This is a genomic window from Yersinia sp. 2545 StPb PI, assembly GCF_052217125.1.
GTDB classification, from domain to species: Bacteria; Pseudomonadota; Gammaproteobacteria; order Enterobacterales; family Enterobacteriaceae; genus Yersinia; species Yersinia enterocolitica_E.
In genome coordinates this window covers 230,687-1,153,432 of record NZ_JAZGPY010000001.1, presented here as the reverse complement: position 1 = coordinate 1,153,432, position 922,746 = coordinate 230,687, and the positions used below count along the sequence as shown (strand labels likewise).

The following is a 922,746-nucleotide window of genomic DNA, read 5'->3' as shown; positions in this document are numbered from 1 at the left end:
TGCATCATGCTGTGGGTATTTATCCTGTTTTTCAATGGATGTCAGCATACCGCGCAAGATATTTAGCTCTTGAGCCTCTGGGCGTGCACGGGTAAACAGACGGCGCAATTTACTCATAATCTGGCCTGGATGTGCCTGTCGGATAAAACCAGTATGGGATAACACCTGCTCCAAATGCAGATAAAAGCGCTCCAGATCATCTACCAAAGGATAAGGAGCTTCCTCTTCTTCTATTACCGGTGCCGCAGCCTGCTGGCGATCAAGGAATGCTACCCGCACTTCATAGGCTAAAATTTGTACCGCCATCGCCAAATTTAATGAACTGTATTCGGGGTTTGCCGGGATCGCCACATGATAATGGCATTTCTGTAGTTCATCATTCGTCAGCCCTACCCGCTCGCGGCCAAATACCAATGCAACCGGAGCATGTTCTGCTTCGTGGGCGCTGCGCACACCACATTCACGCGGCTCTAACATTGGCCAAGGCAAGGTGCGTGAACGGGCACTGGTACCGACAACCAGACTACACCCAGCCAATGCTTCATCTAAAGTATCGACAATAGTAGCATTACCAATGACATCACTGGCGCCGGCAGATAGCGCAATCGCCTGCGAATCGGGTTTGACTAAAGGGTTAACCAGATACAAGTTGGTTAATCCCATGGTTTTCATGGCTCTGGCTGTTGAACCCATATTGCCGGTGTGCGAGGTTTCGACCAAAACGATACGAATATTGTGTAGCATACAAACTCTGAAGATAACGGGGAATCGCCATATCTTAACACAGACATATACCCAAGCTACTTCGAGTTGCAGGCAGGCGGCAACCGAGTGAGTCCCTGGGAGCTTAGATAACTAAGTGACCAGGGCAAATAAGGGCAGCCAACACCTCTGCATCTTGAAGGGTGACGGGTATAGGCATTTATCAGAACCCCTGCTATACTGCGCCCCGTTTCTCGTTCTTTAACATCCTAGTGGAAGATACCCATGCATCCGATGCTGACTATCGCCATACGCGCTGCGCGTAAGGCCGGTAACCTGATTGCCAAAAATTATGAAACCCCGGACGCTGTCGAAGCGAGCCAGAAAGGGACTAACGACTTTGTTACTAATGTAGACCGTGATGCAGAGCGCCTGATTGTCGAGGTCATCCGTAAATCTTACCCAAAACACACCATTATTGGTGAAGAGTGCGGTGAGTTGGTTGGTGAAGACGATGATGTACAATGGGTTATTGATCCACTGGATGGCACTACCAACTTCATCAAACGCCTCCCTCATTTCGCTGTTTCTATCGCTGTACGCATCAAAGGCCGTACCGAAGTGGCAGTCGTTTATGACCCAATGCGTAACGAATTGTTTACAGCCACCCGTGGTCAGGGCGCGCAATTAAACGGTTATCGTCTGCGCGGCACCAATGCTAAAGATTTAGACGGCACTATTCTGGCGACCGGCTTCCCATTCAAAGTAAAACAACATGCGCCAGCTTATCTGCGCGTGGTGGGTAAACTGTTTGAACAGTGTGCAGATTTTCGTCGCACCGGTTCAGCGGCGCTGGATCTGGCTTATGTGGCCGCTGGCCGTGTTGACGGTTTCTTTGAGATTGGTCTGAAGCCATGGGATTTTGCTGGTGGCGAACTGTTGGTACGTGAGTCTGGCGGTATCGTGACTGACTTTGCTGGCGGTCATAACCATTTCAGTTCTGGCAATATCGTAGCCGGTAATCCACGTATTGTTAAATCTATCGTTCAAGCGATGAGCGATGAGATTAGTGATGCATTGAAACGTTAATATCATATACCCGTCATCTTTCAAATTGCAGGTGTGTTGGCTGCTCTCGTTCACCCGAATCACTTACTCGAGTAAGCTCATCGGGGTTCTCTTGTTTGCCGCCTTCCTACACCTTGAAATCTATAGGGTATATACGCATCCAGCCATATAAAAAAAGCCAGTCGGCTAATCCTGACTGGCTTTTTTCATTGTTAACTTTAGCGGCCAAAGGGCCGTATGCCGCCGATAAACTCCGGCTGACTAGAAAGATAGAGCAGCACACCGGCAAACAGCAGAATAATCCCGCCGGTTAATGCCAGAGTAGACCACGCAATAGCCCCCCAGGCTACCGGTGCACGATTACGGCTTAAGTACACCGCCAGACGCCGCGCATAATGGACAAACAGCGCCAGTAGCGAAATGGTCAGGGATGTTCCGATTGCCATCGCTATCGCTGACAAAATCCCCCACCCGTAGACGCCGATCACTTTGGCAAATAACAGCACCATAATCGCGCCGGAACAGGGCCGCATCCCCATCGCCAGAACAATCGCCAGACGAGTGCGCCAGTCATCACCAGCTTGTAGCTCTTGAGCACTAGGGAGATGGCGATGCCCACAACCACAATGGTCACTATGAACATGGTTGGCAGGCAACGGTTGTATACGTTGGATGCTGACTTTTTGCGGTTTGAGCAGTTTAATCTGCTGATAAAGACGCTTTAAGGCCCGTAAACACAGCAAAACCCCCAGTGCGATAACCAGCAGAAAACTGCCCTTCTCCAACCAGAAACTGCTTTGATGCAGATACCGTGATGAGAGTTGTAAAACACCCAGCAGTAACGTTACCAACAAGATAGCCACACCACCTTGCAATAGTGAGGCGGCAAAAGTTAGCTTCAGACTCTCTTTTAATTGTGCCGGATGGGTCGCCAAATAAGTGACAATCACCACTTTGCCATGCCCCGGCCCCATTGCATGCAATACGCCATAAATCAGGCTAAACATCATCAATGTAAAACCGGTCTGATGGGGATTAGCTTTAACTTGTTGCAGTAATTGGGCCATCTGCTGATGCATGCTTTTCTGCCAAACGACTGTTTTGAAAAGCATCTCAGGCCAATAAAGCCATGCCAGCTGGGCTGCACCGGCTAAGATCAGTAAAAACAGTATTAGCGGCCATAAATTTATCAGCCAGTGCCGGGGGCGTGAAACTGCCGTGATACCTACTGACATTGTACGGTAACCCGCTGTGCAAACTGTTTTCCTAGTTCCATGTCTTCTCCTGGCGAATCACTTTTATCCAACGATAATGCATACGCTTGTAACGAAGCATTGGGATCTGGGGTAAATAAGGTTAACTGGCAACTTTTCTCCATGTCAGTTGATAACCTTACCGCCTTGTTGCCCGCATAGGTCATGTCAACAAAATAGGTCGGGTCGTAAGTGGAGATGATGAAAGGCTTCCCCGCCAACGGTTGGGGTTCTGCCAGTGGCAAAATAAACTCTAAAACTGCCTGATGCCCCTTGCGGGATAAGTGATACTCTGTTGGTAAGTTTTTATATTTCACCGGTTTACCGTCACGATAAATATCGGTGAAATAATGCTGCCCCAGCACATTAGCCATCACTTCAGCCGCCAGTTTTTTCCAGATTTCAGAGTCACTTTTGGCATTTTCTGCATCATATAACAGATCGGCAGATGTGATTTCATCCATAGTCCATACCATTTTCATCCCCACCAGCATCTGTTTATCGCTAACGAAAGTGGCATCCATATCAATAAAACTGTGCGGATGGGCCTGCGCCAACTGGCTATAAACAAAAATCCCCCCCGCCAGCAGCAAAGCTATCAGTCGTTTAACCATCATATTGTTATAGTATAACATATCACACATTAATCAATCCTTAGATATTTTATGATGTGCCAAAAGTCATTGGTGTTACCGGCAGGCAGTCAGCTAACGACCCTATAGCTCAAGCACTGCGGGGAAAACTGTGATGTAAGTTATAAGTCGATGTAAAAGCCCAGAGCCCCACTAAACCGAATAGAATCTCTTTTGCTATGCTTAAGCCTGATAAACAACAACACATTCATCACGGAAGGTTATATGAGCTTGGACACTCCCTCTGTGCCCCAGTTATCCGATCAACCGCTATCCGGTCAACAACGACGCTGCCATATGGTGCTGATGCTATTCATGCCTGCACACAAAGTACAACTGGACACCATCAGCCAATTCAATGGCGTCGGGCTAGCGACTACCCGGCAAGATATAACCGAGGTTGCTAATGAAATCCAGCGTTTCTACCATTTGCAGCTTAGCGCCGATAGTGACGATAGTTGTCTGATTCACGGTAGCCATCTTGATAAAAGGCTGTGCCTAATTCATTGGCTACGGCGTGGGTTACGCTATTGCCCGCATTTCGTTGAGAACCAGTTTGCTCCCCACCTGTATCAGGCTTTGTCATGGGATAACACGGTGCTATCGCAGCATCTGCCACAGATAATCAGCCAATGTGAACCCCATCTCAGTCGACAGTTAAATGAAAAAGACCGTCAGTTTTTACAACTGTATTTGGCTTATTGTGCTTGGGAAAATCGACAGCAGGTGTTGCCGGAATTATCACCCACTCAGCAACAGTGGTTAGAATGCAAACCCGCACTGGCGGCGGCTGACAGCTTGTTTGATTCATTTAATCCGTTATTAGGTCATGCGCTGAATAGAGTTGAACGGGATATGCTGATTCTGATGCTAACGATGATTAAAGCACACAGCTATCACAGCACTCAATCAGCGGAAGATGCCCGTCTAATCAACGCCATTCACCAATTGATCACGCATTTTCAGCAACTTTCGGGGATGACACTCAGTAGCAATGAAGCACTTATCAGCCAACTTTTTGCCCATCTCGCTCCCGCAATTGAGCGCTGTTATTTCAATATCGGGATTGATAATTCTTTGTTGGAAGAAGTTATCCAAAAATACCCGCGGCTGTTACGAACCACGCGACAGGCGCTGGCTACTTTTGAACAGGAATATCAGATTCAATTTTCTGTCGACGAAGTCGGTCTGATTGCCATTAGCTTTGGTGCCTGGCTGATGCAGGAAAATGCATTACAGGAAAAGCAGATTTTACTGCTGACGCGGAATAACCCAGAATTGGAAGAGCAAGTGGAACAGCAGGTACGTGAGTTAACCTTACTGCCATTACATATTAAATATTTGCCCCACGACGTTTATCTGCAATCGGGTGCCCCGCCCGGTACTACTGTGGTGCTCACACCGTATGCCGTACGGCAACCTGAATCAACGCCCCCGCTGATTCAGGTACTACTACCGCTCACTGAGCAACAAAACAAGCAGTTACGCAGTGTGTTGGAGCTGCCTTAACTGGCAGACTCTGGCTGACTCGGCACTACCCGAGGGCGAATAAACAGTGCCGGGATCACAATCAATGCCATAACCCAGAACACCCCTCCCTGATAATGCTCAAACAGGAAACCGGAGATCACCGTCATGACCGCAATTCCACCGCCCATCGCCAGTGCAGAATAAACTGACTGTAAACGGATCACATCCGGCCCACGTCGCGCGGCAATAAAACGCATGGCTGCCAAGTGGCAGACAGTAAACGAGCCACAATGTAAAATCTGAATCAAGATCAACCACGGCAATTCGGTGGTTGATGCCATTAAGCTCCAGCGCACTATCCCGGTGATCGCCGAAAGCAGTAATAAGCTGCGGGCAGTCCAGCGGCGAAATAGTACATTGCTAAATGCGAACACCAGAATCTCAGCGACCACGCCCAACGACCATAAATAACCAATGGTGGCGGCGGAATAACCAGCATCTTGCCAGTAAATAGAGCTAAAACTGTAATAACCGGCATGCGCACCTTGTAATAGGGTCACGCAGAGTAAAAAACGCCAGACCTGTGGCTCAGACAGTAATACTTTCCAGTGGGTGGCGACAACATTACGATGTTTAATCTCACCCTGCGGCATAATACTGGGTTTGAGGAGCGCCCCGAGTAACATGGCGGCGATACCGAAAGTCAGGCTATAGAGAATAGCCGTGTGGCCCCAAACAGAGACCAGCTTACCGGTCAATGCCGAACCGATAACAAAAGCCAGTGACCCCCACAGCCGGACCTTGCCGTAATCCATGGTTATCTGTTTCTGCCAGGTGGCTGCCAACGCATCGGTCAGTGGCACTAGTGGGCCAAAAAACAGGTTAAAACCCGCAATAACCACCATCAACCAGGCCCAACCATTACCAAACCAAAAACCCACCGCAAAGGCCAATGTCAGTAGTGCCAAAATTCGGATTGCTGTCACCAGATGAGAAGGATCTTTGACGCTGGGGGCAATGATCAGACTGCCAAGGAAACGGGAGATTAAACCGGCACCCAGCAAGATACCAATGGTTTCCGGTGGAATGCCTTCCCCTTGTAACCATATGCCCCAAAAAGGCAGGAAAATGCCATAAGAAAAAAAATAGGTGAAATAGCTGAGCGACAGCCAACGTGTTGATTGCAATACCATGAATCCCTCCAGGCTCAGCCCGATACTGTGACAGAGGCCTCTTCCGCTGGCAACGTTGTAATTATGCAAACATACAGTTTGAGATGAGCTTCACATTTAAATAGGGTAATTTACAAAGTAACAACAGATTGCGCGGCCGCTATCGCATCGTTACATTCACGCTACAGATATCAATATCAGATATAAAAAAACCCGCATTCGCGGGTTTTCATTACAGCTTAACGATATCCAGCAATATTATGCGTAAACCGGTAAGCGGGCGCAGATAGCCAGTACTTTCTGTTTCACGCGCTCAATGGTTGCTTCATCGTTGATGTTATCCAACACATCACACATCCAGCCAGCCAGTTCGCGAGATTCCGCTTCTTTGAAGCCACGGCGGGTAATCGCTGGGCTACCGATACGCACGCCTGAAGTCACAAACGGACTTCTTGGATCATTAGGTACGCTGTTTTTGTTCACGGTAATATTCGCACGGCCCAAAGCGGCATCGGCGTCTTTACCGGTGATCTCTTTATCCACCAGATCCAACAGGAACAGGTGGTTCTCAGTACCACCAGAAACCACTTTATAGCCGCGCTCCTGGAACACTGACACCATCGCTTTGGCATTGTTAACTACTTGTTGCTGGTAAATTTTGAACTCAGGCTCCATGGCTTCTTTCAATGCTACCGCTTTACCGGCAATAACATGCATCAATGGGCCACCCTGGTTACCAGGGAAAACAGAAGAGTTCAGTTTCTTGTACAGATCTTCATCACCGCCTTTCGCCAAGATCAAACCGCCACGTGGGCCAGCCAATGTTTTGTGCGTGGTCGTGGTAACGACATGTGCATGTGGAACTGGGTTAGGATAAACGCCAGCAGCAACCAGACCTGCTACGTGAGCCATATCGACAAAGAACCATGCGTCGATGCTATCAGCGATTTCACGCATTTTTGCCCAATCAACGATACCGGAATAAGCGGAGAAGCCACCGATAATCATTTTTGGTTTATGAATTTCGGCCTGACGCGCCAGATCTTCATAATCAATCTGACCAGATTCATCGATACCGTAAGGTACGATATTGTACAGTTTACCGGAGAAGTTAACCGGTGAGCCGTGGGTCAGGTGGCCGCCATGGGCCAGGTTCATCCCCAATACAGTATCACCGGGTTGCAGCAATGCAGAGTAAACAGAGACGTTTGCCTGAGAACCGGAATGTGGCTGAACGTTAGCGTAATCGGCACCGAACAACGCCTTAGCACGGTCAATGGCCAGTTGCTCAACAACGTCAACATACTCACAGCCACCGTAGTAACGTTTGCCTGGATAACCTTCAGCATATTTATTCGTCAACTGAGAACCTTGCGCCTGCATAACACGCGGGCTGGTGTAGTTCTCAGAGGCAATCAGCTCAATGTGCTCTTCCTGGCGCACCACTTCTTGCTCCATTGCACGCCATAAATCTGCATCATAATCGGCAATGTTCATTTCACGCTTTAACATCCGGCTCTCCTGACTTAGCTAACAAGTTATACCTAGTGGGCTACCCGTTTGGGTTCTAGCCCACAGTGTAAACTGTTTCCCCCCCGGTAAGATAGGTCTTGACAGAGGTTTTTACGCAAACGATTGGCTTCAGACTGCGTAAGGCTTTGACCTGTTCAGACTTCATCCAGTGCAACGGAATTATCCTCATATTCATCATGTGATTTTTTCACATTCTGTGAGCTGACACGTCAAGGTAATCCCTTATAAGTGGAATCTGCATTTACAAATTAGGGTGCAATCTATAAGATGCATTTAAAATACATGTATTGATTTACACACTATAATACCCAAAGTAATTAGCGTGACAGCGAGGCTCGTAGATGGGCCGAGTAACAAAACCGCTGTGACGCCGAGTACCACGGGAATAAGGAGCACACCATGCTAGATAACCAAACCATCGCTACCGTTCAGTCCACCATTCCGTTACTTGCAGCCACCGGCCCCAAACTCACTGCACATTTTTATGATCGCATGTTTGAGCACAACCCTGAGCTGAAGCACATTTTCAATATGAGTAATCAGTTTAATGGCGATCAGCGTGAAGCTCTGTTTAATGCGATTTGCGCCTATGCAGCCAATATCGATAATTTGGCTGCACTACTGCCCGCTGTTGAGCGTATTGCTCAGAAACATACCAGCCTGAATATTCAACCTGAGCACTATGCCATTGTCGGCCATCATCTGATCAGCACTCTGGATGAGATGTTCTCCCCCGGCCAAGAAGTGTTAGATGCCTGGGGTAAGGCCTATGGTGTGTTGGCAGATGTTTTTATTCAGCGAGAAAGTCAGATTTATCAGCAGGGAGAGGCCAGCACCGGTGGCTGGCGGACCTTACGCCGTTTTCGTATCATTAAAAAAGAGATGCAGAGCGAGGTGATTTGCAGCTTTGTGTTAGCGCCGGAAGACGGTGGCCGGGTATTGGATTTCAAACCGGGGCAATATCTGGGGATTTATATTGAAGATGAACAACTTGAATATCAGGAAATCCGCCAATACTCCCTCACTGCGGCACCCAATGGCAAGACTTACCGTATTGCGGTGAAACGCGAAGAGCAAGGCACAGTTTCTAACTATTTACACCAGCAACTGCACGAAGGAGATAGTGTACGTATCGCTCCCCCTCGTGGCGATTTCTTTCTCGATATCTCACCAGAAACGCCTGTTGCATTGATTTCTGCCGGTGTCGGCCAGACGCCAATGTTAAGTATGCTCAATACCCTTCATGATAACCAACATGCAGCGCCGATACATTGGCTACATGCCGCTGAAAATGGCCGGGTACACGCGTTTGCCGATGAAGTCGCGACCCTTGCACAGAATATGCCGAATCTTAGCCGCCACGTGTGGTACCGCGAACCCACCGCTCAGGACCGTGCCGGTGATGATTATCACAGCCAAGGGCTGATGGATCTCAGTTCACATCAGTGGCTGGCGGCCGATCCCAATAGACATTATTATTTCTGTGGCCCGCTGGCATTTATGCAATATGCTGGCAGCCAGTTATTGGCGCAAGGGGTAGCATCCGCGCATATACATTATGAATGTTTCGGCCCACATAAAGTCATCTAACTATTGAATTTATCATCGAGAGGCTGCTCAGCCTCTCCTCTATTTCTGTTCTAAAAAAACCATCTGGTTATTACGTTTAAATTTGGTAGAACGTGATACAGATCTCATATATCCTACCTTAATATTGCCACGATGAGACATTCGGATGAATGTCTAGCTATCCATACAACTAAAATTAATAGTGTGGCTACAATTATCCCCTTACTATTTATTACTCGGTAATAGATTTTATTGCTGAGTGAAATAAGGCTGAATTGACCTACCATGAGTAAGAAATTCATAAAAAAAGAAGGGTTGGCATTGGTATCCATGGCGCGCTATTTAATTGGTGAGCGCCCCGGTAATCGACTTAAAACCATCGATGAATTATCAGAAGATTTCGGTATCTCAGTCGGTGTAGTTCAGCACGCATTAAAAGTACTGGAAGCTGATGGGGCGATCATCGTTGAGCGTCGAGGCCGTAATGGTACCTTGCTTATTGACCTGAATATGCCGCAGTTACTGCAACAGGCTGATTTAGGCAATATGGTATGCGCCATGCCACTGCCCTATACCAAGCTTTATGAAGGCTTGGCCAGCGGCTTAAGAGAACAATTCACCCTACTTCCGCTCTATTTTGCCCATATGCGCGGGGCCGAAGTACGTATCGAATGCCTGATAGATGGTGTCTACGATATGGCCGTCGTGTCGCATCTGGCAGCGAAAAGTTATCTGAACGAAGGGAAAGTGTCACTGGCATTAAATCTGGGTAATGGCTCTTACGTGGACGGCCACCAGCTTATTTGCCGCCCTGGTGAGCAGCACAAAATTCGGCGGGTAGGATTGGACCCGCGCTCACCCGACCAATGTTTGCTGACTGACATTAAATTTGCTGGCCAACCCATTGAGCGGGTTGAATTACCTTATAGTGACTGTATCGCACATATTAACCGTGGTGATATTGATGCTGCTATCTGGAATCTGGCCGAAGATATTCCTCATGAACACTTGCAGGCGATCAAATTACAAGGTGATGAGCGATATATTCAGGCTTCGCAGGCGGTGATCCTCATCCGGCCAGATAACCATCCGATCAAATTATTACTGGAAAAAGGCATCAATGAGGCATTGTTGCTTAACCATCAGCGGGCAGTACAAAATGGCGAGATAGAGCCTCGCTATTAATATTATTTGCCTGGCTGCAAACTAAGCCATTTTCAGGAGGTCAACTCTTTGGAAATTTGTATTGATGCGCGTCTTAATATTCTGTGTCAATCAGGGGTTATCGATACCGACATTGGTCAAGGTTTAGACCAAGTTATCAACCGCTTAGAGAATTTTTGGCAACTACCGGTTAGGGGTGAGCAGGGCATGATGGCCATTACCCATATGGCGAATGCATTAATGCGCACCCGCCGGGGCGAAGAGATCCATGCCCTGGATCCGGCGATATTAGCGGAAATTACCCAAAGTGAAGAAATTTACTATATCCGTGAGATCAATCAGGATTTATTGGCCTATTTTTCACTAAAACCGACAGAAAACGAAATAGGATATTTACTCGCGAACCTTTACGGTCTATACCTTTCTAGTGACATACCTCCGCTGCGCTGAAATGAGCTTCGCGGATGTGTCGTTAAACAAACAACATCAGGGTCTTTTTTCACTAAATATTCAAAATAATAATAATTTAGCAAAATAATTCTGCCTCGGGCGCCCTTAGGACATCAAATGTTTTTAAAAACCCTTTTAAAACAAAATACTAAATTAATCGATGCCGCTATCTCATATTGGCAACAGGGGGAAATTTATCCAGACAGCTATGTTATTGACGTCGAACAAACTGAGGCCAATGCCCGTCTACTGGTTGAAACCGCCAGTCGGTACCAGATAAAACTGTATCTGATGAGTAAACAGTTTGGGCGTAACCCTGAACTATGCCGCCGTCTGCTGGCATGTGGTTTTCAGGGAATGGTCGCGGTTGATTTTAAGGAGGCGCGGCAACTATACCGCCATGCTATTCCTGTCGCTCATGTAGGTCATTTAGTACAGCCGCCCTCAGCAATGGTCGAGGAGATAGTGCGCCAGCGGCCAGAGGTCATTACTGTTTTCTCGTTGGAGAAGGCACTGGAGATCTCTCAAGCCGCGTACCGCCAACATACTATCCAACCGCTGATGCTGAAAGTATCTCAGCCAGGAGACGTACTGTATGCCGGGCAGGAAGCCGGTTTCGCCTTAGAAAATTTACCCGTAACTATTGCTGCCATCAATGAAATGCCAGCCGTGCGCCTGGTCGGGATAACACACTTCCCTTGCATGTTGTATGACCCCCACTCGCGCCAGACCTTGCCGACCGCTAATATGCATACCTTGCTGGCGGCCCGCGATATCCTGTTGGCACAAGGCGTTAACATTCAACAGATCAATGCTCCGTCAGCCACCAGTTGCACTACCCTGCCCCAATTGGCTCAATTAGGCGTGACACACAGTGAACCCGGGCATGCCCTCACCGGCACTATCCCCGCCAATCAGCATGCTGACCAACCAGAACAGATTTCTATGCTTTATCTGTCTGAAATCTCACACCATGTAGCTGATAGCAGCTATTTTTTTGGCGGCGGTTATTATCGCCGTGGCCATTTGCAAAACGCATTAATTTGGCATGACAATCAGTTCAGCCAACGCGCGGTATCTCCGATTGAAGATAGCAGTATCGATTACTGCCTGCGTTTGGCCGGTAAATTCCCAATTGGTAGCCCAATTATCATGAGTTTCCGCACTCAGATATTTGTTACCCGCAGTGACGTGGTATTGATGGATGGAATTCAGAGCGGAAAACCCCGGCTACTGGGCTGTTACGACAGTCAGGGTAATCAACTCAGGTAAAACAAGAAGCCAATGCTTTAGCCCTGGTAATAGGTTCTAATGATGGTCTTATTGAATGATATGGCCGATAAACAATATTGTTACTGTACTGATTGATAAAACTGCCGATATATTAGTTGTCGATATCGTAAGCACTACTAATGAAATTACGCATTCAGTAATAAAAAACTGCCGATATCTGGATGAAATTTCGCCCCTATACAAACCCTCTTCGGAGCCTACCCGATGATCAATCCTAACGGATACACCTACGCACACGAGCATCTCCACATTGATTTGTCTGGATTTAAAAATAATCTGGACTGTCGCCTCGATCAATATCAGCCGATTTGTGACGAAATGCGTGAACTGGTGAGTAAAGGGGTACTGAACATCATCGAAGTGACCAACCGATACATGGGCCGTAACCCTCAGTTTTTATTGAATCTGATGCGTGACAGTGGCATAAATATCATCGCATCAACCGGTTACTACACTGACAGTTTTTACCCGCCGAGGGTGCGTGAAAGTAGCGCACAGCAATTGGCACAAACCATGATTGATGAGATCGAGACAGGTATTGATGGCACGGCACTAAAAGCGGGCGTCATTGCCGAGATAGGGACCAGCGAAGGGGTTATTACCCCTGATGAGGAGAAAGTGTTTCATGCTGCAGCACTGACTCATCATGCAACTGGCCTGCCCATCTCAACCCATACCAGTTTCAGTACCATGGGATTGCAGCAAATTGCACTACTCAAACAACATGGTGTAGCGCTCGATCGCGTCGTTATCGGCCATTGTGACCTGAAAGAGCAAACTGATCTTATTGTGCAAATGATCGAGATGGGCGTGTATGTCCAATTCGACACCATAGGTAAAAATAGTTATTTCCCGGACCAACGCAGGGTCGCGATGTTAGTGGCGTTGGCTGAACACGGGTTGCTGGACAGAGTCATGTTGTCGATGGATATCACCCGTCGCTCACATTTAAAAGCGAATGGCGGTAGCGGGTTTAGTTACTTAGTTGATTCGTTTGTTCCCATGTTACTGGCCGCAGGGATTTCCCACGCTCAGGTGGAAATGATGTTGCGCCACAATCCTAATAAATTTTTCGCCACGCAAGGAAAGTGATTATGAAGAAGATTGGCATTGCCGGGCTGCAACGAGAGTTAATACGCGAAATGATTGAGCAGACGGCACCTAATACCTTTGAAACATTTATTCTCTCGGACATGGATGCGGCTATCAAAGTGAAAGAAGGCCAATTGGACTATTATATCGGTGCCTGTAACACTGGTGCTGGAGCGGCATTATCAATGGCTATCGCGATTATTGGTTATAACAAAAGTGCCACTATCGCCAAGCCTGGAATCAAGGCGAAACCTGAGCAAATAGAGAAATTGGTGACTGAGGGCAAAGTGGCATTTGGCTTATCCGTCGAACATATTGAACATGCAATCCCACTACTGATTACACAGTTGCGCTAAAGGGGACACCACCGTGGATTATATTCATATTGTTGTGGTTGCTCTGCTGACAGGGATGACCGCGCTGCTTTCTCACCGTTCCGTTGCCGTGTTTCATGACGGTATCCGCCCTATTTTGCCACAGTTGGTTGAAGGGAATATGAGCCGCCGTGAAGCGGGGAGTATTGCTTTTGGTCTGAGTGTGGGTTTTATCGCCTCAGTCGGTATCTCATTTACCCTCTCGACCGGCTTACTTAACTCCTGGTTACTGTTTTTGCCAACTGACATCATTGGTGTGCTGGCAATCAATAGCTATCTGGCATTTGCTCTGGGTGCTGCGTGGGGTATTTTGGCCCTTACCAGCTTACCGGCAGTTAATACTGCGCTCACCTCATTACCAGTGAATTTTATCGGTTCTCTGGGGGAGTTGAGTAGCCCAGTAATATCCGCCTTTGCCCTATTCCCGTTGGTGGCTATTTTCTACCAATTTGGCTGGAAGACTGCGGTTATTTCCGCCTTTATCGTGCTGCTGACCCGTCTGCTGATTACCCGTTTCACCGGGCTATTCCCTGAATCAATTGAAATTTTTGTCGGTATGATTCTGCTTATCGGCATTGCCATTGCCCAAGACTTACGGGCAAAAACCCACCTGGGAGGTGGTGGCGGACACTCGGTATTTGAAGAGCGAACCCAGCGAATTATTAAGAACTTGCCGATGCTGGCGGTAGTGGGTGGATTAATTTCAGCCGTCGCCAGTATGAAGATTTTTGGTGGTAGCGAAGTATCAATTTATACACTGGCAAAAGCTTACGCGCCGGGTATCACGCCGGAAGAGTCATTGGCATTAATCCATCAGGCATCACTGGCTGAGTTTATGCGTGGCCTCGGATTTGTGCCGCTGATTGCTACTACGGCACTGGCGACCGGTGTTTATGCCGTTGCAGGTTTCACTTTCGTGTTTGTGGTCGGTTATCTGGTTCCAAACCCCTTACTGGCAGGGATAATCGGCGCGGTGGTGATATCACTGGAAGTGCTAATGCTGCGTTCCATCGGAAAATGGTTAGGCCGCTTCCCATCAGTACGTAATGCGTCTGATAATATCCGTAACGCCATGAACTTGCTGATGGAATACGCGCTGTTAATCGGGGCAATTTTTGCGTCGATCAAGATGGCCGGTTATACCGGTTTCACTATCACTACCGCCTTATATTTCCTGAATGAAGCTATTGGTCGCCCGGTGATGAAGATTGCCGCACCAGTGGTGGCGGTGATTCTTGCCGGTATCGTGTTGAACCTGTTCTACTGGCTGGGGTTATTTGTTCCAGCATAAATCCTTGGTACTTGAAGTTGCAGGAGTGTTCGCTTGCGGCCTACCTGCAACGCCAATTACTTCGAATTTAGGTGTAAAAAAGCCCGCTTGTGGAAACGGGCTTATTATCATGTCAATAGGTGGGGAAATGTGCCGAATGGGTCGTAGCAGCGTGCCCATCGGTGCCGTCTCTCCACCAGTCGCCAAATTTAAATCGCTTCTTCGTCTTGCTCACCGGTGCGGATACGCACCACACGAGAGACATCAAATACAAAGATTTTGCCGTCGCCAATTTTACCTGTCTGGGCCGTTTGCATAATCGCTTCAACGCAGGTATCGACAATATCGTCAGCAACCACAATTTCTATTTTTACTTTTGGCAGGAAATCCACCATATACTCAGCGCCACGGTATAGTTCGGTATGCCCTTTCTGGCGACCAAAACCTTTTACTTCTGTCACTGTCATCCCGGTGATACCGACTTCAGCCAGTGCCTCACGGACATCATCCAGTTTGAATGGCTTAATAATCGCGTCAATTTTTTTCATGGTGAATCCCTGTTTTACCAATTCTTGCGGCCAAAGCCTGATGTAATCGGATAGCGTCTATCTTTACCAAAATTGCGGGCAGTAATACGTGGCCCGACAGCCGACTGACGCCGCTTATATTCATTGATATCTACCAGGCGAATGACCTTACGCACGATAGTTTCATCAAAACCGTCTGCGACCAAATCAGCCACCGACTTATCCTGCTCGACGTACCCTTCGAGAATAGCGTCCAAAATATCATAAGGTGGCAGACTGTCCTCATCTTTCTGATCAGGAGCCAGCTCAGCAGACGGTGGACGAGTAATCACCCGCTGTGGAATCACATAAGAGACGGTATTACGGTATTCCGACAGTTTAAACACCAAGGTCTTTGGCACATCTTTCAATACATCAAAACCACCGGCCATATCACCGTACAGCGTGGCATAGCCCACCGCCATTTCACTTTTGTTACCGGTAGTTAATACAATACTGCGACGCTTGTTAGACAAGGCCATCAATACAACACCGCGGCAGCGTGCCTGTAGATTCTCTTCCGTGGTATCGCGCCCTGTTCCGGCAAACATCGGTGCCAGTTGGCCCATAAAAGCATCAAACATCGGCTCGATGGACAGCACATCAAATTCAATACCGAGAATTTCAGCTTCTTCTTTAGCATCCGCAATACTGATATCGGCGGTGTAGCGGAACGGCATCATCAATGCCTGGACTTTATCTTTGCCCAGCGCATCAACTGCAATCGCCAGTGTCAGCGCCGAGTCAATCCCACCGGACAAGCCCAGTACCGCGCCATTAAACCCATTTTTGGTCACGTAATCACGCACCGCCAACACCAGCGCTTCATACACTTGCGCTAATGGCGGTAACTCTGCGACAGGGGCCGTCATAGGGACCACATTGCACTCATTCAATTGCAATAAGGTAGTCTGTTCCGCAAAAGCCGCCAAACGATGCGTCATATTACCCGCCGCATCGAATACCTTGGAGCAACCATCAAAAATCAGCTCATCCTGCCCACCAATCTGGTTGAGATAGACCAATGGCAACCCGGTACGCTGGCAATGTGCTGCCATCAGAGTTTTACGAATATACGGTTTTTCACGGTTATATGGCGAGGCATTGATCGACAATATCACCTCTGCACCGGCAGCTTTAGCGGCATCTACCGGGCCATCGAACCATAAATCTTCACAGATAAGCAGCCCCAACCGGTAGCCATTCAGTTCCACGACACAGCTTTCATGACCGGCAGAGAAATAACGTTTTTCGTCGAACACACCGTAGTTAGGCAATTGTTGTTTAAAATAGCGCCCTAGCAATTTACCATCAGCAAACAGGGACAATGCGTTATACAAGTTGCCCTCTTCGCGCCACGGATGCCCCACCAGTATCGCCGTATGCTGCGTTGCCGCCTGCAAACGATCCAGTTGCGCTTCACAACGTTGATAAAAATCATCACGATACAGCAGATCTTCTGGCGGGTAACCGGACAAAGCCAGCTCGGAGAACATAACCAGTGAGGCACCCGCCTTCTGCTGCTCATTTAAGGTTTGCAACATACGTTCAGTGTTGCCTTCAATATCGCCAACCAGCCAATTCAACTGGGCTAACGCAATGGAAAGTGATCTGCTCATTTGTATTTAAACTCTATTTCAGCTTTATCAGGGAATAACTATTGCCACGCATTCACAATAATTATTCTTTAAAATCATTGGCATCCAGCTCATGGCGCGACAATAACTTGTAAAACTCGGTACGGTTACGCCCCGCCATCCGGGCAGCCTGGGTCACATTACCGGTGGTGATTTGTAGCAGCTTACGCAAATAATTCAATTCGAACTGATTACGAGCTTCAACAAAGGTTGGTAATGCCGTGTTTTCCCCTTCCAGTGCCTGCTCAACCAATGCTTCACTAATGACCGGAGCTGAGGTGAGTGCCACACATTGTTCAATCACGTTGACCAATTGACGCACGTTACCCGGCCAACTGGCGGTCATTAACCGCTTCATAGCATCAGTTGAGAAACTGCGGACAAAGGGCTTATGCCGCTTAGCTGATTCACGTAATAGATGATTAGCCAGCAGCGGGATATCTTCTGAGCGCTCATGCAGTGCCGGGATCTTCAGATTCACCACATTCAAACGATAGTAGAGATCTTCGCGGAATTCATTTTTTGCCATGGCTTTAGGCAAATCACGGTGGGTGGCTGAAATGACCCGCACATCGATACTTAAATCACGGTTACTGCCCAGCGGACGCACTTTGCGTTCTTGCAGCACTCGCAGTAATTTAACCTGTAAAGACAGTGGCATATCGCCAATTTCGTCTAAAAACAGCGTGCCGCCTTCTGCGGCTTGAAATAGCCCTTCACGGCTACTGACCGCACCGGTAAACGCGCCTTTAGCATGACCAAACAGTTCTGACTCCAACAACTGTTCCGGCAATGCACCACAGTTAATGGCGATAAAGGCTTTTTTCGCCCGAGGGCTGGCAGCATGGATAGCTTGCGCCAGAACCTCTTTACCGGTTCCACTTTGCCCGATAATCAGCACACTGACGTCAGATTGCGCCACCATTTTAGCCTGCTCCAGCAGGCGCAACATAACCGGGCTGCGGGTCACTATCTCTTCACGCCAGGTATCATCACCGGCAGGAATAGAAAGCTCTAAAGCTGCATCAATGGCTTTATACAAAGCATCGCGATCAACCGGTTTGGTCAGAAAACTGAACACCCCTTGCTGGGTGGCAGCCACCGCATCAGGGATAGAGCCGTGGGCGGTCAGGATAATCACTGGCATACCTGGCTGATGTTTCTGAATTTCGACGAACAGCGCCATGCCATCCATTTCATCCATACGCAAATCACTGATAACCAAGTCTATCTTTTCACGCATTAACAAACGCAATGCTTCCTGGCCGCTTTCAGCCGTGGTGACATTAAACCCTTCGCTGGTTAAACGCATCCCCAGTAACTTAAGTAAGCTGGGGTCGTCATCAACCAGCAGTAGATTGGCCGGTTTGCGTGGCGTCATGAGATTCCTTATTGGTGGCAGGTGGTACATCCGTTGGTGGTACCACTGGCGGAGTATAAGTATCAGCCGGTTTTTCTACCGATTGTGGGGCCGCTTTAGTATCAGCTTGAGGCGCTGTCGGCTTGGTTTCTGCCGGTTTGGTTTCAACCGGTTTAGCTTCGGTCGGTTTGGCTTCAACCGGTTTAGCTTCAGTCGGTTTGGCTTCAACCGGTTTAGCTTCAGTCGGTTTGGCTTCAACCGGTTTAGCTTCAGTCGGTTTGGCTTCAACCGGTTTAGCTGGCTCAACTTTGGGCTGTGGTTTAGCTTCTAGCGGTTTCGGCACGATGGCTGGTTTGCTATCCACATCCGTTTCTGGAATTTCATTCTGCAACTGCTTGCGTGATGAAAGCTGCCGTTCGATATCAGTCAGGTTTTCCAGCTTACGGGTAGTATCCAGTAAGTTATATTGCAACCGGACCTGGCTTTCTCGCAGGCGATCAATCTGGGTGTCCGATTCGTCCTGTAAGCGCTGGTAGCGAATGCGCTCTTCTGCCAGAGAGATGCGCAGCACCTGTTGCTCACGCCATAGCTGAATCAGTGGGCGCACAGCGCCAGGGACGCTTTGGCTATAACTGTTCAAACGCTCAACCACTTGACGACGTTCCGCCATTGAAGGCTCGGCACTGCTGACTAAAATGCCCTGCTTGAAGGCCGAAGGCCATGCCACTACCGGCAATGACTTCGCTAATGCTCGCGCTTGAGTAGACCCCATACGCTCTGCACAGTCCATTGCCCGTAGCCAGTACAGGGAGTTTTCCAGTGTCTCTTTATCATCAAGATCCCACAGCACATCGCAGGATAAGGTCCGATAATCAACGATTTTCGTTTCCGGTATGACCAACTGCACTGCTTGTGAAAAACGGCTACTGGCGGGATTATCAGTACATCCGGTAAGTAAGAGTGGGGCCAGCAACAATGCTCGCCAAAAAATACCCGTACCAGATTTGCCCGCGGGCATAGCTGCCGCAATTGATGTCGGACATGATAAAAAGACGGTCTTTTTAATAATGCGGCTCATAGACCATTTGTACATTATTCATTCATTCTCGGCGGTTAATGGCAATTCAACACGAAAGCAAACCGCAGCGTAATCAACAGCTACCAGTTGCAAGTCGCCCTGCATACGTCTGATGCAGTCCTGAGCAATACTCAGCCCCAACCCACTACCTTTGACGGCCCCTTTTCGCTGATGGCTTCCCTGATAAAAAGGCTCAAATATCATGGTTTCTTCAGAACGCGGGATCGGCGCCCCGGTATTGGCAATATCAATTTGTACGCGGTTATCTACCCGACGGCTGCGAATCCAAATGGTACCGGATTCCTCGCCATAGTGCACCGCATTGGAGTAGAGATTATCCAATACCCGCATTAATAATGTCGGATCTGCCCAACAAATGTCCGCTTGCAGATCCGTCTCAGTATGTAGAGTCTTGGCCCGTGCGGGTAAACTATGGGCTGAGATAACATCCTCAACCATTTCCGCCAGTTCAACATTCTCATGTTCACCGGGGCCGTCTGCCAGTTTACGGTTATAGTCTAATAATTGCTCAATCAATAATTGCAAATGACGACTGCTGTTATCAAGGATTGCCACAACTTCTTTTTGATCTTGCGTCAATGGTCCGGCAACCTCATCCGCTAACAATTCGGTCCCTTCGCGCATACTGGCGAGTGGTGTTTTCAATTCATGAGAGATATGGCGCAAAAACTCGTGGCGCTGTGACTCTAACCACGCTAAGCGCTCGCTGAGCCAAATAATACGCTGTGCCAGTGAGCGTAACTCGCGTGGCCCTTTAAATAGCGCCGTATTACCTAATGGTCGCCCTTCACCTAAGCGATTAATCATCCGCTCAATGCCTTTAACCGGCCCGATTATCATCCGGGTGAATAACACCACTAACAGCACACTGACCAAAAACAGCAACAGGGATTGCCAACCAAAGAATTGCCCACGTTCGGCAATATCTTTTTGTAATTGCTGACCGCGGGAGAAAATCACATCGCGCGTTGCCTGTACCATTTCGGCATTGGAGCGGGAGAACTGCTCTAATAGCGTTGACGCATTTTGTTCCGGGCCACTATTTTTACATTTAATATCAGAAAGTTGTGTCAGTAAACTGCTCAGAGTCTGATAGTAACGGGCATCTGGCAGGATAGAGGCGTGCGCATCAAGCATTTGAGCGTACTGTTTACGTTGGTGCTGATATAACTTTGCCAGTGTTGCATCATCTAATACACAGTACTGGCGATAACTACGCTCCATTTCGAGCGCCACACTGGTCATCGCCTCACTGCGCCGCGCATCTGCCAGCGTAGTACGATTAATGTCGGCCGCCTGCGTGCTTAGATGGTCAAGGCTTTGATAAGCCTGATATGCCAGCACCAATAAAGGTAACAGCACCAACAGAAATGCCATGAGCACCAATTGACGTAAAGAACGGGGGAATAAACGCCATCTTTTCAACGAAATCATCTCATTACCTATCATTCTGTGGTGATGCTAACTGACTGCGTGAGGATTACAATGCTTGTGCCCCAATTACCCGTCATATTTTAAGTTGCAGGTGTGTTGATTGCACTCAATAACCCGAATCACTGACTGATGTCAGCTCATTGGGATTAATGAGCCTCATCCTTGAGGCTCACCCTGCGGGCTAGCAGAAATGTTGTTCAAATCGGTTCCCGACCGATTTGTATCTCGTTTGCCGCCTGCCCACAACTTGAAGTCTATTGGGTATGTACCAGGAACAATGTCTCTTGATTGAGATAAAAAAAAAGCACCTGGCTTTGAGCTAAGTGCTTTTAATTAATACGGCTTGTCCATTATCGTCAGAATCATCATCAGACCTGCTTTTATTGTTATTTGCAGTAAAAACGGCGAGCGTAGCTTATCTTTGACCATAATATACCCTAAATAATTCGAGTTGCGGGAAGGCGGCCAGCGCACATGCAGCTTGAAGTATGGCGGGTATAGATGTGACAACGGGGCAATAAATTGCCCCGTCGCAGAATATGTGGATGCCCTTAAGCATCGTCTCCAGTTTGATGAAGCCGAAGCAATCATCGGGAGGATGAGACGAATAGCATCCAAACATGTCCAAAATTGATGAACCATTCATCACAGCAGGACATAGGCGGTACCTCACTCAACGTGTCGTCCGATGTTTGATAAAGTGAATTCACACGATATCGGTTTGGTGGACGATAGGTACCAGTCTTAGGCATCATTCGATGGTTTATGAAGCGCATATTCCGCTTAACTGCGGGACTATCATAATAAGTTGAATGAGCAACTGTAAGTAATAATGCAGCTTGCGTGCCAAGTTTATTAAAAATAAATTAAGATTGTGATTTAAAAGAAAAATAAACTTATTGAGCCGATTATTATCCACGTAATGCCCGCCAACTTGCATCAATTACTGCTGTTTTGTCGCCAATCCCCGACAGCAATCCCCTTATTAAATAAAAATGATATAAATCAAATATTTATATGTCTCCTATTTGAGACAGGTTGCAGGGCTATTGTCGCAATTTACCGACAAAACAATAAAGACATTTAAAATCAGTAAGTTAAAAAATATAGTGGCATTTAATTATCCGTGCATCTTTTGACCGCCCGTTACTCTTCCCTTTGGAGGCATGCTGTTTAAATCATTATTACTTTATAAATTATGAGGTTTGATAACTCACAAATATGAGTAACGTTGATTACTTGACTCAGGTACCGACAAGAAATTGCCAAAATGCAGCAAAAGAAAACACAGACAGCGACACTTATTGATAATCGCTCTAAAAATATGACCTTGTTTTTAGTGAACTTGCCACCTGGGAACTATCGATTAGTCGTTACAGGATTGGCAACCGACCACCAGATTTCTAGCAAAACCTTTCATATGACATTAGCGAATCAGACCACGGGGTATGACTCAATTTATTAAAGATAAATGAATATATCTTAAGCCCTTATCAGCATGCGTAAAAAAGGGGCATCAACTGATGCCCCTGTTATCACAATCAAAGCCGATTCACTTAACCTAATTGCTTACGCGCATTACGGAACATACGCATCCACGGGCTATCTTCGCCCCACTCTTCTGGATGCCAGGAGTTACTGACGGTGCGGAAGACCCGCTCTGGGTGCGGCATCATTACTGTTGCCCGCCCATTGGCGCTAGTCACCGCAGTAATCCCGTGAGCTGAGCCATTCGGGTTAGCCGGATAAACCTCGGTCACCTCACCCTGATTATTCACAAAGCGCAATGCCACCAGATTGTTCTGCTCAAGCTGCGCCAGATGGGCCGCATCACGCACTTCAACCCGCCCTTCACCGTGAGAAACAGCAATTGGCAGGCGAGATCCGGCCATCTCTTGCATAAACAGTGATGGACTATTGGCCACTTCAACCAAACTGAAGCGTGCTTCAAAGCGATCAGACAGGTTGCGGACAAAGCGTGGCCAATGTTCAGCCCCTGGAATAAGTTCACGCAGATTAGACATCATCTGACAACCGTTGCAGACCCCCAAGGCCAATGTTTCTGGGCGATGGAAGAAGGCTTCAAACTCATCACGAACCCGGTTGTTAAACAGAATAGATTTCGCCCAACCTTCACCCGCCCCCAGCACATCACCGTAAGAGAAACCACCACAGGCCACTAAGGTCTGGAATGATTGCAAATCAGTTCGGCCGGCCAGCAGGTCACTCATATGTACATCGATTGCATCAAACCCGGCACGATGGAAGGCGGCAGCCATTTCTACGTGGGAGTTAACACCCTGCTCACGCAATACGGCCACTTTTGGCCGAACCTGCTTGATGATATAAGGTGCGGCAATATCTTCTGCGGGATCAAAGGTCAGTTGGACATTCAGGCCCGGATCAGTTTCAACCTGTTTAGCTTGATGCTCTTGATCAGCACAATCAGGGTTATCGCGCAGCCGCTGCATTTGCCAGGTAGTTTCTGCCCACCACAAGCGCAGAGTACTGCGTTTCTCGCGGTATACCACCTCAGTGCCACTGCGAATATCGAAGCTATCCCCCTCAACAGCACGGCCCAGATAGTGAACACAGTTTGCCAGACCGTGGTCTGCCAGAATTTTTTCCACCTCAGCACGCTGTTCAGCACGTACCTGAATCACTGCTCCCAGCTCTTCATTAAACAGCGCCGCCAGCGCGTCATCACCCAAGGTGTGAATATCAACCTGCACCCCACAGTGACCGGCAAAGGCCATTTCAGCCAGTGTCACCAGTAAGCCGCCGTCAGAGCGATCGTGATAGGCCAGTAATGCCTGAGAGGCCACTAAGCACTGCATCGCATTAAAGAAACCTGCCAGTTGCTGTACATCGCGCACATCAGCAGGTTTATCACCTAACTGACGGTAGACTTGCGTCAGGGCGGTTGCACCCAGGGCATTGTGGCCAGCACCTAAATCAATCAGTAACAGCGCGTTATCGCCTTTATCAGTGCGTAACTGTGGTGTCACCGTATGGCGAACATCTTCGATACGGGCGAAAGCAGTAATGACCAGAGAGAGCGGTGAGGTCATTTCGCGCTGCTCATCACCTTCCTGCCAGCGGGTTTTCATCGACATGGAGTCTTTGCCCACCGGGATGGTAATCTCCAGCGCAGGACATAGCTCTTCGCCCACCGCACGCACCGCCTCGTACAAACCGGCATCTTCACCCGGATGACCGGCTGCTGACATCCAGTTAGCTGACAGTTTAATGCGCTTTAGCTCACCAATCTGAGTGGCAGCGATATTGGTCAGTGCTTCGCCTACCGCCAGACGGGCTGAGGCGGCAAAGTCTAGCAATGCCACTGGCGCACGTTCACCCAATGACATCGCTTCACCATAGTAGCTGTCCAGACTGGCACTGGTAACCGCACAGTCGGCCACCGGAATCTGCCACGGGCCAACCATTTGATCACGTGTCACCATGCCGGTCACACTACGGTCACCGATGGTAATCAAGAAGGTTTTCTCTGCCACTGCCGGTAAATGCATCACCCGTTTGACCGCATCAGCGATGCTTATCTCAGCACGTTGCAATGCATCACCCTGTGCCTGAAGGCGGGTGACATCACGCAGCATCTTCGGCGTTTTACCCAGCAAGACATCCAAAGGCATGTCAATTGGCTGATTATCGAAGTGGCGGTCATTCAGTGTCAGATGTTTTTCTTCAGTGGCTTCACCTATAACGGCATAGGGCGCACGTTCACGGCGACAAATTTCATCAAACTGAGCCATCTGCGCGGGGGCAACAGCCAGAACATAACGCTCCTGAGACTCGTTACACCACACTTCCAGCGGGCTCATGCCCGGCTCATCATTGAGGATGTCACGCAGCTCAAAACGGCCGCCACGACCACCATCACTGACCAGTTCTGGCATGGCATTAGATAAACCGCCCGCACCGACGTCATGAATAAATAGAATCGGGTTGTGGTCACCTAACTGCCAGCAACGGTCAATCACTTCCTGACAGCGGCGTTCCATTTCCGGGTTATCACGTTGTACCGAAGCAAAATCCAGATCCGCATCTGACTGACCCGATGCCATGGAAGAGGCCGCGCCGCCACCCAGACCGATATTCATCGACGGGCCGCCGAGCACCACCAGCTTGGCACCGACTGTTATCTCGCCTTTTTGTACATGGTCGGCCCGAATATTACCGATGCCACCGGCCAGCATGATCGGCTTGTGGTAGCCACGTAACTCAGTGCCGTTATGACTGTTGACGCGCTCTTCATAAGTACGGAAGTAGCCCAGCAGCGCCGGACGGCCAAATTCGTTGTTAAAGGCCGCGCCGCCCAGTGGACCTTCGGTCATGATATCCAGCGCAGTCACAATCCGATCCGGCTTACCGAAATTCTCTTCCCACGGTTGTTCAAAACCGGGAATACGCAGGTTAGAAACAGAGAAACCCACCAAACCGGCTTTAGGTTTAGCGCCACGCCCGGTAGCACCTTCATCACGGATTTCGCCACCAGACCCGGTAGCAGCACCCGGCCAGGGTGAAATTGCCGTCGGATGGTTATGAGTTTCTACTTTCATCAGGATATGCGCCGCTTCCTGATGGTAATCATAAACGCCATTATCAGGTGCAGCAAAGAAGCGCCCGACCTGAGAACCTTCCATCACCGCCGCATTGTCTTTATAGGCTGACAACACGTAATCCGGCGTGTGTTCAAAGGTATTTTTGATCATTTTAAACAGTGTCTTAGGCTGAGAAACACCGTCAATTATCCAATCTGCATTAAAGATTTTATGCCGACAATGCTCAGAGTTTGCCTGAGCAAACATATACAGCTCAATATCCGTCGGGTTACGCCCCAGACCGGTAAAGGCGGCCAGCAAATAGTCAATTTCATCTGGAGCAAGAGCCAGGCCCAGCTTAATATTAGCCAGCTCCAGTGCACTGCGGCCCTGCGCTAAGATATCCACCCGTTGTACTGGGGCAGGTTGATGATGAGAGAATAACTGCTCTGCTTGCTGCAAATCGGTGAATACCGTTTCCATCATGCGGTCATGCAGCAGCGCCGACAATTGCTGCCATTGGCTTTCATTCAGGTCTGGGCCTTGAATATAGAAAGCCAGGCCACGTTCCAGACGCAGAACCTGTGGCAACGCACAGTTGTGCGCAATATCCGTCGCTTTGGAAGACCACGGAGAAATGGTCCCCGGCCTTGGCGTAACCAGTAACAAACGCCCTTCTGGCGCATGTTCAGGGAGAGAGGGTCCATACTTAAGCAGCCGTTGGAGCCTGGCGTGTTCATCAGCACTTAACGGAGCGCTAACATCGGCAAAGTGAACATATTCGGCGTAGATATCACTCACCAAAAGGTGAGCATCCAGGCAACGGGACAGCAGTTTGGTAATACGAAAAGCCGACAAAGCGGGCGAACCACGCAGTATTTCCATAATCTAAGTTTCTCTCTCTTCGAAGCGACTGGAACAGCACTTCATTGGGCGCAGCATTTATTGGCGCAAAACAGGGGAAAACGCGGGCATTATAGTGAATCTACGCCTCCGACGAAACCGTTTGCGTAGCTATTATTAATAATTGAGTCAGAAATTGTCGTTATCTAGAGAACACCAATACTGAATAAATAAGCTCGCAATAAAGTTGCACACTGACGATTTGTTGCGCAAAATGCCACTCCACTGGGGTTTTAACCATGTCGATTCTTACTTCACAACACACACATAAAGAGCGCTGCCGAGAGATAACTATTTGACGCGCATAAAATTAAATTACTTTGTTATCGGTGTAGTTGCCTTACTTCTGGCCCTCGCGCTGTGGCCCAATATTCCCTGGCGCAGTAGTCAAGAAGGACAACTAGACCGTATAAAAGCCCGTGGCGAGCTACGTGTTAGCACGATTAGCTCACCACTTATCTACTTTACCGGAAAGGATGGCCCTTCCGGTCTTGACTATGAACTGGCCAACCGTTTTGCGGACTATCTGGGGGTTAAGCTCGTCATTACCCCTCATCATAATATTGATGACTTGTTTGATGCACTTGATAACGATGATGCAGACATGCTGGCTGCCGGGCTAATTTATAACCGTGAGCGTCTTAATCGGGCGCGTACTGGCCCTGCCTATTATTCAGTCTCGCAACAGTTAGTATACCGATTGGGTAAACCACGACCAAAATCATTCAGTGATCTAAAGGGTCAATTGATTGTCGCCTCTGGATCGGCCCATATGACCACCCTCAAACAACTTAAGCAGAGCAAATATCCCGATCTTAACTGGGGATCATCCGTTGATCGTTCTGGCAAAGAGTTACTGGAACAGGTCGCGGACGGCAAACTTGACTATACCCTGGGTGATTCGGTGACAATTGCCCTACTGCAACGCATCCATCCGCAATTAGCGGTTGCCTTTGATGTTACGGATGAAGAGCCAGTAACTTGGTATTTCCAGAAAGGGGACGATGATAGCCTGTATGCCGCCATGCTCGATTTCTACAGCCAGATGGTTGAAGACGGTAGTCTGGCGCGGCTGGAGGAAAAATATCTCGGCCATGTCGGTAGCTTTGATTATGTCGATACCAAAACCTTCCTGTCAGCCATCGACAGTGTGTTGCCCTCTTTCCAATCCTTGTTTGAAAAACATGCCGGGGAAATTGACTGGAAACTGCTGGCGGCGATTGCTTATCAGGAATCCCATTGGAACCCACAAGCCACCTCACCGACTGGCGTGCGGGGGTTAATGATGCTAACCCGCGCCACAGCAAATGGTTTAGGGGTTAAAGACCGGGTTGATCCTGAGGAAAGCATTAAAGGCGGTTCCATTTACTTGCAGCGGTTAATGCAAAAAGTGCCGGAGACCATTCCAGAAGATGAGCGTATCTGGTTTGCGCTGGCCGCCTATAATCTGGGTTATGGCCACATGCTGGATGCTCGCCGCCTGACTAAAAATCAGAATGGTAATCCAGACAGTTGGGTTGATGTAAAAATGCGCCTACCGATGTTGAGTCAAAAGCGCTACTACCCAAGTACCACTTATGGCTACGCCCGTGGCCATGAGGCTTATAACTATGTGGAAAACATCCGTCGTTATCAGGTCAGTCTGGTGGGATATTTGCAGGAAAGAGAGAAAAAAGCAGCCCAACATGCCGCTATCGAAGCTGAGCTGGGTAAAGCTTATCCGGTTGTCGGCCCAGGCTGGTCAATCAATAACTAACATGATGCGAAAACACGTAACTAACCAATAGATTTCAATATGCTGCCAGCAGTGGCCTCCTAGACGCAAGGCCCACGGATGGGCCGAATCATGGCTGCCGCGCGAGTTTCAACGCCTTTTGCTGCTCACGTCGTAGGCGGAAAAAAGCACTTAATTGGTGGGAACACGTCTCTGCCAGTACCCCGGCACTGACCTCTATTTGATGATTCATCCCCGGATGGCGCAAGATATCCACCAGCGAACCGGCAGCACCGGTTTTTAAATCATTGGCCCCATAGACCAAGCGACGGATCCGGCTGTGTATCATGGCTCCGGCACACATTACGCATGGCTCCAGCGTCACATATAGCGTGGCTTCCAGCAGACGATAGTTCTGCACCACCTGCCCGCCTTGCCGTAGCGCCATGATTTCTGCATGAGCGGTAGGGTCGTTATCGCGAATAGACTTATTCCACCCTTCGCCAATCACCTGGTTGCCCAGCACTAACACCGCGCCAACCGGGACTTCTCCCTCTTCTTGTGCCCGCAGAGCCAGCGTCAACGCCCGTAGCATCCAGTACTCATCACTGTATTCAACAGGTAAATCAAATTCAGAAAACAAACTTTTATCAGCAGACACATTAACCTCTCTGGTACTTTGGCGGCGTGCATTATACACAGCCAGCGACAACCGCTATACCCACTATCTCCAATATAAAGTAGCTCAGTCCATAATGATCGGTTAATGTTCCGGCAGGATATAAATCATTCCTGATATAAATTATCAGCATATGGAAGCCAGCTACATGAAGCTCAGCAAGAAAAATGCCGCGGTAGTACGTAAAACCCTGAATGGATGGGCCAGTGAAGGCGTTATCCCTGAGGAAGAGCATCAACGTTTGTTACAGAATATCGATGTTCAACCGTTTGACTGGCGCAGATTAGCCGGTTACGCCTTTCTTGCCGCACTGGCTTCGCTGGTTATCGCCATTGGCAGCCTGATGGCTGATACTTTCTTACTCAACTGGATAAGCCAGTTTTTCCGCTTTGATCCCCCGGTACGGGTGGTGGTCACGGCGATATTGGCCGCCGTATTTTACGGCTGGGGCTTTAACCGCCGCCGGCGAGATCCCAGTAAGATCTACAGTAATGAAGCCGTACTCTTTCTCGGCGTAATATTTACTGCAGCCGCCATCGGCCAACTCGGTGAGTGGTTGGATAATGGTAGTGGCCGCATCTCAGTATTACTGCTGTTGGGTACCGTCATCTATGGTGTGGTGGGCTGGTTTGGTCGTGCGCCATTAGTATGGCTATTTGCCTTGCTGTCACTGGGTAATGCGTTTGGGGCAGAAACTGGCTATTTGTCCGGTTGGGGTGCCTACTGGCTGGGAATGAGCTACCCGATACGCTTTATTGCTTTTGGCCTGCTACTTTGTGCAGCGGCACTGGTGTTGCAACCGCAGTTGGCACAACGTCGGCTAGATCGGGTGTCACAGGCGATGGGGCTGCTTTATCTGTTTATTGCCCTGTGGTTATTGTCTATTTTTGGCAATTACGGTGACCTGGACTATTGGTATCAAGTGCGCCAGATAGAGTTGCTGCATTGGAGTCTATTGTTTGCCATTGCCGCCAGCGTCGCTATTTGGCTGGGACTAAAACGAGATGATGCCATGTTGCGCGGCTTCGGCCTGACATTTTTGGCCATCAACTTGTATACCCGTTTCTTTGAGTTCTTCTGGGATGCGATGCCGAAAACTATCTTCTTCCTGCTGCTCGGCATTAGCTTGTGGTTACTGGGTCGGCATGCCGAACGAATATGGCGGCTCGGCCACCATGATAATGACGTCACACACTAGAGCCAAAACCACTTAAAATGGCGAATGACTGCAATGGGCGTTTATTCTAATTGCTGTAATTCGCCGCTTTTACTGACCCGCCAGCGATGCTCGCAAAAATACAATAGTGGGTTATCCTGCTTGCTGTCCGAGTATCCGCTATAAAGTTTCAGCGGCGATCCCAAACGCTGTTCCAGTTGCACCACTTTCTCTGGCCCCAAACAGCGCAGAGGTAGTACCCAGCCGCCATTACGCCGCGCCATGCGGCTACCGACCAACCGCAAACGGTGAATAAACGCCGAATCATGATAAACCTGCTCCACCAGCCGTTGCGGCGAGCCAGTTATCAACCATACCTGTGCGTCATGGCTCTCCAAATATTGGCGCAAACGCATCACGACCACGGGAAATTCGGTAACTTTTTGGCGAAAATCATTCACAAAACGTAATTCCAAATCTTTCAAATGCGCTTCGCGCCGACCGAAGGTTATCGCCCACAGTAACAGGCTCATTGGCCAACGAGCGCAACGACCGCCCTGCAGCAATCCCAACCCAATCACCGGCAGTAATGGGACCACCAGCAACAGATTTAGCGGCAAATGTCGCAACAAAAAACGCAAAAAACTGCCAAACATGTCCTGTTGATGTAACGTGCCATCCAGATCAAAGAATACAATGCGTTTGGCGTTTTCTGATAATGCCTCGGCCGTCCCCTCGCGGTTACTGTCAGTTTGCTCAAAGGTCGATGTGGCCTGCTCTGCGCTCAAACGTTACTCCTCAGGATCATTGAATCCCATAAACCAGTTAAATATGAAACCTGCAAGTATGGTGACAATCATCGCGACTAAATACAACATCACTTTGCCTGCGGCATCGAGGCCAATTATCAACGAGTGCTAATCCCCTGAGTGTGAGTCTTACAATGCTGCACGCAAATAGCCATTATGTTGCTGTAGATCCTGGCGAGCCTGCTCGGCACTCACGCCTTTCAGAATCATCAAAATGGCTGGTTTTACGTCAAACTCGGTTTGTGATAAGGCATTTTCAGCCTCTGCACGGCTGGCCCCGGTGGCTTCAACCACAATACGACAAGCGCGATCAACCAACTTCACGTTGGTCGCTTTCACATCTACCATCAGATTTTGATAAACCTTACCCAGTTTCACCATCGCCCCAGTGGATAACATATTCAGCACCAACTTTTGTGCAGTACCCGACTTCATACGCGTAGAGCCAGTGAGGGCTTCCGGCCCTACTACCGGTGAAATCGCAACCTGAGCTTCTTGCGCGATAGGAGAGTCTGGGTTACAAGAAATAGCCGCCGTTGGGCACCCAAGTTGGCGGGCATAGCGTAGCGCACCGATGACATAAGGCGTGCGACCAGAAGCTGCCAGCCCGACCACCATATCAGTTGCCATCAGCTTTAAATCTTGCAGATCCCGCACACCGAGCGCGATATCATCCTCAGCACCTTCCACCGCTTTGAATAAAGCACCCGGGCCACCGGCAATTAGACCAATCACCCTGCCATGAGGCACACCAAAGGTCGGTGGGCATTCGGAAGCATCCAGCACGCCGAGCCGACCACTGGTACCGGCCCCCAGATAAATGAGCCGACCACCTTGCTTTAAGGACTCCGCGGCTAAATCTACCGCTTGAGCGATAGCCGGTAACACCAAACGAATGGCCTCCGGCACTTTGCGATCTTCATCATTAAAGCAGGTCAACATTTCGAGCGTAGAGAACTTATCCAGCTCCATCGTGGCCGGATTACGACTTTCTGAAATCAATGATCCTAGATTCATGACATATTCCTCTTTGAATATTTAATTCGTAAAATTAAATATATAATTGAATATTATATTCTATAAAGCGACTGTTTTCTTGCGCCATTCATCGAATGATCAGCAAAAAAGGGTGCTATGCTCCATCACTTGCCCTTTATCTTGAGTCTTTCCGGGTATTATTAAGTTCTCCCGCATTCAGGAACTGATTTATGAGTAGTCTTCTTCGCATTCGTCAGCTTTATCCAACGCTGGCACAAAATGACCGTAAGTTAGCCGATTTTCTGCTAACCAATCCTGAGCAGGCACGTCATCTTAGTTCGCAAAAGTTGGCGCTGCAAACCGGGGTTAGCCAATCTGCAGTGGTTAAATTTGCCCAAAAATTAGGCTATAAAGGCTTCCCGGCGCTAAAACTAGCCCTGAGTGAAATTGTCGCGGCCCCTGCACAGGCAGTAACACTGCATAATCAGATCTTGAGCACTGACAGTTTAAAAATCGTTGGGGAAAAACTCCTGAGCGAGAAAGCCGCAGCACTACGGGCCACCTTGGATATCAATAGTGAAGAACGACTTACGCAAGCATTAGAGATGTTATTGTCGGCACGACGGATTATTCTAACCGGTATTGGTGCTTCGGGGCTGGTGGCAAAAGATCTGGCTTATAAGTTACTGAAAATAGGCATTATGGCGGTCTCCGAAACCGATATGCATGCACAACTGGCCGCCGTACAAGCATTGGATGCACGGGATTTACTGCTGGCTATCTCATTTAGCGGCGAACGCCGTGAGATAAATCTGGCGGCTGAAGAGGCACAGCGTTGTGGTGCCAAAGTGCTGGCATTGACCAGTTTTTCCCCCAACAGTTTGCAGCAACGTGCCGATCATTGCTTATATACCATTTCGGAAGAACCCGCGATTCGCAGTGCCGCGATCTCCTCTAGCACCGCGCAATATGCTCTGACTGATCTATTATTTATGGCGATGATCCAACAAGACTTGGAAAGAGCGCAGGCGAGTATTAAGCACAGTGCGGCACTGGTAAAAAAACTGGTCTAAGGATACCAGAGGGGTATAATCCCCCGCAGTTGAGAATACCCGACCTAAGGTAAGAGAAAGCATGGCCCTGTTGATCACTCGTAAATGTATTAATTGCGACATGTGCGAGCCGGAATGCCCTAATGAGGCAATTTCCATGGGTGCAGAGATCTATCAGATTGATCCGATGCGCTGTACGGAATGTGTCGGTCATTACGAAACACCAACCTGCCAGTTGGTCTGTCCTATCGATAATACGATTGCTATCGATCCTGCCTGGGTTGAGAGTAACGAACAATTGTGGGATAAGTTTGTCCAACTGCATCACGCCGAACGTTTGTAATCCCCGCAGCAAGACTCGTTTTTAATACCAACAATATATTCGCGCATAACAAAAAGGGCGGCATTCGCATGCACGCCCCTGCTCTCTTTCACCACTATTCGCGGCTAAAACGGGCCTAGCTTTCAATAATTACGGTTGCGCAGGCATAACGTCGTTCATCGGCCAGCGTTACATGTAAGGATTTGACACCCAGCTCAGCGGCCAATTCTGCCGCGCGCTGATGTAAACGCAGCGTCGGCTTACCCAGTGCATCGTTAACAACTTCAAACTGATTAAATGCCAAGCCATTACGAATACCAGTACCAAATGCCTTGGCCGCGGCCTCTTTAACGGCAAAGCGTTTTGCCAGAAAACGAATTGGCTGCTGATGCTGCTGATAGTGCTGCCATTCCGATGGGCTAAGGATACGCCGCGCCAGTTTTTCGCCACTGCGCTCCACCACCGCTTCAATCCTTGAAATTTCAACAATATCAGTGCCTAACCCCAAAATCGCCATTAACGACGCGCTTCCCGCATTAATACTTTCATCTCAGTAACGGCAGCCGCAAGGCCCGTCATTACTGCCTGACCAATAATTGCATGGCCGATATTCAGCTCATGAATCTCTGGTAAGGCTGCGATCGGTTGCACATTGTGATAGGTCAGGCCATGACCGGCATTCACTTTCAACCCTTTGCCTGCGGCATAGGTCGCAGCTTTGGTGATACGCACTAATTCAGCTTGACGCACCAAATCGGTGGTGGCATCTGCGTACGCGCCGGTGTGGATTTCAATATAAGGGGCACCCACAGTAACGGCTGCATCAATCTGGCGCATATCGGGATCGATAAACAGTGACACCAGAATGCCGGCCTCAGATAATCGGCTCACCGCAATGGTCATTTTATCGAGTTGACCGGCAACATCTAGCCCGCCTTCGGTGGTAACTTCTTGGCGTTTTTCCGGCACCAGACAGCAAAAGTGCGGTTGTAACTCACAGGCAATATCAACCATTTCATCGGTAACCGCCATCTCCAGATTCATGCGGGTCTGGATAGTTTGGCGCAAGATGCGTACATCTCGATCAGTGATATGGCGGCGATCTTCACGTAAATGCACGGTAATACCGTCGGCACCCGCTTGCTCGGCAATAAACGCGGCCTGAACAGGGTCGGGGTAAATGGTCCCACGTGCATTTCGTAATGTCGCAATGTGATCGATATTGACGCCCAACAACAAATCAGCCATGAAAGCCCTCCAGATATGGATGCATCTTTAATAGGTCAATGAGCACGCAAAAACCGGCCCTTAAACGCATAAGTGCCTTGCAGTTTACACCGACTAGACTGTCAGCGGATAGGTTACTGTACGGGAAAGTTGATGATGGGCAGTTTAAAAATGAAGGTATTGCTACTACGGCACTGGATCCGCTGGTGGCTTAATCACAAACTGACGAAACAGTTCGCGACTTTTTAACGGTTTACCCCCCAAATAGGGTTTGAGGGCGATGCGGGTGAAGCGCTTGGCTGCACGTAAAGTATCGGCATCAGGAAATTCACGGTTAGCCAAAGCCGATAATTGGCTGCCAGTAAAGCTATAGTGATCAACCACCAAGCTGGCGATAAATCCTTTTTCTTCCCGATAGCGGTAGGTCATGGTCTCAGACACCGGCTGACCACTCCCCGCACAGTGGAGAAAATCCACACCATAGCCAAGATGAGCCAATATCGCCAATTCAAACTGGCGCAGGGCATATTCGGGCGATCCATCACTGCCTGCCAAAGCCTGTAAGCAATGCAGATAATCGAAGAATAAAGCAGAGTAATTGGTTTGATGTTCTAACACGCGGGAAAGCAGCTCATTGACATATAAACCGCTATACAACATAGAGCCAGTCAATGGAAGAGCCAGTGATACTGGCTCAGCACTGCGTAAGGTTTTAACTTCACCACGCCCGGTCCAGCGAACCAATAATGGCGTAAAAGGCTGCAAGCAGCCTTTTAGATTGGAGCGGCGACCCCGCGCACCTTTGGCCAGCACCCGCATGCGGCCCTCTCCTTCAGTAAATAAATCCAGCATCAAACTGGTTTCACTGTAGGGTCGCCCATGCAGGACAAATGCGCGTTGCCAACCGTCCATTGGCAAGTCTTACTTCAGATCGTCGGTATAGCCTAAGCTGCGCAATGCACGTTCGTCATCTGCCCAGCCTGATTTCACTTTCACCCACAGCTCAAGATGCACTTTTGCTTCGAACATTTGTTCCATGTCCTGACGGGCTTCAATACCAATGGTCTTGATTTTCGAACCTTTATTACCGATGACCATTTTCTTCTGGCCTTCGCGTTCAACCAAAATCAGCCCATGGATGTTATAACCACCGCGCTCATTTGGGACAAACTGTTCAATTTCAACTGTGACTGAGTAAGGTAATTCCTCACCCAAGAAGCGCATCAACTTTTCGCGAATGATTTCTGACGCCATAAAACGCTGAGAGCGGTCAGTGATATAATCTTCCGGGAAATGATGACCCGCTTCCGGCATAAGCTTGCGCACGATGCCAGCGATGGTATCCACGTTCATCCCTTTCTCGGCAGAGATTGGTACGACGTCCAGGAAATTCATCTGCTTACTTAAGAACTGAATATGGGGCAACAGCTTGGTTTTGTCTGTTACGTTATCAACTTTGTTGATCGCCAATAATACCGGGCATTGTAAACTGCGCAGCTTATTAACAACCATTTCATCGTCGGCAGTCCAATTGGTGCCTTCGACTACAAAAATCACTAATTCCACATCACCGAGAGAGCTGCTTGCCGCGCGATTCATTAAGCGGTTAATCGCGCGTTTTTCTTCAATATGCAGTCCCGGGGTATCAACATAAATGGCCTGATAAGGCCCTTCAGTATGGATCCCCATAATACGGTGGCGTGTGGTTTGTGGTTTACGTGAAGTGATGGAGACTTTTTGCCCCAACAGTTCATTTAGCAAAGTAGATTTACCCACATTCGGGCGACCTACAATTGCAATAAAACCACAATACGTTTTTTCTACTTCGCTCATTCAAGCTCCAACTGTTTCAGCGCTTGTTCCGCTGCCGCCTGCTCAGCTTTACGGCGACTTGAGCCGGTACCTATTACCGGTTCATTCAAGCCACTCACCTGGCAGTGGATAGTAAATTCCTGGTCATGTGCTTCTCCGCGAACCTGCACAACCAGATAAGAGGGCAATGGCAGATGACGGCCTTGCAAATATTCTTGCAAGCGCGTTTTCGGGTCTTTCTGCTTATCACCTGGGCTGATTTCTTCCAACCGACTGCGATACCAGTCGAGAATCAGCCGTTCAATCATATGAATATCGCTATCGAGGAATATACCGCCAATTAAGGCTTCGACGGTATCTGCCAAAATTGATTCACGGCGGAAACCACCACTTTTCAATTCACCCGGCCCAAGGCGTAAACATTCACCGAGGTCAAATTCACGGGCAATTTCAGCGAGTGTATTTCCTCTAACCAATGTGGCACGCATCCGACTCATGTCCCCTTCATCGACACGGGGAAAGCGACGATACAGCTCATTGGCAACAACGAAACTTAATATAGAGTCACCCAGGAACTCCAAACGCTCATTGTGTTTGCTACTGGCGCTACGATGAGTCAGTGCTTGCAGCAAGAGCTCCTGCTGTTGAAAAGTGTAGCCCAGCTTCCGCTGTAGCCTGTTTATTACGATGGGGTTCATGAGTTACCAATAGATCAAGAATGCGTCAAAAACTACAGCATACGGAACAGGTCTGATCCGCCAATATTGCAGGACAAAACTGTTTCGTTTGCAGTGGCTCCCATAAAGAAGCCAACTTTTATCGCTCGAAGGGTTATTCTACAACGAGTGGAAATATAATGCTGCGTTTAAATACCCTGCTTACTTGAAGTTGCAGCAGTGCTAGCGGCGTTCAAATCTACTCCCAGCAGATTTGTCACCCGAATTACTGACTTTTGTCGGTTCATCGGGATGTGCTCGTTTGCTACCTGGCTGCAACTCCACCATCTGGGTATAGCCGATACTAATGAATTCCACCAATTCGACTTAAACGAACACCCGTTGGCCATTCACCTTCTTGCTTTTCAAAACTCATCCAAATAGCAGTGGCCTTGCCAACTAGATTACGTTCCGGCACAAACCCCCAGAAGCGGCTATCTGCACTGTTATCCCGGTTGTCGCCCATCATAAAATAATGACCTTCCGGCACCACCCAAACCCCTAAAGGCTGGTTAGGTTGTTGATAATAAGCGCCTATCTGCTCCTGACGCCCAGGGACGGTCAGAATATGGTGTGCCACCGGTCCAAGAGTTTCGGTGCGCTCACGCAAACGTACCCCACCATCAGGCACTGCCTGATTTGTCGGGATTTGGAAGAAGCCAGCAGAAGCCTCGCCATTGCCGCTATAGCGGAATGTCTGCACAAAATCGCTTGGCTCAGATGCACTGTAAGTAATTGGCAACGCACTATCACAAGAAGTGCCGGTATTACATGCAGGCTGCACCGTCACTTCCTTGCTGATTGGATTATAGCTAACGCGGTCACCCGGCAAGCCCACTACACGCTTGATATAGTCCAAACGCGGATCGAGCGGATATTTAAATACCGCGATATCACCACGTTTTGGATGTCCCGTAGGGATCAGCGTAGTTTGCGTGATGGGATCTTTAATACCATAAGCAAACTTCTCAACCAGAATGAAGTCACCGATCAATAGCGTTGGCATCATCGAACCAGAAGGGATCTGGAACGGTTCGTAAATAAACGAACGAACGATAAATACCAGAGCTAACACCGGGAAGACTGAAGCACAAGTCTCTATCCAGCCAGGCTGCCTTGCCGCCTGTGCTAAAGTCTTATTATCTACAGCACAACCCGTTTGTGCCTTGATCGCCGCAGTTTGCGCATTAACTGCCGCAATTTTTGCCTGGCGAGCCGGTCCCCATTTAAACCGCTCGAAGCACCAGATAATCCCTGTCAGCAGTGTTGCTATCGCTAAAATCAAGGCAAACATGTTAGCCATCAAAACTCCTTATTTACTGTCTTTTCCAACGTGCAGAATAGCCAGGAAAGCCTCTTGCGGTAATTCAACGTTACCGACCTGTTTCATACGTTTTTTACCGTCTTTCTGTTTCTGCAAAAGTTTCTTCTTACGGCTAACGTCACCGCCATAACACTTCGCCAGTACGTTTTTACGTAACTGTTTCACAGTAGAACGGGCAATGATGTGGTTACCGATAGCAGCCTGAATTGCAATATCAAATTGCTGGCGCGGGATCAATTCTTTCATTTTCTCAACCAGATCACGGCCACGGTATTGCGCATTATCACGATGGGTAATAAGCGCCAGCGCATCTACACGCTCGTTGTTGATTAACACATCAACACGCACCATGTCAGAGGTCTGGAAACGTTTGAAATTGTAATCCAGCGAGGCGTAGCCACGGGATGTCGACTTCAGGCGATCGAAGAAATCGAGCACCACTTCAGCCATCGGAATTTCATACGTCAGCGCCACTTGGTTACCGTGGTAAACCATGTTGGTCTGCATACCACGTTTTTCAATACACAACGTGATGACGTTACCCAGGTATTCCTGCGGCAACAGCATATGACACTCAGCAATTGGCTCGCGTAGCTCTTCGATGTTGTTCAACGCAGGCAGCTTGGATGGGCTATCAACGTAAACAGTTTCCTGACTGGTGGTGATCACTTCATATACGACCGTCGGTGCGGTGGTGATCAACTCCAGATCGTACTCACGCTCCAGACGCTCCTGAATGATCTCCATGTGCAGTAAGCCAAGGAAGCCACAGCGGAAACCAAAGCCCAATGCGGTGGAGCTTTCTGGTTCGTAGAACAAAGAGGCGTCATTAAGACTCAACTTGCCCAGTGCATCACGGAAAGCTTCATAATCGTCTGAACTAATAGGGAACAGACCTGCATAAACCTGTGGTTTTACTTTCTTAAAGCCAGGTAATGACTTCTCCGCCGGGTTACGGGTCAGAGTCAATGTGTCGCCGACCGGTGCGCCTAAAATGTCTTTTATCGCACACACCAACCAGCCAACCTCACCGCAGTTCAACATATCGCGATCTATACGTTTTGGTGTAAAAATACCAAGGCGCTCAGCATTATAACTCTGCCCGGTACTCATTACTTTAACCTTATCGCCTTTACGCAATGAGCCATTTTTAATACGAATTAACGATACAACACCCAGATAATTATCAAACCAGGAATCGATAATTAGCGCTTGCAATGGACCATCAGGATCACCCTCTGGCGGCGGAATATCACGCACCAAACGCTCAAGGATATCGGGTACACCTACACCAGTTTTCGCTGAGCAACGTACCGCATCAGTCGCATCAATGCCCACGATGTCTTCAATTTCTTCCGCAACACGCTCAGGGTCAGCAGCCGGCAGGTCGATTTTATTTAAAACAGGAACCACTTCCAGATTCATTTCCATCGCGGTGTAGCAGTTCGCCAGCGTTTGTGCTTCAACGCCTTGCCCTGCGTCAACAACCAGCAATGCCCCTTCACAAGCCGCTAAGGAGCGGGAAACTTCATAAGAGAAGTCAACGTGACCAGGGGTATCGATAAAATTGAGCTGATAGGTTTGACCATCTTTAGCATGGTAATCAAGCGTCACACTCTGTGCCTTGATGGTAATACCACGCTCACGCTCTAGATCCATAGAATCCAGTACTTGAGCGGCCATTTCACGCTCAGATAATCCGCCACAAATCTGAATAATACGGTCCGACAGCGTCGACTTACCGTGGTCAATATGGGCAATAATAGAAAAGTTTCTTATGTGCTTCATTTATATGAATTTTTCTCTAGTCGTTGTCTTTAATTAATTATTGGTGGACACAGCGATGGACTCAAACCCAAAACTACCCACATAAATATGCACGCATCTTACACTGTAAGTCTGCCTCGTGAAAGGCATCACACTTAGCTTGTTAGCTGATTTATCCTGTAAAAATGTATCAACGCCTTACCTTACATCGCTATTGATAGTACATACTCTTAGCGCTGTTCCGTGCTGATATCCCGGTAAAAATAGTTTAATACCAATAACTTTATTGTACCTATCGCTTATAAAGCGCACTAGTGTCTATTATTTAACTGATTATAATCAGCACGATAGATACCCTACCTGCCTAATTTAGGGGTGCATATATTTCTATTTTGTCGAACTGATGATTAATTCATTTTCGGAAAATGCTCATTTACCCTGTCGGATAATAATTTAAAGTATTCATGTGACTTTATAACAACCAAGTGAAATATCCTCTTGGCGGCCATATGGAGAATATTATGATTGATGAAGGAAAAATACTGAGCCGCCATGAGTTTAGAAAAAATAACTCCAGAGCCACTATCGTCGCAATAATACTTATATTAGTATTTAGTTTTATAATAATTACCTTATCAATAGCGACATCTATTTTTTCAACCCCATCAATTCTTTCGATCTTATGTGTCGCTATTGCAGCTATCTCGCTGAGTACCTTCCTGTATTTGCGCTTACACTGTAATCCAATGTTTACCTACTTTCTTTATGAGAAAGGAGTACGGGTCTTCAATCATCACAGTGGAAATGTCTATTTTATTACATTTAATAAAATACAATACATTCATAAATACCATACAGGAGTAAACCCTAATGGCAAAATTAACACAATGGCATTTCGCACCTCTAAATTGCAGCCATGGAATATTATAATTAATAATATAACTAATGCTTACCCGCTGATAAACACAATAATCCATCAACAAGTCATGCATGTCGGGATAGTAAGTTTAAACTCTTTATCCCGAGGAAAAAAAATAGTATTTGATGTAATTAAAAAGAATGACAACTGGCTAAAATCACTCATATACCATGGTCTTTTAAATGTAATCATGGTGAAAAATGTTCAGATAGATACAACTCCACTTTCACTTAGTGCACACTCATTAATTACAACAGACGGTATTATCAGCATTGAAGACATCCTGCGTGTCGAGACGTTACGCGAGAAAGATCATGATAAAATACGCTTATTTGATGCTAAAGGTAATATACTTTTCTCAGTAGATTACTCAGCGCTTATCAGTGCCGATCTTTTTATTGCTTTAGTTGAACATATGATACAGAACCGTATTCCGGCCTATCATGGGTAAGAGGAAAGGAATTATTCTGTTACTGAATTCGTATAGTCGTTGGGGGTAAACCAATCTGTAGAATCATTGGTTGATAGTCACTCTGTCCTTCAATTCTGCTGGCTAATGTTCTGGCGAGCAAAAAACCTAGCCCCGCACCTAAAATAGCGCCTAGAGCAGTAAAAGCATCGGTGACAAATAAAGCCTGAAATAAACCGCCACCCGCAATCAATCCGGCTAAAGGCGTTAGATAAACCAAAGAAGCAGAACGTAATAAACTCCCCTCACTAATACCGACTTCAACCTTTTGGCCAGGTTCAAGCGGTTGCGAGATAGCTATTTGTAATTGGTGCTCCGACTCCGGCCCCAATTCATTTAATAAATGACTACCGCATCCAGTGCGCGCATTGCAACTCCCACAACCAGACTGTGGTTCACAACGCAATAGAGCAACACCATTTTGCCACGAAATAACTGTAGCCCATTCTTTCATCATTTTGTTGATTCCAAAACAATACTGTCAGCGATACGTTTTGCAGTTGTAGGCGGAAGCTCGCCAACTATGGTAATTTCAACATTATTACGAGCTTCAGTATGCACAGTTCTACGACCTTGACGTAAGGATTGCTCTGAAGGCGCATCTTTACCCGCCGGATTTATATTTACTGAAAAACTGAATAACCCATCAGAATATAATCGTGATTCTGTTGGTGCCTCCATATTCGGTAATGTACGGCGACTGCGTGAAATCTCGGAAACACCTTCCGGCAACCAACGTGGGGCCCAGGTAAAATCAACCTTGGTTTTAGCAGGTAATGCAAGTAATGGCGGTAAAGAGAGCTTTACCAGACCTTGCAAAATATCCTGAATAGGTTCACCGATAGCAAAAGAAATCACACGAAATTGCTCAAGTGTTTCACCATCACGATCTAACAAATCTACCCGCATTGGGAGTTTGCTCGTTTCATCCATCCAAATAATATAGCTGTATCGGGTACTGTCACGGGCGACTACCCGAATAACCTGACATGGTCGGTCTGCAATACGGGCACGGCCAAGTGCAATATAGTTATAGTATTTTGACAGCTTTTCAAAATCGGGGAATACGATAGACGGCAATGCATCGACTATATGTTCACCCGCCAGAGTGAAAGCATCGAAACCAGGTTCGAAATAACTTATTTCATTACCACGCTGTAAGATCTCAGTACGTGGGCCATCCATACGCAGCAATTGCGCAAAGGTTTTTTTATCTAAAATAGCATGTCGATAGCGAAGAGAATCAATCCCTTGCTTATTAACATTAATGTAGGATAGCTCATAGTTGAGCGACTGGCTGGCACTGCTCATTTCCTGCAACATTGCTATCGGCGTCGTTTCCGCCGAAGCAATTGTTGGCATGAACAGGCTGCCCGTCATTAAACAGACGGAGAACCAAAGTTGCTTCATTACTGCTGCTGCATTCCTAAGGACTGAGTTCCGGGAACCTGAATAGCGGCTTGTGTCGATGTTGAAGGCTGCTGCAACACGTCAGTTTGTGGCAAGCGGCGTTGCAATTCAAAATCTTGCAATTGAGTCATCATATTGACTCGCCGACGTTGCTCCTGAACCTGATGCTGTTGAGACGTTCCGAAAGAACCATCAGCAGGCACACCAAAACTTACTGGCGAGGCTTTACCCATCATCGGTAAGGTATTAAATGCAGGTGATTCTGGTTGCAAATTACCTGATTCGGGCTGGTTGTATTGTTGAACCCCAACAATTACCGCTAGAGAAACACACGCGGCAACCCCAACCTGAGTAATCTGGCTGGCCCATGGGCGAACTTTTTGCCAGAAAGGCATTTTCTGCCAGACATGAGGTTGTGGCTGAGATTCAGGCACAGCAATAGGTACAAAACGAGCAGGCTCGTTTTTGAGTGCCTCTGCGACTCGGCTGGCGATATCCAGATGCAAGACTTCACCAACATCCCCCCGCAGGGTATCACGGATTAAATGGTAGCTCTGCCAGCTTTGCTGCAATGCTTTATCTTTCGATAAAGAACCAAGCAGCTCACTATCGAGAGTTTCTCCGTCCATCAGAGCGGAAAGCTTTTCTTTCTGCATGCCAAATACCCTTTATGTGTCCGCTTATCGCTGAATTAGCGGCTGAACTTTATTATCGATAGCCTCTCTGGCACGGAAGATACGGGAACGAACAGTACCGACCGGACAGTCCATAATCACAGCTATCTCTTCATAGCTTAGACCATCTAACTCCCTGAGTGTAATTGCCATCCGCAGATCCTCAGGAAGTGACTCTATGGTTTTAAAAACTATCTGCCTCAATTCTTCAGACAACATTAAGTTCTCAGGGTTCGATATTTCTTTCAATGCACCCGCATTTTCGTAATTTTCAGCATCATTTGCATCCACATCACTGGATGGTGGGCGCCGCCCCTGAGCAACTAAGTAATTTTTTGCTGTATTCACAGCAATACGGTAAAGCCACGTATAGAAAGCGCTATCGCCACGAAATGACTCCAATGCACGATAAGCTTTGATAAAAGATTCCTGAACTACATCAGGGACATCACCCTGAGGCACATAGCGGGATACAAGGCTCGCAACCTTATGCTGGTATCGAATTACCAGTAAATTGAACGATTGCTGATCACCTTTCTGGACCCGTTCAACCAGCATCTGATCCGTTAACTGCTCGCTCATCCGAGGTGAACTCTCCCGAAATCTATCCTCACGCTAAAAGTAGTACTGCCAGCCATATCTTTATTTTCCTGAGCAAGCACACGCTTGGAGTTTATAAAAATTGCAAAGTTCCATGTTGCCAGATTATTTGTCTGAATATTCTTTAGACATCTTATAGCCATAGCTTTTGCTCTGGCAGATAGGCTAACATGAATTTCACTCTTCTTCTGCACACATCATACGATATGCAATCATCATCTGAACACGTTAGCGATGTATTGATCATCGGGAGTGGCGCTGCCGGTTTGTCATTGGCTTTACGCCTGGCGCCACATTGTAAAGTAACTGTTCTGAGCAAAGGGCCACTTAATGAAGGTGCCACTTTTTATGCTCAGGGAGGTATTGCTGCCGTTTTTGATGAAACTGACAGCATTAGTTCACATGTCGATGACACCCTGATTGCTGGGGCCGGGCTTTGTGACAAAGACGCCGTAGAGTTTATTGCCAGTAACGCCCGCTCTTGCGTGCAATGGCTTATTGATCAAGGCGTCCTGTTTGATACCGAAACCAATGCCAGCGGCGAAGAACGTTATCACCTTACCCGTGAAGGCGGCCATAGCCATCGCCGTATACTGCATACTGCTGATGCTACAGGTAAAGAAGTAGAAACCACCCTGGTAGGTAAAGCAAGGACCCACCCTAACATTTTAGTGAAAGAACGCTGTAATGCTGTCGATCTTATCACGTCCAATAAAATTGGTCTGACGGGCACTAAACGTGTGGTCGGCGCTTATATCTGGAACCGGGAGCTTGAGAAAGTTGAAACTTTTCGGGCTAAAGCGGTCGTTTTAGCTACCGGTGGTGCCGCCAAAGTTTACCAATATACCACTAACCCCGATATCTCTTCTGGCGATGGTATCGCCATGGCATGGCGTGCTGGGTGTCGTGTCGCTAATTTAGAATTTAACCAATTTCATCCTACCTGCTTGTTCCATCCGCAAGCGCGTAACTTCTTACTGACCGAAGCATTACGTGGCGAAGGTGCTTACCTTAAGCGCCCTGACGGCAGCCGCTTTATGCTTGATTTTGATCCCCGAGGGGAGTTGGCCCCGCGTGATATCGTCGCCCGCGCCATAGACCATGAGATGAAGCGCCTCGGTGCTGATTGTATGTATCTGGATATCAGTCATAAACCGACTGATTTCGTGATGCAACACTTCCCGATGATCTACGAAAAACTACTGTCACTCGGTATCGATCTGACCAAAGAAGCCATTCCTATCGTACCTGCTGCTCACTATACCTGTGGCGGTGTAATGGTAGACCAACATGGGCGTACTGACCTGGATGGTTTATATGCGATTGGCGAAGTCAGCTATACCGGCTTGCATGGCGCTAACCGCATGGCTTCTAACTCTCTACTCGAGTGCCTGGTGTATGGCTGGTCTGCCGCTGAAGATATTCTTATGCGCTTGCCACATGCCAAATTGGCGAAACATTTGCCAGACTGGGACGAAAGCCGTGTTGATAACTCTGATGAACGTGTCGTCATTCAGCATAACTGGCATGAACTGCGTTTATTCATGTGGGATTACGTCGGTATTGTGCGCACCACCAAACGCTTAGAGCGCGCTTTACGCCGTATCAACACATTACAGCAGGAGATTGATGAATATTATGCCAACTTCCGTATCTCCAATAATCTGCTGGAATTACGTAACCTCGTGCAGGTCGCTGAGTTAATCGTGCGCTGTGCCATGGAGCGTAAAGAGAGCCGTGGTTTGCATTATACGCTTGATTATCCTGATCAAATAGAGAATCCACAGCCTACCATTCTCCATCCATAATAGCTTTTCAGGGCGCGTTTCACTATCGCGCCCTGCTTATCCTGATTTTTGGCTTATCACTACAACCACTTATCACGATAACTAATAGTTGAGATAAAACTCGCTGATCAACTGACAAAATTCAGGGGAATAGACCCCTTCAGATTGACGCAAAGCTAAATGCTGATACTCCGTCTCTCCCGTCTGGCGCGATAACGTCAATAACATTCTATTTAGCGGCTTACCAGGACGATCCCTGATGTCTACTTGGCAGTGAACGAACCAGTTTTGTTGAATAGCAAGGCGGGAGAGTTCAATTCCCAAGTCATGAGGTAAAACCACACAAAACGCACCGCTCGGTGTGATAAGCTTCTCAGCACAGTTTAGTAAAGCATCATGCGTTAAGGAGCCGGTGTAACGCGCAGTATCGCGGGCCTCATCCCGGCAGGCGACCGCCGGAGCAAAATAAGGTGGATTGCTGACAATCAGATCATACTGATGAGGGTGGTTTTCAGCAAACTGGTGCACGTCCTGCTGATAAATACGAACCCGCTCAGCCCAGGGAGATGACGCCGCATTGCTGCTTGCCTGCCGTGCGGCTTCTGGCTCCAGTTCAACGCCATCAATCAATACCTCAGATGTTGAACGTTGAGCAATCATTAGAGCAATAAGTCCACTGCCACAACCGATATCCAGCACTTTACGGGCTTTTTCCACCGGCACCCAAGCCCCAAGTAGAACACCATCAGTGCCTACCTTCATCGCACAGCAATCATGTGCCACAAAGAATTGTTTAAAAGTGAAACCACCACCACGTAACACCGGTTTTTTTTTCAATTGTTCGCCCACATTAGTCACCAGAATCCATAACCGGCGTAGCATAGGACAATATGATTGAAGGGAAAAGACATCATTACCGCTTAAACAGGTGAAGAATTCGGCTAACCCGTCTATAATCGGCGCCCCAAGTAGAGGAAGACCATGACTGTAACCAATTTTTCCGAACTCGATCTCGATGAACGCCTGATTGACGCACTGCGCGACAAAGGCTATGAGCGCCCTACCGCCATTCAAGCTGCGGCTATTCCGCCAGCTATGGATGGGCGCGATGTATTGGGTTCGGCTCCAACAGGTACTGGCAAAACTGCCGCCTTTTTGCTGCCTGCCTTGCAGCATTTGCTCGATTTCCCACGCAAAAAATCTGGCCCGCCACGGATACTGATCCTGACGCCAACCCGTGAATTAGCCATGCAAGTTGCGGATCAAGCCCGTGAATTGGCCAAGCATACACAACTGGATATCGCCACGATCACCGGCGGTGTGGCTTATATGAACCACGCGGAAGTGTTTAGTGAAAATCAGGATATCGTTGTTGCGACCACTGGCCGCTTGTTGCAATACATCAAAGAAGAGAACTTTGACTGTCGGGCAGTAGAAACCCTGATTCTGGATGAAGCCGACCGTATGCTGGATATGGGCTTTGCGCAGGACATTGAAACCATCGCCGCAGAGACTCGCTGGCGTAAACAAACCTTACTGTTCTCCGCCACGCTTGAAGGTGAAGCTATCCGTGAGTTTGCGGAACGCATCCTGAATGAGCCGGTAGAGTTGGAAGCCGATCCATCTCGTCGCGAACGTAAAAAAATTCAGCAATGGTACTATCGTGCTGACAATATCGAACACAAAACCGCGCTGCTAGTGCATCTGCTCAAGCAACCGGAAGTGCAGAAATCCATCATTTTCGTCAGAACCCGTGAAAAGGTACACCAACTGGTCAGTTGGCTACGTGAGGCCGGAATTAACGCCTGGTTCCTCGAAGGTGAAATGGTTCAGGCGAAGCGCACCGAAGCCGTTATTCGTTTAGGCGATGGCCGGGTTAACGTTCTGGTTGCCACTGATGTGGCTTCACGCGGCCTCGACATCGACGATATCAGTCATGTATTCAACTTTGATCTGCCGCTGACATCTGACGTCTATCTGCACCGTATTGGCCGTACTGGCCGCGCCGGGCGCAAAGGTGTTGCTATCTCATTAGTTGAAGCGCATGACCATCTATTGCTGGGTAAAATTGGCCGTTATCTGAACGAACCATTGAAGCCACGGGTTATTGATGAATTACGCCCGACCAGTAAGGCACCAAGCGAAAAAACCACCGGTAAGCCTTCTAAAAAGGTTTTAGCAAAGCGTAAAGAGCTAAAAGAAGCCAGCAAAGAGAAGGTAAAGGTTAAGGTACGTCACCGCGATGCCAAAAATGTTGGTAAGCGGCGTAAGCCAAAGGAAAAACCTGATACCAAGAGTGCTGATTGATTTAGCATTCTTGCGAAGAAGCCGCTTACAATAGCGGCTTTTTTATTATCAGCACGATGGCGACAACCTTACTGTATTTCGCACTCAAGTTGCGTTTTAGCCTATCCGGCTAATATTCTGCTACTGCTGATAAATCTCAGCGAGTTTCTTCCCGCGCAGCCAGGTATTCAATTGCTGGTGTTTTTGTTGCATTTCAGCACTTTGAATATTCAAAGGCGTCATGGCAAAATATTGTTGAAAGGTCGCCCCCTGCTTGTTGCGTAATTCAGGATCAGCACCGGCTTTTAATAGCCGCAATGCCAGATCTGGCGCATTGGTTTTGCCCGCTAAATGCAGTGGTGTATCCCCCATCCGATCAGCCATATTCGGATCGACCCCAGCAACTAACAGCAGGATAACCTGAACTCCGCGCCCCGCCATAACAGCCGCAGCCAATGGCGTCGCCAGTGTCACACTATTGCGCGCATTAGGTTTCATACGGCCTTCAAGTAAAATTTGCAGGTAATGCGCATCTTGCACACTAGCCGCCGTATGCCAGGCGGTATCACCCTGCATGCCCGACTGAAATGGATCAGCATGCTCTTGCAGCAACGCCGCTAAACTTTCTGGCTGTTGGTTGAGAATAGCCCACTGCATCAGGGTTAGCGACCGATCACCTTGCTGCTGCAACAACTTTTCATTTGCTAACTGATGGATCTGTTTTACATCTCCGTGGACAATCGCATCAGCGATCGGTATTACAGTCGGATCAGTAAAAGCTGTATTAATATCTGTCATCGCCTGCCCCTCAAAACTTATTAATGGCATCAAAACACCGTAGATGGCATAACGCAAATGGCGCCTCACCCTCATTGCCAGTGTCGATTCAGGCATACTGCCGCTCCCAAGGTTGTTGTTCACTCATTGAGCTGATCACTTTATCAATACTGTGTGCCGATAAGCGGCGTTCAAGGTGCTTATGTGGCAGCCAATCATCTATCCCTGTGAGTTTGTCACTATTTGTCAGAGTGATTTTATGGCCTACCGCATCAGGAATTAACCACGTAGATTCCTGTGCATCTGTCAGCAAATCATATTGTTCGCTATAGCAGCGCACACCACCGTTTCCTGCTGAAATCCGTGCTTGAGTGGGGTCCATACCAAGGCGATTTATGGTATGGTCTGAAACACCCGCGGCATTAAATGTCACCGCAAATGTTCCACTCGCTAATGCTGCGGTCGCCGCCAAACCGCCCCCCAATGAGTGCCCGGTAATCACCAGCGCATCACCAAATGCCATTTTTGCTGTTTTCCCTACAGCAACGGCTTGATTATACTGTACATCATCGTAGCCAGTGGCTTGCCGGATGTTACTTAGCCAATCATTTACATCATTGGTACCGGCAAAGGATAAAACATACTGCTGATTATCATGATAAATCCCAGCCTGAAATCCTGAAGCACTATTAAATAAACTCGCCGGATCTATTCCCGCAGCCAGTAACTCACCATCACTCAAACGTGTAAACCCGCCGATGCTCCCAGCAGCAGGAGCGTAAACATCTTTAGCGAGTAATGCTAATGAATAGTCCCCTTGCTGTGATCCTTGTCCATTTGATATCGCAACATGCTCACTCCCCGTCGCAGATCCGTTACTTCGTGTCAGGCTAACGTTAGCTTGCATACTGTAACAAAGCTCATTACCTGCCAGCGTTGCTGCTGTAAGATGAGTCGGTTGTCCCACTGAAGGCTTGTCCGCGGTGGTGACATCCTTCTTTGGCAGTTCCGATGGGTTCACTTGACTCATTAAACCTACTAATGCAGTAGGCCCAATCAAACTGACAGGTCCACTCATGCCAACTCCTTGTCGAAAGATAATCCAGATAATTAGTTCGGCGTTATGGGTTTATCTATCGACACATCGGATGAGTTCTTAAATAGAAATGATAAGATTTACTTATAAATATAGAGAAGTGTGATCGTTATCAAATTTATCGACCACTAAATAGCAGAGATGAAAAAGGGAGCCGAAGCTCCCTTAGAATTTTTGAATGACTTAAACGTTATGACAAAAATTACAGACTTTCAGTGAAAGTACGAGTAATCACATCACGTTGTTGTTCTGGTGTCAGAGAGTTAAAACGCACTGCATAGCCAGAAACACGAATCGTCAACTGAGGATATTTTTCTGGATTTTTCACTGCATCTTCCAGTGTTTCGCGGCGCAGAACGTTAACGTTCAAATGCTGACCACCTTCAACACGCACTGTTGGCTGCACTTCCAGTGGAACTTCGCGATATTCAATCTGGCCTAACTCACTGGCAGGAACTATCTGATCTTCGGCATAACCCGCTTTAGCGCAAACGCAGCGCAATTCAGATTTTTCATCATCCAACAGCCAAAAAGAGTTCAGTAAGGCTTCATTGTTAGCTTTAGTAATTTGAATACCAGTAATCATTTGGTGCCTCCATAATGCGGATATAAATTCCAAGGGGGAGAAACTATCTTGGTTATTTGGTAAAACCATTGTTGTCTTATTGTTCTGTATACCAGTCAGACCGTCGCAATTCTTTGACTTAAATCAATCTTTCGGCCATGTCAGTAATAACTCCATCGGCAAATTTATGTTTTATATCAATTTTATCAAAACAACTGACAGCAAATATTTTTGTAAATTTTCAACATTTTTTGCATAAAAAGGTCAAAAAATCATCATTACGTCACAGAGTCAGGTTTAACGGTTTCACTCACCGGTTTGAACCGGTAAGCTAACGCACATCAATACTTTGCAGAAACCAAGGAGAGTGTTTATGTCTGCCTCCCTTACCTGGCACGATGTGATCGGCCAGGAAAAAGAACAGCCTTACTTTAGAGATACACTGGCCTATGTGGCAGCAGAACGCAGTGCTGGCAAGACTATCTATCCTGCGCAAAAAGATGTATTTAACGCATTCCGCCTGACTGAATTGGATCAGGTTAAAGTGGTTATTTTAGGGCAAGACCCCTACCACGGCCCCAATCAAGCACATGGATTATCATTTTCTGTGTTACCTGGTGTGCCGGCGCCTCCCTCTTTGGTGAACATGTACAAAGAGTTGGCTACCGATATTCCAGGCTTTGAGCGCCCTAATCATGGCTTCTTGCAAAGCTGGGCCGAACAAGGGGTATTGCTGCTCAATACCGTGCTAACCGTTGAAGCAGGTAATGCGCACTCTCATGCTAACCTTGGTTGGGAAACCTTCACTGATAAAGTCATTGCAGCCCTGAATGAACATCGTGATGGGGTGATTTTTATGCTGTGGGGAGCACATGCCCAGAAGAAGGGCCGGATCATTGATACCCAACGCCACTTTATTTTAAAAGCGCCGCACCCATCGCCGCTGTCTGCCCATCGTGGTTTTCTTGGTTGTAAGCACTTTTCACAAGCAAATCAGCTACTGCAACAGCACAATCAACAAGCTATTGATTGGCAACCAAAACTACCAACAGCAGATTAAAATACCAAGATAGTTAAATAAAAAAAGGCACCCGAAGGTGCCTTTTTCACGTCAGGACACCTTAAGCTTTCGCTTTAGATACCGCAACCATTGCCGGGCGTAGCAAACGGCCATTTAGCGTATAGCCTTTTTGCATCACCATCATCACATGATTTGGTTCATGATCAGCAGATTCAAGCATCGTCATTGCCTGATGAACATCAGGATTAAACGGCACATGGGTATCAGCGACAACCTCAATGCCGAATTTACCTACTGCATCGAGCAGTGATTTCAGCGTCAACTCGACACCTTCAATCATCGAAGTCAGTTCGGCATTGCTTTTATCAGCAGTATCCAGTGCACGTTCCAGATTATCGATCACTGGCAATAATTCAGATGAAAATCTTTCCAGTGAAAACTTATGCGCTTTTTCAACATCCAATTCAGTACGACGACGGATATTCTCAACTTCAGCCTTAGCGCGTAGCAAGCTTTCGCGCTCACGCTGTACGGCTGCAGCCAACTGCGCTTCAAGCTCGGCAACACGCGGATCTACACCTTCACCCGTCTCTTGTGTCGCTTCCACTTGCTGCTCTGCTGCATTTTCCATTTCTTCCGAGACTTGCTCGTTTGGTGTTTTCTGTTCTTTACTACTCATGGATATCTCCGCGTTTTAGCATTAATCTCGCTACTTGGCTTATTATGGGGATCAAAACCGGGGATTCAAGGGAACCGGTCATAATGTGGGGTAAAAGACGCCCCAGTAAGGAAAATCACGGCAATGAATAATAAAAGATTCAATTGTATTGGTATTGTCGGTCACCCACGGCATCCGGCGGCACTTGCCACCCATGAGATGCTCTACCACTGGTTAAACGCCAAAGGTTATGACGTGATGGTTGAACAGCAGATCGCCAAAGATCTAAATTTAACCGATGCCATTACCGGCAGCTTGGCTGATATTGGCCAAAAAGCCGATTTAGCCGTGGTGGTCGGGGGCGACGGCAATATGCTCGGTGCCGCGCGAGTACTCGCTCGCTATGATATCAAAGTCATCGGTGTCAACCGAGGCAATCTGGGCTTTCTGACTGATTTGGACCCGGATAATGCCCAACAACAACTTTCAGATGTACTGGAAGGCGAATACCTAAGCGAACAACGCTTCTTACTAGAAGTACAAGTGACTCGTACCAATCAGCAAAGCCGCATCAGCACAGCAATCAATGAAGTGGTTTTGCATCCGGGTAAAGTGGCACATATGATTGAATTCGAAGTGTATATCGATAACCGCTTCGCTTTTTCTCAACGTTCAGACGGCCTGATCATTGCCACCCCTACCGGCTCGACGGCTTATTCGCTCTCGGCTGGTGGTCCAATCCTCACCCCCACCCTAGACGCCATCGTATTGGTCCCGATGTTCCCACACACTCTAACCGCCAGACCTCTGGTCATTAATAGTAGCAGCACCATCCGATTGAAGTTTTCGCAAATCACCAGCGACCTGGAAATAAGCTGTGATAGCCAGATAGCACTACCGATTCAGGAGGGTGAAGAAGTATTAATTCGCCGTAGTGATTTTCACCTTAATCTTATTCATCCAAAGGACTACAGTTATTTCAATACGTTAAGTACAAAACTAGGCTGGTCGAAAAAATTATTCTAAAAAGTGCCGCAAGGACTTTACTGTATATAAAACCAGTCTATACTGTATTCAAATACAGCCATGTGTTTATGTACAGGAGATTTGCCATGCTGGCCCAATTAACCATCAGTAATTTTGCAATTGTGCGTGAGTTAGAAATCGATTTTCAACCCGGGATGACAGCAATTACTGGCGAAACAGGGGCAGGTAAATCTATCGCCATAGATGCATTGGGGTTATGCCTTGGTAGCCGCTCAGATGGCAGCATGGTGCGTTTAGGTGCAACGCGTGCTGATATTTGTGCTCGCTTTTCACTGACAGACACCCCATCGGCCCGACAGTGGTTGGAAAATAACCATCTTGATGACAGTAATGAATGCCTATTGCGGCGGGCTATTGGAACCGATGGCCGCTCAAGAGGCTTTATTAATGGTACGGCAGTCCCCCTGTCACAACTGCGAGAGTTAGGCCAACATCTCATCCAGATTCACGGCCAACATGCCCATCAGTTGCTATTAAGACCAGATCATCAAAAACAGCTATTAGATGCCTACGCAGACCAGTCTGCTTTGCTGAGCGAAATGAAAACAGCCTATCAAATCTGGCACCAAAGCTGCCGGGCACTGGCACTCCATCAACAGCAATCTCTGGAACGTAACGCCCGAAAGGAATTATTGCAATATCAGTTGAAAGAACTAAATTCATTTGTCCCACAAGCGGGGGAATATGAACAAATTGATATCGAATATAAGCGTTTGGCAAACAGTGGGCAGTTGTTGTCACTCAGCCAACAAGCCTTACAATTGCTGTCGGATGATGAACAGAATAACATTCTCAGCCAGCTCTTCTCAGCCAAACACCAGTTAACCGAACTGGCTGGCATGGATGAACAATTTAATAATTTATTAAATATGCTAGAAGAGGCTTCTATCCAAATCAGTGAAGCCAGTGATGAGCTACGCCATTATGCGGAGCAATTTGATATGGACCCTAACCGTTTGTATGAATTGGAACAACGGTTATCTCGTCAATTAAATCTGGCCCGTAAACACCATGTAGCACCAGAAGAGTTACCCTTGTTTCACCAGCAATTGCTGGATGAGCAAGAACAGCTGTCACGGCAAGAAAACGACCATGAGCAACTCAGCCACGCGGTAAATACTCACTATCAACACGCGTTAGAGATAGCTAACCGGTTGCACCAAGAACGCCAGCATTATGCTGATGAATTGGCCGCGCTAATTACCGAAAGCATGCATCAATTATCAATGCCACATGGCCAATTCACGATTGACACCCATTTTGAGCCAGAGCACCTCAGTGCTGAAGGGGCGACCCGCATTGAGTTCTGCGTCACTACCAACCCAGGTCAACCGCTACAAGCACTGGCCAAAGTCGCCTCCGGTGGTGAACTGTCTCGCATCGCATTGGCGATTCAGGTGATTACAGCGCGTAAAATGGATACTCCTGCGCTTATCTTCGATGAAGTTGATGTTGGTATCAGTGGACCAACGGCAGCCATAGTGGGCCGCCTGTTGCGTCAGCTTGGTGAATCGACTCAGGTTATGTGTGTGACCCACCTTCCACAAGTTGCGGGTTGTGGCCATCAACATTTCTTTGTGAGTAAACAAACCGATGGCACTGAAACCGAAACCCATATGCATCGGCTAGATAAAAAAGCCCGCTTGCAAGAGTTGGCGCGCCTTCTGGGCGGCAGTGAAGTGACGAAAAACACCTTGGCAAATGCAAAAGAATTGCTCGCAGCATAGAAAAGATTAACTTTTTTCCTTTCCAGAGGTCATATAGGTGCCCTGTAAAGGTTTCCAACTGCTGCAAGGTCTATTATCATCGTCATCCTACGCCCTAAAGGAATGTGATTACTATGCGCTGTAAAATGCTGACTGCCGCCGCTGTGATGCTTGCAATGCTTACTGCGGGTTGTTCAACGCTGGAGAAGGTGGTCTACCGGCCTGATATTAATCAGGGTAACTATTTATCACCTAATGACGCGTCCAAAATTCATAAAGGTATGACCCAGCAACAAGTGGCATATACCTTAGGCACACCAATGCTACAGGACCCGTTTGGCACCAAAACCTGGTTCTATGTGTTCCGCCAACAACCTGGCCACCAGAAAGTAACACAACAGACGTTGACGTTGACCTTTGATAGCAGCGGCGTGCTGACTGATATCAAAAACGAACCAACATTAGCAGGAAATTAATTTATCCGAAGATTGCAGAACAGATGAAGGGAACGAATACTGATTATGGTTTTAGGCAACAAGCCGCCTAATGCTTATGCAACCATAGGATGGCGTACGCTTTTTCTTCGATAGCAGTTCAGGGCTACAATAAAAATAAGGCACAGACGGTGCCTTATTTTTTTGCCTGTTCGGCGCGTTGTCGGCGTAACTCTTTAGGGTCTGCGCTCAGAGGGCGATAAATCTCAACACGATCACCCGTGGAAAGCTTATCTCCCAGCTTTACCGGGCGGCTGTAAACACCCACTTTATTTTTTGTCAGATCAATATCTGATCGTAACTCAAGTAAACCTGATGCTTTGATAGCATCCTCAACAGTACTACCAGCCTCAAGTGAAACAGTCCGCAAATATTGGCGTTCAGGCAAGGCATAAACCACCTCAACGCGAATCTCAGACACTGTATACCTCTTTAGCACGTTGAGTGAACGCCTGCACCATATTGCCAGCTAATTCCTTGAATATTTTACCAAAAGCCAACTCAATCAGCTTATTGGTAAATTCAAAATCCAGGTGCAGTTCAACTTTACAAGCATCTGCACTTAATGGGGTAAAATGCCATCCGCCCATTAATTTCCGAAATGGCCCATCTACCAATTGCATATTAATGCTCTGGTTATCAGTCAATGTATTGCGTGTAGTAAACGTTTTACTGATACCAGCCTTGGCGACATCAACTGCGGCCGTCATTTCATTTTCAGTAACATCAAGCACCCGGCTGCCGGTGCAACCAGGCAAAAATTCTGGATAAGAGCGAACATCATTAACCAGTTGATACATCTGTTCTACGCTAAACGGAACCAACGCAGAGCGGCTAATCTGTGGCATAACATTTCCTGTGAGACATAAAACGCGCTGATAATACCATTTATCTACCGCCAGACAAAAAATCTGCTAGGCATTCTACGCAACAAATGAGACAAAATGCACAGGCATCCTGCGGGAAAGGATTTCATTCGCCTCCGCATACAGTATAATGATCAATACTATGACAAAGAAAAAAGCATACAAACCCGGTTCCGCAACCATTGCGCAAAATAAACGAGCCCGCCATGAATACTTCATTGAAGAAGAGTTCGAAGCGGGTCTTGCGCTGCAAGGTTGGGAAGTAAAATCTCTGCGTGCTGGCAAAGCCAACATTAGTGATAGCTACGTAACCTTTAGAAATGGCGAAGCCTTCTTGTTTGGCGCCACCATTACGCCGTTGAACGTTGCGTCGACTCATGTTGTCTGCGAGCCAATGCGTACCCGTAAACTGCTGCTAAACAAACGCGAGCTGGATTCGCTGCTCGGTAAAGTTAATCGCGACGGTTTTACCGTAGTTGCCCTTTCCGTATATTGGAAAAATGCTTGGGTTAAAGTTAAAATCGGTGTCGCAAAAGGTAAGAAAGATCACGATAAACGTGATGACATCAAAGATCGTGAATGGCAGGTCGATAAAGCCAGAATAATGAAACACGCTAACCGTTAAGTCTCTGGCTTATCAGCGTATAGTTCTGGTATACTATAGAAGTTCTTTGGGGCTGATTCTGGATTCGACGGGATTCGCGAAACCCAAGGTGCATGCCGAGGTGCGGAGGCCTCGTAAAAAACCGCAAAAAAAATAATTGCAAACGACTCGCAATACGAATCTGCTGCTTTAGCAGCTTAATCAGCCTAAGAAACTGAAGGTTCCCTCTCTCCCTAGCCTCCGCTCTTAGGACGGGGATCAAGAGAGGTCAAACCCAAAAGAGCTCGTGTGGAAACCTTGCCTGGGGTTGAAGCATTAAAACTAATCAGGATAGTTTGTTAGTGGCGTGTCCGTCCGCAGCTAACCTGCGAATGTAATGACTGGACTAAGCATGTAGTGCCGACGGCGTAGTAATTTCGGACGGGGGTTCAAATCCCCCCAGCTCCACCACTTTTGATAGGACAGTGACCGGACAGTATCATATAAACCAGTGGCTTATGATAAATGACCGGATGAAGCACTGACCTAGTTTGGACCAAAAGGATACGTAAAAGATACGCGGCTCCTTTGAAGATTAAAAAGCCTCTGCTAACCCAGAGGTTTTTTTTCGCCTATAGATCGCCGTCATGGGGTGTCGGGGGTCGGAGGTTCAAATCCTCTCATGCCGACCAAAATACCTTAAGAAAACCAATCCGTTAGGGTTGGTTTTTTTGTTTGTGGGATTTGGCAATGGTAAATTAATGGTAAGAGAATGGTAAAACTCCGTCTATATTTGGTCGCTATGGCTCAATATGTCTATTCAGTGTTGAGCCCCATTCACTACTTACCACCTTCATCTCACAACCGGTAATTCAGCCCATCTGGTGGTGTAAACTGGTGATAGCATCTCACGTTTCATCTGCCATGCTTTCTGTATGCCTTGTCCGGCAAACCACACCTTTCCTTTGTCTGACCTATTAATATCGTCTAGCGCAGCCATCAGCACTGCACTGTTAATTTCTGGCTGATTATCATCAAATAATCCTAATTGAGCGATGCCCTGGCTGTAGAAATTACCTAGCATTACCCCGCTATTTTGATAACGATAGCATTTCCTATATTGCTGATAATATGGAATCAGGCTGGTTCTGCTGTAAACCGATAACCGGTAGTATCACTACTGAAAAAACTAAATTTTATGCCATTAAAAATGGTTGAGCTTGGTTCATTATCTTTTGTGCTGCTCTTATTCATTGCCATCAGTTTCATCATTATTATTCCTGGCTCACCCGTTTTCATCGTATTTTCTCCCAGCGTGGCGGAGAAAGCCGAAACAACCACAGCGCCAATATCTATACCAGACTTAGCAGTCCCATCGCCGCTTGTTATCAGGGTTATCTCTGATAATTTTTGACTGGGTTTGTCGATCGTTCCCACAATAACCAAATGATCATTAAAGGCATAATTGAACGTATTCTTAACTCCATTTTTTTTTAAATTAATTTTTAGTCTAAGCGAACTATTAGATGTTTCTAAGTTGGCATTCATTCTTTTTTCAAAAATGTCCGGGCTAATACCCAACGTCTTTATGCTTTCATTATTATCAGGATTGCGAGGTTCCTCTATAAGCACTTGAGGCGCGATTGATTTCGTCTTTTCTTCATGCTTATCAATTGTTTTTTCTGGTATAGTCGTTGTGACGGATGAGCGAGAGTTGGCTGATGTCAATATTGTCTCTTCCGGTATCGGGATTACCACAATAATCAAAAAAGTAAAAGCAACAACTGCACCAACAATAACCCCACTTGTTTTACTCATCAAGTCTCGATGCCCTTTATGAATGAAATATTTAGCTAAAAATTTAGCAACAATCACCCAGATTACTAGTGTTGCTATTAGTATTAATAGTTCTTTCATTTAGACTCCATTCGCTATTATTTGGCTTTAATCTGTTTACCACTCTGAATATTTAAGGTGGGTTTAATATTGAATTAACTCAGAATTAAAGTCTGTTTTGCTGTGATATACCATTCCATAACAGCAGAGATCTACCATAGATCTCCGTCCCAGTCATTGAATTATCGTTATTTGAGCTTGTGCTGATATTGCCTGTCCGGTTCCTGCAGACAAACGACTTGCTGTCATTGAAAGCTTTGCCGGTGTGTCGTGGAACATCCCGCAGCCATAAGTTGTATGATCCGGTATAGTCTAAGTCCCGCCAGAATGTTAGCTTTCTACAGAAAGTACCGATACTTCGATCCACTAGATAAATATTTCAAATGAAAAGCCACCGGCTTATAAGGCCAGTGGCTTAAACTCGTAGGTGGTTAAAATCTCTGATGAGTATCCTTCTTTGGATACTTAATCGAATACGCCATTTATTACTGATGCAACAATCGCTGTACTTAATGTAATAAGTACTAAGTCATTGCCAACTATACGCCACTCATATCCTGGGTAAGCAGGTAGCTGCCCCAGTAAAGATGCAGGAACTGCTTTCTTAGCGATGCCTGGTGGAAGCGGCTTACCCCGTGCCAGATTTTTAGCGATACCGGGAGGTAATGACTGATAACCAGTCAATCCGTAATTAACAGCTAATGGGCGCACACGGTCATAGGTTAGATTTACTGAAACTAAATTATCACTACCATTTTTGGCTTTACTCCCCTTATTAGCGGGTCCATTGCCCCCACTATTACCGTGGTTTCCGCCACTGTTTCCGTGTCCACCGCCATTCCCATTACCGGGATTAGCTATGGAAGGGGCTGAAGATAACGATAGAGAAGCAATCAGCGCTAATGCGATCACAGACAAACGGTGCTTAAACATTTTCTATTACCTTTGCTAGTCGCTATATATAAATTAAATCTAGTTAATCCTATCTATATAAGCCATATAGAATGGTCTTATTTCATACAATGAAGCGGTAGCTGTTAAATACTAAACCTAAGAACACCACCATTAGCAATGGTAACTAATCAACATCGCGCCATATTTTGATCCCCCACCTTTTGGTGAGACAATTATTCAGGCATGAGGAATATCCTCATAATTTCCATATTGAACTTTATTTGCTATAGGAGTTAACTGAACGTACATATTGAGATAGAGGACCCTGTTATGCTCATTTATGGTGTTTTTGGTCGCCGCTTGGGTGTTAAAAGTGTTGCCAATGAATGGCAGCTATTCCGAGTAGATTGCAATGAGGGGAAATCATCTCGAATATATGACGTCATTATTCCTTCATTTTTGACTGAGGAGGAAATAGCTGCGTGGTTAGCTGATATCTACCATGAAGCCGCGAGTGAAAAACACCCCGATGTAAAAAGGATAAAATGAGTCGCTACAAGGGATGTTGGACAGAAATAATTGCCGCAGCGGAACAAATACCACCAGCCAAGCTAGCCTTAACTTTTGCGGTCATTTATACCTCGGCCTCGATTTTTTTTAATGCTTTACCAATTACCTCAACAGTCGCTGGGCGTTTATCCCCGCATCACTTTCCTACATGAGGATACGTTTAGGAATGCGACACGGATCTTAACTCAATTTTCATCAAAAAATACAATATATTCAAACGCCCAAAAACATAATAACGAACTCTCTTTATTAGTTAAAAAGCCTCAAAAGCGAGGCCTGAAAAGTGATTGCTAATACTGTTAGTTTATTAAAATTTAATGAATCAAATATAGATATCTATATTGCCATCTTGTGCTTTTATCTGGTCTACGTTCTCAATAGCACTACTTTTCCCATCATGCTTTTGCTGCGCTTGTTGTGCCTGACGACGTAACAACTCAGCCAGTTGCTGCTGTAACATCGTTAATTGAGCTTGAATACTTTTTCGCTGATCTTCTGACATATCAATGCCATCTTTGAGTTTTTGCGTAACCTCAGCGATTTTTGCTATTACATTCTTTATCTGAGATGCCAAATCATTTCCTGCACTTGCAGTATTCTTGCTGCCATTTCCCGTCGTTGCTGCTATTGGTAAACTCGCATTTATACCCATCGGACATATCCTTATCACTCGCTAAGTCAGTATAATGATTATCGGCAAAGGGCGACTTTATGTTAATAATTTCAGCAATCCAAATATGACCCCAATCTATAGCCACGCTGCTCAATGGCTTGCTTTAATGCCGGCGACGTCAGCACGTCCAACTCGGTCAAGCGTGGATAACAATAGCCGCTGGTCATGAGGATGTTATCAACAAACGCCGGATGGCACATAATCTCAAGTGAGTTAATTGCTTTTTGACTGGCATTTTCCAACAACTGCAAAAATGTCTGCTCAGATAAAGCCTCACCATAAAAACCGGCATCGAACCACTCACTGCTTCGCGGGTTATTAAGCACAATCTCATGCCGCTGTACTTCATTGCGATCAATACGCAGTGGAAGAGATTTCTCGTGGGCAAAAGCAACAACCAGCGGATAAATTTGCGGCAACATATGTATATGATGATGGCTGTCGATGTGAGTGGGTGCACGGCCGAAGACAGCAACAAACTTATCAAACTGAGCCGCCAACTCCCGAGCTATCTCGCCAGGATTCAGCTCACCCGCTTCGGCGCGTTGCCACAACCATTTGCCCAGAGCACCGCTGGCATCAACTAATGATGGCATTGACGTTAACGGCCGCCCGTAAGTGAGAACAAAATGCATCCCCACAGCCAACGTTGGATTTTGCTTACTCAGTTCCGCTGCATGATAGATATCCGCACAATTCATCATCGCTGTAGTCGATGAGACAACACCATGCCGGAATGCTTCAATGATTCCGTAATTTTGACCTTTGCATAGACCAAAATCATCAGCATTAACAATAAGTAACTTTTCCATTGAGGGTACCTTGTCAGGCCATTCCAGTAGCAGCTATCTGGCCGGAAGCTAATCGGATAACCCCTCTCTGACGCAGTTGAATTTTTTGCGATAGTTCCCCGGCGTAAAAGAGGTGAGTTTTTTGAAGTTTTTAATAAATAACGTGGTATCGCTGTAACCTGCTTCAAAAGCAATGTCAGAGACCAGATAATTTGTCATTTCAAGTTGAGTTTTAGCAAAGTTAACTCTGATTTCATTGATAATCTGCATCGGCGTTTTTTGGTAATAACGCCGGGTAGCGCGGGTCAAATACTCTTGGGTTTTGCCAGACAGTTCGATCATATTCACCAGCGCTTTTTCACCAAACATCGACTTATCATGCATTTTGTCGATACTGGTCTTCAGCCACAGTGGAATATCGTCGTTAGTGTCACTTTCTTTATGATGGCTGATGCGGTTAGTAACATAAAAAGTCAGCAGTTCTACCAGTTCAGTAAGCTCATCGTCCCTAAAGTGTGGCGCAGAAATTGCCGATTCAATATAAGAGAGAAAATCACCCTTTAGGCGATAAGCCTGAGAGGCCACAATAGGCCGCGATAATAGATGAGAATAGTGCTCTTCAAAGAAGGTTTTACTTATTCCCACATTCAGAATACGGGTAGCACCAAACTCATAGAAACTTTTATGATGGGACCCCATCGGAATAAAAACAAAATCGCCGCGCTCTAAAAAGACTCGCTTACCGTTTATTTCCTGATAACACATACCGGTTAATATCAACGTATATTCATAATAATCATGCTGATGTAAGCCGGTGGCACTTTCCGTTTTGTTATAAATAAACAGATGGAATTCTTTTCCGTTAAAAAAGTCTTTTTGACGTACTAACCTGACTTCCATCTTATTTACCTTCACCCTCGTTCAAAATAGCCAATGTGTTAGACAAAGTTCACTGTAACTTTCGATGCAATTCGATCAACTCATCAATTAACTCTCTGGCTAACATTGCCGTCATCAAATGATCCTGAGCATGTACCAGCACCAATGTTACTTTGGTTTTCCCCTCACCTTGATCAGCTTCAATCAACCTGGTCTGAACTAAATGTGCTTCATTCAGCGCCAGACGAGATTGCACCATCAGCTCATCCGCTTGGGAAAAGTCACCCGCCTTGGCTTGTTTCAGAGCCTTGTAGGCCAAACTTCTGGCTTGCCCGGCGTTGATAATCAGCCCCATAACCACATCTTCCATCTCATCGGTAGGCTGCACCTCACCCACGATTTTATCTAAATCAAACATGCTATTGTTACTCCGTAAATTAAAGCCATTAATTAAAACCATTCTGCCTGGCGACATCAGCAAACCAGTAGCCACTTTGTTTCAATACTCGCGTCTGGTCGGCAATATTCAACCGAACTAAACCATAGCGGTTTTTGTATGCATTGAGCCAAGACCAGCAATCAATAAAGGTCCACAGATGATACCCTTTACAATTACTGCCCTCTTGTAATGCTTGATGTAGCCACTTCAAATGTGCACGGATAAATTCGATGCGATACTGGTCATCAACCCTACCTGATGGCGTGATAAACTGCTCTTCGCCCTCAACACCCATGCCATTCTCAGAGATATAACACGCAATATTGTTATAATTCTCTCTTAGATTTTTCAGGATGTCATACAGCCCTTTTTCGTAGATTTCCCAACCACGATGCGGGTTGATTTTGCGCCCTTGCATCGCATAAAAACTGAACAAATCCTCCGGCGTTTTCACCAGCCCTCGAGGGGTTGGGATATCTTTCGCCTGAACCCGTCTTGGCTGATAATAGTTAACCCCTAACAGATCAACGACGCCCGCCGCAATGCACTGGCAATCACCGTTTTCAATTTGTGGCAATAAGTCGTGCTCTCGCAGCAGCGTAATCAGTTCATCAGGGTAAACCCCCTTGGTGACGGGATCGAGGAAGCTACGGTTAAGCAATAAATCGGCATGATTAGCTGCAATCAGGTCTGGCGCACTGTCGGAGCGAGGATAGGTCGGGGTGAGGTTCAAAATGATACCAATTTCCCCCCCCTGCTTTAGCTCTCGGTAGTTTTGCACCGCGTTGGCATGGGCCAATACGCTGTGATAAGCAACAGTCACCGCACGTTTAAAGTCAACCACACCAGGGTAATGCAGGTCGTTCAGGTAGCCGGCTTCAACAGGCACAATCGGCTCATTAAAAGTAAACCAATGCTTTACCCGATCACCAAACAACATAAAGCAGCTTTTAGCATAGCGGCCATAGGCTTCCACAACCGCACGATTTTCCCAACCGCCTTTCTCTTGCATGCATAACGGCATATCAAAATGATAGAGATTGATGAAAGGGGTAATGCCATTCGCCAGTAGGCTATCGATCACCGCGTTATAAAACGTGACAGCTTTGGGGTTAAGCTCACCGTCACCCTTTGGTATCAGCCGCGACCATGAAATCGATGTCCTGAACGTGTTATGGCCCAGTTGCTTTAATAGCAAAATATCTTGCTGATAGTTATCGTAAAAGGTGGAGGTGTTTTCAGGACCAATCTGACCATGAAAACGTTCCGGTGCAATTTCGTACCAATAATCGAAGATGTTCTTGCTCTTGCCATCCCGCAGTGACGCCCCTTCGGATTGGGCTGCGGAGGTGGCACTGCCCCACCAAAAATCATCGGGAAATTGATATTTCATGCCGGCCTCCAGCCTTATACGATAAACAGATTTAACGCTTAGAATTTCAAGCTATCAGCAATCTCTTCTTCACTTTCAACCTGACGATCTATCTCGCTCTGCGCCTTATTGGCAATTATTACGAATGGCAAATACATCAATGTCGCGATACCTAAGTTGAATAAACTTAATAACATCGCGGCAATGCTGCCGTTGGTATTGAAGAAGGCACCTAAGCCGACCGGCATGGTCCACGGCGCAATATTGGTGATTGGCGGAATAAGGCCGGTGTAATACGCCACTGAAGTGATAATTGCTAATACCGGTTGAACCAAGATGAACGGAATAAAGAACAGCGGGTTCATTATGACCGGCAAACCAAATAGGATAGGTTCATTAATCTGGAAAATACTAGCCGGTGCACCCAATTTTGCTACCTGACGATAGTCTTCACGGCGAGAAGCAATAAAGATGGCAATAACCAGTCCAAGTGTTGCGCCAGTGCCTCCCAAGAAGATATAGGAGTCAACAAACGGCTTAGCCCACATATGGAATTCTTTACCGGCAGCCAGCGCCGCAACAACAGAACCATACTGGGTATAGGTTGCGACGTTCTCCAATGCAAATGGCATCATAATGCCACTTTCCAGTGCAGATAAGGCCATCGCACCGTGTATCCCGAAGAACCACAACAGTGAGGAGCACATGACATACACCCATCCCACAACACTGCCCATTTTCGACAACGGTGCTGAAATGGTGTCCATAATGATCTGGTGGAAGTTGGTGCCATGCAATCCAAGGGCATAAGCAATCACGCCCATGATGGAAAGAATGATAAACCCGGGAATTAATGCAGAGAAAGAACGGGAAACTGATGTCGGCACACTGTCTGGCAGGCGGATAACCCAGTTACGTCGCACGATAAAGGTAAAGAGCTCTGCAACCACCAAACCGATGATGATACCGGAGATAATATTCGCCCCTCCCAACCAATTAGCCCCGACGGCATAGGCCTCGCCAACACTGTATGGCGTCACGGTCATAAAGGCAGCAATTGCCAGCAGGGCCGCAGCCAGAGGATCGACCCTTTTCTCTTCAGCCAACGCCATACTGATAAAAAATGGTGTCATTAACGACATGATACCGAGAGTACCGTTATAAACGTTGCCGCCTATCGCTTTAAAACCATTGAGCATGGTAATGGTATCGGCATCTAACCGTACGCCCATTGAGAAAAAGAACGCCCCTTCGCCAAAACTTAAGAAAACGTTGTTGATCAGTACAAACATGGCACCCGTCAGGGTTAACGGCATCAGCCGAATAAACCCATTCTTGATAGCATTAATATGTTGCTGTCTGCCTATTTTAATAGCAAAAGGCAAGATGACCCTTTCCAGAGAATTAATAAATGCGCTCACAGTGCACCCCTTATTGTTTTGCTTTTTTTATTGCGGCTACGGCAGCTTTTAATACCCCCAGACCGTCGACTTTGCCGTATAGGAGCGCGTCGATCACTTCAACGGGTTTATTGGGGAACATTTTTGCAACTTCAGGCAACATGTAAGCGATTTGTGGTCCTAACAAGATGACATCCGCTTGGGCACCATGTTCTGCGGCCAGGGCCTCGGGGTAAGCATTGATAATCACTGGCACCTCATACTTCTCTGCTTGTACTTTCATTTTGGAAACCAGTAGCGAGGTAGACATACCGGCTGAGCAAAATAGATAAATTTTTTTCTTTTCCATACCCAACACCTTTTGATGTTCAAAAGACACACGTTAACTGTATGCCAGTGCAATGGTGAATTCCCTTTATCTGTACTTTATCGTGCCCCTTGCCCAGCCCCATTGTTTCTGGTTGTCGGCAGTATATGGCGTTGATAGTTAAGACAGTAATTCAACTAGTCATATAATCGTCTCTAATTGACTTTTCACATTGATGCTCTTCACATTTCTAAGCAAATGCAATGTGATGTTTATCGCAAAATTATGATTCTTTTTCTAGGCGAATTAAGTTTAATGTAGTTATATATCATTAAGTTAATTATTATTCACTCATCAATTATGGATTTCTCGTACTCGCAATAGCCATGAGTGGCTGGCAGCATCATTAATTAGGACACCTTATCGGTTTGCAGAATTGTCTGAACTTAGCCTTTGCCACTTTTTCGTCTGCTCAGCTTGTGAGCTTTTTTTGTGAAACGAAATCAGAATGCACTCCTCAGCATGGCACTGGCTACAGTAATGTAGTCGCTGATTTTACTGGTGTTATTCGCTGACTTGCCCTTAATACTCTAAAGTTAACAGTTGTTGGCATTTTAAAGGAGCAACTGATGACAATATTGGGAAATAGAACACTGGGCTATAGCTTGAGTGGCCTGTTATTTAGCGTATTTGTTTCGATGACCGCCCTTGCCGCTCCGGCGGTGACCGTAACGGAATTACAGGATGGATTGGATCATCCATGGTCACTGGCATTTCTGCCTGATAATGGGGGAATATTAATCACTGAGCGTTCTGGGCAATTACGTTTATGGCAAGCAGGGAAGCCACTATCAGAACCTTTAAAGGGGGTACCAGAAGTCTATGCCAAGGGGCAAGGTGGTCTGCTAGAAGTGGCATTATCACCGACATTCTCTCAAGATCGCCGTATATACCTAAGTTTTGCTGAAGTGGGAAAAGAGGGTAAAGCGGGCACCGCCGTGGGTTATGGCCATCTTAATCCTCAGGGGACAGCCATTGAAAACTTCAAGGTATTCTTCCGCCAGCAACCCAAATTATCTACCGGCAACCATTTTGGTGGCAAATTAGCCTTTGATAAACAAGGCCATATCTTTATTACTCTGGGCGAAAACAATCAGCGCCCTACGGCTCAAGACTTAAGCCTACATCAAGGTAAAATCGTACGTCTGACACTTGATGGTAAGGTAGTAAAAGATAATCCATTTGCCAATAAGTCTCCGGCAAAGCCAGAGATCTGGTCCTATGGCCATCGCAATCCACAGGGTCTGGCGCTTAACCCATGGACTGAAGTAATGTGGGCTAATGAGCATGGTCCTAAAGGCGGCGATGAAATCAATATCCCTCAGGCCGGGAAAAACTACGGCTGGCCATTAGCCACTCATGGTGTTAACTACTCAGGTTTAGCCATTCCAGAGGCGAAAGGTACCCATGTCGAGGGTACTGAGCAACCGGCATATTACTGGGAGAAATCACCCGGTATCAGCGGCATGGCTTTCTATGACGCAGCCCGCTTCCCCACCTGGCAACATTCACTATTTATCGGGGCATTGGCACAGAAAGAGTTGATTCGCTTGCAGTTGGATGGTGACAAAGTGATCGCAGAGGAGCGTTTACTGGGTGATCGCGGTGAGCGTATCCGCGATGTCCGGGTCGGGCCAGATGGTTATGTCTATCTGCTAACTGATGAGAGTGACGGCAAACTACTGAAGCTAGGGCTGGCGGCGGACTCATCACCCAAAGCAAAATAAGGGTTTTGCCCCTAAAAAAGCCGGAGAACATCTCCGGCTTCTCACGTTATCACCGGTTAGCGGTCCGAAGAGGCCTGCCATAAATTAAGCTGACCCTCGGCCACATGCTGATCAATCTCACGTAACTCTTCAGCGCTGAAACTCAGGTTAGTCAGGGCTGCACAGTTTTCCTCCAACTGCTCTGGGCGGCTGGCACCGATCAATACCGAGGTCACACGATTATCTTTCAATAACCAGCTCAATGCCATTTGTGCCAATGATTGCCCACGTTGTTGAGCTAATGCATTCAGTGCCTTGATACTGCGCAGATTGGCGGCTGATAACATATTTTCCTTCAACGAGCCGCCCGCTTCTTTTTTCATTCGAGAATCATCGGGAATGCCATTGAGGTATTTCCCCGTCAACAGCCCTTGAGCCAATGGGGTAAAAGCAATACAACCCACCCCCTGTTGCTCCAGCGTATCTAACAAATGAGTCTGCTCAACCCAACGATTCAAAATATTGTAGGAAGGTTGATGAATAAGCAGCGGAACCTTCCATTGCTGCAATAGCTCGACCATTGTGGCGGTACGCTCAGAAGAATATGAAGAAATCCCCACATAGAGTGCCTTGCCACTTTGTACCGCCTGAGCCAGTGCCGAGGCGGTTTCTTCCATTGGCGTATTTTCATCTACACGGTGCGAATAGAAGATATCAACATAGTCCAGCCCCATACGCTGTAAGCTTTGATCCAGGCTGGCAAGCAGATATTTGCGCGAGCTGCCCGCACCATACGGGCCAGGCCACATGTTATAACCGGCTTTGGTCGAGATTATCAGCTCATCACGGTAAGGCTTAAAATCGTCGTGCAGCAATTTACCAAAATTTTGCTCGGCAGAGCCAGGAGGTGGGCCATAGTTGTTGGCCAAATCAAAATGAGTAATCCCTAGGTCAAAGGCTTTGCGCAATAATGTACGTTGCGATTCTAATGTATTGTTAAAACTGAAGTTATGCCACAGCCCAAGCGATAACGCCGGAAGCTGTAAGCCACTTTTTCCACAAAAACGATATTGCATTTGGTTATATCGGGAAGGGTCTGCTTGGTAGGGCATGATGGCTCCTGTCTCTGCTTATCGGATTTCTGAAACGGCATTTCTATTTTAACGCTATCCTTTGTCCCTGCAAGTGATACCCCCCACGCAATCGGTATAAAGTGCTATCGTTGGCAGCAATAGCAATATAGTTTCACTAGGGAACAATACAGAAGATGAACTATATTAACTTCCGGTTATCTTCTTCACCGATCTTCATTTTATTTATATTAGTTCCGCGGATTAAACTCGAATAAAACATAATACTTAAGGCCGATAACTCGCCATATTCGAACGATCACGTAATTTATTTATACTACAATTATTCTTATTCTGACGAATTACCATTGAGGGGTTTGTTATGACTGCAATAGATGTAATGTGGGTTGGATTTGGTGGCGGTATCGGATCACTTTTACGTTGGTGGATAGGGCTGAGGGTTGGCAAAATATATCAAGGTAATTTTCCCCTAGGTACTTTTTTGATTAATATTTCTGGTGCCTTTGTTATTGGATATTTGAGTATTCTCTTTAGTGTTGACTGGCGTGATCGCTATGGCGACTTAATCAATGCAGCGGTACTAACCGGTATTCTTGGCGGTTATACCACCTTTAGTAGCATGCAATTGGATGCAGCAAAACTGGCCACTGCTCGTGGTAGAGCAATGGCTGCTGGATATTTAATTATTTCTGTCATCGTCGGTCTGGCAGCAGCGGCATTGGGTGCCTGGTTGGCTTATTAATCAGAGGGAAATGTTATGCTAAATCTTATTATTTTAGTCTTTGTTGGTGGTGCTTTTGGTGCCATGTGTCGCGAGTTTATTATGTTATCCGTGCCGCGACTAGCCGACGGCTTCCCAATGGATATTTTTGTCGCCAACATTATTGCAGCATTTTTATTAGGGCTGACTACCTCTTTATTTAAAAAAGATAAAATTAACCAATATGTGCATTTGATGGTCGCAACCGGGATCATGGGTGGTCTTTCAACCTTTTCCAGTTTTGTCTTTGGTGCGGTCGAAATGATGAAGAACCCTACAGGAATTTTAGTCTCAATCTGTTATTTGGTCGCCAGCCTGATCATAGGCTTCATCGCTGTTGAATTAGGTTTGATGATTGGCCCTAAAGAAAAACCAAAAGACCCACATGCAGCTACCCAATAAAATACTCTCCAACAATAAAACACCCTCAATGCTGAGGGTGTTTTTGTGTACTACTGCAGATTAAGCTCGCCAGATCAATCTAACTTCTGACAGTTACCAAAGAACATCTCCGTAATAAGATCGTTATTAATGGTATCTCCATTCAGAGTCCTAACCAGTAGTTCACTGCCAAGCAACGGCAATGAGAACACCATATCAGGATTTACCCGTTTAACTTTTTTCATATTCTGGCTTTCATTCACTAATGCCAGCGTCTTGGTGGACTCACCCGCAATTTCTTTGGCAGCTAAAATGGTAAAGGTATTATCAGCATCACTGTTACATAAGGCGATAATATATTTTGCTTTAGCCGCACCTGCCAGTTGCAATGTCGCAACCGATGATGGGTCGCCCTCGATAATATCTGCATCGGAAGGAAATTCATGCTGGCTACCGACGGCGCAAACCACAGTAACCTCATCACCCCGGTCACGTAGACCATTATAGACATTCAGTGCCAGGGAGTTGGTACCGACAATAATAAAATGATTTTTACGTTCCACGTGAGAAATCCTACCTTTAACTATACGTTTGATATTATTACTGATCATCGGTCCGGCAATAGAAGAAATTGAAGCAGCAAAGACCGTTATACCGGAAATAATCACCGTAAGAGTAAACATCCGTGCCAGCGTAGAGTGAGGAATAATATCCCCGAATCCCACTGTCGACATACAAACGATCGCAAAATAGAAAGCCGTAGGTAAATCGGTAACGGCCGGAGCAAACTCATCCCCCATATAGAGCGTACCGAGCATGCTATAGACGATCAATGATGCAATACTGACGACCGCAAAGAAGGTACCGCTGCCGAGGCTGTGATAATCAAAATCGCGCCAATAAAAAAGCAAGGCAACAATAATCACAAGAGAATAAGTCGTCAGCGTATTATGATCTTTAAGAATAAAGAGATTGATAGCAACGATAGTAAACAGCAATAACACGGTGAAAAACCATGCAATGCGGGTTCTCATCGAAAGTGCGATTGCCATCAATATCAATACCAGACCGATCATAAATCGAGGAATTTCAAATAATTCAAGAAAACTTAATGCCTCCTTCCATGTACTGAAATTGTTTACAGCATCGGTTGAATGAGATATCGCCCGCAACAGCACTGGGCTTAAGACCAGATATCCATTTATTGCCACCAGAATAGCGAGGCAAAGTGGTATCGAAACTTTAGACTTAATTTCCTGTAATATTTTCATCAATAGAGTGACTAAAATTGTTATAGGTGAATTAAGTATAGATAAAAAATGAGAAAAATCATGGTTAAGTAGAATTATTTTTGATGAAAATCAAATAATAGTTGTATTTAATCGTGGGTTATTTGCCCTCATTTGTAGCTGCCTAATATTCACGGAGTGTAATTAAAATAAAGTAGTAAAATAACATTCATTACCATTCCTAGATAGATTACATCTATAATATATAAAGCCCACTTTACACATTGTAAAGTTATCCATACTGGATGACCAATTATATAATACGTTTAATTAATGGCGTTAATGCCATTAATATATAATAATACAGCAGCACTCAGGAATAGAACATTATCCTGAGTCGCCATAGCTGAGTGATATACATCACCCTTAGTTTAACTTTGTAAATATTCAATGATATTTGACAAATAAATAAGGAAATAAGCATGTCCTTCAAATCACTTCGTAATATTGCATTGACTGGTTTACTGCTTTCCGCTGCCGCAACAACCTTTGCAGCAACATCTACAACCACTAAAGCAACGGGCACGACCCCGAGTGATATGACCTGCAAAGAATTCCTCGATCTGAATCCTAAGTCATTTACTCCGGTTGTGTATTGGGTATTGAATGATGATACTCAATATAAGAAAGGCGATTATGTTGATCTGCAAGAAACTGATACTGTCGTGACACCGAAGGTAGTTGAAGTATGTAAGAAAGCACCTGAAAGTAAACTTTCTGAAATTAAACAGGATATTGTAGGTTTCGCTAAGAAACATATGTAACTTGTAGGTGCGCAACGTTAAACACAGAGTCGCGAAGTAAATAAGGCGCTAATTAACTTTAAATGTTTAATTAGCGCCTTATTTTTGTGATAAATGTAAAGTTAACGACTAACACTCAACTTATCATAACCTCGCACATAATAATTAACAGCCGAAATTATCCAGCATAATATAAACATGCCTATTATCCAGTAACCAATCTCGCCTAAATTCTCACTAATATTATTAATCGGCGTCCAGACTCCTCCGGTTAAATTCATTTTGTCTGCAATCAATCCTAACGCTTCAATCCCACCGATAAAGAAAGCAATAATAACCGACGCTGCCGTAATGGTAATATTATAATACAATTTTCGCACCGGTTTAGAGAAGGCCCAACCATAGGCACCAATCATGACAAAATTATCGAGTGAGTCGATCAATGCCATACCCGCTGCAAATAAAATTGGGAATACCATAATGGACCACAAGTTCATGCCATGAGTAGCACTGGCGGCAGAAATCCCTAACACCCCCACCTCGGTCGCCGTATCAAAACCCAAGCCAAATAAAAACCCCACCGGATACATGTGCCAACTTTTATTGACCATATTAAATACGCGTCTGAAAACTCTGGCCAGCAGCCCCCCATTGTTGACGACTAAAAGATCCAGTTCTTCTTCTTGATAAACATGGCCCGCTTTGACTTGTTTAAATTTTTTATACACTGAAAGCAAGATAGTTAAATTGAGAAAAGCGAATAGTAATAAAAATACCGATGACACCAGCGTACCAATCAACCCACCGGTTTCATGAAACCACGCCATATCATCTTTAAATGCCATAGCCGTCGCGGCAATAGCCAGCGAGGCTAATATCACAATAGTAGAGTGGCCGAGCGAGAAAAAAGTCCCGACAGCAATCGGCGTTTTACCTTGTTGCATAAGCTTGCGAGTAACATTATCGATAGCCGCAATATGATCCGCGTCAACAGCATGGCGCAGGCCAAAACTGTATGCCAGAAAAGCCATCCCCATCAGTACCGCATTATCATTAAATTCGGTAAAAGCCCAAACCCAAGCTAACCCATTAACTACCAGCAAACCGATAAGCAGATAGATGGCGTGGCGTTTGGTTTGCTGATTACCAAACGCCACTCTTTTTTCTGTCACTGTCGTCATGTTCGCACTCCAGATTATTTTCAGCCGTATAGCGATCAAATGTTCAGAGCAAAACGTCCAGAGCGGAATAGTTATTGTCGATGTGCTGGCATCACATCTTTATTCGGAACCAAGAACAGCCATGAAGCTAAAACAAACGGCATGGTCAGTGTTGGAATACCAATCGGTAACAATAAGGTATTCAGCGCCCCCTGAACCAACACGGTAAATATAACCCCCACAATGGTGTAAGCCAGCACACGCCAACTGGGTTTATTAAAGGTCGAGCCCAGAGCTATCGCGGTCAATACCGCACTGAAAGCATAAAGCCCGGCGTTAATATCATGGGGATTAGCATCTAGAAAAGCGGCGGTGAGGATGGCTAATATCGCACCACAAATGGCAAAAATAGCCGCCCACAAAGATTCCACCGCCAATCCGATAACAAATAGAATCCCTCCGACCAGGCTACTGAATAAGAATACCTGAGAAATACCGTTAAACATGCTGACAAAAGTATTGCCGCCACCAAAGATGCTCCCGGATTCCAATATAAATTGATGTGGCAAAGCCGGTGTGGGTAATGCGCTACTGTGCAAACCGCTAAAGGCGTAACTTGCCAGCAGAATCATCCAAGTGGTGAACACGAAGGGTGCAGTTAATGCCGCGACTTTCCAGGTTTTTAAAATATCGGCAATACACACGGTGGCGATTACCGACACGATACTGCCTAGCACAATGCAAGCCCATACCACCGGAGTTGCCATTAAAAATGTCGGGAGAGCCGCGCCAACCAAGCACCCATTATAGCCATACAACCCTGCACGCCATGATTTACGGTCACGCATGGTTAAACCGGTAAGCGTGGCAACCACCGTACCTAACACACAGCCATAGGCAACAGCCGGGTTACCTTCACCATAAGCACCGACAAATATGGCGATAAAAAAGAATAGCCCGGTGAGTGGATTATTCTGGAACATTACCTGAGCACAGCCACGCAGAGTTGTATCAATAAATTCAATAAAAACATTCGAAGCGGCCAGTTGTGTCCAGCCAGATTGGTTATCTGTTTTTGCATTCATTATCTTTACCCTTCTTACTTGAAGCTGCAGCGGTGTTAGCTGCTCTCGTTACTCGCCCATCCTTGGGCCTCGCCTCCATAATGTTGATTACCCAGCCTGAGTATTAGCGCCACAAAAACTGCTCCGGCAGCGTGATACCAAGAATCTCCTCACGAGCTATCTTCCAGAACTGGCGAATCTCCGCCTTCACTCCGCCGCTGTCGATACCCAGTGCTTTAAACACTAAACCACAGTCATTAGGTAAGCGTGTTGCCCCACTGGCGATACCGGCTTTAATGTCAAAATGGGCCGCCACCCGAGCCAGAATGCGGTCATGATGCTCTTTCGGGGTTAATAAAATCACGTTGCCGAAAGCATCAAATGTTTGCATTACACCAACAGCATCAAGACTCTCTGACTTCGGCTCCAGAACATATTTCTCAACAAATAGCTCTTTTCCTGCCAAATCATGGGCCGCCACTTTCGACGAATACACATCAAAGCCGAACCGTTCTTCGGCATGATGGTATTTACGCCCTGACATCAGTATTTCTGAATAAATTGCGCTTGCCGTCGGATGAATATTAATAGTGGTATCAGTAATAAAACGTGAATTACGATGTGGGATCAGCGGGTCCGGCATAAACTCCAGATAGCCTCCCTCTTCCACGGTGAAATTCTGTATCTGCGAGGCATAGTTCGCATTCATCATATGAACTTTGGTGGCCGACTGTGTGGTAACATGCGCGCAAGCTCCAGCCTCCACATGTATATCAGTTGCCAGCCGGTCCCCTTGTAAAATACACCCCGAGGTCGAAATCATGGTGACGCAAGGTAATTCAGGCATTTCTTCATCCCAGTACAGTGCTTTTTGTACCATCGACGGCACCCGTCTTTCCATTTCGGCCAAAATACTGCGATGCTCACGTTTGGCAAATCTCAGTTTGAGATAACCACTTTTCCCTACGGCCCCGCTACGCATCTGCACCGGTTCATCCTGATATCTCGCTAATTCCGGCGCGTTAACACCTAATGCGTGAGCGCGAACCCGTGAAGGTGTCTCCACGATATTCTGGCTCTGCGATGTCATGCATTTGCTCCTTCAGGCTGTACGTGAGTAAACAGAAAATCACGCATAATCATATCCACCAGCTCTTCAATCCCCTGACCGGTTTTACAGTTAGTCAAAATATAAGGGCGCGTACCACGCACCACTTTGGTATCACTTTCCATCACATCCAAACTAGCGCCGACATAGGGGGCAAGATCAATCTTATTGATGACCAGAATGTCTGCCTGAACCAGTCCAGGGCCATTTTTGCGCGGAATTTTTTCCCCTTCAGCCACATCGATAACATAGATATAGAAGTCAGCCAGTGCCGGGCTGAAAGTCAGTGTCAGGTTGTCACCACCACTTTCAATCATAATCAGGTCACTGTCCGGGAAACGCTCTTCCATCTCTTCTACTGCGGCAATATTCATGCTTGGGTCTTCACGTACCGCGGTATGCGGGCAGGCACCAGTTTCAACCCCAAGGATTTTCTCTTCATCCAAAATGCCTTTCAGGGTACGTTTCACCTGCTTGGCATCTTCTGTTGTCACAATGTCATTAGTAATAATCAGTGGCTTAATCCCGCGTTTAATCAGAATCGGGGTGATCACTTCGATGATGGCGGTTTTACCTGAACCTACCGGGCCACCAATACCAATGCGGGTAATCTTTTTGCGTTTATCGGTTGAATGGCTATTCACGGGGTAATCCTCTTAATTTTGATCTGGCTTTAGCTCTGCACTCGGTTAATACAAAACCAAGCACTCAGAATACAATTTATTAATCAGTTAGTTACTAAATAATCTGACGTGTGCTTTCACATGCACCGCCGCCAATACATCCACAATCGGCACATAAGAAGACATCTGGTCAATATCACCTATCTCGGCAATATCACAGAACGTCTCAATGTCATGGTTCAACTCAAACAAGATGCGCTGGGTGTCGAAATGGGTCACGCGCATCAAACGCATAGCCGCACTTAATATCGTCATCGCTACACCGTATTGATGCATAACCACCACTTCCCGCTGCCTTATCCCTTGTGCAGCCATAACTACCGCCTGAGTCACCGGATAGGTGCCTGCGGTATTGCCACTTTTTATCTGCCCCAGCCACCAACTGATCAGCGGGTGCTCCACCACATGGATAGACATCTCCGCCAATTTTTTCCCCATTCGGGTTGCCATCAAGCGGCTTTCTTCATTTAACTTACGATTATTTACTGCCCAGTCAGCACGGATGATGCCATCACTATCATCCGCCATTACGGCCCGATGGGCCGCGACAACCCCCATACCATCACAGCTCGCTGCCTGCTTTAACGCCGTCAGGACAAAGCCTTTTAATGTGGGCACGTCATGAACCACGCCGGTTTGAATGGCTGATTCCACACCATTGGAAAACGTAAAGGCCCCGACCGGCAGTACGGAATCACCAAATTGCATGATACGAATCAGATCTGATGCATTCATTGCGGTGCCTCCCTGCCTCAATCAGTGTTTATGGTCGCTATCATGATCACCATGACTGTGGTCGTGGTCGTGGCTATGGCTATGACCTTCACCATGAGAGTGAATACTGTGAATATGTAAGCCAGAGCCATGGGGTTCATCCAGAGGGCTGGCAACATGAACATGGGTATCAGTGTCTTCAGCGCCACCAAACAACAGCCGTGCTTCAGAGTTGGTCAGCAATGGCAGAATCTCTGCCCCTTTAACAAAACGGAAAGGTAAGTGCTGGAAGCCATGTGTTCGCATGACCGAGTCCATCATGGTGGTAGCAACCGTTAGAGGTACGTACACCTCATTATTTTTAGTCACCGCTTTCCAATGCTGATTACCCAATGCGTGGCCCAGTTCGAAGCAGGTTTTAATCAACTCATCCGCTGAACGGTTTTTCAGTTCACTCAAATCAATCACCATCACATCGCGCAAATGGATCTGCACCACTACTGCTACGTTGCTTTCTTCATCCCATGTCAGCACATCACCATCAGCAAGTACCACGTTCCTGTCGAGAGAAATACCGAGATCCAACCCCTGCATGGTGGATTTACGGCAGCGGCTTTTTTGCGCTTCCCGTTGATCCAAAACCAACAGATCAACAGTGGCATTTTTAAGTTTCGCCTGCCAAACCGGATCCTTTTTCACATTGCCAAGAATGTGCTCTATCAAAATCATGTTGTTGACTCCTTGCCTGTGTCAGATTGCCCACAGTAATGAAATCCTTTTCTGTATCATTCATCCAAACGCGCCCCCTCCTTGGCACTAAATAATACTTACTGTGGGCAAGCTGAATTCTGAAGTAACGGATTAGCGTCCAAACTTCCTATTAACCAAAGAAATAGCGCTGGTTCATTGATGCTGTTTCGATAGGTTCACAGGTGGCATGTACGCCATCCACTTTCACCGCAAAGGTTTCAGGGTCCACTTCAATATTGGGGGTTTGATCATTACGCACCAGATCATGTTTAGAGATGGTACGGCAGTTTTTAACCGCCATAACCTGACGTTCCAGCCCAGCTTTCTCTTTCACGCCATCGTCGAGAGCGGCTTGGGAAACAAAGGTGACGCAAGTGTCTTGCAGGGTTTTGCCCATCGCACCAAACATTGGGCGATAGAATACCGGTTGTGGCGTTGGTAATGATGCGTTCGGGTCACCCATCGCCGCCCAGTTGATCATGCCACCTTTGATAACCATTTTAGGTTTAGCTCCGAAGAAGCGCGGATCCCACAGTACCAGGTCGGCCATTTTACCTACTTCGACTGAGCCGATAACATGGCTAACACCCTGTGCAATTGCGGGGTTAATAGTGATTTTTGCCACATAACGTAGTACACGGAAGTTATCGTTATTCGGTGCATCTTCTGGTAATTTCCCGCGTGATGCTTTCATCGCGTTAGCGGTTTGCATTACACGTAGCCAGTTTTCCCCGACGCGCCCCATGGCTTGCGAGTCACTAGAAAACATGGAGATAACACCCATATCGTGCAGAACGTTTTCTGCTGCGATGGTTTCCGGACGCACACGGCTTTCAGCAAATGAGACGTCAGCTGGCACATTTGGATTGAGGTTATGACATACCATGATCATGTCGAACAACTCAGCCTGACTGTTGACACCGTATGGTAGAGTTGGGTTGGTTGAGCTTGGCAACACGTTAGGTTGGCTGGCCACGCGGATAATATCGGGTGCATGCCCCCCACCCGCACCTTCAGTATGGAAGGTGTGAATAGTGCGGCCTTCGAATGCATCAATGGTATCTTCCACATAGCCACATTCGTTCAAACTGTCGGTATGTACCGAAACCTGAATATCCATCTCATCTGCCATGCGCAATGAGTGGCGCAGGGCATTGGCGGTCGCACCCCAGTCTTCATGGACTTTATAGCCAACCACACCAGCAATGGCTTGTTCCAGCAGTGGACCACGTCCGTAGGAGTTACCTTTACCCAGAATACCCACGTTGACAGGCAGACCTTCGATAGAACGTAACATCTGGCGAATATTCCATGGCCCCGGCGTCACAGTTGTCCCGTTGGTACCATCGGTTGGGCCAATCCCGCCACCAAAGAAGGTTGCCACACCGTTGGACAGCGCATGATAGGCCTGCTGTGGGGAGATTAAATGAATATGACTATCAATACCGGCAGCGGTCAGAATCAAGTGCTCACCTGAAATGGCATCAGTACTGACACCGACCACCATTCCTGGTGTCACCCCATCCATCACACCTGGGTTACCACTTTTACCGATACCGGCAATTTTGCCATCGCGAATACCGACGTCAGCCTTAATTACCCCTAAACGAGCATCAACAATTGTGACGTTGGTTATCACTAAATCCAGCACACCATTATCGCGGGTCAGATGGTTATTCGCCCCCATCCCGTCACGCAATGACTTGCCACCACCGTAAACGGACTCCTCACCATATCCACGCAGGTCTTTTTCGATTTCGATAAACAGATTGGTGTCACCCAAACGGATTTTATCGCCAGTCGTTGGGCCAAATAGACCCGCGTATTCTTGCCGAGAAATTTGAGGCATCTGTCGCTCCTTTCTTTTTCCGGTACGTGTAACTATAGAGTTAATTACACATATATAGCTGATTACACGTATGTGAATTTCTATATTATAAAGGTGTCATTTAGACGATTTGAAACCACGCTCAGCCGCACGACGGATAGCCTCTAGCTTATCTGGGCGTTCGCTATTAGGCACCACGCCTTCGCCGGTCCAACCATCCACCAGATTGTTAAAGCCATACAGTGTTTGCTTGCCACCGAAAGGGATCAGCGGAACTTCGGTTTCATCACCGGGTTCAAAACGAATTGCGGTGGTTGAGGAGATATTGAGTCTCTTGCCATAAGCCGCAGCACGGTCGAACTCCAGTGCACGGTTAACTTCGAAGAAGTGGAAATGCGACCCCACTTGAATGGGTCGGTCACCGGTATTGAGAACTTTAACTTTGGTTACTGGCTTATTTTCATTAAAGGTGATCGGTGTATCAGCTAAAATACAGCCCCCGAGAGGGGTATTCTGTTCTGCATTATCTTTAGTGCTTTTCTTTGCGCTCATGCTTTAATCCTCTGCAATAATCAGTTCAGGTTTTACTCGCATGCTGCCATCGGTGTTATTTAATAGGATCGTGCACCGTGACCAACCGGCTACCGTCAGTAAAAATTGCCTCAACCTGAACATTCGGAATCAGATCAGCTACCCCGTCCATTACATCATCTTTAGTGAGAACTTTGCTGGCTTCTTTCATGACATCTTCTACCGATTTGCCATCTCTGGCCCCTTCCATTGCAGTCACGGTGATGATAGAAACGGCTTCGGGATAATTGAGTTTCAAGCCACGCGCTTTGCGTTTGAACGCCACATCAGACAGCGTGTAGATCATGAGTTTTTCAACTTCTCTTGGGGTGAGCTGCATAAGCCCTCCTGTATGGTGTTAAGAAAGTGAAAGTGAGAAAAACAACCTACTAGCTCTATAACTGCTAGCCCTCTAATTTGCCTTGTCAGTAAAGGGTTATCTCTTGTTATTACTGATAAAATAGGCTTTTGATGCCAGTTAATTAGTATATTTCAGAATTTAAGCGCATCCTCCTGCATATCTTGTTAGATTCTTCATTTGAGTTCTGATTTTGCGTTTTAACCACCCTCAATATGCTGCCCGACATTTGCGCTGCAACTTAAAATATCGAAAGAACGACTGCCGCCCGTTATACAGCAAGATATTACAATCGTGTATAAAGGTGTTATCCCGCTGGATTGATTTGTATGATGAATTTTTGATGGGTATTTTTTACCGCTTTTAGTTATGCCAATCAATAGGTGAATGGCATCCGCTAATATTTTTTTACTAAAACAGAAAAGGATTACTGCATTTATCCACAGTAAACAACAAACGGATGAATCGATTAAACGTTTGCTTCCCATAGCTAACCAATCCCTTATTCAGCGCTCAGTTTCGGTATGTTCTTTTTGTAGCATAGATAATTATAAATCAATATGTTGCTATAAAAAAAACACCTCTAACCAATATAGACCAAAAACTGGAAAATTCATCATTAATTACCAACTTGATAAAAAACACTGTAGCGATGAGGGTAGGGTAATTAAATGTAATTGAAAATCAATTAGTTAGGTGTAAAATGATGCGGGTTTATATTCATCACAAATAAAGAACACCAGAACTCCCACCAAGAATAGATGTTAAGTCGGCATGCTGAGACAGAAACAAAATCACACAAACCCTAAGGGGTGTTAGCCTGATAAGAATACGTTAAAATACTAATCACTGTGTATAGAATATCCACCTACTTCAAGTTAATATTGAACGCTATCTCAATTTATTTATGTAAAGTTATCTTACCGTGATGTTAATTATCATCTCCACTGTATAACCCCGCGTTTTTATCATTATTTAAACAGAACATGATCCTAATCAATAATTCTATTTTCACTTGGAAATAAAACATCTCATACATTGAGTGACTATCACTCTAGATAATTATTTAATCGATTACATTTTAATTTACCGTTATTAACTCATCCTGTTTTTATCAATGCCAAACCAATTTGAGGCTTAACCACTGGTTTTTGATAAAGAGGGATTTTACTTTCACGCTCTGGTATCCATATACGTGAACACACCTTTTCCAATAAGGATTTATTGTGGCTGAAAACAATGAGCCCCAATGGGCGGTGTGCCGCTTCGTCTAATAAAACGCGCCAAATTTGTGCCTGAACATGTGCATCCAGTTGTGCCGTTACTTCATCGGCAATCAAGTATCGGGTGCGCGGATCCAGTGCCCGCAATAGTGCGATACGCGCCAACTCGCCCCCCGACAATTCATCAGGCCGGCGCTTCAACCAATCAGGATTAACGGCCATCCGCTCAAGCCAATGTGCTGCGGGTCGCCAGGCATCATGCAAGCTCTCCCCCGTAGTCCGGTAAGGATTGAAACTTTGTTCTGGATGCTGTGGCACTAACTGAATAGGACAATAACCTTTTTTTGCCAGTGGCGCGCCACCGAGCAAAATCTGGCCGGAAGTGGCTGACTGCCATTGTGCTAATACCCGGCCAAGGGTCGTTTTACCAAAACCACTGGGAGCCGAAATACCTAAGCGCTCTCCGGCTGTTAGAGAAAATGAGATGCTATCCCACAACAGTTTGCCACCTTGAACCACCGTCAGATTATCGACACTAAACATATTCGCCCACCTCCGACAAGGCTATGTGCTGACTGACAAATTGTTGCTCCGGTAGCGCCGCCCATAGTGACTGTAGCCAGGGGCTACCACCGTTATTCTTCAATTCTTCAGCACTCAGCGTCTCATGTAGCTTACCCTGATGTAACACCGCAATCTTATCGGCAAAACGTGCCGCCAATGCCAGATCATGAGTTACCCATAAAATGCCCCGCCCTTGTTGGCAAAAAGCCCGCAGGTGAGTCAGTAACTGGCAGGCATGCTCATCATCGAGCCACGAGGTCACTTCATCAGCCAAAATATAGCGGGCATTGGTCAGGGTGGCACAACTGGTCAGCACCCGTTTTGCCATGCCGCCAGAGAGTTGGCGAGGGAAGTCATGCACCAACCCTGGCGCAAGATTGTAGGTTTGCAGTTGCATTGCCACATCTTCTAGCCGCAGTTTTACACCACTAAGCTGCGCGGCGCGGGTCATTTGTGAGCCGACTTTAATTAATGGATTTAGCGCACTGACCCCTTGAGGGACGTAACATAACGTTTTTCCGCGCCGTTCAATTTTGTCTTGGGCGCACAACACCTCACCATCAAGGATAATCTCGCCATGACAACGCATATTGTCTGGCAATAAACCCAATGCACTTTGTAACAACAGACTTTTGCCTTCACCGCTACCGCCAACTAACGCCACCAGTTCCCCCGGATTCACCTCCAAAGAAATATTACTCAGCAGAGGATGCCAGGTTTTTCGCCCCAGCCAGCGGTAATGAGCAACATCAATAGCAAATTTTGCAAATTTCAACATCAGGTTATCCTCACCCAGAGTTGTTGCAGCGACCGGGCAAACTGGTCAAATACTAATACCAATCCCACCAAAATCAGGCCAGGGAAAAAAGCCAGCCACCATGCCCCACTGCTCAGGTAACGCAGTGCATCCGCTAATAAGATCCCCAACGACGGCTCATGAGGTGACAGCCCAAACCCAAGAAAACTGAGCGCTGCGCTGTGTAACACCGCATGGGGAAACATCAACAGTGTGCCAACAATCCATTGTGGCAGTAATAACGGTAGCAGATGATGACGCCAACGGTAAAAATTACTGTTACCCAACCGATGAGACAACATCACATAATCAGTCTCGCGAATACGTAAGATTTCTGCGCGTAAAATCAGGGCAAGCTTTGGCCAATGGGTGAGGGCTACCGCCAGAATAACGCCTTGTTTCCCGCCCCCCAAAGTGAAGCAGATCAGCACCAATAACAGCAAGTGGGGCAATGCCAACATACTGTCAATTAATCCGCGAATGATATAATCCAGCGTTTTATTGATAGCACACAAACTGGCAGTGAGCATCGCCAGCAGCCCACTGGCAAAAGCAGCAATCAGGCCAATTTGTAAACTGGTTGTCATGCCCTGAAAACAGCGCAACCACAAGTCGCGCCCCAGACTATCAGTACCAAACCAATAAGCCGGTGATGGCGGCTGGCGGCGCGCCATCAGATCCATCGGAACTTCAATGGGATAAATAACCCAGCCATAAACAATTAAAATGAGTAATAGCGCCAATGAAACGAACAGCCGAAACAACGCCCGGTTTGGGTTATAAGTCATAATTGCCGCGCAGCTCCCCTATTTAAGCGGTGTAACAGTGCGTTGGCAACGCTGTTACCGCAAAAGACCAATATGGCGCAAAACATGACGATCCCCATCAGTAACGGAATATCGCCGTGAAGCCCGGCATCAATAGTGGCTTGCCCTAAGCCGGGATAGGCAAAAACTTTCTCCGCTAATAGCGAGCCACCCAGTAATTCCCCCACAGAGGCAAATTGCAGACAAAGCGCTGGCGTAATGGCATGGCGTAAAATATGGAAGTGAACCAATGACCAGCCCTTATCTCCCTGAGCACGTGCATAGCGGATAAACTCGCTATTCATCACCTCAGCAACCCTGGCGCGGGTATGCAACGCAATATTGCCAACCCCCAATAATCCCAAGGCCAGCATCGGCAGAATGAGATGACGCAGTTTGTCGCTCCAACTGGCTGTTTCAGCATTGCTTCCAGGTGCCCATGCACAGCAAATCGGCGCCCAATTCAGCTTCACCGCAAATAATGACAGCAACAATAAACCAATCCAGAAAGTGGGTAGCGAAGCTAATAAATATGACAGGGTTGAGATCAAACGATCAGGCCAGCGATTAAGATAACGCCCCGCAGTCAGCCCCAGCAGTAGCCCAACAATGCCGGAGAATAGCCATGCCGAAAGCAGTAACGCAAACGAGGTGGCAAAACGTTCACCAATGACCTGTGAGACCGGCGCGTTATACAGCATGGAGTAACCCAAATCACCTTGCAAAACCTGAGTAAACCAATGCAGAAAACGCTGCCACAAAGGCAGATCCAACCCCCACCGCGCCGCAATCAGCGGATATTGTTCCGGTGGAACATGCAGCAGCTCACTGCCAATATAGGCGCGTATTGGGTCTACCGGGGAAAAACTCAGCAGCGTAAAAGTGCCTACTGCGGTGATTAGCAGCAGGCAAATTAAACGCAGAGTAAATAGCGAGACCCCCTTCATTACTGACAGGTCCATTTCCAGCTATCCAGGCTATTAAGCAGTGACCAGGAACCATGGATTTCCGGTGCCCCCTTACCTAAATCAACGCAATCATTAGCCAGGTAAGTATGCTGAATATTCAATAACCACGCCCACGCCGCATCACCGCGAATACCGGCACCGGTCGTTCCATCCCAATCAACCTGTTGCCAAAATGGCACTGCTTGTTCCCAGGTTGGCGCATCCAGTGCCTGTTGCAGATGTTTATCAACTACCGGATTCTGGTAGTAGCCTGGATTATAATATTCAACACCGGCAGCTTTACTGCTGTAGTGATGGTACAGCTCCATGGGATCAAGGCTACCCCAGCCAAACAACGTGGGGTTAGCATGCATATTACGTTCAACGGTTTCCCAGCTACCGGATTTCAAATCAACATCAATACCAATAGGTTTCAGCATCGAACGCAACGCCTGGGCTAAATCGCGGCGCGTAGTATCACCGCTGGTATACCAAAGCGTGATTTTGGCCGGCACCCCACTTTTTTCTCGAATACCCTCACTGTTCAGCGCCCAACCGGCCTGTTCTAATATCTGTTTGGCTTTTTCGCTATCACCATCTTTAATGGCCGAATCTGGGTTATTCCATGGCAGCCCCTGTACACCTGTATAGGCAGGAATAGCATGACCCTCCATAATTTGGTCGGCCAGGAGTTGGCGGTTAATGGCATAGTTAATGGCACGGCGGATAGCAACATCAGCCGTTACATCATTACCAATCGGATAACCCTGAGCATCTTTCTTACCCGCCGGAGTGGTCGGGAACACGATGCCACGGTTTTCTACACTTGGCCGCACCCATAACTTCATGTTATTGACCGGACCTGCCGCCATCGATGGTGGAATGCGGACGACCCCTAACTGCCCACTTTGCGCCGCGGCAAAGGCACTGTCTTCATCAAGAAAAACAAAAATCAGTTTATCGAAATCATTCTTATTACCGGCATAATGAGGATTGGCTTCCACGATCATTTGCTGACCAGGTTGGAAGCTCACCAAACGGTACGGGCCAGCACCAATAGGGTTTTGTGCATAGGTTTTGGCATTATATTTATCAGCAGAAACGATCCCCAGCGATCCCAACACATTTACAAAAGTACTTTGTGGCGCTTTCAATTGGATTCGAATATTGAGGGGATCGATTTCTTCGGCGCGGAGGAAATTACCCATATCGACTTTACCGCCACTGGCAGCAGCATTGTTATAGGTAAACACCACATCTTTGGCCGTCAGAGGAGATCCATCAGAGAATTTGAGGCCCGGCTTGAGCGTCAGAGTCCAGGTTTTACCGTCGTTGCTGGTTTTATACTGGCTCAGCAGAAAATTATTCCAGCTAAGATCTTCATTTTGTTTTAGCAACGGGCTATGCAATAGCAGATAACTGCCATGACTCCAGCCTAGCATTGGGTCAAAGCCTTCGGTGGGTTCATCACCGATAGCCAGTTGCAGTGTATGTGTTGCGGCACTAACGGGAACAGAAAAAACACTGAGTAGGGCGGCTGTGAGTAAGGTAGTTCGGAGCCATAGACGTTTAGACATGAATCATCCTTTGATAAATTAGCCAGTGAATATAGGGCATTGCCTGTCAGGCAAAGATTCAACAAATAATTAAGCGTAGCACTAAACATTAATATGGGTAATAGATGTCTTTTTTAGTATTAAAGACCAATTTCACAACTTTAGTTAGAACTTAACAGCATTCAACTAACAAAAATCAGGTTTAGATGAGGTAAATCAAAAAAAACAAGACAGATCTAAAATTGATTATAAATAAAATTGATCTACATCTATAAAAACGACAAAGATAGTAAATGAAATAGTCGATATATTCCTTATAATATCGCCTTGCAACAAGATTCGCCGATTAGTACCCACAAACCAAGAGATATAGCCTATTAATTCATGGCCGCGTTATTTTCAATCAAGAAGATTAATTATCGAGCCATTGGTGCAATTTTTATTTTTCCGTCAAGCATCGGAACACTGCGAGGATATTAAGATAAGTTCCAATCGGGAATTATTACCCATTGAGGGAAATCTATCATAATAATGAGAGAAAGAGAGTGATTGAGTAGACATTCTTTCGCACCAGAATAATTTTTCTGACACAGATTATCCCTCACAGCCCTTTACACGCCCACCCACCTTGAAGGTAAAATACTTGAATATCTGGGTATACATATCGATGGACATATCACAGACCTTGTCACGATCAACATCGGGTGTAGCTGGATTTTCGGACACCTGTAAATCATTTCATGCACGAAGCCGCTCTGTCGCCAGTTCGGATTAATATACTGGTAATAAATAATGCTCCCAATCCCAATTAGAATAATACCCGCAGAATAGCACCCATATTATTACATTTATTTCTGTTACGTAATGCCGTTGCGATATCTGACAAAACCACACCGATACCTGGATATCATAACCTCCATCTAATTCACCGCTAAATCCTTTATGCGATAAATATTAAAGTAATGAAACTATACTACTTACACGTATATTAAAATTCACAATATGTAGTAGCTATTCTAGCGAACACACAAATTTACAGTGAATACTTAACCATTAGGCTGGTAGGTCATCTCGTAAAAATAAGCGCTAAACGGCAACTCATACAAAACTTGAGTACTCTCCAAAAGCGAAGGGAGGATTTTTGGCTCGCAGCGTGAATAGTCTTCTGTAGGATATTGGCGCTGACAGTATCCCCGAGGGCTATCGATAAAATCCATCTTAGGAATGCGTTTAAGCACTAAAACTTTCCCTTCACTGTTCCCCATTTGAGGTTCAATAAAAAAGAAGCTGAGCTGAGATATGAGCGCCGTAATGCTAATAGCCACTACGACTATCCACAGATAAATAGAACGCATACAGAATTCCTGCAATGAGTAAACACGATTACTCTATCAGCTAACCTATAATGAACGCCAAGAATAATAGCAGTGGTTGTCCATCGCAGGAGAAAAAGCACTTTTATATTCAAATATTGCAGCCACAGCTCACTGGATCCCTGGGTTTATCTATGTCCGTGATTTTCGTGTGCAGCGGTAACCCCTCATCACGCCAGCCGGTGACACCTCCTATCATCTCTTTAACCGCATAGCCAAGTTTGCTCAAATTAACGGCGGCGCGGTGAACACCGTTGCAGTGGGGACCAGCACAGTAAATCACAAATAATGTCTCTGGCGGATAGAGTGAAAGCAAAGTGGTATCCATTAATCGATGAGGAATATTGATAGCTCCCGGTAGGTGTAGCGTGGCAAACGCCGCCTCACTACGCACATCTACCAACACAAAATCTACATTACCTTGCTGCTGGCTGGTATAGACATCTGAGCAATCAGTTTCAAATGCTAAACGCTGGGAAAAGTACTGTAATGCGCGTTCTGCACAAGCCGCTGGGATCTGACTGACTAAACTGCTCATATGATTTCTCCATTCAATATTATGAAGCATCACTTTATGAAATGGCATTAGCCGATTACAGTGGCAGAAATGACAATAAACCACTGAGATACGCCAATGAATATTTCAACTGCATCAATATCTGCCAACAGACCAACGGAGGAGCCGGGATTAGTGGTGACGCTGGCTTACGACGGATTGTGCCTATTTGAGTTTGGTATTGCGCAGGAAATATTTGGTTTAGCTCGCCCTGAATTTGATTTTCCCTGGTACCGGCACCAAGTGGTCGGTGTAGAACAACACATCACTACGGCCAATGGCAGCCTACATATTCAAGTTGATACCGATTTGTCCCTACTGGAACAGGCTAAAACCATTGTGATACCCGGTTGGCGCAGCCCTGACGCTCTCCCTCCAACAGCACTTACCGAGGCTTTGCAGCAAGCAGTTGCACGTGGTGCACGCATTATATCCATCTGTTCTGGCGTTTTTGTACTGGCGGCTGCGGGGTTATTACAGGGGAAAAGCGCCACAACTCACTGGCGCTATACCGATTATCTGGCACAACACTATCCTGACATTCATGTCGATGCCAATGTGTTGTATGTAGATGAGGGGCAAATTATCACCTCTGCGGGTAGCAGTGCCGGTATTGATGCCTGCTTACATCTGATTACCCGTGATTTTGGGGCTAAAATCGCCAATCAGGTAGCACAGCGGTTAGTCATGGCTCCCCAGCGACGAGGCGGGCAACAGCAATTTATTCCGCTGCCGCTTGCCAAAGAAACGCATCGGGATATGGCAAAAATGATGCAGCAAGTGCGCGGGCAACTGGCCCAAAATTGGAGTGTCAGCCAAATGGCCGCCGAATTGGCGCTCAGTGACAGGACATTTTTACGGCATTTTTCTGCCGCCACGGGCCAATCACCCAAAATATGGTTACAGCACGAGAGAATGCACAAAGCGAAAGAATTACTAGAAAGGGATCAGATGAGTATTGCGAGGATTGCCGAATATTGCGGATTTCAGACCATTGAAGGTTTTAGAAATGCATTTCGCCAAAAAGTAGGGATCACACCTGCGGTGTATCGGCGGCAGTTTAAATATAACTAAGGGGAATATTCCAGAGTAATGAATCAATATCGACGATTTTAGAAAACTAAAAACCCCGCCGTGGCGAGGTTTTTAGGTTGTTGGTTAATCTTATTTAAGAGATAAGAATAATATTATTGAGGATATTATTGTCTGCTCCGGCTTAGGCCATCATCGCTATCGCAACTTTCCAACAATATTTTTTACCAACAATACGTTTACCAAAAAAAATCTGACCTGAGCCAGATTTAATTACAGCTAAACGTGATAGATAGCAGTGTAAATTACAGTGCTACTACGTTTACAGCTGAAGGGCCTTTCTGGCCTTGCTCGATGCTGAACTCTACGTTCTGGCCTTCATCAAGAGTTTTGTAATCAGTGCCCTGGATTGCAGAGAAATGTACGAATACATCTTTGCTACCGTCAGCAGGAGAAATAAAACCAAAACCTTTACCAGCGTCAAACCATTTTACTAAACCAGTCATTTTATTAGACATAGAGATATTTCCTTCATTATTTGTGCCAAAACGTGGCAATTGTGGTCTGCTGATCAAGAGTTACTTATGGGGGCACTAAAGAAGGAAATTCGTCGGAGAAGTGATGTCTAAAAAATATCGCTTTAACTAGGAACTGCTTTACTTAAATGGCTTACATAAATAGGTCTGTGCTACAAACCGATGAAGCTATTAACGCATGCTGAGATATTAATAGCAAGGCTTATTTATTTTGAGTATTAAATGAATGATAAAAACAAATCGTGCATAAATTATGATATACCCTAAATAATTCAAGTTGCAGGAAGGCAGCAACGAAATGAACCCACGGAGTTGAAATAACTCAATGACCTGGGTGAGTGATGGCAGCCAACGCACATGCAGTTTGAAGTATGACGGGTATAAAACCAACTGTCATACATCGTCCGGTGGCATCCTGTGCCGGGATAGAAAGACAGATTCTAGCGGGTGAGGTTATGCTCAGACTTCGTTATAATGCCAATGAAAATCGGAAGCCGTCATAAAGGAAAAGCAATGACAATGCGTGAGCTTGAAGTACAGTTTCTTAATGCAATGAGTGAGTTGCAGTCAACTTTTGAGAAGCAGCATCAGACATGGCAGGCAAGCTACAATGCATTGCAACATGAACTGGAGCAGTCAAAAGCACGGGAAACAGCATTGCGTGCTAAAAATGATATGTTGCTTAGAAAGCTTAATACTGCCAACACCTTGCCAGAACAACATTCATTAGTTAGGCAGATTAAAGTGTTAGGTGCACATCTTGATGCTCTGGCGAAAGATGCTGCCGCTTTCAATCATCATCTGAATAATCAGCAACAAAATAGCGATAATTTCAGTGGCGATAACCCTTAAACACTTCGTTGACTTTATCTACTCAGGCGATTTAACAGCCAGATAATTTTACGTTGTCAATTACACCTTTTATGGCGCAAAGAAACATTCAATGACGTGGATAATTATTGCTGTTTTGATCGTAGTTTTTATTGTCGGCTACCGTGTGTTGACATCAGATACCCGCAAAGCGGTGGATACACTGGCCAATTTACTGAAGATAAAACCGATTTACATTGAATCTATGTTGCAAGAGATGGGGCAACGTCAGACACAAATGTTTATCCGCTCCACCAGCAATGGCTATGCCGAGGATGTGAGAAAGGCAGCTTATCTGGTCTTTATTTACCAAACCTTTATCAAAGACTCTTCCGATGAAAATGTGATGCAATGGCGCAATACGCTGATTCGCTCACATATATCCCCAATGCTAACGGCCGAACATACCGAAGCGGCTTTGTTCTATTTCGCAGAACTGGATTTAGATGCCTTTGAATTGGCGCAATTCCGCCGACAATATAATATGCAGTTTAATCAGGAAGCTGACGCCGTATTGCATTGATTCTGGCGCTACGGCGCGGTGACATTTATTGCGCCAAGGCGAGCTAGTTTTACGGGTACATACTGTTTAGATAGCGCAATAACATTTCTCTTGAGCTAAAACCGTGGGCAATACCGTAGCGGTCATCAGCTTCACCGGCCAGATAGAGCGGAAACTCCACATACTTATCACTGATACGAATAGTTGCCGTGGGTGTGGCAAACAACAAGCTTTTATCTTTATGCGCTGGGTGAATAACCAATGCTGTCCTGCCCATTCGGGCTTCACGGTTAACATAAACGTAATGCTCCGCTTTACGATAACCGTAAGCCTGATCAACCGTATAATCCCGATCAAAACCGGCATTCTCCAGGACCTTAGCCACTTCATCTGGCCGTAAATACATTTATTTCCCCTCTTTTTGACTACTATTGAGCGACCTTACCGTAATAAATAAGGGAAACCACGTATTTATTGGCTCAAAACGACTATTTCGGAATAGTCTACACGCCATGTTCATCTCATCAGCGTTGTTTCTACTCGACTGGCGCGTTAATAATCCGTTGCTGGCGTGGTAGCGTCGCACGCCAAAACCACCACAAAAAGAGGCTGACTGAGTTACGGATAATAAAATCTTATTCCGCCCCCAGTGAGGGCTTGTTTTCACGCCATTGCGATGGGGTAATGCCCTTAACTCGCATAAACTCGCGATTAAAATTTGATTTAGTCTGGAACCCCGCCTCTAGCATAATATCGATCACTGGCAGCTCCGTACGCATCAATAGCATCGCGGCATGATCGACCCGCAACTGATTAACGTATTGCGAAACATTTTGCCCCGTTTGCTGATTAATGGCCTGCGACACTTTGCGCGGGGCAACACCAACTTTGCGCGCCAACGTTGATAAGTTGAGTTGACTCTCCAGATACAGATTATTTTTCTTTAAGGTCAATAAGATGACAGAGAAAAGCGCCTCCAGCGATTCAGCTAATGGCTTATCATCCATTACCGCCAACTCAGCCGACACCGCAGCAATCGGCTCTTCACGATGTGCGCTGGTCGCTAAGGTGTAGCACATTGCCAACGTAATCAAAAGGTTGCTCAAGCTGGCTATTAACCCAGCCTGATTTCCGGCAAAAAATGCATAGTCAGCACTGATAATGATATCGCCCACCCCCGACCCAATCAGCAAGATAGCCATCAGAAGCCATAACCGGTAGCTAAGCCAAATTTTTTCCACAGAGATCTGTTGCAAACGATCCTCACCAGGGCGCAAGTAAACCAGCACCGCAAGGCCATAAGACAAATAACTGATAATGACCATTGCATCGAGCCACTGCGGCGCGATCCAGACACAAATTGCCGTACCGATAGGGCCTAAAGCATGTATCCCAAGCTGGCGAATACCCGCCCTCCTCTCCCCGGTTGTACTGAGGAGTGCTAAATAAGTCAGCGGGGGGATAGTCATAGCGACGATAGGTTGTAAGCCATTAAACAGGGCAAGATGATAGCCATAGCGCAAGCCAATCAACCCGCTTTGTAATGCACAAACCAGCAATAGCAGCAGTAATAATCCTCTCTGCTTACCGGATTTAATCAAATGATAAAACAAACCAATACATAAAATTGATAACAGAAAAGAGACGGGAATCAGTGGCATAACCCTTGCCTTAACAAGTGGATATCGTGAATAACGGTTTTGTAGTGTAGACAGCCAGATAAGCGAAAACAAGCAGGTTCAGGGACTGGATCATGATCGAGGTCGCGGCTAAATGCTCTTCCCTCTAAGGTGACAAATAACTCAATCAGTCAGGATATTAAATCATGAAAAATGCTGTGCTGTGCTTCTGTTTTTTGCTGTTTTTCCCGATGGTCAGTTATGGCTGGCAAACAGCGGTTACTCACATTTCATTCAATGACACTCAACGCCAGCGCCAACTTGATAGCTTAATTTATTATCCAACGGCGAAACAGGGAACAACGTCCCTACTGGGTGATAGTGCCGTCTTCAACGGTATCTCGGTTTTACCTGATGCCCCCCTTGCCACAGGCCAATTTCCATTGATTGTCCTCAGCCACGGCAGTGGTGGCAACAATATCAGTATGGCGTGGTTGGCAGATAAGTTGGTGCAGCAAGGTATGGTGGTAGTCGCAGCCAATCACCCAGGCAGTACCACTGGTAACTCTATACCGGCCAAATCGGCACAGCTATGGTTACAAACTGAAGATATCTCTTTTATTATTAGCGCATTACTGTCTGATTCGCGCTGGAAGTCGGTACTGGATAATCAGCCTATTGGGGTAATTGGCCATTCGAAAGGGGGTTATAGTGCTATTGCGGCATTGGGTGCAACGCTTTCATTTCCACGTTTCATTGCCAGCTGCCAACAGCAGCCCGAACAAGCCAACTGCCAGTTTTATACCCGTGCGGAGGTAAAATTAAAGGCACTTCCAGTGCGGAAAATTGAAGGGAATTATGCTGATAAACGTTTACGTTTTGCGGTCGCTTTGGATCCCGGCATGGTGCCTTTTTATCAAAACAGTAGCCTGTTTCATTTAACAGCCCCACTGCTTCTGATTAATGCTCACTATTTTATCTCACCAAATATGGCACTAAATCTGGGCGGGAGTGAGTGGATAAAGCGGCTTAATCCGCCAGGTATAACCACAATAACCTTAGCCCACAGCGGACATTTCGATTTTCTGCCAACCTGTAAACCGACAGCCCGCGCAGTTTTGGCAGAGGAAGGCGAAGACTTTATCTGTGCGACGTCAGTGACGGAAAGAGAGAAGTTACATCAGCAAACGGTTCAACAGATTGTTGAGTTCCTGCATCAACAACATATTTTGCACTGATATTTCAATATGATAATGGTGACGCACAAACCATCCAAACTGTGCGAGACTAAATAAAGGTGTCGGTAAGAAACAGCACACAGGCAAGTGATACACCACATAGGGTCATCACACTGAAAATCAGCTCGAACAGATAACGATTGATCATGATGGTTAGCCTATAAAAAAAGACACCCGGCGTTAACCGGGTGTCTGGAATTGGCTAGACTGTGCGGTACTTAGTAGCCCGCATTCCGGCATAATTATGCTGCTGGCGCTGTTGCTGATTTTTTAACAGCTTTATGGTGTTTTTTAGCGGCTTGGGCTTTCTGAGCTGGCTGAGCTGGCGCTTTTTTCACGTGTTTTTTAGCGGCCTGTGCTTTTTGAGCAGGTGCTTTTTTCACATGTTTTTTAGCAGACTGTGCTTTTTGTTCTGTGGTTTGTTTGGTTGCTTTATGTTTTTTATGGTGAGTTGCTTTAGCTGGTGCTGCATTTTCTGCGGCAGGCGCAGCAGTAGTGCTGGTTGCAGCTGGTGCTGCTGTAGCGGCCGCAGTAGTTTCAGCAGCGAAAGCAACAGAAGACAGACCCATGGTTGCAGCAACGATCAGCGCTAATACTTTTTTCATTTTAAAATCCTCAGAGTTTGTTTCGCTAAGCCCCCGGTGGGGCCGTTGAAAGAATCATAGAGGAATCAATTTTTCCTTTCCGTGAGTCATTGGTTTCGCTAAGTAACCAAATGTACAAAGTAATAGTGATTATTATTTACGCCATACATTATGAATCACGCTATTTAAAAGCAGCCCTGTTCGGGAGGCATGGTGGTTAATTCTCCCCTCACCTTCGGATTAGTCCTGAAGCGCATGTCACAGCGACGTGATGGACTATGCTTAATGTTCATCAGGCAAAACGGAGAGTCAAATGTTCAAGAAATCAGAAAAAATTGAAAGAGATCTCAATCAGGACGTGACCCTTCTGGCAGATACTCTTGACGATGTATTGCGTTCATCAGGTGAGAAAACCAAAGAGGAACTGACCAAAGTGCGCCACAATGCCGAAGGTGTATTACGTGATGCGCGAGCGCGTTTCAACGGTTCGACCAGCCTAAAACAGCATGCCCGAGATGTTGCAGGTAACGCAGATGACTACATCCGCGACAAACCATGGCAAGGTGTCGGTATTGGTGCTGCGGTCGGTATCGTTCTGGGTGTGCTGTTAGCACGCCGTTAAAAATAATCTGATAGCTGATAAATCGCCGGTATTTTATCCCCCTCATTGCTGTGTCTACTTATAGGGATGACGATATCTGGCAGTTTGGTTAATCGGTGGCCCCAGTGATAATAGATGCACTGCGGGCCAATTCATTTACTCGGTAAATGGTGGTTATTAAGCAGACATAGAAGTAATAACTTTGGCCAATAGGGTCACCAGCCGATCAGTTTCTGCCACAGAAGTGAGATTAGTAAATCCCATCAACAATCCATTTCTACCGGTTACCTGGCTCGTTTCCGCCAACGCCCAATCTGATAGCGCCTGAACCGCTAACCCTTGCTGCCGCGCCCGTATTGCTACGGCATAATCAGCAAAACCCTTATCCAATCGCGCCAGTAATTGTATCCCTCCAGCTTGCTGTTCAACCTCAACAACGCCTGCCAACTGACGCCTCAGACTTGTCGATAGCATCTCACGCCGTTCGGCATATAAATGACGCATACGTTTCAGATGGCGATAAAAATGCCCCTGATTGATAAACTCCGCCACACTGGCCTGTATCAGTGGTGGGCTGGTACAAATGCGTAACTGGCATCGCTGATTAAATAGTGCCACCCGTTCTGCTGGAACGACCAGATAAGCCAGCCTCAGTGCCGGAAACATCACTTTGCTGAAGGTACCGGCATAGAGCACCCGCCCCTGCCGGTCCAACGTTTTCAACGGTGGCAGTGGCCGCCCTTGATACCTGAACTCACTGTCATAGTCATCTTCAATAATCCATGCATGCTGCTGATCGGCCCAATCCAACAGGGCAATACGTCGTGCCAGACTGAGCGCCACCCCTAACGGGCTTTGATGGGCTGGGGTGACGATGGCAAAACGTGCCTGGGGGCAGTCGTTAATTGCCGCACCGACATCCATTCCGTCCTGATCAACTGCGACCGGATGCGGAATAAGCCCAGCTTCGCGAATCAGTTGCCGTGTCACAGGATAGCCGGGGTCCTCCAACCAGCCACGATCGCCCGGTTGCAGTAAGGTACTGATCACCAGATCCAGCAATGACTGATAGCCTGAGCAAATAAAAACTTGTTCAGGCTGGCAACTCACCCCGCGTGATAACTGTAAATAATGTGCTATTGCTTCGCGCAATAACGCAAGCCCGGTAGCGGGGGGATGTCCAAGGGATGATGCGGTGAGATTATGTAACTGTTTGGCCATGATTCGCCCCCATTGCGCTCGGGGGAAAGCGTCCAGCGCCGGTAATCCTAGCTCGAAGGGCCGCGCCACCGGACTAACCGTTGAGACTTTATTCACCACAACAGGCTGCGCACTCTGAGTTAATGGCAGCAAAGGGGTATCACGTAACTGAGCGGAAACGTAAGTCCCACTCTGCCCACGACTTTGCAAATACCCCTCGGCAATTAATTGACCATAGGCATTTTCCACCGTACCTCGTGCTACCCCCACTTCACTGGCTAGCACCCGAATCGAGGGTAACCGCGAGTCAGGCAGCAATGCTCCTTGCACGATGGCATCTTTAATACGCTGATAAAGCTGACGGTAGACCGGCTCGTTTTGTTGGCTATCCAGGCTCAGAAGATGTGAAAAAGACCTCATCATGACCCACTAAAATAAGTAATTTATGGCTCTATAGTATAGGTCATCACAGCGCTAGAGTAGCGCCATACTCTACGGTACCTCACAGGAACATATCATGGTTGAACAACGTCTTTATTTTTCCGAACTTTCACCTACAACCTATAAAGCACTGGTTAATGCGTCTCTCTCGTTAGATAAGAGTTCATTACCTAAGGCATTGATAGAAATGATTTTTATGCGGGTATCACAAATCAACGGCTGCGCATTCTGCTTGAATATGCACGGTAAATTCTTGCGTGAGAACGGTTTTGATAATGCCAAAATGGATGTGATAGCTGGCTGGCGACTCAGTAATGCATTTACTGAAGCAGAAAGAGCAGCATTAGACTGGGCAGAAGCGGTGACTTACATCACCACCAGTGGCACACCTGATAATATCTTCGACGCCTTAAAAGTACATTTTACCGATGCTGAAATTTCCGATTTAACTTTTGCTATCAGTATCATGAATGCCTTTAACCGCTTAGCCGTCAGCCTGCGCCAGTAAATCATCTTGCCCGCAACAACTCCGCAATAGAAATATTTTTATCCTCCTTATTATTACTAAATCTACCGCCAGCCCCGTGCTGGCGGCCCTGTCGCTGAACAATGCATGAATTCTCAATAAATAACTACATGTAGTGTAGTTGAATTAAATAAACACTAGATATAGTATTTGTTTTATCACCTACGGAAATGAAACCGCAGTTGATTATCAGAGGCAGGTCGTCGCGGCACCTTAACAACCTGACTAATCCGCCTTTCCTCATTACAAAAGGTAAATGCGAATCATGAGTATTATTATTTACAGTAAACCTGATTGTGTCCAGTGCAATGCCACTTACCGAGCATTCGACAAACAAGGAATATCCTATCAAAAAATTGATTTAACAGCAGATTTGCAAGCATTAAATCATGTGAAATCTCTTGGTTATCAGCAGGTGCCAGTGATTATTGCCGGCAATGAACATTGGTCCGGCTTCCGCCCTGACAAAATTAACGCACTGGTTCAGGCCGTCAGTGCCTGATGGGGGGAAAAGATGAATCCGCTGGTCTATTTTTCCAGCTCTTCGGAGAACACTCACCGTTTTGTCGAAAAGTTAGCACTCCCGGCAATACGTATCCCTATTGCCGGTGCCCGGAAAACACCGCAGATCGAGCAGCCCTATATTTTGTTAGTGCCCAGTTATGGCGGTGGCAGCCCGATAGGAGCAGTACCGATTCAGGTGATCCGTTTTCTAAATGATCCACACAACCGTTCATTGATTCGCGGCGTTATTGCGGCGGGTAACACTAATTTTGGCGACGCCTATTGTCTGGCAGGGAAAATCATCTCCCAAAAATGTCAGGTTCCTTATCTGTATCGTTTTGAACTACTGGGTACAGCAGAAGATGTGGCTAACGTGCGCAAGGGAGTAACTGAATTTTGGCAACGACAGAACTGAATATCACTGATCCATCCAGTAGCGAGCTTGACTATCACTCACTGAATGCGATGCTAAACCTCTATGATGCTGATGGACGTATCCAGTTTGATAAAGACCGGTTGGCGGCACGTCAATATTTCTTGCAACACGTCAATCAAAACACCGTGTTCTTCCACAATTTGCAAGAAAAACTCGATTATCTGGTCGAAGAACGATATTACGAGAAAGAGGTGCTGGCTCAGTACGATTTCAGCTTTATCAAAAGCTTATTCCAGCAGGCCTATAGCAAAAAATTTCGTTTTCCCACTTTCCTTGGCGCCTTTAAATATTACACCAGCTATACCCTGAAAACCTTTGATGGCAAACGTTATCTGGAACGCTACGAAGACCGTGTTTGCATGGTGGCGCTGACACTGGCAGCAGGTGACCCGACACTGGCGCAAGAACTGGTAGAAGAGATAATCTCTGGTCGATTCCAACCGGCCACCCCGACATTCCTCAATTGTGGTAAAAAACAGCGTGGTGAGCTTGTCTCCTGCTTCTTGTTACGCATTGAAGATAATATGGAATCAATTGGCCGCTCCATTAACTCAGCACTGCAATTGTCCAAGCGTGGCGGCGGGGTCGCTTTCCTGCTAAGTAATATTCGTGAAGTCGGTGCGCCAATCAAACGGATTGAAAACCAATCCTCCGGCGTCATCCCTATCATGAAAATGCTGGAAGATGCCTTTTCTTATGCTAACCAGTTGGGCGCACGGCAAGGTGCGGGGGCAGTATATCTCCATGCCCATCATCCCGATATTTTACGTTTTCTGGATACCAAACGCGAAAATGCCGATGAAAAAGTTCGAATCAAAACTCTCTCCTTAGGCGTGGTTATCCCGGATATTACCTTTGAGTTGGCGAAGAATAACGAAGAAATGTACCTGTTCTCTCCTTACGATGTAGAACAGGTTTACGGTTTACCGATGTCAGAAATCAGCATCAGCGAAAAATACCGCGAGATGGTCAATGACAAGCGCATCCATAAAAGCAAAATCAAGGCACGCGAGTTCTTCCAGATTCTAGCCGAGATCCAGTTTGAATCCGGCTATCCCTACATGATGTTTGAGGACACAGTTAATCGCGCCAATCCGATTAAAGGTCGAATCAATATGAGTAACCTGTGCTCAGAAATTTTGCAGGTTAATTCACCAACCGAATACAATGACGATCTTAGCTATCGCCATATCGGTAAAGATATCTCTTGTAACCTTGGTTCGATGAATATCGCGCATACCATGGATTCACCAGACTTTGGCAAATCGATTGAAACCGCTATTCGTGGGCTGACTGCCGTCTCCGATATGAGCAATATCCGCTCAGTACCTTCTATCGAGAAAGGTAATCAAGAATCCCATGCCATTGGCTTGGGGCAGATGAATCTGCACGGTTATCTGGCCCGCGAGCGTATTTTCTACGGCTCTGAAGAGGCGCTCGATTTTACTAATATCTACTTTTATAGCGTGGTATATCACGCCATCCGCGCCTCGAACCAACTGGCAATAGAACGAGGCCACCACTTTAAAGGCTTTGATGAGTCAGATTATGCCTCGGGTACTTATTTCACAAAATATATCGAGCAGAGCTGGCTGCCTAAAACCGCCAAAGTACAGGCACTATTTGCTCAGGCAGCTATTGTACTGCCCGACCAGCAAGATTGGGCCGCGTTACGCCAATCAGTGATGGAACACGGTATTTATAACCAGAACTTGCAGGCGGTGCCGCCTACCGGTTCTATTTCCTATATCAATCACTCGACATCGAGCATTCACCCGATTGTCTCACCGATTGAGATTCGCAAAGAAGGCAAGATTGGCCGAGTCTATTATCCCGCACCTTATATGACTAACGATAACCTTGAATATTATCAGGATGCTTATCAGATAGGGCCGGAGAAAATCATCGATACCTACGCTGAGGCAACACAGCATGTCGATCAAGGGCTATCACTGACCCTGTTCTTCCGTGATACCGCCAGTACCCGCGATATTAATAAAGCGCAAATTTATGCCTGGAAGAAAGGGATTAAGACCATTTATTACATCCGGCTGCGTCAGATGGCGCTTGAAGGCACTGAAGTCGAAGGTTGTGTTTCTTGCTCGCTGTAATTCGCGGCACTGAATGAATAAAAATGGTTGATAAGGAAAATGATATGAACGCAGTAAAACCGATAACACACGTCAGTGCCATTAACTGGAATAAGATTGAAGACGATAAAGACCTAGAAGTATGGAACCGCCTGACAGCTAATTTCTGGTTGCCGGAAAAAGTCCCACTATCAAATGACATTCCCTCTTGGGCAACGCTGACACCTAATGAACAACAGCTTACGATTCGGGTTTTTACCGGCCTGACACTGCTGGATACTATTCAGAATACATTGGGTGCGCCGGCACTGATTAAAGATGCCATTACCCCCCATGAGGAAGCGGTATTCTCGAATATCAGCTTTATGGAGGCGGTCCATGCTCGCTCTTATAGCTCTATTTTTTCTACTCTTTGCATGACATCTGATGTGGACGATGCCTATCGCTGGAGTGAAGAGAATGACCCACTACAAAATAAAGCCAATATTATCTTACAGCACTATCATAATGATGACCCACTGAAGAAAAAGATAGCCAGTGTATTTCTGGAATCATTTTTATTCTATTCCGGTTTCTATTTACCGATGTATTGGTCCAGCCGGGCAAAATTAACCAACACTGCCGATCTTATTCGATTAATCATCCGTGACGAGGCAGTGCATGGTTATTATATCGGCTACAAATTTCAGAAAGGGTTGGAGAAAGTCGACAATAGTCGCCGCCAGGAAATAAAGAACTTTGCCTTCGATCTGCTGCAAGACTTATATGACAATGAGGTGCGTTACACCGAGGATCTGTATGATAAGGTTGGCTGGACCGAAGATGTCAAAAAGTTCCTTCATTATAATGCTAATAAAGCATTAATGAATTTAGGTTATGAAGCCTTATTCCCTACCAGTCAGGCAGCAGTCAGTCCGGCCATTCTGGCGGCATTATCACCAAATGCAGACGAGAATCACGATTTCTTCTCCGGTTCTGGCTCCTCTTATGTGATTGGTAAGGCAGTCAACACCGAAGACGAAGATTGGGATTTTTAAGCGTTCCCTATCGGTGCCCCACCCTCACTTTTATGGCATAAAAATGAGGCGATCCACATCCACTGGCAGCCGCAGCAAGGCTGCCCTCTATTTGGTGATGATTTAATGCCTCAATCACCTTGTAAACTCACCACCACTCATCCGCTATATTTACCTACGCAATGAACAGAACCACAACTAAAAACTGAAATTATTACCTGACTACTAATTTAGGCGCAGGCCAGTATATAAGGGGGATTCAGCATGTCTCTTGTGACGATAAAAATGTCATATCAGCACGATGACGGATGCTCAAGCCCAAGGCTGACCACAAGAAAAATCGAGGGAATATAATCAATAACAGTATATTCAATAGAATGAATATATATGGACAATATTCAGGCTATTAACTGGCTAATTATAGCCCACTCAGCATATCAATATTAAGCAAGATGTGAACATCAAAAAACCACAATATTAACGTATATAAATTAACAGATTAAAAAGATATATCCTGGGATAAGGTCTATTACAATTCAGATTATAAGAACATTGAGGGTTGTCTCAGATTCTCATTGTGTTAGGGTATATGGCGCTCTATTTTTTCATCAGGATAACATTGATCGAATAAACATAATTCAAAATTGACAGAGGAATACACCAGCTGCATGGCAATTAAACTCGAAGTAAAGAATCTATATAAAATATTTGGTGAGCATCCAGAACGGGCTTTTAAGCTGCTTGAATCAGGTAAGAATAAAGAGCAGATATTTGCCAAAACTGGTTTGTCCGTTGGCGTTAAAGATGCCAATCTGGCCATTGAAGAAGGCGAGATATTCGTCATCATGGGGTTATCCGGTTCTGGTAAATCCACCCTGGTACGCCTTCTCAATCGTCTGATAGAACCCACCCGTGGAGAAGTACTGATCGATGGCGAAGATATTGCCAAAATATCTGATAGTGCCCTGCGCACCGTACGCCGTAATAAGATCAGTATGGTCTTTCAGTCCTTTGCATTAATGCCCCATTTGAATGTTCTCGATAACACCGCATTCGGTATGGAGCTGGCTGGCGTCCCTTTGCAGGAACGTCACGACAAAGCGCTGGAAGCACTGCGTCAGGTGAGTCTGGAAAGCTACGCCCACTCCTACCCCGATGAACTTTCCGGCGGGATGCGTCAGCGCGTCGGTTTAGCCCGGGCGATGGCCAATAACCCTGACATCTTATTAATGGATGAGGCCTTTTCAGCGCTAGACCCCTTAATACGTACAGAAATGCAAGATGAGCTGGTCAAATTACAGGCCAAACATCAAAGGACCATTGTCTTTATCTCTCATGATTTGGATGAAGCCATGCGCATTGGTGATCGTATCGCCATTATGCAGGGCGGCGAAGTAGTACAGGTCGGCACCCCGGATGAAATACTGAATAATCCGGCTAATGACTATGTGCGCACCTTCTTCCGTGGCGTCGATATCAGCCACGTCTTTAGTGCCAAGGATATCGCGCGCCGTCGCCCGGTATCATTAATTCGTAAAACTCCGGGTTTCGGCCCTCGTTCAGCGTTAAAACTGCTTCAAGATGAAGACCGCGATTATGGCTATGTGCTGGAACGCGGGCAGAAGTTTATTGGCGTGGTATCGATAGATTCACTGAAAAAAGCCTTGGCGGAGAGCCAGTCGCTGGATAGTGCCTTACTGGCCGATCCAGCGCCGGTTCCCGCAGATATGCCCCTCAGTGAGTTGATTTCACTGGTTGCCCAGGCCCCGTGTGCGGTCCCTGTGGTCGGTGAAGACAACAGTTATATCGGTATTATTTCCAAAGCCATGCTGTTGCAGGCTTTAGATAAGGAGACGCCAAATGAGTGATCCAATTCAAAGCAGTACCCCCGTAGACAGTAATCCTTGGGCGACGGATGCGGCAGCTTCAGCAGCACCGGCGGCAACAGATACCGCCCCTCAGACACTGTCAGCCGCTGTTGACCCGTGGGGAGCGAGCATGGCTGAGGGTAGCCATGCCGCCAGCAGTACCAGCCATGAGGTTGCTTCTCAGGCCGTTCAGAGCACTGCGACACAAAGTACCGATTGGTTGAATAGTACTCCGGCCGCTGCTCCCGAGCATTTCAGTCTGATGGATCCGTTTCATAACACCTGGGTGCCACTGGATTCCTGGGTCACCCACGGTATCGACTGGGTTGTGCTGCATTTTCGCCCCCTGTTCCAGGGCATTCGCGTGCCGGTTGATTTTATTCTCAGTGGCTTTCAGCACCTACTACTGGGTATGCCAGCACCGATCGCCATTCTGGTTTTCGCGCTGATCGCCTGGCAGTTCTCCACCTTAGGAATGGGCGTAGCAACCCTGATATCACTGGTTGCTATTGGCGCTATCGGTGCGTGGTCACAAGCAATGGTGACACTGGCGCTGGTTCTGACTTCGCTGTTCTTCTGTATTCTTATCGGGCTACCGATGGGGATATGGCTGGCACGCAGTAATAATGCCGCACGTATAATTCGGCCGTTACTGGATGCCATGCAGACTACACCGGCATTCGTTTATCTGGTGCCCATCGTCATGCTGTTCGGTATCGGTAACGTCCCCGGCGTGGTCGTGACCATCATCTTTGCTCTGCCACCCATTGTTCGTCTGACCATTTTGGGCATCAAACAGGTACCAGAAGATCTTATCGAAGCCGCTGAATCCTTTGGTGCCAATCCACGCCAATTACTGTTCAAGGTGCAGTTACCGCTGGCGATGCCAACCATCATGGCGGGTGTGAACCAAACCCTGATGCTGGCACTGTCGATGGTAGTCATCGCCTCGATGATTGCTGTAGGGGGCTTAGGTCAAATGGTACTGCGCGGTATTGGCCGCCTTGATATGGGGCTGGCCGCAGTCGGCGGTGTCGGTATTGTGATTCTGGCGATCATCCTTGACCGCCTGACCCAATCATTAGGCCGCGATCGCCGTACCAAAGGCATTGGCCTCTGGTATACAGCCGGCCCGATTGGTCTTATCACCAAACCTTTTAGAAATACTAAGTAATTTCAAATTATTACGCTCAAATTTAAGCGTAATTGTCGCAGGCAGTTTGGACATGGACAGCGCGCAATCACCGCAATGTACACATAGTACGTAAGGATGATGAGCACTGTCCTCGTTCAAAATGGCAAGTAAAATAGCTTAAAAAGGAACAACTATGCGTTCGACAGGAATCTGGGCCTTGGCCCTCACCACACTGATCAGCACTCAGTTATCCGCCGCAGAATTACCGGGCAAAGGCATCACTGTCCAGCCGCTGCAAAGTACCATTTCGGAAGAGACCTTCCAGACCTCTCTGGTCAATAAAGCCTTGGAAAAACTCGGTTACGATGTCCAACCGACCAAAGAAGTAGATTACAACGTCGCGTATTCAACTATCGGCGCAGGTGATGCCACCTATCTGGCGGTAAACTGGGAACCACTGCATAACGACCAATATAATGCTGCCGGTGGCGATGCCAAATTTTATCGTCAGGGTAACTATATTGAAGGATTGGCACAGGGTTATCTGATCGATAAAAAAACCGCTGATAAATACCACATTACCAATATTGAGCAGCTAAAAGATCCGAAAATCGCCAAATTGTTTGATGCTAATAACGATGGTAAAGCCGATCTAACCGGCTGTAACCCAGGTTGGGGCTGTGAAGCGCCGATAAATCATCAGATCAAAGCTTATGGTCTGAGCGATACCGTTATCCATAATCAGGGTAACTATGCCGCGATGATTGCCGATACGATTACACGTTACAAAGAAGGCAAACCAATCCTGTATTACACCTGGACACCTTATTGGGTCAGTGATGTATTGGTGCCGGGCCGTGACGTAGTATGGTTGCAGGTTCCATTCTCTTCCCTGCCAGATAAAACTATCGACACCAAGCTGTCTAACGGTGCGAACTACGGCTTCCCACCGAGTGTGATGCATATCGTGGCTAACAAAAAATGGGCTGAAGCTAACCCGGCCGCCGCTAAGCTGTTCTCTATCATGAAATTATCGATTAATGATGTGAATGCTCAGAACATGCGGATGCACGCGGGTGAATCGTCAGATGCCGATATTGAACGTCATGTGAATGGTTGGATTCAGGCCCATCAGGCCACCTTTGATGGTTGGGTAAAAACAGCCGCGCAAGCAGGTAATGCGAAAGCTACGCAGTAAATTCTACAATGGGTTTATTGATGTGTTACCCAAGGGGGGGAGTTCTATTATTTTGCCCCCCAGCGGCTTCAAGTACCAAGGGTATACCCAAAGTAATTGGAGTTGCAGGTAGGCAGCAAGCGAATGCATCCCAATGAGCTTACACAGTCAAGTGATTTGGGTAAGTGAGCGTAGCTAACCCCCCAGCGGCTTCAAGTACCAAGGGTATAGATACAACGAAGCCCTGAGTTAGCAATAACTCAGGGCTTCTGAATGTTGGCGGTGCGGACGGGACTCGAACCCGCGACCCCCGGCGTGACAGGCCGGTATTCTAACCGACTGAACTACCGCACCACGCTGCTGTTCCGGTTAAGAACGAGACGGATATTACGTATGGAATGCAATCTCGTCAATACTTTTTCCAGCAAAATAAGCCGGTTGCGCAGTTTTTCATCTGGAAATCATTTTATTCTGCATTTGCACTATCTTCCGATTCAAGCGGCATCCGCCACAAACAACTGCCACCCTTCTTCATCACCAAATCCAGACGCGATTCATGGGCTGACAACTCCTCTTCAGCCGCATAAATTACTTTCAACGCAGATGCTGGCCGGGTAATACGCTGGATATTTTCAGAAGAATCATTCTGCGACTGATCACCTTCCATAGAGAAAGACAGAGACGTCTGGCCGCCGGTCATCGCCAGATAAACTTCTGCCAGAATTTCGGCATCGAGTAATGCGCCGTGCAACGTTCGCTTGGTATTATCTATCAGATAGCGATCGCATAACGCATCAAGGTTATTACGCTTGCCGGGGAACAGGCGGCGCGCCAATAACAGGCTATCGGTGATGGTACAGAAGGTTTCCGTTTTCGGAATATCCTGCTGCAACATACGGAACTCGTAATCCATAAAGCCGATATCAAACGCCGCATTATGAATGACTAGCTCAGCACCACGGATAAACTCGAGAAACTCCGGTGTAATATCAGCAAATGTGGGTTTATCGGCCAGAAACTCATCACTGATACCATGGACACCGTAGGCCTCTGGGTCGACCAGACGGTCCGGTTTCACATACACATGGAAGTTTCTGCCGGTCAGACGGCGGTTGATCACTTCAACAGCACCGATCTCAATAATCCGATGGCCTTCATAATGAACGCCCAGCTTATTCATACCAGTGGTTTCAGTATCCAGAACAATCTGTCTGGTCGGGGTAACTTGCATATTGCCAGTGCTCATAGCGCTCGTTTATGTCAGACTTAACGTTTAAACAGATAGGAAGAGTCTACCAGAGATGACTAAACAGGTAGAAATTTTCACCGACGGATCTTGCCTTGGCAATCCTGGCCCCGGTGGTTATGGCGCAATTATGCGTTACAAACAACATGAAAAGACCTTTAGTGCTGGCTACCGTTTGACAACCAACAACCGTATGGAGTTGATGGCTGCTATCGTCGCCTTGGAGGCATTGACATCACCTTGCCACGTGACGCTCAGCACTGACAGCCAATACGTGCGTCAGGGCATCACACAATGGATCCACAACTGGAAAAAGCGCGGGTGGAAAACCACAGACCGCAAACCGGTACGTAACGTCGATTTATGGCAACGGCTGGATCTGGCAATCCAAGGCCATACCGTACAATGGGAATGGGTTAAAGGCCATGCTGGCCATCCTGAAAATGAGCGCTGCGATGAACTGGCACGTCTTGCGGCCAATTCACCGACACAAGACGATATTGGTTATATCCCCAACTAACTCTTCTTACCTGACGTTGCCACGGTATTAGTGGCTTTCACACACCGAATCAAGGTTGGTCGCGATAACTTTTGGTTGCGCCAACCGCACGGCTAAACCAAGGCTTACGTGCACCAAACTTCATCGGATTAAATGTCAAAGGTATGGTGCGCTTACGGGCCACAATCAGGCTGACACACCCCAGCGCATGTAGATGGGTGCTGATAAAGCGCCCACCTTCTTTATGCCAGGGTAAAACGTGAAAGCACGACATATGCATAACTTCATAATTCAGCAAACTCAGCCAATCCAGCAAACGCATCTGAGTAAACATTCGGCTAATATAAGGCTGCCGCTGGCGTAATATTGGCACCAGCTTGCCGGCACCCAGCACACTCATCGGATTGAAGTTACTGATAATCAACCAGCCGTCATCAATAAGCACCCTATCTGCTTCACGCAAAATACGATGTGGGTCAGTGGCATAGGCTAAAGAATGAGATAACAGACAGGCGTCCACTGACTTTTCAGCAAAAGGTAACTGGTATGGGCTGGCCAGCACCTGCATATTAGTACCTTGTTCCCCCACATTAACCTGATGGGAGATAGCACATTTATCGCTGGCGATTTCCGCACTCAACTGGCCTATTTTCAACAGATGAAAACCAAATAGCTTCGGCCACCAAGGTTGTAATTGCTGTTCGAGCGCTGCGCGATAATACTCTCCCCAAGGTAACTCCGCCCAAGATGCAGGCGCATCGATCTGTTGGTGTGTTTGCGCTGGTTTCATGTTTCTACCCAATAGATTTCAAGGTGCAGGAAGGTGGCAAGTAAGTGAACCCCGATAAGCTAACCCCCGTAAGTGATGCGGATGAACGGGAGCCGCCAATACACCTGCGATTTGAAAGATGACGGGTATATTATCTTCTTTCACACTCAAGCGGTTGCCAACAAAAAAGAGGTATCCAATGAATCTTATCAGTATTCCGGCATTTCAAGACAATTACATTTGGTTATTGGCAAACCCACAAAAACACTGCGTTATTGTTGATCCGGGTGAATCAGCGCCGGTGCTGTCTGCACTGGCACAAGGCCAATACACTCCTCAGGCCATCCTGCTCACCCATCACCACAACGATCACGTCGGTGGTGTGGCACAATTACACCGCCATTTCCCCAATATTCCCGTCTATGGCCCGCAGGAAACAGCAAATAAAGGTGCGACAGTTATCGTAAATGGGGGTGATCACCTGACAATTGATGGTCAAAACTACACCATTATCGCCGTCCCTGGCCATACCCTTGGGCACATTGCATACTACAGCGAACCTTATCTTTTCTGCGGCGACACGCTTTTTTCTGCCGGCTGCGGCAGACTATTTGAAGGCACACCAGAGCAAATGTATGCGTCAATTCAACGGCTGGCGCAGCTTCCCGCTGAAACCTTAATTTGCAGCGCGCATGAATATACTCTCGCAAATCTTAAGTTTGCCCGTTTCATTTTGCCCGCAGATCAAGATATTGCTACATATCAACAACAAATCATGCAATTACGGGCAAAAAACCTACCTAGTTTGCCGGTAAAATTGCAATTAGAGCGTAAAATTAATGTTTTTTTACGTTGCGATGACATTGATTTACAAAGGAAAATAGGCGTTATCTCGCCACCAGCCTCACTTGCTTCAGTTTTTTCCGAATTACGCGCCCAGAAAGACCGCTTCTGAGCTTTTAGTTGTGTTTTTTGTCGAAGCAAAGTATGATTGGTCGTCTTTTAAGCAACTGACATTGACACACACATGAAGACCAAAGCGATATTTCTCGCCTCAGTCTTGCTTGTTGGGTGCCAGGCGTCCAAGCAGGACGTACAGGTTCCCGTACAGCATGCGCAGAGTTTGTCTTCAGCAGGTCAAGAGAGTGAAGCAGGAGAGTACACAAATAGCGTCCGAGAGGGCAGCGCGCGATGGCTTGATAGTGAAAGTGGCCTCGCGCAGCAAGATTTGTGGAACTTCATTAGCGACGAGCTGAAGATGAAGGTTCCGGAAAATTCCCGGATCCGTGAACAAAAGCAAAAATACTTAAGAAATAAGAGCTATCTCCACGATGTAACATTACGGGCAGAGCCGTACATGTACCTGATAGTCGAGCAGATTAAGAAACGTAAGATGCCGATGGAACTGGTACTGCTACCCATAGTGGAGAGCGCTTTTGACCCACACGCGACATCATCCGCCAACGCCGCAGGGCTATGGCAGATAGTGCCGAGTACAGGTCGAAACTATGGCTTGAAACAAAACCAATGGTATGACGGCCGCAGAGATGTGGTTGCGTCTACCAAAGCAGCGCTTGATATGATGGAGCGCCTGAACAAAATGTTTGACGGTGACTGGTTGTTAACAGTCGCTGCTTATAACAGTGGTGAAGGCAGAGTCATGCAAGCGGTTAAGGCTAATAAGGCAAAGGGTAAACCGACCAACTTTTGGGCATTGTCGCTTCCACGTGAAACGTCAATTTATGTTCCAAAAATGCTGGCCTTGGGTGATTTAATCAAGAACAGCAAAAAGTACGGTATAAACTTGCCAGAACCCGACAAAGACCGTGCATTAGCACGTGTTGATGTAGGTCAGCAGATACAGCTAACTCAGGCGGCTGAGATGGCGGGGATGTCACTTACTAAGTTGAAATCCTTTAATTCTGGGTATAAGCGCAATGTAACGGCACCTGATGGACATGGTCCTCGTTATATTATGTTGCCAAAGGCCCATGCTGAGCAGCTTAAAGATTCATTGGCAGATACTGATATTGCCGCCGTTCAACCAACCAAGTTGGCACAGAACAGCTCAAAATCAGCATCAGGTTCGCAGTATAAAGTTCGCTCCGGTGATACCTTATCTACGATTGCCAAGCGGTTGAATATCAAGACCAGCGATTTGCAGAGTTGGAACAACTTACGTGCCAAGAGCACCTTAAAAGTTGGGCAAACCCTGCAACTGGCAAGCAATACAACGACCAGCAACAGCATCACCTATCAGGTTCGTAAAGGTGATTCTTTTGCCAGTATTGCCAAGCGTCACGGTGTAAACACCGACGATGTGATGCGATGGAATTCGGTAGTCAGCAAGGCTAATAGTTTACAACCAGGCTTGAAATTGACGTTGTTCGTTAACGGCAAATCGACCCCGGATACGTAGAGTCAGAATCGCGATTAAAGCTGTTAAAAAGCACCCTTCGGGGTGCTTTTTTTATGGCTGGAATTCAACCAGCAGTGGATTGTGATCAGAGGCTCGGGTCACTAATACTGATGCATCTGCCAGAGTAAGACCCCGATAAAAGACAAAATCAAGCGGTCGGCCAAACGCACGGCTACGGTTATCAGCCCGGAATTCAACTTCAGCTAACCCCACCACTTGGGCAAAACACTGTAAAGCATTAACCCGCTGTCGGCTCCAGGCATTAAAATCCCCCGCCAGAATCACCGGGCCACGATGCATCGCGATTTGTTCCCCAATGGGCTCGAGTTGTTTACTGTAAACATCAACACCAAGACTGAAATTCACCGCGTGAATATTCACCACCATCAATAAACGGCCGTCATGGATTGGGTAAACAGTAATTAAGGCCGATTTAGACAATCGCAGTAACGGCTCTCTCTCACGCAGGGGGCAACAGTAGACCGGATGGGTGGCTGCAAGCGTCATCACACCTGAAGGGTGCTGAGGCAGTGCAAAGGCAGGAACCTGATCGGCGGCCTGATAGTGAGACGTAGCAAACCGCACCAGCTCAGGTGTTGTTTGTGCTTCTTGCAGTAACATCAGTTGAGTATCACGCCCGAACTCTTTGAGCACCGAGAGCCATTGCGCCCGCTGCTGCTTAAAGATATTCCACACCATCACCCGCAAAAATTCAGATGTTGGCAATGGCGCGCCTGGCGGTAACCCCAGCCCCAGTTGCTTAGCAGAACCTGGGAAGATTTGTTCAACCGGTTGACCTGCAACATATCGCATTGCATATGTTCGTTTCGGCACTTTGATGGCCTATTCCTTATTCGAAATCACTCTGGCTCGAGAGGTAACAACAGCCGGTAGTTCACTGATTATACGCCCAGATGCTCCTGTCAGTAATTTCTTTTAGCCACGATATTATTCTGATGTTGGGATACACAAGCAGAGATTCAATCTATGTGATTCATAATGCACTAATAAGCCTTCTATTAACAAAGAAGCCCACAATCGCGGGCTTCAATAGATACTTGCAGGGATTTAACTGACAGCAACTTGCCGTGGGTACTTCTTATCCAGCTTGCCACTCAGTGTCACCAGTAATAGCGCACCAATAACAATCACGCCACCGATCCAAGGGGTCTGAGCCAACCCAACCCGGATAACTGTCTGCCCACCAATAATCGATCCTAACGCGATTCCGACATTAAACGCCGCGATATTCAGGCCCGAAGCCACGTCAACGGCATGTGGCGTATATTCTTCCGCTTTCTGCACCACATAAACTTGTAAACCGGGGACGTTACCAAAGGCAAAAATCCCCATGACCAGCAACGTAATTAATGCCGCAATACTGTGGTTGGCACTGAATTGGAAAACAAACAGTAAGACAGCAAGTGCGGTAAAAATAAAACTTAAAGCAGGTACTGCACCATGGCGGTCTGCGAGTTTACCGCCCCAGATATTGCCGATAGCGACCGATACCCCATACGCCAGTAAGATCCAACTCACTGCGGCAGGTGAGAATCCTGCCAGCTCTTGCATCACTGGCGCGAGGAAAGTAAACATGGTGAAGAAACCACCATATCCCAAGGCGGTAATGGCATAAATCAGCAGTAAACGTGGGTGGGTGAGCACCTGTAGTTGCTGCTTTATACTGGCTGAAGCCTTATTGGGGATATTACTGGGAACCAAAATGGCGCTGGCAATAATGGCAATGACCCCAATCAGTGACACCGCAAGGAAAGTCTCCCGCCAGCCAAAATGCTGGCCGATAAATGTCCCGAGCGGAACCCCAGTCACCAGTGCCACCGTTAAACCACCAAACATAATAGCAATCGCCGACGCCGCTTTCTCCTTTGGCACCAAACTGGTAGCAATAGTCGAACCAATCGAGAAGAACACACCGTGAGCCAGACCGGTGAGTAAACGAGCAACCACCAGAGTCTCATAACCAGGTGATTGCCAGGCTAATAAGTTCCCTAGGGTGAACAAGACCATCAAGCCAATCAATAGCATTTTACGCGGTATGCGCCCGGTTAATGCGGTTAACACTGGAGCACCAATAGCAACGCCCAATGCATAGATTGAAACTAATAAACCGGCGGATGGCACAGAAACTGCCAGTTGTTCTGCGATGGTCGGAACCAGCCCGACAATCACAAATTCAGTGGTACCAATAGCGAATGCACTGATGGTCAGTGCCCATAATGCAAGTGGCATAATTACTCCAGAAATATGGGTCAATTTGATAGCGGCTATTATGTACCTATGGTTAAATGACAAAAATGCTCAAAATATCAAAATATTTTTGCTGGAGTGGCAACAATGAAAGCGCATTCAGATGAACTGATTACTTTTGTTACCGTAGTGGAATGTGGCAGTTTTAGCCGTGCGGCAGAGCAACTCGATCAAGCTAATTCAGTCGTCAGCCGGACAGTAAAAAAACTCGAAAGCAAGCTAGGGGTGACGCTGTTAAATCGCACAACCCGGCAAATCAGCTTGACACAAGAAGGCGAGCACTACTTTCGGCGAGTGCAAAATATTCTGCGGGAAATGGCCACGGCGGAAAACGAGATACTCGATAATCAGTTAAATCCCAAAGGATTGCTGCGTATCGATGCTTCTACTCCAGTGGTGTTGCACATTCTGGCTCCGCTGATGGCGGAGTTTCGTCAGCGTTATCCGTTGGTGACATTATCACTGGTTTCGTCAGAAACCTTTATTAACCTAATTGAAAGAAAGGTTGATATTGCTATCCGGGTCGGCACGTTACAGGACTCAACCTTACGAGCCAGAAAGCTGATGACCAGTTATCGCCATATTTTGGCCTCACCTGCCTACCTAAAGCAACATGGTACCCCGCAAACGGTGGCTGATTTACAGCATCATTTATGTCTGGGGTTCAATGATTTACCGGTGCTAAATCGTTGGCCGCTCGCAGGTGCTGATGGGCAACTTTATGAAATAAATTCAGATTTAACGTCAAATAATGGGGAGACGCAACGCCGCCTTTGCCTTGAGGGAAATGGCATTGCTTGCTTATCGGATTTCATGATCAGAGGCGATCTACAACGCGGGGACTTAGTGCCGCTACTGGTAGAACAGACTCTACCCGTCGTTATGCCGATTAATGCGGTGTATTACAGTGATCAGGTCGTCAGTAACCGGCTGCGTTGTTTTATTGATTTTATCAATGAACGTCTGGCACAAATGTTCCCTGCAAAATAAAAAACCACCCAACATAGGGTGGTTCAGATAATGGTTTAAAGCGTGATCAATCCCATGCAGGTGCCAGGCCTTCAGGGCTGACTAACCTCTCACCACGATCCAACGACGCTATCAGTGCCATATCTTCGGCACTCAAGCGCAATTCCTGCGCTAACATATTACTGGCCAGATTAGCGGCTTTGGTCGATGATGGGATCACACTATAGCCCAGTTGCATCGCCCAGCTTAAAATCACCTGAGCGGGAGTGGCACCATGTTGCTCTGCAATCGTTTTAATCACGGGTTCTTCTAGCGCTTTACCATAAGCCAGCGTCATATAAGAAGTGATCCTATGCCATTTTCTCTCGCAAATTCAACGACCTTACTGTTCTGCAATAAGGGTGACAGTTCGATTTGGTTAGTAGCAATTACCTCGGCCCCCACCGCCGCAATGGCCTGTTTCATTAAATCGATGGTGAAGTTAGAAATACCAATCTGCCGGGTTAAGCCCAGCTCTTTGGCTTTCACTAATTCAGCCATAAATTCAGCGACGGGTACTTCATCGTTTGGTGAAGGCCAGTGAATCAATGTTAAATCCACATAGTCTGTTCTCAGCTTCTGCAAGCTCTCTTGCAGGCTAGGGATGAGCTTGCCCTGCGCTAAGTTAGCAATCCAAATCTTAGTGGTGATAAATAACTCATCACGCTGGATGCCGCTTTGCGCAATAGCTTGGCCAACAGCTGCTTCATTTTCATATATTTGTGCGGTATCGATAACACGATAGCCCGCGGTTAATGCCTGACTCACTGAATCAATAACAACTTGATCTTGAAGACGAAAAGTTCCCAGGCCGAATGCAGGTACGCTCATAGTAATTCCTCATTTTGAATTTTTATCGTGCTTAGACATGTTTAAAATTGGCTGATTACCGGGGGCCATTTACCCGAGCCACCCGGTAAAAATCTGAACTGATTATGCCCAGAGTTTTATTGCCAAAAAATGCCATATTCAACACAATACTTTTGATAAAAAATCAACAATGAGGAAAGCAATGGCGGTTACGGCCAGCGACGGATCACCAATGAGGTGTTAATGCCGCCAAACGCGAAGTTATTTGTCTGGAAGAATTCGGTATCAATATAACGCCCCTCGCCCATCAGGTAATCCAGGTCACCACAGGCAGGATCAGGGTCGGTCAGATTAATGGTTGGTGCGAAACGCCCGGCCCGCATCATCTCCAGACTCATCCAGGCTTCAAGAGCACCGCAAGCCCCTAAGGTATGACCAAAATAACTTTTCAAAGAGGAAATGGGGGTCCGGTTACCAAAAACAGCCGCCGTAGCCTGGCTTTCTGCAATATCGCCACGCTCAGTCGCGGTACCATGAGCACTGATATAGCCAATATCAGTGGCAGCCAGGCCCGAGCTTAGTAACGCCTTTTCAATGCAGATTTGCATGGTCTCTTTTTGTGGTTGAGTAATATGGCTGGCATCGCAATTAGTATAAAAACCAATGATTTCACCGTAAATAGTGGCACCACGTGCTTTGGCGTGATCCAGTTCTTCCAGAATCAACGTGCCAGCCCCTTCACCAATAACCAAACCATCACGTTGGCGATCAAATGGCCTTGGTGATAATTTTGGTGAATCATTTAGCTGGCTAGTAGCAAACAAGGTATCAAATACCGCCGCCTCGGAAGGACACAGTTCCTCTGCACCACCAGCAACCATCACTTTCTGGTAGCCATGACGGATTGCTTCATAGGCATAACCAATTGCCTGACTACCTGACGTACAAGCACTTGAGGTAGGAATAACCCGCCCGCGCAACCCAAAAAACAGCCCAGTATTCACCGCCGCCGTATGCGGCATCATTTGCACATAGGTCGTGCCGGTAATATTGTTGGTGTGTTTTTCGGTTAACATCGTGGCAAATTCACTCACCGGCTTAGTGCTACCGGTAGAAGAGCCATAGGCAATCCCAGTATCCCCATTGGTAAGTACATCCTCCCCCATCAGACCCGCTTGCTCTAGCGCCAGCTCAGTGGCTCTGGTGGCCAATAAGGATACCCGCCCCATCGAGCGGATGCGTTTACGGGTGTAATGTGCGGGCACCACAAAATCATCAATCGGCGCACCTAAATGGGTATTCAACCCCTGATATTCTTCCCACTGCGGCATATATTGCACCGCATTTTGACCGGCATAAATACGTGCTGAAATATCCGCCCAGTTATTGCCAAAGGCAGTGACCCCACTCATGCCGGTAATCACAACTCTATTGATGGCAACCATCCTGCTGCTCATACCATTCCTCCATTAATTGAAATCACCTGACGCGTGACATAACCGGCGATATCTGACATCAGGTAACTGGCTAAACCAGCCACCTCTTCAGCTTCTCCCATCCGTTTAAGTGGGATCATCCGCATGGCTTCTTGCAGCGCGATAGGCTCCATATTGATCATGCCAGTATCAATCAACCCAGGTGCAATACAATTCACGGTAATCTTGCGTTTAGCCAACTCCAGCGCCAAAGCCTTACAAGCCCCGATAACCCCCGCTTTAGCCGCACTGTAATTCACCTGACCACGATTCCCCACCACACCGGAGACCGAAGAAAGCGCAATAATGCGCCCGCCGTTACGTAAACCGATCATCGGCATTACGCAGGGGTGCAACACATTATAGAAACTGTCCAGATTGGTATGAATGACGCCATCCCAATCTTCTTGCGTCAATGCTGGGAATGCACCATCACGCGTAATACCGGCATTGTTCACCACACCGTAGTAAGCGCCATGAGTGGCGATATCCTGCTCGAGTACCTCTTTACACTGCGGCCTGTCGCTGATATCAAAACAGATCAAGCGCCCTTCACCACCCGCCTCAATAATCTGAGCCAGTGTCGCTTCACCGCCAGTAAGATCTTGGTGATAATGAACAACCACTAAAAAACCATCCGCAGCCAGACGGTGTGCGATGGCCCGCCCGATCCCTTTGCTGGCCCCGGTGACTAAAACAGAACGCTTCATGCGCCTTTCCTCAATGTGAGTTTTTTTATTTCTTCGGCATCTGGCTGATAAGTATTTAGCCGACCACGAGCAACCTGCTTTCCAGCCATGTTGATACTGCACTCGAAACTGCCAATTTTTTCATCTTGCAGGATTAACTGGACACAAACCTGAAGTTCGCTACCCGCAGGAAATGCCGGTAATTCACAGCTGATAGCTCGCCCACCAAGTAGCATCCCTATCGTGGGAGGTATCGCTTGCGCCAAGCCATGCCAGCCACGCCACACGCCGATAGTTTGTGCCATTAATTCGATAGCAAACCAGTTGGGGAGGCAGCCCTGAGCATCGAGGAACGGCGCAAGCACCCCATGCTTACTCAAGGTGACCCTGCATTCAGCCCCGTCCTCCCCTACCCAATGGACGTTATCCAGCATCACCATTGGTGATTGATGTGGGAGGTAATGTTCAGCGGAATACGCCATCAGCCGGCTCCTAATATCACACACGCATTGTTGCCACCAAAAGCGAATGAGTTCGACAAAATAACCGGGGTTTTAAGTACTTCCGGCTTGGTGACCAAATTAATCTCGGCCAAAGTAGTATCCCAAGAAGCATGAGAAAAATCTTGTACTGGTAAGGGTAGAGTCCGGCTTAACATCAGCCAACTGAGTGCCGCCTCTGTGGCCCCAGCGGCCCCCAGCGTATGCCCGGTAAGATGTTTAGTTGAACTACAAGGGGTCTGATGACCAAAAACCCTATTCACGACCTGCGCTTCTATCTGATCATTTAACCGCGTCGCCGTGCCATGTAGATTGATGTAGCCCACATCAGCGGGCTGCAACCCTGCCTGACGTAATGCCATCCTGATAGCCTGTTCCGCCCCATGCCCTTCAGGATGGGGGGCGGACATATGCCAGGCATCGGAGGACTCCCCAACCCCGAGTAACGCTACAGGTGAAGGTTCACGTGATAATAAAATCAACGCCGCTGCCTCACCCACGTTGATCCCTTTGCGCTCGGCGGCAAAAGGGGTACAACGCTCAGCCGAAAGTGACTCCAGGCTATGAAAACCGTTGATGGGCATACGACATAAACTGTCAGCGCCACCGACTATCGCCGCATCGACTATTCCAGACTCAATCAAACGCTTACCGCTGATAATCGCCCGTACACTGGAAGAACAAGCCGTAGACACGGTATAACTCGGGCCATTCAGCCCCAAATAACGCGAGAGGAAGATGCTAGGATCGCCTAACTCCTGCTGTTGATAGTGATACCCTGGCGGAAACTGCCCGGCGACGTCACCAGAACCAGGCTGATATTCTCTAACCGCCCGTTCCCCCTCAAAAATACCTGAGGTGCTGGTTCCCATAATCACAGCAACCCGTGATACGCCATAGCGAAGAATGCATGCGGAAACCTCAGGTTGAATCTGCGACAATGCCGCCAACAACAGGCGATTATTCCGGCTATTGTGCTGTGAAAGTGGCTCGGGCAAGGTAGGCAATTCAGTATTCACCGCACCCAGCCAAATCGGCGAATCACCCAAGAGCCACCCTTGCTGGGGAGCCATGCCTGGGGCTAACCCGGCACGAAGGCTCGCACTCACTTCAGACAATGAGCTACCTAACGCATTAACCATGCCAACAGCAGAGAAATAGACCATCGCTGTTACTCCTCCACATTTTGGATAGTAATACGGTAGTGAAAGACAAATTGCTCAATAGTGATTGGCTTACGGGTGTTACCTGATAGCTGGTAGCGAATCTCTGTCACTATTTGGTTTTTGTCATCATAGAGTCTGCGTGTATCCCCTTCATCCACCAACCGCCAATTTCCGGGTAATAACGGACGCCATGATATGATGGGCCAATAACTCAGCATAATATCGGCAAGAACCTGATTTGCTGGAGGTAATCCAACAATTTTCATGGTTTGCTCTAAATGAATACCTTGCAGGTCATAGGAAACCTTGAACAAGCGGATCCCAAGCGGCGACAGCCCAACCAAGGTTAAGCGCTGCCCATCAGCCTGAAGTAACACTAATAATGACTGCTGCTTCCCCTGCGCTGTTGCAGTCAGTAATTGCTGCTGATTGATAGGTTGTGCCAAAGTCGGTTGCGGCAAAGCGACCCGCACCCCGGGCTTAAGCCAGGCTTTAGGCTGTGTTTGGTCCGGCGAACTGGCACACCCTACAATCAATAAGGCTAAAACGAGTAACACCCCACAGCGTTTATAATTCACTCAGGCTCTCCTTTTGGCTTGGGCAGCGCCAGAGGCGCTAATAAGAAGGCTGTAAACACACCACTACTCAGCACAATGCCAAAGCTACTGATGGCTTGGGTGTGGCTAAATACCAGCATGCCGAAAGTCAGTTGCGTGGTGAACACCGCCATAAAAATAGCAAACATTGAGGTGCTAGGCGTCCCTCGGGGATTGGTAAAGAACAGGGTATAATTGATACCAATCCCCAGAACCAATATTAATGCCAGCAACGAGAAGAGATTTAACGAGTGGCCGGTAAGAGAAAGTACCGCCAGCCCCATCCCCAATGAAAGTAACGTCGGTGCCACACAATAGAGGCCGCGACGCAGACCCAGGCGCCAGCAATAGACTACAGCTATAGCAACCACTGCAATGAGTAACAACCATGATAGATAGGCGCGGTAGAGAGAAAATAGCGCATTGAACTCTGTTTTCCTGTCAACCCAAGTCACTCCTGGCACGGACTCCGCTAACTGTTGCAGTGCCGCCGGATTACTGACACCACTTACCGGCACCAACATCGCTGTGCGCCCATCAGGTAATGAGAGCCAAAGCAATCGCCAGCCCTCACTGACCACCGAGCCAAGCCATTGTTCCGGGGTCACCCATGTATGCTGGTTGCCTTGTGCTGGCAAATCTGGCAGAGAAACGCTAATACCCGCCTGTTGCAATTGGTGGATAATAGTTGGCGCGGTTTGTTCAAGTAATGCCAGATTTTGTTGCTGCCGCAATAATGATGGCAGCGGCAACACACGATAACTTTCAATCCATCCAGCCTTTTTCGCCTGTGATAGCTGTGGAGAGAATTGCTCCAGACGTTGCAATGCCTGTTCAGCATTATCACCATACACAACGAACCATTTTTGATCGCTGTGCTGACCGGTAAGTGCCGCAATGCGCTGTTCCTGTTGCTGGAACTCACGCGGCATCGCCTGCAATTCACTGATATCGTCATTAATTTTTAATGTGGCTAACCCACTGATAGTCAAAATAGCAATCAGGGCCGGCAAGCCTAAACGTAACATTCGGTTGTTTTGCCAACTCTCTAGCCACAGATAAATAAGCTTTAGGCGCGGAACCGGGCGCACCGGCAACCGTTTAGCCAATATCGGATACCAACACATCACCGTGATACAGGCGGCGGTTAGACCTGCGGCGGCAAAAACAGCCAATTGCTGCAACCCAGGGAAAGGCGCAATAAGCAGAATCAGATAGGCAATTACGGTGGTGAGTAGCGCCATTGACAGGGCTGGGAAAAGTTTTGCCAGGCTCTCCAATGGCGTCGTTTGGCCACCGTGCGCCATGCGGTCTGTCAGGTAATAAAGCGTGTAATCCGCTGAAATACCAATGATACTGGCACTCAATACCAGCGTCATAACATGGACTTCGCCAAAGACCAGTAACGTGGCAACCGCCCCAGCCAATGCCCCAATAGTTATTGATAAAAGGCATAAGGCGAGTGGCAATAGCGATTTAAACATTATCAATATCAGCAGGAATACACCGGCGACGGAGATCAAACCAATGGTCGAGATATCACTTTCAGCCTGCTGACTCGCGTAATTACTGTAAAAAAGCGTGCCGCGTTCCAAGACTTCAGTACCGGGCCAACGCTGCTGAAGTTGCTGCTTTAATTCAGCCAATGACTCAACGGTGCTACGGGCACTGGCCATATCATAAGATGAAGCGCGTAATTCACCGTGAATCAAATACCATGGGCGGCCCTGGCTATCTTTCGCCACCAGCCAGCCCTTACTGATACTTAATGCCCCACTGTTTTGTTGTTGTGCTAATTGAGAGCCACGGACCAACAGTAAAGGATCATACTGCAACTCTTTACCACTCACGCCAGCAAATGCCGAATACGCCTGCCCCAATATCCACTGAGCCTGTGCCGCTCCACCATGGCTTAATCGCAGACGGGTAGCCTCATCCAACAATACATTACGATGCTGAAAGAAAAAGGCGCCCCACGCCTGTAAACGTTGAGCAGTCATCTCACCACTGACCTGATGCAGCGCAGGCATTTTTTGTAACTGCTGCAACCACCAGTTCACCGGAGCCAATTGGTCTTCTGCTGGGCTAACCAGCCACACTAATTGGCGATCAAGACGCTGATTAAACCCTGCGGTTAATTCGACAGGTACGCCTGCCAACTCCTGCTTGGGCAATAGTGCCAAGACACTGCTGTTAATCTGACTACGAGGGATCAGCCAGAGTAATGTTGCCAGTAACAGCAAACAGATAAGTAACCAGCCGATAGCCAGTTTTCGATGGCAATCAGTGCGCAAAAAGCTGCTGTTCGGCATGGCTCAGTATCTTAGGTTCAGTTAATTGGTTGAAAAACCGGATGTGGGTCCCATCTCCCTGCATATCTTCAATATCGATAGTTTCCAGAAAATATTGACCGTGCAACGTGATGCTTTTAAAGAGCTTATCCAATGGCGTGGTTTTCGGGGTGAGTACTAACACCCAACGATCTTGACCACTATCAGTGAAAGCTAAGGTAAAATTCTGCTCCAAAATCGACGTATCAGCATGAAATAGTGCCGTTAATAAGTGATTAAATTGGAACATTTGCGGATTGCTGTCAGCAGTAATAACCTGCGCAGGCTGGCCGGCCATGGTTTGCACCATGCGCTTATCGTCGAGTAGCAGTGTCAGAACGAAAGGTTGCTGCTGTGACCACCACAGCCCTTTATCCTGTGAAATCAGTAAATTACCACTTGATTTTAAAGGTTTATTCATTCCACTAATACTGCGCTGCTGTTCAAATTCGGCGCGCAACACCGGTTGTTCGCTGAATCGTTGTTGTAACGATGCCAACGTTACCGCATGAGCGCTGATACTGAGACACAGTAAGAGAACGGTGAATATCGATTTCATGAGACGATACCCATTCTTTCCAGCAGTACCGGCGGTGAAACAAAGCTCATTTCTTTCGTGGATGCTTTAACGGCAACCTGAATGGTGTAGCCGGTTGTCATGCGCTTCCCGCTGGTCGCATCATAAATCTGGTAACCGATACGTAAGCGGTTCTCATATTCTTCAATAGAGGCACAAATATGAATACGCTGTTCAAATTCGAGCGGGGCAATGTATTTCACTCGCGTATCAACTATTGGCCACACATAGCCTGACGCCTGCATCGCGCGGTAACCATAATCAATTTGATTCAGTAAAGCCTCACGAGCAATTTCAAAATAACGGAAATAATTGCCATGCCACACCACCCCCATAGGGTCAATATCATGAAACGGGATATTGTGAACTATCCGGGTAGTAAAACGCGGGTCATCGGGTAAATTCATGTCACTGATTTCCTTGGTTTGGCTTTTCATCGTTTAAATGCCAAAAATCATAAAAATTAAACCAATCGAGCGGCGCTAATAAACTGTAGTGCTCCAGGCGGGCGGCGTAACTCTCCACTGCCTGTTGCAATGCCGACTGACGATTTGCTCGCGGTAATATCAATGGATCGGCGAAAGGTTCAAAATAAACATGTAATCGGGCAGCAGATGCGGGATCAATAACACCTGATGGTGCAGCCTCCTTCCCCTGCCTACCGAGTTTTAAACCAAACATCAAAAACACCGGGCAGCGCAATGCCGCAGCTAACGCAAACGGCCCAACCGGGAAAGGTGCTGGGTGGCCTAAGAAGGTGCTCCAAATGACTCTTGGTTGGTTATCTCGTTGATAAGGGCTGACGGAGGTTCTATCACCAACAATCGCGACCCACTCCCCTTCATCCAGCTTCTGGCGCAATAAAATGGCAGTATCAGGTCCAATAGAGGTTACCTGGATAAGGTTAATCAGTGCGTGTGGGTTAATCTCCTGCATGACCTGATTAAAACGGGCAGCATGCTGGGTAAAGACCAATGCATTAACTTTTACACCAACAGATAGCTCAGCCAAAGCGCGACAAGATTCAATATCACCTAAATGCGATGCCAGAATTAGCGCCCCCTGACGGCTGGCGATTTGTGCCTCACAGCGCTCACGCCCAACCAAAACCACATCTTTACCCATCACTAAATCCCCTTGCCAGCTCGCCAGTTTATCGAGCATAGACTCACCAAACCGCATGAAATGGCGGAAGCTGTTTAAGGATGCCGGTAAGGGGTGATTTTGCTGTTTGGCGAAAGCCGTAAGGTGTTGTAAATAATGGTTTGATGCCTGGCGCTGACGATGTCCGGTAAGCCAAAAATAGCCAATAACAGGATATAACAACAGGTTAAAAGTTGTGCGCCCCAGAATTTTATAACTGCGTAACATCAAGCGCATCCCCCACAAACCATTGCGTTCTTTCGTCTGGGACCAATGGTGCTCGGGCTTTTGCATATTACGCTTTAGCAACGCAGGAATACGCGGCAACATGCCAAAAAATAGCCGGGTATGCATCCACGAAATACGTAAGTTGTCATGCAGCGCATCAAAATGTGAAATACCTTCTGCGGGATAGGTGACCTGTGTTGGCAAGAACCGGCTCTCAGTTCCCTGCCAATATAATCTCACCATCACCTCAGTATCAAAATCCATTCGCACACCCAATGGGTGCCGGGCAGCCAAAGCCTGTGTTTCGGCAATCGGATAAACGCGAAAACCACACATACTGTCTTTCAGCGACAAAGATAAAGTTTCGATCCATACCCAGAAGTGGGTGATATAGCGGCCATAAAGCCGCGCCTTCGGTACAGACTCATCGTAAACCGGTCGCCCTGAAATTAGATGATGGGGGTATTTTTCCGCCTCGCCCAGCATTATTGGAATATCAGATAATTGGTGCTGGCCATCAGCATCGACTTGTAGCGCATGGCTGTAACCCTGCTTTTGTGCCACGGTCAGTCCATTCAGAACGGCATGCCCTTTCCCCCGATTTTCGGGTTGTGTTATTAGCACCACCCACGGGTATTTCGCCGCCAGGCGTGTTAGCTCATTGGCAGTATCAACATCACTGCCATCATCAATTATCAGACACGGCAATTGATACATAGCCAACTGAGATAAAACACCCGCCATAGTCTCACCATGATTGAAACAAGGGATAACCACGCACGGCGCGAAAGTGGTTACTGACATAGAGATATTTTTCCACTACTGGCAGTTATTTCGCCATGGACAAGGTACTTAAACATCAGTTTATGATTTGTTCGTTGCCAATTAAGTACGAGAGTGACTTCATCATCAGGCATCAGTGGCCGCTGGAATTTTACGACATCGATACTTCTCACGACCGGCAACTGACCCAGTAACTGATTGGCGTAGTGCATAACCCAATTGATTTGTGCGACGCCGGGCAATATTGAACAGGTGGGGAAATGACCACTAAACCACAGTAAATCAGCAGGTAATAAGAGATCGATGCTGGCAAAGTGATCACCTGTTATTTGCTGACTGACGACGACGGGCAACATCATAAGAATAGCTCCTGTAAGCGGGCATAATCACGCTTCCCTTGTGGATTCAGCGGGATAACATCAATCACACGTAAACGACGAGGAACAGAGACCGGCTCAAGCCAGTGACGCAAAGTATTGCGTAAGCTTTGAGTAAAAGACCTCAATGATTCTGCTGCAAGTTGCTCTTTACCTGTGTCGGTCAATACCACAACAGCAGCAATGTTCACTCTTTCGTTTTGGCTTAAGACCAATACCGTCGCATCTGCAATTTCAGGAAGTGACATTAAGCGCTGTTCTATCTCTGTGAGTGAAACACGCTTCTCTTCTATTTTAACTATTCGATCTTTACGCCCCAGCAGATAAAAACGCTGCCGGTTATCGGATAGCTCTATAATATCGCTCATTGGTATACCTGTTGATTCAGGTATCAAGGCAGAGTAAACAGTGAAAGTATTGTCGCTGTTGATGTCCAAACTGACACCGGAGAAAAACTGCCATGCTTGTTCAGGTGCTGATTGGTGGCGATAAGCAATAACACCGGTTTCAGTGGCACCATAAATCTCTGTTGGCAATGTACCCAGTGTATTTAAAGTAGATTGCGCATCCTGATAACTGAGCGGCCCGCCCGCGGAAAATATCTGTCGACACAAAATCGGCGACAATTTTGTATCCATGCGCTTTAGAAATGCCGGACTGCTAATAAATATTGGTGAGCAAGATTCAGGTAGTGACTGAAGTTGTTCATGATAACCAATCAACTCAGCCTGAAAGGGAATACCCAGCGAGAGGGGTAAAAAGATACGAAAAGTCAGCCCGTATAAATGTTGATGAGACACCGACGCAACAATTAATGGGTTATTCTTTCTATCAAAGTGCCCTCCCCATTGAACAGCCAGCCAATGGCTTTCGGTATCCAAACTCGCAACAGATTTAACGACTGCTTTTGGAGCCCCCGTAGAACCCGAGGTGAAGAGGATTAATGACGCAGCAGAAGGCCAATCAGGTAATGGATGATAGGCAGTCTCACTAGAGGCATGGCTTGCGACTATAACGCTTGGACAGGCAAGATTCAGTAATTGATCCGTCAGCAGGCCATCAAACTCATGCAATTGCTCTTTGAGAACGGCCTCACGTGCATGGCCGAAAATTACCGGCGTTTTTTGGCAATACAGCGTAGCCAGCAGCGCAACAGTAAACCAATAGCTATTTTCAAAACATAATGCCCAGCGCTGATTGGGTAAAAAATTAATTTTATTAAATAGATAGGTAACATCGCACCTGAATTGACTCAAGGTTATGGTCTTTGCGCCACACATGGCGATAACCTGGTCATCATCCCGAGAATGATCCAACCAATTCGCCATGGGTAGATTTACTGCTGTTGAACCCTTTTCCTGATTATCCATTCCAGACCCATCAAAGAACCAATAAGTAAATAGCTCAAGCCACCGTTATATAAAGCCCATATATGCATATTGCCGTATAAACAGGTCGCCAGAGCAATAGTGCCATTTACTGCAAAAAATCCGCACCATACCTGTGTCACCTTTCGGGTATAAGCCACCGCTCGGGAAGATAATTCAGGCTCGGACAGCCTTGCCAATCTTTCAATGATGGGTGGGGGGCGAAATAAAGAATAGGAAAACAGCACCAGTAAAATGATGTTTACCGCGACAGGATAAAACAACAACCACTGCGCCTTGCCTAAACCCCAGCTTGCCAAAGACAGAATAATGCCAGCAAGCGCCAGCGCTTTACCTAACCAAAGTTGTTGCTTAATTTTGCTGCGCACGGCAAAGAGGCGCAATGTAAACATTAATAACAATATTGGCGCTAATACCTGCATTCCCCAGCGCGATAAACCAAACCATACCGCCAGTGGGTAGGCTGTAAGTGCAATAACGGTGAGGATTTTGAGCAAAACAGTCAGGCGACCAATGAATAAATTACGCTGATTAGCTGTCACCTGATTTCACCATTTACGACTTGGTGTTTAATAAATTATCGACGGCATCGACAATATCTTGAACCGTTCGAACGGATTTGAACATTTCCGGCATTATTTTTTTACCCGTCACTTTCTGCAAATGTACAACCAGATCGACAGCATCAATACTGTCTAGCTCTAACTCTTCATAAAGCCGTGATTCTGGTTTGATGTCAGCTTCATCAATTTCAAATAGCTTAACCAGAAGAGCTGTAATTTGCTGATAAATTTCTTGTTTTTCCATTATGACAATATCCTGTTAGTTACGCTGTTGAGAAATAAATTTCGCGAGCGTTTCTACCGAATAAAAGTGCTGACGCATATCTTCACTCTCAGCAGAGAGTACAACGCTATATCGGTTTTTGAGTGCTAATCCCAGTTCTAGCGCATCGATTGAATCTAAGCCTAAACCGTCACCAAATAATGCAGCCTGTGAGTCAATATCATCCACCGACATACCTTCCAGATTTAGGGCATCAATAATTAGCTGTTTAATCTCACAACTTAGTAATTCCATTAACTCTTTCTCTTAGATTCAGGCATTAATGCACAGGTTAAATGTTTAGTAAGTCGTCGTGCAGCAAGTGCTAACGATAAATCGCTATCTTGAATAAAGTCATTACTATTGATTTTATTTTGAACAATAATATTAAATTGAGGTTTTACCGGCGGTATATTATACCATTTTAGTTCTTTCGTCAGCATTGGTGGGTTGCAATCAATATATACTACGCGAATATCACACCCACTATGTAGCGCGATATTCGCCGCTCCTCGTTGCAAATTCAGTGCACAACCTGCGGTTGTTCTGGTCCCTTCAGGAAATATAAGGATACTTCCTCCTCGGCCTAAACGCGCTTTACAGTGTGCTAATAATTTATCTGATTCAGCATTAACTAAGTATCCTGCGGATTTAATCACACCGGAAACAAATATGTTATTTAACAACGCTTCTTTGACAATACAATCACATCTTGGCATGTGTGCTGCCAACAGCACATAATCTAATAAGCTAGGATGGTTAGCAACAATCAGACACCCCGAGTCCTCACAAAACAGCTCATTATTTTCTATTTGATAATCAAAAACACCCAGAAATTTAGCAATACGCAAGAACAGTTGAAAACTATAACGAATACTTTGCTGAGTGATCTGGTTACGCACTACTTCAGAGCGAACAATTAGGCGCAGAGAGGTAAACCATAGAATAGATAATAACAGCCCACCTAGGCCAAAAAGTGCAAAACAAAAACCGGTTGCAGCCACTCGCCATAACCGATTTAGCAAAGAAGAATGTTGGGGTGCAGTTTGTACTGCAAGAGAACTGTCCATCACTGACTCCAGTGCCAATTATTATGCTGGCCTTGTATAACGAAAGAACCCTTTTTGCTCAACCAATTACGTAAAAAACTAAGACCCTGAGGCAATTCAGAATTATTAACATCAATCTTAGAAATACGTTCACACTGTAAATCATCGCCGGTGGTTAACACTAATGCCAAGGCATAGGGCAACCCTATTGGAGAAGTCTGAGAATGATAAAAATCAGGCATTACTCCATCGAAATCGACCAATAACACACGCTCAGCGCCGCAAGCCAGCATCCCCATAGCTTCGACTATACCTTGTTGAAAACTATCTATGCCTGCGGCAAGAGACGTCACTGGCATGGTATTGCTCGCCATGATAGTTAACCAGCCGGAGGCAGTATTATGCACTGACATAGCAAAATCTGTTGGCGAAATATTCTGCTGCTGATGGAGGGATTGCAATATTTTATAAGTGCGCTCTAATTCCCCATGGCGACTGGTAAATATCGCCATATCAGCCGTGTCTTCCTCTAGTAACGAAAGCCCCGCTTCAACGGCTAGTCGGCTGCCTGTACTCATTCTTCTAGCGGACATCATAGGGATATGCGATGACTTGGGTAAATCCCCTTGCCATGTCGCCGAGAGTGCCTCCTCCTGTGCCCAGGCAAGCCAGTGCTCTTGCGACTCCATACCAGGAGCCAAAGCACGCCAGTTCAATACATTCAATGAATGAGCCACGATATCAGAACTTCCAGACAGCAAAGCGAGATAATTTATTCTATTTTTAGGTAAAAAGCATTTAAAAACTTTATCTATTATCTTTTGGTTTAATTATCGGCCATTCACATCGCATTTTTTAAAAAATTAAAAAGTAAAATATTTTATTTATCGGCATAGCTTCAACATTCTTTAGATAAAAACTCAATAAAAGTAATTATAATTTTAAAATAAAAAATGACGCAAAATAACAATATAAATTTTACATTTATTTAAAACAAAACAAACATAAGAATATTTGTGTATTAGAATAAGTCAGAGTATTTTATCTCTGCTATTTAGCATTCTTCCGTTACTCCTATCATGGGTTAACATGAAAATCATTAATTAATTGGATCATCATGAAACTATTAAAAGCACTCTTGGTCGGGTTGGTATCTATCACATTTATTGTTGGATGTGCAGGTACGACGCCTATCCAAAACGTTAACCAAACGATAATTGGTAGTCACACGACTTCAGAAGTACAAAAAGCGATTCTGGCTGGTGGGATAAACCGTGGTTGGGTAATGATACCTGGCGCTGAAGGCGTGATTAACGGGAAGTTAATAAATCGCGATCACACTGTTGAAATCCAAATTAATTACAATGCTAATAATTACCAAATCAAATATATTGGCAGTACTAACATGGATGCCAAAAATGGGAAAATACACTCAAAATATAATCGCTGGATCGCTAACTTGAATAAAGATATCCAGATTCAACTAAATCGCCTGTCAATATAAAAACATTATATAACAAATAGTTACCTTAATTTTATGCTCACCATTAAAGCTGAATAATGCTAAATGGTGAGCTATTACCTGAATTACGAGGACGTAAGCTTGCGCTACGGATATGATAAAGACCAAATTAGTGCTTTGGCGGCAATCACTGAAGCTCAGAAAATAGCTTTTGCCCCTATGCTATTTCAAGCTGCGCTTAACCTGAGAGAGTCAGGAATCTTAGCTGCATTAGATGAATCAGGTAAAGGTGGTATTACACTCGATGAGCTTCAGACTCATTGCACACTAAGCCGATATGCAATCAGCATCCTGCTAGACATGGGGCTTAGCGGTAATATCCTCTACCAACAGGAAAACCGATTTTATCTGGGCAAGGTCGGTCACTACTTATTGCATGATCAAATGACCCGCGTAAATATGGACTTCACTCAGGACGTTTGTTATCAGGGTTTATTCAATCTAAAAGAAGCACTAGAGACAGGAAAGCCAGCCGGATTATCCGTATTTGGTGAATGGCCTACTATTTACCCTGCACTAAGCGAGTTGCCGACTGCCGCACGTGAAAGTTGGTTCGCCTTTGATCATTTTTATTCCGATAATGCCTTTCAGCTTGCGCTAAAAGCTATTTTTGATCTTGAACCAAAACATATATATGACATTGGTGCAAATACTGGGAAGTGGGCTTTACAGTGTGCGGCCTATGACCCTGATGTGAAAATAACATTGCTGGATTTGCCACAACAGTTAGTCTTAGCTAACGAGAACGTCAAAAGCAAAGGCTATAGCGACCGTATCAGTACATATCCTGTGGATCTGTTATTAGCTGATCGATTGCCAGCAGAAGCAGACGTTTGGTGGATGAGTCAGTTTCTAGACTGCTTTAGTGAAGAACGAATCGTCCATATTCTTAAGCTTATTCATCATGCAATGAAGCCCGATAGTTACGTATGCATCATGGAGATATTTTGGGATAGGCAACAATTTGAAGCTGGTGCATTCAGTTTGAATGCCTCATCTCTTTATTTTACATGTATGGCTAACGGTAATAGCCGTTTTTATCATTCAGATACTTTTTACCAGTGCTTATCTACCGCTGGATTCTACGTTGAGAAAGATATTGATGGTCTTGGTATTGGGCATACATTATTAATTTGCCGTAAAGAACCCGCATAACATTAAGCCCTCTGTCTGAGGGCTTACCCCATCAAGAATCGATATTTCCTTATTCCTATAGGGTATCCAGGCTGCACTTAACCACACCATTCTATTCTATTCTATTCTGTTAAAAGTGTGGTAAATAACCCATTGAATTAAAATTATAAATAGCACAGAGAGCCAGATGGTGGAGTCGCAAACTGACAATAAGAGAGTTGTGGTTGGGTTTTGTCGCAGAAATATATCCAGCAGATCAACAATATATAAAAATTACAATGCAAAAAACCCTGAATCAGAGATCCAGGGTTTTGCAATAAGTGGCGGAACGGACGGGGCTCGAACCCGCGACCCCCTGCGTGACAGGCAGGTATTCTAACCAACTGAACTACCGCTCCACCGATTCTTTTACGCGTATCTTCCCGATACTTACCCTTGACAGGGCCAGCGCTCCGCGCTGTGCAAAACCGCTCTAAGCGATTTTGTCAGTTACCAGATGTCACTCTGGTAACTCGTGTTTGATGCCTGGCAGTGTCCTACTCTCGCATGGGGAGACCCCACACTACCATCGGCGCTACGGCGTTTCACTTCTGAGTTCGGCATGGGATCAGGTGGGACCACCGCGCTATGGCCGCCAGGCAAATTCTGTCTAAACTAACCCGCTATATGTCTCCACACAGCCAGCCAGCCCAATCTCGGAACTTCGCTGAAAATTTCTATCTCTCAAATCTAAAACACCTTTGGTGTTGTAAGGTTAAGCCTCACGGATCATTAGTACTGGTTAGCTCAATGCATCGCTGCACTTACACACCCAGCCTATCAACGTCATAGTCTTTAACGTTCCTTCAGGGGGCTTAAAGCCCCAGGGAAGACTCATCTCGAGGCAAGTTTCCCGCTTAGATGCTTTCAGCGGTTATCTCTTCCGAATTTAGCTACCGGGCAATGCCATTGGCATGACAACCCGAACACCAGTGATTCGTCCACTCCGGTCCTCTCGTACTAGGAGCAGCCCCTCTCAATCTTCCAACGCCCACGGCAGATAGGGACCGAACTGTCTCACGACGTTCTAAACCCAGCTCGCGTACCACTTTAAATGGCGAACAGCCATACCCTTGGGACCTACTTCAGCCCCAGGATGTGATGAGCCGACATCGAGGTGCCAAACACCGCCGTCGATATGAACTCTTGGGCGGTATCAGCCTGTTATCCCCGGAGTACCTTTTATCCGTTGAGCGATGGCCCTTCCATTCAGAACCACCGGATCACTAAGACCTACTTTCGTACCTGCTCGAGCCGTCACTCTCGCAGTCAAGCTAGCTTATGCCTTTGCACTAACCTCACGATGTCCGACCGTGATTAGCTAACCTTCGTGCTCCTCCGTTACTCTTTGGGAGGAGACCGCCCCAGTCAAACTACCCACCAGACACTGTCCTCACCCCGGATCACGGGGCCGAGTTAGAACATCAAACATTAAAGGGTGGTATTTCAAGGTTGGCTCCATGCAGACTGGCGTCCACACTTCGATGCCTCCCACCTATCCTACACATCAAGGCTCAATGTTCAGTGTCAAGCTATAGTAAAGGTTCACGGGGTCTTTCCGTCTTGCCGCGGGTACACTGCATCTTCACAGCGAGTTCAATTTCACTGAGTCTCGGGTGGAGACAGCCTGGCCATCATTACGCCATTCGTGCAGGTCGGAACTTACCCGACAAGGAATTTCGCTACCTTAGGACCGTTATAGTTACGGCCGCCGTTTACTGGGGCTTCGATCAAGAGCTTCGCCTTGCGGCTGACCCCATCAATTAACCTTCCAGCACCGGGCAGGCGTCACACCGTATACGTCCACTTTCGTGTTTGCACAGTGCTGTGTTTTTATTAAACAGTTGCAGCCAGCTGGTATCTGCGACTGGCTTCGGCGCCGGGAGCAAGTCCCATTACCTAATGCCAGCGTGCCTTCTCCCGAAGTTACGGCACCATTTTGCCTAGTTCCTTCACCCGAGTTCTCTCAAGCGCCTGAGTATTCTCTACCTGACCACCTGTGTCGGTTTGGGGTACGATTTAATGTTACCTGATGCTTAGAGGCTTTTCCTGGAAGCTTGGCATCAACTACTTCACCACCGTAGTGGCTCGTCATCACACCTCAGCGTTGATAAGCAACCGGATTTACCAAGTCGCTCCGCCTACATGCTTAAACCGGGACAACCGTCGCCCGGCTAGCCTAGCCTTCTCCGTCCCCCCTTCGCAGTAACACCAAGTACAGGAATATTAACCTGTTTCCCATCGACTACGCTTTTCAGCCTCGCCTTAGGGGTCGACTCACCCTGCCCCGATTAACGTTGGACAGGAACCCTTGGTCTTCCGGCGTGCGGGTTTTTCACCCGCATTATCGTTACTTATGTCAGCATTCGCACTTCTGATACCTCCAGCAACCCTCACAGGTCACCTTCAACGGCTTACAGAACGCTCCCCTACCCAACAACACCTAAGTGTCGCTGCCGCAGCTTCGGTGCATGGTTTAGCCCCGTTACATCTTCCGCGCAGGCCGACTCGACCAGTGAGCTATTACGCTTTCTTTAAATGATGGCTGCTTCTAAGCCAACATCCTGGCTGTCTATGCCTTCCCACATCGTTTCCCACTTAACCATGACTTTGGGACCTTAGCTGGCGGTCTGGGTTGTTTCCCTCTTCACGACGGACGTTAGCACCCGCCGTGTGTCTCCCGTGATAACATTCTTCGGTATTCGGAGTTTGCATCGGTTTGGTAAGTCGGGATGACCCCCTAGCCGAAACAGTGCTCTACCCCCGAAGATGAGTTCACGAGGCGCTACCTAAATAGCTTTCGGGGAGAACCAGCTATCTCCCGGTTTGATTGGCCTTTCACCCCCAGCCACAAGTCATCCGCTAATTTTTCAACATTAGTCGGTTCGGTCCTCCAGTTAGTGTTACCCAACCTTCAACCTGCCCATGGCTAGATCACCGGGTTTCGGGTCTATACCTTGCAACTAGACGCCCAGTTAAGACTCGGTTTCCCTACGGCTCCCCTATTCGGTTAACCTTGCTACAAAATATAAGTCGCTGACCCATTATACAAAAGGTACGCAGTCACCCAACAAAGTAGGCTCCCACTGCTTGTACGTACACGGTTTCAGGTTCTATTTCACTCCCCTCGCCGGGGTTCTTTTCGCCTTTCCCTCACGGTACTGGTTCACTATCGGTCAGTCAGGAGTATTTAGCCTTGGAGGATGGTCCCCCCATATTCAGACAGGATGTCACGTGTCCCGCCCTACTCATCGAGTTCACAGCAAGTGTGTTTTGGTGTACGGGACTATCACCCTGTACCGTGCGACTTTCCAGACGCTTCCACTAACACACAAACTGATTCAGACTCTGGGCTCTTCCCCGTTCGCTCGCCGCTACTGGGGGAATCTCGGTTGATTTCTTTTCCTCGGGGTACTTAGATGTTTCAGTTCCCCCGGTTCGCCTTGCATGGCTATGTATTCACCATGCAATAGTGCAACGAATTGCACTGGGTTTCCCCATTCGGGTATCGTCGGTTATAACGCTTCATATCAGCTTACCGACGCTTTTCGCAGATTAGCACGCCCTTCATCGCCTCTGACTGCCTAGGCATCCACCGTGTACGCTTAGTCGCTTAACCTCACAACCCAAAGGTGTTTTTCGTTATTGGTGTGGCTGTGAACACACTCTGCTATGTTGTGCAGTGCGCGCAATCCTCATGAACGTTAAGTTCACTCCGGTTGCTGTGCGCTGTACGCCTTGCTGAGTGTCTTCTCGCTCACACTGCAACAATGATTACCCATTGGCATTGCGATTATTTGAGAGACTCTAATACAGGTTAATCCTTACCTCAGTCATTCTACGGAGAGATAAGTTTCAGCTGTATTGTTTCAATTTTCAGCTTGTTCCAGATTGTTAAAGAGCAATATTTCACAACACACTGTGCCTTACGGCCGCAGTACGTTTTGAAATAGTTTTTTTATATGGTGGAGCTAAGCGGGATCGAACCGCTGACCTCCTGCGTGCAAGGCAGGCGCTCTCCCAGCTGAGCTATAGCCCCATATAAAAAGCAAAATACCTTATCGGCATAACTCATTCTCAGACAAGGCGCAGTCACGCGACGTTTATGGGTATAAACGAGTGTGTCTGTAACGCACTATGAGGATGAGTTGGTGGGTCTGAGTGGACTTGAACCACCGACCTCACCCTTATCAGGGGTGCGCTCTAACCACCTGAGCTACAGACCCAACAAGGTACTAAAGCCCGACTAATCTCTCAGTCCGGCCTTATTTGCTCGTTACTTTCTATCAGACAATCTGTGTGGACACTGCGCAATGCGTATCGTTAGGTAAGGAGGTGATCCAACCGCAGGTTCCCCTACGGTTACCTTGTTACGACTTCACCCCAGTCATGAATCACAAAGTGGTAAGCGCCCTCCCGAAGGTTAAGCTACCTACTTCTTTTGCAACCCACTCCCATGGTGTGACGGGCGGTGTGTACAAGGCCCGGGAACGTATTCACCGTAGCATTCTGATCTACGATTACTAGCGATTCCGACTTCATGGAGTCGAGTTGCAGACTCCAATCCGGACTACGACAGACTTTATGTGGTCCGCTTGCTCTCGCGAGTTCGCTTCACTTTGTATCTGCCATTGTAGCACGTGTGTAGCCCTACTCGTAAGGGCCATGATGACTTGACGTCATCCCCACCTTCCTCCGGTTTATCACCGGCAGTCTCCCTTGAGTTCCCACCATTACGTGCTGGCAACAAAGGATAAGGGTTGCGCTCGTTGCGGGACTTAACCCAACATTTCACAACACGAGCTGACGACAGCCATGCAGCACCTGTCTCACAGTTCCCGAAGGCACCGAAGCATCTCTGCTAAGTTCTGTGGATGTCAAGAGTAGGTAAGGTTCTTCGCGTTGCATCGAATTAAACCACATGCTCCACCGCTTGTGCGGGCCCCCGTCAATTCATTTGAGTTTTAACCTTGCGGCCGTACTCCCCAGGCGGTCGACTTAACGCGTTAGCTCCGGAAGCCACGCCTCAAGGGCACAACCTCCAAGTCGACATCGTTTACAGCGTGGACTACCAGGGTATCTAATCCTGTTTGCTCCCCACGCTTTCGCACCTGAGCGTCAGTCTTTGTCCAGGGGGCCGCCTTCGCCACCGGTATTCCTCCAGATCTCTACGCATTTCACCGCTACACCTGGAATTCTACCCCCCTCTACAAGACTCTAGCTTGCCAGTTTCAAATGCAGTTCCCACGTTAAGCGCGGGGATTTCACATCTGACTTAACAAACCGCCTGCGTGCGCTTTACGCCCAGTAATTCCGATTAACGCTTGCACCCTCCGTATTACCGCGGCTGCTGGCACGGAGTTAGCCGGTGCTTCTTCTGCGAGTAACGTCAATCAACCGTGCTATTAACACGATTGCCTTCCTCCTCGCTGAAAGTGCTTTACAACCCGAAGGCCTTCTTCACACACGCGGCATGGCTGCATCAGGCTTGCGCCCATTGTGCAATATTCCCCACTGCTGCCTCCCGTAGGAGTCTGGACCGTGTCTCAGTTCCAGTGTGGCTGGTCATCCTCTCAGACCAGCTAGGGATCGTCGCCTAGGTGAGCCATTACCCCACCTACTAGCTAATCCCATCTGGGCACATCCGATGGCGTGAGGCCCTAAGGTCCCCCACTTTGCTCTTGCGAGGTCATGCGGTATTAGCTACCGTTTCCAGTAGTTATCCCCCTCCATCAGGCAGTTTCCCAGACATTACTCACCCGTCCGCCGCTCGCCGGCAAAGTAGTAAACTACTTCCCGCTGCCGCTCGACTTGCATGTGTTAGGCCTGCCGCCAGCGTTCAATCTGAGCCATGATCAAACTCTTCAATTTAAGATTTGTTTGATTTGCTGCTAATAAAAGCAGCGATGCTCAAAGATTACTTTCTGCAAATAAGCATTCGAACCGAAGTTCAAATGTGTACTGCTTTGGTCACTCTTCAAGACTTTGATATTTCTTCTGCCTGCCGAAACAGGCTTCGATATCGTCTTGCGAGTGCCCACACAGATTGTCTGATAAATTGTTAAAGAGCGTTCGTTACCCGTTTGCCTTTCGGCGAATCTTACGGTAACGCGGGAGGCAGATAATACGCTTTCCCGCTACAGAGTCAACCACTTAATCAGTTAATTTCCTCTGTTCTTCCCAGCCACTCTGTGAAGTTGCTCACAGCGCCGTGTCGATGGATGCGCATTATAGGGAGCCGCCTCAGAATGGCAAGGGTTTATCTTAAAGTTTTTTCCAACTGCTGATTATTTGAACGCAAAGACTACTTATGACGCGTTTTTATCGCTTTTGGCAGGTCAGCCAGACTATTTAGCACCCAATCAGCTAGCGCCTCTCCTTCTGCGCTAACAGGCTTACCAGTGCGAACTAACACTTTAGTGCCGACATTAGCCGCTAATGCTGCCTGCATATCTTCAATTTTGTCACCAACCATATAAGAAGAAGCCATATCAATGTTCAATTCGCTTTGTGCTTGCAGTAACATGCCAGGCAGCGGTTTACGGCATTCACATGTTTCACTGAACTCCGCTACACTGCCATCGGGGTGATGCGGACAGAAGTAGATGCCGTCCAGGTCAACACCACGGTCAGCCAGAGACCAATCCATCCACTCGGTGAGACTTACAAATTGCTCTTCGGTAAACATACCGCGTGCAATACCTGATTGATTGGTTACCAATACCAAAGCGAAACCCATTTCTTTCAATTCACGACAAGCATCAATAACACCGTCTATAAACTGGAAGTTATCAATTTCGTGGACATAACCGTGATCAACATTAATTGTACCATCACGATCTAAAAATATTGCGGGGACGGGCTGAGTCACTTATCTGCTCCTGAGGGCTGTAAACCCCACTAGTATCGCATGTTTCATTACCGATTGAGAATGGAAGAGAATCGGTGTTGCCAGTTGACTTGGCCGTCTAGACGCCTTAACATCCAATCTATACTTTGGTTCCGCTGAAGTTTACTTTTTATCTAGCCACGGAAACGACGATAAAATAAGAATAATATGATTAAACTTTCTCACATCAGCAAAGTGTTCCAACAGGGTTCGCACACTATTACCGCACTTACAGACGTGAGTCTACACGTCCCTGCTGGACAAATTTATGGCGTTATCGGTGCATCAGGTGCGGGTAAAAGTACACTGATTCGCTGTGCCAATATGTTAGAGCGCCCTACCAGCGGCCAGGTTCTGGTTGATGGGCAAGATCTGACAACCTTATCTGAAGGTGAACTGACGCGCGCGCGTCGTCAAATCGGCATGATTTTTCAGCATTTCAATTTACTGTCATCTCGCACGGTGTATGGCAATATTGCGTTGCCTCTTGAGCTGGATAACACGTCACGCGCAGATATAAAGAAGAGAGTTACCGAACTGTTGGATCTGGTCGGTTTAGCGGATAAGCAAGATGCTTACCCGGCTAACTTGTCGGGCGGTCAGAAGCAGCGTGTTGCTATCGCGCGTGCTTTAGCCAGTAATCCAAAAGTCTTGTTGTGCGATGAAGCCACCAGCGCATTAGACCCGGCAACCACTCGTTCGATTCTGGAGCTACTTAAGGACATTAATCGTCGTCTGGGGCTGACTATTTTGCTTATTACTCATGAAATGGATGTGGTGAAACGCATCTGTGATCAGGTTGCTGTAATAAGTGAAGGCAAATTGATTGAGAAAGACAGTGTCAGTGAAGTGTTCTCGCATCCGAAAACTCCGCTGGCGCAACAATTTATCCAATCAACACTCCATTTGGATATTCCAGAAGATTACGCCCAGCGTATGACGCAGGAACCAACTGCAGATCGCGTTCCACTGCTGAAATTGGAGTTCACCGGTCAGTCCGTTGACGCACCACTCATTTCACAAGCGGTGCGCCGTTTCAATATTGATATCGGGATTCTCAGTTCGCAGATGGATTATGCCGGTGGCGTTAAGTTTGGTGTCATGTTAGCAGAGCTGCATGGCGACGATCAGGATGGCCTCGCTGCCATCAAGTTTTTGCAAGATCATCATGTAAAAGTAGAGGTTCTGGGTTATGTCTGAGGCAATGATGTGGTTAATGGGCCGAGGCGTCTGGGAAACTCTAATGATGACTTTTGTGTCTGGTTTCTTTGGCTTTGTGCTAGGGCTACCGGTTGGGGTGCTGCTGTATGTCACCCGCCCGGGGCAAATTATCGCTAACAATAAGATTTACCGCACCCTGTCTGGAGTTGTGAATATTTTCCGTTCCATACCTTTTATTATCTTATTGGTGTGGATGATTCCATTCACTCGAATTATTGTCGGTACATCGATTGGGTTACAGGCGGCGATTGTGCCACTAACGGTCGGTGCAGCCCCCTTTATTGCTCGTATGGTGGAGAATGCCCTACTAGAGATTCCATCTGGTTTGGTTGAGGCTGCCCGTGCGATGGGAGCGACCCCAATGCAAATTATTAAAAAGGTGTTGTTGCCCGAAGCCCTACCCGGCTTGGTGAATGCCGCCACTATTACATTAATTACCCTGGTCGGTTATTCCGCGATGGGTGGTGCAGTCGGTGCCGGTGGCTTAGGCCAGATCGGTTATCAGTATGGTTACATTGGCTATAACGCCACGGTAATGAATACTGTATTAGTATTATTAGTAATTTTGGTTTACCTGATTCAGTTCAGTGGCGATCGGATCGTAAAAGCCGTTACCCACAAATAGTTCTTAACACATCAATTACCCAAAGGAATTGATGTTGCAGGTAGGCGGCAAGCGAACATATCCCGATAAGCTTATTCAAGTAAGTGATTCGGGTAAGTGAAAGTTGCTAACAACCCTGCAGCGCCAAGTACCAAGGGTATAGCGACTGCCTCACACAGCGGCGCATCTTAACGAATGTCTATAGAGGAAGGGATATGTCTTTAAAATTCAAATCTATCGCGGCAGTCAGTGCACTGATTGGTACCTTGGCTCTGGTGGGTTGCGGCCCGGCAGAGAAAGATCCAAACCACATTAAAGTTGGTGTCATTGTGGGTGCCGAGCAACAAGTTGCTGAAGTTGCTCAAAAAGTGGCAAAAGACAAATATGGTCTGGATGTTGAACTGGTTACCTTTAACGACTATGTATTGCCAAACGAAGCATTGAGCAAAGGTGATATTGACCTGAATGCCTTCCAGCACAAGCCTTATCTGGATCAGCAAATTAAAGATCGTGGCTACAAGTTAGTGTCTGTGGGTAACTCATTCGTTTATCCAATTGCTGGTTACTCTAAGAAAATCAAGTCATTGGAAGAGTTACAACCGGGTTCTCAGGTCGCACTGCCAAATGACCCGACCAATCTGGGCCGTTCTCTGTTGCTGCTGCAAAAAGTGGGGCTGATTAAACTGAAAGACGGCGTTGGTCTGCTGCCAACCGTGTTGGATGTGGTTGAGAATCCTAAAAACCTGAAACTGGTTGAACTGGAAGCCCCTCAGTTACCACGTTCTTTGGATGACCAACAAATCGCCTTGGCGATTATCAATACCACCTACGCCAGCCAGATTGGCTTAACACCTGCTAAAGATGGCTTATTCGTGGAAGATAAAGAGTCACCTTACGTCAATCTGATCGTAGCCCGCGAAGACAATAAAGATGCGGAAAACGTGAAGAAATTCGTTCAGGCATATCAGTCTGATGAAGTTTACGATGCAGCAAACAAAGCATTCAACGGTGGTGCAGTAAAAGGCTGGTAAGTGTTAATTGGCTATTTTGCTGAATATGGCGTTAGCTAAAATCAGTGTTTGCTAAATATATTGCAAGACGGGCCATGGCCCGTCTTGTTATTTGCATCATAGATTGCTTCAATAGCGCCTCTTAAATAAAAAAGGCTGAGGAATCTCTATGCGTGCGTTACCTCTGTGTCTGTTAGCACTTTCGCTAACTGGATGCTCCATGCTTCAATCAAAGCCATCCACCACAGAAAGTCCGGTTAAGCAACCACCTCCGGTGACTAAACCCAGCCCAACGGCAGCCCCTCGTCCGGCACCGGTAAAACTTTATAAAAGTGCTGAAGAACTTGTTGGCAAGCCTTTCCGCGACTTAGGCGAAGTATCCGGTGAGTCTTGCCAATCTACCGTTCAAGACTCTCCAGCCAGTATCGCCACCGCCCGTAAGAGAATGCAGACCCGTGCTTCTTATATGAAAGCCAATGCGGTGCTGCTACACGGATGTGAAATACAAAGTGGCGTTCCTGGCTGCTATCAACAAGCGGTGTGCCAAGGTTCTGCACTGAACGTTTCATCAAAATGAGTGTATTTTCCTTCAATCAGATCGGGGTGATTCGCTCACCCTATAAAGAAAAGTTTGCGGTGCCAAGGCAGCCCGGTCTAATTGAAGATGGCGGTGGTGAGTTACAGTTAGTGGCTCCCTATAATCAGCCGGAAGCCGTGCGTGGGTTATCTGACTTCAGTCATGTATGGGTGATGTTCGTTTTCCATCAAACCATGGCGGGGGGTTGGCGTCCGACGGTTCGCCCGCCACGTTTAGGCGGTAATACACGGATGGGCGTATTTGCCACTCGCTCCACTTTCCGGCCAAATCCTATCGGCATGTCGTTGATTGAGCTGAAAGGGATACGTTGCCAGGGCGCAGAGGTGATTCTGGAGTTGGGTAGTCTGGATCTGGTTGATGGTACCCCGGTGATTGACATTAAACCCTATCTGCCTTTTGCAGAGAGCCAACCACTGGCGCGCGCTGGTTTTGCGCAGACAGCCCCAGATGCAGGTATGCCGGTGTGTTTCTCCGCCACCGCTGAGCAACAGTTAGTACAGCAGCAGACGCGTTATCCACATTTGCGGCGTTTTATCAGCCAGGTTTTGGCACAAGACCCCCGCCCAGCCTACCGTAAAGACGATAATGAAAGTCGTGAATACGCGGTTCTGTTGCTGGAATTTAATGTGCGTTGGCGGGTTATGGGCCAGCAAACAGAAGTGTTGTCGCTCGACCCACGCTAAATTTCAGCCAGTTCTCTTTTGACAACCCGTACTCGCTGGTAAACTAAATCACTTTTTACTTTTTGGACTGCCTCTACTTGTTGCAGTGCTAATGGAACCAAAACATCATGCGTACTAGCCAATATCTGCTCTCCACTCTAAAGGAGACACCTGCCGATGCTGAAGTGATCAGTCACCAACTGATGCTTCGTGCCGGGATGATCCGTAAACTGGCATCAGGTCTTTATACCTGGTTACCGACCGGAGTTAGGGTGTTGAAGAAAGTCGAAAACATCGTGCGCGAAGAAATGAATAACGCCGGTGCTATTGAGGTTTCAATGCCCGTCGTACAACCGGCTGATTTGTGGCAGGAGAGTGGTCGCTGGGAACAGTATGGTCCTGAGCTATTGCGTTTTGTCGATCGCGGCGAACGCCCTTTTGTGCTCGGTCCAACTCATGAAGAAGTAATTACTGACCTGATTCGCGGTGAGATCAACTCTTACAAACAGTTGCCGCTGAATTTTTTCCAAATCCAGACTAAGTTTCGTGATGAAGTTCGCCCACGTTTCGGCGTGATGCGTGCTCGCGAGTTCCTGATGAAAGATGCTTACTCTTTCCATACCACTCAGGAATCGTTGCAGGAAACTTACGACGCGATGTATGCGGCCTACAGTAAGATTTTCTCTCGTATGGATCTGAATTTCCGTGCAGTTCTGGCAGATACCGGTTCAATTGGTGGCAGTGCATCGCATGAATTCCAAGTGCTGGCCGAGAGTGGCGAAGACGACATTGTGTTCTCAACCAGTTCTGATTATGCCGCTAATATTGAGTTTGCTGAAGCAGTGGCTCCTGGTGAACCACGGGCTAGCGCCACGGAAGAGCTGCGTATCATTGATACCCCGAATGCAAAAACCATCGCTGAATTGGTCGAGCAGTTCAACCTTCCAATAGTGAAAACAGTGAAAACCTTATTAGTGCATGCTCACGAAGAGAGTGGTCACAAGCTGGTTGCGTTGCTGGTTCGCGGTGATCATGAACTCAATGAGATTAAAGCAGAGAAACTGCTACAAGTCGCCAAACCACTGACCTTTGCCAGCGAAGAAGAGATTCGTGCAGTGATTGGCGCAGGTCCAGGGTCATTAGGCCCGGTTAATTTGCAGTTGCCAATCGTGATTGACCGCAGTGTGGCAGCGATGAGTGATTTTGGTGCTGGCGCGAATATCGACGGCAAACACTACTTTGGTATTAATTGGGATCGTGACTTACCGCTGCCACAAATTGCCGATTTACGTAATGTGGTTGAAGGCGATATCAGCCCTGATGGCAAAGGCACATTACTTATCAAGCGTGGTATTGAAGTCGGTCATATCTTCCAGCTAGGCACTAAATACTCGGAAGCGATGAAAGCCACGGTTCAGGGCGAAGATGGCCGTAACCAAGTGATGACCATGGGTTGTTACGGTATTGGCGTATCCCGTGTAGTAGCAGCGGCCATTGAGCAGAATCATGACGACCGTGGCATTATTTGGCCGGATGCGATTGCACCGTTCCAGGTAGCCATTTTGCCAATGAATATGCACAAATCTTTCCGCGTGAAAGAGTTGGCGGAAGAGCTGTATGCCACTCTGCGTTCCCATGGTATTGACGTGATTCTCGATGACCGCAAAGAACGCCCAGGCGTGATGTTTGCCGATATGGAGCTGATTGGCGTGCCACACAATATCGTGATTGGTGACCGCAATCTCGACAGCGAAGAGGTGGAATATAAAAACCGCCGTATTGGTGAGAAGCAGATGATTAAAACCAGCGAAATCATTGAGTTCCTGCTGGGCCAAATCAAGCGCTAATTGACCCTAAGTAAACCGCTGAGCCGCTGGATAGTTAACTCACTACCAGCGGCTTTTTATTGCAGCAACGGATAGATTCTATTTACTGCCGCAACTCTTACTGGCATTAAACTTAATGTTATCAGCCGGAATCAGCGTTTTGTCTGATTGCCCTTCTTCCATCGATGGCCGCACATCAAAATGGCCATTAAGGGTTAAAAATACCGGTTCACCGACCTTTTTACGGGCTTTTAAATATCCGGTTTCCAGTGCAATATTATTCTCGACTGGGAAGGTTCGGCCGGTAGCACAATCGGTAAATACGGCAGCATCAGCAAAATACTTATACATACCGCTCAACGGCATCGGCGTTTTGGGTAACGGCTGATCACTCGGGGTAAGCTGATAATTCAATGCTGACTGAATCGCCAATCCTTGTTGGTCGAGCATCACCAGATTTTTACCTACCGGCCGAAAGTAGCGTTTCTCCCCTTGCCCATTAGTAAGTACCAACTTATCAGCAGTACGCGCCCACTGACCGTATTCAGCAAAGGTTTGATCGCTCTCGTTGTTATCGCCAGCATGAGCAGTGCCACGATAAATTTCCTTCAGGATAAAAGTCCCATCGCTATCAAGGAACAGTGAGGTATCCAAACCACTGCAATCCGCGCAGGGTAATACGCCCTGATAGCTTTGCTGCATAGGTTGTAAAGCCTGTTCAACCGGTTGATGTCGATTGTTGCAACCTAATAATGACAGTGCACCTACTGCCAAAAATAGCGTTATTGTTAATTTTTTCACAGTCATTCTCCCATACTGTGTCCGATATATAAGGAATGAAGCCACATTAGTCACAATGTATAAATCACAGGCTAAATAATGGCATCACTCCTGATGTATTTTGCCGCGCAGTGCTTTGGTCGCACCTTTGCGGACTTTGCCCTCGACTCGCCTTATTTTTGAGCCTTTGGTCGGTTTTGTCGCCCGACGAGCCTTTTCTACCACCATTGCCTGATGGATTAATGCCACCAGCCGCGCCAATGCCGCCTCGCGATTCATATCTTGACTGCGGTATTCTTGCGCTTTGATGATAACGACACCCTCTGCCGTCATCAAATGGCTATTTAGCAATAATAACCTTTCTTTATAGTACTCTGGCAGGCTTGAAGCCTTAATGTCAAAGCGCAAATGAATGGCAGTTGAGGTTTTATTGACGTGCTGTCCCCCCGCGCCCTGCGCCCGGATCGCCGTCAGCTCAATCTCACTGTCAGGTAGACTGACATAATTAGATATAATCAGCACGCTTATTGCCCGTCGCCTTGCCATTCATCAAAACTAATTTCCAGATTATTCTGAGCATCCGACAACCAAATAGTTCCCTCTTGCAACGTAGCCTGTAACGACATATTACGATTCGCAAGTGCCGCCAACTTGGCCATCTGTTCATCACCCAAGAAGCGCACCCGCAAATTACGGTGCCCGGATAACTTATCTCGGGCTTGTGGCCACCACACCTTGGCGGCGCGTTCACTGTAGGCATACAGCACCACTTGCTGTGACTGATTACAGGCTTTACGCAGACGTTTCTCCTCTGGTAACCCCAGCTCAACCCACAATTCAATACCGTTATGGTCATTATGACGCCAAATCTCCGGCTCATCGTCAGCGCTCAGACCTTTAGTAAACTGCAAACGCTCATCAGCATGGCAGATCCATGCGAGTAACCTCAGCATCATACGTTGGTCAGTTTCGGAGGGGTGCTGCGCGATAGTCAGGTTAACATCCTGAAAAAAATTACGATCCATATCCGCAATGTTAACAGCAGCTTTATGGATGGTTGCTTTTAGTGCCATGGGTGACCTCTTAATTATCTGGCAGACAGTGTACTTGATCCAGCCTGCCAGCAGCCAGCCAACCCTGCATAAAGAGAACGATTAGTGGCATCAATGCGAAAAAGAAACCTTGTGCCACACTCTAATATCTCTATCACTCCTGTGCTATAGTCCTTATAAGTTCAGAGTTTATCTTCGTAGGTTGACAGTGTGTCGCTTCCGCTGAGAATCTACTGGGTTAAACTTTTCCAGGAGGATTACTGTGCAGCAATACTGTGAATTAGTACGCCGTTTTTATGCCCAAATTGGAAGTGGCGATCTGGGTTACGTACCAGACGCATTGCGCTGTGTATTGAAAGCATTGGACGAAGTTGCGGCTAACGACGCACTACCGTCCTCCGTTAGAGAACAGGCGGCCTTTGCCGCCGCTAACTTATTGGTGAGCGATTATGTCGATGAGTGAAGAGTATCAACCCATCAATTGTGATGACTACGATAATCTAGAGCTCGCCTGCCAACATCACCTGATACTGACGTTGAAGTTGAGAGGCGGTGAGATCGTAGAAGGTAAAGCCAGCGATCTGCTGCTGAGAAAAAAGGTCGAATACCTGATTATCGAGCAAGAAGGAACAATGCGCGAGTTGCGTCTGGACTATATTGCCAGCTTCAGTCACCCCGAGATAGGGACTGTTGTGGTGAGTGCATCATAGCTTCATCCCATTATATTGATGACGGGCCGCTGAAGAGTGGCCCGTTTTGCATTCAGGGCAGACCAAACCGAATCAAGGTTTTAAACTGGCATAGTAAGCCGCCAAATCAGAGAAATCCTCGTCGGTTAAAGGCACAACATAAGCCTGCATCACTCCAGCTTGCCCACCAGTACGCTCTCCTTTTTTATACGCTTTTAATGATTGTTCTAAATACATGGCATTTTGCCCAGCCAGATTAGGATACATCGGTACCGAAACCTTACCTTGTGCACCATGACAAGCCACACAACTGGCAGACTTAACTCGCCCCGCTTCGATATCATTTTTTGCCAACGCCGAGAAACTACTCAATCCCCATAACATCATTATACTGACGACTAATTTCATCATTGCTCCTCAAAATAGACTGTTCTGCGTGTTGTTATTTTATTATTCCGCGTTGGTCCAATTTAGGTACCAACAAGGTTCGCCTTCTTTTGCCTGGCCTGCCTGAGCCACAAACACTCCAGCCGCAGCAATTAATTGTTCGCCAAAGTAGAGTAGCGGAATACGCTCCCGTTGCCACGGCGGTACCCCCAACTCTTGCCAAATCTTTTTGCTATGGCGCGAATGATGCCGCCCGACAATCTTGATATCACCTTGTAAACCGAAACGGATGCTGATTACCTCGCCGGTTGCCGCAGCCCTGACCGCTTGCCCCCCTTCAGTAATAAAACTCAATACCCCCAGATTGGCAGGTAGAATCAAAGGGCCAGGGGGGATTGCGACATGATTAGGCCCAGCCTCAATGTTGGCCCAAGGTAGATGCCGTATATTTATTTCAGCCAGCGGTGGCAATAGATATAAATATTGCCGGAAGCGGCGAACCTGATGTGCCCCCAAAGTAAGCTGAGGCTCTGCATCTTGCCTTGCCATAGCAACTTCTAACCACAAACGTTGCAGTTGGTTTTGCGATGGCATCACTGCCCCCCATCTAGCCAGCCAACGGCGTAATATCGCCCCCCGTTTGGCTTCTGAGGCCAGTAATAACCCCTCAATAGAAAGCGCGCCATCCAGACTTTGCAGTTGTTGCAGATTATCTGCCAACAACTCATCCAATAATTGTTCCTGCTCAGCGCACAGACTTGCACTGCGCGCCGTCGCTTGAGCAAAATGCGGCCAGCGCTGATGAAGCAGAGGCAACACATTTAATCGCAAGAAGTTACGATCGAAACGATGGTCCTGATTGCTGTCATCTTCAATCCACCGTAGTTGCTGTGCTTGAGCATAGTTCTCAAGCGTTGCGCGGGAAAAGGCCAACAATGGTCGCAACAACTGGCTATGGGCAAACGGCATTCTGCCTGCCATTGAGGACAGCCCCGCCGGACCACTGCCCCGCTTAAGTGCCAGTAAGAAGGTTTCACACTGGTCATCCAGATGTTGAGCCGTAAGTAGCACTTCATTGGCAGCTAAATGTGAGGAAAATGCCTGATAGCGAGCCGTTCTGGCGGCAGCCTCTATTCCATTGTGTCGCGGATCAATCTTCACTCGCACTACTTCAAGTGGAACTTCCCATTGATCACACTGCTGCTGGCAATGTTTTACCCAACTGTCTGCCAATGGGTTTAATCCGTGATGAATATGAATCGCACGAACTTTCAGCTCAGGGAGCAATTGTTGGCGCAGGCTAACCAATAAATGCAGTAATACACTGGAATCCAACCCACCACTGAACCCCACCAGCACATGGCGATGATCACCCAATTGTGCGAACAAAGGATTGAGTAACACATTAGGCATAAAGGTGGCTGAGTTCATGTCATTCCAGCGTTATTTCGTATAGCTCCAGAGGTAAACCATCTGGATCAGTAAAGAAAGTAAAACGTGATTGGGTATAGGGATCAATGCGAACCGCTTCGCAAATCACACCGGTAGCCCCCAGTTCACTGACTGCCTGCTCAATATTATCAACCTGAAAAGCCAGGTGACGTAAACCACAAGCCTCTGGGCGGCTAGGCCGTGTTGACGGGGAAGGGAAAGAAAACAACTCGATAGTATATTGCCCATTTAAGGCTAAATCAGCTTTCCATGAGTCGCGTTCTTCACGATAGACCTCGCTTATCAAGCTGAACCCCAGCACCTCACAGTAGAATTTTTTACTGACCTGATAATCTGAGCCAATGATTGCAATATGATGTATCTGACGTATTGCTAACATGTATTACTCCAGTTTAATCATTTGTCTTCAGCACATTGACCCAATAGCGACCATCATCATCACGTTTAGCTCCGTGAATGTCGGTTTCAAACCCAGGGTAATGCGCGCCAATGGCACACAGCATCAGCAGGAAGTCCAAGACTGCGCGGCTCTCTTCACTGATCATTTCACCTGGCATAACCAACGGTACCCCCGGTGGGTAAGGCAGGATCATGTTGGCCACGACTTTGCCTATCAAATCACGCATTTCGCAGGCCGCTATATTACCGCGAATCTGCTGTTGGAACATGTCATACGGCGTGAGTTTCATCTCTGGCAGTACATCAAAAGACTGACGCATCAAACGGGGCAAGTCGTGTTTACGGATCAATTGGTGGATACCGGCGGCCAACTCCTGAATGCGCATATGGCGGTAAAAATCGGGATCTTCAGCAAACAGATCCGGCAGCATATTTTTAACCCGCAAGTTAAGATCATAAGCGCGTTTAAATTCAGTGAGGCCGCGTAATAAGCTCATCGCCTTGGTTTTATCAATGCCAATACTGAACAGGAACAGTAAATTATATGGCCCGGTTTTCTCTACCACAATGCCGCGTTCATCGAGAAATTTAGCGACTAATGCCGCAGGGATCCCTTCGTCTTCAAGTTCCCCCTCACTGCTCATACCCGGCGTCAGGATGGTCACTTTGATCGGATCCAGATACATATGGTCTGCATCCGCATTACTAAAGCCATGCCACTTTTGCCCCGGTTGCAACGGCCAACAGGCTATTTCGTCAATATCTTCTGGCTGCCAGACATCAAAGAACCAGTTGTCACTTTGTGAACGTAAACGGCGAACTTCTTTGCGAAAATGCATCGCACGCTCAATGGAGCGCATAATCATGCGCCTGCCCGGTTTACCACGCATCATTGCTGCGGCAGTTTCCATTGATGCCACAATGCCGTAATTCGGAGAGGTGGTGGTATGCATCATATAAGCTTCGTTAAAAGTGCCTTCATTGTAATCACCTTTAATATGAATCATCGAAGCTTGAGAGAATGCGGCCAACAATTTATGTGTCGATTGCGTTTCATAGAAAACTTTACCCGCAATCCGTTCCCCGCTCATGCCACTTTTCCCTTCATAAATCTCATGGAAATTGGTATAAGGCACCCAGGCGGAATCAAAGTGAATTGAAGGGACGTCCAGTGTCTGCTTAATATAATCAGTATTATAGAGCAGCCCATCATAGGTTGAGTTCGTTATCACCGCATGCACTGGCCAGCTGGCATTCTTGGTTTGTGCAATTTTCTCAGTAATAGATTCGCGCGTAAATTCGTGCTGCGGGATGCCGCCCAAAATACCGTAAGCATTACGGGCCGGGCGCAAATATAGCGGAATGATATTGGTCATCATCAAAAGATGTGTCAGAGACTTATGACAATTACGGTCAATCAATACCGTACTGCCCGAAGGGGACGAATACATGCCAATGATTTTATTTGCCGTTGATGTCCCGTTCGTCACCATATAACTCTGCTCAGCATTGAAAGTACGGGCAATATACTCTTCGGCTTCCAGATGCGGGCCACTGTGGTCTAATAGTGATCCGAGTTCAGTCACTGAAATCGACACATCAGCCTTGAGGGTGTTAGCACCAAAGAAATCATAGAATAAGCTGCCTACCGGGCTTTTTTGAAATGCCGTCCCCGCCATATGCCCCGGCGTACAGAAGGTATATTTCCCTTCTTTGACGTAATTAAATAACGCCTTGGTTAGCGGCGGAGTGATGCTATCCATATACTCAGCGGTATATTGTTCAATATGCTGGGCAATATCATCTGCCGCATTTAACGTATATTCAAAGAAATAAAGAGCCATGCGCATTTCATTCAAACTGACATCCAATGAGGAGGTCGTATTGATAAATGCGTAAAGTGGGAGATATTCGTTCAGATCATTAATTTCAGTGCAAAGCTCATTACTGTGCTGGTCCCAATCGAAAATCACACCAATAATCCGCGCATTATGCTCGATCAGTTTAAGCAGATCACCACGATCCTGAGGGTAGATCAACTGAAAACCTTTAGCCAGCAGGGCATCGTTTAACTCACGAATAGGTTCATCTTTGTAGTAAACCCCCATCGGCCCCATGATTGCGATGATATTCATCGGTGAATCCTCATATTGTTCGCCAATTACCTATAACAACATGAAATTAAATTTTTGCCAAAATTATTATGGGGTTAGATATTATGACTCAGAATCTATAAGTAAAAAATCCGGCTCATAATATATGAGCCGGATTTCAATATTTCTCTGCGATGCCCAATAAATCGGGCATGCTTAATCAGCAATAACCGTAATTCATCAGACGCTGATAACGACGATTCAATAATTCTTCGTCATTCAAAACATCCAGATCACTAAGATCAGCCAACAGTTGCGCCTTCAAAGCAGCAGCAATAGTGATGTAATCACGGTGTGCGCCGCCTAAAGGTTCAGGGATAACCGAGTCAATCATCTTTAATTCTTTCAGACGATGAGCCGTAATACCCATGGCCTCTGCGGCTAACGGTGCTTTATCAGCACTTTTCCACAGAATAGATGCACAGCCCTCTGGGGAGATAACGGAATAGGTGCTGTATTGCAGCATATTCACTTTATCGCCAACACCAATGGCTAATGCGCCGCCTGAGCCACCTTCACCAATAACGGTACAGACGATAGGAACACTCAGGCGTGACATCTCACGCAGGTTACGTGCGATGGCTTCAGATTGACCACGCTCTTCTGCACCAACACCAGGATATGCCCCCGGTGTATCAATGAAAGTAATGATTGGCAGCTTAAAGCGCTCAGCCATCTCCATCAGACGCAGTGCCTTACGATAACCTTCAGGCGCTGGCATACCAAAGTTACGGCGAATTTTTTCTTTGGTTTCACGGCCTTTTTGATGACCAATGATCATCACCGGGCGACCATCCAGACGAGCAATACCACCGACAATAGCTTTGTCGTCGGCATAAGCGCGATCACCCGCCAGTTCTTCGAAATCAGTAAAGATATTAGCGATATAATCCAGGGTATAAGGACGACGAGGGTGGCGTGCCAGTTGGGCAATCTGCCATGCGCCGAGGTCCGAGAAAATTTTCCGCGTCAGCTCAACACTTTTCTCACGCAGACGCTGGACCTCTTCATCCAGATTAATATCTAATTTTTCGTCTTGACGGCTGACTGCAGTCAGCGAGTCAATTTTCGCTTCCAGCTCTGCAATCGGCTGTTCAAAATCAAGAAAATTCAGACTCATAGCATTCCTATTTTAGTCAAATTCCAGTTCCACCTGCTCATTACCTACCAGCGTTCGCAAATCTATCAATAAGCGATCGGTGGGCGTCACGCGCCATGTGGCTCCAAACCGCAGCCGGGCGCGAGCATCTTCCCGTTGGTAATAAAGATGCACTGGGATCGTCCCCGCTCGATGGGGTTCCAACGACTGACGGAGACGGTTCAAAAGCTGGTCATCAATTTGCCTGTCGGTCAGCGATATAGCAAGCCCACGGGCATATTTTTCACGAGCTTCACTGATGTCCATTAACTCACGGGCGGTCATTTTAAGTCCACCACTAAAGTCATCAAAGCTGACCTGTCCAGTGGCTATCAGGATACGGTCTTTTTCCAATAAATGCTGATATTTTTCCAATGCATCGGTGAATAGCATCACCTCCAGACGCCCGGAGCGGTCATCCAAAGTACAAATACCAATGCGATTCCCGCGTTTTGTTACCATAACCCTTGCAGCGATTACCAGCCCTACCGCAGTGGTCATTTTGCCCCGATCCGTCGGATGCATATCTTTCAAACGCAGCCCGCCAGCATAACGTTCGATTTCCTTTAGATATTGAGTAATCGGGTGGCCGGTTAGGTATAACCCCAGCGTTTCCCGCTCACCGTCTAAAACAATTTGTTCCTGCCACCGCGGCACATTAGCATAAGATTGCTCAACCTGCTCAGGTGCATCAGCCAATACGCCAAACATATCGGCCTGACCAATGGCCTCTGCTTTCGCATGTTGGTCTGCGGCTTTTAACGCTTCGCCTAAGGAGCTCATTAATGCGGCACGGTGCGGCCCCAAACGGTCAAAAGCACCGGACATGATTAACTTTTCTAATATCCGCCGATTCAGCTTTTTCGTATCGACGCGGGCACATAAATCAAACAAATCTTTGAAGTGACCGCCCTCTTTACGCGCCTCCAGTATCGCGTCGATCGGCGCCTCACCAACCCCCTTGATAGCACCAATCCCGTAAACAATTTCACCCTCATCATTTACATGGAAGTGATACAGGCCACTGTTAATTTCTGGTGGCAGAATCTTCAGCCCCATACGCCAACATTCATCAACCAGGCCAACGACTTTATCGGTGTTATCCATATCGGCGGTCATTACCGCAGCCATAAATTCAGCCGGATAATGTGCTTTTAACCACAACGTCTGGTAGGACACCAAAGCATAAGCAGCGGAGTGAGATTTGTTAAAACCATAACCGGCAAACTTCTCTACCAAGTCAAAGATTTTTATCGCCAATTCACCGTCAACGCCCTGACTTTTGGCCCCATCTTCGAATACCGAACGCTGTTTTGCCATCTCTGCTGGGTTTTTCTTACCCATAGCTCGACGCAACATATCCGCGCCGCCAAGGGAGTAACCAGACAGAACCTGCGCAATCTGCATAACCTGTTCCTGATACAGGATGATGCCATAGGTCGGCTCCAGTACAGGCTTCAGGGATTCATGTTGCCATTCGATATCAGGATAGGACAGTGCTTCACGACCATGTTTACGGTCAATAAAGTTATCTACCATCCCTGATTGCAGCGGACCGGGGCGGAATAATGCCACCAGAGCTATCATATCCTCGAAGCAGTCTGGCTTCAGCCGCTTGATAAGATCCTTCATACCTCGGGATTCAAGCTGGAATACTGCTGTCGTTTCCGAACGTTGCAGCATATCGAAGCTTTGCTTATCTTCCAGCGGAATAGAGGCGATATCTATCGGTTCTAGCCCAGTTTTGGCGCGCTTGGCATTGATCATCTCCAGCGCCCAATTAATGATAGTTAGCGTACGCAAACCGAGGAAGTCGAACTTCACCAGACCGGCATATTCCACATCATTTTTATCGAACTGAGTAACCGGGTTTTTGCCTTCCGCATCACAATATAGCGGTGCAAAATCAGTAATTTTGGTCGGAGCAATAACCACCCCACCGGCGTGTTTCCCAGCGTTACGTGTTACCCCCTCCAGCTTACGCGCCATATCAATCAGCGCCCTAACCTCTTCATCGGCTTCATAAATTTCAGGAAGTTGCGGTTCAGCGGCAAAGGCTTTTTCCAGCGTCATTCCAGGATCTGGTGGCACCAATTTTGAGATACGATCGACAAAACCATAAGGGTGGCCCAGCACGCGACCCACATCGCGGATAACCGCTTTGGCAGCCATCGTACCGAAGGTAATAATCTGAGAAACCGCATCGCGGCCATACATTTCGGCCACATGTTCAATCACCAGATCACGTTTCTCCATACAGAAGTCAACGTCGAAGTCGGGCATTGATACACGTTCAGGGTTGAGAAAACGTTCGAACAGCAGGTCAAATTCCAGCGGATCCAGATCGGTAATCTTGAGCGCATATGCCACCAGAGAACCTGCACCTGAGCCTCGCCCTGGCCCTACCGGAACACCATTATCTTTAGACCACTGGATAAATTCCATTACTATCAAGAAGTAACCAGGGAATCCCATCTGGTTGATAACTTTTAGCTCAATATCGAGCCGCTCGTCATACTCTGGCCGTTTTTGCGCCCGCACTTGCGAGTCGGGGAAGAGGAATTCCAACCGTTCTTCCAAACCTTGCTTTGATTTTTCTACCAAAAAATCTTCCGTGCTCATCTCACCGGTAGGGAACTGCGGTAGAAAGTATTCCCCAAGGCGGATGGTGACGTTACAACGTTTGGCTATTTCAACACTGTTGAGCAGCGCTTCAGGAATATCCGCGAACAGCTCACACATCTGTTCTTCATCGCGCATAAACTGCTGAGGACTATAATTTTTAGGCCGCTTAGGATCAACCAATGTAAAACCGTCATGAATAGCAACGCGGATCTCATGGGCGTCAAAGTCAGACTCAACGATAAAACGCACATCATTGGTCGCAACAACGGGCAGGCCGCGCTCAGTCGCTAGCGCGACTGCCGCATGAAGATAGTTCTCTTCGTCTGGCCGACCGGTACGGATTAGCTCCAAATAGTAACTGTCAGGGAAATGCTCTTGATAAAACTCAAGACACTGATCAACCTGAGTCTGATTACCGCGCAGCATAAACTTGCCGACATCCCCCATCCGGCCACCGGATAGCAGAATCAGCCCCTCTTTATGCTTGATCAGCCAATCGCGATCAATTATCGGACCAGCTGCGCCATAACCACGTTTATAAGCTTCGGAGATCAATAAGGTAAGGTTTTGATAACCTTCATTATTGCGTGCCAACACAGTAAGGTGAGCCAACTCATCACCCAAGATTTCACTTTGCACGTAGAAATCTGCGCCAATGATGGGTTTAATCCCAGCACCGTGGGCGCTACCGTAGAATTTCACCAAACCACAAAGGTTAGTGAAGTCAGTAATGGCCAGAGCGGGCATACCTAATGCAGCAGCTCTCTTCACCAAGGGTCCAATCTTGGCTAATCCATCGATCATGGAGTAATCGCTGTGAACACGCAGGTGGACAAAACGAGGTTCGGCCATATCCAGATACCAGAAATTAGTGGATTGAATCACACCCGCAGAACAGAGTGTCTGAGGGCATCATAACTATGAGTGTCTTTCAGCGACAATACCGGCTTATATCAGCCCTAGCACGCGCTTAACCGGGCCAAAGCTGCGCCGATGGTGCTCAGTTGCGCCTAGTGCTGCCAGCCGCTCCAGGTGGAATGCTGTCGGGTAGCCTTTGTGCTGCGCAAAACCATACTCGGGGAAAATGAGATCCAGTTCAGTCATTTCACGATCACGGGTCACTTTAGCCAGAATAGAGGCGGCACTGATCTCTGCAACTCGGCTGTCCCCTTTTACAACGGCTAATGACGGCATCGCCAGTTTTGGACAGCGATTACCATCAATCAACACATAATCGGGTGTGATATGTAATCCTGCTACCGCTCTTTGCATTGCCAGCATTGTTGCATGCAATATATTTAGGTGATCAATCTCTTCTGGCTCAGCGCGACCAAGGCTCCAGGACAGGGCCTTATCCGTAATTTCGTCATAAAGTGACAGACGCCGCTTCTCACTCAGTTTTTTCGAGTCTGCCAAACCGACAATTGGCCGTGTCGGATCGAGAATAACCGCCGCAGTGACAACAGCCCCCACTAATGGGCCACGGCCAACTTCATCCACACCGGCAATCAAATTCGCCTGCGGGTATATAAAAATATCTGTCATCGACCTGCTAACTCCAATACCGCCTGTGCTGCCTGTTCATCCGCGCCACAACGGATGCTCTGATGCAAAATCAGGAAACGTTCTTTTAACGCCTCAACTGCATCACCACCTTGTAATAGCGGTAACAATGCATCGGCTAATGTTTGTGGTTGGCACTCTTGCTGCAACAATTCTGTCACCAGCTCTTCGCCTGCCAACAAATTCGGTAATGAGACATAAGGTGTTTTAACTAATCGTTCTGCTAACCAGAAAGTGAAGGGTTTCATACGATAACCTACCACCATGGGGCATTTAGCCAACATGCATTCCAACGCCGCAGTACCCGAGGCAAGCAAGGTAGCATCACTGGCAATCATCGCCACCCGGGCATTGCCATCTAATAAATGGACGGATAAGTCAGGGGCAATTTCAGCTTTAATTCGTTCGAACTGCTCACGACGCTTGCTGTTAACCAATGGAACCAGCACTTCCAGCTCAGGCAGTTGTTGCCTCAAGATGGCAGCAGTACGCAGAAAATCGGCACTGAGCATTTCCACTTCTGAATGGCGACTACCCGGCAACAGGGCCAGACATGGCGCATGTAGCGCAATCCCCAATTCTGTTCTTGCCGCTTGCTTATCAGGGATTAAAGGCATGGCATCAGCCATGGTATGACCAATAAAGCGACATGGAACATTGAAACGATCGTAAAACGCTTTTTCAAAAGGAAGAAAAGCCAACACCATATCGGTCGCTTTACCAATTTTGAAAACGCGTTTTTGTCGCCAGGCCCAAACAGAGGGGCTGACATAATGAATGGTTCGGATGCCACGCTGTTTCAAACGCCCTTCGAGGGTGATATTGAAATCAGGCGCATCGATACCCACGAAAACATCTGGGGAGAGTTCACTAAAGCGTTGGGTCAGATCTTTGCGGATCTTGAGTAACCGTGGCAAACGTTCTAATACTTCAACAACGCCCATCACTGCCAACTCTTCCATCTCATACCAGGCTTCACATCCCTCAGCTTGCATCAACGGCCCAGCAACACCAACAAAGCGGGCATCGGGAACCTGAGCTTTCAGCGCACGAATCAACCCAGCGCCTAAGATGTCGCCAGAAGTTTCTCCGGCGACTAAACCGATAGTTAAAGGACGCCCGGTATTCGACGGACAATCAACAGCTAATGGGCTATTTTGCATAAGTTAGCGAATAATGCCGCGAGTAGAGCGCGCAAAGAAATCACTGAATGCCTTAACCGCCGGAACCTGCTCCGCCAATTCGGCAATTTCTGGTTTCACTTCATCCAGCGTCCGACCACTGCGGTACAACAACTTGTAAGCATTACGGATCGCATGAAGTGATTCTTTGTCAAAACCGCGACGTTTTAACCCTTCAATATTGATACCAAATGGTGTTGCATGGTTGCCCTGAGCAATGACATAAGGAGGCACATCCTGAGCAACGCCTGAACAACCGCCCACCATCACATGCGCACCAATCACGCAGAATTGATGGATAGCCGTCATTCCGCCAATGATGGCAAAATCGTCAATTTCCACATGACCACCCAAAGTTGCATTGTTCGCAAGAATGCAACGATCACCAATGATACAGTCATGGGCGATATGGGCATTAATCATCAGCAAATTGTCGCTGCCTACTTTAGTTAATCCACCACCTTGGACCGTACCACGGTGGATAGATACGCTTTCACGGATACGGTTACGCGAACCGATCTCAACGCGAGTAGGCTCGCCTGCATATTTCAGATCCTGATTCGCCTCACCAATGGAGGCAAATTGGTAAATCTGATTGTCACAGCCAATCTTGGTTACACCATTAACGACGACATGGGATTTCAGTTCCGTGCCAGCGCCAATTTCCACCTGAGATCCGACAAAGCAGAAGGGGCCAATACGAACGCCGGCACCAATAATGGCACCTTCTTCGACGATAGAACTTGGATGGATAATGGCGGTTTTGTCAATCACGTATCAGGACTCCTTAACTGCGGGTTCGACAACAACAGACTTTGCAACAACAGCTTCTGCTGGTGGGGTTACTGGCCTGCTACGAGCACACATCATCGTGGCAGTACAGACGATTTCACCATCGACTTTCGCAACACCAGTAAAACGGGTCAGACCACGGCGTTCTTTAACGAACTGAACTTCCATGATCATTTGATCACCAGGCACTACCGGACGTTTGAAGCGAGCTTCATCAATGCCAGCAAAATAATAAAGTTCACCCGGCTCAAGTTTACCGCGGCTTTTAAATGCCAAGATACCGGTCGCCTGCGCCATCGCCTCTAAAATCAGCACGCCTGGGAAGATAGGTTTACCCGGGAAATGGCCTTGGAAAAATGGCTCGTTGAAAGAGACGTTCTTCACTGCACGCAGAAATTTTCCTTCTTCGAAATCAAGGACACGATCTACCAGCAAGAACGGAAAACGGTGCGGGAGTAGATCCAAAATCTCTTCAATATGCAGAGTATGAGTGTCAGTAGTCAAAATACTCTTCCTGTCTAAAAAACTAATGCTATCAACAACACGGCCTGCACTGCCCCAAAAGGGAGGCATTAGGCAGGCCGCAAATTAGGAACTCTGTATACCCTTCGAACTTGACGCAACAACGGCGTAACTGCACGTATTTACCTGAATCACTTGACACATAAGTTCATCAAGATTGATTTATTTTGTCAGGCTGCGACACCAATTTCTTTAAGTATCTACTTTTGGCATCACTTGCCAATAAGCTTAATTATTGACTCAGAGTATCAGTCTTGAGTGACTACTCTTTATCGATTTTACGCTCAATAGCTTTTAAGCGTTTATTAATTCCATCGATATTCATCACTAAAGCAGCGGTCTTGCGCCAAACTTTATTTGGTTGTAACGGAATGCCGGAGGAGTATAACCCAGGTTCAGTGATTGGGCGCATCACCATTCCCATTCCGGTGATGGTGACTTTGTCACAAATCTCCATATGACCATTGATCACACTCGCGCCGCCTATCATACAATAGCGGCCAACTTTCAGACTGCCTGCCATGATAACACCACCCGCAACCGCGGTATTGTCGCCAATCACAACGTTATGTGCAATCTGACATTGGTTATCAATGATGACGCCATTACCAATAATGGTATTATCTAGTGCACCACGGTCAATCGTGGTACAAGCGCCAATCTCAACACGGTCACCAATATGCACTGAACCGAGCTGTGGAATTTTTATCCAATTACCACGATCATTTGCATAACCAAAACCATCTGCACCAATGACCGTACCGGATTGAATCAAGCAGTTCTGCCCAATAACAACTTCATGATAAACGGAAACATTGGCCCACAAACGGCTACCAGCACCAATGTGAGTATTCTTGCCAATAAAGCAGCCAGCACCGATAACCACATTATCGCCTAGCACAACACCGGACTCTATCACTGCATTTGCACCGATAGAAACCGTCTCTCCCAACGTTACCAGTGGAGCGATAACTGCACTCGGTGCAATATCCTGGGCCGGTTGAGGTGTGGTATCCATTATCTGAGCCATACGTGCATAGGTTAAATACGGATTTTTAACCACTAGAGCTGCAGATTTACAGAAAGGTAAGTCAGCCTCAGTCAATACCACCGCACCTGCATTACAAGTAGCGAGTTGTTCTTGATAGCGACTATTTGACAAAAACGTGATTTGCGAAGGCTCGGCGGAATGCATAGAAGCGATGCCGGTGATGACGAGATCGCCATCACCGTACACCTGTGCATCCAACTGCTGAGCTAAATCAGCCAGTCGAATTGAAGGCATGTTTTATTTAACCTGTTTCAGCACGTCAGCAGTGATATCTTTAGAAGGGTCTGCATATGCAACAGCATTTGCATCAATCACCACATCATAACCACCTTTGCTAGCAACAGATTTAACAGCATCCTGAATACGGCTCAGAATTTTGTTACGCTCTTCCATCTGACGACGGCGATTATCTTGCTCAAAAGCCTGGGCTTTAGTAGAGAAAGTTTCACGCTGTTTCATTACGTCGCTTTCCAGCTTGGTACGATCACTGGCTTTCATGGTAGAACCGTCACGTTGCAGCTTCTGCATTTTAGTTTGCAGGTCGCGCTCCATTCCTTGCAGTTCGGTTGCACGGCCTTTGAATTCATTCTCCAGCTGCTTAGCTACGGTTTCACGCGCAGGTAATTGTTGGAAAATGCTGGAAACGTTAACAATAGCAATCTTGTCAGCGGCTTGAACGCTGGCAGAAGCTGCCAATGCTAAACCAAGACCTGCGGCACACAACCACTTTTTCACTATAAACTCCTTACCATTACCCGTTTGTGTCAGAGACACCTTGAAGTGCACTTAATACTGAATAGTGCCTAAAATAGCGCCAAACTCACTAGCGCTACCTTAGGTTATTTCAACTACCAGTGCTGTCTTTAAAATTCAGAACTACTTTGCCAATCAATTACCAAGTCTTACCAATGTTAAACTGGAATTGCTCTGACTTATCACCTTCGTAATCTTTAACCGGTTTAGCATATGAGAACACTAATGGACCCAATGGCGACATCCATTGTAATGACACACCGGCAGACACACGAATATTACTCGCCTTACTGTAATCAGGTACACCAGCAGCACGCGTCAGTGCGGTATTTTCCCAGTTAGTATCCCATACAGTACCTGAGTCAATGAAGAAGGAGGTCCGTACAGAGTTTGAGTATTTTTCACTGATAAACGGCGTCGGTGTAATCAGTTCTAAACTGGCCACCGCCATCGCGTTACCACCAACCGCATCGGTTGAATCTCTGATGGTCCCATTAGCATTATAGTATGCCGCTTTAGGACCGATATTATTTGATCGGAAACCACGGACAGTACTGGAACCACCGGCATAGAAGTTCTCATAGAATGGCATCTCTTTCGAACCGATACCGTCGCCATAACCCAAGCGACCACGACCTAAGAGCACCCATGAATGATCTTCATCTAACGGTTGGTAAGCAGATGTATCGAAAGTGATTTTATAGAACTCGTTATCAGAGCCAGGTACCGTCACTTTGGTATTAACTGATGATTTAACCCCTGACGTTGGGAAGAAACCACGGTCAAGGTTGTTATAAGTCCAACCCAGATTCAGTGTGAAGTCATCCGCTGTGAAGCTGGCACGATCAGTCAGATTAGGATCTTGACCAACAGAGTCAAGATATCGCCACATCGCGACTTGTGGTTCCATGTCAGACAGGGAGTTATGGACGTAACCTAAACCAACCCGTAATGAGTTATTCTCATTAATTGGGAAGCCTAAAGTACCGTCAATACCATAACTGCTGTTGGTATAGCCAGACAGGTCTGCGTTATCTGCTTTAAAATCATTATAGAAGATACGCCCGCCCAGACTTACACCATCAACGGTGAAGTAAGGGTCAGTTAAGGTAAATTCAGCATAAGTCTGATAGTCGTTCTTCGTACCATTAATACCGACGGTATTACCAGTACCCAACCAGTTATCTTGCTGAACCCCAACCTGGAAGCTGACACCACTTTCTGTGCCGTAACCAATACCAAAGTTTAAACTACCGGTATTGCGTTCCTTGACTTTATAAGTGACATCGACCTGATCAGCAGTTCCTGGAACACGTTGAGTTTCAACATCAACGGTTTCGAAATAGCCCAGACGGTTTAAACGTTCTTTGCCCGCTTCGACCTGATCATTACCCAACCATGCACCTTCCATCTGGCGCATTTCACGGCGCAATACGGAGTCTTTACTGGTGTCATTACCTTCGAAACGAACATTGCGGACATAGAAACGGTTACCCGCATCTACGTTGATATGCAGTTTGACTGTTTTATCAGCATCGTTAATTTCTGGTTGAGAGACCACACGCGGATAAGCATAGCCATAGCGGCCCAACATCTTCTTGATGTCTTCTTCAATGCGTGTGACTTTACTGCCGTTAAACAATTCACCCGGTTCAATCGCTGCCAGCTTATCCGCTTCAGATTGATGCCCTGCAAGATTACCGCTCACAACAACGCTATTAAGCTTGTATTGATCGCCTTCGGTAATGTTGATGGTGATATAGATGCCTTTTTTATCTGGCGTCAAACTCACCTGAGTAGAATCGATATTAAATCGGGCGTAACCGCGATCTAAGTAGAAGCTGCGCAAGATTTCGAGATCACCGGCTAGCTTCTGCTTCTGATATTTACGATCACCAACCACGTTCCACCATGGCACTTCATCACGCAATTGGAAGCGTGAGATAAGCTCATCAGTTGTGAAACTGTGGTTACCTACGATGTTAATCTGCTGAATTTTTGCAGAGACACCTTCGGTAAAGACCAGTTTGATATCAACACGATTACGCGGTAGCGGTGTAACAACAGCCTTCACTGAAGCGCTGTATTTACCCACACTGTAGTAGAAGTCTTCGAGTCCTTTTTCAATGCTGGATATAGTGGTACGGTCCAGGGCTTCGCCAACCCGGACGCCAGAGGCTTCCAGATTCTGCTTAAGCATGTCATCTTTCACCGCTTTGTTACCGGAGAAAGTGATGCTGGCAATCGTTGGGCGTTCTTTGACTTGAACAATCAGCGTATCACCATCGCGCAGGACACGAACGTCCTCGAAGTTGCCTGTAGCAAACAACGCACGGATAGTTTTACCGATGTCATCATCACTGACGGTATCGCCTACGCGAACCGGCATATTAAGTAACGCCGCACCGACGGCGACCCGTTGCAGGCCTTCGAAATGAATATCTTTCACTACGAACCCGTCTGCACCGTATACGGTGGCGCTGCCAAACAGCAGCGACGCTATGAGCAACTTTTTCATCGCCATCGTTGTTATGCGTTCTTCCTAACCTATCCCCAGCCGTTAAAGACGGGAGAAATCATTGAAAAGTGCAAGCCCCATTAATAACACCAGCAAAATCGAGCCGATGCGATAACTGAAGTCCTGTACTCGCTCAGAAACCGGCCCACCCTTCAGCTTTTCTATCGCCAGGAAGAGCAGATGTCCACCATCTAATACCGGTAACGGGAACAAATTGATAATGCCCAAGTTGACACTGATTAGTGCCAAAAACATCAGGTAATACACCAATCCGTACTCAGCTGAAACCCCAGCGCCTTGTGCAATAGATATCGGGCCACTCAAGTTATTCAGTTTAACATCACCAGTAATCAGTTTACCCAACATGCCTACCGTCAACCGCATCAACTGCCAGGTTTTATCCCCAGCTTGGTAGAGTGCCGTGAACGGGCCATATTGGCGAATCGTTCTATATTCATCCGGAAGCGGTATAACTTTCGGCACTACACCCGCAAAACCTTCATTGCGGTTTTCTCCAACCGATTTTGTATCTGGTATTAAGGTTAAAGACAAGGGGGTACCACCCCTTTCAATATCTAACACCAGTGGCTTACCGGGGTTATCACGAACCTGTAAAACAAATGTTTGCCAACGATCCAGTGGCTGACCACCAACTTTAACTATCCTATCCCCTGCTTGTAAACCTGCCTTTTGTGCCGCAGACCCGGTTTGAACTTCAGCCAAGACAGATTCAATCTGCGGGCCTCGTGGAATAATACCCAACGCCACGACAGGATCTTGCTTATCAGGCTCGAACTGCCACTGTTGCAGATCCAGTGTCTTTTGCACCACATTAGCAGAACCAAATGGTGCCACACCCACCTGTGTTTGTTTATCACCGATTTTGCCGACGAGGGCCAAACGAACAGAGTCCCAGTCAGGCGTTTCGATACCATCTACAGACTTAAGTTCCATTCCTGGAGAAATATTGGCTTGTGCAGCAATGGATTGTGGCGAAATGTCACCCACTACCGGGCGCACACTTGGCACACCAATGATAAACACCAGCCAGTAAGCAATGACAGCAAAAAGGAAGTTGGCAATAGGGCCCGCGCTGACGATTGCCGCGCGTTGCAAAACAGTTTTATTATTAAAAGATTGATGACGAAGCTCAGGAGCAACAGCTTCAACACGCTCATCTAGCATCTTAACATAGCCGCCCAGCGGGATAAGGGCGATAACATACTCGGTACCTTGACGATCCGTCCGACGCCACAGCGCTTTACCGAAACCAATCGAAAAGCGTTCGACACGGACACCACAGCGCCGCGCCACCCAAAAGTGACCGAACTCATGCACTGTAATTAAGATCCCCAGTGCGATAATAAACGCGGCCAGGCTCCAGAGTATGCTCATCATATTCCCTAAACTCCCCGTCAGTGACGGATTAAAACACTAACAGCATTAAGCAGGCAAATACCGGCACAGCTGCGGTCAGGCTATCGATACGATCCAGTATCCCACCATGACCAGGAATCAGATGACCACTGTCTTTGATTCCCGCTTCACGTTTAAACATACTTTCGGTCAAATCGCCAAGTACTGAGGCCAATGCAGCCACCACGGAACAGATTAACAGTTTTTCCGGGATGATATCCAACGGAGCATAACGACCGAACAACCATGATATCAGAGCTGATGTCAGTAAACCGCCAATTAATCCTTCCCAGGTTTTACCTGGTGATACTTTAGGCGCTAATTTATGTTTACCGAATAATTTACCAAACATGTAAGCGCCAGAATCCGCACCCCATACCAAAAGCATCACATACAGCAGCCACCAGGCGCCGATATGGTGGTTCTGCTCATAACCATACTGACGTAATGCCACCATGCCCCAGAAAAAGGGAACAATAGTCAGAACGCCGAAAATTATACGTAACAGACGTGAATCGCGCCACAACGCCGCAGAGCGTGGGTAAGTAAGCACCAACAGCAATGCTGCGACCCACCAGCCCATAGAGAGCCAGAGAGGGACACTCACTTGTGGTAGATGAGCAGAATGCTGATAGGCAGGAAGGCTAAGCAGCATTGAGATCAGTAGAAAACCACAAAGTATGGCTAACCAAATACGCTGAGAACGACTGGCGAACCCAGCTAATTGCCCCCACTCCCAGGCTGCAAGCATACAGACAAAGAGAGTAACAATAGCAAAACCAACCGGCGGAAGCAGGAACAGGGCACCAATGACAACCGGAATCAAAATCAAAGCAGTTATGAGACGATACTTCAGCAAAAGTTCCCCCTAGGATGCAGTGGCATCGATAGGTGTAGTTCCCCCGAAGCGACGCTCTCGTTGTGCAAATGCATTCAGCGCACCTTCAAAGACATGTTCATCAAAATCAGGCCAGAGTACATCAGTAAAGTAAAGTTCAGCATAGGCAATTTGCCATAACAAAAAATTACTGATGCGATGTTCACCACCGGTTCTGATCACTAAATCCACCTCAGATTGCTCATGCAGGCAGATATGCGAGTTTAGCGATTCTTCACTGATATCTGTGGGCTGCAACTCACCTTGCTGTACTTGCTCAGCTAAATGGCGCACACCCTGAATAATATCCCAACGGCCACCATAATTGGCAGCGATGTTGAGTTTCAGACCGTCATTGTCGGCAGTTAGCGCTTCTGAGCGACGGATCCGTTGTTGTAAACGTTCACTAAATCGACTGATATCACCAATAACAGATAAACGAACATTATGTTTATGCAGACTTTTTACTTCACTGTCCAGCGCACGAACAAAAAGCTCCATCAGAGCGGTGACTTCCTGAGCAGGGCGATTCCAGTTTTCACTACTGAAAGCATAAAGCGTGAGCGCATCCAAATGATGATTGGCAGCAAAACTTACTGCACGACGAACTGACTTCACTCCCGCTTTATGACCGAAGACCCTTAATTTACCCCGATTTTTAGCCCAACGCCCATTACCATCCATAATGATAGCGACATGACGCGGAATCAGGGGGCACAAGTTAGCCCTATCTTCATTTACAGACGACATAATGCGAACTCATTTCCTCAATAAATCAATTGTTCGTCCCGAACATTAGGCAGTAAGCCCACAAAAAAAGCCGTGTACCAAGTCACGGCTTCTTAAGTGACAGCCAAAATAGACGGTTTAAATACCTATTGGGCCACTAATCAACAGTCTATCTATCTATTGACGGTGCAGACTATACCATCTCAGCCTTGCCCTAACAAATTCCCAAAACAGCCAATACAACTTAATGATTCAATTTTTCTATTGCTTGAGCTGCCGTATCACGGGCTTGACGATCAATGATCAGCACCTCATCCACACTAGTGGGTTCAGCCAATGATAACTGTTCCACAACCCTAAGGTTGATGGCTGCAATATCAGTGAAACGAATGCGTGAAGCTAAAAATGCCATAACGGATATTTCGTTCGCGGCATTCAGTGCCGTCGTTGCTGCCTGGCCTGCATTAGAAGCATCAATAGCCAGCTTCAGGCATGGATAACGTTGATAATCCGGTTCAGCAAAAGTCAATTCATGTATCTTGCAGAAATCCAGTGGTTCGACACCTGAACTTACTCGCATAGGGTACGCCATCGCATGTGCAATCGGGGTACGCATGTCTGGGGTCCCCATCTGGGCCAGTACACTACCATCGTGATAACGCACCATCGAGTGAATGACAGATTGAGGATGTAAAATAACCTCTACCTGCTCTGCGCTGGCATTAAATAACCAACGGGCCTCGATATATTCAAGCCCTTTATTCATCATAGTCGCAGAGTCGACTGAAATTTTGCGCCCCATAGACCAGTTTGGATGAGCACAAGCCTGATCTGGTGTGACATCGGCAAATTGCGATAAAGGTATTTCACGTAGTGGGCCACCCGAGCCAGTTAAAATAATGCGCGAGACGCCATTCTCACTTAGTGAAGAGTAGCCTAGTTTACGCTGAATTTTCTCAGGTAAACTCTGAAAAATCGCATTATGTTCGCTGTCGATTGGCAGCAGTTGTGCATGGCTGTGTTTCACTTCATCCATGAAAAGCTTGCCGCAGGTAATCAGTGACTCTTTGTTAGCCAGTAATACCTGTTTACCTGCACGAATAGCCGCCAGCGTTGAAGACAGCCCTGCCACACCGACAATTGCCGCCATCACTTGATCAATATCGTCTAACGCAGCCAGTTCACCGGCCGCTTTTTCACCATGAAAAACTTCGGTTTTCGAACCGTGCTCAGCCAATAACTGGCGCAACGCTTTGGCCGATATTTCATCTGACATCGCGGCATAGCGAGGAGAAAACTCGAGGCATTGCATTGCCATCTGCTCGACATTGCGACCAGCCACAAGTGCAGTAACGTTGAATAATTCGGGATTAGCGCGGACAACACCCAAAGTGCTGTTACCGATGGAGCCAGTAGAACCAAGAATAGTCAGTTGCTTCATGAGAGTGCTCTGAATAACTGTTTTTATGATAGGCGAGAGCGCAACCGACCCGAATAACAGGTGGTCTAATAAAGATCCTCGGCCCAATTTTATAGCGTATTACTGCCGATATCGCATGACTCTACTAACCTAGTGAATCGGCAAAATAGTGATCCTGCTAAAAACAAAGCGCCACCTAAGCGACGCTCTGTTTTTTGTCAGTCAGAATTAGAAATCCATCAACTCAGCTTCTTTAGCCGCTAATGCAGTATCAACTTTCTTGATAAAAGCATCGGTCAGTTTTTGGATATCATCCTGAGAACGGCGGTCTTCATCTTCACTGATCTCTTTATCTTTCAGCAAAGCTTTCACTTTTTCGTTAGCATCACGGCGCACGTTACGAATCGATACACGGCCCTGCTCTGCTTCTGCACGAACAACTTTGATCAAGTCTTTACGGCGCTCTTCTGTCAATGCTGGCAGTGGAACACGAATAACGGTACCCGCGGAAGAAGGATTCAGCCCTAAATCGGAGGTCATGATCGCTTTCTCAACCGCGGCGCTAAGGCTGCGGTCAAACACGGTCAATGCCAGAGTACGGGAGTCTTCAACCACAATGTTAGCCAACTGGCGCAATGGCGTAGCAGTGCCATAATACTCAACCTGAATGCCATCAAGAATACTTGGAGAAGCACGACCGGTACGGATCTTACTGATATGGTTTTGGAAAGCTTCAAAGCATTTTTCCATACGCACTTCAGTATCTTTTCTAATTTCGTTAATCACGTTGTGAACCCTTGGAAACTGGTTACTTGGCAGGCCATAGCATGAGTATAGCCGGTGAATATACAAACCAACAGTTGCAGGCATTGGGGGCATATCTGAAAGCCGCATGCCCCTGACAATACAGGCTGCCGCTTATTTAGCGATCGCTGTCACTTCTTTAGTGATCAACGTCCCTTCATTCTCACCCATCACCACGCGACGCAGAGCGCCAGGTTTGTTCATATTGAAAACACGAATTGGCAAGTTATGATCACGGGCCAAAGTGAAGGCCGCCAGATCCATAACTTTTAGCTCGCGCTCCAGAACATCCTGATAGGTTAGCTGCTCAAACAGTGTTGCGTCAGGGTTTTTAACCGGATCTGCGGAGTAAACTCCATCAACTTTCGTCGCTTTCAGCACCACATCAGCTTCGATCTCGATACCACGCAGACAGGCCGCGGAATCGGTGGTGAAGAAAGGGTTACCTGTACCTGCGGCAAAAATCACCACACGGTTATGACGCAGCAAGCTGATAGCTTCAGCCCAACTGTAATTATCACACACACCATTAAGTGGAATAGCAGACATCAGGCGGGCGTTCACATAGGCACGGTGCAGTGCATCTCGCATTGCCAGGCCGTTCATTACGGTAGCCAGCATTCCCATGTGGTCGCCCACTACGCGGTTCATCCCAGCCTGTGCCAAACCGGCACCGCGGAATAGGTTACCACCGCCAATGACCACACCGACCTGAATGCCCAATTCGACCAGCTCTTTAACTTCTTGAGCCATGCGATCCAAAACGCTTGCGTCGATACCAAAACCTTCCGCGCCTTGCAGGGCTTCGCCGCTAAGCTTAAGCAGGATACGCTGATATACGGGTTTTGCATTGGTTGCCATGGTGTTCTGTCCTAAGCAGCAGTAATAAATATTGGGAACTTGACCGTCAAATGTTCAAAGCAATACCGTGCGCTGAAAGCTGACAGGACTAAGCTTATACCCTAAATAATTCGAGTTGCAGGAAGACGACAACTGAGCGAATCCTCAGAAGCTTACATAAGTAAGTGACTGAAGTGAACGAAAGCAGTCAACGCACCTGTAATTTGAAGTATGACGGGTATCGAGTGGATAAAATGGAACCGCCGATTGGCGGCCCCATTTTTAGCATTAAGACTGTTTGCTCATTGCTGCAACTTCAGCAGCAAAGTCAGTCTCAACTTTCTCAATGCCTTCGCCCACTTCGAAGCGGATGAAGTTTGTTACGTCAGCTTTGTTCTCTTTCAACAAATCACCAACGGTTTTGCTTGGGTCCATAACGAAGTTCTGACCAGTCAGAGAAACTTCGCCGGTGAACTTACGCATACGGCCTTCAACCATCTTCTCAGCAATTTCACGTGGTTTGCCGGATTCGATAGCAATGTCCAACTGGATTTGGTGCTCGCGAGCAACAACTTCAGCAGGAACATCGTCTGGCTTAACATATTCTGGTTTGCTTGCAGCAATGTGCATAGCAATGTGCTTAACCAGCTCTTCATCAGCGCCAGTTGCTGCAACCATAACGCCGATACGAGCGCCGTGCAGATAAGTACCCAGAACATCGCCTTCCAGAGCAGCAATACGACGAATATTGATGTTCTCGCCGATTTTAGCTACCAGATTGGCGCGTTGCTCTTCAAACTTAGCTTTCAGAACGTCGATATTAGTGATTTTGTCAGCCAGAGCTGCGTTGATAACTTCTTCGCCAAATGCTTTGAAGCCAGCATCTTTAGCAACAAAGTCAGTTTCGCAGTTCAGTTCCAGAATCACACCGAACTTACCGTCGGCTGAAAGTTGAGCCAGGATGATGCCTTCAGCAGCGATACGGCCTGCTTTCTTAGCAGCTTTAGCCTGACCAGATTTACGCATATTGTCGATGGCAAGCTCGATGTCGCCGTTAGCTTCAACCAACGCCTTTTTACATTCCATCATGCCTGCGGCAGTACGCTCACGCAGTTCTTTTACCAAAGCAGCGGTAATAGCAACCATTTAAATTTCCTCGGTTCTCTTGTGAAAACAAGATCTCACATTAGATACGCAAAGGGGGCCTATAAAGGCCCCCTAACCAACATATTTCAATACCTGGTTAATAAGGGCTCCAACGAGCCTGACTTATTATTCAGCTTCTACGAAGCTTTCTTCCGCTTGAACGGCCAGATCTTGAGAACGACCTTCAGTGACGGCAGTAGCAACGGCGTTCAGGTACAGTTTAACTGCACGGATCGCGTCATCGTTACCTGGGATGATGAAGTCAACGCCATCTGGATCGGAGTTAGTATCAACGATAGAGAATACCGGGATACCCAGGTTGTTAGCTTCTTTGATAGCGATGTGTTCGTGATCAGCATCAACAACAAACAGAGCGTCTGGTAAACCGCCCATGTCTTTGATACCGCCCAGGCTGTTTTCCAGCTTGTTCAGTTCACGAGTACGCATCAGCGCTTCTTTTTTGGTCAGCTTGTCAAAGGTGCCGTCTTGAGACTGGATTTCCAAATCTTTCAAACGTTTGATGGACTGACGAACAGTTTTCCAGTTAGTCAGCATCCCGCCCAACCAGCGATGGTTCACGAAGAACTGGTCGCAGTTGTTGGCAGCGTCTTTTACCGCTTCGCTTGCTGCGCGTTTAGTACCAACGAACAAGATCTTACCTTTACGGGAAGAGATCTTTTTCAATTCAGCCAGAGCTTCGTTGAACATTGGTACGGTCTTTTCCAGGTTGATGATGTGAACTTTGTTACGTGCGCCGAAGATGAAAGGCTTCATTTTCGGGTTCCAGTAACGGGTCTGGTGACCGAAGTGAACACCGGCCTGGAGCATGTCGCGCATGGAAACAGTTGCCATGATTAAAACCTCTATAGTATCAGTTGGGGTTATGCCTCCACGTGCCCCATAACGCCGACCCCATAAGAAATTGATAATCATCAAAAACTTTAGGGCACCCCGGCGTATGTGTCGACACGTGTGTGTTATTTACACATATGAGTGCGATTGGTATTACTCAGCTAAACAGCTACCTGCCATCAGGACATGCCCTGAAATCGGACCTGAAACGACAACATAATAGTGCGGTTTGCCGGCGCGCTTTATACCATAAACAGCCGCAACACACCAACTTTTGTTGCATTTAGTGTCGTCACTGCAAACGAAAGTTTGGCAGCTAATTGCAGGGCTGGTACCATTAGCGACAGGTTATTTAGGGTATATGATATTTATTACCTGCTTATTCATATTACGGCGGCTGGTTGGTATTCACAGCCCCTACGGACACTTTTGCATGGCAATCTCAATAAAAACACCTGAAGATATTCAAAAAATGCGCGTTGCTGGCCGCCTGGCTGCTGAAGTGCTGGAGATCATTGAACCTCACGTAAAACCGGGGGTAACCACTGGTGAACTCGATCGTATCTGCCACGATCATATCACCAACCATCAGCAGGCTATCTCTGCTTGTCTGGGTTACCACGGCTTTCCTAAATCGGTTTGTATTTCCATTAATGAAGTTATTTGTCACGGCATTCCAAGTGATGAGAAAGTGTTGAAAGACGGTGACATCGTCAATATCGACGTGACTGTTATTAAAGACGGTTTCCATGGCGATACATCAAAAATGTTTATCGTCGGCAAACCGACCATTCTAGGTGAGCGCCTGTGCCGCGTCACTCAAGAGAGCCTGTACCTGGCAATCAAAATGGTCAAACCGGGTATCCGCCTGCGCACTCTGGGTAAAGAGATCCAAAAATTTGTGGAAGCAGAGAACTTTTCTGTGGTGCGTGAATATTGTGGCCACGGTATTGGCGAAGGTTTCCATGAAGAGCCACAAGTGCTGCACTACGATGCAGACGACGGTGGCGTAATCCTGCAAACGGGTATGGCTTTCACCATTGAGCCTATGGTCAACGCAGGGGATTACCGAATTCGTACCATGAAAGATGGCTGGACGGTAAAAACTAAAGATCGCAGCTTGTCGGCACAGTATGAGCATACTATTGTGGTAACCGATAACGGCTGCGAAATAATGACGTTGCGAAAGGATGACACCATCCCCAACATCATAACGCACGAGTAATAATGACAAGCCGGCAGCCGCCGGCTTTTTTATGGGCTGCGTCTTTTTATCAGGTCGCATTTATCGGGTAAACATATGTCTGACAATCACACCGAGCACTCTGTATCCCCTGCGGTACCGAAGGTCATTCCTGAGCAGCCCGCACCACCGAGCACTTATCTCGATAGTGACCTTAATTGCCCGATTCTCAAGCAGCGGCTTGAGACTTTCCAACTTTGGCAGGCGGAAGCATTCAATGGCGGAATCAGTGCCGAGATATTAATTGCTGCGCGCAGTGATTACATTGACCGCCTGTTACGGCGGCTGTGGACCTTCTATGGCTTTGATGATGTGGCTGAAACCGCGCTGGTTGCTGTGGGCGGCTATGGCCGTGGTGAACTACACCCCTTATCAGATATTGATGTATTGGTTCTCAGCAGGCAGCGTCTAAGCGATGAAGATGCGCAACGCGTCGGCCAGTTGATCACTTTGCTATGGGACCTGAAACTGGAAGTCGGCCACAGCGTGCGCACACTGGAAGAGTGTTTGCTCGAGGGGTTAGCCGACCTCACTGTCGCCACCAATATGATTGAGTCACGCTTGATTTGCGGTGATGTAGCTCTGTTTTTACAGATGCAGAAGCACATTTTCAGCGACAATTTCTGGCCCTCTCCGCAATTTTTCCATGCCAAAATCACCGAACAACAAGAACGGCATAAACGCTACCATGGCACCAGTTATAACCTAGAGCCTGATATTAAAAGTAGCCCTGGTGGGTTACGGGATATCCACACCCTACAATGGGTAGCCCGCCGCCATTTTGGTGCCACATCCTTAAGTGAGATGGTTGATTTCGGTTTTCTGACCAAAGCTGAGCGCAATGAGCTGATTGAAAGCCAGAGTTTTCTGTGGCGCATCCGTTTCGCGCTGCATTTGGTATTAACTCGCTACGATAACCGCCTGCTGTTTGACCGCCAACTGAGTGTGGCTCAGCTTTTGCAATATCAGGGCGAAGGCAATGAACCGGTCGAACGGATGATGAAAGATTTTTATCGTATGACGCGCCGGGTCAGCGAACTGAACAACATGCTGCTACAACTGTTTGACGAAGCCATATTGGCGCTGGGTACCAATGAAAAACCACGTCCACTGGATGATGAATTTCAGTTACGCGGGGATTTGATAGATCTGCGTGATGAGAACTTATTTATCCAGCAGCCTGAAGCTATTATGCGCATGTTCTATCTGATGGTGCGCAATCAGGATATCAAAGGCATATATTCCACCACAGTACGCCGCTTACGCCATGCCCGGCGGCATCTGAAACAGCCTTTATGTAACATTCCTGAAGCCCGCAAGCTATTCATGGCCATTTTGCGCCACCCAGGTGCGGTTTCCCAAGCATTATTACCGATGCATCGCCACAGCGTGCTGTGGGCCTATATGCCACAATGGGGCAGTATCGTTGGCCAGATGCAGTTTGACCTGTTTCACGCCTACACCGTAGATGAGCACACTATCCGCGTGTTACTTAAACTCGAAAGCTTTGCCGATGAAAAAACCCGGCCACGCCATCCTCTCTGCGTCGAGCTTTACCCACGCCTGCCTCAACCTGAATTATTGTTGCTAGCAGCGCTGTTCCACGATATTGCCAAAGGGCGTGGGGGCGACCATTCAATACTGGGCGCTCACGACGTATTGGAATTTGCCGAGCAGCACGGCCTTAACTCGCGCGAAGCTCAACTTGTGGCTTGGTTAGTTCGTTGCCATCTCTTGATGTCAGTGACAGCTCAGCGTCGGGATATTCAGGACCCTGCGGTTATTCAGCAATTCTCCGCCGAAGTACAAAGCGAAACTCGCTTGCGCTATTTAGTCAGTCTGACGGTGGCTGATATTTGCGCCACCAATGAAAATTTGTGGAATAGCTGGAAACAGAGCCTGTTACGCGAACTTTATTTCGCTACAGAAAAACAGTTACGCCGTGGTATGCAAAACAGCCCGGATTTGCGCGAACGTGTCCGTCACCACCGGCTACAAGCTCTGGCGCTGCTGCGGATGGATAATATCGATGAAGAAGCATTGCACCGCATCTGGAGCCGCTGCCGGGCTGATTATTTCCTGCGTCATTCACCCAATCAATTAGCCTGGCATGCCCGCCACTTATTAGAGCATGACTCAACCAAGCCACTGGTGTTAGTTAGCCGTCAGGCAACACGGGGGGGAACCGAAATATTCATCTGGAGCCCTGACCGCCCATCACTGTTTGCTGCGGTGGTCGGTGAGCTGGATCGCCGCAATCTGAGTGTTCATGATGCACAGATTTTCACCAACCGCGATGGTATGGCGATGGATACCTTTATCGTATTGGAGCCAGATGGCAGCCCACTGGCTCAAGATAGACATCCCATCATTAGTCATGCCTTAGAACAAGCGATGACCCAGCCGAATTATCAACATCCGCGCGTCAGGCGGTTATCACCTAAATTACGGCATTTCAGTGTACCGACTGAAACCAATTTCTTGCCAACCCATAACGAGCGCCGTACTTATCTGGAGCTAATTGCACTGGACCAGCCGGGCTTACTGGCTCGGGTAGGTGGGATATTTGCAGATTTAGGGTTATCGCTGCATAGCGCACGTATCACAACTATTGGCGAGCGGGTGGAGGATTTATTTGTATTAGCAGACAAAGATCGCCGCGCTTTAAGTATTGAAACCCGCCGCGAATTAGCACAACGGTTGACAGATACCCTCAATCCGAACGATAAACTGTGATACAAATAACTTTTTAGTCATTAATTTTTCTTACAACCCATTTTGAAGGGAACAGGATGCAGCAACTACAGAACGTTATTGAAACCGCCTTCGAACGCCGTGCAGATATCACGCCGGCCAACGTTGATACCGTAACCCGCGAAGCGATTAACCACGTGATTGATCTGCTTGATACCGGTGCACTACGGGTGGCAGAAAAGATTGACGGCCAGTGGGTTACCCATCAATGGCTGAAGAAAGCGGTACTGCTGTCTTTCCGTATCAATGATAATCAGGTCATGGAAGGCGCAGAAACGCGTTACTACGACAAAGTACCAATGAAATTCGCCGGTTACGATGAAGCGCGGTTCCAACGTGAAGGCTTCCGTGTCGTACCACCAGCAACCGTACGTAAAGGCGCATTTATCGCTCGTAATACCGTACTGATGCCTTCTTATGTGAATATTGGCGCTTTCGTTGATGAAGGCACCATGGTCGATACCTGGGCAACTGTCGGTTCTTGCGCGCAAATTGGTAAGAATGTGCACTTGTCCGGTGGTGTCGGCATTGGTGGCGTGCTTGAGCCACTGCAAGCCAACCCAACCATCATTGAAGATAACTGCTTTGTCGGTGCGCGTTCAGAAGTGGTTGAAGGGGTTATCGTCGAAGAAGGTTCCGTTATCTCTATGGGCGTATTTATTGGGCAAAGCACCCGTATTTACGATCGTGAAACTGGTGAAATTCACTATGGCCGCGTTCCGGCCGGGTCTGTTGTCGTTTCCGGTAACCTGCCCTCGAAAGACGGTAGCTACAGCCTGTACTGTGCAGTTATCGTGAAGAAAGTTGACGCGAAAACCCGTGGAAAAGTCGGTATTAATGAGTTATTACGCACCATCGACTAAGATGAATATAGCGGGCTAATCACCCGCTATTTTTTTGCTTTGTGAAGTTATCGCCTGCAATCACATACTTTGGCGAAATTTACCGTCATAATCATAAACTGTGGAATATAAAATCAAAAAGGTGGCGCTATGTATGACAATCTGAAAAGCTTAGGAATCACACAACCAGAAGATGTCGATCGCTATAGCCTGCGTCAGGAGGCCAATAACGACATTCTGAAAATTTATTTCCGCAAAGATAAAGGCGAGTTTTTTGCTAAGAGTGTGAAATTCAAATATCCACGCCAACGCAAAACTGTAGTGGCGGATAACGCTGGACATGGTTACAAAGAAATCAATGAAATCAATCCTAATCTCCGTTACGTCATTGATGAGTTGGATCAACTGTGTAAGCGCGATCAGATTGAAGTGGATTTGAAACGCAAAATCCTGGATGACTTACGCCATTTAGAAAGCGTTGTCGCCAATAAGATTTCAGAAATTGAATCAGATTTAGAAAAGCTGACCAACGGCCGCTAAATCTAGCTGAACACGTATTGTGGCAGCACACTGCACGCCACAATACGTCATTGAGCAGAAGCTATGTTACTTAAGCAAGCGGCCCCATTTTTCTACCCACAACGCTGAAACCACTTCTGGCTCAGGGTGTTCCATCGCGTCAATATCCAGTCGTTCACCAATCCGGGTCGCCCCTTGCTCTTGCAGCAGTTCATCAAATGCTCGCCCTGCGCCGCAGAAATTATCATAACTGCTGTCACCTAGTGCAATGACGCCATAACGTAGCTCTGGCTGAAACCCTACCTGATCACGAACAGCGACGAACAGTGCTGCTATGCTGTCAGGGAAGTCGCCTTGTCCGGTAGTAGATGTGATAACCAGTGCATAATGTTGACGATAATACTGCCAGGCTTCTAAAGTCCCCTCTTCAAACAGTGTTACCTCATGCCCCTGCTCTTTCAGTATGTTTTCAGCTTCTTCCGCCACTAACAACGCATTACCGTAGACAGTGCCGACAAAAATCCCGACCTGAGCCATAAAAGATATTCCCTTTTAACCAGAAAAAATTATTCACTATCCTGACCTTCGGTCGCCGGAAACTCAACCCTTTCAAGATGAGGGGTAATACCCAACCAGCCAAAGTGTGACATCAAGCCTTGCCAGGATTCATCCCAACGCGCCGTAAGCGAAAGCACCTCACCAGTAACTGGATGATTCAATTGTAAATGGCTAGCGTGCAACATGAGCCGTGAGCAATCAAAGTGTTGGGCAATGCCTCTATTCTGACGCAAATCACCGTGGGCACTATCACCAATAATTGGGTGGCGTATATGTGCCATATGTCGCCGTAACTGATGCTTACGCCCTGTTTCCGGTTTCAGCTCCAATAAACTGAAGCGTGATGTGTCATAGCGCCCAATAGCAACAGGAACTTCCACTTGAGCCAAAGGCTGATAGTGGGTAACTGACGGTTGTGGTGCTTTATCTTGTTTGGAATGTTTATCCGCGATTTTATCCAGTTCTTCGCTCATCGCGTAATCAACCGTACCACCTTCCAGCACATAGCCACGAACCACCGCATGGTATATTTTCTGAATCTGGTGCTGTTCAAACTGCGCCGAAAGAGCACGGGCAACATCACTGGATAACGCCATCAGCAGCACACCTGATGTTGGGCGATCCAGACGGTGGACGGTATAAACATGCTGGCCAATCTGGTCGCGCACCGTTTGCATCACAAATACGGTTTCATTACTGTCCAACCAACTACGGTGAACCAGCCAACCGGCGGGTTTATTCACCGCAACTATATATTCATCTTGGTAAATTATTTCCAGCATTAGTTACTTTCTTTATTCAACAGATCATCGAGACACTGTAATTGTGCCAGCAGTATGGTGCAATCTGGCCGACTATCACCACTTAATGCCTCTTCAAAGTATGGCGTAATGGCGAAACGTGTCGGAAGTGGGTTATTCGATTCCAGCAATGCATACATTCGGGGAATCAGTACCCATTGCAACCACTGCTCGGCATCCATGGTATCGATACTGAAAGGCTCATTACTTTCGAAGGCTGCCGCTGGCGGTGGAACAACTTGCCAAAGATCAATTGCTCGCATGGCAAGCTCAATATCCCGTAAGTTCTGACGCACCTGATTTTCTATACTCATGATTATGCTCTCAACCAAAAAACAGCCATTCGCCGGGCTGGTCCAACGGCGGCCAAGCATACCATTGAAGAAGGCGATGCCCAAACTCACGCCATAGACAACAGAAGGATATTGGGCAAAATAAGCATAAAAAAAGGGGTACTGTTTTACCAGTACCCCTCAATTCGTTTCATAGCTATCCCGCTAAAAGTGATGCTCCCTGCTCAATCCATGAAAACTTTTCCGTGTGGTTATCCTAACCAGCAATCCGTCGCAGTGTCCTACACCATCCCGATGCTAATCCTGAGGTTATCCTAACCCACCATTCATCCTGAACCGGCTCTCAATCTCCATCCTGGAGGTGTCCTTTGTTCCATCCTGAAACATCCCTTCACTCGTCCTAAGCAGTCCCAGTGTTCTTCATCCTGAAGTGGTAGCATCCAGATACCGTCCTTCTCCGCCAGATTCTATCCGGCGATTAGAAGGATCGCTTAATCGACAAAGGGTGGCAAGGCACTGTAAGAATAATGATGCTGATACTTTTACATATAAAAAAATAAACGTTTATAACAAAATGATTTTATTGAAGATAAATTTGACACAAAAACTTTACAGTTAAAGAATAGAAGTGATGTCTCACAGCCGGTGTGAGAGATCTCGCACACCGACTTGACCAGAATAAACAATAACCACTCGCTTATTCAGGTAATACTGGACGCAATGCATCAAGAAAATGTATGAGAGTCGATGCCAGCAGGGTGCGCTTACTACTACCAAATTGCTCTAACACCACATTACCTGTGACATTGCACAATGAAGCCATTGTCATCTCTGACTCGGTGGTTGCTAAAAACAGCGTTGGCGAGAGTTTCAGCCTTTTTTGCGTGACCAGATGACCAATTAGATTCTCCTGTAAACGGATAAAATCATCTTCGCTCCACACTTGTAGCAGCGTAAAACGGTGATCACCTAAATCAGCCATCATGTCGCCAGCATATTGGCAGGTGTAAAACGCATGAATATCCGGGTGAAGCTGAATCTCCAACGCCCGTTCAATATTAGCCAATGTGGCATCGGCAACCGCTGGCTGTGGCAACCAAAATACCTGGCTGTCCTGAGTTTCCACGATGCAAGGTGAAGGAACACCATAAAGTTCTTCACTGGCGGGCAGATGCCCGGTCTGCTGCTGCCATAGATTGATATAACGTTGGGTAAAGCTATTCAGTGCCGTTGAAACATTCTGGTCCATTCTCGATTCTCAGTATCGCGGCGGCTTGCGCTGCATTTCTGAGTGTTACCCCCACTCAGAAATGCAGTTAAACGCGGCATAAATTGATAAACTAAAGCTATTGTACCTTTCTCTCATCATGGGAACAGCATGTCTTCATATCAAGACCATAAGGCTCTGGCGGAACTGACGCTGGGCAAACCAACCGCTTATCGCGATCACTATGACGTCACCTTGTTGCAAGCTGTGCCACGCAGCATGAACCGTGAACCTCTCGGTTTATATCCAGATAACCTGCCCTTTCATGGTGCAGATATCTGGACGCTCTATGAATTGTCTTGGCTAAACAGTAATGGCCTGCCACAAGTTGCCGTGGGTGAAATCAGCCTGAATGCGGATAGTACTAATCTGATTGAATCCAAAAGCTTTAAACTCTATCTCAACAGTTTTAACCAAACCGTGTTTGCTGATTGGGAAAGTGTTCGCGCCACATTGCAACGCGATTTGGCGGCCTGCGCTCAAGGTGATGTCAGTGTCACGCTATATCAACTCAATGAAATAACACATCAACCCATTGCCGATTTCTCGGGCGAATGTCTCGACCAACAGGATATTCGTATCAATAGCTATGAATTTAGCGCCGATTATCTGCAAGGGGCTACCACGGCCAACAGAGTAGAAGAGAGCCTGGTTAGCCATCTGCTCAAATCCAACTGCCTGATTACCCACCAGCCAGATTGGGGATCAGTACAAATCAGCTACAGTGGCCCACAGATTAACCGAGAGGCACTGCTACGCTATCTGGTCTCTTTCCGGCACCATAATGAATTTCACGAACAGTGTGTAGAGCGTATTTTCAACGACATAATGCGTTTTTGTCAGCCTGAAACACTGTCGGTCTATGCTCGTTATACCCGCCGTGGCGGACTGGATATCAACCCTTGGCGCTCCAATACTGATTTTGTTCCATCAACTGGCCGTATGGCCCGGCAATAAATATATGCGTACATGTACGCAACATTTAAGCACAACGCACGTTAGTATTGGCAAAAACCGAGGGACAACGTTAAGGTTAATTACCGTATCTTCACGCTATTTTTCAGTAGAGAAATCAGGGATAGATACTTAAAGATCTCTATGATATTCCACGGCAAAATAGAAAGCAGCATTCTGATATACCCAAAGTAATTGGTGTTGCTGGTAGGCAGCCAACACCCAGCAACATTAAGTACGAAGGGTATACACGGACACTACCACCCTCCGGGGTGTAAAGGAGTAACTTTGATTACACATGTCAGCCCACTCGGCTCAATGGATCTGTTATCACAGCTCGAAGTGGATATGCTCAAACGTACAGCCAGCAGTGATCTGTACCGTTTATTCCGTAACTGCTCCTTGGCAGTTCTCAATTCAGGCAGCCTAACCGATAACAGCAAAGAGCTTTTATCGCGTTATGAAACTTTTGATATCAATGTATTGCGCCGTGAACGAGGTGTAAAACTCGAACTGGTAAATCCACCAGAACATGCTTTTGTTGATGGCAAAATTATTCGTTCATTACAGGCAAATCTGTTTGCGGTGTTACGCGATATTTTGTTTGTGAATGGTCAAATTGTTAGCGCTGGGCGTTTTCAACATCTCGATATGGAAAGCTCCAGCCATTTGACCAATCTGGTCTTTTCTATTTTACGTAATGCCCGAGCCCTCCATCTTGATGAAGACCCCAATATGATTGTGTGCTGGGGCGGCCATTCAATCAATGAAACTGAATACTTGTATGCCCGTAAAGTGGGGAGCCAACTGGGTTTACGAGAGTTAAATATTTGCACTGGCTGTGGGCCAGGAGCGATGGAAGCACCGATGAAGGGTGCCGCCGTTGGCCATGCCCAACAACGTTACAGAAATGGCCGTTTTATTGGTATGACTGAGCCTTCCATCATTGCAGCAGAGCCACCTAATCCGCTGGTCAATGAATTGATTATCATGCCGGATATTGAGAAACGGCTTGAAACGTTCGTCCGCATCGCGCATGGCATCATTATTTTCCCAGGTGGCGTAGGGACAGCGGAAGAGTTGCTCTATCTGCTAGGCATATTAATGGATCCAGAGAACAGTGAGCAGGTACTGCCACTTATCTTAACCGGGCCAAAAGAGAGCGCGGATTATTTCCGAGTGGTGGATGAGTTCATCATGAACACTCTGGGTGATGGCGCGCGCAAATACTACAAGATAATTATCGATGACCCGGCTGAAGTCGCCCGTCAAATGAAGAAAGCGATGCCACTGGTGAAAGAAAACCGCCGTAATACGGGGGATGCTTATAGCTTCAACTGGTCTATCCGTATCAAGCCAGATTTACAGCATCCGTTTGAACCGAGTCATGAAAATATGGCGAATCTCAATCTGTCTCATAACCAGCCCCCTGAAGAACTGGCTGCGGCACTACGCCGTGCATTCTCAGGCATCGTTGCGGGTAACGTAAAAGAAGTGGGAATTCATGCCATCGAAGCCTATGGGCCTTATAAATTGCATGGCGATCCACAATTGATGAAACAAATGGATAGCTTACTGCAAGGATTTATTGCACAGCATCGAATGAAACTGCCTGGCACTGCTTATACCCCTTGCTACGAAATTTGCAGCTAAGCCTTAAATAGTAATACCTCACCGGGCAGCGCCAGCACTTAGTCGTGTGGCTGCCCGACATTAATCTGGCTTAATGACTATATAAGACAGGCTATGCAAATCCATCTTCTTATCGTTGATGCACTTAATCTGATTCGTCGCATCCATGCAGTACAAGGTTCACCTTGCATTAATGCCTGCCAGCATGCGTTGCAACAGCTTATTTCACATAGTTTACCCACCCACGCTGTCGCCGTGTTTGATGAGGATGATCGTTCCGATAGTTGGCGTCATCAATGCTTGCCTGATTACAAAGCTGGCCGCTCACCGATGCCGGACAACCTGCAACAAGAAATGCCGCAGATCCGTGAGGCGTTTAGTTCACTCGGGGTCGCTTGCTGGCATTCTCCTGGCAATGAAGCCGATGATCTGGCGGCAACTTTGGCGACCAAAATTGGTGGAGCCGGCCATCAAGTGACGATCGTTTCCACCGACAAAGGTTACTGCCAACTGTTAGCGCCAAATGTACAGATTCGCGATTACTTCCAAAAACGCTGGCTGGATATGCCATTTGTAAAACAAGAGTTTGGTGTATTGCCACACCAACTGCCTGACTATTGGGGGCTTGCGGGCATCAGCAGCAGCAAAATTCCAGGCGTCGCGGGGATAGGTGCCAAAACTGCCGCACTGCTATTGCAGCATGCCAGCAACCTTGAAGTGCTTTATCAAGATCTGGAATCAGTGCCGGAGAAATGGCGGAAGAAATTGCAGCAACACCAAGATATGGCATTTATCTGTAAGCAAATCGCTACACTGAAAACCGATTTGACATTAAGCGGTAATTTGCAACAACTTAGGTTACCTTAAAATTAAGGGGCCAAATGGCCCCTTGCGGATAACACGATACTCATATTCCAGTAATTGGAGCCACCGCTAAACCACTGCGGCTGCAAGTACCAAATATATATGACTATTGACGCTCATCCCGACGCCCCGGAACACCGGACCAAATACGACGCACATGCACCGTCACTTCTTCACGGTCATGATAGAGCTGTTTAGCTTGAATATGGGCATTGATACCGTTTTCTTTCAACTGTTCATCCATCATTTCCATATTTTCCAAAACGATTTCAAAACGTTTTTTCATCGGTAATTTCAAGTTGAAAATTGCCTCACGACACCAACCGTTTACCAACCACTTGATGATAAGTTGCGTCACTTTAGCCGGCTTTTCTACCATATCGCATACTAACCAATAGATATTGCTACGCGTTGGCTCATATTTAAAACCATCGACGCGATGATGGGTTACCTGTCCGGTATCCATCAGGCTTTGTGCCATCGCACCATTATCAATAGCCTGAACCATCATGCTGCGCTGCACTAATTGGTAGGTCCAACCACCGGGGCAAGCACCTAGATCAACTGCATGCATACCACTGGCCAAACGCTCCTCCCATTCATCCGCAGGGATAAACACATGAAAAGCTTCTTCCAGTTTTAAGGTTGAACGGCTTGGTGCGTCAGATGGGAACTTAAGACGGGGGATACCCATATAGAACGGCGAGTTATTATTGCTGTAAGAGTAGCCAACATAACAGCAGCCAGACGCGATAAAGAACACGTGTACCACTGGCCGATGAGGATTTTCACGGGCAGAAAGAATTTTTTGTTCCCGCATTGCGCTGCGTAAAGGTACCGTTAACTTACGGCAAAACTTAAGCAACTCTTTGCTTTCATTGGTATCAGGAACTTCAACACGTAACTCACCGGCTTTTTCAATAACACCGACTAACATCCCCACAATCGGTGAAACACGGTCTTCCGGCGGCAAATCTTTTAATAACTCACCCACCACCATCATCTGGCGGGCAAAAATCAACTCACGAAAAGGCACTTCACGAATCAAGCGATCGGCATCTTCCAACTGATAGCACTCAAACAGCACATAACCGCTGTTTTCTTTTACTCGAGCGAAACCAAAGATTTCAAGCTGTGCCGCTTTCGCGGTAATTTCTGCCGCACACTCTTTCTCAAAGCCAGAGCGGCAATATAAAGCAATTTTATTATTCATGGCGTTCTGCCCTTTTTCTTAGACGCAGCGCGCCAATCAACATCAAAATCCATCCCGCCAGAAAACATACGCCGCCGATTGGCGTGATATATACCCACAGTTTCAGGTGCGATAGAGCCAGGCAATATAAACTGCCGCTAAAGAGTAGCGTTCCGAGCGCTAACAAGGCACCACTCCAGTAAAACCAAATACTTACTTGCCGTTGCATCGCAACAGCTAACGCCAGAATCGCCAGCGTATGGAACCCTTGGTACTCCAGCCCAGTACGAACCCAGGCCATCTCATTCGGCCCCAGTGAGGCGCTCAATACATGAGCACCAAAGGCACCAAAAGCGACATAGAAAAAACCGCTCAGTGCGGCAAATATCAGCATTAAACGACCATTCATCGTCATTAACCTTAAATTAGATAGAGTTATACCCTTCGTACTCGACATTGCAGAAGTGCTAGCTGCGATTCCAATGACGTGGGTATATCGTTATATCGCCCGACAATAGCCCATTTTATCGTAGCGGGTTACCATCGTGAATGGGTTGTCATTACTACGCAGAATAGGGTGATTAATCAGTTCTCATAGCGAAAGCGTAACTTTTCTTGCTCGCTGGCAGCTCTTGCCAATATCCACTGACGAAAGGCGGCTATTTTACCTAGTTCTGCCTGACTGTCATGACAAACCAGATAAAAAGCATTTTTACTCACCAAAACATCATTAAACGGGCACACCAAGCGCCCTGCTTCAATCTCTGCCTGAGCCATGACGTTATTCACTAACGCAATACCTTGGCCGTGAACGGCAGCCTGAACCACCATCGCACTATGGCTGAATATCGGACCTTGTTGCACATTAATTTGAGGAACACCCAGTTGACGGGTATAGGCCATCCAATCCCGGCGGGAAGTATCATGCAACAACGTATGATTAGCCAGATCTGCCGGTACTTTTAATCCATGCTCACCCGTTAATAAAGTAGGCGCACAAACAGGAAGTAAGAATTCTGCATACAAACGCTCAGTACGCAAACCAGTCCAATTACCCCGGCCATAGAAAATAGCCACATCAACGTCATCAGCAAGTTTGTCCTCCTCCCGATCTACCGCCTGAATCCTGACATCGATCCCCGGATAAGCCGCATTAAATCCAGATAGACGAGGGACCAGCCATTGAATAGCAAAGCTAGGAGGGAGGCTTACAGTGAGCGCGCCTTTCGCGCTACGCGCCTGCAATTTACGAGTTGCTTCATTGATGGAGGTAAAAATCTCTTTAATATCGAGGTAGTAGCTTTGCCCCTCCTCAGTCAGTAACAGCGAGCGGTTACGACGGCGGAACAGTTTTAGCCCGAGAAAATCCTCCAGGGACTTTATCTGGTGACTAACAGCCGCTTGCGTGACAAATAATTCATCAGCAGCTTTAGTAAAACTCAAGTGGCGTGCGGCCGCATCGAAAACCCGCAAGGCGTTCAGGGGTGGTAATCGTTTTGACATGAATTGGATACTTTTTTATAACGGCTCATCCTTAGATGAAACCCTTTGTTTACTTATTAGTTTTTATAATCCGAGACATTATAAATTGTCCGTTGATGATGCGCCAGCAAATACCTATAGTGGCGGCACTTCCCAAGCCGGAACGAAAAGTAGGTTTAGTATCCAGGTACTGAAATGCTTTTGGCTTTGTGGTTGTGATGTTGTGTTTGCAAATGGTCTGGTAGTCCAGACATAGTAGCTAAGCTACTGTTTTTTTTCACTTCCTGTACATTTACCCTGTCTGTCCATAGTGATTTTATGCAGCACCGCTATTTTAGCGGTGCTTTTTTTTACCCTATTTTCAGCGCTTAAATTTAAACGCGACTTTGCATTGCACATAGTCAGAGCTTAAATTTAAGTTGTTGCAGAGGGTTTGATTGCCGTATTAGGCATCTTTTGAACGGTGACTTCGCGTTAAACTACTTACCCTCAGCCATTTCTTTTACTTCTGAACGGTTAATTTGCTGCTCGGTGCCGTTGGCATCGGTGTAGCTTATCATCCCAGTTTCATCATCTACTTTAGGTTTACCATCAGCAACGATAGTGCGACCATCATTGGTATGCATAACATAGTTGCTTGAACAGGCTGCTAAGGTAAAAGTGAGCATAAGTGCAGAAATTACGGCAGCTGTCTTTTTCATGGGTGACTCCTTGCAGATTAAAATGCTAAAAAACTCATTTTCATTACCAGACAAATGGTTATGTCCGTTACTATTTAGCATAACTCACTTATGACATATTTCCAGTGAACCGAGCCATTAGCGGGCAAATTATGAACAAAATGAGTCAAAATGAGACAGTTCCGAAGTAACCCAAAGGATGAGAACAACAGTATGAAAGCTTTTAATCCCACGGATTTTCGTCAGGAATTCCCGGCTATTAGTGATGAGATAACCTATCTGGACAGTGCGGCAACTGCGCTGAAACCCCGCGCCATGATTGAGGCGACACAACAGTTTTATCAGCAGGACTCCGCAACAGTACATCGCAGCCAACATCAATCAGCATTGTCATTGACGGTTCGTTTTGAGGAAACCCGCCAACAAGTGGCTGACTTTATCAATGCACCCGCAGCAGAAAATATCATTTGGACCAAAGGCACTACCGAAGCCATTAATTTAGTAGCACAAAGCTATGCCCGCCCTCGTCTGCAAACGGGTGATGAAATTATTGTCAGTGAAGCTGAACATCATGCCAACTTAATCCCCTGGCTTATGGTTGCAGAGCAGACAGGGGCCAGAATGGTTAAATTACCCATCGGCCTTGATCATCTCCCCGATTTACAGCAATTACCGCAATTGCTTAATGATAAAACACGCATATTGGCGCTGGGCCAAATGTCTAACGTCACGGGTGGTAGCCCCGAGTTAGCTCAGGCAATCGAACTTGCCCATCAATATAACTGTGTAGTGATGGTAGATGGGGCGCAAGGTGTTGTGCATAACCCGGCAGACGTTCAAGTGCTAGATATTGATTTTTACGCTTTCTCAGCCCACAAGCTTTATGGGCCGACCGGCATAGGCGTGCTGTACGGCAAGTCTGAATTACTCGACGAGATGCCAGCCTGGCACGGTGGCGGTAAAATGCTCACTCATGCTTCCTTCGGTGGATTTACGTCCCATGAGGTGCCATACCGTTTTGAGGCTGGTACGCCAAATATTGCTGGCGTCATTGGTTTCTCTGCCGTTCTTAGTTGGCTCGAACATATTGATCTGACAGAAGCAGAAACCTATAGCCAAGATTTAGCCACATTGGCAGAGAATAAACTGGCTAAATTACCGGGTTTTCGCAGCTTCCGTTGCCAGCAATCCAGTTTATTGGCGTTTACTTTCGATGGTGTGCACCATAGCGATTTAGTAACGTTATTGGCCGAACAGGGCATCGCACTGCGCGCCGGGCAACATTGCGCACAACCACTCATGGCAGCATTAGGGGTGAGTGGCAGCCTGCGTGCCTCATTCGCACCGTACAATACCGCGAACGATGTTGATATATTGTGTAACGCGATAGCTAAGGCTCTGGAACTATTGCAAGATTAAGAACTAACAGATAATAATTTCGCCCAATAACCACCGGTCTAATTGAGAAGATGATGATTGCCCCACACCCTTTTGGTCACGATATTACTGCTGCTAAACTGCTGGAGACATTCAGCGTTCATAAACAGTGGGAAGATCGTTATCGTCAGTTGATTTTGCTGGCAAAACAGCTTCCGTCATTGCCGGAGCCACTAAAACAGAATGAACTGGAGCTAACTGGATGTGAAAATCGAGTGTGGCTGGGGCATCAACGCCTGCCGGATGGTAGCTTACATTTTTATGGTGATAGCGAAGGCCGCATTGTTCGTGGATTACTGGCGGTTATTTTAACTGCGGTGGAGGGGAAAACCCCACAGCAGGTATTAGCAGAAGACCCATTGGCGCTGTTTGAGCAGTTAGGGCTACGCCAGCAGCTAAGCACCTCGCGCGCCAGCGGTTTACTGGCGCTGGCACAAGGTGTAAAGGCTATCGCCGCCCAATATATAGAGTAGGGGTTATTTCACCTGACGGGCTGCTTTCGCCATCATTTTTTTCAATGCATGGGACACAGCAACAAAACCAAAGGTCGCAGTAACCATGGTTACCGAGCCAAAACCTGAAGTACAGTCCATTTTTTTAGGTCCTTCCGCTGTACTGCGCGAAGCACAAACTGATCCATCAGCCTGGGGATAAACCAGTGGTTCGCTGGAAAAAACACAGTCGATCCCCAGTTTACCTTTGCTGTTTTTCACCACATTAAAGTCACTTTTCAACCTTTCACGTAGCTTAGCCGCCAGCGGATCCTGAATAGTTTTTGCCAGATCTACTACCTCAATACGTGTTGGATCGAACTGCCCACCTGCACCACCGGTGGTGACTACTGGGATTTTATAGCGGCGACAATAAGAGAGTAGTGCCGCCTTAGGCCGTACACTATCAATTGCATCAATGACATAGCTAAAATTGTTATTTAAAAGCTCCGCGACATTATCCGCAGTAATAAAATCATCAATACACGTCACGCGGCATTCAGGATTGATAGCCAGAATACGTTCCGCCATCACTTCGGTTTTAGCTTGGCCGACATTGTGCCGTAAGGCATGGATCTGACGATTAGTATTGGTTACGCAAACATCATCCATATCAATCAACGTAATCGCGCCGATACCAGTGCGCGCCAGCGCTTCCGCTGCCCATGAGCCGACACCGCCAATACCAATGACACAGATATGCGCCTGCGAAAACAGTTCCAGCGCCTGCTGCCCATATAGACGCGCTATGCCACCAAACCGCTGTTGGTAAGCTTCGGAAAAGGCTGTGTTCATCAATGTGTTACCTTAATTGCTTCGAAATGACGTTAATAATATCGATGATATGAAGACAAAAGCGGCCAATTGGCCGCCTGATAAAGAGTGAAACCGACCGTATACCGGCAATTGCAGGTAATAAGGAAGCTTACTGACCCTGATTATTTACCAGTAATGATGAACCATTACCCGCTGGCGCGACTGTTTTGCCACCTTGATAAGCGGTAAATAGCGGTCCGCTGCTTTGGGCATTTTTCAGTACCCAAACCCGACCATAATGATTGTAGTACCCAGCAGCCTGCCCAGCTTCATGGCCAATCCCCTGATAGATATCAAAGTGCTGACCTTTAATCGCACCACCAACATCCAATGCCACCATCAGGCGCATCTGATATTGACCCGTGAATTTGCCCTGATTATCCAGCAAAGGCACTTCAGCTAGTAATGTGGTGCCTGGCGGAATCAAGGAACGATCAGATGCAACTGACGCTTTGGCAATCAATGGAACCGCACTGGCCCCTTTCACCGGCGCGTACATTTCTGGTTTAAAGAACACAAAGGACGGATTCTGCTCTAAAAGCTCTCTGACCTCAGCTTCACTATGGGTTTCAGCCCAGTGGCGGATGGCTTGCATCGACATATCTGCTTTAGCGACTTCGCCACGATCAATCAGCACTTTGCCAATACTACGGTAAGCATGGCCATTTTTACCTGCATAACCGAAGAAGGTCAGTGGTCGCCCATCGCCATAATCAACATAGCCGCTGCCCTGTACTTCCATCATAAAGTTATCCACCAGCGAATTGGTGTATGCGATAACTAAACTGCGGTTATCCAATGCACCTGCATAGATAGCAGCGCGATCGGGTAAACGGCGCTTTCCTTTAGCAGGCATCCGATAAAGTGGGTGGCGGAATTCACCTTGTGGCGTATAACGGGCCTGAAGCACCGGAGTGTAGTAGCCAGTAAACTGTACGTTACCGAAATTATCGACCCCCTCCATCTGATAGGCATTCAAACCAAATAAACTTAGCTTGCTGGTATCGGCCCCTGCCAACATCCAGTTTTCGACCGCATTGAATGTATTACTATTGCGGTTATAGAGACCCGGTGAAGATTGGTTAATCACTTTCACCTGATCAGAATAATCTTTTGCGTTAACTGGCTTACCTGTTGCATTTGGTTCATTCACCAGTTCCAGTGATTGCTCCAGACGCCCATCCTTATATTGCTGCCCACGATCGGTTGGCCGCGATTGGCACCCCGCCAGAACAGCAATCATTATTCCACTTAGTAGGTATTTGCCCCAACGACTTGTCATTTCACGCCTTCTTTTACTCATTTTATCTACTGGCGAACGATAACAAACGCCTATAGATAAAGGAATCGGCAGGTGGAAAAAATCCTCCTGACCCCGTTATGGGGAAAAAGGAAACAGATAGTTGATAAATTAATCGAAAAAACCTATTTACCCTAATTAAGTGGCAAAAATACTTGCAACAGATCTCATCCAGAGTATAGTGCGCTCAATCGGACGCGGGGTGGAGCAGCCTGGTAGCTCGTCGGGCTCATAACCCGAAGGTCGTCGGTTCAAATCCGGCCCCCGCAACCAACCGATACTGGCTACCAGCAGTATCAAATGTCGTTCGATAGTCTTGAAAGTTAAGACGAATTAGGTAGAATAGTAGTGAGAAGCAAATAAAGTGTAGTGACGGACGCGGGGTGGAGCAGCCTGGTAGCTCGTCGGGCTCATAACCCGAAGGTCGTCGGTTCAAATCCGGCCCCCGCAACCAATTACACGACTAAGTAGTAAGATAGAAAATAGTATTAAGACGGACGCGGGGTGGAGCAGCCTGGTAGCTCGTCGGGCTCATAACCCGAAGGTCGTCGGTTCAAATCCGGCCCCCGCAACCAATTTTTAATCATTTTCATATAAACATCAGACACCCTCAAGGGTGTTTTTTTGTTTCTGGCTTTATACCCGTCATACTTCAAACCGCATGTGTGTTGGTTGCTTTCGTTCACCCGAATAATTGACTAACGTCAACTCAGCGGGATTATCTCAGTTGCCGCCTTCCTGCAACTCGAATTATTTAGGGTATATATCTCAATCAATAACAATGCCCTACGCGTTAAAGTCGGGCCATCGCCCCACCATTAGCAAAATAGGCTTTGATGCCAGCAAAAATAGATTCTGCGACTTGTTGCTGAAAACGGCTGGTACGTAGTTTGCGCTCTTCTTCCAGATTACTGATAAATGCTGTTTCAACCAAAATTGAAGGAATATCAGGTGCTTTCAATACAGCAAACCCCGCCTGATCGACACGGTTCTTATGCAGCGTATTAATCTTCCCCATGCGATTCAGCACTTCTTTACCAAACTTCAGGCTGTCATTAATCGTCGCCGTTTGCAGTAAATCAATCATGGTATGGTCCAGATAGCGATCACCACTTTTGCTAACCCCCCCAATCTGGTCGGCCTCATTCTGTGTCTGGGCCAGGAAACGCGCGGCGGTACTGGTTGCGCCCTTGGTTGATAGCGCAAAAACGGAGGAACCTCTGGCCGCCTGACTGGTAAATGCATCCGCATGAATTGAAATGAATAAATCTGCCCGCAGTTTGCGCGCCTTCGCTACCCGCACTTTCAACGGGATAAAAACATCTTCATTACGGGTCATAAACACCCGCATATTGGCTTCTTTTTGAATTAACGCCCGTAACCGACGGGCAATTTGTAGCACGATGTCTTTTTCACGGGTTTTATTTCTACCAATAGCACCGGGATCTTCTCCGCCGTGACCAGGATCCAGCATGATAACTATCGGTCTATCGCGCCCTGCTTTGCCTGCTTTTGGTGTCTCTGCGGGTAAGCTACGCTCCACGTCGCCTTTATTATAATCTTCCAATAATGCCAACAATGGATCGTCCTCAGCAGAGCTGTTGCCCTGAGCGGGATATAAATCCACTACTAAACGATTTCGAAATTCAGCAAAAGGTTTTAGAGTAAATAGCTGGGGGCTGATGCTCTGCTTCAACTCCAAAACCAAACGGACGGTATTTTTATCAAACTGCCCTACTCGGGCTTGCTTCAGATAAGGGTCACCGGACTGAACCTGATTAGTTATCTGTTTCAGGACGCTATTTAAATGTACCCCTTCAATATCAACCACAATACGATCAGGATTGGTAAGAGCGAACTGACGATACTTCAGCGGAGTATTGGATTCCAGCGTGACTCGGGTATAGGTTGAAGAGGGCCAAACCCGGACTGCAATAATATGTGAGGAAGCAGCAAATCCAACTCGACTAACACTCAGCATCCAAGCGCTCGCAGCACCTTGTAACAGACGACGACGCCCAGGATTATGATTTGAATCTGCCATGTAACTCCAAAGTAACTACCAAAATATGAATAAAAAGCGCACAAAAAAATTTATGTGCAAAAACTTTAACGAATCAATCCCACGCTGTCATTAGAAAAACATTTTTATGTTATTCAATTTATTAATACAGATACGCCATACATATGCATTTGATAGTAATTTGGTGCTTGCCATCTTGGTCAAAAAAGAATAAAAATACAAAAATACCGAATAAAAATTCAAAGAGGGTCTGCCGTGAAGGAACGTAGTACTGAACTGGTCCAGGGATTTCGCCACTCAGTTCCCTATATCAACGCGCACCGTGGCAAGACATTCGTTGTCATGTTGGGTGGCGAGGCGATTGAGCATGAAAACTTCGCGAATATCGTCAATGATATCGGTTTGTTGCATAGCCTTGGGATCAGGTTGGTCGTGGTATACGGTGCGCGCCCACAGATCGACAGCAATTTGGCACAGCATCATTACGAACCTATTTATCACAAGCATACCAGGGTAACAGATGCCCGAACTCTGGAAATGGTGAAACAAGCAGCCGGCCTATTGCAGTTGGATATCACTGCAAGACTATCAATGAGTCTCAATAATACCCCGCTACAAGGCGCGCATATTAATGTAGTCAGTGGCAACTTCATTATTGCTCAGCCGCTGGGGGTGGATGATGGTGTGGATTATTGTCATAGCGGGCGTATTCGTCGTATCGATGAAGAGGCAATTCACCGTCAATTAGATAATGGCGCAATCGTGTTACTAGGCCCGGTTGCTGTATCGGTGACCGGCGAGAGCTTTAATCTCACATCAGAAGAAGTTGCCACCCAGTTAGCTATCAAACTGAAAGCAGAAAAGATGATCGGTTTCTGTTCATCCCAAGGGGTGACTGACAGTGAAGGTGACATTATTTCAGAGCTGTTCCCAAATGATGCTCAAAAACGGATTGAAGATCTGGAACAAGAGGGTGATTACAACTCCGGTACGGTACGCTTCCTACGTGGTGCAGTGAAAGCTTGCCGTAGCGGTGTGCGCCGGAGCCATTTACTGAGTTATCAGGAGGATGGAGCGCTAGTCCAAGAGCTATTCTCCCGCGATGGTATCGGTACACAGATTGTTATGGAGAGTGCTGAACAAGTGCGCCGCGCTACCATCAATGATATTGGTGGCATACTTGAATTGATTCGCCCGCTGGAACAACAAGGCATTCTGGTGCGTCGTTCGCGGGAACAGCTTGAAATGGAAATCGACAAATTCACGATTATTGAACGGGATAATTTGACGATTGCCTGTGCAGCGCTCTATCCGTTCCCTGAAGAACAAATAGGTGAGATGGCCTGCGTGGCAGTACATCCTGACTATCGCAGCTCTTCTCGGGGAGAAATGCTATTAAAGCGCGTTGCTAATCAAGCGCGACAGATGGGGCTTAAAAAATTGTTTGTACTCACCACCCGCAGTATTCACTGGTTCCAAGAACGCGGTTTTACACCTGCCGAAGTAGAGGTTTTACCGATTCAGAAGCAGGAACTGTATAACTATCAGCGGCGCTCAAAGATTCTGTTGGCTGATTTGTAGCCGTATTGATTATAAATATTGCGACCAAATGCTTTATCAGGGTTTTATTTAATTTATTCCCAACATAATTAGCGTTATAGGGAGGCCGCAAGCAGCGGCCCCCCTTGCCAGACCAAGGAATGGTCCGTGTAACGTGTTCCTTGTGGCTTCAAGCAGCAGCGTATAACTCACGTCAATGCATTCAAACGATCCACTAACCCACTCAGACGAAGAGTCGGTGTGCGTATCGCATTGCCCAATATCGTATCGCTACAATACAGAGTTAAACGCTGGCGGGCGCGAGTGATCGCGGTATAAACCAATTCGCGCGTTAATACCGGCATAAAAGTATTCGGTAATACCAGGGCGGTATGTTCAAACTCTGATCCTTGCGACTTATGAACTGTCATGGCATAAGCCGTTTCATGGCTGGGAAGACGGCTGGGTTGCACCGATTTTATGTTGCCATCCGGCAACTGGAAATGCACCCGTAGCTCTCCTTCATCGTCATATAACGCGATACCAATATCGCCATTAAAGAGACCTAACGCACTGTCATTAAGCCCAATCATCACCGGCCGACCGGCATACCAACGCCCAGATGGGCCAGGTGCGCGCTCAATTAACCTCTTGCGATGCAACAACTGCTCAATCCGTTCATTCAAGCCACTGACACCAAATGGCCCACTTCGCAATGCACACAACAATTGATAACGACCAAATGCCACCAGCACATCCACAGCATGCGCACCTGTAGCTGCCAATTGGAGGTAATGCTGATAGCCCGCAACGCAATCCTCCAGCAACCGTTGGTAGTCATCTGAATCCGTCAGAGAAAAATGTTCAACATCTGAATAGGCCCCCTTTAATACTGATAATGCATCCCGATACTTGCCTGCATTAACCGCTAAAGCGAGCTGCCCGATACCCGATTTCTCATCAAACCGATAGCTCTTACGCAATAAACACAGGCTATCACGCACATTGACCGTATCCGTAGAGACTGATCCAATCGGTATATTTCCGGCCAATGTGCATCCTGTCAGCCGTGCTAACTGTTCTGCACGAGCCTTGCTATAACCCAACTCAGCAAAGCGACAAATATCCCCTAATACCGCCCCGGCCTCAACCGAAGCTAACTGATCTCGGTCCCCGAGGAAAATGACTTGAGCTTTAGCGGGCAAAGCGGCAATTAGCCGCGCCATCATGGGTAAATCCACCATAGACGCTTCATCTACCACCAGCACATCAAGATTTAGTGGATTACCTCGGTGATAACGCAAACGTTGACTGTTTGGTTGAGCACCTAATAAACGGTGCAGAGTGGATGCTTGATCTGGGAATAACTTGCGCTCGGCGTCTGTAAGTGTAAGTTGGCGGATGGCATTCCCCAATGACTCAGTCAGCCGCGCAGCGGCTTTACCCGTTGGGGCAGCAAGCTGGATACGTAAACGCTGCCCTTGGCTAAGCTGTATCAGCGCAGTTAATAGCTTGGCTACTGTGGTGGTTTTCCCCGTTCCCGGCCCACCAGAAATCACCGAGATACGGCGAGTAGCGGCTACTGCGGCGGCCACCTTTTGCCAGTCAATCTCCGTGTCTGATCGACCAAATAGGCGGTCCAGTGTCTCTGTTAATAGGCTTTCGTTAATCCCCCTGGCCTCATTAACGAATAAAGCGGTATTGTCACTGGCAATAAACCGCACCACATCACCCTCGTACTGCCACATCCGTTGGAGATACAAACGTTCATTTTGCAACACCAACGGCGTTGGTAATGAGCCATCACTGACCGCTGGAGAATTATTTAATCCTTGTATCCAACGCGACAGCTCTGGAGCACCAGCAGCCAGCCATAATGCTTGAGATAACCCAGCCTGCCGCCCACCAAACAGTTGTTCTGGTTGCAGATAACTTAATGGCAGGCACACATGCCCGGCTCCCGCCTCGGCGCTGAGAATAGCCGCCGCCAATTGCAGCATAGGCTCATCATCCCCTGCAATCATGCGAGAAAATTGAACATCCAGAGGGCGTAGTAAGTGGTCACGAACCGCTTGGTCCAGTAGAACCATCATCTTGATGAATCCTCATCTGCCTGAGCTGTACCACTTTCATGACCTGAAAGTAGAACGACCTCATTGCCACTGAATAAACAATCCATTCCTTCAATCAGCTCCTGTTCAGGGCGACAACTAAAGATACCATTACCCGGATGTTGTTTATCGACACCACGCAAGAAGAGATAAATGACACCCCCGAAGTCCCGTTGATAGTCATAATCGCCCAAGCGATGACGTAAATAACGGTGTAAAGCCAAGGTATAAAGCTGATATTGCAGATCATAACGATGCTCAGCCATCGCTTGGGCCATCAATTGTACGGTATAAGCACTACTGTCTTCTCCCAGCCAGTTAGATTTGTAATCTAATAAGTAATACTTACCCTGCCAGCAGAAAACCAAGTCAATAAAGCCCTTAAGCATCCCTCTGACTTGCTGAAAATCTAACACCGGACACTGACGTGAGAGCGGGTCATAATGCTTGATTAAGGCATCTAATTGATTAGCGCGTAACAAAGTATCGATAGGCAAATAAAACTGTAGTTCCGCCTGCTTACTCTCCGGCGTCAATCCCGCCAGAGTTACGCCCGCATCGTTAAGGGGGACTTGCATAATGTCACTTAGCCATTGATACAACATTGGCGACCATTGTTCACCAAAGCCCTGTTGCTGTAGTTGCTGCGCCAGCCAGTCTGGCTCAATAGGTTGGCTAAAATCTAATGGCTCAAGTAAATCATGCAGGAAAGTCCCCGGTGCCGCCCCCCGCGGGAAGGTATGGGGCGTTAAATCAGCTGCGGTGATGAGTGCCTGCTCACCGACGGCATCACTATCTAGCCGTGGCAATAGCTCCTGTAAAGGGAGATTCAGAACCTGCGATTTGGCACCATGCTGCTGTAGGCCGGAATAACTGGTAACCCGCCAAAAGTCGTGCATTTGTCGGTTAAACTGGCGCGCGGCGAGTTCTGGCAAAACTTCAGGCCGTGGCTGCCAAGCTGTAGCGTCAGGACGTTCCGCCAGTGAGACCGAAATATCACCGCCCGAAAATGTGGTTAGCTCCGCCAACTTATCCGCCAGATATTGCGCGTCGCCAGCTTGTCCATGTTGAACCAAATAGCCTAAAGCGCTAAGGTGCATGTCGCTTTCGCCCTGTTTTTTCCGCCCGCCTTTAATCAGCGGCGCAATACCGATACTGCAATGATAAACCGCGCGGGTCAGCGCAACGTAGAGTAACCGTAAGTCTTCTGCCAACCGCTCTTCTTCCGCCAAAGCCTGGCTCTCTTCATCAGCATTCAGATCAAGCAGAGCCTCAAAGCTATGACGATCGTGATATAGCACGTCCTGCTGCTGACGGAAATTGCCGACAAAAGGGAGCCAAACCAACGGATACTCCAACCCTTTTGATTTATGAATTGTAATCACCTGAACCAAATGGCGATCACTTTCCAAACGCAATTGTTGATTATCTGACTGATGATTTGGTTGTGCTATTTGTTGTGCCAGCCAACGGATTAGTGCGTGCTCACTATCAAGCTGTGATGCGGCCTCTTGTAATAACTCTCCCAAATGCAGTAAGTCTGTCAGCCGACGCTCCCCACCAGGGGTCGCCAACAAGTTTTCAGCTAAATGACGCTGTGCCATTATTTCTCGCAGCATAGGAAGCACACCACGGCGCTGCCAATGTTGGCGATAGCCATCGAATTCATCGACCAGAGAATCCCAAGCCCGTTCATCGTGATTCAATGCATCCAGCATCTGTGCATCCAACCCTAGCATCCCGGTAGCCATCGCACTGCGTAAGGCTCTTTCCTGCTCAGGGGCCAATGCAGCTTGCAATAACCACAATAGATCTTTGGCTTCTGCAGTATCAAAAACACTGTCGCGATTGGATAAGTAAACCGATGGAATAGCTAAGGCACTCAGTGCATCTCGAACCAGCGCAGCCTCTGCCCGGCTACGAACCAAAATAGTAATATCAGATGCCTGAACCGGCCTTGAGCCTGTCGTTGTCACTAATTGCGCCAGCCCATTCTGCCCATCCACCAGCCAGTCACGGATTTGACTGGCGCACTGCCTGGCCATCAATTGCTGGTATTCACTAACCCCAACCCCTTCACCCGGTTGCAGCCAAAAAGAGATGGCTGGCTGTTTTTTCCCTTTAATTTCAAAAGATAGACAGCTATTTTTTTCAGCCGCCGCCACCTTGACAAAAGGGATTTGTTCAAACAGAAAGGGAACCTCAACCGAACTAAAAAGCCTGTTTACTGATTGAACCATCGGGAAAGAGGAACGCCAATTGGTCTCTAACGTGTAGTGGGCACTTACTTCTGAACGAGCACGAATATAGGTAAAGATATCTGCGCCACGGAAAGCATAAATAGCCTGTTTAGGGTCGCCAATCAGTAATAAACCACACTCACCTTGGTTACCATAAAGCGTGTGGAAAATACGGTATTGCTGAGGATCGGTATCCTGAAACTCATCAATCATTGCAACTGGATAACGGGTACGAATAGATTGAGCTAACAACTCACCACCTGGCTGCTGTAATGCCACATCCAATTTACTGAGCAAGTCATCAAAACCCAATTCTGCCCGCTGCCGTTTCTCCTGCTGGACGGAAGTTCGTATCTCGCTAATTGCGCGGGCTAAAATCAAATCTCTTAGTGTCAAAGGTTGTTCGAAGATGCGGTCTATCGCACTGAACACCGAGTGTTGGGGGATCGCACCTTTTTTGGTTTTCTCAGATAATATCGATTGGCGAAACTTTTCTAGCTCTTTAGGTAACTGATAATCACCGGTTTCCTGCTCTGCCCATATAGCGACCTTTTCTAGCCAGTTAGGTAAATATCGGCTGCTATAGCTGCGCTTATCAACGCCAGATGCACTAATTAAAGCTTCCAACTCATGAGCCACCGCACGCCATTGCGCTTTGACAGCATCAATTTGCACAACTATTTGCTGATGCCGGCTGAGTATCGTTTCATCATCACCTGGTGCTTGCCGAAATTTTGGTGTTTCACCTTGTAAATAAGCAGCAAGGTCTTTGAGCAATGCCTCCGGCCCGCTCCATTCCTGGCTGACTGCGCGTGCAACAGCCAACGGAAGCGGATAGCAATGACGCCGCCAAAAATCGGCACAGGCCTGTCTGCGTAAGGGCTGTTCATCCTGAACCAATGTTTGTTCAAACAAGATGCCAGATTCAAAAGCATTGTTCGTCAGCATTCTCTGACAAAAACCGTGAATAGTATAAATTGCGGCTTCATCCATCTGACGCTCAGCAGTAAGTAACTGTGCTGCGGCCTCGCCCAGATCACTAATTTCAGTTAATAAAGCCTTATGCATTAGGTCATCACTGACTCCCCGTACGCAAGCAATACGCAACCCATGGATATTGTCGCGAATTCGCCCCCTCAACTCTTCAGTTGCCGCCTCAGTAAAGGTCACCACCAGGATTTCCTCTACTGTCAGGGGACGACTGAATGCTGCCTCCCCTCCCAAACCAAGCAGCAATCGCAGATAAAGAACCCCAATGGTAAAGGTCTTACCAGTACCGGCAGAGGCTTCAATCAGCCTCTCACCGTATAAGGGGAGCGTCAGCGGCTCCAGCCGCTGGGGAGTCATTGATGTCATGGAGCTAATACCTTCTGCGGCAGGGTAGCCTGCAAGGCAGATGTTGTCGGATAGGTCGTCCATCCTTTAAGCACCGCATATCCGCCAGCCGTTTGCCCCTGACCTTTAACTTGAGAAAGCAGTGCCAGACCTTGCGGTTTAATAACCGCTTGCTGGAAGAAATCAGCTAATACAGTGCTATTAAGTTGCTTCACCTGAGCAATCATTTTTTCGCGACTATCAAACGCAAAATTATTACGATTGAAATCATTACTGTAACGACTAGCCTCTTCATCCAGAGTTTGTGGTCGTTGCAGTAATTGGTTAATTAGCCCTTGTTTATATTGTTCAAAATCAGCAGGTTTCATTTCACGCAGGCGCTTTTCTGCCTGTGGATAGAAGGCAAGATAGCGTTGATAAAGGTAATCAGGTTGCTTGCTGTTACTTTGCAGCAAGAACCCCAAGCCCCACTGTCGGCCAACCGACATCGGGAAGGCAAATACTGCATAGCCGAGTTGCTCTTCGGTTCGTAATTGATCATAGAACCACGGTTGAACAATTTGCCCCAGCAAAGCACTACGCGCCATACCATCAATTTCCGTATAACCGGTTGGAACATAGACTGCCGCCAGCGCAGCATCAGAACTGCTGCCAAGCCGCTCCATATTGGCCAGTTGTGCCTTATCAACAACAACATCCTCGCCGGTCCACCAAGTAGTTCCCGTCAAAGCCAATTGTTTTTTCAACGATTCCGCCAGAGTGGTAACTTGCTGGGTAGTCATATTACCCACTGCCAATACTTCCAGCGCAGATTGCTTCAGCAAGCTATCACGATAAGTCAGCACATCTTGCACGCTGATAGTATCAAGCAATTTGCGCCGTTCGCTGCGTTCAGAATAAGGAACATGAGACAGCAATTTCGCTGGCTGAATCGCCAGTTCATAAGCTTTGCCTTTCTCAGCCACGTCCAACTGCTCGCGATACCAAGATTTAGCCTGCACTAATTGATCTTCTGTTGGCGTAAAACTGGAATAACCTTCAACCAGCGTGGTTAGCAATTGTGGCATCCGCTGTGTGAAGCCATTAGCACTGACATATAAACCGTTGTTAGGGGCGGTTGAGAAGCTGATTCCGCCGATCGAAGCCTGATAGCTCAGTTCATCCAGTGAAAGGCCGGCCAGATAATCAGTCAGGGCGAATAGTACCTGATGGCGGGCGGTATCCAACGCATGAGGATTGCGGAAAGCCAGCGCGATATCGGCTTTCGGTTCATCAGCAAAATACTGACTTGGCATGTAAAACACCCGTAACCCCGGTTGTTCCGCAACATTCTGTGGCCGGGTGATATTTTTATCTGCTTTGATCAGCGTAAAGTCATCTGGGATATAGGGGTTAAGTGCCGGTAGGCTCAGAGTGATATTCTCCCCAAGTTGTTGCCAGTCTTTCATCTCTTGTGGGCTAATTTTATTGACCTGATAAGGGGCATCAACAAAATAGGCCACTTTATTGTGAGGCTCTTCAGGGCTGACAAACCAGATCCGCGCATTCTCTGGCGTCATTTCAGCCAACCGGGCAGCAATGGCCTTGGGATCATAATGATCCGCCAGATAGGGCGCATCAAGCACATGTGCGACAGGTACTCGCAACATCATATCCACCAGCCACTCGATGTAATCCATATCTCGCGTGATTGAGGGATAACGGAAATCCAGATTTAAAACATGGGCTATCTCATCGAAATAGCTCTGTTTAATGCCGTCTTTTTGCAACATTTTGATGTAATCAAAGATAGCGGCCACCACGACGTCACGTTTGGCCAAACCTTTATCCGTAAGTGATACCGAAATAGAGAACACCCCACCATTACGGTCTACCATTGGATCGGCACCAGCATTAATAGCATCTGCCAGCCCCTGTTTTTGTAGCCAGTCGGACAACGTATCTTTACTGTGATTACCAATCAAATAGCTAACATAGGTATCTGTTTTGCTGCGAAATTCTTCGCTATTGTTCTCAATGCGAAAGTCTATTTTTAACTGTTTACGCGGTTGGGCTGGAACATAATGAATAATAATACCGGTTTGGTCCGGTGTTACAGCAGGTACCGTAATTGGAGGGACTTTTGCCTCCCGATTCGGAATCTGGCCAAAGGTATCAGCCGCTAATTGTGCCAACTGCTCCAGAGACTGATTGCTATACAGCACCCCCACCATCAAATTGGCAGAATAGTAACGATGATAAAAACTCAGCAGCTCATCATGTAATTTGCCATCAGGCTTGTCTTTCAGCGTATCAAGATTACCCCCCGAAAAACGCGCACTAGGGTGTGCTGGATTAAGCGTTTCAGCATTAACCTGCGCCATGCGCATCCCATCGCGCGAGCGGGCCATCGTCAATTCAGCATTGACCGCATTACGTTCACGATCAGCATTGATAGGGTCTAACAAAGGCTGTGCAATAGCATCGGCTAAACGCTCAACTGCCGGAGCTAATGCATCATTTTCAATTTCAAAATAAAAAGCGGTTCGATAAGAAGCCGTACTCGCATTATGGCTACCGCCATGTTTTTTCAGAAACTCGGCAAAACTGCCTGGTTCAGGAAAACGCGTAGAACCCATCAATAACATGTGTTCCAGATAATGAGCTAAACCCAACTGGTTATTGGGATCTTCCAATGATCCGACAGGCAACGCCAGTGCTGCCAAGGATTTAGGTGCTTGCGCATCAGAAACTAGCAATACCGTCATACCATTAGGCAACTTTATTGCCTGGTATTTACGCAGGTCATGTTCACTTTTGTGAATGGCTTCTGCCAGAGGTTGCCACGCAGGCGCAGCAGCCCAACTGAGAGGTGCCAGCAAACCTAATAAGAAAAATATACCCATGATGCGAGCAAACTGTTTATGCATTCCGTTTCTCCCCTAACCCCTTAAAAATTACCGCTTAAAGCCGCAGCCAACTTTCTGGTATTGATATGTATGAAAGCCTGGTTTGGCCATCAGCAGTTCTCACGCCTTATTATGGCGGGCAATCGGTAATAAATAACGTTCCGTTTCATGTAATATCTTGTCGAGATGTGGATTATCCATCAGGCGGAACACCCTTTGCACATAGCTATCCTCACCTTCACCTGCAACTCGCTGATCACCCTGCCAAACTTGTAAAAGTTTCATGCGGGCTTTAGTTTGTGTTTCTTCATCCCACAAAATCTGACCTGACTCGCGTTCAAAGCACTGGCTCAGCCATGCCCAACCACTTTTGCTCAGCAATAACAGTGGTTCACACATTCCTTGCTGATACCCACTGATTAACTGTTGTAAATAGTGATGAGCCTCATCACGGCCCAAAGAATCATAGCGCCATGCAGTTCCTTTGCGACCATACATCCGGCTTTGCCCATCACCTCCACCAGCACAATAGACCAGATGTTCAATCCATAATAAAAGCCCGTCTATCGCCGTTAATGCCGCGGGACGCCAACGAATTAATCCATCTTCCTGAACCTGATGAATCCAACCTGTAAGGGTGATGTCACCCAATTCGATATTTAGCTCAATGCTATGATGCTCAAGGCGCTCGCTACGAATCTGTTCAGCTAATGGCACCATTTCCTCTTGCTGGCTTTCCCAATAAAGCTCACCGAACGATCCATAAGGCAGGCTACCGGCCGCTCGAGCTCGGGTAAACACGCTATTGATGTCTCCCTCATCTATCAATGCATTCAGTAACTGAGTATTAAACTGATAGCGGTTGAGGTTATCTAAAGTAAATGGCTCTTCATCAGGTAATTCTGTTTCTTCAATAACAAAATTCACTCCTAGCCGGAGTTGGAAGAATGCCCTCACAGGGTGGCGATAGAAGCGGATTAACTCATCCAATGTAATTTCAGATAAAGGTTCAGGCGATAATGGCTGATTAAACTCTGGATGCGGTCGCCCTTTGGACTCAGCAGAGGGTAGCCATTCAGCAGCGTAACTCTGTAACTCGCTATGCTGAATAAAATTTTCTGCCGCAAAAGGCATCCGCGCATGCCAGCAGAGTAAGTGCTGAATCACCCGCTGAGCGCTCTCATCAGCATTGAGCATTTCGTCACCCGGTAAATGATAACTTTGTGAGATATATTCAATCAGTTCACTGACCAACACTGATGGATAACGCTTACTGTTATCCTGGATAGAGCGCCCGATATAGCTGATATAGAGCTGTTGCTGAGCCGAAAGTAGCGCTTCGAGGAACAGATAGCGGTCATCGTCACGGCGGCTACGGTCACCACGGCGAACCTGCTTTGCCATCAAATCAAATCCCAGCGGCGGCAGCGTTCGTGGGTAAACGCCATCGTTCATCCCCAATAAGCAAACAACTTTAAATGGGATCGAGCGCATAGGCATTAGAGTACAGAAGTTGATTGGCCCGGCAAGGAAACGCTGGCTGATGCGCTCATTATCCAAGCGCGAAGCCAGTTCATCCCGTAACAGATTAAGTGGCACCACATCGGGATATTGGGCAGCAATACCATAGCTGATAACCTTCTGCCACTGTTGTTCAATCAGCACCAACACCGCTTCAGTGTCATTATCGGGTTCAAAGAAGGTATCCAATAATTGGCGGCACAGGGGTAACCATTCGCTGAGTGCTCGGGGTTCACTTAATTGCTGCCGCCATTGGCTTAGTTGCATCAACATATCTGCCAATTGCCCAGCGAGTTCAGCAGCTAAGCCACTCGACTCATCATATGGCAGAACACCCTGCCAATCTCCGGCGGTGCTATCCATGGCATAACCCAGCAACATGCGGGTGATACCAAAGTGCCAGGTATGCTGACCCGTCGCGGGTAAGGAGAGTTCCCGTACATTGTCATCATCCAGCCCCCAACGAATACCCGATTCCCCCACCCATTGCCGTAAGCGGCGCAAGCCATCTTCAGTAATACCAAACTTACTGGCTAAAGCAGGTACCTCCAACAGCGCCAACACTTGTTCAGAGGTGAAACGGCTTTGGGGGAGATCAAGTAAGGTAATAAAAGCCTGTAGCGCCGGATGGGCCTGACTGGCTTTACGGTCAGAAATCGCAAACGGCAGATAGCGCTCCCCTGTCGCATTACCAAATGTGGCCTGAATATAAGGGGTATAGCTGTCAATATCGGCAACCATCACAATGACATCGCGTGGAGTAAGTTCAGGATTAGTTGAGAATAAATTCAATAGGTTATCTTGCAAAACCTCAACTTCTCGCTGAGGACTATGGCAAACATGCAGGCTAAGAGATCGATCACTGAGATCTAATCGACGCTTTTGGTCGCTACGCGCTAAGGATTCCGCCGTGATGCCAATAATTGCGTGGTCTTCCAGCTCCAACATATCGTGCTGAATACCATGTAGTAGATTGTCAGGGTCAATATCAACAAAAGCGTGGACCTCTTGAATATCATCAACCTGAGATAATAAATACATATGATCCCGCCCGAGCCGCCCCCACGAGGCTAATAATGGGTTACTGAGTTCTTGTTCACCATTCGCATTAAAGAGCTGTTCAGCCTGCTCTGGCTGGCGGAACAGATTGACTTCAATTGATTCGCGATAATGTCTACGTTTGCGGCTTTGCAATTTAGCCAAAAAAGCATAATCCTGAATATCGCCCCAAAAATAGCGGCAAGGATTCGTAAACATCAGATGAATATCAATATGTTTACCCAGCGCTTGTAGAGCTTGTAAATAGATAGGAGGTAATGCCGATATGCCGCAAATAAATACCCGCTTGGGTAACCCAACGGGGCAGACATTCGCTTCAAGCAGGGTGCGGATAAACCGCTGGTAGAGATTGGCACGGTGCCATTCGGGCTGTTCCAATTGGCGGGTATAATTGGTCAGTTCCACCCACAACTTGGCTTGCCACAGTTGAGCATCGTCCAGATTGTCAATGAGTTGGCCCCGTTCCCAACTGGCAAGCCATTCAGGACGATACACTAAATATTGGTCGAAAAGGTCAGCAACCCGTGCTGCAAGTTGATGGATTTTGCGCTTATCATTATCGTCACTTAAATAGCGTTTCATGGGAGAAAATACCGGGCTTTCCAGTAAGTCTGGCAGCAACCACATAAGTTTCCATGTCATGGCGTCTTTGCTAAATGCGCTTTCTTTTGGGATTCCGAGCAAAACACGGGTAAACATATCCCAGATAAAGGTTGCGGGCAGCGGAAACTCAATATTAGCTGCAATACTAAATTGTTGTGCCAGTTGCATTTGTAACCATTGTGCCATTCCTGGGCTTTGAACTAGCACCACTTCTTGCTGGAAAGGGTTATCCAACGGCTCTCGTTCTATCAGCGCAGTCGTTAGCGCTTTGAGTAAATCTAATTGATTAGAATGATAAACCGTGAACATGATTACTCCCTTAAGGCACTATGGAAAATAGCCATAAGTGATTAAACCAGTTTATTATCACTTGTGGGTAAATCCTGAGGCTTAATACTCTAACTTGATAATGAATGAGCGCAATAGGTTATCTCTATTATAAGACCGATATAGTCGCTCATCTGTATACCTCGGCGGTTCATCAATCAGGGTCCCCTTGTTTGCCGCCTCAGCAACGTCGTATCTATGGGGGATAACTATGCCGTTAGCCACTTCCATTCGTAGAGCAAAACCAACGGGTTAACTCTGCTGACAGGTTTTTCCGTACCGCAAGAGTGAAATTAAGCTCGGCGCATTCCCCTTCAATTCGGCTAATGGACTGACGATATAACCAGTTAGGTTTCATTCCCGATATGAATCCCCTATCAGGTCTAGCCTCCCCTGCACTGTCAATATGTTGATGAAGCAGAAACCAAGCCTGACGCTGTTGCCACACAGAAGAGAAACCCTGTAAAAGAGTCTGATGGTATTGCAACAACCCCAGTAACGAGACAGAGAAAAACAGTGCCGCAATTAAGGCTTCAGGCAGGCTAAACCCTCGTTGGTTGCGAGGATCGCATTGGTCACTCCGTTTCATCAACAAGCACCTATTGCAGCATTTTAGTAATCGCAAAACTGTGCATCCTTATCAGGACAGAAATCCAACCAGCCATGAGCTGCCTTAACCAGTTGATAGTGACCCACAGACCCTTTGCCAATATTCAGCATGACCCGTTGATATAGCATCAAGGGTGGCTGTGAACCGATGAGGTAACTCTCCCCTCTGAGAATAAAAAAACCGCTTAGTGATGCTGGTTTAACACAGGCCTTTAAGCCATATTGCTGCTGCTGAATGCAATACCATGTTGAACCTGTCCGCCATGGCAAACTGAACGACCAATCCTGACGTATCCCCCAGTTCAGTGATGATGTTGCCTGATTAAAAGCACGTAAATAGTGCTGTTCTTCAGATGTAATCTGTTGAATATTATCCAATTGACGGTGTAGTGCTGACAGCAGAAATAAACCAAGAGCGAAAAGTGTAGCGACGGCTGCCAATGTACTGGTCCCCCGTTGATGATTCAGCTTCATAGATTGTTCCCGCGTATCGTATAAGTAAGCTGATGATGGATTACCGGATTACCTGTTTTTTGCCCCGCTAATTGCACCCGATAAACCTGATTTGATGTTTGCTGAGGTAACCGACTAATAGAAAAATGGGTTATCGTTATCTCTTGTGGATCAAGCAGCTTTTCCCACCCACGGCCAGCGCAATTCAGTTCACCACGTTGGCCCTCTAATGCTTTATTACGCAGGCGGTAGCCAAAGTATTCGGACTCCTGATGTTTCTCCCCTTCCCATCGACCATTTCGATTGAGATCGTAAGCAACTATCAGACACGAATTTGTCGCTTCTGCGGGATAATGATGGGTTGTAACCGCTTTTCCCTGACACTCGCCATGGCAAAATCCTGCACGCCGCAGATCTTTTTCTAGCACAACCATAACCTGACTCAGTGCCAACTCCAGATAATAGCGCTGCTGCAAAATTGATATTTGTTTGCGTAGCTTAGGGAAAACCTCTGCGGCACCAAGCATAATCAAACTACCAATGCTCAATGCCAACATCATTTCCGGTAGCGTAAAACCTGTTATACGTTTCCGCCCAGAACAGGCCGATGCTGGCATACTTTTGACCATTATTAGCATATATGAATACCTGACATTGGCTGGCCCTCACTACACAGTCTTAAGCGCCCTCGACTGGAAATAACTAACCGGATAGACCCTGCCGGGTTACTGAGCATGATATTTCCTGCCTGTGCCGTATTCCTCACACCAAAGAAGCCCATCTCTTTTTGCAATGAAGTCGCAATAGCGACATCTGGGTAAGGTGGAATAAACACGCCGTCGGTAAGTGCCGAACAGCGAGCCGTAGGTTTATCACCACTTCCCAGGCACCCCTGGCCATTCTGCTGTATCCACAGCAATTCTGTGTCATTGCGACGATTAGCCTGTGCTTGTAAGTGTGTTAAGAAGGCGAGTAACTGACGAGCACTGTCTGCGAGCCGTTCCCGCTGCCGGTAATGATGCCAACTTTGCGCCCCCCAAAGTGCTGTTATACCCACTAATACAATCACCAGCAGCAATTCAATCAGGCTGATACCTTTTTGTTTTTTAAGAGAATTCCTACGATCCAGGTAAGTTTTCGTTAATCTTATATTGGTGTCCATGGCGTAAGTTTACGTGGCTGAAATTTGAGGTCGAGTGACGAATTATCAGGGCTGGAAACGGTGCGCAAAATTTTATCTACGACGACATAAATGCAGAAAAGAGTGCGGCGCAGCTCGCATTTTTATTGCAGGAAGGATGCTGGTAGCAAAGAAAAGGGTTTGACGAAAATATACCCAATAGCTTTCCAGATGCAGGGAGGCAACAAGCAGAGGCAAGAGCTGGATATGGGAATGGGAATGGGAATGGACCGAGTAAACAGGAGCAGCCCCCTGAAACTTGAAAGGTGACGGGTATAAAACCGGAGCCATTGCGGCTCCGGTCTAAAGATTAGATAGCAATCGGCGCTTTAATTCCTGGGTGAGGATCGTACCCCTCAATTTCAAAATCCTCAAAACGGTAATCAAACAAAGAGTCAGGTTTCCGTTTGATAATCAGTTTCGGCAATGCACGTGGCTCACGGCTTAATTGCAGATTTGTCTGCTCAATATGGTTGCTGTACAAGTGTGTATCCCCCCCTGTCCAGACAAAATCACCCACTTCCAAATCGCATTGCTGCGCCATCATATGTACCAGTAACGCATAGCTGGCAATGTTAAATGGCAAGCCGAGGAATACATCACAAGAGCGCTGATACAGTTGACAAGAAAGCTTGCCATCTGCCACGTAGAACTGGAAGAAAGCATGGCACGGCGCCAGTGCCATTTGCTCCAGTTCACCCACATTCCATGCTGAGACGATGATACGGCGTGAATCGGGATCCTGCTTAAGCTGTTTTACCACGTTGCCGAGTTGGTCAATCTTACGACCATCTGCAGCCCCCCAAGCCCGCCATTGCTTGCCGTAAACCGGGCCAAGGTCGCCGTTTTCGTCAGCCCATTCATCCCAGATTGAGACATTATTTTCCTTCAAATAGCCAATATTAGTATCGCCATTAAGGAACCATAACAGCTCATGGATGATGGAGCGCAAATGGCAGCGCTTAGTGGTTACCAGTGGGAAACCGTCTTGTAAATTGAAACGCATCTGATGCCCGAAAATCGACACAGTACCGGTACCGGTACGGTCAGCTTTTGGAGTGCCTTCTTCCAGCACTTTTTTCATCAAATCCAGATACTGTTTCATGTTACCTCACGAAAGTTGTTGCGCAGGACGACGATACGCCCAAATCATCATAATGATACCGGCCAGAATCATAGGTACAGAGAGTATCTGCCCCATGCTGATCACGCCATCGAACAAGCCGAGTTGAGCATCTGGCTGGCGGAAACACTCCACAATAATACGGAACGCACCATAACCAATCAGGAATAGGCCAGAAACACTGCCCATAGGACGCGGCTTACGGATAAATAGGTTCAGGATGATAAATAACACCACCCCTTCAAGAATCATTTCATACAGTTGCGAAGGATGACGCGGCAGTACACCGTATTGATTGAATATCGCCTGCCATTTCGCCGGGTCAGCAGCAACGATGGCGATATCTTCGCCACGAGAGGTTGGGAATAACATCGCCCACGGGGTATCGGTAGTCACACGGCCCCACAACTCGCCGTTGATAAAATTACCGAGCCGGCCCGCGCCTAAACCAAATGGAATAAGGGGAGCAATAAAGTCAGCGACCTGGAAGAAATTGCGTTTAGTGCGGCGGGCAAACCACAACATCACGCAGATGACACCAATCAAACCGCCATGGAATGACATACCGCCATCCCATACCTTAAACAGGTACAGTGGATTATCGAGGAACATCGGCAGGTTATAAAACAGCACATAACCGACACGGCCACCGACAAATACCCCGAGGAACCCCGCATACAGCAGGTTTTCGACTTCTTCTTTGGTCCAGCCACTACCCGGTTTATTTGCCCGACGAACCGCCAACCACATGGCGAAGACAAAACCCACCAGATACATTAAACCGTACCAATGAAGGGAAACCGGGCCAATGGAAAAAATGACCGGATCAAATTTAGGAAACGCCAGATAGCTATTGCTCATCTATCACCACGAAATGTCTCATATTTTGAGAAAATTAATGTTCTTGCCCGGTTAGGGCTACAGGTTGCGCATAATAGCATAGGCTTAGGCCGGTCTGGGCTGCACCAAACAGAAAAGTTCTGTAAACAACACAACCCCAGAAAGTGAATGTCACTCGCAAACAAACCAAAAAGCCTTGGAATAGTCGCCAGTGACTGGCACTAACAACGCTATAGCGCCAAGGGCCAACGGGATACGCTTACTTCCCGCCGCGGATCAAGCCGCCTAAGCCCCTGCGTTCCATAAACGCGGCTGTTAAATGACGCACATCAGTGGTCATTTGGGCGCTCAATACTCGTTCGGCCAATGCTGCCGCATCTGCTAAATCGATATTGCGCAGCAGGTATTTAATTCGTGCCACACTGCGACCGTTCATACTGAGATTGCGATAACCCAGCCCGACCAGCAACAATGCGCCCATCGGGTCACCCGCCATTTCACCACAAAGGCTCACCTGCAAACCCGCTTGTGTCGCCTGCGTCAAAATATGGCTAAGCACCTGTAGCATCGCCGGATGCAGGCTGTCATACAGCGACGCAACGCGAGTATTATTGCGATCTACTGCCAGCAAATATTGGGTCAGATCATTGGTGCCAACTGAGATAAAATCTACTCGCGACTTGAGGTAGGGCAGCATAAAGATCATCGCGGGTACTTCTATCATTACCCCCAATTTAGGCTGTGGCAATTTATAGCCCAAGACTTCTTGAACCTCACGCCCAGCACGATCGATCAGGCGTTTAGCTTCATCGACTTCTTCCAGGCTGGTGATCATTGGCAATAGAATACCCAAATTACCGGTTCCGGCATTGGCACGCAGCATCGCTCGAACCTGGATCAAGAAGATCTCTGGCTGATCGAGCGTTACACGGATCCCGCGCCAACCCAGGCATGGGTTTTCTTCGCTGATGGGCATGTAGGGCAACTGTTTATCGGCACCGATATCCAAGGTACGTAACGTGACGGGTTTGTTGGGATAAAGCTGTAACATGCCTTGATATTGCGCAACTTGTTCCTCTTCCGATGGGAAGCCGCTTTGCAACATAAAAGGGATTTCAGTGCGGTATAGACCAACACCATCAACCCGCCCACCCAGCAATTGCTCATGTTCCGGGCTAAGACCCGCATTCAGCATCACCTGAATCCGCTCACCACTTTTCAGGGCCGCAGGTTGTTCGACATCGTCTTCAGCCAGCTTGCTGAGCTCAATCTCTTCAGTAACCAGCCGCTGATACTCTTTGACCAGTACCGGTTCGGGATCAACCAGCACCTCACCACGGTAGCCATCAACAATCAATAGCCGCTGGTTCAGCAAAGCAGGCTGGATATCAGCGCCCATCACCGTTGGGATGCCCATGGCGCGCACTAAAATCGCGGCATGCGAGTTAGCGGCACCATCACGCACCACCACCCCCGCCAGACGATCTTGTGGCACCTCGGCTAATAGAGTGGCGGTTAACTCATCGGCAACCAGGATAAAACGCTCAGGCCATTGGCTGGCCCCAGAGGTGCTATCATCGAGGTGGAACAACAAGCGCTGACCTAATGCCCGCAGGTCACTGGCTCGCTCACGCATATAGGTGTCTTGCAGGCTGGCAAATTGGGCGGCAAATTGTTCAACCACTTGTTTAACGGCCCATTCAGCCACCGAACCGGCGTCAATTTGCGCGAAAAGCTCACGCTTCAGGCGAGCATCATTTAACAGGTGCGAATAGAGATCGAAAATTGCCGCGCTCTCTTTTTGTGAGCTGGCAGCAAAACGCTTACTGAAGCGACGGAATTCTGCCGCAGCCTCTTCCAATGCCTGAGTCAGGCGTTCACGCTCCTGAACAGTATCGAGCGTTGAGGCCTCATAAACCAAATCAAGGGACGGTTGTGAAGTATCCTGCCAACCTTCCGCCACTGCCACGCCAGGAGCCGCCGCCAGCGCGCGGATTCGTGTTTGACGATATTGGCCAAAAATCGCATTCAGTTGCGATTGGGAGAGGATCCCCGCCAGTTGTGTGGCCAGCGTAACCATGAACGACTCTTCGCTCTCATCAAACTGGCGATGCTCGCGCTGCTGTACCACCAATACACCCAGCAACTGTCGACGATAAATAATAGGTACCCCGAGAAACGCCCGGAAGCGATCCTCTTTAACTTGTGGTACATATTTAAAACTGGGATGACTCTGAGCATCGGCCAGGTTAATGGGTTCGGCCAAACGCCCCACCAGCCCGACGATACCTTCGTCAAAAGCCAGCGTAATGGTGCGACCACGGGGCTTTTTCAAACCCCGTGTCGCCATCAGGTAGTAACAACGGCGGTCATTATCTGCCAGATATATCGAGCAGACTTCCGTGTCCATCGCCAGACAGGTTTCATTGACCAACAGCTCTAACGCATCCGTCAGGCTGGTTGCCATCGCCACTTTCTCAACTATTTCTCGCAAACGCATGAGCATGATCGGCTTAACTTAACCTCTTTTACGGCGATAAGCGGGCGGTACCCGTGGTGGAATAACCTCCTGCACAGGCATTACGGTTGCAGCAAATTCTTTCATCACACGACGATAAACATCACGTTTAAAAGAGACCACCTGACGCACCGGATACCAATAACTGACCCAGCGCCAGCCATCAAACTCCGGGGTACTGCTACGTTGCATGTTGATATCGGCTTCATTACACATTAACTGTAGTAGAAACCATCGTTGTTTTTGGCCGATGCACACCGGCTTTGTATCCCAACGCACCAAACGCTTTGGTAATTTGTAACGTAACCAGTTACGGGTTGAAGCCAGAATTCGGACATCCTTTTTGTTAAGTCCTACCTCTTCAAAAAGTTCGCGATACATTGCCTGCTCTGGTGTTTCACCGGGGTTTATTCCCCCTTGTGGGAACTGCCAAGAGTGCTGACCGTAACGCCTGGCCCACAACACTTCTCCCTGCCGATTACAAATTACGATACCCACGTTCGGGCGGTAGCCATCATCATCGATCACCGGACTACCTCGATAAGCTTAAAACTCAAAGATGCTCTGATTGTTTCACACTAGCAACAGGCGGTAAACCACTGCTTATCAGCCAGCTAAACCTGATAACTCGGGGATAACTCACAGATATAAGCAAAGTTATGAACACCCTCAGGGCTACGCACGACATTTTATTCACTTTTTCTGTGGATATAGGTGTGTAGAACTCTAGGGAAAAGTAGGTACAACTCATTTTAACGCAATTATACGACAAAAATATCTAAAAAAATAAATGATTAATTTCAACAAAATAACAGGTTTCCCACAGGTTTTCACGGCAGTAATATGTGATCTATCTCCGTTTTGGATCTGTAGCTGGCTAAAGATCCATCAATGTAGTTTTTATCCACAGATAATGCGTCAAAGTTATGCAAAAAAGAGTAAAACTCGCAAAAAAAGCCGTCGTCAAGGCTGTAAATTGAACCAGTGATCGGGATTTATTGGGGTTATCCCATAAATCTGTGGATAAATAGGTGTAAGATCCTGTTCATTATCGCTGTCAGTAGGTGCACAAGATAATTAGAATAAAAGTATTTCATCCATGAGAGGAAAGAAAACTTCCGTTAAATCATGCTATTATTCATTCCATCCACAATGCATAACAATACATCTAGCGTCACTTTTAATTCAGCTTGTTTTTTAACCGACTTTAGCAGGTTTATCCCCATGTCTGTTTATTCACTGCCACCGGCACCACCCACTGATGAACATCAACTTTTTCAACGTGCTCAAGCTTTGTCAGGTTTTACCCTTGGCGAATTGGCAGCGCGTGCTCAATGGGTTATTCCGGCGGACTTAAAGCGGGTAAAAGGTTGGGTTGGTATGTTGCTGGAGTTTTATTTGGGGGCCAGTGCTGGCAGTAAACCTGAACAGGACTTTGCCGACATCGGCATTGAGCTGAAAACCATACCTATCAGCGCTCAGGGCAAACCATTGGAGACCACCTTTGTTTGTGTCGCCCCCCTGACCGGCAACAGTGGCATCACTTGGGAAAGCAGTCATGTGCGGCATAAACTGGCCCGAGTATTGTGGGTACCCGTAGAAGGAGAGCGGCAGATCCCGCTCGCGGAACGTAGAGTCGGCGCGCCTTTATTATGGAGCCCGAATGCGCAAGAAGAAGAACTACTGCGGCGTGACTGGGAAGAGTTAATGGACCTTATCGTTCTTGGCAAAGTAGAAACCATCACCGCTCGCCACGGTGAGGTACTCCAATTGCGCCCGAAGGCCGCCAATAGCCGTGCGTTAACTGAAGCCATCGGTGAAAAAGGGCAACCGATCATGACACTACCCCGTGGTTTTTATCTGAAAAAGACCTTTACTGGCCCGATGCTGGCCCGTCATTTCTTGTTGTAACCAGTGCGCTAGACTCCCTACTACAACACCAATTACTTTGACTCTGTTCCGATTAATAAATAAAAGCGTATAATTGTATTTTTGTGTTTCCGTAAGGTGTATAGGCGCAATGTTTGAATGGGTTGCCGATCCAAATGCCTGGTTGGCGCTAGGCACGCTGACTATCCTGGAGATTGTTCTTGGGATAGACAATATTATTTTCCTCTCTTTGGTGGTCGCAAAATTACCTAAAGCGCAACAAAACAGAGCCCGCCGTATTGGCTTGGCTGGGGCCATGTTAATGCGTCTCGCATTACTTGCTTCTATTGCCTGGGTTATCCGCCTGACCGAACCTCTGTTTACAGTGGCAGGCCACGGTGTCTCTATGCGGGACTTGATCCTGTTGTTAGGGGGGCTGTTCCTTATCTGGAAAGCCAGCAAGGAAATTCATGAAACCATTGAGGGGAGCGATACTGAACACACCAGTAATGTCAGCTCTTTCTTTGCGGCTATCGTGCAAATTATGCTGTTGGATATCATCTTTAGTCTGGATTCAGTGATAACAGCAGTTGGGCTGTCAGATCATCTGTTTATTATGATGGCTGCCGTGGTTATTTCTGTCGGCGTGATGATGTTTGCTGCCAGACCAATTGGTGAGTTTGTTAATCGCCATCCATCAGTCAAAATGCTGGCGCTCTCTTTCCTGATATTGGTCGGCTTCACGCTGATGTTGGAAAGTTTCCAGATCCACATTCCAAAAGGCTACATTTACTTCGCTATGTTCTTCTCAATGGGGGTTGAAACCCTGAATTTGATGCGCGGAAAAAAGAGTAAGCCAACTGATAAAAAAACATCTACTCAATAGATTTAAAGGTGCGAGAAGGCTGCTTGCAATAGAGAGGCCCAAGGATGGGCCGAGCAATACACTTGCAAGATAGCGGGTTCAACACCTTCCAGGAGCAGTTCACGGCCCCGTTTCCCACTTTTTTCTGTACTTTTCCCTTACACGCTTCCCCCAACTGCGGTGCTTCGATATAGTCGAATAAGGCAAGTTTTACTTATACCCAAAAAATTGGTGTTTCAGTAAGGCCAAACGAACACATCCTGAAGCAGTTATTCAAATAGAAAATTCGGGTGCGTGGGCGTAGCTAACGACGCTGCAATACCAACTACCAAAGGTATGGCCTGATAATTTCAGACATTAAGGAAGGTCGGCAATGCAATATCATCGTATCCCCCACAGTTCATTAGAAGTCAGCCTGCTGGGTCTGGGCACCATGACATTTGGTGAACAAAATAGTGAAGCCGATGCCCATGCGCAACTGGATTACGCCGTTGCGGCCGGTATTAACTTGATCGATACCGCAGAAATGTACCCAGTGCCCCCAAGGCCAGAAACCCAAGGGTTAACTGAGCAATACATTGGTAACTGGATAAAAGCACGCGGTGAGCGTGACAAAATCATTTTAGCCAGTAAAGTCTCCGGGCCATCACGCGGCAGCGATCAACCGATTCGCCCCAATATGGCACTGGACCGGAAAAATATCCGCATCGCGTTGGAAGATAGCCTTAGACGCCTCAATACTGATTATCTCGATATTTATCAGTTACATTGGCCACAACGTGAAACCAACTGTTTTGGTAAATTGAATTATCGCTACAGCGAACATACTGCAGTGGTCACCTTGCTTGAAACACTGGAAGCCCTGAACGAGCAGGTGCGGGCAGGGAAAATCCGTTATATCGGTGTATCAAATGAGACCCCATGGGGGGTGATGCGCTATCTGCAACTGGCAGAAAAACATGATTTACCGCGTATTGTCTCAATACAGAACCCCTACAGCCTGCTTAACCGCAGCTTTGAAGTTGGTTTGGCCGAGATAAGCCAACATGAAGGCATTGAGCTATTGGCTTATTCCAGCCTGGCCTTCGGCACCCTGAGCGGCAAATACCTTAATGGCGCAAAACCTACCGGCGCACGGAATACATTGTTCAGCCGTTTTACACGTTATACCGGGCCACAATCCGAGTTAGCGGTAGCGGAATATGTGGCACTGGCAAAACGTCATGGGCTGGACCCCGCACAGATGGCGCTGGCTTTCGTTCGCCAGCAACCGTTTGTGGCCAGTACACTGTTAGGTGCAACCACTCTGGAACAACTGAAAAGTAATATTGATAGCCAGAATGTCGTTCTGGAGCAGGAGGTGCTTAATGCATTGGAAGAAATCCACACCCGCTTTACCTTCCCTGCACCTTAAATTCAGTTGAGTTCAAATAGCAAAAAGGCCGCTAATGCGGCCTTAGACTACTGACAATAAATAATGCCGCACTCGGCGGCATTGATATTGACTATTATTCCATCACTTAGCCGCTTTACGGCGCAGTTGCTGCCACTGCCAGCCCCATAGCAACGCAATCGCCAGCGCGAAGAGCACACCGAAACCAACGCCAACCGCGACGACCGGCGCGCCCAGCTTTACTACCACCGAGTACAGCCCCAGCATCAACAACATTGCGGTATTCTCACCCAGATTTTGCACTGCAATGGCATTCCCGGCGCCCACACTTTGTTTGCCGCGCTCTTGTAACAAGGCATTGAGCGGTACGACAAAGAAACCGCCTAAGATCCCGATAATAATCAACAGTAAATAGGCCATTGGCATACTGTGTTGCAGTGAGAATACCGCCACCACCACACCAATTAATACCCCCGCCGGTAAACAGCGTTTTACTGTTTTAAGTGTCACGAAACGTGCCGCAGCACCCGCGCCAATCACAATCCCAATCGCCACCATGGCATTTAACAGCGTCGGGGTGGCGTTATCGGCAATCCCCAATGCTACCGGCACCCATAGCACCAGCAGGAAGCGCAACGTGACCCCTGCGCCCCAGAACAGGCTGGTCCCCGCCAGTGAGAAGCGAGTTTCGCCATCCCGCCACAGAATGCGGCATGCGGCAAAAAAACTGCCGGTCATGGCCCGTGGCCGCCATGAGCTGCCGGTTCGGGCAGCAGCCAGATGTGGGATAAATAGATTAGCCACCACCGCAATGGCATACACCAGCGCACAGACACTCAATGCCGCGATCAGATGCCAATCAGCCAGCACCCCACCGGCGACTGAACCGAGTAAAATAGCCGCAATAGTTGATGCCTCCATCATACCGTTGGCTTTAACCAACTGCTCGCCGGAAGTGATTTCTCCCAAGATGCCATATTTAGCTGGTGAATAAGCCGCGGCCCCGACTCCAACCAGGCTGTAACCAAGAAATGGATTCAGACCAAAACAGATAACTAATGCACCAGCCAACTTCAGGCCATTCGCGACCATCATCACACGCCCTTTGGCAAAGCTATCAGCCACTTGCCCGACAAACGGAGCCAGGATGATATAAGTGGCCACAAAGGCCATTTGCAAGATAGGCTGGCTCCAGTCGGGATATAACTGCTGCTTAATTAATGCCAAGGTGGCAAAAAGCAGTGCATTATCACCAAAAGCTGAGAAAAACTGAGCGCCAAGTACAGCGATCATTCCTCTGGAGAGCAAAGGCTTATCTGACAATGCTTGCTGACTCATTCGCTCATCTCCGCATCTTGTGCCATTTTAGTTAACGTAACAAAGTCAGGTTTACCACTCCCCAGTAGGGGTAATGCTTTCACCACTCTGATATCACGTGGAACTGCCAGTTCTGGCACCCCACCCTCACGTGCGGCTTTAATCAGCCGTTCGCGGGTAATTTCACTGTCAGTGGTAAACAGCACCAGTGCTTCTCCTTTGGCGCTGTCGGTTTTAGCCGCTGCGGCATGTTGCCCCTCGGGCGAGATACGTAATGCCAGTTGTTCGACACTCTCCAGTGATACCATTTCACCAGCTAATTTGGCAAAACGCTTCACCCGCCCGCGAATGGCGCAGAACCCCCGCTCATCGAGGGTGACAATATCACCGGTATCGTACCAACCCTCCTCACGCTCACCCTGAGCATTCTCCGCCGCCGGTTGTTCCAACACCCCCGGATGCTCTACGCGCAGATAACCGCGCATAATATTGGGGCCGCGCAATTGCAAACGCCCACCTTGCTCGATTCCCGGCACAGTTATCAAGCGCGCCTCCATACCAGGAAGAATGCGCCCAACGGTATTCACTTTCGCTGCCATCGGCACGTTAATCGCCACTACCGGCGCACATTCGGTGACGCCATACCCTTCCAGAATACGAATACCGAATTTGTCCTGCCAAATCTGTTTGGTGCTATCAGCCAGTTTTTCAGCCCCAGCCACCACATAACGCAACCGAGCAAAATCATAAGGATGAGCAAAGCGAGCATAGTTGCCCAAGAAAGTTGACGTGCCAAACAGCACGGTGCAGTTACGGTCATACACCAATTCTGGCACCACCCGATAATGCAGCGGGCTGGGATAAAGGAATACTCGGCTACCGGTCATCAGCGGAGTGAATAACCCCACCGTCAGGCCGAAAGCATGGAACAGCGGCAGCGAAGACATAAAGCGATCACGCGGGGTGAAATCAGCAATGGTGCGGATCTGCTCAACGTTAGCCAATATACTTGCATGAGAATGTACTACGCCTTTTGGGTTCCCCTCCGAGCCGGAAGTGAACAAAATCAGTGCGCTATCATCCGCCTGTTGTGGCAACATCGCCCGGCGCGGACAACATAAATGGAATAAAATCCACAATTTGTCGGTCAGCGTAACCGTGTCTTTTAAATCTTCCAGATAGACCCAATTTGCCTCAGTAACCTGTTCGGGCAAATGTGTCAGTTTGCCTTTTTCCAAAAACTGGCGCGAGGTGACGATGGTTTTCAACGACGCCGCAGTAATTGCACTCTTCAACCCTTTGGCACCCGAAGTGTAATTAAGCATTGCCGGAATACGGCCACGCAGAGAAGCACCAAAGATCGCCGCCGCAGTAATCGTCGCATTCGGTAATAACATCCCAACATGCTCGCCCTGCGCGGTGAAGCGTTGCAGGATACGGCTGACACCGAGGATTTTTTTCAGTAGCGTTTGATAACTGTCTTCTTTAAATGAAACATCCTCAATACAGGGTTTAAAACGCCCATAACGAGTTTGTGCCGATAACAACGCTTCAAACAGCGTTTCCCGTGGCACGATAGCCATACGCGCGGCCATCATAATGGCGTGTAAGTGTTCACCCGCCAACACCCGACGGTCACGGGCACGCGGCGCTTGCGGCATGGGTAACGTGGTCGCAGGCAAAACATGAATGCTGATTTTTGGGAACCAGCGGAGTTTGAGCACATCACCCAAACGCCCAAAATGAGTAAATTCTGGCCCTTCCAAACGGATTGGGACGACCGTAGCGCCTGATTTGGCGGCAATAAATGCAGCACCATCATAGATTTTCATCAATGAGCCGGTCACGGTAATACGCCCTTCAGGGAACACCACGACTGGCCTGCCTTGTTCCACCATCCTGACCAAATGTTTGATAGCCATTGGCTTGGTAGGATCAAGTGCGACAAAATCGATATAAGGTTTTAGCCAGCGCATATACCAGCTCTCAGAAACACTGGTATAGACCGCAAAAACCGGCTTGATCGGCAGAAATAATGCGAGCAAAGCCCCATCAAGGAAAGAGACATGATTCGGCGTAATTATCAGTTTTTGATGGGTAAACTGATCCGTCACACCATCAATGGTGACACGAAATAATCGACGAAAAAGAGCACGCAATAAGCGATAACCCATGTTTATTTCCCTATAAGACAATGAATATGAAAAAGAGAGAATACTATAATAGTGGCTAAGAGGGGGCTGATAATCGCAACAGCAGGAAGAAATAAAAAAAAACCTACGCATCTGCGTAGGTTGGTGCAAATAAAAAACTGGCTTTTAACACACAGCGTATGTTGATTACTCACCAATTAATACCTCTGGGATGAACACTGTATCCGTTTCAGTGAAGCCACAGCCAGCAAGCAATCGCAACATTTACGTGCAAAGTGTAACCAGTAGTGAACATTGTCAGAAAGACGAAATAGGTTTGTAATTCATTGAGGTGCATTGCCAAAATAATGGGTGCTGCCGCTATCCCACCGGCAACACCCTAAGCCTGGCTAAGATAAAATTAGTACCGCGCCACCTCAACCAGACAACTCATTGCATTCGGGCCTTGAGTTAAACGCGAGGTACCAATGTCTAGCGTCAGAACGTTGGGGTTACCTGATTGTTCAACTTTATGCTGCTTGCCGCCGAAACCGGGATCAAACCAGGCCCCTGTTGCCATTAACACTACCCCTTGAGTAACACCATCAGTAATACGCACTCCCGCCAGACAATGACCCCGTAAGTTGCTGACCTGAACCTGACTGCCCTCAGTAATGTCACGTTTGGCTGCATCTTGTGGGTGCATATACAGCGTTTCACGGCCGGCAGTTTTATTCCCTTGCGCCAATGGTGCAGGATCAAGTTGGCTATGCAGACGATCCTCGGGTTGAATAGAGATCAGATGCAGCGGCCACTGCTCAGCTTGTGGTGCCCCTAACCACTCAACCGGTGGTTGCCACTCGGCATGAGGCGCAAAATCCTCATAGTGATAGCTGGCGATTTTCTCACTGAACAGCTCAATTTTGCCACTTGGCGTTTGCAGCGGATTAGTCTGTGGGTTTTCGCGAAAAGCATCAAAGAACACGAACTCCTTTGGCGGAGCAGGTAAATCAACATGGCCCCGTTGCCAGAAAGATTCAAAATCAGGCCATTCCACCCCGTGTGGCTGTTGTGCCACTCCGCACTCCTGGTAGATATGCCGAATCCAGGCCATTTCATCTCTATTTTCGGTAAATTCACTGCGATAACCCAGTCGTTCGGCCAGATCAGCGAAAATATCAAAATCGTTACGGGCCTGATGTTGTGGCGCAATCGCCTGATGCATCGCCAATACATAGCGATCCCGTGACGAGCCACCAATATCATTACGTTCCAGCGAACTGGTCACTGGCAGCACGATATCGGCCATTTTAGCCGCAGGTGTCCACCAGATATCCTGCACAATCACGGTGTCCGGCTTTTGCCACCCCTCCACCAGCCGATTCAATTGCTGATGATGGTGGAATGGATTGCCGCCAGCCCAATGCACTAAATGAATATCGGGGTAGGTATGGGTTTCCCCTTGGAACTGATACGGCTGCCCCGGTTGCAGCAACATGTCACAAATGCGGGCCACTGGAATAGCCAATCCAGAGGGGTTCTTACCCACTGGCATGCTTGGCCCCGGCGTGTCTATCCGCGGGTTACCCACACCGTTCATCGATCCATGACCAAATGAGAAGCCACCGCCGGGCAGCCCCACTTGCCCCAGCATGGCTGATAAGGCAATCACCATCCAGTAAGGTTGCTCACCACGGTGCGCGCGCTGTACTGAATAGGAACAGGTCATAAAGCTGCGAACACCGATAAGTTGCTGGGCTAACAGGGTAATTCTTGGTGCGGGAATACCGGTAATCTCGCTGGCCCACTCAGGGGTTTTAGCAATACCGTCATTCACCCCACGAATGTAATCAGCTAATTGCTCATAGCCCACGCAATGAGTAGCCAGAAAAGCCTCATCCTGCCCGTCAACACGTTGGATTTCATAAGCCAGCGCCAGCATCAGTGCTACATCTGTATTGGGACGAATCGGTATCCATTCGGCATTCACAAATGCCGGGCAATCATCCCGCATCGGGCTGATGTTAATCACTGGCGTGCCTTTTTGTGCCAGTTTTTCCAACCAGGGTTTTAATGAATGTTCCGCCGAGCCACCGGAAGAGACCTGAGCGTTTTTCAGTGCCAACCCGCCGAACGCAATAAACAGTTCACAATGCTCAACCACACTCGGCCATGATGTCACCCTGCCGGTCAACGGGCTAAAAGTACCAATCACATAAGGCAGAAAAAACTGTGCCGAGCCCCAACTGTAGTTGCCCAGTTGATCAACCCCGCCGCCGCCGCTGAAATAGAAACGCCGGACTAATGAACGCGCGTGATGTAAACGCCCGGCAGAAGACCAACCATAGGAGCCGGTAAATATCCCTGACGGGCCATAACGGTCCCTGACCCGGCGATTCTCTTGCGCCACTAAATCCAGCGCGACATCCCACTCCACCTCAACAAAGTCTTCCCGACCACGCAAAGTTCGATCACTTTTCTCTCGCTGCTGTAACCACGATCGGCGTATCGCCGGTTTGCGAATACGTTTATCGGAATAAACCATGGGTGTAATGGATTCCAACAACCGAGAAGGGTTGGGATCATTGGCAAATGGCTCGCAACGGATCAGTTTGCCATCTTCAACAACAGCGGTAAAAGCGCCCCAGTGGGCAAGCTGGGGGTAACGGATGATGGACATGGCTATCTCAGGCAATTAAATAGATCATAAAAATAACATTCAGCGGGCAGTAAGACCAAAGCACAATTTAGACTAAACATAATCGTTTTGTACTAACCGTTTCATTTGATGCGCTGGGTTAACCAAGGCAGGTCAAATCGAAACCTGTGGCTTGCGAAAACCACAGGTAATCGTGCTAATTGCTGTTTCTGTGATTTTTTCTCACCAAGTTGCGATCTTCCCCCCTTGCGGGCAACACCGTTTTCCGCAAAACTGAGGGATGTAAGCGATTACCCTGAAAATCTCTGGAAGAAAAATGGCCACTATTAAGGATGTTGCCAAGCTGGCGGGTGTTTCCGTCGCGACGGTATCTCGTGTTATCAATAATTCTCCCAAGGCCAGTGAGACATCACGTATGGCGGTCTGTAACGCCATGGAACAACTGCAATATCACCCAAACGCCAATGCGCGGGCACTGGCCCAGCAATCAACTGAAACGGTAGGCATGATTGTTTCTGATGTGTCAGATCCATTCTTTGGATCGATGGTCAAAGCTGTCGAACAAGTGGCCTATGCCACCGGAAATTTCTTGCTGATTGGTAACGGTTACCATGACGAAGAGAAAGAGCGTCAGGCCATCGAACAACTGATTCGCCATCGTTGTGCCGCCCTGGTGGTTCATGCCAAAAAACTGTCCGATGAAGAATTGACATCATTAATGGAACAGATCCCCGGTATGGTGTTGATTAACCGCACATTACCGGGTTTCGAAACCCGCTGTGTCGCATTAGATGACCGTTATGGTGCCTGGTTGGCAACCCGCCATCTGATTCAGCAAGGGCATAAACGCATCGCTATTATTTGCTCTAATCACCAAATTTCCGATGCCATTGATCGCCTACAAGGCTATTTGGACGCACTAAAAGAGTTTGAGATTCCGGTTGATGACCGCTTAATATCCTACGGTACGCCAGATGAGATTGGCGGCGAACAGGCCATGACCGACCTGCTCGGCCGTGGTAGACACTTCACGGCAGTTACCTGTTATAACGACTCCATGGCTGCTGGCGCATTGTCTGTTCTCAGCGACAACAGCATCGAAGTGCCGCAAGAGATCTCACTGATTGGTTTTGATGATGTATTAATTTCTCGTTATCTGCGCCCCCGGCTGACCACCATCCGCTACCCGGTCGTTGCGATGGCGACACAGGCCGCAGAATTGGCGCTGGCGCTGGCCAACCATACCCCGTTGCCAGAAATCACCAATATGTTCAGCCCAACGCTGGTCCGCCGCCATTCTGTCGCCAGCCCGCAAACGCCCGCAGATGACTGAGAACTGTCGATAACAAAGAGCTGCAACCCGCCTGCGCTATGCTAAACTGCCGCGATATCCGGCAGTTATGCCACAAAAATCGCCCACTACGCCGCACCCAACGAGAGTGCCACGCACGGCAGTTATCGTGTTATGACACGGGCCGACTGGGGCAATAGCTACCCAGCCAAGAGGTTTACGATTGATGATTACCATGTTGGATGTCTCTTTGCGCGCCGGTGTTTCCAAGGCCACTGTCTCCCGGGTATTAAACGGCACCGGGCAGGTGAAGGAAAGCACCCGTGAGGCGGTGTTTAAGGCGATGGACGAACTGGGTTACCGCCCTAATTTTCTAGCACAATCACTGGCCAACAGAAGCTCCAACAGCATCGGGTTAGTGGTTTCGAACTTTGAAGGCCCCTACTTTGGCCGTTTACTCCAGCAGGCTGCGAAACTGATTGAAGCCAGTGGTAAGCATTTGATCGTGACAGATGGCCACGATACGCCACAAGGCGAACAGCAGGCAGTTCAGTTACTGGCTGACCGTTGCTGTGATGCCATTATTCTTTACACTCGCTCAATGTCTGAAGTTGATTTAATGCAATTGCTTGCCAACGTTGCCGCCCCCTTGATGGTTATTAATCGTGATTTACCCCAAGCCCGTGAGCGCTGTGTGTTCTTCGAACAGCAACAAGCTGCATTTAATGCGGTTAATTATCTGATACAGCAAGGGCATCGTGATATTGCCTATATTACCGGGCCAATCACCACCTCCACGGCCCAATCCCGCCTTGCCGGTTATCAGCAAGCGCTGGAGGCGCACGGAATCGCGCTGAATGAAGATCTGATTATCCATGGAGATAGTGGCGTACCTGACGGTTATCAAGGATGTCAGGCGCTATTGGCACGCGATATTAGCTTCAGCGCGCTGTTTATCTACAATGATGATATGACTATCGGGGCGATGAAAGCCCTTAATCAGGCGGGGAAAAAGCTACCACAAGATGTTTCGTTATTTGGTTTTGATGACGAACCTACCGCACCTTACCTGCAACCGGCACTCTCAACTGTGTATCTGCCGATTGATGCGATGATTGAAGCCGCCATTACTCAGGCGTTGAAGCTGATTGCGGGCAAACCGGTGCTACCGCTGCCCCCTTTCATCGGTGAGTTAAAATTACGTGATTCGGTGGTACCAGGGCCCTATTACCGCTGAGGACGTTTGTATCAAATGCAAATAGGATCAAATGCAGGTAACCGATAGCCTTGAGTTATGTCTCTGGCTATCGGCTGAGGACTTTTTTGTATAAGCTAATTCAACCTATCCTTTTGATAACAAAGTCGTTAAATCTGCTCTAATGCAATAAGTTCTTCAATGGTTTGCCGACGGCGAATTAAGCGTGGCTGCCCCTGTTCGAACAGCACTTCCGGCAATAATGGGCGGCTGTTGTAGTTCGAAGACATCGACGCACCATAAGCCCCGGTATCGTGGAATACCAAATAATCACCAATTTTAGCGGCTGGCAATGCGCGGGTTTCCAATCCACCACCCGCTTCCTGGGTGAATACATCACCTGACTCGCACAGCGGGCCGCCAACTACCGTATCAATCAACGGTGCCGATGTGAGGTCGCGCTCATCAGCAGGCAGCAACGAAATATGGTGATAACTGCCATACATTGCTGGCCGCATCAAATCGTTAAATCCGGCATCCACCAACACATAGTGGCGACGGCCCATATTTTTAACAGCCCGCACCTGCGCCACCAAAACACCTGACTCTGCCACCAGAAAGCGGCCTGGCTCAATTTCCAGACTAACCGGATGACCGAGATGGGCAGCAATTTGCTCTCTGGCTTTATTCCATAAGCCATAATAATGTTCGGTATCAATCTCATCATCACCAAATTGATAAGGGATCGATAACCCACCACCGGCAGAGATAGCGCTGATATCCTGCCCCAGTGCAATCACCTGCTGAACCATGGCATCACAAACTTGCTCCAGATGTTGATAATCAACACCAGAACCAATATGCATATGAACACCCACCAGCGTTAAACCATATTTTTTAATTTTCTCAATAGCTTGTGGTAAATCTTGATGCCAGATACCGTGTTTGCTGTTCTCACCGCCAGTATTGGTTTTTTGGCTATGACCATGGCCAAAACCCGGATTTATCCGCAACCAAACGGGGTGCCCTGGGGCATGTTGCCCCAGTTGATCTAGCATGTCGATTGAACCGGCATTGACCGGAATGTTTAATTCAGTCACCCGTAATAACGTGGCCTGATCCAGCAGATCTGCGGTAAATACGATCTCGGCCGGTTCCTGCCCCGGCTGGAAGCCAGCATGTATCGCACGTTCTATCTCACCCAACGAGACTGAATCGACTTTGACACCCTGCTCACGCATCAAACCGAGAATATGAATATTCGAACAGGCTTTCTGGGCAAAACGAATAACATCAAAGTTTCGTAATTGGTTGATTCGTTTAACAATAATCTCACCATCATACGCCCACACCGGGCAGCCAAATTGCTCAGGCAGAGCCAGCAGATTGTGGGCAGTCAGTGCCGAAGTGGTGTCATAAAGTGTGCGCGGCATAGGTTTTTCCTAATAATTGTTCATCAATATGTTGGGCGAAAAAAATGATTTCGCTGATACCTCATTATTAGCAACTGAATACCTGTTAGGAAAATATCTATTTACCGTGAGTCTATTCATTTATGATATGGCTTTCAGTAAACCGTCGCCACTTCAGGAGTGTTGTGATGCCCACCATTTCCCTACGACAAATCGAGATTTTTCATGGTGTCATGACCACCGGTAACCTGACTGAAGCCGCCTTATTACTCCAGACATCCCAACCCACCGTTAGCCGTGAACTGGCCCGCTTTGAGCAATTAGTCCAATTAACACTCTTCGAGCGTGTACGTGGCCGCCTCTATCCCACAGTACAAGGCTTGCGGCTATTTGAAGAGGTACAACGCTCTTATTACGGTCTTGATCGCATCCGACAAGCTGCTGAGGGTATTCGTCAATTCCAACAGGCGCAGCTTTCTATTGCCTGCCTACCGGTCTTTTCTCAATCGCTGCTACCCGCCGTGTGCAAACCCTTTATTGACCGCTACCCGGAAGTCAGTCTGAGCATCATCCCGCAGGAATCGCCCCTACTGGAAGAGTGGCTTTCAGCTCAGCGTCATGACCTTGGTCTGACAGAAAACACCCAGACTCCTGCCGGTACGTTGCGCCATCCTCTGATGACCGTGAATGAGATTTGCGTATTGCCCAGTGACCATCCGTTGCGGGATAAATCACTACTGACACCACAAGACTTCCAGGGTGAAAACTTTATCAGCTTGTCCGTTACCGACAGTTATCGCCAATTATTGGATAAACTATTTATTGAACAAAGCGTTAGCCGAAGGTTAGTGCTGGAAACCCACAGTGCTGCATCGGTCTGCGCCATGGTACGGGAAGGGGTGGGGGTATCGATTGTCAATCCACTCACGGCATTAGACTATATTAGCAAAGGGGGCGCTGAAGGTGTGTGCGTGCGGCCATTCAGCGTCGAAATCCCTTTTACTATCAGTTTGATACAACCGAAACATCGCCCATCATCTACTTTGGTAGATACGTTTATCGAGCATTTAAAGCAGCAGGCCATCACTTTCCAGCAGCGCCTAACCCAAGTGATTACCCAACAATATTAAGTTTTCGCAACGGGCCTAAACAGCTTTCACCTTACCGGCCCGCGCCCGGGAGAAGGTAAACAGACACAGTAGCAGCCCCATCACCGCCAGTGCTGCGGCGGCAAAGGGCACTGCGGTTAAACCTAACCCACGAGCAATCACCACACCACCAACCCATGCCCCTAAAGCATTGCCGACATTAAAGGCGGCAATATTCAGGGTCGACACCAGATTAGGTGCTTTTTTACCATAGGTAACCACATTGATTTGTAGTGCAGGTACTGCTGAGAAAGCTGCCGCTGACCATAGAAACAGCGTCACTTCTGCTGCCAATAATGAATAGCTGGTCCAACTGAACAAGGCAGAAAACAGCGCGATTAACAGGAAAGTCATCGTCAGACTGACGGAAAGGTGCCAATCGGCCAGCCGCCCCCCGACAATATTGCCCAATGTCAGACCAACCCCCATCAGCAACAATGTCCAACTGACACCATGTTCCGAAACCTGCGTCACTTCTGTCAGAATGGGGGCGATGTAAGTAAAGAGAGCAAACATAGCGGCGGCAAAAAAGACCGTCATCAATAAAGATAGCCAGATTCCCCCTCCGCGCAATGCGGCTATCTCTTTACGCAGTTCGGTCGGGGCCTCCTCCTGAGAAGAAGGTAATTTGCTGTAAAGGGCGGCCAGTGAGAATAAACCGATGACTGAAACCACCCAGAATGTTGAGCGCCAACCGAAGGCCTGCCCCAGCGCGGTCCCTAGGGGCACGCCCAACACATTGGCCAGCGTCAGGCCAGTAAACATCAGTGCCACCGCCGAAGCTCGTCGATTCGGCGCCACCAGATTGGCGGCAACCACGGCACCAATCCCAAAGAAAGCACCATGACACAGCGCCGTTATCACTCTGGCCAGCATCAGGAAATCATAGTTGTATGCCAGAGCACACATCAGGTTACCGATAATAAAGATCACCATTAATAGTAATAATGTCTTTTTACGTGGCAACTTTGCGGTCAGAACTGCCATGATAGGTGCGCCAATTGCCACTCCCAGCGCATAACCACTGATTAACCAACCGGCAGTTGGAATCGAGATATGTAAGTCACCCGCCACCTGAGGTAGCAGCCCCATAATGACAAATTCGGTGGTACCAATAGCAAAAGCACTCAGTGCCAATGCCAGCAGCGCAACAGGCATAATACCAGCTCCCAGTCAGACAATATCAGCTCGCAGTAGATAGCGGGCAAAACAAATTGTTGCCGATAATGGTTAATTAACCGGCACCATGTAGTGAGTCACAGAAGAGGCGAAACCGTGAGCATCGCCAAAAACGCAGTAATAACCTTATAAATTATAATTGTTTATTTTCTTAACTAACTAAATAGAAATAGCATGAGTTGAGGAATACTGACTAGTAGTGAACAAGGTTATAAATAGCGGAGTAACTAAAAAGGCAGCATTTGCTACGTATAATGCTATGAAATAAAAGTAATTTATAGGCATCACCGATCACAAAAATATGTTTGAGAATGTAACTCACCGCTATAGCGTCAAGAAAGCAGAGTTAAGCCAATGGGGATTGGTTGCAAACCACTCCACGAGAAAATCTAACATTGTCCTTAATGTTGCTGGCATGTGCCGCCGTGAAGTATAGATACCGTAAATACCCATTGCTTGCGGCTGATAACCCGGTAATAAGCTGACCAAATCGCCTCGGGCGATATAGGGGGCGGCAGAATAACTGGGTTGCAGAGTAATCCCGGCCCCGTCCAACGCACCACTTAGCAAAACTACTGACTCATTGGCACTCAAATTGCCACTGACTGCAACGGCTGATTTTTCGCCCTGTAAATCAAAATGCCACAAACTTTTGCCAAAATATGAGTATGTCAGGCAGTTATGTACTGCCAAATCATAGGGTATTTTGGGTATTCCGTTGGCTGACAGGTAGGCCGGAGAGGCACAGACAACGGAATGGCACATGGAAAGTGGCCGTGCAATTAAATTCGGGTCTAACTCATTGGTTATACGCAATGCTAAATCAATGCGTTCTTCTACCAGATTGACTGCCCGGTTATTGATTTGTAAATCAACCGCGACCTGGGGATAACGGCGTAAATAGTCAGTGACAGCAATCACCAAAGCACTCTGCCCAAGAGACTGAGAACAACTGATTCGCAATAAACCGCGCAATTCATCACTGCCTTGCCCTGCAATCACATCCATCTCTTGGGCAAACTCAAGCATACGTCGGCAACGTTCAAGGGTGGTTTCGCCAGCATGGGTCAGGCTCAGTTTTCGTGTTGTCCGATGTAACAGCCGCGCCCCCGCCCACTGCTCCATCTCAGCCAGATAGCGTGTCACCATCGCCCGTGACATCTCTAATGCTTCGGCGGCAGCAATCATACTGCCACGCTCGACAATCGCGACAAAAACCTCAGCAGCAGTGATCCTATCCATTATTAGCTCGATTTAAGCAACAAACAGTTGCTCATTATCAGGTTTTTCTATCGAACGATGCAATCTATTATCTAACCCATACCCCAGTCATCCTCAGGAAAACCGATATGTTTAACAAAACGCTATTACAAATGACCTTTGCCGGCCTGGCAACCTTCGCAGCCGTAGCAAACGCAAGTGCTGTCGAACAACTCAAAATGGAAGTCTATAATCCAGGCGAAAAGAGCATCTTCCCAGTCTCTTCTGAGATTATCAGCGGCAAAACCGAAGTGGTTCTGATTGATGCGCAATTTCAGCGCAATGACGCCGAAGCACTGGTGAAGAAAATCCAGCAAAGTGGCAAAAAACTGACCACCATTTATATCAGCCAAGCCGATCCTGATTTCTATTTCGGTCTGGATGTCATCACAAAAGCATTCCCACAAGCCAAGGTACTAGCCACACCCCAGACCATTGAAGAAATAGAAGCGACCAAAGACGGCAAAATGGCCTATTGGGGATCGATTCTAAAAGAAAATGCGCCTACCCGGATAATTGTTCCGCAAGCACTACAGGGCAAGAGTTTCACTATCGATGGGCAAAACATTGATGTTGAAGGGCTAGACGGCCCATCACCTGAAAAGACATTTGTCTGGATCCCATCCTTGAAAGCTGTTGTTGGCGGTGTCGCTGTCTCCGGTAATATCCATTTATGGGTCGCGGATACTCAAACCGCAGAATCACGCCAGCACTGGCTAACAACATTGGAAAAGATTAAAGCACTCAAACCAGTGACCGTGGTTCCTGGGCATTATCTCGATAACGCGCCACAAACATTGGCATCAGTGACCTTTACTCAGAACTATTTAACCACACTGAATACAGAGATTCCTAAGGCGAAGGATTCCGCAGCACTGATTGCGGCGATGAAAAAACACTATCCAGAGTTGAAAGATGAATCTAGCTTGGAGTTAAGTGCTAAGGTACTGAAAAACGAGATGAAATGGCCGCAATAAGCGGCGCTTAAAATGAATCAGTACGGCATTACCCTGTCATCAACCAAAGTGCCAGAAGGCGGTAACTTGAATGGTGACGGGGACTAAGAGGAGAACATAATGACCCCGCTAACTTTACATTACATTTTCGACCCTTTATGCGGTTGGTGCTATGGCGCAGCGCCATTGGTGCAAGCCGCACAAAGCATTCCTGATCTGACACAGGTACTGCACGGTGGTGGGATGATGTCTGGACCGAATCGTCGCCAGATAGATAGCCAATGGCGTGGTTATGTGATGCCTCATGACAAACGTATTGCCGAACTCACCGGACAAACGTTTGGTAAGGCTTATTTTAATCACTTGCTGAATGATACTTCAGCGATTATGGATTCCACGCCACCTATTGCCGCCATTTTAGCGGCTGAACAATTGGCCGGACAAGGCGCGGATATGCTCCATCAAATCCAGCAAGCTCATTACGTAGAGGGCCGCCGTATCGCCGACACCTCGGTATTAATTGAACTTGCCACTGATATTGGGTTAAGCCGGACAGCATTTATCAACGCATTCAGTTCCGCCCAGACAGCATCGACTCAGCATATTGCTGATAGTCGCGCCTTACTGGCGAGGGTGCATGGACACGGCTTCCCAACCTTTGTGCTACAAGATAGGCAGGGAAAACTGTCCGCCCTACCCGCAAATGAATATTACGGTGATCCAATTGGCTGGACCAAGATGCTGAAAAGCATGCTGGTGCACTAAAAGTTGGCAGGGGCCGCTTCATAACAACCTTGAGCCGACCGCCCAGTAGTCGGTAAACAAAAACGAGCAACAGATTGATTGAGCTGGAATGCTTGTTTTTGTAATACCTCCGATGCACCGGTGGATTGCTGGGCTAACTCAGCATTCAATTTTGTCACTTCATTAATCATCCCCACTTGTGTGGTTATCCCCTCAATACCTTGACTCTGATCGTGTGATGCAGCAGATATTTCCGCCATCAAATCAGTCACCTTTTTAACTGCATCAATAATAGCCCGTAAGTTATCACCTGACCGCGCTACCAAACCGCTCCCTGTGGAGATAGAGCTGGATGAATTATGAATAAGCCGCTTAATATTCAGCGCGGAATTGCCACTTTGATGTGCCAACAAGCCAACCTCTCGTGCTACAACGGAGAAACCGCGCCCATGCTCACCGGCGTGCGCTGCTTCAATGGCAGCATTTAATGCTAAAATATTGGTCTGAAAAGCCACCGATTCGATGAGCGTAATAATTGCCGTTATTTCCTGCGAACCGGCAGAAATATCAGCCATTGATACCACGACGCTAGACATCATTTCCCCGCCTTCACGGGCGATAACGCCGGTTTCATTAGCCAGAAGATTGGCTTGATCGGCACTCATCGTGTTCTGTTTTACCCGGGTAGTGAGCTGATACATGCTTTGTGTTGTTGCGGCCAGTGATTGTGCTTGCGACTGTGTTTGCTCAGCAAGACGATGGCTATCTGCGGCGATTTGATTAACACCTGTCAGGATGATTTCTGCACCTGCGCGAACCTGACTCACCAAGACAATTAAGCCTTGTTGCATTTGGCATATGCTATCAGCCAATTGACGAGCCTCGCGGCTGGTAAACGATGAATATGTAATCTGGCGTGATAAATCACCGGCGGCAATAATGTTAATATGGGAAATAAGGTCATTAAGTGGCCGGATAATTAAGCGTGTAACACCGAGCCAAACCGAAAAGGCAAGGCACAGCAATACCGCCAATGCTGTAATAACCCCCTGCTTTGCTGACGATAAGGACGATAATAGCTGGCTATCCATTACAGCCCGATTACTCTCACTTTGCTGCAAATAGTGGTAATACTTTTCGGTAAAATCACTTTGAAAGCCTTGTATCGGGACTTCAAAAAACCGATCAATATTACTGTTCTTTGACAACCCCTGCCCAAGCTCAGTCAAACCTTGATATAACTGCTGATAACTTTCCTTTAATGCAATGAATTCTGGTCGTTTATCGTGAACAGAAAGAAGTAATAACTCACGATAATTTTGCTGTGACTGCTGCATAGATTGCAGTGCTTCATTCAAAAGACTATGCCAGCTCCCCTCAGAACCGGTCTCTTTGTCCTCCATATAATAGATACCGGCCCGATTGAATTTGTCGCTAGCAATTAATAGCTCCATTCTGGCGCGATCCATCAACACTTCTTGCTGATGGCTATAGTGCGTTTTTTCAACATTAACGGTGGTACTATCCAATATATGAGATAAATACCCGATGGAAAATAACTGCAATAAGGAGAAAAGGCTAATAACGAGTATTAGACCAAACAATATACCGATTTTTCCATCGGAGATTGGGCCTAATCCTTTAACATGCGAGAGAAGCCTTATAACAAACAACCTGATGTGATATAACATTATTTTTACACCGACGATAATTAATATACCAACATTACTCGCCAAACATTACAAGTATATTTCAGGAGATTACATCATGTATCACTGCGTGTTAATAAGCGAAAATTATGAATAGGATGCCCCTGGGATTGTTCAATCAAAATAGTATTTTCATCTAATTTATAGAAAACAGGGTAACTTATTGCATAGGGTGTATTAAGGAAATCATATAAACAATTATCGTCATTATTATATATTGATAGAGATAACACATCACCGATAAAAACTCCTTTACTCGCATCAACCACACGAAAGACAATATTACGCCGTGCTTTCAAATCATGATTTTCACCATACACATCGGCAGATGAGTTTATCTCTCTTCCCATAATATTAACTCTGGAGTAAACATGATAAGTGTTAGGTGAATGATTAAAACAATAGTTAACCTCCCAATAGCCTTCAATCTCTTTCATTGGGTGAATATAAGAATATATACGCCCAGCGCCATACCCTAGCCCTATTGATATAAAAACACTAAAGATCAAAATAAATATTATTTTCGCTCGCATATCAGCTCCCCAGTTTGATATTTACAAGCAATATACTCCCCCTGTTTTGTTTTCTTTAAGTAAACGTAGGGTGCCTTGCGGTATGTGGATAAGAAAACTTCATCTAGCGTGTTATCCAAACCTATCAATATAGGCATGATTGTAGGATGTAATATCTTAATTGTATGGGAATTTAATGTCACATATAACGAAGTAAAAAAACAACTTATAAACACTGCCAGTAAAACAACTTTATAACGAAAACCAACGCCGGATAAAATATATTTATTATTTTTAACAACATCAAGACAATCTACTCCTCCCCCACCACCTCTTTCTTTTTCTTTTTCTTTTTCTTTTTCTTTACTTGAAATAAAAATCGGTTTAATACCAATGCAATATCCTTTTTTGGGGATAGTCGTCACTAATTCATGTGCTTTATCATCTAATGCATTACGCAAGTTACTAATTGTTTGTGTTAGTGTGTTATCTGTTACATAGCTACCTCCCCATATCTCCTTCTCAATATCATCGCGGGTGAGAGAGTCTGGATAATTATGGCATAATAAAGATAACACTTCAGACTCTTTATTCCTCATTTTTATGAAAGAACCCCCTTTATTGATTATTCTCTTTTGTGGAGTAAAGAGAATATCTCCAATCATTATTTCATCCATTTCCTTCCCCACATGGTAGTCATCACTAAATAAAATAGCAGAAATAGTGTTACCTGACAGTCTCCTTCAAACATTAATAAAGTTAAATTCGTTAGTTTTAAGCGAAAAATGATAGAGAACATAAGAATCAATAGCAAAGGTGAAAGTCTATCAATAAATATTGATAACCAACAAAAAATATCCACCATGAAAATTACATTTTTGAGATATTATTAGTAACAATGAAAAATCAAGAAGGTGAATGATCATAATGAAACTCAGGGTGATTTTATTTTTCACACCAATTATTTTTGGATGCCAAACACACAAAAATGAAAATTTAACTCAAAAAATAAAAATAGAACAATTAACTGCATTAACGGCTGGGATGCGTTATCTAAAAGAAATATGTGGTATGGAAAAGTTACCAAGTGAAGAGAAAATAGTGAATAGTGCCATAACTATGATGAATTCTGATAACTCTCTCAGTTTACAGCAGAGTAGTCATTCGCGGTCAGAACTAACAGAGGTAAGATATGAAAAATTAAAAAATGACGGTATGAATAACGATTACAAATGTAAAGAGTTGAGCGAAATATTAAATAAATTCATTATTAAAATAAGCTAATAACCTCCCCTAGAAATAGATGAGCCACACTAGCCAGACAAATATAAGGGCCAAAGGCGATGTGTTTTACTTTCTTCTTTGACAAGAGAGAAATCACCATAGAGATAATGATACCTAAACTAGAGGATAACAATATCAACATGGGTATTGCTGATACACCAAACCAAGCTCCCATAGCTGCCATTAATTTAAAATCACCATATCCCATTCCCTCGACACCCTTAAATAACTTAAATAACCAATAGGGTAACCACAAAAAAACATAACCCACTACAGCACCTAGCACTGCAGATGACAGAGAACAAAAAACATTGTTTATATTAAAAACAAGTCCTATCCATAATAATGGTAATGTAATACAGTCTGGAAGTAAGTAACAATCAAGATCGATAAAAGACAACGTAATCAGCGACCAAATTAAAAGTAAACAGGCAACTGTTGAATAATCGCTTTCAGCCCAAAAGGCAACAAGTAAGGTTAAAATAGCCGTCAATAACTCTACAATTAGATAACGAGGATTAATTCTCTGATGGCAGCACCGGGATCTACCACATAATAATAACCAACTGACTACGGGGATATTGTACCTAATAAGTAACTGGTTATTGCAATTTGGGCAAAATGATTTTGGAAAACATAAATTAATGTTGTCTTTGAGGCTATCATCCTTAATTCGTCGACTGACGACCCTATGTTTGGGTGCAGTAGCAGAAAGCATAATTGGTAGCCGATAGATAACAACATTCAAAAAACTCCCTATGCATAGCCCAACAACAGTATAAAATAAAACACCGACCAGACTATAAGTATCAATCATAATTTAATTATATTCCTTTTGATTCTCGCTTTACAAAATAAATATTCCCCATTACATACTCACCACTTTCACTGTCATTACGATAAATATTCACATCACTAATATAAATATTATAGTAGTGAGACATAAAATGAATCACATCTAGTACGTTATAAAATTTAACCCCATCAAATTTTATAGCAGCAGTTCCATCGGATAATGTCGATATCTGCAAGATGTTATTCCCGCCGTTAAAAATATTAATAATCTCTTTATCAAATTTGTCATGTGAATAATAATCATGCCATACCTTATACTGCCGACGTAGATTTAGATTTAGATTTTTAGATTCTGTAGAATAATGAAGAATTTCATCCCTTAATAGCACCTGTTTCTGCCGTAATATATTACAATCCACCAAAATTTTAATTGTATAAAGTACCACAATAACCATCAATAAGAATGATAGGATGGTTCTTAATTGCCAAAAATAGTATAGAATAGAATGTGAATTTAACTTCATGGTGTATTATTAAAAATAATATCATGCGTACTATGGCCATTGGCTATTTTATTTAAAATCACTCCTTTAAGACTTTCATTTCCTTCGTTTAATTCAAGTGCTATAGCATCAGGTTCACTTGTGGAGATATTATATGACATCATTTGTGTATCTCTATTAAAATTAACACTATTTACATGCAAATTAAACCTATCAATAACAACACCTGATTTGTGCATTAAATCAAGAAAGCTGGTTTTTGATAACATATCTCTATGATGACCGATGTAATCATTAAAATGACTTATATCATCAATGTCACTTTCATTAACTGGAAAAAAAATTAGTATAAAAATATGTAGATTCTACATTTAGCATATCAATATCCTTCATTATTTTATATCTATCAACCCCATAATTTAGGCATACAAAAATAGATAGAAGCAAACACAGAAAAATAGGTTTAAAAATAGGTTGGCACTTAATAATTCTTTTAAAGAAATTATTATACTTACCGCAGAGAAGATTAACATCAGTATGAGCGACATTTTCAGCCATAACTCGGAGCACATAGCAATATTGTGTTGATTGCCAATTGATAGCTTTACTGCTAGCCGGATAAAAGGTATTTATATGAACAGATGACAACCTTGAAGCATATATTTTTTCTAATATTTCACTACAAATTGAAAAGCCTGACATTTCACTATCTCTGATCAACCATTCATGGTCTAATTTTACCGCAAACCATTGTCCAAGACTAAATGGTAGAGCCAATACATCAGGCACAATAGTTTTTGCAGTGATATCAGCATCCTTTAACCATCCTATCCAGCGATTCATTAATTGATGTTCGACAGCGGCTACATAACAGAAATCATCATCACATTTTAAATTAATAGTATGAAATTTATCTATATCATCCACAATTGATTCCTCAAGTAAAAAAGAAATAACTTTCATATTTTTACTTGTTGCCACTCCTTTGATATCAATTCGTCTGAATATTATACAACTTGCTGGAACTAATATTTTAACGGTATATTTAGGATCTAATTTTAGATTTTTAATTTCAGTATGACTCTTGAGTTTACCATAACTACTCTTTTTACCATCATGCGTTTTGATATACCAATAAACAGAATCGTGCTCATAATTCCCGAGTCTAATCAGTAGAGTAGCCCGAGAGGCAACACTATTCATTATATGGTTCGCCAATACCATACATCCGCTGCACTACCGTAACTTGTTTCTTTTTAATATGAAGGAAGTTACTTAATTGATAATATTCATCCTTACCATCAAGACCAAATGATAATGAGATAAAATACTCATCTGTTGCAAAGTTTGACATGGAAATATCTCTTATCTTTTGTCTATCATTGATTGCCACCACTGAATTATTTAACATCGAATCAAAGAAACTTTCAACATTACCCCAGCCAGTTGCTGGTTTGGATAATATAACCCTGACAATATCTTCTTCACTAAGAGTATTCATGAGCATTGCCTGAACGAGCTTGGCATGTTGTATTTCAAGCGTATTTATATTAACTAATAATACGTTGTCATTTCTAGTACAGATCAGTGGTGTCAGTTGTAAAAGTAACTTATTACTATAATCGGGTAAAAAAACAGCTAAGTCATCATTGGAATTAGTATACTTTGGCCTAAGTATTGAACCAGTATAGATATTATATTTGTTATTTTCGCAACAATCACGGTTAATAAAACCAGAGATATATTCCATAATATTATTTATTTCTTCTTTTCCTCCCCCTGAATTAATTAACATATTTTTAAAAACCGTCCTGGCATAAGATTCCACTGTATTATTGCATGACTTATATTTAATAGAGTAAATGTTTAAGCAGTTAGTTCTATCAACCAAATTATAATATATATCATTCTCGTTTATTTTAATGGTTTTGGGATGGGTCAAACTGTGACCTAACTCATCACCTATATATTTAGAATTTAATAGAGGCCCAATGATTCTGTTTAACATCTCACCTTCACTTTCTAATAATATCCATTTCTGTGACTTTCTTATTTCACTTATCTTAAATAGATTATACAAATCAGACCAGTGATAAAGTGACGTGAAAGCCATTGCGCTAATCAATAATAGAATAGATAATACTAGCAATAGTGCAGCACCATGCTGTGTCTCTAAACTATCCACAATTATAAAACTCCACTATTCAATAAAATAATAACTCGTCTTACCATGCCAATACCTTCCAATTCTATGGTAAATTCAACGGCGTGAGGTAAGACAACGTCGCTCCGCCACTCATTTAGCCATTTTCTTTCATGATATATCTGCATTCTAAATGCTGAGACTCCATCTATAGCATCTAAAATCTTGTATTCCGGATCTGCTATGCAACCAATTTTTGTATAAGATAATTTTTGTAAAACTTTATTTTTCAACCTATAGCCTATACTTTCTGGCATATAGTCAAAATCGTATTTTAAATTATCATTATTATTTAGTAAGAAATAAACCCCAAAATCATCACTTCCCAAAAGCCACTTCCCTATTTGGAAGGAAACGCCTTGGTAATCATTTGAAATAAAATTTTGATATGTTATCGCGTGAGATATATCATCTTGAAGTTTTTCTATTACTTGGTATATTCTATATAATACTTTTGCCTTACTACTCGCGGCGGCACTTCCTTTCGCAATAACAATAACAGCCTGATAGATAGTTAAACTCATCATGGTAAAAATAATAACAGCAAGTAGTACCTCTAACAATGTAAAGCCATAAGATAAACGTTTAGTCATTAGTAATCCGGTGTCTTTGTACTATATAATTAGGATGTTCGCTATTTTCCTGACTACGAATTTCAACGATAACTTCATGATATCCTTTACTATGATTATATACTTCCTTCGTTTGCCAATACCAAAATTGGTTAAGCATAAAATGACGTCCCTTCGCCAAATCTCCGCTTTGTGTAACATTCATTATTTTAATTTCAGCTAAAACGTTATCTGCAACCCAAGAAGATGCCATCTTATCTTCTAACGCTTTGGTCAAAATTAATTGTTCACTAATATTTTTCATAATGCTGATACCCGCAATAGCAAAAATAGCTAATGAGATCATAACCTCTAACAATGTAAAACCTGTATAATATCGCAAGTAATTACCTATGCGTTGTCGGGACTCAAGTTACTACGTATATCTGTTTTAATTATGATGATACACTCCAGTTGCCAATATCATCTTCACTACCTATTTCTCTATCCGGTCCTGCAGAAAATATATCTATCTCTCCATTCTTTCCGGGATTACTCATTTGGTAAGCGTTTCCCCACGGATCTTGCGGTAATCGCCGAATATAACCATATTGAGGATAAATTCTCGGGATGGGTACCTCTGTTGGTTTGACAACCAATGAATGAATACCTTGTAACTCTGTAGGGTAATGGCCATTATCCAACTTATACATGTCCAATGCATTTTCTAAAGCAACAATATCGCTTAATGTCTTTTGCCGGTCAGCTCGGTTTTTATTAGACATCAGACTGGGTATCGTTAAGCTAGCCAAAACACCCAAAATCATGATAACCACCATAATTTCCAGCAATGTAAATCCATCCGATTTCGTCTCCTTCATCATCCATCCTCGATATATATTATGAAATTAGGCTGTTAATCTGCAATATTGGTTGAAATATTGACAAAACAATAAAAAAGATAAATGCAGCCATGAAAATCATTATTGCTGGCTCTAGTATTGTTATAAATATATTTATCTTAACCATCAGTTCATCTTCTTGGACAGCAGTCACTTTTTCCAACATAACATCCAATGTCCCAGTTCGTTCACCTGATGCAATCATATGTATTATCATAGGTGAGAATACTCGGCTAATAGTTAAAGAAGACGATAGACTACTGCCTTCGTTAATTAACTTAGCGGTGCTTTTTAACTGTGATTTAATATATTCATTTGTCAATGCAGAGTTGCTTATTTTTATTGCCTGGATTAAATCAACGTTATTTCCGTTTAAAATAGTTAATGTTCTTAAATAACGGGATATGTTCAACCTAATAATTACCTCTCCAACCAGAGGGATCTTCAAATAATAATATTCAAAGAGTTTATTTACCTTCTTTATTTTCAATATTCTATTAATTACAATTAACACAGAAGAAATTAACATTAAAATAGTCAATATGTTATTTTTTATCACGTTGCTAACTGTCATGAGAACTTGTGTAGAAAAAGGCAATGCATTACTCTCTAAGTAAAACTGCTCTACTATATTAGGGACAACTACCGATAAAAGGATAATAATCACACTGAGAGACATTAAAATTAGAATAATCGGATATATAAGTGTTTGTCCAAGTTTTCGTTTCACTTTCTGCGCTTGTTCTATATGGTCTGCAAGTCGAGACAACACCATACCTAAATGCCCCGATAGTTCACCAGCAGTGATCATTGACCTATATAATGGATTAAAAACATTTGAAAAATTTGAAAGTGAATCTGAAAATGAATAGCCTTCTATAATCTTCATCCTTATGTCATATATTATACTATTCATTACATTCATTTTATTTTGCTTCTCGATAATTGCCAATACTTCGTCTAATGGTATTGCTGCATTCACTAATGTCGACATTTGTCGAGTAACTAACACAAGATCATCATTATTAACAGTGTTAAAGTACTTCATTACTCTTGTAAAATAATTTAATTTTATGATATTAATCTTTAATAAATACCATCTTCTTTGATAGATAATATTCCTGGCAGCCAACATACTTTCGGCATCAATATTACCTTTTATTTTCACTCCGTCATTATTGATAGCGACATATTTAAATACAGGCATGCTTGTCCTCTAAGCTTATCCTGACCACTTCTTCAATTGTTGTTAAGCCAGTCATAACTTTTGTTCAATGCTGCGTATAGTTTGCTGCGCCAACTGGACAAGATCATGCTCACTATAGCCTTTATAAATACCTTCCCGTAAGCGATTATCAACAACTAAGAGCTCATGCAAAGCTATTCGCCCGCGATAACCGGCCGCATTACATTTGTCGCAACCTATCGCACGATGCGTATTTCCTGCTATGGTCATTCCATAATTTATGCCCAAGCTGTTTAGTTGCTCCGGCATAAATGTATACTCTTGCCGACACTCGATACATAGTCGGCGCACCAAACGTTGAGATAATACTGCCAATAATGAGCTTGATAGCATAAAGGGTTCGATCCCCATATCTCTCAGCCTGGTTACAGCACCAACAGCACTGTTAGCATGTAACGTTGATAAAACTAAATGGCCGGTTAAAGAGGCTTGTACTGCTATTTGTGCAGTTTCCACATCTCGTATTTCGCCAATAAGAATAACATCAGGGTCCTGTCGCAGTATTGCTCTTAGGCTTCGAGAGAAAGTCATGCCAATTTTTGAATGAACCTGTGTCTGAGATATACCATCAATATCAAACTCGATGGGATCCTCGACAGTCATAATGTTCCTTTCACCTGAATCTATTCCCATTAGAGCTGCATAGAGTGTAGTACTTTTGCCTGCACCCGTAGGGCCAACAATCAATATAATACCATGAGGCTTGAGCACCAGTTTTTTCATCAAGCCATAGTTTTTTGCTGACATATCTAAAGATTGTAAGTCCAACTTAATACTGCTTTTGTCCAGTAAGCGCATAACTACGCGCTCACCATGATTTGACGGTAGAACAGACACGCGAACATCTAAAACTCGCCCGGCCAAGTTCAGTGCAATACGTCCATCTTGGGGAATACGCTTCTCTGCAATATCTAATTTCGCCATAACTTTAATCCGAGAAACTAATAATAGTGCTACACTGTGTTTCAGTTCTAATATATTTTTTAATACTCCATCAATACGAAATCTGATAGCCAGTTTTTTTTTCGAAAGATTCTATATGGATATCTGACGCTAAATTTTTAATTGCTTCTGTTAAAATGGTATTGATTAGTCTTATTACTGGAGCCTCATTATCTGAGTCCAATAGGTCTTCACTGTCAGACAATTCACTAGCAAATGAATAAATCGCGATCTCATCACTTATTGCATTCATTATTTTATGTGACTGCATTGAACTATTTTGATACGTGGCCGTCAGAGTATTATTAAACTCATCATCAGTAACAAAATCAAGGCCCATAGGTTGATAGGCGACTCTATACCCTTCAAGTATTGCCTCAAGCGAAGCTGAATGGCGGCATATAATTTGATATCCATTTTCTACTGGGAGTAAGATAACACCATTATCTTTAGACCAATTCAATGTTAATGGTACTAACTTCTTCTCATCTTGGTTCATAACTCAATCCCTACGTCACGGTAAAATGCCCTTATATCCTTTTTAAGTTTATTGAAATCATCATGATTTCTTTTTTCTCCCCCCCTCTCCTTATAATACTTTAGAGCACTATTTATAAAAGGCTTATTTGTATTCCCATGATTATATTCAGTGTATTTCTCTGCGGTCACCAAGTTATAGTCATTTGTTTCCCTGAGTATTGTTGGCTTAATGAATAAGATAAGGTTACTTTTTTCAATTTTCTCTTTTTTCTGCCTAAAAAAACCACCAATAAAAGGAATATCCCCCAAGATAGGAACTTTATTTACTGTTTTATTTATCTTTTTATCTAATAGCCCACCCACAACAACCGTCTCACCACTTTTTACCAGAACTGCATTATTAACGACTCTCTTGTTAAAAATAGAGCCTAAATTATTAGCAGTGACGTCAGAACCGTCAGCAATACTTGATACCTCCTGTCGGATTTCAAGAAGAACCGAATCACCTTTGTTTATCTGTGGTTTCACTTTCAACATGACACCAACATTTTGCCTTGAGATTGAGTTATAGACCCTATCTGTAGATGTTGTTTGTGTCGATGTCAGTACAGGAACCTCTTGACCTACATTAAACTCAGCCTCCATATTATCCAACGTGACAATACTCGGTGTTGCCAGAATATTATTATTTGAATTAGTTGCCAGGGTAGTAAATAAACCACTCCAGTTACCTTTATAAAAGCCTGCAGTTAATCCTGTAATTGCCATGGGCAGTAGACCGTCACTATTATTTCTTGTCCTTCCTGAGTTTGGGATAAAGTTGACCCCACCAGAAAATTTATTTTCCCATTGTATGCCAAGGTTTAATCCCTCTCCATTTTGGGTCTCAACTATGATGGCCTCGACCAAGACTTGAGCTCGTCTGATATCTAACTTTTCGATAACCAAGTCTAACTCTCTCATCATTTTCGGTTCAGCTGTAATGACCAAAGCATTTGTTTGATCATATGCCTTGATGGCAATATTTCCACTCTGTTTCTTGCCTGTCGAGTTTGTTTTTTTGTTACTGAGAAAACCTTGGCTAATGCCAGTTAGCACCTCCAAAAGTTTCGATGCTTGAGCATATTTCATATATATAACTTTTGTGTTTCCATAACTATTCTGTTGATGGTCAAGCTCCTTTATCATTTTAATGGCTTTTTTTCTGATATGGCTATCACCACTCACCAATACAGAGTTAGTCCTATCATCAGCAATCATTCTTCCTAAATTGAATGGCCCTTGTTTGTTGGAAGTTGTTTGATTTATGATTTCATTGACTAGTTTAGTCACATCAACAGCATTAGCATGTTTCAATTTATAGTATTCAACATCTATATCTCCGGCTTGGTCGAATGTATTGATTATCGAGTACAAGCGGTTTACTACAGCAGCGCGTCCCGTAATTAATATAGTATTTGATGGCTCATAGTGAATAATATTACCAGATTCAGAATTATCATTTAATTGGCGCAATAGTGGGGCAAGACTCTTGGCAGAGATATGTTTAAGTGGGAATATTCTATTGATAAGTTCATCCCCATAAGCTTCCCCCGATTCTCTTAGTGTAGGAACAACTGAACCTTTAGCTCGTTTTGATGGTATTACCTTCAAGATATTATTAGGCATTACCACTACGGTATATCCGTAAACATCGAGTACATTAAGAAAGAATTGATAGTATTTATCTTGATCTAATAGTTCATAACTACGGACGCTAACCAAACCTTGAACTTTAGGATCTATTATTATAGTTTTATTGATATTCTTGCTTACTGTATTAATAAACTCTTTTATATCTGCATCTTTGAACAGCGCAGAGAAACTTTCACTATTTACACCTAGTGGTAAGAAAACTAGCACTATAGTTATTTTTGATAGTGTCAGTGATGTGATTTTAATAAAATAACAAAATATACGACCATATGCCAAGAAGACATTATTGATATGCATTCACACTCCCCTTACATTTTAATTCAGGGCGTACTCACTCCAATATAACCAGTGAATAATAAACCTCATCATCACTAATAATTACTTTATCCTTAAGTATTTTTACAATAATAACACTATTAGTACCGGCTACTTTATCATGAGTAAAGTAGGTTTCTTGTGCCACGCCAGAGTCTATTATGGCGATAGATTTTGACTCGTCTGCATGTTCGAGTATACCAACCAGTTTCAGCCTCCCCATATACAAAGGAGCATTAGCTATATCGTTAGTAACATTGTTTTTTTGTATGTTATCTTTAATGCCCTTGCTAAATAACTTTAACCTTTTGATCTCTTTTATCATTATTTCTTTATTTTTTACCTTATCATTCTCACCATTGTAACCTTTATATAATATTGGAACTGGCATTTCATTTTGACTTGACACTGCATTAATAAGCATTCCTAGGAAATATAAAATAAGTAAGATTAAGAGCACATCTAGCAAATTTATTTTATTACTAAACAGAGTTTGGCTGGGTGTTATAACTATCTTCTTAAAAAATGATAACACCCTAACCTCTCATTTATAATGAGGAAAACACAGATGTGACAAGTCTATTTTAGTAGCCAATAAACCTATCATTCATTTTGTTTGATACCATATTTTTTAATATCCCTGCATCTAATCTAAGACCGTATCTGTTTATGGTTTTAACAATGCCATCAGGTATCCCTGCACTTTTTAAATGTGCTCTAAACTTATGTATTAATTGATGATAATTATTATCTGAAATACTTTTATGATTTTCATACCATACTACTTTTATGATATCTTGTTTACGGTTGACATCACTAAATAAACACATTACCAATCTCTTTTGTTTTTCATTAATATCAATTGTTAGCTTTTTAGTATGAAAATGAATCTTGTTCATACAGCAATCCAGTGATATCTCTTTTTCATAATCAATCACTCCTTTCCCATTGACATCAATAAATTTACTGCCAGAGACAACAGAGACTGTATCGACATACATAAATAACCCCTCAAATACATTCACTCGGTTAATAAAGACCAATCACATACAACATTGATGTGATAAGAAAACAAGTGATTATTATTACTTTTGTTTAATGAATAAAACAAATTAAATTATATATTATAATTATATTTTATATTAAACGATAATTTAATACATATATATAATTCTTAACTAATAAAGTCACCAGATAATAATTGATCAAGTCAATAATTAGACAAAAACCATTAATCATGAAAATGCATTATTCATAGTAATAAGATAATACAGCATCATGATGGTATCATTCTTATTGAAAATGTTTGAAACTTGTTTTATTCATCCCAAAAGAAACATGCAACCACAGAGGTTAAAATACAATAAAGGCGAAAAACTTCAAGAGATAAATACCATTTAACAATATGAAAGCAAGTTATTTACTTAAAAACAAAATTATAACAATTATATGCTTTGCCTTTACAAATATTCATATACTTATTTTATGCACCCGCGATTCAATTTAAAAAAATAATCTTTACTAGACACTCTGCTATCAGACGTTGATTATAACACCGTCTCATTTATATAAGCATAAATACTATTCTTAGCCAAGCAGGTGTGTGTAATAAAAAAAATAACAGGATATCTAATTTAATACCCTATCAGAAGTAATTATTATTCCCCTTGACGTTTATCAAGGGGAATGGGATAGAATTAAAGCAAACATATTACATAATGAACTCGACCACACCACCATTTAAGTTGTACATGCTACCTACTATTTTTACTTTCCCTTCTTTTTCTAAGTTTCTAATTATTTCGCTATTTTTACGTATCTCATCTATGGTGTGTTTGACATTATTCTTCGCTACAGCATCGACGTATTTTTCATTTTTACTGCTTTTCTCTCCATCAAATTGCGTCGACTCAATTGCTGGCTTAATCTTATTAAGCAGACCAGTCAGGTTGCCAAGTTCAACGTTATCAATAGCTCCCTTGATTGCACCACAAGCCGTGTGCCCCATAACCAGGATGACTTTAGCTCCCGCAGCAGCACAAGCAAATTCCAGGCTACCTAATAAATCATCATTAGAGATGTTACCGGCAATTCTGGCATTAAAGGTTTCACCGATCCCCGTATCCAGCACTATCTCTGCTGGTGCGCGGGAATCAATACAACTCAAAATGACAGTGGTAGGGAACTGCCCTTCTGCACTACTGCGTTTTTGTGCAAGATAATCATGTTGTTGCATTTTACCAGAAACAAACCGCTTATTGCCCTGTTTTAAACTCTCAACTATTTGATCTGGCGTTAACTTATCACGTTCTTCTCTGGTCATAGCCGCTGCATATGATATTTGGGGTAGCCCCAAACCAATCCCACCGATGACGCTCGCAGCAGTGATACCCAATGCAGCTTTTAGTACATTCCGTCGGCTATTCGGGTGGTTATCTTCTGAACAACAACTTGGTATTTTACTCATACTCTCTCCTTGAAACTATTGTTGCCATTTTTGTTACTGCCGAATTAGTGAGCAGTCTTTTAAATGTAGTACATACAACTTGTATTACGCGACTGCCAATAGTGGAATTGAGAAAAAATAGGATCTTCTTGGCACGACAATAATCCTAGTCACTCCTTGCCCTTGAGGGCTTGATGATGGTCTCTCATCCATTGGGCCAACGAATCCAATGTTGGCTGTAATGTTTTGCCCAATGACGTAATTTCATATTCAACACGTGGGGGAACTTCGGCATAGATCTTGCGATAGACCAAACCGCGTTGTTCAAAAGCACGTAATTGCCGGGTAAGCTCTTTTTGGGTGATAGGCGCAATTGCCCGCTGCAACTCACCAAATCGGATAGGAGCCGCAGTGACGATCAAACGATAAAGAATTGGGATAGCCCACTTCCCCGCGATAAGTTCGACAAATTGCACCATCGGACACTTTTCTTCCACAATCGAATTGCCCGGCTCTAATTTATTTTTTGCTGTCAGCGGCTGATAGGTTGTCATTGCTTTCCTGTTGCATCATTAGTATCCAATTGGTACCTACTATACTTTAGATACTTTTGTATTAAAAATGGTCTTCCATTGCTATTAATGAGAAGACTCACCATGAATCGTTTAAATGATAAATATGCACTAATTACAGGAGGAACCAGTGGCATCGGGCTGGAAACTGCTCGTCAATTTCTGGCTGAAGGTGCAACCGTAGCAATCACGGGTAGAAATAGCGCAGCCTTGCAGGCCGCATATGAAGAGCTTGGCGACCAAGTTTTGCTGCTAAATAGTGATGCCAGTAATATTGCCGATCAATATCAGCTAGCGACAAAACTTACCCTGGTTTGGCCACGTCTCGATATCGTCTATATCAACGCAGGCGATGTTACTCATCGTTCGATAGAAGAGTGGGATGAAGAAAGTTTTGAGCGAGTATTATCAACTAATCTGAAAGGCCCTTTCTTCCTGTTACAAGCACTGTTGCCACTGCTGGCTAACCCTGCCTCGGTGATTCTTTGTGGCTCCGCCAGTGTTCATATCGGTTTACCGCAAAGCAACGTTTATGCCGCCAGCAAGGCGGGGTTACTCTCTCTTGCGCGAACCTTGTCAGGCGAGTGGGCAGACAGAGGAATCCGGGTCAATGGCTTGAGTCCTGGGCCGACACAGACGCCGGCACTGCAAAAACTGGGATTATCCGGCAGTGAACAAGAGCACCTTGCTGAACAAATCCGCCAACTGGTACCGATTAAGAGAATGGGAACATCTAGTGAGATTGCACATGCTGCGGTCTTTCTCGCCTCAGATGAATCCAGTTTTATCGTCGGAACAGAATTACGGGTAGATGGAGGCGTCAGCAGCCTTTAAATACCTTATCTAACAAGAAAATTAGTCACTTACTGGGCATATTGTCTTCATAATAAATTGGGTGCAGATTGGTGACTATTGCTAAATAGCACACTAATGTGAGGTGACACGATGAAGGCTGCAATAGTAGAGGCATTGGGTGAAGCGCCGGTTGTGGGGCAGTTTGTGGAGCCAACACCGCTGCACGGTGAAACGGTGATAAATGTTGCGGTTGCTGGTATCAAACAACTTGATCGCGGTATCGTTAAAGGCACCCATTATTCCAGCCCGAAAACATTACCTATCGTTCCTGGTACTGATGGTATCGGGCATTTACCTGATGGTTCACGTGTTTATTTTGCTTCATTTCGCCAACCTTTTGGTGCCATGGCCGAACGCACAGTAGCATCCTGGTATGTTCCGGTTCCGCCAGAAGTTGACAATGCGACTGCGGCAGCCTTGATTAACCCGGCATTGGCTGCCTGGTTACCGCTTTCCTGGCGGGCCAAGATCCAACCGGGTGAATCCGTGCTTATCCTTGGTGCGACGGGCACCTCAGGCAAACTGGCCATCGCAGCAGCACGTCATTTAGGGGCGGGCAGAGTCATCGCCGCCGGGAGGCGTCAGGATGTATTGGCAACACTGGGGGCCGATGCCACAGTAGACCTGACATTGCAGGGTGCGGAATTGACGCAGGCATTTACTCAAGCGGCGGGTCCCGCTGGGTATAACGTGATTGTGGATTATATCTGGGGGCCTGCTACCGAGGCTCTCTTCGCCGCACTGACCCATCATGACCTTGCCTCTCATGCTGGTGGCTCTGATCAAGGCATACGTTTAGTCAATGTTGGTTCCATGGCATCTCCAACACTACAACTCCCCGCCGCGGTGTTACGCAGCGCAAATTTGCACATACTGGGTAGTGGTACAGGTAATTTCCCAGCGATCCCTGAATTAAAACAAATTGTTTCAGATATTTTCGTTCTGGCGGCACAACAAAAGCTCGCTATTGAGACCCAGCTTCATTCACTGGATGATGTCACGGCAATCTGGGATATCAATAAAAACAGCGATATCCGCTCGGTGCTATCCATCGGATAATATCTGAGATAGAAAGAGCAAAATACGGGTTGGCCGAAATGGGCACAACCCGTGCTATCGCATTAAGATATCTGCAAGAAACGATCGAGCTGCCTGCGCAGTTGGTCATTTTCTTTCTTTAGCTGCTCAACCCTTTCCAGCAATGTTAGGGTCATTGCTACACCAGACCAGTCCAGATCCAACTCATTTTGTAGCCGCTGGGCGCGTTGAAGGCAACTCAGTGCATCAGCGTCAAAAATCCAGACGCTGTCAGCAGGCTCAAGTGGCACAATCACACCCAACCCGACCACCTCGACCAGTTCATCCTGCATTATTCCTGTTGACTGACATAATTCAGTCACGGTATAGGTGATTTCTATTTCAGCCATAATCTGTTACTCCCACCCGGTGCGAGGATTAAACGATGCCTGATCTGACAGTTGTTGCCAGAGCGCTCGCATTTTCTCGTCCGGTTTTGGCGGCATCACTACCTTGAGGATCGCGTACAGATCGCCGGTGCCTTTTTTGCTGACTAGCCCCTTGCCTTTGATACGCAATTTCTGACCACTTTGGCTACCTGCCGGGACCGTTAACGTTATTTTGCCCGTCAGTGTTGGCATCTCGACATTGGCACCTAATGCTGCTTCCCATGGGGCTAACGGCACCACTATTTGCAAATTCTGACCATCAACATCAAACAATGGATGCGGCGCAATACGAATAACCAGGAATAAATCGCCATTGGCTCCCCCGGCAAAACCCGGTGCACCCTGCCCTTTAAGACGAATACGCTCGCCATCTCCCACACCCGCAGGAATTTTCACTTTTAGCGTTTTGGCGGTCTCCGCTCCCGGATACCCCGAAGCATCAACTGTCGGTATTTTATAAGAAATAGAACGCGTCTGTTCCGCTAAAGTCTCTTCTAAAAAGATGGGTAACTCCATCTCAAGATCCTGGCCGCGTACACCGCGAGGTGATCGCTGAGAGGTGTGATGAGCGGAAGCACCACGGTTGGCAAAGAAAGATTCAAAAAAGTCTGAGAAATCTTGGGAACCGGCACCCGCACTGCTGTGCCATTGTTGATTACCTGAATTATAGGCAGCCTGTTGCTGTGTAAAACGCGGGTCATTACGGTGTAGCCTTAACTCGTCGTATTCGGCGCGCCGTTCAGTATCTTTTAATACCTCATAGGCCTCAGCGACCTCTTTGAACTTACTTTCAGCATCGGGTTCAGAGCTGACATCCGGGTGGTATTTACGCGCTAACTTGCGATAGGCCGTTTTAATATCTTTCAGGGAAGCGGTTGGTTCTACTCCCATCACGGCATAATAGTCTTTAAATTCCATGCGGTAATATCCTTAAATTCAATGTGCTATACCCAATAGATTTCAAGGTGCAGGAAGGTGGCAAGAAAAAGACAAATCGGTAGTGAACCGATTTGAACAACGTTGATACTCGCCCCGTCAGGTGAGCCTTAATCAGGCTCACTAATCCCGATCATGCTCACTCACGACAACTCAGTGATTAGGGGGACAAATCTGTCGGGAGCAGATTTGAACGCTGCTTGCAGCGGCCCAGAGGCAAGTCCATGAATGGGCCAAGTAACGGGAACAGCCAACCCACCTGCATTCTGAAAGATGACGGGTAAGATATAAGATATCCCCATCTGACTTATATAAAACTCATTTATGCATATTTCTCTCTTTGCCCGCCGTAAACAGTGCAAAGCTAACTGTAAACTATAGCGGTAATTGCTATTTTATGAGATAGACATTGATGATTTTCCATACTAATAATTACAAATCATATAACTGATCCAATGGCTTATTTGCCGTAGACATCACTCTTTTCTGATTGACCTGCTTGACCGAAGCACGAGCCACTAATTTGCCCTGCAATAAGGTATTACTGAAGGGCGCATCTGGGCGTAATAAGCGTCGTTGCAATAACTGTATAGCTTCAGCCCCCAACTCATCTCGGGGAACATGCACCGCCGTCAGTGGAACATCATGAATCTCTGCCAGATTAAAACCATCCATACTCATAACGGATACGTTATCAGGCACGTTCATGTTCAGTTTATTCAATGCATTAACCGCACCAACCGCCATATAGTCCCCCCCGGCTAAAATGGCTGTCGGCAGTTGGCTCTTATCTTCACAACCTATGATAAAAGCGGTTAACGCTTGCTCAGCCTCTTCCGCGCCAAAGCCATGAGTGGTAATCAGATGCTGCCCATCATCAAAGCGCATATTGTTATCGGCGAAAGCCTCTTTTATTCCCACCAAGCGCAGTTCCATTGTGTTGCGGCGTAAACATTGCAGGGTCAGAATGCGCCGATGCCCTTGCTGTATCAAGTAGTTGGCAGAAAACTCACCAATCAGTTGGTGGTCTGGCGACACACTATCCAATGACATTTCTTTGTCACGGCAATTAATTAACACCGACGGCTTATGCACCCCAGCTGCTAATGTATGAATGCGTGGATCGTCGATACCAATAATGATTGCTGCTTCGGTTTGATATTGGGTTATTTTTTCCAAAAATAACCCAATATCACAGTGAGTTTCGGATAATCCACAGTAGCGAATCATGACTTCATGTTGGCTGACCGCCTCAATAATCCCCTGAATAACTTTGTAGTAAAAAATATCGGTACGTACATCAAAGGCGCGATGAGGAGCAAATACCATAATATTATTTAGCATCAACCGCCCGCTGGACAAATTCTGCAATATCCCCTGCGACTGCGCATACGCCATTACCTGCTGTTTTGCTTTCGCACTGGTATTGGCTTTACCGGCTAATACTCTCGATACCGTGCTAATTGAAAGGCCAGTCTGATTAGCAATTTCTTGTATTTTTAGCTTTCCATTCATTTTGTGATCTCTCTCAAATTAGCAAATGAAAAAATTCTCATAGCCGGTGAATAGCTTATTCAGGCCGTTATTCAATATAAATGCTGAAATATTGCCCAGCTTATGAAAATCCTTTCAAAAAAATGCGTATTAAAGCCAATTTAAGCTAGCTACCTTGTTTTGGTAAACCAATTTTAAAAACTTATCAGTCCGGTTAACTTTGATTAAACATACAAAAAACAAATATTATCAATAAGTTGAGTTTTTTAAATCGAGTTTAATGTGAACGGAGTCACATTAAAACTCAGCGTAATCTTAATAACCGAGAATAGATCATACCAAAACAATAAGTTGGTCCGGTTAATTTACTGCCGACTAACATCAGGAGGCTGGGATGAGTGTTGAGATTAATCAATCCGCTAAAGTTGTCGAGCGGCGAAAAATAAAATCATTACGCTGGTGGATGCTGGCACTATTTCTACTCGGGGTCACCGTTAACTATATTACCCGTAACTCTCTGGGTATTCTGGCCCCTGAGTTAAAAACCAGCCTGAATATGACCACTGAACAATACTCGTGGATTGTGGCGTCTTTTCAGTTGGCTTACACCGTCTTCCAGCCACTCTGCGGTTGGCTGATTGATGTCATCGGCTTGAAAATGGGGTTCCTGATCTGCGCCAGTGTCTGGGCGGTGGTATGCATGATGCACGCAGGGGCTGGTACCTGGTTTCAATTGGCGGTGCTGCGCTTCTTTATGGGTAGTGCTGAAGCGGCGGCAACACCGGCAAACGCCAAAGCGATTTCTGACTGGTTCCCGAAAAAGGAACGCCCCATTGCTGCTGGCTGGGCGGGGGTGGGGTTCTCTATTGGTGCGATGTTAGCCCCACCAATTATCGTATTGGCTCATGTGGCTTTCGGCTGGCAAGGTGCATTCTTATTCTCCGGTGCTTTGGCTATGGTTTGGGTTGTGCTGTGGTGGCGTTTTTATCATTCACCTGACACCCATCCAAACCTGAGTAAGGAAGAGTTTGAACTGATTCACCAAGACAATGAACCGGTACTCCCTCGACTGCCTTTCCTTAAATCATTGGCTATTCTGAGTAAGAATAAGAAATTTTACGGTATCGCTATCCCGGCATTTTTAGCCGAGCCAGCATGGGCAGTATTTAGCTTCTGGGTTCCACTTTATTTGGCAACCGAGCGGGGCATGGACCTGAAACAGATTGCCATGTTCGCCTGGCTCCCCTTCCTGGCGGCAGATATCGGCAGTGTTGCCAGTGGCTATTTAACCAAACTCTACCAAAAATGGTTCGGTTGCAGTCGTATCAACTCAGTGGTTGCCAGCTCCGTAACCGGTGCCTTTATGATGGTTTCACTGGCCTTTGTTGCCATCACCAAAGACCCTTATCTGGCTATTGCTTTAATCTCTATTGGTGGCTTCGGTCATCAGGTTATCTCTTGCATGCTCAGTGCGTTAGTAGTTGATTCTTTTGATAAAAACCAAGTGGCCACCGTCAATGGTCTGCGCGGCTCTTCCGCCTGGATTGCCAGCTTCCTGTTTACTTTATTGATTGGGGCCGTATCCGACACCATTGGCTTTAACCCGCTGTTTATTGCTATGGGTTTCTTCGATTTGATTGGTGCTGTGTTCCTGGTTGCCCTGTTTGCTGAGCGCCGCAATAAAACACAACCGGTTGCCTGATGCTATTAACCCGGCAACGGTGCACCCGTACTGTTGCCAGAAAAAAGATGAGCTGTGATGAAAACATTAAAAAACTGGCAGTTAATAAATCAATATCCCGACCATTTGGAATTACTGGTCGATGATCATCATATATTTTGTCTGTATATATTAGAGCAAAACCTCTGCCGTGTGCTGATTAAAAAGAATGGTGAACTGGCCTTAAACCGCACCTGGAGCATTGCCCCACAAGGCGATGTGCCATGGTCTGGCCGTGACCGACTTAGCCTGGACGGTTTCTCCATCCCAGGTTATCAATTGGAACACCATGAACAACAGTTGATAGTCACCACTGAATGTTTGCGAGTGACCATTTATCAACCGCTATATCTGGCATGGGAATATAAAAATCAGCACGGCGAGTGGCAGCCACTGGCGGCGGATCGGCCCACCAGCGCTTATTTACTCAGCCCCCATGGAGAAGCTATTGCTCACTATCAGCGGCGATATCCCAATGAGCAATATTACGGATTAGGTGAAAAGGCCGGTGATCTTAACCGTGCGGGTCGCCGCTTTGAAATGCGCAATTTAGATGCTATGGGTTACAACGCCGCCAGTACTGACCCACTCTACAAGCATATCCCGTTTACCATCACTCGCCGTGATGATGTCAGCTTTGGTCTTTTTTATGACAATTTAAGCAGTTGCTGGTTAGATTTAGGGAATGAGATTGATAACTACCATCTGGCCTATCGCCGCTATCAGGCTGAAGCTGGCGATCTCGATTACTATATGTTCCTCGGCCCGAAAGTGTTGGATGTCACCAAGGCATTTGTCCGCCTGACCGGCAAAACCAAATTTGGCCCCAAATGGAGCCTTGGGTACAGCGGTTCAACCATGCACTACACCGATGCTCCCGATGCACAGGTGCAATTGCAAAAATTCATTACACTCTGTCAGCAGCATGATATTCCTTGCGACTCTTTCCAGCTCTCATCGGGCTATACCTCAATCAACAACAAGCGTTATGTTTTTAACTGGAATTACGACAAAGTGCCGCAGCCCAAGGTGATGAGTCAGGCTTTCCTGCAAGCGGGCATTAAGTTAGCCGCCAATATTAAACCGTGTCTATTACAAGATCACCCACAATATCAGCACGTTGCCGAACGCGGATTATTTATTCGTGATGGCGAAAGCGGGTTGCCAGAGCGCTCTTCATTCTGGGATGATGAAGGCTCCCACCTTGATTTTACCAATCCGGCAACCGTGGATTGGTGGCAGGAGAATGTGACCAAACAACTGCTGGAGATGGGGATCGGTTCTACCTGGAATGATAATAATGAATATGAAGTGTGGGATGGTGAAGCGCGCTGCAATGGATTCGGTGAATCTATCGCTATCAAACATATCAGACCGGTAATGCCTTTGCTGATGATGCGTGCCTCAATGGAGGCTCAACAAGCATTTGCACCAGATATACGCCCGTATTTAATATCACGCTCTGGTTGTGCCGGTATGCAACGCTACGCCCAGACCTGGAGTGGTGACAACCGTACCAGTTGGCAAACGCTGCGCTATAACATCCGCATGGGGCTGGGGATGAGCCTGTCAGGGTTATACAACCTCGGCCACGACGTCGGTGGTTTTTCGGGTGACAAACCCGAAGCCGAGCTATTTATTCGCTGGGTACAAAATGGCGTGATGCATCCACGATTTACTATTCACTCATGGAATGACGACCACACGGTAAACGAGCCCTGGATGTACCCTGCTGCCACGCCGATGATTCGTGATGCTATGGCGCTGCGTTATCGGTTACTGCCCTATTTTTACACCTTACAGTGGCAGGCCACCCATGATGATGAGCCTATGTTGCGCCCTACTTTCCTCGATCATGAGCACGATAGTCGCACGTTTACAGAAAATGACGACTTTATGCTGGGTCGCGACTTGTTAGTTGCCAGTGTGCTAGAAACCGGACAACGCCTGCGGGAAGTGTACTTACCTGATAATAGCCAGCCTGATAATAATGGCGGCTGGTATTGTTTCCACACCGGCCAATGGTATGGCGGCGGGCAAAAGATCATCCTTGATGCGCCACTGGAGCGTTTGCCACTATTGGTACGAGCCGGCGCAGCGCTGCCGCTGTCACGCCGCATCGCCTTTGTTAATGCCAAGTTGGACTCACAACGCGAGTTGGCACTCTACCCCACCAAGGGCGCGGGGCGATCGAGTGGAATGCTGTTTGAAGATGATGGCGAAAGCCACCGCTGGCAGCAGGGCCATGCATTGTGGCTGAGTTGGCAGGTGACTACCGATAATCACCGTATTGATATCACCTTTGCGCGCACCGGCAGCTATCAACCGGCGTGGCGTGAATTATCCGTTAGCCTGCCCGCAAATGAATATCGCAAGTTGTATATCAATGGTGTCGCCGGTAACGTATTGCAATTAAGCCAGTTAACTTAACCCACTGATAGCCAATAAAGAAACGGGTTCCATGCCAGAACCCGTTTTTTTTCCATTGATAACCTACCTGACTAGCGCAGCAGTTTTAACGCGCCAGTCAATGATCGAATCCATTTTTCTGGCCCGACCAATCCCAAACCATCGAGCTGTTCATCACAGAGAGAGTGTTGCGGGAACGCATCTGCATAATCCTGAAAGCTGTGCATTGCACGCGCAAATGCCGGGAAAGGCACAATTGCCCGTTCATTGGTCGCCGCCAATGCTTTCAACAACACCTCTCTCATCTGCGAAGCATTTGCCTGTAAAATAGGTACCGGTAATTTTGAGCTAACATCAATTTCTTTCCCCCCTGAATCGGACAACATTGTCCCCGCCAGTTGCGGAAATTTTGCTGCTAAACCAATCCCTACCGCGCTGGTGGTATTGGCAATTAAACCAACAGGGAGTTCAGGGTTAACCATAATCGCGATCCGCATTTGCTCTGCCACAGCCACTGTCCTTTTACCGATAATATTTGCTCATAATCATATCCCTCGCTGGCAGGTAAGTGCTTTCTTTTATCACCTGAATTCAGCTAATATTGGTAATACATTCCCAAATAAAATAACAATCAGGTAGAAAATGCCATCATCACTCATAACACCGGCAGATATTAAAATACTGAAACAGTTACAGCATGCTGGCCGTATGACGAACCAGGAGCTGGCCGATAAAGTCGGGATGGCAACCTCCCCCTGCTGGCGGCGGGTAAAGCAATTAGAAGAGAGCGGAATTATTACCGGTTATCAAGCCAATATCGATCGACGAAAAATTGGTTTGGGAATCTTGGCATTTATTCGGGTGAAAATTGACAGCCACAGTGAAGAAGAAGCCAAGCTATTTGAAATGCAGGTAGGGGAGTTAACGCCGGTTATCGCTTGCTATGCTGTCGCTGGAGATGCTGACTTCCTGCTGCAAGTGGTCGCGGAAGACCTCGATAGTTTCTCCACTTTCGCCATGTCAGTTATCCGCCGATTATCGGGCATTAAAGAGATGCAAACCACCTTCGTCCTGCGCGAGGTAAAACCACTCGATCATTTGCCGCTGGAATAGATAAATGCTACGACCAGGCTATGGTGTTCGTATAGCGGCTAGTTATCGGTAAAGAGAGGTCAGCTAATCCCCCACTTATCGGCCTATGCCGCCAGCACCCTATTTCGCCCTGCCGCTTTTGCACGGTAAAGAGCCTCATCCATGCGTTTGAATAAGCTATCAGTATCTTCGCCAGCCTGATGTTGTGCTACACCAATGCTTACAGTGAGTCGCGGCATATTGGGTTGACAGACTAACTGAACAGCCTCACGAATAGACTCCGCCACTTGTAATGCGCCCGCTAAATTGGTTGAAGGAAGCAGAATGGCAAACTCTTCGCCTCCCCAGCGGAAAATCATGTCACTTTCACGAATGCGAGATTCCAGGGTTCTTGCCAGTAATATCAAGACTTCATCACCCTTATGATGCCCGTGCAAATCATTTACTTGCTTGAAATGGTCTGCATCAACCAACATCAAGCTGAAGCCTTGTGCATAACGTTGGCTTTGCGCATTAGCATGTTCAACAAGATTAAAGAATTGCCGCCGATTCCCCAAGCCAGTCAGTGGATCCCGTAAGGCCGCATCTTCTAATGCCTGTTCAAGGCGTTTTTGTTCAGTAATGTCATGAATGATACAAAGCATTAACCGCATACCATCCAACTCAACGGGGCCGGCGTAAGTTTGCACGTGACGGGTATTTCCATCGGCTAATTTATGGATGAAGTTGAGAGGCTTGTGCCCACCAGGTAGCTTGGCCACTTCACGCATTACGGGCAAAACATCCTTACCCATGGTATTAATTTCCCAAGTATGTTTCATACACATCTCATCCCGGGAATAACCATAGAAACGGGTTGCTGCTTGATTAGCATCCACAATTTGGCCATCGTCCGATGGATCAATCAATAACATCGGGGCGGTGTTGGTGTCGAAAAATTGCTCATAAAAACCCCGTTCGTCGCGACAGTAGGGTTTAGAGCACAATCGACCGACATTGGGGCGAGTAACCTCCGCACCTGCAATATAAAGCCCTTCGAAAACAATAACGTCTCCGTGCGGTTCCAATTGTGTCAAAGAGAGCCGACAACTCAGGGGAAAGCTATTGCCTGCTGTTTGAATAGTCCAGATTTCAACGATTTGATCTTCTTCTGCCAAAGCCGGCAGGTATGCATCCAAATGCTGCTGTGCATGTGCTGAAAACCGGCCATTGCGCAGTAACTGGAGTGGGCTATCACCTGCAATTGTTCGGGCTTCCTTGTTAGCAAAAAGTATTTCCTGATTTTTGGGTAAAACGACCCAAACAGGCGTGCTCAAAATATTTAACGCATCTAAGTAGGCTATCAACATAGGGAATACCGATAGATATTTGGCATAAGAACAGAATACAGTTAATTACTTTGGTTTCACTACTTTTTAACGGCCGGCAAACAAACAGATCAGAGAGAATCACACTTCCTTCTTTTGTAGGTTATTCAGCGTAAAAACAATCACCTTCTAGCCGTAAATAGCGAGTGAATGTGATCTTTAAGCGATCTGATTCGTCACAGGTTAGTACCAACAGAACTGAACGTATCGGGTGTTTTATCGTTCCTAGTGTTTTGGCTGGTTTTGAAGTGAGGAGCATAAAGAATCGCTCCTTTCAGTATGGCGATATCTGCGTTAACGTGCTCACGGTATCGAGCGTAATTTCATATTCCGAGAAGAGGTTTATAAAATAAAACAATAAGTTAAAAGAAAAAATACAATCGAATCAGATTAATAATGCGTTTTCTATCACATCTTTTTCAGAAAGTGCTCGCGTAGGCCCCTCTCCGTTGCCAAACTCGCTGAATATCCCAACAACTAGGGAGGGAATTCTCATGGGTGTGCCACAAACCAAATTAGAACTCCTATTAGCAATAGACAAAAACTTTAATAAATTGTCAGGTTATCTCGCATCAATTCCGCCCGAATCAGCATCAGATGAATCAATGGAAGGACATGCGAAAGACACTGTAATGAGCGTTTGCAATCTTGTCTCCTACTTACTTGGCTGGAACAATTTAGTTATCAAATGGATAACGCTTGATGAAGAGGGAAAGCCTGTTGATTTCCCGGAAACGGGTTATAAATGGAACCAACTGGGTCTTCTCGCCCAACGGTTTTATCGCGACTATAGCTATTTGGATTTACGCTCGCTAAGCAGCCAACTACAGAACGCTAAAAGCGAAATCGTTGAATTGATCAATAAGCGATCTGACGATGACCTGTATGGAAAAGCTTGGTATGGCAAATGGACCATGGGAAGAATGATTTCTTTCAATACATCTTCCCCCTACTCCAACGCCTGCGGCAGGTTAAGAAAATGGGCAAAGGAAAACAACCTCAAGCTATGAGGGAAGCTGCCGGGAAAGTGGGGCGCGTAAAGTGGTTCTCCTGGGTTTGGTACCTCCTCTCAGGTATAGCGTTCAAAAACTGCGACGACGTCCTTATCTCTGCACGACAAACTGGTTACCAGACTCAACCAGATGGCTATGTGCGCTTTGACTGGCGCGGTAAACCTATGGAAGGGGAGTTTTACCGGTATGAGTCGTTTGGCGCTGAAATTGATCCTAAACTTGGATATGTCCGGCCATTTGGTAAAGCGTTCAGACAGCAACTGGTTGATAATTTGCAGGTAACTCAGAGATAGCCTTAACTCCACACCATGACTTTTCATTACCCGGAATTAAAAACGTGCCAGGGAGGCTCCCGGCGGCGTTTGGTGCATGTCATGGTTTATGTCTGCAACGTGCATTGACGATAGCTGGTATGAAACAACCGGGCGAACCAATGGCGAGTTGAAACTGCGGGTAACTTTTGGGTGGTACAATTTGATACCCCCATATATACCCCCCGCTATAAGTAGATTTAAATAGACGAACATGTATATAGGAATAACTAGATTAGCCTGAGAAGTGCGAATTTACTGGGTTTGATGTACTTCGGGAGATACTGCAAGACGTTAGATTGGAGCGGGTGAAGGGAATCGAACCCTCGTATAGAGCTTGGGAAGCTCTCGTTCACTCTATCTCAACATTGTACCAGTCCTAGACAACTGATAGCGGCATAATAGGGGAACTAATTATGGCTATCAAGGGCAATATGTATCTTTATCAAGATTCAACGGGACTTTGGATTTTCCAAGTCTTCGTTCCTGCTTATATGCGGCATATCTCAGAAGGTAAAAGGGTTATACGTAGAAGTGCAGGGACAAGGGATATTGAAAAAGCTAGAGATTTTAGAGACCACATGATTATTGAGTGGAATAAGCTCAAATCTCAACTGAAGCCGGATACACATTCTATCAAGATACAGCGCGGCGTCGCAGGGTTACATAGTCTGGTTAAGCAAGCAGCCAGTAAACCCAAAAAAGGCATCTCTGCAAGAAATGAATCAAAAAGTAAGCCTGTGAGTTTGATTCCTAAACTGGGAACCTTACGGGATGAATACCTATCAACTTATGATGAACGTAGAGCACTCTCTACCCTCAGTAAAACAGTTAGAGCGGTAGATATATTTCTCAATAGCATAGGCAAAGCGGACATATCAGTAGACTTAATTGGTCGTAGGATGGTTGCTGAATTCCTTGATTATCAAGGTAAAGAGGGGCTATCCCCTCAGACATTACAAAATTGGTTATCTTCCCTTAGTGGGCTATATGAATTTGCTATGCGTCGGTATGACAACATTCCCCCGCTTAATCCATTTCAAGGCCATAATCTTGAAGCAAAGCGTAGTGTTGTTAGTTATGAACCATTTCAACTACATCAGCTAGAAAGCTTACTGTTTGAAGCAGAAGAAGAAATTAGGGATGTGATACTTATCGGATTATATTCAGGAATGAGATTAGACGAAATTTGTAGTTTAAAAAGAACTGAAATCATCACTATCGAGGATATCACCTGCTTTAACATTACCAAGGGCAAGACCAAATCAGCAATAAGATACGTACCTGTCCATTCAAAACTTATTGGCATAGTCGATAATTATCTTTCCCTGGCTAATGGAGAATATCTATTAACACATGCAAATCAGATTAAACGTAAAGACGGTAAAATAGGCCCATATTACAGCCAGAAGTTCACCAGACTTAGGAATAGTGTTTTACCTTTAGCGACTGATAGACAATGCTTTCACAGCTTGAGGGGAATGTTTATTACTGAATTAGATAGGCAAGGAGTCGCTGAGAACAGGATAGCTTTGATTGTAGGTCATGGTAGAGGCAAAACTGAAAGCTTTAAAACTTACTCTCAAGGTTCTGATTTGAAGGCGGGGTACATTGAAGATATAAAGATATTGGAATAATAAAATATACAATAAAAAAGGCGGGGATTAACCCGCCCTGTTCATCGCGCTGGATAACTTGAAAGTAAATCATTCATGGTATTGTTATTATATTCTTGAATCTTATTCTCACTGATTAGATTGAATACACCTTCCAACTTGGAACCATCAATATTCAACTGCACTGGGGCTGGCATAACGTTAATGGTCTGCTTAGGTGCTGCATATGCAGAGCTTGGCTGGTACGGTGTAGGAGATAACATTGCTTGAGGTGTAGGCACCATTGCTGACTTGCTATCTTTAAACTGATTCTTCAATAGTTCCCATGCTGAAAGTCCCATGATTAGATTTGAGTTAGAATTCAATCTCTTTTCAGGTTCTTTAACACTTTGGAATAATTCTGCTTTTGTCTTTGGTTCAGCAAGCTGATTAACAGAGAAACCAGTAAGTTTGATTATGTGGGCCACGGCTTTCCCTAAAGCTTCTACTAGTGGGGTTAATTGGCGCATAGCTTCCGCTAGACCATCGGCCCCGCCCATCGCACTACTAAGGGCTACTGAGAATCTATCGCTTAGGGTTTGTGCTGAATTTGAGACCGCTATTCCCCACTCTCTTAAACGGGTAAGGCTCGCTAACTGCTCTTCATTCAACATTTGTCCAGAATCCATCATTTGACCGATTGTATCTATAATTTCTTTTCCATTATCTGCATAAAGCCCTGATATACGAGATAAATCATTAACCGTTTCCTCATAATAGCGTTGGCTTTCGGCTGATTTATTCAAGGCTTTTGCATTAAGTTTCATTTGCACAATGAACTCACTAGAGGACATTTTAGCGATATCTTTCAATGTAAATCCCAATGGGGCAAATAGGTCGTTGTAGACGTCCGTAAGCTCACCCCCGCCTTTCAGCTTATGTGTTTTCTTGTCAAAAGTACCTTGGCTGGTAAGTTCACCAATCTTTTCTTGTAAGTCTTGGAAAACATTCTCTAAATTTGCATCGATTCCTTTGGTCTGAACAAGTCTCTGCAATGCCTGTGCTTCGTAGCTATCTACACCGGCTTTTCCTAGTTTGTTAATCTGTTTAGCTCTATCCACACTACCAGAAGTACCACTGTACGCTGCATAAGCCCCGCCTACGCCAGCTGCCATAGCCATGCCACCCAGACCCACACCTAGCAATGCACCACCACCTTTACGGCCCTCTGCTGCTTTAGTTTTGGTTGTCTCTCTTTTCAATCGTCTGGCTTGAGCTTCAGCTTTGCGGGTATTCGCCACTAAGAAACGCATTTGTTGATTCATTTCACTGAGGTCTAAGTTACCTTTTTTGTACTCATTGCTCAGGAGCTTTGCTTGCTGGATTGCTTTGTACCTTGCAGCGACACCAAGATTCTCCATTCTACTGATAGTAAACGTGGCATCACGGAGTTTCATAGTTCCGTTGATTTCTTTTTTCAGTGCTAACTCTGATTGCTTCTTTAACTGGACTTTGCGCTTCTCAGCTAATGCAGCTTCTTTAGCCTGACGGGTAGCTTCTTGTTGAGCTTTCCCTGTCTGTTCCATTGCTTTAGTCTGGGCTAGAGACGTCTGTAGCCAGTCTTTTGACGGTTTTCCTAGTATCCCAGTGGAGTTAACTTTGCTTGCTTGTCCGTATATTTTGCGCGCCGCTGCCATCTGTTGAGATGCTACAGCTTTTGCATTTGCTACTGCTTTATTAGCAGAGGCTGGAGAAATGCTTCCTACTGTCCCTATTGATTCTTTCCGAAGCTTTTTCATTTGTTCTTTAATACGTTTTAAACTTTGGATATCAGTATCAAATTTGACGATATTACGTAACGTGGCGGCTGTTATAATCATTGTTTATCTTCCTCTTGTTGTTCTTGTTATTTTTATTATTCTTTTTCTCAGATAAAAAATAGCCAGCGGTTTAAGGCTGGCTTTATTACTTAGATTGCAATGGTAAAGTTAAAGCGTCTTCCAATGTCATTTTCTGTTCTTTCATGCGCCAGTGTACAGTCGACTCTGAGATTCCGAATAATTTTGAAAGTTGTCTGATGTTTAATACGTTCAGTACATCATTGCCAGATATGCGTCGAATGACTCGGTGCGAGCTACTGCCCTCTAAAGTTAATACCATTTTTTATTCCTCTATATAATTCAAATAGCAACAAAAATAGAACGGGACTTATGTAAACCCCGCTCATAATAAGAATAAGCAGGCATGTAAAGAGGGTAAGCATAAATACCCTCACACCTAACTTAAGCTTTAATTGATAATGAGATTGAAGCCTGTGGTAAGTTGTTCACAGCTAACATGCTGAATTCACTTACAATAGTTGGGAAGCCCCACTCGTTATTTGGTAACATGTATTGCAAGAATTCTCCTTGCGCTCCTGCCATAAAGGCTGATTTAATCGCAGGCCCTGCATGATGAACGTGGACTTTAGAGTTTCGATTAAATTTCGTAACCATATAGCCGCCATCATCGGGGATGTTATACTGTTCGTTCTGCCCCGTCACATCAATAAATACGATATTTTTAAATACCCACATCTGATAAGCTGGCAAGAGTTCCTTATATTGAGTCAGGAAGTTATCAGCTGACAGTGTGCTAAGATTATAAATCATAGTTTCGGTAATGCTTGGATGATAACGCAATTGCTGTGCGAGATTGCCAGAACAGATAATGAAGCGTTGCTCAACATCACCATTTTTACCTTGGCATTCAATCTGAGATTGTTGAATTAAACTATCAAGCTGCATAGGGACAGATTTACCTACAGCGAAATCAAATTCAACATTTGTTTGAGTGGTTCCTGCAAACTCTGTGAAATAATTCAAATCACCCTGTCCAGCATATTTAGATTTACTCACACCTCTTAATACCGAATCAGCCAGAATCTTGTCTTTCGTATTAAAATATTCAATTACCTGTTTTTCAACCAATTCCAGTTTAGCTTGTTGTAGTGATTGGTCTGAATCAGTGCCAGCTTTGCGAAAACGTTCAAGGTCACGGGAAGTAAGCTCATCGACGGAAGAATAATAGGGTAGTTGATATAAGTAGTTTGAAAACTGTGGACGGAGAATAGTATTAAAATCGGGGCCATATGGCACATTCTCATTAAATACCTGTTCTGCACGGTCTAATAGACGGTCTAGACTAACGTTTAATGTATCATGAGTTTCTGTACTAAATAAATCCAATGCATTAAACAGACGATTTGGTACTTTTACTTTCTTATATAGGTCGCCAAGGGAAACGATTTGATCACTTGGATTAGATGGAGCGCGATTAAAAGCCATATTATTTATCTTCCTTATTATTGTTTTTATATTCTATTGTTATTTTTTAGAATTATTATTAGATTGTTCTATTACTGAAGACGGAAGCCGTCAGCAATCAGTAGAGTCTTAGCTTTAGTTAGACCTGCGGGGTCTGCGGCTTGAAGAACGGCTTCACGTAACACCACGCCGAAAGGATTGGCTACGCGTATGGTCTGTGACGCACCTGCTGCATAATCTTCCAAGACCACATATACTTTTGTGCTTGCTGAGGTAGCTGCTGCGCCTGATGTGGCATCAATGCAAATTCCAGCATAGGTAGTAGCGGGCAAGGTGATTTGGACAAGCTTTTGACAGAAGACTAAATCGGCCGCATAGGCAATCAAATCATTTTGGGAGAGGGGTGATTGGCCTGTCTTACCGTATTGTTGTAGTGACATATTATTATTTCCTTTTATTGTTTATTGTTGTTTGTATTTATTAGATAAAGTTTCTTCGAAAGATTTTAGAATAACGTTATTACTTTCTTCTTCTTTGGTTTCTACTTCTACTTCTTCAAGCGTAATACCTGCATCTGAGAGGGCTTTAAGTAATTCCTCTGTAATGTCAGTGCCACGAGCTTTAAATAAGAGTGCCTTATTATAACCAGATGCACTACCACCTTGAACAGATAATGTATATGCCAGATGTGGGCCTAATGGAGCTTTTTCATCTTTATCAAAATCAAAGGTGACGTCTTTAAGTAATTTTTTGGGTTTCATCTAACCTCAATTTGTTTAATGTTGTTGTTTACAGGAACTTTGTTTAGTTCACTTTGAAATGCCTCTTGAGTTGACTTAATAAGAGTATTAGATTTAGAGAATATAATATGAATAGTCAAATCAACGAACAAGAGGCATTTGAAAGTTCAATTGTAGATTGTTTACTTTGATTATTTAAAATGATAAGTTATAACTTACTGAATTCTCTTGACTATATATTCCCGCAGTGTAGATATAAAATAATAGGCTCTATCACATCCAGCGATAGAACCTTTATCTTTAAGCACAAACAAACAATAACAAGGAAGTAAACAAGAAGTCAGATGGAAGCAATGAACGTGAGTACATTTATTAAATATTCTCTTAGTAGGGTATAGAAGAACACTTAAGAAATGCATCTGTAGCAGTGCGGTTGCTGAGGCCACAAGGATTCGTCTACAGATAAACATTAGATTTAGGCATAATCATCGAAGACCAATAAGATAATTATTAAGGAGATAATTTTCGGCTATTGTACGTGGTGTGAACTTTAGTTTTAAATCATCCCTCTGATATTATTATACCACTACGGAATAAAATAGTCTATATATATTTGTGTAACTCAAGATATTTTTCATATTATTTTACTACACCCTTCTTCTTTTTCTTATGCAAGAACACCCCCACATTCTAATAACTCTTTTTCAAATTCTTTTACAGCCTGTTCACCACACTTGAGTGCGATGTGCTGGACAATGTTAGCTCGTTCTATTAAATCCTGATGCTGTTCAGTGAGATACTGTTCATTACTTAAAATAACGGTAGCTAATTGGTCTAATTTATCGTTTGTGTATTCGATTAACGAGAATAGATTGATATCGTCCTTATCAAAATAATTCAGGTCTAGATAGATACTTTCAAGTTTATTCAAAATCTTATTTGTCTTCTTCACTGCTTTCTTCTGTTTCTGTTTTTTCAAAAAGTACATCATTAGTTGGTTTCCTTGTTTTTTTATTATTATTTGGATTTTATATACCACCGTGTTTATTGCACCATAGATGTGCTGTTTTAATAGAGCAAACCAAAAGACATAGGGTAGCTTAGGTTTATAGAGAACTCTTCTCACAGCTTGCAAAATCACGTCTGTAGCAAGGGCTAATCAGCATAAACAGGAGTGCAGCCATTTCAAATTGACTTGTTATGATTGGTAATAAGTAAATCGGATATAAATAGAAAGATACTGCAAAGCATAAAAACACGGTGAAGAGTAAATTTAGATATTTATTAATCAATTCACCTCCTGTTCAATTCTTTTTGATTCCTGTTGTGCTACCCACACCAAATAACCACTAATTGACCACCCACGAGCATTGCACTGTTTTAGTAGTAGTTGATACTGGTAACTTTCCAGTTCTATAATTAATTTCTTCTTCATTTAGTAATCCCTCTATTCGTGAACTGGAACCCATATACCTGCCTGATGTTCGTTTAACTCGTACTGGTCGCGCTTATTGAAATATAACCAGCCTAAATGAGGAATGTTTGCATAGTCCCGTTGATAGTAGCCACCCTCAATATGGTCCACAGAGTCTTGAGTGATTTTTAAAGTTCTCTTCCGTTTATTCTTTATGTGCTTTATCTCTAAACTGGTCAGTGCATAGTACAAATCATTAGGCTGTTTTATTTGGTTATTTACACAATCGATATATTTCTGTTTGCGTTCAATGTTGCATGTACGAATAACACCTCCCCTATGAGATAAATAATTACAATCTACGCTGCTATGCGAATTTTATTTTTATAATGCACTTCATCATAAGCTTTTAAAACATCTTGCAGGCTACCATTGAGACTAAGAATGTGTAGCTTATGCATTTCATCATCAGAGGCTTTAACAGAAGAAATTACTAACTGTTGCATAGCAATCTCTGGTGGTGTAATAGCTTGCTGTTCAAGAATAGAGCCACGACTACCACGAAATTTATTATTAATTGGATTTAGTCTGTGATGAGCAATAGCCTTGGATGCAACCTTGAGCACATTTGTATAGTTCTTTATCGTTGTATCACAATAGCCTTTCTCATCATCATCAAACATTACCTTTTTTCTATCAAAGTAACTTCTTACTGTAATAGTAGATAGTGTTTCAAGTGCTTGTAAGGCACGAAAGAATCGATAAGGTGATAATCTTGTATCTTTCCCCGCCTGACCTAATGCACCACAAATACAATCATCAATCCAATCAGGTAACTCTTCATAATCCCAGTAATCATTTAAATAATGTTTTGTTTCTTTATTGCAGACAGTAATAACGCTACCCTTAGCTCTTGCCAACATCCCTCCTGTTTATTGTTATTGTTTTTCTTCTTGAATTTCTTTTAGTTTCTGTTCCAGCAAGAAGATTTGATACATAATCTTAGACTGAGCGTACATGTTCCTGCGGCTTTCTGTTAAACCTGAATTCTCTTTCATGTAATATCGAATTGTTTGCAAACTGATCTTGCCAGAAATAAGGTCTGCCAGTGCTTGTTCTGCTGTACTACGGGTTGTTTGTTTTGTTTTGTCAGTTTTACTTTTCATTTTTATTCCTTATAAATTGAATGCAAAAAAGGCCACCTCTATTGGGTGACCTCAAATGAATTCTTTGTAGATTTGTGTATGCTTAACTGGACTTTTTTCTATCTCAGAGCAAATTCTCTTACTCCTACTATTAATAATACCCCATTTCTTTGGATATGTCAATATATATGCTATATTATTTTTAAATATATCCCCAAAATTATAGTACATGAATAAATTTTTAATTGCAATAGGTCTGGTTAATTAATAGATAAAACCTATCTAGTAGTTGTACTGGCATATATAGCTCAATCTCTTTATCTCTAAGTTGCTCTCTCTTCTTTCTCCTTGCATTCTCCTTTGTTTTAGCCATTCATGTGCATACCCTGTAGGGTAGCTTAGGTTTTAATAGAACTCTTCTTCTAGCCTTTAAAATTGCTTCTCAGTCTTGCCTCTATCCTTGCATATCAGATAAGGTTATCTATAAGGTTGTAACCTGTCTCTCTGTCATTTAATAAAAGCCACTACTATAAGAGATAAGAATAAATCGACATCCCGCCTGTCTTTCTGACACTCTGACTATCGATTACTTCTAACATTCGTTTACTGAGTTACTCACTCTAAGCTATCGCTTCTCATGCTAAACCTCAGACTCATGTTATAAAACGATCTACTATATTGTAACGGTCAACTAAAACCGGACACGGATTTAGGCACATTGCTGTAGTCGGCGTTCATATTCATCCGGCGATATATTTCCCAGCCGATAATGCCGCCTTTTCAGATTATAAAAACTGTCAATATAATCGATAACATCAGCGATACCCTGACTTCGGGTTTCATAACGACGATAGTTAACCCTCTCAGCTTTCAGGCTGCGGAAAAACCTTTCCGTAACAGCATTATCCAGGCAGTTACCTTTTCGGCTCATGCTACCTGTAACATCCAGCTCCTGCTGGCAGCATTGGAACTGCGCGCTGGTATATTGCGACCCTTGATCGCTATGGAACACCACAGACCCTGTGGGTCGTCGTTTATTGACCGCCAGCCTTAAGGCCCGGACAGTCAAGTCGCTGTCCGGTTTATCTGAGAAGGCCCAACTCACTATTTTTCTTGAACATAAGTCCATCACGATAGCCAGATATAACCAGCCCTGAGCGGTACGCAGATAGGTAATATCACCTGACCACCAGGTATTCAATGTCTCTGGATTAAACTGCCGGTTCAACAGATTAGCGGCCACGACAGCGGGTTTTCCACCGCGTGGATAGCGATGACGCCCGGGCCGTTTAGCTACCAGTAATAAGTTTTTCATTATCTGCCGAACGCGGTATCTGCCCACGTTAAAACCTTGTTCCCGTAACTCGATGCACATGCGCCGGCTGCCATATGTGGCATCCATTTCAGCGTGAACATGCTTAGCCGCCGCGTGCAACATCAGAACATCGGGCTTGATCATTAGCCGACGACTACGGGCATAAAATACGCTGCGCGTGAGCGATAAGCAGCGGCATACCTGTTGGATATTTGCACCGACCTTCTTCAGTTTCACCGCGACTTTTTGTCGTTGTTCATTTCCATGGCGAAGAAGGCCGAAGCCTTTTTTAACAGGTCATTGTCGCTCTGCAACTGCCGTACCTGCTTTTCAAGTTCTTGTATTCGCCGTTGTTCCGGTGTTATAGCACTGGCTATCGGTGTATTTCCGCGGATCTCTCCGCGATACTGCCTTAGCCAGCGTTGTAAGGTTGAAAGGCCAATATTCATTGTTTCAGCGGCCTGAGTCACCGGGTACTTATGTTGAAGAACCAGATTGATGCACTCTTGTTTAAACTCATGAGTAAATGATTTTTTTCGCATTCTCACCTCGTTAGTGTTGCTCATTATATCTCTAACAAAGTGTCCGGAATGATTAGACCACTACACTGTAACCGTATAATTAAATGATTAATGAACACGATACCCCCGATGTCCCTTACTCTTTTAATGATAAGGTAACACTCGATAACCAAACCATCACATATGTAATGATAAAGATATTACACTATGCAATGTTCTTGGTCTCGTGTCTCTTCTATTTACTTGTGCAAGCTGTTAGCCAACCATAGGTTGCACAATATATTTATATATTAAGGTCTTGCATGGTTTACTGGTGTTGACCTTGTTATTTAGTTCTTTTAGCCCTTATAGGCTTAAGATTATTATTTCCTTTCTTATTATTAAAAACGTTCTTCTAAAAGCCTATTACATACTTTCCAGTTAGATTGGGTGTGTGTAGCTGGTACAGCGTTACTGGAACACATTATCTATTATGGCTGTGAACACTCTAACCGAGTGAGTATCACTCTTTCAGCCATTACTCTTATAGTAGTGGCTTTTATTCCTGACTCTGAAAGAGTCTATAGTAGTGACTTTTATCGGTGTAAGAATATATTTAAGGAGTGAGTAACGACACACCGATAACTACTATAAGTATGTCGTTTTATTTTTAGTTAGAAACGCCTATTATCTTTGTTGTAATAGGATCAACAGATTCAACAATAAGCCCCGTTCTATGAGTATACCATTCAGGTGTCCATTTACCCTCTCTCGGGGCATCACCATTAAGCTTGTTTTTAAGCCCTGCATTCTCAATAGAAGCTAAAATAACTTCCTGACAACCTTTGGTTAAGTCTGCACTAGTAGTGTCATATTCAAAGCTACCATTACCATCTTTTGCTGACCATTCAACTTTATACTTAGGCATTAATTTTCATCCTTATTGCTGTGTGTGAGCATTAAAAGTAGCTTATCCCACAATTAAAGCAATAATATCAATGAGGTTTAGTTTTTCCTCATCGAAGCCCAGAAGAACAACCCACCTACAGAAATCATAGGTATAGAGTAACTCAGTGCCTCACCAAGGATTGCAATCACCAACCCTGCCCCAGCAAACCACGTGAAGAGAAGAAAACTAATGATGCTTTTGATCTGAGTGTTAGTCATGAAACCTCACAAAAATGATCTAAATCAATAAGTTAAAATAAAGACTTCTTTTGCATAGGTTAAGTATTAATCAGATTAAAAGCTAACTGGTAATCTCGATCGATAACTCGTAATCGATCGGTTGCATCTATCGCTACAATCTATCATATGGATCAATTTGATTGTTTATACTGATCAAAAACAACAGTTAATATAGGGTTTATATAGCCTTAAATAACCGATAATAATGAAAAATGATTTACCTGGTTAGGCAGTGATTTCACAGTACCTATACATCGGTGATGCCTCTGTATGCCCGCCCTATCTGAATCCACAATAAAATGCAGGAAATACTGGATTAAGCGATGTTGCCCCTTAGCCCCTCAAAACCATGCAGAATGAAACTACAAATGAATTTTTTTATTTGATTATCATTATTGTTTGTTGTTGATATGTATTCTCATACATAACACCTAACCACCTCTTTGTTATCTGTGATAGCTACGCTATTGAAGATAGTTATCTTCACTGTCCCTAGGACAGCAACTGTTATGTCTGTTTATCATTTGGGTACACCCCAACGATAGGTTAGAAGTCATAGTCAAAAACCTATCATTTAGGCCTTGATATAACCTATTTGATAAATTATCATTGAGATAACTTAAATGATAAATGAAGGTGTGATATGAAATATGGATACTCCCGTGTCTCTAGCAAAGGTCAGAATCAAGCCCGACAGCTAGCAGTACTTGAGCCACTGTGTGACGAGGTAGTTACTGAAACTGAATCTGGCAAGACGACTAAAGACAGACCAGAGTTAAAGCGTCTCATGGCCTCTCTGCGTTCTGGTGATGAGTTAGCAGTTAAATCCATAGACAGGTTAGCCCGTAACACAAAAGAGCTATTACAGCTTATTGATGTGCTAATTGAGAAAGGTATTAAAGTAACCTTTGTTGATAACAATCAGACGTTTGATAATAGTCCTACATCAAGATTGATACTCACTATGATGGGTGCTGTAGCAGAGTTTGAACGAGGGATTATTGCTGCTCGTAGGGATGAAGGGATTGCTATTGCTAAAGAAGAAGGGAAATACAAAGGCAAACAAGCAAACAAAGAACTGCATGCAAAGGTCTTACGCTTACTTGAGGCTGGTAACAATACGACAGAAGAGATAGCCAAAATTGCACAGTGTGGAGTTGCTACCGTTTACCGTATCAAGAAGACTATGAAGAACTAATCATACCGTTAGCGCCCTGCTAACCATTCCATTAAGCCCCGCAAGGGGCCTTAGGCATACACACCCACAGCTATACTCAAACTCTTCTCTACGGCCTTCCTACGCGCTGATAGCCAGTGGCACCACACCGAAACAGCTATCGATATTTTGATATTATAAATGCGAATGATTCTCGTCTGGTTGAACTGTCAAGCACCGAGGACACTGAGACGGATATTTTTAAGGCAAGAAAGTTAGAAAGTAGTCACATTGAAACTAGGCAAGAATGGGGGGTGGGGATAAAACGGACAATAGAAGCCATAAAGCCCCGTTGGTGATAATACACAATGCGGAGCGTAGCGACTTCATCAGTATTCTCATTACACAATAACTTATCAGGATGCCTTGTGTACCAATAGAGGAGCGTGGGCGAGACGCAGACAGAGCTTGCATAAGGTGTGCAAGTACCATCACCATAAACCTGTTTTGGCTATCATCGTTGACAGCACATCGGGCTTAAATGCTTATTGTGTAGTGTTTTGGGTAAAGTTTAGAGCCTACATGGTTTGTGCGGCATAGATTTCTTGTTATCACTATCGCGGTAAGAATCTTGTAACGACCGCCAGTGTATTGATATGCTACCCAATTAACCACACATCAAAACGCGACAGTTATCTGGGGTAGTTCAATGGGGCTAAAAGGCGGGTATGTGAGTTATCACTATCGCCGGAAGCGCTTATATATCTAATTTATTGATATATAAGGAGATTGGAGCGGGTGAAGGGAATCGAACCCTCGTATAGAGCTTGGGAAGCTCTCGTTCTACCATTGAACTACACCCGCTTCGGTGTGCGGTTTGCATTATAACCGGTTCTTTCTCGTGGGCAAGCGAAGATATGGTCTAAGCGCCGGTATTTTAAGCGATTAGATTAAACCAAGTATAACTATGGCGGTTTTTGCTTAGTAAAAAGGGTGCCGTAGCACCCTTATAGATTACCGCTACCACAATAAACTTATTTAACCGGACGCATCGCTGGGAACAGGATAACGTCACGGATGGTGTGGCTGTTGGTAAACAACATCACCATACGGTCGATGCCGATGCCCAAACCAGCAGTTGGCGGCAAACCATGTTCCAGCGCGGTGACGTAGTCTTCATCGTAGAACATCGCTTCATCATCGCCAGCTTCTTTAGCACTAACCTGATCAGCAAAACGCTGAGCCTGATCTTCAGCATCATTCAACTCTGAGAAACCGTTACCAATCTCACGGCCACCGATAAAGAACTCAAAGCGGTCAGTGATAAACGGATTATCATCATTACGACGTGCCAGCGGAGAAACCTCTGCTGGATATTCAGTAATGAAAGTAGGCTGAATCAGGTGGCTTTCTGCGGTCTCTTCGAAGATCTCGCATTGAACGCGGCCCAGGCCCCAGCTCTTCTCAACTTTAATGCCTAATGACTCGGCGATAGCCAAAGCTTTGTCCATATCGTCCAAATCTGCCACATTGGTTTCAGGGCGATATTTGCAAATGGCTTCTTTCATGGTCAGTTTGGCAAAAGGCTTACCGAAATCGAATGTCTGCTCACCATACTGCACCACACTGCTACCCAATACGGTTTCAGTCAGAGTGCGGAACAGCTCTTCAGTCAGCACGATCAGATCTTTGTAATCCGCATACGCCATATAGAGTTCCATCATGGTGAACTCTGGGTTATGACGCGGGGAAACGCCCTCATTACGGAAGTTACGGTTGATTTCGAATACACGTTCAAAACCACCCACAACCAGGCGTTTCAGATACAGTTCTGGCGCGATGCGCAAGTACATATCGATATCCAGCGCATTGTGATGAGTCACAAACGGACGCGCTGAAGCACCGCCAGGGATCACTTGCATCATAGGGGTTTCGACTTCCATGAAGCCTTTTTCCACCATGAAGCTACGAATACCAGACATCACCTGCGAACGAACTTTGAAAGTATGGCGAGATTCATCGTTAGCGATCAGATCCAAATAACGCTGACGGTAACGGGTTTCCTGATCAGCCAAGCCGTGGAATTTATCCGGCAGCGGACGCAGCGCTTTAGTCAACAGGCGCAGTTCGCTACAGTGGATAGACAACTCACCGGTTTTAGTTTTAAACAGCTTGCCACGAGCACCCAGAATATCGCCCAGATCCCACTTTTTGAATTCTTCGTTATAAACGCCTTCCGGCAGATCATCGCGGGAAACGTACAACTGAATACGGCCACCGACATCTTGTAGTGTGACGAATGATGCTTTACCCATAATACGGCGAGTCATCATACGGCCAGCCACGGTCACTTCGATATTCAGCGCTTCTAACTCTTCATTCTCTTTACTGCCGTACTCAGCATGTAGCTGGTCAGAGAGGTGCTCACGACGGAAATCATTAGGGAACGCAATTCCCTTTTCCCGCAGCAAGGCCAGCTTTTCCCGACGAGCTTGTAACTCACTATTGAGTTCTGGTTCTTGCGCTTGCTCAGCGACTTGTGGTTTTTGCTCTGACATCTCAGTTCCTCATAGCCCGGCTTTCAAACTTGCTTCAATGAATTTGTCCAGATCACCATCCAGTACCGCTTGCGTGTTACGTGTTTCCACGCCGGTACGCAAATCTTTGATACGGGAGTCATCCAGTACATAAGAACGGATCTGGCTACCCCAACCGATATCAGACTTATTGTCTTCCAGAACCTGTTTATCAGCATTTTTCTTTTGCATCTCAAACTCATACAGCTTCGCCTTCAACTGTTTCATCGCTTGATCTTTGTTCTTATGCTGAGAACGGTCATTCTGACACTGAGTCACGATATTGGTCGGAAGGTGGGTAATACGTACCGCAGATTCCGTTTTGTTGACGTGCTGACCACCCGCACCGGATGCGCGGTAAACGTCAATACGCAGATCTGCCGGGTTGATTTCGATATCAATATCGTCATCAACTTCTGGATAGACAAAAGCAGAACTGAAAGAGGTATGACGACGGCCACCGGAGTCAAACGGGCTTTTACGAACTAGGCGATGAACGCCAGTTTCAGTACGTAACCAGCCAAAGGCGTAATCGCCGATGATCTTAATGGTGGCAGACTTCAGGCCTGCAACATCACCATCAGATTCTTCGATGATTTCAGTTTTGAAGCCTTTTGATTCAGCCCAGCGCAGGTACATACGCAGCAGCATGCTGGCCCAGTCTTGGGCTTCAGTACCGCCAGAACCCGCTTGTAAATCCAGGTAGCAGTTGGCGCTATCATATTCACCAGAAAACATGCGGCGGAATTCGAGCTGGCCCAGCTTGCCGTCAAGGATCTCTAACTCGGCAATGGCTTCGTTAAAAGTCTCTTCATCGTCAGCTTCAATCGCCAATTCCAGCAAGCCGGAAACGTCTTCCATACCTTGATCCAATTGATCAATGGTCGAGACAATCTCTTCTAGCGCAGAACGTTCTTTACCCAGCGCTTGCGCACGCTCAGGTTCATTCCAGACGTCGGGCTGTTCCAGCTCGGCGTTTACTTCTTCCAGTCGCTCTTTCTTGGCATCATAGTCAAAGATACCCCCTGAGAACGTCTGTCCGATCAGACAGGTCCTGAATTCGGTTTTTTACCGGGTTTATTTCAAACATGGTTTTGAGTCTTACGTTGAGTCGTAGATGACGGAATGTCATTATACCCGTCATACTTCAAGCTGCATGGGTGTTGGCTGTCTTCGTTCACCCGGATCATTGACTGACGTCAACTCATCGGAATTTACTCAGTTGCCGCCTTCCTGCAACTCGAATTATTTAGGGCACAGAATTGGTAATTCTAACGGATCTGTCCGGCGGTTTATAGCTCGTTGACTATATTTCCTGCTTACTTGAAATCACAGTGGCGTTAACGCGACTTATTCACCCGAATCACTGGCCTGAGCCAGCTCATCGGGCTTCATTGGAATGTTGCCTAATAAGGCCACAAATGCTGGACCAACAACTGGACACTACGATTACCACGATATTCATTGATATCGAGTTTGTAAGCCAGCTTAACCTCACGCACACTGCTGTCCGGCCATAAGGTGGTATCGATATTAAACGCAATACCATCGAGTAGCGGACCGCCATTTAGCGGCTCAATCATCAGTTTTAGATGACGCTCCCCCACCAGCCGTTGCTGCAAAATACGGAATTTGCCATCAAATGTCGGTTCTGGGAAAGACTGCCCCCAGGGGCCACCATCACGCAACAACTCCGCCGTTTCCAGCGATAATTCGTTGCCTTTCAGTTCACCATCGGACCAAATAACGCCTTCCAATTGTGAGGCATCCATCCATTCACCGACTAAATCGGCAAAACGCTGACGGAACTCATCGAATTTATCTTGTTCCAATGATAATCCCGCCGCCATTGCATGGCCGCCAAACTTCAGCATCAATCCTGGGTTCAATGTATCCAGTCGCTCAAGAGCATCGCGCATATGTAACCCAGCCACACTGCGCCCCGACCCCTTCAGTAACCCCTCACCCGCTGGGGCAAAAGCAATGACTGGCCGATGAAAACGTTCTTTGATGCGCGAGGCTAAAATCCCTACCACACCCTGATGCCATTCTGGATGGTACATCGCAATGCCGTAGGGCAATGTCGTGCTGGTACGTTCCAGTTGGTCGCACAGTTGCAGCGCCTCAACCTGCATCCCCTGCTCTATCTCTCGGCGCGCCTGATTAAGGGCATCCAAATCGATTGCTAAAGCTCTGGCCTGAGCGATATCGTCAGTGAGAAGAAGTGCAACCCCAATAGACATGTCATCGAGACGACCAGCAGCATTAAGCCGTGGGCCAAGGGAGAAGCCGAGATCATTGGCAGCCAATTGACGGGCATCACGGTTGGCGACTTCCAATAGTGCACGGACCCCTGGACGGCATTTCCCCGCACGAATACGGCTTAATCCCTGATGGACCAGAATCCGATTATTGGCATCCAGTGGCACCACATCCGCAACCGTCCCCAGCGCCACTAAATCCAATAGTTCAGCCAGATTGGGCACGGCTAAAGCTCGTTGCTCAAACCAACCACTCTCTCGCAAACGGGCGCGCAATGCCAACATCAGATAGAAGGTAACACCCACCCCAGCCAGTGATTTGGAGAGAAAATCACAACCAACCAGATTCGGATTAATGATAGCTTCAGCCGCTGGCAAGGTTTCACCCGGCAGATGGTGGTCGGTAACCAGCACCTGAATGCCCAAGGCATGGGCCAAATCCACCCCGGCATGAGAAGAAATACCGTTATCAACCGTGACGATCAATTCCGCACCACGGGCAGCGACCTGTTCAACCACTTCCGGGCTAAGCCCGTAGCCATCGTCAAAGCGATTGGGCACAAGGTAATCAACATTACTGCCACCCATGCTGCGCAAAGCCAGTACTGCCAGTGCAGTGCTGGTGGCACCATCGGCATCAAAATCGCCGACAATCACGATACGCCGTTTGTCAGCCAGTGCTTGCTGTAACAGGGTAACCCCGGCATCAATGCCATCGAGTTGCTGCCAGGGCAATAGACCTTTTACGCCTCGTTCCAGTTCTGTCGCAGTTTTAACCCCACGACTGGCATAGAGGCGGCGCAGCAACGGATGCAATTGCGCCGGTAAATGGTTGTCATCCGCCGCCTCACGACGACGAAGTTGAGTTTTGAGTGTCACGGGTGATTAACCCGCCGCTTTTAAGGAAGCCTGATGCTTATTCAGCATTGCCAACATCTCTTTCGGCTCCAGATAACCGGGAACGATAGTGCCGTTTTGCAGCACAATCGCAGGCGTGCCCTGAATACCAAACTGCACGCCGAGCTGGTAATGCTTGCTAATGTCTGTTTTACAGGTAGCCGGTGATATCTCGGTACCTTTCATTGCTTCATCGAACGCTTTATTACGATCAGCCATACACCAGATGGATCGCATATCTTTTTCTGCCTGAGAACTTAAGCCCTGACGTGGGAACGCCAGATAACGCACAGTAATGCCCAGCGCGTTATAGTCTTTCATCTGCTCATGCAACTTATGGCAGTAACCACAGGTGATATCGGTAAACACCGTAACAACATGTTTTTCCTGCGGTGCTTTATACACAATCATTTCACTGCTTAATGCTTCAAGTTTTTTCACCAACATCTGATTGGTCACATTGACTGGCTGGCTACCGCTCACATCATACAGTGGCCCTTGCAACAGATGCTGACCGTCGGCTGAGATATAAAGCACTCCGTTTTCGGTCATCACCGTGCTCAAACCTGGGATCGGCGAAGGCTGGACATCAGCTTGCTGAATATCTAATTTTTTTAGCGTCTGTTGGATAGCGGCATCATCTGCGTTAACCGGGCCGGCGAATGCGGCGATGAACACCGGCAGTAACAATAAACTTTTTCTCATTTATGAATCCTATCTCTTTCCACACAACATCGTTTTTCTACAAAACAATCATGCACGTGGATGATGCTGTTGATGTAGCTGTTTCAAACGTTCCGTAGCTACATGAGTATAAATCTGGGTTGTCGACAAATCGCTGTGGCCCAGTAACATTTGTACCACACGCAGGTCAGCACCGTGATTCAGTAGGTGCGTGGCAAAAGCGTGCCGTAATACATGGGGTGAAAGCCGTTCACTATCAATACCTGCAAGGATCGCATAGTGTTTGATGCGATGCCAGAAAGTCTGTCGGGTCATTTGCTGGCTACGATTGCTGGGGAACAGCACATCTAGTGACTGGCCATTAATCAACCATGGACGCCCATGCTCCATGTAGTTTTCAATCCAGTACACCGCTTCTTCGCCCAATGGCACCAGCCGCTCTTTATTTCCTTTACCAATAACCCGCACCACCCCCTGACGCAGGCTGACATCACTGATGGTCAACCCCACCAGCTCCGATACCCGCAAGCCCGTGGCATAAAGCACTTCCAGCATGGCTTTATCGCGCAATTCTAGCGGGATATCAACATTGGGTGAGTTGAGCAGCCTATCAACCTGTGCCTCACTTAAATCTTTAGGTAAGCGTTGCGGCAATTTAGGTGATGAGAGCAGAGCCGTCGGATCATCTTCACGCAGCTTTTCGCGGTATAAATATTGGAACAGACGACGCATCGCACTGAGTAAGCGTGCCGAACTGGTCGCTTTATAGCCGCCTTCAATGCGCTCAGCAAGAAAGGATTGCAAGTCCTGCGAACCTGCACGCAATAAATCACTGCCGTGATGTTCTAACCATCCGGTTAATGCATGTAAATCCAGACGATATGACGCTAGTGTATTCTCAGCCAGGTTTCTTTCCAGCCATAAGGCATCAAGAAACTGTTCAATCAGCGGGTTATTTTGCTGTTGCATTGTTGTTTCTCTCTTTGATTGAACTCAAGCGCCATTATGCCTGATGACGAGACAAATCTGGTACACTCGATGCTATTCCTTATTAGTAATGCTATGGCTATACATCATGAAGATTGGTCTCTTTTACGGCTCCAGCACCTGCTATACCGAAATGGTGGCAGAAAAAATCCGCGATATTCTTGGCGAAGATTTGGTTGATTTGCACAACCTGAAGGATGCCAGCCCCCAGTTAATGGAAGCCTATTCCATCCTGATTTTAGGTATCCCTACCTGGGATTTCGGCGAATTACAGGAAGACTGGGAAGCCATCTGGCCACAGTTAACGCAGCTTAATCTGAAGGGAAAGATTGTCGCCATGTATGGCATGGGCGATCAATTCGGATATAGCGAATGGTTTCTGGATGCTCTTGGTATGCTGCACGATCATATCGCCCCACTGGGAGTGGAGTTTATCGGTTTTTGGCCGACGGAAGGGTTTGAATTTACTAGCCCAAAACCACTCAGCGCCGATGGTAAACACTTTGTTGGTTTAGCATTGGATGAGGTCAATCAATACGATTTGAGCGAAGAGCGCATCGAGCAATGGTGTGATCAAATTCTCTTAGAGATGGACGCGCTGCTGTAGTCAGCCAAACGGGCACCTGATGTGCCCGCTTCTGTATCCCTTGCGTTATATCAATCCCATAAGCGAAACGCGTCGGTACTGCTGCCCTCTACTGCTACCGGTTTATTCACCGTCTTATCGGTATTGGCTTCGGTCGATTTCTGCCCGGTCAATAGCTGTGGGTTAGCCACTTGATACCAGTCTAAATGCCGGGTTAACACCATCACTGCGGCCAGAATAATAAATAGCAACCCTGCGCCGAGTAACAATGCATTGTCTTCCGATTGCAGCAAGCCAAACAAAACCCCGTACAACAGCAATAAACCACCAGCAAACAATCCGCCTCGCCGCCACCCGCCCAGCACCGCACTCAGGTAGATAGCGATCAACAAGCTGCAACTCAAACTGGCGATAGTATAAGCCAGCGTGAAGCCAAGATGTTCAGAGAACGCCAGCAACATTAGGTAGAACAGCACCAGGGCGGCCCCCACCAGCAGATATTGAATTGGATGCACACGCAGTGAGGTTAGACTTTCAAACAGGAAGAAGCTGAAGAAAGTGAGGCCAATAAACAAAATGGCATACTTAATGGCTCGTTCGGTTAACTGGTAGTGATCGACCGGTTCAATCAAGCTGGTGCTAAAAGCGGGTAACTCATTGAAGTCGACATGTGGGTCATCACCCGCAAAGTTGATATTTATGTTGTTGGCCAGCCAGTTAGTGCTCCAATGGGCACGAAAGCCTTTTTCGTCCACCTTGCGCTGCAACGGTAAAAACTCGCCGACAAAATTAGGATGCGGCCAATTGCTTTGTAAGGTTAGCTCACTGCTACGCCCGATAGGGACTACCGACAGACTATTGGTGCCAGTCAGCGTCAGTGTAAAGCTAATATCAAATTTTTTCTGTTGAATTTGCGCTAATGAAAGCTCTGCATGAACACCTTGCACAGTCCGCCCCAGGAAAGCACCGGGTTCGAAGTTAATTTTTTGGCTGCCCACCGTGAGTGGCGAAATTTGCTGTATACCCCGCGAATCGCTCAGCGCCACCACCAGTGACGGTCTGCCGATAGTGACGCCGTCATGTATCAAGTCGTCCAATGCCGTAGCGTCAAATTGCGCGTTGAAATTAAGCGCCCCCTGATAGACTTGCGCTTTATAAATACCCAATCGCCGCACATCAACATCCGGCGCACCGCTAACGGTCATGACCTCCGGCAGTATGTAGCGACTGCGATTAACCCACTCTCTCTTTTTTTTGCCATCAACTTCGCTTTCTACCCATTCGCTATAAGGCACCACAATTAGCGGACCAAGGATCTTCTGCGATCGGCTGGTGCTGTCACTGACTTTATCGATAACACTTTGCCGATAACCACTGCGTTCAGAGATAACGTTCAGTAACATCTCTTTCGGGATCATCATCAATAGAATTAAGCCCAGCAATGTGGCTATTTTCCAAAACAGTACGGACTTGAACATGACTTGCGCTCCTTTTAAGGTCAGGAGAGCAGCTTAAGTCAGTGAAGTGAAAGCAGAATGAGGCTATGTGAAGTGAAGGTGAAGTCAGCCAATCATGTGGCATCCAGCGGCAACGTTAAATAGGCACTCACCCCTTGTGGCAAGCGGTTCTCCAGCGAAATCCGCCCGCGATGAATAGCGGCCACCTCGCGCACAAAATTCAGCCCCAAGCCAGTACTTTTCGGGCTATCGGCCCTTGGTAATGAATAAAAACGGTCGAAAATTCTCTCTTGAGCGTAATCGGGAATACCGCTGCCATTATCTTCAACCGTTATCAGATACTCCCCCTCATGCCGATCGCCACTGAGTATCACGGCCCCGCCCAAAGGCGTGAAATCCAGTGCATTATCAATCAGATTGGTCAGCGCCTGACTGAGTAATAACCCATCCCCGGTTAATATTGCGCTATCGGCGCTTTTTAGTTGCAGGCAAATACCGCGGCTGACAGCTTGTGCCTCTTTCGCACTGAAGGTTTGCTTGAGTATGTGACTGATATCCAATGGAGAAAATTGTAAATCAACCCGGCTCTCGAGCCGTGCCTGCACCAACATTTTATCTACTAGTTGCCGGATGCGTGCACTTTGCTGCTCAATATTAACAATAAACCGCTGGGCGGTGGCTGGCGGGGGCGACTCACGTAGCAGTTCAGCTGCACCGGTAATGGCGGCTAATGGGCTTTTCAGCTCATGAGTCATGGTGTGAACATATTGTTCGATGTAGGCTTTGCCATCCAATTTAAGACGCATACTTTCCAGTGCGCGGGCCAAATCATTCAACTCGCTACTGCCGATCGCTGGCAGCGCCACAACCTGCCCCTCGGCCACCCGCTCAGCGTAATCTACCAATTTGCCGATAGCGCGGTTTATCCACCATACGAAGCCCAAGCCAATCAGCAGAGCAATACCGAGCAAGACACCACCAGCCAACAAGATCTTACGCTCACTGCGTTTGATAACGGGCGCCATGGAAATATTGGGTTTACCCACACTGAGCACCCCAATGATTTTGTTTTCAGCAATGACCGGTGCCGCCACATACATTACCGAACTTTGTTCATCTGCGGGATTGGTACGGGTGCTGCGTGCGCCATATTCACCGCGTAGCGTCAGCCAAACATCATTCCAGCGCGAATAATCTTGCCCTACCGCTTTACCCGATGAATCAAAAATCACCCGTCCGTCGGTATCCGTCAGATAAACGCGATATTCGTTACGATCCTTGCGAATACCTTCAATATTGGCACCTATTGGCCGCAAATTTAGCGAAGCAAACGCTTGTGCCAATTGACCACTGGCAACGTTATCCAGCAGCATATCTTGCCGGGCAAACTGTGCCAGTAGTGTGGCGGTATCCACTAATGTGCCTTCGGTGGCGCGCCGGACGCCAGGTTTCACCTCTTGTACGAAAATACGAATAACAAAATAACCGGCAATGGCCACTATCAGAAAGTAACCTAGCAGTAAGCGCACGCCGATTTTCATCGCTGACTCTTCATCATCGGTAACTCAGACTATAGCCCAACCCACGATGAGTGCGGATTGGTGACTCCTCATCGTAAGCCATACGCAATTTTGAGCGCAGGGTTTTAATGTGGGTATCGACAGTACGGTCCTGACTCTCTTCTGCCTGCGCCCAAACAATATCCATCAGTTGCTGACGTGAAAATATGCGCTCGGGGGCCAGTAATAAGGTTTTCAGTAACAGATATTCATAGCGGGTGAGCCAGAGAGGCTGCTGATGATAGGTCACCCGCGCGCCGGCCTCATCCAGGGTGAAATCACCGAATTGATGCACCATAGCAGAGGCGGCCAGAATTTGTGATTTTTGTAAGCGCCGCAATACCGTGCGCACGCGGGCACTCACTTCACGGGGTGAGAAGGGCTTAGCAATATAATCATCGGCACCAATCTCCAGCCCGACAATGCGATCCAGTTCTTCACTACGGGCGGTAAGAAATACCACCGGCAGCGCGGGTTCGCGCGCCAATAGACGGCGGCACAGGTCAAAACCATTGATATCAGGTAAGCCAACATCCACTATCGCTAAAGCGGGCCGGCCATCCGCCAGTGCTGCCAGCGCCGGTTCCCCCCGGTCAAACCACCGGAGGGTAAAACCTTCGCTTTCTAAGGTATAAATCAGCGTATCAGCGATACTTGGTTCATCCTCTACCAGCCAGATTAAGGGTTTCATTGATTCATCCCCTCATCTGAGCCAAATGAATGCCGCAATAGCTGACATAATTGCCGCCACTCATCTTCTGACATACTGTCGGCGGCCAGCCACAACCGCTTACGGGCTGAACGGCTGCTCGACTGCTGTAGATTTAATAACACGCCATAACGGGTAATCCATGGCTGTTTGGCCACGATCCATTCGAGCCTTTTCCATAGTACCAAATTGCCGGGTTTCAACCGGATCTCGCCTTGACAGGACGTAATATTTTTCTGGCTGCGGATACACTCAAACACTACCAGCGTCAGCAATACCAACCACAATGCGGTATACCCTTGAGGCCAAGGCGCAACCAAGGTAAGTATCACTAAAACACCATGAGACAATAAAGAGAAGAGTTGAGTGTGCCAGGATACCCGCAAATCACATCGCCACTGGGCCACGGGCTTTATTTCGTGTTTGAATCAGTTTGACCATCTGACGCAGCTCGCTATCCTGCGGCTCCCCGTGATTCATCAGCCAGTTGAATAAGTCTGGGTCATCGCACTCAAGTAAGCGAATAAATGCCTGCTTCTCGTTATTACTCAAGCCATCATACTCATGTTCAAAAAACGGCATGATAGAGATATCAAGTTCACGCATACCACGACGGCACGCCCAGTGAATACGGGCCTTATTATCGATTTCCATGTCCTGATTGACTCCTCAGTGAAGGATATTATCCGAACCCAGCCGCCAATAAGCGCCTGATTCGGTGCGTTGCTAGAGTAACAATTTGATACATCCAACGGGAAGATTATCACCGTTGAATTGTCATTTTAAGATGCTAAATGCTCAGCAAATGCTGTTTTTTTCAAACACCTTTAACATGCTGTTGCAGAATCTGCGGTCATTGTACCTCAGATGTCGGTTAATTTAGATATTGGATAATAATGACCAATCCGTGGAATAACTGCTTGCAAAGCTACTCCGCTATTTTACCATTGGGACATAAGCTCACGGCACCGCCTTGGCAGGTGCTATTCATTGGCAGATACTTTTCATTTGCAGGTAAGCATGGCACATAACACTCCGTTCTCTGCACAACCACCGGTCGCCTCTTCCGGGCTGCCATTAACACTCATCTCGCTCGATGACTGGGCGCTCGTTACCTTAACTGGCGCTGACCGAGTGAAATATCTGCAAGGGCAAGTTACTGCGGATATCGATGCTCTGTCCACCGACCAGCATATCCTGTGCGCCCATTGTGATGCTAAAGGGAAAATGTGGAGCAACCTGCGGCTATTTTATCGTGGCGAGGGGTTGGCATTTATTGAGCGCCGCAGCCTGCTGGATAACCAGTTAAGCGAACTCAAGAAATATGCCGTGTTCTCTAAAGTGGCTATTGCTGCACAGCCTGACGCCGTTCTGTTAGGCATTGCAGGGGCAGAGGCGAAAACTGCGCTGGCTGAGGTTTTTGCCGAATTACCGAGTGCCGAGCATCCGGTGACCCAGCAAGGTAATAACACACTGTTGCATTTCTCACTCCCCGCCGAGCGTTTTTTGCTGGTAACTGATGCCGCGCAAGCCCAGCAACTAGTAGAAACACTGGCCGACCGCGCGCAGTTTAACAACAGTAAACAGTGGCTGGCGCTGGATATTGAAGCAGGCTTGCCAATTATTGATACTGACAGCAGCGCGCAGTTTATTCCTCAAGCCACCAATATTCAGGCGTTGAATGGCATTAGCTTCAGTAAAGGTTGTTACACCGGGCAGGAGATGGTGGCCAGAGCCAAATACCGCGGAGCCAACAAACGCGCGCTGTACTGGTTAGCGGGTGCTGCCAGCCGTGTACCGGCAGCCGGTGAAGATTTAGAGTGGCAATTAGGTGAGAACTGGCGTCGTACCGGTTCCGTGTTAGCCGCAATTCAACTCAGTGATGGCACTGTGTGGGTGCAGGCGGTGTTGAACAACGATCTGGCGGCAGACAGTGTGCTACGAGTGCGCGATGATGTTGGCAGTGTGCTGACTATTCAGCCGTTGCCCTACTCACTGAGTGATGAGAAGTAGTCTTACTCGAACCAGAGGCCGGTTATCCGGCCTCAATTTATGCATGTGGCTACAGCATCAAACGTACAAATAGATCGCCATAAAGTGGCAGACACTGCCACCCAACACAAAACCATGCCAGATAGCATGACCGAAGCGGATACGCTTAGAGGCGTAGAAAACCACCCCTAAAGTGTAAAGCAAGCCGCCAATAGTCAGTAATGCCAACCCGCCAATTTCAAGTTTCACCGCCAGCTGATAAATCACAATCAGTGATAACCAGCCCATCGTTAGGTAAGTCACGAGCGACAACACCTCAAATCGATGAGCAAAAGCCAGCTTAAATATCACACCGAACAGCGCCAGCCCCCAAATGACCGCCATTAACCCTCTGGCCAGTGGCGAATCCAATCCCACCAGCAGAAAGGGGGTATAAGTGCCGGCAATCAAAATATAAATGGCACAGTGGTCAAACTTCTGTAGCCAGAGCTTCGCCTTACGGTGTGGCACGGCGTGATACAGTGTTGATGCCAGAAAAAGCAAAATAATACTGCCGCCATACAAGCTATAGCTGGTTAGCGCTTTGGTATCAGCACCACTGTCTACTGCCTGCACCAAAAGCAACACCAGCCCGATAATTCCAAACACCACACCAATACCATGGCTAATGCTATTAGCTATCTCTTCTGCCCATGGATAGGCTGGGGTCGTTGTGGCCGGTGACAATATCGAGGGGGCCGCAGAAGTAGGTGGTGTAACTGTAGCAGAGGGTGTAACTGATTTATTATTCAATACTTATTATCCTGAATATTAGCTGTTGTATACCCAAAGACATTGGCGTTGCAGTCAAGCTGCAAGGTAATCAATCCCGATGAGCGGCACGGTAGGTAGCCAATTGCGCAAATATACTGCACTCAGGTTAACTGAGAATGATTCCAGTGTACACGTGTAAGCTTAAATATTCTGTCAATACATGTAACTCGCCATGTCTATCGCCAGATGAAGCAAAAAGAACAGAGTAATTGCAGATAATCAGGTAACGTATTACCGGTCTACCTTTATCTGATTTGAGGGTTGTTTGTTATGTCATTAACACTGCCAGTTCTGGATTTTGGCCCCCTGACCGAGACTGTCCAGTTTCTGATGGAAGTTGATAAGCTAAAAGATATACAGCGCCGCACCAAAGTGATTGCCAGCTTACGGCAGGAAAACTCCGCTGAGCACAGTTGGCATTTTGCGGTGGCGGCAATGAGTCTGGCCCCCTATGCAGGCCCGGATGTTGATATCAACCGCGTAATTCAAATGGCACTGCTGCACGATATTGTTGAAATCGATGCCGGTGATGTCATCGTTTATGATTTGGCCGCCAGAGCCGCCATTCATGAACAAGAAGTGGCCGCGGCTAAACGGTTATTCGGTATGCTCCCTCCCGCTTTAAACGCGCAATTTACCGCGCTGTGGGACGAATATGAAGCAGAAGAAACCGCCGATGCGTGCTTTGCGACCGTGCTGGACCGCATTTTGCCAATGCTGATTAACCTGCATACCGAAGGGCAAAGCTGGATAGAAAATGGTATCCGTTTGCAACAAGTGCTGGATCGCAACCAACGAGTCGCTGAGCGCTATCCTCAGATCTGGCAATATTTACTGCCCCAGTTACAGGCTGCGCAGCAAAAGGGCTGGCTGAAATAATCATGTTGAAGTACATGCGGTTAGGCCAGCTATGTCAATCGACTGGCAAACCGCATCTGTTTTATTTTCCGCCCGCCAGGTCCAATACACTGCCGGTGACATAAGAGGCACAGTCTGACAGCAACCAAACAATCGCCTCAGCAACTTCATGTGGGTGACCACCCCGTTTCATGGGTAACAAGCTTTGGATCCGGTCAACCCGCCTGGGTTCACCACCACTGGCATGGATATCGGTATAGATAACACCTGGCCGTACCCCGTTAACCCTAATCCCCTCAGCCGCCACCTCCAGCGACAAACCGATGGTCAGTGTATCAATAGCCCCTTTGGAGGCCGCATAATCCAAATATTCCCCCGGCGCACCAAGGCGGGACGCGGCAGAAGAAACATTAACAATTGCCCCACCATGGCCACCATGGCGCATAGCCATGCGTTTAACCGCCTCGCGACTGCATAAGAAATACCCTGTCACATTGGTCGTTAGCACTCGGTTAATACGTTCGGCGGTCAAGCCTTCAATACTGGTTTGTGGGAACAGAATACCGGCATTATTCACTAATGCACTGATTGGCCCCAGTTGCGCCTCAAGTTGTTCAAACAGTGCCACAACCTGTGATTCATCAGCAATATCCGCCTGTAACGCAATCGCCAACCCTCCCGCAGCCGCTATCTCCGCCACCACCTGCCGCGCGGCTTGCTGGTCATTGATATAATTGACCGCCACCCGATAACCATGTTTTGCCAACAGCAATGCGGTCGCACGACCAATTCCCCGGCTGCCGCCCGTCACTAATGCAACTTTCTTATTCATATCCCGGTTCCCTATGCTGCGATAAAGAGTTGCCAAACTAGCATGCCAATACTGGCGAGATAATCAACATAGCAAAAGGGCCGCATACGCGACCCTCAGATTCATGCACAACTTATCTCTATTTTAAATTACTCATAATCAGCAATTGGGACACATGAGCAGAACAGATTACGGTCGCCGTACACATCATCCAAACGTTTCACCGCTGGCCAGTATTTGTTCTCCATCACACCTGCAACCGGGAACACAGCCAGCTCACGGCTGTAAGGGTGCTGCCAGTCCCCCACCAGCTCCGCCTGAGTATGAGGCGCATTCACCAGCGGGTTGTCTTCCAGCGGCCATTCGCCTTGGGCCACTTTGTCAATCTCGCTACGAATCGCTAACATCGCATCGATAAAGCGGTCCAGTTCCACTTTGCTTTCTGATTCTGTCGGCTCCACCATCAGTGTTCCGGCAACCGGGAACGACATGGTCGGCGCGTGAAAACCGAAATCGATCAGGCGTTTAGCGATATCCATTTCACTGATACCGGTCGCCTCTTTTAGCGGACGAATATCCAGAATACACTCATGTGCCACACGGCCATCGTGACCGGTATACAACACCGGATAGGCGGCTTTCAGGCGGGTAGCGATGTAGTTGGCATTCAAAATAGCCACCTGACTGGCTTGCTTCAAGCCATCAGCGCCCATCATGCGAATATACATCCAACTGATAGGTAAAATTGATGCACTACCAAATGGCGCGGCTGAAACGGCACCTTGCTGAGTGGTCATACCGTCGATTTGCACCACACTGTGACCGGGCACAAAAGGTGCCAAATGGGCTTTGACGCCAATTGGCCCCATGCCTGGTCCGCCACCGCCATGTGGGATACAGAAAGTTTTGTGCAAGTTAAGATGCGATACATCAGCCCCGATATAACCCGGCGTAGTGATGCCAACCTGCGCATTCATGTTCGCGCCATCCAGATAAACTTGCCCGCCAAACTGATGAACGATTTGGCAAACTTCACGGATGGTTTCTTCATACACGCCATGGGTTGACGGGTAGGTCACCATAATGCAAGACAACTCATCACCCGCGTCTTCTGCCTTTTGGCGCAAGTCATGTAAATCGATATTGCCTTGCTTATCACAGGCTACCACCACCACCGACATACCGGCCATTTGTGCTGACGCGGGGTTAGTGCCGTGGGCTGAGCTTGGTATTAAGCAGATATGGCGACTCGCCTGATTGCGACTTTCGTGGTAACGGCGGATAGCCAGCAAACCGGCATACTCTCCCTGCGCACCTGAGTTTGGTTGCATACACACTGCGTCATAACCCGTCAGTTGCACCAACCATTGTGACAGTTGACCAATCATCTGCTGATAACCGGCCGCTTGCTCCGGCGGGCAGAATGGGTGTAACTCAGCGAATTCCGGCCAGGTAATCGGGATCATCTCGGCGGCAGCGTTCAACTTCATGGTACAAGAACCCAACGGGATCATCGCCTGATTCAGCGCCAAATCTTTGCGCTCTAAACGATGCATATAACGCATCATTTCGGTTTCGCTGTGGTAACGATTGAATACCGGATGGGTCAGAATCGGCTCTTGGCGCAGCATCGTAGCCTGTATCGACTGGCTGCTCTGGCTGACTTTTGCGTCAAGCTGGTCAATATCCAGGCCGTGGCTATCACCGGCTAACAGGGCAAAAAGGGCCTGAATATCTTCGCGGGAGGTGGTTTCATCCAGCGTGATACCCACAGCGCCATGAATGTCAGTGCGCAGGTTAATACCAAAACTCAATGCACGAGCCAATACCGTAGCTTTGTCTTTGACTTCAACTGTCAGGGTATCGAACCAGTGCTGGAAACGGAGACTCAGGCCTGCTTGTTGCAAACCCGCAGCCAGGATATCGGTCATCCGGTGAATACGGCCAGCGATACGCTGCAAGCCCTGCGGGCCATGATAAACCGCATACAGGCTGGCAATATTGGCCAGTAGCACCTGTGAGGTACAGATGTTGGAGTTAGCTTTCTCGCGGCGAATATGTTGCTCACGGGTCTGCATCGCCATACGCAACGCAGTATTACCGGCAGCGTCGCGTGATACCCCAATAATGCGGCCCGGCATCGAGCGTTTAAATTCGTCACGGCAGGCAAAGAATGCAGCATGTGGGCCGCCATACCCCATCGGCACACCAAAGCGCTGAGCGGAGCCAAATACCACATCGGCACCTTGTGTCCCCGGCGCAGTCAACAGCACCAGCGCCATAATATCGGCAGCCACGCTGGTAATGATTTTACGTTTTTTCAGTTCAGACAGCAGCGCGCTGTAGTCATGCAGTTCACCAGTGGTGCCTACTTGTTGCAGCAACACACCAAAAACACCATCCAGCTCCAGCACTTTTTCAGCGCGGTCGACAATCACTTCAAAACCAAAAGTTTCAGCGCGAGTTCGCACCACATCCAGCGTTTGTGGATGAACATCATCAGCCACAAAGAAGCGATTAGCGTCCTTCAGCTTACTGGCTCGCTTGGCTAATGCCATCGATTCTGCCGCAGCAGTAGCCTCATCCAGCAAAGAGGCAGAAGCCAGATCCAACCCCGTCAGGTCTTGTGTCAATTGCTGGAAATTCAACAGCGCTTCAAGGCGGCCCTGAGAAACTTCGGGCTGATAAGGTGTGTAAGCGGTGTACCAGCCTGGGTTCTCCAGCATATTACGCAGGATAACCGGCGGGGTCAGTACCGGGCTGTAGCCCATGCCGATGTAGGATTTATAGCGCTGATTCTGGCTGGCAATCCCTTTAAGTTCCGCCAGCGCCTGGTGTTCAGTGGCGGCATCACCCACTTGTGGTGGGCTTGGCAATTGGATATCTGCCGGAACAATCTGCTGGATCAATGTACTTAACGAGTTGGCACCAATGGCGGCCAACATCTGTTGCTGTTGTTCAGCAGAGGAGCCGATATGGCGCTGAATAAAAGCATCGTTATGTTCAAGCTGGCTGAGATTCTGAGTCATTTGCTACACATTCCTGAATAGGGCATGGGACGGGAGATATTTGAGATTAACCGCGCCTTGGAGAGGTTTTAGAAATACTCACAAAGCCGAACTAAGGGGAAACACGTCGTTCGGGTCGTAGTGGCGTAAGCCACCGGAACGCCCGTAGACGTGGTCAACCCTTAGCTCATTGCACTTCACTCACCTCAGGCTTTTTTTCATTTATTCTTCAATGGTCGCCAAATACGCCTCGGCATCTAACAAACCTGCCAGCTCACCTTCATCAGAGGCTTTGATGCTGAACAGCCAACCATCGGTATAAGGTGCGCTGTTGACCAGTTCTGGTGAGCTTTCCAGCTCAGTATTAACCGCAACAATTTCGCCGCTGATCGGGGCATAAATGTCGGAAGCCGCTTTAACTGATTCAGCAACAGCACAATCACTACCAGCTGAAACTTCACTGCCCACTTCAGGCAAATCAACAAACACCATGTCGCCCAGTAGCTCTTGCGCATGCTCAGTGATACCGATGCTATAGATGCCATCGCCATCGGCACGAACCCACTCATGAGATGACGCATATTTTAACTCTGCTGGTACATTGCTCATTGCTGCTCCTTAAAAAGAGATAGAGCCAAAAGTTTAGGCTCTTATAATTCGGAAGACTTACAGCGCGACCGGCTTACCCGCCCGCACAAAACCGGGTTTTGTGACCCGCACTGGCATTTCACGGTTGCGGATTTGAACCACCGCACTCTCACCAATTCCCGCAGGCACACGGGCCAGCGCAATGCTGAAACCCAATGTAGGCGAGAATGAACCACTGGTTATCACACCGACATGTGAGTTACCCAGCGCATCAGAAAAATGCACGGGCAACTCATTACGTAATACGCCTTTTTCGGTCATGATCAAGCCGACCAGTTGCTCAGTTCCGTCCGCACGTTGCTTTTCCAGTGCTTCGCGGCCGATAAACTGACGGTCTTCTGGCAACCAGGCTACCGTCCAGCCCATATTGGCGGCTAACGGAGAAACACCTTCATCCATTTCCTGACCGTAAAGGTTCATACCCGCTTCCAGACGCAAAGTATCACGCGCACCAAGACCCGCAGGCTTCACCCCAGCGGCGAGCAATTGCTGCCAAAATTCAACAACTTGCTCTTTTGGCAGTGCGATTTCATACCCTGATTCACCGGTATAACCGGTAGTCGCGATAAAGAAATCACCCGTTTGAATACCAAAGAATGGTTTCATGCCCGCGATCGCCTGCTGCTGCTCAGGAGTCAGTAAAGTAGCCACTTTCTGTTGAGCCGTTGGGCCTTGTACCGCCACCAGGGCAAGATCGTCACGCACCGTCACTTCAACCTGGTAAGGTTCAGCATGCTGGATTATCCAGGCCAGATCTTTGTCACGGGTAGCGGAGTTAACCACTAAGCGGAAATAGTCTTCTTGCAGGAAATAGACAATCAAGTCATCGATAACACCGCCGGACGCATTCAGCATCCCGGTGTAAAGGGCTTTGCCCGGTTGGGTTAGTTTGGCAACGTCGTTGGCTAACAGGTAACGCAGGAACTCACGGGTACGGGCACCGTGCAGATCAACGATAGTCATATGAGAGACATCGAACATACCGGCATCTTGACGCACGATATGGTGCTCGTCGATTTGGGAACCATAATGCAATGGCATCATCCAGCCATGAAAATCTACCATGCGCGCACCGCACGCTACGTGCTGATCATACAGCGGGGTCTGCTTAGCCATCTACTCTCCCTCAATATACCCTTCGCACTTGAAGCCGTAGGGGCGTTGGCTACGTTCATTCACCCGAATCACTTACTGGTGTAAGCTCATCGGGAATTCATTCGCTTGCCGCCTACCTACAACTCCAATTGCTTTGGCTATAACATGTCATGAGTGTTTTATACCGGCTTCATCCCCCTAATAAACAGGCATGAATACCGTTACGCAAACGATACCTTTTGCCCAACGTTATCACCGAACTCATCAGGTAACCATAAGCTAAAATAGGCAATAGCACGCCCTAAGAGGACAAAAGGCAGGGGTATTGTGCAGAGTTTTCCACTGAAAAAATGCGCACAGAGGCACATTATTAACAATTAATCAGTAAAAATTGCGATGTTATATAACCAAATAACCAAAACCCTGTCAGTTTCAACTTTTCAGGCTTTGGTTATCAGTGAGAAAAACTAATGCGAAAATAGGGCTGAAATTAGATTATTTCAACTGAGGGAGGTTTAGTGACTCACAAGACTACTCATCTAGCCAATCGGGTAAATCATGTAATCCCATGGCCTGCCGCACTAACGGTGGTTTTATCCCCGGCAAGTTATCAGCCAGCGTTAAGCCAATATCACGCAGGAGCTTTTTGGCAGGGTTACTGCCCGCAAACAGGGAGCGGAAACCCTGCATACTGGCAAGCATCACCGCAGCACTGTGCTTGCGGCGACGTTCATAACGCCGCAGATAGAGATGCTGACCGATATCTTTGCCTTGGCGCTGTAAACGGCGCAGCTCAGAGACTAACTCAGCGGCATCCATAAAGCCCAGATTGACGCCCTGCCCGGCCAACGGATGCACAGTATGGGCAGCATCCCCCACCAGCGCCAACCGGTGTGCCGCGAAGCTACGTGCATAGCGCCCCATCAGCGGGAAGGTCTGGCGCTCACTCTCAAGCCGGCATTGCCCCAAACGCATATCAAACGCCATGCCCAGTTCGCGGTTGAATTGCTCGGCAGGTAGCGCAGCTAACTCGGCAGCACGCTCAGGAGGAAGTGACCAGACTATCGAACTCAAGTGTGGGGAGCTAAACGGCAGGAAAGCCAGAATACCATCACCATGAAATACCTGACGCGCCGTTGCCTGATGTGCTTCTTCCGTGCGGATGGTCGCTACCAGCGCATGGTGGGCATAGTCCCAAAAAGTCAGCGGGATATCCGCATGCTGGCGCAACCATGAGTTAGCGCCATCGGCCCCAACCACCAGCCGCGCACTGAGCATACGGTCATCAGTTAGCGTGATAAAAGCTTCGCTTTCACCCCATGCCACCTGTTTGAGGCTGGCCGGTGCCAACAGCGTAACCTCAGCTAATTGGCTGGCACGCTGCCATAGCGCCTGCTGAATCACTCGGTTCTCAATGATATGACCGAGATGGCTGAAGCCATATTCATCAGCATGAAACGCTATTTTGCCAAAACTGTCTTGGTCCCACACTTCCATGCCGCCATAGGGGCTGGCCCGTAGCGCCAAAATGCTGTCCCATACCCCTATTTTTTTCAATAAGCGCTCACTGGCAGCATTGATCGCCGAGACACGTAGCGCCAACTCATCAGTCAACGGTGCAGTGAGAGGTTCTGGTGCGGGCTGATGCTCCAGAATAGCGATGCGCAAGCCACTGCCCTGTAAGCCACAGGCCAGCGCCAGACCGACCATTCCGCCACCGGCGATTACCACGTCATATGATTGCATGCCAATATATTCCTATTAAATACTAACGCTCTACCCATCCCAATGTCTGCTGGGCGAAAGTATCACGTATTGCAGGCATCAGCTCCATTGACATCAGAGCAAGGTTACGCCCAACCACCAGTGGCCCATAGCGATTGGCAAACAGACGAATTAAACCATCAGTGACACCAATAGTCGCCTGTTGATCCCCTTGTCGCCGCTGCTGATATTGGCTGAGAACCGCATACTCACCGGGGTCGCCCTCCGCCTGCGCGATAGTTTCAGCCAGCGACATCACATCACGCAGCCCTAGATTGAAACCCTGCCCGGCAATGGGATGCAGTGTTTGCGCCGCATTACCCACTAACGCCAGACGGTGACTGATATGGCGCGAAGCCGTCAATAATTGCAGCGGGTAGCTGTAGCGCTTACCCGCATGGAGAATTTTACCCAACCGCCAACCAAAAGCTTGCTGCAATTGCGCCACAAAACGGGCGTCATCCCAACTATCGACCTGCTGCTTTTCGTGTTTAGCGTGACACCAGACCAGCGAGCTACGCCCTTCAGACATCGGTAATAATGCCAGCGGCCCATTGCGGGTAAAACGCTCAAAAGCCCGACCTGCCGGTAGTTCGGAAGTCGTAATATTGGCAATCACGGCGATCTGTTGATAGTCCTGCTGCTGCCACTGAATATTACAAGCCCGCGCCAGTGCCGAATGAGATCCGTCGGCTGCCACTAGCAGCTTTGCACTCAGTTGTTGGCCGTTATCCAGCGTCACACCGGCTGATGCAACAGTACGAACCACATCTACCACTTTAGCCGGGCAATGCAGCGTCACTCCCGGCGCTTTCTGCAATAAGGCAAACAGCCTTTTACCGGCATCATGTAGCTCAATAACATTACCCAGTGCCGCAACACCATAATCAGCGGCGCGTAAGTTAACAAAACCCGAATGACCGCTATCACTAACATGAACATGTTCAATGGCGGTGGCACAATCAACCAGATGCGCCCAGATACCAATGCGCTCCAGTTGTTGGCAGGTGCCTTGTGCCAAGGCAATCGCTCTGGCATCAAAACCCGGATGCTGCCTGCTATCAGGAAGTTGTGCTTCAACCAAAGCAACCGGTACCCGCCCTTTGGTGAGGGATGAAATAGCCAGCGCCAGAGTTGCTCCGGCCATACCACCACCAACAATGATTACGCTCATCAGTTATCTCGCTGCCGCCATCAGGGCTTCAATGGCATCGGGATCTTTCACCACACCGGCGGTCAGATTTTCATTGCCGTCAGCAGTAATCACGATGTCATCTTCGATACGAATACCAATACCACGGTATTCTGGCGGTACATCAGCATCTGGGGCGATATAGAGACCCGGCTCAATGGTCAGCACCATTCCCGGTTCCAAAATGCGGCCACGGTCACTATTGGTATAATCACCGACATCATGCACATCCAATCCTAACCAGTGGCTTAAACCATGCATAAAGAAGGGGCGATGCGCTTTTTCAGCGATCAATTGCTCGATATCACCTTTTAGAATGCCCAAACCAACCAGACCCGTAATCATAATGCGCGCCACCTCCTCGGTGACTTCGCGGATACTGGTACCCGGGCGGAACAATTCTATTGATTTATTAATCGAGGCCAGAACGATGTCATAAATCTCACGTTGTGCTGGCGTGAATTTGCCGTTAACCGGGAAGGTGCGGGTGATATCACCGGCATAGCCACGGTATTCACAACCTGCATCAATCAGCACTAACTCACCATCCTGCAATTCACTCTCATTTTCGGTGTAATGCAAAATGCAGCCATTCTCACCACCGCCAACGATAGTGTTATATGCCGGGTAACGCGCGCCATGGCGGGTGAACTCATGCAGAATCTCCCCTTCCAACTGATACTCAAACATACCTGGACGACATTTTTCCATCGCGCGAGTATGGGCTAGCGCACTGATTTCACCGGCGCGGCGCATCACAGTAATTTCTTCAACTGACTTAAACAGGCGCATTTCATGCAACCATGGACGCCAGTCAGTTAGCGTGGCCGGTGCACGTAAATTTTTACGAAAACCGTTACGTAATCTTTCCAGCGCGGCAAAAACAATTTTATCTGCATAAGCATATTGCCCCTGCGCGTGATAAATCACATCAAGGCGATTGAGCAACAAATAGAGCTGTTCGTCGATTTCATCGAAGGATAATGCGCGGTCAACACCTAACTTGAGGGGGGCCGCATCTTGCCCTAAACGGCGGCCAAACCAGATCTCGGCGGTTAAGTCCCGCACCCGGTTAAACAACACGCTGTGGTTATGGGTCTCATCGCTTTTTACCAGAATCAACACCGCCTCCGGTTCATTGAACCCCGTCAGGTAGCTAAAATCGCTATTCTGACGATAAGGGTATTCGGAATCCGCACTGCGCGTAGCCTCCGGTGCGGCGAAAAACAGTGCTGCACTGCCCGGGGCCATCTTCGCCAACAGCGCCTGACGGCGGTTCTGGTATTCTTGCTGAGTCATCACACCCTCCTGGAACATCCGATTTAATCGACTTAATTCAACATATTACACCATATCATTTAATGTAGTGTTGGCTTACGCATCTCTGGTGCAGTCGGCTTCTGTTGAGTAAATTCGATATGGCACAAAATAGCCGCCACACGCACATACTCAATAACTTCTTCTAATGATTGAGCCAGCTCTTCTTGATCTTCATCTTCGTCGTAGCCTAATTGGGCAATATTACGTAAATCATCAATGGCTTCACCCACTTCATCTTTCACCTGCGCCAATTTCGGTTGCAACATACCCAAACCTAACAGGAAATGGTTGACCCAACCTGATAATGCGTCAGCACGGTCAAAAACCGAGATATCGTCCCCTTCAGGGATAAGCAACTGGAACATAAAACCTTCGTTCTCCAGCGCTTCTTGTGTTGCTTCATGTAACTGTTGTAACGGCAATCCCAACGCTTGTGAAAAGGCAACGCCCTCATTGGTCAGGTCATGTACCAGCGTGCGCCAGCCATTGTCTTTACTGCCACCACAGAGCATGCCGCTGATCAGGCCATGCATTTCTGCGGGGGTTAATGCTACCGCTTGCTGGCTTAACGCCAAGGCAAGTGATTGGTAAGTTGGTAATGTATTCTCTATAGACATGCGTATTGGTCATCGTTGGCAGGATAAGTTCGTGTTATGCTACCACCAAGAAAGGTCGCTATACCAGAAAACGCAACGCGCTAGACCCTAATACCCAACGGGTATTAGGGGTTGAATCTTGGTATCGAGATATATATAGTGACGCCCGCTTTGCAACTACGAGCATTTTGCCTCTGGTTTACAAGGTTGGCGCGAAAATTAGTCAGGAAGGTGGCATGTCTGCACAACCGGTAGATATTCAAATTTTTGGTCGCTCGTTAAGAGTCAATTGTCCGCCAGAACAACAAGACGCGTTGAACATGGCAGCAGAAGATCTTAACCAACGGTTGCAAGATCTCAAAGTTCGCACTAGAGTCACAAATACTGAGCAGTTAGTTTTTATCGCAGCATTGAATGTCTGTCACGAATTAGCTCAGGAAAGGTTGAAAACCCGTGACTATGCATCCAATATGGAGCAACGTATTCGGATGTTACAACAGACCATTGAACAGGCGTTGCTTGAACAAGGTCGCATCTCTGAACGTCAGGATGCACAGTTTGAATAAATCTCTGTTGAATGATAGATTCAGCAGTGAGTAAAAAATTTCTCTGAGGTGTTTGCCAGCGGGCCAGTCCCCTGAGCCGATATTTAATACCAACAGAATGTAGTGACTCCGTAACTGGTGCGCATGCTCGGTCCGCCGAGAAGCCTTAAGGTTGCGACGCTGCGTTCACCTTGAACCATGGGTTCAAGGGTTACAGCCTGCGGCGGCATCTCGGAGATCCCCTCTTTATCGATTAACCAGCATTTGGGGTTATCACGTTCGTTTTACATTGGCTGTCTACTGGCATCAGCAATATATCTTCCGAATCAATAAAATGTCTTTTTAATCAAAAAATTATCCTTTAAATTAACAACATATTTTTGAATAAATAATATGCCTTTGACTGCGCAATATGCCCTTGAGCGACAAAAGATTCGTAGTGAGATTCGTGAACGTCGGCGTCTGTTGACTGCGGAACAACAGCATCAGTCAGCGCATCTGGCGGCAAAGCATATCGCTGAGCATGACAGAATCCGTCAGGCTAACACCATTGCCGTGTTCCTCTCCTTCGATGGTGAACTCAATACCCGCCCCATTATTGAGCTGCTATGGCAGCAACAAAAACAGGTTTATCTGCCGGTTTTGCACCCTTTCAGCCCCGGTAATTTATTATTTCTGCGTTATCGCCCTGATAGCACGCTTATCCGTAATCGCCTGAAAATCCTTGAACCACAATTAGATGTGCGAGAAGTTCTGCCACTAAACCAATTGGATATGGTAATAACCCCGTTAGTGGCGTTTGATAGCCTCGGGCAACGTTTAGGTATGGGTGGTGGCTTTTATGACCGTACGCTGCAACACTGGCAGCAAGGGCGCCCTTATCCTATTGGCCTGGCCCATGATTGCCAATGGGTAGAGCACTTGCCCTGTGAGCTTTGGGATGTACCATTGCCAGAGATAGTGACACCAACAAAAGTGTGGCAGTGGTAAGAGATAATCCTGCAAAATAAAAAAACACCCGATATTTTATAGATAGCGGGTGTTTAGTCATTCAATACAAATAGTTATTAGTAAAGCAAACGAGCACGGATAGTTCCCGGGATCGCCTTCATCGCCTGCAATGCTTTTTCTGCATTTTCCGCATCATCAGTCTCAACATCAATGACGACATAACCGATTTCAGCACTGGTTTGCAGATACTGTGCCGCAATGTTGACATTCTGTTCGGCAAAGATTTTGTTAATGCTGGTCAGGATGCCTGGGCGGTTCTCATGGATATGCAACAGACGGCGGGTATTATCGCCGTGAGCAGGCAGAGAAACCTCAGGGAAGTTGACCGCAGACAGCGTTGAGCCGTTGTCGGAATACTTCGCCAGCTTACCTGCCACTTCATCACCGATATTTTCCTGCGCTTCCTGAGTGGAACCACCAATATGTGGTGTTAGCAACACATTATCAAACTCGCACAAGGGTGAATTGAACGGGTCCTTATTAGTTGCAGGCTCTTCAGGGAATACGTCGATTGCCGCGCCTGCCAAATGATTGCTGGCCAACGCATCACATAAGGCCGGGATATCGACCACGGTACCGCGTGAGGCGTTAATCAGCATCGCACCCGGCTTCATCAGAGCCAACTGTTCAGGGCCAATCATGTTTTTAGTGGAGTGGTTTTCCGGCACATGCAGGCTAATCACATCACTCATATTCAGTAGATCAGACAGGTGACGCACCTGCTGTGCATTCCCTAACGACAGTTTATTTTCGATATCGTAGAAAAATACTTTCATCCCGACACTCTCTGCCAGAATCCCGAGTTGGGTACCGATATGACCATAACCGATAATGCCCAGCTTCTTGCCACGGGCTTCATAGGAACCCACCGCCAGCTTGTTCCACTCACCACGGTGAGCTTTGGCGTTAGCCGATGGAATGCCTCGGAACATCAGCAGTAACTCGCCCAGTACCATTTCAGCTACCGAACGGGTATTGGAGAAAGGTGCATTGAATACCGGCACACCGCGTTTGGTAGCCGCTTTTAAATCAACCTGATTGGTACCGATACAGAAACAACCTACCGCGACTAATTTTTCTGCTGCCGCAAAAACTTCTTCAGACAGATGCGTACGCGATCGAATGCCGATGAAGTGAGCATCTTTGATCGATGCTTTCAGTGATTCGGTGTCTAAGGCACCTTTATGATATTCAATATTGCTATATCCGGCAGCACGCAGATTATCAACCGTGCTCTGGTGCACCCCTTCCACTAACAGAAACTTAATTCTGTCTTTCTCCAGTGATACTTTTGCCATGTCCCCGACCCTATTTTCAGACTTCAGATGTGGCTGCCGCTATCGAATGAATCCGGTCAGCACCCTGTCAACATAACAAATATTACGCGGGCAGCAATACAAACGATTGCCTGCCGGCTAGCATAACAATCAGTGTCAATGTTCATTTATGGAATAAAAAACTGGCGTGAAGAGGGTTAATGGCAGGTTAATAAAACGAAATGAAGAAATGTGATATATATCACCAAATTTAGCGATTTTAAGAAAAGATATTTAAAGGCAAAAAAACTTTCAGGATGAAGTAGCGAACCTCATCCTGAGAGCGAGTTAACCGATCACTTTAATTTTATGGTCTTAACGCCGTCGGCGGTGCCAATCAGTGCCACATCAGCCCCCCGATTAGCAAATAGGCCGACCGTAACGACACCGGCAATACCATTGATTTTATTTTCTAACGCAATGGCATCCAAAATACTCAGATTGTGGACATCCAAAATAACGTTGCCGTTATCAGTCAGGACGTTCTGACGATACTCCGGTAAGCCACCCAGCTTAACCAGTTCACGAGCCACATAAGAGCGGGCCATTGGGATAACTTCAACCGGCAGCGGGAACTTACCCAGTATAGCAACCTGCTTGGACGCATCCGCGATGCAGATAAACTGACGAGCAATAGCAGCAATGATTTTCTCGCGGGTCAGCGCAGCACCACCGCCTTTGATCATCTGCATCTGGTCGTTAATTTCATCAGCGCCATCAACATAGATATCCAATACATCCACTTCATTACAATCGAATACGTGGATGCCGTAACTTTTCAGTTTGGCAGTAGAGGCATCAGAGCTGGAAACCGCCCCCTCTATCTGGCCTTTGATGGAGCCAAGTGCGTCAATAAAATGTGCTGCGGTCGAGCCAGTGCCAACCCCAACGATGGTACCAGGTTTTACATAATCTAATGCTGCCCAGCCCACTGCTTTTTTAAGTTCATCCTGAGTCATGGTAAGTTCACGCCTTGATGTGAAAGAAAACCTGAGGTCATTATAGAGCATCCGCAGTGGTGATTGTGTGAATAAAGCCAACTCGCGTGGTAGTTAATTCTAGCCGGATCACAGTTATGCCGGTTTATTTGTGGCTGACACCTTGGCATCCTGTCATAACAAACTGGCTAAAATGTGGCATAGTGCTGTATCGACTTAATATTTGGAGAGATGACTCCGATGAAACGCCCAGACTACCGTACGCTACAAGCGCTGGACGCGGTGATCCGTGAACGCGGTTTTGAACGCGCTGCACAAAAACTTTGCATCACCCAATCGGCGGTATCTCAACGCATCAAGCAGTTGGAGAATCTGTTTGGACAACCGCTGCTGGTGCGCACCGTGCCACCACGGCCTACCGAACAAGGGCAGAAACTGCTCGCGTTACTGCATCAGGTTGAGTTACTGGAAGAAGAGTGGCTGGGCAATGATAATGGCGGAGATACACCACTGTTATTGTCGCTGGCAGTGAACGCCGACAGTTTGGCGACCTGGTTGCTACCGGCATTGAAACCGGTGCTGGCAGATTCCCCTATCCGGCTGAATTTACAAGTCGAGGATGAGACTCGAACTCAGGAACGGTTACGTCGCGGCGAGGTTGTGGGTGCTGTCAGTATCCAACCTCAACCGCTCCCCAGTTGTCTGGTTGATCAACTCGGTGCGCTGGATTACCTGTTTGTCGCCTCCAAACCTTTCGCTGAGCGTTATTTCCCTAATGGCGTAACCCGCTCGGCATTGTTGAAAGCGCCAGCGGTGGCGTTTGACCATCTGGATGATATGCATCAGGCGTTTTTACAGCAGAACTTTGATTTATCACCGGGCAGCGTGCCCTGCCATATTGTTAACTCTTCCGAAGCTTTTGTGCAGTTAGCGCGACAAGGAACCACCTGTTGTATGATCCCGCATCTGCAAATCGAGAAAGAGCTAGCTTCAGGCGAATTAATCAATCTGACGCCAGGATTACTGCAACGACGAATGCTGTTCTGGCACCGGTTTGCACCGGAAAGCAGAACCATGAGAAAGGTGACTGACGCCCTGTTGTCTTATGGGCGTCAGGTATTACGGCAGGATTGATTTATTTAGCGGTACTGGTCGCAGTTTGGAGTTCAAACACGACATCAACCTGATCATCAAAATGGATGGTCTGCTGTTCGTAAGTTTGTGCGGCATCGGTGGCTGGTGCCGCTTCAGCGCTTTTAAACATGCGTGCTACCGGCATAGGCTGGTAGTTAGCGACGTGGTAACGAATGCTGTAGACCGACCCAAGTTTAACTTTGAATCCATCAGCCAATGATCCTGCCTGGCTGATAGCATTTTCAATGGCTTTTTTACGCGCCTGCTCACGGTATGTGTCCGGGTTTGCTACCCCGAGTTCCACCGCACGGATCTCGTTTAGACCAGACTTCAGCGCACCATCTAGCAGCTCATTCAACTTATCCAGTTGGCGTAATGTTACCTGAACCTGGCGCACGGCACGGTATCCCTTCAAGACCGCTTCACCGCTTTTCTGGTAATCGTATTCAGGTTGAGTACGAATATTGGCAGCATTGATATCTTTCTTTTCAATGCCACTTTTACGTAAGAAATCAAAATATTGCGCGACCCTGGTATCCGCCTGTTTTTTGGCATCTGCCGCATCTTTGGCAGATACACTGACTTCAATAGCGATAGTGGCAATATCCGGTGTCGCATCAACACTGGCGGTACCGGAGGTGACAACATGCGGCCCTTCTGGCACTTCGGCTGCCTGAACTTGTAGCGCCAAAGGTAACGTCCCTAATCCCATCATTGCGGCCAAAGCCAATGTCTTCAACTTCACAGTGCCTCCTAAGATATACATGGCAAATTATTTATGACAACTCAGTCGACCTCAGCTAGATAACCAGTGAATTCAATCAGCGACAAATACATTTGCAGTTAATTACACTCACTCGAATCTCATTGGCAGCGTGATTAATTTGCTGTCGGTAACCAGATTAACACATCAACCGTAGCATATCTTATGAATCATGGGATTCGGATTAATGATAAAAACTCACAGATTTAGTGCTTGTTGCGCTAGCTGAAAAGCAATAAACCACATTACCCCTCCGACCAACAGATTAATCACCCGCTGCGACGTTGGGCGGTTAAGCCACGGTGATAACCACGCAGCCAATAGCGCGAGGGCAAAAAACCAGGCAATAGAGGCACTCACGGCTCCCAAAGCGAACCAAGGCCGGGAGTCGGGTAATAACTGGCTGCCAAGGCTACCGAGCACCACAAAGGTATCGAGATAGACATGCGGATTGAGCCAGGTTACCGCCAGTAGGGTTATAACTATTGGCCAACGCCCTTGCGCGCCGGTTGCGGCTGCAGATGAGGAGCCCCTCCCACGCCAGGCTGCCATCAATGCGCCCCAGCCGTACCACAGCAGGAAAGCCACACCGCCCCATGTGACCAGTGCCAGTAACAATGGCGAACGGCTCAGCAAAGCACTACCGCCAAAGATCCCCGCACAAATCAAGATAATGTCACTCAGCGCACAAAGTGAGGCACTCATCAAATGGTGCTGACGCTTAATCCCCTGGTTCATCACAAAGGCATTTTGTGGCCCGAGGGGTAAAATCATCGCAGCACTGAGGGCGAAGCCCTGTAAATAGACAGCTAACATACTGTTACCTTTAAATAATACTCAAAACGGGCCGAGAGAATTGGAGAGGAATTAGCAGCATATTACGGGGAGAGCAGCATCAGAGGAAATTGATATTTCTTATCAATAATAAGTAAAACTAATAATGGCTAAGCAAGAGGGAAAACAAGGATGGAAAAAGGAAAAAACGGGCCGATAACGACCCGATTTGACATGGCTATAGCCAAATTGTAAACAACACTACAGCTTCAGGTACGCAGACTAATCTGCCTCAGTTTTTGCTACCTGATGCAAATGCACGTCCATCTGCGGGTAAGGAATGCCAATTTTGTTAGCATCCAACGCACGCTTGAAGTTTTCCATCAGATCCCAATACACATCCATCGCATCGCCATTGGTAGTCCAGACGCGCACCGTGAAGTTAAGGGAAGAGGCAGCCATCTCATTCAAACGCACGGTAACCCCTTTGTCATGCATGATACGTTTATCTGCGGCAATGATGTCACCCAGCACTTTCTTTACCACATCAATATCAGCATCATAGGCAACACCGATGACCATATCGGTACGGCGATTCGGTTCACGGCTGGTATTGATGATGTTATTAGCAATAATTTTGCCGTTGGGTACCACGATGATTTTGTCGTCGACCGTCCGTAGGGTCGTTGAGAAAATTTGCACCTGAACCACAGTACCGGCTACACCGCCCAGATCGACATATTCACCTGCCTTAAATGGACGGAAGGCCACCAGCAGCACTCCGGCGGCAAAGTTTGATAGCGAGCCTTGTAGCGCCAAACCAACAGCTAAACCCGCGGCACCGATAACGGCAATCACCGATGCAGTCTGCACACCCAAACGTCCCAGCACCGCAACGATAGTGAAAGCCAGAATGCTGTAACGCGCCATTGCTGCCAGGAAGTCTGCGACGGTGACATCAATGCCACGTAACTTCATGACCCGACCAAGCATCCGTGACGCAATTTTGGCGATGATTGAACCGACGGTTAAGATAAGTAATGCTGCGACCAGATTAACCGCGTATTGAATCAGCAAATCTTGGTTATTCACCAACCAGGTACTCGCTTCATTGATACCATCAACTACGTTTAATTCTTCCATTTGAATCATCCTACAAAAAGCTCCCTGCGGGAGAGATTACGCAAAAAATCACCGCAAAATGCTGACGGCTACAACTGACAGCCTGTTTAGGGTAACTAACAATGAGCCTGTTGCCAATTTTGGCAGAGAAATTTACGCTGAAATATCAGACTACTCAGTCAATCAAGGCGGCGGAAATGAGGTTAGATTCGTTTTTTGCAAAGAAAAAAGGCCCCAAGGGGCCTTTTAAGTCGGTCAAAGCAGTATCGAATTACAGAACGTCTTTGGCGTTCAGTTCTTCAAAAGCTTTTTCCAGACGAGCAACCATAGTCACCTGTGCAGCACGCAGCCACGCACGTGGGTCGTAGAATTTCTTGTTCGGCTTGTCAGCACCTTCTGGGTTACCCAGTTGGCCTTGCAGATAAGCTTCGTTCTTTTTGTAGTAGCCCAGAATACCTTCCCACGTTGCCCATTGGGTATCGGTGTCGATATTCATTTTAACTACGCCATAGCTAACCGCTTCTTTGATTTCAGCAGCAGTAGAACCTGAACCACCGTGGAATACGAAGTTCAAGCTGTTGTGCGGCAGATTGTGTTTCTTGGAAACATAATCCTGAGAATCACGCAGAATAGTTGGGGTCAGTTTCACGTTACCTGGCTTGTAAACACCGTGTACGTTACCGAAAGAGGCAGCGATGGTGAAACGTGGGCTGATAGCGTTCAGTTTTTCGTAAGCGTAATCAACATCTTGTGGCTGAGTATACAGAGAAGATGCGTCCATATGGCTGTTGTCCACGCCATCTTCTTCACCACCGGTGCAACCCAGTTCGATTTCCAGCGTCATACCCAGTTTCGCCATGCGAGTCAGGTATTTGCTACAAATTTCGATATTTTCTTCCAGGGACTCTTCAGACAGGTCGATCATGTGAGAAGAGAACAGTGGTTTGCCGGTAGCCGCAAAGTGTTTCTCACCTGCGTCCAACAAGCCGTCTAACCATGGCAGCAATTTCTTGGCGCAATGGTCGGTGTGCAGAATAACAGGAACACCATAGTGTTCAGCCATCTGATGGACATGATGTGCACCAGAGATAGCGCCCAGGATTGCAGCACCCTGACCTTCTGCTTTAACGCCTTTACCTGCGATAAATGCTGCACCACCGTTAGAGAACTGAACGATAACTGGCGCACGCACTTTGGCTGCTGTTTCCAGCACTGCGTTAATAGAGTCGGTGCCGACACAGTTAACTGCTGGCAGAGCAAAGTTGTTCTCTTTGGCTACTGCGAACACTTTCTGAACGTCATCACCTGTGATGACACCTGGTTTTACGAAATCAAAAATTTTAGACATGTACGTTGTCCTGTTTCGTCGACTGAAGATAGCAGCTATCCGGTGAGGATAGGCCCTAAATGTAAATCGCCTATACCCGTCATACTTCAAACTGCATGTGCGTTGGCTGCCATCATTCACTCAAGTCATTGAGTTATCTCAACTCCTTGAGTTCATTTCGTTGCCGCCTTCCTGCAACTCGAATTATTTAGGGTATAAAGCCCGCGAGCTTCATTAGCTAAAAGCGAAACGGGCGGCTTTCGCCCCCCGTTATCTAAATTACTGCTTAGCGCGCTCTTCCAGCATCACCACCGCTGGCAGTTTTTTCCCTTCTACGAACTCAAGGAATGCACCACCGCCGGTAGAAATGTAAGAGATTTGGTCAGCAATACCGAACAGATCGATTGCTGCCAGAGTGTCACCACCGCCCGCGATAGAGAATGCGTCACTCTCTGCGATGGCACGAGCGACTATCTCGGTCCCTTTACGGAAATTAGGGAACTCGAATACACCAACCGGGCCATTCCACAGAATGGTTTTGGCATTTTTCAGGATCTCAGCCAGACGTTGTGCAGACTCGTCGCCCAGATCAAGAATTTGTTCGTCATCTTTGATTTGGTTAGCTGGTTTCAGTGTCGCAACAGCAGTTTCAGAGAATTCGGTTGCAACACGCACATCGGTAGGAACCGGGATATCACAAGTTTCCAGCAGGCGCTTGGCTTCTGGAATCAGGTCTGCTTCGTACAGAGATTTACCGACATTGTTGCCTTGAGCTGCAACGAAGGTATTGGCGATACCACCACCAACAATCAGTTGATCGGCGATTTTAGACAGTGCGCCAAGCACGGTCAGTTTGGTTGATACTTTAGAACCACCCACAATGGCAACCATTGGGCGTGCTGGGTTACCCAGCGCTTTACCCAGTGCTTCCAGTTCTGCTGACAACAGCGGGCCGGCACAGGCGATAGGGGCAAATTTACCCACACCGTGAGTAGAAGCTTGTGCACGGTGAGCAGTACCAAACGCATCCATCACATAGACGTCACACAGTGCCGCATATTTCTTAGACAGCGTTTCGTCGTCTTTCTTCTCGCCTTTGTTAAAGCGAACGTTTTCCAGCACAACCAACTCGCCTGCTGCAATTTCAACGCCGTCCAGATAGTCTTTCGCCAGACGTACCGGAGAAGACAGTTTGTCTTTCAGGTAGTTAACTACTGGCAGCAAGGAGAACTCTTCGTTGTACTCGCCTTCGGTCGGGCGACCCAAGTGAGAGGTAACCATTACTTTAGCGCCTTGCTTCAGTGCCGCTTCAATCGTCGGCAGAGATGCACGGATACGCGCATCAGAAGTCACTTTGCCATCTTTTATCGGAACATTGAGGTCCGCACGGATCAGCACGCGTTTGCCAGCCAGATCCAGATCGGTCATCTTAATTACAGACATGGTGAATCCTCTTGTTGATTCTCTTTAAAGTTGCATAAGCTGCACATCAACGCTGATATAACCGCAGTAAAACTGCGGAAAAACAAGACGTTAGCATGCCATACTAGAAACCACTTCGGGCCATCGCCAATGTCGTATCCAACATTCTATTGGCGAAACCCCATTCGTTATCGCACCATACCAAGGTCTTAATCAGGTGCTGCCCACTGACCCGAGTCTGCGTGCAATCGACAATTGCACTGTGCGGATCATGGTTAAAATCGGTCGACACCAAGGGTAATTCCGTATAGTCAACTATACCACGAAATGAACCTCTTGCTGCCTTTTGAAAAAGCTGGTTAACCTCAGCGACACCAACCGGGTTTGTCACGCTAACGCTTAAATCGATAGCGGTTACGTTGATGGTTGGCACCCGTACCGAGATAGCTTCAAACCTGTCACAAAACTTCGGAAAAATACGGGTAATCCCTGCCGCCAGTTTAGTATCAACCGGGATAATTGACTGACTTGCTGCCCGGGTACGGCGTAAATCCTGATGATAAGCATCGATAACGGGTTGATCATTCATTGATGAATGAATGGTGGTCACAGTGCCAGACTCGATACCATAAGCGATATCCAACAACTGAATAATAGGAATAATGCAGTTCGTGGTACAGGAAGCGTTGGAAACAATCCGGTGCTCCGCCAGTAAATCTTGATGGTTTACACCATAGACTACTGTTGCGTCTAAATCATTGCCGCCAGGATGGGCAAACAGTACCTTTTTGGCACCGGAGGCAATATGAGCCTCGCCATCGGCACGGCTGCCATACACGCCGCTACAATCTAGAACAACATCAATTCCTAACTCACCCCAAGGTAACTGCTCTATTTCTGGCTGATGTATCAGCCGGATGATATCGTCACCGACGTACAAATTGTCACATTCCTGACGAACATCCCAGGCAAACCGGCCATGGCTGGAGTCATACTTCAGTAAATGGGCCATCCCTTGTGCATTAGCCAACTCATTAATAGCAACTACTGAAATTTCTGCCCGGCGACCCGATTCATACAATGCGCGTAAAACGCTACGGCCAATACGGCCAAAGCCATTTATCGCTATGCGGATTGTCATGTTACTCCCTGTTTCTGGTTATTATCATGCAACCCCATAGCGTACTGCACCGTACTCTAAGATGTTAATCGTCTTATCACAATTCAGCCAGAATACTTCCGGCGTTTTCCTCAGCTAATTTTACTGAAACTGAAAATCAATCATGACTGAAACGCTTCAGCCAGAATAAACCAAACTAATCATAAAAGGAATATCTGCCTGATAAAGGGCACAATACATCCATCAATTGGCGAAAAAAAAGACCGCAGAAGCGGTCTTTTAACAGGTGTATTACCGGGATTGTCATCACCGTTTACACCCGGTATACCCTTTGGCTTGGAACTGCTGGAATGCTAGCGGCACCACCAAGTTTTTTGGGCATATTTCATAGTAACCCAGTCTCTTATTTCAATAGCGCCTGAGCTTTCGCTACCACGTTTTCAACAGTGAAACCAAATTCTTTAAACAGCAATTCTGCTGGTGCAGATTCACCGAAGGTGGTCATACCAACCACCGCGCCATTCAGGCCAACGTATTTGTACCAGTAATCGGCAATACCGGCTTCAACGGCAACGCGCGCGCTAACCGCTGCTGGCAATACAGATTCACGGTAAGCGGCGTCTTGTTTGTCGAATGCATCAGTTGATGGCATAGAAACAACACGCACTTTGTGGCCTGCGCCGGTCAGTTGATCTGCTGCTGCCACTGCCAGTTCAACTTCAGAACCGGTAGCAATGAAGATCAGTTCAGGCTGGCCTGCACAATCTTTCAGTACATATGCGCCTTTAGCGATATTGGCTAACTGCTCAGCAGTACGTGGCTGTTGTGCCAGATTCTGACGGGAGAAGATCAGTGCACTCGGGCCATCTTTGCGTTCCAGCGCATACTGCCATGCCACCGCAGACTCAACCTGGTCACAAGGACGCCAGGTGCTCATGTTTGGTGTTACACGCAGGCTGGCCATCTGCTCAACCGGCTGATGGGTTGGGCCATCTTCGCCCAGACCAATAGAGTCATGGGTGTAAACGAATATGCTGCGGATTTTCATCAGAGCAGCCATACGCACCGCGTTACGGGCATATTCCACAAACATCAGGAAGGTTGCGCCGTAAGGAATGAAACCACCGTGCAGAGCAATACCGTTCATGATGGCAGACATACCAAATTCACGGACGCCGTAGTGAATGTAGTTACCCGCCAGATCATCGCTCAGTGATTTAGAACCAGACCAGATAGTCAGGTTACTCGGTGCCAGGTCAGCAGAGCCGCCCAAGAATTCAGGTAATACTTTACCGAAGGCTTCCAGCGCATTTTGTGATGCTTTGCGGCTGGCAATCTTGGCAGGATTAGCTTGCAATTGTTCGATGAAATTCTTGGATTCAGTCGCCCAGTTAGCAGGCAATTCACCGCTGACACGACGTTTGAATTCAGCAGCCAGTTCTGGATAAGCTTTGGCATAAGCTGCGAACTTCTCGTTCCAGGCAGCTTCTTTTGCCTGACCGGCTTCTTTAGCATCCCACGCAGCATAGATATTTTGTGGGATTTCAAATGCAGGGTATTTCCACCCCAATGCTTCACGGGTAGCAGCAACTTCATCAGCACCTAATGGTGCACCGTGTGAGTCATGCGTACCGGCTTTCTTCGGTGAGCCAAAACCGATAATGGTTTTGCACATCAGCAGTGAAGGTTTGTCGCTAACTTTGTGAGCTTCTTCGATAGCCGCTTTGATTGAATCAGCATTATGGCCATCAACACCACGAACCACATGCCAACCGTAAGCTTCGAAACGAGCCGCCGTGTCGTCAGTGAACCAGCCTTCAACGTGACCATCGATAGAGATACCGTTGTCGTCATAGAAAGCGGTCAGTTTGCCCAGCTTCATGGTGCCAGCCAGAGAGCACACCTCGTGGGAGATACCTTCCATCATGCAGCCATCACCCATAAATGCGTAGGTGTGATGATCAACAACGTCATGGCTTGGGCGGTTAAACTGTGCGGCCAGCGTGCGTTCTGCAATGGCGAAACCAACAGCATTCGCAATGCCCTGACCCAGCGGGCCGGTGGTAGTTTCTACGCCAGCGGTATAGCCATATTCAGGGTGACCAGGCGTTTTAGAGTGTAACTGACGGAAGTTTTTCAGCTCTTCCATCGGCAAATCATAGCCAGTGAGATGCAGCAAGCTATAGATCAACATGGAGCCGTGACCATTCGATAACACGAAACGGTCGCGATCAGCCCAGTGTGGGTTGGTTGGGTTATGGTTCAAATAGTCACGCCACAAAACTTCGGCGATATCTGCCATACCCATAGGGGCGCCGGGGTGGCCGGAATTCGCTTTCTGCACTGCGTCCATGCTTAGTGCGCGGATCGCGTTGGCAAGCTCTTTACGAGAGGACATGTTTTACTCCAGGTCGGATTAAAAAAAAGCGTTCAAGTTTACCATTTTCTCAGACTCAGCATTGAAACGGCAATCACTAAAACTAAATGAGCTAAAACTTCCATATTTTCAGAATAAAGCTATAGCTGTAACGATTGAGTCGCGTTACCCTCGCTGCGTTTTTAGCCACACAATGAGTGTATTAACCACTCTGTCGGCTGGCAGTGTTCGTTTTTGCAAACAAACCGATATAAACCATACGTTGCAACGAATATTTCGGGCAAGACCTATTGCCGACAGAGTAGAACAACCGTCGTCGATTCAACAGCGATTAATGCAATAGTTAATAAGAATGTAACAGTGACTGTTGGCGAATAATGATGGATAGATAACGCAACTGATACGTTATCATCACGAAGAGAACGGTCCTCTCCAATAATAAAATGGCATAACCACAGGAAGAAAGTGTTATGAAAATTCGTACCTCAATGATTGCACTGAGCCTTACAGCGCTGCTTAGCGGCTGCCAGAATATGAATACTGATGGCTTAATGCAGTCAGGCGCACAGGCATTTCAAGCGGCAACCTTGAATGATGCTGATGTAAAAATGCTCAGCGAAAAATCTTGCGCTGAAATGGATCAGAAAGCGCAGATAGCGCCAACAGACAGTACCTATGCCAAACGGTTGGTGAAAATTTCAGCCGCATTAGGCGATAACATTAATGGTACGCCAGCTAACTATAAGGTGTATGTCACAAAGGATGTGAATGCCTGGGCCATGGCAAATGGTTGTATTCGTGTCTATAGCGGCCTGATGGACATGATGACCGACAATGAAGTGGAAGGTGTACTCGGTCATGAGATGGGCCATGTGGCATTGGGGCATACCCGTAAAGCGATGCAAGTGGCCTATGGCACGACAGCCCTGCGTACCGCAGCCAGTTCCGCGGGCGGGATTGCCGGGCAGTTATCTCAGTCTCAGTTAGCAGATATTGGCGAGAAATTAGTTAACGCTCAATTTTCACAGAAACAAGAAAGCGAAGCGGATGATTACTCATTCGATTTGTTGAAAAAACGCGGTATCGATCCAAATGGTTTAGTCACTAGCTTTGAAAAATTGGCAACCATGGAAGCAGGCCGTACCAGCAGCATGTTTGACGATCATCCGTCATCACAAGCGCGGGCTGATCATATTCGCCAACGTATTGCTGCTGAGAAGTAAACCCCGTCAATTATCACTGTATAACGCCCGTGATTTTTGCGGGCGTTACTCTCTTATTACTAAATATTACCCGCCACTATCTACGTCCAGATTTACCTCAATCTGATCACCTTTAATGCGCACTGGATAGGTTGCTAAATCCCTATCGCCTGGCTCACGCAAGCACTGGCCGGTCCGCACATCAAACAATGCACCGTGTAATGGGCATTCAACGGTTTCTCCATCCATAAAGCCCTGACTTAACAATGCATTGGCATGAGGGCAAATGTCTTCCATCGCAAAATACTCACCATCAATGACATAGACGCCAATCCTTTTATCATCAATCTGCGCTGAGAAAGGAAAATCGGGCTTGACGTAATTTACCTTACAAACACTGACCCATCCCATTCAAGCACCTCTCAGATAAGCATCATAAATGACCAATATTAGTGTGGTTGATATTTGGACAATCACCAGTGACAGGGGCAAACAAAAAGGGCAAACCTGAGTTTGCCCTTAATATAGAGAGACTTCTTGCGTTGAAAAAGCAGCCGTTAGCCGTTATTCATCTTCGAGATAAGTATAACCGTACAGACCTGCTTCGAACTCTTCCATAAACTGCGCCTGCAACTCGGTATCTAGATCAGTTTCTTTCACCTGATCACGGAATTGGTTCAACAATTTCTCAGGGTTCAACTGAACATATTCCAGCATATCTGCGACGGTATCACCTTCGTCAGTCTGCTCAACTTCAACCGTGCCGTCTGGGAATACATACACATCAACCGCGGCAGTATCACCAAACAAGTTATGCATATTGCCCAGAATCTCTTGATAGGCACCAACCATAAAGAAGCCCAACAATGGCGGGTTTTCAGCATCATATGGCGGCATCGGCATGGTGGTTGCTACCCCATCGCCGTCAATATAATGGTCGATAGTACCGTCTGAGTCACAAGTAATATCCAGCAATACCGCGCGGCGTTCTGGTGGCTTATCTAACCCTTCCAGTGGCAACACTGGGAATAACTGATCGATACCCCAGGCATCCGGCATAGATTGGAACAGCGAGAAATTCACGTACAGCTTGTCGGCCATACGCTCTTGCAGCTCATCAATGATTGGCCGGTGTGCACGGTTGCTTGGGTCCAGTTGCTTCTGGATATCATTGCAGATACTCAGGTACATCTGTTCCGCCCAGGCACGTTGTGTCAGGTCCAGTATCCCATGGGCATATTGACTATGCACATCATGTAAATCCATTTGACTGTCGTGCAGCCATTCGCGCAGAGAGCGGCGGTTTTCCGGCTCTTGCATTTCCAGCCAGGTATCCCACAGGCTTATCAGCGCACGAGGTGCATCTTCTTCCGGTGGCTGTGGCTCATTAAATTCATTGCGTTCTACGCCGATCACATTGGAAACCAGCACGGTATGGTGCGCGGTGACTGCGCGGCCCGATTCCGTAATCACGGTAGGATGCGGCAGGCCATGTTCATTACAAGCATCACCAATACCCCAGATAACGTTGTTGGCATATTCATTCAGGCCATAGTTTACTGAGCAATCGGACTGAGAACGCGTCCCTTCGTAATCCACCCCCAAACCACCACCCACATCGAAGCACTGGATATTGACACCCAGCTTGTGTAATTCCACATAGAAACGTGCGGACTCACGAACCCCGGTGGAGATATCACGGATGTTAGATAGCTGAGATCCCAAATGGAAATGCAGTAATTGCAGGCTTTCGAGACTATTGGCGTCACGCAGCATATCAACCAATTGCAGCACTTGGGTGGCAGACAAACCAAATTTAGATTTCTCACCACCGCTAGCCTGCCATTTACCGGAACCTTGTGATGCCAGGCGCGCACGAACACCCAGGCGCGGAACCACATTCAAGCGTTCGGCTTCTTCCAATACCATTTTGATTTCTGACATCTTTTCGATGACCAGATAAACCTTATGGCCCAGTTTTTCGCCGATTAATGCCAGACGAATATATTCACGATCTTTATAGCCGTTACAAACGATAACCGAACGGGTCATACCTGCATGGGCCAAAACCGCCATCATTTCAGCTTTAGAGCCAGCTTCCAGCCCCAACGGCTCACCAGAATTGACTAAAGACTCAATAACCCGGCGATGCTGGTTTACTTTAATCGGGTAAACCAGGAAGTAGTCGCCTTCATAGCCAAATGACTCACGCGCACGTTTAAATGCACCGTTAATTGAGCGTAGGCGATGTTGTAAAATTTGTGGGAAACAGAATAATGCAGGCAGACGTTGCCCCTGCTCGAGCTGCATTCCTTTGACCAGTTGCGCCAGATCGACACGCGCCTCACGAACATCTGGATCAGGGCAAACGCTGATATGACCCAACTCGTTGACGTCATAATAGTTGCCACCCCAATAGGCGACGTTATACGTGCTCAGCATCTTGCTGGCATTACGGTCATTCATGGCAACCTCCTGCATAGAGCGTAAAGAAACATGTGCGCCCGCTGCTGACGGACGGCCAATCAAGTTATCATCAGACATAATTCGCCTCTATTGCGATACTGACGATAAAGTCAGCCACTATCGCAGCTACAACCAGCAAGGACAACCCACGTGGACGCCGAATCGGCAGAATATTACGCTGCAAAGCGCTATCCACAAGTGGTTTATCACTCAGCTATTCATTACCCAAAAGGGTAAAACACGTTTAAATGGAAAATACGTCCGACTGTAAATACGTATTGAGATTTTGTGAATCGGATTAGCCGCAAAGTGGTCAGGCTAGCCGAATTCAGTGCTTCAGGCGGCTGTTAACCTGCCCGCGAATCCTGAGACGCACCCATGTGGGTGTAACATCGCCTTGATGGAGTACAAGAAAGGAAGGTTGCAAAGGGGGATTGAACGTCAGAACGACGTAGCTGTTGATGTGCAGCAACCAGTTGACAACGGATCATTAATCCAACCACCTCCACGCATGCCGCTCAGATTGAACGGACAAGACTTTAAATAAACCCGTCATCTTTCAAGTTACAGGGGAAATAGCTGCATATTGAAATCTATTGGGTATAGACAGATTAAGTAACAGTTTGATGACGCCGCTATTTTCATGCCCATTCACGGTTAAACACCTGAGTGCAAAACTCTGCAAATGTAACAATGAGCTAATGTCATCCTCTGCCATCTTCATCATTGCATATCAAATAAGCTGCGCGCGCAGTTTATACCTATAACGCGAGCAAAATGCAAAATGAAAATAGCGTGTATACCCTAAATAATTCGAGTTGCAGGAAGGCGGCAAGCGAGATAATCCCGATGAACTTACTGTCGCAAGTGATTCGGGTTATTGAGTGTAGCCAACGCACATGCAGCTTGAAGTATGACGGGTATAACTGTATCAAGCGGTAAATAAACACCATGACAACCAAAGCAAGAAATATCTTGATGCAAAAAGGGCTGGCATTAAGAGTAAAAGCTGACCTAAAATAGACGTCCAGATGTTAATACATCCAAACATTTTAATTGCTAGAATGCTACGTGTGCGACAAATCATGCAAGGCTTCTAAATTTATACGCCCAAAAAACTTGGCGTTGCGGGTGGGCAGCAGACGAACCAGCCCGATGAGCTTACTCAAATGAGTGGTTCGGAGGACTGCGTGCAGCTAACAACCAGGCAGCTTCAAGTACGAATGGGATCGACTGCTAAAGGCTTTGCCTAAAGAGGCGTTGTAAAACGTCAACGTATCAGAAGACTTAACCAAACGTAGGCTTCTGTTGCCTGGCACCCAACGCTATGCAGTGACTTTTCACTTGTATTCAAGGTAAAGAAAATAATGGCTAAACACTTATTTACGTCGGAATCTGTTTCTGAAGGACATCCAGACAAAATTGCTGATCAGATTTCAGATGCGGTACTGGACGCAATTCTTGAGCAAGACCCAAAAGCGCGTGTTGCCTGCGAGACCTATGTCAAAACGGGTATGGTATTAGTTGGCGGTGAAGTTACCACTAACGCATGGGTAGATATCGAAGAGATCACCCGTAAAACCGTGCGCGAAATCGGTTATGTTAATTCTGAGATGGGTTTTGATGCTAACTCTTGCGCCGTTTTAAGTGCGATTGGGAAGCAGTCACCTGATATTAATCAGGGTGTTGACCGTTCAGACCCCTTAGAACAAGGCGCGGGTGATCAGGGCCTGATGTTCGGCTATGCCACTAACGAAACCGACGTTTTAATGCCTGCACCTATTACCTATGCACACCGTTTGGTAAAGCGTCAGGCTGAAGTGCGTAAAAATGGCACCTTGCCATGGCTGCGCCCGGATGCAAAAAGCCAGATTACCTTCCAGTATGATAACGGCAAGATTGTCGGTATTGATGCGGTTGTTCTGTCGACGCAGCATTCAGAAGATATCAGTCTGAAAGATTTACAAGAAGCGGTGATGGAAGAGATTATCAAGCCGGTTCTACCTGTTGAGTGGCTCACCGCAGCTACCAAATATCATATCAACCCGACAGGCCGTTTCGTTATCGGTGGCCCAATGGGCGACTGTGGTCTGACTGGGCGTAAAATCATTGTTGATACCTACGGCGGCATGGCTCGTCATGGGGGCGGTGCATTCTCCGGTAAAGATCCATCCAAAGTTGACCGCTCAGCAGCATATGCTGCCCGTTATGTAGCGAAAAATATTGTTGCGGCTGGCCTGGCTGACCGTTGCGAGATTCAGGTTTCATACGCCATTGGTGTGGCAGAACCTACCTCCATCATGGTGGAAACATTCGGCACGGGTAAGGTCTCTGAGGATCAATTGATTACCTTGGTACGTGAATTCTTCGAACTGCGCCCTTATGGCTTGATTCAGATGCTGGATCTGTTGCATCCGATCTATCAAGCAACCGCAGCTTATGGTCACTTTGGTCGTGAAGAATTCCCTTGGGAAAAAACCGACAAAGCCGCCTTGCTGCGTGAGGCTGCTGGCTTGAAATAAGTTTCAACCGTTAAGCGCTGAACAGCAAAAACCCCGCCTGGCGGGGTTTTTTATATTTAACGAGCACGCTCTAGTAGGCTAAATATTGCCATTCCCGCCACCATCGCGGCGACAAAGATAACCCCTTTGAACATCCCTGCGCCCAGCAATACCAGTGCCGGCCCAGGGCATATCCCCGCCAATCCCCAACCGACGCCAAACAACAGGCTACCGCCAATTAACCGCCGATCAATACGATTAGAGGTTGGCAATTGCAAGGGTTGCCCCAGCAAACTGACTTTACGTTTTTTGGCCCAGGTAAAACCGAGTAGCGCGATAGCCACTGCGGCTGCCATCACCAATGCCAATGACGGGTCCCATAAACCTCTAATGTCGAGAAAACCTAAGACCTTGGCAGGGTTGGCCATACCTGCAACTATCAGGCCCAAACCAAATATCAGCCCGGCCAACAGCGAGAAAAATAGATTCATATTCTGTTCCTAAGCAAATAGATGGCGAACCAGCCCCACAGTGATAAAGCCGGTAAACATAAAGCTCAATGTCGCCACCAGTGAACGTGGCGAGAAACGAGCTAGCCCACAGACGCCATGCCCACTGGTACATCCGGCACCATAGCGCGTCCCAATTCCTACCAGCAATCCGGCTAAAATCAGAGTGGGCAAAGCTGCATCAATTTGGATAACCGGTAACGCGGTAAACAGCGAATAAACCAAAGGTGAAATAACCAAACCAATGATGAATGCCATACGCCAGCCGCGATCCCCTGCTTTTGGCGAAAGTAAGCCCCCCAAAATGCCACTAATACCAGCAATCCGGCCAGTGGCTAACAATAGAAACGTTACTGCAACGCCCAATACTGCCCCTCCGGCCAGTGCACTGTAAGGGGTAAAGTTAATCCAATCGATAGTCATATTGCCTCCTTCTCTTGTGGGCAATAAAGCTGATAGAGCAGCTCCAACAGTGCCAAAACTTTACTATCGGCGATTGAGTAAAATATCCGCTTACCGTCGCGGCGAGTGTTCACTAGCCCATCACTACGCAGCACACCAAGCTGTTGTGATAACGTTGGTTGATGAATCCCCAATGCGGTTTCTAATTCACCTACTGCTTTTTCTCCCTGGCTCAATTGGCACAGTAAGAGCAAACGATCCTCATTTGACAGCACCCGTAATACATCACCAGCCGCTGCTGCCGCTTGCCTCATAAGATCCATGCTGATCATTTGATGGTTATTCATAAGCCCTTCGGATAACTAGATTTCATTATATATTTTTATATTATATGTTTTTATATAATAATCTACTCAAAATAGTCCTGCCTACTGGCTTGCATCTGCTTATCGACCGTTTTATTCTTCGGCGATATGAGTACACAACGAATCCCAATCGCGTTACAGCAAGCCGTTATGCGCTGCCTGCGCCACAAATTGCAGTTAGCGAATCAACATCTTGGCACCGCCTACTCGGAGCCGAAAATCAATTATCATCAACGCGGCACTAGCGCGGGTAGTGCCTATCTGCAATCCTTCGAGATTCGTCTTAACCCTGTATTGTTACTGGAAAATCAGCAGGACTTTATCGAGGAAGTGGTGCCGCACGAACTGGCTCACTTGCTGGTTTATCGCCAATTTGGCCGAGTTGCTCCCCATGGTAAAGAGTGGCGCTGGATGATGGAGCAGGTATTGCAAGTCCCCGCCAGCCGCACCCACCAGTTTGAAGTCGCCTCGGTGCGCAGTAAGACCTTCAATTATCAGTGCAAATGCCAGCAACATGCATTAACCATTCGTCGCCACAATAAAGTACAGCGCGGCGAGAGCGAATATCGCTGCCGCCACTGTGGTGAAAAGCTGCAATTTAACGCGCTAAAAAGCTGTTAGGAATTGGTGTTACTTGTTATAAAACAGCATGTTAATTTGCTATCCATCAGTATTATCTATAACCTGCCTGCTTTTCATCATCGGGCTGTTTTGAGATATGTTACGCAATATTCTATTCTTGCTGGTTTTATCCTCCTCGTTGCTTCCTCTGGTCAGTCACAGTCAAAGCATTAATAACTTTTCTCAGGCCAAAGCGGTCGCTGTAAAAATTAATCAGGATGCCCCCAGCAGTTTTTACTGCGGATGCAAAATTGATTGGCAAGGTAAGAAAGGTATTCCTGACCTGAAAAGTTGTGGCTATCAACCAAGAAAAAACGCCCAGCGAGCAGCAAGGATCGAGTGGGAGCATGTGGTTCCGGCTTGGCAATTTGGCCACCAGCGCCAATGCTGGCAACAAGGTGGCCGCAAAAACTGCACTAAAGATCCCATCTATCGTCAAATAGAAACTGATCTGCATAATCTGCAACCGGCTATTGGCGAAGTGAATGGTGACCGCAATAACTTCATGTATTCCCAATGGAATGGCGGCCAGGGCCAATACGGTCAATGTGATATGAAAATTGATTTTAAAAATAAACTGGCAGAGCCGCCAGCGCGTGCTCGCGGAGCAATTGCCCGCACCTATTTTTATATGCGCGATCAATATCAACTGCGACTTTCCAGCCAACAAAGCAAGCTGTTTGAGGTCTGGAACCGCCAGTACCCTGTCACCAACTGGGAATGCCAACGTGATGAGCGGATAGCGAAAGCTCAGGGTAATCATAACCCTTATGTACAACGGGCTTGCCAGCAGCAAAAAGGCTAATCTAGTATATGGGTTGATACTTCCCTGCCTCTGGTCTCCTTAGGCACTTATTTATTTCGCGTGGCACCACTCGCTGCGCGGTATGTTTTCGTTTCAGGACTTAGAGCAACCCATGCGCATACCCCGCATTTATCATCCACAGCCTTTGCAGGCGAATACCGAACTGGCGTTGAGCGATGAGGCAGCCAATCATGTAGGCCGCGTGCTCCGTATGGTTGAGGGGCAAAGCCTGCAACTATTTGATGGTAGCAATCAGGTCTTCGCTGCCGAAATTGTCCGCTCAGATAAAAAAAATCTGCGGGTTCGGCTTGGTGAAGGGCAATTGGAAGACCGTGAATCACCACTGAGCTTACATTTGGGTCAGGTGATCTCCCGGGGCGAGAAAATGGAATTTACCGTGCAGAAATCGATTGAGCTGGGTGTCAATGTGATTACTCCGCTGTTTTCTGAACGTTGTGGGGTTAAGCTCGATGGCGAGCGTTTAGTGAAGAAACTCCAGCAGTGGCAGAAAATTGCTATCGCTGCCTGCGAGCAGTGTGGCCGCAATAGGATCCCGGAAATCCGCAACGCCATGCAACTATCAGACTGGTGTGCTGAGCAGGATGATAGCCTGAAACTGAATCTGCATCCGCGCGCCAGCAACAGCATCAATACCCTTCCCCCTACACTCAACAACGTGCGTTTGTTGATTGGCCCGGAGGGCGGCCTCTCTGCCGATGAAATTGCCATGACCTCGCGCCTTGGATTTACTGATATCCTGCTAGGTCCACGAGTTCTACGTACCGAAACTACAGCTCTTACCGCAATCACTGCTTTACAGGTGCGGTTTGGTGATCTGGGATAAAATTCGTTCCCATTAGGAGAGAAGAATGATCAAGCTCGGCATCGTAATGGACCCAATCTCGTCCATTAATATCAAGAAAGACTCCAGCTTCGCCATGCTGTTGGAAGCACAGCGCCGCGGTTGGGAACTGCATTACATGGAGATGGGCGACCTGTACTTACAGGGTGGTGAAGGCCGAGCCAGTACCCGTCTACTCAGCGTAAAACAGGATAAAGAGAGTTGGTTCAGTTTCGACGCTGAACAGGATATTCCCCTGCACGACCTTGATGTCATCCTGATGCGCAAAGATCCGCCGTTTGATACTGAATTCATCTACGCCACCTATATTCTGGAGCGCGCAGAAGATAAGGGCACACTGGTAGTGAACAAGCCGCAGAGCCTGCGTGACTGTAATGAGAAGCTGTTTACCGCCTGGTTCCCTGAATTAACGCCGGATACTCTGGTCAGCCGCAATAAAGACCGCATTCGTAAATTCCATCAAAAACACGGTGATATCATTCTGAAACCGCTGGATGGGATGGGAGGGACCTCAATCTTCCGTGTGAAACAAGATGATCCTAACCTGTCGGTGATTATTGAAACGCTGACCGAATTGGGCAGCCGATTCTGCATGGCGCAGAACTTCCTGCCCGCCATTAAAGAAGGCGATAAACGGGTCTTGGTGGTTGACGGCGAGCCGGTGCCTTACTGCCTGGCACGTATCCCGGCGCAAGGTGAAACCCGTGGTAATCTGGCGGCCGGCGGCCGAGGCGAAGCTCGTCCACTTAGTGAGAGCGACTGGGCGATTGCCCGCGCTGTCGCACCGGTACTGAAGCAGAAAGGCTTAATTTTCGTCGGGTTAGATATTATCGGCGATCGTCTGACTGAAATTAACGTCACCAGTCCGACCTGCATCCGTGAAATTGAAGCTGCCTTCCCGGATGTGTCCATTACCAAAATGCTGATGGATGCAATCGAAGCGCGGTTAGCTAATAAATAAACCAGATACCCTCCCCAAAGTCATGGGTGTTGCAGGCAGGCGGTAAGAGAGTAACAAATCGGTCAGGAACCGATTTGAACAGCATTTATGCTAGCCCGCAGGGTGAGCCTCAAGGATGAGGCTCATTAATCCCGATGAGCTTACGCAGTTAAGTGATTCGGGTGCGTGAACGCAGCCAACACCCCTGCGGCTTCAAGGACGAAGGATCCCCCCAAAGTCATTGGAGTTGCAGGTAGGCGGCAAGAGAGTAACAAATCGGTCAGGAACCGATTTGAACAGCATTTATGCTAGCCCGCAGGGTGAGCCTCAAGGATGAGGCTCATTAATCCCGATGAGCTTACGCAGTCAAGTGATTCGGGTGCGTGAACGCAGCCAACACCCCTGCGGCTTCAAGGACGAAGGGGATCCGTGACTTTATTGGCATTTATCCGCATACTGACAAAAGTTCACCCCTTAACTCAGCGAATCCCCTATATAACATAATGAATTTACAGCATCATTTTCTTATCGCTATGCCTTCACTCCAGGACCCCCTATTTATGCGCTCGGTTATTTACATCTGCGAGCATAGCCAAGAGGGCGCAATGGGCTTAGTGATAAACAAACCTATGGAACAGTTCACGGTAGAAACTGTGCTGGAAAAACTGAAAATCAGCCCTTCACCGCGAGACCCGGCGATACGTCTGGATAAACCGGTATTAACCGGTGGGCCACTGGCAGAGGATCGGGGGTTTATCCTGCATTCACCACGGGAGGGATTCGGCTCCAGTATTCCTATCTCAGCCGATACGATGATAACCACCTCCAAAGATGTATTGGAGACCCTAGGGACGCCAGAACAACCTAAAAATCTACTGGTGGCATTGGGTTATGCAGGCTGGCAAAAGGGGCAACTAGAGCAGGAATTGCTGGATAACACCTGGTTGACGATTGAGGCTGATACCAACATTCTGTTCCACACGCCAATTGCAGAACGTTGGCAAGCTGCGGCCAACAAGTTGGGTATCAATATCTTTAATATTGCTCCGCAAGCAGGACACGCCTAATGGCTAATCGCACGATTGTTGCCTTTGATTTTGGGACTAAAAGTATCGGCGTAGCTATTGGCCAAGAAGTGACCGGCACTGCCCGCGCACTAACGTCATTTAAAGCGCAGGATGGCACGCCAGACTGGCAGAAAGTCGAAAAACTGCTGAAAGAGTGGCAACCTGATTTAGTCGTTGTCGGACTGCCGCTGAATATGGATGGCACCGAGCAACCCCTAACTACCCGCGCGCGCAGGTTTGCCAACCGCTTACATGGCCGCTTTGGTGTACAAATAGCCTTACAGGATGAACGCCTCAGCACCGTAGAAGCCCGCGCCAACTTATTTGACAGTGGCGGCTACCGTGCTTTGGATAAAGGCAGTGTCGATGCTGCATCTGCGGTCATTATTCTGGAAAGTTGGTTTGATGAACAGGCTGGCTGAATAGGTTTTTATTCAGCTTCAGATACGGTTACCCAGATTATGTTTCCACCGTCTGGTTTGGCAATCCCCCGCATATCGTGACACCTGTACCCACAGGATTGTATACTGAACCTATGCCAATCAGCGGCTCAAATATTGCACACCCCATGCGGGTGTTTTTTACATTTATTGAGGTTTTCTCATGACAAAAGTGACTGTTGCTGCGACCCAAATGGCTTGCTCTTGGGACCTACCTAAGAACATTGAAAATGCCGAGAAACTGGTACGTCAAGCGCATGCCAAAGGTGCACAGATCATCCTGATTCAGGAGCTGTTTGCCGCACCTTATTTCTGTATTGATCAAAGCCCGGAACACTATGCACTGGCCCAAGAGCTGGATAGTAGCCCGTTAATTAAGCACTTCGCCAAGTTGGCAGCCGAGCTGGAAGTAGTGTTACCGCTGAGCTTCTTTGAGAAAGCCAACAATGCTTATTATAACTCGCTGGTTATGATTGATGCTGATGGCTCGGTGTTAGATGTATACCGTAAGACCCATATTCCTAACGGCCCGGCTTATCAGGAAAAACAATTCTTTATTCCGGGCGATACCGGTTTTAAAGTCTGGCAAACTCGTTATGCCAAAGTAGGCGTTGGCATCTGTTGGGATCAGTGGTTCCCGGAAACGGCCCGTAGCCTGGCACTGCTTGGTGCGGAAATCATCTTCTACCCGACCGCGATTGGTTCTGAACCTGCCTATCCTGAAATCGATAGCCAACCACACTGGACCCGCGTACAGCAGGGCCACGCCGCTGCAAACCTGGTGCCCGTAATTGCATCTAACCGTATCGGTACCGAGAAAAGTAAATTTATAGCGGGCCTGGAAATGACCTTCTACGGATCTTCGTTCATTGCTGACCAGACTGGCGCTCTGCTGGCTCAGGCCAACAAAACGGATGAGGCTGTTTTGGTACATGAATTTGATTTACAAGAAATCGCTGCCCAGCGCGCTTCATGGGGCTTGTTCCGCGATCGCCGCCCAGAAATGTATCAAGCTTTAGCCACTTCTGACGGCAAGACCCGGAGATAATTTATGTCTGCACAAGATGCGATTTTACAAGCTTCAGCTTCACAAGCCCTACCCGGCACACCACAGCAGGATGGCTTCTTTATGCCTGCCGAGTGGGCAAAGCAGGATGCGGTCTGGATGCTGTGGCCATACCGTCAAGATAACTGGCGTGGCAAGGGGGCTCCCGCTCAGCAGACGTTTGCCAAAGTTGCTGAGGCCATCAGCGGTACAACCCCCGTATTTATGGGCGTGCCAGCTGAATTTATGGCTCAGGCTAAAGCAACCCTGCCTGCTAACGTAACATTGGTCGAAATGGCCAGTGATGATGCCTGGATGCGTGACACCGGCCCGACGATGGTGATTAACGGTAGCGGTGAACGCCGCGCTGTGGATTGGCAGTTCAACGCATGGGGCGGCCTTAACGGTGGCCTGTATGCCAACTGGCAACAAGATGAGAAAGTTGCCGTTCAAGTGAGTGACTTCCTGCATAACGCCTATTACAGCGCCCCACTGGTATTAGAAGGTGGTTCGATTCATACCGATGGTGAAGGCACTTTGCTAACCACCGCTGAATGTTTGCTGAATCCAAACCGCAATCCGCATCTGAATCAAGCGCAGATTGAACAGTTATTGCGTGAATACCTGGGTGTTACACACTTCATCTGGTTGCAAGATGGCGTCTATAACGATGAAACTGATGGTCATATCGACAATATGTGCTGTTTTGTTCGCCCGGGTGAAGTTGCCCTACATTGGACCGACGATCAACAAGATCCACAGTACGCACGATCAGTTGCTGCTTTTGATGTGTTATCCAATGCGGTTGATGCCAAAGGCCGCAAGCTAAAAATCTGGAAACTACCGGCTCCCGGCCCACTGTATAACACCGAAGAAGAGACTTTCGATGTGCTATCCAGCGATGCGGTTCCCCGTACCGCTGGTGAACGACTGGCTGGCTCTTACGTCAACTTTTTGATCAGTAACCAACAAATCATTTACCCGTTGTTAGATTACCGTACCGATGGCGTGGCGCAAGATCTGTTGCAGCAGATGTTCCCAGACTTTGTGATTACCGGTGTTCCCGCCCGAGAGATCCTGCTCGGTGGGGGGAATATTCACTGTATTACTCAGCAGATCCCGTCAGCATAATTACCCTTCTTACTTGGAGCCGTGGCAGTGTTAGCGGCTCTCATTCACCCGAATCACTTACTGTTGGTTAGCGGCGCTATGTTAATTGGCTAACATTATTCTCTGCCAATATCCCCTGCCTCTCCCGCCGCACCATCCCTTGCTCAAAGGTTTGCATCCCCCATTGCGCGCCAGCTTGTATCACATTCGGGAGCTGATAGGATTTACCTTCACGAATCAAATGGCTGACGGCAGTGGTTTGTATCAGAATTTCAAAAACGGCAATGCGCCCACCGGCTGTTTTATTACATAACTTTTGTGCGATAACCGCACGTAAGCTCGCTGCCAATTGTGCCTGAATAGTGGCTTTCTCTGCCGCAGGGAAAACATCTACCAGCCGATCAATTGCCTGTGTTGCTGTACGAGTATGTAGCGTAGCCAGCACCAAATGCCCCGTTTCAGCGGCAGTCAGAGCTAAACGAATCGTATCCAGATCACGTAACTCACCCAACAAAATGATATCGGGATCCTGACGCAATGCTCCAGTTAAGGCATGACTAAAAGATTGGGTATGGCTCCCCAGCTCCCGTTGCTGGATCAAACATGAAAGACTGCTATGAACAAACTCAATCGGATCTTCAAGCGTAATGATATGACGAGCCTGATGCTGATTGATGGCACTGATCATCGCGCTTAATGTCGTGGACTTACCACTGCCTGTCGCACCAGTAACCAGAATCAACCCATTATCTTGCTCAACGAGTTGGTGAATAATCGGTGGGACATCCAACTCTTCCAGTGATGGGCATGCCGCAGAGATAATACGAAAAGCTACCGATTGCCCCTGCTGTTGCTGAAAAATATTAGCCCGTAGCCGTTGTCCACTAATTGTCGTATAAGCACAATCCACCTGCCCCATTTCCCGCAATCGGCGATACTGCGCCTCGCTTAATAAGTGCCGACTGAGCTTATTGAGCCAGTTGACACTCACCCGTGGCCAGTGAGTGAAGGTTTTCAGTACGCCATCAATACGTAATACCGGGTGATAACCGGTACAAAGGTGCAGATCCGATGCGTTATGATTTACACTAGCCGCCACCTTATTCGCGAAGTCCTGTTCATCAAAGCCATCATCGGTATGTTCGGGGCTTTCTAAGTCAATGCATTTAGCTGTGCCATCGCTAAATACAGGGTTATCCTGGTCTGTGTTTTTATCATCCAGACTGGTGAAATCCATATCAAACTCCTGGGTCCATATGAGCACAATTGAGCAGAATCTACAGGATGTCAGAGCGCGGATCGCAACAGTTGCACACAATTGCGCACGCTCTCCAGAAGAAGTGACATTGCTTGCAGTTAGTAAAACCAAACCTGTGAGCGCTATCGAAGAGGCCATCGTGGCAGGGCAATATGCTTTTGGCGAAAACTATGTGCAGGAAGGGGTAGATAAAATCCACTACTTTGCCAATAGCGCCGATCTTGAATGGCACTTTATTGGCCCGCTGCAATCCAATAAAAGCCGGTTAGTGGCAGAAAATTTTGCCTGGTGTCATACCGTTGATCGGCTGAAGATAGCGCAGCGCCTAAGCACTCAGCGCCCAGCAGCAATGCCCGCACTGAACGTACTGATTCAGGTCAATATCAGTGATGAGCAAAGTAAATCCGGGATTGCCTTAACAGAGCTACCCGCATTAGCAGCCAGTATTAGTGAGCTGCCTAACCTGAATTTACGCGGATTGATGGCTATTCCGGCACCGGAAAGCGATTACCCGCGACAACTGGCGGTATTTGAGCAAATGCATCAGGCTTTCTTGACTTTAAAAGCCAGCTACCCTCAGATGGATACGCTTTCTATGGGCATGACAGATGATATGGCAGCCGCTATTAGTGCCGGAAGTACATTAGTGCGTATTGGTACCGCCATTTTTGGTACCCGCGCTTAACCCCCAAAGTCAGTAGCGTCAGAGCCGCTAATGTTAATTAACACCTTCGGGCTGCGGCTTTAAGTACCAAGGGCATAGGAGAAATTGATGCAACATCGCAACATAACATTCATTGGCGCTGGCAATATGGCTCGCGCAATTATTGCAGGGTTGGTTGCCGGTGGTTATCCCGCTAAAATGATCAGCGTTTGCGCACCTTCAGCTAAAAATCGTGATGCTCTGGCCGCTGAATTTGGTGTCATCAGTAGTGATGATAATAACACTCAAGCACAAAAGGCTGGGGTGATCGTCTTAGCGGTTAAACCTCAATTAATGGCCGATGTATGTCAGGCATTGCGAGATAATGTCGATTTCACCGGCAAACTAGTGCTTTCCATTGCTGCAGGTGTTCAGGTTGCACGTTTCTATGCGCTATTGGGGAATAAACTCAATTTGGTGCGTATTATGCCTAATACCCCATCTCTGGTGGGTAAAGGGATGAGCGGCCTATATGCACCAGAGCAGGTTTCACAGGACGATCGTAACTTTACCGCCTCGCTGATGAGCTCGGTAGGAAAAGTCTGTTGGGTGAATGATGAAAACGGCATCAACAACGTTATTGCCGCAGCAGGCAGTGCACCGGCCTATTTCTTCCTGTTTATGGAAGCAATGCAACAGGAAGCCGAACGGTTAGGTTTTGATAGTGAAACCGCACGCCTACTGGTGCAACAAGCCGCCTCTGGAGCGACTGCACTCGTGGAAGCTAACCCGCAATTGCCACTTTCGACACTACGTGAACAGGTGACCTCGAAAGGAGGGACGACGGCCGAGGCAATTAGGGTATTTAACGAGCAGCATTTACCAGAAACTGTTGCCAGCGCCATGCAAGCCGCTATCAAACGGGCGAAAGAAATGGAAAAGCTGTTCTAACTACGACAAAATTTACAAAATCCGACACTACCCTTATTGCTTTCTCGTTAAGATAGGGGCTTATAAAGTACGCTGATAGATTCTCTATTTGTGTATATCCAATATTAAGGATAAGGACTAAAGCAACTCATGCTAACGCTGACTTTTTTGGCCAAAACGGTCATTGACCTGTATGTGATGGTACTGCTGTTGCGTATCTGGATGCAGTGGGTTCACAGCGATTTCTACAACCCATTCTCACAATTTGTGGTGAAAATTACCCAGCCGATTATTGGTCCATTGCGTCGGATCATTCCTTCCATGGGGCCAATCGACAGCGCATCACTGCTGCTGGCATACCTGCTGATGACCATTAAGTTCCCACTGTTGCTGCTGATTGGTAGCGGTGCTATCTCACTCAACCCTTATAATCTGCTGTTTGGTGTTATTGCACTGTTTAAAGCTGCCGGTTACCTGATTTTCTGGGTAATGATTATCCGTGCATTGATGAGTTGGGTAAGCCAAGGCCGTAGTCCGATGGACTATCTGCTGTATCAGTTGACTGAGCCTTTAATGGCTCCGATTCGCCGCATCTTGCCTGCCATGGGCGGTATCGATTTTTCGGCGATGATCGTTATTCTTATCCTGTATCTGATCAACTTCTTAGGTATGGATATGTTAGGCGAGCTTTGGGTTATGCTGTGAGTGCAGTAACACCCTTGCTGGACGGGCTGGTTCTGAGGCTATATATTCAGCCCAAAGCCAGCCGTGATCAGATAGTCGGTTTACATGGCGATGAACTGAAAATCGCCATTACCGCCCCACCGGTAGATGGCCAAGCTAATACCCACTTGATCAAGTTTATCGCTAAACAATTTCGGGTAGCGAAAAGCCAGGTAGTTATCGAAAAAGGTGAACAGGGGCGGCACAAACAGATCAAAATTGTTAATCCGCAACAGATCCCGCCAGAAGTTGCGGCACTGCTCGAGTGATAGAGACTTCCGCAAGAATAACTGTCAGCTCTAATAAAATTCAGGATCCCTCCATGCAAAAAATAGTATTAGCCACCGGTAACCCCGGCAAAGTGCGTGAGTTGGCAAATTTGCTGGCCGATTTTGGTTTGGATGTGGTCGCACAAACCGAACTAGGCGTAGAGTCCGCCGATGAAACTGGCTTAACTTTTATCGAAAATGCCATATTAAAAGCGCGCCATGCCGCACAAATTACCGGTTTGCCTGCTATCGCCGATGACTCGGGCCTTGCTGTTGATGCGCTAGGTGGCGCACCAGGGATTTACTCCGCACGCTTCGCGGGTACTGATGCCAGTGATCAAGATAACCTCGAAAAACTGCTAGTGGCGTTGAAAGATACCCCTGATGTACAACGTGGTGCCCAATTCCACTGCGTGCTGGTTTACATGCGCCATGCAGAAGACCCAACACCTTTAGTATTTCACGGCCAATGGCCGGGTGTGATTGCCCATCAACCTGCTGGTGCGGCTGGATTTGGTTATGATCCTATTTTCTACATCCCGGCGTTGGGTAAAACCGCCGCAGAATTAACTCGTGAAGAAAAACACGCAGTATCACACCGTGGTCAGGCGCTGAAACTGATGTTGGATGCGCTGCGTAATGCTTAAGTTACCGCCGCTCAGTCTCTATATTCATATTCCCTGGTGTGTGCAGAAGTGCCCTTACTGTGACTTTAACTCTCATGCACTGAAAGGTGATGTTCCTCATCAGGAATATGTAGAGCACTTATTAGCGGATCTTGATGCCGACGTACCACTGGCCAGTGGTCGTGAAATTAGCACTATTTTTATTGGTGGTGGCACCCCGAGTTTACTCAGTGCCGCAGCGATGCAACAACTGCTTGATGGTGTGCGTGCCAGATTACCCCTTACAGCCGGTGCTGAAATCACCATGGAAGCAAACCCAGGCGCTGTCGAAGCTGACCGCTTCAGCGGCTATCAACGCGCCGGTATTAACCGTATCTCCATCGGCGTACAAAGCTTTAGCGCACAGAAATTAACGCGTCTTGGGCGGATTCATGGGCCAGATGAAGCTAAACGAGCCGCAGAGCTGGCAACCTCACTGAACTTACGTAGCTTTAATCTGGATTTAATGCACGGCTTGCCTGATCAAACACTGGAAGAGGCGCTGGATGATTTGCGCCAAGCTATCGCACTGGATCCGCCACATTTATCTTGGTATCAACTGACGATTGAGCCTAATACTGGTTTCAGTTCACGCCCGCCGGTTTTGCCAGATGACGATGCACTGTGGGATATTTTCCAGCAAGGACATCAATTACTTACTGATGCCGGATATCAGCAGTATGAAACCTCGGCCTATGCCAAACCGGGCTACCAATGCCAACATAACCTCAATTACTGGCGCTTTGGTGATTATCTGGGAATTGGCTGCGGGGCGCACGGTAAAGTCACGTTTAGCGATGGCCGCATCCTACGGACGATAAAGACCAAACATCCCCGTGGCTTCATGCAGGGTAAATATCTGGATAAACAGTATGAAGTGGAAACGGCTGACCGGCCTTTTGAGTTCTTTATGAACCGTTTCCGGTTATTAGAAGCCGCACCACGGGCAGATTTCTACCACTTCACTGGTCTGGCTGAAAGCACTATTCGCCCACAGTTAGACGAGGCATTGGCCAAAGGGTATTTAATCGAAACAGATGAGTACTGGCAAATTACCGAGAAAGGAAAATTATTCCTTAATTCACTGCTAGAACTGTTTTTGTAAATCTATGCGTAAAAAAGCAGGTTCAGGCGAAGCCTACAACCTAAACCTGCTTTAGCTAACCCACAATGGATTGAATATCAAGGGGATTTAGTTCAGCGCCTTAAGTAAATCCTTACGCTGCTGCTCCAGTGTCGTCACCCGCCCACAGACTTCATGGCCAAACTGCTGGAACTCCTGTTCCTGATTATTCCATTCGTTCTGAATAGCCTGTTGTAACCCACCCAGATTGCCCATAATGGCTTGCAACGGATTATTACCACCACTACCACTAGTCGCCTGCTTAACCCCCATCTCGTTCAAGCTATCTTGCAACACACCGCCCATACTTTGCTGCACCAACTGGCGACCATCTTTTTCTACCTGATCGATGGCCTGATGATGGAAGGTTAAACCATCGCTACGTTTCTCAATGATACGGTTCATCTGTTGCTTTAGTTGATCATTCAATGTGGTGAGTCGGTTGCGCACATTACTGCTGCTCCCCAGTTGTTGAACAATCACTTTATCCAAAGAAACTCGTGCTTTTTCAAGATGCTGTTGCGCACCCTGATCTATCCACGGCAAATCTTTGCGCAACGCAGTCTGGTAGCGGAACGCCTGTTGGCGCTGCGCATCGGTCAGCGTCAGTGTTTTACCATTACGGGTAACATCGCCATCAGGCGAAATCTGCAAATTACCGCTGGCTCCCACTATCTGCACAGATTGCGGGCTGATAATCACATCATCCTGCGGTTTTACACTACACTGATATTCAGCTTGCACCTGTCCGGCAGTCAGCATCAATACCGTCAGGGCTGCCGTTCGTAATGCTTTCATTTTATGTAACATAAGACTCCTGAAGCGCTGTTTTAAAAAATGGAGCGGCCAATCCGCTGTGCCAATAGCTCTAAGGCAGCAGTTCCGGCAAGAGAGTTCCCCGCATGGTCCAATTCTGGTGACCACACCGCAATACACAGCTCATCCGGCACAATGGCGATAATGCCACCACCTACCCCGGATTTGCCCGGCATACCAACGCGGAAGGCAAATTCACCCGCCCCATCGTACATGCCACTGGTAATCATCAAGGCATTAATTTGCCGCGCCTGTATCGGCGTAATCAGCGGGCTATGCCTACCAATACTGCGCCCCTGATTCGCCAGATAGACAAAACAGCGAGCCAGTTCGACACAGCTCATGCGCAGGGCGCAGTAGTGGAAATAGGTCTGCAGTACCGTCAGCACATCGTTATCAAAATTATCAAAAGACTTCATCAGATATGCGATAGCCGCGTTACGATCTGAATGTTCAAACTCAGAACGAGCCACTCGAGGATCGTAGCTGATGCTATCATCGCTCACGAGCTGGCGCACCACTTCCAACATCCGCTGTTTCGGCGCACTCAAGCGGCTTTGTAACATATCGCATACCACTAGCGCCCCTGGATTAATAAAAGGATTGCGTGGTTTACCTTTCTCTAATTCTAGCTGAACCAGTGAGTTAAAGGGCTGGCCGGAGGGCTCTTTGCCTACCCGCTGCCACACCTCTTGCTCGCCGTAACGGGATAATGCCAGAGTCAGACTTAACACTTTCGAAATCGATTGGATAGAGAAGCGTTCATCAGCATCTCCGGCTTGAAAAATCTCGCCATCCAGAGTACACACAGCAATGCCCAGCTTATCTGCCGAGACCTCCGCTAATGCGGGAATATAATCAGCAACCTTCCCCTGACCAATCAGCGGGCGAACCTGCTGTAAGATATCTGCCAGTAAGGCATTATTTAAGATTGTTGCTACCTCTAAAATTTTTGCCAAAAAAATGCTCCCAATAGAACTTAGTAACAGCTTCCACTAGCCATGCCTGATAAAAACAAAGGCGCCTGCTTAGGCGCCCTTATTAATTATCTGCCGTTAAACCGGAAGATCAATCCCACCAGATATCAAATAACTCACTGGTTTCTACATTTTTCAACTTGCGAGCTTCCAGCCATTTAGTAACCAATGCACGGTGCTCATCAGTGCAATGACCGATCTCTTGCAGGCAAATCAAACCTTCCCACTGCAAGTAGCCACTACCATCAAATGCCAGACCATTGGCTTCAATGACTTCATCGATAAAAGCATCGACAGTTTTATCAATTACATCAACACCAGTCCCTTCAGGGAAGGTCCACTGTACGGAAAAACCCAATTCCTGAAACTCGTCGATATGCATCTTCTTGCGTAAACGACGACTACGATTGTTAGCCATTATTCTTTCCTATTTGATTTTAATGGTATTTTTAAGCGCGTAGAGTAAAATCTTAATTTCAACCTACACTTTAATAACCATCTGATTTTCAGTAGCTTATCAATATCACGAGTTTAGCAGATACTAGCAGCATGCGCCTAGCTTACCCTCACTCACTTGAGGTTGCCACTGTCACCAAGCCTTGATTCCATTGGAATCAATTTTAATCGACCTCTAAGGCTTTATGGCAACACCACCTGTTAATATCTACCCAAGGACCTCACTCACCCCGATTTCTGCGTGCTCATCGCGTTACACACTGCAGTTCAGGATAAATTTGTCACATCCCCAATGGCGGAACACCCTTTTCACATCCACTGGTTGGTTGACGGGGGATTTCGAGCATGAAGGAACCCATATCACTCATAGAGAGCGGCATCTATTCCAAGGGACAGGTCAGTCATATTTGGAGCGATGCATCGCACTCATCAGTTTTGTGATCATAACTACTAATAAATTTTCTTTTTATGCATAATTGAGCGGTTTTAGTTAAGAACTCTCACTAAAATTAAATAGGCAATATTAAATATAGTGTTTTCGTTAAGAATTAAAAGGAGAATATCTCTATTAAAAAGAGACATATATTATTTATCCTTGCCGATAAATGCCTATAATTGATTACGTTTTAAAATAAAAAACAAGACTAATTTACATAAGACTTTCATATCATTATGAGATTATTCCTATCCAAGAAATTAAATTAATCTATTGATATATAAACCTTAATTGTTAGCTCCTCGTCCGCCGTGGGATTATTCCTACAAGAGTAGTCTTTCTCTCCTATATATATGTATAACCCCGTACGTTTACTATAAGTACCAATAATGCAACATCAGATTTAAAGCATTCACCAGTGGCAGTTCACCAACACACTTACTTTTTGGTTAAGTGAAAAATGTTGCTCGTTAATTATAACCCAAAATAAATAGAGAAAATTGAGCGTTTTATGAATCGAGTATTTAAAGTCATTTGGAATAGTGCCTTAGGTCGCTACGATGTTGCATCTGAGTTTTCTAAATCAGGAAAAAAGATTAAGTCATTTTGCTCAGGTGCAGAAACTGTCGATACAACTTTAGGTTTAACGACACCCTCTCGCCTGAACCAGATTGCCATTACCTTGATGTTTACATTAGGGACGAACTCTGCTTTTGCTGCAGATATAAGTGTTCCCGGATTTACACCTGAAGTTCAATTTGAACAGATCTCCACAGGTTCAGGTAATACCTTGTCGGGGAGCTTTGCGAACATAGCTAAAGGCCAAAACGGTTATATAAGCACGACCTTAGGGGCACTTGATCGGTCTCTGATTACATCTGGTGCGGAATTGATCGATTTCAATCGACTCATTATTGGTGCGCAAACAACAGCTATTGAATATGTTGACCCGATCACCGGCAAAAAAGTGAGTGTCAATGTTTACGATAGCAGTAAAATGCAAAGTGCCCCTGCTTCAGCGATTAATGTTACTACTTCACTTCCAGTCGGTGTTGATGGGCAATATGTCGATCGCCGATTCTTCGTGCTGCAACCTAATAGTGATATGACTGTAAATGTGGGTAGCACCGGCTCTAACTGGACATCAGACACTGCCAACTATTTTAATGCTATCTTAAAAGGTACGCAGAAGAAAACTGACACACAACAAGCAGCAACAACAACGTCAGTGTTCCATGTTGTCTCTGATAATACTTCGGTAAGTGATACGGTTCTTAACTATGATGGGAAAACTATTGTTAGCTTAGGCAATCGTAATAACAATATTTCCGATAGTTCAAGCTATGCGGCTTCATTTGTCATTGACGATTACACAGGCGAATTCACGAGTGTTATCGGTCAGCAAAACGTCACTAATTTTGCAGAATTAAAAGCCTATAATGAAGCGCTTATTCAGGCGATTAAAGATAACAAAGTAACATTGACTGACAAAGAGTATGCAGCTCAGTTGGCACTTGCTTTAAAAAATAATAATACCGCACAAAAAGTTATCTTAGATCCTAAAATCAGTGTTGATGACGCAGTTAATTATTTAGTTAATAAAGACCAGGTTGCCTTTATTCATGGCGAGGGTAAGCACTCTATTGTTAACGTAGGCACTGACGCAAATATTCAGGCATTCTACACTGATGCATCGTTAATCCGTTTAACCAACGGCGCAACATTGAACAATAATGGGACTATTGGCTCTGCTGCAGCTACCATTTCAGGTACCTATATTGTTTTCGCAACAAACAGCACGGTCAATAATAGTGTGACCGGGATTATAGATGCGGGTACCAATGACGAAATCAAAGACTTCGCTGCAACTCAAAAACGTGATGTGACAATCGGTGATCATACTGCGATTTTAGCCAATGGTAGCTCTGTGGTCACCAATGACGGCATTATTAACGTAGCCTCCCGTACCAGCAGTGCGAGCACTGCAGTGGCACTATTAAGTGATACCACCCAATTTACCAACAACGGTACTATTAATATGGCTTCCACAGCTGAGATTGGTGATGCGGCTGGTGGCTATTATAATCGTGGTATCGTTACTCAAGGTACTTCAACGTCTAATAATAATGGCCTGATTTATATTGGTCGTGAAGCACAGCGTCAAATTGGTCAGGTGGCAGATGATCTACTGATTAAAATGCGTTCCTATGCAGTATATCTTTCTGGCAACGGTACATTTAATAATAATGCCAGCGGACATATTATTATTGGAAGCAAGACAAGTAACAGCGTTGGTATCGATGCTCGCGGTGCTAATACTACTGTAAATCAGGCTGGTACTATTACTATCAATGGTGCAAGCAGCGATCCGACTGGTATTAACATTGGTATTTCCTCTACCGAGAAGACCCGTAACGTCAATAATACCGGTAAAATTATCCTCAATGGCACCAACTCAGTCGGTATCAAGGTATTTTCTGATGCCACAAAAGTGAATGATAGTGCTTCTGCCTCAAGCTCTGGTGAGATTGATATCAATGGTGGTGTCGATGCTTCAGGTCGGGCTAATTACGGTATCTGGGCCGAAGGTAATAATGCTGTAGCGAATCTGACAGGTAACGTTAACCTATATGGCGACGGCACCATCGGCGTCCATGCCCGTAATAATGGAACAATCAATGTCAGTGCTAATGGGCAGGTAGAATTTAAAAGTGGTAAAAACCAGATTGGTTACTATGCATTTGGCGCTGGTTCAACCATTAATAATAGCGCCGTGGGTAATGAAAAAGTCTCCACTGAAGGTTCGATATTATATCGTATTGATACCGGAGCCAGTTTCGCGGGGAGCAATGCTTCTACATTAGATGCTGACGGTATCAATTCAACACTTATCCAGGTTACCGGGGAGAACAGTACTTTTAATTCGGGTGCTTTGACAATGAACATCCTGGGCGAGGGCTCTACTGGGGTAAAAGTCGAGGGTGGCGCCAGCGGCACCATCACGGCAGATGCCAGCCTGGAATTGAGCGGTGATGGGGCTACTGCGGGTATCGTCGATGGCAACTACTACGGCCTGGATGGTATTGCCACCGGTGCTACCGGAAAATCTGTCTTAACCAGTTCGGCGGTATTGACTACCGGTAACACCGCGTCTGGTGCCTATGGCTATATCGCCCGTAATGGCGGTGAGCTTATCCACAATGGCTCCATTGATTTTACACAAGCAGGCAGTACTGGCGTGCTGGTAGACGGCGGGATTCTGACCAACCAAAACCTCATCACAGTCAATGGGACTGCGGTCAATATTCAGGGTGCTAACTCTACCGTGAATAACAGCGGTACCGTCAACGCAACCGACGGCACCGCCGCTTATCTGCTGGGTGCGGGGGCGAGCCTGACCTTATCCGGTAACGGTGAAACCAAAGCGGGCGGCACTGCCCATGGCGTACTGCTTGATACCGGTGCCACAGCACTGACCGTGGATGGCGCAACCATCACCATGACCGCGGGCGGCACAGGTAATGCGATTGAAAACAAAGCGGAAATTACCGGTATTCAGTTAAAAGACACCACGCTGACGGTGGGTAATGGTGCAGGTATTCGTACCGGTGCCTCCCTGGCGGCAACCAACTCTGGCACGATCAATGTCAACGGCAGCGGTACCGGTATTCTGTTTGCCAGCACCGGCGACACCATCACCGATAATACGCTGGACATGTCCGACTCGGCCGGTCTGGTGATTAACGTCAATTCAGCCGCGGGCAAAGGGATTGTCACCAACTCCCGTCAGGATCTGAAAACCGGTGCCAGCGTAAACGTCAATGATGCCGCAGGCGGTGCAGCCCTGATTGTCAAAGGCACTACCGGCCGTGTCGAGCAGTCCGGTAACCTGATATCAACATCACTCACCAGCCCGGTGGTGGACATCAATAACGGTTATGTCACCAGCTTCGTCAACAGCGGTACCATTCAAGCCAACAGCGCCACGCAGCAGGCTGTCGTAACCAATACTGGGACGGGTCTGGCATTTACCAACGCCACGGGTGGCACAATTGTTGGCAAGGTGGATCTGTTAGCGGGCAACAACACCGTGACCCTGATGCAAGGCAGTAAAGGCACTGACTTCACCACCGGCAGCGGCGATGATGCCTTCATTCTGAAAGGGCTGACATTAGCCGATACCGGCGTGTTCAGCTCACTGAACGGCGGTACCGGCAGCGATACGCTGACGCTGGACAGTTCGCTGTATACCCTGAGTGATGCTGATGCTATCCAGAATATGGAATACATCAACCTGATCAATAACTCAACGCTGACACTGGACAATGTGCTGCTGGCGCTGGGTGACAGTCAGGATGACAATGCCAACACCGGTTTTAATCTGGGTGACGGCAGTCTGTTGCAGGTTAATAACCTGAATGCCGTGAGCTTTAACAGCAAGTTGAACGGCCTCGGCACGATGGCCGTTAATACCGCCGGTAATGCCTTTGATTTTACGGCCAATGCGGCACAGAACGCCTTTAACGGGGTACTGGCATTAGGTCACGCCACCTTTGAACTGGCGGCGGATAACACGGCAGCATTAGTGAATGCCCCCCTGAAACTGGGCGCGGACAGTATCACCACCGTCGGTGACGGTGTGCAAACTATCGGTGGGTTGGCCTTTGACGGCGGTACGGTGAAATTTAACACCGGCACTCCGGGTGAGACGGTGGCGAAAAGCACTATCCATACCACCAAAGAGATGAACCTGCTGGGCACCGGGACGGTGGTGGTGGACATCGACAGCGTCGACAACAGCCAGACGCCGGTCAATCCGGTACTGCCCATCATGGAGCAGGATGATGCCAATACCTTGCTGCAACTGGCGGTGAGTGATGTGGTGGTGCAAGGCAATGGTGGCAATCTGGTGCTGAAAGACCAGGATGGCAATGTCATTACCGATGCCACCACGGCCGATATTGCACAAAATGGCACCACGGTCGCCAAAGGCACTTACGATTATCGCCTGAGCAGCGGTACGGGTAACGACGGTTTGTATATCGGTTACGGCCTGACCGAAGTTGAACTGCTGGGCAGCGGTGCAGATGCACTGGCGCTGTATGCCACCAATAAAACCGGTCCTGCGGCGGATTTGAGTGCCAAAGTGACGGGCAGTGGTGAGTTGGCGATTGATACCGGTGCAGGAAATACGGTAACACTGTCCAATCTGGACAATGATTACACCGGTTCTACCGATGTACGCAGCGGCACCTTGCAGATGCTGAATGATAATGTGTTGGGGAATACCTCGCTGTTATCACTGGCAGCAGATACCGCCTTTGACATGAAGGGTCATAGCCAAACCGTGGGCGAACTGAACAGTACTGCGGGCTCAACGGTTGATCTCAATGGTGGCAGCTTAACCTTGAGTCAGGGCGGTATGTCTGAGGGTGAACTGACCGGCAGTGGCGCGCTGACAATTGCCGCCAATGTGCTGAGCGTTAAGGGTGCCAATACTGGCCTGAGCGCGGTGACCACCATTGCCAGTGGCGCACAAGCGTTACTGAACAATGCAGCGGGTCTGGGCGATGGCAATATCGTTAACGCCGGTCTGCTGACACTGAAAGGGGCTGCGGGCCAGTTAGCAAATGCTATCAGTGATGCTGGCAGTGTGGTGCTGGAAGATAGCAGCGACATCACATTGAGCGGTGATAACAGCCTGTTCAGTGGCCTGTTTGCTATCACGAACGGCAGCCAGTTAACTGCTTCTCAGGCAGAACATCTGGGGACGGCGGCGGTCACCAACGACGGCGCATTGGTGCTCAATAGTGCGAGTGACTGGTTGCTGGCCAACAGCATTAGCGGCAGTGGCAGCCTGACTAAAAACGGCACAGGCACCGTATCGTTGACACAATCTGCGGCCTATACCGGCCAGACAGATATCAATGCGGGTGGCCTGATGTTAGGCAGCAGTGCTGACCCCATGACGCTGGCAAGCCAGCAGGTGAATATAGCCAGCGGTGCCTTTATGGGCGGTTTTGGTGGTGTAGCGGGCGCGGTTGATAACCAGGGCGTGCTGTTTGTGGGCAACCCAGCGGCACCGATGGTACCGGCGATGGGCCGTCTGGCTCGCCTGGCGCCGGCCAGTAATATCTTTACCGTTGGCACTGACTTAACCAACAGCGGCACGGTATTTATCGGTAACAAGACCAGTGACGGTACGGGCACCACCGGTAACCAATTAGTGGTCAACGGCAACTATATTGGCAACAACGGTCTGCTGCACTTCAACACCGCGCTGGGCGACGACAGCTCTGCCACCGACAGCATGATTGTGAACGGCAACACCAGCGGCACCACTAACGTAAGCGTAGATAATGCGGGCGGTACGGGCGCTAAAACCTTAAACGGTATTGAGCTCATTCAGGTGAATGGTCAATCCGACGGTGAGTTTGTGAACCCTGGCCGTATCGTAGCGGGTGCATATGATTACTCACTCGTACGTGGGGTGGGTTCAAACGCCAGTAACTGGTATTTGACCAGCCTGAGCAATTTGCCGGTTGATCCAGAAAATCCGGTCGACCCGGAAAACCCGGCGGGTCCAGGCGAGGAAACTAAACGTCCTGAAGCCGGCAGCTACACCGCGAACCTGGCCGCAGCCAACACTATGTTTGTGACGCGTCTGCACGATCGTTTGGGCGAAACACAGTATATCGACGCCCTGACTGGCGAGCAGAAAGTGACCAGCATGTGGCTGCGTAACGAAGGCGGACATAACCGTTCACGTGACACCAGTGGTCAGTTGAAAACCCAAAGCAACCGCTATGTGATGCAATTGGGTGGCGATATCGCCCAGTGGAGCAACGATGGTCTGGACCGTTTACACCTGGGTGTGATGGCCGGTTACGGTAATAGCAAAAGCGACACCCACGCGAAATCGGGCTATAAGTCGAGTGGTTCGGTTGATGGTTACACCGCCGGGGTGTACAGCACCTGGTATGCCAACGACGAAGACAAGTCGGGCTTGTATGTTGACGGTTGGGCGCAGTACAGCTGGTTTAACAATAGCGTGCAGGGCGACGGTCTGGCGACAGAAGAGTATAAATCGAAAGGGATCACCGCGTCGGTCGAGAGCGGCTACACCTTTAAAATCGGCGAGAATAAGTCTAAGAACGAAACGTACTTTATCCAGCCGAAAGCCCAAATCACCTGGATGGGTGTGAAGGCTGACGAGCACCGTGAAGCAAACGGTACTCAGGTGAGTGGTCAAGGCGACGGTAATATCCAGACCCGTCTGGGGCTGCGTTCTTATATGAAAGGCCACCACGAAAGTGATAATGGCAAGGATCGCGAGTTCCAACCGTTTGTGGAAGCCAACTGGATCCACAACACCAAAGATTTTGGCACCAATATGAACGCGGTTGAAGTGAAACAAGCTGGCGCGAAGAATATCGGTGAACTGAAAGTGGGTGTTGAGGGGCAATTGAACAAGCAACTGAATGTCTGGGGTAACGTCGGCCAGCAATTGGGCGACAAAGGTTACAGCGATACTGCAGTGATGTTAGGGGTGAAATACAACTTCTAATCGTTATTAGCTCTCATCAATAACGGTGCTTCGGCACCGTTATTGATTCATGCAGATACAATAACTGCTCAAAGAAATTCAGCATTATATAAGCGGTACTGTTGCCAATGGCGGCTTTCATTCTTTGCCTACTTAAGTGTTTGCAGTTCAGCACCAGCCTGCGCTAGCGAGATATTAGGGAAGTGACCGATCTTAACTTGGGTGAGTTTGTGAGTTATGGGGCTGGTATAGCGGTAGAAGAAAGCTTTAATGCCGCTAGCGCACAAGTGATCCGTAATGGCGATTTTCGCCGGTATCAACTGGCCTTATCACCGGGTTTCATCGCGTCGATGGCTTTAGTTGATAGTGGTTTTTTTTCTGGTTTATCCACCTATTAGCGCCATGAGTGTCACTGTTATATGACATCCATTACACCACAGGTGGATTAACGAGCTACATTCTAATCTACAGTAAAATGTAGGATATCGTGGTTTTTAGTGTGATTTGATGAGATAACAAGAAACCCCACTAAATCACTTATTAATCAACAAAATAAAATAAACTTACTGTTAATTTCATCACGAATAATCAGATTGGAAACTATAATTAGCCATTATTCTTTCCTCTCAAACATCAGATCCCAAACGCCATGTCCCAGACGCTGGCCACGTAATTCAAATTTTGTCAGCGGACGCGAGTCCGGACGAGGAACATAATCATTTTGTTCTGAAAGGTTGCGGTATCCGTTTACACCTGACATCACTTCCAACATATGTTCCGCATAATGTTGCCAGTCGGTCGCCATATGGAACACGCCACCCACTTTTAATTTACTTCTCACCAATTCAACAAAAGGTATCTGGACGATACGACGCTTATTATGGCGCGCTTTGTGCCATGGGTCAGGGAAGAATAGCTGTACCATATCCAGTGAAGCATCTGGAATCATATTTTCCAGCACTTCAACCGCGTCATGACACATAATCCGCAAGTTGCTTAGTCCCGCCTCGTGAGCAGCCCCCAAACAAGCACCAACCCCCGGAGAATGCACTTCTATCCCCAGAAAATTCTGCTGCGGATTACTGGCAGCCATGGTCACCAGTGAAGTCCCCATGCCGAAACCGATTTCCAGTACCACCGGAGCTTCGCGGCCAAACAAGGCGTTTACATCAACTGGCGTTGCTTGATATTCCACGCCCATCACCGGCCAGTAGCTATCTAGCGCCAGTTGTTGACCTTTGGTCAGCCGCCCCTGACGACGGACAAAACTACGAATACGGCGTATGGCTCGGCCGTTTTCATCAAATTCCGGGGATATGACGTCATTTATCATGGTACTTTCTGTCTGTTGATTGCGTATGTGAACGCGCATTATGCAAAGATACGGTAGTTTATCAACTCAGGGCGTCATAAGTACAAAATTAAGCAGTAAATAACGTAGATATAACCAAAGTGGCCGATTAAAGTCAGTGATTCGGGTGCGTGAGTGCGGCTAACACAGTTGTAGCTTCAAGTACGAAGGGGGTTTACAGGGTGAGAACTCTATGCTGCAATCCAGCTCTAATTTATTACCTGCCGGATATTGATACCAACTTATGATGCAAGCGCAACAGTTCGCGCACGAGGTACTTGAGTGGTACCAACGCTTTGGTCGCAAAACCTTGCCGTGGCAATTGGATAAAACACCTTATCAGGTATGGTTGTCAGAAGTGATGTTGCAACAGACTCAGGTTGCGACCGTCATTCCCTATTTCCAACGTTTTATGTTGCGCTTCCCTGATATCAGTGCGCTGGCTGCGGCACCGTTGGATGAAGTTCTGCATTTATGGACCGGGCTGGGTTACTACGCCCGTGCCAGAAATCTGCATAAAGCCGCCCAAACGGTTGTTGAACGCCATCAAGGCGAGTTCCCTACTACTTTTGACGAGATTCTCGCACTGCCAGGGATTGGGCGCTCAACTGCGGGCGCTATTTTGTCGCTCTCGTTAGGGAAACATTTTCCTATTTTAGATGGTAACGTCAAACGAGTGCTGGCCCGTTGTTACGCTGTTGAGGGATGGCCCGGTAAAAAGGAAGTCGAAGGCCGCCTGTGGCAAAGCAGTGAAGATGTTACGCCAGCCAAAGGCGTAGGTCAGTTTAATCAGGCGATGATGGATTTAGGTGCCACGGTGTGCACCCGTTCTAAGCCCAAGTGTGAGCTTTGCCCACTGAATACCGGTTGTATGGCTTATGCTAATCACAGTTGGGCACGCTACCCCGGTAAAAAACCCAAACAGACATTACCGGAAAAAACAGCTTACTTTTTGTTGATGCAAAACGGATCGCAGGTATGGCTCGAACAGCGCCCGCCAGTAGGTCTATGGGGGGGGCTATTTTGCTTCCCGCAATTTTCTGAACAAGCCGAACTGGAGCGTTGGTTGCAGCAACAAAGTATTGCCAGCAGCAGTTTGCAGCAGTTAACTGCTTTTCGTCATACCTTCAGCCACTTCCATCTGGATATTGTCCCCATGTGGCTGAATACGGCGTCATCCCGTGGATGCATGGATGATGGTGCAGGTCTCTGGTATAACTTAGCACAACCACCCGCGGTAGGATTGGCGGCCCCAGTTGAACGCCTATTACATCAGTTGGCAAAACAGCCGAGTGACCAACATAGCTAACCCCCTGCAACTTCAAGTATGAAGGGTATAGCGCCATAGAAGAGGATTTAGCATGAGCAGAACAATTTTTTGCACATTTTTAAAACATGATGCTGAGGGGCAAGATTTTCAGCTCTATCCAGGTGAGATTGGCAAACGTATCTATAACGAAATATCAAAAGAAGCTTGGTCACAATGGATAACCAAGCAAACCATGCTGATTAACGAGAAAAAACTGAGCATGATGAATGTCGAAGACCGCAAACTGTTAGAGCAGGAGATGGTTAACTTCCTGTTCGAAGGGCAGGATGTTCATATTGAAGGTTATACTCCACCGAGTAAGTAACCACACGGGGTCTGCGCTGGCCCCGTTGTTATTCCTCATCAAGATATGGCTTGTAAGATGAAGAAAATTTTAGCTTTGCTGATAGTTGCACCATTGTTAGTGTCTTGCTCAGGCAATAAGAATCAAACAGAAAACGAAGCCTATGTCAAAGATACCAACGGTTTTGAGATTTTAATGGGCCAATTTGCCCATAACATTGAAAATATTTGGGGATTAAAAGAAGTCTTAATCGCGGGTCCAAAAGATTACGTTAAGTATACGGATCAATATCAAACCCGCAGCCATATCAACTTCGATGCCGGTACGATTACGGTTGAAACCATTGCCACGACAGATCCGGCGGCTCACTTGCGTCAGGCGATTATTACCACACTTTTAATGGGTGATGATCCTGGCTCTATCGACCTCTATTCGGATGTTAACGATATTCAGATCAGTAAAGAGCCCTTCCTCTATGGGCAGGTGCTAGATAACAATGGCCAGCCGATCCGTTGGGAATGGCGCGCGGCCCATTTTGCTGATTATCTGCTACAAACCAGAATGCAAAAACGCACTTCCGGCCTGCATGTTATCTGGTCGGTCACCTTGCAATTAGTCCCTAACCATCTGGATCAACGTGCCCATAAATACCTGCCACTGGTGCGCCAGTCAGCGGAGCGTTATGGCGTCGAAGAGTCATTGATCCTGGCAATTATGCAAACAGAATCTAGCTTCAACCCATATGCGGTCAGTGGCTCTGATGCGTTGGGCCTGATGCAAGTTGTACAGCATACTGCCGGGCGAGATGTGTTCAAAATGAAGGGTAAAAGTGGCCAGCCAAGCCGTAGCTATCTGTTTGATCCAGAAAATAATATTGATGCTGGTACGGCATATCTGTCAATTCTGCAAAATACCTATCTAGGCGGAATTCAGAATGCCACCTCACGGCGTTATGCTGTTATTACCTCTTATAACGGCGGAGCTGGTAGCGTATTGCGGGTATTCTCCAGCGATAAGAACCAGGCTGTTAATATTATCAACAATATGGCTCCTGGTGATGTATTCCAAACGCTGACCACTAAACACCCTTCAGGCGAATCTCGCCGTTATCTGGTGAAAGTGAACAGCGCGCAGAAGAGTTATCGCCGCCACTAGTTTTATTTATAGCGGATTTTATAGCCCAAGAAATTGGCGTTGCAGGTGGCTAATCCCCCCTGCAACGCCAACCAAGGGAAAACTGAAATGACAGGCTCCACCCACAGTGTCATTTTTTATGTCTAAAGTGTGATTGCCCGACAAAAGTGCACATTTGAATAACAACCATTCTCAATAAAATGTTTATAGTATCGCTAATCATCCTATCCCTACTATCGGCAGATTGAACAAATGGACTTTGGACTTACCCTGTTTGAAATGGTGGTAATCTTCTCCACTATGGTCATCGCTTATATCATCTTTGGTATTACAGGATTTGGTTCTGCATTAATTGCCAGTCCGATATTAGCGCTATTTATTCCTGTCGCTAAGATTGTCCCATTATTGGCAATTGTCGATATGTTTGCAGCCATTACCAATGTAGCTCGCCATAGCCGTCATGCCGACCTTGCTGAACTTAAGCGATTAGTCCCACTAATGATTATTGGTAGTCTGATCGGCGCGACGTTACTGCTACGTACTCGCCCTGATATTTTGCTACTGGCGCTCGGCATATTTGTCATTTTATATGCCATTTACGCCCTTAGCCGGCGTAAACCACAAGGACAATTCAAACCTGTTGCCGCCATTCCTTTTGGCTTGATTGGCGGTATTTTCAGCGCGCTATTTGGCAGCGGCGGGTTTATTTATGCTATTTATTTATCCGGCAGAATAGCCAGCAAAGATAATTTGCGGATTACCCAGACCACGCTTATCGGCCTGAGTACCCTCACGCGAGTTATTTTGTTTACGCTAGCAGGGGTCTACATGGACCTATCTATTTTATGGATGGTACTACTGTTGGTACCGGGGATGTTAGTTGGTTTGGTTATCGCCAATAAAATCAGTTTAGGGATAAGTCGCGACCAGCTTATCCGATTAATAAATATCTTATTGCTGATTTCCGGCACAGTTTTAGTCGCACGCTATTTAGGTTATTGATAAGCCTAATTTGTAATAACTTATTGATAGACAGCCGATGCTCTCGTCGGCTGTCTATCAGTACCTCAGTTTACGGCGTAATGACATAACCAAAGATACGCCGCCACTCTACATCACCTTTTTCGATATAAACGCCCTGCAATTCAGGCGAGAAGCCGGGCAATAAATTAATCCCCTCTTCCAACGCCAGGAAATAACGCTGTACCGCCCCGCCCCACATTTCACCCGGCACCACGCACAATACGCCTGGTGGATAAGGGAGTGCGCCTTCAGCAGCAATGCGCCCTTCAGCCTCGGCAATAGGGATTAGCTCGATATTATCGCGAATAAACTGGATATTGGCATCTTGCGGGTTCATTAATACCGGCGGTAAGCTGGCTTTGCGGAACATATCCTTTTGCAGTTGTTTAACATCATAGCTGACATAGAGATCATGCATTTCTTGGCATAACTGGCGTAGAGTGTAGCCGCGATAGCGCTCTTCATTCTTACGGTATATCGTCGGTAATACATCACACAATAAAGCATCTTGCTCCACGTAGCGCTCAAACTGAACCAGCATATCAACCAGATGTGCCATTTTTGCTGGATTTTCTGCCGGTGTTAGCAGGAACAAAATTGAATTCAGATCGCATTTTTCCGGCACAATGCCATTTTCACGCAAGAAGGTAGCCAGTATCGCTGCCGGAACACCAAATTGGGTATATTGGCCGCTGTTAGCATCGATACCCGGTGTCGTCAGTAATAACTTACAAGGATCAACTAGATATTGGTCTTGGTTATACCCTTCAAATCCATGCCAACGTTCATTAGGCACAAAATTAAAGAAACGTGTGTCATTGGCAATAACGTCCGTATCGTAATCTTGCCAATTTTTACCACCGACAGTGGGAGGAATAAATGGCCGCAACATTGAGCAGCGTTCTAATAATAGTTTACGCGTATCGATGCCCAACTTGACACAATCCATCCACATGCGGCGGCCACTGTCACCAGAATGAATTTTGGCGTTAATATCCAGTGCAGCAAATAATGGGTAGAACGGGCTGGTTGAGGCATGCAACATAAATGCATTATTAAAACGTTTATGATTACAGTGCCGTTTTTGCCCTTTGATATGATTATCTTTTTTATGTACCTGCGAGGTTTGGGAGAAACCAGCCTGCTGCTTGTGCACTGACTGAGTCACAATAATCCCAGGGTCATTTTCATTTAAATCCAGCAATAGCGGTGAGAAATCCTTCATCATCGGAATAAACTGTTCGTAACCTACCCACGCAGAATCAAATAGAATGTAATCACACAAATGACCAATAGTATCAACCACCTGACGTGCGTTATACACCGTGCCATCGTAGGTACCCAACTGAATGATCGCCAATCTGAATGGCCGCGCCTCTTCTGCTCTTTCTGGGGCAACCTCCCGCAATTGCTGGCGTAAATAACGCTCGTCGAAACAATGAGCATCAATACCACCAATAAAACCGAACGGGTTGCGGGCCGTTTCCAAATAGATTGGTGTCGCCCCAGCCTGAATCAGCGCACCATGATGGTTGGATTTATGGTTATTACGATCGAACAATACCAAATCACCACGGGTCAATAAGGCATTAGTCACGACCTTATTTGCAGCCGATGTACCATTCAAAACAAAATAGGTTTTATCCGCATTGAAGACCTTAGCTGCATATTTTTGTGCATCTTTAGCTGCACCTTCATGGATCAGCAAGTCACCCAGTTTGACGTCTGCGTTGCACATATCTGAACGGAAAATGGTCTCGCCATAAAACTCAAAAAACTGGCGACCGGCAGGATGCTTACGGAAAAACTCGCCACCCTGATGCCCTGGGCAAGCAAAAGTTGAATTATTCATCTCGACATATTTTTTCAATGTTGAGAAAAATGGCGGTAATAGATTTTTTTGATATTCACTGGCGGCAGCTTCTACCTGAGCATTGTAAAAAGCTTTGTTTGCTTCGCCGAGCGTAATAATCCCCTTAATCAGAGGCAAATAATCGGCAGAAACCGTCTGTTGTGCCGTGACAGCAACAAAAGTAGGAATAGCAAAACCCAGATCATGCAACTTTGACAATATACCGGCATTGGCATCTTCAACCGACATCACCACAGCGGCAACATCAGTAAAATCAGTTTGATTGAGGTATACCATTCCCCGCTGGCTTTCTATATAAGAAGCCAAACGAGCACTTGTTGCTATTTTTAATAGTGTCATGTCACTTACTCTCAAACGGTCAGGTATGAGGCTGCCATTTTGGCATGTATATGACATCGCATAAGGTGAAGATTTTATGCAATGCCGGCAAATTGATATCTATTACGCACACGATCACTCGCTCAAATAGAAGCTAGAATAGTGAGTTAACTGGTCTTCGCATCGACCAATAGACATCAGTAAAATCAGAGATCCAGCTCTATTTTTAATAATGCCTAACAGTGAACGACAGATAGCCTTACCGCATGGAAGTAACAAGGAACTTAACAGCAGATAAACAGGAGAAATAGCATGAGAAGCGCTCATTATGCATTGAATAGTCTACTACTGTCATAACCGCCTCCTGCTTACTTAATCGAAATGATATGGATTAGAGGGATGAATAGTAACGCTAAATTTTCGCAATAATTGCATGTTTTGCCGGTAGGTTCAACCTTGCAGGCCAATAAAAATGCACTTTTAGTGAATATCTAAGCCATTGTTATTTAACACACTAAAAAATAAAAAATCTATAAATCAAGTAGATGAAATATGTAGATGCACCATAAAAATTAACTTCCCAACAGTTTTCTCGCTATTTTTGCATGAAAAGAGAGCAACCGATCGCCTTTATAAGAGAAACTCATTGACGACTTGCCGCCAATACGGTTTAATGCGCCCCGTTGCCCGGATAGCTCAGTCGGTAGAGCAGGGGATTGAAAATCCCCGTGTCCTTGGTTCGATTCCGAGTCCGGGCACCACTTTCACTTCTCCCCACGTCTTCTGAATTCAAGTAAACTCCTTTATAATCACTATATACTCAACATTAATGCATTTTAAGTTCCACTGAGGTCAACCTACATCCACACCAATCAAGTGATGTTTGGGGGCTTAACTGGGGGCTTATCTTGTTCAATGTGATTTAGGGGCCCCCAAATGCCACTCAATGCCACTCAATGCCAGACAAGTCGAGACTGCAAAGCCGAAAGAGAAAGATTACAAACTCACTGATGAGCGTGGCCTTTTTCTGCTGGTCACCACCAACGGTCGCAAATATTGGCGCTTGAAATACCGTGTATCAGGAAAAGAGAAAAAACTCTCTATTGGTGTCTACCCTGATATCTCATTAGCCGAGGCCAGGCTAAAGCGTGAAGAAGCACGAAAACTCCTCGCCGAGGGTCATGACCCCAGCGAGCAAAAACAGCGCGAGAAGCAAACCAAAAAATTCACAGTAGAAAATACCTTCCATACCCTCGCTACTGAATGGCATACCTACAAATGTACGTCATGGTCTGCAAGCTATGCAGAAAGCGTCCTGGAGGCCCTTGAGAAGGATATCTTCCCACATGTAGGGAAACGCCCTGTCACAGAGATCCTCCCGCTGGAAATGCTTCAAGTGCTGCGCCTGATAGAAAAGCGCGGTGCTCTGGAGAAAATGCGTAAAGTGCGGCAATTCTGTAATCAGATTTTCCGTTATGCCATTGCCACTGGCCGGGCAACGGTGAACCCTGTGGCAGAACTGGCCGGAGCCTTGAGTCCCCCCAAAACAGAGCACTTCCCTCATCTAATCGCCAGAGAGCTTCCTGAGTTCCTTCAGAAGTTGGCTGAATATCACGGTAGTCCCCTCACCCGCCTCGCCACTCGACTGCTTTTATTGACCGGTGTTCGCACTGTCGAATTGCGGGCAGCAGAATGGCAAGAGTTTGATTTCGACAACGCTCTGTGGACAGTACCGGAAAGTCGCATGAAAATGCGGCGTAAACATGTCGTTCCCCTGACCCGGCAAGTCGCAGCCATCCTGCAGGAACTTCAGAACGTGACTGGAAGCTATCGGCTGGTTTTTCCAGGACGCAACGACGTCAATAAGCCCATGAGCGAAGCCAGCATCAATATGGTGCTAAAGCGTATTGGTTATGATGGTAAAGCGACAGGACATGGTTTTCGTCACACGATGAGTACCATTTTACATGAACAGAGCTATAACTCAGCATGGATTGAACTCCAGCTCGCACATGCAGATAAAAACAGTATCCGGGGAACCTATAACCATGCTTTGTATCTGGAGCAACGGCGGGAAATGATGCAGTGGTATGCTGATTATATCGACTATCTGGAGCATGGGGGGAGTTATGCCAAAGCCATCCGCTGAGCAGTAACCTGTCTCACAAATCCAACAACGTCAGTAATGATACTGGCGTTGTTGGTTTCTGCTGCTGCTTATTTTTTTTCATTGTTACCATAAACGTCGCTTGGTGAATAAAACACCATCAACAAGACATTACTCCTCATGGCTTAGGTGTGTGATCATGGTTTCCAAGCGATGGCCTGCAGCGCGTTGATTGAGTCTGGTTTATGGTCACGGGATGCGGTGGAGCAGCAAATGAGCCACCAAGAGCGTAATGGCGTTCGGGCAGCGTACATTCACAAAGCAGAGTTTCTGGATGAGCGCAGATTGATGCTGCAATGGTGGGCAGATTTTTTGGATTCCAACAGAGAAAAAGCGATGAGCCCGTTTGATTTTGCAAAACAGTATGTCCCACAGTAATAGCGCATGCCTTGCTCCCTGCTTGCTCAAGTATCTTATGACATAAAAGCCAACCGTCCCCTATTTATTGCATAATATCTGAATAGTAACAGATAAGGATTTAATCTGAGTCTAGGCAGGATATGTCTAGACTCCGTTATAAAAGGGCAATTCATTTTTTGTTTATATTAGTGCTAATCTAATTATTTCCTCATAGATACAATTCAATTCACAATTTGTAGAAAGTTAAATATCGCTAATATGTATTCGGTAGTATCATATCCTTATAAGGACAGGGGCTTTTATGTAATTCATCTTCCATTGGGATTTTCTTGCTGGTACCAGCACACTGGATGACACCCATCGATATATAGGCATACTGTCAAAAAAACTAACCTACTGGAATAAATAGAGATTATGGACGTAGAAAATTCACTTTTTCAAGGCCGCTTATCCTTAGAAGAAAAGCTTGAGCGGGCACGCACAGAGTTATTGGATCTTTCTGCACGAAATAAACTGCTAAATATTCCTCGGTCCAAGACAGCAAAAAGCATAGAGATTATTGATGAACGCTCTGAACAGATTTATCGCCTTCTATTACAAGAAGGGAAAGCATTTACTTTCCTATCAGGGCGTAGTGGAAAAGTAAATGGGGAAACTGAGGCTCTTCCCGAGGACGAATATACTGACTCAGATTTACAGCAACCAGAAGACGATGAGTCAGATGAGCTGCGTGCAGGGCACATCGATACGAAATTTCAAACACGTATGACCCCAAAAGGTTTACAAACACGTTTATTAGACCTCTACCACGACTCACGGACATTAGAAGAAGAGCAAGGGGTTAATATTCTGTTTTTAGCACTGGGCTCATTAAAATGGGTGGATCCAAAAAATAAAGAAAACATCCGTTTTGCTCCATTAGTACTGTTGCCGGTGACACTAGAACGCGGTACTGCTGGAGAGCGATTTAAGCTAAGGGCCAGGCAAGAGGAACTTCTGCCGAATCTATCGCTTGAGTCTTATTTGGACAAAGTCCATCAGCTTAAATTACCGACTTTTGATATGGCAGATGACTTCGATATTGTCGGTTATATGAGTGCCATTGCTAAAGCGGTTGACACCAAAACTGATTGGGCGGTACAAGCGAACGATATAACACTGGGTTTTTTCTCTTTTGCTAAATTTTTGATGTATCGTGATCTTGATCCTGAGAGTTGGCCAGATGATAGCAAAATCACTGAACAACCCATTGTTCGTGCACTGCTGTCCGACGGTTTCGAAACTTATGATACGTTGATTTCTGATGATGCTTCTATCGACCTGCACATTCAGCCAAAAGAAATGCTACATATTGTCGATAGTGATAGCTCCCAGACATTGGCTGTTCACGATGTGCGCAAGGGCCGAAATATTGTTATTCAAGGCCCCCCTGGTACAGGGAAATCGCAGACAATTGCAAACGTAATTGCATCTGCAATTGCAGATGGTAAAACCGTTCTTTTTGTTGCCGAAAAAATGGCGGCGCTGGATGTAGTCAAACGACGCTTAGACCATGCGGGTGTGGGTGATGCTTGTTTAGAATTACACAGTAACAAAGCCAATAAGCGCGCTTTGCTGGATGAATTAAAACGGGTGTGGGAACTGGGTTCCCCCCGAGGTGAATTTCCAGATATTTTACTGGAGAACCTGACTGCTTCACGAGATGTTTTAAATGAACATGCTCGCCGTCTGCACGAGCAATATAATCCATCTGAGTTAACACCTTATCAGGTTATGGGGCAACTCGTTCGCCTGCGTAGGGCAGGTCAACAACCGGTTGATATATCACTTGTCGGGGCATTGAATTGGTCGAGCAACAACTATAATAAGCGCCTTGAACTCGTGACCGAATTAACCCAACGTATCCATGATATTGGCGTGCCAGATCAGCACCCTTGGTATGGCGTAGGTCGTGAAGAGATTCTTCCTATCGAAGTCGAACGCCTGATCCCACGATTAAGTCAGCAAAAACAACATATAGAAGCCTTACAATCTGAATTAAAGAGTTTGGCGGAAACATTAGAGATATCACCAGAGCCGCAAACATTCAGTGAATTAAACCGTCTTAAAACCGTTGCTGAAATCGTAGCGGGTGCACCATCATTATCACAAAATGCACTTACCTCCCCAGTATGGAGTTCAGACATTCAAGCGGTGCAAGAACTTATTTCTTACGGGCTACAATTTCAGCATGATGCTGCAAAGCTTGCCGATGCGATAACTCTTAAAGCTATAGATATACCATTAGATTCTTTAGATGAGGCTCTATCCAAGCTTCCACAAGATTTTTCATACTCCGGATTTAAAGCTGCAACGGTATTGAAAGATTTGCTCCCAAGATTGGAAACTGAAGTAAGTCGCCTCCAGAAAGAGTTAGGTACCAAAGGTGTTTACCAAACCTTTAATGATATATCACGATTAATAGCCTTGGCTGACCGGGTAGCAGATGCGCCAGAAGCCAGTTCGGATGCGTTTATTGCATCTGTCTGGGATCATGGGGTTGAGCAAGCATCAGAGCTCGTTGATGCAATTGCTACCCTAGAATTGATAAGAGCAACATTGGATACAGAGTTGCTTGATATCGCTTGGGATACAGATGTAAAAACGGCAAGAATAGTATTAGCGTCTCAAACCGGACCATTGCGTTTTCTCAGTGGAAAATGGCGCAACGCCAGAGCGCTGGGGCGTTCAATTATAAAAAACCCTAAACTCCCAATACCAGACCTGGTAAAGCTGCTCGATGACCTTTTGAAAGGGCAAGCGGCACTCAGTAAAATCAAAGAGGGCAATAACTTTGGTCAATCTGCTTTTGGGGCTGACTGGAGAGGCGATCGCAGTAAAAGTGAGCCACTGAGAGCACTTGTCGAATGGATGAGAACATTAAGAGGGTTCGGGGCAGAGCCGCGTGTATTAGTAAGCCAGTTAGCTGATCGTAATGTCGTCAAAGCCAGAGCGACACAAGTCAATAATTTGATAGTCGAAGTTGAATCAGCATTGAACCAACTCTGGGATGCTTACTCTTTAAGAGTAAGCGATTACTTCAACGATGAATTATCGGTGGAACGAGTCCCCTTGCAAAGAATAGAAGAGCAAGTGGATCATCTCATCTGGATCAATTGGCTATCTCATCAGGTGTTGCAGTCCCCTCCTCAGCGTATTGATGAGCATAGTCAACTCATCATGCGAATTATTGAATTACAAGCACTAGCCCTGAAAATTTCTAACTATGACCAACTAGGTCGACAAGCTTTCGATAATGTTTGGCAAGGCGTTAATTCCAACTGGGACGAATGTGAGCAAACAGCAACGTGGATCCAACAATATTCACAGTATCGTTTTCTGGCTGCAACGCTTTTCAATGAGCGTTATATGCTCATTGAATCGGTGGAACACCTGTTGAATGAAAGTGAGTCAATTTTAACAGATATTGAAAAAATATCTGATGAACTACAGGCTAAACTAGAAATACTATTCAAATCGCCTTCTTCTGAGCTTTTAAGCATACAAAACCTATATGAAACACTTCATTCGTGGCTTGTTCATTCAGAGCAGTTATCCAAGTGGGTCGCCTATCAGCACCGCGCAACCAACGCCCGAAACTCAGGATTAGGAGAGTTAGTTGATCGGTTATCCAGTGGTCAGCTTTCTTTAGCAGAGGCGCTACCCACCATGGAACGTGCCTATTATGAAACTATTTTGGCTTATATGGTTGAACAGGCACCTGAACTGGCTCGTTTTGATGGGGAACTTCATTCCCGATTAGCGATGGATTTCTCAACACTCGACCGGCAACGTATTAAAGCAGCCAGTATCGAAGTCGTTCGTGCCCATCATCGGCGGATCCCATCCAAAGAAGGGGGGGCTGGGCCCGTTGGGATTTTAAGGGGAGAAATGGCTCGCAAACGCGGACACATGCCAATACGGCAATTGATGCAAAAAGCAGGTTCTGCGATACAAGCACTTAAACCCGTTATGATGATGAGCCCATTATCCGTAGCACAATTCCTTGTTCCGGGCAGGCAAACCTTCGACTTATTGGTCATGGATGAGGCGAGTCAAATCCAACCTGTTGATGCCATTGGTGCTATTGCTCGTTGTAAGCAAGTCGTTGTGGTTGGCGACGAGCGGCAATTACCGCCTACAAAATTCTTTGCAAAAATGACTGAGTCTAATCCTGATGACAGCGATGAAACGACTCAAGTCTCAGATATTGAAAGCATACTGGGTCTTTTCGTGGCACGAGGATTACCTCAGCGCATGTTGCGTTGGCATTACCGTAGCCGTCACCAATCATTAATTGCTGTATCAAATAGTCAGTTTTACGAGAATAAATTATTTATTGTGCCGAGTCCTTACACTCAAGAAGCCGGGATGGGATTACAGTTTTATCATATTCCTGAGGGTATTTTTGAATCTGGTGGAGCGGGAACTAATATCATTGAAGCTAAACATGTTGCGAAGGCTATCTTACAACATGCAAAAAATAGCCCTGAGTTATCCTTAGGTGTAGCCACATTTTCCGTTTCTCAGCGTAAAGCCATTCAGGATGAACTAGAAATTATCCGCCGCTTAAATCCTGATCTAGAGAGTTTTTTCTATTCCCATCCGAGCGAACCTTTCTTTGTTAAGAACCTAGAAAACGTTCAGGGTGATGAGCGTGATGTCATCATGATTTCCGTGGGATATGCCAAAAATGCTCAAGGGTATATGGCTATGCGTTTCGGTCCATTAGGGGCAGAGGGAGGGGAACGGCGTTTGAATGTCTTGATTAGTCGAGCTAAACGACGCTGCGAGGTCTATGCCTCAATAACAGATGAAGATATCGACCTTGAGCGGGCAAAAGGTAAAGGGGTTTTTGCCTTTAAATTATTCTTACAGTATGCGCGTACAGGGCGGCTTTCAGTGGCTCAACCAGGGCTGAGGGAAATGGACAGTGTCTTTGAAGAACAAGTTGCTGATGCTTTGCAATCTGCTGGATATCAAGTACATCCACAAGTCGGTATTGCTGGCTTTTATATAGACCTAGGTATTGCAGATCCCGATATGCCAGGGCGATACCTCATTGGTATTGAATGTGATGGCAAATCCTACCATTCTTCACGTTCAGCCCGGGAACGTGATCGCTTACGCCAGGCTGTGCTTGAAGATCATGGGTGGATTATCCATCGCATATGGAGTACTGATTGGTTCCAAAGGCCGGATGAGCAGCTACAAAAAACACTTAATGCTATTGAATCAGCAAAAATAGAATTAGCGACCAGACTTGAACAAGGTGCAAAGTCGCGGCGGGCTGTTCCGGTAGAAATTATTACTGTTGACCGTGGTCCGATTACAGAAATTGGTCTTGTTGATGTCGATTCATCGACTCTAAGTTCCAAGGAATATATTGAAGCTAGCCCGATGAGGCATTCAGCCTATGAGTTACATGATACTCCAGTAGGTCTTTTGGCAGACTTAGTCGAGCAAATTGTGGCTATAGAATCCCCTGTTCATTTCAGTGAAGTTGTGACTCGGTTAAGGACAACATGGGGCTTACAGCGATCTGGTGCACGTATTGAAGCTGCTGTTGATCAGGCGGTATCAGTCGCCTGCTCTAAAGGAAATATTGTTAGAGAGGATTCTTTCCTTTCTATCCCTGGTTCGTCACCAGTACTGCGCAATCGTCAAGGTGTGCAGTCAGCGGGGATACGCAAACCCGAAATGATTGCGTCCCAAGAAATTGCGGCAGGGATCCGTCAAATTATAAAAAATAATTTGGGGGCTACAGACGATGAATTAGTGATAACCGTTTCACGGATGCTAGGGTTTAAATCGACAAGTAGTACACTCAGAAAAGTGATCAGCGATATCATCGAAGAACTCGTTGCAAATGGAACGCTATACCGCGATCAAATGATGATTGTAGAAAGTTCCAGTAACAAAGAAGCTGTATAAAGCTAAGTAAACATGGGCTTTATTTGTATTAGCCCAGACCTGATCTGACAGTTACCGGTTATTTATACAGGTATCTGTCAGATTAAGTCTGGTTCAGATTCTTTTCTGTCCCCAGCGCCCCCAAACATCACAAAAATTATCGCAAACGTGATAATGGACACAATTTTTGGATAACAAGCACTACCACTCAGTATACCATGTACCACTTGCAACGCTTGGCACAATGCATTAAACACCGTGAGTTACGCTGCTTGAGACGATAACCATCACTGTTGTATGACTTTCTTCAGACTGGTACTGAGCGCATTATTTTTATGCCATGTAACAAGCAAATGCTGAGTCGCTCGTGTAAATCCGACATATAAGCGACGGGCCTCATCAGCTAAATCCAGACCATCATTGAGTATATGGCTGCTGTCGATAACCGCCACTGAGTGAAACTCTAATCCCTTACTGCTAGGTAAAGGTAAAATACACACTTTATCATTTGACGGGTTATACCTCTTTTTATCGTTCGCAGTGAAAAGATGGGTGTGAGGGATATCTGTATTCACAAGTGAATAGACCCAGGTTTTGTAAACACTTTTTTGCCTCATAATGGAGGCTCAATGAAGGCGTGTTTATGTCAGTCAGAAATTTCACTGAAGGATTCAAAATTGGAGCCGTAAAACAGATTAACGAGCAGGGATAACCGGGCCCGATTAACGGTACGGATTATCCGACTTTATCTTGCACTTAGCATTACTGCTGCTGAGTCAGCTTATTACTGTTACAACCTGTGCTATTACATTCGCACTCCACGCTTTTCAGGAAGTTGATCCGATCCTGCATGGTTCTGTTTGAGCAGGAGAGGTACAGTCGTGAAACGTCGCTACATTCGCTATCCCGATGTTGTAGCCACTGGATTTGCGATTGCTTCAGTGTCTGTTTTGCTGTTGATTCAGCAACCCCATTACTTTCTTATATTCAACATTGAGTTTTTGATCCAACTGGACCATTTCCAGTGATGCGCAGTAGGTTTTGTCATAGGCATTACGTGAGTTATCACAGCCCCCAGCCAGTACGCCAACTGATACCAACAGCAGTGAACATCCCAAGACTGTTTCTCTAATCACTTTGCACTTCTCCCTATTATAGATTGATCCGAAGACATCTTGAGCCAATGTCTCATTTTTGAATAGTCTGACAGACAATAATCAGTGATTGGAAAACTCATTCGATGACATAAATAAACGACACAGAAAAAGTAATATTCCCCAGCCAGTATAAAAAAACCTTTTGGTGATGCAGTACAATGTGCAAGTTGCACATATAGGTAAAAAAAGGAAAATTGCAAATTCAACTATAAAATTAAAATATAATTTATATATGAAAATAAATCTGTTGTGATAAATATAGTGTTATAGTACTTATTTTAATAGAAGTTAATACTATAGTAAAAAAATTCACCGTTGTGTTTCTCTATACTTCAAGTAATATAAATTTAAATTTTCAATATCAAATTTTCTACATATGCTGCGTCGATAAGCACTCACAGTTTTATGGCTGATAAATAACTTTTTTGCTATCTGATTGTTATTTAACCCAGAAATAATAAATTTCAATGTTTCACTTTCTCTTTTAGTCAGTTGTGATTTCGCCAAAATCGTTTCAACACATTTCATTTTATTAGTGCTATCAATAGTATTGCAGCATATCTTAAGTGTTTTTTTAATATCATTAAGTTTACTATCCCTGTATAAAAAAGCATCATAAATGACAGGTAAATTACATAAGTCAGCATAATTTTCGCAATACAAAATAACCGTGGCATTTTCAAAACACTTAATTTTCAATAAGATAGAATGCACATCCTGATGATACATCCCATTAATATCAAGTAATATCAACCACGGATTAGCATCCATTTCTTTTATCATAATGTTAATAGAATTATGTACTTTAATATCAGAATCTACTGACGGAGAAGATAATTTTAATATTTCAGATAAAAGAACTTTAAAGGAGAATGTAATTAGATTGCATTGACTAAAAATAACACAGTTCATGTTTCAATACCTTTTATTAAATTAAAATTCAATCAATTTATTTTTATAAATGATAACAATACTTATCATCAGTCAGAATGATATAGTCACCTTATGGGATGGGATTGGCTTTTTTTGTTTTTAATTATTCACTCTGCCATTGTAGGATAATTAAAATTACATGTCTTACATATAGTGAATATACTCACATCTATAGCTTGCTAGATAGCCAATCTAAAAATAGGCCATTGTTACTTATTTTAAATTATCCTATTTCAATAGCGAGTAGCCCAACTCTTCGCGGTTCTGCCCCGCCGCCTCCTGATAGCGCAGGGTTTTGGTCAGAGCGAGCAATGTGGACTGACGCGCATCCGCCAACTGGGTCAACTGGTCGAGTGTTGGCCCACTGGAGACTGTTGAGGTTCAGCCAGGCGCTTGTGCCGACGGAAAGCCTTATCCAGCAAAGGGCTCAACCGGATAACCCAACGATGCAGAGGGGAATGGTCAACGATAATACCTTGTTCTGCCATCATTTCTACCAGATTACGCAGACTCAGGGCGTAGGCCAAATACCAGCGAACAAACTGGGCGATGACATCAATGGGGTAGTGCAGGCATTTCAAGGTTTTTCTTATCAGAGATATTTCAGATAACACCTTAAAAACTGTATATTGACCGACGACAGCTTAATGTAACACAACCCTCTTGACCGCTTTTATGCTGTTACCCAGCCACCCGCAGCCAGGCAAATAGCAGCGCCACCATAATCACAACCACAGCCGTGGCAATCACTAAACGTTCAGCAAATAGACGTCGCATCGGTAAACTCCTCAGGCAAAACTGTAGCGTTCTGAATGATACTTCGACATAGGAACACCGATTTCATTCAGTGCAGACTCGATAGCATCCATCATGACATTGGGGCCACATATAAAATACTCGTGACTGGCATAGGGAGGGGGCAAGTGCCGTTTGAACACCTCGGCATCAATGAATCCTTTTTCCCCTGTCCAGTCTGGCGCGGGGTTCGACAACACATGAACCACGACCAAATTAAGCCGTGATTTTAATGCTTCTAACTCTTCACGAAAGGTGATCGATTCCCAATCTTTGCTGCCATAAAGTAGCAGGGCTGGCCGTTGGTCACCGCGATCAGCCAGTGTTCGCAACATACTCATCATTGGCGTTATCCCAACACCACCGGCGACCAGAACATGCATGTCTGCCGGATTTCCTAATGTGAATGCTCCATAGGGACCATCCAAATAGACCCGTTGCCCGATGGGGACTTTAGGTATGTTAGAGGTAAAATCCCCCAGATTGCGGATCGACATTTCCACGCGCCCGTCACTCACCTGTGCGCTGGATGAAAAAGAGAACGGATGGGCGGTAATGTTAAACGGGCTACCCCAAATGGTTAACCAACCGAACTGTCCGGGAGTGAAACGAAAACCGTCATGGCCATCGGGCATCATTACTAAGGTGGCGGTATCACCCCGTTCCTGCCGTACTGCTACCACGCGATAGGGGCGTCGCAATATAAACAGCGGTTTGACTATCCGCACATACAGTAGCAAACCAAACCAAAATAGAATCAGGCCAACCCAAAGTGCTCTTTTTAATGGGTCGTCGAGGTAAAACCCCCAGCCAACCATATGCATGACCCCGGCAACAACCGCCACTACGGCCAGAATAATGTGAGATAAATGCCAGATTTCATAGCGTATTTTTAGTTGAACTCGCCACAATGCGGTAATAACCAAAGCAATTAATGCATAGGTTGATAGGGCGGCAAAACGGGCTCGCCACGGCGCGTCGAAGGAGTTTAGTAGTGCCAATAACTCTGGACGAACAACAAACAGGATTAAGGGATGTGCGATAACCAGCCCGACTGCAATCAAAGAGATTCGGCGGTGGAAGTGATAGATAATATCCTCACCCCAAGGTTCGGTGACATAACGAAAACGGGCAGTCAGACCAAATTGTAGCCCCATTATTGCCAATCCGGCATAACCAAGGGCAATCGAAAACTCCGTCCAGAAATCTCGAGCTGGGGGTAATGTACCGGTTAATAATGCCAACAGAGGGGCCAGAATAAAAAAAAGGTATATCCCAACCCAAATGACACTACGCACAGCATAAGTCGACATATTGCTCACACCAAAATTATAAATTACATATTAATAAGTATACTAAGCGAAACACAGAATAAGCATTATAAACATAGTCATAATGATCTCTGCTATCATACACCAATAGATATTATTCTTGGGTGAGATGACTTAACCGGTTCTGTCGAATTAACAGAGTGGAGGCGGAAAAATATTTTCAAATTGTGGCCTGATATATAAATATAAACACTAAATAATATCATACAGTATAATGACTAATCCTTTGATTAGCTAATTTCTGGCGTTTCATTTTATATAAAACACGTTATAAAATATGAAATAAAAATATTCACACTAAGGATAACATATGGACTACTCTAGCAAGAATGAAGCAGCCTATAGGCTGCAAATCGGTGTATGGCAGAATGGTGATAGAATCTGTTGCATTAAGCTGTCGTCGGTTAATATACAGTTTTTAAGGTATTATCTGAAATGTCTCTAATACGAAAAGCCTTCGCTCGGCTGCATCACCCCGCTGATGTTATCTCGCGTATGTTCGCGGGCATCTCGCTTATGCTCTCTGCCTGCGTAATCATCGAGGAGATCATGGTGGAGCGTGGTGTTATTGTTGACCACTCCACGCTATCACCGATAGGTTATCCATCTGATGCTGCTGTTGGATAAAGTATTTCGCAGGCACAAACGTTCTGTGGGTCGCCGATGGCGAATAGACGAAATCTACATCAAAATCAAAGGGCAGTGGGAATTTCTATACCGCGCGGTGGATACTGTGGGCCAGACTATCGACTTCCTGCTGACAACGAAACGGGATGTTACAACTGCATTGCGCTTCTTTCGCAAGACCATTCGACACCACGATGAACCTGATGTGATCACTATTGATAAAAGTGGCACAAACATGGCAGCGCTGACTACACTCAACACTGACAAACCAGAAGAAGAAATCATTAGTGTCAGGCAGAACAATTTTATCTGTTGGCCGCCTAAAAAATCAGCTGCGCAATTTTTGCTAACTTGCCTACGCTAATGCGGTAGAACCATAATTGCTAATGTTTATCGGGTTACACTCTATACATCACTAATTAGGTATAGTTAGTAATGTATAGATATAAATATCGCCTATCTAACATGACAATAAATATATATTGTATTTTTTTGTTTTAATTTATAAATAATCATTCGCATAAGGAAATAACTATGAAAGTGAAATCAAAAGAATTCTTTTTTTGTAATTTCATTAAAATTGACACTAAGATTGTTTTAATTCTCGGCATCACTTTTATCTTTATTGGTTTATTGGGGGTATTAGCAGTGCTGGTAATGCGACATTAACTCATACTCTTTTTAATTAATAATCTGACGCACGAGTTGAATAGGTAAGGGAATCAACTTTGGCTCATAGGTAACGTTTAAGGTTGTGTCGCATTAAGGTTTTGTCAGGTAACATGCTGTTTTTTTTTATAATGTTGTCGCCGATGTTTCTAATCGGAAAAACTTTCGGTCGGCTACATTACCCCGCTGATGTTATCGCTCAGTGTGTTCGCTGGTATCTCGCTTATGCCCTCAGCCTGCTTAATCTCGAGGAGATGATGGCAGAGTGTGGTGTTATTGTTTAGCACTCCACGCTTCACCAATGGGTTAGCCACACAGAGGCAGCTTGAAGTATGACGAGTATAATCACTTCCGCCACTGGTTCCCCATTACCCGCTTTAGGTTTCCTATTTATACTCTTATAATCAAAGAGATTGTTGAAATGCTCAAAAAAATAAAACAGGGTTTTATGTTTGCCTTATTAATAACGACACTGACAAGTCAGGCAAGAGAAATAAACTTATATTCCGTTAATACCGGTTCGTTTGTTTACCATTTGACAGGAAATCGTGGGCAATACACAGAGAAATTTGATAACCGGTTCTTCTCGGTGGAACGAAAATTTTCTGATGACTCCAAATATAGTGTATTAGTTGGAACTATGAAAAATAGTTTTGATGACCGCTGCATTGCAATAGGGTTAAGAAGAGACTGGCTATCTGATAAATCAGGTTGGGCTTTTAAAGGGGTTTATGGTTATACCGGTGAGTTCTTTTTTGACGCCTTCAGCCACTGTGGTGACGATGGTTCCTATAACGATTTCAAAAAGGCGACCGGGATTGGATTTTCTCCTTATATTTATCATGCTGTCCAGTATAATTTTACAGATTATTTCGGCATAGAAAGCGGAATTATTATTCCCTCGATTTTCGTAATAAGCGTGCAATGGAGTTTTAGATAACATCTATGTCAATCAGCATCTAGATTTGTGGGCTGCCAGAAAAACAGACAACCCAACTTTCACCTATTTTGCCCTGATAATAAGACAAAATTTAATCCTAACCATGAACGAAAAAGGTCTAAAAAAGCACCTTTTTCGTTATTTCAAAAAATAGTTAGAAGTTGTACTTAACTCCTAACATTGCAGTAGTGTCACTGTAACCTTTATTACCCACTTGCTGTGCAACATTACCCCAAACGTTAAGTCGCTTATTCAACTGACCTTCCACACCCAGTTTAAGTTCAGCAATATTCGCGGCCCCCTCTTGTTTTACGGTAACGCCATCCATAGTGCTGCCGAAGTCCTTGGTATTATGGACCCAGTTGGCCTCCACAAACGGCTGGAACACACGGTCTTTACCTTTATCCTGCTCACTGTAGCCATTCATAAAGGTTCTTACCCCTAAACGAGTCTGGATATTATTAGTTCCATCACCGGAAATATGGGTGCCGTTGGCCTCTTGATGCTCGTCAGCTTTAACACCCATCCAAGTCACTTGGGCTTTCGGTTGTATAAAGTACTTGGTATTTTTAGAGGCGCTTTCACCCAGCTTAAAGGTATAACCATTTTCTACAGACGCTGTCATACCTTTAGACTTATATTTTTCTGTAGCTAAGCCTTGACCACTAACGGTATTGTTGAACCAACTGTATTGCGCCCATACATCAATATACAGACCGGTCTTATCCACATCATTAGCATACCAAGTACCATATACACCTGTACTATAACCGTCAACAGAACCTCGAGAGCTGTAACCAGACACATTAGACTGTGTTCTGCTCTTGCTATTACCGTAACCGGCCATCACGCCTAGATGGAAACGATCCAAATCGTTACTGCTCCACTGAGCAATATCGCCACCTAGTTGCAACACATAGCTATTAGCTTGTGTACTCAGTTGGTCATGGCTGTCACGAGAACGGTTATGCCCGCCTTGATTACGCAGCCACATGCTGGTTACTTTTGTTTCTCCTGTGAGGGCATCAATATACTGGGTTTCACCCAAACGGTCATGTAGCCTGGTGACAAACATGTTGCTTGCTGCCGCTAGGTTAGCGCTGTAGGAACTGGCCTCTGGTCGCTCCAATATTCCACCATCGGCTCCTGAAGCAATATTAGACAGATACCAATTTTTTTCATCACTCTCACCCCCAGTCCCGCGCTCCAGGTAATAATCATACGCACCTGCGGTAATACGGTAGACAGTATCAGTGGCATTAAAGAGCTTAAACTCATTACCAGGCTCATAGGTGGTTCTGAACTCACCCTCAGATTCACCGTCAACCTGTATCAGTTTGATGCCATTCAGGGTTTTAGCTCCGCTACCACCGGCGTTAATGACTCTGACATAGGTCAGTCCGGCAGTATTTCCTTGCACCCGTAACATATCAGTCAAAGAAGTGTCATCATGCAAGTATGTACTGAACTGCAGTAAGCCTTTATTACCGGTGTAATCACCTTTGACTGTCAAAATAGCACCCGGAGTGCCGCTGTCCTCATGAGCATTAATCTTAATAATGCCCTCATTATTTATAGTAGGTACGATTTGGCTAAACCCTCCTAGGTCAAGGGTCCCACCTTTATGTATATTAATTGTTGATTCTTCGCTAAGTGAGTAAGCATGCGCAGTCGCCAACACACCGCCTTCAATAGTAGTGTCTCCAGTGTAAACGTTTTCCCCCCCTAAGATCAAAGTACCGTCTTGGACTAAAACTGACAACTCAGAGCTACTTTCGTTAAGACCAAGAGGCCCTTCCATATCCCAAGTGGCTTGACCATTTTTAATCAGTTTTTGGAAATTTTTAAGCTCACCATAGAAAGTCTGAGATTCCCCCGCATTACCGGTAAGTACCATAGTATTATCACCGCTAACACCGCCGTCAATATCACCATTGATAGTAGAGCCCGCATAAAGCTCCAACTGATTCTGCCCACCGGCAAAGTGGATGTTACCATCAACTACAGCACCTTTACGATTAATGAAGTAAATGTCACTAAAATAATCGGTGCCATTGCTACCAATAACACTTTCACCGTCTATTGTTTTTATAAGTCCATAATTATCAAGAATATTAACCCGTTCTTCATTAGAAACACCCGCTTCAAGTTTCTGTTTATCCTCGAACCAAATGGCTGCACTTGTGTTGGAGTAAATAGTACCGTGATTAACAATACGGTTACCAAAGCCCATGACATTGATTGCTTCAGCTGATCCCGTGGGGCTATAAGATGAAACTTCAGCACCAGCTTCAATAACTAAGGTAGTTAAGTTACCAAATTCAATGGTGTTAGGCCCGGTGCCTGGCCAGAAACCGTTACCGGATGTCTGGTCTGCTTCTGTTGGGGATCTGTCACTATTTGTTACTTTTGCACCGGACTTAATAATAATATTGCCATTATTACCAAGGCTTATAGCACTGGTATTTCCTGGATCGAGCTCACTCCCAGAGTTAATAACAACGTTAACATTATTATTTTTAAACGGACTATCCATATTGCCTGGCCCATTGCCGATAGTGCCATGAAAGGCGCCTTGGTCACTAGCGGTACAGGTTACAGTCGAGTTTTCCTGTTGCTCACCATGTGCATTATCACCAGTACTACTAATACAAGTCGTTGAAAACGCTTTACCGGGAGAGACAAGAAAGCTAGCGGAGATCGCTATAGTCAGTAGACTCATGGAACCTATTGGTATATAACGCTTGGTATTTACTGCATATCCTTTATTTAAAACACATATCCTTAGCATGTACTGCTAATGAAGGTTTAAAAAACTATTTAATAGGGGTCGTTAAGCCTCGGACTATCCGAATAGCAAAGTAGTATTAGCGTAGATATGTCAGAAAAATTTGCGTAACTTTTTCAGCAATCCACATACAGAGTTGTTTCGCTGATGATGAATGCTATCCGAGACTATATTTAATCTGCCCTTTACTTATAAGGTAGACTCATTAAATTTAGACCGTCTGGCAGATGATATCGTAAAAGACATTACCTGACGTTATATTGACATTGAATATACAAAACTTGAATATTTACCTCCTTTATTGTTTATCTTGTGAATGATTATAACTAAATTAAAATTAACTTAAAAGATAATATTAATGCTAATGATTAAAATTAGTAGAATATATACGTTTCGATGAATACCCGATGAATTATTCAGGCCCTGTTGCATTAAGCTGTCGCCTGTTAACATACATTTTTTAAGGTGTTATCTGAAATGTCTCTGATAAGAAAAGCCTTCAAACGTCTGCACTACCCCGTTGATGTCATCGCCCAGTTTGTTCGCTGGTATTTGGCCTACGCCCTGAGTCTGCGTAATCTGGTAGAAATGATGGCAGAACAAGGTATTATCGTTGACCATTCCCCTCTGCATCGTTGGGTTATCCGCCTGGTGCCACTGTTAGATAAGGTTTTTCGCCGACACAAGCACACAGTAGAACGGTGGTAGCGAATGGAAAAATCCACATCAAAATCAAAGACCAATGACGATATTAGTACCGTGCGGTCGATACTTCAGGTCAAATTATCGACATTTTGCTGACCGCCAAACGGTATTGGCCGGCATCGAAATGGTCAACATGATACACAAGGGACAATTTCAGCATCCCGATGGCGAGGGGTTGTCCCCTGGCTGAACAATTTTATCTGTTGGTCGCTTAAAAAAAGGGAACACTATTTTGCCGAACCCACTCTGTTAATGCGATAAAACACTATTTAGAACAGCTACTTAGATAATACAAAGTTATTTAATGATATTCTCACATCTTCTAATATATTGTTTCTAACATAAATAAATGTCTCTTTTTTATCTGGCACCTCACTACTGGATATGTTTTTAATATCTTTACCCCATGTATAAGAGTCAATTGATGCAGCGACTCCTTGAATGACCATATTTCTCCTGACTTTTATATTATCAATGATAATCCCATTATCGTTATATCCCATATCTTGGAGGTCTTTTAGGATAGAACGATAGAATACACTATCATAAAAACCATGATCCTGTACTAGCAATACATTAGATAAATTAATGTTTTCATTTTTTGAAAACCAAATCATCATCGACTCCTTAAATGTGAACTCAGTAATGTTGTCATCATGTTTTTTCTTCGTTGTAGATACATGAATATCGCTTCCTAGAAGGCGATTTTTCTCATTTTTTATATTAAAAAATGTTATACCATCTTTTAATAAATGGAATGATAGATCTGTTACGATATCTGAATCAGGAGAGTCTGATGTTAGTGATATTACTTTTGTTCTATCCATTTTCTTGACTTTTATATTATGCAACTCTCTATAAATTGGGGATAAAATATCGTATAGTTCCTGACCATCCCTAGTCATTAAGAACATTCCATTTGAATTTTAAAATAGTTTACACTCAGCCCATCCCTCTATTTCTTTCAACATCTTAAAAACTGGTGGAACTGTAAGAAAAAGTCTTTCCGCAGCTTTTTTATAACTTTTTTCTTCCGCCATGGCTATGAAAAGATTTAGTTGCTTAGATAAAAACAAGACACTCACCCCCTATGAGAATATATAAATAACACCTGGTTTTTATTTACAAAATTCAAACACTATCACTTTTTCATTAAATTTAATTTTTATATGAAATTCATTTTAATTATTCGTTAATGTGAAGGCTTTTCTTATTAGAGATATGGGTAGGCAAATATCACAAAAAAAGCGTATTGCCTGACTATACCTCTTAATGCGACAGAACCCGTTAATTGACGGACATTCGAAACACAATTCCCCTATGCAAAGAACGAGACCAACTTGCAGCCAAAATAGTTGTTATTAGAGGGGTTGCGACTGTTGTCGCCACCAATATTCACATCAGTGATTCAGGCATTGCGGAAGAGTGATGTGAAGAAATTTTCCACTCGCTGCCATTCCAAGCGTAAGTGAAAGTATAACGCGCGGAAACTTTTGTTTTATCGGCAAACGTAAATGTATACGTGCCTGTATCAATTGCTTTGTTGCAACCAATGCGAATGGTTCTGGTGTCAATCTTACCAACAGGCTTCTTTTCCAGGAAATGTTCAAAGTAATCAACACGCTCAGCATCCGTCAGACGAACCTGATTTGAGATCGTGGGTAATAAGACCGCATCAGCAAAGTAGGTATCAGCAACCTTTTTTGCATCACCTGTCTTTAGTGAAGCATTCCAGCGCTCAAATAATCCTTCGATCTCAGCGTTGTCTGCTTTCACACAATCTGTAGCAGGTGTTGCTGCTGCCCATGTGAATCCGGAAATCAACAGTAATGAACAGATGATGCCTGAGATTTTCTTCATAATATTTCCTTCGTGTAAGCTATGGATATATTTTAAGAAAAGGTACCAATAACTTCACACTGAAACAATAACCATGAGTCATAGTTACATTTATTTACTTTAATTGAAGTTATAAGACGAAAAAGAAACTGGGTTATCTACAACTCTGCCCATTGTTTTTTATGTGCAGTATTATTCACCGTTGGTTAGTTGTATCAACTCACGTTTATAAATTATCAAACCTGTATTTGATAGCTTCGACCGGTATTCCATTCAGGCGAAAGCACATTAATTATGGGTTTGAGGGCCAACGGAGCGAAAACGTACGTTAAGCAGTCAACTAATTGTTTAAATTGAAATTTATCATCTCTATTTACTATCAGAGATATTCCAAGCACTTTGAGAGGCTCTGTAGCATTAGCGCAGGCAAGTCAGCAAAAGTTGCACAGCCAGTTTTTTAGGCAGCCAACAGATAAAATTGTTCCTCCGGGGATAAGCCCTCGCCATCTGAATGCTGAAGTTGTCCCTTACGTATCATGTTGACCATTTCGATAAGGTCATCTGATAAAATGTGTGTGCGTTTGGCTGAATACCGATACCCGATACTGAGCTAAAAACACAAAAAGCAGACGGCGAACCGCCTGCTGCTGCGGGTTACCCTAAATAATTCGTGTTGCAGGCAGGCGGCAAGTGAACGAATCCCTGGGAGCATAGATAACTGACCTGCTCCCCGTTGATTAGTACACCCCGATGTTAGTAATGTCTTCATTTTGACCCGCTATCTCTTGAGCCAGCTATTACAACAGGAAGGTACCATTCGCGCGATGACTGCCTCCCCGAATGACTCGCGTCTCATGGAGGAGGTACTGGATACCCGCAAAGTGTGTGACAAGACGACGTGGACACTGGCGAGCAGAACGGATGGCAGTGTGCAAGTGATCTATCAGTGCTATATGCCTGTGGCCTGGTTCCAAACGATGTTCGCGCAGCAACTGGAAATTGGAAGGAACAAGGACGGCGAACGCTTGCTGACATAGTGACCAGAAATAAAGTACTGAAAGCAACTGTGCGGGAGAAGAAAAAGCGGGAACCGCTATTGCTTGCAGAAGCCAACGCATTGTTTGAGCAACTTCAGGTCCGTGGCGACCTGGACCGCTATAAATCACTGGTCAAATATGCTTCGATGGGTAATCAGAGTCTGGGAACAGTGAAGGCCTTCTTTGACAGCGAAAATGGGCAGGCGTAGCTGGATACGTATCCCAGGGCCGAGGCGGCGCTGGGCCACCACTGCCACGGAACACAGCTCTTTCGGCATTACCGGCCAATGGCAAAACATTGGCCGCCGGTTGGTTAATTCGAAGGATTTCAAACAAGTGCGGTCACATATTGTGATCTATGAGCAGGGCAGTGGCACTGCATTTAAATCCTTCCAACACGCAGACCATAGCCCTGAACGTGCGTGTCAGCTGCGCGCGGGGCAAAACCGAACTCTTCCACCTCACAATCGCTCAGCGAATGCACAGTCAAATTGGCCACAGCTCCCGCGACATCATTCAATGGGTTGCTCAGTTCAGCACCGAGATTTCTGCTATCTCCGCGAGCTTTCCACCACCACAGTTGATAACAACTCGCGTCAGGTCACGACTCATGTCAGGTACTTCAGTCTTTACCGAATGGGGTGTAATCATCTGCGATACCATCGCGTCGGCGGGCGGCGGGACGACCTTCAGTTCCATCATTACGATAGCTGGATTGAGACCAGCCCCGCCACGCTCAAGCATGACCTCATATCCACCGGTAGAAGTTTCAACCTCGCCTGACACTATAAGCCTGGGCGGCTGCGCATATACAGATGCCTTCCACTCGCCGGATGACTGGATCCGGCATCCCGCCGGTATTTCAGCCGCGACTGTCACAGCCGATGGTATATTCTGTTCAATCGCCGTGGTCGGCAAGACCGCCTGCTCGCGGGATTGTATATTTCCAACCGCAGCAGTGCTGGCACCGGAATTCTGGTTACAGGCAACCAGCATCAAGGATGCCGTCAGCGCGCTAACGCGTAATAATGCAGACTTGTCCAACATAGTCGATGTCTCCCGTGCAATCGCGAGTGATTAATTTTGCAAACATATCATGATTGAACCAAATTTATTGCAAAAAAATGGCTTTGTAATGAAAACTTAGGCTATTCATCTATTATTCAGTGATCCCCATGAAACTCGCTACAGACATGTATCCCCCAAATGGGGAGCTGCGTCCAGATGGGGAAAAATTGCTTGGCTGGGTCTGATTGTGGGTTTATATCACATTGATAACTCACCAGTCTGGGACGTGTAAAAGTCATGTCCCCCTAACCGAACCTTCAAAAAGGGATAATCTCGTGACCAAAAGCATTAGGCTCACTGTCGCAATAACACTGCTTACTGCGACACTGCCCATATTAGCTAAAATGCCAGAAAACTTTGTCTATACCAGCTCTGGCGACCTCGAAGCGGCATCAGTCATTATCGCACGTAGCGATATTGGCGGTGCGCAGATCGTTTACAATTGGCGTTCACTCGAACCTGAGAAGAACAAATACAACTTCTCGCAGATTGAGAAGGACTTGGCTCGTCTTAAGGTAGCCAATAAAAAACTTTTCATCCAGATCCAGGATCGGTTTTTCGAACAGAATGCCCAGTACGTTCCTGATTATCTGATGAATGATGCCAGATACGGTGGGGGGATATCGCCACAATTTGATAATCCTGGCGAAGGAAAGCCGAGTGGTTCGGGTTGGGTGGCACAGCAATGGGATCCTGCTGTGCGCCAACGTTATCAGGCTCTGTTGGCAGCGATTGCAGAGCGTTTCGATGGTCGAGTCTATGGTGTGAACCTACCCGAAACAGCCATTGATCTTGACGAGAAAAAGCTACCCAAGGGATTTTCCTGCGATAACTATTTTGCAGGCGAAATGGAAAATCTCACCTTTGCGCGAAAGGTGTTCACCAAATCCCATGTGGTGCAATATGTCAATTTCTGGCCGTGCGAATGGAACAACGACCACAATTACATGGGCCGGCTGTTTGAGTTCGCGAGTGCCAATAATATTGGACTTGGCGGCCCAGATATTGTTCCCAACCGCAAAGCGCAAATGAAGAACTCATATCCGTTCTTCAACAAATACAAAAGTAAGCTAGCACTCATTGCCATGGCAGTGCAGGAGCCGACCTTGACCTACAAGAACCCCAATACGGGTAAGCCATTTAGCAAGGATGAGTTTGTACAATTTGCCGACAATTATCTTGGCGCAGATATCATCTTCTGGAGCACTACATCTCCCTGGCTGACTAAGAAATAGGTATCAATCGCTAGGGACAGAAAGCCTCACTGCGAGATCATGTATAGGTTCTTTGTCCGGATAAAATCGCGCCAGCCGTCGGACAACAGCACTGATAACCCGCGTAAGTAATGGTGCGGACTGGTTCGAATGTTGGCGCATTTACACAGCGGAAATTTCTGGGGTTCCAGCTTAGGCCCCCTCCTCGGGAACTGATTGCAACATTCAGTTGGGTTCAGTATGAAAGCACCAAGGTATAAATTTAAAACCCATTTTCAGCCCTAAAAATGCCCCAAATATTTAGGGCATTGAGTTCAGTTCGTTGCGGATTTTCTTTGTTAGCTAAACGCGTTGCCCACGCATCCAGGCCACGAGCTGGTATCCGGTTCATTACCAACTGATAGGATGATGCGAACTCTTACAAATATAGTCATACAGGCGTTGAGTATCTTCCAATGAACAAAGGCGAGTGCCAAGATTAAGTGTTGCCGCGCTACCTGCTGCAACACCAAAACGTACAATCTCAAACAGGTCTGCACCCTTTGCCAGTTTCAGCGTCATTGCGCCAACCATACTGTCCCCTGCCCCAACGGTACTCATCTTCTTCACCGGCGGGGGAACGATTTGTACCCAGTTATCACGATCGACTGCCAATGCTCCCTGTGGCCCAAGCGACACCACGACTCGCTCGGCAGCGCCACGGTTAACCAACTCCTTAGCAGCATGGCGTACATCATCAGGATGCTTCAACTCCCGCCCTATAAGGGCCGATAGCTCATTCTGATTAGGTTTTACCAAGGCAAGCCCCCCCAAATCTAAGCTCGCTTTTAATGCATCGCCAGAGCTATCAATGATGCACTGCAATCCCATAGCTTTAGCCTGCTGAATCAGGTGAACTAATTTTTCAATACCAGTACCTGGCGGCAAACTACCGCTAATAACCAAAATCGATCCTGAAGGGATGTTTTGCACTTGTAGTACCAGTAGATCAAACTCAGCATCACTCAATCGTGCCCCTGGCATAACAAAACGATACTGTTCACCACTGTTGTCTACGTGGACATGCATGTTCTGCCGTGTCCAATCCTGCGTTTTCAGCGTTTTCGTCTCAATACCTTCCCGATCAAGCAATTCTTTCAAGTGCTCCCCTGTAGGGCCAGCAATAGGAAAAATTGCATGAGCTTGACCACCAAGATAAACAACAGCACGAGCGACATTAATACCGCCACCACCCGGCTCAAAAATAGGTGCCGTGCAACGTAGTTTTCCTTCAGGGTAGATTTTGGGCGTCGTTGTTGCGCTGTCTAGCGAAGGGGATAATGTTAAAGTGAAAATCTGAGTCATGATAATACAACCTTCCTTTTTGGTTTTTATTTCGCAGATTCGGCAAATAAAAATAGAAATTGTGTATTGATGACGGACTTAGAACAGCCACATTAGCGACCCAAAAGCCCGATAAATAACTGACTGTAACCTCAGTAAATACAATGACTACTCTAAGTAAAGCACATAATTCAGTACGTCGTAGTATTAAGATTCAATTGAATAATAGGCTTTATTTATCATTTTATCTGACCATAACGGGGGCTATCGCTGATAAACGATGAAATTAATCGCGATGTTAACATCAGTGAAATTGAGATAATGTTATACGCTATTGAGAATAACAAACGCTCTCATCGAGATTCGTCATCGTTGTTATTTACGCGACAGGATCAATCACAACACCATTGCGAAAATATTAATAAATTGAATCGCTCCTTTCATCGTTAAATCTCCTCTTCACATACTTTACTCGATGAATTATTGCACCCAACAACAGAACGTTAGCTTTTCTTTTCAAAAAACAGTGTCACTTTGGCGACTTCAACACCAAATTTGCGCAGTGATGTCTGGTTGAACAAATGGGTATCATCCTGGCGATATAGCCAGTCATCAAAGTGTAGTTTTATGCTGCCGTTCTCTGTTTTCACGTCCATATCATAACGCCAGTTGAAAGCATTACCTGCGGTATAACCATGGGCCACGCCAATGATATCCCCTGCCGTCCCCTGATAGCTGCCATCAGCGTTTCTGATGATGCGCCAGATTCGGGTCTGGCGCTCGCCATCAGCAAAAACAAACTTCTCGTTGAGCGTCAGGGTATTGCCGACAACATCGCCCTGGATAACCACCTCAAAACGGCGAGTCTGTTTATTCTGATAATTCTGCAACATTCCCCAGGCGCGGGTTTCACCGCTGAAGTAGCCGAACAAATCGAAAGTAGGTTTATTGTTTTGATAGTCATTGATATCTGCACTGCATCCAGCCAGTACAAACAGGAAAGCCAGTAACAGGCTTTTGATATTCATCAGATACCTCCAGTCAATTGTTGCCGCAAGTCAGGATATTGTGTCGTCGGTGACAACCAGATAGCGAGAAATGCATCTCGGAAAGCACGGTCGAAACGATCACCAATCGGCTTAATATATGGATTAGATGGCGCGCGATAATAAAATTGTCCGCCAGTATTATCACCCACGAAAGTGAGTTGGCTGCCAGAGGTTACTGCCGGCCATATCGTCGCTATCTGCTTGAGCCAACGCTGCTGCTGTGCTGCAGACACGCTGATTTTCATGGCTTGCCATTGTTCTTGTGTAGCGTTCACCAGCTCTTCTTGGGTAATAGAACGCTGATAGTTAATACTCAGTGCCTGCGGCCATCCCCCCTCCTCATAGCGTCCGCTCGGTGTACGCAATACTGAAAAATAAATATCAAAGGGCCCCCAACGTAGCGTGGCACTGCCTACCGTCGGCCACGTGCTCCAATCGCTGGCCTGTGCCACCTGAGTACTCAGACAAAGAAGAAAAGTTAACAGCATCTTCATTCAATTCTCCTGCGTAGTATTGGCCAACTGACAACTGGCAGATAAATAGCCCACCCTAAAGATAGGGTGAGGATCATCATTTCAGGTGCGATTTGTGGGGTCATCGCATTCAATTTCCAGCCGATGACATAGGCTAGTGGGCCGGTAAGCGCACCTAACAACACAACTGTTTTCACCGTCGGGATAATCCGTCTCAGTAGCCAATAAAACCAGCTAGTGAAAGTAAGCCACAATGCGCACATCCATATGGGAACACCGCCCCCGCCAGCAAATTTAAAGATATCGAGATAGCACCAAAACGCATCCATGGTAATACCCAGTAGCGCCGCTAACAGGACCCATATACGCTGTTGCCGCGGGGTAAATATCAGTGCCAGCGCAGCGCCCAGAAGTAGAAAAAGCATTACTTGTTCACGCCAAATAATGGCCAGCGTCCAATAGGCATCAAAACCGAGCGTAGTTAGCCAAAATCCGGTGCCCAATCTCATCGACGCTCAGCACTCAGTTGTACGGTGCTGATGGATCGCGCCAGAAAACCAGCTTCGCAATAGCACAGGTAAAATCGCCACTGGCGCTGAAAACGTTCGTCAAATCCCTGATTCTGTAATAAAGGCCAATTCTGCTCAAAACGCTCACGCCATTGTTGCAGCGTGCGGGCATAGTCACGGCCAATATCGAATAGGTCACACATCACCAGATCGCTATGGCGTGTGAGGGTATCGCACAGCGCGGTTATCGATGGCAAGAAGCCTCCGGGGAAGACGTAACGCTGGATAAAATCCACATTGCTGCTGTATTGCTGATAACGCTGGTCAGTAATGGTGATCACCTGTAACACCATTTTGCCTTTAGGTTTCAGTAACTGCTGGCAACATTTGATAAATAGAGGCAGAAAACGTTTGCCTACGGCTTCGATCATTTCGACCGAGACCAGTTTGTCATATTGCCCCGTCAGCTCACGGTAATCCTCAAACAACAGAGTAACGCGATCCTCTAATCCAGCTTGCTTAATACGCTGTTGGGCATAAACGTACTGTTCCTGCGAGATAGTCGTGGTGGTGACGCGGCAGCCATACTCACGCGCGGCAAATTCCGCCAGCGCTCCCCACCCAGTACCGATCTCCAACAGATGATCTTGTGGTTGCAGATCTAACTGTTGGCACAAGCGACGCATTTTAGCCTGTTGCGCCTGTTCCAATGTCATCTCCGTTTCACTGTACAACGCGCTGGAATAAAGCATTTCACTGTCGAGAAACTGCTGATAGAAGCGGTTACCCAGATCGTAATGTGCGGCAATATTGCGCCGTGCCTGCCGCCGACTATTATCACGTAGCAGGTGCACCAGCCGATGCCAAGGGGCGGTCAGCCAACTTAAACGGGCCTCCATCTTATCGACCAACTGCATGTTACTGGCCAGCAACTGAAGCAGGCGAGTTAGATCAGGACTGCTCCAATAACCGTCAATGTAGCTTTCTCCACCAGCAATGCTGCCACCCAACAGTATTCGGCGGTAAACTCGGGGATCATAAACCTCGATTTCAGCCTGTAGCGGGGCTTGGGTATCACCAAACTGGATTTCACCGACACCTGCTTCACGCAGCAATAATCCGCCCCCTTGCAACTGCTGTAGCAAGGTAAAAATAATGCGACGAGCACCTTTATTGTGACCCGAAAAAGGGGTGCTATCGGCGAGGGTGTATTCTGAGGAACTCATCGTTCATCCTTGCCGCCGGCGGCGGGGTGAGGGTAAATAGGGGTGCGTTTCAGCCATAACTTCAGTGCTTGCCAGTAAATGGCGGTGGCAGTTTTCAGTGTCATTAGAGGCAGAAGCCATAACTGTCGGCGCAACGTTGCCCGCGTTAGAGGGTGTCGATAAAGCAGTAATGTCGCGTCAAATTCGCGGCTGACACGGTGATTTTCGATATGAATGCGCAGTCTCTGTGCGGGGGCAGAGAGCCGCCAGTGGTAGGTCATGTCCATCGGGTTAAACGGTGATACATGAAAAACTTTATCTATGGTTGAGGTACCTTCTGGATTTACGGCATAGGTATGGCGTTCATTCCACGGGGTATTACGAACTTCGGCCAACAACCAACACAGTTTGTCATCATCGTTATACAAATAGTAAAAGTTGACGGGATTGAAGTAACATCCCAGATAGCGCAACTGGCACAACAGCATAACGCGGCCATTCAACTTTTCGCCGGTCAATTGTGCAATACGTTGCTGCGCTTTGTGTTTAATATCGCCACCACCCAGATAATCGCCACGATAAAACGACGCTGGGGCAAAGCGTTCCAACGCAATACCCAGCGCGGGCAATTGTGTCAGTTCATCAAGATCAATCAACGGCATGAAGATTTGGTAATCAAAGCTGTGTTGGACCGGGCTGAAGCGACGATGGCGCACATGTCCTACATAAAGGGCGCTATTCATGCGGCGTTCTCCTGCAACAAAACCTGCGTGACGTCCAGCGCACTGCGTACCCCATCCTCGTGGAATCCGTTATACCAGTAAGCGCCGCAGAACCAGGTATTGTGCTGCCCGTTTATCAGCGAACGCTGCTGTTGTGCCAGTACAGTAGTCTGATTGAATACCGGGTGGTGATAACTAAACTGGCGCAGAATTAGCGCCGGTTCAATCGGTTGCTGTGGGTTGAGTGTGATACAAAAGGTCTGTGGCGCATCCAAGCCTTGCAGAATATTCATGTTGTAAGTCACGCTGGCGAGTTGATTCTCTGCATGCTCGTCGCTGGCTGGTAAGCGATAATTCCAACTGGCCCAGGCACGGCGTTGGCGTGGCAGCAGACGAATATCGGTATGCAGGATGACTTCATTCGCTTGATAGCCCAACTGAGCTAAAACACGTTGCTCCTGCGGGCTGGCATCGGCCAGAAGACGCAGTGCCTGATCGGCATGGCAGGCAAAAATCACCTGATCAAAATGTTGTTGCCCCAAGGCGCTATGAAGTATCACCCCTTGTGGTTGGCGTTCAACCCGCAGGACTGGCATATTCAGGTGCAATGTCAGGTTGTCTGCCATTATGGCCAACATGCGGCGCACATATTCACGTGAGCCGCCTGGCACTACAAACCATTGTGGGCGGTTGGTGATGTCTAACAGACCGTGGTGATCGAAAAAGCGCAAAAACAGTGCTAATGGAAACTGGCGCATATCAGTCATTGAAGAAGACCAAATAGCGGCCCCCATCGGTAACAAATAATGCTGGGCAAAATAGGGGGAAAAACCTTCCTGTTGCAGAAAATCGTCCACCGTTTGAGCCGCAATACCACCATTCGCCAGGTTTTTCTTACATTGGCGATTGAAACGCATAATCTCTGCCAGTAGGCGATAAAAGCGTGGATTCAGCAGGTTACGGCGTTGGGCAAATAGAGTATTGAGCGTATGGCCGTTGTACTCCAGTCCACTGCGAGGATGCGTAACCGAGAAGCTCATCTCCGTGGCTTGCCCACTGATGCCCAATTCAGCCAACAGAGCAATAAATTGCGGATAGGTCCGCTCGTTATAGACGATAAATCCGGTATCGATAGCGTAGCTGCGCCCTTCCAGCGTGACGTCCACGGTCGCGGTATGCCCACCGGGATAATCATTGGCTTCAAACAGTGTAACCTGATGTTTTTTAGCTAACTTCCATGCACAGGTTAAACCGGAAATCCCGCTGCCGATAATGGCAATTCTCATTGGATTACCTCACCAAACGCTTGGCAAGCCAGCGTTGTAGAGCTTGTGGAAGTAGAGCTGTTAGTCGTAACAGCGCGGCGAACAGTGGGGGAAAAGCAATTTCAGCGGCCCCTTTTGCCAGACCACGGCGAATATAGTGCGAAGCCTGCTTAGGGGTGATTATCATCGGCATGGCAAAATCGTTGCGGTCAGTCAGCGGTGTGGCAACAAAACCGGGTAATATCAGCGAAACATTAATACCGGATTTTGCCAAATCCACGGCCAGGCTGCGGGCAAAATAGGCAAGTGCAGCTTTTGAGGCACCATAAGCTTCTGCGCGCGACATGGGGATGATGCTGGCTGTTGACCCCACCAATGCGATCCTGCTCCCGGACGACAGTTGTGGTAACAGGGCATCTAAGCAATTGATCGGACCAAGAAAATTAGTATTAAGCACCCGTGCAACCCGTTCAGCCTCGACGACACCGTTATCAAGGTATTCACAGGTTCCAGCACACAAAATAACCAGATCGGCCGGACATTGCGCCAACGCGCTACGCGTAGCAGACAAATCGGTTATGTCGAAATGACGCGCCGTAATTGCCGAATTATGCGCGCCAAGTGCCATCAACCGGGCTTCATCACGTCCACAGGCGGTCACCTGCCAGCCCTCGGCGGCATAATCGAGCGCCAATTGCTGCCCAATCCCGGAACTGGCTCCGGTGATCACCACGTGTTTCATGCTTGTAGCCTCTTCTTCAATTTGACAACAATCCCGCCGAGCAGCGGTATATGTTCATACAGCATGGCACCCAGATCGTAGTAATCACGCTGATAGATAACCCGCTGTTCAGCAAAGCGTAACTGGCTGATACCCTCTAAACTGAGCAAGCTGCCACGGCGCAGACGGGGATGGGCATAAGTCATATGCCAGCACACAGAGGCTTGTTGGTCATGGTGCTGAATGTCAGTGAGGGTAAAGCTACAAGTGCTTAAGTTACTGAGCAGCAATTGAAAATAAACTTCAAGTGAACTCAATCCCTGATGTTCTCCGACGGGATCGATAAAGTGGATATCGCGATGATAAACATCAGATAGCTCGACCAGACGTGCTGTATCCAACGTGGTATAGAATTGTGAAAAACGTGCCAGCAGTGCTTCAGCGTTACTCATGGTAGTGCTCCGAAGCAAGGATTAGCAGAGCATGGTTATCGATAAGCGTAATATTCAAGCCTGCATCGCACCAAGCTGCTAATTGCCGCCGCTTGGCAGTATTGAGTACGCCATCGGTGCAGAGAAAGTAGCGTTCGGCCTTAAACATAGCCAATTGCGGAGCTTCCAGCGATCCCGGCAAAATATCGATATGCATATTGTTTTTCGCCAGAACGATGGCGGCCATCCACAACTCGGTAGGATCGATGTTTCCCCATCCCAGTAGTAATACATTCTCGCCTGGCTTCTTGCGTGCACCCAGCATACAAAAAGTCGCGTATTCAATGATCACGCCATCCAGCAGACGACTCAGCATGTGCAGCAATTGATGTTCATTCTTAAGCTGTGAACGTAATGGTCTTAGCACATATTCAATCAGGGCCTGAGGTGGATATTCGCGCCCTAATTCAAAGATACGACTACGGAGTTTATGCGGTGCGGGAGCCTGAATCAGCGCCAGTAACTGTTGTTGCAGTGTTACCCAGTTAGTGCTGTCGCCAGGTGCTGTGCCACCGTCGAGTAAAGGTTTGATCTGGCTAACTGGGACGCCGCGTTCTATCCAGCGCACAATAGTGCGGATACGGACAATATCGTCGTCATTGAACTGCCGATGGCCACCTTCAGTACGTTGTGGTTTTAACAAGCCATAACGCCGTTGCCAGGCACGCAGTGTTACTGGATTAATACCACAAAGTTGCGCCACCTCACTGATACTGTATGTCGCCATGCCATTTACCTTGCCGAAAACACCTATAGATTAACCATAGCGGGTTAATACAAACTTGTACAAGAAAATAATAATTGTACAAGTTTGAGCAAGAAACAAAGAAAGGGATTACGGTGGTGAAATTAGGCTGATGCAGCTTTCTACATGTTAAGCCAATTCGCAGCAGAGGAAGATGTATCTGTTACCCAATAACTCTTTTAACTAGCTGAAATGAAACGTTCTATTATCAGGATTACTTGTCAGATCCGCCCTATTCTGATTTCAGCTTGTGACTGAACCAAATAGCATGCCAACCCCCGATGATACCCCCATCGCAAGCGCACTCCAGAAGGTAATTCGAATAATACCTGGCCATATTGGCGCTCCGCCTGCTTTCGCGGCAATCCCCCCCAGAATAGCCAGAGAAGCCAATGCTGACAGGCTAATGGCTGGAATTGCCCAGTCAGCCGTGACAATAAACGCCACCAACAAGGGCAGTATTGCGCCCGCTGAGAAGCTCATCGCAGAAGCCCAGGCCGCTTGTAATGGGCGAGCGGTAGTGATCTCAGATATCCCCAATTCATCACGGGCGTGAGCACCTAACGCATCATGGCTCATCAGTTTTTCAGCCACTTGCTTGGCCAGTGCTACATCAAGGCCGCGATGGACATAAATCGAGGTTAACTCACGATATTCACCTTGAAAATCGGCGTTCAGTTCTGCTTGCTCTTCCGCCAATGCGGCCTTTTCTGTATCTGACTGAGAAGATACCGAGACATATTCCCCTGTTGCCATCGACATCGCACCCGCAACCAGACCTGCAATGCCGGTCAAAAGAATACTTTGATGTGTGGCATTGGCTGACGCGACACCCAATAACAAACTTGCGGTAGAGACAATCCCATCATTAGCGCCAAGAACTGCGGCCCGCAGCCAGCCTATCTTTTCGATACTATGCCGTTCTCTGTGCATCGTGGCGCTACCTTTTAGAGTGAAACTTCAGAGTTTATCAAGTCGCTGTTGAATGTCCTGATGACGGCCTTTATCTGCCAATTCTCGGCCTGAACGTGCTGGGGCCGCCAGTGCTTTTTGTAAATAGCCTTTTGCATCCGCTTTGCGCCCTTGCTCCAACAGGAAATCACCATAGAAATAGTTGGGATCTATGCCGGTTGGATTTACCTGTAACGCTTTTTTTAACAACAGTTCGGCTTGTTTTTTATCGCCAAAACCAATAGGCCAACCAGGAACCTGATAATAGAGGGTTCCGAGGCTGGTATAAGCAGAGCCATCCAACGCATTAGCATCGAGTTTTATTGCCAGCTCCAGCTTAACTTTCGCGTCCTTAACCAAATCCAACGCTCCCAGCCCCCCCTTCTCTCCTGCCCAACTGCTTTTAACGATAGCAGACCAAATTAATAGATCAGCACGTGATCCGTTGGCTGAACTGGCCTTATCTGCAATCGTACTGAGTTTTTCCAAACAGGACTCTTTCTGTTTTGCCACCACCTGATATTGGCAAACAGCCCATTGATTTTGGATATCGACCAACTCACTTTGGGCATAAACAGCGGTACTGCCAAAAACGGTAAGTAATAATACTAACGTCTTCATGGTGAATCCTTCTTATCACTGGAAGCCTGAGCATAGCGGGCAATAATAGCGTGTTGCTTCGCGAGAGCTTTATCAACAATGCTGGGGAAAATTGCATTTAATTTGACAAAGAACCGCTCCGGCCAGCCAAGCCAGCGCCGTGTTACTTCTTGATTCAGCGCAATAACTACCTGTTTAGCCACAAACTCGGCACTGTCACTTTTTGTCCCCAATTCTGCATTCATGGCATAAACAGCCGTTGAATTAAGCGTGGTTTGTGTGGCTCGAGGCGCAAAATAAAGAACATTGATGGCCGAACCGCTTAATTCACGGGCCAGTGCCTCACTAAAGCCACGAAGGGCGAATTTACTGGCGCAATACACGCTATATCCGGCATAACCAATACTGCCAAAGCTGGAACCAATATTCATAATAATGCCGGGATTACTGATATAGGGTAGTAAAGCTCGAGTCAGTAATATCGGCGCCTGAATATTCAGTGATAACTGCTGTACTATCTGTTGCTCACTTTGATCCTCAAGCCACGCAAAGTGATTGGTGCCAGCATTATTGATTAAAATATCAATGCTGGGTTGATCCCTAAGCACTTCAACCTGTTTTGCCAATGCCGCCGAGTCACAAAGGTCGGCTACCCATACTTGATGATCCTCGGGATTAGGTAATGCATTCAAAAGCTGTGTAAGGGCAATTTCATTGCGCCCGTGCAATATCAAACACGCGCCCTGTTTCGCCAATGCATGGGCCAGTGCCCGGCCAATACCGCCACTGGCCCCGGTCAGTAGAACTCGGCTATTATTGAGTTTCATTGCGGTTGATCCATCAGGCCACGCAGCATGTCCCCATAAAGCTGGTAAACCACCTTGGCAGAATGAATAATCGCCGCACGATCTTCGACTTTTTCAACCTGGTTCATTAATGATTCAAAAAAAGTCAGATGTTCTTTATCCAGTTCACCGTGTGAACTGAGGTAGCTCGTGGCTTTTTCCGGTAACCCCAGCCCTTGTTTGAGCTGTTGGGCAACCGTTGTTGCGATAGCAACACTGGTCCCTTCCAAGACGTGCACCATACCAAAAATACCCATCGGGTTAAGGCGGGAGGCATGATCGTAGAGAAACGCTATCATTAACTCTATCGCCAATACTGGCTGACCATGACGAACGGCCTGCGCATCACCGCCACAAGTGCGAATATCATTTAATATCCATTCCTGGTGCCCATATTCTTCATCAATATATTCGGCGATAGCCCCACGAACCCACTCATACTCTGAGCTCATCCGGCCACCCGCCGTCATCAGTAAAGGGACGGTATGGCTAACGTGATAGAAAGCCTGGGTCAAAAAGGCGATATACATTTCGGCGTTAATATTCCCACTACGACAAGCCTCTATAACCGGAGCAGAAAGGAGTTTCTCTCTATCCGCCGCAGTATCATGCTGTAATTGTTGATAGAAATTCATACCCTACCCCCTGCAATTAATTGATCGATACGGAGGTGATACTCGGACAGAATTTGCTGCCTTTTCGGACGCCCGTTATTGGTTAATAACCCGTTTTCTACACTTAGCTGGGCCAGAAGATAATGGTGAACCTGTGCGTAATCAGGCAGCCGTCTATTAAGTTGAGCTATTTGATCTGCAAGACTATTTTCATAACCGGGTGTCGGTTGGATCAAGGCGACATTGGCGGTTAACCCATCACCAAAGATGACAATACGAGATATCGCCGGAAAAACTTGGGCTTCGGCTTCAACCCATTCTGGGGAAAAATTCCGACCAAATGCTGTAATCTGAACATTCTTTTTACGGCCAGTAATATGCAGAAAACCTTGGTTATCAAAATGCCCAAGATCACCAGTCGTCACAGCTTGTGCCGGTGCCGGCTCGCCCAAATAGCCAAGCATTGTTGAACCAGAAATCAGAATTTCCCCATCTTGCGCGATGCTTATCTGACAATGCGCTAATGGTTTACCCACTGAGCCGGGCAACATATCCCCCTGCGTATTTAGGGCAACCACCGAACCACATTCTGATAACCCATATCCTTCATAAACCGGCAATCCTAATTGATGTGATTTAGCCACTAAATCCGTGGCAACCTTGCCCCCGCCAACAGCAACAAAACGTAAACTCTGTGTCAGATCTGGATTTATGGCACATAACATCACCAACAAGCGTAATAGCTCGGGTACCAGTACCAAGCTGTGCGGGCGCCACTGTTGAATTGCTTGGGCAAGGATCTGATAGGAGAATTGGCTGGAGCCGGTAAAACCCACTTCAGCAAGCGGCGGTATACGGCTACATGCCCCGCTTAACAGCGGAACATACAGTCCGGTAATGTTTTCAAGTAATGTTGAAAGGGGCAGCAATGTCAGATGCTGTTCAACATTGGCAGGAGCCACTCTGTCGATAAGCGATAGACTGACTTGCATCTGATGATCCCAACTCAGGCATACCCCTTTGGGATGGCTCGTGGTCCCCGATGTATAAGTGATTTTTGCGGTATGCGGTGGTAACTCGGGCACCGCTATCGGTTGGCGGCGTTGCAGAGCGTATTCAAATGATGTGGTAGTTATCCAATCCGCGCGTGCAGGGCCAATCAAAGCATCCGCACCGCTACTATCCAGTAGCCAATTCTGCTGTTCATTACTGAAAAAAACCGGCACCGGTATCATAACAATATTGGCTAATGCGCAAGCCAAATCGATAATGGCCCAGTCAATGCCGTTATCCAGCAAGAGTGCCAGTCGCGCTATTTTCTGGTGGCGGAACCTCTCTGCCAATGCCGCTATTTTGGGCAGTAATTCACCGTAGTTAATCACCTGATAACTATCGCACAATGCAGGGCGCAGAGGGTCTTGCGCCGCCATTTTCGCCAACTGTTCAAAAAGGATCATCGTTGTGTCCTCCTTTGAAAAGTAAAAATGCTGGGCATTGGCGCAAACAAAGAAAGTAATAAGCTGGTTTTACTCAGCACTTGGCGGCCCTGATTTAAGTCCCCCACCATCACACAGGGTTGGCTCTGGTAGTATTCCCCCCATGCAAAAGCCTCTTCACCGAGACGATTTGCCAGCGCAGGGGCCAGTTCCAGTGGTTTTAAATTCAATCGGTGAAAAATATTGCGTAATTTTCGGGTACCGGTAAACACCACATAATCAAGCTGGTTCTCACATAACAACCGGCAAATAGCCGCAAACATAATTCGTGCATTTCCCGATTCCGAACAAGCAAAATTACCTATTTCAACCAAACGATTACGTAAAACTGAATGCCCTGTTTGCGTTGCAATGACCACCTCAATAGGTGCGTCCAAATAGTGCTCAAGATAAAGTGCCCCGAAATCACCACGATTCAAGCCACAGGCACCAATAAGGACACCATCGGCACGATATAGTCCTAATAAATGAGGTAAAAAATGTGGGATAGTGGCATTGAACTCACGGCTATACTCCCGCTGAATATATTGTTGCAGTTCGTTTTCTTCTTGCTCATTCTGAGCAAATAACAACTGGTAAGGTGCCTGAATATTCATGCTCATAATCGCTCCTTTTACTGATAATAAGGAGTGTAATGATGGATACTTAAGAAAAACTTAAATTGATAACAATATTGGGTTTAGCCGTTAAATGCTTTTATATCCCCAACCCGCACACGTGGGTTTTTCTCCTTAACTCATTGATACTCATACCACAAGAAATATCTGGAAATGCTCACTATTGAGCAATAGCAAGCTACATTCATAAGCACTATTCAGCTATTCCATATAGTGTCTAAATGAAAATGTACCAAAAATCATATTTGAGGAGATAAACATGTCACAACCCCCAATCAATCAATCAGATATTAAACATTCCAAACAACGGCGCTCACTATTAAAAACTGCGGTAGGAATGTCGGTGCTTGGTATCGCCAGTGGATTAACTCTAGCCACACCAGGGATATCTTACGCAGCAGCATTAACGCGTGAAGAGCGAGATAAACTCACTCCGGAGCAAATTATTGCTGGCATGAAAGAAGGGAATATCCGCTTTAGAGCAGGCAAGATGCAACAGCATGATTATTTGGCTCAAAAACGGGCCAGTGCTGAAGGTCAATTCCCCGCGGCGGTTATTCTCAGTTGTATTGACTCACGGGCTCCGGCGGAAATTCTTTTTGATACCGGGATTGGTGAAACGTTTAATGCCCGTATTGCCGGTAACATTGCCAATAACGATTTGTTGGGCAGTATGGAGTTTGCCTGTGCGGCCGCGGGAGCAAAAGTAGTTCTGGTCTTGGGGCATACTTCGTGTGGCGCAGTTCGGGGGGCAATCGACGGCGTAGAACTCGGTAATCTGACCGGCTTGTTAAATCAAATTAAGCCAGCAATTGACGCAACCCAATTTAACGGAGAAAGAACCGGTAAAAATGATCAGTTTGTCGATGCCGTTGCTAAAACCAATGTTCAGCATACGATCAATGAAATACGGAGCCGGAGTAGTATTCTCAATGGATTAGAGAAAGAGGGGAAAATTAAAATAGTTGGCGCAATGTATAATCTCAATGGCGGGGCCGTTGAGTTTATTAGCTAATAGATTACAAGCTCCGGGCTTTATCGCTCGGAGCAAATTCATAATGATATCGAGCCGCTATTTTCTGTGGTGGTAGGCAACTAATAAGTGATGCCAGATTCCATTATCTATGGTGTAAACAACATGTTATACAGAAAAGCATCACCAAAGACACAGGATAAAAGAAAGTCGTGCTACGCTTTAATTAAGCGATAACGTTAATTTAGCTATTCTTTATGCTAATAGAATTCCTACACGAAAAAGTTCCTTAGCCTCACCGTTATCAGGAGCGTCACCATGAATCCTCCAATATATGTTTGTTAGCCCTATTTAAAAAACTTAAATAACAGATCACTATTTTACCTGTGTGGGGCCTCGATATGTTTCACTTTGATGCTTATGGTACGCTCGTTGCTGCAACGCTGGTGCTATTGCCAGGAAGGCAATGTGTCCAGAATATTCCTCTGCTACAAAAATATGCTATCCCGGAACCTATTGCGGGTGGTTTGCTGCTCGCATTACTGTTTCTGCTTATTCATCAGACAACCGGTTGGGAAGCCAGCTTTGATACATCACTACGTGATCCGCTAATGCTGACTTTTTTTGCCTCAATTGGCCTTAATGCGAATCTGGCAAGCTTAAGGGCTGGCGGTAAGGTATTGATAAAGTTTTTTGTGGTCGTTATTGGTTTGCTGTTACTGCAAAATATGGTTGGCATCGGTATGGCCAAAATTCTGGGGCTGGAGCCACTGATGGGGCTGCTGGTGGGAACCATAACACTTTCTGGTGGGCATGGCACCGGTGCGGCTTGGAGTGCCGTATTTGCGGAGAATTATGGCTTAAGTAATGCTACGGAAGTTGCCATGGCCTGCGCAACTTTCGGTTTGGTATTAGGTGGCTTGATCGCCGGCCCTATTGCCCTTTATCTCATTAAACATTCCGCCACTCCCAATGGCAGAGCCGAAGATGCCTTGCAACCCACAACCTTCGAGAAACCTCAGTCAGGGCGGATGATCACTGCGCTGGTATTAGTAGAAACTATCGCCATGATTGCCATTTGTTTGATGGCTGGTCGCTATATCTCGGGGTTACTGGCGGGATCTCTATTTGAATTACCGATCTTCGTCTATGTCTTATTTGTCGGGGTTATTCTTAGTAATCTACTCACTTATACCGGGTTTTATCAGGTTTTTGACCGTGCAGTCTCCGTAGTCGGTAACGTAAGCCTCTCCCTTTTTCTGGCAATCGCGCTGATGAGCCTGAGATTGTGGGAATTGGCGTCTCTGGCATTACCGATGTTGGCGATTTTATTGGTGCAGACGCTAACCATGGCTCTGTATGCCATATTTGTCACTTATCGGATTATGGGAAAGAATTATGATGCGGCCGTTCTTGCTGCTGGGCATTGTGGTTTAGGTTTGGGGGCAACTCCAACAGCAATTGCGAATATGCAAGCGATTACCGAGCGTTTCGGACCATCTCACGTTGCGTTTCTGATTGTACCGATGGTCGGCGCTTTCTTCCTGGATATCGCCAATGCAGTAGTGATCAAACTGTCTTTGTTATTACCGATGTTTACGCAACTTGGCTAAAAGCCAGTATTCATGGTGGCATCAACCGGCCAGAAGACGGAAACCCAGTATAAGCCAGCACATACCCTATAGTATGTGCCGGTGTTTATTCACCAGTGCACCTCTAACGCGCTAAATCTCCTCCCCCCTCGCGCCATGCTCTTCTTAAGTGATAACTGTTGATCTAGCATTGATTTCATAAGGTATTGCCGGTATAACTAACAGCCATTTAGAGATATAGACGTCTAAACGGATAAAATATCATGCACTCACCTGTTCCCGTCGAAGGGCAGTTCAAACGTACAATGAAGGCCCGGCATCTGGTGATGCTCTCTCTCGGGGGCGTGATTGGCACCGGCTTATTCTTCAACACCGGCTATATAATATCCACCACGGGTGCCCTCGGCACACTGTTGGCCTATATGATAGGTGCTGTGGTGGTCTATCTGGTAATGCTCTGCCTGGGTGAACTGTCGGTAGCAATGCCAGAAACCGGGGCTTTTCACGTGTATGCTTCCCGCTATCTTGGCCCAGCCACTGGCTATACCGTTGCCTGGTTATACTGGCTGACCTGGACAGTAGCCCTCGGTTCCAGTCTGACCGCCGCTGGGTTCTGTATGCAGTATTGGTTCCCTCAATCACCGGTGTGGTTATGGTGCCTTATCTTTTGTCTGGCTATTTTTCTGCTCAATGTGGTCACTACCCGCTTCTTTGCCGAAAGCGAATTCTGGTTCTCACTGATCAAGGTCGTCACCATTTTGGCGTTTATCATTTTGGGCGGTGCGGCGATGTTCGGCCTATTACCGATGAAGGACGGCACACCCGCCCCCTTCCTGCACAATCTGACCCAATCTGACTGGCTGCCAAACGGCACCTTACCGATCCTGATGACCATGGTGGCGGTCAATTTCGCTTTCTCCGGCACCGAGTTAATCGGTATCGCCGCGGGCGAAACAGAGAAACCAGAAAAAGCGATTCCGTGGGCAATCCGCACCACAGTGATCCGCCTGAGTGTTTTCTTTATCGGTACGGTATTTATTCTGGCTGCGTTGATCCCGATGGATCAGGCCGAGGTTGTCAAAAGCCCGTTTGTACTGGTATTTGAACGTATCGGTGTACCCTATGCCGCCGATATCTTCAATTTCGTGATCCTGACTGCCATCCTGTCAGCCGCTAACTCTGGTCTTTACGCCTCTGGCCGCATGCTGTGGTCATTGGCCAATCAGCGAACACTGCCTGCTTATTTTTCCCACATCAATAAACGCGGCATTCCTATTAATGCGCTGATCTTTAGCATGCTCGGCGGCTTGTTGGCACTGTTGACCAGTGTTATCGCGCCAGATACGGTGTTTGTCGCGCTATCAGCGATTTCTGGTTTTGCCGTCGTCGCAGTCTGGCTGAGTATCTGCGCAGCCCACTATGTTTTTCGCCGCAACTACCTACGCAGTGGGCTGCCAATCGAGGGACTGAAGTACCGCGCGCCGGGTTACCCGCTGACGCCGATCGCAGGCTTCAGCCTGTGCCTGTTAGCCTGTATCGGTCTGGCCTTCGATCCTGAGCAACGTATCGCCCTATACTGCGGGCTACCCTTTGTTGCCTTGTGCTATATCACCTATTACCTGACCCATCGTGCCGGGAAAAACCAACCATTGGGAGAGAGTCATGCCGGTTAACAACCCTATCTCTGCGCTCTTAAGCGCTGATCGCACATTGATTTTGGATGGCGCATTAGCCACTGAACTGGAGGCGCGAGGTTGCTCTCTTAGTGATCCGCTGTGGTCCGCTAAGGTGCTAATTGAGAATCCTGAACTAATTTATCAGGTTCACTTGGACTATTTTAACGCAGGGGCACAATGTGCCATCACCGCCAGTTACCAGGCGACCCCACAGGGTTTCCTGCGCCGTGGCCTCGACCAGCAACAATCGTTGGAACTCATTGCCAAAAGCGTTCAGTTGGCACAGCAGGCACGCAACGACTTTTTGAATCAGCACCCGCAAGCTGAGCCGCTGCTGATTGCCGGTTCCGTTGGCCCATACGGCGCTTATCTCGCAGATGGATCTGAGTATCGAGGCGATTACCGGCTGCCACAGGATGAGATGATCGCCTTCCACCGACCACGTATCGCGGCACTGGCTGAGGCTGGGGTTGACCTGCTGGCCTGTGAAACACTGCCATCGTTCGATGAGTTGCAAGCGTTGCTAACACTACTGCAACAATTCCCTACTTTGGGTGGCTGGTTCGCATTCACGCTACGCGACAGCCAACACCTGAGTGACGGTACCCCCCTGACCGAAGTTCTGGCGCTACTGCGCGGCAATCAGCAAGTATTGGCCATCGGCATAAACTGTATTGCGCTGGAAAACGTGACCCCGGCGCTACAGCAGTTTGCGGCACTGGCTGACAAGCCGCTGCTGGTGTATCCAAACTCAGGGGAACATTACGATGCTGTAAGCAAAACCTGGCATGCCTGTGGTGGCGAACACAACCACCTGATTGATCTGGTTGGGGAATGGCAGCGCCTGGGAGCACGACTGATTGGCGGTTGCTGTCGTACCACACCAAAAGATATTCGCATCATCGCTGAGCACTGTAAGCCGTAATCCCCCAGTGATATTGTAGCTAAGCGCCAACAGTATCACTGGATAAGCTTTGCCGCCTGATGAACTGCGGCAAAGCCTCTAAATATGCTGCTTCACCTGAGCGGCATTATTTAGTCGCCTAATTGCCGGCGTCAGGCTGGCGGCGATAGTCGCTATCACGACAGCAACGGCTGAAGCCAGCAAAACGGCCCGGCTGCCATAATGCATAGCGAGAGGCCCCGCAGCAAGTTCCCCGATAGGAATTGCCACAAATGACCCCATCGCATCATAGGCATAAACACGCGCGAGTTTCTCGGGTGGAATATGGGTTTGTAGAGAATGTGCCCACACAACACCGAATTGCCCAAAACCGACGCCGGCAATAAAAAATGCCCCCATAAGGATGGCAGTCGAAGACACCATACTAAGGAGAGTGATAGGGACTGCACAAAGTGCAACCAGAAGGACACCAATAAACAGATCGCGTCGTGGCCGCCAGCGGAGTGCAATAAAAGAACCGGCAATCAGGCCAATACTTTGTGCGGCAACAATAATCCCCCAACTGGCACGCCCAAATGAAGCATCAGCCACTATCGGGCCAAGGATCATCACTACGCCGCTAAAAGCGGCATTAACAATAGTGAACTGGGCAACAATAGTCCACACCCACGCACGAGCAATAAACTCCTGCCAGCCATCCCGTAGATCCTGCAAGATATTGGTTTTCGATGCGAGGAGCTGTGCCGAGGCAGTGCGAATCAAGAGATAAAGCGGTGCTGAAGCGGCAAACCCCAAGGCATCGACGGCCAATCCCCAGCCAGGCCCAATGGCAGCCGTCAGAACCCCGCCCAGTGAGGCGCCAATCACCGTCCCGCCATAGACCCCCAACTGGATAAAAGCGTTCGCTTCCCTGAGGTTACGTACGGGCACGGTTTGTGGAACCATTGCTGAAGAAGCAGGAAGGGCAATGCCCGCTGCCGCGCCGTTAATCGTCCCAAGGACCGCTAACCACATAATTGTGGCTGTTCCATCCAGCACCAACCAGGCAACAATCCCTTGAGATAAGGCGGCAATAACAGATGAAGACAGCAGAACCTTACTTCGCGAGTAACGATCCGCAAGTACTCCACCAATCAATAAGAAGGCAACATTGAAAACAGAACGTGCAGCTACCACCAGACCTAAATCTGCTGCGGAACCGCCGATATCCAACACCGCGAAAGCCAGTGCAATCGGTGCGATTCCATTACCTAATACCGTGAGGAGGCGGGCAAAAAACAAGTTTCGAAACGGGGCATAGTGAAATACATGTCGGGAAGATGGGACCGTGGCGTTCGCGTTCACTCACTTTTCTCCGCACTGATTTCAATACCTTGCAGGCTCTCACTGCTATCTTTCAATGGGGATATTTCATACTTTTTTTGTTTATTCATTTTGGGCAACTTTTCATCACATGACGCGCTTGTAGCAGGGGGGCCGCCGTAACATCCTCTGCCTTCACAAATACCATTGCCAAATATGTGTCTTTATCTGTATGAATGCCAAGATTAATTGATTTGAATGTATAAAATTATTCAAATCATCTGATGAAAACCCTAACGTTGTCAGGTAGCAGATTTATTACACCGTTACCCCTAAGTTGCTATAGGGATAACGGCGGTCTCAGCTACGGGTGCTGTTCCGTATTGGGTAACGCCAGCAACGCATAGCGGTTCAGCAGTTGACTAAACCGACTGTCAATCTGTTGGCGCAGTGCCGATGACGGAGTCTGCCCTGACTCTGACTGTACCTGATACTGACGCAACAACTCTTCCAGCGGTAAGGTTTTTGCCAGCGGCTGTTGTATCGCAAACACCACCGTTTTCAGCTCCGAAACCGTCATATAGCGTCCCTTCTTTTCATCCAATCCATTCAGTCGCTCTGCCAGTTGCCGCAAACGCTCTTGTGCCAATGCATAGTGTTTCAACTCCACCAATGGCGCAGCACTGGCTTCTCGTTGTTGTTGCCATAATGCACTCAGTCGGTTGACTTCTTGACTGGCGGGCCACAGTTGCTGCGCTTGTGATAACACCCCATCCCCCCGCATTTGTGCCCATAACGGCGGTAACTGTGTCAGTTGTTCCAACTGTGTGCCACTGCCTTGCAATACCGGGCCAGCCAATCGTACCAACTCAGCATCTGAGGTTTGTTTTCTCAGTTCATCGATTGATTTGGCTGCCAGTGGCGCAGGTAATGGCGCGACGCTGGTCAGCAATGCCTCGCGCAATGGATTAGATGACAGCGACTGCCAGATAAAGAAACTGCCCACCATCAAAACGGCCATCAGCGATAGCCCGGCGACAAACCCCTGCCCCGCTTTCCAACGTGGTGGGGGCGGCAAAGGCGGCGACAACTCCACCTCAACACGCGCCGGGGCCGGTTCGTTGACAAGATAAACCAGTGGTTCGCTGACCGCAGCCGACGAGAATGTCGGTTGTGGCTGTCGTTGTGGTTCAGAGACACCGGCATGCCGTACCGGAATACTTAATCGGTCTGGCGTATCAGCGGCGGCCTCGGCGCTCTCCAGACGTAGTGCTGCGTTATGCAACATCAGGCGCACCCCATCCAATTTACTCAGATGTTTGAGCTCTAGCGTTTGCAACTGCGTGCACAACTGTTCCAACGCACGCTCTGCCCGGTACACCTGAGCCAGGTCACCGTAGCATAACGTCATGGTGCGCCAAACTTGCTGCAACCGGTCACTCAACCAGGCCAATAACGCCACCCGGGCATGTGTTTGCGGCGGCCATAATGCACTCCACTGATGAGACAGCAAGCCCGCCAACAGCTCCAACCCTTCACACAACCCGGCAAGACCGGCAATGTGCGTACGTGCCAAGGTAAAATCTACCGTGGTCTGCAACTCAACCCCGTTCTGGCGAAACAGCGCCAAACAAAGCTGCTCGACCCGCCCCCAGTCAACATCCGGGCGAGCTGGATGATGTAATTTGCCGATTTCGTCACGTAAGGCACTAAATTCAGCAAAATGGCGGGGGTCACCGCCGGTTTTAACCGTGCGCTCAGTATTCGATATCATGTGTTTGTCTTCCCTGAATAGGCGTTAAGATGACTCACCCGGATTGAGATAATGTTGTTGTTTAAGATGACGTATCAGCACCCGGCCTTCCGGCATAAATGCCGTGCCGTAACGCACCAGTCCTAGCCCTTTCAGTTCCGCCTCAATGGCATACTCCAGATGGCCAGGAGCGGATTGTGGCAGTAGCAGCACGTTGATACTTTTCAACCGTGGCTCATATTTTAGCAACGTGGCTGAGAGCGTAGTCAGCAGCGCGTGCGCACTGCCCGGCAATCCCTGTAGGATCTCGCTCATATCCGGCAGACCATAATCGGGCAGATGACTGAGTGTACCGGCGCGGCAGTTGAGAATGCGCTGCATATTGTCGAGCACCGAGAGAATGACCTGGTTAGCTTCACTGACCTGATGTAGTTCAAGCCCGCCAGTGAAATTGCCCAGCAATTGCTCATACAGTGACGGCGAGGAGGCGTCCGGCATTACTTTGTCTCCGCCCGCAATGTCAGGCTGTTATTACCCAATTCAAGGGTCCGAGGCTTATCGGGATGCAGGTCGTCCAGCGTCAGAATCAGACGCCAGTGGTCTTTGGCCATATCTGGATGGCGGAACAGCGCTACCACCGCCACAAACCGGGTATCTTTTTCCATCGGCATATCCAATGTTACCGCACCGCCCGGTTTCACTATCACGCTGCGGCTGGCCAGCAGGTCATCTTTAAGTGCCGCCTCCCCGTCGCTCGCCAGTTGTTGATACACCGTTTTTAAGAAGGTTTTATCATCACGTAACTGATAAACCCGCACCATCACCGGCTCCGATGACGAGTTCGCTTCGTGCTCATCGGTATTCAGAGCCTCACGGGCGGTAAAATCCAAATGCAGTACCTTTATCTGCTTATAAAACAGTGATTTTGTGGCCGATACGGTGCCATCAGTCACTGCTTGCGTCAGCCCACAGCCACTGAGCAATAAAACCAATGCTGAGATGCAGATTTTATTTTTCCAGGCGGCCCAAGTTTTATTTTTCGAAGTACAGATTTTATTTTTCGAAGTAATAGCTAACACGTCGGTTTCCTTCTTGGTATTTCTGTGGAGTCAGTCCACTGTAGTGTCCCAGCTCCACGGTATAGTATTCAGGTATATCGTCTGACAGCGTATCGTCATCCAGCCCCAGCACCCCGGTCAGTCCCAATCTTACCGGCGTCTCATCCAACACCAACGCCGGCAGCAACCGTGTTGCGACAGTCAGTTGAATACAGGCTCGATAGCGCCAGCCCAGATACACCCGCAACAGCACCAGAAAATCGGTATACAGCGGGCCATCCGGTAACCAGTCACCGGCCTCGTCGCGGTCTGCCGTCTGCAGAGAAATCAGTAACTGACTGTTGGCATCGATGGCCTCATCGCCCAGTACGGTGTAACCGTCCAGCCAGTTGCCCCCTTCGTCGGCAAATGTCATCTGTGAGGTCAGACGAACCGTACGCAGGCAATGGGGCGTCACATCAGCCTGCGTAAAGGGGGCCAGCAGTCGGACCAGTGCCTGTACCCCTTCGGCAGTTCGCCCCGGTTGACGCATCACCCCCAGCAGGGCCAGAAAGCGTGATGTCGGGGTGGCAAAATGCTGCTGCGAACCTGGAATACCCATGCCAATCAGCCCCAACAGGCTTTGGGAGGTGCTATCTTTGCCGCCCGACTCAAAAGTGGCCGGATAGGAATATTTGCGCCAAATGCGATAAAACTGCGTCATAAAACGATGGTTGAAAATATCGAGGAACCCTTCCAGCGCCTCATGCCCTTCGCGCTGCTGGGTGATATCGTCGATATAGGCTGTCGGCAGTGGCGAATCCACACCGTACAACCCCATAAAGGTGGTGCGCGCCGTCAGCGGGGCATCAGGCTGCGCCGGATCAGTTTCCAGCGCCTTCAGCTCACTGACCGGGAACCCCATGCCCGGATGCGGACGAAAGCGCACCGGATCATCCGCTGGGCTATTGGTACTCCCCAGCGGCAAGGTTCCCGGTTGTTGCTCCAGCAACTGACAGAAGCGGTAAAAATTGATCTGTCCGATATCCCGCTTAAGCCGAGTGATCAGCCGGGAATGCGGGTCGTGTGATTCTCTTCCCATTCCAAACGTTCTCCTGTCGGTTGCAGTATCAGAGTCAGACGATTAAACAGATGAATATCGGTATACAGGGAAAAGAAGCGACTGAGCATTTCCCCGAACAGACAAATATCCCCGGTACCGGTAAAGCCGTTGCTGTCGAGAGTGATTTCAATGTGCACCCCGCGCAACAGATAGCCCCGCTCAAAGCGTTCAATCTCGCTATGTTTAACCTCGGCGATAGCCTCCAGTCGACGTCGGTTCATTTCGTTGTCCGTCCAGTCATACAGCGCCAGCGTTCCGCGCAGCACTTCAGCGTTATCCATCATCCACAAAAAACTGCTACCCAGATGGCTCAGTACCCGCCAATGAAAACGGTCACGGTTGGGCGGATAGCACGGCAACGAAGGCGCCGACAGATTACGCACCCGAACCTGGGCACCGGTAGACTTCACCACAGTATCCAGTACCGTGCTTTGTAGCGCTTTACGCGGTAACTGCCCATTGGTGCCGGTCAGGCTCAGTGACAAGTTTTCATTATCCGGTACGCTGTGGTTATCAAACGCCTCCCCCCCCAGCACCAACCAGGTATCGTGTAATCCCGAAGGCCCGCGTTTGACCCGCGTATGGTAGTAATACTCAGGCGCATCATGGCGCAACATTCCGCCCTTGTGGCGGAAACTGGTGAAAGGGACATAGACCTGATGCCCACTATGGCGGGAAGAAATCACTGAATCTACCGAATAAATTTCGGTATAGCCGTCCTGAATGCGCATCGGGCGCAGCTGATATTCAGTCTGTAATGAAGAGAGCGACAGTGGGTCAGATTCCAGCGGGAACAGGTTAATCACCGGCACACAATGCAGGCGCAGATTCTTTTCGGAGAATGAAAAATCATGTTCCCAGCGTTTTTCCAGCACCACATCAATCTCAAACCAGGGCAGTTCCGCTGGTAGTTCGACCCCCTCCAACCCCTTCAACGCAACAAACATAAACTTTTCGCGGAAGGTGAAATACTCCAGCAGGAGCTGATAACCACTGAACGCGCTGTCTGCCTTCGGCCACAAGGTATCCTTCTCACCGAACCCCAGCGGAGCAAAATAGCCGTCCAGCGGCTGGCGATCAGCCTGCCCCGGCAGACGGATCCAGAGTTTGGCGGTATTCAGGGTCAGCGCCTCATGCAGGGCGCAAGCCAGTGGCGCATCGGCATCAAAATAGAGCGGCAGGCGGCTCAGGTTGATACGGCTCCAGTCGGCCAGTGCGCTGCAATCAAAGCGCAGCCGGATAACCGATCGGCCATCTGGTTCGCTGTCCAATTCGGCACGGCGTAGTGTCAGCGGGAGTAAGTCCATATCCTGCGTGGTGGTGTAGCGACAGCGGGTTTCACGCTCCCCAATGGGGCGGGAAAGCACTTCAAAACCTTTGCTCACCCCCATACGCTCTTTCATCCCCTGCCATTGTGGGGTGAACTCCACAATAGAAAGCGACGGAATGGTACGCAGGTAGTGCGGCCACAGCAGGCTGACCAACCCTTCAGTCAGCTCCGGCAGGTCGTCATCCAGTTTTTCCCGCAGTCGGCCCATCAGGAAGGCAAAGCCTTCAAACAGACGTTCCACATAGGGGTCATGCGCCCCGACTTTATCCAGATTTAATCCGGCAGCCCGATCAGGGTGCGCACGAGCAAACTCTTCGCCCGCTTCGCGTAGGTAGCGCATTTCGGCGTCAAAATAACGCAGGGTTAAGTCATCCATAATGATATTTTTCATTGTGCTAATGGAAAGGGTGAAATACAGGAAAACAGTGTTTCAGAAATGGCGTGGAGCAAGGAAAAACACGTTTTTTATGCAATATTTTTCTTTTCGGTTATCCGCATAATACGGCCGCACGGGCCGGGTCAAGGGCAATAAGCCCACTGAGCAGGCTTTCCATTTCGACATGCAGGCGGGTTTTGTCACTGTCGCTGCGTTGTGCTTTCATCCGCAGCAGCTTCAGACTTCGGGCTTTGACTTCAAACGCCAGCCCCGGCTCCCACTGCGGCAAGGTTAGCAATGCGCCGCTGCTATCAAGGTCAATCAACAGATGCAGTGCCATATCGTTCTTGCCGTACTGCTCCGCCACGCGGGCCATCACCAAACGCAGCAGCCACTGATGGCGGGCAGTGGTAATACCCGGACGGGATTGCAACCAGTTAAGTGCGGCTTCAATCCCTTCACTGTCCGCCTGAGCCAGAGCTTCTGGCTCCAGCAACAGAATGCCATCTTCACCGGATGACACCACGGCAGCAGGCTCGCTGCCCCAGCCCGACACCGACTCCAGCACCTGCTGGTTTATCCACCCCAGCGTCACCTCATCAGCAAACGGCGTGCCGTCACTCCAGCATAGCCCTTCCAGCCCTGGTAGCCGGGTCAGTAACAGACGTAAATCCTGGGTGATACAAGCTGCCCAGCCATCGAATGGGGCTCCCGCTTTACTGAGTGCCTGATGCAGATACCACTGCACATCGAGCCAGAAATGGTTGACCCCTTCGGCAAATATCGATTCCGCCTGTTCCAACAACTCCAGCCAGTTTTGTTGCAGATAAAGACGCTTGAGCAGCGCGCGATATTCCGGGCGCGGCGGTACCAGTCTGGTTCGTCCACTCACATCCAACGGCGGTGACTGGTGTACCGTATCCCAGCGCACGCTCTTGATAAGATGATGCCCAGAGAGCCATCCCTGCGGCTGGTTACGCAGGTATTTTGCTAACGTTTTAGCCTGGTCGAGCAGGTCACGCCCCGACTGGACTGGCCGCAACTCCGGTGAAACCATAGCAGTCTGGCCCTGACTCCCTGCCGATGATGACCCGCTGCTGTTTTGTGGCACCACCGCATTCGGTCCACCGGACTGCGCCAGACGATGTTCCAAGGCAAGATACAATCCACCAAACTGCGGACGGGATGCGTCATCCCAGCAGCTAAGGCTCTGTTCGATTAACGCCAGTGCGCCAACGATGCGTGCAAAATCCGCATTATCCACTTCAGGATAGAGCGACAAACTGTCCAGCACGCGAGAACTCGATAGCCATTCCAGCGCAGTTTTCCGACTGGCTGCGCGCAACGGATGCAGGGTTTCACCAAAACGGCTGATAAGCCCGGCCAGCAGTGCCAGTCCATCCGCCAGCCCAGCCTCGCCATCACGGTGTAAACGCGCCCAAATGTAATAGGTTGCCACCCGCACATCTTTGCCATGCAGGGTTAACAGTTTTTCTGCCAGCTCGCTGGCTAACGTGGTATCAGCACCTGAGAGTTTATTGACCTCTTCACGCATCTGCTGGAAGTCGTCATTGTAACTGAGGTCTTCTCCACTGTGCTGGTCAGTCGTCACCGGCTGCAACCAGCGCTCCCAAAGTGTAACCTGTTGTTCTGCCTTTAATAACAGTGAATCAGGGGCCGCGGCACAGGCAGTGATCAGGGTATTTAACGTCGCCATCATGGCTCCTGTTGGTCAATATCAGGGGGTGACAAAAGAGATTAATCCTCTGCCATATCCTCATCATCGGTCCGATCAGATGCCGCTGGAGGGGCGTTCTGTATCAGAAAAATTTGCGCAGGCAGGGTGAAGTTACGCAGTTGCAGCAGACCTAATGGGCCTTTGCCCAGCTCGGTGCGTAATATCCATTGCAGTGATTGGTTATCCATGGTGGTGAAGGTCAGTTGATAACGCCCTTCATCCAGCTTTTTCTGTTTTGCCTGTTCCAGCCAGCGGATCAATCCCCATGTCCCCTGATAATCACCGTATAAACGGGCCCCGGAATTCACGCCAGTCCAGGTCAATAGCGTGCCGGGTTTGTAGGTATCACCCGGCCAGCGGAAACTCTGCCAACTTTCCATCTGGTTGAAATAATGCAATTTCTGTCCATCAATCGCTAAATTGGTTTCCACCACATTCGGAACTGGACGTGCCAGTAGCTCAAAGCGCAGCCCCTGACTGCCGTCAGTGAACAGAATATCGGAGACTTGACTCAGTTGATTAATGGCCGCCAGAAAGTCCGGGTTAAACGTTAGCCCCTGGCTGTTCACTTTACTCGGAACCCAGCGTGTCCCTTCTTTATGCAGCACGCCACCCAGCTCACGGGTCAGGAAGCTGTCGATACGCCCGCTATCCTTACGAATAAATTCGGCCAGCATCGGCAGTGAAGCATCGCTTTTACTGGCGGCAAACGGGTAACGCCCGTCAAAGGCTGATTTCCAATTGGCCACCACCGCGTTTTTCCACTGGTCGTTAAGGCTGGCCGACGAAGGTTGCAACACGGTCTCCCACGCCTGAGTCAGCGGCTGAACAAACATCGTCTGCCCAAAACTGCTCCATTCCTCTCCCAGACTGGCGGCAATCAGGCTGCCGTACTCCTGCGTGTCCGTCAGGTCGACACTTTTCCCTTGGAAAACGGTCTGGGCCAGTACCTGAGTCATCTCTTGTGGGTTCGAGGCATTAACCACTTGCTGGAGCTTAAGCCGTACCCTAGTCACGCGGGTGAGTAACGTTTGCAGGCTCAGCGAGCTGTCGGACGACATCCTGTTTTGTGCATCACCTTTGCCCATCAATGCCAACAGCGGGCCAAAAGTCTCGTCCAGCGGGCCTACTGGCCCATCGGCACTCTGGTCAATGGCCGGGGTCTGATCTTTATGCATCAGCGCCTTGGCGGACTTCACCAGAGAATCCGATAACGCCTGATTCTGCTGCCCAGTCTGTCCTTGCCACGCCAGCGTGTTCATCAGCGCAATCAGCGGCGACTGGCGTACATCACTCATCAGCGTCAGTTGGTCAATCACATCCGACAAGTTATGCGCCTCATTCCAGTGCAAACTGTTGAGAAAACTCAGCCAACTCCCAGCAAAATCGGTGAAATAACGTTCCGTCAGCCGCTTTTTCAACGCTTCCGGTGAAATGTCTTCTGATACCGCACGGCGGTTATCACTCAATACCCAGTCAATTTCTTCGCGACGGGAGGCCACCGTTTTATCTATTGCCTGCTGAATTTGCTCATCCCAGGCCTTGCGGGTAAACATACCGGGCACAGATTCCGAGGTCTGGAACAGACGCTGAGCATCAGTGTCGCCGGTCATGTCCGTCAGCGTCATGTCGGCATAGTTGCGACGCACCGATAGCAGCATGTTTTCATACAGCGTACTTTCTGCATTGCGCTGACCAATCTGCCCCAGCAAGACCTGCCGTACCTGGCTTACCAACCCGGTATCCGGTTTAATTTTCCAGTCCGGCTGAGCAGGCAGATTTTGCGCATAAAATTGCCATAAGTCTGGGGCCAGACTCTGCCACAGACCAGGAGACACACCGGCACGCGCAGGCTCGGTGGTCTGCATCACCTGTGCATAAAATGCAGCATCGGCTTTTTCCGGGCGTGACATCATCAAATAGGCCTTTAACTGGTCATAGCCTGTTTTTGCCAGTGCCGCACGTTGCGGGCTGTTAGCCGGCAGTTCCGCCAGTTCACTGAGTTTCTGATGCAGGCTTTGCGCGGTGGCATCCCTAAGAATGCGGTTGTTGGCCTGGCCATACCACGGCATCAGGACCTCAAGCAGCGGCGCATTATGATCCAGGCCAAAGCGCTGATACCAAGGTGCCCCCTGCGCCACGCGAGATTGTAAGCGCCCGATATCATTGCGCAGGGCTTGTAGGGCCATGAGTTGCTGGTCAGAGACCGCTTGCGACTGCGCCAGTTGCTGTGCCTGCTGCGCGGCAGAGACCATTTGGTGACGGTTGACCGCAAATGACACCACACTGCCCACGCCCCACAGCACTATCAGTGCCAGCAAGCTGTAGCACAATGTCTGCTCCCACGGCAGCCCGACACGGCGTCCACGGGCAGAACGACAGTCATCCAGTACCCCCTGCCAGCGGTCAGATGCAGTCCAGTTTTTCTCGTGCACACGCGCCGCCGATGTTGATACCGCCGGCAAACTGAACATCAACCCACGCAGGGGAATACGCGTCGCATACTCGGTAAACCACGGTGTCAGGCGCTGCCGCCAGCGGGTGGCGTCACCCTGCTCCAGCGACTGCGCCAGGCGCAACAAAAAATCGTGGTGTGGTTCGACAGAGAGCTGCTGCATCCCCTGCTCACGTAACTGAGGCAACAGAGAGCGCAGTTGAAGCTCAACCGCCTCTGGCGTGGCTTTCGCTGGGAACACCACCCCGACTGGCTGCTCCACCCGCGTATCCTGAGCCCACTCGCTGTCGCAGACCTGCCACAGATATACCGGTGGTTGATAACGCAAGGTTGCACCCATTTTTTCCAGGGTTCGCAGGCCGTTGTCCATCCACTGTGGAGTGCCACTCTGCGCGGCGGTTATCGCCCAAACAATGCCATCAAACGGGCGGCCACGGCGCAGTTTACGCCACTCACTCAGCCCCGCTTCATCAGCCGAATTTTGCACGCTACCACCGTGGATCAGCACCGTACGCTGCCCTTCCAACCAGCCCTGTTCCGCCAGTTGCGGTGCCAATGCGGCGATTTCGTCAGGTTCACCCACCACCATCAGCAGCCGGACTTTGTAGCGCCAGAACAGACCGTAACGGCGGCGCAGACGGGTTTTTAGCTTAATGGATTCAGAGTAGGGTGTTTTCTGTCGAGTGGCTTTAAGGGTACGTTTGGGGCCCTGAACTTTATCTTTGATGAGCTGACGGGCGGCAATAAAACCTAATGTCAGTACGCTCAGCGAGATAATCCAGATAAAGAGACATATCATCACCAGATTGCGCACTACATTCCAGTCGGTAGATTTTTGCTCCCCCCAGAACCACCATGCCAGCCCTCCCAGAAAGATGACCAGCGTCAGCGTAGTGATAAAGATAACAACGGTAAGGGCCACTGATATTTCAGTAGGCTTATTTTCCTGATCCATAGGGTTTAACAATTCCAAGCGCGAGTGTGTGATTAGGATCGCGAGCCAGCCAGCCACAAGGCATTGCATGGTGTTCCGCGAAGAAGGCGGCAAGCGTTTGAGCCACCATCGATTCAATCTCAGCAAGCTCACCCCAGTTGAGATCCTGAACATGCTGAGTCACATTCCACCCCGTTTCGTTCAGGTCAGGAATAGGGGGTTGTGAAAATAAAAAGCTGGTATCGGGGGGCTGAGTTAATTCACTTTGATCTAATGCTCGCTGGGCAACAGCGACGATACTCTCATCAGGGGAAGGGTTATAAACCTCTCCACGCGAGAATTGCACTTTACCTGTCTGGCCCAGTAGCCACAAAACAGCGGCTTCCCCAGCCGGTAATCGGCTTTCATGTGAAGCCGGGAGTGAGCAGCATCCCGCACAGAGAAAGAAAGACTCAGGTGCCGAATGCGTAAGCTCATCAATGATTTCTGTCATGCTTTCCTCACCTCGCCACACGACAGGGTGCGCGGGTAACACGACGTCGGGAAAGGACAAGGCCATTTGTGTGGAAAAAACTAACCAGGACGCCACTGAACCTGACCAGTAACAACGCAGCGGCGTTATTGCCAGTGGCCCCTGATGCTGCTCGCGCCATTGTAATACCAGGGTTTTCGCCAGATGCTTTTCTCTTTCCGTGATATCGACGGCAAACGAGTGCAGTAAGCGCAGTGCCTTGCCACCGGACTCAATACGGACGTCCGGTTGACGGTGATCGCGGTTAATCAGCCGTTGCCACTGGGTTAACGTTGTTCCGGCCGGCCCGATTAAGACCGCCTCGGTCAACGCGATATGCTGGCAGTGCCGCGCCCACCATTGCTGCTGAACCTGTTTCACTTCATGGTGATATAACTGCGCGTTATGCGTCGCCATGCGATAAAACAGGACGCGTAGCCCCCAGACCAACGCACTTAGCACGGTAATAAAGCCAATCACCATGACCACCTGGCCGTACCCTGCTTCCGGGTGACGTAGCAGTGCAGCGATACCGCCGGTCAGCAATAACACGGTTGCCCCGGTAGCCAGCCAGCGTTTACCTGTCGGTGGTCGGGCATGACGGTAAGCGGGAAAGGTTGGCTGGGGTCTCATTGCTCTATCCCAACATCGGGGAAAGAACTCACCAGCGTGCAGCCACAGGCGCAGCGGTGCCCGTGTAACGCGACAGGCTGCCCGTCAACCTCTGAGATGGCACTGCCTTCCACAATGCGGGTCATACCATGGCGGTGACACAGGGCTGCATCTCCTTTGCAGGCGATACCTTTACCAAAGCACTGGTAATGCCCCCCCAACACTTTGCCACCGTATTCCCGCAGGCTATCGCCCTGTCGTATGATATTTTTCATGGTTTAACTCCTGACTACGACGTCAGTAATGACTCCGCCTGTGCCCAGCGCGAGGCAATCATTGTTTTTGCCTGTTCGAGCTGTTGTTCACCGAGGAGCTCTTTCTGCAGACTGGCCACGGCACCAGGTACCTGCGTGAATGCCGTCAACAGATCGGCTTCCGGCAGCATGGGAAGTGGCTCTCCGGTAATTAAATCCAGCGCTTTGGCTTCCAGAGCCATCACACTCGCGGTACCTGCCAGTCCTGACAATTTTCCCGCCAGTTTTTTCTGTTTAAAGCTAAAGATGACTCCGCCAACCAACGTGGCCACACCCACCACATTGCCCGCAATGGTCAGCAGTGACAGTTCTTTATTGCAGTTGTCGCCGAAGTAGACCATTCGGTCGCGGAAATAGCCGCCCCAGGGCTCGCGGCTACCAAAGGTGGCGTGCAGGAACCACGCACGGGAGTCATGAACTTGGTCGTCATATAAGTCGCGAAGTAAGCCACTGGGTTGCTCGGCATTGCTCGCTTCCCCCTGCGGCGGGAACAGCACCTTGACATGCGCGTCGCCATCGGCTTTCATCCGTTTGAATTCTGCCCGCTCGTCATCGGTATTGATCAGGAAAATGGCCGTTTGTGGGATTTTATCCAGCACCAACTGCCAGGTACTGGTCAGGCTGCGTGATTCGCCACGATAGTCATGACCAAACTCCTGAGCGGCCTGATAGAGCTGGGTTTTGGCGATATCTGGGTCAAAATCCTTCACCCCCGGAGGTAGCAGTGGGGCTGGGTCACCAGGGCGATGTTCAGCCAGTAATTTTTTCCTTTCTTTTTCCACATCCGCCTGTTTGGCATCGCGCGCATCTTTGGAAGCTTTGAGTTGCAAAGCGGTACCATCTTTATCATTTATTTGCTGATAAAACGGGGTGTTAAGCAGAGTAGCCCCAGCATAACGGTTAATACGCCAGGCAGTGATCCACCCCATCTGGTTATTCACCGCTTTTTCAAGGGTGACACTGGCACGCACCGGTTCAAACTGTGCAGCCTGTTCAGCAGTTAACTCTTGTGTGGATGGTGGCAGATTTAGCGTGACTTCACGCCAGGCGTTGAAGCGGTTGATTAAACTTGGGGAGATAAGAAACTGATCATCTAAATCTTGAGGCATGAGTCGCCAGACATCTTTACTAAGTTCGCTTGGTATTGAATCTGCTGGAACTTTCAGTGGTGCTCCGATAGCAAATGCAGCAGCGTACATTTCATGTAACGCTATTTGCGATAACAACAAACTATCATCATCACTGTTGGCTTTACCCTGGTCGCCAGGAGGATAGCCACCACCTAAATCAGAATGCATGCCCGGATAAACCACTTCCACGCTGTTCGACGGATATTTACCATTGGTGTGGCGGATGGAGTCCAGCGGGAAGCATAACCGCTGTTCATTAGACGAAATCAGATGCACACAACGTTTGATAAATCCGCCATAGGTAGCCTCATCGGGTAATTCCTGGGTACCGTCGGCCCAGGCCATATGCCCTTCGGCGACCGGTGCCACATGGGCAATACCCACCGAGGCCACCGTATCCAGCAGCCCAAGAAACTCAACGCTCAGTGGGATTTTTAAATCATTTATCGCCAGACATTGTTCCGGCTGCAGGCCTTCGGCTTCTGGTTTTGGCAGCAGCTCACTCAGCCAGTGGACAAACGCACGTGCCTCAGCCGCGCCGCGGGAAAAACCGTACACATAGAGCTTGATGCCCAGCAACTTAGGCTTGCCAGGCTCCGCCGGTGCCAACGCAGTGCGCAGCTTCGATTCCAGCTGTTTGAGCTGCTTACTGAACTCTTCGTAGCGGTTATGTGACCCACCGAACCCAAGGGACGCCCAAGAGGTATTCATTCCTTTTATCGCCGACAGGCAAGCGCTGTCATCCAGCTTGCCCATACCCATGGTCCGCATCAGGGCATCAATCAGCCGCAACACCCCCCAGTTTATCCGGTCTTCACCGTAGCGAGCTCCCGCCAGCCCGGTCATGCTGTATTCGAGGTCATTAATCTCGGGGAATGGGGTGCCGACGCCGGGGATATAGTATTTGAAGTATTTTTTGCTGATGCTGTCGCTGCTATCCAGCGGTTCTTTTTCTGCACCCCCGGCATAGCCAGTGCCGATGGTGGCACGAAACAGCCGGGCAATATTGGTCGGGTGTTTCGGGTCTGACAAATACTGGTCGTTGTTAAGATTATTACCGGTACCGTCGAAGAACAGGCTGATATGCAAGGTGTTACAGCATGGCGGTTCGACCCGCCGGTCTGCGGCTAGGCACAGTTCCTGCCGATAGGCCCGTTCTTGGCTATCCTGCTGATGGCAGTTTTTCCCCACCAATGCCGCCTGAGTCGGTAATCGCCCTTGCGCAGGGAATTGCGCCGGATACCAGGCAATATCCTTTTCTGTGCTTATTTCGGACATACTTTTGGCTCCGGCATCTTCAGCGGTTCTTTAATCGGGTAATTAGGACTGTTGTAGGTGGCACAGGAAGTGGTAACTTTTACCTCATCACAGGGCATAAAGTGCACCGTGATACCGCAGGTTTTTTGCCCGGTGTAATCAGGTACGGGTACAATCTTGCTATGCTGACGATTCAATGCTTTGATTTTCCTTGACCATTCTTGTTTTTGTTCGAAATATTTCTGCCAGAGATCAGAATTTTGCGGAGCAGAGACGGGGCGTTTTGGTTGTGGAATCTCAGGGACATCACTCGCAAACGCGACACCACTTTCCCAGTCAACTCTGACCGTCATCCCCGGTCGCCATGGCCCAGAGACGCCATAGCAGCAACCGCCGCCACCGCCCTGATAAGGGCCGATAATGTCGATGCCCGACTGGCCATCGACGCTGAAGTTATTGATAGCCCAATGAGTGTGGTTGATGGCTTCGATGGTACCGCCCCCGCCGCCCTGTGCTTCAGCGCCGGGCTGGGTACATGCTGAGAGCAGAAAAAGCCCCGCCAGCAGGCTGAATTTGTCGAGTTTCATGTCACTGTTCCTTCCGTTGAGGTAAGACTGATGAATAACACGTGGCTTAGGATTTACCGCTCACCAAGAAATCAGGAAATCATAAGCACCGTTTTATCAATGAGTTAAGCGTTCAGAAGTCAACCGAGATACTTATTTCGGACAGTCTTTTGGCTCCGGCATCTTCAGCGGTTCTTTAATTGGGTGATTAGGGCTGTTGTAGATGTAACAGGAGGTGGTAACTTTTACCTCATCACAAGGCATAAAATGTACTGTGATACCGCAGGTTTCTTGCCCGGTATAGTCCGGCACAGGTACCACTTTGCTATGCTGCCGGTTATTGGCACTCATTTTTTTTTCCCATGCCAAATACTTAGCATCATCACCGAACCCTGGAAATCCCTTCATACTGCTTTCACCACTTTCCCAGTCAATTCTGACTGTCATTCCCGGTCGCCATGGCCCCGGTACACCATAGCAACACCCCCCCCCCCCTGATAAGGACCGATAGCATCAATACCAGACTGGCCATCGACGCTGAAGTTGTTGATGGCCCAGTGGGTGTGGTTGATGGCTTTGATGACACCCCCGCCGCCCTGTGCTTCAGCGCCGGGCTGGGTACATGCTGAGAGCAGAAAAAGCCCCGCCAGCAGGCTGAATTTGTTGAGTTTCATGTCACTGTTCCTTCCGTTGAGGTAAGACTGATGAATACACGTGGCTTAGGATTTACCGCTCGCCAAGAAATCAGGAAATCATAAACGCTGTTTTATCAATTAGTTAAGGGATAAGTCGTTAACCGAGAGACTTATTTCGGACATACTTTTGGCTCCGGCATCTTCAACGGTTCTTTAATCGGGTAATTAGGGCTGTTGTAGGTGGCACAGGAAGTAGTGACTTTTACCTCGTCACAAGGCATAAAGTGTACCGTGATACCGCAGGTTTTTTGGCCAGTGTAATCAGGCACAGGTACCACTTTGCTATGTTGGCGATCATTAGCTTTCATTTTTTTTAACCAAGCTTTGTATTTAACCCTATCTTCAAATCCTGGGAAGTCTTTAGTTGAAGCCTCACCACTCTCCCAATCAACTCTGACGGTCATTCCCGGTCGCCATGGCCCAGAGACGCCATAGCAACACCCACCACCGCCACCATCATAAGGACCGATAGCATCTATACCCGACTGGCCATCGACGCTGAAGTTATTGATAGCCCAATGAGTGTGGTTGATGGCTTCGATGGTACCGCCCCCGCCGCCCTGTGCTTCTGCGCCGGGTTGGGTGCACGCTGAGAGCAGGAAAAGCCCCGCCAGCAGGCTAAATTTGTCGAGTTTCATGTCACTGTTCCTTCCGTTGAGGTAAGACTGATGAATAACACGTGGCTTAGGATTTACCGCTCGCCAAGAAATCAGGAAATCATAAGCACCGTTTTATCAATGAGTTAAGCGTTCAGAAGTCAACCGAGATACTTATTTCGGACAGTCTTTTGGCTCCGACATCTTCAACGGTTCTTTAATTGGGTGATTAGGGCTGCTGTAGGTGTAACAGGAGGTGGTGACTTTTACCTCGTCACAAGGCATAAAATGTACTGTGATACCGCAGGTTTCTTGCCCGGTATAGTCAGGCACGGGTACGGCCTTACTATGCTGGCGGTTCAATGTTTTTATTTTCTGATACCATTCTCGTTTTTGATCAGAGTACTTTCGCCAGAGATCAGAATTCTGCGGAGCAGAAACAGGAGGTTTTGGTTGAGGAAGTTCAGGGATATCACTAGCAAACGCGACACCACTTTCCCAATCAACTCTGACCGTCATCCCCGATCTCCATGGCCCAGAGACGCCATAGCAACACCCACCGCCACCGCTATCATAAGGACCGATAGCATCAATACCAGACTGGCCATCGACGCTGAAGTTATTAATGGCCCTGTGGGTGTGGTTGATGGCTTTGATAGTGCCACCACCGCCACCTTGCGCTTCAGCGCCGGGCTGGGTACATGCTGAGAGCAGAAACAGCCCCGCCAGCAGGCTGAATTTGTCGAGTTTCATGTCACTGTTCCTTCCGTTGAGGTAAGACTGATGAATAACACGTGGCTTAGGATTTACCGCTCACCAAGAAATCAGGAAATCATAAGCACCTTTTTATCAATGAGTTAAGCGTTCAGAAGTCAACCGAGATACTTATTTCGGACAGTCTTTTGGCTCCGGCATCTTCAGCGGTTCTTTAATTGGGTGATTAGGGCTGTTGTAGATGTAACAGGAGGTGGTAACTTTTACCTCATCACAAGGCATAAAATGTACTGTGATACCGCAGGTTTCTTGCCCGGTATAGTCCGGCACAGGTACCACTTTGCTATGCTGCCGGTTATTGGCACTCATTTTTTTTCCCATGCCAAATACTTAGCATCATCACCGAACCCTGGAAATCCCTTCATACTGCTTTCACCACTTTCCCAGTCAATTCTGACTGTCATTCCCGGTCGCCATGGCCCCGGTACACCATAGCAACCCCCCCCCCTGATAAGGACCGATAGCATCAATACCAGACTGGCCATCGACGCTGAAGTTGTTGATGGCCCAGTGGGTGTGGTTGATGGCTTTGATGACACCCCCGCCGCCCTGTGCTTCAGCGCCGGGCTGGGTACATGCTGAGAGCAGAAACAGCCCCGCCAGCAGGCTGAATTTGTCGAGTTTCATGTCACTGTTCCTTCCGTTGAGGTAAGACTGATGAATAACACGTGGCTTAGGATTTACCGCTCACCAAGAAATCAGGAAATCATAAGCACCGTTTTATCAATGAGTTAAGCGTTCAGAAGTCAACCGAGAGACTTATTTCGGACATACTTTTGGCTCCGGCATCTTCAGCGGCTCTTTAATTGGGTAGTTAGGGCTGTTGTAGGTGGCACAGGAGGTGGTGACTTTTACCTCATCACAAGGCATAAAGTGCACCGTGATACCGCAGGTTTTTTGCCCGGTGTAATCAGGTACGGGTACCACTTTGCTATGCTGGCGGTTATTGGCACTCATTTTTTTGTACCAAGCTAGATACTTTGCCTCATCAGCGAATCCAGGAAAACCTTTAGTTGAAGCCTCACCACTCTCCCAATCAACTCTGACGGTCATTCCCGGTTGCCATGGCCCCGAGACGCCATAACAGCAACCGCCGCCACCGCCATCATAAGGACCGATAGCATCAATACCCGACTGACCATCGACGCTGAAGTTATTGATAGCCCAATGAGTGTGGTTGATGGCTTCGATGGTGCCACCACCTCCACCTTGCGCTTCAGCGCCGGGCTGGGTACATGCTGAGAGCAGAAAAAGCCCCGCCAGCAGGCTGAATTTGTTGAGTTTCATGTCACTGTTCCTTCCGTTGAGGTAAGACTGATGAATAACACGTGGCTTAGGATTTACCGCTCACCAAGAAATCAGGAAATCATAAGCTTTTTGTTATCAGTGGGTTAAGCGTTCGAGAGACTTATTTCGGACATACTTTTGGCTCCGGCATCTTCAGCGGTTCTTTAATTGGGTGATTAGGGCTGTTGTAGATGTAACAGGAGGTGGTAACTTTTACCTCATCACAAGGCATAAAATGTACTGTGATACCGCAGGTTTTTTGCCCGGTATAGTCCGGCACAGGTACCACTTTGCTATGTTGACGATTCTGAGCTTTCATTTTTTTTTCCCATTCCAAGTACTTATCCCATTCGTCAAAACCTGGAGCACCTTTTGAACCACCCATCCCTGTTTCCCAATCAACTCTGACCGTCATTCCCGGTCGCCATGGCCCCGAGACGCCATAACAGCAACCGCCGCCACCGCCCTGATAAGGGCCGATAATGTCGATGCCCGACTGACCATCGACGCTGAAGTTATTGATAGCCCAGTGGGTGTGGTTGATGGCTTCGATGGTGCCACCACCACCTTGCGCTTCTGCGCCAGATTGGGTACAAGCCGAAAGCAGAAAAAGCCCCGCCAACAAGCTGAATTTGTTGAGTTTCATGTCACTGTTCCTTCCGTTGAGGTAAGACTGATGAATACACGTGGCTTAGGATTTACCGCTCGCCAAGAAATCAGGAAATCATAAGCTTTTTGTTATCAGTGGGTTAAGCGTTCGAGAGACTTATTTCGGACATACTTTAGGCTCCGGCATCTTCAACGGTTCTTTAATCGGGTAATTAGGGCTGTTGTAGGTGGCACAGGAAGTGGTGACTTTTACCTCATCACAAGGCATAAAGTGCACCGTGATACCGCAGGTTTTTTGCCCAGTATAATCGGGTACAGGCACAACCTTGCTATGCTGACGGTTTTGAGACGTCATTTTTTTTCCCATTCCAGATACTTATCCCACTTGTCATAACCTGGAAACCCGTCCATATCACCCACCCCTGTTTCCCAATCAACTCTGACGGTCATTCCCGGTCGCCATGGCCCAGAGACGCCATAACAGCAACCGCCGCCACCGCCCTGATAAGGGCCGATAATGTCGATGCCCGACTGGCCATCGACGCTGAAGTTATTAATAGCCCAATGAGTGTGATTGATGGCTTCGATGGTGCCGCCCCCGCCGCCCTGTGCTTCAGCTCCGGGCTGGGTACATGCTGAGAGCAGAAACAGCCCCGCCAGCAGGCTGAGTTTGTTGAGTTTCATGTCACTGTTCCCAAGAGGCGTTGCTTGACGAAATCGTCCCTTTCGTCATCCATCAATAACCCTGCCTCCGTGGCCGCCATCATTCCCTCGTAACAAACAGAGAACACTGTTTCCTGCCCCATTATTAAGGTATCTGGAACAGTGAGGTGTCTGAGTAATAGATTCACGTCACAGACACACATTAAATTTTCCAGTTGCCTGTCGTCGAGGATCAGCATAGATATCTCCTCCTCACGTTTGAGCAATGCGCCATTCCCTGCGATTTGACGGGGTTGGTTATCTCTGTCCAGCCAGCTCCAAAAAATAGCCGGGCGCAGAAGATGAGCTTGCTGGTTGGCATCGAGAATATGCGAAAATAGCAAAGGAAAAATTCGGGAGTCATAGAACCGAAAAATCCCCTCCTGGCTGCCACAGACCACGTTAGTACAGCGAGTTAAGTAATCAGCGAGACTGGCGAAGGGCCAGACCGAACAGAGCATTAATAATTGCCCTGTCCCGGCTAACTGCATGGCCAATTCAATCATCCATTGCCGCTGTAGCGTATTGTCGAGATCGATACGGATCAACAACGGCGCATCCTCCAAAAGTATTTCTTCAGGAAGGTCTTTAAACAGAGAGTCCCATTGAATGGCAGTTTCAAAGTTTGTGAGTGTCGGGAGCAACGAAAAGTCACTTCCCGCCTGATCGATAATCATATCGATGTGTTTTATTTTTAAATCGCTACAGGATGACTCAATTAATTCAACCCACTTAATAACCTGCTCGTTATTCATTGTTATGCGCTCCTTGGCACAAAGCCTTGCGCGAGTGCCTGTGCCTTTTTAAGGCACTCTTTACACACCGAATTGGGTAATTCTGGCAATGGGAAATCCTGGCTCGCCGGGGACTCCATTTTATGCATCCCTTTGAGGCTTAATAGTCCTGGCCCGTGGATTTCAATTTCACCCTGTGGTGTTAAACGGATATATGCCCCACCGCACCCCAGTGTAATGCCGTTCTTGGCGGTCAATTGCAGATGCCCTTGAGTTGACTGGACAGTGACATCTTTTAATGCTGTCAGGGAAAGTACATCGCCGTGTGACTCAACTTCTAATGGCCCTTTGCCTGAGACCAGCCGCATCCCTTCCTGTTGTGAAAGCAGAGAAACCGCTTGGGAGGCATTTGCCGAAAATCGCTGAGAGCTGGTCAGGTTTATTTCCCCCTGACTTTGCAGATACATTGCTTTGCCACTTTGCAGCAACAGACTTTCTGGCGTAACCGCGCCAATACCTTGTGGCGCACTCATCAGCAAGACAGGACCTTTAAGCTGGGTTGAGTCAGTCAAAAGCTGCTTCAAACTGCTGTTCTCTGGCGGGAAATTATGATGCGTCTGAGTAATGCTTCCCCATTCCGTCATCTGGTTTAGTGCACCTTTCATCAGACTGATAGGTTGCGCCATCTCCAGCACCTGCCCCTGAGCTTTGGCCTGACCGTCGGCACTGATAAAGAGGCCCTTTTCTGCACGCAATGCACCAAAACTGTCGGTACGCAGCTCAAAACCTTCACCCCGAGGCTGTTTCTCGTTATCAACTAAATGCCCCAGGTTCAGTTGGCTTTTGCCGCCGTATTCGGTGCTGAGCTTGATGTGCTCTTTACCTCGTTCATCTTCAAGGCGCAGTTTATTATTCGACGGAGTGCGCAGTACGTTGCGTTTGTAATTACTGATGGTGACATGGTCGCCGTGCGCCGAGTCGTGCAACACAGAGGCAATATACGGCCGGTCCGGGTTGCCATCCTCAAACGCAATCGCCACTTCGGTGCCCGCCAGCAGCGGCAGGTGCAGGCCGTAGGTATCACCCGCATACGGTCGAGCCTGACGAACCCACAAGCTTTCGTAACCCGGCTCCCAACTGTCACGGTCGAACATCAGATTGACACGGTAGCGCCCGTCTTTGTCGATATGACCATAAGTGTCGTTCGCAGTGGTGCTGGTCACCCGCGCCGGCAAGGTCCCAGCCATGGTCGGCTTGCGGATAAGTGCTGGACGGAAGCAATAATCTTCGGAGTAAGGGATGGCCTCAAAATGCACTTCATAGCTGCGGTCACGGCGGGCATAGCTGGTGATGCGGGTGATGACCACCCCTTTACCAAACTGTGCCGGTACATCGTTTCCGGTGACTTTCAGTTCCTGACCCGGCCCCAGTGTCGCCGCATTGGCCACCCCCGAAAAACGCGCCTGATTGTTCAGGTAACGTTCATGGCGCAGGCGGGCATAAAACGCCCCACTTTCACTTTCCGGCTCACGCCCCTCGCTGCCTGCGGTCAGGTAGTTATCGGCGTAATGATAAGCTTCGCCGTAGGTGGTGGTATCACCCCGAGTGATATCGGCCCCGGCCGTCATATCGGCAGTGGCGGTGCGATAGTTGTAATCGCCGGTACTGACTGATTTTTCAACCACCTGATGAGCACTGGACAAGTCCCAGACCGACTCCACGCCGCTGTCGTGCATCCCCGAAGGTGGCACTGCCTGTAGTGTCAGTCCTGTCGGGTAAAAGCGCTGGTCGTCATAAAACTCCACCACATCAATATTGAGTTTGGGGTCAGCGGTAAAACGAAACCAGATCCCCACTTCCGCCAGCAGGCGGCTGATAAAGGTCAGGTCATCTTCGCCGTATTGCATCACCTGCTCGCGGCGCGGATATTCACGGGCCAGCGTGAAGACAAAATCCTGACCGCGCATGTCATGGCGCTCACGCAGAATTTTTTCCACAATCTGCGGCACCGACATGTCCTGATAAATCCCGTTCTGATGGCTGCGCGACAACAAAGCCAACCGCGGTTGCAGACTCAGTTCGTAACGGCATTCATCTTTTGAAGCAGACAGGCGTTTAAATCCGGTCACCACGCCGTGGATCACCCGCTGGGTCTGCTGAACCGTCACGCCAAAGGCTTCGGCCACCGGGGCCGCCAATGTCAGTGACGCGTCCTGCATCAGCATCGTGGCCGGGTCAATCGCCTTGTCTGCGCTGGTGAATTGAATGTCGTAACAGAACGGCTGGCTTAAACTTTCGTGACCTTCAAAGCCCAGTACATCAACAGAGGCCGTGCTGTCGCGGACCACCAGTTTGTGGTGGCTATGGTCAAACCGAATAGCAAGGAGAGAGGTATTCATTTTTCGCCTCCTTCAAATTCAAGGGTAATGCCGTCGGCTTCATCCCAGCCCAAGGTCAGCGAGGTGGTGCGCTGTTGCTCACTCATGCGGCTTAACAGTTGTTGGCTCAGCACCGGTAAAATCTGCTGATTGAGCAGGCTATCGATGTTGCGCGCGCCAGTGTCCGGCAGCAGGCAGGCGGCGACTAGCGTGTCGTACAGGCTTTCTTCAATCGAGCAGTGCAAGCCGTAATGTTTGTTCAGGCGTTTAGCGACCTGTGCCAGTTTCATCTCGACGATGGTACGCAACGCGGTGGCATCCAGTGGGCGGTAGATCAGGGTCTGGAAGCGGGCCAGCAAGGCGGGCTGGAAGTGGTCACGTAGGATCGGGCGCAGCAGTTCATGCAGATCGCTATGGGTCGCTTCCGGTTGTTCATCCAGTAACTGCATCAGATGATCACTGCCCAGATTGGCGGTCATCAGGATCACGGTGTTACGAAAATCAATTTCGCGCCCTTCACCGTCGCGCATAAAGCCACGGTCAAATACCTGATAGAACAGGTTAATGACATCAGCGTGCGCTTTCTCAACTTCGTCAAGCAGCACCACGCTGTACGGGCGCTTGCGCACCGCCTCGGTCAGAATGCCGCCCTGACCGTAACCGACATAGCCCGGTGGCGAACCTTTCAACTGAGAAACGGTGTGCGCCTCCTGATATTCAGACATGTTGATGGTGATCAGCGATTTCTCGCCACCGAACAGTGTGTCGGCCAGTGCCAGCGCAGTCTCGGTTTTGCCCACCCCACTGGGGCCAACCAGCAGGAACACCCCCAGCGGGCCATTTTCGGACGTCAGGCCGGTTTTGGCGGCGCGCAGGCGTTGCGCCATCTCAACCAGCGCCGCATCCTGACCGACCACCCGGGTCGCGAGGTGGTTTTCCAGTTGCAATAAATCGGTCTGTTCGTCTTTCAGCAGGCTGCTCAACGGCACGCCGGTCCAGTCGGCGATAACCGTCGCCACCGTGCGCACATCAACATCCAGCGACAGCAGCGGCGCATTACCCTGAATCTGACTTAACTCTTCCTGCAACCTGGCCAGATGTGCCGCGTTGGCGATATCCTGACGCGCGTCGATAATCAGGGCGGTGAGGCGTTGCTCTGCTGCATATTGCTGTTCAAGCGTTTGCTGCCCAACCAGCAGTTCTGCGCGGCGTTGGTCAATCTCAGATAAGCGGGTTGAACCGATACTCGGCAGCAGGAGCAAATCCTGTTCGATGGCCTGTTGCTCCATCGCCAATGCAGCCAGTTCGGCGTTAATTTCCATCAGCGCGACCGGTAGCGTGTCGATGCTCATCCGCACGCGGGCACCGGCAGTATCGAGCAGGTCCACCGCTTTATCCGGCAGTTGGCGACCGGTCAGGAAGCGCCGCGACAGGGTAACCGCAGCGGTAATAGCAGAATCCAGAATATGCACGCCGTGGTGCTGGGCGTAGCGGCCCTTTAAGCCGCGCAGCATCAGGCTGGCTTTGGCGTCGTCCGGCTCGTCAACTTTCACCATCTGGAAGCGGCGTTCTAATGCGGCATCCCGTTCAAAATACTGTTTGTATTCCGACCAGGTGGTAGCAGCAATGGTGCGCAGTTCACCACGCGCCAGTGCTGGTTTCAGCAGGTTGGCGGCATCTGCGCCACCGGCCTGATTACCGGCACCGATGATGGTGTGGGCTTCGTCGATAAACAGCAACACCGGTGTTGGCGATTGTTGTACCGCCTCGATAACATTTTTCAGCCGCTGCTCGAACTCGCCTTTGACCCCAGCCCCGGCTTGCAACAGGCCCAAGTCCAGGGTGCGCAGGCTGACGGTTTTCAGGCTATCCGGCACGTTACCTTCGGCAATGCGCAGCGCCAGCCCTTCAACCAAGGCGGTTTTACCCACACCCGGTTCACCGACCAGAATCGGGTTGTTTTTACGGCGGCGCGACAGGATGTCGACCATCTGGCGGATCTCGCTGTCGCGACCAAAAATCGGGTCAATCTGCCCGGTTTTCGCTTTAGCAGTAACATCGAGGGTAAATTTATCCAGCGCCGCTTGCAGGGCGTCATTGAGTTGCGGCTGGCCACTGGTAGAGGTAGTAGTCGCTGCCTCATTGGTCAGATTGACCGGGCTGTCTGCCAGTGCCGCTGCCTGCTGCACCTCAGGACGTTCATCGGATTGGCTGTCCAGCAAAGGTAACAGGCGGTGTAACTGGGTGGTGCTCAGGCTGAGCAACGGCCATCCCGCCTCTGCGGTCAATAATGATGGCGAATTTATCAGAGCAGATAACAGATGAACCGAGCGCACCGCATCGGCATCTTCCTGCAACGAGGCATCTAGCCAGGCACTTTTGATCAGTTGCTGTAACGCGGCTGACAACTGGGGTTTGCCCTGCACCGTGCGCGGCAAAGTATCCAGATGGGCCAGCAACCCCTGCCACAGGCTGTCCATGTCCCACTCATAACGACGGGCAATCACCGTAATATCGCCTTCACCCTGTTCCAGCAGTTTCAACAACCAATGTTCAACGGTTATCTCGGCATGGGCACGGGTCTGACACAGGGTTGCAGCACCGGCCAGTGCCTGCGCGCAATAGGGATTTAACCGACGTAATAAGTGTGCTGAATGCGTTGTCATAAATTCTCTTCCTTGTATGCGAAACCTGATACGTTAGCCGGTTTCACTGGCGTTATTGTCGCCGTCAGTTTGAACACGGACAGCGCGCAAGGCCCGGAGCGTACACGCAGTACGTGATGGCCCGAGCACTGCCCAGGTGCAAAATGGCAAGTAAAATAGCCAGATGAAGCTGGCGTCGGGCACGCTACCGCCCATAGCCATAAACCGAGGCCCATAAGGTCATCTGATAAAATGTCAGTGCGTTTAGCGAAATACCGAGGCGCCGATGCTCAGCTAAAAACACAAAAACAGCAGACGGCGAACCGCCTGCTGTAAGATCTTACGCAGTGGTACGTTCGTTCCAGGAATCGGAATGAATGATGTTGCCGTCTTTGTAAGTCCAGGTAATTTTTTCGTAACGCAGCTCAATAGCTTCGAGGTGATTGTGTTTCTCTTTGGCCGGATCCTTGATGTCGTGCATCTTCGGTGCCACTTTCACCAGTTTCACGTTCTCAAGCTTGGTATTGAAATATTCCACTTCCTGGCCCGCATCGTTAATGCGATACCATTTGAACTCAGCGGATTTCAGGGTCTGGCCGGTGGTTACCGCTTTGTACAGGTACGGGCTGGAAGAATCGATTTCCTTGGTGAACAGGAACGGGGTATGGATACGGGTGCCGGTCAGCTTGCCCGTGTTGTTGTCTGTCGGGATATACAGGTTATGTTCCTGTGCCACGATCTCAATACTGCCTTCGCGATCTTTAACATCTACGGAACCTTTAATGTCCGCACCGCCATCATCTTTCAGCCACAGATATACTGGAATTGCCATGGGTTACTTCTCCATTTCTAGGTTAATCACTCATCAATCATTTGATGAGTCTTGGGGGCTGGTGCTTTGCAGGCATCAACCTGCGGCACCAAACTAATATCGACACGACGGTTGAGCGCACGGCCTTCCGCAGTGTCATTTGTTGCAATCGGGCGTGTCGCCCCGTAGCCCTGAACCGCAAAGCAGGTGGGTGAGACGTCGCTGGTTGAGAGCATCCAGTCGCGTAGTGCTTCTGCGCGTTTAAGTGACAGCGTCTGATTAGCGTCGGCATCACCCGTAATATCGGTATGCCCTGCAACCACTATCAGCCAGCCGGGTTTGGCTTTGATGTCGATAAGCGCGTTGACCAGCATTTTGGTACTGCCCGGTTTGAGCTGGAACTTGCCCGTATCAAATAACGACAGCGCGTCGAGGCGTACCGTTGTTGCTACGCCCACTTCCTCTATCGCTGGCGGTGGGATATAGGCTTGAACAGCATCGAGTAGAGGCTGGTGCAGACGTTCCCCCTGATACAGCCCCAATCCCATACGCAGTGGTTCACCATTACGGAACCACTCATTGAGCTGTGCAGCATCATGGCGTAATACCTCAACAGCTTTTGCTTTTGGGCCATAATCCGTCATGGCTATGCTGTGGTAATGGCGAATATCAAAACTCACACGGTGCAACAATTGTCGGTTTTGCCAGGCACTGCTGCACAAAGCCACTATTGCCGCCAGGGTCAGTAAAGTGACGCCATGGCGCAGCACCCGGCGACGTGACGACACACCACTGCCGAGGGGAAGTGTTGAAAAGACAAAATCTGGCAAAGGCAAGACGTCATGCGCAGCCGTCGACGGTGGATGCCAACCGGACACCTGTCTCAGCGAGGTATGGGCGGTTAGCCAATGTTGCCAGAGGGAGCTTTGCTCTATATCTGGCAGACCAGCAACCTGCTGCTGAATAATCTGCTGTACAGAGACCGGTGCCACATCCTCATTGCGCGCCTGCAACACCGGGAGCACTTGTGCTTTCAGCCAGTCATGATGGCAGCTGAACAACACTGTCTGTTTCAGTCGTTCCGCCTGTACAACATTGCTTTGTGCGCGCTGCCAGTCGGCCAGAGATCCCGGCGTCGAGATGGTTGACCAGAGCGTCAGCGGCGGAGTTTGCTGGTGTGACAGCCAAACCACATCACCGGTAAGCGAAGTGGCCACCGTGCTACTCACCAGCAAGGGAATGTGATGGCGGCTATCGCTACGCAGTTGCATCAGTTGCCAGCGCAGCTCTTGCAGATCGGTGGCCAGCAGGCGCTCATCGCTGCGTTGCTGTGGATTCACCACCACCATCACCGCCAACTGAGAGGCCCATTCAGGCCGCTGCCACAGAAGCTGTCGGGTAAACAGTTGTAGGCTGTTTATCTCATCCACTCGCAGCCAGCAGCCTTGCGCAGTCTGCAGCATCCTCTCGGTGCCAAATAATGATGCCAGACCATCACCACAGACCAGCACCACCGGTAAACGGTGGTTTTCAGGTGGAAGCGGATTTTCGGATGGTAGGGAGAATAGCGGTTCAGAGAATGCCATGTTCGGTTGACGTCTAGCCCGCCCTATTCCCACCAAGCAAATAAGGGCAACCAGCAACAGCATAAGCCAGCCGACTAACAGAGAGAAAGGCAGGAACGCCAGACACAATATGACCGCCAGAAGACCCGCCCATAGCCATAACCCATATCGCCACAGCGGACTCATCACATTGGCCCCGGTAACAATGTCGGTAACAAACCAGATAGCCAGTGGTCAAGACCTCACCACAGCAGCGCGACCATCAGCGCAGCCAACCCCAGTCGCACTGGCCAGTAACGCAGCCAGACCCCAAGACGGTTACGGGATGAGGCAGTTGCCAAGATCCCACGTGATGGTGAAAAGCTGAACGCCGGTACCCGTGCGGTCAGTTGGCTGACCAGTTGTTCCCGTTCAGGTACCGCAATAGAGCGATATCCCCCGAGGAACCCCAACATCAACACCCGGTGAAAACAGGTCAGTACTGCACTATCGGGTGCGGGCTCACGCAACACGGTGCGCATCTGCTCATAAAGCTGGTTACCGGCATCTAGAGTGTTGAAAAAATGCGCCTGCAAGGGCGAGTGACACCACACAAAGTAGGCATCATCCTGTACACCGCGGCCTTTCACAGTTTCATCCAGCAGAGCACATTGTGCGTACCTGATGTGCTGGCAACTTTGTTCGCTGTGGCCGGCGTCTTTCAGCGCCTGATGGACACGTTCAATGTCTGCAACACAGCGTTGCCAAAATGCCTGCCCTTCACCTTCGGAGCAGGCCATTCCCTGACGCAGGCTGATCACCTGCAGCCAGGTATCCTGTAGTAATGCATCAATATTCCCCGTAGGGGAGTGTTCAGTTATTTGATGGTTCATGCGCGCAACACCGCAAACAATTCCAGTTGGATCTCACCCAGCGTACCAGGCACATAGAACACACAAGCCCCTGCCTCCATCATCTGCTTCGCAGCAGGGTGGCTGAGATCAAGGGAGAAATACTGATTTTCCAGGCGCAATGGGATGGCGGCAGGGACATGGCTCAGTGGACGCAATGGGATCCCGCTCAGTGCAACATTCACCACATTACCGACATCATCCGGCGCTCCGGCTTTACACAACTGCGGGAACTGGGTTTGTAACTGCGCTGAAGACAGAGTGGAACGTACCGACAGATAGAAATCGGCCCCCTCACGCAAGCGAGGATCACGCAGGGTCGCTCGCCACTGATTGATACGCGGTTCATGCTCCAGCTCAATCGCCACCACCCGAGAAGGGAGGCTGGCTTCCAGCAGAATATTCAGCAAAGCAAATAAGGGAGGAAAGACGCGGGTCAGGTGTTCATGCTGATAGGCTGGGATCGCTGTCACCTCGTGTTCAAGGGAAAACGTCAGCAAACTGCCCGCCAGTCTTGCCAGTTCCTGATACAGCCGTTCTGGGTGGATCTGTGGATAACGCTGAAAATTCCCCAGCACCGGTTCAGCGCTGTTAAGGGCATTGAGCAGCCAGAACAGCGACACATCCGCGACAGCAAAATCGGCCATTCGTGCATTGCTTTCCCGGCGCATGCCCATCAGTCGCTGTAAACGCGCCCGAAGCTGCACCATCAGTAATTCCAACTGTTCGCCACACCAGGCACTGGCCTGCAGGCTCAGCATAGGCGGGATAAAACGTGGGTCCAGTGTCCAGCGACCTTGCGCATCCCGCAGCAAACGCGCCACCGGGCAGACCTGATAATCGCCGTTTTCCTGACTGTCCAACCGCAGGGTCAGTTGGTGGTACATCACCGCGACCTGCTTTTTATCATCCCCATACTGATTTTGTACATCGCGCCAGGCCTGACGATGGCGCACGGGCCGTTCGCCCCGCTCATCGGGTTGCAGACAGTTCCCCCCGTTGGCATACAGTTGTGGCATCGCCAGCATAACCGTGGCTTCGGTGGCCTCCGGCGGCAGATTGGCGGCCAGTGTCAGTGTCGGGGGCAACACATCAGCACAATCGGTGTCCACCAGGACACCGTCCTGAAAACGAAGGTGCAAACGTTCTGCTTTCAGGCGGCCCTGAGCCAATGCATCTAATGCAAAAGTGGCCTGAAGGACTCCCCAGGGATGCATGACGCCCATTTGTGCGATGCATTCATTGGTCCAGGCCTCCCAAGAAGCCTGTTGTTGAAATTGCTGCGGGGAAATCAAAACTCCGCGAGTCCACAGAGGACGTTCAATCTTCATGGGTACTTCCTTGCGTACAATCATGCCCGATAAATTTCAAATTACGGCAAGGGCATTCACCCCGGTCATTGACTGGGGTGAATGGGCGTAGCCAACAATGCTGCAGTTTGAAAAATGATGACAATCAGGCTTTCGCCTTCGGCATCTGGGAAACCAATGACAGATTCACGTCCATACCTTCAACCTGGAAGTGCGGCACGGCATACAGCTTCACGCGGAAGAAACCGGGGTTGTCTTCGATATCTTCCACCGTGACTTTTGCATCACGCAGCGGATGGGAAGCCTGCAAGTCATCACCCGGATCAGTCATTTCCGTCACCAACCCACGGATCCAGTTATTCAGCTCCAGCTCCAACAGACGGCGGTCTTTGGTGGTGCCGATGTTCTCGCGCTGAATAAGCTTCAGGTAATGGGCAATGCGTGACAGCAAGAAGATGTATGGCAAGCGGGCATTAATACGGCTGTTGGCAGTGGCATCAGCAGTGTCATACAGCGCAGGCTTCTGGGCAGAGTTGGCCGAGAAGAAGCACGAGTAATCACGGTTTTTGTAGTACGACAGCGGAATAAAGCCCAGATTGGCAAACTCAAATTCACGCGTTTCCGGGATCATCACTTCTGACGGGATTTTGACCTGATTACCGGTACCCAAATCGTACAGGTGAATAGGCAGGTTGGTCACCGCGCCACCGGCCTGCGGGCCACGGATCTGCACACACCAGCCGTTTTTGATGAAGCTTTTCACCATATTGGCGGCAAAGGCAAACGAGGCGTTGGTCCACAGATAACGGTCATGGTCCGGCCCTTTCACCTGCTCTACGTAGTTAAAGCTGCGTACCGGCACCGTGTCCGGGCCGTAAGGTAAGCGCCCCAGCACGCGCGGCATGGTCAGGCCGATATAGCGGGAATCATCTGAGTCGCGGAAGGCTTTCCATTTGATGTATTCGGCACGGTCAAAGTAGTTACCGATATCTTTGATGGCGGCCACTTCTTCCATGTTCTCTTTACCAAAGAACTCTGGACCCACTGAGCCAATAAACGGCATATGGGCTGCCGCGGCGACCTTGGAGATATTGCGCAATAGCGCGATATCTTGCGGGCTACGGTCGAACTCGTAGTTGGAGATAGCGGCGGCAATCGGTTCGCCACCGGGGGTGTCGTATTCCTGAATGTAAGTCTGGGTGTAGAGACCGCTTTGCACGATTTCAGGGGCGTCTTCAAAATCCTGCACCAGATGATCTTTACTGATATCCAGCAGTTCGATACGCACGTTTTGACGGAAATCGGTTTGATCGATAAGGGATTTCACGCCACGCCAGGTCGACTCCACCCGTTGGAAATCAGGGTGATGCATCACCGCATCCAACTGGCGACTGATTTGATCATCCAGCGCCGCAATGTGGCCATCCAGCAGGGTTTTATCCAGCTTTTCCACTTTTTTCGACGACTGCTTCAGCAGGTCTAAAAAGACACTGACGGCGGCAGTGACACGCTCATCAGTAGTGGCATCCGCCATGGTATCGTTGTTCTGGAAAGCATCCAGACCCGTCAATGAGGAGACTGGGCTCAGGTTGATTTTTTCAAATAAAGAGGCATAAACCCCCTGGGCTACGGGACGGTTTTTCTCTAATACGGTCGTCGCAGTACTCTGCGCACTGTTTTCCAGTACAGACATCAGCATGTTCCTTTTCTTCTTTCTACAAGCAGCCAATCCGGCGATTAACAGTCTTTGGGGGCCAATGCCGCCAGTTCAGCACGCAGCTCATCACTCAATGCTTCGTCTTTGAGGATGTTTTCCAGCTCACGGCGGAAGGTGGCGTTGTCCAGCAAATTGGACTTGAGATCACGCAGCAGATTGCGCATTGCCAGCAAGGCACGCAGTTGTGGGATTTGACGGGCGACACTTTCCGGCTCGAAATCTTTCATGTCGTTGAAGGTCAGAGATACGGCGGTATCGGTATTATCCCCTGCCAAAGTATCAGGCACCGTTAATTTCAGGCTCGGTTGGAACTCGGCCAACACGCTGTTGAAATTATTTTTATTGATATTAAGCTTTTCACGTTCGGACAGCGGACGCTGTTCCTGACCGTTGCTGTAATCGCCCATCACCAGAAGTTTTAAAGGTAGTTCGACTTTCTTCTGGGCACCGCCGGTGTGGAGGTCTAATTTAATATTAATACGCGCTTTGGGTATCTCATTTTGGAAGCTTGACGAGGCCATTGACTTTCCTTGTTAGAGGACGGGAATTTAGGAAATCCACCCCTGAAAAGATGCGTAAAAATAATCGGCATCACCTGGAACAATAGCCATCGCTCACCAATAAACCGTGGCAATGAAATTAAGGAAAATAATTGTTCGTAGATAACCTTCGCATTCGCAGGATGGCATAACACAGTATCTGACAGGTATTTTTCACACACATAAGTATATCGATTAAATACCCAGTGGCGGCAGTGTAAAAACATTAGCCAGGTAACACCAATGGGTTAAATGTTACAAAATGTAACTATTAGCATTTCAGAAAAAATGCAACATCACATTGAAGAATAAGAAGTTTCTTGTTAGGTAAGAAAAAATCCTTGTGCCTTAGCACGTTAAAAATCATCATGAAATTTAAACCAAGACTGCACGAAATGCATTGTAGGAATGGTCCTACATTTTATTTTTTTAAGAGTGTGATCTGACGCCAGAGTATTTCACAACAAAGAGGGATAAAGAGGAACCTAACGGTTATCACAATGAATCAGTTAACTGTTAATAACGTAAAAATGACTTATCGATATATAATTTCATTGAATGATACATGCAGTACCAGAAAATAGAGGTATGTGGCAGATTTATACCGATGAGAAACTGCTGTGCAGCGAAAAATACGATTATCAACGCAGTTGGTAATACAAGTAAAAAATGATATCCGAGAACAATCCGGTTTCGGTTGTACGGAGTTGACTCTCTCCAGCGTCAGCCACGCTAAGTGTATAGCTAGGTGATAAATGTATAAAATCAATTACATAGGTCAATAAGTTGATATTGATCACTTAATCAGCTCGCCTCAGCAAGACTAATCCTATGAAAATCATCACTGGGCGATCATTTTTAATACAGCCAAACCTGGCATTTGCCAGAAAAATCCGCCCCTCCCTACCCCGATAACCATCAATTTACCTCGTCAGCATAATGCTGTACGGTCCGGGTGGATTCAGAACGAAGGTTAAAAGAGAGCTGTACCATCGTAGCGACAAGTCCCAAATTATCGACAAAAAAACTCTCTTGATTTTGGCACCATCTAGATTACGACAAACACGCCTCATTAATATGAAAACGATACGATTGTATTCTTTTTCCATTTTTATCTTTTTCATTATTGAGTTATTATGTGCATTAACCGTTTTGATGCTGAGCTTGATTATCTGGGCTATAGTCACTGGGTTAATACCTAACTTTAAATAACACATAACGGTGCGTTCCTTGCCCATGAGTGCGTTCTCACTGGCCGGGTAACTCATTGCATTACTTTCAGCTTGTAACTCTTTTCCCTCCAGTAAACCAATAGTACTCTGGATTATATTGTCAATTATATTATTACTGTAATTACCATATATAATGCCTGGGTTATTATCAGGTAATTTACCGTCGGCAGCTAAACCCTGACTATCATTCAAGAACACAATAAATAATGTATGTTTTTGTTACCCTGAGTATCCCGAACATGGCGTTCACAATAGCGTTGTGTATCCTGCTTTGAAACCAGATTTAATACTTGTGTTTTTTTAGCCAGAATAATAGATGAATCATTAAGTATTAATTCAGTTATCTTATCTAAATGCTTGGATAGTTCAGATTGCAATGCTAAAGAGAAAAAGATATTTTTTTATGAATAACCACCATAACGCATTTGTTCATAAACCCTCTTGGGAGATCTGCTGGTATCTCGGTAATTCTCAACATAAAAATTTAAATCGTATCGATGACACCTAAACACACCTAATGACAACTACAACAAACACCCTAAAAACAGCATTTATTCTATTTCAAGATCAACAATGCGGCAACATACGCCACAAATTAGCAGATATATAGTTTTTTACTCCAAAAATTAAATAAAGGAAGATGCTATACATCTTAAAATATAGCCAATAGTAGCTTGTACATTTTTTAATATCGGAATTAAAAAAAAACTTAAACCGCACTCAGCCATTCCCTAAAAATACAAATTGACAATAAATTATTTAAAGTTTAAATATGCGTTCACTATAACTACATTCAAAATTTATTATAACTCGCTGAGATCATCATTAATAAGAAAAGCCATGTACTTGCCGGTAGAATTGGGAAATGTATGTTGTATGTTAAGAACAACTCCACCTATCCTGCCACTGAGCAGCTAATCAACCACGTTAAAAACGATTTACATTAAGATGAAATAGACTGCAAAAATGATAATAACGAGATTTTTTATCTAAAAGGAAGTAATTATTATAAATTTAATCAACTTACCTTTATTGGTATCTGTGCAAAAAAAGAAGACAGTGATTACCCTTCTTGCAGAACGATCAGGATTAACTCGGGAGAAGCACGATGAAAAAAAGGTTACCTTACCGTGGTTTACCTGACGATATTAGCTGCCGTCGCCATTTTCTGGGTCTATCAACTATTGCCTAAAGTTGTTTTACAGTGCGATTCTGAGCTATACCTGAAAAAACATTAATACCTATGATTCTGTTTCATTACTGGCAGATATGAGTATCTTTTTATCCCGCAATGGTGAGGGTTTTATAAAATTCACCGGAACGGCGCAGGATAAAACATCATCATATATATTAAATCGCGCTCTGCCATTCAACTACACCACCTTGGATAATAACGGTGTTTATACAGTCAACTTCACCACTCAAATTATAAGAGCTATTGATGATGTTCCAGATAATGTCTGGTCGAAATTCATTCAGACAACACGTGATGATGTACAGTATCTTGTCAGTGTAAAGAATATAGATAAAAACCTCTATGTCATTAATGGGTTATCATCTCCTGTGTTAATTTGTGCAACCCCCTGAATGACATCCCCTATCGCCAAAAGAAAGCCCCTTTATTTCTATGATTAATGAAGCAACTCGAGAGGTTGTGAGGTATTTGTCATTTTACCCATCACAAAAGCCAGATTGGCAGCGGCGACCAGCGAAGCGGCGTGGGCATCGGTACTCATCTGTTGTGCATTCAACAAGCCATTGGCCGCTTCGTTAGCGACCGTGATGGTACCTACACCATTAAGATAAGATTCCAGTGCAGCGTCATAGGTGATAAATGACGTTTTCACCAGATTGAGTGCCGCCTGATTAGACTCAAGTGCCGAGTGCAAAGTATCCGCCGCCACCACGATTTCACGCACCGCCAACTCCTGAGTTTTCTTAAATCCTTCCGCTGCAACTGCCGCACGAGACTCCGCCTCTTTGACCCGCGCCGCCCGTATCCCGCCATCGTAAAGAGGAACACTGACCCCCACCAAAATGCTAGAGGATGAAGTCTGCTGGCTAATCCCAGGTAGACCCTGAATATCAAAGCGCCCATCACCGCCTGCGACTGCTCCGGCAAGATAGACTTTTGGCAAAAAGTCGGCCTCAGTGGCTTTGATACCTGCCTTGGCAGCTTCAACCGCCGCATAGCTAGCTAACACATCAGGCCGCTGGGAAAGGGCCAGACGAATCATATTTTCGGTCGGCGTGCTGGCAACATCTGGCAAAGCGCGGTCTTCGGCATAAGCGATGTTGATATCTAATGAGGGAGAAACCCCCATCGCCCCCAGTAATGCCTGATAAGCATCACGTTCCGTACCTTTTGTCATTACGCGGCGCAGTTCAGACTGTGCCACCTGTTGGCGCGCCAACGCCACTTCGACGGTGGTGGCAATACCATTTTTTTGACGTTGTTCGGCAGCATCTTGAATCTTTAAGCTATTTTTCAGCGTTTGCTCTGCTATCTGCCTCTGGGTCTGCGCGGCACCATATTGGAAATAAGTCCGTGTGACATCGTAGATTAGCTTCTGATGCATCCCATTAAAGCTAACATTGGCGGCATAAGAGGTTTGTTTAGCTGCGTCAAGTAATGCACTACGCTGCCCGAAATCAAAGATAAGCCACTGTAATGCCAGCGCCGGAACAACTGCGCTCCCGGAGGTATTGACATCCTTATGGCTGCCAATCGCGTAAGGTAACGGTGTGCTGGTACTCTGGTAGCCACCAATAACACTGGCTGAAATGATCGGTAAAAATACCGCCTCCCCCATGCCGACAGCCAATGCAGCCTGTCGCGCTTGCTGCCAGGCAATGCGGGTATCTGGATTCTGATTCTGGGCAATATCAATCAGCTCAGGTAATGAGTAAAGATGTCCGCTCTTTATTGCCGGTGGCTGAGGAAGTTCTGCCACCAGCGGATTAGCTGGCACAGAGAAATTACCCGCGCCCGCAGCACTGCCCGTATTGGCATCCGTGACCCAAGGTTCGGAATAGGAGGCTGGCGCGAGGTCAAGTCGCTCAGTGGCACACCCCGTAATCAATATGCATAAGCCAGCCGCCGTGCAAATAAGGCCCATTTTGGCTATCCTGGCCATTAGTACCGCGTGAGTCGTCATGTCATCAAGTTCCCAGAAGTTCCCCGAGTCTTTTTATACGTTGCCCAATAGTCAGTTCAACTGGCGATAACCCCTGCCATGAAGATTCTCTCTCTGGCACGTGCTCGCCTTGTTGCGCGGTAATGTCACCGACAAGCGAGAGCTGACGCAGTTGTTCCACATCAGACGCCGACTTTTCAGTCGGTAGAAACAGCACTGGGCACAATTTACTCATTTCTGCCAGTATCGCGTACAAGCGTGCGCACTCTTCTCGTGAAGGGCGTAATTGTGCTGGCTCAAAGGGAACCAGTGCCAGTTCTTCTCGCGCTTGGGTAATCTCCGCCTCAATGGTTGTCGCTTCTCTTAGTGCCGCAGGCCGTGCATCAGGCGACAGCGCTGCCAAATTTGTCAGTCCCGTCAACGTGTTACTAATATGTATGCGCACCGCATCTACAATAGCCACCGGCCACAACCGGGTAAAAATCAAATACACCACCAGATTACCCAGTAAGATCCCAAGCACCCTATCGAGTGCCACCCCCAGATCTGTACTTGGCCCGAAGCCTTGCAACACCGTCAGCAGGAATGCCAGCCCGACCTGCACACCGGCATAAGCGATACGCTCGCTGCCACAGGAAACCCAAGCGGCCAATAGAATGCAGCCAAACACCAGCGCCATCAATTGACCAATATCACTCAGGTAGGGAATAATGAAAATGATCGCCAGAACCCCCATTAACGCGCCGATCAAGCACCCGATAATCCGCAGTACCAGTTTATGCACTGTCTCACCGGTGGTACCTAACGCCGCGACATAGCAGGTGATCATGGCAGTATGGATATCCTGCCAATCCAATGCGGTATAGACCAGATAGCAAATTAGGGCGGCGGCGGTCGTCTTTAGCGCAAAACGCTGATGAGCAGGATTGGTCAGTGCATCTGCGGCAAAGAATGAGGATTTCGGGGCAGCCAAATCTTGCCCATTATCCGCATTCGCCAGTGCTAGCAGTGCGTTTCTGATTTCATTGATCTCATCACCCGCATTCTCAATAGCAAAGTGAGGGGTAACAGCAAGATTGCCCGCCGCTATCGCCTGTGCCGCATCGCAACAGTAGCCCGCGAGTTCAATACGCTCATTCTCTGGTGAGCCAGCAGATAAAGCTGACGTTGCCAATAGCAGGCGATAACTGCTTTTTACGGCACTTTCCAACCAGGCTGCTTCAGACGAGGGGCGTAGATGGAAGATACGTACAAAAAGCGCCCGCTGTTGATGCTCATTTTGCCCTTCCTGTAGTAGCTCAGTTAGCTTAGCCATATTGGTGGCATCGGGTTGGCGCAATGTCTCGGCTACGGTGAAAAGTCGCTCGGCTAAACTGGCCCGCAATAACGTCTGGGGTGCCCGGCCAAAGAAAAGGTTAAAGCCAATAATCAGCAACATCGGGGAAACCGCCATTAACCAGGCATACAACAGCCCCCGCGTTGCTACCTCACCCATGGGTATATCACTGAGCAGCGTCATCACAAACGCAATAACCAGCGCAATAATACTCCCCACCGGACCGAGCTTACTGGCTGAGCCAAGATAGAGAAACAAAAACGAACTGACAATCAAGGCTGCCATGCGCAGTGGCGCGGCTTCCAACGTGAAATGAATAAGCAGAAACACCAGACCAACCACCAGCGACACCAGAATGGTGATAGCAATCGCCATCACCATGCTTTCTACGCCATCCGGTTTCATGACGAAAATAATCAGATAGCAACTGATCGCGGATTCCGGGATGCCATACACCATGGCAACCATAGCCATCAATGCACAGAGTGCAGCAACCCGCCAGGCCATCGCCACTCGCCCAGGGAAATAGGCTAAATCCGCTTTTGCCTGACGGATTATGCCACCGAGCGTACCGTCAGCAACCGTCGTCATTGCGCACAACAACCACAGCAGTCGCCCCGATTCGCATCAGGTCCTCCGGCGGTTTTTCCAGACTGATTCTCACTGGGAAACGCTGAACAACACGTACCCAATTTAATGATTTCGGGACATAAGGCAGACCACGTGGAATATTCAGCATATCCTCAGAGCTGACACCCCAACCAATCCCCTCAACTCGCCCCTGAATCGCACGCTGTCTGTCCGCCATGACATACACGGTAGCGCAATCCCCCACGTTGATATGCTTCAATTCCGTTTCACGGAAAAAGGCCGAGGCATGCCAATGTTCAGTATTGATAAGGGTAAAAATGGCCTGATCCGGGACGATAAACTCCCCGGCCGAGACCGTCAGCCCCACCACCCGACCATCATGGGGGGCACGTACTTGTGTATTCGCCAGCTCCCGTTCAGCAATAGCCAGCGCCGCGCGCCGCGCGACTACCAACGCTTCAGCGGCCGCAGTCGTGCTGACTAAAGCCTCCGCAGCAAATGACTGTTTTAATGCCTGTTTCAGGCTGACCTCGGCGTCGTGTTTCGCCGTCGCCGCATCATCGACCTGCTGGGCGGTGACATAACCTTTAGGGAGCAGAGGTTGTAGCCGGGCCAATGTCTGAGTCGCTAACTTGAGATTGGCTTGCGCCCGTACAATTTGTTCATTGGTAATCGCGGCATTGGATTGTTCAGCGACCACCGTCCGTTGCTGGGTATCGCGAGCAGCCTCTGCCATTTGCAATTCAGCTTGCGCCTGTGCGACTTGCAGCCGATAGAGATCCGGCTCGATGGTAAACAGCAGGTCACCCCGCCGAACTTTGCTGTTTTCCACGACATTAATCGAGATAATACGGCCAGGTACCGAACTGGCAACATGCACCACACTGGCCCCTAATTCTGCATCTTCAGATAATGGATTCAGTGTAGTCTGCCGCACGGAAAGCCAGCCTGATATCACTGCCGCGACGATGATAACGCCGGCGACGATGAGCGCCAGTTGCCGCTTACGCCCACTCCCTGATAGTTTATTCATATTCATCATTCATCGTGTAAACAGTAATAGGGAACTGATAAATGCCACAGCAAGCGCCAGGCAGACATACACCAACAGCCGCCATGGCAGCACCTCATCAATACCCATCCGAATAAACAGAATGCGAGCCATCACCGCCACAGCTATTCCGATAAAAGCGCACGCCATCCAGGAAGGAAAGTAAGAGCCCACCAATGAAAATGAAGGCGCCGCTACGCCGGTGCAGCCGCTCAGAGCAATAACCGATAACAGAACTAACGACCCGCGCCATAAGTTCAGGTTGGTACTCGCTAACCCCCTGAAAAAAAACCACTCTGGCTTCCTAAGGGAAGTCATATCATTCATTATTCGGCCTCAGTTAATGTGGCGTTAACAGGCAGAAAAACAGCTATTCGATCATAAAAAGTCACTACAGATCGCTGCCCAACGTATTTTTGAAGATTTGCCCATCTTTCATAATGAGCCTGAATGCTTTCTCTGGCCGAGCAATGAGTTGAATATCACTCAGTGGATCACCATCAACCAGAATCAAGTCAGCCAGTGCGTCATTCTCTACCACACCCAACTTACCGGGATACGGGTTTCTTGGACCGGAGAAGGCACAGAGTTCAGCATTAACGCTGGTGGCCATCTTGAGAATTTCAAGCGGTGAGTACCAGCGAGTCAGCTTGGCCAATTGAGCACCCTGTCGGGTTGCCAGTCGGGCATCGAATAATGTATCGGTGCCCCACGCTGTCTTGATGTTATATTTTTTCGCCAACCTATAGGCCGTATCAGTACCGGCAACCATCTCAAGCTGCTTGGCACGTGATGCCGGACTGGCCATTGGCACCGCATCCTCGTCATCAAGGAAGGGTTGCAAGCTCCACCAAATGCCTTTTTCTGCCATTAACTGGACGGTCTCCTCATCCACCAACTGGCCGTGTTCGATACATTTAACCCCACCTTTAATCGCCATGGTGACCGCCCGTGCCGTATAAGCATGGACGGTGACATAGGTACCCCAATTCTCAGCCGCCGTAACTGCCGCTTGAATCTCTGGTACCGATCCCTCGGTCACACTGATAGAGTCATACATAGAGGCTACACCACCCCCTGCCATGTATTTGAGTTGCGACGCGCCTCGCATCAATTGTTCTCTGGCACGCAGTAACACCTGATCGGCACCATCGGCAATCGCCGTCATACCTACGCGTTCGGCATAACTCAAGGGGTCTGATGGCGTATGCGGTAATTCACCAATCAGACGGAAATCGCCGTGCCCACCAGTTTGAGTGATAAATGCGCCGGAAGGATAGATGCGTGGCCCGACCGTCACCTGCTCATCAATGGCGCGTTTCAAGCCAAAAACCGGCCCGCCCATATCACGCACCGTGGTGAAACCACGCATTATAGTCGCCTGCGCCTCTGCAATTGCCAGCGCCTGGATATAATTAAAATCTGCTGTCATCGCCGTCATCATTGATGGCCGAGCCATAATGGCGTGCCAGTGTGCGTCGATCAACCCTGGCATCAATACACCGCCACCACCGTCTATCCGTTCCACATCCGGTGGCAATGCTTTATCAGCCGGCTCTACCGACTTGATCCTGTTACCTTCCACTAATACTTGCAATCCATCGCGCAAATGGTCTGAAACACCATCAAAAAGGCGAATATTAACAAAGGCCATCACACGCACAGTATTGGCCGCGACATCTCTTCTTTGCTGAGTCGCGCCTGGGATCGCCGCAGCAACGGTTGCCGCTGTTATAGGGGCAGAATGAGCAGCTTTCTGAGCAAACACCGTATTGATACGAACGAACGCCGGACTATGGCAAAGACAACAATCAGAATGAGTGTGGGGAAGCGCTATCAAAGGCATATGAGGCATTGTGTTCTCCTTATATGAACTCTCCCTCCATCAATAACTAGAGGGCCGGTTCTCAATCATAGAACAAATTTATTACGTAACGACTTATTTTAATGGAAAAAATCAACCAGAAATCGTGACAATGCTCTGATCCTGACATGATAAAGCGGATGTTGCCGTGATGAACCGACCTAAGCACGCCCTGCAAGTAGAACGTGCTTTTTACTCATTTCTGCTGTGCCGCCCACCAGGATAATAAGCGTAAACAAGAGGAGTAATAGTCTTCTTCTGGTTGTAATACTGCCGTTAATTGAGCAGCATCACCTAAGGTAAGATCCCGTATCGCCAGCATCCCAGGTGTCAGTGCATATTCCGCGGTAGCCCCCGTAACAACATTGACCCATGCCGGTGTTTTTAAACGCGAAAAACCTTGCCAATAGCCAATAAAAGGCGCCAATGTACTGCCATTATGTCCTCCCCAACTGAGATATAATGGAATACGCACCGCATCAAAACTAAAACGTGCAGGCCAACCATTGGCTGGTGCGAAACTACCATCCGACTGCAATGACACCCAATCAGTCGGCAAATTGACTTTGCCAAGCTTCATCGCTGATAACTGCTGGATAGCATCGTCATTCAAGTCTTTCCATATTTTCAAATGACTGTATTGGTAGAATGCATTCCAGGCTGGAAATATGTAATAAGACGGGTTGATCACAACATAACTGGTATGATTAAAACTTGCAGAGCCTGGCAATAATACATGATAACCGGCAAAGTTAATGACCGTGTGCTTAATAATAGCATTCTGTATCTGATTAGATTGACTCGTATAGTCGCGATTGTGCCATTTATCCCCAGCCAGTAATAATGCCCAAGCAATCAATATATCGCCATCTGTAGCATTATTTTTATCCGCAACTTTTACTTTAGCATTCGGCTCATAACGCCATGAAAATAATCCGGTATCTGCATTGTATAATGTCTTTTGAGTCCAACCCAATAATGAATCAAAGGTAGGCCGGTCATCATTGAATACGGCAAGTAGCATACCAAAACCTTGCCCTTCGGTATGGCTGATATCATGGTTACCCGTATCAACAATTCGGCCATCGGGCTTAAGAAACCGGCTTTTAAATTGTTCCCAGCCGGGCTGATAAGCCTGTACCCCGGTGGAAAACAGTAGGCCAAATAGCACACCGGCGGTAACAACAACACGCATGACCTTCATAATTAGCATAATATGCCTCAAATGCCGTTTTTATAACGGAACACTAATGGACCTTCGGTTTTATTATCCAGCCAACGGACATTCACTTCTGACTGCCCTCCCTGCTGCCTGAGCCACTCCTTATAAATACCTTCCAAAAATGTTGCAAATGCAGTTTTCCACTGCGACTGTTCAGTCAGATTGTCCGTGTCCGGCCATGCACAGTGACTTAACTGCATTTCCTGTTCATTCGCGGCAATGCGCAAAAATCCCCAATGATATCTGGACCATAGATGATTAATTTGATCTTCAAACTCACCCACGGTCTGACTTATCGGTAAGGGGTTATGCTGTGCCAGTTGAGTCCCCATGTTGCGGATAAAAGCCCTGCCATCCGCACTGTCAGCATTAGCCTGAATACCTGAAAAAAGCACTTGCACCACATTTTGCCATCCCGGCTGATGCTGCTGCTGACGGTAATAATCCTGTTGTTCCGAAAGATAGTTATTCTCTTGCATGATTATTTCCCATCCAACAAATATCTGAAGTAGACCAAGGCGGTAGTTTCGGAGTAGTCGCCAAAAGTATCATAGCCAACCTGTCCGCCGATCTGCATATTCTTCTGTAAGTTGTAACTGCCATCAGCCTTGAAGTTATATCCGATGCCATTTTTACTTTGCGCAGCATAACGGGATTCAGTGCTATAACCATCGCGCACCAATTGCTCCAGTTGAGCCTGCAACTCTGGATTATTCGGGAAATATTTACTCTCATCCTGCGAATAGGATTGATAGCCTACCGCCCCACCCAATTTATAATTCCAGTTACCATAACGTTGGCTATACTCAACTGGGAAAGAGACACTGACATAATCTTGCGGGCTGAAATAGCCCCCTTGACCGTAACTGAAATAACTGAGATTTTTAGAGAAATTCATATAACTGATATTGATGCCCGTTTTTAATTCACGGTCATCATAGCGGTAAGGACGAATATACGCGCCGACTGAAGAGTTAATTGAACCATTACTCGGAACATTATCACCGATATAATTGTAATAATTTAATCCTGCATAAAGGCCGGCATCGCCATCGTCATAGCTCAGGTTTAAGCCACCCCCATTCTTAGTGACTGCCCCCCATCGCGATCCGCTGATCTTATCGGTTGCACCCACGTATGAAAGCAAGCTATCCGTCACTGGCCGACGTTCTACTGTCATCGCCAGTTTAGCGAATTCGCCAAGCTTAGGTGCCCATTGCACGCCGCCAATAAGGGCACTCATATCTTGCCCTAACGGCGTGGTACCAATGTCGGCTTTATAATCTTCCCCCGCCAAGGCCAGTGCCAGCTCTACCCCTGACTCACTTTGTGAGCCTGGGGAGTCGGCGGTGAAATCATTTGGACTAAAGGTTTGGGCTGTGACCAGATTATTAGCCGCCAGTTGTTTAGCACTGTTGGCATCATTTTCCACTACCCTGGCATCAACACAACCTTGCGTTCCAGCACCTGCGCCATTACACGCACTTTCTCTATCCGCCTGAGCCTGCAATTGAGCAGTTGTCGCCGCCGCTAATACCGCCGCTGAGTTAGTTGCGGCAAGTGCTGATGTCTCTGTCGCATTTTTAACTTCCAAACCCTGCTGCAATGCCCCGGTACCAAAACGATTACTGCCCGTACCTGAGGTTGAACCTGCATTGAGGGATACCGGCGTGACGGTAAAACTCAGGCGGGAGGTATCAAAAGGCACACCGGAAAAGGTGAGCGGGGCTTTGGCTTCAGTCAATTGACTCAGGCCCGATTCACCATCGCGACTGCGAATACTGATATTGGCCTGCGCCCAACTGGCAGTTTTATCCTGTAAAGTATCCAGCATCTGATCAACTTGCTTCAGGGTGCCGTTTTGCGCAACGTTAGCGGTAGGTGCCAGATTATTGACGCCCCCCATGGCAGCGCCTTCTGTGCCCGCATTTTGCCACGGCAACACCGCGCCATAGCTTGAATTAGTCCGCGGCTGCGTGCGGGTGGTCTGGTTAATAAACGGATTGTCGCTAAGTTGTAAACCAGCAATATTCGCGCCACCAACACTGTCTGCCCCTTCCAGCCCAATCATTTTACCTTTGGCGGAACGTAACAAAGCCAAAGCCTGCTCATGATCTCCTTCAGCTTCCGCGACCCGGGCAGCAAGCAATAAGCGCTCAGGGGTTCTTGGCCCGCGCATGCCCAACATCAATTGTCTGGCGCTCTGGACATCACCATTAGCCAGTGCCACGTTTACCGCCCCTACCCGCGCCCCTTCATTAGTAGGATCACGTTTTAATAAATAAGCATAAACTTTACCGGCTTCATCATTCATTTTACCGGATTGGTAAAGACGCCCCATCGCCAGCATCAGGTCAATATTTTGCGGATCACTTTGTAGCGCAACAATCAACTTGTCATACGCCGCAGCATACTGGCCTTGCTCACGCAATGCATCGGCCTGATTGATAGTGGTCCCTAGTCGTAATCGACTGATCTCTATCGGCGAACTGCCACTTTGAATCGCGGGATTACTCAATAAGGCTTCCGCTTCTTGCGTCAGGCCAGATTGCGTCAAGACACTGATTTGTGCCGCATAATCGCCCGCCTTGCCATGAATGCCGTTATTGATATTTTTACGCACTAAACTAACCGCCGTGGTGCTGTCACCGGCAGCCATCAAATCTTTAGCCAGATTACCGACATCGGCAGGGGCGGTAGGCGGATTTTGTGCCAGTCCGCGCAATATTGCCGCAGCACTGGCTGAATCACCCTTTGCCAGAGCCGTTTCTGCTGTCGCTATTTTTTGATTGAACTCCACACGGTCAGCGAGCGCACGGACCTCTTTAGTTTGGCGGGCTGGCGGGATCTGATTGAGTAAAGCATTACTGGTTGCCCAATCTTTGTTTTCAGCGGCAAACAAAGCGGCAGCATATAGATTATCCGCCGGTGCGCCGGGAGCCGAAGCTTCAGCCATCAGACTTTGCGCCTGGGCTGTATTTCCTTGTTGTTGCAGAATTCTCGCCATATCCAGACGAACCCAGATATTCGATGGCTGCTTAGTTAGCGCCTGTTGTAACAGATTTAATGCCGCCGTAGGATCATTACGTTGCAGCGCTAATGCAGCCTCACGGCGAATCGGATCAACATTGATCCCAGCGGGCGCGGCGGCGGGTTTGAGATTGTTTGGCACGGTTTGTAGCACTTGCTGTGCCTCGGCATCATTCTTTTGCTGCCGCAATACATAATACAGCCCCAATTTCGCATCATTATTTTGCTGTTGCTGCGCCAGGATATTGCGGTAAGCCTGTTCAGCAGCACTCAAATCACCTTTGCGCCGCAACAAATCAGCTCGGAACAGCGCCACCGCAGTGCCTTTGTCCCCTGTGGCCTGTGCCAATGGGGCGCTCAATGCCAGCGCACCGTCAATATTCCCGCTGGCAAAGGCTTTTTTAGCTTTATCCAACTCGCCGTAGAAATGGGCATCTTGCGCTTGCGCCGCCAGTTGTGCGCTGTTTGCCCCACCTTGTTTGGCCGCCTGAGTCAGGTAATTTTCTGCATTGGCGAAATCACCACTGCGCAAAGCGATAAATCCCAAACCCGCTAATGCATCGCCATCGTTAGGGTTGATCGCCAGCACTGACTCAAACTGGCTTTTCGCATTGGTTAAATCACCGCGATTAAGTTCACTGTAACCCTGGCCTTTTGCTGCTCCACCGATATTCTTTTTATAGTAATCGGCGACAACCTGATCATCGGGATGGCGTTGTTGATAGGCCTGATAAAGCCCTTCATCTGCCGGTTGCGGTGTTATCCACATCAGTGCCTGGCGCAAAGCAGCATCAGCTTCGCGGTTAGTCGCCGCCAGACTATTAAGCATGGCAATACCATCACGGCGGGTTGTCTGTTGGTAGGTCAGCACTTTACCCAGCGCCACGCGGGCTGCAACATCATTTGGGGACTGTGCTACACGTTGCTGTAATTCGGCGATAGCTGTTGGTAACGTCGCCGCATCCCCCGCCATGGTCAAATAATATTCTACCGCTAAATTATCTAACGGTTTATTACCGTTAAATAAATTCTGATAACTCTCAATCGCCTTGGGAATATTGCCCTGGCTGGCAAACTGGCGCGCTGCCGCTAATTGGCTCGGCGAAATGGACTGCATGACTTTGGCATTATCTAACGACTGCAAACGTGGGTCATCCGGGGAGGCCGCATTTAATTTTTTACGCCATTCAAGCGACTCGGCTTTATCCCCTTTTTCAGAGGCATAAAGGGACATTAGATATAAAGCATCAACGTTGGTAGGATCGACCATCAGGATCTTTTGCAGCGCGTTAGTCGCCAGATCATTATGGGCTTTCTCATGCCAGTAGGTGGCCTGATCTAACAATGCCTTTATCGCTGGCGTATTCTCTGCCGCCTGTCCCCAGACAGGGATTGCAGCAAATCCGACCATCCCAGTAAGCAACAGGGCATTAATCAATGGTGACTTTACATGACTTGATTTCATATCAACCCCGCTCCATACAATAGGCCCACATCATCAACAGTTTTATTATCATTCTTCAGGATCTTTGCCTAAGCGTATTGCTGCACGGCGTTTTAATAACCCAAACATGCTCACACCAATGATGACTGAGATCAGTAAAGCAAGTAACGCCAAAATCACGATATGCTGACTGGCATACCAGATAACCATTTGATACCAAGGCAGCTCACCACGAGGGAATTGCTCCCCAACACTAAAACTGCGCACACCATTTTCATTGGTAATAATTGCCAGATCGCCACGCACGCCGGCATTAACCGTCGATAACTTCAAATCGCCGTGAATACTCGCTAATTGATCATCACCTGTTGCGGTTGCCAGCACCACGACTTTCTGCGGATTCCAACCAGAACGGAAACTCAGGAAGCCGCGCCAGTTATCGGTCGATGAAAGGTAGCGATCGGCCTCAACTTGCTGGCGGAACCAAACCCCAGTGAGGTAATCCGCCAACTTTTCTAACGTCGACGGTTCTTTCACTGATAGCACACCATTTTCCAGGCCAAATGATGTCGCGGTTAATAGTGTTTGGGTGAAATCAGCATGGTCTAATGTCGACACCACCAAAATATCGTTATCAGCAAACAGTGAAATATCTTTTTCATTTGCGGACACGCCCAGCTTCACCTTGACGTGGATAACTGGCTTTCCGGTTGAATTACCGGCACGAGCCGCAAGACCAAGTAATGTACGAACTTCTGTTTTGCTTGGTTTTTCGGGCAATAATACCAAGGTTTGTGAGAAATCAGCCAAGCGGGTGAAAGGGAAGGATGCGCCGACAAAATACGAAAGATTTGGTAACAGGGTAAAGTGATGGGTGTGACTCAAGTCAATATAAGAATCAGGTTCGATTCGGCTCTTAATATTATTGTTGTTTAGTAGATTACAGGGGGTTCCGGCTTTCGGATTAATCGCGAAATAGAACTCTAACTGGTTATCACCATAAATCAGATAAGGAGCCAAACGCAGGGTATAACTCTCCTGACGAGTATCGCCACCAACCGCCCGCCACAGGGACTCAATCAACCCCTTCTTATTTACCGGCAGGTTATACAAGAAAATATTGTTAATCGATACGTTAAGTTGGGAGCTATTTTCATCAATCCAGTCTTCAATCGGGAAACGGTAGCCGATATGGATGGGTATAGTTTCTCCATCCCACATAAATAGATCGGGTGCCGCCCGGAAATCAACATGAATACCGTCATGATAAATACCATTAGCAGTCAAAGCATCGAGATTTGGCACTAAAGATTTAAGTAATACGGGATGTTCAGTATTAATCCAGCGTGGAGCGTCATAGGGAATGCTACGCGGGATAGCTTGCGCTTTAACACTTAGGCTATTCGCCTCTGGCGGTAATGGCCCGGAAGTTAAACGCCATGCAGCCTGACGCAACTCCTCCTCATTATTGCCAATAACCAAGAGTAATTTAGCCACCGGATTGTGCGGGTTATCAATCAATTGCAGACTTGGGCCGGTGCTTTGCGGTAACACAAAATCACCGATATGCTCACCCGGCTTACCAAATAAAATACCATTACCTTCGGGTAGTGAATCAAATTGTACCGGGAAATCAATATCACGGTAATTAGCCTGATAACCAAACCATGAAGCAACACCGGCGGCAGCACCAATCACATCAGCACGAATATTAGCCGGGAATGCCATAACCACTTTGGTCTCTTTCATCTGCATAGCATCAAAGAATGGCCGGGGGAATAGTCCCAAATTCTTACCAATATTCAGTTGTTGCCCTTCTAATTGAATACTTGAGGTCGGTAAAATACTGACCCAAAATTTATTCAATTGATCTGTTTCACACTGCAATACCGTGTTGTCACCAGTAATACTCATACTCAGATTATTGGTCGCGACCACCATCGCCGCAGGGACATCAACTTGGTATATCGCGCTGTTTTCACTTGACGGCGTTAGTGGCAATGTCCCTAACGGCTGCCCGTTCAGCATTAACTGTAAGCTGTAATTCTTACCAGCCAGCTCTGATGATAATTTTAGCGCCAGAGATAGTTTTGCATTGGTAATCACCAAATCATTGGGTAACGTGAAGACAATGCCTGATTGCAATTGACCGCCACTTAACAGCAACCCATTGGGCTGCCCCATATCTTTAATGGTAATCGTGGTATTCACTATCGCGTTGTATGAGGCCGGGCGGGTCACCACTACCGTGTTATCAACTACGGGTGTCGGTAGAGTTGAATCATACAAAGGGCGGTTTTCAGGGGCGCTGGCGATTTGCGGGTAATTATCAACCGCAGGAGCCACTGCCCCAGCGGTTGAGTCATCACTGTTCGGCCGAGGTAATAAAGGGAAATCTCCCGCGGTGGCTGCATCTTCAGTTTGCTGTTCCTGGCCCGCGATACGATTAGTGTCTACAGCAAACCCATTGATGGGAAAAAATGCCAGAGAGCACGCGGCCACCACACCTGTAAACCACAATGACGGCAATATCTTGCTCAATATCCCTTTCATGCCGCATTTCCTTTTTTCTGGAGGGCCAGCTTTCTTTTTCTAGCCCGCCGTTGCTTCCACGGCAGATAAAAGAGTTCGAACGCACAACGAATAATGCTGAGTAATGAATGTAATGGTCGATCCTGAGGATAAGGCTCGGTAATCCAGGCATCTGCACGGGCCAACACAATACGAACCAGTTCCCGACGTTTAACCAGTGGAATATCACCAAACATCAACCGCACAGCACCGAGTTCAACATCAATAAGCGTGACAGGTAGACTGACAGCACCGCGTTGTAACATCAGCTCCACCTCTTCAATACCCTCAGTTGGGAAATGTTGGTCTTTAATCGCCAGACGAACCCCGCCCATTGACAAGTCCAAGGTGTGAGTACGCAGTGATATGCCATTACTATAATGAATAATGGCCGGTAACTGGACGTCAATGCGGATCGTTTTACGTGTCTGACGAGTCTCGCGCGCAACAGAAATAGCCGCAAATAATAGAATGACACTGAAAGTAGCCCAGGCGATATTAAGTGCAATTACATTCGGATTAACACCAAAATAATCTGGCAATGCTACGCGCACTAATCCCCATATAATGCCGAGCAACATCAGAACAACTGCAATAATATGCGGTCGAACAATATTGAAATCGAAATAACTCTTATCCAGTAGGTCGCCTTTATCCGTCACGTTAAACTTGCCACGTTTTGGTGAAATCATCGTAACGATGGTTGGAATAACCAAATGGAATGCCATTACGGTTTCATAAACTTCACCCCAGAAAGAGTAGCGGAAGCGGCCATTACTGCGTGAGTTGATGGCAATAGACATAATTAAATGGGGCAAAACATAGGCGAAAATCAATTCGGCTGACGAGGCAATAATACTCTGGTTAAAGAGAAGATAGCCCAGTGGCGCGAGTAAAAAGACCACGCGTGGCAAACCAAATTGGTAATAAATCATGGCGTTGAGATAACACAAACGCTGAGGAAGGCTCAGCCCACGCCCTAACAAGGGATTATCCACACGGAAAATTTGTGTCATCCCCCGCGCCCAACGGGTCCGTTGGATCACATGTAACGCCAAACGTTCAGTCGCCAGCCCCGCGGCGAGTGGGATGGAAATAAAGGCTGAGTTCCAACCTAAACGCTGTAATTTCAGCGCAGTATGGGAGTCTTCGGTGACTGTTTCTACCGCAAAACCACCAATTTCATCTAATGCCTTACGGCGAATAACAGCACAAGAACCGCAGAAAAATGCCGCATTCCAGTTATCGTTCCCTTGCTGAATAGGGCCATAAAAAAGGGCCCCTTCATTAGGAACAGAACGGCCTGTTGATAGATTGCGCTCAAACGGATCGGGGGAGTAAAAGTAGTGTGGCGTCTGGAGCAACGCCAACCGCTTATCAACCAGGAACCCACCCACCGTGGCCTGTAAAAAACCGCGGGTAGCTACGTGGTCACAATCAAAAACGCAGATTAACTCCCCCTGCGTAATCTTCATCGCATGGTTAAGGTTACCGGCTTTAGCATGACGGTTATCATTTCGAGTGATATAACCAACCCCTACATCCGCAGCAAATACAGCGAACTCAGTTCGTTTTCCGTCATCCAATACATATATTTTTATTTTTTCTTTTGGGTAATCAATACATTGGGCTGCCAGAATCGTATCTCTAACCACATCCAGACTTTCATTATAGGTAGGAATGTAAACATCAACCGTTGGCCATAAATCGGTATTCTCAGGCAGCGGTTCAATCGTTCGTTTTAATGGCCAAATAGTCTGTAAATAACTAAGACTTAGAATAATCCAGATGTAAAGTTCTGCACTATAAAGAAGTATGCCTAATATTGTCTCGGTTACAGAACCAAAATGAAGCGTTTCAGTCGTGCGCCAATAAATATATCGGGATGACATCAAAAATGACAATACTGTCATTACTATTGTTACTTTTCTGCTTTTACTTATGCCAAGTAAAAAGAACGCAGCAATGCTGAATAATGCAAAAATGTACTGCTTCTCACTGTCCATTGGTGTAACAACAACCAAGATAGCGATTGGCAATAACAGTAACAACAGAAGATAAAATTGAATTTTCTTCATCTTGAATTCAGCCAGTATTTAATAGAAGTCATGTTTAGGCGTAGAGTAAACCTCCCCCCCGCCGATCTTTATTCCCAAAATAGCTGCAACTTTTTTACTAATAAGCTCAATATCAAATGCGGCAGCTGACACGGGGCTGAAATCAATAATTGAACGTTGAGAAGCATTCGCTTCTGGCACACATTCATCCCGATGAATCATTCCTAACAATTTATCGCCCAGACGTTGCTCAAAGAATTGTGAGACATCATGGCTGAGTTGACGACGATTATCACTTTGATTAACAACAAAATAGGTTCCCATTTTGTTATCTAAAGGGGCGCCGATAAGTTTGCCTTTCTCTATTTGAGGTAATAAAGATAAAGATGCAGTGTCTGCCAACATCACCACCAAATGCATATCCGCAATCCCTTGCATCGCTTTTAACGCTGGGCTTGGTCCCGGAGGAAAATCAGCGATAACCACTAATCCAGGATAATTGAGGACTGAATGTAGCCCCCGTTGTAAAAAATGTGGATCAGCCGTTAATTCATGCTCGAAAGCCAGACGTTTCGCTTCATCCACCTCGCCATAAGGCAAGACAAAGGTATTCGTTCCCGCTTTAAGGATAAATTGGCTCCAGTCAGATGCATTACCTGACTCAGAAACATAACCACGTTCATCCGACAAAGGGACACCAAAGTGCAAGCGCAGAGCATTTTGTACATCGAAATCAATAAGTAGAACCTTGCTACCACTACGTGCCAGTGAGTGCGCCAAATTGGCTGCAAAAGTAGTTTTACCGACACCACCTTTCGGTGAACATACACAAACTAACGGCATAAGGCGATGCTCTCTAACAACGTTTGTAAAGGAATATCCCGCGATGACTCGGCAAAAACAACCTGCTCTTTTGGTGGTTCTTTTTGTGAAAAAATGTTTTTAAATTCAGTTTTTTTACCTGATTCCAACGGGCCAGTTGGTGAGGATGAAAATTGTGTCGTAAGTATAGGTTTAGAAACCGCTTGCGGTATAGCAGGTTCGTTTAAATTGACTGGCTGCGGAGCTAGAGTATGGGCAACCGGTGGCGCAGGAAACAGTGATCGCATTGCGGCTGGCCGGTTTGTTACCTCGGTATTTAGCAGAGGATCACTATTTATAGCGTGAGGTTCACTCATCACGTTTAACACATCAGGCTCGGCGAACTCAGTGGCTGAAACAAGCTGAGGTGTCGGCTGTATAGTTCGACCATTTTCTAAAAATGAATCATTGTCTTGTGAAGCCAACTGTTTAATAAGCGGCCATGAAAAAGCATCCGCTTGAACTTCTTTTTCAGAAATTTCTTTATAATCAATATCGTGCATGTCTATTTTATCTTTGAACTGCTTAATATCATCATATTTATTCATAAATAACACACCTATTTTGATACAAAGCTCTGCAAATAAATTTGCATCATGGGTTTATTTTTTAAGGGTCGCCCACTAAAAAACTCCCCTGAATAATCTTGTTGACTCTGGAACTGATGATTGGTATCGGTTTAATACTGACATTAGCATAATATCAGTATTTATATAGGTTATTAATACATTACGCAGTTCGTAACATCGGTGTTTGCGAGGGGAGAGGGAAAGATATTTGAAATTGTCACTGCCCCGCCATTTTTATGACGGGGATTGAATAACTGGCCCAGAGGGGGCTAATTTTGCAGGGGCATTTGATATAGCAAATTGATTAACACCAGTACGCCATAAAGTTTACGCAAGTACGGTCCAGACAGCGTTCACCAATCAGATAGCGGCGCAAAGCTTTCACTGTTGAGGATTCAGCCGCCACCCAGGCATAGAAACTACTGGCACCTTCGGCTCGCTCCCATAACACATCACCACCCAGACTATTCTCTGCTAATGATTGTGCCGCGACTTGCGCCGCAGCCGGAATTTGTACCCATTGACGTACCGCGTCAACTAACAAGCTGCCATGGGCGGGGTGATGCGGCGTATCACGTGGCAACCAGTAAACCTGCGCAAACGGAAATCGCTCAAGATTGATGCAATCACCCACCAGCGGTACCTCAAAAAAAGCTTGAACATGTGGAGGGTTAGCTTGTAATGCCAGCTGTTCCAAAATAGCCACCGCCGCCGGTAATGCTGTTTCGTCGGCAATCAGTAACGCCTGCATCATCTGCGCTGGCGGGATCCACTCATAACCGCCACTGTCAGATTGATACTCGGCATTCGGCGCAACAACCTGAATGGCATCGCCTGGTTTGGCATGTGTTGCCCAAGCCGATGCTGGGCCGGTCACGCCGTGCAAAACAAATTCCACGTCCATCTCGTTCTGCTCAGCACGCAATGCACGCAGTGTATAAGTGCGCATTATCGGTCGCTGCTCTTTCGGGATAGTCAGGTAATTACGATACCAATCGTCGCCTTTTGATACCTGAGTAATCAGACCGTTGTCTGCGGGCAATAGCAGCTTAATACGCTGATCTGGCGCTTCAAGTTTCATACGATTGACTTCTGGCCCTTCAAATACGCAACGTAACAGTGACGGTGAGATATTTTCTTTTACTTTCAATTTGATATCGAAAACTCGGTAGCTTGATGCGCCGGACATGACAGTTACTCTCCCGCAGAATGTGCTGTGACCCGATGCTGGCACCACAGCCAGCCACTTATCCCGCCCAACAGAACGGCCATCATCAGAGCCGCAGCAATCAACTGCGACTCACCGTAAAATTTTGCTACTAACGGCACCATCAACGCACTCATGCCATAACCCAATGTATGGCTGGTCGCTATCACCCCGGAACCTTTGCCCGTGGATAATTTATCGTTCAGCATCAATTGGTAACCCGGCGTTGCCATCGCCGCACCGAAAGAAGCTAGCGCACACCCCGCATAGAATAATACCAATGGCTGGGTACACATCAATCCTAAACCACCTACCATGAATAACGCTGCCACCAACAGAAGCTGAGAGGGGCTGAAACGTTGGGGGCGTACCACCAAAAACTGAGCCAACAAGGTACAACCTGCGGCCACGCTAAGCAAAATTGCCACATGGTGGCTCACCATGGTGGCTGAATGCCTGAATAATTGGTTTAAATGCGGTGCCAGACCAAGCTGCATCAGGCTGACAACTGCCGCCAGCAGCAGTGCACAGAGTAAATAGGGTAGCATGCTGAAACGTAAATGATTTTGTTGATGTGCAACCGGCGGCAATGGCGGATCATTGTATTGGCAACAGACCACCAACAGTGCGATCAATGGTGCTATTGCCATCAACCACAGCGGTGCCATTGGGTGTATTGAGAGGGCAAGAGCGGCACAAAGTGGGCCAAGAAGACGACCACAACTCAAGCCTGAACTGATGGTAGCTAATGCAGCCATGCGCTGCTCATACACTGCGCGCTGCAAGGCCCAGGTCTGGCAGGCGGGCACCATGCCTGAGACTGTCAGGCCATAGATAATACGTGCCACAATCAGCCCACCCAGCCCGACCATCTCCGGTAACCATCCCGCTGCTAAGCCCCATACCGCCAGCGTCAACAACACAAAACTTAGCAAGTAGCCAGCCAGCGCCATGATGACCACAAATTTACACCCACGAACCTCCGATTGCCGTCCCCACCACGGTGATCCGATCAAAAACAGCATGGATCCGAGGGTAAGTAAACCGGCCCACACCGACAGTGACAGATGTGTTCTGCTAACCAATACCGGTAACATGACCAATAAACCGTTCTGCCCAATCCCCAGCAAGCCGGCACAAAAGGCTAACGGCCAATTAGAAGAAGGTATATGCCCGCTTGAACGTGTTTCAGACTGTGATGAAATTTGCATTAAAAGTGAATTAACCGTTAATAACATAGGGGATTTATGCATATTTAATAGAAAAACTGTATCATAAGTTAATTGATAATGATAAATATTATTGATATAAGAATGATTCTCAATTGAATCAAGAGTGGCATGGAATAATGACTATCCAGTTAGAAACCGCGACAACCGATGTGGCTGCGCAATGTTTCCTCAACGCATTGATGCGTGAAACCCGGGACTGGCAAATCCTTCCGACAGCAAACAATCAACCCTATCCACAGCTCCATATCCCTCTTTCATCGTCACAAGCTATTCGTATTGCTTTACGCCATATATCCCCAACACAACATCATCACTATCTGTTCCCAGCCTATCTATATCAGCAGGACGATGGTGCGGGTACGGCACTTGGCATGGAACAGTTGGTGACCTTGTTGTTGGATAAACCCGCAGTAAAAGGTGACCTGTCAGATGAGGTGGTTACACGTTTCCGCCAGCGGGTTCTGGAAAGTCATGACAACACCCAACAGGCTATCAATATTCGTCTGGATTGGCCGTCACTGCGTGATAAGCCACTCAATTTTGCTCAGGCTGAGCAAGGCTTATTGGTCGGTCATGCCTTCCATCCCGCGCCAAAATCCCATGAACCCTTCAATGAGAAAGAGGCCCATCGCTATCTGCCAGACTTTGCCGCTCGTTTTCCACTACGCTGGTTTGCCGTGGATAAACGCTTTTTGTGCGGTGAGAGTCTCACCCTGACACTGCAACAACGTCTGCAACGTTTTGCCAGCGTGAGTGCACCACAGCTACTGGCACACTTTACCGATGATATTTGGCTGCTGCCGATGCACCCCTGGCAGGCTGATCACCTGTTGTCCCAGGAGTGGTGTCAGCAGTTGGTACAACTGAAAGCACTGCAAGACTTGGGTGAAGCAGGTGAACGCTGGCTGCCGACCAGTTCCTCGCGTTCGCTGTATAGCCCATCAAATCGCGACATGATCAAGTTTTCCCTCAGTGTCCGCCTGACCAACTCGGTACGTACGCTATCGGTAAAAGAAGTTAAACGTGGAATTCGCTTGGCCCGCTTGGCTCAAACCCCGCGCTGGCAAGCACTACAAACGCGCTATCCAACCTTCAGGGTCATGCAGGAGGACGGTTGGGCCGGTTTATGTTCCGCTGATGGCACGGTGCAAGAGGAGAGTCTGATGGTGCTACGCGACAACCTGTTGTTCAGCCAGCCAGATGCTCAAACCAATGTGCTGGTCACCTTAACTCAGGCCGCGCCAGATGGAGGCGACAGTTTGCTGGTTGCCGCAGTGCGCCGTTTGGCGGCGCGTCTAAATCTTCCGTTACGCCAGGCCACCCACTGCTGGCTGGATGCCTATTGCCAACAGGTCTTATTACCACTGTTCAGCACCGAAGCTGATTACGGTTTGGTGCTATTAGCCCATCAGCAAAACATTCTGGTAGAAATGCAACAAGACTTGCCGATCGGTATGTTGTATCGCGACTGTCAGGGCAGCGGCTTTACCCAAGATGCCACACCGTGGCTGGAAGAAATTGGCGAAGCCGGAGCGGAAAACCGCTTCACTGAACAACAACTACTGCGCTATTTCCCCTATTACTTGCTAGTCAACTCCAGTCTGGCAGTAACCGCCGCATTAGCGGCTACCGGTTTCGACAGCGAAGAGAATCTGATGATGCGGGTGCGCGACGCACTCCATAACCTGCGGGCTACGGCTAAAAATACCCTTTGTTTAGATTACGTACTCGATAGCACGCATTGGAACTGCAAGGGTAATTTCTTCTGTTATCTGCATGACCACAATGAAAATACCATCGTTGATCCGGCAGTTATCTACTTTGATTTCGCAAACCCATTTCGTTTCCCTCACCAAGAGCGCCTGGGAGTTGCCCAATGATGCCACAAGCTAAGTTGATGCACTCCGCAGGCAGTTTTCGCTGTGAACAGTTGGAAAAAAATCTGACCCTCAGCTTAGGGTTGGACGGCAGCGCGGTATTGCACTCACCCGGACCATTGCCACCAGGCTGGCTGGTACCGGCATTGGATCAGTTGTTCGTTGCTGCACCGCAATTAACCGGTATTGCGTTGCCCTATGCAGAGTGGCGGGAAGAGCCGCAAGCACAGGCCGTGTTTGCCTTGAGCTATGGCGACTATCTGGCACGGGATCTATTTTATCAACTACCACTGTGGCTGGGAGCGGAACGCCATCGGGCGACTGATCAGATGCAGTATGACGCCGAGCGAGATATCTGGTTCCCACAACGTGCTGCGCGCCCTAACGGCGAAGTTTATCGCCGTTTCGATCCGCACATTAAACATACCCTGAGCTTCCGCTTACCGGAAATTGATCGCGACACAGAGCAGTTTACCCGCTGGATGAACTCGCCGCGCGTAGATGCTTTTTGGGAAATGAGTGGCCCGCTTGAGGTTCAGGCAGCGTATCTGCAACGTCAGTTGGATTCGCATTATTGCTATCCGCTCTTGGGTTGCTTTGACGATCAACCTTTTGGTTATTTCGAAGTTTATTGGGCAGCAGAAGACCGGATTGGTCGCCATTACCGTTGGCAGCCTTTTGATCGTGGACTACACATGCTGGTAGGTGAAGAGCGCTGGCGAGGAGCGCAATACATCCGCAGTTGGTTACGTGGCCTGACACACTATCTGTATCTGGATGAACCACGCACAACCCGGGTAGTAGCTGAGCCACGCGCCGATAACCAGCGCCTGTTCCGCCACCTGCCTGCCGCGGGCTACCACACCTTGAAAGAGTTTGATTTCCCGCATAAACGCTCGCGGCTGATAGTGAATCAGCGCGCAGATTTCTTCCAAGAGGGTACGGTATGACCACTGACAATTACGCCAACTGGCAGCGCGTTAACCGTCAGATGATCGCCAAGATCCTGGCTGAACTGGAATATGAACGCACCCTGTGTGCCGCGCCAGCAGGCCAGGCATGGATCATCACCTTACCGGGCGCGGTTTATCGCTTTAGTGCCGAACGGGGTATCTGGGGCTGGTTGCATATTGACCCCGCCTCATTGCACTGCGAAGGAGTGCCGCTGACCGCTGACCATATGCTACGCCAACTGGCGCAAGTGTTGCAGATGGACGATGCACAGGTTGCTGAACACCTGGAAGACCTCTATGCCACGCTGCGCGCAGACATGCAGTTACTCTCTGCCCGTCAGGGCATGAGTGCCGAAGATCTGATTGCCCTTGATGCTGATGCACTACAATGTCTGCTGGCTGGCCACCCAAAATTTATCTTCAACAAAGGCCGCCGTGGCTGGGGTCTAACCGCCCTGCATCACTACGCGCCAGAATATCAAGGGCAGTTCCGCCTGCATTGGGTCGCCGCCAAACGTGGCAGTTTTGTCTGGTGCGCGGATGCACAATTCCCGTTGGACAGGCTGCTCGACAGTGCGATGGATAGCTCGGAACGCCAGCGATTTGAGCGCCACTGGCAGCAGCTCGCGTTGAATGACGACTGGGTACCGGTGCCCTTACACCCATGGCAGTGGCAGCAAAAAATCGCCCTGCACTTCCTGCCACAATTAGCCGAAGGTGAATTGATCGAACTGGGTGAGTTTGGTGACCACTATCTGGCGCAACAATCATTACGTACCTTAACGAATGTCAGTCGCCGCGTACCATTTGATATCAAATTGCCACTGACCATCTACAACACCTCTTGTTATCGCGGCATCCCCGGTAAATATATCAGCGCAGGTCCTGCGGCTTCGCATTGGTTACAGCAAGTCTTTGCACAAGACCCTACGCTACGAGCAAGCGGTGCTGAGATCCTCGGAGAACCCGCTGCCGGTTATATGATGCACCAGACCTATGCCACCTTGAGTAAAGCGCCCTATCGCTATCAGGAAATGCTTGGCGTGATTTGGCGAGAAAATCCGTCCTGCTATTTACAACCGGGCGAACAGGCAATTTTGATGGCCACACTGATGGAAACCGATAATCAGGGGCATCCGTTGATTGCCGCCTATATTGCACGTTCGGGGCTGAGTGCCGAAGCCTGGTTAGCACAGATGTTTCGGGTGGTCGTGGTGCCAATGTACCACCTGATGTGTTGTTACGGTGTGGCACTGATTGCCCACGGCCAAAACATCACTTTGGTGATGAAAGACCACATTCCACAACGTGTGCTATTGAAAGACTTCCAGGGCGATATGCGCCTGGTTGATAAAGAGTTCCCGCAAGCGGCCTCACTGCCCAGTGTCGTGAAAGCCGTCACCGCACGCTTATCTGCCGACTACCTGATACATGACCTACAGACCGGGCATTTCGTCACCGTGCTGAGATTTATCTCACCACTGATGCATGTGTGTGGCATCAATGAACACCAATTCTATCAACTGCTGGCACAGGTACTGCAGCGCTACATGGCACAGCATCCAGACATGGCAGAGCGTTTCTCCCTATTTGATTTGTTTAAACCACAAATTATTCGTGTAGTCCTCAACCCGGTGAAACTCACCTATTCAGAGCAGGATGGTGGCAGTCGAATGTTGCCAAATTACTTGCAGGATCTGGATAACCCTCTTTATTTGGTCACCAAGGAGCTAGCCCAATGAATCAAACTTTAGATTTCATCGGCATTGGCATAGGCCCATTTAACCTCAGTATTGCCGCCCTCGGCAGCGAAGTTTCCGGCTTTAACAGCAAATTCTTTGAGCGTAAATCGCACTTTACCTGGCATCCCGGCATGATGGTGCCTGATTGCCACATGCAGACCAGCTTTTTGAAAGATTTGGTCAGTGCGGTGTCGCCAACCAATCCCTATAGCTTCCTTAACTACTTAGTCCAAAGGAAGAAATTCTATCGATTCCTGACGACTGAACACCGAACGGTTTCACGGGAAGAGTTTGCAGACTACCTCAGTTGGGCTGCCCATGGGTTGAGCTCGCTAGAGTTCAGCCAGGATATTCAGAGTGTGGATTTTGACGACCAGCAGCGCCATTTTGTCGTGACCACAACACGCAATGTCTACCATGCACGCCATGTTTGTCTGGGGATCGGCAAACGTATCAAGTTACCGGAATGTGTCGGCGAGCAAAACGATCGCTGTTTCCATGCCAGTGAAATGGCACTGCGCAATCCCGATCTGGCCGGTAAACGTGTCACCATAGTCGGTGGTGGTCAGAGTGGAGCTGACCTGTTCCTCAACATCTTCCGCGCAGAGTGGGGCCAACCGAAACAGTTAGATTGGATTTCACGCCGGAATAATTACAACGCACTGGATGAAGCCGCTTTTGCCAATGAGTACTTCACCCCGGAATACGTTGACGGTTTCTATACTCTGAACGACAACGCCAAGCAACATATGCTGGCTGAACAGAAGATGACGTCTGACGGCATTACCAGTGAGTCGCTACTGGCTATTTACCGTGCTATGTACCATCAGTTTGAGGTGTTACGTGAAAAGCCTTGGGCGCGCCTGCTCCCTAGCCGCTCACTGACAGCGATGCATCCGCAAGGTAACGGTTACCAATTAGTCACCCATCACCATCTCGATCAGGGCAAAGAAACCTTTGACAGCGACGTGACTATCTTCGCGACCGGTTATCAACAGGAACGTCCGGCATTCCTTAAACCACTGGCCAGCCGCCTGATGACCACTGCCGATTATCAATACCGCGTGGCTCCCGACTTCACCCTCGATTGGCGCGGCCCACACGATAACTGCTTATTTGCAGTCAACGCCGGTATGCATAGCCACGGCATTGCAGAACCGCAGCTCAGCCTGATGGCTTGGCGATCGGCGCGTATTCTCAACCGGGTTTTAGGTCGTGAACAGTTCGATTTAACATCCACCCCAGCGGTGATCCAATGGCGCAGCCAGCCGCCGGCCGTTATTCCCCGCACAGATCCCCTCGTCCTTGAAACCGCAGGGGGGTTAGCTGCACGTGCGCGCGCAAATCACTTACTTGAGTAAGCTCATCGGGATGTGTTTGCAGGCTGCCTACCTGCAACTCCAATGAGTTTGGGTTTAAAACAATCGTTAAACCAACTTTAATTTTTAACATAACCTCCAATATGGGAAAAAGAGAATAACAATGAAACGCAGACACCTCTGGGTATTAAATCCGTGCCTGTTAGCTATGCTCGCGCCCGCAGCATGGGCAGAAGATCAAATGGTGGTTTCTGCCAGCCGCTCACACCGCAGCGTGGCCGAAATGGCACAAACCACCTGGGTGATTGAAGGTCAGGAACTCGAACAACAAGTTCAAGCTGGCAAGGAAATCAAAGATATTTTGGCGCAATTGATTCCTGGCATGGATGTTAGCAGTCAGGGCCGGACCAACTACGGCATGAATATGCGTGGCCGCTCAATGATGGTGATGATCGATGGCGTGCGCCTGAACTCTTCACGCAGCGACAGCCGTCAGCTTGACTCCATAGATCCGTTTAATATTGGGCATATAGAAGTTATCTCCGGTGCCACTTCGCTTTACGGTGGGGGTAGCACTGGCGGCTTGATCAATATTGTGACCAAAAAAGGTCAGGCAGAAAAACAGGTCGAACTACAAGTTGGCGGCAAAACCGGTTTTAACAGCCATAACGATCACGATGAGAATATCGGGGCTGCGGTGAGCGGCGGGAATGAGCAAGCATTCGGTCGTTTTTCTGTTTCCTATCAACGTTATGGCGGCTGGTATGACGGTAAAGGCGATGAGGTGTTGATCGATAATACCCAGACCGGCCTGCAATATTCCGGTCGCCTTGATGTGATGGGCACAGGTACCTTCAACATTGATGACCATCAGCAATTGCAGTTAACCACCCAGTATTTCAACAGCGAATCCGATGGCAAACACGGATTATATCTGGGGGAAAACTTCTCGGCAGTGACGGGTACCGGCCAGGCATCTAACAGCGGCAATCTGAACTCAGATCGTATTCCGGGCACTGAGCGCCATCTCATCAACCTGCAATACTCCAATACCGACTTCTGGGGTCAGGATTTGGTGGCACAGGTGTTTTACCGTGATGAATCATTGACCTTTTATCCGTTCCCAACCCTGAACAAAGCAGGTACTGCGGTAACCAGTATTGGTGCATCACAGCAGAAAACCGACTTTTACGGCGGTAAACTGACGCTAAACAGTAAACCCATCGACAGCCTCACGCTGACTTATGGTGTCGACGCGGAGCATGAAAGCTTCAACGCCAACCAGCAGTTCTTCAATCTGGCACTGGCACAGCAGTCTGGCGGGATGACCTTACAAAATGCCTACAATGTTGGCCGTTACCCAAGTTACACCACCACCAATCTCGCGCCGTTCCTGCAAACCAGCTATGACATCAACCCCATCTTTACCCTGAGTGGTGGCGTGCGTTATCAATACACCGAGAACAAGGTCGATGATTTCGTCGGCTATGCGCAACAACAAGCTATTGCTAACGGCAGCGCGACCTCCGCAGATGCAGTGCCAGGCGGGAAAACGGATTACAACAACGTCCTGTTCAATGCCGGTTTGCTGGCGCATCTGGCACAAAACCAGCAGACGTGGTTCAACTTCTCTCAAGGGTTTGAGATCCCCGATCTGGCGAAATATTACGGCTCCGGGACCTATCAGTTGGTCAACGGCCACTACCAACTGCAAAAAAGCGTCAACGTAAATGACTCCAAGCTGGAGGGTATTAAGGTTAATGCTTATGAATTGGGCTGGCGCTATACGGGTGATAACCTGCGCACTCAAATCGCCGGTTACTACTCACTGTCTGACCAAACTATTGCCATCAACAAAACAGACATGACCATCAGTGTGTTGCCGGACAAACGCCGGATCTACGGGGTTGAAGGCGCAGCGGATTATTTCTTCGAAGACAGCGAATGGAGTACCGGAGCAACATTTAACCTGATTAAATCTGAGACCAAAACTGACGGCAAGTGGCAGAAACTCACTGTTGATACCGCCAGTCCGTCAAAAGCCACCGCTTATGTTGGTTGGGCTCCGGGTGATTGGAACCTGCGGGTACAATCCCAGCAGACCTTCGATGTGTCAGACAGTAAAGGCCGTAAACTTGATGGTTATAACACGATTGATTTCCTGAGCAGCTACACCTTGCCAGTGGGTAAAATCAGCTTCAGCATCGAAAACCTGCTGGATAAAGAGTACACCACCGTTTGGGGCCAGCGCGCACCAATTCTGTATAGCCCCACCTACGGAGCACCTGATCTCTATACCTATAAAGGACGTGGCCGTACCTTTGGTGTGAACTACTCTGTGTTGTTCTAATCACGGGATAAAAACGGGCGTAAATATATAGTTACGCCCGTTTTTCACCTTAACGATAATAGACCGCGATATGCTGATCTTGTACTTTTTCGATACGGATTTTTATATCGAAAATCTCTTCAAGAATATCGGGCTGCATAATCTCTGCGGGTGCCCCTCGATAAATAACCTCACCATTCTTCATCGCAATAATGTGGTCAGAATACGCAGAAGCAAAATTGATATCGTGGATAACGAGAATAATGGTTTTGTGCAATTCATCTGCGGCACGCCGCAATTGTTTCATCATCGCAACGCAATGTTTCATATCTAAATTATTTAATGGCTCATCCAGCAGGATATATTTTGTATCCTGACAAAGCACCATTGCTACATAGGCGCGTTGCCGTTGCCCCCCCGAAAGCTCATCAAGATAGCGATCCTTCAGCGGCACCAGATTAAGAAACTCCATCGCAGCATCAATATACTGACGGTCATTTTCGTTGAGCCGCCCTTTTGAATAGGGATAGCGCCCGAAGCCAACCAAATCTGCTACAGTCAGGCGGCTGGTGAAGTGATTTTCCTGACGTAAGACTGACAAAATAGTCGCCAGTTTATCGCCAGAGGTTTTCGCCACATCCAAACCATTAAACAGCACACTACCAATATCAGGCGCCAGCAATCGGCTCATAATCGACAATAACGTAGATTTGCCAGCACCGTTTGGTCCAATGATTGAAGTAACACCACCAGAAGGAATGCTCTCATTTATATTATTGAGAACCGCTGTATCCTGGTATTTTTTATTAATGTCATTAATTTCAATCATACCGGAGCCTTTTTTATTAAAAGATAAATAAACAGCGCACCACCGACAAACTCAATAACCACCGATAATGTCCCAGACATATTCAGTAAGCGCTCCAAAATCAATTGCCCACCAACCAATGTAATGGTTCCCAGCAGAAAAACACCGGGTAGCAAATATTGATGGCGGAATGAACCAACAATTGGATAAGCCAAATTAGCGATAAGCAAACCTAAAAATGTCAGCGGCCCCACCAGTGCTGTAGAGATGGCGACCAACAGCGAGACCAGCAGCAAAATAGTGGTTATCTTTTTCTGATAGGCAACGCCGAGATTAATTGCGGTATTTCGACCAAGGGCGATAATATCGAGACAATGGCGCATGCGCCAAACAATAAGGCCCACAATCACAACTATCCCCGTAGAAACGGCAATAATCTCTGCTGGCGCTCGGGTAAAGGTGGCAAACACCCTCCCCTGCAATATGGCAAACTCCCCCGGCGAAAGAAGACGTTGCATCAGGCTCGATAGACTGCGGAACAACGTGCCACAAACCAAGCCAACCAGCAGCACCTTATGCAGATTGATCCCCACACCGGTCAGTAACCAACGGTAAAGAAACACCGAGAACAATAACAGCAGTGCCGACTCACAGAGAAATTTCCCCGTAATACCTAGCACTCTGAAACCATTGGCATCAACAAAAAACACCAACATGGTCTGGATGAGAATAAACAGTGCTTCTAATCCCATCACTGATGGCGTCAAAATACGGTTATTGGTTACTGTTTGGAATAAGACAGTAGCAACTCCCGCAGCAAAGGCCACCAACAGCATGGTGGCTAGAATAAGACCGCGATGCACCAGAATATACTGGATGTTGCTTCCCAGATTAATTGTCATGAAGATGACAATCGCAGCGACTGCAATAATGCTCAACAGTAACAACCGCTTTGCCGGTATGCTTAATGCCCGATTTGCGCCCTGAAGCCAATTCCCTTTTGATGAATACTCATTAACCTGCATGGCGTTTTGTCCTAACAATTAATAATAGGAAAACCAGTGCACCAATCGCGCCCAGAATAACGCTGGCAGGGATTTCAAATGGGTAGCTAATTAATCGACCAATAATATCGCATAACACGACCAGACCACCGCCACAAAGACTCACCCAAGGTATGGTTCGGCGCAGGTTATCTCCCATCGCCATACTGACAATATTGGGTACAATCAAACCGAGAAAAGGAAGCACGCCAATCACGACCACAACCACGCCGCTGATGATGGCTATAATAGACATTCCCGTCAGCATAACGCGTTGATAATTTAGCCCAACATTGACCGAGAAATCCCGCCCCATGCCTGCCACGGTAAAACGATCAGCGATTAGGCAGGCAATCAGCGTTAAGGCTCCCACTATCCACAACAACTCATAGCGACCCTGCAAGACACCCGAGAAATCACCAGACTCCCAACTGCCCAACGATTGCAGGAGATCAAACTCCATCGCCACAAAGGTTGTTACTGCACTAAATACCGCCCCCAGCATAATGCCGGTCAGCGGCACCATCAGCGCTGATTTCATCCGCATTCGCGCCAACAACATCATAAAAAGTGCCGTCCCCCCCATCGCGAATACCGTAGCCACCAACATTTTCACCATCACCGGAGCTGATGGACTGAAAACCATGACCAACAATAAACCAAGGCTGGCGGACTGGGTCGTACCCGCAATAGAAGGTTCGACAAAACGGTTCTGCGTCAGCATCTGCATGATGAGGCCAGCAACACTCATGGCGCTGCCAGCAAGGACTAATGCCAACGTTCGTGGCACCCGGCTAAGTATAAAGATGTCGCGCATATCGGGATCCGACCAGACATCGGCAAAAGTGACATGGCCGGCACCGATAAACAGGCTACAGATCATCAGGCCCAGTAAAATAACCAGGCCAACTAGAAAGCTAAGATTCTTCATCAGTGAGAATTACTGCGCTGGCGCTGATTTATCCAACACAGCACTGACCTTATCCATCAGTTTTGTATAACTCTGTACGCCACCGGCAATATAGAGCGAGGAAGAGTCGAGATAGATAACCTGATCATTCTGCCATGCTTTGGTTTTATGGATCAGTGGGTTATCAAGAATCTGTTGTGCCGATTGGCCTTCAGTACGCCCAATGGCATTGTCTCTATCCAGTACAAACAACCACTCAGGATTAGCATTGAGAATGAATTCAGAGGTCACTACATTCCCATGACTACCCGTTTGTTCGAAAGTGGCCGCAGGGGTGAAACCTAACTCATCAAACACAAAACCGAAACGGGAACCCGGCGTGTAGGCCGACATTTTCCCGCCGCTGACCATCACTACCATGGCTGATCCGGCATTAGCTGATTTTTGCTTTATCTCGTTTATCTGAGATGAGAATTTGCCCAGCAGTGCCTTCGCTTCTTCTTCTTTACCAAAGATAGAGGCCAGTTGCTCAGTACGCTGAGTCAGACTCTGGGTAAAGTGCTTGGTATCGACATCAAGTGCGATAGTCGGTGCGATAGCGCTAAGTTTGTCATAAGCATCATGAGCACGGCCACCGGCAATGATCAGGTCAGGTTTAGCCTGACTTAACGCCTCGTAATCGGGTTCGAATAATGTGCCAGCATTCAGGTATTCAGTGCCGCTGTATTTGGATAAAAATGCGGGTAGATGAGTACTGGTTTGCGGGACACCTGCCACCTTAATGTTCAGGGCATCGGCAGTATCGAGCACGGATGGGTTCAGTATGATGACTTTTTGCGGGTTTAGTGGAACCTGAGTGGTTCCTTGCGCATGCTCAATACTGATTTTGGCTGATTCTTCTGGCGCGGCAGATGAATCATCACACCCTGTCATCGCAACAGTTGCGGCCAGTAATGACGAAAATAAAGCTAGACGTAATTGCATTTTCTCTCCTGAAAAGTGGGGATGTAAATATCCTTGAGTGCTAACGCTAACGCTAATGATTTGCATTACTAATGTCGGAATGATACCCATCTATGCATACGATGAACAGGTTCCGTCATCAAGCTTCTGATAAATTGACAGGATTAATAGATCGCTTAGATACATTTGGCAGGATTAATACACAGAAGAAAAAATCGTAAGATATTGTATTTGCTTAATATAGTTACCAAATTAAATATGTTTATCATGACCTGATTATATTATGGAGAAATTATGAATTTTCTACGCCAATGCCACCAGTTCTCTTGCCCAAGGTAGATAGAGCTGCTCATCCGCCTATTCTTATCAGCACTAAAAATGGGCGAATGTCAGGCTTATAGGTCTATATTCAACGCGCAACAGCCTCTATTATCGATACGTAACTGCCGGTATTTATGATGCGGTTTAGTTTCAGATCGGCTCCGGCGAGTATCACTTTCAGCTCAGCTTCGGGGCGTTCTCTCCCACCGTCAAAGCTCCCCATCAAGAGCAGATCTATATTTTTCCCGAAGTGAGGGATATTACCTTCAGGAATAATGGTATCCATAATGAGGACTTTTCCATTAGGAAGCATGGCCTTACGACAATTATGGAGTATTAGTGTTGTCTTTTCATCCGGCCAGTCATGAGTGATATATTTTAATAAGTAAAAATCTGCCGGAGGACATGATTCGAAGAAACTGCCAGGCTGGAGCCTCCATCTTGAGTCATCCCCCAGTTCACCAAGACGATGTCTTTCCAGCACCGGAGCTTGATCGAACAAAATACCGTGCAGTGTCGTATTAGCCTGTAATACTTTTAGCAGCAATCCGCCTAACCCTCCCGCAATATCAACAACGGTGGCATGGTCTGGGAAATGATAGCTACGTACCAGAGCCAGGTTTTCCACCGCCGACATCCCGGTGTGAAAATCATATTCAGGAGAGCGAGTCTGTGGTTGCCACCAGTATTCGAAGAACGACACACCATACAGTTGTTTAAAAGCAGAGTGGCCGCAAACGCTTTCAACGATATTCCCCTGCGGGCCCCAAAATGTCTCATCGGTTAACATCAGTACAGCAGAACGAAGCGAATGCGAGGTCGCTGCACACAAAAACTTAGCCGCTGCCCGCAGTGATGAGTTGAAAAAGATGGAAAAGCTGACAGAGGTAATCATTATAGATTAAAATTTTTTCTCTATTTATCGCGTAAAAACTAATGTTCACATGCGATTATCTGGCAGATTGAGTCATCTCACCCAATAATAATCTCTGTAGGAATATGATGGCAAAGATTGTTATGGTGATGTTTATAAATGGTTATCTTATGTTTCGCTTAGTATACTTATTGGCATGTTATTCATAATTCTGGTGTGAGCAATATGTCGACTTATGCTGTGCGTAGTGTCATTTGGGTTGGGATATACCTTTTTTTTATTCTGGCCCCTCTGTTGGCATTATTAACCGGTACATTACCCCCAGCTCGAGATTTCTGGACGGAGTTTTCGATTGCCCTTGGTTATGCCGGATTGGCAATAATGGGGCTACAATTTGGTCTGACTGCCCGTTTTCGTTATGTCACCGAACCTTGGGGTGAGGATATTATCTATCACTTCCACCGCCGAATCTCTTTGATTGCAGTCGGGCTGGTTATCGCACATCCCTTAATCCTGTTTGTTGTTCGTCCAGAGTTATTGGCACTACTAAACTCCTTCGACGCGCCGTGGCGAGCCCGTTTTGCCGCCCTATCAACCTATGCATTAATTGCTTTGGTTATTACCGCATTGTGGCGAGTTCAACTAAAAATACGCTATGAAATCTGGCATTTATCTCACATTATTCTGGCCGTAGTGGCGGTTGTTGCCGGGGTCATGCATATGGTTGGCTGGGGGTTTTACCTCGACGACCCATTAAAAAGAGCACTTTGGGTTGGCCTGATTCTATTTTGGTTTGGTTTGCTACTGTATGTGCGGATAGTCAAACCGCTGTTTATATTGCGACGCCCCTATCGCGTGGTAGCAGTACGGCAGGAACGGGGTGATACCGCCACCTTAGTAATGATGCCCGATGGCCATGACGGTTTTCGTTTCACTCCCGGACAGTTCGGTTGGTTAACCATTTGGGGTAGCCCGTTTAACATTACCGCCCATCCGTTCTCTTTTTCATCCAGCGCACAGGTGAGTGACGGGCGCGTGGAAATGTCGATCCGCAATCTGGGGGATTTTACCTCTAACATACCTAAAGTCCCCATCGGGCAACGGGTCTATTTGGATGGTCCCTATGGAGCATTCACATTAGGAAATCCGGCAGACATGCATGTTCTGGTCGCCGGTGGTGTTGGGATAACGCCAATGATGAGTATGTTGCGAACACTGGCTGATCGCGGTGACCAACGGCCAGCCCTGCTACTTTATGGCAGCAAAGATTGGGAATCGATCACCTTTCGTGAAGAGTTAGAAGCATTAAAATCACGGCTTAATTTGGTCGTGGTTCATGTGTTGTCGAACCCCGCGCCAGACTGGACAGGGGAAAAAGGATTCATTGATGCCGAGGTGTTCAAACGGCACTTGCCCCCTCCCTATGCCAGTCACGAGTATTTTATATGTGGCCCCAATGTCATGATGGATGCTATCGAGTCTGCACTGAATGAAATCGGTGTTCCTATGTCGAAGTATCATTCAGAACGCTACAGTTTTGCCTGAGGAGTTTACCGATGCGACGTCTATTTGCTGAACGTTTAGTGATTGCCACGGCTGTGGTTGTGATTATGGTGGCGCTGCTATTTGCCTGGCTGCGGGTGGCTGGGTAACAGCATAAAAGCGGTCAAGAGAGCGCACGCCACCAGATGGCAAACCGCACCTTGGCCGCACTGTATTGTTACCAAAACCCACAACTGACGTCATTGGCAGCAAAAATTGCTATAATGGGGCATGTTTAGTGTCGATATCGTCTTGCAAGTCCCCTTTATCTGGGGAATGACCTTACATCTACCCCTAACTCACCCGCGTGTAGATGTCGGTCGCCCTGCACCACAAGGTAACCCTGTTAAAACACTGCAACATCCATCAACGGGCCGTTTTATCGTCAAATGGCCGTAACCTCAAACTGTACAGACTTAAATAGGATCTAACTTACACAGAGCCAGGCCCACCCGCCTTTTCAGGTGTGTTCAACCGTCGTTGAGGCAGTTCAACGATATGGGTCTTGCCACAACTGAGATTAACTATGCTGACTCTGCTTCATCTGCTTTCTTCTGTCGCCCTGCTGGTGTGGGGAACACACATTGTTCGCACCGGTATCATGCGTGTTTATGGTGCCGATCTGCGCCGGGTTCTGAGCGCCAGTATTCAGAAAAAACCCACGGCTTTTATCGCCGGTATTGGTGTCACGGCGCTAGTACAGAGCAGTAATGCTACCGCGTTACTGGTTATCTCATTTGTATCGCAGGGGCTTATCTCCTTGTCGCCGGCCTTAGTAATTATGTTAGGGGCAGATGTCGGGACGGCGCTGATGGCGCGGGTGCTGACATTTGATCTCTCCTGGCTCTCACCGTTGCTAATCCTGGGTGGGGTTATTGTTTTCCTCGGTCAGCGCAAAAGTCGGATTGGTCAGATGGGGCGGGTAGGCATCGGTCTCGGGTTGATTATTCTGGCACTGCAACTGATTGTCACTGCCGCCGGGCCGATTACGCAAGCAACCGCCGTGCAAGCCATTTTTTCATCTCTGACCGGTGATACCATTCTGGCATTATTGATTGGCGCACTGTTCGCCATGATCAGTTATTCCAGTCTGGCCGCAGTATTGCTGACCGCCACACTGGCCGCTACCGGTTTAGTTCCACTAAATATCGCTCTCTGTATTGTGATTGGCTCTAATCTGGGCAGTGGTTTGCTGGCACTGATCAGCAGCCGTGGGCAGAATGCCATCTCCCGACAAGTGGTGCTGGGCAGCCTACTGTTTAAAGTGATCGGCTGTATTTTAGTCCTCCCTTGGGTCAATATGTTAGGGCAATGGCTCATTAGCCGTAATTTGCCCGCCGCCGAAGTCGTCATTTACTTCCACGTATTCTATAACCTGCTGCGCTGCTTGTTGATGCTGCCATTTGTTGGAGTGATGACTCGTATCTGTAGCCGATTAGTCAGCGATGACCAAACTACCCTACAACCCTCGGCCCCGCGCTACCTTGATATTACCGCCATCGATACTCCTTCGTTAGCCTTAGCAAACGCAGTGCGGGAAACCCTGCGAATGGGTGATGTGCTGGAGCAGATGCTCGTGCGGTTTAAAGAAGTACTGGAGGGGAATAAACAGCAAAAGCATGAAGTCAGTTTGTTGGAAGATGAAGTCGACATGCTGTATAGCGCCATTAAACTCTATTTAGCGCAAATACAGCAGGATGAGTTGGGTGAGATTGATTCCCGTCGTTGGGCTGAAATTATTGATACGGCGGTTAATCTGCAACAAGCCGGCGATATTATTGGCCGCATGACTGCTGATGTGGCAGCCAAGTCACTCAATGCTCGTAAGCCATTTTCGGCCGAGGGGTTTGAAGAGTTAAATACCCTGCACACCCGTCTGGTAGCCAATCTGGATTTAGGAATGTCGGTGTTTTTATCCCGCGATATCAATAACGCCAAACGCCTACGTCGTGCCAAGCATCGTTTCCGTTTATTAAATCGCCGCTATTCTCACTCTCACGTTGAACGCCTGCATCAACAAAATGTGCAGAGTATTGAAACCAGCAGTCTGCACATGGGGCTATTAGGTGATATGAAACGTTTGAATTCACTGTTCTGCTCAACCGCATACCATGTGTTAGAAGTGCAGGAAGAGGCATTAGATTAAGGTAATAGCGGGGTTTACATTGAGGAAGGGGGCTATATACCCCCTCCCCTGATAAGCTATTTAGCGGCAAACAAGCAGATAGTTCGGGTTAACTCATACGATTTTACAAAGGAGCTAATTGGCAAAAATTCAAACGGTGAATGGAAGTTATGGGCTCCGGTGAAATAGTTTGGTGTCAATAACCCCTGAGTCGATAACGCTGCACCATCGGTGCCGCCACGCATTGGGATCACCTTAGGTTCAATATCCAACGCGGCCATGGCAGAGAAAATCAAATCAATCGCCTGGGTATCTTCACCTATCGAGTTGCTGATATTGCTGTAAACGTCGGTGACTGAATGGCTGATTTTCGCTCGTGGATACTTCGCTGCAATCTGTGTAACCACCTCACCAATTCGCTGTTTGCGTGCCTCGAATAACGCATTATCAAAATCGCGAATCGCAATCTTCAGTTTGGCGTGATTGGGGTTGGCAACCACATCAGTAAACCAGACATACCCTTCCCGCCCTTCAGTATGTTCCGGTGTTTCCTGTGGGTCGAACTGACTGATAATGTCATAAGCTACGCGGATAGGGTTGATCAGCACATTTTTGGCAGACATAGGATGAGCCGTTACCCCAACAATATCAATTTCGGCTGAGGCGGCGTTAAAGTTCTCAAATACCACCTCCCCCAGTTCGCAACAATCAATCGTGTAGGCGAAATCAACATCAAACCGTGCCAGATCCAACGCTTTGGCACCGCGCAAACCAATCTCCTCATCCGGCACAAATGCCACCACGATATCCCCATGGCAATCATCGGCACTCAGGTTCTCCAACAGCGTCATCACCACCGTGACCGCCGCTTTATTATCCGCCCCCAACACGCTGGTGCCATCACCAAAAATAATTTCTTCATCTTGGTAACGAAGGATTTCCGGGTGCTCTGATGTGCGCAGATAGATACCCTGTTCAGGATTCAGGCAGAGATCACTGCCGGTAAAGCGCAACCGCTGCGGGTGGATATCAGGCGATAAACCAACATCAACGGTATCAATGTGTGTAATGAAACCAATTCGTGGTGCGGCGGGTTGGTTGCCGGGTTTACGGGCAGTTACCGTCGCATAGGCATCAATGACGATATCTTCCAATCCTAACTGGCGCAGTTCTTCTGCTAACATTTGCGCCATCTTATGCTGCCCGACCGTGCTGGGTAGCGTCATTGACGCGCCATCACTCTGGCTGCTCACCGCCAGATAGCGGAAGAAGCGTTGGGTCAGTTGTTCTGAGAGTGCCATTGTCATTTCTTATTCCTTATAGACTTAATTCATATCATCAGCATTGCAGGTAAACAGGGGATTAACTGCCAGCCGGATAGGTATACCCACTCTGGAATCCTAGCGGGATACCCAACCCCCAGAACAGATATAGCATCAGGGTTAATACAATGGTCAGCCCAAGAGTATAAGGCAACATCATGGCACAAAGCGTCCCAACCCCGGTTTTAGAGCAATACTGACGGCAATACATAATGATCAACGGATAGAAGGCAAACATCGGTGTCGAGATATTCACCGTTGAGCTAACACGGAAACTGGCCTGGGTCAGTTCAGGGGAGATACCGACTGCCATCAACATCGGGACTAATACCGGTGCCAGAATCGACCATTTGGATGAAGCCGATGTGATAATAATATCTAAGGCGCAAGACAGCAGAATCACCCCAAGAATAGTGAAACCGGCTGGCATTGCCAGGGTGCGCAGGAAATCCGCCCCAGAGATTGCCAACAACGTGCCGATATTGGAATGGCTGAATGAATAAAGAAACTGGGCGCAGAAGAAGCTGAACACTAAAAACGAAACCAATGAACGGGTAATATTTTCCATGCTGCTGGTAACGTCTTTGGTGCTTTTGAAGGTACCGGCACTAAAGCCATAAATCAGCCCGGGAATGGCAAACATAAAGAACAACAAGGGTACTATCGCCTGCATAATCGGTGCATCAGGGCGGGTCAGGCTGCCCTCGGGCGAGCGCAATAAGGAATTTTCCGGGTAAAGCGCAGCCGCCAGGCCAATCAGCATCAACAACATGGTCAACCCGGCTTTTTTAAACGCTTTACTCTCTTGAGCTGTCACTTTTTGCAGTTCATCACTGTTGTGGAGCACGCTGAGATCGTCATTTAATGGTATCGACTTAACCAGACGTGGCTCAACAATTTTCTCGGTAATAAACCAACACACCAAAATCACCGCAAAGGTACTGCCAAAGCTCAGGAAATAGTTACACAACACATTGACGTTATAACTCGGGTCAATTATATGTGCCGCACCTTGGGTGAAGCCCTGCATGATCGGATCGATAATCGATGGCGTGTAACTGGCAGAAAATCCGCCGGCCAAACCCGCGAAAGCGGCGGCGATGCCCGCCAACGGATGGCGACCACTGGCATAGAACATCATGGCAGACACTGGCATCAAAATAACATACGCCGAGTCAGATGCGACGTGACTCACCACCCCGATAAATATTACTGCGGGTGTCAAAATTCGTTGTGGCGTGACGTTAAGCATCTTTTTCAGCATCACCTGAATAAAGCCACTGCCCTCAGCAACCCCGATCCCTAACGTCGCCACAATAGTGATAGCCAGTGGTGGGAAGTTGATAAAATTTTTGACCATAGTGGTAATAAAGGTCACCAACTCAACGGGTGCCAACATATTAGTCACTTTAATCTGATCACCCGTCAGAGGGTGGTAATAGTCGAAATTGATAAATGACAATGCAAAGGAGAGCGCCCAGCACACACCCAATGCATAAATAAATAACATAGTGATATCTGGCATCGCATTACCGATACGCTCGATGGTATTCAGTATTCCGGTCTGCCGGTTTTCCTGCGGTTCTATAGCTGACATATCCTGTCCTTTCCCTGTAAAGCGGCCGAGGCCAAAACGGACAAGAAATACGCGTGACTTCCTGTCGCGAGAGAGTGATTGCGGGGTGTGGGAGAAAACAAAGCCAATATCTAACGGGGTGAAAAACTGATAAACCCTGTCAATACAAAACCAATAGATCAAACTAACTTAATGAATAATATAATATTTTTATGTTCAATTTTTTATAACAAAAATCTTAAAGCGTCAATTTAATTTCATTACACATTTAATTTAATGCAATATTAAATACCATAATTTAAATAATGATATTAATTTAGCATCGTACAATACAGGAAACTCAGCTTAATAAGCTGCCAACAAAATAAATTCAAAATATAAAACCAAAAGAATCAACTACAGCTACCACTGTCATTGATATTTTTCAGTACAGCTTTAACCATAAAAAACGGCACATACCTGATGATATGTGCCGTTAATGGCTTATAACGGCTGGTTTCAGTTAGAAATTATATTTAACCCCTAACGTGATACTGCTGTCGCTGTAGCCATTATTACCCACTTGCTGGCCGACATTACCCCACAGATTCAGCTTGTTATTGATCTGGCCTTCGACACCCAATTTCAACTCAGCAATATTGGCTGCACCCGCTTGCTTCACGGTTATACCATCGAGGGTGGTGCCAAAATCTTTGGTGTTATGGACCCAATTGGCCTCAACATATGGCTTAAATGCCGGAACGTTGGCTTTTTCAGCGGTAGGTATTGGGCTGATAAAGGCCTTTACACCCAAGCGGGTTTGAATGTTGTTATTCCCCTCGCCGGAGACTACTGTGCCATTGGTTTCTGTATGAGAATCGGCTTTCACTCCCATCCACACCACTTGAGCTTTTGGCTGAATAAAGTAATTTTGGTTAACGCTCTGGCCCACTTTGAAGGCATAGCCACTCTCGACCGCAGCAGTGAACCCTTTCGAGTCATATTTCTCGGTGGTGAGATCTTGTCCATCAACCTGATTATTAAACCAACTGTATTGCAGCCAGGTGTCAACATAAGCACCGGTATTATCCTGACTATCAGCAAACCATGTGCCATATACCCCCACACTGTAGCCATCTACCGAACCGTTGGACCGATAACCGGTTTCCTGTGCCACAGAAGAGCTGCTGCTATTGGCATAACCCGCCATAACCCCGACGCGCCACAGATCTTGTGTGTTGCGGCTCCATTGCGCCACATCACCCCCCAACTGCATCACATATCGGTTATCTTGCGTTTTCAATTCGCCACTGTCATCACGGGAACGGTTATGGCTGCCTTCATTGCGTAACCACAGGCTGGTCGTTTTCTCTTCACCCGTAAAGACATCGGTATACACTGTTTCACCGGAGCGATCAGCCAAACTGGTTACAAACATTGAGTTGGCCGCGGCCAGGTTCGCGGTATAACTTGCCGGTTCAGGGCGGCGCTCATCTGCTTGAGTGCGCAGATACCAGTCACCATCGGTCGGCGAGCTAACACCACCTTGATACAAGAAGTACTCATAGGCACCCGCCACAGCACGACCATTCAGGGTAAACTGCCCGGCAGAATCGCCACCGACATCAATGATTTTGATGCCCTCAGAGGTCCGCGCACCATTACCACCAATATTGTTCACGGTGACAAAACTTTGCCCTGCGGTATTGCCAGTAATCAACAGCCGATCGGTTACTGATGAATCACCGGCCAGAATAGTATTGAAGACCACAGTGCCGTTATCGCCGGTATAATTGCCATCAATAATGAAGGTCCCGAAATCGCCGCCGGTTAAGGCATTTGGCATAATCAGGTTGCCACGGTTTTCCACATTCCCTGTCACCTGGCCGTATCCACCTAATGAGCCGGTGTTAGTAATCAACACGTCACTGACCAGATTGACGACATTGGATGCCAGTGTGGCCACCAATGTACGGGCCAATGGTGACTCATTCACCGTCAGGGTCGAGGTGGCTGTTGAACTGCCCAGTTGCAGCAAACCGTTTTCAATCGTCGTCAAACTGGCACTGACTGTACCACTATCAATTTTTACCGTGCCGCTGCCACGTTTAACCAATGTACCGCTACCGCTGATCGCGTTGGATAAATTCCAGACTGACGCCGTATCCAAGATTAGCTCACCGTTGTTTGCAACACTGCTGCTCCCCAGATTGCCTGCATTATTGGCGGTCAACACCGTCCCTGCGTCAGTGGTAAATAAGCCCGAATAGCCACTATTGTCTGCGGCCAGTTGGACATTGGCACTGTTGGAAAGTTGGACGTTGCCGCTACCCGCCAACGCGTTCAGCAACTCCCCGCTGGTATTATCCAGATTAAGCAGGCCGTTATTGTTAATCGCTCCCGAGCCTAGCCCTTGGACCTGATACAGATGTGCTGTCGCGCCACTGGCAATGTCAGTGCTGCCAGTAAAACCACTATTAGCTTGAGTGATACTCAGTAAACCGCCGGCCAGATCCAGCTCACCAACGCCCGTCAATACGCCATCAACCTGCCCGCCATTAGTGACGGTTAACTTGCCGCTATTGAAGTCCAATGTACTGCCGGTTTCAGTGGCTAACTGACCCACCGTCTGCTGAGTCCCGTTGAGATCCACATTCGTCGCCGTGCTCATCGCCAGCAGAGAAGTTTGCCCCAGTGCTGAATCCGCAGCCAGACGGACATTGCCTGCACGCACCCATGTCGCGCCGGTATAGCTGTTGGTCGAATTCGATAACGATGCAATGCTGCCGTCATTAGCGGAAACAAAGGCCAGGTCGCCACTGCCCGTCACCTGAGCGGAGAGATCATTAGCCTGTGTACCATTGTTTGCCAAGGTTGCCGTTAATATCAGCGCGTCATTACCTGTGCTCTGCAACTCCAACGCCTTCAGCCCATAATTGACGTACAACCCATCAAAACCGGTCCCGGTGGTCATGCCGTAATTAAACGAACCCAGTGCCGCCGGTGAGAGTGCACTAGGGTTAGAAATAGACTGATAAACGGTCGCACTTAACGGGTCACCAAGTGCATCAGATAACGTCAGCTCATGCCCGGTTCCGGTCGCAGCGCCGGAGGCCAAGGTCACAATGATCTCCCCTTCATCCAGTTGCATCACCGACAAACCGCCAAGATCTGGTGTGACATTCACTGGTAAATTAACCCGAACCTCACCGCCACCGGTGGTATCGATATTATTCGCCGTGAGGGTTCCTAAGGAGCTGATGATACCTGAGTTATCCACCAGATTATTAAACAGCAACGTACCGCCATTGAGCGCCAGCCCACCGATATTCTGTACACCGTCGGCCACGGAGGCCAGACTGCCGCTGGATAATTTCAGTGTGGAATTCGTCAACGCTGTTGTATTCAAACCATCGATATTGAAAATGGTATTTTGCAAATTCACAATGCCACTGAATGCGCCGCCCACTGAAGAGCCGAAATCAAATGCCGTGCTGGCATCATTCTTCGCCACATTCAGTGTGCCGCTGCCGGTCAGTACATGGTCAAACAGCGCGATATCAGCCAGATTCAAGGTGGCATCCGTGATATCCACCGTGACCGCATTGTCCACACTGTTGGTGTTATTCAGGGTCACATCACTGCTGTCGGTGACCTGCAAGATACCGCTGCCGGTGACCGTATTACCAAAGATGCCGTTAAAGCCGCTCAGCGCCAGAATATCCTGTGCGCCCGCCAGGGCCACAGAGGAAGCAGCCCCCAAATTATTGGTTGAGGCCACCGTCAATTTACTGCTGTCCGCCAGCGCATACTGACCGAGGAAGCCACTGTTATTGCCGGTCAGCGACACATTCGCACCATTGTTGATATCAACAGTTGAATCCGCCACGCCGCTGAGGGCGTTGGCAACCGCGCCGCTAAGACCGTTCAGCACCAGATTGGAGGTGGCGGTATCCAGATTCACAGTAGCGGTTGAAGCACCGAGATTACTGGCTTGACCGGCGCTCAACGTACCGGCAGCACCGATATGGTGTGCGCCGCTAAAGCTGTTAGTGCCGGTCAGGGTCACCGCAGCGTTGGTATTGATGTCGCCCGTGCCGCTCAGCACATTGGCCAGTGCCGCATTGGCCCCGTTCAGGTTTAAATCACCCAGCACATTAATGGCACTGCTGCCCAGTGTACCGGCCCCGTTCAGGGTTGCCGACGCGCCCGACGCAATCAGGGTCTGGCCGCTTAAGCCGCTGTTAGCACCACTGACTGCCAAGTCACCGCCGTTGATGTTCAGAGTACCCGCACCAGTCAAACCGCCGGTCGCGGTTGATACTCCGCCCGCCGCCAGATTCAGTGTCCCGCCAGTGATATCAAGGATACTGCTGTTGGACAGCACGCCGCTGTTCAGCACCCCACCCGTGCCCAACGTTACCGTACCAGCATTGGTCAGTGCGCCGACAGTCTGGCTGTGACCATTGATATTAGTATTAGTACCCGCCGCGGTTGTTAATCCAGAGGTCTGTCCCAGCGCATTATCGCTGCCCAGATTCAAGATACCGCCATTCACCAATGTGCTACCGGTGTAATCGTTCGTGGCATTGTTCAGCGTCATTTCGCTGTTATCCGCGCCAATAGCTAAATTACCCGTACCAGTCACTTTCGCCAGCAAGGTGTGATCAGCATTCACCGCGCCCTGTGACGTCAGCGTCAAACTTTGGCCGGAAAGTAACGTCAACTGAGTCAGACTTGACGTCACACTTAAGCCACCGCCATTGCCCGATAATCCGTAGTTATAAAGTGCCTCAGCAACTATATTGCTCCCCTGAGTAATATCTTCAGTTGTGCCATTACCCAGGCTATTACCCAAACTGTCTTGTAATGTCAGGAGCGCCAACTCAGGTGTAGAGAGCGTATTATTACTGCTGATTAATTGGGCTGAACTGCCAGTGTCCTGATCAAGTAAATTCCCGCCAGTGGTGAGAGCCGGATCAACTTGGATGGTACTGCTATTCGTCACCGCCAACGTGTCAGTGACGATTAAGCTGCCAGAGCCAAATACTGTCGTCGCACCATTTAGGGTAAAGTTACCCAGTATCTGATTGCCACTGCCTACGGTCATCAACGTACCGCCAGAGGCCACAAACAACGCATTGCCCAATGTGCTGGTATTATCGCCACTCAGGGCAAAAACAGTGTTTTCAATATCAATCGTACCGGCGAATGCCGTGCCAGTATTAACACCAAAATTGAAAATGTTATTGGCAGTATCAATGTTCAGCGTGCCAGTGCCGGTCAGTGCATGGTCAAACAGCGCGATATCAGCCAGATTCAAGGTGGCATCCGTGATATCCACCGTGACCGCATTGTCCACACTGTTGGTGTTATTCAGGGTCACATCACTGCTGTCGGTGACCTGCAAGATACCGCTGCCGGTGACCGTATTACCAAAGATGCCGTTAAAGCCGCTCAGCGCCAGAATATCCTGTGCGCCCGCCAGGGCCACAGAGGAAGCAGCCCCCAGATTATTGGTTGAGGCCACCGTCAATTTACTGCTGTCCGCCAGCGCATACTGACCGAGGAAGCCACTGTTATTGCCGGTCAGCGACACATTCGCACCATTGTTGATATCAACAGTCGAATCCGCCACGCCGCTGAGAGCATTGGCAACCGCGCCGCTAAGGCCGTTCAGCACCAGATGGGAAGTGGCGGTATCCAGATTCACAGTAGCCGTCGAGGCTCCCAGATTACCGGCCTGCGTTACCGTTAATGCCCCTGTGGCACCGATATGGTGTGCGCCGCTAAAGCTGTTAGTGCCGGTCAGGGTCACCGCAGCGTTGGTATTGATGTCGCCCGTGCCGCTCAGCACATTGGCCAGTGCCGCATTGGCCCCGTTCAGGTTTAAATCACCCAGCACATTAATGGCACTGCTGCCCAGTGTACCGGCCCCGTTCAGGGTTGCCGACGCGCCCGACGCAATCAGGGTCTGGCCGCTTAAGCCGCTGTTAGCACCACTGACCGCCAAGTCACCGCCGTTGATGTTCAGAGTACCCGCACCAGTCAAACCGCCGGTCGCGGTTGATACTCCGCCCGCCGCCAGATTCAGTGTCCCGCCAGTGATATCAAGGATACTGCTGTTGGACAGCACGCCGCTGTTCAGCACCCCACCCGTGCCCAACGTTACCGTACCAGCATTGGTCAGTGCGCCGACAGTCTGGCTGTGACCATTGATATTAGTATTAGTACCCGCCGCGGTTGTTAATCCAGAGGTCTGTCCCAGCGCATTATCGCTGCCCAGATTCAAGATACCGCAATTCACCAATGTGCTACCGGTGTAATCGTTCGTGGCATTGTTCAGCGTCATTTCGCTGTTATCCGCGCCAATAGCTAAATTACCGCTACCAGTCAGTTGAGCAGTCAGCAGTTTATTGGTATCCAATGCGCCCTGTGACGTCAGCGTTAATGTCTGCCCGGAGATTATTGCCAACCGAGTCAGCACAGAGGTTATGCTCAAGCCGCTACCGACGCCGGATAAGGTATAGTTATAAAGGGCTTGTGCTACCGTATTCGCCCCCTGAATAACACTCATTGAAGTATCAGGACCTAAACTCGCACCCGACAAATCCATGAGTGTCAGTCGCGCCAAATCTGTTGCTGATAGGGTATTGCTACTGTCAATTAATTTGACTGAGCTGCCAGTGTCTTGATCGAGTATGTTTCCGGCGGTACTCATGGCCGGATCGACTCTGATATTGCTGTCGTTTGTCACCGCCAACGTGTCGGCAGTAATTAAACTGCCATTAGAAAATGCAGAGGTACCGCCGTTGAGAATAAAATTACCTATCGCCTGATTGCTATTATCCACCGCAACCAGAGCCCCTGCAGACGCAATAAAGGAGGCATTGCTCAATGCGGCTGTATTATCACCACTCAGGGTGAAAACAGTGTTTTTCATATCAATCGTACCGGCGAATCCCGTGCCTGTATTAGCACCAAAATTGAAGGTGTTATTCGCGGTATCAATATTTAATAAACCGGTTCCCAACAGGGAGTTGTTATACGTAGCCACACCATTCAAATTCAGTGTGCCATCCAGTGAAAGGTTACTCGTCCCCAACTGATTGCTGTTGCTGACTGTTAGAGTACCGCTCTGATTCACTTGCCAATCGCCAGCAAAAGTACTGGCCTGGCTCAACGAAACATTAGCACCGTTATCAACAATGGCTAAACCATCCCCGCCGGCAACATGGCCTAATGAGGCGTTCAGTGTGCTATTGAATGTGCTGCCAAAAAGTAACTCGCTACTCGCGCTGATATTAATTGCCCCGCTACCGACGTTATCGTCAGAATTCAGGGTAATTTGGCTATCGATAAGATTGATATTAGTAAAGCCCTGTAACGACGTACCACTCGCCAGAGAATCAAATGAGTTATTGAAGTTCAGGGTATTTGAGCCACTACCGGCATTTAGAGCACCTAAATAAGTGCTCCCCAGCGTCATATTATTAAGAGTAAAAGTATCGTCGCCTGTGCCTGTTGTAATGGAGGATACCTGTGCGCCATTCTCGATAGTGACATTGTTATTCCCGTCACCCAGATTAATCGCACCATTACTTTGCGATGTGCTACCAAGAGCTAATGTATCGCTGCCGGAACCTGTGGTTAATGATCCATTCAATATCGAGTTATTATTGATTATATTTGCCGCTGTTCCGGCAAATGTCACCGCACCATTAATCGTCCCGTTATTATTCAATGTCTTTGCAGTGGTGCCTGCGAAATTAATCGCCGTTGCACCCGTTGCATTGATCAGGGTATTCGCACCAATAGTGGTCGCCGTTACTGCACCATCGGCTACTTGCAGCCCGGTGCCAGCACTGTCGGTCACATTAATGTCCAAATACGCATTACTGAGATCGACCCCACCAACAGAATTTATCCCGGTCCCCGCACCTGTCACATTAATAATATTATTGCCATTAACACTGTTGGCAAATGTCAGACCGGCCAGGCTATTTAGCGCAGTGCCCGTCACCGTGTTGAAGATGATATGGTTTAATGCCAGATTAACACCCGCCGCCTTTGAGAAAGCGGCACCGGTACCATTCAGATTAAGAATCAAGTCAGTCAAAACATGGCTATTGCTAGTGCCAGCAAAAGTTAAAGCATTCGCCGCACCCGTCGTGGTAATCGCCCCACCGACCATATTTAGCAACGCATTGGTTAGAACATTAATACCTGTTCCAGCACTGGCACTCACTGTGCCACCAGTATTATCAATATTGATTGTTTGTGCCGTGGCAGCTGAAACTGCAATCCCCGCCGTGGTGCTAGTAATCGAACCACTGTTGGTCAAACTAGCCGTGCCACTGCCATTATGGGTAAGGACTATCCCGGCAGTAGTACTGTTGATCGTGCCCGCGTTAGTGACATTAACCGTCCCACTACCGGTATCAGTGACACTGATACCGGTTGCTTTTCTGATAGTACCCTCAGCCTCATTACGAACGACCACATTGCCCGATGAGGCAGCACTGATATTAATCCCAGTACCCGCGGTGGTATTTTGCGTGCCATCAGAGATGGTCGCCGCTGAACGGATATAAATATTCCCCGTCCCTGCAAGGGTTTTGCTGGCAATAATCCCATCATTGGCCGCTCCGGCAGCAACAACAAGATTTGAACCCGCGGCCAGATTGTAGATAACATCATTAGGCGAGGCCGGACCATTGTAAATATATGAAGTTGTTGTCGTACTGGGGGCATTACTGATGACATCACCCGCCAAGTTATTCATGTTAATCACTGCACCGGAACCAAATAATCCGGTAACCGGATTATAAGAACCTATCTGTACACCATAGTTAGCCACCCCTAACGGGTTTTGGCTATCGATAGTCAGGGTTAATTTGGCACCATCATCAATCATATAGTTATACGAGGCCACGCCAACACCAACAACACCGGGTCCATTAGTGAGCCGCGTGCCCGTAATATTAACATCGGCACCATTGGCAAAATGAAGCACGCTATTCGCTGCTGTATCATTACTCCAGAATACCGCCGGATAATCAGGGCTTGTTATCCCTGTTAAGTTGAAATGTCCCGTAAATGTAATATTACTGCCTAAAACTGATTGTCTATAAGTGCCAAAATTTAAGGTAATAGGCTGGGTAATATTGCCGAATATCACTCTACCGATCTTATTGGGTGCGACCGCAGCGCTATCAACACCCATCGCAACCAGTTTTCCATTGGGTACTGACTTGATGTTATCCAAAGTGACGTCTAACCGAGTCGTGTCGTCTTGTACATACACCAGTCGGGAAACTATGCCGCTTGTGATCGCAAGCGTTGACGTAATGTCGCCAAAGTTGACGAGTTGGAACGTTGCATTTTGCGAACTCCAGGCGGCATTGTTTGTGGTTCCTGCCGCCATGAGGAAAGCATAGTTCGCGTAGTTTAAGTTATAGCCACCACCATCAATCACCAGATTTTGCCGGGCATTTGCGGCTTGGTTTACTGTGATCCCCCCAGCATATGCGGTTGCAAGATTGATATCTGCTGTCAATAGGATCGTGGTGGCAGTACTTCCCGCCCCCGCACTACTTAATGCAGCGACTAAACCTGCCGCGGTTGATACCGTCACGCAGTTTGTGCCCATAGCAGCACAATCGCCGACACTGATAGCAAAAGCAGGTTGAATACCAAACACCCCCATCACGGCGGCGGCTACAATAGCTATTTTAGGAGAAAGATGTTTACCTGATTTTTCAAGTAAAGGTGTGGCTGTGGAGCCTCGCTGGGTAGTTTTTGATTTTTGTTTTCCCTTGGCAAACTCACCGACCGCAACCCATATACTCAAGGATATATTCCAAATAACTTTAAAAATTGCGTTCATATATATCCTTAAAAGATTAAAATCTTATTGAAAGTGTATTGATGGCATCGCACCTTACAAATCAGACGAAAGAGGAAAACGTCATAAACTAATGATTCAATAAGTAAGCGATTTTCGTTTAGAGGAGAGAGAGTCCCAGGCTATCAGTCGGCGAACACACCCAAGGTGCTTCGTTTTAAATCCAGCCATCTAAAGACTAAAATAAAGTTAACATCCAACATACCTTATCTATATGTCTTTATTTATACGTATATTTAAAAAATAGAACAAGATTTGTCCCATAAGAAAATATATTGAAATGGTTATTTTTATCGGAATAAAAAACTACATTTAAAGAAAAAGTCAGCATTTAAATCCAACTTAAGAAAAATATCAAAATCAATCACCAACTAGACTTCAATTTACAGATGTATATTTTTTATTGATTATCATCAAAAAAAGATTTATCACACAAAGAAAGAGAATAATCCTACAAGGAATTAGGAATTACATTACTTTAATTACAATGCATAGTCCCATAAATCTTATATAAAATACGCCATTCGTGTTCTATGAACACAAGATTAATTCTTGATATTTCTCTATTTTAAAGATAAAAAAACATGGATGGGTGATAAGAGAAAAGAATAATATCAGCGAACCTTACCAAATCATCAGTACCGTAGACGTAATCTGGATGGTGTTTACTTATTCCTACTCATCATTTTTATCTAGTGTATCGCATCAGACTATGGGCACACATCACCTAATAAAATAGTGCTAAGCGAGTATGCCCAGAGGAATTTAATCCAGCCAGTCAGCGAGGATCTGCTGCGTCGTTTTTACTGTGATACGGTTCCCCGGAATGGACAGCTCAGACCAAACCTCATTATGTTGCGCGATAAGCTGCTGAGCCGTGGCATATTTCCGGTCCGCAGTGGTATGGGCATCAGAAGCGATGGTCAGAGCATACCCTTTACTGGCGGCAATTTTGATGGTGGTATCAACACAGTAATCCGTGGCACAACCACAAATAGTCAGATGAGTAGCCCCTAGCTGGGCAATAATAGTGTCGAGCGAGGTAAGATAAAACGAATCACACGCTGTTTTGGTAACAGAAATAGCATTCTGCGGGTAATGTAATTCCGGTAGCAGTTGCCACAATTCACTCCCTTGTGTCATTTCATCTTCTGCATGCTGTATGAAAATGACTTGGTCAGCATGGTCGATCAACTGATTAATACGAACGACGCGACCTTCACGATCAAAACGTGGATTAGCAAAAACCCCATTTTGCATATCAATGACAATAACAACATGTTCTCTGGTCACCGCCAACCTCTACAATGTATGTGGACCCGCTGTTAAGCTACAAAGGCCTTAGGGGAAAAGCCTATGCTAAGTTAAAGATCCTGACTTACACAATGGCCTAATCATACAAAACCTAATGAAAAACAACTTGATCTCGACCACCATTCTTCGCTCGGTAGAGTGCTTTGTCGGCTGACTTAATCGCATCATCAAATGAGGTGTCTTTAACATATAAAGCTGCACCGATAGATATCGTAATGTTGAGAGAGTGGTTGTCCGGTGTAATAAACAGCGTATCGCGGATATGTGTAGTTATCCGCACCAAGATCTCACTGGCAATTCTGTTATCTGCGGTATGTATTAACAGCAAAAATTCTTCACCGCCATACCGCGCCAGAAAATCATTTCCTCTAATCACTGACGTTAGTTCCTGGGCGATATCATATAAAATTTTATCACCGGCAGAATGTCCATGATTATCATTAACCCTTTTAAAAAAATCTATATCAATCAAAGCAATAAAGCAGTCCTTATGCGTTTCTCTAAAATTATCCAAATGGTGATTAATACTGAATCTATTAGGTAATTTAGTCAGTTGATCCGTCGAAGATTGGAATTGCAAAATAGAGAATTTACTAAACGTTTTTTGAAAGCGGCTAAAAATAAAATAGAGTATCGAGAGTAAAATAATGCTCATCGCGGATTTAAATATTGAACGGGGAAGGTATCCTAAAGAGATTAGCCGTTCAAAATTCAAAGCAATATTTATACATTGTGGAATGAAAACCGAAAGGAAAAAAGTAGCATATCTTTTATTATCCCAAATTTTTAGCGCTATAGATAAAAACATGAAAGACATAATGAAAATATCATAAAATGGCGATAATCCAAATACAAATACCGCATGGATAGCATAGCTTATCAATAAGGGGATTGGGCCAAAAATTAATGCTGTCAGGACAATAGGACTAATGATTAACCCATAGAGTGTCGCACTGGTTTGGTTATGAAAATCAGCAAGATAGGTTGCAGTAAAACCGGCAATCACGCCCATTAGAATTTTATAATGTAACTGATTAGGTTTTTGTCTGGTAATAATATAAAGATAAGGTAATGATATGCAAAGATAGATAATACAGACCGCATTAAAGGAACTTGTCAAAACACTCTGCATCAATTGAAACATAATATAATCTTCTACACTTAATGAACTCGGCTATAGAGACAGGTAGCCAAGTAAACAGAAAAAGGAAAGTTATAACGTATGCGGATAGGTTTCCTTTAATTTTGCGTATTTTCACCATAAAGGAGCGAACTATATCGTAAAAATAATAATTTATAAATAATTATATTTCTCTTAGTCATTTCATTTGCATAACGTAAACTTAATATCACTTACGCCAGATATTATCCCTCGTCATAAGGAGTATAAACAGGATTTAATAATTTAAAAAAAACTCGAGAGTGGCAAGAAAAACATCTATTATTACAGCCACGAGGAAATAAAAAACCAGCCGCTAAGCTGGTTATTATTATTCTATCGATTGTTAAGATTTGCCGTTAAGTCGTTTATTTTTTTAGTTGCAATGTTGTCATGCAGGTTTGGCTTTCAGCTTGGGTCGCAAAAGGTGATACAGCTTTGAGGCCTTGATAACTCACTTCGATAGTCCCTTCAGTATTGCGTGGCAACCACACACCAATAAAACCATTCTGATAGCTGGTCAGTGTATCTTGCAGGATAACTTTCCCGGCTTTATCGGTAATTTTCACATCAAATGCGGTATTCGCCAATTCACCACGACAGCCAGACAAACTGTGATTGAAGCATGGGTGAGTTTGGTTTACATAGGGGGCGAATGAGAGATAGAACTTATCACCCAAGGGAAAAGAATACCGCTGTTGTTCATCGGATAAGGTGAGTTCCGCACTCGTTACCGAAGCTGAATATGCCAAAGGGCGTTCTTGTTTGGATTGATCGATGGTCTCAATCATTTGCTCAGTAGTTTTTCCCGCTAAGCCATGTTGAGTCAAAAATTCCGTTTGTGTCGTCGCCGCGGCGAAATGGCTAAAAGTGACTGCAGCTAAAGCAACAATAGCCAGTCGGGCTGTTGTTGCAAATGTCTTTTTCACTGTCATGGTATCCTTCCAGTAAGAGGAAATGTTCTAGATAAGTTGGAATAATGACTGATAATCTAAACCCTCCCCTTGGGGGAGGGTCAAAGACAGATTTGAATAGAAAGGTAAACCATTGTATAGAAATGAATTTTATTGATATAAATCAAATTAACACTCTGACGTACCCCTCAAAACTGATTAATTAATATCAGGATGTTGAGCGATAAGATTCTTTCTCTTTTTCTCAAGTTCGGCTATTTCTTGATCAATATCATCAATGTTGTGTTCGATATGATCATGGTGTTCCTGCAATATCTCTCTGGCCTCCGCCCGATCAGACGCGGCTGGCGTCGCCCCTTTCAGTGGCATATTGGCAGTCTCTTTCATAAATATTCCAGTAACCAAACCAATAACCGCCACCACCATTAAGTAATAAGCGGGCATAAACAGATTTTGCGTTGTTTCAACCAACCACGCTGCGGCCGTTGGTGTCAGCCCTGCAACCAACACCGACACATTAAATGCGATAGCTAATGCGCTGTAGCGGATATGGGTTGGGAACATTGCGGGTAATATTGAGGCCATCACCCCCGTAAAACAGTTAAGCAAAATAGCCAGGATCAACAAACCACAAAATATCAAACCGATGATGCCGCTATTAATCAAAATAAAGCTGGGAATAGCGAGAATAAACAGCCCAATACTGCCACAAATAACAAAAGGTCTACGGCCGAATTTATCGCTCATTAATCCCATCACAGGCTGAACGAATAACATACCCAGCATGATTGCAATGATAATCAATACACCATGATCTTCAGAATAATGCAGACTATGGGATAGGTAGCTTGGCATGTAGGTCAGTAGCATGTAATAAGTGACGTTGGTGGCAATAACCATCCCGACACAGATAATCAGGCTTTTCCATTGTTTGGTTAAAATCTCACGGAAAGAAACCTTAGGTGGCTCGGCAATATTGTGGCGTGAATCATTATCAATTTTATCGACGTGCTGTTGAAAGGTCGGTGTCTCTTCAAGTGCATGACGCAAATAGATACCGATTAATCCTAATGGCGCAGCAACGAAGAACGGAATACGCCATCCCCACTCAAGGAAACTGGCTTCACCCACAATGCTGGAAATAAGCAGAACGACTCCAGCGCCTAATACGAAACCTGCAATGGAACCAAAATCCAACCAACTACCAAGAAAACCACGTTTTCTATCGGGTGAATATTCAGCCACAAAAATAGCGGCTCCGGTATATTCGCCACCAACCGAAAAACCCTGTGCCAGTTTTGCCAATAACAATAATATCGGTGCCCAAATACCTATCGAGGCATAAGAGGGAATCAGACCAATACAGAAGGTACTGACCGACATAATAATGATGGTGACGGACAGTACTTTTTGCCGCCCATATTTATCACCTAACGCACCAAAGAATAAGCCACCAAGGGGCCGAACCAAGAAAGGAACGGAAAAAGTCGCCAGCGCAGCAATCATCTGAATACCGGGATCAGCACCGGGGAAAAATACCTGACCAAGTGCAAAAGCGACAAAACCATACACCCCGAAATCGAACCACTCCATGGCGTTGCCCAACGCCGCTGCGGTGATTGCCTTCTTCAGTTTGGCATCATCAATGATTGTAATATCATTGAGTTGCATAGGTTTAACACTCTTTCTTCGTAGTCCCATTGTTTCTTCCTTATGTTCCCAATAGCTCCACTGCATAAAGCATGAAAATGATGACGCGGAGTAATACCTGTTAAAAAATTCAAATTTAGTGAGATATTTATAAGAATAGTTGTAAAGCGAGGCGATGTGTAGGATAGAGCGGCCTGCAACATTTAGATAGAATAACTTAACATTATCCAAAATACATGTTAAAAGTCGAATTAAAAGCACAAAAAATAGCAATTTCCGCCATTAAATAGTAAACATCCAGACATATATACTGCTCATGTTATCAGTGGGTAAATTGGCCTTACCCGCCCGTGCAATGCCGAGTTATCGCTTTCGTCCTTAAGCTGCACCCCCGATAAATGCCGTTGGAAAGATTGCTCCAACAACCAGGCTAACTTAAAAGCCGCCTGAGGATAATCCAAACCCTCTGGCCGGATATTAGAAATACAATTGCGCTCGGACTCCAACCGCCGCGTGTTCGGCCCCCAAGTCATATAAACCCCCAAACTATCCGGGGAAGAAAGCCCCGGCCTTTCACCAATCAACATGACAACCGCTTTGGCTTGTAAACACTCCCCTGCATCATCCCCTAATGCTACCCGTGATTGATGAGCCAACACTATCGGGGCCAGTGATAAGCCGAGCGTTTGCAAATAAGGTCGTAAGGCCATCACCAAAGGAATTGCCTGCCGGTGTACCGCTTTTGATGACAGACCGTCACCAATAACCAACAGGATGTCGGCTTGCTTATCAGGCCATGCACACAACTGTTCACGGCTTTGCGACGATAGCTTTCGGCCAAGATCCGGGCGGCGCAGATAAGTTGCACGATCTGGCGCAGCACTGTTGACGGTAAGTGTCCGTAATCCTGAATCTGCCAGTTGATTAGCAAGACCGTCACTGATAAACGGCTGATGCACAGCATCACGTGCCTGTGCATGTGCCAAACCAAATTTCAACAGCTCTTCAGTCGGCAAGCTTGCTCCTGTACGGCCAAGAGCAATGCGCGCCGCAGTAAACTGACGCAAAGCCGCCCACGAATTGCGATGTAACACCCCGTTTATTATCTCATTTCCGCTCATCAGAATGCCCCCATAGGTGGCAACTGTGCTAATAACGGATGATTGGCCGCGGTATCACGCAAGCGCCCCTGAGCATCCATAATATTCATTTTCTCTAGCCACAGACCAAACTCTGGTGCATGTTTCAGACCGAGCAATTGCCGGATATACAACGCATCATGAAACGACGTACTTTGATAATTAAGCATGATGTCATCAGCTCCCGGCACCCCCATCATAAAGGTCAGTCCAGCGGTCCCCAGTAAGGTCAGCAAGGTATCCATATCATCCTGATCCGCCTCAGCATGGTTGGTATAGCAGACATCACAACCGAGTGGGACACCCAGTAACTTGCCACAGAAATGGTCTTCCAAACCGGCACGGATAATCTGCTTACCATCATAAAGATATTCTGGCCCGATAAACCCGACGACAGTATTAGTCAGTAACGGTGAGAAGCAGCGAGCAATCGCATAAGCACGCGCTTCGCAGGTTTGTTGATCAACCCCGAAATGAGCATTACCGGAGAGACAACTGCCCTGCCCAGTTTCAAAATACATCACATTGTCACCGACAGTGCCTCGCTTGAGGCTCAATGCCGCACAGTGTGCTTCTTCCAACAAAGCCAGATTGATGCCAAAACCGGCATTTGCAGCTTCACTGCCCGCGATAGACTGGAACACTAAATCAACCGGTGCTCCGCGTTCAATCAACTTAATCGTGTTAGTAACATGCGTTAATACGCAGGATTGAGTGGGGATCTCAAAGCGGCTTATCACGTCATCCAGCATATAATTAAGTTTTTCTAACAATGGCAAGCTGTCACTGGCGGGATTGATGCCAATCACAGCATCACCGCTGCCATACAGCAGGCCGTCAAGCATGCTGGCGGCGATACCCGGCAAACTGTCCGTGGGGTGATTGGGTTGTAGCCGCACACTTAAGTGGCCGGCAAGGCCAATAGTGTTACGGAATCGGGTAATAACACGGCATTTTTTCGCCACCAGAATCAAATCCTGATTACGCATTATTTTACTTACCGCGGCGGCCATTTCTGGGGTGATACCAGCACTGACTTGCGCTAGCGTCACACTGTCGGCCTGCTCGCTGAGTAACCAGTCACGAAAATCGCCGACGGTCAGATGCGCTATTGGCGCAAAAGCCTGCGGGTCGTGGCTATCAATAATCAGCCGTGTGACTTCATCCTGCTCATAAGGAATCAGCATTTGCTGTAAAAACGTTTTTAGCGGCAGATCTGCCAGCGTCATACGGGCAGCCATGCGTTCTTCAGCACTTTCTGCCGCAACGCCCGCCAGATAATCGCCCGAACGTGCCGGTGAAGCTTTAGCCATCAAATCGCGTAAATCGCCAAAGTGGTAACTACGATGGCTCAGTGTTGTCTGGTACATACTGCGTCCCTTAGTTGTTCAGGCTGCATAAACAGCCTGAACAATGATGACATTAATAGCAAGAATGGATCACTCGGCAGCACTGAGCTGTGGATCAAATGCGGCAGTAGCGCGTGAACGGTGGGTAAGACGAAAATAAATATAACCGACCAACATCATTCCAGCGAATATCAGAGCCAGCAGCGGGTTGTAATAGATCATCGCAATCAGACAGAAAACCGCCAAAACTAACGCCAATGCTGGCGCAAACGGATAGAACGGCGCGGAGAATGGGCGAGTCAGGCGTGGCTCTGTTTGTCGCAGTTTGAATAATGACAACATTGAGATGATATACATCACGATGGCACCAAACACCGACATAGTGACAATATTTGCCGTCAGTGGCATGCCGCCAATAATAATCAACGAGTCAGAAAAAATAGCACCAATCCCGACAACACCACCAGCCAAAATAGCCAGGTGTGGGGTACGGAAACGGCGGTTTACTTTGGCCAGCGGCTTAGGTAAATAACCGGCGCGGGCCAAGGCAAAAATCTGGCGGGAATAGCCCATAATGATGCCATGGAACGAGGCTATCAGACCAAACAGCCCAAGCCATACCAGCATGTGTAACCAACCGCTGTCGCTGCCAACGATAATTTTCATTGCTTGTGGCAGTGGGTCGTTGATATTAGATAGCTTAGTCCAGTCGCCCACCCCACCGGCAAATACCATCACACCTAATGCCAGTAGCACTAAGGTCAAAATACCGCCAATAAAGGCGCGCGGAATGGTACGTTGTGGCTCTTTTGCTTCCTCTGCAGCCATCGAAGCCCCTTCAATCGCCAAAAAGAACCAGATAGCAAAGGGAATAGCGGCAAAAATCCCCGATAATGACCCGATACTGAATGTATCCGCGCCAGCCCAACCGCCTCTGACAAAGTTACTGATTTCAAAGCCTGGTGCGACCACGCCCATAAATACCAGCAACTCAAAAATGGCCAATATCGTCACCAACAGTTCGAAGGTTGCAGCAATACTGACACCCAGAATATTCAATGACATAAATATCAGATAGGCCCCAACCGCCACCCACTTTGGGTCAACTGCGGGGAATTGAACATTAATATAGGCACCAATTGCCATGGCAATGGCGGGAGGAGCAAATACAAACTCAATCAACGTCGCAAGACCAGCAATAAAGCCACCCGTTGGGCCAAAAGCGCGGTGAGCGTAAGCAAACGGCCCTCCGGCATGAGGAATAGCGGTGGTTAATTCGGTAAAACTAAAAATAAATGCCGTGTACATCGCGGCCACACCCAGAGCGGTAAACAGGAACCCTAAGGTGCCCGCTTGCGCCCATCCGTAGCTCCAACCAAAATACTCGCCGGAAATCACCAACCCGACGGCAATACCCCATAATTGAAAACTGCCCAACGTACGTTTTAATTCCGGTGCTTGTTTCGCCTGTGACATACCTTATCCCTATCAAAGAAATTTAATGGTAATAGTGCGGTCTATGGCTAAAGCAATGTTTGTACCAAATGCTAGATAACCGCTGAACAACGGAAATACCCGCACTTTAAGTAATGGGAAAAGGAGATGTAACGGGAGATAGCACTGTATGTGCGCTTTCCCCGCACTTTTTAGAGGCAAATGCACGAAGATGCAGCACCGCGAGGAAGGTACGCCTCATCCAGTCAAAAAACATCGTTTTGCTGCTGGGAGTACAGCACTCACTTTAATTTTCACAAATAATGCATTACGCAATGCCACAAACAAGACGAAAATCACAAAATAAATAATTTATTAAAATTAAATATTTGTGATTAACTTCAAATTTAGACTATTGCATTTTTATACAAATACTAATTTATATAAAATAATTGTGATCACAGTTACTGTTTTTCAGTGTTTGCATTTCATTAGTATCACAGATCACATTTTTTCATCGATTTGATTAAGCGCGTCGTCAAGAATAAGCTCAATTTCAGTTAATGCCCACGAGAATGAATTAATGGGTCGCCAAGATAAAATAATAATATAAGGACTCCCTATGCAGGCGCTTATCGATTTCTTTCCTGAAAATAGTATTGCGATATATCCTTCCGCCGAGCATTGGGAACACGCTATTGATTTATCAATGGCAAGCCTAATCGATAATCATGCGGTTAAACCTGAATATAGTCAGGCGATCAAAGATGCCACACGTGAGATAGGGCCTTATTATATTTTGGCACCAGAAATAGCTATGCCGCATGCCCGCCCTGAAAATGGCGTGAACCACACCGCACTCAGCCTGACATTGCTGCGTAAAGGCGTGATTTTCGACGCTGACAGTGAACCGGTAAAATTACTAATAGGCCTGGCAGCAAAAGATTCAGACTCCCATATTTATGCTATTCAGGCATTAAGTGAAATGTTCTGTGACGATGAATCTATTACATCATTACTGAATGCAGCCAACACCGAAAATATAAAAGATATCCTTAAGCGTTATTAACCTATTCCGATAATACAATAACAAGGAATTAATATGGCTAATAAATCAATACGCGCCAAAGTACAATCCTTTGGCGGTTTTCTAACAGCAATGGTAATACCTAATATTGGGGCTTTTATTGCATGGGGGTTTATCACTGCATTATTTATCCCGACTGGATGGACGCCGAACGAACACTTCGGCAAGTTGGTCGGCCCGATGATTACCTACCTGCTACCGTTAATGATTGGTTCTACCGGTGGGCATTTGATTGGGGGTAAACGCGGGGCCGTGATGGGCGGTATTGGCACTATGGGGGTTATTGTTGGTGCTGATATTCCGATGTTTATCGGCGCGATGGTGATGGGGCCACTAGGGGGTTATTTAATTAAACATATCGATAAGCGATTGGAGAAACACATTCCAGCCGGTTTCGAGATGGTAATTAATAATTTCTCCCTCGGTATCAGCGGCATGTTGCTCTGCCTACTGGCCTATGAAGTGATCGGCCCGGCGGTGATGGAGGCGAATAATCTGGTCAAACAAGGCATCGAAGCACTGGTGTCTACTGGCTTCTTACCCCTACTGGCGGTGATTAATGAACCTGCCAAAGTGCTGTTCCTGAATAATGCCATCGACCAGGGAATCTATTACCCACTGGGAATGCAGGAAACTGCTATCCACGGCAAATCAATTTACTTTATGGTCGCCTCAAATCCAGGGCCAGGGTTAGGTATTCTGCTGGCTTTCTCACTATTTGGCAAAGGTATGAGTAAGAAGTCAGCACCCGGCGCGATGATTATTCATTTCCTCGGCGGTATCCACGAGCTCTATTTCCCTTATGTTCTTATGAAACCACTGATGATCATTGCCATGATCGCCGGTGCCATGAGTGGCATATATGTCTTTGAATTATTAGGTGCTGGCCTGGTTGCAGGTCCGAGTCCTGGTTCTATCTTCGCGTATCTGGCATTAACCCCTCGCGGTGGTTTCCTAGCTACCTGTGCGGGTGTCTTTACCGGTACTGCAGTTTCGTTCTTGGTGGGTTCCATCATCTTGAAAATGGACAAAGCCACCAGCGAAGAGAGCTTTGAAGAGTCGCAAACCGCCATGAAGAATCTAAAAGCCGAGGGCATATTGGCCAATCACCTCAACAATGATCATCCGGTACGGTTGATAGCCTTTGTCTGCGATGCCGGGATGGGGTCCAGCGCCATGGGAGCAACCACGTTTAGAAAAAAACTGGAGAAAGCCGGTTACCCGATTGCGGTAAAACATTACGCCATCGAAAACATTCCAACCGATGCTGACATCATTGTTACCCACGCCAGCCTTGAAGGCAGAGCACAGGGCGTGACGGACAAGCCATTGATTCTAATTAAAAATTATCTTGGCGACCAGGCTCTGGATATTTTATTCGAGCAATTGACTACAAGTGATAAGCCAAAGGAATCAGTATGAAAACGAAAGTGGCTGCAATATACGGTAAGCAAGATGTCCGCCTACGTGAGTTTGAATTACCCCCGATCAGCGATGACGAATTACTGGTTAGCGTCATTTCCGACAGCGTCTGCCTGTCGACTTACAAAGCAGCTTTGCTGGGTAGTGAGCACAAACGAGTACCGGGTGATGTGGCGCAACACCCTGCCATTACTGGCCATGAATGTGCGGGGGTCATTGTTGAAGTCGGTAAGAATTTAGCCACCCGCTATCGTGCTGGTGAACGTTTTGTGTTGCAACCTGCGATGGGGCTACCCAGTGGCTATTCAGCAGGTTACAGCTACGAATATTTTGGCGGTAACGCCACCTACATGATTATTCCCAAGCTGGCTATTGATCTCGGCTGTGTACTGCCTTATCACGGCAACTATTTTGCCGCCGCATCGCTGGCTGAACCGATGTGTTGCATTATTGGAGCCTATCACGCCAGTTATCACACCACACAATATGTTTATGAACACCGCATGGGCATTAAGCCCGGCGGTAATCTGGCCCTATTGGCTTGTGCCGGGCCAATGGGAATGGGGGCTATCGATTATGCCATCAACGGTGATATCAAACCGGCCCGCGTGGTGGTGGTAGATATAGATGAAGTCCGTCTGGCTCGTGCTGAGCAACTACTACCAAGAAAACAGGCAGCAGATAAAGGTATCGAACTGATTTACATCAACAGCAGCAAGCTGGATAACCCCATCGATACATTACGTCAACTCACGGGGAATCAGGGTTTTGATGATGTATTTGTCTACGCAGCTGTGCCAGCAGTCATTGAATTGGGTGATGATTTGCTGGCAGAAGATGGTTGCCTGAACTTCTTTGCCGGCCCGACAGATAAGCACTTTAAAGTGCCGTTTAACTTCTATCACGTCCACTACTCCAGTACGCATATTGTCGGTACTTCTGGTGGCTCTACCGGTGACATGGAAGAGGCACTTACGCTTTCTGCCCAGCGACGCATACAACCCTCTTTTATGATTACTCATATTGGCGGTCTGGATGCTGTACCTGAAACGGTGCTCAACCTCCCCCATATACCGGGTGGCAAGAAACTGATTTATAACGGCATTACCATGCCCCTCACCGCCATTGACGATTTTGCCGAACGAGGTAAAACGGATCCATTATTTGCGCAATTAGCCGAACTGGTCGCCGAAACTCATGGGGTCTGGAATGAAAAAGCAGAACACTATCTGTTAGCGCACTTTAACGTGGATATCGGAGTCGAGAGTGAAAACACTGGCATATGATATTTTCCGCACCACCGAACAAGCAGCAATGGCGGCCTGGCCACTGCTCGGCTGCGGTAACAAAAACCTTATTGATGGCGTTGCCGTCAGCGCCATGCGCGAGGCCTTAAATCAGATGACGATGCAAGGAAGCATTGTTATCGGAGAAGGCGAAATTGACCATGCGCCGATGCTGTATATTGGCGAACAACTCGGTGCCGGTGGACCACCTGTTGATATTGCTGTTGATCCTATTGAAGGTACCCGCATGGTCGCGATGGGGCAAGCCAATGCGCTGGCTGTGATTGCTTTTGCCCCACGAGGGATGTTGTTACATGCGCCTGATATGTATATGCGAAAATTAGTGGTAGGTGCACAAGCCAAAGGTTCCATTGACTTGCGCCGTTCACTGGCAGAAAACCTGCGCTGTGTGGCGGCTAAGTTAAACAAACCTTTAAATACGTTACGCATGATTACCCTCGACAAACCGCGCCATCAGCAGGCTATCGAACAGGCCAATGCACTCGGTGTTAAAGTTTATGCTATTGCGGACGGCGATGTGGCCGCCAGCCTGATGACCTGCTTATCCAACGGGCAGGCCGATGTGATGTATTGCATCGGCGGCGCACCTGAAGGCGTTATCTCGGCCTGTGCCATTCGTGCTTTGGGCGGCGATATGCAAGCTGAATTGATCGACTTTTGTCAGGCCAAAGGGGAAAGCGTGACGAATCGGGATATTGCCCTCACGGAGCACCAACGCTGCCAGCAAATGGGGGTTAACCTTAATCAGGTCTATTCTCTGACCGAATTGGTGCGCTCCGGGCAGATTATTTTTTCCGCAACCGGCATCACTCAGGGTGATATCGTCACCGGTATTAAGGAAAAAAATGGGGGCCAACTTCAAACCCAAACACTTTTGATTAACGGGCTGGATAACACCTGTAATATCATCAACTCCCTCCACTATCGATAATGGTGTTAAGGGTAGGATGACTGCATTAACTGAAGATGACGTACTCGAAAGGCTCGCCAGCCCTGAAAATCTCAATGATTTTCTGCTGAATGCCAATGAGATCTTATTTCAGGGTATTAAAAGCCTTCTGCCCTATTTATTTATCAATAATGATGAAGATATTCAGGAATACGCCGTCAAGCCTTTATTAGCCAAGTCAGGCCCACTGGACAGTCTGGATGTTTCTTTGCGCTTAATTTATGCGTTGGGGCAAATAACAAAAGCGGTTTATGCCGATATTTTGTTATTTTCTCAGCTCAGTGAGCATTTGCAGAAAACCGGAGATATTACTGAGTTTCATGACGATATCGTTTATGAATTTATGGGTAATCTCAATGCCGTGACCCAGAATAAAACCTTATTTCAAATGATTGAAAAGATGAAGTTTTCTGACTTCACCATTTTTAATCAGACCCGCTACGGGAATATGGTGAAAACCGGGCTGACGTTGGCAGTGACGTCATTATTACAGGAACTGACTTATGAGAGTGGAACTTAACATTAATGGGCTACAGAACAGCGCGCATTTTCCCGACCGCGATATTACTCATCTGCATCTGCCACTATTAGCCTCACTGTCTCAGCAACAACAGCAGCTTCAGCGCCGCATGGTGGTTTTTTTATGCGCGCCACCCGGTACCGGTAAATCCACCCTCGCCACATTTTGGCAATGGATTTCCCAACGTGACACCACTCTAACACCGGTACAATGTCTGCCTATGGACGGCTTTCACCACTACAATCACTACCTTGATGCCCACCAGTTACGCAGTAAAAAGGGAGCACCAGAAACCTTTGATTTGCCTAAGCTACGTCAGGCTATCCACAGCTTGCAGCAACCTGGAGCGACCTGGCCTGCCTATGACCGCCGGTTACATGACCCGGTTGAAGATGCCATTATTGTCGACGCACCGATTATCGTGCTGGAGGGCAATTGGTTATTACTGCAACAACCCGGTTGGCAGCAGTTGAAAGCACTGGCTGATTACACTATTTATATTAATGCCGCCCCAGAATTACTGCGGGATCGCCTGATTGAGCGCAAGATCCGTGGCGGTTTATCGCCACAACAGGCCGAGGATTTTTACCTCGCCACTGACGGCCCTAATGTGTTCAAGGTATTGCAGTTCAGCCAGCCCGCCGACTGTCATTTAGTGATGGATAGCGATATGAGTTACCACAAAGCCTGAGCCACAATAAGGAAAAACCCGCCAGCGGCGGGTTTTCACTTTTACACATCGGCTCAAGGTTGCGGGTCGCTGCCAGAATCCTCTTTGCGGGTTTTCACCCATTCTCGCAGTCGCTGAATATGCAGATACAGTGCGGGAATAAACAGTATCCCTACCGCAGTGGCCATCAACATGCCACCAAACACGGTGATACCGATAATTTGACGGCTCATCGCCCCGGCTCCACTGGCAAAAACCAGTGGCATCACCCCGAGGATAAACGAAATAGCAGTCATCATAACCGCACGAAAACGCTGCTTAGCACCTTCCTGTGCCGCATCACGGATACTCGCGCCCTCTTCTCTGCGGGCTTTAGAGAATTCGACGATCAAAATCGCATTCTTAGCTGCCAGCCCTATCAGCAACACTAAGCCGATTTGCGCGTACACATCGTTGGCAAACCCCATTGTCGCCAGCCCTGCTACCGCCCCGCCTACGGCAAACACCACCGAGAGGATAACCACCAGCGGAATACTCCAACTCTCATATTGGGCGACTAAAAACAGATAGGCAAAGACCAATGCAGCAAGATAGATAAACACCACTTGCCCGCCGGTTTGCTGCTCCTGCCACGACATTCCGCTCCAGCTATAGCTGTAACCTGACGGTAAATTCTGTGCCAATAACGACTCCATCGCCGCCATTGCCTGACCAGAGCTGGCACCATCAGCCGCAGAACCGCTGATGGCTACCGAAGGGAACTGGTTGAAATTACTGATAAAGGGCGCACCCACCGAGGGAGTTAACGTCACCAGATTTGCCAGACTGACCAATGCACCATTGTCACTGCGCACATTCAGACTATTTATCTGCGCGGTGCGCTGGCGGAAATCCATATCATTTTGTAATTGCACCCGGAACATACGGTTATTCAGGGTGAAATCTCCCGCATTCATCCCCCCAAGTGACGTTTGCAAGGTTTGGAAGATTCGGCTGACCGGTACCTGTAGCAGCGCGGCGCGGTCACGATCGATACTCAGATTAGTTTCAGGCACCGAAGCGCTGAAGGTGGTAAATACACGGCTGAGTTTCGGGTCCTGATTAGCGGCAAAAATAATTCCCTGGCTCACCTGCGCCAACTCTTGCGGTGACTGGCCTAACAGCGCCTGAATACGTAAATCAAATCCAGAAGCACTGCCCAACCCGGCAATAGCCGGTGGGTTTACTGCCATGATCATCGCCGAAGGGATAGCGGCCAAATTGGTCTGAATACTGGCCAGCACGCGATCAATATGAGGCCGTTGCCCCCAAGGTTTTAGCATCACAATGGCAAATCCGGCATTGGGCGAGTTGTTGCCGCTAAGCAAACTGAAGCCAGTGATTTTTATCACATCCTCGACGGCATCATTATCAGTAACCACTTGATACATCTGGTCCATCACCGTCTGAGTCCGATTAAGCGAAGCCCCATCTGGTAGTTGTAAACTGACAAAGAAGTACCCCTGATCTTCCTCCGGCAGGAACGAGGTGGGTAAACGCGTGTAACCCCACCAGGTTGCCAGCCCCACCAGCAGTAGCGCGGCGATACTGAATACCGCTCGGCTACTGATACGGCTGGTCAATGAAACATAACCGTCGCGGGCGCGTTCAAGCCCACGATTAATACCGCCGAACAGACCGGTATCTGCCAATGTGCGCCGTTTCAGCAATACCGCACACAGCGCCGGACTTAAGGTTAATGCATTGATACTGGATAAAATCACCGCCGCCGACAGTGTTACCGCAAACTGCCGGTATAGCTCACCGATAATCCCTGGCAAAATGGCAATCGGCACGAATACCGCCATCAGTACCAGGGTGGTTGCGATAATCGGCCCGGCAATTTGAGTCATTGCCTGTCTGGTTGCTTGCGCCGGTGACAGATCAGGGTCATTCGATAATAAGCGCTCGACGTTTTCCACCACCACAATAGCGTCATCAACCACAATGGTTAGCGCCAGAATAATGGCAAACAGGCTCAGGGTATTGGCCGAATAACCAAAGATATACAGTACAGCGAAGGTGCCGAGCAGGGAGACCGGAATGGTAAGCGCGACGATAAAAGTCGCCCGCATACTTTGCAAAAACAGATACACCACCGCCAATACCACAATTAAGGTTAACGTCAGTGACACTGCGATTTCATGCAATGTTGCGGTAACCGGCAGGGTGGAGTCGTAATTGATTTCATACGTCAGGTCTGGCGGGAAAGAGGCTGATAGCCGAGCCATTTCATCCCGTACCCCATTAGCCACATTTAACGCGTTGGCACCCGGTACCGGATAAACTACTAAAAATGCCGATTCAGCCTGGTTTTGCGCCGCACTGACCTGATAGTTCTGCGCCCCCAGCGCCACGCGAGCAACATCACCTAACCGAATCATGCCGCCCTGAGGATTGCTACGAATAATCACATTAGCAAACTGTTGTGGGTCCGTTAGCCGCCCTTGTCCACTGATGGTCAGGGTTTGCTGCTGACCGGGCACCGACGGTGATGAGCCAATCTGCCCGGCAGCCGCCTGTACGTTCTGCTGTTGTAATGCTGCGACAATATCCTGCACGCTGACATTCAGTGATTCCATCCGTTGCGGATTGAGCCAAACCCGCATGCTGTAATCACGCGCGCCAAATACCTGCACATCGCCGACACCATTGATACGCGCAATGGCATCACGCAACTGAATACTGGTGTAATTGCTGACAAACAGCGCATCATGGGTTTGTTTCGGTGAAAAAACACTGACTCCCAGCAACAAGTTAGAGGCCCGTTTGCGCACGGAAATACCGTTTTCATTCACCTCCGCCGGCAGCTGAGCACTCACCTGAGAAATGCGGTTTTGCACCTCAACCGCCGCCATATCGGGGTCGGTACCACTGGCAAAGGTAATACTTAACTGATAACTGCCGTTATTAGCACTGGTCGATTCCATATACAGCATATTGCTGACACCGTTGACCTGCGCTTCCAGTGGTGAGGCCACGGCTTGTGCAACATCGCGGGCACTGGCTCCGGGGTAGACGGCACTCACGGAAACCACCGGTGGCGTAATATCAGGATATTGTTCCACCGGAATCACATACAACGACACCCAGCCAACAATGGTTATCACCAGTGCAATAACAATGGCAAACTTGGGCCGACGGATAAAGAAATGCAGCATCTGGCCTTCCCCTTAATTTACTGTCAGTGGTGTAGCAACGCTGGCGCTAACCGTCATCCCTGGCCGGACATGTTGTAGCCCTGCCACAATCACTCGTTCGCCCACTTTCAGCCCGTCAGTCACTTCATATTGTTGTTCAAACTGCTCACCCAACGTCACTTGCCGCACATCGACCTGATCTTTATCGTTCACCACCAAAACAAAGTGTCCCTGCTTATTCTGCTGCAATGCGGCAATCGGTATGACAGTAACCGGTTTTGCCATTTCTGCTGCCAGCGACACATTCACCACCCCACCGGGCAGTAATAAATGCCGTGGATTGGCAAAACGGGTACGCAGGGTAACGGTACCGGTCTGTTTATCAATTTGATTATCAACGGACTCAAAAACGCCGAGTTCCGGGTACTGCTTACCATTCGCCAGTTGAATACGAGGAGTAAAGTTGCCAAACGGCAATGTGCTGCTGTCCGCAGAGGGACCTGTAACCGACAACTGATAGGTTGCTGTAATGTAATCTCGTTCATTCACTGCGATAGCTACCCGAATCGGATCAAGTTGGACAATATTGACCAACGTGCCGCTGGCAGGATTAATTAGGCTACCGACATTAAAACGGCTGTGACCAATCTGACCGGTTATCGGCGCGTAAATACGGGTAAAACTGAGCTGTAATTGCTGGATTTGCAGGTTCGCCTGCGCCTGAGCTACCGCCGCGCGGCTGATATCGCGCTGCGCTTGTGCTTCGTCAACTTCCGCCTGGCTGACCGAGCGATTACTTCCCAAACGCTGTAAGCGGGTGAGGTTCACCTGAGCATGATTAGCACTGGCAGTCGCACTGTCTAACTGCGCCTGGGCCTGCGTTACTGCGGCCTGATGCAACGCGGGATCAATTTCATACAATAGAGAGCCCTGCTTGACCATCTGCCCTTCGGTAAACAACCGCGCAGCAATAAACCCTTCGGTGCGGGTCGTCACATCCACCGACTGAATCGCCTCCACGCGCCCCAAATACTGTAACGCAGTATCCGGTGTGATTGAGGTTACGACCGAAACAGTAACCGCAGGCAGCGGTGCTGCTGCAAAAACCTGATGTGTCACAAGACTCAACAGCAAGAGCAAATTCAGCCGAGTCCGTAGGATTCGTGGCACGTAATTGATTAGCGTGGACCAAACCAAATTCAGTGTAACCATGGTCATTCCTTACTCTCGGCAAAAAGTGATAATTTCATAAAGAGCGCGCAACCTTTTGCGGGCCAAAGAGAAGGTAACGTATTACACCTATAATGATAAGAGACTAAGATTATATTCATGTTAGTTTATATTTCTTCTGAGTCTTCACTTCCTGCTGATTAAATGGATGTTTTATCCTATTTAGGATCAGCCTAAATTTTGTAAGTGCCAAGGGAACTCACTATGACGGACTCCAGCCAGCCAGAATCACCATCACGGGCAAAAGGAGATAATGTTTTCTTTGCAAAACAAACTTTACAGGCCATGGCCTTGCTGGTTGGGGCAACCATCATTATTGCAGCGGTAGGCATTATCTATATCGCCTCGCAATTAAATGAACGAGCGACATCTCAAAGTCGTTTTCTGGTAGAAAAAGCCTGGAAAATGCGGCAAGACTCAATAAAAACCCGAATAAAAGACAATGCTTTCTGGGGTGATGCTTATGAACATTTGCATGTAAAAGTCGATCCTGACTGGGCTTTTGTCAGCCAAAATCTGGGGCCGTCACTGTATAGCGACTTTAATTATGAGGGAGTGTTTGTTGTTGATGGGCTAGGAAAAACCCGTTATTCGGTCATCAATGGGCAACTGAAAGATATTAGCCTGCCCGATTGGCTCAACAAAGATATAACCCCGTTGATTGACGCCGCCCGAGCGCGGGCAGACAAACAATATATTGCAACTGAAACCATCGACGTGGCTGGGCAACCGGCCATTGTTGCGGCTGCGGCCTTAACTACTGGTAGTGATCCACGCGTTAAAACAGTGGCTGGAGCACCCTCTGTTCTGGTGTTTATCGATTTACTGACACAGCCCGAGCTAAATACCTTGGGCGAAGATTATGGTATTCATCAACTGCGTACCCCTGAGGATGAAAAAGACGCGGCATCCAGCCCGTCAGTTCTATTATCTGCCAGTGATAACAGCGCATTGACGCTGCATTGGAATCAGGATATGCCCGGCGCGCAACTGCTCAACATATTACTCCCACTACTGACGCTGGTTGCATTGATTCTTGGGCTGACCGGCTGGTTAGTTCTGCGGCGGGCGATGTCAGAAGCACGGGTAGCGGATGAAAACAAATCTGCTTTAATCGCCAGCGAAGAACGCTTTCGTCATGTCGCCGAAGCTGCTACCGACTGGTTATGGGAAACCGATGCCGATTTACGCATCACCTACCTGTCGCAACGGTTTTTGACCATTACCGGATTAAGTATGGAGCGCTGGCTGGGGCGTAATCTTGATTCACTGTTAAATTGCGATATTATCCCGCTGCGCTCTTGGTTACAGCACACCCATCTGACTGAATCTCGCAATGAGTTGCAATGCACTTATTTCTCCGCCAAAGGCGATAAACGCATTTGCCGTATTTATGCCAAACCTATCATCCAAAACAACGAAACCATTGGGTTCCGTGGCACCGCATCGGATATCACCCGTGAAATAGAAGCACAGGAACGGATTCAGCACCTCTCTCTACATGATGCATTGACCGGTTTACCCAACCGTCTGCGAATGAAAGAATTCCTGGAAAATAAGTTACGCCATTTAGCTGCGGCCCCCCACCCGCTGGTTATCCTCAATGTTGACTTGGATAAGTTTAAACCTGTTAACGACACTTTTGGTCATGTTACCGGTGATCTGGTACTGCATCAGGTATCTGAACGCCTAAGAAGTTGTTTGCGTGATCAAGATTTAGTCGCGCGTCAGGGGGGAGATGAATTTGTTCTAATTATCACAGGTCTTGCGTCACGCAAAGAAATTGAACAGCTTTGTACGCGCGTTATCACCCGAATCGAAAGTCCTTACGTGATAAATGATCAGGATATTTATATCGGGGCCAGCATTGGTATTGCACTGGCACCTCAAGACTCAATGCAAGCCGAAGAGCTATTACGATTTGCAGATATTGCCATGTATGAAGCTAAAAACAGTGGCCGTAACCGTTGGAGCTTCTACTCCAGTGAAATGAATGAGCGCCTGATGCAACGCAGTGAGCTAGAGCGTTTTTTACGTCAGGCCGTTAAGCACAACGAATTTAACCTTTATTACCAGCCACGCTACCGTATTGAGGGAACACAACTGACGGGTGCTGAAGCCTTGGTGCGCTGGAACCACCCGATTTTGGGGCTGCTGATGCCGGATCAATTTATTGCGCTGGCCGAAGAGACGGGGCTTATCACCTCAATTAGCGACTGGACCATGCTACAGGCATGTCAGGATGCATCGACATGGCCCTCGTCACTGATTGTTTCCGTTAATATTTCTGCGGTTGAATTCAGGAACCAGCGCCTGATAGAACGAGTGCGCCAAGTCCTGCTGCTCACTGGGCTACCTAGCCATCGATTGGAGCTGGAAATCACCGAGCGGATAATGATTGAAGATGCCGATGGTGCCTTTAAAACCATGACAGCATTGAAAACCCTGGGTGTGCGCTTATCGATGGATGACTTTGGTACTGGATATTCCTCACTGAATTATCTGCGCCGCTTCCCGTTCGATGGATTGAAAATTGATAAGAGCTTTACCGATGAACTGGCCGAGTCACATGAAGGCCAATCAATTGTCGAAGGAATCATTAACCTCGGCCATGCGCTGTCCATGACGGTGACCGCCGAAGGGGTAGAAACCGCCGAGCAGCTCGGGCAGTTACAGACTCTGATGTGTGATGAAGTTCAGGGTTATTTCTTGGGTAAGCCAATGAAACTGGATGATTTATTAGTTCTTATCCGTAATACACATTATGACTGAGGGCCGTTCAGCCGCTGGCGCTCAAGGCGATAGGGCTGAGCGGTAACGCTATTTTTAAGAGGTTAACCGGGGAGAGGCTATACCAGATCGCTTATTTTCAGTTGATAAAGGCCATCTAGAAAAGCTGGAATAAAGCTACCAGGGCCTGCCACCTGCTGAGATACCTGCCCGCCGACTTGTGACATCACCCGGCAAGCCGTTGCCACATGATGTAAACGGTCGCCTTCCAGTGCGCAAAATGCCGCTACCACGGCAGAAAGTGCGCACCCCGTCCCCACTACCCGGGTCATCAGCTTATCGCCACCGGTCACGGCAAAATCACGCAGGCCGTCGGTGATATAATCCACCTCACCGGTAACCGCAACCACAGTCTGCACCTGTAGTGCCAATTGGCGAGCAGCAGGCAGTGCACTCACCGAAGAATCGACACTATCCACCCCACGCCCCATAGTCGCCATACCGCTTAATGCCATGATTTCCGAGGCGTTACCCCGTATTGCCGCCGGTTTTAGCGCTAATAATTGATGGGCAAAATCAGTACGATAGACAAGCCCGCCGACCGCAACGGGGTCCAGCACCCAAGGGGTAGAGGATTGATTTGCCGCCTGGATTGCCGCCAGCATGGATTCGGCCTGAGCGCGGTGTAACGTGCCGATATTGATAAGTAAACTGTTCGCCATTGTACTAAATTGTGCGGCCTCTTCAGCTTCAACCACCATGGCAGGAAAAGCCCCTAATGCCAGTAACACATTGGCAGTGAAGGACTGTACTACCTCATTAGTCAGGCAATGGACTAATGGCGGTGTAGTTTGGAATTGTTGCAAACAGGCCGCCGCCAGTGCATCAGGGTACGGGAGAGGAGCGATTGAAAAGTCAGAGCGAATAGTATTCATGATATCCCCCACCGGCGAAGAAGAAGGGGGACCGTTGTTTATGGACTCAACAACGATACCGCGACTTCCCTCCGCTGGTATAATCCAGATCAGGTAATACGGGTAAAATCTCAGCCATTACGCATTTAGCGGCAGGCACCCCGAGTCAACGAGCTTTATTATTAACACAATTAGCGGTAATCAAACACCATTAGCCATAATCATCACTTATGGCATTTTGACGCAGCGGCAATCAGTGCTTGCCCTAGAGCCAGCCCACCATCACCGGCAGGCAGACGCTGGGGCAGCAACAGTTGGAAATCATGCAGTTGTGCGCTAAGTAACTCACGCAGTAACCGGTTATGTAGCACCCCACCTGAAAAGACAATAGTATCAATACGATAATACTGGGCCGCCTGCCGCGCCAAAGTAGCAAATCCCTGGGCCAGAGCAAAATGGAACGCATAGGCCCGCTCCGCCGGAGTGGCATTATAAGCCAACCATTGCTGCCAGAAAGTGGCTAAGTCCAGTTGGTTATCGCACAGCGGCATCGTCACTGGCGGCACTGAAACCGCACTTTGTCGCGCCAGTGCTTCCAACTGGCAGGCGGCTTCGCCCTCCCAACTTATCGATAGCGGGGCAAGATTGAGTGCAGCCGCTACTGCATCAAATAAGCGCCCAGTTGAAGAGGCCAACGGCGCATTAATCCCCCGCTCAATCGCCCGCGCCAATACCCTACCCTCCGGCTGAGGAATCACCGCACTCTCAGGCAAATGTTGCCAATTGGGGACATAGCGCTGTAACTGGGCCAGCAGGTTACGCCACGGTTGACGCGAGGCCAGATCGCCACCGGGTAGTGCCACTGCGGGCAAGCCACCAATATATTCACAGCTCGTATAATCTACTCGTAGGCATTCACCGCCCCACAATTGACCATCAGCGCCATAACCCAGCCCATCCAATGCCACACCAATCACCGCCCCACCCTCGCGAGGCCAGCCATGCTCTGCCAGACAAGCCACCAGATGGGCATGATGATGTAGCACGTCAACACAAGGGATATTCCACTGTGCTGCCAGGGTTTTCCCTAATTGGTGGCTGACGTATCCGGGGTGAGCATCCACCGCTATCACCTGTGGTGTGAAATGGTAAATATCACAAAACAGCGCCACTAACTGCTGCTGTTGCTGTGCGATATCGCGGTCTTCCAGATCCCCCAGATGTTGACTCAACACTGCATTACCATCACGCAGCAGGCAAAACGTGTTTTTCATATCCGCACCCAGCGCCAGAACTGCTGGCTGCTGGCTAAATCCCGGAGGTAACTCGAAAGCATCTGGCACATACCCTCTGGCTCGGCGTAGCATTTCAGCACTGCTGCCGGTGAGTCGCACTAATGAGTCATCGGCCCGCTGCACAATTTGCCTATCGTGCAATAACCAGTGGTCAGCAATATCTCTCAGGGCACCTAGCGCCTGCTCATTACTCAATGCCGGGGGTTTACCACGGCCATTACCGGAGGTCATCACCAGAGGCCGTCCGACCTGTTGCAGCAGCAAATGTTGTAACGGATTGGCGGGTAGCATCACGCCAATTTCAGGTAAGCCCGGTGCCAGCGCCGTACACAGCGGGCTATCAGCCCGCGACGAAACCAACACAATCGGAGCCGCAGGGCTACGTAACACGCGTAATAACGCGGCGCTATCGTTACTTTGCACGCAGCGTGATAACCAGTCGGCGTGCGGTAACATCACCGCCAGCGGCTTGGAAGGCCGTTGCTTGCGCTGCCGTAAACGGGCCACCGCAGCAGCATTGGTGGCATCTACCGCCAGATGGAATCCTCCCAGCCCTTTGACGGCAACAATATCTCCTGCCAACAGGGCGGCTGCGGCTTGCTCTAGCGCCGCAAAGTTGTGCGCAATCGATTGTCCCTCTCGCCCCGTTAGCCACAATTGCGGGCCACAATCGGCACAGGCATTGGGTTGGGCGTGAAAACGGCGATCGGCCGGATGGTCATATTCTGCCTGACAGGCGGCACATAGTGGGAATTCGCGCATGGCGGTATAAGGCCGGTCATAGGGCATGCGGTGGATAATAGTAAAACGCGGGCCACAATGGGTGCAGTTGATAAACGGGTAGCGGTAGCGGCGATTGGCAGGATGGTTCATTTCAGCCAAACAGGCGTCGCAGGTTGCAGCATCCGGTACAATTTGCGTATCCATCTGCCCGGCACCGCTGTGATGAATCACAAAATCCAGTGGCGGCTGCGCCCAATGGTAGGGCGAGGTGGTGACACTATCAATTTGTGCCAATGGCGGGCAATGACGCGGCAGTGCCTGTAAGAAATCCGCCAGCGCCGGTGATTGCCACAAGTGAATCGTCACGCCCGCACTGTCGTTACTGACATCGCCCCTTAGCGCAAAGCGGTGGGCAAGCTGCCAGATATAAGGGCGGAACCCCACGCCTTGCACCTTACCTTTTACCCGCAGGCAGAGGCCATTTTTATCCACAGAAACTCCTTCACAAGGCTGCCAGCAACCTGTTTTATAGCTCGGAGATTGCGGGGCGACTGCACCGATGGGCGCTTCGACGGCTCACGCCGTTACGACCCATTCGGCACATTTCCCCACTTATCAAATAGTTAATCGCCTGTCACTTCAAGTGCGAATGGGTTCCCAAAAGTCATTGGAGTTACAGGTAGGCAGCAAGTAAGCAAATCCCGATGAGCTGACATCAGTCAGTGATTCGGGTGAGCGAACGCAGCTAACACCCCTGCGGCTTCAAGGACGAATGGGATCAGCAAATACGGGGCAATGGCTCATCCAGAGGCAAATCCAATCTACGCGAAACACCATACGCACCGCATAAGCGCACTTGTTTATTCTCAGTCACCTGCCCGATAACGGCGGCATCCTGGCCGAGTGGATGGTTATGGAGCGCTGTTAATACCACTTCTTGTGTCTCTGGTGACACCACCAGCACCAGCTTACCTTCGTTGGCAAAGTTGAGTGCATCCAGCCCCAGCAATTCGCAAATACCCCGCACCGCCGGTTTCAGGGGGAGATCTGATTCGTTGATCTCCATGCCGCAACCGCTGGCGGCCGCAAATTCATGTAGGATCGCCGTCACGCCGCCACGGGTAGCATCACGTAACGCCCGCACTCCGGGAATAGATCGCAGCGGAGCGATCAACGGTGCCAATAGTGCACAATCGCTCACCAGCTCTGCTTCCAGCCCCAGCCCTTCACGCAGGTTCAGAATGGTCGCACCATGATCACCTAAAGTGCCACTGACAACGATCCGATCACCAGCACGGATCATCGCGGTTCCCCAGTGAATATCTGCGGGGATCACTCCTATGCCGGTGGTATTGATAAAGATCTTATCCGCCGCGCCACGCTGCACGACTTTGGTATCACCTGTAACTATCTGAATCCCCGCCTGCCGCGCGGTAGCCGCCATTGATTGCACAATGCGCGTGAGAACATCCATCGGCAAACCTTCTTCCAGAATAAAACCGCAGGAGAGATAGCGTGGCGTTGCGCCACTGACCGCCACATCATTTGCTGTGCCGCACACGGCCAACTTGCCGATATCGCCGCCGGGGAAAAAGATCGGATCAATGACATAGCTGTCGGTGGATACCGCCAGCCGATCGCCCTGTACGGTTAGATCCGTCAGCGCGATACGCGCCTGATCTTCCCGTTCATTCAGCGCCGGATTGGAAAACTCCGCCAGAAACAGTGATTCGATCAAGCTCTGCATTGCCCGGCCACCGCTGCCGTGGGCCAGAGTAATCTCTTTCTTATTCATTTAGTTGTGACCTTATTAATAACCCAAAGTCATTGGAGTTGCAGGTAGGCGCTGCAAGCGAACGCAGCTCCCCTCAGCAGCTTCAAGTACCAAGGGTTATCGATACTGATAATAAGCGGCGCAGGCCCCTTCGGATGACACCATCAGCGCGCCAAAGGCATTGTCTGGCGTACACTCACCGCCGAACAGTGAGCATTGATCAGGCTTGCAACGCCCAGTCAGCACATCACCACAGCGAGATCGTGGAGAGTCTGCCACCTGCTGCTGCTGTGGTTTGAAACGTAATTCGGCATCAAATTCGGTATAGTCAGGGCTGAGTTGTACGCCGGAATCCGCGATTTCCCCCAAACCACGCCATTCGCTGCTGGCTTTAGCAACAAAAACCTCTGTCATTGCCTGTTGTGCCAGTAAGTTGCCGCTGTCCGGCACGATACGCCGATACTGGTTCTCTACCACACAACGCCCGCTGACCATCTGTTCAAGCAGCATTACTAGCCCCTGCAAGATATCCAGCGGCTCAAAACCGGTAACCACCAATGGCTTGTGGAATTGGTCGCAAATAAAGCCATAGGGCGTGGTGCCAATCACCATACTGACATGACCGGGAGCCAGAAAAGCGTCGATACGCACATCCGGTTGTTGCAGCAAGCTACGCAAGGTAGGAATGATGGTGATGTGCTGGCAGAACACAGTGAAATTGGTCAACCCGAGCCGTTTGGCTTGTTGCAGGGTTAAGGCACTGGCAGGCATGGTGGTTTCAAAGCCGAGGCCAAAAAACACCACTTGGCGATCAGGATTATGCTGTGCCAGCGTCAGTGCATCCAACGGCGAATAGACCACGCGAATATCCGCGCCGCGCCGTTTGGCATCCAGCATCGAACCATTGCGCCCTGGCACACGCATCGCATCACCGTAAGTGCAAAAAATCACCTCAGGATGCGTGGCGATTTCCAAACAGCTATCAATGCGGCCCATCGGCAACACACATACCGGGCAGCCCGGTCCATGGACAAACTCCAACCCCTCAGGCAGCAGTTGATCAAGGCCGAATTTGAAGATCGCATGAGTGTGCCCACCGCAGACTTCCATAATTTGTAGTGGCAAGCGCTGTTGATCCGCGATCTGCGGCAATAACTGTTCGATCCGTTGCAATAATGCGCTCACTAATGCGGGATCACGAAACTCATCAACGTAACGCATCGCGTGCCTCGCTTGCAGCGCTGGCATCCCAATCCAGCCCAACTGCCTGCATATGTTCCAGCGCGGCCAGTGTCTGTTGTGCCTCTTCTTCGTCAAGCAGGCTCATGGCAAACCCAACATGCACCAACACCCACTGACCTAGCAATGCCGCCGGGGTATCGTCGCATACCAGTGCGATATTGATTTCACGCTTCACTCCGCTCACTTCCACCCATGCCAGTTGGTGAATGTCTTCACCCACCGCCACAATTTTGCCGGGAACGCCTATGCACATCGCTGTGTCTCCAGCCATTCCAGCCACAAATCCATCCCCTCTCCGCTACTGGCAGACAGCGCAATCACCTGAATATCAGGATTCACCTGACGGGCATAGGCAATGCACTGTTCAATATCAAAATCCAGATAGGGCAGCAGATCGATTTTATTGATAATCATCAGGGTGGAAGCTGCAAACATATGGGGGTATTTCAGCGGCTTATCTTCGCCTTCAGTAACTGACAATACCGCCACTTTATGGCGTTCGCCCAGATCAAAGCTAGCCGGACACACCAAGTTGCCGACGTTTTCAATAAACAGCAGGCTATCATCAGCCAGAGCTAAACGGTGTGCCGCATCGTGCACCATCTGCGCATCCAGATGGCAGCCTTTACCGGTATTGACCTGAATCGCGGGTACGCCTGTGGCGCGAATACGTTCGGCATCATGGGTGGTTTGCTGATCACCTTCAATTACCGCGCAAGGCACTTGCCCGGCCAGCAGTTGCAAGGTCGAGGTCAGTAGCGTGGTTTTGCCAGAACCGGGGCTGGAAACCAAATTCAGCGCCAGAATATGTTGTTCGACAAAATGCTCACGATTATGGTGAGCTAACTGGTTATTTTTGCTCAGCACGTCTTGCTCGATTTGCAGCAAGCGGCGCTGACCCATGCCCGGTGCATGGCTGCCAGCCTCGCCCTGTCCGTAATGCAGCCCTTGTTGATCGGCATGCACTTGTGGCGCAAAGGTTTCAGCTTCCGGCTGAGCTGATTCCGGTATCGCTACCGGTTCAGGCGTTTTACCGTGGTAGTGATGATGAACATCGCCCTGATGGTAATAATAGTGATGATGGACAATGACCGGCTGCGTGCCTTTGGCAACATATTTATGTTTATGCTGAGTTTTTTGCGGCTGGGCATCGTTGGGGTGGTCATGATGGTGATCATCATGGTGGTGGCCATCGTGATGATGGTGGCCGTGACCATCATCATGATGGTCGTGGTCATGATGGTGACTGTCGTCGCCTTCGATCTTTGTTTCGCCGCTGGCGCAACCACAAGTCGTGCACATAGGAATTCACTCCTTCAGGATTATTCCACTTCTATCTGTTTTACCTGCAAACTGTCACCACTCTCCACTTGCAGAGCATGGCTGCCACAATGCGGGCACCCGGCATCGTGCCGTTCAATCTGAACACTGGCGCTACACTCCCAACACCAGGCTTGTGCGGGTAAATAATTGATATGCAATTGGCAATTAGCTGCCAATGTCTCACGGCTGGCCGCGTCAAAACTAAAACGCAATGCGCTCTCCTCAATACAAGAGAGCGCACCAATCTCCAGCCATACCGCCGTTATTCGTTTGGCCCTGTTAAGCCTGGCCTGTGTTTCAATCAGCTCCAGCGTACTGAGGCATAAACTGATTTCATGCATGCTGATTCGTCATTTGACTAAACAACGCCCGCCGCCGTGGATTAACCGGTGCATCAGCATCGCTAATGGGCAGTGAAAGCACCATGCGAGCGCTCTGTTCTGCCAGAAGCAGCGCCTGTTCCGCTTGCAGCGTGGTGTCCAATGGCGACATCAACGAGCGGCTCAGGTACTGGCCGCAGCCGGCTATTTCGCCGAGCGTAAAACTGATGGTGCCACATGGCAGTGCCAGCATCAGGCGCTCACCCACCACCCGACGCGGCCAGCTTTGCTGCGGCCCCGGTAATACCACTAAACTCAGCATCCACGGGGTTAATAACGCCCCCACCCATTGCTGCTCAAATAACTGAAAGCCACAGGCGCGTAGCGGTATGTGGTCACGGTAGAATGGCAAGCCGCGCATCTCATCCGCGGCAATCTGGCTAAAAACCTGCTCCAGCAAAGGTGCCGGGTTTTGCGTCAGCCCGATAATGCCAGCGTCATCAAGGAAATCAGACATGGTCTTGCTCCCGCGCGTTGAGCGTAATTCCGCTTAAGCGCAATGCGACCAGAATCTGTTCCAGCGCGGGTTCCATCGCCTGTATCACCGTCGGTGTCAGGCCAATTCTTGGCGCCAGAGATTCTGGCACCACACCCACCAATGTCAGTTGGCGCGGGGATTCACCGGTCAGTTGCAGTGCCATCAGCACATCGCATAATCCTAACTGATGGGGCGAGACTTTGCGGCTGAACATAGCCGGTATCTCTTTATCATGCAGCACCGCGACACTGCCCGGAGGCTGGCCGGTGAATACCGCATCAGCAACAATCAAATGTTCGCGGTTTGCCATCGCTTCCATCAGCTCTAAACCGGCGGTACCGCCGTCCAACACCTCAACACCTGGGGGTATCTCAAAGCGTTGTTCCAATGCTTCAACCAGACGTACCCCCACCGCTTCATCGCTGAGTAATAAGTTACCTATACCTAATACCAAAATCCCCATCACAGCACCTTGACTTTGGTCACTTCGTTGCCCGTTGTATCAACAATATGTACGGCACAAGACATACACGGGTCGAATGAGTGAATGGTCCGCACCACTTCGAGCGGTTTGGCCGGATCAGCAACCGGTGTACCCACCAGCGCTTGTTCGTATGGCCCGGGTTCGTCATTGTAGTTACGCGGGCCGGCGTTCCAGGTGGAGGGCACCACCGCCTGATAGTTGGCGATTTTGCCGTCTTTGATGACCACCCAGTGCGACAACATGCCGCGTGGCGCTTCTTCAAAGCCAACACCGCGGATTTCGCCAGTTAACGGAATATTCGGTTTGATAAAGGTTTCTACGTCGCCGGTACCGATATTGGCCACCAGCGCCGTCCATTGCTGAGCCAGCGTTTCATGCAGCACGCAACAATGCACTGCGCGGCCAATGATGCGACCCAGCGTCGATGGCAGTTGATCTTGAGTGATAGCCTGCCCGCTCAATTTCTGATAGGCCGCGCCAATATCGCTGAAATGCTGTTTAGTCGGCGCGTGGTCAGCCGCCAGACCGCACATCAACCATGCCAGCGGCCCAACTTCTACCGTTTTGCCGTAGAAAGTTGGCGCTTTTACCCACGAGTATTTGCCCTCTTCCTGCCAGCCGGTGTAGTTCGGGTTGGTTTTGCCCTCCCACGGTGCCAGCGGCTCGTCATCTTGATACCAGGCATGTTTGCCGCTCTCGGCAATCCCTTTGATCAGATAAGGATCGTTATGGTTGGCAATCGGCCGGAAAGTACCCTTATCCAGATAGCCGCCCGGCAGCAGGAAAGTCTCCCCTTTGCGATCGGTCGGTAGCTCCGGCACGCTGAGATAGTAATCCGCCCCTTTACCCAGATTGAGCCAACCTGGATAGTGGGCAGCGATCACCGCCGTGTCCACTTTATAAACTTGCTCGATAAAACTGCCCAGTCGGTCGATGAAGGATTTCACCAACATCAAGCGCTCCAGATTAAGCACACTTGGCATATCTAGATTGATTGGATTGGCAACGCCCCCTACAGCCAGATTCTGAATGTGCGGTGTTTTGCCCCCCAATACCGCCACAATGCGGTTGGCATCGCGCTGGCACTCCAGTGCTTGCAAATAGTGCGCTACCGCAATCAGGTTCACTTCTGGTGGCAACGCCATTGCCGGATGGCCCCAGTAGCCGTTGGCAAAAATGCCTAACTGCCCACTGGCCACCAGGTCTTTGATTTTCTGCTGTACACGGCTGAACTCTTCCGCGCTGTTCAGTGGCCAACTCGATAAGCCACTCAACATGGCGGCCGCCTTCTGTGGCGAAGCTTGCAGCGCGGAGGTGACATCCACCCAATCCAGTGCTGACAGTTGGTAGAAGTGCACGATATGGTCATGGATGCTGTGCGCGGCCAGAATCAAATTGCGGATATGTTGCGCATTGACTGGGACTTCCATCCCCAGCGCATTTTCCACGGCGCGCACCGAGGCGATAGCGTGGATGGTGGTACATACGCCACAAATACGCTGCACAATCATCCAGGCATCGCGGGGATCATTGCCTTGTAAAATTTCTTCCATGCCACGCCACATGGTGCCGGAGGACCAGGCTTTAATGACCTTGCCGTCCTCAATTTCGCAGTCGATCCGCAGGTGTCCCTCAATGCGGGTGACGGGATCAATGGTGATGCGTTGGCTCATGCTTTACCTCTGTCTGATTATTCTTATGTAATTGCCCGTGAGCAGGCAGCACCGGCAATAGCCGAATCAATAAAATGTAGGCGCAGACCTCAATGGCGACAAAGCCAATTGAGATCAGGATTTCACTGGTGGTTGGGAAGTAGTTGTAGCCACCTCCGGGGTTAAAGGCCAGTAGCGAGTAGTTGAGCCGCCATAGCGCCGCGCCCGCAATCATGCACAGCGCACCGATAAACAGTAAGCGGCTATCTTCTCTGGCCCGCCGGATACGGAAGATGATGAGCGGCAAAGTCATCAGTCCGATTTCAGCCCAAAAGGCGATAGCGTAGCGGTCGAAATGCAGCAGATAATCTATTTTGTGCCGCACTACCACTTCACCCAAGCGCAGCAAGACAAATAGCAGCAGGAATAGGTCGATAATGGTGGTCAGCCGGGTAAACAGCGGTGCTTCATTGGCACCTCGCCCACGCAGTCCGGCCTGCACCAAAGAGCCTTCAAAGATGACAATAGAGAAGCCCAGAATGGCGGCGGTGAGCAATGAAAATAGCGGTAACATTTCATAGCTTTGCCACAGCGGATGAATCTTCGCACCTGCGGCAATCATCAATGAACCCATTGAGGACTGATGCATAGTCGGCAGCAGCGCACCCAATGCAATGACGAAAAACATCACTTTGTTCAGCCGCTTGAGCGAAACCTTCCAACCGAGGCGTTCAAACAGTGCGGGGGCAAACTCCAGCGCCATTACACCGATATAAATGGTCATACAGACGGCGGTTTCGAATAATACCGAATTGACGTTAAAGTAACCGGGGATAAAGAAGTAAGGCAGGTTCCAATAGCGGCCAACATCAATGGTGATCGACAATCCCCCCAGCGCATAGCCAAATAAACTGGCTAACAGCGCCGGGCGTACCAGCGGGTGATATTCGCCCCGGTTAAAGACATAAACCGCCCAGGCCAACGCCCAGCCGCCACAGGCCAAACCGGTTCCCACCAATAAGTCGAAAGCGATCCAGATCCCCCACGGGAAGCCGCCGTTCAAATCACTGACTGAACCCAGCCCGAGCACCAAACGTTTAACTATCAGCAGCGCGCATAACACCACAAAAGGCGCTAGCAGCATCACCGGCCAACTGACCAGCCGCCCACCCAATGGACTGGATTTATGCATCGTCATCTGGACCGTCCTTTTTATCGTGCGTGTCGGCATCACTGTCTTTGCGCTCATCGCGGGTATTGCGATGCACCAGCGCCGTCACACCGGCCAGTACCGCCAGCGGCAGGATCATGCCTTTGTACAGGGTGTGCTGAACATGCTCCGAACGCGCACCGGTTGCCAGTTCTGCCAACGGTGGCAAATCAAGTTTCTCGGTCGGAATACCCGCCAGTACCAACACCTGCGTACCACCGCCCTCTTTTTCGCCGTATACGTGCGGATCATAATGGGCAACCGGATGCTCGTATGTGTCGTTGGCACTGAGTGTCTGACGTGGGAAACGATAGTTCTCACCCGGTGTTAACGTCAGCCGCCGTTTGGCTTCTGACAGCAACGCTTCTCGGGTACCAAATATCACCGCCCCGGTCGGACACACCTCAACACAACCAGGCAAACCGCCTTTGTCGAGCCGCTCCACCCCTTTCTGATTACACAACTCACATTTATGGATCTTGCCAAAGGGATTATCGTAATCGTATTTCGGCACATTGAACGGGCAGCCAACCATGCAGTAGCGACAGCCGGTACAGATATCCGGGTCATAGTGAACGATGCCGGTTTTGGCATCTTTGCGCAGTGCGCTGACCGGGCAGACGGAAACACAGTTGGGATCAACGCAATGCATACACTGCTTTTTGATATAGGCGTAACCATCTTCCAACTGATCTTTATGGATACCTGCACCACTGGTCCACACCTGAATAATGTTGTTGGTATAGGGGCTAAGTTTGTCGTTATTTGACCAGATAGCATCACCACCGGCGTAGGTTTCACCGTGCGCGGCAAACTCGCTGTGATTAATCTGTTGGCATTTACTGACACACGCCTGACAACCGACGCATAACGTCGAGTCATACAACATGCCAAGCGCACCGGGGATCGGTGGTCGGTTTTGGACCTCAGCTTTACTGCTGGGGGAAAGTCCCGCCAGCAAGACACCGCCCGAGGCTAATTTGAAAAAGTGACGTCGGTTCACGGCTATTCCTCCCGCGATGAGTGATCGTCATCTTTACGGCGCTGCTTCTGTTGCCGCCCCAGCTCACGCACCGTCATCAGGCTGACACCGGCAACCAATCCCACCACCCCACCCAGCAACGCGGTGGCGGTGGTAGAAACCTTGCCACCTTCCACATTATGGATCTGTGGTTTTTCAGCGCGTGGTGTTGGGTTTTCGACATTGGCTAATTGAGCAATGCTTTTGGTAAAACCAATCCCCTCTTCGTTACAGCCGTAGCACGGATGACCGATGCCGACCGGCCAGATGCCACCACCAACATCGCAGAACTCTAGGGTTGGACAGTTACCGTAGGTCTCCGGCCCCTTGCAACCAAGGTGATAGAGGCACCAGCCCTGACGATGCCCTTCATCACCAAACTGACGGGCAAAACGACCGGCATCAAAGTGCGGGCGACGCTCGCAGTTTTCATGGATCAGACGGCCATAGGCAAAGGTAGGACGGTTCTTGGCATCCAACGCCGGCGGCCGCCCAAAGGTAATGATATGAGCGACGGTTGCCAGGAAGTTATGCGGATTCGGCGGGCAGCCGGGAATATTAATCACGGTTTTCCCCGGTAGCGCCGCTTGCAAACTGACCGCGCCGGTTGGGTTGCCACCAGTGGCTGGCACGCCCCCCCAGGCAGAACAGGAGCCAATGGCAATAATAGCTGCCGCATGTTCCGCCGCTTCGCGAATATGCTCGACAATAGGTTTGCCCGCCACCATGCAGTAAATCCCACCATCTTTCAGTGGGATAGAACCATCCACCACCAGTATGTACTTCCCTTTATGCTGTTCAATAGCGCGGTGCTTATTCTCTTCCGCCTGCTCACCAAATGCTGCTGACAGCACTTCGTGATACTCCATTGAGATAACACTGAGCAGCAAATTCTCCAGGGTGGGATGCGTTGAGCGCAACAGTGACTCGGTACAGCCGGTGCACTCCTGAGCACCAATCCAGATGACCGGCGGCCGTTGTGGTGAACCGACCATATTGGCAATTTCTGCGGCAGCCTTACTGCTGAGCCCCATGGTGGCAGCCAGCGCTGCACAAAGCTTCATAAAATCACGACGGTTAACGCCATGCTGGGAAAGCATGTTTTTTCCCCTGTCATTATTATTATATTGTTCACATACCCGATACTAATGATGGGTATATCCCTATAAAAAGCATGGTCTTATATCCAATAGATTTCGAAATGCTGGGCGGCCGCAAACGAAAGAACCCCGATGAACTTACATAAGTAAGTGATTAGAGTAAGTGAGAGCAGCCAACACACCTGCACTTTGAAAAAAGATGAAGGATATTCTGTTAATAGTTTGTAACTCTGCAAATATAATTAAGTTGATCTTTATCAATGGATAATTGATTGAGTCTGAAAGGGGTAAATATCTGTGAACTAAAACCGTTTCAGCAAAACATTTCATTTGCCAGAAAATAAAAAATCTGTCAGGAGGTAATGCGGAGGATGCAGATGGAATTCAATATCATTAACCCAAAATAGTAAATTAATGTAATGACTTTAATTATATATTACTTACTTTAGTTATTTAACTGGAAATGGAAATTCCATCCAACTTAAAGATGAAATGCATCATTTACCTTTTTTAAGTGAATTTAATTGATCATCAGAATGTAATTTGCCATTGAAAACGTTGAATTAACACACTTTGAAATACGGTCAAAATGCGACAAACCCTTGCGGGGCCTGACGCTTGTCGATACTCACCACCAGCGGTAAAAATCTGTACGAAAAACAATCTTTAGGTCGCCATGTTGGTATCAATTATTAACTAAAACTGATTTTTTTAACATTTCATTAGGTCATTATTCTACCTAAAAAGTGTTAAGCATTAGCCCTTCCCTGAACATTTTATAAAAAATGAAACCAACCAGACCTGCGGATATAAATCATACAAGATGATTAGTTATTAATTTAATCATTATTCCTAGTGCGAATTGTTAAATCAGCCAGAAAATCGGATTCTTATCAATTTCATTCAGTTTGAGAACTCTAACAGACTGTTTTGTCATTTTTAATGATAAATCTTAATGTTACAAAATGGATCATGGCGATGACAGTGATAGCGAATACTTGCCAGAGGGACAATCTGTTATAGGTGTATTAGGTTATAAATTTCACTTAACGCAGAGTTAAATGTGTTTCCACTGCCGTGATTTTACTTTCGCCGGTAAATTGTCGGCCAGAGAGACGATAACATGCCCTCTGATTGGGGCTAATCGTCCTATAAAATTTGAGTTAACTCTACTTTTTATCTATCTATCAATTAATAAGCAAATAAGTCGTGCTATGATTATTTTACCGGTCAATATTCAATCGGTTATAAGTTAGCAACTTCAAGTAGGAAGGGTCTTTATGATAAAACCATTCATTGTTGTAACCCTCGCCATCGCCACTCTCAGTGGTTGCGCCAATAATAATACCCTTTCGGGCGATACTTTTAGCAGTTCTCAGGCCGGCCAGGCTCAAGCTGTAACTTACGGAACCTTGGTTTCTGTCCGTCCAGTCACTATTCAGGGCGGAGATGGGAATAATGTTGCGGGTGCGGTCGGTGGGGCTGTGGTGGGTGGTTTTCTGGGTAACACCATTGGCGGCGGTACTGGTCGCCGTCTCGGAACCGCAGCAGGTGCCGTTGCCGGTGGCGTAGTCGGCCAACAAGTCCAGAGTATGATGAATCGCAGTAGTGGTGTTGAACTGGAAGTGCGCCGCGATAACGGTACCACCTTCCTAGTGGTTCAAGCTCAGGGCGTTACCCAATTCCAACCGGGGCAACGTGTCACCATTGCTACCCATGGGAATACCGTCACTATCACACCACGTTAGGTTTTGCCGCCTGAACTCAGCGTGTAGGTATGGCAACTTAAGTTAAGTCATTGTATTAAAAAGCACCGCCCAGTCCTGAAGGTTCGAGGGTAGACTGGGCGGTGAAAAGATGAACATAACTATCCGGCTTTTTTCGCTGCCGGTTTCACTACATTCTCTCCGTGGTTGCCAAAGAACTGATATAAGGTGTCTGAAGCCGTTTTGGTTAAGACCATAATTTCAATACGGCGTTTTTTAGCCGCAAGAGGTTCGACTGAGTCCAATAGCATCTGATCAGCCATCGCATTGATTTGTAATACCCGACCGTCATCCAGCCCGCCTTTTACTAGCGCTTTATGCGCCATCAAGGCCCGCTCGCCAGACAAGTTCCAGTTGTTGTACAACACCTGATCACGGTAGCGGGAAGCATCGGTATGGCCGGTAATAATGATTTTATTGTCCATCTCATTAAATGCCGGAGCCAACTCAGCCAGTAGACGGCTGAAGAACGGCGTCAGTACAGCGCTACTGCGCTGGAACATATCGCGCTGCTTATCATCCTGAATCAAAATACGTAGCCCTTGTGGCACCACTTCCATTTGCAGGTTGGATTGCGCATCGTAGGCAGAAGTAATTTGCATAATGATGCGTGATAACTCTTCCATTTCTTTACGTGATTTATCCACCACCTCTTCCAGAGATTGCTCCGGTTCCGGCACCTCAACTGCCAGATTACTTTTGGTCTCTTTCGCTTGCTCCTTACCATCAATGCTGTCAGAGAACTTGCCGCCGCCACTTTTGCTTTTAGAGGGAATTGAAATAAAGGATTGCTGCGAAAAGATGGTTTGCCCATTCAGTTGCGCCACAATCTCTTGCCGCTCCTCTTCTGATACCACCCCGACAATCAACTTTGTGGTGGTAACCAAGGGTGCTGAGCGAATTTCTGAAGTGTCGGCCCGCTTTACCTTGGATGCACTGCCGGGTAAACAGATGGCGATTGATGCCGACCTTAATGCCGGGTTAATCAATCAGGAGCAAGCGCGCTTGCGCCGTAAAGAAGTGGCCAGCGAAGCTGACTTCTACGGTGCGATGGATGGAGCATCCAAGTTTGTTCGCGGTGACGCCATCGCCGGTATTATGATTCTGGTGATCAACGTGATCGGCGGTATCTGTATCGGTATCTTTAAATACGATCTCAGCGCCAGCCAGTCGTTTCAACAATATGTATTGTTGACCATTGGTGACGGTCTGGTGGCACAAATTCCGTCCCTGTTATTAGCAACCGCGGCGGCAATTATTGTCACTCGGGTGAGTGATGGCGGTGACATGACTGATGAAATTAAAGATCAGTTGTTGGCAAAACCGACTATCTTGTATGCTGCGGCATTCGTGATGTTCATACTCGCCATTGTGCCGGGGATGCCCCATCTTGCCTTTCTCAGCTTCACCGGATTACTCCTGTTCGCCGCTTGGCAGCAAAGTAAAAAAATTCAGCAAGCGGATGCTGAGCCCGATCTTACAATCCTCGACCAAGCCATTTCTGAAGATAATGCCCTGAACCTCAACTGGGAAAATATTCCGATAGTTGAACCTATCGGCCTGAATTTGGGCTATAAGCTGGTCACACTGGTCGATGAATCAAAAGGCCGACCGCTGATTCAGCGGCTGCGAGGGGTGCGGCAAATCATCTCCGAAACCTGCGGAATTCTATTACCGGAAGTCAAAGTACGGGAAAACTTCCGCTTAAAACCGTCCCAATACACCATCAATATTAATGGTGTCAAAGTCGCCGGTGGCGATGTTTATATTGATAAACTGATGGCGATTCCAACAGCGGAACAATACGGCGAGGTTGATGGTGTACTGGCAATCGATCCGACTTACGGCCTGGCCGTGGTATGGGTAGCACCGGAAGATAAGCCCACGGCACTAAACTTCGGTTATCAGGTGGTGGATTGTGCCAGTGTGGTCGCGACCCATGTGAATAAAGTGGTACGTGACCATTTATCTGAACTGTTTAATTATGATGATATAACCCTATTACACCAACGGCTTGAGTCGCTGTCGCCACGTTTGGCTGAAGATTTGGCTGGCGGATTGAATTTTAGCCAATTGCTGAAGGTGTATCGTCAGCTATTAACCGAAAATGTGTCGCTGAAAGATATTGTCACCATCGCCACCACCTTAGTAGAAAGTGCCACTATCACCAAAGATTCACTGCTCCTCACCTCAGATGTGCGTTACGCATTACGTACCGGTATCGTCAATGGTATCAATGGCGATGACAAAAACCTGGCGGTTTATACCATTAATAACGAATTAGAAAATATGTTGCTTGGCTCGTTGAATCAGGCGCAGCAAGCGGGGAAAGTGGTATTGGATAACTTCCCAGTCGACCCAAATATCCTGACCCAGTTGCAGCAGAATATGCCGATCATTAAAGAGCAGATGAAAGCAGAGAATCACCAACCTATTTTATTGGTAACCCCGCAATTGCGGCCATTAATTGCACGCTATGCACGACTATTCTGCAATGGGTTGAATGTGTTGTCTTATAACGAAGTGCCTGATGATATGGCGCTGAATGTGATTGGTACCTTAGAGTAAAAGTAGATGAGCCTCAAGAATGAGGCTCATTAATTCCTACCGCTTCAAAGGCAAAGGGGATAATTAGTTATCCATAAAGGTCTGCTGCCATTCAACAATCGTTTTGGGTCTTTTATCTTTATCTTCAGGCACATTGGTAAAATAGTGAACCCGCAGCGTGCCATTTTTTTCAGGCGCAACATACGCGGCCCACATCAAACCGGCACGGTTATACATAATGATTGATGCACGCTTATTGGCTGCACCTCGCACCCAGGTGGATAATACTTTTGCCCCCCGGTTATCCCGGTCATTGCTATAAATATAGACGTTGGCTGAGGCGACAAACTGGGCGTAATGGTCGCCGACTAACTCACGGAAAAGTTTATCGTTGTTGGTATCAGTAAAAATACCGACCGAGAGTAAGCTCGGAGTCTCACGCGGATCTTTTTCAGCCCGAATATACTGCCCGTCAATAAAGACATCTTTAGGCATCGAAATTCGGCAACCCCAACTGCCATTGCTGTGCACCTGAATTGAACCATCTTTTATCGGGATCAGTAATAACCGGCAGCTTGCTGTATTTTCAATAAGATCAACAACCGCCAACCCTTCAATTTTACGCGCTTCAGCTCTAAAATTACCGGTATTCTCACCGGACCAGGCGCGGCTATCGATACTAAATCCCCACTCAGCAACCCGGGTTATTTTGATAACGCCCCCCCGGTCATTCCCTTTGGTGACATTCCACCACTGCCCAGCCCAGTCAAATTTTTTGTCAATATCAGACATGGAGGCAATGCCCTGAAAATAGGCGCGCTGAATACAGCTATCACTGGTACAACTGTTAAGGGATTTTTCCCATATTTGTCGTTGCTGATACACTGTTTCTGTATCATATTTAACCAACATGGACTGATAGATATCGCTAAATGTCTGATCCAGCCAGTGTAAATCCTCATTACCACATACAGTATATTCAACCGGTGTCGCTGCACGCTGGCAGTTAATGGCAAAAGATGACGATGAAATAATCATCGCCAGTAAAAATAAAATGCTGCGAAAGTAAGCAACTCTCATTGTTTAACCCGATTAAAACATGAATTTTTTTATTATTGAAAGCTAATAACAACCTAGCTCACTATATCGTTTTTGTGGCTAAATACCTAAAACTGGTAATAGAAAACCACCAGACGGCGCTGACTCTTAGCGCAATCCGGTGGCTGTTCTCTACTATTTATTACGACAATAATTGTTATTTATTAAATTGAATCAAAGCGTAACTAAGAATGAGTGGCTTGCATATTATCTGATAAATTAAAAACAGAGACCGCTTCTGTCAGTTGCCGTGCCTGTTCTTCTAACGAGGCAGCCGCAGCGGCAGACTCTTGTACCAGAGAGGCATTTTGTTGTGTGACGCCGTCCATCTCGGCGACAGCTTGCCCAATTTGACCAATACCGCGGCTTTGCTCATCAGAAGCAGAGGCAATCTCGCCCATAATGTCGGTTACATTGGTCACCGCCTGCACGATGCTATTCATCGTCTCCCCTGCTTCAGATACTTGCTGTGAGCCAATATTCACTCGGGATACCGATTCACTGATCAACCCTTCGATTTCTTTCGCCGCTTGTGCACTACGTTGGGCCAAATTACGAACTTCACTTGCTACTACCGCAAAACCGCGCCCCTGCTCACCAGCCCGGGCCGCTTCAACTGCTGCGTTCAGTGCCAGAATATTGGTTTGGAAGGCGATACTGTTTATCACACCGATAATATCCGCAATACGGCGTGAGCTTTCCGTAATACTGCTCATAGTGGCAACGACATCGTTGACAATCCGCCCGCCATTTTTCGCTGTTGCAGAGGCATTCTCAGCCAACTTACTGGCTTGATGGGCGTTTTCAGCGTTCTGTTTCACCGTTGCATTCAGTTGTTCCATACTGGCCGCGGTTTCTTCCAGTGCCGCCGCTTGTTGCTCGGTACGGGAAGAGAGATCCGCATTTCCTGCTGCAATTTCACCGGCTCCGGTATAAATCGCATCGGTACTGTTGCGAATGGTTGATACCGTATTCACCAAACTATTTTGCATTTCACGTAAGTAAGGGATCAGTTGCCCGACGCAGTTACGGCCAAACTCAGGCATTGGCCGGCCTAACTGCCCTTCAGCTAAGCGTTTAAAGTGCACCTTGATCGACTCCAGCGGACGCACCAAATAACTGACGATATAGCGATCGGTTAAGAACAGAATGATAACACCGGCAATTAATGCAGCAAAAAGCGCCCGTTGACACCAGTCGACTAATGTCTCCACCCGCAAACTGGCAGCCTCTGTTGCAGTATCAACCGCAGAATTGTACTTCTCGACGGTAGCGCCAAACTCTCGGCTTAATGGTGGATAATCTTTGTTAAACAAATTGTTATAATCTTCGAAGCGATTCTCGGCCACCGCTTTAGCCATCGGTTCAATCCCATTACTCAATAATGTTGACCAGCTTTGAATAGTTTTATCTGTCAGTAATGGATCCATCGACTCATGAGATTGCAGTTTAAATTTCGCCAAACTCTCTTGGGTATTTTTTAGTGCTACACCGGCTGAAGCCAATTCACGATCAGCATCGGCAGTTGCCCCGCTTTGACGATATGCCGCGGCACGACTTAAACGAGTAACCACACGAAAATATTGGTCATTACCCCGATTAATAATATTAATGTTTTTTTGTTGGTTAGAACTCAGATGTAATGAATGCGTCAATTGGTTAAGTGAAAATAATGTAAAGGTCGAGACACCTCCCCAAAGCAACAAAAATATAACAAGAATAGATAATAACGCCATCCTGATGGTGATATGTTTTAGAAAATTCACGGGAATACCCCTGTGTCTTATTTTTTTAGTTTATTTCCTTGAGATTTCAAGGTGTTTATCGCTGATAATCCCCGCAGGGAAAAAGGTTAATTATCAGGACTCATCACCAAAATAGCATGAAACCAACACAAAAGATCAAGATAACCGATCAATATTAAACAACCGATTGATTTCACCTATTAAAATGTAAATAACGTTCGATAATCTTGATCGAAAACTGATTAACAACGTTCAGTAGTTTCCACATTATATGTATTTATTCTGAATATAAATACAGCGCCCCATTACCTATTAACTCTTAGAATAGTTAGCCAATCAATTAATTTACTTACAGATAGAGAATTACCTGTTTTTGCAATTGCAGAATTAAATATCTTATTAAATGCGATTGGGCGAGATAAATAAAATAATAACAAAAATCCATATCAAACCATCAGGCACGTGATACAGCAAAATTTAACTATTTATTTGCTATGGTTGATTCCGTATTTTTTTAGCAAGGAAACCAGGCTGGGGAAATAACAATTTTATTCATTGCAATATAGGCATGTGCTTAGCACGGCGACGGTGATACTAAAAGAAGAGCGGCCAACGATCACTGGCCGGTATTACACCTTAATTCGCGCTAGCCGCAGTCCCCAGAGGCTGGCTGAATTAGCTTAAACCATGCTAATGAGTCATGGCCAGCATACGACCGATCGTCCTCTAAATGGTTTGACTGGTGCGATATTTCGCTAGGTTTCCTGTCTTGGAGATGAGCACGCCAATCCTCCCTTTCACTCACCACATTGCAAATAGTAATAGGAATAATAATTACTACCATTCATTTTATGGCATGATAAATTACGACCTAGCACCGTTAAATAGAAAGAGAAAACGCCGTTATGTCCCACTATATGCCTGCCTGTAAAACATCCCGTTCTCTGCCTGCCCTACTGGGCTTGCTGTGTCTGACATTTTGGTTATCCGGCTGCAAACCCGCGGAGGAGAACAACGCATCAGCGGCAGACGACAACTCACCAGCATGGTCCCGGACGGTGGAAACGGCTAAAGGCCCGGTCACATTAACTCAGCAACCTACACGGATTGTTTCCACCAGCATCACCATCACTGGCACCTTATTGGCGATCAATGCGCCGGTGATTGCCAGTGGAGCGACCGCGCCCAGCTCCACCGTCGCAGATAATCAAGGGTTCTTTACTCAATGGTCGGCTGTCGCACAGGCAAAAAAACTGGTACCGATATATCAGACTGAGCCAAACGCCGAAGCTGTTGCCGGCATGAACCCTGACTTAATTATTATTTCTGCCACCGGGGGGGATTCGGCAGTGAAATTGTATGAGCAGTTATCTGCTATCGCGCCAACCTTAGTGATTAATTACGATGATAAAAGCTGGCAAGAGTTAGCAATGATATTGGGGCAGGCAACTGGCCATGAAACCGATGCGAAAGATGTGATTGATAAATTTGCCAACCGGCTCAATGAGGTGAAACAGAGTATTACCTTACCACCGCAGCCAACGTCGGCTTTTGTCTATCAAGCCGCCGGTAGCACCGCGAACTTGTGGACTGAAGACTCGGCACAGGGCAAATTGTTGCAGGAGCTGGGCTTTAGGCTCGCTGAAATACCTGAAGCCGTGAAAGGTAACACCAGTATGGGACATCGTAAGGATATTATTCAGTTAGGTGGCGAGAAGCTGGCTGAAGGTCTGAACGGTGAGACTATTTTACTCTTCTCCGGTGATCAACCGTCAGTTGATGCATTGAAAAGTAATAAATTTTTAGCTCATATTCCAGCGATTGAGCACAACCGTGTTTATGCCGTGGGTTATGACACTTTCCGCTTGGATTATTACAGTGCGAGTAATCTGTTAGCCCGAATTGAAGGGATGTTTAAACCTGCTCATTGATTGGGTAAGTCCCGCTTCTGACGTTGAGCGCATTCAGGAATGTGACCGAGCAGACTAAATTTCCCCCTGCGTTACCACAGCGATGCATTCTAACAATAATGCGTGCTAACATATCTCACCCAAATAATAATGATAATCAAATCGATAACAATAATCATTTGTTAAAGAAGAGTTACAATGCCTGCTGATTATTCTCCAGATCAATATTCAATAAAACCGCTGACACTGGTGTCGACGTCAGAGGTACCAACAGCGCGCCGACGCGGGCTGTTGCTGCTGTTCAGCATTGTTGTGTTGCTATTGGTCATGGCTGCCAGCCTGATGCTCGGTGCCAAAGCCATCCCTTTCTCCGTGGTCTGGCAGAGTTTGCTCGGCACAGAGCACAGCGCCGATAGCATTTTGATCGTTGAATCACGTCTGCCGCGAACCTTGATTGGTGTACTCGCCGGTGCAGCGCTGGGGCTATCGGGTGCAGTCATGCAAGCCCTAACCCGTAACCCACTGGCTGACCCCGGTATTCTTGGCGTCAATGCCGGAGCCAGTTTTGCCGTCGCCGTCGGGATCATTTTTTTCGGCGTTAATGCCATCCAGGGCTATATTATTTCCGCTTTTATCGGTGCGATGTTAACCACACTGGTGGTGTATTGGGTCGGTGCTCAGGGCGGCGGGCGCGTTAATCCCCTGCGCCTAACACTTTCCGGTGTCGCGATTGGCGCTGTGTTAATGGGGATTTCCTCTGGCATATCACTGACACATCCACTGGTCTTTGATCGGGTGCGCTTCTGGCAGGCAGGGTCATTGGATATCCGCAGTATGTCAGTGGTATTGGCCGTCACTCCGGCAATCCTGCTCGGCGGTGTGATCTCCCTGTTGCTGGCTCGGCCACTCAATGCGATGCATATGGGAGAGGATCTGGCGGCCGCGATTGGGGCCAGAATTATCCAAACCCAATTTTGGGCGGTCATCGCCGTCACCTTGTTGTGCGGTGCCGCTACCGCAGCCGTTGGCCCTATCGCCTTTGTTGGCCTGATGGTCCCCCATATCGCCCGTTGGATTGTCGGGCCGAATCAATGTTGGATTCTCCCATTCACATTAGTGATGACACCTATCCTGTTGCTGGTATCTGACATTATTGGCCGCTTCTTGGTGCCGGGCGAGTTACGGGTTTCCGTCGTAACGGCATTTATTGGCGCGCCTTTGCTAATCTGGCTAGTTCGACGTAACAAAAGGATGACCGCGCTATGAAGTCTGTCACCTCGCCGTGGCTATTTGGTCGCCCCGATGGCGCGATAAATTTACGCATCCGACCACGCAGTTTAGTTGTTTGCAGCCTGCTGCTACTGGCCTGTTTGTTGGGCGCACTGCTGGCATTAATGGCGGGAACTCTGGCATTAATGCCTCAACAGGTACTTAATGCCTTGTTCGGGCAAACCCGCGGTGCAGTGGATATTATCGTCAATCAATGGCGCTTACCCCGCTCAGTAATGGCGCTTATTTTTGGTGCCGCACTGGGTATCAGTGGCGCAATATTTCAGTCATTAGTACGTAACCCACTCGGCAGCCCTGACATCATCGGCTTTAATATGGGTGCCTATACCGGTGCGCTAGTAGCGATTACTCTGTTTAATGGGAACTATTTCGAGATTGCCAGCAGCGCCTTGGTTGGCGGCTTACTGGCAGCTATTGCGGTGTATCTGCTGGCATATCGACAAGGGATTCAAGGTTTTCGGCTAATTATTGTCGGCATTGCCATTGGCGCGATGCTCACTGCATTCAATACCTGGCTGACAATCACGGCATCACTGGAGTCAGCGATGACTGCCGCGGCTTGGGGGGCGGGGTCATTGAATGGTCTGAGCTGGGCTAAGGGCCTGCCATCACTGATGTTTATCTTTGCCGCGACGATAGCCGCAATGCTGCTTAGCCGCCGCATGCCACTGCTGGAAATGGGCGATGATGCCGCTGGTGCCTTAGGGGTTCCCGTTGAGAAAACTCGCCTGAGCCTGATGGCGATTGGCGTCATTCTAATGGCCGCCGTCACCGCCGCCGCCGGGCCTATCTCCTTTATTGCATTAGCCGCCCCACAAATAGCACGGCGTCTGGCGGGCACATCTTCAGTGACGTTAACCACATCGGCACTGATGGGCGCCTTATTACTGGTTGCCGCCGATCTCTGCGCCCAACACCTATTTCCACCTAATCAATTGCCGGTCGGCGTGGTTACCACCAGCATCGGCGGCCTGTATCTTATTTGGCTTTTAATCCGGGAGTCCGGGCGATCATGAGTATTGTTACCCCTGCAGCCACCCTACACCACAGCGTTTTTTCCTCCCGCTTACAAGCCGACGCCCTAACACTGGGCTACGACGGTAAGATAATCAGCCAGAACCTGAGCATCTCCATTCCTGATGGTGAATTTACGGTGATTGTCGGCCCCAATGCCTGTGGTAAATCAACGCTGCTACGCGCACTGAGCCGTTTGCTGAAACCGCAAGCAGGTCAGGTAATTTTAGACGGCAAGAATATCGCCAGCATTGATACCCGGCAGGTGGCACGTCATTTGGGTTTGTTGCCACAAAGTTCGCAAGTACCCGACGGTATCAGCGTGTTAGATTTGGTGGCGCGTGGCCGTTATCCCCATCAGAAGTTATTACAGCAATGGACACAGGCCGATAAACTGGCGGTCAATAATGCTATGCAAGCCACCGGTGTCAGTGAACTGGCTGACCGATCAGTGGACGCATTATCTGGCGGGCAACGCCAGCGAGTATGGATAGCTATGGTATTGGCACAGCAGACGCCACTGCTGCTGCTGGATGAACCCACCACCTATTTAGATATCGCCCATCAGATTGATTTATTGGAGTTATTCAGTAACCTTAATCAGCAACATAACCATACCTTGGTTGCTGTTCTGCATGATCTTAATCATGCCTGTCGTTACGCTACCCATATTATCGCCATGCGCGACGGGCAGGTAGTTACACAAGGTCACCCGCGCGAGGTGATCACAGCAGATTTGGTCGAACAGGTATTTGGTATGCCGTGTTTGATCATTGATGATCCGGTTTCACATACACCATTGGTGATACCGAAGGGGCGATTTAAAATTTAATCCACAAGCGAGCAGAGAGCGAGTCTGCCCTCTGCTCGCCGAAGGCGGTTAAAACTCAGTCGATCAGGTTAACAGACAGCGTAATCCATCAATCAAGCCCCCCCGCCAGCATAGAGCATCATGCCCACCCGCATAGACTCGATACTGCAACCGATGCCCTGCCTGACGAAGCGCTGCACTCATGGCTTGATTGACCTGATAAATCACATCTTCACGGCGACCTGCTTCCATAAAGATATTCAATGGCTGACTCGCCCCCAATCCCTGATACACCTGCTCGGTCAGCCAGCCCTGACGTTCAGCAGTCCCCGCCGTCAGTGCCTTGAAATTATCAACATCAGGCCACCAGAACGAACCGGACTGACTCAACACACAACCAAAACGCTGTGGCCAATGTAATCCAGCGTACAACGATGCCAACCCGCCAAAACTCTGCCCGGCCACCACAGTACGAGACGCTTGTTCCGTAAAAGCCTGTTGCAATGCAATCTGCGGCAGTAATTCTGTTTGCAATGCCTGCCAGAAATCCTGATTACAAGGCAGCTCTTGCGAACGATGAGTCTGGTCAATGATGTCAATCAACACATAGACGCTAGCAGGTAAATGCCCTGCGGCGGTTTCACTATCCAATATGCCAAACACCGGCTGCCTGAGTGCCCAATATTGGCCATCCAGCAAGATAGCCAATGGGCGTTCGGCTTTATCTTCAGCACCGGTTGTCGTTGAGTAAATCCACACATTGCGACTATTGCCCAATAACTGACTGTGCCAACTAATCAGTTGTAAACGTTGCGGTTCGGCGGGCAGAATTTTACCCGCATCGATTGGCTGCCAGGCCGTTTGCGGCAAAGCATCGGCTAAATGAACCGCAGAAAGTGGCATTCCGCGATAACTGCAATGCGCGGCGATCGGGTTTAACGGATCGTTCTCAGCGAGATCCATCAATGAGATCCACCAATCGCGCTGTGCCTGACGCTGTTCTTGCGGATTACCGGCCGGCAAATTCAAACATTTCTCTGCTGAGACGGGAATAAAGCTGTAACTGCCACGAAAATCAGACTCTACCTCTGCCTGCCAATACCAAACATCCGTCTGGCCCAGCCGAGTGAGCGATTCAGGATTAACACTATGATGATCTGTCACGCCGTTAACATCGATATACACGCAGCTATATACCGAATCACGCGCCTTTCCTTGTCGGTCGCGCCACAGGAAAGTCAGCTTTACTTTGCCAGCTGCTGCCGGTTCAGTAAGGGGCGTTCCCCATTGTGCGATGCGCTGCCACCATGATTCACTGCCCGCCGAAGGATCCTGTAATAACTGCTGACTCTCTGGATATTCGCTCGCCACTCTCACACGCTGCCCTCTTTATGTCATCACACCGGTCACGGTCTATTTATGATTACGTCTTTATTCATTGATAGCGCGGCGACTGTGCGCCATCACAAATGGATATAAGACTTAATATATATAAGGTTATTACCTAAATACAAATAATATTGAGAAGTATTATTATTTGCAATAACATAGTAAGCATTCTCTCCAGTGTGCCAGCCTATCATCGTAATTTAGATATGGCCGATGTGCTATGCGACGGTTATTGGATTGGAATATAACGTTTTTTTGTAAAAACCAAGCTAAATAGAGGCAAATAAAGCCCGGTTGGCATCAAGAACCTGACGTATGAGGTTCAAATACTTTCCATTATTGTACTTCCAGGTAGGGATAAATCATGTTTGATATTTCTGGCAAGAAGATACCAACAACATTGCCATTTCGCGCAGGCTGCACAGCAAAGACCTTATTATTCACCACCACCTTGATACTGATACCGTCACTCAACGCATTAGCGGCCACTGCGGCTAAAGAAGATAAATTAGTGGTTGTCGCCAAACCGGGCAGCGGCCAACAAGATGATGGTTTCGTCGCTAAAAACAGCGCCACCGCGACTAAAACTGACACACCACTGATCCGCACCCCACAATCAGTTTCAGTTATTACCCGCCAGCAAATGCAAGATCAAGGAGCGGCTTCTGTGGCACAGGCCCTGCGCTATACCGCCGGTGTCGTGCCGGAATACCGTGGCGGCTCGAATATGAATGACGAAGTGATCATTCGTGGTTTTGGCTATGCCCCGCGTTTTCTCGATGGCTTAAGCTACAACTCATTAGGTGGTGCACGCCGTGGAGGCCAGATAGACCCCTGGCTGCTGGAACGAATTGAAGTAATCCGCGGCCCAGCATCAGTGCTTTACGGCCAAGTGAACCCCGGCGGCCTGATCAATATGGTCAGTAAACGCCCAACAGCGGAAAGTATTCATAAAGTGCAGGTGGGTGCAGGCAATAATAGCCTGGCTGAAGCAGCATTCGACTTCGGTGGCGTGTTGGATGATGAAGGTAAAGTACTCTATCGTTTGAACGGGCTTGGCAGAACACAAGATGATGCCGTAAATACCTTTAAACAGGAGCGTTTTGCTATCGCCCCGGCATTAACCTTTATCCCGAACGAAGACACCACCTTTACCTTACTGACCAGTTATCAGAAAGAACCCAAAGCCGGTTCACGTAACTTCTTGCCAGCCACTGGAACCGTGTTTGGTACTGCATACGGCCATATACCTTACGATTTTAACGTTAGCGACCCGTCATTTGATCAGTCTGAACGCGAGCAGACCTCTGTCGGTTATGCCCTTGAGCATTATATCAATGACACCTTTAAATTCCGCCAGAACCTGCGCTACAGCTATAACAAGCAAGATTACAAGTATCTGGTCTTTATGAATTTGCTGCCAGATAACCGCACCATGACTCGCCGCCCGCAAATCGAGCGCCAGACCATGGCTGAGTTTGCCGTTGATAACCAACTGCAAGCTGATTTCTGGACCGGGCAGTTAAACCATACGGTGCTGACTGGGCTGGATTACAAACGTAGCCGTATTGATAGTCAGTTCTTTATGGGCACCGTGCAGACAAAATACAATCTGGATTGGGTATCACCTGTCTATGGTCTGAATATTAAAGAGAGTGACTTGTCACTCAATAGCAGTGATCTGACCAAACTCGATCAGGTGGGGGTCTATTTACAAGATCAAATTGAACTGGATAAGTGGAATTTCCTCTTATCCGGACGCTATGACTGGTCACAGTTAAAAACGCTAAGCCGCAAAACCGCCACTCAGGATCAACAAGACGACCATGCCTTTACCGGCCGTGCTGGTGTGTTGTATGCCTTTGATTCAGGTATCTCGCCGTATATCAGTTACAGTACTTCATTTGAACCTAGCACCGCCAAAGGCGCGCCGGGGACTGGGGCATTGGACCCGGTTACCGCGCGTCAAGTTGAGCTTGGCCTCAAATACCAGATACCGGGCAGCAGCACCTTGTTGACGACCGCATTGTACGATTTACGCCAGAAAAATATCAGCCAATACGACCAGGCACTGGCCTACAACGTCCCAATTGGTGAAGTGCAATCTCAGGGGATCGAAACGCAGTTAAACAGTGAGATTAACGACAATATCAACCTGATTGCTGCCTATACCTACACCAAAGGGAAAGTGCGTGAAACCAAAACACTGGCTGAATTAGGCAAAATGCCAGCCCGCACACCAAGCCATTCCGCCTCACTGTGGGGAATGTATACCTTTGATAAAGGAGTAGTCGATGGCTTATCCACCGGTGTTGGTGTCCGCTATATCGGCACCAGTTGGGGTGATGCCAAGAACAGCTTTAAAGTCCCGGCGGTGACATTGTATGACTGGATGATGCGTTATGAACTGGGACAAGCTCTGCCAGCGATGAAAGGCATCAGTTTGCAGGTTAACGTCAACAATGTGTTCAACAAAGAATATGTTGCCAGTTGTGCACAGATGGCAGCTTGCTTCTATGGCAGTGGCCGTGTTGCCACCGCTACTGTCAGTTATGCCTGGTAAGGCTTAGGCTTATTCAGCCCACGCCGATTGATGCATAGCGGTGTGGGCTAATAACTCAGCGGGCGTTGGATAATAACTTAAAGAAAAGTAAATATTTCTTCTAATCAACCCCCATTGCGACTTCAGATATCGAAATAAATAGAATAAATTCAGCATACTAACGTTTTGGTAACCTTTCATTTCACTCAGTGCAACCCGATAAAACCATTCTAAAAACGGGGAGATGGTCCTATACTCGCTGGCAGCATTATTTAATATCACCACACATTCAGGTTAAACATGCCAGCATTTAGGGGAGTACCACAGCTTATGCACCGGATGCGCGCCAGTAAAATGCGCATGTGCGGTATGCTGCTGGTTGCCTGCTGGCTAATTCTCAACGCACAGTTGGCCATCGCCGGCCATCAGTGTGATATTGCCCCTTCTGCCTCGCCGGTATTTACCCAGCATCAAGGGCATATACAGCCTGACCCTTTAGCAACAGAAAACCAAATGCACGACATGCCATCAATGATGGATATGTCTCATGGTCAGGCGCAAGACTCCTTATGTGAAAAACACTGCATCCCTGACTCTGTCCAGTCTGACAGCGGCATGTTGGTGCTGGCAGCCTTACCCACCAATACGGAGTTAGTATTGGCTGATAGGCAACAAACACCACGCGTCCAGCGCGTTGACTGGCATACCCCCCCCATTGTCGGCCCCCCCACTGAAATCGCTTTCTGCCGCTTTAGAGAATAGATCCAGACATAAATAACCGTTTTCTTCAGGCCACTTAATCGTGGTGTGTTGTGCTTATTCTATGTTTTGGAGTTATTGCTATGCGTATCTTATTTAGCGCTGTATCTGCTGTATTACTGTTTTCTTCTCCGCTGTTCGCCGCCAGCCCGGCCATGAGTGAAAATAGCCCGATGTCTCATGATAGTCATACAATAATGGCGGATTCTGCGCCAGCAGAGAGCTATCACTCCCAGGGCCAGATAAAAACCTGGCATGCCACCCGCGTATCTATTGCTCATAGCGCCATTCCGGCATTGAACTGGCCACCGATGACCATGATATTTGACCTGCCGGAGAGCCTGGCCGCACAGCCATTACCCGCAGGTACATCCGTGACATTCAGTTTCCGCCAGACCGAACAAGGCTATCAGCTAACGGCTATTTCAGCACAGCGGCCATAAGGCGGGATAATGATGACCCCTTTACTGAATCACCCACAGCAGGTGCGCCCCACGGCTGCGCTGCCATTCGGATTTACCGCACTGTTAATGGCGGCACTTTTCACTCTGCCAGCGGTGAGCTACGCGGCAGATATCACACTGGAACAGGCGCTGATCTCCGCTGAACGCTACTCGGCTGAGCTGTCAGCTAATCAGCATCAGGTCAATGCACTGGAGAATATGGCCAGTTCAGCCACGCAACTGCCCGATCCAAAATTGAAGTTTGGTATTGAAAACCTCCCCGTCGGCGGCAGTAATGCCCGCCGCTTCACCCGCGAGGGCATGACCATGCAGCGGGTCGGTATCATGCAGGACTATATCAGTAGTGATAAGCGACAAAGAAAGGCTGATACCCTGAGTGCTGAAGCGCGCAAAACGGCAGCAGGCAGTGAAACTATCCGCACCAGGCTGCAAAAAGAGACGGCTCAGGCGTGGCTTGATCTCGCCCTGACCGAACAGGCGGTGGGCGCAGCGCAAGTGCTGGTAAAAGAAAGCGAAAAACAGGTCGCATTGCAACGGGCCGGTGTTGCCAGTGGTGGTGCATTACCCAGCAGTGTATTGGATGCGCGCCTGACGTTATCTGCCATGCAGGATAGATTGACCACCGCACAACGTGATGTTGCCTTGGCACAAACCCAATTGACGCAGTTAACCGGTGTAGAGGTCAAGCATATCAGCGGCCCGTTGCCTCCTTTCGCCCGCCTATCGGCGGATATCACCGTGTTGCGTGATTCCATCCAACAGCACCCTGAAGTATTGCTTGCCAGCCGTGAAGCTGACGTTGCCAAAGCCCGCTCCGCACAATCAGCCATTGCCGCCACACCGGACGTTGGGATCGAAGTCTATTACGCTAAACGAGCTGACGAGTATGACGATATGGCGGGCGTCATGATCACTGTTGATTTGCCACTATTCCGCTCACAACGTCAGGATAAAGACTATGCCGCCGATGTGTCGCGCTCAATGGAAGCCAACGACCAGCTTACATTACTCACCCGCGACCACCGGGCGCAACTCGATACTCTGCTGGCGCAATATCAGGCCACACAGCAATTATGGCAGCGTCAGACTGATGAAGTTATACCACTGCAAAAACAACGGGTTAAATTGGTTATGGCGCAGTATCAGGCCAATAAAAGCGATTTAAGCAGTGTGCTGGAAGCACGGCGCTCCCTGCTCGATAGCCAGCTCAATACCAGTAATGCCGCCAGAGAGTTAGCCCGTACCTGGGCTGCCATCCGTTATCTGACCCCGCAGGAGAGCATGCGATGAAAAAGCTATCTAGTTTGACGCTGGTGGCCGTCGCCGTGATCAGTGGCGTTGCCGGTTATCTGTTGGCTAAACCCACCTCAGAGCACTCCACCACGGCAGCCATAGTGGTTGAAAAAACACCAGCAGAAAATAGCCGTAAGGTGCTGTATTGGTATGATCCTATGTCCCCCGGTCAGCGTTTCGACCAACCTGGCAAATCGCCATTTATGGATATGGAGTTGGTACCGCGCTATGCCGATGAAGCCGTAGCGCAGGGCGGCGTTAGCATCAGCCCCCGCCAACAGCAGAATTTAGGCGTGCGCACTGCCGCGGTGGAAATGCGATCACTCAACTATCGTCTTGCCGGTTACGGCACAGTGGCAACCGATGAGCGCAGCGTGCAGGTTATCGCGGCGCGGGCTAACGGCATTATTGAACAATTGTATGTACGCGCCAATCAACAACCGGTCAGTAAAAATCAGCCATTGGCGCAATTATGGGTTCCCGATTGGAGTGCCGCGCAACAAGAGTATCTGGCAATCCGCACCTTGGGTGATAGCCAATTAACGGCCGCCGCTCGCCAACGGCTACAACTGCAATTTATGCCAGAAGAGGTGATTCGCAGTGTCGAAAAAAGCGGCCAGCCGCAAACGCGGGTCACATTACGATCTCCGTCTGAGGGTTATGTGAGTAAGTTGGATATTCGGGCCGGTTCACAAGTGACTGCGACACAATCACTGTTTGAGTTAGCCAGCCTTGATCCGGTATGGATAGTGGTGGACTATCCGCAATCACAAGCCAGTTTAGTCACTATCGGCAGTACGATTGCCGCCACGACCGCCAGTTGGCCGGGTGAAACCTTCCACGGCACCGTCAGCGAGCTATTACCTAATATGGATCTCGCTACCCGCACCTTAAAAGCGCGCATCGTCCTGGAAAACCCGCAACAAAAGCTGAAACCGGGCATGTACCTGAATGTACAATCCGCGCCAGCAGATAATCTAAAACCGGTATTGGCTATTCCACAAGAAGCCTTGCTGATGTCAGGCAATAGTAACCGGGTGCTGCTGACTGAAGCTAATGGCTACTTTAAGCCGGTGGATGTCAGTACCGGGCAAACTCAGGACGGCTGGACAGAGATAAAATCCGGGCTAAACGCCGGTCAGTTGGTGGTGACCTCAGGCCAATTCCTGATTGATTCAGAAGCCAGTCTGCAAAGCGCTCTGCCACAAATGGAGGATACCCCCGCCTTAACTGAGAATACCACGCCAACAGCGAATAACACTGCCGTAGCACCTGTTGATATCTACTCGGTGCAAGGAACAGTCACCGCTATCAACGGCTCAACAATCACCTTATCCCATGGCCCGATCGCGGCGTTGAAATGGGGAGCGATGACGATGGACTTCCAACTACCGGCAGAGCCGTTATCACCGGAAATCGTTGCTGGTAGTCAGGTTAATTTCACTTTCACTCTCAATGAACAAGGGGCACAAATCCGCCAAATCCAGCCGGTAACAAGCAATAGCAGCACCGATACCCACAGGAGCCACCTATGATTGCCGCCATTATCCGCTGGTCACTGCGCAATCGGCTGTTGGTACTGCTTGGCGCGGTGATGATGGCCGCGTGGGGAATTTGGTCACTGCAACAAACCCCGCTGGATGCGCTGCCAGACTTGTCAGACACCCAAGTGATCATCCGTGTCAGTTATCCTGGTAAAGCACCACAAGTGGTCGAGGATCAGGTGACTTATCCACTGACAACCACCATGTTATCAGTACCTGGTGCTAAAACCGTACGCGGTTTCTCGATGTTCGGCGACGCCTATGTCTATGTGCTGTTTGATGATGGCACTGATCCTTATTGGGCACGTTCACGGGTGCTGGAGTATCTCAGTCAGGTGCAGGCTACCTTGCCGGCTGAAGCCAAAGCCTCGTTGGGACCGGATGCCACGGGGGTGGGTTGGATCTATGAATATGCCTTAATCGACAGAACTGGCAAACACAGTCTGGCCGATCTGCGTGCCTTGCAGGATTGGACACTAAAATTTGAGTTGAAAACAGTACCCAATGTCTCTGAAGTGGCCAGTGTCGGGGGCATGGTGCGCCAATATCAAGTCGTTCTCGACCCGGAACGGATGCGGGCGCTGAATCTATCCCATCAACAAATTGCCAGCGCCATTACTGATAGTAATCAGGAAGGCGGTGGCTCGGTGCTGGAAATGGGGGCGGCAGAATATATGGTGCGCGCCAGCGGTTACCTGAAAACGCTGGATGATTTCAGGAATATCGTGATCACTGCTCGTGCAGGTATTCCCATTTTACTGTCCGATGTCGCTACCGTGCGGATGGGGCCAGAAATGCGCCGTGGCGTGGCGGAGCTTAATGGTGAAGGGGAAGTTGCCGGTGGCATCATTGTGATGCGCTATGGCAAAAATGCACTGGAAACCATTAACGGCGTGAAGGAGAAGCTGCAACAGATTCAGCGCAGCTTACCGGCTGGGGTAGAAATCGTACCGGTATATGATCGCTCACACCTGATTACTCAGGCCATCGACAGCTTATCATTCAAATTGCTGGAAGAGTTTTTAGTGGTGGCGGTGATCTGTTCACTGTTTTTGTTCCACTTCCGCTCAGCATTGGTGGCTATCATCACCCTGCCCCTGGGGATTCTTGGCGCGTTTATCGTCATGCACTATCAGGGGGTCAATGCCAATATTATGTCGCTGGGTGGGATAGCCATCGCCATCGGGGCTATGGTGGATGCCGCGATCGTGATGATCGAAAATATGCACAAAGTGTTGGAGCAATGGCGGCGAGATAACCCGGGGAAAACACCGGTCAGTCAGGATTACTGGCGCATTTCAGAGCAGGCGGCCATTGAAGTCGGTCCGGCGCTGTTTTGCAGTTTACTGATCATCACCTTATCGTTTATTCCGGTATTTACATTACAGGCGCAAGAGGGGCGGATGTTCTCTCCGCTGGCTTTTACCAAAACCTATGCCATGGCTGTTTCGGCGGGGTTAGCCATTACGTTAGTACCGGTATTAATGGGCTATTTTATTCGCGGCAAAATCCCTGATGAGAATGCCAACCCCATTAACCGTGGGCTAATCGCCCTTTATCATCCGGTGTTAACCGCCGTACTGGCGCGACCAAAAACTACATTGGCTATCGCGGGTATATTACTGCTGGCAACCCTGTATCCATTAAGCCGTCTGGGGAGCGAGTTTATGCCCGCGTTGGATGAAGGTGATTTACTGTATATGCCTTCTACACTGCCGGGGATTTCGGTACGCGAAGCCAGCCATTTACTGCAACAAACCGATCGTTTGATAAAAACCATACCGGAAGTAGCGACAGTATTTGGTAAAGCCGGGAGAGCAGAGACGGCAACAGATCCGGCCCCTCTGACCATGATCGAAACCACCATTCGTTTTAAACCCAAGGATCAATGGCGGCCTGGCATGACCATGGACAAATTGATCGAAGAACTGGACGCCACCGTCAAGGTGCCCGGTATCGCCAATCTGTGGGTGCCTCCGATCCGCAATCGGCTGGATATGCTCTCTACCGGCATCAAAAGCCCGGTTGGGATCAAAGTGAATGGCAAAAATGTGCACCAAATTGAGCAGGTGGCACAGCAAATCGAACAAGTGGTGCGCAAAGTACCAGGTGTGACTTCGGCCCTCTCAGAACGACTGGCAGGTGGCCGCTATGTGGATATCAACATTGACCGTCAACGGGCCGCTCGCTATGGCGTTTCAGTAAAAGAACTGCAATCACTGGTAGCAACCGTGATTGGCGGGCAAAACATCGGTGAAACCATTGAAGGGCGTGAACGTTATCCAATCAACCTGCGCTACCCACGGGAAATACGTGATTCACTGCAAAAATTGCGTGATTTGCCGGTAGTGACTGCCGGTGGCGGGCAAGTCGCACTGGCGGAACTGGCCGATATCAAGGTGACAGAAGGCCCACCGATGCTGAAAAGTGAAAATGCGCGCTTATCTGACTGGGTCTATGTTGATCTGCGCGGGCGAGATTTGAAATCAGCCGTTACTGAAATGCAGCAAGCGGTGGCACAACAAGTGGAACTGCCGGAAGGCGTCTCCCTTAGCTGGTCTGGGCAGTTTGAATACCTGGAACGGGCAACAGCAAAACTGAAAATTGTGTTACCGGTTACCCTGATGATCATTTTTGTCTTGTTGTATGTCACGTTCAGCAGTGTCCGCGATGCCGCATTAATCATGGCGACGCTTCCCTTCGCACTGATTGGCGGGGTGTGGCTGCTGTATGGCTTGGGGTATAACTTTTCCGTTGCCGCCGCGGTGGGCTTTATCGCCCTGGCCGGTGTGGCCGCTGAATTTGGTGTAATAATGGTGCTGTATCTCAATCAGGCGGTGAAAAAACATCAGCAACCCGGCATTGCTATGACGGCCAGCCAGATGAGTGCAGCTATTCATGAAGGCGCGGTGCTGCGGGTGCGACCAAAAGCCATGACTGTCGCCACTATTATGGCCGGCTTGCTTCCCATTATGTGGGGCGGCGGGGCAGGGTCAGAGGTCATGCAACGTATTGCCGCACCGATGATTGGCGGGATGGTGAGTGCACCACTGCTTTCGATGCTGGTTATTCCTGCGGTGTATATGTTGCTGCATAAAAAAGATAGTCAACAGCAATAAAACTCTCATCGCCCTTACTCTTGCCAGATAAGATTGAGGGCATTCTCACACTTTCTTATAACCTCTCAAATCAGCGAGTGCGACGGAAGGTTAAGTTAATTCGATAAGCGCCGGTCGTAGCGGAAAAACCGGCTTTCAATGGCAGTACACCGTGATAGTTCAAACGGGAAGGCCCACCCCAGACCACAACATCCCCTTCCGTTAATAAGACTCTCTGGCATTTAGCCTCACGCGTCAGCCCACCAAATTGAAATACCGCAGCTAGCCCCAGCGATACCGAAACTATTGGCTGACGCAGATCCAGCTCATCTTTATCCTGATGTAATGATAATTTAGCCCCTGCCTCGTAGCGATTTATCAGGCAGGCATCTGGCTCAAATTGAGAGAAACCCGCTTGTTGCGCGGCATCAACAGCTAATGTCATAAAACTTGCCGGAATGGCAGGCCAGCTTTTCTCAGTCAAAGGATCAACCGGGCTATAGCGATAACCTTGCATATCACTCACCCAACCAACCTGACCACAATTACTCATGGCAACCGACATCCGGTAACCACCGGGGGTGATGAGATGGCGAAAAGGCGCGGCAGTGGTGATAGCAATAACATCAGCAAATAATAATGCGGCCTGCTGCCGTGCATAATGATGTAAAACAACCGCACCGGGCGCTAACGTTTCAATCCAGGGATCATGAGGCAACTGATCAAATAAATCCATGGTCATAAAGGTACCTACTGTAGTTATCACTGTTTAGCGATTAAGACTTTAACAGTTTACTCTTCACCCCACACACTATCACTTGCGATCAATTCATATCGGTTAGCCCAGTTGTTATCGCCCTGCCAGAGAAATTTATCCTGCCAAATTATCGTCTATTAACTTTCGCCACCAATAAAAACAAATATTATATTTAATAGAGTAAAATTATAAAAATGAAAGACTAAAAGCAAAAACAGAAGAATAATAGCAAACTAAATTTATTTAACTCTTTAAATAAAAGGAAAAGAGAAATTCAGGTAAGAATATGTAATGAAACATAATAAACAACACCACAACAAAATTAATTAACTTCTTGTTAAGAATAATTATCAAATGCAAAAATACACACAAATAGCCTTTAAAGAAGATTGAGAATTAGAATAGAGACAAAGCATGGCACTCTTAATAATCTTAAATTACTGAAAGAACACATAACGTCTTATATAGGATAGGTAACCATCAGTATGGAGACAAATGAGATTATGTTTAAATTAGAAGGAACGGTGCTATTTTCCCCTACGCAACGTTGCTTAAATGGTCCTGACGGTTCGGTGGTAATATTAACTGAAAATAACCTTAGATTTTTACAACTGCTACTTAGTGGTGTAACAGAAAAAGAGCAGATTATTAATCAGGTATGGAAAGAACAGCGCGGAGCTGTAAGTGAAAGTAGCTACTATGGGCAGCTCTATATGTTGCGAAAAGCATTTCTTCAGGTCGGGCTGAAAGAATCACTTATACATACCATCCCACGTAAAGGTGTCCGCTATACCGGTTCTGTTAGTCAGATTGTCATCAATGATGAAGCTGAACAACAAATGCACGCAGACCCCCTTATCACTGCTGCATCTAATAAGGAGCAGCTTGCGCCAGTAACCCAACCATTCAAGCCAGGGGCTAGCGTAATATCACCTATCGCGACACAACAAAGTTTTTTACACAGTTACCGTTGGAAGAAACTTATTTCTCTGTTGGCCTTTTTCTCTTTCTGCTGGCTCTCATTTCTCTCAACGCTAATTATTATTATCTTATTTAGTGGGGATAAACCGCACTTCTGATAGTGATAATAAGATGAGGGTGATTTAAAAAGATTAAATAATGGTAATAAAAAGGCCAGCAAGCGAAAAAAAACGTTAAATAGGTGTCACTACCAGCAAGGCTGATTATATCAAGTCGGATAGTAGCTAAATAAAGAGCAGTGACTCTTTACATTTAAAACTTAAAAATGGGGAATACTCCCCTACCATTTAACAGGAAAACGAACATGATGGATTTAATCAATAAAGGTTATGTTGCTACTCGACTTAAAACCCGAGGATTTCTGAAAGATACCCGTGGTTCTATTATTGAGTACGTTATGGTGATTGCATTAGCGGGCGTATTTATTACGTTAGCAAGGCCAACCCTAATCGAGTTAGTAAATGGGGCCGTTGCTAGTGCTAGAACAGCAGTATCAGCGCCAGGGGGCTAATAGGGGTAACAGCGTCGCACCGTCATTCTAATATTTATCAGGATTTTCACATGGCAACTTATCGTTGCCATGTTTTTGTTTTAGGAAAAATGATGGATATAATAAAATCATCCTTAATAATACTGCTAGTATTACAGCTACTGTTCGTTTGTTATAGCGATATATGTAATCGAATTATCAGTAATAAATTTATCATTTCTATTATATTCAGTTCCATAGCATTGGGGTATACAACAAACAGCACGGTTAACATCACCATTCCACTTTTTTCCTTACTAATGGGCTATATAATATTTCATTTTAAACTTATCGGTGGTGGCGATGTAAAACTCATTACTGCATTGCTGCTGGCACTCACCGCAGAACAATCACTAGATTTCATTATCTATACCGCCATTATGGGCGGTGTGGTAATGATAATAGGTTTATTGATTAACAAACACGATATTCAACAACGAGGGGTTCCCTATGCTGCTGCAATTACCTCGGGTTTTACATTGTCGCTATTCACCTAAAATATCAAGCCACATTAACTTAATAATGACACAAGGTTATTTTAATGAATCGTAAGTTTCTTTTATTATTTTCAATTTTGATTGTCGCCATCGGGGCTGCCGGCATTATGATCAATACCAAGCCTGATGTGCATACACCCTATAATTTCGTCGATTTAAATAAAGAAAAAGAAGTTGAGATTGTCCTGGCACAGTCAACACATGATCTCTCTTCAGGTACCCTACTCACTCAAAACGATTATGCACTAAAAGCCATCATGGTACCTGAATCAAGTGAATTAATAAAAAGCAACATATCAGGAAAAACAGATATCAACAGTCATTTATTGAAAGTAAACCTTGTAGCGGGTTCTTATATTACACCCGTAGTTTTGGCTTCACCCGATAGTAATGAATTCAATTACCTTAATTTAAAGAAAGGTGAAATTATTTATAAATTCACTATTAGTCAGAAAAATGGGTATTTGTTAGATACATTGCAAGTAGGTGATTCCCTCTCATTTCAATTAAGAGTGCTTGAGACAGATAAAAATAAAGGCATGAGTAGTGGCACAGTCATTAACACGAAAGAATTGAGTGATAAAAAAAGTCAAACCTTTTCGTTGAATGAAATCATACCCGCCATGAGAATAATAAGAATAAAAAAGAATTCGACAGACGAATTACCAGAAAAAAACAACAAAAATCAAAAGACCGGAGAAGTCGTAACTGGTTATATATCCGTCATAATTAAAAGAGAGGAACTTGACATCATTCATATCGCAGAAAAGTCGGGAGATATCGTTCTGGCGCCGAGTATAGTTACTGGCAATAATCAATCAACAAATATATATGACATCATACCTAAACTACGCATAACAAGAGAGCTAAGAGGATGAGAACACCCAGGCCAGAATATATCAGTTGGAATAAACTGTTTTTACTCTTCGCCATTGCAACCTGCCAAATAGTTGTCAATCATGCATATGCCAAGCCTGTTTATTTATCATCAGGCGAGTCATATATAATAAAAACAGATGAGGCGATTGATACTGTTTTTGTCTCTGCCGCTGCTATTGCTGATTATGAACTGGTTGGTAAAAATAGCATTATTGTTTATGCAAAAAAAGAAGGAATAGCAGAGTTTATCTTATTTAATAAAGATAATAATCCAATGATAAAAACTGCCGTCATGGTAAATGACATCATTACTTCAGCATATCAGAGAATAAAAATTGAATATCCTGATAGCAACATAGAAATCAATAAAATTGGTAATGGCTATCTGCTGACGGGTAAGGCAGAGTCAGAAGAGGCGAAAGACACTATTGCAGCTATTGTCGGTGAAGCAATAAACAAGAAAAGAGAGAAAAATCGCGAAGACCAACATTTTAATAACCCTGATTACTTAGGGGTAATTAATAAGATTAAACTCCCTGAATCTAACCAAGTAAATGTGAAATTAACCATTGCTGAGGTGACTAAAGACTTTAGTGAGAATATAGGGGTAGATTGGAGCAGTATCAACGAAGCATCCGTTGGCTCCTTTCAATTTTTAAAGTTCAATGCCACCGGAATTAGTACATTAGTTCATGCCATTAATGATGACTCAATTGCACGTATTCTGGCCGAACCCAATCTATCGGTACTGTCCGGTGAAAGTGCCTCATTTTTAGTTGGTGGCGAAATACCACTTTTTAATACCACCCAAAGCAGCACCGTAATTAAATACAAAACTTATGGTATCAAGCTAAACATTGCGGCCAAGGTAAATGAGAAAAATCGTATCCGCATTAGTATGGAAGAAGAAGTCAGTAGTGTAGATAAAGTCTTTAGCGTCGAAGGGGGTAATGCTTATCCTTCATTACGCACACGTAAGGCAGCGACCACATTAGAACTTGGTGATGGCGAAAGCTTTATTCTAGGTGGATTGATCAGTAAATCAGAGCGGGAATCCCTTAAAAAGATCCCCTTCATAGGTGATATTCCTATTTTAGGGGCATTCTTTCGCAATGCACAAACGCAAAAAAATCAAACTGAACTGGTGGTCGTCGCCACCGTCAGCCTGGTGAAGCCGGTTGCCGGAAAGGATGTGGAATTACCTGATTTTATGCACACATCAACATTGGAACGCTTATTTAATTTCACTCATATAATGGAAATAAAAAGGAAAAAAGTGGCTAAGGAATTCCTACGAAAAGGAGGTTTCATAAAATGAAACTATGGATAGTTAGCAGTGTTATTTTTTTCTCTAGCGTTGTGCATGCCTCATTTATTATCGAGCCAAATGAGAATGACCAAGCCTGTTCATTAGCTAAAAGAGACTTGTTAGCAACAGATAAAAACCAGTCATTATCTACACCTGTTTTGCAAAGAGATAACGAGCGACGATGCAAATATCAACGCAATGATTATCGGATGTCCCGGGATAGCGAAGTAGGATGCGCAGTAAATAAAAATAGAATTCTTTCAAAATAACGCAATCAAAGTAATTTCCTTTAATGGTGACATATGCAATTAATTCTTAACAAAGATGCAATAAACAAAAAAAATAATAAGATAAAAAACACCATTGCTATTATTTCCAGCAGGGAATGGCTGCGCGAAGAAACCGCGGAGAAAGTCAGGCTTGCCGATATTAATGATATTAAATCATTTGATGAGAGTATTTTTCTCGTGCCAAAAATAAATTTATCCGATAAAACCATTGGTGCTATTATTGACATCGGGAGTAATGATAATATTGAAAAAACATTAGATTTAATAAAAATTCTTATCCCGCGTGACTGTTGGTGTGTTTTAGTTGGCGATATTGATTCAATTGGTATCGCCCAACAATTCATTCAGCGTGGCATATTATACTTAAATATAAAGTCGCAGTTGTCTGAATTGACGCAACATTTACTCAAAGGCATCCCTATCGAGTCTGAAAGGAAAGCCTTTTTTATCAGTATATTGGGCTGTAAGGGAGGCATCGGAACCACCCTGATCAGTTATCACTTAGCAACCGCGATCACACAGATAAAGCAATCACCAACTCTATTATTACAGGGCAATAATGGATCTCAGGATCTTGATCTTGTTACAGAAAAAAAGATGGTTACAGAAATAACCGAATATCAAAATAATTTATCTCTTATGTTTGGTAAAGGGCAAGATATAGCTGAAATTGATGGACACAGAGATATAAAGCACAATTTTATTGTATTTGATCAACCGATTCATAACGTACCGAAAGAAAAACTCACTGATTATATAGAACACGCTAATTGCATTATCGTATTGCTTGATAATAGTATGATGTCAGTCCGTGTCGCTAAAACGTTTATTGTTATTTATGAAAAATTTAAACGAGACAACAGGCAAGCAACCCGACTATTAGTCTGTTTAAATGAAAGCAGACCAATAACAAGAGATATGCTGGATACTTCAGATATCCCGTCATTACTTGGGCGTAAGATAGATATACGAATCCCTTTCATACATAAAACAACGGAATCATTAAGTGATAAAAATTACTTTGGCCGAAAGAAAACCATAATAACCGAATTGGCTAAATACACATTAGGCATAACCATTGATTTATCAAACAAGAGAAAATCATGGTTAAGAAAGCTTCTAAAAGGTAAAAATTAAAAATGAACATATCATTAATCATCCAAGAAGAAATACGAGAAAAAATGCTGGCTAACATTGATATCGATAAAGTAGAACATCTGGTTGATGATTATGACAAACTTTTTGGTTTACTTTCACAAACCTACGATGATTTATTTAATGACAATGAATATAGATTAAATACTCAGCAGCAAAAAGATATTATTGCAACGATCGCCGATGAGATTACCGGTTTTGGCCCGTTAAGAGAACTGATGGAAGATGAGTCTATTAGCGATATTATGGTCAATGGCCCTGAAAAGATATTTGTTGAACGTTATGGGTTGCTAACCTTAACCAACCGCCGTTTTATTAATAACAGTCAACTGACTGATATTGCCAAACGCCTGATGCAAAGAGTCAATCGCCGTATTGATGAAGGTAGACCGTTAGCAGATGCACGCCTAATTGATGGTAGCCGAATCAATGTGGCAATCGGTCCAATCACATTGGATGGCACAGCACTTTCAATTCGAAAATTCAGTACCAACAAACGAAAACTAGAAGATCTGGTTAATATGGGTGCTATGAGCAGTGATATGGCTAATTTCTTGATAATTGCAGCCAGTTGCCGGGTCAATATTATTATCTCTGGTGGCACAGGCTCAGGAAAAACAACACTGCTCAACGCATTATCAAAATATATTTCTGAAAACGAAAGAGTTATCACCTTAGAAGATGCTGCCGAGTTAAATCTTGAACAGCCCCATGTGGTACGGATGGAGACACGACTCGCCGGGCTAGAGAATACTGGGCAAATCACGATGCGGGACTTAGTAATAAACTCACTGCGTATGCGCCCCGACAGGATCATTATCGGGGAGTGCCGTGGTGAGGAAACATTTGAAATGCTTCAGGCAATGAATACCGGCCATAATGGCTCTATGTCCACCTTACATGCTAATTCTCCCCGCGATGCTATTGCCCGACTCGAAAGCATGATCATGATGGGTCCAGTTAATATGCCCATATTTACTATTCGCCGAAATATTGCCTCCGCCATCAATCTTATTGTGCAAGTTTCACGCATGAATGATGGTTCACGAAAGGTACGCCATATTAGTGAAATTATGGGAATGGAGGGGGACAATGTCGTATTACAAAACATATTCTCATTTGAACCGTCCAAAGAGCGTGACGAACAGGGAAAAATCCAAGGAGAATTTATTAATCATGGTTTATTCAGCCGATCTGCTGTGAGGGTGAATGCTGATATATACAGCTTATCAAATGAACTAAGTAGTATTTTTTCCACGGTGAAATAATGATTTACAACATAATACTTTTATCTGGGATTCTATTACTTTTACTCATTAACTTAAAATGGATAAAAATAAAGAAGACCATAATTAAAAACCCAAAAAAAACCACTACCAATGATTTTTTCCTTACGTCATTACTAAAAAAAACAGCCAATGAATGGGTGAACTATTTATTAAGCATTGATATAAACAAAAATAAAATGCATATAGCCATACCTATCGGTTATGCAATATGCATTTACATTATAAATAAAACATGGGTTGGGATAAATACTCTGGTGGTATTGACATTTATTTTGTTCAGTATCATATTTTTTCAAATACACTTTTCGCGTAAAAATAATCACACGCTATTTAAAAGAGATTTCCCAGAGGTTTTGTTGATGATTAATATGGCTGCCAGTAGCGGTGCCAGCATTAACCAAGTATTAGAACGTTGTGGGAAAGAGGTAGGTGGGCCATTAGGGAATGAATTAAGCCTTATTTGCCGCCGATTGAATGTAGGTGAGTCTCCTGAAACTGTTTTTTATGATGCCTATCAACGCTTTCGTTACCCCGAGTTTTACTTTCTTATCACCATCATTTTGCTTAACTTGCAACAAGGTGGGCAATTAAGAGAACTGACCAGTCGTTTGTCCCAAGTGATCACAAAAAGCAAAACATCCGAACAGAAGAAAGCCGTTATGACGGCACAAACACGGATGTCAGTAAATATTCTCTCTATCATACCTTTTGTATTCTCTCTTTTTCTTTACTTTATGGATCCAACGATTATTGAGTCAATGTGGAACCATCCTACTGGTAGGATTATTTTTTATTATATTATCTCCAGCGAGATAATTGGGATAGCACTGATAAGGTCAATGCTTAGGAAAGCACTATGAATATAATTTTTATTGCCATGGTACTATTTGGTTTTATCTCATTACTCATTAGCAAGAAAAAATACAATAAGAAAGAAATATATAATAAAATTAACAATGACCATATTTTATCCTCTAAACGTGAAATAAAAAAGTCAAAAAATAAAAAAGAAATAGCGCTATCTTCTTTTATAAAATTACCTTATATACTTCATAAGGTGACTTATTTAAAGATATTGATTATTTCGCTATTTCTGATAGTGATGATTATATTGGTAAAAACTAGTTTCATAGCGACTAGTAGCATGAGTTTCCTTATGATTTGTTTGCTTATGCTGATAACAACTATATATCTACCAAAAGTTATTACCAGAAATATTGTGAATAAAAAAATAAAAAAAATGTTAAATTCTCTACCCTTTTTTATCGATATTACCGCTGCCTGTGTCCAATCAGGAATGACTATAGATAGCGCACTAAGCTATACGGCTAAAAGATTCAAATTAATAAATATCGATTTAAGTTTAATCGTAGAAAAAATAACTAAGCGCGCAGAAATTAATGGGCTAGAGAGTGCGATTAAAGAATTTCAACAACTATCAACCGAAACAGAAATAAAAATGTTTTGCAGTGCATTACAATATAGCATCAGTTTCGGCTCAACCGTTTATGAACAACTAATAAAACTCTCTCAAGATATGAGAGAAATGCAATTGTTAATTACAGAAGAAAAAAACAGTAAGCTATCAACAAAACTGACTTTCCCTATGTTTCTTTTTATTCTTATTCCTTTTGTTGTGTTAGTTATATCACCTAGCGTTTTGGAGTTACTCAAATATGTACAAACAATGTAAAAAAACTATTACCGTTTCACTTTTAATTTTTATGATAAGTGGTTGCTCCACGAATAGTGGCATAAGTAATAAAGAGTTTCTATATCGTGAGAGTATCTTGCTAAAGGCAAATAATCATGCCGGATTGGTCACTTTATACCGAACCAGATTAAAACAAAAAGAAGATGATGCGATAAGATTAAAACTGGCTAACGCCTACTATCTTACCGGCGACACCAAGTCATCTTTATATTATTTACAACCGATGATTAACAAACCGAGTGAGCCTGTATATATTTTGCAAGCCAAAAACTTGATTAACAATAATGACTCGACAAATGCTATAACAGTTATAAATAAATTATTAACTATTTCTCCTAATAATGCAGAAGCTCACAACTTACACGGCATTGTATTGGCTAATAGTGGTGAAGTGCATAAAGCAGAAGTGGCTATTGAAAAGTCGCGAGCCTTATTTATTTCTGATGGGACGGCAATGAATAATCTTGCTGTAGTAGCAATGCTTGATAACCGTTATAGCGATGCAGTGAGAATATTATTACCTGATTATTTGTCGGGTAAAAAAAACTCGTTAAGGTTACATAACCTGGTCTTTTCACTGATTCAACTCGGTGATACAACCTATGCAAAAAAAATCATTATTGCTGAAAAAATGGCTAAAGACCCGGATGAGTTAATACTCGCCCTAAGTCAAGTTCAGAGCCTTCAGCAAGAGAGATTAAGTGATAAAGGTGCGTAAATGAGTAAAATAAGAGAGCAATTCTCCCGTTCGAATGAGGGGTCGGTCACTATTGATTTTACGGTAGTCTTTGTTCTATTTTTATTGACGTTACTCTCTTGTGCAGAGATAGGCCGTTTGCTCTATATCTCTGCCAGTTTAGATCTGGCGGTTTCAGAAGCGGTAAAATCGACTAAGAATAGAGAGGGCAGTAATAGTGCCATATTGAGGCAAAGTTTAAATGCTCAGAATGGTATTTTAGGTGTTTTCATAACAAATAATAATGCGATTAATACTACTGTAGAATTTAGCAATAGTATATCTGACCTCATTAGTCAGATATATTCAGACTCAGAAACGTCGCCACTGGCCAAATACACAGTAACTTACATCTATCAACCTCTTTTTTTTCCTATCCCCTCACGCTGGGCTAATATCCAACTATCTCGCGAGGTGATTTTTGTACAAGAAAATAAATAACATAGACTTTATTGGAAATAATAATGGTTCAGCTATTATTGAGTTTTCATTTGTCATTTTCATAATAATGCTATTAATAAAACTATTTATTTCAGTGACTGAATATCAATCAACCGTAGGTAAACTAGACCGGATATCATATTCGCTTGCCGGAATAATTCGGGAAAGGAACAGGTTATATTCTGATGATGAAATACTAACTCAAAATAATGTTAATGATTTAACAACTCTGGCGAGCAATATGCTATTAACTTCGGGTATATTCAGTGATAATTTCGCGATAACAGTTGAAACATTACATTTTAATCCCGCTGAATCGGCAGCACCTGGTAATAAGATTATTAATGATACTAAGAGTGAAGAGTTTATCGTCGGTACTTGTCACCCCATTAGGTCATTGCGTGAAATGGCCGATTTATCACCTTACAGTAATCGTGGCCGATGGGTGCCACTGTACCAGGTCACCTTATGTTTACCTGCCCCCACAGGGTATCAAGCGTTGTTTAGCCAGATAGAACCCATCCCTATATTAAGGTCATCAGCGGTAACTATCGAGCGTTAATCCTAGCGAGGATGAACTTATTTATAAAAAAGGCTATTTATGATAAAAAATATATTTACTCACATTAAAGTACGACTATTGGTGCCATTGATAAAGAATGAGCAAGGGGCTATCTTATTTCCCTTTATTATATTTTTGCCCTTGGTTATTGGGCTAATATTTTTTTCTTTTGAGCTCACTCATTTTTTACAGAAAAAAGCCAAACTCTCAGATGCAATGGAGCAAGCAACATTAGCACTGACAGTAGAAAATAACCATAGTACTCCGAGTTTAACTCAAATAGCGCAGAATGAAGCCGTAGTGAGTTCTTATGCTCATGCTTATCTGCCAGCAGAAATATTTTCAACACCGACTATAGATATAATCAATAATAATGGCAGAATTGAGTATGCGGCTGAGATCAACATGAGCTACTCAGCTAGATTTTTAACTAACAATCCAGTAACCAATTTTAGTGCGATGATAAATGCAACAGATAGAGGAGCAGCAAGAAAAAATATAATCAGTGCACCGATAGAGAATATAGATGTAGTATTTGTCGCAGATTACTCTGGTTCAATGGATGATCATTTTAATCATAATGAATCCGAGCCAAAAAAAATAGATGCGTTGAGAGACATATTTAACCGCCTCAATAATAACATCTTAAAAAATGAGAATATACATACCATAGGGTTTATACCATTTTCATGGGGGACTAAACAACGTATTGGGAACGGTGCACAAACGAAGGAGTATTGCCATTTACCTTTTGTGCCAAAGCAACATAGTCCAAATGGTGATTACCTTCGTAAATATACATTATCTGGGTTAAAAAAATTCCCTGGATTGGAGGGATTAGAAAATATTGACCATATCGCATATGGGAAAGTAACCAGCGAGATATATAATGACACTAAAAATAAAATTGATGAATTAAATATTGAAGATGCAGAGTCTGCTTATACATTCCTTTCCCGCTCACAAAAGATCCTCCAACAATTATATCAACTTGAAATAATAGGAGAGAGTATTGATTACGTTGCAACGATAAACTCAATACCACGCGACAGCGCAGTGATACCACCGAAAGCAATTAACTTTCCAGTTGATGACATATTCAATAGCTACGTTTGTTTAAATCGAGCAAACTCCTATTCATTAAATGAACATGATAGTAATGAGATTATCGATGATATGATTAATATGTCCCCTTTAGGCGGTACACTAATAAGTTCAGGGATATTATCTGCTAATAATTTATTTAATGAAATCAGCTCTAACACCAATAAAAAGCTGATGATAATTCTTTCTGATGGTAATGATAGCTTTGAAAGTGCACATAAAGAAAATAAAGGTTTTTATGTCACACAAAGCCTTATCAAAAAAGGTATGTGCAAAAAAATAAAAGAGAATGGGATCACTATGGCTTTCATCGCTATTGGATATAAACCTTTATATAACACCCGTTCGCCAAGATATATCGATTGGAAAGAGTGCGTAGGTGAGGAGAATTACTACGAAGCACAAAATACTCATGAACTGGAAGGCGACCTTCTACAAGCGTTGGGGGCGGTAGATACCAGTGAAGTGGGCCGTAATACGCCGAAAGATTAATGTCAGGCGCGGCAACCGTAACCGCGCCTGCGTTGCAGGCTATTTTGCCATGCCCGCTTCCATACCGACTAAGCCAACCTTGAGATAACCTGATTTGCGTAGCGCATCCATCACGCTCATCAGAGTTTCATAATCCACCACTTTATCCGCCTGGAAGAAGATAGTGGTTTCTTTATTGGATTGCGTCATTTTATCCAACGCCGCGGCCAGAGTGTCGCGGTCAACCTGCTGGTCACCGACATAAAGCTGATTATCGGCTTTAACTGTCAGGAATACCGGTTTTTCCGGCCGCGGCTGTGGTACCGCTGAAGACGCTGGTAAATCCACTTTAATATCGACTGTTGCCAATGGTGCTGCCACCATAAAGATTATCAGCAGTACCAACATTACATCGATAAAGGGTGTCACGTTGATTTCGTGTAATTCACCGCTTTCATCAAGATTGTCATTCATACGCATGGCCATAAATCACCCCGCACGCAATTGGTGAGGATGCTTAGATGACTTTGCCTCAGCGCTGCTCGCCAGATCAAGATCGCGGCTTAATAGCAGCAATACTTGGGCGGCAACGTCACCCACCTGTGCACGGTAACTACCAATTAAGCGAGCAAATATATTGTAGATAACTACCGCAGGGATTGCTGCGACCAGACCTAACGCCGTTGCCAGCAAGGCTTCTGCGATACCCGGTGCAACAACAGCCAGATTGGTGGTTTGCGAATGAGCAATACCAATAAAGCTGTTCATAATGCCCCACACGGTGCCAAACAACCCGACAAACGGTGAGATTGCACCGATAGTAGCCAGGAATCCATTGCCTTTACCCATTTGGCGACCAATGGCTGCTACACGGCGTTCCAACCGGAAAGCCGTACGCTCTTTAATGCCATTGTTATCATTGGATTCTGTCGACAATAGGCGCTCGTTTTGCGCTTCTCGTAGCAGTAAGGCACTAATGCTATCGGTGCTAAAAGCCTCCGCCCGCTCAGACGCGGTATCTATATCAGTCACAGCCCCGATAACTTCATGTTCTTGCTGCAAACGGCGGCGAGCACGGAATAATTCAGTACCTTTGGAGAACAAAATAGTCCAGGTTACGATTGAGGCTAACACCAGACCAATCATCACCCCTTTAACGACGACGTCTGCATGCTGATACATGCCCCAGACAGATAAGTCCATTGCCAACCCTTGTGGCACAGGTGCCGCCAGAGGCTGGACCATAGGTGCTGGGTTTGCAGGTGCAACAGCTTGTGCATTTGCAGCGACCGGTGTGATTTCCGGTGTAGGTAGTGGGGTTGACGTTGCAGTTGTTGGTGTAGCAACAGATGCAGCGACTGCACTGCTGTTGCCTGGCGCGGCCTGTGCATGACCTGCCAAACCGGCCACCAGCAATAATGCCATTACGCCTGCTATCATCCGGCCTTGCACGAATGATTTATCTTTAATCTCTTTGCCAGCTATTTTCACGCTGTGCCTCCACCCAATATGCATATCAATTTAAGGACGAAATCAGGTGCCGATCATATCAAACAAATCGGGAATTGATAGTAATTATCATTAGTATTTGAGACGATTTTTTAAGAATGAAAGAGAATTATTCTGATTGAAACAATTATGTAAATTAATAGAAATGATAGCGACCTTAATTATTCCATGCCGATAACATTAGATATAAAGATAAGAAGTGATTGATTGAACTAAAGAACTCTCACCAAGACTCCTTAATAAATCCCTTGTTTTGCCACTTACACAGAATTTCTCCATTACAAACCGTCAGAAAACAGCGCGTCACTCTCTTTAGTTTTTTTCATGGTGAAAGCTGCCCCCACATAACAATCATCATGCTAACGTAAGGAATATATCTCTAAAATGAATGCTGGCTCTGGAACTACAGCATATCCTATATAAAGGTGACGACACGATCATGTCTGCAAACAAAGAAACGACAGAAAAACTGGAAACAGCCTTAGTCAGTGCGGGCAGAAGTAAACGATTTACTCAAGGCTCAGTGAATACGGTGATCCAGCGAGCTTCATCGCTGGTTTTCGACTCGGTAAAAGCGAAGAAGCATGCCACTATCAATCGGGGAAAAGGCGAATTATTCTATGGCCGCCGAGGCACCCTGACTCACTTCTCGCTGCAAGAGGCGATGACAGAGCTGGAAGGTGGCGCAGGTTGCGTCCTTTATCCTTGCGGTGCCGCGGCTATCAGCAACGCAATTTTGTCATTTGTCGCAACGGGTGACCATGTGCTAATGACCGGTTCTGCTTATGAGCCGGCCCAAAGTTTTTGCGATAAAATTTTATCACGCATGAATATCACCACGACCTATTTTGATCCGATGATAGGTGCCGGGATCGACTCATTAATTACCCCAAAAACCAAAGTGGTATTCCTTGAGTCACCCGGCTCCATCACCATGGAAGTACAAGATATTCCGGCAATGGTACAAGCCATCCGGGCCGTTTCACCAGACATCATTATTATGATGGATAACACCTGGGCTGCGGGTGTGCTGTTTAAAGCACTGGATTTTGGTATTGATATCTCTATCCAATCAGGAACTAAATACATCATTGGTCATTCTGATGCGATGCTGGGGATTGCCGTTGCCAACGCGCGTTGTTGGGAGCAACTGCGGGAAGACTCTTATCTGATGGGGCAAATGGTTGATGCTGACACAGCTTATCTTGCTAGCCGTGGATTGCGCACACTGGGCGTGCGTTTAAAACAACACGAGAAAAGCAGTATTGAAATTGCTAACTGGCTGGCTCAGCGCCCGGAAGTTGCCACTGTCTATCACCCTGCCCTGCCAAGCTGCAAAGGCCATGAATTCTATAAACGAGACTTCACTGGCTGTAATGGCTTGTTCTCTTTTGAATTAAAAGAAGAGTTAAGTCAGCAACAGTTAGAGGCTTATCTCGACCATTTCACCCACTTCAGTATGGCCTTTTCATGGGGCGGTTTTGAATCCTTGATTCTGGGTTATCAACCGGAGAATATCCGTGCCATTCGTCAGTATGAAGGGGACGGGATAAAAGGCACACTGTTCCGTCTGCATATTGGTCTGGAGAATGTGCAAGATTTGCAGGACGATTTGGCCGCAGGATTTGAGCGCATCAAAACAGTGCAGTAAGGGTTTCTGAACGATTGATTTGTTAATGCGCGGTAACAATATCCGCGCATTAATCCTCTCTTACACAAATAGTCTCATCGACACGTATATATCCCTCAAAAATTCGATTATTGAGGATAAGATCAATGTGGATCCGCGCCATTACGGATACACTAGACCAGTCCTTACAACAATATCCTCACACGCTAGGCAAACAGGAACAGAAATGGATGTATTACGCGAAATCCTTCATGCCTTATGGCAGCAGGATTTTAGTAAACTTGCCGATCCGAATGTGATTTGGGTCATTTACGGCATTCTCTTTACCACCCTATTTTTAGAAAACGGTTTGCTACCGGCTTCTTTCCTCCCCGGTGATAGTTTGTTGCTATTGGCGGGTGCATTAATTGCCAAGGGAGTCATGGGGTTCTTACCGACCATGATAATTTTAACCACTGCTGCCAGCTTGGGTTGTTGGCTCAGTTACCTGCAAGGGCTGTGGTTAGGCGATACTAAAATAGTTAAAAGGTGGCTGTTACAGCTACCGGTTCATTATCGGCAACGCGCCCATACTCTGTTTGTACGCCATGGTTTGGCGGCCCTGATAATTGGCCGTTTTCTCGCTTTTGTACGGACTTTACTGCCAACGCTGGCGGGTATTTCTGGCCTGAACAGTGCACGTTTTCAGTTCTTTAATTGGTTAAGCGGGCTGGTATGGGTGGGGAGTGTCGTTGGGTTAGGTTTCGCGCTAAGTCATATCCCATTCGTTAAGCACTATGAAAACCAGGTGATGACAGCACTGATGATTTTACCAATAGTGTTGTTGCTGATTGGTTTGGTCGGCACACTGGTGTTGGTGTGGTGTAAACGTAAAAGTGTCACTGAGTAACCCTGTGTTTGCCTCGTGACTCAAGCAGTTAAACGGCGCTCACTGCGCCGTTTTTTATTGCCATTATTCGCTGGGCCGTAAAATCAGTTAGTCCGCAGTTTAGCGACCTCTTCACTGGGTGTGAGACCAAAATAACGTTTAAACTCACGGCTGAACTGTGAAGCACTCTCATACCCTACTTTGTTGGCTGCGGTACTGGCTTTTAGCCCATCGTGCAACATCATCATTCGTGCGCGATGCAACCGGTAAGATTTGAGATATTGCAGTGGCGAGGTGTTAGTGACGGCTTTGAAGTTATGATGAAACGCCGAAACACTCATGTTCACATCTGCCGCTAATTGCTCAACATTCAGATTATCTGCAAATTGATTTTCAATACGCCGCAAGGTTTTGGTAATTTGATTAAAGTGCCCATGGCGGTTAACCAGCGCCTGCAAAGCTCCTCCGCATTGACCACACAGCACATAGTAGAGAATTTCCCGCACAATTTGTGGGCCGAGCACTCTGGCATCACGGGGATTGGACATCACATCCAATAAGCGCTCGGTGGCACACAGCATCTCTTCGGTCAGCGCCGATGAATTGACGCCAGAGGTATTACCGAACGGTTTATCCAGCTCATCATCACCGATATCTATCAGCAGATCCTGTAGCATCTGGCTGTCTATATGAATCGATATTCCCGCCAGAGGTATTTCAGGGCTGGCAAAAGTTTCACATTCAAACGGCAGTGGAACCGTCAGAATAAGATAATTTTTCGGATCATACTGAAACACTTTACTGCCCAGATAACCCACTTTGTGCCCCTGGAATATGATGACTACACTGGGGGTGTACATTACCGGAGTGCGCGGCTGGTGCACTGTGGAGTACAAAATTTTCACCCGTGGCACAGCAGAGGGCGTTAAGCCATTCCCCTTAGCCAAACGTGTAATTTTTTCGGCCATCTGTGCCTGAATATCATTAACCTCAACCATATACTCTCACTTACTGGAGTTATCTGAGACAATCTAGCAACTAAAACGATCAGATATAAATTGTGCAATATTTACCGCATTTTCTACAGTGCTTTGGAGAAATAGGCAAGAGCAAGGCAGAAATGTGCATTGAGGTATCGTGCTAAGTTGCCGACAATGGCTGCCAATGGTACGGCAATAAACAATCATTGCATCACCGGCTAATACGTCGCGTTTTGATTACCATAATTGTTCATCACCCATAAGCTGGAAGACAAATAATGCAAAACTTTACCCTCCATACCCCCACTAAAGTGCTGTTCGGTACTGGTCAGATAGCACAATTGAGTAAAGAAATTCCTGCTGATGCCCGCATCTTGATTACCTATGGCGGCGGCAGCATCAAACAAAATGGTGTGCTGGATCAAGTCCATCAGGCACTGAAAGGCTTTGATTTCCTGGAGTTTGGCGGTATTGAGCCGAATCCAACCTATGAAACCCTGATGAAAGCTGTTGCGCTTTGCCGGGCAGAGAAAATCGACTTCCTGCTAGCGGTGGGAGGGGGATCAGTATTAGATGGCACCAAATTCATCGCCGCTGCCGTCAATTACCCACAAGAACCATGGCATATTCTGCAAACCACTGGCAGCGATATTAAAGAAGCACTGCCAATGGGTTCAGTGCTGACCCTGCCTGCTACCGGTTCTGAAGCTAACAATGGCGCAGTTATCAGCCGCCGTGAAACCGGTGATAAGCAGCACTTCTTCTCACCCTTTGTCCAGCCACTGTTTGCCGTGCTGGACCCGGTTGTCACTTATACTTTGCCACCGCGCCAAGTCGCGAACGGTGTTGTCGATGCTTTTGTACATACCATTGAGCAATATCTGACTTACCCGGTTGATGCAAAAGTGCAGGATCGCTTTGCTGAAGGGCTGTTGTTAACCCTGATTGAGGAAGGTCCGAAAGCATTGGCGGAGCCAGAAAACTACAATGTGCGCGCCAATATTATGTGGAGTGCCACTATGGCATTAAACGGCCTGATTGGGGCCGGTGTGCCACAAGACTGGGCGACACACATGTTAGGCCACGAACTGACCGCCCGCCATGGTCTGGACCATGCTCAGACGCTGGCGGTAGTACTGCCCGCTCTGTTAGTGGCGAAGAAGCAACAAAAGCGCGCCAAACTGCTGCAATACGCGGAGCGTGTCTGGGGCCTACGTGACGGTAGCGAAGAGCACCGCATCGATGCCGCAATTGAAGCTACCCGTCATTTCTTTGAAAGCATGGGCGTTGCTACTCGCCTGTCGGCCTACAAACTGGATGGCAGTTCTATTCCTGATTTGATTAAAAAACTGGAAGAGCACGGTATGACCCAGCTTGGCGAACACAGTGATATCACTTTAGCTGATAGTAAACGTATCTACGAAGCTGCGGTCTAATAATAGCATCAGCCCAGTTTACAGTTTTCAACACAGAAGGCATCGTTGAACAGGATGCCTTCTGTTCAACATCTACTTACTCTTTTCACTTACCGTTAAAAGGGTGCTATCGTTATTAACTGCTAGGCTTTAGCTTATTACCACGCATTTTGCTGTTCATCTCTCAGTGGCAGATCGCCGATAGATCTGTGCACATTTTGATACTTCTCACACATGATTAATCGCTAGCAAGATCATAAATAGAATGATCACGACTAAACTTACATTACGGGTAAACAGGGCAAACACAGCCCAATCAGTCAGCGAAGGAGATAGACATGGCAACACAACCCATTATCAAATTGCACGATGGCAACCTGATGCCACAACTTGGCCTTGGCGTTTGGCAAGCAACGATTGAAGAAACACAGCTTGCTGTCAGCAAAGCACTCGAGGTGGGCTATCGCTCTGTCGATACTGCGGCAATTTATAAAAATGAACAGGGTGTCGGCTCGGCACTGAAGGCGGCGGGTGTGGCTCGTGATGAGCTATTTATTACCACTAAACTGTGGAATGACAGCCAGCAGGATCCGAAAAAAGCACTAGAAGAGAGCCTGAGCAAACTTCAGCTCGATTATGTCGATCTCTATCTGATCCATTGGCCCAACCCAACACAGGATCACTACGTTAGTGCCTGGCGTGAACTGATCAAATTGAAAGAACAAGGTTTAATTCGCAGCATTGGTGTCTGTAACTTCCAGATTCCTCATCTGCAACGGCTGATTGATGAAACGGGTGTGGCGCCAACCGTCAATCAGATTGAGCTACATCCACTGCTACAGCAGCGCCAGCTCCATTCGTGGAATGCCACCCATCATATTGCAACCGAATCCTGGAGCCCGCTGGCCCAAGGTGGTGAGGGCGTTTTCGATCAAACCGTTATTCGCCAGTTAGCGCAAAAATACAATAAAACACCTGCACAGGTCGTGATCCGCTGGCATCTCGATTGTGGGTTGATCGTTATCCCGAAATCGGTAACACCGGCGCGTATCAAGGAAAACTTTGAAGTGTTTGATTTTAAATTGCATAAAGATGAACTGACGGCAATTTCGAAGTTAGACAGCAATAAACGCCTCGGGCCAGACCCGGATGTTTTCGGGTCTGACAACTGAGTTCAAGGCGATGTATTCAGTTTAATGATGCTTAGCTTTGCCCTTTGCCCTTTGCGCCGGCAGCCGTCTGATTTGCCGGGGATTTTCTCGCCCCAGTTTTGCTTACTGACGGTTTTGCCACTGGCGTGCTACTGGCAACCTGCGGTTTTTTGCTGATAGCAGACGTTGTGCTTCGGCTACCTGGCTGACGCTGGCGGGTGATAGCAGTGTGCTTCGTCAGGGCCGGAGTATGGTGGCGCAGCGCCCGACGAGCTTCACGTTGTTCCTCGATTGTCGCTGCCGGAACCAGGCATTCCCGGCGGCCGCCAATCAGATGTTGCAACCCCATCTCCTCTAATGCAGTACGGATCATTGGCCAGTTAGCCGGATCATGATAACGCAGCAAGGCCTTATGTAACCGCCGCTGGCGATCCCCTTTCGGTACAACGACGTCTTCACTTTTATAATCCACTTTCGCCAGCGGATTTTTACCGGTGTAATACATAGTCGTAGAGTTAGCCAGTGGCGACGGGTAGAAGTTCTGTACCTGATCCAGACGGAAACGGTTTTTCTTCAGCCATAGCGCCAAATTGACCATATCTTTATCCTCAGTGCCCGGATGGGCAGAGATGAAATAAGGGATCAAATACTGCTCTTTACCTGCCTGCTTGGAATAGGTATCAAACAACTCTTTAAAGCGTTGATAGCTGCCCATTCCCGGTTTCATCATTTTGGAAAGTGGCCCTTCCTCGGTGTGTTCCGGTGCAATTTTCAAATATCCACCCACATGATGGCTGGCTAATTCTTTGATATAGCGCGGATCTTCTACTGCTAAGTCATAGCGGACCCCCGAGGCGATCAGGATCTTTTTAATCCCTTTAAGATCACGCGCCCGGCGGTACAAAGAGATAGTCGGCTGATGGTTAGTATCCATATGCGGGCAAATCTCAGGATAAACACAGGATGCACGCCGACAGGTCTGTTCTGCCCTCGGCGACTGGCAGCGCAGCATATACATGTTAGCCGTTGGGCCACCGAGATCAGAGATAATACCGGTAAAACCAGGGACTTTGTCGCGAATCTCTTCGATTTCACGAATAATAGAATCTTCAGAGCGGCTTTGAATAATACGCCCTTCATGCTCAGTGATAGAGCAGAATGAACAGCCGCCATAGCAACCACGCATAATGTTGATCGAGAAGCGAATCATGTCATAGGCGGGGATCGGCGATTTGCCATAGGCTGGGTGCGGCACACGCTGGTAGGGTAGCGCAAACACGCTGTCCATCTCTTCCGTACTCAGTGGAATAGCCGGTGGGTTAATCCAAATATAGCGATCACCATGTTTTTGCATCAAGGCCCGTGCACAACCGGGGTTGGTTTCATGATGCAAAATCCGCGAGGTGTGGGCATATAACACTTTGTCTGCCTTCACTTTTTCATAAGAAGGCAGCAAGACGTAGGTCTTTTCCCATGGTTTGGGTTTGGCGGCACGAACAGTAACCGGTTTAGCTTCGGATTCAGGAATGCTATCAGTGGCGCACGGCAGATCTTCACCGTACGGATTGGGAATGGCTTCAATACGCCCCGGTTTGTCCAGGCGAGTAGAATCAACCCCACTCCAGCCCGGTAATGCAGTTTTGCGCATCACAACCGTGTTGCGAACATCCTGAATATCGGCAATTTTCTCACCCGCCGCCAGGCGATGAGCCACTTCAACCAAAGGCCGTTCGCCATTGCCGTAGACCAACATGTCCGCTTTGGCATCCACGATAACCGAACGGCGCACAGTATCAGACCAATAGTCATAATGAGCAATGCGGCGCAAGCTGGCCTCAATACCGCCGAGCAATACCGGCACATGGCTATACGCTTCTTTGCAGCGCTGGCTATAGACTAAAGTGGCCCGATCAGGTCGCTTACCGCTTTGATTATCCGGCGTATAGGCATCATCGTGGCGCAACTTACGATCGGCTGTATAACGGTTGATCATCGAGTCCATGTTGCCAGCCGTAACGCCGAAGAACAGATTGGGTTCGCCCAACCGCATGAAATCGTTTTTATTGGTCCAGTCCGGCTGAGCAATAATTCCAACCCGGAAGCCTTGCGCCTCCAGCATACGACCAATGATCGCCATGCCAAAGCTGGGGTGATCCACATAGGCATCGCCGGTGACAACAATAATGTCGCAACTGTCCCAGCCCAATATATCCATTTCCTCCCGTGACATGGGTAAGAATGGCGCGGTGCCATAACATTCAGCCCAATAAGGCTGATAGGAAAACAGGTCACGTTCTGGTTGGATCAAGCTGGTACTCATGGCAACACTCTTTGAATTGAGGAAAGTTGAGGTGGTTCGGGTTAAGAAATCATCACCGGGCGGCGATTATACGCATTTCTCCACGTAAAGAGGAAGGATATATCTTTTGATTACCAGGCTCACACCATCAAGTGAGTGAATGTAGAGTGGATTAGGTTGCGGTTGATATTCGCTCTTTGCTCATCTGAGGCCAAGTAAGCACTAATCTTATATCAACCGAACCCGGTAACCCTTAACCTAACGCCTTACCCAAGTGTTGGTGCGGCCTGTGTCACTAACTGCCCCGCAGAGCCACGATCCGCCATCTCAAGTGTCTGGCTGTAGTACAAGAACGGGAAGTGCTCAGAGGAAACCTGATTGAAATACACCAGTAGCTCTACATCACCATCAACCCAAACAGTATCCTTCCAGCCGCGATCCTCGGCCATCGCCGGCGCGCCGTTGACATTCTTCACCAGGAAGGAGACCCCTTGAATATGGAATGCCTGTGGCATGTCGGCATGCAGAGTCCAGCGCTCCCAAGTCCCTTGCTGGGCCTGAGCATCCACACGGCTCATATCCCAAATAGCGCCGTTAATGCCCGGTAAATCATCACCCAAACGGAACTCACGGGAACGAATCACGTTGCCGTCCAAAATCTGGTCGGCTAATAAACGCATCGGCAGATTATCGGTCACCAGCGGCAATAAACCGGTTGGTTTTAATGTTAGCACTAGCGTAGAAATCAAAATACTTGAGGGTTCGAACAGCCCACGGAGCCTATCCATGATACCGGCAGATTCACCCGCCGTGATGGAGACTTCATTGCCTTGTGACATATCAATCACCACTTCGCGCCGCTCACCGGGAGCCAGCGAAAGCTGCTGTACGGCCACGGGCGCAGGCAAGAAACCCTGATCACTGGCAACAACATGCAAAGGGCGGCCATCACTGAGTTGCAAGATGTAGCGACGAGCGTTAGAGGCATTTAATAGACGTAATCGAACCCAACCACGAGAGACTTCGACAAACGGGCTTTGCACCCCATTGACCAGCAATGTATCGCCAACAAAGCCACCTTTGGCTGGCGGGTCATATTCAGGCACGCCAAAATTATCAAGCCGCTTGTCCTGAATAATAATCGGGAAATCATCGACACCATAATGACTCGGCAATGGCATCGCTTTACTGATTTCATCTTCCACCAGCCACATCCCTGCCAGCCCGTTATATACATGAGGTGCCATACGGTTAGGGGTATTGGCGTGGTACCAACAGGTTGCGGCCGCTTGCCGTACCGGCAATACCGGCGACCAGTCAACACCAGGGGAGATCATACGTGCCGCGCCACCCATTAGAGTACCAGGAACCTGCAACCCACTGATTGTCATGGATACCGGTTCAGCCAGACGGTTGCTATAAATCAGCTTCACATCATCGCCGCTGAAAACCCTGACTGTCGGCCCCAGATACATGCCGTTAATCCCCCAGACTGCGGCTTTTTGACCGCCACTGAATGCCCAATGTGCACGCTGTAGCGTCAAAAACAGCGGTTGCCCACGACGAGACTCCAATAAGGGTGGAACCGGTAATGGGGGTTGCTGGGTACTATTAGCCTGTGCCCTCAATGGCAGCGAACCTGCGCCTAGCGCTAAGCTCGTAGCCTGAATGAACTGGCGACGACTGAGTGACATATCTTCTCCGTGAAAACCACAATCAAACCTACTGCAAAATTTTGCCTGACTGCGAATAACGCTGAAGGACGGCAAAACGCTCACGACCAGAGTCGTTTAAATGGAAATCCAAAATTTACTTTAAGCAAAACAAGCCGCGCAATAACCTATCAATAAAAGCCAATAGTATTATTTTCCCGCCGCTTGCTGCTCTGCCTGTTGGGCAATTTCGGCATCGAGCTGCTCAATTTTAGCCAGCATCAGGTTGCGGCAATGTTCCGATAATTCACGCACGCGCTCTTTGCCATAGCCACTGGTATCAACGGGCGGCATTATCTCTACAATGACTTTGCCATTTGACCAGAGGTTTAAATTGATATTATTGGTGCTGGACACGCAAATAGGCACAATAGGCACACCAGCAGCTATAGCGGCATGGAAAGCACCGGTCTTAAATGGCAATAACCCACGGCCACGGCTACGTGTACCTTCTGGGAACATCCAGATAGAAACATTTCTTTTTTTGACCTGCTCAACCACCTGAGCAATAGTGCCATGCGCCTTGGCGCGGTTATCACGATCAATCAGCAAGTTACCAGTCAGCCAATATAGCGGGCCAAACAGAGGCACCCATAGCAGGCTCTTTTTACCCACCGTGACCGTACCGGACTGAACCACATTCGACATGGTGACCATATCGTAATTATTTTGATGGTTGGCGATATAAATACAGGTACCGTAGTCCGCCGCTTCCTTGGGGATACGTTGTTCAACTGTAATCCCGAACAATACCGACATCCGACCGAACAGATGCGCAAACGTCGCAAGATTACGTGGGTTTCGCGGCCTAAACAGGCAATAAATCGAACCAAACACACACACCAGAATACAATATAAAACTGCCAGCACCGTGCGCAAAATTAATAGCATAACAACCTCTTAAACACTCACTCTTAGACATGCGATCGACGCTAGTATAACGGCTTACCCACAAAATACCGCGCAGATTCATCGCCATAATTATGTAACGCGACAACGCACGCAAATTGCGCCTGCCATCGATTACATTCACGGGGTGATGCCTGACTAACAATATAATAATGACCACCACAGCAACTCAAGCCGGGTGGTCATTCATTTCTAGCGACGATTACTCTTCGGTATTGGTTGGTACTGGCGGCGCATCAACATCAACCCGATCAATACGCTGCAAGCCACGTGGTAACGGCGAACCTTTCCGACCCCGCTCTGCCCGGAATTTCTGTAAGTCTTCTGGGCGCAAGGTGAGCTTACGTTTACCAAAATGAAGAGTGATGGAGGTCTGAGGTGGCAGGACAAACAACCATGCCAGACGATCTTCACCCGCAGCCGCTTGTGCCGATGGGATGGAGACTATCTTATTACCCTTACCTTTTGATAACTCAGGCAGATCAGCGACCGGGAACATCAACATACGACCGGCGGCAGTAATAGATAACAACATGTCATCCGGCCCATGAATTTCTAACGGCGTCAACGCTTTGGCATTTTCCGGCAAGGTTATCATGGTCTTACCTGCACGGTTTTTAGCAACTAAATCATTAAAGGTACAGACGAAGCCATAACCGGCATCCGATGCCATCAATAATTTCTGGTCATCCGGTGCCATCAATACCTGTTCAATGGTTGCTCCCGGCGGCGGAGTCAGCTTACCGGTCAGTGGCTCCCCTTGCCCACGCGCAGAAGGCAAGGTCAGCGGATCCAATGCATAACTACGGCCAGTTGAGTCAATAAACACCACCGGTTGGTTACTCATACCGCGAGCCGCAGCACGGAAACTATCACCCGCTTTATAACTCAATCCACTCGGATCAATATCATGGCCTTTGGCACTGCGCACCCAACCCATTTCAGACAGTACAATGGTAACCGGCTCTGAAGGGACAATGTCATGTTCGCTCATCGCTTTGGCTTCACCACGTTCGGTCAATGGTGAACGGCGATCATCACCGTAAGCGGCCGCGTCAGCTTGAATCTCTTTCTTAATCAGCGTGTTGAGTTTACGTTCTGATGCTAACAATGCCTGTAGTTGATCACGCTCTTTGGCTAATTCATCCTGCTCGCCACGAATCTTCACCTCTTCCAATTTGGCTAAATGGCGAAGTTTCAATTCGAGGATAGCTTCAGCCTGCGTTTCCGAAATGGCAAAATGCTGCATCAGCAGTGGCTTTGGCTCATCTTCAGTGCGGATGATATGAATAACTTCATCAATATTAAGGAAGGCAATCAATAAACCTTCTAAAATATGCAGCCGTTTCAGTACCTTTTCCAAGCGGTAATTCAGGCGGTTACGTACCGTTTGGCGGCGGAATACCAGCCACTCAGTCAGGATCTCTAATAGCCCTTTCACTGATGGGCGATGATCCAGACCGATCATATTCATATTGATACGATAACTTCTTTCCAGATCAGTGGTAGCGAACAGGTGGTTCATCACTTGATCCAGATCGACCCGGTTGGTACGTGGAACTATTACCAGACGTGTAGGGTTTTCATGGTCAGATTCATCGCGTAAATCCTCAACCATTGGCAATTTCTTGGCGCGCATCTGGCTGGCGATCTGTTCCAGCACTTTGGCACCAGAAACCTGATGCGGTAACGCAGTAATTACCGCGCTGCCGTCTTCTTTCTTCCACAATGCCCGCATACGGACTGAACCACGGCCATTCTGGTAAATTTTACGAATTTCATCACGCGGCGTGATAATTTCGGCTTCAGTTGGGAAATCCGGCCCTTGTACAAACTCCAGCAACTCTTCCAGTGAAGCCGTGGGTTTATCAATCAGTGCCAGTACCGCCTGTGCAATCTCACGCACGTTATGTGGCGGAATATCGGTTGCCATACCGACGGCGATGCCCGTAGTACCATTTAGCAGAATATTAGGCAGGCGCGCAGGCAGCATTTTCGGCTCCTGCATGGTGCCGTCGAAGTTTGGCACCCAGTCAACCGTCCCCTGCCCCAGTTCGCCCAGTAAAACTTCAGCGTATTTGGATAAACGAGATTCGGTGTAACGCATGGCGGCAAAGGATTTAGGGTCATCCGGTGCCCCCCAGTTCCCTTGCCCATCCACCAGCGGATAGCGATAGGAGAAAGGCTGCGCCATCAATACCATCGCTTCATAGCAAGCACTGTCACCATGTGGATGGTATTTACCTAACACGTCACCCACGGTACGAGCTGATTTCTTGAATTTGGCGCTATTGTTTAGCCCCAGTTCGGACATCGCATAGACAATACGCCGTTGTACCGGTTTCAAACCATCGCCGATAAACGGCAACGCCCGATCCATGATGACGTACATGGAATAGTTCAGATAGGCGTTTTCAGTAAAGGTGTGCAGCGGTAAGCGTTCTGCACCGTCATGAGTCAAATCACTCATTACTCAATTATCCTCAGACTCTGGGATGGCGATCACTGGCTTCAGCGGATCGGCACCGCAAGTTCATTGTCGATTTCTGCCCGCGATAGTACCTCATCTGCGGGGTTACTGTCACAACCCACAGATAAACTCAATCTTTCAGCTTTACAGCATTATCTTTCAAGCTTGCAATATCTGCCGCCCTTTCTATCAACGGGGTAACAAAACGATATCATCATGTAGCCTACCGCTTCTCTTCCCTTCATATACTGGCTATGCGCTGGACTTCCTTCCACTTTTACTTGCTCCCCCCATAACGGTAGTTGGGACGACGGCGTGCAAATCAACACACAGCGACAATGTCGTTTTTGCTTGCAGTCAATGTCGTTTCGCTTGCAATAGAAGTAGGAGAATACCCATGGCATCACCCAACATTCTGCTGTTACGCATCGATAACCGGTTAGTTCACGGTCAGGTCGGCGTGGCGTGGTCCTCATCTCTTGGGGCAAACCTGTTATTAGTTGCCGACGACGGTGTCGCGCAGGACAAACTCCAACAGCAAATTATGTCGATGACCGCCGAGTCCATGGGGTTAGGGATCCGTTTCTTCTCCATCCAGAAAACCATTGATGTTATTGGTAAAGCCTCTGCTGAACAGAAGATTTTTATCGTCTGTCGCACACCGGATGAAGCTCGCCGCTTGGTTGAGGGCGGGGTACCTATCCGCGACGTGAACGTCGGGAATATGCATTTTTCGGAAGGCAAACGTCCGCTAACCAAAAAAGTGTATGTCGATGATAACGATCTGGCCAACCTGCACGCAATTCAACAGCATAACGTAAATGTCTTTATTCAGGACACACCGAGTGACGGCAAAGATAAAGTCCAGTAAAAAGCCGCCGCATCAGGGTATAGCAATCTGAGAGTCTCGGACTTAATCCGATAATACCCTGCCCTACAACGCCTTTGGTGACGGAATTATTTATGCATGAAATAACAATGATGCAAGGTATTGGGCTGGCAATCATGGCACTGATTGTCGGGATCGATTTTTGGTTGGAAGCGTTGTATATCTTCCGCCCGCTAATCGTTTGTACCTTAACGGGTGCCATTCTCGGTGATATCCAAACGGGTTTGATTACCGGTGCATTGACCGAACTGGCCTTTACTGGCCTGACCCCGATTGGCGGTACCCAACCACCAAACCCAGTGTTGGCAGGTATTATGACGACCGTGATTGCCCACAGCACCGGTGTCGACGCGAAAACGGCCATCGGACTGGGCCTGCCCTTTAGCTTCTTAATGCAATACATCATTTTGTTCTATTACTCAGCATTTTCCTTCTTTATGCAGAAGGCTGACCGTTATGCAGAAGAAGCTGATGGCGCAGCTCTCGGGCGGCTGAACTTGTTGTTAACCGCCATTGTTGCTGTGACTTATGCCGCCGTGACATTCTTGTGCGCTTACGTTTCACAGGGCGCGATGCAAAGCCTGGTACGATCAATGCCAGTCTGGTTGACTCATGGCTTTGAGGTTGCCGGTGGTATCTTGCCTGCGGTTGGTTTCGGCTTACTGTTGAAAGTTATGATGAAAACCCCGTTCACCCCTTTCTTTATTATTGGTTTCCTGTTTGTCACCTTTATACCGGTACAGAATCTGTTGCCTGTTGCGCTACTGGGAACGGCTTTCGCTATCTACGAATATTACAACCAACAGAAAAAAGCCGCCCATGCTGCTGCCGCTCCTGAGGAGATGAATGATGGAATCTAATACCTTGCCAACAACGACAGATGCCAACACTGAACCAACCACCAAGTTGACGCGCCGGGATATCACCAAATTGGGTTTTCGGTCAGCACTGTTACAGTCCGGTTTTAACTACGAACGTATGCAGGCGACTGGTTTTGCTAGTGCACAAGCCCCGTTGCTGAAGAAGATTTATGGCAATGACAAAGCCGCTCTGTCTGCCGCCATGAAAGATAATCTGGAGTTTATTAATACCAACACCAATGCGGTTGGTTTCCTGATGGGGTTACTGATCTCTCTGGAGGAACGCCACGAAAGTCGAGACCTGATCAAAGGGTTGAAAGTGGCGTTGTTCGGGCCACTGGCGGGAATTGGTGATGCTATTTTCTGGTTCACTTTATTGCCGATTGTCGCGGGGGTTTGTGCCTCTTTTGCCAGTCAGGGCAGTATTTTGGGGCCAATCATCTTCTTCGTGGTTTATCTGGCGCTATTTTTACTGCGCGTGGTATGGACCCATCTGGGCTACACCTTGGGGGTAAGAGCCATCGATAAACTGCGTGCCAGTTCGGGGGCTATTTCCAGAGCAGCGACCATCCTTGGTGTGACAGTCGTTGGTGGGCTGATTGCTTCGTATGTCCATATTACCGTGGCGGCAAAAGTCGCGGTGACCGCGGGCCACGAGGTCTCTATTCAGGAAGCCTTCTTTGACAAAGTCTTCCCAAATCTGCTGCCCATGGTCTACACCTTGCTGATGTATTACCTGTTGCGCGCCAAGAAAGTCAGCCCGGTTACGCTCATTCTGGTGACTTTTGTATTGTCTATCGCACTGTCATGGCTCGGTGTGTTGTAGCACCTCAATCAGTCTCAATCTTTAATGCGCTGGCTAACGGCCAGCGCCCAAGGACCTTTTATGGTAAGCATTATCATCACCGGCCATGGGCGTTTTGCCAGTGGATTGTATAACGCGGTGGAACAAGTCATTGGCCCACAACCGCAAATCATTGCGGTCGACTTTCCGGTGGGTATGAGTACTCAACAGCTAGACCATGCGTTACAGCAGGCACTGGATACATTACCTGTTGAGCACGGTGTGGTGTTCTTCACCGACTTGCTCGGGGGCTCCCCATTTCGCAGTGCAGTCCAATTGAGTGTGCATCAACCTCAATTTGAAGTGATTACTGGTACCAATATGCAGATGCTGGCGGAAACAGTGCTAGACCGAGATGAAATCCCTACAGCCCGCGAATTGGTTCAACAGGCACTGGCGGCGGGAAAGCGGGGAATCGTTCATTTTGTCGTTGACAGTGAAACACCCAACAATGAGGAAAATGACGAGCCGGAGGGAATTTAATAATCCCATAATTCAAAATAGATCAGGGGGCTGAAACTCAAGCGACGGATTATCTTAAGACCCTGATGATCACCCGGTTGGCTTCAGACGCCAGATAATGGCGGCGCTAAATGGTTAACCATTTAGTTCGCGGATAAAATCAATAAACGCTTTGAGTGGTGAAGGGATAAGACGACGGTCGGGATAGTACAGATATGGGCCTGAAAACTGCTGCCACCAGGGGGTTAGAATTGCTTCAAGTTCGCCACGTTCAATCGCGGGTCGCAGCCACTCTTCAAATAGATAGATTATCCCACCGCCAGCAATCGCCGTTGCCACCGCAAGGTCAACGGCAGCACCAATGCTAACCATTAGCGGGCCATTTGGCTTAACTCGCACCACCTCGCCGTCTCGCTCAAACTCCCATTCAGGCACTATGCCGCTGGCATAACGGCCACGAATACAGAGGTGGTTAAGGAGTTCGCTCGGATGTTCCGGCCGACCATGTAGGTCGAGATACTCAGGAGCTGCGGCAACAGCAAAGCGCTGCTGACGTTTTCCTATCGGAAGCGCAATTACATCCTGCTCGAGACATTCATCATAGCGGATACCCGCATCGCAGCCATCACGGAATACGTCCTGCACGTTGCTTTCGGCCACCACTTCTAACTGAATGTCTGGATAACGTTTCAAAAAAGTAGGAACAATGGCAGGCAACACCAGCCGCGCAGCACTAACAGGGACATTTAGACGTAATGTGCCCGACGGGGTATCACGAAAGCGATTAACAATATCCAGTGCAGCATCAACTTCGCTCATCGCAGGCATTAACCGCTCCATCAGTGCTCTACCTACCTCAGTCAATGCCACCGTTCGAGTGGTTCGATGAAATAGCCGGACACCCAGTTGCTGTTCCACCCGCCGCACCGCATCGCTGAGATACGAAGGATTACTGCCTATCATGCGTGCAGCCTCACGAAATCCGCCCGCTTTTGCCACCGCGACCACCGCATGAAGCAGTGCAATATCAATTTGCATTGTCCGCCACTCCGTACAACTTGTCTTCATTTAGCCAGATAGTTGCACAGCTATAAGCCAGCTACAATCATTGCGTTACTTACTCAGGAGATATCCCATGTCACAACGTACTCTTACTTATCGACTTGGCGATCGGCAGATTAATCGCCTCGGCTATGGCGCGATGCAACTGGCTGGCCCAGGTGTATTTGGCCCACCCTCGAATGAATCTCAGGCGATTCAGGTGTTGCGCGACGCCATCAAATCAGGGGTCCAACATATTGATACCAGTGATTTTTATGGGCCGCATATTACTAACCAATTAATTAAACGAGCCCTCCATCCTTATCCTAATGATCTGTGTATTGTTACCAAGGTGGGCGCACTACGCGATAAGACGGGGAACTGGCTACCGGCATTCAGCGCCGATGAACTCACCCGCGCGGTCGAAGATAATCTACGTCACCTTGGGCTTGATGTGTTGGAAGTCGTGAATTTGCGTAGCATGTTTGCTGTCCACCAACCGGCAGAAGGTTCCTTGGCCGCCCCCCTTGAGACACTGGTCAAACTGCAAGCGCGAGGGCTGATTCGCCATATTGGATTGAGTAACGTGACAGCAAAACAGGTCGCCGATGCCCAAAAAATCACCCCCATTGTCTGCGTACAGAACTTGTATAATCTGGCAAATCGCAATGACGACCTACTTGTCGACGAGCTTGCTGCACAGAATATCGCCTGGGTTCCTTTTTTCCCGCTCGGTGGCTTCACACCATTGCAGTCGACACAACTCAGTGAAGTCGCACAGTCACTGGGGGCCACGCCAATGCAGGTTGCGCTTGCCTGGCTGCTGCAACGCTCTCCAAATATCATGCTCATCCCTGGCACGTCATCACCGCAACATTTACAGGAGAACCTGGCCAGTGCTGAATTGATACTCTCCGCTGAGGTGGTGGAAAAGCTAAATAGCATTGGCTAACATTGCTAACGGTCTAATTATTTTCGCACTCTCTAATTTTGCGCGTACTGCTTTGACGCCTTGAACTTAAGATTTTACCGCGATTAAGGCAGTATTGAGCTGCTGCACAGCCTGCTGCGGAGTCTGCTCTGGATGGATAAAAAAGGAGTTCAGTACGTGGAAGAAGATCTCTTTGGTTTGTGCATCTGTCGCCATCGAATGCGCCATACTCGGCAGCAATTTACCCGAGGCCTCCGCCTGACGGAACGCCTTGCCTGACTGCTGCGCGCAGGAGTCAAAATCCTGCAAAGAAACATCCATTCGGGCGGGGATCGAGCCTTTTAGTTTATTAAACGTAACCTGAAACTGCTTATCCATCAGTACATCAGCCAAATGGCGCTGGCCCGATACCACGACTGGATTACCGTTTTGCTGCAAAATAGCAAAGCTGTCCGTGTTATAAATAAAATAGCCCTGAGTACCGGGAGCCAGCGCACACAAAAACGCTTGGCCGGGATTATCACCATCCTGCATCATCTCGCCTTTGGCCCAGTCGCCCATAATCATCATGGCAGCTTTACCACTGCGCAGCATTTCTACCGACTCATGCCACGGACGATTGGCGGCATCGGGGTCGATATAACCTTTAAGCTTGCGAAACTTTTCCAGCACTCGCACCATCTTCTCGCTGGTGATGGCACTACTGCGCTGTTCCATAAACACCTGGCGGTAGAATTCCCCGCCTTCCATGCCTAACAGCAGATTCTCAAACACCGTGGCGTCCTGCCATGCCTGCCCGCCATGTGCCAATGGAATGTACCCGGCAGCTTGTAACTTATCGGCTACGGCAAAAAACTCATCCCATGTGGTAGGTACGGCTAATTTCAATTTGGCGAAAGGTTTCGGGTTAATCCACATCCAATTGATACGATGTATGTTTACCGGTACGGCAACATACTCACCACGATATTTAATGTTGGCTTTGATGGCGAGAGGCAAAGCCTGATCCCACTCAACGGTTTGCTCCGGCGTATAAGGGCTAGAGAGAAAACCCAGTCTGGCCCACTCCTCAATAGCCTTACCTTCTAGTAACGCCGCCCCGGGAGGGTTACCGGCAATAGCACGCGTTTGCAATACACTGTATGCACTCTCTCCTGCACCACCAGCAACAGCAAAATCTTGCCAGTTATCCCCTTTTTCGGCCAGCGCCTGTTTTACCGATAACAGTGCCGCCTGCTCACTGGATGAAGTCCAATAATGCAGGACTTCAACGTTAACGGCAGTGGCATTGGTCGCGACCAACAGCAGAAAAATAAGAGATAGTGTCTTTAACATGCGTATTAGACTCAGTTATAGCGTTGTAAACGGACTTCAACTATCAGCCCACTGGCGGGATGATTACGTAATGTCACTTCACCACCATGTGCTCTGGCAATGCTACGTGAGATAGCAAGCCCCAACCCACTGCCACGGTTATCCTGTTGCAAACGATAGTAAGGCTTAAATACTTTCTCCCACTGCTCCTCGAGAATTCCGGGGCCAAAATCACGGATAAACAGCATGATGTAATCTCGGTGATCTGACAGGATTATTTCTACTCGCTGCCCATAGTTCAGCCCATTCTCCACGATGTTATTAAGTAGGCGCTTAATCGCCAGAGGGCGGCCAAAGATCGGGCTGGCTTTACCGGAAACAGTAACATTGAGATAGGCGTCCATCGTTTGCCTTAGCAAATTCATGATATCTATGGACTCCATATTTTCATGTAAATCAGTATCCTTCATACTTTGCAGTGCGCCTTTGACCATCATTTCCAAGTCAGCGACATCCCGTTCAAATTTTTTCCCCAAAGTCTCATCTTCTAGCATTTCTACCCGCAACCGTAGGCGGGTTAGCGGGGTTTTCAAGTCATGACTGATAGCGGTAAATAGCATTTCACGATTATGCAGGTAAGCGCGCAGACGGCTTTGCATTTGATTGAAAGAACGGGTCGCGGTAACCAATTCTGCACTGCCTTCCTCTGGCAATGGTTCACTGTCCAGTGAACTATTGAGTTCAAGTGCGCCATGGGCTAGCCGTGCTAATGGTTTCAGTTCACGCCGAATCAGCCACCAGGTAAAAAGTAAAACCAGAAGCAAACTACACAGGGTAAAGCCGACCTGACGCAGGCTAAACAACGGGCTTTCTAACTGATCATAAGGCGGTGGCAGTGGTGCTGCCAGAAACAGCCATTCATTGGAATTCAGTTGTAACTGAATGACTAATACTGGCGCATCTTTATGGGATGTAGTGATACCAAAACGTACCCAGGCAGGGGGGAGATTATCAACCAGAACTCCAGCGTTAAAAACTTTCAGTTGATCTGCGGGTGTCAGGGAGATAATCGCCGCCTGCCGTTCCCCTAATTGTGTTCGCAGTTCTTGTTTTGCCTGCGAGACCACGGTTCTGGCGGCCTGACTGTTCAGCAATTGCACTTCATCCAATACATGGTTATTGATCGAAATAAAAAACTGCGAGCCACCTAACGCCAATTGTTGTTGCAACACTAAATGGCGATAGTTATACGGCAGAGATGACATAAAGTTGTAGCTAGTCAGCATCCCTTGCACCAGCCCTTTGATAGTACTTTCCAGACTGGCCTGATTGCGCAGACTAAACTGACGGTACCAAATTGAACCAGAGATACTTTCTGCCAGCAGCAGGGCAATCACCAGCATGCACAGCATGCGGCTCAAAAGTGAACGCGGCCAGAGTGGCCGGAACATATCCTGTAGCCAACGGACATAACGGCCCGAATCAATATTCACGGGTAACATCACAACACAGCATGTAACCCTGATTACGCAGGGTACGCAGTAGTAAGCGCTGGCTATCTTGTAGACGCTGACGTAAGCGGCTGATTTGCACATCAATCCCCCGCTCCAAAGGGTTATTTTCCCGTCGGCGGGTTATCTCAGAGATTTGATCCCGGTCGAGGATCTGATTGGGATGACGTAAAAATAACGAGAGCAACGTAAATTCAATCCCCGACAACGGCTCACTCTGCTTTTGCGGATCAATAAGCTCCCGCCGGACTAAATCCAGTTTCCAGCCGTTAAAACACAAAAATCGTGCCTCAATGCCAGGGCTTTGCACAATTTGATTACGGCGTAATAACGCCTTAACTCGCGCCAGCAACTCGCGGGCACTGAACGGTTTAGCCAGATAATCATCTGCGCCTAGCTCTAACCCAATCACTTTGTCACTTTCATCAGATGCCGCCGTCAACATGATGATCGGCACTGCCGATACTTGCCGTGCTTTGCGGCAAAGGGTGAAGCCGTCATCACCAGGCAACATGACATCCAAAATGACTAAATCCACGGACTCCTGCTTCAATGTTGTCAGCAAATGTTCGCCATCAGGTAGCGAAAGCACACGAAAATTCGCTTTAGTGAAGTATTCCGTCAGCAAGCTGCGGATCTCTTCATCATCATCAATCACGAGCAAAGTATGAGGGGACATAATGGCGCTGACCTGAGTAAACGAGTGTCGCTAAAAGACAAGCAGTGTACCGCTATAACTTGGTACGCAGCTATATGCTACCAGGTATTAACTTCGTTCTGAGAGCTGCCTCAAAACTGTTGTTCTGCTGTTTCTGTCATATGAAATCCAATGCGGGGAGCTTCGCACATTTACAGCTTAAAAGGTTTAAATAGAGGGTTTTGTTGCTTATTTAGCAATAGTGTTGTGCATTATTGTCCATTTTTCTCTCGCGTAAAAACCATTAGCATACTCAGCATTCCGGGTAGGCCGCTGTTTTGGGTTATTAGCCCCCCGTTTCACAAGGATTATATCAATGAGTAATGTATTAATTATTAACGCCATGAAAGCGTTTGCGCACTCCAAAGGGGCGCTTAACCTCACGCTCACGAATGTCGCTGCCGACTTTCTACGTGAAAACGGCCATCAGGTGAAAATCACCACGGTTGATGAAGGCTATGATATTGAAAGTGAAATTGAAAAATATCTGTGGGCCGATACCGTTATTTATCAAATGCCCGGTTGGTGGATGGGTGAACCGTGGATTCTGAAAAAATATATTGATGACGTCTTTACCGCAGGTCACGGCAAACTGTATGCCAGTGATGGCCGTACCCGTTCTGATGCCACTAAAGGTTATGGTTCTGGCGGTTTGATTCAGGGTAAAACCTACATGCTGTCAGTCACCTGGAACGCACCACTTGCAGCGTTCAATGACCCGAAACAGTTCTTCCATGGGGTGGGCGTTGACGGTGTTTATCTGCATTTCCATAAAGCGAACCAATTCCTTGGAATGGAACCTCTGCCAACATTTATGTGTAATGATGTGATTAAACAACCAGACATTGAAGGTGACATCAGCCGTTACCGTCAGCATTTAGCCGAAAACTTTAACTATCAGGCCGTTTGATTTCCTATCAGAGATAAATAGAGGCAGTAATGATTACCGTTTTTGCAGAAATCAAAGTCAAACCAAGGCGCCGTCAGGCAGTATTACAGGCAATTGAGAAGCTTATTCCGGCGGTACTGGCCGAGGAAGGTTGTGGCGGTTATGTGCCGATGGTTGACGTTCCCACCCAGCTTGACTGGCAAAAGAACTCGCCGGACTCTATTTTCATGCTGGAGAAGTGGCAAAGTGTGCATCATCTGGAGTTACATTTGCAGATGGAGCATATGCATCAACACCGTGAAGTGATTAAGGATGATGTGTTGGATGTGAACATTCACATTTTATCTTAGCCTTCTTACTTGAAGCTGCAGCGGTGTTAGCCGCTCTCACTCACCCGAATCACTTACTTGAGTAAGCTCATCGGGATTCATTCGTTTGCTGCCTTGCTGCAACTCCAATTACTTTGGCTAATACCCTTCTGGCTTGAAGCTGCAGCGGTGTTAGCCGCTCTCACTCACCCGAATCACTTACTTGAGTAAGCTCATCGGGATTCATTCGTTTGCTGCCTTGCTGCAACTCCAATTACTTTGGCTAATACCCTTCTGGCTTGAAGCTGCAGCGGTGTTAGCCGCTCTCACTCACCCGAATCACTTACTTGAGTAAGCTCATCGGGATTCATTCGTTTGCTGCCTTGCTGCAACTCCAATTACTTTGGCTAATACCCTTCTGGCTTGAAGTTGCAACGGTGTTAGCCGCTAATATCTGAGCCAATGGCTCCCCTGCAACTGAATCTGCTCACTCACATAATCGAGAAAACAGGTAATCCGCGCGGCAAGTTGTGTATTGCGATAATACACCGCATTGATCGGTTGCCAGGTTTCCAGAGTTTGATCCGCCATAACTTCAACCAAATGCCCCGCCAGTTGATCTTTACGCGTCATAAAATCAGAGAGTTCGACGATCCCTTCACCCTGTAAAGCCAATAAACGTAGCGTTTCGCCGCTGGAAGCCGCTAAATTCGGGATAATCGACGAATGCCCGCCTGGCAAATGAGGTAGCGACCATTGATTAAGGAATTCAGGCTGAGTGAAACCGAGCAGACTGTGATTTGCGAGGTCATCAATAGTGTGCGGGGTACCGTGACATTGCAGATAGTCGGGGCTGGCAAGAATACGCACCCGGCTGGCACCCAGCAAACGTGCATGAATAGTGGAGTCGCGCAAAGCACCAATGCGGATCGCGATATCAGTACGTTGCTCTAACAGATCGATATTAAGATCGTCGGTATTCAGTTCAAGAATGATTTGCGGATATAAGGCGCGAAAGCCGCTGATCATCGGCACGATAACGTGCTGCATAAAGGGGGCTGCTGCATTCACTCGCAACCGACCAGCAGGCTTCAACCGCCGCAGAGCAATCTGTTCCTCAGCATCATCCACCGCGCCAAGAATCTGGCGTGCATGGCTGAGAAACAGCTCGCCCTCTTCGGTCAATTCCAACCGACGGGTGGTGCGGCGTAGCAAAGTGGTCGCTAGCTTTTGCTCCAATCGGCTCAATGCACGGCTGATACCCGATGTGGTCTGGCTACGTTGCTCTGCCGCCGCGGTAATCGAGCCGCAGTCAACTACCGAGGTAAATGCCTGCAACTCTTCTAACGTCACTTTCATCTATTAAACCCTGCCATCGATCAAACTTCGATTTCAGCGGTATCCCCTTTCTCTTGCAGCCAATTGCGCCGATCTTCGGAACGCTTTTTCGCTAACAACATGTCCATCATTGCTAGCGTTTTATCAATATCATCATCACCAATGGTCAATTGCACCAGACGGCGAGTATTCGGATCGAGGGTCGTTTCACGTAACTGCAACGGGTTCATTTCACCCAACCCTTTAAAGCGCTGAACGTTGGGTTTACCGCGTTTACGCTTCAGTTGTTCCAGAACACCGGTTTTCTCTTCTTCATCCAAGGCATAAAACACTTCTTTGCCTAAATCGATGCGATACAGTGGCGGCATCGCCACATAAACGTGACCGTTGCGCACCAACGCCCGGAAGTGACGCACAAACAGGGCGCACAGCAGGGTGGCAATATGCAAACCATCGGAGTCCGCATCCGCCAGGATACAAACTTTACCGTAACGCAGTTGGCTCAAATCTTCGCTGTCTGGATCGATACCAATGGCTACCGAGATATCGTGTACTTCCTGCGAGGCCAGCACTTCATCTGACGAAACTTCCCAGGTATTTAGGATCTTGCCTTTCAGCGGCATGATCGCCTGATATTCACGATCACGTGCCTGTTTAGCCGAACCACCGGCGGAATCCCCTTCCACCAAGAATAATTCGGTCATGCTCAGATCCTGCGAAGTACAATCCGCCAATTTACCGGGCAATGCCGGGCCGCTGGTCAGCTTCTTACGCACCACTTTTTTTGCCGCACGCATACGGCGCTGAGCACTGGAAATGGCCAATTCAGCCAGTTGTTCTGCCGCTTGTATATTCTGATTCAACCATAGGCTGAAGGCATCTTTTACCACACCGGACACAAAAGCAGCACACTGACGTGAGGAGAGCCGCTCTTTCGTCTGGCCGGCAAATTGTGGGTCCTGCATTTTTACTGACAACACATAAGCACAGCGTTCCCAGATATCATCGGCCGAAAGTTTGACACCACGGGGCAAAATATTGCGGTATTCGCAGAAATCGCGCATGGCATCCAGCAAACCCTGACGCAAACCGTTGACGTGAGTTCCGCCCTGCATGGTGGGGATCAGGTTGACGTAGCTTTCTGTCAACAGTTCACCGCCTTCTGGCAACCACAACAGCGCCCAATCAATCGCTTCAGTATCACCGGCAAAAGAGCCGACAAACGGTGCTTCTGGCAGGGTAATCAAGCCATCAACCGCTTCCATCAGATAATCGGTCAGGCCATCGGCATAGCACCAACGCTGCTCGGTATTATTCACCAGATCTTTAAAGACGATTTCTACGCCGGGGCACAACACGGCTTTCGCTTTCAGCAAATGGGATAAACGCGAAACCGAGAAACGTGGGCTATCGAAGAATGAGACATCCGGCCAGAAATGCACGCTGGTACCGGTATTGCGCTTACCGCATGTCCCGATAACTTGTAGTTCCTGCACTTTATCGCCATTTTCAAAGGCGATACTGTAGATTTGGCTATCACGGCGCACCGTGACCTCTACTCGCTTGGATAAAGCATTCACAACTGAAATGCCTACACCGTGCAAACCACCAGAGAACTGATAGTTTTTATTCGAGAATTTGCCGCCTGCGTGTAACCGACACATAATCAGTTCAACGGCGGGAACACCTTCTTCTGGATGGATATCAACAGGCATGCCACGGCCATCATCAGTCACTTCCAGCGATTGATCGGCGTGCAGAATAACGTCAATACGCCGGGCATGGCCCGCCAGCGCCTCATCGACGCTGTTATCAATCACCTCTTGACCAAGGTGGTTTGGCCGCGTGGTATCCGTATACATGCCCGGACGACGACGCACTGGTTCTAAACCGCTGAGTACTTCAATGGCATCAGCGTTATAGCTGGATTCAGTCATGGTTGATTAATATTCGGCTAATGGTTGGAAGGCTGGCGGTGACATGCCTGGTGGGCCATCTCGGCCCCAGTGCAATACCCACTGTAGTAACGATACCCAACGGTAGTAATACCAAAATTGTAGTAATACCAAACCTACTGTATCGGTGGCACATATACGGCCTGTTATCAGGCAGTCGCTAGCCCTAAAAAAGTTACAATCGGGGAGAAATAGTGATCAAAGCCAACAAAGGCATGATTTCCACCTGATTCTACTGTTTGCCGGCAAGGGGTGTAATAAGCAACCGCTTGACGGTAATCGAGGATCTCATCCCCGGTTTGTTGCAATAACCAGAGTAAATCTGGGGATTCCAACTTTTCAATTTGCATGACCTTCAGGTCGTAAATATGTCGAGACTCTAACACATATTGTTGACCTGTGTAGGGGTTCTCATTCTCGCCCAGATAATCACTGAGCAGCTCAAAAGGCCGCACTGCCGGGTTAACAACCACCGCAGGAATGCTGAAACGCTGGGAAAGCCAGGTAGCAAAATAGCCGCCCAAGGAAGAACCAACAATACCAATAGATTGCCCCGCTTTATCCATCACAATGTTTTCCAACATTTCTGCTGCTTGTGCCGGATACGGCGGTAATTGCGGTGTCAGCATCTCAATATGAGGATGGTGCTGCTGCAACCAACTTTTAAAGGTGGTTGCTTTGGGCGAACTGGGGGAGCTATTAAAGCCGTGAATATAAAGAAGCGTACTCATCAATAACCATCCGAGTCCATGTCCGGGCAGAACTCATCACTGGCTAACCGACGAACCTCAGTTTCAAGTATTCCATCAGGCAGTAAGTCGAGGTAGCGCCATCCCGGGGCCACAGTATCAAGCGTAAAATTAGTACAGTGCGGTTTGAACTGCACACAAGTAGAAGGGCTGGCCAGCAGCCGTTTACCATACCAATCGAGATCCAAATCTTGATGGATATGGCCACACAATAAGGTGGTAACACGCGGATAACGAACCAGCACTGCCGCCAACATATGCGCATTACGCAGACTGTGTTGGTCAAGCCAAGTGCAGCCGGATGGCATTGGGTGATGATGCAATAAAATCAGCGTATAGCGTTCTGGGTAAGCCACCAGACAACGCTCCATCCACTCCAACTGATAATCGCTCAGTTCACCATAAGGAACACCGAATACCTGACTGTCCAATAACAGAATTTGCCAGTTATCACCAACCAGAACCTGCTTCGAAGGCGCAATGCCTGAATCCGCCAGTGCATCTACCATCGCCGGTTGAAAATCGTGATTACCGGGTAGCCATACGCAAGGCGCCGGCAAACGGGAAATACCCTTCGCAAAATTTTGATAGGCAGCAACCGAATGGTCCTGCGCCAAATCACCGGTTGCAACAATCAGATCAAATGGATGTTGCTCAGCAATAATCGCATCCAACACAGCGCGATAACTGCGGGACGTATTCACACCCAGCAAGGTCTCATGTTCACCTGCGAAGAGGTGGGTATCTGTTATTTGTAAAATTCTGACTTTGGCCCCACTCGCCATAGGCAGTTTAAACAGGCTTTCCAAATGGTGTCCTTGTTTTTGCACCCTTCCCAACCAGAATTATCACGATTCTTCACTCTCTGTAGGCAAGGTTATAAGTCTGTCTAACAAACCGGAACTGCCACCGCTCCATGCGCCAAACAATAGCGCAACCAGTCAGCAAGAAACTGGTTAATTTGATGCTTTTCGTCCCGCTGATGCAACTTTTTATTCGGATAATCATAACTTGCTTTGAAGCGGTAGATCTGCTGACTGGCACACACTTCCGCGACCTGTGCATCATGATAAAGCCGCACCACCATCGATGGCAGGCTCCAGTGACTCACCGCAGGCTCGGTTTGCACAATCTCTACTACCGAAGTGTAGCGGGTTGACTCAATAATTGTCAGCCTATAACTGCCGCCATTAACCTGATAAGCCACGTTTTCGCCCACTTCATCGACGCGAGGTATCAAACGACGCAATTGTGCGAAGTTAGTTTCACATATCCGCATCATCTCAGGGAAATCAGGTGTATAGCGCTTACTCATTATTTTTTCTCTTTATGACTGCCATTCTGCTCTCAGCGATTGATGGTGCAACGCCAACCATTGTAATGCAATGATTGAGGCTGCGTTATCAATAGCACCTTCTTCAACCCAACGACAAGCTTGTTCACGACTAACAACATGCACTCGAATATCTTCATTTTCGTCGGCCAAGCCATGAATGCCCTTCGCCGTTGTCGCATCAACTTCGCCCACCATAATAGACAAACGTTCGCTGGTGCCCCCGGGGCTGGCTAAATAGCTGAGCACCGGCTTACAGCGGCCAATGTCAATTCCGGCTTCCTCCTGCGCCTCGCGACGGGCGACCGCCTCAACGGTTTCACCCTCTTCAATCATTCCGGCTACCATTTCTAATAACCAAGGTGACGGGCTACTGTCAATGGCGGCAATCCGTAATTGCTCAACCAATACCACTTCATCACGCACCGGATCATAGGGTAACAACACCGCAGCATGGCCACGCTCGAAAATTTCACGCTTAACTTCACCACTCATTTCACCGTTAAACAGGCGGTGGCGGAATCGGTATAAATTCAGTGAAAAAAAACCACTGTAAAGTGTTTCACGTGCAATAATTTCCACATCATTCTTGTCAAAGGTCACCGGTGAAGATTGTACTGACGTCATTAACTGTTCTCCTTACTTAAGTATCCAAGCTTAATTGTGATTTTTGATGACAGCCAAACTACACAGGCTATACCCTAAATAATTAGAGTTGCAGGAAGGCGGCAATTGAGCGACAAATTGGTTGTAAACCATTTTGCACAGCGCCTGCGCTGGCCCGTAGGGTGAGGCTCATAATCCCCCATAAGCTTACATAAGTAAGTGACTGGGGTTAACGAAAGCAGCTAACGCACATGCAGCTTGCAGTATGACGGGTATACAGGATTTTAAAATAGCAGGCATAGAGTTAGCCGATAGAAATGATTTTGATAAAGATTATTTGACCAAGATAGCTCGATACAGATGAGTTGTCTGAATACTCATTTAGCTTTGTGATAGATTTAAGTAAATTAAGGCGAGATGGCACAATCAGCCACCTTATCCCATTGGCAGACTCTGATAGAATCGGCAACAATATCGTCTATCGACAGCTACCATAGTAAAATTGCCGCACAAATGCTGCACAACAAGGACTGCAAATGAAGAAACTGCTCCCCCTTCTTATCGGGCTGAGTCTGGCTGGTTTCAGTACCATGAGCCAGGCAGAGAACTTGCTGCAAGTTTATAAGCAAGCCAGGGATAGTAACCCGGATTTACGCAAATCGGCTGCTGACCGCGATGCTGCATATGAAAAAATTAATCAAGCTCGCAGCCCGCTGTTACCACAGCTCGGTTTGGGTGCAGGTTACAGCCATACTAATGGTTTCCGTGATGCATCCGATAGCCCGGATAGCAACGCGACATCAGGCTCCCTGCAACTGACTCAAACTATTTTTGATATGTCTAAATGGCGCGCCCTGACCTTACAGGAAAAGGCGGCGGGTATTCAGGATGTCACATTCCAGACCGACGAACAGGCACTGATCCTGAACACAGCAACAGCCTATTTCAACGTACTCAGAGCAATTGATAGCCTGTCTTACACCGAAGCACAGAAGCAATCGGTCTATCGCCAGTTGGACCAAACGACCCAGCGGTTTAATGTAGGTTTAGTCGCAATTACCGATGTGCAAAACGCCCGTGCCAGCTACGATACCGTGTTAGCAGCAGAAGTGACTGCCCGTAACAATTTGGATAACGCGTTGGAAAACCTGCGCCAGATCACCGGTGTTTATTATCCTGAATTGGCATCACTGAATGTGAGTCGCTTGAAGACTGAGCGCCCACAAGCAGTTACTAACTTATTGAAAGAAGCTGAAAAACGTAACCTTGCCTTGCTTTCTGCCCGTTTGAGCCAAGATTTGGCTCGTGAGCAAATTAAGTCAGCAGAAACCGGTTATATGCCGACGGTCGATTTGACCGCCTCATCTTCTGTAACCAATACACGTTACAGTGGGGGGTCACCAACCAGCCAGCAAGTGAATAATGATGCTGGGCAAAACCAAATTGGTGTGCAACTGAGTTTGCCACTGTATAGCGGCGGGGCCACCAATTCTGCGGTGAAACAAGCACAGTACAATTTCGTCGGTGCCAGTGAACAGCTAGAAAGTGCGCACCGTAGTGTGGTGCAAACTGTACGCTCCTCATTCAATAATATTTCAGCCTCCATCAGTAGTATCAAGGCTTATGAGCAGGTGGTCATTTCCAACCAAAGTTCATTAGATGCCATGGAAGCCGGATACCAGGTGGGTACCCGTACTATTCTGGATGTATTGACTGCAACGACTAACTTGTATCAATCCAAACAGCAATTAGCTGACGCGCGTTATAACTATCTGATTAATCAGTTAAACATCCAATCCGCGTTGGGGACATTGAATATGGACGATCTGATGCAACTGAATGGCGTATTGGACAAGCCAGTGCCAACTTCAGCCACCAGTCTCGCACCGGACAATGCCAACCAGAATGCTTATGCTGATGGCGAAAGTGCTCAATCAGCACCGCGTGCTACTTCTGTAAGCCAACCAGCTACCGCAGCACCAGCAGCGGCGCGTAGTGGCAATCCATTCCGTAACTGATTTTTACGGACTCGGACTCTCCGGGTGCAGCATCAGGCTGTGCCCGGTTTCTATGCCCTACGTCTTCGCTGCCAAGCACTTTTTGCCAATGAAAAAAGCGAAGCTACTCGCAGCATTTCGTATAGCTTTGTAAAGTCTGCCGCTGGCAAGCCCCCACGCTTTAATTTCGTACATCTTTCCCCTATTCTAGAGCGTACTTACTGGGAAAGGGCACAAAAGCCCTGAAATGAGATAAATAATGATGAAACGGACTCAAAACATCAATCAAGAGACTTTCCGTAAATCCTGGCGCAATTACCGTCTTGCGCCCGTAGCTTTAGCTGTCAGTGCTGTATTTATGCTGGCTGGCTGTGAAAAAACCGATGAAACCGTCTCTTTGTATCAAAATGCTGATGATTGCTCTCAGGCGAATCCGTCCAAGAGCGCGGAATGTACCACCGCTTACAACACGGCATTACAAGAAGCGGCTAAAACTGCACCAAAATATGCGACCCGCGAAGACTGTGTGGCAGAGTTTGGTGAATCTCAGTGTACTCAGGCTCCTGCTCAAGCTGGCATGGTACCAACATCTTCATCATCTTCTGGCGAAACCACGGCGGCCGCACCACAACAAAGTGGCAGTATGTGGATGCCATTAATGGCCGGTTATATGATGGGCCGGATGATGGGCGGTGGTGCAAGCCAGCCACTATTCACATCGAAAGCGCCAAATAGCCCAGCGAATGGCAAGTTTGTTGATGCGACAGGTAAAAACTTTGGTTCAGCCACCACTGGCCGCACCATGAACGTGCCAAGAACCGCCATGGCACCCAAGCCTGCGGTAACCAACACTATCACTCGTGGTGGCTTTGGTGAGTCCGTGGCTAAGCAGTCTTCTATGCAACGTAGTGCCGCGACATCATCTAAAACCAGCACACGCAGCATGGGTGGTTAAGGTCTGATTAATGAAACGTTTAGCGATTAGCGAACGCCCAGACTGGCGCGAGAAAGCCACTGAATTCGGTTTCCGTTTCCACACCATGTATGGCGAGCCGTACTGGTGTGAGGATGCGTATTACGAATTCACACTGGCACAGATTGAAGAGCTGGAAGAAACTACCGCAGAATTGCATCAGATGTGTCTGCAAGTGGTTGAGAAAGTGGTGAATAGCGATCAACTGATGGCAAAATTCCGCATTCCAAAACACTGCTGGGATTTTGTTCGCAGCTCATGGAAAACTCATCAGCCATCGCTCTATTCTCGCCTTGATCTGGCCTATGACGGCATCAATCCAGCAAAACTGCTGGAAAACAATGCGGACACCCCAACGTCATTGTATGAAGCCGCCTTTTTCCAATGGTTATGGTTGGAAGATCAGATCAACGCAGGCAATTTGAGTCAGGATTCTGATCAATACAACAGCATGCAAGAGAAGTTGATTGAGCGCTTTGTCGACCTGCGTGATAACCATGGTTTTAGCTTACTGCATCTGGCCTGCTGTCAGGACAGTGAAGAAGATCGTGGCACGGTGCAATATTTGCAAGATTGCGCGCTGGAAGCAGGTCTGCCAACTGAATTCATGTTTATGGAAGAGATCGGCTTAGGAGAGAAAGGCCAATTTACTGACCTGGATAATCAGGTTATCAGTAATTTGTTCAAACTCTATCCGTGGGAGTTTATGTTCCGCGAAATGTTTTCAACCAAGTTGGAAGATGCTGGTGTGCGCTGGCTGGAACCCGCCTGGAAAAGCATTATCTCCAATAAAGCCTTGCTGCCGTTGCTGTGGGAGATGTTCCCAAATCACCCTAACCTATTGCCTGCTTATTTCGCCGAAGATGACCATCCAAAGATGGATCATTATGTCACCAAGCCGCTGTTCTCACGAGAAGGTGCCAATATCCAGATTGTGGAAAACGGCAAAGAAGTTGCCCGAGTTGATGGGCCATATGGTGAAGAAGGCATGATTGTGCAGCAATTTCATCCGCTGCCTAAGTTCGGCGATAGCTATACCCTGATAGGTAGCTGGCTAGTGAATGATCAACCCTGTGGCATTGGTTTGCGTGAAGACAGAGAACTGATTACCCAAGATCTGTCGCGTTTTTACCCGCATATTATTTTGGGCTAAGGCTGCGCATAACTTAAGGGAAAGCACTCGCTTTCCCTCAGACTGCTGACAAGGTCAAATGAAGGGGAAACACTCCGTTGGGGCTACTTTTAGTTTCAAATACAAGTGTGTAAACCGCCTGAACGCCCGTAGGAGTTGTCACCCCCTGGCTCGCTGACTTTATCAGTTCAAACCTTTCTTTTTATAACGTCGAACTATCCAATTCTTACCGACAACATACTGAGCGATCCCATCTCAATCCCATCAGTGGGAATCGAAATCGGCTCGACGCCGTCCCAGCTCCCCAACACATACAAAAGTGGTAGATAATGCTCTGGTGACGGATTAGATAGCGCAGCCCCTTCATGTTGCATAAAGTTCACTAAAGGATGGTTATCACCTTGATAGTTAAGGTTGTCTCGCACAAATTGATTGAAAGATTCAGCCCAAGGATAAGGACTGCTATCACCCTGCCATCTAACCATACGCAAGTTATGCACGACGTTTCCGCTGGCGACAATCATCACGCCCTGCTCCCGCAGCACTGCCAGCTTGCGACCTAACTCATAGTGATAAGCCGCCGGTTGCGTACCATCAATACTCAATTGCACCACCGGAATATCAGCCTCAGGGTACATTTTAATCAATACCCCCCAGCTACCGTGGTCCAATCCCCATTCACTGGTATCAGCCCGCACAACGATAGGTGCCAATAATTGCTGAACTTGTGCTGCCAGATCCGGTGAACCCGGCGCTGGATATTCGGTATCAAATAACGCCTGAGGGAATCCACCAAAATCATGGATAGTCCGAGGTTGCTCCATTGCCGTCACTGCGGTACCACGGGTATACCAGTGGGCGGAGACGGCCAGAATCGCCTTAGGACGCGGTAAAGTCTCACCCAACGTACGCCATGCCTGAGTGTGACTGTTTTCTTCCAGCACGTTCATCGGGCTACCGTGGCCGAGAAACAGTGCAGGCATACGAGAGCTGTTCATAAGAAATCCTTACTGTTAAGAGAGAAAATGGCGCTTGAAATCATAAGAAATACATTACGCGCTTTTTTTTCATTGCACAGCCAGATAACAGTGATGAAGATATTCAATAAAATTGAATGGGGAAAGTCAGAGAAGGGTTAACTTAGGGGTCAAGACATGATAGGAAATAACCGGGCCGCACTCTATTCAGGAAAATAGAGGCAACCCGGTGTTTAAACCAACACCATCAGCAGGCAATATCCATTGATATCGCCACTCTATTAGCTGGCTTTTCTTGCCTGAGACTGGAGGTAATCAGCCAGGTCATCAATTGTCACTACCGGCATATCATGCAATTTAGCGAACTCAATAACCTCTGGCGCATGGGCCATGCTGCCATCGTCATTAGTCAGTTCACACAACACACCTGCTGGCTTGTAGCCCGCCAGTGTTGCCAAATCGATAGAGGCTTCGGTATGACCACGACGCGATAATACGCCGCCTACCTGACCACGCAGCGGGAATACATGGCCCGGGCGGTTAAGATCAGCAGGTTTAGCGTTGTCAGCAATGGCCGCACGAATAGTCGTCAAACGGTCAGCCGCAGAAACGCCGGTCGTAACACCTTTAGCCGCTTCAATTGTCACGGTAAATGCCGTCTGGAACTGGCTGGAGTTATTGGTCACCATCATCGGCAAATCAAGCTGCTGGCGGCGTTCGTCAGTGATACACAGACACACAATGCCACTACCGTGGCGGATGGTCAGTGCCATTTGTTCAACAGTCATTGCTTCAGCTGCAAAAACGATATCACCTTCGTTTTCTCGGCTTTCGTCGTCTAACACCATAACGCCACGGCCGTTACGCAGCGCGTCGACAGCACGTTCTACACGCTCAACAGGCGTGCCAAAATCTGATAGAAGGGTCTGATTCATGGTAAGAAACCTCATTAAAATTATGGATTACCAGAATCAGGGCGGTCTTGAGGAGTAAAAGGCCACTCTTTCATATATAACATTGCTTCATATATAAATAGAAATAGCCGAAATAACGCAAGCGAGCTATAAGCCCGGCAGATACCGTTACTCTCTCCCATCCGGACTATAACCGTCGGCCCCGGAATCACACCGGGTCTGCTGACCTCTACCTTGCCCTCTTTAACAAGAGAAACAACGTGAGCGCTCGCGGGCTTTTGCACCACGACACAGATATGCCGCACCACAATTTACCGCCGGTGGGGACTTGCACCCCGCCCTGAGAATAAGCCCTATGACTATAGCGCTATTGATTCGTCTGGGCAATTACCAAAATGTAGATGTTTGGAGGTTTATACAATCAACGTGAGGCATTACACTAATAAGCAGTAATCCACATCTCATTAGGGAAATATCATGATTGACCCGAAAAAAATTGAACAAATCGCCCGCCAGGTGCATGAGTCTATGCCGAAAGGAATTCGCGAATTCGGGGAAGACGTCGAAAAGAAAATTCGTCTGGTGCTGCAATCGCAATTAACACGACTGGATTTGGTTAATCGTGAAGAGTTCGACGTACAAACTCAAGTGTTACTACGCACCAGAGAAAAACTGGCGTTACTGGAACAACGCGTGACAGAGCTGGAAGCCAAATTCAACAACGTCCCAGCCGTTATTGATGATAACAGCGGTGATGACAAAACCGGCGAGTAACGCTTGGTCGCATGTCAGTAGTGATAATCAGGGCGCAGTTCGATATCGCGCCCTGATTTTACGAGGATATCGCCGCTGGCCGCATTCTGGAAAGCAGCACCCACAATAGGAAAAACATCAGTAAAGCGTATAAGCTTTTCCAACCTATCATCACCAGCAATACACAACACAGAATACTGCCAATCACCGACATCACCCGCGAGCGCCCGCTCAATAAGCGAATCCCCGCCAGCATACATAGCAAATAAATCAGCACAAAAATGCCATTGGCATAAACAATCAGCAGGTCCAGTGGCAGCGATAGCCAATAAATCAGTAACGCAAATACCAGGCAACTCCCCACCACGGCAGTAAGTGCGTTAACCGGCGTTTGCCCGGCAGAAAGCTGCGCAAGTTTGCTTTCAGGCCGAACCTGCGCCTGCGACCACACCATGCGGGCAAAACTCTGGGTATAGATATTGACGCTGGCAAAACAGGCCAGATAGCCAATAATGCACGCTATCCACAGTGCATGCTGACCAAAAAGTTGCACTACAATGCCCGGCAACGACGCCGCAGCCGCCTGTTGTTCGCCATAAGCATGGAAATGCAACACCGCCACGGTACAGCCCCAATACACCGCACCAGCAACGAGTAAGCCAACGATCAGTGCGCGTGGGAAATCACGTTCGGGATGGCGGAATTCTGTCGCCAAATGTGCAAAGGCTTCTAATCCGACAAAACACCAGAACATTACGGCCAACGCGTTGAACATATTCGGCGGAGAAATATCTTGTAGCTCTGGCCAGGGTATCTGTGATGGTTGAATCGCCCCCTGCCACCAAATAGCCACCACCAGCGCAATGACCAGCAATGCTATCAATGTCTGTACATTAGCGCTGGAACCCGCGCTACGCGTGCCCAGCAGCCAAATAACCAGCAAAGTGACCAGTTGCACCATCAGCAACCCAGTATCGCTCCAGCCGAATGTTGCCTGCCAGAAACCGGCAGCAATTTGCAAGGCGGCGGGTAAACCAACAGGAATAACAGACAAGAATAGCCAACCAGTGACATTACCCAGCTTCGGGCCAAAGGCCATTGTCACGAAGTGGGCAGCCCCTGCGGCACTAGGGAAGTCGCGGCCTAGGGCAGCAAACGCGATAGCAATCGGAAAAACCAGTATAATTAATATCGGCCAGGCCCATAGACTGTCGTCTCCGGCCAGCATCGCCGCCAATGCAGGAACGGCAAAAACGCCCGTTCCCAGCAGTGAAGTGGACAGCAACCCGACTCCCTGTGCCAGACTCAACTCCTGTTTTAGTCCACCCACCTACTAGCCTCGGCCATTCTTGATTGACTGAATAATATTGGTGGTGGAAACTCCATCTTCAAAATTCAGTACTTTAACCTCACCGCCTGCGGCCCAAACCTCGGCACTGCCCGCGATCTCATCCGGCTTATAATCACCACCTTTTACCAGCAAATCCGGCAGAATATCGGCAATTAAGCGCTGCGGCGTATCTTCTTCAAACGGCACCACCCAATCCACAGCTTCCAACGCACCTAATACAATCATGCGCTGATCAAGTGGGTTAACTGGCCGTTTTTCGCCTTTCAAGCGTTTGGTAGAGGCATCGCTGTTCACTGCCACAATCAGGCGGTCACCCAGCTTACGGGCGTTAGCCAAATAAGAGACATGACCCGCATGGAGAATGTCAAAAATGCCATTGGTCATGACCACTTTTTCACCACGCTGACGGGCCTGCGCAACGGCTTTTTTCAGTTGTTGCTCATCCATCACCCCAAAACCGGTTTCCGCACGACCACGGATGGCATTTTCCAGCTCAATCGGTGAAACCGTTGAGGTACCTAACTTACCAACAACGACACCGGCGGCAGCATTAGCCAGGAAGCATGACTCTTCAAGCGTATTACCCGCAGCCAGTGCCGCAGCCAATACCCCAATCACCGTATCACCCGCACCGGTCACATCGAACACTTCCTGCGCCTGAGTGGGTAGATGTAATGGGGGTTTCCCCGGTTGTAGCAGTGTCATCCCTTGTTCGGAGCGAGTCACCAACAGAGCTGAAAGCTCAAAGTCAGCCACCAGCTTCATGCCACGGCTGACCAGTTCTTCTTCATTTTTACAGTGACCGACGACGGCTTCAAATTCGGATAAGTTAGGGGTTAACAGTGTTGCGCCGCGATAACGCTCAAAATCGCTGCCTTTAGGATCGATAAGTACTGGAACTTTCGCATTACGTGCCAGTTGGATCATCGGCTGCACACTGTTCAATGCACCTTTGGCATAATCGGATAACACCAGTGCGCCAATCTGTGGCAGCGCCTGCTGGATGCGATCAAAGATAGGTTGCGGATCAACACCGTCAAAACCTTCTTCAAAATCCAGACGGATCAACTGCTGATTACGGGAAAGTACCCGCAATTTGGTAATCGTTGGATGGGTAGGCACCGAAACAAAGTCGCAGCGCACCTGTACTTCATTCAGCTTGTTGGTCAGCGCCCGCGCAGCATCGTCGATGCCGGTCAACCCAACTAAACGAGAGATAGCGCCAAGGGATGCGATGTTCATCGCCACGTTTGCAGCACCACCGGGGCGCTCTTCGATGGTATCAACTTTAACAACTGGCACCGGTGCTTCTGGTGAGATCCGGCTGGTTGGCCCATACCAATAGCGGTCTAACATGACATCACCAACGACTAATACACCGGCGCGGCGAAAATCAGGCAGCGTGACTTTCATACGTTAGCCCCCCAAAGTGAGCTGTTATTAACCCCGAAAACACACATCTCTTCGCTCCAATTTTGTGTTTGTTATACTCTAAATAATTCGAGTTGCAGGAAGGCGGCAAGCGAGTGAATCCCGACGAGCTTACTTATTTCTTAAGGTCAAGACCAGTAAGTGATTCGGGCGATTGAGCGCGGCCAACACACATGCAGCTTGAAGTATGACGAATATATGTGGTGCCGGATAATATCACAGACACCTTGCATACTATTAATAACCGACGTACCCAGTCATAACGGGCACTGCTGCACTTTATCTTATTCGCTGGCAACAATATCTGACGTCACCAGCCATTTTCGCCAACTGGCAGCAACTTGCTCTCTTTCGGTGATAAAACTGTCAGCAGAAACCTTACTGGATAGCTCCTGCAATGCCAGGTGATGAATCTCATCACGCATGGTGACATAAGCACGGGTCAGTGCTGCTGCCTCTTGCGGTGCCATGATGTCGTAATTAGCCATCAACTCAAAAATGCGTACATTATCTGACCAACGGGTCAACCGTGGCTCGCTGGCCGCATAGCGCAACACCAGATATTGCGCGATAAACTCAATATCGGTAATCCCCCCCTCATCAGCCTTAATATCAAAGATACCACGCTGTTTGCTGCCCAGATGGTTGCGCATTTTCTCTCGCATTTCGCGCACTTCCTGCTGCAATTGTGGGTCTTCTCGGTGGCGGCACAGAATTTGCTGGCGGATGGTATCAAACTGTTGATGCAATTGAGGATCACCATAAACGATGCGGGCGCGAACCAGTGCCTGATGCTCCCAAGTCCAAGCCTCATGCTGTTGGTAATCGGCGAAAGCTTCAACGGTGCTGACCAGCATGCCCGCCTCACCTGATGGCCGTAGGCGAGCATCCACTTCATATAAAATGCCTGACGAGGTGCGGGTGCTGAACAAATGCATCACCCGCTGAGCCAAACGCAGGTAGAACTGACGGCCGTCGATGCTACGCTCGCCATCAGTCATCACATCCAGCGGGCAATCGAGCAAGAACACCAGATCCAAATCTGAGCTGTAACCTAGCTCCCAGCCCCCCAACTTGCCATAACCAATCACGGCGAAACCACGGCCTTCTCGGTGCTGTAGATGGCTCGGCTGGCCATAGCGAGCCACCATCTGCCCCCAGGCTTGCTGAATAACCGCATCAATCATGGCCTCTGCCAGATAAGTTAAGTGATCGCTCACTTTCATTACCGGCAGTGCCTCGGTGATATCACCAGCAGCAATACGCAATTGCTGGGCTTGCTTAAATTGACGCAACGCCTCGAGTTGCTGCTCTTCGTCATCCTCCGGCACCCGCAATAAGTATTGGCGCAATTCATCGCGATAAGCACCGGGTTCCAGTGGTTGATAGAACGATTGCGGATCAAGCAACTCATCCAATAACAGCGGGTAGCGGGCCAATTGACTGGCCACCATCGGCGAGGCAGAACACAGGCGAATAACATGTTTTAGTGCCGCATGATATTCCACCAGTAATTCGAGATAAGTGGTGCGGGTAAGGATACTGAGCAGCAACTGAATCAAGCGGCTGAGGGCGACATTGGCGTCCGGGCGCGAGCAAACCTCGGAGAACAAGCGCGGCATCAGTTGATCCAGCACCTCACGGCCCCGAGGACCAATGGTGCGTTTATCAACGTCATGGCGGAAATCATTAATCGTCGTCAACAACTGCCGGCGGGCTGGTTCGTCTAAATGTGGCGTCAAAGGGGCTAAATCACTCTCTTCCAGCACATCCTGCCATAAGCTTTTATACAAACCATGACGAGGATCTTCACCGATATCGGGAGTATCATCGCCAATCAGGTCGTCAAATACCAACCGTACCGCCTGCATATGGTGTTCCAGTGCAGCACTCATTTCTATCCAGTCGGTATACCCCATGCCCCAAGCCAATCGGGCCTGATTCAGTGCATCACCGGGTAACGTTTGGGTTTGCTCATCAGCAATAGCTTGCAGCAGATTTTCCAAACGGCGCAAAAACAGATAACTGCTGCTGAGGTCGTTCACTTGTTGTGGTGGCAATAAACCCAGCTCGGCGACTGCCTGCAACGTCGGCAGTAAAGCCCGCTCTTGCAGGCGCGGTTCACGGCCGCCACGAATAAGCTGAAATACCTGCGTGATAAATTCGATTTCACGAATACCGCCGGCCCCCAGCTTAATGTTGTCTTTCAGGCCACGCCGCCGGACCTCACGGGCAATCATCCCTTTCATGTTACGTAGCGATTGGATCACGCTGAAATCGATATAGCGGCGGAAGACGAAGGGCCGCAGCATCTGGCGCAGCTCTTTACTGTAGTGGTCTTCAGCCCCGCCCATCAAACGTGCCTTAACCATCGCATAGCGTTCCCAGTCGCGCCCTTGCTCTTGGTAATAATCCTCCAGCGCGGCAAAACTCAGTACCAGCGGGCCACTGTCACCAAACGGGCGTAGACGCATATCCACCCGATAGACAAAACCATCAATGGTTTGCTGATCCAACGCTTTAATCAGCCGTTGCCCCAAGCGGGTAAAGAACTGGGCATTATCCAACTGGCGACGCCCACCCTGGGTCTGGCCGTTTTCTGGGTAGGCAAAAATCAGATCGATATCAGAGGAGAAATTCAGTTCACCGCCGCCTAACTTGCCCATGCCCAAAATCAGCAGCGGCTGCGGTACCCCCTCGGCATTAGAGGGGGTACCGAACTCACGGCAACAAGCCTGGTACAGCCAATCGCGCGCCGCCAAAATCAGGCTTTCAGCCAACCCGCTCAGTTGTTGCAAGGTCTCAGTAGTCACACTGGTTTGCTGTGTTTGTGACCAGGCGATGCGCACCATCATCCGGCGGCGAAACAGCCGCAATGCGGCTAATAATGCCGCTTCGTCATGTACCTCGGCCAACGCCAGATTTAACCATTGTGGATAAAATTGCCACTCCTGCGGTTGCGGGGGTTGCTGATGCAACTCCTCCAGCCACTCAGGGTGAATCAGTAACATATCACTGACAAAATCACTCAACGCCAGCACAGGGATATCTTCCTCGTGTAAATCTGGCGGAGCCGGTAACTCATAAAAGCGCTGTCGTATATTCTGCGCCTGAATCTGTAAATCCGAAGAGAGTGGCAACATAAAGCATTCCTCAAGCTGCTATCTATTAACTAGCAGCACCGTTCAACCAAAAGGCTGCCTGCGCAAGCGCTTCCTTACGGGCGGTATCACGCCAGTGACCCTGACGGTGCATAATCTCCTGCTGTAAACCAAACCAGCCATCGATATACGGCAACCATTCACTCTGCGGATAGAAGCCTGAGAGCAATTGGAAAGACATGATCTGCCGGTTCAAGCGAGGGAGTTGCGCCAAATAACCATCGTCATCCAGATGCTGGCCAAAAGCGTCTTTCAGATCAGCAGCGCTGCGGCTCAACATGATGTCGCAGAAGCGTTTGAATGACCCCTCAAACTTGGTCTGTGCTTTGGCATCCATAAATGGCCGCCAGCCAGAGGTAACCAGCCAAGATGTGAGCGCTAACTTACATTTTAGGTAATCACTGCTATAGCAAAGCTGCTCAGCATCGACATTCTTCGGTTCTAACTGCGGTTCAAGCGCCAGCAGCCCGGCACGCAATTCAGTACTGGCTTTGCGCGGGACCAAACCACCAAAAATAGCTAATGACTGACGCACCATTGCCAATGCTTCAATGATCATAGCTTTAGCGGCCGGTTCGCCACGTAACCACAGCTCTTCATGGTATTGCCAATGGTCCAGGGCCATCTCCAGCCCTGCGACCATACCTTGCTCAACGGTGGATTTGGCCGCTGGCTGCAACACCAGTAACGGGCGCAATTCACGAGGTGGATTGCCTTGTGCTAAATGATAGCCACGGGCTGCTTTACTCAGATTGCCCTGCCGTAAACCGCCAATTTGTGCCAGTTCTGCGGCCAATGCCAGCAAATCTGCCTGATTGCCTTTTTTCAGTTCCAGCTCAATTTCGTGCAAGGGTTCCGACAGCTCACCGGCACTGATAGTGCCTTGATCAACAGCAAGCTCTATCTCGCTCTCGCCGTAAGTAATTACCCACTTCTCTCGAGTAAAATCCGTACGGAATAGCGGCTGTAGTTCTGCTTGTAATGTCTCAATCACCCAACCGTTCGGCCAGATATCGGCAGGGAAACGCGCCAAATCCAATTGGTCACTATCAATATCAACATTGTATTCAGGGCGTTGATGTAAACCACCGACCACTTTACCGCCGGTCTTAACCGTCATTTCGTAACGGCCATCATAACCACGGATACGTAAGCCAATATCATGTTGGCGCAGCCGCTTATCGGCAGTTTCAAAATAGATATTGGTCAGCGTCTGCGGCGCAGAATGCTGGCTTCGCCAGGATGTAAGCCGCTCGGGCAAAGCGGCAATGGCCGCAGGAGTAGCAATAAATTTTAATTCTATTTCAACGGTCATAATTTCATTCACACCGGTATGTTGCGAGTTTACGGGCATTATGCCTCTTTCGCGGCGGTTTGCCTGTTTTACACAGACTTCGCTATTTTACACAAAAAAACCGCGTGGCTACCCCGAGTCAGCCTCTATTTTAACAGGTCTGCCATAAGGCTTCATAAGACAAATTTTCAGCGTGGTTAAAATGAACAACAAAGTGGCTAAAGCCGCGCTGGCTATGAGAGTAAGATAGTTCTCATTCCGGTTTATGCGTTGCGTCGGCAAACTGAACACACTACTATCGTTCCATAAATTCACTCATAAATGACTCTCTAATGCTGAAAATACGCCTAATTTGCCTCGCGATGCTAAGTCTCAGTATCTCCTGGGGCGCGCACGCTGAAGAAAAACGCTACATCTCTGATGAGCTGGATACCTACGTTCATAGCGGTCCCGGTAACCAATACCGTATTGTTGGCACGTTAAAAGGCGGAGATGAAGTCGCCCTGATAAGTGTTGATGACAGCACAAATTACGGTCAAATCCGCGACAGTAAAGGGAAAACCACCTGGATCGCGCTGAATCAATTGAGTGAAACGCCAAGTCTGCGTATTCGGGTACCGGACCTTGAACAACAAGTCAAAATCCTGACAGATAAGCTGGCTAATATTGATAATAGCTGGAATCAGCGCACTGCTGAAATGCAACAGAAGGTCGCGGCCAGCGACAGCGTAATTTCCGAGCTGCAAAAAGAAAACGAGTCACTAAAGAATCAGTTAGTGGTTGCTCAGAAGAAAGTCAGCGCTGTGAATCTGCAATTAGATGACAAACAGCGTACCATTATCCTGCAATGGTTTATGTACGGCGGCGGTGTTGCCGGTATCGGCCTGCTCCTTGGTCTGGTACTGCCACATCTGATCCCAAGCCGTAAAAAGAACAATCGCTGGATGAACTGATAGCCGTTTAATAAGACTGTAAAATCGACGCGTTTGGCTGCCCGCCAGGGTGGCCTGGTTGTTTAATCTATTCTCATCCCCAACTATACTGAAACAAGCCTTTGTCGCCAGGCGGTAAAGTGTGATTCAAGTGAGCAGCTAACAACGCTGCAACGTCAAGAACGAAGGATTTATATGAAAATCTATCTGGTCGGCGGCGCGGTACGCGACAGCTTATTAAATCTGCCGGTCACCGAACAGGATTGGGTCGTGGTGGGATCCACCCCGGAACAGTTACTCACACAGGGCTATCAGCAGGTTGGTAAAGACTTCCCCGTGTTTCTGCACCCTGTCAGCCATGAAGAATACGCACTAGCTCGTACCGAGCGTAAATCCGGCGCAGGTTACACCGGTTTTACCTGCTATGCCGCGCCAGATGTCACGCTGGAAGAGGATTTGTTGCGTCGCGATTTGACCATCAATGCCATTGCCCGTAGCGCCGAGGGGGAATTGATTGACCCCTACCACGGCCAACAAGATTTGGAAAACAGAGTACTGCGTCATGTCTCCGACGCCTTTGGCGAAGATCCACTACGTGTGCTGCGGGTTGCCCGTTTCGCTGCCCGTTTTGCCCATTTAGGTTTTAGCGTCGCCGCTGAGACTCAATCATTGATGGCAGCAATGGCACAAAGTGGCGAGCTATCGGCTCTGACGCCAGAGCGAGTATGGAAAGAGACCGAGAAAGCGCTGAAAACACAAAGCCCGCAGATCTATTTTCAAGTGTTACGTGATTGCGGTGCGCTGGCGGTGCTATTTCCAGAAATTGAACGTTTATTTGGCGTACCAGCTCCCGAAAAGTGGCATCCAGAAATTGATACCGGTATCCATACGCTGATGACATTAGCCATTGCGGCTCAACTTAGCCCTGAGGTTGATGTCCGCTTTGCCGCTCTCTGCCATGATTTGGGTAAAGGTCTGACACCAAAAGAATTCTGGCCACACCATCACGGCCACGGCCCAGCTGGAGTTAAATTGGTTGAGCAGTTATGTCAGCGCTTACGGGTACCTAATCCGATACGTGACTTGGCGAAACTGGTGGCGGAATACCATGACCTTATCCATACAGTGAATAAGCTTCGCCCCGAAACTCTACTCAAACTGTTTGATGCCATTGATGTGTGGCGCAAACCGGAACGTCTTGAGCAGATGATTATGACTAGTGAGGCTGATGCCCGAGGCCGTACCGGATTTGAAGAAAATCCTTATCCGCAGGGCGATTATTTGCGCGCCGCATTCCATATTGCCAGCAGCGTATCAGTGCAGGAAGTAGTCGCCAGCGGGTTACAAGGATTGGCCATTCGCGACGAACTTAAACGTCGCCGCCAACAAGCATTAGTCCAATGGAAACAAACTCAAGTAATTGCGTCAGAATAAAGCCATTCATAACGAAAAAGCCCTGATTAATCAGGGCTTTTTTTATATTTCGCTGCACTTTTTATACCCTAAATAATTCGAGTTGCAGGAAGGCGGCAAGCGAGAGAACCCGATGAGCTTACATGAGTAAGTGATTCGGGTGATGAACGTAGCCAACGCACATGCAGCTTGAAGTATAACGGGTATGTTACATAAACACCCAATACACGGCTGCCGCGACCACAAAGCGATAGATGGCGAAAGGTACAAAAGAGATACGTTTAATCAGTGAAAGGAAGGTTTTGATAGCAATCAGAGCCACGATAAATGCCGTGATAAATCCGACGGCAAACATCGGTAAATCACCCAGCGTCAGGAAGTGCAGGCTCTTATAAAGATCCAGTCCACTGGCCCCGATCATCATCGGCACTGCGAGAATGAAGGAGAACTCAGACGCGGCATAACGGTTAACACCGACCAACATACCGCCGGAAATGGTGGCACCAGAACGGGAGAACCCCGGCCACAACGCCAGACACTGGAAGCAGCCAATCGCGAAAGCCTGACGGTAAGTAATATCATCCAAACCAACAGATTTAGGATTTTTAGGTTTGAACCATTCTGCGACTAGCAAAAGCACCCCACCCGCAACCAAGGCATACATGACATTTCTCGGATCAAACAGCGATTTGATGAGGTCATGGAATACCAACCCCAGCCCCACAGCGGGGATCATTGCCAGTAAAATATGGCCCAAAGTCAGGTGACCGCTGGTTTTCCCCTCATGAGGTACCGCGCCGAAATGGATACCAATCAGGCCAAATAACCGCCGCCAGAACACCACGACAACCGCCAGAATCGACCCTAACTGAATGATAACTTCAAAGGTTTTTGCCTTGTCGCCGGTAAAGCCCAATAGCTCACCGACGATAATCATATGCCCAGTGGATGACACGGGTAAAAACTCAGTCAATCCCTCTACCACACCTAAAACAACAGCCACAAACAGCGAATACATATCCGTCATCTACGATACCCAATGCCATGTAATAGAAAACACAAAAAACGGCAATGTTACAAAGCATAGGATTAACAAAACCATATGCTAAAAAAACAATGCCGTTCAAACTCGATAATTATCACACCAACCAATCAGACTACATTATCTATTCAGGGTTGCACTTTTATGTCATCACAACACACACAAAATCAGTTAGGTCGTTGACCACGTTCAATGAGCACTCCGACATTACGGGCTTGTGCCACCGCCCCTGGTTTACTGACTTTAATCCGCACCCACGGCGATTGGAAACGGACTAATAGCAGCTCGGCTATCTCTTCTGCCACCCGCTCAACCAAGGCAAAACGCTGTGACTCTACATGTTGTATCACCGCATCACTGATATCTGCATAGCTCAAGCAATCATTCACATCATCGCTGGCAGCAGCTTTACGATTATCCCAACCCATTTCGATATCGAACACCAGCTTCTGCTGGATGGTCTGCTCCCAGTCATAAACACCGATGGTGGTTATGACACTAAGTTCTTCAATAAATACGATGTCCATCACGTCATTCTCTGTTTTTGCGCCTGCCGGATACCACTTCCAGCGGAATATGCGTATTATCCACTGATGTTGCGATTAAAACGATCATTATTCAACAGGGCGGTGTTATGAGTGCTATCGCGCTTGGCATGATTATCTTCGCGTATTTGTGTGGCTCTATTTCCAGTGCAATCCTGGTGTGTCGGGTTGCTAAGCTACCAGATCCGCGTGAACATGGCTCCGGTAATCCCGGTGCGACCAACGTGCTGCGTATCGGTGGTCGAGCAGCCGCAGCAACAGTGCTGATTTTCGATGTGCTGAAAGGCATGTTACCCGTTTGGATTGCTTACCTGCTGCACGTTTCCCCGCTGTATCTTGGCTTGACCGCTATCGCTGCTTGTCTTGGTCACATCTATCCGGTCTTTTTCCATTTTAAAGGTGGCAAGGGCGTTGCTACTGCTTTTGGCGCCATCGCCCCTATCGGCTGGGATCTAACCGGTCTGATGACCGGTACTTGGTTGTTGACGGTGTTATTGAGTGGGTATTCATCTTTAGGCGCAATTATCAGTGCGCTAATTGCGCCCTTCTACGTCTGGTGGTTTAAACCTCAATTCACCTTCCCAGTCGCCATGCTCTCTTGCCTGATTTTGATGCGCCACCACGATAACATTCAACGTTTATGGCGCGGCAAGGAAAGTAAAATCTGGGATAAACTCAGAAAGAAAAAGCAGAAAACCCCGGCCGAAGAAGCCGCAGAGTTGGAAGAGAAAGAAGATTGATTCTCCTCAAAACGAGAATGACTGAACGGGAGCGAGGCAAGGCGCAAGGAATTGAGAGAGCGGAGCATACATCAGTATGTGAGCATCACGAGATGACGCGGCAACACCGCCACAGCCCCGCTCAGACTTTCGGCACCAATCTTAGAATGGCTGAGCGGGAGCGAGGCAAGGCACAAGGAATTGAGAGAGCGGAGCATACATCAGTATGTGAGCATCACGAGATGACGCGGCAACACCGCCGCAGCCTCGCTCAGACTTTCGGCAACTCGGCTAACGGCCAGCGCGGCCTAACCGAAACACTCAACTCACTGCTCACACCACTTTTCAGCCTGATCAACCCAGCATAGGCGATCATTGCACCATTATCAGTACAAAACTCTGGCCGAGCATAGAATACTTCACCGCCCCGTTTTTGCATCATCTCCGCCAATTTTGAACGTAAAGTGCGGTTTGCACTGACACCACCGGCAATGACCAAACGTTTGAAGCCGGTCTTATCCAGCGCTCGTTTGGATTTAATCGCCAGCGTATCAACCACTGCATCTTCAAATGCACGGGCAATATCAGCACGGGTCTGATCATCGGTACCGTTAGCACGGATAGTATTTGCGGCGAACGTTTTCAAACCAGAAAAACTGAAATCCAGTCCAGGGCGATCGGTCATTGGCCGCGGGAAAGTAAAACGACCCGCCGTACCCTGTTGTGCCATACGCGACAGCATCGGCCCCCCAGGATAGTCCAGGCCTAATAATTTTGCAGTTTTATCAAAGGCTTCACCTGCCGCATCATCGACAGATTCCCCTAATAGCAGATATTCACCAATACCGGTCACGCTGATTAACTGAGTGTGACCACCAGAGACCAGCAGAGCGACAAACGGGAACTCTGGTGCGTTCTCTTCCAACATCGGTGCCAGTAGGTGGCCTTCCATATGGTGGACCGGCACCGCCGGAACCCCCCACGCAAATGCCAATGCGCGGCCGACTGTCGCCCCGACCAGCAATGCGCCAACCAAACCCGGGCCTGCGGTATACGCCACACCATCGATGTCTTTAGCGCTCAGATTGGCTTCTTTCAATGCTGCCTGAATCAGCGGTACAGTCTTGCGCACATGATCACGGGAAGCCAGCTCAGGCACTACACCGCCATAATCAGCATGCAATTTAACCTGACTGTACAGTTGGTTAGCTAACAGACCGGCTTTATCGTCATATACTGCAATACCGGTTTCATCGCAGGACGTTTCTATACCCAAAACTCGCATTACATTTCCCATCATTCACGTGCGGCCGATAGTTTAGCATAACAGCGCCGCCAGTCATGATCTCTGACGGTAAAGACGGCATTTTCACGCTTTGAGCACCTAAATGTTGTTGATAGTGGTCATATTTGAAAAGAGTGTTGATTAATTCGATCAACAGCCTTGTTTAGTATATAATCAGCGGCCGTCGCACTCTCGGCACCAACTTTCTTGTAAAGAACGAGGGCGACATCACAGGGGCGTGCCTGTTTCAATTTGCTGTGGTGCTTTACAAAGCAGCATCCATTGAAGTAAAATTCCGCACCATTTTGAGAAGGCTGGCGATTGGCCAGCAGCAAACCGATTTCTATTGAGGTGAGAGGCACATGCCGGTAATTAAAGTACGTGAAAACGAGCCATTCGACGTAGCTCTTCGTCGTTTCAAACGCTCTTGTGAAAAAGCGGGTGTTTTAGCTGAAGTTCGTCGTCGTGAGTTCTATGAAAAACCGACTACCGAACGTAAACGCGCTAAAGCTTCTGCTGTAAAACGTCACGCGAAGAAATTGGCTCGCGAAAACGCACGCCGCACTCGTCTGTATTAATTCTTCGGGGGTAACCCCACCGCGTAGTTTTTTATGTTCTAAGAACGCGCAGATCGAGTAGTTGCATACGAAGGCCGTGCTTTCCGAAAGGAATGCGCGGCTTGTTCTCGTTTATGGACTGACCGAATAGGGGCTTATGGCTGGACGAATTCCACGCGTATTTATCAATGACTTGCTAGCGCGCACCGACATCGTTGATCTTATCGACGCACGGGTAAAGCTGAAGAAGCAAGGCAAAAATTACCATGCGTGCTGTCCGTTCCATCATGAGAAAACACCCTCATTCACTGTTAACGGCGAAAAACAGTTTTATCACTGTTTCGGCTGTGGCGCACATGGTAACGCTGTTGATTTCCTGATGAATTACGACAGACTCGAATTTGTCGAAAGTATTGAGGAATTAGCCACCATGCATGGGCTGGAAGTGCCTTACGAGGCAGGAACCGGCACCACCCAGATCGAACGTCATCAACGACAAAGTCTCTATCAACTGATGGAAAGCCTTAGCGGATTCTATCAACAGTCACTCAACGGCTCGAATGCCAATCAGGCACGCGAATATCTTAAGCATCGCGGTTTGAGTGAAGAAATCATCCAACATTTTGCTATTGGTTTTGCCCCCCCAGGTTGGGACAATGCCTTAAAACGTTTTGGCCGTGATGGTGAGAGCCGTACTGCGCTGAACGATGCAGGAATGCTGGTGACTAATGATACAGGGCGAACTTACGATCGTTTTCGTGAGCGCGTCATGTTCCCTATCCGCGATAAACGTGGGCGGGTTATCGCTTTTGGCGGGCGAATTCTGGGTGACGGAGTGCCAAAGTATCTAAACTCCCCAGAAACAGAAATTTTTCATAAGGGCCGCCAGCTTTACGGCTTGTATGAAGCGCAAGTGAATCATCCCAATCCAACGCGTTTACTCGTGGTGGAAGGTTATATGGATGTGGTAGCACTCGCGCAATTTGGTATTGACTATGCCGTTGCCTCGTTGGGGACCGCGACCACTGCGGAGCATATTCAATTATTATTCCGTGCCACCGATAACGTAATTTGTTGTTACGACGGTGATCGGGCGGGCAGAGATGCGGCATGGCGAGCATTAGAAACGGCGCTGCCCTATCTAAATGATGGCCGTCAGCTACGCTTTATGTTTTTGCCCGATGGCGAAGACCCAGACACTCTGGTACGTAAAGAAGGGAAAGACGCATTTGAACAGCGGATGGAAGGGGCACAGCCACTCTCAACCTTTTTGTTTGAAACGTTGATGCCACAGGTGGATTTGAGCAGCCCCGACGGGCGCGCCAAGTTAAGCACTCTGGCACTACCTTTAATCAGTCAGGTACCCGGTGAGACATTACGTCTTTATCTGCGCCAGCAGCTCGGTAATAAGTTGGGCCTGCTCGATGATAGCCAGCTCGATAAGCTGATGCCAAAACAGGCTGAAAACACGAATACCTACCAACCGCCCCAGCTAAAACGCACAACCATGCGTATACTTATAGGGCTACTGGTACAAAACCCACAACTAGCTACACTTATTCCCTCACTACAGGGCGTCGAGCAAGCCAAGTTAGCCGGTTTACCGTTATTTATTGAGTTGGTTGAGACTTGTCTGGCTCAGCCAGGGCTGACAACCGGGCAGTTATTGGAACTGTATCGGGATAATAAATTCAGCCAACAGCTTGAAACTCTCGCAACATGGAACCACATGATTGTTGAGGACATGGTCGAACCGACTTTTGTCGACACGCTAACGAGCCTGTATGACTCCATCTTGGAGCAACGTCAGGAAACCCTGATAGCGCGTGACCGGACACATGGATTAAACGCCGAAGAACGTAAAGAGCTTTGGTCTTTGAATCTGGCATTAGCCAGAAAAAAATGAAACACCCAACGGCTTAATTGCCGATAAATGTGGGGGCGACTCCCTACAATATGCCGCCATAGCGGGCAGCGGCGACAAAAAAAGGCCCCAAATGCTATTGTTGGCGGTTTCGCCGACCGACACCAACCCAAATACTCTGAAGTGTGGATACCGTCTTATGGAGCAAAACCCGCAGTCACAGCTGAAGCTACTTGTCACCCGTGGTAAGGAGCAAGGCTATCTGACCTATGCTGAGGTCAATGACCATCTGCCGGAAGATATCGTCGATTCCGATCAGATCGAAGACATCATCCAGATGATTAATGACATGGGCATCCAAGTGCTGGAAGAAGCACCTGATGCCGATGATTTGATGCTGGCCGAGAACACCACTGATACCGACGATGACGCGGCAGAAGCTGCTGCGCAGGTGTTATCCAGTGTTGAATCCGAAATCGGGCGTACTACCGACCCGGTGCGTATGTACATGCGCGAAATGGGTACCGTTGAGCTGTTAACACGTGAAGGCGAGATTGATATCGCCAAACGTATTGAAGACGGTATCAATCAGGTTCAGTGTTCAGTTGCTGAATACCCTGAAGCGATTACTTATCTGTTAGAACAATATGATCGCGTTGAAGCGGGTGAAGCCCGTTTATCTGACCTGATCAACGGCTTTGTTGATCCAAACGCCGAAGAAGATATTGCGCCGACGGCGACTCACGTTGGTTCTGAATTATCCACCGCAGAGATGGATGACGACGACGACGAAGATGAAGACGAAGACGAAGAAGAAGACGACAACAGCATCGATCCAGAGCTGGCACGCCAGAAATTCAGCGATTTGCGCGAGCAGTACGAAAACGCACGCATGGAAATCAAGAAAAATGGTCGTAGCCACGCCAATGCTGCTGCTGAAATTCTGAAGTTGTCTGAAGTGTTCAAACAGTTCCGCCTGGTACCGAAGCAATTCGACTATCTGGTCAACAACATGCGTACCATGATGGATCGCGTTCGTACTCAAGAACGTATCATCATGAAACTGTGTGTTGAGCAGTGCAAAATGCCGAAGAAAAACTTCGTTACTCTGTTTGCCAGCAATGAAACCAGTGATACCTGGTTTGCCGCAGCAATTGCGATGGGTAAACCCTGGTCTGAAAAACTGAAAGATGTCTCGGACGATGTTCAACGTAGCTTGCAGAAACTGCGCCAGATCGAAGAAGAAACCGGTCTGACAATTGAGCAAGTGAAAGACATCAACCGCCGTATGTCTATTGGTGAAGCGAAAGCGCGTCGTGCCAAGAAAGAAATGGTTGAGGCTAACCTGCGTTTGGTTATCTCTATTGCGAAAAAATACACCAACCGTGGTCTACAATTCCTTGATTTAATTCAGGAAGGCAATATCGGTCTGATGAAAGCAGTAGATAAGTTCGAATACCGCCGTGGTTATAAGTTCTCAACTTACGCCACGTGGTGGATTCGTCAGGCCATTACCCGCTCTATCGCGGATCAGGCGCGTACCATCCGTATTCCGGTACATATGATTGAGACCATTAACAAACTCAACCGTATCTCACGCCAGATGCTGCAAGAGATGGGCCGTGAGCCAACACCGGAAGAACTGGCTGAACGCATGCTGATGCCGGAAGACAAGATCCGTAAAGTGCTGAAGATTGCCAAAGAGCCAATCTCAATGGAAACCCCGATCGGTGATGATGAAGATTCACATCTGGGCGATTTCATTGAAGATACCACTCTGGAACTGCCGCTGGACTCTGCAACATCAGAGAGCCTGCGCTCTGCCACCCACGATGTGTTAGCTGGCCTGACCGCTCGTGAAGCGAAAGTTCTGCGTATGCGTTTCGGTATCGATATGAACACTGACCACACCCTGGAAGAAGTGGGCAAACAGTTCGACGTAACCCGTGAACGTATTCGTCAGATTGAAGCCAAGGCATTGCGTAAATTGCGTCATCCAAGCCGCTCTGAAGTATTGCGCAGCTTCCTGGACGATTAATCGTTAGTGACAGCAGCAAACACACACAAAACCCCGGCGTGCCGGGGTTTTTCTTTTTGGTCCCAAACCACCGATTCTCAAGCCTGCATCCGCACGTAATTACCTGCTATGTGCGTAAAAAACCTTAATTTTGTGCATAAAACAGCCATCTGATTTATCAGCTCTAGACCGCAGTATAAAAACTACCGTATAATCAGCGCCCAAGTCTGGCCCCTTAGCTCAGTTGGTTAGAGCACGCGACTCATAATCGCTTGGTCACTGGTTCAAGTCCAGTAGGGGCCACCAAATTTTAGCTGTTAAATCAGCACATTAAGCCAACTTCGAGTTGGCTTTTTTGTATCTGGTAACCTGTGTCGCAGCATTTTCTAGGGTGGGTTGCCATTCATGTACTAAAAATTTTATATCTTAGGCTTTGTTAGATTCACGCCATTCAGTAACCATTTCCTTGGTAACTTCTTTTTTATAGCAAATGGGGGAATAACCACCTGCCCGACTCCACGCGCTACGTTTTCCACAACTACTTCCATTGCTGGCAGAGTTAAAAGGACATGGGCAGTTGCCAGGGTACGACTCTATAGACTCGTTGATAATCATCTGTTTTACATGGTCATCAGATGAATTAGTCACTTTGGCGGAAGTAGGGAAAGAGAATAAAACAAACGCTAATGCCAGAATTGATATTGAATATTTCTTAGGGAAAAACATTATTTTGTACTTCCTTGTGAAAAGGAGAGTATTTGACTATCAGTAGAAATCCTTATTGATTTAGATTAATAAATCATCAATTTGATTATAAAATCCTTGGTTACACAAACATTAAAGTGACGCCGCGCTATATTTGCTCAACTCAATGAAGCATAACTGCACAATCTTGAATAGAGACTGTTGAATGGAATCTCACGGATACAATTACACTTTATCTGATTTTATCTGTCTCAGTGGCTAGCCAATTTAAACGAAAATTGTTCAATGCGGATTGGCTGGATATTCTAGTAGAAGAAGAGAAAAGCACCTTGAAATGGCGATAATGTCATCGATTCAGGTTATAGCAATTTACTCATCCCCCAAGCCTCTCGCTTTACCTAATTATCTTAAGATATATAGGTCATTGCTATTTTCTTGCCGAATATTCAATAGACAGTCCCTTCGTTGATGAAATGTTTTAGTCGGCTAAAATTCAACGCTACTTAACGACCTACAATAATTCTCGTACTATAAAATAGCCATCTAACTCTCCGCTGAGATCTGAAAATGTCTGTGCTTACTCACTTTGATATGCTTTTTCAATACAAGGCCTGGGCTGATAAAGAGATCCTCTCCGCTATCGCCAATGTTGATACCGCGGCTTATAAAGATAAACGTCATCTTATGATTCGCCTGATGAATCATATTTATGTAGTTGATCAAATATTTATCGCCAATATTCAGGGAGTTCCCCACCGTTATACTGCGCTGAATACGGTTGAAACACCGCCTCTAGAGGTGCTGAATAACGCCTTTGCTATCAGTGATAATCGCTATCTCGAGTATCTTCACTCTCTGGTTGAACAACAATTGGATGAAATGATTAACTTCAAATTTGTCGATGGGGGAAAAGGGGCAATGAGTAGAAAAGAGATGTTTTCCCATGTTGAGCATCATGGTGCTTATCACCGAGGCGCGGTGGGGTGGCTGCTGTCTGAATGTGAGGTGACACCACCAAAAGATGTGCTAACCCTTTTCTTACGCGACACTTATCAGGCAGAGCAATAATCAATCCCAGAGGCAATTAAATACGTTATCAGTTGATAACGTATTCAGTATAAGAATGCTATGAATTGACCAATTACGTTCTTAAAGCATCAATGGCGGCAGTTGGCATCGATATTACGGATTTGAGACTATTTTCAATACGTTCAACAATTGCCACCCGCGGGCCAGCAAGCCAGCCGTCACTGCTGTAAAAACGTGCCTCAGCATTCACTAATGCCTCTTGACTGTCAAAGGCACGCATCAGGTAATAAGCATCTGGGTCGTGCAGCGATTGACCATAAGCGACGACGTCCATCCCCTCCCTGGCGTGCAAGGGAATGCTGATCTCTTGCATAATTCGGTGGAATTCCACACCACTACCTGGCTTCAATGTGTATTGCAGTATTTCCAGTATCCGAGAATCCATTTTGCCTTTCCTGTCATTAATATCCATTGAGATTATGTTTCCCGCCGCAGATACCTTCCTTACCGCTTAATCACTTTTTCCCGATGGCATTCGCTGGCATCCAATACCTTACCTTTTTGTGAGGATACTGTCAGCTTACTGATGGGATGCCCACTCTGATTATCAACTAAAATAGAGTGCTTTTCGCCAACAGCAAACAAGTGATCTTCGCCCCATTGGCGCAAGCTGACCACAATAGGGAATAATTGGCGGCCTTTATCCGTCAACACATATTCATGGTAAGCACTGCCATCAGAGGCCGGGACTATCATCAGAATGCCGTGTTCAACCAACTCACGCAGGCGACCCGCCAAGATATTTTTTGCCAAGCCAAGGTTATTCCGAAATTCACCAAAACGGCGGATCCCATCAAAAGCATCACGAATTATCATGAGTGACCAGCGATCCCCCAAAACCTTAAGCGCTCTGGCAACCGGGCATTCTTCTGCCCCTATCTGGCCTTCACTCGTTTTAGTCATTCTTTTACTCCGATCATTTGCTGGAGAAACTGGTTGCATATTAAAACCACCTCTGTTAAAAATCAATTAAGTGGTTTCAAATAAAAACCATAAAGGCATCAGGTATTTTTATGTCCATCAGAAAAGAATCAGCAAAGAGTCGCACCCGGCGATTACCACAAACAGCTCTGGCACCACACCTCACATCAATAGTGGTGCCACTCTTGGCGATGGTATCCGCCATGGCGGTCGCCAATGTCTATTTTGCTCAGCCCCTACTCGATACAATGGCAACGGATCTTAACGTTAGTCCGTCGGCGATCGGTCTGGTGGTTACTCTGACGCAGGCAGGGTATGCCTTGGGGCTGATATTCATTGTGCCTTTGGGTGATCTGTGGGATCGCCGAAAATTAATTATCGGGCAGTTATTGTTATCTGCTGTGGCATTGATTTCGGTTAGCCTTGCCCCCACTTTTTCACTACTTTTGGTGGCGATGCTGATTATCGGCCTGATGGCTGTCGTGGTACAGGTGATTGTGGCTTTTGCTGCGGCACTGGCTCCAGAGCAACAAAGAGGCAAAATAGTGGGTAAAATCACCAGCGGTATCGTGTTGGGGATTCTACTCGCGCGCTTTATCTCAGGTACGATGGCCGACTTTGCCGGTTGGCGTTCCGTCTATTTTTGCTCCGCAGCAGTGATGCTATTGATGGTTATTATGCTTTATCGCATTATCCCACCCGTTGCCAAACCGGCTGTATCGTCATATCGGCAGCTACTGCTGTCGCTGTGGGGGTTATTTACCCGTGAGCGCGAGTTGCGTGTACGGTCTACTCTGGCCTTACTGATATTTATGGCTTTTAGTGTGCTGTGGACCGCAATGGTGTTACCACTCAGCAGCCCGCCATACGTATTATCGCCTAGTCAGGTAGGTTTATTTGGGCTGGCAGGTATCGCTGGCGCATTCGCCGCCGCTCATGCGGGGCAGTTGGCAGATCGAGGGTTGGGAGTGAAAACAACGCAAGTCGCCTTGGCGTTACTACTGCTCTCCTGGCTGCCGATCGCTTTTTTGCCTCATTCACTCTGGTGGCTGGTTATCGGTGTCGTTATATTAGATTTTGCCGTTCAGGCGGTGCATGTAACCAATCAGACCATCATATTGGCGCTACGTCCTGATACCCAAAGCCGCCTGGTTGCTGGCTATATGTTGTTCTATTCCATCGGTAGCGCCATCGGAGCTATCAGTGCAACGATGGTATATGCGAATGCGGGATGGTCAGGTGTTTGTATTCTGGGGGGGATGATAAGTGCCACTGCAATGCTATTTGCACATCTGGCGTACAGGAAATATTCCACAGTATAATTAGTTGAATATCATTGATTTTATTTATACATCTATTGTTCGACCTATACTCATGATAGTTATCGATAACCTAGTTCAGACTATACAGGAGTCATCGTCATGCTGAATATAGATCGGAAATACCTTATGAGCCTTGATGAAAGTACCTTAAAAAAACAACGGATTATCATGCGGGTCATCGCAATCCTGCTATTACTGGGCGGGATCTTTTGCCTTATTAACCCACTGGCCTCCAGCGTTGTTCTCAGCAAAATTATTGGTGTCCTACTGCTACTCAGTGGGATTGCAATGATCGTGGGTATGGTAACCAACCGTTCCCATAATCTTTGGCCAATGGTGACCGGTATTTTACTCGGCATCGCATATATTGTGATGGGTTATGTATTTATTACCAATCCAGCAATAGGGATGATAAGTCTGGCAGTGGTGCTGGCGGTGCTGTTTGCCTTTGGTGGAGTGATGCGGTTGATAACCGGTTTTAGAACATGGGGAATGCCGGGGGCATGGCTACAAATCTTGCTCGGCGTCTTAGATCTGATTATTACCTATCTATTGGTGAGTGCTGGCCCACTGATGTCGATCACCATGGTTACGACTCTGGTCGGGATTGAGATGCTATTTAGTTCATTTAGCTGCTTTATGGTCGCTGGTTTATATAAACAGAATTAATAACACATTATTCGCAGCGGTATCCTGAATTGCGATACCGCTGTCCTGGAAATATTCTCATGTTCGCTACTGATTATCACTACTCAGTTTGTGAACTGCCACTGTGAAATAACAACAACCGACTAATTCTCTCACCCTAGGTAGGCTGCGTGAAACTAACTGATTTTTTAATTGCTCTATGCATTACCGCAATTTGGGGGGCTAATTTTTCGGTAATAAAACTTGGCCTGATTGCCGCAGACCCGCTTATTTTAGCCGGGATTCGCTTCACGCTCTGCGCCCTACCCGCAGTCCTTTTTATCAAAAAACCTGATACTTCATGGCGATACATAATAGGTTACGGCCTACTGTTTGGTATCGGTTTATGGGGTATTGTCAATCTGGGTATTAAAGCGGGTGTCTCCGCAGGAATCGCTTCGTTAGTGCTGCAATTCGGCGCGTTCTTCACCATGATCCTTGGCGCATTGCTGTTTCGCGAAAAACTCTCAAGATATCAATGTATTGGTATCGCCGTTGCGCTCTTAGGGCTTATCAGTATTATTTTCATCAGTGATGGTTCTGTCACGCCTACTGGCCTGATATTGGTATTGTGCGGTGCAGTGGTATGGGGGCTGGTGAGTATTATAATTAAAAAAGCCAATACCAAACAGGTTTTTGCCTTTCTAGTTTGGTCGAGCCTATTTTCCCCTATCCCACTATTTCTACTGAGCTATTTATTTAATGGCTCCAGCGGTTTTACTGAGTTAGCCACCCAGTTCGATGTAACCACGCTGTTCTCTATTCTATTTCAGGTCTATCCCAATACGCTGTTTGCCTATTGGATTTGGAATTCATTACTGACCAAATACCCGGTTTCTGTTGTCGCGCCATTATCTTTGCTAGTCCCGATTTTTGGCCTGCTAGGTTCCGTGATGATTTTTAGTGAAAGCATTCCCGCCGCGAAAATTGTCGCGATGATACTGATTATCAGTGGGCTGATTATCGGCCTCTACGGTAGGCGGCTTATCGGCTTGCTACAGAGGAAATTCTCAATGGCTCCCTAGTTTTGCTGCCACCCAGTAAAATGGCCTGACTGAAGGTGCTATAGTCAGCTTTTATACTCCGACGAGAGCTATTATGTCCCGCAGCCAGCGTCTGCTTGACCTGATTCAAGTGCTACGCCGCCATCGCTATCCCGTAACAGGTGCTGCGTTGGCGGAGGAACTGGCTATCAGTGTGCGGACACTTTATCGCGATATTGCCACCCTACAACAGCAAGGCGCTGATATTGCAGGCGAACCCGGTCTGGGCTATGTGCTGCGCCCAGGTTTTATGCTGCCGCCCTTGATGTTCTCCGAAGAAGAGATAGAAGCACTGGTATTAGGGTCGCGCTGGGTCAGCCATCGTGGAGATACCCATCTGAGTGCCGCTGCCCGTAATGCTTTGGCGAAAATCGCAGCGGTTTTACCTACAGATTTACGTGACGAATTAGATGCCTCGACACTGCTCATCGGCCCTGTCGGCCATATGCCTGACTGTGAACTGGCGCTACCGGTATTGCGCCGCGCAATCCGTGCCGAGCGCAAAGTGGATATTACCTATCAAGACCTGAAAGGGGCTAACTCATGTCGCCGCATCTGGCCTTTTGCTATCGGTTTTTTTGAACAGGTGCGCGTAGTGGTGGCCTGGTGTGAGCTACGCCAAACCATCCGTAACTTTCGCGCGGATCGAATAAGCGCTATTTCTCTTACGGATCAACGCTATCCTCAGCGCCGACAGCTGTTGCTAAAACAGTGGCGGGAAGCGGAAGGCATCGATGATCAGTCGCTGCTGTCGACACCACCAAAACCGTAGTTTTTTATTGTCACTACAAATCAATAATCACTACTGACAGAAACTGTCAGTATGCCCCGCTAGGATAGAACCCAGTTAAGCGATATTCGGTTAACAAAAAAACTATCCATTTGATTAGATACCTAAAGTATTTGGAATTTCAGGTAGGCCGGTCGAGCACCGATTTGGGCGCTGCAATTTCAAGTACTAAAGGGATAAGGGGAAAAACCATGGCAGATCCGAATTTCATTATTCTTTATGTTGATAGCCCGGCCAACAGCGCGACGTTTTATGGTGACTTGCTGGCAAAGGCACCGGTAGAACTTCACCCAACCTTTGCCATGTTTGAACTGGATTCAGGGGTGATGCTGGGCTTATGGTCAAAACATACGGTTGAACCGGCGGCGACAGCCACCGGTGGCGGTGGTGAAGTGGCTTTTGCTCTGGCCGATAAAGCTGCTGTGCAATCGTTATATAATGACTGGCAACAGCGCGGCTTATCTATTTTGCAACAACCATTACAGATGGATTTCGGCTATACCTTTGTGGCTTTAGATCCTGATGGCCACCGCTTGCGGGTTTTTGGTGACTGATTAATAGCCAAGTTATAAATAGCCATCGCGAGAAACGAAGGGGATATACTTTATAGGTATAATTCCTTCGTTTAATACTTCATGTTACTGCCCCTTCCCTGATGTCATATTCATGACGGCTATCACAATCAGCACACTGCGATTTCCCAAGTTGCACAGCACCGTCTAAATTTGAATAAAAAATCTCATCCGACCACTTGCTGCATTCGGCCAGAGCGGCAGAGACATAACAATAACGGTTTGGTGATATTGCGCAGATTTACGTTGCTGCAATATAGCCAGAATGCACCCGATGGAGACTGCAATGTTAGCTTACCCTCACCTGCTCGCGCCCCTTGATCTTGGCTTTACTACCCTGAAAAATCGCGTATTAATGGGTTCGATGCATACCGGGCTAGAGGAATTACCCGATGGACCTCAACGTTTGGCCGCATTCTATGCTGAGCGGGCCGCCGGTGGTGTCGCCCTGATTGTCACCGGGGGTATCGCCCCCAATAAGCAAGGCGTGGTGTATCAGGGGGCCTCAGTATTAAATGATGCGGCGCAAGTCCCCCATCATCAAATCGTGACGGATGCAGTACATCAGGCGGGCGGTAAGATCGCGCTGCAAATCCTACATGCCGGCCGTTACAGCTATCAGAAACACCCCGTGGCTCCTTCCGCATTGCAAGCCCCGATTAACCCCTTTACCCCACAGGCATTGAGTAGTGATGAAGTACGGCAAACTATTGCCGACTTTGCCAACTGTGCACAGCTTGCCAAACAAGCGGGTTACGATGGTGTCGAGGTGATGGGATCTGAGGGCTATTTGATTAACCAGTTCCTCGCTGCCAGAACTAATCAGCGCGATGATGACTGGGGCGGGGACTTTACCCGCAGAATGCGCTTTGCCGTAGAAATTGTGCGGGCAGTCCGTGAGGCGACCGGAACTGATTTTATACTGATTTACCGCCTTTCGATGCTTGACCTGGTGGAAGAAGGTTCCAGTTGGCAAGAAATTGAACAATTGGCGCAGGCGGTTGAACAGGCCGGTGCCACCCTGATTAATACTGGCATTGGTTGGCATGAAGCACGTATTCCCACTATCGCTACCATGGTGCCACGGGCCGGATTCAGTTGGGTGACGCGCAAATTGATGGGGGCAGTGGCTATTCCGCTGATCACCACTAACCGCATTAATGACCCTGCGGTTGCTGAGCAGGTACTGGTTGATGGTTGCGCGGATATGGTGTCAATGGCGCGCCCGTTCCTCGCTGATGCGGCGTTTGTCCAAAAAGCAGCACAACATCGGGCCGACGAAATTAACACCTGTATCGGCTGCAATCAGGCCTGTCTGGACCAGATTTTCGAAGGCAAACTCACTTCATGCTTAGTCAACCCTCGCGCGTGCCGTGAAAGCGAAATGCCCATACTCCCCACAGAAACACCAAAACGGTTAGCCGTCGTCGGTTCCGGGCCGGCCGGACTGGCTTTCGCCGTTACCGCTGCCAGCCGTGGTCATCAAGTGACGCTATTTGATGCTGCAACAGATATCGGTGGCCAATTCAACATTGCCAAGCAGATCCCAGGTAAGGAAGAATTTTATGAAACGCTGCGCTATTTCCGCCGTCAGTTGGTGCTCCATGGTGTTATTCAGCAGCTAAATACCTCGGTACAGCCACAGCAGTTGGCTGATTTTGATGAAATTATCCTCGCCTGTGGTATCCAGCCACGCCTGCCAGCTATCAAGGGGATTGAGCATCCGAAAGTCCTTACTTATCTGGATGTATTGCGCGATAAAAAACCGGTCGGTGAGCGCGTGGCCATTATTGGTGCGGGGGGAATTGGTTTTGATACCGCCGAATACCTCAGCCAATCCGGTGATTCCAGCAGTCTGGACAGTGCTGCATTCAGTCGCGAATGGGGCATCGATCAACATTTGGCACATCGTGGCGGATTATCCCCGGCGGGGTCCAAAGTGCATCCGTCACCTCGACAGATTTTCTTGTTACAACGGAAAACCAGTAAAGTGGGTGAAGGCTTGGGTAAAACCACCGGTTGGATCCACCGTACCAGCCTGGCGATGCGTGGGGTGAAAATGCTTAACAGTGTGAGTTACGACAGCATTGATGATGAAGGTTTGCATATCACCCGTGCAGAACAGGCGAGCTGTTTACCCGTCGATACCATCATTATCTGTGCGGGCCAGGAACCGCGTAGGGAATTACATCAGCCCTTGCTGGATATGGGAAAAACCGTGCATCTGATTGGTGGCGCGGATATCGCCGCTGAGCTGGATGCACGCCGGGCAATTGATCAAGGGACGCGTCTGGCGCTGGTTATATAAGCAGGAATAAGCAAAACAGGGGGTGGCATGCCCCCCCCCTGCGGCTTCAAGCAGGGAATACCCAAAGTAAGTGGAGTCGCAGGTAGGCAGCAAGTGAACAAACCCCGATGAGCTTACATAAGTAAGTGATTCGGGTGAGTGAACGTAGCTAACACCCCTGCGGCTTCAAGTACGAAGGGTATTTAGAAATCGCTATACGACATATCAAGACTGCCGCTACCACCACCCTCGGAACGGGATGATGCCGTTTTCACTGCTTTCAGCACCATAAATTTCTGGTTTGAATCTAATGTTTCGCAGTTACCGAACAAACGTTTAAGTTTGTGGAAATAGTCCAGATGGCGATTACCCACAATCATCAGTTCCCCCCCCACCTTCAGACAACGTTTAGCATCACAGAACATCTGCCAGGCCACATGGTCACTGACCGCATGCTGTTGGTGGAACGGAGGGTTACATAGCACCAGTTGCAGGCTCTCACGCTCAACACCGGCCAAACCATGGCTTACCATGAATTCACAGCGTGGTAAGTCTTGTGGGCGGTTATAGGTGATATTCAGCTCACTGGATGCAACGGCCATATAGGACTCATCGACAAACAGCATTTCTGCCAATGGATTTTGTTCCAATGCAATTAAACCGACGACACCATTACCACAACCCAGATCCGCGATTTTGCCCGCCACATCATACGGCAGGATCTCCATAAAGAAGCGCGCACCGATATCCAAATTATTGCGAGAGAAAACGTTAGCATGGTTATGGATGACATATTCGGTATTCGCCAGCGGCCAATCGGTGGTTTCCGGTGCATCTGCCAGTGGAATATCTGCCACTTCGCAGTGAATCAGGCGGGATTTCTTCCACGCCAGCGTGGTTTTGGTCGGGCCAAGAATTTTTTCGAACAATTGCAAAGTTGAATTATGCACATCGCGGGATTTCGCCCCAGCAATAATCACCGTATCTGGGGCTACGACCAGGCGCAATGCGCGTAATTGCTGCTCCAACAGCGCCAAAGCTTTAGGGATCTTAATCACCACCAGCTTAGGAGCGGCGGGTAACGCATCAATACTGCTTAATAGGGTAACGGCATTTTCATCTAACTGATTTAACTGCACGTTATGCGTCGTCGCCAACTGGCTCATATAAGAGTCACTGACACTGAATGGACGATAAGCATGTAAAGCGCAGGCCAGCGTTCCAAACTGATCATTAAATACCAGCACCGGGCGGCCATCAATTTGGCTTAAGTCAATGTTTTGTAGCAGATATTCATCTGCTGCTTCCCACGCCTGTAGGGTATTGGAATTTTCTTGTGGTGGAAAACGCTCAAGCTCAAGGCTTTGCGTTCCCAGTAAGAGTTGGCTCATCACCGCTCCTGAATAATAAATTTGGGCTGTTTATCCCCTAAAACGGGCGATCAGTAAAATGTTTTTTTGCTTAAATGACATTTTAGCAAGGCCAAAGCTAGCTAAAAGGCAGAAATGCCAGAGGCATGACCTGATAAGCAATCTGACCAATAGCTCAACATAGCTTAATCAATGGCGTATTTTACCCTGATACCAATCATTACCAAAGCTTACTTTCATGTTAACTCATTATCAAATGACTCAAATTCTTTTGGCTCAATATAAAATACCCAACCAGACGAACTTAAACAGTTTATTAATTATATATTATTATTTATTCACATAACAAATTAAATAATTAATATATCATTATTTAATTAAATCGCATCAAAAATTATATTTATTTTAACCAAATTCAAATGCAACACATTGAGAGGAAACCAATGTTTGTCGTTGGAAAATAATATATCTCGTCATTGATAAATTTTTAACATTAATTACCAGGAAGGTAAATAAAAAATGTATATGTCAAATATTACTCAGCCCGATAGTGGCAAAGAAACACTGCAACCTACTGACGCCCATTTATCACCTTATCGTATAACGCCTTGTGCTAAAGCTATTGGTGCTCTGTTATTAGTATTGGGTAGCACAACTGCCTGGGCTGATAGTAAAGATAGTTTATTCGATGAAGTAGGTGCTGTATTTACTGAAGCCAGCGATCTCTTCCAGGCGATAAAACCCGTTGCTGCTAAAGTGCTCTCCCCAGAGCCTATTGCTCAAAAACAACAGCAGCTACAAGAGAGAAAAAAACCGAAAGCAGGCATCAATATCCCACCAGCGGATATCGTAGACAATATAGCTAAATCAACACTTGTCATTGGCCACAATCCGCAAGCCGGTAGCTATCTTGCCAACCAAATGGCTGCACAACAGATGTTTATTACTGACGACCTACAGCATCGCCAAGGAGAAACTCCCTACATTGACCCAATGACGGGCGAGCAAAAAGTTACCGGCATGTGGTTAAACACCAATGGGGCGATAACCCGCTTTAGCTCCGGTCAGGACCAACTCCACACCAAAGGCACCCGCTATTCAACTCAATTAGGGGGCGAAATAAGCCAATGGAGCAGCGGTGAACATGATCTAGGAATTCTGGGAATAACTGCCGGTATCGGTAAAGCCAGCAGTCGTAGCAATTCCACCACATCTCAGCATCAAGCTAATGGGTCTGTAGTTGGCTATAACTTAGGGTTATATAGCGTCTGGCATGCCAACAACATCAGTCAACTTGGGCCTTATATTGGTTTACTTGCACAATACGGAATGTTTAATAATCAGGTTAAGGCACCAGAAGTCGTCACCGGTGCGAATTATAAGTCTTATATATTCACCTCGGCGTTAGAAACAGGTTACAAAATTCAATTGATCGAAAAAGAGAAGGCTAAGTTATTTGTACAACCACAGGCGAAAGTATTGTTGCAACGTAGCAGTGGGCTGCAACATAAAGAACTCACCGGGCCACAGATAAAGATAGAAGAGCACAATACGGTTACGACCAAATTAGGATTACTTACAACGCTAGAACTTGGCACTGATACTTTATCTACTACTAACACCTTAAAAATCAAACCGTTCATTGAAACTAATTGGATAAATAGCAACGGGAATAAAGGGCTATTACTGGATGATGCCCATATTACACCGCAAGGAATTAACAACATTGCTGAGTTGAAACTAGGTGTTGAGGGCAAGTTCAATAACAACCTTAAGCTATGGAGCCACCTTGGTCAGCAGTTAGGTAAGCACAATTACTCAGATACCCAAGCGACTTTGGGTATCAATTACCAATTTTAAATTAGTTAGATACTAATTTCTTAACGAAAAACCAGTACCAGCAAAGTGTAACGTGATGCTGGTACTGATACTTTTTATTTAAGTCATTAGATTTGGCCCAACTGCACAATAGGATTTTGTCTAAACGATGGGAAAACGTTATTATCGGCCCATATCAGCCATCAATTGATTGACTAACTTAGCCAGAGCAAATACATATGCAGGAACTGACTTATCTGCAAGGTTATCCCGAAAACTTACAGTCTCAGGTACGCCAACTCATCACCGAGCAGCGTCTGGGGAATGTATTACGTCAGCGCTATCCACAATCCCATGATTACAATACGGATAAGATGTTGTATCAATACACGGTTGATTTAAAAAACCAGTATCTACGCAACGCTCAGCCGTTAAGTAAAGTGGCCTACGACAGTAAAATTCAGGTGATGAAGCATGCTCTCGGCCTGCATACCGCAATTTCCAGGGTGCAAGGTGGCAAATTGAAAGCAAAAGCAGAGATTCGGGTCGCCACTGTGTTTAAAAACGCGCCAGAAGCCTTCCTAAAAATGATAGTGGTTCATGAATTGGCGCATTTGAAAGAGAAAGATCACAACAAAGCATTCTATAGTTTGTGCTGCCATATGGAGCCGCAATATCATCAGTTAGAGTTTGACACTCGCCTCTATCTGACTCATTTGGATCTGTTTGGTGCGATTTATTAGTATTTGATTTACAAAGCCATACCGAATAGATTTCAAGGGGCAGACAGGCGGCAAGCAAGTGAACATAGCGCCCCCCTGTAACGTCAAGTACGAAGGGAATTCGCCAAGAAAATCCCCCTGTGGGTGTAACCATCTGGCGGTTCAACGTGTTTTTCTTCTGTAGTAACGGAGTTCACTATGATTCGCTTCGCTGTTATTGGCACTAATTGGATCACCGCACGCTTTGTTGATGCCGCCCACGAAAGTGGCAAGATGAAACTGGTTGCCGTTTACTCCCGTAAGCTGGAACAGGCCCAAGAGTTTGGCGATGATTACAACGTTACTGACTGCTTTGATAATCTGGAAGCCTTGGCGACGAGTGACCAGATTGATGCGGTGTATATTGCCAGCCCGAACTCCCTACATTATCCCCAGGCAAGATTGTTCCTCAGCCATAAAAAACACGTTATTTGCGAGAAATCGCTGGCATCAAATCTGGCTGAAGTCGAAGCGCTGGTTGCCTGTGCCCGCGAACATCAGGTCGTGCTATTTGAAGCTTTTAAAACTGCCTATCTGCCTAACTTTATTCAGTTAAAGCAGGCACTGCCCAAGGTGGGAAAATTACGTAAAGTCACCATTAACTTCTGCCAATATTCATCACGTTACCAGCGCTACCTGAACGGCGAAAATCCCAACACCTTTAACCCGGCCTTTTCTAATGGCTCAATCATGGATATTGGTTACTACTGTTTGGCTAGCGCACTGGCATTATGGGGCGAGCCGAAATCAGTACTGGCCAGCGCCAGTTTGCTCCCCAGTGGGGTCGATGCCCACGGCACCGTCTGTATGAATTATGGCGATTTTGATGTGGTTCTCATCCATTCAAAAGTCAGCCAATCAGATATCCCCAGTGAAATTCAGGGGGAGGATGGTTCGCTGATTATTGAAAGTATCTCTGAATGTCTGTCTATCGCCTTTACCCCAAGAGGGGGCCATTCGGTGGATCTGACGCTGCCACAGCATATTAATACTATGCTGTATGAAGCTGAGGTTTTTGCCAATTTGGTGGAAAATGCGCAGGTAGAACACGCTGGTTTGCAGTTGTCGTTGCTCACCTCGCGTATTCAAACAGATATTCGCCGCCAGACTGGGGTTATTTTCCCAGCCGATACCCAGCCACCGGCTGTAAGTTAATTTACTTTCAATGATTGACCAGCAGCCCATTTTCAATTATTTTTGCGCGGCAAAGGGGAGTAACTTCATTGCCGGTCAGCCGTCATTACGGTGCGAAAGCACCCGGTTACCGGGCAACCTCATTATGTACTAGCACCTATGGGTGTTGTTACATTATCGGTGTTGTAAGTGAGACCTTGCCGGAAGGCGAGGTTTGCTTGCAGCTCAGACATAGCGGCTAGCGTCTTCCGACGTTGGCCGTTTTTGTTTTTAAGAGGTTTATGAATGATGAATACCGTGGGTACTCCCTTATTGTGGGGTGGTTTTGCTGTTATCGTGACGATTATGCTTGCCATCGATTTACTCCTACAGGGGCGTCGTGGTGCACAAACCATGACACTGCGTCAGGCTGCCTGCTGGTCTCTAGTGTGGATTAGTTTGTCTTTACTGTTTAATGCTGGTTTTTGGTGGTATCTGGCCGAAACAGTGGGGCGTGATATCGCCGACAAGCAAGCACTTGCCTTCCTGACTGGCTATCTGATCGAGAAAGCACTCGCCGTAGATAACGTCTTCGTTTGGTTAATGCTGTTTAGCTATTTTGCTGTTCCTGCCAATTTGCAGCGCCGGGTACTGATTTACGGTGTGCTGGGTGCGATTGTACTGCGTACTATTATGATCTTCGCCGGCAGTTGGCTGGTGTCGCAATTCAGTTGGATCCTGTATCTGTTTGGTGCTTTCCTGCTGTTTACCGGTATCAAAATGGCATTGGCAAAAGAAGACGATACTCCCATCGGTGAGAAACCACTGGTTCGCTGGATTCGTAATCACTTACGCATGACGGATGAGTTACATGGCGACCGCTTTACTGTGCGTAAAAATGGCCTGCTCTATGCAACACCACTAGTGCTGGTATTAATTCTGGTTGAGCTAAGTGATGTGATTTTTGCCGTTGACAGCATCCCAGCTATCTTCGCGGTGACCACCGATCCCTTTATTGTGTTGACCTCTAATCTGTTCGCTATTTTAGGTCTGCGTGCCATGTATTTCTTACTCGCAAACGTGGCCGAACGCTTCTCAATGTTGAAGTATGGTTTATCCGTCATTCTGGTGTTTATCGGTATCAAAATGATGATTATTGACCTGTTCCATATCCCTATTGGCATTTCATTAGGTGTGGTAGCCGGTATTCTGGCACTGACATTGTTAATTAATGTCTGGGTAAATCATCGTGCAGACCGCCGTTTAGCAGCAGATAAGACTATCCACAAGTAAGCTGCCTGACGCTACAATCTATTATGCGGGGGAGTAATAACCCCGCATTTATCCCGTATATTTCGCCACTCACCAAATGTTATTACGATCACATAAATGTAAACGAAATGTTATGCAATATTGATCCGTATTGGATTTTGCTGATTGTCTTTTTCCTCGCCAATAGATTCCCTTATACTGTCAAAGCAAACACACCCAGTTACAAATAATATTAAGTTACAGGTGTGAACATAAGCGCTCAGTCCCGTTCCGGTTTGAGTGCTAAATGGGTAAAAAAATAAAACAAGTTTAACTTGGGAAGAGGCATCACTGGAAAACTATGGAAAAGACACCATCTGGATTTATCGGGTTTATCGCCCGTGGTAGTTTAGTTAAACAAATACTGGTCGGTTTGGTGGCGGGTATCATTTTGGCCGTGGTCTCTACCCCTGCAGCTACAGCCGTTGGTCTGCTCGGTACATTATTCGTTGGTGCATTGAAAGCTGTTGCACCGATATTGGTTTTGATGCTGGTCATGGCCTCCATTGCCAACCATAAACAGGGGCAAAAAACCAGTATCCGCCCTATTCTGTTTTTGTATCTATTGGGTACCTTTTCAGCCGCATTGATTGCTGTGGTGGTTAGCTTTATGTTCCCATCCACCCTTATTCTGGCGACCAATACTGCTGAAATCACCCCTCCCGGTGGGATTGTAGAAGTACTGAAAGGCTTGCTGAACAGCATAATTGCTAACCCGATTCATGCGCTGCTCAATGCCAACTATATCGGCATTCTGGCCTGGGCCGTGGGCTTGGGTATTGCCTTGCGTCATGCTGCGGATACCACTAAAGCCTTAATTAATGATATGTCTGATGCGGTGACCAAAGTGGTACGAGTGGTTATCCGTTTTGCGCCGCTGGGTATTTTTGGCTTGGTTGCCTCCACCATGGCAGAAACGGGTTTTGGCGTGTTACTGGGTTACGCACAGCTACTCATCGTATTAATTGGCTGTATGTTACTGGTGGCATTAGTAATAAACCCACTGATTGTGTATTGGAAAATTCGCCGTAACCCATATCCACTGGTCTTTGCCTGCTTGCGTGAAAGTGGTGTAACCGCCTTCTTTACCCGCAGTTCAGCGGCTAACATTCCCGTAAATATGGAAATGTGTAAGAAGATGAACCTGAATGAAGACACTTACTCAGTCTCCATTCCATTGGGTGCCACCATTAACATGGCCGGCGCGGCAATTACTATCACCGTGCTGACACTGGCGGCGGTACATACGCTGGGTATTCCGGTTGATTTACCCACAGCGCTGTTGCTGAGTGTAGTGGCTGCGGTCTGTGCCTGTGGTGCATCCGGGGTTGCCGGTGGCTCGCTGTTGCTGATCCCATTGGCTTGCGGCATGTTTGGTATTCCAAACGAAATAGCAATGCAAGTGGTCGCAGTTGGTTTCATTATCGGTGTGTTACAGGATTCAGCCGAAACCGCCCTGAACTCCTCCACCGATGTGCTGTTCACTGCCGCAGCCTGCCAGGCAGACGATGCCAGATTGGCTAATCCAGATCCACTGGCGAACCGTAAAAGCATCTGAATCAGGATAGTGTCATAACCCGTGGGGGCGATTACAGCCCCCAGTTTTATTGGGCGGCGTCTTCTTTTACCGCTTTCTTCTCAACCCGGAAAGGGTCTATTCCTTTAAGTTGCAGGCGGCGGAAACGGATAATATTAAAACCGTTTAGCAGTAAGAAACTGCCTTCAATTAATGAGCCACCAATAGAGCCCAACCATACGTTATGGATAACCCAGCAGACGGTGGAGACCCACATCACACAACGGGTGGTCAGCCCATGGGTGCGAAACAGTGCCCAAGTACTAATTACCGTGCCAAAAATGGGCAATATTTCCACCGCATGTTGCATACGCCAAATACCAAAAGTCAGCGTCAGGATGATAAAGACCATCATCGCAATATTACTGCGCGTTTTAGCGGCTACCAGATTACGTAATGCGTTAAGCATGGCACTACTGCCGGCAGCACTGGCTCCCATCAGGAAGAAGTGGCAACCAATAATGGCACTGTATGCGGAAAGTTGAAGTTTGAAACGCCGTTCATCACGGTTGAAAAACATGGTGATACCGACAAAAAATGCCAGTACACCAATGGATTGAGCAAACCAATAGAAGGTCATGGTGGGGAGTCCTGAAGTGCAGTTACCCGCACTGAGTCTGACTGTTAATAATGAACCCCCTTCGTGCTTGAAGCCACAGGATTGTTAGCTGCCCTTTACTCGGCCCATCCATGGGCTTTATCTCGTTCAGGCCACTGCAAACAGTGTTCAAATCAGCTCGGCAGATTTGTCACCCGAATCACTTACTTGAGTAAGCTCATCGGGGTTTATTCGCGGGCGGCCTACCTGTAACTCCAATTACTTTGGGTATCGGAGCTTATTTATAAAAAATAAAACACCGTTTCATATTATTCGAAAGACATACTATTTACAAGGTTACACCACTTTTAAAGATCGCCAGTTCGCGGAAATCATTCACTTCATTGCGCGCCGGTTTACCATTGGCAATGTCGACAATCAACTCGACAAACTCAGTCAACAAGGTGTCCATTGAGGTGCCGTGAATCAACTTACCAGCATCAAAATCAATCCAATGTGGCTTTTTCGCTGCCAATTCACTGTTGGTTGCCAGTTTCACCGTCGGTACAAAACCACCGTAAGGTGTGCCACGACCAGTACTGAACAGCACCATATGGCAGCCAGCACCCGCCAAAGCACTGGTTGCCACCGCATCATTGCCCGGTGCGCTGAGCAGGTTCAAGCCGGGACGTTGCAAGCGCTCGCCATATTTCAGTACATCGACCACTTTGCTCTGACCCGCTTTCTGGGTGCAACCAAGGGATTTCTCTTCCAATGTGGTGATACCGCCCGCTTTATTACCCGGTGATGGGTTTTCATAAATCGGTTGGTTGTGAGCGATAAAGTACTGTTTGAAATCATTGACCATACTGACCGTCTTTTCAAAAGTCGCTTCATCGCGGCAACGGCTCATCAGAATACGTTCCGCACCGAACATCTCCGGTACTTCGGTCAGTACAGAAGTTCCGCCATTCGCAATAACATAGTCAGAGAAGCGCCCCAGCAGAGGGTTAGCCGTAATACCGGACAAACCATCAGAGCCGCCACATTCCAGACCAAATTTCAGTTCACTCAGTTTGCCCGGCACCCGTTGGTCATTACGCATCACCTGATAGAGCGCATGTAAATGCTCTAAACCGGCTTCAACTTCATCATCCTGCTGCTGGCAGACCATAAAGTGCACGCGATCTTCATCAACCTTGCCCAGCGTAGTTTGGAAAACATCTACCTGATTGTTTTCACAACCCAGGCCAATCACCAGCACCGCACCCGCGTTAGGGTGACGTACCATGTTTTGCAGCATGGTACGGGTATTTTCATGATCCTGACCCAGTTGTGAACAACCGAATGGGTGGCTGAACAGATAAACACCATCAATACCTTCTGCATCCTGAGTCTCTTTCAGGAAACGCTGCTGGATTTGGCGGGCGATGCCATTCACGCAACCAACAGTCGGCACTATCCACAATTCGTTGCGAATCCCCACATTACCGTTAGCACGACGGTAGATTTGTACCTCACGATCTGCCATTTGTGGTGGCAGGTCACTGAATTCCGGCTGATATTGATACTCATCCAGATCACTGAGGTTAGTCTTGGCATTTTGCGAATGAATATGTTCGCCAGGTTGGATGAGAATTAATGCATGGCCAATAGGCAAACCATACTTAACGATCATCTGACCCGGTTCGATCGCTGTTAAAGCAAACTTATGGCCACGGGCCACCGGCTGAGCCAGCTTAACGCTGAGCTCACCGGTTTCAATGACTTCATCTGCGGCCAGGTCTTGCAGTGCGACAGCAACATTATCCAGCGGGTGAATTTTTATAATACTTTGCATAGTTAAACCTTTAGCTATAGGCCGCTACCGCAGCTCTCATACCACGATCAATGATTGTTTGCAGTTGCTCTGTCACCTGGTTGGCCAGTTGTGGAACGGCGGTCAAATCCTGCCCCCAATGGGTCGCATCAGACAGTACGCTGTTAACTAACTCAGCCAGAGTGATATCACTGTGTTTTACACCACTCCACAAGGTGGAAAAGCGTTCCAGCCAGTGAGCATCATCCTGCAACGGGTAAGTTTGACCCTCACGCTCACCACGGTAAAAGGCGATAAGGGCTGCCAGAGCAAAGGTCAGACGCGGTGGTAACTTACCTTGCTGCTGCTGGTAGGTTAGCAACTGTGGCAAAATACGCGTACGGAATTTAGTCATACCATTCAAGGCGATAGACAGCAGTTGATGCTGAATGAACGGGTTGCGGAACCGGCTTAATACCGCTTGCGAGAACGACAATAATTCGTCTTCTGGTAAATCCAATACCGGTACAATCTCTTCGGTAATGGTTTTCTCTACAAAGCTGCTGATTTGTGCGTCATCCATCGTCTGGCCGACAGTGTCCAGCCCAGAGAGGTATGCCACGGGTACCAGCGCGGTGTGTGCACCGTTCAGAATGGCAACTTTGCGTTCTTTATAGGGTTTGATGTCATCAACGATACGCACGTTCAGCTCAAGCTGATCGAGGCGCAGTTCCTGAGCCAGTTCTTTTGGCCCTTGAATAACAAACAGATAGAAGTATTCTGCGGTATCCAGGAAGCTGTCCTGATAACCCAGTTCGGTCTGTAAGGCAGCCACTTCATCACGCGGATAGCCTGTAACGATGCGGTCAACCAGCGTTGAACAGAAAGTATTGTTTTCCGTTAACCACTGGGTGAAAGCGGCAGGTAACTGCCAGTGACTGGCATAACGCAACACCAGTTCGCGCAGTGCTTCACCATTGTAATCAATCAGTTCGCAAGGCAGTAACACCCAACCTTTATCTGCGGCACCGGCAAAATGCTCGAAACGTTCAAACAGTAAACGGGTCAATTTAGCCGGGAAAGAGCTTGGGGGTGCGTCACTGAATTGGTCGGCTTCATTCCAGGCAATACCCGCTTCGGTGGTATTTGAGAACATAAAGCGGATATTGGCATCGCGGGCCAGCGCCAAATATTCATCGAACTGACGGTAAATATTGATCTCACGGTTAACTGAGCGGATCAGGCGGGATTCACGCACCGCTTCGCCCTGCTCATTCAAACCACGGATCACCGCAGTGTACAGACCATCCTGAGTACTGAGTGACGGTGGAAAATCAGTATCGATCGGGCGGATCACCACGATCCCGGCATTCAGATCGGTGTGTTCATTGAGTAAATCAATCTGCCAGTCAACAAAAGCACGCAGGAAGTTACCTTCGCCAAATTGAATGATCTTGTCAGGGTGGCTACGGCCGGGAAAGTCACGACGGTTTAGAGTTTGCATCAGGGTTCACCTCATAACGCATACAGCCATGGACCGGCATTACTGACAGTCCGTGCTTTGCAGGCAATCCTTTCTTTGTAGAGAAGGTCTTTACCGCAGTGCAGCCGGGCGTTAAATAAATAATGAGTTAGAGTTATACAGAGCCGCTAACCGGCCCTGTTATTTGTTATTCAAAGCGATTACAGCTCGATGGCAAAATATTGCTTCGCGTTATCGAAACAGATGTTTTTCACCATTGAACCCAGCAGTTCAATATCTGCCGGAGCTTCGCCATCTTCCACCCAGCGACCAATCATCTGGCACAGGATGCGACGGAAGTATTCATGGCGCGTATAAGACAAGAAGCTGCGGCTATCCGTCAGCATGCCAACGAAGCGGCTTAGCAAACCAAGTTGTGCCAGTTGGGTCATTTGGCGTTGCATGCCATCTTTCTGGTCGTTAAACCACCAGCCGGAACCGAACTGCATTTTCCCCGCAGCACCTTCGCCCTGGAAGTTGCCAACCATCGTGCCGATAACTTCGTTATCACGTGGGTTCAGGCAGTAAAGGATGGTTTTTGGTAATGCATTACGCAGGCCCTGAGCATCCAACAGACGGGACAGTGGCTGCGCCAGTGGTTGGTCATTGATGGAGTCAAAACCGATATCCGGCCCCACCAGGTTAAACATGCGGCTGTTATTGTTACGCAGAGCGCCGATGTGGTATTGCTGCACCCATTCACGGCGGTGATATTCGCCAGACAGGAATAGCAACACTGCGGTTTTAAACTGGGCGATCTCTTCAGTAGTGGGCTGATTACCGGCCAGACGGCGCGCCAGAATCGCATCCAACGTGGCTTCATCTGCTTCACCGTAGACCACGACGTCCAAGGCATGATCCGATACTTTACAGCCGTGCGCGGCAAAGTGGTCCATCCGTTTGTTCAGTGCCGTGCACAGATCGGCAAAGCGGCTGATAGAGGTATCAGCGGCAGCTTCCAAGCGTTGCATGTAGTCATTAAAACCAGCGGCTTCAATGTTGAAGGCCTTATCTGGACGCCAGCTTGGCAACACTTTGATGTTGAAACTGCCATCAGCAGCAATAGCTTTATGGTGGCGTAGGTCATCAATCGGGTCATCAGTGGTACCGACCATTTTTACATTCATCTGCTGCATAATGCCGCGCGCAGAGAAACTGTCCTGAGCCAGTAATTCGTTACCGCGTTGCCAGATCTCTTCTGACGTTGCAGGAGATAATAATTTACCTGTAATACCAAATGGACGGCGCAATTCAAGATGAGTCCAGTGATACAGCGGGTTACCAATAGTATGTGGAACCGTGGCAGCCCAAGCTTCGAACTTCTCACGATCACTGGCATCGCCGGTACACAAACGTTCTGCTACACCATTAGTCCGCATAGCACGCCATTTATAGTGGTCACCTTTCAACCAGATGTCATACAGATTCTTAAAGCGGTAGTTTTCTGCGATCTGTTCAGGGGGTAAATGGCAATGATAATCAAAGATCGGCTGATCTTTTGCGTAGTCATGATACAGACGACGGGCGAATTCGGTGTCCAGCAAAAAGTCTTCGGTCAAAAACTGCGACATATTAGGTTCCTCACTTGAGTACATCTTAGAGCACTGCTCTCTGTTATCGCGAAGTTATCACACCAATTTCATCTATCGTCCAGCATTTTTTTATCGATAGAGATCGCAAAAACCTAACAAAAAGAACAAATACTCAACATTTATAATCTATTTAGCCCCTTGCGGCACTAAGTCTGTCGGGTTCTATTATTCCCTAATTGAAAAGTGGTTTTTGTGATATCACTCAACTTTTAAATCTGTATGACAAGTTATTGTTGCGTCGCCCTCAGTCATCTCATCCGCATTGCTCTATCAAATGCGCTGATTTGACCCAAGCGGGAAGACACAAGCAAGAATGAGAGCAGCTACAGCACAGTTGCTCTCAATAGGAAGGGATACCCAAAGCAGTTGAAGCTCGTGACAGCACGTAGCCTCAACGCCAATAAGAAGGTATGACCCAACGTAATTGGTGTTACAGGTCGGCGGCAAACGAGTGAATCCGGCAAAACTGATTCCAGTCAGTGATGCGGGGGAATGAGAGCAGCTAACACCGCTGTAACGTCAATTAAGCAGGGTCGGGTACCACCACATGCACAGCGATGTAGGTTGGACCAAATTGCGCCATGAGACGCCGCTACAGGTCGCGCTTCATAGCAGTAATCTTAGACTGGGAGAAAGTTATAAATGATGCGTAAAATTAAAGGCTTACGCTGGTACATGATCGCTTTGGTCACCGTCGGCACCATATTGGGTTACTTAACACGTAATGCTATTGCGGTTGCCGCACCGACGTTGCAAGAGCAGTTACATATCACGACACAGCAATACTCTTACATCATTGCCGCTTATTCTGCTGCTTACACCCTGATGCAACCGGTAGCCGGTTATGTTCTGGATGTGATGGGCACCAAAGTGGGCTATGCCATGTTTGCCATTATGTGGGCCATCTTCTGTATGAGTACCGCGTTAGCCAGCAGTTGGGGCGGTTTAGCTATCGCTCGTGGTGCGGTAGGTATGGCAGAGGCTGCTATGATCCCAGCGGGCCTGAAGGCTAGTAGCGAATGGTTCCCGGCAAAAGAACGCTCCATTGCTGTAGGTTATTTTAACGTCGGTTCCTCTATCGGCGGCATGATTGCACCACCACTAGTGGTGTGGGCTATCGTGATGCACAGTTGGCAGATGGCATTTATCATCACCGGTGTGCTCAGTCTGATTTGGGCTATTGCCTGGTTAATCCTCTACAAACACCCGAAAGACCAGAAAAAACTGACTGATGAAGAACGTGAATACATCCTCAGTGGTCAGGAAGCACAGCACTCCACTGCTAACGCGAAAAAGATGTCTGCATTGCAGATTATCCGTAACCGTCAGTTCTGGGGCATTGCGATCCCGCGTTTCTTGGCAGAACCAGCTTGGGGAACATTTAACGCTTGGATCCCGCTATTCATGTTTAAAGCCTATGGCTTTAACCTGAAAGAAATCGCCATGTTCGCCTGGATGCCAATGCTGTTTGCCGATCTAGGCTGTATTTTGGGTGGCTACCTGCCGCCGTTGTTCCAGAAACACTTCAAAGTTAACCTGATTGTTTCCCGTAAGTTGGTGGTAACAATGGGTGGTCTGTTAATGATTGCACCGGGGACTATCGGCCTGTTCACTAGCCCTTATGCCGCTATCGCACTGCTGTGTGTTGGGGGCTTTGCTCACCAATCACTGTCCGGCGCACTGATTACGCTATCTTCCGACGTATTTGGTCGTAACGAAGTGGCCACCGCCAACGGGTTAACCGGTATGGCGGCCTGGACTGCCAGTACCATGTTCGCTCTGGTGGTGGGTGCGTTGGCAGACACCATGGGCTTCAGCCCGCTGTTTGCTGCACTGGCGGTATTTGATGTGTTAGCAGTAGTGGTTATCTGGACGGTACTGCAAAACCGCCCGGCGGTTGAACCTGCAATCGATCCGATACAACAGGCACCTGCCGGACAGAACTAATCTGACTAGTCATTATTGAGCCATTGGTTCGACTCCAGCCCGGTAATCATTTACCGGGCTTTTTACTTCTTCTTTGCCCTGAGTTTAGGACGTATTTTCCATCACAACTGTGATAGCAATGACTAGAACCCAATAGGGATAAGTGGTATAACAAGTCCAATTGTATCTCGTTCGGGATATCATGCCTTCCAGACAAAATGAGCCGCAAAATTTGCTGCCTCAATTGATCCCAAGAGCCTTAATCATGGAATTCACAGAAACCAGACGGTTGTACCAGCAGTTAGCCGCAGAGTTAAAGCAGCGCATCGAAGCGGGTGTTTATCCGGTGGGGGATAAATTGCCGGCAGAACGCTACATTTCAGAAGAGATGAATGTCAGCCGCACCGTGGTCCGTGAAGCGATTATCATGCTGGAAGTAGAGGGTTACGTCGAAGTGCGTAAAGGCTCCGGCATCCACGTGATGTCGAATCAGCAAAAGCACCTCGTGATGCCCAACCACAGCATTGAATTCGCCACCGCAGGCCCCTTTGAGCTATTACAGGCCCGCCAGTTGATCGAAAGTAATATTGCTGAATTTGCCGCCACTCAGGTTACGCGACAAGATATCGTGCAATTAATCGAGATCCAAAAGCATGCGCGCCAGGAAGATCGCTTCCGTGATTCACAATGGGATCTGAAATTCCACGTGCAGGTTGCTCTGGCCACCCAAAATACCGCCATGGCAACGATTGTCGAAAAAATGTGGAGCCAGCGGGTACATAACCCTTACTGGATCAAATTGCATGAGCATATCGATGATAAATCGATCGAGAGCTGGTGCGAAGATCACGACAGGATCCTTGAGGCACTGATGCGTAAAGATCCTTACGCCAGTAAACTTGCTATGTGGCAACATCTGGAAAATACCAAGCAGATGCTGTTTCGTGCTACTACCGATGATTTTGAATTTAATGTGGATCGTTATTTATTCACAGAAAACCCCGTTGTTCATCTCGATAATCTGATGATGAATAACAATATGGTCGCGAATAGTAAAAGCTGATCCTTGCCCGGATTGTTGCAGGCCATGGGAAGAGAAACTGATTCTTTTCTTTCTCTTCCCGGTCTGATTATGCTGCTTTGTAGTCAGTAAATGTCGACTTCTGTCAACAAACGTCAGTATCAAGCCTATTTTTAAACCATTGCTTAATAAACACCCAGTAGGTCTCTATATTTCCCTGTTTCATATCCCGCTATTTTGCTAAAGTGGCAGCACTTTTTTACTTGGGTGCTTTGGGAGCGAAACGCAAAAACATGCGCTGGTTGTTTGCTCTATTTATTGCAGTGTCTGGCTGGGCCGGTTCGGTCTCCGGCAACCTGCTATCGCCCACTCATTCTACCCCATCCGGCATGGCGCTCTCAGCGCTGAGTTCTGTTTATCATGACCACCACGATGTTAGCGACACGCCATCATCTGTAAGTGCATTTTCACCTTACCTGCACCTGCAAAATAAGGTCATCTCCTCCCAATTACGTCTGATGGGTTTGCCGGTCAAAAAAACGGCCATAAAGAATCGGCTGGGTGCCACCAAGTTTACTGGCTCAGCCAATCCGTCGTTGGCCAATAACTCATGGTCTGGGGCATATCTGCCGATGTCTCGCAACAGTCGGGCGGATGAAATATATAAACAGCCGAGGCAATCACTGCCACTGCTTAACTACTCCAACTGGATGTTCCATGTATCGACACAGCAAAATCGTGTGGGTGGCTGGAAAGAGAGTAATATTCAATATAGCGGGATGCTTACCTACCACCATGATGGTCAGTTGTCGTAGCTGTCCAGGCAGTTACAGCGAGAAGTATATTTACCTATTGATATCAGCGAATTGGTTTGTTTTTAACACATTTATCAAAACCATCGCTTAAACACGAAAAGCCATCCGTTATTTTTGCGAGTCGTGTTTATAAACTAACGAATATACCCAAAGTAATTGGTATTGCAGTCAGGCAAAACGAACGAATCCCGCCCATTGATTAGCATCTCAGTGATTCGGGTAAGAAAGCGCCGCTGCAACGTCAGGTAAGAAGGGTATACAACAATGACGTTTTAGGAATACCAGATGGATATCATTAAAGAACTCTTACATGCTCTATGGGCACAAGACTATGAGACACTCGCGAACCCGTCTCTGGTATGGGCCATTTATATCCTGCTGTTTGTCATACTTTTCCTGGAGAATGGCTTGCTGCCAGCAGCCTTTTTACCGGGCGATAGTCTGCTGATTCTGGTTGGTGTACTGATTGCAAAAGGTGCAATGAGTTTCCCTGTGACCCTCGTGGTATTGACTACTGCCGCCAGCCTTGGATGCTGGGTCAGTTATATTCAGGGTCGATGGCTGGGGAATACGAAAGTAGTACAGGGCTGGTTGTCTCATCTACCCGCTCATTACCACCAGCGCGCCCATAATTTGTTCCATCGCCATGGTTTATCAGCCCTACTGGTAGGCCGTTTCTTGGCATTTGTGCGTACCTTGTTGCCAACTATTGCCGGACTTTCAGGCCTGAACAACGCCCGTTTTCAGTTCTTCAACTGGATGAGCGGTTTCCTGTGGGTATTGATCCTGACAACCATGGGCTTTGCCTTTGGTAAAACCCCCGTATTCCTAAAATATGAAGACGAAGTGATGTTCGTCCTGATGTTATTGCCACTGGCACTATTGGTGATTGGCTTGTTTGGTTCTTTATATGTGCTTTGGCGCAAAAAAAATACGCCGCCGGTTGCCGATAGCAATGACAATAATAAAGGTAAGCCAGAGTGATCAACCTCAGGGGCCGTTTCGGCCGCCCGGTCTGGCACTATCTTATCCTGCCAGTTACAGCGTTGTTGCTGGCAGCCCTGTTGTTTACGCCGATCATTTTGCGCACAGAAAGTGCGTTGAAAATTCGACCTAACCAACAGGGGTTGTCCTTGCCTGATGGGTTTTATCTGTATCAACATCTCGATCAACGTGGAATTCGGATAAAAAGCATCACTCCAGAGGATGATAGCCTGGTGGTGAGCCTGGAATCCCCAGAACAGCAGAAAGAAGCCATTATCGTTTTACAGGATATCTTGCCGAGTGGTTATGTGATTGTCTCGAGCGAGTCCAAGAAACGTCAGCGTCTGTTGCCTGCATTCAGAAATACCCCACAGAAAGTGGGATAATCATTGCTGCGGGGAGCGAAATCCCCGTAGTCATCTCTTGTTTTTCGTCCATTTATTCCGCTGATATCTGATTAATCTATAAAAAATCCTGTGGTAAACTTGGGTATCACATAATTCAGCGCTATGCTTAGACATTCACGGCAACCTGTTTCGTCCCTGACTCTTGCTGTAAAAGGAAGCAATACTATGTTGTTACGTCACTCTCTCCTGTTGGTTTTACCCATTGTCGTGTTTTGTAATGTTGCTCAGGCAGTGGTAGACAATGAATGCGATATAAAAGCCAAAGAAATCCAACAACAGATAGATTATGCCAAACAACATGGCAATACCCGCCGCGCTGCTGGTCTGGCAACAGCCTTAAAAGAAGTAAAGAGCAATTGCACGGCGGAGAGCCTAAAGGCCGAACGACAACAAAAAATCAGACAAAAGCAGCACAAAGTCACTGAGCGTCAGCAAGAGTTAAAAGAGGCTCAGCAAAAAGGTGATGCTAGCAAAATTACCAAGCAGCAGAAGAAGTTAGTGGAAGCACAAGCTGAGTTAAAGCAAGCTCAGGCACAAAAGTAGCAACTCCGGTTTTAAATACGAGAATGGCGACTCATCAGGGTTATTTAAGATTATTAACCTTTTAACCTTGTAAAATATTCGCTACGTTATGTATTCACCTCAGTTATGTTAAGGAGCTATTACATGCCACAAGATAAAACCTCTGAACATTTACGCGCTGAACTTAAGTCACTGGCAGATACTTTGGAAGAAGTGCTGCAAACTTCGACCGATAAGCCGAAAGCTGAGTTAGAAAAGCTGCGAGCCAAAGCGGAAAGCGCGTTGAAAGATACTCGCGAGCGTCTGAGCGAAACCGGCGATAAAATCGCAGCCCAAACTAAAGAAATTGCTGATAAAGCAGATACCTATGTTCACGACAATCCTTGGACTGGCGTAGGCATCGGTGCTGCTGTCGGCGTGGTGTTAGGCGTTCTGTTGTCTCGCCGCTGATTATGGCTGAGCTTCCTCACACTCAGGGCCCCGGTAAAGGGGTCCTCGATACTGTTCATCGTATCGCTACCATTGTGGTAGGCATGGTTGAAACCCGTGTACGTCTGGCTGCTATTGAGCTGGAAGAGGAAAAAGCAACACTGGTTCAGTTGCTGATGATGGCAGGGATTACCTTGCTGTTTACCGCTTTCGGGTTGATGAGTCTGCTGGTATTAGTCATATGGGGTATTGATCCTGCCTATCGTTTAATGGCGCTTGGCACTACCACTGCCGTGCTATTAGCACTAGCGATAATCGGTATTATCTGGACTCTCACCAAGGCGCGCCGCTCCACACTGCTGGGTTCTACCCGTAAGCAACTGGAAACGGATCGCGAGTTATTGGAGAAAGAGCGTTGAGCCGCCGTAAATTAGCACAGGAAAAGGCCGCATTGTTACATGAGATCCAGCAGCAACGTCTGGATCTCGCCAACAGCGCCGCACATTGGCTTGAGGTCACTGCACCTTATGATCGCGGTTGGGCACAAATCGTCGGTATGCGAAAATATTTGATGATTGGCTCCAGCCTGGTCGCGCTATACGGTATCCGCCACCCGAGTAAATTCATCCGCTGGTCGCGTCGGGCGGTTGGGTTATGGGGAACTATCCGATTGTTTCGTAACACTTTTCTCTTACGTTAACCTGCCGTTACTTCACTTGGTGGCATATCGGTATCTCATGCGGGCTACTGACTGCCCTTCCCCATTTCTTATGCCTAAACAGACCGTTTTTCGGCTTTAATCTGCTTACACTTCAGTTTTTTTGATAAAAACAGACAGTTTTACTTGCTAACAACTTCTCAACTTCTCAACTAACATTCTCTCATCAACTCAGGGAGTTTGCGGGATAACACCGGCAAGCGACCACACACAAGCACCTTTGATTAACCATTAACGCCCGCAGATGCCAGGCATTAATAGAACAACTTTTTGGAGAAGTCGTCGATGAACAAATTACAAGATACTGGCCTGTTGGTAGCACGCATTCTGATGCCGATTCTGTTTATTGTAGCCGGTTACGGCAAAATGGGTGATGCCTATGCTGGCACGCAACAATATATGCAAGCGATGGGTGTCCCAGGCTTCTTCCTACCATTGACCATTTTGCTGGAATTTGGCGGCGGTCTGGCAATTTTGTTTGGTTTCCTGACCCGTACCACTGCACTGTTCACCGCGGGTTTCACTATTCTGACGGCACTTATCTTCCACACTAACTTTGCGGAAGGCGTTAACCAGTTGATGTTCATGAAAAACCTAACCATCGCTGGCGGTTTCATTGTGTTGGCGGTTGCCGGCCCGGGTGGTTTCAGTATTGACCGCCTGCTGGGTAAGAAGTGGTAAGGCTATACTATAAAATGCAATCCCCAAAGTAATTGGAGTTGCAGTCAGGCAGCAAGCGAATGACAAATTGGTTTCCAATTTGAACAGCATTTATAGGCTAGCCGTAGGGTGAGCCTCAAGGATGAGGCTCATTAATCCCGATGAACTTACTCAGGTAAGTGATTCGAGTGAATAAGAGCAGCTAACAACGCTACAATTTCAAGAACACGGGGGATTGGATGGGACAGCTCGTAGACGGCATGTGGAAAGACATCTGGTACGACACAAAATCTACCGGTGGCCATTTCAAACGCAGTACCTCACAGTTCCGCAATTGGGTGACTGCTGATGGGCAGGCGGGCCCACAAGGTAAAGCTGGCTTTAAAGCCGAAGCACACCGTTACCATCTGTATGTTTCTCTTGCCTGCCCATGGGCACACCGCACTTTACTCATGCGCACACTGAAAGGCTTAGAGTCACTGATTTCAGTTTCTGTGGTACATCCACTGATGCTGGAGAATGGCTGGACCTTCGCTAATGATTTCCCTGCCGCCACCGGCGACGAACTCTATCATCTTGACTATCTCTATCAGCTTTATCTGCGCGCCGATGCAAATTATAGCGGGCGGGTAACCGTTCCGGTGTTATGGGATAAGCAGCAACAGACAGTCGTTAGCAATGAATCTGCCGATATCATTCGTATGTTCAATACTGCTTTTGATGGCCTCGGCGCCAAAGCGGGGGATTATTACCCTACAGCGTTACGCAGTAATATTGATGATATCAACGGGTGGGTTTACGATCAGGTCAATAATGGGGTGTATAAGGCGGGATTCGCCACTACACAGGAAGCCTATGACGAGGCAGTTAATACCTTATTTGATGCATTGGCCAAGCTGGAACAGATTCTGGCGAAACAGCGATATCTGACTGGAGGCCAACTGACGGAAGCGGATTTGCGTTTATGGACCACATTGGTGCGTTTTGATCCGGTATATGTCACTCATTTCAAATGTGATAAGCGCCGTATCAGCGATTATCTCAGCTTATATGGCTTTTTACGCGATATTTATCAAATTCAAGGCGTCGCTGAAACAGTAGATTTTGCCCATATCCGCAATCACTACTATCGCAGCCACGGCACTATAAACCCTTACGGGATTATCTCCATCGGCCCACAGCAAGACCTGCTGGAGCCACATGGACGAGATACACGTTTCACTTTATTAACAGATTAACGCGCAGTAGCCATAACAGCTTAAGGCGTAGCGAGCTAAGTCAGACTAAGTGCGTACAGCGCGGAAAAACCGGAGCGTACACGTAGTACGTGAGGATTGTGAGCACTGCACAATCTCAGTATGACGACGCGCAGTAGCCGTTTACTTATTAGCGAACAATCTAGGGATTTCTCGCAGGAACCACGACTTAGCCTCCCCCATACTGTCGCGCCGCCATGCCATAATAATATCGGCCTCACGGCTGAACTCTGGCCCGACAACCCGTAAACGGCCCGCTTCAATGTCTTTTTCTACCATTTCATAGGGCATGGTCGCCACACCCAAACCAGCTAATAAGGCCCGCCGCTTATCTTCGATGGTGCTGACCGTCAAACGTTGCTGTTTATCCAGCAATTGCACCGTGATAACTGGCCGCTCACGAGCGGTATCCGCTACAGCGACACCACGGTATTTCACTCGGGTCAGTTCTGACAGAGGTTCTGGTTCCAAATGAATGGGGTGGTCTGGGCTGGCAACATAGACACTGGTCACTTTGTACAGTTTACGGCTGTTAATCTCTGAAGATGCACGGAAATGCATATCGGGCGCAATGACGATATCAGCCCGCCCTTGCTCCAACCGTTCCCATGCCCCGGCCAATACTTCGGTAAATATGGAGACCTGAGTATTAGCTTTGAGCGCCAGTTTGTCGATCAACGGGAACAGTTTCCATGCCGGAGACAATGCCTCACTGACAATCGTGATATGTGTTTCCCAGCCGCGCGCCAGTGCCTCAGCATCGGTAGTCAGTTTGTCTGCGGCCTCCAGTAACACCCGCCCGCGATCCAGTAGCATCCGCCCAACATTGGTAAATTTGGTGCGATGCCCGGAGCGGTCGAACAACACCACATCAAGCTCATCTTCAAGTTTCTGCATGGTATAGCTCAGCGCAGAAGGTACCCGTCCCAATTCATCAGCCGCCGCGGCAAAACTACCACGGCGGTCAATAGCATCCATTACTCTCAATGCTTCTAACGTTAGCGCCCGATCTTTGGCCATCATTTTCTCAATCAGGAAATTTGAATATAGCGACCAGATTAACTGGCTAACAATCCGTCGTCCAGACGCTTACCATCTCTTTATCAATTAATATCAGGATAGGGCAATCATTGTCATGATCACATGCAGAACAGCAAAACAGTGCGGGCAAGCTGACTATGGTTGGCTCCAAGCCCGTTATACTTTCTCATTCGGCCACTATTTTGATCCGAAACTATTGGGTTATGCCTCACTGCGCGTCTTGAATCAAGAGGTGCTGGCACCGGGAGCCTCATTCCAACCCCGAACTTATCCTCAGGTTGATATTTTAAACCTGATTTTACAGGGCGAGGCTGAGTATCGAAATAGTCTGGGTAACTATGTGCGCGGTAAAACTGGTGATGTGTTGCTCTTTTCTGCTCAATCGGGTGTCAGCTATAGCGAGCATAATCTGAGTGCAGATAAGCCATTAACGCGCATTCAGTTATGGCTCAATGCCTGCCCTGAGCAGGAAAGCAATCCCGCCCAGCACCTGTCATTATGCACGCAGCCACTAAGGCTACTAGCGTCTCCTGACGGTGAGCAGGGCAGCCTGAAACTGCGTCAGCAAGTATGGATTCATCATCTGGATTTAGCCGCGGGCGAACAGTACACCATTGACCTACACGGCCCAAGGGCTTATCTGCAATCCATTCACGGAACAGTAACGGTGGATGGGCCGCAAGCCAGTGAAACTCAGCGCCTGACCTGCGGTGATGGTGCTTTTGTACAAGAAGAACGGCATCTGGTGATTAAAGCTGAAACGCCGCTGCGTGCCCTGCTCATCGATTTGCCTGCGTGAATATGGGCGAGCACGCCAGCTAAGATTTAATGGGAAAAGTGCGAGGTTCCCCCCGCGTGACTCCCAGTATAATTACGGTTTTAACGACGCCATATCGATCACGAAACGGTATTTCACATCGCTTTTCAGCATCCGCTCATAGGCGTCGTTGATATCCTGAATCTTGATCATCTCTATATCTGAAGCAATGCCGTGTTCAGCACAGAAATCGAGCATTTCCTGTGTTTCAGCAATGCCGCCAATACATGAACCGGCCACCGAACGCCGTGCCAGAATCAATGGCATGGTGTTTATCATTGGGCTAAGATCACCAAGAAAACCAACAAATACTAGGGTGCCATCCACATTCAGTGTCGGCATGTACGGGTTGATATCATGGACATAAGGCACGGTATCGATAATCAGATCGAATTGCCCTTTGGTCGCGTCCATTTGTGCATCATCGGTGGATAACACAATATGATGTGCACCTAAACGACGAGCATCAGCCTCTTTACTCGGTGAACGGGTAAAGAGCGTCACTTCAGCCCCTAATGCATTCGCCAGCTTTAATGCCATATGACCCAAACCACCCAGGCCAACTACCGCGACTTTACTGCCTTTACCCACTTTCCAATGGCGCAGCGGCGACCAGGTGGTAATACCGGCGCACAGTAGTGGCGCGGCAGCTTGCAAATCCAAACCAGCAGGCATTTTCAGCACAAAATCTTCAGAAGCTACAATGGATTGTGAGTAGCCACCATAGGTTGGTGTATGGTCGTGACGATCAACACCATTGTAAGTTTGCACATTGCCCTCTGCACAATACTGCTCCAGACCCTGTTGACAGGGTTGGCACACTCGGCAGGAGTCCACCATGCAGCCAATTCCGGCAAAATCACCCACCTTGAATTTCGTGACACTTTTACCCACGGCGGTGACTTGCCCAACCACTTCATGCCCGGGTACCAGCGGATAGCTGCTGAACCCCCAGTCGTTACGCGCCTGATGCAGGTCTGAGTGACAGACACCGCAATAGAGCACATCCATCACCACATCATCAGGACGCGGATCGCGACGGGTAAACTCGAGTGGGGCAAGGGGAACTTGTGCGGATTTGGCTGCATAACCGAGAACTTTTATCGTCATGATGTATCTCCGGTATCATAAACACTGTGATTTGAAGCTCGATAAACCTTAAAAAACGTCGAGGGTAAACGGTTTGAGTATAGGGAAAGTTAGTTTCAAGGAAATTGCTACCTAGAGAGTATAGGCCTGTAAAGTAGCAATCCTGCCTCTATTTCTGCTCTGATATTAAGCGAACAAATTACAATCCAGTAAGCTTCTCCAATGTTTCGGGATAGCGATCACCCATTATCGTTACTTGTGCAGCCGCGTTATTAATCTGTTGCAGATCAGCAGTGGTCAACTCTACATTCACCGCACCAATATTTTCTTCTAACCGATTCAGTCTGCGCGTACCGGGGATCGGTACAATCCAGGGTTTCTGCGCCAGCAACCAGGCAAGAGCGATTTGCGCAGGCGAGCTACCCTTTTGGTGAGCGACCTGCTGAATCAAGGTGATTAACGCCTGATTAGCGGCCAAGGCTTCGGGAGTAAATCGTGGTAACGTGCTACGAAAATCATCACTGGCAAACTGGGTTGATTGATTCATGTTACCCGTCAGATAACCTTTACCCAGTGGGCTATAAGGCACCAAACCAATGCCAAGTTCTTCCAGCGTTGGTATGATTTCTTGCTCCGGCTTACGCCACCATAATGAGTATTCACTTTGCAGGGCGGTTACCGGCTGAACAGCGTGAGCTCGGCGAATGGTCGCCGCCCCAGCTTCAGATAAACCAAAGTGTTTTACTTTACCCTCTTTGATTAAATCCTGTACTGCACCGGCCACATCTTCAATGGGTACATTGGGATCGACGCGATGTTGATAAAACAGATCAATAACATCCGTTTTCAGCCGTTTGAGTGAGGCTTCCGCCACTTTTTTAATATGCTCTGGTCGGCTGTTTAAACCGATCCATTTTGGCCCGCCGTTCGGATCAGCCTGAAAACCAAATTTGGTCGCAATCACCACTTTATCGCGCAGAGGTGCCAGCGCCTCACCCAATAATACTTCATTGGTGTAAGGCCCGTAGACCTCTGCGGTATCGAAGAATGTCACGCCAAGGTCCACCGCTTTGTGCAACAAAGAGATCATCTCCTGTTTATCGGCGGCCGGACCATAACTGAAACTCATCCCCATGCAGCCTAAGCCCATGGCGGACACGTCGAGATTACTGCGACCCAATGTGCGCTTTTGCATTTCTTTTACTCCTACTTGTAATTTATTTGTCATTACGAGGCATTCATTAAATAAATGTCGGTAGCAAAAAAGGTAGCAAATGTCCGAGCAGAGGATTAGATGGATAAATGCGCATGTGTATATGAATTTAACTCATAAATTTATTTATACTGGAACACACAGGCAGATAAACAGGTATAGAGACTGATGTTAAAAGAGAATTTTAACGATTTAATTTCCTTTCTTATGGTTGCCAGGGAGCGAAGCTTCACCAAAGCGGCGGCAAAACTGGGGGTTTCACAATCGGCCTTAAGTCATTCCATTCGTGGGTTGGAAGAACGACTTGAGCTTCGCTTATTGACCCGCACGACCCGCAGCGTTGCCCCGACAGAAGCGGGCGAAAGACTGGCAAATAGTCTGGGACCACGTTTTGCAGAAATTGAGAGTGAACTGGATGCCTTAAGCGAAATGCGCGAGCGGCCTGCGGGGAATATTCGCGTTACTGCTGGCGAGCATGCCGTGGACTCGACCCTCTGGCCGGTACTGAAATCATTTCTCGCCGATTACCCGGACATTAATGTGGAAATCACGGTCGATAACACCTTAACTGACATTGTCAGCGGGCGGTTTGATGCCGGCATCCGCCTTGGAGAACAGGTAGCAAAAGATATGATTGCGGTACGGATTGGGCCGGATATGAGTATGGCTGTCGTTGGCTCACCTTCATATTTGGCTAAATATGGCATACCCACCACTCCGGCAGATCTGCAAAATCATCGTTGCATCAATATGCGCCTGCCGACAATGGGGGGCCTTTATGCGTGGGAATTCGAAAAAGAAGGGCATGAATTAAGAGTTCGTGTTGATGGGCAACTGACCTTTAACAGTTTGCGACAACGCATTGATGCCGCCGTCATGGGTTTTGGTCTGGCATTCGTACCAGAGGATGCGGTAAAAGCTGAGATTGCCAGTGGCAGCTTAGTCAGGGTACTGAAAGAGTGGTGCGAGCCTTTTCCCGGTTATTACCTTTACTACCCGAGCCGCCGGCAACATACCACCGCATTTTCGTTGTTCGTGGATGCCTTACGCTATAAGCGTTAAGACCAAACAAAAACCCCGCCGAAGCGGGGTCTTGTGGAGTGAGTGGCGTTGACCGGTAAGCCGCTTTCTTTTATGAAAAGCGTCGTGGACAGTCATTCCTCGCAAACCATATCGCACAAAACAAAAACCCCGCCGAAGCGGGGTCTTGTGGAATGAGTGGAGTTGACCGGTAAGCCGCTTTCTTTTATGAAAAGCGTCGTGGACAGTCATTCCTCGCAAACCATATCGCACAAAACAAAAACCCCGCCGAAGCGGGGTCTTGTGGAATGAGTGGAGTTGACCGGTAAGCCGGGTTCTGTCGTGGACAGTCATTCCTCTAGGCCAGCAATCGCTCACTGGCTCAAGCAGCCTACCCGGGTTCAGTACGGGCCGTACCATGTGAACCCCTATTTGGCCTTGCTCCGGGTGGAGTTTACCCTGCCACGAACTGTTACCAGCCGTGCGGTGCGCTCTTACCGCACCCTTTCACCCTTACCTGATCCCACTTACGCGGGCCATCGGCGGTTTGCTCTCTGTTGCACTTGTCGTAGGCTTGCGCCTCCCAGGCGTTACCTGGCACCCTGCCCTATGGAGCCCGGACTTTCCTCCCCTTCACCTGTCTCCCCCGAAAGGGACGGCAGCGAAGCGGCGACTGTCTGGTCAACTCCGCGGCGGATTATAATCACATTACTGTTGAATGTCATCTTCCGCTTGCTCTTGAGCACCATCTTGCAGCTCAAGTGCGTACTTATAGAGCGCATTCTTTTTCACGCCATGAATCTCTGCCGCCAACGCTGCGGCTTTTTTCAGCGGCAACTCTTTTTGCAATAATGCCAGAGTACGTAACGCAACGGCCGGTAAAGCATCATCGGCTTGTACTTTATGTCCTTCGACAATCAAGACCATTTCGCCTTTGCGGCGGTTTTCATCTTCCTGAACCCAAGCCAACAACTCGCCAACCGGTGCGCCGTGGATAGACTCCCAAGTTTTGGTTAATTCTCTGGCGAGTACCACATAGCGTTGTGGGCCAAGTACGGTTACCATGTCCTGTAAACTTTCCAACAAGCGATGCGTTGATTCGTAGAAGATCAGTGTTCGAGGTTCCTCAATCAGCGCTTGCAGAGTATCCTTACGTCCTTTGGTTTTCGCAGGCAGGAAGCCTTCGTAGCAAAAACGATCCGAGGCAATACCGGCGGCAGAAAGTGCTGTAATCGCCGCACAAGCGCCCGGGAGTGGCACCACCCTGATGCCCGCTTCACGACAACGGCGCACTAAGTGGTAGCCCGGATCGTTGATAAGTGGCGTACCTGCATCTGAAACCAGTGCAATACTCTGGCCTGCTTGCAGTTTCGCCAGCAAATGATCGGCTTTTTGTTGTTCGTTATGGTCATGAAGTGCAAACAGGCGGGCGTTGATCGCAAAATGCTGTAATAACAACCCTGTATGGCGTGTATCTTCTGCCGCAATCAAATCAACGCCTTTCAGTACCTCTAACGCCCGGTGGGTAATATCCCCTAAATTACCGATTGGGGTGGGTACCACATAAAGCGTAGATGCAGAAATCACTGCTCGATCGTGTTGATTCATTGTTTCATCCGAATTACCGATTTAATATTGAGCATCTTGAAAAAAACATCACTGGATACAGTATGCTTTCCTCAACATTCGTTCGTTCCAAAGCAGGGCTTGTCCCTGTAGTTCTGGCCGCACTGATTCTGGCAGCCTGTTCAGGCAGAGCGCCACAGACGCCGCCACCCGCAAATATACAGGACGAAGCAAGCGCGAACTCTGATTATTATCTGCAACAGTTGCAACAGAGTGGTGATGATAACAAGGCTGACTGGCAATTACTCGCCATTCGTGCCCTGTTACGTGAAGGGAAAACGCCTCAGGCGGCAGAACAGCTCGGTACACTACCGGCTAATCTGAGCGATACGCAACGTCAGGAACAGCAATTACTGACCGCAGAACTGCTGATTGCGCAGAAAAATAACCCTGCTGCTGCTGATATTCTTGGTAAGTTGGATGCGACCCAACTCTCGGCTAACCAGCAAGTTCGTTTCTATCAGGCGCAAATTGCCGCCAATCAAGGTAAAGCCACTCTGCCACTGATTCGTGCGTTTATCGCTCAGGAACCGTTACTGAAAGATAAAGCCCATCAGGACAATATTGATGGCACCTGGCAATCGCTGGCACAACTGACACCACAAGAATTGAACAATATTGTGATTAATGCAGATGAAAACGTGCTGCAAGGTTGGCTGGATTTACTGCGTGTGTATCAGGATAACAAACAAGATCCCGAGCTACTGAAAGCCGCTATTAAAGACTGGCAGAACCGTTATCCTCAAAACCCGGCAGCGAAAACCCTGCCAACGGGATTAACGCAGATCAGTAACTTCAGCCAGGCCTCGACGGCGAAAATTGCACTGTTGCTGCCACTCAGTGGCCCGGCACAGGTATTTGCCGATGCTATCCAGCAAGGTTTCACTGCCGCTCAAAATGGGTTACCGGTAGCCGCACCTGCTGCTGCGCCCCCCGATACAGCAGCAACCACGCCAACTGATACCGCCGCTGCAACACCTGCTGAGGTAGCACCGATTACCACACCGGCGCCGGTAGCTGCTCCTGTTGCCGCCAACAATGCACAGGTAAAGGTCTACGACACAACAACGCAGCCTATTGCGGCATTACTGGCACAAGCCCAGCAGGATGGCGCGACTTTGGTTGTCGGCCCACTGCTTAAACCTGAAGTTGAACAACTGAAGGCCACAACAAGTACATTGAATATTTTGGCATTAAATCAGCCGGAAGCCAGTACTAACAGTCCCAACATCTGTTACTTCGCCTTATCGCCAGAAGATGAAGCCCGCGATGCCGCGCATCATTTATGGGGACAGGAGAAAAGAATGCCATTGTTGCTGACCCCGCGCGGTACTTTTGGCGATCGTATCGCCAAAGCCTTCGCTGAAGAGTGGCAGAAGCAGGGTGGGCAAACAGTATTGCAGCAAAACTTCGGTTCAACTGCTGAACTGAAACAAGCTATCAACAGTGGTGCGGGTATCCGGCTAACTGGCCAGCCAGTTGCCGTTTCAGGCACGCCTGCTGCGGCACCGGCATCTGTCACCATTGCAGGCCTGACAATCCCGGCACCACCAGTAGATGCGCCCGTCGTTTCCACTTCCGCTGGTGGTAACATTGATGCAGTTTATATCATTGCGACTCCGGCTGAACTGACACTGATTAAACCAATGATTGATATGGCCACCAGCTCGCGTAGCAAACCGGCGCTATTTGCCAGTTCACGTAGCTATCAGGCCGGTGCTGGCCCGGATTACCGTTTGGAGATGGAAGGCATTCAGTTTAGTGATATTCCATTGATGGCCGGTGCTAATCCAGCACTAATGCAGCAGGCGTCGGCTAAATATGCCAACGACTATTCGCTGGTGCGTCTGTACGCCATGGGGATCGATGCGTGGACATTATCGAATCATTTTGCGCAAATGCGCCAAATTCCTGGTTTCCAGGTCAGCGGTACAACCGGTGATTTAACGGCATCAGCCGATTGTGTTATTACCCGTAAGCTGCCTTGGTTGCAATACCGTCAAGGTATGGTAGTACCGGCGGCGTAAAGTGATTCGGGTGACAAATCTGTCTGGAACAGATTTGAACGCTGCTTGCAGCGGCCTCGCAGAGGCGAGGCCCATGGACGGGCTGAGTAACGAATGTAGCTAACACCCCTGCAACTTCAATTATAAAGAGTATTCCCAAAGTCATTGGAGTTGCAGGTAGGCAGCAAATGAGCGAGTCCCGATGAACTTACTCAGGTAAGTGATTCGGGTGACAAATCTGTCTGGAACAGATTTGAACGCTGCTTGCAGCGGCCTCGCAGAGGCGAGGCCCATGGACGGGCTGAGTAACGAATGTAGCTAACAACCCTGCAACTTCAAGGAAGAAGGGAATATGAGCCAACGGAACACTGGCACACATTACGAAAATCAGGCCCGCAGCTATCTGGAGCGGGTTGGTTTAATTTTTCAGGCGGCTAATGTCACCTACCAATGTGGTGAGATTGACCTTATTATGCGCGACGGGGAAACTTGGGTGTTTGTTGAGGTTCGCTTTAGGCGTAATGCCCTATTTGGTGGCGCTGCTGCCAGCGTCACTCACAGCAAACAACAGCGGTTACTCCGGGCTGCCACCATTTGGCTGGCACAGCGAGGCGCCAGTTTTGCCACAACATCGTGCCGTTTTGATGTTTTTGCCATCACGGGTAGCCAAGTAGAGTGGCTGCCTAATGCTTTCAATACGGATTAACAATTTTTCCGGTTTACTACCGGGCTATGCCCTAAGACGTTGGAGTCGCTGGTTGCCGGCAAGAGAATGACAAATTGGTTGTAAACCATTTTTAACGTCACTTGCATTGCTCCACTGGCTGAGTCGAGTAACGAACGTAGCCAACACCCCTGCGGCTTCAAGTACCAAGGGCATATTAATTTTACTGAGTGGATTAAATCAACGTGCTGGATAGAATCAAAGGCTGCTTTACAGAAAGTATTCAAACCCAGATTGCCGCGGCTGAGGCTTTGCCTGATGCCATATCCCGTGCAGCAATGACGTTGGTTCAGTCACTGCTCAACGGCAATAAAATTCTCTGCTGCGGCAATGGGACTTCAGCGGCTAACGCGCAGCACTTTGCCGCCAGCATGATAAACCGTTTTGAAACAGAACGACCAAGTCTGCCTGCAATTGCGTTAAATGCTGATAATGTTGTTCTGACCGCTATTGCCAACGACCGTTTACATGATGAGGTCTATGCCAAGCAGGTACGAGCACTCGGCCATGCTGGTGATGTTTTGCTCGCTATTTCCACTCGTGGCAATAGCCGTGATATTGTGAAAGCGGTCGAAGCAGCTGTAACCCGTGATATGACCATCGTTGCCCTTACCGGTTACGATGGCGGTGAGCTGGCTGGCCTGTTGGGTCAGCAGGATGTTGAAATCCGTATACCTTCGCACCGCAGTGCACGCGTTCAAGAATTGCACATGCTCACAGTGAATTGCTTGTGTGACTTAATTGATAACACTCTATTTCCTCATCAGGACGATTAAAGGAGCACGAATGAAGGTTGGTTATATTTTTGCCATGCTATTCAGCGCCCTGCTATTGCAAGGCTGTGTCGGTGCCGTGGTTGTCGGCAGCGCAGCCGTTGCGACTAAATCTGCCACAGACCCACGCTCTGTCGGCACTCAGGTAGACGATGGCACACTTGAGGCCAGAGTCGTCAATGCGCTGAGCAAAGATCAGCAGATAAAAAGCCAAACACGCTTTGTGGTGACCGCTTATCAAGGGAAAGTTTTGCTGACCGGGCAGTCGCCAACCGCAGAGCTGTCTAACCGCGCCAAACAAATTGCCGCAGGTGTCGATGGCGCAACGGAAGTGTATAACGAGATGCGCTTAGGCAAGCCGGTTGATCTGACTACCGCCTCAATGGATACCTGGATCACCACCAAAGTTCGTTCACAGTTACTGACCGCAGATTCAGTTAAATCTTCAAATGTGAAAGTCACCACCGAGAACGGAGAAGTGTTCTTGTTGGGTCTGGTGACTCAGCAGGAAGGGCAATCAGCGGCACAGATTGCCAGCCAGGTTAGTGGCGTTAAGCACGTCACCACTGCGTTTACTATTGTAAAATAATCAATTAGTTAGAAAGAGCAATCCTATTATGGGCCGGGAGAAATCCAGGCCCATTTTTAGCTATCCAAAACATCAAGCCATTAATCTAAATCATTCGCCTGTATGAAGTCTTTCCCACCCAACTGCCGCATCTGGCGTAAAATCCACTGCTGGCGGGAAATAACATAACCTGATGGCGCATTAACCTTAAAACGCAGTGGATTAGGCAGGACCGCTGCCAGCAAGGCGGCTTCTGAAGCACTCAATTTACTGGCGGGTTTATTAAAGAAATGGCGTGCAGCGGCTTCCACACCAAAAATGCCCTCACCAAACTCGGCAATATTGAGATACACCGTCAGAATACGGCGCTTGGTCCATATCAGTTCGATACCGGCGGTCAATCCCACTTCCAACCCTTTTCGCACCCAGCTACGCCCGTCCCAAAGAAACAGATTTTTCGCTGTTTGCTGTGACAAAGTCGAGGCACCTCGGATACGATTTTGATTGCGCTGATTATGGGAGAGTGCCGATTCGATAGCACCCACATCAAATCCCCAATGCTCGGGGAATTTTTGATCCTCAGCCGCCATCACTGCTAGCGCCATGTAAGGCGAAATTTCATCCATCGGCACCCAGTCAGAGTGCGCTACATAGGAAAAATCACCGGTCAACCAGGCGCCCAGTTGCCTTTCGATCATCACCATGGAAAAAGGGACCGGCAAAAAAGCGAAAATCAAAATGCCCGCCAACCACAGTGTGACGATGCCGATCACGCCCCGTTTTCCCCAATACCATAGCTGGTTTAATCTGCGTCTGGCTAACGTCATTCGGTTAAATCCAGTACCTTAGTTACCAACTTATCAATCCCTTTAGCCGCTTCAGAAATTGATGTTGCCAACATATAGGCAGGTGTGGTGACCACTTTATTCTCAGCATCGACCACCACGTCATCGGCAGGGCAAATAACATGCTCTCCACCCATAACTTCAATTGCATCAATAGTATCGGGATCGTTACCAATTGTCAGACGGATCGGTTTACCCAACAGTTTTGGCAACATCACTGGCGCAATACACATAAAACCAATTGGTTTACCTGACTTATGCATTGATTGAATAAGTTTATATAAATCTGGGTCAATAACACATTCAGAACCTTGAGTTGCAAAATCGCAGAGGTTCTTTGCGGCACCAAAACCACCGGGTACAATCAAGGCATCCAATTGCTCTGAATTGGCTAAAGAAAGAGGCTTAATCTGGCCGCGAGTAATGCGCGCCGACTCCACTAACACATTCCGTTTCTCGACCATTTCTTCGCCGGTAACATGATTAATAACATGCAGTTGTGGTTTATCGGGGGCGAAGAACAAAACACTTGCGCCCGCACGATCTAATGCCAGGATTGTTAAGACAGACTCATGTATCTCAGCACCGTCAAATACCCCACATCCACTAAGCACTACACCGACCGTTTTCATCACACCTCTCCTTTTCTTACTCTGTCAATCGCTTAACCCGTTCTAGTGACAAAGACGAATCTCTATCACAAATTTTAATGAATCTTGTAACAAGAGCGCTTACATTTGCTATGTTGTTGCTTGTATGATGTATGGAAGAATCCTTACAACCTGCGAATCCACTCGAAATCGAAATAATATACCCTAAGTATTTCGAATTACTGGAAGGCGGTAACTGAGCGAATCCCCAGCGGCTTACATAAGTAAGTGACTGGGGTGAATGAAATCAGCCAACGCACATGTAACTTGAAGTATGACGAGTATCGCAGGTTGACGATTTCCCTGGTGTTGGCGCAGTATTCGCGCACCCCGGCCTCGGTCGGGGTTATTTTTTTTCAGCTTCCGCCGCCCACTCACGTAACACCTGCACATCATTGCGCCATTCTAATTTTAATTCATCGACCCAATCTTGCACGTTATCCCACCATGCTGGCAGTGTCGGGGTTTGGATCTGCTGTGCAAGCTGCTGGATATGACGCAAACCGACAGAACCGGCAGCACCTTTAATCTTATGCGCCTCTTCGGTAATGCCCTTTTGGTCCCGTGCCGTCATGTTTGAGTCCAACACCGACAAATAGCTGGGCATCATCTGTTCAAACATTTCCAGGCTTTGATGAATTAATTGTGGGCCAACCAAATCGATGTATTGCTCCAGCATTGCAGTATCAAGTAACGATTCATGGGTTTGCATCACTTTATGCTCCTGTTTTTTCGCCGAGGTTGAGGGCTTATGATCCCAAAATTGCTTAATCATCGCCGTGAGCGCAGGAACTGACAACGGCTTGCTCAGCACGTCATCCATCCCAGCATCTAAATACTCTTTTTTGTCTTTAAGTACGTTGGCGGTCAATGCCACCAGTGGCGGTAATGACTCTGCCACATATTCCGCCCGAATTTGGCGCGCAATGTCCAACCCGCTCATATCCGGCAACTGGATATCCAACAGCACTAAATCAAAATCATCAGGTTTAAACATCGCCAGTGCATCATGGCCATTCATTGCCACCTCAACGCTGTTGCCTAATTTCTCCAATACCGAGCGCGCGACAATGACGTTCAGCTCGATATCTTCCACCAGCAATACATGCAACGCAGGCAGAGGTATGTCATCGCCTGATGGCACACTCGCGGCTTGCTGCACCGCAGGTGCTTTAATGGTCAAGGTAAAGCATGAACCGGCCCCTTGGGTACTTTTCACCGTAATATCGCCCCCCATGCTTTGTGCCAAGCGTTTAGATACCGCCAGACCAATGCCAGTACCGGTTGCCGGGCGGCCACCATTGCGATCTTTCACCTGATAATACATGGCGAAAATCTTATCCTGTTCATCTTCGGGGATGCCCATACCTGAATCTTCTACTTCAAAGATCAAACGGTCACTCCCCTCACGCCGTACCCGCACCACAATTTTACCTTGCTGAGTAAATTTCACGGCATTGCCGATTAAGTTCCACAGAATCTGGCGCAAGCGGGTGCCATCGGTAATCACTTTCTCCGGCAGCGGCAATTGCGGTTCCATAATGAACTTCAACCCTTTTGGCTGAACCAACAGGCCCGAAAGGTTCTCAAGATCTGCCATAAAACCTGTAAAATCAATTGGCTGATTATCAAGCTGGACTTTACGCCTTTCCAATTTATCCATCTCAATAATATCGTTGAAGATATTCCCAAGAGTAATAGCACTGACATGAATGGTTTTCAGATACTTTAGCTGTTCGCTGTCTAATTCGGTATCAAGCAGGATACGGCTTAGGCCAACAATGCCATTAAGCGGCGTACGCAGCTCGTGGCTGATTGTTGAGATGAAGGTAGTCTTATCCCTACTGGCGTTCTCCAGCGCATCCTGATAGCGCTTACGCTCGGTTATATCACGCCCAAACCCCATCAATCCGTGCCGTTTACCAACACGATCATAAAAGGGCACTTTACGCAGTTCAAAGCAGGCTTTGCGGCCATCGGGATAAACCAGCCACTGCTCATAGGTAAGAGAGACGTTATGGCGGAAGACTTTCTCGTCGGTTTCCATCACTTTTTCGGCGATATCCGGCGCATAGACATCTTTGGGCGTCAGCCCAACCAGCTGTTTCTCACTCTTGCCCGTCAACAGCTCCATCGCCCGGTTGCAGCCAGAGAACTCATTATCTTCATTGCGGTAATAAACCAGATCTGGCGACGCATCCAAAAAGGATCGCAATAACGCCGACTGCTGCCCCAGCTCAACCTGCGCCTGCTCACGGTGTCCCATCTCTTCTTTTAGTTTATCAACCACTTGTAGGTGCGCTTTTTCCGCTTTTTCACGCTCAACAATTTCCTGATTGAGTTGAGCAATATTTTCGGTCAGTTGTTTATTCAGCTCTAAATCGCGATAACGCATCACTTCAAGCTTTTCAACCAGACGCGATAAGCGCTGGCGCGACTCTTCCAATTGCTCAACCACTACCGACAAGAAATAGACTGCCCAAGGCGTAATCAACAAACCAAAGAAAATGGAACGTACCAGATCGAGGGTTTCAACAGAGCCACTCAGCACCAACGTCACCGCCATCTGCACCACCATGGCCAGTAACACCAGCACAGAGGCCAGTAGCAGTGAGAAGCGAACCAGTCCTAACTTAACCATTAAATCAACGTAGTACTGGGCTAATACCCTGATTTGCTTCATAGCAACCCCTGTCAGTGTTTCTGAATATGCCTTGGAATCTACACCCAAAGTCATTGGAGTTGCAGGTAGGCAGCCAGCAAGCGAATCCCAATGAGCTTTTTCATGTAGGGTCAACTACAAGTAAGTGATTCGGGTGAGCGAGCGCAGCTAACAACTCTGTAGCTTCAAGGACGAAGGGTATAAATCATACCGTAAAACCGCCAAGAGATAAGATGGCTTGCTTAGAAGTGTGGAAAAGATTGCAAATCACGGTGAGAGATTGGGAAATAAGCCGATTATCTACCAACCGGCAGCTCGCAAAGGCCAGGGCGTAGCGCGCGAAAGTAGTTTGGGTGCAGCTACCCGAGCGTACACCTGCCCTTATAAATACCAGTTACGTGAGGATGGCGAGCACAGCCTAAACCCCGAATACGCACGCGCAGTAGCCGCTCATAACCCCGAGGCCTGCCCGCCATGGGCCAGCATATAATTATTCAGCTCATTCATACCGGTCCAGCGATTCTCGCACCACAACGGGGCCAACAACGTGGGTCTGCGCGCACTGGCAGAGATCCGATGATAGACAATCTGCGCTGGAGTATGGCGGATCATTTCACCCGCAGTCACAACATATTGTTCCAACGCCAGTTCCGCCAACCGCCCTGCCCGCCATGCTTTTCCCATCGTGCTACCTTCCACGATATGGAGCGGATGCAGTTTTAACCCATCAACACCGGTTGCCACCACTTGTTCTAGCGTTGCCATATTCTGTGGCTTATCTTCGCCGGGTAAGCCGACAATCAAATGACAGCATACTTTCAGCCCACGGGCACGGGCGCGACGGGCTGTTTGCTGATAACAGGCGAAATCATGCCCACGGTTAATACGCTTGAGCGTTTTATCATTAGCGGTCTGTAGCCCCAACTCCAGCCAGACTTCATAACCTTGCTGGTGATAACCACTCAATAAATCCAATACCGCATCCGGGACACAATCGGGCCGGGTTCCCACACACAAACCGACAATGTCAGCTTCGGCTAAAGCCTGTTCATACATCACAGCTAAAGCATTAACCTCTGCATAAGTACTGGTATAGGCCTGGAAGTAGGCCAGATAACGTTTTGCCCGATTAGTTTTTTTTGCCTGCGCCGCTAGCTGCTGCGCAATACTCTGTTGCTGCATGTTCTCATCGGCAAATGAAGCCACCTGACAAAAGGTACAGCCCCCTCGACCGAGTGTTCCATCACGATTAGGGCAGCTAAACCCGCCGTGCAACGTGAGTTTATGCACTTTTTCACCGTAACGGCGCTGTAAATCCGCACCAAACATATTGACTAATTTCTGCAACTGCATAATCTTGGCACTGCCTGTCAAAAAAGAGCTTAAGGCTACCCGCTAGCGATGCAATTCGCGATGACAGAGATCAACTCCCACGCCCTTGGGTGCAACCTCGCATAACCATTCATTATAAATGCAAATAAAATCACTTGACCAATGATTAAATTTTCTTATTTCCACCAACCTGTTAGCGCTTCTATTACAATTCACTGAAAAATAGTTTTATAAACCAATAAATATTTAAAGAGCAGAGTTTAATTCTAACATCCCCGTCAGCACTAGCATGGTGCAGAGATTTGTCGATTGCACTATAGTGAGACAGCTCACAATTTCACGCCTATCTCATTGAGTATGAGATGGGTTAAAAGTACCAATAAATATATATTTTTCATTGTGATAACCCCATTTATTACCTTAAAGATATATCTTAAGCCTATATTTGACCTGAGTATTCTTTCTCGCTAAGTTGGAGGTCCGCTGGAAGCTTTCTAGACGGGCAAACGTCTAGTCATAATTATGCAGTAATTTAAGACTCCCTCTTAAAACAAGTCTTATACCACTTGTGAGAACCGTCACAAGAGGCCATTGGCGGAGGGCGGAAAAGCAGATTTGTCGCGAAATACGCGGCTCTCAGCCCACCCCGCCTGATGTAACCATGTCCTTCTGGAGTCGGTTTGTGAGAGTCTCGCAGAGCCTGGGGAGGTTCACTGATATGTTGTACGATAAATCCCTTGAGAGGGACAACTGTGGTTTCGGCCTAATCGCCCACATAGAAGGCGAACCTAGCCATAAGGTAGTGCGTACCGCTATACACGCACTGGCCCGCATGCAACACCGTGGCGCGATACTTGCTGATGGCAAGACTGGCGACGGTTGTGGCTTGTTGTTACAAAAACCGGATCGTTTTTTCCGGATGGTCGCTGAAGAACGCGGATGGCGTTTGGCCAAAAACTATGCCGTAGGCATGATGTTTCTCAGTCAGGACGAAGAACTCGCCAAGGCAAGCCGCCGCATTGTAGAAGAAGAATTGCAAAACGAAACGCTGTCGATTATCGGCTGGCGTGAAGTGCCGACCAACCCGGATGTTCTCGGTGAAATTGCCCTCTCCTCCCTGCCTCGGATTGAACAAATTTTTGTGAACGCCCCTGCTGGCTGGCGTCCACGTGATATGGAACGCCGCCTGTTTGTGGCGCGTCGCCGTATCGAAAAGCGTATTTCAGAAGATAAAGATTTCTACGTATGTAGTTTCTCTAATCTGGTGACGATCTATAAAGGCTTGTGCATGCCTGCGGATCTACCGCGCTTCTATCTTGATTTGGCTGATTTGCGCATGGAGTCGGCAATCTGCCTGTTCCACCAGCGCTTCTCAACCAATACCGTGCCACGCTGGCCACTGGCTCAGCCGTTCCGTTATCTGGCCCACAACGGCGAAATCAATACCATCGCCGGTAACCGCCAATGGGCGCGTGCACGTGCTTATAAATTCAAAACGCCATTAATCCCGGATTTGCAGGATGCGGCTCCTTTCGTCAATGAGACCGGCTCTGACTCCAGTTCACTGGATAACATGTTGGAACTGTTCCTCAGTGGCGGTATGGACTTGATTCGTGCCATGCGTCTGTTAGTGCCACCGGCCTGGCAGAACAACCCAGATATGGATACCGACCTGCGCGCCTTCTTTGACTTCAACTCCATGCATATGGAGCCGTGGGATGGCCCGGCCGGGATTGTGATGTCAGATGGCCGTTATGCCGCTTGTAACCTTGATCGTAATGGCTTGCGCCCTGCGCGCTACGTTATCACCAAAGATAAGCTGATCACTTGTGCTTCTGAAGTGGGCATCTGGGATTATCAGCCCGATGAAGTGATTGAAAAAGGTCGCGTCGGCCCCGGTGAACTGATGGTGATCGATACCCGCAGCGGTAAGATCCTCCATTCAGCCGAAACGGATAACGATCTGAAAAGCCGCCACCCGTATAAAGAGTGGATGGAGAAGAACGTTAAGCGTCTGGTGCCGTTCGAAGATCTGCCAGAAGATCAGGTGGGTAGCCGTCAGTTAGATGATTCGACACTGGAAACCTACCAGAAGCAATTTGGTTACAGCAGTGAAGAGCTGGACCAAGTCATCCGTGTGCTGGGTGAAATTGGTCAGGAAGCCACCGGCTCAATGGGCGATGATACCCCATTTGCGGTGCTATCCAGCGGCCCACGTATTATTTACGATTACTTCCGCCAGCAATTTGCGCAGGTCACCAACCCGCCCATCGATCCACTGCGTGAAGCACACGTTATGTCACTGGCGACCAGTATCGGTCGTGAAATGAACGTGTTCTGCGAAGCAGAAGGTCAGGCGCACCGGCTGAGCTTTAAATCGCCGATCCTGTTGTTCTCTGATTTCCAACAGTTAACCACGTTGGAAGGGGAACATTATCGTGCTGATCGTGTGGATTTGACCTTTGACCCTGCCGAAACTGACCTGGAACAAGCAGTTCTGAGATTATGTGAAGAAGCAGAGCGCAAAGTCCGTGACGGTGCCGTGATGCTGGTACTGTCTGATCGTGCCATCGCCCCTAACCGCCTGCCGGTACCCGCACCAATGGCTGTCGGCGCTATCCAGACCCGCCTGGTTGAGAAAAATCTACGCTGCGACGCCAACATTATTGTTGAAACTGCCAGTGCCCGCGACCCGCATCACTTCGCCGTGCTGCTCGGTTTTGGTGCGACTGCGATTTACCCTTATTTAGCTTATGAATCATTGGCTAAATTGGTTGATAGCCAAGCGATTGATAAGAAGTATCGCGATGTGATGCTTAACTATCGTAATGGGATCAACAAGGGCCTATACAAAATTATGTCCAAAATGGGCATTTCAACTGTGGCCTCTTACCGCTGTGCCAAGCTGTTTGAAGCGGTTGGCCTGCATCGTGATTTGTCTAATCTCTGTTTCCAGGGCGTGGTCAGTCGTATCGGTGGAGCTAGCTTCAGTGATTTCCAACAGGATCTGCAAAATCTGTCTAAACGTGCCTGGCTGAAACGCAAGCCGTTGGATCAGGGCGGTTTATTGAAGTTTGTTCACAACGGCGAATACCATGCGTATAACCCGGATGTGGTCAGCACCTTACAAAAAGCGGTTCACAGTGGTGAATACAGCGATTATCAGGTTTATGCCAAGCTGGTTAATGAGCGTCCGATTGCCACACTGCGTGATCTGTTAGCCATTAAACCGCAAGGCACCCCGATCCCGGTGGATCAAGTGGAACCGGCTGAATCACTGTTTACTCGCTTTGATACGGCGGCAATGTCTATCGGCGCACTTAGCCCGGAGGCCCATGAATCATTGGCTATCGCCATGAACAGTCTGGGTGGCTTCTCTAACTCCGGTGAAGGTGGCGAAGATCCAGCCCGTTACGGTACGAATAAAGTTTCTCGTATTAAGCAGGTGGCCTCTGGTCGTTTCGGTGTGACACCGGCGTATCTGGTAAATGCCGATGTTATCCAGATCAAAGTGGCACAAGGTGCAAAACCGGGTGAAGGCGGCCAGTTACCGGGTGATAAAGTCACACCCTATATCGCCAAACTGCGCTATTCCGTACCGGGAGTAACATTGATCTCCCCACCACCGCACCATGATATTTACTCAATCGAAGACCTGGCACAGCTCATTTTCGACTTGAAACAGGTCAATCCGAAAGCTTTGATTTCGGTGAAACTGGTATCTGAGCCGGGCGTGGGTACCATTGCTACCGGTGTAGCGAAAGCTTATGCCGACCTGATTACCATTGCTGGGTACGACGGTGGTACCGGTGCCAGCCCGCTCTCTTCAGTGAAATATGCCGGTTGCCCGTGGGAGCTGGGATTAGTTGAAACGCAACAAGCGCTGGTTGCCAACGGCCTGCGCCATAAAATCCGTCTACAAGTGGATGGTGGCTTGAAAACCGGCGTCGATATTGTTAAAGCCGCGATTCTGGGTGCAGAAAGCTTCGGCTTCGGTACCGGGCCTATGGTGGCACTCGGTTGTAAATACTTACGTATTTGCCACCTGAATAACTGCGCCACCGGTGTAGCAACTCAGGATGAAAAACTGCGTCGTGACCATTATCACGGCTTGCCTGAAAGGGTGGTTAACTACTTCCAGTTTATCGCGCGGGAAACCCGTGAAATCATGGCTGAGTTGGGTGTAAGCCAACTGGTTGATTTAATTGGTCGTACTGACATGCTGCTGGAGCTGGATGGCATCTCAGCCAAACAGAATAAACTGGACCTGTCGCCGATGCTGAAAACCGCTACGCCACATCCGGGTAAGGCACTATATTGTACCGAAAGTAACCCTCCGTTCGATAAAGGCATACTGAACAAAGAGTTACTGTCGCAAGCTGAACCGCACATTGAAGCGAAACACAGCAAGACGTTCTACTTCGATATCCGTAATACTGACCGTTCCGTAGGTGCCGCGCTGTCGGGCGCGATTGCCACTAAACATGGTGATCAAGGTCTGGCAACCGACCCCATCAAAGCTTATTTCTCCGGTACTGCCGGTCAAAGCTTTGGTGTCTGGAATGCCGGTGGCGTTGAGTTAACCCTGACCGGTGATGCCAACGACTATGTCGGTAAAGGGATGGCCGGTGGCCGTATTGCAGTGCGCCCTCCTGTCGGCTCTAACTTCCGCAGCCATGAGGCCAGCATTGTCGGCAACACCTGTCTCTATGGCGCGACTGGCGGCAAATTATTCGCCGCAGGCCGTGCAGGTGAGCGTTTCGCCGTGCGTAACTCTGGGGCTATCACCGTTGTTGAAGGTATCGGTGATAACGGTTGTGAATACATGACTGGTGGTATTGTCTGCGTACTGGGTCGCACTGGGATTAACTTCGGTGCTGGTATGACCGGCGGTTTTGCTTATGTTCTTGATGAAGATGGTGAATTCCGTAAACGTGTTAACCCTGAGCTGGTGGAAGTCCTGGATGTTGATCAATTGGCAATCCATGAAGAGCATCTGCGTGGGCTGATCACTGAGCATGTTCAGTTGACCGGTTCTAGCCGTGGCGAAGAAATTCTGGCTAACTGGCCAGAGTGGGTGACCAAATTTGCTTTGGTTAAACCGAAATCCAGCGACGTGAAAGCACTGTTGGGCCACCGTAGCCGTTCCGCAGCCGAGCTGCGGGTTCAAGCGCAGTAAGGGGTTGAAATGAGTCAGAATGTTTATCAGTTTATCGACCTACAGCGCGTAGATCCGCCAAAAAAGCCGCTGAAGATCCGTAAAATTGAATTTGTTGAGATTTACGAGCCGTTTTCGGAAACCCAGGCCAAAGCACAGGCAGACCGCTGCCTGTCTTGTGGTAACCCTTATTGCGAATGGAAGTGCCCGGTTCATAACTACATTCCTAATTGGCTGAAACTGGCCAACGAAGGACGCATCATGGAAGCGGCGGATCTGGCCCACCAGACCAACAGCTTACCGGAAGTGTGTGGCCGTGTGTGCCCACAGGACCGTCTGTGCGAAGGGTCTTGTACCCTGAACGACGAATTCGGTGCGGTGACTATCGGCAACATCGAGCGCTACATCAGCGATAAAGCCATTGAGATGGGCTGGAAGCCTGATATGTCGCATGTTCACCCGACCGGTAAACGTGTCGCGGTGATCGGTGCTGGCCCTGCCGGGCTGGCCTGTGCCGACGTATTAGCACGCAACGGCGTACAAGCCGTGGTATTTGACCGCCATCCAGAGATTGGCGGCTTGCTGACCTTCGGTATTCCAGCCTTTAAGCTGGAAAAAGAAGTGATGATTAAGCGCCGTAAAATCTTCTCCGAGATGGGTATCGAATTCCAACTCAATACTGAAATCGGTAAAGATATCACCATGGATGCGCTGCTGAAGGAGTATGACGCGGTGTTCCTCGGTGTGGGTACTTACCAATCGATGCGCGGTGGTCTGGCAAATGAAGATGCCTCGGGTGTCTATGATGCGCTGCCATACCTGATTGCCAATACCAAGCAGTTGATGGGCTTTGATGCGACCGTCCACGAGCCATATATCAATATGGAAGGTAAGCGTGTCGTGGTGCTGGGCGGCGGTGATACCGCAATGGACTGTGTGCGTTCATCGATTCGCCAAGGGGCAACAGATGTGGTGTGCGCCTATCGTCGTGATGAGGTCAACATGCCAGGTTCCAAGCGGGAAGTGAAAAACGCCCGTGAGGAAGGAGTTGAGTTTAAATTCAACTTGCAACCATTAAGCATCGAAGTTAACAACAACGGCAACGTCTGTGGTGTGAAGATGGTTCGTACCCAACTGGGCGCACCTGATGCACAAGGCCGCAGCGTGGCTGAGCAGATCCCAGGGTCTGAACATGTGCTGCCAGCAGATGCTGTCATAATGGCATTTGGCTTCCGTCCACACAGCATGGAGTGGTTGGCGGCGCATGACGTGGCATTGGATAAGCAGGGCCGCGTAGTGGCCCCTGATAGCACTGATAATGCGTTTCAGACCAGTAACCCGAAAATCTTTGCCGGTGGCGATATCGTCCGTGGCTCTGATCTGGTGGTGACAGCCATCGCTGAAGGCCGCAAAGCCGCAGATGGCATCATGAATTATCTGGAAGTCTGACAGTAAAAGTATCCTGCCATAGACTTAACACTAGAGGGCTGGTTATCCAGCCCTTTTTACTGCTTTTTTTCCACGCACATCCACTTCAACTCAAGATTTTGTAACAATCTCAACCACCTTATTTGCAGCAATTTATAGCTGAAGCGCTATAGTAAAGGCCGAGCTCCGATAGGTTTATGCTTTCCGTACTTATACTTTCTGTATCTATGTTTTTTGGCCTGACCCCATGGCTAGCCTTATTATTACGCCTTGTTTTAAATAAAGGATTATCTGTTATGAAATCTCACTTACTTTTTATTGCTGGCGGCTTGCTGGCGATCAGCAGCAGCACATTGGCTATGTCTTTGAATTATCAAGAAGTTGGTTATAATATTGAGGCGCGTGGCGCGCGCGCTGTGGTAGCCGAGCTGGCAAAAGCGGGGCAACTGCCTGCGGTAGAAAATAATATTAAGCTGGGTGATGACAACTGGATTGCCATGGCCCCTAAACTGGTCGATGCCGGTAATGCGAATTTCACTGCTGGGGTGAAATCGGCACTCTCTTCTGCACTGATTTATAACCCGGCCGCAGTACTAAAAGCGGTGAGCGACAGTAAAACACTGACAGTATCAGATATTTGTACCGCACCGGCAGATGTCAAAGACAGTGCCGCCAAAGCCAGCTTCCAACAGCGCGCATCTCATACCTTATCGACTATCAGAAATAGCGATATGATGAGTCAACGTGATAGTTGTCTGGCTGAGTTGAAAAAACTGTCTTAATTATTGGTTATTTGGCAGAAATAATAAGGGCGGCTAATGCCGCCCTTATTGGGTATGGTAACGCTTGGTGCAAGAGAACAGTGTTGTTCGTTACTTAACAACCCGTAATGCTGGGCGACCACCGCTACGTGGCGGTTTTGGTGGCTCATCATCCGGGGAATGACTATCGTCCTGTGATACCTGAGTATCACCAGTGACTAATGTCAGGTTCTCAGCCGGTGCCGTCTCGCTGCCTTCCTCTGTGAAAGCCTCAAAATTGCCATCAGCATCAGAATCGTAAGCTTCTTCAGGCTCAAACATAGTGCCAGAGCCGTTTTCACGCGCATAGATAGCCATTACCGCAGCCATCGGCACGGTAACTTGACGAGGAACGCCACCGAAACGGGCATTGAAACTTACACCCTCGTTACCCAGCTCCAAATTACCCACGGCACGCGGTGCTACATTCAATACAATCTGCCCATCACGGGCAAATTCCATCGGCACCGAAACACCCGGCCGGGTGACATCCACAACCAGATGCGGAGTCAGTTGATTATCAATCAACCACTCGTAAAATGCGCGCAACAGATAGGGACGGCGCGGAGACATATCCGACATCTCCATAACAGTTAACCTCGGGTTTTCAGGTGCATTTCACGTTCAGCTTCAGTCAGGGAAGCCAGGAACGCATCACGCTCAAACACACGTGTCATATAACCCTTCAACTCTTTAGAGCCAGCACCGGTTAACTCGATACCTAAGACAGGTAAACGCCACAGCAGCGGAGCCAGATAGCAATCAACCAAGCTGAATTCTTCGCTCATAAAGAAAGGCATTTCATTAAATACCGGCGCGATAGACAACAGAGCTTCACGTAGCTGCTTGCGGGCTGCTTCAGCTTCCTGAGCATTAGCTTGTTCGATCTTATGCATCAGGGAATACCAGTCTTTCTCGATGCGATTCATCATCAAACGACTGCTACCACGTGCAACAGGGTATACCGGCATCAATGGAGGATGAGGGAAACGCTCATCCAAATACTCCATGATGATACGGGATTCATACAATGTTAACTCGCGATCAACCAAAGTAGGAACGGTCTGGTAGGGATTGAGGTCAATCAGGTCCTGCGGCAGATTACCAGCTTCAACCTGCTCAATCTCAACACTGACACCTTTCTCCGCCAGTACGATACGTACTTGATGGCTAAAAATGTCGGTCGGGCCGGAAAACAGCGTCATTACCGAACGTTTGTTGGCAGCGACAGCCATGAAAACCTCCAAGATTATCTAGAAAACAGTGCGAATAGCCCACGGTTAGGTTGCTATCCTGAGTCGTTTTACCGCCGGTTCGTCATCTCGACAGCTGTTGCCGTAAATAAGCCTTGGTCGAGATAGTTATTCAGCCAGGGAGATACACGGACGCCAACAGTTCGCCGAACAGGCACAAAAGTGGGTGATAGTTTACCAGATTTTGCATGTTTTGTGGGGATGGTGCTGCGATTTCGTGATTAATTGTTTATCAGACAACGGTTTAGCAACGAAAATATAATATGTGATGCTATGAAAAGTGGTTTTTCAGGCATAAAAAAACCCGGTGAGACACCGGGTTTTTGCCATTAATCTGATGCCATAAAGGCAAAAAATTAACGTTTGGAGAACTGTGGACGGCGACGTGCTTTACGCAGACCCACTTTCTTACGCTCAACTTCACGCGCATCACGCGTTACGAAGCCAGCTTTACGCAGTTCTGGGCGCAGAGTCTCGTCATATTCCATCAGTGCACGGGTAATACCGTGACGGATAGCACCAGCTTGACCAGAAATACCACCACCTTTAACAGTGATGTACATGTCAAACTTGCTAACCATATCTAGCAGTACGAGCGGTTGCATAACAACCATACGGCCAGTTTCACGACCGAAGTACTCTTCGATGCTACGTTGGTTAATAACGATATTACCGCTACCCGGCTTAAGAAAAACGCGTGCAGCAGAACTTTTGCGGCGACCAGTGCCGTAGTATTGATTTTCAGCCATTGCCATAATCCCGATTAAATGTCCAGAACTTGCGGTTGCTGCGCCGCATGATTGTGCTCAGTACCTGCGTAAACTTTAAGTTTACGAAACATTGCACGGCCCAGCGGACCCTTCGGCAGCATGCCTTTAACCGCGATTTCAATCACACGCTCAGGACTGCGGGCAATCATCTCTTCAAAGGTCGCTTGTTTGATACCACCGACGTAGCCGGTATGACGGTAATAAATCTTGTCTGTACGCTTGTTACCGGTTACAGCAACTTTTTCTGCGTTCAGAACGATGATGTAATCACCAGTATCAACGTGCGGGGTGTATTCCGCCTTGTGCTTGCCGCGTAGGCGACTAGCCAGTTCAGTAGCGAGGCGACCTAAGGTCTTACCGTTCGCGTCAACAACATACCAGTCACGTTTTACAGTTTCTGGTTTCGCTGTGAAAGTTTTCATTATAAAAGCTTACCCAATTAATAAGTTACACGTTGGTGAACACCCAAACGTTCAAAAACAGTTGAGGCTCACACGACCATCAGTCCAGCAAACCTACCCCTTCGAATAGCCAATGCCGGCACTATCAAAGTTTTTGGGAAAAAAACTTTGTTGTAACGTGGGGTCGCAAGATTATAGAGAAGTCGACGTTAAAAATCGAACTGTTTTTGACGAGAAAGGTATAAATTAAACATGTTAAGTTAGGGCGAAGGAAAATCGCCCACCACAGAATAGCATTTTAGCGGGTCAGAAGTGAATAACGGTCGTGCAGATTATCCCTATGGCAGATGCGGTAAAGAGAGATACTCTTCACTTTGCATCTCTTGTAACCGCGATAAACAGCGTTGATATTCGAATTTAAGGCGCTCACCGCAATAAATATCGAACATTGATACTTCTGCCGCAATAATCAATTTTACCCGCCGTTCATAAAACTCATCCACGAGTGCCAGAAAACGCCTGGCCGTATTCTCATCTCGCGTCTCCATGCGGTGGACGTTGTGCAGTAATACCGTGTGATAGAGTTTGGATAGCGCAATGTAATCCAACTGGCTGCGGGCTTCTTCACACAATGTATGGAAATCTACCGCCAGAACACCCTGTGCTGAACAAATAGCAGGCAATGGCCGATGATTTACTTCCAGTATCGGCGCTTGGTCCCCCTCTTTACCGGCCAGTTTGACAAAAATATCGTCCATCGCCTGTTCAGTTTGTGGATTCAAGGGCGTCAGATAAAGATTTGCCTGAGTCAGGGTCCGCAGGCGGTAATCAATCCCCGCATCGACATTCATCACATCACAATACTGTTTAATCAATTCAATGGCTGGCAAGAAGCGGGCACGCTGTAAACCGTTATGATACAAATTATCCGGTGGAATATTGGAGGTGGTAACCAACGTGATACCTCTGGCAAAGAGTGCCTCCAGCAATGTCGCCAGTAACATGGCATCAGTAATATCTGAGACAAAAAACTCATCAAAGCACAGCACATCAGTCTGCGCTTTGAAACCGTCGGCAATAATCTCCAGCGGATTTTCATGACCTTGCAGCTCAGTCAGTTCTTGATGTACCCGTAGCATAAAACGATGGAAATGCAGTCGCAGCTTGCGCTCACCCGGCAAGCTGTGGAAAAACAGATCCATCAGCCAGGTTTTACCCCGCCCAACACCGCCCCACATATATAGCCCCTGGGCGGGTCGTATGGGGGTCCGGGGTACAGCTCGCCCAATCAAACGGTTCAGCCGCCCGCGCAGACTCGTGCTGGTCGGCGCTATACTCTGGCGTTGATTTAGTTCCTGATAAAGCCTATCCAACCGTGCTACAGCACGCCGTTGTACCTCATCAGGTTGGTAGTCGCCAGCATCAAGTGCCTGCTGGTAAAGTGCTGTAGGTGTACTTGGTTGCATGTTTATCAACAATCCCTGATAAAATAGTTATCTACTTTTTGCGCGACTTTGTTGCTGATTTATCGGGCAATCGCCGCATTTACCGACACTGCCACTGCGAAGAAAGCCTGATAACCATAAGCAAAGTTGCATCAGGATTCCACTCCGACAAGGTTAACGGTTATAGTGGGTATTATTAAGTGAAAAAGTCCTGCTGAACAATGAAGTCAAAAAAGGAGTCATCATGACCTGGGAGTATGCGCTTATTGGGTTGGTTGTTGGTATCGTGATTGGCGCGGTGGCTATGCGCTTTGGCAACCGCAAATTGCGTCAGCAGCAAGTGCTGCAAAATGAGCTGGAGAAAAGCAAAACTGATTTGGAAGAATACCGTCAGGAACTGGTTGGGCATTTTGCCCGCAGTGCTGAGTTGTTGGATAATATGGCTCGCGACTATCGCCAGCTCTACCAACATATGGCGAAAAGCTCCAATAACTTATTACCGGACTTGCCACTGCAAGATAACCCGTTCCGCTACCGTCTGACTGAATCTGAAGCAGATAATGATCAGGCACCGGTAAAAATGCCACCTCGGGATTACTCTGAAGGCGCATCGGGGTTATTACGCCCGGAGCATCAGACCCGCGATTAAGCACACGTTTAGCTATCATACTGACTACGGTGGGGTGTATCTCACATTACCGTGGTCAGTACATTTACACTTCTATACTTACCTCTCCTTGAATTGCTTCATAGCGAGCCTTATATCAAGCCATATCTTAGGATGCTTATATTTAGGACAGCAGTAGCCTTTTGAAATAAGTGAATTTTTTAGCTAATCCAGAGTCTTAATTTACAACGGGCCTGTAACAGCCATCCATCCTATTCATTCACCGTTAGGTATTGAGAGAGTTTAAATCAATGAAGAAAAAGTCATTATTTCTTAGTGCGCTGGCATTGAGTGTCGGCTTAGGTCTCGCGTCTGTTCCAATGGTGAACGCAGCAGCTCTCCCAGCGGCAGTAGCCGGGCAGGCAGTCCCTAGCCTGGCACCGATGTTGGAAAAAGTTTTGCCCGCGGTAGTCAGTGTTCATGTGTCAGGAACACAGGCACAACAGCAACGTTTGCCAGAAGAATTCAAATTCTTCTTTGGCCCGAATGCACCCGCCGGTAAAGAAAGCAGCCGTCCATTCGAGGGGTTAGGGTCGGGTGTTATCATTAATGCCGAAAAAGGCTATGTGCTGACAAACAACCACGTTATCAATAATGCGGATAAAATTCGCGTTCAGCTCAATGATGGTCGTGAATATGATGCGAAGCTGCTAGGACGTGATGAACAAACCGATATCGCGTTATTGCAGTTAACCGATGCCAAAAATCTGACCGCGATTAAAATGGCCGATTCCGATAACCTGCGAGTGGGTGATTTTGCCGTTGCTGTCGGTAATCCATTTGGTCTGGGGCAAACAGCAACATCGGGGATTATTTCAGCCTTGGGTCGTAGTGGCTTGAATTTGGAAGGGTTGGAAAACTTTATCCAGACCGACGCCTCCATCAACCGTGGTAACTCTGGCGGCGCGCTAGTTAACCTCAATGGTGAATTGATTGGGATTAACACCGCAATTCTGGCCCCAGGTGGCGGCAACATCGGTATCGGCTTTGCTATTCCAAGTAACATGGCGCAAAACCTCAGCCAACAATTGATTGAGTTTGGCGAAGTGAAGCGCGGGCTGTTGGGCATTCGTGGCAGCGAAATGACCGCTGACATGGCCAAAGCCTTTAATATTGATGCTCAGCGTGGTGCTTTTGTCAGTGAAGTGCTACCAAAATCAGCCGCATCTAAAGCAGGCATCAAAGCCGGTGATGTGTTGGTTTCTGTTGATGGGAAACCCATCAGTAGCTTTGCTGAGTTGCGGGCCAAAGTGGGCACCACCGGGCCAGGTAAAGCCATTAAAGTTGGCATGCTGCGCGATGGGAAACCGCTTGAAGTCACCGTAACCCTGGAAAACAGCAGCCCAACGTCAACTAGCGCAGAAACCTTATCGCCATCATTGCAGGGTGCATCCCTGAGCAATGGGGAAATAAAAGGGGGCAGTAAGGGCATCAAAGTTGAGAGCGTGACCAAAGGCTCACCTGCAGCGCAATCTGGTTTGCAGAAAGATGATGTGATTATTGCTGTAAACCGTGTCCGGGTTCAGGATATTACTCAGTTGCGCAAAGCCCTTGATGCGAAACCGGCGGTAATTGCACTGAATATTGTGCGCGGTGAAGAGAATATTTACCTGTTAATACGCTAATTTGCAGAAAAATCGGACACAGCACAATGCTGTGTCCGCCAAACTCATGCTATCCTCCTGTCATCCATTCATTTACGCCTTAAACCTCATGTTTCTTAAGCTATTGCGTTCTATTATTTTGGGGCTAATTATTGCCGGTGTCTTGCTGGTCGCAATACCTATGCTCCGTAGTCCGGGCCATATCTTTTCCGGCAAGAGCAATAGCATAGATGAAGAGGCTCCAGCCAGTTATAACCAGGCGGTACGCAGAGCTGCCCCTGCGGTGGTTAATGTCTATAACCGTAGCCTAAGCTCGACACAAGATGGACTGGCTATTCGTACATTGGGTTCTGGCGTAATCATGAGTGATAAGGGATATATCCTTACCAACAAGCACGTTATCAATAATGCTGAACAGATAATTGTGGCACTACAAAATGGCCGAGTATCCGAGGCATTACTCGTGGGTTCCGATGGCTTAACTGATTTAGCGGTACTAAAAATTGATGCGGTGAACCTACCAGTAATTCCAATCAATATTAATCGTGCCCCCCATATCGGTGATGTCGTGCTGGCAATTGGTAACCCTTATAACCTTGGCCAAACCGTCACCCAAGGGATTATCAGCGCCACTGGGCGTATTGGTTTAAGTGATTCCGGGCGACAAAACTTCCTTCAGACCGATGCTTCAATCAATCAGGGGAATTCTGGCGGTGCGCTGGTGAATACCTTGGGCGAACTGATGGGAATTAACACTCTGTCCTTTGATAAGAGCAGTAACGGCGAAACACCGGAAGGGATTGGTTTTGCGATTCCGACAGCACTTGCGACCAAAGTGATGGAGAAACTTATCCGTGACGGTCGAGTGATACGTGGCTATATCGGAGTTACCGGCGAGGAATATCCGCCCTTCAATGCCAGCGGCAATAGTACGGATCGGGTGCATGGGATTAAGGTCAATGACATATCAGCTCATGGCCCCGCAGTAGATGCAGGTCTGCAAATTGGCGATATCATCCTTAGTGTTAATAATAAACCGGCGACATCCGTTATCGAAACTATGGATCAGGTAGCAGAAATCCGCCCCGGCACCACCATCCCTATCTTATTGTTACGTAACGGCCAACAGATGACGGCACAAATCACTATCAGCGAGTTAGATCAAAATGCCGTGCTAGGTCATCAGACAACCCCACAACCGTAATAGTCATCTTGAAATTCGGGTAAAAAAGCAGCCAACTGCACTTACGTCGTGATAGAAGAAGAGTTTAGCCATAAAAAATGCCAGCGCGATATCATCGGCTGGCATCTGTTTTTTTGCGTTTTAGCGGGTTTATTCGCCTTTTATACGCTCAATCTTGGCACCCAAGGCACGCAATTTATCTTCGATACGCTCGTAGCCACGGTCGATATGATAAATACGATCAACGATAGTTACCCCGTCAGCAATACAGCCCGCTAATACCAAACTGGCTGAAGCACGCAAATCAGTGGCCATCACCTGGGCACCTGATAGTTGCTCAACACCATAACAAATCACGGTATTGCTCTCGATTTCTGCATGTGCGCCCATCCGAATAAGCTCAGGCACATGCATGAAGCGGTTCTCAAAAATGGTCTCAGTGATAACACCGGTTCCTTCCGCCACCAAATTCAATAAGCTGAATTGAGCCTGCATATCGGTTGGAAAACCAGGGTGCGGCGCAGTGCGTAGCGTAACCGCTTTCGGACGCTGCCCGTGCATATCAAGGCTTATCCAGTCGTCGCCAATCTCAATATCAGCACCCGCTTCACGCAGTTTAGCCAATACCGCATCCAGCGTATCAGGCCGAGTTTGACGGCACACAACCTTACCACCAGAGATGGCCGCAGCAACCAGGAAAGTACCGGTTTCAATGCGATCAGGCAGCACACGATAAACACCACCACCCAAGCGAGCAACGCCCTCGATGGTAATTCTGTCAGTACCTGCACCACTGATTTTCGCACCCAGCGTATTGAGGAAATTAGCCGTATCGACAATTTCTGGCTCACGGGCCGCATTCTCAATTACGGTGGTGCCTTCAGCTAATGTGGCAGCACTCATAATGGTAACAGTCGCGCCAACGCTGACTTTATGCATGACGATATGCGCGCCTTTCAGGCGGCCATCGACGGACGCTTTAACATAGCCCTCTTCCAGCTTGATTTCAGCACCCAGTTGTTCCAAACCGGAAATATGCAAATCAACCGGACGCGCACCGATAGCGCAGCCGCCGGGTAAAGAAACCTGGCCTTTGCCAAAACGGGCAACCAGTGGCCCCAACGCCCAAATAGAGGCACGCATGGTTTTGACTAAATCATAAGGAGCGCAAAACTCATCCACGCCGCTGGCATCAACAAAAACTGAACCAGAGTCATTACGCTCAATTTTTGTGCCTAATTGGCTGAGCAGCTTAATGGTGGTATCAATGTCTTTTAGCTTTGGGACATTTTGCAACTCTACTGGTTCTTCAGCCAGCAATGCAGCAAACATTATTGGCAATGCGGCGTTTTTCGCTCCTGAAATAGTGACTTCACCGCTTAGGCGAGTCCGCCCCTGCACACGAAATTTATCCATTGTGACCACTCTCTGTTGTCAATTCGAATTTACTGCCCGCCTTAGAACTGTCGACGCTTCGTTAAACAGCTCCCGGGCCAACAGCATTAAAAGCCGTTTAGTTTGCGATCCCGTTGCCACTCTTGCGGCGTATAGGCCTTAATTGATAAGGCATGAATACGGTTATCAGCGATATATTCCATCAAAGGCGCATACACAGCCTGCTGTTTTTTCACCCGGCTCATATCGGCAAATAACTCACCGACAGCAATCACCTGAAAGTGGCTGCCATCACCGGTAACATGCGCTTCTTGTAATGCTAATGCTTGCATCAGCACGTCTTTAATTTCGTTAGTATCCATAAGATTCATTCTATTTTAAGAGGATCGTTATTTTTAAGTGAAGCATAGCCAGCCAAACATATTAGTGGAATACGGCGAGCTCCGAAACTAAAGAAAAGCCCCTGTTTCGTTGTTACGCACAGGGGCCTTTGAATATCTTTGGCTTTTATACCCTTCTTACCTGGGTATAGCTTTTGGTATAGACAACACAGAAAGCCGCGAACTTAACTAACGAGCCATTTCTACCGGAATGATGTGCTGGAGGTTGTACAGCTCAATTAGAGTAGACAACCGATCACTGACACCAGTAATCGTTAATGAGACACTTTGTTTGCCTGCCGGTTCATGAAGAGAATGCAGTTCGCGAAAGTGCACCAGCAATGCCAGACCGGATGAGTCGACACGCTGTAATTGGCTGACATCAATATGAGTCTTACCCGCCAATAACGCCTCACGCTGCTGCCAAAGTGGTAGCAGTGTTTCACGATCTAATTCACCTCGCAGCACCAGCGTTTCTTGCTGTGACTGCCAGCTCAATTTATCTACCATAATTATTGCTTATCTAACGTAATTGGCTGTTTCGCGGCGATCAACAACTGCTTAGTCAGGCCATCAACCCCTTGCTGACGCAGGATAGAAGCCCACTCATTTTGCTTAGTACTAATCATGCTAACCCCTTCGGCTATCATGTCATACGCCTGCCAGTTACCGGTTTGGCTATTTTTACGCCATTGAAAATCTAAACGCACAGGTGGTCGGCCATTTGGATCAAGAATAGTCACGCGAATAGCAACAATATTGGCATCACCCAGTGGTTGGTCTGGTGCAACATCGTAAGTTTGGCCGTGGTACAGCGCCAATGCCTGACCGTAAGCCTGTTCCAGATATTGACTGAACGCATTGAAGTACGCTTCGCGCTGCGCAGGGGTCGCCGCTTTATAATAGCTACCCAGGACTAACGCACCGGCGTATTTGATCTGGACAAATGGCAACAGTTCTTCACGTACGATGGTGCGCAAATAGTCTGGGTTCTGTTTGATCTTAGGTTGTTCGGTTTTTAAGCGCGTGAATGTTCTTTGCGCGGCTTCATCCATCATTCGGTATGGATTAGTTTGATCGACAGCATTCGCCAGTGGTGCTACCACCAGCAACGCAACCATAAGTAAACGTTTAAACATTCAGAGACCCTCTTAAGGATGTTGAGTTGCAGGTAAGCTGCCGTTATCTGTCGGAGTGGGCGCCGCTGCCGTTGGGGCTACTGGCTCACTTGCTGGCGCATCAGAATTACCATCCCCGCCACTCTTGTACAAGAACTGGCCGATAAGATCTTCCAACACCAGTGCAGATTTGGTGTCTTGAATTATACCGCCATCTTTCAAAATAGTGGTGCCCATATCCGGGTCTTCAAAACCGACATTTAGTGCCAGGAACTGTTCACCCAATAAGCCAGAAGTGCGTACCGCCAAAGAGCTGGTATCCGGGATATGGTTATAACGTTGCTGAATATCTATCGCCACACGTGGGCTGTAGTTTTTGGTATCCAGCGTGATGTCAGCCACCCGCCCCACCACAACACCGCCAATTTTGACCGGCGAATTGGTTTTCAGACCACCCACATTGTCAAACGTTGCATAAATTCGATAAGTCGGCTGGTTGCCTACTGATTTGATATCCGCAACCTTCAGGCAGAGAAATACGACCGCCAGAATAGCAATCAGTATAAACAAACCTACCCAGACTTCACTTTTCTTCGTTTGCATCGACTCAATTCCCAAACATCAGTGCTGTCAGCACAAAATCCAATCCCAATACCGCCAGCGATGAATGCACTACGGTACGGGTCGTTGCCCGGCTAATCCCTTCAGATGTTGGGATCGCATCATAACCATTGAACAGCGCAATCCAGGTCACAGTAATAGCAAATACCAGACTCTTAATTAGGCAATTCAGTAAATCGGTACGCCACTCCACAGCATTTTGCATCGCCGACCAGAAGAAACCGCCATCGATCCCTTTCCAGTCAACCCCCACCACAGAGCCACCCCAGATACCGACGGCAACAAAAATAGCGGTTAATAATGGCATACTGATAAGACCTGCCCAGAACCGGGGAGCCACCACTCGACGCAGCGGGTCGATTGCCATCATTTCCAAACTGGAAATCTGTTCAGTGGCTTTCATCAAGCCAATCTCCGCGGTTAGAGCAGAACCGGCGCGACCGGCGAACAACAGTGCGGTTACCACTGGCCCCAACTCACGTAGCAGTGATAAAGACACCATCATCCCAAGACTGGCTTCAGCACTGTATGTGGTGAGGATCAAAAAGCCCTGTAACCCCAGAACCATGCCGATAAACAGACCGGAAACCACGATAATCAGTAGCGATTGCACACCGACGCTATAGAGCTGTTTAACCAATAATGGCCATTGTTTTCGCGGTTCAGGCCGCCCGACAAGGGCATTGAATAACATTAAACCCGCGCGACCAAAGGATGCGCTGACATTAATGCCCCTACGCCCTAAAGACGCTAACGCCTGTACTAACATGAATACTCCATCAGCCTATCTCCTTCGTATTTAAAGCTACAGGGGGTTAGCTACGATAACTCCCGAACCACTTAACCGAGTAAGTTCATCGGGGATAGCTCGCTTACTGCCTACCTGCAACTCCAATTACTTTGGGTATAACAGCTCAGTTTTATAATCACCGGCCGGGAAACGGAAAGGCACCGGCCCGTCGGCAATACCATCAAGGAACTGGCGCACCCGCATATCGCTATTGGCTTGCAACTGTTCCGGTGTTCCTTCGGCAATAACATGCTGATCGGCAACAATATAGGCATAATCAGCAATACTAAGGACTTCAGGCACATCGTGGGAAACCACCACGCAAGTCACGCCTAATGCATGATTCAGCTCATCAATCAGTTTTACCAGCACCCCCATAGTTATAGGGTCCTGACCCACAAATGGCTCATCAAACATAATCAATTCAGGATCAAGGGCAATGGCCCTTGCCAGTGCAGCACGCCGCGCCATACCGCCGGAAAGTTCGGCAGGCATCAGATTAGCCGCCCCACGCAGCCCCACGGCTTCCAACTTCATCATCACCGTACTGTGCAGCAATTCCTCCGGCAAACGGCTATGTTCGCGTAATGGGAAAGCCACATTCTCAAACACGGTCAAATCAGTGAATAACGCACCAGATTGAAACAGCATGCTCATTTTCTTACGCACATCATACAAACGCTGACGTGAAAGCGCCGGAATATTATCACCATCAAACCAGATTTCACCTGCATCCGGTACAAGTTGCCCACCGATCAGGCGCAACAATGTGGTTTTACCAATTCCTGATGGCCCCATAATCGCAGTCACTTTGCCGCGGGGGACCGTCATGTTGATATCGGCGAATATCGGACGCTCACCACGGGTAAAACTCATCCCGCGGATCTCTATCAAATTCGACGACAATTGCTTCATTATCATTCGTCCCTTTAGGCCTTTAATTACTCATCCGAGCGCCAATGCTACATCAAATGGCGGCAACGAGCACAATGGGAAGTATTTTGGCAACTTATTGTCACTTTTTCGTAGCCAAAGTTGCCATAAGTTTTACTTTTCTGGCTCTCACAGTCAAAATTAGGGTTAACTCAAAAAAGAGCGTAAAACGCTGTTAGTGGTTTTTACCCATGGGCTAGCTGTTTTCCACCGAAAATGGGTTACCAACAGTCAGCTTCTACCAACGGATCGGGATTATACCTAATAAAGGACTCTGCATGCCTCTTGCGATAACACTATTAATCATCGGCTTGGTCTTATTAGTGTATGGCGCTGATCGATTAGTTTATGGCGCCGCTGTGTTATCCCGTTCTTTCGGCATCCCCCCCCTTATTATTGGGATGACCATCGTCGGTATCGGCACATCGCTACCTGAGTTGATCGTTTCGGTGACTGCAGCACTGAATAATCAAACCGATATGGCGGTTGGGAATGTGCTTGGCTCTAATATTACCAATTTACTGCTGATTGTCGGTGGTGCAGCCCTTATACGCCCATTAACAGTACGATCAGAGATTTTACGCCGTGAATTACCGTTGATGCTGGTAGTGACGGTGCTATGTGGTTTCCTGCTGGCTGATAACCATCTCAGCCGTGGAGATGGTATTATTTTGCTGGTAGCAGCAGCGGCGTTTATTATTCTGATGCTGAAAATTGCCCGTCTGGCCCATGTGGAAGGCAATGACATCCTGACTCGCGAACAGTTGGCTGAATTGCCTCAAGACAGTAGCAATACCGTCGCTCTTTTGTGGTTAGTGTTAGCTTTCATTATCTTGCCACTCTCGGCCAAAATGATTATCGATAATGCCACGGTCATTGCCCGGGTCGCAGGTGTCAGTGAACTGGTTATAGGGCTGACTGTTATTGCCATTGGCACCAGTTTGCCTGAACTGGCTACTTTTATCGCTGGCGCGCTGAAAGGGGAAGATGATATGGCGGTCGGCAATATCATCGGTTCGAACATTTTTAATATTGTGATTGTGTTAGGTGTACCTGCTCTGCTCTCCCCTGGCGATATTAATCCAGAAGCTTTCCAGCGCGACTATTGGGTGATGCTCGGTGTCAGTGTGATATTTACCCTTCTTTGCCTGGGGCGTAAACATCGCATCGGTCATATGGCAGGTGCTCTGTTATTATGTGGGTTTATCGCTTATCTAGCGGTGCTGTTTTTTGCACCCTTTAATGTGGCATAACCATGTTCATTCAATGGGAACCAAGTATGTCTTCTTATGATTTACAGCCAGCAACTGATTCACCGTCGGGTATTAACTCATTGCCAAGAGTGGATTTTCAACAGGCGGGAAAACAGGTGCTGCAGATTGAGCGCGAAGGACTGGCACAACTCGATCAATATATTAATGACGATTTTGCCAAAGCCTGCGATGCAATATTTAACTGCCATGGCAAAGTTGTGGTTATGGGGATGGGCAAATCTGGCCATATTGGTTGCAAAATTGCCGCCACCTTCGCCAGCACGGGAACACCTGCCTTTTTCGTCCACCCCGGTGAAGCCAGTCATGGCGATCTCGGCATGGTCACGCCACAAGATATTGTGCTCGCCATCTCTAATTCAGGGGAATCTAACGAGATCCTCGCTCTCATCCCGGTTCTAAAGCGCCAAAAAATTCCGCTAATCTGCATGAGCAATAATCCTGAAAGTAGCATGGGTAAAGCGGCCGATATTCATTTGTGCATCAAGGTCCCACAAGAGGCCTGCCCATTAGGGTTGGCGCCGACCACCAGTACCACAGCCACCTTGGTGATGGGGGACGCGCTTGCAGTTGCATTGTTACAGGCCCGAGGCTTCACTCAAGAAGATTTTGCTCTCTCCCATCCAGGCGGAGCACTGGGGCGCAAGTTACTGTTGCGAATCAGCGATATCATGCACACTGGTGCAGAGCTCCCGCACATCAGTCCCGATGCGTCATTACGCGATGCGTTACTGGAGATTACTCGGAAGAATCTGGGTTTAACTGTCATCTGTGACGATTTGATGATGATTAAAGGTATCTTTACCGACGGTGACTTGCGCCGAATATTTGATTTGGGTGTCGATCTGAATAACGCGAAAATTGCAGATGTAATGACCAGTGGCGGTATTCGAGTCCCTCCAACCATGTTGGCTGTGGATGCACTCAACCTGATGGAGTTGCGCCATATTACCGCCGTATTGGTCGCAGATGGCGATCAGTTGCTGGGTGTGGTGCATATGCATGACATGCTGAGAGCCGGCGTGGTCTAACCGTGGACTGTCTGGTGAATAAAACAGCTAACAACGCCGCAACGTCAAGTAAGAAGAGTTTCCCAAATTAATTGGGGTTGCAGCTAGGCTGCAAACGAATGCATCCCGATGAGCTTGCATAGTCAAGTGATTCGGGTGAAAGAGAGCAGCTAACAACGCCGCAACGTCAAGTAAGAAGGGTTTCCCAAATTAATTGGGGTTGCAGCTAGGCAGCAAACGAGTGCATCCCGATGAGCTTACACTAGTAAGTGATTCGGGTGAAAGAGAGCAGCTAACAACGCTGCAACGTCAAGTAAGAAGGGAAAAATGAGCGACACCGTATATCAGGACACATGCTATGGACCAGTAGCCGACACTGTGATGTCACGTGCGGCGAAAATTCGCCTACTGATTTGTGATGTCGATGGTGTGATGTCCGACGGCCTGATTTATATGGGTAATCAGGGCGAAGAGCTGAAAGCTTTCAACGTGCGTGATGGCTATGGTATCCGCTGCCTGATAACCTCAGGTATTGAAGTAGCCATTATTACTGGCCGTCGCGCAAAATTACTGGAAGACCGCGCCAACACCTTAGGCATTACCCACCTTTATCAAGGGCAATCTGATAAGCTGGTGGCCTATAACGAATTGTTGGTAGCATTAGCATACCAGCCTGAGCAGGTTGCTTATATTGGGGATGACCTGATTGATTGGCCGGTCATGGCACAAGTTGGGTTATCTGTTGCAGTCGCGGATGCCCATCCGTTACTTCTTCCCAAGGCACATTATGTGACGCGAATCCATGGCGGGCGCGGTGCAGTACGCGAGATATGTGATTTGATATTATTAGCTCAAGATAAACTTGAAGGTGCCAAAGGATTGTCGATATGAGTAAAACAAGACTATGGATAACATTATCCTTGGCACTGATTGCTTTGGCATTGATTGGCTGGAATATATCCGGCTTTAATCAGCAGGACACACAAACCGTGGCCACTGATAATGAGCCCTCTTCGCAGAGCCAGCATACTGTGACCGTGGTATTCAATCCGGTCGGGCAATTGAATTATAAATTGGTGGCAGAAGACGTACAAAACTTCAGCACTCAAGAGTTAACCTGGTTTACCAAACCGGTCATGACTCTGTTTGCGGAGAATGCAGTCGCTACTTGGACAGTGCGCGCCGACCGCGCCAAACTGACCAATGATAAGATGCTGTATTTGTATGGTCATGTTGAAGTTGATAGCCTGACACCAGACGCACAGTTACAAAAAATTAAAACCGATAACGCCCAGGTTAATTTGATCACTCAGGATGTATCCTCAGACGATGAAGTTACCCTCTTTGGTGTTGGATTCACATCTAACGGCATGAAAATGCGTGGGAACTTGCGGGACAAAACCGCTGAGCTGATTGAAAAGGTTAAAACCTCTTATGAAATCCAAAAATAAACTTCGTCATTTTTTGCTTGCCAGTTCACTTTTGGCCGCAAGCCTGCCCGCTCTGGCGTTAACGGGTGATACTGATCAGCCCGTCACGGTTGACTCCGTTAAACAAGCGTTAGATATGGAGGCCAATACTGTCACATTTACCGACAATGTGGTTATCAAGCAAGGTACCATTGAGATTAAAGCTGATAAAGTCGTGGTTACGCGCCCAGGCGGTGATCAAAGCAAAATGGTCATTGAAGGTTATGGTAATCCAGTCACTTTCTACCAGATGCAAGACAGTGGCAAACCCGTAAAAGGCCATGGGCAGAAACTGCGTTATGAAGTCGCAAATGATTTTGTGGTGTTGACTGGCAATGCTTATCTGGAGCAACTTGATAGTAATATCAAAGGTGATCGCATCACTTATCTGGTGAAAAAACAGCAGATGGAAGCCTTCAGTGATAAAGGCAACCGCGTCACCACCGTGTTATTACCGTCCCAATTACAAGACAAAGGGCCAGCAGCTTCAGGCCAAAAGAAGAGTAAGTAATCATTTATGGCAACATTAATCGCAGAAAAGCTGGCTAAGGCGTACAAAGGCCGTAAAGTGGTCGAAGACGTAAGCCTCAATGTGAAATCCGGTGAGATAGTGGGCCTGCTTGGGCCGAACGGCGCAGGGAAAACTACCACTTTTTATATGGTCGTCGGCATTGTCCAGCGTGACGCCGGGCGTATTGTGATTGATGACGAAGATATCAGCCTCTTGCCTCTCCATGAACGCGCTCGTCGCGGTATTGGTTATTTACCGCAAGAAGCCTCTATTTTCCGCCGCCTGAGTGTATTTAACAACTTAATGGCGGTGCTGGAGATCCGTAAAGACCTCTCTGTTGAGCAGTGTGAGGAACGGGCTGATGAATTAATGGAAGAGTTCCATATCACCCATTTACGTGACAACTTGGGGCAATCGCTTTCCGGTGGTGAACGCCGCCGTGTTGAAATAGCCCGTGCACTGGCGGCAAATCCTAAGTTTATTCTGCTGGATGAGCCTTTTGCCGGGGTTGATCCGATTTCCGTTATCGATATTAAAAAAATTATTGAACATCTACGCGACAGTGGTCTTGGCGTTCTTATTACCGACCATAACGTGCGTGAAACGTTAGACGTCTGTGAGCGGGCTTATATCGTAAGCCAGGGTCATTTAATCGCTCACGGTACGCCACAGGAAATCCTGGCTGACGAACAAGTTAAGCGTGTTTACCTCGGTGAAGAATTCCGTCTCTGACCTTTTTCCAATACCCAATAGATTTCAAGGTGCAGGAAGGCGGCAAACAATAAAATCGGTCATAAATCGATTTAAACAGCATTTATGCTAGCCCGCAGGTGCGGCCAAGTAACCGGCAGCCAATACCCCTGCAATTTGAAAGATGACGGATATTCCTTCATCTATAAAGGAAAATTGATACCGCATTATGAAGCAAGGTTTGCAACTCAAGTTCAGCCAACAACTGGCTATGACTCCGCAGCTTCAACAGGCTATTCGCTTGTTGCAGCTTTCTACACTTGAACTCCAGCAGGAGATTCAGTTAGCGCTGGAGAGTAACCCCCTGCTTGAGCAAACTGATCTTCATGAAGAGATAGATGCAAAAGAGACCGTAGACAGTGAATCGCTTGATACCCGCGAGGCGCTGGAACAAAAAGATATGCCCGAAGAGTTGCCACTTGATGCCACCTGGGATGAGATCTACACCGCAGGCACGCCATCAGGAATGGGCAATGATTATAGCGATGATGAGTTGCCGGTTTATCAAGGGGAAACGACCCAAACGCTACAAGACTACCTGATGTGGCAAGTGGATTTAACCCCATTCTCTGATACTGATGTTGCCATTGCGACCTCTATCGTGGATGCGGTCGATGAAACCGGTTACCTTACGGTGCCACTGGAAGATATTCTGGAAAGCATGGGGGACGAGAACGTCGCACTGGATGAAGTAGAAGCGGTGCTTAAGCGGATACAACACTTTGATCCTATTGGTGTCGCGGCACGTAACCTGCGTGAATGTCTGTTGGTACAGTTGTCACAATATGACAAAGATACCCCCTATCTTGCCGAAGCACGTCTGGTGGTTAGCGATTATCTGGATTTGCTGGGTAACCATGATTTCCGTACGATGATCCGCTTGAGTCGGCTAAAAGAAGATACACTTAAAGAAGCGATCGGCCTGATTCAGTCTCTGGATCCGCGTCCGGGTCAATCCATCAATACCGGGGAGTCCGAGTACGTCATTCCCGATGTTTTGGTGCGTAAAGACAAAGATCAATGGACGGTCGAGCTGAATGCCGATAGCATTCCACGCCTAAAAATCAACCAGCAGTATGCGGCGATGGGTAGCAGTACCCGCAATGACAGTGACGGGCAGTTTATCCGTAGCAATTTGCAAGAAGCAAAATGGTTGATAAAAAGTCTTGAAAGCCGCAATGAAACACTGCTGAAGGTGGCGCGTTGTATTGTAGAGCAGCAAGTAGCGTTTTTTGAGAATGGGCCTGAATTTATGAAGCCCATGGTACTGGCCGATATCGCCCAGGCTGTGGATATGCATGAGTCGACAATCTCTCGCGTGACCACGCAGAAGTTCCTGCACAGTCCACGGGGTATTTTCGAGCTAAAATATTTCTTCTCCAGCCACGTCAATACTGATAGCGGAGGTGAAGCTTCTTCCACTGCAATTCGTGCACTGGTGAAAAAATTGGTTGCAGCAGAAAATCCTGCTAAACCTCTTAGTGACAGTAAGCTGACCACATTATTATGTGAACAAGGCATCATGGTGGCACGGCGTACCGTCGCGAAGTACCGAGAGTCGTTATCCATCCCGCCGTCAAATCAGCGTAAACAGTTGGTTTGACCTGAACTGAGAAGGAAGACACTATGCAGCTCAATATTACCGGACATCATGTCGAAATAACCGAAGCATTACGCGAGTTTGTTACCACTAAATTTGCCAAACTTGAGCAATATTTTGATCGCATTAACCAGGTATATGTGGTTTTAAGTGTTGAGAAAGTAAAACAAATTGCAGAAGCAACGGTACATGTGAATGGAGGCGAGTTGCACGCAAGCTCAGAGCAGGAGGATATGTACGCCGCAATTGATATTTTGGTTGATAAACTGGCCCGCCAGTTGAACAAACATAAAGACAAATTGAAACAACACTAAGAATCCTTGCGACTGTTATACCCAAAGAACATGGCGTTGCAGGTAGGCAGCAAACGAATGACAAATTGGCCAGAAACCGATTTTAATCGTATTTCTGCAAGCAGGCTTATTCATCTCGATGAACTGACTAAAGTCAGTGATTCGGGTAAGTAAACATAGCGAACAACCCTGTAGCTTCAAGTACAAAGGGTATATTCACCCATAAAGGTTCTACACTCGCTACATAACCGTTTCCAGCGTCGGGAGTGAATCCCCGCCGGAAACGGTTTAAAACAGCGCTTAAGTGAAAGATGAGATGATCAACGATCCAGCATTGCAATTAAGCTCGGTATTAAATATCGAGTGCACCAAAAGCTCCGTACATTGCTCAAGTAAAAAACGGGCTTTGGAAATTATCAGCGAGTTGGCTGCCAAGCAACTTAACCTACCTTCACAGGTGGTTTTCGATGCTGTCTTAACCCGCGAACGTATGGGCAGCACCGGTATTGGTAGTGGTATCGCGATACCTCATGGCAAGTTGGAAGAAGACACACTGCGTGCAGTGGGTGTATTTATCCGTCTGGAACAACCTATTGCCTTCGATGCTATTGATAACCAACCGGTTGATCTGTTATTTGCCTTGTTGGTTCCGGCAGATCAATGTAAAACTCACTTACACACTTTGTCTTTAGTGGCCAAGCGATTAGCTGATAAAACAGTGTGTCGGCGTCTGCGTGCAGCACAAAGTGATGATGAGCTCTATCAAATCATTACTGAATTACCACCGGAAACGGCGTAATTGGGAAAGTGGAAACTATTTTATCCGTTATGCCCGGATCTTGTAGCCGGAATATAGGGTTCTAATGTATACCCAATAAATTTCAAGATGTGGGCAAGCGCTCAACACGCCTACAACTTGAAAGATGACGGGGATAAATACCAAGGGGAGTTACTCACATGGTGCTGATGATTGTCAGCGGCCGTTCCGGTTCAGGGAAGTCTGTTGCTTTGCGCGCATTGGAAGATATGGGCTTTTATTGTGTCGATAACTTGCCTGTGGTTCTGCTGCCGCAATTGGCGAGTACACTTGCCGATAGGAATATCTCTGCCGCAGTGAGCATAGACGTACGTAATATGCCTGAATCACCTGAGGTATTTGAACATGCCATGACTCAACTGCCGGACAGCTTTTCACCACAGTTGCTGTTTTTGGATGCCGATCGCAATACCCTGATTCGTCGCTATAGCGATACCCGTCGCTTGCATCCGTTATCGACCAAAAACCTGTCATTAGAAAGTGCTATTGATGAAGAAAGTGACCTGTTGGAGCCTCTGCGCTCACGGGCTGATCTGATCATTGATACCTCTGAAATGTCAGTGCATGAATTGGCTGAGATGCTGCGTACCCGCCTGTTGGGTAAACGTGAACGCGAATTGACGATGGTGTTTGAGTCTTTTGGCTTTAAACACGGTATCCCCATCGATGCCGATTATGTTTTCGATGTGCGTTTCTTGCCAAACCCGCACTGGGACCCTAAATTACGCCCAATGACAGGTTTGGATAAGCCAGTAATCTCTTTCCTGGATCGCCATACCGAAGTACATAACTTTGTGTATCAGACCCGCAGCTATCTGGAACAGTGGCTGCCGATGCTGGAAACCAATAACCGCAGTTATTTGACGGTTGCCATTGGTTGTACTGGTGGTAAACACCGCTCGGTTTATGTCGCTGAACAGTTGGCCGATTATTTCCGCGCTCGCGGCAAAAATGTCCAATCACGCCATCGTACTCTGGAAAAGCGTAAATAATGACAATCAAGCAGACCGTTGAGATCAAAAACAAGTTGGGGATGCACGCCAGACCCGCAATGAAATTGTTCGAACTGGTTCAGAGTTTTGATGCTGAAGTAATGTTACGCAACGATAGCGGTACCGAAGCTGAGGCCAGCAGTGTTATTGCACTGCTGATGCTGGATTCAGCCAAAGGCCGTCAGATTGAGGTTGAAGCGACCGGCCCTGATGAAATTCAGGCGCTGGCGGCAGTGATTGAGTTATTTAATTCCGGCTTTGATGAAGATTGATTTTCACCGCTCAGGTGAGCGGTGCCCAAACAATCACTAATGGCTGAAGCACACCACCTTTGCTATTCAACATTTTCACACCTATCCCCCTTAACCATCGTCCACGCTGACCGATTCGCGTGATTATCGCCTTTTGGTGTTATCCCAGTCCTTTCAATTAAATACAGCGCCCACCCCTTTTCACTGCCAGAAAACCCATGATGCTAACTGATGGCCACCACCAACAGCATGACGCCCATACCAGCACAGATACTCCTCCCTTTCAGCGGCATCGATAAATCGTGGTGTTCTTGTCTGTTGGCCGATACAACCGAGTTTCCTGTTACATCAGTGCCGGTCACACCTGTTGCCCTCTATTCCCTATTGTTCCTCCATTTATAACTCGCTCTAGCTGGATTGATGTTTATTTTTGTGAAAATTTGAATTTTAAATCCACTTTAAATCAAAGCATTACATTACCTCCTTTACCTATTGTTAACAATTGTGAGTTTAATCGCATTTACTTGCTGAAAAAACCCTTACTTTTAACTTTATTAAACATTAAATAACTAAAATTAACATCCTCTATTTCTGTACAACGCCAGCGCGATAACCAAACGGATTTTCGCTGAACCTTGTTCCCCTGCAAATAACTAAAATAAGAGGCTCCATCATGTCTGAATCACCCACTGAACAATTAGTGATACCTAACGTGGTCCCCGCGGAGAACCATGCCTATCGCAAGGCTGCGTGGCATATTTTACCCTTACTGATGCTGTGCTATGTCGTCGCTTATTTAGATCGGGTTAACGTTGGCTTCGCCAAATTGCAGATGGCGGATGACTTACAATTTTCAGAGGCGGTGTATGGATTCGGCGCCGGGATCTTTTTTATTGCCTACTTCTTTCTGGAAATCCCCAGTAACCTGATGCTGCACCGCGTAGGGGCACGGTTGTGGATTGCGCGCATTATGATCACCTGGGGCATCATCTCGGCAGGGATGGCTTTTGTCACCACACCGATGTCATTTTACGTAATGCGTTGCTTGCTGGGAATTGCAGAGGCTGGATTCTATCCCGGCGTCATTCTTTATCTTTCTTATTGGTTCCCAACTAACCGCCGTGGCCGCATGTACGCCTTATTCGCCACCGCCGTTCCATTATCCGGCGTGATAGGCGCACCGTTATCGGGTTGGATCATGGGCGCATTTAATGGATTCCATGGCTTTGCGGGTTGGCAATGGATGTTTATCCTGGAAGGTATCCCATCCGTTTTAATCGGTATTTTGGTGATTTTTAAACTGACTGACCGTATCAGTCATGCCAAATGGCTAACCGACGAAGAGAAAAAGATCTTACAGACCAACATTGATAACGACACACAACATCATGTCCACAGCAGCCTGAAAGAGATTTTCCTGCAACCCCGAGTCTGGTTGCTCACGCTTATCTATTTCTGCCTGATTGCAGGTTTCTACACTATCGGCTTCTGGTTACCGACACTGATCAAAGAGAGTGGGGTAAAAGACGTACTGAGCATTGGTTTGTTAAGTGCCATTCCTTACGGTGCCGCCGCTCTGACCATGATCGTAGTATCACGTAGTGCTGACCGTTTGCGCGAACGGCGCTGGCATCTGGCTTTAACCGCGACATTGGGCGGGATCGGGATGATTATTTCCGCCAGTTTCAGTGACAACATCGTTATTGCCATGATGGGCTTAACTCTGGGTGCCATGGGGGCATTGAGTACCTTGCCACTATTTTGGAGCCTGCCAACTGCGTTCCTCGGTGGAACCGCAGCCGCAGCCGGCATCGCTCTGATTAACTCCTGGGGCAACCTGGCAGGCTTTGTCGCACCTTATATGATGGGCTACCTGAAAGACCTGACCCAAAGCACCACTACCGGAATGCTGATTATTTCCACCATGCTATTTATTGGTGCGGCGCTCGTATTTTTAGTCCCGGCCAAGACAGTAAACCGCTAACAATGCAGATAAAGGATAAGACGATGAACATAATGGTAACAGGAGCTGCGGGCTTTCTTGGTCGTCGGTTGATTGAACATTTACTGACACAGGATTATCTAACCGACCAGCAAGGTCAGCAGCGTCGGATCAGTAAAATTATAGCCTGTGATGTGGTGCCTCTGGAGGCGATTACAGATGAACGGGTACAGGTTTTTTGCGGTGATATCGCTGATCCGCACTGGCTTGCCAGCGTTTTTAATCAACACGTTGACACCGTTTTCCACCTGGCAGCGATTGTCTCCAGTCAGGCAGAAGAAGATTTTGATTTGGGTATGCGGATCAATTTTGATGCTACCCGCAGTTTACTCGAGCGCGCTCGTCAGCTTGGACACTGCCCTAAAGTGATTATCACCAGTTCAGTAGCGGTATTTGGCGGTGAGTTACCGGCTGTCGTGCCGGATGAACAGGTATGGTCGCCTCAGAGTTCCTATGGTACGCAAAAAGCATTAAACGATTTATTGTTAGCAGACTATAGCCGCCGGGGATTTGTTGATGGTCGTAGCCTGCGTATGCCAACCATTGTGGTACGCCCAGGAAAACCAAACCGCGCGGCCTCCAGTTTTGCCAGCGGCATTATCCGTGAGCCGTTGCAAGGTATTGACGTGGTTTGCCCTGTTAGCCTGCAAACACCGTTATGGCTGCTATCGCCGAAGATGGCAATTAATAATCTTATCCATGGTCACCAATTGGATACCAGTCAACTTAAGGGTGGGCGGGTGATTAATTTGCCTGGGCTATCTATTACCGTACAGCAAATGATTGATGCATTGCGGCGTATTGCAGGTGACGCTGTCGCTGATCACATTAAGATTCAGCAAGATCCCTTAATTGAGAAAATCGTAAGCTCTTGGCCTGGGGATTTCGCAGCGCATTATGCCAAAGCATTAGGCTTTAAGAGCGATAAGGATTTTGACAGTATCATCAATGATTTCATCCTCGGTAATTTACCTGGCAAGCTAGTCAAATCACTTGAATAGCGGGCGAAAAAATCAGGTTGTATTCCCTCTGGTGATAATGCCATCCAGAGGGTGGCCATTGGCGTTAATCATCAGATAATTGAAACCAATCCTGATGAGTAATCGTTTGCTAATCGCAAAAATGCGGCTTTTACCCCTTGCAGAGAAACCACACGCGAGTATAATTCGCCACAATTTGCCGGGAGATATGATGGAAAGCCAAGTGCGTTTTGTTGAAAATGACCCTCTCGATGGTCGACAAAATTGCCTGCCAACAGGCAGCCAACTGCCGTTCTTTCTCCCGTTGCTAAACCGATCCCGTAAGGCCCCTCGTTGAGGGGCTTTTTTTTGTCTGCTGATCGGTGCCGAATTAAGCATTATCACCAATTAAAATATATACCCTAAATAATTCGAGTTGCAGGAAGGCGGCAATTGAGTAAATCCCTAGGAGCTTATTTATTTTAAGGTCAACGACAAGTAAGTCACCGGGGTGAGCGAAAGCAGCCAACACACATGCAGCTGGAAGTATAACGGGTCATAGAGGAGAGCGAAAAATGGCCAACACGTTGTATCACAAACATATCATCTCAATTAACGATTTATGTCGCGACGAACTGGAGTTGGTGCTGCGTACCGCCGCCAGCCTGAAAAGTAGTCCGCAACCTGAGTTGCTAAAACACAAAGTGATCGCCAGTTGCTTTTTCGAAGCCTCGACCCGCACTCGTTTGTCATTTGAAACCTCCATACACCGTTTAGGTGCCTCAGTGGTCGGTTTTTCTGATAGCAGTAATACCTCCCTTGGCAAAAAAGGCGAGACACTGGCAGATACTATGTCAGTCATCAGTACCTATGTGGATGCCATTGTCATGCGTCACCCACAAGAAGGGGCCGCCCGTCTGGCCGCTCAGTTCTCGGGGAATGTACCGGTAGTTAATGCCGGTGACGGTGCAAACCAGCACCCGACGCAAACGCTGCTCGATCTGTTCACCATCCAGGAAACCCAAGGCCGGCTGGATAACATCAATATCGCCATGGTCGGCGACCTGAAATATGGCCGTACCGTGCACTCACTCACGCAGGCGCTAGCCAAATTCACCGGCAACCGCTTCTTCTTTATCGCGCCGGATGCTCTGGCAATGCCTGCTTATATTCTGCAAATGCTGGCAGAAAAAGGTATCGAATACAGCCTGCACGAAAGCATTGAAGAAGTGGTGCCAGAACTGGATATTCTCTACATGACCCGGGTGCAAAAAGAGCGCCTTGACCCGTCAGAGTATGCCAATGTCAAAGCACAGTTTATCTTGCGGGCGGCTGATTTGAATGGCGCGAAAGAGAATCTCAAAGTGCTACACCCGCTGCCAAGAATTGATGAAATAACCACCGATGTCGATAAGACCCCTTATGCCTACTATTTCCAACAGGCAGGTAACGGGATTTTCGCACGTCAGGCACTGCTGGCACTGGTTTTAAACGCAGAATTGGCTCTTTAAGGGGGATTGAACATGACTCAGGATTACAAACTACAGGTTGAAGCGATTAAATGTGGCACTGTGATTGACCATATTCCGGCACAAATCGGCTTTAAATTGTTGTCGCTGTTCAAACTGACCGCCACTGATCAACGTATTACTATTGGATTGAATCTACCGTCTAAACGGTCAGGTCGTAAGGATTTGATTAAAATAGAAAATACCTTCCTGACAGAGCAACAAGCCAACCAACTGGCGATGTATGCACCGGATGCTACCGTTAACCGCATCGATAACTACGAAGTGGTGAAGAAACTGACCCTAAGCCTGCCAGAGCAGATCGATGGCGTTCTCACTTGCCCAAACAGTAACTGCATCAGCCACAATGAGCCAGTCGACTCCAGCTTTAAAGTAAAAGCGCAACAAGGTGAAATCCACCTTAAATGTAAATATTGCGAGAAAGAGTTTGATCACCAGGTAGTGCTGCAAGCGGATTAATGCTCGGCTTAAGCGAATATTGCTGCCCGTTAATATTTACAATAGTGGCAATATTCGCAGCAATGCAACATCGCAAATTTGATTCGCGTGGGTTGCCGTAACCCACCCCATCTTTATAATATAGAAATAATTAAACCCAATAGATTTCATGGTGCAGGAAAGCGGCAAACGCTGGCCCGTAGGATGAGGCTTATAGTCCCGATGAGCGCAGCCAATATACCAGCAACATGAAAGATGACGGGTTCCTTCCGCATTACGTAACCAGGAGTCAACATGTCACGCAATATCAGCACTGAGCTCGCCCCTGCCGCCATCGGCCCTTATGTTCAAGGTGTCGATCTGGGTAGTATGATCCTCACGTCAGGCCAGATCCCTGTTGATCCAAAAACAGGTTTGGTCGCCGATGATGTATCAGCACAGACGCGTCAGTCACTGGAGAATGTAAAAGCTATCGTTGAAGCAGCGGGTTTGAAAGTTGCCGATATCGTGAAAACCACTGTATTTGTGAAAGATCTGAATGACTTCACCACCGTTAATGCCACTTACGAAGCTTTCTTTACTGAACACAATGCGCCATTCCCTGCGCGTTCATGTGTTGAAGTTGCGCGTCTGCCAAAAGATGTGAAGATCGAAATCGAAGCTATCGCGGTACGTCGTTAATTCTGATGTCATTGCGTCTACGGCTGGTGATTACCAGCCGTTTTTTATTGTTATCCTGCTAATATTTTCTCTGTGCCTTTCACAATGCGCTATTGCAGATCATCATGATCATGATGTGGCAACTTTCTGCTCGGTAATAATGCACTACACTCACTAATTGCACCCTAATAGGGCTGAAATCGCTCTAATCCCCTTTATTTTGCCTGTTTTACGAGCTGGCACAGTTTATGCGTGATCACCAATACAGCCTGTTCTGTTAGCGAGGTGATAATGCTGAACATCGACCTTTCCGTATCACGATTTTTCGATGAAATGTTACTGGCTGAGGGCCAACACCGAGGCCATTACGATGCCTATTGGCAATGGTTACAACAGGCCGATCAGCTAACCATTGCGCGTAAGCGTGAAGAAGCTGCACTGCTATTTCACCGGGTAGGCATTACCTTTAATGTGTATGGTGACGATGATGGCGCAGAGCGATTAATACCGTTCGATAGCGTGCCACGCATTATTCCCGCCAGCGAATGGCAAATGCTGGATCGCGGCATTCGCCAGCGCGTACAAGCGTTGAATGCGTTCTTACATGATATTTACCATGAACAACATATCCTGAAAGCGGGCATTATTCCGGCCGAACAAGTGCTGGCGAATGACCAATATCAGCCCTGTATGCAAGGGGTTAACCTGCACCGTGATACTTATGCACATATCATCGGTGTGGATATGGTCCGCAACAACGATGGTCTCTATTACGTGCTGGAAGATAACCTGCGTACCCCGTCCGGCGTCTCGTATATGCTGGAAAACCGTAAAATGATGATGCGGCTCTACCCGGAGTTGTTTGCACAACAACGCATCGCACCTGTTGAGCGCTACCCTTCTCACCTGTTACAAACGCTGCGCGAAAGCACACCGGTCAACGACCCCACCGTCGTGGTGCTAACCCCGGGGCGCTTTAACAGTGCCTATTTTGAACACAGTTTTTTGGCTCAACAGATGGGGGTTGAACTGGTTGAAAGTGCTGACTTATTTGTCAAAGAAGGGGCAGTATTTATGCGAACTACCGCAGGCCCCTGCAAAGTCGATGTTGTCTACCGGCGGGTGGATGATGCCTTCCTCGATCCGCTGGCTTTCCGCCCTGACTCCATGCTCGGTGTCCCCGGACTACTGTCGGTATATCGCGCAGGTGGGGTGGTATTGGCTAATGCGATTGGTACTGGCGTCGCCGATGATAAATCCATCTATCCTTATGTCCCTGAAATGATTCGTTTTTATCTTTCCGAAGAACCTATTCTGGCGAATGTTCCCACCTGGCAATGCCGTCAACCCACTGATCTTTCATATGTATTAGCTAATCTGGATCAGATGGTAGTGAAAGAAGTTCATGGCGCCGGGGGATATGGCATGTTGATTGGCCCTGCGGCGACACAAGCTGAAATAGCCCAATTCCGCCAATTACTCTTGGCGCGACCACAAAATTACATCGCACAAGAAACCCTCGCCCTTTCTACCTGCCCGACCTTTGTGAATAGCGGACTTGCACCGCGCCATATTGATTTACGTCCTTTTGCCCTGTGTGGTGCAGAAATTCGTTTAGTGCCTGGGGGCTTAACCCGAGTCGCACTGGCAGAAGGGTCGTTGGTCGTTAACTCTTCGCAAGGTGGCGGAACCAAGGATACCTGGGTATTGGAGGACGATGCATGCTAAGCCGAACAGCCAGTGAGCTTTATTGGATGGCCCGCTATCTGGAGCGGGCAGAAAACATCACCAGGGTGCTGGATGTCACCAACCGGTTATCGATGATGCCAACCAGCAATCGGGTGAATTTTGATCTACTGGTGCCACTCAGCCTGAGCAACACCCAGACACTGTTTATCGAGCACTATCCGCAGGTCTCGATGACCCACCTGTTGAATTTCTTCGTGCTCGACAGCAACAACCCCAGCAGTATTTTTAGTTGTTTGCAGATGGCGTGGAACAATGCCCATGCAGTACGCGGCAGCTTATCGTCCGAGGTTTGGGAAAGTATCAATGCCACCTGGATTGAGATGAAACAGCTACGCCGCCAAGGTATCAGCGCTACCGGAATTGATGCCTTTTTTGATTGGGTTAAGGAGCGCTCACATCTATTTCGCGGTGCGGTATATGGCACCTTGCTGCGCAGTGATGCACTGTATTTTATTCGATTGGGTACCTTGATTGAACGGGCTGACAGCACCGCGCGCCTATTGGATGTGAAAAACCAATTACTGGATAGCGACGATGACCCGGTACGCGAATACTACCGGATGGACACCTTATTACGCGCCGTCAGTGCTCGGGAGGCATACCACAGTTTATATAAGCAGCAACTGAGTCGGGAGGCGATTGCTGAGTTACTGATTTTACGCAATGAGATCCCGCGTTCGCTGCTGGCTTGCATTAACGATATGGAACAGCAGTTGGCGTTGATTGGTGGCAATCGTAGCAACCAACCTCGGCGGCTGGTCAATATTTTGCTTGCTGAGCTGCGATTTAGCAGCATTACGGATGTGATGGCCGACGGATTACACAGCTATCTGATGGATTTTTTAGGCAAGATCAACGCTATCGCTGACAGCATCCGCCAAACCTATCTGGAGGTCCAATGAGACTGAATGTCGATCACAGCACCCATTACACCTATGCACAACAGGTGCAACACAGCACTCAGTATCTGCGCCTGACCCCACAGGATTCAGCCCACCAGCGCATTTTATCCTGGCAACTGACCTTACCGGAAGAGGCCATTTGTACCACGGATGCCTTTGGTAATGTGCTACATGTACTCACCCTGGATAAGCCTCATCAAGCCATCACCATTCAAGCTCAGGGCGTGGTAGAGATTGCAGACAATGTAGAAGATGACAGCGGCGACCACCTCTCTCCACTGGTCTTTCTTCGCCACAGCCCATTGACTCAGCCAGATGCCGCCATTCGCCAGTTTGCTTCAGGTTATTGTCAGGGTGCTACCCACGCCGATGCGCAATTAGACTGCCTGACGCAAATGATGGGTGAATTGCTGGCAAAAATGCCCTATAGCCCCGGTACCACCACGGTACAGGACAGTGCGGCACAAGCTTTTGCCGCCGAACAAGGGGTCTGTCAGGATCACACCCACGTCTTTCTTGCCTGTTGCCGAAGTTTAAATATTCCGGCACGCTATGTGAGCGGCTATCTTTATACAGAATCCTCCAGTCATGTCGCGACCCACGCATGGGCAGAAGTGTGGCTGAATGGACACTGGCAGAGCTTTGATGTCACCAATAATACCTGTCAACCGAACCAGCATTTAAAACTGGCGGTGGGCATTGATTATCTGGATGCCTGCCCGGTGCGAGGTATTCGCCGTGGTGGTGGCTTTGAAGATATGCAGACCATCGCAGCCGTACATATGTTATCTAACCCGCGACGCGATATGTCGCAATAAAGCGCGTTGCTGGCAAATAAAATAGCTCTAGTGAGATAGGCTCTAAGGATAATGTGTTATGACCTACTGTGTGGCCATGCGGCTGTCATCCGGGTTAGTGTTTGCCTCTGACTCCCGTACCAATGCCGGGGTGGATCATATTTCCACTTTTCGCAAGTTACACCTGTTTCAGCAAGAGGGTGAACGAACGCTGGTGGTGCAAAGTGCGGGGAATCTGGCAACCACACAGAGTATTGTCAGTTTGCTGCAACGCCGCTGTCTGGACCCGGAACAAACTAACCTGCTGAATGTGCGCTCGATGTATGAGGCCGCAACACTTCTGGGCGAGACGGTGCGCGAGGTGATTAACCGAGACAGCGGTGCGCAGCAAAACAGCGGCGGAACCGATTTTAACTGTAACCTGTTGTTAGGCGGGCAAATTAAAGGTGAAGGACTGCGGCTGTTTCATATTTATCCGCAGGGTAACTTTATTGAAGCCACGCAGGACACGCCCTATTTTCAAATTGGCGAAAGTAAGTACGGCAAACCGATTATTGATCGGGTGTTGAATTACCACACCACGTTGGATCAGGCCATGCAGTGCGCGTTGATCTCGATGGACTCAACCTTGCGCAGTAATTTATCCGTCGGTTTACCGCTAGACGTGATGATCTATTCACTCGATAGTTTCAGTACCGAACAGCAATATCGCATCACCGAAGATCACCCCTACTTTATGATGATCCGTAAGGGCTGGGGCGAGGGGCTAGTGAGTATTTTTGCGCAGTTACCCGCGCTAAAGCTGGGAGAGTGATTTAGTTTTGGTGATGGATAGGCTCTGGTTTCGGTTGATATGCGTTCAGTGTTCACCTAACCATTGCGGCCTCCATCCTCGTCGGCAATATTCCTGATTGCGCTCAACGTCAAAAGAGATTCAGAATCAAAACCATAGCGTTTTGTTTTGAATTGGCCTTTGAAGTTAAAAGCCCATTTGAGCTGCCGAGCAAGGAGAGAAGCCACTGATCTGAACTAAATCAATCCCTCACCCAATAAATCCCCTCATATGCCCGCAACACCATCTCCTGCGGCTGGAAAGCACTTTCGCCGTAGCTGCTCATCAACAATTGCCAGTTACCGTCCAGCGCAATCTCCTCTGGCTGCCACTGTTGCGGTTCACCGCTCAGGTTAGCCACCACCAACAACTGTTTACCCTGCCAGTGGCGCAAGTAGCACCACAACTCTGGATGTTGCGGGCAGAGATCACGATAGTCACCAAAAGTGAACACATCATGTTGTTTACGCAGGGCTATCAGATATTGATAGGCATAAAACACCGAGTCAGCATCAGCCAGCGCGCTATCAACATTAATTTCAGCATAGTTACTGCAGGGTTCGATCCATGGGGTTCCCTGACTGAAACCGGCATTACGGCTGCGATCCCATTGCATCGGGGTACGACTATTATCACGAGATTTGGCTGCCAGAATCGCTAATAACTCGTCAGGATCGCGATCTTGTGCACTCAGCTCAGCAAACATATTCAGACTTTCGACATCACGGTATTGATTAATCGAGGTAAAATTAGGATTGGTCATGCCAATCTCTTCGCCTTGGTAGATATATGGCGTACCTTGCATACCATGCAGCACCATTGCCAGCATCTTGGCCGCTGGCACGCGCAGTGCACCTTCGTCACCAAAGCGCGATACAATGCGCGGCTGGTCGTGATTACACCAGAACAACGCGTTCCACGCACGGTTATGCATCCCCTGCTGCCACTGGTTAAATATCTGTTTGAGTTCCACCCGATCCGGCGGCATTAGCGACCATTTGGCCCCATTAAGATAATCCACTTTTAGATGATGGAAATTAAAGGTCATCGACAGCTCATCCCCGCCCAATGCGGCATAACGCTGGCAATGCTCAAGGCGGGTGGACGACATCTCGCCAACTGTCATCAGGCCGCGCGGTTGAAACACATCACGGCTCATTTCTTGTAAAAATTCGTGGATACGGGAGCCATCGGTATAGAAACGGCGGCCATCACCCGCAAAATCATCCGGGAAGTCTTGCTGTTTGGATACCAGATTAATTACATCCAGGCGCAAACCATCCACACCAATATCAGCCCAAAACTCGCACACTTTCTTCAGTTCATCACGTACCGGCTGGTGCTCCCAATTAAGATCCGCCTGCTCGGTAGCGAACAGGTGCAGATAATATTGGCCGCTTTCAGCATGCCATTGCCAAGCATTACCACCAAATTTCGAGCGCCAGTTATTCGGTAAATTATCACCCTCACCATCACGCCAAATATAGAACTGACGGTACGGGCTGTTGCGCTCCGCTGATGCTTTAAACCAGGCATGTTCAGTCGAGGTATGATTGAACACCATATCCATTACGATACGAATACCCCGCTGATGAGCAGCCGCAACCAAAGTTTTGAAATCATCTAAGCTGCCGTAAGCAGGGTCAATGGCACAGTAGTCGGCAACGTCATAGCCGTTATCCACTTGTGGCGAGACATAAACCGGTGTCAACCAGAGGGCATCAACGCCGAGTTTGTGCAGATAATCCAACCTTTGCGTCACGCCAGCCAGGTCACCATAGCCATTACCGGTGCTATCCTGAAAACTCTTCGGGTAAATCTGATAAATGACGCCGTTTTGCCACCAAGGGATAGGATTATTCATAGCAGACTCTTATTCGTAGTAAAAACAGAGAAAATTAAAGAAACAGCTCCGCCACAGGATAACCTTTGGCGGAGGAATACGATTTAGACCGGTAATTCGCCACGACTCTCTTTACGTTTGTAAACCAGTATAGTCAGCACCAATGGCACCACGATCGCCACTAACATTGCCACAGCATAAATCGCCCAGAACTGTGGTTTGATGGATAAAATACCAGGCAGGCCACCGACACCAATACCGTTCGCCATCACCCCAGTCAGACCACAAATGAGGCCCGCCAACGCAGAACCAATCATGGCGCACAACATCGGGAAGCGATATTTGAGGTTGATACCGTACATTGCCGGTTCTGTGACACCCAGATAGGCTGAAATTGCCGCAGGTACCGATATTTCGCGCTCATTGATCTTGCGGCTAATGATAATAATGCCCAATACCGCAGATGCCTGTGCGATGTTAGACAGCGCAATCAGCGGCCATACCGGTGTACCGCCCATGCTCTGAATCATCTGCATATCAATGGCTAACGTGGTCTGATGCACGCCGGTAATGACTAGCGGCGCATACAAGAAGCCAAACAGTGCGGCACCAATCGGCGCGAAGCTGCCTGTCATAACAGCTTTCACTCCCCAGGCCACACCATCACCAATCATGCGACCAAATGGCCCGATAAGCGTATGGGCGAGGAATACCGCCAGCAACAGGGAAACTACCGGCACCACCACCAAATAAAGATAGGCTGGAATGATTTTCTTCAGATTAGTTTCAATCCAACCCAGCGCCAAACCCGCCAAAATTGATGGAATGACCTGTGCCTGATAACCTACTTTCTCAATGGTAAACCAGCCAAAGTTCCAAACTTCGGGGATCTGTTGCCCCAGCAGGTAGGAATTCATCAGTTGTGGTGATACCAAGGTGATACCCAACACAATCCCCAATACTGGGGTGCCCCCCATTTTCTTCACTGTCGACCAGCAGATAGCCACCGGTAGGTAGAAGAAGATGGCTTCGCCCAGCAACCAGAGAAAGTCGTAAATGGTTTTCCATGCCGGATACATCTGTGCCAGCGTTTTGCCATCAGACATCGGAATATCGCCAATCACATTACGGAAGCCAAGAATCAAGCCTCCGCTGATCAGCGCTGGCAGCAACGGGAAGAAAATCTCGGCAAAGTGAGAAATACCACGTTCAAACCAAGTCATGTTCTGCCGTGCAGCCAGTTTGGTCTGCTCTTTATCCACTTCATTCAGGCCAATTTTAGCAATCAGCGCTTGATAGTAATCGTCAACTTCAGGCCCGATAACCACTTGAAATTGCCCGGCATTAGTAAAGCAACCTTTAACCATCGACAGATTTTCAATTTCTTTAGGTGAAGCTTTAGAGGGGTCATTCAACACAAAGCGTAGCCGGGTAATGCAGTGGCTGACGGTGGCAATATTATCTCTGCCTCCCACCAGTACGATCAATTGATCGATATCTTGTTGTTTTACTTTGCTCATTTCAACGTACCTTTCGTAAAGGTGAGATAACGTGCGACTTATTCGTTTTTCTTAATAAAAGCAGTAGGGTCAGTCTTAAAGAAAAAATACATCGATAGCCTGTTAAATATACAGCTCATTAAAGATTAGCTATGTATTGATTTTTATGGAATGGGAACGTTCCCAACTTGCGTTAGAGATCACAATTTGACAACTTTTTATGATGTTATTGGCCGTAAACCATGGGTTCGCCCATCACGCACTCCCACCACACAGGGTGGGATTTCAGATAGCATCACGTCGAGAAAAGAAGAATCAGGCCAGTTGACCAGGAATGATAATTTGTTGAATTGATTGACTATGATTAAGTTGATCAAGTAATTGTTGGGCGGCTTTCACTCCTGCGGTGCCATAACCCAGCTCGACTGACAGGGTATTTGGGAACAAAAAGTGCAACAGCGGTGTATTACCAATGCCGCAGACCTGAATGTGTTGCAGGCTCTGCTGTTGTAAATACTTACTCACCCCCATAGCGATAGTGTCAGAGGCACACACCAGCGCCGAGGTATCGGGTTTTATCACCTGAGGTGCGAGCTGGAAGCCACTTTGATAACTCAGTTCACCCAGTGCAACTGTCGGTAGCAGGCCATGTTGTTGGCTGTAATCAAGATAAGATTGATGACGACGCATACCGGTAGTGGCATCCGACGGCTGCACGCCAATATAGCTAATATGCCGATGCCCTGCGTGACGTAATTTATCCATTAACAAGCGCACTGCCCCGTCGTCGTCGTAGCATACGGAAGAAAAACCCGCATACTCGCGCGCCAACACCACCATTCGTTCCTGCCATGGCGAGAGCATTTCTGCGGTTAACCCAGTGAAACCAAACAAAATGACGCCATCTACATGGCGCTGTTGCAGCACATGTAAATGTTCACTGACTAATTCAGGATCAAACTGGCTCTCCATCAGGATAGGGTCATAACCTTGCTGATAGAACAGTGGCAGCATCGTGCGCACCGCCTGATTTTCAGATGGCGAATCCAGACGCGAGACAATAATACCCACAACTTTATCACTCTGCCCCCGCATGGCTCGGGCTGATTTGGACGGGGTAAATCCCTGCTGACGGATGACAGCTTCCACTCGTTCACGAGTTTGTGGACTGACGCTACCTTCGTTATTCAATACCCGTGAAACCGTGGATTTTCCAACTCCACTCATGCGGGCAATGTCCTTTATGGTCAAACGGTTTTGCATGGTTTACCTAATGTTTAGGTTTGGAAACATATAATAAACTGATTATTTATATTACCGAAGTTGTGGGAAGTCTAGCATGCGCAGAATCAGACTCAGCGCATGATATCCCAATGACTCGCAGCATATTACTGCCCTAACGGCATATCTTACCGTCGGGGTGGTCTTTGGCGTGGCGAGAACAGTGATGCGGTTTAATGTCTGTTTAGCTGTTAGACAGCCGCTAACAATCTTTAAATAAAACCGGAGGTTAATTACCCAGTGGACCCTGTTCCCTCGACCTACACCTTTTGGTGTGTCCGGTAAGGTAATTCCCCATTCAGGGTGGCTGCTTTATCGGATAACAATCTGATAAGCGGTCACTACGCACGTCCTTGCGTTAGTTTCTGCTGATGATGTTTTTGCTCTCTCTACGGCAGATTTGCCGTGGGCGCAACATAAAGACCGTCCGACAAACGGCTTTGTGACATGACAGTAAGGCTCAAACCATGCAAGTTAAAAATTTCACCCGGCAGTTGCTCAATGTGTTGAGCCGTAACCTGCCTCGCCGCCTAATTCGCCGGGAAACCATGTTAGATGGCTTGCCGCAGGGAAGTGCGACAAAAGATTTGCCCGCAGCGCTGACTCAACAACGTTTGCAGTGCGCGAATGAAACGCCACCACAACTTTATCTGCGTTTTCAGAGCCACCCCGAAGGGTTAACGGAACAAGAAGCAGCAGCCATTCGCCTGCAAAATGGCAGTAATCTCATTGAAAATCAGCAAGCTACCAGTTGGTGGGTCCACTTATGGCACTGCTATCGCAACCCGTTTAACTTGCTGCTCACCATTCTGGCTCTGATTTCCTACGCCACCGAAGACCTCACCGCCGCATTGGTGATTGGTGCCATGGTGTTAATTTCCACCCTGATGCATTTTATTCAGGAAGCACGTTCTAACCGCGCTGCGGATGCTTTAAAAGCCATGGTCAGCAATACCGCAACCGTGGTGCGCAGTGATGCCCATACGGGCAAGAGCGAGCATCGCGAGCTACCGATCTCTCAGTTAGTGCCTGGCGATATCATCAAACTATCTGCGGGCGATATGATCCCGGCGGATTTACGTATTCTGGTGGCCAAAGATCTGTTTATCAGTCAGGCCGCCTTAACCGGTGAGTCACTGCCGGTTGAGAAAGTGGCGCAATGCCGTGAGTGTGAGGAACAAAATCCACTCGAACGAGACACGCTGTGCTTTATGGGCACCAATGTCGTTAGCGGTTCGGCACTGGCTATCGTGGTGGGCACCGGTAACCAAACCTATTTCGGTCTGCTGGCAGAGCGTGTAACGCATCAGGATGAGCAACCTAATGCCTTCCAGAGTGGCATCAGTAAAGTCAGTTGGTTGCTGATTCGCTTTATGTTAGTCATGACACCTATCGTGTTGTTGATAAACGGTTTTACCAAAGGTGACTGGTGGGAAGCCGCGCTGTTCGCGCTCTCGGTTGCTGTGGGTTTAACCCCGGAAATGCTGCCGATGATCGTCACGTCGACGTTGGCAAAAGGGGCGGTGAAACTGTCCAGGCAGAAAGTGATCGTCAAGCGCTTAGATGCTATTCAGAACTTTGGCGCGATGGATATTCTGTGTACCGATAAGACCGGCACCCTGACGCAAGATAAAATTGTGTTGGAAAGCCACACCGATGTGTTTGGGGCCAATTGTGAGCGGGTGCTGCACTACGCCTGGCTCAACAGTTATTACCAAACGGGATTGAAAAATCTGCTGGATGTCGCGGTGTTATCTTCCATGGTTGAGTCAAAAGACTCAGAATCTCGGGCAGCCGATACGCTGGCGGGTTACCGCAAAATCGATGAAATCCCATTCGATTTTGAACGCCGTCGCATGTCAGTGGTAGTCAGCGATAAAGCGGATTATCACGAACTTATCTGTAAAGGCGCGCTGGAAGAGATGTTGTCCATTTGCCGTCATGTCCGCCAAGGGAGTGAAATTATCCCATTGACCGACGCGCTGTTGGCACGCATCCGCCGCATTACCGATGAACAGAACCAGCAAGGACTGCGAGTGGTGGCGGTTGCCACCCGTATCATGCCAGCTTATCAGCGGGATTATGCTGTTATTGATGAATATGACCTGATCTTGGAAGGGTATATCGCCTTTCTCGATCCGCCGAAAGAGAGCACAGCGCCGGCGCTGCTGGCACTAAAACGCAATGGCGTTAACGTTAAAATTCTTACCGGTGACAACGAGTTAGTTGCGCGTAAGGTATGTAAAGATGTTGGATTATCTGTCGAGCATGTCTTGCGTGGCAGTGATATCGAACAGATGACGGAGACACAACTGACGGAGGCCACCCGCACCACCACGGTGTTCGCCAAGCTGACACCAATACACAAAGAACGTATCGTACAGAACCTGCGTAATGCCGGTCATGTGGTCGGTTTTATGGGGGATGGCATCAATGATGCACCGGCACTGCGTGCTGCTGATATTGGGATCTCGGTGGATTCAGCAGTAGATATTGCTAAAGAAGCCGCCGATATCATCTTGTTGGAAAAGAGCCTGATGGTGCTGGAGCAAGGGGTAATTGAAGGCCGCCGCACATTTGCCAACATGCTGAAATACATCAAGATGACTGCCAGCTCTAACTTTGGTAACGTCTTCAGCGTCCTGATTGCTAGCGCATTTTTGCCCTTCCTACCCATGCTGCCACTCCATCTGTTAATCCAGAATCTGCTGTACGATATTTCGCAGATTGCTATTCCATTCGATAACGTTGATGAAGAGCAACTGGCAAAGCCACAACGCTGGAACGCCGGCGATTTGGGGCGATTTATGGTGTTCTTTGGTCCGATAAGTTCTATTTTTGACGTACTGACTTTTTGCCTGATGTGGTGGGTATTTAAAGCCAATACACCAGAAATGCAGACGTTGTTCCAATCCGGTTGGTTTGTTGAAGGGCTGCTATCCCAGACCTTAATTGTGCATATGATCCGTACCCGTAAAATTCCCTTCATCCAGAGCCGCGCCTCTTGGCCGCTATGTCTAATGACACTGGCGGTGGTGGTCATTGGTATCGGGCTAACCTTCTCTCCACTGGCTGGATTCCTGCAATTGCAAGCGCTGCCACTCTCTTACTTCCCGTGGCTGATGGTGATCTTAACCGGCTATATGGTGACAACGCAGTTAGTGAAAGGGTGGTTTGTGAGGAGATATGGCTGGCAGTGATTTGATTATTAACCGCGTGAGTGTTGCGCCATCCACGGTGCAGCGGCTTGTCTCCTGTCACTCCGCGGTTTCACCGGAAATGGCTGTGAAACTGACGGCAGTTCTGGGAAGCACTCCGGCAATGTGGCTCCGCCTCCAGGCGGCTTACGATCTAGGGAAAGCAGAAGAGAGCATCGATATTTCAAATCTGACTAAATTGTACAAACCAGAACCCGTATCACTACATAGCTGATACGCCCCAACGCCCCTCGGTTTTTCAACGGCTGTCTACCACTCACGGATAGCCTTTTCTATTCCATCGCTAGAAATTTGCTTTGGCATAACTCAAATTCGACTCAAACAATCAATCGCTATCGCCTTGAAGCTATCAAAATGCTGACTGCTCAATAAACGGCTCATTGAACGCTCTCGCACAAAAGTAACGAACAAGTCGTAAATCGCCATCGCTTCTTCATAGTCAGTTTTACTGATAGCTAACAGGAAAATGACATGGGCTACCTCACCATCACCCCAGGCAATGCCATTGGGAGCCAACAGGGTAACCACCACGGTCTTTTTGGCTAACAGGCCGAGTGAGTGTGGCAGTGCAATCCCCTCCCCCAGCATAGTGGAGACAATCGCCTCACGCTCCACCACCGATGGGTAAAAGTCCGCATCAACGAACCCTTCCTCTTCCAACTGACTGCACACTTTTTTAAATAACTGCTCTTGTGTCATCGGCTGGTCGATAATCATAAAATGATTACTGTCGAAAAACTTTTCCAACATATAAGGGCGAGTGCGATCCACTAGCACCAACTTACCCAGTTGTTCTAACTGATATTCAGTCGGAAACGGTGACATTACTACCACCGGCTTATTCTTTTCCGCCAGACGTGAATTAGAAATAATAAAATCTTCGTCGATATGGTCGAGATTTTCGTAATCACGCAGGGAAATGGTTTGTGTCATCACGATCTGCGGATACTTACGAGCAATCTGTGCCTGAATCATTCGGGTAGTGGAGTTACCGGTATCACACACCAACATCACCTGTGGGTGACGTTGATAACCAATATTGTAATGGCGTTCCAACCCAACACCGATGTGCAGTACCAGATAGCCTATCTCATTCTCACTCAAGCTATAAGGCGTATATTTGCCCCAACTGGATACCGCCGCCAGTGTTACGTCATAAGCCATCGGATAGTGCTGTTTAATATTGGATAACAATGGATTAGGGATAGTTATTTGATACTTCACCCGCGTAATCATGGTCTTGATATGGGTGAGTAAATCAATTCGTAACTGCTTATCGCCCTGCAAATTGTAGTTATAGTGGGCGTTGATATAAGAGAGGATGTAATCCACCAATGTCTCTTCATCATCGGCGTTGATTTCACTGGGGCGACTGGTACCAGGCTGACTGACTTGCACTCGGCGGGCGGCAATATTGACCCGCAAATACGCTTCTTCTGCTGCCGAAATGTCTTTGCCCGATAATAGTTTCAACTCATTTGCCAAACGGCCGGAGGCGAGTTTGACCGCCTCATCCACATCTTCGGCATCAAAATCTGATAACGGATAACCGTCGGCGATGCGTTTTATCGCCACAGCACAGTAGAAAATAAGGTAGTGCTCACCCTCATCAGTTAGCCGTACCGCATATTGCGCCAATAGCTCATGCAGCAATCCCGTTAATTCGGGGATAGTCTGAATGTTAAGAAACTCATTTTTTAATAATGGGTTATCAGCATCTTGCAGATGTAGCTGAAACAAAAGGTCGGTCAAACACGTGCGGACAGCCAACTCGGCACCAAACAATTTCATGCCGTAGCGTGGCTTGGTTTCAATCGTCAGATGGTATCGGTTTAGCCTTTCTCTCACCTCAGCCATATCATTTTGCAATGTGCCACGGCTAACGAACCATTCATCAGCTAAATCTTCCAGCTTCAATGAAAAAGCAGAGGTCAGAAAACGGATTAACAGGTAATGCACTCGCTCATTGGCAGTTCGCGGGGTTAGGTGCATTTTGCGGTTTTGCTGCTGTAGAGCACGAAAGCGTTCAGCATCATCGATCATTAATCGGTAGCCAAAGCCACGGTTATGGATAAAGTGCGCACCATAATGTTCAAGGATCTCATTCAACGCCGTAATATCTGCCCGCACGGTACGTGTCGAAACCGCAAAACGTTTCGCCAGCTCATCCTGAGGCAGCGTTTCCGATTGCAATGCATCGAACATGTAGGCCAGACGTTGATAGGGAAATCTCACTGCTCCACTCCGTTATTCAGGGTGTATGGGCATCCCCCCGCCACCATGGCCAGAGGGGGAGCGTTATCTCACACGGCAACACAGGTCTTCACCGCTAGTGATTTTATATAAGGTAAATCAAATAATTACGGTACTATTTTTTTCACGATAGCTAATAAGGTTCGCACATCTTCTGGGCGAGTATTGCCCGTTTTGCTGTCGATTATCGAACTGTAGATATGCGGGATAATTTTCGTTACCCCAGCATCCAGTGCAATTTGTACGATTTGTTCAAAATTATCCAGACTGATGCCGCCGGTGGGTTCCAACCAGAAGCCGGTAGCAGCACAAGCCTCAGCCACAAAACGGTATTCATCGATAGAGTCCAGCCCGTTCATTGGGAAAAACTTTAGCGAACTGCCGCCCATATCTTTCAACATAGCAATGGCGGTGGTCACTGGAACAATCGCTTCCTTTTGCTGTGAACTGAGTGGCCCGGTGGAGATATTTACGTAACCCACTTTGCCGGTCGGCGAAATCAGGCCGTTAACCACCGTATCATGCTGCCCCAATAAAGCACGACTTGTGCCAACACCGGTGAACACTTGATTCACATGTTGCGGTTGAACCTGCTGCGCAATCTGGCTGACCATTGTTGATTGCTTCGGGTCTCCCGCGCCCAACCCTACCGACAGGGCATTATCGATAACAGCCGCGTATTCGCGCATATCTTTGACTGCGCTATCGACATCCGAATAGTTCTTCGATAACACTCCCACCAGAACATGGCCTTCAGCGGCTTGATAAATCTCGCGTGCATTCTCTTTTGAACCGGCCAGCACATTCAGGCACACCCGGTCACGGTAATAATTCGGGGTCAATTTCATCAGTCAGGCTCCCTTAGCCAGGCGGTTAATGCAGGTATAAATAATCTCGAGTTGCAATGGCGTGACACTGCGCACATCCACTTCAATTTTGCCTTCATTAGCTTTATAGGCGCGGAAGTAGATAGCAATATCGCCATTTTTCAGCGCATCCACCAGATCCGGTGTCGAGCGCCCCATTTTAGCTTCATCAAAACTGATTTCAGTACGGGCAATATCACGCCCGGCAGCATCCCAAACCACTTTCGCAGACACGCCGTCAATGGTATTTAACTGACTGATAAATGGTGTCATTTTTTCTACCATTTGCTGGCCGGTCTCTTTTTCCAGCGTCATATAGCTTTCAATAGCACGGGTCAGGCCGAGAATACCCTCTTTACCCACTTTCATCGCCCGGCCAATACCACTTGATTGCAACTTCACCCAATCAATATAGGTTTTCTTGCCTAACACCAGCCCGCTGGTTGGCCCTTCAATAGCTTTGGCACCGCTGTAAATCACCAAATCTGCACCCATCTGGTAATAACATTGCAAGTCTTCTTCTGCGGCCGCATCAACAATTAATGGCAATTGATGCTTGCGCGCAATCACTACCGCTTGCTCAACGGATAGAATGCTTTTTTGCACACAATGGTGGGATTTTATATACAAGATCGCCGCAGTATTTGGCGTGATCGCCGCTTCCAACTGTTCCGGTAAACATTCGTTGGCATAACCGGCTTCCACCACTTTGCCTCCCCCCAGCGTCACCATGGTATCGACCGGCGCACCGAAGTTAACGTTATGGCCCTTCGGCAGAACAATTTCGTGTGGCACTGCGCGCGGGGCAGCATGTAGATTAACCAGTAAATTGGCATCATCTTTCACGATCACCGCAGCGACCGACTGAGCAATACCGGCAGAAGCACAGGAGACAACCACCGCGCTCTCAACATTCAGCAAATCAGCAATGTAAGCACCGGTCTTATTGACCAAATCTTTCATTTCGAAGTAATGGTTTAGGCCCAAATCTACCGCCTCAACCACATCCTGCCGTGGCGTTGAAACGCCCAACATCGTCATGCGACCAGAAGCATTAATTACATGTTTTAACTGGTATTTTTCATAGACTGAAGACATCTTTTGACTTCCCTTCGTCAGTTAATACTACGTCACCAGCAACGACCGCCGCCAGTGGCACCAGATATGTCTCACCGGTAACCGATTTACCTTCTGAATCACTGAATAGCTGAGGTTGCTGTTTCAGCTCAAAAATCGTCAGGTCAGCGTCATAGCCCGTTGCCAGCATCCCTTTGTGAGTCAAATGCAGGGCTTGCGCGGCATTTTCTGTCACACAAGCAATAACCTGTTTAAGGCTCAAACCGAGGGTGAAAAATTTGGACATCACCGTCGCCAGGCTGTGCACTGGCCCGTTAATACGGTTGCGACAATAGATGTCGGAGCTGATGGTGTGCGGGTAAATACCTTGCTTGATGGCCAGTTCGGCAACATCAAAGCTGAAACTGGCACTGCCATGCCCAACATCCAGTAATACACCGCGTTTCAATGCACGTTGGATAGAATCACGCAAGGTCCCGGCAGGGGTCAGAATACGATTGGGCTTACCGTTATAGCAGTGAGTAATAATATCGCCTTGCGTTAACAAGTCGGCAATCTCATCCAAGTCCGGCGGGTTATTGCCAATATGTACCATCAAGGGTAGCTGATTATTTTCTTGTTGAATCTCTTTGGCTCGCACCAACGGTTTAATGCCGTTTTTACCGACCACGCTGCTGCTCATGCGGGCTTTAATACCGATAATAAAATCAGGATTACGGGCAATAGCCTGACTGACACTTTGCTTATCAATCTGCGTCATATCCGCTAATTCGTTTTGCGTCACGATGCCGGTTTTCGCAATATTCAGAAAAGCATAAACATGGGTTTTGGCGGTACGGGTTAGGCGGTAAAAATCATCCACATCATTGGCACCAGTGCTGCCGGCATCCACCACCGTCGTCACGCCACTGGCGACTCCGACCAAATCAGCTTCGTCATGATAAATAGGAGATGCGGGGTAACAATGCACATGGGAATCAATCCAGCCAGCACTGATGTAATATTTCCCGGCCAAATCCAACATTTTTTTAGCGCAAGAAACTGAAGGCTCGGCTTGATTATTATCTTCAGTGGTAATAGCCGCATCGACGGCCACAATTTTTCCATCATTAATTACGATATTAACCTGACGGCCGTCAACTAATAGTGCGCGTGTGATAATAAAGTCATACATTATCTTTATTCTCCATTATGTCCTTCTTACTTGACGTTGCAGCAGTGTTAGCAGGGTAAATATCCGGTAATTTGAATATTTACCCCTGACATCATGAAATAGCGACTGGGAAAATAGACCCTAAAATCATGGCACCCAAAATCGCCCCGCCAGTAATTGGTTTATTCCACAGATAAAACAGTAAAGCGCCACCTAAAGAACCAATCCCAATTGGAATTGATGCTGTTATGGCTGACAGGATAATCAATGGCCCGAGGAAACGGCCAGAGGAGTTACCAGCCCCCATCATAACGTCGGCACCATAAGTAGAATTACTTTGGTTAATCGTAAATTTACGCGCCAAAATAATCAGATAGCCGATAGCTAAACCAATAATCAGGCCGGTTACCAGTGAGGCGGCAAAATTAGCCACCGGGAAGACAAATCCGGCGCCCAGTAATAATGCTGGCACACCCAGACCAACACCGGTTTGAATCGCGCCACCAATATCTAAAATACCGACAAGCGAACCTTCAATAATACGGGCGAATAAGAAGCTGGCACCAAATGCCGCCACCGCACCATAAACACCGGTATCCATACCAGCACGTAGCATTGAAACAAATGCCACTTCGTTAAATGCACCGATACCATATAAATAATACATATGAGTACCCGCAAATACGCCGGAGGATAATAATCCTACAAAGATCGGAAATGACCAGTCGGCATACCAGAAATTATTCTTGGTTTGTTCATCCATCATCAAGTTCCTCTCGTTGTATTATTTTCCGCTCAATGCGTTATGAATGGTATCGAGCCAAACCGGCGCGCTCAGGCTAAATGACTCCAGGAATTTCAGATCGAATCCGCGGAAGAAACCACTGAGCACAAATAACAGAACAATCACTGTCATCATGATCTTAGTCACTTTATTCCAGCCGCTTTCCTCAACACCTTTACCAATTAAAATACCCAACACTAGACCAGGTACAGCGTTACCCATAATTAGCTGAGCCAACCCGCCAAAAATAGTGGCCCAGAAACCAGAGCGACGCCCGGCATCAATAGCCGCCAGCCAGAAAATAACCGGCATCACGGTGTTAACCAGAATATTTGCTGCTGGTACCAATACTTTAATGGCCGTAACCTGTAATGCTGCTGGTACCGCAGAAGCAGTGGTGTTTAGGAAACTGACAACAATAACCCCGATAATCCCGCAGGCAATTGCCATCTTTTTCGGGTTATGCATGGTTTCCGCTACATTACGATTTTTAATCATTAATGCGGCGGCACCCCAGTTAGGAATGATGCGGTGGTCGACGTCCTGAGTAAAGGCACCTGCTGCCACCGAAGAGGCCCAGGCGTTGAAGAAGAAACCTAATCCAAAGGAGAAGTGCGATGCAGGATCTCCCTCGCATGAGTTCAGTTCGCCCAGGGTACGAAATGCCCCCATCCCCTGTATTGTCGGTGCATGAAACATACGGGCGGCCCCAACACCTACCCCCACACCGACCAGTCCGCCGATAATAATCGACTTAAAAAGAATGATTAGAAACATCAGTATATCCTTTTCATTTAGATATGAAGACGACCTTATCCGTATTAATAATTGTCACGTTCACGGTAATATCTAATTCAACGCTATATGTCTTTCTTTCACGCGGCAGGAAAAAGAATAAAAACTTCTCATTTTTAACTGATAATTCTGCGTTTAATACTTTTACGTCTTGTGGCTCAATCCGTAACAGAATATTTTGTGTCGATTTCAACACCGTATTCTGGACATTACCGAGTGCATTAGCGAAAGCTTTTTCCTTAGTATCGCCTTTACCTTTCACTTGCACCTGAGTGGTATATTGCTCTTTCATTACGGTTGACCGTACTTCTTGATATAAGCGTCGACTAATCTCTGGCCTAATTCTTCTTTATCCATAAATCCGAAGCCCAGCACTTTGCAGCCTTCATTTATTGCCGTCACGCCTTCTTCAACAGAACGCATGCCGTATTTTGCTTTGTAACCATATTTATTTTGTGCCGTAATAGCACCCGCACCGCCACTGCCGCAGAATGAAATGCCAAAGTCAGCTTTTTCACTGTTCATCACATCACCCAATTTCATGTCTGCGGCAACACCGGGAATAACCACTACGCGGCCACCAGCCAATTCAACACCCTGGCCCACTTTTTGGCCTTTACCTAAACGGTCGCCAATCACAACGGTAATTTGACTCATAGTCACTTCTCCAGATCACTGTTTTATGGGTTATTGTCTTTCGCTACTTCAAAATGCACCGACAACAAATAGGCTTCTTCAATGGGCAAATTGGCAAATTTATCGACCACTTGCTGGGCCATTTGCATCGAATGTGCTGAAATCTCATCAAATAATGATTTATCCACTTCAGGTAATGGCTCACCAGTTATGGAACGCAATACCATGGCACGAATATGTGATGTCAACATTTGTTGCTGAACTTTATTGGTAAAAATATTTTCACTATTTAACATTGCGGTAATTTCAGCTAATACCCGCTCAGTAATAATCATTACCTCTTCTTTTCCAGGTTCCTCGGCGGCATTTAATGCGGCTACATCATTCACGCTGGCAATCCCCTATTTTTGCTATATCCGTCATACTTCAGGTTGTAGGGCCGTTGGCTGCGTTTTCTCGCCCTAGTGACTTACTTCAGGGACTCACTCCTTTGCCGCCTACCCACAACTCGAATTATTTAAGGTCTGTAACAACTTTCTGATGATAAAGATAAGTTCAGTTATCTTCTCTCTGCGCTGTAACATCACCCTACCTGCAAGCGGAATAGCTGTGTAGCGGCTTTTTTTCCAGTTCAAAGTGGAAATGTAATGTACCGGTGGGATCACTTTCGCAAAAAACGCCTGTTAGATAGTTAACTTAATCATTAACAACAAAATAACTTTTATATAAATACGTCAGTGCGGTTTGTAGTGGAAAAAAGTTCGTGATCCTGATCTCTTTCTTTTCTAGTCAGAAGCGCCTAATATCAGATCAATATTAAGCTATTTTCTAACACCCCCTCTCCTATGGCGTGGGGGTGTTGTTTTTATGTTTTGCTGAAATTGAATTGGAGAGTGGTATGACCAAGCCAACCATCACGATTAACGAGCTGGATGCTGAACGTTTGGATGCGTTACTGGCGCAACCGGCTTTTGCCGGTACAGTGGTCGCTCAAGCGCTCAATGAAGAACTGGATCGTGCAGAAATTCTGCCACCAAACGCCATTCCGGCAGATGTGGTGACCATGAATAGCCGTGTGCGTTTTCGCGATCTGAATAACCAGGAAGAGCATATCCGCACGCTGGTGTATCCGGCATCGCTACAAGACAGTAACGAACAACTTTCCGTGATGGCTCCGCTGGGCGCGGCATTGCTGGGGCTGCACGTCAATGATGAAATTAGTTGGAAGCTACCAGGTGGGGATGAAGCCCGCATTACTGTGTTAGAACTGCTGTACCAGCCAGAAGCAGCCGGTGAATATCACCGCTAACACTATTACCAAAGCCATTGGCGTTACCGCCAGGCGGTAAATGGACAAGCCCCGAATCACTGACTCAAGTCAGTGATTCGGGTGAAAGGGATTATTAACGATACTTTTTATGGTAGGTATCGCGGGTCGGTTTAAAGTCTTGCGCTGCTTTTTTAGCTTCATCGAGCTTGCCTTGATTCGCTAATGCCAGCGCACCATCAATCTGCCCGATAAATAAGTCCAAACCATGACGGAAATCCTTCACCTCCGCGCTACCCTCGCCTTTACTCTTCAACTTGGTAGGTATGCCCTTTTGTGCATCCTGCGCCGCTGCACGCATCGCCTGCAAGCCTTGCTTCATCACATCAGTAGAGTCAGCCTTCAACACTTTGCCGTAATTATCAGCAATGGTTTCCATGTTATCAGCCACGCTGGCAGCCATCGCTAAAGTGCTGGCGCTGAGTAACACCGCCGCCATTAACGCCATCATTTTCTTACCCATGCTCACATTCCTTCTATACCCTTCTAACGTGGTGTTGCAGCAGGGTTTCGCAGCAAGACCAAATTGGGGATGGGATTATTGTTATTGAAATACTGATCATTAGTACATTGCTCACACTTAACATAGGCAATAGACACTGAAACTGACAATGATTTCTTGTAATCAATTAAGAAATGAGATGAGGGCTGAATAAAAATCAAAAAAAAAGCCAGCAACCAATGCCAGCTTTAGGTGTGAAGCTACACGATGTTATTCGCCCGCAATCTTCATCGCAGGTAATAAAACAGAGCCACACTGAATGTTACTGCGGGTTTCGATATCACTGCCTACGCTGACAATATTACGCAGCATATCTTTCAGATTACCGGCAATCGTTATCTCACTGACTGGATACTGAATCTCACCATTTTCAACCCAAAAACCTGCCGCGCCGCGGGAATAGTCACCGGTTACGGTACTGACTCCCTGGCCCATCAGTTCAGTTACCACCAAACCTTTGTCCAATTGCTTCAGCATCCCAGCGAAATCCTGCCCCTGACCGGCAATGCGCCAGTTATGGATACCACCAGCATGACCGGTACTTTGCAGCCCCAGTTTACGGGCTGAATAGCTGGTCAACAGATAGGTTTGCAGTACCCCATCTTTAACGATTTCCCGTTGTAAAGTACGCACACCTTCACTATCGAACGGGGTCGAAGCCAGACCACGCAGTAAATGTGGGTGCTCTTCAATAGTTAACCACTCAGGTAAAATCTGTTTACCCAAATGATCGAGCAAGAAGGTCGATTTACGGTAGATATTGCCGCCGCTGATCGCCGAAACCAAGTGACCAAACAAGCCGGTCGCCACTTCAGCGGCAAACAGCACCGGTGATTGCATGGTCGGCAGTTTACGTGGCGATAAGCGGGATAAAGTACGACGAGCGCACTCCTCACCAACCCATTCCGGGCTGGCTAAATCTTCCATCCGTCGGCCAATGGTATAAGCGTAATCTCGCTCCATATCACCATTATGTTCAGCGATAACGCTGCTGGAAAGCGAATGGCGACTTGAGCAATAGCTCTGTAACATGCCGTGGCTGTTACCAAACACCTTGATGCCATAATGGCTGTTAAAACTGCCACCTTCGGTATTGGTAATCCGCTTATCGGCCTGCAATGCAGCCTGCTCCGCCCGGGCGGCCAGCAAGATACCTTGTTCTGCATCCAAATCGCTCGGATGGAACAGGTCCAAATCAGGCGCCTCAAAAGCCAGCAGCGATTTATCTGCCGCGCCAGCGTAGGGATCAGGTGAAGTGTAACGAGCAATATCCAGCGCAGCCTGCACCGTGCGGGCGACTGCATCTGGATTTAAATCGGTGGTAGACGCGCTACCTTTACGCTGCTGGTGATAAACAGTAATTCCCAGCGCACCATCGCTGTTGAACTCCACATTTTCCACTTCACCAAAGCGAGTGCTGACACTAATTCCGGTGGTTTTACTTACAGCGACTTCGGCCGCATCAGAACCCACACGGGCCAATTCCAAAGCCTGTGCAACCGCTTGTTCCAGCGTTTTACGCTGTTCTGCAACTTGAGTGACTACTTTCATCAGTCTGCCATAATTAATGAGATAATCGTTCAGGAAAGAGTCGTAACACGACGACTTACACGGATACAATATAGAACGCCATGGTTCTGAGTCTATCAGAGATCTTTGTACTATTTCGCAGAAAGCCAACAACCTGCTACGATTAGCCTCTTTTTAAGGAATTTGACCATGAACAAACAGCCCGAAGATTGGCTAGATGAAGTCCCAGAAGATAAAGACGAAGATGACGATGAAATTATCTGGGTCAGTAAAAGTGAAATTAAACGTGATGCCGAAGCGCTGAAAGAACTCGGCACCGAGCTGGTTGAGCTGGGTAAAAATGCGCTGGAGAAAATCCAACTGGATGAAGATCTGCTGGCAGCCGTTGAACTGGCACAGAAAATCAAGAAAGAAGGCCGCCGCCGCCAGATCCAGTTAATTGGTAAAATGCTACGTGCCCGTGATGTAGAACCTATCCAAACCGCATTGGATAAGCTGAAAAATCGCCATAACCAACAAATCTCGCTGTTCCACAAGCTGGAAATGCTGCGTGACCGTTTGGTTGAAGAAGGTGATGTCGCGATCCCTACGGTGTTGGATCTATATCCAGATGCGGATCGCCAACAACTGCGTAGCCTGATACGTAATGCCCAGAAAGAGAAAGCCACTAACAAGCCACCGAAATCATTCCGTCAGATCTTCCAATATCTGCGTGAACTGTCTGAAAAGCAGCAATAATCGGGCGGGGCCGGGTCTGACTCGGCTCCCGACTCAAGAAGGCTAATTCACACTATATTGAAACACAGGCTGCCTGCTAACTCCTCTTCCGCTTCCTCAAGCAGCAGCACAATCGCACCGAAGCGGCGTTTGTGGCGGTGATTGAAATGAATAAATTCAATCTCTACCGGTAAGGCTATCTCACCTGTGACCACATCCCACAGAGCATCCAGATTGGCGCCAAAATCTTCGCTCAGCGCAAATTTTTGGCAAAATGCGCGGTAAAATGCAGGAAGATCGGATATATGGTCAAAATCAAATACCACTTTTACCATCTTCTCACTCCATCCGAATGAAACGCTTGTAGTGATCCTGAGTTAGATAAATCAGGCCATCATTGGAGTACAGCAAACGATCGCTACCGCGATGCCCACAACGATAATTAACATCGGCTTCACGCCAGTTACGGCCTTTCGCCTCAGGCAGTTGGCGTTCACGGTTAGAAAAACGATCGCCGCCAATCGCTCTGCCTGGCAATACTTTACACAGATTGCCGTCTTTGGGATCCCAGCCCTGCGCACGCGCCTGCTGCTTGGTAAGGTAAAAATCCGGCAGGCGATGATGCACTTGTAGGTATTTAGCCACCTGCTGGTGCTGGGTCAATTGTTCAATCGATGCAGATGCCGATAAAGGTGGGCGTTCCAGATCCGCCGATTGACCGATATCACGCGCCGTGACACCGCCAATCCCCTGCAATGCCGCCACTGCCAGCAACAGTATTGCGCCCAGAATGGCCATAAGTCGTTTATTCATGGTTCTCCTTAACCCTCAGGCTGCCAATAACTGTTGTGCTGCTCATTGCGATAACCCATGCCCACGTTTTATTCACCAATCCAATTTATAAATTACCCAAATGCAGGGTTTTGACTTCCATAAACTCATCTAACCCCAGCACTGACCCTTCACGGCCAAGGCCAGACTCTTTAACACCACCGAAAGGTGCCAGCTCAGTAGAAACTGAACTTTCATTGACACCAATCATACCGCTTTCCAACGCATCTGAAACCCGGAATACACGTTGCAGATTCTGAGTATAGAAGTAAGCTGCCAGCCCGAACGGCGTGTCATTAGCTCGTTTGATAACTTCCTCTTCGGTTTTGAAGCGGAAGCAGGCAGCCAGTGGGCCAAATGTCTCTTCAGAGGCGACTTTCATCTGCTCATTAGCATCGGCAATAACTGTAGGCTGGAAGAAATTTCCCCCCAGTTGATGACGACTGCCCCCCGCCAGCAGGCGACCGCCCTTTTCAAGCGCATCTTTGACGTGATCCTCAACTTTCTCCAGCCCGGCGAGATTAATCAATGGCCCCATATTGACGTCTTTATCCATACCATTACCAACATTCAGTTTTTTAACCTCAGTGGCTAAACGGCTGACAAACTCGTCATACACACCATCCTGAATGTAAAAACGATTGACGCACACGCACACCTGCCCGGCATTGCGGAATTTACACGCCATCGCACCAGCAACTGCGGCATCCAAATCAGCATCATCAAACACGATATACGGCGCGTTACCGCCCAGTTCCATGGAAATTTTCTTCATGGTGGCTGCGGCATTACGCATTAAGGTTTTGCCAACTTCGGTTGAGCCGGTAAAGGAGATTTTACGCACTTCCGGGCTGGCCATGATGGCGTCACTGATGGCATGCGTATCGCCCGCAACACCATTGAGCACGCCAGCAGGCACACCGGCTTGCTCTGCCAATGCCAGTAAAGCAAAAGCGGATAACGGCGTGTTATTGGCCGGTTTAATCAATCCGGTACAACCGGCAGCCAATGCTGGCCCCAGTTTGCGGGTTAACATTGCCAGCGGGAAATTCCACGGCGTGATGGCCGCCACCACACCAACCGGTTCGCGAGTAGCCAGAATGCGTGCCCCCTCTTTGGCTGGCGGAATAATCTCACCATTGGCACGTTTGGCCTGCTCACTAAACCATTGAATAAAGCTGGCGGCATAGGCGACCTCGCCTAAGGCTTCTTTCAATGGTTTACCTTGCTCAGAAACCATTATCTCAGCCAATGATTGCTGATGTTCCATAATCAACAAATACCAACGCTGAAGAATTTCCGCCCGCTGCTTGGCGGGTGTTTTTCGCCAAGCGGGGAAAGCCGCACTGGCGGCCTTAATCGCTGCTTCAGTTTCTTGGGTACCCGATTTAGCCACTTTCGCCACCAACTGGCCGGTAGCAGGGTTATGTACGTCGAAAGTGTCCTGCGCCTGATGCCATTTACCACCAACAAAATAGCCGATATGGTACACACCGTCGCTGTGTCGTTGGTTTTGTAATGGATTGTGCAATGGATCGCGTAATAGATTTTGTGCTGACATCTTGTCGACCTCCTGAGGGAAAGGATGCCCCCATCAATGGAGGGCGAGGAAGGTTGCTTCACTATGAAGTATATACCCAAAGAACTTGGAGTTGCAGGTAGGCTGCCAGTGAACACATCCCGATGAGCTGACTCAGGTCAGTGATTCGGGTAAGTGAGCGCCGCTAACAACCCTGTGGTTTCAAGGACGAAGAGTATCGCTAGATAAGCGCACTCTGATAACGATGCAACATATCCGCCAACCGCTTTACCGGGCGGATAACAGAATCAGGCGATTGATAATCGACTAATTTTTGCTGATATTGATCTAATTCCTGTAGTAAACGGGCGAAGTAATAGCGCCGCTTCTGGTCATTTTTGGCATTAATAACCCGATCGGCGGTATAGCGGATCTGTTTGTGAAAAGCACTCAATTCAGCATTAACTGGGATCTCGGTGTTATTGAGCCGCTGATGGGCGATGATCAGCGTCAATGCCAGTCGATACTTATCAATATCACCGGGGAACATCATCAATAATTGATTCAGTTGTTGATACAACGCCGGTAGATGGTTTTCGCTGCGGCGGACTTTATTGGTGGTCAATGCCGATACCGCACTGTAAACAAAGCGGTTTAGCAAGGTTCTGCCGGTTCGGTCCTTGGCATTATCGCGGATCAACAACAGCACAATCAGAGAAACGAAACAGCCGACAATCTGCCCCAACGCACTGTCGAGGAACATACTGACATTAAACTCCATCGGGTTGCTCAACACCATGATATTGATAGTACTGGCCAATGTTCCCAGCGAGCCAAGACGGCGCTTTTGCACTTCGATACCAATAATAAATGCCAGTAATCCCAGACTGATGCACAGCAACAGCATACTTTGCTGGGTCGCAGGGATAATAAACATGAAATAGAGCGCCCCAATAGGCAGCGCCATAATCACCCCTAGCAGGAAGTCGATCGCCACCATCCGTGGATTGGGGGTGCGCATTGCCAGTGAGGTCACCACCGCAATCATGACCATACAGCCCGCCCCAGATGTCCAGCCAGTCCACAGCCAGAATAGGCCGCCGATCGCCGTAGCAATACCGGTACGCAAGCCATTGATCATCGCATGATGACCTTCGGCTGAAACATGTTTGATTGGCTCATCGCCGTCCAGAATACCCTCTTCCACCCGGCTGATACTGCTGTTGGTATGAATCCCTTTTGATAGCAATAAATAACGTGTCGCCGCCCCCACCCAACTGCTGATGGTCGCAGGGATCGCCGCACTGTGACTGCCGCCAATATATTGACGCAATTTCTTCATCTGCTGATGAATTTCAGCCGGCGTCTCTGCCGGTTCACTCAGCATCGCCTTCAGCTCGGCACTGAGTAAGTCGGGATGATTGATCAATACCAGATAGGTTTCGCAGGCTTGAGTGATCAGGGCTAATGACGCCGTGTGCAATACCCGTAAGCGGCGGTTACAGCGCTGCCAGCGGGAAGATTCCATCATCAGATAACTACGCATCCCATTCAGTGCCGTGGTATTTTTAACCAGATCATTCCAGGCCCGATCGATATCGTTTTTTTCTGCCGGACGAATACATAACTGCAATAATTTATATTGATCTACCAGCACCTTATCGACCAGACGATCAATATCCTGCTTGATCGATCGTGGTGAAAACAGCAGATCCGCCATCACCGCGCAGACGATCCCCAGCACAATCTCGCTACAGCGCTCGACAGCAAACTGCGGTGTCAGTAATGGCGTTTCACCGGTGGTGACAATGATAATCAGCGCAGTGTAACCCGCCAGCCCGAATGCGTAAGAGTTCTCAACCCGAACCAGTGAGGAGATCCAAGTACAAACGCCAGCCCACAAACAGCAAAGCATCAGGGTTAATACTGGTGCTCTGATAGTCAGAACGATGATAACCAAACCACCAATACAGCCGATGAATGTCCCGATAATACGTAACCAGCCTCGATGACGAATCGCACCAGAGAATGGCTCACCGCCCGCAGCAAATGCCGGGCCAGCAGCAACAATGGCCGCCGTCAGCACCGACCAACGTGGTGTTTCCAATTGCAGATGAAAGCCCAGAAACAGCGCGGCCACAATGGCAAAACTGAGTTTGAACGCAAAGCGCAGGCGAATAAATGTCGGGCTGTTCATCTTAACCAAACTCACGCAGGCGATGCATCAACTTAACAATCGGTGAAGCCTGATTAGGATTGCGATCAGTCGCCCCGGTTATCACCACGGTAGCCGTCGTCCCTGCGGGATAGGGATGCTGTTGATCTTCACTGTCCAAACGGATCTTCACCGGTACTCGTTGCGCCAACCGCACCCATTCCAGATTATTGTCAATCGTCGCCAACCCTTTGCTATCGACACTGCTGCTGCTGTTGGTGACACCGGCGGAGACACTGTCGACAGTACCGTGCAAAATACGGTTGCTGCCCAGTGGGGTGATTTCCGCCCGATACCCGGCTTTAACCCCCTCCAGCTTGGTCTCTTCCAAATAGGCCAAAATATAGAAAGTATCTTTTTTCACCAGTGCAACAGCGGTAGCGCCACGGTTAATAAACTCCCCGGCATGAACATTCAGATTCGTCACCCAGCCTTGTGCAGGCGCGCGCACGGTGGTGCGTTCCAGATCAAGTTTGGCTAAATCTCGTACCGCGATAGCTTTTGCCAACTGATGCCTGGCGGTTTGTAATCCGTTGTTGGACTGGTCAATTTCTTCTTGTGACATCGCCTGAATCCCCAAACGTTGCCGCCGGCCGGATTCACGTTGTTTCTCCGCCGCCAGTGTTTGGTAATAGGCCACATCGGCCTCGGCTTCAGCCAACGCCTGCTGGTAGCGCGGTTGGTCAATAACAAACAAAATCTGCCCTTTCTGCACCAGTTGATTGTCTTTTACCGGCACATCGGTGATCAAGCCACTGACATCCGGTGCGATAGCCACCACATCGGCAGTGAATTTGGCATCACGGGTCCAGGGTGATTCGGTATAAAAAGCCCAAACTTTGAAAATAGCGATAACCGCCAGTAAAACCACCAATAAGGTGATGCCGATACGGATTATTTTTAATGAAAAAGTACTCACGGCGACCTCAGGAAAAAAGACGGGATATTAAATAGAAAAGACAACAATACAGCGCGGTATTAAAGAGTGCTGGATGCCAGACAAACTCATAAATACCAGTAGGTTGTAGCACACGGCGCAAAACAAAGAACAGCGCCAGCGAAAGGAGCAACTCAAAAAATATTGGCGGAAAAGAGAGGCCAAATATCACCATCACCGGAAGCAACGTCATTCTGTAGATCCTTTCTATTATAGGGTGCCGGTGAACCAGCCATAAGACTAACTTGTAGGTTAAACTTAACTAAGCAACATGACTGTAACCTTAGCGAGGCGAGATAACACTTCGACAGCGTGGCTTGCAAACCTAAAACGATTCTCCCGACAGCAGTATATTAGCCTGCTTATTATCACCTTATCTACGATGTGTGATCTAAATCACTTTTAAGCTACAGTTAACAATCAAGCGTTAGCAATCAACTCAGGGTGAACCATGGAAAGACTAAAACGGATGTCAGTATTTGCCAAGGTGGTTGAGTGTGGGTCTTTTACTGGCGCCGCACGGCAGTTAGAAATGAGTGTGTCGTCGATTAGCCAAACAGTGTCAAAACTGGAAACCGAGCTGAATGTTAAGCTGCTTAACCGCAGTACTCGCCGCATTGGTTTAACTGAGGCAGGCCGAATTTACTATCAGGGTTGTCGGCGCATGTTGCAGGAAGTACAGGAAGTCCATGAACAACTCTATGCCTTTAACAACACCCCAACCGGAACCTTACGCATCGGCTGCTCATCGACGATGGCACAAAATGTACTGGCAACGATGACAGCAGAGATGTTGAAAGAGTATCCCGGCCTATCCGTTAATCTGGTCACCGGCATTCCGGCACCGGATTTAATTGCTGATGGTTTAGATGTGGTGGTCCGCGTTGGTGCATTACAGGATTCGGGGCTATTTTCACGCCGCCTTGGTTCCATGCCGATGGTGGTCTGCGCCGCCAAAAGTTATTTAGCACAACATGGTACACCAGAAAAACCCAGTGATATGACCAATTTCTCCTGGCTGGAATATAGCGTGCGACCAGACAGTAACTTTGAGCTAATCGCGCCAGAAGGTATTACCACGCAAATATCGCCACAGGGCCGCTTTGTCACCAATGACTCACAAACCATGATCCGTTGGCTTAACGCGGGTGCGGGTATCGCTTACGCACCGTTAATGTGGGTAATAGAGGAAATTAAACGCGGCGAGGTGGAAATACTGTTTAAAAAATACCATTCAGATCCGCGCCCAGTATATGCGCTCTATACCGAGAAAGATAAAATGCCACTTAAAGTTCAGGTCTGTATCGACTATTTGACCGAGTACTTTAAACGAGTGGCTGAGGTATATCAGGGATATCGCTGAATATACTATAGCTATTGGATGCCCAGTTGAGAACTAAACTGAGCATCCAACTACCAACCCCTACGCCGTGCCACCCACCGTCAGATTGTCTAACTTCAAAGTAGGTTGGCCGACGCCAACTGGCAGGCTTTGCCCCTCTTTGCCGCAAACGCCGACACCTTTATCCAGCGCCAGATCGTTGCCGACCATCGAAATCTGCTGCATGGCTTCGATGCCAGAACCAATCAAAGTGGCCCCTTTCACCGCACGGGTGATTTTACCTTTTTCGATTAAGTAAGCTTCGGAGGTTGAGAACACAAACTTGCCGGATGTAATATCCACCTGACCGCCGCCAAAGTTAGGCGCGTACAGGCCATATTCCACACTGGCGATAATCTCTTCCGGTGTCGATTTACCGGCCAGCATATAGGTATTGGTCATCCGTGGCATTGGCAAGTGCGCGTAGGATTCACGGCGGCCATTACCGGTCGGTGCAACGCCCATCAGGCGCGCGTTCAACTTATCCTGCATGTAACCTTTCAAAATACCGTTCTCAATCAGCACGTTGTATTGGCCCGGCACCCCTTCATCGTCGATGGCCAAAGAGCCACGGCGACCTTGCATGGTGCCATCGTCCACCACGGTACACAGTTCTGAAGCCACCAACTTACCCATTTGGCCGCTGAAGACTGAGCTGCCACGGCGGTTGAAATCACCTTCCAAACCATGACCGACCGCTTCGTGCAACAATACACCCGGCCAACCTGCACCTAAGACTACTGGCATAGCGCCAGCAGGGGCGGCAACAGCCGACAGATTTACCAGTGCCATTCTGACCGCTTCATTGGCAAAGTTATCAGCTCGCACTTCGCCATCCACAGTTTCGAGGAAGTAGTCATAACCAAAACGACCACCACCACCACTGGCACCGCGTTCGCGTTTGCCGTTGTCTTCCACCAATACGCTGACCGACAGCCGCACTAATGGGCGCACATCTGCCGCCAGCGTGCCGTCGGTGGCCGCGACCAGGATTTGCTCATAGACACCGGTCAAACTGGCACTGACTTCCTGCACCCGCTTATCAGCAGCACGGGCCACTTTATCGACCCGATGGAGCAGCGCAATTTTATCTTCGCGCGACAAGCTTTGTAGCGGGTCTAGCAAGGGATAAAGCGCCTGATAGTGAATCTCACCCAAGGTATGCACTTTACCGTTACCGTTATCACGCACAATACTGCGTGCGGCATGAGCACTTTGTTGTAAAGCATTCAGGGTGATTTGGTCGGCATAAGCAAAACCAGTCTTTTCACCGCTGACCGCGCGCACCCCCACACCCTGATCAATATTGTACGAGCCATCTTTGATGATGCTGTCTTCCAACACCCAGGCCTCGTGGTAGCTGGACTGGAAATACAGGTCAGCATAATCGAGGCGGCGTTCAGACAACTGCCCCAACACTGAGAACAAGTCCTGATGGTTCAGCTTGTTAGCAGCGAGTAACTGCTCACTGACAAACGAGAGGCTCATAGTTTTCACTCTTTAATTAGATGATGGTTTATGCGATGACGGCAACGGAGACGGCAGGAAGCGATTGTGCTGCAATACCGGCATCTGATTACGGATAATGTTCAAACCTGTGGTTTCAATTTTTACTTTTAAGGCAGCAACCGCATCTGGGTTCTGCCCTAATATTTTACCCCAGGCATCAACCGCCATAGTGTGGCCCCAGGTGCGGCGGGTGGCGCCATGACGCCCTACCTGTGCTGCGGCCAGTATCACGCACTGGTTTTCAATCGCCCGTGCGCGCAATAAAATCTCCCAGTGAGCTTCACCGGTCATTTTGGTAAAGGCCGCCGGCACCGAAATAATCTCAGCCCCCTGCGCCCGCAAAGCTTGGAATAAGCCTGGAAAACGTAAATCATAACAAACCGTCATGCCCAAGCGGCCTACCGGTGTATCAACCACCGTCAGTTGTTCACCCGGCTGATAAGTATCAGATTCACGATAGCGGCCATGAATATCGTTAATATCCACATCAAACATGTGAATTTTGTCGTAACGAGCTTTAAGTTCGCCCTGGTCATCAAACAGCAAGCTACTGGTAGTGATAAGCTCCGGTGACTCGCGGCTTATCATCGGCATGGAGCCCACTTGAATCCACACTCCGTAATGGCGTGCCATCTCGCGAATTTGCTGTTGCAGCGGCCCGTCATTATGTTGCTCGGCATGGTGTCGATAAGAGGCAGCATTGGCAAATAACAGTGCATTTTCCGGCGTCATAACCAGTTTAATACCAGAGTTTAACTGTTTGATCTGCTGCTCAATTTGAGCCAGATTGTCACGGGTATTTTCACCGCTGCATAACTGCAATAATGCAACATTGGCATTTTTCATGGCGCCTTACTCTCCTTTAGCTGGCGTAATACTTCATGGATGGTTGGTTGATCCAAGCTACCGGTAATCTGGTAACGAATCAGCGAAACCTTGCTCCATAATGGCCCTAATATCTTCGAGGCAGCAAATACCGCAGCCCCAACCACTGGGTTGATCGCAAAGGCTGTTGCGACGCCGACAGTGGCAGAAATCTCTGGTGTAATAACCGCTTCCATGGCTATCTGGCGTTTAACCAAGTCCACATTACCACTCATGGCAATATCGGCCGCCAATCCATCCACCACTAAATCATTGGTGTGCATTACACCATTGTTAATATTGGCCGTGCCCCGAATAGAATCAAACGCAAAGTCACGACTAAACGTATCACTAAAATCAAGCTGGAGCTTACGTAATAGTGCGTCAAAGCTGACCAAACGCAGTAACTGACCGGCGCGCCCACCACCGAGATCGCTCAGTTGGCCTCTGCCCAATCTACTCTTTAATGTCCCATTCAGGGTATTAATCTGTGGCTGCCACGGGACTCCACGCCAGTTAACATCGGCATTGATATCAAAAGAGGCATCTTTTATCGGTGTTGTCAGGCCGAAGAATGAAATGGTTTCATCGATCTTCGGCCCGCTCAGCGCGATATTAAGCGCGGTTTTATCGCCATTGCTGTCTTGCTGCCATTGGCCGGAAACTTTAGCCCGCCCATTGCCAGCCTCAATCAAGCCGTTAGTTAACGTCAGCACCGAGCCTTTCGGCGTCAGATCTGCGTTAATACGCCCAACATTTTGCCCCAGAATCCAACAAGATTTGCAGCGTAATTGCAGCGCAGGCCAATCACGGAACGAAATTTTACTGGCAGTTTGTGGCTCCTGCAACGCAGCTTGCGCCAGGGGATCTTGTGCTTCGTGCGTGGTCCATTGCGGGTTGTAATAAAGATAATCGATATCAGCATGCCATGGCCCATGTTCGGCCATCAGCAGGCTACCATCCACTTCCTGACCTTTTGCCGTGACGTGAGCACCGGTTAATAATGGCTCAACCAGCAGTGTCAGTTGGTGCCAAGCCTGCCCACCAACCAAAAGCTGTGGCGTCTGTAAAGTCAGCCGGGTAGGAAGTATCACATTGGATTTATTGCCTTTTATTTTTGCTGGTACTGATGCGCTAAAAGGTGTGCTGACACTGGTAAACTGCGGTGCCAGCAACGCCAACCAACTCTCACCATCCAGTGCCGGTAGTTTAAGGACCAAACCTTTATCCTCCGGCAGTGACGGGACTTTTTTGCTGTCGGATTGCCAGATAGCCCGCGCCAGCTCTACTTGTTCTTTTTGCAACAACCATTGGCTGTTGAATGTATTGTTGCTGCCAGCACTGCCGGAGAGGGTAAACGCCTCCAGCCCCCCCACCACCTGTACATGCATGGGTAATGCCTGGCCACTTGTTTTATCTAGTGGAGCAGGTAAGTGACTGCTTACTTTCTTCAGGTCAGCCGTCAGATCAATTTTATAGTCTGGCTTGCCATTTTTCGGTAATTGTACGGCGACTTTGCCTTGCCAATTGGCGCTACCACTGAGCAATTTCGCGACATCAGCGGGAACGCCGGGCAACTTGGCCGGTAACCAGTCACCACGCAACCCAACATTCACCAAAAAGTTTTTTGGCTGCTCTTGCGTAGTGAAATCAACCGTCAATGGCTGCCCAAACCAGTTAGCGGATAAGGTATCGCTATCAAGATTGCCATCGTTGAAGCGGAACTTGCCACTGATGTTTTCCAGTTGGCTTTGCAATGGCTTCACCAACAAGCTGTTGTTATTGAGCGTCACTTCGCCGCTGGCGTGGGTAATACGGTCTTCTTCCAACGGAATATCCAAATGTAAGCGCCCACTAACTTTACCGCCGACTTGCAGCTCTTCCAGAGTTTCCGCCACAGAATCATGCAGTGGTGTCTCCGTAAAGTAGTCATGAATATCACGCCCTTCGCCAACCACTTCGGCGTCGACATACAGCTTTTCTTTCAGATAGTCAGGGATAATCGCGCTGATATTACTGCCAGTGACCTTACCCAACATCGCGTGAGGGGCATCCATCCACAAACCTTCGTTGAGGAAATTGAGGTCGATTGCCAAATTCTCTAACGCAGGCCAATCTGGTTGGAATTGGAAGGTGGCATTACGCAGTGGCACATAAACCTGGAACTGGCCTTCTTTATGTTTATAAGGAAAATCATGAGGATTGCCGTTATAAATAAGTGTTGCGTTGTCTACCTGCCCACCCTGTAACGCCTCGGTCAGATAATCTGCCAACTTCTTACCCATCAGCGGTTCAGGGAAATAGCGCCATGCATCGGCCGCATCATACAGGCGGATGCCGGCCAGGATTTTCAGCCATGGCTGCCCAATATCGGGTTGCTGATAGTGGAAGCTGCCGTTGCCCCACAGCGATTTAGCTCGGACATCGAGCTGGTCACTCCACAGTTCCCAGCCTTTATCATCAATCTGCCAGTTGACTGCACCACTGGCCTGACTAACTTCCAGCGGCGCGCGGAACATATCACCATAAGGTAATAGGCTGTCTTTGAGATTGATATCCAACCGCCCACGCGCTGCGGAACCACTCAGCGCACCGGCAAAATTATTAACCCCCGGCAACAAATCCCATTGTTGCCAACTGATATTGTGCCATTTAGCCTGAAAACGGGTTTTTTCTGGTTGGCTGATAGGAATGTCCAATGCCAGTGCATCAATATTCCCTTGTGGCCGCAAATCCGCCCAACGATTCATCAGCTCAGGGGTAAAAAGTGACAAGGTCGGTAACAGTGGCCCCACCCGCTCCAACTGAATATTGGCGGCGCGAATGCGTAACTCCTGGGATTGGTCTGGGCCAATAAACTGCGTGTTCTCCGGTAACCACAGGGCAGATAAATGCCCTTTAGGCCATGCCTGACCATCGGTTTTCAGTCTTAGCTCCGGCGCATCAACCTGCCAGCCACTACCCTGACGGCGGCCTTCCAACACAAAATCATCTACCGCCAACTGATGTGATTTGCCCGCGACAGTCCAATTGGCCTGCCCCTCACTGAGTAACACATTGCCACTGTAAATAGTGCCACTCTTGATACTCAGCCAGGCCGCCAGACTAAATTCCGCATTGTCCAGCCCGGTATTGGTGTGCAGCCAGCGGCTGATCCACGGTTTCAGGTCGATCTTGTCGGCCTGCATATAGACCATGCCATTATTGAGGATGCCCTGATTATCGTGTAGATCCATCCGCACCTGCACCACACCGTGCTGACCATTAATGGTCGACAGGCTGATCTGCCCCTCGGCGCGATGCCGGTTCCGGGAGTTAAGCCAAGTGAGTTGTGGAATCTCTAATTCAGCGCGCGGGCCAGATGGGGTGAGGAATGAGACACGACTGTTACGCAGATCAAAGTGATCTAATTGACGCAGGAAGATATCAGTCAGATTACTCGCTTCAAGATTGCGGCTGCTGTTTTGCTGCATATCCAGTGTGGTGTTCAAATCTAACTGTAACTGATAGAAGGTCATATCGCGGAACTGCCAGCGCCAGTGCAACAGTGACTGCCACACATCAAGCGCAAGGGTCACCCGCTGCACCTGCCAATCGGCTTTCGGCAATTTAGCGCGAATATCGCGCAATTCCAACGTTGGGCCGAACGGTTCCCACGATCCCTGCATGAACCCCACTTCCAGTGGAATACCGCTGATGGACTGAACCTTGGCCACGATTTGCAGACGATAGTCGTTGATGAGAGGCAGCATCATGCGTAGCCCACTGACCAACAGTGCCACCACAACAATCATTGTGGCGCCTGTCGCAAATATTATCCTGGGCAGTCGCCTCACACATCTCTCCTTGCTATCCGCTGCAAGTGTGGCAGCGGGAAATCTTACATCATCACCACATCAAACTGTTCTTGGTTATACAGTGGTTCAATCTGCACTTTGACCTGCTTGCCGACGAAGATCTCCACTTCAGCCAGAGCATGCGACTCCTCACCTTTCAGTGCTTCTCCTACCGCTGGAGACGCATAGACCAGGAAGCGATCAGAATCGTAAGCGTGGTGCACTCGGACAATTTCACGCAATATCTCATAGCACACGGTTTCTACCGATTTAACGGTGCCACGGCCACGGCAGGTTGGACATTCGTTGCATAAAACATGCTCGATGCTCTCCCGCGTGCGTTTGCGGGTCATTTCGACTAAGCCTAGCTGAGAGAAACCATTAATACTGGTTTTTACCCGATCTTTACTCAATGCCTGTTCTAATGAATGCAATACACGACGACGATGCTCTTCATTACTCATATCAATGAAATCAATAATGATAATCCCCCCCAAATTACGCATGCGTAGCTGGCGGGCAATGGCCTGAGTGGCTTCAATATTGGTATTGAAAATAGTCTCGTCGAGATTACGATGCCCCACAAAAGCACCGGTGTTGATATCCACGGTGGTCATGGCTTCAGTTTGATCAATAATCAGGTAACCACCTGATTTTAGCTCAACTTTACGTTCCAATGAGCGCTGGATTTCATTTTCAACATCGTAAAGATCGAAAATTGGCTGTTTGCCCGAGTACAAATCCAGTTTTGCAGTCATTTCAGGAATGTATTCGCTGGTAAATTCCACCAGCAGGTCATAAGTCAGCTTGGAGTCGATTCGGATTTTATCCAGTGCCGCACCGGCAAAATCACGCAGTACACGTTGCGCCAGTGCCATCTCGCCATACAACTTATATTTGGTGATATTGCGTTTCTTCCGCTCCTGGACTTTAGTCCACAGGCGCTTGAGGAAGGCAGCATCGGCTGATAGCTCTTCTTCGCCAATTCCTTCAGCGGCAGTACGGATAATAAAACCGCCCTGTTCATCGCAGTAAGCCGCCACGGTTTTTTTCAGGCGTTCGCGTTCGACTTCACTTTCAATTCGCTGCGACACCCCAACATGGGCCGCTCCTGGCATGAGTACCAGATAACGAGAGGGTAGAGTGATATCCGTGGTCAAACGTGCGCCTTTGGTGCCGAGGGGGTCTTTCACCACCTGCACCATTAAATCCTGTCCCTGGCGCACCAGTTCAGCGATATCGCGCACATTGAAATTTTTCTGTTCATCCCCGGCCACGCATTCGGTGTGGGGCATGATATCGGAGGCATGGAGGAAGGCGGCCTTATCCAGACCAATATCGACAAACGCCGCTTGCATGCCCGGTAAAACCCGGCTGACACGACCTTTGTAGATATTACCGACGATCCCTCTTTTCGCTTCTCGCTCAATGTGTATTTCTTGCAAGATGCCACCATCAATGTAGGCAACTCGCGTTTCAGACGGTGTGATATTGACCAGTAATTCAGCTGTCATGTATTCCTCTCACATTACGTAGCGCAATGAAATTACTTAGTAATTCATGGGTTTCTACCAACGGCAGCCCCACTACGGCATGGTAACTGCCGGTAATGGTTCTGACGAAACAACCACCTTTCCCCTGAATACCGTAAGCGCCCGCTTTGTCCATGGGTTCACCGGTAGCAATATAGTCACTGATTTCCAACTGGGATAACACACGAAATGTCACATCTGTCACCACCATGGCAGATAATACATCTTGCCGATCAGCCAGAGACACCGCAGTAATCACCTGATGTTGCTGACCGGACAGCGCATTCAATATTCGCTGCGCATCGGTTTTATCCCGTGGTTTTTCTAAAACTTGCCCATTTAACACCACGATGGTATCGGCCCCTAATACCGGCAGATCCTGTGGTGCGACCTTCACCCCAGCCTGAGCTTTCTCCAACGCTAAGCGCCGGACATACTCTTGCGCACTCTCCTCTGGATGGCGTTGCTCTTCGACCTCGGTTTTCAGTACCTCAAAAGGGACATCAAGCAGGGCCAGTAATTCACGGCGACGCGGAGAGCCAGAGGCAAGATACAGGGCAGTCATGGGTCTTAAGTCCTTATTGCACCGCAAATTGGCGGCGAATTTTACGCATTAACAAGAATAGCCAAGGCCACAAAATACCGTTAATTACACTACTCCAGAATACTTCTGGGCGGAATGAGACATTAATCACTAAAAACTCAGACCAGAACACCACGACATCCATGGTGAGTGAAAGCAGCATCACGATGAGTGCCTGCTGCCACAGTGCCATATTGCGGAATAGTTGAAACTTAAAAGCGACCAGATAAGCAATAATACTGAGTGCCAGCGCTCGAACCCCAAGTGTTGAACCCAAAATAAGATCCATAATCAGCCCGAGAACAAAGCCGGTGCCAACATTCACACGGTGGGGTAATGCCATCACCCAATAAATTAATACCAATGCCAGCCATGACGGTCGGAACATATAAATCTGTTCCGGCCACGGCATAATTTGCAGCACCATGGCAATCAGGAAGGATAACCAGATAACCCAACGGCCATTGCTGCTGTAACGGTTCATGGCGATACTCCCGGCGCAGTCACTGCTGTTGGTGTGGCGGTTGTAGCGGCCGATGGTGCCGGTGGCCCCATAGCATCTGCGGCAGGCAGCACTTGTGACATCATCGGAGCCAGTCGTTCATTGGCTACGCGGCGAACTTCAGTTGGCGGCAATGGCATCTCGCCATTACGGTCGGCCCCCCACAATAACAACAAGTAGCGTAGGCGCTGTAAATCAGCGGTTGGTCGAGCCTGAATCACGGTATAAGCCCGCTGATTATCAACTTTGACAGAAGAGACCACCGCGACCGGATAACCTTCAGGGAAACGTCCACCTAACCCGGATGTCACTAATACATCACCAACGCGAATATCTGTATTACTGGGTAAGTGCTCTAGTAATAAATCATCGGTACAGCCACTCCCTGCGGCAATCACACGAATATCATTACGCAGCACCTGAATCGGTAGCGCATGGGAGGCATCACAAATTAATAATACACGGCTGGTTAGTTTACTCACCGCGACAACCTGGCCGACGACACCACGGTCACTGATAACCGGCTGGCCTTCGTATACCCCGTTGTTAGAACCTTTATCGATAACCACCTGATCACTGTAAGGATCTGTCCCGCTGGACATCACCTGCGTGACCATTTTTTGTTCATCCTGACGCAAAGGAGAACCCAGTAATTCACGTAAGCGGTTATTTTCCTGCTTAAATTGCCCGAGCAACTGAAGATCAGTATTTTTAAGCAACAACTCTTGGCGTAATGCACGGTTTTCCAACTCTAGCTGTTCACGGGTAGCCAGAGTTTCAGAAACGTTGTCGAGAACTTTGCGTGGCCCATTGGCCAGAAAATAGAAAGGGCTAACGGCAGTGTCCATATAGGTACGTATTTTGACAAACGTGCCCAATCGGCTATCAGCGATAACCAAAACAATGGCTGCAAGAACGGCAAAGAACAGTCGCAATTGCAGGGATGGACCCCGGCTAAAAATCGGCTTCATAAATTATGCGTATTCCTCGACGACAAAAGGAGGCGCTAAATCGGACGAATTTATCCTTCTTACGTTGAGTAAGCTGGATATCGATTCATCTGATCTAGTTCTCCTCCTTTTTGGCTGACTATTATTCTTCGCTGAACAAATCGCCGCCATGCATGTCGATCATTTCCAACGCTTTGCCACCGCCGCGAGCGACGCAGGTCAATGGATCTTCTGCCACCACTACCGGAATACCGGTCTCTTCCATCAGCAGGCGGTCCAGGTTACGCAGCAATGCACCACCACCGGTCAGCACCATACCGCGTTCAGAGATGTCAGAGGCCAATTCTGGCGGACACTGTTCCAGCGCAACCATTACCGCGCTAACGATACCCGTCAGCGGCTCTTGCAGCGCTTCAAGGATCTCATTGGAGTTCAATGTAAAGCCACGAGGTACACCTTCAGCAAGGTTACGACCGCGCACTTCAATTTCCAGAACTTCATCACCCGGGTAAGCAGAACCGATGCTGTGCTTGATACGTTCGGCAGTCGCTTCACCAATCAATGAACCGTAGTTACGGCGCACATAATTAATGATCGCTTCATCAAAGCGGTCGCCACCGATACGGACAGAAGAAGAGTAAACTACGCCGTTCAGAGAGATAACGGCCACTTCTGTGGTACCGCCACCAATATCCACAACCATCGAACCGGTTGCTTCAGAAACCGGCAGCCCGGCACCAATAGCCGCAGCCATAGGCTCTTCAATCAAAAACACTTCACGAGCGCCAGCGCCCTGAGCGGATTCACGGATCGCACGGCGCTCAACCTGAGTAGCCCCGACCGGTACGCACACCAATACACGCGGACTTGGGCGCATAAAGCTGTTGCTGTGAACCTGCTTGATAAAGTGTTGCAGCATTTTCTCGGTAACAAAGAAATCGGCAATAACGCCGTCTTTCATTGGGCGAATAGCTGCGATATTGCCGGGGGTACGCCCAAGCATCTGTTTGGCATCATGGCCCACAGCCGCAACGCTCTTCGGTGAACCGGCACGATCCTGGCGAATAGCAACCACTGAAGGTTCATTCAGTACAATGCCTTGTCCTTTAACATAAATAAGGGTATTGGCGGTACCCAAGTCGATGGACAAGTCGTTGGAAAACATGCCACGAAATTTCTTAAACATAACGAAAGGATAATCCTGCAAGCTGGGGGCGGAAAATAAAATCCGCCTACTTTACCAACCACACGAAGCAGCGACAAGGCGCAAAAACGTCCTGATTCGGTGAAAAAGTAGCTGCGTTGTTGACATCTCGTTCCATCACGAACCCATATCGCTTGAAAAGGTTGAATAAACCCTCGGCACAACACAGATTCTGCGTAACGACCGGCGTAACACAGCACATAAAATCTAACATTTAACCTGATTCTCGTCGGAAGTAAGCGCCCACCAACGATTTACGGAAATGACTGGCACATTCTACGTTAATTTTTGCTCAACGATCAGGCTAAACATAGCCCTAATACGAATATTTTTTCTTTCCGGGGTTCAAAAGTGTTGGCGGAGCAAAAAAATTGCCCTGTCCACCATAAATCCCCTTATCCTTCAGCGTTTGCCATTCTTCACGGGTAAGCACTCCTGCGGCAAAAACTTTTGTATCCGTCCCCGCACAGGCACCGGTCAGACTTTCCACAAACAACTGATTTTCATAACGTAAATTAATGCTTCTTACTAACCCAGGATGAAGTTTAATCATTTCAACCCGCAGTGATTTGATGTAAGAGGTGCTAACAACCGTTAATCCGGCCTGCGACACCATCACCTTGCAGCCCACGCCAAGCAATAAACGCATCATCGGACGGATTTGGTTGATATGTTGACACACATCTGCCTCTGCAAGTTCAAAGATAATTCGCTTTCTATCAGACTTTCTGCATTGTAAGAGCGTATCACGCAGCCAACGCTGGAAAGAACGCTGCAATAATGAATCAACGCAGATAGAAAATGCCAGAGTTTCGTCCGGCCATAAAGCTAATAAAGGAATTATCCGATCAATTTTTTGACGGTCATAACGCTCAGCCAGACCGAGCAACTGCACTAATGGTGTAAATTCAGCAGCCAACAACTCTTGCTCACCATCATATATACGGCTGATTATTTCACGGTGATGAATTTTACCGTCAACAGTAATCACCGGCTTCTGATAAAGCCTTGGCCCGCCGTTAGCCAGCGTCTGCTCCAGTAAAGTGCGCCATTTGACACTACCACGCCCTTTTTCTGACACTTGAGTATCGAATACATACCAGCCATTCCCCCCATACATCGCCGCATTTTTAGTCGCTTGTCCAGCATTATCCATAATCTGTTCAACGGACTCACCACTGCGATACGCCACAATCCCCATATGCAGCAATGATTCGCGGTCAATAACATGGGGTTCAGGTAACGCCCCGACCGCATGAACCAATTGGGCAGCCATAACATCGGCATCTTTCAGCGTCTTATGGGGCAGCAAAATCGCGATATCACTCTGATGGTAACGCGCTAATAGTGCAGAGGGATGACGAGCAACAAAAGAAGAAAGCAAGTTAATCAACGAATGCATCAGTTCTTGTACCTGCTGATGGTCATCCGTATCATTTAAACTATCAAAATCAGGCAACTGCACCATGATTACTACCCCATGGGCGCCCTCTTCCTCCAATTGGGTAGTCAGTTGATTATCAAAAAACTGGCGATTACTGAGACCGGTTTTGGCATCTCGGGCGGCAAAAGCGCGAATCAGTGTATCAACACGGTTACGCTCCTCCCTCACCTCTATCAATTCGGCCAATAGCCGATCAATGGCACGACTGGCGCAAGGCGGCCATTCATGTCCGTCGCTACTGATAGCATATTCACGTTCGCCGTTAAGAATACGCCTCGCTCGGCGCTCCAGTTTTTCCTGGCCTGCGGTCTGATCACGCAACCAACGAAAACTTAGCAGTAGCATCATGGCAATCACCACAACCACCAGCGATAAAACAGCCGCAGCGTACAGAGAGCGGGCGTAGCTGCTCAAAGGGTCAATATAGGTGAAATGCATCGAAGCCCCGGGTTGATGCAGCATCGGTACCACCAGGTTGCGGTGCCTGCTTTCGCTATTCCAGGGTGTATAAATTGCAGGGAGCTTGAGATGATATAGCGTGTTGGCTTGATCCTGAATGCTAAGCTCCACCACACCAACTGTTCGCATCATAATAGGCAGCCACTCTCGCGCTTTATCCGCCGGTTGCAGCAGAAGCGACTGATCATAAGCTGTCACGATACTTTGGAGACGATGCTCCATTTTTTTCTGGCACAAATAGAAGAAACTTACCGTGCTACCCAGTAGCACTAAGCACATAGCCGAGACGACCAGTAGCGTCATAAACGCAGAAAGTTTGGTTGTAAATCGCATCCCTTAGCCTTGCGAAGCGCAATTAAGTGAAGAAAAGTCCTCATTTCCCTTGAGGAGCACACTATATGACAAAAATAGGCTATAAAACTGACTTTTTACTTCATAATGCGACAATAACACAATATTTTCGCCCCTTTCCCTGATGTTCGATTAATCCCTCTTCAAAGGATAGCCATGATAAAAATCAATGAATTGATTTTTGTTCTTGATCAGGCTCGAAGGTTGCTGTTACCGCTATATTAGCTCACTCTTAACCCATCCCTTTTTTGAATTATCCACACTATTTATAACCAACGTTATTGGCGTTGCAGAAAAATATATCGGGAGAGTGATACATGCGAGCACTTGTACTTGAGCAAATTGAAGGCCGTACTGTCGCCGAAGTGCGTGAAATATCGCCCTCGCAATTGCCAGCCGGTAATGTCACGGTTGATGTCAATTGGTCCAGCCTGAATTATAAAGACGCGCTAGCCATCACCGGTAAAGGGAAGATTATCCGCGAATTCCCTATGGTTCCAGGCATTGATTTTGCTGGCACTGTTCACAGCAGTGAAGACCCACGTTTTCATATCGGTCAGTCAGTGTTACTGACCGGCTGGGGGGTGGGCGAAAATCATTGGGGCGGTTTAGCCGAGCAAGCGCGTGTTAATGGCGACTGGCTGGTCCCCATGCCTGAAGGATTGGAACCCCGAAAAGCCATGATTATCGGTACCGCAGGGTTCACCGCCATGTTGTGCGTCATGGCTTTGGAAGACGGTGGTGTCACCCCTGAAAGTGGCGAAGTGGTGGTCACCGGGGCCAGTGGTGGCGTAGGTAGCACTGCAATTGCCTTACTGTCGGCGCTCGGTTACCAGATTGCGGCGATCTCGGGTCGTGACAGCAACAGTGACTACCTGAAAAGTCTCGGTGCGCATCGGGTGCTCTCCCGCAATGATTATCTTGATGCGTCGCGCCCACTGGAAAAACAGTTGTGGGCTGGTGCAATCGATACTGTCGGCGACAAATTGCTGGCCAAAGTGCTGGCACAGATGAATTACAACAGCACCGTTGCCGCCTGTGGCTTGGCGGGTGGCTATACTCTGCCCACCACCGTGATGCCATTTATTCTGCGCAACGTGCGCTTGCAGGGCGTGGATTCGGTGATGACACCTCAACCGCGCCGCCAGCAAGCCTGGCAGCGGCTGCTGAAAATCTTACCTGACAGCTTCTATCAGCAGGCATCACAGTCCATCACGCTGGCAGATGCGCCAACTATCGCCGCACGCCTGCTGGCGAATGAAGTCACTGGCCGGACGTTGGTTAAAGTTCGCTAATTATTGATTTTACAAAAGTCACCGGGTGGATATTGCTACCACCCGGCCCTATCACTCCGCTCTCAGAAATTTCATATTTTTCCCAGCAGCCTCGCACTTGTGTCCATAAGCCGCCATGATTAATACCATAATGGTCAGTATGACTCCCCTGTCCGATGGAGTAGGTCTATGCACAACTTGTTCTCTCATTCAAAAAATAGTCTCCGTGGTAGCAGTACCAAACCACGCAAGCTGACCGAAGCTGACGTCACGCCGGAAAGTATTTTCTATCAGCGCCGCAAGGTGTTGCAGGCGTTGGGGATCACGGCGGCGTCACTGGCCTTGCCCACCGCGGCACAGGCCGACTTGTTGGCATGGTTTAAAGGCAATGATCGCCCTAAAGCGCCCTCAGGTAAGCCACTGGAGTTTACCAAATCAACGGTGTACCACCCGGATCTGGCGATGACGCCGGAAGAGAAAGTGACTGGTTACAATAACTTCTACGAATTTGGTCTGGATAAAGCTGATCCCGCCGCCAATGCTGGCACGCTAAAAACTGAGGGTTGGCAGATACGTATCGACGGTGATGTGGCTAAACCAATGACACTGGATATCGATGACCTGATAAAACGCTTCCCGCTGGAAGAACGCATTTATCGTATGCGCTGCGTCGAGGCCTGGTCCATGGTGGTGCCATGGATTGGTTTTGAGTTAGGGAAACTGCTCAAGCTGGTTGAACCGACCAGTAATGCCCGCTATGTCGCATTTCAAACGCTGTATGCACCGGATCAGATGCCGGGACAGGAAGACCGTTTTATTGGTGGTGGGCTAAAATATCCGTATGTCGAAGGCTTACGACTGGATGAAGCTATGCATCCACTCGCCTTTATGACTCTGGGGGTGTATGGCAAAGCCCTGCCACCGCAAAATGGTGCCCCGCTGCGGCTTATCACACCGTGGAAATATGGTTTTAAAGGGATAAAATCTATCGTTCATATTCGCCTGACCCATGATCAGCCGCCCACCACTTGGAACCTCAGTGCGCCTAACGAATATGGTTTTTATGCCAATGTGAATCCCCATGTCGATCATCCGCGTTGGTCGCAAGCTACTGAGCGTTTTATCGGCGCCGGCGGTATCCTTGATGTGCAGCGCCAACCTACTCTGCTGTTCAACGGTTATGCGGACCAAGTTGCATCCCTCTACCGTGGCTTGGATCTGCGGGAGAATTTCTGATGCGCCTGAGTCTACGGCAGATTAAAGGGTTAAAAGTGGCTATCTGGCTGGCAGCAGCGCTGCCTTTGCTATGGCTTATTTTATCGGTTAATCAGGGTTGGCTCAGTGCCGACCCCGCCAAAGATATTCAGCATTTTACCGGCCGCATGACACTGAAACTATTGCTAGCTACTTTAGTGGTCACGCCGCTGGCGCGTTATGGTAAACAGCCCCTGTTGATCCGCTGCCGCCGGTTATTAGGCTTATGGTGTTTTGCCTGGGGAACCCTGCATTTAGTCAGCTACTCCTTGCTGGAACTGGGCCTGAGTAATATTGGCCTGCTGGGGCGCGAGCTGGTCACCCGCCCCTATCTGACATTGGGAATTATCAGTTGGTTATTGTTACTGTCACTGGCAGTCACCTCCACCTTATGGGCGCAACGAAAAATGGGACCCAACTGGCAAAAACTGCATAATTTGGTGTATGTTGTCGCCATCCTTGCGCCAATTCATTATCTTTGGTCGGTGAAAACGCTTTCGCCACTGCCGATTATCTACGCCGTGGCGGCGGTTATATTGCTGGCACTACGCTATAAAAAATTTCGGCAATGGTGCCGTTAGTGGCCGGAACTTATCATGATTCTCCCCGTCATAAATAATGCTGAACGCACAGTTCGCACTCTTTTCTATTGAATATCTTCGCTGATAAGACCAGTATTTAGCTGCTAATTGCTACGATATCATTATAATGCCCGACCTTAGTACCGATCGCAGTGTCAAATTCGTCGTAAAAAGGTGACAAATCGGTGACATCAGGTTATTTTTTACGATGATGGACTAATTGCCGGAGATACCAGCACAATGTCGGATAAGTTGCACATTTTGCTTCTGAATGGCCCTAACCTGAATCTGCTTGGAACGCGTGAACCGGAAAAGTACGGTTACACTACATTGGCTGAGATTGTCAGTCAGTTAGAGGCTCAAGCTCAGGGATTGGATGTGGCGCTGTCTCATTTGCAGTCAAATGCAGAACACGCGCTGATCGATAGAATTCATCAGGCACGGGGTAATGCCGATTTTATCCTGATCAACCCAGCAGCGTTTACGCATACCAGCGTGGCACTGCGTGATGCATTGTTAGGTGTACAGATCCCGTTTATCGAGATCCATTTATCTAACGTGCATGCCCGGGAGCCTTTCCGTCATCATTCATATCTCTCTGATATTGCAGTTGGCGTAATCTGTGGACTTGGCGCAGATGGCTACAACTTTGCTTTACAGGCAGCGGTAAATCGCTTGTCAAAATCCAACTAATGCAACACACAAAGAGTACGGAATCACACTCATGGATATTCGTAAGATTAAGAAACTGATCGAACTGGTTGAAGAGTCCGGCATTTCAGAGCTGGAAATCTCAGAAGGCGAAGAGTCAGTACGTATCAGTCGTGCTCCCGCCGCACCAAACTACCCAATGATGCAACAGCCATATGCTTTTGCTGCACCACAGCAACAGCCCGCACTGGCTGCCGCCGTTGCACCAGCACCTGCTGAAGCGGCTGCACCAGCAGCAATCAGTGGCCATATCGTGCGCTCCCCAATGGTCGGTACTTTCTACCGCACCCCGAGCCCGGATGCTAAAGCCTTCATTGAAGTAGGTCAGAAAGTTTCTGCTGGTGACACTCTTTGCATCGTTGAAGCGATGAAAATGATGAACCAAATCGAAGCAGATAAATCCGGTACTGTAAAAGCCATTCTGGTTGAAAACGGTCAGCCGGTTGAATTCGACGAGCCTCTTGTCGTCATCGAGTAACGAGGCGTTCCATGCTTGATAAAATCGTAATCGCTAACCGTGGTGAGATTGCGCTGCGTATCCTGCGAGCTTGTAAAGAGCTGGGGATCAAAACTGTGGCAGTTCACTCTACTGCGGATCGTGATCTTAAACATGTGTTATTGGCTGACGAGACTGTTTGTATTGGTCCCGCGCCTTCTGTTAAAAGCTATCTGAACATCCCGGCAATCATTTCTGCGGCTGAGATCACCGGCGCGGTGGCTATTCACCCCGGCTATGGCTTCCTGTCTGAAAATGCTGATTTTGCCGAACAGGTAGAACGTTCAGGTTTCATCTTTATCGGCCCACGTGCCGAAACTATTCGCCTGATGGGTGATAAAGTTTCAGCAATAAGCGCGATGAAGAAAGCTGGTGTACCTTGCGTACCTGGCTCTGACGGCCCATTGACTGACGACACTACCAAGAATAAAGCCTTTGCCAAACGTATCGGTTACCCGGTCATTATCAAGGCATCAGGTGGTGGTGGTGGTCGTGGCATGCGTGTGGTTCGTCATGATAAAGATCTCGAGCAGTCCATCAACATGACCCGTGCGGAAGCCAAAGCGGCTTTCAATAACGACATGGTTTATATGGAAAAATACCTTGAGAACCCACGCCATATCGAAGTTCAGATTTTGGCTGACGGTCAGGGTAATGCTATCTATCTGGCTGAGCGTGACTGTTCTATGCAGCGCCGCCACCAGAAAGTGGTTGAAGAGGCACCAGCACCGGGCATCACCAGCGAATTGCGCCGTTATATCGGTGAGCGCTGCGCGAAAGCCTGTGTAGAGATAGGCTATCGTGGTGCAGGGACTTTCGAGTTCCTGTATGAAAACGGCGAGTTCTATTTCATTGAAATGAACACCCGTATTCAGGTTGAACATCCGGTTACCGAAATGATCACCGGTGTGGATTTGATCAAAGAACAACTGCGTATCGCTGCGGGCCAACCTCTCTCCATCAAACAAGATGAAGTGAAGGTACACGGCCACGCCGTGGAATGCCGTATCAACGCCGAAGACCCGAATACCTTCCTGCCAAGTCCGGGTAAAATTACCCGTTTCCATGCGCCGGGCGGTTTTGGTGTGCGTTGGGAGTCTCATATTTACGCCGGTTATACTGTGCCACCATATTATGACTCCATGATCGGCAAGCTGATCACTTACGGTGAAAACCGTGACGTGGCGATTGCTCGCATGAAAAATGCGCTGGCGGAACTCATTATCGACGGTATCAAAACCAACGTTGAGTTACAGCTGCGCATCATGAACGACGAAAACTTCCAGCACGGTGGCACCAATATCCACTATCTGGAGAAGAAACTCGGGTTACAAGAAACCTGATATTTCGCCCTCCATGCTGTTAGTCTTTTATATCAAGGCCGGTTAATCACCGGTCTTTTTTCTTTTGAGACTTTATTTCGACTTATCTATCTGAAGTTATTGGTGTTGTAGTCAAGCGGCAATCTAATGAAATCCGATAAGTAAATTCGGGTGGGTGAGAGCGGCTAACAATGCTGTCGCGCCAAGTACAAAGGTATTATTACCCACAGTAATGGGCGTGACAGCCAGGCAGCAAACGAACACATCCCGATGAGCTGACTCACGTCAGTGATTCGGGTGGGTGAGAGCGGCTAACAACGCTGTCGCGCCAAGTACAAAGATATTATTACCCACAGTAATTGGTGTGACAGCCAGGCAGCAAACGAACACATCCCGATGAGCTGACTCACGTCAGTGATTCGGGTGGGTGAGAGCGGCTAACAACGCTGTCGCGCCAAGTACAAAGATATTATTACCCACAGTAATTGGTGTGACAGCCAGGCAGCAAACGAACACATCCCGATGAGCTGACTCACGTCAGTGATTCGGGTGGGTGAGAGCGGCTAACAACGCTGTCGCGCCAAGTACAAAGGGTATGGGGAGAACAATGGAAACAAGATTCATACAAGCCCACAAAGAAGCGCGCTGGGCCTTTGGTTTAACATTGGCTTATCTGGCTGGCTGGATATTGACTGCGTATTTACCCGGTAATATCCCCGGCATGACTGGCCTCCCGGCTTGGTTTGAAGCCGCCTGTATTGCGCTGCCACTGGTGTTTATTGTGTTGTGCGCTCTGATGGTGCGTTTCGTCTTCCGCGATATTCCGTTGGAGGATGAGAATGCAAACTGATGTTGTCCTGCCATTAGTGGGCTATCTGGCAATGGTATTTGGCTTATCAATTTATGCCTATACCCGCCAAAAAACCGGAAGTTTTCTAAACGAATACTTTATCGGCAATCGCTCGATGGGAGGATTCGTACTGGCAATGACCCTGACCGCCACTTATATCAGTGCCAGTTCATTTATTGGCGGGCCGGGTGCTGCCTATAAGTATGGCCTTGGCTGGGTGTTATTGGCGATGATCCAGTTACCTGCGGTCTGGCTGTCGCTGGGTGTTCTGGGCAAGAAGTTTGCCATTCTGGCGCGCCGCTATAACGCTGTAACCCTCAACGATATGCTGTATGCCCGCTATCAGAGCCGATTGCTGGTGTGGCTGGCCAGTATCAGTTTGTTGGTGGCGTTTGTCGGTGCCATGACCGTGCAATTTATTGGTGGTGCACGTTTACTGGAAACTGCGGCAGGCATTCCTTACGATACCGGCTTATTAATATTTGGTATCAGTATCGCGTTATATACCTCTTTTGGTGGTTTCCGCGCCAGTGTATTGAACGATGCCTTGCAAGGGCTGGTGATGTTGATCGGCACTATTTTGCTATTGGTTGCAGTGATCCATGCCGCAGGCGGGTTGCATAAAGCCGTCGATACACTACAACATATTGATCCAGCGCTAGTTTCACCGCAAGGTGGTGACAAGATCCTTGATTTGCCGTTTATGGCCTCGTTCTGGATCCTGGTGTGCTTTGGCGTGATTGGCCTGCCACATACTGCCGTGCGCTGTATTTCGTATCGTGATAGCAAAGCGGTACATCGTGGCATTATCATCGGCACCATTGTGGTCGCCATCCTGATGTTCGGCATGCATTTGGCTGGCGCATTGGGCCGGGCTATCCTGCCGGACCTGAAGATCCCCGATCAGGTGATCCCGACACTGATGATCACCGTGTTGCCGCCCTTTGCTGCCGGGATCTTTCTGGCGGCACCCATGGCGGCGATTATGTCGACCATCAATGCCCAGTTGCTGCAATCTTCTGCAACCATCGTGAAAGATTTATATCTCAATCTGTGGCCAGAAGAGTTGAAGAATGAACGCAAGTTGGCGCGTATTTCCAGCTTATCGACGCTTATTCTGGGACTGTTACTGTTACTTGCTGCCTGGCGGCCGCCAGAAATGATTATCTGGCTGAATCTGTTGGCCTTTGGTGGTCTGGAAGCGGTATTCCTCTGGCCATTGGTGCTGGGGCTGTACTGGGAGCGCGCCAATGCTCACGGAGCCCTTAGCTCTATGATTGTCGGTGCGGTATGCTATACGGTATTGGCCAGTTTCAATATTAAGATAGCCGGCCTACACCCGATAGTGCCGTCACTGGTGCTTAATCTGCTGGCGTTTTATATCGGTAATCAGTTTGGCGACAGGGCTAGAGCGCGGCAGCCCGTGGTAGTTAGCGCTGATTAGAAACGATTAATTTATATCAGCTCAATTATATACCCAATAGATTTCAAGATGCAGGAAGGCGGCAAGCGAGGGCATCCCGATGAGCTTACACAGTCAAGTGATTCGGGTGGCGTGAGCACAGCCAACCCCCCTGCGACTTGAAAGATGAAGGGGATTGAGCTTTTGAGAGAAAAGTCATGCCTTGGATTCAACTAAAATTAAACACCACCGGCAATCAGGCCGAATCCCTTGGGGACGCATTGATTGAAAGTGGCGCGGTGTCAGTTACGTTTCAGGATACCCACGATAATCCGGTGTTTGAGCCGCTACCAGGCGAAACTCGACTGTGGGGCGATACTGATGTGATTGGCCTGTATGATGCTGAAACGGAGATGGCCGCAGTGATCGCCATGCTGGAATACAACCCGCAACTCGGTAAAGGCTTTATCCATAAGATTGAGCAGTTGGAAGATAAGGATTGGGAACGTGAATGGATGGATAATTTCCATCCGATGCGTTTCGGTGAGCGCCTGTGGATCTGCCCGAGCTGGCGTGATGTGCCGGACCCAACCGCGGTCAACGTGATGCTGGACCCCGGTTTGGCATTTGGTACCGGTACCCATCCAACCACCGCATTGTGTCTGCAATGGCTCGATGGCCTCAGCCTGGACGGTAAAACTGTTATCGACTTCGGTTGTGGCTCTGGCATCCTGGCAATTGCAGCGCTAAAACTCGGTGCAACGCGCGCTATTGGCATCGATATCGATCCGCAGGCCATTCAGGCCAGTCGTGATAACGCACAGCGTAACGGCGTTTCAGAGCGTCTGGAGCTGTATCTCGCCAAAGACCAGCCAGCAGACTTATCTGCTGATGTGGTGGTCGCCAATATTCTGGCAGGCCCCTTGCGCGAACTGGCGCCACTGATTAGTGTACTACCGGTAACCGGCGGTCATTTGGGTCTGTCTGGGGTACTGGCGACCCAGGCTGTGGGCGTCGCACAGGCTTACGAGGATAAGTTCACCCTCGACCCAGTGGCAGAGAAAGAAGAGTGGTGCCGTATTACCGGTATCAAGCAGTAAACGCGCAAAAACCGACTCCCCTGCCAGGGCTGTTAAACCTTAGCAGGGGCCATCACATCCCTTGCTGAGTTAGCATTTCTGGCAATCCACCACACTCTCTTTTTAATCAAAATGGGAGGTCTGACTCATTTCCATCTGTGCTTTATCATTGATTTGATGAATAAATCAGCACTTTCGACCAGACAGATGTAGCATAACTAGTCGATAATTGTGATGTTTAGGAGAAAATCCTGAAGCGCACAAATTAATCAATTTCAGTTAAAACCATGTTATATATGAATAAATAATTAATTAGCACAGCTTGGCGGGTATTTTATCGCTCTTTTTTCATCAATTGGTCAAAGTTTGGCCTTTCATCTGGGCGCAAAAATGCGTAATATACGCGCCCTTACGGACACAGTGTGGTCATTCTTTGTCTATGCGTATTGGACACTTCCAGCTTACAAATTGCCTGATTGCCGCCCCGATGGCTGGTATAACAGACCGCCCCTTCAGAGCGCTATGTCATGGCATGGGGGCTGGGATGACGGTATCTGAAATGCTCTCCTCGAATCCCGAGGTCTGGCGGACGGATAAGTCACGTTTGCGTATGGTTCATAGCGATGAGCCTGGGATTCGTACCGTGCAAATTGCCGGTAACGACCCGGATGAGATGGCAGCAGCAGCCAGAATCAATGTGGCTAATGGTGCACAAATCATCGATATCAATATGGGATGTCCGGCCAAGAAAGTGAATCGCAAGCTGGCAGGTTCTGCATTATTGCAACATCCTGATTTGGTTAAACAAATCCTCTCCGCGGTGGTTAATGCGGTAGATGCGCCAGTAACGCTGAAGATCAGGACGGGTTGGTCGACCGAACACCGTAATTGTATAGAAATTGCCCAACTGGCCGAAAATTGTGGTATACAAGCCCTGACGATTCATGGCCGAACCCGTTCTTGCCTGTTTAATGGTGAGGCGGAATACGACAGCATTCGGGCAGTTAAGCAGATTGTTTCCATTCCCGTTATCGCGAATGGCGACATCACTGACCCGCATAAAGCCAGAGCGGTGCTCGACTACACTGGGGCTGATGCTCTGATGATAGGACGTGCCGCTCAGGGAAGACCTTGGATCTTCCGGGAAATCCAGCATTATCTGGACACTGGGGAGCTGCTGCCACCGATGCCACTTGGCGAAGTGCAGCGCTTGTTAAACGGGCATATACGGGAATTGCACGACTTTTATGGTCCAGGCAAGGGATTTCGTATTGCACGTAAGCACGTCTCTTGGTATCTCCAGGAGCACGCCCCTAACGACCAGTTTCGGCGCACATTCAACGCCATTGAGGATGCCAGCGAACAGCTGGAGGCGTTGGAGGCATATTTCGAAAATCTTGCGTAAACAGAAAAAAGAGCTGACAGAACTATGTTCGAACAACGCGTAAATTCTGACGTACTGACCGTTGCAACCGTAAATTCACAAGATCAGGTGACTCAAAAGCCTTTGCGTGACTCGGTTAAACAAGCACTGAAGAACTATTTTGCTCAACTGAATGGTCAGGATGTGAGTGACCTGTATGAGTTGGTACTGGCTGAAGTTGAACAGCCATTGTTGGACATGGTGATGCAATACACCCGTGGCAACCAAACCCGCGCTGCCCTGATGATGGGCATCAACCGTGGCACGCTACGTAAGAAATTGAAAAAATACGGCATGAACTGATACTAGTCAGTTAAGTTGTTGTTTAAAAAGGCGTACTCCACACGGAGCGCGCCTTTTTTATTACGCAATCTCTACCCGATTGCGCCCTTGCTGTTTCGCTCGATATAGGGCTTCATCCGCCAGTTTGAGCGAATCTTCCAGCATACCCTCGCCATTCCAGTACGCCACGCCTAGCGAAATCGTAATAGGATGAATGTCCGATATCACCATCCTTTCTACATTTTGACGCAGCCGGTTGGCGACCTGTGTGGCCACATCCAACGTAGTACCCGGCAGCAACATCAGGAACTCCTCCCCTCCGCTACGACACAAGATATCCGTGTCACGGGAGCTATCGCGGATTTGGACTGCCAATTGCTTAATAACCTCATCACCAACGTCGTGGCCGTAAGCGTCATTAATCGACTTAAAGTGGTCAATATCCAGTGCAATAACCGAAAAATGCTGCCCAAGCTGTGAGATAGGCTCGAGGGTGATGGCCAATCCACGCCGGTTAAACAGGCCAGTCATGGGATCAGTTTGTGCCTCAAACTTCAATTTACCGATTTTCTTTTGCAACAAACTGATGCCAATCAATAGCGCCCGTTTGAGTTGGGTCGATTCGAAATACCAGGAAGGAATTTCCTTGATGCTGCTGGCAATATCGGGCTTATCCATATGGTTGGCACTGCCGGCGAGCAACCACAGCGGGCGGGCAATTAACCGGGATAACAGCCAAACACCCAGCAAAGTGAGTAGCGCCAATGGCGTGATATGACCAAGCCCTTTTAGCATTAAACCTTCCAGTGGCTTCAACGTTGACGCTTCGGGCCGCAAGGTAATGATTTCCCAACCGGAGGGTTCGACAATGGCATAGCCCGCTAGCATTGATTCGCCGCTAGTACTGGTAACCATCAAGCTGCCGTTAGTGGAGGTTTTTATCGCTTCCGTGATGGGTTTAGGTTCAAGTATTTCCCCGATACGGCTGGTATCTTGGTGATAAAGGATGCGCCGATCGCTGTCGAGCACCACGATATAGGAGCCATCACGATAATAATGCTCACCCAATAGCTCATTTAAAATACTTTGCTTGCGCAGGTAAATAGTACCGCCGATATAACCGCGATAACGTCCATCCGGCGTAAAGATGGGGGTCGAGATATTGATAACCAGATTATTTGCTGCCGATACATAAGGCTTACTAATTACCGGGCGACGTAGTTTTAACGCCTCCACTGACCCTGGTGATGTCAATACGTGACCTAATAACTGGAGATTGTCCGGGGATGTTGCGCGGATAACACCATGCGCATCCGTTATTACCACCGAGTTAAAACTATCGGTTTGGTATTTTAGCCGTGCGGTTTCCGCTTGCAGCGCCTCATGATCATCAAAATTCTTGGCGACAATCATACTGCTGTAATGCAGTTGCTTTTGCGCGCTTCTCAGGAAAATATCCGTACTGGATGCCAGTTTAGTCGCATAGACACGGTTGGCTTCGAGTGTGTTATCAATCAGTAGCTGCCGCTGTACCCGATAACTGGCATAGAAACTGTTCGCTAGCGTCACAAAGGCGCTCATTACAGCTAGAATAAGGATTAGTCGACCTAAGTCGAGGCGGAAAATTTTGGCGGCAAGAATAGAGCGTAGCAAGACAGCCTTCCTGAGTCGATAAATGACTATGTTTAGCATGACGGTAACATGAAAATAAGGCGAGAATCCGCCTATATGTACACTGCTATCATATTTATCTCCTCAGATTAAGAGTTCTCACGCTATAGTCATTGTTAACAATTATCTATACTCAAAGTAATTGCCGTTACAGTAAGGTAACAAGCGAATCTCGTTGAGCTGACCAAGGTTCAGAGTGAAAACAGCTAACACTGCTGCAACGTCAAGTAGGAAGGGTATTGCTGACGAAGTCTGATTTGTACCGATAATAGGGGTTTGATTATGAATAAGCTGGTCATTGCCGTAGCACTTACAGCGACAGTATTAAGTGGATGTGCCAACAACAGAACTGCGTCTGGTGATACTTTCACCGCCTCTCAGGCACGACAAGTACAGACCGTAACCTACGGCACCGTTATCTCTGCACGGCCAGTCACCATTCAGGGCGGCAGTGAAAATAATGTGGCCGGTGCCATTGGCGGTGCTGTAGTCGGGGGCTTCTTGGGTAACACTATAGGTGGTGGCCGTGGTAATAGCCTGGCAACGGCAGGTGGTGCGGTAGCCGGTGGTATGGCAGGTCAAGGCGTGCAAAGCGCCATGAACCGTAGTGAAGGTGTACAACTGGAAATTCGCCGAGATGATGGCAGCAGTATCGTCGTCGTACAGGCACAAGGGCCAACGCGTTTCAGTGCAGGTCAACGCGTCATGATTGCCAGTGACCGTAGCGGCACAGTAACAGTTTCTCCCCGCTAAATTAACCAGCCGGGGGGATCCCCCTCCGGCTATGAGCGCATTAACACAAAATATTACCCCACAATTTAGCAACAACTTTTATCGGTGTAATAGGCTGTTTAGTAACATAAAAGGCATTACGTCGCACCCCATTCCAGATGAAAAAACCATTGATACTGATTATGATAGTCAAATATTGTGTTGCCACGAGGAATGTGTTGTGGTTAAATAGCCTCATCGGTTTGGAACACAGACCTTATGAAAGCAGTTTTAGTAAAGCAGTCCTCAGTTCAAGCGTTATCCATAGATATCCCTTCTCCGTGAGTCTCCTCCTAAGTGCCCAAATAAGTAATCCGCTGAAAAACAGACCACGTTCGCCGCACTATTGTGGCAAAAAATAATTGAAGGAAGTATCCCTATGTCTAATAAAATGACTGGTTTAGTAAAATGGTTTGACGCTGGTAAAGGTTTTGGTTTCATCACCCCTGCTGATGGTAGCAAAGATGTGTTCGTACACTTCTCTGCCATCCAGAGCAATGATTTCAAAACGTTAGATGAAGGTCAAAAAGTTGAGTTCTCTATTGAGAACGGCGCTAAAGGCCCATCAGCGGTAAACGTAGTCGCTCTGTAATACAGCGTGATTAGGGGAGCAGGTTGCCGATAGCGATGACGGCCAGACCCGAGCAGTGTAACCCGCTCTCCAAATAAAGTAATAAGCAGTACCCGGTTGACAGTAACATTTATGCAAGCAGTTTTAGTAAAGCAGTTCTCCGTATTAGCGTTATCAGACAGATACCTCTTCTTCGCGAAATTCCTTCTAAGTGCCCCATAAGTTGTACCCAAGCCTATCCGTTCGCCTATGGCGGCAATCAAAAATAATTGAAGGAAGTATCTCTATGTCTAATAAAATGACTGGTTTAGTAAAATGGTTTAACGCTGATAAAGGTTTTGGTTTTATCTCTCCTGCTGATGGTAGCAAAGATGTGTTCGTTCACTTCTCTGCCATCCAGAGTAATGATTTTAAAACCTTAGATGAAGGCCAAAACGTGGAGTTCTCTATTGAGAACGGCGCTAAAGGCCCAGCAGCGGTAAATGTTATTGCGCTGTAACAGCCAATAATAGATACCAAAACTATTGGAATAACGTACGATAGATGAAGGTGATAGCTCTGAGCAGTTACGTTATTCTGAATAAAAAGAACCCGCCTTGGTGCGGGTTTTTTTGTTGCCAAAAATAGAGCTACACTCAGAATAATATTCAATTGTCAGTAGGCAAAAAGTAATAAATCCAATAAGCAACGTTTATGCATTAATCTTTACCAATAGATTTAATCTGTCCGACGTTCCTCTACTCAGATTTACCCTGGCTTTACCTTCTCGTCTATTAATGCAAAATCACGTTGTTTTAACAGATAAAATCCCGCATAGGATAATTAATAAAGTAGAGTAACCGCTAAATTCCGTCTGAATTGTTCTCGCCAGAATAATATATATCTCCCGCTACGCATCCCCATCCCGAACAATATAAGAATGACTTTGATCAAAATGACTACGTTATTTTATCTATACAGTTATTTCATATAACCATCACCTTAATCATCTCATTATTACCGCTTTTTTCACTGGCGATGATTAACACTGCACATAAAATAGCATCAGGGTAAATAATCATGTCGATATTCAAAACACGTATAGGAAGGATGTTACTTATCCTATTTATTGGGATAGGTATCTGGTTTAGCCCCGTCCCGGAATCGGTAGACCCGCGCGCCTGGCACCTGATGGCGGTTTTTGCAGCGACGGTTATCGGCCTGATCCTGTCGCCATATCCGTTAGGCGCAATGGCGATATTCAGCCTGACAGTCGTTGCGGCTACAGGCTTGCTGAGTATCAAAGAAGTGTTAGCCGGTTTTGCTGACCCGACAATCTGGATGATCGCTTGCGCCTTCTTTATCTCACGCGGCTTTATTAAAACAGGTTTTGGCCGCCGGGTCGGTTATCTGTTTATCAGTAAGTTGGGCCACAGCTCGCTAGGTCTGGCTTATGGTTTGGTGCTGACCGATTTGCTATTCGCACCGGCGATGCCGTCTACCTCCGCCCGATGTGGTGGCATCATTACGCCGCTGTTTCGCTCAATTTCTGAAGCCTATGAATCGACACCAGAACGCGGTACCGAGCGCAAAATCGGGGCATTTCTGGTGCAATGTATCTTCCAGTGTAATGCCATTACCTGTGCGATGTTCCTGACCTCAATGGCCGGCAACCCAATGATTGGCAAACTGGCCGGTGAAATGGGGATTACCATTACCTGGACCAGTTGGGCATTGGCCGCCATCGTCCCTGGTTTAATCTCTTTGGCAGTAATCCCGTTGTTGCTGTATCGCTTCTACCCGCCAGAAATAAAGAAAACCCCGGAAATGCGCGCCTTGGCAATGGTGAAATTGAAAGAAATGGGGCCAATGAGCCGCAACGAATGGATTGTATTATCGGTCTTCGTCGGGCTGGTGACGCTGTGGGTATGTGGCGCAGCACTGAATATTGATGCCACCATGACCGCCTTTATTGGACTGGCAATTCTATTACTGAGTGGCGCGCTGACCTGGGATGATGTGATTGCCGAGAAAGAAGCCTGGCATACGGTGATTTGGTTTGCGGTACTGCTAACACTCGCCAGCCAACTGAATAAGCTGGGTTTTATTACCTGGTTTGGCTCATCAATTGCCGGTTCAGTGCAGGGGATGAACTGGGTGCCAATGATGGGAATCCTGCTGCTGGCGTACTATTACAGCCACTATATGATGGCCAGTGCCATCGCCCATATCAGTGCCATGTATGCCATTTTTGTCTCCATTGCTATTGCAGCAGGTGCTCCGCCAATGCTGACAGTATTGGTATTTGGTATGTTCAGTAACCTGTATATGGCAACTACCCACTACTCTGGCGGCCCGGCCCCTATCCTGTTTGGTTGTAACTTTATCCCACTGGCGACCTGGTGGAAGATTGGTTTCCTGATCAGTCTGGTGGTTATCCCTATCTGGCTGATTATCGGTAGCGCCTGGTGGAAAGTGCTGGGTTTCTGGTAATACATTGAAATATTCAGAATAAAAAACACCGCGCGATGACACTGGCGCGGTGTTTTTTATCGGTTAATTACTGCTGTTTACGTAATTCGATACCCACATCTCCACCAGGGTGCACCGCCAGTAGGGCCTGTTTGGTAAAACCTCTGCGTGCCATCAGGCAGGCACAGATAGCATCAAACAGGGCTAATACCAGAACAATAGATGTGGTTGCTAACATATTCAGCGGGTCTATCTCTTGCTTCACATGTGTTTTCAGCACCAAGGCAGATACCTGCGCGATAGCCGACTGCTCGTTTTCCGTTACACTGATAATCTGCACTTGCTTGCGTTGCAGCGTTGGCAGCAACCGGGTCAGCTCATCGGAATTCCCGCCACGAGAGATCAAAATGATGATGTCCTGTGACCCGAGGAAACCCAAATCGCCGTGCGCTGCATCAGTGGCATTCAGGTAAATCGCCGGTTGCTCTACGCAAGCCAGCATATGAGCAACCTTTCGTGCGGCAATACCTGATGTGCCCACCCCAGTTACCGCGATTTTGCCACGGCACCCAGCCAACATCTCCAGCACCTGCAACCACACCTGCGGATCGACATTATCCTTTAACGCCGCCAACTCGCGGCTATAAGTCATCCATGCGTCACTGGCTATTTGCCATTCATCACTCTGGCTCATCCTTCCTCCTGCATCAGTTCCTGATAACGCATATGGTCGTGATACATCTGGTGGAACACGCGGTATTTACGGTCGTAATAGGCTTTGATTTTGTTAGTTTGCGGTGTGACCGTTTTACCAATGCGGCTCATGGCAGCCATCGCCTCCGGCAGCGACTCAAACACACCTGCTGCGACCGTGCCCATCATGGCGCTGCCGAGCAACATGGCTTCACTCTCTTCCGGCAGTAGCATGGCACAACCCGTCGCATTAGCGTGTTCTTGTACAAAGATCGGGTTTTTAGTTCCGCCGCCGCTGGCCATCATAGTGTCAATGCAATAGCCGTTCTTATTCATGGTTTCGATGATATGCCGCGTTCCCAGCGCCAGCGCCTGAATGGTCGCCAAATAGCGTAACGCCATATCTTCAAAGTTGGTAGACAGCTTCAAGCCGGTAATAATGCCCGTCAGATTCGGATTCGCGCGCGGTGAACGATTACCGTGGAAGTACGGCAAAATGTGAATATCTTTGGTGAGGAAGGCGATATTCTCCGGTTCACCGGCAAGCTGGCGCAGAATATGATTTAGCGCCTCGTAAATAGTCTCACCTTTGCTTTTGGCCTGTGCCAACAGCTCTGGGTAACACGGATGTGTTTGAATAATATGGTCAATTAATGCTCCCGTCGCCGACTGTCCGCCCTCATTTAGCCAGTACTCCGGTAAGATAGCCGAATAATAGGGTCCCCAGATGCCGCCAATAAAATGCGCGGAACGTGACATCGCCATATGTGCCGTTGAGGTACCACCAATCAGCGCAATGCGCCGATCAAAATTGGCATTTTCGCCAGTCACACCACTGGCACCGAGGATGCCAATAGTGCCAGCATGGGCATCAATAATAGAAACACTGACCGCAGTACCAGGGATCAATCCCATTTCTGATGCCGCCCGTTGGCTAAGTCCACGGCCCAACGGCTCGCCCATCGGTTTAACGCTAGCACCGATTTTCGCCGCATTGTTGTCCAGCAAATCAGCCAGCCCGACCAATTTAAAATAGGACGGATCCCAGCGATCCTCATGGCCCAGATAAGTCCATTTACACACCGTAGAACAAAGCGAACGGGTTTCGTCTTTGGTCGCTCGCCAGGTGAGAAAATCCGGTAAATCAAACAGATGACCGACATTGCTCCACGTGGTTGGCATATGCTGTTTCAACCACAGCAGTTTTGGAGTTTGCATTTCAGGTGAAATCACGCCGCCAACAAACTCCAATACCGGATGTTTGGTGGCATTAATTCTTTCAGCCTGGGTAATGGCACGATGATCCATCCAGACAATTACATTCTGTTCGCTGCGCCCCGACGGGCTAACGGTCAACGGGTTGCCTTCTTTATCCAGCACCACCAGCGAACAGGTGGCATCGAACCCCAGCCCTTTCACTTGGATCGGGTTGATATCAGCCTGATTCACCGCATCTCGTACCGCATTACACACCGCCTGCCAGATATTATCGGAAGACTGCTCAACAAAATCCGCCTTGGGCTTAAACATGGTAATTTCACGGCTGGCCTGCCCGACCATGCGGCCCTGCAAATCGAATACTCCGGCCCTTGCGCTGCCGGTCCCTACATCTACGCCGATAAAGTAACTTGCCATTGTTGTATCCCTCAATTCTTAAGCCTTACGATTCTGTAATGCGATAAAGAGGATCAGCACCCCACCCCATAACGCCATGGTCAGGTAGCTACTCACCCCCAGCAAATTCAGGCCACTTTCCAATAGTTGCAGTACCACCAGCGCCAGGATCAAGCCGATGATGCGACCAAAGCCGCCATCCGGGTTAATGCCACCCAATACCGATGCCAGAATGGTGACTAATAGATAGGATTCGCCGTAACCGGCTTTGGCCGAGTTAAATTTCGCCATCATCAGGATAGCCGCCCCCCATCCTAATATGGCTGACAGGATATAGACCGCGACCTGTACCCGATGGGTATTCACGCCACTAAAACGGGTGGCCTGCTCATTGGAGCCGACCAGATAGATGCTACGCCCCAAGGTCGTGTGTTCCAAAAGCACCCACAGCCCAGTGGAGACCAGTAAAAACAAGATCATCGCGACTGGAATACCGGCGATATCACCACTGCCAATGTATTGAATCACCGGTGGGAAATCAGAGATCACGTCACCGTTGGACAATAAAATATTCAGGCCGGTAATCAATGTCATGGTGCCCAACGTCGCCAGAATTGGCGACACCCCGACCACTGAAATCAGTAAGCCATTCAACGCACCAATCACCACCGCCACCAGCAAGCCAGCAACTAATGCCAGTAACAGGAACAGCGGCTGATCAGGGTGGCTGACAATGATGGCAGCCATGACTAATGAGCAAGCGTTCGCTCCGGCAATAATGGATAAGTTAATACCGCCGGTCAGCATGGTCAGCCCCATCCCCAGCGCCAGCATGCCTAAAATCGGCAACTGCGAGGAAATAGACTGGAAGTTACCCAAGCTGAAGAAGCGTTGACCCAAGGTCAATGAGAAGGCCAACATCACTGCCACCAGAATCAATAATTGCAGGCGGATAATGCGGTCGTTAGGAATAATTCGGTTTAGCCAGGTCATATCAGTGCTCCCTCAGCAATTTGCGTTTTTCATTCCATGCGGTGGTACTGATACTCACCAAAATGATTGCGCCGCTGAAAACCGTATGCCAGTAAGAGGAGACACTCAGCAGCGTCAGACCGTTTTGCAAAAATGCCAGCAACATCACGCCGAGCACGGTGCCACTGAGGGATCCACGGCCCCCCGTCATACTGGTGCCACCCAAGACCACGGCGGCCAGCACGGTCAGCTCAAACCCCATCAATGAGTTAGGTGCCACTGACTGGGAAATCTGCGCCTGTACCACCGCCGCCACCCCTGCCAGCATGCCCATGTAGCCATAGACGTAGAGATGCAAACGCAGAATATTAATGCCCAGGCGGGAAGCCGCATCCTTATTGCTGCCCATGGCAAAGATCTGCCGCCCAAGACGGGTGTAGTTCATCAATACACCGGTGAAAATGATGGTCGCCGCCAGGCAGAACAGCGGTAGTGTCAAGCCATAGTCATAGCCGTCACTGCCGGTAAACGAGAACCAGTTAATCCCGGTCATAAACCAGTCAGGGAAACCGTACAACCAGGTACCGTTGGTGAAATAAACCAGCAGGCCATAGAACAGATTCAGTGTGGCAATGGTGATAATTATCGCTGGGACTTTCAACCAATACACCAGCAACCCATTGATCAGCCCCAGCACTAAACCAACTGACATGGCCAGAACAAACGCTAGCGCGAAGCTGCCGCCATGGGTAATCACCCACGACGCCATGACATATTGCGCAATAGCCGTTACCGCCGGAAAGGAGATATCAATACCACCGGCAATCAGCACCACAAACAGGCCACAGGCCAGAATACCCAAAATGGCATAACTGGTGGCGACATCGGTCAGATTCCCTAAGGTCAGGAACTCCGGGCTTTTTACACTCAGTCCGATGACTAACAGTAATACCAATAGCCCAAGATAAAACTCATGTCGCCCCGTCAGTTGCCGCAGTTTTAGCTTATCCATTGACCACCTCGGCTACCTGTTGTTCGGTGCACTGATGCGGGTAAAACTCGGCCACCAGTTCACCTTTGCGCATCACTAATATCCGGTGACTGTTGTAGTAAGCCTCCGGGATCTCGTCACAAATCATCAATACCGCCATCCCCTGCTCTGCCAAGGCTTTGGCAATATGGTAAATCCCTTCTTTGTTGGCGATATCTACGCCGACGGTCGGAGAATCGAGGATCAAAATACGCGGTTGCGTCGCTACCCATTTAGCAATAGCGATGCGCTGTGCATTACCGCCCGATAACGTTTTGACCGGCAGGGCGGTATCGGACACTTTGATGTTCAGATCTTGCACCAGTTTTTTCACCAGCGCTGCGGCTTTGGCATGATCCAACAACCCACTGCGGGTATGTAATTTGTCAAAAACGGACACGATGGTGTTGTCATAGATCGATTGCTCCATGATCAATCCCTGTGTCAGGCGATCTTCAGAGACATAACCGATCCCGTGGCGGATCGCATCACGGTTGTTACGGAAATGCACTTGTTCACCGGCGACCCACACCTCGCCACTATCGGGTTGGGTCATGCCAAACAGGCTCAGACACAGTTCAGTACGCCCCGCCCCCAGTAACCCGGTGATCGACACAATTTCGCCCTGATGTAGGGTCAAATCGATGTTACGAAACTGCTCGCCACGACTCAGTTTTTTGATTTCCAGCAACGGCGTGGCTTCTGCCGCCAGTGGCGGTAACTGGCTGTAGGTAAAGCGCTGGCCGGTCATTAGGAACGCCAGCTCATGGCTGTCCAGCTCGCTGGCCGGCCAGGTACCAATGAGTTGGCCATCGCGCATGACACTGATTCTGTCGGCCACTTCCATCACTTCATCCAGCCGGTGGCTAACAAACACCACGCAGATACCTTGTGATTTGAGATCACGTACCACGTCCAGCAAGCCTTTCACTTCCTGACTGGTTAGCGAGGCAGTAGGTTCATCCATAATCACCAAGCGGGCATCGGCAGCGATAGCGCGGCAAATCGCCACTAACTGGCGGTCAGCAATAGAGAGCTGTTCAACTTTTTTATCAGGATCAAGGGTGACACCCACTCGCTGCATGGCGGCTAACGCACGCTCACGCATACTTTTACGCTTCACCCAAAAATCACCACCTGGTAGATAACGGTGGACGGCAATATTTTCCGAAACGGTGAGATTAGGAAATAGCGACAAGTCTTGATATATCACCTGCACGCCATAGAAGAATGAGAGTTGCGGCGTAAACTGATGGAACAGCTTGCCGTCTATCAGGATACTTGCGCCTTTCTCTGGCTGATAAACTCCTGAAATCACTTTGATAATGGTGCTCTTGCCGCAGCCGTTCTGGCCTGCCAGACAGTGCACTTCTCCTTTATTCAGTGTGAGATTCACCTGATCCAGCGCCAGCACGCCGGGGAATCGCTTACTGATATTTTCAAGAGTGATAAATGCGTTGGCCTGAGTCATGACAATACCTTCCCTAACGCCATAAGCATGGCGCTATTTTTACAGCAATTCGGTGATGATGGTGAGGGCAACGGGGATGCTCTCCCGCTGCCTGATTTAGTGCCAAGCACGGCTCGTTAGCCGGTAATTCCCTGGTGTGGCGTCTGAAAATCAGAAACCTAATGTTTTCGCATTATCTTTAGTGACTTCAAGGATCTTGTTGAAACGGATCACGCCTTTCTCGCTATCCACATCGGCTTTACCCAAGCCTTCGATGGTCAAGTCTGGCGTGATTTTTTGGCCTTTCAGTAATTGATCTGCAATCTGCACCACAGCAAAACCGGCGTCTTTTGGATCCCACAACAGGGCTTTTTTGATATCACCACGCATCAGGTATGGCGCTGCCTGTGCAGGCATAGCGATACCCACTACCGCGATTTGATCTTTCGCGCGTTTCTTAGCCACTGCTTGACCGGCACCAATTGGCCCCAGTGAACCAAAACCAATGATCCCTTTCATTTTCGGATAGGTTTTCATCAGATCCAGAGTGGTGGAGTAAGACTTATCAATGTTCTCAGCCACTGGCAGGCGTGGAGTGACTTCGAACATATCGGGGTATTTTTCTTTCTGGTATTTGATAGCATAATCCGCCCAAGCGTTATGCAATGGCACAGTCAGGGAACCCACATAAATCGCATAACCCCCTTTGCCCCCCATGGCTTTCGCCAGTTCGTCCATGTTGGCCTGAGCATATTTTTCACTATCGATGGTCTCAACATCCCACTGCCCGATACGTTGATCAGGAGATTCGTGAGTTAACACCACAATGCCTTTCTCTTGCGCTTTTTTCAGTACTGGTTCCAGCACTTTGGCATCGTTCGGCACCACAATGATGGCATCTACATTTTTGGCAATAAGGTCTTCAATGACTTTAACTTGTTGCGCCGGGTCTGGCGTGGCAGGCCCAACCTGATAAGCATTAACATCCAGTTTTTTTGCTGCTTCATTTACGCCAACTTCCATACGGGTAAACCAAGGAATACCGGTAACCTTCGCGACAACAGCAATTTCATATTTTTTCTCTGCCATCGTTTGCGTAGTGAACAGCATGCATGCGGAAACGACACATGCATTCAGTAATGCGAGATTAAGTTTCATAGCAATACCTTCTTGTTTTCTTTCAGATAACGGGTTGGTTGCGAGGTGAGAAGCCCGTAGTGTGACACCGTGACTGTTTTATTTTCATGTGACTGCTTTTCACACATATGAGATTAACAAAGGAACACAATAGGCTGCGCGACGAGTCAGAGTGAATTGTGATGAAAGCCCAAAAAAGTAAAATTTAATGATTTATTATGTTAATAATTGGTTAATTAAATATAAGAAAGAATAAATGTGATCAAATACAAAGATAATAAACACAAATAAACATCAAATTAATAACATTAAAAACACAAATTGAATTTATAACTCCCTCTGTGGCACGTCAATAACCCAAAAATAGAACAACGGTAACAATAATTAATCGAAATTGAGATGAGTCTCCCATTTTCCAGCCAGTTGACTTATTTTTCCTCGATTCTAAGGCACCATTTTCTGCGATATGCCGAACAGTAACGCAGTTTATATCGCGATAATTCCGCCAGCACATCTAGCGTTGATCTTTTTCTTTCATTTATCGCGAATATGGTATAATCCTCTGAAAGCCCCCATCGCTTATAGATAGCCTGCCTTCATGACCATCCCCTACGCGACCCCGCTTTTAATGTAAAAATTATGTCAATTGTCGTATTCACCAAAACGATAGTTGACCACCGGTGTCTGAAGAAATGTATCGCTATCGAGTTACATCCATATGCGTTACAAACCCGCACTTAACGCATAACGATAGAGTTCATATGATAAAGCCGCAGAAATTCCATATCTCACTGCTCCACCCGCGCTACTGGCTGACCTGGTTTGGCCTGGGGGTATTATTTCTGTTAGTCCAACTCCCCTACCCGCTGTTAAACAAGTTAGGAATTTGGTTGGGGCGTACCTCAATGCGCTTCCTGAAACGGCGGGTATCTATCGCCCGGCGCAATCTGGAACTTTGTTTCCCTGATATGGATAAGCAGACTCTTGAACGGACTATCGTCGGTAATTTTGAATCCTTAGGCATGGGGTTGCTGGAAACCGGCATGGCCTGGTTTTGGCCCGATGCGCGCATTAAGCGCTGGTTTACCGTGACGGGTCTGGATAACCTGAAAAAAGCGCAGCAAGGACAGCGCGGCGTACTGGTGATTGGCGTCCATTTTATGTCGCTGGAACTTGGCGGCCGCGTAATGGGGCAATGTCAGCCAATGATGGCGATGTACCGCCCGCATAACAATAAAGTGATGGAATTGGTGCAGACCTGGGGCCGTATGCGCTCGAATAAGGCCATGCTGGACCGTAAAGATCTTCGTGGCATGGTGCAGGCATTGAAAAAAGGTGAGGCTGTGTGGTTTGCACCGGATCAGGATTACGGCCCACGTGGCAGTGTGTTTGCACCACTGTTCGCCGTCAATCAGGCCGCGACCACCAGTGGCACTTTTATGTTGGCCCGGCTAGCCAAACCGGCACTGTTGCCATTGGTTTTACTGCGTAAAACAGATGGTAGCGGCTATGACTTGCTGATCCAGCCGGCATTAGAAGACTATCCGCTTGATGATGAGATAGCGGCCGCCAGCTATATGAACAAAGTTATCGAAAAAGAGATCATGCGCGCACCTGAGCAATATCTGTGGCTACACCGCCGCTTTAAAACCCGCCCAGCCGGTGCGCCATCGCTGTATTAAGCATCAACAAGATCTGTCATAAAAACCCGGCCTATGTCGGGTTTTTTATTAGCTAAAATCCACTCAATATCGCGGAGCTATAACTGCGCTTCAGCTTCATCGGGATCATCTATCGCATCGTCTGGTGTGATAAGCGCACGCCCTGGCAACGTTTTGCATGCAGGCCCACCGGTAGGAGGGGCTGTAGTGGGATAACTCTCCTGCGGCGAGACATAAACTGGCGTGGTTGCCACGAAGCCATCATTGAATGTGGCCTCGATAAAGGTCGCCTGCCAACCGGTAGCTGGCGTGCTAAGTGCAACTTCAAGGGTATTACCCGGGGCCACAGCCAACGGAAATACGCTATATCTTACATCGCACGCATAGCGGAAATCGCGAGCATCGGGGTTAGCTGCGGTCCATAACAGCACCTTTTCTGGCGTCTCTGACAGACTAACCGTGACGGTTTGCACCTTATCTTTCATTACCAGAGTGGTATTCAACTGCGGCATCGGTGTGGCTTGCCGTAAACGGTTAACAAAGGTGATCAACGACTGTTCGCTAAATGCTTTAATACCGGAGTGACTAGAGTTAGGTGCCACCCGCAACGTTTTATCACCGGGTAATTTGTCATAATAAAAATGCGTATTATCAGGCACGTAGAAATCATCACCACTGGCATTAATAATGTATTTCGCAATACTGAGCCGGGGTTGATACTCGCTCGTCAGGTACTGTAGGGGATCCATAATCTGCATCAGTTTGGCGAAGCCGGGGGTACTCAGTTTCTTATCAATCTCTTCCTGATAGTAGGGGGTGAAGGCTATAGGCCAGTTGCCACCATAAGATTGATACATATGTTCCAATGCGGCGCGGGTATCCAGCAGATCAATCACAAAAGGCACAATAGCCTCCACACGTGAATCCGCAATTGCCGTCAGCCAACTAGTCCAGCCACGCTTGGATAAACCAGTGACAATAAAACTGTCTAAGGCTTTTTCCGGCAAGGCTTGTTGCGCCATGGTCATCGCCTGAGAAATCGCCGCCACCATCGGGACATGTAGCGGTAATATTGAACGGGCTTCTGGGGCATCTATAAATAAAGTCCAACTACGTGCAACACTATAATCTTCCTTACGCGGATTCCCATCTTGTTGATATTCAAGGTACTGATTGGGAATGGTGCTAATGGCAATCACCACCGTGTCAGTCGAGCGGGCAATATTTTGCAAGGTCTCGATAGCAAAATCGCTAGGACCGGAGGGAGGAATGGTTTCAGTACCATAGTTGGTACCATTATTGATGACCACCAGCGCCTTGGTGGACGTGCTATTTTCGGGAATAAAGATCTCCACTTCATGCTGCCATGCAGCAGGGGAGACCAAGCTCTCCGGCGACCAATTCTGCGAGGTCAGTTGGTAACGGCGCCACTCCAACCCCGGCAGGTTTTCCTGACTGAGCAAGTTATAGATAAGTGGCTCTGCGGCCAGCTTTTCTCTGTAACAAGACAGAACCTGAGTAAAATCGGTATCACTGCATTTTGCAGTTTCAATATTCACCTGTGCCAGACAACTGGCGGTAAACAGCAATGGCAGCCCGCACATCAGGGCGGTTAAATAACGAGGCATAATCCTTATCCTTCTCTCTAATGTGTTTACGTTAAAACACTCCCAAGAGGATTAGATAACGGATCAGAGATTTAAAAAATCCGAATTTCACCTGTCTATGCCGCTTTTTATGTTATTACATTGACGAAATGTATACCTCAGTCTGGTTCAATTACTCTTACCTCTCGTTCATCGCTGTATATAAGAATTTTCTGCACTAAAAAGTATCAATCCACCGTTAAATGCGCCATTTAAGTGCATCCTACCCGGTCAGAAATTACCTACAAAGAGTTAACGCTAAGTAATTACTCATATCATCAATGAAATGCAACTCTGGCATCCCATTTGCTAATACCAAACTGGCTACACGCCAACAGACAGCGACGGTGCATCACTGGTGCGCTACAAAATTAAAATAGGCTCGACTTTGCCTCACAGGACGCTTTCATGAAGAAAATAATGATTTCAACACTGGTTGCCACCGCCTCATTAGTGGCATTAGCAGGTCAGGCCCACGCGGGCACTACTTTGGATGCGGTGAAGAAAAAAGGTTTTGTACAATGTGGTATCAGTGATGGATTGCCCGGCTTCTCCTATGCAGATGCCAGCGGCAAGTTCTCTGGTCTGGATGTCGATGTCTGCCGTGGCGTAGCTGCTGCCATCTTTGGTGATGCAGAAAAAGTAAAATACACCCCGCTGACCGCAAAAGAGCGTTTTACCGCCCTGCAATCGGGTGAAGTTGATATTTTGTCACGTAACACCACCTGGACTTCATCCCGTGATGCTGGCATGGGGATGTTATTTACCGGAGTGAACTATTACGACGGTATCGGCTTTCTGACCCACAATAAAGCGGGGCTGAAAAGCGCCAAAGAGCTGGACGGGGCGACGGTGTGTATTCAAGCCGGTACAGATACTGAGTTGAACGTCGCTGATTACTTTAAAGCCAATAAAATGCAATACACTCCAGTTACCTTCGACCGTTCTGACGAAAGTGCCAAGGCATTGGATTCCGGCCGCTGTGACACATTGGCCTCTGACCAATCACAACTGTACGCACTGCGTATCAAGTTAGGTAAACCAGACGAATTTATCGTATTACCGGAAGTTATCTCTAAAGAACCACTGGGGCCGGTTGTGCGCCGGGGTGATGAGGACTGGTTCGCCATCGTGCGCTGGACACTGTTTGCCATGTTAAATGCTGAAGAGATGGGTGTGACGTCGAAAAACGTCGAAGCACTGGCAGCAAAACCAACCACACCGGATATGGCACATCTGTTAGGTCAGGAAGGCAACTATGGTAAAGATCTGAAAGTGCCTAACGATTGGGTGGTTAAAATCGTGAAACAAGTGGGTAACTACGGCGAAAGCTTCGACCGTAACGTCGGTTTGGGCAGTGAGCTGAAAATAAAACGCGGCCAGAATGCGCTGTGGAACAATGGCGGTCTCCAGTACGCGCCTCCGGTTCGCTGATTACTGATTACCTCTCCGGCAGGCCCGCCCTGCCGGATGTATTATCCAGACCGAGGCCCACACTATGTCACAACGCCCAACCGTCAAAGGTGTCTTTTCGCTGACCAATCCAGCGGTACGCGCCTGGTTGTATCAAATTATCGCGCTATTGATACTGATCGGATGCGGTGCGTATCTTTTCCATAACACCATTACCAACCTGTCGACCCGGGGCATCACCTCCGGCTTTGCTTTCCTGAATAACAGCGCCGGTTTTGGTATTGTTCAGCATCTTATCGATTATGAGCAAGGTGATACCTACGGCCGGGTGTTTTTGGTCGGGTTATTCAATACCTTGCTGGTATCAGTATTATGTATTTTCTTTGCGTCGATCCTCGGGTTCTTCCTTGGGCTGGCGCGTTTATCTGATAACTGGCTGTTACGCAAACTGTCCACTATCTATATCGAGACATTCCGTAATATCCCGCCCTTGCTGCAAATCTTCTTCTGGTATTTCGCGGTATTACGCAATCTACCAGGGCCACGACAGAGTCTGGATGCCTTCGGTGTGGCTTTTCTCAGCAACCGTGGCTTGTATCTACCATCACCGGAGTTTGCTGCCGGTTTTATACCCGCCATACTCGCTGTGCTGCTGGCCGTTGTTATCATCGTGGCGCTGTATCGCTATAACCATTTCCGTCAGTTACATACCGGTCAGTTTCACCGCACTTGGCCGATTGCCTTACTACTGTTGATAGCCCTACCAGCAGCGGCCCATTTTCTGTATGGCTCGGCACTGCATTGGGATCTACCGCAGTTACGCGGCTTTAACTTTAAAGGTGGCCTGGTTCTTATCCCTGAATTGGCGGCCTTGACCTTGGCACTGTCGGTTTATACCTCGACCTTTATTGCTGAGGTGATTCGTTCAGGCATTCAGTCCGTGCCCTATGGTCAGCATGAAGCAGCCCGTTCACTGGCGCTGCCCAACACCGTCACCTTGCGCCAAGTTATTCTGCCACAGGCGTTACGAGTCATCATTCCGCCACTCACCAGTCAATACCTGAACATCGTCAAAAACTCCTCACTGGCAGCCGCTATCGGCTATCCAGATATGGTGTCGTTGTTTGCCGGCACAGTGCTGAACCAGACTGGTCAGGCGATAGAAACTATCGCCATTACCATGTCAGTCTATTTGGTTATCAGCCTATCCATTTCATTTTTAATGAATCTCTACAACCGGCGGATCGCGCTGGTAGAGCGCTAAGGGAAGCGAATGACGATGACACTAACCCGTGAACCACCCAGCACAGTACGGCCGGGCAACCCGTTAAGCCGGATGGTGTTTTGGGCGAGAAAGAATTTGTTTTCCAGTTGGACTAATAGTCTGCTGACGCTGCTGTGCCTGTGGCTGATGTGGCAATTGATCCCGCCATTACTGAATTGGACTATTTTTAACGCCAACTGGCTAGGTACATCGCGCACTGATTGTACCCGTGAGGGTGCCTGCTGGGTGTTTATTCATGCGCGCTTTGGCCAATTTATGTATGGCCTTTATCCTATTGAGCAGCGTTGGCGCATCAACACCACCTTGATCATCGGATTGCTGACGCTCATTCCATTATTCTGGCGCGCTATGCCACATCGAGGCCGCTATTTGGCGGTGTGGATGGTAGCGTACCCACTGCTGGTATGGTTGATGTTATATGGCGGTTTCCTCGGGTTAACCCGGGTTGAAACCCGCCAGTGGGGCGGCCTGACACTGACGCTGATCATCGCCGCAGTAGGTATTGCCGGTGCGCTACCGCTGGGGATTTTATTGGCCTTGGCCCGCCGTTCGAGTATGCCAGTGGTGCGTATTCTGTCAGTGGTATTTATTGAGTTCTGGCGCGGGGTGCCGCTAATCACCGTGCTGTTTATGTCCTCGGTGATGTTGCCACTGTTTATGACCGAAGGCACCAGCATCGACAAACTGATCCGTGCCTTGGTCGGGGTGGTGTTGTTCCAATCAGCCTATGTGGCAGAAGTGGTGCGTGGCGGGTTACAGGCCTTGCCCAGAGGACAGACCGAAGCCGCCGAGTCACTGGGGCTGGGCTATTGGAAAACCCAAGGGCTGGTTATTTTGCCACAAGCCCTGAAGATGGTGATCCCCGGGTTGGTAAACACCATTATCGCCCTGTTTAAAGATACCAGTCTGGTTATCATCATTGGTCTGTTTGATTTGTTCAGCAGCGTGCAGCAAGCCACCGTCGACCCTGCCTGGTTGGGGATGTCGACCGAAGGCTATGTCTTTGCCGCCGCTGTCTATTGGATTTTCTGTTTCAGCATGTCGCGCTACAGCCAGCATCTGGAAAAGCGCTTTCACACCGGACGTTCCACACATTGAGGCATAACATGAGCGACAATCAGCCAACTCCAGGCGATAAAATGATGATTACGCTGGAAAACGTCAATAAGTGGTACGGGCAGTTCCACGTATTGAAAGATATCAATTTACATGTGCGCCCTGGCGAACGCATCGTACTTTGCGGTCCTTCTGGCTCAGGTAAATCTACCACTATCCGCTGCATCAACCATTTGGAAGAGCATCAGCAGGGGAAAATCATGGTGGATGGCATCGAACTTAACGATGACCTGCGCAATATTGAACGGGTACGTACCGAGGTCGGCATGGTGTTCCAACACTTCAATCTGTTCCCGCACTTAACGGTGATGCAAAACTGCACGCTGGCACCAAGCTGGGTACGTAAGATGCCCAAGAAAGAGGCCGACGAATTGGCAATGCATTATTTAGAACGGGTGCGGATTGCAGAGCACGCCCATAAGTTCCCCGGCCAACTTTCCGGTGGCCAGCAGCAGCGGGTGGCAATCGCCCGTTCGCTGTGTATGAAACCCAAAATCATGCTATTTGATGAACCAACCTCGGCGCTGGACCCTGAGATGGTGAAAGAAGTGCTGGATACCATGATCAGTCTGGCAAATGAAGGCATGACCATGTTGTGTGTAACCCACGAGATGGGTTTTGCCCGCACCGTTGCCGATCGGGTTATTTTTATGGACCGTGGGGAGATAGTGGAACAAGCACCACCCGCCGAATTTTTCTCTAACCCGAAATCAGAGCGCACCCAGGCGTTTCTGGCGCAGGTTATTCATTAACTAATTCATTACGTTGGGTTTTCCATTGAGTACTTGCGGGTGAGGGTATCCTCACCCTTTTTTTGCCTTACTCTGCCACAATATCGTCAAACAGGATTCGGTCACGAGTGATATGCGATTGCGGACACAAGAATATGAACTCGACGTCGGTTTTCGCTGCCAGTTGATGCGCGGTATTAGGGTAGATGCAAAATACAGAACCTTTAGCAAAAACATCTACACGCTTATTTTTTAATTCTCCATCAATGACATCCGCAGTCCAGATAGCACCTTCACCCGAGAGAATAATATACCACTCCTCATCTTGAGCATGACTATGGCAACTCACGCGCTTGCCTTGCTTAACGCGAGTTCCATAAGCCTGCAAACCTTCTTTCTTAAACATTTCTGCAATTGAGATCCCAACGACGGGATCTTCTATAGCATTATCATAATTAAAACCGGATATATTGATCATGTAACACTTCCTTGTGGAAAATAGAGTAAATAATAAACTAGACTGCAAAGGGTAATCGTTATTTAATAACTTAACAACCCCCATTAATACTAAAACATTACCAATAATTAAATAGTAAATTAATTAAATGGTGAAATAATGAAAACTAACTTATTAGAGTCACTTAACGTTTTAATTCGCTTTTGGGCACAGAGTTCAGAGCCTTGGGGAGCGAAAGATAATAATTCAATATTTATTTATGCAAATAAAAAATACCATGAATTATTATCCTTACCGGATAAATTCAACGTAGAAGGACGACTCGATGGCGAACTCCCGGCATCAACATCGGAGTTTCAAAATGAATTTCAACAACATGACCGTAAGGTAGAGTTATCGCAAGATCGTATAACGTCAGTTGAAATACATGCATTTGAGGGGCACCCCTATTTTCAACCTTGGTTTTTTGATAAATATCCATTAATTGATGAAAATGGCGTATCTGTAGGAACTATTTTTCATGGTCGAGCGGTAGATAATATGATATTAACTCATTTAAATAAAATAAAAACACCCACATCTCTTGTATTCACACCACCATCTGACTTATTTTCCAGAAGAGAGTGGGAAGTGTTATTTTATCTTCTACATTCATTTTCCCATGTGGATATCGCCAGAAAAATTCATCTATCACCCAGAACCATCAGTAATACCATCCAAAGTCTCTATAGAAAAACAGGGGTTTCCAGCAAACGACAAATCATAGAATACTGCCATGAGAAAAATATCAATAATTATATTCCTCAGAGTTTCTTTGAATACACAGGTTCCTTCCCATTAACATAAAACCAATATCGAGTGACTCGTCCTTAAGGGTTGCTATTACCATAATAGAATATTTTATTGATTAGTGCGGGCCGCAAAGTTGATTCCGTTAGATAAACCGGCCACCGAACGGCAGCCGGATTTAAGAAACGTTAACCCTCTTTTTCGATCAGTAACGCTTCCAGCAAATCCAAATCGTGCAGCAGTTTTTGCAGCGTTTCATTGCTGATTTTCTGCGTCGCACGCAGGTGATACAGTTCCCCACGCTCGGCTCGTAATGCGGTTAAACGAAAACGCCGCTCCAGATTCTCAACCAGCAAGGTGTTCTCAATTTCATCCTTACTGCCGGTACGCCGTCGCAATGTCCCGATAACTCGTGAACTGATCTCTTTTAGCAACTCCGGGTCAATATTCTCCTCGCTGCTGGCTGCCAGCCGCTCTTCCATTTTATTCAGGCTAACAATTGCCACCTCGGCAGTCGCCGCCCGAGCGAAACGCACTTCTTCACGGCTGGCACTTTTATCTGCTACCACCACACCACGCAGCAATGGCGGCAAAGCAATCACCCCGATAATAACCGACAGCAGAATCACGCCGGTGGCGATAAATACCAACTGGTAACGGGATGGGAAGGCTGAACCATCGCTGAGGAATAACGGAATAGAGAGGACACCGGCAAGAGTAATCGCTCCCCGTACCCCTGCAAACGATGCCACCCACAGTTCACGTGTGGTGTAATTGCCAAACTCCAGTGGCCGTTTGGTCAGGATGCGTTTACTGATTTTCTTCATCGACCATAGCCAGCTAAAGCGCAGTACCAACAACGCACCATAAATAATGGCAACATCCGCGAAGAGGTTCCAGGTTTGAATGGTTGGGTCCAGTTCAGCCTGTATGATTGATGTTTCCAAAATCCCCGGTAATTGCAGCCCCAACAGGATGAACACCATGCCGTTAAACACAAACTCCAGCATCGACCACACGCTGTCGGCACGTAACCGCATCGTCAATGGTGCGTTTCGGATAATCCCGGACTGACTGATGGTCATCCCTGCCGCCACTGCGGCCAGAATGCCGGAGACGCCAATATGCTCAGCAATCAGATAAGAAGCGAATGGCAACAGCAGCAGTAAGACAATTTGTGTTGCCGGATCATCACCACTCCAGCGGCTCATCAGGCGCAGTGACTTACTGTATAGCCAGGTTACCGCCACACCAGCCAGCAGGCCACCAATCGCCACTTTTAGGAACTCAAGTGTGGCACCAGACACGGTAAAGACCATCGTCCCCATTGCCACCGCAATGGCAAACTTTAGCGCAACCAGACCAGAGGCATCATTCATCAACGCCTCCCCTTCTAATACGCCCATAATCGATTTAGGTATGCGCCCTTTCCCCACAATGCCGGATAATGCCACAGCATCGGTTGGCGACAATACCGCCGCCAGTGCAAACGCGGCTACCAGCGGAATACCCGGCACCATCCAGTAAATCAGATAGCCGATACCCACCACGGTGACCAGCACCAATGCCAGCGCCAGACCAAATATCTCCCGCCCATGGTGAATAAACTCTCGTGTCGGTGTTTTCCAGCCGTCGGCAAAGAGCAGCGGTGGAATAAACAGCACCAGGAATAATTCCGGGTCAAAATCGACATGCAAACCAAAGTGGGGAAAGGCCAACAAGGCACCACAGACAATCTGCATCAGAGGAAGGGGGATTTGAAACGGCAACATCCGAGTGACAACGCCGGAAAGCGACACCACCAGAATCAGGATGAGGATTGTAAAAAAAATTTCCATGCTTTCCTTAGACTCAACTCAACACAACTCAATATAAGATTTAACCTCACCCGCCCGTAGACAGGGCCGGAGTTTAGCTTTTGATAGTAGATCACTTTTTTGTTAAACGGGGAAAAAACCTGTAACAGATGGCAGGAAAAAACAAAGAAAATAGGGTTATTAAAAACCGCTGTGGCATCGGGACAGCGTCACCCCGATGCCAGCAAAAACTCATCGCTTAGATTGCCCAGCCACCCGCATAGAATGCCACTAACGCGATAGCGATAATCACGGTACCGATATTCAGTTTACGCCATTCACCGGAACAGATACGGCCAATAACCAGCGAGCTGAAGCCCAACATAATACCGGTGACGATATTACAAGTCAGCACGATAAACACAGCACAAAGCAGGCCAGACATCGCATCAACAAAGTCTTCGAAATCCAGTTTGGAGACGTTGCTCAACATCAGCAACCCTACATACATCAGAGCCGGTGCCGTCGCATAAGCCGGAACCAAATAGGATAGTGGCGACAGGAACAGCATCAGCAGGAACAAAATACCTACCACGGTGGCGGTCAAACCGGTTTTACCACCAGCGGCAGTACCGGCGGCAGATTCGATATAAACCGCAGCAGGCGCAGCGCCCACCAAACCAGCAAAAATGCTGCTAACGGAGTCAGATGTCAGAGCTTTACCGCCGCTGATGATCTGGCCGTCTTTATCCAACAAATTAGCCTGACCCGCTACCGCGCGGATAGTCCCGGTGGCATCAAATACAGCAGTCATCACTAATGCCAATACACTTGGCAGCACCACAGGTTTCAATGCACCCATGATATCAAGGCTGAAAATCAATGAATTACCGTTAGCATCCGCCAGGCTAGGCATCGCAAACAGCCCTTGATAGGTCACACTCGGATCAAAAATCAGGCCGATAACCGAGATGGCGATGATCACCAGCAGAATGCCACCCGGCACTCGCAGTTTTTCCAGACCGAAAATCACCGCCAGCCCTAGCAAAGTCATTATGACCGGGAAAGAGGTAAATGCACCCAGTGCAACCGGTAAACCTTCAATCGGGTTTTTGATAACCAGGCCGACACCGTTTGCTGCAATCAGCAACAGGAACAAGCCGATACCGATACCGGTACCATGTGCCACGCCCATCGGCAAATTACGCAATATCCATGAACGGATACCGGTCACAGAGATAATAGTGAACAGCACCCCCATCAGGAATACTGCCCCCAATGCCACAGGAATACTGATGTGTTGCCCCAGCACCAAGCTGAATGCCGTAAACGCTGTCAGTGATATGGCGCAACCAATCGCCATCGGCAAGTTGGCCCACAACCCCATCAACAAAGAACCAAGACCGGCAACCAGACAGGTTGCCACAAACACCGCTGTTGGTGGGAAACCCGCTTTGCCAAGCATACTTGGTACAACAATGACCGAGTAGACCATGGCGAGAAAGGTTGTCAGGCCAGCCAGCACTTCCTGGCGTACATTACTGCCGCGTTCACTAAGCTTGAAAAATGCATCAAGCGAACCTTTTGGCGTTACTGCCCGGTTCACTTGAGGGTTGGTGCTAGACATGGTTATGTCCCCTGTGTGTCATTTTAAAGTAGTCAGCAAGTCAGGCGCCCTTCCCTACGTAATCGTTTCCGTTTTTGCCGATTAACTCGACAACGCCTCCAACATCTTCATGGTGGAGAAAATAGCAAACGATTAGCTGGAAGCACGCATGACTGAAAAAAATCGAAGAAAAACTACAATAAGCGTCATTGTTGCAGGCAGTTTGGACGCGGCCAGCGCGCAAAAACCGGAGCGTACACTCGGTACGTGAGGATTTTTAGCACTGCCCAAGTTCAAAATGGCAAATAAAATAGCCTTATTGTAAGGCAAACGATTATCTAGCTATTCGTAGCGACTAATCAACACCAGATAGCGACATTTATTGCATTTTTTTACATTAATTTGTCGGGGGAGCATTAATTTGACGGGAAACAAAAGTGTGAGTAGCCTCACACTCATTTACTTTGCGTGGCAATGATGCCGAATCATCGGTTATCAGCCTTCCAGTTTGTAGGCTCCGCCCTTCTCAATCGCCTGTTGGTAGGCTGGGCGCTGATGAATGCGCACTAAGAAATCTTGCAGTTTCGGGAACCCCTCAAGACCACCACGGGTGTTGATTGCCTCGATAGGAAAACTCATCTGAATATCCGCCGCGCTGAAATCACTGCCAGCAAACCACTGATTATTCGTCAAATGCTGTTCCAGATAATCGCGGTGAGTAGCAATTTGCTTATTCAGATAACTTTTCTGTACGCCATCACCCAGAGCCTTGGCAACCGGGCGAATAATCCACGGCACAGGCGGCCCACCCAATCGGCTAAAGATAAGTTTCATCACCAGCAATGGCATCAATGAACCTTCGGCATAATGCATCCAGTAACGGAACTGTTGACGATCATAGTGACCGGTGGGTTTAAATAGCCCCTGTGCATCATAGGTTTCCTGTAAATACTCAATAATGGCACCAGACTCCGCCAAGGTGAGATCACCGTCAGTAATCACTGGTGATTTTCCCAATGGATGGATTTTTTTCAATTCTGGTGGTGCCAGTAAGCTGCCGGGGTCGCGCTGATAGCGCTTCAACTCATAAGGAACTTGCAGTTCCTCCAGCATCCACAAGATACGTTGTGAACGTGAATTATTCAGATGGTGAACCGTGACCATGACCAAGCTCCATATGATGAACATAAGAGTATTGATTATAGTGATAAAAGAATTTTTTGGTTTGCAAAGCTGCCAATACCAATTTTAAGAAAGCAAAACAGATATATCGAGGTATAAAAATCTCATCCCTCAGGCGCGGCTTAAAACCAACAAAAAGCCCCGCCAAGGCAGGGCTTTATTTTCCTAATCAGCACTGTTGTGCTTAAAAAACAGCGCAATCAGAACGGGATATCATCATCGAAATCCATTGGTGGCTCATTGCCGCCTTGTGGTTGTGCTGCTGGTGCAGACTGGGCCGGACGTGAAGTCTGACCGCCGCTGAACTGGTTACCACCTTGTGGCTGCTGAGGTTGACCCCAACCACCTTGCGCCCCGCCGTCTTGTGGTGCACCACCACCTGCCGGAGCAGCGCCGCCCTGACGGCCACCCAGCATTTGCATGGTGCCGCCCACATTAACCACAACTTCTGTGGTGTATTTCTCAACACCAGCCTGATCTGTCCATTTACGAGTTTGCAGTGCGCCTTCAATATAAACCTGAGAGCCTTTACGCAGATATTCACCCGCCACTTCTGCCAGTTTGCCGAACAACACCACACGGTGCCATTCAGTTTTTTCTTTCTGCTCGCCGGTGGCTTTATCACGCCAGCTTTCGGAAGTGGCCAGGGTGATATTGGCAACAGCTCCGCCGTTTGGCATGTAGCGGACTTCCGGGTCTTGGCCCAAATTCCCGACCAAAATCACTTTGTTTACGCCTCTGCTGGCCATGTGAACTCTCCTGATGAAGTAAATTTTGTACAGTATAAACGAGTAAGTTTAACACGCTAACTGCTAAACGGCACAGTAGATCATAACTGCGAAATGTGTTGCAGTTTTATCATGACATCTGCCTTAATTGCACTCGAATACTGGATATCCATTCAGGTTTTTTTGTGTCATAATTATCCGTTTCGTACTGGCTGTGTCCTTTTTTGACGTTGCAAAATGCGTCTATACATTACTCAAAGTAATTGGAGTTGCAGGTAGGCGGCAAGCGAGCGAGTCCCTATGAGCTTACAGCCAGTAAGTGATTAGGGTGAGTGAACGCAGCCAACAACCCTACGGCTTCAAGTACGAAGAGTAAAAAAGGGCGCGGGAGAGGCTCAGTTTACATCCGGGAAGTGTTTGAATGGATAATATAGAAGTTCGGGGCGCTCGCACCCATAATCTTAAGAATATCAACCTGATTATCCCGCGCGACAAACTGATCGTGGTCACCGGTCTATCGGGTTCAGGCAAATCCTCACTGGCTTTTGATACCTTGTATGCCGAGGGGCAACGCCGTTATGTTGAGTCTCTTTCCGCCTATGCGCGCCAATTTCTATCGCTGATGGAAAAACCGGATGTCGACCATATTGAAGGTCTGTCACCGGCAATCTCCATTGAGCAAAAATCAACTTCGCATAACCCACGCTCGACTGTGGGTACCATCACTGAAATCCATGATTATCTGCGTTTGCTGTTCGCCCGTGTCGGTGAACCACGCTGCCCAGATCACGATGTTACGCTAGCCGCGCAAACCGTCAGTCAGATGGTGGATAACGTCATCAGTCAGCCGGAAGGCCGCCGCTTGATGTTACTGGCTCCGGTGGTAAAAGATCGCAAAGGCGAACATACCAAAACGCTGGAAGGTCTGGCTATGCAGGGCTATATCCGGGCGCGGATCGATGGCGAGGTGTGTGATCTGTCTGATCCACCGAAATTAGAACTGCAAAAAAAACATACCATTGAAGTGGTGGTCGATCGCTTCAAAGTGCGTGAAGATCTGGCTCAGCGTCTGGCTGAATCATTTGAAACGGCACTGGAGCTTTCTGGTGGTACTGCCGTCGTTGCCGATATGGACGACCCTCACGCCGAAGAGTTGCTGTTCTCCGCCAACTTTGCCTGCCCGATTTGCGGCTACAGTATGAGTGAGTTGGAACCACGCCTGTTCTCCTTTAACAACCCGGCGGGGGCCTGCCCAACTTGTGACGGCTTAGGGGTACAGCAGTTCTTTGATCCAGACCGTGTATTACAGAATCCAGAGCTGTCGCTGGCGGGTGGTGCCATCCGTGGTTGGGATCGCCGCAACTTCTATTACTTCCAGATGCTGCGTTCACTGGCAGATCATTATAAGTTTGATATCGAAACGCCATTTAACTCGCTCGATAGCGCGATACAGCACGCCGTTTTATACGGTTCTGGCAAAGATACCATTGAATTCAAATACATTAACGATCGGGGTGATACCACCGTTCGCCGCCACCCATTTGAAGGGGTGTTGCACAATATGGAACGTCGCTATAAAGAGACGGAGTCCAGTGCAGTACGTGAGGAACTGGCCAAATATATTAGCAATCGCTCCTGTGCTTCATGCCACGGTACTCGCTTGCGCCGCGAAGCGCGTTATGTGTTTGTCGAAAACACCACTCTGCCCGAGATTTCTGAACTGAGCATCGGCCACGCACTGACCTTCTTCCAAAACATGAAACTAAGTGGTCAGCGGGCGCAAATTGCTGAGAAAGTGCTGAAAGAGATTGGCGATCGGCTGAAGTTCTTGGTTAACGTCGGGCTGAATTATCTGTCGTTGTCCCGTTCGGCGGAAACACTGTCTGGTGGTGAAGCGCAACGTATCCGTTTGGCCAGTCAAATTGGCGCCGGCTTGGTGGGTGTCATGTATGTACTGGATGAACCGTCCATCGGTTTGCACCAACGTGATAATGAACGGTTGCTGGAAACATTGATTCATCTGCGCAATCTGGGTAACACCGTGATTGTAGTGGAACATGATGAAGACGCTATCCGCGCAGCCGACCATGTGATTGATATTGGCCCGGGTGCGGGTGTGCATGGTGGTGAGGTGGTGGCCGAAGGGACCGTTGAGGCCATCATGGCTGAACCTAAGTCACTGACCGGTCAGTTCCTTAGCGGCAAACGAGAAATCGCCATACCTGCGCAACGCGTGCCGGGGGACCCAACCAAAGTGTTAAAACTGATTGGCGCCAGCGGCAATAACCTGAAAGATGTCACGCTGACACTACCGGTCGGGCTGTTTAGTTGTATTACCGGGGTTTCTGGCTCAGGTAAGTCAACGCTGATCAACGACACCTTATATTGTATCGCCCAGCGCCAGTTGAACGGCGCGACCAGCAACGAACCGGCGCCATTCCGTGAAATTCAAGGCTTGGAGCATTTCGATAAAGTCATCGATATTGACCAAAGCCCGATTGGCCGGACGCCGCGCTCTAACCCGGCGACTTATACCGGTATCTTTACCCCCATTCGTGAGCTGTTTGCCGGTGTTCCTGAATCACGTACCCGTGGTTATACGCCAGGCCGCTTCAGCTTTAACGTCAAAGGGGGCCGTTGTGAGGCCTGCCAGGGCGACGGGGTGATTAAAGTCGAAATGCACTTCCTGCCCGATATCTATGTGCCATGCGACCAGTGTAAAGGTAAGCGTTATAACCGTGAAACGCTGGAAGTAAAATACAAAGGTAAAAGTATCCACGAAGTGCTGGCGATGACTATCGAAGAGGCTCGCGAGTTCTTTGATGCGGTTCCGGCACTGGCGCGTAAGCTGCAAACACTGATGGATGTGGGCCTGTCCTATATCTGTCTGGGGCAATCTGCGACTACGCTGTCGGGTGGTGAAGCGCAACGGGTGAAACTGTCGCGTGAATTATCAAAACGCGGCACCGGTCAGACGCTCTATATTCTGGACGAGCCGACTACCGGCCTGCATTTTGCTGATATTCAGCAACTGCTGGCGGTGTTGCATCAGCTGCGCGATCAGGGCAATACCATTGTGGTCATTGAGCACAATCTGGATGTGATTAAGACTGCTGATTGGATTGTCGATCTGGGGCCAGAAGGCGGTAGTGGCGGTGGCGAGATTCTGGTCGCTGGTACACCAGAGACTGTTGCAGAATGCGCCGCGTCACATACCGCACGCTTCCTCAAGCCAATGCTGCAACGTAAGTAGAGCATCAATTAATCTATCAGCATCCAAAATCATTGGAGCTGCAGGTTGGCAACCCGTGAACAACAAATCAGCCAGGCCCAAGGATGGGCCAAATAATGAACCTGGCTAACAACCCCGCAACTCCAAGTACCAAGGGGGTATCAAACAGCCAGCTCCTGTCGCCTATGTTCCGGTAACCCCTGCAATACCAATTGATAAGAGCGGTCAATTAACGAGTAAAATTGTGAGTTCGGTAATTGTCCATCCAGAAACACCGTGTTCCAGTGCGCTTTATTCAAGTGTTCACTCGGCACGATCTCCGGATGTTGCTCTCGCAAACTCTCCGCCAACTCAGGGCTGGTTTTTACCGAAATAGAGGGCCGCCCACCAATTTCACCCACCATCGCAAACATCACATCGGCTACTTTAATCTGATTGGTCTGCCATTCCTCATGATCACTCTGCTCTGCCCCCGGTTTAGACATGCAGTATTCCAATAATGCTGAATTATTCATTGGGTTATCTCCTGTAATGGGCCAGTGCCGTCTAGCGAAAGGGCCTCATAGCGTATTCATTCCATCGGATACAGCAACATGCTGAAGTATTAGCTTGCACTTATAACAGAAGATTTACTGTGAGCGATGAATGATCATTGGGCATGGGTCTGCCACCTTATTTAGTATATTCTTTAATCGATTTACAGCCATTGGCGAAGAGCTAACCAGACAGGTTATGTAGATAAGTGACGGAAAGATGGTGGAAAAAATAAAGCAAAAAGGCGATATTTCTATCGCCTTAAACAGTTCGTCGTGTTAGATAACGCGATAACTAATTACTGTACTGCCGCAAACGCAGCCGCTACTCGCTGAACATTACTGTGGTTGACACCTGCCATACACATCCTGCCGCTGGCAATCAGATACACGCCAAACTCGTCACGCAGACGATCCACTTGTGCAGCACTAAAACCGGTATAGCTGAACATGCCACGCTGTTGCATTAAGTAATCAAAATTGCGATTGGGTAGTGCCGCCTTCAAGGCTTCCACCAACGTGCTGCGCATTTCAATAATACGCCGACGCATCTGCTCCACTTCAGCCTGCCATTGCGCCCGTAACTCGCTGTCATGCAGTACTTTTGAAACAACCTGTGCACCAAAGTTTGGCGGGCTGGAATAGTTACGCCGCACCGTGGCTTTCAGTTGCCCCAATACCCGACCAGCAGCTTCTTCACTTTCACATACCACGGAAAGGCCACCGACCCGTTCGTTATACAGAGAGAAGATTTTAGAGAAGGAGTTACTGACCAGACAGGGTAATTCCGCTGCCGCCATGGCTCGAATCGCATAAGCATCTTCATTCAGCCCAGCACCAAAACCCTGATAGGCAATATCCAGGAACGGGATCAGATCCCGGTCTTTAGCCACGCCAATAACCTGATCCCACTGTGCATTCGTCAGATCAGATCCAGTTGGGTTATGGCAGCAAGGATGGAGCAAAACAATGCTTCTGGCTGGTAACTGCTGCAACGTTGCCAGCATTTGATCGAATTTTACGCCCAGCTTGTCATTATCAAAGTACGGGTAGGTATTCACCTTAAACCCTGCGCCACTGAAAATAGCGACATGGTTTTCCCACGTAGGGTCACTGACCCACACCTGAGAATCTGGGAAATAGGAATGAAGGAAATCAGCACCCACTTTCAATGCACCGGAGCCACCAACAGTTTGGATAGTCGCTACTCGTTGCTGAGCCAGCATAGGGTGATCGCTGCCGAATAGTAGCTGCTGAATAGCAGTACGATAAGATTGCAGACCTTCCATCGGCAAGTAAACCGGTGTCCCATGTGGCTGAGCATTCAATTGGGTTTCAGCGGTATCCACTGCCTGCATTTGCGGGATCTCACCCTGCTCATTGTAATAAAGCCCGATACTCAGATTCACTTTATGTGCTCGGCTATCGGCTTTAAAACTCTCCATCAATGACAGGATCGGGTCACCTGCATAGGCATCAACATTTTGGAACACGGCGCTGCTCTCCTAGATTGATAATAATTGTCTATACCTTGATTAGTCAGCTTACCTTATTCCCCTAAATATTCCATCGCTACACGGGAGGTCAGCTTGGTGATCAATTCATAGGCACTGATACCGGTGTAAGCTGCGATCTTCTCAACCGGTAAATCCGCCCCCCACAACAGCACTTCATCACCGACTTTGTCGCTGCTATCTGGCCCAAGATCAACTGAAATCATGTCCATCGATACCCGCCCCACAATGTGCACTTCGCGGCCATTTACCCACATCGGCGTACCCGATGGTGCGCTGCGCGGATAACCGTCACCGTAGCCAATCGCCACCACACCCAGGCGCGTATCACGTTCACTGACCCAAGTTCCGCCGTAGCCCACGGACTCACCGGCTTTATGTTCACGTACAGCAATCAGGCTGGATTTTAATGCCATCGCTGGCAGTAGACCAAAATGGCTGGCATAAGGTTCATCCAGCGGCGAAACGCCATACAGTATGATACCGGGACGAACCCAATCACGATGCGCTTGCGGCCACAGCAAAATACCGCCAGATGCAGCAATAGACTGTTTACCCGGTTTGCCAATAGCAAAGGCGTCAAAACACGCCAGTTGCTGGCGGGTAGTATCCACCTCAGGTTCGTCGGCACGACTGAAGTGGCTCATAATATTAACTGGCTGACTAACGTTGCCACAAGCACATAGCCGCTGGTAGAAGGCTTCGGCCTGCTCAGGACGGACTCCTAAACGATGCATACCGGTATCGAGCTTCATCCAGACATTGATCGGAGCAGGGAGATTGGCCGCTTCCAGCGCTTCTAATTGTTCAATACTGTGTACTGCGGTTTCAATCCGGTTAGCCACCAGAATAGGCAAGTCCTCTGCTGTAAAAAACCCTTCCAGCAGTAGAATAGGTTTTACAATTCCGCCAGAACGTAGCATCAGAGCTTCGCCGATGCGCGCGACGCCATAGCAATCGGCATCCTGCAAAGTATGTGCTGTTTCTAATAACCCGTGGCCATAAGCGTTTGCTTTCACAACAGCAATCAGGCGGCTTTGTGGCGCCATGCGCCGTACCTGATGCAAGTTATGTCGCAGAGCGCGGCGGTCGATTACTGCTGTTGCCGCTTTCATTTCTTATCCTTAATAATTGATGTTATACCCAAAGAACCTGGTGTTGCAGGTCGCCGGCCAGCGAGGGTTCCGCGTGAGTCATCGCCGCTAACAACCCTGCAGCGTCAAGGACTAAGGGGAAACTATTCGTCGTCGTACTGTGGACCGGCATAGTTATCAAAGCGCGACCATTGACCGTTAAATTTCAGCCGGACAGATCCGATCGGACCGTTACGCTGTTTACCCAAAATAATCTGCGCGATCCCTTTCTCATCACTGTTCTCGTGATACACCTCGTCACGATAGATAAACATGATTAAGTCCGCATCTTGTTCGATAGAGCCGGATTCACGTAAGTCGGAGTTAACGGGCCGTTTATCAGCACGTTGCTCCAAACTACGGTTAAGCTGTGATAACGCCACTACCGGGACTTGCAACTCTTTCGCCAGAGCTTTGAGTGAGCGCGAAATCTCGGCGATTTCCAACGTTCGGTTATCAGAAAGAGACGGCACCCGCATCAATTGCAGGTAGTCGATCATAATCAGACTCAAACCACCATGTTCGCGGAAAATACGCCGCGCGCGGGAGCGCACTTCTGTCGGTGTCAGACCGGATGAGTCATCGATGTACATATTGCGTTTTTCCATCAATATGCCCATGGTGCTGGAAATACGCGCCCAATCCTCATCATCGAGTTGGCCGGTTCGGATACGGGTCTGGTCAACATGTGACAGCGACGCCAGCATACGCATCATGATCTGATCGCCGGGCATCTCCAAACTGAAGATCAATACCGGTTTTTCCTGCATCATCGCGGCGTTTTCACACAAGTTCATCGCAAACGTGGTTTTACCCATTGATGGACGCGCGGCGACAATGATCAAATCTGATTTCTGTAAACCGGCGGTTTTTTTATCAAGGTCGGTAAAGCCGGTTGAAACACCGGTCACCCCATCATGGGGCCGCTGATAAAGTTGCTCAATTCGCGCGACCGTGGCTTCGAGGATTTGATCGACACTTTTCGGCCCTTCATCTTTACTGGCGCGGCTTTCAGCTATCTGAAACACTTTGGATTCAGCCAAATCCAGCAAATCTTCACTGCTACGCCCTTGGGGATCATAACCGGCGTCAGCTATCTCATTGGCGACCGAGATCATTTCACGAACTACCGCACGTTCGCGCACAATATCAGCATAGGCACCAATATTCGCCGCACTTGGGGTGTTTTTCGATAACTCTGCCAGATAGGCAAATCCCCCCACCGAATCCAGATCGCCTTTTTGCTCTAGCGACTCAGACAAGGTGATCAAATCGATAGGTTTGCTGTTTTCCAGCAAACGCTGCATTTCAGTAAAGATTCGGCGGTGCGGGCGGCTGAAGAAGTCATTGCTGGCAACGCGTTCTGACACATTATCCCAGCGTTCATTATCCAGCATCAAACCGCCCAACACGGACTGCTCTGCCTCCAGCGAATGAGGCGGGAGTTTCAGCCCTTCCATCTGGCGGTCTCGTGGCTCTGTCATATTGTTGGTTGGTTTTTTTGCGGCCATGAAGAGTGTTCTTTACCTTTGTTGCGATAGGAAAATATCGAATAGAAAATATAACGGCCTAGTATATACACAAAGTAATTGGAGTTGCAGGTAGACCGCAAATGAATGGAGCTGATGAGTTCAGAAAGTTCGCTGATGAGGAAAAAAAATGCCGCCCACATTGCCGCACCGTCTTATTCGCAGAGGTAATAATATTCCCTATTACATATCGGTATTAGCCAGATCTTGGCACTCCGTGCAGAACCCTGTAGGGTGAAAATACACCTATCTATAGGAGCTACCATGGCAAAGCATATCCAATTCAGTACCACTGGCGGGCCGGAAGTGTTGCAATACCTTGACTTTACCCCTTCTGACCCTGCAGCACATGAAGTTCAGGTAGAAAACAAAGCGATCGGTATTAACTATATCGATACTTATGTTCGCAGTGGGCTTTATTCACCATCACAGTTTCCCAGTGGGTTGGGAACAGAGGCGGCGGGAATTGTCACTAAAGTTGGTTCGTCGGTTAACACAATCAATGTCGGTGACCGGGTGGTATATGCCCAATCAGCTCTCGGGGCTTACAGCGAAGTGCATAATGTTGCGGCAGAGAAGATTGCCATACTTCCTGACAACATCTCTTTCGAGCAGGCCGCAGCATCATTCCTCAAAGGGCTGACCGTCCACTATCTGTTGCGCCAAACCCACGAGATAAAACCGGGTGAGGTATTCCTATTCCATGCGGCGGCGGGTGGTGTCGGACTAATTGCTTGCCAGTGGGCGAAAGCGCTTGGTGCTAAGCTTATCGGCAGTGTTGGCTCTGATGAAAAGGCCGAATTGGCAAAAGCCGCTGGCGCCTGGGCCACGATTAACTATCGTACAGAAAATATCGCCGAGCGGGTGGCAGAGCTGACTAATGGCGAGAAAGTGGGTGTGGTGTATGACTCGGTTGGGAAAAGTACCTGGCTGGATTCGCTTAATAGCCTTAAGCGCAGAGGCTTGATGGTGAGTTTCGGTAATGCCTCCGGCCCAGTGACAGGAGTAGATCTTGCCATCCTGAACCAAAAAGGCGGGCTATATGTTACTCGCCCCTCCCTCAACACTTATGTCACCAATCGGCAAGAGTTAGCAAGTGCCAGCCACGAACTGTTTTCACTGATTGCTGGCGGAGCCATTAATGTCGATGTGGCAAAAGCACAGCAATTCCCGTTGCGTGATGCTCACCGTGCCCATCAAATCCTAGAAAGCCGCCAGACCACAGGATCCAGCTTGCTGATACCCTGAGTTGTTTGGCCATTCCTAAGGTAATATTGTTGAAAAAACAAAGGGCTCCGATTAGGGAGCCCTTCTTTACAACGCTTTCTTTGATGCACATGTAGGGGTACAGCAGCGTATTCTGTCAGAGCTAACTGCCGTTTATACGGCTATTTTTACCTCTGGCAGGGATGAAAATGCGATACCAAATCGTATCGGTTAGCATCCTAGCAAGCACGCCCGAGAAAAAATACGTTTTCCCTCTGATTCGCCCCACTAATCTTTCAGGCTGTGATCGCTACCGCAAGAAAGGGAAATTTTAGTAACGCCGGACTATCGGTTTCTGCATCGAACGCCATATCCAGACGGCCACAACCGCCAGAATCAACCAAGGTAGCAGCTTAATCATCATGACGAATAAGCCCCCTACCATCATAAAAGCAGCAGCCACCAGTAATGCAGCGAAGATCCCTAACAGGGAAATACCGGTTACCATCAGCATGATAAAAAAGCCGATAACAAAGAGAATTTCAAACATGGCTGGCTCCTTAATAATTGTGTATGTCCCACAACCACATCATTAAATATAACGAACAAATCGGGGATTTTATAAGAAGTATTACAAGAAGCATGCCAACTTTAACATATCAGCTAATTCATTGAATTTAATGATTAAGTAATATTAACATCTACCAGAAAAATGGATATGCATGGTCAATTTGACTAACTTATAGCTAATTTACTATTCTATTATACTCAAAGTAATTGGCGTCGCAGGTAGGCAGCAAGTGAACGCATCCCGATGAGCTTACACAGTCAAGTGATTTGAACGCTGCTTGCAGCGGCCTCGCCTTGCGAGGCCCACCGGATGGGCCGAGTCACTAGCGTAGCTAACAACCCTGCGACTTCAAGGACGAAGGGTATAAGGCCGAGTGACCAGCGCTAAGGCTTGCTCTACTACAGCAACGCCAGCACCAGGCTTATGGGCATTTTCGCTTAGATGGCGACGCCATTGACGCGCACCAGGAATTCCCTGAAAAATCCCAAGAATATGCCGGGTGATGTGGCCCAAATAAGCGCCGCGAGACAACTCCTGTTCGATATAAGGATAAAGCGCTTCAATCGCCTTAATGCTATCGACCACTGGGGCATTTACATCAAATAGTTCGCGATCCACTTGGGTCAAAATGCTTGGATTTTGGTAGGCTTCACGGCCCATCATTACCCCATCAAGATGTTTAAGATGCTCTTTGGCTTCAGCCAGCGTTTTCACACCACCATTAATGGCAATAGTCAGTGTTGGGAAATCACGCTTGAGCTGATAAACCCGCTCATAATCCAGCGGTGGCACTTCACGGTTCTCTTTCGGGCTAAGCCCTGAGAGCCAGGCTTTGCGAGCATGAATGGTAAAGATATCGCATTCGCCACGGTCCGCCACCGTTTGCACAAACTCGCATAAGAACTCATAGCTATCCAGTTGGTCAATGCCGATACGAGTTTTAACGGTGACAGGAATAGAAACCACATCGCGCATAGCTTTAATGCAGTCAGCGACCAGTTCAGCCTCACCCATCAGGCAAGCGCCAAAACGACCATTTTGTACCCGATCAGACGGGCAACCCACATTTAGGTTTATTTCATTGTAGCCGCGTTGTTCAGCCAATTTGGCACAATGGGCCAGCGCCTGCGGGTCACTGCCTCCAAGTTGCAGTGCCACCGGATGATCCTGTTCGCTATAAGCCAGATAGTCAGCTTTACCATGAATAATGGCACCGGTGGTGACCATTTCGGTATATAACAAGGTCTGCTTGGTTAACAAACGATGAAAATAACGGCAATGACGATCGGTCCAATCGAGCATCGGCGCGACGGAAAAACGTTGTAGAGGGTAGTGTGGCTTATTGGCCGGGGTGCTGGAAAAAGTCTGGGCTGCGTGCATTTACGGTGATTTCATCGGTTATTATTTCATCAAATACCCTTTAAAGTTGCCCGCCGAGCGAACCCTACAAAGGGATGGAATGAGTAATTATACCATAGAAGCTGACCATAGCTGCCTGTGTGATAATTGAACTCTACGACTGATCGTTCTGTCATCGAATCCTGTGAATTAACAAAAGTGTGATACCCACCTTCCCCTCGTTTTTTCACCTATCGGCGATTAACGCTAAATATGGTAAAATCAATTCAATTCAAATGCTGCGGGATGGATATCATGAAACCTATCGATGAGGAAAAGCTGCTGGCTCAGGCTGAAAGTCTGTGTCAACAACGTAACGTCCGGCTGACACCGCAACGTCTTGAAGTACTACGCTTAATGGCACAACAACCTGGCGCAATCAGTGCCTATGACCTGTTGGATTTGTTGCGTGTGTCTGAACCACAAGCCAAGCCTCCAACTGTTTATCGCGCATTGGATTTTTTGCTGGAGCAAGGGTTTATTCACCGCGTCGAGTCAGCTAATAGTTATGTGCTATGTCATCATTTTGAAGAGCCAACCCATACTTCAGCGCTATTTATCTGTGATCGGTGCAAAATAGTCACTGAACGCACCACAGTGGGCATTGAAGAGGCATTGTCACAGTTAGCAAAACAATCAGGTTTTGTGCTGCGTCACAGTGTGGTTGAAGCGCACGGTTTATGTGCTGAATGCGGGGAAGTTGAAGCATGCGAAAGCCATGAGCATTGTGACCATGACCACTCTATTGTTACTAAAAAGAAATAGCTGCGTACCTAATTGAAGTTGCAGCAATGTTAGCTGCTCTCCAATTACTTTTGCCTTATACCCGTCATACTTCAAGCTGCATGTGTGTTGGCTGCTCTCAATAACCCGAATCACTTACTCATGTAAGCTCATCGGGATTAATGAGGCTCACCCTTGAGGCTCACCCAGCGGGCTAGCATAAATGCTGTACAAATCGGTTACCGCCTTCCTGCAACTCGAATTATTTAGGGTATAGATAGAGATCCCTGGTGGGTATATATCGGTTAGCAAAAAGTAGACTGCCGCGAGCAATGCGACAGGGTAATAATTAATAATAAGGCACGTCCTTGTGCAGATGTAGATATAAATACAGGTGAGCTAGAATAGCTTTTATTAAAATAACCTCACCGCTTCAATATAATTGGAGTTGATACACCAATAACTAGACGGGGTTGATTAACAATGCATATTCTATGAAACGAGAGACCCGATTAATTTATATCAATATCAGTTTAATTCCATTTAATGCTGTTACCAGCGATATTTGCTGTGGTCTTCCCAGGCTTTGACTTCTTTCTCGGCTTGCTCTTTCTGATAGCCGTATTTCTCCTGGATTTTACCCACTAGCTGGTCACGCTTACCTTCGATTACCGTTAAGTCATCGTCAGTCAGCTTGCCCCATTTTTCTTTCACTTTACCTTTAAACTGCTTCCAGTTACCGTCGGCTTGATCTTTATTCATAATATCTCCGTTACCTTGGGATTAGTCAGTTTATTTAATTCAATACGATAAACATTCTCTATTGATAAAAACAACCACATTTAAATTAGTCACTCACAGTCATAATTTAAAATTAAACTTCGTTGTTTCGCTTACCGTACGAATAACTATAGCAGAGGATACTAGCAATTAAAGTCAGGATAATATTAATCACTGAGATTATAGCTATAAAGTAAAAATAAGCACTGATATTATTCAGTTAAAACAGTAGGTAATAACTTATTGTCGGAATCGTCTCAATCTAAATAACTTTTCCATACTTGGAGCTGTAGCAGGCTAGCTGTACTTGTTACTTGGCCCCTTCCCAGACATCACCTCTGAGAGGCCGCAGCAAGCAGCATTCAAATTTTCTCCCCGCAGATTTGTCATCCAAATCATCTACTTGTCGTTAGCATTGATCGGAATTAGCGAGCTTCTTTGCGGCTGCCTGCCTGCAACGTCAATTAATTTGGGCGTCTGAATCGTTTAATGGGGTCATTAATAATAAAAAGCCGCTCCTGAGCAGGAACGGCTTATCAGTTCAATATAAAACGCTAATGTTAGATCCAGTCACCATTACGGATAACACCGACGGCCAATCCTTCAATAGTGAAGCTTTGTTCGCGCAGATCGACAATAATCGGTTGGAACTCACTATTTTCTGGCAAAAGCTGTACGATATTACCTTGTTTTTTCAAGCGTTTTACCGTCACTTCATCATCAATTCGTGCCACTACAACTTGCCCGTTACGCACATCTTGCGTTTTATGCACCGCTAATAGGTCGCCATCCAGAATACCGATATCTCTCATCGACATCCCATTAACCCGCAACAGAAAATCTGCACTCGGTTTAAACATTGATGGGTCTACTTTGTAGTGCCCTTCGATATGCTGCTGTGCCAGCAAAGGTTCACCTGCGGCAACCCGACCAATCAGTGGCAGGCCATCTTCTTCTTCCATCAGCAAACGAATGCCACGGGAAGCGCCAGAAACAATCTCAATGACGCCTTTACGGGCCAGTGCTTTTAAATGCTCTTCAGCGGCGTTAGGAGAGCGAAACCCCAGACGCTGCGCAATTTCGGCACGGGTCGGTGGCATGCCGGTTTGCGCTAAGTGATCGCGAACCAGGTCATAAACCTCTTGCTGTCTGGTAGTAAGTGCTTTCATTCCGCCCCCTGTTTGTTTATACAGTCTTGCTGTGAGTATATACAGGTAAGCGGGTGTTGGGAACCAAAGAGTGAATAAAAACAGGGATTAATCACAGCTTATTTCTGCGGCATTGTTCGTCATAACATTAACCGGCATGCTGCCAAAGTACGGTTATCCAAACAAATAACGCTAACAAGATAGCGAGGAATACCGCCGCGGACCCCATATCTTTGGCGCGGCCCGATAGCTCATGGAACTCACTGCCAATCCTGTCCACTACCGCCTCAATCGCACTGTTAATGACTTCGATAATTATCACTAAAACCACGCTACCAATTAATAAAAGGCGTGCGATAGCATCTACATCCAGCCAGAAGGCCAGTATGATAGCGATTATGGCAGCAACAGCTTCCTGACGAAATGCCGCTTCGTTTTTCCAGGCAGCCGTTAAGCCTTTCACAGAATAACCGGCCGCTTTATAGACTCGGGCCAGCCCTGTTGATTGATTCGCCATGTTTTATTGCCTTTATCTTAAGTTAATGATGATTTTTGCCGCTTTCTGTTGTCTTATCACCACAGATCTCAAAACCAGTTTCTGGTATCCTTGCGACGAATTGCTAACAAGAGGCTTCATGTAGTTATGTCAGGTTGGCGTAAAATATATTATAAGTTATTGAATTTACCACTTAAAATGTTGGTAAAAAGCAAGGTTATTCCGGCAGACCCTGTGACTGAGTTAGGGCTAGACCCCTCTCGTCCTATTCTGTACGTTTTGCCTTACAATTCTAAGGCTGATTTGCTGACTTTGCGAGCGCAGTGTCAAGCACAAGACCTGCCCGACCCATTGATTCCATTGGAAATCGATGGAGTGCAACTGCCCAGCCATGTGTTTATCGATAATGGCCCGCGGGTCTTTCGCTACTACGCGCCTAAACAGGAATCGGTAAAGCTGTTCCACGACTATCTGGATTTGCACCGCAATAATCCCGAGTTAGATATCCAGATGTTACCGGTTTCCGTGATGTTTGGTCGTTCGCCGGGGCGTGAAGGCCACGGAACACCCCATCTGCGCGTGCTTAACGGAGTGCAAAAATTCTTCGCGGTATTGTGGCTGGGTCGCGATAGTTTTGTGCGTTTCTCTACCACAGTTTCACTGCGCAGGATGGCCAGCGAGCACGGTACCGATAAAACTATCGCCCACAAACTGGCTCGCGTAGCGCGGATGCACTTCTCCCGTCAACGCCTGGCAGCGGTTGGCCCTAGTCTGCCTGCCCGGCAGGATCTGTTCAAAAAGTTGCTGACATCAAAGGCGATTGAAAAGGCCGTCGCCGATGAAGCGCGGACCAAGAAAATCTCCCATGAGAAAGCACAGCAAAATGCCATTACGCTGATGGAAGAGATCGCAGCCGACTTCTCATATGAAGCCGTGCGCCTGTCTGACAGAGTATTGAGCTGGACGTGGAACCGTTTGTATCAAGGTATTAACGTCCATAATGCAGAACGGGTGCGGCAGTTGGCGCAAGATGGCCATGAAATCGTCTATGTGCCTTGTCATCGCAGCCATATGGATTATCTGCTGCTCTCCTACGTGCTTTATCATCAAGGGCTGGTGCCGCCGCATATTGCCGCTGGGATTAACCTTAACTTCTGGCCTGCCGGGCCTATCTTCCGCCGTTTGGGCGCGTTCTTTATTCGTCGCACCTTTAAAGGCAACAAACTCTATTCAACGGTTTTCCGCGAGTATTTAGGTGAACTGTTCACCCGTGGTTATTCAGTTGAATACTTTGTTGAAGGAGGCCGCTCACGTACCGGCCGCCTGCTGGAGCCAAAAACTGGCACACTGTCGATGACCATTCAGGCGATGTTGCGTGGTGGCTCACGTCCAATCACTTTGGTGCCGATTTATATCGGTTACGAACATGTGATGGAAGTGGGTACCTATGCCAAAGAGCTGCGTGGTGCGACCAAAGAGAAAGAGAGCCTGTTGCAGATGCTGCGGGGCTTGCGTAAGTTGCGTAACCTCGGTCAGGGCTATGTCAACTTTGGTGAACCGATCCCGTTGACCACCTATCTGAACACCAATGTACCGCAATGGCGTGATGCCATTGATCCGATTGAAGCTCAGCGCCCAAGCTGGCTGACACCGGCGGTAAATGATTTGGCCGGTAAGATCATGGTGAGAATAAATAATGCGGCAGCAGCGAATGCCATGAACTTGTGTTCTACCGCATTGTTAGCCTCACGTCAGCGTTCACTCACCCGCGAGCAGTTGCTTGAGCAACTTGATTGCTATCTGCAACTGATGCGTAATGTGCCTTATGCGAAAGATGTCACTGTGCCGGATAAAACACCGGAAGAGTTACTTAATCACGCCTTGAATATGAATAAGTTTGAGGTGGAGAAAGACAACATTGGTGACATTATCATCCTGCCACGGGAACAAGCCGTGCTGATGACCTATTATCGCAATAATATCCAGCACTTACTGATGCTACCGTCACTGATAGCCAGCATGGTGATGTACCACCGCCGCATTACCCGTGACGAATTGTTGCGCCAAATCAGTATGATTTATCCGATGTTGAAAGCTGAACTGTTCCTGCATTACAGCAAAGAGCAGTTACCACAGACGCTGGACACGCTGATAGATGAACTGGCCCGCCAGCAGTTGATTTGTGACAAAGGGACCGAACTAGTGCTGAATCCGGCCCGAATTCGCCCACTGCAATTACTGGCCGCCGGTGTGCGGGAAACCCTGCAACGATACGCGATTACCCTGTCGCTGCTCAGTGCCAATCCGAGCATTAACCGTGGAGCGCTGGAGAAAGAGAGCCGTATCATGGCGCAGCGATTGTCTGTTCTGCACGGGATTAACGCACCAGAATTCTTCGATAAAGCGGTATTTTCAACACTGGTCGGTACCTTGCGTGAAGAGGGATATATCAGTGACAGTGGTGACGCGGTTCAGGAACATACGTTGGAAGTTTACAATATGCTGAGTGCGTTGATGACGCCGGAAGTGAAACTGACTATCGAGAGTGTCAGTATGCCAGCCGAAACCAGCAATCAACGGCCAGAATCCGAGGCAGAGGATAAATCGGAAGATTGATTCCTCAAGCCGCTAAACAAAAATGGCCGGATTCATCATCTGGCCATTTTTTTGACTGTTTTCCAGAAACGTATTTACTGCCAATAACTAATCAGAATCCCTAAAAACAACACCAGCCCTACGTAATTATTATTCAAAAACGCACGGAAGCAGGCGTCGCGGTCACGCTGCACAATCATCTTTTGTTGGTGGATAAACAAGGCACCCGCCAGCAGGATTGACCAATAGAATGCGCCGCCCAACCCCATCAGCCAGCCGATAGCAACCATCAACACCAGTGTAGCCAGTTGCAGTAAACCTATAATCAGCTTGTCATGTTGACCAAATAAAATCGCCGTGGACTTAACTCCAATTTTCAGGTCATCGTCGCGATCAACCATTGCGTATTGCGTGTCATAAGCGACGGTCCAGCAGATGTTCGCCAGCAATAACAGCCAACAAACCAAGGGTAAGCTCTCACTCACCGCAGCGAATCCCATCGGAATTGACCAACCAAAAGCTGCGCCTAATACCACTTGGGGTAGATGAGTGACCCGCTTCATAAACGGATAAATCCAGGCTAACGCCAGTGCTGCCAATGATAACCAAATGGTCATGCTATTAAGGGTTAACACCAGACCAAACGAGAGCAGTACCAAAACGACAAACAGGATTTTGCTCTCTCGTTCACTGATAATGCCACTGGGTAACGGGCGGGATGCGGTGCGTTTTACAAAGCCATCAATATTTCGGTCAGCATAATCATTGACGACACAACCAGCCGCACGCATAAAAAACACACCCAACACAAACACAATCAGTATTTTGGTTTCTGGGATACCCTGCCCTGCCAGCCATAATGCCCACAGCGTCGGCCACAATAGCAATAACGAGCCAATAGGCTTATCAATCCGCATTAAACGGCAATAAGCCTGCCATTTGGTCTGAACAGTACTTCCCTTCAATTTATCCATCTCCAAAATCTTACTACGGCTTAAACCGAATACAGTGGCGAGGCCGGTAAAAAAACTTCCGTCAGTAACAGGGGTTTGCCTGACAGACGCAGCAATGAGCGGCGCGCCCAAAGTTCATTCTGCCGCCCCACTTGAATATAATCACGGCTTAAATTGTCCCCACCAAATAAATAGCGCCCGAGTGGGAGGGTGCCCAAATCCACCAGCGCCCTATCCGGCCCAGACAGTGTCTGCTCGGGGATAACCGTGCGACCAAGCAGCCAAGGCTCATTATCACCACACAAAATGATTTCCCGCAGCCAATAGCGTTCGCTTACAGGTAAGTGCTCCGCATCTTCCCCTAACTCATTACGCGTAATAAAGCATTCTCGCTGGGGTTCGACATGAACCCGTTGGCAATGCTGCTCAAAACGCCGGGTCATCGACCCCAACTCCATCAACCAATCAGCGATAACAGTTGGTAAATTCGGCTGCTCAATGGCACACCATTGGATAGGTTTTATAATTGATGCATCACCGGTAGACATGCAGTTTGCTCCCTGCCGGGAAGAAAATATCGCTCCCCGCTAATTCGTAGATAAGGGGGCATTGTAGCGCAGATTAGCTCCCCAGCGACATCAGGTTGCTTTTTATTACCCCCCACAAAATGAAGTCGTTTTATTACGCTGTTCTTTATTATTGATGAGCTTGGGCAGTCCGTCCCTTATAACGGATAATTGCAGCACCAGTATTATTACGTTCACTGGATGACCTGAAATACATATCAAGTAACACTGCTGCATCTTGCCCAGAAAGGTATTTTTTGTCTTCTTGGATGATCAGTTCAGGAACCAGGTCTTTATAGAACTTTCTTACCCTAGGATCCATTAACTTCAGCTGTTCTACATTCATTAAATTTGTATCAAAAACGTACAACCCTTCTTTGTTGGCGGTCTGCACTATGGTAATCACATGTGCTCGCTCAGGAAAAAACATCATACTTTCGCCAGGTTTTAAACTGCTAATTTCCATTTTTATCGCATTCAAATCCAAAGGATAAACATTTACTCTCTCCGGAAATGATTCGATTGCTTGATTAAAGGAACTCAGAGGGTCTCTTAGATTTTTCTGAAATATTGACACATCTGTTTGAATACCCTCGGCCTTAAATTGTTCAAGAATCTGATGCAAAAATTTTCCGGAGGTTCTTGAGGCGGCGACATTATCACGTAACGGCCCAAAAAATTTCTCAGCTAAACTCATTTCACTGGTATTCAGGTAAGTGAATATGCCCGATGAGGTTAAAGCGCAGGGAGCATCCCCTTTGCTGGCGGGTCTTAATGCACTTTCTTCCAGCCAATCAAAGTCGGCGTTGGTTAATATATGAGTTTCGGTAAAGCGATTGGGCCCGCCCCCTGGTAACCTGCCCTGCCGGCTAAATTCAGGGCCTTGTTTCAAGACAACACCCACGTCCTTACCGGTGGTTAAGTCGACTTCCCAATAGGTCGCGCCGCCCCCCTGTCTGACCCAAGCTTCACGCATTCCACCAGAGACGAGTGGATCTTTTAGCTCAACCCATTGCACTTCAACTGGCTTTCCAGGCGGGCTTGGTATCGTCTGACGCGTTGGTATCACTTCGCCTTCCGCAACCGGCAAACGGGAAGGTATAACAGGCCGTGACGGAGGAGCCAAAGGACCCGATGGCTTTACGCCCAGTGGCGAATTTTCAATCAATTTCACCCCGCGTTCCATTCCCCTGAGCTGACCCGCCTCCATCACCATAGCCACCATACCCGCTGCCATATTTTCATTTTCGTTACGGGAACGCGGACCTTCGACTCTGGCGATAGTACACATCGGGTTAGGTAGTGGGAGTTTACACACCCAACTCTCTTCTAACGATGTCCAGGCCGTGCGCCAAAAACGCGAATTTTCAGTTTCTGGCCGATAGTCCTTGGCAAGGGCATTGATTTTATCTTGTAGCGCACCACTCTCTGGCCGCTGACCTTTCTCAATTAATGTTTTGATTGCCTGAGAGCGAACTGCCGGATGCGATTTTATCCACTCATGATATTCAGTTTTTTTCGCATCTAGCGTCTTATAAACATCAATCGACCTACCGTTCTTACCAGGCATCGACATATTGGCGACAAAGCGATTGCTTGCATCCCGACGCCGTTTAAATTCATTAACAGGTGAATCATTTTGCTTATGCGGGTCGCTATAACGGTAATAATAAGCTCTGGAATCATCGACTTTTTCCACCCCAGCCTCTGTCAGGATCTCTCTTATCGCCTGATCGTCATCAAAAGCGGCGGGAAGATGGCGATAGGCTAGACGCATATCGAGATAAGCGAGTTGTCGCTCTATTTTTTCTTGCGCTGTTTTATAAAGTCGATAATGCGCCAAAATATATAAGGGGTGGCTTTGCTCAGTAAGTTGAGCCAGCGATTTAAGGTCCGATACAAATCTTTCATGTTCCACGTCAATGGCTGTACCGGCAACGACGTTGTCTACCATTAGATTTATTCTATTAAAGGTGACTTGAGCTGACTCAGACAAATGGGACACATCGATTGATCCGGCTATTCTTTTGATGACACCAGCCGTTTGCTCTACGGTCAGAGGCTCGACTTCATTAGATTGGCTGAAGTGAGATAAGAAGATTGCCGTCGGACTGTAGCGCGCTCCACCGCTCTTATGTAATTGCTCTTCTTCCTGAAGTAATAATGTATACAGTTGCTCGGTATTCTTATCTACCAACTCATCAAAAGCCCTACCTTGCAATTGATAATGTAACTTAAGTGTAGTTTTGAGCGAAAACGCCAAACTGCCTACTGCGTGTTCGAAATCGATAAATTGAGTGAAATCCTGTTGGCTACAGGCATCAAATCCAATCTGTCCGCATCCGGTTAAAATCATTTCCCCCAATTCCAGCGACTCCTTTTTCAGATAGCTGCCCTGGGCATTTTTCGGTGCAAATCCATTAGCAAGATAGGCCTCTGGTGCTTGCAATATCGTAGGCTGAGCATCCATCCCTTCATGGATAACCCTTAACACCCTGGCCGCTCTGGAAACCGCTAGTTCCGGCGAATCTAGATGCTCCAGCCCCCAATCGTTTAAATCCGCAGTGGAAATTCCTGCTGTTTCACCATAGCGATTGCCATAATGGGAATGGTTATAAAGTATCGCCGCCTGAAGCTTGGTCTCTTTATTTTCAGGCCGATAAACTGCCATGGATAATTCAGCCAGCGTGGGCTGATACTCTTGATTCAACCACCAGGCAAGACTCAGGGCGGCGAGTGGCGTCAGTTTTTCTGCTGTGGATAGTGTCAGGCTCTTTTGGCATAACTTAAACAGGATATCCCGCTCCAGGCTGATAACACGAGCTTTTTCATACCCTTGAGCCGCGGTTAACCCAGGCCTTAAATGTGATAAATCATCTAAACTATTTGCAGACTCCAATCCCTCTACAGCATGGAGTTGTAGATAAAAATCCACAATTCGCCCGACTCGGGCGTCACTGATTGCTGGAAATTGTTGCGTCCACGTTTTCTGATCCAGGACTCTGGTACTATCAATTAACTGCATCGCCTGACTGAAAACAGGATCCGACGTCGAACTTACATTGGGCAGCTCTTGTGCCATCTTTTCTAATAACTCATGGTCTCTTGCCGTCACCTTTAATGGCAATATCTTCTCTTCCTGAAGGGATGTAAACTGAGCCATGATAGAACTCATAGTTAACAATGAAAGATTATCTTCTGTGATCGGCGGGGCCCACGGTTGCGCCATAAATGGAATCGGCCACGACTGTAGCGTGGCCGATAGGCAGAGTTGGTTTTCCTTCGGCATCAATAGCACCTTAATTTGAATGGATAAACAATAAACCGTCATTCAATTTATGATATCGGCGCAAGCTCAATCGCATGCCTTTTAAATTCTCATTTAATCTTTTTCTTTCTAGCAAAAAACTAAATAAGTGAGTTTGAGATTTAAAGCAGAATTAACCAAAACAAGGTGTCGCGAAGATAACCAATAGCAAAACGAGGCGTTGCGAGCGGCAGTAGCTGTATATAAGACCCAACGAAAAAAGGTGCGCCAAAGCGCACCAACCATCTAGCCATATTCGGCAGTGCCGGGATTTAACCCTTGCCTTTTACACTACCAATAAAGGTTTTTCGGGCTGAAGTTGAGCCCAAATGTTCCGCCTCGTTCAACAATTTCAGCGCCTTATCGACATCACCGGCTTTCACCGCATCTTTAATCGCCTGGTTGAAGTAGTTTTCAGTGTCGCTCAGCATTGGCTCCGCAGGTTTTATCGGTGCGGGTACTGCGGCTGGCGTAGGTTGAACCGCACTGCCGACCACGACTGGAGCCGAAGCCGGTGCTGACTGTATTAAGCCAATCATAACGTTGCCCATCCCCTGCTCAGCAGTTGCCTTGATTTTCAGGTTGCCTGTCGGGGTGTGTTTCGCAATAGGATCTGGGATATCCGGTACCGCATTGCCGACACCCATGGCATAAGCTTTAGCCGGATCAAGTAACTTGGTGGTTTTTGCTAAATCGTCACGGGTGGTATAAACCAGCAGATAAATTTGTTTCTGGCCCAGTGCCGGGGTCAGTTTCATCACCCCTTGCAGACGATCACTGGTCATAATGCCCGCTTTTTCATAAGTGAAATAGCTGGATGGATAGTAAGCCGCTGGGCGCATTTGCTCGTCCAGCACTAAAACGCTAGGGGAAAAGAGCTGATTATCAGTCACTAAACTGCTAAGTGTAATCTCCATCGATCCACGATCGGCGGGTAAAGCAAAAGCGGCAACAGCCCCTTCAACATTCCCTTGAGAGATTTGTGGACTCGCCGCAGTCAGTTTGATGTCCTGCGTAGTCGGTGGCACTAATGGCTGCCATGGTAACTGCTGTAAGGTGGCGGTACTGATCGTCGGCGCGATAGAAACATTCGCCGGAGAAATAGTTGACTCTGCTTGCACCGCCAGAGGTGCTGTAACCCCTAAAGCCAATGCCAGACAAAGTGACAGTAGATTCTTTTTCATTGTTATTACCCTCATACATTGAGCGTCAGCGCTAACTGTGCACAGGCAAGGTCGGCAGAGTTAACCAAATCCCCGTCATACTTCAAGCTGCATGGGCGTTGGCTGCAACTCGAATTATTTAGGGCATCTCACTTTTCTTGTTTAAACAATCAAACAGCCGCCCCAAAGGGCGGCTGCATCATGCTGTTACCACCAAGCTTCGAATTGCGCACCAAAGGTGACTTCGTTGCTCTTACCGCGGCTATCAGTACCGATAGTCCCGTTTTGTGCCAGACCGTTGTCCGCGCTACCGCTGACATCGTTATAGCCCCACTTCTCATCCCAGTTGGCATAAGTTGCGAAGACACGAATTGCCGGGCGTGACCAGATGCTATCGCCTGCCTGCCACTGTTGTGCCAGAGTCAGTTTGTACTGGCCGTTACGGTCACCGGTACGTTGTGACTTAACATTGTCGTAGCCCGCTTCCAGCAAGGTACTCATGATTGGGGTCCATTTGTACATCGGACGCACCCCCACGCTGTACCAAGTGGTGCCGTTTTGGTTGTCCCAGTCAGTGTCCTGATACAACGCGACGTACATCATGTCCCACTTCTCAGCCAGGTTGATGGCACCGTGGTCGATAACACGTAATCTGTTACCGTTGTTATTAACGTTTGCACCTTCAGAGTGACCTGATTGTGATGATGTCATTGAATCTGTTGCGTATTGCACCACGAACTTGTTAAAGCCACCCATCATGCTTTGGGTATGTTCAACCGTCAGCATGACACCATCTTTAGAGGCATCAGGAGCTAACGCGTAGTCGTCCTGAGTATTGGCGCGGCCATAATCCACACCAAACTCCAAAGTGCCGCCTGGGTTAGTTTCTAAACCGGCTAAACGCACATCGAACACATCATTAGCAGTGTGGTCAGCATCTTTACGGGCATTATCGATCCAGGCACTTGAACCACCCGCTTCTGAGTTACGGGTTGCTGCCAGAGATAACTTACCGAAGCCCAGATCAATAGCTTCTACACCTGCACCTGGACCTGAGATATCCCAGTAGTAGAAGTCAATCATATGGACGTCATGACGTTGATAGAAGCGTTTACCGGCCCACATGGTGGAACCCGGTAACCATTCGATCAGGTTTTTACCCTGCACGTTAGCCTCACGGAATGCAGGAGATGTTGACTCCCAGTCATTCTGTTGTGAAACGGAATACGCCACGTTGGTATCGAAGTAGAAGCTCTTGTCGCCTTCTTTCCACAATTCCTGGCCTAATTTAATTTCCGCATACGTTTCACACTCGTTACCCAGACGGTATTTACTTTGGGCGCCAGTGGCTTTGAAACATTGCTGTTCGCCACCGCTTCCTGTCCAACCGATACCGGAACGTGCATACCCGTGGAAATCAACAGCCATAGCTTGAGTAGAAAGAACACCAGCGGCAACAGCCAGTGCTATCGGTAACTTGCGCAGAGTAGTCATCAGTAATCTCCTGTTATATTTGCCTGTCGGCATGCGTGCTTTACATTCTGCTTTGGCTAGACGCCCAGTTCCTGGTACAACCGCTTACACGCAGTGCCGTCCTCACGGAACAGATGACAGCGTTGCGGCGGCAGGCCAATAGCGAATGTTGCACCTTCTTCTACCAGCACCACGTCGTTCTGGCGGTAGACCAGGTTCTGACGTATTGCCGGGATTTGGATGTGAATTTGAGTTTCATTACCCAGTTGCTCTACCACCTGAATCTCACCTTCCAGCGTGACTTCAGAGGCACTGCTTGGCAGCAGATGTTCCGGGCGAATACCCAAAGACATATTTGCACCGACCTGAACCTGAGTACCTTCCACCGGCAGCCACACTAACTGGCCATTTGGATTTGGCAGTTCAATCTGTACCTGACGAGGTTCAACGGCGGTCACTTTAACCGGTAAAAAATTCATTTTTGGCGAGCCAATAAAGCCCGCGACAAAGCGATTAGCTGGGTAGTGATACAGCTCCAGCGGCTTGCCGACCTGCGCAACATTGCCGGCATCCAGCACCACAATCTTGTCTGCCAGCGTCATCGCTTCCACTTGGTCATGGGTGACGTAAATCATGGTGCGTTGCAGGCGCTTGTGGAGGCGCGAGATCTCAATGCGCATCTGCACCCGCAGTGCCGCATCTAGGTTGGACAGGGGTTCATCGAGCAGGAATACATCCGGCTCAGCGACCAGTGTCCGGCCAATTGCCACACGCTGGCGTTGACCACCGGATAGCGCTTTTGGCCGCCGGTCCAGCAGGTGAGCCAGTTGCAGCACTTCGGCTACCTGATTCACCCGTTGGTTAATTTCGGCTTTCTTCGCACCCGCCAATTTCAGACCGAACGACATGTTCTCTGCTACCGACAGATGGGGATAAAGTGCATATGACTGAAACACCATGCCAATACCGCGTTCAGATGGCGGCACTTCGTTCATCCGTTTGCCACCAATCAGCAACTCACCCGAGGTTATGTCCTCAAGACCGGCAATCATCCGCAGCAGCGTTGACTTTCCACACCCTGATGGGCCAACAAACACCACAAACTCACCGTCATCGATTTCCAGATTGATATCTCTGGAGATCACCGCCTCACCAAAGGCCTTATAAACGCCGCTCAGCGTTACATTAGCCATCTGTTACTCCTTTGCTTACGCAAACAACTTTTCATATGAACCTGAATGAAGAAAAATGGCGGAAGCAAACCCCGGCATAACCCATCGATTACTCCCAGCCCCTGATGACTCTCGCACTACGCGTCGTACCGCCATGCTTAGAGCAGGTTGCCTCGGACGACGTCGCGGCCTGAGTATAGGGCTGCACATTGCTTAACGCTTCAAGGTGCTGATCTGTCTGGGTGATAATTAACCGAACAACCACATTTTGTTGGCGACGGTGTTTCAATGCTGCTGATAGTGCGCGAGTGGCACTATTTGGTAATCATCCGTAACAAAGTTTTTCATGGGGGAGGAGATGGGAGGATGAGGGAACGACCCGCGTGGGCAGAAGTTCCACTGGAAAGACAAATACGTGATCTGGCTTGCAAATTTCGACCTGCATTAATGTGTCTGACACCACAGAATAGCCAGCAGTGTTAACTGGGTCACAATAACCTACTGGGGGGCGTAGAGGGGGGGAGGATGATGGTGTATCCGGTTGTGACTCAATATGTCGGCGTAGTGTTTTGGTCAGTGTAATAAATAATTTGCAGCCCAACATTTTTTGCAGCGCTGCCACACCCTCCTCACTTAGTGATTCACGGCTACACCAGCCTGAAAATGGGCTACAGAATTCGCAGCTAATGATTCACAAGAAAGTCGATACCCACAAAATTGGATAAAAGGATTGGATTATGACTCGCAGCTTCACAAAATCCGGCATTGGTAAGACCGCACGTGTTTTGGCTCTTTCAGCATTAGCCACGCTGGTGCTCTCTTCCTCTGCTTTTGCCAAGATTGAAGAAGGTAAACTGGTTATCTGGATCAATGGCGATAAAGGTTATAACGGGTTGGCGGAAGTCGGTAAGAAGTTCGAGAAAGATACCGGCATCAAAGTCACTATCGAGCATCCAGATAAATTGGAAGAAAAATACCCGCAAGTGGCTGCCACTGGCGATGGCCCGGACATTATCTTCTGGGCTCATGACCGCTTTGGCGGTTACGCACAATCCGGTTTACTGGCTGAGCTACACCCTTCTAAAGCCTTCCAAGACAAACTGTTCCCGTTCACTTGGGACGCCGTTCGCTTTAATGGCAAACTGATTGGTTACCCGGTCGCGGTTGAAGCACTGTCTCTGATTTACAATAAAGACTTAGTGAAAGAAGCACCAAAAACGTGGGAAGAAATCCCAGCGCTGGATAAAACCCTGCGTGCCAATGGCAAGAGCGCCATCATGTGGAACCTACAAGAACCGTACTTCACCTGGCCGGTTATCGCCGCTGACGGTGGCTATGCCTTCAAACTCGAAAACGGTGTATATGATGTGAAAAACGTTGGCGTGAACAATGCTGGCGCGAAAGCGGGTCTACAATTTATTGTCGATCTGGTGAAGAACAAGCACATCAATGCCGATACAGATTACTCCATTGCAGAAGCGGCCTTCAACAAAGGCGAAACAGCAATGACCATCAATGGCCCATGGGCATGGTCCAACATTGATAAGAGCAAAATCAATTACGGTGTGACCTTGTTGCCAACCTTCCACGGCCAGCCATCCAAACCGTTCGTCGGCGTGTTGACTGCCGGTATTAACGCCGCCAGCCCGAATAAAGAACTGGCAACTGAATTCCTGGAGAACTACCTGTTAACTGATCAGGGTCTGGCTGAAGTGAATAAAGACAAACCTCTGGGCGCAGTGGCACTGAAATCATTCCAGGAACAACTGGCAAAAGATCCACGCATTGCTGCAACCATGGATAACGCCACCAAGGGTGAAATCATGCCAAATATTCCACAAATGGCGGCTTTCTGGTATGCCACCCGCAGTGCGGTACTGAACGCCATCAGCGGGCGTCAGACAGTTGAAGCGGCATTGAACGACGCAGCAACGCGTATTACCAAATAACAGTTTCACCTGCAAAAGGGCACGATTCGTCGTGCCCAGCACCACTTGCTGTAACACTATAACAATACTCAAAGTACGAAGGGAATATTATGCAGTTATCCCACACCGAGTTCGAAAGTCGTAAAAAGAAAACCGCCTGGTGGCAGAGTGATGTGCTTAAATGGCTGATTATCGGCACATTAAGTCTATTCACCTGCTACTTGATCGTCTTGATGTATGCTCAGGGTGAATATCTTTTTGCCATCGTGACGCTAATTTTGGTGAGTCTGGGGCTGTATGTCTTTGCCAATCGTCGCGCCTATGCCTGGCGCTATGTTTATCCCGGCGTGGCAGGTATGGGGCTGTTTGTGCTGTTCCCACTGATTTGCACTATCGCTATCGCTTTTACCAACTACAGCAGTACCAACCAATTAACCTTTGAGCGTGCCCAATCAGTATTAATGGATCGGCAGTTTCAGACCGGTAAAACCTTTACCTTTGGCCTTTATCCCAGTGATAACCAATGGCGTTTGCAGCTTACCAACCCTGATGACAGCTCTGTTCTGATTTCCGCACCTTTCAGCCTTGATACGACGGGTGAGAAAAAAATCACAGTCGCCCCCACCAGCACTGAACAGACCGGCGAACGCGCGTCACTGCGTATCATTACTCAGAATCGCCAGGCACTCGCTGAGTTGGTGGCACTGCTGCCCAGTGGTGGCGAACTGCGCATGAGTTCACTGCGGCAGTTTTCAGCGACCAGCCCGCTCTATAAACTGGGCGCTGACGGTAAAGAGCTGCTCAATCAGCAAACCGGGGTTATCTATCGGCCAAACCCTGATGTCGGTTTTTACCAAGCCATTAACGCCGACGGCCAGTGGCAAAACGAAAAACTCAGTCCCGGCTTTACTGTCACTATCGGCTGGAAAAACTTCCTGCGGGTGCTGCATGATGAAGGGATACAGAAGCCTTTTATCTCCATCTTTATCTGGACCATTATTTTCTCGCTACTGACCGTGGTACTGACCGTTGCCGTCGGTATGGTTTTAGCCTGCGTGGTGCAATGGGACTCGTTGAAAGGCAAAGCGGTTTATCGCGTGCTGTTAATACTGCCCTATGCGGTACCGTCGTTTATTTCAATCTTGATTTTCAAAGGGTTATTTAACCAAAGCTTTGGTGAAATCAACCTGATGCTAAGTAGCCTGTTTGGCATCAAGCCCGCCTGGTTCAGTGACCCTATTACCGCGAAAAGCATGATTTTGATCGTCAACACCTGGCTCGGCTATCCCTACATGATGATTCTGTGCATGGGGCTACTCAAAGCGATTCCCGAGGACTTATATGAAGCCTCGGCAATGGATGGCGCAGGCCCGTTCCAGAACTTCTTCCGTATCACGTTGCCACTGCTGATTAAGCCGCTGACACCGCTGATGATTGCCAGCTTCGCCTTTAACTTTAACAACTTTGTGTTGATTCAGTTATTGACCAATGGCGGCCCGGATATGATTGGCACCACCACGCCAGCAGGCTATACCGACTTGCTGGTCAGCTACACCTACCGTATTGCCTTTGAAGGGGGCGGCGGCCAGGACTTTGGCTTGGCGGCAGCGATTGCCACCCTGATTTTCATTCTGGTCGGCGCGCTCGCGATACTGAATCTGAAAGCCAGCAAAATGAACTTTGACTAAGGAGGAGATGCAAATGGCAATGGTTCAACCTAAATCCCAGCGTTTGCGTCTATGGGGCACTCATTTTCTGATGTTGTGCTTTATCGCGCTGATTATGTTCCCGTTACTGATGGTAATTACCATCTCGCTGCGGCCCGGCAACTTTGCGACCGGTAGCCTGATCCCAGATCAGATTTCATGGGAACACTGGAAACTGGCGCTGGGTATGAGTGTGACTCACGCTGATGGTAGCGTAACCCCACCGCCGTTCCCGGTGATGTTGTGGTTATGGAACTCCATCAAGATTGCGGTCATTACCGCCATTGGGATTGTCACGCTCTCCACTACCTGCGCTTACGCCTTTGCCCGCATGCGTTTTCGCGGTAAAAGCACCCTGCTGAAAGGCATGTTGATCTTCCAGATGTTCCCAGCAGTGCTGTCACTGGTGGCGTTATATGCTTTATTCGACCGTATCGGACAGTATCTGCCATTTATCGGGCTGAATACCCACGGCGGGGTGATTTTTGCTTATATGGGCGGCATCGCCCTGCACGTCTGGACCATCAAAGGCTATTTCGAAACCATTGATAACTCACTGGAAGAAGCCGCGGCACTGGATGGCGCAACCCCATGGCAAGCTTTCCGACTGGTGCTGTTACCCCTGTCGGTACCGATTTTAGCCGTGGTGTTTATTCTGTCGTTTATCGCTGCTATCACCGAAGTCCCGGTGGCATCACTGCTATTGCGTGATGTGAACAGCTACACGCTGGCGGTGGGTATGCAGCAATATCTGAATCCGCAAAACTATCTGTGGGGCGATTTCGCCGCTGCTGCGGTACTGTCTGCCATTCCCATCACCGCAGTCTTCCTGCTGGCACAACGCTGGCTGGTAGGTGGCTTAACGGCCGGTGGGGTGAAGGGTTAACGATATCATCATTCTAAATTTCATCACCCAATACCCAAAGTAATTGGAATTGTAGCAAGGCAACAAACGAGTGAAGCCCGATGAGCTGACTTAGGTCAGTGATTCGGGTGAGAGAGTGCAGTAAACAAAGCTACAATTTCAAGTAAGAAGGGTATTTTTTCCCTCTGGTACTGTGTCTTTAGGGCGGCCGTAATGGCCGCCATTTTTATTCTCTTTTTAATCTTTCGGTATTCGCCAAATACAACGTCACCACCAGCAACAATATCGAACCAGAATAAATTAATGTATCGATTGGGTTTTCATGATCAACGATGATCAAGCGGATAATCGCGGTGATGCCGATATAGATAAAATAGCGCAACGGGAAGTGATAACCCGACTCAAAATACTTAACAATCAAAGCAATAAACTCAAAGTACAGGAAATAAATTACAATCCCTTCAATCAGCATGTAAGAAGATGCATCCTGATTATTGACGAATAAGACCTTACCAAGATGGAAGGTTTCTTTTATCAAAAAGACCACCAAAATAGCGGCCAATGCAATCAACCCCACATTCAGTAAACGCTGTAGATTTTTGGCTATCCATTGAGAACGCGAATTTTTGGCCATAAATACCCCCATTGAAAGTAGGTGAAATAATCCGGGCCGAAAAAAAGCCCCTTACTGGGTAAGGGGCTAATAAGCACGGATCAAAGAGCTTAAGCCCGCAAGCTTAACGCCAGTTCTTGAAACGGTTAATCAACGCATTGGTAGAACTGTCATGACTGGTTACGTTTTTATCATCTGCCAGTTCTGGCAAGATGCGATTAGCCAGTTGTTTACCCAGCTCAACACCCCATTGGTCGAAGGTATAGATATTCAGGATAATCCCTTGGGTGAAGATTTTGTGTTCATACAGCGCAATCAATGCACCCAGGCTGAACGGCGTAATTTCACGCAGCAGGATGGAGTTGGTTGGGCGATTGCCTTCAAACACTTTAAATGGCGCGACATGAGCCACTTGCTCAGGGGTTTTGCCTGCCGCAGCAAATTCAGCTTCAACTTCTGCCAGTGATTTGCCAAATGCCAGTGCTTCGGTCTGGGCAAAGAAGTTCGACAGCAGCTTCGCGTGATGATCACTCAGTGGGTTATGACTGATAGCCGGTGCAATAAAGTCACAAGGAACCAATTTGGTGCCCTGATGGATCAACTGATAGAACGCATGTTGGCCGTTAGTACCTGGTTCACCCCAGATAATAGGGCCGGTCTGGTAATTCACTGGGGTACCGTTACGATCCACATACTTACCATTAGATTCCATATTGCCCTGCTGGAAGTAAGCTGGGAAACGGTGCATGTACTGATCGTAAGGCAGGATAGCTTCGGTTTCTGCACCGAAGAAATTGTTATACCAGATGCCGATCAATGCCAGCAGGATAGGCAGGTTGTGCTCCGCAGACGTTTCGGCGAAGTGTTTATCCATGGCATGCGCACCACTCAGCAGTTGTTCGAAGTGTTCGAAACCAACCGACAGCGCGATAGACAAACCAATGGCGGACCACAGCGAGTAACGGCCACCAACCCAATCCCAGAATTCAAACATATTGTTGGTATCAATGCCAAACTCACCCACAGCTTTGGCATTGGTCGACAATGCAGCAAAGTGTTTGGCGACATGTTCCACAGAAACCGCAGTAGACAGGAACCAGTCACGCGCACTGTGGGCGTTGGTCATGGTTTCTTGGGTGGTGAAGGTTTTTGATGCCACCAGGAACAGCGTGGTTTCTGGGTTCAACGGTTTCAACGTTTCAGCAATATGGGTGCCGTCAACGTTTGAAACGAAATGCATATTCAGATGATTTTTGTACGGGCGCAGTGCTTCAGTCACCATGTAAGGGCCGAGATCTGAGCCGCCGATACCGATGTTCACCACATCAGTAATCGCCTTGCCGGTATAACCTTTCCAGTCACCGCCAATCACGCGGTCACAGAACTGTTTCATTTTAGCCAGCACCGCATTCACTTCTGGCATCACATCCTTGCCATCCACCACAATCGGGGTGTTAGTGCGGTTACGCAAAGCAATATGCAGTACTGCGCGGTCTTCAGTACGGTTGATTTTTTCACCGGAAAACATGGAGTTAATCGCACCGGCCAGATCAGTTTCCTTCGCCAGAGCTTGCAGCTTTTCCATAGTTTCGCTGGTAATGCGGTTTTTGGAGAAATCCACCAGCATTTGATCATCAAAAGTGGCTGAAAACTTGCTAAAACGCTGGTCGTCCTCGGCAAACAGACTGCTGATGGTGACATCTTTCATCTGCTCAAAGTGTTGCTGTAACGCTTTCCAGGCAGCGGTTTGACTAGGATTAATATTTTTCATAGCGGCGCTCTTCTAGGCTTAAGGATAATGAAACGAATGGGTTAATTGTATCCTGTTCGGGTGTGATTGAGATCTCTTTTCTTGCGATAGGTGTTATCTCTCGAAACAACACTTGATCTCATCCCTGTTTTCGCAGTGTGTCATTGTCTAACAGTATCTATTGCCAAAGTAATGGTAGTGGCAGGTAGGCAGCAAGCAAACGCATCCCGATGAGCTTACTCGGGTAAGTGAACGTAGCTAACACTCCAGCAGCTTCAAGTACCAAGGGAATAGTCAATTTAGTGATATCACAGCGCATATTATTAAAGATGAAAATACCTCATAGCCATTTCATTGACAGAAAGTCGATAACCCGTTATTTCCTTGTACAGAGATAAATACTGATGCCCTCCAAGATGGCATCCCTGATACGAGGTTTTTTTAGATGATTCAAGCAGCACCCCAGCAGAGCCGCAGCGCCCCTTCTGCGACCGTGGTTGCCAAATTTGGTGGCACCAGCGTGGCAGATTTTGCTGCCATGAGTCGCAGCGCCGATGTGGTTTTATCGAACCCAGACGTTCGTTTGGTTATCTTGTCAGCTTCGGCTGGCATTACCAATCTGTTGGTCGCCCTTGCCGATGGCTGTGAGCCTGAAAAGCGTGAACTTCATTTAGCAGAAATTAGTCGAATTCAATCCGATATTCTAGCCAAACTCGGCAATCCGGTGGTTATCCGCGATGAAATTGAACGCATGCTGGAAAACATCGCCATGCTGTCTGAAGCGGCCAGTCTGGCAACGTCTGCGGCGTTAACCGATGAACTGGTGAGTCACGGCGAATTGATGTCTACACTGCTGTTTGTCGAGCTAATACGCCAGCGTCAGGTGGCAGTGGAATGGTTTGATGTACGTAAAATCATGCGAACCAATGACCGTTTTGGTCGTGCTGAACCGGATACCCAATTGCTGTCTGAATTAGCTCAAACGCAATTGGCCCCGCGTATCGCGCAGGCCATTGTTGTCACACAAGGCTTTATCGGCAGTGAAAGCAAAGGGCGCACCACTACCCTTGGCCGTGGCGGTAGCGATTACACCGCCGCGTTACTGGGTGAAGCACTGAATGTTGGCCGCATTGATATCTGGACAGATGTCCCTGGGATTTATACCACCGATCCACGGGTGGTTCCGGCAGCAAAACGCATCGATAAAATTGCTTTCGAAGAAGCGGCTGAAATGGCGACATTTGGTGCCAAAGTCTTGCATCCGGCCACCCTGCTGCCAGCCGTGCGCAGTGATATTCCAGTGTTTGTCGGCTCAAGCAAAGACCCAGCGGCTGGCGGCACCTTAGTCTGTAATGAAACCGAGAGTCCACCACTGTTCCGTGCCTTGGCATTGCGCCGCAAACAGACGCTGCTGACCTTACATAGCCTGAATATGTTGCATGCACGTGGTTTTCTGGCGGAAGTATTTAATATTCTGGCGCGCCACAATATTTCAGTTGATTTGATAACCACCTCTGAGGTGAGTGTCGCACTAACTCTCGATACTACAGGCTCGACATCAACGGCAGGCAGTCTGCTGACTACCTCACTGCTGACTGAACTCTCCTCACTATGTCGGGTTGAAGTGGAAGAGAATCTGGCGTTGGTAGCGATTATCGGCAATAACCTGTCACAAGCTTGTGGCGTCGGTAAGGAAGTATTCGGTGTCCTTGACCCATTCAATATCCGCATGATTTGCTATGGCGCCAGCAGCCATAACCTGTGCTTCCTAGTGCCAGGGAATGATGCTGAAAAAGTGGTGCAAACCCTGCATCACAATCTGTTTGAGTAACAATTTATTTGAATAATACGCTGTTTGAATAACACGGCTTGAGTCAGAGTAAAAACTAACTATACACTGCTAACAACAACAAGCTGATAACACTGACCGGGCGATTTCGTCCGGTTTTCTTATATCTGACACTGACGACTAAGGACTTTCGCTTCATGTTAGTAAAAATCACCCGGCTGTTCCCGCTGTGGGCGCTGCTGCTGTCAGTCGCGGCCTATTTCCGCCCGACCACCTTTATCGGTATCGGGCCTTATGTCGCCCCGTTACTAATGTTGATCATGTTTGCTATGGGGGTCACTCTGCGGCTGGATGATTTCAAGCGTGTACTCTCGCGCCCAGCACCGGTAGCCGCGGCAACTTTCCTGCATTATCTGATTATGCCGCTCACTGCCTGGATTCTGGCGATACTATTCCGTATGCCACCGGACTTGTCTGCCGGTATGGTACTGGTAGGCAGCGTTGCCAGTGGGACAGCATCTAATGTGATGATTTATCTGGCCAAAGGAGATGTCGCGTTATCAGTGACCATCTCTGCGGTTTCTACCCTGGTGGGGGTTTTTGCCACGCCATTACTGACCCGTTTATATGTCGACGCCACCATCAGTGTTGATGTCGTGGGAATGCTGAAAAGTATTCTGCAAATCGTGGTCATCCCTATTAGCGCAGGGCTGATTATCCATCACACCTTTACTAAAACGGTGAAACGCATTGAGCCTTATCTACCGGCGATGTCGATGGTCTGTATTGTCGCTATCATTAGTGGCGTGGTCGCCGGTAGCCAGAGTCATATCGCTTCAGTGGGTTTCGTGGTGATTATTGCGGTTATCCTGCATAACGGTATTGGCCTGTTAAGTGGTTACTGGGGCGGGAAACTGTTCGGCTTTGATGAATCTACCTGCCGCACACTGGCCATTGAAGTCGGTATGCAAAACTCAGGACTCGCGGCTACGTTGGGTAAAATTTACTTCTCGCCACTGGCTGCCCTACCCGGCGCATTGTTCTCGGTCTGGCATAACCTCTCCGGTTCACTACTGGCGGGCTACTGGTCAGGTAAACCAGTAGAGAAAGATAAAAAGTAATACCAAAGAGTATAAATGCCCGAACCATTCGGGCATTTTCAATTTTTCTGTTTCTTTTTATTCCCCGCTTTAGACAGAAAAACAACATAAATAACACCCAGCATTACCCTGATAATATTTAAAATAATTCTGAAAACAGTCACTCAATAACCGCTTAATATTAAAAAATTATTATCTTTCCCTTCTCTCTGAATATTCCTTAATTATTATCCTCAATCCGCCGTCTCTACTCTTTAGGGACGGTAATAGTGCTGCCCGTAAATTTGACTCAAGGACGGAAAGGACTGGGTCCACTCATCGCGTTATACCCAGGAAATTCCCCCCACAAACATCATGATAAAAAAACGTACCGCATTATGTTTTTTATTGAGCACGGGCGCTCACGCTAACATGACTCCGGGGGTAGATATTCCCTCTCCGATCAATGAATCACGCCAGAACTTACAGAACAGCAGCACTGAAATTAATCACTTAATAGAAGAGCGTCGTCTGCCTCATGTTAAACAGCCTGAGGCAGAGATAGAAACGCCCGAAAATAGTGCACCTGAATTAGATGATAACGCGCAATGTCTTCCCATTAGCGGCGTCTATATTCAGGGTATTACCTTATTGACTGAGGCGGATTTAGAGACTTTAAGCCCAATACCGGAGCAATGTATTGGTAGCGAAAATATTAATCTGTTGGCGCGTGAACTCACTCAACTTTATCTTAACAAAGGTTATATTACCGCCCGTGTCCAGTTTATTCCTCCCGATAACGAGGGCGAATTGGGTTTCGATGTAACTGAAGGTTTTATTGAGAGCATCGAAAGTGTTGACCCAGAATTAAACGGTGAAAATGTTTTCCCCAATATGATCGGGGAACCATTAAATATTAAACAACTCGACCAAGGGCTCGATCAAGCTAACCGTTTACCCTCCAATAAAATAACTGTTGATATTTTACCAGGAAAAGAGGCGGGCGGCTCAATTCTCAGATTGAGTAATATCCGGTCAAAACCCTGGCATCTGACAACATCCCTGGATAATTATGGTAATAAAAGTACCGGTAAATGGTTAAGCCGCAATGCATTTTCTTTCGATAACCCCCTTGGGTTATCAGATTCTCTCAGCTTAAATATCAGCAGTACCACCGATAATCCACAGAAAAACCATAGCCGCGCCTATTCACTGTTTTATTCCGTTCCTTATGGCGCATTGACCTTTAGTGGGTTTGGCAGTTATTCCGAATACCTTTATCCGGTGCAGTTACAATTCAATACCATCGAACTACAAGGTAAAACCCAGCAGCATGGCTTACGCACCGATTATGTTTTCTATCGCGACCAAGACCAAATTAATGGCTTAAGCGCACAACTAACCTATAAACAGGCTGAAAACTACTTTAACGAACAGAAAATCGCCGTCAGCAGCCCGACACTGACGGTATTTGAATTAGGTATTAATCATCTGCACATCCTGCCCACCGGCATATTCAATGTGAATGTCAGCATTGAACAGGGATTATCCTTATTGGGTGCAGATCAAAACATATCAGCCAGCTATCAAGACAGCCAATTCACCAAAGCTAAAGCCGCTGTGACTTCCAATCAATATTTCAAACTGTTTGATGATTTCTATCTGTTTAGCAATCAGTTCTATGGCCAATACACCCGTGACCGATTACCGGGCGTTGAATGGTTGAGCGTCACCGACAGCAACGCTATTCGTGGCTTTAGTCGCAATACCTTATCGGCGGATCGAGGCTGGTATCTCCAGAATACCTTGTCGCGCAACTTTACACTCGGCAACACCACCCTAACCCCGCGGTTAGGGGCAGATGTGGGTCGTATACAACAATCATCGCCAGGCTGGAGCAGTGCTATGGGGTTAAGTGCCGGCATCAATCTCAGTTACCGCGATATCAAACTGGATATTGAAGCCAGCCGTGGCCACTTATTGTCCGGTAAAACAGAGAATAAAGACCCTACTCAGATTCTGGCGCGCTTCTCTTATTCCTTTTAATTAATCCGCTGCCAGCGAAAGCCAATTTTTATCAATACCAAACTATATGACAAAAATGGAGAAGTAAAAATGAAACAAAATAAGTTCAAGCTCTCCCCGGCAGGAAAGCTGGCGGCAGCCGTTGCTATTATTTCAGTATCAGTGGCCACCTGTTATGCTGCTGGGATTGTCGGTGCCGGTGATCCTGCCCACAATCCAGCAATTAATACGGTAAATGGCGTCCCAGTCATCGATATCGTAAAACCCTCAGCATCGGGGTTATCACATAACCAATATAATGAATTTAACGTTAACAAAGCGGGAGCCGTGCTTAATAACTCTCTCAGTACCGGTCAATCACAACTTGCCGGGCAATTATCTGCCAACCAGAACTTAAATGGTCAAGCAGCCAGTATTATTTTGAATGAGGTTATCAGCCGTAACCCTTCATTATTATTAGGTAAGCAGGAAGTCTTTGGCATGGCAGCTGACTATATTCTGGCTAACCCTAATGGAATTACCTGTAATAGCTGTGGTTTTATTAATACCAATCGAAACTCACTGGTAGTCGGTAATCCGCTAGTAGATCAAGGTAATTTACAAGGCTTTGATACTCGCAATAACACCAATTTATTAAATATAACAGGTTATATATCAACAGTTGGGCCAATAGACTTAATTGCGCCACGTATTAATATGCTGGGAGCTGTAGACTCCAGAGAGAGCATTAACATCATCCTCGGGCAAAATAAAGTTAGTGTTGACGGGGAGATATTAGAATCACAAAAATATGTGGATTCAGCATACGACAGTAAAATATTTGGTGGTATGCAGGCCAATAGAATTCGTATTGTTAACACCGCAGAAGGTAATGGGGTAAATATGTCAAGTGGGTATTCTGCCCGTGACTCGATAGAAATTTTAACACCGGGAAGATTGAATCTTGATGTTGATTCCGATCCAAATTTGAATTATAACCCGACCCCCGCCAACTTAAGCGGTAAAGATATCACAGTCAGCGCCGGTGATATCTTTACTTCAGGCGATATTATTGAATCATCTTCTGGCGGTTCGACAACACAGACACTCAAACGCACCAAAATTAAAGGCGCAAATATTTCAATTATTGCCAAGAAAAAAAATCATCTTAGTGCCGCCATCATTGATGGTAAAAACATCACTATTCAAGGTGGGGATATTAAACTGGATACAGAGAAACTCACTAATACACAGGCCAATGGCTATTCAGAAAAGGGTGGGTGGGGGCTACATAACTGGAGCAAATCTGAAGATAATAAAAACCAACAACAAACAGTTATTGGAACCACTATTATTGCGGAGAATAACATCTTTCTTAAATCAACCAAAGGGGATATAAAATTATCAAGCTCTTCTGTAAGGGCAGGCGATAATCTTTCAGTCAAAGCGGAAAAAGATTTACAACTCAAAGGCCAGATTGAACAAAGCTCAAAGCATGAAAAAGGCCATAACTATGTGCAAATGAGAGAGGATAAATCTTGGGACAATAAAGAAAACACTCAAACACTCAATAAAACCATGCTACAAGCCGATGGGAATTTGGGTTTAACGGCAGAAGGAAAAATTACCGGCAATGGTGTTAAGGCATCAGCTGGCGGCGATTTATTAATCAATGCCAATGAAGTCAAGATTGATGTGGAAAAGACCAAAAATCAGAAAACAACAAATGGTAAAAATGAACAAAATTTAGGGCTAGGGGGTATCGATCATAATAACAACAATAAGAATGCAGAAACCAATCACCGTTCTGAAATAATCGCTGATGGAACAATTCTAGTTATAGGTAATAAAGGTGTTTCCATTACCGGCAGTCAAGTCAAAGGTACCAAAGATGGTTATATTCAGGCAGATCAAGGCGGCATTAAGATTGATAACGCCATTAGTACCACCACCACTAAAATTGATGAGCGTACCGGTGTCGCCTTTAATATTACTGGCAGTTCCCATAAAGCCAATAATAGCGATGAAAAAGTTATCGGCAGCGAATTAGCGTCAGATGCTAATCTCAAAATAATCAGTAAAGATAATGTTGATGTTATTGGCAGTATGGTAGCAAGTGCCGGTGAACTGGGTATTGAAACGCTAGGTGAAGTTAATGTTAAAGCCGCTCAAGCCCAACAGAAAATTGATGAGCAGAAAAGCAAACTTACTATCTCGGGCTTTACCAGCGATGATGGTAACAACCAATACCAGGCAGGTTTGAAACTGAATCACAGCAGTGAGAGCGAAAAAACTGACAGCATCAAAAATCACGCTGCGTCACTGCAAGGTGGCACAGTCAAACTGGACGCCCAAAAAGACATCACATTTATCGGCTCTAACATCACTGCCACCAAAGGCGATGCAGAAATTAAAGGCGAAAATGTTTCATTTGTCGCTACGCAAGACACTCTCTCCAGCAATAAAACCAAAGAAACCGTTGGGGTTGATTTCCACTACACCGGCGGCATGGATAAAGCCGGCAGTGGTGTAAACGTAGGCTACGAAGATACCCAAACCAGCACTGACAAATCAACCTCCGTGGTCTCGGGTTCACAGGTAGCGGGTAATCTGAATATCACCGCAACACAAGACGTCACCAATCAGGGAACGGACCATAACGTCGGTGGCGCTTATCAGGCTCAGGGCAATAATATCCATAATCTGGCCGCTGAGAATAGTGAAAAAACGCATACCAAAACCACCAAGGTTGATGTCGGTTATGAGGCCAATATTGCTTATGGCGAAGTGACCCGCCCGGTTGAAAAAGTGATAGCCGATGGGCAAAAACTGGATATTGGCGGCATGGTTGAAGCGGTAGGCGAAGTGGGCGCGCCTAACGCTGGGATAGATCTTGCGGCTAAAGGTGGAACCAAAGAGACCCACCTCAACAGTAACCAATCTGTCGTAACATCAATCAAAGGCGGTAACATCGCGCTCAATGCCAACGGCGAAGTCAAAGATCAAGGCACAAAATATCAAGCGGACAAAGGAGCCATTACGCTGGATGCATCGCGTCATACCTTTGAAGCTACCGTTAATCGTGTTGACCAACATGTTACAGAAACCTTCGGCGAAGCAGATATTCGAGTTTACACCTCTACAGGCAAAGACATTACCCTTGATGGTAAGGGCAAAGGGGGATCGACAGATCAGCATATAAAAGGTGAAATTGCGCAAGTTGGTAGCATGAACGCAGCAAATGGCGTCAATATCAATGTGAAACAGGATGCGAGCTATCAAGGCACAAATATCAATGCAGGTAGTGGCAAAACTACGGTTAGCGCAGGCGGTAATATTGTTTTTGATCAAGTCACTAACCACACCAGTGAAAACCATAATAACGTTGAGGCTAATGCCAAAGCGAACCTTGGTACTAACGTCGGCAGTAAAAACTTCGGTGCCGGTTTAGGTGGCGGTAACAGTAAGGGGCAAAGCAGTACCTCCGTTGCCCAAGTCAGTCATCTGGAAGGCCAGCAAGGTATTGAGCTGAATGCAGGGAAAGATTTGACACTCACCGGCACCTCGTTCGGCAGTAAAGAACAAGCTACCGGTGATATTCTGCTGGCAGCCGGTGGCAAAGTCGATATTCTGGCCGCGCAACCACAGGGGTCGAAGCAGGATATGACCTGGTCAGCCAGTGCCAATGCGGGTATGAGTACAAGCAGTGGTACCGATAAAAATGGTAAAGGGATAAAGGCAGGCGCAGAAGTTAACGTTGCTAATAAAGACGAGTCAGCCACCAAACATCAAGGCAGTGTGATTAACAGCAATGGCGCAGTCAACATTAAAGCTGGCGGTCACGATAACCAAGCCATCCATATGCAAAATGCCAATATCACCAGCCAGCAAACCACACTGACGGCAGATAATGGCGGCATCATGCTGGAGTCAGCACAAGACCAGGAACACAAAAACAACTGGAACTTCACAGCCGGCGCCAATGGCAACCAAAATAGCTCTTTCAATAAAGATGATAAAGGGGTGGTCGACAAGCAAAGTAGCGAAAAACTCCATAATATCAGCGCTAAATTGGATGTCGGTGTTGAAAAACTGAATGCTGTAATGCAACAAAACACCCATATCAATAGCAACAATATCGCCCTGAATAGCGCCAAAGACACTGCTCTGGCGGGTGCTATGCTCAAAGCTAATGATATTACTGGCACTATCGGCGGTAACTTGAAAGTGCAAAGCCGTGAAGATGTCCGACAGGAAGTTAATGTCAACACTGGCTTGAGTTTCAATCACAGTAACGAGAAACAAGACAGTATGATTAATCAGGTAGCCGATGCGACCCCAATCGGCTCGGATAAAGTGAAAAAAACCCTGACCACTAAATCCAATAAGTTATTCGATAAAGTTAAAAAGCAATATGACCAAGTTTCAAGCTACTTTGGTTCTAAAGAAGAAGATAACGTACAACCCCTCAGCTATACCAAAAAGGGGAGCAATGAAACGCTAACCGAGTCTAAGGAAGAAGCAGAAACCGAAGATAAATGGTGGCAGAAAGGTGCCAAAGCAGCAGGCAAAAAAATCAAAAGTAATGTTCAGGATGAACAAGTCAAAGGTGGCAGCGGCAAAGCTAAAGTTGAAGTGGAAGTCGTTGAAAATAAAGCGGTTGAAGAACAATCAGCCATTAGCGGCACACAGTCAGTTAATTTGAACGTAGCCGGTAAAACTAAACTAATCGGTGGAAAAATAACCAATAGTGACAGCGATGTAAACTTACAAACCAATGGTCTGGAATTACAGGATATCAACGGCAAACACACCCAGGGCGGAGCGAGAGTAAATGCATCGTCTAAAGTTACCGAGATAATTGGTGGTGGCGTCAGTGAAATGATGGAAGGCAAAACACCGCTGCTAGGCGCTCATGGTGGCTCCGAACAGAAAAATGCCGTAGCCGGTGTGACGCGAGGCTAAAGCGCGCAAACCACTTGGTTAAAGAGCATTAAAAAAGGAGATAGTCATCACGGCTATCTCCTTTCATTTTACTTAACAACTAACTTAACTATCAGTCGGCATCATAACCCAAGTTCGGGGCTAACCAGCGCTCAACCTCCGCTACCGGCATCCCCTTACGGGCGGCATAATCTTCCACCTGATCACGCTGAATCTGTGCCACCGCAAAGTATTTACTGTCTGGATGGCTGAAATACCAGCCTGATACCGAGGCACCCGGCCACATGGCGTAGGATTCGGTCAACTTCATGCCAGTGTGAGTTTCTACATCCAGCAACTGCCAGATTTGGCCTTTTTCAGTATGTTCCGGGCAAGCCGGATACCCCGGTGCTGGGCGAATCCCTTGGTAGTTCTCGCGCACCAATTCCTCGTTGCTCAGGTTTTCATTCGGTGCAAAGCCCCAATACACCTTACGTACCCGCTCATGCAGATATTCTGCAAAAGCTTCTGCCAGACGGTCTGACAAGGCCTTAATCATGATTTTATTGTAATCATCATGCTGAGCATCATAAGCCTCGGCCAAGGCATCTTCTTCCAAGCCACCAGTGACAGCAAATGCTCCGTAGTAATCAATCTTGCCACTAGATTTAGGTGCAACATAATCTGCCAGGCAATAGTTCGGGAAGTCGGTCTTCTCGGTTTGTTGGCGCAGATGATGGCTGACCACCAGCACATCCTCACGCCGCTCATCGCGATAAACTTCGATATCATCGCCGACGCTGTTAGCTGGGAATATCCCCACCACGCCTTTCGGATGCAGCAAGTTTTCTGCCGACAATTTATCCAGCAGTTCATTGGCATCGGCAAATAGGCGTTTAGCCTCTTCGCCGACCACCTCATCTTCCAAAATACGTGGGTATTTACCCGCCAACGACCAGGTCATAAAGAATGGCGTCCAGTCGATATAATTGCGCAGAGTTTCGATACTGGCCTCGACAGGCTGCACACCTAATTTATGGGCAACTGGCGGCGTATAACTTTCCCAATCGATTACGGTTTGGTTATCCCGCGCGATTTGTAAACTGACCGGCGGAGTTCGCGGTTTTTTACGTGCATGCTGAATACGGACGGTTTCATATTCTTTGCGCGTTTTTGCTACGAAATCATCACGCTGCGTGTCAGATAACAACGCTGAAACCACGCCAACGCTGCGTGAGGCATTGGAGACGTAAGTGGTGGAACCACTGTAGTTCTGTTCGATTTTAACCGCGGTATGGGCTTTCGAGGTGGTCGCGCCGCCAATCAATAACGGCAAGGTAAAACCCTGTCGCTCCATCTCTTTGGCAACGTTAACCATTTCATCCAGCGACGGGGTTATCAGGCCGGACAAGCCGATGATATCGACCTTTTCCTCCCGCGCCGTGCGCAGGATTTTTTCGGTCGGCACCATCACACCCAGATCGATGATCTCATAGTTATTACACTGTAAAACCACACCCACAATGTTTTTGCCGATATCGTGCACATCACCTTTAACCGTTGCCAGCAGGATTTTGCCCGCGGTAGTGCCTTTCTGCTTACTGGCTTCAATATAAGGTTCGAGATAGGCTACTGCCTGTTTCATCACTCGGGCAGATTTTACCACTTGTGGCAGGAACATTTTCCCTTCACCGAACAGGTCACCAACCACATTCATCCCGGCCATCAATGGCCCTTCGATAACCTCGATTGGCCGCTCAGCCTGCTGACGGGCTTCTTCGGTATCCAGCTCGATAAACTCAGTGATGCCTTTAACCAGTGAATATTCCAGCCGTTTTTTTACATCCCAGCCACGCCACTCCGCTTGTTGAATTGCCACTTCACCACTTTTGCTGCTGCGATATTTTTCGGCCAGATCCAACAACCGCTCAGTGCTGTCGCTACGGCGATTAAGGATCACATCTTCCACCGCATCACGCAGCTCATCCGACAGATCATCATAGATCGCCAGTTGGCCAGCGTTGACGATCCCCATATCCATGCCATTACGGATAGCGTAATAGAGGAAAACAGCATGGATCGCCTCACGTACCGGATCATTACCGCGGAATGAGAAGGAGACGTTGGAGACACCACCTGAAATCATGGCATGAGGGAGCTCGGCTTTGATATCGGCGCATGCCTCAATAAAGTCGACCGCATAGTTGTTATGCTCTTCAATCCCCGTCGCCACGGCGAAAATATTGGGATCGAAGATGATGTCTTCCGGCGGGAAGCCGACAGTTTCGGTCAATATCTTATAAGCGCGGCGACAGATTTCGATTTTACGCGCACGGGTATCCGCCTGCCCGGTTTCATCAAATGCCATCACAACCATGGCAGCACCATAACGGCGCACCAGCTTAGCGTGATGGATAAAGGCAGCTTCGCCCTCTTTCATCGAAATAGAGTTAACAATTCCTTTGCCTTGAATACATTTCAGGCCTTTTTCGATCACATCCCACTTAGAGGAGTCGATCATGATTGGCACCCGGGCGATATCTGGCTCACCGGCAATCAGATTGAGGAAGCGCACCATCGCGGCTTCTGCGTCCAACATCCCCTCATCCATATTGATATCGATGATCTGCGCGCCGCTTTCAACCTGTTGGCGGGCTACATCCAGCGCTTCATCATATTTATCTTCTTTTATCAGCCGCTTAAAACGAGCCGAACCGGTGACGTTGGTGCGCTCGCCGACGTTAACAAATAGCGAGTTAGCATCGATAGTCAGCGGTTCCAGACCAGCCAGACGGCAAGCCACTGCAATATCCGGCAACGGGCGCGGAGTGACGCCAGCGACGGCTTTAACCATCGCCGCAATATGTCGTGGTGTGGTACCACAACAACCACCGACAATATTCAAAAATCCAGCCCGTGCCCACTCACCAATCTGTTCGGCCATCTCTTTGGCTTCCAGATCGTATTCACCAAAAGCATTAGGCAAACCGGCATTCGGGTGCGCACTGACATAATATTCAGAGATACGGGATAACTCCGCCACATATTGACGTAATTCATCCGGCCCCAACGCGCAGTTCAGGCCAAAAGAGAGCGGTTTAACGTGGCGCAGCGAGTTATAAAAAGCTTCTGTGGTTTGGCCTGATAATGTCCGGCCCGAGGCATCGGTAATAGTGCCGGAAATCATCACCGGCAACAGCACACCCATGGCTTCAAATTCAGACTCAACAGCAAAGGTAGCCGCTTTCGCATTAAGGGTATCGAAGACCGTCTCGATCATAATCAGATCAACACCACCTTCAATCAAGGCGCGGGTAGACTCCCGATAAGCCTCAACCAACTGATCAAAACTGACATTACGGAACGCCGGATCATTAACTTTAGGCGAGATCGACGCGGTACGGTTGGTCGGGCCAAGAACCCCGGCAACATAGCGCGGCTTTTCTGGGGTACGGGCGGTCCATTCATCAGCGCAAATCCGAGCCAACCGAGCAGCTTCATAGTTAATTTCGGCTGACAGCGACTCCATCTGATAATCCGCCATCGCAATGGTGGTGGAGTTAAATGTATTGGTTTCGAGAATATCAGCGCCCGCTTCAAGGTAGGCATTGTGAATGGCGATAATGACTTCCGGTTTAGATAGCACCAATAAGTCGTTGTTGCCTTTCAGATCACTTGGCCAATCAGCAAAGCGCGCTCCACGATAATCAGCCTCTTCCAGCCGATAGCTCTGGATCATCGTGCCCATACCACCGTCCAGCACCAGGATCCGTTGTGCCAGTTGCTGATGCAATTGCTTAACCTTATTGTTTAATACTGTGTCCACCACTGTCTGTCGCCTCTTTACCCTGTTGCTTTGCCATTACCCGACGCATCTTGGTTGTTTATTTGTATCAGACATGCTGAAAAATTCATCCCTATATACCCAATAGATTTCGAGTTGCAGGTCGGCGGCAACGAAATGAACCCAAGGAGTTGAGATAACTCAATGACTTGGGTGAGTGACGGCAGCCAACAACCCTGCATCTTGAAAGATGACGGGTATAAACCCGTCTGTCATCCTAGCACAAGTTATCAATGTAATGAGTCCGCTAGCAGTTGAGACTTTTTCAGGTAGAGAAACCGACTCATCGGATGAGCGTTTTCTATCGTTTGCATGCATAATTGAAAAACGAAAATGAATTCCATAAAAATAGATGAGAGGTGGATTTATGGCGTTACCGATTCCGATTAAACGGGGGAAAAAACCCAAGGCAGCTGCACAAACCACCCCGACAGCAACCGGTCAGGTTCAGTCATTAACGCGCGGGCTTAAATTACTGGAATATATTTCCGAATCACAAGGCAGTGTCGCCCTGACGGATTTAGCACAACAGGCGGGGTTGCCGAATTCTACCACTCATCGCCTGCTGACAACCATGCAACAGCAAGGTTTTGTCCGTCAGGTGGGGGATTTAGGGCTTTGGACCATGGGGGCTCACGCCTTTATTGTCGGCAGTAGCTTCCTGCAAAGCCGCAATTTGCTGGCCATGGTGCATCCGATGCTACGCCGTTTGATGGATGAATCAGGCGAAACCGTCAACCTGGCGGTGCTCGACCATAGCGACTACCAGGCCATTATTATCGATCAAGTACAATGTACTGCGCTAATGCGCATGTCAGCCCCCATTGGTGGCAAACTGCCAATGCATGCTTCCGGTGCGGGTAAAGCCTTTCTCTCTACCCTGACAGATGATCAATTAGTGCAGTTGTTACATAAGAAAGGGCTGCACGCATATACCCAACATACCCGTACCAATCCAGCCAGCCTGAAAGAGAATCTGGCACTGACTCGCAAGCAAGGTTATTCATTTGATGATGAAGAACATGCCCTCGGCTTGCGTTGTATCGCCGCTTGTCTGTTCGATGAACACCATGAAGCCTTTGCCGCAATCTCTATCTCCGGCCCGGTATCACGCATTACCGACGACCGCGTCACCGAACTTGGCGCACTGGTTATTCATGCTGCGAAAGAAATCACTCAATCCTATGGTGGCGGGAATCGTAATTAGTTAAAAAATCGAATGCATAAAAACTTTTTCGTTCGGTGAGAACAGGCAGATGGTAAAGACGCCGTAGATTAAGCGCAATGATCAACGGGTTTACCGCGCCTCGGGGCGCTCCGGTCGCTTACGCGCTTGTATTCAATCAAGGCGTAGCGAGCGAAAGGAGTTTGGGTACGCCCTGCGCGCAGAACCCGGAGCGTATATGTAATACGTGAGGAGTTCGAGCACAGCGCAAACCCAAAATCCGCACGCGCAGTAGCCGTTAATTTAACGTCCGCTGGGAGAAGCGCTGCTTACGGCGATAGGCAAAAACATCCTCCACATGCCCGTCCTTAATACGCTGCTGCAACCCACGCCAATAGCTGGCGTGAAACAGGTCGCTGTGCATCTCCTCAAAAAAATGCCGTATTTTCAGATCAGTGCATAAGAAATGACGAAACTCTTCAGGGAATACATCATTGGGCGATACGCTATACCACGGCTCGCTGGCCATCTCATCTTCCGGGTAGCGCGCTGGCGGAATATCGCGGAAATTCACCTCTGTCATATAGCAAATTTCATCGTAATCATAGAACACCACGCGACCATGGCGGGTCACACCAAAGTTCTTAAATAACATATCACCGGGGAAGATATTTGCCGCAGCCAACTGCTTAATGGCATTACCATACTCCTCGATAGCATCCTTTAGTTGCTGATCATTGGCCTGCTCCATATAAAGGTTCAATGGCGTCATCCGCCGCTCCATATAGAGATGCTTAATAATGATTTGGTCGCCTAAATCTTCTAACTTTTCCGGCACTTCCCGTTGTAGTTCGGCCAGTAACTCCGGGCTTATCCGCTGCTTATCAATAACAAAATTCTCATACTCTTGAGTATCCGCCATGCGCCCGACGCGGTCATGCTCTTTAACCAATTGATAGCACTCTAAAACTCGTGCCTGGCTGACCTCTTTTTGCGGCGCAAACTGATCCTTAATGACCTTAAATACCCGATCAAATGACGGTAGGGTAAACACCAGCATCACCATGCCTTTAACCCCTGGGGCGATAATAAACTGTTCACTGGATTGATGAGCAAAGGTGAGGTATTCACGATAACTTTCAGTTTTGCCGTGTTTCTGGCAACCAATTGCCATATACAGCTCAGCTGTCGATTTACCCGGTAATATTTCCCGTAGCCATTCCACCATTGCCGCTGGCAGCGGGGCATAAACCATAAAGTAAGAGCGAGCAAAACCGAACACAATGCTGGCCTCCGCTTTACCGGTGAGGCAAGTATCAATAAATAGGGCGCCAGATTCATTGTGATGGATGGGGAGCAGGAAGGGATAAACCCCTTCAGCCAACCGCAACTTACCGACTAACCAAGCCGCTTTATTGCGATAAAACAGTTCATTAGCGATTTGAAACCGTGCGCCTATCAGTTGCTCATCAGGGAATGCTTGCCGAAGAGCCTCTGTGATATAGCCGATATCACGCGGCAGATCTTCCCACGGCAAACGTAGCGGCAAATCACTAAGAACCATCTGCAACATGCCACTCAGATCCCCTTTTGGGGAAAAATCGCGCGCTAACGGGCGGGGGATCTCACGAAAGCGCCGCTCCGGTTGCGAGCTGAAAACAAACAGCTTATCCGGCGTTAAATCACGGTGCTTAAACAAGCGGCAGTAAACAGAATTAAAAAAACTCTCCGCAATTTCAAAACGCGGGTAATCCGGCAACAACTCGGTGTAGATCTCTTTTACCCGTGCCAGAAATTCTGCATCAAAACAGCGCTGATCGGTGATGTGCTTTAGTTGCTCAACCACCAGACCGACATGGTGGTCATAGAGGTGAATACGCTTCTTCATCGCCTGCTGAACGGCATGCCAGTCCGCCTGCTCAAAACGGTGTTGAGCGCTGGCAGTAACCTCTAGAAAGCGACCATATTGTGCATCGAAGCCCTGCAAGATTGTCTGAGCGATTAATCGTTCCAGTTTTACCGCCATACTCACCCCCGCCATACGGAACAGAGCCTGCATATGCAGGCTCCTGAAAGACACGCGTTCAATCAAACCGCATTTAGAATTGCTGTTCTTCCGTCGAGCCAGTCAATGCCGTCACCGATGATTCGCCACCCTGAATGATATTGGTGACTTTATCAAAGTAGCCCGTACCCACTTCTTGCTGATGGGATGCAAAGGTATAACCGCGCTCAGCTGATGCAAATTCTGGCTGCTGCACTTTCTCAACATAGTGCTTCATGCCTTCGCCCTGCGCATAAGCATGGGCTAAATCAAACATGTTGAACCACATGCTGTGGATGCCTGCCAGGGTAATAAACTGGTATTTGTAACCCATCGCCGACAGATCATCCTGGAAGCTGGCAATCTGCTGGTCGGTCAGATTCTTTTTCCAGTTAAATGATGGCGAGCAGTTATAAGCCAATAATTTACCAGGGAATTTCGCATGAATCGCCTGCGCGAAGCGTTTAGCCAGTTCCAGGTCCGGCGTAGAGGTTTCACACCAGACCAAATCAGCATAAGGGGCATAGGCCAAACCACGGCTGATCGCTTGCTCAATACCGGCATGTGTGCGGAAGAAGCCTTCGGCTGTGCGCTCGCCGGTCACGAATTCACTGTCATATGGGTCGCAATCAGAAGTCAGTAAATCAGCCGCATCAGCATCAGTACGGGCAATCAACAAGGTTGGCACACCCAGAACATCGGCGGCTAAACGGGCAGCAACCAATTTTTGAATCGCTTCTTGAGTCGGCACCAACACCTTACCGCCCATATGACCACATTTCTTCACCGCAGCCAGTTGGTCTTCAAAATGCACCCCCGCCGCGCCAGCTTCAATCATAGCTTTCATCAATTCAAAAGCATTCAGCACACCACCAAAACCGGCTTCAGCATCAGCCACAATCGGCAGGAAATAGTCGGTATACCCTTTGCTACCCGGTTCAATATTATTCGACCACTGAATCTGATCCGCGCGGCGGAAGCTATTATTAATTCTTTTAACCACCGCAGGGACCGAGTCGACTGGATATAACGACTGATCGGGATACATGCTAGAGGCAGTATTCGCATCGGCGGCAACCTGCCAGCCCGACAGATAAATTGCCTCAACACCGGCTTTCGCTTGTTGCAGAGCCTGACCACCGGTTAACGCACCGAGACAGTTGATATACCCTTTGCGTGCACCACCATGCAGTAATTCCCACAGTTTATGTGCTCCGTGCTGCGCCAGCGTGCATTCAGGATTTACTGAACCGCGCAGTTTAATCACCTCTTCTGCGCTATATGGTCGGGTGATACCTTTCCAGCGCGGCGATGTCCATTCCTGTTCCAACTGCTGAATTTGTTGAGTACGAGAGGTAGTCATGGCGATATTCCTTATTATTCAATTTTGTAGGGTTAAATAGGGTGTGATACCCAAAGTCATTGGAGTTGCAGGTAGGCAGCAAGCGAACGAATCCCGATGAGCTGACACAAGTCAGTGATTCGGGTGAACGAACGTAGCTAACACCGCTGCGGCTTCAAGGACGAAGAGTGTTTTAGGCCAGTAATGCATAGCCTGGTAGCGTCAGGAAGTCGATAAGCTCGTCTTGTGTTGTAATTCGCTCCATCAGACGCGCGGCTTCTTCAAACCGCCCGCCATCAAAGCGCTCTGCGCCAAGCTCAAGCTTCACTACCTGCATTTCTTCACTCAACATGCTGCGGAACAGTTCTTTGGTCACCGTCTGGCCATTACTCAAGCTTTTCTGGTGATGGATCCATTGCCAAATAGAAGTACGCGAAATCTCTGCTGTTGCGGCATCTTCCATCAGGCCATAAATTGGTACGCACCCATTGCCAGAGATCCATGCCTCAATATATTGCACTGCCACCCGAATATTGGCTCGCATCCCTTCTTCAGTACGATCGCCAGTGCAAGGCTCCAATAACTCAGCAGCCGTGATCGGTTTATCCTGCTCACGCGTGACCTCTAACTGATTTGGCCGTGAACCTAATACCCGATTGAAGACCTCCATCACGGTATCTGCCAGCCCTGGGTGCGCAACCCAAGTACCGTCATGACCATTGCTGGCTTCCAACTCTTTGTCAGCACGAACTTTATCCAGTACCAGAGCATTCTTTTCTGCATCTTTATTCGGGATAAAGGCCGCCATGCCGCCCATCGCCAACGCACCACGCTTATGACATGTCTTGATCAGCAGGCGAGAGTAGGCACTGAGGAAAGGTTTCGTCATCGTCACTGACTGGCGATCCGGTAATACACGATCACTGTGATTCTTCAGCGTTTTGATATAACTAAAGATATAGTCCCAACGGCCACAATTGAGAGCAACAATATGATGGCGCAGGTGGTAGAGGATCTCGTCCATCTGGAATACTGCGGGTAATGTTTCAATTAATACCGTGGCTTTGATGGTGCCTTGTGGTAAATCGAAACGTTGCTCAGTAAAGTTGAAAACATCACTCCACCAGGCGGCTTCCTGATAGGATTGCATTTTTGGTAAATAAAAATAAGGGCCGCTACCTTTGGCCAGTAATTGCTTATAGTTATGGTAGAAATACAATGCGAAATCGAATAAGCCTCCGGGGATTGCTTCCCCTTGCCATTTAACATGTTTCTCTGGCAAGTGCAGGCCGCGAACCCGGGCAATCAATACGGCAGGATTAGGTTTTAACTGATAAATTTTGCCAGATTCATTTGCATAAGAAATTGTGCCTTTTACCGCATCGCGCAGGTTAATTTGACCTTCGATAACCTTATCCCAGCTCGGTGCTAATGAATCTTCAAAATCGGCCATAAAGACTTTCACATTGGCATTGAGGGCATTAATCACCATCTTGCGCTCAACCGGCCCGGTGATTTCCACTCTGCGGTCACGTAAGTCTGTAGGAATACCTTGAATCTTCCAGTCACCATCACGAATGGAATTGGTTTCCGAAATAAAATCAGGTAAAGCACCCTGATCAATGGTCTGTTGCCACGATGCCCGTGCAGCAAGGAGTTTGTTCCTCGACTCAGCAAACTGCACCACCAATTCGGTCAAAAATTCAATGGCCTCATCTGGCAAAACTTGCCGCTCAGCAGCATTAAAATGCGGTGTGAAAACTAACTCCGTGCCAACTAACTGTTGTGTCATTACCCTTCCCCTTACCAATCTCACTTCATTCACATCAACGCTAACGTAGCGTCACTCTTGGATTCTTATCGGGTAATGCCTTCCGGCTGGAAATTTAAGGCTGGATTTCATGGTTATTTTTCACCCCGACAGGACTAAGAATAATCAATTAATCATTAAAATCAAAAACGATTTCCATTTTTATTTAAAATATTTTTTTAATCTTTATTTATCATATTGTTAACATAGGTATGTGTTATAGACAGATAGGAATAGGCTTCCATTACTAGCGTTTTTCGAAGATAACTCATTGTTTAGCAAAGAGATCAGACCAGTTTATCGAAGGGGAATAAGCTTTTTTACTGGGGAATAATAGACAGGCGGCATCGATTCAGCCGCCTTTATTAACATTTGAGGTGATAAAAAGTCAGTCGAGCGTAGGATTCATATGGCGCAAATCAAATGGGGTGATTTGGTACACGTAGTAGTTCAGCCAGTTCGCAAACAGCAGATGACCGTGGCTACGCCACGATGCTTTTGGTGGTAAAGAAGCATCGTCATCAGGGAAGTAATTGAGTGGAACTTGTGGGTTAAGACCGGCGGCCACATCACGCTGATATTCACCCGCTAGCGTGTCGACGTCGTATTCAGGATGACCGGTAACAAAAGCCACTCGCTTATCTTTACTGGCAAACAAATAAGCTCCAGCCTCTTCTGATGAGACCAGGATATCCAAATCTGTATATTGCTTAAGCACCTCAAGTGGGAAATCGGCATAGCGAGAATGAGGTGCCAGGAATGTTTCATCAAACCCTCGGGTGAGTAGTGCCAGTGGCTCTCGAGTTTGGTGTTGGTAAATACCAGAGAGTTTGACCTCGCGAGTCATCTTAGGAATGCCATACAGGATATTTAAGGCCGCCTGTACCGCCCAGCATACGAACAAGGTTGAGGTCACGTGGTCCTTTGCCCAAGCAATAATACGCTCGATCTGTGGCCAGTATGCGACGTCACAAAAATCAACTAAACCGAGAGGTGCGCCAGTCACGATCAACCCATCAAAATTCTGATCCTGGATATCTTCAAAGTCACAGTAGAAGTTATTCAGATGCTCTGCTGGCGTATTTTTTGACTCACGGCTATCAATGCGCAGCAATTGGATATCAATCTGTAAGGGTGAGTTAGAGAGTAAACGTAGGAATTGATTCTCCGTCTCAATTTTTTTAGGCATTAGATTCAGAACCAACACCTTCAGGGGACGAATTTCCTGAGTTTTCGCGCGCGATGAGGTCATCACAAAGACATTCTCATTGCGTAAGAAACTCACTGCGGGTAATTCATCAGGAACCCTAATTGGCATGCCTATATCCTCAATATATCCGTTTATACGTTTAGACTTCTAGATGCCTGAAGATAGCGGGTTTTCAGTAAAAAGTCGAGTGATCTGCCACAACCTGAAAATGTTTCATTACCACCATCTCAATAGCACTTAGTGCAGTGAACAGTCGGCATATATTCTCGATACTGCCAAAATGCAAAAACCCTCTACAAATGCAGAGGGTTATCATTTTCTATGACTCTATTTTTGAGGGCTATCTGTGATTTAGCTACATTTTCAGCATACAACAAACTCGTCACTAACATCTATTTTCGGATAGCACAAAAGCAAAAACCCCACGCTTTTGGCATGGGGTTTTTGCTTGATTTGATACCTGGCAGTGTCCTACTCTCGCATGGGGAGACCCCACACTACCATCGGCGCTACGGCGTTTCACTTCTGAGTTCGGCATGGGGTCAGGTGGGACCACCGCGCTATTGCCGCCAGGTAAATTCTTTTCTACTACTACCGAACTTTAACCCATGTAACTGGTGCTGATACCCAGAGTCGAACTGGGGACCTCACCCTTACCAAGGGTGCGCTCTACCAACTGAGCCATATCAGCACAACTAAATTTGATGCCTGGCAGTGTCCTACTCTCGCATGGGGAGACCCCACACTACCATCGGCGCTACGGCGTTTCACTTCTGAGTTCGGCATGGGATCAGGTGGGACCACCGCGCTATGGCCGCCAGGCAAATTCTGTCTAAACTAACCCGCTATATGTCTCCACACAGCCAGCCAGCCCAATCTCGGAACTTCGCTGAAAATTTCTATCTCTCAAATCTAAAACACCTTTGGTGTTGTAAGGTTAAGCCTCACGGATCATTAGTACTGGTTAGCTCAATGCATCGCTGCACTTACACACCCAGCCTATCAACGTCATAGTCTTTAACGTTCCTTCAGGGGGCTTAAAGCCCCAGGGAAGACTCATCTCGAGGCAAGTTTCCCGCTTAGATGCTTTCAGCGGTTATCTCTTCCGAATTTAGCTACCGGGCAATGCCATTGGCATGACAACCCGAACACCAGTGATTCGTCCACTCCGGTCCTCTCGTACTAGGAGCAGCCCCTCTCAATCTTCCAACGCCCACGGCAGATAGGGACCGAACTGTCTCACGACGTTCTAAACCCAGCTCGCGTACCACTTTAAATGGCGAACAGCCATACCCTTGGGACCTACTTCAGCCCCAGGATGTGATGAGCCGACATCGAGGTGCCAAACACCGCCGTCGATATGAACTCTTGGGCGGTATCAGCCTGTTATCCCCGGAGTACCTTTTATCCGTTGAGCGATGGCCCTTCCATTCAGAACCACCGGATCACTAAGACCTACTTTCGTACCTGCTCGAGCCGTCACTCTCGCAGTCAAGCTAGCTTATGCCTTTGCACTAACCTCACGATGTCCGACCGTGATTAGCTAACCTTCGTGCTCCTCCGTTACTCTTTGGGAGGAGACCGCCCCAGTCAAACTACCCACCAGACACTGTCCTCACCCCGGATCACGGGGCCGAGTTAGAACATCAAACATTAAAGGGTGGTATTTCAAGGTTGGCTCCATGCAGACTGGCGTCCACACTTCGATGCCTCCCACCTATCCTACACATCAAGGCTCAATGTTCAGTGTCAAGCTATAGTAAAGGTTCACGGGGTCTTTCCGTCTTGCCGCGGGTACACTGCATCTTCACAGCGAGTTCAATTTCACTGAGTCTCGGGTGGAGACAGCCTGGCCATCATTACGCCATTCGTGCAGGTCGGAACTTACCCGACAAGGAATTTCGCTACCTTAGGACCGTTATAGTTACGGCCGCCGTTTACTGGGGCTTCGATCAAGAGCTTCGCCTTGCGGCTGACCCCATCAATTAACCTTCCAGCACCGGGCAGGCGTCACACCGTATACGTCCACTTTCGTGTTTGCACAGTGCTGTGTTTTTATTAAACAGTTGCAGCCAGCTGGTATCTGCGACTGGCTTCGGCGCCGGGAGCAAGTCCCATTACCTAATGCCAGCGTGCCTTCTCCCGAAGTTACGGCACCATTTTGCCTAGTTCCTTCACCCGAGTTCTCTCAAGCGCCTGAGTATTCTCTACCTGACCACCTGTGTCGGTTTGGGGTACGATTTAATGTTACCTGATGCTTAGAGGCTTTTCCTGGAAGCTTGGCATCAACTACTTCACCACCGTAGTGGCTCGTCATCACACCTCAGCGTTGATAAGCAACCGGATTTACCAAGTCGCTCCGCCTACATGCTTAAACCGGGACAACCGTCGCCCGGCTAGCCTAGCCTTCTCCGTCCCCCCTTCGCAGTAACACCAAGTACAGGAATATTAACCTGTTTCCCATCGACTACGCTTTTCAGCCTCGCCTTAGGGGTCGACTCACCCTGCCCCGATTAACGTTGGACAGGAACCCTTGGTCTTCCGGCGTGCGGGTTTTTCACCCGCATTATCGTTACTTATGTCAGCATTCGCACTTCTGATACCTCCAGCAACCCTCACAGGTCACCTTCAACGGCTTACAGAACGCTCCCCTACCCAACAACACCTAAGTGTCGCTGCCGCAGCTTCGGTGCATGGTTTAGCCCCGTTACATCTTCCGCGCAGGCCGACTCGACCAGTGAGCTATTACGCTTTCTTTAAATGATGGCTGCTTCTAAGCCAACATCCTGGCTGTCTATGCCTTCCCACATCGTTTCCCACTTAACCATGACTTTGGGACCTTAGCTGGCGGTCTGGGTTGTTTCCCTCTTCACGACGGACGTTAGCACCCGCCGTGTGTCTCCCGTGATAACATTCTTCGGTATTCGGAGTTTGCATCGGTTTGGTAAGTCGGGATGACCCCCTAGCCGAAACAGTGCTCTACCCCCGAAGATGAGTTCACGAGGCGCTACCTAAATAGCTTTCGGGGAGAACCAGCTATCTCCCGGTTTGATTGGCCTTTCACCCCCAGCCACAAGTCATCCGCTAATTTTTCAACATTAGTCGGTTCGGTCCTCCAGTTAGTGTTACCCAACCTTCAACCTGCCCATGGCTAGATCACCGGGTTTCGGGTCTATACCTTGCAACTAGACGCCCAGTTAAGACTCGGTTTCCCTACGGCTCCCCTATTCGGTTAACCTTGCTACAAAATATAAGTCGCTGACCCATTATACAAAAGGTACGCAGTCACCCAACAAAGTAGGCTCCCACTGCTTGTACGTACACGGTTTCAGGTTCTATTTCACTCCCCTCGCCGGGGTTCTTTTCGCCTTTCCCTCACGGTACTGGTTCACTATCGGTCAGTCAGGAGTATTTAGCCTTGGAGGATGGTCCCCCCATATTCAGACAGGATGTCACGTGTCCCGCCCTACTCATCGAGTTCACAGCAAGTGTGTTTTGGTGTACGGGACTATCACCCTGTACCGTGCGACTTTCCAGACGCTTCCACTAACACACAAACTGATTCAGACTCTGGGCTCTTCCCCGTTCGCTCGCCGCTACTGGGGGAATCTCGGTTGATTTCTTTTCCTCGGGGTACTTAGATGTTTCAGTTCCCCCGGTTCGCCTTGCATGGCTATGTATTCACCATGCAATAGTGCAACGAATTGCACTGGGTTTCCCCATTCGGGTATCGTCGGTTATAACGCTTCATATCAGCTTACCGACGCTTTTCGCAGATTAGCACGCCCTTCATCGCCTCTGACTGCCTAGGCATCCACCGTGTACGCTTAGTCGCTTAACCTCACAACCCAAAGGTGTTTTTCGTTATTGGTGTGGCTGTGAACACACTCTGCTATGTTGTGCAGTGCGCGCAATCCTCATGAACGTTAAGTTCACTCCGGTTGCTGTGCGCTGTACGCCTTGCTGAGTGTCTTCTCGCTCACACTGCAACAATGATTACCCATTGGCATTGCGATTATTTGAGAGACTCTAATACAGGTTAATCCTTACCTCAGTCATTCTACGGAGAGATAAGTTTCAGCTGTATTGTTTCAATTTTCAGCTTGTTCCAGATTGTTAAAGAGCAATATTTCACAACACACTGTGCCTTACGGCCGCAGTACGTTTTGAAATAGTTTTTTTATATGGTGGAGCTAAGCGGGATCGAACCGCTGACCTCCTGCGTGCAAGGCAGGCGCTCTCCCAGCTGAGCTATAGCCCCATATAAAAAGCAAAATACCTTATCGGCATAACTCATTCTCAGACAAGGCGCAGTCACGCGACGTTTATGGGTATAAACGAGTGTGTCTGTAACGCACTATGAGGATGAGTTGGTGGGTCTGAGTGGACTTGAACCACCGACCTCACCCTTATCAGGGGTGCGCTCTAACCACCTGAGCTACAGACCCAACAAGGTACTAAAGCCCGACTAATCTCTCAGTCCGGCCTTATTTGCTCGTTACTTTCTATCAGACAATCTGTGTGGACACTACGCAATGCGTATCGTTAGGTAAGGAGGTGATCCAACCGCAGGTTCCCCTACGGTTACCTTGTTACGACTTCACCCCAGTCATGAATCACAAAGTGGTAAGCGCCCTCCCGAAGGTTAAGCTACCTACTTCTTTTGCAACCCACTCCCATGGTGTGACGGGCGGTGTGTACAAGGCCCGGGAACGTATTCACCGTAGCATTCTGATCTACGATTACTAGCGATTCCGACTTCATGGAGTCGAGTTGCAGACTCCAATCCGGACTACGACAGACTTTATGTGGTCCGCTTGCTCTCGCGAGTTCGCTTCACTTTGTATCTGCCATTGTAGCACGTGTGTAGCCCTACTCGTAAGGGCCATGATGACTTGACGTCATCCCCACCTTCCTCCGGTTTGTCACCGGCAGTCTCCCTTGAGTTCCCACCATTACGTGCTGGCAACAAAGGATAAGGGTTGCGCTCGTTGCGGGACTTAACCCAACATTTCACAACACGAGCTGACGACAGCCATGCAGCACCTGTCTCACAGTTCCCGAAGGCACCGAAGCATCTCTGCTAAGTTCTGTGGATGTCAAGAGTAGGTAAGGTTCTTCGCGTTGCATCGAATTAAACCACATGCTCCACCGCTTGTGCGGGCCCCCGTCAATTCATTTGAGTTTTAACCTTGCGGCCGTACTCCCCAGGCGGTCGACTTAACGCGTTAGCTCCGGAAGCCACGCCTCAAGGGCACAACCTCCAAGTCGACATCGTTTACAGCGTGGACTACCAGGGTATCTAATCCTGTTTGCTCCCCACGCTTTCGCACCTGAGCGTCAGTCTTTGTCCAGGGGGCCGCCTTCGCCACCGGTATTCCTCCAGATCTCTACGCATTTCACCGCTACACCTGGAATTCTACCCCCCTCTACAAGACTCTAGCTTGCCAGTTTCAAATGCAGTTCCCACGTTAAGCGCGGGGATTTCACATCTGACTTAACAAACCGCCTGCGTGCGCTTTACGCCCAGTAATTCCGATTAACGCTTGCACCCTCCGTATTACCGCGGCTGCTGGCACGGAGTTAGCCGGTGCTTCTTCTGCGAGTAACGTCAATCAACCGTGCTATTAACACGACTGCCTTCCTCCTCGCTGAAAGTGCTTTACAACCCGAAGGCCTTCTTCACACACGCGGCATGGCTGCATCAGGCTTGCGCCCATTGTGCAATATTCCCCACTGCTGCCTCCCGTAGGAGTCTGGACCGTGTCTCAGTTCCAGTGTGGCTGGTCATCCTCTCAGACCAGCTAGGGATCGTCGCCTAGGTGAGCCATTACCCCACCTACTAGCTAATCCCATCTGGGCACATCCGATGGCGTGAGGCCCGAAGGTCCCCCACTTTGCTCTTGCGAGGTCATGCGGTATTAGCTACCGTTTCCAGTAGTTATCCCCCTCCATCAGGCAGTTTCCCAGACATTACTCACCCGTCCGCCGCTCGCCGGCAAAGTAGTAAACTACTTCCCGCTGCCGCTCGACTTGCATGTGTTAGGCCTGCCGCCAGCGTTCAATCTGAGCCATGATCAAACTCTTCAATTTAAGATTTGTTTGATTTGCTGCTAATAAAAGCAGCGATGCTCAAAGATTACTTTCTGCAAATAAGCATTCGAACCGAAGTTCAAATGTGTACTGCTTTGGTCACTCTTCAAGACTTTGATATTTCTTCTGCCTGTCGAAACAGGCTTCGATATCGTCTTGCGAGTGCCCACACAGATTGTCTGATAAATTGTTAAAGAGCAGTGCGTTAGCAACCGGTGGTTGGTAACGCGAGGTGCGCATATTACGCTTTCCTCATTCAGAGTCAACTACTAATTTCGTTGAATTTCTCTGTTCTCTTTGCCGGTCACTTAACTACTTGATTCGTTGTGTGCCGTCTCGATGGATGCGCATTATAGGGAGTCGAATTTTTTGCACAACTCTTTTTTCGCCTTTTTCTACTGTTTGAATACTTTTCACTCCTTACGTGCAGATCTTGGTCGATCCGCTGCATTTTCCCTATGATCCCTACGGTCGATTGGTTGTAATTCCATCAGCAAAGGCTAGTATTGCCGGTAAAGTGTGATCTTATTGAGAGGCTATTGCTATGTCCGACCCTATCCGCCCTTATCTTCATTATTCACCTACTCTTGGTAAACGCGTGATGATCGATGGATCGAGCGTGATCATTGGTAATGTCATTTTGGGTGATGATGTCAGTGTCTGGCCGTTGGTTGCTATTCGTGGTGATGTTAATCAGGTCGTCATTGGCGCTCGTTCAAATATTCAAGATGGTAGTGTGTTACACGTAACCCATCATTCAGAGCATAATCCTGAAGGGAACCCCCTAGTTATTGGTGAAGACGTTACTGTTGGCCATAAAGCGATGCTCCACGGTTGTACTATTGGCAATCGGGTACTGGTGGGGATGGGGTCTATTTTGTTAGATGGTGCAGTTATCGAAGATGATGTGATGATTGGCGCGGGGAGTCTGGTTTCCCCAGGTAAACGATTAGTCAGTGGTTACCTCTATATGGGGAGCCCAGCCAGACAAGTTCGCCCTTTAACGCCGGCAGAATTAGAAGGCCTACTTTATTCTGCGAGCAACTACGTACGCTGGAAAGATGACTATCTGGCAGAAACTAAATAAGCAGTAACATAAGATGCAGGGAGTAAATCATTACCTTCCCTGCATTATTGAATATCTTTCTATCGGCTCAGTTCATCACGCAACTTATTTAGCACCGGTGTTATCTGTGGCATCACGCCATGCCAAAGTTTGAAAGCATGGGCTGCCTGCCCCACCAGCATCCCTAAACCATCAGCGTAACTCGCCACACCCAACTGCTTAGCCCAAGCTAAAAATGGTGTATCCCCCACTTGATAAAACATGTCATAGCAACGTGTTGCAGGACTCATAATATCTTTAGATAAGTTTGGTACTTCGCCATGAATTCCAGCAGCGGTAGCATTTATGATTAAGTCAAACTGCTGTCCACTCAGCGCCTGCATTTCGGCAGCCTCGATATCACCCAAATGATGAAAGACTTCGGCAAGCTGCTGTGCGCGGCTATAAGTCCGGTTAGTGATGACCACAGTGCATCCATAAGAGAGTAACGGCAAGATCACACCGCGCGCAGCCCCCCCCGCGCCCACCAATAAGATCCGATCAGAGACTCGGATCAAACCCTGGCGCTCAAGATCACTGAGCAAACCAATACCGTCCGTATTATCACCTAACAAGCGTCCGTCTTCTAATTGCTTGATAGTATTGACAGCACCTGCCAGTGACGCACGATCGGTTAGTTCATCACATTTGGCATAAGCGCGCTCTTTAAACGGCGTGGTAATGTTCGCGCCTAATGCACCATCTGCAAAAAACGACGTTAACGTTTCCTCAAAAGCGCCATGAGCGGCTAATACCATACCGTATTGATGCTCTATACCTGTCTGCTCGGCAAAAAGCGCATGAATCCTTGGCGACTTACTGTGCCCAATGGGGTTACCAAACACTGCGAAATTCTGATCCATGCTACTTTCTATCCTTGGCGAAATTGCTTACCGGTTAACGCATCTCTTATTTCAGATGGATTCAAACGACCACCCACCTCGCCAGAGAGCACTGGGAGAAAAGGGCCAAATTGCATTCTCACTTCAGTTTCTGTACGGCATGGCTCGTGACCGCTTAAGTTGGCACTGGTTGAAACCAGTGGCTTGCCATATTGCGAGCAAAGCTGCTGTACCAGTGGGTGGTCACTCACCCTTACAGCCAATGAGCTAAAACTGCCTGTTAACCAACGCGGTGTCTTAGCGCGCGCTGGAATAACCCATGTTACCGGCCCAGGCCAACAGGAGAAGAGCATTTCCTGTTGCGCTGTATTCAGCATTGAGTCATCAATATATGGCTTCAACTGCTCATAGTTAGCGGCGATTAAGATCAAACCTTTTTGCCATGGCCGCTGTTTTAAAGCTAATAAAGCATTTACTGCTTTTTCACTATCAGGGTCACAACCTAAACCAAAAACGGCTTCTGTTGGATAAGCGATGACCTCTTCTTGTTGCAAAGCCCGCAATACATCTGACAGAGCACCACTATTTTCTTGTTTATTCACGCTGTTATTACTCACTTACCACTGCCTTCCCACATAACTTGCTAGCGCAAAAACGTTTTACGCCTTGCGCGGTTCTCTTTTCCATTAACAAGGAATAGTGGCAATACGCACACTCTCCGGCAATGGGTTGCTGATTAATTGTAAACTGGCAATCGGGATAGCGATTGCAGGCGTGGAAGATCTTTCCAAACCGGGACTTGCGCTGTAGTAACTTGCCTTGGCCACATTGTGGGCAATCAATCGCTGTTTCATCAGGCTTATCAATAACTTCAGTATGATCACATTGTGGATATTGGCTACAACCAATAAACATACCAAAACGCCCTTGCCGTAACACCATTTCTGAACCGCATTCAGGGCAATATTGTCCTTCAAGAACTTTCACGATATGCCCATCAGATTGCGCTTTCAACGGGCGCATGTACTGGCAGCCGGGATAATGTGAACAACCAAGGAATGGGCCATGACCCCCACTACGAATGACTAAAGCCGATCCACATTCAGGACACGACCCATTATCCTTGGCAATAACTGTTTTCGTCATAACGCCTTCTATATAAGGTTATTAGCCAGCGATACTACCACTTAGTGCAAATAACCTTCATTGACTTCAAAAAGTAGCTCTTCCATCTGCTGATAGGCACTTTCATAACCCGGAATGTTAAACAGCACCATCAGCACAACCCATTTGAGATCCTCCAAGTCAATCTCATTAGAGTCCAACGCCATAATACGGTCGATGACCATCTCACGGGTATCAAGATGTAACACCTGAATTTGCTCAAGAAATAGGATGAAGCCGCGACAAGTGGTATCCAGACGTTGGGCTTCTTCCGCCGTATAAATCCGCAATGCTTGCGGATCCGCAGCATAAAGATAAGGTGCTTTCTGCCCTTCTTGTAGGTCTGCGAGAGCCTCTAACCAGTTCAGGGCGTTGTTGATATCCTCACGATAGAAACCTGCGTCAGCAAGATCGTCAGTAATTTTGTCTTGATCAACAAGCATTTCCGACTCGTTATGCATATAAGTTTCAAATAAGTAAATTAAAACGTCGAACATGGCCTGCCCTCCTTAATCGGACATAGCCGCCGGGTACAGCTGCGATCCACCCTGCTAACTCCAGCTCAAGCAATTTGCTGACGATATCTGGCACAGGTTGGCCGGCACGTTCGGCGACGACATCAACGGGTGTCACCTCATCTCCTACGTTAGCCAACACATCAGCAAATGGCAATTCAACTTGCTCCTCTGATGCAGAAATAGTTACTTTCCCGGGCAATGATATCCATTGAAGTGAACCGCCCACTTGTGTAGCTATCTCTTGTGCTGACCTCGCCAGATATGCGCCTTGTTGAATCAGCCAGTGCACACCTTCGCTGGTTGCACTCCCTAATGGCCCCGGTAAAGCAAAAACATCTCTCCCTTGCTCTATAGCATAGCGGGCAGTAATCAAAGAGCCACTTTTCAGCGTAGCTTCAACCACTAATACAGCAGAACTTAGCCCACTGATAATACGATTCCTTCTGGGGAAATGGGCAGCGACCGGCAATGCTGTTGTCAAAAACTCAGAGACCAGAGCTCCACCTTGGCACTCAATGTCTTTGGCCAGATGACGATGTCGACGTGGATATATGTTCTCCAACCCGCTACCTAATACCGCGATGGTCTTTCCTTTAGCATTCAAAGCCGCTTGATGACAAATCCCATCAATCCCAATTGCCAGACCACTGGTGATAACCAACCCCGTTCGAGCCAGTTCTGAAGCAAAGTAACAGCCCCACTGCTCACCATAGTGGCTGAAATGACGGCTACCCACCATGGCAATCTGAGAGCGATACAACACATCGAGCTCGCCAGAAACAAACAGCACCAGAGGAGCGGCAGAGATATGAGCCAAACGGGGTGGATAGCTTGGCTCACCGTAGGCTAATAAGTGGTGAGAAGGCTGACTCAGCCAAGTTAAACTGGCCTCAATATAGCGGGGATCTACTTGATAAAACTGCTGGCATTGCTGAGCATCCAATCCGTAAGCAGCCAATCTGCCGGGGTGGACATCACCACGGACAAGTAACCGTCTGACCAATGCACTGCTTTTCACTACCCCAAATCCCTTAACCTTGCTCATCCTGAGCCATAATTCAGCCGCTAACATATTGCCTCCCTGGCTTGCTTTCTATGCTGACACCGATTTGTTCAATTGGTAGACGATGCTGTCAATCAGAGCCGGAAATGTCTAGAATAGAGATTGAATATCATTCACTACTCGGACGCAGATCTAGATATTTATGTCAGTATTACAAGTATTACATTACCCAGATGAGCGGCTGCGCAAAATTGCGGCGCCGGTAAAAGAAGTCAATGGCGAAATCCAGCGTATTGTGGACGACATGTTCGAGACCATGTACGCGGAGGAAGGCATTGGCCTTGCCGCAACCCAAGTGGATGTTCATAAACAAATTATCGTGATTGATGTTTCGGAAAATCGTGACCAACGCCTGGTGTTGATTAACCCAGAGCTGTTGGAGAAAAGCGGTGAAACCGGCATTGAAGAAGGTTGCTTATCAATTCCTGAGCAACGGGCATTAGTCCCTCGCGCTGAAAAAGTAAAAATCAGAGCGCTGGACCGTGATGGTAAACCGTTCGAACTGGAAGCGGATGATTTATTAGCAATCTGTATTCAGCACGAAATGGACCATTTGGTTGGCAAACTGTTTGTGGACTATTTATCGCCGCTGAAACGTCAGCGTATCCGCCAAAAGTTGGAGAAAATGGCCAAGTTAAATGCCCGAGCCGACTAACCCCATCTAATGCAGGAAACCAACGTGTCTGACTCTTTGCGGATTATTTTTGCAGGAACGCCTGATTTTGCAGCGCGCCATCTTGGCGCGCTGTTGTCTTCCCAACATCAGATTGTTGGTGTTTTCACTCAACCGGACCGTCCCGCTGGCCGAGGTAATAAACTGACCCCGAGCCCAGTGAAGGTATTGGCAGAACAACAAAGTATTCCCGTTTTTCAGCCGAAATCGCTACGACCCGAGGAGAACCAACATCTCGTGGCTGATCTGAATGCTGATATTATGGTCGTAGTTGCCTATGGTCTGATTTTGCCTGCATCTGTTTTGGCAATGCCGCGATTAGGCTGTATTAACGTCCATGGTTCCCTATTACCACGCTGGCGTGGTGCTGCGCCTATCCAACGTTCAGTATGGGCCGGTGATGCAAAAACTGGGGTAACAATCATGCAAATGGATGTTGGGCTAGACACCGGAGATATGCTGCATAAAATTGAATGTGACATTCAGCCGGATGATACCAGTGCGACAATGTACGATAAGCTGGCGCAATTAGGCCCTCAGGGCTTATTGATAACATTGCAGCAATTAGCGCAAGGCAGTGCACAGCCGGAAGTACAAAATGAAGCACAAGCCACTTATGCAGAAAAGCTAAGTAAAGAGGAGGCCAAATTAGATTGGTCACTTTCTGCGGCTCAGTTAGAACGCTGTATTCGTGCTTTTAATCCTTGGCCAGTTAGCTATTTTGTCGTTGATGAACAGCTCATCAAGGTCTGGCAGGCACAGGTACTCCCTAAAGTAGATAATACCAAGCCCGGAACCATCATTCATGCAGATAAACATGGGATCCAAGTGGCTACCGCAGATGGCGTTTTAAATATCACGCAACTGCAACCAGCCGGCAAGAAAGCCATGTCCGCAGCTGACTTATTAAATTCACGTCGCGAATGGTTTGCGCCCGGTAGTCAACTAGCATAATAACTCAGCAGCTACAGCTATATACCTAATAGATGTCAAGATGCAGGAAGGCCGGTCCAGAGATGGTCAAGTAACGAGATCAGCCAACACCCCTGCAACTTGAAAGATGACGGATGTAGGTTTCATCGCCCGATACTTCATCATCGGGCCACTTTCCCTTTATTTGCTGACGTTTGTCGGCTTTTTTGGTTATGAAAAACACATATAATCTCCGCAGCATCGCTGCTAAAGCAATTAGCCAGGTATTGGATCAGGGGCAATCGCTCAGTACCGTTTTGCCTGGGCTACAGAAAAATATTTCCGATAAAGATCGCGCATTGCTACAGGAGTTGTGTTTTGGCACTTTGCGTGTTCTACCACAGCTAGAGTGGTGTATCCAGCAGTTGATGGCGCGCCCAATGACTGGTAAACAGCGTGTTTTTCACTACCTGATTATGATCGGGCTATACCAGTTGGTTTATACCCGGATTCCGCCACATGCTGCTTTAGCCGAAACGGTTGAAGGTGCCACTGCGCTGAAACGTCCGCAACTAAAAGGGTTGATCAACGGTGTACTACGTCAATTCCAGCGTCAGCAAGTGGAATTACTGGAGCGCGCTGCAAATAGTGATAGCCGTTACCTGCATCCTAGCTGGTTATTAGCGCGTATTAAGCAAGCCTATCCAGAACAATGGCAGCAGATTGTGGACGCGAATAACCAAAAGCCACCAATGTGGCTGCGGGTAAATCGTCTCCATCATACCCGCGGTGAATATCTCGAACTGTTAAAGCAAGCGGAGATAGATGCAGAACCTCATGCCTTTTATCCCGACGCAGTACGGCTTATTACCCCGTGCGCCGTCAATGATCTGCCTGGTTTCGAACAAGGCTGGGTAACAGTGCAAGATGCTTCAGCCCAAGGTTGTGTTGATCTACTTGATCCGCAAAATGGTGAACAGATCCTTGATTTATGTGCCGCTCCGGGCGGTAAAACAACACACATCCTCGAAGCTGCGCCAAAAGCACATGTATTAGCTGTGGATATTGATGAACAACGGCTCAGCCGGGTTAAGGAAAATTTACAACGTCTGAAATTACATGCAGTGGTGCGAGTCGGCGATGGTCGAACCCCGGATACATGGTGTGACGATCAGCAATTTGATCGTATTCTGCTAGATGCACCTTGCTCTGCCACCGGTGTGATTCGTCGCCACCCTGATATCAAATGGTTGCGCCGAGACAGTGATATTGCCGATCTGGCAGAATTACAATCTGAGATCATTGAAGCTATCTGGCCTAGATTGAAGAAAGGTGGCGTAATGGTTTATGCTACTTGTTCGATATTGCCGCAAGAGAATCAGCAACAGATAGCCGCTTTCCTGCAACGACATTGTGAAGCAGAATTGGTTGAAACTGGTACTAACGCGACTCCCGGTAAACAAAACTTGCCACACCCTGAGGATGGCGATGGTTTCTTTTATGCGAAGTTAATCAAAAGATAATCGTGGCTTTGGCTATGCCTCAAAACCTAATTTCAGTGTGGAACAGAGAACGCTATGAAAATAATTATTCTTGGGGCGGGGCAAGTTGGCGGAACCCTGGCAGAAAATCTGGTAGGCGAGAACAACGATATCACCGTTGTGGATGTTGACTCTGGCCGCCTACGCCAGTTGCAAGATAAATTTGATCTGCGTGTAGTACAAGGGCATGGATCGCATCCGAGAGTCTTGCGGGAAGCGGGGGCTGAAGATGCCGATATGTTGGTTGCAGTGACCAATTCTGATGAAACCAATATGGTTGCCTGCCAAATTGCGTATTCACTATTTAATACACCAAATCGCATCGCACGTATCCGTTCGGCTGAATATATTCGTGAAGCTGATAAGCTTTTTCTACCAGAAGCGGTACCCATTGACCATTTGATATCACCGGAACAGCTAGTTATCGATAATATCTATAAACTAATCGAATATCCTGGTGCATTACAGGTAGTTAATTTTGCTGAAGGTAAGGTCAGTATTGCGGCGGTAAAAGCCTATTATGGCGGCCCATTGGTGGGGAATGCATTATCCTCTCTGCGTGAACATATGCCTCATATTGATACCAGAGTGGCAGCAATCTTTCGTCAAGACCGACCAATTCGTCCACAGGGCTCAACTATCATTGAAGCAGGTGATGAAGTCTTCTTTGTTGCTGCCTCACAGCATATCCGCGCTGTAATGAGTGAGTTACAACGTCTTGAAAAACCCTATAAGCGCATTATGATTGTTGGCGGTGGTAATGTCGGAGCCGGTTTAGCCCTACGATTAGAAAAAGATTACAGTGTAAAATTAATTGAGCGTAACCCGCAGCGAGCCGCCGAATTAGCCGAGATGTTACACGATACTATCGTATTTTATGGCGATGCGTCAGACCAGGAACTGCTGGCAGAAGAGCATATTGAACAGGTCGATGTCTTTATTGCCATTACCAATGACGATGAAGCCAATATTATGTCCGCGATGCTGGCAAAACGGATGGGCGCAAAAAAGGCAATGGTATTAATCCAACGTAGCGCCTATGTCGATCTGGTTCAAGGAAGCGTTATTGATATTGTCATCTCACCGCAGCAGGCCACTATTTCAGCCCTTTTAGGTCATGTCCGTAAAGCGGATATTGTCAGTGTTTCTTCATTAAGGCGAGGTGTTGCTGAGGCAATCGAAGCAATTGCCCACGGTGATGAAACCACATCAAAAGTTGTTGGCCGAATGGTTGAGGATATAAAGTTACCACCAGGTACTACCATTGGGGCAATTGTACGTGGGGATGAGGTTATCATTGCCAACAGCAACTCCATAATTAAACAGGGTGACCACGTAGTGATGTTTATTACTCACAAGAAATTCGTGCCCGATGTGGAGCGTTTGTTCCAACCAAGCCCATTCTTCCTGTAATTATTAATAATTAACTAGTTCGAACCCATTTATAAATTAAAACTATTTCCGTAGATAGTGGGAAAATTTTCTATAATTATGGTTCTACCGAGTTTTATTTAGCTAAGATTAAGTCATTCATTTTTAAAGGGGGTGTCATTTATGAGTTTTATGAAGGAATTTCGTGAATTTGCCATGCGTGGCAATGTGGTCGATTTGGCAGTCGGGGTAATTATTGGTGCCGCATTTGGCAGAATTGTTTCTTCACTTGTTGCCGACATCATCATGCCGCCACTTGGCTTATTGCTTGGGGGGGTCGACTTCAAGCAATTCCATTTCATATTACGTGCTGCTGAAGGGACTATACCTGCTGTAGTAATGAACTACGGTACATTCATTCAGAGCATTTTCGATTTTGTTATTGTGGCACTCGCTATATTTTCTGCAGTGAAACTAATGAATAAAATGCGCCGTGAAAAAGCGGAAGAGCCTGCAGCACCGCCAGCACCAACAACAGAAGAAAAGCTGTTAGCCGAGATTCGTGATTTACTGAAAGCGCAGCAATCAAAGTAAGTTCAGTTTTGATAAACGTAAAAGCCATCATATGATGGCTTTTTACTGCTTTCAAATCAGAAGACCAGTGGTAATGAATCTATTGATTGCTTACCACTGGCCTCCCAGTTACCACCTTTTGCGTATTTTTCTTTACGCCGATAACTTCCTTTTCCTTTACTGTTCTGCTCGATACGTTGCCTGAAAAGTGGGTCATGGAGTAATGCTTCTAGCGCATTATCCTTAATTTTCCCCTTGGTATGTCGATATACCGCCATAATAAAACCTCACTGATAAATTTATTGATTAAAAATCCTACGCATAATACTGCTAATGTAAGCTGATTTAAACTACCCACCTAAAATTTAGTCTTTAGCGGGTTCTTCAGTCGCCCCTTGTTCCAGTGCTTCCAGAATAGAACAATAAGTCGTTGCATGAGTACTTCCGCAGCAGGCATTACTAAGGCGTTTTAGTGATTCACGCATTCTTTTAAACTCAGTTATCTTACTTTCCACATCATGTAATCGAGAATCCACAATTGCTTTTGATTCCTGGCAGGTATGATGTTCAGGATCGACACGAATCGACAGTAATTCGGCGATAGTTTCTAATGTAAACCCGAGCTGCTTCGCATAGCGGATAAAACGTAAACGCTGTAAATCTTGTTCACTATACAGTCGGTAACCACCTTCTGTCCGTTTGCCATGATCCATCATTCCTTGTTTCTCATAGTAGCGAATAGTATCTGGTGTAACATCAGCCAGTTTAGCGAGTTGCCCAATTTTTAACATTTAGTTACTCCTCTTTTGACAGTTTATCGACCATTTTATGTTGGTACTCCTGATGGAGAAAGTCAGTGCTAAACCCTGCTTGTCTCAATCTCAGTTCCAATAATGCCAAGCGCTTATGTAAATTCTGGTAGTTATCGTGCTGCATATCTATCTGTGACAACAATTCGGCGACAGTAAGTGCTTCTTGACGATCCTGCAATTCAACGGGGAGGTACCCTGCATTTTTCAGTAATCTGTAACCTGCTCTCAAATCAAGAGGAACTAGGGAGTCATCATCTAGCTGTAGTGGTTTACCGCTGCCTGACAGATTATCGAGTTCGCCCTTTTGCTGAGCATCAATAATGCGTCGTTCCGCCCATTCATCAATTAATTCCATATCACGACCAAGAGATCAGACTTTATAAAATCGAAGAATAGTTAAGGTTAAAGGATCGGTAGCAAAATAATAAGAGAGGATTGGCAATATATGGGAAGGATAAACGCATATCACTGATATTGTAGACGTAAAAAAACCGGGCAAGCCCGGTTTTTTTACGCGTTTACAGATTACTCTGCAGCAACTACTTCTGCTTGCGATGCAGCACGATCAACTAACTCGATGTAAGCCATCGGTGCGTTGTCGCCTGCACGGAAGCCACACTTCAGAATGCGAGTGTAACCACCGGCGCGGCTCGCGAAACGCGGGCCTAGCTCGTTAAACAGTTTTGCCACGATCTCGTTATCACGAGTACGGGCGAATGCCAGACGACGATTAGCTACGCTGTCGGTCTTGGCAAGAGTAATCAGCGGCTCAACAACGCGACGCAGCTCTTTCGCTTTCGGCAGGGTCGTCTTGATTATCTCATGACGAACCAAAGAGCCGGCCATGTTACGGAACATAGCCTGGCGATGGCTGCTGTTACGGTTCAGTTGACGACCACTCTTACGATGGCGCATGACCTTATCCTTCTCAGTAAAACCTTAACCTGTGATCCGGTTACTCGTCAGCAATGCTAGCTGGTGGCCAATTTTCTAGGCGCATGCCTAAAGAAAGACCACGTGAAGCAAGCACGTCTTTAATCTCAGTAAGAGATTTTTTACCCAGGTTCGGCGTTTTCAGCAACTCAACCTCGGTACGCTGTACCAGATCACCGATGTAGTGGATAGCTTCTGCCTTGAGGCAGTTAGCAGAGCGGACAGTCAATTCCAGATCGTCAACAGGGCGCAGCAGGATCGGATCGAACTCTGGCTTCTCTTCTTTAACTTCCGGCTGACGTACATCTCGTAAATCAACGAAAGCTTCAAGCTGTTCAGCCAAGATAGTTGCCGCACGGCGGATCGCCTCTTCAGGATCGATCGTACCATTGGTTTCCATCTCGATAACCAACTTGTCCAGGTCGGTACGCTGTTCTACACGCGCTGCTTCAACATTGTAGGCAATACGCTCTACAGGGCTATAGCATGCGTCTACTAACAGACGACCAATCGGGCGCTCATCTTCTTCCGAATGAATTCGGGCAGAAGCCGGCACATAACCACGACCACGTTGAACTTTGATACGCATACTAATAGATGCGTTCTCATCGGTCAGGTGGCAGATAACGTGCTGCGGCTTGACGATTTCGACATCCCCGTCATGGGTGATATCGGCTGCAGTCACAGGGCCAATGCCAGACTTATTCAGGGTAAGAATAACTTCATCTTTACCCTGAACTCTCACCGCCAGCCCTTTCAGGTTGAGCAGGATCTCCAGGATATCTTCCTGTACGCCTTCTTTGGTGCTGTACTCATGCAGTACACCATCAATCTCAACCTCGGTCACCGCGCAACCCGGCATAGATGAAAGCAGAATACGGCGCAGTGCGTTGCCGAGAGTATGGCCAAAGCCACGCTCTAACGGCTCAAGGGTCACCTTGGCGTGCGTCGAACTGACTTGCTCGATATCTACCAGGCGCGGTTTTAGAAACTCTGTCACAGAACCCTGCATTGTGTCCTCTCTTTGGTACTAAGCTTTACTTGGAGTAAAGCTCGACGATCAGGTGTTCGTTAATGTCCGCAGACAGATCAGTACGTTCAGGAATACGTTTGAACACACCTTCCATCTTGACAGCATCAACTTCCAGCCAAGTCGGCTTTTCACGCTGCTCAGCCAGCTCCAAAGCTGCCTTAACACGAGACTGCTTTTTAGCTTTCTCACGGATGCTGACTACGTCATTCGGAGATACCTGATAAGAAGCGATGTTAACAACGCGACCATTTACCATGATAGCTTTATGACTAACCAGCTGACGTGATTCAGCACGAGTTGCGCCAAAGCCCATACGGTAAACTACGTTATCCAGACGACCTTCCAGCAGTTGCAACAGGTTTGCACCTGTGTTGCCTTTCAGACGTGCTGCTTCTTTATAGTAGTTACGGAATTGACGTTCTAGAACACCATAGATACGGCGAACTTTTTGTTTCTCACGTAACTGCACACCGTAGTCAGACAGACGCGGTTTACGCGCACCGTGCTGGCCAGGTGGTTGTTCAATCTTACACTTGGTGTCAATCGCGCGAACGCCAGACTTAAGGAACAGGTCTGTGCCCTCACGACGGCTCAGCTTGAGCTTAGGACCCAAATATCTTGCCATTTTCTCTCTCCAACAAACCTAAAAGCAGCGTTATACGCGGCGCTTTTTCGGCGGACGACAACCGTTATGAGGGATCGGAGTCACATCAGTAATATTAGTGATGCGGAAACCAGCCGCGTTTAACGCACGGATAGTAGACTCACGGCCCGGACCAGGTCCTTTAACCATAACTTCCAGATTCTTGATACCGTATTCTTTCACTGCGTCAGCGCAGCGCTCTGCTGCAACTTGCGCTGCAAACGGAGTAGACTTACGAGATCCACGGAAACCGGAACCACCTGCTGTTGCCCAACCCAATGCGTTACCTTGACGATCTGTAATAGTAACGATGGTGTTGTTGAAAGAAGCATGGATATGAGCCACACCGTCAGAGACTGTCTTTCTTACACGCTTGCGTGCACGAATAGGTGCCTTTGCCATTATTCAATCACCCCGATTATTTCTTGATCGGTTTACGCGGACCCTTACGGGTACGTGCGTTGGTCTTAGTACGCTGACCGCGAACTGGTAGACCACGACGATGACGCAAACCACGATAAGTCCCAAGGTCCATCAGACGCTTGATGCTCAGGGTCACCTCACGACGCAGATCACCTTCTACAACGTACTTGGCAACTTCGTCACGCAGCTTCTCGATTTGCTCTTCAGACAGCTCACTGATCTTAACATTTTCAGCAATACCCGCAGCAACACAGATAGCCTGTGAACGGGTTTTACCGATGCCGTAGATCGCAGTTAACGCGATTACGGTATGTTTCTGATCAGGAATGTTAATGCCTGCTATACGGGCCACTATGCACTCCTACTATTTTATACAGCAATACCATTCTGAAAAGCCCGTTTTCAGGATACTCAAATAGTATTGCAGTCACATACAAAAGATTGGCTGGCTAATCTAGCCAGCTCAACCCAACTTTGCAAGAAAAATATGCAAGATAAATCAGCCTTGACGCTGTTTATGCTTTGGTTCGGCACTGCAGATTACGCGAACGACACCGTTACGCTTAACAATTTTGCAGTTACGACATAATTTCTTGACGGAAGCACGAACTTTCATTTTTACTCTCCGTAACTTCTCAAACATCCCTGAATTAGCGGTTATAGCCTTTCAGGTTTGCTTTCTTCAATGCAGACTCGTATTGACTAGACATCATCAGAGTTTGCACTTGAGCCATAAAGTCCATGATGACCACCACTACGATAAGTAGGGAGGTACCACCAAAGTAAAATGGTACTTTCATCGCGTCACGCATGAACTCCGGGATCAGGCAGATGAAAGTAATATACATCGCACCAATTAAGGTTAGACGCGTCATTACTTTATCGATGTACTTCGCCGTTTGCTCTCCCGGACGAATTCCTGGCACGAATGCACCGGACTTCTTCAGGTTATCTGCTGTTTCACGCGGGTTAAACACTAACGCCGTGTAGAAGAAACAGAAGAAGATGATTGCAGACGCATAGAGTAACACATAAAGCGGCTGTCCCGGCTGCAAATACATCGAAATAGTCGTCAGCCAGTTCCAACCTGTCCCGCCCCCAAACCATGATGCAATCGTGGCAGGGAAAAGAATTATGCTGGAAGCGAAGATTGCTGGAATAACCCCAGCCATATTCACTTTCAACGGTAAGTGTGTGCTCTGTGCTGCATAAACACGACGACCTTGTTGACGTTTAGCATAGTTAACGACGATACGACGCTGACCACGTTCAATGAAAACAACGAAGAAGGTTACTGCAAACACTAATACTGCAACCAACAGCAACAGGAGGAAGTGCAGGTCGCCTTGCCGAGCTTGCTCGATGGTATGGGCTATTGCAGGTGGAAGACCAGCAACAATACCAGCAAAGATTATGATTGAAATACCGTTACCGATACCACGCTCAGTAATCTGTTCGCCCAGCCACATCAGGAACATAGTCCCGGTGACCAAGCTAACAACAGCGGTAAAGTAGAAAGCAAAGCCTGGATTGATTACCAGACCTTGCATCCCAGGCATATTCGGCAGACCGGTAGCAATACCGATCGATTGGAATATAGCCAATACCAACGTGCCATAACGGGTGTACTGGCTAATCTTACGACGGCCAGCCTCCCCTTCTTTCTTTATCTCGGCTAACGCTGGATGAACCACCGTTAACAGTTGGATAATAATCGATGCCGAAATATACGGCATGATACCCAAGGCAAAGATAGAAGCACGACTGAGAGCACCACCAGAGAACATGTTAAACATTTCAATGATGGTCCCTCTCTGCTGCTCGAGCAATTTAGCAAGCACAGTGGCATCGATACCAGGAATCGGAATAAAAGAGCCGATACGGAAAACAATAAGCGCACCGATAACAAACAAAAGTCTGCGCTTCAGTTCGCCTAATCCGCCTTTAGCACTTTGAAAATCTAATCCTGGTTGCTTAGCCATCTGCTACTTATTCCTCAATTTTACCGCCAGCAGCTTCGATAGCAGCACGAGCGCCTTTGGTGACACGCAGACCACGAAGAGTTACCGCACGAGTGATTTCGCCTGAAAGCATAACTTTCGCGAACTCAATCTGGGTACCAACAACGTTAGCGGCTTTCAACGTGTTCAGGTCGATTACGTCGCCTTCCACTAAAGCCAGTTCAGACAGACGAACTTCTGCCGTGATCATAGCTTTGCGAGAGGTGAAGCCGAATTTCGGCAAACGACGATATAAAGGCATCTGACCACCTTCAAAACCACGACGTACGCCACCGCCAGAACGTGAGTTCTGACCTTTGTGACCACGACCAGCAGTTTTACCCAGGCCAGAACCGATACCACGACCTACACGCTTCGGCGCATGCTTGGCACCTTCAGCCGGAGACAGAGTATTTAAACGCATCTGTTACTCCTCAACTTTAACCATGTAGGAAACCAAGTTGACCATACCACGCACAGCGGGAGTATCCTCACGCTCTACAGTATGACCAATACGACGCAGACCTAAACCGATCAGAGTTGCCTTATGTTTCGGCAAACGACCGATACTGCTTTTTGTTTGAGTTACTTTAATAGTCTTTGCCATGGTTATTTCCCTAGAATTTCTTCGACGGACTTACCACGCTTGGCAGCGACCATTTCTGGGGATTTCATATCTTCCAGAGCTGCAATAGTTGCACGAACCACGTTGATCGGGTTAGTAGAACCATAGGCCTTGGCCAATACGTTATGAACCCCTGCAACTTCCAAGACGGCGCGCATTGCACCACCGGCGATGATACCGGTACCTTCAGAAGCTGGTTGCATGAATACACGAGAACCTGTGTGAGCACCTTTAACTGGGTGCTGCAGAGTACCGTTATCCAAAGCAACATTAATCATAGCGCGACGGGCTTTTTCCATCGCTTTCTGGATCGCTGCCGGAACTTCGCGTGCTTTGCCGTAGCCAAAACCAACGCGACCGTTACCATCACCAACTACTGTCAGTGCGGTAAAGCTGAAAATACGGCCACCTTTTACGGTTTTAGATACGCGGTTTACCGCGATCAGCTTTTCCTGCAGTTCGCCAGCTTGTTTTTCGATGTGTGACATCTTACACCTCTACCTTAGAACTGAAGGCCAGCTTCACGGGCAGCATCTGCCAGTGCCTGGACTCGACCATGATATTGGAAACCGGAACGGTCAAAGGATACTTTCGTGATCCCTTTTTCCAATGCGCGCTCTGCAACAGCTTTACCTACAGCTGCGGCGGCATCTTTGTTGCCGGCGTACTTCAATTGCTCATTGATAGCTTTTTCTACAGTAGAAGCTGCTACCAAAATTTCTGAACCGTTTGGTGCAATAACCTGCGCGTAAATATGGCGTGGGGTACGATGTACCACCAGGCGAGTCGCACCCAGTTCTTTGAGCTTGCGGCGTGCGCGGGTCGCACGACGGATACGAGCTGCTTTCTTATCCATAGTGTTACCTTACTTCTTCTTAGCCTCTTTGGTACGCACGACTTCGTCGGCGTAACGGACACCCTTGCCTTTATAAGGCTCAGGACGACGGTAGGCACGTAAATCTGCTGCAACCTGACCAATCACCTGCTTATCAGCGCCTTTCAGCACGATTTCAGTTTGGGTCGGGCATTCTGCAGTGATGCCAGCCGGCAATTCATGGTCAACTGGATGAGAGAAGCCTAAAGCTAAATTCACCACGTTGCCTTTAACTGCGGCACGGTAACCTACACCTACCAATTGAAGCTTCTTAGTGAAGCCTTCGGTAACACCAACGACCATTGCGTTAAGCAGTGCACGAGTGGTACCCGCTTGGGCCCAACCGTCTACAGCGCCTTCGCGTGGAGCGAAAGTCAGTGTATTTTCTTCTTGCTTAACTTCAACAGCGCTATGGACGGTACGAGTCAGCTCGCCGTTCTTACCCTTTATCGAAATAACCTGACCGTTGAGTTTTACCTCTACGCCGGCAGGAATGACGACGGGTGCTTTTGCAACACGAGACATTCTTTCCTCCCGAATTAAGCTACGTAGCAGATAATCTCGCCACCAAGACCAGCTTGGCGAGCTGCACGATCGGTCATAACACCTTTAGAGGTAGAAATAACAGCGATACCCAAACCGGCCATAACTTTTGGCAGCTCATCTTTTTTCTTATAGATGCGCAGACCTGGACGGCTGATACGTTGAATGCTTTCTACCACTGCCTTACCCTGGAAATACTTAAGAGCTAATTCCAGAACAGGCTTGGTGTCGCCTTCGATTTTAAAATCTTCAATAAAACCTTCTTCCTTCAGAACGTTGGCAATTGCCACTTTCAGCTTGGAGGAAGGCATGGTGACCGCGACTTTGTTTGCGGATTGACCGTTACGGATACGGGTCAGCATATCCGCGATCGGATCTTGCATGCTCATCTGTCTTTACTCCCGTGATTCAATTGGTGACAATTACCAGCTAGCCTTCTTAAGGCCCGGGATTTCACCGCGCATTGCGGTTTCACGGACTTTAATACGGCTCAACCCGAACTTCCGCAGGAAACCATGCGGACGACCAGTTTGGTTGCAGCGGTTACGCTGACGGGACGGGCTGGAATCACGCGGCAGAGACTGCAGCTTCAGAACAGCATTCCAACGGTCTTCGTCGGATGAGTTCACACCAGAGATAATAGCTTTTAATTCCTCGCGTTGAGCGCGGTATTTGTTAGCTAGTTTCACGCGAACAACTTCGCGTGCTTTCATTGATTGCTTAGCCATCAGTAACCCTACCTTACTTGCGGAATGGGAATTTAAAAGCAGCCAACAATGCACGGCCTTCATCATCGGATTTCGCAGTAGTGGTAATGGTAATATCCAAACCACGTACACGATCGACTTTATCGTAGTCGATTTCCGGGAAGATGATCTGCTCGCGCACACCCATGCTGTAGTTACCACGACCATCGAATGACTTAGCGGACAAGCCACGGAAGTCACGGATACGAGGTACAGCAATGGTAATCAGACGCTCAAAGAATTCCCACATGCGTTCGCCACGCAGGGTTACTTTACAGCCGATCGGATAGCCCTGACGGATTTTGAAGCCTGCAACAGATTTGCGTGCTTTGGTGATAAACGGTTTTTGACCGGAGATTGCTGCCAAGTCAGCTGCTGCATTGTCCAGCAGTTTCTTGTCAGCGATCGCTTCACCAACACCCATGTTCAGGGTGATCTTCTCGACCCGAGGGACTTGCATGACAGAGTTGTAGCCAAACTGAGACATCAGTTGTTTGACCACCTCGTCTTTGTAGTAATCATGCAGTTTCGCCATCGTATTACTCCAAATTACTTGATAGTTTCGCTATTAGATTTAAAGAAACGGACTTTTTTGCCGTCTTCGAATCTAAAGCCTACACGGTCAGCCTTACCGGTTGTCGTGTTGAACAGCGCAAGGTTGGAAACTTGAATTGCAGCTTCTTTTTCAACAATGCCACCTGGTTGGTTCAGGGCCGGAACCGGCTTCTGATGTTTTTTAACCAGGTTGATACCTTCAACAATGACCTTACCAGCAGACAGGACATTCTTTACTTTACCGCGCTTACCTTTGTCTTTCCCGGTTAGCACGATAACTTCGTCATCACGACGGATTTTCGCTGCCATGGTTCGCTCCTTAGAGTACTTCTGGTGCCAGAGAGATAATTTTCATGAACTTCTCATTACGCAGTTCACGAGTTACCGGCCCAAAAATACGCGTGCCGATTGGCTGCTCGCTGTTATTATTTAAAATAACACAAGCGTTACCATCGAAGCGAATGACAGAACCGTCCGGGCGACGTACACCCTTCTTGGTGCGCACCACTACCGCCTTCAGAACATCGCCTTTCTTCACCTTGCCACGAGGAATTGCTTCCTTGATGGTGATCTTGATGATGTCGCCGATGCCTGCGTAGCGACGGTGCGAGCCACCTAGAACCTTGATACACATTACGCGACGTGCACCGGAGTTGTCGGCCACGTTCAGCATAGTCTGTTCTTGGATCATGTTAGTGCTCCGCTAATGTCAACTACTACTTTAGGACCCAGAATAGGTCGTTTAAAAGCCCCATTAATGAGGGCGCAGCATTATAACACCGCTTCCAAATTATGGGTAGAAAAAATAAACGGCCCACTTTCTGAGCCGTTTATTATGTTCGAGTTGGCTACTCTATTACAGAATCGCTTTCTCTACAACGCGAACAAGCGTCCAAGACTTAGTCTTTGACAGTGGACGGCATTCGCGGATTTCTACCACGTCACCGATTCCACATTCATTGTTCTCGTCATGTACATGCAATTTCGTCGTACGACGGATGAATTTCCCGTAAATAGGGTGTTTCACCACACGTTCGATAGCAACAACCATGGATTTCTCCATTTTGTCACTAACTACGCGACCTTGCAGAGTACGGATTTGCTCAGTCATTACGCACCCGCCTTCTCAGTCAGTAAAGTCTTAACACGTGCGATATTACGGCGCACTTGTTTCGACAGGTGAGTTTGTTGCAGCTGGCCACTAGCCGCCTGCATGCGCAAATTGAATTGCTCACGCAGCAGGTTGAGCAGCTCAGTGTTCAGCTCTTCAACGCTTTTTTCACGCAGCTCTTGTGCTTTCATCACATCACCGTCTTAGTTACAAAGGTGGTTCCTACAGGCAGTTTCGCTGCTGCGAGCTTAAATGCTTCGCGAGCAGTTTCTTCAGGTACACCAGCCATTTCAAACAACATTTTTCCTGGCTGGATCAGGGCAACCCAATACTCTACGTTACCCTTACCTTTACCCATACGCACTTCGAGCGGCTTCTCGGTGATCGGCTTGTCCGGGAATACACGGATCCAGACCTTACCTTGACGCTTAATTGCACGTGTCATCGCACGACGGGCTGCTTCGATTTGACGAGCCGTCAGGCGGCAACGGCCACAAGCTTTCAGGCCGAACTCACCGAAGCTAACATCCGTACCTTGCGCAAGGCCACGGTTACGGCCTTTGTGCATCTTACGGAATTTTGTACGCTTTGGTTGTAACATCAGCGATTCTCCTTACTTGCGGCCTTTACGCTGCTGCTTTTTAGGTTGAGCAGCCGGTTCCGGTTGTTCAACAGCAGCCATACCACCCAAGATCTCACCTTTGAAGATCCATACCTTAACGCCGATTACACCATAAGTGGTGTGCGCTTCAGATGTGTTGTAATCGATATCCGCACGCAGTGTATGCAACGGAACACGACCTTCACGGTACCATTCGGTACGCGCGATTTCAGCACCGCCAAGGCGGCCGCTTACTTCAACTTTGATACCTTTAGCGCCAAGACGCATTGCGTTCTGTACAGCACGCTTCATAGCACGACGGAACATAACACGACGTTCCAGCTGTGAAGTGATGCTGTCAGCAACCAATTTTGCGTCCAGTTCCGGTTTACGGACTTCGGCGATGTTAATCTGTGCAGGAACGCCAGCGATATCCGCTACGACCTTACGCAGTTTTTCGACATCTTCACCTTTCTTGCCGATAACGATGCCAGGACGAGCGGTGTGAATAGTCACACGGATGCTCTTCGCTGGACGCTCGATAACGATGCGAGAAACGGAAGCTTTCGCTAATTCCTTAGTCAGGAATTGGCGAACTTTAAAGTCGCCGTCCAGGTTGTCAGCGAATTCTTTGGTATTTGCGTACCAGGTAGAGTTCCAAGCTTTGACAATACCTAGTCGAATACCATTAGGATGTACTTTCTGACCCATTGCTAGTCTCCAGAGTCTCAGCGATCGGACACAACCACAGTAATGTGGCTGGTGCGCTTCAGGATGCGATCTGCACGACCTTTTGCACGCGGCATAATGCGCTTCATGCTAGGGCCTTCGTCTACGAAGATCTTCGTGACTTTCAGATCATCGATGTCAGCGCCATCGTTGTGTTCTGCGTTAGCAATGGCAGACTCTAGTACCTTCTTAACCAAACCAGCAGCTTTCTTGTTGGTATAGGCCAGAGTTTCCAGAGCTTGCGACACTTTCTTACCGCGAATCAGGTCCGCTACCAAGCGAACCTTCTGAGCAGAAGAACGAGCGTGGCGATGTTTAGCGATAGTTTCCATCTCTTCCTCCTACCTTAGCGCTTTTTAGCCTTTTTATCGGCCGCATGGCCGCGATAAGTACGGGTCGGCGCGAATTCACCCAGTTTGTGACCGACCATTTCATCGGCTACAAAAACGGGAACGTGCTGACGACCATTATGGACAGCGATGGTCAAACCGATCATATTTGGAAAGACCGTTGAACGACGGGACCAAGTCCGAATTGGCTTCTTGTCTCCGCTTTCCACCGCTTTCTCTACCTTCTTCAGCAAGTGCAGGTCAATGAAGGGACCTTTCTTGAGAGAACGTGGCATGGCTTATCCTCTAATTATTTTTTACTACGGCGACGTACGATGAACTTATCAGTACGCTTGTTGCTACGGGTCTTCTTACCTTTGGTTTGAACGCCCCACGGAGTTACCGGGTGCTTACCAAAGTTACGACCTTCACCACCACCGTGTGGGTGATCTACCGGGTTCATCGCCGTACCGCGAACGGTAGGACGAATACCACGCCAACGACTAGCACCTGCTTTACCCAGCACACGCAGCATGTGTTCAGCGTTACCGACTTCACCTAAGGTGGCGCGGCAATCAGCTTGAACCTTGCGCATTTCGCCGGAGCGCAGACGCAGAGTAACGTAGGAACCGTCACGAGCAACGATCTGAACGTATGCACCAGCAGAACGAGCCAATTGGCCGCCTTTACCTGGTTTCATTTCTACGTTATGAACCGTTGAACCAACTGGGATGTTACGCATAGGCAGGGTGTTACCTGCTTTAATTGCCGCATCAACGCCAGATTGAATCTGGTCACCAGCTTTCAGGCCTTTTGGCGCCAGGATATAACGGCGTTCGCCGTCTTTGTACAGAACCAGCGCGATATTCGCGGAACGGTTCGGATCGTACTCCAGACGCTCAACCACTGCAGGGATACCATCTTTGTTGCGTTTGAAGTCAACCAGACGATAATGTTGCTTGTGGCCACCACCGATATGACGGGTAGTGATACGGCCATTGTTGTTACGGCCACCGCTTTTGCTTAATTTCTCAAGCAACGGGGCATAAGGCTTACCCTTATGCAACTCCTGGTTAACCACCTTAACAACGTGGCGACGACCCGGAGATGTAGGTTTACATTTAACAATTGCCATTGTTTTACTCCTCCGACTTACTCTGCGCCGCCGATGAAGTCCAGATTCTGGCCTTCTTTCAGGGTGACGTAAGCTTTTTTCCAGTCGCTACGACGACCAACACGCTGACCGTGACGCTTACTCTTGCCTTTAACCAGCAAGGTGTTAACGTCTTCGACTTCGACTTCAAACAGTTTCTGCACTGCAGCTTTAATTTCTGCTTTGGTCGCGTCTTTGGCAACTTTGAGAACGATGGTGTTATTCTTTTCCATCGCAGCGGACGCTTTTTCAGATACATGCGGCGCGCGCAGTACTTTCAGCAGACGTTCTTCACGAATCATGCCAGCATCTCCTCAACTTGCTTCACAGCATCAGCAGTCATAACCACTTTATCGAAGGCGATCAGGCTAACTGGGTCGATACCGGCTACATCGCGAACGTCAACCTTGTACAGGTTGCGAGCTGCCAAGAACAAGTTCTCGTCCAGTTCACCCGTTACGATCAGCACATCTTCCAGAGCCATATCTTTCAGTTTCTGCGCCAGCAACTTAGTTTTAGGTGCTTCAACAGAGAACTTTTCGACAATGATCAGACGATCTTGACGTACCAATTCGGACAGAATGCTTTTCAGCGCGCCGCGGTACATCTTTTTATTTACTTTCTGACTGTGATCCTGAGGCTTCGCAGCAAAGGTCACACCACCTGAACGCCAGATTGGGCTCTTTACAGAACCTGCACGCGCACGGCCGGTGCCTTTCTGGCGCCACGGTTTCTTACCGGAACCTGTTACTTCAGCACGGGTCTTCTGAGCACGAGTACCTTGACGGGCACCTGCTGCGTAAGCAACAACAACCTGATGTACAAGCGCTTCATTGAAATCACGCCCGAAGGTAGTTTCGGAAACAGTCAGCGCGCCTTGCGCGTCTTTCATTACCAATTCCATTCCTATCTCCTCGACGTTACGCCTTGACAGCCGGTTTTACGATCAGGTTGCCACCGGTTGCTCCCGGTACAGCGCCCTTGACCAGCAGTAGGTTGCGCTCAACGTCAACACGTACTACATCCAGGCTTTGAACAGTTACACGTTCATCACCCATATGGCCTGCCATTTTCTTGCCTTTAAACACTTTGCCCGGAGTCTGGTTCTGACCGATAGAACCCGGAACGCGGTGAGACAAGGAGTTACCATGGGTAGCATCTTGGGTACGGAAGTTCCAGCGCTTAACAGTACCGGCAAAACCTTTACCTTTAGACGTACCTGTAACGTCGACTTTCTTAACGTCTGCAAAGATTTCGACGCTAATTTCTTGGCCAGCAGTGAATTCTTGACCTTCTGGAAGGCGGAATTCCCACAGACCACGGCCAGCTTCTACGCCAGCTTTAGCGAAATGACCCGCTTCTGGTTTAGTAACGCGGTTAGCTTTTTTAGCACCGGTAGTTACTTGCACAGCACGGTATCCGTCGTTCTCCAGGCTTTTGACCTGAGTTACGCGGTTCGCTTCAATTTCGATAACAGTTACTGGGATTGAAACGCCATCTTCAGTGAAGATACGCGTCATACCCACTTTCTTACCGACTAAACCAATCATTGTTTCAACCTCTCAATCGCTCAATGACCTGATTAACCCAGGCTGATCTGCACGTCTACACCAGCAGCCAGATCCAGACGCATCAGAGCATCAACGGTTTTCTCGGTTGGCTCAACGATGTCAACCAGACGCTTGTGAGTGCGAATCTCGTACTGATCGCGCGCATCTTTATTGACGTGCGGAGAGATCAGAACGGTAAAGCGCTCTTTGCGAGTTGGCAGCGGGATCGGACCGCGAACCTGCGCACCAGTGCGCTTGGCAGTCTCGACGATTTCCGCAGTTGATTGATCGATCAAACGATGATCAAACGCTTTCAGGCGGATACGGATTCTTTGGTTCTGCATGAGACCAGAGCTCCAATTATTTATAAACGTAAATGATTACTCCTCGCACCCATTTCGATTGATGGGGGAGTGTAATCGTTCAACATATAACCCCCATATCGGGAGTATTGTTCAGTAACAGCACTAGGCTATGACTGACAGATTAGTTTCAATCTGGCCAACCAAGATTAGGTAGGCCCGCGCATTATACGTAAATACCAGCAGGAAGCAAGTCAGTGTTGGGAATCTATGCAAAAACTTGCCAGATAATTTAATTAAGGGGATATAAGGTTAATTTGTGCGGTAGGAATGAAAAAAAGAGTGAGTCCAAGAAGGATTCTCACTCTTTTTGACTGCGTAATCTTATGGTTAATAAACAAGCTATCTTGCAAGTGTTTAGTCTTTCGCCAACTGTGCCTGAGAGTAGTTTTGTATACCTAAACGCTCAATCAGACTCAGTTCTGTTTCGAGCCAGTCAATATGGCCCTCTTCATCAGCAAGAATTTCTTTCAATAAATCGCGACTAACATAATCATGGATAGAATCAGCATAAGCAATACCTTCACGCAGATCCTTCGCCCCGGCGAGCTCGAGAGCTAAATCTGATTTCAGTATTTCCTCAACATCCTCGCCAATATTCAGCTTACCCAAGTCCTGTAAGTTAGGAATACCTTCGAGGAATAAAATACGTTCGATGTATTTATCGGCATGCTTCATTTCGTCTATAGATTCGTGATACTCCTTATCATTAAGGCGCATCAGCCCCCAGTTTTTAAACATTCGGGCATGGAGAAAATATTGATTGATGGCAACTAGCTCGTTGCCGAGTAGTGTATTGAGATGTGCAATTATCTTTTTATCGCCTTTCATAACTATACCCTCCGCTTCCAGTACACAAAGTGTAGTACCAGATGGCAAAGTGTGGGGAATACTTCTCCCTGCTAACTATTAGGCAACATCATTCATTTCTGGAATGTTCGCGCGTTCCTCGATCAGTATCTCTCTGGCCTGTCGGATGCACTTACCGCAGTCTGTACCAATGGGTACCAATTGACGCAGTTGTTTAATGGTATGTGGATGGTGCTGACGTACAGCTTTACGGATAACTTTGTCAGATACCGCATTACACAGACAAACATACATAGAGAGACTCACTTCTTAACCAATCCCTCAAGTGTAAATAAGAATGCGTGTTATTTCAATTAAGATTATTCACTTTATCAATAAAAAAGGGTGCCGAAGCACCCTTGGTTACTTGATCAATAAAATAATTAATCAGTAAAGCAATTAAGCGATAACTTTAGCAACAACACCAGCGCCTACAGTGCGGCCACCTTCACGGATTGCGAAACGCAGACCGTCGTCCATTGCGATTGGGTGAATCAAGGTAACAACCATGTTCACGTTATCACCAGGCATTACCATTTCAACGCCTTCTGGCAGTTCGATGGTACCGGTTACGTCAGTTGTACGGAAGTAGAACTGAGGACGGTAGCCTTTGAAGAACGGAGTATGACGGCCGCCTTCGTCTTTGCTCAGAATATAAACTTCTGAATCAAAGGTAGTGTGTGGTTTGATAGAACCTGGTTTAGCCAGAACCTGACCACGTTCGATATCTTCACGTTTGATACCACGCAGAAGAACACCAACGTTCTCACCAGCACGGCCTTCGTCCAGCAGTTTGCGGAACATTTCAACGCCAGTACAAGTAGATTTAACAGTATCTTTGATACCAACGATCTCTACTTCTTCACCAACTTTAACGATACCGCGCTCTACACGACCAGTTACAACAGTACCACGGCCTGAGATAGAGAATACGTCTTCGATTGGCAGCAAGAATGGCTTATCGATAGCACGTTCTGGCAGTGGAATATAAGTATCCAATGCTTCAGCCAGTTCGATAATTTTTGCTTCCCACTCAGGAACGCCTTCCAGTGCTTTCAGAGCTGAGCCCTTGATTACTGGAATGTCGTCGCCTGGGAAATCGTAAGCAGAAAGAAGTTCACGAACTTCCATTTCTACCAGTTCCAGCAGCTCTTCATCGTCAACCATGTCACATTTGTTCATGAATACGATCATGTATGGAACGCCAACCTGGCGACCCAACAGGATGTGTTCACGAGTCTGTGGCATAGGACCGTCAGTTGCAGCAACAACCAAGATCGCGCCGTCCATCTGAGCAGCACCGGTGATCATGTTTTTAACGTAGTCGGCGTGTCCTGGGCAGTCAACGTGCGCATAGTGACGAGTCGGGGTGTCATATTCAACGTGAGAAGTGTTGATGGTGATACCACGAGCTTTTTCTTCTGGTGCGTTATCGATCTGATCGAAAGCACGAGCGCTACCGCCGTAGGTTTTAGCCAGTACGGTAGTGATTGCTGCAGTCAGGGTAGTTTTACCATGGTCAACGTGGCCGATAGTACCGACGTTTACATGGGGTTTGTTACGTTCAAATTTTTCTTTAGACACGACTATATTCCTTACTCTGGTGCTCTACCACTTATGAGAGAGCACTGGATCATTGTTTTAAACCCGAAACCTTATTTGCCACGGGCTTCGATAACGGCTTGAGCGACGTTACTCGGCGCTTCAGCATACTTCAGGAACTCCATAGAGTATGAAGCACGGCCCTGGGTCTGAGAGCGCAGGTCAGTAGCATAACCGAACATTTCAGACAACGGAACCTGGGCACGAATAGTCTTACCAGTTAACGTATCTTCCATACCTTCGATCATGCCACGACGACGACTCAGGTCACCCATTACGTCACCCGCATAATCTTCAGGGGTTTCGATTTCAACCTTCATTATTGGCTCAAGCAGAACTGGTTTAGCTCGTTTGAAACCTTCTTTAAAGGCGATAGAACCGGCTAATTTAAACGCCAATTCTGAGGAGTCAACATCATGGTAAGAACCGTAGTGCAGACGCACTTTAACGTCCACAACCGGATAACCAGCCAGAGGACCGGACTTCAGTTGTTCCTGGATACCTTTATCAACAGCAGGGATGAACTCTTTAGGAATAGAACCACCAACGATTTCGTTGACGAATTCATACCCAGCGCCACCCGGTGGTAACGGAGACATATCGATAACAACATGACCGTACTGACCACGACCGCCTGACTGCTTAGCGTGCTTACCTTCCACGTCCTTGACGGTATCGCGGATAGTTTCACGGTAAGCAACCTGAGGTTTACCGATGTTTGCTTCCACGCTAAATTCGCGGCGCATACGGTCAACCAGGATATCCAAGTGCAGCTCACCCATACCAGCGATGATAGTCTGACCTGATTCTTCGTCAGTCCACACACGGAATGATGGATCTTCTTTTGCCAGACGCCCCAGAGCCATACCCATTTTTTCCTGGTCGGCTTTGGTTTTTGGTTCAACGGCAACAGAGATCACTGGCTCAGGGAACTCCATACGTTCCAGAATGATCACATGCTTTGGATCACATAAGGTGTCACCCGTCGTCACGTCTTTCAGGCCGATCGCTGCTGCGATGTCGCCTGCGCGAACTTCTTTGATCTCTTCACGTTTGTTGGCGTGCATCTGTACGATACGACCCAAACGCTCTTCACGCGAACGTACTGAGTTCAGCACAGTGTCACCGGAGTTAACAATGCCAGAGTACACACGGAAGAATGTCAGGTTACCCACAAACGGGTCGGTAGCAATTTTGAATGCCAATGCAGAGAACGGCTCTTTGTCGTCTGAATGACGAACAGCCGGAGTATCTTTACCATCGTCCAAAATACCGTTGATTGCTTCAACGTCAGTTGGCGCTGGCAGATAATCGATAACTGCATCCAGCATTGCCTGTACGCCTTTGTTTTTAAACGCAGAACCACAGGTAACCAAGATAATTTCGTTGCGCAGAACACGTTGACGCAGAGCTTTCTTGATTTCTTCTTCGGTCAGCTCTTCGCCGCCCAAATACTTGTCCATCAACTCTTCAGACGCTTCTGCAGCCGATTCAACCAGATTCTGGTGCCATTCAGCAGCCAGCTCAGCCATATCAGCAGGGATCTCTTCGTATTCGAAGGTCACACCCAGATCGGCTTCATTCCAGTTGATCGCTTTCATTTTCACTAGATCGATAACACCAGTGAATTTCTCTTCCGCGCCGATTGCCAGTTGCAATGGAACTGGATTCGCGCCCAGACGAGCTTTAAGCTGGCCAACAACTTTCAGGAAGTTAGCACCCATGCGGTCCATTTTGTTAACGAACGCAATGCGTGGGACTTTATATTTGTTCGCCTGACGCCATACGGTCTCAGACTGTGGCTGAACACCACCAACTGCACAGTAAACCATTACCGCACCGTCAAGAACACGCATAGAACGTTCAACTTCAATGGTGAAGTCAACGTGCCCTGGGGTGTCAATGATATTGATGTGATGTGGTTCATACTGTTTAGCCATACCAGACCAGAAGCAGGTAGTAGCCGCAGAAGTAATGGTAATACCACGTTCCTGCTCTTGTTCCATCCAGTCCATAGTGGCTGCGCCGTTATGAACTTCACCGATCTTATGGTTTACACCGGTGTAAAACAGGATACGTTCGGTAGTGGTTGTCTTACCGGCGTCGATGTGAGCGCTGATACCGATATTACGATAGCGCTCAATGGGTGTTTTACGAGCCATTTGATTCCTCTATTGCCTTAGGCGTTCATTCGATTAACCATGCGGGTTAACTATTAAAGCGCCCGCATGGTTAGCATAGCTACTGCGTGGTAATTACCAGCGGTAGTGCGCGAACGCCTTGTTAGCTTCGGCCATACGGTGAACGTCTTCACGTTTCTTAACAGCAGAACCTTTGTTCTCTGCTGCGTCAGACAGTTCATTCGCCAAGCGCAAAGCCATGGATTTATCACCGCGTTTACGAGCAGCATCAACGATCCAACGCATTGCCAAGGCATTACGACGAACCGGACGAACTTCAACTGGTACCTGATAAGTAGAACCACCAACGCGGCGAGACTTAACTTCGACAGTCGGGCGCACGTTATCCAGAGCTACTTCGAAAGCTTCCAGAAAATCTTTACCAGAACGCTGAGCCAGGGTTTCCAGCGCGGTATAGACGATTGCTTCTGCAGTAGATTTTTTACCATCTACCATCAGGATATTTACAAATTTAGCCAGCAATTCAGATCCGAACTTAGGATCTGGCAAAATTTTACGCTGACCAATTACACGACGACGTGGCATGGAAATACTCCGTTGTTAATTCAGGGTTGTCCAAAACTCTAAGAGTTTATTTTGACATTAATGTGAAAATGTTTGGCCTTACTTAACGGAGAACCATTAAGCCTTTGGCTTCTTCACGCCGTACTTAGAACGTGATTGCTTACGGTCTTTAACACCTGAGCAGTCAAGCGCGCCGCGGACGGTGTGGTAACGCACACCTGGCAAGTCTTTTACACGACCGCCACGGATCAGGATCACGGAGTGTTCCTGTAGGTTATGACCTTCACCGCCAATGTAGGAGGTGACTTCAAAACCGTTAGTTAAACGCACACGGCAAACTTTACGCAGTGCGGAGTTAGGTTTTTTCGGGGTGGTGGTATATACGCGGGTACATACACCACGTTTCTGCGGGCATGCTTCCAGCGCAGGAACGTTGCTTTTAGCAACCTTCATGCTGCGTGGCTTGCGAACCAGCTGGTTAATCGTTGCCATTATTAAAAAAGCTCCTGGTTTTTTGCTTCGTAAACACGTGATAAATCCCCCTCGTTTGCACGACTGGCAGAGAACGAGGACGCAGAATTTTATGGCTGACTATCTAAGGTGTCAAGAAATATACAGCATTGACTGCATTACCATGCCAGTTGTTGCTGATGTTTTAGGGTCAAATCCACGAAGTGAGTATAGCCGATTAGCGTAGCGCTGTCTGAAATTTGACCAGACAAACCACGTGCAATAACGTCATCTTCTAACACAAATAGAGAAGCTGGGTTATTTAACAATAGCTTAAGACTTTCACTGTTTTTCAAAACAGTCATAACGCCATCTTGTAGAAAGAGAATCTCATCTTCGGATGTGACTAATCTCAGCAAAGCAGATAAATCGCAACGATAAGGGGAATGACTGACGGTATACAGCATTATAGCGACCCAAATCCCATTAAAAAGTCAGCACAACATCATAAGTTGCCAATTGGCGACGTAAATTTACCGGAGATAATACCTCGACATCAAGGATCCAGTTCGTCACACCACTCAACCCGCGTTGCTCTAATGAGGCTTCGCAGATATAACAATTATCAACATCGTACAGGGGTAAGACACCGAAAGTGGCAATATAGTTTCTGGCGAGAATTATTTCCGGTTGTTGCTGAGGTAATAGCTGCAAAACACCATCTGACAGAAAGAATACACCTAAATCTTCGCTTAATGCCGATGTAGCCAGTAAGGCATCTAACCCTTCCCGCCCTGCCGAATTGCCATGCGGGCCTTGGGTAAAAACAAAAGCGACACGTTTCATTGCCATTAAAATTGCACCATGCGATCACAGGTCAATGCGGCTTCGGCTAACGCACCCAAGCCGGTTAAGGTAAAACCCGGTTGCAGATTCGCTGCCGCAAGATTGAGTTGTTCGGCTTCCTGTTGGTCGGTTACACCACGGCGTAATGCCGCCGCCACACACACATGCAACATAACAGCATGTTCAGCCGCCAATTGTTGCCACGCCCTTACCAAGTCAAATTCATCACTGGCAGGGGCAGTTAATTGGTTAGCGTTCAAAACGCCTTCGCGATAGAAGAAAACACTCACCAAACTGTGACCTGAATTTATCAGCGCTTGTGCAAATTGATAAGCACTACTGGCCTGCTGCGTACCATAAGCAGGCCCAGTGACCATAAGACAATATCTTTTCACGCCAGACATTAACGGTCGTGCCCTACAAGGTCGCCACTTTTGAATTGGCGAATGTAGAGATAGACGGTGTGTTTAGAGATATTAAGCCGTTCTGCAACCTGATTGATGGCATCTTTGATATCAAAAATACCCTTTTCATAAAGATTAAGTACCACTTGGCGGTTCTTCGCATTGTTAGAAACATTACGGTCCGCATTGACTTCTTCGATGGTAAATTCAAGTGTTTGCGCCACCAAATCATCAACAGATGAGGCAAAGTTGACCGAGGAAGCAACTTCCTGCGTTTCCGGCGGCATAAACGTTTGGATGATTTGTGAGAAAGGCACATCCAGATTCATGTTGATGCACAGCAAGCCAATAACACGCTGGTCACGGTTACGGATAGCGATAGTGACTGATTTCATCAGTACACCACTTTTGGCTCTGGTGAAATAAGCTCTTGAAACACTGCTATCAGCACCGGCCATATCGTGCAACATCCGTAGAGCCAAGTCGGTTATCGGTGAACCAATTTGCCTTCCAGTGTGTTCTCCATTCGCAATTCTTACCGCAGAGCTTTTCAGATCTTCCAGTGAGTGCAGAACGATTTCACAGTGGCCGCCAATAAGCATAGCTAAGCCATCAACGACAGCTTCGTATGATTTTAGTATTTCATGGTCCGTCTGACTGAACGGACGTTCATCCAGTAAATCCAGTTCACTGGTTTCGCTACTGAGAAGCGAATTAGACATCGAAGACACCATCCTCTAGGTAAAGCCTGTCTCAATATCGTTGGCAGACTCATAACTCAATATCTTAGATTTTAAGTCTAGCAAATATGCTGAGATAAAATCCTTGCGTTTGCGCGTGATATTGACGTTAAGCCCACAAGCCATAAACCGTCAAGTTATCAACGAACAGAAGTGAAAATTGATAGATGTGCCGCAAAAAAAACCGCCACGACAATTATCGCAGCGGTTATAAGCAGAATCGGTGAACTAAGCTGAATTACTTCTTCGCTTTTTCGCCTGCAGCTGCTGCTGGTTGCTCTTCTGGAGCATCAGCTTTTGGTGCCGCTTTCACATCTAACAGTTCTACATCGAATACCAGAGTAGAGTTAGCTGGGATACCTGGGACGCCAGTTTTGCCGTAAGCCAGTTCTGGTGGGATAACCAGGGTGATCTTGCCACCTTTTTTGATTTGCTTCAGGCCTTCAGTCCAACCTGGGATAACACCGTCCAAGCGGAAGGATAATGGCTCACCACGCTTGTAGGAGTTATCAAACTCAGTGCCATCAGTCAGTGTCCCTTTGTAATTAACAACCACGGTATCACTGTCTTTTGGTGCTTCACCAGTACCGGTTTTCTCTACTTTGTACAGCAGGCCAGATGCGGTTTTCTTCACATCTTTTTCTTTAGCGAAAGTATCGCGATACTTAGCGCCCTTATCGGCATTTTCTTTAGCGTCCTGCTCCATTTTTGCCTGAGCAGAAGCTTTTACGCGAGCTTCAAAACTTTGCAGAGTGCTTTCAATTTCTGCATCAGTCAGTTTGCTTTTGTTAGCAAACGCGTCCTGAACACCGGCGATCAACTGGTCTTTATCCAGTTTAATACCCAGCTTTTCTTGTTCTTTTAGGGAATTATCCATGTAACGCCCTAATGATGCGCCTAATGCATAAGCAGATTGCTGGTCATCATTTTTAAATGCGCTATTGGTCGTTGCTGGCGCGGCTGCGGTTTTGGCTGCTTCAGCAGCGAAAGTAGCAGAGGTATTCAGGGTCAGCGCCATGGTGGTAGCCAGTAGCGTTACTTTAAACAGTGATTTCATCCATTTCTCCATTGGCTTAAGGACACTTACCCCAAGCAACGATTATAAGTGTAACTTGTACTATAACTGTCTGTGCGAACACAAAACAATCTCTATGCTGATGCTATTAAGTGATATTAAGACTTTTTTTACTACAAGAAGTTTCGTTTTATCGATATCTTGATCCTCGCAAGGCAATCACGGCGTTTTACAGGTAGAATCGCCCCTCCCCTGTTTTTTCTCTATGAGTATCAAATAGGAAGTAATAAGAGGGTATGGTTTGCAGTCATGAGAGGAAATTAATATGGAACAATCCCTGTTTGAACAACGGCTGGAAATGCTGGAAAGCCGTCTGGCATTTCAGGAAGTGACGATTGAGGAACTCAATTTGATCGTGACGGAGCACCAAATGGAAATGACCAAATTGCGGGAGCATCTGCGCTTGTTGACCGATAAACTGCGCGAATCTCAGTCTTCCATGATGGCCTCGCCAGCAGAAGAGACACCGCCTCCGCATTATTAATGCGGATAGCAAAAAGCCAGCCGCAAGGCTGGCTTTTGACTGACAGAGTCAGATCTTAGTGACAGCCACAGCCGCCCTTACCACAACCACCTTTACCATGTTCATGATCGTGGTCACTCTCATCATGGCCATGACCGCCACAGCAACCATCACCGTGTTCATGATGATGATCATGCTCGCCATGTACGTGGCCATGTTGCAGCTCTTCTTCTGTTGCTTCACGGATAGCAACCACGTCAACGTGGAAGTTCAGATCCTGACCCGCCAGCATGTGGTTACCATCAACCACCACGTGCTCATCTTCAACAGCAGTGATCTCTACCGGTACTGGACCTTGATCGGTATCAGCCAGGAAACGCATGCCAACTTCCAGCTCGTCAACGCCCATAAAGACGTCTTTCGGTACGCGCTGCACCAGATTTTCATCATAGCTGCCGTAGCCTTCGTCTGCATTCACGCGCACATCAAAGCTGTCGCCAGCTTCATGACCTTCGAGCGCTTTTTCCAAACCAGCGATCAGGGAACCGTGTCCATGCAAGTAGTCCAACGGCGCACTCACCGGAGACTCATCAACTAAAACACCGTCTTCTGTACGTACCTGGTAAGCCAGGCTGACCACCAAGTCTTTTGCTACTTTCATGATATCTCCTACCCTTGGAACAAAAATTGGCACAGATTGTAGCTGAAATCTGCACCGCTGTACCCACCAGCATAAAAAATCGCGAAGGATAACGCTACTCGGGATGGAAAATACCGATCACTTGTTCATGCGGGCGGACGTGTTGATTGACCTGTTCATCCGTCTGGCGTTGATGGTGACCACACTTGACACACTCCACCACCTCCACGTGATCTTCACGCCATAAAGCCAAGGTATCCAATGCCTTACATTTTGGACAAACCGCTCCAGCGATAAATCTTTTGCGCGTTTTTGTCTTATTAAGAGCACTTGTCATCGTTTTCTCCGACATTATTCGTATTCATCCCACCCATCTAACTGCCGACTTTCATGTAGCATTTCTCGCTGGAAAATATCTTCCAGTTCACGGCGGGCCTCTTTAACTCTGGAGATTTGCGCCACATCACCATGATGCTGCGGCACCAATTCACGCAGCATCCGCATATCAAGACGACGGAAATGTTGTTGCGCCCGATAAGCTTGATGTGGATGCATTCCCAATCCCAATAGCGTTTTACGCCCCAACTCCAGCGCACTGGAAAAGGTTTCGCGGGTGAAGTCTTTGACGCCATTTTGCAACAGTTCATGTGCTTCAACACGCCCTCTGGCACGCGCCAGAATGTGCAAATCAGGGAAATGTTGCTGGCACAGATGCACCAATGTCATGGTATCTTCCGGCTCATTACAGGTGATAACAATAGCTTTAGCTTTTTCCGCGCCGGCGGCCCGCAACAGTTCCAATTCGGTGGCATCGCCGTAATAGACTTTGTAACCGTATTTGCGCATCACACTCACCGCACTGACATCACGTTCTAACACGGTAATACGCATTTTGTTCGCCATCAGTAGGCGGCCAATCACCTGACCAAATCGCCCAAAACCAACAATAATCACCTGCGGATCATTATCTTCCACGAACGGCTTCTCATCGCTCTCTTCCTGCGCGTTATAACGGCGGATCAGAATGCGATCGATAGCCTGCATCAATAATGGTGTCGTCATCATCGACAACGTAACCACCACCAGCAGCAATGCCAGTTGTTCAGCATTTAGAACATGTTGAGAGAATGCAGCGGAGAACAAGACGAAAGCAAATTCACCGCCCTGACTGAGCACTCCGGCAAATTGCAAGCGCACCGAACGGCGCAAGCCAAATGTACGTGCCAAACCATACAATACGGTGCCTTTGATAAATACCAGCGCCAGCACACCTAACAACACATCCAGCAGGTGAGTGAATAGCACACCAAGATTCAGCGCCATCCCAACCGAAATAAAGAACAACCCGAGCAATAACCCTTTAAAAGGTTCGATGGCAATTTCCAGTTCGTGCTGAAATTCACTTTCGGCCAGTAATATCCCGGCGATAAATGTCCCTAACGCCATCGATAGGCCCAATGCATCCATAAACAGTGCAGAACCTAATACCACCAGTAATGCGGCCGCAGTAAAAACCTCCCGCACACCAGAGGCGACAATATAGCGAAACAAGGGGCGCAGCAGATAGCGACCACCAATCAACATCCCCGCAAACGCCGCAACTTTAATACCAATTTTGACCCAATCATTGGCACCACCACCGCCCCCCGCCAGAATAGGGATCAACGCCAAAGCAGGTATAACCGCCATATCCTGGAACAGTAACACCGAGAATCCGAGCTGCCCGCCTTCGTTGCGGTTCATGCCTTTTTCCCGCATTAGCTGCAATGCCATCGCGGTCGAGGACATTGCTAAACCAATGCCACCGATAACCGCCGCCTGCCAGGCGAACTGAGTGAAATAGAGTAATGCCCCCAATACTGCCGCTGTAATAACAACCTGACCCGCACCGACACCAAAAATAGAGCGCCGCAACTGCCATAGCTTGGCTGGATTCAACTCCAACCCAATGATAAACATCAGAAACACCACACCAAGCTCGGAGAAGTGCAGTATTTCGTCAACATCACGTATAAAACCTAACCCCCATGGACCAATAGCAATACCGGCTATCAGATAACCCAACACCGCACCAATACCCAGGCGTTGAGCAATAGGAACCGCAACCACAGCGGCAAATAAAAATAATAAAATGGCAGTAAGTAGCGCTGAGCCTTCCATATATCAGTGCCCTCCCGCAGGCAACGGCGACAGCAACCACTGCGTATAAGCTTGCGCATGGCTGGCTAAGACTTCCGGTTTCTGACGTCGCGCCCAGTATATAATCATCGGGTTCATCCAATGCATATGGCACATAGCCGCTGTCAATTCGAAAGGGCGCAGAATATCTTCCATCGGATAGCGGTTATAGCCCCCTACCCGATAGGCCCCTTCCGGTTCGCCGGTGGTAATTACCGAGCGCCAATACTTACCCGTCAGAGCATGACCACCCACACCATTGGCAAACCCACGAGCTAATACCCGGTCCAGCCACTCCTTCAGCAACGCCGGGCAACTGTAGGTATAGAGAGGATGTTGAAATACAATAACTTGATGCTCACGTAGCAATTGCTGCTCATGGTGAATATCAATAAAGAAATCAGGATAATGTGCATAGAGATCGTGCACAGTAACATGTTCTAACTGCTGCACCGGTTGCAGTAAAACCCGGTTTGCCACCGAGTCTTGTGATTCCGGATGGGCATACAGCAGCAAAACCTTCGGTGGCTGCGACATCATTCCCCTCCAAAGCGTCGTCAGGGTCCGGTTTTTCCGTTACCATACTTCGCAAAGACTAAAAAAGACTAAGATTTATACCCAAAGTCATTGGCGTTACCCGTCGGTAGCGACAAGAACCACGGGGATAATAATTTAACATATACCCAAAATAATTCGAGTTGCAGGAAGGCGGCAAGCGAGAGAATCCCGATGAGCTTACTAGAGTAAGTGATTCGGGTGAGCGAGCGCAGCCAACACACATGCAGCTTGAAGTATGACGGGTAAACTCTAAACATACGGCACTCTATGATTGTTTTTTCTTCGCTTCAAATACGACGTGGTACCCGCGTCTTGCTGGACAACGCTACAGCAACGATTAATCCTGGCCAAAAGGTCGGGCTGGTCGGCAAGAACGGATGTGGTAAATCCACCCTGCTGGCGTTGCTCAAAGGCGAACTGAGCGCCGATGGGGGCAATGCCACTTTCCCCAGTAACTGGGCACTGGCCTGGGTTAATCAGGAAACTCCGGCACTGGATATTCCGGCGATAGAGTATGTTATCGACGGGGATCGCGAATATCGCCAATTGGAGGCCGAACTTCAGGCCGCTAATGAAAAAAACGATGGTCATGCCATCGCCACCGTGCACGGCAAACTTGATGCCATCCATGCCTGGACAATTCAATCCCGTGCCGCCAGTTTGCTACACGGGCTGGGGTTTTCTCAAGAGCAATTACAGCAACCGGTACGTTCATTTTCCGGCGGCTGGCGCATGCGCCTTAACCTGGCCCAAGCGCTGGTTTGCCGCTCTGATTTGCTGCTACTGGATGAACCAACCAACCACTTGGATTTAGATGCGGTTATCTGGCTGGAAAAGTGGCTGAAAAGCTATTCTGGCACGCTGGTATTAATTTCTCATGACCGCGATTTCCTTGATCCTATTATTGATAAGATTCTGCATATTGAACAGCAGACGCTGAATGAATATACCGGTAACTATTCATCTTTCGAACGCCAGCGAGCGACCAAGCTCTCGCAGCAGCAGTCGATGTATCAGCATCAGCAAGAAAAAGTGGCGCATTTACAAAGCTATATCGACCGTTTCCGTGCACAGGCGACTAAAGCCAAACAAGCTCAGAGCCGCATCAAGATGCTTGAGCGGATGGAACTGATTGCACCTGCCCATGTGGATAACCCATTCCACTTCAGCTTCCGTACACCGGAAAGTTTGCCTGACCCCCTACTCCGCATGGAGAAAGTGAGCGCAGGCTATGGTGATCGTACGATTTTGCAGTCCATTAAGCTCAATCTGGTCCCCGGCTCACGCATCGGTCTGTTGGGGCGCAATGGTGCGGGTAAATCTACGCTAATTAAGTTACTAGCCGGCACTTTAGAGCCACAAAGCGGTGAGATTGGTTTATCCAAAGGGATTAAACTGGGTTACTTCGCCCAGCATCAGTTGGAGTTTTTGCGTGCGGATGAATCACCGCTACAGCATATGAGCCGCCTGGCACCCAAAGAGTCGGAACAACAACTGCGCGACTATTTAGGTGGCTACGGTTTTCAGGGCGATCAGGTTACTGACCCAACGGCCCGCTTCTCCGGCGGTGAAAAAGCACGTTTAGTACTGGCACTGATTATCTGGCAGCGCCCTAACCTATTGCTACTCGATGAGCCAACCAACCACCTTGATCTTGATATGCGTCAGGCGCTAACCGAAGCCTTAATTGATTTTGAAGGCGCATTGGTGGTGGTTTCCCATGACCGCCATTTACTGCGTTCCACCACCGATGACCTCTATCTGGTGCATGATGGCAAAGTAGAGCAATTCGACGGCGATTTAGAAGATTATCAGCAATTTTTGGTCGATGTGCAGCGCCAGCAAAGCCAGCAGGATAATCCGACAAAAGAGTTGTCAGGTAATAGTGCCCAACAGCGTAAAGATCAAAAACGCCGTGAGGCAGAGTTCCGAACCCAGACTCAGCCATTGCGTAAGCAGATTATGACGCTGGAAAAACAGATGGATAAGCTCAGTACCGAGCTGGCAGTCATCGAAGAACAATTGGCTGATTCTGCCTTATACGATATTGCACGTAAGGCTGATTTGACCCAATGTTTACAGCAGCAGACGCAAGTGAAAACCAAACTTGAAGAGACTGAAATGCACTGGCTAGATGCTCAGGAGCAGTTGGAGAACCTCACTAAGATATTTGAAGCGGGATAACCCGCTTTTCAGAAAACACCAGTATTAAGGATAATAAGATCATGACTAATAAGGATATTAGTGTGGTGGTTCCGGTATTTAATTGCGCCGCTTACCTCACACAACTACTGGATTCATTGTACCAGCAGTCGGGTGTGTCATTGGAAATCATTGCCGTCAATGATGGTTCGACCGATGACAGCCTGACGATATTAGTAGCCGCCGCGCGCCGTGATTCGCGGCTGGTCATTGTTAATCAGGCCAATCAGGGGCTTTCTGCGGCCCGTAATGCCGGAATCGCTCGGGCAACCGCCCCCTGGATTGCTTTTGTTGATGGCGATGACTGGCTGGCCTCTGATGCTTTATCAACTTGGTTGCAACAGGCCAATCGGCAGCAATTAGATTTATTGATAGGTAATGGTTTTACCTTTACCACTGATCCCCACCTAGCGCCCAGCAGCCCCTTGTTATATAAACAGCCGTGGAGCGAGATACTTAGCGGCCAGCAATGGGTTATTCGCAGTATTGAACATAATGAGTGGCCACATTATGTATGGCTACAATTGATTCGGCGCGAATTGGTCGCGACCCATCAACTTGCATTCATCCCTGGAATGCTACATGAAGATATTCTGTGGACCACCCATCTGGCACTCGCCGTACAACGTGTCGGTTTCTGTGATACGCCATTTTATGGTTATCGCACCAACCCACACTCCATCACCCTCTCTCCGTCACCCCAAGCCTTGTTGGCTCGCGCCAATAGCTATCTTAGAATTATTAACGCGCTAATTAACCTTTCTGCCACGCAACAACCGCCGTTATGCCGTGCGCTGTTACGTCACGCTAATCAGGAGAGCGGCCATTTTTTTGGGTTGATGCGTAAGAGATTATCCCCGTCACCAGAACGTTCGGCACTCGCGGCTGAGTTTAAGGCATTAGGCTTACCCAAAGCGCTGTTTCAGGGCGCGGGGAATATCAGTGAGTTCTGGCGAGCGGTACGTTTATCAGTCACTCTATGGCGTTATGCGCAGCAGAAGCATTCATTATCAAAATAGATCTCAAATTTACGTTTATTTTTGTTATTACTCAGGAAATTTTCATGTTTAATAAGGCATAAAATTACTTCTGGGAATATGTATAGATGCAGCGCATTTTGGTTATCCGAATTGATTTCCTTGGCGATCTGGTTTGTACCACTGCTTTATTACATGCATTAAAGCAGCGCTGGCCAGCAGCCGAAATTCATGTGCTGGCAAATAAATACAATCGAGATGCACTGGCACGTAACCCCGATATCAGCACCGTTCACACCTACGTTTACAGTAAGCAATGTGAAAGAAACCAACAACCGGGCAGGATCAAGGCGCTGTTTAATCGTCTGGCCCTGATTTGGCGACTGCGATGTTTACGTTTTGATTTACTGGTTATCCCTAACGGTGGCATGAACAAAAACAGTATCCAGTTCGCTAAACAACTTAATGTGGTCGATAGCCGCTGGCATAACCCGGGCAGTGAATTTGATGACCGCAATCCTGACCATGTGACCAATCGGCCAATACGCCATGAGGCACTGTCAGGTTTTGCACTGCTACCCGAACTGGGGCGGGTCGACATCGATACGCTCAAGTTACATCTCTATCCTGACCCACAATTGCAGGCAAAATGGCAGGCAGAATTAGGTGAACGCAATCAGCCACGCATCGGGCTGTTTGTCTCGAATAAAGCACCGCAACGGCGTTGGTCGTGGGAAAAGTGGCAACAGTTAGCACTGAAGCTCAGTGATCAGGCCGAGATAGTGATTTTGTATGATCCCATCGCACCGCCAAGTGAACAGCAACTGGCGAGCATCCACGGCCGAAGTCTATTCACACCGTCAGTTGATGAGTTCGTGGCCGCAGCCAGTCAATTGGATGTAGTTATTTCGGCTGATAGCGCACCGGTCCATATCAGTTCAGCATTACAAATCCCGGTCGTCGCACTGTTTGAGTCGCGGCCAGAAAAATACCGGCGCTGGTACCCGTTAACCCGCCATGTGTTGTTACATGCCGGGCCACAGGTTGATGACATCACCGTTGATGCTGTTGACGCAGCGGCCCGCTCATTGTTAATCACAGACTAAATCAAACCGCCCGTTAACCAGGCCGGTACACCGGCCTATCCCCCAGAATAGTCGCCCGATGCATCACCCGCCGCTGTGGCAGATAATCAGCATTGGCATAGTGCTGGGTGACACGGTTATCCCACATCGCCACATCATCCTGCTGCCAGCGCCAGCGTACTTGAAACTCGGGTTTGGTGGTGTACGCAAACAGGAAACGCAGTAAAGCATCGCTCTCTTTATCACTCAACTCAACGATTCGGGTGGTGAATCCTTCATTGACGAACAATGCCTGACGCCCACTCACCGGATGGGTACGTACCACCGGATGCAATATCGGCGGATTATTCTCTTTAGCCAGTAGCCATCGTTGATGCTCTTCCGGGGTCGCACGATGTTTGTGCTCGGGGAAGGAGTGCGCGAAGTCATGCTCGGCCTGTAAACCGGCCAAAAGCTGTTTAAACGGAGCAGAAAGTGCGTCATAAGCCGCAATCCCACTGCTCCACAAGGTATCACCACCGGTTGGCGGTAGCTGCTTTGCCGCTAGAATCGCACCTAATGGCGGATTGGCAATAAACGTCACGTCGGTGTGCCAGTTATCGTTGTCCGGCGGATTATTATCATGGGTATCCAGCACGATAATCTCCTCACACTCTTTGGTGTGCGGATAAACCGGATGAATATGTAAATCACCAAAACGCCCGGCCAGTTCACGTTGCTGTAATGGCGTGATGGGCTGATTGCGGAAAAACAGTACCTGATGTTTGAGTAACGCGTGATAAAGCTGTTCAAACTGACTATCACCCAACGGGCGGGCAATATTAATATTCTCAACCAAAGCACCAATATGCGGCCCTAACGGCGTGACTACCAAGCGTTCATTCATTGCTGTGCTCCATACCAAGGTGTTAGCCGACGTTGGATCGCCCGCAAACTTAGCTCCATACCAAAAGCGATAATAGCAATCACACTGATGCCGGCGATGACGACATCGGTTGCGAGAAATTCACCGGCTGATTGCACCATAAACCCCAATCCGCGCGTAGCGGCAATAAGCTCCGCAGCCACCAACGTTGACCACCCCACACCCAACCCAATGCGGATACCGGTTAAGATTTCTGGCAAGGCGCTGGGGAGCACCACAAACCATAAAACCTGCCAGCGACTGGCCCCCAATGCACGAGCAGCTCTGACCCGCACCTGTGCCACGCTACGCACGCCAGCCACAGCGGCTAACGTCACCGGCGCAAATATCGCCAGATAAATCAGCAGGATCTTTGAGGTTTCACCAATGCCGAACCAGATAACCATAAGGGGTAAATAGGCTAAGGGGGGAACGGGGCGATAAATCTCAATCAGTGGGTCCAACACACCCCGTACGGTGCTGCTTAGCCCCATCGCAATGCCCGTTGGAACACCAAGTGCGACCGCAGCGAGTAATGCGATGAGAATTCGCCCCAAACTGGCGGCCAGATGTTGCCATAGCGTGGCATCCATAAACCCCTGCGGGCTGGCAATCACCAATAACTGATGTAATACCTGCTGCGGCGCGGGTAAAAAGAGTGGGCTGATAAGCTGTAACGCCGTCACCGCCCACCACAACGCGACCACCACAATCAGAGTAGTGATGCTAAGCCACAGGCCATTACCCGCAGGTAAACGGCGAACCGCTTTCTTGTCAATCAGCGGGGGTTCATCGTTAGCCGGTAGGCGGTGAACCGGCAGCGTGACGGCTTGATTACGTAACGTGCTGTGCAGGCTCATATCAATACCTCCCGTTGCTGGAAGACTTTACCCAACACATATTCGCGGCGGGCGATAAATTCAGGATCAGACTTAATGGATCGGCATGGCTCACCAGCGGCATAACGCCGACCAAAATTCAGCGACAGTCGTTCGACCACCTGCCCCGGCCCTGGAGACAGCAATAACAGCTCGCTGGCCAGAAACACCGCCTCTTCGATATCGTGGGTGATCAGCAAAATTTGTTTACCGGTATCACGCCAAATAGTCAGCAACAGCTCTTGCATCTGCTCGCGGGTAAAAGCATCCAGCGCGCCAAACGGCTCATCCAACAGCAACAAGCGCGGGTCAACCGCCAGTGCACGGGCAATCCCTACTCGTTGGCGCATCCCACCAGAGAGTTGCCAGATAAGGTGATGTTCAAAACCAGCTAACCCTACCCGATGAAGCATTTTCAGGGCAGTTTCGCGCCGCTGTTGTTTGCTTAATCCTGCCAGTTGCAGGCCAAACTCCACGTTGCTGACCACATCCCGCCACGGCAGTAAGCCCTCATGCTGGAACACCACTCCCCGTTCGGCACTCGGGCCGTGAACCGGTATATCATCCAGAGTGATGCTGCCAGCTGAAGGCTCCATAAATCCGGCAATTAGATTCAATAACGTGGTTTTACCGCAACCTGATGGCCCCAATACCACGAGCAACTCTCCAGATGCGATTTGTAGTGACACATCCTGTAAGGCAGGTTTGCCCTGATATTCGGCCCACAGGCCGCGCACGTTTAGCATGATGACTCCTAGGACTGCGGTGTGGCCTGCACTGCTTTCACAAAGCGGTCAGTGACGAAATCACTATAATCACTGGCAATTTGCGGGATTTTGCCTTGCTCTTTCAGGAACGCGGCAGTATCGCGGATGGCCTGATCCACTGGTTGACCCAGTTGCGTTATCTGCTCAGCGACAGGCAAATAAGTATTGCCCTTCACCAGCTCCGGCACTTGATCGGTAGGGACACCACTTAAGCGCGAAAGCTGCCCCAGATACTGCTGATTTTTCAGCCATTGTTCTGGTTGGGCCAGATAAGCACCTTGGGCGGCCAATGCACTGCGGGCGAAGGCGGTAACCACCTCAGGATGGGCTTTGGCGAAGTCTTTGCGCACCACCCAGACATCCAGGGTTGGCGCGCCCCATTGACCTACTTGGGCAGAATCAGTCAGGACGGTACCGGTTTTGGCTAATTCGTTAACGGCAGGAGCCCAAACATAAGCGCCATCAATGTCACCCCGCTGCCAAGCGGCGGCGATAGCAGGTGGCTGCAAGTTGAGGATTGTGACCTGATCCGGCTTAATTCCCCAATGTTTCAGGGCTGCCAGCAGACTGTAATGTGTCGTGGAGATAAACGGCACGGCAATACGTTTACCAATTAAATCTTGTGGGGTTTTAATGTCTTTCTTCACCACCAGCGCCTCTGAACTCCCCAGTTGTGACGCCAGTAGGAAGACCTCAATTGGCACCTTTTGGCTGGCAGCAACGGCTAATGGGCTGGAGCCGATATTACCAATTTGCACATCACCCGAGGCCAATGCCCGCACAACGCTAGAGCCGCTGTCAAACTTGCGCCAATCCACATTGGCACCGGACAACTTGGCAAAGCTGTTATCCGCTTGCGCGACTTTTGCCGGTTCTGCGGAAGTTTGATAAGCCACTGTCACATCGACAGCATGTGCACTGGCAGCAACTAGCGACAGAGCTAACAGTGCACCACCTGGCCGTAAAAAGCCGCGTATTGCGGCGGTAAGACTTGCAGAAGATAAGGTTATCGCCATGGTTCACTCCGCTGGGTTAACTGTGTCATTCGCTATCGCTGCGACCCTGAGCGCACCGGGCGCTCTGAGATGACAGTGTTACCCGAAGGAGTAATACGACAAAAGGAATAAAAGAATATTCTTTATTCCTTTTAGTGATAATAAAAATCTGAAGGAATTGTCTATGCAGTTAACTTAAAGATCTATTTGGCCTTTCATAAAAATGCGGGCATCACCGGCAATTAAAGTACGATCACCGGCTAAGGTGCAGAATAATTCGCCACCGCGTGCTGATATCTGCCGGGCGTGCAGTGATGACCTTCCCAGTCGCGCGACCCAATAGGGCATTAAGGTACAATGGGCTGAGCCGGTAACCGGATCTTCATTGCTGCCAAGGGTAAAGTAACGCGAAACAAAATCCACTTCATCACCCGGCGCGGTCACAATCACCCCACGACCGGTATAGGCAATCAGCGCAACAATATCGGGTTGTAACTGCTGTACCTGCTGCTCGTTTTCCAGCACCACCAACAGAGATTTTGCCTGCCATACCTGCTGAATGTTGCTGCCAAGCAATGCACTCAACTCTGCCGCGACAGCAATTTGGTCGGGCGGTAATGAGGGGAAATCCAGCGACAGTCGGCCGAAGTTATCGCCATCGCGCTTGACGTACAAGTCACCGCTGGCACTGCGAAAACAGATATCATGCAAGCCAGGATTAATGATGCTGAACATCACATGCGCCGCCGCCAATGTGCCGTGTCCACATAAGTCGACTTCACGTTCCGGCGTAAACCAGCGGATCGCCGATTTATCCCCTTCATCCCAGACAAAACTGGTTTCCGGTAAATTAATCTCGGCCGCGATACTTTGCATCTCTGCGGCCGACAACGGTTTCTTCAGCAGATACACCCCTGCCGGGTTGCCAGATAACCCTGCGCCAACAAAAGCATCAACATGAAAATAGTTATAGGCCATCTATTAGCTCCACTGATTAATGCCAAATCAATAACACACAAGCTGCCGTCAGCAAGCCCATCGAGATATTAAAGCTAAACCAGGCACGGCGGCTGCGTAACAAGCGCCCAATCAAAGTACCAAAACCCAGCCAAATGATACCGGCCACCAGGTTCACCATAAACATACCAAGGCTTATCATTACGATAGAATGATTATAGGCGGCCCCGGTCATACTGAAGCTGGCGACTGACCCGAGTCCCATCAACCAGGCTTTGGGATTAAGGAACTGCAATAACCAGCCTTGATACAGACGCAACGGTTTTGGCGGTACGACATTGGTTTCCAATTTCTCATAGGCAGAAGTGGCAATTTTCCATGCCAGCCATAGCAGATATAGGCTACCCAAAATTTTCAGAACCAGATGGAGGGAGGGGTAGATAAGAATCAGGCCGCCGACACCAAAAGCCACCAACAGCAACATGCTCTGCATGCCTAACATAATACCTAACATCAGCCAGATAGAACGCATAAAGCCGAAGTTAGCCCCCGCAGAGGTCAATAACATATTGTTTGGACCGGGGGTAATAGCTGCAACCCAAAGAAAGCCTACCATTGAAAGAAATAAACTCAGTTCCATGAGACGGGTGCCTCTCACCCAAAATGATGCGCGATATACCCATGAAGCTAACAGTGTGTTATTGATCACACAAGAGCAACAACATGATTTCCATTCACTATATGCATGAATTATTTCGCCCACTGGCCGGAGCCAGTAATCCACATCTGCAAACACTGCTGCCACGGCTGGTCAGACGCCATGTGACATTGCAACCATTCTGGCAACGGCTGGAACTGCCTGATGGCGATTTTGTCGATCTGGCCTGGAGTGAAAATCCCGAGCTGGCGAGAGATAAACCCAGAGTCGTACTCTTCCACGGTTTGGAAGGTAATTTTTACAGCCCTTATGCCCATGGGTTATTAAGTGCATGGCAAGCCAAAGGCTGGCTCGGTGTGGTGATGCATTTTCGTGGATGCAGTGGAGAGCCAAATCGTAAGTCACGCATTTATCACTCCGGTGAAACAGAAGATGCTCGCTTCTTTCTCCGCTGGCTTCGAGAGCGCTATGGCCAGGTGCCAACCGCCGCCGTCGGGGTCTCTTTGGGTGGCAATATGCTGGCGATGTATTTGGCAGAGCAAGGCCAAGATAGCCTGTTGCAGGCCGCAGTGGTGGTGTCAGCACCACTGATGCTTGAACCCTGTGCTAATCGTATGGAGCAAGGTTTCTCCCGGGTCTATCAGCATTATTTACTGGGCCAACTAAAGTTAAATGCCACGCGTAAGCTTTTGCATTACCCCGGAAGTCTGCCTTTGGATCTGGCTCAATTGAAAGGGTTGCGGCGAATCAGAGATTTTGATGATGTCATTACTGCTAAAATTCATGGTTTTAATGATGCCGTTGATTATTATCACCGTTGCAGCGCCCTGCCGCTATTGCCGCAGATTACGACTCCGCTGCTGATCATTCATGCCAAAGATGATCCGTTTATGACGGCTGAAGTTATCCCGGATCTCAGCGAGTTACCGGCCAATATTGACTATCAGTTAACCGAACATGGCGGTCACGTTGGTTTCGTCAGTGGCTCATTGAAACACCCACAAATGTGGCTGGAACAACGTATTCCGGCCTGGCTTTCCCCTTATCTGGAGCAACAGCAATGATAGTTCCCTGGCAGCAAGTTGACGGTGAAACGCTGGATAACTTACTTGAAGCCTTTGTGTTACGTGAAGGTACCGATTACGGCGAGCATGAGCGCTCATTAGCGCAAAAAGTCGAGGATGTGCGCCGCCAGTTGATCAGCGGTGAAGCCATATTGGTGTGGTCCGAATTACATGAAACCATCAATATTATGCCGCGCAGCGCATTTCGCGCCGGAGCAGAAGAGCAGCAATAGTCCTCTCGCTGTTACGAAGACATTGGCTGAAACAGGGTGACAAGCCCGCCACTTTGCCCTAAAAATAATCATCAACGATAAAAAAACAGGCGATTGCAGCCCAGTCACTGAAGATCTAACCCCCATGGAGTTACAGCTAATATGTCGACTAAACATCCGGTTATAGCCGTTACCGGCTCAAGTGGCGCAGGGACAACCACCACTAGCCTGGCGTTCCGTAAGATCTTTCAGCAATTGAATATTCGCGCAGCGCAAATTGAAGGTGACAGTTTCCATCGCTATACCCGCCCTGAGATGGATGCAGCCATCCGTAAAGCACGAGATCAAGGCCGACATATCAGCTATTTTGGCCCCGAAGCCAATGACTTTGGCCAGTTGGAGCAAAGTGTGTCGGAATACGGTGAACACGGCACTGGCTGTTCACGTAAGTATTTACATACCTATGATGAAGCGGTGCCATACAACCAAATTCCCGGCACGTTTACCCCGTGGGAAGCATTACCACAACCCACCGACGTGCTGTTTTATGAAGGGCTGCATGGCGGCGTGGTGACTGAACATCATGATGTGGCGAAACACGTCGATCTGTTGGTGGGCGTGGTACCTATCGTCAATCTGGAGTGGATTCAGAAATTAGTACGCGATACCGGCGAACGCGGCCATTCGCGTGAAGCGGTGATGGATTCCGTAGTGCGCTCCATGGATGATTATATCAACTACATTACGCCGCAGTTCTCACGCACTCATATCAACTTCCAGCGCGTGCCAACCGTTGACACATCAAATCCGTTTGCTGCCAAAGCGATTCCGTCACTGGATGAAAGCTTTGTGGTTATTCATTTCCGGGGTTTGGATCAAATTGATTTCCCTTACTTACTGGCGATGTTGCAAGGATCATTTATCTCTAATATCAATACATTGGTGGTACCCGGCGGAAAAATGGGGCTGGCAATGGAACTGATTATGGCGCCGCTAGTGCAGCAGTTGCTGGAAGGGGAGAAAATCGGTTAATCTCCTTCATTCTTGAAGCCGCAGTATAGCAATGGCTGGAGAGAGAGAAAAATAATTTGACTCTATCCCAACCCAAAGTAATTGGAGCTGCAGGTAGGCGGCAAACGAACTCATCCCGATGAGCTTACATAAGTAAGTGATTCGGGTGCGCGAACGCAGCTAACAACCCTGCAGCTTCAAGTACGAAGGGTTTGCTTAGGCGATGTCACGGATCTCAAAACTGTGGGTAATCGTCGCCGCTTTACCCAACATCAGTGAGACGGAGCAATACTTTTCTGCTGACAGCTCAACGGCTCGTTCCACAATTTTGTCGGTCAGACCTTTGCCGCTGACAATAAAATGCAGGTTGATTTGCGTAAATAGACGCGGTGCCTCTTCGCGACGCTGCGAGGTTAATGTCACTTCGCAATCACGCACATCATTGCGGCCTTTTTGTAAAATAGAGACCACATCAATCGCGCTACAACCGCCTGCTGACATTAATAACATTTCCATCGGACTCGGTGCTTTGTCTCCAGCATTACCGTCCATCAACACCTGATGACCTGATGCCGATTCACCCAAAAATGTCAGCCCCTCAACCCACTTTACACGTGCCTGCATAACTCTTGCTCCCGGTTAAATTTTCTGATCCAGACTACCCTTTCATTTACAAACTGGCAATGTAACCCGATGTTCATCATGCTGAAGCGATACAACACAAGACACTGGCTTCATCCTGTGCTACAAACAGAACCGAAAGTGTTGTTTCTAGAATTAAATAGGGTAGCTTCTCAATACTCAGTGGAGGGTTTCTACCCGGTACGTATCTTGGCTATACCTTTCGGCAGTTGAGCAAATTAATATGCTACGAGAAAGTGTATTTTATAAGCACGCCGTACAGGGAACTCTGAGCCCTGTTATGTTAGGCAGCGATAACAACAGAGGATAACAGCGAATGGTTCTCGGCAAGCCACAAACAGACCCGACTCTCGAATGGTTCCTGTCTCATTGCCATATCCACAAATATCCATCGAAGAGTACGCTGATTCACCAAGGTGAAAAGGCCGAAACGCTTTACTACATCGTGAAAGGCTCCGTTGCGGTGCTTATCAAAGATGAGGAAGGTAAAGAGATGATTCTCTCCTATCTTAATCAGGGAGATTTCATCGGCGAACTTGGATTATTTGAAGAAGGCCAAGAACGTAGCGCCTGGGTTAGAGCAAAAACCGCCTGTGAAGTGGCTGAAATTTCTTACAAAAAATTCCGTCAGCTGATTCAGGTCAATCCAGATATTTTAATGCGCCTATCTTCACAGATGGCGAGTCGCTTACAGATTACATCTGAGAAAGTGGGCAACCTTGCTTTCCTTGATGTGACTGGGCGTATTGCACAAACGCTGCTTAATCTGGCAAAACAACCTGATGCCATGACCCACCCAGATGGGATGCAGATTAAAATTACCCGCCAGGAAATTGGTCAGATAGTTGGCTGCTCCCGCGAAACCGTGGGGCGGATACTAAAAATGCTGGAAGATCAAAACCTGATCTCCGCACACGGTAAAACGATTGTCGTCTACGGCACCCGTTAATTCCCCCTAAACTGGTGCCGATACTGTCGGCATCAGTTTTTTAATCTTTTGTGATCAATAAATTTCTGGGGCCTTTATGAAATGGCAACGGCTTATTTATCATCCTGAAGTTAATTACGCACTACGCCAAACATTAGTGCTCTGCCTGCCTGCAGCATTAGGGTTCGCTCTCGGCGAACTTCGGCTGGGCTTGATGTTTTCTCTGATACCCGCCTGTTGCAACATTGCCTCACTGGATACACCACACCAACATTTTTTCCGGCGTCTGCTGGTCGGCGGCGCGCTGTTTACTGTGAGTAGCTTCCTAACCCAGCAACTGCTGCTATGGGATATTCCGTTGCCTGCTGTCATGCTCAGCCTGGCATTAGTTCTAGGAGTGAGTGGGGCGATTAGCCAATTGAATGGCCATTTGTTACCCGCGGCACTGATTGCTGCTATTTTCAGCCTCAGCATGGTGGGCCGCGCTCCGATCTGGCAAGCCCCGTTGCTGTGTGCCGTAGGGACACTGTGGTATGGGGTGTTTAACGGGTTATGGTTCCGACTCTGCAAGGATCAACCGATTCGCGAACCTTTGAGTCAGCTTTATCGCTTACTAGCCGATTATTGTGACACCAAATACAGCCTGTTTGCTCAGCACCTTGAGCCGGAAAAATCGATACCGCCGCTGCTGGACAGACAACAGGCGATTATGGACAAGATTAATCAGCTTTATCAGCAATTTAATCTGATTCATAACACCACGAAGAAAGAACAGAAACGGTTGTTGGGATTGTTCCAAATGGCTCTCGATTTGCAAGAGCACATTACTGCGGCCCTGATTCAGCCAGAAAAAGCACAAGAGTTAATGGAGCAGACACAGATTGAGAGCGTGATACGCCGTAATTGCCAGAAAATCTCAGCTCAAATGCGCAGCATCGCCAACGACATTCTCTATCACCACCATGCTGATGAGCATTTCACTGCCGATGATGGTCTGACAGAACTGGCAAGCATCGCACAGGCACACCCAGACAACCCGGTCGCACAATTCTACTACTACCATATCAGCCACGTGACCCAGCTATTGAGTGACCGGCGACCACTGTATGACCGTGACCTGATGTCCAGCCAACAACCACAACCTTTCTGGCCGGCGTTGATCAGCTATCTGTCGTTCAAATCAGGTGCACTGCGGGAAGCGGCTCGTCTGGGCGTAACACTGGCAGCAGGTAGCTATATCGGTAACTTAATTCATCTACCCAAACCTTATTGGATTTTGCTTACTGTGATGCTGGTAACGCAGAACGGTTATAACGCCACCAAGGTACGAATCCATCACCGTGCACTCGGCACCTTGATTGGGCTGATATTGGCCGCTGGTCTATTGCATCTGCCAATGCCAGAGGGTGCCACCCTTGGCATTATGCTGCTCATTACCCTTGCCGCTTATCTGGTTCAACGTAAAAACTACGGGCTATCTGTTGTTGGCAGAACCATAACCGCAGTCTATATCTTGCAATTATTGACCGGAGAAGGCGCTGACTTCTTGGTTCCGCGATTGCTAGATACCTTAATTGGCTGCGCATTGGCCTTTGCCAGCGCCCTATGGCTGTGGCCTCAGTGGCAGAGCGGTTTACTGCGTAAGAATGCCCATCAGGCGCTAGAGGCATATCAGAAGATTTTGCGCTTGCTGCTGACGCCTGAGCCTGATATCAACCAACTGGCCTATAAACGCATTGAAGTAAATAAGGCCAGTAACACCGTGTTAAGCTCCTTAAATCAGGCGATGCAAGAGCCGGGGTTCAACTCAAAATATTTGGCAGATATGCGATTATGGGCCACTCACAGTGAGTTGATTGTTGGGCATATCAATGAGATGACTATCCTGACGCGGGCTTATCCCTTGGGGAGTTCAGTACCAGGTAAATATCACATTCAGCTCAGCGTCGAACTGGCGGCAGATTATTTACAACTCTGTGAGATAGCCATTCAGCAATGCCAGCAACGGCTGGAGTCAGACAACAGCGAGGGGAATAACGATTTCGTGCAGATGCCGGATGTCACACCGGACACACAAATTTCTGAGTTGGAACGTAATTTACGCCGGGTTTTGTCACACTTAAGCGTGATGCATACGGTGTCTGCCATGGCTTGGCAACAACAACCCCATCACGGTATTTGGCGCAGTCAGAGATTACGGGAGCATGTATAGCAATGGAGAGGCAAAATACCTCTCCATAATTGAGTTAATCCTGGACCAGACTGGCGATGGCTTGCTCTAACCGCGCCATTCCTTGTTTGATATCATCCAGCTCCACCACTAATGAAGGGGCTAACCGCAACACATTCGGCCCGGCATTGAGGACCATCAAGCCATTAGCGGCAGCAGCCATCAGCAACTCCCGCGCACGGCCATGGTATTGCGGCGTTAACTCGGCACCAATCAATAACCCCATACCACGGATATCGTCAAACAGGTGATACTTGTTATTGATCTCTTGCAGCGCCTGCACAAACAGGCTGTGGCGCTGTTCAATACCATTAAGTACCTCAGGGGTATTAATCACATCCAGAGCAGCCTCAGCGACGGCACAGGCCAGAGGATTGCCCCCATAGGTGGTGCCGTGAGTTCCCACCGCCATTACCGACGCAATTTCTTCCGTGGTTAGCATCGCACTGATAGGGAAACCACCACCTAAGGCTTTCGCCGTGGTCAGAATATCTGGCGTCACACCATAATGCATATAGGTAAACAGCTTGCCGCTACGCCCCATACCGCTTTGTACTTCGTCAAATACCAGCAGCGCATCATGTTGATCACATAAAGCCCGCACCCCTTGTAGAAATTCAGGCGTCGCAGAGGTGATCCCCCCTTCTCCCTGAATGGGTTCGAGCACCACCGCACAAGTATGGTCATCCATAACGGCTTTCACCGCAGCCAGATCATTAAACGGCACATGGATGATATCGGCAGGTTTCGGGCCAAAACCATCGGAATACTTGGGCTGACCACCCACCGATACAGTAAATAAGGTGCGGCCATGGAAAGCATTATGGAAAGCAATGATTTTAGTCTTATAGGGGCTATGACGTTCAATGGCATAATGACGAGCCAGCTTAAAGGCCGCTTCATTTGCCTCGCCACCCGAGTTGGCAAAAAACACGCGATCCGCAAAGGTGGCATCAATCAGTTTTTGCGCCAAACGCAGTGCAGGCTCATTAGTGAAAACGTTACTGGTATGCCATAACGTCTCACCTTGCTGATGCAATGCCGCTACCAGCGCCGGGTGGCAATGCCCCAGAGCAGTAACCGCAATTCCACCAGCAAAATCAATATATTCCTTGCCTTGTTGATCCCACACTCGGCTGCCCTTCCCTTTTACCGGAATGAACTGTGCTGGTGCATAAACAGGCAAAATAACCTGATCGAATGTACTGCGAGTTACTGCTAACTTATCCGCCATTATACTGTCCACCCTGATATCCCCTTCGCACTTGAAGCTACAGGGTTGTTAGCTGCACGCATTATTCGGCCCATCCCTGGGCCTCACCTCTTCGAGGCCGCTGCAAGCAGCGTTCAAATCTGTTCCCGACAGATTTGTCACCTGAATCACTTGACTGTGTAAGCTCAGCGGGATTCGTTTGCGGGCTGCCTATCTGCAACTCCAATTACTTTGGGTATAATCCATTGAGTTACCAATTATTGGTATATGAAAATATAATCACAAAATATGCATAAAAAATCACAATCAGGCAAACAAAAAAAACAATTAAATAATAAATACAACTCAACCAGCTAATTTTTAAGGAAATTATCTAATAATTGATGACCTTGCTCGCTGAGGATACTCTCAGGATGGAACTGCACCCCCTCCAATGACAAGGTGCGATGACGGATACCCATAATCTCATCCATCACTCCCTCATGTTCCGTCCAGGCGGTCAGTTCAAAACAGTCTGGCAATGAGTCGGTCGCAATCACCAAAGAGTGATAACGGGTCACGGTCAGCGGTTGGTTAAGCCCCCGAAAAACCCCCTGACCATTATGGCAAATAGCCGTGGTTTTACCGTGCATCACTTGCCGCGCTCGCACTACACGTGCGCCAAAAGCCTGCCCTAGTGCCTGATGCCCCAAGCAAACACCCAGTATCGGTAATTTTCCGGCAAAATGGTTGATGGCCGCTAAAGAAATTCCGGCCTCATTGGGCGTGCAAGGGCCAGGCGAAATCACCAAATGTGAGGGTGATAACTTTTCAATATCAGCAAGTTGTACCTCATCATTACGTTTAACCACCACCTCAGCCCCCAATTCACAAAAATACTGGTAGAGGTTGTAAGTAAACGAATCGTAATTATCGATCAATAGCAGCATTTCATATCCAAAAAATCAGGTTAACGCTTACGCCCACCGGTAATTGACCCCAAGACACCACGCAAAATTTGTCGCCCCAAGTCCCGCGCCATGCTCTTAGCTGCCGTCTGGACGATACCATCACGTTTGCCACCGCGCGGGCCGGTAGAACCAAACAGTAAATCATTCAGCCCATCCATCAAACCACCGCCCGCACTACCCTGCTGATCGGTTGACGGCTGAGAAGCCGCCCCCCCTCCGGGCGCTGCATCCCCCATGGTAGAGAATCCACCCGCAGATAATTTCTCATAAGCAGACTCGCGATCCACCCCTTCTTCATAACGACCATATAGTGGGGAATGATTGATGGCGTGATTACGCGCTGCCGCATCCAATGCGCCCATTTTTGATTGTGGCGCGATAACCATACCCCGCTCGACCACATTAGGCCGCCCTTTCTCATCAAGGAAAGAGATGAGAGCCTCGCCAACCCCCAATTCGGTAATCACCTGTTCGGCACTGAATGCCGGATTCGCGCGCATAGTCTGAGCTGCAGCTTTAACTGCTTTTTGATCCCGTGGGGTAAAGGCACGCAGAGCATGCTGTACCCAGTTGCCCAGTTGACCGAGGATTTTATCGGGAATATCTAATGGATTTTGCGTCACAAAATAGATGCCGACCCCTTTCGAGCGAATCAGCCGGACCACCTGTTCAACTTTATCCACCAGCGCCGTTGGCGCATCACTGAACAACAGATGGGCTTCATCAAAGAAAAACACCAGCTTAGGTTTATCAACATCACCCACTTCAGGAAGTTGCTCGAAAAGTTCAGCCAGCAACCACAACAGAAAAATCGCATACAGTTTGGGCTGATTAATTAACCGATCAGCCGCTAACAGATTGATAACTCCCTGCCCATGGCTGTCGATTTGCATTAAATCGTGAATATCCAGCATCGGCTCGCCAAAGAATTGATTGGCACCTTGCTCTTCCAAAGCCAGTAAACCACGCTGGATAGCACCAATTGAGGCCGGCGTGATGTTGCCGTATTGCGTACGGAACTGTTTCGCGTTGTCACCAACATATTGCACGATAGCCCGCAAGTCTTTCATATCAAGCAGCAGCAGGTTGTTGTCATCGGCAATTTTGAATACCAGTTGCAACACACCACTTTGCACGTCATTCAGATCAAGCAGACGACCTAGCAGCAGCGGGCCAAGATCGGAAATAGTGGCACGGATCGGATGACCCTTTTCAGCGAAGATATCCCACGGCACAATCGGGCAAGCTTGTGGCTGCCAATCCGTAACACCTATCGCTGCCAGTCGGGTTTGGAGTTTTTCCGAATCAACCCCTTCCGCCCCAATGCCAGATAAATCCCCTTTCACATCGGCGAGAAATACCGGCACACCAATACGGGAAAATTGCTCAGCCATTTTTTGCAGGGTGACTGTTTTACCCGTGCCGGTCGCGCCAGTAATCAAGCCATGACGGTTAGCCAGAGCCGATAAAATCACTAAATCCTGTGCCGGCGGCACCTTCGCGATAAGCAATGTTTCACTCATAAACCTTCACCCCATCACGTTTACGTTAGAGACAGATAATTGATTATAAGCACCCGATTCGGGCAAACGGATTAATTTATGACAGCAATGCGACTGTTACCCAAAGAACGTGGCGTTGCAGGTGGGCAGCAAGCAAAAGACAGCTTGGTTGTAAACCAGCCTTCGAGGTTTAACGTGAAGGCTGGTAACCAGCGATTAAGGTAAAACTTTCGCTGACAGGATAGTGATAGGTTTAACCGGCACATTCTGATACGGGCCGACATTTTCGGTCTGAACCTGGGAGATCTTCTCTACCACATCCATCCCTTTAACCACTTTACCGAACACCGCATAACCGAAGTCACGTTGGCCGTGGTCAAGGAAGGCATTGTCTGCCACATTCAGGAAAAACTGGCTGGTAGCACTGTCTTTATCAGCAGTACGGGCCATAGAGATGGTGCCACGCAGGTTGCGCAGGCCGTTATCCGCTTCATTTTTGATTGGTGTTTTAGCAGTTTTCTGTTTGAAGTCAGCAGTAAAACCACCACCTTGAACCATAAAACCAGGGATAACACGGTGAAAAATAGTGTTGTTGTAGTAGCCGTTGTTAACATAATCAACGAAGTTTTGTGTTGAAACCGGGGCCTTCTGGCTATTGAGTTCCAACTCAATATTCCCAACTGACGTCGTTAACAACACATGAGGCTCACCGGCAGCAAACGCTGCGGGGGCCACGGCGCTAAGGGAACAAAGTGCAATGAAGGTCACTAAAGTACGTTTAAACATTAACGGTTCCTTTCTGTAGGATGCGAACAACGGAAAAGCGCTTTGATTCTAGAGAGCTGACCCGCGCAATGCCACCCATTTACGGAATTTTACGTAACAGAATGCGCATTTAGGCTGAAAAGCTGCCTCTTCAGCAGTTAAACCACACCATGATGATTAATTAGCCAAATTAAACCATTCCCGCACTCCCAGGCAACAGTGGAATTCTGCTATAGGGATCACGTCTTGTTTATTTTCCTTTATCTTATCTGCCATTTTTGAGAGAAACATCTCATTTTGTTTTTGGTTAATCGCTAGTCTGCTTCCAAATGAGAGCGCTCTCATTTCTAATTAATCTATATGGAAGCCAAATGATGAAAACCTTTAAAATTGCCATTATCGGTGGCGGTAGTAGCTATACCCCGGAGTTGGTTGATGGGCTGATTCAGCGTATTGACCAGTTACCGGTCACTGAACTGGCACTGGCTGATGTCGAATTGGGCCGTCAAAAAGTGGAAATCATTGCTGCATTAACCCGAAGAATGCTGGACCGGCATGGGCTAGAGCATGTAAAAGTCAGCATTCACTTCTCACTGGATGACGCGATTGCCGGAGCCAGTTTTGTCCTGACACAGTTCCGTGTCGGCCAACTCCCTGCACGCGCCGCGGATGAACGTTTAGGGCTGAAATATAACCTGCTTGGGCAGGAAACTACCGGGGTTGGTGGGTTTGCCAAAGCTCTGCGTACCATTCCGGTGATGCTTGATATTGCCGCCAGAGTTGAGCGGTTAGCGCCGGATGCCTGGATCATTAACTTCACCAATCCAGCCGGTATCGTTACTGAAGCAGTGACACGTTATAGCAAAGCGAAAATCATCGGCTTGTGTAATGTCCCAATCAGCATGCACCATATGATTGCCAACTTGCTCCACGCACCTTATGAAGATATCCAACTGCGCTTTGCCGGGCTAAATCATATGGTGTGGGTGCATGAGGTGTTACAACGTGGCAAAGATGTTACCGCCGAGGTACTGGACATGTTGTGTGACGGGGCCTCACTAACCATGAACAACATTAAGGAAGCACCATGGCCGCCAGAGTTCCTGCGGGCAATGGGGGCGATTCCTTGTCCGTATCATCGCTATTTCTATCAGACTCAGGATATGTTGGCAGAAGAGATGGCCGCAGCAGCCGAGCGTGGCACCCGTGCGGAACAAGTTATGCAGGTAGAAAAAGAGCTGTTCGAGCTGTACGCTGATCCGCATTTGGACAGTAAACCAGAGCAACTCAGCTTCCGTGGCGGATCATTTTATTCTGAAGTTGCACTGGAACTTATTCGTGCCATTCATAATAATTTAGGTACGCAACTTGTTGTCAATACAACAAACCGGGGTGCAATTCGCGGCTTATCTGACGGCTCAGTAGTAGAAACTAACTGTATTGTTGATGCACAAGGTGCACACCCACTCACCTTCGGCCCATTACCTGTTGCTATGCATGGGTTGACCCAGCAAGTAAAAGCCTACGAGCGCCTGACTATTGAAGCTGCGGTTCACGGTGACCGTCGTAGTGCCTTGTTAGCGTTAGTGACTAACCCACTGATTGCTAACGCCAGCATTGCTCAGCCACTATTGGAGGAAGTTCTACAGGTAAATAAACCTTACTTGCCTCAGTTCACAGAACTGTGATGGTAAATTAACTATTGTTGCGGGTTCTGACTTTATACCCAACGCTATAGGCGTTATAGCCAGATAACCCGCACAAATCCCGATGAACTTGCGCAATCAAGCGATTCGGGTGACCAATCGGCAGATTTGAATGCTGATTGCTGCGGTCTGGAGTGAGTCACGAACGCCGCTAACCCCCTGCGGCCTCAATAGCCAAGGGTTACTTTTAGCCTAAACAGGAGCATGAAATGGTTACACTGGAAGACGTCGCGGTATTAGCCGGGGTTTCCCGCGCTACGGTTTCCCGCGTGGTCAACGGTGATACCAATGTCAAAACCCTGACCCGCGAAAAGGTTGAACAAGCGGTCGCGGTATTGGGTTACACCCCAAACCCTGCCGCACGTGCACTGGCTTCCAGCCAAAGTAATACCTTGGGGTTGGTGACAACCTCATATCGCGGTGGCTTTTTTGGCGCGTTGATGGACTTCGTACAAACCGAAACAGAATCACAGGGTAAGCAGTTATTGGTCACCCAAGGGCGGGATAATGCTGATAAAGAGTGGCAGGCAATTCAGCGCCTGTATAACTTACGCTGCGATGGTTTAATCCTCCATGTACGTTTTCTCAGTGACGAGAAACTGCAACAACTTGCAGCGGCAGGCCGGTCATTTGTGTTATTAGACAGGATGGTTCCCGGTCTTGAATCCCGCTGTGTGACCTTTGATCACCGGCATGCGAGTCAGATGGCGACTCAGGTACTTATCGATGCAGGCCACCGTCATATTGCCTGTATCAGTGGCTCTTCTCAGCGCTATTCCAGTGTGTTACGCCGTCAGGGTTTTTTGGATGCCATGCAACTCGCAGGTTTAGAACCTACCGCCTGTGTGGAAGGCGTTTACGATCTGGAAAGTGGCTATCAACGCGCGGACGAGATCTTAAAGCGGCCTCGCCTACCAACCGCTATCTATTGCTGTAACGAAGAAATGGCAATCGGCGCGCTGTTGGCTATTAATAAACACCATTTGCAGGTGCCACAGGACATTTCATTGATTTGCTATGACAGTGGCGAACGCGCTCCTTTTGTTAGTCCGGCATTAACCAGTCTGCATTTCCCGATTGTTGGAATGGCGCAATTCGCCACCCAGTTGTTGATTAATCCGCAGCTCCCCAGTGCCAGTTTCCCGCCAACAATTATTATGCGCGATTCTGTTATGCCACCGAAACAACTCCGCTAGTCAGCCCCGGTGGCAAGTTATCGCTCTTTCCTGCTTATCTCTCTTTTCGTTCATGAAGATAGCGAATGTTATTGGCGTTGCTGGCACAGAATAAACCTTATCAGAGGCTCATCACCCGCATCACTCACATGAATAAGTGATGCGACTGCGTGCCTAACACCCCTATTGCTTCACGTACCAAGGGTCGCTCTATTAAAACGTCACATTCAACTTTGCCCAAAGAGTTCGACCCGGCTCATTCAACGACGTATTAGCCGAGTACCCAAATCCACTATTACCGGCCAGATTGAGGTGCTCGCTGTACGCTTTATTCAGTAGATTATCGATACCAGTGCTGACTTTGACTTGTTTTGTAACCTTGTAAGCCACATTGGCAGACAGCACACCGAAGCCCGCACTATCAGCAAAGTCTTTACCTACCACATTCCCTTCGTTAATCGCGACCCGGTGCTGGCTGCTGACTAACCGCCATAATGCCGTGCTGCTCCAATCCCCTGCTTCAAACGTCAATCCTAACCGTGCTTCAAGGGGAGGGATTTGCGGCAACGGACGATGATTACTGGTATTTTTCCCCCAGGCATAAGCCAGGCTGGCGTCAGCTTTCCAATTGTCGTTAAAGGCATAGCCGGCCCCCATCTCACCCCCCATAATAGTTGCGTTGATATTATCTGCCTGACTGATGCGCAGATTGTTCGGGTCATACTTGAACAAAATGAAATCATTGACCCGACCAAGATAAGCAGAGACCCAACTGTTGAGCTGCTTACCATTGTATTGCGCGCCAATATCAAGTTGAGTGGTCTTTTCACTCTTCACCCCCTCAAAAGCACTGCTGGAGCCAACAGGCCCGAACGTCGGCGAAAATAGCTCCCAATAATCAGGAAAACGCTGCGTATGGCCCAAACCGGCGTACCACATCACGGGTAAGTCAGCCAGATTATGCTCAAAACGCATGAAACCGGCGGGGAGCGTTGCAGAGCGTGTCGGTTGAAAAGCACGGGCATAATTGGTGACTTCATGATGGTCAATGCGGGCACCGGTAATCAGTTTATCCTGATCGCTGGCACTCCAGGTCAGTTCGCTAAACAAGCCGTTGCTGGTAAAGCGAGCATCTTTATCCCAATGGCCTTGTTTATTTTTACGGTGCGTATTGGTTTGCAAATCAGTACCCGCCTCCAATTTCAGATCCCGCCACAACCAAGTGCCCATGACCCGGCCCCCCATCGTGCGCCGGTCCACATTACTGGACATCGCCATCATCGGTGGCGTGCGTAATGTATTGTTATCCATAATATGATTGGCATAGTTGTAGTAGATTTTGGCTTCAATTTTGTCCAACACGTCACCGATATTTGTTTTTTCAAAGCGTGCGCCCAGACTCTCGCGCAAGAACTGGGAACCGTCCATACCGCGCCCGGCATACCTTGCTTCACCGTCACCTTTACCCGCCGTTAGCTCGAGCAACGTATCACTGTCTGGTGTCCAGCCCACGGCGATATCGGCATTCCATTTATCCCATTTCGAGGGCACCCGCGCCCCATTGCCATCTTTGTAATCACCAGCCTGAGACTGATTACCCATCATGCGCAAATAGCCTTGCTCGTTACCTAAACTGGTATCGAGATTTTTATCCCAGCGACCATTAGAGCCCACCAATAGACTGGCATTCCCTTTGATGCCCGCCTGGTCAAAGTGAGGGGGTTGCCGCTCAAACAAAATAGTACCGGCGGAAGCACCAGCCCCCCACAACACCGATTGTGGTCCCTTCACTACGGTCAGCAGGTCAAAACTCTCTGGTGAAATATAGGATGTGGGCGCGTCCATCCTTGATGGGCAGGCCCCCAGTGTTTCCCCACCATCTGTCAGAATTTTTATCCGTGAACCAAACATGCCACGGAACACCACATCCCCATTGGTACCCCCATTACGGATTTGCGAGAAACCGGGGATAGTTTTCAGATAGTCAGCCCCATCACTGGCGGGAACAGGTTGGCGCGGCGCTTTAGGCGAGGTCACGATAACCAGCGGCGAATGAAGAGGCGCGCTAACAGTTATGACATCAGCATCATTGAGTTTTTTATCACTGCTATCGTTGATGGTGTTATTCGCCACCGGATCATGAGTCATCAGATGATCATGCGTAGCGGCAACGGTATTTAAGGCAAATACCGAAAAAGCAGCGGTTACTGCGCATGCTAATAATGTTTTTTTATAGGTTTTACTCTTGCCAGACATAATTATTCCTTGGGCAATACAAATTACTCCGGTGAGTATTTATCCACACCAGAAAAATGGTTTTTATTTTTTATCGGATTATCAGGAATAAAAGGCAGGTGGTGCGCGTGGTTGGCTCTCTGAATAGGTATCTTGAATAATTAACCAATAGATAAATAACGGCGGAGGGATCTCGGCTAACAGTAGTGCAGAGCGAATATCCGCTTTGAAAGCTGTATTCAGTAGGGGCAAATGAGTCAGTAATACACAATAACCACAAGCTGCATGATCCATCATCATGCCATCATGACCGCCTCCGGCCTGCGCGGTATTGCTATGTTGGGCCGTTGCCAGGCTCTGTTGATGGTCAGCGTGATGCGCCATATCCATAGCACAATTGGCCTTAGCAGCACTCACACTCATCGTTGAGATGGTTTTTTGCTCATACGAAAGCGCCAGTGAAACTGAAACCACCGGAGCGATAAATAACATCAGGATCGCCGCTATCCCCAACCAGGCAGAAAAGCGCCTTCTTTGATAAAGAATTTGGCTCAACGGCAGCCTATCGCCGTTGGTGTTACATCGGTGTTCACGCTTCTCATCACGATAAATTCCTTTATATCGATGAAAAAAAGAAAGTAAGGCGGATTAATTATCTGTTTTATTAATAGTTTTATACCCAAGTTACTTTGAGATGCAGGTAGACGGCAACCGAGCAAATCCCCTGCAGCTTAGATAACTAAGTGACTGGGGTGAGCAAGGGCTGCCAACACCCCTGTATCTTGAAGGGCGACCGGTATATGAGTTTTTACTGATCTACAAGCGGGGCAAATCATACCTGAAGCAACCTTAACACGACCCACACTTTAATAGAATTAAGAATCTTTATCATTTGAGGCCGCATCGTAATCTGTGACGGTTCACTATTATTCGCAATTGCTTTTCAGTCATTACATTAAAAGTTGAATGTAAATCACAAAAACTCACTATGCCTGTGCTAGGATCCGCCGCCTTAGTGCTGAAAACCGGTTTGACCTCCTTTTAGCCCTATGTCCGTTTTTAGCAATTATCTGTCTTTAACTCTTTATTTATTTGATACTGACGCACAGGCCTATTTATGAATAACAGCAATCGCATTCGGCTCACTTGGATCAGTTACTTCTCTTACGCCCTTACTGGTGCGTTAGTTATTGTCACCGGGATGGTGATGGGGAATATCGCAGAGTATTTCAATCTGCCTATTGCCAGTATGAGTAACACATTTACTTTCCTTAACGCGGGTATTTTAATCTCCATCTTCCTCAATGCCTGGTTAATGGAAATCATTCCATTAAAACGCCAGTTGGTGTTTGGCTTTATTCTGATGTTGATTGCTATCGCCGGATTGATGGTTGGCCATAATCTAATGGTCTTCTCAATCAGCATGTTCATCCTCGGGGTGGTCAGCGGGATAACCATGTCGATTGGTACCTTCCTGATAACCCATATGTACGAGGGGCGTCAGCGCGGTTCACGCCTGCTGTTTACCGATTCGTTCTTCAGTATGGCTGGGATGATTTTCCCTGTCGCCGCCGCAATGCTGCTGGCACGCCATATCGAATGGTACTGGGTGTACGCTTGTATCGGCCTGCTGTATGTCGGTATTTTTGTGCTAACACTGTGCTCTGAGTTCCCAGTTCTGGGCCACAAAGCCGCTGATCAAAGCAAACCGGTCGCGAAAGAGAAATGGGGGGTTGGCGTGCTGTTCCTGTCGATTGCCGCATTGTGCTATATCCTTGGCCAACTTGGTTTTATCCAGTGGGTACCGGAATACGCCACCAAAACTTTCAATATGGATATCAGTCAGGCTGGCCAACTGGTCAGTAACTTCTGGATCTCTTATATGATTGGGATGTGGGTGTTCAGCTTTATCCTGCGCTTCTTTGACCTACAACGCATCGTAACTGTACTGGCGGCACTGGCAACACTGGCGATGTATCTGTTTGTCAGCACCGATAACCCACAATACCTGAGCTACTACATTCTGGCGTTGGGTTTTGTTTCCAGTGCAATTTACACCACACTGATTACTCTGGGTTCATTGCAAACCAAAGTCTCTTCGCCAAAACTGGTTAACTTCATCCTGACCTGCGGTACTGTCGGTACCATGCTGACCTTCGTGGTGACTGGCCCGATTGTCGCCAACAGTGGTGTTCATGCCGCGCTGGCAACAGCAAACGGCCTGTACCTGGCAGTGTTTGTGATGTGTCTGATTCTGGGCTTCTTCACCAAGCACCGCAGCCACGGCCATGTGACTGACTGATTTATCGGTTTTACTGCCCTGCCGCCATCACGGTTACAGGGCAGCGCCTATTTAAAATTCACTACCTCTTCCTGCCCCAGATATATGCGGCTTTCGGCTGGCTGGGTCTTGGCAATCACCATCCCATGACGAATGGAATAGTGCACTGGCACCTGTCGCCGCACGGCATCGAACCCATTTTCTGCGGGCAGAATAATCAGGTTAGCGCTATTACCTGGCTGCAAGCCATAATCAGATAAATGCATTGTCCTGGCGCTGTGGGTGGTTATCAGATTCAGCCCGTCGTTAATTTGGCTATACCCCATCAACTGACAAATATGTAGCCCCATATGCAGGACTTGCAGCATATTGGCAGTGCCTAGCGGGTACCACGGGTCGAATACATCGTCATGACCGAAGCAGACATTAATTTCTGCCGCCAGCATCTCTTTAACCCGCGTAATACCACGCCGTTTCGGATAAGTATCAAAGCGCCCTTGTAAATGAATATTCACTAATGGATTGGCGACAAAGTTGATACCGGACATTTTCAACAGACGAAATAGCCGGGAAGCATAAGCCCCATTATAGGAGTGCATTGCTGTGGTGTGGCTGGCGGTAACGCGCGGCCCCATATTTTCCCGGTGCGCCAAGGCCGCCACTGTTTCAACAAAACGTGACTGCTCATCATCAATTTCATCACAATGCACATCTACCAGCCGCTGATATTTCTGTGCTAAGGCGAAGGCGATATGCAGAGATTCAACACCATATTCGCGAGTGAATTCAAAATGTGGGATGGCCCCAACCACATCAGCTCCCAGTCGCAGCGCCTCTTCCAACAGCGCGGCACCGTCGGGATAAGAGAGAATCCCCTCTTGTGGGAAAGCGACAATCTGCATATCCACCCATGGGCTGACTTCTTCTTTTACCTCTAACATCGCACTGAGTGCCGTCAGACTAGGATCGGAAACATCCACATGGGTACGGACATGCTGAATACCATTGGCGATTTGCCACTTCAACGTCTGCCATGCCCGCTGTTTAACATCCTCGCGCGTGAGCAAGGCTTTGCGCTCTGCCCAGCGCTCAATCCCCTCAAACAGAGTACCTGACTGATTCCAGCTCGGTTGCCCGGCCGTTTGGGTGGTATCCAGATGGATATGTGGCTCAATAAAAGGCGGCAATGCCAACCCACCTTGCGCATCCAGCACCCCGGCGCCAACCGTCTGCTGTTCCGGCTGCGGGCTAATAGCACTGATTTTGCCCTCCGCGATAGTTATCTGCCAAAAGCCCGCTTGCCCGGCAAGCCGCACATTATTGATAGTGGTGAGTAAGTGATTTGGTAAGGATTGCGTTGTCATCGATGCCTCCATGATCCCTTTTATATTCTGGTCATAACCAAAAGCTATTTGCTTTAGCTTACCCGACCAACAGTATGCTGCCCGATTTTCTTTTCCCGTCATTTAAAATCTAAAACTGAAACCTTTCAGCTAAAGATGAATGAAATCCGCAACTTATCAAAAATCGTTAAAAATCATCCATCTACCACCTTAGAGGTATATGGAAAGCAAATTGATTTACATCAAGAAGTGCGGTGTAGGGAGGATTACTGTAAGCGTAGAAAATTAAAAATTGAGGCAAAAATGAGCAAAGTCAAACTTGCCATCATCGGCAACGGTATGGTCGGCCACCGCTTTATCGAAGACTTATTAGATAAAGCAGATAAAGACCAATTTGAGATAACCGTATTTTGCGAAGAACCGCGCATCGCTTATGACCGGGTACATCTTTCTTCTTACTTCTCCCACCACACTGCGGAAGAGTTATCACTGGTTCGTGAAGGCTTTTATGAAAAGCACGGTGTAAAAGTGCTGGTTGGCGAACGTGCCATCACTATTAATCGCACCGAGAAAGTGATCCATTCCAACAGTGGCCGTACGCTGTATTACGACAAGCTGATTATGGCGACCGGTTCTTACCCGTGGATCCCGCCGATTAAAGGCAGTGAAGGGCAAGATTGCTTTGTCTATCGCACCATTGAAGATCTGAATGCGATTGAGTCTTGTACTCGCCGTAGCAAACGTGGCGCGGTTATCGGCGGCGGGCTGTTAGGGTTGGAAGCCGCTGGTGCCCTGAAAAGCCTTGGCGTTGAAACCCATGTCATTGAGTTTGCACCGGTATTAATGGCCGAACAGCTTGATCCGATGGGGGGTGACCAACTACGCCAGAAGATTGAACGCATGGGGGTCAGAGTCCATACAGGTAAAAATACCCAAGAAATTATTCATTCAGGCCAAAACAGCCGCAAAACCATGCTGTTTGCCGATGGTAGCCAGTTAGAAGTAGATTTTATCGTCTTCTCCACCGGTATCCGCCCACAAGACAAACTGGCACACCAATGCGGCTTAGCCACCGCGCGCCGTGGCGGTATTGCTATCAATGATTATTGCCAAACCTCCGACCCTGATGTGTACGCCATTGGCGAATGTGCCTCATGGCAAGAGCGCACCTTTGGCTTAGTCGCGCCGGGCTATAAAATGGCGCAGGTCACCGCAGACCATCTACTTGGCCGCGAAAACGCCTTCCACGGTGCCGACATGAGTGCCAAACTGAAACTACTGGGCGTGGATGTCGGTGGGATTGGTGATGCTCATGGCCGCACTGAGGGTGCTCGTAGCTACGTTTATCTGGATGAAAGTAAAGAAATTTATAAACGTCTGGTGGTTAGCGCAGATAACAAAACCCTGTTAGGGGCAGTGCTGGTGGGTGATACCACCGATTATGGCAACTTGCTGCAACTGGCACTGAACAACATCGAATTACCAGAAAACCCGGACAGCCTGATTCTGCCGGCCCATGCGGGTAGCAAACCGGCAATGGGCGTGGACTCGCTACCGGACAGCGCGCAAATCTGTTCCTGTTTTGATGTGACTAAAGGCGACATCATTCAGGCTATCGGCCAGGGTTGCCACACCGTTGCCGCACTGAAATCCGCCACTAAAGCCGGTACCGGTTGTGGCGGTTGCATTCCGCTGGTCACCCAGGTGCTGAATGCCGAACTGAGTAAGCAAGGCATTGAAGTTAACCATCATTTGTGTGAACACTTTGCCTATTCGCGCCAAGAGTTATATCACCTGATTCGGGTTGAAGGGATTAAGTCCTTCGATGCCTTGCTGGAGAAATACGGGAAAGGTTACGGTTGTGAAGTATGTAAGCCAACCGTAGGGTCACTGCTGGCATCGTGCTGGAATGAGTATATCTTAGAGCCGCAACACACGCCGTTGCAGGATACCAATGACAACTTCCTCGGTAATATTCAGAAAGATGGTACCTATTCGGTTATCCCTCGCTCACCGGGCGGGGAAATCACACCGGATGGCCTGTTAGCCATTGGCCGTATCGCCAAACACTATAATTTGTATACCAAACTGACCGGCTCTCAGCGGGTGGGGATGTTTGGCGCGCAAAAAGATGACCTGCCCGCTATCTGGGCGCAACTCATTGAAGCCGGTTTTGAAACCGGACACGCCTATGCCAAAGCCCTACGTATGGCAAAAACCTGCGTTGGCAGTACCTGGTGCCGCTTTGGTGTCGGCGACAGCGTCGGCTTTGGTGTGGCGCTGGAGCATCGTTACAAAGGCATTCGCACACCGCATAAAATGAAGTTTGGCGTCTCCGGCTGTACCCGTGAATGTTCGGAAGCTCAGGGTAAAGATGTCGGAATTATCGCCACCGAAAATGGTTGGAACCTGTATGTCTGTGGTAACGGCGGTATGAAGCCACGTCATGCTGACCTGCTGGCAGCGGATCTGGATGAAGAGACCCTGATGCGCTACCTCGACCGCTTTATGATGTTCTACATCCGCACCGCCGATAAGCTGCAACGCACCTCCGTCTGGCTGGAAAGTCTGGAAGGCGGCATTAATTATCTGCGCGCCGTGATCCTCGACGACAAGTTAGCTATTAACGACCAGTTGGAAGCCGATATTGCCCGCCTACGCGACAAAGTGACCTGTGAATGGAAAGTGACGGTTGAGAACCCGGCAGCACAGGTTCGTTTTGCCCACTTCATTAACAGCCCGCTACGCGACCCGAATGTACAAGTGGTACCTGAACGTGAACAACATCGCCCAGCGCGCCCAGATGAGCGTATCCCAGTCCGGGTGTTGGAATTGGAGGATAACGTATGAGCCAGTGGATTCCACTTTGTCCATTAAACGATATTTTACCCGGTAGCGGCGTATGCGGCCTGATCGGTGAGCAGCATGTCGCGGTTTTCCGCCCTTACGCTGACGAACAACTCTTTGCCATTAGCAATATAGATCCCTTCGCGCAAGCCAGTGTGTTATCACGCGGATTAATCGCGGAACATCAAGGTGATCTATGGGTGGCCAGTCCGCTGAAAAAGCAGCACTTTCGCCTGCATGATGGTTTCTGTCTGGAAGATGAAAGTCGCTCAGTTGCCCATTATGACGTGCGAGTTCGCGACGGCATGGTGCAAGTCAAAGCGTGATAAATAACAGTTATCCGGTCAGTACCAGATAACCATAAAATAACTCTCGATCACAGGTATGAGTATGTATACAGATACGATCAACAAATGCGCCGCCAACGCGGCTCGCATCGTCAAGTTATCGAAAGAAAGCCCGTTGGGTTTCTGGATTGGCTCAGCAATGGCCGGTGCCTACGTCGGCCTTGGCATTATTCTGATTTTCACACTGGGTAACCTAATCGATCCTGCTTACCGCCCACTGGTAATGGGAGCCACCTTCGGCCTGGCGCTGACGTTGGTCATTATTGCGGGTTCCGAGTTGTTCACCGGTCACACCATGTTCCTGACTTTCGGTGTGAAGGCCGGCACCATCAAATCCAGCCAGATGTGGGCAGTATTGCCACAAACCTGGCTGGGAAATCTACTGGGTTCCGTTTTTGTGGCTCTGCTCTATTACTACGGTGGCGGTAACCTGCTGTCGGTGGATACCAGCTTGGTACACAGCGCGGCATTAGCAAAAACCTCTGCGCCCGCTATGACCTTATTCTTCAAAGGTGTATTATGTAACTGGCTGGTTTGTCTGGCGATCTGGATGGCAATCCGTGTGGAGGGTGCCGCCAAATTTATCGCTATCTGGTGGTGTTTACTGGCCTTTATTGCCTCAGGCTACGAGCACTCTGTCGCCAACATGACACTGTTTGCCCTGTCTTGGTTTGGTAATCATAGCGAGGCCTACACCTTAAGTGGCATCGGTCACAACCTGTTGTGGGTAACCCTGGGTAATACCTTGTCAGGCACAGTCTTTATGGGCCTTGGCTACTGGTATGCCACACCACGGGAAAACCGCCCGCAACCTGCGGCAGTTAACGCGCCGCAAGCTGTGAAACAGTAACGTACTGAGAATGTTGATTAAGGGGAAACGTGCCGTTGGAGCCATTCGGTGTAAACCATCGAAGCGCCACGGGGTATGGTCGCCCCTTCAATCACTGAACTTATCAATAGCCACTTCTGCCCCTAGACTGAAGGATTGCCGATGGACTACTTCCCGATTTTCTGCCAACTGCAACATAAAGCCTGCCTGTTGGTCGGCGGTGGTGAAGTTGCCGAACGCAAGGCTCGCTTGCTGCTGGATGCGGGTGCGGTAATTACCGTCAATGCCTGTGAGTTTACGCCACAGTTTCACCACTGGGCGGAACAGGGGCTGCTCACATTAGTCTGCGGCGAATTTGTACCGGATTTGTTGGCAGAGAAGTGGCTGGTGATTGCAGCAACTGATCAGGTGGCAGTCAACGCCTTGGTCTATCAGAGCGCCAATCTACAGCGGGTGTTCTGCAATGTGGTGGATGACCCGAAACGCACCAGCTTTATCATGCCGTCCATCATTGATCGCTCGCCGATTATGATAGCGATATCTTCCGGCGGTAAAGCCCCTGTATTGGCGCGCTTGCTGCGCGAAAAACTCGAGGCAATGTTGCCACAGCATTTGGGCCAATTGGCACAATTGGCGGGCAATTTGCGCCAGCGGGTGAAGCAACATTTTACCGCGATGGCCGATCGCCGCCGCTTTTGGGAAAAACTGCTTACTCACGACCGCCTGGCGCAATCATTGGCTAACGACGATCAGCGACAAATCGAACAACATATTGAGCATCTGTTCAATGCGCCGCTGAGTGATCGCGGTGAGGTGGTTCTGGTGGGTGCCGGGCCGGGAGATGCCGGTTTGCTGACGTTAAAAGGGTTACAGCAGATCCAACAAGCAGACGTGGTGGTGTATGACCGGTTGGTGTCTGATGAGGTGATGAATCTGGTACGGCGCGATGCCGAGCGGATTTTTGTCGGAAAAGAGTCCGGCTACCATTGCGTTCCGCAAGAAAGTATCAATCAGCTCCTATTGCAACAGGCACAGCAGGGTAAACGAGTGGTACGCTTGAAAGGTGGTGACCCGTTTATTTTTGGCCGTGGCGGCGAAGAGTTGGAAACACTGGCAGAAGCGGGGATTCCGTTCTCGGTAGTGCCGGGAATTACCGCAGCTTCCGGCTGCTCCGCCTACAGCGGGATACCCCTGACTCACCGTGATCATGCGCAAAGTGTGCGTTTGATTACCGGTCATGCCAAAAAAGACGCTCAATTAGATTGGGCCAATCTGGCGGCAGAGAAACAAACGCTGGTGTTTTATATGGGGTTATCCCAGGCGGGAGAAATTCAGCAGCAACTGATTCAACATGGGATGCCGGCTACCACGTCTGTGGCATTGGTGGAAAATGGCACCTCGCGGCATCAACGTGTAGTCAGCGGCGAACTGAGCCAATTGGGATTACTGTCCCAGCAGGTCAACAGCCCTAGCCTGATCATCGTCGGTAGCGTGGTCCGTTTACGTGAAAAACTGAATTGGTTCTCCAGTACTGATCACAGCAAAACAGCGGAACAGGTAGAAAAGGTGGGTTAGGAAACCTTGCTGATGAAGGGGGCAAACCCCCTTCATATTATTGAGTCTTACGGATGGGCGACAAAACCGATAGCGTCGTACACTTTAGCTAATGTCTGTTGCGCGCGAGCACGCGCCTTGGCAGCCCCTTCACGCATCACTTCCTGCAAGAAAGCCTCGTCTTCACGATAAGTGTGATAACGCGCCTGTAGCTCTGTCAGCATGCCCGAGACAGCATCCGCCACGGCACCTTTCAAATGACCATACATCTGGCCTTCAAACTGTACTTCCAGCTCAGGAACTGACTGACCCGTCACACCTGACAAGATATCCAGCAAGTTAGAAACACCGGCTTTCTTTTCTACGTCATAACGGATAACTGCTGGCTCGTCTGAGTCCGTCACCGCGCGCTTAATCTTTTTAACCACCGATTTCGGATCTTCCAGCAGTTCAATGACGTTATTGCGATTGTCATCAGATTTAGACATCTTTTTGGTCGGGTCTAGCAAAGACATTACCCGCGCACCGGCTTTCGGAATAAACGGCTCAGGGATTTTGAAAATATCACCATACAACGCATTGAATCGACCAGCGATATCGCGGCTCAGCTCCAGATGTTGCTTCTGGTCTTCACCGACTGGCACCTGATTAGTTTGATAGAGCAAAATATCCGCCGCCATCAATACAGGATAATCAAACAAACCGGCATTAATGTTTTCAGCATAGCGGGCTGACTTATCTTTGAACTGAGTCATTCGGCTCAATTCACCAAAATAGGTATAGCAGTTCAGCGCCCAGCTTAGCTGAGAGTGTTCAGGCACATGGGACTGAACGAAAATCGTACTCTTTTTCGGATCGATACCGCAAGCCAGATACAGCGCCAACGTATCTAAGGTTCTTTTGCGTAACTGCGCCGGATCTTGACGGGCAGTAATGGCATGCAGATCAACGATGCAATAAATGCACTCATAATCATCCTGCATCTGTACCCACTGACGCAGCGCACCCATGTAATTGCCAATGGTCAATTCGCCGGACGGTTGCGCGCCGCTAAATACGATAGGCTTGATTGGTTTACTGGATACAGTGGTTAATTCAGTGGGTTTACTCATTTTATACATCCTGATCTTTTAAAGACGACAGCCCGATGGCGGGCAACAGATCGGCAAAATGCTCCAGCACGCAATCGGGGTGACTGGTGGCAATAGCTTCGCCGTAGTTATATCCATAGGTCAGCCCAATACAAGGGCAACCCGCGGCCTGCGCAGCCATAATGTCATTACGCGAATCGCCGACAAACAGCATTTCGCTGGCGCGAAGGCCAAGTTTAGCTAACAGTAAATAGAGCGGGGCCGGATGCGGTTTTTTCACTACCACATCGTCGCCACCAATAATTACTGAGAAATAATCTGCGATACCCAGTGATGCCAGCAAAGGAGCAACAAACGGCGTCGGCTTATTGGTAATCAGCCCCATCGGCAAACCATGGGCTGCCAGTTGAGCCAGCGTAGCTTTCACTTGCGGGAATAGCTGGCTCCCCTGTTCAACCGTTTTGGCATAATAGTGATCAAACAGCTCACGGGTATGTGTGACTGACTGAGCATCCGGCTCATGACCTGCCCAGCGTAACGCACGCTTGACCAAAATATCAGCACCATTGCCAATCCAGGTGGATACCAGTGCGTTACCGGCAACCGGTAAGCCTTGATGCTGCAACGCCATATCAATAGCACTGGCAAGGCCTGGTGCGCTATCAACCAATGTACCGTCCAGATCGAACGCCACACCACGGATAGTATCGAATTTAGTCATGAGCAGACATCGCCAGCTCACTGCGCATAGCATCAATCACCGCAGCATAATCCGGTTGGCTGAAAATAGCTGAACCCGCTACAAACATATCAGCACCAGCCGCCGCAATCTGGCGAATATTGTCGACTTTCACCCCGCCATCCACTTCCAGGCGAATGTCATAGCCACTGGCATCAATCAATTTACGTACCTGACGTAACTTATTCAGTGTTTCAGGAATAAATGACTGGCCGCCGAAACCGGGGTTAACTGACATCAACAAGATGACATCCAGCTTATCCATTACATAATCAAGATAACTCAGCGGCGTAGCAGGGTTAAACACCAAGCCCGCCTTGCAGCCATTCTCTTTGATCAGTTGTAAGGTACGGTCGACGTGTTCAGAGGCTTCGGGATGGAATGAAATATACGTGGCACCCGCTTTGGCAAAATCCGGGACGATACGGTCAACCGGTTTTACCATCAGATGCACATCAATCGGCGCGGTAATACCATAGTCACGCAGGGCCTGACACACCATCGGCCCGATGGTCAGATTAGGAACGTAATGATTGTCCATCACATCAAAATGCACAACATCAGCCCCGGCCGCGAGCACCTTGGCGGTATCTTCACCCAAACGGGCAAAATCGGCTGACAGAATAGATGGGGCAATTAAAAACTTTTTCATCCGCGTCTCCAAACGTATCTCTTTGTTCTATAAAACATCTTCCTGACAGATGGTGCATATACGTCAGGGGTTCTATTTCATAAACCATTGGGTTTGAATCTTTACCGAGCGGCATTCCCGCTCAGCTATACAGCGCCAAAAGCTCGTTCACTTTACTACGACCAAGAATATTACGGCTGATAGTACGGCGCGCTTTCACCACATGCAGTGACGCCTGATGATACCAATTGCGCGTCAGCTCTGTATCGTGGTTAGAAATCAGAACTGGAATCTTGCTTTCGGCCGAAAGTTGATAAGCCAGACGAGCCAGATTCTGTTGATCCACAATGCCAAAGTTATTGGTGTGATATGCCGTAAAATTCGCCGTCGCTGACAATGGCGCATACGGAGGATCGCAATAAACTACCGCCCCATGCACTGCTTTTAAGAGAGTTTCCTGATAATGCTCACAAACGAATACCGCATTTTGCGATTTTTCAGCAAACCAATAAAGCTCTACCTCAGGGAAATAAGGTTTTTTATAACGACCAAAAGGCACATTGAATTCACCGCTCAAATTATAACGACACAGGCCGTTATAACAATGGCGATTCAGATAGAGAAATAATAATGCGCGGCGATAAGCATCAGTACTGGCGTTAAACTCTTGACGCAGTAGGTAAAACTGCTCGGATTTATTGAAGTCGCCCGTAAACAAAACACGGGCGTCACGCACAAAATCATCAGTGCGTTCCTTCACGATATTGTAGAGGTTGATAAGATCGCTGTTGATATCGGCCAGTATGTAAGACTCATACTCAGTGTTAAGAAACACCGAACCCGCACCGACGAATGGCTCTATCAAGCAGTCTCCCGCTGGAAGATGGCGTCGTATGTCATCAACCAGCGGATATTTCCCACCAGCCCATTTTAAAAAAGCGCGGTTTTTCTTCATGCCGTCAGTTAGCTACTTAATAATTCAGAGCCGCAGATTGTACTCTGTTTCAAACAGCACATCAGCGCACAAATAAGAATGATTTATTTTTTAAGGTCTTGCTGCACTTGTTGTACAGGTTTAACCCACGGTTTTTTCGCCTGAACATCGGCTGGTAGCGTCGTGATGGCCCTTTTTGCATCAGCAGAAGAGGGGTAGTTACCACTTACTAAAATATACCAAGGTTTACCATCACGTTTAGTTTCATAGACATGATAGTCAGTTAATTTTTGCTGTTTAGCATAGGCATTCAATGTGTCTGAGCGTGATGCGCTGCTCAGTTGTAACGTGAAATGGTTACCTGGTGCATTCTTTAAGGTACTACTGCTGCCAACGGAACCTGATTTGGTCACCGCAGATGCCGCTGGAGAAACCACGGTGGTCGGTTTTTTATGGTTGCTGGTTGGCAGCTTAGCTGCTGTCGTAGCTTGTTTCTGCGACGGGTGGGTAATGGTTTCACCCGTAGCCGGTGCCGGTGCTTTAGCCCCTTTTGAACCAGAAACCGTTGCAGGTGCCGTCGGCAAGGTGGATGTCTGACCGTCGTTCATATTCTGAGACAAGGTATCAACCTGCCCCTGAGTTTGAGAAAGTGCATCAGACATATTGCCTGGCAATTCAACACGCTGAGTCGGGCTGTTCGCCGAAGGCGGCACTGAAGCTTCAGTTGGCGTTGGCGAAATTGGCGGAGCACTAATATCCTGTGGCTGAGCCGAGTTCTTCACGCCATTGGCATCATGACCGTCGCTGGCATTGTTTGCTACACCGGGCTGAGTGTTATTGCCGCTAGTGAGTGAAGATGAATCAGACAGATTAATATTTCTCGCTGCATCAACATTCGGGTTTTGCTGGGATGCTTCATGCTCAGTCGGGGCTTTCAGGGCTGAACCGATGGCGATAATGATCAACAAAAGCACTAAAATGCCGATACCAATCATGATGTGTTGGCGTGAAACAGCAAGCTTAGGTCCGGCCGAGGACTTACGGGCACGTGTAGGACGACGGTCACTGCTATCTGGTTTCAGATCGTCTTCCGGCTTTAAATCATCCATCTAAACCCTCCAACTAGAGGCAAAAGCCCACCGCATTGATCACTGCGATCTGGCTGATTGATTTTACTGACTGCAAACAGGCTAAATCGCCCGTAGCAAAGGAATATGATGTTCTTATAGTACAACATCTTAGAACTTATGCGCATACCCTTCGTACTTGAAGCCGCAAAGGTACTAGCCACCCTCTCTTCCAAATCGCTAACTTGCGTCAGCTCAGCAGAATTATGAGCCTCACCAGGGATTACCCTGCGGGCCAGCACAAGTGTTGTTCAAAATGGTTTACAACCAATTTGCCTTTCCCTTGTTGCCTACAAGCTACTCCAATAACTATGGGTATCGAACATATAAATATCGGACTTATGCCATTTTTATAACTGGCAATCAGCTATCGATGCCAACACCGTGTCATGTGCAATACCGCTACGGATTTCTGATTTACCAATAGCCGTTGGCAGTACCAGACGAAGCTCGCCTGCCAGTACTTTTTTATCCCGCATCATATGCGGCAGATAAGACTCTGGTGTCATTTCCTGCGGCCCGCAGACCGGCAGACCGGCTCGTAACAGTAGTTGTTTGATACGCTCAACATCACTGGCTGAGAACTGACCTAATCGACGGGAGGTGTGTGCTGCCATCATCATTCCCGCAGCAACGGCTTCGCCGTGTAACCAGACGCCATAGCCCATTTCAGCCTCAATAGCATGACCATAAGTATGGCCCAAATTGAGTAATGCGCGCATACCGCTCTCTTCACGTTCATCGGCAGCAACAACATCGGCTTTTAATTCGCAGCAACGGCGGATGCAGTAAGCTAACGCTGACATATCCAGTGCGAGTAATGCATCGATATTATCTTCTAACCAATCAAAGAAAGCCGCATCAAGAATGATGCCATATTTGATAACTTCAGCCAGCCCGGAGGCAAGCTCACGCGAAGGGAGAGTGTTAAGGCAATTAAGGTCAACCACTACCGATGCTGGTTGATAGAACGCACCAATCATGTTTTTGCCCAGTGGATGATTTACTGCGGTTTTGCCACCGACAGAGGAATCCACCTGAGACAGTAAGGTAGTAGGAACTTGAATAAAGCGAACGCCGCGCTGATAGCAAGCCGCAGCAAAACCGGTCAGGTCGCCTACTACACCGCCACCTAAGGCAACAAGTGTAGTATCACGACCATGCGGTTTTTCCAGAAGGGCAGAAAATACCTGCTCCAGAACACTCAGAGATTTGTACTGCTCACCGTCAGGTAAAATCACCTGATCAACTTTAATGCCACTTTGTTCCAACACTGCCCGGAGCGAATCCAGATAGAGTGGAGCCAGCGTTTGGTTAGTTACCAGCATTACCTGGTCACCCGCCTTTAGTGGCGCAAAAGAGGCCGAATCATTGAACAATCCGGCAGCAATCGTAATGGGGTAACTACGTTCCCCTAACGTGACAGTAATCTTCTCCATGTCGCGCTCAGTAACCTTCTTAACTTACGCCCGGAGGCATTAGTAAAATGCTAAAATCAGTTACTTTCCAGCATGTTGATAATCTGGTTAGCAACAACTTTCGCGCTTTGATCGTCAGTGCGGATGGTGACATCTGCAATTTCTTCGTACAACGGATTACGTTCTTTTGCCAGTGCTTCTAACACTTCACGTGGAGGCGCATCAACCTGCAACAACGGACGTTTTTTGTCGCGCTGTGTACGGGCCAACTGCTTCTCGATTGTAGTTTCTAAATAAACCACAACGCCACGGGCTGACAAACGGTTACGGGTTTCTCTGGATTTAACAGAGCCACCACCGGTTGCCAGAACAATGCCTTGTTTTTCCGTCAGTTCATTAATAACTTTTTCTTCACGATCGCGGAAACCTTCTTCGCCTTCCACGTCGAATACCCAGCCCACGTCAGCTCCGGTACGTCGCTCAATTTCTTGATCAGAGTCGAAAAACTCCATATTGAGTTGCTGAGCTAACTGACGACCAATAGTGCTTTTGCCGGCACCCATAGGCCCAACCAGAAAGATATTGCGTTTCTCTGCCATGTTTTTGGTATTACTAAGACTATTCGTTAATGATAACCCGCCCCGCCAATCAAATCAGCGGCGGGACCTAAACTGAAACCTCATGAGCGATAGTGCGAGATCAGACGGAAAATTATCTCAGCACTTCTGGTAGTTTGGCAACCGAATAAATCGTTGTACACGTCGTGGGAGGGAAACCATACGTTTTTATCGGCGTATCAACGTTATTAAAACCTCGGAGCTCAATTCGGTAACCCTTGTAAGCTAAATCGGAGGCAGCGTCAAATTTAGAAGCCTCCTATCACACAAAAAGTTGCAGAAAGTCACCAAGATTGGTCTGTTTTCATAAAACACCCCCCCATAAGGCTCAAGCACTGATTAGCCTTGGCGTGATGAAAATCACTAACTCCCGCCGACTTTGTTGTTGGGTGTCTTGTTTGAACAGCGCGCCCAGCCAAGGGATATCGGCCAGGATGGGCACTTTATTAATTCCCTGACTATTTTTTTGCTGGAAAATCCCCCCAAGCACAATAGTTTCCCCATCGTTTACGGTTATTTGGGTTTTTATTTCCTGCTTATCTATTAATAAAGCTTCACTATCTCCGCGTTTAATTGCCATTCCGGGCATATTTTGGCTGATTTTCAAGTTTAGAGTAATCTTGCCATTACGCAGTATTTTCGGTGTCACTTCCATCCCTAATACTGCCTCTTTAAACTCAATAGTAGGCACCCCTTTTTTACCCCGCGAGACCGTATAAGGAATATCAGAACCTTGCTTGATACTGGCAGTTTGCTGATGGGATGTCACCAGCCGAGGGCTGGCAATAATATCAACCTGATTTTCTTGCTCCAGCGCGCTCAATTCCAGTTCCAGCAGACGCCCGCCGATACGGGCAACATTGAATCCAGCGCTGAGGGCGCTATTGGGGAGTGGCAAATTCACATTAAAATTATTCACTCTCAGCGCACGGGGCTGCGTTGCTTCGTCCATACCCCAACGCACACCAAGTTCATGCAAATTTTCCCGACTCATAGTTACGATGTGTGCCGCTAACTGCACTTGCTGTAAAGGCAAATCCATCTCTGCCAGCCAACTTTTCAATAGTGCTAAAGAGGCGGGAGTATCGCGAATTAATAATGTATTAGTACGTTTATCTACCACTACGCTACCCAGTGGCGATAGCAACCCACCTTCAGGAAGAGTCAAACTGTCGGCAACTTGTTCAGCATCAGCATACTGCAAGGCCAGTGAGAAATTATTTAGGGACTCAGATGCATCTTTCTGTTCCGCCCGTTGCTGTCTTTCTTGTATCTCCTGTTCGGTAAAAACCATCATTACCGACCCTTCGCGCTCTACTTTCAGACGGCCCATACGCAAAATAATCGCCAAAGCCTGCTCCCACGGAACATCCGCCAATCTCAGGCTGAGATTACCGTCAACCCCGGCGGCAATGACTAAATTCAGTTGCTGATAATCCGCCAGTGCCTGCAACACTACCGCTATCGGCGCATCTTGAAACTCCAGGGTTACCGGCGGCCCACTTTTTGCGCTAAAGGCACGACTTGTGAGTAATACCAGCAGCAGCATCATCACCCCAGCACTGAGTGTTGGGGTAAGCCCACTCCGGGTTTTCGTAGTAGAAACATTCATCAGACTAATTCCTTTTATGTCCTGTATATTTGAAACGGTAAGAGTGCTTATGCTGCCCAGCCAAGCTCTTTAGTGATGATAATAATTATCTAAAACAACCCGTTAGTTAGTGCATCAGCAGCACCACTGGCTCCGACAATCCAGAGCAAAAGCCAACTAAGCCAGTATTCTGTAGGCTCACCTGCCGTGAGCCAATATGGGTAACTTGCCAAGTTGACAACAGCCGTGAGCCGACCACTAGCTTCTGCCAGCGGCCCTCTGGCCGCAGTATCCAACCAGAAGAGTAATCTCCTCCCCTGACAACCCCTTGTAATCGCCAATGAGTGAGTTTCTCCCGCTCACCATCACATGGCTGTGCTGATAGGTCCTGAAAAGGATTACGCCCTGTGGCGGTCAATAAAGGGTCGGCATAAGCCATAGGTGCCAGTGATACGATTATCAGAGAGGCTATCTTTAGAGGCCCCATACCGTGCTCCCTTTGCCGCTACTCATTGACGCCACCTGCGAGATATTCTTTCAGGCTTAATTTCACCGACAGTACGGAATTATCACTATTAATCTCAACTAGCTGGGTCTGAACAGGGGTGGGGATTTCGGCTAGTTGACGAAATAAATGGAGTAATCCATAGAAATTGACCCGCAGAGTAGCGTGCCACTGTTGGTGCCTTATGGAATCCACTGCGGCCTCGCCAACTGGCCCGGATTGTCGCTGCCAGCGAATGACTTGCCCGCCAAACGGGGCAATCAATTCATCGGTCAGATGGGCCATTGAACTATCAAGTGACAACCACGATGCCTCCCTTTCTTTCAATACCATCATTTGCTGACGAACCAGAGAAAGTGAGGGTAACGGTGCCAAAGCCGCCTGATGATGATCAACCTGTTGCTGATGTTGAATAATCTTATCTGCGGTGAGCCTCTGCTGTTGCCATGCAGGACGTAATAACATGCCATAAGCCATAACACTTAAAAGCCCAAGAAAAACCCACTGCCCTATCAAGATTTGCCAACCCGGCCTATCCATCCAATGTTGCAGCCGCTTATTCATCACTACCTCTTTCATCACTATCTCTGTCCTGCCAGTCGGCCCAAACCGCAAAGCGAAAATTACCGTCATCCTGCTGAGCAATTTTTTGTAAATGCACTGTTGTGAAGAGAGGCGAGCGGCCTAAACGCACTACAAAGAGATTAATTGCGGCATAACTCTGGCTAATTACCTCAAAAACCACCTTATCGCCTTGTGGTATCAGGCTGACCAACCAGCAGCTATCTGGAATTTGCTGCGATAGCTGCTGCAATAATATTGAATATCGCTGGGCAAGTTGGTGGGCCTGACGATAAATCTGAGCGCGCTGTTCCCGATGCCGTAGTTGTGCCATTGCCTGTTGCACCTCTTGATGGTGCTGGCCTAAGGCTATTTGCTGCTGGGATAGCGCTGCCAGACGGATTTGTTGGCTGAAATTTACTACCCGTGATTGCAGTTGTATTACAACCAGTAGGATGGCTAAAAATAGGCATTGGCATAAACCTAGATTGCGCCAAAAACGGTAACGGGATGATTGACGTTCTGCACGCCATAACGAAAAATTAACTTGATACATCAGTCGTCTGCCGGGCGTAATGCCAGCCCTCCGGCCAGAATAAATGCAGCGGGGGATGGCGGCAGTGGCGATTGATACTGGGCAAAAGCCGTAAAGGGTGACCAGCCGGTGGTATTTTCAACCGGGGCATCATCCACCACATTACTGTAATACACCGTTATCGGTATTCCACTCTGCTCGGGATAACGCGCCTGAAGTTGTCTCAGCAACGTCGGTAATGGATTGAATGTAGTAGGCGGCTGGCCTGGTGCTACATCCTCTGAGTCGGCTGCTACCACACCAAAGTCAAACGGCATGTCAGCCGATGACACCCACAGCCACTCACTCTCCAAACGGTGAACCAACCAATATGGTCCCGATAATCCTGCCGCCATCGCCATATAACGAAGAGCGCAGGGGGTAATATCAATCATATCGGAAGGTAAACCCGCTTGATGCAAGCACGCCTGCCATTGCTGAACTTCTGACTGACGGGCGGCGGTGATGATTAACTCACTACTGGCTGTGGTTTCACTACGATAATCGAGGGCTAAAGCCTGACTGCCGAGCGGAAAGACCTTACTTGCTGCGGCTTTGATAAAACCATCACGCTGCGGTTCGCGTAAACGCCGGTCCGGTGTCGGAATAGTGTGTTGCAATATGCGCTGTGCGGGCAATGCGATACGTAATGAAATATGTTTTGGTAATTGTTTACGCAATAATTTGAGTTTGTCGCTAACCATATCTGGCTGTTGTAAAATACCCTCCCGCAAAACGCCAGAAGGTAAGGTTTGATGCCACCAGTAGCGCAGTTGCCAGCCATAGCGGCGTCTGACAACAGCCAAAGCGCGTATAGCATCTATTTGAATATCTAGCCCAACCTGCCAATATTGTGAGTACATCTTTGTCGACCTCCATGTCGAGAGACAATAAAAGAACGTATCCATGTTACGGGCTTGCCTTTATACTACGGCGCGGTTGTTTATAAACTGCCCAATTGACATTGAATGGGAAATCTCAGGTGAAGTTCGTAAAGTATTTTTTGATCCTTACAGTGTGTTGCATTTTACTGGGAGCAGCCTCGATATTTGGCCTGTACAAATATATTGAGCCACAGCTACCCGATGTTGCCACGCTGAAAGATGTCCGGCTGCAAACACCTATGTTGGTGTATAGCGCCGAAGGCGAATTGATCGCTCAATACGGTGAAAAACGCCGTATCCCGTTGACATTAAAACAAATTCCACCAGAAATGGTGCATGCATTTATTGCTACGGAAGATAGCCGATTCTATGAGCATCACGGTGTGGACCCGGTTGGGATCCTACGTGCTGCCTCAATTGCTATGGTTTCTGGGCGTGCCTCACAAGGGGCAAGTACCATTACCCAGCAATTGGCTCGCAACTTCTTCTTAAGCCCGGAACGGACTTTGATACGTAAAATCAAGGAAGCCTTTCTGGCCATTCGTATCGAACAGTTACTGACCAAAGATGAAATCCTTGAGCTGTACCTGAACAAGATTTATCTCGGCTACCGTGCCTATGGTGTCGGTGCGGCAGCTCAGGTCTATTTCGGCAAAGAAGTCAATGAGTTGACCCTCAGCCAGATGGCGATGATCGCCGGTTTGCCAAAAGCGCCATCCACCTTCAACCCGCTCTATTCACATGACAGAGCAGTGGCACGCCGTAACGTAGTGCTCTCGCGTATGCTGGATGAAAAGTACATCACCCAGGCGCAGTACGATCAGGCGCGCAGTGAAGATCTGGTTGCCAACTACCATGCTCCGCAAATCGCCTTCTCAGCGCCTTATCTGTCAGAAATGGTGCGGCAGGAGATGATTAAGCGTTACGGTGAGAATGCCTATACCGACGGCTATCAGGTCTATACCACCATAACCAGAAAGCTCCAGTTGGCGGCGGTCGACTCATTGCGTGCCAATGTGCTGGCTTATGATATGCGCCATGGTTATCGAGGCCCGTCCAATGTGTTGTGGAAAGTGGGCGAAAGCGCATGGGGCCGCGAGCAGATTATCGATTCACTGAAAACCTTGCCGGTCTATGGCCCACTGCTGCCTGCGGTGGTGACCGAAGCTAATACGACGCAAGCAACGGCACTGTTGGCAGATGGCAGCAACGTGACCTTACCAATGTCCGGCATGCGTTGGGCACGTCCGTTTAAATCGGATAACGCCCAAGGGCCAACACCAAAACAAGTGACCGATGTGGTGCAGCCTGGCCAGCAGATTTGGGTAAGAAAAGTAGAAGATAATTGGTGGCTGGCACAGGTGCCGGACGTTAACTCAGCCTTGGTTTCTATCGATCCAAACAATGGTGCGGTTAAAGCGCTGGTCGGCGGTTTTGACTTTAACCAAAGTAAATTTAACCGTGCGACACAGGCACTACGCCAGGTCGGTTCGAATATCAAACCCTTCCTGTATACCGCGGCAATGGACAAAGGTCTGACGCTGGCAACCATCCTCAATGACCTGCCAATTACGCGCTGGGATGCTGGTGCAGGTACCGATTGGCGGCCAAAAAACTCACCACCGACTTACGACGGCCCAATTCGTTTACGCCAAGGTTTAGGTCAATCGAAGAACGTGGTGATGGTGCGGGCAATGCGTGCCATGGGTGTGGATTATGCGGCTGAATACCTGCAACGCTTTGGTTTCCCAGCACAAAATATTGTGCACTCAGAATCCCTGGCATTAGGTTCCGCCTCCTTTACGCCATTGCAGTTAGTCCGTGGTTATGCCGTGTTGGCAAACGGCGGCTATCTGGTCGATCCCTATTTCATCACCAAGATAACTGATGATGTGGGCAATGTGCTGTTCGAAGAGAAACCGAAGATTGTCTGTGAAGAGTGTAACTTACCGGTTATTTACGGTGACACTCAGCGCTCAGTTGTTCTGTCTGATGATAACATCGAAAACGTCGCCACCTCGCAGAACAATAACGCCAGTAATGTGCCAATGCCTGAGTTAGAAAAAGTGACGCCCGAACAGGCCAAGCTCAACGGTGACCAGCAATACGCACCCCATGTGATAAGCACGCCGTTGGCCTTTTTGATTCGTGATGCGTTGAACTCAAATATCTTCGGGGAACCGGGTTGGATGGGTACCGGCTGGCGTGCCGGGCGTGACCTGAAACGCAAGGATATTGGCGGTAAAACCGGTACCACTAACAACTCAAAAGATGCCTGGTTCTCTGGCTACGGCCCGGATACCGTGACCTCCGTCTGGATTGGCTTCGATGACCATCGCCGCGACTTAGGCCGCAGCTCTGCATCAGGGGCCATATCAGATCAGATCTCTGGTGCTGAAGGTGGGGCGAAGAGTGCACAACCTGCATGGGATGACTTTATGAAAGCGGCCCTTGAAGGTTTGCCAGAAAAACCGGTTTCTCCACCGCCGGGTATTGTCAGCGTAGTGATTGATAAGCAGACGGGTAAGTTATCCAGTGGCGGACCAGGCAGTCGTTCAGAGTACTTTATCGAGGGGACACAACCCACCGAGTATTCAGTACATGAAGCAGGGACGACTCTAATGGATAACGGGCAGACTCACGAGTTGTTCTGATGGAGTTGTTCTGTAAACGCTGATGGCCTGAGTATCAAGACGGAGCAGCGCCAATAAAAAAGCCGGGAGCTCGTAACAGAGTCCCGGCTTTTTTATCTCTGACCATTACTTATTAAGAAATGCCTGAGCCAGAAAAAGGGCACTAACATTACGGGCCTCGCGAAAATCAGGCTCATCCAGCAGTGCCATCATATTGGCGATCGGCCAGCGGACTTGTGGCAGGGGTTCCGGCTCGTCACCCTCCAGACTTTGTGGATAGAGGTTATGAGCAATAACAATATTCATTTTGCTAGAGAAATAGGACGGAGCCATCGTCAGCTTACTGAGATAATCAAAGCTTTTAGCACCAAAGCCAACCTCTTCCATCAGTTCACGATTCGCCGCCTCCAGCACACCTTCGCCCGGATCAATCAACCCTTTGGGGAAGCCCAGCTCATACTCTTCAATACCCACGGCATATTCACGAATCAGCAGGAGATCATCGCCAATAATCGGCACTATCATCACCGCTTCACGGTTTGATGGCCGCATTCGTTCATAAACGCGTTGTACGCCATTACTGAACTCCAGATCCACCGCTTCAACAGTAAACAAGCGGGAGTGGGCAACCGTTTCTATTTTAAGAATTTTAGGTTTTTGCAGGTGTTTCATGATAGCCCCAATTTAAATACTCACCGCCTATCGGACTTACATCAGGATAACCAGAGCTATTTTATGGTTACTTAGTAAGCCACTTTTTGCCGATAACGATTAACCCAACACTTTATACTGGAATTTATTAGAACTTGATCACATTGTGCGTTAGTGAGAACCTTTATCGCAATCTCAGTTAGATATAATTTACCTGTTTTTAACATGACGTCGAGTTTAGTCAAGATTCAACCGGTTAAATTTCATCCTACCCTCACTCAACACACGTTAAAAAATGTGTTTGAAAATAGGATTATGCTGATATTACCGCTGTTTTAGCCTTGCTATCCTTATCAATCTACGGGCAGTTTAAGAGCACTTGCATTAGGTTTTTTGATGAATAATAGCGTGTAAAATGCTAGTTCACTGAATGACTCTGTTATATGCCTTGGTACTGTTTTTACGCATAATATGCATTCTTTCATAGAGTTGACGTAAGTCAGAGGCGCTCGGATGGGGATGGGATGAGCACAATAGTCTTAATATTGGCCTTACTGTTGACCAGTCTGATCGCGGTAGGTTTGTTATGGTGGTTCCGATTCCGCCACCCCGCCCCCGTAACTGCAATACTGCCGTTCGCTAAACCTATTCACCGTAAACTCACCGCGGAAGAACGGGTTAATATTGAGAATTATCTGCTCGGTCAGCAAGAGAAGCTCGGATTCAAATCCCAGTCAACTTTTGACACCCGCACACTGACGAACAGCAATCTTGCGCCAGCAAAGCTGACTCTAACTCCACAAAGCGAAAATGTTTATTCGGTTACCCGCGCCATCACCCGCTACGGCGTGGCGAGTGACGAACCCAATAAATGGCGTTATTACCTTGATTCGATTGAAGTTCACCTACCGGCTTCGTGGGAACAATATATCGCTCAGGATAATGACGTAGAACTTATCCAAACGCAGACGATTCCTTTGGTGATCTCCCTTAATGGGCATACGCTTAAAAATCACCAGGCTGAGAATAGCTACCAGCCTATCTTGCCTTCTCCAGCGCAAAATGCCTCAATCCGCAAAGCGGACAGCGAACATATAGAGCTGTTGAATATCCGCAAGGAAACACCCGAAGAATATGCCTTACATGGTGCTAATGGCTTAAAAGAAGCCGCTGCGATCTGTCTGGCATTGTTATTACTGTTTTTCGCACTCACCGGTCCGGCGGTTACACTGCCCTGGCTGATTATTGTGGCGATAACGTTAACCGGTTGGGCATGCTGGAATATGTTCCGCCCGTTATCTGAAAAAGATTTGCGTGAAGTCCATTGCTTGAGCGGTACGCCAAAGCGCTGGGGGCTGTTTGGTGAATCGAACCAAGGGCAGATGAATAACATCTCGCTCGGGATTGTCGACCTGATTTATCCGGCCCATTGGGGGCCCTATTTTGCTCATGACCTGGGCAAGAAAACCAACATTGATATCTATCTCAACCGTCAGGTCGTGCGTCAGGGGCCTTTTTTATCCCTGCATGACGAAATGAAACATTTCCCGTTACAGCGCTGGGGGAAAAACCTGACGCTTATTGCCGGCTCACTGTTAATAATGGTGTTATTGCTAATCTATGTGCCGCTCAGCTTGCCATTGAAATTGAGTATTGCCTGGTTGCAAGGCGCACAAAGCCAGCAAGTTACTAGTGTTGAAGCTCTGGATAAAATGCCTCTGCGCATCGGCGATATGCTGAAAGCTCAGGGTACCGGTATGTGTTATGTCCCGCCGAATACTCAAAATCCGCATAGTTTTGTTTTTACGCCGTTTGATTGTTCTGGGATCTATTGGAATAACGCAGCACCACTGCCACAACCTGAATCTGACACCATTGAAAAAGCCGCCGCACTGGTGGCAACAGTCAATCAGCAGTTGCATCCGCAAGGTACTGGTGCCAACGTCAACCCACAGTTGGCAACCGCCATTGAAAAATCTGGCATGATTTTACTGAATGATTTTGCAGATATCGTTTTAAAAACACAGGCATTATGCGGTGGAGATAGCGACTGTGTCCGCCTGAAAAATGCCTTGGTTAACTTAGGTAATGCCAAGAATTGGCCGGGGCTGGTTAAACGAGCACAATCTGGCACATTGAAAGGGATGAATGTGCTGTTGCGCCCAGTCAGTGCCGATACCCTGGAAAGTCTGGTTAAAACCGCTACCTCATCGTTTGTTTATCGTGAAACGCATTTGGCAACTGAAGCATTAAATAGCCCGCCGCCGGGTGGCTTCTTGCTAACCAGTGATGAAGGTAAGCAGTTAGTTAATCACCCTGCCCCTGCCGTCCCCATGTTTGATTACAGCGCACTGGAGCAGTGGCGGGAATTACAACGGCTCTCCGGGCTGCTACTTAATACTCAGTTTAAGGCAGAAGGCATCATTACCAATATCACCATTGATGCCAATGGCACACGGCATATCGCGCTACACAGTGAGCCGGATATCGTCACACTCGGCCGCTATCTGGGTACCAGCCTATTGCTGCTAATACTGATTGCCTGTCTGGCCGTGAATATCACTTTATTAATTCAACGGATACTACGAAACCGTAACCGGATGGATAATATTCAACGCTATTATGATAATTGTTTTAACCAAACCCTCACTCCCGCGCCTTTCCTGCGTTAGCTTTCTTTCAGGCCATATCATTCATCTCTGGCTGGCTCTGTAACTTTGATATGCTAGGCTAACTTTATCTGTGGCTGTTATCGGGACATCACCCTGATGGCGCTGGTATTCGTTGTAACCCGTATTATTTGTTTGCATAAAAATAATGTGATTGTGGAGCCGCTATGCCCCCAGAATTTAATTGGCAAGAGATTGATACCGTGCTGTTGGACATGGATGGCACCCTGTTGGATTTGGAGTTCGATAGCCATTTCTGGCTAAAGCAGGTGCCGGAAACCCTTAGCCAACACCGAGGGATCCCGCTGGAGCAGGCCCACAAAATTATTCATGATGAATACTTGGCAGTGCAACATACCTTAAACTGGTATTGCTTCGATTATTGGAGTGAACGGTTGGACTTAGATATTTACGCCATGACCACGGCTGCGGGTAACCGGGTTCGTCTGCGCCAGGATACTGAGCCGTTTTTGTCCAGTTTACGCCAGCAAGGGTTACAAACCATTTTGCTCACCAACGCCCATCCACACAGTCTGGCAGTCAAAATTGAGCATACTGCACTTGACCAGCACCTTGATTTATTACTTTCCACCCATACATTTGGTTATCCGAAGGAAGATCAACGACTGTGGCAAGCTGTCGCGCAGCATACCGGGCTGAATCCGGCCAGAACCTTATTCGTCGATGACAGTGAAACGATTCTGGATGCCGCGCGCACATTCGGTATCCGCTACTGTCTGGGTATAGAAAACCCGGATTCCAGTTGTGCTGACAAAGCATTTCACAGCCACCCTGCAATCAATGATTACCGTAAGCTATTACCCGCGCTACAGTTACGTGGTGACTAAAAAGATGTTTAGCCCTATAGCCTAAATAATTCGCGTTGCAACAAGGCGACCAACACGCATGCGACGTGAAATATGACGGAGATAACAGGCAGGAGTATTCATGAAGGATAAAGCAGTTTCTGACGAATCGGTTCGGCTGGATAAATGGCTTTGGGCAGCCCGGTTTTATAAAACCAGAGCAATCGCCCGGGAAATGGTGGATGGCGGTAAAGTCCACTACAACGGCCAGCGCGGTAAACCGAGCAAGTTGGTTGAACTCAATGCTGAAATCCGCCTGCGTCAGGGCAATGATGAACGCACGGTGCGGGTATTGGCATTACACGGTCAACGCCGTGGTGCAAGCGAAGCACAGGCATTGTATGAAGAGACTGAAGCCAGTATTGCCAATCGCGATAAGGTGGCACAGGCGCGTAAACTGAATGCCCTGACCATGCCACATCCTGACCGACGGCCGGATAAAAAAGAGCGTCGCAACCTGATCAAATTTAAACAAGGCGAGTCTGAGTAAACCCTATAGATTTCAACATGCAGGACGGCAGCCCACACACCTGCAACTTGAAAGATGACGGCTTTGCTTGCAGCCAGAAAGAGAGAAAACTATGTCTAATCACGACCAATTACACCGCTATCTGTTTGCTAACCATGCTGTGCGCGGTGAGCTGGTTTCAGTCAATGAAACCTACCAGCAAGTATTAGCCAATCATGATTACCCACCAGCGGTACAAAAACTGTTGGGTGAGATGTTGGTCGCAACCAGTTTACTGACCGCCACGCTCAAGTTTGATGGTGATATTACCGTGCAGTTACAAGGAGGGGATGGCCCATTGTCACTGGCAGTGATTAACGGTAATAACCAGCAGCAGATGCGGGGTGTCGCCCGCTTTAAAGGTGAAATCAGCGATGAAAGCACACTGAAAGAGATGGTCGGCAACGGCTATCTGGTTATCACTATCACCCCGGCAAAGGGCGAGCGCTATCAGGGTGTGGTCGCACTGGAAGGGGAGACTATCGCCGCCTGTCTGGAAAATTACTTTATGCAGTCGGAACAATTACCAACACGCCTGTTTATTCGTACCGGCAGTGTGGAAGGTAAAGCCGCTGCGGGCGGGATGTTGCTGCAAGTGTTACCAGCCGAAGAGCGCAATGAAGATGAGTTTGATCACCTGGCACAGCTTACCACTACCATCAAAGCTGAGGAGCTATTTACGCTGCCAGCGAATGAAGTGCTGTATCGTTTATATCATCAGGAAGAAGTGACGTTATATGAGCCGCAAAACGTCAGTTTCTGCTGCACCTGTTCCCGCGAGCGTTGTGCTGATGCATTAGTCACACTGTCGGAAGATGACATCACCGAAATGCTGGAACAAGATGGCAATATTGATATGCATTGTGAGTATTGCGGCAATCACTACCTGTTTGATGCCGTTGATATCGCCTCATTAAAGAGTGGTAACAGCACTTCCTCAGAACAAATTCATTAATAAGCATAATGATTGGTTGGGTGCTGACTCGTGCCCAGCTATTTCTTCTGGCGTTTCATACTTGCGACAATCCGTGTCCTATCTCTCATAACCTAGCGAAAAATAGGTCATATGTTGAAATATTTGATAGCTATCGCTGTTAATCAGAGATGAGGATTTACAATCGCTGGTAGAAAATTGACGATCCAGGAGTTATGACATGAGTGTTAAAGGAATTACCCCGCAGGAGCTCGCCGCCTATGGCATCCATAACGTCAGCGAGATTGTTTACAACCCAAGCTATGATTTACTGTTCCAGGAAGAGACCAAACCCACGCTTGAAGGATACGAGCGCGGAATCCTCACCACCACAGGAGCAATAGCGGTAGATACCGGGATTTTTACCGGCCGCTCGCCAAAAGATAAATATATTGTCCGCGATGCCATCACTCAAGATACCGTGTGGTGGGCCGATCAGGGCAAAGGCAAAAATGATAACAAGCCACTGAGTCAGGAAACCTGGAGCCACTTGAAAGGGTTGGTAACCGAGCAACTGTCCGGTAAGCGTCTGTTTGTTGTTGATACTTTCTGCGGTGCTAACGCCGATACTCGCCTGCAAGTTCGCTTTGTCACTGAAGTCGCGTGGCAGGCTCATTTTGTCAAAAACATGTTTATCCGCCCATCAGACGAAGAACTGGCCCATTTCGAGCCTGATTTTATCGTCATGAATGGCGCTAAATGCACCAACCCAGACTGGAAAGAGCAAGGTCTGAATTCCGAGAACTTTGTTGCCTTTAACCTGACAGAACGTATGCAGCTCATTGGCGGCACATGGTATGGCGGCGAAATGAAGAAAGGTATGTTCTCGATGATGAACTACCTGCTGCCACTGAAAGGCATTGCTTCCATGCACTGCTCGGCCAACGTCGGCGAGAAAGGCGATGTGGCTATCTTCTTCGGTCTGTCTGGTACCGGTAAAACCACGCTGTCGACTGATCCGAAACGTAAGTTGATTGGTGATGACGAACATGGTTGGGATGATGACGGCGTATTTAACTTTGAAGGTGGCTGCTACGCCAAAACCATCAAGTTATCTGAAGAGGCAGAACCGGATATTTATCATGCTATTAAGCGTGATGCCTTGCTGGAGAACGTGGTAGTACTGGCCGATGGTACCGTTGATTTCAATGATGGTTCCAAAACGGAAAACACCCGTGTTTCTTACCCGATCTATCACATTGAAAATATCGTTAAACCGGTTTCTAAAGCGGGTCATGCCACTAAGGTTATCTTCCTGACTGCTGATGCCTTTGGTGTATTGCCACCAGTATCACGCCTGACAGCAAATCAAACCCAGTATCACTTCCTGTCTGGCTTCACCGCTAAACTGGCTGGTACTGAGCGCGGTGTAACTGAGCCAACACCGACCTTCTCAGCCTGTTTTGGTGCAGCTTTCCTGTCGCTGCATCCAACACAATATGCAGAAGTGCTGGTTAAACGTATGCAAGCGGTGGGCGCACAAGCCTATCTGGTCAATACTGGCTGGAATGGCACTGGCAAACGTATTTCCATCAAGGATACCCGTGGCATCATTGACGCCATTCTGAACGGTGAGATTGATAAAGCAGAAACCTTCACTCTGCCAATCTTTGATCTGGCGGTGCCAACAGCATTACCGGGCGTGAACCCAGAGATCCTCGATCCTCGTGACACTTACGCTGATGTGGCACAGTGGCAAGAGAAAGCCGAAGATCTGGCGAAGCGTTTTACCACTAACTTTGATAAGTATACTGATACCCCAGCAGGTGCTGCATTGGTTAGCGCAGGGCCAAAGCTCTAAGTTAGCGTTGATTTTGTAATGATTATGGAAGGGACACATTTGTGTCCCTTTTGTTTTTCGCCAATCAAAAATGGATTAGATCAGGTTTGGTGGATGAGTGATCGGGGTCGGGTGTTCATTATTAGTTGTTCAGTGATCCGGGTCGGGTCGAGTGTTTATTATTAGTTGTTTAGTGATCCGGGTCGGTTGATATGAGTTCAGTGATTAACTTGTCTCCGTTGCCTCAACCGCCAAAGGGTGCGGGCGCGCACCCTTGTGGAATCCCGCGCTTCGCACGTATCGCCTGCCCACTGCGTGGGTTCCCTCACTCATCGTTTCGGCTCACGGACCGCCGTGATTCGCTCCTGCTCAAGCACGGCTCGCTCGGCTTCCCTGCCTCGCGTCCTACCTTCACTCTTCATTCGGCAGCTCAAATGTGCTTTGAAAGTCAAAAGAGGAAATCAACAGCAAAAAATGATGGTTTTGACGTTGAGCGCAATCAGGAATATTGCCGACAAGGAATGAGGGTAGAGTGAGCGGGCATGGACGCCCGCGAAAAGCGCGCTTGAGCAGGAGCGAATCGCGCTGGCTCGTCAGCCCGAAAGACGTAGGCGGTTTACCCGTAGGGCAATATTTCGCGCAAGCCGCAGGTGCAGGAGGGCCGGCTTGCCCTCCTGCTCGGTTGAGGCTACGGAGGTAAATTAGGCACTTAACTCATATCAACCGAAACCTGATCCGACCCCACCATAACCGAACCTGACCACTAAACTCATATCAACCGAACCTGATCACCATACTAAATAACCAAAATAAAACTCACACTACCGCCGGTGGCTTCGCCTTCATATCTAACGGCAACGGAATATACGCCCGGATCCGTAAACCGCCTCGCTCACTGGTACCGATATCCAACGAACCGGCGTGGGCATCAATAATCCGCTGCACAATCGCCAAGCCCAGTCCAGTACCACTGGTACTCCGCGCGCTATCGCCACGCACAAAAGGCTGGAACAGATGCTTCAAATCTTCAGGCTTGATACCAGGGCCGTCATCCTCAACCTGGAACCACGCACGCTGTAGCTCAGTGCCACTACTGACTTTTATCCAGCCATTACCGTAACGCGCCGCATTCACCACCATATTGGCCAACGCACGCTTAATCGATAACGGATGGATATCCACCAGCACTTCACCTGCACACAAATCAGTCTCGATTACCCGCTCATAACCACTTTCAGCCGCGATCACTTCACCGAGTACGGCATTCAAATCACTCGACTCTGTCGGCATCTCCTGCCCGGTACGTAGATAATCGATAAATTGCTCAATAATGGCGTTGCACTCTTCGATATCTTTATTGATTGACTCAGAAAGGTATCCATCGGCTTCACTCATCATTTCAGTCGCCAAACGAATACGGGTCAACGGCGTGCGTAAATCATGGCTAACCCCAGCCATCAGCAAGGTCCGATCATCCGCCAACAACTTCACGCCGGCGGCCATTTGGTTAAATGCCCGGGTA

General features: G+C 47.9%; 811 protein-coding genes, 13 tRNA genes, 7 rRNA genes, 3 other RNA genes, 17 pseudogenes and 2 riboswitches (2 of these 853 only partly in view). Of the genes and pseudogenes, 315 read left to right on the top strand and 536 right to left on the bottom strand.

From position 1 onward, the window contains the following. Nucleotides 1-744: the 5' portion of a tRNA (cytosine(32)/uridine(32)-2'-O)-methyltransferase TrmJ gene (gene trmJ, locus V1955_RS05135; RefSeq protein WP_372569471.1), read on the bottom strand. It extends 30 nt beyond the left edge of the window; the window shows 744 of its 774 coding nt (coding positions 1-744); its start codon is at nucleotides 742-744; the stop codon falls past the left edge of the window. Nucleotides 745-987: 243 nt separating this feature from the next. Between trmJ and suhB the strand changes: the two genes are divergently transcribed. Continuing rightward, nucleotides 988-1,791: an inositol-1-monophosphatase gene (suhB, locus tag V1955_RS05130; RefSeq protein ID WP_005192722.1), complete on the top strand. Its 804-nt coding sequence runs from the start codon at nucleotides 988-990 to the stop codon at nucleotides 1,789-1,791. A 197-nt stretch (nucleotides 1,792-1,988) separates the two neighbouring features. Here the strand turns inward: suhB and V1955_RS05125 are convergent, their stop codons facing one another. Both V1955_RS05125 and V1955_RS05120 read right to left on the bottom strand, forming a co-directional pair. After that, complete coding sequence (locus V1955_RS05125; protein WP_083163171.1) at nucleotides 1,989-3,005, bottom strand: nickel/cobalt transporter; 1,017 nt, start codon at nucleotides 3,003-3,005, stop codon at nucleotides 1,989-1,991. Next, nucleotides 2,996-3,658, bottom strand: a complete 663-nt coding sequence (locus tag V1955_RS05120; RefSeq protein ID WP_420073054.1) for a DUF1007 family protein — start codon at nucleotides 3,656-3,658, stop codon at nucleotides 2,996-2,998. The genes V1955_RS05125 and V1955_RS05120 overlap by 10 nt, the downstream gene beginning before the upstream one ends. Before the next feature lie 222 nt (nucleotides 3,659-3,880). Here V1955_RS05120 and csiE point away from each other — a divergent pair, with 222 nt between their 5' ends. After that, nucleotides 3,881-5,164 carry a stationary phase inducible protein CsiE gene (gene csiE, locus V1955_RS05115; protein WP_083163167.1) on the top strand — a complete coding sequence of 428 codons (1,284 nt, stop codon included), beginning with the start codon at nucleotides 3,881-3,883 and terminating at the stop codon, nucleotides 5,162-5,164. Here the strand turns inward: csiE and V1955_RS05110 are convergent. Continuing rightward, nucleotides 5,161-6,318 (bottom strand): 3-phenylpropionate MFS transporter, encoded by a 1,158-nt coding sequence (locus tag V1955_RS05110; protein WP_372559679.1) that lies wholly within the window; start codon nucleotides 6,316-6,318, stop codon nucleotides 5,161-5,163. The genes csiE and V1955_RS05110 overlap by 4 nt on opposite strands. Nucleotides 6,319-6,555: 237 nt before the next feature. Next, nucleotides 6,556-7,809, bottom strand: coding sequence for a serine hydroxymethyltransferase (glyA, locus tag V1955_RS05105; RefSeq protein WP_083163163.1), 1,254 nt, complete (start codon nucleotides 7,807-7,809; stop codon nucleotides 6,556-6,558). Nucleotides 7,810-8,220: 411 nt separating this feature from the next. Here glyA and hmpA point away from each other — a divergent pair. The 7 genes and pseudogenes from hmpA to V1955_RS05070 form a co-directional block, all read left to right on the top strand. Beyond that, nucleotides 8,221-9,420, top strand: a pseudogene (gene hmpA, locus V1955_RS05100) (NO-inducible flavohemoprotein); the annotation flags it as partial. A 264-nt stretch (nucleotides 9,421-9,684) separates the two neighbouring features. Continuing rightward, nucleotides 9,685-10,584, top strand: a complete 900-nt coding sequence (gene yhfZ, locus V1955_RS05095; protein ID WP_083163159.1) for a GntR family transcriptional regulator YhfZ — start codon at nucleotides 9,685-9,687, stop codon at nucleotides 10,582-10,584. Nucleotides 10,585-10,632: 48 nt separating this feature from the next. After that, the gene (locus tag V1955_RS05090; RefSeq protein WP_083163157.1) at nucleotides 10,633-11,013 is read left to right on the top strand and encodes a PRD domain-containing protein; all 381 of its coding nucleotides are present in this window, start codon (nucleotides 10,633-10,635) and stop codon (nucleotides 11,011-11,013) included. 117 nt (nucleotides 11,014-11,130) lie between these two features. Continuing rightward, nucleotides 11,131-12,285: a YhfX family PLP-dependent enzyme gene (locus V1955_RS05085; RefSeq protein ID WP_083163156.1), complete on the top strand. Its 1,155-nt coding sequence runs from the start codon at nucleotides 11,131-11,133 to the stop codon at nucleotides 12,283-12,285. A 225-nt stretch (nucleotides 12,286-12,510) separates the two neighbouring features. Then, nucleotides 12,511-13,398 (top strand): phosphotriesterase-related protein, encoded by an 888-nt coding sequence (locus tag V1955_RS05080; RefSeq protein WP_442820596.1) that lies wholly within the window; start codon nucleotides 12,511-12,513, stop codon nucleotides 13,396-13,398. Between the two features lie 2 nt (nucleotides 13,399-13,400). Next, nucleotides 13,401-13,754 (top strand): DUF2620 domain-containing protein, encoded by a 354-nt coding sequence (locus tag V1955_RS05075; RefSeq protein WP_372559686.1) that lies wholly within the window; start codon nucleotides 13,401-13,403, stop codon nucleotides 13,752-13,754. Nucleotides 13,755-13,767: 13 nt separating this feature from the next. Continuing rightward, complete coding sequence (locus tag V1955_RS05070; RefSeq protein ID WP_083163153.1) at nucleotides 13,768-15,063, top strand: YhfT family protein; 1,296 nt, start codon at nucleotides 13,768-13,770, stop codon at nucleotides 15,061-15,063. A gap of 188 nt (nucleotides 15,064-15,251) precedes the next feature. Here the strand turns inward: V1955_RS05070 and glnB are convergent, their stop codons facing one another. From glnB to purL, 6 genes are all read right to left on the bottom strand, one after another. After that, nucleotides 15,252-15,590 carry a nitrogen regulatory protein P-II gene (glnB, locus tag V1955_RS05065; RefSeq protein WP_002231018.1) on the bottom strand — a complete coding sequence of 113 codons (339 nt, stop codon included), beginning with the start codon at nucleotides 15,588-15,590 and terminating at the stop codon, nucleotides 15,252-15,254. Nucleotides 15,591-15,604: 14 nt separating this feature from the next. Continuing rightward, the gene (locus V1955_RS05060; protein ID WP_083163152.1) at nucleotides 15,605-17,227 is read right to left on the bottom strand and encodes an NAD+ synthase; all 1,623 of its coding nucleotides are present in this window, start codon (nucleotides 17,225-17,227) and stop codon (nucleotides 15,605-15,607) included. A gap of 61 nt (nucleotides 17,228-17,288) precedes the next feature. Then, on the bottom strand, nucleotides 17,289-18,626 hold the full coding sequence (gene glrR, locus V1955_RS05055) for a two-component system response regulator GlrR (protein WP_032907964.1): 1,338 nt from the start codon (nucleotides 18,624-18,626) through the stop codon (nucleotides 17,289-17,291). Continuing rightward, entirely contained in the window at nucleotides 18,589-19,623 is a 1,035-nt protein-coding gene (qseG, locus tag V1955_RS05050; protein WP_083164130.1) for a two-component system QseEF-associated lipoprotein QseG, read from the bottom strand. The genes glrR and qseG overlap by 38 nt, the downstream gene beginning before the upstream one ends. A 78-nt stretch (nucleotides 19,624-19,701) precedes the next feature. Beyond that, complete coding sequence (locus tag V1955_RS05045) at nucleotides 19,702-21,138, bottom strand: sensor histidine kinase (RefSeq protein WP_193784797.1); 1,437 nt, start codon at nucleotides 21,136-21,138, stop codon at nucleotides 19,702-19,704. Nucleotides 21,139-22,694: 1,556 nt separating this feature from the next. Next, nucleotides 22,695-26,585, bottom strand: a complete 3,891-nt coding sequence (gene purL / locus V1955_RS05040) for a phosphoribosylformylglycinamidine synthase (protein ID WP_442820595.1) — start codon at nucleotides 26,583-26,585, stop codon at nucleotides 22,695-22,697. A gap of 313 nt (nucleotides 26,586-26,898) precedes the next feature. Between purL and mltF the strand changes: the two genes are divergently transcribed. Further along, on the top strand, nucleotides 26,899-28,359 hold the full coding sequence (gene mltF, locus V1955_RS05035; protein WP_083163148.1) for a membrane-bound lytic murein transglycosylase MltF: 1,461 nt from the start codon (nucleotides 26,899-26,901) through the stop codon (nucleotides 28,357-28,359). Nucleotides 28,360-28,447: 88 nt separating this feature from the next. Here the strand turns inward: mltF and tadA are convergent, their stop codons facing one another. Continuing rightward, complete coding sequence (gene tadA, locus V1955_RS05030; protein ID WP_102970581.1) at nucleotides 28,448-29,017, bottom strand: tRNA adenosine(34) deaminase TadA; 570 nt, start codon at nucleotides 29,015-29,017, stop codon at nucleotides 28,448-28,450. Nucleotides 29,018-29,144: 127 nt separating this feature from the next. Between tadA and V1955_RS05025 the strand changes: the two genes are divergently transcribed. Next, nucleotides 29,145-30,194 carry a DUF2157 domain-containing protein gene (locus V1955_RS05025; RefSeq protein ID WP_083164126.1) on the top strand — a complete coding sequence of 350 codons (1,050 nt, stop codon included), beginning with the start codon at nucleotides 29,145-29,147 and terminating at the stop codon, nucleotides 30,192-30,194. A 41-nt stretch (nucleotides 30,195-30,235) separates the two neighbouring features. Here the strand turns inward: V1955_RS05025 and yfhb are convergent, their stop codons facing one another. From yfhb to murQ, 3 genes and pseudogenes are all read right to left on the bottom strand, one after another. Then, nucleotides 30,236-30,940, bottom strand: coding sequence for a phosphatidylglycerophosphatase C (yfhb, locus tag V1955_RS05020; protein WP_193784796.1), 705 nt, complete (start codon nucleotides 30,938-30,940; stop codon nucleotides 30,236-30,238). Between the two features lie 3 nt (nucleotides 30,941-30,943). After that, nucleotides 30,944-31,039 (bottom strand): annotated as a pseudogene (locus V1955_RS05015) (PTS transporter subunit EIIC); the annotation flags it as partial. Nucleotides 31,040-31,090: 51 nt separating this feature from the next. Beyond that, nucleotides 31,091-31,978: an N-acetylmuramic acid 6-phosphate etherase gene (murQ, locus tag V1955_RS05010; protein ID WP_083163147.1), complete on the bottom strand. Its 888-nt coding sequence runs from the start codon at nucleotides 31,976-31,978 to the stop codon at nucleotides 31,091-31,093. 191 nt (nucleotides 31,979-32,169) lie between these two features. On the opposite strand from murQ, the gene V1955_RS05005 reads away from it, so the two are divergent. Together V1955_RS05005 and V1955_RS05000 are read left to right on the top strand one after the other, a co-directional pair. Beyond that, nucleotides 32,170-33,012: a MurR/RpiR family transcriptional regulator gene (locus V1955_RS05005; protein ID WP_083163145.1), complete on the top strand. Its 843-nt coding sequence runs from the start codon at nucleotides 32,170-32,172 to the stop codon at nucleotides 33,010-33,012. A 61-nt stretch (nucleotides 33,013-33,073) separates the two neighbouring features. Beyond that, nucleotides 33,074-33,334, top strand: a complete 261-nt coding sequence (locus V1955_RS05000; RefSeq protein WP_032906988.1) for a YfhL family 4Fe-4S dicluster ferredoxin — start codon at nucleotides 33,074-33,076, stop codon at nucleotides 33,332-33,334. A gap of 115 nt (nucleotides 33,335-33,449) precedes the next feature. On the opposite strand, the gene acpS is transcribed toward V1955_RS05000, so the two are convergent. From acpS to lepA, 7 genes are all read right to left on the bottom strand, one after another. After that, the gene (gene acpS, locus V1955_RS04995) at nucleotides 33,450-33,830 is read right to left on the bottom strand and encodes a holo-ACP synthase (protein WP_083163143.1); all 381 of its coding nucleotides are present in this window, start codon (nucleotides 33,828-33,830) and stop codon (nucleotides 33,450-33,452) included. Then, nucleotides 33,830-34,561: a pyridoxine 5'-phosphate synthase gene (gene pdxJ / locus V1955_RS04990; protein ID WP_083163141.1), complete on the bottom strand. Its 732-nt coding sequence runs from the start codon at nucleotides 34,559-34,561 to the stop codon at nucleotides 33,830-33,832. Before pdxJ ends, acpS begins: the two co-directional genes overlap by 1 nt. A gap of 165 nt (nucleotides 34,562-34,726) precedes the next feature. Further along, a complete protein-coding gene (recO, locus tag V1955_RS04985) occupies nucleotides 34,727-35,452 on the bottom strand; it encodes a DNA repair protein RecO (protein ID WP_442820594.1) in 726 nt (241 codons plus the stop codon). Between the two features lie 9 nt (nucleotides 35,453-35,461). Next, a complete protein-coding gene (era, locus tag V1955_RS04980) occupies nucleotides 35,462-36,373 on the bottom strand; it encodes a GTPase Era (protein WP_083163137.1) in 912 nt (303 codons plus the stop codon). Then, nucleotides 36,370-37,050, bottom strand: a complete 681-nt coding sequence (rnc, locus tag V1955_RS04975) for a ribonuclease III (RefSeq protein WP_442820593.1) — start codon at nucleotides 37,048-37,050, stop codon at nucleotides 36,370-36,372. Before rnc ends, era begins: the two co-directional genes overlap by 4 nt. A gap of 322 nt (nucleotides 37,051-37,372) precedes the next feature. Then, nucleotides 37,373-38,371 carry a signal peptidase I gene (gene lepB / locus V1955_RS04970; RefSeq protein ID WP_083163133.1) on the bottom strand — a complete coding sequence of 333 codons (999 nt, stop codon included), beginning with the start codon at nucleotides 38,369-38,371 and terminating at the stop codon, nucleotides 37,373-37,375. Nucleotides 38,372-38,380: 9 nt separating this feature from the next. After that, nucleotides 38,381-40,180 (bottom strand): translation elongation factor 4, encoded by a 1,800-nt coding sequence (lepA, locus tag V1955_RS04965; RefSeq protein ID WP_083163131.1) that lies wholly within the window; start codon nucleotides 40,178-40,180, stop codon nucleotides 38,381-38,383. 500 nt (nucleotides 40,181-40,680) lie between these two features. Between lepA and V1955_RS04960 the strand changes: the two genes are divergently transcribed. After that, nucleotides 40,681-41,529: a hypothetical protein gene (locus V1955_RS04960; protein WP_083163128.1), complete on the top strand. Its 849-nt coding sequence runs from the start codon at nucleotides 40,681-40,683 to the stop codon at nucleotides 41,527-41,529. A 19-nt stretch (nucleotides 41,530-41,548) separates the two neighbouring features. Here the strand turns inward: V1955_RS04960 and rseC are convergent, their stop codons facing one another. From rseC to rpoE, 4 genes are read right to left on the bottom strand one after another with little or no spacing between them, the layout of a single operon-like run. Beyond that, nucleotides 41,549-42,004 carry a SoxR-reducing system protein RseC gene (rseC, locus tag V1955_RS04955; RefSeq protein ID WP_083163126.1) on the bottom strand — a complete coding sequence of 152 codons (456 nt, stop codon included), beginning with the start codon at nucleotides 42,002-42,004 and terminating at the stop codon, nucleotides 41,549-41,551. After that, nucleotides 42,001-42,957 (bottom strand): sigma-E factor regulatory protein RseB, encoded by a 957-nt coding sequence (gene rseB / locus V1955_RS04950; protein WP_083163124.1) that lies wholly within the window; start codon nucleotides 42,955-42,957, stop codon nucleotides 42,001-42,003. The genes rseC and rseB overlap by 4 nt, the downstream gene beginning before the upstream one ends. Next, nucleotides 42,957-43,613, bottom strand: coding sequence for an anti-sigma-E factor RseA (gene rseA, locus V1955_RS04945; protein ID WP_083163122.1), 657 nt, complete (start codon nucleotides 43,611-43,613; stop codon nucleotides 42,957-42,959). Before rseA ends, rseB begins: the two co-directional genes overlap by 1 nt. A 24-nt stretch (nucleotides 43,614-43,637) precedes the next feature. Then, nucleotides 43,638-44,213, bottom strand: coding sequence for an RNA polymerase sigma factor RpoE (rpoE, locus tag V1955_RS04940; protein ID WP_005159396.1), 576 nt, complete (start codon nucleotides 44,211-44,213; stop codon nucleotides 43,638-43,640). Between the two features lie 224 nt (nucleotides 44,214-44,437). Here rpoE and nadB point away from each other — a divergent pair, with 224 nt between their 5' ends. After that, complete coding sequence (gene nadB / locus V1955_RS04935; RefSeq protein ID WP_193784795.1) at nucleotides 44,438-46,039, top strand: L-aspartate oxidase; 1,602 nt, start codon at nucleotides 44,438-44,440, stop codon at nucleotides 46,037-46,039. Between the two features lie 81 nt (nucleotides 46,040-46,120). On the opposite strand, the gene trmN is transcribed toward nadB, so the two are convergent. Beyond that, nucleotides 46,121-46,867 carry a tRNA(1)(Val) (adenine(37)-N(6))-methyltransferase TrmN gene (gene trmN, locus V1955_RS04930; RefSeq protein ID WP_193784872.1) on the bottom strand — a complete coding sequence of 249 codons (747 nt, stop codon included), beginning with the start codon at nucleotides 46,865-46,867 and terminating at the stop codon, nucleotides 46,121-46,123. A 132-nt stretch (nucleotides 46,868-46,999) separates the two neighbouring features. Here trmN and srmB point away from each other — a divergent pair, with 132 nt between their 5' ends. After that, on the top strand, nucleotides 47,000-48,325 hold the full coding sequence (gene srmB / locus V1955_RS04925; RefSeq protein ID WP_005188653.1) for an ATP-dependent RNA helicase SrmB: 1,326 nt from the start codon (nucleotides 47,000-47,002) through the stop codon (nucleotides 48,323-48,325). 120 nt (nucleotides 48,326-48,445) lie between these two features. Here the strand turns inward: srmB and V1955_RS04920 are convergent, their stop codons facing one another. The 3 genes from V1955_RS04920 to grcA all read right to left on the bottom strand — a co-directional run bounded on the left by V1955_RS04920 (nucleotide 48,446) and on the right by grcA (nucleotide 50,763). After that, on the bottom strand, nucleotides 48,446-49,102 hold the full coding sequence (locus V1955_RS04920) for an ankyrin repeat domain-containing protein (protein ID WP_083164120.1): 657 nt from the start codon (nucleotides 49,100-49,102) through the stop codon (nucleotides 48,446-48,448). Between the two features lie 88 nt (nucleotides 49,103-49,190). Beyond that, a complete protein-coding gene (locus V1955_RS04915) occupies nucleotides 49,191-50,159 on the bottom strand; it encodes a phospholipase (RefSeq protein ID WP_442820592.1) in 969 nt (322 codons plus the stop codon). Between the two features lie 220 nt (nucleotides 50,160-50,379). Continuing rightward, nucleotides 50,380-50,763, bottom strand: coding sequence for an autonomous glycyl radical cofactor GrcA (gene grcA, locus V1955_RS04910; protein ID WP_005188661.1), 384 nt, complete (start codon nucleotides 50,761-50,763; stop codon nucleotides 50,380-50,382). 352 nt (nucleotides 50,764-51,115) lie between these two features. Here grcA and ung point away from each other — a divergent pair, with 352 nt between their 5' ends. Continuing rightward, nucleotides 51,116-51,802, top strand: coding sequence for a uracil-DNA glycosylase (gene ung, locus V1955_RS04905; protein WP_372569481.1), 687 nt, complete (start codon nucleotides 51,116-51,118; stop codon nucleotides 51,800-51,802). A gap of 61 nt (nucleotides 51,803-51,863) precedes the next feature. Here the strand turns inward: ung and grpE are convergent, their stop codons facing one another. Continuing rightward, nucleotides 51,864-52,442, bottom strand: coding sequence for a nucleotide exchange factor GrpE (grpE, locus tag V1955_RS04900; RefSeq protein ID WP_442820591.1), 579 nt, complete (start codon nucleotides 52,440-52,442; stop codon nucleotides 51,864-51,866). 123 nt (nucleotides 52,443-52,565) lie between these two features. On the opposite strand from grpE, the gene nadK reads away from it, so the two are divergent. From nadK to bamE, 3 genes are all read left to right on the top strand, one after another. Further along, nucleotides 52,566-53,447: an NAD(+) kinase gene (gene nadK, locus V1955_RS04895; protein ID WP_083163112.1), complete on the top strand. Its 882-nt coding sequence runs from the start codon at nucleotides 52,566-52,568 to the stop codon at nucleotides 53,445-53,447. 86 nt (nucleotides 53,448-53,533) lie between these two features. Then, nucleotides 53,534-55,195, top strand: a complete 1,662-nt coding sequence (gene recN, locus V1955_RS04890) for a DNA repair protein RecN (protein WP_442820590.1) — start codon at nucleotides 53,534-53,536, stop codon at nucleotides 55,193-55,195. Between the two features lie 113 nt (nucleotides 55,196-55,308). Then, the gene (gene bamE / locus V1955_RS04885) at nucleotides 55,309-55,650 is read left to right on the top strand and encodes an outer membrane protein assembly factor BamE (RefSeq protein WP_083163108.1); all 342 of its coding nucleotides are present in this window, start codon (nucleotides 55,309-55,311) and stop codon (nucleotides 55,648-55,650) included. Between the two features lie 154 nt (nucleotides 55,651-55,804). Here the strand turns inward: bamE and V1955_RS04880 are convergent, their stop codons facing one another. Beyond that, complete coding sequence (locus V1955_RS04880; protein WP_083163106.1) at nucleotides 55,805-56,089, bottom strand: RnfH family protein; 285 nt, start codon at nucleotides 56,087-56,089, stop codon at nucleotides 55,805-55,807. Continuing rightward, nucleotides 56,082-56,516 carry a type II toxin-antitoxin system RatA family toxin gene (locus tag V1955_RS04875; protein WP_005188672.1) on the bottom strand — a complete coding sequence of 145 codons (435 nt, stop codon included), beginning with the start codon at nucleotides 56,514-56,516 and terminating at the stop codon, nucleotides 56,082-56,084. Before V1955_RS04875 ends, V1955_RS04880 begins: the two co-directional genes overlap by 8 nt. 160 nt (nucleotides 56,517-56,676) lie before the next feature. Here V1955_RS04875 and smpB point away from each other — a divergent pair, with 160 nt between their 5' ends. Further along, complete coding sequence (gene smpB, locus V1955_RS04870) at nucleotides 56,677-57,159, top strand: SsrA-binding protein SmpB (RefSeq protein ID WP_049608454.1); 483 nt, start codon at nucleotides 56,677-56,679, stop codon at nucleotides 57,157-57,159. 48 nt (nucleotides 57,160-57,207) lie between these two features. Next, nucleotides 57,208-57,588: a transfer-messenger RNA gene (ssrA, locus tag V1955_RS04865) on the top strand. Between the two features lie 382 nt (nucleotides 57,589-57,970). Here ssrA and V1955_RS04860 read toward each other — a convergent pair. The 3 genes and pseudogenes from V1955_RS04860 to V1955_RS04850 all read right to left on the bottom strand — a co-directional run. After that, nucleotides 57,971-58,225, bottom strand: a pseudogene (locus V1955_RS04860) (DUF4113 domain-containing protein); the annotation flags it as partial. 29 nt (nucleotides 58,226-58,254) lie between these two features. Continuing rightward, nucleotides 58,255-59,034 (bottom strand): hypothetical protein, encoded by a 780-nt coding sequence (locus V1955_RS04855; protein ID WP_442820589.1) that lies wholly within the window; start codon nucleotides 59,032-59,034, stop codon nucleotides 58,255-58,257. A 444-nt stretch (nucleotides 59,035-59,478) separates the two neighbouring features. Continuing rightward, a complete protein-coding gene (locus V1955_RS04850) occupies nucleotides 59,479-59,946 on the bottom strand; it encodes an anti-virulence regulator CigR family protein (RefSeq protein ID WP_083163091.1) in 468 nt (155 codons plus the stop codon). A 291-nt stretch (nucleotides 59,947-60,237) separates the two neighbouring features. Between V1955_RS04850 and V1955_RS04845 the strand changes: the two genes are divergently transcribed. Further along, nucleotides 60,238-60,456, top strand: a complete 219-nt coding sequence (locus tag V1955_RS04845) for a DUF7661 family protein (RefSeq protein WP_083163090.1) — start codon at nucleotides 60,238-60,240, stop codon at nucleotides 60,454-60,456. 343 nt (nucleotides 60,457-60,799) lie between these two features. On the opposite strand, the gene V1955_RS04840 is transcribed toward V1955_RS04845, so the two are convergent. The 7 genes from V1955_RS04840 to V1955_RS04810 form a co-directional block, all read right to left on the bottom strand. Then, on the bottom strand, nucleotides 60,800-61,129 hold the full coding sequence (locus V1955_RS04840) for a FlxA-like family protein (RefSeq protein WP_083163089.1): 330 nt from the start codon (nucleotides 61,127-61,129) through the stop codon (nucleotides 60,800-60,802). Between the two features lie 71 nt (nucleotides 61,130-61,200). Then, complete coding sequence (gene chbG, locus V1955_RS04835; RefSeq protein ID WP_372569499.1) at nucleotides 61,201-61,962, bottom strand: chitin disaccharide deacetylase; 762 nt, start codon at nucleotides 61,960-61,962, stop codon at nucleotides 61,201-61,203. Nucleotides 61,963-62,010: 48 nt separating this feature from the next. Beyond that, on the bottom strand, nucleotides 62,011-62,841 hold the full coding sequence (chbR, locus tag V1955_RS04830) for a transcriptional regulator ChbR (protein ID WP_083163087.1): 831 nt from the start codon (nucleotides 62,839-62,841) through the stop codon (nucleotides 62,011-62,013). Nucleotides 62,842-62,890: 49 nt separating this feature from the next. Beyond that, nucleotides 62,891-63,238 carry a PTS N,N'-diacetylchitobiose transporter subunit IIA gene (gene chbA, locus V1955_RS04825; RefSeq protein WP_083163086.1) on the bottom strand — a complete coding sequence of 116 codons (348 nt, stop codon included), beginning with the start codon at nucleotides 63,236-63,238 and terminating at the stop codon, nucleotides 62,891-62,893. 28 nt (nucleotides 63,239-63,266) lie between these two features. Then, nucleotides 63,267-64,652, bottom strand: a complete 1,386-nt coding sequence (locus V1955_RS04820) for a glycoside hydrolase family 1 protein (RefSeq protein ID WP_372569500.1) — start codon at nucleotides 64,650-64,652, stop codon at nucleotides 63,267-63,269. Between the two features lie 38 nt (nucleotides 64,653-64,690). Beyond that, entirely contained in the window at nucleotides 64,691-66,052 is a 1,362-nt protein-coding gene (gene chbC / locus V1955_RS04815) for a PTS N,N'-diacetylchitobiose transporter subunit IIC (protein ID WP_442820588.1), read from the bottom strand. A 10-nt stretch (nucleotides 66,053-66,062) separates the two neighbouring features. Continuing rightward, nucleotides 66,063-66,380 (bottom strand): PTS sugar transporter subunit IIB, encoded by a 318-nt coding sequence (locus V1955_RS04810; protein WP_005276021.1) that lies wholly within the window; start codon nucleotides 66,378-66,380, stop codon nucleotides 66,063-66,065. 587 nt (nucleotides 66,381-66,967) lie between these two features. On the opposite strand from V1955_RS04810, the gene V1955_RS04805 reads away from it, so the two are divergent. Beyond that, nucleotides 66,968-68,125 (top strand): PQQ-dependent sugar dehydrogenase, encoded by a 1,158-nt coding sequence (locus tag V1955_RS04805; protein WP_083163079.1) that lies wholly within the window; start codon nucleotides 66,968-66,970, stop codon nucleotides 68,123-68,125. 56 nt (nucleotides 68,126-68,181) lie between these two features. Here V1955_RS04805 and mgrA read toward each other — a convergent pair whose 3' ends face one another. Further along, nucleotides 68,182-69,216: an L-glyceraldehyde 3-phosphate reductase gene (mgrA, locus tag V1955_RS04800; RefSeq protein ID WP_083163077.1), complete on the bottom strand. Its 1,035-nt coding sequence runs from the start codon at nucleotides 69,214-69,216 to the stop codon at nucleotides 68,182-68,184. 340 nt (nucleotides 69,217-69,556) lie between these two features. Between mgrA and V1955_RS04795 the strand changes: the two genes are divergently transcribed. Then, nucleotides 69,557-69,937 (top strand): fluoride efflux transporter FluC, encoded by a 381-nt coding sequence (locus tag V1955_RS04795; RefSeq protein ID WP_372559711.1) that lies wholly within the window; start codon nucleotides 69,557-69,559, stop codon nucleotides 69,935-69,937. Between the two features lie 15 nt (nucleotides 69,938-69,952). Next, nucleotides 69,953-70,357: a fluoride efflux transporter CrcB gene (gene crcB / locus V1955_RS04790; RefSeq protein WP_420073649.1), complete on the top strand. Its 405-nt coding sequence runs from the start codon at nucleotides 69,953-69,955 to the stop codon at nucleotides 70,355-70,357. 74 nt (nucleotides 70,358-70,431) lie between these two features. Here crcB and kch read toward each other — a convergent pair whose 3' ends face one another. Next, nucleotides 70,432-71,607, bottom strand: a complete 1,176-nt coding sequence (gene kch / locus V1955_RS04785) for a voltage-gated potassium channel protein (protein ID WP_083163071.1) — start codon at nucleotides 71,605-71,607, stop codon at nucleotides 70,432-70,434. A gap of 440 nt (nucleotides 71,608-72,047) precedes the next feature. Between kch and hdeB the strand changes: the two genes are divergently transcribed. Beyond that, nucleotides 72,048-72,389: an acid-activated periplasmic chaperone HdeB gene (gene hdeB, locus V1955_RS04780; RefSeq protein WP_083163069.1), complete on the top strand. Its 342-nt coding sequence runs from the start codon at nucleotides 72,048-72,050 to the stop codon at nucleotides 72,387-72,389. A 101-nt stretch (nucleotides 72,390-72,490) separates the two neighbouring features. Here hdeB and V1955_RS04775 read toward each other — a convergent pair whose 3' ends face one another. The 17 genes from V1955_RS04775 to V1955_RS04695 form a co-directional block, all read right to left on the bottom strand. Continuing rightward, a complete protein-coding gene (locus V1955_RS04775) occupies nucleotides 72,491-73,549 on the bottom strand; it encodes a HoxN/HupN/NixA family nickel/cobalt transporter (protein ID WP_083163067.1) in 1,059 nt (352 codons plus the stop codon). Nucleotides 73,550-73,620: 71 nt separating this feature from the next. After that, nucleotides 73,621-74,613, bottom strand: coding sequence for an urea transporter (gene yut / locus V1955_RS04770; protein WP_083163065.1), 993 nt, complete (start codon nucleotides 74,611-74,613; stop codon nucleotides 73,621-73,623). A gap of 103 nt (nucleotides 74,614-74,716) precedes the next feature. Beyond that, the gene (locus V1955_RS04765; RefSeq protein WP_442820587.1) at nucleotides 74,717-75,682 is read right to left on the bottom strand and encodes an urease accessory protein UreD; all 966 of its coding nucleotides are present in this window, start codon (nucleotides 75,680-75,682) and stop codon (nucleotides 74,717-74,719) included. Further along, complete coding sequence (ureG, locus tag V1955_RS04760) at nucleotides 75,679-76,344, bottom strand: urease accessory protein UreG (protein ID WP_005188826.1); 666 nt, start codon at nucleotides 76,342-76,344, stop codon at nucleotides 75,679-75,681. The genes V1955_RS04765 and ureG overlap by 4 nt, the downstream gene beginning before the upstream one ends. 87 nt (nucleotides 76,345-76,431) lie before the next feature. Further along, nucleotides 76,432-77,118, bottom strand: a complete 687-nt coding sequence (locus V1955_RS04755) for an urease accessory protein UreF (protein ID WP_083163061.1) — start codon at nucleotides 77,116-77,118, stop codon at nucleotides 76,432-76,434. 21 nt (nucleotides 77,119-77,139) lie between these two features. Continuing rightward, a complete protein-coding gene (gene ureE / locus V1955_RS04750) occupies nucleotides 77,140-77,826 on the bottom strand; it encodes an urease accessory protein UreE (RefSeq protein ID WP_083163059.1) in 687 nt (228 codons plus the stop codon). A gap of 151 nt (nucleotides 77,827-77,977) precedes the next feature. Next, the gene (locus V1955_RS04745) at nucleotides 77,978-79,696 is read right to left on the bottom strand and encodes an urease subunit alpha (RefSeq protein ID WP_083163057.1); all 1,719 of its coding nucleotides are present in this window, start codon (nucleotides 79,694-79,696) and stop codon (nucleotides 77,978-77,980) included. 96 nt (nucleotides 79,697-79,792) lie between these two features. Further along, nucleotides 79,793-80,227, bottom strand: coding sequence for an urease subunit beta (locus tag V1955_RS04740; RefSeq protein WP_442820586.1), 435 nt, complete (start codon nucleotides 80,225-80,227; stop codon nucleotides 79,793-79,795). 55 nt (nucleotides 80,228-80,282) lie between these two features. After that, a complete protein-coding gene (locus V1955_RS04735) occupies nucleotides 80,283-80,585 on the bottom strand; it encodes an urease subunit gamma (RefSeq protein ID WP_002215288.1) in 303 nt (100 codons plus the stop codon). Nucleotides 80,586-80,803: 218 nt separating this feature from the next. Then, a complete protein-coding gene (locus V1955_RS04730; protein WP_227746584.1) occupies nucleotides 80,804-81,091 on the bottom strand; it encodes a hypothetical protein in 288 nt (95 codons plus the stop codon). 612 nt (nucleotides 81,092-81,703) lie between these two features. After that, a complete protein-coding gene (locus V1955_RS04725) occupies nucleotides 81,704-82,369 on the bottom strand; it encodes an ATP-binding cassette domain-containing protein (protein WP_083163053.1) in 666 nt (221 codons plus the stop codon). Then, nucleotides 82,362-83,168, bottom strand: a complete 807-nt coding sequence (locus V1955_RS04720; protein ID WP_083163051.1) for an ATP-binding cassette domain-containing protein — start codon at nucleotides 83,166-83,168, stop codon at nucleotides 82,362-82,364. Before V1955_RS04720 ends, V1955_RS04725 begins: the two co-directional genes overlap by 8 nt. After that, nucleotides 83,168-83,974, bottom strand: coding sequence for an ABC transporter permease (locus V1955_RS04715; protein WP_372559718.1), 807 nt, complete (start codon nucleotides 83,972-83,974; stop codon nucleotides 83,168-83,170). The genes V1955_RS04720 and V1955_RS04715 overlap by 1 nt, the downstream gene beginning before the upstream one ends. Further along, on the bottom strand, nucleotides 83,971-84,939 hold the full coding sequence (locus tag V1955_RS04710; RefSeq protein ID WP_083163047.1) for an ABC transporter permease: 969 nt from the start codon (nucleotides 84,937-84,939) through the stop codon (nucleotides 83,971-83,973). The genes V1955_RS04715 and V1955_RS04710 overlap by 4 nt, the downstream gene beginning before the upstream one ends. Beyond that, nucleotides 84,939-86,516, bottom strand: coding sequence for an ABC transporter substrate-binding protein (locus tag V1955_RS04705; RefSeq protein WP_372569512.1), 1,578 nt, complete (start codon nucleotides 86,514-86,516; stop codon nucleotides 84,939-84,941). Before V1955_RS04705 ends, V1955_RS04710 begins: the two co-directional genes overlap by 1 nt. 1,025 nt (nucleotides 86,517-87,541) lie before the next feature. Further along, nucleotides 87,542-87,850: a DNA-directed RNA polymerase subunit beta gene (locus V1955_RS04700; protein ID WP_083163043.1), complete on the bottom strand. Its 309-nt coding sequence runs from the start codon at nucleotides 87,848-87,850 to the stop codon at nucleotides 87,542-87,544. A 109-nt stretch (nucleotides 87,851-87,959) separates the two neighbouring features. Continuing rightward, nucleotides 87,960-88,406, bottom strand: a complete 447-nt coding sequence (locus tag V1955_RS04695; protein WP_083163041.1) for a rhodanese-like domain-containing protein — start codon at nucleotides 88,404-88,406, stop codon at nucleotides 87,960-87,962. A 96-nt stretch (nucleotides 88,407-88,502) separates the two neighbouring features. On the opposite strand from V1955_RS04695, the gene ftrA reads away from it, so the two are divergent. After that, nucleotides 88,503-89,498 (top strand): transcriptional regulator FtrA, encoded by a 996-nt coding sequence (ftrA, locus tag V1955_RS04690; protein WP_372569513.1) that lies wholly within the window; start codon nucleotides 88,503-88,505, stop codon nucleotides 89,496-89,498. Between the two features lie 263 nt (nucleotides 89,499-89,761). On the opposite strand, the gene cspE (V1955_RS04685) is transcribed toward ftrA, so the two are convergent. Beyond that, the gene (cspE, locus tag V1955_RS04685) at nucleotides 89,762-89,974 is read right to left on the bottom strand and encodes a transcription antiterminator/RNA stability regulator CspE (protein WP_005275958.1); all 213 of its coding nucleotides are present in this window, start codon (nucleotides 89,972-89,974) and stop codon (nucleotides 89,762-89,764) included. Nucleotides 89,975-90,505: 531 nt separating this feature from the next. On the opposite strand from cspE (V1955_RS04685), the gene V1955_RS04680 reads away from it, so the two are divergent. Beyond that, nucleotides 90,506-90,844: an MbeD/MobD family mobilization/exclusion protein gene (locus tag V1955_RS04680; RefSeq protein WP_083163037.1), complete on the top strand. Its 339-nt coding sequence runs from the start codon at nucleotides 90,506-90,508 to the stop codon at nucleotides 90,842-90,844. A 91-nt stretch (nucleotides 90,845-90,935) separates the two neighbouring features. Further along, nucleotides 90,936-91,385 carry a DUF1198 domain-containing protein gene (locus V1955_RS04675; protein ID WP_083163035.1) on the top strand — a complete coding sequence of 150 codons (450 nt, stop codon included), beginning with the start codon at nucleotides 90,936-90,938 and terminating at the stop codon, nucleotides 91,383-91,385. Nucleotides 91,386-91,434: 49 nt separating this feature from the next. Here V1955_RS04675 and V1955_RS04670 read toward each other — a convergent pair whose 3' ends face one another. Together V1955_RS04670 and V1955_RS04665 are read right to left on the bottom strand one after the other, a co-directional pair. Then, nucleotides 91,435-91,770: a DUF2002 family protein gene (locus V1955_RS04670; protein ID WP_083163033.1), complete on the bottom strand. Its 336-nt coding sequence runs from the start codon at nucleotides 91,768-91,770 to the stop codon at nucleotides 91,435-91,437. 229 nt (nucleotides 91,771-91,999) lie between these two features. Continuing rightward, a complete protein-coding gene (locus tag V1955_RS04665) occupies nucleotides 92,000-93,025 on the bottom strand; it encodes a helix-turn-helix domain-containing protein (RefSeq protein ID WP_372569514.1) in 1,026 nt (341 codons plus the stop codon). Between the two features lie 164 nt (nucleotides 93,026-93,189). On the opposite strand from V1955_RS04665, the gene V1955_RS04660 reads away from it, so the two are divergent. Continuing rightward, nucleotides 93,190-94,221: an alpha/beta hydrolase family protein gene (locus tag V1955_RS04660; protein WP_442820585.1), complete on the top strand. Its 1,032-nt coding sequence runs from the start codon at nucleotides 93,190-93,192 to the stop codon at nucleotides 94,219-94,221. Nucleotides 94,222-94,463: 242 nt separating this feature from the next. Here V1955_RS04660 and asr read toward each other — a convergent pair whose 3' ends face one another. Continuing rightward, nucleotides 94,464-94,826: an acid resistance repetitive basic protein Asr gene (gene asr / locus V1955_RS04655; protein WP_083163029.1), complete on the bottom strand. Its 363-nt coding sequence runs from the start codon at nucleotides 94,824-94,826 to the stop codon at nucleotides 94,464-94,466. A 292-nt stretch (nucleotides 94,827-95,118) separates the two neighbouring features. Here asr and V1955_RS04650 point away from each other — a divergent pair, with 292 nt between their 5' ends. Beyond that, nucleotides 95,119-95,427: a DUF883 family protein gene (locus V1955_RS04650; protein ID WP_083163027.1), complete on the top strand. Its 309-nt coding sequence runs from the start codon at nucleotides 95,119-95,121 to the stop codon at nucleotides 95,425-95,427. Nucleotides 95,428-95,583: 156 nt separating this feature from the next. Here the strand turns inward: V1955_RS04650 and pdxR are convergent, their stop codons facing one another. After that, nucleotides 95,584-97,029 (bottom strand): MocR-like pyridoxine biosynthesis transcription factor PdxR, encoded by a 1,446-nt coding sequence (pdxR, locus tag V1955_RS04645; protein WP_420073610.1) that lies wholly within the window; start codon nucleotides 97,027-97,029, stop codon nucleotides 95,584-95,586. Between the two features lie 94 nt (nucleotides 97,030-97,123). Between pdxR and V1955_RS04640 the strand changes: the two genes are divergently transcribed. The 8 genes from V1955_RS04640 (at nucleotide 97,124) to proX (ending at nucleotide 105,820) form a co-directional block, all read left to right on the top strand. After that, nucleotides 97,124-97,555 (top strand): carboxymuconolactone decarboxylase family protein, encoded by a 432-nt coding sequence (locus tag V1955_RS04640; RefSeq protein WP_083163023.1) that lies wholly within the window; start codon nucleotides 97,124-97,126, stop codon nucleotides 97,553-97,555. 283 nt (nucleotides 97,556-97,838) lie between these two features. Beyond that, entirely contained in the window at nucleotides 97,839-98,075 is a 237-nt protein-coding gene (gene nrdH, locus V1955_RS04635) for a glutaredoxin-like protein NrdH (RefSeq protein ID WP_420073608.1), read from the top strand. Nucleotides 98,076-98,087: 12 nt separating this feature from the next. After that, nucleotides 98,088-98,492 (top strand): class Ib ribonucleoside-diphosphate reductase assembly flavoprotein NrdI, encoded by a 405-nt coding sequence (gene nrdI, locus V1955_RS04630; RefSeq protein WP_420073607.1) that lies wholly within the window; start codon nucleotides 98,088-98,090, stop codon nucleotides 98,490-98,492. Further along, nucleotides 98,474-100,624, top strand: coding sequence for a class 1b ribonucleoside-diphosphate reductase subunit alpha (gene nrdE, locus V1955_RS04625; protein WP_442820584.1), 2,151 nt, complete (start codon nucleotides 98,474-98,476; stop codon nucleotides 100,622-100,624). Before nrdI ends, nrdE begins: the two co-directional genes overlap by 19 nt. Before the next feature lie 44 nt (nucleotides 100,625-100,668). Then, nucleotides 100,669-101,640, top strand: a complete 972-nt coding sequence (gene nrdF, locus V1955_RS04620; RefSeq protein ID WP_083164116.1) for a class 1b ribonucleoside-diphosphate reductase subunit beta — start codon at nucleotides 100,669-100,671, stop codon at nucleotides 101,638-101,640. 647 nt (nucleotides 101,641-102,287) lie between these two features. Next, nucleotides 102,288-103,487, top strand: a complete 1,200-nt coding sequence (gene proV, locus V1955_RS04615) for a glycine betaine/L-proline ABC transporter ATP-binding protein ProV (protein WP_083163015.1) — start codon at nucleotides 102,288-102,290, stop codon at nucleotides 103,485-103,487. Continuing rightward, nucleotides 103,480-104,661 (top strand): glycine betaine/L-proline ABC transporter permease ProW, encoded by a 1,182-nt coding sequence (gene proW, locus V1955_RS04610; RefSeq protein ID WP_083163013.1) that lies wholly within the window; start codon nucleotides 103,480-103,482, stop codon nucleotides 104,659-104,661. The genes proV and proW overlap by 8 nt, the downstream gene beginning before the upstream one ends. Nucleotides 104,662-104,815: 154 nt before the next feature. After that, entirely contained in the window at nucleotides 104,816-105,820 is a 1,005-nt protein-coding gene (proX, locus tag V1955_RS04605) for a glycine betaine/L-proline ABC transporter substrate-binding protein ProX (protein WP_083163011.1), read from the top strand. 256 nt (nucleotides 105,821-106,076) lie between these two features. Here proX and V1955_RS04600 read toward each other — a convergent pair. Then, nucleotides 106,077-106,153, bottom strand: a tRNA-Asp gene (locus V1955_RS04600). Nucleotides 106,154-106,265: 112 nt separating this feature from the next. Further along, on the bottom strand, nucleotides 106,266-107,030 hold the full coding sequence (dnaQ, locus tag V1955_RS04595; RefSeq protein ID WP_083163009.1) for a DNA polymerase III subunit epsilon: 765 nt from the start codon (nucleotides 107,028-107,030) through the stop codon (nucleotides 106,266-106,268). Between the two features lie 70 nt (nucleotides 107,031-107,100). On the opposite strand from dnaQ, the gene rnhA reads away from it, so the two are divergent. Then, nucleotides 107,101-107,565, top strand: coding sequence for a ribonuclease HI (rnhA, locus tag V1955_RS04590; RefSeq protein WP_050074222.1), 465 nt, complete (start codon nucleotides 107,101-107,103; stop codon nucleotides 107,563-107,565). A 49-nt stretch (nucleotides 107,566-107,614) separates the two neighbouring features. Here the strand turns inward: rnhA and V1955_RS04585 are convergent, their stop codons facing one another. Then, nucleotides 107,615-108,334, bottom strand: a complete 720-nt coding sequence (locus tag V1955_RS04585; RefSeq protein ID WP_083163007.1) for a class I SAM-dependent methyltransferase — start codon at nucleotides 108,332-108,334, stop codon at nucleotides 107,615-107,617. 178 nt (nucleotides 108,335-108,512) lie between these two features. On the opposite strand from V1955_RS04585, the gene gloB reads away from it, so the two are divergent. Together gloB and mltD are read left to right on the top strand one after the other, a co-directional pair. Beyond that, the gene (gloB, locus tag V1955_RS04580) at nucleotides 108,513-109,268 is read left to right on the top strand and encodes a hydroxyacylglutathione hydrolase (RefSeq protein WP_420073214.1); all 756 of its coding nucleotides are present in this window, start codon (nucleotides 108,513-108,515) and stop codon (nucleotides 109,266-109,268) included. 72 nt (nucleotides 109,269-109,340) lie between these two features. Continuing rightward, complete coding sequence (gene mltD, locus V1955_RS04575) at nucleotides 109,341-110,732, top strand: murein transglycosylase D (protein WP_442820583.1); 1,392 nt, start codon at nucleotides 109,341-109,343, stop codon at nucleotides 110,730-110,732. A 51-nt stretch (nucleotides 110,733-110,783) separates the two neighbouring features. On the opposite strand, the gene V1955_RS04570 is transcribed toward mltD, so the two are convergent. Both V1955_RS04570 and V1955_RS04565 read right to left on the bottom strand, forming a co-directional pair. Beyond that, entirely contained in the window at nucleotides 110,784-111,566 is a 783-nt protein-coding gene (locus V1955_RS04570) for an endonuclease/exonuclease/phosphatase family protein (RefSeq protein ID WP_083163001.1), read from the bottom strand. Between the two features lie 234 nt (nucleotides 111,567-111,800). Next, nucleotides 111,801-112,982: an MFS transporter gene (locus V1955_RS04565; protein ID WP_442820582.1), complete on the bottom strand. Its 1,182-nt coding sequence runs from the start codon at nucleotides 112,980-112,982 to the stop codon at nucleotides 111,801-111,803. 105 nt (nucleotides 112,983-113,087) lie between these two features. On the opposite strand from V1955_RS04565, the gene yafC reads away from it, so the two are divergent. Continuing rightward, on the top strand, nucleotides 113,088-113,990 hold the full coding sequence (gene yafC, locus V1955_RS04560; protein WP_083162996.1) for a DNA-binding transcriptional regulator YafC: 903 nt from the start codon (nucleotides 113,088-113,090) through the stop codon (nucleotides 113,988-113,990). A 46-nt stretch (nucleotides 113,991-114,036) separates the two neighbouring features. Here the strand turns inward: yafC and dkgB are convergent. From dkgB to V1955_RS04475, 17 genes and pseudogenes are all read right to left on the bottom strand, one after another. Continuing rightward, nucleotides 114,037-114,839: pseudogene (dkgB, locus tag V1955_RS04555) on the bottom strand (2,5-didehydrogluconate reductase DkgB). A gap of 188 nt (nucleotides 114,840-115,027) precedes the next feature. Further along, complete coding sequence (locus tag V1955_RS04550) at nucleotides 115,028-116,263, bottom strand: beta-ketoacyl-ACP synthase (protein WP_193784870.1); 1,236 nt, start codon at nucleotides 116,261-116,263, stop codon at nucleotides 115,028-115,030. A gap of 8 nt (nucleotides 116,264-116,271) precedes the next feature. Next, entirely contained in the window at nucleotides 116,272-117,003 is a 732-nt protein-coding gene (locus tag V1955_RS04545; protein ID WP_083162990.1) for a 3-ketoacyl-ACP reductase FabG2, read from the bottom strand. After that, nucleotides 117,000-117,464, bottom strand: coding sequence for an ApeP family dehydratase (locus V1955_RS04540; RefSeq protein WP_083162988.1), 465 nt, complete (start codon nucleotides 117,462-117,464; stop codon nucleotides 117,000-117,002). Before V1955_RS04540 ends, V1955_RS04545 begins: the two co-directional genes overlap by 4 nt. Then, nucleotides 117,464-118,648, bottom strand: a complete 1,185-nt coding sequence (locus V1955_RS04535) for a beta-ketoacyl-[acyl-carrier-protein] synthase family protein (protein WP_083162986.1) — start codon at nucleotides 118,646-118,648, stop codon at nucleotides 117,464-117,466. The genes V1955_RS04540 and V1955_RS04535 overlap by 1 nt, the downstream gene beginning before the upstream one ends. 5 nt (nucleotides 118,649-118,653) lie before the next feature. Continuing rightward, complete coding sequence (locus tag V1955_RS04530) at nucleotides 118,654-119,226, bottom strand: DUF3261 domain-containing protein (protein WP_083162985.1); 573 nt, start codon at nucleotides 119,224-119,226, stop codon at nucleotides 118,654-118,656. Next, nucleotides 119,223-121,556 carry an MMPL family transporter gene (locus tag V1955_RS04525; RefSeq protein ID WP_193784793.1) on the bottom strand — a complete coding sequence of 778 codons (2,334 nt, stop codon included), beginning with the start codon at nucleotides 121,554-121,556 and terminating at the stop codon, nucleotides 119,223-119,225. Before V1955_RS04525 ends, V1955_RS04530 begins: the two co-directional genes overlap by 4 nt. Further along, nucleotides 121,528-122,133, bottom strand: a complete 606-nt coding sequence (locus V1955_RS04520; RefSeq protein WP_083162984.1) for a LolA family protein — start codon at nucleotides 122,131-122,133, stop codon at nucleotides 121,528-121,530. The genes V1955_RS04525 and V1955_RS04520 overlap by 29 nt, the downstream gene beginning before the upstream one ends. Continuing rightward, nucleotides 122,130-122,558, bottom strand: coding sequence for an acyl-CoA thioesterase (locus V1955_RS04515; RefSeq protein WP_372559744.1), 429 nt, complete (start codon nucleotides 122,556-122,558; stop codon nucleotides 122,130-122,132). The genes V1955_RS04520 and V1955_RS04515 overlap by 4 nt, the downstream gene beginning before the upstream one ends. 1 nt (nucleotide 122,559) lies before the next feature. Next, a complete protein-coding gene (locus V1955_RS04510; protein WP_372569526.1) occupies nucleotides 122,560-124,326 on the bottom strand; it encodes a glycosyltransferase family 2 protein in 1,767 nt (588 codons plus the stop codon). Further along, nucleotides 124,317-124,664, bottom strand: a complete 348-nt coding sequence (locus V1955_RS04505; RefSeq protein WP_372569527.1) for an ApeI family dehydratase — start codon at nucleotides 124,662-124,664, stop codon at nucleotides 124,317-124,319. The genes V1955_RS04510 and V1955_RS04505 overlap by 10 nt, the downstream gene beginning before the upstream one ends. Further along, on the bottom strand, nucleotides 124,661-126,010 hold the full coding sequence (locus V1955_RS04500; RefSeq protein ID WP_442821419.1) for an AMP-binding protein: 1,350 nt from the start codon (nucleotides 126,008-126,010) through the stop codon (nucleotides 124,661-124,663). The genes V1955_RS04505 and V1955_RS04500 overlap by 4 nt, the downstream gene beginning before the upstream one ends. Before the next feature lie 8 nt (nucleotides 126,011-126,018). Then, complete coding sequence (locus V1955_RS04495; RefSeq protein WP_083162979.1) at nucleotides 126,019-126,612, bottom strand: hypothetical protein; 594 nt, start codon at nucleotides 126,610-126,612, stop codon at nucleotides 126,019-126,021. A gap of 13 nt (nucleotides 126,613-126,625) precedes the next feature. Beyond that, nucleotides 126,626-126,877 carry an acyl carrier protein gene (locus V1955_RS04490; RefSeq protein WP_083162978.1) on the bottom strand — a complete coding sequence of 84 codons (252 nt, stop codon included), beginning with the start codon at nucleotides 126,875-126,877 and terminating at the stop codon, nucleotides 126,626-126,628. Between the two features lie 15 nt (nucleotides 126,878-126,892). Continuing rightward, nucleotides 126,893-127,150 carry a phosphopantetheine-binding protein gene (locus V1955_RS04485; RefSeq protein ID WP_083162977.1) on the bottom strand — a complete coding sequence of 86 codons (258 nt, stop codon included), beginning with the start codon at nucleotides 127,148-127,150 and terminating at the stop codon, nucleotides 126,893-126,895. Next, nucleotides 127,150-127,965, bottom strand: a complete 816-nt coding sequence (locus V1955_RS04480) for a lysophospholipid acyltransferase family protein (RefSeq protein ID WP_193784791.1) — start codon at nucleotides 127,963-127,965, stop codon at nucleotides 127,150-127,152. The genes V1955_RS04485 and V1955_RS04480 overlap by 1 nt, the downstream gene beginning before the upstream one ends. After that, entirely contained in the window at nucleotides 127,965-128,681 is a 717-nt protein-coding gene (locus V1955_RS04475) for a beta-ketoacyl synthase chain length factor (protein WP_083162976.1), read from the bottom strand. The genes V1955_RS04480 and V1955_RS04475 overlap by 1 nt, the downstream gene beginning before the upstream one ends. 380 nt (nucleotides 128,682-129,061) lie before the next feature. On the opposite strand from V1955_RS04475, the gene V1955_RS04470 reads away from it, so the two are divergent. Continuing rightward, nucleotides 129,062-129,448 (top strand): hypothetical protein, encoded by a 387-nt coding sequence (locus V1955_RS04470; RefSeq protein WP_083162974.1) that lies wholly within the window; start codon nucleotides 129,062-129,064, stop codon nucleotides 129,446-129,448. Between the two features lie 63 nt (nucleotides 129,449-129,511). Further along, on the top strand, nucleotides 129,512-130,621 hold the full coding sequence (locus V1955_RS04465) for a methyltransferase (RefSeq protein ID WP_372559750.1): 1,110 nt from the start codon (nucleotides 129,512-129,514) through the stop codon (nucleotides 130,619-130,621). 300 nt (nucleotides 130,622-130,921) lie between these two features. On the opposite strand, the gene V1955_RS04460 is transcribed toward V1955_RS04465, so the two are convergent. The 7 genes from V1955_RS04460 to gmhB form a co-directional block, all read right to left on the bottom strand. After that, nucleotides 130,922-130,998 (bottom strand) — tRNA-Asp (locus tag V1955_RS04460). A 125-nt stretch (nucleotides 130,999-131,123) separates the two neighbouring features. Then, nucleotides 131,124-131,239 (bottom strand): 5S ribosomal RNA (rrf, locus tag V1955_RS04455). 111 nt (nucleotides 131,240-131,350) lie between these two features. Next, a 23S ribosomal RNA gene (locus V1955_RS04450) occupies nucleotides 131,351-134,258 on the bottom strand. A 344-nt stretch (nucleotides 134,259-134,602) separates the two neighbouring features. After that, nucleotides 134,603-134,678: transfer RNA gene (locus V1955_RS04445), tRNA-Ala, on the bottom strand. A gap of 110 nt (nucleotides 134,679-134,788) precedes the next feature. Then, nucleotides 134,789-134,865, bottom strand: a tRNA-Ile gene (locus V1955_RS04440). A gap of 102 nt (nucleotides 134,866-134,967) precedes the next feature. Further along, nucleotides 134,968-136,510: ribosomal RNA gene (locus tag V1955_RS04435) — 16S ribosomal RNA — on the bottom strand. Together the 16S, 23S and 5S rRNA genes with 3 tRNA genes alongside form the textbook arrangement of a ribosomal RNA operon. A 433-nt stretch (nucleotides 136,511-136,943) precedes the next feature. Continuing rightward, entirely contained in the window at nucleotides 136,944-137,510 is a 567-nt protein-coding gene (gene gmhB / locus V1955_RS04430) for a D-glycero-beta-D-manno-heptose 1,7-bisphosphate 7-phosphatase (protein WP_083162970.1), read from the bottom strand. Nucleotides 137,511-137,696: 186 nt separating this feature from the next. Between gmhB and metN the strand changes: the two genes are divergently transcribed. The 6 genes from metN to proS all read left to right on the top strand — a co-directional run bounded on the left by metN (nucleotide 137,697) and on the right by proS (nucleotide 143,470). Beyond that, on the top strand, nucleotides 137,697-138,728 hold the full coding sequence (gene metN / locus V1955_RS04425) for a methionine ABC transporter ATP-binding protein MetN (RefSeq protein ID WP_083162968.1): 1,032 nt from the start codon (nucleotides 137,697-137,699) through the stop codon (nucleotides 138,726-138,728). After that, complete coding sequence (locus V1955_RS04420; protein ID WP_442820581.1) at nucleotides 138,721-139,374, top strand: methionine ABC transporter permease MetI; 654 nt, start codon at nucleotides 138,721-138,723, stop codon at nucleotides 139,372-139,374. Before metN ends, V1955_RS04420 begins: the two co-directional genes overlap by 8 nt. A gap of 194 nt (nucleotides 139,375-139,568) precedes the next feature. Next, nucleotides 139,569-140,384 (top strand): MetQ/NlpA family lipoprotein, encoded by an 816-nt coding sequence (locus V1955_RS04415; RefSeq protein ID WP_042569242.1) that lies wholly within the window; start codon nucleotides 139,569-139,571, stop codon nucleotides 140,382-140,384. A 148-nt stretch (nucleotides 140,385-140,532) separates the two neighbouring features. Beyond that, nucleotides 140,533-140,940 (top strand): Rcs stress response system protein RcsF, encoded by a 408-nt coding sequence (gene rcsF, locus V1955_RS04410; protein WP_083162966.1) that lies wholly within the window; start codon nucleotides 140,533-140,535, stop codon nucleotides 140,938-140,940. Continuing rightward, the gene (gene tsaA / locus V1955_RS04405) at nucleotides 140,937-141,644 is read left to right on the top strand and encodes a tRNA (N6-threonylcarbamoyladenosine(37)-N6)-methyltransferase TrmO (RefSeq protein WP_083162964.1); all 708 of its coding nucleotides are present in this window, start codon (nucleotides 140,937-140,939) and stop codon (nucleotides 141,642-141,644) included. Before rcsF ends, tsaA begins: the two co-directional genes overlap by 4 nt. A gap of 107 nt (nucleotides 141,645-141,751) precedes the next feature. Next, on the top strand, nucleotides 141,752-143,470 hold the full coding sequence (gene proS, locus V1955_RS04400; RefSeq protein ID WP_442820580.1) for a proline--tRNA ligase: 1,719 nt from the start codon (nucleotides 141,752-141,754) through the stop codon (nucleotides 143,468-143,470). A gap of 78 nt (nucleotides 143,471-143,548) precedes the next feature. On the opposite strand, the gene nlpE is transcribed toward proS, so the two are convergent. The 3 genes from nlpE to V1955_RS04385 all read right to left on the bottom strand — a co-directional run bounded on the left by nlpE (nucleotide 143,549) and on the right by V1955_RS04385 (nucleotide 145,302). Beyond that, nucleotides 143,549-144,250 (bottom strand): envelope stress response activation lipoprotein NlpE, encoded by a 702-nt coding sequence (nlpE, locus tag V1955_RS04395; RefSeq protein ID WP_193784790.1) that lies wholly within the window; start codon nucleotides 144,248-144,250, stop codon nucleotides 143,549-143,551. 84 nt (nucleotides 144,251-144,334) lie between these two features. Further along, nucleotides 144,335-144,751 (bottom strand): alternative ribosome rescue aminoacyl-tRNA hydrolase ArfB, encoded by a 417-nt coding sequence (gene arfB, locus V1955_RS04390; RefSeq protein WP_083162958.1) that lies wholly within the window; start codon nucleotides 144,749-144,751, stop codon nucleotides 144,335-144,337. A 2-nt stretch (nucleotides 144,752-144,753) separates the two neighbouring features. Then, nucleotides 144,754-145,302 carry a YaeQ family protein gene (locus V1955_RS04385; protein ID WP_083162956.1) on the bottom strand — a complete coding sequence of 183 codons (549 nt, stop codon included), beginning with the start codon at nucleotides 145,300-145,302 and terminating at the stop codon, nucleotides 144,754-144,756. A gap of 241 nt (nucleotides 145,303-145,543) precedes the next feature. Here V1955_RS04385 and V1955_RS04380 point away from each other — a divergent pair, with 241 nt between their 5' ends. Together V1955_RS04380 and rof are read left to right on the top strand one after the other, a co-directional pair. After that, nucleotides 145,544-145,744: a YaeP family protein gene (locus V1955_RS04380; RefSeq protein ID WP_005185672.1), complete on the top strand. Its 201-nt coding sequence runs from the start codon at nucleotides 145,544-145,546 to the stop codon at nucleotides 145,742-145,744. Beyond that, a complete protein-coding gene (rof, locus tag V1955_RS04375; RefSeq protein WP_083162954.1) occupies nucleotides 145,731-145,991 on the top strand; it encodes a Rho-binding antiterminator in 261 nt (86 codons plus the stop codon). Before V1955_RS04380 ends, rof begins: the two co-directional genes overlap by 14 nt. Nucleotides 145,992-146,063: 72 nt before the next feature. Here the strand turns inward: rof and V1955_RS04370 are convergent, their stop codons facing one another. From V1955_RS04370 to rpsB, 21 genes are all read right to left on the bottom strand, one after another. Then, nucleotides 146,064-146,381, bottom strand: a complete 318-nt coding sequence (locus V1955_RS04370) for a c-type cytochrome (protein WP_083162952.1) — start codon at nucleotides 146,379-146,381, stop codon at nucleotides 146,064-146,066. Between the two features lie 39 nt (nucleotides 146,382-146,420). Next, nucleotides 146,421-147,788, bottom strand: a complete 1,368-nt coding sequence (tilS, locus tag V1955_RS04365) for a tRNA lysidine(34) synthetase TilS (protein WP_442820579.1) — start codon at nucleotides 147,786-147,788, stop codon at nucleotides 146,421-146,423. Nucleotide 147,789: 1 nt separating this feature from the next. Continuing rightward, nucleotides 147,790-148,188 (bottom strand): VOC family protein, encoded by a 399-nt coding sequence (locus V1955_RS04360; protein ID WP_083162947.1) that lies wholly within the window; start codon nucleotides 148,186-148,188, stop codon nucleotides 147,790-147,792. Nucleotides 148,189-148,201: 13 nt separating this feature from the next. Next, nucleotides 148,202-150,343 (bottom strand): lysine decarboxylase LdcC, encoded by a 2,142-nt coding sequence (locus V1955_RS04355; protein WP_442820578.1) that lies wholly within the window; start codon nucleotides 150,341-150,343, stop codon nucleotides 148,202-148,204. Between the two features lie 178 nt (nucleotides 150,344-150,521). Next, a complete protein-coding gene (accA, locus tag V1955_RS04350) occupies nucleotides 150,522-151,481 on the bottom strand; it encodes an acetyl-CoA carboxylase carboxyl transferase subunit alpha (protein ID WP_083162942.1) in 960 nt (319 codons plus the stop codon). Between the two features lie 12 nt (nucleotides 151,482-151,493). Continuing rightward, on the bottom strand, nucleotides 151,494-154,976 hold the full coding sequence (dnaE, locus tag V1955_RS04345; protein WP_442820577.1) for a DNA polymerase III subunit alpha: 3,483 nt from the start codon (nucleotides 154,974-154,976) through the stop codon (nucleotides 151,494-151,496). Nucleotides 154,977-155,072: 96 nt separating this feature from the next. Continuing rightward, a complete protein-coding gene (gene rnhB, locus V1955_RS04340; protein WP_372559763.1) occupies nucleotides 155,073-155,669 on the bottom strand; it encodes a ribonuclease HII in 597 nt (198 codons plus the stop codon). Further along, nucleotides 155,666-156,850 carry a lipid-A-disaccharide synthase gene (gene lpxB / locus V1955_RS04335; protein WP_083162937.1) on the bottom strand — a complete coding sequence of 395 codons (1,185 nt, stop codon included), beginning with the start codon at nucleotides 156,848-156,850 and terminating at the stop codon, nucleotides 155,666-155,668. The genes rnhB and lpxB overlap by 4 nt, the downstream gene beginning before the upstream one ends. 3 nt (nucleotides 156,851-156,853) lie before the next feature. Continuing rightward, complete coding sequence (lpxA, locus tag V1955_RS04330; RefSeq protein ID WP_083162935.1) at nucleotides 156,854-157,642, bottom strand: acyl-ACP--UDP-N-acetylglucosamine O-acyltransferase; 789 nt, start codon at nucleotides 157,640-157,642, stop codon at nucleotides 156,854-156,856. A gap of 3 nt (nucleotides 157,643-157,645) precedes the next feature. Continuing rightward, nucleotides 157,646-158,164 carry a 3-hydroxyacyl-ACP dehydratase FabZ gene (gene fabZ, locus V1955_RS04325; protein WP_083164110.1) on the bottom strand — a complete coding sequence of 173 codons (519 nt, stop codon included), beginning with the start codon at nucleotides 158,162-158,164 and terminating at the stop codon, nucleotides 157,646-157,648. Nucleotides 158,165-158,444: 280 nt separating this feature from the next. Next, the gene (gene lpxD, locus V1955_RS04320; RefSeq protein WP_420072797.1) at nucleotides 158,445-159,467 is read right to left on the bottom strand and encodes a UDP-3-O-(3-hydroxymyristoyl)glucosamine N-acyltransferase; all 1,023 of its coding nucleotides are present in this window, start codon (nucleotides 159,465-159,467) and stop codon (nucleotides 158,445-158,447) included. Nucleotides 159,468-159,470: 3 nt separating this feature from the next. After that, on the bottom strand, nucleotides 159,471-159,968 hold the full coding sequence (skp, locus tag V1955_RS04315) for a molecular chaperone Skp (RefSeq protein WP_032820361.1): 498 nt from the start codon (nucleotides 159,966-159,968) through the stop codon (nucleotides 159,471-159,473). A gap of 157 nt (nucleotides 159,969-160,125) precedes the next feature. Continuing rightward, nucleotides 160,126-162,510, bottom strand: a complete 2,385-nt coding sequence (gene bamA, locus V1955_RS04310) for an outer membrane protein assembly factor BamA (protein WP_083162931.1) — start codon at nucleotides 162,508-162,510, stop codon at nucleotides 160,126-160,128. 36 nt (nucleotides 162,511-162,546) lie between these two features. Then, on the bottom strand, nucleotides 162,547-163,902 hold the full coding sequence (gene rseP, locus V1955_RS04305; protein ID WP_083162929.1) for a sigma E protease regulator RseP: 1,356 nt from the start codon (nucleotides 163,900-163,902) through the stop codon (nucleotides 162,547-162,549). Nucleotides 163,903-163,930: 28 nt separating this feature from the next. Next, nucleotides 163,931-164,779, bottom strand: a complete 849-nt coding sequence (gene cdsA / locus V1955_RS04300) for a phosphatidate cytidylyltransferase (protein WP_083162927.1) — start codon at nucleotides 164,777-164,779, stop codon at nucleotides 163,931-163,933. 9 nt (nucleotides 164,780-164,788) lie between these two features. Next, the gene (gene ispU / locus V1955_RS04295; protein ID WP_083162925.1) at nucleotides 164,789-165,547 is read right to left on the bottom strand and encodes a (2E,6E)-farnesyl-diphosphate-specific ditrans,polycis-undecaprenyl-diphosphate synthase; all 759 of its coding nucleotides are present in this window, start codon (nucleotides 165,545-165,547) and stop codon (nucleotides 164,789-164,791) included. 223 nt (nucleotides 165,548-165,770) lie between these two features. After that, on the bottom strand, nucleotides 165,771-166,967 hold the full coding sequence (gene ispC / locus V1955_RS04290; RefSeq protein ID WP_372569535.1) for a 1-deoxy-D-xylulose-5-phosphate reductoisomerase: 1,197 nt from the start codon (nucleotides 166,965-166,967) through the stop codon (nucleotides 165,771-165,773). 207 nt (nucleotides 166,968-167,174) lie between these two features. Next, a complete protein-coding gene (gene frr / locus V1955_RS04285) occupies nucleotides 167,175-167,732 on the bottom strand; it encodes a ribosome recycling factor (RefSeq protein WP_083162921.1) in 558 nt (185 codons plus the stop codon). A 132-nt stretch (nucleotides 167,733-167,864) separates the two neighbouring features. Further along, nucleotides 167,865-168,611: a UMP kinase gene (gene pyrH / locus V1955_RS04280; RefSeq protein ID WP_083162919.1), complete on the bottom strand. Its 747-nt coding sequence runs from the start codon at nucleotides 168,609-168,611 to the stop codon at nucleotides 167,865-167,867. A 267-nt stretch (nucleotides 168,612-168,878) separates the two neighbouring features. Next, complete coding sequence (gene tsf, locus V1955_RS04275) at nucleotides 168,879-169,736, bottom strand: translation elongation factor Ts (protein WP_005185754.1); 858 nt, start codon at nucleotides 169,734-169,736, stop codon at nucleotides 168,879-168,881. A gap of 126 nt (nucleotides 169,737-169,862) precedes the next feature. After that, entirely contained in the window at nucleotides 169,863-170,588 is a 726-nt protein-coding gene (rpsB, locus tag V1955_RS04270; RefSeq protein WP_083164108.1) for a 30S ribosomal protein S2, read from the bottom strand. A 433-nt stretch (nucleotides 170,589-171,021) separates the two neighbouring features. Here rpsB and map point away from each other — a divergent pair, with 433 nt between their 5' ends. The 4 genes from map to V1955_RS04250 all read left to right on the top strand — a co-directional run bounded on the left by map (nucleotide 171,022) and on the right by V1955_RS04250 (nucleotide 175,967). Then, on the top strand, nucleotides 171,022-171,813 hold the full coding sequence (map, locus tag V1955_RS04265) for a type I methionyl aminopeptidase (protein ID WP_083162917.1): 792 nt from the start codon (nucleotides 171,022-171,024) through the stop codon (nucleotides 171,811-171,813). A 75-nt stretch (nucleotides 171,814-171,888) separates the two neighbouring features. Then, nucleotides 171,889-174,567 carry a bifunctional uridylyltransferase/uridylyl-removing protein GlnD gene (glnD, locus tag V1955_RS04260; protein WP_442820576.1) on the top strand — a complete coding sequence of 893 codons (2,679 nt, stop codon included), beginning with the start codon at nucleotides 171,889-171,891 and terminating at the stop codon, nucleotides 174,565-174,567. 56 nt (nucleotides 174,568-174,623) lie between these two features. Further along, complete coding sequence (dapD, locus tag V1955_RS04255) at nucleotides 174,624-175,448, top strand: 2,3,4,5-tetrahydropyridine-2,6-dicarboxylate N-succinyltransferase (RefSeq protein ID WP_004391708.1); 825 nt, start codon at nucleotides 174,624-174,626, stop codon at nucleotides 175,446-175,448. Between the two features lie 129 nt (nucleotides 175,449-175,577). Continuing rightward, nucleotides 175,578-175,967, top strand: coding sequence for a DUF3461 family protein (locus V1955_RS04250; RefSeq protein WP_004706707.1), 390 nt, complete (start codon nucleotides 175,578-175,580; stop codon nucleotides 175,965-175,967). A 66-nt stretch (nucleotides 175,968-176,033) separates the two neighbouring features. On the opposite strand, the gene V1955_RS04245 is transcribed toward V1955_RS04250, so the two are convergent. The 4 genes from V1955_RS04245 to syd all read right to left on the bottom strand — a co-directional run bounded on the left by V1955_RS04245 (nucleotide 176,034) and on the right by syd (nucleotide 178,846). Then, entirely contained in the window at nucleotides 176,034-176,483 is a 450-nt protein-coding gene (locus tag V1955_RS04245) for a flavodoxin (RefSeq protein WP_083162913.1), read from the bottom strand. 29 nt (nucleotides 176,484-176,512) lie between these two features. Further along, complete coding sequence (gene truC / locus V1955_RS04240) at nucleotides 176,513-177,286, bottom strand: tRNA pseudouridine(65) synthase TruC (RefSeq protein WP_372569538.1); 774 nt, start codon at nucleotides 177,284-177,286, stop codon at nucleotides 176,513-176,515. Next, the gene (locus V1955_RS04235; RefSeq protein WP_083164106.1) at nucleotides 177,286-177,618 is read right to left on the bottom strand and encodes a YqcC family protein; all 333 of its coding nucleotides are present in this window, start codon (nucleotides 177,616-177,618) and stop codon (nucleotides 177,286-177,288) included. The genes truC and V1955_RS04235 overlap by 1 nt, the downstream gene beginning before the upstream one ends. Nucleotides 177,619-178,294: 676 nt before the next feature. Next, nucleotides 178,295-178,846, bottom strand: a complete 552-nt coding sequence (gene syd, locus V1955_RS04230; protein ID WP_083162908.1) for a SecY-interacting protein — start codon at nucleotides 178,844-178,846, stop codon at nucleotides 178,295-178,297. Nucleotides 178,847-178,975: 129 nt separating this feature from the next. On the opposite strand from syd, the gene queF reads away from it, so the two are divergent. The 3 genes from queF to xni all read left to right on the top strand — a co-directional run bounded on the left by queF (nucleotide 178,976) and on the right by xni (nucleotide 182,317). Further along, nucleotides 178,976-179,821, top strand: coding sequence for an NADPH-dependent 7-cyano-7-deazaguanine reductase QueF (queF, locus tag V1955_RS04225; protein WP_083162906.1), 846 nt, complete (start codon nucleotides 178,976-178,978; stop codon nucleotides 179,819-179,821). A 285-nt stretch (nucleotides 179,822-180,106) separates the two neighbouring features. Further along, complete coding sequence (gene ppnN / locus V1955_RS04220) at nucleotides 180,107-181,471, top strand: nucleotide 5'-monophosphate nucleosidase PpnN (RefSeq protein ID WP_442820575.1); 1,365 nt, start codon at nucleotides 180,107-180,109, stop codon at nucleotides 181,469-181,471. 93 nt (nucleotides 181,472-181,564) lie between these two features. Then, a complete protein-coding gene (gene xni / locus V1955_RS04215; RefSeq protein ID WP_083162902.1) occupies nucleotides 181,565-182,317 on the top strand; it encodes a flap endonuclease Xni in 753 nt (250 codons plus the stop codon). Nucleotides 182,318-182,420: 103 nt separating this feature from the next. On the opposite strand, the gene rlmM is transcribed toward xni, so the two are convergent. The 4 genes from rlmM to V1955_RS04195 all read right to left on the bottom strand — a co-directional run bounded on the left by rlmM (nucleotide 182,421) and on the right by V1955_RS04195 (nucleotide 185,689). Further along, a complete protein-coding gene (gene rlmM, locus V1955_RS04210) occupies nucleotides 182,421-183,527 on the bottom strand; it encodes a 23S rRNA (cytidine(2498)-2'-O)-methyltransferase RlmM (protein WP_083162900.1) in 1,107 nt (368 codons plus the stop codon). Then, on the bottom strand, nucleotides 183,520-183,915 hold the full coding sequence (locus V1955_RS04205; RefSeq protein WP_083162898.1) for a DUF423 domain-containing protein: 396 nt from the start codon (nucleotides 183,913-183,915) through the stop codon (nucleotides 183,520-183,522). The genes rlmM and V1955_RS04205 overlap by 8 nt, the downstream gene beginning before the upstream one ends. A 176-nt stretch (nucleotides 183,916-184,091) precedes the next feature. Further along, nucleotides 184,092-185,009: a transcriptional regulator GcvA gene (locus V1955_RS04200; protein WP_083162896.1), complete on the bottom strand. Its 918-nt coding sequence runs from the start codon at nucleotides 185,007-185,009 to the stop codon at nucleotides 184,092-184,094. Nucleotides 185,010-185,467: 458 nt separating this feature from the next. Continuing rightward, a complete protein-coding gene (locus V1955_RS04195) occupies nucleotides 185,468-185,689 on the bottom strand; it encodes a YgdI/YgdR family lipoprotein (protein WP_005166349.1) in 222 nt (73 codons plus the stop codon). Nucleotides 185,690-185,881: 192 nt separating this feature from the next. Between V1955_RS04195 and csdA the strand changes: the two genes are divergently transcribed. Further along, a complete protein-coding gene (gene csdA / locus V1955_RS04190) occupies nucleotides 185,882-187,087 on the top strand; it encodes a cysteine desulfurase CsdA (RefSeq protein WP_193784868.1) in 1,206 nt (401 codons plus the stop codon). 50 nt (nucleotides 187,088-187,137) lie between these two features. Beyond that, a complete protein-coding gene (csdE, locus tag V1955_RS04185; RefSeq protein ID WP_083162892.1) occupies nucleotides 187,138-187,578 on the top strand; it encodes a cysteine desulfurase sulfur acceptor subunit CsdE in 441 nt (146 codons plus the stop codon). Nucleotides 187,579-187,581: 3 nt separating this feature from the next. On the opposite strand, the gene tcdA is transcribed toward csdE, so the two are convergent. Continuing rightward, the gene (gene tcdA, locus V1955_RS04180) at nucleotides 187,582-188,391 is read right to left on the bottom strand and encodes a tRNA cyclic N6-threonylcarbamoyladenosine(37) synthase TcdA (protein WP_442820574.1); all 810 of its coding nucleotides are present in this window, start codon (nucleotides 188,389-188,391) and stop codon (nucleotides 187,582-187,584) included. A gap of 130 nt (nucleotides 188,392-188,521) precedes the next feature. Further along, complete coding sequence (gene mltA, locus V1955_RS04175; RefSeq protein WP_083162888.1) at nucleotides 188,522-189,694, bottom strand: murein transglycosylase A; 1,173 nt, start codon at nucleotides 189,692-189,694, stop codon at nucleotides 188,522-188,524. 214 nt (nucleotides 189,695-189,908) lie between these two features. Between mltA and V1955_RS04170 the strand changes: the two genes are divergently transcribed. The 3 genes from V1955_RS04170 to V1955_RS04160 all read left to right on the top strand — a co-directional run bounded on the left by V1955_RS04170 (nucleotide 189,909) and on the right by V1955_RS04160 (nucleotide 190,287). After that, nucleotides 189,909-189,985, top strand: a tRNA-Met gene (locus V1955_RS04170). A gap of 104 nt (nucleotides 189,986-190,089) precedes the next feature. After that, nucleotides 190,090-190,166 (top strand) — tRNA-Met (locus V1955_RS04165). A gap of 44 nt (nucleotides 190,167-190,210) precedes the next feature. After that, a tRNA-Met gene (locus tag V1955_RS04160) sits at nucleotides 190,211-190,287 on the top strand. 218 nt (nucleotides 190,288-190,505) lie between these two features. Here V1955_RS04160 and amiC read toward each other — a convergent pair. Continuing rightward, nucleotides 190,506-191,756 carry an N-acetylmuramoyl-L-alanine amidase AmiC gene (gene amiC / locus V1955_RS04155; RefSeq protein ID WP_372559781.1) on the bottom strand — a complete coding sequence of 417 codons (1,251 nt, stop codon included), beginning with the start codon at nucleotides 191,754-191,756 and terminating at the stop codon, nucleotides 190,506-190,508. Nucleotides 191,757-191,990: 234 nt separating this feature from the next. Between amiC and argA the strand changes: the two genes are divergently transcribed. Further along, on the top strand, nucleotides 191,991-193,316 hold the full coding sequence (gene argA, locus V1955_RS04150) for an amino-acid N-acetyltransferase (protein ID WP_083162886.1): 1,326 nt from the start codon (nucleotides 191,991-191,993) through the stop codon (nucleotides 193,314-193,316). 167 nt (nucleotides 193,317-193,483) lie between these two features. Here the strand turns inward: argA and recD are convergent, their stop codons facing one another. The 12 genes from recD to rppH all read right to left on the bottom strand — a co-directional run bounded on the left by recD (nucleotide 193,484) and on the right by rppH (nucleotide 212,609). Continuing rightward, nucleotides 193,484-195,364 carry an exodeoxyribonuclease V subunit alpha gene (gene recD, locus V1955_RS04145; RefSeq protein ID WP_442821418.1) on the bottom strand — a complete coding sequence of 627 codons (1,881 nt, stop codon included), beginning with the start codon at nucleotides 195,362-195,364 and terminating at the stop codon, nucleotides 193,484-193,486. Continuing rightward, nucleotides 195,364-198,981: an exodeoxyribonuclease V subunit beta gene (gene recB / locus V1955_RS04140; protein WP_420073033.1), complete on the bottom strand. Its 3,618-nt coding sequence runs from the start codon at nucleotides 198,979-198,981 to the stop codon at nucleotides 195,364-195,366. Before recB ends, recD begins: the two co-directional genes overlap by 1 nt. After that, nucleotides 198,978-201,869 (bottom strand): pitrilysin, encoded by a 2,892-nt coding sequence (ptrA, locus tag V1955_RS04135; RefSeq protein WP_442820573.1) that lies wholly within the window; start codon nucleotides 201,867-201,869, stop codon nucleotides 198,978-198,980. The genes recB and ptrA overlap by 4 nt, the downstream gene beginning before the upstream one ends. 99 nt (nucleotides 201,870-201,968) lie before the next feature. Continuing rightward, nucleotides 201,969-205,340 (bottom strand): exodeoxyribonuclease V subunit gamma, encoded by a 3,372-nt coding sequence (gene recC, locus V1955_RS04130; RefSeq protein ID WP_442820572.1) that lies wholly within the window; start codon nucleotides 205,338-205,340, stop codon nucleotides 201,969-201,971. 235 nt (nucleotides 205,341-205,575) lie between these two features. Continuing rightward, a complete protein-coding gene (locus tag V1955_RS04125; protein ID WP_083162876.1) occupies nucleotides 205,576-205,947 on the bottom strand; it encodes a prepilin-type N-terminal cleavage/methylation domain-containing protein in 372 nt (123 codons plus the stop codon). A gap of 23 nt (nucleotides 205,948-205,970) precedes the next feature. Further along, on the bottom strand, nucleotides 205,971-206,441 hold the full coding sequence (locus V1955_RS04120; protein ID WP_442820571.1) for a YgdB family protein: 471 nt from the start codon (nucleotides 206,439-206,441) through the stop codon (nucleotides 205,971-205,973). Beyond that, entirely contained in the window at nucleotides 206,438-207,058 is a 621-nt protein-coding gene (locus tag V1955_RS04115; RefSeq protein WP_420073029.1) for a prepilin peptidase-dependent protein, read from the bottom strand. Before V1955_RS04115 ends, V1955_RS04120 begins: the two co-directional genes overlap by 4 nt. Continuing rightward, complete coding sequence (locus tag V1955_RS04110) at nucleotides 207,052-207,582, bottom strand: prepilin peptidase-dependent protein (RefSeq protein WP_442820570.1); 531 nt, start codon at nucleotides 207,580-207,582, stop codon at nucleotides 207,052-207,054. Before V1955_RS04110 ends, V1955_RS04115 begins: the two co-directional genes overlap by 7 nt. A gap of 328 nt (nucleotides 207,583-207,910) precedes the next feature. After that, nucleotides 207,911-208,705: a thymidylate synthase gene (gene thyA, locus V1955_RS04105; protein ID WP_442820569.1), complete on the bottom strand. Its 795-nt coding sequence runs from the start codon at nucleotides 208,703-208,705 to the stop codon at nucleotides 207,911-207,913. A gap of 6 nt (nucleotides 208,706-208,711) precedes the next feature. Continuing rightward, a complete protein-coding gene (gene lgt, locus V1955_RS04100) occupies nucleotides 208,712-209,584 on the bottom strand; it encodes a prolipoprotein diacylglyceryl transferase (RefSeq protein ID WP_083162866.1) in 873 nt (290 codons plus the stop codon). A gap of 238 nt (nucleotides 209,585-209,822) precedes the next feature. Next, nucleotides 209,823-212,069: a phosphoenolpyruvate--protein phosphotransferase gene (gene ptsP / locus V1955_RS04095; protein ID WP_083162864.1), complete on the bottom strand. Its 2,247-nt coding sequence runs from the start codon at nucleotides 212,067-212,069 to the stop codon at nucleotides 209,823-209,825. Between the two features lie 12 nt (nucleotides 212,070-212,081). After that, nucleotides 212,082-212,609 carry an RNA pyrophosphohydrolase gene (rppH, locus tag V1955_RS04090; RefSeq protein WP_083162862.1) on the bottom strand — a complete coding sequence of 176 codons (528 nt, stop codon included), beginning with the start codon at nucleotides 212,607-212,609 and terminating at the stop codon, nucleotides 212,082-212,084. A gap of 696 nt (nucleotides 212,610-213,305) precedes the next feature. Between rppH and mutH the strand changes: the two genes are divergently transcribed. From mutH to V1955_RS04075, 3 genes are all read left to right on the top strand, one after another. Further along, nucleotides 213,306-213,992, top strand: a complete 687-nt coding sequence (mutH, locus tag V1955_RS04085; RefSeq protein ID WP_050073625.1) for a DNA mismatch repair endonuclease MutH — start codon at nucleotides 213,306-213,308, stop codon at nucleotides 213,990-213,992. A 109-nt stretch (nucleotides 213,993-214,101) separates the two neighbouring features. Next, nucleotides 214,102-214,836 (top strand): TerC family protein, encoded by a 735-nt coding sequence (locus V1955_RS04080; RefSeq protein WP_083162858.1) that lies wholly within the window; start codon nucleotides 214,102-214,104, stop codon nucleotides 214,834-214,836. Between the two features lie 352 nt (nucleotides 214,837-215,188). Continuing rightward, nucleotides 215,189-216,229, top strand: coding sequence for an NADP(H)-dependent aldo-keto reductase (locus V1955_RS04075; RefSeq protein WP_372559792.1), 1,041 nt, complete (start codon nucleotides 215,189-215,191; stop codon nucleotides 216,227-216,229). Nucleotides 216,230-216,331: 102 nt separating this feature from the next. Here the strand turns inward: V1955_RS04075 and lplT are convergent, their stop codons facing one another. The 3 genes from lplT to V1955_RS04060 form a co-directional block, all read right to left on the bottom strand. After that, nucleotides 216,332-217,546: a lysophospholipid transporter LplT gene (gene lplT, locus V1955_RS04070; RefSeq protein WP_442820568.1), complete on the bottom strand. Its 1,215-nt coding sequence runs from the start codon at nucleotides 217,544-217,546 to the stop codon at nucleotides 216,332-216,334. Continuing rightward, nucleotides 217,543-219,699, bottom strand: coding sequence for a bifunctional acyl-ACP--phospholipid O-acyltransferase/long-chain-fatty-acid--ACP ligase (gene aas, locus V1955_RS04065; protein WP_083162852.1), 2,157 nt, complete (start codon nucleotides 219,697-219,699; stop codon nucleotides 217,543-217,545). The genes lplT and aas overlap by 4 nt, the downstream gene beginning before the upstream one ends. A 379-nt stretch (nucleotides 219,700-220,078) precedes the next feature. Then, a complete protein-coding gene (locus V1955_RS04060) occupies nucleotides 220,079-222,337 on the bottom strand; it encodes a molybdopterin guanine dinucleotide-containing S/N-oxide reductase (RefSeq protein WP_083162850.1) in 2,259 nt (752 codons plus the stop codon). Nucleotides 222,338-222,632: 295 nt separating this feature from the next. Here V1955_RS04060 and galR point away from each other — a divergent pair, with 295 nt between their 5' ends. Together galR and V1955_RS04050 are read left to right on the top strand one after the other, a co-directional pair. Then, entirely contained in the window at nucleotides 222,633-223,649 is a 1,017-nt protein-coding gene (gene galR / locus V1955_RS04055; RefSeq protein ID WP_083162848.1) for an HTH-type transcriptional regulator GalR, read from the top strand. Between the two features lie 184 nt (nucleotides 223,650-223,833). After that, nucleotides 223,834-224,844, top strand: a complete 1,011-nt coding sequence (locus V1955_RS04050; protein ID WP_372569558.1) for a LacI family DNA-binding transcriptional regulator — start codon at nucleotides 223,834-223,836, stop codon at nucleotides 224,842-224,844. Between the two features lie 128 nt (nucleotides 224,845-224,972). Here V1955_RS04050 and lysA read toward each other — a convergent pair whose 3' ends face one another. Beyond that, on the bottom strand, nucleotides 224,973-226,235 hold the full coding sequence (gene lysA / locus V1955_RS04045; protein ID WP_420073027.1) for a diaminopimelate decarboxylase: 1,263 nt from the start codon (nucleotides 226,233-226,235) through the stop codon (nucleotides 224,973-224,975). 167 nt (nucleotides 226,236-226,402) lie between these two features. Here lysA and V1955_RS04040 point away from each other — a divergent pair, with 167 nt between their 5' ends. Then, nucleotides 226,403-227,344 carry a LysR family transcriptional regulator gene (locus V1955_RS04040; RefSeq protein ID WP_083162840.1) on the top strand — a complete coding sequence of 314 codons (942 nt, stop codon included), beginning with the start codon at nucleotides 226,403-226,405 and terminating at the stop codon, nucleotides 227,342-227,344. Nucleotides 227,345-227,359: 15 nt separating this feature from the next. Here the strand turns inward: V1955_RS04040 and V1955_RS04035 are convergent, their stop codons facing one another. Together V1955_RS04035 and V1955_RS04030 are read right to left on the bottom strand one after the other, a co-directional pair. Further along, nucleotides 227,360-228,520, bottom strand: coding sequence for an MFS transporter (locus V1955_RS04035; protein ID WP_083162838.1), 1,161 nt, complete (start codon nucleotides 228,518-228,520; stop codon nucleotides 227,360-227,362). 345 nt (nucleotides 228,521-228,865) lie between these two features. Further along, nucleotides 228,866-229,783: a LysR family transcriptional regulator gene (locus V1955_RS04030; protein WP_442820567.1), complete on the bottom strand. Its 918-nt coding sequence runs from the start codon at nucleotides 229,781-229,783 to the stop codon at nucleotides 228,866-228,868. Nucleotides 229,784-229,890: 107 nt separating this feature from the next. On the opposite strand from V1955_RS04030, the gene V1955_RS04025 reads away from it, so the two are divergent. Continuing rightward, the gene (locus V1955_RS04025; RefSeq protein WP_442820566.1) at nucleotides 229,891-230,778 is read left to right on the top strand and encodes an MBL fold metallo-hydrolase; all 888 of its coding nucleotides are present in this window, start codon (nucleotides 229,891-229,893) and stop codon (nucleotides 230,776-230,778) included. Between the two features lie 99 nt (nucleotides 230,779-230,877). Next, a complete protein-coding gene (locus V1955_RS04020; RefSeq protein ID WP_442820565.1) occupies nucleotides 230,878-231,522 on the top strand; it encodes a DsbA family protein in 645 nt (214 codons plus the stop codon). Here the strand turns inward: V1955_RS04020 and V1955_RS04015 are convergent. The 3 genes from V1955_RS04015 to V1955_RS04005 all read right to left on the bottom strand — a co-directional run bounded on the left by V1955_RS04015 (nucleotide 231,519) and on the right by V1955_RS04005 (nucleotide 234,399). After that, a complete protein-coding gene (locus V1955_RS04015) occupies nucleotides 231,519-233,192 on the bottom strand; it encodes a methyl-accepting chemotaxis protein (RefSeq protein WP_083162830.1) in 1,674 nt (557 codons plus the stop codon). The two genes, V1955_RS04020 and V1955_RS04015, sit on opposite strands and share 4 nt — an antisense overlap. A 74-nt stretch (nucleotides 233,193-233,266) precedes the next feature. After that, nucleotides 233,267-233,743 carry a hypothetical protein gene (locus V1955_RS04010; RefSeq protein ID WP_083162827.1) on the bottom strand — a complete coding sequence of 159 codons (477 nt, stop codon included), beginning with the start codon at nucleotides 233,741-233,743 and terminating at the stop codon, nucleotides 233,267-233,269. Beyond that, nucleotides 233,728-234,399: a winged helix-turn-helix domain-containing protein gene (locus V1955_RS04005; RefSeq protein ID WP_442820564.1), complete on the bottom strand. Its 672-nt coding sequence runs from the start codon at nucleotides 234,397-234,399 to the stop codon at nucleotides 233,728-233,730. Before V1955_RS04005 ends, V1955_RS04010 begins: the two co-directional genes overlap by 16 nt. Nucleotides 234,400-234,649: 250 nt before the next feature. Here V1955_RS04005 and gspS point away from each other — a divergent pair, with 250 nt between their 5' ends. Beyond that, nucleotides 234,650-235,006 carry a type II secretion system pilot lipoprotein GspS gene (gspS, locus tag V1955_RS04000; protein WP_442820563.1) on the top strand — a complete coding sequence of 119 codons (357 nt, stop codon included), beginning with the start codon at nucleotides 234,650-234,652 and terminating at the stop codon, nucleotides 235,004-235,006. Here the strand turns inward: gspS and V1955_RS03995 are convergent. The 15 genes and pseudogenes from V1955_RS03995 to V1955_RS03925 all read right to left on the bottom strand — a co-directional run bounded on the left by V1955_RS03995 (nucleotide 234,993) and on the right by V1955_RS03925 (nucleotide 247,638). Continuing rightward, nucleotides 234,993-235,823, bottom strand: coding sequence for a prepilin peptidase (locus V1955_RS03995; protein ID WP_442820562.1), 831 nt, complete (start codon nucleotides 235,821-235,823; stop codon nucleotides 234,993-234,995). The genes gspS and V1955_RS03995 overlap by 14 nt on opposite strands. Before the next feature lie 7 nt (nucleotides 235,824-235,830). Then, nucleotides 235,831-236,325 (bottom strand): hypothetical protein, encoded by a 495-nt coding sequence (locus V1955_RS03990; RefSeq protein ID WP_442820561.1) that lies wholly within the window; start codon nucleotides 236,323-236,325, stop codon nucleotides 235,831-235,833. Continuing rightward, nucleotides 236,322-236,573 (bottom strand): hypothetical protein, encoded by a 252-nt coding sequence (locus V1955_RS03985; protein ID WP_442820560.1) that lies wholly within the window; start codon nucleotides 236,571-236,573, stop codon nucleotides 236,322-236,324. Before V1955_RS03985 ends, V1955_RS03990 begins: the two co-directional genes overlap by 4 nt. Nucleotides 236,574-236,631: 58 nt before the next feature. Next, entirely contained in the window at nucleotides 236,632-237,507 is an 876-nt protein-coding gene (gene gspL / locus V1955_RS03980; RefSeq protein WP_442820559.1) for a type II secretion system protein GspL, read from the bottom strand. Continuing rightward, complete coding sequence (locus V1955_RS03975; protein ID WP_442820558.1) at nucleotides 237,500-238,489, bottom strand: type II secretion system protein GspK; 990 nt, start codon at nucleotides 238,487-238,489, stop codon at nucleotides 237,500-237,502. The genes gspL and V1955_RS03975 overlap by 8 nt, the downstream gene beginning before the upstream one ends. 2 nt (nucleotides 238,490-238,491) lie before the next feature. Continuing rightward, a complete protein-coding gene (gene gspJ / locus V1955_RS03970) occupies nucleotides 238,492-239,100 on the bottom strand; it encodes a type II secretion system minor pseudopilin GspJ (protein ID WP_442820557.1) in 609 nt (202 codons plus the stop codon). Then, nucleotides 239,093-239,461 carry a type II secretion system minor pseudopilin GspI gene (gene gspI, locus V1955_RS03965; RefSeq protein WP_083162809.1) on the bottom strand — a complete coding sequence of 123 codons (369 nt, stop codon included), beginning with the start codon at nucleotides 239,459-239,461 and terminating at the stop codon, nucleotides 239,093-239,095. Before gspI ends, gspJ begins: the two co-directional genes overlap by 8 nt. A gap of 52 nt (nucleotides 239,462-239,513) precedes the next feature. Beyond that, nucleotides 239,514-239,939: a type II secretion system major pseudopilin GspG gene (gene gspG, locus V1955_RS03960; protein WP_083162807.1), complete on the bottom strand. Its 426-nt coding sequence runs from the start codon at nucleotides 239,937-239,939 to the stop codon at nucleotides 239,514-239,516. A gap of 19 nt (nucleotides 239,940-239,958) precedes the next feature. Continuing rightward, nucleotides 239,959-241,167 (bottom strand): type II secretion system F family protein, encoded by a 1,209-nt coding sequence (locus V1955_RS03955; protein ID WP_442820556.1) that lies wholly within the window; start codon nucleotides 241,165-241,167, stop codon nucleotides 239,959-239,961. Next, a pseudogene (locus tag V1955_RS03950) lies at nucleotides 241,154-242,647 on the bottom strand (GspE/PulE family protein). The gene V1955_RS03955 and the pseudogene V1955_RS03950 overlap by 14 nt, the downstream one beginning before the upstream one ends. Continuing rightward, on the bottom strand, nucleotides 242,644-244,620 hold the full coding sequence (gspD, locus tag V1955_RS03945; protein WP_442820555.1) for a type II secretion system secretin GspD: 1,977 nt from the start codon (nucleotides 244,618-244,620) through the stop codon (nucleotides 242,644-242,646). The pseudogene V1955_RS03950 and the gene gspD overlap by 4 nt, the downstream one beginning before the upstream one ends. Before the next feature lie 34 nt (nucleotides 244,621-244,654). Further along, nucleotides 244,655-245,173 carry a type II secretion system protein N gene (locus tag V1955_RS03940; RefSeq protein ID WP_372569573.1) on the bottom strand — a complete coding sequence of 173 codons (519 nt, stop codon included), beginning with the start codon at nucleotides 245,171-245,173 and terminating at the stop codon, nucleotides 244,655-244,657. Nucleotides 245,174-245,222: 49 nt separating this feature from the next. Then, nucleotides 245,223-245,639: a winged helix-turn-helix domain-containing protein gene (locus V1955_RS03935; protein ID WP_083162799.1), complete on the bottom strand. Its 417-nt coding sequence runs from the start codon at nucleotides 245,637-245,639 to the stop codon at nucleotides 245,223-245,225. Between the two features lie 710 nt (nucleotides 245,640-246,349). Beyond that, the gene (locus V1955_RS03930; protein ID WP_083162797.1) at nucleotides 246,350-247,105 is read right to left on the bottom strand and encodes a carbonic anhydrase; all 756 of its coding nucleotides are present in this window, start codon (nucleotides 247,103-247,105) and stop codon (nucleotides 246,350-246,352) included. 149 nt (nucleotides 247,106-247,254) lie between these two features. After that, nucleotides 247,255-247,638, bottom strand: a complete 384-nt coding sequence (locus V1955_RS03925) for a winged helix-turn-helix transcriptional regulator (protein ID WP_083162795.1) — start codon at nucleotides 247,636-247,638, stop codon at nucleotides 247,255-247,257. A gap of 102 nt (nucleotides 247,639-247,740) precedes the next feature. Here V1955_RS03925 and V1955_RS03920 point away from each other — a divergent pair, with 102 nt between their 5' ends. Together V1955_RS03920 and V1955_RS03915 are read left to right on the top strand one after the other, a co-directional pair. Continuing rightward, the gene (locus tag V1955_RS03920) at nucleotides 247,741-248,490 is read left to right on the top strand and encodes an SDR family oxidoreductase (RefSeq protein WP_083162793.1); all 750 of its coding nucleotides are present in this window, start codon (nucleotides 247,741-247,743) and stop codon (nucleotides 248,488-248,490) included. Nucleotides 248,491-248,601: 111 nt separating this feature from the next. After that, nucleotides 248,602-249,570: a quinone oxidoreductase family protein gene (locus V1955_RS03915; protein WP_420072887.1), complete on the top strand. Its 969-nt coding sequence runs from the start codon at nucleotides 248,602-248,604 to the stop codon at nucleotides 249,568-249,570. 62 nt (nucleotides 249,571-249,632) lie between these two features. Here V1955_RS03915 and cbpM read toward each other — a convergent pair whose 3' ends face one another. The 3 genes from cbpM to V1955_RS03900 form a co-directional block, all read right to left on the bottom strand. Next, complete coding sequence (cbpM, locus tag V1955_RS03910) at nucleotides 249,633-249,938, bottom strand: chaperone modulator CbpM (RefSeq protein ID WP_083162789.1); 306 nt, start codon at nucleotides 249,936-249,938, stop codon at nucleotides 249,633-249,635. Nucleotides 249,939-249,944: 6 nt separating this feature from the next. Continuing rightward, on the bottom strand, nucleotides 249,945-250,895 hold the full coding sequence (gene cbpA, locus V1955_RS03905; RefSeq protein WP_083162787.1) for a curved DNA-binding protein: 951 nt from the start codon (nucleotides 250,893-250,895) through the stop codon (nucleotides 249,945-249,947). Between the two features lie 450 nt (nucleotides 250,896-251,345). Continuing rightward, nucleotides 251,346-252,428: a LacI family DNA-binding transcriptional regulator gene (locus tag V1955_RS03900; RefSeq protein WP_442820554.1), complete on the bottom strand. Its 1,083-nt coding sequence runs from the start codon at nucleotides 252,426-252,428 to the stop codon at nucleotides 251,346-251,348. A 373-nt stretch (nucleotides 252,429-252,801) separates the two neighbouring features. On the opposite strand from V1955_RS03900, the gene V1955_RS03895 reads away from it, so the two are divergent. Then, nucleotides 252,802-254,109 carry an MFS transporter gene (locus tag V1955_RS03895; protein WP_083162785.1) on the top strand — a complete coding sequence of 436 codons (1,308 nt, stop codon included), beginning with the start codon at nucleotides 252,802-252,804 and terminating at the stop codon, nucleotides 254,107-254,109. 57 nt (nucleotides 254,110-254,166) lie between these two features. After that, the gene (locus V1955_RS03890) at nucleotides 254,167-256,557 is read left to right on the top strand and encodes a TIM-barrel domain-containing protein (protein ID WP_442820553.1); all 2,391 of its coding nucleotides are present in this window, start codon (nucleotides 254,167-254,169) and stop codon (nucleotides 256,555-256,557) included. A 71-nt stretch (nucleotides 256,558-256,628) separates the two neighbouring features. Here V1955_RS03890 and V1955_RS03885 read toward each other — a convergent pair whose 3' ends face one another. Continuing rightward, the gene (locus V1955_RS03885; protein ID WP_372569576.1) at nucleotides 256,629-257,051 is read right to left on the bottom strand and encodes a DUF2000 family protein; all 423 of its coding nucleotides are present in this window, start codon (nucleotides 257,049-257,051) and stop codon (nucleotides 256,629-256,631) included. Nucleotides 257,052-257,178: 127 nt separating this feature from the next. Here V1955_RS03885 and V1955_RS03880 point away from each other — a divergent pair, with 127 nt between their 5' ends. Continuing rightward, nucleotides 257,179-257,649 carry an Lrp/AsnC family transcriptional regulator gene (locus V1955_RS03880; protein ID WP_083162779.1) on the top strand — a complete coding sequence of 157 codons (471 nt, stop codon included), beginning with the start codon at nucleotides 257,179-257,181 and terminating at the stop codon, nucleotides 257,647-257,649. 83 nt (nucleotides 257,650-257,732) lie between these two features. Here V1955_RS03880 and V1955_RS03875 read toward each other — a convergent pair whose 3' ends face one another. Next, nucleotides 257,733-258,977: a sensor domain-containing diguanylate cyclase gene (locus V1955_RS03875; protein WP_083162777.1), complete on the bottom strand. Its 1,245-nt coding sequence runs from the start codon at nucleotides 258,975-258,977 to the stop codon at nucleotides 257,733-257,735. Nucleotides 258,978-259,489: 512 nt separating this feature from the next. Between V1955_RS03875 and V1955_RS03870 the strand changes: the two genes are divergently transcribed. The 3 genes from V1955_RS03870 (at nucleotide 259,490) to V1955_RS03860 (ending at nucleotide 261,956) form a co-directional block, all read left to right on the top strand. Beyond that, a complete protein-coding gene (locus V1955_RS03870; protein WP_442820552.1) occupies nucleotides 259,490-260,005 on the top strand; it encodes a ClbS/DfsB family four-helix bundle protein in 516 nt (171 codons plus the stop codon). After that, nucleotides 259,975-260,301 carry a hypothetical protein gene (locus V1955_RS03865; protein WP_442820551.1) on the top strand — a complete coding sequence of 109 codons (327 nt, stop codon included), beginning with the start codon at nucleotides 259,975-259,977 and terminating at the stop codon, nucleotides 260,299-260,301. Before V1955_RS03870 ends, V1955_RS03865 begins: the two co-directional genes overlap by 31 nt. A 434-nt stretch (nucleotides 260,302-260,735) precedes the next feature. Next, nucleotides 260,736-261,956: a tyrosine-type recombinase/integrase gene (locus V1955_RS03860; protein WP_442820550.1), complete on the top strand. Its 1,221-nt coding sequence runs from the start codon at nucleotides 260,736-260,738 to the stop codon at nucleotides 261,954-261,956. A gap of 41 nt (nucleotides 261,957-261,997) precedes the next feature. On the opposite strand, the gene V1955_RS03855 is transcribed toward V1955_RS03860, so the two are convergent. The 11 genes from V1955_RS03855 to V1955_RS03805 all read right to left on the bottom strand — a co-directional run bounded on the left by V1955_RS03855 (nucleotide 261,998) and on the right by V1955_RS03805 (nucleotide 271,261). Next, entirely contained in the window at nucleotides 261,998-263,794 is a 1,797-nt protein-coding gene (locus V1955_RS03855; protein ID WP_442820549.1) for a hypothetical protein, read from the bottom strand. A gap of 402 nt (nucleotides 263,795-264,196) precedes the next feature. Beyond that, nucleotides 264,197-265,240 (bottom strand): hypothetical protein, encoded by a 1,044-nt coding sequence (locus V1955_RS03850; protein WP_442820548.1) that lies wholly within the window; start codon nucleotides 265,238-265,240, stop codon nucleotides 264,197-264,199. 71 nt (nucleotides 265,241-265,311) lie between these two features. Continuing rightward, nucleotides 265,312-265,659: a hypothetical protein gene (locus tag V1955_RS03845; protein WP_442820547.1), complete on the bottom strand. Its 348-nt coding sequence runs from the start codon at nucleotides 265,657-265,659 to the stop codon at nucleotides 265,312-265,314. 21 nt (nucleotides 265,660-265,680) lie between these two features. Continuing rightward, entirely contained in the window at nucleotides 265,681-265,980 is a 300-nt protein-coding gene (locus V1955_RS03840) for a hypothetical protein (RefSeq protein ID WP_442820546.1), read from the bottom strand. A gap of 646 nt (nucleotides 265,981-266,626) precedes the next feature. Beyond that, nucleotides 266,627-266,950, bottom strand: coding sequence for a hypothetical protein (locus V1955_RS03835; protein WP_442820545.1), 324 nt, complete (start codon nucleotides 266,948-266,950; stop codon nucleotides 266,627-266,629). Nucleotides 266,951-267,247: 297 nt separating this feature from the next. After that, nucleotides 267,248-267,394: a hypothetical protein gene (locus tag V1955_RS03830; RefSeq protein ID WP_442820544.1), complete on the bottom strand. Its 147-nt coding sequence runs from the start codon at nucleotides 267,392-267,394 to the stop codon at nucleotides 267,248-267,250. Between the two features lie 338 nt (nucleotides 267,395-267,732). Then, on the bottom strand, nucleotides 267,733-268,296 hold the full coding sequence (locus V1955_RS03825) for a hypothetical protein (protein ID WP_442820543.1): 564 nt from the start codon (nucleotides 268,294-268,296) through the stop codon (nucleotides 267,733-267,735). A 15-nt stretch (nucleotides 268,297-268,311) separates the two neighbouring features. Continuing rightward, nucleotides 268,312-268,539 carry a hypothetical protein gene (locus V1955_RS03820; protein WP_442820542.1) on the bottom strand — a complete coding sequence of 76 codons (228 nt, stop codon included), beginning with the start codon at nucleotides 268,537-268,539 and terminating at the stop codon, nucleotides 268,312-268,314. Nucleotides 268,540-269,227: 688 nt separating this feature from the next. Then, nucleotides 269,228-270,070, bottom strand: coding sequence for an IS3 family transposase (locus tag V1955_RS03815; RefSeq protein ID WP_342222724.1), 843 nt, complete (start codon nucleotides 270,068-270,070; stop codon nucleotides 269,228-269,230). Further along, nucleotides 270,067-270,375, bottom strand: coding sequence for a transposase (locus tag V1955_RS03810; RefSeq protein ID WP_050136220.1), 309 nt, complete (start codon nucleotides 270,373-270,375; stop codon nucleotides 270,067-270,069). The genes V1955_RS03815 and V1955_RS03810 overlap by 4 nt, the downstream gene beginning before the upstream one ends. Nucleotides 270,376-271,003: 628 nt before the next feature. Then, complete coding sequence (locus V1955_RS03805; RefSeq protein WP_442820541.1) at nucleotides 271,004-271,261, bottom strand: hypothetical protein; 258 nt, start codon at nucleotides 271,259-271,261, stop codon at nucleotides 271,004-271,006. Between the two features lie 903 nt (nucleotides 271,262-272,164). Between V1955_RS03805 and V1955_RS03800 the strand changes: the two genes are divergently transcribed. Further along, nucleotides 272,165-272,719, top strand: a complete 555-nt coding sequence (locus tag V1955_RS03800; protein ID WP_442820540.1) for a recombinase family protein — start codon at nucleotides 272,165-272,167, stop codon at nucleotides 272,717-272,719. A gap of 748 nt (nucleotides 272,720-273,467) precedes the next feature. Here the strand turns inward: V1955_RS03800 and V1955_RS03795 are convergent. From V1955_RS03795 to xerD, 6 genes are all read right to left on the bottom strand, one after another. Further along, nucleotides 273,468-273,541: transfer RNA gene (locus tag V1955_RS03795), tRNA-Gly, on the bottom strand. A 170-nt stretch (nucleotides 273,542-273,711) separates the two neighbouring features. Beyond that, nucleotides 273,712-275,235: a lysine--tRNA ligase gene (gene lysS, locus V1955_RS03790; RefSeq protein ID WP_083162773.1), complete on the bottom strand. Its 1,524-nt coding sequence runs from the start codon at nucleotides 275,233-275,235 to the stop codon at nucleotides 273,712-273,714. A gap of 9 nt (nucleotides 275,236-275,244) precedes the next feature. Further along, a protein-coding gene (gene prfB, locus V1955_RS03785) for a peptide chain release factor 2 (protein ID WP_102970535.1) occupies nucleotides 275,245-276,343 on the bottom strand; the annotation gives its coding sequence in 2 pieces (ribosomal slippage) (nucleotides 275,245-276,267 and nucleotides 276,269-276,343; 1,098 coding nt in all). Nucleotides 276,344-276,659: 316 nt separating this feature from the next. Further along, nucleotides 276,660-278,393, bottom strand: coding sequence for a single-stranded-DNA-specific exonuclease RecJ (recJ, locus tag V1955_RS03780; protein WP_442820539.1), 1,734 nt, complete (start codon nucleotides 278,391-278,393; stop codon nucleotides 276,660-276,662). A 6-nt stretch (nucleotides 278,394-278,399) separates the two neighbouring features. After that, the gene (gene dsbC / locus V1955_RS03775; protein ID WP_083162767.1) at nucleotides 278,400-279,116 is read right to left on the bottom strand and encodes a bifunctional protein-disulfide isomerase/oxidoreductase DsbC; all 717 of its coding nucleotides are present in this window, start codon (nucleotides 279,114-279,116) and stop codon (nucleotides 278,400-278,402) included. 48 nt (nucleotides 279,117-279,164) lie between these two features. Further along, the gene (gene xerD, locus V1955_RS03770) at nucleotides 279,165-280,064 is read right to left on the bottom strand and encodes a site-specific tyrosine recombinase XerD (RefSeq protein WP_005185989.1); all 900 of its coding nucleotides are present in this window, start codon (nucleotides 280,062-280,064) and stop codon (nucleotides 279,165-279,167) included. Between the two features lie 106 nt (nucleotides 280,065-280,170). On the opposite strand from xerD, the gene fldB reads away from it, so the two are divergent. Beyond that, a complete protein-coding gene (gene fldB / locus V1955_RS03765; RefSeq protein WP_083162765.1) occupies nucleotides 280,171-280,689 on the top strand; it encodes a flavodoxin FldB in 519 nt (172 codons plus the stop codon). A gap of 50 nt (nucleotides 280,690-280,739) precedes the next feature. Here the strand turns inward: fldB and creD are convergent, their stop codons facing one another. The 5 genes from creD to sdhE form a co-directional block, all read right to left on the bottom strand. Next, nucleotides 280,740-282,146 carry a cell envelope integrity protein CreD gene (gene creD, locus V1955_RS03760; protein WP_442820538.1) on the bottom strand — a complete coding sequence of 469 codons (1,407 nt, stop codon included), beginning with the start codon at nucleotides 282,144-282,146 and terminating at the stop codon, nucleotides 280,740-280,742. Between the two features lie 92 nt (nucleotides 282,147-282,238). After that, nucleotides 282,239-283,666 carry a two-component system sensor histidine kinase CreC gene (gene creC, locus V1955_RS03755; protein WP_083162761.1) on the bottom strand — a complete coding sequence of 476 codons (1,428 nt, stop codon included), beginning with the start codon at nucleotides 283,664-283,666 and terminating at the stop codon, nucleotides 282,239-282,241. A gap of 13 nt (nucleotides 283,667-283,679) precedes the next feature. Further along, entirely contained in the window at nucleotides 283,680-284,375 is a 696-nt protein-coding gene (creB, locus tag V1955_RS03750) for a two-component system response regulator CreB (RefSeq protein WP_083162759.1), read from the bottom strand. Then, nucleotides 284,372-284,800, bottom strand: a complete 429-nt coding sequence (locus V1955_RS03745; RefSeq protein ID WP_083162757.1) for a protein YgfX — start codon at nucleotides 284,798-284,800, stop codon at nucleotides 284,372-284,374. Before V1955_RS03745 ends, creB begins: the two co-directional genes overlap by 4 nt. Next, the gene (sdhE, locus tag V1955_RS03740; protein ID WP_083162755.1) at nucleotides 284,781-285,047 is read right to left on the bottom strand and encodes an FAD assembly factor SdhE; all 267 of its coding nucleotides are present in this window, start codon (nucleotides 285,045-285,047) and stop codon (nucleotides 284,781-284,783) included. The genes V1955_RS03745 and sdhE overlap by 20 nt, the downstream gene beginning before the upstream one ends. Nucleotides 285,048-285,413: 366 nt before the next feature. Between sdhE and ygfZ the strand changes: the two genes are divergently transcribed. Continuing rightward, on the top strand, nucleotides 285,414-286,406 hold the full coding sequence (gene ygfZ / locus V1955_RS03735) for a tRNA-modifying protein YgfZ (RefSeq protein WP_420072880.1): 993 nt from the start codon (nucleotides 285,414-285,416) through the stop codon (nucleotides 286,404-286,406). Between the two features lie 57 nt (nucleotides 286,407-286,463). On the opposite strand, the gene trhA is transcribed toward ygfZ, so the two are convergent. Further along, nucleotides 286,464-287,177 carry a PAQR family membrane homeostasis protein TrhA gene (trhA, locus tag V1955_RS03730; protein WP_372569589.1) on the bottom strand — a complete coding sequence of 238 codons (714 nt, stop codon included), beginning with the start codon at nucleotides 287,175-287,177 and terminating at the stop codon, nucleotides 286,464-286,466. A 291-nt stretch (nucleotides 287,178-287,468) separates the two neighbouring features. Here trhA and V1955_RS03725 point away from each other — a divergent pair, with 291 nt between their 5' ends. Then, nucleotides 287,469-288,077 (top strand): HD domain-containing protein, encoded by a 609-nt coding sequence (locus tag V1955_RS03725; protein WP_083162753.1) that lies wholly within the window; start codon nucleotides 287,469-287,471, stop codon nucleotides 288,075-288,077. 61 nt (nucleotides 288,078-288,138) lie between these two features. On the opposite strand, the gene V1955_RS03720 is transcribed toward V1955_RS03725, so the two are convergent. From V1955_RS03720 to V1955_RS03685, 8 genes are all read right to left on the bottom strand, one after another. Further along, entirely contained in the window at nucleotides 288,139-288,888 is a 750-nt protein-coding gene (locus V1955_RS03720) for an SDR family oxidoreductase (RefSeq protein ID WP_442820537.1), read from the bottom strand. A gap of 128 nt (nucleotides 288,889-289,016) precedes the next feature. Beyond that, nucleotides 289,017-291,896 (bottom strand): aminomethyl-transferring glycine dehydrogenase, encoded by a 2,880-nt coding sequence (gene gcvP, locus V1955_RS03715; protein ID WP_442820536.1) that lies wholly within the window; start codon nucleotides 291,894-291,896, stop codon nucleotides 289,017-289,019. Between the two features lie 201 nt (nucleotides 291,897-292,097). Further along, nucleotides 292,098-292,484 carry a glycine cleavage system protein GcvH gene (gene gcvH / locus V1955_RS03710; protein WP_005193111.1) on the bottom strand — a complete coding sequence of 129 codons (387 nt, stop codon included), beginning with the start codon at nucleotides 292,482-292,484 and terminating at the stop codon, nucleotides 292,098-292,100. Between the two features lie 57 nt (nucleotides 292,485-292,541). After that, nucleotides 292,542-293,639 (bottom strand): glycine cleavage system aminomethyltransferase GcvT, encoded by a 1,098-nt coding sequence (gcvT, locus tag V1955_RS03705; protein WP_083162747.1) that lies wholly within the window; start codon nucleotides 293,637-293,639, stop codon nucleotides 292,542-292,544. 510 nt (nucleotides 293,640-294,149) lie between these two features. Continuing rightward, nucleotides 294,150-295,364, bottom strand: a complete 1,215-nt coding sequence (gene ubiI / locus V1955_RS03700; protein WP_372569591.1) for an FAD-dependent 2-octaprenylphenol hydroxylase — start codon at nucleotides 295,362-295,364, stop codon at nucleotides 294,150-294,152. A 22-nt stretch (nucleotides 295,365-295,386) separates the two neighbouring features. After that, nucleotides 295,387-296,556, bottom strand: coding sequence for a 2-octaprenyl-6-methoxyphenyl hydroxylase (gene ubiH / locus V1955_RS03695; protein ID WP_442820535.1), 1,170 nt, complete (start codon nucleotides 296,554-296,556; stop codon nucleotides 295,387-295,389). A gap of 3 nt (nucleotides 296,557-296,559) precedes the next feature. Then, entirely contained in the window at nucleotides 296,560-297,873 is a 1,314-nt protein-coding gene (gene pepP, locus V1955_RS03690; protein ID WP_083162741.1) for a Xaa-Pro aminopeptidase, read from the bottom strand. Between the two features lie 59 nt (nucleotides 297,874-297,932). Further along, nucleotides 297,933-298,511, bottom strand: a complete 579-nt coding sequence (locus V1955_RS03685; protein ID WP_083162739.1) for a YecA/YgfB family protein — start codon at nucleotides 298,509-298,511, stop codon at nucleotides 297,933-297,935. A gap of 215 nt (nucleotides 298,512-298,726) precedes the next feature. Here V1955_RS03685 and zapA point away from each other — a divergent pair, with 215 nt between their 5' ends. The 3 genes from zapA to V1955_RS03670 all read left to right on the top strand — a co-directional run bounded on the left by zapA (nucleotide 298,727) and on the right by V1955_RS03670 (nucleotide 300,025). Then, the gene (gene zapA / locus V1955_RS03680; RefSeq protein WP_004706812.1) at nucleotides 298,727-299,056 is read left to right on the top strand and encodes a cell division protein ZapA; all 330 of its coding nucleotides are present in this window, start codon (nucleotides 298,727-298,729) and stop codon (nucleotides 299,054-299,056) included. A 37-nt stretch (nucleotides 299,057-299,093) separates the two neighbouring features. After that, nucleotides 299,094-299,277: non-coding RNA, 6S RNA (ssrS, locus tag V1955_RS03675), on the top strand. Between the two features lie 151 nt (nucleotides 299,278-299,428). After that, nucleotides 299,429-300,025, top strand: a complete 597-nt coding sequence (locus V1955_RS03670; protein WP_372560647.1) for a 5-formyltetrahydrofolate cyclo-ligase — start codon at nucleotides 299,429-299,431, stop codon at nucleotides 300,023-300,025. Nucleotides 300,026-300,102: 77 nt separating this feature from the next. On the opposite strand, the gene serA is transcribed toward V1955_RS03670, so the two are convergent. Next, nucleotides 300,103-301,344, bottom strand: a complete 1,242-nt coding sequence (gene serA, locus V1955_RS03665) for a phosphoglycerate dehydrogenase (protein ID WP_083162735.1) — start codon at nucleotides 301,342-301,344, stop codon at nucleotides 300,103-300,105. Between the two features lie 314 nt (nucleotides 301,345-301,658). Further along, on the bottom strand, nucleotides 301,659-302,321 hold the full coding sequence (rpiA, locus tag V1955_RS03660; protein ID WP_083162733.1) for a ribose-5-phosphate isomerase RpiA: 663 nt from the start codon (nucleotides 302,319-302,321) through the stop codon (nucleotides 301,659-301,661). Between the two features lie 219 nt (nucleotides 302,322-302,540). Here rpiA and V1955_RS03655 point away from each other — a divergent pair, with 219 nt between their 5' ends. Further along, the gene (locus V1955_RS03655; protein ID WP_005163344.1) at nucleotides 302,541-303,434 is read left to right on the top strand and encodes a LysR family transcriptional regulator ArgP; all 894 of its coding nucleotides are present in this window, start codon (nucleotides 302,541-302,543) and stop codon (nucleotides 303,432-303,434) included. A gap of 1 nt (nucleotide 303,435) precedes the next feature. On the opposite strand, the gene V1955_RS03650 is transcribed toward V1955_RS03655, so the two are convergent. The 7 genes from V1955_RS03650 to tkt form a co-directional block, all read right to left on the bottom strand. Beyond that, nucleotides 303,436-304,179: an oxidative stress defense protein gene (locus V1955_RS03650; protein WP_442820534.1), complete on the bottom strand. Its 744-nt coding sequence runs from the start codon at nucleotides 304,177-304,179 to the stop codon at nucleotides 303,436-303,438. A gap of 216 nt (nucleotides 304,180-304,395) precedes the next feature. After that, complete coding sequence (argO, locus tag V1955_RS03645) at nucleotides 304,396-305,013, bottom strand: arginine exporter ArgO (protein ID WP_083162729.1); 618 nt, start codon at nucleotides 305,011-305,013, stop codon at nucleotides 304,396-304,398. Between the two features lie 240 nt (nucleotides 305,014-305,253). Then, nucleotides 305,254-306,114 carry a small-conductance mechanosensitive channel MscS gene (mscS, locus tag V1955_RS03640; protein ID WP_083162727.1) on the bottom strand — a complete coding sequence of 287 codons (861 nt, stop codon included), beginning with the start codon at nucleotides 306,112-306,114 and terminating at the stop codon, nucleotides 305,254-305,256. A gap of 250 nt (nucleotides 306,115-306,364) precedes the next feature. Further along, on the bottom strand, nucleotides 306,365-307,441 hold the full coding sequence (gene fbaA / locus V1955_RS03635; protein ID WP_005192802.1) for a class II fructose-bisphosphate aldolase: 1,077 nt from the start codon (nucleotides 307,439-307,441) through the stop codon (nucleotides 306,365-306,367). A 258-nt stretch (nucleotides 307,442-307,699) separates the two neighbouring features. Further along, a complete protein-coding gene (gene pgk, locus V1955_RS03630; RefSeq protein WP_050086390.1) occupies nucleotides 307,700-308,863 on the bottom strand; it encodes a phosphoglycerate kinase in 1,164 nt (387 codons plus the stop codon). A 103-nt stretch (nucleotides 308,864-308,966) separates the two neighbouring features. Beyond that, nucleotides 308,967-309,983 (bottom strand): erythrose-4-phosphate dehydrogenase, encoded by a 1,017-nt coding sequence (gene epd / locus V1955_RS03625; RefSeq protein ID WP_083162725.1) that lies wholly within the window; start codon nucleotides 309,981-309,983, stop codon nucleotides 308,967-308,969. 382 nt (nucleotides 309,984-310,365) lie between these two features. Next, nucleotides 310,366-312,360, bottom strand: a complete 1,995-nt coding sequence (gene tkt, locus V1955_RS03620) for a transketolase (protein ID WP_083162723.1) — start codon at nucleotides 312,358-312,360, stop codon at nucleotides 310,366-310,368. A gap of 449 nt (nucleotides 312,361-312,809) precedes the next feature. Between tkt and V1955_RS03615 the strand changes: the two genes are divergently transcribed. Beyond that, complete coding sequence (locus tag V1955_RS03615; protein WP_083162721.1) at nucleotides 312,810-313,562, top strand: M48 family metallopeptidase; 753 nt, start codon at nucleotides 312,810-312,812, stop codon at nucleotides 313,560-313,562. Nucleotides 313,563-313,628: 66 nt separating this feature from the next. Here the strand turns inward: V1955_RS03615 and V1955_RS03610 are convergent, their stop codons facing one another. The 3 genes from V1955_RS03610 to V1955_RS03600 form a co-directional block, all read right to left on the bottom strand. Then, nucleotides 313,629-313,952, bottom strand: a complete 324-nt coding sequence (locus tag V1955_RS03610) for a non-heme iron oxygenase ferredoxin subunit (RefSeq protein WP_083162719.1) — start codon at nucleotides 313,950-313,952, stop codon at nucleotides 313,629-313,631. Between the two features lie 153 nt (nucleotides 313,953-314,105). Then, nucleotides 314,106-316,085, bottom strand: a complete 1,980-nt coding sequence (speA, locus tag V1955_RS03605; protein ID WP_083162717.1) for a biosynthetic arginine decarboxylase — start codon at nucleotides 316,083-316,085, stop codon at nucleotides 314,106-314,108. A 269-nt stretch (nucleotides 316,086-316,354) separates the two neighbouring features. After that, nucleotides 316,355-316,498 carry a hypothetical protein gene (locus V1955_RS03600; protein WP_420070940.1) on the bottom strand — a complete coding sequence of 48 codons (144 nt, stop codon included), beginning with the start codon at nucleotides 316,496-316,498 and terminating at the stop codon, nucleotides 316,355-316,357. A gap of 876 nt (nucleotides 316,499-317,374) precedes the next feature. Between V1955_RS03600 and metK the strand changes: the two genes are divergently transcribed. Then, on the top strand, nucleotides 317,375-318,529 hold the full coding sequence (gene metK / locus V1955_RS03595; RefSeq protein WP_083162713.1) for a methionine adenosyltransferase: 1,155 nt from the start codon (nucleotides 317,375-317,377) through the stop codon (nucleotides 318,527-318,529). A 56-nt stretch (nucleotides 318,530-318,585) separates the two neighbouring features. Here the strand turns inward: metK and V1955_RS03590 are convergent, their stop codons facing one another. From V1955_RS03590 to V1955_RS03580, 3 genes are read right to left on the bottom strand one after another with little or no spacing between them, the layout of a single operon-like run. Next, on the bottom strand, nucleotides 318,586-318,999 hold the full coding sequence (locus V1955_RS03590) for a DUF6691 family protein (RefSeq protein WP_083162711.1): 414 nt from the start codon (nucleotides 318,997-318,999) through the stop codon (nucleotides 318,586-318,588). Between the two features lie 9 nt (nucleotides 319,000-319,008). Next, nucleotides 319,009-319,440, bottom strand: coding sequence for a YeeE/YedE family protein (locus V1955_RS03585; RefSeq protein ID WP_372569595.1), 432 nt, complete (start codon nucleotides 319,438-319,440; stop codon nucleotides 319,009-319,011). After that, nucleotides 319,437-319,766: a metalloregulator ArsR/SmtB family transcription factor gene (locus V1955_RS03580; protein ID WP_442820533.1), complete on the bottom strand. Its 330-nt coding sequence runs from the start codon at nucleotides 319,764-319,766 to the stop codon at nucleotides 319,437-319,439. The genes V1955_RS03585 and V1955_RS03580 overlap by 4 nt, the downstream gene beginning before the upstream one ends. Before the next feature lie 126 nt (nucleotides 319,767-319,892). Here V1955_RS03580 and V1955_RS03575 point away from each other — a divergent pair, with 126 nt between their 5' ends. From V1955_RS03575 to aguA, 8 genes are all read left to right on the top strand, one after another. Beyond that, nucleotides 319,893-320,405, top strand: coding sequence for a SprT family zinc-dependent metalloprotease (locus V1955_RS03575; RefSeq protein WP_083162707.1), 513 nt, complete (start codon nucleotides 319,893-319,895; stop codon nucleotides 320,403-320,405). Between the two features lie 97 nt (nucleotides 320,406-320,502). After that, nucleotides 320,503-321,210 (top strand): deoxyribonuclease I, encoded by a 708-nt coding sequence (gene endA, locus V1955_RS03570; protein WP_372569596.1) that lies wholly within the window; start codon nucleotides 320,503-320,505, stop codon nucleotides 321,208-321,210. Nucleotides 321,211-321,322: 112 nt separating this feature from the next. Then, on the top strand, nucleotides 321,323-322,054 hold the full coding sequence (gene rsmE, locus V1955_RS03565) for a 16S rRNA (uracil(1498)-N(3))-methyltransferase (protein WP_083162699.1): 732 nt from the start codon (nucleotides 321,323-321,325) through the stop codon (nucleotides 322,052-322,054). Between the two features lie 25 nt (nucleotides 322,055-322,079). Beyond that, a complete protein-coding gene (gene gshB / locus V1955_RS03560; RefSeq protein ID WP_442820532.1) occupies nucleotides 322,080-323,033 on the top strand; it encodes a glutathione synthase in 954 nt (317 codons plus the stop codon). 482 nt (nucleotides 323,034-323,515) lie between these two features. Next, nucleotides 323,516-324,079 carry a YqgE/AlgH family protein gene (locus V1955_RS03555; RefSeq protein ID WP_420073521.1) on the top strand — a complete coding sequence of 188 codons (564 nt, stop codon included), beginning with the start codon at nucleotides 323,516-323,518 and terminating at the stop codon, nucleotides 324,077-324,079. Continuing rightward, complete coding sequence (gene ruvX / locus V1955_RS03550) at nucleotides 324,079-324,501, top strand: Holliday junction resolvase RuvX (protein ID WP_083162693.1); 423 nt, start codon at nucleotides 324,079-324,081, stop codon at nucleotides 324,499-324,501. The genes V1955_RS03555 and ruvX overlap by 1 nt, the downstream gene beginning before the upstream one ends. 181 nt (nucleotides 324,502-324,682) lie before the next feature. Further along, nucleotides 324,683-325,567 carry an N-carbamoylputrescine amidase gene (gene aguB, locus V1955_RS03545; RefSeq protein WP_083162691.1) on the top strand — a complete coding sequence of 295 codons (885 nt, stop codon included), beginning with the start codon at nucleotides 324,683-324,685 and terminating at the stop codon, nucleotides 325,565-325,567. 3 nt (nucleotides 325,568-325,570) lie between these two features. Then, the gene (gene aguA, locus V1955_RS03540) at nucleotides 325,571-326,695 is read left to right on the top strand and encodes an agmatine deiminase (protein ID WP_083162689.1); all 1,125 of its coding nucleotides are present in this window, start codon (nucleotides 325,571-325,573) and stop codon (nucleotides 326,693-326,695) included. A gap of 76 nt (nucleotides 326,696-326,771) precedes the next feature. Here aguA and V1955_RS03535 read toward each other — a convergent pair whose 3' ends face one another. Beyond that, the gene (locus tag V1955_RS03535; RefSeq protein ID WP_193784783.1) at nucleotides 326,772-327,911 is read right to left on the bottom strand and encodes a type IV pilus twitching motility protein PilT; all 1,140 of its coding nucleotides are present in this window, start codon (nucleotides 327,909-327,911) and stop codon (nucleotides 326,772-326,774) included. 19 nt (nucleotides 327,912-327,930) lie between these two features. On the opposite strand from V1955_RS03535, the gene V1955_RS03530 reads away from it, so the two are divergent. The 6 genes from V1955_RS03530 to hemW all read left to right on the top strand — a co-directional run bounded on the left by V1955_RS03530 (nucleotide 327,931) and on the right by hemW (nucleotide 332,267). Further along, on the top strand, nucleotides 327,931-328,617 hold the full coding sequence (locus V1955_RS03530; RefSeq protein WP_372560628.1) for a YggS family pyridoxal phosphate-dependent enzyme: 687 nt from the start codon (nucleotides 327,931-327,933) through the stop codon (nucleotides 328,615-328,617). Between the two features lie 87 nt (nucleotides 328,618-328,704). Then, the gene (gene proC / locus V1955_RS03525; RefSeq protein ID WP_442820531.1) at nucleotides 328,705-329,526 is read left to right on the top strand and encodes a pyrroline-5-carboxylate reductase; all 822 of its coding nucleotides are present in this window, start codon (nucleotides 328,705-328,707) and stop codon (nucleotides 329,524-329,526) included. A 129-nt stretch (nucleotides 329,527-329,655) separates the two neighbouring features. Continuing rightward, a complete protein-coding gene (locus V1955_RS03520; protein ID WP_083162683.1) occupies nucleotides 329,656-330,210 on the top strand; it encodes a YggT family protein in 555 nt (184 codons plus the stop codon). After that, nucleotides 330,207-330,497: a DUF167 family protein YggU gene (yggU, locus tag V1955_RS03515; RefSeq protein WP_083164094.1), complete on the top strand. Its 291-nt coding sequence runs from the start codon at nucleotides 330,207-330,209 to the stop codon at nucleotides 330,495-330,497. The genes V1955_RS03520 and yggU overlap by 4 nt, the downstream gene beginning before the upstream one ends. A gap of 53 nt (nucleotides 330,498-330,550) precedes the next feature. Then, nucleotides 330,551-331,144, top strand: coding sequence for an RdgB/HAM1 family non-canonical purine NTP pyrophosphatase (gene rdgB, locus V1955_RS03510; protein WP_083162681.1), 594 nt, complete (start codon nucleotides 330,551-330,553; stop codon nucleotides 331,142-331,144). Next, the gene (gene hemW / locus V1955_RS03505; protein ID WP_442820530.1) at nucleotides 331,137-332,267 is read left to right on the top strand and encodes a radical SAM family heme chaperone HemW; all 1,131 of its coding nucleotides are present in this window, start codon (nucleotides 331,137-331,139) and stop codon (nucleotides 332,265-332,267) included. Before rdgB ends, hemW begins: the two co-directional genes overlap by 8 nt. 87 nt (nucleotides 332,268-332,354) lie before the next feature. Here the strand turns inward: hemW and V1955_RS03500 are convergent, their stop codons facing one another. The 3 genes from V1955_RS03500 to V1955_RS03490 form a co-directional block, all read right to left on the bottom strand. Beyond that, the gene (locus tag V1955_RS03500) at nucleotides 332,355-333,095 is read right to left on the bottom strand and encodes a DUF2884 domain-containing protein (protein ID WP_372560623.1); all 741 of its coding nucleotides are present in this window, start codon (nucleotides 333,093-333,095) and stop codon (nucleotides 332,355-332,357) included. Nucleotides 333,096-333,115: 20 nt separating this feature from the next. Further along, nucleotides 333,116-334,060, bottom strand: coding sequence for a glutaminase B (glsB, locus tag V1955_RS03495; RefSeq protein ID WP_193784782.1), 945 nt, complete (start codon nucleotides 334,058-334,060; stop codon nucleotides 333,116-333,118). A 109-nt stretch (nucleotides 334,061-334,169) separates the two neighbouring features. Next, on the bottom strand, nucleotides 334,170-334,496 hold the full coding sequence (locus V1955_RS03490) for a YggL family protein (protein ID WP_083162675.1): 327 nt from the start codon (nucleotides 334,494-334,496) through the stop codon (nucleotides 334,170-334,172). Between the two features lie 985 nt (nucleotides 334,497-335,481). On the opposite strand from V1955_RS03490, the gene V1955_RS03485 reads away from it, so the two are divergent. Both V1955_RS03485 and V1955_RS03480 read left to right on the top strand, forming a co-directional pair. Then, entirely contained in the window at nucleotides 335,482-342,537 is a 7,056-nt protein-coding gene (locus V1955_RS03485) for an autotransporter outer membrane beta-barrel domain-containing protein (protein ID WP_442820529.1), read from the top strand. Between the two features lie 182 nt (nucleotides 342,538-342,719). After that, complete coding sequence (locus V1955_RS03480) at nucleotides 342,720-342,914, top strand: hypothetical protein (RefSeq protein WP_083162672.1); 195 nt, start codon at nucleotides 342,720-342,722, stop codon at nucleotides 342,912-342,914. Between the two features lie 215 nt (nucleotides 342,915-343,129). Here the strand turns inward: V1955_RS03480 and trmB are convergent, their stop codons facing one another. Next, entirely contained in the window at nucleotides 343,130-343,849 is a 720-nt protein-coding gene (gene trmB / locus V1955_RS03475) for a tRNA (guanosine(46)-N7)-methyltransferase TrmB (RefSeq protein ID WP_083162671.1), read from the bottom strand. A 262-nt stretch (nucleotides 343,850-344,111) separates the two neighbouring features. Between trmB and mutY the strand changes: the two genes are divergently transcribed. The 4 genes from mutY (at nucleotide 344,112) to V1955_RS03455 (ending at nucleotide 347,616) form a co-directional block, all read left to right on the top strand. Continuing rightward, nucleotides 344,112-345,176, top strand: coding sequence for an A/G-specific adenine glycosylase (gene mutY / locus V1955_RS03470; RefSeq protein ID WP_193784781.1), 1,065 nt, complete (start codon nucleotides 344,112-344,114; stop codon nucleotides 345,174-345,176). A 52-nt stretch (nucleotides 345,177-345,228) separates the two neighbouring features. Then, on the top strand, nucleotides 345,229-345,501 hold the full coding sequence (locus V1955_RS03465; RefSeq protein WP_083162670.1) for an oxidative damage protection protein: 273 nt from the start codon (nucleotides 345,229-345,231) through the stop codon (nucleotides 345,499-345,501). A gap of 57 nt (nucleotides 345,502-345,558) precedes the next feature. Next, a complete protein-coding gene (gene mltC / locus V1955_RS03460) occupies nucleotides 345,559-346,635 on the top strand; it encodes a membrane-bound lytic murein transglycosylase MltC (RefSeq protein ID WP_102970534.1) in 1,077 nt (358 codons plus the stop codon). A gap of 231 nt (nucleotides 346,636-346,866) precedes the next feature. Beyond that, on the top strand, nucleotides 346,867-347,616 hold the full coding sequence (locus tag V1955_RS03455; RefSeq protein WP_083162668.1) for a sulfite exporter TauE/SafE family protein: 750 nt from the start codon (nucleotides 346,867-346,869) through the stop codon (nucleotides 347,614-347,616). A gap of 70 nt (nucleotides 347,617-347,686) precedes the next feature. Here the strand turns inward: V1955_RS03455 and speF are convergent, their stop codons facing one another. Further along, the gene (speF, locus tag V1955_RS03450) at nucleotides 347,687-349,849 is read right to left on the bottom strand and encodes an ornithine decarboxylase SpeF (protein ID WP_442820528.1); all 2,163 of its coding nucleotides are present in this window, start codon (nucleotides 349,847-349,849) and stop codon (nucleotides 347,687-347,689) included. A 664-nt stretch (nucleotides 349,850-350,513) separates the two neighbouring features. Here speF and V1955_RS03445 point away from each other — a divergent pair. The 4 genes and pseudogenes from V1955_RS03445 to V1955_RS03430 all read left to right on the top strand — a co-directional run bounded on the left by V1955_RS03445 (nucleotide 350,514) and on the right by V1955_RS03430 (nucleotide 358,328). After that, nucleotides 350,514-350,589, top strand: a tRNA-Phe gene (locus V1955_RS03445). 185 nt (nucleotides 350,590-350,774) lie between these two features. Continuing rightward, nucleotides 350,775-351,977 (top strand): tyrosine-type recombinase/integrase, encoded by a 1,203-nt coding sequence (locus tag V1955_RS03440; protein ID WP_442820527.1) that lies wholly within the window; start codon nucleotides 350,775-350,777, stop codon nucleotides 351,975-351,977. A 147-nt stretch (nucleotides 351,978-352,124) separates the two neighbouring features. Next, nucleotides 352,125-352,373: pseudogene (locus V1955_RS03435) on the top strand (tyrosine-type recombinase/integrase); the annotation flags it as partial. A gap of 396 nt (nucleotides 352,374-352,769) precedes the next feature. Next, entirely contained in the window at nucleotides 352,770-358,328 is a 5,559-nt protein-coding gene (locus V1955_RS03430) for a DUF3320 domain-containing protein (RefSeq protein WP_442820526.1), read from the top strand. 266 nt (nucleotides 358,329-358,594) lie between these two features. Here the strand turns inward: V1955_RS03430 and V1955_RS03425 are convergent, their stop codons facing one another. From V1955_RS03425 to V1955_RS03400, 6 genes and pseudogenes are all read right to left on the bottom strand, one after another. Further along, the gene (locus V1955_RS03425) at nucleotides 358,595-358,924 is read right to left on the bottom strand and encodes a 3'-5' exonuclease (protein WP_442820525.1); all 330 of its coding nucleotides are present in this window, start codon (nucleotides 358,922-358,924) and stop codon (nucleotides 358,595-358,597) included. Between the two features lie 145 nt (nucleotides 358,925-359,069). Beyond that, entirely contained in the window at nucleotides 359,070-359,234 is a 165-nt protein-coding gene (locus V1955_RS03420; protein WP_442821417.1) for a hypothetical protein, read from the bottom strand. Nucleotides 359,235-359,245: 11 nt separating this feature from the next. Then, nucleotides 359,246-359,443, bottom strand: coding sequence for a hypothetical protein (locus V1955_RS03415; RefSeq protein ID WP_442820524.1), 198 nt, complete (start codon nucleotides 359,441-359,443; stop codon nucleotides 359,246-359,248). Between the two features lie 330 nt (nucleotides 359,444-359,773). Beyond that, nucleotides 359,774-360,376 carry a LuxR C-terminal-related transcriptional regulator gene (locus V1955_RS03410; protein WP_442820523.1) on the bottom strand — a complete coding sequence of 201 codons (603 nt, stop codon included), beginning with the start codon at nucleotides 360,374-360,376 and terminating at the stop codon, nucleotides 359,774-359,776. Between the two features lie 410 nt (nucleotides 360,377-360,786). Beyond that, nucleotides 360,787-360,999, bottom strand: a pseudogene (locus V1955_RS03405) (IS6 family transposase); the annotation flags it as partial. 186 nt (nucleotides 361,000-361,185) lie between these two features. Then, entirely contained in the window at nucleotides 361,186-362,505 is a 1,320-nt protein-coding gene (locus V1955_RS03400) for a ferredoxin reductase family protein (RefSeq protein WP_083162517.1), read from the bottom strand. 453 nt (nucleotides 362,506-362,958) lie between these two features. On the opposite strand from V1955_RS03400, the pseudogene V1955_RS03395 reads away from it, so the two are divergent. The 3 genes and pseudogenes from V1955_RS03395 to V1955_RS03385 all read left to right on the top strand — a co-directional run. Further along, nucleotides 362,959-363,460: pseudogene (locus V1955_RS03395) on the top strand (IS6 family transposase); the annotation flags it as partial. A 502-nt stretch (nucleotides 363,461-363,962) separates the two neighbouring features. After that, a pseudogene (locus tag V1955_RS03390) lies at nucleotides 363,963-364,100 on the top strand (IS6 family transposase); the annotation flags it as partial. 167 nt (nucleotides 364,101-364,267) lie between these two features. Beyond that, complete coding sequence (locus V1955_RS03385) at nucleotides 364,268-364,759, top strand: hypothetical protein (protein ID WP_442821416.1); 492 nt, start codon at nucleotides 364,268-364,270, stop codon at nucleotides 364,757-364,759. Between the two features lie 154 nt (nucleotides 364,760-364,913). Here V1955_RS03385 and V1955_RS03380 read toward each other — a convergent pair whose 3' ends face one another. Next, a complete protein-coding gene (locus V1955_RS03380; RefSeq protein ID WP_442820522.1) occupies nucleotides 364,914-367,481 on the bottom strand; it encodes an autotransporter outer membrane beta-barrel domain-containing protein in 2,568 nt (855 codons plus the stop codon). 543 nt (nucleotides 367,482-368,024) lie between these two features. On the opposite strand from V1955_RS03380, the pseudogene V1955_RS03375 reads away from it, so the two are divergent. Then, nucleotides 368,025-368,359: pseudogene (locus V1955_RS03375) on the top strand (IS6 family transposase); the annotation flags it as partial. A gap of 171 nt (nucleotides 368,360-368,530) precedes the next feature. Here the strand turns inward: V1955_RS03375 and V1955_RS03370 are convergent. The 4 genes and pseudogenes from V1955_RS03370 to V1955_RS03355 form a co-directional block, all read right to left on the bottom strand. Then, nucleotides 368,531-369,157 carry a hypothetical protein gene (locus V1955_RS03370; protein WP_442820521.1) on the bottom strand — a complete coding sequence of 209 codons (627 nt, stop codon included), beginning with the start codon at nucleotides 369,155-369,157 and terminating at the stop codon, nucleotides 368,531-368,533. Between the two features lie 21 nt (nucleotides 369,158-369,178). After that, the gene (locus V1955_RS03365; RefSeq protein WP_442820520.1) at nucleotides 369,179-369,337 is read right to left on the bottom strand and encodes a helix-turn-helix domain-containing protein; all 159 of its coding nucleotides are present in this window, start codon (nucleotides 369,335-369,337) and stop codon (nucleotides 369,179-369,181) included. A gap of 310 nt (nucleotides 369,338-369,647) precedes the next feature. After that, nucleotides 369,648-370,112: an SgcJ/EcaC family oxidoreductase gene (locus V1955_RS03360; protein WP_442820519.1), complete on the bottom strand. Its 465-nt coding sequence runs from the start codon at nucleotides 370,110-370,112 to the stop codon at nucleotides 369,648-369,650. Between the two features lie 436 nt (nucleotides 370,113-370,548). Next, nucleotides 370,549-370,644: pseudogene (locus V1955_RS03355) on the bottom strand (IS6 family transposase); the annotation flags it as partial. Nucleotides 370,645-371,127: 483 nt separating this feature from the next. On the opposite strand from V1955_RS03355, the gene V1955_RS03350 reads away from it, so the two are divergent. The 3 genes from V1955_RS03350 to V1955_RS03340 all read left to right on the top strand — a co-directional run bounded on the left by V1955_RS03350 (nucleotide 371,128) and on the right by V1955_RS03340 (nucleotide 373,431). Then, the gene (locus V1955_RS03350; RefSeq protein ID WP_083162638.1) at nucleotides 371,128-371,337 is read left to right on the top strand and encodes a hypothetical protein; all 210 of its coding nucleotides are present in this window, start codon (nucleotides 371,128-371,130) and stop codon (nucleotides 371,335-371,337) included. Between the two features lie 401 nt (nucleotides 371,338-371,738). Continuing rightward, nucleotides 371,739-372,209, top strand: a complete 471-nt coding sequence (locus V1955_RS03345; RefSeq protein ID WP_127891218.1) for a hypothetical protein — start codon at nucleotides 371,739-371,741, stop codon at nucleotides 372,207-372,209. Between the two features lie 331 nt (nucleotides 372,210-372,540). Next, the gene (locus tag V1955_RS03340; RefSeq protein ID WP_442821415.1) at nucleotides 372,541-373,431 is read left to right on the top strand and encodes a hypothetical protein; all 891 of its coding nucleotides are present in this window, start codon (nucleotides 372,541-372,543) and stop codon (nucleotides 373,429-373,431) included. A gap of 369 nt (nucleotides 373,432-373,800) precedes the next feature. Here V1955_RS03340 and pfkB read toward each other — a convergent pair whose 3' ends face one another. The 16 genes from pfkB to V1955_RS03260 all read right to left on the bottom strand — a co-directional run bounded on the left by pfkB (nucleotide 373,801) and on the right by V1955_RS03260 (nucleotide 387,021). After that, nucleotides 373,801-374,754 (bottom strand): 6-phosphofructokinase II, encoded by a 954-nt coding sequence (pfkB, locus tag V1955_RS03335; protein ID WP_083162632.1) that lies wholly within the window; start codon nucleotides 374,752-374,754, stop codon nucleotides 373,801-373,803. A 482-nt stretch (nucleotides 374,755-375,236) separates the two neighbouring features. Next, nucleotides 375,237-375,761, bottom strand: coding sequence for a DUF3833 domain-containing protein (locus tag V1955_RS03330; RefSeq protein WP_442820518.1), 525 nt, complete (start codon nucleotides 375,759-375,761; stop codon nucleotides 375,237-375,239). After that, nucleotides 375,761-376,276, bottom strand: a complete 516-nt coding sequence (locus V1955_RS03325; RefSeq protein ID WP_193784779.1) for a hypothetical protein — start codon at nucleotides 376,274-376,276, stop codon at nucleotides 375,761-375,763. Before V1955_RS03325 ends, V1955_RS03330 begins: the two co-directional genes overlap by 1 nt. Next, nucleotides 376,273-376,764: a DUF2878 domain-containing protein gene (locus tag V1955_RS03320; RefSeq protein WP_083162628.1), complete on the bottom strand. Its 492-nt coding sequence runs from the start codon at nucleotides 376,762-376,764 to the stop codon at nucleotides 376,273-376,275. The genes V1955_RS03325 and V1955_RS03320 overlap by 4 nt, the downstream gene beginning before the upstream one ends. After that, nucleotides 376,761-377,990: a class I SAM-dependent methyltransferase gene (locus V1955_RS03315; RefSeq protein ID WP_083162626.1), complete on the bottom strand. Its 1,230-nt coding sequence runs from the start codon at nucleotides 377,988-377,990 to the stop codon at nucleotides 376,761-376,763. The genes V1955_RS03320 and V1955_RS03315 overlap by 4 nt, the downstream gene beginning before the upstream one ends. Next, entirely contained in the window at nucleotides 377,987-378,712 is a 726-nt protein-coding gene (locus tag V1955_RS03310) for a DUF1365 domain-containing protein (protein ID WP_083162624.1), read from the bottom strand. The genes V1955_RS03315 and V1955_RS03310 overlap by 4 nt, the downstream gene beginning before the upstream one ends. Then, nucleotides 378,709-379,977 (bottom strand): NAD(P)/FAD-dependent oxidoreductase, encoded by a 1,269-nt coding sequence (locus V1955_RS03305; RefSeq protein ID WP_083162622.1) that lies wholly within the window; start codon nucleotides 379,975-379,977, stop codon nucleotides 378,709-378,711. Before V1955_RS03305 ends, V1955_RS03310 begins: the two co-directional genes overlap by 4 nt. A 4-nt stretch (nucleotides 379,978-379,981) precedes the next feature. Further along, nucleotides 379,982-380,698, bottom strand: a complete 717-nt coding sequence (locus tag V1955_RS03300) for an SDR family NAD(P)-dependent oxidoreductase (protein ID WP_372569605.1) — start codon at nucleotides 380,696-380,698, stop codon at nucleotides 379,982-379,984. Next, nucleotides 380,695-381,129, bottom strand: coding sequence for a nuclear transport factor 2 family protein (locus V1955_RS03295; protein ID WP_083162619.1), 435 nt, complete (start codon nucleotides 381,127-381,129; stop codon nucleotides 380,695-380,697). Before V1955_RS03295 ends, V1955_RS03300 begins: the two co-directional genes overlap by 4 nt. Then, entirely contained in the window at nucleotides 381,122-381,895 is a 774-nt protein-coding gene (locus V1955_RS03290) for a MerR family transcriptional regulator (protein WP_083162617.1), read from the bottom strand. The genes V1955_RS03295 and V1955_RS03290 overlap by 8 nt, the downstream gene beginning before the upstream one ends. Nucleotides 381,896-382,156: 261 nt before the next feature. Further along, nucleotides 382,157-382,846 (bottom strand): VIT1/CCC1 transporter family protein, encoded by a 690-nt coding sequence (locus V1955_RS03285; protein WP_083162615.1) that lies wholly within the window; start codon nucleotides 382,844-382,846, stop codon nucleotides 382,157-382,159. 27 nt (nucleotides 382,847-382,873) lie between these two features. Then, nucleotides 382,874-383,485, bottom strand: a complete 612-nt coding sequence (locus V1955_RS03280) for a tetratricopeptide repeat protein (protein WP_083162613.1) — start codon at nucleotides 383,483-383,485, stop codon at nucleotides 382,874-382,876. Then, nucleotides 383,482-384,291 (bottom strand): SDR family oxidoreductase, encoded by an 810-nt coding sequence (locus V1955_RS03275; RefSeq protein ID WP_083162611.1) that lies wholly within the window; start codon nucleotides 384,289-384,291, stop codon nucleotides 383,482-383,484. Before V1955_RS03275 ends, V1955_RS03280 begins: the two co-directional genes overlap by 4 nt. Then, on the bottom strand, nucleotides 384,288-384,944 hold the full coding sequence (locus V1955_RS03270; RefSeq protein WP_083162609.1) for a TenA family transcriptional regulator: 657 nt from the start codon (nucleotides 384,942-384,944) through the stop codon (nucleotides 384,288-384,290). Before V1955_RS03270 ends, V1955_RS03275 begins: the two co-directional genes overlap by 4 nt. Further along, nucleotides 384,941-386,380 carry an AMP-dependent synthetase/ligase gene (locus V1955_RS03265; RefSeq protein ID WP_372569606.1) on the bottom strand — a complete coding sequence of 480 codons (1,440 nt, stop codon included), beginning with the start codon at nucleotides 386,378-386,380 and terminating at the stop codon, nucleotides 384,941-384,943. The genes V1955_RS03270 and V1955_RS03265 overlap by 4 nt, the downstream gene beginning before the upstream one ends. Continuing rightward, nucleotides 386,377-387,021, bottom strand: a complete 645-nt coding sequence (locus tag V1955_RS03260; RefSeq protein ID WP_083162605.1) for a thermostable hemolysin — start codon at nucleotides 387,019-387,021, stop codon at nucleotides 386,377-386,379. The genes V1955_RS03265 and V1955_RS03260 overlap by 4 nt, the downstream gene beginning before the upstream one ends. Before the next feature lie 274 nt (nucleotides 387,022-387,295). Between V1955_RS03260 and V1955_RS03255 the strand changes: the two genes are divergently transcribed. The 4 genes from V1955_RS03255 (at nucleotide 387,296) to mmuM (ending at nucleotide 392,202) form a co-directional block, all read left to right on the top strand. Next, a complete protein-coding gene (locus V1955_RS03255; RefSeq protein WP_083162603.1) occupies nucleotides 387,296-388,051 on the top strand; it encodes a carbonic anhydrase in 756 nt (251 codons plus the stop codon). Nucleotides 388,052-388,410: 359 nt separating this feature from the next. Continuing rightward, entirely contained in the window at nucleotides 388,411-389,622 is a 1,212-nt protein-coding gene (gene gltS, locus V1955_RS03250; RefSeq protein WP_442820517.1) for a sodium/glutamate symporter, read from the top strand. Between the two features lie 242 nt (nucleotides 389,623-389,864). After that, the gene (gene mmuP, locus V1955_RS03245; RefSeq protein ID WP_083162599.1) at nucleotides 389,865-391,274 is read left to right on the top strand and encodes an S-methylmethionine permease; all 1,410 of its coding nucleotides are present in this window, start codon (nucleotides 389,865-389,867) and stop codon (nucleotides 391,272-391,274) included. Beyond that, complete coding sequence (gene mmuM / locus V1955_RS03240; RefSeq protein WP_372569608.1) at nucleotides 391,264-392,202, top strand: homocysteine S-methyltransferase; 939 nt, start codon at nucleotides 391,264-391,266, stop codon at nucleotides 392,200-392,202. Before mmuP ends, mmuM begins: the two co-directional genes overlap by 11 nt. A 78-nt stretch (nucleotides 392,203-392,280) precedes the next feature. Here mmuM and V1955_RS03235 read toward each other — a convergent pair whose 3' ends face one another. From V1955_RS03235 to V1955_RS03095, 29 genes and pseudogenes are all read right to left on the bottom strand, one after another. Then, nucleotides 392,281-393,525 carry an MFS transporter gene (locus V1955_RS03235; RefSeq protein WP_442820516.1) on the bottom strand — a complete coding sequence of 415 codons (1,245 nt, stop codon included), beginning with the start codon at nucleotides 393,523-393,525 and terminating at the stop codon, nucleotides 392,281-392,283. Between the two features lie 322 nt (nucleotides 393,526-393,847). Continuing rightward, nucleotides 393,848-395,257, bottom strand: coding sequence for a VasL domain-containing protein (locus tag V1955_RS03230; RefSeq protein ID WP_420073210.1), 1,410 nt, complete (start codon nucleotides 395,255-395,257; stop codon nucleotides 393,848-393,850). A 24-nt stretch (nucleotides 395,258-395,281) separates the two neighbouring features. Next, on the bottom strand, nucleotides 395,282-395,734 hold the full coding sequence (gene tssE / locus V1955_RS03225) for a type VI secretion system baseplate subunit TssE (protein ID WP_083162591.1): 453 nt from the start codon (nucleotides 395,732-395,734) through the stop codon (nucleotides 395,282-395,284). Then, nucleotides 395,734-396,315: a type VI secretion system lipoprotein TssJ gene (tssJ, locus tag V1955_RS03220; RefSeq protein WP_083162589.1), complete on the bottom strand. Its 582-nt coding sequence runs from the start codon at nucleotides 396,313-396,315 to the stop codon at nucleotides 395,734-395,736. Before tssJ ends, tssE begins: the two co-directional genes overlap by 1 nt. After that, nucleotides 396,290-397,375 (bottom strand): type VI secretion system baseplate subunit TssG, encoded by a 1,086-nt coding sequence (gene tssG / locus V1955_RS03215; RefSeq protein ID WP_083162587.1) that lies wholly within the window; start codon nucleotides 397,373-397,375, stop codon nucleotides 396,290-396,292. The genes tssJ and tssG overlap by 26 nt, the downstream gene beginning before the upstream one ends. Next, nucleotides 397,339-399,102, bottom strand: a complete 1,764-nt coding sequence (gene tssF, locus V1955_RS03210; protein ID WP_083162585.1) for a type VI secretion system baseplate subunit TssF — start codon at nucleotides 399,100-399,102, stop codon at nucleotides 397,339-397,341. Before tssF ends, tssG begins: the two co-directional genes overlap by 37 nt. Before the next feature lie 112 nt (nucleotides 399,103-399,214). Beyond that, nucleotides 399,215-400,819: a type VI secretion system protein TssA gene (gene tssA, locus V1955_RS03205; RefSeq protein WP_083162583.1), complete on the bottom strand. Its 1,605-nt coding sequence runs from the start codon at nucleotides 400,817-400,819 to the stop codon at nucleotides 399,215-399,217. Between the two features lie 41 nt (nucleotides 400,820-400,860). Next, the gene (locus V1955_RS03200; protein ID WP_193784778.1) at nucleotides 400,861-404,250 is read right to left on the bottom strand and encodes an ImcF-related family protein; all 3,390 of its coding nucleotides are present in this window, start codon (nucleotides 404,248-404,250) and stop codon (nucleotides 400,861-400,863) included. Next, entirely contained in the window at nucleotides 404,234-405,373 is a 1,140-nt protein-coding gene (locus V1955_RS03195; protein WP_050078991.1) for a hypothetical protein, read from the bottom strand. The genes V1955_RS03200 and V1955_RS03195 overlap by 17 nt, the downstream gene beginning before the upstream one ends. Beyond that, a complete protein-coding gene (locus tag V1955_RS03190; protein WP_025377078.1) occupies nucleotides 405,370-405,627 on the bottom strand; it encodes a PAAR domain-containing protein in 258 nt (85 codons plus the stop codon). The genes V1955_RS03195 and V1955_RS03190 overlap by 4 nt, the downstream gene beginning before the upstream one ends. A gap of 14 nt (nucleotides 405,628-405,641) precedes the next feature. Further along, nucleotides 405,642-408,074 (bottom strand): T6SS phospholipase effector Tle1-like catalytic domain-containing protein, encoded by a 2,433-nt coding sequence (locus V1955_RS03185; RefSeq protein WP_442820515.1) that lies wholly within the window; start codon nucleotides 408,072-408,074, stop codon nucleotides 405,642-405,644. Further along, nucleotides 408,062-408,640: a DUF3304 domain-containing protein gene (locus V1955_RS03180; RefSeq protein WP_442820514.1), complete on the bottom strand. Its 579-nt coding sequence runs from the start codon at nucleotides 408,638-408,640 to the stop codon at nucleotides 408,062-408,064. The genes V1955_RS03185 and V1955_RS03180 overlap by 13 nt, the downstream gene beginning before the upstream one ends. A gap of 132 nt (nucleotides 408,641-408,772) precedes the next feature. Then, nucleotides 408,773-409,293: pseudogene (locus V1955_RS03175) on the bottom strand (DUF3304 domain-containing protein). Nucleotides 409,294-409,424: 131 nt separating this feature from the next. Then, nucleotides 409,425-409,952 carry a DUF3304 domain-containing protein gene (locus V1955_RS03170; protein ID WP_442820513.1) on the bottom strand — a complete coding sequence of 176 codons (528 nt, stop codon included), beginning with the start codon at nucleotides 409,950-409,952 and terminating at the stop codon, nucleotides 409,425-409,427. A 132-nt stretch (nucleotides 409,953-410,084) separates the two neighbouring features. Then, nucleotides 410,085-410,663 (bottom strand): DUF3304 domain-containing protein, encoded by a 579-nt coding sequence (locus V1955_RS03165; RefSeq protein ID WP_442820512.1) that lies wholly within the window; start codon nucleotides 410,661-410,663, stop codon nucleotides 410,085-410,087. A gap of 132 nt (nucleotides 410,664-410,795) precedes the next feature. After that, nucleotides 410,796-411,311, bottom strand: a pseudogene (locus V1955_RS03160) (DUF3304 domain-containing protein). Nucleotides 411,312-411,443: 132 nt separating this feature from the next. Continuing rightward, nucleotides 411,444-411,971, bottom strand: a complete 528-nt coding sequence (locus tag V1955_RS03155) for a DUF3304 domain-containing protein (RefSeq protein ID WP_442820511.1) — start codon at nucleotides 411,969-411,971, stop codon at nucleotides 411,444-411,446. Between the two features lie 121 nt (nucleotides 411,972-412,092). Beyond that, nucleotides 412,093-412,617 (bottom strand): DUF3304 domain-containing protein, encoded by a 525-nt coding sequence (locus V1955_RS03150; RefSeq protein WP_442820510.1) that lies wholly within the window; start codon nucleotides 412,615-412,617, stop codon nucleotides 412,093-412,095. Nucleotides 412,618-412,737: 120 nt separating this feature from the next. Beyond that, nucleotides 412,738-413,264, bottom strand: a pseudogene (locus V1955_RS03145) (DUF3304 domain-containing protein). Beyond that, nucleotides 413,261-414,037 carry a DUF4123 domain-containing protein gene (locus V1955_RS03140; protein WP_129198225.1) on the bottom strand — a complete coding sequence of 259 codons (777 nt, stop codon included), beginning with the start codon at nucleotides 414,035-414,037 and terminating at the stop codon, nucleotides 413,261-413,263. The pseudogene V1955_RS03145 and the gene V1955_RS03140 overlap by 4 nt, the downstream one beginning before the upstream one ends. Before the next feature lie 2 nt (nucleotides 414,038-414,039). Next, complete coding sequence (vgrG, locus tag V1955_RS03135) at nucleotides 414,040-416,415, bottom strand: type VI secretion system tip protein VgrG (RefSeq protein ID WP_442820509.1); 2,376 nt, start codon at nucleotides 416,413-416,415, stop codon at nucleotides 414,040-414,042. Beyond that, nucleotides 416,412-419,060, bottom strand: a complete 2,649-nt coding sequence (tssH, locus tag V1955_RS03130; RefSeq protein WP_442820508.1) for a type VI secretion system ATPase TssH — start codon at nucleotides 419,058-419,060, stop codon at nucleotides 416,412-416,414. The genes vgrG and tssH overlap by 4 nt, the downstream gene beginning before the upstream one ends. Nucleotides 419,061-419,379: 319 nt before the next feature. Then, entirely contained in the window at nucleotides 419,380-419,871 is a 492-nt protein-coding gene (gene hcp / locus V1955_RS03125) for a type VI secretion system effector Hcp (RefSeq protein ID WP_004711812.1), read from the bottom strand. Between the two features lie 26 nt (nucleotides 419,872-419,897). Then, a complete protein-coding gene (locus V1955_RS03120) occupies nucleotides 419,898-421,601 on the bottom strand; it encodes an OmpA family protein (RefSeq protein ID WP_420073478.1) in 1,704 nt (567 codons plus the stop codon). Between the two features lie 56 nt (nucleotides 421,602-421,657). Next, nucleotides 421,658-422,287: a type VI secretion system protein TssL, short form gene (gene tssL / locus V1955_RS03115; protein WP_442820507.1), complete on the bottom strand. Its 630-nt coding sequence runs from the start codon at nucleotides 422,285-422,287 to the stop codon at nucleotides 421,658-421,660. Next, the gene (tssK, locus tag V1955_RS03110; protein WP_050292348.1) at nucleotides 422,284-423,636 is read right to left on the bottom strand and encodes a type VI secretion system baseplate subunit TssK; all 1,353 of its coding nucleotides are present in this window, start codon (nucleotides 423,634-423,636) and stop codon (nucleotides 422,284-422,286) included. The genes tssL and tssK overlap by 4 nt, the downstream gene beginning before the upstream one ends. A 124-nt stretch (nucleotides 423,637-423,760) precedes the next feature. Further along, on the bottom strand, nucleotides 423,761-425,314 hold the full coding sequence (gene tssC / locus V1955_RS03105; RefSeq protein ID WP_442820506.1) for a type VI secretion system contractile sheath large subunit: 1,554 nt from the start codon (nucleotides 425,312-425,314) through the stop codon (nucleotides 423,761-423,763). 38 nt (nucleotides 425,315-425,352) lie between these two features. Next, the gene (gene tssB, locus V1955_RS03100) at nucleotides 425,353-425,853 is read right to left on the bottom strand and encodes a type VI secretion system contractile sheath small subunit (protein WP_083162567.1); all 501 of its coding nucleotides are present in this window, start codon (nucleotides 425,851-425,853) and stop codon (nucleotides 425,353-425,355) included. A gap of 941 nt (nucleotides 425,854-426,794) precedes the next feature. After that, nucleotides 426,795-427,109, bottom strand: a complete 315-nt coding sequence (locus tag V1955_RS03095; protein WP_442821414.1) for a helix-turn-helix transcriptional regulator — start codon at nucleotides 427,107-427,109, stop codon at nucleotides 426,795-426,797. Nucleotides 427,110-428,372: 1,263 nt separating this feature from the next. Here V1955_RS03095 and V1955_RS03090 point away from each other — a divergent pair. Then, nucleotides 428,373-428,690, top strand: coding sequence for a FidL-like protein (locus V1955_RS03090; RefSeq protein ID WP_442820505.1), 318 nt, complete (start codon nucleotides 428,373-428,375; stop codon nucleotides 428,688-428,690). A gap of 44 nt (nucleotides 428,691-428,734) precedes the next feature. On the opposite strand, the gene V1955_RS03085 is transcribed toward V1955_RS03090, so the two are convergent. The 14 genes from V1955_RS03085 to V1955_RS03020 all read right to left on the bottom strand — a co-directional run bounded on the left by V1955_RS03085 (nucleotide 428,735) and on the right by V1955_RS03020 (nucleotide 449,254). After that, complete coding sequence (locus V1955_RS03085) at nucleotides 428,735-430,261, bottom strand: TolC family protein (protein WP_442820504.1); 1,527 nt, start codon at nucleotides 430,259-430,261, stop codon at nucleotides 428,735-428,737. Nucleotides 430,262-430,265: 4 nt separating this feature from the next. Next, on the bottom strand, nucleotides 430,266-432,167 hold the full coding sequence (locus tag V1955_RS03080) for an FUSC family protein (RefSeq protein WP_193784777.1): 1,902 nt from the start codon (nucleotides 432,165-432,167) through the stop codon (nucleotides 430,266-430,268). Continuing rightward, complete coding sequence (gene mdtN / locus V1955_RS03075; RefSeq protein ID WP_083164071.1) at nucleotides 432,151-433,200, bottom strand: multidrug transporter subunit MdtN; 1,050 nt, start codon at nucleotides 433,198-433,200, stop codon at nucleotides 432,151-432,153. Before mdtN ends, V1955_RS03080 begins: the two co-directional genes overlap by 17 nt. A gap of 9 nt (nucleotides 433,201-433,209) precedes the next feature. Continuing rightward, nucleotides 433,210-433,545, bottom strand: a complete 336-nt coding sequence (locus V1955_RS03070) for a YtcA family lipoprotein (RefSeq protein WP_442820503.1) — start codon at nucleotides 433,543-433,545, stop codon at nucleotides 433,210-433,212. A gap of 64 nt (nucleotides 433,546-433,609) precedes the next feature. Continuing rightward, the gene (locus tag V1955_RS03065; protein WP_083162559.1) at nucleotides 433,610-435,073 is read right to left on the bottom strand and encodes a metal-dependent hydrolase family protein; all 1,464 of its coding nucleotides are present in this window, start codon (nucleotides 435,071-435,073) and stop codon (nucleotides 433,610-433,612) included. 205 nt (nucleotides 435,074-435,278) lie between these two features. After that, nucleotides 435,279-436,295: a glycosyl hydrolase family 8 gene (locus V1955_RS03060; RefSeq protein ID WP_083162557.1), complete on the bottom strand. Its 1,017-nt coding sequence runs from the start codon at nucleotides 436,293-436,295 to the stop codon at nucleotides 435,279-435,281. Nucleotides 436,296-436,303: 8 nt separating this feature from the next. Beyond that, nucleotides 436,304-436,783 carry a cellulose biosynthesis protein BcsD gene (gene bcsD / locus V1955_RS03055; protein WP_083162555.1) on the bottom strand — a complete coding sequence of 160 codons (480 nt, stop codon included), beginning with the start codon at nucleotides 436,781-436,783 and terminating at the stop codon, nucleotides 436,304-436,306. 2 nt (nucleotides 436,784-436,785) lie between these two features. After that, a complete protein-coding gene (locus tag V1955_RS03050) occupies nucleotides 436,786-440,799 on the bottom strand; it encodes a cellulose biosynthesis protein BcsC (RefSeq protein ID WP_420073346.1) in 4,014 nt (1,337 codons plus the stop codon). Nucleotides 440,800-440,847: 48 nt separating this feature from the next. After that, nucleotides 440,848-443,331, bottom strand: a complete 2,484-nt coding sequence (gene bcsB, locus V1955_RS03045; RefSeq protein WP_372569628.1) for a cellulose biosynthesis cyclic di-GMP-binding regulatory protein BcsB — start codon at nucleotides 443,329-443,331, stop codon at nucleotides 440,848-440,850. Further along, nucleotides 443,328-445,427 (bottom strand): UDP-forming cellulose synthase catalytic subunit, encoded by a 2,100-nt coding sequence (gene bcsA / locus V1955_RS03040; protein WP_083162545.1) that lies wholly within the window; start codon nucleotides 445,425-445,427, stop codon nucleotides 443,328-443,330. Before bcsA ends, bcsB begins: the two co-directional genes overlap by 4 nt. An 18-nt stretch (nucleotides 445,428-445,445) precedes the next feature. Beyond that, nucleotides 445,446-446,249 carry a cellulose biosynthesis protein BcsQ gene (bcsQ, locus tag V1955_RS03035; protein WP_083162544.1) on the bottom strand — a complete coding sequence of 268 codons (804 nt, stop codon included), beginning with the start codon at nucleotides 446,247-446,249 and terminating at the stop codon, nucleotides 445,446-445,448. Next, nucleotides 446,240-446,815, bottom strand: coding sequence for a cellulose biosynthesis protein BcsO (gene bcsO, locus V1955_RS03030; protein ID WP_083162543.1), 576 nt, complete (start codon nucleotides 446,813-446,815; stop codon nucleotides 446,240-446,242). Before bcsO ends, bcsQ begins: the two co-directional genes overlap by 10 nt. Nucleotides 446,816-447,140: 325 nt before the next feature. Then, nucleotides 447,141-448,025, bottom strand: a complete 885-nt coding sequence (locus tag V1955_RS03025) for a siderophore-interacting protein (protein ID WP_372560564.1) — start codon at nucleotides 448,023-448,025, stop codon at nucleotides 447,141-447,143. Nucleotides 448,026-448,030: 5 nt separating this feature from the next. Further along, the gene (locus tag V1955_RS03020; RefSeq protein WP_083162539.1) at nucleotides 448,031-449,254 is read right to left on the bottom strand and encodes an MFS transporter; all 1,224 of its coding nucleotides are present in this window, start codon (nucleotides 449,252-449,254) and stop codon (nucleotides 448,031-448,033) included. A gap of 137 nt (nucleotides 449,255-449,391) precedes the next feature. On the opposite strand from V1955_RS03020, the gene V1955_RS03015 reads away from it, so the two are divergent. The 5 genes from V1955_RS03015 to V1955_RS02995 all read left to right on the top strand — a co-directional run bounded on the left by V1955_RS03015 (nucleotide 449,392) and on the right by V1955_RS02995 (nucleotide 457,516). Further along, nucleotides 449,392-451,155, top strand: coding sequence for an IucA/IucC family protein (locus V1955_RS03015; RefSeq protein ID WP_442820502.1), 1,764 nt, complete (start codon nucleotides 449,392-449,394; stop codon nucleotides 451,153-451,155). Continuing rightward, nucleotides 451,152-452,102 (top strand): GNAT family N-acetyltransferase, encoded by a 951-nt coding sequence (locus V1955_RS03010; RefSeq protein ID WP_083162535.1) that lies wholly within the window; start codon nucleotides 451,152-451,154, stop codon nucleotides 452,100-452,102. Before V1955_RS03015 ends, V1955_RS03010 begins: the two co-directional genes overlap by 4 nt. After that, a complete protein-coding gene (gene iucC / locus V1955_RS03005; protein WP_420073624.1) occupies nucleotides 452,099-453,847 on the top strand; it encodes an aerobactin synthase IucC in 1,749 nt (582 codons plus the stop codon). Before V1955_RS03010 ends, iucC begins: the two co-directional genes overlap by 4 nt. After that, a complete protein-coding gene (locus V1955_RS03000; RefSeq protein ID WP_083162531.1) occupies nucleotides 453,844-455,208 on the top strand; it encodes a lysine N(6)-hydroxylase/L-ornithine N(5)-oxygenase family protein in 1,365 nt (454 codons plus the stop codon). Before iucC ends, V1955_RS03000 begins: the two co-directional genes overlap by 4 nt. Nucleotides 455,209-455,329: 121 nt before the next feature. Continuing rightward, a complete protein-coding gene (locus tag V1955_RS02995) occupies nucleotides 455,330-457,516 on the top strand; it encodes a TonB-dependent siderophore receptor (protein ID WP_420073623.1) in 2,187 nt (728 codons plus the stop codon). A 49-nt stretch (nucleotides 457,517-457,565) separates the two neighbouring features. On the opposite strand, the gene V1955_RS02990 is transcribed toward V1955_RS02995, so the two are convergent. From V1955_RS02990 to V1955_RS02970, 5 genes are all read right to left on the bottom strand, one after another. Beyond that, nucleotides 457,566-458,324 carry an iron ABC transporter ATP-binding protein gene (locus V1955_RS02990; RefSeq protein WP_083162527.1) on the bottom strand — a complete coding sequence of 253 codons (759 nt, stop codon included), beginning with the start codon at nucleotides 458,322-458,324 and terminating at the stop codon, nucleotides 457,566-457,568. Next, nucleotides 458,321-459,328 (bottom strand): iron chelate uptake ABC transporter family permease subunit, encoded by a 1,008-nt coding sequence (locus V1955_RS02985; RefSeq protein ID WP_083162525.1) that lies wholly within the window; start codon nucleotides 459,326-459,328, stop codon nucleotides 458,321-458,323. The genes V1955_RS02990 and V1955_RS02985 overlap by 4 nt, the downstream gene beginning before the upstream one ends. Then, on the bottom strand, nucleotides 459,318-460,277 hold the full coding sequence (locus V1955_RS02980) for an ABC transporter permease (protein ID WP_083162523.1): 960 nt from the start codon (nucleotides 460,275-460,277) through the stop codon (nucleotides 459,318-459,320). Before V1955_RS02980 ends, V1955_RS02985 begins: the two co-directional genes overlap by 11 nt. Nucleotides 460,278-460,286: 9 nt before the next feature. Further along, nucleotides 460,287-461,240 (bottom strand): siderophore ABC transporter substrate-binding protein, encoded by a 954-nt coding sequence (locus V1955_RS02975; protein ID WP_083162521.1) that lies wholly within the window; start codon nucleotides 461,238-461,240, stop codon nucleotides 460,287-460,289. Nucleotides 461,241-461,628: 388 nt separating this feature from the next. Then, nucleotides 461,629-462,435, bottom strand: a complete 807-nt coding sequence (locus V1955_RS02970) for a methyltransferase (RefSeq protein ID WP_442820501.1) — start codon at nucleotides 462,433-462,435, stop codon at nucleotides 461,629-461,631. A 204-nt stretch (nucleotides 462,436-462,639) separates the two neighbouring features. On the opposite strand from V1955_RS02970, the gene V1955_RS02965 reads away from it, so the two are divergent. The 3 genes from V1955_RS02965 to V1955_RS02955 all read left to right on the top strand — a co-directional run bounded on the left by V1955_RS02965 (nucleotide 462,640) and on the right by V1955_RS02955 (nucleotide 466,102). Further along, nucleotides 462,640-463,959: a ferredoxin reductase family protein gene (locus V1955_RS02965; RefSeq protein ID WP_083162517.1), complete on the top strand. Its 1,320-nt coding sequence runs from the start codon at nucleotides 462,640-462,642 to the stop codon at nucleotides 463,957-463,959. A gap of 228 nt (nucleotides 463,960-464,187) precedes the next feature. Further along, nucleotides 464,188-464,355 carry a hypothetical protein gene (locus tag V1955_RS02960; RefSeq protein WP_193784775.1) on the top strand — a complete coding sequence of 56 codons (168 nt, stop codon included), beginning with the start codon at nucleotides 464,188-464,190 and terminating at the stop codon, nucleotides 464,353-464,355. 127 nt (nucleotides 464,356-464,482) lie between these two features. Then, nucleotides 464,483-466,102 carry a Na/Pi cotransporter family protein gene (locus V1955_RS02955; RefSeq protein ID WP_083162515.1) on the top strand — a complete coding sequence of 540 codons (1,620 nt, stop codon included), beginning with the start codon at nucleotides 464,483-464,485 and terminating at the stop codon, nucleotides 466,100-466,102. A gap of 56 nt (nucleotides 466,103-466,158) precedes the next feature. Here the strand turns inward: V1955_RS02955 and pepT are convergent, their stop codons facing one another. The 10 genes from pepT to eat all read right to left on the bottom strand — a co-directional run bounded on the left by pepT (nucleotide 466,159) and on the right by eat (nucleotide 487,866). Then, a complete protein-coding gene (gene pepT / locus V1955_RS02950) occupies nucleotides 466,159-467,388 on the bottom strand; it encodes a peptidase T (protein ID WP_083162513.1) in 1,230 nt (409 codons plus the stop codon). A 55-nt stretch (nucleotides 467,389-467,443) separates the two neighbouring features. Beyond that, nucleotides 467,444-469,000: an AbgT family transporter gene (locus V1955_RS02945; protein ID WP_442820500.1), complete on the bottom strand. Its 1,557-nt coding sequence runs from the start codon at nucleotides 468,998-469,000 to the stop codon at nucleotides 467,444-467,446. A 481-nt stretch (nucleotides 469,001-469,481) separates the two neighbouring features. Next, complete coding sequence (locus tag V1955_RS02940) at nucleotides 469,482-478,847, bottom strand: autotransporter outer membrane beta-barrel domain-containing protein (protein ID WP_442820499.1); 9,366 nt, start codon at nucleotides 478,845-478,847, stop codon at nucleotides 469,482-469,484. 783 nt (nucleotides 478,848-479,630) lie between these two features. Next, a complete protein-coding gene (locus V1955_RS02935) occupies nucleotides 479,631-480,158 on the bottom strand; it encodes an isochorismatase family protein (protein ID WP_083162507.1) in 528 nt (175 codons plus the stop codon). Nucleotides 480,159-480,270: 112 nt separating this feature from the next. Next, on the bottom strand, nucleotides 480,271-481,323 hold the full coding sequence (locus tag V1955_RS02930; protein WP_227746581.1) for a GGDEF domain-containing protein: 1,053 nt from the start codon (nucleotides 481,321-481,323) through the stop codon (nucleotides 480,271-480,273). Between the two features lie 383 nt (nucleotides 481,324-481,706). After that, entirely contained in the window at nucleotides 481,707-482,267 is a 561-nt protein-coding gene (gene cueP / locus V1955_RS02925) for a copper-binding periplasmic metallochaperone CueP (protein ID WP_193784774.1), read from the bottom strand. 183 nt (nucleotides 482,268-482,450) lie between these two features. Further along, nucleotides 482,451-483,953 (bottom strand): glycine betaine/L-proline transporter ProP, encoded by a 1,503-nt coding sequence (gene proP / locus V1955_RS02920; protein WP_083162503.1) that lies wholly within the window; start codon nucleotides 483,951-483,953, stop codon nucleotides 482,451-482,453. A gap of 263 nt (nucleotides 483,954-484,216) precedes the next feature. After that, the gene (eutC, locus tag V1955_RS02915; RefSeq protein WP_420073807.1) at nucleotides 484,217-485,023 is read right to left on the bottom strand and encodes an ethanolamine ammonia-lyase subunit EutC; all 807 of its coding nucleotides are present in this window, start codon (nucleotides 485,021-485,023) and stop codon (nucleotides 484,217-484,219) included. Further along, entirely contained in the window at nucleotides 485,023-486,411 is a 1,389-nt protein-coding gene (locus tag V1955_RS02910) for an ethanolamine ammonia-lyase subunit EutB (protein WP_442820498.1), read from the bottom strand. The genes eutC and V1955_RS02910 overlap by 1 nt, the downstream gene beginning before the upstream one ends. Nucleotides 486,412-486,480: 69 nt before the next feature. Next, on the bottom strand, nucleotides 486,481-487,866 hold the full coding sequence (gene eat, locus V1955_RS02905; RefSeq protein ID WP_442820497.1) for an ethanolamine permease: 1,386 nt from the start codon (nucleotides 487,864-487,866) through the stop codon (nucleotides 486,481-486,483). A gap of 580 nt (nucleotides 487,867-488,446) precedes the next feature. On the opposite strand from eat, the gene V1955_RS02900 reads away from it, so the two are divergent. The 6 genes from V1955_RS02900 to V1955_RS02875 are packed head-to-tail and all read left to right on the top strand — an operon-like array spanning nucleotide 488,447 to nucleotide 493,800. Next, nucleotides 488,447-488,893 (top strand): PTS sugar transporter subunit IIA, encoded by a 447-nt coding sequence (locus tag V1955_RS02900; protein ID WP_442820496.1) that lies wholly within the window; start codon nucleotides 488,447-488,449, stop codon nucleotides 488,891-488,893. Between the two features lie 33 nt (nucleotides 488,894-488,926). After that, entirely contained in the window at nucleotides 488,927-490,333 is a 1,407-nt protein-coding gene (locus V1955_RS02895; RefSeq protein WP_102970533.1) for a PTS mannitol transporter subunit IICB, read from the top strand. Then, nucleotides 490,330-491,619, top strand: a complete 1,290-nt coding sequence (locus V1955_RS02890; protein ID WP_372569640.1) for a zinc-binding dehydrogenase — start codon at nucleotides 490,330-490,332, stop codon at nucleotides 491,617-491,619. Before V1955_RS02895 ends, V1955_RS02890 begins: the two co-directional genes overlap by 4 nt. Nucleotides 491,620-491,647: 28 nt before the next feature. Further along, a complete protein-coding gene (gene glpX, locus V1955_RS02885; protein WP_372569916.1) occupies nucleotides 491,648-492,571 on the top strand; it encodes a class II fructose-bisphosphatase in 924 nt (307 codons plus the stop codon). A 16-nt stretch (nucleotides 492,572-492,587) separates the two neighbouring features. Continuing rightward, on the top strand, nucleotides 492,588-493,109 hold the full coding sequence (locus V1955_RS02880; RefSeq protein WP_083162489.1) for an MltR family transcriptional regulator: 522 nt from the start codon (nucleotides 492,588-492,590) through the stop codon (nucleotides 493,107-493,109). After that, complete coding sequence (locus tag V1955_RS02875; protein ID WP_442820495.1) at nucleotides 493,093-493,800, top strand: nucleoside/nucleotide kinase family protein; 708 nt, start codon at nucleotides 493,093-493,095, stop codon at nucleotides 493,798-493,800. The genes V1955_RS02880 and V1955_RS02875 overlap by 17 nt, the downstream gene beginning before the upstream one ends. 53 nt (nucleotides 493,801-493,853) lie before the next feature. Here the strand turns inward: V1955_RS02875 and V1955_RS02870 are convergent, their stop codons facing one another. Both V1955_RS02870 and V1955_RS02865 read right to left on the bottom strand, forming a co-directional pair. Beyond that, on the bottom strand, nucleotides 493,854-496,979 hold the full coding sequence (locus tag V1955_RS02870) for an efflux RND transporter permease subunit (RefSeq protein ID WP_442820494.1): 3,126 nt from the start codon (nucleotides 496,977-496,979) through the stop codon (nucleotides 493,854-493,856). A gap of 12 nt (nucleotides 496,980-496,991) precedes the next feature. Then, nucleotides 496,992-498,170, bottom strand: coding sequence for an efflux RND transporter periplasmic adaptor subunit (locus V1955_RS02865; RefSeq protein WP_442820493.1), 1,179 nt, complete (start codon nucleotides 498,168-498,170; stop codon nucleotides 496,992-496,994). A gap of 222 nt (nucleotides 498,171-498,392) precedes the next feature. On the opposite strand from V1955_RS02865, the gene V1955_RS02860 reads away from it, so the two are divergent. Next, nucleotides 498,393-500,960, top strand: coding sequence for a bifunctional diguanylate cyclase/phosphodiesterase (locus V1955_RS02860; RefSeq protein WP_442820492.1), 2,568 nt, complete (start codon nucleotides 498,393-498,395; stop codon nucleotides 500,958-500,960). A 77-nt stretch (nucleotides 500,961-501,037) separates the two neighbouring features. Here V1955_RS02860 and thiM read toward each other — a convergent pair whose 3' ends face one another. The 13 genes and pseudogenes from thiM to hybO form a co-directional block, all read right to left on the bottom strand. Continuing rightward, entirely contained in the window at nucleotides 501,038-501,853 is an 816-nt protein-coding gene (thiM, locus tag V1955_RS02855; protein WP_083162479.1) for a hydroxyethylthiazole kinase, read from the bottom strand. A 49-nt stretch (nucleotides 501,854-501,902) separates the two neighbouring features. After that, nucleotides 501,903-502,006, bottom strand: a riboswitch (TPP riboswitch). Nucleotides 502,007-502,056: 50 nt separating this feature from the next. Beyond that, on the bottom strand, nucleotides 502,057-504,342 hold the full coding sequence (gene hypF / locus V1955_RS02850) for a carbamoyltransferase HypF (RefSeq protein ID WP_442820491.1): 2,286 nt from the start codon (nucleotides 504,340-504,342) through the stop codon (nucleotides 502,057-502,059). A gap of 286 nt (nucleotides 504,343-504,628) precedes the next feature. After that, nucleotides 504,629-505,645 (bottom strand): hydrogenase expression/formation protein HypE, encoded by a 1,017-nt coding sequence (gene hypE / locus V1955_RS02845; protein WP_442820490.1) that lies wholly within the window; start codon nucleotides 505,643-505,645, stop codon nucleotides 504,629-504,631. 96 nt (nucleotides 505,646-505,741) lie between these two features. Further along, entirely contained in the window at nucleotides 505,742-506,845 is a 1,104-nt protein-coding gene (gene hypD / locus V1955_RS02840) for a hydrogenase formation protein HypD (protein WP_083162473.1), read from the bottom strand. Next, nucleotides 506,832-507,119 carry a hydrogenase maturation factor HybG gene (hybG, locus tag V1955_RS02835; protein WP_083162471.1) on the bottom strand — a complete coding sequence of 96 codons (288 nt, stop codon included), beginning with the start codon at nucleotides 507,117-507,119 and terminating at the stop codon, nucleotides 506,832-506,834. Before hybG ends, hypD begins: the two co-directional genes overlap by 14 nt. Then, nucleotides 507,110-508,168 carry a hydrogenase nickel incorporation protein HypB gene (gene hypB / locus V1955_RS02830; protein ID WP_372569645.1) on the bottom strand — a complete coding sequence of 353 codons (1,059 nt, stop codon included), beginning with the start codon at nucleotides 508,166-508,168 and terminating at the stop codon, nucleotides 507,110-507,112. The genes hybG and hypB overlap by 10 nt, the downstream gene beginning before the upstream one ends. A 20-nt stretch (nucleotides 508,169-508,188) precedes the next feature. Further along, on the bottom strand, nucleotides 508,189-508,530 hold the full coding sequence (hypA, locus tag V1955_RS02825) for a hydrogenase maturation nickel metallochaperone HypA (RefSeq protein WP_442820489.1): 342 nt from the start codon (nucleotides 508,528-508,530) through the stop codon (nucleotides 508,189-508,191). Continuing rightward, nucleotides 508,523-509,026, bottom strand: coding sequence for a hydrogenase-2 assembly chaperone (gene hybE, locus V1955_RS02820; RefSeq protein ID WP_032906918.1), 504 nt, complete (start codon nucleotides 509,024-509,026; stop codon nucleotides 508,523-508,525). The genes hypA and hybE overlap by 8 nt, the downstream gene beginning before the upstream one ends. Further along, nucleotides 509,019-509,510 carry a HyaD/HybD family hydrogenase maturation endopeptidase gene (locus V1955_RS02815; protein WP_442820488.1) on the bottom strand — a complete coding sequence of 164 codons (492 nt, stop codon included), beginning with the start codon at nucleotides 509,508-509,510 and terminating at the stop codon, nucleotides 509,019-509,021. Before V1955_RS02815 ends, hybE begins: the two co-directional genes overlap by 8 nt. Next, nucleotides 509,510-511,204 (bottom strand): hydrogenase 2 large subunit, encoded by a 1,695-nt coding sequence (gene hybC / locus V1955_RS02810; RefSeq protein WP_372569650.1) that lies wholly within the window; start codon nucleotides 511,202-511,204, stop codon nucleotides 509,510-509,512. The genes V1955_RS02815 and hybC overlap by 1 nt, the downstream gene beginning before the upstream one ends. Further along, entirely contained in the window at nucleotides 511,182-512,381 is a 1,200-nt protein-coding gene (gene hybB, locus V1955_RS02805; protein ID WP_372569651.1) for a Ni/Fe-hydrogenase cytochrome b subunit, read from the bottom strand. The genes hybC and hybB overlap by 23 nt, the downstream gene beginning before the upstream one ends. Beyond that, a complete protein-coding gene (gene hybA / locus V1955_RS02800) occupies nucleotides 512,368-513,396 on the bottom strand; it encodes a hydrogenase 2 operon protein HybA (RefSeq protein ID WP_050086541.1) in 1,029 nt (342 codons plus the stop codon). The genes hybB and hybA overlap by 14 nt, the downstream gene beginning before the upstream one ends. A gap of 2 nt (nucleotides 513,397-513,398) precedes the next feature. Continuing rightward, a pseudogene (gene hybO / locus V1955_RS02795) lies at nucleotides 513,399-514,531 on the bottom strand (hydrogenase 2 small subunit). Nucleotides 514,532-515,794: 1,263 nt separating this feature from the next. Here hybO and V1955_RS02790 point away from each other — a divergent pair. After that, nucleotides 515,795-516,262, top strand: coding sequence for a glycine zipper 2TM domain-containing protein (locus V1955_RS02790; RefSeq protein WP_083162455.1), 468 nt, complete (start codon nucleotides 515,795-515,797; stop codon nucleotides 516,260-516,262). A 119-nt stretch (nucleotides 516,263-516,381) separates the two neighbouring features. Here the strand turns inward: V1955_RS02790 and lafU are convergent, their stop codons facing one another. Further along, entirely contained in the window at nucleotides 516,382-517,182 is an 801-nt protein-coding gene (gene lafU / locus V1955_RS02785) for a putative lateral flagellar export/assembly protein LafU (protein ID WP_442821413.1), read from the bottom strand. Here lafU and V1955_RS02780 point away from each other — a divergent pair. Beyond that, a pseudogene (locus V1955_RS02780) lies at nucleotides 517,145-518,848 on the top strand (flagellar biosynthesis protein FlhA); the annotation flags it as partial. The gene lafU and the pseudogene V1955_RS02780 sit on opposite strands and share 38 nt — an antisense overlap. Before the next feature lie 63 nt (nucleotides 518,849-518,911). Here V1955_RS02780 and V1955_RS02775 read toward each other — a convergent pair. Beyond that, on the bottom strand, nucleotides 518,912-519,907 hold the full coding sequence (locus V1955_RS02775; protein ID WP_442820487.1) for a lysozyme inhibitor LprI family protein: 996 nt from the start codon (nucleotides 519,905-519,907) through the stop codon (nucleotides 518,912-518,914). A 203-nt stretch (nucleotides 519,908-520,110) separates the two neighbouring features. After that, complete coding sequence (locus V1955_RS02770) at nucleotides 520,111-521,691, bottom strand: methyl-accepting chemotaxis protein (protein ID WP_083162449.1); 1,581 nt, start codon at nucleotides 521,689-521,691, stop codon at nucleotides 520,111-520,113. Between the two features lie 884 nt (nucleotides 521,692-522,575). Here V1955_RS02770 and fepB point away from each other — a divergent pair. From fepB to V1955_RS02750, 4 genes are all read left to right on the top strand, one after another. Next, the gene (fepB, locus tag V1955_RS02765; protein ID WP_372569656.1) at nucleotides 522,576-523,601 is read left to right on the top strand and encodes a Fe2+-enterobactin ABC transporter substrate-binding protein; all 1,026 of its coding nucleotides are present in this window, start codon (nucleotides 522,576-522,578) and stop codon (nucleotides 523,599-523,601) included. 177 nt (nucleotides 523,602-523,778) lie between these two features. Next, nucleotides 523,779-524,846, top strand: coding sequence for a Fe(3+)-siderophore ABC transporter permease (gene fepD / locus V1955_RS02760; protein WP_083162446.1), 1,068 nt, complete (start codon nucleotides 523,779-523,781; stop codon nucleotides 524,844-524,846). Beyond that, nucleotides 524,843-525,886: an iron-enterobactin ABC transporter permease gene (gene fepG, locus V1955_RS02755; protein ID WP_442820486.1), complete on the top strand. Its 1,044-nt coding sequence runs from the start codon at nucleotides 524,843-524,845 to the stop codon at nucleotides 525,884-525,886. The genes fepD and fepG overlap by 4 nt, the downstream gene beginning before the upstream one ends. Next, nucleotides 525,883-526,716 (top strand): ABC transporter ATP-binding protein, encoded by an 834-nt coding sequence (locus V1955_RS02750; RefSeq protein ID WP_153046288.1) that lies wholly within the window; start codon nucleotides 525,883-525,885, stop codon nucleotides 526,714-526,716. The genes fepG and V1955_RS02750 overlap by 4 nt, the downstream gene beginning before the upstream one ends. Nucleotides 526,717-526,779: 63 nt before the next feature. On the opposite strand, the gene fes is transcribed toward V1955_RS02750, so the two are convergent. Continuing rightward, nucleotides 526,780-528,072, bottom strand: a complete 1,293-nt coding sequence (fes, locus tag V1955_RS02745) for an enterochelin esterase (protein WP_083162441.1) — start codon at nucleotides 528,070-528,072, stop codon at nucleotides 526,780-526,782. 376 nt (nucleotides 528,073-528,448) lie between these two features. Between fes and V1955_RS02740 the strand changes: the two genes are divergently transcribed. The 6 genes from V1955_RS02740 (at nucleotide 528,449) to V1955_RS02715 (ending at nucleotide 537,805) form a co-directional block, all read left to right on the top strand. Then, nucleotides 528,449-530,647, top strand: a complete 2,199-nt coding sequence (locus V1955_RS02740; protein ID WP_083162440.1) for a TonB-dependent siderophore receptor — start codon at nucleotides 528,449-528,451, stop codon at nucleotides 530,645-530,647. A gap of 309 nt (nucleotides 530,648-530,956) precedes the next feature. Next, nucleotides 530,957-531,388 carry a hypothetical protein gene (locus V1955_RS02735; protein WP_442820485.1) on the top strand — a complete coding sequence of 144 codons (432 nt, stop codon included), beginning with the start codon at nucleotides 530,957-530,959 and terminating at the stop codon, nucleotides 531,386-531,388. A gap of 80 nt (nucleotides 531,389-531,468) precedes the next feature. Then, a complete protein-coding gene (locus tag V1955_RS02730) occupies nucleotides 531,469-531,828 on the top strand; it encodes a copper-binding protein (RefSeq protein ID WP_442820484.1) in 360 nt (119 codons plus the stop codon). Between the two features lie 12 nt (nucleotides 531,829-531,840). Beyond that, nucleotides 531,841-533,139, top strand: coding sequence for a TolC family protein (locus V1955_RS02725; RefSeq protein WP_442821412.1), 1,299 nt, complete (start codon nucleotides 531,841-531,843; stop codon nucleotides 533,137-533,139). Continuing rightward, complete coding sequence (locus tag V1955_RS02720) at nucleotides 533,136-534,677, top strand: efflux RND transporter periplasmic adaptor subunit (protein WP_442820483.1); 1,542 nt, start codon at nucleotides 533,136-533,138, stop codon at nucleotides 534,675-534,677. The genes V1955_RS02725 and V1955_RS02720 overlap by 4 nt, the downstream gene beginning before the upstream one ends. After that, the gene (locus tag V1955_RS02715; RefSeq protein ID WP_083162436.1) at nucleotides 534,674-537,805 is read left to right on the top strand and encodes an efflux RND transporter permease subunit; all 3,132 of its coding nucleotides are present in this window, start codon (nucleotides 534,674-534,676) and stop codon (nucleotides 537,803-537,805) included. The genes V1955_RS02720 and V1955_RS02715 overlap by 4 nt, the downstream gene beginning before the upstream one ends. Nucleotides 537,806-537,875: 70 nt before the next feature. Here the strand turns inward: V1955_RS02715 and alkB are convergent, their stop codons facing one another. Beyond that, nucleotides 537,876-538,526, bottom strand: a complete 651-nt coding sequence (alkB, locus tag V1955_RS02710) for a DNA oxidative demethylase AlkB (RefSeq protein WP_083162435.1) — start codon at nucleotides 538,524-538,526, stop codon at nucleotides 537,876-537,878. Nucleotides 538,527-539,026: 500 nt separating this feature from the next. Here alkB and V1955_RS02705 point away from each other — a divergent pair, with 500 nt between their 5' ends. The 14 genes from V1955_RS02705 to V1955_RS02640 all read left to right on the top strand — a co-directional run bounded on the left by V1955_RS02705 (nucleotide 539,027) and on the right by V1955_RS02640 (nucleotide 550,519). Further along, nucleotides 539,027-539,620 carry a winged helix-turn-helix domain-containing protein gene (locus tag V1955_RS02705; protein ID WP_372569664.1) on the top strand — a complete coding sequence of 198 codons (594 nt, stop codon included), beginning with the start codon at nucleotides 539,027-539,029 and terminating at the stop codon, nucleotides 539,618-539,620. A gap of 206 nt (nucleotides 539,621-539,826) precedes the next feature. Beyond that, the gene (locus tag V1955_RS02700; RefSeq protein WP_442820482.1) at nucleotides 539,827-540,033 is read left to right on the top strand and encodes a pilus assembly protein; all 207 of its coding nucleotides are present in this window, start codon (nucleotides 539,827-539,829) and stop codon (nucleotides 540,031-540,033) included. A gap of 92 nt (nucleotides 540,034-540,125) precedes the next feature. Next, a complete protein-coding gene (locus V1955_RS02695; RefSeq protein WP_442821411.1) occupies nucleotides 540,126-540,548 on the top strand; it encodes a prepilin peptidase in 423 nt (140 codons plus the stop codon). Nucleotides 540,549-540,592: 44 nt separating this feature from the next. Continuing rightward, nucleotides 540,593-541,426 carry a tight adherance operon protein gene (locus V1955_RS02690; RefSeq protein ID WP_372569666.1) on the top strand — a complete coding sequence of 278 codons (834 nt, stop codon included), beginning with the start codon at nucleotides 540,593-540,595 and terminating at the stop codon, nucleotides 541,424-541,426. Then, nucleotides 541,423-542,745, top strand: coding sequence for a type II and III secretion system protein family protein (locus V1955_RS02685; RefSeq protein WP_442820481.1), 1,323 nt, complete (start codon nucleotides 541,423-541,425; stop codon nucleotides 542,743-542,745). Before V1955_RS02690 ends, V1955_RS02685 begins: the two co-directional genes overlap by 4 nt. After that, nucleotides 542,742-543,005, top strand: a complete 264-nt coding sequence (locus tag V1955_RS02680; protein WP_083162429.1) for a hypothetical protein — start codon at nucleotides 542,742-542,744, stop codon at nucleotides 543,003-543,005. Before V1955_RS02685 ends, V1955_RS02680 begins: the two co-directional genes overlap by 4 nt. Before the next feature lie 33 nt (nucleotides 543,006-543,038). Further along, the gene (locus V1955_RS02675; protein WP_442820480.1) at nucleotides 543,039-544,163 is read left to right on the top strand and encodes a pilus assembly protein CpaE; all 1,125 of its coding nucleotides are present in this window, start codon (nucleotides 543,039-543,041) and stop codon (nucleotides 544,161-544,163) included. Nucleotides 544,164-544,165: 2 nt separating this feature from the next. Further along, nucleotides 544,166-545,449, top strand: coding sequence for a CpaF family protein (locus V1955_RS02670; protein ID WP_372569669.1), 1,284 nt, complete (start codon nucleotides 544,166-544,168; stop codon nucleotides 545,447-545,449). After that, a complete protein-coding gene (locus V1955_RS02665; protein WP_083162423.1) occupies nucleotides 545,449-546,330 on the top strand; it encodes a type II secretion system F family protein in 882 nt (293 codons plus the stop codon). The genes V1955_RS02670 and V1955_RS02665 overlap by 1 nt, the downstream gene beginning before the upstream one ends. Continuing rightward, nucleotides 546,327-547,163, top strand: coding sequence for a type II secretion system F family protein (locus tag V1955_RS02660; RefSeq protein WP_372569670.1), 837 nt, complete (start codon nucleotides 546,327-546,329; stop codon nucleotides 547,161-547,163). The genes V1955_RS02665 and V1955_RS02660 overlap by 4 nt, the downstream gene beginning before the upstream one ends. Next, complete coding sequence (locus V1955_RS02655; protein ID WP_193784771.1) at nucleotides 547,147-547,902, top strand: tetratricopeptide repeat protein; 756 nt, start codon at nucleotides 547,147-547,149, stop codon at nucleotides 547,900-547,902. The genes V1955_RS02660 and V1955_RS02655 overlap by 17 nt, the downstream gene beginning before the upstream one ends. Beyond that, nucleotides 547,903-548,361, top strand: coding sequence for a TadE/TadG family type IV pilus assembly protein (locus V1955_RS02650; RefSeq protein ID WP_420074007.1), 459 nt, complete (start codon nucleotides 547,903-547,905; stop codon nucleotides 548,359-548,361). Further along, nucleotides 548,342-548,923, top strand: a complete 582-nt coding sequence (gene tadF, locus V1955_RS02645) for a tight adherence pilus pseudopilin TadF (protein WP_372569672.1) — start codon at nucleotides 548,342-548,344, stop codon at nucleotides 548,921-548,923. The genes V1955_RS02650 and tadF overlap by 20 nt, the downstream gene beginning before the upstream one ends. Before the next feature lie 39 nt (nucleotides 548,924-548,962). Beyond that, nucleotides 548,963-550,519 (top strand): pilus assembly protein, encoded by a 1,557-nt coding sequence (locus tag V1955_RS02640; RefSeq protein WP_442820479.1) that lies wholly within the window; start codon nucleotides 548,963-548,965, stop codon nucleotides 550,517-550,519. Between the two features lie 39 nt (nucleotides 550,520-550,558). On the opposite strand, the gene exbD is transcribed toward V1955_RS02640, so the two are convergent. Continuing rightward, a complete protein-coding gene (exbD, locus tag V1955_RS02635; RefSeq protein WP_083162417.1) occupies nucleotides 550,559-550,984 on the bottom strand; it encodes a TonB system transport protein ExbD in 426 nt (141 codons plus the stop codon). A 3-nt stretch (nucleotides 550,985-550,987) separates the two neighbouring features. Further along, nucleotides 550,988-551,989 carry a tol-pal system-associated acyl-CoA thioesterase gene (gene exbB, locus V1955_RS02630; RefSeq protein ID WP_420072778.1) on the bottom strand — a complete coding sequence of 334 codons (1,002 nt, stop codon included), beginning with the start codon at nucleotides 551,987-551,989 and terminating at the stop codon, nucleotides 550,988-550,990. Between the two features lie 457 nt (nucleotides 551,990-552,446). Here exbB and metC point away from each other — a divergent pair, with 457 nt between their 5' ends. Both metC and V1955_RS02620 read left to right on the top strand, forming a co-directional pair. Further along, a complete protein-coding gene (gene metC / locus V1955_RS02625) occupies nucleotides 552,447-553,658 on the top strand; it encodes a cystathionine beta-lyase (protein ID WP_083164051.1) in 1,212 nt (403 codons plus the stop codon). Nucleotides 553,659-553,863: 205 nt separating this feature from the next. Beyond that, a complete protein-coding gene (locus tag V1955_RS02620; RefSeq protein WP_442820478.1) occupies nucleotides 553,864-554,526 on the top strand; it encodes a DedA family protein in 663 nt (220 codons plus the stop codon). 83 nt (nucleotides 554,527-554,609) lie between these two features. On the opposite strand, the gene V1955_RS02615 is transcribed toward V1955_RS02620, so the two are convergent. Beyond that, entirely contained in the window at nucleotides 554,610-555,503 is an 894-nt protein-coding gene (locus V1955_RS02615) for an AraC family transcriptional regulator (RefSeq protein WP_372560499.1), read from the bottom strand. Nucleotides 555,504-555,763: 260 nt separating this feature from the next. Between V1955_RS02615 and yqhD the strand changes: the two genes are divergently transcribed. Beyond that, entirely contained in the window at nucleotides 555,764-556,921 is a 1,158-nt protein-coding gene (yqhD, locus tag V1955_RS02610) for an alcohol dehydrogenase (protein WP_083162409.1), read from the top strand. 317 nt (nucleotides 556,922-557,238) lie between these two features. Next, the gene (gene dkgA / locus V1955_RS02605; RefSeq protein ID WP_083162407.1) at nucleotides 557,239-558,072 is read left to right on the top strand and encodes a 2,5-didehydrogluconate reductase DkgA; all 834 of its coding nucleotides are present in this window, start codon (nucleotides 557,239-557,241) and stop codon (nucleotides 558,070-558,072) included. A gap of 31 nt (nucleotides 558,073-558,103) precedes the next feature. Here the strand turns inward: dkgA and V1955_RS02600 are convergent, their stop codons facing one another. The 4 genes from V1955_RS02600 to parC form a co-directional block, all read right to left on the bottom strand. After that, nucleotides 558,104-560,371 (bottom strand): YgiQ family radical SAM protein, encoded by a 2,268-nt coding sequence (locus V1955_RS02600; protein ID WP_442820477.1) that lies wholly within the window; start codon nucleotides 560,369-560,371, stop codon nucleotides 558,104-558,106. A 245-nt stretch (nucleotides 560,372-560,616) separates the two neighbouring features. Then, nucleotides 560,617-562,044: a cell division protein FtsP gene (gene ftsP / locus V1955_RS02595; protein WP_372560495.1), complete on the bottom strand. Its 1,428-nt coding sequence runs from the start codon at nucleotides 562,042-562,044 to the stop codon at nucleotides 560,617-560,619. A 168-nt stretch (nucleotides 562,045-562,212) separates the two neighbouring features. Next, nucleotides 562,213-562,953 (bottom strand): 1-acylglycerol-3-phosphate O-acyltransferase, encoded by a 741-nt coding sequence (locus V1955_RS02590; protein ID WP_442820476.1) that lies wholly within the window; start codon nucleotides 562,951-562,953, stop codon nucleotides 562,213-562,215. Between the two features lie 220 nt (nucleotides 562,954-563,173). Continuing rightward, entirely contained in the window at nucleotides 563,174-565,441 is a 2,268-nt protein-coding gene (gene parC / locus V1955_RS02585; protein ID WP_005188260.1) for a DNA topoisomerase IV subunit A, read from the bottom strand. Between the two features lie 397 nt (nucleotides 565,442-565,838). Between parC and agaB the strand changes: the two genes are divergently transcribed. The 4 genes from agaB to agaF all read left to right on the top strand — a co-directional run bounded on the left by agaB (nucleotide 565,839) and on the right by agaF (nucleotide 568,517). Next, on the top strand, nucleotides 565,839-566,312 hold the full coding sequence (gene agaB / locus V1955_RS02580) for a PTS galactosamine transporter subunit IIB (RefSeq protein ID WP_004390117.1): 474 nt from the start codon (nucleotides 565,839-565,841) through the stop codon (nucleotides 566,310-566,312). A 92-nt stretch (nucleotides 566,313-566,404) separates the two neighbouring features. Beyond that, nucleotides 566,405-567,190, top strand: coding sequence for a PTS galactosamine transporter subunit IIC (agaC, locus tag V1955_RS02575; RefSeq protein WP_083162397.1), 786 nt, complete (start codon nucleotides 566,405-566,407; stop codon nucleotides 567,188-567,190). After that, on the top strand, nucleotides 567,180-568,016 hold the full coding sequence (agaD, locus tag V1955_RS02570) for a PTS galactosamine transporter subunit IID (protein ID WP_420072780.1): 837 nt from the start codon (nucleotides 567,180-567,182) through the stop codon (nucleotides 568,014-568,016). The genes agaC and agaD overlap by 11 nt, the downstream gene beginning before the upstream one ends. 60 nt (nucleotides 568,017-568,076) lie before the next feature. Continuing rightward, nucleotides 568,077-568,517: a PTS galactosamine/N-acetylgalactosamine transporter subunit IIA gene (agaF, locus tag V1955_RS02565; protein ID WP_083162393.1), complete on the top strand. Its 441-nt coding sequence runs from the start codon at nucleotides 568,077-568,079 to the stop codon at nucleotides 568,515-568,517. 114 nt (nucleotides 568,518-568,631) lie between these two features. Here agaF and V1955_RS02560 read toward each other — a convergent pair whose 3' ends face one another. Then, entirely contained in the window at nucleotides 568,632-569,534 is a 903-nt protein-coding gene (locus V1955_RS02560) for a LysR family transcriptional regulator (protein WP_083162392.1), read from the bottom strand. 97 nt (nucleotides 569,535-569,631) lie between these two features. On the opposite strand from V1955_RS02560, the gene V1955_RS02555 reads away from it, so the two are divergent. Next, complete coding sequence (locus V1955_RS02555; protein WP_372569675.1) at nucleotides 569,632-570,489, top strand: aldo/keto reductase family oxidoreductase; 858 nt, start codon at nucleotides 569,632-569,634, stop codon at nucleotides 570,487-570,489. 66 nt (nucleotides 570,490-570,555) lie between these two features. On the opposite strand, the gene V1955_RS02550 is transcribed toward V1955_RS02555, so the two are convergent. The 3 genes from V1955_RS02550 to V1955_RS02540 are packed head-to-tail and all read right to left on the bottom strand — an operon-like array spanning nucleotide 570,556 to nucleotide 573,972. Next, entirely contained in the window at nucleotides 570,556-571,803 is a 1,248-nt protein-coding gene (locus V1955_RS02550; protein ID WP_083162390.1) for an ABC transporter substrate-binding protein, read from the bottom strand. Nucleotides 571,804-571,814: 11 nt separating this feature from the next. Then, on the bottom strand, nucleotides 571,815-573,284 hold the full coding sequence (locus V1955_RS02545; protein ID WP_227746580.1) for an ATP-binding protein: 1,470 nt from the start codon (nucleotides 573,282-573,284) through the stop codon (nucleotides 571,815-571,817). Next, the gene (locus V1955_RS02540) at nucleotides 573,265-573,972 is read right to left on the bottom strand and encodes a response regulator (RefSeq protein WP_442820475.1); all 708 of its coding nucleotides are present in this window, start codon (nucleotides 573,970-573,972) and stop codon (nucleotides 573,265-573,267) included. The genes V1955_RS02545 and V1955_RS02540 overlap by 20 nt, the downstream gene beginning before the upstream one ends. A 334-nt stretch (nucleotides 573,973-574,306) precedes the next feature. Between V1955_RS02540 and V1955_RS02535 the strand changes: the two genes are divergently transcribed. After that, nucleotides 574,307-574,900 carry an NAD(P)H-dependent oxidoreductase gene (locus V1955_RS02535; protein WP_083162389.1) on the top strand — a complete coding sequence of 198 codons (594 nt, stop codon included), beginning with the start codon at nucleotides 574,307-574,309 and terminating at the stop codon, nucleotides 574,898-574,900. Nucleotides 574,901-574,929: 29 nt separating this feature from the next. Next, nucleotides 574,930-575,229 (top strand): putative quinol monooxygenase, encoded by a 300-nt coding sequence (locus tag V1955_RS02530; RefSeq protein WP_442820474.1) that lies wholly within the window; start codon nucleotides 574,930-574,932, stop codon nucleotides 575,227-575,229. A gap of 405 nt (nucleotides 575,230-575,634) precedes the next feature. Here V1955_RS02530 and V1955_RS02525 read toward each other — a convergent pair whose 3' ends face one another. The 6 genes from V1955_RS02525 to nudF all read right to left on the bottom strand — a co-directional run bounded on the left by V1955_RS02525 (nucleotide 575,635) and on the right by nudF (nucleotide 581,189). Then, on the bottom strand, nucleotides 575,635-576,546 hold the full coding sequence (locus V1955_RS02525; RefSeq protein ID WP_083162387.1) for a LysR family transcriptional regulator: 912 nt from the start codon (nucleotides 576,544-576,546) through the stop codon (nucleotides 575,635-575,637). A gap of 20 nt (nucleotides 576,547-576,566) precedes the next feature. Further along, entirely contained in the window at nucleotides 576,567-578,462 is a 1,896-nt protein-coding gene (parE, locus tag V1955_RS02520; protein ID WP_083162386.1) for a DNA topoisomerase IV subunit B, read from the bottom strand. Nucleotides 578,463-578,629: 167 nt separating this feature from the next. After that, complete coding sequence (gene yqiA, locus V1955_RS02515; RefSeq protein ID WP_442820473.1) at nucleotides 578,630-579,211, bottom strand: esterase YqiA; 582 nt, start codon at nucleotides 579,209-579,211, stop codon at nucleotides 578,630-578,632. Further along, complete coding sequence (gene cpdA / locus V1955_RS02510; protein ID WP_083162384.1) at nucleotides 579,211-580,038, bottom strand: 3',5'-cyclic-AMP phosphodiesterase; 828 nt, start codon at nucleotides 580,036-580,038, stop codon at nucleotides 579,211-579,213. Before cpdA ends, yqiA begins: the two co-directional genes overlap by 1 nt. A gap of 80 nt (nucleotides 580,039-580,118) precedes the next feature. Beyond that, complete coding sequence (locus tag V1955_RS02505; protein ID WP_050086674.1) at nucleotides 580,119-580,544, bottom strand: DUF1249 family protein; 426 nt, start codon at nucleotides 580,542-580,544, stop codon at nucleotides 580,119-580,121. A 12-nt stretch (nucleotides 580,545-580,556) separates the two neighbouring features. After that, complete coding sequence (gene nudF / locus V1955_RS02500; RefSeq protein ID WP_083162382.1) at nucleotides 580,557-581,189, bottom strand: ADP-ribose diphosphatase; 633 nt, start codon at nucleotides 581,187-581,189, stop codon at nucleotides 580,557-580,559. 515 nt (nucleotides 581,190-581,704) lie between these two features. On the opposite strand from nudF, the gene tolC reads away from it, so the two are divergent. From tolC to V1955_RS02485, 3 genes are all read left to right on the top strand, one after another. Then, nucleotides 581,705-583,186, top strand: a complete 1,482-nt coding sequence (tolC, locus tag V1955_RS02495; RefSeq protein ID WP_083162381.1) for an outer membrane channel protein TolC — start codon at nucleotides 581,705-581,707, stop codon at nucleotides 583,184-583,186. A 241-nt stretch (nucleotides 583,187-583,427) separates the two neighbouring features. Then, nucleotides 583,428-584,120: a DUF1190 family protein gene (locus V1955_RS02490; RefSeq protein WP_083164047.1), complete on the top strand. Its 693-nt coding sequence runs from the start codon at nucleotides 583,428-583,430 to the stop codon at nucleotides 584,118-584,120. A gap of 10 nt (nucleotides 584,121-584,130) precedes the next feature. Next, a complete protein-coding gene (locus tag V1955_RS02485; RefSeq protein WP_083162380.1) occupies nucleotides 584,131-585,291 on the top strand; it encodes a glutathionylspermidine synthase family protein in 1,161 nt (386 codons plus the stop codon). 194 nt (nucleotides 585,292-585,485) lie between these two features. Here the strand turns inward: V1955_RS02485 and ygiD are convergent, their stop codons facing one another. Together ygiD and ribB are read right to left on the bottom strand one after the other, a co-directional pair. Continuing rightward, nucleotides 585,486-586,268 carry a 4,5-DOPA dioxygenase extradiol gene (gene ygiD / locus V1955_RS02480; RefSeq protein WP_083162379.1) on the bottom strand — a complete coding sequence of 261 codons (783 nt, stop codon included), beginning with the start codon at nucleotides 586,266-586,268 and terminating at the stop codon, nucleotides 585,486-585,488. 260 nt (nucleotides 586,269-586,528) lie between these two features. Further along, a complete protein-coding gene (gene ribB / locus V1955_RS02475; protein WP_083162378.1) occupies nucleotides 586,529-587,182 on the bottom strand; it encodes a 3,4-dihydroxy-2-butanone-4-phosphate synthase in 654 nt (217 codons plus the stop codon). 145 nt (nucleotides 587,183-587,327) lie between these two features. Further along, nucleotides 587,328-587,513: riboswitch (FMN riboswitch) on the bottom strand. Nucleotides 587,514-587,638: 125 nt separating this feature from the next. Between ribB and ubiK the strand changes: the two genes are divergently transcribed. Next, nucleotides 587,639-587,935, top strand: a complete 297-nt coding sequence (gene ubiK, locus V1955_RS02470) for a ubiquinone biosynthesis accessory factor UbiK (protein ID WP_083162376.1) — start codon at nucleotides 587,639-587,641, stop codon at nucleotides 587,933-587,935. A 58-nt stretch (nucleotides 587,936-587,993) separates the two neighbouring features. Here the strand turns inward: ubiK and yjeH are convergent, their stop codons facing one another. From yjeH to V1955_RS02450, 4 genes are all read right to left on the bottom strand, one after another. Beyond that, the gene (yjeH, locus tag V1955_RS02465; RefSeq protein ID WP_372569680.1) at nucleotides 587,994-589,244 is read right to left on the bottom strand and encodes an L-methionine/branched-chain amino acid transporter; all 1,251 of its coding nucleotides are present in this window, start codon (nucleotides 589,242-589,244) and stop codon (nucleotides 587,994-587,996) included. Nucleotides 589,245-589,247: 3 nt separating this feature from the next. Beyond that, nucleotides 589,248-590,678 (bottom strand): bifunctional D-glycero-beta-D-manno-heptose-7-phosphate kinase/D-glycero-beta-D-manno-heptose 1-phosphate adenylyltransferase HldE, encoded by a 1,431-nt coding sequence (gene hldE / locus V1955_RS02460; RefSeq protein ID WP_050086680.1) that lies wholly within the window; start codon nucleotides 590,676-590,678, stop codon nucleotides 589,248-589,250. A gap of 302 nt (nucleotides 590,679-590,980) precedes the next feature. Beyond that, a complete protein-coding gene (gene glnE / locus V1955_RS02455) occupies nucleotides 590,981-593,839 on the bottom strand; it encodes a bifunctional [glutamate--ammonia ligase]-adenylyl-L-tyrosine phosphorylase/[glutamate--ammonia-ligase] adenylyltransferase (RefSeq protein ID WP_442820472.1) in 2,859 nt (952 codons plus the stop codon). Nucleotides 593,840-593,864: 25 nt separating this feature from the next. Then, on the bottom strand, nucleotides 593,865-595,172 hold the full coding sequence (locus V1955_RS02450; RefSeq protein ID WP_083164045.1) for a CYTH domain-containing protein: 1,308 nt from the start codon (nucleotides 595,170-595,172) through the stop codon (nucleotides 593,865-593,867). Nucleotides 595,173-595,483: 311 nt separating this feature from the next. On the opposite strand from V1955_RS02450, the gene V1955_RS02445 reads away from it, so the two are divergent. Both V1955_RS02445 and V1955_RS02440 read left to right on the top strand, forming a co-directional pair. After that, entirely contained in the window at nucleotides 595,484-596,104 is a 621-nt protein-coding gene (locus tag V1955_RS02445) for a TIGR04211 family SH3 domain-containing protein (RefSeq protein WP_083162370.1), read from the top strand. A gap of 174 nt (nucleotides 596,105-596,278) precedes the next feature. After that, nucleotides 596,279-597,517, top strand: a complete 1,239-nt coding sequence (locus tag V1955_RS02440; protein WP_083162368.1) for a multifunctional CCA addition/repair protein — start codon at nucleotides 596,279-596,281, stop codon at nucleotides 597,515-597,517. A gap of 187 nt (nucleotides 597,518-597,704) precedes the next feature. On the opposite strand, the gene bacA is transcribed toward V1955_RS02440, so the two are convergent. Together bacA and folB are read right to left on the bottom strand one after the other, a co-directional pair. Next, nucleotides 597,705-598,523, bottom strand: a complete 819-nt coding sequence (gene bacA, locus V1955_RS02435; RefSeq protein ID WP_083162366.1) for an undecaprenyl-diphosphate phosphatase — start codon at nucleotides 598,521-598,523, stop codon at nucleotides 597,705-597,707. A gap of 182 nt (nucleotides 598,524-598,705) precedes the next feature. After that, nucleotides 598,706-599,065, bottom strand: a complete 360-nt coding sequence (gene folB, locus V1955_RS02430; protein ID WP_050086684.1) for a bifunctional dihydroneopterin aldolase/7,8-dihydroneopterin epimerase — start codon at nucleotides 599,063-599,065, stop codon at nucleotides 598,706-598,708. A 107-nt stretch (nucleotides 599,066-599,172) separates the two neighbouring features. Here folB and plsY point away from each other — a divergent pair, with 107 nt between their 5' ends. Beyond that, a complete protein-coding gene (plsY, locus tag V1955_RS02425; RefSeq protein WP_032911234.1) occupies nucleotides 599,173-599,823 on the top strand; it encodes a glycerol-3-phosphate 1-O-acyltransferase PlsY in 651 nt (216 codons plus the stop codon). A gap of 250 nt (nucleotides 599,824-600,073) precedes the next feature. Here the strand turns inward: plsY and tsaD are convergent, their stop codons facing one another. Next, nucleotides 600,074-601,087 carry a tRNA (adenosine(37)-N6)-threonylcarbamoyltransferase complex transferase subunit TsaD gene (gene tsaD, locus V1955_RS02420; RefSeq protein WP_083162364.1) on the bottom strand — a complete coding sequence of 338 codons (1,014 nt, stop codon included), beginning with the start codon at nucleotides 601,085-601,087 and terminating at the stop codon, nucleotides 600,074-600,076. A gap of 362 nt (nucleotides 601,088-601,449) precedes the next feature. On the opposite strand from tsaD, the gene rpsU reads away from it, so the two are divergent. From rpsU to V1955_RS02400, 4 genes are all read left to right on the top strand, one after another. Further along, nucleotides 601,450-601,665, top strand: a complete 216-nt coding sequence (gene rpsU, locus V1955_RS02415) for a 30S ribosomal protein S21 (protein ID WP_001144069.1) — start codon at nucleotides 601,450-601,452, stop codon at nucleotides 601,663-601,665. Between the two features lie 136 nt (nucleotides 601,666-601,801). Further along, nucleotides 601,802-603,550 carry a DNA primase gene (gene dnaG / locus V1955_RS02410; protein WP_083162362.1) on the top strand — a complete coding sequence of 583 codons (1,749 nt, stop codon included), beginning with the start codon at nucleotides 601,802-601,804 and terminating at the stop codon, nucleotides 603,548-603,550. A 157-nt stretch (nucleotides 603,551-603,707) separates the two neighbouring features. Next, nucleotides 603,708-605,546 (top strand): RNA polymerase sigma factor RpoD, encoded by a 1,839-nt coding sequence (rpoD, locus tag V1955_RS02405; protein ID WP_005190373.1) that lies wholly within the window; start codon nucleotides 603,708-603,710, stop codon nucleotides 605,544-605,546. A gap of 208 nt (nucleotides 605,547-605,754) precedes the next feature. Then, nucleotides 605,755-605,831 (top strand) — tRNA-Ile (locus tag V1955_RS02400). Between the two features lie 120 nt (nucleotides 605,832-605,951). On the opposite strand, the gene V1955_RS02395 is transcribed toward V1955_RS02400, so the two are convergent. Further along, nucleotides 605,952-606,251, bottom strand: a complete 300-nt coding sequence (locus V1955_RS02395; protein ID WP_083162358.1) for a hypothetical protein — start codon at nucleotides 606,249-606,251, stop codon at nucleotides 605,952-605,954. A gap of 546 nt (nucleotides 606,252-606,797) precedes the next feature. Here V1955_RS02395 and V1955_RS02390 point away from each other — a divergent pair. Then, on the top strand, nucleotides 606,798-607,298 hold the full coding sequence (locus tag V1955_RS02390) for a DinB family protein (RefSeq protein WP_083162356.1): 501 nt from the start codon (nucleotides 606,798-606,800) through the stop codon (nucleotides 607,296-607,298). Nucleotides 607,299-607,371: 73 nt separating this feature from the next. Here the strand turns inward: V1955_RS02390 and V1955_RS02385 are convergent, their stop codons facing one another. Together V1955_RS02385 and V1955_RS02380 are read right to left on the bottom strand one after the other, a co-directional pair. Beyond that, nucleotides 607,372-607,704 carry an NIPSNAP family protein gene (locus tag V1955_RS02385; protein ID WP_083162354.1) on the bottom strand — a complete coding sequence of 111 codons (333 nt, stop codon included), beginning with the start codon at nucleotides 607,702-607,704 and terminating at the stop codon, nucleotides 607,372-607,374. Nucleotides 607,705-607,763: 59 nt separating this feature from the next. Next, nucleotides 607,764-608,222, bottom strand: a complete 459-nt coding sequence (locus V1955_RS02380; RefSeq protein ID WP_442820471.1) for a winged helix-turn-helix transcriptional regulator — start codon at nucleotides 608,220-608,222, stop codon at nucleotides 607,764-607,766. A 110-nt stretch (nucleotides 608,223-608,332) separates the two neighbouring features. Between V1955_RS02380 and V1955_RS02375 the strand changes: the two genes are divergently transcribed. The 6 genes from V1955_RS02375 (at nucleotide 608,333) to V1955_RS02350 (ending at nucleotide 614,962) form a co-directional block, all read left to right on the top strand. Further along, complete coding sequence (locus V1955_RS02375; protein WP_442820470.1) at nucleotides 608,333-609,562, top strand: MFS transporter; 1,230 nt, start codon at nucleotides 608,333-608,335, stop codon at nucleotides 609,560-609,562. Nucleotides 609,563-609,661: 99 nt separating this feature from the next. Continuing rightward, complete coding sequence (locus V1955_RS02370; protein WP_032907485.1) at nucleotides 609,662-610,231, top strand: HdeD family acid-resistance protein; 570 nt, start codon at nucleotides 609,662-609,664, stop codon at nucleotides 610,229-610,231. Nucleotides 610,232-610,380: 149 nt separating this feature from the next. Beyond that, the gene (locus V1955_RS02365; RefSeq protein ID WP_372569682.1) at nucleotides 610,381-611,274 is read left to right on the top strand and encodes an EamA family transporter; all 894 of its coding nucleotides are present in this window, start codon (nucleotides 610,381-610,383) and stop codon (nucleotides 611,272-611,274) included. Nucleotides 611,275-611,347: 73 nt separating this feature from the next. Then, a complete protein-coding gene (locus tag V1955_RS02360) occupies nucleotides 611,348-612,064 on the top strand; it encodes a helix-turn-helix transcriptional regulator (RefSeq protein WP_083162348.1) in 717 nt (238 codons plus the stop codon). A 209-nt stretch (nucleotides 612,065-612,273) separates the two neighbouring features. Next, on the top strand, nucleotides 612,274-612,636 hold the full coding sequence (locus V1955_RS02355; protein WP_442820469.1) for a VOC family protein: 363 nt from the start codon (nucleotides 612,274-612,276) through the stop codon (nucleotides 612,634-612,636). Nucleotides 612,637-612,940: 304 nt separating this feature from the next. Further along, entirely contained in the window at nucleotides 612,941-614,962 is a 2,022-nt protein-coding gene (locus V1955_RS02350; RefSeq protein WP_442820468.1) for an oxidoreductase, read from the top strand. A 182-nt stretch (nucleotides 614,963-615,144) separates the two neighbouring features. Here the strand turns inward: V1955_RS02350 and rlmG are convergent, their stop codons facing one another. Then, the gene (gene rlmG / locus V1955_RS02345; RefSeq protein WP_372569685.1) at nucleotides 615,145-616,332 is read right to left on the bottom strand and encodes a 23S rRNA (guanine(1835)-N(2))-methyltransferase RlmG; all 1,188 of its coding nucleotides are present in this window, start codon (nucleotides 616,330-616,332) and stop codon (nucleotides 615,145-615,147) included. A 504-nt stretch (nucleotides 616,333-616,836) separates the two neighbouring features. Between rlmG and V1955_RS02340 the strand changes: the two genes are divergently transcribed. The 5 genes from V1955_RS02340 (at nucleotide 616,837) to sstT (ending at nucleotide 622,872) form a co-directional block, all read left to right on the top strand. Beyond that, on the top strand, nucleotides 616,837-618,171 hold the full coding sequence (locus V1955_RS02340; RefSeq protein ID WP_442820467.1) for an autotransporter outer membrane beta-barrel domain-containing protein: 1,335 nt from the start codon (nucleotides 616,837-616,839) through the stop codon (nucleotides 618,169-618,171). A 197-nt stretch (nucleotides 618,172-618,368) separates the two neighbouring features. Continuing rightward, the gene (locus V1955_RS02335) at nucleotides 618,369-618,872 is read left to right on the top strand and encodes a M48 metallopeptidase family protein (protein WP_005192896.1); all 504 of its coding nucleotides are present in this window, start codon (nucleotides 618,369-618,371) and stop codon (nucleotides 618,870-618,872) included. A 177-nt stretch (nucleotides 618,873-619,049) separates the two neighbouring features. After that, the gene (locus V1955_RS02330; protein ID WP_083162340.1) at nucleotides 619,050-620,045 is read left to right on the top strand and encodes a Gfo/Idh/MocA family protein; all 996 of its coding nucleotides are present in this window, start codon (nucleotides 619,050-619,052) and stop codon (nucleotides 620,043-620,045) included. Between the two features lie 264 nt (nucleotides 620,046-620,309). Continuing rightward, a complete protein-coding gene (locus V1955_RS02325) occupies nucleotides 620,310-621,296 on the top strand; it encodes a TerC family protein (RefSeq protein WP_083162338.1) in 987 nt (328 codons plus the stop codon). Between the two features lie 319 nt (nucleotides 621,297-621,615). Further along, nucleotides 621,616-622,872, top strand: a complete 1,257-nt coding sequence (sstT, locus tag V1955_RS02320; RefSeq protein WP_083162336.1) for a serine/threonine transporter SstT — start codon at nucleotides 621,616-621,618, stop codon at nucleotides 622,870-622,872. A gap of 46 nt (nucleotides 622,873-622,918) precedes the next feature. Here the strand turns inward: sstT and V1955_RS02315 are convergent, their stop codons facing one another. The 4 genes from V1955_RS02315 to uxaC form a co-directional block, all read right to left on the bottom strand. Beyond that, on the bottom strand, nucleotides 622,919-623,470 hold the full coding sequence (locus tag V1955_RS02315) for a YgjV family protein (RefSeq protein ID WP_083162334.1): 552 nt from the start codon (nucleotides 623,468-623,470) through the stop codon (nucleotides 622,919-622,921). Between the two features lie 307 nt (nucleotides 623,471-623,777). After that, nucleotides 623,778-625,268, bottom strand: a complete 1,491-nt coding sequence (locus V1955_RS02310; RefSeq protein WP_083162332.1) for a UxaA family hydrolase — start codon at nucleotides 625,266-625,268, stop codon at nucleotides 623,778-623,780. Between the two features lie 10 nt (nucleotides 625,269-625,278). Then, a complete protein-coding gene (locus tag V1955_RS02305; RefSeq protein WP_442820466.1) occupies nucleotides 625,279-626,730 on the bottom strand; it encodes a tagaturonate reductase in 1,452 nt (483 codons plus the stop codon). Between the two features lie 179 nt (nucleotides 626,731-626,909). After that, complete coding sequence (gene uxaC, locus V1955_RS02300; protein ID WP_372560459.1) at nucleotides 626,910-628,319, bottom strand: glucuronate isomerase; 1,410 nt, start codon at nucleotides 628,317-628,319, stop codon at nucleotides 626,910-626,912. Between the two features lie 663 nt (nucleotides 628,320-628,982). Between uxaC and V1955_RS02295 the strand changes: the two genes are divergently transcribed. The 11 genes from V1955_RS02295 (at nucleotide 628,983) to V1955_RS02245 (ending at nucleotide 637,060) form a co-directional block, all read left to right on the top strand. After that, nucleotides 628,983-630,287, top strand: a complete 1,305-nt coding sequence (locus V1955_RS02295) for an MFS transporter (protein ID WP_083162326.1) — start codon at nucleotides 628,983-628,985, stop codon at nucleotides 630,285-630,287. Nucleotides 630,288-630,531: 244 nt separating this feature from the next. Further along, nucleotides 630,532-631,329, top strand: coding sequence for a transcriptional regulator ExuR (gene exuR, locus V1955_RS02290; protein ID WP_083162325.1), 798 nt, complete (start codon nucleotides 630,532-630,534; stop codon nucleotides 631,327-631,329). Nucleotides 631,330-631,580: 251 nt separating this feature from the next. After that, complete coding sequence (locus tag V1955_RS02285) at nucleotides 631,581-632,102, top strand: hypothetical protein (RefSeq protein ID WP_193784768.1); 522 nt, start codon at nucleotides 631,581-631,583, stop codon at nucleotides 632,100-632,102. Nucleotides 632,103-632,387: 285 nt separating this feature from the next. Beyond that, nucleotides 632,388-633,086, top strand: a complete 699-nt coding sequence (locus V1955_RS02280; protein ID WP_083162324.1) for a DedA family protein — start codon at nucleotides 632,388-632,390, stop codon at nucleotides 633,084-633,086. Then, nucleotides 633,083-633,472, top strand: a complete 390-nt coding sequence (gene mzrA, locus V1955_RS02275; RefSeq protein WP_420073425.1) for an EnvZ/OmpR regulon moderator MzrA — start codon at nucleotides 633,083-633,085, stop codon at nucleotides 633,470-633,472. Before V1955_RS02280 ends, mzrA begins: the two co-directional genes overlap by 4 nt. Nucleotides 633,473-633,658: 186 nt before the next feature. Further along, nucleotides 633,659-634,036, top strand: coding sequence for a DUF1090 domain-containing protein (locus tag V1955_RS02270; protein ID WP_102970527.1), 378 nt, complete (start codon nucleotides 633,659-633,661; stop codon nucleotides 634,034-634,036). 123 nt (nucleotides 634,037-634,159) lie between these two features. Then, on the top strand, nucleotides 634,160-634,465 hold the full coding sequence (locus V1955_RS02265) for a DUF883 family protein (RefSeq protein WP_083162322.1): 306 nt from the start codon (nucleotides 634,160-634,162) through the stop codon (nucleotides 634,463-634,465). Between the two features lie 2 nt (nucleotides 634,466-634,467). Next, entirely contained in the window at nucleotides 634,468-634,863 is a 396-nt protein-coding gene (locus V1955_RS02260; RefSeq protein WP_083162321.1) for a phage holin family protein, read from the top strand. Continuing rightward, on the top strand, nucleotides 634,860-635,144 hold the full coding sequence (locus V1955_RS02255) for a YqjK-like family protein (protein ID WP_372560454.1): 285 nt from the start codon (nucleotides 634,860-634,862) through the stop codon (nucleotides 635,142-635,144). Before V1955_RS02260 ends, V1955_RS02255 begins: the two co-directional genes overlap by 4 nt. Before the next feature lie 303 nt (nucleotides 635,145-635,447). Beyond that, the gene (locus V1955_RS02250; RefSeq protein ID WP_004714887.1) at nucleotides 635,448-635,843 is read left to right on the top strand and encodes a DoxX family protein; all 396 of its coding nucleotides are present in this window, start codon (nucleotides 635,448-635,450) and stop codon (nucleotides 635,841-635,843) included. A 218-nt stretch (nucleotides 635,844-636,061) separates the two neighbouring features. Then, a complete protein-coding gene (locus V1955_RS02245; RefSeq protein WP_372569690.1) occupies nucleotides 636,062-637,060 on the top strand; it encodes a glutathione S-transferase family protein in 999 nt (332 codons plus the stop codon). A 141-nt stretch (nucleotides 637,061-637,201) separates the two neighbouring features. On the opposite strand, the gene V1955_RS02240 is transcribed toward V1955_RS02245, so the two are convergent. Further along, a complete protein-coding gene (locus tag V1955_RS02240; protein WP_083162318.1) occupies nucleotides 637,202-638,098 on the bottom strand; it encodes a LysR family transcriptional regulator in 897 nt (298 codons plus the stop codon). 115 nt (nucleotides 638,099-638,213) lie between these two features. Here V1955_RS02240 and V1955_RS02235 point away from each other — a divergent pair, with 115 nt between their 5' ends. After that, nucleotides 638,214-638,918: a pirin family protein gene (locus V1955_RS02235; RefSeq protein WP_442820465.1), complete on the top strand. Its 705-nt coding sequence runs from the start codon at nucleotides 638,214-638,216 to the stop codon at nucleotides 638,916-638,918. Nucleotides 638,919-638,990: 72 nt separating this feature from the next. Here the strand turns inward: V1955_RS02235 and V1955_RS02230 are convergent, their stop codons facing one another. Together V1955_RS02230 and V1955_RS02225 are read right to left on the bottom strand one after the other, a co-directional pair. After that, nucleotides 638,991-640,046, bottom strand: a complete 1,056-nt coding sequence (locus tag V1955_RS02230; RefSeq protein ID WP_083162316.1) for an NAD(P)-dependent alcohol dehydrogenase — start codon at nucleotides 640,044-640,046, stop codon at nucleotides 638,991-638,993. A gap of 178 nt (nucleotides 640,047-640,224) precedes the next feature. Beyond that, nucleotides 640,225-641,220, bottom strand: coding sequence for an aldo/keto reductase (locus V1955_RS02225; protein ID WP_083162314.1), 996 nt, complete (start codon nucleotides 641,218-641,220; stop codon nucleotides 640,225-640,227). Between the two features lie 186 nt (nucleotides 641,221-641,406). On the opposite strand from V1955_RS02225, the gene V1955_RS02220 reads away from it, so the two are divergent. Further along, on the top strand, nucleotides 641,407-642,300 hold the full coding sequence (locus V1955_RS02220; protein ID WP_442820464.1) for a LysR family transcriptional regulator: 894 nt from the start codon (nucleotides 641,407-641,409) through the stop codon (nucleotides 642,298-642,300). A 268-nt stretch (nucleotides 642,301-642,568) separates the two neighbouring features. Here the strand turns inward: V1955_RS02220 and rnpB are convergent. Then, an RNA gene (rnpB, locus tag V1955_RS02215) (RNase P RNA component class A) lies at nucleotides 642,569-642,947 on the bottom strand. Nucleotides 642,948-642,966: 19 nt separating this feature from the next. Next, a complete protein-coding gene (rsmI, locus tag V1955_RS02210; protein ID WP_083162310.1) occupies nucleotides 642,967-643,866 on the bottom strand; it encodes a 16S rRNA (cytidine(1402)-2'-O)-methyltransferase in 900 nt (299 codons plus the stop codon). A 62-nt stretch (nucleotides 643,867-643,928) separates the two neighbouring features. Here rsmI and V1955_RS02205 point away from each other — a divergent pair, with 62 nt between their 5' ends. The 4 genes from V1955_RS02205 (at nucleotide 643,929) to dolP (ending at nucleotide 647,976) form a co-directional block, all read left to right on the top strand. Then, the gene (locus tag V1955_RS02205; RefSeq protein WP_083162308.1) at nucleotides 643,929-645,911 is read left to right on the top strand and encodes a penicillin-binding protein activator; all 1,983 of its coding nucleotides are present in this window, start codon (nucleotides 643,929-643,931) and stop codon (nucleotides 645,909-645,911) included. Nucleotides 645,912-646,242: 331 nt separating this feature from the next. Beyond that, on the top strand, nucleotides 646,243-646,596 hold the full coding sequence (locus tag V1955_RS02200; RefSeq protein ID WP_083162306.1) for a YraN family protein: 354 nt from the start codon (nucleotides 646,243-646,245) through the stop codon (nucleotides 646,594-646,596). 203 nt (nucleotides 646,597-646,799) lie between these two features. Beyond that, complete coding sequence (diaA, locus tag V1955_RS02195) at nucleotides 646,800-647,390, top strand: DnaA initiator-associating protein DiaA (RefSeq protein WP_004710884.1); 591 nt, start codon at nucleotides 646,800-646,802, stop codon at nucleotides 647,388-647,390. A gap of 10 nt (nucleotides 647,391-647,400) precedes the next feature. Then, nucleotides 647,401-647,976, top strand: a complete 576-nt coding sequence (gene dolP, locus V1955_RS02190; protein ID WP_005166550.1) for a division/outer membrane stress-associated lipid-binding lipoprotein — start codon at nucleotides 647,401-647,403, stop codon at nucleotides 647,974-647,976. Between the two features lie 80 nt (nucleotides 647,977-648,056). On the opposite strand, the gene mtgA is transcribed toward dolP, so the two are convergent. The 4 genes from mtgA to V1955_RS02170 all read right to left on the bottom strand — a co-directional run bounded on the left by mtgA (nucleotide 648,057) and on the right by V1955_RS02170 (nucleotide 653,465). Further along, nucleotides 648,057-648,782, bottom strand: a complete 726-nt coding sequence (gene mtgA / locus V1955_RS02185) for a monofunctional biosynthetic peptidoglycan transglycosylase (protein WP_083162304.1) — start codon at nucleotides 648,780-648,782, stop codon at nucleotides 648,057-648,059. Beyond that, entirely contained in the window at nucleotides 648,779-649,432 is a 654-nt protein-coding gene (elbB, locus tag V1955_RS02180; protein WP_083162302.1) for an isoprenoid biosynthesis glyoxalase ElbB, read from the bottom strand. Before elbB ends, mtgA begins: the two co-directional genes overlap by 4 nt. Before the next feature lie 364 nt (nucleotides 649,433-649,796). Further along, the gene (arcB, locus tag V1955_RS02175) at nucleotides 649,797-652,133 is read right to left on the bottom strand and encodes an aerobic respiration two-component sensor histidine kinase ArcB (protein ID WP_083162300.1); all 2,337 of its coding nucleotides are present in this window, start codon (nucleotides 652,131-652,133) and stop codon (nucleotides 649,797-649,799) included. 429 nt (nucleotides 652,134-652,562) lie between these two features. Continuing rightward, the gene (locus tag V1955_RS02170; protein WP_372569694.1) at nucleotides 652,563-653,465 is read right to left on the bottom strand and encodes a TIGR01212 family radical SAM protein; all 903 of its coding nucleotides are present in this window, start codon (nucleotides 653,463-653,465) and stop codon (nucleotides 652,563-652,565) included. A 697-nt stretch (nucleotides 653,466-654,162) separates the two neighbouring features. On the opposite strand from V1955_RS02170, the gene gltB reads away from it, so the two are divergent. The 3 genes from gltB to V1955_RS02155 all read left to right on the top strand — a co-directional run bounded on the left by gltB (nucleotide 654,163) and on the right by V1955_RS02155 (nucleotide 660,812). Continuing rightward, nucleotides 654,163-658,623 carry a glutamate synthase large subunit gene (gene gltB, locus V1955_RS02165; protein WP_083162296.1) on the top strand — a complete coding sequence of 1,487 codons (4,461 nt, stop codon included), beginning with the start codon at nucleotides 654,163-654,165 and terminating at the stop codon, nucleotides 658,621-658,623. A gap of 9 nt (nucleotides 658,624-658,632) precedes the next feature. Further along, nucleotides 658,633-660,051: a glutamate synthase small subunit gene (locus V1955_RS02160; RefSeq protein ID WP_083162294.1), complete on the top strand. Its 1,419-nt coding sequence runs from the start codon at nucleotides 658,633-658,635 to the stop codon at nucleotides 660,049-660,051. A gap of 275 nt (nucleotides 660,052-660,326) precedes the next feature. Then, a complete protein-coding gene (locus V1955_RS02155) occupies nucleotides 660,327-660,812 on the top strand; it encodes a hypothetical protein (protein WP_420072721.1) in 486 nt (161 codons plus the stop codon). 90 nt (nucleotides 660,813-660,902) lie between these two features. Here the strand turns inward: V1955_RS02155 and sspB are convergent, their stop codons facing one another. From sspB to zapE, 5 genes are all read right to left on the bottom strand, one after another. Continuing rightward, nucleotides 660,903-661,418, bottom strand: coding sequence for a ClpXP protease specificity-enhancing factor (gene sspB / locus V1955_RS02150; protein ID WP_083162290.1), 516 nt, complete (start codon nucleotides 661,416-661,418; stop codon nucleotides 660,903-660,905). A gap of 5 nt (nucleotides 661,419-661,423) precedes the next feature. Then, nucleotides 661,424-662,065: a stringent starvation protein SspA gene (sspA, locus tag V1955_RS02145; RefSeq protein WP_442820463.1), complete on the bottom strand. Its 642-nt coding sequence runs from the start codon at nucleotides 662,063-662,065 to the stop codon at nucleotides 661,424-661,426. 374 nt (nucleotides 662,066-662,439) lie between these two features. Continuing rightward, the gene (gene rpsI / locus V1955_RS02140; protein WP_049612534.1) at nucleotides 662,440-662,832 is read right to left on the bottom strand and encodes a 30S ribosomal protein S9; all 393 of its coding nucleotides are present in this window, start codon (nucleotides 662,830-662,832) and stop codon (nucleotides 662,440-662,442) included. Nucleotides 662,833-662,846: 14 nt separating this feature from the next. Then, nucleotides 662,847-663,275: a 50S ribosomal protein L13 gene (gene rplM / locus V1955_RS02135; RefSeq protein ID WP_049612536.1), complete on the bottom strand. Its 429-nt coding sequence runs from the start codon at nucleotides 663,273-663,275 to the stop codon at nucleotides 662,847-662,849. A gap of 317 nt (nucleotides 663,276-663,592) precedes the next feature. Next, nucleotides 663,593-664,720, bottom strand: a complete 1,128-nt coding sequence (gene zapE / locus V1955_RS02130) for a cell division protein ZapE (RefSeq protein WP_420072720.1) — start codon at nucleotides 664,718-664,720, stop codon at nucleotides 663,593-663,595. A 223-nt stretch (nucleotides 664,721-664,943) separates the two neighbouring features. Between zapE and zapG the strand changes: the two genes are divergently transcribed. The 3 genes from zapG (at nucleotide 664,944) to degS (ending at nucleotide 668,174) form a co-directional block, all read left to right on the top strand. Further along, nucleotides 664,944-665,348 (top strand): Z-ring associated protein ZapG, encoded by a 405-nt coding sequence (gene zapG / locus V1955_RS02125; RefSeq protein ID WP_004714934.1) that lies wholly within the window; start codon nucleotides 664,944-664,946, stop codon nucleotides 665,346-665,348. A 269-nt stretch (nucleotides 665,349-665,617) separates the two neighbouring features. Further along, nucleotides 665,618-666,991 (top strand): serine endoprotease DegQ, encoded by a 1,374-nt coding sequence (gene degQ / locus V1955_RS02120; RefSeq protein WP_083162284.1) that lies wholly within the window; start codon nucleotides 665,618-665,620, stop codon nucleotides 666,989-666,991. A gap of 88 nt (nucleotides 666,992-667,079) precedes the next feature. After that, on the top strand, nucleotides 667,080-668,174 hold the full coding sequence (gene degS / locus V1955_RS02115; RefSeq protein ID WP_083164037.1) for an outer membrane-stress sensor serine endopeptidase DegS: 1,095 nt from the start codon (nucleotides 667,080-667,082) through the stop codon (nucleotides 668,172-668,174). 129 nt (nucleotides 668,175-668,303) lie between these two features. On the opposite strand, the gene murA is transcribed toward degS, so the two are convergent. The 7 genes from murA to mlaF all read right to left on the bottom strand — a co-directional run bounded on the left by murA (nucleotide 668,304) and on the right by mlaF (nucleotide 673,372). Then, nucleotides 668,304-669,569 carry a UDP-N-acetylglucosamine 1-carboxyvinyltransferase gene (gene murA / locus V1955_RS02110; protein WP_442820462.1) on the bottom strand — a complete coding sequence of 422 codons (1,266 nt, stop codon included), beginning with the start codon at nucleotides 669,567-669,569 and terminating at the stop codon, nucleotides 668,304-668,306. A gap of 86 nt (nucleotides 669,570-669,655) precedes the next feature. Further along, a complete protein-coding gene (gene ibaG, locus V1955_RS02105) occupies nucleotides 669,656-669,910 on the bottom strand; it encodes a BolA family iron metabolism protein IbaG (protein WP_004710915.1) in 255 nt (84 codons plus the stop codon). Between the two features lie 207 nt (nucleotides 669,911-670,117). Beyond that, a complete protein-coding gene (mlaB, locus tag V1955_RS02100) occupies nucleotides 670,118-670,438 on the bottom strand; it encodes a lipid asymmetry maintenance protein MlaB (RefSeq protein WP_083162280.1) in 321 nt (106 codons plus the stop codon). 2 nt (nucleotides 670,439-670,440) lie between these two features. After that, entirely contained in the window at nucleotides 670,441-671,067 is a 627-nt protein-coding gene (gene mlaC, locus V1955_RS02095) for a phospholipid-binding protein MlaC (RefSeq protein ID WP_372560437.1), read from the bottom strand. Nucleotides 671,068-671,079: 12 nt separating this feature from the next. Further along, nucleotides 671,080-671,649 (bottom strand): outer membrane lipid asymmetry maintenance protein MlaD, encoded by a 570-nt coding sequence (gene mlaD / locus V1955_RS02090; RefSeq protein ID WP_083162276.1) that lies wholly within the window; start codon nucleotides 671,647-671,649, stop codon nucleotides 671,080-671,082. 4 nt (nucleotides 671,650-671,653) lie between these two features. Beyond that, nucleotides 671,654-672,436 carry a lipid asymmetry maintenance ABC transporter permease subunit MlaE gene (mlaE, locus tag V1955_RS02085; RefSeq protein WP_083162274.1) on the bottom strand — a complete coding sequence of 261 codons (783 nt, stop codon included), beginning with the start codon at nucleotides 672,434-672,436 and terminating at the stop codon, nucleotides 671,654-671,656. Nucleotides 672,437-672,562: 126 nt separating this feature from the next. Continuing rightward, nucleotides 672,563-673,372 (bottom strand): phospholipid ABC transporter ATP-binding protein MlaF, encoded by an 810-nt coding sequence (gene mlaF, locus V1955_RS02080; protein ID WP_083162272.1) that lies wholly within the window; start codon nucleotides 673,370-673,372, stop codon nucleotides 672,563-672,565. A 296-nt stretch (nucleotides 673,373-673,668) separates the two neighbouring features. On the opposite strand from mlaF, the gene V1955_RS02075 reads away from it, so the two are divergent. From V1955_RS02075 to V1955_RS01975, 21 genes are all read left to right on the top strand, one after another. Then, nucleotides 673,669-674,643, top strand: coding sequence for a calcium/sodium antiporter (locus V1955_RS02075; protein WP_102970525.1), 975 nt, complete (start codon nucleotides 673,669-673,671; stop codon nucleotides 674,641-674,643). Between the two features lie 26 nt (nucleotides 674,644-674,669). Next, a complete protein-coding gene (gene kdsD, locus V1955_RS02070) occupies nucleotides 674,670-675,692 on the top strand; it encodes an arabinose-5-phosphate isomerase KdsD (RefSeq protein ID WP_227746579.1) in 1,023 nt (340 codons plus the stop codon). A gap of 306 nt (nucleotides 675,693-675,998) precedes the next feature. After that, nucleotides 675,999-676,562, top strand: coding sequence for a 3-deoxy-manno-octulosonate-8-phosphatase KdsC (gene kdsC / locus V1955_RS02065; RefSeq protein WP_442820461.1), 564 nt, complete (start codon nucleotides 675,999-676,001; stop codon nucleotides 676,560-676,562). Beyond that, nucleotides 676,559-677,122, top strand: coding sequence for an LPS export ABC transporter periplasmic protein LptC (lptC, locus tag V1955_RS02060; RefSeq protein ID WP_083162268.1), 564 nt, complete (start codon nucleotides 676,559-676,561; stop codon nucleotides 677,120-677,122). Before kdsC ends, lptC begins: the two co-directional genes overlap by 4 nt. Next, a complete protein-coding gene (gene lptA, locus V1955_RS02055) occupies nucleotides 677,106-677,651 on the top strand; it encodes a lipopolysaccharide ABC transporter substrate-binding protein LptA (protein WP_050087620.1) in 546 nt (181 codons plus the stop codon). The genes lptC and lptA overlap by 17 nt, the downstream gene beginning before the upstream one ends. Before the next feature lie 6 nt (nucleotides 677,652-677,657). Next, the gene (gene lptB / locus V1955_RS02050) at nucleotides 677,658-678,383 is read left to right on the top strand and encodes an LPS export ABC transporter ATP-binding protein (protein ID WP_442820460.1); all 726 of its coding nucleotides are present in this window, start codon (nucleotides 677,658-677,660) and stop codon (nucleotides 678,381-678,383) included. Between the two features lie 187 nt (nucleotides 678,384-678,570). Further along, nucleotides 678,571-680,004 (top strand): RNA polymerase factor sigma-54, encoded by a 1,434-nt coding sequence (gene rpoN, locus V1955_RS02045; protein ID WP_083162264.1) that lies wholly within the window; start codon nucleotides 678,571-678,573, stop codon nucleotides 680,002-680,004. A gap of 23 nt (nucleotides 680,005-680,027) precedes the next feature. Next, a complete protein-coding gene (hpf, locus tag V1955_RS02040; RefSeq protein WP_004392031.1) occupies nucleotides 680,028-680,315 on the top strand; it encodes a ribosome hibernation promoting factor in 288 nt (95 codons plus the stop codon). Nucleotides 680,316-680,610: 295 nt separating this feature from the next. Further along, the gene (gene ptsN / locus V1955_RS02035; protein WP_032906970.1) at nucleotides 680,611-681,093 is read left to right on the top strand and encodes a PTS IIA-like nitrogen regulatory protein PtsN; all 483 of its coding nucleotides are present in this window, start codon (nucleotides 680,611-680,613) and stop codon (nucleotides 681,091-681,093) included. 158 nt (nucleotides 681,094-681,251) lie between these two features. Beyond that, nucleotides 681,252-682,103 (top strand): RNase adapter RapZ, encoded by an 852-nt coding sequence (gene rapZ / locus V1955_RS02030; protein WP_019212425.1) that lies wholly within the window; start codon nucleotides 681,252-681,254, stop codon nucleotides 682,101-682,103. Beyond that, a complete protein-coding gene (gene npr, locus V1955_RS02025) occupies nucleotides 682,103-682,375 on the top strand; it encodes a PTS phosphocarrier protein NPr (RefSeq protein WP_019212424.1) in 273 nt (90 codons plus the stop codon). Before rapZ ends, npr begins: the two co-directional genes overlap by 1 nt. Nucleotides 682,376-683,027: 652 nt before the next feature. Continuing rightward, complete coding sequence (locus V1955_RS02020) at nucleotides 683,028-684,338, top strand: MFS transporter (RefSeq protein WP_083162262.1); 1,311 nt, start codon at nucleotides 683,028-683,030, stop codon at nucleotides 684,336-684,338. Nucleotides 684,339-684,361: 23 nt separating this feature from the next. Beyond that, the gene (gene denD, locus V1955_RS02015; protein ID WP_083162260.1) at nucleotides 684,362-685,357 is read left to right on the top strand and encodes a D-erythronate dehydrogenase; all 996 of its coding nucleotides are present in this window, start codon (nucleotides 684,362-684,364) and stop codon (nucleotides 685,355-685,357) included. A 187-nt stretch (nucleotides 685,358-685,544) separates the two neighbouring features. Further along, nucleotides 685,545-685,673 carry a hypothetical protein gene (locus tag V1955_RS02010; protein WP_420071122.1) on the top strand — a complete coding sequence of 43 codons (129 nt, stop codon included), beginning with the start codon at nucleotides 685,545-685,547 and terminating at the stop codon, nucleotides 685,671-685,673. A gap of 217 nt (nucleotides 685,674-685,890) precedes the next feature. Continuing rightward, on the top strand, nucleotides 685,891-686,826 hold the full coding sequence (gene pyrB, locus V1955_RS02005; protein WP_083162258.1) for an aspartate carbamoyltransferase: 936 nt from the start codon (nucleotides 685,891-685,893) through the stop codon (nucleotides 686,824-686,826). A gap of 12 nt (nucleotides 686,827-686,838) precedes the next feature. Further along, nucleotides 686,839-687,303, top strand: coding sequence for an aspartate carbamoyltransferase regulatory subunit (gene pyrI / locus V1955_RS02000; RefSeq protein WP_083162256.1), 465 nt, complete (start codon nucleotides 686,839-686,841; stop codon nucleotides 687,301-687,303). A gap of 273 nt (nucleotides 687,304-687,576) precedes the next feature. After that, the gene (gene ridA, locus V1955_RS01995; protein ID WP_083162254.1) at nucleotides 687,577-687,963 is read left to right on the top strand and encodes a 2-iminobutanoate/2-iminopropanoate deaminase; all 387 of its coding nucleotides are present in this window, start codon (nucleotides 687,577-687,579) and stop codon (nucleotides 687,961-687,963) included. A 270-nt stretch (nucleotides 687,964-688,233) separates the two neighbouring features. After that, nucleotides 688,234-689,670 carry a circularly permuted type 2 ATP-grasp protein gene (locus V1955_RS01990; RefSeq protein WP_442820459.1) on the top strand — a complete coding sequence of 479 codons (1,437 nt, stop codon included), beginning with the start codon at nucleotides 688,234-688,236 and terminating at the stop codon, nucleotides 689,668-689,670. Next, nucleotides 689,664-690,593, top strand: coding sequence for an alpha-E domain-containing protein (locus tag V1955_RS01985; RefSeq protein WP_083162250.1), 930 nt, complete (start codon nucleotides 689,664-689,666; stop codon nucleotides 690,591-690,593). Before V1955_RS01990 ends, V1955_RS01985 begins: the two co-directional genes overlap by 7 nt. After that, a complete protein-coding gene (locus V1955_RS01980) occupies nucleotides 690,590-691,411 on the top strand; it encodes a transglutaminase family protein (RefSeq protein ID WP_372560426.1) in 822 nt (273 codons plus the stop codon). Before V1955_RS01985 ends, V1955_RS01980 begins: the two co-directional genes overlap by 4 nt. Nucleotides 691,412-691,469: 58 nt before the next feature. Continuing rightward, nucleotides 691,470-692,204: a proteasome-type protease gene (locus tag V1955_RS01975; protein WP_083162246.1), complete on the top strand. Its 735-nt coding sequence runs from the start codon at nucleotides 691,470-691,472 to the stop codon at nucleotides 692,202-692,204. A gap of 220 nt (nucleotides 692,205-692,424) precedes the next feature. Here the strand turns inward: V1955_RS01975 and treC are convergent, their stop codons facing one another. From treC to treR, 3 genes are all read right to left on the bottom strand, one after another. Then, nucleotides 692,425-694,086 (bottom strand): alpha,alpha-phosphotrehalase, encoded by a 1,662-nt coding sequence (gene treC, locus V1955_RS01970; RefSeq protein WP_442820458.1) that lies wholly within the window; start codon nucleotides 694,084-694,086, stop codon nucleotides 692,425-692,427. A gap of 83 nt (nucleotides 694,087-694,169) precedes the next feature. Next, nucleotides 694,170-695,585 (bottom strand): PTS trehalose transporter subunit IIBC, encoded by a 1,416-nt coding sequence (gene treB / locus V1955_RS01965; RefSeq protein WP_083162242.1) that lies wholly within the window; start codon nucleotides 695,583-695,585, stop codon nucleotides 694,170-694,172. A 294-nt stretch (nucleotides 695,586-695,879) separates the two neighbouring features. Then, entirely contained in the window at nucleotides 695,880-696,827 is a 948-nt protein-coding gene (gene treR, locus V1955_RS01960; protein WP_083162240.1) for a trehalose operon repressor TreR, read from the bottom strand. A gap of 485 nt (nucleotides 696,828-697,312) precedes the next feature. On the opposite strand from treR, the gene mgtA reads away from it, so the two are divergent. Then, a complete protein-coding gene (mgtA, locus tag V1955_RS01955) occupies nucleotides 697,313-700,045 on the top strand; it encodes a magnesium-translocating P-type ATPase (RefSeq protein WP_420072716.1) in 2,733 nt (910 codons plus the stop codon). Then, nucleotides 700,032-700,277 (top strand): HigA family addiction module antitoxin, encoded by a 246-nt coding sequence (locus V1955_RS01950; RefSeq protein WP_372569700.1) that lies wholly within the window; start codon nucleotides 700,032-700,034, stop codon nucleotides 700,275-700,277. Before mgtA ends, V1955_RS01950 begins: the two co-directional genes overlap by 14 nt. Nucleotides 700,278-700,369: 92 nt before the next feature. Here V1955_RS01950 and V1955_RS01945 read toward each other — a convergent pair whose 3' ends face one another. From V1955_RS01945 to V1955_RS01905, 9 genes are all read right to left on the bottom strand, one after another. Beyond that, a complete protein-coding gene (locus tag V1955_RS01945; protein WP_372569701.1) occupies nucleotides 700,370-702,298 on the bottom strand; it encodes a BglG family transcription antiterminator in 1,929 nt (642 codons plus the stop codon). Nucleotides 702,299-702,423: 125 nt separating this feature from the next. Further along, nucleotides 702,424-703,164 carry a 2-dehydro-3-deoxy-phosphogluconate aldolase gene (gene dagF, locus V1955_RS01940; protein WP_372569702.1) on the bottom strand — a complete coding sequence of 247 codons (741 nt, stop codon included), beginning with the start codon at nucleotides 703,162-703,164 and terminating at the stop codon, nucleotides 702,424-702,426. A 3-nt stretch (nucleotides 703,165-703,167) separates the two neighbouring features. Then, nucleotides 703,168-704,280 carry a DgaE family pyridoxal phosphate-dependent ammonia lyase gene (locus tag V1955_RS01935; protein ID WP_442820457.1) on the bottom strand — a complete coding sequence of 371 codons (1,113 nt, stop codon included), beginning with the start codon at nucleotides 704,278-704,280 and terminating at the stop codon, nucleotides 703,168-703,170. Beyond that, nucleotides 704,264-705,433, bottom strand: coding sequence for an amidohydrolase/deacetylase family metallohydrolase (locus tag V1955_RS01930; protein ID WP_372569704.1), 1,170 nt, complete (start codon nucleotides 705,431-705,433; stop codon nucleotides 704,264-704,266). Before V1955_RS01930 ends, V1955_RS01935 begins: the two co-directional genes overlap by 17 nt. A gap of 91 nt (nucleotides 705,434-705,524) precedes the next feature. After that, nucleotides 705,525-706,175 carry a DUF4310 family protein gene (locus V1955_RS01925; protein ID WP_032896643.1) on the bottom strand — a complete coding sequence of 217 codons (651 nt, stop codon included), beginning with the start codon at nucleotides 706,173-706,175 and terminating at the stop codon, nucleotides 705,525-705,527. 21 nt (nucleotides 706,176-706,196) lie between these two features. Next, a complete protein-coding gene (locus tag V1955_RS01920; protein ID WP_004392358.1) occupies nucleotides 706,197-706,973 on the bottom strand; it encodes a DUF4311 domain-containing protein in 777 nt (258 codons plus the stop codon). Nucleotides 706,974-706,986: 13 nt separating this feature from the next. Further along, nucleotides 706,987-707,283, bottom strand: a complete 297-nt coding sequence (locus tag V1955_RS01915) for a DUF4312 family protein (RefSeq protein ID WP_083162226.1) — start codon at nucleotides 707,281-707,283, stop codon at nucleotides 706,987-706,989. Beyond that, nucleotides 707,283-707,648, bottom strand: coding sequence for a glycine-rich SFCGS family protein (locus V1955_RS01910; RefSeq protein WP_083162224.1), 366 nt, complete (start codon nucleotides 707,646-707,648; stop codon nucleotides 707,283-707,285). Before V1955_RS01910 ends, V1955_RS01915 begins: the two co-directional genes overlap by 1 nt. A gap of 23 nt (nucleotides 707,649-707,671) precedes the next feature. After that, the gene (locus V1955_RS01905; RefSeq protein WP_083162222.1) at nucleotides 707,672-708,016 is read right to left on the bottom strand and encodes a PRD domain-containing protein; all 345 of its coding nucleotides are present in this window, start codon (nucleotides 708,014-708,016) and stop codon (nucleotides 707,672-707,674) included. A 509-nt stretch (nucleotides 708,017-708,525) separates the two neighbouring features. On the opposite strand from V1955_RS01905, the gene rnk reads away from it, so the two are divergent. Then, nucleotides 708,526-708,936: a nucleoside diphosphate kinase regulator gene (gene rnk / locus V1955_RS01900; protein ID WP_083164033.1), complete on the top strand. Its 411-nt coding sequence runs from the start codon at nucleotides 708,526-708,528 to the stop codon at nucleotides 708,934-708,936. A 94-nt stretch (nucleotides 708,937-709,030) separates the two neighbouring features. Here the strand turns inward: rnk and cybC are convergent, their stop codons facing one another. Then, a complete protein-coding gene (cybC, locus tag V1955_RS01895) occupies nucleotides 709,031-709,417 on the bottom strand; it encodes a cytochrome b562 (RefSeq protein WP_083162220.1) in 387 nt (128 codons plus the stop codon). A 249-nt stretch (nucleotides 709,418-709,666) separates the two neighbouring features. Continuing rightward, complete coding sequence (gene pmbA / locus V1955_RS01890) at nucleotides 709,667-711,007, bottom strand: metalloprotease PmbA (protein ID WP_083162218.1); 1,341 nt, start codon at nucleotides 711,005-711,007, stop codon at nucleotides 709,667-709,669. Between the two features lie 168 nt (nucleotides 711,008-711,175). On the opposite strand from pmbA, the gene yjgA reads away from it, so the two are divergent. Next, nucleotides 711,176-711,724 carry a ribosome biogenesis factor YjgA gene (yjgA, locus tag V1955_RS01885; RefSeq protein ID WP_083162216.1) on the top strand — a complete coding sequence of 183 codons (549 nt, stop codon included), beginning with the start codon at nucleotides 711,176-711,178 and terminating at the stop codon, nucleotides 711,722-711,724. 47 nt (nucleotides 711,725-711,771) lie between these two features. Here yjgA and V1955_RS01880 read toward each other — a convergent pair whose 3' ends face one another. From V1955_RS01880 to aaeX, 6 genes are all read right to left on the bottom strand, one after another. Continuing rightward, nucleotides 711,772-712,038 (bottom strand): barstar family protein, encoded by a 267-nt coding sequence (locus tag V1955_RS01880; RefSeq protein WP_442820456.1) that lies wholly within the window; start codon nucleotides 712,036-712,038, stop codon nucleotides 711,772-711,774. 4 nt (nucleotides 712,039-712,042) lie between these two features. Then, entirely contained in the window at nucleotides 712,043-712,516 is a 474-nt protein-coding gene (locus V1955_RS01875) for a ribonuclease (RefSeq protein WP_193784767.1), read from the bottom strand. An 85-nt stretch (nucleotides 712,517-712,601) separates the two neighbouring features. Further along, nucleotides 712,602-714,095: an NAD-dependent succinate-semialdehyde dehydrogenase gene (locus tag V1955_RS01870; RefSeq protein WP_083162212.1), complete on the bottom strand. Its 1,494-nt coding sequence runs from the start codon at nucleotides 714,093-714,095 to the stop codon at nucleotides 712,602-712,604. Nucleotides 714,096-714,294: 199 nt separating this feature from the next. Then, nucleotides 714,295-716,250 (bottom strand): p-hydroxybenzoic acid efflux pump subunit AaeB, encoded by a 1,956-nt coding sequence (gene aaeB / locus V1955_RS01865; protein WP_083162210.1) that lies wholly within the window; start codon nucleotides 716,248-716,250, stop codon nucleotides 714,295-714,297. 1 nt (nucleotide 716,251) lies between these two features. Beyond that, complete coding sequence (gene aaeA / locus V1955_RS01860; protein ID WP_050087662.1) at nucleotides 716,252-717,187, bottom strand: p-hydroxybenzoic acid efflux pump subunit AaeA; 936 nt, start codon at nucleotides 717,185-717,187, stop codon at nucleotides 716,252-716,254. A gap of 7 nt (nucleotides 717,188-717,194) precedes the next feature. Further along, nucleotides 717,195-717,398: a p-hydroxybenzoic acid efflux pump operon protein AaeX gene (gene aaeX, locus V1955_RS01855; RefSeq protein WP_083162208.1), complete on the bottom strand. Its 204-nt coding sequence runs from the start codon at nucleotides 717,396-717,398 to the stop codon at nucleotides 717,195-717,197. A 258-nt stretch (nucleotides 717,399-717,656) separates the two neighbouring features. Here aaeX and aaeR point away from each other — a divergent pair, with 258 nt between their 5' ends. Continuing rightward, nucleotides 717,657-718,568: an HTH-type transcriptional activator AaeR gene (gene aaeR / locus V1955_RS01850; protein WP_050087664.1), complete on the top strand. Its 912-nt coding sequence runs from the start codon at nucleotides 717,657-717,659 to the stop codon at nucleotides 718,566-718,568. Between the two features lie 60 nt (nucleotides 718,569-718,628). Here the strand turns inward: aaeR and tldD are convergent, their stop codons facing one another. From tldD to csrD, 9 genes are all read right to left on the bottom strand, one after another. Then, entirely contained in the window at nucleotides 718,629-720,074 is a 1,446-nt protein-coding gene (tldD, locus tag V1955_RS01845) for a metalloprotease TldD (protein WP_083162204.1), read from the bottom strand. Nucleotides 720,075-720,086: 12 nt separating this feature from the next. After that, entirely contained in the window at nucleotides 720,087-720,941 is an 855-nt protein-coding gene (nit1, locus tag V1955_RS01840; protein ID WP_083162202.1) for a deaminated glutathione amidase, read from the bottom strand. Then, complete coding sequence (gene yhdP, locus V1955_RS01835; protein WP_442820455.1) at nucleotides 720,938-724,795, bottom strand: AsmA2 domain-containing protein YhdP; 3,858 nt, start codon at nucleotides 724,793-724,795, stop codon at nucleotides 720,938-720,940. The genes nit1 and yhdP overlap by 4 nt, the downstream gene beginning before the upstream one ends. 44 nt (nucleotides 724,796-724,839) lie before the next feature. Continuing rightward, nucleotides 724,840-726,309 (bottom strand): ribonuclease G, encoded by a 1,470-nt coding sequence (gene rng / locus V1955_RS01830; RefSeq protein WP_102970524.1) that lies wholly within the window; start codon nucleotides 726,307-726,309, stop codon nucleotides 724,840-724,842. Next, nucleotides 726,299-726,892 carry a Maf family protein gene (locus V1955_RS01825; RefSeq protein ID WP_083162198.1) on the bottom strand — a complete coding sequence of 198 codons (594 nt, stop codon included), beginning with the start codon at nucleotides 726,890-726,892 and terminating at the stop codon, nucleotides 726,299-726,301. The genes rng and V1955_RS01825 overlap by 11 nt, the downstream gene beginning before the upstream one ends. A 13-nt stretch (nucleotides 726,893-726,905) precedes the next feature. Then, nucleotides 726,906-727,394 carry a rod shape-determining protein MreD gene (gene mreD / locus V1955_RS01820; protein WP_032906981.1) on the bottom strand — a complete coding sequence of 163 codons (489 nt, stop codon included), beginning with the start codon at nucleotides 727,392-727,394 and terminating at the stop codon, nucleotides 726,906-726,908. Next, nucleotides 727,391-728,383, bottom strand: coding sequence for a rod shape-determining protein MreC (mreC, locus tag V1955_RS01815; RefSeq protein WP_083162196.1), 993 nt, complete (start codon nucleotides 728,381-728,383; stop codon nucleotides 727,391-727,393). Before mreC ends, mreD begins: the two co-directional genes overlap by 4 nt. Before the next feature lie 121 nt (nucleotides 728,384-728,504). After that, on the bottom strand, nucleotides 728,505-729,548 hold the full coding sequence (gene mreB / locus V1955_RS01810) for a rod shape-determining protein MreB (RefSeq protein ID WP_002228205.1): 1,044 nt from the start codon (nucleotides 729,546-729,548) through the stop codon (nucleotides 728,505-728,507). A gap of 334 nt (nucleotides 729,549-729,882) precedes the next feature. Then, the gene (gene csrD, locus V1955_RS01805; protein ID WP_442820454.1) at nucleotides 729,883-731,802 is read right to left on the bottom strand and encodes an RNase E specificity factor CsrD; all 1,920 of its coding nucleotides are present in this window, start codon (nucleotides 731,800-731,802) and stop codon (nucleotides 729,883-729,885) included. A 335-nt stretch (nucleotides 731,803-732,137) separates the two neighbouring features. Here csrD and acuI point away from each other — a divergent pair, with 335 nt between their 5' ends. From acuI to fis, 11 genes are all read left to right on the top strand, one after another. Then, entirely contained in the window at nucleotides 732,138-733,115 is a 978-nt protein-coding gene (gene acuI / locus V1955_RS01800) for an acrylyl-CoA reductase (NADPH) (protein ID WP_372569711.1), read from the top strand. Nucleotides 733,116-733,283: 168 nt separating this feature from the next. Further along, complete coding sequence (msrP, locus tag V1955_RS01795) at nucleotides 733,284-734,330, top strand: protein-methionine-sulfoxide reductase catalytic subunit MsrP (protein ID WP_083162192.1); 1,047 nt, start codon at nucleotides 733,284-733,286, stop codon at nucleotides 734,328-734,330. Next, the gene (msrQ, locus tag V1955_RS01790) at nucleotides 734,330-734,929 is read left to right on the top strand and encodes a protein-methionine-sulfoxide reductase heme-binding subunit MsrQ (protein WP_083162190.1); all 600 of its coding nucleotides are present in this window, start codon (nucleotides 734,330-734,332) and stop codon (nucleotides 734,927-734,929) included. The genes msrP and msrQ overlap by 1 nt, the downstream gene beginning before the upstream one ends. Nucleotides 734,930-735,169: 240 nt before the next feature. Then, a complete protein-coding gene (gene aroQ, locus V1955_RS01785) occupies nucleotides 735,170-735,622 on the top strand; it encodes a type II 3-dehydroquinate dehydratase (protein WP_420072997.1) in 453 nt (150 codons plus the stop codon). 31 nt (nucleotides 735,623-735,653) lie between these two features. After that, nucleotides 735,654-736,118: an acetyl-CoA carboxylase biotin carboxyl carrier protein gene (accB, locus tag V1955_RS01780; protein ID WP_004701474.1), complete on the top strand. Its 465-nt coding sequence runs from the start codon at nucleotides 735,654-735,656 to the stop codon at nucleotides 736,116-736,118. An 11-nt stretch (nucleotides 736,119-736,129) separates the two neighbouring features. Beyond that, nucleotides 736,130-737,479 carry an acetyl-CoA carboxylase biotin carboxylase subunit gene (gene accC / locus V1955_RS01775; protein WP_083162186.1) on the top strand — a complete coding sequence of 450 codons (1,350 nt, stop codon included), beginning with the start codon at nucleotides 736,130-736,132 and terminating at the stop codon, nucleotides 737,477-737,479. Nucleotides 737,480-738,065: 586 nt separating this feature from the next. Beyond that, nucleotides 738,066-738,308, top strand: coding sequence for a YhdT family protein (locus tag V1955_RS01770; RefSeq protein ID WP_083162184.1), 243 nt, complete (start codon nucleotides 738,066-738,068; stop codon nucleotides 738,306-738,308). Beyond that, nucleotides 738,298-739,752, top strand: a complete 1,455-nt coding sequence (panF, locus tag V1955_RS01765) for a sodium/pantothenate symporter (protein ID WP_372560387.1) — start codon at nucleotides 738,298-738,300, stop codon at nucleotides 739,750-739,752. The genes V1955_RS01770 and panF overlap by 11 nt, the downstream gene beginning before the upstream one ends. A gap of 176 nt (nucleotides 739,753-739,928) precedes the next feature. Then, entirely contained in the window at nucleotides 739,929-740,810 is an 882-nt protein-coding gene (gene prmA / locus V1955_RS01760) for a 50S ribosomal protein L11 methyltransferase (RefSeq protein WP_083162179.1), read from the top strand. A gap of 418 nt (nucleotides 740,811-741,228) precedes the next feature. Beyond that, the gene (dusB, locus tag V1955_RS01755; RefSeq protein ID WP_083162177.1) at nucleotides 741,229-742,194 is read left to right on the top strand and encodes a tRNA dihydrouridine synthase DusB; all 966 of its coding nucleotides are present in this window, start codon (nucleotides 741,229-741,231) and stop codon (nucleotides 742,192-742,194) included. A gap of 24 nt (nucleotides 742,195-742,218) precedes the next feature. Next, the gene (gene fis / locus V1955_RS01750) at nucleotides 742,219-742,515 is read left to right on the top strand and encodes a DNA-binding transcriptional regulator Fis (protein WP_002210061.1); all 297 of its coding nucleotides are present in this window, start codon (nucleotides 742,219-742,221) and stop codon (nucleotides 742,513-742,515) included. Between the two features lie 60 nt (nucleotides 742,516-742,575). Here the strand turns inward: fis and V1955_RS01745 are convergent, their stop codons facing one another. Beyond that, entirely contained in the window at nucleotides 742,576-744,135 is a 1,560-nt protein-coding gene (locus tag V1955_RS01745) for a sensor domain-containing diguanylate cyclase (RefSeq protein WP_083164029.1), read from the bottom strand. Between the two features lie 312 nt (nucleotides 744,136-744,447). Between V1955_RS01745 and V1955_RS01740 the strand changes: the two genes are divergently transcribed. From V1955_RS01740 to V1955_RS01725, 4 genes are all read left to right on the top strand, one after another. Beyond that, nucleotides 744,448-744,918 carry a glycine zipper 2TM domain-containing protein gene (locus V1955_RS01740; protein WP_083162175.1) on the top strand — a complete coding sequence of 157 codons (471 nt, stop codon included), beginning with the start codon at nucleotides 744,448-744,450 and terminating at the stop codon, nucleotides 744,916-744,918. Nucleotides 744,919-745,315: 397 nt separating this feature from the next. Further along, complete coding sequence (gene cspE, locus V1955_RS01735) at nucleotides 745,316-745,528, top strand: transcription antiterminator/RNA stability regulator CspE (RefSeq protein ID WP_005163090.1); 213 nt, start codon at nucleotides 745,316-745,318, stop codon at nucleotides 745,526-745,528. Between the two features lie 265 nt (nucleotides 745,529-745,793). Beyond that, nucleotides 745,794-746,006, top strand: coding sequence for a transcription antiterminator/RNA stability regulator CspE (cspE, locus tag V1955_RS01730; protein WP_083162167.1), 213 nt, complete (start codon nucleotides 745,794-745,796; stop codon nucleotides 746,004-746,006). A gap of 560 nt (nucleotides 746,007-746,566) precedes the next feature. Then, nucleotides 746,567-747,979 (top strand): anion permease, encoded by a 1,413-nt coding sequence (locus tag V1955_RS01725; protein ID WP_042568990.1) that lies wholly within the window; start codon nucleotides 746,567-746,569, stop codon nucleotides 747,977-747,979. A gap of 67 nt (nucleotides 747,980-748,046) precedes the next feature. Here V1955_RS01725 and V1955_RS01720 read toward each other — a convergent pair whose 3' ends face one another. The 6 genes from V1955_RS01720 to V1955_RS01695 all read right to left on the bottom strand — a co-directional run bounded on the left by V1955_RS01720 (nucleotide 748,047) and on the right by V1955_RS01695 (nucleotide 754,875). Continuing rightward, complete coding sequence (locus V1955_RS01720; protein WP_083162165.1) at nucleotides 748,047-748,652, bottom strand: KpsF/GutQ family sugar-phosphate isomerase; 606 nt, start codon at nucleotides 748,650-748,652, stop codon at nucleotides 748,047-748,049. Further along, nucleotides 748,649-750,286: an FGGY-family carbohydrate kinase gene (locus V1955_RS01715; protein WP_442820453.1), complete on the bottom strand. Its 1,638-nt coding sequence runs from the start codon at nucleotides 750,284-750,286 to the stop codon at nucleotides 748,649-748,651. Before V1955_RS01715 ends, V1955_RS01720 begins: the two co-directional genes overlap by 4 nt. A gap of 18 nt (nucleotides 750,287-750,304) precedes the next feature. Further along, a complete protein-coding gene (locus V1955_RS01710; RefSeq protein WP_083162161.1) occupies nucleotides 750,305-751,258 on the bottom strand; it encodes an ABC transporter permease in 954 nt (317 codons plus the stop codon). 1 nt (nucleotide 751,259) lies between these two features. Beyond that, a complete protein-coding gene (locus tag V1955_RS01705; protein WP_032907665.1) occupies nucleotides 751,260-752,249 on the bottom strand; it encodes an ABC transporter permease in 990 nt (329 codons plus the stop codon). Beyond that, nucleotides 752,242-753,738, bottom strand: a complete 1,497-nt coding sequence (locus tag V1955_RS01700; protein WP_050073816.1) for a sugar ABC transporter ATP-binding protein — start codon at nucleotides 753,736-753,738, stop codon at nucleotides 752,242-752,244. Before V1955_RS01700 ends, V1955_RS01705 begins: the two co-directional genes overlap by 8 nt. A gap of 150 nt (nucleotides 753,739-753,888) precedes the next feature. Beyond that, nucleotides 753,889-754,875 carry an autoinducer 2 ABC transporter substrate-binding protein gene (locus V1955_RS01695; RefSeq protein ID WP_005191421.1) on the bottom strand — a complete coding sequence of 329 codons (987 nt, stop codon included), beginning with the start codon at nucleotides 754,873-754,875 and terminating at the stop codon, nucleotides 753,889-753,891. A 740-nt stretch (nucleotides 754,876-755,615) separates the two neighbouring features. Here V1955_RS01695 and lpxP point away from each other — a divergent pair. Beyond that, nucleotides 755,616-756,536, top strand: a complete 921-nt coding sequence (gene lpxP, locus V1955_RS01690; RefSeq protein WP_083162159.1) for a kdo(2)-lipid IV(A) palmitoleoyltransferase — start codon at nucleotides 755,616-755,618, stop codon at nucleotides 756,534-756,536. Between the two features lie 77 nt (nucleotides 756,537-756,613). On the opposite strand, the gene V1955_RS01685 is transcribed toward lpxP, so the two are convergent. Then, nucleotides 756,614-758,143, bottom strand: a complete 1,530-nt coding sequence (locus V1955_RS01685; RefSeq protein WP_442820452.1) for a PhoPQ-activated pathogenicity-related family protein — start codon at nucleotides 758,141-758,143, stop codon at nucleotides 756,614-756,616. 426 nt (nucleotides 758,144-758,569) lie between these two features. On the opposite strand from V1955_RS01685, the gene V1955_RS01680 reads away from it, so the two are divergent. The 4 genes from V1955_RS01680 (at nucleotide 758,570) to V1955_RS01665 (ending at nucleotide 762,727) form a co-directional block, all read left to right on the top strand. Next, entirely contained in the window at nucleotides 758,570-759,595 is a 1,026-nt protein-coding gene (locus tag V1955_RS01680) for an amino acid ABC transporter substrate-binding protein (protein WP_372569715.1), read from the top strand. Nucleotides 759,596-759,659: 64 nt separating this feature from the next. Then, the gene (locus V1955_RS01675; protein WP_372569716.1) at nucleotides 759,660-760,838 is read left to right on the top strand and encodes an amino acid ABC transporter permease; all 1,179 of its coding nucleotides are present in this window, start codon (nucleotides 759,660-759,662) and stop codon (nucleotides 760,836-760,838) included. Between the two features lie 15 nt (nucleotides 760,839-760,853). Further along, on the top strand, nucleotides 760,854-761,957 hold the full coding sequence (locus V1955_RS01670) for an amino acid ABC transporter permease (protein ID WP_420071407.1): 1,104 nt from the start codon (nucleotides 760,854-760,856) through the stop codon (nucleotides 761,955-761,957). 8 nt (nucleotides 761,958-761,965) lie between these two features. After that, a complete protein-coding gene (locus V1955_RS01665; protein ID WP_042568985.1) occupies nucleotides 761,966-762,727 on the top strand; it encodes an amino acid ABC transporter ATP-binding protein in 762 nt (253 codons plus the stop codon). Nucleotides 762,728-762,794: 67 nt separating this feature from the next. On the opposite strand, the gene V1955_RS01660 is transcribed toward V1955_RS01665, so the two are convergent. Continuing rightward, nucleotides 762,795-763,184 (bottom strand): cupin domain-containing protein, encoded by a 390-nt coding sequence (locus V1955_RS01660; RefSeq protein ID WP_442820451.1) that lies wholly within the window; start codon nucleotides 763,182-763,184, stop codon nucleotides 762,795-762,797. A gap of 138 nt (nucleotides 763,185-763,322) precedes the next feature. On the opposite strand from V1955_RS01660, the gene V1955_RS01655 reads away from it, so the two are divergent. Continuing rightward, on the top strand, nucleotides 763,323-764,009 hold the full coding sequence (locus V1955_RS01655; RefSeq protein WP_083162149.1) for a helix-turn-helix transcriptional regulator: 687 nt from the start codon (nucleotides 763,323-763,325) through the stop codon (nucleotides 764,007-764,009). 131 nt (nucleotides 764,010-764,140) lie between these two features. Here V1955_RS01655 and V1955_RS01650 read toward each other — a convergent pair whose 3' ends face one another. From V1955_RS01650 to V1955_RS01635, 4 genes are all read right to left on the bottom strand, one after another. Then, entirely contained in the window at nucleotides 764,141-765,790 is a 1,650-nt protein-coding gene (locus tag V1955_RS01650; RefSeq protein ID WP_442820450.1) for a Na+/H+ antiporter, read from the bottom strand. A gap of 217 nt (nucleotides 765,791-766,007) precedes the next feature. Further along, the gene (locus tag V1955_RS01645) at nucleotides 766,008-767,375 is read right to left on the bottom strand and encodes an NCS2 family permease (RefSeq protein WP_083162145.1); all 1,368 of its coding nucleotides are present in this window, start codon (nucleotides 767,373-767,375) and stop codon (nucleotides 766,008-766,010) included. A 474-nt stretch (nucleotides 767,376-767,849) separates the two neighbouring features. Continuing rightward, entirely contained in the window at nucleotides 767,850-768,518 is a 669-nt protein-coding gene (locus V1955_RS01640) for a glutathione S-transferase family protein (protein WP_083162143.1), read from the bottom strand. Between the two features lie 218 nt (nucleotides 768,519-768,736). Beyond that, complete coding sequence (locus V1955_RS01635; protein ID WP_083162141.1) at nucleotides 768,737-769,285, bottom strand: single-stranded DNA-binding protein; 549 nt, start codon at nucleotides 769,283-769,285, stop codon at nucleotides 768,737-768,739. Between the two features lie 400 nt (nucleotides 769,286-769,685). Here V1955_RS01635 and uvrA point away from each other — a divergent pair, with 400 nt between their 5' ends. Next, nucleotides 769,686-772,517 (top strand): excinuclease ABC subunit UvrA, encoded by a 2,832-nt coding sequence (uvrA, locus tag V1955_RS01630; protein WP_083162139.1) that lies wholly within the window; start codon nucleotides 769,686-769,688, stop codon nucleotides 772,515-772,517. A gap of 140 nt (nucleotides 772,518-772,657) precedes the next feature. On the opposite strand, the gene V1955_RS01625 is transcribed toward uvrA, so the two are convergent. The 4 genes from V1955_RS01625 to dnaB form a co-directional block, all read right to left on the bottom strand. Beyond that, nucleotides 772,658-773,011 carry an MmcQ/YjbR family DNA-binding protein gene (locus tag V1955_RS01625; RefSeq protein ID WP_083162137.1) on the bottom strand — a complete coding sequence of 118 codons (354 nt, stop codon included), beginning with the start codon at nucleotides 773,009-773,011 and terminating at the stop codon, nucleotides 772,658-772,660. Between the two features lie 317 nt (nucleotides 773,012-773,328). After that, entirely contained in the window at nucleotides 773,329-774,522 is a 1,194-nt protein-coding gene (locus V1955_RS01620; RefSeq protein WP_083162135.1) for an amino acid aminotransferase, read from the bottom strand. 56 nt (nucleotides 774,523-774,578) lie between these two features. Beyond that, nucleotides 774,579-775,658, bottom strand: coding sequence for an alanine racemase (gene alr / locus V1955_RS01615; protein WP_442820449.1), 1,080 nt, complete (start codon nucleotides 775,656-775,658; stop codon nucleotides 774,579-774,581). A 122-nt stretch (nucleotides 775,659-775,780) separates the two neighbouring features. Continuing rightward, nucleotides 775,781-777,187, bottom strand: coding sequence for a replicative DNA helicase (gene dnaB / locus V1955_RS01610; protein ID WP_005191462.1), 1,407 nt, complete (start codon nucleotides 777,185-777,187; stop codon nucleotides 775,781-775,783). Between the two features lie 282 nt (nucleotides 777,188-777,469). Here dnaB and V1955_RS01605 point away from each other — a divergent pair, with 282 nt between their 5' ends. After that, entirely contained in the window at nucleotides 777,470-778,453 is a 984-nt protein-coding gene (locus tag V1955_RS01605) for a quinone oxidoreductase (RefSeq protein ID WP_372560375.1), read from the top strand. Nucleotides 778,454-778,742: 289 nt separating this feature from the next. On the opposite strand, the gene pspG is transcribed toward V1955_RS01605, so the two are convergent. Both pspG and dusA read right to left on the bottom strand, forming a co-directional pair. Further along, a complete protein-coding gene (gene pspG / locus V1955_RS01600) occupies nucleotides 778,743-778,961 on the bottom strand; it encodes an envelope stress response protein PspG (protein ID WP_083162129.1) in 219 nt (72 codons plus the stop codon). Between the two features lie 369 nt (nucleotides 778,962-779,330). Then, complete coding sequence (gene dusA, locus V1955_RS01595; RefSeq protein WP_372560374.1) at nucleotides 779,331-780,362, bottom strand: tRNA dihydrouridine(20/20a) synthase DusA; 1,032 nt, start codon at nucleotides 780,360-780,362, stop codon at nucleotides 779,331-779,333. Between the two features lie 273 nt (nucleotides 780,363-780,635). Here dusA and zur point away from each other — a divergent pair, with 273 nt between their 5' ends. Beyond that, nucleotides 780,636-781,145, top strand: coding sequence for a zinc uptake transcriptional repressor Zur (gene zur, locus V1955_RS01590; protein WP_083164027.1), 510 nt, complete (start codon nucleotides 780,636-780,638; stop codon nucleotides 781,143-781,145). A 510-nt stretch (nucleotides 781,146-781,655) separates the two neighbouring features. Here zur and V1955_RS01585 read toward each other — a convergent pair. The 3 genes from V1955_RS01585 to V1955_RS01575 form a co-directional block, all read right to left on the bottom strand. Next, nucleotides 781,656-781,865, bottom strand: a complete 210-nt coding sequence (locus tag V1955_RS01585; RefSeq protein WP_004391853.1) for a CsbD family protein — start codon at nucleotides 781,863-781,865, stop codon at nucleotides 781,656-781,658. Nucleotides 781,866-782,443: 578 nt separating this feature from the next. Further along, nucleotides 782,444-783,052, bottom strand: coding sequence for a transcriptional repressor LexA (gene lexA / locus V1955_RS01580; RefSeq protein ID WP_005191485.1), 609 nt, complete (start codon nucleotides 783,050-783,052; stop codon nucleotides 782,444-782,446). A gap of 127 nt (nucleotides 783,053-783,179) precedes the next feature. Beyond that, entirely contained in the window at nucleotides 783,180-783,548 is a 369-nt protein-coding gene (locus V1955_RS01575; protein ID WP_083162113.1) for a diacylglycerol kinase, read from the bottom strand. Between the two features lie 126 nt (nucleotides 783,549-783,674). Here V1955_RS01575 and plsB point away from each other — a divergent pair, with 126 nt between their 5' ends. Continuing rightward, nucleotides 783,675-786,143, top strand: a complete 2,469-nt coding sequence (gene plsB / locus V1955_RS01570; RefSeq protein WP_372569722.1) for a glycerol-3-phosphate 1-O-acyltransferase PlsB — start codon at nucleotides 783,675-783,677, stop codon at nucleotides 786,141-786,143. Between the two features lie 74 nt (nucleotides 786,144-786,217). Here the strand turns inward: plsB and ubiA are convergent, their stop codons facing one another. The 7 genes and pseudogenes from ubiA to V1955_RS01535 all read right to left on the bottom strand — a co-directional run bounded on the left by ubiA (nucleotide 786,218) and on the right by V1955_RS01535 (nucleotide 795,021). Next, entirely contained in the window at nucleotides 786,218-787,087 is an 870-nt protein-coding gene (gene ubiA, locus V1955_RS01565; protein WP_083164025.1) for a 4-hydroxybenzoate octaprenyltransferase, read from the bottom strand. Nucleotides 787,088-787,116: 29 nt separating this feature from the next. Further along, complete coding sequence (gene ubiC, locus V1955_RS01560) at nucleotides 787,117-787,623, bottom strand: chorismate lyase (RefSeq protein ID WP_420072971.1); 507 nt, start codon at nucleotides 787,621-787,623, stop codon at nucleotides 787,117-787,119. Nucleotides 787,624-787,771: 148 nt separating this feature from the next. Further along, the gene (locus tag V1955_RS01555; RefSeq protein ID WP_442820448.1) at nucleotides 787,772-790,930 is read right to left on the bottom strand and encodes a hypothetical protein; all 3,159 of its coding nucleotides are present in this window, start codon (nucleotides 790,928-790,930) and stop codon (nucleotides 787,772-787,774) included. A 290-nt stretch (nucleotides 790,931-791,220) separates the two neighbouring features. Further along, complete coding sequence (malM, locus tag V1955_RS01550) at nucleotides 791,221-792,132, bottom strand: maltose operon protein MalM (RefSeq protein ID WP_420072969.1); 912 nt, start codon at nucleotides 792,130-792,132, stop codon at nucleotides 791,221-791,223. A 186-nt stretch (nucleotides 792,133-792,318) separates the two neighbouring features. Next, the gene (locus V1955_RS01545) at nucleotides 792,319-793,605 is read right to left on the bottom strand and encodes a maltoporin (protein WP_083162103.1); all 1,287 of its coding nucleotides are present in this window, start codon (nucleotides 793,603-793,605) and stop codon (nucleotides 792,319-792,321) included. A 56-nt stretch (nucleotides 793,606-793,661) separates the two neighbouring features. Next, nucleotides 793,662-794,777, bottom strand: coding sequence for a maltose/maltodextrin ABC transporter ATP-binding protein MalK (gene malK, locus V1955_RS01540; protein WP_005191494.1), 1,116 nt, complete (start codon nucleotides 794,775-794,777; stop codon nucleotides 793,662-793,664). A 15-nt stretch (nucleotides 794,778-794,792) separates the two neighbouring features. Further along, a pseudogene (locus V1955_RS01535) lies at nucleotides 794,793-795,021 on the bottom strand (hypothetical protein). Nucleotides 795,022-795,493: 472 nt separating this feature from the next. On the opposite strand from V1955_RS01535, the gene malE reads away from it, so the two are divergent. The 3 genes from malE to malG all read left to right on the top strand — a co-directional run bounded on the left by malE (nucleotide 795,494) and on the right by malG (nucleotide 799,276). After that, nucleotides 795,494-796,705, top strand: coding sequence for a maltose/maltodextrin ABC transporter substrate-binding protein MalE (gene malE, locus V1955_RS01530; protein WP_083162101.1), 1,212 nt, complete (start codon nucleotides 795,494-795,496; stop codon nucleotides 796,703-796,705). Between the two features lie 89 nt (nucleotides 796,706-796,794). After that, nucleotides 796,795-798,372: a maltose ABC transporter permease MalF gene (malF, locus tag V1955_RS01525; protein ID WP_083162099.1), complete on the top strand. Its 1,578-nt coding sequence runs from the start codon at nucleotides 796,795-796,797 to the stop codon at nucleotides 798,370-798,372. Nucleotides 798,373-798,385: 13 nt separating this feature from the next. Then, nucleotides 798,386-799,276 carry a maltose ABC transporter permease MalG gene (malG, locus tag V1955_RS01520; protein ID WP_032907691.1) on the top strand — a complete coding sequence of 297 codons (891 nt, stop codon included), beginning with the start codon at nucleotides 798,386-798,388 and terminating at the stop codon, nucleotides 799,274-799,276. A gap of 205 nt (nucleotides 799,277-799,481) precedes the next feature. Here the strand turns inward: malG and psiE are convergent, their stop codons facing one another. Continuing rightward, nucleotides 799,482-799,889 carry a phosphate-starvation-inducible protein PsiE gene (gene psiE, locus V1955_RS01515; RefSeq protein ID WP_004705335.1) on the bottom strand — a complete coding sequence of 136 codons (408 nt, stop codon included), beginning with the start codon at nucleotides 799,887-799,889 and terminating at the stop codon, nucleotides 799,482-799,484. A gap of 103 nt (nucleotides 799,890-799,992) precedes the next feature. After that, a complete protein-coding gene (pgi, locus tag V1955_RS01510; RefSeq protein WP_372569725.1) occupies nucleotides 799,993-801,639 on the bottom strand; it encodes a glucose-6-phosphate isomerase in 1,647 nt (548 codons plus the stop codon). Between the two features lie 424 nt (nucleotides 801,640-802,063). Here pgi and lysC point away from each other — a divergent pair, with 424 nt between their 5' ends. The 4 genes from lysC (at nucleotide 802,064) to V1955_RS01490 (ending at nucleotide 811,455) form a co-directional block, all read left to right on the top strand. Beyond that, the gene (gene lysC / locus V1955_RS01505) at nucleotides 802,064-803,449 is read left to right on the top strand and encodes a lysine-sensitive aspartokinase 3 (protein ID WP_083162095.1); all 1,386 of its coding nucleotides are present in this window, start codon (nucleotides 802,064-802,066) and stop codon (nucleotides 803,447-803,449) included. Between the two features lie 155 nt (nucleotides 803,450-803,604). Further along, complete coding sequence (panS, locus tag V1955_RS01500; RefSeq protein ID WP_083162093.1) at nucleotides 803,605-804,528, top strand: ketopantoate/pantoate/pantothenate transporter PanS; 924 nt, start codon at nucleotides 803,605-803,607, stop codon at nucleotides 804,526-804,528. A 333-nt stretch (nucleotides 804,529-804,861) separates the two neighbouring features. Further along, on the top strand, nucleotides 804,862-806,532 hold the full coding sequence (locus V1955_RS01495; RefSeq protein WP_083162091.1) for a ShlB/FhaC/HecB family hemolysin secretion/activation protein: 1,671 nt from the start codon (nucleotides 804,862-804,864) through the stop codon (nucleotides 806,530-806,532). A 69-nt stretch (nucleotides 806,533-806,601) separates the two neighbouring features. Continuing rightward, nucleotides 806,602-811,455, top strand: coding sequence for a hemagglutinin repeat-containing protein (locus tag V1955_RS01490; protein ID WP_442820447.1), 4,854 nt, complete (start codon nucleotides 806,602-806,604; stop codon nucleotides 811,453-811,455). 91 nt (nucleotides 811,456-811,546) lie between these two features. Here the strand turns inward: V1955_RS01490 and metH are convergent, their stop codons facing one another. Continuing rightward, on the bottom strand, nucleotides 811,547-815,242 hold the full coding sequence (metH, locus tag V1955_RS01485) for a methionine synthase (RefSeq protein WP_372569727.1): 3,696 nt from the start codon (nucleotides 815,240-815,242) through the stop codon (nucleotides 811,547-811,549). A gap of 382 nt (nucleotides 815,243-815,624) precedes the next feature. On the opposite strand from metH, the gene iclR reads away from it, so the two are divergent. Continuing rightward, a complete protein-coding gene (iclR, locus tag V1955_RS01480; RefSeq protein WP_083162085.1) occupies nucleotides 815,625-816,464 on the top strand; it encodes a glyoxylate bypass operon transcriptional repressor IclR in 840 nt (279 codons plus the stop codon). Between the two features lie 256 nt (nucleotides 816,465-816,720). Here iclR and aceK read toward each other — a convergent pair whose 3' ends face one another. The 12 genes from aceK to V1955_RS01420 all read right to left on the bottom strand — a co-directional run bounded on the left by aceK (nucleotide 816,721) and on the right by V1955_RS01420 (nucleotide 829,161). Then, complete coding sequence (gene aceK, locus V1955_RS01475; RefSeq protein ID WP_442821410.1) at nucleotides 816,721-818,448, bottom strand: bifunctional isocitrate dehydrogenase kinase/phosphatase; 1,728 nt, start codon at nucleotides 818,446-818,448, stop codon at nucleotides 816,721-816,723. A 73-nt stretch (nucleotides 818,449-818,521) separates the two neighbouring features. Further along, nucleotides 818,522-819,829, bottom strand: coding sequence for an isocitrate lyase (gene aceA / locus V1955_RS01470; protein ID WP_083162083.1), 1,308 nt, complete (start codon nucleotides 819,827-819,829; stop codon nucleotides 818,522-818,524). 172 nt (nucleotides 819,830-820,001) lie between these two features. After that, a complete protein-coding gene (gene aceB, locus V1955_RS01465; protein ID WP_442820446.1) occupies nucleotides 820,002-821,600 on the bottom strand; it encodes a malate synthase A in 1,599 nt (532 codons plus the stop codon). A 406-nt stretch (nucleotides 821,601-822,006) separates the two neighbouring features. Next, a complete protein-coding gene (metA, locus tag V1955_RS01460; RefSeq protein WP_372560358.1) occupies nucleotides 822,007-822,936 on the bottom strand; it encodes a homoserine O-acetyltransferase MetA in 930 nt (309 codons plus the stop codon). 350 nt (nucleotides 822,937-823,286) lie between these two features. Then, nucleotides 823,287-823,402 (bottom strand): 5S ribosomal RNA (gene rrf / locus V1955_RS01455). A 41-nt stretch (nucleotides 823,403-823,443) separates the two neighbouring features. Continuing rightward, nucleotides 823,444-823,519, bottom strand: a tRNA-Thr gene (locus tag V1955_RS01450). 15 nt (nucleotides 823,520-823,534) lie between these two features. After that, a 5S ribosomal RNA gene (rrf, locus tag V1955_RS01445) occupies nucleotides 823,535-823,650 on the bottom strand. A gap of 111 nt (nucleotides 823,651-823,761) precedes the next feature. Further along, nucleotides 823,762-826,669 (bottom strand): 23S ribosomal RNA (locus V1955_RS01440). 344 nt (nucleotides 826,670-827,013) lie between these two features. Continuing rightward, nucleotides 827,014-827,089 (bottom strand) — tRNA-Ala (locus V1955_RS01435). A 110-nt stretch (nucleotides 827,090-827,199) separates the two neighbouring features. Continuing rightward, nucleotides 827,200-827,276 (bottom strand) — tRNA-Ile (locus V1955_RS01430). A gap of 102 nt (nucleotides 827,277-827,378) precedes the next feature. After that, nucleotides 827,379-828,921: ribosomal RNA gene (locus V1955_RS01425) — 16S ribosomal RNA — on the bottom strand. Nucleotides 828,922-829,020: 99 nt separating this feature from the next. Then, a complete protein-coding gene (locus V1955_RS01420) occupies nucleotides 829,021-829,161 on the bottom strand; it encodes a hypothetical protein (protein ID WP_193784765.1) in 141 nt (46 codons plus the stop codon). Between the two features lie 304 nt (nucleotides 829,162-829,465). Here V1955_RS01420 and V1955_RS01415 point away from each other — a divergent pair, with 304 nt between their 5' ends. Beyond that, complete coding sequence (locus tag V1955_RS01415) at nucleotides 829,466-830,008, top strand: gamma carbonic anhydrase family protein (RefSeq protein ID WP_083161145.1); 543 nt, start codon at nucleotides 829,466-829,468, stop codon at nucleotides 830,006-830,008. 59 nt (nucleotides 830,009-830,067) lie between these two features. On the opposite strand, the gene aroE is transcribed toward V1955_RS01415, so the two are convergent. From aroE to dprA, 5 genes are read right to left on the bottom strand one after another with little or no spacing between them, the layout of a single operon-like run. After that, nucleotides 830,068-830,889 (bottom strand): shikimate dehydrogenase, encoded by an 822-nt coding sequence (gene aroE, locus V1955_RS01410; RefSeq protein WP_372560356.1) that lies wholly within the window; start codon nucleotides 830,887-830,889, stop codon nucleotides 830,068-830,070. 8 nt (nucleotides 830,890-830,897) lie between these two features. Then, nucleotides 830,898-831,470: an L-threonylcarbamoyladenylate synthase type 1 TsaC gene (tsaC, locus tag V1955_RS01405; protein ID WP_083163935.1), complete on the bottom strand. Its 573-nt coding sequence runs from the start codon at nucleotides 831,468-831,470 to the stop codon at nucleotides 830,898-830,900. 7 nt (nucleotides 831,471-831,477) lie between these two features. Next, nucleotides 831,478-832,014, bottom strand: a complete 537-nt coding sequence (locus V1955_RS01400) for a DNA topoisomerase family protein (protein ID WP_083161149.1) — start codon at nucleotides 832,012-832,014, stop codon at nucleotides 831,478-831,480. Nucleotides 832,015-832,055: 41 nt separating this feature from the next. Beyond that, nucleotides 832,056-832,529 carry a DUF494 family protein gene (locus V1955_RS01395; protein WP_032906609.1) on the bottom strand — a complete coding sequence of 158 codons (474 nt, stop codon included), beginning with the start codon at nucleotides 832,527-832,529 and terminating at the stop codon, nucleotides 832,056-832,058. Beyond that, nucleotides 832,501-833,622: a DNA-protecting protein DprA gene (dprA, locus tag V1955_RS01390; protein WP_083161151.1), complete on the bottom strand. Its 1,122-nt coding sequence runs from the start codon at nucleotides 833,620-833,622 to the stop codon at nucleotides 832,501-832,503. The genes V1955_RS01395 and dprA overlap by 29 nt, the downstream gene beginning before the upstream one ends. Before the next feature lie 133 nt (nucleotides 833,623-833,755). Between dprA and def the strand changes: the two genes are divergently transcribed. The 5 genes from def (at nucleotide 833,756) to mscL (ending at nucleotide 838,704) form a co-directional block, all read left to right on the top strand. Continuing rightward, a complete protein-coding gene (def, locus tag V1955_RS01385) occupies nucleotides 833,756-834,268 on the top strand; it encodes a peptide deformylase (protein WP_083161153.1) in 513 nt (170 codons plus the stop codon). Between the two features lie 24 nt (nucleotides 834,269-834,292). Next, nucleotides 834,293-835,240, top strand: a complete 948-nt coding sequence (fmt, locus tag V1955_RS01380; RefSeq protein WP_083161155.1) for a methionyl-tRNA formyltransferase — start codon at nucleotides 834,293-834,295, stop codon at nucleotides 835,238-835,240. 191 nt (nucleotides 835,241-835,431) lie between these two features. Beyond that, complete coding sequence (rsmB, locus tag V1955_RS01375) at nucleotides 835,432-836,721, top strand: 16S rRNA (cytosine(967)-C(5))-methyltransferase RsmB (protein ID WP_442820445.1); 1,290 nt, start codon at nucleotides 835,432-835,434, stop codon at nucleotides 836,719-836,721. Between the two features lie 54 nt (nucleotides 836,722-836,775). Beyond that, nucleotides 836,776-838,152: a Trk system potassium transporter TrkA gene (trkA, locus tag V1955_RS01370; RefSeq protein WP_083161159.1), complete on the top strand. Its 1,377-nt coding sequence runs from the start codon at nucleotides 836,776-836,778 to the stop codon at nucleotides 838,150-838,152. Nucleotides 838,153-838,293: 141 nt separating this feature from the next. Further along, on the top strand, nucleotides 838,294-838,704 hold the full coding sequence (gene mscL, locus V1955_RS01365) for a large-conductance mechanosensitive channel protein MscL (protein ID WP_032906607.1): 411 nt from the start codon (nucleotides 838,294-838,296) through the stop codon (nucleotides 838,702-838,704). A gap of 56 nt (nucleotides 838,705-838,760) precedes the next feature. Here the strand turns inward: mscL and V1955_RS01360 are convergent, their stop codons facing one another. The 42 genes from V1955_RS01360 to fkpA all read right to left on the bottom strand — a co-directional run bounded on the left by V1955_RS01360 (nucleotide 838,761) and on the right by fkpA (nucleotide 862,358). Beyond that, complete coding sequence (locus V1955_RS01360; protein ID WP_083161161.1) at nucleotides 838,761-838,961, bottom strand: alternative ribosome-rescue factor A; 201 nt, start codon at nucleotides 838,959-838,961, stop codon at nucleotides 838,761-838,763. Nucleotides 838,962-839,048: 87 nt separating this feature from the next. Further along, nucleotides 839,049-839,474, bottom strand: a complete 426-nt coding sequence (zntR, locus tag V1955_RS01355) for a Zn(2+)-responsive transcriptional regulator (RefSeq protein WP_420070861.1) — start codon at nucleotides 839,472-839,474, stop codon at nucleotides 839,049-839,051. Between the two features lie 4 nt (nucleotides 839,475-839,478). Further along, nucleotides 839,479-839,850, bottom strand: coding sequence for a DnaJ family domain-containing protein (locus tag V1955_RS01350; RefSeq protein ID WP_442820444.1), 372 nt, complete (start codon nucleotides 839,848-839,850; stop codon nucleotides 839,479-839,481). A gap of 170 nt (nucleotides 839,851-840,020) precedes the next feature. Continuing rightward, the gene (gene rplQ, locus V1955_RS01345) at nucleotides 840,021-840,410 is read right to left on the bottom strand and encodes a 50S ribosomal protein L17 (protein WP_004391407.1); all 390 of its coding nucleotides are present in this window, start codon (nucleotides 840,408-840,410) and stop codon (nucleotides 840,021-840,023) included. A 40-nt stretch (nucleotides 840,411-840,450) separates the two neighbouring features. Continuing rightward, complete coding sequence (locus V1955_RS01340) at nucleotides 840,451-841,440, bottom strand: DNA-directed RNA polymerase subunit alpha (protein ID WP_002438685.1); 990 nt, start codon at nucleotides 841,438-841,440, stop codon at nucleotides 840,451-840,453. A 25-nt stretch (nucleotides 841,441-841,465) separates the two neighbouring features. Beyond that, the gene (rpsD, locus tag V1955_RS01335; RefSeq protein ID WP_002218949.1) at nucleotides 841,466-842,086 is read right to left on the bottom strand and encodes a 30S ribosomal protein S4; all 621 of its coding nucleotides are present in this window, start codon (nucleotides 842,084-842,086) and stop codon (nucleotides 841,466-841,468) included. Nucleotides 842,087-842,116: 30 nt separating this feature from the next. Further along, nucleotides 842,117-842,506, bottom strand: coding sequence for a 30S ribosomal protein S11 (gene rpsK, locus V1955_RS01330; RefSeq protein WP_004709234.1), 390 nt, complete (start codon nucleotides 842,504-842,506; stop codon nucleotides 842,117-842,119). 16 nt (nucleotides 842,507-842,522) lie between these two features. After that, entirely contained in the window at nucleotides 842,523-842,879 is a 357-nt protein-coding gene (rpsM, locus tag V1955_RS01325; RefSeq protein WP_004702348.1) for a 30S ribosomal protein S13, read from the bottom strand. 147 nt (nucleotides 842,880-843,026) lie between these two features. Next, nucleotides 843,027-843,143 (bottom strand): 50S ribosomal protein L36, encoded by a 117-nt coding sequence (rpmJ, locus tag V1955_RS01320; protein ID WP_002227352.1) that lies wholly within the window; start codon nucleotides 843,141-843,143, stop codon nucleotides 843,027-843,029. Nucleotides 843,144-843,177: 34 nt separating this feature from the next. Then, on the bottom strand, nucleotides 843,178-844,509 hold the full coding sequence (gene secY / locus V1955_RS01315; RefSeq protein WP_002213344.1) for a preprotein translocase subunit SecY: 1,332 nt from the start codon (nucleotides 844,507-844,509) through the stop codon (nucleotides 843,178-843,180). Between the two features lie 7 nt (nucleotides 844,510-844,516). Next, the gene (rplO, locus tag V1955_RS01310; protein ID WP_004391411.1) at nucleotides 844,517-844,951 is read right to left on the bottom strand and encodes a 50S ribosomal protein L15; all 435 of its coding nucleotides are present in this window, start codon (nucleotides 844,949-844,951) and stop codon (nucleotides 844,517-844,519) included. 3 nt (nucleotides 844,952-844,954) lie between these two features. Next, a complete protein-coding gene (rpmD, locus tag V1955_RS01305) occupies nucleotides 844,955-845,134 on the bottom strand; it encodes a 50S ribosomal protein L30 (protein WP_002213339.1) in 180 nt (59 codons plus the stop codon). A 2-nt stretch (nucleotides 845,135-845,136) separates the two neighbouring features. After that, on the bottom strand, nucleotides 845,137-845,640 hold the full coding sequence (gene rpsE / locus V1955_RS01300) for a 30S ribosomal protein S5 (protein WP_004391412.1): 504 nt from the start codon (nucleotides 845,638-845,640) through the stop codon (nucleotides 845,137-845,139). Between the two features lie 14 nt (nucleotides 845,641-845,654). Next, nucleotides 845,655-846,008 carry a 50S ribosomal protein L18 gene (gene rplR, locus V1955_RS01295; RefSeq protein WP_004391413.1) on the bottom strand — a complete coding sequence of 118 codons (354 nt, stop codon included), beginning with the start codon at nucleotides 846,006-846,008 and terminating at the stop codon, nucleotides 845,655-845,657. A gap of 9 nt (nucleotides 846,009-846,017) precedes the next feature. Beyond that, nucleotides 846,018-846,551 carry a 50S ribosomal protein L6 gene (rplF, locus tag V1955_RS01290; RefSeq protein ID WP_004391415.1) on the bottom strand — a complete coding sequence of 178 codons (534 nt, stop codon included), beginning with the start codon at nucleotides 846,549-846,551 and terminating at the stop codon, nucleotides 846,018-846,020. Between the two features lie 14 nt (nucleotides 846,552-846,565). Then, nucleotides 846,566-846,958: a 30S ribosomal protein S8 gene (gene rpsH, locus V1955_RS01285; RefSeq protein WP_032820216.1), complete on the bottom strand. Its 393-nt coding sequence runs from the start codon at nucleotides 846,956-846,958 to the stop codon at nucleotides 846,566-846,568. Between the two features lie 33 nt (nucleotides 846,959-846,991). After that, on the bottom strand, nucleotides 846,992-847,297 hold the full coding sequence (gene rpsN, locus V1955_RS01280) for a 30S ribosomal protein S14 (RefSeq protein ID WP_004391418.1): 306 nt from the start codon (nucleotides 847,295-847,297) through the stop codon (nucleotides 846,992-846,994). A gap of 13 nt (nucleotides 847,298-847,310) precedes the next feature. Next, a complete protein-coding gene (gene rplE, locus V1955_RS01275; RefSeq protein ID WP_004391419.1) occupies nucleotides 847,311-847,850 on the bottom strand; it encodes a 50S ribosomal protein L5 in 540 nt (179 codons plus the stop codon). A 14-nt stretch (nucleotides 847,851-847,864) separates the two neighbouring features. Beyond that, the gene (rplX, locus tag V1955_RS01270) at nucleotides 847,865-848,179 is read right to left on the bottom strand and encodes a 50S ribosomal protein L24 (RefSeq protein ID WP_049612315.1); all 315 of its coding nucleotides are present in this window, start codon (nucleotides 848,177-848,179) and stop codon (nucleotides 847,865-847,867) included. Nucleotides 848,180-848,189: 10 nt separating this feature from the next. After that, nucleotides 848,190-848,561 (bottom strand): 50S ribosomal protein L14, encoded by a 372-nt coding sequence (gene rplN, locus V1955_RS01265; protein ID WP_002213325.1) that lies wholly within the window; start codon nucleotides 848,559-848,561, stop codon nucleotides 848,190-848,192. 165 nt (nucleotides 848,562-848,726) lie between these two features. Then, on the bottom strand, nucleotides 848,727-848,981 hold the full coding sequence (rpsQ, locus tag V1955_RS01260) for a 30S ribosomal protein S17 (RefSeq protein WP_032820219.1): 255 nt from the start codon (nucleotides 848,979-848,981) through the stop codon (nucleotides 848,727-848,729). Continuing rightward, the gene (gene rpmC, locus V1955_RS01255; RefSeq protein ID WP_005159843.1) at nucleotides 848,981-849,172 is read right to left on the bottom strand and encodes a 50S ribosomal protein L29; all 192 of its coding nucleotides are present in this window, start codon (nucleotides 849,170-849,172) and stop codon (nucleotides 848,981-848,983) included. The genes rpsQ and rpmC overlap by 1 nt, the downstream gene beginning before the upstream one ends. Further along, entirely contained in the window at nucleotides 849,172-849,582 is a 411-nt protein-coding gene (gene rplP, locus V1955_RS01250) for a 50S ribosomal protein L16 (RefSeq protein WP_038242806.1), read from the bottom strand. Before rplP ends, rpmC begins: the two co-directional genes overlap by 1 nt. Before the next feature lie 12 nt (nucleotides 849,583-849,594). Further along, a complete protein-coding gene (gene rpsC / locus V1955_RS01245; protein WP_083161167.1) occupies nucleotides 849,595-850,293 on the bottom strand; it encodes a 30S ribosomal protein S3 in 699 nt (232 codons plus the stop codon). Between the two features lie 17 nt (nucleotides 850,294-850,310). Then, nucleotides 850,311-850,643 carry a 50S ribosomal protein L22 gene (gene rplV / locus V1955_RS01240; RefSeq protein ID WP_004391423.1) on the bottom strand — a complete coding sequence of 111 codons (333 nt, stop codon included), beginning with the start codon at nucleotides 850,641-850,643 and terminating at the stop codon, nucleotides 850,311-850,313. Between the two features lie 14 nt (nucleotides 850,644-850,657). Beyond that, nucleotides 850,658-850,936 (bottom strand): 30S ribosomal protein S19, encoded by a 279-nt coding sequence (rpsS, locus tag V1955_RS01235; RefSeq protein WP_032818077.1) that lies wholly within the window; start codon nucleotides 850,934-850,936, stop codon nucleotides 850,658-850,660. A gap of 14 nt (nucleotides 850,937-850,950) precedes the next feature. Continuing rightward, complete coding sequence (gene rplB / locus V1955_RS01230) at nucleotides 850,951-851,775, bottom strand: 50S ribosomal protein L2 (protein WP_005186240.1); 825 nt, start codon at nucleotides 851,773-851,775, stop codon at nucleotides 850,951-850,953. A gap of 17 nt (nucleotides 851,776-851,792) precedes the next feature. Further along, nucleotides 851,793-852,095 carry a 50S ribosomal protein L23 gene (gene rplW / locus V1955_RS01225; protein WP_005159841.1) on the bottom strand — a complete coding sequence of 101 codons (303 nt, stop codon included), beginning with the start codon at nucleotides 852,093-852,095 and terminating at the stop codon, nucleotides 851,793-851,795. Beyond that, nucleotides 852,092-852,697 carry a 50S ribosomal protein L4 gene (gene rplD, locus V1955_RS01220; protein ID WP_004702326.1) on the bottom strand — a complete coding sequence of 202 codons (606 nt, stop codon included), beginning with the start codon at nucleotides 852,695-852,697 and terminating at the stop codon, nucleotides 852,092-852,094. Before rplD ends, rplW begins: the two co-directional genes overlap by 4 nt. Nucleotides 852,698-852,713: 16 nt before the next feature. Next, entirely contained in the window at nucleotides 852,714-853,343 is a 630-nt protein-coding gene (rplC, locus tag V1955_RS01215; RefSeq protein ID WP_442820443.1) for a 50S ribosomal protein L3, read from the bottom strand. A gap of 32 nt (nucleotides 853,344-853,375) precedes the next feature. Continuing rightward, a complete protein-coding gene (rpsJ, locus tag V1955_RS01210; RefSeq protein WP_001181005.1) occupies nucleotides 853,376-853,687 on the bottom strand; it encodes a 30S ribosomal protein S10 in 312 nt (103 codons plus the stop codon). A gap of 375 nt (nucleotides 853,688-854,062) precedes the next feature. Further along, a complete protein-coding gene (gene bfr / locus V1955_RS01205; protein ID WP_083161169.1) occupies nucleotides 854,063-854,536 on the bottom strand; it encodes a bacterioferritin in 474 nt (157 codons plus the stop codon). A gap of 78 nt (nucleotides 854,537-854,614) precedes the next feature. Then, nucleotides 854,615-854,809 (bottom strand): bacterioferritin-associated ferredoxin, encoded by a 195-nt coding sequence (bfd, locus tag V1955_RS01200; RefSeq protein ID WP_005186233.1) that lies wholly within the window; start codon nucleotides 854,807-854,809, stop codon nucleotides 854,615-854,617. A 144-nt stretch (nucleotides 854,810-854,953) separates the two neighbouring features. Beyond that, entirely contained in the window at nucleotides 854,954-856,138 is a 1,185-nt protein-coding gene (gene tuf / locus V1955_RS01195; RefSeq protein ID WP_005186230.1) for an elongation factor Tu, read from the bottom strand. Between the two features lie 71 nt (nucleotides 856,139-856,209). Next, nucleotides 856,210-858,318, bottom strand: a complete 2,109-nt coding sequence (fusA, locus tag V1955_RS01190; protein ID WP_083161170.1) for an elongation factor G — start codon at nucleotides 858,316-858,318, stop codon at nucleotides 856,210-856,212. Between the two features lie 93 nt (nucleotides 858,319-858,411). Further along, complete coding sequence (gene rpsG, locus V1955_RS01185) at nucleotides 858,412-858,882, bottom strand: 30S ribosomal protein S7 (RefSeq protein ID WP_002212324.1); 471 nt, start codon at nucleotides 858,880-858,882, stop codon at nucleotides 858,412-858,414. Nucleotides 858,883-858,978: 96 nt separating this feature from the next. Further along, the gene (gene rpsL, locus V1955_RS01180) at nucleotides 858,979-859,353 is read right to left on the bottom strand and encodes a 30S ribosomal protein S12 (RefSeq protein WP_002212323.1); all 375 of its coding nucleotides are present in this window, start codon (nucleotides 859,351-859,353) and stop codon (nucleotides 858,979-858,981) included. A gap of 137 nt (nucleotides 859,354-859,490) precedes the next feature. Further along, nucleotides 859,491-859,778: a sulfurtransferase complex subunit TusB gene (gene tusB, locus V1955_RS01175; RefSeq protein WP_049601300.1), complete on the bottom strand. Its 288-nt coding sequence runs from the start codon at nucleotides 859,776-859,778 to the stop codon at nucleotides 859,491-859,493. Nucleotides 859,779-859,797: 19 nt separating this feature from the next. Next, nucleotides 859,798-860,163, bottom strand: coding sequence for a sulfurtransferase complex subunit TusC (tusC, locus tag V1955_RS01170; protein WP_442820442.1), 366 nt, complete (start codon nucleotides 860,161-860,163; stop codon nucleotides 859,798-859,800). After that, nucleotides 860,163-860,561 (bottom strand): sulfurtransferase complex subunit TusD, encoded by a 399-nt coding sequence (gene tusD, locus V1955_RS01165; protein ID WP_083161172.1) that lies wholly within the window; start codon nucleotides 860,559-860,561, stop codon nucleotides 860,163-860,165. Before tusD ends, tusC begins: the two co-directional genes overlap by 1 nt. After that, nucleotides 860,561-861,283 (bottom strand): helix-turn-helix transcriptional regulator, encoded by a 723-nt coding sequence (locus tag V1955_RS01160; RefSeq protein ID WP_032906602.1) that lies wholly within the window; start codon nucleotides 861,281-861,283, stop codon nucleotides 860,561-860,563. The genes tusD and V1955_RS01160 overlap by 1 nt, the downstream gene beginning before the upstream one ends. A 256-nt stretch (nucleotides 861,284-861,539) precedes the next feature. After that, nucleotides 861,540-862,358, bottom strand: a complete 819-nt coding sequence (fkpA, locus tag V1955_RS01155; protein ID WP_442820441.1) for an FKBP-type peptidyl-prolyl cis-trans isomerase — start codon at nucleotides 862,356-862,358, stop codon at nucleotides 861,540-861,542. Nucleotides 862,359-862,641: 283 nt separating this feature from the next. Between fkpA and V1955_RS01150 the strand changes: the two genes are divergently transcribed. After that, on the top strand, nucleotides 862,642-862,860 hold the full coding sequence (locus V1955_RS01150; RefSeq protein ID WP_005186209.1) for a protein SlyX: 219 nt from the start codon (nucleotides 862,642-862,644) through the stop codon (nucleotides 862,858-862,860). Nucleotides 862,861-862,915: 55 nt separating this feature from the next. Here the strand turns inward: V1955_RS01150 and slyD are convergent, their stop codons facing one another. From slyD to kefG, 4 genes are all read right to left on the bottom strand, one after another. Continuing rightward, nucleotides 862,916-863,500, bottom strand: a complete 585-nt coding sequence (slyD, locus tag V1955_RS01145; protein ID WP_083161174.1) for a peptidylprolyl isomerase — start codon at nucleotides 863,498-863,500, stop codon at nucleotides 862,916-862,918. A 94-nt stretch (nucleotides 863,501-863,594) separates the two neighbouring features. Then, nucleotides 863,595-863,816: a YheV family putative zinc ribbon protein gene (locus tag V1955_RS01140; RefSeq protein WP_032906619.1), complete on the bottom strand. Its 222-nt coding sequence runs from the start codon at nucleotides 863,814-863,816 to the stop codon at nucleotides 863,595-863,597. 14 nt (nucleotides 863,817-863,830) lie between these two features. Further along, nucleotides 863,831-865,639, bottom strand: coding sequence for a glutathione-regulated potassium-efflux system protein KefB (gene kefB, locus V1955_RS01135; protein WP_442820440.1), 1,809 nt, complete (start codon nucleotides 865,637-865,639; stop codon nucleotides 863,831-863,833). Nucleotides 865,640-865,642: 3 nt separating this feature from the next. Then, complete coding sequence (kefG, locus tag V1955_RS01130; RefSeq protein ID WP_193784847.1) at nucleotides 865,643-866,194, bottom strand: glutathione-regulated potassium-efflux system ancillary protein KefG; 552 nt, start codon at nucleotides 866,192-866,194, stop codon at nucleotides 865,643-865,645. Between the two features lie 288 nt (nucleotides 866,195-866,482). Between kefG and V1955_RS01125 the strand changes: the two genes are divergently transcribed. The 3 genes from V1955_RS01125 (at nucleotide 866,483) to V1955_RS01115 (ending at nucleotide 870,500) form a co-directional block, all read left to right on the top strand. Beyond that, nucleotides 866,483-868,399, top strand: coding sequence for an ABC transporter ATP-binding protein (locus V1955_RS01125; protein ID WP_083161177.1), 1,917 nt, complete (start codon nucleotides 866,483-866,485; stop codon nucleotides 868,397-868,399). 41 nt (nucleotides 868,400-868,440) lie between these two features. Next, nucleotides 868,441-869,436, top strand: coding sequence for a glycosyltransferase (locus tag V1955_RS01120; RefSeq protein WP_193784746.1), 996 nt, complete (start codon nucleotides 868,441-868,443; stop codon nucleotides 869,434-869,436). 86 nt (nucleotides 869,437-869,522) lie between these two features. Then, the gene (locus V1955_RS01115) at nucleotides 869,523-870,500 is read left to right on the top strand and encodes a glycosyltransferase family 9 protein (protein WP_372568504.1); all 978 of its coding nucleotides are present in this window, start codon (nucleotides 869,523-869,525) and stop codon (nucleotides 870,498-870,500) included. Nucleotides 870,501-870,513: 13 nt separating this feature from the next. On the opposite strand, the gene tauD is transcribed toward V1955_RS01115, so the two are convergent. The 6 genes from tauD to V1955_RS01085 all read right to left on the bottom strand — a co-directional run bounded on the left by tauD (nucleotide 870,514) and on the right by V1955_RS01085 (nucleotide 875,620). Further along, nucleotides 870,514-871,365, bottom strand: a complete 852-nt coding sequence (tauD, locus tag V1955_RS01110) for a taurine dioxygenase (protein ID WP_442820439.1) — start codon at nucleotides 871,363-871,365, stop codon at nucleotides 870,514-870,516. Further along, the gene (gene tauC / locus V1955_RS01105; RefSeq protein ID WP_420072810.1) at nucleotides 871,362-872,243 is read right to left on the bottom strand and encodes a taurine ABC transporter permease TauC; all 882 of its coding nucleotides are present in this window, start codon (nucleotides 872,241-872,243) and stop codon (nucleotides 871,362-871,364) included. The genes tauD and tauC overlap by 4 nt, the downstream gene beginning before the upstream one ends. After that, the gene (gene tauB, locus V1955_RS01100; protein WP_083161181.1) at nucleotides 872,240-873,007 is read right to left on the bottom strand and encodes a taurine ABC transporter ATP-binding subunit; all 768 of its coding nucleotides are present in this window, start codon (nucleotides 873,005-873,007) and stop codon (nucleotides 872,240-872,242) included. The genes tauC and tauB overlap by 4 nt, the downstream gene beginning before the upstream one ends. Nucleotides 873,008-873,015: 8 nt before the next feature. Beyond that, nucleotides 873,016-874,044: a taurine ABC transporter substrate-binding protein gene (gene tauA, locus V1955_RS01095; protein ID WP_102970493.1), complete on the bottom strand. Its 1,029-nt coding sequence runs from the start codon at nucleotides 874,042-874,044 to the stop codon at nucleotides 873,016-873,018. Nucleotides 874,045-874,218: 174 nt separating this feature from the next. Then, nucleotides 874,219-875,001 (bottom strand): PhzF family phenazine biosynthesis protein, encoded by a 783-nt coding sequence (locus V1955_RS01090; RefSeq protein ID WP_083161182.1) that lies wholly within the window; start codon nucleotides 874,999-875,001, stop codon nucleotides 874,219-874,221. A gap of 16 nt (nucleotides 875,002-875,017) precedes the next feature. Beyond that, complete coding sequence (locus V1955_RS01085; protein WP_083161184.1) at nucleotides 875,018-875,620, bottom strand: LysE family translocator; 603 nt, start codon at nucleotides 875,618-875,620, stop codon at nucleotides 875,018-875,020. Between the two features lie 101 nt (nucleotides 875,621-875,721). Between V1955_RS01085 and V1955_RS01080 the strand changes: the two genes are divergently transcribed. The 3 genes from V1955_RS01080 to V1955_RS01070 all read left to right on the top strand — a co-directional run bounded on the left by V1955_RS01080 (nucleotide 875,722) and on the right by V1955_RS01070 (nucleotide 877,946). Further along, a complete protein-coding gene (locus V1955_RS01080) occupies nucleotides 875,722-876,702 on the top strand; it encodes a hydrolase (protein WP_442821409.1) in 981 nt (326 codons plus the stop codon). After that, nucleotides 876,699-876,935, top strand: coding sequence for a YheU family protein (locus V1955_RS01075; RefSeq protein ID WP_032906589.1), 237 nt, complete (start codon nucleotides 876,699-876,701; stop codon nucleotides 876,933-876,935). The genes V1955_RS01080 and V1955_RS01075 overlap by 4 nt, the downstream gene beginning before the upstream one ends. 141 nt (nucleotides 876,936-877,076) lie before the next feature. Continuing rightward, complete coding sequence (locus tag V1955_RS01070; RefSeq protein WP_083161186.1) at nucleotides 877,077-877,946, top strand: phosphoribulokinase; 870 nt, start codon at nucleotides 877,077-877,079, stop codon at nucleotides 877,944-877,946. Nucleotides 877,947-878,141: 195 nt separating this feature from the next. On the opposite strand, the gene V1955_RS01065 is transcribed toward V1955_RS01070, so the two are convergent. Continuing rightward, nucleotides 878,142-878,549: an OsmC family protein gene (locus tag V1955_RS01065; protein ID WP_004391459.1), complete on the bottom strand. Its 408-nt coding sequence runs from the start codon at nucleotides 878,547-878,549 to the stop codon at nucleotides 878,142-878,144. A 334-nt stretch (nucleotides 878,550-878,883) separates the two neighbouring features. On the opposite strand from V1955_RS01065, the gene crp reads away from it, so the two are divergent. Further along, nucleotides 878,884-879,516, top strand: a complete 633-nt coding sequence (crp, locus tag V1955_RS01060; protein WP_005186183.1) for a cAMP-activated global transcriptional regulator CRP — start codon at nucleotides 878,884-878,886, stop codon at nucleotides 879,514-879,516. A 76-nt stretch (nucleotides 879,517-879,592) separates the two neighbouring features. Beyond that, nucleotides 879,593-881,707, top strand: a complete 2,115-nt coding sequence (locus tag V1955_RS01055) for a YccS/YhfK family putative transporter (RefSeq protein WP_083161188.1) — start codon at nucleotides 879,593-879,595, stop codon at nucleotides 881,705-881,707. Between the two features lie 34 nt (nucleotides 881,708-881,741). Here V1955_RS01055 and argD read toward each other — a convergent pair whose 3' ends face one another. From argD to ppiA, 4 genes are all read right to left on the bottom strand, one after another. Further along, nucleotides 881,742-882,959 (bottom strand): bifunctional acetylornithine/succinyldiaminopimelate transaminase, encoded by a 1,218-nt coding sequence (argD, locus tag V1955_RS01050; protein WP_372568502.1) that lies wholly within the window; start codon nucleotides 882,957-882,959, stop codon nucleotides 881,742-881,744. Between the two features lie 332 nt (nucleotides 882,960-883,291). Next, nucleotides 883,292-883,867 carry an aminodeoxychorismate synthase component II gene (locus tag V1955_RS01045; RefSeq protein ID WP_083161192.1) on the bottom strand — a complete coding sequence of 192 codons (576 nt, stop codon included), beginning with the start codon at nucleotides 883,865-883,867 and terminating at the stop codon, nucleotides 883,292-883,294. Nucleotides 883,868-883,887: 20 nt separating this feature from the next. Next, the gene (locus V1955_RS01040; protein ID WP_442820438.1) at nucleotides 883,888-885,411 is read right to left on the bottom strand and encodes a helicase HerA-like domain-containing protein; all 1,524 of its coding nucleotides are present in this window, start codon (nucleotides 885,409-885,411) and stop codon (nucleotides 883,888-883,890) included. A gap of 195 nt (nucleotides 885,412-885,606) precedes the next feature. Continuing rightward, entirely contained in the window at nucleotides 885,607-886,176 is a 570-nt protein-coding gene (gene ppiA / locus V1955_RS01035; RefSeq protein ID WP_083161196.1) for a peptidylprolyl isomerase A, read from the bottom strand. A 353-nt stretch (nucleotides 886,177-886,529) separates the two neighbouring features. Between ppiA and V1955_RS01030 the strand changes: the two genes are divergently transcribed. Together V1955_RS01030 and V1955_RS01025 are read left to right on the top strand one after the other, a co-directional pair. Then, nucleotides 886,530-887,843: a 6-phospho-beta-glucosidase gene (locus V1955_RS01030; protein ID WP_083163947.1), complete on the top strand. Its 1,314-nt coding sequence runs from the start codon at nucleotides 886,530-886,532 to the stop codon at nucleotides 887,841-887,843. A gap of 227 nt (nucleotides 887,844-888,070) precedes the next feature. Beyond that, nucleotides 888,071-889,057, top strand: a complete 987-nt coding sequence (locus tag V1955_RS01025) for a LacI family DNA-binding transcriptional regulator (RefSeq protein WP_083161198.1) — start codon at nucleotides 888,071-888,073, stop codon at nucleotides 889,055-889,057. A 192-nt stretch (nucleotides 889,058-889,249) separates the two neighbouring features. Here the strand turns inward: V1955_RS01025 and V1955_RS01020 are convergent, their stop codons facing one another. Both V1955_RS01020 and V1955_RS01015 read right to left on the bottom strand, forming a co-directional pair. After that, nucleotides 889,250-891,184 carry a TonB-dependent copper receptor gene (locus V1955_RS01020; RefSeq protein WP_442821408.1) on the bottom strand — a complete coding sequence of 645 codons (1,935 nt, stop codon included), beginning with the start codon at nucleotides 891,182-891,184 and terminating at the stop codon, nucleotides 889,250-889,252. A gap of 189 nt (nucleotides 891,185-891,373) precedes the next feature. Then, a complete protein-coding gene (locus tag V1955_RS01015) occupies nucleotides 891,374-891,826 on the bottom strand; it encodes a DUF2946 domain-containing protein (RefSeq protein WP_442820437.1) in 453 nt (150 codons plus the stop codon). Between the two features lie 562 nt (nucleotides 891,827-892,388). On the opposite strand from V1955_RS01015, the gene tsgA reads away from it, so the two are divergent. Beyond that, complete coding sequence (gene tsgA / locus V1955_RS01010) at nucleotides 892,389-893,573, top strand: MFS transporter TsgA (RefSeq protein WP_050087416.1); 1,185 nt, start codon at nucleotides 892,389-892,391, stop codon at nucleotides 893,571-893,573. Between the two features lie 47 nt (nucleotides 893,574-893,620). Here tsgA and V1955_RS01005 read toward each other — a convergent pair whose 3' ends face one another. Beyond that, complete coding sequence (locus V1955_RS01005; RefSeq protein WP_442820436.1) at nucleotides 893,621-894,916, bottom strand: cytosine deaminase; 1,296 nt, start codon at nucleotides 894,914-894,916, stop codon at nucleotides 893,621-893,623. 282 nt (nucleotides 894,917-895,198) lie between these two features. Between V1955_RS01005 and nirB the strand changes: the two genes are divergently transcribed. From nirB to cysG, 4 genes are all read left to right on the top strand, one after another. After that, complete coding sequence (gene nirB / locus V1955_RS01000) at nucleotides 895,199-897,745, top strand: nitrite reductase large subunit NirB (RefSeq protein WP_083161206.1); 2,547 nt, start codon at nucleotides 895,199-895,201, stop codon at nucleotides 897,743-897,745. Further along, nucleotides 897,742-898,068 (top strand): nitrite reductase small subunit NirD, encoded by a 327-nt coding sequence (nirD, locus tag V1955_RS00995; protein WP_050087415.1) that lies wholly within the window; start codon nucleotides 897,742-897,744, stop codon nucleotides 898,066-898,068. Before nirB ends, nirD begins: the two co-directional genes overlap by 4 nt. A gap of 64 nt (nucleotides 898,069-898,132) precedes the next feature. Further along, nucleotides 898,133-898,939 carry a nitrite transporter NirC gene (gene nirC, locus V1955_RS00990; protein ID WP_442820435.1) on the top strand — a complete coding sequence of 269 codons (807 nt, stop codon included), beginning with the start codon at nucleotides 898,133-898,135 and terminating at the stop codon, nucleotides 898,937-898,939. A gap of 141 nt (nucleotides 898,940-899,080) precedes the next feature. Beyond that, on the top strand, nucleotides 899,081-900,493 hold the full coding sequence (cysG, locus tag V1955_RS00985) for a siroheme synthase CysG (protein WP_083161210.1): 1,413 nt from the start codon (nucleotides 899,081-899,083) through the stop codon (nucleotides 900,491-900,493). A 47-nt stretch (nucleotides 900,494-900,540) separates the two neighbouring features. Here the strand turns inward: cysG and trpS are convergent, their stop codons facing one another. The 12 genes from trpS to pilM form a co-directional block, all read right to left on the bottom strand. Next, on the bottom strand, nucleotides 900,541-901,584 hold the full coding sequence (gene trpS, locus V1955_RS00980; protein ID WP_372568499.1) for a tryptophan--tRNA ligase: 1,044 nt from the start codon (nucleotides 901,582-901,584) through the stop codon (nucleotides 900,541-900,543). A 1-nt stretch (nucleotide 901,585) separates the two neighbouring features. Further along, nucleotides 901,586-902,284 carry a phosphoglycolate phosphatase gene (locus tag V1955_RS00975; protein WP_442820434.1) on the bottom strand — a complete coding sequence of 233 codons (699 nt, stop codon included), beginning with the start codon at nucleotides 902,282-902,284 and terminating at the stop codon, nucleotides 901,586-901,588. Next, on the bottom strand, nucleotides 902,277-902,954 hold the full coding sequence (gene rpe / locus V1955_RS00970; protein WP_042568757.1) for a ribulose-phosphate 3-epimerase: 678 nt from the start codon (nucleotides 902,952-902,954) through the stop codon (nucleotides 902,277-902,279). Before rpe ends, V1955_RS00975 begins: the two co-directional genes overlap by 8 nt. Before the next feature lie 121 nt (nucleotides 902,955-903,075). Continuing rightward, entirely contained in the window at nucleotides 903,076-903,888 is an 813-nt protein-coding gene (gene dam, locus V1955_RS00965) for an adenine-specific DNA-methyltransferase (RefSeq protein WP_083161216.1), read from the bottom strand. An 83-nt stretch (nucleotides 903,889-903,971) separates the two neighbouring features. After that, nucleotides 903,972-904,976 (bottom strand): SPOR domain-containing protein, encoded by a 1,005-nt coding sequence (locus tag V1955_RS00960; protein ID WP_372568498.1) that lies wholly within the window; start codon nucleotides 904,974-904,976, stop codon nucleotides 903,972-903,974. 368 nt (nucleotides 904,977-905,344) lie between these two features. Then, complete coding sequence (gene aroB / locus V1955_RS00955) at nucleotides 905,345-906,433, bottom strand: 3-dehydroquinate synthase (RefSeq protein WP_083161222.1); 1,089 nt, start codon at nucleotides 906,431-906,433, stop codon at nucleotides 905,345-905,347. A gap of 56 nt (nucleotides 906,434-906,489) precedes the next feature. Continuing rightward, nucleotides 906,490-907,011: a shikimate kinase AroK gene (gene aroK / locus V1955_RS00950; RefSeq protein ID WP_004702222.1), complete on the bottom strand. Its 522-nt coding sequence runs from the start codon at nucleotides 907,009-907,011 to the stop codon at nucleotides 906,490-906,492. 346 nt (nucleotides 907,012-907,357) lie between these two features. Then, nucleotides 907,358-908,578: a DNA uptake porin HofQ gene (hofQ, locus tag V1955_RS00945; protein WP_102970572.1), complete on the bottom strand. Its 1,221-nt coding sequence runs from the start codon at nucleotides 908,576-908,578 to the stop codon at nucleotides 907,358-907,360. 169 nt (nucleotides 908,579-908,747) lie between these two features. After that, on the bottom strand, nucleotides 908,748-909,107 hold the full coding sequence (locus V1955_RS00940; protein WP_420073024.1) for a pilus assembly protein PilP: 360 nt from the start codon (nucleotides 909,105-909,107) through the stop codon (nucleotides 908,748-908,750). An 18-nt stretch (nucleotides 909,108-909,125) separates the two neighbouring features. Continuing rightward, nucleotides 909,126-909,689, bottom strand: coding sequence for a pilus assembly protein PilO (locus V1955_RS00935; RefSeq protein WP_420073026.1), 564 nt, complete (start codon nucleotides 909,687-909,689; stop codon nucleotides 909,126-909,128). Next, a complete protein-coding gene (locus tag V1955_RS00930; protein WP_083161224.1) occupies nucleotides 909,682-910,242 on the bottom strand; it encodes a PilN domain-containing protein in 561 nt (186 codons plus the stop codon). The genes V1955_RS00935 and V1955_RS00930 overlap by 8 nt, the downstream gene beginning before the upstream one ends. Next, nucleotides 910,242-911,123 (bottom strand): type IV pilus biogenesis protein PilM, encoded by an 882-nt coding sequence (gene pilM, locus V1955_RS00925; RefSeq protein ID WP_442820433.1) that lies wholly within the window; start codon nucleotides 911,121-911,123, stop codon nucleotides 910,242-910,244. The genes V1955_RS00930 and pilM overlap by 1 nt, the downstream gene beginning before the upstream one ends. Nucleotides 911,124-911,242: 119 nt before the next feature. Between pilM and mrcA the strand changes: the two genes are divergently transcribed. Then, nucleotides 911,243-913,798, top strand: coding sequence for a peptidoglycan glycosyltransferase/peptidoglycan DD-transpeptidase MrcA (gene mrcA / locus V1955_RS00920; protein ID WP_083161228.1), 2,556 nt, complete (start codon nucleotides 911,243-911,245; stop codon nucleotides 913,796-913,798). Nucleotides 913,799-913,903: 105 nt separating this feature from the next. On the opposite strand, the gene nudE is transcribed toward mrcA, so the two are convergent. Beyond that, nucleotides 913,904-914,449 (bottom strand): ADP compounds hydrolase NudE, encoded by a 546-nt coding sequence (gene nudE / locus V1955_RS00915; protein WP_083161230.1) that lies wholly within the window; start codon nucleotides 914,447-914,449, stop codon nucleotides 913,904-913,906. 503 nt (nucleotides 914,450-914,952) lie between these two features. Here nudE and V1955_RS00910 point away from each other — a divergent pair. From V1955_RS00910 to pckA, 5 genes are all read left to right on the top strand, one after another. Further along, the gene (locus tag V1955_RS00910; RefSeq protein WP_083161232.1) at nucleotides 914,953-917,100 is read left to right on the top strand and encodes an intracellular growth attenuator family protein; all 2,148 of its coding nucleotides are present in this window, start codon (nucleotides 914,953-914,955) and stop codon (nucleotides 917,098-917,100) included. 164 nt (nucleotides 917,101-917,264) lie between these two features. Continuing rightward, nucleotides 917,265-917,945, top strand: a complete 681-nt coding sequence (gene yrfG, locus V1955_RS00905; protein WP_083161234.1) for a GMP/IMP nucleotidase — start codon at nucleotides 917,265-917,267, stop codon at nucleotides 917,943-917,945. Between the two features lie 100 nt (nucleotides 917,946-918,045). After that, nucleotides 918,046-918,453 (top strand): ribosome-associated heat shock protein Hsp15, encoded by a 408-nt coding sequence (gene hslR, locus V1955_RS00900; protein WP_083161235.1) that lies wholly within the window; start codon nucleotides 918,046-918,048, stop codon nucleotides 918,451-918,453. A 91-nt stretch (nucleotides 918,454-918,544) separates the two neighbouring features. Next, on the top strand, nucleotides 918,545-919,426 hold the full coding sequence (gene hslO / locus V1955_RS00895; protein WP_372560316.1) for an Hsp33 family molecular chaperone HslO: 882 nt from the start codon (nucleotides 918,545-918,547) through the stop codon (nucleotides 919,424-919,426). 199 nt (nucleotides 919,427-919,625) lie between these two features. After that, complete coding sequence (pckA, locus tag V1955_RS00890) at nucleotides 919,626-921,245, top strand: phosphoenolpyruvate carboxykinase (ATP) (protein ID WP_083161237.1); 1,620 nt, start codon at nucleotides 919,626-919,628, stop codon at nucleotides 921,243-921,245. Nucleotides 921,246-922,040: 795 nt separating this feature from the next. Here pckA and envZ read toward each other — a convergent pair. Then, on the bottom strand, nucleotides 922,041-922,746 hold the 3' portion of the coding sequence (envZ, locus tag V1955_RS00885; RefSeq protein ID WP_083161238.1) for a two-component system sensor histidine kinase EnvZ. 647 nt of this gene lie beyond the right edge of the window; the window shows 706 of its 1,353 coding nt (coding positions 648-1,353); its start codon lies off the right edge, out of view — the gene reads right to left on this strand; it ends in the stop codon at nucleotides 922,041-922,043.

What these genes read in the sequence shown, in the direction of transcription:
- V1955_RS04850 (WP_083163091.1), bottom strand. Translation starts at nt 59,946, where the DNA reads ATGTTTAAGCACCGTTTGTCTGTGATCGCATTAGCGCTGATTGCTTCT.
- V1955_RS03720 (WP_442820537.1), bottom strand. Translation starts at nt 288,888, where the DNA reads ATGAATAAGAAAGTTGCATTAGTGACGGGCGGCAGCCGGGGAATTGGT.
- era (WP_083163137.1), bottom strand. Translation starts at nt 36,373, where the DNA reads ATGAGCGAAGTAGAAAAAACGTATTGTGGTTTTATTGCAATTGTAGGT.
- rplX (WP_049612315.1), bottom strand. Translation starts at nt 848,179, where the DNA reads ATGGCAGCGAAAATCCGTCGTGATGACGAAGTTATCGTGCTAACCGGG.
- rplO (WP_004391411.1), bottom strand. Translation starts at nt 844,951, where the DNA reads ATGCGTTTAAATACTCTGTCTCCGGCTGAAGGTGCCAAGCATGCGCCG.
- metK (WP_083162713.1), top strand. Translation starts at nt 317,375, where the DNA reads ATGGCTAAACACTTATTTACGTCGGAATCTGTTTCTGAAGGACATCCA.
- V1955_RS03085 (WP_442820504.1), bottom strand. Translation starts at nt 430,261, where the DNA reads ATGACGACTCACGCGGTACTAATGGCCAGGATAGCCAAAATGGGCCTT.
- V1955_RS03090 (WP_442820505.1), top strand. Translation starts at nt 428,373, where the DNA reads ATGAGTATCTTTTTATCCCGCAATGGTGAGGGTTTTATAAAATTCACC.
- zapA (WP_004706812.1), top strand. Translation starts at nt 298,727, where the DNA reads ATGTCTGCACAACCGGTAGATATTCAAATTTTTGGTCGCTCGTTAAGA.
- V1955_RS04650 (WP_083163027.1), top strand. Translation starts at nt 95,119, where the DNA reads ATGTTCAAGAAATCAGAAAAAATTGAAAGAGATCTCAATCAGGACGTG.
- dapD (WP_004391708.1), top strand. Translation starts at nt 174,624, where the DNA reads ATGCAGCAACTACAGAACGTTATTGAAACCGCCTTCGAACGCCGTGCA.
- V1955_RS03835 (WP_442820545.1), bottom strand. Translation starts at nt 266,950, where the DNA reads ATGATGTACTTTTTGAAAAAACAGAAACAGAAGAAAGCAGTGAAGAAG.
- V1955_RS02225 (WP_083162314.1), bottom strand. Translation starts at nt 641,220, where the DNA reads ATGCAAAAGCGCACATTGGGTCGCAGTAATCTCGACGTGTCCGCCATG.
- kefG (WP_193784847.1), bottom strand. Translation starts at nt 866,194, where the DNA reads ATGTCGCAGCCACCGAAGGTTTTGCTGCTGTATGCCCATCCGGAATCA.
- lptA (WP_050087620.1), top strand. Translation starts at nt 677,106, where the DNA reads ATGAAATCCAAAAATAAACTTCGTCATTTTTTGCTTGCCAGTTCACTT.
- tusD (WP_083161172.1), bottom strand. Translation starts at nt 860,561, where the DNA reads ATGTCTGGCGTGAAAAGATATTGTCTTATGGTCACTGGGCCTGCTTAT.
- accC (WP_083162186.1), top strand. Translation starts at nt 736,130, where the DNA reads ATGCTTGATAAAATCGTAATCGCTAACCGTGGTGAGATTGCGCTGCGT.
- rplW (WP_005159841.1), bottom strand. Translation starts at nt 852,095, where the DNA reads ATGATTCGTGAAGAACGTCTGCTGAAAGTACTGCGCGCGCCGCATGTA.
- rsmI (WP_083162310.1), bottom strand. Translation starts at nt 643,866, where the DNA reads ATGAATCAACACGATCGAGCAGTGATTTCTGCATCTACGCTTTATGTG.
- rpsB (WP_083164108.1), bottom strand. Translation starts at nt 170,588, where the DNA reads ATGGCAACTGTTTCCATGCGCGACATGCTCCAGGCCGGTGTTCACTTC.
- V1955_RS03280 (WP_083162613.1), bottom strand. Translation starts at nt 383,485, where the DNA reads ATGAAGACGTTAGTATTATTACTTACCGTTTTTGGCAGTACCGCTGTT.
- npr (WP_019212424.1), top strand. Translation starts at nt 682,103, where the DNA reads ATGACAATCAAGCAGACCGTTGAGATCAAAAACAAGTTGGGGATGCAC.
- fepD (WP_083162446.1), top strand. Translation starts at nt 523,779, where the DNA reads ATGCCTGCTGATTATTCTCCAGATCAATATTCAATAAAACCGCTGACA.
- V1955_RS04700 (WP_083163043.1), bottom strand. Translation starts at nt 87,850, where the DNA reads ATGCGTTCTATTTATCTGTGGATAGTCGTAGTGGCTATTAGCATTACG.
- V1955_RS01045 (WP_083161192.1), bottom strand. Translation starts at nt 883,867, where the DNA reads ATGCTGCTATTGATCGATAATTACGATTCGTTTACTTACAACCTCTAC.
- V1955_RS02970 (WP_442820501.1), bottom strand. Translation starts at nt 462,435, where the DNA reads ATGATTACCTCTGTCAGCTTTTCCATCTTTTTCAACTCATCACTGCGG.
- yut (WP_083163065.1), bottom strand. Translation starts at nt 74,613, where the DNA reads ATGAATGCAAAAACAGATAACCAATCTGGCTGGACACAACTGGCCGCT.
- degQ (WP_083162284.1), top strand. Translation starts at nt 665,618, where the DNA reads ATGAAGAAAAAGTCATTATTTCTTAGTGCGCTGGCATTGAGTGTCGGC.
- gspJ (WP_442820557.1), bottom strand. Translation starts at nt 239,100, where the DNA reads ATGACTAAACGTTTATCTTATGGCTTTACATTGTTAGAGGTACTACTT.
- rplP (WP_038242806.1), bottom strand. Translation starts at nt 849,582, where the DNA reads ATGTTACAACCAAAGCGTACAAAATTCCGTAAGATGCACAAAGGCCGT.
- V1955_RS02350 (WP_442820468.1), top strand. Translation starts at nt 612,941, where the DNA reads ATGTTAGCTTACCCTCACCTGCTCGCGCCCCTTGATCTTGGCTTTACT.
- V1955_RS02990 (WP_083162527.1), bottom strand. Translation starts at nt 458,324, where the DNA reads ATGATTGAAATTAATGACATTAATAAAAAATACCAGGATACAGCGGTT.
- rof (WP_083162954.1), top strand. Translation starts at nt 145,731, where the DNA reads ATGTCGATGAGTGAAGAGTATCAACCCATCAATTGTGATGACTACGAT.
- rcsF (WP_083162966.1), top strand. Translation starts at nt 140,533, where the DNA reads ATGCGTGCGTTACCTCTGTGTCTGTTAGCACTTTCGCTAACTGGATGC.
- panF (WP_372560387.1), top strand. Translation starts at nt 738,298, where the DNA reads ATGCAAACTGATGTTGTCCTGCCATTAGTGGGCTATCTGGCAATGGTA.
- V1955_RS02265 (WP_083162322.1), top strand. Translation starts at nt 634,160, where the DNA reads ATGCCACAAGATAAAACCTCTGAACATTTACGCGCTGAACTTAAGTCA.
- yjgA (WP_083162216.1), top strand. Translation starts at nt 711,176, where the DNA reads ATGAACAAACAGCCCGAAGATTGGCTAGATGAAGTCCCAGAAGATAAA.
- tauA (WP_102970493.1), bottom strand. Translation starts at nt 874,044, where the DNA reads ATGGCGATAACCTTATCTTCTGCAAGTCTTACCGCCGCAATACGCGGC.
- msrQ (WP_083162190.1), top strand. Translation starts at nt 734,330, where the DNA reads ATGCGCCTGAGTCTACGGCAGATTAAAGGGTTAAAAGTGGCTATCTGG.
- rpoD (WP_005190373.1), top strand. Translation starts at nt 603,708, where the DNA reads ATGGAGCAAAACCCGCAGTCACAGCTGAAGCTACTTGTCACCCGTGGT.
- tldD (WP_083162204.1), bottom strand. Translation starts at nt 720,074, where the DNA reads ATGAGCCTCTCGTTTGTCAGTGAGCAGTTACTCGCTGCTAACAAGCTG.
- mscS (WP_083162727.1), bottom strand. Translation starts at nt 306,114, where the DNA reads ATGGAAGAATTAAACGTAGTTGATGGTATCAATGAAGCGAGTACCTGG.
- V1955_RS01625 (WP_083162137.1), bottom strand. Translation starts at nt 773,011, where the DNA reads ATGAATAATTCAGCATTATTGGAATACTGCATGTCTAAACCGGGGGCA.
- V1955_RS04640 (WP_083163023.1), top strand. Translation starts at nt 97,124, where the DNA reads ATGGTTGAACAACGTCTTTATTTTTCCGAACTTTCACCTACAACCTAT.
- V1955_RS03685 (WP_083162739.1), bottom strand. Translation starts at nt 298,511, where the DNA reads ATGTCTATAGAGAATACATTACCAACTTACCAATCACTTGCCTTGGCG.
- V1955_RS01700 (WP_050073816.1), bottom strand. Translation starts at nt 753,738, where the DNA reads ATGACTCAGGCCAACGCATTTATCACTCTTGAAAATATCAGTAAGCGA.
- grcA (WP_005188661.1), bottom strand. Translation starts at nt 50,763, where the DNA reads ATGATTACTGGTATTCAAATTACTAAAGCTAACAATGAAGCCTTACTG.
- rng (WP_102970524.1), bottom strand. Translation starts at nt 726,309, where the DNA reads ATGACAGCTGAATTACTGGTCAATATCACACCGTCTGAAACGCGAGTT.
- V1955_RS04720 (WP_083163051.1), bottom strand. Translation starts at nt 83,168, where the DNA reads ATGTTGAAATTTGCAAAATTTGCTATTGATGTTGCTCATTACCGCTGG.
- yafC (WP_083162996.1), top strand. Translation starts at nt 113,088, where the DNA reads ATGAAAGCGCATTCAGATGAACTGATTACTTTTGTTACCGTAGTGGAA.
- agaB (WP_004390117.1), top strand. Translation starts at nt 565,839, where the DNA reads ATGGCATCACCCAACATTCTGCTGTTACGCATCGATAACCGGTTAGTT.
- bcsB (WP_372569628.1), bottom strand. Translation starts at nt 443,331, where the DNA reads ATGAAAGGGATATTGAGCAAGATATTGCCGTCATTGTGGTTTACAGGT.
- rpsN (WP_004391418.1), bottom strand. Translation starts at nt 847,297, where the DNA reads ATGGCTAAGCAATCAATGAAAGCACGCGAAGTTGTTCGCGTGAAACTA.
- V1955_RS03880 (WP_083162779.1), top strand. Translation starts at nt 257,179, where the DNA reads ATGCCATCATCACTCATAACACCGGCAGATATTAAAATACTGAAACAG.
- V1955_RS03305 (WP_083162622.1), bottom strand. Translation starts at nt 379,977, where the DNA reads ATGAGAATTGCCATTATCGGCAGCGGGATTTCCGGTTTAACCTGTGCA.
- rdgB (WP_083162681.1), top strand. Translation starts at nt 330,551, where the DNA reads ATGCAAAAAATAGTATTAGCCACCGGTAACCCCGGCAAAGTGCGTGAG.
- rseB (WP_083163124.1), bottom strand. Translation starts at nt 42,957, where the DNA reads ATGAAGCAACTTTGGTTCTCCGTCTGTTTAATGACGGGCAGCCTGTTC.
- argD (WP_372568502.1), bottom strand. Translation starts at nt 882,959, where the DNA reads ATGGCGGATAAGTTAGCAGTAACTCGCAGTACATTCGATCAGGTTATT.
- V1955_RS01585 (WP_004391853.1), bottom strand. Translation starts at nt 781,865, where the DNA reads ATGAATAAAGATCAAGCCGACGGTAACTGGAAGCAGTTTAAAGGTAAA.
- V1955_RS04035 (WP_083162838.1), bottom strand. Translation starts at nt 228,520, where the DNA reads ATGCCTGTTGCGCTGCTGGCATTGGCACTGAGTGCTTTTGCTATTGGT.
- V1955_RS04915 (WP_442820592.1), bottom strand. Translation starts at nt 50,159, where the DNA reads ATGAGTGGACCTGTCAGTTTGATTGGGCCTACTGCATTAGTAGGTTTA.
- eat (WP_442820497.1), bottom strand. Translation starts at nt 487,866, where the DNA reads ATGTCACAGGCGAAACAAGCACCGGAATTAAAACGTACGTTGGGCAGT.
- tssH (WP_442820508.1), bottom strand. Translation starts at nt 419,060, where the DNA reads ATGACAACGCATTCAGCACACTTATTACGTCGGTTAAATCCCTATTGC.
- V1955_RS01670 (WP_420071407.1), top strand. Translation starts at nt 760,854, where the DNA reads ATGACACTAACCCGTGAACCACCCAGCACAGTACGGCCGGGCAACCCG.
- metN (WP_083162968.1), top strand. Translation starts at nt 137,697, where the DNA reads ATGATTAAACTTTCTCACATCAGCAAAGTGTTCCAACAGGGTTCGCAC.
- V1955_RS04710 (WP_083163047.1), bottom strand. Translation starts at nt 84,939, where the DNA reads ATGAAGGGGGTCTCGCTATTTACTCTGCGTTTAATTTGCCTGCTGCTA.
- V1955_RS05060 (WP_083163152.1), bottom strand. Translation starts at nt 17,227, where the DNA reads ATGAGCAGATCACTTTCCATTGCGTTAGCCCAGTTGAATTGGCTGGTT.
- bcsO (WP_083162543.1), bottom strand. Translation starts at nt 446,815, where the DNA reads ATGAATAAATATGATGATATTAAGCAGTTCAAAGATAAAATAGACATG.
- V1955_RS02540 (WP_442820475.1), bottom strand. Translation starts at nt 573,972, where the DNA reads ATGTCCCCTCATACTTTGCTCGTGATTGATGATGATGAAGAGATCCGC.
- yrfG (WP_083161234.1), top strand. Translation starts at nt 917,265, where the DNA reads ATGCCCCCAGAATTTAATTGGCAAGAGATTGATACCGTGCTGTTGGAC.
- V1955_RS02695 (WP_442821411.1), top strand. Translation starts at nt 540,126, where the DNA reads ATGGATATAATAAAATCATCCTTAATAATACTGCTAGTATTACAGCTA.
- ibaG (WP_004710915.1), bottom strand. Translation starts at nt 669,910, where the DNA reads ATGGATACTAACGAAATTAAAGACGTGCTGATGCAAGCATTAGCATTA.
- V1955_RS02205 (WP_083162308.1), top strand. Translation starts at nt 643,929, where the DNA reads ATGCTTTCCTCAACATTCGTTCGTTCCAAAGCAGGGCTTGTCCCTGTA.
- hypE (WP_442820490.1), bottom strand. Translation starts at nt 505,645, where the DNA reads ATGAATAAGAAAGAGATTACTCTGGCCCACGGCAGCGGTGGCCGGGCA.
- panS (WP_083162093.1), top strand. Translation starts at nt 803,605, where the DNA reads ATGTTAGTAAAAATCACCCGGCTGTTCCCGCTGTGGGCGCTGCTGCTG.
- gspS (WP_442820563.1), top strand. Translation starts at nt 234,650, where the DNA reads ATGAAACTCAGGGTGATTTTATTTTTCACACCAATTATTTTTGGATGC.
- V1955_RS03325 (WP_193784779.1), bottom strand. Translation starts at nt 376,276, where the DNA reads ATGAAGATGCTGTTAACTTTTCTTCTTTGTCTGAGTACTCAGGTGGCA.
- V1955_RS01150 (WP_005186209.1), top strand. Translation starts at nt 862,642, where the DNA reads ATGGAACAATCCCTGTTTGAACAACGGCTGGAAATGCTGGAAAGCCGT.
- hldE (WP_050086680.1), bottom strand. Translation starts at nt 590,678, where the DNA reads ATGAAAGTCACGCTGCCTGATTTTCGCCGCGCCGGTGTATTAGTCGTT.
- V1955_RS03410 (WP_442820523.1), bottom strand. Translation starts at nt 360,376, where the DNA reads ATGAACTGTGTTATTTTTAGTCAATGCAATCTAATTACATTCTCCTTT.
- V1955_RS02620 (WP_442820478.1), top strand. Translation starts at nt 553,864, where the DNA reads ATGGATGTATTACGCGAAATCCTTCATGCCTTATGGCAGCAGGATTTT.
- V1955_RS02285 (WP_193784768.1), top strand. Translation starts at nt 631,581, where the DNA reads ATGCGCTGGTTGTTTGCTCTATTTATTGCAGTGTCTGGCTGGGCCGGT.
- V1955_RS04775 (WP_083163067.1), bottom strand. Translation starts at nt 73,549, where the DNA reads ATGACGACAGTGACAGAAAAAAGAGTGGCGTTTGGTAATCAGCAAACC.
- metC (WP_083164051.1), top strand. Translation starts at nt 552,447, where the DNA reads ATGTCTGCAAACAAAGAAACGACAGAAAAACTGGAAACAGCCTTAGTC.
- V1955_RS03315 (WP_083162626.1), bottom strand. Translation starts at nt 377,990, where the DNA reads ATGAGTTCCTCAGAATACACCCTCGCCGATAGCACCCCTTTTTCGGGT.
- rpsL (WP_002212323.1), bottom strand. Translation starts at nt 859,353, where the DNA reads ATGGCAACGATTAACCAGCTGGTTCGCAAGCCACGCAGCATGAAGGTT.
- V1955_RS03500 (WP_372560623.1), bottom strand. Translation starts at nt 333,095, where the DNA reads ATGTTACATAAAATGAAAGCATTACGAACGGCAGCCCTGACGGTATTG.
- V1955_RS01925 (WP_032896643.1), bottom strand. Translation starts at nt 706,175, where the DNA reads ATGGATGAACAAACCAAGAATAATTTCTGGTATGCCGACTGGTCATTT.
- V1955_RS05110 (WP_372559679.1), bottom strand. Translation starts at nt 6,318, where the DNA reads ATGGTATTGCAATCAACACGTTGGCTGTCGCTCAGCTATTTCACCTAT.
- rpsE (WP_004391412.1), bottom strand. Translation starts at nt 845,640, where the DNA reads ATGTCACACATCGAAAAACAAGCTGGCGAACTGCAGGAAAAGCTGATC.
- proS (WP_442820580.1), top strand. Translation starts at nt 141,752, where the DNA reads ATGCGTACTAGCCAATATCTGCTCTCCACTCTAAAGGAGACACCTGCC.
- V1955_RS02335 (WP_005192896.1), top strand. Translation starts at nt 618,369, where the DNA reads ATGCAGGAACTGACTTATCTGCAAGGTTATCCCGAAAACTTACAGTCT.
- V1955_RS04470 (WP_083162974.1), top strand. Translation starts at nt 129,062, where the DNA reads ATGAAACTATTAAAAGCACTCTTGGTCGGGTTGGTATCTATCACATTT.
- V1955_RS02305 (WP_442820466.1), bottom strand. Translation starts at nt 626,730, where the DNA reads ATGCAAACTCTAAACCGTCGTGACTTTCCCGGCCGTAGCCACCCTGAC.
- prmA (WP_083162179.1), top strand. Translation starts at nt 739,929, where the DNA reads ATGCCTTGGATTCAACTAAAATTAAACACCACCGGCAATCAGGCCGAA.
- V1955_RS03930 (WP_083162797.1), bottom strand. Translation starts at nt 247,105, where the DNA reads ATGAGTAAAATACCAAGTTGTTGTTCAGAAGATAACCACCCGAATAGC.
- V1955_RS04370 (WP_083162952.1), bottom strand. Translation starts at nt 146,381, where the DNA reads ATGATGAAATTAGTCGTCAGTATAATGATGTTATGGGGATTGAGTAGT.
- V1955_RS03290 (WP_083162617.1), bottom strand. Translation starts at nt 381,895, where the DNA reads ATGGCGACATACAGTATCAGTGAGGTGGCGCAACTTTGTGGTATTAAT.
- V1955_RS03585 (WP_372569595.1), bottom strand. Translation starts at nt 319,440, where the DNA reads ATGACTATCGATTGGATTAACTTTACCCCTTACAGTGCACTGGCCGGA.
- V1955_RS04545 (WP_083162990.1), bottom strand. Translation starts at nt 117,003, where the DNA reads ATGAAGCGTTCTGTTTTAGTCACCGGGGCCAGCAAAGGGATCGGGCGG.
- V1955_RS01120 (WP_193784746.1), top strand. Translation starts at nt 868,441, where the DNA reads ATGACTAATAAGGATATTAGTGTGGTGGTTCCGGTATTTAATTGCGCC.
- V1955_RS02545 (WP_227746580.1), bottom strand. Translation starts at nt 573,284, where the DNA reads ATGTTACCCGTGAATATTGATTCGGGCCGTTATGTCCGTTGGCTACAG.
- V1955_RS03805 (WP_442820541.1), bottom strand. Translation starts at nt 271,261, where the DNA reads ATGCCTAAGTATAAAGTTGAATGGTCAGCAAAAGATGGTAATGGTAGC.
- plsB (WP_372569722.1), top strand. Translation starts at nt 783,675, where the DNA reads ATGTCAGGTTGGCGTAAAATATATTATAAGTTATTGAATTTACCACTT.
- V1955_RS01115 (WP_372568504.1), top strand. Translation starts at nt 869,523, where the DNA reads ATGCAGCGCATTTTGGTTATCCGAATTGATTTCCTTGGCGATCTGGTT.
- kdsC (WP_442820461.1), top strand. Translation starts at nt 675,999, where the DNA reads ATGAGCGACACCGTATATCAGGACACATGCTATGGACCAGTAGCCGAC.
- tssG (WP_083162587.1), bottom strand. Translation starts at nt 397,375, where the DNA reads ATGGGAAGAGAATCACACGACCCGCATTCCCGGCTGATCACTCGGCTT.
- V1955_RS04025 (WP_442820566.1), top strand. Translation starts at nt 229,891, where the DNA reads ATGTTTAACAAAACGCTATTACAAATGACCTTTGCCGGCCTGGCAACC.
- rpmC (WP_005159843.1), bottom strand. Translation starts at nt 849,172, where the DNA reads ATGAAAGCACAAGAGCTGCGTGAAAAAAGCGTTGAAGAGCTGAACACT.
- V1955_RS02440 (WP_083162368.1), top strand. Translation starts at nt 596,279, where the DNA reads ATGAAAATCTATCTGGTCGGCGGCGCGGTACGCGACAGCTTATTAAAT.
- rplB (WP_005186240.1), bottom strand. Translation starts at nt 851,775, where the DNA reads ATGGCAATTGTTAAATGTAAACCTACATCTCCGGGTCGTCGCCACGTT.
- aaeX (WP_083162208.1), bottom strand. Translation starts at nt 717,398, where the DNA reads ATGACGTTGCTTCCGGTGATGGTGATATTTGGCCTCTCTTTTCCGCCA.
- V1955_RS04540 (WP_083162988.1), bottom strand. Translation starts at nt 117,464, where the DNA reads ATGGCGTATTCCGCTGAACATTACCTCCCACATCAATCACCAATGGTG.
- proW (WP_083163013.1), top strand. Translation starts at nt 103,480, where the DNA reads ATGAGTGATCCAATTCAAAGCAGTACCCCCGTAGACAGTAATCCTTGG.
- queF (WP_083162906.1), top strand. Translation starts at nt 178,976, where the DNA reads ATGTCTTCATATCAAGACCATAAGGCTCTGGCGGAACTGACGCTGGGC.
- aroE (WP_372560356.1), bottom strand. Translation starts at nt 830,889, where the DNA reads ATGGATCAGAATTTCGCAGTGTTTGGTAACCCCATTGGGCACAGTAAG.
- V1955_RS04715 (WP_372559718.1), bottom strand. Translation starts at nt 83,974, where the DNA reads ATGACTTATAACCCAAACCGGGCGTTGTTTCGGCTGTTCGTTTCATTG.
- V1955_RS04120 (WP_442820571.1), bottom strand. Translation starts at nt 206,441, where the DNA reads ATGAAGCTGAATCATCAACGGGGGACCAGTACATTGGCAGCCGTCGCT.
- V1955_RS02655 (WP_193784771.1), top strand. Translation starts at nt 547,147, where the DNA reads ATGTACAAACAATGTAAAAAAACTATTACCGTTTCACTTTTAATTTTT.
- nirD (WP_050087415.1), top strand. Translation starts at nt 897,742, where the DNA reads ATGAGCCAGTGGATTCCACTTTGTCCATTAAACGATATTTTACCCGGT.
- rpsD (WP_002218949.1), bottom strand. Translation starts at nt 842,086, where the DNA reads ATGGCAAGATATTTGGGTCCTAAGCTCAAGCTGAGCCGTCGTGAGGGC.
- gcvH (WP_005193111.1), bottom strand. Translation starts at nt 292,484, where the DNA reads ATGAGCAATGTACCAGCAGAGTTAAAATATGCGTCATCTCATGAGTGG.
- dagF (WP_372569702.1), bottom strand. Translation starts at nt 703,164, where the DNA reads ATGAAATTGACCCCGAATTATTACCGTGACCGGGTGTGCCTGAATGTG.
- pepP (WP_083162741.1), bottom strand. Translation starts at nt 297,873, where the DNA reads ATGACTCAGCAAGAATACCAGAACCGCCGTCAGGCGCTGTTGGCGAAG.
- lptC (WP_083162268.1), top strand. Translation starts at nt 676,559, where the DNA reads ATGAGTAAAACAAGACTATGGATAACATTATCCTTGGCACTGATTGCT.
- aroQ (WP_420072997.1), top strand. Translation starts at nt 735,170, where the DNA reads ATGTCGGATAAGTTGCACATTTTGCTTCTGAATGGCCCTAACCTGAAT.
- recC (WP_442820572.1), bottom strand. Translation starts at nt 205,340, where the DNA reads ATGTTCACGGTTTATCATTCTAATCAATTAGATTTACTCAAAGCGCTA.
- mgrA (WP_083163077.1), bottom strand. Translation starts at nt 69,216, where the DNA reads ATGCCCTACCAAGCAGACCCTTCCCGATATAACCAAATGCAATATCGT.
- yqiA (WP_442820473.1), bottom strand. Translation starts at nt 579,211, where the DNA reads ATGAGTACGCTTCTTTATATTCACGGCTTTAATAGCTCCCCCAGTTCG.
- malE (WP_083162101.1), top strand. Translation starts at nt 795,494, where the DNA reads ATGACTCGCAGCTTCACAAAATCCGGCATTGGTAAGACCGCACGTGTT.
- V1955_RS04245 (WP_083162913.1), bottom strand. Translation starts at nt 176,483, where the DNA reads ATGGCTCAGGTCGGGATTTTTGTCGGCACTGTCTACGGTAATGCGTTG.
- mgtA (WP_420072716.1), top strand. Translation starts at nt 697,313, where the DNA reads ATGCAAGTTAAAAATTTCACCCGGCAGTTGCTCAATGTGTTGAGCCGT.
- trpS (WP_372568499.1), bottom strand. Translation starts at nt 901,584, where the DNA reads ATGAGTAAACCCACTGAATTAACCACTGTATCCAGTAAACCAATCAAG.
- rpsI (WP_049612534.1), bottom strand. Translation starts at nt 662,832, where the DNA reads ATGGCTGAAAATCAATACTACGGCACTGGTCGCCGCAAAAGTTCTGCT.
- V1955_RS02650 (WP_420074007.1), top strand. Translation starts at nt 547,903, where the DNA reads ATGAGTAAAATAAGAGAGCAATTCTCCCGTTCGAATGAGGGGTCGGTC.
- rplQ (WP_004391407.1), bottom strand. Translation starts at nt 840,410, where the DNA reads ATGCGCCATCGTAAGAGTGGTCGTCAACTGAACCGTAACAGCAGCCAT.
- V1955_RS03820 (WP_442820542.1), bottom strand. Translation starts at nt 268,539, where the DNA reads ATGAAAAGTAAAACTGACAAAACAAAACAAACAACCCGTAGTACAGCA.
- V1955_RS01125 (WP_083161177.1), top strand. Translation starts at nt 866,483, where the DNA reads ATGATTGTTTTTTCTTCGCTTCAAATACGACGTGGTACCCGCGTCTTG.
- ptsN (WP_032906970.1), top strand. Translation starts at nt 680,611, where the DNA reads ATGATCAACGATCCAGCATTGCAATTAAGCTCGGTATTAAATATCGAG.
- V1955_RS01870 (WP_083162212.1), bottom strand. Translation starts at nt 714,095, where the DNA reads ATGTCAGCACAAAATCTATTACGCGATCCATTGCACAATCCATTACAA.
- V1955_RS04745 (WP_083163057.1), bottom strand. Translation starts at nt 79,696, where the DNA reads ATGCCTCAAATTTCTCGGCAAGAATACGCGGGTCTATTTGGCCCAACG.
- eutC (WP_420073807.1), bottom strand. Translation starts at nt 485,023, where the DNA reads ATGAGCGGAAATGAGATAATAAACGGGGTGTTACATCGCAATTCGTGG.
- V1955_RS02280 (WP_083162324.1), top strand. Translation starts at nt 632,388, where the DNA reads ATGGATATCATTAAAGAACTCTTACATGCTCTATGGGCACAAGACTAT.
- V1955_RS03345 (WP_127891218.1), top strand. Translation starts at nt 371,739, where the DNA reads ATGTCAGGTACTTCAGTCTTTACCGAATGGGGTGTAATCATCTGCGAT.
- speA (WP_083162717.1), bottom strand. Translation starts at nt 316,085, where the DNA reads ATGTCTGATGATAACTTGATTGGCCGTCCGTCAGCAGCGGGCGCACAT.
- V1955_RS01720 (WP_083162165.1), bottom strand. Translation starts at nt 748,652, where the DNA reads ATGAGCCAGAGTGATGAATGGCAAATAGCCAGTGACGCATGGATGACT.
- V1955_RS02705 (WP_372569664.1), top strand. Translation starts at nt 539,027, where the DNA reads ATGGAGACAAATGAGATTATGTTTAAATTAGAAGGAACGGTGCTATTT.
- V1955_RS04385 (WP_083162956.1), bottom strand. Translation starts at nt 145,302, where the DNA reads ATGGCACTAAAAGCAACCATCCATAAAGCTGCTGTTAACATTGCGGAT.
- tkt (WP_083162723.1), bottom strand. Translation starts at nt 312,360, where the DNA reads ATGTCCTCTCGTAAAGAGCTTGCCAACGCGATCCGCGCACTAAGCATG.
- ftsP (WP_372560495.1), bottom strand. Translation starts at nt 562,044, where the DNA reads ATGTCACTCAGTCGTCGCCAGTTCATTCAGGCTACGAGCTTAGCGCTA.
- ppiA (WP_083161196.1), bottom strand. Translation starts at nt 886,176, where the DNA reads ATGTTTAAACGTACTTTAGTGACCTTCATTGCACTTTGTTCCCTTAGC.
- V1955_RS02445 (WP_083162370.1), top strand. Translation starts at nt 595,484, where the DNA reads ATGCTGAAAATACGCCTAATTTGCCTCGCGATGCTAAGTCTCAGTATC.
- V1955_RS02295 (WP_083162326.1), top strand. Translation starts at nt 628,983, where the DNA reads ATGATGCGTAAAATTAAAGGCTTACGCTGGTACATGATCGCTTTGGTC.
- glnE (WP_442820472.1), bottom strand. Translation starts at nt 593,839, where the DNA reads ATGTTGCCACTCTCTTCGGATTTACAGATTCAGGCGCAGAATATACGA.
- pfkB (WP_083162632.1), bottom strand. Translation starts at nt 374,754, where the DNA reads ATGACTCAGATTTTCACTTTAACATTATCCCCTTCGCTAGACAGCGCA.
- treR (WP_083162240.1), bottom strand. Translation starts at nt 696,827, where the DNA reads ATGCAAAACCGTTTGACCATAAAGGACATTGCCCGCATGAGTGGAGTT.
- V1955_RS03000 (WP_083162531.1), top strand. Translation starts at nt 453,844, where the DNA reads ATGAATCAAACTTTAGATTTCATCGGCATTGGCATAGGCCCATTTAAC.
- V1955_RS02220 (WP_442820464.1), top strand. Translation starts at nt 641,407, where the DNA reads ATGTTAAAAGAGAATTTTAACGATTTAATTTCCTTTCTTATGGTTGCC.
- V1955_RS03800 (WP_442820540.1), top strand. Translation starts at nt 272,165, where the DNA reads ATGAAATATGGATACTCCCGTGTCTCTAGCAAAGGTCAGAATCAAGCC.
- V1955_RS02900 (WP_442820496.1), top strand. Translation starts at nt 488,447, where the DNA reads ATGCAGGCGCTTATCGATTTCTTTCCTGAAAATAGTATTGCGATATAT.
- V1955_RS01415 (WP_083161145.1), top strand. Translation starts at nt 829,466, where the DNA reads ATGTCCGACCCTATCCGCCCTTATCTTCATTATTCACCTACTCTTGGT.
- agaD (WP_420072780.1), top strand. Translation starts at nt 567,180, where the DNA reads ATGGAATCTAATACCTTGCCAACAACGACAGATGCCAACACTGAACCA.
- sstT (WP_083162336.1), top strand. Translation starts at nt 621,616, where the DNA reads ATGGAAAAGACACCATCTGGATTTATCGGGTTTATCGCCCGTGGTAGT.
- murQ (WP_083163147.1), bottom strand. Translation starts at nt 31,978, where the DNA reads ATGAATCTAGGATCATTGATTTCAGAAAGTCGTAATCCGGCCACGATG.
- bcsA (WP_083162545.1), bottom strand. Translation starts at nt 445,427, where the DNA reads ATGAAGAAAATTCAATTTTATCTTCTGTTGTTACTGTTATTGCCAATC.
- V1955_RS03180 (WP_442820514.1), bottom strand. Translation starts at nt 408,640, where the DNA reads ATGAAACTCGACAAATTCAGCCTGCTGGCGGGGCTTTTTCTGCTCTCA.
- ubiH (WP_442820535.1), bottom strand. Translation starts at nt 296,556, where the DNA reads ATGAGCGTAATCATTGTTGGTGGTGGTATGGCCGGAGCAACTCTGGCG.
- V1955_RS02230 (WP_083162316.1), bottom strand. Translation starts at nt 640,046, where the DNA reads ATGACGATAAAAGTTCTCGGTTATGCAGCCAAATCCGCACAAGTTCCC.
- cspE (WP_005163090.1), top strand. Translation starts at nt 745,316, where the DNA reads ATGTCTAATAAAATGACTGGTTTAGTAAAATGGTTTGACGCTGGTAAA.
- V1955_RS04205 (WP_083162898.1), bottom strand. Translation starts at nt 183,915, where the DNA reads ATGAATGGTCGTTTAATGCTGATATTTGCCGCACTGAGCGGTTTTTTC.
- V1955_RS02390 (WP_083162356.1), top strand. Translation starts at nt 606,798, where the DNA reads ATGTCTGTGCTTACTCACTTTGATATGCTTTTTCAATACAAGGCCTGG.
- chbG (WP_372569499.1), bottom strand. Translation starts at nt 61,962, where the DNA reads ATGGAAAAGTTACTTATTGTTAATGCTGATGATTTTGGTCTATGCAAA.
- V1955_RS05005 (WP_083163145.1), top strand. Translation starts at nt 32,170, where the DNA reads ATGAGTAGTCTTCTTCGCATTCGTCAGCTTTATCCAACGCTGGCACAA.
- V1955_RS04840 (WP_083163089.1), bottom strand. Translation starts at nt 61,129, where the DNA reads ATGGGTATAAATGCGAGTTTACCAATAGCAGCAACGACGGGAAATGGC.
- sdhE (WP_083162755.1), bottom strand. Translation starts at nt 285,047, where the DNA reads ATGGAAATCGATAATAAGGCCCGTATTCACTGGGCGTGCCGTCGTGGT.
- V1955_RS04875 (WP_005188672.1), bottom strand. Translation starts at nt 56,516, where the DNA reads ATGCCACAGATTAGCCGCTCTGCGTTGGTTCCGTTTAGCGTAGAACAG.
- pmbA (WP_083162218.1), bottom strand. Translation starts at nt 711,007, where the DNA reads ATGAAAGTAGTCACTCAAGTTGCAGAACAGCGTAAAACGCTGGAACAA.
- lgt (WP_083162866.1), bottom strand. Translation starts at nt 209,584, where the DNA reads ATGAGCAATAGCTATCTGGCGTTTCCTAAATTTGATCCGGTCATTTTT.
- V1955_RS01655 (WP_083162149.1), top strand. Translation starts at nt 763,323, where the DNA reads ATGAAAACTAACTTATTAGAGTCACTTAACGTTTTAATTCGCTTTTGG.
- V1955_RS03655 (WP_005163344.1), top strand. Translation starts at nt 302,541, where the DNA reads ATGAAACGCCCAGACTACCGTACGCTACAAGCGCTGGACGCGGTGATC.
- V1955_RS02505 (WP_050086674.1), bottom strand. Translation starts at nt 580,544, where the DNA reads ATGAGTAAGCGCTATACACCTGATTTCCCTGAGATGATGCGGATATGT.
- rplR (WP_004391413.1), bottom strand. Translation starts at nt 846,008, where the DNA reads ATGGATAAGAAAGCAGCTCGTATCCGTCGTGCGACCCGCGCACGCCGC.
- aroK (WP_004702222.1), bottom strand. Translation starts at nt 907,011, where the DNA reads ATGGCAGAGAAACGCAATATCTTTCTGGTTGGGCCTATGGGTGCCGGC.
- V1955_RS02615 (WP_372560499.1), bottom strand. Translation starts at nt 555,503, where the DNA reads ATGGTTGAGGTTAATGATATTCAGGCACAGATGGCCGAAAAAATTACA.
- pgk (WP_050086390.1), bottom strand. Translation starts at nt 308,863, where the DNA reads ATGTCTGTAATTAAGATGACCGATCTGGATCTGGCTGGCAAACGCGTG.
- grpE (WP_442820591.1), bottom strand. Translation starts at nt 52,442, where the DNA reads ATGAGTAGTAAAGAACAGAAAACACCAAACGAGCAAGTCTCGGAAGAA.
- V1955_RS02720 (WP_442820483.1), top strand. Translation starts at nt 533,136, where the DNA reads ATGAAAAAGCTATCTAGTTTGACGCTGGTGGCCGTCGCCGTGATCAGT.
- V1955_RS03065 (WP_083162559.1), bottom strand. Translation starts at nt 435,073, where the DNA reads ATGCCTCATATGCCTTTGATAGCGCTTCCCCACACTCATTCTGATTGT.
- V1955_RS03010 (WP_083162535.1), top strand. Translation starts at nt 451,152, where the DNA reads ATGATGCCACAAGCTAAGTTGATGCACTCCGCAGGCAGTTTTCGCTGT.
- malF (WP_083162099.1), top strand. Translation starts at nt 796,795, where the DNA reads ATGCAGTTATCCCACACCGAGTTCGAAAGTCGTAAAAAGAAAACCGCC.
- V1955_RS02550 (WP_083162390.1), bottom strand. Translation starts at nt 571,803, where the DNA reads ATGTTAAAGACACTATCTCTTATTTTTCTGCTGTTGGTCGCGACCAAT.
- V1955_RS04490 (WP_083162978.1), bottom strand. Translation starts at nt 126,877, where the DNA reads ATGGAAAAACAAGAAATTTATCAGCAAATTACAGCTCTTCTGGTTAAG.
- mreD (WP_032906981.1), bottom strand. Translation starts at nt 727,394, where the DNA reads ATGAACCGTTACAGCAGCAATGGCCGTTGGGTTATCTGGTTATCCTTC.
- V1955_RS02330 (WP_083162340.1), top strand. Translation starts at nt 619,050, where the DNA reads ATGATTCGCTTCGCTGTTATTGGCACTAATTGGATCACCGCACGCTTT.
- exbD (WP_083162417.1), bottom strand. Translation starts at nt 550,984, where the DNA reads ATGGCCATGCGTATGAATGACAATCTTGATGAAAGCGGTGAATTACAC.
- V1955_RS05080 (WP_442820596.1), top strand. Translation starts at nt 12,511, where the DNA reads ATGATCAATCCTAACGGATACACCTACGCACACGAGCATCTCCACATT.
- V1955_RS03320 (WP_083162628.1), bottom strand. Translation starts at nt 376,764, where the DNA reads ATGAGATTGGGCACCGGATTTTGGCTAACTACGCTCGGTTTTGATGCC.
- fis (WP_002210061.1), top strand. Translation starts at nt 742,219, where the DNA reads ATGTTCGAACAACGCGTAAATTCTGACGTACTGACCGTTGCAACCGTA.
- V1955_RS01675 (WP_372569716.1), top strand. Translation starts at nt 759,660, where the DNA reads ATGTCACAACGCCCAACCGTCAAAGGTGTCTTTTCGCTGACCAATCCA.
- V1955_RS03140 (WP_129198225.1), bottom strand. Translation starts at nt 414,037, where the DNA reads ATGAATAACGAGCAGGTTATTAAGTGGGTTGAATTAATTGAGTCATCC.
- V1955_RS04565 (WP_442820582.1), bottom strand. Translation starts at nt 112,982, where the DNA reads ATGCCACTTGCATTATGGGCACTGACCATCAGTGCATTCGCTATTGGT.
- V1955_RS02660 (WP_372569670.1), top strand. Translation starts at nt 546,327, where the DNA reads ATGAATATAATTTTTATTGCCATGGTACTATTTGGTTTTATCTCATTA.
- V1955_RS03535 (WP_193784783.1), bottom strand. Translation starts at nt 327,911, where the DNA reads ATGGATTTCACCAGTCTGGATGATAAAAACACAGACCAGGATAACCCT.
- tsgA (WP_050087416.1), top strand. Translation starts at nt 892,389, where the DNA reads ATGAATAACAGCAATCGCATTCGGCTCACTTGGATCAGTTACTTCTCT.
- ubiC (WP_420072971.1), bottom strand. Translation starts at nt 787,623, where the DNA reads ATGTCTACCGGTGATGCATCAATTATAAAACCTATCCAATGGTGTGCC.
- V1955_RS04010 (WP_083162827.1), bottom strand. Translation starts at nt 233,743, where the DNA reads ATGCGAGCGAAAATAATATTTATTTTGATCTTTAGTGTTTTTATATCA.
- V1955_RS03050 (WP_420073346.1), bottom strand. Translation starts at nt 440,799, where the DNA reads ATGAAATCAAGTCATGTAAAGTCACCATTGATTAATGCCCTGTTGCTT.
- V1955_RS02560 (WP_083162392.1), bottom strand. Translation starts at nt 569,534, where the DNA reads ATGCAAATTGATATTGCACTGCTTCATGCGGTGGTCGCGGTGGCAAAA.
- V1955_RS05125 (WP_083163171.1), bottom strand. Translation starts at nt 3,005, where the DNA reads ATGTCAGTAGGTATCACGGCAGTTTCACGCCCCCGGCACTGGCTGATA.
- V1955_RS02600 (WP_442820477.1), bottom strand. Translation starts at nt 560,371, where the DNA reads ATGAGTACCAGCTTGATCCAACCAGAACGTGACCTGTTTTCCTATCAG.
- V1955_RS02555 (WP_372569675.1), top strand. Translation starts at nt 569,632, where the DNA reads ATGTCACAACGTACTCTTACTTATCGACTTGGCGATCGGCAGATTAAT.
- aaeR (WP_050087664.1), top strand. Translation starts at nt 717,657, where the DNA reads ATGGAAAGACTAAAACGGATGTCAGTATTTGCCAAGGTGGTTGAGTGT.
- uvrA (WP_083162139.1), top strand. Translation starts at nt 769,686, where the DNA reads ATGGATAATATAGAAGTTCGGGGCGCTCGCACCCATAATCTTAAGAAT.
- endA (WP_372569596.1), top strand. Translation starts at nt 320,503, where the DNA reads ATGTTACGCAATATTCTATTCTTGCTGGTTTTATCCTCCTCGTTGCTT.
- V1955_RS03920 (WP_083162793.1), top strand. Translation starts at nt 247,741, where the DNA reads ATGAATCGTTTAAATGATAAATATGCACTAATTACAGGAGGAACCAGT.
- yqhD (WP_083162409.1), top strand. Translation starts at nt 555,764, where the DNA reads ATGCAAAACTTTACCCTCCATACCCCCACTAAAGTGCTGTTCGGTACT.
- V1955_RS04820 (WP_372569500.1), bottom strand. Translation starts at nt 64,652, where the DNA reads ATGAAATATCAATTTCCCGATGATTTTTGGTGGGGCAGTGCCACCTCC.
- V1955_RS02395 (WP_083162358.1), bottom strand. Translation starts at nt 606,251, where the DNA reads ATGTTTTTCCCTAAGAAATATTCAATATCAATTCTGGCATTAGCGTTT.
- cysG (WP_083161210.1), top strand. Translation starts at nt 899,081, where the DNA reads ATGGACTACTTCCCGATTTTCTGCCAACTGCAACATAAAGCCTGCCTG.
- V1955_RS01350 (WP_442820444.1), bottom strand. Translation starts at nt 839,850, where the DNA reads ATGGAATTAATTGATGAATGGGCGGAACGACGCATTATTGATGCTCAG.
- zapE (WP_420072720.1), bottom strand. Translation starts at nt 664,720, where the DNA reads ATGCAACCAAGTACACCTACAGCACTTTACCAGCAGGCACTTGATGCT.
- V1955_RS01695 (WP_005191421.1), bottom strand. Translation starts at nt 754,875, where the DNA reads ATGAAACTTAATCTCGCATTACTGAATGCATGTGTCGTTTCCGCATGC.
- V1955_RS04810 (WP_005276021.1), bottom strand. Translation starts at nt 66,380, where the DNA reads ATGGAAAAGAAAAAAATTTATCTATTTTGCTCAGCCGGTATGTCTACC.
- V1955_RS04855 (WP_442820589.1), bottom strand. Translation starts at nt 59,034, where the DNA reads ATGAAAGAACTATTAATACTAATAGCAACACTAGTAATCTGGGTGATT.
- nadK (WP_083163112.1), top strand. Translation starts at nt 52,566, where the DNA reads ATGAATAATAAAAGATTCAATTGTATTGGTATTGTCGGTCACCCACGG.
- V1955_RS01680 (WP_372569715.1), top strand. Translation starts at nt 758,570, where the DNA reads ATGAAGAAAATAATGATTTCAACACTGGTTGCCACCGCCTCATTAGTG.
- V1955_RS02525 (WP_083162387.1), bottom strand. Translation starts at nt 576,546, where the DNA reads ATGAAAGTGACGTTAGAAGAGTTGCAGGCATTTACCTCGGTAGTTGAC.
- V1955_RS01090 (WP_083161182.1), bottom strand. Translation starts at nt 875,001, where the DNA reads ATGGCCTATAACTATTTTCATGTTGATGCTTTTGTTGGCGCAGGGTTA.
- V1955_RS01020 (WP_442821408.1), bottom strand. Translation starts at nt 891,184, where the DNA reads ATGACTCATGATCCGGTGGCGAATAACACCATCAACGATAGCAGTGAT.
- V1955_RS03400 (WP_083162517.1), bottom strand. Translation starts at nt 362,505, where the DNA reads ATGTCGACTTATGCTGTGCGTAGTGTCATTTGGGTTGGGATATACCTT.
- V1955_RS04015 (WP_083162830.1), bottom strand. Translation starts at nt 233,192, where the DNA reads ATGTTATATCACATCAGGTTGTTTGTTATAAGGCTTCTCTCGCATGTT.
- qseG (WP_083164130.1), bottom strand. Translation starts at nt 19,623, where the DNA reads ATGCCCGCGGGCAAATCTGGTACGGGTATTTTTTGGCGAGCATTGTTG.
- dnaB (WP_005191462.1), bottom strand. Translation starts at nt 777,187, where the DNA reads ATGGCCGCAAAAAAACCAACCAACAATATGACAGAGCCACGAGACCGC.
- V1955_RS03985 (WP_442820560.1), bottom strand. Translation starts at nt 236,573, where the DNA reads ATGTTATCAAAAACCAGCTTTCTTGATTTAATGCACAAATCAGGTGTT.
- V1955_RS02490 (WP_083164047.1), top strand. Translation starts at nt 583,428, where the DNA reads ATGAAACGGACTCAAAACATCAATCAAGAGACTTTCCGTAAATCCTGG.
- pilM (WP_442820433.1), bottom strand. Translation starts at nt 911,123, where the DNA reads ATGTACTCACAATATTGGCAGGTTGGGCTAGATATTCAAATAGATGCT.
- V1955_RS03255 (WP_083162603.1), top strand. Translation starts at nt 387,296, where the DNA reads ATGTCACAACCCCCAATCAATCAATCAGATATTAAACATTCCAAACAA.
- serA (WP_083162735.1), bottom strand. Translation starts at nt 301,344, where the DNA reads ATGGCAAAAGTATCACTGGAGAAAGACAGAATTAAGTTTCTGTTAGTG.
- agaC (WP_083162397.1), top strand. Translation starts at nt 566,405, where the DNA reads ATGCATGAAATAACAATGATGCAAGGTATTGGGCTGGCAATCATGGCA.
- iclR (WP_083162085.1), top strand. Translation starts at nt 815,625, where the DNA reads ATGGCGTTACCGATTCCGATTAAACGGGGGAAAAAACCCAAGGCAGCT.
- V1955_RS04360 (WP_083162947.1), bottom strand. Translation starts at nt 148,188, where the DNA reads ATGTTAGCAATACGTCAGATACATCATATTGCAATCATTGGCTCAGAT.
- fepG (WP_442820486.1), top strand. Translation starts at nt 524,843, where the DNA reads ATGAAGTCTGTCACCTCGCCGTGGCTATTTGGTCGCCCCGATGGCGCG.
- V1955_RS02865 (WP_442820493.1), bottom strand. Translation starts at nt 498,170, where the DNA reads ATGGTTACACTGAATTTGGTTTGGTCCACGCTAATCAATTACGTGCCA.
- folB (WP_050086684.1), bottom strand. Translation starts at nt 599,065, where the DNA reads ATGGACATCGTATTTATTGAAGAACTTAGTGTCATAACCACCATCGGT.
- cbpM (WP_083162789.1), bottom strand. Translation starts at nt 249,938, where the DNA reads ATGGCTGAAATAGAAATCACCTATACCGTGACTGAATTATGTCAGTCA.
- V1955_RS01915 (WP_083162226.1), bottom strand. Translation starts at nt 707,283, where the DNA reads ATGAAAGAGCAATATACCACTCAGGTGCAAGTGAAAGGTAAAGGCGAT.
- argO (WP_083162729.1), bottom strand. Translation starts at nt 305,013, where the DNA reads ATGTTAGCTGTCTATTTACAGGGCTTCGCCCTCAGTGCTGCGATGATT.
- glrR (WP_032907964.1), bottom strand. Translation starts at nt 18,626, where the DNA reads ATGACGCCACGCAAACCGGCCAATCTACTGCTGGTTGATGACGACCCC.
- tauD (WP_442820439.1), bottom strand. Translation starts at nt 871,365, where the DNA reads ATGAATGAACGCTTGGTAGTCACGCCGTTAGGGCCGCATATTGGTGCT.
- rseC (WP_083163126.1), bottom strand. Translation starts at nt 42,004, where the DNA reads ATGATGAAAGAATGGGCTACAGTTATTTCGTGGCAAAATGGTGTTGCT.
- V1955_RS04670 (WP_083163033.1), bottom strand. Translation starts at nt 91,770, where the DNA reads ATGTATTTACGGCCAGATGAAGTGGCTAAGGTCCTGGAGAATGCCGGT.
- bfr (WP_083161169.1), bottom strand. Translation starts at nt 854,536, where the DNA reads ATGAAAGGCGATAAAAAGATAATTGCACATCTCAATACACTACTCGGC.
- nit1 (WP_083162202.1), bottom strand. Translation starts at nt 720,941, where the DNA reads ATGAAAAATGCCAATGTTGCATTATTGCAGTTATGCAGCGGTGAAAAT.
- V1955_RS01040 (WP_442820438.1), bottom strand. Translation starts at nt 885,411, where the DNA reads ATGAGTGAAACATTGCTTATCGCGAAGGTGCCGCCGGCACAGGATTTA.
- truC (WP_372569538.1), bottom strand. Translation starts at nt 177,286, where the DNA reads ATGCTGGAAATAATTTACCAAGATGAATATATAGTTGCGGTGAATAAA.
- V1955_RS03260 (WP_083162605.1), bottom strand. Translation starts at nt 387,021, where the DNA reads ATGAGCATGAATATTCAGGCACCTTACCAGTTGTTATTTGCTCAGAAT.
- V1955_RS01645 (WP_083162145.1), bottom strand. Translation starts at nt 767,375, where the DNA reads ATGTCTAGCACCAACCCTCAAGTGAACCGGGCAGTAACGCCAAAAGGT.
- csiE (WP_083163167.1), top strand. Translation starts at nt 3,881, where the DNA reads ATGAGCTTGGACACTCCCTCTGTGCCCCAGTTATCCGATCAACCGCTA.
- V1955_RS01030 (WP_083163947.1), top strand. Translation starts at nt 886,530, where the DNA reads ATGAAAACCTTTAAAATTGCCATTATCGGTGGCGGTAGTAGCTATACC.
- V1955_RS04510 (WP_372569526.1), bottom strand. Translation starts at nt 124,326, where the DNA reads ATGTCAGTAACCACTTTCGCGCCGTGCGTGGTTATCCCTTGTTTCAAT.
- hslO (WP_372560316.1), top strand. Translation starts at nt 918,545, where the DNA reads ATGTCTAATCACGACCAATTACACCGCTATCTGTTTGCTAACCATGCT.
- sspA (WP_442820463.1), bottom strand. Translation starts at nt 662,065, where the DNA reads ATGGCTGTCGCTGCCAACAAACGTTCGGTAATGACGCTGTTTTCCGGC.
- creC (WP_083162761.1), bottom strand. Translation starts at nt 283,666, where the DNA reads ATGAAAATCGGCGTGCGCTTACTGCTAGGTTACTTTCTGATAGTGGCC.
- tssK (WP_050292348.1), bottom strand. Translation starts at nt 423,636, where the DNA reads ATGAAGATTGAACGTCCTCTGTGGACTCGCGGAGTTTTGATTTCCCCG.
- asr (WP_083163029.1), bottom strand. Translation starts at nt 94,826, where the DNA reads ATGAAAAAAGTATTAGCGCTGATCGTTGCTGCAACCATGGGTCTGTCT.
- rpsG (WP_002212324.1), bottom strand. Translation starts at nt 858,882, where the DNA reads ATGCCACGTCGTCGTGTAATTGGTCAGCGTAAAATTTTGCCAGATCCT.
- dnaE (WP_442820577.1), bottom strand. Translation starts at nt 154,976, where the DNA reads ATGGCCGAACCTCGTTTTGTCCACCTGCGTGTTCACAGCGATTACTCC.
- V1955_RS02665 (WP_083162423.1), top strand. Translation starts at nt 545,449, where the DNA reads ATGATTTACAACATAATACTTTTATCTGGGATTCTATTACTTTTACTC.
- V1955_RS01070 (WP_083161186.1), top strand. Translation starts at nt 877,077, where the DNA reads ATGTCGACTAAACATCCGGTTATAGCCGTTACCGGCTCAAGTGGCGCA.
- V1955_RS03490 (WP_083162675.1), bottom strand. Translation starts at nt 334,496, where the DNA reads ATGGCTAACAATCGTAGTCGTCGTTTACGCAAGAAGATGCATATCGAC.
- rpmJ (WP_002227352.1), bottom strand. Translation starts at nt 843,143, where the DNA reads ATGAAAGTTCGTGCTTCCGTCAAGAAATTATGTCGTAACTGCAAAATT.
- rpsU (WP_001144069.1), top strand. Translation starts at nt 601,450, where the DNA reads ATGCCGGTAATTAAAGTACGTGAAAACGAGCCATTCGACGTAGCTCTT.
- mlaE (WP_083162274.1), bottom strand. Translation starts at nt 672,436, where the DNA reads ATGTTAGTACAGGCGTTAGCGTCTTTAGGGCGTAGGGGCATTAATGTC.
- V1955_RS02075 (WP_102970525.1), top strand. Translation starts at nt 673,669, where the DNA reads ATGCCTCTTGCGATAACACTATTAATCATCGGCTTGGTCTTATTAGTG.
- V1955_RS01770 (WP_083162184.1), top strand. Translation starts at nt 738,066, where the DNA reads ATGGAAACAAGATTCATACAAGCCCACAAAGAAGCGCGCTGGGCCTTT.
- ridA (WP_083162254.1), top strand. Translation starts at nt 687,577, where the DNA reads ATGTCACGCAATATCAGCACTGAGCTCGCCCCTGCCGCCATCGGCCCT.
- V1955_RS03275 (WP_083162611.1), bottom strand. Translation starts at nt 384,291, where the DNA reads ATGAAACTCAATAATAGCCGAGTTCTACTGACCGGGGCCAGTGGCGGT.
- V1955_RS03425 (WP_442820525.1), bottom strand. Translation starts at nt 358,924, where the DNA reads ATGAGGCAAAAAAGTGTTTACAAAACCTGGGTCTATTCACTTGTGAAT.
- degS (WP_083164037.1), top strand. Translation starts at nt 667,080, where the DNA reads ATGTTTCTTAAGCTATTGCGTTCTATTATTTTGGGGCTAATTATTGCC.
- V1955_RS01140 (WP_032906619.1), bottom strand. Translation starts at nt 863,816, where the DNA reads ATGACAAGTGCTCTTAATAAGACAAAAACGCGCAAAAGATTTATCGCT.
- mltC (WP_102970534.1), top strand. Translation starts at nt 345,559, where the DNA reads ATGAAGAAAATTTTAGCTTTGCTGATAGTTGCACCATTGTTAGTGTCT.
- hemW (WP_442820530.1), top strand. Translation starts at nt 331,137, where the DNA reads ATGCTTAAGTTACCGCCGCTCAGTCTCTATATTCATATTCCCTGGTGT.
- V1955_RS02735 (WP_442820485.1), top strand. Translation starts at nt 530,957, where the DNA reads ATGCACCGGATGCGCGCCAGTAAAATGCGCATGTGCGGTATGCTGCTG.
- V1955_RS04465 (WP_372559750.1), top strand. Translation starts at nt 129,512, where the DNA reads ATGGTGAGCTATTACCTGAATTACGAGGACGTAAGCTTGCGCTACGGA.
- ureE (WP_083163059.1), bottom strand. Translation starts at nt 77,826, where the DNA reads ATGATTTTGATAGAGCACATTCTTGGCAATGTGAAAAAGGATCCGGTT.
- V1955_RS01990 (WP_442820459.1), top strand. Translation starts at nt 688,234, where the DNA reads ATGCTGAACATCGACCTTTCCGTATCACGATTTTTCGATGAAATGTTA.
- treC (WP_442820458.1), bottom strand. Translation starts at nt 694,086, where the DNA reads ATGAATAATCCTATCCCTTGGTGGCAAAACGGCGTCATTTATCAGATT.
- mdtN (WP_083164071.1), bottom strand. Translation starts at nt 433,200, where the DNA reads ATGAATAAACTATCAGGGAGTGGGCGTAAGCGGCAACTGGCGCTCATC.
- V1955_RS04420 (WP_442820581.1), top strand. Translation starts at nt 138,721, where the DNA reads ATGTCTGAGGCAATGATGTGGTTAATGGGCCGAGGCGTCTGGGAAACT.
- V1955_RS01980 (WP_372560426.1), top strand. Translation starts at nt 690,590, where the DNA reads ATGAGACTGAATGTCGATCACAGCACCCATTACACCTATGCACAACAG.
- V1955_RS04040 (WP_083162840.1), top strand. Translation starts at nt 226,403, where the DNA reads ATGCCCACCATTTCCCTACGACAAATCGAGATTTTTCATGGTGTCATG.
- aas (WP_083162852.1), bottom strand. Translation starts at nt 219,699, where the DNA reads ATGGGTTATCGCTTATTGCGTGCTCTTTTTCGTCGATTATTTCGTGTC.
- V1955_RS04735 (WP_002215288.1), bottom strand. Translation starts at nt 80,585, where the DNA reads ATGCAGCTCACCCCAAGAGAAGTTGAAAAACTCATGATCTACACGCTG.
- V1955_RS02940 (WP_442820499.1), bottom strand. Translation starts at nt 478,847, where the DNA reads ATGAACGCAATTTTTAAAGTTATTTGGAATATATCCTTGAGTATATGG.
- csdA (WP_193784868.1), top strand. Translation starts at nt 185,882, where the DNA reads ATGAAAGCTTTTAATCCCACGGATTTTCGTCAGGAATTCCCGGCTATT.
- V1955_RS01665 (WP_042568985.1), top strand. Translation starts at nt 761,966, where the DNA reads ATGAGCGACAATCAGCCAACTCCAGGCGATAAAATGATGATTACGCTG.
- V1955_RS03060 (WP_083162557.1), bottom strand. Translation starts at nt 436,295, where the DNA reads ATGCTAATTATGAAGGTCATGCGTGTTGTTGTTACCGCCGGTGTGCTA.
- mreC (WP_083162196.1), bottom strand. Translation starts at nt 728,383, where the DNA reads ATGAAGCCGATTTTTAGCCGGGGTCCATCCCTGCAATTGCGACTGTTC.
- V1955_RS01715 (WP_442820453.1), bottom strand. Translation starts at nt 750,286, where the DNA reads ATGGCAAGTTACTTTATCGGCGTAGATGTAGGGACCGGCAGCGCAAGG.
- ygfZ (WP_420072880.1), top strand. Translation starts at nt 285,414, where the DNA reads ATGGCACATAACACTCCGTTCTCTGCACAACCACCGGTCGCCTCTTCC.
- V1955_RS02775 (WP_442820487.1), bottom strand. Translation starts at nt 519,907, where the DNA reads ATGAGAGTTGCTTACTTTCGCAGCATTTTATTTTTACTGGCGATGATT.
- V1955_RS03070 (WP_442820503.1), bottom strand. Translation starts at nt 433,545, where the DNA reads ATGAATGATATGACTTCCCTTAGGAAGCCAGAGTGGTTTTTTTTCAGG.
- tauC (WP_420072810.1), bottom strand. Translation starts at nt 872,243, where the DNA reads ATGAGCCTGCACAGCACGTTACGTAATCAAGCCGTCACGCTGCCGGTT.
- V1955_RS01055 (WP_083161188.1), top strand. Translation starts at nt 879,593, where the DNA reads ATGAAATGGCAACGGCTTATTTATCATCCTGAAGTTAATTACGCACTA.
- lepA (WP_083163131.1), bottom strand. Translation starts at nt 40,180, where the DNA reads ATGAAGCACATAAGAAACTTTTCTATTATTGCCCATATTGACCACGGT.
- V1955_RS03855 (WP_442820549.1), bottom strand. Translation starts at nt 263,794, where the DNA reads ATGATTATAACAGCCGCCACGTTACGTAATATCGTCAAATTTGATACT.
- pyrB (WP_083162258.1), top strand. Translation starts at nt 685,891, where the DNA reads ATGGCCAACACGTTGTATCACAAACATATCATCTCAATTAACGATTTA.
- V1955_RS04235 (WP_083164106.1), bottom strand. Translation starts at nt 177,618, where the DNA reads ATGAGTATAGAAAATCAGGTGCGTCAGAACTTACGGGATATTGAGCTT.
- gltS (WP_442820517.1), top strand. Translation starts at nt 388,411, where the DNA reads ATGTTTCACTTTGATGCTTATGGTACGCTCGTTGCTGCAACGCTGGTG.
- nirB (WP_083161206.1), top strand. Translation starts at nt 895,199, where the DNA reads ATGAGCAAAGTCAAACTTGCCATCATCGGCAACGGTATGGTCGGCCAC.
- tauB (WP_083161181.1), bottom strand. Translation starts at nt 873,007, where the DNA reads ATGCTAAACGTGCGCGGCCTGTGGGCCGAATATCAGGGCAAACCTGCC.
- tusC (WP_442820442.1), bottom strand. Translation starts at nt 860,163, where the DNA reads ATGGCAATGAAACGTGTCGCTTTTGTTTTTACCCAAGGCCCGCATGGC.
- V1955_RS02980 (WP_083162523.1), bottom strand. Translation starts at nt 460,277, where the DNA reads ATGAAGAATCTTAGCTTTCTAGTTGGCCTGGTTATTTTACTGGGCCTG.
- accB (WP_004701474.1), top strand. Translation starts at nt 735,654, where the DNA reads ATGGATATTCGTAAGATTAAGAAACTGATCGAACTGGTTGAAGAGTCC.
- V1955_RS03270 (WP_083162609.1), bottom strand. Translation starts at nt 384,944, where the DNA reads ATGAATTTCTATCAACAATTACAGCATGATACTGCGGCGGATAGAGAG.
- fbaA (WP_005192802.1), bottom strand. Translation starts at nt 307,441, where the DNA reads ATGTCTAAAATTTTTGATTTCGTAAAACCAGGTGTCATCACAGGTGAT.
- V1955_RS02340 (WP_442820467.1), top strand. Translation starts at nt 616,837, where the DNA reads ATGTCAAATATTACTCAGCCCGATAGTGGCAAAGAAACACTGCAACCT.
- V1955_RS01555 (WP_442820448.1), bottom strand. Translation starts at nt 790,930, where the DNA reads ATGCCGAAGGAAAACCAACTCTGCCTATCGGCCACGCTACAGTCGTGG.
- V1955_RS04535 (WP_083162986.1), bottom strand. Translation starts at nt 118,648, where the DNA reads ATGGTCTATTTCTCTGCTGTTGGCATGGTTAATGCGTTAGGTAGCTCA.
- V1955_RS04080 (WP_083162858.1), top strand. Translation starts at nt 214,102, where the DNA reads ATGTTTGAATGGGTTGCCGATCCAAATGCCTGGTTGGCGCTAGGCACG.
- malK (WP_005191494.1), bottom strand. Translation starts at nt 794,777, where the DNA reads ATGGCTAATGTAACGCTGAGCGGCGTTTATAAGGCCTTTGGTGAGGCG.
- kefB (WP_442820440.1), bottom strand. Translation starts at nt 865,639, where the DNA reads ATGGAAGGCTCAGCGCTACTTACTGCCATTTTATTATTTTTATTTGCC.
- tssC (WP_442820506.1), bottom strand. Translation starts at nt 425,314, where the DNA reads ATGCTGATGTCTGTACTGGAAAACAGTGCGCAGAGTACTGCGACGACC.
- proV (WP_083163015.1), top strand. Translation starts at nt 102,288, where the DNA reads ATGGCAATTAAACTCGAAGTAAAGAATCTATATAAAATATTTGGTGAG.
- V1955_RS02740 (WP_083162440.1), top strand. Translation starts at nt 528,449, where the DNA reads ATGTTTGATATTTCTGGCAAGAAGATACCAACAACATTGCCATTTCGC.
- V1955_RS02360 (WP_083162348.1), top strand. Translation starts at nt 611,348, where the DNA reads ATGTCCCGCAGCCAGCGTCTGCTTGACCTGATTCAAGTGCTACGCCGC.
- hslR (WP_083161235.1), top strand. Translation starts at nt 918,046, where the DNA reads ATGAAGGATAAAGCAGTTTCTGACGAATCGGTTCGGCTGGATAAATGG.
- secY (WP_002213344.1), bottom strand. Translation starts at nt 844,509, where the DNA reads ATGGCTAAGCAACCAGGATTAGATTTTCAAAGTGCTAAAGGCGGATTA.
- nudF (WP_083162382.1), bottom strand. Translation starts at nt 581,189, where the DNA reads ATGACGTCAGTACAATCTTCACCGGTGACCTTTGACAAGAATGATGTG.
- V1955_RS02750 (WP_153046288.1), top strand. Translation starts at nt 525,883, where the DNA reads ATGAGTATTGTTACCCCTGCAGCCACCCTACACCACAGCGTTTTTTCC.
- V1955_RS00975 (WP_442820434.1), bottom strand. Translation starts at nt 902,284, where the DNA reads ATGACTAAATTCGATACTATCCGTGGTGTGGCGTTCGATCTGGACGGT.
- V1955_RS02700 (WP_442820482.1), top strand. Translation starts at nt 539,827, where the DNA reads ATGATGGATTTAATCAATAAAGGTTATGTTGCTACTCGACTTAAAACC.
- V1955_RS04705 (WP_372569512.1), bottom strand. Translation starts at nt 86,516, where the DNA reads ATGTCTAAACGTCTATGGCTCCGAACTACCTTACTCACAGCCGCCCTA.
- mreB (WP_002228205.1), bottom strand. Translation starts at nt 729,548, where the DNA reads ATGTTTAAGAAATTTCGTGGCATGTTTTCCAACGACTTGTCCATCGAC.
- V1955_RS04200 (WP_083162896.1), bottom strand. Translation starts at nt 185,009, where the DNA reads ATGTCAAAACGATTACCACCCCTGAACGCCTTGCGGGTTTTCGATGCG.
- V1955_RS04050 (WP_372569558.1), top strand. Translation starts at nt 223,834, where the DNA reads ATGATTACCATGTTGGATGTCTCTTTGCGCGCCGGTGTTTCCAAGGCC.
- V1955_RS00940 (WP_420073024.1), bottom strand. Translation starts at nt 909,107, where the DNA reads ATGGGGCCTCTAAAGATAGCCTCTCTGATAATCGTATCACTGGCACCT.
- V1955_RS03120 (WP_420073478.1), bottom strand. Translation starts at nt 421,601, where the DNA reads ATGAGTCCGCTGTGGCGATATGGGTTATGGCTATGGGCGGGTCTTCTG.
- pepT (WP_083162513.1), bottom strand. Translation starts at nt 467,388, where the DNA reads ATGACAATGGCACTCTCAGAACAACTGACCCAACGCTTCTTCCGCTAT.
- pyrI (WP_083162256.1), top strand. Translation starts at nt 686,839, where the DNA reads ATGACTCAGGATTACAAACTACAGGTTGAAGCGATTAAATGTGGCACT.
- aceB (WP_442820446.1), bottom strand. Translation starts at nt 821,600, where the DNA reads ATGACACAACAGTTAGTTGGCACGGAGTTAGTTTTCACACCGCATTTT.
- mlaC (WP_372560437.1), bottom strand. Translation starts at nt 671,067, where the DNA reads ATGTTTAAACGTTTACTTATGGTTGCGTTGCTGGTGGTAGCACCACTG.
- bamE (WP_083163108.1), top strand. Translation starts at nt 55,309, where the DNA reads ATGCGCTGTAAAATGCTGACTGCCGCCGCTGTGATGCTTGCAATGCTT.
- V1955_RS03870 (WP_442820552.1), top strand. Translation starts at nt 259,490, where the DNA reads ATGGGTGTGCCACAAACCAAATTAGAACTCCTATTAGCAATAGACAAA.
- xni (WP_083162902.1), top strand. Translation starts at nt 181,565, where the DNA reads ATGCAAATCCATCTTCTTATCGTTGATGCACTTAATCTGATTCGTCGC.
- V1955_RS03430 (WP_442820526.1), top strand. Translation starts at nt 352,770, where the DNA reads ATGGACGTAGAAAATTCACTTTTTCAAGGCCGCTTATCCTTAGAAGAA.
- V1955_RS02325 (WP_083162338.1), top strand. Translation starts at nt 620,310, where the DNA reads ATGATGAATACCGTGGGTACTCCCTTATTGTGGGGTGGTTTTGCTGTT.
- V1955_RS01985 (WP_083162250.1), top strand. Translation starts at nt 689,664, where the DNA reads ATGCTAAGCCGAACAGCCAGTGAGCTTTATTGGATGGCCCGCTATCTG.
- ptsP (WP_083162864.1), bottom strand. Translation starts at nt 212,069, where the DNA reads ATGCTCATGCGTTTGCGAGAAATAGTTGAGAAAGTGGCGATGGCAACC.
- tusB (WP_049601300.1), bottom strand. Translation starts at nt 859,778, where the DNA reads ATGCTGTATACCGTCAGTCATTCCCCTTATCGTTGCGATTTATCTGCT.
- creD (WP_442820538.1), bottom strand. Translation starts at nt 282,146, where the DNA reads ATGTTCAAGTCCGTACTGTTTTGGAAAATAGCCACATTGCTGGGCTTA.
- V1955_RS02010 (WP_420071122.1), top strand. Translation starts at nt 685,545, where the DNA reads ATGATGGAAAGCCAAGTGCGTTTTGTTGAAAATGACCCTCTCGATGGT.
- V1955_RS03385 (WP_442821416.1), top strand. Translation starts at nt 364,268, where the DNA reads ATGTTTGCCTTATTAATAACGACACTGACAAGTCAGGCAAGAGAAATA.
- recB (WP_420073033.1), bottom strand. Translation starts at nt 198,981, where the DNA reads ATGACATCAATGACTCCCCAGCGGCTGGAGCCGCTGACGCTCCCCTTA.
- rlmG (WP_372569685.1), bottom strand. Translation starts at nt 616,332, where the DNA reads ATGAGCCAACTCTTACTGGGAACGCAAAGCCTTGAGCTTGAGCGTTTT.
- V1955_RS02815 (WP_442820488.1), bottom strand. Translation starts at nt 509,510, where the DNA reads ATGGGGATTTTGGTATTAGGTATAGGTAACTTATTACTCAGCGATGAA.
- V1955_RS02355 (WP_442820469.1), top strand. Translation starts at nt 612,274, where the DNA reads ATGGCAGATCCGAATTTCATTATTCTTTATGTTGATAGCCCGGCCAAC.
- fusA (WP_083161170.1), bottom strand. Translation starts at nt 858,318, where the DNA reads ATGGCTCGTAAAACACCCATTGAGCGCTATCGTAATATCGGTATCAGC.
- V1955_RS03875 (WP_083162777.1), bottom strand. Translation starts at nt 258,977, where the DNA reads ATGTTGATAGCCTACTTAGATGCGTTAAATATTTTGAGCACGCCTGTT.
- V1955_RS01395 (WP_032906609.1), bottom strand. Translation starts at nt 832,529, where the DNA reads ATGTTCGACGTTTTAATTTACTTATTTGAAACTTATATGCATAACGAG.
- hybG (WP_083162471.1), bottom strand. Translation starts at nt 507,119, where the DNA reads ATGTGCATAGGCGTTCCCGGCAAAATTGTGGCGGTGGGTGAAGACATT.
- aguA (WP_083162689.1), top strand. Translation starts at nt 325,571, where the DNA reads ATGTCTGCACAAGATGCGATTTTACAAGCTTCAGCTTCACAAGCCCTA.
- def (WP_083161153.1), top strand. Translation starts at nt 833,756, where the DNA reads ATGTCAGTATTACAAGTATTACATTACCCAGATGAGCGGCTGCGCAAA.
- nrdF (WP_083164116.1), top strand. Translation starts at nt 100,669, where the DNA reads ATGAACGCAGTAAAACCGATAACACACGTCAGTGCCATTAACTGGAAT.
- V1955_RS02245 (WP_372569690.1), top strand. Translation starts at nt 636,062, where the DNA reads ATGGGACAGCTCGTAGACGGCATGTGGAAAGACATCTGGTACGACACA.
- V1955_RS01360 (WP_083161161.1), bottom strand. Translation starts at nt 838,961, where the DNA reads ATGGCGGTATATCGACATACCAAGGGGAAAATTAAGGATAATGCGCTA.
- cbpA (WP_083162787.1), bottom strand. Translation starts at nt 250,895, where the DNA reads ATGGAATTTAAAGACTATTATGCCGTGATGGGAGTAGAACCAACCGCT.
- V1955_RS05120 (WP_420073054.1), bottom strand. Translation starts at nt 3,658, where the DNA reads ATGTTATACTATAACAATATGATGGTTAAACGACTGATAGCTTTGCTG.
- V1955_RS03845 (WP_442820547.1), bottom strand. Translation starts at nt 265,659, where the DNA reads ATGTCACTACAACAATACGGTAAGACAGGCCAATCACCCCTCTCCCAA.
- rsmE (WP_083162699.1), top strand. Translation starts at nt 321,323, where the DNA reads ATGCGCATACCCCGCATTTATCATCCACAGCCTTTGCAGGCGAATACC.
- V1955_RS02260 (WP_083162321.1), top strand. Translation starts at nt 634,468, where the DNA reads ATGGCTGAGCTTCCTCACACTCAGGGCCCCGGTAAAGGGGTCCTCGAT.
- proP (WP_083162503.1), bottom strand. Translation starts at nt 483,953, where the DNA reads ATGGGACTACGAAGAAAGAGTGTTAAACCTATGCAACTCAATGATATT.
- V1955_RS03810 (WP_050136220.1), bottom strand. Translation starts at nt 270,375, where the DNA reads ATGCGAAAAAAATCATTTACTCATGAGTTTAAACAAGAGTGCATCAAT.
- V1955_RS02725 (WP_442821412.1), top strand. Translation starts at nt 531,841, where the DNA reads ATGACCCCTTTACTGAATCACCCACAGCAGGTGCGCCCCACGGCTGCG.
- glnD (WP_442820576.1), top strand. Translation starts at nt 171,889, where the DNA reads ATGTCTGACAATCACACCGAGCACTCTGTATCCCCTGCGGTACCGAAG.
- aguB (WP_083162691.1), top strand. Translation starts at nt 324,683, where the DNA reads ATGACAAAAGTGACTGTTGCTGCGACCCAAATGGCTTGCTCTTGGGAC.
- fepB (WP_372569656.1), top strand. Translation starts at nt 522,576, where the DNA reads ATGTCCCACTATATGCCTGCCTGTAAAACATCCCGTTCTCTGCCTGCC.
- rplF (WP_004391415.1), bottom strand. Translation starts at nt 846,551, where the DNA reads ATGTCTCGTGTTGCAAAAGCACCCGTCGTCATTCCTGCCGGCGTAGAG.
- V1955_RS02370 (WP_032907485.1), top strand. Translation starts at nt 609,662, where the DNA reads ATGCTGAATATAGATCGGAAATACCTTATGAGCCTTGATGAAAGTACC.
- glyA (WP_083163163.1), bottom strand. Translation starts at nt 7,809, where the DNA reads ATGTTAAAGCGTGAAATGAACATTGCCGATTATGATGCAGATTTATGG.
- speF (WP_442820528.1), bottom strand. Translation starts at nt 349,849, where the DNA reads ATGACACTATTAAAAATAGCAACAAGTGCTCGTTTGGCTTCTTATATA.
- V1955_RS02380 (WP_442820471.1), bottom strand. Translation starts at nt 608,222, where the DNA reads ATGACTAAAACGAGTGAAGGCCAGATAGGGGCAGAAGAATGCCCGGTT.
- V1955_RS04075 (WP_372559792.1), top strand. Translation starts at nt 215,189, where the DNA reads ATGCAATATCATCGTATCCCCCACAGTTCATTAGAAGTCAGCCTGCTG.
- ung (WP_372569481.1), top strand. Translation starts at nt 51,116, where the DNA reads ATGTCTGCCTCCCTTACCTGGCACGATGTGATCGGCCAGGAAAAAGAA.
- mutY (WP_193784781.1), top strand. Translation starts at nt 344,112, where the DNA reads ATGATGCAAGCGCAACAGTTCGCGCACGAGGTACTTGAGTGGTACCAA.
- V1955_RS01160 (WP_032906602.1), bottom strand. Translation starts at nt 861,283, where the DNA reads ATGTCTAATTCGCTTCTCAGTAGCGAAACCAGTGAACTGGATTTACTG.
- lptB (WP_442820460.1), top strand. Translation starts at nt 677,658, where the DNA reads ATGGCAACATTAATCGCAGAAAAGCTGGCTAAGGCGTACAAAGGCCGT.
- V1955_RS02910 (WP_442820498.1), bottom strand. Translation starts at nt 486,411, where the DNA reads ATGTACCAGACAACACTGAGCCATCGTAGTTACCACTTTGGCGATTTA.
- V1955_RS03935 (WP_083162799.1), bottom strand. Translation starts at nt 245,639, where the DNA reads ATGTATGTCGATACAGTCTCTGTTGTCTCTGGCAGTAAATTTATTGAT.
- V1955_RS03590 (WP_083162711.1), bottom strand. Translation starts at nt 318,999, where the DNA reads ATGAATCTATTTTTCTCGCTGTTGGCCGGGCTGATATTTGGTTTGGGC.
- bacA (WP_083162366.1), bottom strand. Translation starts at nt 598,523, where the DNA reads ATGACGGATATGTATTCGCTGTTTGTGGCTGTTGTTTTAGGTGTGGTA.
- V1955_RS03285 (WP_083162615.1), bottom strand. Translation starts at nt 382,846, where the DNA reads ATGCACAGAGAACGGCATAGTATCGAAAAGATAGGCTGGCTGCGGGCC.
- hpf (WP_004392031.1), top strand. Translation starts at nt 680,028, where the DNA reads ATGCAGCTCAATATTACCGGACATCATGTCGAAATAACCGAAGCATTA.
- bfd (WP_005186233.1), bottom strand. Translation starts at nt 854,809, where the DNA reads ATGTATGTTTGTCTGTGTAATGCGGTATCTGACAAAGTTATCCGTAAA.
- V1955_RS03080 (WP_193784777.1), bottom strand. Translation starts at nt 432,167, where the DNA reads ATGACGACGGTTGCTGACGGTACGCTCGGTGGCATAATCCGTCAGGCA.
- V1955_RS02640 (WP_442820479.1), top strand. Translation starts at nt 548,963, where the DNA reads ATGATAAAAAATATATTTACTCACATTAAAGTACGACTATTGGTGCCA.
- nadB (WP_193784795.1), top strand. Translation starts at nt 44,438, where the DNA reads ATGCAATCATCATCTGAACACGTTAGCGATGTATTGATCATCGGGAGT.
- mlaD (WP_083162276.1), bottom strand. Translation starts at nt 671,649, where the DNA reads ATGCAAACGAAGAAAAGTGAAGTCTGGGTAGGTTTGTTTATACTGATT.
- parC (WP_005188260.1), bottom strand. Translation starts at nt 565,441, where the DNA reads ATGAGTGATTTGACTCATGACGGTGCAGAACGCTTACCGCTGCACACC.
- gspD (WP_442820555.1), bottom strand. Translation starts at nt 244,620, where the DNA reads ATGCATATCAATAATGTCTTCTTGGCATATGGTCGTATATTTTGTTAT.
- V1955_RS03615 (WP_083162721.1), top strand. Translation starts at nt 312,810, where the DNA reads ATGAAAATTCGTACCTCAATGATTGCACTGAGCCTTACAGCGCTGCTT.
- V1955_RS01930 (WP_372569704.1), bottom strand. Translation starts at nt 705,433, where the DNA reads ATGTATGACTTTATTATCACACGCGCACTATTAGTTGACGGCCGTCAG.
- V1955_RS03165 (WP_442820512.1), bottom strand. Translation starts at nt 410,663, where the DNA reads ATGAAACTCGACAAATTCAGCCTGCTGGCGGGGCTGTTTCTGCTCTCA.
- V1955_RS04125 (WP_083162876.1), bottom strand. Translation starts at nt 205,947, where the DNA reads ATGAAACGGAGTGACCAATGCGATCCTCGCAACCAACGAGGGTTTAGC.
- denD (WP_083162260.1), top strand. Translation starts at nt 684,362, where the DNA reads ATGAACATAATGGTAACAGGAGCTGCGGGCTTTCTTGGTCGTCGGTTG.
- galR (WP_083162848.1), top strand. Translation starts at nt 222,633, where the DNA reads ATGGCCACTATTAAGGATGTTGCCAAGCTGGCGGGTGTTTCCGTCGCG.
- V1955_RS01495 (WP_083162091.1), top strand. Translation starts at nt 804,862, where the DNA reads ATGATAAAAAAACGTACCGCATTATGTTTTTTATTGAGCACGGGCGCT.
- hybE (WP_032906918.1), bottom strand. Translation starts at nt 509,026, where the DNA reads ATGTCTGATTTCCTTGATGACGCTGGCATTATCGGGCTGACGCAAAAC.
- V1955_RS04005 (WP_442820564.1), bottom strand. Translation starts at nt 234,399, where the DNA reads ATGGATGAAATAATGATTGGAGATATTCTCTTTACTCCACAAAAGAGA.
- V1955_RS01420 (WP_193784765.1), bottom strand. Translation starts at nt 829,161, where the DNA reads ATGCGCACCTCGCGTTACCAACCACCGGTTGCTAACGCACTGCTCTTT.
- V1955_RS03830 (WP_442820544.1), bottom strand. Translation starts at nt 267,394, where the DNA reads ATGAAGAAGAAATTAATTATAGAACTGGAAAGTTACCAGTATCAACTA.
- msrP (WP_083162192.1), top strand. Translation starts at nt 733,284, where the DNA reads ATGCACAACTTGTTCTCTCATTCAAAAAATAGTCTCCGTGGTAGCAGT.
- V1955_RS01710 (WP_083162161.1), bottom strand. Translation starts at nt 751,258, where the DNA reads ATGACCTGGCTAAACCGAATTATTCCTAACGACCGCATTATCCGCCTG.
- dprA (WP_083161151.1), bottom strand. Translation starts at nt 833,622, where the DNA reads ATGTTAGCGGCTGAATTATGGCTCAGGATGAGCAAGGTTAAGGGATTT.
- V1955_RS02685 (WP_442820481.1), top strand. Translation starts at nt 541,423, where the DNA reads ATGAGAACACCCAGGCCAGAATATATCAGTTGGAATAAACTGTTTTTA.
- pdxR (WP_420073610.1), bottom strand. Translation starts at nt 97,029, where the DNA reads ATGATGAGGTCTTTTTCACATCTTCTGAGCCTGGATAGCCAACAAAAC.
- pckA (WP_083161237.1), top strand. Translation starts at nt 919,626, where the DNA reads ATGAGTGTTAAAGGAATTACCCCGCAGGAGCTCGCCGCCTATGGCATC.
- V1955_RS02860 (WP_442820492.1), top strand. Translation starts at nt 498,393, where the DNA reads ATGACGGACTCCAGCCAGCCAGAATCACCATCACGGGCAAAAGGAGAT.
- fldB (WP_083162765.1), top strand. Translation starts at nt 280,171, where the DNA reads ATGAAGATTGGTCTCTTTTACGGCTCCAGCACCTGCTATACCGAAATG.
- uxaC (WP_372560459.1), bottom strand. Translation starts at nt 628,319, where the DNA reads ATGTCGCAGTTTTTGACCGAAGACTTTTTGCTGGACACCGAATTCGCC.
- V1955_RS03915 (WP_420072887.1), top strand. Translation starts at nt 248,602, where the DNA reads ATGAAGGCTGCAATAGTAGAGGCATTGGGTGAAGCGCCGGTTGTGGGG.
- V1955_RS04500 (WP_442821419.1), bottom strand. Translation starts at nt 126,010, where the DNA reads ATGGCGAATTGGTTGGATCATTCTCGGGATGATGACCAGGTTATCGCC.
- rapZ (WP_019212425.1), top strand. Translation starts at nt 681,252, where the DNA reads ATGGTGCTGATGATTGTCAGCGGCCGTTCCGGTTCAGGGAAGTCTGTT.
- iucC (WP_420073624.1), top strand. Translation starts at nt 452,099, where the DNA reads ATGACCACTGACAATTACGCCAACTGGCAGCGCGTTAACCGTCAGATG.
- rpmD (WP_002213339.1), bottom strand. Translation starts at nt 845,134, where the DNA reads ATGGCAAAGACTATTAAAGTAACTCAAACAAAAAGCAGTATCGGTCGT.
- mltD (WP_442820583.1), top strand. Translation starts at nt 109,341, where the DNA reads ATGAAGACCAAAGCGATATTTCTCGCCTCAGTCTTGCTTGTTGGGTGC.
- V1955_RS04355 (WP_442820578.1), bottom strand. Translation starts at nt 150,343, where the DNA reads ATGAATATCATCGCAATCATGGGGCCGATGGGGGTTTACTACAAAGAT.
- epd (WP_083162725.1), bottom strand. Translation starts at nt 309,983, where the DNA reads ATGACAATCCGCATAGCGATAAATGGCTTTGGCCGTATTGGCCGTAGC.
- mlaB (WP_083162280.1), bottom strand. Translation starts at nt 670,438, where the DNA reads ATGGTAGATAAATTGAGCTGGCAGTCACAGCAAGAAACGCTGGTGCTG.
- hypA (WP_442820489.1), bottom strand. Translation starts at nt 508,530, where the DNA reads ATGCATGAAATCAGTTTATGCCTCAGTACGCTGGAGCTGATTGAAACA.
- nrdI (WP_420073607.1), top strand. Translation starts at nt 98,088, where the DNA reads ATGAATCCGCTGGTCTATTTTTCCAGCTCTTCGGAGAACACTCACCGT.
- lysC (WP_083162095.1), top strand. Translation starts at nt 802,064, where the DNA reads ATGATTCAAGCAGCACCCCAGCAGAGCCGCAGCGCCCCTTCTGCGACC.
- hybB (WP_372569651.1), bottom strand. Translation starts at nt 512,381, where the DNA reads ATGACGATGCATAAATCCAGTCCATTGGGTGGGCGGCTGGTCAGTTGG.
- rplD (WP_004702326.1), bottom strand. Translation starts at nt 852,697, where the DNA reads ATGGAATTGGTAATGAAAGACGCGCAAGGCGCGCTGACTGTTTCCGAA.
- zntR (WP_420070861.1), bottom strand. Translation starts at nt 839,474, where the DNA reads ATGTTAAAAATTGGGCAACTCGCTAAACTGGCTGATGTTACACCAGAT.
- tssL (WP_442820507.1), bottom strand. Translation starts at nt 422,287, where the DNA reads ATGAACCATCAAATAACTGAACACTCCCCTACGGGGAATATTGATGCA.
- V1955_RS03380 (WP_442820522.1), bottom strand. Translation starts at nt 367,481, where the DNA reads ATGAGTCTACTGACTATAGCGATCTCCGCTAGCTTTCTTGTCTCTCCC.
- V1955_RS03465 (WP_083162670.1), top strand. Translation starts at nt 345,229, where the DNA reads ATGAGCAGAACAATTTTTTGCACATTTTTAAAACATGATGCTGAGGGG.
- V1955_RS04110 (WP_442820570.1), bottom strand. Translation starts at nt 207,582, where the DNA reads ATGGACACCAATATAAGATTAACGAAAACTTACCTGGATCGTAGGAAT.
- xerD (WP_005185989.1), bottom strand. Translation starts at nt 280,064, where the DNA reads ATGCAACAGCAAAATAACCCGCTGATTGAACAGTTTCTTGATGCCTTA.
- V1955_RS02955 (WP_083162515.1), top strand. Translation starts at nt 464,483, where the DNA reads ATGCTGACTCTGCTTCATCTGCTTTCTTCTGTCGCCCTGCTGGTGTGG.
- aceK (WP_442821410.1), bottom strand. Translation starts at nt 818,448, where the DNA reads ATGGCGGTAAAACTGGAACGATTAATCGCTCAGACAATCTTGCAGGGC.
- dnaQ (WP_083163009.1), bottom strand. Translation starts at nt 107,030, where the DNA reads ATGCAAGTTACCCCGACCAGACAGATTGTTCTGGATACTGAAACCACT.
- V1955_RS00930 (WP_083161224.1), bottom strand. Translation starts at nt 910,242, where the DNA reads ATGTATCAAGTTAATTTTTCGTTATGGCGTGCAGAACGTCAATCATCC.
- ruvX (WP_083162693.1), top strand. Translation starts at nt 324,079, where the DNA reads ATGGCTAATCGCACGATTGTTGCCTTTGATTTTGGGACTAAAAGTATC.
- gltB (WP_083162296.1), top strand. Translation starts at nt 654,163, where the DNA reads ATGTTGTACGATAAATCCCTTGAGAGGGACAACTGTGGTTTCGGCCTA.
- yhfZ (WP_083163159.1), top strand. Translation starts at nt 9,685, where the DNA reads ATGAGTAAGAAATTCATAAAAAAAGAAGGGTTGGCATTGGTATCCATG.
- V1955_RS01400 (WP_083161149.1), bottom strand. Translation starts at nt 832,014, where the DNA reads ATGACGAAAACAGTTATTGCCAAGGATAATGGGTCGTGTCCTGAATGT.
- V1955_RS03185 (WP_442820515.1), bottom strand. Translation starts at nt 408,074, where the DNA reads ATGTCCGAAATAAGCACAGAAAAGGATATTGCCTGGTATCCGGCGCAA.
- rsmB (WP_442820445.1), top strand. Translation starts at nt 835,432, where the DNA reads ATGAAAAACACATATAATCTCCGCAGCATCGCTGCTAAAGCAATTAGC.
- hdeB (WP_083163069.1), top strand. Translation starts at nt 72,048, where the DNA reads ATGTCCTTCAAATCACTTCGTAATATTGCATTGACTGGTTTACTGCTT.
- V1955_RS03840 (WP_442820546.1), bottom strand. Translation starts at nt 265,980, where the DNA reads ATGAAACCCAAAAAATTACTTAAAGACGTCACCTTTGATTTTGATAAA.
- V1955_RS01740 (WP_083162175.1), top strand. Translation starts at nt 744,448, where the DNA reads ATGAATAAGCTGGTCATTGCCGTAGCACTTACAGCGACAGTATTAAGT.
- lpxB (WP_083162937.1), bottom strand. Translation starts at nt 156,850, where the DNA reads ATGCAAAATAGCCCATTAGCTGTTGATTGTCCGTCGAATACCGGGCGT.
- V1955_RS03670 (WP_372560647.1), top strand. Translation starts at nt 299,429, where the DNA reads ATGCCTTTGACTGCGCAATATGCCCTTGAGCGACAAAAGATTCGTAGT.
- V1955_RS02875 (WP_442820495.1), top strand. Translation starts at nt 493,093, where the DNA reads ATGAGAGTGGAACTTAACATTAATGGGCTACAGAACAGCGCGCATTTT.
- V1955_RS00935 (WP_420073026.1), bottom strand. Translation starts at nt 909,689, where the DNA reads ATGAATAAGCGGCTGCAACATTGGATGGATAGGCCGGGTTGGCAAATC.
- V1955_RS05075 (WP_372559686.1), top strand. Translation starts at nt 13,401, where the DNA reads ATGAAGAAGATTGGCATTGCCGGGCTGCAACGAGAGTTAATACGCGAA.
- kch (WP_083163071.1), bottom strand. Translation starts at nt 71,607, where the DNA reads ATGAAAATATTACAGGAAATTAAGTCTAAAGTTTCGATACCACTTTGC.
- V1955_RS01080 (WP_442821409.1), top strand. Translation starts at nt 875,722, where the DNA reads ATGCATGAATTATTTCGCCCACTGGCCGGAGCCAGTAATCCACATCTG.
- thyA (WP_442820569.1), bottom strand. Translation starts at nt 208,705, where the DNA reads ATGAAACAGTATCTGGATTTGATGAAAAAAGTGCTGGAAGAAGGCACT.
- V1955_RS03025 (WP_372560564.1), bottom strand. Translation starts at nt 448,025, where the DNA reads ATGTCCGGCGCATCAAGCTACCGAGTTTTCGATATCAAATTGAAAGTA.
- trkA (WP_083161159.1), top strand. Translation starts at nt 836,776, where the DNA reads ATGAAAATAATTATTCTTGGGGCGGGGCAAGTTGGCGGAACCCTGGCA.
- V1955_RS02250 (WP_004714887.1), top strand. Translation starts at nt 635,448, where the DNA reads ATGAACAAATTACAAGATACTGGCCTGTTGGTAGCACGCATTCTGATG.
- bcsQ (WP_083162544.1), bottom strand. Translation starts at nt 446,249, where the DNA reads ATGCCGTTAGTTTGTGTATGTTCACCGAAAGGTGGTGTCGGTAAAACT.
- V1955_RS01575 (WP_083162113.1), bottom strand. Translation starts at nt 783,548, where the DNA reads ATGGCGAATCAATCAACAGGGCTGGCCCGAGTCTATAAAGCGGCCGGT.
- dsbC (WP_083162767.1), bottom strand. Translation starts at nt 279,116, where the DNA reads ATGAGAAAAAGTTTATTGTTACTGCCGGTGTTCATCGCCGCATTCGCC.
- V1955_RS03330 (WP_442820518.1), bottom strand. Translation starts at nt 375,761, where the DNA reads ATGAATATCAAAAGCCTGTTACTGGCTTTCCTGTTTGTACTGGCTGGA.
- tssB (WP_083162567.1), bottom strand. Translation starts at nt 425,853, where the DNA reads ATGGCCTCGTCAAGCTTCCAAAATGAGATACCCAAAGCGCGTATTAAT.
- V1955_RS01025 (WP_083161198.1), top strand. Translation starts at nt 888,071, where the DNA reads ATGGTTACACTGGAAGACGTCGCGGTATTAGCCGGGGTTTCCCGCGCT.
- rnk (WP_083164033.1), top strand. Translation starts at nt 708,526, where the DNA reads ATGACCAAGCCAACCATCACGATTAACGAGCTGGATGCTGAACGTTTG.
- pyrH (WP_083162919.1), bottom strand. Translation starts at nt 168,611, where the DNA reads ATGGCAACCAATGCAAAACCCGTATATCAGCGTATCCTGCTTAAGCTT.
- V1955_RS01950 (WP_372569700.1), top strand. Translation starts at nt 700,032, where the DNA reads ATGGCTGGCAGTGATTTGATTATTAACCGCGTGAGTGTTGCGCCATCC.
- lexA (WP_005191485.1), bottom strand. Translation starts at nt 783,052, where the DNA reads ATGAAAGCACTTACTACCAGACAGCAAGAGGTTTATGACCTGGTTCGC.
- V1955_RS04920 (WP_083164120.1), bottom strand. Translation starts at nt 49,102, where the DNA reads ATGACAGATATTAATACAGCTTTTACTGATCCGACTGTAATACCGATC.
- rlmM (WP_083162900.1), bottom strand. Translation starts at nt 183,527, where the DNA reads ATGAATAATAAAATTGCTTTATATTGCCGCTCTGGCTTTGAGAAAGAG.
- V1955_RS04660 (WP_442820585.1), top strand. Translation starts at nt 93,190, where the DNA reads ATGAAAAATGCTGTGCTGTGCTTCTGTTTTTTGCTGTTTTTCCCGATG.
- aceA (WP_083162083.1), bottom strand. Translation starts at nt 819,829, where the DNA reads ATGACTACCTCTCGTACTCAACAAATTCAGCAGTTGGAACAGGAATGG.
- V1955_RS04480 (WP_193784791.1), bottom strand. Translation starts at nt 127,965, where the DNA reads ATGGACAGTTCTCTTGCAGTACAAACTGCACCCCAACATTCTTCTTTG.
- V1955_RS02985 (WP_083162525.1), bottom strand. Translation starts at nt 459,328, where the DNA reads ATGCAGGTTAATGAGTATTCATCAAAAGGGAATTGGCTTCAGGGCGCA.
- V1955_RS03200 (WP_193784778.1), bottom strand. Translation starts at nt 404,250, where the DNA reads ATGGATCAGGAAAATAAGCCTACTGAAATATCAGTGGCCCTTACCGTT.
- tssF (WP_083162585.1), bottom strand. Translation starts at nt 399,102, where the DNA reads ATGGATGACTTAACCCTGCGTTATTTTGACGCCGAAATGCGCTACCTA.
- V1955_RS04680 (WP_083163037.1), top strand. Translation starts at nt 90,506, where the DNA reads ATGACAATGCGTGAGCTTGAAGTACAGTTTCTTAATGCAATGAGTGAG.
- ispC (WP_372569535.1), bottom strand. Translation starts at nt 166,967, where the DNA reads ATGAAGCAACTGACTATTCTTGGTTCTACTGGCTCCATCGGTAACAGC.
- bcsD (WP_083162555.1), bottom strand. Translation starts at nt 436,783, where the DNA reads ATGCAAGAGAATAACTATCTTTCGGAACAACAGGATTATTACCGTCAG.
- rpsQ (WP_032820219.1), bottom strand. Translation starts at nt 848,981, where the DNA reads ATGACTGAGCAAATCCGTACTCTGCAAGGTCGCGTAGTTAGTGACAAA.
- V1955_RS04505 (WP_372569527.1), bottom strand. Translation starts at nt 124,664, where the DNA reads ATGATGTTGCCCGTCGTCGTCAGTCAGCAAATAACAGGTGATCACTTT.
- rpsS (WP_032818077.1), bottom strand. Translation starts at nt 850,936, where the DNA reads ATGCCACGTTCTCTCAAGAAAGGTCCCTTCATTGACCTGCACTTGCTG.
- V1955_RS03610 (WP_083162719.1), bottom strand. Translation starts at nt 313,952, where the DNA reads ATGGGATGGGTCAGTGTTTGTAAGGTAAATTACGTCAAGCCCGATTTT.
- V1955_RS02240 (WP_083162318.1), bottom strand. Translation starts at nt 638,098, where the DNA reads ATGGCCAAAGATCGGGCGCTAACGTTAGAAGCATTGAGAGTAATGGAT.
- lepB (WP_083163133.1), bottom strand. Translation starts at nt 38,371, where the DNA reads ATGGCTAACATGTTTGCCTTGATTTTAGCGATAGCAACACTGCTGACA.
- V1955_RS03995 (WP_442820562.1), bottom strand. Translation starts at nt 235,823, where the DNA reads ATGATTGATACTTATAGTCTGGTCGGTGTTTTATTTTATACTGTTGTT.
- alkB (WP_083162435.1), bottom strand. Translation starts at nt 538,526, where the DNA reads ATGACCATGGATTTATTTGATCAGTTGCCTCATGATCCCTGGATTGAA.
- V1955_RS04020 (WP_442820565.1), top strand. Translation starts at nt 230,878, where the DNA reads ATGACCCCGCTAACTTTACATTACATTTTCGACCCTTTATGCGGTTGG.
- V1955_RS04415 (WP_042569242.1), top strand. Translation starts at nt 139,569, where the DNA reads ATGTCTTTAAAATTCAAATCTATCGCGGCAGTCAGTGCACTGATTGGT.
- V1955_RS03575 (WP_083162707.1), top strand. Translation starts at nt 319,893, where the DNA reads ATGAGTACACAACGAATCCCAATCGCGTTACAGCAAGCCGTTATGCGC.
- crp (WP_005186183.1), top strand. Translation starts at nt 878,884, where the DNA reads ATGGTTCTCGGCAAGCCACAAACAGACCCGACTCTCGAATGGTTCCTG.
- suhB (WP_005192722.1), top strand. Translation starts at nt 988, where the DNA reads ATGCATCCGATGCTGACTATCGCCATACGCGCTGCGCGTAAGGCCGGT.
- parE (WP_083162386.1), bottom strand. Translation starts at nt 578,462, where the DNA reads ATGACTGAATCCAGCTATAACGCTGATGCCATTGAAGTACTCAGCGGT.
- V1955_RS05025 (WP_083164126.1), top strand. Translation starts at nt 29,145, where the DNA reads ATGAAGCTCAGCAAGAAAAATGCCGCGGTAGTACGTAAAACCCTGAAT.
- hybC (WP_372569650.1), bottom strand. Translation starts at nt 511,204, where the DNA reads ATGAGCCAACGCATCACCATTGATCCCGTCACCCGCATTGAGGGACAC.
- V1955_RS03440 (WP_442820527.1), top strand. Translation starts at nt 350,775, where the DNA reads ATGCCACTCAATGCCAGACAAGTCGAGACTGCAAAGCCGAAAGAGAAA.
- V1955_RS04250 (WP_004706707.1), top strand. Translation starts at nt 175,578, where the DNA reads ATGTATGACAATCTGAAAAGCTTAGGAATCACACAACCAGAAGATGTC.
- V1955_RS04665 (WP_372569514.1), bottom strand. Translation starts at nt 93,025, where the DNA reads ATGCCACTGATTCCCGTCTCTTTTCTGTTATCAATTTTATGTATTGGT.
- V1955_RS01875 (WP_193784767.1), bottom strand. Translation starts at nt 712,516, where the DNA reads ATGAATAAACGACTTATGGCCATTCTGGGCGCAATACTGTTGCTGGCA.
- rplN (WP_002213325.1), bottom strand. Translation starts at nt 848,561, where the DNA reads ATGATCCAAGAACAGACTATGCTGAACGTGGCCGACAACTCCGGTGCA.
- V1955_RS01650 (WP_442820450.1), bottom strand. Translation starts at nt 765,790, where the DNA reads ATGGAAATTTTTTTTACAATCCTCATCCTGATTCTGGTGGTGTCGCTT.
- V1955_RS02200 (WP_083162306.1), top strand. Translation starts at nt 646,243, where the DNA reads ATGAGCCAACGGAACACTGGCACACATTACGAAAATCAGGCCCGCAGC.
- V1955_RS01065 (WP_004391459.1), bottom strand. Translation starts at nt 878,549, where the DNA reads ATGCAGGCACGTGTAAAGTGGGTTGAGGGGCTGACATTTTTGGGTGAA.
- gcvP (WP_442820536.1), bottom strand. Translation starts at nt 291,896, where the DNA reads ATGACTCAGAATCTCAGCCAGCTTGAACATAACGATGCTTTTATTCAG.
- V1955_RS03925 (WP_083162795.1), bottom strand. Translation starts at nt 247,638, where the DNA reads ATGACAACCTATCAGCCGCTGACAGCAAAAAATAAATTAGAGCCGGGC.
- glnB (WP_002231018.1), bottom strand. Translation starts at nt 15,590, where the DNA reads ATGAAAAAAATTGACGCGATTATTAAGCCATTCAAACTGGATGATGTC.
- V1955_RS02020 (WP_083162262.1), top strand. Translation starts at nt 683,028, where the DNA reads ATGTCTGAATCACCCACTGAACAATTAGTGATACCTAACGTGGTCCCC.
- rplV (WP_004391423.1), bottom strand. Translation starts at nt 850,643, where the DNA reads ATGGAAACTATCGCTAAACATCGCCACGCTCGTTCTTCTGCTCAGAAG.
- V1955_RS03195 (WP_050078991.1), bottom strand. Translation starts at nt 405,373, where the DNA reads ATGAGACCCCAGCCAACCTTTCCCGCTTACCGTCATGCCCGACCACCG.
- bamA (WP_083162931.1), bottom strand. Translation starts at nt 162,510, where the DNA reads ATGGCGATGAAAAAGTTGCTCATAGCGTCGCTGCTGTTTGGCAGCGCC.
- rseP (WP_083162929.1), bottom strand. Translation starts at nt 163,902, where the DNA reads ATGATGAGCATACTCTGGAGCCTGGCCGCGTTTATTATCGCACTGGGG.
- kdsD (WP_227746579.1), top strand. Translation starts at nt 674,670, where the DNA reads ATGTCTTCTTATGATTTACAGCCAGCAACTGATTCACCGTCGGGTATT.
- exuR (WP_083162325.1), top strand. Translation starts at nt 630,532, where the DNA reads ATGGAATTCACAGAAACCAGACGGTTGTACCAGCAGTTAGCCGCAGAG.
- V1955_RS02975 (WP_083162521.1), bottom strand. Translation starts at nt 461,240, where the DNA reads ATGCAATTACGTCTAGCTTTATTTTCGTCATTACTGGCCGCAACTGTT.
- dnaG (WP_083162362.1), top strand. Translation starts at nt 601,802, where the DNA reads ATGGCTGGACGAATTCCACGCGTATTTATCAATGACTTGCTAGCGCGC.
- V1955_RS01725 (WP_042568990.1), top strand. Translation starts at nt 746,567, where the DNA reads ATGTCGATATTCAAAACACGTATAGGAAGGATGTTACTTATCCTATTT.
- elbB (WP_083162302.1), bottom strand. Translation starts at nt 649,432, where the DNA reads ATGAAAACGGTCGGTGTAGTGCTTAGTGGATGTGGGGTATTTGACGGT.
- V1955_RS02895 (WP_102970533.1), top strand. Translation starts at nt 488,927, where the DNA reads ATGGCTAATAAATCAATACGCGCCAAAGTACAATCCTTTGGCGGTTTT.
- V1955_RS04795 (WP_372559711.1), top strand. Translation starts at nt 69,557, where the DNA reads ATGACTGCAATAGATGTAATGTGGGTTGGATTTGGTGGCGGTATCGGA.
- V1955_RS03170 (WP_442820513.1), bottom strand. Translation starts at nt 409,952, where the DNA reads ATGAAACTCGACAAATTTAGCCTGCTGGCGGGGCTTTTCCTGCTCTCA.
- gspG (WP_083162807.1), bottom strand. Translation starts at nt 239,939, where the DNA reads ATGAAGGAGACGAAATCGGATGGATTTACATTGCTGGAAATTATGGTG.
- cspE (WP_005275958.1), bottom strand. Translation starts at nt 89,974, where the DNA reads ATGTCTAATAAAATGACTGGTTTAGTAAAATGGTTTGACGCTGGTAAA.
- V1955_RS02170 (WP_372569694.1), bottom strand. Translation starts at nt 653,465, where the DNA reads ATGCAGTTGCAGAAATTAGTCAATATGTTTGGTGCGGATTTACAGCGC.
- V1955_RS04520 (WP_083162984.1), bottom strand. Translation starts at nt 122,133, where the DNA reads ATGAAATCGATATTCACCGTTCTCTTACTGTGTCTCAGTATCAGCGCT.
- dusA (WP_372560374.1), bottom strand. Translation starts at nt 780,362, where the DNA reads ATGCACGCAGCCCAGACTTTTTCCAGCACCCCGGCCAATAAGCCACAC.
- csdE (WP_083162892.1), top strand. Translation starts at nt 187,138, where the DNA reads ATGATGATTGCCCCACACCCTTTTGGTCACGATATTACTGCTGCTAAA.
- mtgA (WP_083162304.1), bottom strand. Translation starts at nt 648,782, where the DNA reads ATGACGTTAGCCAGACGCAGATTAAACCAGCTATGGTATTGGGGAAAA.
- tilS (WP_442820579.1), bottom strand. Translation starts at nt 147,788, where the DNA reads ATGAACTCAGCCACCTTTATGCCTAATGTGTTACTCAATCCTTTGTTC.
- thiM (WP_083162479.1), bottom strand. Translation starts at nt 501,853, where the DNA reads ATGAATACTATTCGCTCTGACTTTTCAATCGCTCCTCTCCCGTACCCT.
- V1955_RS01340 (WP_002438685.1), bottom strand. Translation starts at nt 841,440, where the DNA reads ATGCAGGGTTCTGTGACAGAGTTTCTAAAACCGCGCCTGGTAGATATC.
- smpB (WP_049608454.1), top strand. Translation starts at nt 56,677, where the DNA reads ATGACAAAGAAAAAAGCATACAAACCCGGTTCCGCAACCATTGCGCAA.
- agaF (WP_083162393.1), top strand. Translation starts at nt 568,077, where the DNA reads ATGGTAAGCATTATCATCACCGGCCATGGGCGTTTTGCCAGTGGATTG.
- V1955_RS01490 (WP_442820447.1), top strand. Translation starts at nt 806,602, where the DNA reads ATGAAACAAAATAAGTTCAAGCTCTCCCCGGCAGGAAAGCTGGCGGCA.
- sspB (WP_083162290.1), bottom strand. Translation starts at nt 661,418, where the DNA reads ATGGAGATGTCGGATATGTCTCCGCGCCGTCCCTATCTGTTGCGCGCA.
- V1955_RS03825 (WP_442820543.1), bottom strand. Translation starts at nt 268,296, where the DNA reads ATGTTGGCAAGAGCTAAGGGTAGCGTTATTACTGTCTGCAATAAAGAA.
- tolC (WP_083162381.1), top strand. Translation starts at nt 581,705, where the DNA reads ATGAAGAAACTGCTCCCCCTTCTTATCGGGCTGAGTCTGGCTGGTTTC.
- V1955_RS03360 (WP_442820519.1), bottom strand. Translation starts at nt 370,112, where the DNA reads ATGAAGAAAATCTCAGGCATCATCTGTTCATTACTGTTGATTTCCGGA.
- proC (WP_442820531.1), top strand. Translation starts at nt 328,705, where the DNA reads ATGCAACATCGCAACATAACATTCATTGGCGCTGGCAATATGGCTCGC.
- purL (WP_442820595.1), bottom strand. Translation starts at nt 26,585, where the DNA reads ATGGAAATACTGCGTGGTTCGCCCGCTTTGTCGGCTTTTCGTATTACC.
- V1955_RS01545 (WP_083162103.1), bottom strand. Translation starts at nt 793,605, where the DNA reads ATGACTACTCTGCGCAAGTTACCGATAGCACTGGCTGTTGCCGCTGGT.
- dkgA (WP_083162407.1), top strand. Translation starts at nt 557,239, where the DNA reads ATGGCAACACAACCCATTATCAAATTGCACGATGGCAACCTGATGCCA.
- V1955_RS02385 (WP_083162354.1), bottom strand. Translation starts at nt 607,704, where the DNA reads ATGGATTCTCGGATACTGGAAATACTGCAATACACATTGAAGCCAGGT.
- V1955_RS01605 (WP_372560375.1), top strand. Translation starts at nt 777,470, where the DNA reads ATGGCAAAGCATATCCAATTCAGTACCACTGGCGGGCCGGAAGTGTTG.
- V1955_RS04725 (WP_083163053.1), bottom strand. Translation starts at nt 82,369, where the DNA reads ATGTTTAGTGTCGATAATCTGACGGTGGTTCAAGGTGGCAAACTGTTG.
- chbA (WP_083163086.1), bottom strand. Translation starts at nt 63,238, where the DNA reads ATGTTTGATTTAGATAAAATCGTGGGTGAGGTGCAGCCTACCGATGAG.
- hypD (WP_083162473.1), bottom strand. Translation starts at nt 506,845, where the DNA reads ATGCGTTACGTTGATGAGTTTCGTGATCCCGCATTAGTGAGCGCATTA.
- mmuP (WP_083162599.1), top strand. Translation starts at nt 389,865, where the DNA reads ATGCACTCACCTGTTCCCGTCGAAGGGCAGTTCAAACGTACAATGAAG.
- rplM (WP_049612536.1), bottom strand. Translation starts at nt 663,275, where the DNA reads ATGAAAACTTTCACAGCGAAACCAGAAACTGTAAAACGTGACTGGTAT.
- psiE (WP_004705335.1), bottom strand. Translation starts at nt 799,889, where the DNA reads ATGGCCAAAAATTCGCGTTCTCAATGGATAGCCAAAAATCTACAGCGT.
- rplC (WP_442820443.1), bottom strand. Translation starts at nt 853,343, where the DNA reads ATGATTGGTTTAGTCGGTAAGAAAGTGGGTATGACGCGTATCTTCACT.
- nirC (WP_442820435.1), top strand. Translation starts at nt 898,133, where the DNA reads ATGTATACAGATACGATCAACAAATGCGCCGCCAACGCGGCTCGCATC.
- V1955_RS02965 (WP_083162517.1), top strand. Translation starts at nt 462,640, where the DNA reads ATGTCGACTTATGCTGTGCGTAGTGTCATTTGGGTTGGGATATACCTT.
- V1955_RS02880 (WP_083162489.1), top strand. Translation starts at nt 492,588, where the DNA reads ATGACTGCATTAACTGAAGATGACGTACTCGAAAGGCTCGCCAGCCCT.
- V1955_RS03095 (WP_442821414.1), bottom strand. Translation starts at nt 427,109, where the DNA reads ATGGGCAAGGAACGCACCGTTATGTGTTATTTAAAGTTAGGTATTAAC.
- glpX (WP_372569916.1), top strand. Translation starts at nt 491,648, where the DNA reads ATGGCGGCCTGGCCACTGCTCGGCTGCGGTAACAAAAACCTTATTGAT.
- tssE (WP_083162591.1), bottom strand. Translation starts at nt 395,734, where the DNA reads ATGCCGGACGCCTCCTCGCCGTCACTGTATGAGCAATTGCTGGGCAAT.
- dolP (WP_005166550.1), top strand. Translation starts at nt 647,401, where the DNA reads ATGAAGGTTGGTTATATTTTTGCCATGCTATTCAGCGCCCTGCTATTG.
- pdxJ (WP_083163141.1), bottom strand. Translation starts at nt 34,561, where the DNA reads ATGGCTGATTTGTTGTTGGGCGTCAATATCGATCACATTGCGACATTA.
- alr (WP_442820449.1), bottom strand. Translation starts at nt 775,658, where the DNA reads ATGAAAGCGGCAACAGCAGTAATCGACCGCCGCGCTCTGCGACATAAC.
- malG (WP_032907691.1), top strand. Translation starts at nt 798,386, where the DNA reads ATGGCAATGGTTCAACCTAAATCCCAGCGTTTGCGTCTATGGGGCACT.
- trmB (WP_083162671.1), bottom strand. Translation starts at nt 343,849, where the DNA reads ATGATAAATGACGTCATATCCCCGGAATTTGATGAAAACGGCCGAGCC.
- V1955_RS02690 (WP_372569666.1), top strand. Translation starts at nt 540,593, where the DNA reads ATGAATCGTAAGTTTCTTTTATTATTTTCAATTTTGATTGTCGCCATC.
- V1955_RS03990 (WP_442820561.1), bottom strand. Translation starts at nt 236,325, where the DNA reads ATGAAGTTAAATTCACATTCTATTCTATACTATTTTTGGCAATTAAGA.
- plsY (WP_032911234.1), top strand. Translation starts at nt 599,173, where the DNA reads ATGAGTGCTATCGCGCTTGGCATGATTATCTTCGCGTATTTGTGTGGC.
- V1955_RS03530 (WP_372560628.1), top strand. Translation starts at nt 327,931, where the DNA reads ATGAGCACAATTGAGCAGAATCTACAGGATGTCAGAGCGCGGATCGCA.
- rnhB (WP_372559763.1), bottom strand. Translation starts at nt 155,669, where the DNA reads ATGACAGATATTTTTATATACCCGCAGGCGAATTTGATTGCCGGTGTG.
- V1955_RS01705 (WP_032907665.1), bottom strand. Translation starts at nt 752,249, where the DNA reads ATGGATAAGCTAAAACTGCGGCAACTGACGGGGCGACATGAGTTTTAT.
- V1955_RS03555 (WP_420073521.1), top strand. Translation starts at nt 323,516, where the DNA reads ATGAATTTACAGCATCATTTTCTTATCGCTATGCCTTCACTCCAGGAC.
- V1955_RS04060 (WP_083162850.1), bottom strand. Translation starts at nt 222,337, where the DNA reads ATGTCCATCATCCGTTACCCCCAGCTTGCCCACTGGGGCGCTTTTACC.
- V1955_RS02730 (WP_442820484.1), top strand. Translation starts at nt 531,469, where the DNA reads ATGCGTATCTTATTTAGCGCTGTATCTGCTGTATTACTGTTTTCTTCT.
- V1955_RS01085 (WP_083161184.1), bottom strand. Translation starts at nt 875,620, where the DNA reads ATGGAACTGAGTTTATTTCTTTCAATGGTAGGCTTTCTTTGGGTTGCA.
- V1955_RS03015 (WP_442820502.1), top strand. Translation starts at nt 449,392, where the DNA reads ATGACTATCCAGTTAGAAACCGCGACAACCGATGTGGCTGCGCAATGT.
- srmB (WP_005188653.1), top strand. Translation starts at nt 47,000, where the DNA reads ATGACTGTAACCAATTTTTCCGAACTCGATCTCGATGAACGCCTGATT.
- rnhA (WP_050074222.1), top strand. Translation starts at nt 107,101, where the DNA reads ATGACTAAACAGGTAGAAATTTTCACCGACGGATCTTGCCTTGGCAAT.
- V1955_RS03340 (WP_442821415.1), top strand. Translation starts at nt 372,541, where the DNA reads ATGCCAGAAAACTTTGTCTATACCAGCTCTGGCGACCTCGAAGCGGCA.
- hofQ (WP_102970572.1), bottom strand. Translation starts at nt 908,578, where the DNA reads ATGCTGCTGCTGGTATTACTCACAAGTCGTGCCTTTAGCGCAAAAAGT.
- ispU (WP_083162925.1), bottom strand. Translation starts at nt 165,547, where the DNA reads ATGTCGTCTGTAAATGAAGATAGGGCTAACTTGTGCCCCCTGATTCCG.
- rpoE (WP_005159396.1), bottom strand. Translation starts at nt 44,213, where the DNA reads ATGAGCGAGCAGTTAACGGATCAGATGCTGGTTGAACGGGTCCAGAAA.
- V1955_RS02930 (WP_227746581.1), bottom strand. Translation starts at nt 481,323, where the DNA reads ATGTTTCAATTGATGCAGAGTGTTTTGACAAGTTCCTTTAATGCGGTC.
- V1955_RS04730 (WP_227746584.1), bottom strand. Translation starts at nt 81,091, where the DNA reads ATGGGAAGCAAACGTTTAATCGATTCATCCGTTTGTTGTTTACTGTGG.
- gshB (WP_442820532.1), top strand. Translation starts at nt 322,080, where the DNA reads ATGATCAAGCTCGGCATCGTAATGGACCCAATCTCGTCCATTAATATC.
- V1955_RS04675 (WP_083163035.1), top strand. Translation starts at nt 90,936, where the DNA reads ATGACGTGGATAATTATTGCTGTTTTGATCGTAGTTTTTATTGTCGGC.
- pgi (WP_372569725.1), bottom strand. Translation starts at nt 801,639, where the DNA reads ATGAAAAATATTAATCCTAGTCAAACCGCTGCCTGGAAAGCGTTACAG.
- V1955_RS03150 (WP_442820510.1), bottom strand. Translation starts at nt 412,617, where the DNA reads ATGAAACTCAACAAATTCAGCTTGTTGGCGGGGCTTTTTCTGCTTTCG.
- V1955_RS02450 (WP_083164045.1), bottom strand. Translation starts at nt 595,172, where the DNA reads ATGACCGTTGAAATAGAATTAAAATTTATTGCTACTCCTGCGGCCATT.
- aaeB (WP_083162210.1), bottom strand. Translation starts at nt 716,250, where the DNA reads ATGAACAGCCCGACATTTATTCGCCTGCGCTTTGCGTTCAAACTCAGT.
- rseA (WP_083163122.1), bottom strand. Translation starts at nt 43,613, where the DNA reads ATGCAGAAAGAAAAGCTTTCCGCTCTGATGGACGGAGAAACTCTCGAT.
- V1955_RS05000 (WP_032906988.1), top strand. Translation starts at nt 33,074, where the DNA reads ATGGCCCTGTTGATCACTCGTAAATGTATTAATTGCGACATGTGCGAG.
- V1955_RS00960 (WP_372568498.1), bottom strand. Translation starts at nt 904,976, where the DNA reads ATGGATGATTTAAAGCCGGAAGACGATCTGAAACCAGATAGCAGTGAC.
- csrD (WP_442820454.1), bottom strand. Translation starts at nt 731,802, where the DNA reads ATGCGATTTACAACCAAACTTTCTGCGTTTATGACGCTACTGGTCGTC.
- syd (WP_083162908.1), bottom strand. Translation starts at nt 178,846, where the DNA reads ATGGACCAGAATGTTTCAACGGCACTGAATAGCTTTACCCAACGTTAT.
- V1955_RS05085 (WP_083163156.1), top strand. Translation starts at nt 11,131, where the DNA reads ATGTTTTTAAAAACCCTTTTAAAACAAAATACTAAATTAATCGATGCC.
- V1955_RS03600 (WP_420070940.1), bottom strand. Translation starts at nt 316,498, where the DNA reads ATGATCCGTTGTCAACTGGTTGCTGCACATCAACAGCTACGTCGTTCT.
- V1955_RS05045 (WP_193784797.1), bottom strand. Translation starts at nt 21,138, where the DNA reads ATGATTTCGTTGAAAAGATGGCGTTTATTCCCCCGTTCTTTACGTCAA.
- V1955_RS04030 (WP_442820567.1), bottom strand. Translation starts at nt 229,783, where the DNA reads ATGGATAGGATCACTGCTGCTGAGGTTTTTGTCGCGATTGTCGAGCGT.
- amiC (WP_372559781.1), bottom strand. Translation starts at nt 191,756, where the DNA reads ATGGCAGATTCAAATCATAATCCTGGGCGTCGTCGTCTGTTACAAGGT.
- V1955_RS04765 (WP_442820587.1), bottom strand. Translation starts at nt 75,682, where the DNA reads ATGACATCGCAGAGCCAGAATATCGTGGAGACACCTTCACGGGTTCGC.
- creB (WP_083162759.1), bottom strand. Translation starts at nt 284,375, where the DNA reads ATGAAACCCTTAATCTGGCTGGTAGAGGATGAACCAAGTATCGCTGAT.
- V1955_RS01635 (WP_083162141.1), bottom strand. Translation starts at nt 769,285, where the DNA reads ATGGCCAGCAGAGGCGTAAACAAAGTGATTTTGGTCGGGAATTTGGGC.
- recD (WP_442821418.1), bottom strand. Translation starts at nt 195,364, where the DNA reads ATGGTTCTACTGGACCAAGCGGTTCGTGACCACTTACTACGCCCTCTG.
- acpS (WP_083163143.1), bottom strand. Translation starts at nt 33,830, where the DNA reads ATGGCGATTTTGGGGTTAGGCACTGATATTGTTGAAATTTCAAGGATT.
- V1955_RS01920 (WP_004392358.1), bottom strand. Translation starts at nt 706,973, where the DNA reads ATGTTTCTAATCATTCTTTTTAAGTCGATTATTATCGGCGGACTGGTC.
- V1955_RS02995 (WP_420073623.1), top strand. Translation starts at nt 455,330, where the DNA reads ATGAAACGCAGACACCTCTGGGTATTAAATCCGTGCCTGTTAGCTATG.
- V1955_RS02155 (WP_420072721.1), top strand. Translation starts at nt 660,327, where the DNA reads ATGAAATCTCACTTACTTTTTATTGCTGGCGGCTTGCTGGCGATCAGC.
- zur (WP_083164027.1), top strand. Translation starts at nt 780,636, where the DNA reads ATGAAACCTATCGATGAGGAAAAGCTGCTGGCTCAGGCTGAAAGTCTG.
- V1955_RS01005 (WP_442820436.1), bottom strand. Translation starts at nt 894,916, where the DNA reads ATGACAACGCAATCCTTACCAAATCACTTACTCACCACTATCAATAAT.
- chbR (WP_083163087.1), bottom strand. Translation starts at nt 62,841, where the DNA reads ATGGAAGTCAGGTTAGTACGTCAAAAAGACTTTTTTAACGGAAAAGAA.
- V1955_RS02945 (WP_442820500.1), bottom strand. Translation starts at nt 469,000, where the DNA reads ATGTCAGCTATAGAACCGCAGGAAAACCGGCAGACCGGAATACTGAAT.
- tcdA (WP_442820574.1), bottom strand. Translation starts at nt 188,391, where the DNA reads ATGAACACAGCCTTTTCCGAAGCTTACCAACAGCGGTTTGGTGGCATA.
- ftrA (WP_372569513.1), top strand. Translation starts at nt 88,503, where the DNA reads ATGAATATTTCAACTGCATCAATATCTGCCAACAGACCAACGGAGGAG.
- V1955_RS03580 (WP_442820533.1), bottom strand. Translation starts at nt 319,766, where the DNA reads ATGAATAACCATCAAATGATCAGCATGGATCTTATGAGGCAAGCGGCA.
- accA (WP_083162942.1), bottom strand. Translation starts at nt 151,481, where the DNA reads ATGAGTCTGAATTTTCTTGATTTTGAACAGCCGATTGCAGAGCTGGAA.
- V1955_RS03310 (WP_083162624.1), bottom strand. Translation starts at nt 378,712, where the DNA reads ATGAATAGCGCCCTTTATGTAGGACATGTGCGCCATCGTCGCTTCAGC.
- ygiD (WP_083162379.1), bottom strand. Translation starts at nt 586,268, where the DNA reads ATGAACAGCTCTCGTATGCCTGCACTGTTTCTCGGCCACGGTAGCCCG.
- V1955_RS03850 (WP_442820548.1), bottom strand. Translation starts at nt 265,240, where the DNA reads ATGGCTTTTAATCGCGCTCCATCTAATCCAAGTGATCAAATCGTTTCC.
- V1955_RS02790 (WP_083162455.1), top strand. Translation starts at nt 515,795, where the DNA reads ATGATAAAACCATTCATTGTTGTAACCCTCGCCATCGCCACTCTCAGT.
- V1955_RS03300 (WP_372569605.1), bottom strand. Translation starts at nt 380,698, where the DNA reads ATGAAACACGTGGTGATCACCGGAGCCAGTTCCGGGATTGGGCAGCAA.
- V1955_RS04485 (WP_083162977.1), bottom strand. Translation starts at nt 127,150, where the DNA reads ATGGAATTACTAAGTTGTGAGATTAAACAGCTAATTATTGATGCCCTA.
- V1955_RS01640 (WP_083162143.1), bottom strand. Translation starts at nt 768,518, where the DNA reads ATGGTCACGGTTCACCATCTGAATAATTCACGTTCACAACGTATCTTG.
- tsf (WP_005185754.1), bottom strand. Translation starts at nt 169,736, where the DNA reads ATGGTTGCTATTACCGCTGCTTTGGTAAAAGAACTGCGTGAGCGTACT.
- rpsC (WP_083161167.1), bottom strand. Translation starts at nt 850,293, where the DNA reads ATGGGTCAGAAAGTACATCCTAATGGTATTCGACTAGGTATTGTCAAA.
- V1955_RS03890 (WP_442820553.1), top strand. Translation starts at nt 254,167, where the DNA reads ATGAAAACATTAAAAAACTGGCAGTTAATAAATCAATATCCCGACCAT.
- V1955_RS02310 (WP_083162332.1), bottom strand. Translation starts at nt 625,268, where the DNA reads ATGCAAAGTATTATAAAAATTCACCCGCTGGATAATGTTGCTGTCGCA.
- dusB (WP_083162177.1), top strand. Translation starts at nt 741,229, where the DNA reads ATGCGTATTGGACACTTCCAGCTTACAAATTGCCTGATTGCCGCCCCG.
- ubiK (WP_083162376.1), top strand. Translation starts at nt 587,639, where the DNA reads ATGATTGACCCGAAAAAAATTGAACAAATCGCCCGCCAGGTGCATGAG.
- V1955_RS01880 (WP_442820456.1), bottom strand. Translation starts at nt 712,038, where the DNA reads ATGGTAAAAGTGGTATTTGATTTTGACCATATATCCGATCTTCCTGCA.
- mmuM (WP_372569608.1), top strand. Translation starts at nt 391,264, where the DNA reads ATGCCGGTTAACAACCCTATCTCTGCGCTCTTAAGCGCTGATCGCACA.
- tsaA (WP_083162964.1), top strand. Translation starts at nt 140,937, where the DNA reads ATGAGTGTATTTTCCTTCAATCAGATCGGGGTGATTCGCTCACCCTAT.
- V1955_RS02235 (WP_442820465.1), top strand. Translation starts at nt 638,214, where the DNA reads ATGATCACATGCAGAACAGCAAAACAGTGCGGGCAAGCTGACTATGGT.
- rpoN (WP_083162264.1), top strand. Translation starts at nt 678,571, where the DNA reads ATGAAGCAAGGTTTGCAACTCAAGTTCAGCCAACAACTGGCTATGACT.
- rplE (WP_004391419.1), bottom strand. Translation starts at nt 847,850, where the DNA reads ATGGCGAAACTGCATGATTACTACAAAGACGAGGTGGTCAAACAACTG.
- V1955_RS02675 (WP_442820480.1), top strand. Translation starts at nt 543,039, where the DNA reads ATGCAATTAATTCTTAACAAAGATGCAATAAACAAAAAAAATAATAAG.
- recO (WP_442820594.1), bottom strand. Translation starts at nt 35,452, where the DNA reads ATGGACGGTTGGCAACGCGCATTTGTCCTGCATGGGCGACCCTACAGT.
- lysS (WP_083162773.1), bottom strand. Translation starts at nt 275,235, where the DNA reads ATGTCAGAGCAAAAACCACAAGTCGCTGAGCAAGCGCAAGAACCAGAA.
- slyD (WP_083161174.1), bottom strand. Translation starts at nt 863,500, where the DNA reads ATGAAAGTAGCAAAAGACTTGGTGGTCAGCCTGGCTTACCAGGTACGT.
- V1955_RS03485 (WP_442820529.1), top strand. Translation starts at nt 335,482, where the DNA reads ATGAATCGAGTATTTAAAGTCATTTGGAATAGTGCCTTAGGTCGCTAC.
- rpsJ (WP_001181005.1), bottom strand. Translation starts at nt 853,687, where the DNA reads ATGCAGAACCAAAGAATCCGTATCCGCCTGAAAGCGTTTGATCATCGT.
- V1955_RS03520 (WP_083162683.1), top strand. Translation starts at nt 329,656, where the DNA reads ATGCTAACGCTGACTTTTTTGGCCAAAACGGTCATTGACCTGTATGTG.
- V1955_RS03725 (WP_083162753.1), top strand. Translation starts at nt 287,469, where the DNA reads ATGTCATTAACACTGCCAGTTCTGGATTTTGGCCCCCTGACCGAGACT.
- V1955_RS02590 (WP_442820476.1), bottom strand. Translation starts at nt 562,953, where the DNA reads ATGCTATTAATTTTGCGCACGGTGCTGGCAGTTTTATATTGTATTCTG.
- V1955_RS02375 (WP_442820470.1), top strand. Translation starts at nt 608,333, where the DNA reads ATGTCCATCAGAAAAGAATCAGCAAAGAGTCGCACCCGGCGATTACCA.
- V1955_RS03900 (WP_442820554.1), bottom strand. Translation starts at nt 252,428, where the DNA reads ATGAATGGAAAGCTAAAAATACAAGAAATTGCTAATCAGACTGGCCTT.
- tsaD (WP_083162364.1), bottom strand. Translation starts at nt 601,087, where the DNA reads ATGCGAGTTTTGGGTATAGAAACGTCCTGCGATGAAACCGGTATTGCA.
- nrdH (WP_420073608.1), top strand. Translation starts at nt 97,839, where the DNA reads ATGAGTATTATTATTTACAGTAAACCTGATTGTGTCCAGTGCAATGCC.
- gloB (WP_420073214.1), top strand. Translation starts at nt 108,513, where the DNA reads ATGAATCTTATCAGTATTCCGGCATTTCAAGACAATTACATTTGGTTA.
- V1955_RS02535 (WP_083162389.1), top strand. Translation starts at nt 574,307, where the DNA reads ATGAGTAATGTATTAATTATTAACGCCATGAAAGCGTTTGCGCACTCC.
- ptrA (WP_442820573.1), bottom strand. Translation starts at nt 201,869, where the DNA reads ATGCATAAACAGTTTGCTCGCATCATGGGTATATTTTTCTTATTAGGT.
- rpe (WP_042568757.1), bottom strand. Translation starts at nt 902,954, where the DNA reads ATGAAAAAGTTTTTAATTGCCCCATCTATTCTGTCAGCCGATTTTGCC.
- V1955_RS02485 (WP_083162380.1), top strand. Translation starts at nt 584,131, where the DNA reads ATGAAACGTTTAGCGATTAGCGAACGCCCAGACTGGCGCGAGAAAGCC.
- V1955_RS03265 (WP_372569606.1), bottom strand. Translation starts at nt 386,380, where the DNA reads ATGATCCTTTTTGAACAGTTGGCGAAAATGGCGGCGCAAGACCCTCTG.
- aroB (WP_083161222.1), bottom strand. Translation starts at nt 906,433, where the DNA reads ATGGAGAAGATTACTGTCACGTTAGGGGAACGTAGTTACCCCATTACG.
- cybC (WP_083162220.1), bottom strand. Translation starts at nt 709,417, where the DNA reads ATGGGTAAGAAAATGATGGCGTTAATGGCGGCGGTGTTACTCAGCGCC.
- map (WP_083162917.1), top strand. Translation starts at nt 171,022, where the DNA reads ATGGCAATCTCAATAAAAACACCTGAAGATATTCAAAAAATGCGCGTT.
- V1955_RS03230 (WP_420073210.1), bottom strand. Translation starts at nt 395,257, where the DNA reads ATGATATCGAATACTGAGCGCACGGTTAAAACCGGCGGTGACCCCCGC.
- V1955_RS02890 (WP_372569640.1), top strand. Translation starts at nt 490,330, where the DNA reads ATGAAAACGAAAGTGGCTGCAATATACGGTAAGCAAGATGTCCGCCTA.
- V1955_RS00910 (WP_083161232.1), top strand. Translation starts at nt 914,953, where the DNA reads ATGAGCACAATAGTCTTAATATTGGCCTTACTGTTGACCAGTCTGATC.
- mltA (WP_083162888.1), bottom strand. Translation starts at nt 189,694, where the DNA reads ATGACAAGTCGTTGGGGCAAATACCTACTAAGTGGAATAATGATTGCT.
- V1955_RS02160 (WP_083162294.1), top strand. Translation starts at nt 658,633, where the DNA reads ATGAGTCAGAATGTTTATCAGTTTATCGACCTACAGCGCGTAGATCCG.
- V1955_RS03455 (WP_083162668.1), top strand. Translation starts at nt 346,867, where the DNA reads ATGGACTTTGGACTTACCCTGTTTGAAATGGTGGTAATCTTCTCCACT.
- treB (WP_083162242.1), bottom strand. Translation starts at nt 695,585, where the DNA reads ATGAGCAAAGTAAAACAACAAGATATCGATCAATTGATCGTACTGGTG.
- mscL (WP_032906607.1), top strand. Translation starts at nt 838,294, where the DNA reads ATGAGTTTTATGAAGGAATTTCGTGAATTTGCCATGCGTGGCAATGTG.
- lpxD (WP_420072797.1), bottom strand. Translation starts at nt 159,467, where the DNA reads ATGCCTTCAATTCGACTGGCTGATTTAGCTCAGCAGTTGGATGCACAG.
- zapG (WP_004714934.1), top strand. Translation starts at nt 664,944, where the DNA reads ATGACCTGGGAGTATGCGCTTATTGGGTTGGTTGTTGGTATCGTGATT.
- ubiI (WP_372569591.1), bottom strand. Translation starts at nt 295,364, where the DNA reads ATGCAATCATATGACGTGGTAATCGCCGGTGGCGGAATGGTCGGTCTG.
- recN (WP_442820590.1), top strand. Translation starts at nt 53,534, where the DNA reads ATGCTGGCCCAATTAACCATCAGTAATTTTGCAATTGTGCGTGAGTTA.
- V1955_RS01660 (WP_442820451.1), bottom strand. Translation starts at nt 763,184, where the DNA reads ATGATCAATATATCCGGTTTTAATTATGATAATGCTATAGAAGATCCC.
- V1955_RS04525 (WP_193784793.1), bottom strand. Translation starts at nt 121,556, where the DNA reads ATGCCGAACAGCAGCTTTTTGCGCACTGATTGCCATCGAAAACTGGCT.
- V1955_RS03895 (WP_083162785.1), top strand. Translation starts at nt 252,802, where the DNA reads ATGAGTGTTGAGATTAATCAATCCGCTAAAGTTGTCGAGCGGCGAAAA.
- lpxP (WP_083162159.1), top strand. Translation starts at nt 755,616, where the DNA reads ATGATAAAGCCGCAGAAATTCCATATCTCACTGCTCCACCCGCGCTAC.
- acuI (WP_372569711.1), top strand. Translation starts at nt 732,138, where the DNA reads ATGCGAGCACTTGTACTTGAGCAAATTGAAGGCCGTACTGTCGCCGAA.
- gspL (WP_442820559.1), bottom strand. Translation starts at nt 237,507, where the DNA reads ATGAATAGTGTTGCCTCTCGGGCTACTCTACTGATTAGACTCGGGAAT.
- vgrG (WP_442820509.1), bottom strand. Translation starts at nt 416,415, where the DNA reads ATGAATACCTCTCTCCTTGCTATTCGGTTTGACCATAGCCACCACAAA.
- hypB (WP_372569645.1), bottom strand. Translation starts at nt 508,168, where the DNA reads ATGTGCACGACTTGTGGTTGCGCCAGCGGCGAAACAAAGATCGAAGGC.
- V1955_RS04960 (WP_083163128.1), top strand. Translation starts at nt 40,681, where the DNA reads ATGATTGATGAAGGAAAAATACTGAGCCGCCATGAGTTTAGAAAAAAT.
- gcvT (WP_083162747.1), bottom strand. Translation starts at nt 293,639, where the DNA reads ATGGCTAAGCAGACCCCGCTGTATGATCAGCACGTAGCGTGCGGTGCG.
- V1955_RS04585 (WP_083163007.1), bottom strand. Translation starts at nt 108,334, where the DNA reads ATGAAACCAGCGCAAACACACCAACAGATCGATGCGCCTGCATCTTGG.
- murA (WP_442820462.1), bottom strand. Translation starts at nt 669,569, where the DNA reads ATGGATAAATTTCGTGTGCAGGGGCGGACTCGCCTAAGCGGTGAAGTC.
- V1955_RS02670 (WP_372569669.1), top strand. Translation starts at nt 544,166, where the DNA reads ATGAACATATCATTAATCATCCAAGAAGAAATACGAGAAAAAATGCTG.
- rpsH (WP_032820216.1), bottom strand. Translation starts at nt 846,958, where the DNA reads ATGAGCATGCAAGATCCGATCGCGGATATGCTGACCCGTATCCGTAAC.
- V1955_RS04845 (WP_083163090.1), top strand. Translation starts at nt 60,238, where the DNA reads ATGCTCATTTATGGTGTTTTTGGTCGCCGCTTGGGTGTTAAAAGTGTT.
- dam (WP_083161216.1), bottom strand. Translation starts at nt 903,888, where the DNA reads ATGAAGAAAAACCGCGCTTTTTTAAAATGGGCTGGTGGGAAATATCCG.
- arcB (WP_083162300.1), bottom strand. Translation starts at nt 652,133, where the DNA reads ATGAAGCAAATCAGGGTATTAGCCCAGTACTACGTTGATTTAATGGTT.
- V1955_RS03370 (WP_442820521.1), bottom strand. Translation starts at nt 369,157, where the DNA reads ATGACTAGGGATGGTCAGGAACTATACGATATTTTATCCCCAATTTAT.
- fkpA (WP_442820441.1), bottom strand. Translation starts at nt 862,358, where the DNA reads ATGAAATCACTGTTTAAAGTAACGCTACTGGCTACCACCATGGCGCTG.
- V1955_RS04115 (WP_420073029.1), bottom strand. Translation starts at nt 207,058, where the DNA reads ATGCTAATAATGGTCAAAAGTATGCCAGCATCGGCCTGTTCTGGGCGG.
- V1955_RS03295 (WP_083162619.1), bottom strand. Translation starts at nt 381,129, where the DNA reads ATGAGTAACGCTGAAGCACTGCTGGCACGTTTTTCACAATTCTATACC.
- V1955_RS03865 (WP_442820551.1), top strand. Translation starts at nt 259,975, where the DNA reads ATGGGCAAAGGAAAACAACCTCAAGCTATGAGGGAAGCTGCCGGGAAA.
- V1955_RS02530 (WP_442820474.1), top strand. Translation starts at nt 574,930, where the DNA reads ATGATTACCGTTTTTGCAGAAATCAAAGTCAAACCAAGGCGCCGTCAG.
- V1955_RS04805 (WP_083163079.1), top strand. Translation starts at nt 66,968, where the DNA reads ATGACAATATTGGGAAATAGAACACTGGGCTATAGCTTGAGTGGCCTG.
- V1955_RS04740 (WP_442820586.1), bottom strand. Translation starts at nt 80,227, where the DNA reads ATGAGCGCAAAGAAAAGCACTAAAGATAATGCAGAACAGAATACCCCT.
- V1955_RS03155 (WP_442820511.1), bottom strand. Translation starts at nt 411,971, where the DNA reads ATGAAACTCAACAAATTCAGCCTGCTGGCGGGGCTTTTTCTGCTCTCA.
- V1955_RS01075 (WP_032906589.1), top strand. Translation starts at nt 876,699, where the DNA reads ATGATAGTTCCCTGGCAGCAAGTTGACGGTGAAACGCTGGATAACTTA.
- rnc (WP_442820593.1), bottom strand. Translation starts at nt 37,050, where the DNA reads ATGAACCCCATCGTAATAAACAGGCTACAGCGGAAGCTGGGCTACACT.
- V1955_RS03955 (WP_442820556.1), bottom strand. Translation starts at nt 241,167, where the DNA reads ATGCCTGTATTTAAATATGTCGCTATCAATAATGACGGAGTGAAAATA.
- ribB (WP_083162378.1), bottom strand. Translation starts at nt 587,182, where the DNA reads ATGAATCAGACCCTTCTATCAGATTTTGGCACGCCTGTTGAGCGTGTA.
- rpsK (WP_004709234.1), bottom strand. Translation starts at nt 842,506, where the DNA reads ATGGCAAAGGCACCTATTCGTGCACGCAAGCGTGTAAGAAAGACAGTC.
- V1955_RS02715 (WP_083162436.1), top strand. Translation starts at nt 534,674, where the DNA reads ATGATTGCCGCCATTATCCGCTGGTCACTGCGCAATCGGCTGTTGGTA.
- cspE (WP_083162167.1), top strand. Translation starts at nt 745,794, where the DNA reads ATGTCTAATAAAATGACTGGTTTAGTAAAATGGTTTAACGCTGATAAA.
- metA (WP_372560358.1), bottom strand. Translation starts at nt 822,936, where the DNA reads ATGCCAATTAGGGTTCCTGATGAATTACCCGCAGTGAGTTTCTTACGC.
- V1955_RS02960 (WP_193784775.1), top strand. Translation starts at nt 464,188, where the DNA reads ATGTTTAGTGTCGATATCGTCTTGCAAGTCCCCTTTATCTGGGGAATG.
- V1955_RS02270 (WP_102970527.1), top strand. Translation starts at nt 633,659, where the DNA reads ATGTTGTTACGTCACTCTCTCCTGTTGGTTTTACCCATTGTCGTGTTT.
- proX (WP_083163011.1), top strand. Translation starts at nt 104,816, where the DNA reads ATGCGTTCGACAGGAATCTGGGCCTTGGCCCTCACCACACTGATCAGC.
- V1955_RS04195 (WP_005166349.1), bottom strand. Translation starts at nt 185,689, where the DNA reads ATGAAAAAGACAGCTGCCGTAATTTCTGCACTTATGCTCACTTTTACC.
- rpiA (WP_083162733.1), bottom strand. Translation starts at nt 302,321, where the DNA reads ATGACTCAGGATGAACTTAAAAAAGCAGTGGGCTGGGCAGCATTAGAT.
- V1955_RS03860 (WP_442820550.1), top strand. Translation starts at nt 260,736, where the DNA reads ATGGCTATCAAGGGCAATATGTATCTTTATCAAGATTCAACGGGACTT.
- lplT (WP_442820568.1), bottom strand. Translation starts at nt 217,546, where the DNA reads ATGAGTCAGCAAGCATTGTCAGATAAGCCTTTGCTCTCCAGAGGAATG.
- V1955_RS02680 (WP_083162429.1), top strand. Translation starts at nt 542,742, where the DNA reads ATGAAACTATGGATAGTTAGCAGTGTTATTTTTTTCTCTAGCGTTGTG.
- lysA (WP_420073027.1), bottom strand. Translation starts at nt 226,235, where the DNA reads ATGCCGCGCACACTTTATGACACCACTTCGGCACTGACTGCCCACAAT.
- mutH (WP_050073625.1), top strand. Translation starts at nt 213,306, where the DNA reads ATGTCTGTTTATTCACTGCCACCGGCACCACCCACTGATGAACATCAA.
- crcB (WP_420073649.1), top strand. Translation starts at nt 69,953, where the DNA reads ATGCTAAATCTTATTATTTTAGTCTTTGTTGGTGGTGCTTTTGGTGCC.
- nudE (WP_083161230.1), bottom strand. Translation starts at nt 914,449, where the DNA reads ATGAAACACCTGCAAAAACCTAAAATTCTTAAAATAGAAACGGTTGCC.
- V1955_RS03020 (WP_083162539.1), bottom strand. Translation starts at nt 449,254, where the DNA reads ATGCAAATTTCATCACAGTCTGAAACACGTTCAAGCGGGCATATACCT.
- V1955_RS04755 (WP_083163061.1), bottom strand. Translation starts at nt 77,118, where the DNA reads ATGAATGCATCAGATCTGATTCGTATCATGCAATTTGGTGATTCCGTA.
- V1955_RS01975 (WP_083162246.1), top strand. Translation starts at nt 691,470, where the DNA reads ATGACCTACTGTGTGGCCATGCGGCTGTCATCCGGGTTAGTGTTTGCC.
- V1955_RS01685 (WP_442820452.1), bottom strand. Translation starts at nt 758,143, where the DNA reads ATGCCTCGTTATTTAACCGCCCTGATGTGCGGGCTGCCATTGCTGTTT.
- V1955_RS04515 (WP_372559744.1), bottom strand. Translation starts at nt 122,558, where the DNA reads ATGAATTTACCCGATGACCCGCGTTTTACTACCCGGATAGTTCACAAT.
- V1955_RS01910 (WP_083162224.1), bottom strand. Translation starts at nt 707,648, where the DNA reads ATGAGTCAAATTACCGTTGTGATTGGCGACCGTTTAGGTAAAGGCCAA.
- V1955_RS02315 (WP_083162334.1), bottom strand. Translation starts at nt 623,470, where the DNA reads ATGACCTTCTATTGGTTTGCTCAATCCATTGGTGTACTGGCATTTTTT.
- V1955_RS01825 (WP_083162198.1), bottom strand. Translation starts at nt 726,892, where the DNA reads ATGACTGCCCTGTATCTTGCCTCTGGCTCTCCGCGTCGCCGTGAATTA.
- pspG (WP_083162129.1), bottom strand. Translation starts at nt 778,961, where the DNA reads ATGTTTGAAATTCTCTTTGTTATCGGCTTTTTTATCATGCTGATGGTA.
- V1955_RS04550 (WP_193784870.1), bottom strand. Translation starts at nt 116,263, where the DNA reads ATGGTTGCCATCAATAGAGTTGTGATTACCGGCATGAGTGGGGTCACT.
- V1955_RS02870 (WP_442820494.1), bottom strand. Translation starts at nt 496,979, where the DNA reads ATGCTGCATTTCTTTATCCGTCGGCCCAAGTTTGCCATTGTTATTGCA.
- tssA (WP_083162583.1), bottom strand. Translation starts at nt 400,819, where the DNA reads ATGGCGACGTTAAATACCCTGATCACTGCCTGTGCCGCGGCCCCTGAT.
- malM (WP_420072969.1), bottom strand. Translation starts at nt 792,132, where the DNA reads ATGAAAAAGAATCTACTGTCACTTTGTCTGGCATTGGCTTTAGGGGTT.
- V1955_RS04695 (WP_083163041.1), bottom strand. Translation starts at nt 88,406, where the DNA reads ATGAGCAGTTTAGTCAGTCAGATCCCAGCGGCTTGTGCAGAACGCGCA.
- mlaF (WP_083162272.1), bottom strand. Translation starts at nt 673,372, where the DNA reads ATGAAGCAATTGTCGTCGAATTTGATAGAGATCCGCGGGATGAGTTTT.
- V1955_RS01935 (WP_442820457.1), bottom strand. Translation starts at nt 704,280, where the DNA reads ATGTCTTCAGTCTATGAAAAATACCAGTTAAAACATGTAATTAATGCT.
- V1955_RS03190 (WP_025377078.1), bottom strand. Translation starts at nt 405,627, where the DNA reads ATGAAAAATATCATACGACAGGGCGATAGCCTGCGGGAATACGGTGGC.
- hcp (WP_004711812.1), bottom strand. Translation starts at nt 419,871, where the DNA reads ATGGCAATTCCAGTATATCTGTGGCTGAAAGATGATGGCGGTGCGGAC.